The sequence below is a fragment of the Sphingopyxis sp. NJF-3 genome (assembly GCF_053514865.1).
The window spans coordinates 1,260,421-2,146,285 of record NZ_CM130726.1 but is presented as its reverse complement, the minus strand read 5'-3'; the positions used below and the strand labels follow the sequence as shown (position 1 = coordinate 2,146,285).

At 66.4% G+C, this 885,865-nt stretch carries 911 protein-coding genes, 21 tRNA genes and 6 pseudogenes (1 of these 938 cut by a window edge); 467 read left to right on the top strand and 471 right to left on the bottom strand.

What is annotated here, in order from left to right; genetic code table 11:
* A protein-coding gene (locus ACOTSS_RS10615) for a DUF3089 domain-containing protein (protein ID WP_448688135.1) crosses the window boundary here: on the bottom strand, nt 1-266 show its 5' portion. 1,018 nt of this gene lie to the left of the window's left edge; the window shows 266 of its 1,284 coding nt (coding positions 1-266); it begins with the start codon at nt 264-266; its stop codon lies beyond the left edge, outside the window.
* 188 nt (nt 267-454) lie between these two features.
* On the opposite strand from ACOTSS_RS10615, the gene ACOTSS_RS10610 reads away from it, so the two are divergent.
* From ACOTSS_RS10610 to ACOTSS_RS10580, 7 genes are all read left to right on the top strand, one after another.
* A complete protein-coding gene (locus ACOTSS_RS10610) occupies nt 455-2,233 on the top strand; it encodes a DUF4153 domain-containing protein (RefSeq protein WP_448688134.1) in 1,779 nt (592 codons plus the stop codon).
* Between the two features lie 74 nt (nt 2,234-2,307).
* Nucleotides 2,308-2,610 (top strand): Asp-tRNA(Asn)/Glu-tRNA(Gln) amidotransferase subunit GatC, encoded by a 303-nt coding sequence (gene gatC / locus ACOTSS_RS10605; RefSeq protein ID WP_448688133.1) that lies wholly within the window; start codon nt 2,308-2,310, stop codon nt 2,608-2,610.
* Entirely contained in the window at nt 2,610-4,106 is a 1,497-nt protein-coding gene (gene gatA / locus ACOTSS_RS10600) for an Asp-tRNA(Asn)/Glu-tRNA(Gln) amidotransferase subunit GatA (RefSeq protein WP_448688132.1), read from the top strand. The genes gatC and gatA overlap by 1 nt, the downstream gene beginning before the upstream one ends.
* Before the next feature lie 90 nt (nt 4,107-4,196).
* Complete coding sequence (gene gatB, locus ACOTSS_RS10595; protein ID WP_448688131.1) at nt 4,197-5,663, top strand: Asp-tRNA(Asn)/Glu-tRNA(Gln) amidotransferase subunit GatB; 1,467 nt, start codon at nt 4,197-4,199, stop codon at nt 5,661-5,663.
* A gap of 91 nt (nt 5,664-5,754) precedes the next feature.
* The gene (locus tag ACOTSS_RS10590) at nt 5,755-6,237 is read left to right on the top strand and encodes a hypothetical protein (RefSeq protein ID WP_448688130.1); all 483 of its coding nucleotides are present in this window, start codon (nt 5,755-5,757) and stop codon (nt 6,235-6,237) included.
* A 155-nt stretch (nt 6,238-6,392) separates the two neighbouring features.
* Nucleotides 6,393-6,971, top strand: coding sequence for a hypothetical protein (locus tag ACOTSS_RS10585; RefSeq protein ID WP_448688129.1), 579 nt, complete (start codon nt 6,393-6,395; stop codon nt 6,969-6,971).
* Nucleotides 6,968-7,903 (top strand): hypothetical protein, encoded by a 936-nt coding sequence (locus ACOTSS_RS10580; protein ID WP_448688128.1) that lies wholly within the window; start codon nt 6,968-6,970, stop codon nt 7,901-7,903. Before ACOTSS_RS10585 ends, ACOTSS_RS10580 begins: the two co-directional genes overlap by 4 nt.
* A gap of 18 nt (nt 7,904-7,921) precedes the next feature.
* Here ACOTSS_RS10580 and ACOTSS_RS10575 read toward each other — a convergent pair whose 3' ends face one another.
* Nucleotides 7,922-9,604 carry an amidohydrolase gene (locus tag ACOTSS_RS10575; RefSeq protein WP_448688127.1) on the bottom strand — a complete coding sequence of 561 codons (1,683 nt, stop codon included), beginning with the start codon at nt 9,602-9,604 and terminating at the stop codon, nt 7,922-7,924.
* Between the two features lie 189 nt (nt 9,605-9,793).
* The gene (locus tag ACOTSS_RS10570; protein ID WP_448688126.1) at nt 9,794-9,991 is read right to left on the bottom strand and encodes a hypothetical protein; all 198 of its coding nucleotides are present in this window, start codon (nt 9,989-9,991) and stop codon (nt 9,794-9,796) included.
* Nucleotides 9,992-10,158: 167 nt separating this feature from the next.
* Here ACOTSS_RS10570 and ACOTSS_RS10565 point away from each other — a divergent pair.
* Both ACOTSS_RS10565 and tig read left to right on the top strand, forming a co-directional pair.
* Nucleotides 10,159-10,243, top strand: a tRNA-Leu gene (locus ACOTSS_RS10565).
* 61 nt (nt 10,244-10,304) lie between these two features.
* The gene (gene tig, locus ACOTSS_RS10560; protein ID WP_448688125.1) at nt 10,305-11,897 is read left to right on the top strand and encodes a trigger factor; all 1,593 of its coding nucleotides are present in this window, start codon (nt 10,305-10,307) and stop codon (nt 11,895-11,897) included.
* A gap of 280 nt (nt 11,898-12,177) precedes the next feature.
* Here the strand turns inward: tig and ACOTSS_RS10555 are convergent, their stop codons facing one another.
* Complete coding sequence (locus ACOTSS_RS10555) at nt 12,178-12,795, bottom strand: DNA-3-methyladenine glycosylase family protein (protein ID WP_448688124.1); 618 nt, start codon at nt 12,793-12,795, stop codon at nt 12,178-12,180.
* 102 nt (nt 12,796-12,897) lie between these two features.
* Here ACOTSS_RS10555 and ACOTSS_RS10550 point away from each other — a divergent pair, with 102 nt between their 5' ends.
* Entirely contained in the window at nt 12,898-13,215 is a 318-nt protein-coding gene (locus ACOTSS_RS10550; RefSeq protein ID WP_095386213.1) for a 2Fe-2S iron-sulfur cluster-binding protein, read from the top strand.
* A gap of 152 nt (nt 13,216-13,367) precedes the next feature.
* Here the strand turns inward: ACOTSS_RS10550 and rlmB are convergent, their stop codons facing one another.
* Entirely contained in the window at nt 13,368-14,135 is a 768-nt protein-coding gene (rlmB, locus tag ACOTSS_RS10545; RefSeq protein WP_448688123.1) for a 23S rRNA (guanosine(2251)-2'-O)-methyltransferase RlmB, read from the bottom strand.
* 79 nt (nt 14,136-14,214) lie between these two features.
* Here rlmB and ACOTSS_RS10540 point away from each other — a divergent pair.
* The 12 genes from ACOTSS_RS10540 (at nt 14,215) to ACOTSS_RS10485 (ending at nt 25,524) form a co-directional block, all read left to right on the top strand.
* Nucleotides 14,215-14,300 (top strand) — tRNA-Tyr (locus ACOTSS_RS10540).
* A 186-nt stretch (nt 14,301-14,486) separates the two neighbouring features.
* Entirely contained in the window at nt 14,487-15,713 is a 1,227-nt protein-coding gene (locus ACOTSS_RS10535; RefSeq protein ID WP_448688122.1) for a tyrosine-type recombinase/integrase, read from the top strand.
* Between the two features lie 238 nt (nt 15,714-15,951).
* Nucleotides 15,952-16,542, top strand: coding sequence for an RNA polymerase sigma factor (locus ACOTSS_RS10530; RefSeq protein ID WP_448688121.1), 591 nt, complete (start codon nt 15,952-15,954; stop codon nt 16,540-16,542).
* Nucleotides 16,508-17,488 carry a FecR family protein gene (locus ACOTSS_RS10525; protein ID WP_448688120.1) on the top strand — a complete coding sequence of 327 codons (981 nt, stop codon included), beginning with the start codon at nt 16,508-16,510 and terminating at the stop codon, nt 17,486-17,488. Before ACOTSS_RS10530 ends, ACOTSS_RS10525 begins: the two co-directional genes overlap by 35 nt.
* Before the next feature lie 93 nt (nt 17,489-17,581).
* Nucleotides 17,582-20,941: a TonB-dependent receptor domain-containing protein gene (locus ACOTSS_RS10520; protein WP_448688119.1), complete on the top strand. Its 3,360-nt coding sequence runs from the start codon at nt 17,582-17,584 to the stop codon at nt 20,939-20,941.
* 200 nt (nt 20,942-21,141) lie between these two features.
* Complete coding sequence (locus tag ACOTSS_RS10515) at nt 21,142-21,999, top strand: metal-dependent hydrolase (RefSeq protein WP_448688118.1); 858 nt, start codon at nt 21,142-21,144, stop codon at nt 21,997-21,999.
* Nucleotides 22,000-22,007: 8 nt separating this feature from the next.
* Nucleotides 22,008-22,460, top strand: coding sequence for a DUF2147 domain-containing protein (locus ACOTSS_RS10510; RefSeq protein ID WP_448688117.1), 453 nt, complete (start codon nt 22,008-22,010; stop codon nt 22,458-22,460).
* Nucleotides 22,409-23,218, top strand: coding sequence for a helix-turn-helix transcriptional regulator (locus ACOTSS_RS10505; protein WP_448688116.1), 810 nt, complete (start codon nt 22,409-22,411; stop codon nt 23,216-23,218). Before ACOTSS_RS10510 ends, ACOTSS_RS10505 begins: the two co-directional genes overlap by 52 nt.
* Nucleotides 23,219-23,270: 52 nt before the next feature.
* Nucleotides 23,271-23,873: an acyl-homoserine-lactone synthase gene (locus tag ACOTSS_RS10500; protein ID WP_448688115.1), complete on the top strand. Its 603-nt coding sequence runs from the start codon at nt 23,271-23,273 to the stop codon at nt 23,871-23,873.
* Complete coding sequence (locus ACOTSS_RS10495; protein ID WP_448688114.1) at nt 23,870-24,745, top strand: phytanoyl-CoA dioxygenase family protein; 876 nt, start codon at nt 23,870-23,872, stop codon at nt 24,743-24,745. Before ACOTSS_RS10500 ends, ACOTSS_RS10495 begins: the two co-directional genes overlap by 4 nt.
* Nucleotides 24,732-24,965, top strand: coding sequence for a transcriptional regulator domain-containing protein (locus ACOTSS_RS10490; RefSeq protein WP_448688113.1), 234 nt, complete (start codon nt 24,732-24,734; stop codon nt 24,963-24,965). The genes ACOTSS_RS10495 and ACOTSS_RS10490 overlap by 14 nt, the downstream gene beginning before the upstream one ends.
* On the top strand, nt 24,895-25,524 hold the full coding sequence (locus ACOTSS_RS10485; protein WP_448688112.1) for a DNA -binding domain-containing protein: 630 nt from the start codon (nt 24,895-24,897) through the stop codon (nt 25,522-25,524). Before ACOTSS_RS10490 ends, ACOTSS_RS10485 begins: the two co-directional genes overlap by 71 nt.
* Before the next feature lie 5 nt (nt 25,525-25,529).
* On the opposite strand, the gene ACOTSS_RS10480 is transcribed toward ACOTSS_RS10485, so the two are convergent.
* Nucleotides 25,530-25,739, bottom strand: coding sequence for a helix-turn-helix domain-containing protein (locus tag ACOTSS_RS10480; RefSeq protein WP_448688111.1), 210 nt, complete (start codon nt 25,737-25,739; stop codon nt 25,530-25,532).
* Between the two features lie 162 nt (nt 25,740-25,901).
* On the opposite strand from ACOTSS_RS10480, the gene ACOTSS_RS10475 reads away from it, so the two are divergent.
* A complete protein-coding gene (locus ACOTSS_RS10475) occupies nt 25,902-26,141 on the top strand; it encodes a hypothetical protein (RefSeq protein ID WP_448688110.1) in 240 nt (79 codons plus the stop codon).
* Between the two features lie 140 nt (nt 26,142-26,281).
* On the opposite strand, the gene ACOTSS_RS10470 is transcribed toward ACOTSS_RS10475, so the two are convergent.
* The 3 genes from ACOTSS_RS10470 to ACOTSS_RS10460 form a co-directional block, all read right to left on the bottom strand.
* Nucleotides 26,282-27,016, bottom strand: coding sequence for an energy transducer TonB (locus ACOTSS_RS10470; protein WP_448688109.1), 735 nt, complete (start codon nt 27,014-27,016; stop codon nt 26,282-26,284).
* A 125-nt stretch (nt 27,017-27,141) separates the two neighbouring features.
* Complete coding sequence (locus ACOTSS_RS10465) at nt 27,142-28,233, bottom strand: cytochrome-c peroxidase (protein WP_448688108.1); 1,092 nt, start codon at nt 28,231-28,233, stop codon at nt 27,142-27,144.
* Between the two features lie 4 nt (nt 28,234-28,237).
* Nucleotides 28,238-30,808, bottom strand: coding sequence for an energy transducer TonB (locus tag ACOTSS_RS10460; protein ID WP_448688107.1), 2,571 nt, complete (start codon nt 30,806-30,808; stop codon nt 28,238-28,240).
* 241 nt (nt 30,809-31,049) lie between these two features.
* Between ACOTSS_RS10460 and ACOTSS_RS10455 the strand changes: the two genes are divergently transcribed.
* From ACOTSS_RS10455 to ACOTSS_RS10430, 6 genes are all read left to right on the top strand, one after another.
* Entirely contained in the window at nt 31,050-31,280 is a 231-nt protein-coding gene (locus ACOTSS_RS10455) for a helix-turn-helix domain-containing protein (protein ID WP_448688106.1), read from the top strand.
* Nucleotides 31,273-31,803: a S26 family signal peptidase gene (locus ACOTSS_RS10450; protein ID WP_448688105.1), complete on the top strand. Its 531-nt coding sequence runs from the start codon at nt 31,273-31,275 to the stop codon at nt 31,801-31,803. The genes ACOTSS_RS10455 and ACOTSS_RS10450 overlap by 8 nt, the downstream gene beginning before the upstream one ends.
* Nucleotides 31,791-32,369: a lytic transglycosylase domain-containing protein gene (locus ACOTSS_RS10445; protein WP_448688104.1), complete on the top strand. Its 579-nt coding sequence runs from the start codon at nt 31,791-31,793 to the stop codon at nt 32,367-32,369. Before ACOTSS_RS10450 ends, ACOTSS_RS10445 begins: the two co-directional genes overlap by 13 nt.
* 954 nt (nt 32,370-33,323) lie before the next feature.
* Nucleotides 33,324-34,298 (top strand): ArdC family protein, encoded by a 975-nt coding sequence (locus ACOTSS_RS10440; RefSeq protein WP_448688103.1) that lies wholly within the window; start codon nt 33,324-33,326, stop codon nt 34,296-34,298.
* A complete protein-coding gene (locus ACOTSS_RS10435; RefSeq protein ID WP_448688102.1) occupies nt 34,295-34,717 on the top strand; it encodes a DUF2958 domain-containing protein in 423 nt (140 codons plus the stop codon). Before ACOTSS_RS10440 ends, ACOTSS_RS10435 begins: the two co-directional genes overlap by 4 nt.
* A gap of 83 nt (nt 34,718-34,800) precedes the next feature.
* The gene (locus tag ACOTSS_RS10430; protein WP_448688101.1) at nt 34,801-36,543 is read left to right on the top strand and encodes a ParB/RepB/Spo0J family partition protein; all 1,743 of its coding nucleotides are present in this window, start codon (nt 34,801-34,803) and stop codon (nt 36,541-36,543) included.
* Between the two features lie 131 nt (nt 36,544-36,674).
* On the opposite strand, the gene ACOTSS_RS10425 is transcribed toward ACOTSS_RS10430, so the two are convergent.
* A complete protein-coding gene (locus tag ACOTSS_RS10425; RefSeq protein ID WP_448688100.1) occupies nt 36,675-36,902 on the bottom strand; it encodes a hypothetical protein in 228 nt (75 codons plus the stop codon).
* A gap of 361 nt (nt 36,903-37,263) precedes the next feature.
* Between ACOTSS_RS10425 and ACOTSS_RS10420 the strand changes: the two genes are divergently transcribed.
* From ACOTSS_RS10420 to ACOTSS_RS10380, 9 genes are all read left to right on the top strand, one after another.
* Nucleotides 37,264-37,584 carry a DUF736 domain-containing protein gene (locus ACOTSS_RS10420; RefSeq protein ID WP_448688099.1) on the top strand — a complete coding sequence of 107 codons (321 nt, stop codon included), beginning with the start codon at nt 37,264-37,266 and terminating at the stop codon, nt 37,582-37,584.
* Between the two features lie 320 nt (nt 37,585-37,904).
* Nucleotides 37,905-38,069, top strand: a complete 165-nt coding sequence (locus ACOTSS_RS10415; protein WP_448688098.1) for a hypothetical protein — start codon at nt 37,905-37,907, stop codon at nt 38,067-38,069.
* Nucleotides 38,070-38,393: 324 nt separating this feature from the next.
* The gene (gene rlxS, locus ACOTSS_RS10410) at nt 38,394-40,382 is read left to right on the top strand and encodes a relaxase/mobilization nuclease RlxS (RefSeq protein WP_448688097.1); all 1,989 of its coding nucleotides are present in this window, start codon (nt 38,394-38,396) and stop codon (nt 40,380-40,382) included.
* 259 nt (nt 40,383-40,641) lie between these two features.
* On the top strand, nt 40,642-41,736 hold the full coding sequence (locus tag ACOTSS_RS10405; protein ID WP_448688096.1) for a hypothetical protein: 1,095 nt from the start codon (nt 40,642-40,644) through the stop codon (nt 41,734-41,736).
* A 213-nt stretch (nt 41,737-41,949) separates the two neighbouring features.
* Nucleotides 41,950-42,819: a restriction endonuclease gene (locus ACOTSS_RS10400; RefSeq protein WP_448688095.1), complete on the top strand. Its 870-nt coding sequence runs from the start codon at nt 41,950-41,952 to the stop codon at nt 42,817-42,819.
* Between the two features lie 21 nt (nt 42,820-42,840).
* The gene (locus ACOTSS_RS10395; protein WP_448688094.1) at nt 42,841-43,539 is read left to right on the top strand and encodes a DUF4238 domain-containing protein; all 699 of its coding nucleotides are present in this window, start codon (nt 42,841-42,843) and stop codon (nt 43,537-43,539) included.
* Between the two features lie 101 nt (nt 43,540-43,640).
* Nucleotides 43,641-43,910: an ECs_2282 family putative zinc-binding protein gene (locus ACOTSS_RS10390; protein WP_448688093.1), complete on the top strand. Its 270-nt coding sequence runs from the start codon at nt 43,641-43,643 to the stop codon at nt 43,908-43,910.
* A complete protein-coding gene (locus ACOTSS_RS10385; RefSeq protein WP_448688092.1) occupies nt 43,907-44,386 on the top strand; it encodes a hypothetical protein in 480 nt (159 codons plus the stop codon). The genes ACOTSS_RS10390 and ACOTSS_RS10385 overlap by 4 nt, the downstream gene beginning before the upstream one ends.
* Nucleotides 44,387-44,422: 36 nt before the next feature.
* Nucleotides 44,423-45,385 carry a DUF4238 domain-containing protein gene (locus ACOTSS_RS10380; RefSeq protein WP_448688091.1) on the top strand — a complete coding sequence of 321 codons (963 nt, stop codon included), beginning with the start codon at nt 44,423-44,425 and terminating at the stop codon, nt 45,383-45,385.
* Here the strand turns inward: ACOTSS_RS10380 and ACOTSS_RS10375 are convergent.
* The 3 genes from ACOTSS_RS10375 to ACOTSS_RS10365 are packed head-to-tail and all read right to left on the bottom strand — an operon-like array spanning nt 45,382 to nt 49,109.
* Nucleotides 45,382-47,301 carry a DUF7380 domain-containing protein gene (locus ACOTSS_RS10375; protein WP_448688090.1) on the bottom strand — a complete coding sequence of 640 codons (1,920 nt, stop codon included), beginning with the start codon at nt 47,299-47,301 and terminating at the stop codon, nt 45,382-45,384. The genes ACOTSS_RS10380 and ACOTSS_RS10375 overlap by 4 nt on opposite strands.
* Nucleotides 47,302-47,880 carry an RloB domain-containing protein gene (locus ACOTSS_RS10370; RefSeq protein WP_448688089.1) on the bottom strand — a complete coding sequence of 193 codons (579 nt, stop codon included), beginning with the start codon at nt 47,878-47,880 and terminating at the stop codon, nt 47,302-47,304.
* On the bottom strand, nt 47,877-49,109 hold the full coding sequence (locus ACOTSS_RS10365) for an AAA family ATPase (RefSeq protein ID WP_448688088.1): 1,233 nt from the start codon (nt 49,107-49,109) through the stop codon (nt 47,877-47,879). The genes ACOTSS_RS10370 and ACOTSS_RS10365 overlap by 4 nt, the downstream gene beginning before the upstream one ends.
* A 334-nt stretch (nt 49,110-49,443) precedes the next feature.
* Here ACOTSS_RS10365 and ACOTSS_RS10360 point away from each other — a divergent pair, with 334 nt between their 5' ends.
* Both ACOTSS_RS10360 and ACOTSS_RS10355 read left to right on the top strand, forming a co-directional pair.
* Nucleotides 49,444-50,556: a hypothetical protein gene (locus ACOTSS_RS10360; protein ID WP_448688087.1), complete on the top strand. Its 1,113-nt coding sequence runs from the start codon at nt 49,444-49,446 to the stop codon at nt 50,554-50,556.
* Entirely contained in the window at nt 50,553-51,227 is a 675-nt protein-coding gene (locus ACOTSS_RS10355; protein ID WP_448688086.1) for a hypothetical protein, read from the top strand. Before ACOTSS_RS10360 ends, ACOTSS_RS10355 begins: the two co-directional genes overlap by 4 nt.
* Nucleotides 51,228-51,235: 8 nt before the next feature.
* On the opposite strand, the gene ACOTSS_RS10350 is transcribed toward ACOTSS_RS10355, so the two are convergent.
* Together ACOTSS_RS10350 and ACOTSS_RS10345 are read right to left on the bottom strand one after the other, a co-directional pair.
* Nucleotides 51,236-51,928, bottom strand: a complete 693-nt coding sequence (locus ACOTSS_RS10350) for a hypothetical protein (protein WP_448688085.1) — start codon at nt 51,926-51,928, stop codon at nt 51,236-51,238.
* 46 nt (nt 51,929-51,974) lie between these two features.
* Entirely contained in the window at nt 51,975-52,769 is a 795-nt protein-coding gene (locus ACOTSS_RS10345; RefSeq protein WP_448688084.1) for a hypothetical protein, read from the bottom strand.
* A 540-nt stretch (nt 52,770-53,309) separates the two neighbouring features.
* Between ACOTSS_RS10345 and ACOTSS_RS10340 the strand changes: the two are divergent.
* From ACOTSS_RS10340 to ACOTSS_RS10270, 15 genes and pseudogenes are all read left to right on the top strand, one after another.
* Nucleotides 53,310-55,311: pseudogene (locus tag ACOTSS_RS10340) on the top strand (conjugal transfer protein TraG).
* Between the two features lie 3 nt (nt 55,312-55,314).
* Complete coding sequence (locus tag ACOTSS_RS10335; protein ID WP_295323847.1) at nt 55,315-55,719, top strand: ribbon-helix-helix protein, CopG family; 405 nt, start codon at nt 55,315-55,317, stop codon at nt 55,717-55,719.
* Nucleotides 55,716-56,723 (top strand): P-type conjugative transfer ATPase TrbB, encoded by a 1,008-nt coding sequence (gene trbB / locus ACOTSS_RS10330; protein WP_448688083.1) that lies wholly within the window; start codon nt 55,716-55,718, stop codon nt 56,721-56,723. The genes ACOTSS_RS10335 and trbB overlap by 4 nt, the downstream gene beginning before the upstream one ends.
* Before the next feature lie 65 nt (nt 56,724-56,788).
* Nucleotides 56,789-57,100, top strand: a complete 312-nt coding sequence (locus tag ACOTSS_RS10325) for a TrbC/VirB2 family protein (RefSeq protein ID WP_448691330.1) — start codon at nt 56,789-56,791, stop codon at nt 57,098-57,100.
* A complete protein-coding gene (locus tag ACOTSS_RS10320) occupies nt 57,097-57,369 on the top strand; it encodes a VirB3 family type IV secretion system protein (RefSeq protein ID WP_448688082.1) in 273 nt (90 codons plus the stop codon). The genes ACOTSS_RS10325 and ACOTSS_RS10320 overlap by 4 nt, the downstream gene beginning before the upstream one ends.
* Nucleotides 57,363-59,822 (top strand): conjugal transfer protein TrbE, encoded by a 2,460-nt coding sequence (trbE, locus tag ACOTSS_RS10315; RefSeq protein ID WP_448688081.1) that lies wholly within the window; start codon nt 57,363-57,365, stop codon nt 59,820-59,822. Before ACOTSS_RS10320 ends, trbE begins: the two co-directional genes overlap by 7 nt.
* Nucleotides 59,819-60,553 (top strand): P-type conjugative transfer protein TrbJ, encoded by a 735-nt coding sequence (trbJ, locus tag ACOTSS_RS10310; protein ID WP_448688080.1) that lies wholly within the window; start codon nt 59,819-59,821, stop codon nt 60,551-60,553. The genes trbE and trbJ overlap by 4 nt, the downstream gene beginning before the upstream one ends.
* A 127-nt stretch (nt 60,554-60,680) precedes the next feature.
* Nucleotides 60,681-62,009 carry a P-type conjugative transfer protein TrbL gene (gene trbL / locus ACOTSS_RS10305; protein ID WP_448688079.1) on the top strand — a complete coding sequence of 443 codons (1,329 nt, stop codon included), beginning with the start codon at nt 60,681-60,683 and terminating at the stop codon, nt 62,007-62,009.
* Between the two features lie 4 nt (nt 62,010-62,013).
* Entirely contained in the window at nt 62,014-62,862 is an 849-nt protein-coding gene (trbF, locus tag ACOTSS_RS10300) for a conjugal transfer protein TrbF (protein WP_448691329.1), read from the top strand.
* Nucleotides 62,859-63,680: a P-type conjugative transfer protein TrbG gene (gene trbG, locus ACOTSS_RS10295; RefSeq protein WP_448688078.1), complete on the top strand. Its 822-nt coding sequence runs from the start codon at nt 62,859-62,861 to the stop codon at nt 63,678-63,680. Before trbF ends, trbG begins: the two co-directional genes overlap by 4 nt.
* Complete coding sequence (locus ACOTSS_RS10290) at nt 63,571-64,899, top strand: TrbI/VirB10 family protein (RefSeq protein WP_448688077.1); 1,329 nt, start codon at nt 63,571-63,573, stop codon at nt 64,897-64,899. Before trbG ends, ACOTSS_RS10290 begins: the two co-directional genes overlap by 110 nt.
* A complete protein-coding gene (locus ACOTSS_RS10285) occupies nt 64,892-65,122 on the top strand; it encodes a DUF2274 domain-containing protein (protein WP_448688076.1) in 231 nt (76 codons plus the stop codon). Before ACOTSS_RS10290 ends, ACOTSS_RS10285 begins: the two co-directional genes overlap by 8 nt.
* Nucleotide 65,123: 1 nt before the next feature.
* Nucleotides 65,124-65,345 carry a helix-turn-helix transcriptional regulator gene (locus tag ACOTSS_RS10280; protein ID WP_448688075.1) on the top strand — a complete coding sequence of 74 codons (222 nt, stop codon included), beginning with the start codon at nt 65,124-65,126 and terminating at the stop codon, nt 65,343-65,345.
* Between the two features lie 152 nt (nt 65,346-65,497).
* Nucleotides 65,498-67,852 carry a hypothetical protein gene (locus tag ACOTSS_RS10275; protein WP_448688074.1) on the top strand — a complete coding sequence of 785 codons (2,355 nt, stop codon included), beginning with the start codon at nt 65,498-65,500 and terminating at the stop codon, nt 67,850-67,852.
* 2 nt (nt 67,853-67,854) lie between these two features.
* Entirely contained in the window at nt 67,855-69,369 is a 1,515-nt protein-coding gene (locus ACOTSS_RS10270; protein ID WP_448688073.1) for a septum formation inhibitor-activating ATPase, read from the top strand.
* 265 nt (nt 69,370-69,634) lie between these two features.
* Here the strand turns inward: ACOTSS_RS10270 and ACOTSS_RS10265 are convergent, their stop codons facing one another.
* Nucleotides 69,635-70,378, bottom strand: coding sequence for a Crp/Fnr family transcriptional regulator (locus ACOTSS_RS10265; RefSeq protein ID WP_448688072.1), 744 nt, complete (start codon nt 70,376-70,378; stop codon nt 69,635-69,637).
* Between the two features lie 260 nt (nt 70,379-70,638).
* Between ACOTSS_RS10265 and ACOTSS_RS10260 the strand changes: the two genes are divergently transcribed.
* From ACOTSS_RS10260 to ACOTSS_RS10175, 18 genes are all read left to right on the top strand, one after another.
* Nucleotides 70,639-70,971, top strand: coding sequence for a cupin domain-containing protein (locus tag ACOTSS_RS10260; protein ID WP_448688071.1), 333 nt, complete (start codon nt 70,639-70,641; stop codon nt 70,969-70,971).
* A gap of 30 nt (nt 70,972-71,001) precedes the next feature.
* A complete protein-coding gene (locus ACOTSS_RS10255) occupies nt 71,002-73,254 on the top strand; it encodes a nitric-oxide reductase large subunit (protein WP_448688070.1) in 2,253 nt (750 codons plus the stop codon).
* Entirely contained in the window at nt 73,251-74,462 is a 1,212-nt protein-coding gene (locus ACOTSS_RS10250) for an NnrS family protein (protein WP_448688069.1), read from the top strand. Before ACOTSS_RS10255 ends, ACOTSS_RS10250 begins: the two co-directional genes overlap by 4 nt.
* A 62-nt stretch (nt 74,463-74,524) precedes the next feature.
* A complete protein-coding gene (locus ACOTSS_RS10245) occupies nt 74,525-75,214 on the top strand; it encodes a Crp/Fnr family transcriptional regulator (protein WP_448691328.1) in 690 nt (229 codons plus the stop codon).
* A 160-nt stretch (nt 75,215-75,374) separates the two neighbouring features.
* Nucleotides 75,375-77,033, top strand: coding sequence for a cytochrome-c oxidase, cbb3-type subunit I (gene ccoN / locus ACOTSS_RS10240; protein ID WP_448688068.1), 1,659 nt, complete (start codon nt 75,375-75,377; stop codon nt 77,031-77,033).
* A gap of 14 nt (nt 77,034-77,047) precedes the next feature.
* Nucleotides 77,048-77,824: a cytochrome-c oxidase, cbb3-type subunit II gene (ccoO, locus tag ACOTSS_RS10235; protein WP_448688067.1), complete on the top strand. Its 777-nt coding sequence runs from the start codon at nt 77,048-77,050 to the stop codon at nt 77,822-77,824.
* Nucleotides 77,821-77,985: a cbb3-type cytochrome c oxidase subunit 3 gene (locus ACOTSS_RS10230; RefSeq protein ID WP_095386793.1), complete on the top strand. Its 165-nt coding sequence runs from the start codon at nt 77,821-77,823 to the stop codon at nt 77,983-77,985. The genes ccoO and ACOTSS_RS10230 overlap by 4 nt, the downstream gene beginning before the upstream one ends.
* Complete coding sequence (gene ccoP, locus ACOTSS_RS10225; RefSeq protein ID WP_448688066.1) at nt 77,972-78,901, top strand: cytochrome-c oxidase, cbb3-type subunit III; 930 nt, start codon at nt 77,972-77,974, stop codon at nt 78,899-78,901. The genes ACOTSS_RS10230 and ccoP overlap by 14 nt, the downstream gene beginning before the upstream one ends.
* Nucleotides 78,888-80,345: a cytochrome c oxidase accessory protein CcoG gene (gene ccoG / locus ACOTSS_RS10220; RefSeq protein ID WP_448688065.1), complete on the top strand. Its 1,458-nt coding sequence runs from the start codon at nt 78,888-78,890 to the stop codon at nt 80,343-80,345. The genes ccoP and ccoG overlap by 14 nt, the downstream gene beginning before the upstream one ends.
* Nucleotides 80,342-80,812, top strand: coding sequence for a FixH family protein (locus ACOTSS_RS10215; RefSeq protein ID WP_448688064.1), 471 nt, complete (start codon nt 80,342-80,344; stop codon nt 80,810-80,812). The genes ccoG and ACOTSS_RS10215 overlap by 4 nt, the downstream gene beginning before the upstream one ends.
* Complete coding sequence (locus ACOTSS_RS10210) at nt 80,809-82,929, top strand: copper-translocating P-type ATPase (protein WP_448688063.1); 2,121 nt, start codon at nt 80,809-80,811, stop codon at nt 82,927-82,929. The genes ACOTSS_RS10215 and ACOTSS_RS10210 overlap by 4 nt, the downstream gene beginning before the upstream one ends.
* Nucleotides 82,926-83,081, top strand: coding sequence for a cbb3-type cytochrome oxidase assembly protein CcoS (gene ccoS, locus ACOTSS_RS10205; protein WP_095386789.1), 156 nt, complete (start codon nt 82,926-82,928; stop codon nt 83,079-83,081). Before ACOTSS_RS10210 ends, ccoS begins: the two co-directional genes overlap by 4 nt.
* A complete protein-coding gene (locus ACOTSS_RS10200) occupies nt 83,078-83,302 on the top strand; it encodes a hypothetical protein (RefSeq protein WP_448688062.1) in 225 nt (74 codons plus the stop codon). Before ccoS ends, ACOTSS_RS10200 begins: the two co-directional genes overlap by 4 nt.
* Before the next feature lie 234 nt (nt 83,303-83,536).
* The gene (hemN, locus tag ACOTSS_RS10195) at nt 83,537-84,835 is read left to right on the top strand and encodes an oxygen-independent coproporphyrinogen III oxidase (protein WP_448688061.1); all 1,299 of its coding nucleotides are present in this window, start codon (nt 83,537-83,539) and stop codon (nt 84,833-84,835) included.
* A 256-nt stretch (nt 84,836-85,091) separates the two neighbouring features.
* Entirely contained in the window at nt 85,092-85,718 is a 627-nt protein-coding gene (locus ACOTSS_RS10190; protein WP_448688060.1) for a hemerythrin domain-containing protein, read from the top strand.
* 132 nt (nt 85,719-85,850) lie between these two features.
* Complete coding sequence (locus ACOTSS_RS10185) at nt 85,851-86,522, top strand: hypothetical protein (protein ID WP_448688059.1); 672 nt, start codon at nt 85,851-85,853, stop codon at nt 86,520-86,522.
* A 410-nt stretch (nt 86,523-86,932) separates the two neighbouring features.
* Entirely contained in the window at nt 86,933-87,211 is a 279-nt protein-coding gene (locus ACOTSS_RS10180; RefSeq protein ID WP_448688058.1) for a hypothetical protein, read from the top strand.
* Nucleotides 87,212-87,224: 13 nt separating this feature from the next.
* Complete coding sequence (locus tag ACOTSS_RS10175) at nt 87,225-87,881, top strand: DUF6766 family protein (RefSeq protein ID WP_448688057.1); 657 nt, start codon at nt 87,225-87,227, stop codon at nt 87,879-87,881.
* 33 nt (nt 87,882-87,914) lie between these two features.
* Here ACOTSS_RS10175 and ACOTSS_RS10170 read toward each other — a convergent pair whose 3' ends face one another.
* From ACOTSS_RS10170 to ACOTSS_RS10160, 3 genes are read right to left on the bottom strand one after another with little or no spacing between them, the layout of a single operon-like run.
* Nucleotides 87,915-88,715 carry an FkbM family methyltransferase gene (locus tag ACOTSS_RS10170; protein ID WP_448688056.1) on the bottom strand — a complete coding sequence of 267 codons (801 nt, stop codon included), beginning with the start codon at nt 88,713-88,715 and terminating at the stop codon, nt 87,915-87,917.
* The gene (locus ACOTSS_RS10165; RefSeq protein WP_448688055.1) at nt 88,712-89,866 is read right to left on the bottom strand and encodes a hypothetical protein; all 1,155 of its coding nucleotides are present in this window, start codon (nt 89,864-89,866) and stop codon (nt 88,712-88,714) included. The genes ACOTSS_RS10170 and ACOTSS_RS10165 overlap by 4 nt, the downstream gene beginning before the upstream one ends.
* Nucleotides 89,867-89,871: 5 nt before the next feature.
* Nucleotides 89,872-90,630 carry an HAD family hydrolase gene (locus tag ACOTSS_RS10160; protein WP_448688054.1) on the bottom strand — a complete coding sequence of 253 codons (759 nt, stop codon included), beginning with the start codon at nt 90,628-90,630 and terminating at the stop codon, nt 89,872-89,874.
* Nucleotides 90,631-90,729: 99 nt separating this feature from the next.
* Between ACOTSS_RS10160 and ACOTSS_RS10155 the strand changes: the two genes are divergently transcribed.
* Both ACOTSS_RS10155 and ACOTSS_RS10150 read left to right on the top strand, forming a co-directional pair.
* Nucleotides 90,730-91,407 carry a response regulator transcription factor gene (locus ACOTSS_RS10155; RefSeq protein ID WP_448688053.1) on the top strand — a complete coding sequence of 226 codons (678 nt, stop codon included), beginning with the start codon at nt 90,730-90,732 and terminating at the stop codon, nt 91,405-91,407.
* Nucleotides 91,404-92,765, top strand: a complete 1,362-nt coding sequence (locus ACOTSS_RS10150; RefSeq protein ID WP_448688052.1) for an ATP-binding protein — start codon at nt 91,404-91,406, stop codon at nt 92,763-92,765. The genes ACOTSS_RS10155 and ACOTSS_RS10150 overlap by 4 nt, the downstream gene beginning before the upstream one ends.
* Nucleotides 92,766-93,091: 326 nt before the next feature.
* Here ACOTSS_RS10150 and ACOTSS_RS10145 read toward each other — a convergent pair whose 3' ends face one another.
* The 3 genes from ACOTSS_RS10145 to ACOTSS_RS10135 all read right to left on the bottom strand — a co-directional run bounded on the left by ACOTSS_RS10145 (nt 93,092) and on the right by ACOTSS_RS10135 (nt 95,170).
* On the bottom strand, nt 93,092-93,514 hold the full coding sequence (locus ACOTSS_RS10145; protein ID WP_448688051.1) for a DUF4112 domain-containing protein: 423 nt from the start codon (nt 93,512-93,514) through the stop codon (nt 93,092-93,094).
* Nucleotides 93,515-93,557: 43 nt separating this feature from the next.
* The gene (locus ACOTSS_RS10140; RefSeq protein ID WP_448688050.1) at nt 93,558-95,051 is read right to left on the bottom strand and encodes an ABC transporter substrate-binding protein; all 1,494 of its coding nucleotides are present in this window, start codon (nt 95,049-95,051) and stop codon (nt 93,558-93,560) included.
* A gap of 32 nt (nt 95,052-95,083) precedes the next feature.
* Nucleotides 95,084-95,170, bottom strand: a tRNA-Leu gene (locus tag ACOTSS_RS10135).
* 92 nt (nt 95,171-95,262) lie between these two features.
* Between ACOTSS_RS10135 and ACOTSS_RS10130 the strand changes: the two genes are divergently transcribed.
* Both ACOTSS_RS10130 and ACOTSS_RS10125 read left to right on the top strand, forming a co-directional pair.
* On the top strand, nt 95,263-96,204 hold the full coding sequence (locus ACOTSS_RS10130; RefSeq protein ID WP_448688049.1) for an ABC transporter ATP-binding protein: 942 nt from the start codon (nt 95,263-95,265) through the stop codon (nt 96,202-96,204).
* A complete protein-coding gene (locus tag ACOTSS_RS10125; protein WP_448688048.1) occupies nt 96,201-96,968 on the top strand; it encodes an ABC transporter permease in 768 nt (255 codons plus the stop codon). Before ACOTSS_RS10130 ends, ACOTSS_RS10125 begins: the two co-directional genes overlap by 4 nt.
* Before the next feature lie 116 nt (nt 96,969-97,084).
* Here the strand turns inward: ACOTSS_RS10125 and ACOTSS_RS10120 are convergent, their stop codons facing one another.
* From ACOTSS_RS10120 to aroA, 4 genes are all read right to left on the bottom strand, one after another.
* Nucleotides 97,085-97,363: an integration host factor subunit beta gene (locus tag ACOTSS_RS10120; protein ID WP_448688047.1), complete on the bottom strand. Its 279-nt coding sequence runs from the start codon at nt 97,361-97,363 to the stop codon at nt 97,085-97,087.
* Between the two features lie 198 nt (nt 97,364-97,561).
* Complete coding sequence (gene rpsA / locus ACOTSS_RS10115; RefSeq protein ID WP_448688046.1) at nt 97,562-99,271, bottom strand: 30S ribosomal protein S1; 1,710 nt, start codon at nt 99,269-99,271, stop codon at nt 97,562-97,564.
* A gap of 278 nt (nt 99,272-99,549) precedes the next feature.
* A complete protein-coding gene (locus ACOTSS_RS10110; RefSeq protein ID WP_448688045.1) occupies nt 99,550-100,179 on the bottom strand; it encodes a (d)CMP kinase in 630 nt (209 codons plus the stop codon).
* A complete protein-coding gene (aroA, locus tag ACOTSS_RS10105; RefSeq protein WP_448688044.1) occupies nt 100,176-101,516 on the bottom strand; it encodes a 3-phosphoshikimate 1-carboxyvinyltransferase in 1,341 nt (446 codons plus the stop codon). Before aroA ends, ACOTSS_RS10110 begins: the two co-directional genes overlap by 4 nt.
* Before the next feature lie 125 nt (nt 101,517-101,641).
* On the opposite strand from aroA, the gene ACOTSS_RS10100 reads away from it, so the two are divergent.
* The 3 genes from ACOTSS_RS10100 to ACOTSS_RS10090 all read left to right on the top strand — a co-directional run bounded on the left by ACOTSS_RS10100 (nt 101,642) and on the right by ACOTSS_RS10090 (nt 102,566).
* Nucleotides 101,642-101,965, top strand: a complete 324-nt coding sequence (locus tag ACOTSS_RS10100; RefSeq protein ID WP_448688043.1) for an FYDLN acid domain-containing protein — start codon at nt 101,642-101,644, stop codon at nt 101,963-101,965.
* Between the two features lie 121 nt (nt 101,966-102,086).
* Nucleotides 102,087-102,162, top strand: a tRNA-Ala gene (locus tag ACOTSS_RS10095).
* 167 nt (nt 102,163-102,329) lie between these two features.
* A complete protein-coding gene (locus ACOTSS_RS10090; protein ID WP_448688042.1) occupies nt 102,330-102,566 on the top strand; it encodes a hypothetical protein in 237 nt (78 codons plus the stop codon).
* A 45-nt stretch (nt 102,567-102,611) separates the two neighbouring features.
* Here the strand turns inward: ACOTSS_RS10090 and ACOTSS_RS10085 are convergent, their stop codons facing one another.
* Nucleotides 102,612-103,058, bottom strand: coding sequence for an RrF2 family transcriptional regulator (locus tag ACOTSS_RS10085; protein WP_448688041.1), 447 nt, complete (start codon nt 103,056-103,058; stop codon nt 102,612-102,614).
* A 133-nt stretch (nt 103,059-103,191) separates the two neighbouring features.
* Here ACOTSS_RS10085 and ACOTSS_RS10080 point away from each other — a divergent pair, with 133 nt between their 5' ends.
* From ACOTSS_RS10080 to ACOTSS_RS10070, 3 genes are all read left to right on the top strand, one after another.
* Nucleotides 103,192-103,767 carry a hypothetical protein gene (locus ACOTSS_RS10080; RefSeq protein ID WP_448688040.1) on the top strand — a complete coding sequence of 192 codons (576 nt, stop codon included), beginning with the start codon at nt 103,192-103,194 and terminating at the stop codon, nt 103,765-103,767.
* Nucleotides 103,767-104,480, top strand: a complete 714-nt coding sequence (locus ACOTSS_RS10075) for a hypothetical protein (RefSeq protein WP_448691327.1) — start codon at nt 103,767-103,769, stop codon at nt 104,478-104,480. Before ACOTSS_RS10080 ends, ACOTSS_RS10075 begins: the two co-directional genes overlap by 1 nt.
* A 70-nt stretch (nt 104,481-104,550) precedes the next feature.
* Nucleotides 104,551-105,153: an HD domain-containing protein gene (locus tag ACOTSS_RS10070; RefSeq protein ID WP_448688039.1), complete on the top strand. Its 603-nt coding sequence runs from the start codon at nt 104,551-104,553 to the stop codon at nt 105,151-105,153.
* Nucleotides 105,154-105,272: 119 nt separating this feature from the next.
* Here ACOTSS_RS10070 and ACOTSS_RS10065 read toward each other — a convergent pair whose 3' ends face one another.
* Together ACOTSS_RS10065 and ACOTSS_RS10060 are read right to left on the bottom strand one after the other, a co-directional pair.
* On the bottom strand, nt 105,273-106,076 hold the full coding sequence (locus ACOTSS_RS10065; protein WP_448688038.1) for an enoyl-CoA hydratase-related protein: 804 nt from the start codon (nt 106,074-106,076) through the stop codon (nt 105,273-105,275).
* A 677-nt stretch (nt 106,077-106,753) separates the two neighbouring features.
* Nucleotides 106,754-107,392 (bottom strand): hypothetical protein, encoded by a 639-nt coding sequence (locus ACOTSS_RS10060; protein WP_448688037.1) that lies wholly within the window; start codon nt 107,390-107,392, stop codon nt 106,754-106,756.
* Nucleotides 107,393-107,469: 77 nt separating this feature from the next.
* On the opposite strand from ACOTSS_RS10060, the gene ACOTSS_RS10055 reads away from it, so the two are divergent.
* On the top strand, nt 107,470-109,065 hold the full coding sequence (locus ACOTSS_RS10055) for a peptide chain release factor 3 (RefSeq protein ID WP_448688036.1): 1,596 nt from the start codon (nt 107,470-107,472) through the stop codon (nt 109,063-109,065).
* A 104-nt stretch (nt 109,066-109,169) separates the two neighbouring features.
* Here ACOTSS_RS10055 and dinB read toward each other — a convergent pair whose 3' ends face one another.
* Nucleotides 109,170-110,222, bottom strand: coding sequence for a DNA polymerase IV (gene dinB / locus ACOTSS_RS10050; protein ID WP_448691326.1), 1,053 nt, complete (start codon nt 110,220-110,222; stop codon nt 109,170-109,172).
* Nucleotides 110,223-110,391: 169 nt separating this feature from the next.
* On the opposite strand from dinB, the gene ACOTSS_RS10045 reads away from it, so the two are divergent.
* A tRNA-Gly gene (locus tag ACOTSS_RS10045) sits at nt 110,392-110,465 on the top strand.
* A 159-nt stretch (nt 110,466-110,624) separates the two neighbouring features.
* Complete coding sequence (locus ACOTSS_RS10040; RefSeq protein WP_448691325.1) at nt 110,625-111,854, top strand: tyrosine-type recombinase/integrase; 1,230 nt, start codon at nt 110,625-110,627, stop codon at nt 111,852-111,854.
* On the opposite strand, the gene ACOTSS_RS10035 is transcribed toward ACOTSS_RS10040, so the two are convergent.
* Both ACOTSS_RS10035 and ACOTSS_RS10030 read right to left on the bottom strand, forming a co-directional pair.
* Nucleotides 111,851-112,888 carry a hypothetical protein gene (locus ACOTSS_RS10035; protein ID WP_448688035.1) on the bottom strand — a complete coding sequence of 346 codons (1,038 nt, stop codon included), beginning with the start codon at nt 112,886-112,888 and terminating at the stop codon, nt 111,851-111,853. The two genes, ACOTSS_RS10040 and ACOTSS_RS10035, sit on opposite strands and share 4 nt — an antisense overlap.
* Nucleotides 112,889-113,057: 169 nt before the next feature.
* Nucleotides 113,058-113,378, bottom strand: a pseudogene (locus ACOTSS_RS10030) (ATP-binding protein); the annotation flags it as partial.
* A 145-nt stretch (nt 113,379-113,523) separates the two neighbouring features.
* Between ACOTSS_RS10030 and ACOTSS_RS10025 the strand changes: the two are divergent.
* From ACOTSS_RS10025 to ACOTSS_RS10010, 4 genes are all read left to right on the top strand, one after another.
* Nucleotides 113,524-113,583 (top strand): hypothetical protein, encoded by a 60-nt coding sequence (locus tag ACOTSS_RS10025; protein WP_448691324.1) that lies wholly within the window; start codon nt 113,524-113,526, stop codon nt 113,581-113,583.
* Nucleotides 113,580-113,801: a helix-turn-helix domain-containing protein gene (locus ACOTSS_RS10020; protein ID WP_448688034.1), complete on the top strand. Its 222-nt coding sequence runs from the start codon at nt 113,580-113,582 to the stop codon at nt 113,799-113,801. Before ACOTSS_RS10025 ends, ACOTSS_RS10020 begins: the two co-directional genes overlap by 4 nt.
* 435 nt (nt 113,802-114,236) lie before the next feature.
* Entirely contained in the window at nt 114,237-114,524 is a 288-nt protein-coding gene (locus ACOTSS_RS10015; RefSeq protein WP_067184137.1) for a hypothetical protein, read from the top strand.
* Complete coding sequence (locus ACOTSS_RS10010; RefSeq protein WP_067105493.1) at nt 114,521-114,745, top strand: hypothetical protein; 225 nt, start codon at nt 114,521-114,523, stop codon at nt 114,743-114,745. The genes ACOTSS_RS10015 and ACOTSS_RS10010 overlap by 4 nt, the downstream gene beginning before the upstream one ends.
* A 136-nt stretch (nt 114,746-114,881) precedes the next feature.
* On the opposite strand, the gene ACOTSS_RS10005 is transcribed toward ACOTSS_RS10010, so the two are convergent.
* Entirely contained in the window at nt 114,882-115,034 is a 153-nt protein-coding gene (locus ACOTSS_RS10005) for a hypothetical protein (protein ID WP_448691384.1), read from the bottom strand.
* Here ACOTSS_RS10005 and ACOTSS_RS10000 point away from each other — a divergent pair.
* The 5 genes from ACOTSS_RS10000 (at nt 114,969) to ACOTSS_RS09980 (ending at nt 121,174) form a co-directional block, all read left to right on the top strand.
* Nucleotides 114,969-117,008 (top strand): catalase, encoded by a 2,040-nt coding sequence (locus tag ACOTSS_RS10000; RefSeq protein ID WP_448691323.1) that lies wholly within the window; start codon nt 114,969-114,971, stop codon nt 117,006-117,008. The two genes, ACOTSS_RS10005 and ACOTSS_RS10000, sit on opposite strands and share 66 nt — an antisense overlap.
* 12 nt (nt 117,009-117,020) lie before the next feature.
* On the top strand, nt 117,021-118,253 hold the full coding sequence (locus ACOTSS_RS09995; RefSeq protein WP_448688033.1) for an NAD(P)/FAD-dependent oxidoreductase: 1,233 nt from the start codon (nt 117,021-117,023) through the stop codon (nt 118,251-118,253).
* A gap of 196 nt (nt 118,254-118,449) precedes the next feature.
* Complete coding sequence (gene ybaL / locus ACOTSS_RS09990) at nt 118,450-120,276, top strand: YbaL family putative K(+) efflux transporter (protein WP_448688032.1); 1,827 nt, start codon at nt 118,450-118,452, stop codon at nt 120,274-120,276.
* Nucleotides 120,277-120,718: 442 nt separating this feature from the next.
* Nucleotides 120,719-120,871, top strand: coding sequence for a hypothetical protein (locus ACOTSS_RS09985; protein ID WP_156482940.1), 153 nt, complete (start codon nt 120,719-120,721; stop codon nt 120,869-120,871).
* A 126-nt stretch (nt 120,872-120,997) separates the two neighbouring features.
* A complete protein-coding gene (locus ACOTSS_RS09980; RefSeq protein WP_156482939.1) occupies nt 120,998-121,174 on the top strand; it encodes a hypothetical protein in 177 nt (58 codons plus the stop codon).
* A 122-nt stretch (nt 121,175-121,296) separates the two neighbouring features.
* On the opposite strand, the gene ACOTSS_RS09975 is transcribed toward ACOTSS_RS09980, so the two are convergent.
* From ACOTSS_RS09975 to ACOTSS_RS09950, 6 genes are all read right to left on the bottom strand, one after another.
* On the bottom strand, nt 121,297-121,479 hold the full coding sequence (locus ACOTSS_RS09975) for a hypothetical protein (RefSeq protein ID WP_448688031.1): 183 nt from the start codon (nt 121,477-121,479) through the stop codon (nt 121,297-121,299).
* An 11-nt stretch (nt 121,480-121,490) separates the two neighbouring features.
* Nucleotides 121,491-122,792: a glycoside hydrolase family 130 protein gene (locus tag ACOTSS_RS09970; RefSeq protein WP_448688030.1), complete on the bottom strand. Its 1,302-nt coding sequence runs from the start codon at nt 122,790-122,792 to the stop codon at nt 121,491-121,493.
* Complete coding sequence (locus tag ACOTSS_RS09965; protein ID WP_448688029.1) at nt 122,785-124,968, bottom strand: glycosyltransferase family 4 protein; 2,184 nt, start codon at nt 124,966-124,968, stop codon at nt 122,785-122,787. Before ACOTSS_RS09965 ends, ACOTSS_RS09970 begins: the two co-directional genes overlap by 8 nt.
* Before the next feature lie 141 nt (nt 124,969-125,109).
* A complete protein-coding gene (locus ACOTSS_RS09960; RefSeq protein WP_448688028.1) occupies nt 125,110-125,244 on the bottom strand; it encodes a hypothetical protein in 135 nt (44 codons plus the stop codon).
* 1 nt (nt 125,245) lies between these two features.
* Nucleotides 125,246-125,521, bottom strand: coding sequence for a hypothetical protein (locus ACOTSS_RS09955; RefSeq protein WP_448688027.1), 276 nt, complete (start codon nt 125,519-125,521; stop codon nt 125,246-125,248).
* Nucleotides 125,522-125,839: 318 nt separating this feature from the next.
* On the bottom strand, nt 125,840-126,670 hold the full coding sequence (locus ACOTSS_RS09950; RefSeq protein ID WP_448688026.1) for a hypothetical protein: 831 nt from the start codon (nt 126,668-126,670) through the stop codon (nt 125,840-125,842).
* Nucleotides 126,671-126,751: 81 nt separating this feature from the next.
* On the opposite strand from ACOTSS_RS09950, the gene ACOTSS_RS09945 reads away from it, so the two are divergent.
* The 6 genes from ACOTSS_RS09945 to ACOTSS_RS09920 all read left to right on the top strand — a co-directional run bounded on the left by ACOTSS_RS09945 (nt 126,752) and on the right by ACOTSS_RS09920 (nt 129,444).
* Nucleotides 126,752-127,000, top strand: a complete 249-nt coding sequence (locus tag ACOTSS_RS09945) for a hypothetical protein (protein WP_448688025.1) — start codon at nt 126,752-126,754, stop codon at nt 126,998-127,000.
* 431 nt (nt 127,001-127,431) lie between these two features.
* The gene (locus tag ACOTSS_RS09940; protein ID WP_448688024.1) at nt 127,432-127,755 is read left to right on the top strand and encodes a DUF6961 family protein; all 324 of its coding nucleotides are present in this window, start codon (nt 127,432-127,434) and stop codon (nt 127,753-127,755) included.
* A gap of 244 nt (nt 127,756-127,999) precedes the next feature.
* Entirely contained in the window at nt 128,000-128,635 is a 636-nt protein-coding gene (locus ACOTSS_RS09935) for a hypothetical protein (RefSeq protein ID WP_448688023.1), read from the top strand.
* A 10-nt stretch (nt 128,636-128,645) separates the two neighbouring features.
* A complete protein-coding gene (locus ACOTSS_RS09930) occupies nt 128,646-128,921 on the top strand; it encodes a hypothetical protein (RefSeq protein ID WP_067184112.1) in 276 nt (91 codons plus the stop codon).
* A complete protein-coding gene (locus ACOTSS_RS09925; protein WP_448688022.1) occupies nt 128,911-129,144 on the top strand; it encodes a hypothetical protein in 234 nt (77 codons plus the stop codon). The genes ACOTSS_RS09930 and ACOTSS_RS09925 overlap by 11 nt, the downstream gene beginning before the upstream one ends.
* Before the next feature lie 30 nt (nt 129,145-129,174).
* On the top strand, nt 129,175-129,444 hold the full coding sequence (locus ACOTSS_RS09920; RefSeq protein WP_448688021.1) for a hypothetical protein: 270 nt from the start codon (nt 129,175-129,177) through the stop codon (nt 129,442-129,444).
* A gap of 206 nt (nt 129,445-129,650) precedes the next feature.
* Here ACOTSS_RS09920 and ACOTSS_RS09915 read toward each other — a convergent pair whose 3' ends face one another.
* From ACOTSS_RS09915 to ACOTSS_RS09895, 5 genes are all read right to left on the bottom strand, one after another.
* The gene (locus ACOTSS_RS09915) at nt 129,651-129,893 is read right to left on the bottom strand and encodes a hypothetical protein (protein ID WP_448688020.1); all 243 of its coding nucleotides are present in this window, start codon (nt 129,891-129,893) and stop codon (nt 129,651-129,653) included.
* A gap of 73 nt (nt 129,894-129,966) precedes the next feature.
* On the bottom strand, nt 129,967-130,173 hold the full coding sequence (locus tag ACOTSS_RS09910) for a hypothetical protein (RefSeq protein WP_067105479.1): 207 nt from the start codon (nt 130,171-130,173) through the stop codon (nt 129,967-129,969).
* 16 nt (nt 130,174-130,189) lie between these two features.
* Nucleotides 130,190-130,333, bottom strand: a complete 144-nt coding sequence (locus ACOTSS_RS09905; RefSeq protein WP_448688019.1) for a hypothetical protein — start codon at nt 130,331-130,333, stop codon at nt 130,190-130,192.
* 24 nt (nt 130,334-130,357) lie between these two features.
* Nucleotides 130,358-130,615 (bottom strand): translation initiation factor IF-1, encoded by a 258-nt coding sequence (gene infA / locus ACOTSS_RS09900; protein ID WP_067105478.1) that lies wholly within the window; start codon nt 130,613-130,615, stop codon nt 130,358-130,360.
* A gap of 15 nt (nt 130,616-130,630) precedes the next feature.
* Entirely contained in the window at nt 130,631-130,837 is a 207-nt protein-coding gene (locus ACOTSS_RS09895) for a cold-shock protein (RefSeq protein ID WP_067105477.1), read from the bottom strand.
* 588 nt (nt 130,838-131,425) lie between these two features.
* Here ACOTSS_RS09895 and ACOTSS_RS09890 point away from each other — a divergent pair.
* The 3 genes and pseudogenes from ACOTSS_RS09890 to ACOTSS_RS09880 all read left to right on the top strand — a co-directional run bounded on the left by ACOTSS_RS09890 (nt 131,426) and on the right by ACOTSS_RS09880 (nt 132,946).
* Entirely contained in the window at nt 131,426-131,803 is a 378-nt protein-coding gene (locus ACOTSS_RS09890) for a hypothetical protein (RefSeq protein ID WP_448688018.1), read from the top strand.
* 569 nt (nt 131,804-132,372) lie between these two features.
* Nucleotides 132,373-132,792 (top strand): annotated as a pseudogene (locus ACOTSS_RS09885) (conjugal transfer protein TraG); the annotation flags it as partial.
* Complete coding sequence (locus ACOTSS_RS09880; RefSeq protein WP_082737236.1) at nt 132,761-132,946, top strand: helix-turn-helix domain-containing protein; 186 nt, start codon at nt 132,761-132,763, stop codon at nt 132,944-132,946. The pseudogene ACOTSS_RS09885 and the gene ACOTSS_RS09880, both read left to right, overlap by 32 nt.
* Nucleotides 132,947-133,678: 732 nt before the next feature.
* Here ACOTSS_RS09880 and ACOTSS_RS09875 read toward each other — a convergent pair.
* Nucleotides 133,679-134,152 carry an Lrp/AsnC family transcriptional regulator gene (locus ACOTSS_RS09875; protein WP_448688017.1) on the bottom strand — a complete coding sequence of 158 codons (474 nt, stop codon included), beginning with the start codon at nt 134,150-134,152 and terminating at the stop codon, nt 133,679-133,681.
* Nucleotides 134,153-134,430: 278 nt separating this feature from the next.
* Here ACOTSS_RS09875 and phhA point away from each other — a divergent pair, with 278 nt between their 5' ends.
* The 11 genes from phhA (at nt 134,431) to ACOTSS_RS09820 (ending at nt 144,937) form a co-directional block, all read left to right on the top strand.
* Nucleotides 134,431-135,318: a phenylalanine 4-monooxygenase gene (gene phhA / locus ACOTSS_RS09870; protein ID WP_448688016.1), complete on the top strand. Its 888-nt coding sequence runs from the start codon at nt 134,431-134,433 to the stop codon at nt 135,316-135,318.
* The gene (locus ACOTSS_RS09865) at nt 135,315-136,220 is read left to right on the top strand and encodes a tryptophan 2,3-dioxygenase (RefSeq protein ID WP_448688015.1); all 906 of its coding nucleotides are present in this window, start codon (nt 135,315-135,317) and stop codon (nt 136,218-136,220) included. The genes phhA and ACOTSS_RS09865 overlap by 4 nt, the downstream gene beginning before the upstream one ends.
* Complete coding sequence (gene kynB / locus ACOTSS_RS09860) at nt 136,217-136,846, top strand: arylformamidase (RefSeq protein WP_448688014.1); 630 nt, start codon at nt 136,217-136,219, stop codon at nt 136,844-136,846. The genes ACOTSS_RS09865 and kynB overlap by 4 nt, the downstream gene beginning before the upstream one ends.
* Nucleotides 136,843-138,084 carry a kynureninase gene (gene kynU, locus ACOTSS_RS09855; RefSeq protein ID WP_448688013.1) on the top strand — a complete coding sequence of 414 codons (1,242 nt, stop codon included), beginning with the start codon at nt 136,843-136,845 and terminating at the stop codon, nt 138,082-138,084. The genes kynB and kynU overlap by 4 nt, the downstream gene beginning before the upstream one ends.
* Nucleotides 138,081-139,100 carry a carbon-nitrogen hydrolase family protein gene (locus ACOTSS_RS09850; protein ID WP_448688012.1) on the top strand — a complete coding sequence of 340 codons (1,020 nt, stop codon included), beginning with the start codon at nt 138,081-138,083 and terminating at the stop codon, nt 139,098-139,100. The genes kynU and ACOTSS_RS09850 overlap by 4 nt, the downstream gene beginning before the upstream one ends.
* Complete coding sequence (locus ACOTSS_RS09845) at nt 139,097-140,230, top strand: cupin domain-containing protein (RefSeq protein ID WP_448688011.1); 1,134 nt, start codon at nt 139,097-139,099, stop codon at nt 140,228-140,230. Before ACOTSS_RS09850 ends, ACOTSS_RS09845 begins: the two co-directional genes overlap by 4 nt.
* A 24-nt stretch (nt 140,231-140,254) precedes the next feature.
* Nucleotides 140,255-141,163 carry a fumarylacetoacetate hydrolase family protein gene (locus ACOTSS_RS09840; protein WP_448688010.1) on the top strand — a complete coding sequence of 303 codons (909 nt, stop codon included), beginning with the start codon at nt 140,255-140,257 and terminating at the stop codon, nt 141,161-141,163.
* Nucleotides 141,164-141,171: 8 nt separating this feature from the next.
* Nucleotides 141,172-141,927 (top strand): maleate cis-trans isomerase family protein, encoded by a 756-nt coding sequence (locus ACOTSS_RS09835; RefSeq protein WP_448688009.1) that lies wholly within the window; start codon nt 141,172-141,174, stop codon nt 141,925-141,927.
* Between the two features lie 181 nt (nt 141,928-142,108).
* On the top strand, nt 142,109-142,732 hold the full coding sequence (locus tag ACOTSS_RS09830) for an EF-hand domain-containing protein (RefSeq protein ID WP_448691322.1): 624 nt from the start codon (nt 142,109-142,111) through the stop codon (nt 142,730-142,732).
* Nucleotides 142,733-142,868: 136 nt separating this feature from the next.
* The gene (locus ACOTSS_RS09825) at nt 142,869-143,603 is read left to right on the top strand and encodes a response regulator (protein ID WP_448688008.1); all 735 of its coding nucleotides are present in this window, start codon (nt 142,869-142,871) and stop codon (nt 143,601-143,603) included.
* On the top strand, nt 143,600-144,937 hold the full coding sequence (locus ACOTSS_RS09820; protein ID WP_448688007.1) for a sensor histidine kinase: 1,338 nt from the start codon (nt 143,600-143,602) through the stop codon (nt 144,935-144,937). Before ACOTSS_RS09825 ends, ACOTSS_RS09820 begins: the two co-directional genes overlap by 4 nt.
* A gap of 141 nt (nt 144,938-145,078) precedes the next feature.
* Here the strand turns inward: ACOTSS_RS09820 and ACOTSS_RS09815 are convergent, their stop codons facing one another.
* The 8 genes from ACOTSS_RS09815 to ACOTSS_RS09780 form a co-directional block, all read right to left on the bottom strand.
* Nucleotides 145,079-145,879 carry an acyl-CoA thioesterase gene (locus ACOTSS_RS09815; protein WP_448688006.1) on the bottom strand — a complete coding sequence of 267 codons (801 nt, stop codon included), beginning with the start codon at nt 145,877-145,879 and terminating at the stop codon, nt 145,079-145,081.
* A 7-nt stretch (nt 145,880-145,886) separates the two neighbouring features.
* Nucleotides 145,887-147,059 (bottom strand): saccharopine dehydrogenase family protein, encoded by a 1,173-nt coding sequence (locus tag ACOTSS_RS09810; protein WP_448688005.1) that lies wholly within the window; start codon nt 147,057-147,059, stop codon nt 145,887-145,889.
* A gap of 143 nt (nt 147,060-147,202) precedes the next feature.
* The gene (locus ACOTSS_RS09805; RefSeq protein ID WP_448688004.1) at nt 147,203-147,718 is read right to left on the bottom strand and encodes a DoxX family protein; all 516 of its coding nucleotides are present in this window, start codon (nt 147,716-147,718) and stop codon (nt 147,203-147,205) included.
* A 74-nt stretch (nt 147,719-147,792) separates the two neighbouring features.
* Complete coding sequence (locus tag ACOTSS_RS09800) at nt 147,793-149,517, bottom strand: cellulase family glycosylhydrolase (RefSeq protein WP_448688003.1); 1,725 nt, start codon at nt 149,515-149,517, stop codon at nt 147,793-147,795.
* Between the two features lie 170 nt (nt 149,518-149,687).
* Nucleotides 149,688-150,242 carry a dCTP deaminase gene (dcd, locus tag ACOTSS_RS09795; RefSeq protein ID WP_297662287.1) on the bottom strand — a complete coding sequence of 185 codons (555 nt, stop codon included), beginning with the start codon at nt 150,240-150,242 and terminating at the stop codon, nt 149,688-149,690.
* A 38-nt stretch (nt 150,243-150,280) separates the two neighbouring features.
* Complete coding sequence (locus tag ACOTSS_RS09790; protein WP_448688002.1) at nt 150,281-150,739, bottom strand: cytidine deaminase; 459 nt, start codon at nt 150,737-150,739, stop codon at nt 150,281-150,283.
* A complete protein-coding gene (locus ACOTSS_RS09785; protein ID WP_448688001.1) occupies nt 150,732-151,496 on the bottom strand; it encodes a glycoside hydrolase family 25 protein in 765 nt (254 codons plus the stop codon). The genes ACOTSS_RS09790 and ACOTSS_RS09785 overlap by 8 nt, the downstream gene beginning before the upstream one ends.
* Before the next feature lie 2 nt (nt 151,497-151,498).
* Nucleotides 151,499-151,996: a UPF0262 family protein gene (locus tag ACOTSS_RS09780; protein WP_448688000.1), complete on the bottom strand. Its 498-nt coding sequence runs from the start codon at nt 151,994-151,996 to the stop codon at nt 151,499-151,501.
* A gap of 128 nt (nt 151,997-152,124) precedes the next feature.
* Here ACOTSS_RS09780 and ACOTSS_RS09775 point away from each other — a divergent pair, with 128 nt between their 5' ends.
* Together ACOTSS_RS09775 and ACOTSS_RS09770 are read left to right on the top strand one after the other, a co-directional pair.
* The gene (locus ACOTSS_RS09775; RefSeq protein WP_448687999.1) at nt 152,125-153,636 is read left to right on the top strand and encodes a replicative DNA helicase; all 1,512 of its coding nucleotides are present in this window, start codon (nt 152,125-152,127) and stop codon (nt 153,634-153,636) included.
* Nucleotides 153,637-153,648: 12 nt separating this feature from the next.
* Complete coding sequence (locus ACOTSS_RS09770; RefSeq protein ID WP_448687998.1) at nt 153,649-153,978, top strand: hypothetical protein; 330 nt, start codon at nt 153,649-153,651, stop codon at nt 153,976-153,978.
* On the opposite strand, the gene ACOTSS_RS09765 is transcribed toward ACOTSS_RS09770, so the two are convergent.
* The 6 genes from ACOTSS_RS09765 to astD all read right to left on the bottom strand — a co-directional run bounded on the left by ACOTSS_RS09765 (nt 153,975) and on the right by astD (nt 159,592).
* Complete coding sequence (locus tag ACOTSS_RS09765; protein WP_448691321.1) at nt 153,975-154,784, bottom strand: phosphoadenylyl-sulfate reductase; 810 nt, start codon at nt 154,782-154,784, stop codon at nt 153,975-153,977. The genes ACOTSS_RS09770 and ACOTSS_RS09765 overlap by 4 nt on opposite strands.
* Nucleotides 154,785-154,845: 61 nt before the next feature.
* The gene (locus ACOTSS_RS09760; protein ID WP_095388183.1) at nt 154,846-155,271 is read right to left on the bottom strand and encodes a DUF934 domain-containing protein; all 426 of its coding nucleotides are present in this window, start codon (nt 155,269-155,271) and stop codon (nt 154,846-154,848) included.
* Nucleotides 155,264-156,898: a nitrite/sulfite reductase gene (locus ACOTSS_RS09755; RefSeq protein WP_448687997.1), complete on the bottom strand. Its 1,635-nt coding sequence runs from the start codon at nt 156,896-156,898 to the stop codon at nt 155,264-155,266. The genes ACOTSS_RS09760 and ACOTSS_RS09755 overlap by 8 nt, the downstream gene beginning before the upstream one ends.
* A gap of 1 nt (nt 156,899) precedes the next feature.
* A complete protein-coding gene (locus tag ACOTSS_RS09750; protein WP_095388185.1) occupies nt 156,900-157,196 on the bottom strand; it encodes a DUF2849 domain-containing protein in 297 nt (98 codons plus the stop codon).
* Nucleotides 157,184-157,981 (bottom strand): uroporphyrinogen-III C-methyltransferase, encoded by a 798-nt coding sequence (gene cobA / locus ACOTSS_RS09745; protein ID WP_448687996.1) that lies wholly within the window; start codon nt 157,979-157,981, stop codon nt 157,184-157,186. Before cobA ends, ACOTSS_RS09750 begins: the two co-directional genes overlap by 13 nt.
* A gap of 165 nt (nt 157,982-158,146) precedes the next feature.
* Nucleotides 158,147-159,592 (bottom strand): succinylglutamate-semialdehyde dehydrogenase, encoded by a 1,446-nt coding sequence (astD, locus tag ACOTSS_RS09740; RefSeq protein WP_448687995.1) that lies wholly within the window; start codon nt 159,590-159,592, stop codon nt 158,147-158,149.
* A 194-nt stretch (nt 159,593-159,786) separates the two neighbouring features.
* Here astD and ACOTSS_RS09735 point away from each other — a divergent pair, with 194 nt between their 5' ends.
* The 4 genes from ACOTSS_RS09735 (at nt 159,787) to ACOTSS_RS09720 (ending at nt 163,623) form a co-directional block, all read left to right on the top strand.
* Nucleotides 159,787-160,617: an alpha/beta fold hydrolase gene (locus ACOTSS_RS09735; protein ID WP_448687994.1), complete on the top strand. Its 831-nt coding sequence runs from the start codon at nt 159,787-159,789 to the stop codon at nt 160,615-160,617.
* Nucleotides 160,614-161,774 (top strand): glycosyltransferase family 4 protein, encoded by a 1,161-nt coding sequence (locus ACOTSS_RS09730; RefSeq protein ID WP_448687993.1) that lies wholly within the window; start codon nt 160,614-160,616, stop codon nt 161,772-161,774. The genes ACOTSS_RS09735 and ACOTSS_RS09730 overlap by 4 nt, the downstream gene beginning before the upstream one ends.
* 84 nt (nt 161,775-161,858) lie before the next feature.
* A complete protein-coding gene (locus ACOTSS_RS09725; RefSeq protein WP_448687992.1) occupies nt 161,859-163,262 on the top strand; it encodes an NAD(P)H-dependent flavin oxidoreductase in 1,404 nt (467 codons plus the stop codon).
* A gap of 58 nt (nt 163,263-163,320) precedes the next feature.
* Nucleotides 163,321-163,623, top strand: coding sequence for a GIY-YIG nuclease family protein (locus ACOTSS_RS09720; RefSeq protein WP_448687991.1), 303 nt, complete (start codon nt 163,321-163,323; stop codon nt 163,621-163,623).
* A gap of 107 nt (nt 163,624-163,730) precedes the next feature.
* Here ACOTSS_RS09720 and ACOTSS_RS09715 read toward each other — a convergent pair whose 3' ends face one another.
* Entirely contained in the window at nt 163,731-164,729 is a 999-nt protein-coding gene (locus tag ACOTSS_RS09715; protein WP_448687990.1) for a 2-hydroxyacid dehydrogenase, read from the bottom strand.
* Nucleotides 164,730-164,855: 126 nt separating this feature from the next.
* Between ACOTSS_RS09715 and ACOTSS_RS09710 the strand changes: the two genes are divergently transcribed.
* Nucleotides 164,856-165,317 carry an SH3 domain-containing protein gene (locus tag ACOTSS_RS09710; protein ID WP_448687989.1) on the top strand — a complete coding sequence of 154 codons (462 nt, stop codon included), beginning with the start codon at nt 164,856-164,858 and terminating at the stop codon, nt 165,315-165,317.
* Nucleotides 165,318-165,376: 59 nt separating this feature from the next.
* Here the strand turns inward: ACOTSS_RS09710 and ACOTSS_RS09705 are convergent, their stop codons facing one another.
* The 3 genes from ACOTSS_RS09705 to ACOTSS_RS09695 all read right to left on the bottom strand — a co-directional run bounded on the left by ACOTSS_RS09705 (nt 165,377) and on the right by ACOTSS_RS09695 (nt 167,925).
* Nucleotides 165,377-165,844, bottom strand: coding sequence for an RcnB family protein (locus ACOTSS_RS09705; protein ID WP_448687988.1), 468 nt, complete (start codon nt 165,842-165,844; stop codon nt 165,377-165,379).
* 280 nt (nt 165,845-166,124) lie between these two features.
* Nucleotides 166,125-167,309: an acetyl-CoA C-acyltransferase gene (locus tag ACOTSS_RS09700; RefSeq protein WP_448687987.1), complete on the bottom strand. Its 1,185-nt coding sequence runs from the start codon at nt 167,307-167,309 to the stop codon at nt 166,125-166,127.
* Between the two features lie 295 nt (nt 167,310-167,604).
* Nucleotides 167,605-167,925 carry a hypothetical protein gene (locus ACOTSS_RS09695; protein WP_448687986.1) on the bottom strand — a complete coding sequence of 107 codons (321 nt, stop codon included), beginning with the start codon at nt 167,923-167,925 and terminating at the stop codon, nt 167,605-167,607.
* Nucleotides 167,926-168,119: 194 nt separating this feature from the next.
* On the opposite strand from ACOTSS_RS09695, the gene ACOTSS_RS09690 reads away from it, so the two are divergent.
* Nucleotides 168,120-169,574 (top strand): coniferyl aldehyde dehydrogenase, encoded by a 1,455-nt coding sequence (locus ACOTSS_RS09690; RefSeq protein ID WP_448687985.1) that lies wholly within the window; start codon nt 168,120-168,122, stop codon nt 169,572-169,574.
* 101 nt (nt 169,575-169,675) lie between these two features.
* Nucleotides 169,676-169,760, top strand: a tRNA-Leu gene (locus ACOTSS_RS09685).
* Between the two features lie 24 nt (nt 169,761-169,784).
* Here the strand turns inward: ACOTSS_RS09685 and ACOTSS_RS09680 are convergent.
* The 5 genes from ACOTSS_RS09680 to ACOTSS_RS09660 form a co-directional block, all read right to left on the bottom strand.
* Entirely contained in the window at nt 169,785-170,123 is a 339-nt protein-coding gene (locus tag ACOTSS_RS09680) for a hypothetical protein (protein WP_448691269.1), read from the bottom strand.
* 97 nt (nt 170,124-170,220) lie between these two features.
* Nucleotides 170,221-170,901 carry an FABP family protein gene (locus ACOTSS_RS09675; protein ID WP_448691268.1) on the bottom strand — a complete coding sequence of 227 codons (681 nt, stop codon included), beginning with the start codon at nt 170,899-170,901 and terminating at the stop codon, nt 170,221-170,223.
* 3 nt (nt 170,902-170,904) lie between these two features.
* Nucleotides 170,905-171,756 carry an N-carbamoylputrescine amidase gene (gene aguB / locus ACOTSS_RS09670; RefSeq protein WP_448691267.1) on the bottom strand — a complete coding sequence of 284 codons (852 nt, stop codon included), beginning with the start codon at nt 171,754-171,756 and terminating at the stop codon, nt 170,905-170,907.
* A 7-nt stretch (nt 171,757-171,763) separates the two neighbouring features.
* On the bottom strand, nt 171,764-172,750 hold the full coding sequence (locus tag ACOTSS_RS09665) for an agmatine deiminase family protein (RefSeq protein WP_448691266.1): 987 nt from the start codon (nt 172,748-172,750) through the stop codon (nt 171,764-171,766).
* A 203-nt stretch (nt 172,751-172,953) separates the two neighbouring features.
* A complete protein-coding gene (locus ACOTSS_RS09660) occupies nt 172,954-174,639 on the bottom strand; it encodes a M28 family metallopeptidase (RefSeq protein WP_448691265.1) in 1,686 nt (561 codons plus the stop codon).
* A gap of 216 nt (nt 174,640-174,855) precedes the next feature.
* Between ACOTSS_RS09660 and ACOTSS_RS09655 the strand changes: the two genes are divergently transcribed.
* On the top strand, nt 174,856-176,832 hold the full coding sequence (locus ACOTSS_RS09655; RefSeq protein ID WP_448691264.1) for an alpha/beta hydrolase family protein: 1,977 nt from the start codon (nt 174,856-174,858) through the stop codon (nt 176,830-176,832).
* A 77-nt stretch (nt 176,833-176,909) separates the two neighbouring features.
* Here ACOTSS_RS09655 and rpsD read toward each other — a convergent pair whose 3' ends face one another.
* Nucleotides 176,910-177,521, bottom strand: coding sequence for a 30S ribosomal protein S4 (rpsD, locus tag ACOTSS_RS09650; RefSeq protein ID WP_095388204.1), 612 nt, complete (start codon nt 177,519-177,521; stop codon nt 176,910-176,912).
* A gap of 201 nt (nt 177,522-177,722) precedes the next feature.
* On the opposite strand from rpsD, the gene ACOTSS_RS09645 reads away from it, so the two are divergent.
* Nucleotides 177,723-178,031 (top strand): chorismate mutase, encoded by a 309-nt coding sequence (locus tag ACOTSS_RS09645; RefSeq protein ID WP_448691263.1) that lies wholly within the window; start codon nt 177,723-177,725, stop codon nt 178,029-178,031.
* Nucleotides 178,032-178,085: 54 nt separating this feature from the next.
* On the opposite strand, the gene ACOTSS_RS09640 is transcribed toward ACOTSS_RS09645, so the two are convergent.
* The 6 genes from ACOTSS_RS09640 to ACOTSS_RS09615 form a co-directional block, all read right to left on the bottom strand.
* Nucleotides 178,086-178,161, bottom strand: a tRNA-Lys gene (locus tag ACOTSS_RS09640).
* Nucleotides 178,162-178,274: 113 nt separating this feature from the next.
* Nucleotides 178,275-179,381 carry a rod shape-determining protein RodA gene (rodA, locus tag ACOTSS_RS09635; protein ID WP_448691262.1) on the bottom strand — a complete coding sequence of 369 codons (1,107 nt, stop codon included), beginning with the start codon at nt 179,379-179,381 and terminating at the stop codon, nt 178,275-178,277.
* The gene (gene mrdA, locus ACOTSS_RS09630) at nt 179,378-181,288 is read right to left on the bottom strand and encodes a penicillin-binding protein 2 (protein WP_448691261.1); all 1,911 of its coding nucleotides are present in this window, start codon (nt 181,286-181,288) and stop codon (nt 179,378-179,380) included. Before mrdA ends, rodA begins: the two co-directional genes overlap by 4 nt.
* An 18-nt stretch (nt 181,289-181,306) precedes the next feature.
* Nucleotides 181,307-181,828, bottom strand: a complete 522-nt coding sequence (locus ACOTSS_RS09625) for a rod shape-determining protein MreD (protein ID WP_448691260.1) — start codon at nt 181,826-181,828, stop codon at nt 181,307-181,309.
* Nucleotides 181,825-182,712, bottom strand: a complete 888-nt coding sequence (mreC, locus tag ACOTSS_RS09620; RefSeq protein WP_448691259.1) for a rod shape-determining protein MreC — start codon at nt 182,710-182,712, stop codon at nt 181,825-181,827. Before mreC ends, ACOTSS_RS09625 begins: the two co-directional genes overlap by 4 nt.
* 20 nt (nt 182,713-182,732) lie before the next feature.
* Nucleotides 182,733-183,779, bottom strand: a complete 1,047-nt coding sequence (locus ACOTSS_RS09615) for a rod shape-determining protein (RefSeq protein WP_053554503.1) — start codon at nt 183,777-183,779, stop codon at nt 182,733-182,735.
* Nucleotides 183,780-183,975: 196 nt separating this feature from the next.
* On the opposite strand from ACOTSS_RS09615, the gene mutL reads away from it, so the two are divergent.
* Nucleotides 183,976-185,793: a DNA mismatch repair endonuclease MutL gene (gene mutL, locus ACOTSS_RS09610; protein WP_448691258.1), complete on the top strand. Its 1,818-nt coding sequence runs from the start codon at nt 183,976-183,978 to the stop codon at nt 185,791-185,793.
* Between the two features lie 208 nt (nt 185,794-186,001).
* On the opposite strand, the gene ACOTSS_RS09605 is transcribed toward mutL, so the two are convergent.
* Nucleotides 186,002-187,249 (bottom strand): ATP-binding protein, encoded by a 1,248-nt coding sequence (locus ACOTSS_RS09605; RefSeq protein WP_448691257.1) that lies wholly within the window; start codon nt 187,247-187,249, stop codon nt 186,002-186,004.
* Between the two features lie 134 nt (nt 187,250-187,383).
* On the opposite strand from ACOTSS_RS09605, the gene ACOTSS_RS09600 reads away from it, so the two are divergent.
* Nucleotides 187,384-187,797 carry a hypothetical protein gene (locus ACOTSS_RS09600; RefSeq protein WP_448691256.1) on the top strand — a complete coding sequence of 138 codons (414 nt, stop codon included), beginning with the start codon at nt 187,384-187,386 and terminating at the stop codon, nt 187,795-187,797.
* 60 nt (nt 187,798-187,857) lie between these two features.
* Entirely contained in the window at nt 187,858-188,859 is a 1,002-nt protein-coding gene (locus ACOTSS_RS09595) for a fumarylacetoacetate hydrolase family protein (RefSeq protein ID WP_448691255.1), read from the top strand.
* A gap of 58 nt (nt 188,860-188,917) precedes the next feature.
* Here ACOTSS_RS09595 and ACOTSS_RS09590 read toward each other — a convergent pair whose 3' ends face one another.
* The 7 genes from ACOTSS_RS09590 to ACOTSS_RS09560 are packed head-to-tail and all read right to left on the bottom strand — an operon-like array spanning nt 188,918 to nt 195,970.
* A complete protein-coding gene (locus ACOTSS_RS09590) occupies nt 188,918-189,949 on the bottom strand; it encodes a type II secretion system F family protein (RefSeq protein WP_448691254.1) in 1,032 nt (343 codons plus the stop codon).
* 13 nt (nt 189,950-189,962) lie between these two features.
* On the bottom strand, nt 189,963-190,928 hold the full coding sequence (locus ACOTSS_RS09585) for a type II secretion system F family protein (protein WP_448691253.1): 966 nt from the start codon (nt 190,926-190,928) through the stop codon (nt 189,963-189,965).
* A gap of 58 nt (nt 190,929-190,986) precedes the next feature.
* Nucleotides 190,987-192,264, bottom strand: a complete 1,278-nt coding sequence (locus tag ACOTSS_RS09580) for a P-loop NTPase (protein ID WP_448691252.1) — start codon at nt 192,262-192,264, stop codon at nt 190,987-190,989.
* Nucleotides 192,261-192,902: a CpaD family pilus assembly protein gene (locus tag ACOTSS_RS09575; protein ID WP_448691251.1), complete on the bottom strand. Its 642-nt coding sequence runs from the start codon at nt 192,900-192,902 to the stop codon at nt 192,261-192,263. The genes ACOTSS_RS09580 and ACOTSS_RS09575 overlap by 4 nt, the downstream gene beginning before the upstream one ends.
* Nucleotides 192,903-192,927: 25 nt before the next feature.
* Nucleotides 192,928-194,421: a type II and III secretion system protein family protein gene (locus tag ACOTSS_RS09570; RefSeq protein ID WP_448691250.1), complete on the bottom strand. Its 1,494-nt coding sequence runs from the start codon at nt 194,419-194,421 to the stop codon at nt 192,928-192,930.
* Nucleotide 194,422: 1 nt separating this feature from the next.
* Complete coding sequence (gene cpaB / locus ACOTSS_RS09565) at nt 194,423-195,463, bottom strand: Flp pilus assembly protein CpaB (protein WP_448691249.1); 1,041 nt, start codon at nt 195,461-195,463, stop codon at nt 194,423-194,425.
* A 48-nt stretch (nt 195,464-195,511) separates the two neighbouring features.
* Nucleotides 195,512-195,970, bottom strand: coding sequence for an A24 family peptidase (locus ACOTSS_RS09560; protein ID WP_448691248.1), 459 nt, complete (start codon nt 195,968-195,970; stop codon nt 195,512-195,514).
* Between the two features lie 132 nt (nt 195,971-196,102).
* On the opposite strand from ACOTSS_RS09560, the gene ACOTSS_RS09555 reads away from it, so the two are divergent.
* Together ACOTSS_RS09555 and ACOTSS_RS09550 are read left to right on the top strand one after the other, a co-directional pair.
* Nucleotides 196,103-197,233 carry an NAD(P)/FAD-dependent oxidoreductase gene (locus ACOTSS_RS09555; RefSeq protein WP_448691247.1) on the top strand — a complete coding sequence of 377 codons (1,131 nt, stop codon included), beginning with the start codon at nt 196,103-196,105 and terminating at the stop codon, nt 197,231-197,233.
* 85 nt (nt 197,234-197,318) lie between these two features.
* On the top strand, nt 197,319-197,495 hold the full coding sequence (locus ACOTSS_RS09550) for a YegP family protein (protein ID WP_095388222.1): 177 nt from the start codon (nt 197,319-197,321) through the stop codon (nt 197,493-197,495).
* 26 nt (nt 197,496-197,521) lie between these two features.
* Here the strand turns inward: ACOTSS_RS09550 and rnhA are convergent, their stop codons facing one another.
* Genes rnhA through ispH form a run of 3 tightly spaced genes read right to left on the bottom strand, consistent with a single transcriptional unit; the run spans nt 197,522 to nt 199,907 of the window.
* Nucleotides 197,522-197,974 carry a ribonuclease HI gene (gene rnhA, locus ACOTSS_RS09545; RefSeq protein WP_448691246.1) on the bottom strand — a complete coding sequence of 151 codons (453 nt, stop codon included), beginning with the start codon at nt 197,972-197,974 and terminating at the stop codon, nt 197,522-197,524.
* Nucleotides 197,971-198,930, bottom strand: coding sequence for a homoserine kinase (thrB, locus tag ACOTSS_RS09540; RefSeq protein WP_448691245.1), 960 nt, complete (start codon nt 198,928-198,930; stop codon nt 197,971-197,973). Before thrB ends, rnhA begins: the two co-directional genes overlap by 4 nt.
* Complete coding sequence (gene ispH, locus ACOTSS_RS09535) at nt 198,930-199,907, bottom strand: 4-hydroxy-3-methylbut-2-enyl diphosphate reductase (RefSeq protein ID WP_448691244.1); 978 nt, start codon at nt 199,905-199,907, stop codon at nt 198,930-198,932. The genes thrB and ispH overlap by 1 nt, the downstream gene beginning before the upstream one ends.
* A gap of 154 nt (nt 199,908-200,061) precedes the next feature.
* Here ispH and ACOTSS_RS09530 point away from each other — a divergent pair, with 154 nt between their 5' ends.
* From ACOTSS_RS09530 to tatC, 9 genes are all read left to right on the top strand, one after another.
* Entirely contained in the window at nt 200,062-200,733 is a 672-nt protein-coding gene (locus ACOTSS_RS09530; RefSeq protein ID WP_448691243.1) for a hypothetical protein, read from the top strand.
* 134 nt (nt 200,734-200,867) lie between these two features.
* Complete coding sequence (argS, locus tag ACOTSS_RS09525; protein ID WP_448691242.1) at nt 200,868-202,595, top strand: arginine--tRNA ligase; 1,728 nt, start codon at nt 200,868-200,870, stop codon at nt 202,593-202,595.
* A complete protein-coding gene (locus ACOTSS_RS09520; RefSeq protein WP_448691241.1) occupies nt 202,595-203,371 on the top strand; it encodes an SPOR domain-containing protein in 777 nt (258 codons plus the stop codon). The genes argS and ACOTSS_RS09520 overlap by 1 nt, the downstream gene beginning before the upstream one ends.
* Nucleotides 203,372-203,476: 105 nt before the next feature.
* A complete protein-coding gene (gene nagZ, locus ACOTSS_RS09515) occupies nt 203,477-204,484 on the top strand; it encodes a beta-N-acetylhexosaminidase (RefSeq protein ID WP_448691240.1) in 1,008 nt (335 codons plus the stop codon).
* Nucleotides 204,485-204,491: 7 nt separating this feature from the next.
* Nucleotides 204,492-205,265, top strand: a complete 774-nt coding sequence (locus ACOTSS_RS09510; protein ID WP_448691320.1) for a segregation and condensation protein A — start codon at nt 204,492-204,494, stop codon at nt 205,263-205,265.
* Nucleotides 205,262-205,861: an SMC-Scp complex subunit ScpB gene (scpB, locus tag ACOTSS_RS09505; RefSeq protein WP_448691239.1), complete on the top strand. Its 600-nt coding sequence runs from the start codon at nt 205,262-205,264 to the stop codon at nt 205,859-205,861. The genes ACOTSS_RS09510 and scpB overlap by 4 nt, the downstream gene beginning before the upstream one ends.
* A gap of 70 nt (nt 205,862-205,931) precedes the next feature.
* Entirely contained in the window at nt 205,932-206,162 is a 231-nt protein-coding gene (locus ACOTSS_RS09500) for a twin-arginine translocase TatA/TatE family subunit (protein WP_448691238.1), read from the top strand.
* A gap of 31 nt (nt 206,163-206,193) precedes the next feature.
* The gene (gene tatB, locus ACOTSS_RS09495) at nt 206,194-206,571 is read left to right on the top strand and encodes a Sec-independent protein translocase protein TatB (RefSeq protein WP_448691237.1); all 378 of its coding nucleotides are present in this window, start codon (nt 206,194-206,196) and stop codon (nt 206,569-206,571) included.
* Nucleotides 206,568-207,380 carry a twin-arginine translocase subunit TatC gene (tatC, locus tag ACOTSS_RS09490; protein ID WP_448691236.1) on the top strand — a complete coding sequence of 271 codons (813 nt, stop codon included), beginning with the start codon at nt 206,568-206,570 and terminating at the stop codon, nt 207,378-207,380. Before tatB ends, tatC begins: the two co-directional genes overlap by 4 nt.
* Before the next feature lie 19 nt (nt 207,381-207,399).
* On the opposite strand, the gene ACOTSS_RS09485 is transcribed toward tatC, so the two are convergent.
* Together ACOTSS_RS09485 and mgtE are read right to left on the bottom strand one after the other, a co-directional pair.
* Complete coding sequence (locus ACOTSS_RS09485; RefSeq protein WP_257549682.1) at nt 207,400-207,528, bottom strand: entericidin A/B family lipoprotein; 129 nt, start codon at nt 207,526-207,528, stop codon at nt 207,400-207,402.
* Between the two features lie 225 nt (nt 207,529-207,753).
* Complete coding sequence (gene mgtE, locus ACOTSS_RS09480) at nt 207,754-209,211, bottom strand: magnesium transporter (RefSeq protein WP_448691235.1); 1,458 nt, start codon at nt 209,209-209,211, stop codon at nt 207,754-207,756.
* A 172-nt stretch (nt 209,212-209,383) separates the two neighbouring features.
* Between mgtE and ACOTSS_RS09475 the strand changes: the two genes are divergently transcribed.
* The gene (locus ACOTSS_RS09475) at nt 209,384-209,833 is read left to right on the top strand and encodes a peptidylprolyl isomerase (protein WP_448691234.1); all 450 of its coding nucleotides are present in this window, start codon (nt 209,384-209,386) and stop codon (nt 209,831-209,833) included.
* A 144-nt stretch (nt 209,834-209,977) separates the two neighbouring features.
* Here ACOTSS_RS09475 and ACOTSS_RS09470 read toward each other — a convergent pair whose 3' ends face one another.
* A complete protein-coding gene (locus ACOTSS_RS09470) occupies nt 209,978-211,114 on the bottom strand; it encodes an NAD(P)H-dependent flavin oxidoreductase (RefSeq protein WP_448691233.1) in 1,137 nt (378 codons plus the stop codon).
* A 199-nt stretch (nt 211,115-211,313) separates the two neighbouring features.
* Here ACOTSS_RS09470 and nadC point away from each other — a divergent pair, with 199 nt between their 5' ends.
* The 3 genes from nadC (at nt 211,314) to ACOTSS_RS09455 (ending at nt 213,199) form a co-directional block, all read left to right on the top strand.
* Nucleotides 211,314-212,162 (top strand): carboxylating nicotinate-nucleotide diphosphorylase, encoded by an 849-nt coding sequence (gene nadC, locus ACOTSS_RS09465; protein WP_448691232.1) that lies wholly within the window; start codon nt 211,314-211,316, stop codon nt 212,160-212,162.
* Nucleotides 212,149-212,868 carry a ribonuclease T2 family protein gene (locus tag ACOTSS_RS09460; protein ID WP_448691231.1) on the top strand — a complete coding sequence of 240 codons (720 nt, stop codon included), beginning with the start codon at nt 212,149-212,151 and terminating at the stop codon, nt 212,866-212,868. The genes nadC and ACOTSS_RS09460 overlap by 14 nt, the downstream gene beginning before the upstream one ends.
* A 94-nt stretch (nt 212,869-212,962) precedes the next feature.
* The gene (locus tag ACOTSS_RS09455; protein WP_448691230.1) at nt 212,963-213,199 is read left to right on the top strand and encodes a hypothetical protein; all 237 of its coding nucleotides are present in this window, start codon (nt 212,963-212,965) and stop codon (nt 213,197-213,199) included.
* 68 nt (nt 213,200-213,267) lie between these two features.
* Here the strand turns inward: ACOTSS_RS09455 and ACOTSS_RS09450 are convergent, their stop codons facing one another.
* Both ACOTSS_RS09450 and ACOTSS_RS09445 read right to left on the bottom strand, forming a co-directional pair.
* A complete protein-coding gene (locus ACOTSS_RS09450; protein WP_448691229.1) occupies nt 213,268-213,666 on the bottom strand; it encodes a hypothetical protein in 399 nt (132 codons plus the stop codon).
* 73 nt (nt 213,667-213,739) lie between these two features.
* Complete coding sequence (locus ACOTSS_RS09445; protein ID WP_448691228.1) at nt 213,740-215,011, bottom strand: MFS transporter; 1,272 nt, start codon at nt 215,009-215,011, stop codon at nt 213,740-213,742.
* A gap of 147 nt (nt 215,012-215,158) precedes the next feature.
* Here ACOTSS_RS09445 and pgsA point away from each other — a divergent pair, with 147 nt between their 5' ends.
* The 3 genes from pgsA to ACOTSS_RS09430 are packed head-to-tail and all read left to right on the top strand — an operon-like array spanning nt 215,159 to nt 216,429.
* Nucleotides 215,159-215,731 carry a CDP-diacylglycerol--glycerol-3-phosphate 3-phosphatidyltransferase gene (gene pgsA, locus ACOTSS_RS09440; protein ID WP_448691227.1) on the top strand — a complete coding sequence of 191 codons (573 nt, stop codon included), beginning with the start codon at nt 215,159-215,161 and terminating at the stop codon, nt 215,729-215,731.
* 9 nt (nt 215,732-215,740) lie between these two features.
* Nucleotides 215,741-215,992 (top strand): molybdopterin converting factor subunit 1, encoded by a 252-nt coding sequence (gene moaD, locus ACOTSS_RS09435; protein WP_448691226.1) that lies wholly within the window; start codon nt 215,741-215,743, stop codon nt 215,990-215,992.
* Nucleotides 215,989-216,429 (top strand): molybdenum cofactor biosynthesis protein MoaE, encoded by a 441-nt coding sequence (locus tag ACOTSS_RS09430; protein WP_448691225.1) that lies wholly within the window; start codon nt 215,989-215,991, stop codon nt 216,427-216,429. The genes moaD and ACOTSS_RS09430 overlap by 4 nt, the downstream gene beginning before the upstream one ends.
* A gap of 87 nt (nt 216,430-216,516) precedes the next feature.
* Here the strand turns inward: ACOTSS_RS09430 and ACOTSS_RS09425 are convergent, their stop codons facing one another.
* On the bottom strand, nt 216,517-217,422 hold the full coding sequence (locus tag ACOTSS_RS09425) for a hydrogen peroxide-inducible genes activator (RefSeq protein ID WP_448691224.1): 906 nt from the start codon (nt 217,420-217,422) through the stop codon (nt 216,517-216,519).
* A gap of 182 nt (nt 217,423-217,604) precedes the next feature.
* Between ACOTSS_RS09425 and ACOTSS_RS09420 the strand changes: the two genes are divergently transcribed.
* Nucleotides 217,605-218,072 carry a hypothetical protein gene (locus ACOTSS_RS09420; RefSeq protein ID WP_448691223.1) on the top strand — a complete coding sequence of 156 codons (468 nt, stop codon included), beginning with the start codon at nt 217,605-217,607 and terminating at the stop codon, nt 218,070-218,072.
* A 439-nt stretch (nt 218,073-218,511) separates the two neighbouring features.
* Here the strand turns inward: ACOTSS_RS09420 and trmFO are convergent, their stop codons facing one another.
* Nucleotides 218,512-219,858 (bottom strand): methylenetetrahydrofolate--tRNA-(uracil(54)-C(5))-methyltransferase (FADH(2)-oxidizing) TrmFO, encoded by a 1,347-nt coding sequence (gene trmFO, locus ACOTSS_RS09415; RefSeq protein WP_448691222.1) that lies wholly within the window; start codon nt 219,856-219,858, stop codon nt 218,512-218,514.
* A gap of 196 nt (nt 219,859-220,054) precedes the next feature.
* On the opposite strand from trmFO, the gene ACOTSS_RS09410 reads away from it, so the two are divergent.
* On the top strand, nt 220,055-220,720 hold the full coding sequence (locus ACOTSS_RS09410) for a lysoplasmalogenase (protein ID WP_448691221.1): 666 nt from the start codon (nt 220,055-220,057) through the stop codon (nt 220,718-220,720).
* Here ACOTSS_RS09410 and ACOTSS_RS09405 read toward each other — a convergent pair whose 3' ends face one another.
* The 4 genes from ACOTSS_RS09405 to gyrA all read right to left on the bottom strand — a co-directional run bounded on the left by ACOTSS_RS09405 (nt 220,721) and on the right by gyrA (nt 225,134).
* Nucleotides 220,721-221,182: a host attachment family protein gene (locus tag ACOTSS_RS09405; protein ID WP_448691220.1), complete on the bottom strand. Its 462-nt coding sequence runs from the start codon at nt 221,180-221,182 to the stop codon at nt 220,721-220,723. It lies immediately after the preceding gene.
* Nucleotides 221,183-221,233: 51 nt separating this feature from the next.
* On the bottom strand, nt 221,234-222,088 hold the full coding sequence (locus ACOTSS_RS09400) for a TauD/TfdA dioxygenase family protein (protein WP_448691219.1): 855 nt from the start codon (nt 222,086-222,088) through the stop codon (nt 221,234-221,236).
* Between the two features lie 74 nt (nt 222,089-222,162).
* Entirely contained in the window at nt 222,163-222,471 is a 309-nt protein-coding gene (locus ACOTSS_RS09395; RefSeq protein ID WP_448691218.1) for a DUF952 domain-containing protein, read from the bottom strand.
* Nucleotides 222,468-225,134 (bottom strand): DNA gyrase subunit A, encoded by a 2,667-nt coding sequence (gene gyrA / locus ACOTSS_RS09390; RefSeq protein ID WP_448691319.1) that lies wholly within the window; start codon nt 225,132-225,134, stop codon nt 222,468-222,470. Before gyrA ends, ACOTSS_RS09395 begins: the two co-directional genes overlap by 4 nt.
* Nucleotides 225,135-225,574: 440 nt before the next feature.
* On the opposite strand from gyrA, the gene ACOTSS_RS09385 reads away from it, so the two are divergent.
* The 3 genes from ACOTSS_RS09385 to ACOTSS_RS09375 are packed head-to-tail and all read left to right on the top strand — an operon-like array spanning nt 225,575 to nt 229,198.
* Entirely contained in the window at nt 225,575-226,789 is a 1,215-nt protein-coding gene (locus ACOTSS_RS09385; protein WP_448691217.1) for a hypothetical protein, read from the top strand.
* Between the two features lie 58 nt (nt 226,790-226,847).
* Complete coding sequence (locus ACOTSS_RS09380; protein ID WP_448691216.1) at nt 226,848-227,831, top strand: hypothetical protein; 984 nt, start codon at nt 226,848-226,850, stop codon at nt 227,829-227,831.
* Nucleotides 227,828-229,198 carry a sensor histidine kinase gene (locus ACOTSS_RS09375; RefSeq protein ID WP_448691215.1) on the top strand — a complete coding sequence of 457 codons (1,371 nt, stop codon included), beginning with the start codon at nt 227,828-227,830 and terminating at the stop codon, nt 229,196-229,198. The genes ACOTSS_RS09380 and ACOTSS_RS09375 overlap by 4 nt, the downstream gene beginning before the upstream one ends.
* A gap of 217 nt (nt 229,199-229,415) precedes the next feature.
* Here ACOTSS_RS09375 and ACOTSS_RS09370 read toward each other — a convergent pair whose 3' ends face one another.
* Nucleotides 229,416-230,702: a citrate synthase gene (locus ACOTSS_RS09370; protein WP_448691214.1), complete on the bottom strand. Its 1,287-nt coding sequence runs from the start codon at nt 230,700-230,702 to the stop codon at nt 229,416-229,418.
* Nucleotides 230,703-230,739: 37 nt separating this feature from the next.
* Nucleotides 230,740-232,194 carry a glutamate--tRNA ligase gene (gltX, locus tag ACOTSS_RS09365; RefSeq protein ID WP_448691213.1) on the bottom strand — a complete coding sequence of 485 codons (1,455 nt, stop codon included), beginning with the start codon at nt 232,192-232,194 and terminating at the stop codon, nt 230,740-230,742.
* Between the two features lie 69 nt (nt 232,195-232,263).
* On the opposite strand from gltX, the gene ACOTSS_RS09360 reads away from it, so the two are divergent.
* A complete protein-coding gene (locus ACOTSS_RS09360; RefSeq protein WP_448691212.1) occupies nt 232,264-234,423 on the top strand; it encodes a ComEC/Rec2 family competence protein in 2,160 nt (719 codons plus the stop codon).
* Here ACOTSS_RS09360 and lexA read toward each other — a convergent pair.
* The 8 genes from lexA to ACOTSS_RS09320 all read right to left on the bottom strand — a co-directional run bounded on the left by lexA (nt 234,377) and on the right by ACOTSS_RS09320 (nt 242,864).
* The gene (gene lexA / locus ACOTSS_RS09355) at nt 234,377-235,060 is read right to left on the bottom strand and encodes a transcriptional repressor LexA (RefSeq protein ID WP_448691211.1); all 684 of its coding nucleotides are present in this window, start codon (nt 235,058-235,060) and stop codon (nt 234,377-234,379) included. The two genes, ACOTSS_RS09360 and lexA, sit on opposite strands and share 47 nt — an antisense overlap.
* 65 nt (nt 235,061-235,125) lie before the next feature.
* Nucleotides 235,126-236,316, bottom strand: coding sequence for a molybdopterin molybdotransferase MoeA (locus ACOTSS_RS09350; protein ID WP_448691210.1), 1,191 nt, complete (start codon nt 236,314-236,316; stop codon nt 235,126-235,128).
* Entirely contained in the window at nt 236,313-236,786 is a 474-nt protein-coding gene (moaC, locus tag ACOTSS_RS09345; protein WP_448691209.1) for a cyclic pyranopterin monophosphate synthase MoaC, read from the bottom strand. The genes ACOTSS_RS09350 and moaC overlap by 4 nt, the downstream gene beginning before the upstream one ends.
* 234 nt (nt 236,787-237,020) lie before the next feature.
* Nucleotides 237,021-237,806 carry an indole-3-glycerol phosphate synthase TrpC gene (trpC, locus tag ACOTSS_RS09340; protein WP_448691208.1) on the bottom strand — a complete coding sequence of 262 codons (786 nt, stop codon included), beginning with the start codon at nt 237,804-237,806 and terminating at the stop codon, nt 237,021-237,023.
* Nucleotides 237,803-238,801 carry an anthranilate phosphoribosyltransferase gene (gene trpD / locus ACOTSS_RS09335; RefSeq protein WP_448691207.1) on the bottom strand — a complete coding sequence of 333 codons (999 nt, stop codon included), beginning with the start codon at nt 238,799-238,801 and terminating at the stop codon, nt 237,803-237,805. Before trpD ends, trpC begins: the two co-directional genes overlap by 4 nt.
* Nucleotides 238,798-239,388 carry an anthranilate synthase component II gene (locus ACOTSS_RS09330; RefSeq protein WP_448691206.1) on the bottom strand — a complete coding sequence of 197 codons (591 nt, stop codon included), beginning with the start codon at nt 239,386-239,388 and terminating at the stop codon, nt 238,798-238,800. The genes trpD and ACOTSS_RS09330 overlap by 4 nt, the downstream gene beginning before the upstream one ends.
* Nucleotides 239,389-239,394: 6 nt before the next feature.
* The gene (trpE, locus tag ACOTSS_RS09325; protein WP_448691205.1) at nt 239,395-240,915 is read right to left on the bottom strand and encodes an anthranilate synthase component I; all 1,521 of its coding nucleotides are present in this window, start codon (nt 240,913-240,915) and stop codon (nt 239,395-239,397) included.
* Nucleotides 240,916-240,920: 5 nt separating this feature from the next.
* A complete protein-coding gene (locus ACOTSS_RS09320; RefSeq protein ID WP_448691204.1) occupies nt 240,921-242,864 on the bottom strand; it encodes a SurA N-terminal domain-containing protein in 1,944 nt (647 codons plus the stop codon).
* 168 nt (nt 242,865-243,032) lie between these two features.
* Between ACOTSS_RS09320 and tpiA the strand changes: the two genes are divergently transcribed.
* From tpiA to ACOTSS_RS09300, 4 genes are all read left to right on the top strand, one after another.
* Nucleotides 243,033-243,776, top strand: a complete 744-nt coding sequence (gene tpiA, locus ACOTSS_RS09315; RefSeq protein WP_095388261.1) for a triose-phosphate isomerase — start codon at nt 243,033-243,035, stop codon at nt 243,774-243,776.
* A 182-nt stretch (nt 243,777-243,958) separates the two neighbouring features.
* Nucleotides 243,959-244,399 carry a preprotein translocase subunit SecG gene (gene secG, locus ACOTSS_RS09310; RefSeq protein WP_448691203.1) on the top strand — a complete coding sequence of 147 codons (441 nt, stop codon included), beginning with the start codon at nt 243,959-243,961 and terminating at the stop codon, nt 244,397-244,399.
* A gap of 113 nt (nt 244,400-244,512) precedes the next feature.
* A complete protein-coding gene (locus ACOTSS_RS09305) occupies nt 244,513-246,144 on the top strand; it encodes a CTP synthase (RefSeq protein WP_448691202.1) in 1,632 nt (543 codons plus the stop codon).
* Between the two features lie 25 nt (nt 246,145-246,169).
* Entirely contained in the window at nt 246,170-246,856 is a 687-nt protein-coding gene (locus ACOTSS_RS09300) for a Crp/Fnr family transcriptional regulator (protein ID WP_448691201.1), read from the top strand.
* A gap of 463 nt (nt 246,857-247,319) precedes the next feature.
* On the opposite strand, the gene ACOTSS_RS09295 is transcribed toward ACOTSS_RS09300, so the two are convergent.
* Nucleotides 247,320-249,689: a hypothetical protein gene (locus ACOTSS_RS09295; protein WP_448691200.1), complete on the bottom strand. Its 2,370-nt coding sequence runs from the start codon at nt 249,687-249,689 to the stop codon at nt 247,320-247,322.
* A 69-nt stretch (nt 249,690-249,758) separates the two neighbouring features.
* Here ACOTSS_RS09295 and ACOTSS_RS09290 point away from each other — a divergent pair, with 69 nt between their 5' ends.
* Nucleotides 249,759-250,055 carry an Hpt domain-containing protein gene (locus ACOTSS_RS09290; RefSeq protein ID WP_448691199.1) on the top strand — a complete coding sequence of 99 codons (297 nt, stop codon included), beginning with the start codon at nt 249,759-249,761 and terminating at the stop codon, nt 250,053-250,055.
* A gap of 168 nt (nt 250,056-250,223) precedes the next feature.
* Nucleotides 250,224-251,528 carry a tetratricopeptide repeat protein gene (locus ACOTSS_RS09285; RefSeq protein ID WP_448691198.1) on the top strand — a complete coding sequence of 435 codons (1,305 nt, stop codon included), beginning with the start codon at nt 250,224-250,226 and terminating at the stop codon, nt 251,526-251,528.
* Nucleotides 251,529-251,604: 76 nt separating this feature from the next.
* On the opposite strand, the gene ACOTSS_RS09280 is transcribed toward ACOTSS_RS09285, so the two are convergent.
* On the bottom strand, nt 251,605-252,078 hold the full coding sequence (locus ACOTSS_RS09280; RefSeq protein ID WP_448691197.1) for an Lrp/AsnC family transcriptional regulator: 474 nt from the start codon (nt 252,076-252,078) through the stop codon (nt 251,605-251,607).
* 182 nt (nt 252,079-252,260) lie between these two features.
* Here ACOTSS_RS09280 and ACOTSS_RS09275 point away from each other — a divergent pair, with 182 nt between their 5' ends.
* From ACOTSS_RS09275 to ACOTSS_RS09265, 3 genes are all read left to right on the top strand, one after another.
* The gene (locus ACOTSS_RS09275; RefSeq protein ID WP_448691196.1) at nt 252,261-253,883 is read left to right on the top strand and encodes a histidine kinase dimerization/phospho-acceptor domain-containing protein; all 1,623 of its coding nucleotides are present in this window, start codon (nt 252,261-252,263) and stop codon (nt 253,881-253,883) included.
* 33 nt (nt 253,884-253,916) lie between these two features.
* On the top strand, nt 253,917-254,939 hold the full coding sequence (locus tag ACOTSS_RS09270; RefSeq protein WP_448691195.1) for a polysaccharide deacetylase family protein: 1,023 nt from the start codon (nt 253,917-253,919) through the stop codon (nt 254,937-254,939).
* Between the two features lie 51 nt (nt 254,940-254,990).
* A tRNA-Ile gene (locus ACOTSS_RS09265) sits at nt 254,991-255,066 on the top strand.
* A gap of 42 nt (nt 255,067-255,108) precedes the next feature.
* Here the strand turns inward: ACOTSS_RS09265 and ACOTSS_RS09260 are convergent.
* Nucleotides 255,109-255,369 (bottom strand): hypothetical protein, encoded by a 261-nt coding sequence (locus ACOTSS_RS09260; RefSeq protein WP_448691194.1) that lies wholly within the window; start codon nt 255,367-255,369, stop codon nt 255,109-255,111.
* A 192-nt stretch (nt 255,370-255,561) separates the two neighbouring features.
* Here ACOTSS_RS09260 and ACOTSS_RS09255 point away from each other — a divergent pair, with 192 nt between their 5' ends.
* From ACOTSS_RS09255 to ACOTSS_RS09240, 4 genes are all read left to right on the top strand, one after another.
* Nucleotides 255,562-255,831 carry a hypothetical protein gene (locus tag ACOTSS_RS09255; RefSeq protein WP_448691193.1) on the top strand — a complete coding sequence of 90 codons (270 nt, stop codon included), beginning with the start codon at nt 255,562-255,564 and terminating at the stop codon, nt 255,829-255,831.
* A gap of 135 nt (nt 255,832-255,966) precedes the next feature.
* Entirely contained in the window at nt 255,967-257,442 is a 1,476-nt protein-coding gene (locus ACOTSS_RS09250; protein ID WP_448691192.1) for a M20 family peptidase, read from the top strand.
* Nucleotides 257,443-257,572: 130 nt separating this feature from the next.
* A complete protein-coding gene (locus tag ACOTSS_RS09245) occupies nt 257,573-257,941 on the top strand; it encodes a glycine zipper 2TM domain-containing protein (protein ID WP_095389224.1) in 369 nt (122 codons plus the stop codon).
* 105 nt (nt 257,942-258,046) lie between these two features.
* Nucleotides 258,047-258,123 (top strand) — tRNA-Pro (locus ACOTSS_RS09240).
* A 48-nt stretch (nt 258,124-258,171) separates the two neighbouring features.
* Here ACOTSS_RS09240 and ACOTSS_RS09235 read toward each other — a convergent pair.
* Nucleotides 258,172-258,738, bottom strand: a complete 567-nt coding sequence (locus ACOTSS_RS09235) for an SRPBCC family protein (RefSeq protein ID WP_448691191.1) — start codon at nt 258,736-258,738, stop codon at nt 258,172-258,174.
* A 189-nt stretch (nt 258,739-258,927) separates the two neighbouring features.
* On the opposite strand from ACOTSS_RS09235, the gene ACOTSS_RS09230 reads away from it, so the two are divergent.
* Both ACOTSS_RS09230 and ACOTSS_RS09225 read left to right on the top strand, forming a co-directional pair.
* Entirely contained in the window at nt 258,928-259,299 is a 372-nt protein-coding gene (locus ACOTSS_RS09230; protein WP_448691190.1) for a PRC-barrel domain-containing protein, read from the top strand.
* Nucleotides 259,300-259,301: 2 nt separating this feature from the next.
* The gene (locus tag ACOTSS_RS09225) at nt 259,302-259,469 is read left to right on the top strand and encodes a hypothetical protein (RefSeq protein ID WP_448691189.1); all 168 of its coding nucleotides are present in this window, start codon (nt 259,302-259,304) and stop codon (nt 259,467-259,469) included.
* Between the two features lie 92 nt (nt 259,470-259,561).
* Here the strand turns inward: ACOTSS_RS09225 and ACOTSS_RS09220 are convergent, their stop codons facing one another.
* Nucleotides 259,562-259,852, bottom strand: a complete 291-nt coding sequence (locus ACOTSS_RS09220) for a hypothetical protein (RefSeq protein ID WP_448691188.1) — start codon at nt 259,850-259,852, stop codon at nt 259,562-259,564.
* A gap of 156 nt (nt 259,853-260,008) precedes the next feature.
* Nucleotides 260,009-261,382: a M28 family peptidase gene (locus tag ACOTSS_RS09215; RefSeq protein WP_448691187.1), complete on the bottom strand. Its 1,374-nt coding sequence runs from the start codon at nt 261,380-261,382 to the stop codon at nt 260,009-260,011.
* Between the two features lie 142 nt (nt 261,383-261,524).
* On the opposite strand from ACOTSS_RS09215, the gene ettA reads away from it, so the two are divergent.
* Both ettA and ACOTSS_RS09205 read left to right on the top strand, forming a co-directional pair.
* The gene (gene ettA / locus ACOTSS_RS09210; protein WP_448691186.1) at nt 261,525-263,204 is read left to right on the top strand and encodes an energy-dependent translational throttle protein EttA; all 1,680 of its coding nucleotides are present in this window, start codon (nt 261,525-261,527) and stop codon (nt 263,202-263,204) included.
* Nucleotides 263,205-263,209: 5 nt separating this feature from the next.
* Entirely contained in the window at nt 263,210-263,656 is a 447-nt protein-coding gene (locus ACOTSS_RS09205) for a PaaI family thioesterase (RefSeq protein WP_448691185.1), read from the top strand.
* Here the strand turns inward: ACOTSS_RS09205 and putP are convergent.
* From putP to ACOTSS_RS09190, 3 genes are read right to left on the bottom strand one after another with little or no spacing between them, the layout of a single operon-like run.
* Complete coding sequence (putP, locus tag ACOTSS_RS09200; protein WP_448691184.1) at nt 263,641-265,083, bottom strand: sodium/proline symporter PutP; 1,443 nt, start codon at nt 265,081-265,083, stop codon at nt 263,641-263,643. The two genes, ACOTSS_RS09205 and putP, sit on opposite strands and share 16 nt — an antisense overlap.
* Nucleotides 265,084-265,136: 53 nt before the next feature.
* On the bottom strand, nt 265,137-265,715 hold the full coding sequence (locus ACOTSS_RS09195) for a DUF2846 domain-containing protein (protein ID WP_448691183.1): 579 nt from the start codon (nt 265,713-265,715) through the stop codon (nt 265,137-265,139).
* A gap of 8 nt (nt 265,716-265,723) precedes the next feature.
* Nucleotides 265,724-266,362, bottom strand: coding sequence for a carbonic anhydrase (locus ACOTSS_RS09190; protein WP_448691182.1), 639 nt, complete (start codon nt 266,360-266,362; stop codon nt 265,724-265,726).
* A gap of 79 nt (nt 266,363-266,441) precedes the next feature.
* On the opposite strand from ACOTSS_RS09190, the gene lipA reads away from it, so the two are divergent.
* Complete coding sequence (gene lipA / locus ACOTSS_RS09185; RefSeq protein ID WP_448691318.1) at nt 266,442-267,368, top strand: lipoyl synthase; 927 nt, start codon at nt 266,442-266,444, stop codon at nt 267,366-267,368.
* A 9-nt stretch (nt 267,369-267,377) separates the two neighbouring features.
* Nucleotides 267,378-267,818, top strand: coding sequence for a type II toxin-antitoxin system RatA family toxin (locus ACOTSS_RS09180; RefSeq protein ID WP_448691181.1), 441 nt, complete (start codon nt 267,378-267,380; stop codon nt 267,816-267,818).
* A gap of 242 nt (nt 267,819-268,060) precedes the next feature.
* Here ACOTSS_RS09180 and ACOTSS_RS09175 read toward each other — a convergent pair whose 3' ends face one another.
* From ACOTSS_RS09175 to ACOTSS_RS09165, 3 genes are all read right to left on the bottom strand, one after another.
* The gene (locus ACOTSS_RS09175) at nt 268,061-268,621 is read right to left on the bottom strand and encodes a CinA family protein (protein WP_448691180.1); all 561 of its coding nucleotides are present in this window, start codon (nt 268,619-268,621) and stop codon (nt 268,061-268,063) included.
* A 46-nt stretch (nt 268,622-268,667) separates the two neighbouring features.
* Nucleotides 268,668-269,192 carry a hypothetical protein gene (locus tag ACOTSS_RS09170; protein WP_448691179.1) on the bottom strand — a complete coding sequence of 175 codons (525 nt, stop codon included), beginning with the start codon at nt 269,190-269,192 and terminating at the stop codon, nt 268,668-268,670.
* Nucleotides 269,193-269,262: 70 nt separating this feature from the next.
* Entirely contained in the window at nt 269,263-270,441 is a 1,179-nt protein-coding gene (locus ACOTSS_RS09165) for a bifunctional 2-C-methyl-D-erythritol 4-phosphate cytidylyltransferase/2-C-methyl-D-erythritol 2,4-cyclodiphosphate synthase (protein WP_448691178.1), read from the bottom strand.
* Between the two features lie 98 nt (nt 270,442-270,539).
* Here ACOTSS_RS09165 and dusB point away from each other — a divergent pair, with 98 nt between their 5' ends.
* The 7 genes from dusB to hflX all read left to right on the top strand — a co-directional run bounded on the left by dusB (nt 270,540) and on the right by hflX (nt 279,765).
* Nucleotides 270,540-271,538, top strand: a complete 999-nt coding sequence (gene dusB / locus ACOTSS_RS09160; RefSeq protein ID WP_448691177.1) for a tRNA dihydrouridine synthase DusB — start codon at nt 270,540-270,542, stop codon at nt 271,536-271,538.
* On the top strand, nt 271,535-272,632 hold the full coding sequence (locus ACOTSS_RS09155) for a two-component system sensor histidine kinase NtrB (RefSeq protein WP_448691176.1): 1,098 nt from the start codon (nt 271,535-271,537) through the stop codon (nt 272,630-272,632). The genes dusB and ACOTSS_RS09155 overlap by 4 nt, the downstream gene beginning before the upstream one ends.
* Nucleotides 272,629-274,044, top strand: a complete 1,416-nt coding sequence (ntrC, locus tag ACOTSS_RS09150) for a nitrogen regulation protein NR(I) (RefSeq protein WP_448691175.1) — start codon at nt 272,629-272,631, stop codon at nt 274,042-274,044. The genes ACOTSS_RS09155 and ntrC overlap by 4 nt, the downstream gene beginning before the upstream one ends.
* Nucleotides 274,045-274,148: 104 nt before the next feature.
* Nucleotides 274,149-276,440, top strand: coding sequence for a sensor histidine kinase (locus ACOTSS_RS09145; protein ID WP_448691174.1), 2,292 nt, complete (start codon nt 274,149-274,151; stop codon nt 276,438-276,440).
* Nucleotides 276,430-277,809 carry a nitrogen assimilation response regulator NtrX gene (gene ntrX, locus ACOTSS_RS09140; RefSeq protein WP_448691173.1) on the top strand — a complete coding sequence of 460 codons (1,380 nt, stop codon included), beginning with the start codon at nt 276,430-276,432 and terminating at the stop codon, nt 277,807-277,809. The genes ACOTSS_RS09145 and ntrX overlap by 11 nt, the downstream gene beginning before the upstream one ends.
* 115 nt (nt 277,810-277,924) lie before the next feature.
* Nucleotides 277,925-278,428 (top strand): RNA chaperone Hfq, encoded by a 504-nt coding sequence (gene hfq, locus ACOTSS_RS09135; RefSeq protein ID WP_448691172.1) that lies wholly within the window; start codon nt 277,925-277,927, stop codon nt 278,426-278,428.
* 8 nt (nt 278,429-278,436) lie between these two features.
* Nucleotides 278,437-279,765 carry a GTPase HflX gene (gene hflX / locus ACOTSS_RS09130; protein ID WP_448691171.1) on the top strand — a complete coding sequence of 443 codons (1,329 nt, stop codon included), beginning with the start codon at nt 278,437-278,439 and terminating at the stop codon, nt 279,763-279,765.
* 97 nt (nt 279,766-279,862) lie between these two features.
* Here the strand turns inward: hflX and mazG are convergent, their stop codons facing one another.
* From mazG to ACOTSS_RS09080, 10 genes are all read right to left on the bottom strand, one after another.
* Nucleotides 279,863-280,648, bottom strand: coding sequence for a nucleoside triphosphate pyrophosphohydrolase (mazG, locus tag ACOTSS_RS09125; RefSeq protein WP_448691170.1), 786 nt, complete (start codon nt 280,646-280,648; stop codon nt 279,863-279,865).
* A 67-nt stretch (nt 280,649-280,715) separates the two neighbouring features.
* Nucleotides 280,716-280,895, bottom strand: a complete 180-nt coding sequence (locus ACOTSS_RS09120; RefSeq protein WP_141237224.1) for a hypothetical protein — start codon at nt 280,893-280,895, stop codon at nt 280,716-280,718.
* Nucleotides 280,892-281,656 carry an MBL fold metallo-hydrolase gene (locus ACOTSS_RS09115; RefSeq protein ID WP_448691169.1) on the bottom strand — a complete coding sequence of 255 codons (765 nt, stop codon included), beginning with the start codon at nt 281,654-281,656 and terminating at the stop codon, nt 280,892-280,894. Before ACOTSS_RS09115 ends, ACOTSS_RS09120 begins: the two co-directional genes overlap by 4 nt.
* A 187-nt stretch (nt 281,657-281,843) precedes the next feature.
* Nucleotides 281,844-282,620 carry a TatD family hydrolase gene (locus tag ACOTSS_RS09110; RefSeq protein ID WP_448691168.1) on the bottom strand — a complete coding sequence of 259 codons (777 nt, stop codon included), beginning with the start codon at nt 282,618-282,620 and terminating at the stop codon, nt 281,844-281,846.
* Complete coding sequence (metG, locus tag ACOTSS_RS09105) at nt 282,620-284,212, bottom strand: methionine--tRNA ligase (protein WP_448691167.1); 1,593 nt, start codon at nt 284,210-284,212, stop codon at nt 282,620-282,622. The genes ACOTSS_RS09110 and metG overlap by 1 nt, the downstream gene beginning before the upstream one ends.
* A 132-nt stretch (nt 284,213-284,344) precedes the next feature.
* Nucleotides 284,345-285,313 (bottom strand): DNA polymerase III subunit delta', encoded by a 969-nt coding sequence (locus ACOTSS_RS09100; protein WP_448691166.1) that lies wholly within the window; start codon nt 285,311-285,313, stop codon nt 284,345-284,347.
* Entirely contained in the window at nt 285,310-285,939 is a 630-nt protein-coding gene (tmk, locus tag ACOTSS_RS09095) for a dTMP kinase (RefSeq protein WP_448691317.1), read from the bottom strand. The genes ACOTSS_RS09100 and tmk overlap by 4 nt, the downstream gene beginning before the upstream one ends.
* Complete coding sequence (locus tag ACOTSS_RS09090; protein WP_448691165.1) at nt 285,933-287,156, bottom strand: D-alanyl-D-alanine carboxypeptidase family protein; 1,224 nt, start codon at nt 287,154-287,156, stop codon at nt 285,933-285,935. The genes tmk and ACOTSS_RS09090 overlap by 7 nt, the downstream gene beginning before the upstream one ends.
* 10 nt (nt 287,157-287,166) lie before the next feature.
* Entirely contained in the window at nt 287,167-288,153 is a 987-nt protein-coding gene (locus tag ACOTSS_RS09085) for a septal ring lytic transglycosylase RlpA family protein (protein ID WP_448691164.1), read from the bottom strand.
* The gene (locus tag ACOTSS_RS09080) at nt 288,137-289,135 is read right to left on the bottom strand and encodes a lytic murein transglycosylase (protein WP_448691316.1); all 999 of its coding nucleotides are present in this window, start codon (nt 289,133-289,135) and stop codon (nt 288,137-288,139) included. The genes ACOTSS_RS09085 and ACOTSS_RS09080 overlap by 17 nt, the downstream gene beginning before the upstream one ends.
* 236 nt (nt 289,136-289,371) lie before the next feature.
* Between ACOTSS_RS09080 and ACOTSS_RS09075 the strand changes: the two genes are divergently transcribed.
* Nucleotides 289,372-289,458 (top strand) — tRNA-Ser (locus ACOTSS_RS09075).
* Between the two features lie 257 nt (nt 289,459-289,715).
* On the opposite strand, the gene ACOTSS_RS09070 is transcribed toward ACOTSS_RS09075, so the two are convergent.
* Together ACOTSS_RS09070 and ACOTSS_RS09065 are read right to left on the bottom strand one after the other, a co-directional pair.
* Entirely contained in the window at nt 289,716-290,141 is a 426-nt protein-coding gene (locus tag ACOTSS_RS09070) for a GFA family protein (protein ID WP_448691163.1), read from the bottom strand.
* 43 nt (nt 290,142-290,184) lie between these two features.
* A complete protein-coding gene (locus tag ACOTSS_RS09065; RefSeq protein WP_448691162.1) occupies nt 290,185-290,853 on the bottom strand; it encodes a hypothetical protein in 669 nt (222 codons plus the stop codon).
* Between the two features lie 145 nt (nt 290,854-290,998).
* Between ACOTSS_RS09065 and ACOTSS_RS09060 the strand changes: the two genes are divergently transcribed.
* The 4 genes from ACOTSS_RS09060 to ACOTSS_RS09045 all read left to right on the top strand — a co-directional run bounded on the left by ACOTSS_RS09060 (nt 290,999) and on the right by ACOTSS_RS09045 (nt 298,356).
* Entirely contained in the window at nt 290,999-294,205 is a 3,207-nt protein-coding gene (locus ACOTSS_RS09060; protein ID WP_448691161.1) for an autotransporter outer membrane beta-barrel domain-containing protein, read from the top strand.
* Nucleotides 294,206-294,475: 270 nt separating this feature from the next.
* A complete protein-coding gene (locus tag ACOTSS_RS09055) occupies nt 294,476-294,997 on the top strand; it encodes an RNA polymerase sigma factor (RefSeq protein ID WP_448691160.1) in 522 nt (173 codons plus the stop codon).
* Nucleotides 294,987-295,925, top strand: coding sequence for a FecR family protein (locus ACOTSS_RS09050; protein WP_448691159.1), 939 nt, complete (start codon nt 294,987-294,989; stop codon nt 295,923-295,925). Before ACOTSS_RS09055 ends, ACOTSS_RS09050 begins: the two co-directional genes overlap by 11 nt.
* Nucleotide 295,926: 1 nt before the next feature.
* Complete coding sequence (locus ACOTSS_RS09045; RefSeq protein ID WP_448691158.1) at nt 295,927-298,356, top strand: TonB-dependent receptor domain-containing protein; 2,430 nt, start codon at nt 295,927-295,929, stop codon at nt 298,354-298,356.
* A 33-nt stretch (nt 298,357-298,389) separates the two neighbouring features.
* On the opposite strand, the gene ACOTSS_RS09040 is transcribed toward ACOTSS_RS09045, so the two are convergent.
* Both ACOTSS_RS09040 and ACOTSS_RS09035 read right to left on the bottom strand, forming a co-directional pair.
* Complete coding sequence (locus ACOTSS_RS09040) at nt 298,390-299,529, bottom strand: acyl-CoA dehydrogenase family protein (RefSeq protein WP_448691157.1); 1,140 nt, start codon at nt 299,527-299,529, stop codon at nt 298,390-298,392.
* Between the two features lie 107 nt (nt 299,530-299,636).
* Nucleotides 299,637-300,830, bottom strand: coding sequence for an acyl-CoA dehydrogenase family protein (locus ACOTSS_RS09035; protein WP_448691156.1), 1,194 nt, complete (start codon nt 300,828-300,830; stop codon nt 299,637-299,639).
* Between the two features lie 178 nt (nt 300,831-301,008).
* On the opposite strand from ACOTSS_RS09035, the gene ACOTSS_RS09030 reads away from it, so the two are divergent.
* Nucleotides 301,009-302,085 (top strand): MBL fold metallo-hydrolase, encoded by a 1,077-nt coding sequence (locus tag ACOTSS_RS09030; protein ID WP_448691155.1) that lies wholly within the window; start codon nt 301,009-301,011, stop codon nt 302,083-302,085.
* On the opposite strand, the gene ACOTSS_RS09025 is transcribed toward ACOTSS_RS09030, so the two are convergent.
* From ACOTSS_RS09025 to ACOTSS_RS09005, 5 genes are all read right to left on the bottom strand, one after another.
* A complete protein-coding gene (locus ACOTSS_RS09025) occupies nt 302,082-302,963 on the bottom strand; it encodes a PAS domain-containing protein (protein ID WP_448691154.1) in 882 nt (293 codons plus the stop codon). The two genes, ACOTSS_RS09030 and ACOTSS_RS09025, sit on opposite strands and share 4 nt — an antisense overlap.
* A gap of 82 nt (nt 302,964-303,045) precedes the next feature.
* On the bottom strand, nt 303,046-304,674 hold the full coding sequence (locus ACOTSS_RS09020) for a TadG family pilus assembly protein (protein WP_448691153.1): 1,629 nt from the start codon (nt 304,672-304,674) through the stop codon (nt 303,046-303,048).
* A 5-nt stretch (nt 304,675-304,679) separates the two neighbouring features.
* Complete coding sequence (locus tag ACOTSS_RS09015) at nt 304,680-305,123, bottom strand: TadE/TadG family type IV pilus assembly protein (protein WP_448691152.1); 444 nt, start codon at nt 305,121-305,123, stop codon at nt 304,680-304,682.
* Between the two features lie 498 nt (nt 305,124-305,621).
* Nucleotides 305,622-306,503, bottom strand: a complete 882-nt coding sequence (yghU, locus tag ACOTSS_RS09010; RefSeq protein ID WP_448691151.1) for a glutathione-dependent disulfide-bond oxidoreductase — start codon at nt 306,501-306,503, stop codon at nt 305,622-305,624.
* Nucleotides 306,504-306,576: 73 nt separating this feature from the next.
* Complete coding sequence (locus ACOTSS_RS09005; protein ID WP_448691150.1) at nt 306,577-307,755, bottom strand: CaiB/BaiF CoA transferase family protein; 1,179 nt, start codon at nt 307,753-307,755, stop codon at nt 306,577-306,579.
* A gap of 104 nt (nt 307,756-307,859) precedes the next feature.
* On the opposite strand from ACOTSS_RS09005, the gene ACOTSS_RS09000 reads away from it, so the two are divergent.
* A tRNA-Ser gene (locus ACOTSS_RS09000) sits at nt 307,860-307,949 on the top strand.
* A gap of 4 nt (nt 307,950-307,953) precedes the next feature.
* On the opposite strand, the gene ACOTSS_RS08995 is transcribed toward ACOTSS_RS09000, so the two are convergent.
* Together ACOTSS_RS08995 and ACOTSS_RS08990 are read right to left on the bottom strand one after the other, a co-directional pair.
* Nucleotides 307,954-308,514, bottom strand: a complete 561-nt coding sequence (locus ACOTSS_RS08995) for a peroxiredoxin (protein ID WP_448691149.1) — start codon at nt 308,512-308,514, stop codon at nt 307,954-307,956.
* A 146-nt stretch (nt 308,515-308,660) separates the two neighbouring features.
* Nucleotides 308,661-309,269: a Yip1 family protein gene (locus ACOTSS_RS08990; RefSeq protein WP_448691148.1), complete on the bottom strand. Its 609-nt coding sequence runs from the start codon at nt 309,267-309,269 to the stop codon at nt 308,661-308,663.
* Between the two features lie 188 nt (nt 309,270-309,457).
* Between ACOTSS_RS08990 and hspQ the strand changes: the two genes are divergently transcribed.
* Nucleotides 309,458-309,844 carry a heat shock protein HspQ gene (gene hspQ / locus ACOTSS_RS08985; RefSeq protein WP_448691147.1) on the top strand — a complete coding sequence of 129 codons (387 nt, stop codon included), beginning with the start codon at nt 309,458-309,460 and terminating at the stop codon, nt 309,842-309,844.
* Between the two features lie 9 nt (nt 309,845-309,853).
* Here hspQ and ACOTSS_RS08980 read toward each other — a convergent pair whose 3' ends face one another.
* On the bottom strand, nt 309,854-310,726 hold the full coding sequence (locus tag ACOTSS_RS08980) for an ABC transporter permease (RefSeq protein WP_448691146.1): 873 nt from the start codon (nt 310,724-310,726) through the stop codon (nt 309,854-309,856).
* Nucleotides 310,727-310,851: 125 nt separating this feature from the next.
* Here ACOTSS_RS08980 and ACOTSS_RS08975 point away from each other — a divergent pair, with 125 nt between their 5' ends.
* Nucleotides 310,852-311,535 carry a GcrA family cell cycle regulator gene (locus tag ACOTSS_RS08975; RefSeq protein WP_448691145.1) on the top strand — a complete coding sequence of 228 codons (684 nt, stop codon included), beginning with the start codon at nt 310,852-310,854 and terminating at the stop codon, nt 311,533-311,535.
* Between the two features lie 32 nt (nt 311,536-311,567).
* Nucleotides 311,568-311,942: a PaaI family thioesterase gene (locus ACOTSS_RS08970; RefSeq protein WP_448691144.1), complete on the top strand. Its 375-nt coding sequence runs from the start codon at nt 311,568-311,570 to the stop codon at nt 311,940-311,942.
* 192 nt (nt 311,943-312,134) lie between these two features.
* Here ACOTSS_RS08970 and ACOTSS_RS08965 read toward each other — a convergent pair whose 3' ends face one another.
* Nucleotides 312,135-312,956 carry an outer membrane protein gene (locus ACOTSS_RS08965; protein ID WP_448691143.1) on the bottom strand — a complete coding sequence of 274 codons (822 nt, stop codon included), beginning with the start codon at nt 312,954-312,956 and terminating at the stop codon, nt 312,135-312,137.
* 171 nt (nt 312,957-313,127) lie between these two features.
* On the opposite strand from ACOTSS_RS08965, the gene parE reads away from it, so the two are divergent.
* From parE to ACOTSS_RS08945, 4 genes are all read left to right on the top strand, one after another.
* Nucleotides 313,128-315,107, top strand: a complete 1,980-nt coding sequence (gene parE, locus ACOTSS_RS08960) for a DNA topoisomerase IV subunit B (RefSeq protein ID WP_448691142.1) — start codon at nt 313,128-313,130, stop codon at nt 315,105-315,107.
* A gap of 82 nt (nt 315,108-315,189) precedes the next feature.
* Nucleotides 315,190-315,714 carry an RNA polymerase sigma factor gene (locus tag ACOTSS_RS08955; RefSeq protein ID WP_448691141.1) on the top strand — a complete coding sequence of 175 codons (525 nt, stop codon included), beginning with the start codon at nt 315,190-315,192 and terminating at the stop codon, nt 315,712-315,714.
* A complete protein-coding gene (locus ACOTSS_RS08950; protein ID WP_448691140.1) occupies nt 315,711-316,292 on the top strand; it encodes a hypothetical protein in 582 nt (193 codons plus the stop codon). The genes ACOTSS_RS08955 and ACOTSS_RS08950 overlap by 4 nt, the downstream gene beginning before the upstream one ends.
* On the top strand, nt 316,292-317,605 hold the full coding sequence (locus ACOTSS_RS08945) for a serine hydrolase (RefSeq protein ID WP_448691139.1): 1,314 nt from the start codon (nt 316,292-316,294) through the stop codon (nt 317,603-317,605). Before ACOTSS_RS08950 ends, ACOTSS_RS08945 begins: the two co-directional genes overlap by 1 nt.
* Nucleotides 317,606-317,819: 214 nt before the next feature.
* Here ACOTSS_RS08945 and ACOTSS_RS08940 read toward each other — a convergent pair whose 3' ends face one another.
* The 7 genes from ACOTSS_RS08940 to uvrC are packed head-to-tail and all read right to left on the bottom strand — an operon-like array spanning nt 317,820 to nt 324,408.
* Entirely contained in the window at nt 317,820-318,611 is a 792-nt protein-coding gene (locus ACOTSS_RS08940; protein WP_448691138.1) for a LysR family transcriptional regulator, read from the bottom strand.
* Nucleotides 318,608-319,009, bottom strand: coding sequence for a Co2+/Mg2+ efflux protein ApaG (gene apaG / locus ACOTSS_RS08935; protein ID WP_448691315.1), 402 nt, complete (start codon nt 319,007-319,009; stop codon nt 318,608-318,610). Before apaG ends, ACOTSS_RS08940 begins: the two co-directional genes overlap by 4 nt.
* 17 nt (nt 319,010-319,026) lie before the next feature.
* The gene (locus ACOTSS_RS08930) at nt 319,027-320,235 is read right to left on the bottom strand and encodes a trans-sulfuration enzyme family protein (RefSeq protein WP_448691137.1); all 1,209 of its coding nucleotides are present in this window, start codon (nt 320,233-320,235) and stop codon (nt 319,027-319,029) included.
* Nucleotides 320,236-320,248: 13 nt separating this feature from the next.
* Nucleotides 320,249-321,295: a 3-isopropylmalate dehydrogenase gene (leuB, locus tag ACOTSS_RS08925; RefSeq protein ID WP_448691136.1), complete on the bottom strand. Its 1,047-nt coding sequence runs from the start codon at nt 321,293-321,295 to the stop codon at nt 320,249-320,251.
* 48 nt (nt 321,296-321,343) lie between these two features.
* Nucleotides 321,344-322,081 (bottom strand): DNA repair protein RecO, encoded by a 738-nt coding sequence (recO, locus tag ACOTSS_RS08920; protein WP_448691135.1) that lies wholly within the window; start codon nt 322,079-322,081, stop codon nt 321,344-321,346.
* Nucleotides 322,069-322,461, bottom strand: a complete 393-nt coding sequence (locus ACOTSS_RS08915; protein WP_448691134.1) for a PaaI family thioesterase — start codon at nt 322,459-322,461, stop codon at nt 322,069-322,071. The genes recO and ACOTSS_RS08915 overlap by 13 nt, the downstream gene beginning before the upstream one ends.
* 12 nt (nt 322,462-322,473) lie before the next feature.
* Entirely contained in the window at nt 322,474-324,408 is a 1,935-nt protein-coding gene (uvrC, locus tag ACOTSS_RS08910; RefSeq protein WP_448691314.1) for an excinuclease ABC subunit UvrC, read from the bottom strand.
* A gap of 200 nt (nt 324,409-324,608) precedes the next feature.
* Here uvrC and ACOTSS_RS08905 point away from each other — a divergent pair, with 200 nt between their 5' ends.
* On the top strand, nt 324,609-325,037 hold the full coding sequence (locus ACOTSS_RS08905; RefSeq protein ID WP_095389145.1) for a surface-adhesin E family protein: 429 nt from the start codon (nt 324,609-324,611) through the stop codon (nt 325,035-325,037).
* A 92-nt stretch (nt 325,038-325,129) separates the two neighbouring features.
* Here the strand turns inward: ACOTSS_RS08905 and ACOTSS_RS08900 are convergent, their stop codons facing one another.
* From ACOTSS_RS08900 to ACOTSS_RS08865, 8 genes are all read right to left on the bottom strand, one after another.
* Nucleotides 325,130-325,666 carry a F0F1 ATP synthase subunit B family protein gene (locus ACOTSS_RS08900; RefSeq protein WP_448691133.1) on the bottom strand — a complete coding sequence of 179 codons (537 nt, stop codon included), beginning with the start codon at nt 325,664-325,666 and terminating at the stop codon, nt 325,130-325,132.
* The gene (locus tag ACOTSS_RS08895; RefSeq protein WP_448691132.1) at nt 325,659-326,156 is read right to left on the bottom strand and encodes a F0F1 ATP synthase subunit B family protein; all 498 of its coding nucleotides are present in this window, start codon (nt 326,154-326,156) and stop codon (nt 325,659-325,661) included. The genes ACOTSS_RS08900 and ACOTSS_RS08895 overlap by 8 nt, the downstream gene beginning before the upstream one ends.
* Before the next feature lie 90 nt (nt 326,157-326,246).
* Nucleotides 326,247-326,477, bottom strand: a complete 231-nt coding sequence (locus ACOTSS_RS08890; protein WP_067108963.1) for a F0F1 ATP synthase subunit C — start codon at nt 326,475-326,477, stop codon at nt 326,247-326,249.
* A gap of 41 nt (nt 326,478-326,518) precedes the next feature.
* Complete coding sequence (locus tag ACOTSS_RS08885; RefSeq protein ID WP_448691313.1) at nt 326,519-327,301, bottom strand: F0F1 ATP synthase subunit A; 783 nt, start codon at nt 327,299-327,301, stop codon at nt 326,519-326,521.
* 47 nt (nt 327,302-327,348) lie between these two features.
* Nucleotides 327,349-327,687, bottom strand: coding sequence for an AtpZ/AtpI family protein (locus ACOTSS_RS08880; protein WP_448691312.1), 339 nt, complete (start codon nt 327,685-327,687; stop codon nt 327,349-327,351).
* A 229-nt stretch (nt 327,688-327,916) separates the two neighbouring features.
* Entirely contained in the window at nt 327,917-328,285 is a 369-nt protein-coding gene (locus ACOTSS_RS08875) for a YdbL family protein (protein ID WP_448691131.1), read from the bottom strand.
* 58 nt (nt 328,286-328,343) lie between these two features.
* On the bottom strand, nt 328,344-328,559 hold the full coding sequence (locus tag ACOTSS_RS08870) for a YnbE family lipoprotein (RefSeq protein ID WP_448691130.1): 216 nt from the start codon (nt 328,557-328,559) through the stop codon (nt 328,344-328,346).
* The gene (locus ACOTSS_RS08865) at nt 328,556-331,708 is read right to left on the bottom strand and encodes an intermembrane phospholipid transport protein YdbH family protein (RefSeq protein WP_448691129.1); all 3,153 of its coding nucleotides are present in this window, start codon (nt 331,706-331,708) and stop codon (nt 328,556-328,558) included. Before ACOTSS_RS08865 ends, ACOTSS_RS08870 begins: the two co-directional genes overlap by 4 nt.
* A gap of 154 nt (nt 331,709-331,862) precedes the next feature.
* Here ACOTSS_RS08865 and radC point away from each other — a divergent pair, with 154 nt between their 5' ends.
* Together radC and rnk are read left to right on the top strand one after the other, a co-directional pair.
* Nucleotides 331,863-332,561 (top strand): RadC family protein, encoded by a 699-nt coding sequence (gene radC / locus ACOTSS_RS08860; protein WP_448691128.1) that lies wholly within the window; start codon nt 331,863-331,865, stop codon nt 332,559-332,561.
* A gap of 222 nt (nt 332,562-332,783) precedes the next feature.
* Nucleotides 332,784-333,188: a nucleoside diphosphate kinase regulator gene (gene rnk, locus ACOTSS_RS08855; protein WP_448691127.1), complete on the top strand. Its 405-nt coding sequence runs from the start codon at nt 332,784-332,786 to the stop codon at nt 333,186-333,188.
* Nucleotides 333,189-333,276: 88 nt separating this feature from the next.
* Here the strand turns inward: rnk and ACOTSS_RS08850 are convergent, their stop codons facing one another.
* Nucleotides 333,277-333,846, bottom strand: coding sequence for a calcium-binding protein (locus ACOTSS_RS08850; protein ID WP_448691126.1), 570 nt, complete (start codon nt 333,844-333,846; stop codon nt 333,277-333,279).
* Nucleotides 333,847-334,048: 202 nt separating this feature from the next.
* Between ACOTSS_RS08850 and purB the strand changes: the two genes are divergently transcribed.
* The 9 genes from purB (at nt 334,049) to ACOTSS_RS08805 (ending at nt 341,676) form a co-directional block, all read left to right on the top strand.
* Nucleotides 334,049-335,365: an adenylosuccinate lyase gene (gene purB / locus ACOTSS_RS08845; RefSeq protein WP_448691125.1), complete on the top strand. Its 1,317-nt coding sequence runs from the start codon at nt 334,049-334,051 to the stop codon at nt 335,363-335,365.
* 71 nt (nt 335,366-335,436) lie between these two features.
* The gene (locus tag ACOTSS_RS08840) at nt 335,437-335,778 is read left to right on the top strand and encodes a lipopolysaccharide assembly protein LapA domain-containing protein (protein WP_095389152.1); all 342 of its coding nucleotides are present in this window, start codon (nt 335,437-335,439) and stop codon (nt 335,776-335,778) included.
* Entirely contained in the window at nt 335,775-336,449 is a 675-nt protein-coding gene (gene pyrF, locus ACOTSS_RS08835) for an orotidine-5'-phosphate decarboxylase (RefSeq protein WP_448691124.1), read from the top strand. Before ACOTSS_RS08840 ends, pyrF begins: the two co-directional genes overlap by 4 nt.
* Nucleotides 336,450-336,562: 113 nt before the next feature.
* The gene (locus tag ACOTSS_RS08830) at nt 336,563-337,192 is read left to right on the top strand and encodes a phosphoribosylanthranilate isomerase (RefSeq protein WP_448691123.1); all 630 of its coding nucleotides are present in this window, start codon (nt 336,563-336,565) and stop codon (nt 337,190-337,192) included.
* The gene (trpB, locus tag ACOTSS_RS08825) at nt 337,189-338,400 is read left to right on the top strand and encodes a tryptophan synthase subunit beta (protein WP_448691122.1); all 1,212 of its coding nucleotides are present in this window, start codon (nt 337,189-337,191) and stop codon (nt 338,398-338,400) included. The genes ACOTSS_RS08830 and trpB overlap by 4 nt, the downstream gene beginning before the upstream one ends.
* Nucleotides 338,397-338,603 carry a hypothetical protein gene (locus ACOTSS_RS08820; RefSeq protein ID WP_448691121.1) on the top strand — a complete coding sequence of 69 codons (207 nt, stop codon included), beginning with the start codon at nt 338,397-338,399 and terminating at the stop codon, nt 338,601-338,603. The genes trpB and ACOTSS_RS08820 overlap by 4 nt, the downstream gene beginning before the upstream one ends.
* Nucleotides 338,600-339,391: a tryptophan synthase subunit alpha gene (gene trpA, locus ACOTSS_RS08815; RefSeq protein WP_448691120.1), complete on the top strand. Its 792-nt coding sequence runs from the start codon at nt 338,600-338,602 to the stop codon at nt 339,389-339,391. Before ACOTSS_RS08820 ends, trpA begins: the two co-directional genes overlap by 4 nt.
* Entirely contained in the window at nt 339,388-340,239 is an 852-nt protein-coding gene (gene accD, locus ACOTSS_RS08810) for an acetyl-CoA carboxylase, carboxyltransferase subunit beta (RefSeq protein WP_448691119.1), read from the top strand. The genes trpA and accD overlap by 4 nt, the downstream gene beginning before the upstream one ends.
* A 120-nt stretch (nt 340,240-340,359) precedes the next feature.
* Nucleotides 340,360-341,676 (top strand): bifunctional folylpolyglutamate synthase/dihydrofolate synthase, encoded by a 1,317-nt coding sequence (locus ACOTSS_RS08805; protein ID WP_448691118.1) that lies wholly within the window; start codon nt 340,360-340,362, stop codon nt 341,674-341,676.
* Nucleotides 341,677-341,695: 19 nt separating this feature from the next.
* Here ACOTSS_RS08805 and ACOTSS_RS08800 read toward each other — a convergent pair whose 3' ends face one another.
* From ACOTSS_RS08800 to ACOTSS_RS08785, 4 genes are all read right to left on the bottom strand, one after another.
* On the bottom strand, nt 341,696-342,439 hold the full coding sequence (locus ACOTSS_RS08800) for a PLDc N-terminal domain-containing protein (protein WP_095389160.1): 744 nt from the start codon (nt 342,437-342,439) through the stop codon (nt 341,696-341,698).
* Nucleotides 342,440-342,448: 9 nt separating this feature from the next.
* Nucleotides 342,449-343,870 (bottom strand): AmpG family muropeptide MFS transporter, encoded by a 1,422-nt coding sequence (locus tag ACOTSS_RS08795; RefSeq protein ID WP_448691117.1) that lies wholly within the window; start codon nt 343,868-343,870, stop codon nt 342,449-342,451.
* An 83-nt stretch (nt 343,871-343,953) separates the two neighbouring features.
* Nucleotides 343,954-344,694, bottom strand: coding sequence for a DUF1223 domain-containing protein (locus tag ACOTSS_RS08790; protein ID WP_448691116.1), 741 nt, complete (start codon nt 344,692-344,694; stop codon nt 343,954-343,956).
* Nucleotides 344,695-344,767: 73 nt separating this feature from the next.
* Complete coding sequence (locus tag ACOTSS_RS08785) at nt 344,768-345,205, bottom strand: response regulator (protein WP_448691115.1); 438 nt, start codon at nt 345,203-345,205, stop codon at nt 344,768-344,770.
* Between the two features lie 155 nt (nt 345,206-345,360).
* Here ACOTSS_RS08785 and ACOTSS_RS08780 point away from each other — a divergent pair, with 155 nt between their 5' ends.
* Together ACOTSS_RS08780 and rsmD are read left to right on the top strand one after the other, a co-directional pair.
* The gene (locus tag ACOTSS_RS08780; protein ID WP_448691114.1) at nt 345,361-346,209 is read left to right on the top strand and encodes a pseudouridine synthase; all 849 of its coding nucleotides are present in this window, start codon (nt 345,361-345,363) and stop codon (nt 346,207-346,209) included.
* Entirely contained in the window at nt 346,206-346,751 is a 546-nt protein-coding gene (gene rsmD / locus ACOTSS_RS08775) for a 16S rRNA (guanine(966)-N(2))-methyltransferase RsmD (RefSeq protein ID WP_448691113.1), read from the top strand. Before ACOTSS_RS08780 ends, rsmD begins: the two co-directional genes overlap by 4 nt.
* On the opposite strand, the gene ACOTSS_RS08770 is transcribed toward rsmD, so the two are convergent.
* Entirely contained in the window at nt 346,726-347,997 is a 1,272-nt protein-coding gene (locus tag ACOTSS_RS08770; protein WP_448691112.1) for an MFS transporter, read from the bottom strand. The two genes, rsmD and ACOTSS_RS08770, sit on opposite strands and share 26 nt — an antisense overlap.
* 331 nt (nt 347,998-348,328) lie before the next feature.
* Here ACOTSS_RS08770 and ACOTSS_RS08765 point away from each other — a divergent pair, with 331 nt between their 5' ends.
* Nucleotides 348,329-350,641, top strand: a complete 2,313-nt coding sequence (locus ACOTSS_RS08765) for an ATP-dependent helicase (protein ID WP_448691111.1) — start codon at nt 348,329-348,331, stop codon at nt 350,639-350,641.
* 74 nt (nt 350,642-350,715) lie between these two features.
* Complete coding sequence (locus ACOTSS_RS08760) at nt 350,716-351,600, top strand: DUF4349 domain-containing protein (protein ID WP_448691110.1); 885 nt, start codon at nt 350,716-350,718, stop codon at nt 351,598-351,600.
* 68 nt (nt 351,601-351,668) lie between these two features.
* On the opposite strand, the gene ACOTSS_RS08755 is transcribed toward ACOTSS_RS08760, so the two are convergent.
* Nucleotides 351,669-351,744 (bottom strand) — tRNA-Ala (locus ACOTSS_RS08755).
* A 95-nt stretch (nt 351,745-351,839) separates the two neighbouring features.
* Between ACOTSS_RS08755 and ACOTSS_RS08750 the strand changes: the two genes are divergently transcribed.
* Nucleotides 351,840-352,856 carry an NADP-dependent oxidoreductase gene (locus ACOTSS_RS08750; RefSeq protein WP_448691109.1) on the top strand — a complete coding sequence of 339 codons (1,017 nt, stop codon included), beginning with the start codon at nt 351,840-351,842 and terminating at the stop codon, nt 352,854-352,856.
* Between the two features lie 104 nt (nt 352,857-352,960).
* Here ACOTSS_RS08750 and ACOTSS_RS08745 read toward each other — a convergent pair whose 3' ends face one another.
* Together ACOTSS_RS08745 and ACOTSS_RS08740 are read right to left on the bottom strand one after the other, a co-directional pair.
* Nucleotides 352,961-354,322, bottom strand: a complete 1,362-nt coding sequence (locus ACOTSS_RS08745; RefSeq protein WP_448691108.1) for a DEAD/DEAH box helicase — start codon at nt 354,320-354,322, stop codon at nt 352,961-352,963.
* Between the two features lie 113 nt (nt 354,323-354,435).
* Nucleotides 354,436-354,966, bottom strand: a complete 531-nt coding sequence (locus ACOTSS_RS08740; protein WP_448691107.1) for a hypothetical protein — start codon at nt 354,964-354,966, stop codon at nt 354,436-354,438.
* Nucleotides 354,967-355,149: 183 nt separating this feature from the next.
* Between ACOTSS_RS08740 and ACOTSS_RS08735 the strand changes: the two genes are divergently transcribed.
* The 3 genes from ACOTSS_RS08735 (at nt 355,150) to ACOTSS_RS08725 (ending at nt 358,039) form a co-directional block, all read left to right on the top strand.
* Entirely contained in the window at nt 355,150-356,574 is a 1,425-nt protein-coding gene (locus ACOTSS_RS08735) for an FAD-binding oxidoreductase (protein ID WP_448691106.1), read from the top strand.
* A gap of 111 nt (nt 356,575-356,685) precedes the next feature.
* Nucleotides 356,686-357,465: a SapC family protein gene (locus ACOTSS_RS08730; RefSeq protein ID WP_448691105.1), complete on the top strand. Its 780-nt coding sequence runs from the start codon at nt 356,686-356,688 to the stop codon at nt 357,463-357,465.
* Between the two features lie 13 nt (nt 357,466-357,478).
* Nucleotides 357,479-358,039: a cytochrome b gene (locus ACOTSS_RS08725; RefSeq protein WP_448691104.1), complete on the top strand. Its 561-nt coding sequence runs from the start codon at nt 357,479-357,481 to the stop codon at nt 358,037-358,039.
* Nucleotides 358,040-358,056: 17 nt separating this feature from the next.
* Here the strand turns inward: ACOTSS_RS08725 and ACOTSS_RS08720 are convergent, their stop codons facing one another.
* Nucleotides 358,057-358,263 carry a DUF1674 domain-containing protein gene (locus tag ACOTSS_RS08720; protein WP_448691103.1) on the bottom strand — a complete coding sequence of 69 codons (207 nt, stop codon included), beginning with the start codon at nt 358,261-358,263 and terminating at the stop codon, nt 358,057-358,059.
* Nucleotides 358,264-358,345: 82 nt separating this feature from the next.
* On the opposite strand from ACOTSS_RS08720, the gene ACOTSS_RS08715 reads away from it, so the two are divergent.
* Nucleotides 358,346-359,638 carry an RsmB/NOP family class I SAM-dependent RNA methyltransferase gene (locus ACOTSS_RS08715; protein WP_448691102.1) on the top strand — a complete coding sequence of 431 codons (1,293 nt, stop codon included), beginning with the start codon at nt 358,346-358,348 and terminating at the stop codon, nt 359,636-359,638.
* 124 nt (nt 359,639-359,762) lie between these two features.
* Here the strand turns inward: ACOTSS_RS08715 and ACOTSS_RS08710 are convergent, their stop codons facing one another.
* Nucleotides 359,763-361,493 carry a DUF885 domain-containing protein gene (locus tag ACOTSS_RS08710; RefSeq protein WP_448691101.1) on the bottom strand — a complete coding sequence of 577 codons (1,731 nt, stop codon included), beginning with the start codon at nt 361,491-361,493 and terminating at the stop codon, nt 359,763-359,765.
* Nucleotides 361,494-361,620: 127 nt separating this feature from the next.
* Between ACOTSS_RS08710 and ACOTSS_RS08705 the strand changes: the two genes are divergently transcribed.
* From ACOTSS_RS08705 to ACOTSS_RS08690, 4 genes are all read left to right on the top strand, one after another.
* Nucleotides 361,621-362,925 carry an MFS transporter gene (locus ACOTSS_RS08705; protein ID WP_448691100.1) on the top strand — a complete coding sequence of 435 codons (1,305 nt, stop codon included), beginning with the start codon at nt 361,621-361,623 and terminating at the stop codon, nt 362,923-362,925.
* Nucleotides 362,926-363,054: 129 nt separating this feature from the next.
* Nucleotides 363,055-363,726 carry an RBBP9/YdeN family alpha/beta hydrolase gene (locus tag ACOTSS_RS08700; RefSeq protein WP_448691099.1) on the top strand — a complete coding sequence of 224 codons (672 nt, stop codon included), beginning with the start codon at nt 363,055-363,057 and terminating at the stop codon, nt 363,724-363,726.
* A complete protein-coding gene (gene cysK / locus ACOTSS_RS08695; RefSeq protein ID WP_448691098.1) occupies nt 363,723-364,643 on the top strand; it encodes a cysteine synthase A in 921 nt (306 codons plus the stop codon). Before ACOTSS_RS08700 ends, cysK begins: the two co-directional genes overlap by 4 nt.
* A 9-nt stretch (nt 364,644-364,652) precedes the next feature.
* Nucleotides 364,653-365,792 (top strand): cell wall hydrolase, encoded by a 1,140-nt coding sequence (locus ACOTSS_RS08690; RefSeq protein ID WP_448691097.1) that lies wholly within the window; start codon nt 364,653-364,655, stop codon nt 365,790-365,792.
* Nucleotides 365,793-365,900: 108 nt separating this feature from the next.
* Here the strand turns inward: ACOTSS_RS08690 and ACOTSS_RS08685 are convergent, their stop codons facing one another.
* The 6 genes from ACOTSS_RS08685 to ACOTSS_RS08660 form a co-directional block, all read right to left on the bottom strand.
* On the bottom strand, nt 365,901-367,037 hold the full coding sequence (locus ACOTSS_RS08685) for a zinc-binding dehydrogenase (protein WP_448691096.1): 1,137 nt from the start codon (nt 367,035-367,037) through the stop codon (nt 365,901-365,903).
* 76 nt (nt 367,038-367,113) lie between these two features.
* On the bottom strand, nt 367,114-367,857 hold the full coding sequence (locus ACOTSS_RS08680) for a 3'(2'),5'-bisphosphate nucleotidase CysQ (protein WP_448691095.1): 744 nt from the start codon (nt 367,855-367,857) through the stop codon (nt 367,114-367,116).
* Nucleotides 367,850-368,128: a DUF2061 domain-containing protein gene (locus ACOTSS_RS08675; RefSeq protein ID WP_448691094.1), complete on the bottom strand. Its 279-nt coding sequence runs from the start codon at nt 368,126-368,128 to the stop codon at nt 367,850-367,852. The genes ACOTSS_RS08680 and ACOTSS_RS08675 overlap by 8 nt, the downstream gene beginning before the upstream one ends.
* Nucleotides 368,129-368,136: 8 nt before the next feature.
* The gene (gene cysN / locus ACOTSS_RS08670; RefSeq protein WP_448691093.1) at nt 368,137-370,038 is read right to left on the bottom strand and encodes a sulfate adenylyltransferase subunit CysN; all 1,902 of its coding nucleotides are present in this window, start codon (nt 370,036-370,038) and stop codon (nt 368,137-368,139) included.
* Between the two features lie 118 nt (nt 370,039-370,156).
* Nucleotides 370,157-371,023 carry a sulfate adenylyltransferase subunit CysD gene (gene cysD, locus ACOTSS_RS08665; RefSeq protein WP_448691311.1) on the bottom strand — a complete coding sequence of 289 codons (867 nt, stop codon included), beginning with the start codon at nt 371,021-371,023 and terminating at the stop codon, nt 370,157-370,159.
* Between the two features lie 242 nt (nt 371,024-371,265).
* The gene (locus ACOTSS_RS08660) at nt 371,266-372,168 is read right to left on the bottom strand and encodes a LysR family transcriptional regulator (protein ID WP_448691092.1); all 903 of its coding nucleotides are present in this window, start codon (nt 372,166-372,168) and stop codon (nt 371,266-371,268) included.
* Nucleotides 372,169-372,267: 99 nt separating this feature from the next.
* Between ACOTSS_RS08660 and ACOTSS_RS08655 the strand changes: the two genes are divergently transcribed.
* The 3 genes from ACOTSS_RS08655 to ACOTSS_RS08645 are packed head-to-tail and all read left to right on the top strand — an operon-like array spanning nt 372,268 to nt 374,059.
* Entirely contained in the window at nt 372,268-373,437 is a 1,170-nt protein-coding gene (locus ACOTSS_RS08655; protein ID WP_448691091.1) for an isovaleryl-CoA dehydrogenase, read from the top strand.
* Nucleotides 373,434-373,784 carry a hypothetical protein gene (locus tag ACOTSS_RS08650; RefSeq protein WP_448691090.1) on the top strand — a complete coding sequence of 117 codons (351 nt, stop codon included), beginning with the start codon at nt 373,434-373,436 and terminating at the stop codon, nt 373,782-373,784. Before ACOTSS_RS08655 ends, ACOTSS_RS08650 begins: the two co-directional genes overlap by 4 nt.
* A complete protein-coding gene (locus tag ACOTSS_RS08645) occupies nt 373,781-374,059 on the top strand; it encodes a hypothetical protein (protein WP_448691089.1) in 279 nt (92 codons plus the stop codon). Before ACOTSS_RS08650 ends, ACOTSS_RS08645 begins: the two co-directional genes overlap by 4 nt.
* A 21-nt stretch (nt 374,060-374,080) precedes the next feature.
* Here ACOTSS_RS08645 and ACOTSS_RS08640 read toward each other — a convergent pair whose 3' ends face one another.
* Complete coding sequence (locus ACOTSS_RS08640) at nt 374,081-376,168, bottom strand: M13 family metallopeptidase (protein ID WP_448691088.1); 2,088 nt, start codon at nt 376,166-376,168, stop codon at nt 374,081-374,083.
* 148 nt (nt 376,169-376,316) lie between these two features.
* On the opposite strand from ACOTSS_RS08640, the gene ACOTSS_RS08635 reads away from it, so the two are divergent.
* Genes ACOTSS_RS08635 through ACOTSS_RS08610 form a run of 6 tightly spaced genes read left to right on the top strand, consistent with a single transcriptional unit; the run spans nt 376,317 to nt 381,790 of the window.
* Nucleotides 376,317-377,915 carry a carboxyl transferase domain-containing protein gene (locus tag ACOTSS_RS08635; RefSeq protein WP_448691087.1) on the top strand — a complete coding sequence of 533 codons (1,599 nt, stop codon included), beginning with the start codon at nt 376,317-376,319 and terminating at the stop codon, nt 377,913-377,915.
* 12 nt (nt 377,916-377,927) lie between these two features.
* A complete protein-coding gene (locus tag ACOTSS_RS08630) occupies nt 377,928-378,191 on the top strand; it encodes a hypothetical protein (RefSeq protein WP_448691086.1) in 264 nt (87 codons plus the stop codon).
* Nucleotides 378,188-380,029, top strand: a complete 1,842-nt coding sequence (locus ACOTSS_RS08625) for an acetyl/propionyl/methylcrotonyl-CoA carboxylase subunit alpha (protein ID WP_448691085.1) — start codon at nt 378,188-378,190, stop codon at nt 380,027-380,029. The genes ACOTSS_RS08630 and ACOTSS_RS08625 overlap by 4 nt, the downstream gene beginning before the upstream one ends.
* Complete coding sequence (locus tag ACOTSS_RS08620) at nt 380,026-380,484, top strand: GNAT family N-acetyltransferase (RefSeq protein WP_448691084.1); 459 nt, start codon at nt 380,026-380,028, stop codon at nt 380,482-380,484. The genes ACOTSS_RS08625 and ACOTSS_RS08620 overlap by 4 nt, the downstream gene beginning before the upstream one ends.
* A gap of 2 nt (nt 380,485-380,486) precedes the next feature.
* A complete protein-coding gene (locus ACOTSS_RS08615) occupies nt 380,487-380,939 on the top strand; it encodes a MaoC family dehydratase (protein ID WP_448691083.1) in 453 nt (150 codons plus the stop codon).
* Nucleotides 380,939-381,790, top strand: a complete 852-nt coding sequence (locus ACOTSS_RS08610; RefSeq protein WP_448691082.1) for an HpcH/HpaI aldolase/citrate lyase family protein — start codon at nt 380,939-380,941, stop codon at nt 381,788-381,790. The genes ACOTSS_RS08615 and ACOTSS_RS08610 overlap by 1 nt, the downstream gene beginning before the upstream one ends.
* A gap of 99 nt (nt 381,791-381,889) precedes the next feature.
* Here the strand turns inward: ACOTSS_RS08610 and ACOTSS_RS08605 are convergent, their stop codons facing one another.
* From ACOTSS_RS08605 to hisI, 5 genes are all read right to left on the bottom strand, one after another.
* Nucleotides 381,890-383,386: a phospholipase D-like domain-containing protein gene (locus ACOTSS_RS08605; protein ID WP_448691081.1), complete on the bottom strand. Its 1,497-nt coding sequence runs from the start codon at nt 383,384-383,386 to the stop codon at nt 381,890-381,892.
* 46 nt (nt 383,387-383,432) lie between these two features.
* The gene (locus tag ACOTSS_RS08600) at nt 383,433-385,232 is read right to left on the bottom strand and encodes an acyl-CoA dehydrogenase C-terminal domain-containing protein (RefSeq protein ID WP_448691080.1); all 1,800 of its coding nucleotides are present in this window, start codon (nt 385,230-385,232) and stop codon (nt 383,433-383,435) included.
* A gap of 64 nt (nt 385,233-385,296) precedes the next feature.
* Complete coding sequence (locus ACOTSS_RS08595; protein WP_448691079.1) at nt 385,297-385,719, bottom strand: MerR family transcriptional regulator; 423 nt, start codon at nt 385,717-385,719, stop codon at nt 385,297-385,299.
* Nucleotides 385,720-385,785: 66 nt separating this feature from the next.
* On the bottom strand, nt 385,786-386,325 hold the full coding sequence (locus ACOTSS_RS08590) for a hypothetical protein (protein WP_448691078.1): 540 nt from the start codon (nt 386,323-386,325) through the stop codon (nt 385,786-385,788).
* Complete coding sequence (gene hisI, locus ACOTSS_RS08585; protein WP_448691077.1) at nt 386,312-386,692, bottom strand: phosphoribosyl-AMP cyclohydrolase; 381 nt, start codon at nt 386,690-386,692, stop codon at nt 386,312-386,314. The genes ACOTSS_RS08590 and hisI overlap by 14 nt, the downstream gene beginning before the upstream one ends.
* A gap of 132 nt (nt 386,693-386,824) precedes the next feature.
* On the opposite strand from hisI, the gene purF reads away from it, so the two are divergent.
* The 3 genes from purF (at nt 386,825) to ACOTSS_RS08570 (ending at nt 389,471) form a co-directional block, all read left to right on the top strand.
* Entirely contained in the window at nt 386,825-388,282 is a 1,458-nt protein-coding gene (gene purF, locus ACOTSS_RS08580; RefSeq protein ID WP_448691076.1) for an amidophosphoribosyltransferase, read from the top strand.
* Between the two features lie 4 nt (nt 388,283-388,286).
* Nucleotides 388,287-389,021 carry an SDR family NAD(P)-dependent oxidoreductase gene (locus ACOTSS_RS08575; protein ID WP_448691075.1) on the top strand — a complete coding sequence of 245 codons (735 nt, stop codon included), beginning with the start codon at nt 388,287-388,289 and terminating at the stop codon, nt 389,019-389,021.
* Nucleotides 389,022-389,084: 63 nt separating this feature from the next.
* The gene (locus ACOTSS_RS08570; protein ID WP_448691074.1) at nt 389,085-389,471 is read left to right on the top strand and encodes a hypothetical protein; all 387 of its coding nucleotides are present in this window, start codon (nt 389,085-389,087) and stop codon (nt 389,469-389,471) included.
* A gap of 36 nt (nt 389,472-389,507) precedes the next feature.
* On the opposite strand, the gene ACOTSS_RS08565 is transcribed toward ACOTSS_RS08570, so the two are convergent.
* The 7 genes from ACOTSS_RS08565 to ACOTSS_RS08535 form a co-directional block, all read right to left on the bottom strand.
* Complete coding sequence (locus tag ACOTSS_RS08565; protein ID WP_448691073.1) at nt 389,508-390,680, bottom strand: serine hydrolase domain-containing protein; 1,173 nt, start codon at nt 390,678-390,680, stop codon at nt 389,508-389,510.
* A gap of 18 nt (nt 390,681-390,698) precedes the next feature.
* Complete coding sequence (locus ACOTSS_RS08560) at nt 390,699-391,979, bottom strand: class I SAM-dependent methyltransferase (RefSeq protein WP_448691072.1); 1,281 nt, start codon at nt 391,977-391,979, stop codon at nt 390,699-390,701.
* Nucleotides 391,980-392,049: 70 nt separating this feature from the next.
* Complete coding sequence (locus ACOTSS_RS08555) at nt 392,050-393,000, bottom strand: metal-dependent hydrolase (RefSeq protein ID WP_448691071.1); 951 nt, start codon at nt 392,998-393,000, stop codon at nt 392,050-392,052.
* Between the two features lie 55 nt (nt 393,001-393,055).
* Nucleotides 393,056-393,457 (bottom strand): GxxExxY protein, encoded by a 402-nt coding sequence (locus tag ACOTSS_RS08550; RefSeq protein ID WP_448691070.1) that lies wholly within the window; start codon nt 393,455-393,457, stop codon nt 393,056-393,058.
* Between the two features lie 42 nt (nt 393,458-393,499).
* Entirely contained in the window at nt 393,500-394,537 is a 1,038-nt protein-coding gene (locus ACOTSS_RS08545; protein WP_448691069.1) for a 2-oxoacid:ferredoxin oxidoreductase subunit beta, read from the bottom strand.
* Between the two features lie 4 nt (nt 394,538-394,541).
* Nucleotides 394,542-394,940 carry a hypothetical protein gene (locus tag ACOTSS_RS08540; protein WP_448691068.1) on the bottom strand — a complete coding sequence of 133 codons (399 nt, stop codon included), beginning with the start codon at nt 394,938-394,940 and terminating at the stop codon, nt 394,542-394,544.
* Entirely contained in the window at nt 394,937-396,799 is a 1,863-nt protein-coding gene (locus ACOTSS_RS08535; protein ID WP_448691067.1) for a 2-oxoacid:acceptor oxidoreductase subunit alpha, read from the bottom strand. Before ACOTSS_RS08535 ends, ACOTSS_RS08540 begins: the two co-directional genes overlap by 4 nt.
* Before the next feature lie 199 nt (nt 396,800-396,998).
* Between ACOTSS_RS08535 and ACOTSS_RS08530 the strand changes: the two genes are divergently transcribed.
* Nucleotides 396,999-397,940, top strand: coding sequence for an alpha/beta hydrolase (locus ACOTSS_RS08530; RefSeq protein ID WP_448691066.1), 942 nt, complete (start codon nt 396,999-397,001; stop codon nt 397,938-397,940).
* Nucleotides 397,937-398,413, top strand: a complete 477-nt coding sequence (locus tag ACOTSS_RS08525) for an RNA pyrophosphohydrolase (protein WP_448691065.1) — start codon at nt 397,937-397,939, stop codon at nt 398,411-398,413. Before ACOTSS_RS08530 ends, ACOTSS_RS08525 begins: the two co-directional genes overlap by 4 nt.
* Here the strand turns inward: ACOTSS_RS08525 and ACOTSS_RS08520 are convergent.
* Nucleotides 398,374-399,063 carry a uracil-DNA glycosylase gene (locus ACOTSS_RS08520; protein WP_448691064.1) on the bottom strand — a complete coding sequence of 230 codons (690 nt, stop codon included), beginning with the start codon at nt 399,061-399,063 and terminating at the stop codon, nt 398,374-398,376. The genes ACOTSS_RS08525 and ACOTSS_RS08520 overlap by 40 nt on opposite strands.
* A gap of 23 nt (nt 399,064-399,086) precedes the next feature.
* Here ACOTSS_RS08520 and folK point away from each other — a divergent pair, with 23 nt between their 5' ends.
* Together folK and ACOTSS_RS08510 are read left to right on the top strand one after the other, a co-directional pair.
* A complete protein-coding gene (gene folK / locus ACOTSS_RS08515) occupies nt 399,087-399,623 on the top strand; it encodes a 2-amino-4-hydroxy-6-hydroxymethyldihydropteridine diphosphokinase (protein ID WP_448691063.1) in 537 nt (178 codons plus the stop codon).
* A gap of 43 nt (nt 399,624-399,666) precedes the next feature.
* Nucleotides 399,667-399,742: transfer RNA gene (locus ACOTSS_RS08510), tRNA-Lys, on the top strand.
* 23 nt (nt 399,743-399,765) lie between these two features.
* Here ACOTSS_RS08510 and ACOTSS_RS08505 read toward each other — a convergent pair.
* A complete protein-coding gene (locus tag ACOTSS_RS08505) occupies nt 399,766-400,992 on the bottom strand; it encodes an alpha/beta fold hydrolase (protein ID WP_448691062.1) in 1,227 nt (408 codons plus the stop codon).
* A 108-nt stretch (nt 400,993-401,100) separates the two neighbouring features.
* Here ACOTSS_RS08505 and ACOTSS_RS08500 point away from each other — a divergent pair, with 108 nt between their 5' ends.
* The gene (locus ACOTSS_RS08500; protein ID WP_448691061.1) at nt 401,101-401,841 is read left to right on the top strand and encodes an SDR family NAD(P)-dependent oxidoreductase; all 741 of its coding nucleotides are present in this window, start codon (nt 401,101-401,103) and stop codon (nt 401,839-401,841) included.
* Here the strand turns inward: ACOTSS_RS08500 and ACOTSS_RS08495 are convergent.
* Nucleotides 401,838-402,818: an NAD(P)H-dependent flavin oxidoreductase gene (locus ACOTSS_RS08495; RefSeq protein WP_448691060.1), complete on the bottom strand. Its 981-nt coding sequence runs from the start codon at nt 402,816-402,818 to the stop codon at nt 401,838-401,840. The two genes, ACOTSS_RS08500 and ACOTSS_RS08495, sit on opposite strands and share 4 nt — an antisense overlap.
* A 124-nt stretch (nt 402,819-402,942) precedes the next feature.
* On the opposite strand from ACOTSS_RS08495, the gene ACOTSS_RS08490 reads away from it, so the two are divergent.
* The 5 genes from ACOTSS_RS08490 to ACOTSS_RS08470 all read left to right on the top strand — a co-directional run bounded on the left by ACOTSS_RS08490 (nt 402,943) and on the right by ACOTSS_RS08470 (nt 408,613).
* On the top strand, nt 402,943-404,127 hold the full coding sequence (locus tag ACOTSS_RS08490) for an acyl-CoA dehydrogenase family protein (protein ID WP_448691059.1): 1,185 nt from the start codon (nt 402,943-402,945) through the stop codon (nt 404,125-404,127).
* Nucleotides 404,128-404,239: 112 nt separating this feature from the next.
* On the top strand, nt 404,240-405,334 hold the full coding sequence (locus ACOTSS_RS08485; RefSeq protein ID WP_448691058.1) for an acyl-CoA dehydrogenase family protein: 1,095 nt from the start codon (nt 404,240-404,242) through the stop codon (nt 405,332-405,334).
* Nucleotides 405,331-406,536, top strand: a complete 1,206-nt coding sequence (locus ACOTSS_RS08480; RefSeq protein WP_448691057.1) for an acyl-CoA dehydrogenase family protein — start codon at nt 405,331-405,333, stop codon at nt 406,534-406,536. Before ACOTSS_RS08485 ends, ACOTSS_RS08480 begins: the two co-directional genes overlap by 4 nt.
* A 13-nt stretch (nt 406,537-406,549) precedes the next feature.
* On the top strand, nt 406,550-407,332 hold the full coding sequence (locus ACOTSS_RS08475; RefSeq protein WP_448691056.1) for an SDR family NAD(P)-dependent oxidoreductase: 783 nt from the start codon (nt 406,550-406,552) through the stop codon (nt 407,330-407,332).
* A 30-nt stretch (nt 407,333-407,362) separates the two neighbouring features.
* Nucleotides 407,363-408,613, top strand: a complete 1,251-nt coding sequence (locus tag ACOTSS_RS08470) for an acetyl-CoA C-acetyltransferase (RefSeq protein ID WP_448691055.1) — start codon at nt 407,363-407,365, stop codon at nt 408,611-408,613.
* 111 nt (nt 408,614-408,724) lie between these two features.
* Here ACOTSS_RS08470 and ACOTSS_RS08465 read toward each other — a convergent pair whose 3' ends face one another.
* Nucleotides 408,725-410,095 carry an alkaline phosphatase PhoX gene (locus ACOTSS_RS08465; RefSeq protein ID WP_448691054.1) on the bottom strand — a complete coding sequence of 457 codons (1,371 nt, stop codon included), beginning with the start codon at nt 410,093-410,095 and terminating at the stop codon, nt 408,725-408,727.
* A 127-nt stretch (nt 410,096-410,222) separates the two neighbouring features.
* On the opposite strand from ACOTSS_RS08465, the gene ACOTSS_RS08460 reads away from it, so the two are divergent.
* Nucleotides 410,223-411,353 carry a CaiB/BaiF CoA transferase family protein gene (locus tag ACOTSS_RS08460; protein ID WP_448691053.1) on the top strand — a complete coding sequence of 377 codons (1,131 nt, stop codon included), beginning with the start codon at nt 410,223-410,225 and terminating at the stop codon, nt 411,351-411,353.
* 4 nt (nt 411,354-411,357) lie between these two features.
* Here ACOTSS_RS08460 and ACOTSS_RS08455 read toward each other — a convergent pair whose 3' ends face one another.
* The gene (locus ACOTSS_RS08455) at nt 411,358-412,068 is read right to left on the bottom strand and encodes an acyl-CoA dehydrogenase family protein (protein WP_448691052.1); all 711 of its coding nucleotides are present in this window, start codon (nt 412,066-412,068) and stop codon (nt 411,358-411,360) included.
* Entirely contained in the window at nt 412,065-413,204 is a 1,140-nt protein-coding gene (locus ACOTSS_RS08450) for an acyl-CoA dehydrogenase family protein (RefSeq protein ID WP_448691051.1), read from the bottom strand. The genes ACOTSS_RS08455 and ACOTSS_RS08450 overlap by 4 nt, the downstream gene beginning before the upstream one ends.
* Nucleotides 413,205-413,256: 52 nt before the next feature.
* Here ACOTSS_RS08450 and ACOTSS_RS08445 point away from each other — a divergent pair, with 52 nt between their 5' ends.
* Nucleotides 413,257-414,060 carry a crotonase/enoyl-CoA hydratase family protein gene (locus ACOTSS_RS08445; RefSeq protein ID WP_448691050.1) on the top strand — a complete coding sequence of 268 codons (804 nt, stop codon included), beginning with the start codon at nt 413,257-413,259 and terminating at the stop codon, nt 414,058-414,060.
* Nucleotides 414,057-414,842: a tyrosine-protein phosphatase gene (locus ACOTSS_RS08440; RefSeq protein WP_448691049.1), complete on the top strand. Its 786-nt coding sequence runs from the start codon at nt 414,057-414,059 to the stop codon at nt 414,840-414,842. The genes ACOTSS_RS08445 and ACOTSS_RS08440 overlap by 4 nt, the downstream gene beginning before the upstream one ends.
* A 25-nt stretch (nt 414,843-414,867) precedes the next feature.
* On the opposite strand, the gene ACOTSS_RS08435 is transcribed toward ACOTSS_RS08440, so the two are convergent.
* Nucleotides 414,868-416,187: a Xaa-Pro dipeptidase gene (locus tag ACOTSS_RS08435; protein WP_448691048.1), complete on the bottom strand. Its 1,320-nt coding sequence runs from the start codon at nt 416,185-416,187 to the stop codon at nt 414,868-414,870.
* 212 nt (nt 416,188-416,399) lie between these two features.
* Here ACOTSS_RS08435 and ACOTSS_RS08430 point away from each other — a divergent pair, with 212 nt between their 5' ends.
* Both ACOTSS_RS08430 and ACOTSS_RS08425 read left to right on the top strand, forming a co-directional pair.
* Complete coding sequence (locus ACOTSS_RS08430; RefSeq protein WP_448691047.1) at nt 416,400-416,870, top strand: GFA family protein; 471 nt, start codon at nt 416,400-416,402, stop codon at nt 416,868-416,870.
* A gap of 55 nt (nt 416,871-416,925) precedes the next feature.
* The gene (locus tag ACOTSS_RS08425) at nt 416,926-417,795 is read left to right on the top strand and encodes an EamA family transporter (protein WP_448691046.1); all 870 of its coding nucleotides are present in this window, start codon (nt 416,926-416,928) and stop codon (nt 417,793-417,795) included.
* Here ACOTSS_RS08425 and ACOTSS_RS08420 read toward each other — a convergent pair.
* The 3 genes from ACOTSS_RS08420 to ACOTSS_RS08410 all read right to left on the bottom strand — a co-directional run bounded on the left by ACOTSS_RS08420 (nt 417,785) and on the right by ACOTSS_RS08410 (nt 421,303).
* Complete coding sequence (locus tag ACOTSS_RS08420; protein ID WP_448691045.1) at nt 417,785-418,387, bottom strand: phosphatase PAP2 family protein; 603 nt, start codon at nt 418,385-418,387, stop codon at nt 417,785-417,787. The genes ACOTSS_RS08425 and ACOTSS_RS08420 overlap by 11 nt on opposite strands.
* 10 nt (nt 418,388-418,397) lie before the next feature.
* A complete protein-coding gene (lpdA, locus tag ACOTSS_RS08415) occupies nt 418,398-419,810 on the bottom strand; it encodes a dihydrolipoyl dehydrogenase (RefSeq protein ID WP_448691044.1) in 1,413 nt (470 codons plus the stop codon).
* Between the two features lie 209 nt (nt 419,811-420,019).
* Nucleotides 420,020-421,303, bottom strand: coding sequence for a pyruvate dehydrogenase complex dihydrolipoamide acetyltransferase (locus ACOTSS_RS08410; protein WP_448691043.1), 1,284 nt, complete (start codon nt 421,301-421,303; stop codon nt 420,020-420,022).
* A 154-nt stretch (nt 421,304-421,457) separates the two neighbouring features.
* Here ACOTSS_RS08410 and ACOTSS_RS08405 point away from each other — a divergent pair, with 154 nt between their 5' ends.
* On the top strand, nt 421,458-421,913 hold the full coding sequence (locus ACOTSS_RS08405; RefSeq protein ID WP_448691042.1) for a universal stress protein: 456 nt from the start codon (nt 421,458-421,460) through the stop codon (nt 421,911-421,913).
* Nucleotides 421,914-422,082: 169 nt separating this feature from the next.
* Here the strand turns inward: ACOTSS_RS08405 and ACOTSS_RS08400 are convergent, their stop codons facing one another.
* Nucleotides 422,083-424,032 carry a CocE/NonD family hydrolase gene (locus tag ACOTSS_RS08400; RefSeq protein WP_448691041.1) on the bottom strand — a complete coding sequence of 650 codons (1,950 nt, stop codon included), beginning with the start codon at nt 424,030-424,032 and terminating at the stop codon, nt 422,083-422,085.
* Between the two features lie 139 nt (nt 424,033-424,171).
* The gene (locus tag ACOTSS_RS08395) at nt 424,172-424,567 is read right to left on the bottom strand and encodes a hypothetical protein (protein ID WP_448691040.1); all 396 of its coding nucleotides are present in this window, start codon (nt 424,565-424,567) and stop codon (nt 424,172-424,174) included.
* A 119-nt stretch (nt 424,568-424,686) separates the two neighbouring features.
* Here ACOTSS_RS08395 and ACOTSS_RS08390 point away from each other — a divergent pair, with 119 nt between their 5' ends.
* Nucleotides 424,687-425,469, top strand: a complete 783-nt coding sequence (locus ACOTSS_RS08390) for a helix-turn-helix domain-containing protein (RefSeq protein ID WP_448691039.1) — start codon at nt 424,687-424,689, stop codon at nt 425,467-425,469.
* 109 nt (nt 425,470-425,578) lie between these two features.
* On the opposite strand, the gene ACOTSS_RS08385 is transcribed toward ACOTSS_RS08390, so the two are convergent.
* Genes ACOTSS_RS08385 through phaR form a run of 4 tightly spaced genes read right to left on the bottom strand, consistent with a single transcriptional unit; the run spans nt 425,579 to nt 430,526 of the window.
* A complete protein-coding gene (locus ACOTSS_RS08385; protein ID WP_448691038.1) occupies nt 425,579-427,897 on the bottom strand; it encodes a ribonuclease R family protein in 2,319 nt (772 codons plus the stop codon).
* Between the two features lie 27 nt (nt 427,898-427,924).
* Nucleotides 427,925-428,407, bottom strand: coding sequence for a GNAT family N-acetyltransferase (locus ACOTSS_RS08380; protein ID WP_448691037.1), 483 nt, complete (start codon nt 428,405-428,407; stop codon nt 427,925-427,927).
* Nucleotides 428,408-428,418: 11 nt separating this feature from the next.
* Nucleotides 428,419-429,945, bottom strand: coding sequence for an aminoacyl--tRNA ligase-related protein (locus ACOTSS_RS08375; protein ID WP_448691036.1), 1,527 nt, complete (start codon nt 429,943-429,945; stop codon nt 428,419-428,421).
* A gap of 41 nt (nt 429,946-429,986) precedes the next feature.
* Nucleotides 429,987-430,526: a polyhydroxyalkanoate synthesis repressor PhaR gene (phaR, locus tag ACOTSS_RS08370; protein WP_448691035.1), complete on the bottom strand. Its 540-nt coding sequence runs from the start codon at nt 430,524-430,526 to the stop codon at nt 429,987-429,989.
* A gap of 162 nt (nt 430,527-430,688) precedes the next feature.
* Here phaR and ACOTSS_RS08365 point away from each other — a divergent pair, with 162 nt between their 5' ends.
* Nucleotides 430,689-433,787: a TonB-dependent receptor domain-containing protein gene (locus tag ACOTSS_RS08365; RefSeq protein ID WP_448691034.1), complete on the top strand. Its 3,099-nt coding sequence runs from the start codon at nt 430,689-430,691 to the stop codon at nt 433,785-433,787.
* Here ACOTSS_RS08365 and alr read toward each other — a convergent pair.
* Together alr and ACOTSS_RS08355 are read right to left on the bottom strand one after the other, a co-directional pair.
* Nucleotides 433,784-434,827, bottom strand: coding sequence for an alanine racemase (gene alr, locus ACOTSS_RS08360; RefSeq protein ID WP_448691033.1), 1,044 nt, complete (start codon nt 434,825-434,827; stop codon nt 433,784-433,786). The genes ACOTSS_RS08365 and alr overlap by 4 nt on opposite strands.
* Nucleotides 434,828-434,872: 45 nt before the next feature.
* On the bottom strand, nt 434,873-436,480 hold the full coding sequence (locus ACOTSS_RS08355) for an MFS transporter (RefSeq protein ID WP_448691032.1): 1,608 nt from the start codon (nt 436,478-436,480) through the stop codon (nt 434,873-434,875).
* Nucleotides 436,481-436,664: 184 nt separating this feature from the next.
* Here ACOTSS_RS08355 and ACOTSS_RS08350 point away from each other — a divergent pair, with 184 nt between their 5' ends.
* Together ACOTSS_RS08350 and ACOTSS_RS08345 are read left to right on the top strand one after the other, a co-directional pair.
* Complete coding sequence (locus tag ACOTSS_RS08350; protein WP_448691031.1) at nt 436,665-437,432, top strand: cyclase family protein; 768 nt, start codon at nt 436,665-436,667, stop codon at nt 437,430-437,432.
* A gap of 236 nt (nt 437,433-437,668) precedes the next feature.
* Nucleotides 437,669-439,060: a peptide MFS transporter gene (locus ACOTSS_RS08345; protein WP_448691030.1), complete on the top strand. Its 1,392-nt coding sequence runs from the start codon at nt 437,669-437,671 to the stop codon at nt 439,058-439,060.
* Between the two features lie 105 nt (nt 439,061-439,165).
* Here ACOTSS_RS08345 and ACOTSS_RS08340 read toward each other — a convergent pair whose 3' ends face one another.
* The 8 genes from ACOTSS_RS08340 to ACOTSS_RS08305 form a co-directional block, all read right to left on the bottom strand.
* A complete protein-coding gene (locus tag ACOTSS_RS08340) occupies nt 439,166-441,187 on the bottom strand; it encodes an ATP-binding protein (RefSeq protein WP_448691029.1) in 2,022 nt (673 codons plus the stop codon).
* Nucleotides 441,187-441,396 (bottom strand): hypothetical protein, encoded by a 210-nt coding sequence (locus tag ACOTSS_RS08335; RefSeq protein WP_448691028.1) that lies wholly within the window; start codon nt 441,394-441,396, stop codon nt 441,187-441,189. Before ACOTSS_RS08335 ends, ACOTSS_RS08340 begins: the two co-directional genes overlap by 1 nt.
* Nucleotides 441,393-442,391, bottom strand: a complete 999-nt coding sequence (gene bioB / locus ACOTSS_RS08330) for a biotin synthase BioB (RefSeq protein ID WP_448691027.1) — start codon at nt 442,389-442,391, stop codon at nt 441,393-441,395. The genes ACOTSS_RS08335 and bioB overlap by 4 nt, the downstream gene beginning before the upstream one ends.
* A complete protein-coding gene (locus tag ACOTSS_RS08325) occupies nt 442,388-443,668 on the bottom strand; it encodes an O-acetylhomoserine aminocarboxypropyltransferase (protein WP_448691026.1) in 1,281 nt (426 codons plus the stop codon). Before ACOTSS_RS08325 ends, bioB begins: the two co-directional genes overlap by 4 nt.
* Complete coding sequence (gene scpA / locus ACOTSS_RS08320) at nt 443,665-445,812, bottom strand: methylmalonyl-CoA mutase (protein WP_448691025.1); 2,148 nt, start codon at nt 445,810-445,812, stop codon at nt 443,665-443,667. Before scpA ends, ACOTSS_RS08325 begins: the two co-directional genes overlap by 4 nt.
* A 110-nt stretch (nt 445,813-445,922) precedes the next feature.
* A complete protein-coding gene (gene mce / locus ACOTSS_RS08315; protein WP_448691024.1) occupies nt 445,923-446,363 on the bottom strand; it encodes a methylmalonyl-CoA epimerase in 441 nt (146 codons plus the stop codon).
* The gene (locus ACOTSS_RS08310) at nt 446,360-446,638 is read right to left on the bottom strand and encodes a hypothetical protein (RefSeq protein ID WP_448691023.1); all 279 of its coding nucleotides are present in this window, start codon (nt 446,636-446,638) and stop codon (nt 446,360-446,362) included. Before ACOTSS_RS08310 ends, mce begins: the two co-directional genes overlap by 4 nt.
* The gene (locus tag ACOTSS_RS08305) at nt 446,635-448,167 is read right to left on the bottom strand and encodes an acyl-CoA carboxylase subunit beta (RefSeq protein ID WP_448691022.1); all 1,533 of its coding nucleotides are present in this window, start codon (nt 448,165-448,167) and stop codon (nt 446,635-446,637) included. Before ACOTSS_RS08305 ends, ACOTSS_RS08310 begins: the two co-directional genes overlap by 4 nt.
* Before the next feature lie 109 nt (nt 448,168-448,276).
* Here ACOTSS_RS08305 and ACOTSS_RS08300 point away from each other — a divergent pair, with 109 nt between their 5' ends.
* Entirely contained in the window at nt 448,277-449,686 is a 1,410-nt protein-coding gene (locus ACOTSS_RS08300; RefSeq protein ID WP_448691021.1) for a helix-turn-helix domain-containing protein, read from the top strand.
* A gap of 101 nt (nt 449,687-449,787) precedes the next feature.
* On the opposite strand, the gene gor is transcribed toward ACOTSS_RS08300, so the two are convergent.
* On the bottom strand, nt 449,788-451,134 hold the full coding sequence (gene gor / locus ACOTSS_RS08295) for a glutathione-disulfide reductase (RefSeq protein ID WP_448691020.1): 1,347 nt from the start codon (nt 451,132-451,134) through the stop codon (nt 449,788-449,790).
* A 193-nt stretch (nt 451,135-451,327) separates the two neighbouring features.
* On the bottom strand, nt 451,328-452,833 hold the full coding sequence (pgi, locus tag ACOTSS_RS08290) for a glucose-6-phosphate isomerase (protein WP_448691019.1): 1,506 nt from the start codon (nt 452,831-452,833) through the stop codon (nt 451,328-451,330).
* 265 nt (nt 452,834-453,098) lie between these two features.
* Between pgi and lepB the strand changes: the two genes are divergently transcribed.
* Genes lepB through ACOTSS_RS08270 form a run of 4 tightly spaced genes read left to right on the top strand, consistent with a single transcriptional unit; the run spans nt 453,099 to nt 455,949 of the window.
* Complete coding sequence (gene lepB, locus ACOTSS_RS08285; RefSeq protein ID WP_448691310.1) at nt 453,099-453,917, top strand: signal peptidase I; 819 nt, start codon at nt 453,099-453,101, stop codon at nt 453,915-453,917.
* Nucleotides 453,914-454,597, top strand: a complete 684-nt coding sequence (gene rnc, locus ACOTSS_RS08280; RefSeq protein ID WP_448691018.1) for a ribonuclease III — start codon at nt 453,914-453,916, stop codon at nt 454,595-454,597. Before lepB ends, rnc begins: the two co-directional genes overlap by 4 nt.
* A complete protein-coding gene (gene era, locus ACOTSS_RS08275) occupies nt 454,594-455,487 on the top strand; it encodes a GTPase Era (protein ID WP_448691017.1) in 894 nt (297 codons plus the stop codon). The genes rnc and era overlap by 4 nt, the downstream gene beginning before the upstream one ends.
* 21 nt (nt 455,488-455,508) lie before the next feature.
* Entirely contained in the window at nt 455,509-455,949 is a 441-nt protein-coding gene (locus ACOTSS_RS08270; RefSeq protein ID WP_448691016.1) for a hypothetical protein, read from the top strand.
* 73 nt (nt 455,950-456,022) lie between these two features.
* On the opposite strand, the gene ACOTSS_RS08265 is transcribed toward ACOTSS_RS08270, so the two are convergent.
* From ACOTSS_RS08265 to plsY, 6 genes are all read right to left on the bottom strand, one after another.
* The gene (locus ACOTSS_RS08265; protein ID WP_448691015.1) at nt 456,023-457,147 is read right to left on the bottom strand and encodes a lipase family protein; all 1,125 of its coding nucleotides are present in this window, start codon (nt 457,145-457,147) and stop codon (nt 456,023-456,025) included.
* Between the two features lie 88 nt (nt 457,148-457,235).
* Nucleotides 457,236-459,803: a type I DNA topoisomerase gene (topA, locus tag ACOTSS_RS08260; RefSeq protein WP_448691014.1), complete on the bottom strand. Its 2,568-nt coding sequence runs from the start codon at nt 459,801-459,803 to the stop codon at nt 457,236-457,238.
* Nucleotides 459,804-459,900: 97 nt separating this feature from the next.
* Entirely contained in the window at nt 459,901-460,893 is a 993-nt protein-coding gene (locus ACOTSS_RS08255) for a hypothetical protein (protein WP_448691013.1), read from the bottom strand.
* A 113-nt stretch (nt 460,894-461,006) separates the two neighbouring features.
* Nucleotides 461,007-462,572, bottom strand: a complete 1,566-nt coding sequence (locus tag ACOTSS_RS08250; protein WP_448691012.1) for a VWA domain-containing protein — start codon at nt 462,570-462,572, stop codon at nt 461,007-461,009.
* Nucleotides 462,573-462,679: 107 nt separating this feature from the next.
* On the bottom strand, nt 462,680-463,765 hold the full coding sequence (dprA, locus tag ACOTSS_RS08245; RefSeq protein WP_448691011.1) for a DNA-processing protein DprA: 1,086 nt from the start codon (nt 463,763-463,765) through the stop codon (nt 462,680-462,682).
* Entirely contained in the window at nt 463,762-464,364 is a 603-nt protein-coding gene (gene plsY / locus ACOTSS_RS08240; RefSeq protein WP_448691010.1) for a glycerol-3-phosphate 1-O-acyltransferase PlsY, read from the bottom strand. The genes dprA and plsY overlap by 4 nt, the downstream gene beginning before the upstream one ends.
* A gap of 239 nt (nt 464,365-464,603) precedes the next feature.
* Between plsY and murI the strand changes: the two genes are divergently transcribed.
* A complete protein-coding gene (murI, locus tag ACOTSS_RS08235) occupies nt 464,604-465,410 on the top strand; it encodes a glutamate racemase (protein ID WP_448691009.1) in 807 nt (268 codons plus the stop codon).
* A 114-nt stretch (nt 465,411-465,524) separates the two neighbouring features.
* Nucleotides 465,525-466,745 carry a 5-aminolevulinate synthase gene (gene hemA, locus ACOTSS_RS08230; RefSeq protein ID WP_448691008.1) on the top strand — a complete coding sequence of 407 codons (1,221 nt, stop codon included), beginning with the start codon at nt 465,525-465,527 and terminating at the stop codon, nt 466,743-466,745.
* A 10-nt stretch (nt 466,746-466,755) separates the two neighbouring features.
* Here hemA and ACOTSS_RS08225 read toward each other — a convergent pair whose 3' ends face one another.
* From ACOTSS_RS08225 to ACOTSS_RS08210, 4 genes are all read right to left on the bottom strand, one after another.
* Nucleotides 466,756-468,285, bottom strand: coding sequence for a DUF1570 domain-containing protein (locus ACOTSS_RS08225; protein WP_448691007.1), 1,530 nt, complete (start codon nt 468,283-468,285; stop codon nt 466,756-466,758).
* Nucleotides 468,286-468,369: 84 nt separating this feature from the next.
* A complete protein-coding gene (locus tag ACOTSS_RS08220) occupies nt 468,370-468,966 on the bottom strand; it encodes a GNAT family N-acetyltransferase (protein WP_448691006.1) in 597 nt (198 codons plus the stop codon).
* 25 nt (nt 468,967-468,991) lie between these two features.
* Complete coding sequence (locus ACOTSS_RS08215; RefSeq protein ID WP_448691005.1) at nt 468,992-469,450, bottom strand: hypothetical protein; 459 nt, start codon at nt 469,448-469,450, stop codon at nt 468,992-468,994.
* A 46-nt stretch (nt 469,451-469,496) separates the two neighbouring features.
* Nucleotides 469,497-470,486 (bottom strand): threonine ammonia-lyase, encoded by a 990-nt coding sequence (locus ACOTSS_RS08210; protein WP_448691004.1) that lies wholly within the window; start codon nt 470,484-470,486, stop codon nt 469,497-469,499.
* Nucleotides 470,487-470,553: 67 nt separating this feature from the next.
* Here ACOTSS_RS08210 and ACOTSS_RS08205 point away from each other — a divergent pair, with 67 nt between their 5' ends.
* From ACOTSS_RS08205 to ACOTSS_RS08155, 11 genes are all read left to right on the top strand, one after another.
* Nucleotides 470,554-471,762 carry a saccharopine dehydrogenase family protein gene (locus ACOTSS_RS08205; RefSeq protein WP_448691003.1) on the top strand — a complete coding sequence of 403 codons (1,209 nt, stop codon included), beginning with the start codon at nt 470,554-470,556 and terminating at the stop codon, nt 471,760-471,762.
* A 136-nt stretch (nt 471,763-471,898) separates the two neighbouring features.
* Complete coding sequence (locus tag ACOTSS_RS08200) at nt 471,899-472,249, top strand: DMT family protein (protein ID WP_448691002.1); 351 nt, start codon at nt 471,899-471,901, stop codon at nt 472,247-472,249.
* 15 nt (nt 472,250-472,264) lie between these two features.
* A complete protein-coding gene (locus ACOTSS_RS08195; RefSeq protein ID WP_448691001.1) occupies nt 472,265-473,452 on the top strand; it encodes a carboxynorspermidine decarboxylase in 1,188 nt (395 codons plus the stop codon).
* A gap of 42 nt (nt 473,453-473,494) precedes the next feature.
* Nucleotides 473,495-474,343: a hypothetical protein gene (locus tag ACOTSS_RS08190; protein WP_448691000.1), complete on the top strand. Its 849-nt coding sequence runs from the start codon at nt 473,495-473,497 to the stop codon at nt 474,341-474,343.
* A gap of 193 nt (nt 474,344-474,536) precedes the next feature.
* The gene (locus ACOTSS_RS08185) at nt 474,537-475,730 is read left to right on the top strand and encodes a type III PLP-dependent enzyme (protein ID WP_448690999.1); all 1,194 of its coding nucleotides are present in this window, start codon (nt 474,537-474,539) and stop codon (nt 475,728-475,730) included.
* Nucleotides 475,731-475,882: 152 nt separating this feature from the next.
* Nucleotides 475,883-477,232: an NADP-specific glutamate dehydrogenase gene (gdhA, locus tag ACOTSS_RS08180; protein ID WP_448690998.1), complete on the top strand. Its 1,350-nt coding sequence runs from the start codon at nt 475,883-475,885 to the stop codon at nt 477,230-477,232.
* 85 nt (nt 477,233-477,317) lie between these two features.
* A complete protein-coding gene (gene otsB / locus ACOTSS_RS08175) occupies nt 477,318-478,049 on the top strand; it encodes a trehalose-phosphatase (protein ID WP_448690997.1) in 732 nt (243 codons plus the stop codon).
* Nucleotides 478,034-479,827 carry a glycoside hydrolase family 15 protein gene (locus tag ACOTSS_RS08170; protein WP_448690996.1) on the top strand — a complete coding sequence of 598 codons (1,794 nt, stop codon included), beginning with the start codon at nt 478,034-478,036 and terminating at the stop codon, nt 479,825-479,827. Before otsB ends, ACOTSS_RS08170 begins: the two co-directional genes overlap by 16 nt.
* A complete protein-coding gene (locus ACOTSS_RS08165; protein WP_448690995.1) occupies nt 479,824-481,200 on the top strand; it encodes an alpha,alpha-trehalose-phosphate synthase (UDP-forming) in 1,377 nt (458 codons plus the stop codon). The genes ACOTSS_RS08170 and ACOTSS_RS08165 overlap by 4 nt, the downstream gene beginning before the upstream one ends.
* 86 nt (nt 481,201-481,286) lie before the next feature.
* A complete protein-coding gene (locus ACOTSS_RS08160) occupies nt 481,287-481,718 on the top strand; it encodes an MAPEG family protein (protein ID WP_448690994.1) in 432 nt (143 codons plus the stop codon).
* A gap of 10 nt (nt 481,719-481,728) precedes the next feature.
* A complete protein-coding gene (locus ACOTSS_RS08155; protein ID WP_448690993.1) occupies nt 481,729-482,166 on the top strand; it encodes an MAPEG family protein in 438 nt (145 codons plus the stop codon).
* Nucleotides 482,167-482,305: 139 nt separating this feature from the next.
* Here ACOTSS_RS08155 and ACOTSS_RS08150 read toward each other — a convergent pair whose 3' ends face one another.
* Genes ACOTSS_RS08150 through ACOTSS_RS08115 form a run of 8 tightly spaced genes read right to left on the bottom strand, consistent with a single transcriptional unit; the run spans nt 482,306 to nt 492,094 of the window.
* Nucleotides 482,306-483,505 carry a class I SAM-dependent RNA methyltransferase gene (locus ACOTSS_RS08150; RefSeq protein ID WP_448690992.1) on the bottom strand — a complete coding sequence of 400 codons (1,200 nt, stop codon included), beginning with the start codon at nt 483,503-483,505 and terminating at the stop codon, nt 482,306-482,308.
* Nucleotides 483,502-484,848, bottom strand: coding sequence for an NAD(P)H-hydrate epimerase (locus tag ACOTSS_RS08145; protein ID WP_448690991.1), 1,347 nt, complete (start codon nt 484,846-484,848; stop codon nt 483,502-483,504). Before ACOTSS_RS08145 ends, ACOTSS_RS08150 begins: the two co-directional genes overlap by 4 nt.
* A gap of 34 nt (nt 484,849-484,882) precedes the next feature.
* On the bottom strand, nt 484,883-485,278 hold the full coding sequence (locus ACOTSS_RS08140) for a hypothetical protein (protein WP_448690990.1): 396 nt from the start codon (nt 485,276-485,278) through the stop codon (nt 484,883-484,885).
* Nucleotides 485,275-487,137, bottom strand: coding sequence for a dihydroxy-acid dehydratase (ilvD, locus tag ACOTSS_RS08135; RefSeq protein WP_448690989.1), 1,863 nt, complete (start codon nt 487,135-487,137; stop codon nt 485,275-485,277). The genes ACOTSS_RS08140 and ilvD overlap by 4 nt, the downstream gene beginning before the upstream one ends.
* Before the next feature lie 59 nt (nt 487,138-487,196).
* Nucleotides 487,197-487,928: an N-formylglutamate amidohydrolase gene (locus ACOTSS_RS08130; RefSeq protein WP_448690988.1), complete on the bottom strand. Its 732-nt coding sequence runs from the start codon at nt 487,926-487,928 to the stop codon at nt 487,197-487,199.
* Nucleotides 487,925-488,773, bottom strand: coding sequence for a 4-(cytidine 5'-diphospho)-2-C-methyl-D-erythritol kinase (locus tag ACOTSS_RS08125; protein WP_448690987.1), 849 nt, complete (start codon nt 488,771-488,773; stop codon nt 487,925-487,927). The genes ACOTSS_RS08130 and ACOTSS_RS08125 overlap by 4 nt, the downstream gene beginning before the upstream one ends.
* Complete coding sequence (locus ACOTSS_RS08120; protein WP_448690986.1) at nt 488,770-490,404, bottom strand: tetratricopeptide repeat protein; 1,635 nt, start codon at nt 490,402-490,404, stop codon at nt 488,770-488,772. The genes ACOTSS_RS08125 and ACOTSS_RS08120 overlap by 4 nt, the downstream gene beginning before the upstream one ends.
* Nucleotides 490,405-490,438: 34 nt before the next feature.
* The gene (locus ACOTSS_RS08115; RefSeq protein WP_448690985.1) at nt 490,439-492,094 is read right to left on the bottom strand and encodes an electron transfer flavoprotein-ubiquinone oxidoreductase; all 1,656 of its coding nucleotides are present in this window, start codon (nt 492,092-492,094) and stop codon (nt 490,439-490,441) included.
* Nucleotides 492,095-492,213: 119 nt separating this feature from the next.
* On the opposite strand from ACOTSS_RS08115, the gene ACOTSS_RS08110 reads away from it, so the two are divergent.
* From ACOTSS_RS08110 to ACOTSS_RS08095, 4 genes are all read left to right on the top strand, one after another.
* Entirely contained in the window at nt 492,214-493,002 is a 789-nt protein-coding gene (locus ACOTSS_RS08110; RefSeq protein WP_448690984.1) for a uracil-DNA glycosylase family protein, read from the top strand.
* Nucleotides 493,003-493,005: 3 nt separating this feature from the next.
* Nucleotides 493,006-494,775 (top strand): lytic transglycosylase domain-containing protein, encoded by a 1,770-nt coding sequence (locus tag ACOTSS_RS08105; RefSeq protein ID WP_448690983.1) that lies wholly within the window; start codon nt 493,006-493,008, stop codon nt 494,773-494,775.
* On the top strand, nt 494,765-495,289 hold the full coding sequence (moaB, locus tag ACOTSS_RS08100) for a molybdenum cofactor biosynthesis protein B (protein WP_448690982.1): 525 nt from the start codon (nt 494,765-494,767) through the stop codon (nt 495,287-495,289). Before ACOTSS_RS08105 ends, moaB begins: the two co-directional genes overlap by 11 nt.
* A gap of 74 nt (nt 495,290-495,363) precedes the next feature.
* The gene (locus ACOTSS_RS08095; RefSeq protein ID WP_448691309.1) at nt 495,364-496,434 is read left to right on the top strand and encodes a PA0069 family radical SAM protein; all 1,071 of its coding nucleotides are present in this window, start codon (nt 495,364-495,366) and stop codon (nt 496,432-496,434) included.
* A 126-nt stretch (nt 496,435-496,560) separates the two neighbouring features.
* Here ACOTSS_RS08095 and ACOTSS_RS08090 read toward each other — a convergent pair whose 3' ends face one another.
* The 26 genes from ACOTSS_RS08090 to ACOTSS_RS07965 form a co-directional block, all read right to left on the bottom strand.
* Nucleotides 496,561-498,165, bottom strand: coding sequence for a long-chain fatty acid--CoA ligase (locus ACOTSS_RS08090; RefSeq protein ID WP_448690981.1), 1,605 nt, complete (start codon nt 498,163-498,165; stop codon nt 496,561-496,563).
* 109 nt (nt 498,166-498,274) lie between these two features.
* Nucleotides 498,275-501,766: a DNA polymerase III subunit alpha gene (dnaE, locus tag ACOTSS_RS08085; RefSeq protein ID WP_448690980.1), complete on the bottom strand. Its 3,492-nt coding sequence runs from the start codon at nt 501,764-501,766 to the stop codon at nt 498,275-498,277.
* 156 nt (nt 501,767-501,922) lie between these two features.
* Nucleotides 501,923-502,402, bottom strand: a complete 480-nt coding sequence (locus tag ACOTSS_RS08080; RefSeq protein ID WP_448690979.1) for a glutathione peroxidase — start codon at nt 502,400-502,402, stop codon at nt 501,923-501,925.
* A 27-nt stretch (nt 502,403-502,429) separates the two neighbouring features.
* Complete coding sequence (locus ACOTSS_RS08075; protein ID WP_448690978.1) at nt 502,430-503,107, bottom strand: ABC transporter ATP-binding protein; 678 nt, start codon at nt 503,105-503,107, stop codon at nt 502,430-502,432.
* Nucleotides 503,100-504,350 carry a lipoprotein-releasing ABC transporter permease subunit gene (locus ACOTSS_RS08070; protein ID WP_448690977.1) on the bottom strand — a complete coding sequence of 417 codons (1,251 nt, stop codon included), beginning with the start codon at nt 504,348-504,350 and terminating at the stop codon, nt 503,100-503,102. The genes ACOTSS_RS08075 and ACOTSS_RS08070 overlap by 8 nt, the downstream gene beginning before the upstream one ends.
* 363 nt (nt 504,351-504,713) lie before the next feature.
* Nucleotides 504,714-504,974 (bottom strand): DUF1467 family protein, encoded by a 261-nt coding sequence (locus ACOTSS_RS08065; RefSeq protein WP_448690976.1) that lies wholly within the window; start codon nt 504,972-504,974, stop codon nt 504,714-504,716.
* A 21-nt stretch (nt 504,975-504,995) separates the two neighbouring features.
* Nucleotides 504,996-506,630 (bottom strand): ribonuclease J, encoded by a 1,635-nt coding sequence (locus tag ACOTSS_RS08060; RefSeq protein WP_448690975.1) that lies wholly within the window; start codon nt 506,628-506,630, stop codon nt 504,996-504,998.
* Entirely contained in the window at nt 506,627-507,412 is a 786-nt protein-coding gene (locus tag ACOTSS_RS08055) for a type III pantothenate kinase (RefSeq protein ID WP_448690974.1), read from the bottom strand. Before ACOTSS_RS08055 ends, ACOTSS_RS08060 begins: the two co-directional genes overlap by 4 nt.
* A gap of 2 nt (nt 507,413-507,414) precedes the next feature.
* Nucleotides 507,415-508,218, bottom strand: a complete 804-nt coding sequence (locus ACOTSS_RS08050) for a biotin--[acetyl-CoA-carboxylase] ligase (protein ID WP_448690973.1) — start codon at nt 508,216-508,218, stop codon at nt 507,415-507,417.
* The gene (nuoN, locus tag ACOTSS_RS08045) at nt 508,140-509,579 is read right to left on the bottom strand and encodes an NADH-quinone oxidoreductase subunit NuoN (RefSeq protein ID WP_448690972.1); all 1,440 of its coding nucleotides are present in this window, start codon (nt 509,577-509,579) and stop codon (nt 508,140-508,142) included. Before nuoN ends, ACOTSS_RS08050 begins: the two co-directional genes overlap by 79 nt.
* Complete coding sequence (locus ACOTSS_RS08040; protein ID WP_448690971.1) at nt 509,576-511,117, bottom strand: NADH-quinone oxidoreductase subunit M; 1,542 nt, start codon at nt 511,115-511,117, stop codon at nt 509,576-509,578. Before ACOTSS_RS08040 ends, nuoN begins: the two co-directional genes overlap by 4 nt.
* Complete coding sequence (gene nuoL, locus ACOTSS_RS08035) at nt 511,114-513,162, bottom strand: NADH-quinone oxidoreductase subunit L (protein ID WP_448690970.1); 2,049 nt, start codon at nt 513,160-513,162, stop codon at nt 511,114-511,116. The genes ACOTSS_RS08040 and nuoL overlap by 4 nt, the downstream gene beginning before the upstream one ends.
* A gap of 4 nt (nt 513,163-513,166) precedes the next feature.
* Entirely contained in the window at nt 513,167-513,472 is a 306-nt protein-coding gene (gene nuoK / locus ACOTSS_RS08030) for an NADH-quinone oxidoreductase subunit NuoK (RefSeq protein ID WP_053554267.1), read from the bottom strand.
* Nucleotides 513,469-514,080: an NADH-quinone oxidoreductase subunit J gene (locus ACOTSS_RS08025; protein ID WP_448690969.1), complete on the bottom strand. Its 612-nt coding sequence runs from the start codon at nt 514,078-514,080 to the stop codon at nt 513,469-513,471. Before ACOTSS_RS08025 ends, nuoK begins: the two co-directional genes overlap by 4 nt.
* Nucleotides 514,081-514,092: 12 nt before the next feature.
* Nucleotides 514,093-514,581 carry an NADH-quinone oxidoreductase subunit NuoI gene (gene nuoI / locus ACOTSS_RS08020; protein ID WP_448690968.1) on the bottom strand — a complete coding sequence of 163 codons (489 nt, stop codon included), beginning with the start codon at nt 514,579-514,581 and terminating at the stop codon, nt 514,093-514,095.
* Nucleotides 514,578-515,621 carry an NADH-quinone oxidoreductase subunit NuoH gene (nuoH, locus tag ACOTSS_RS08015; RefSeq protein ID WP_448690967.1) on the bottom strand — a complete coding sequence of 348 codons (1,044 nt, stop codon included), beginning with the start codon at nt 515,619-515,621 and terminating at the stop codon, nt 514,578-514,580. The genes nuoI and nuoH overlap by 4 nt, the downstream gene beginning before the upstream one ends.
* Nucleotides 515,618-517,630: an NADH-quinone oxidoreductase subunit NuoG gene (nuoG, locus tag ACOTSS_RS08010; protein WP_448690966.1), complete on the bottom strand. Its 2,013-nt coding sequence runs from the start codon at nt 517,628-517,630 to the stop codon at nt 515,618-515,620. The genes nuoH and nuoG overlap by 4 nt, the downstream gene beginning before the upstream one ends.
* A 34-nt stretch (nt 517,631-517,664) precedes the next feature.
* On the bottom strand, nt 517,665-518,360 hold the full coding sequence (locus ACOTSS_RS08005; RefSeq protein WP_448690965.1) for a hypothetical protein: 696 nt from the start codon (nt 518,358-518,360) through the stop codon (nt 517,665-517,667).
* Entirely contained in the window at nt 518,357-519,646 is a 1,290-nt protein-coding gene (gene nuoF / locus ACOTSS_RS08000; RefSeq protein WP_448690964.1) for an NADH-quinone oxidoreductase subunit NuoF, read from the bottom strand. Before nuoF ends, ACOTSS_RS08005 begins: the two co-directional genes overlap by 4 nt.
* Nucleotides 519,646-519,804 carry a hypothetical protein gene (locus ACOTSS_RS07995; protein ID WP_448690963.1) on the bottom strand — a complete coding sequence of 53 codons (159 nt, stop codon included), beginning with the start codon at nt 519,802-519,804 and terminating at the stop codon, nt 519,646-519,648. Before ACOTSS_RS07995 ends, nuoF begins: the two co-directional genes overlap by 1 nt.
* A gap of 115 nt (nt 519,805-519,919) precedes the next feature.
* The gene (locus tag ACOTSS_RS07990) at nt 519,920-520,588 is read right to left on the bottom strand and encodes a complex I 24 kDa subunit family protein (RefSeq protein WP_448690962.1); all 669 of its coding nucleotides are present in this window, start codon (nt 520,586-520,588) and stop codon (nt 519,920-519,922) included.
* Nucleotides 520,581-520,763 carry a hypothetical protein gene (locus ACOTSS_RS07985; RefSeq protein WP_095384467.1) on the bottom strand — a complete coding sequence of 61 codons (183 nt, stop codon included), beginning with the start codon at nt 520,761-520,763 and terminating at the stop codon, nt 520,581-520,583. The genes ACOTSS_RS07990 and ACOTSS_RS07985 overlap by 8 nt, the downstream gene beginning before the upstream one ends.
* Entirely contained in the window at nt 520,763-521,980 is a 1,218-nt protein-coding gene (locus ACOTSS_RS07980) for an NADH-quinone oxidoreductase subunit D (RefSeq protein ID WP_448691308.1), read from the bottom strand. The genes ACOTSS_RS07985 and ACOTSS_RS07980 overlap by 1 nt, the downstream gene beginning before the upstream one ends.
* A gap of 50 nt (nt 521,981-522,030) precedes the next feature.
* On the bottom strand, nt 522,031-522,933 hold the full coding sequence (locus ACOTSS_RS07975; RefSeq protein ID WP_448690961.1) for an NADH-quinone oxidoreductase subunit C: 903 nt from the start codon (nt 522,931-522,933) through the stop codon (nt 522,031-522,033).
* Complete coding sequence (locus ACOTSS_RS07970) at nt 522,933-523,466, bottom strand: NuoB/complex I 20 kDa subunit family protein (RefSeq protein WP_095385192.1); 534 nt, start codon at nt 523,464-523,466, stop codon at nt 522,933-522,935. Before ACOTSS_RS07970 ends, ACOTSS_RS07975 begins: the two co-directional genes overlap by 1 nt.
* Before the next feature lie 29 nt (nt 523,467-523,495).
* Nucleotides 523,496-523,870 (bottom strand): NADH-quinone oxidoreductase subunit A, encoded by a 375-nt coding sequence (locus tag ACOTSS_RS07965; protein WP_448690960.1) that lies wholly within the window; start codon nt 523,868-523,870, stop codon nt 523,496-523,498.
* A gap of 219 nt (nt 523,871-524,089) precedes the next feature.
* Here ACOTSS_RS07965 and ACOTSS_RS07960 point away from each other — a divergent pair, with 219 nt between their 5' ends.
* Together ACOTSS_RS07960 and ACOTSS_RS07955 are read left to right on the top strand one after the other, a co-directional pair.
* Nucleotides 524,090-524,572, top strand: a complete 483-nt coding sequence (locus ACOTSS_RS07960) for a YbjN domain-containing protein (RefSeq protein WP_448690959.1) — start codon at nt 524,090-524,092, stop codon at nt 524,570-524,572.
* 25 nt (nt 524,573-524,597) lie between these two features.
* Nucleotides 524,598-525,137 (top strand): YbjN domain-containing protein, encoded by a 540-nt coding sequence (locus ACOTSS_RS07955; protein WP_448690958.1) that lies wholly within the window; start codon nt 524,598-524,600, stop codon nt 525,135-525,137.
* A 12-nt stretch (nt 525,138-525,149) separates the two neighbouring features.
* On the opposite strand, the gene ACOTSS_RS07950 is transcribed toward ACOTSS_RS07955, so the two are convergent.
* The 3 genes from ACOTSS_RS07950 to ACOTSS_RS07940 form a co-directional block, all read right to left on the bottom strand.
* Nucleotides 525,150-525,968 (bottom strand): inositol monophosphatase family protein, encoded by an 819-nt coding sequence (locus ACOTSS_RS07950; protein ID WP_448690957.1) that lies wholly within the window; start codon nt 525,966-525,968, stop codon nt 525,150-525,152.
* Between the two features lie 96 nt (nt 525,969-526,064).
* Entirely contained in the window at nt 526,065-526,628 is a 564-nt protein-coding gene (gene efp / locus ACOTSS_RS07945) for an elongation factor P (protein ID WP_095384449.1), read from the bottom strand.
* Between the two features lie 112 nt (nt 526,629-526,740).
* Nucleotides 526,741-528,702: an OPT family oligopeptide transporter gene (locus tag ACOTSS_RS07940; RefSeq protein ID WP_448690956.1), complete on the bottom strand. Its 1,962-nt coding sequence runs from the start codon at nt 528,700-528,702 to the stop codon at nt 526,741-526,743.
* 128 nt (nt 528,703-528,830) lie between these two features.
* Between ACOTSS_RS07940 and ACOTSS_RS07935 the strand changes: the two genes are divergently transcribed.
* Nucleotides 528,831-528,995: a hypothetical protein gene (locus ACOTSS_RS07935; protein WP_448690955.1), complete on the top strand. Its 165-nt coding sequence runs from the start codon at nt 528,831-528,833 to the stop codon at nt 528,993-528,995.
* Here ACOTSS_RS07935 and thiE read toward each other — a convergent pair.
* The gene (thiE, locus tag ACOTSS_RS07930) at nt 528,980-529,618 is read right to left on the bottom strand and encodes a thiamine phosphate synthase (RefSeq protein ID WP_448690954.1); all 639 of its coding nucleotides are present in this window, start codon (nt 529,616-529,618) and stop codon (nt 528,980-528,982) included. The two genes, ACOTSS_RS07935 and thiE, sit on opposite strands and share 16 nt — an antisense overlap.
* Nucleotides 529,619-529,641: 23 nt before the next feature.
* Between thiE and ACOTSS_RS07925 the strand changes: the two genes are divergently transcribed.
* The gene (locus ACOTSS_RS07925; protein WP_448690953.1) at nt 529,642-530,067 is read left to right on the top strand and encodes a hypothetical protein; all 426 of its coding nucleotides are present in this window, start codon (nt 529,642-529,644) and stop codon (nt 530,065-530,067) included.
* Nucleotides 530,068-530,161: 94 nt separating this feature from the next.
* On the opposite strand, the gene ACOTSS_RS07920 is transcribed toward ACOTSS_RS07925, so the two are convergent.
* The 5 genes from ACOTSS_RS07920 to tkt all read right to left on the bottom strand — a co-directional run bounded on the left by ACOTSS_RS07920 (nt 530,162) and on the right by tkt (nt 536,162).
* Nucleotides 530,162-530,818 carry an O-methyltransferase gene (locus tag ACOTSS_RS07920; protein ID WP_448690952.1) on the bottom strand — a complete coding sequence of 219 codons (657 nt, stop codon included), beginning with the start codon at nt 530,816-530,818 and terminating at the stop codon, nt 530,162-530,164.
* Entirely contained in the window at nt 530,818-531,687 is an 870-nt protein-coding gene (locus ACOTSS_RS07915; protein WP_448691307.1) for a fructose bisphosphate aldolase, read from the bottom strand. Before ACOTSS_RS07915 ends, ACOTSS_RS07920 begins: the two co-directional genes overlap by 1 nt.
* Before the next feature lie 99 nt (nt 531,688-531,786).
* Nucleotides 531,787-532,983 carry a phosphoglycerate kinase gene (locus tag ACOTSS_RS07910; RefSeq protein ID WP_448690951.1) on the bottom strand — a complete coding sequence of 399 codons (1,197 nt, stop codon included), beginning with the start codon at nt 532,981-532,983 and terminating at the stop codon, nt 531,787-531,789.
* A 166-nt stretch (nt 532,984-533,149) separates the two neighbouring features.
* Nucleotides 533,150-534,157 (bottom strand): type I glyceraldehyde-3-phosphate dehydrogenase, encoded by a 1,008-nt coding sequence (gap, locus tag ACOTSS_RS07905; protein WP_448690950.1) that lies wholly within the window; start codon nt 534,155-534,157, stop codon nt 533,150-533,152.
* A 37-nt stretch (nt 534,158-534,194) separates the two neighbouring features.
* Nucleotides 534,195-536,162 carry a transketolase gene (tkt, locus tag ACOTSS_RS07900; protein WP_448690949.1) on the bottom strand — a complete coding sequence of 656 codons (1,968 nt, stop codon included), beginning with the start codon at nt 536,160-536,162 and terminating at the stop codon, nt 534,195-534,197.
* Between the two features lie 162 nt (nt 536,163-536,324).
* Between tkt and ACOTSS_RS07895 the strand changes: the two genes are divergently transcribed.
* From ACOTSS_RS07895 to ACOTSS_RS07880, 4 genes are all read left to right on the top strand, one after another.
* Entirely contained in the window at nt 536,325-536,531 is a 207-nt protein-coding gene (locus ACOTSS_RS07895) for a hypothetical protein (RefSeq protein WP_448690948.1), read from the top strand.
* The gene (locus ACOTSS_RS07890; RefSeq protein WP_448690947.1) at nt 536,524-537,012 is read left to right on the top strand and encodes a cell division protein ZapA; all 489 of its coding nucleotides are present in this window, start codon (nt 536,524-536,526) and stop codon (nt 537,010-537,012) included. The genes ACOTSS_RS07895 and ACOTSS_RS07890 overlap by 8 nt, the downstream gene beginning before the upstream one ends.
* 221 nt (nt 537,013-537,233) lie before the next feature.
* Nucleotides 537,234-537,815 carry a 5-formyltetrahydrofolate cyclo-ligase gene (locus ACOTSS_RS07885; protein WP_448690946.1) on the top strand — a complete coding sequence of 194 codons (582 nt, stop codon included), beginning with the start codon at nt 537,234-537,236 and terminating at the stop codon, nt 537,813-537,815.
* Nucleotides 537,812-538,045 carry a DUF2842 domain-containing protein gene (locus ACOTSS_RS07880; protein ID WP_448690945.1) on the top strand — a complete coding sequence of 78 codons (234 nt, stop codon included), beginning with the start codon at nt 537,812-537,814 and terminating at the stop codon, nt 538,043-538,045. Before ACOTSS_RS07885 ends, ACOTSS_RS07880 begins: the two co-directional genes overlap by 4 nt.
* Before the next feature lie 81 nt (nt 538,046-538,126).
* Here the strand turns inward: ACOTSS_RS07880 and ACOTSS_RS07875 are convergent.
* Nucleotides 538,127-538,203: transfer RNA gene (locus tag ACOTSS_RS07875), tRNA-Asp, on the bottom strand.
* 43 nt (nt 538,204-538,246) lie between these two features.
* On the bottom strand, nt 538,247-539,413 hold the full coding sequence (locus ACOTSS_RS07870) for an AI-2E family transporter (RefSeq protein WP_448690944.1): 1,167 nt from the start codon (nt 539,411-539,413) through the stop codon (nt 538,247-538,249).
* Nucleotides 539,414-539,643: 230 nt separating this feature from the next.
* On the opposite strand from ACOTSS_RS07870, the gene ACOTSS_RS07865 reads away from it, so the two are divergent.
* The 4 genes from ACOTSS_RS07865 to ACOTSS_RS07850 all read left to right on the top strand — a co-directional run bounded on the left by ACOTSS_RS07865 (nt 539,644) and on the right by ACOTSS_RS07850 (nt 547,416).
* Nucleotides 539,644-540,648 (top strand): hypothetical protein, encoded by a 1,005-nt coding sequence (locus ACOTSS_RS07865; protein ID WP_448690943.1) that lies wholly within the window; start codon nt 539,644-539,646, stop codon nt 540,646-540,648.
* Nucleotides 540,649-540,659: 11 nt separating this feature from the next.
* Nucleotides 540,660-541,124: a hypothetical protein gene (locus ACOTSS_RS07860; RefSeq protein WP_448690942.1), complete on the top strand. Its 465-nt coding sequence runs from the start codon at nt 540,660-540,662 to the stop codon at nt 541,122-541,124.
* A gap of 73 nt (nt 541,125-541,197) precedes the next feature.
* Nucleotides 541,198-542,259, top strand: a complete 1,062-nt coding sequence (locus tag ACOTSS_RS07855) for a hypothetical protein (protein ID WP_448690941.1) — start codon at nt 541,198-541,200, stop codon at nt 542,257-542,259.
* 90 nt (nt 542,260-542,349) lie between these two features.
* Nucleotides 542,350-547,416 (top strand): hypothetical protein, encoded by a 5,067-nt coding sequence (locus ACOTSS_RS07850; RefSeq protein ID WP_448690940.1) that lies wholly within the window; start codon nt 542,350-542,352, stop codon nt 547,414-547,416.
* 104 nt (nt 547,417-547,520) lie between these two features.
* Here ACOTSS_RS07850 and ACOTSS_RS07845 read toward each other — a convergent pair whose 3' ends face one another.
* The 4 genes from ACOTSS_RS07845 to thyA form a co-directional block, all read right to left on the bottom strand.
* A complete protein-coding gene (locus ACOTSS_RS07845) occupies nt 547,521-548,837 on the bottom strand; it encodes a dihydrolipoamide acetyltransferase family protein (RefSeq protein WP_448690939.1) in 1,317 nt (438 codons plus the stop codon).
* A 4-nt stretch (nt 548,838-548,841) separates the two neighbouring features.
* A complete protein-coding gene (locus ACOTSS_RS07840; protein WP_448691306.1) occupies nt 548,842-549,846 on the bottom strand; it encodes an alpha-ketoacid dehydrogenase subunit beta in 1,005 nt (334 codons plus the stop codon).
* Between the two features lie 20 nt (nt 549,847-549,866).
* Entirely contained in the window at nt 549,867-551,177 is a 1,311-nt protein-coding gene (locus tag ACOTSS_RS07835) for a thiamine pyrophosphate-dependent enzyme (protein WP_448690938.1), read from the bottom strand.
* Between the two features lie 94 nt (nt 551,178-551,271).
* Nucleotides 551,272-552,165, bottom strand: a complete 894-nt coding sequence (gene thyA / locus ACOTSS_RS07830; RefSeq protein ID WP_448691305.1) for a thymidylate synthase — start codon at nt 552,163-552,165, stop codon at nt 551,272-551,274.
* A gap of 169 nt (nt 552,166-552,334) precedes the next feature.
* Here thyA and ACOTSS_RS07825 point away from each other — a divergent pair, with 169 nt between their 5' ends.
* Together ACOTSS_RS07825 and ACOTSS_RS07820 are read left to right on the top strand one after the other, a co-directional pair.
* Complete coding sequence (locus tag ACOTSS_RS07825; RefSeq protein ID WP_448690937.1) at nt 552,335-552,760, top strand: JAB domain-containing protein; 426 nt, start codon at nt 552,335-552,337, stop codon at nt 552,758-552,760.
* A 104-nt stretch (nt 552,761-552,864) separates the two neighbouring features.
* Nucleotides 552,865-552,941: transfer RNA gene (locus ACOTSS_RS07820), tRNA-Pro, on the top strand.
* 56 nt (nt 552,942-552,997) lie between these two features.
* Here the strand turns inward: ACOTSS_RS07820 and ACOTSS_RS07815 are convergent.
* The 30 genes from ACOTSS_RS07815 to ACOTSS_RS07670 form a co-directional block, all read right to left on the bottom strand.
* Nucleotides 552,998-553,813: a tyrosine-type recombinase/integrase gene (locus ACOTSS_RS07815; protein WP_448690936.1), complete on the bottom strand. Its 816-nt coding sequence runs from the start codon at nt 553,811-553,813 to the stop codon at nt 552,998-553,000.
* Nucleotides 553,810-554,118, bottom strand: coding sequence for a helix-turn-helix domain-containing protein (locus tag ACOTSS_RS07810; protein ID WP_448691304.1), 309 nt, complete (start codon nt 554,116-554,118; stop codon nt 553,810-553,812). Before ACOTSS_RS07810 ends, ACOTSS_RS07815 begins: the two co-directional genes overlap by 4 nt.
* 139 nt (nt 554,119-554,257) lie before the next feature.
* Nucleotides 554,258-555,874 (bottom strand): hypothetical protein, encoded by a 1,617-nt coding sequence (locus tag ACOTSS_RS07805; protein ID WP_448690935.1) that lies wholly within the window; start codon nt 555,872-555,874, stop codon nt 554,258-554,260.
* Complete coding sequence (locus ACOTSS_RS07800; RefSeq protein WP_448690934.1) at nt 555,871-556,749, bottom strand: phage Gp37/Gp68 family protein; 879 nt, start codon at nt 556,747-556,749, stop codon at nt 555,871-555,873. Before ACOTSS_RS07800 ends, ACOTSS_RS07805 begins: the two co-directional genes overlap by 4 nt.
* Nucleotides 556,750-556,968 (bottom strand): hypothetical protein, encoded by a 219-nt coding sequence (locus tag ACOTSS_RS07795; RefSeq protein WP_448690933.1) that lies wholly within the window; start codon nt 556,966-556,968, stop codon nt 556,750-556,752.
* On the bottom strand, nt 556,965-557,216 hold the full coding sequence (locus tag ACOTSS_RS07790) for a hypothetical protein (protein ID WP_448690932.1): 252 nt from the start codon (nt 557,214-557,216) through the stop codon (nt 556,965-556,967). Before ACOTSS_RS07790 ends, ACOTSS_RS07795 begins: the two co-directional genes overlap by 4 nt.
* Nucleotides 557,213-557,485, bottom strand: coding sequence for a hypothetical protein (locus ACOTSS_RS07785; RefSeq protein ID WP_448690931.1), 273 nt, complete (start codon nt 557,483-557,485; stop codon nt 557,213-557,215). The genes ACOTSS_RS07790 and ACOTSS_RS07785 overlap by 4 nt, the downstream gene beginning before the upstream one ends.
* Nucleotides 557,482-557,772: a hypothetical protein gene (locus ACOTSS_RS07780; protein ID WP_448690930.1), complete on the bottom strand. Its 291-nt coding sequence runs from the start codon at nt 557,770-557,772 to the stop codon at nt 557,482-557,484. Before ACOTSS_RS07780 ends, ACOTSS_RS07785 begins: the two co-directional genes overlap by 4 nt.
* The gene (locus ACOTSS_RS07775) at nt 557,772-558,032 is read right to left on the bottom strand and encodes a hypothetical protein (RefSeq protein ID WP_448690929.1); all 261 of its coding nucleotides are present in this window, start codon (nt 558,030-558,032) and stop codon (nt 557,772-557,774) included. Before ACOTSS_RS07775 ends, ACOTSS_RS07780 begins: the two co-directional genes overlap by 1 nt.
* Entirely contained in the window at nt 558,032-558,367 is a 336-nt protein-coding gene (locus ACOTSS_RS07770; protein ID WP_448690928.1) for a hypothetical protein, read from the bottom strand. Before ACOTSS_RS07770 ends, ACOTSS_RS07775 begins: the two co-directional genes overlap by 1 nt.
* A gap of 29 nt (nt 558,368-558,396) precedes the next feature.
* Entirely contained in the window at nt 558,397-558,888 is a 492-nt protein-coding gene (locus ACOTSS_RS07765) for a hypothetical protein (RefSeq protein WP_448690927.1), read from the bottom strand.
* A 20-nt stretch (nt 558,889-558,908) separates the two neighbouring features.
* Complete coding sequence (locus ACOTSS_RS07760) at nt 558,909-559,118, bottom strand: hypothetical protein (protein ID WP_448690926.1); 210 nt, start codon at nt 559,116-559,118, stop codon at nt 558,909-558,911.
* Between the two features lie 36 nt (nt 559,119-559,154).
* Nucleotides 559,155-559,496: a hypothetical protein gene (locus tag ACOTSS_RS07755; protein WP_448690925.1), complete on the bottom strand. Its 342-nt coding sequence runs from the start codon at nt 559,494-559,496 to the stop codon at nt 559,155-559,157.
* A gap of 83 nt (nt 559,497-559,579) precedes the next feature.
* Nucleotides 559,580-560,437 (bottom strand): hypothetical protein, encoded by an 858-nt coding sequence (locus tag ACOTSS_RS07750; RefSeq protein ID WP_448690924.1) that lies wholly within the window; start codon nt 560,435-560,437, stop codon nt 559,580-559,582.
* A complete protein-coding gene (locus tag ACOTSS_RS07745) occupies nt 560,434-561,216 on the bottom strand; it encodes a lambda exonuclease family protein (RefSeq protein ID WP_448690923.1) in 783 nt (260 codons plus the stop codon). The genes ACOTSS_RS07750 and ACOTSS_RS07745 overlap by 4 nt, the downstream gene beginning before the upstream one ends.
* Nucleotides 561,216-561,599, bottom strand: a complete 384-nt coding sequence (locus ACOTSS_RS07740) for a hypothetical protein (RefSeq protein WP_448690922.1) — start codon at nt 561,597-561,599, stop codon at nt 561,216-561,218. Before ACOTSS_RS07740 ends, ACOTSS_RS07745 begins: the two co-directional genes overlap by 1 nt.
* Before the next feature lie 2 nt (nt 561,600-561,601).
* Nucleotides 561,602-562,729 carry a hypothetical protein gene (locus ACOTSS_RS07735; RefSeq protein ID WP_448690921.1) on the bottom strand — a complete coding sequence of 376 codons (1,128 nt, stop codon included), beginning with the start codon at nt 562,727-562,729 and terminating at the stop codon, nt 561,602-561,604.
* The gene (locus tag ACOTSS_RS07730; protein ID WP_448690920.1) at nt 562,722-563,003 is read right to left on the bottom strand and encodes a hypothetical protein; all 282 of its coding nucleotides are present in this window, start codon (nt 563,001-563,003) and stop codon (nt 562,722-562,724) included. The genes ACOTSS_RS07735 and ACOTSS_RS07730 overlap by 8 nt, the downstream gene beginning before the upstream one ends.
* On the bottom strand, nt 563,000-563,485 hold the full coding sequence (locus ACOTSS_RS07725; RefSeq protein ID WP_448690919.1) for a hypothetical protein: 486 nt from the start codon (nt 563,483-563,485) through the stop codon (nt 563,000-563,002). The genes ACOTSS_RS07730 and ACOTSS_RS07725 overlap by 4 nt, the downstream gene beginning before the upstream one ends.
* The gene (locus ACOTSS_RS07720; protein ID WP_448690918.1) at nt 563,463-564,302 is read right to left on the bottom strand and encodes a hypothetical protein; all 840 of its coding nucleotides are present in this window, start codon (nt 564,300-564,302) and stop codon (nt 563,463-563,465) included. Before ACOTSS_RS07720 ends, ACOTSS_RS07725 begins: the two co-directional genes overlap by 23 nt.
* Entirely contained in the window at nt 564,299-564,526 is a 228-nt protein-coding gene (locus ACOTSS_RS07715) for a hypothetical protein (RefSeq protein ID WP_448690917.1), read from the bottom strand. The genes ACOTSS_RS07720 and ACOTSS_RS07715 overlap by 4 nt, the downstream gene beginning before the upstream one ends.
* Complete coding sequence (locus tag ACOTSS_RS07710) at nt 564,516-565,211, bottom strand: hypothetical protein (RefSeq protein ID WP_448690916.1); 696 nt, start codon at nt 565,209-565,211, stop codon at nt 564,516-564,518. The genes ACOTSS_RS07715 and ACOTSS_RS07710 overlap by 11 nt, the downstream gene beginning before the upstream one ends.
* Nucleotides 565,201-565,437, bottom strand: coding sequence for a hypothetical protein (locus ACOTSS_RS07705; RefSeq protein WP_448690915.1), 237 nt, complete (start codon nt 565,435-565,437; stop codon nt 565,201-565,203). Before ACOTSS_RS07705 ends, ACOTSS_RS07710 begins: the two co-directional genes overlap by 11 nt.
* A complete protein-coding gene (locus ACOTSS_RS07700) occupies nt 565,434-565,757 on the bottom strand; it encodes a hypothetical protein (RefSeq protein ID WP_448690914.1) in 324 nt (107 codons plus the stop codon). The genes ACOTSS_RS07705 and ACOTSS_RS07700 overlap by 4 nt, the downstream gene beginning before the upstream one ends.
* Nucleotides 565,754-566,131: a hypothetical protein gene (locus ACOTSS_RS07695; protein ID WP_448690913.1), complete on the bottom strand. Its 378-nt coding sequence runs from the start codon at nt 566,129-566,131 to the stop codon at nt 565,754-565,756. Before ACOTSS_RS07695 ends, ACOTSS_RS07700 begins: the two co-directional genes overlap by 4 nt.
* Entirely contained in the window at nt 566,128-566,322 is a 195-nt protein-coding gene (locus ACOTSS_RS07690) for a hypothetical protein (protein ID WP_448690912.1), read from the bottom strand. Before ACOTSS_RS07690 ends, ACOTSS_RS07695 begins: the two co-directional genes overlap by 4 nt.
* Before the next feature lie 166 nt (nt 566,323-566,488).
* Entirely contained in the window at nt 566,489-566,782 is a 294-nt protein-coding gene (locus ACOTSS_RS07685) for a hypothetical protein (protein ID WP_448690911.1), read from the bottom strand.
* Between the two features lie 585 nt (nt 566,783-567,367).
* A complete protein-coding gene (locus ACOTSS_RS07680; RefSeq protein WP_448690910.1) occupies nt 567,368-567,712 on the bottom strand; it encodes a hypothetical protein in 345 nt (114 codons plus the stop codon).
* Nucleotides 567,709-568,134, bottom strand: coding sequence for a hypothetical protein (locus ACOTSS_RS07675; RefSeq protein ID WP_448690909.1), 426 nt, complete (start codon nt 568,132-568,134; stop codon nt 567,709-567,711). The genes ACOTSS_RS07680 and ACOTSS_RS07675 overlap by 4 nt, the downstream gene beginning before the upstream one ends.
* A gap of 137 nt (nt 568,135-568,271) precedes the next feature.
* Nucleotides 568,272-568,826, bottom strand: coding sequence for a helix-turn-helix domain-containing protein (locus ACOTSS_RS07670; protein WP_448690908.1), 555 nt, complete (start codon nt 568,824-568,826; stop codon nt 568,272-568,274).
* Between ACOTSS_RS07670 and ACOTSS_RS07665 the strand changes: the two genes are divergently transcribed.
* The 61 genes from ACOTSS_RS07665 (at nt 568,825) to ACOTSS_RS07365 (ending at nt 609,155) form a co-directional block, all read left to right on the top strand.
* Entirely contained in the window at nt 568,825-569,028 is a 204-nt protein-coding gene (locus ACOTSS_RS07665; RefSeq protein ID WP_448690907.1) for a helix-turn-helix transcriptional regulator, read from the top strand. The genes ACOTSS_RS07670 and ACOTSS_RS07665 overlap by 2 nt on opposite strands.
* On the top strand, nt 569,025-569,360 hold the full coding sequence (locus tag ACOTSS_RS07660) for a hypothetical protein (RefSeq protein WP_448690906.1): 336 nt from the start codon (nt 569,025-569,027) through the stop codon (nt 569,358-569,360). The genes ACOTSS_RS07665 and ACOTSS_RS07660 overlap by 4 nt, the downstream gene beginning before the upstream one ends.
* Complete coding sequence (locus ACOTSS_RS07655; protein ID WP_448690905.1) at nt 569,360-569,842, top strand: helix-turn-helix domain-containing protein; 483 nt, start codon at nt 569,360-569,362, stop codon at nt 569,840-569,842. Before ACOTSS_RS07660 ends, ACOTSS_RS07655 begins: the two co-directional genes overlap by 1 nt.
* Nucleotides 569,839-570,069 carry a hypothetical protein gene (locus tag ACOTSS_RS07650; RefSeq protein WP_448690904.1) on the top strand — a complete coding sequence of 77 codons (231 nt, stop codon included), beginning with the start codon at nt 569,839-569,841 and terminating at the stop codon, nt 570,067-570,069. The genes ACOTSS_RS07655 and ACOTSS_RS07650 overlap by 4 nt, the downstream gene beginning before the upstream one ends.
* Nucleotides 570,066-570,215 carry a hypothetical protein gene (locus ACOTSS_RS07645; RefSeq protein ID WP_448690903.1) on the top strand — a complete coding sequence of 50 codons (150 nt, stop codon included), beginning with the start codon at nt 570,066-570,068 and terminating at the stop codon, nt 570,213-570,215. Before ACOTSS_RS07650 ends, ACOTSS_RS07645 begins: the two co-directional genes overlap by 4 nt.
* Nucleotides 570,215-570,808 carry an MT-A70 family methyltransferase gene (locus ACOTSS_RS07640; RefSeq protein WP_448690902.1) on the top strand — a complete coding sequence of 198 codons (594 nt, stop codon included), beginning with the start codon at nt 570,215-570,217 and terminating at the stop codon, nt 570,806-570,808. The genes ACOTSS_RS07645 and ACOTSS_RS07640 overlap by 1 nt, the downstream gene beginning before the upstream one ends.
* A complete protein-coding gene (locus ACOTSS_RS07635; RefSeq protein WP_448690901.1) occupies nt 570,805-571,896 on the top strand; it encodes a DNA-methyltransferase in 1,092 nt (363 codons plus the stop codon). Before ACOTSS_RS07640 ends, ACOTSS_RS07635 begins: the two co-directional genes overlap by 4 nt.
* Nucleotides 571,893-572,474, top strand: coding sequence for a hypothetical protein (locus ACOTSS_RS07630; protein WP_448690900.1), 582 nt, complete (start codon nt 571,893-571,895; stop codon nt 572,472-572,474). The genes ACOTSS_RS07635 and ACOTSS_RS07630 overlap by 4 nt, the downstream gene beginning before the upstream one ends.
* Nucleotide 572,475: 1 nt before the next feature.
* A complete protein-coding gene (locus ACOTSS_RS07625) occupies nt 572,476-572,856 on the top strand; it encodes a hypothetical protein (protein WP_448690899.1) in 381 nt (126 codons plus the stop codon).
* On the top strand, nt 572,856-573,407 hold the full coding sequence (locus ACOTSS_RS07620) for a hypothetical protein (RefSeq protein ID WP_448690898.1): 552 nt from the start codon (nt 572,856-572,858) through the stop codon (nt 573,405-573,407). The genes ACOTSS_RS07625 and ACOTSS_RS07620 overlap by 1 nt, the downstream gene beginning before the upstream one ends.
* Entirely contained in the window at nt 573,404-574,027 is a 624-nt protein-coding gene (locus ACOTSS_RS07615; RefSeq protein ID WP_448690897.1) for a hypothetical protein, read from the top strand. The genes ACOTSS_RS07620 and ACOTSS_RS07615 overlap by 4 nt, the downstream gene beginning before the upstream one ends.
* A gap of 169 nt (nt 574,028-574,196) precedes the next feature.
* Nucleotides 574,197-574,499: a hypothetical protein gene (locus ACOTSS_RS07610; protein WP_448690896.1), complete on the top strand. Its 303-nt coding sequence runs from the start codon at nt 574,197-574,199 to the stop codon at nt 574,497-574,499.
* A complete protein-coding gene (locus ACOTSS_RS07605; RefSeq protein ID WP_448690895.1) occupies nt 574,496-574,969 on the top strand; it encodes a hypothetical protein in 474 nt (157 codons plus the stop codon). The genes ACOTSS_RS07610 and ACOTSS_RS07605 overlap by 4 nt, the downstream gene beginning before the upstream one ends.
* Complete coding sequence (locus tag ACOTSS_RS07600; RefSeq protein WP_448690894.1) at nt 574,966-575,379, top strand: hypothetical protein; 414 nt, start codon at nt 574,966-574,968, stop codon at nt 575,377-575,379. Before ACOTSS_RS07605 ends, ACOTSS_RS07600 begins: the two co-directional genes overlap by 4 nt.
* Nucleotides 575,376-576,809, top strand: coding sequence for a DnaB-like helicase C-terminal domain-containing protein (locus ACOTSS_RS07595; RefSeq protein WP_448690893.1), 1,434 nt, complete (start codon nt 575,376-575,378; stop codon nt 576,807-576,809). Before ACOTSS_RS07600 ends, ACOTSS_RS07595 begins: the two co-directional genes overlap by 4 nt.
* Nucleotides 576,809-577,558 carry a hypothetical protein gene (locus ACOTSS_RS07590; RefSeq protein WP_448690892.1) on the top strand — a complete coding sequence of 250 codons (750 nt, stop codon included), beginning with the start codon at nt 576,809-576,811 and terminating at the stop codon, nt 577,556-577,558. Before ACOTSS_RS07595 ends, ACOTSS_RS07590 begins: the two co-directional genes overlap by 1 nt.
* The gene (locus ACOTSS_RS07585; RefSeq protein WP_448690891.1) at nt 577,555-577,779 is read left to right on the top strand and encodes a hypothetical protein; all 225 of its coding nucleotides are present in this window, start codon (nt 577,555-577,557) and stop codon (nt 577,777-577,779) included. The genes ACOTSS_RS07590 and ACOTSS_RS07585 overlap by 4 nt, the downstream gene beginning before the upstream one ends.
* Nucleotides 577,776-578,033 (top strand): hypothetical protein, encoded by a 258-nt coding sequence (locus tag ACOTSS_RS07580; protein WP_448690890.1) that lies wholly within the window; start codon nt 577,776-577,778, stop codon nt 578,031-578,033. Before ACOTSS_RS07585 ends, ACOTSS_RS07580 begins: the two co-directional genes overlap by 4 nt.
* Entirely contained in the window at nt 578,030-578,437 is a 408-nt protein-coding gene (locus ACOTSS_RS07575) for a DUF6283 family protein (protein WP_448690889.1), read from the top strand. The genes ACOTSS_RS07580 and ACOTSS_RS07575 overlap by 4 nt, the downstream gene beginning before the upstream one ends.
* Nucleotides 578,437-578,796 carry a hypothetical protein gene (locus ACOTSS_RS07570; RefSeq protein ID WP_448690888.1) on the top strand — a complete coding sequence of 120 codons (360 nt, stop codon included), beginning with the start codon at nt 578,437-578,439 and terminating at the stop codon, nt 578,794-578,796. The genes ACOTSS_RS07575 and ACOTSS_RS07570 overlap by 1 nt, the downstream gene beginning before the upstream one ends.
* Nucleotides 578,793-579,518, top strand: a complete 726-nt coding sequence (locus tag ACOTSS_RS07565; RefSeq protein ID WP_448690887.1) for a hypothetical protein — start codon at nt 578,793-578,795, stop codon at nt 579,516-579,518. The genes ACOTSS_RS07570 and ACOTSS_RS07565 overlap by 4 nt, the downstream gene beginning before the upstream one ends.
* 11 nt (nt 579,519-579,529) lie before the next feature.
* The gene (locus ACOTSS_RS07560) at nt 579,530-579,745 is read left to right on the top strand and encodes a hypothetical protein (protein ID WP_448690886.1); all 216 of its coding nucleotides are present in this window, start codon (nt 579,530-579,532) and stop codon (nt 579,743-579,745) included.
* The gene (locus ACOTSS_RS07555) at nt 579,742-579,969 is read left to right on the top strand and encodes a hypothetical protein (RefSeq protein WP_448690885.1); all 228 of its coding nucleotides are present in this window, start codon (nt 579,742-579,744) and stop codon (nt 579,967-579,969) included. The genes ACOTSS_RS07560 and ACOTSS_RS07555 overlap by 4 nt, the downstream gene beginning before the upstream one ends.
* The gene (locus tag ACOTSS_RS07550; protein ID WP_448690884.1) at nt 579,966-580,526 is read left to right on the top strand and encodes a hypothetical protein; all 561 of its coding nucleotides are present in this window, start codon (nt 579,966-579,968) and stop codon (nt 580,524-580,526) included. The genes ACOTSS_RS07555 and ACOTSS_RS07550 overlap by 4 nt, the downstream gene beginning before the upstream one ends.
* Before the next feature lie 658 nt (nt 580,527-581,184).
* Complete coding sequence (locus ACOTSS_RS07545; RefSeq protein ID WP_448690883.1) at nt 581,185-581,889, top strand: HNH endonuclease; 705 nt, start codon at nt 581,185-581,187, stop codon at nt 581,887-581,889.
* A gap of 194 nt (nt 581,890-582,083) precedes the next feature.
* Nucleotides 582,084-582,545: a hypothetical protein gene (locus ACOTSS_RS07540; RefSeq protein WP_448690882.1), complete on the top strand. Its 462-nt coding sequence runs from the start codon at nt 582,084-582,086 to the stop codon at nt 582,543-582,545.
* A complete protein-coding gene (locus tag ACOTSS_RS07535; protein ID WP_448690881.1) occupies nt 582,545-584,146 on the top strand; it encodes a terminase large subunit in 1,602 nt (533 codons plus the stop codon). The genes ACOTSS_RS07540 and ACOTSS_RS07535 overlap by 1 nt, the downstream gene beginning before the upstream one ends.
* A 16-nt stretch (nt 584,147-584,162) precedes the next feature.
* Entirely contained in the window at nt 584,163-584,786 is a 624-nt protein-coding gene (locus tag ACOTSS_RS07530) for an HK97 family phage prohead protease (protein ID WP_448690880.1), read from the top strand.
* A 76-nt stretch (nt 584,787-584,862) separates the two neighbouring features.
* A complete protein-coding gene (locus ACOTSS_RS07525) occupies nt 584,863-586,308 on the top strand; it encodes a phage major capsid protein (protein WP_448690879.1) in 1,446 nt (481 codons plus the stop codon).
* Nucleotides 586,309-586,429: 121 nt separating this feature from the next.
* On the top strand, nt 586,430-587,434 hold the full coding sequence (locus tag ACOTSS_RS07520; protein WP_448690878.1) for a GIY-YIG nuclease family protein: 1,005 nt from the start codon (nt 586,430-586,432) through the stop codon (nt 587,432-587,434).
* A 3-nt stretch (nt 587,435-587,437) separates the two neighbouring features.
* Nucleotides 587,438-587,785, top strand: coding sequence for a hypothetical protein (locus tag ACOTSS_RS07515; RefSeq protein WP_448690877.1), 348 nt, complete (start codon nt 587,438-587,440; stop codon nt 587,783-587,785).
* A complete protein-coding gene (locus ACOTSS_RS07510) occupies nt 587,785-587,946 on the top strand; it encodes a hypothetical protein (protein ID WP_448690876.1) in 162 nt (53 codons plus the stop codon). The genes ACOTSS_RS07515 and ACOTSS_RS07510 overlap by 1 nt, the downstream gene beginning before the upstream one ends.
* Before the next feature lie 7 nt (nt 587,947-587,953).
* Entirely contained in the window at nt 587,954-589,309 is a 1,356-nt protein-coding gene (locus ACOTSS_RS07505) for a phage portal protein (protein ID WP_448690875.1), read from the top strand.
* Entirely contained in the window at nt 589,296-590,414 is a 1,119-nt protein-coding gene (locus tag ACOTSS_RS07500; RefSeq protein ID WP_448690874.1) for a hypothetical protein, read from the top strand. The genes ACOTSS_RS07505 and ACOTSS_RS07500 overlap by 14 nt, the downstream gene beginning before the upstream one ends.
* A gap of 1 nt (nt 590,415) precedes the next feature.
* Entirely contained in the window at nt 590,416-590,598 is a 183-nt protein-coding gene (locus ACOTSS_RS07495) for a hypothetical protein (protein ID WP_448690873.1), read from the top strand.
* Nucleotides 590,598-590,984, top strand: a complete 387-nt coding sequence (locus ACOTSS_RS07490; protein WP_448690872.1) for a hypothetical protein — start codon at nt 590,598-590,600, stop codon at nt 590,982-590,984. Before ACOTSS_RS07495 ends, ACOTSS_RS07490 begins: the two co-directional genes overlap by 1 nt.
* The gene (locus ACOTSS_RS07485; RefSeq protein WP_448690871.1) at nt 590,981-591,166 is read left to right on the top strand and encodes a hypothetical protein; all 186 of its coding nucleotides are present in this window, start codon (nt 590,981-590,983) and stop codon (nt 591,164-591,166) included. The genes ACOTSS_RS07490 and ACOTSS_RS07485 overlap by 4 nt, the downstream gene beginning before the upstream one ends.
* Nucleotides 591,163-591,714: a class I SAM-dependent methyltransferase gene (locus tag ACOTSS_RS07480; protein WP_448690870.1), complete on the top strand. Its 552-nt coding sequence runs from the start codon at nt 591,163-591,165 to the stop codon at nt 591,712-591,714. The genes ACOTSS_RS07485 and ACOTSS_RS07480 overlap by 4 nt, the downstream gene beginning before the upstream one ends.
* A gap of 214 nt (nt 591,715-591,928) precedes the next feature.
* Nucleotides 591,929-592,804 (top strand): phosphoribosyltransferase family protein, encoded by an 876-nt coding sequence (locus ACOTSS_RS07475; protein ID WP_448690869.1) that lies wholly within the window; start codon nt 591,929-591,931, stop codon nt 592,802-592,804.
* A complete protein-coding gene (locus ACOTSS_RS07470; RefSeq protein ID WP_448690868.1) occupies nt 592,801-593,445 on the top strand; it encodes a hypothetical protein in 645 nt (214 codons plus the stop codon). Before ACOTSS_RS07475 ends, ACOTSS_RS07470 begins: the two co-directional genes overlap by 4 nt.
* Nucleotides 593,442-594,176, top strand: coding sequence for a glycosyltransferase family 2 protein (locus ACOTSS_RS07465; protein ID WP_448690867.1), 735 nt, complete (start codon nt 593,442-593,444; stop codon nt 594,174-594,176). Before ACOTSS_RS07470 ends, ACOTSS_RS07465 begins: the two co-directional genes overlap by 4 nt.
* A gap of 80 nt (nt 594,177-594,256) precedes the next feature.
* Nucleotides 594,257-594,886 (top strand): hypothetical protein, encoded by a 630-nt coding sequence (locus ACOTSS_RS07460; RefSeq protein ID WP_448690866.1) that lies wholly within the window; start codon nt 594,257-594,259, stop codon nt 594,884-594,886.
* Nucleotides 594,883-595,167, top strand: coding sequence for a head-tail connector protein (locus ACOTSS_RS07455; RefSeq protein WP_448690865.1), 285 nt, complete (start codon nt 594,883-594,885; stop codon nt 595,165-595,167). The genes ACOTSS_RS07460 and ACOTSS_RS07455 overlap by 4 nt, the downstream gene beginning before the upstream one ends.
* Nucleotides 595,164-595,490: a head-tail adaptor protein gene (locus tag ACOTSS_RS07450; protein WP_448690864.1), complete on the top strand. Its 327-nt coding sequence runs from the start codon at nt 595,164-595,166 to the stop codon at nt 595,488-595,490. Before ACOTSS_RS07455 ends, ACOTSS_RS07450 begins: the two co-directional genes overlap by 4 nt.
* Complete coding sequence (locus ACOTSS_RS07445) at nt 595,490-595,975, top strand: hypothetical protein (RefSeq protein WP_448690863.1); 486 nt, start codon at nt 595,490-595,492, stop codon at nt 595,973-595,975. The genes ACOTSS_RS07450 and ACOTSS_RS07445 overlap by 1 nt, the downstream gene beginning before the upstream one ends.
* A gap of 1 nt (nt 595,976) precedes the next feature.
* Nucleotides 595,977-596,381 carry a DUF3168 domain-containing protein gene (locus tag ACOTSS_RS07440; RefSeq protein WP_448690862.1) on the top strand — a complete coding sequence of 135 codons (405 nt, stop codon included), beginning with the start codon at nt 595,977-595,979 and terminating at the stop codon, nt 596,379-596,381.
* Between the two features lie 120 nt (nt 596,382-596,501).
* On the top strand, nt 596,502-596,948 hold the full coding sequence (locus tag ACOTSS_RS07435) for a phage tail tube protein (protein WP_448690861.1): 447 nt from the start codon (nt 596,502-596,504) through the stop codon (nt 596,946-596,948).
* The gene (locus ACOTSS_RS07430) at nt 596,945-597,358 is read left to right on the top strand and encodes a hypothetical protein (RefSeq protein ID WP_448690860.1); all 414 of its coding nucleotides are present in this window, start codon (nt 596,945-596,947) and stop codon (nt 597,356-597,358) included. The genes ACOTSS_RS07435 and ACOTSS_RS07430 overlap by 4 nt, the downstream gene beginning before the upstream one ends.
* A 38-nt stretch (nt 597,359-597,396) precedes the next feature.
* A complete protein-coding gene (locus ACOTSS_RS07425; RefSeq protein ID WP_448690859.1) occupies nt 597,397-597,546 on the top strand; it encodes a hypothetical protein in 150 nt (49 codons plus the stop codon).
* A 3-nt stretch (nt 597,547-597,549) separates the two neighbouring features.
* Complete coding sequence (locus tag ACOTSS_RS07420; protein WP_448690858.1) at nt 597,550-600,288, top strand: phage tail tape measure protein; 2,739 nt, start codon at nt 597,550-597,552, stop codon at nt 600,286-600,288.
* Between the two features lie 3 nt (nt 600,289-600,291).
* Entirely contained in the window at nt 600,292-600,885 is a 594-nt protein-coding gene (locus ACOTSS_RS07415; protein WP_448690857.1) for a hypothetical protein, read from the top strand.
* A complete protein-coding gene (locus tag ACOTSS_RS07410; protein WP_448690856.1) occupies nt 600,882-601,481 on the top strand; it encodes a hypothetical protein in 600 nt (199 codons plus the stop codon). Before ACOTSS_RS07415 ends, ACOTSS_RS07410 begins: the two co-directional genes overlap by 4 nt.
* Nucleotides 601,478-601,942: a DUF6950 family protein gene (locus tag ACOTSS_RS07405; RefSeq protein WP_448690855.1), complete on the top strand. Its 465-nt coding sequence runs from the start codon at nt 601,478-601,480 to the stop codon at nt 601,940-601,942. Before ACOTSS_RS07410 ends, ACOTSS_RS07405 begins: the two co-directional genes overlap by 4 nt.
* A complete protein-coding gene (locus ACOTSS_RS07400; protein WP_448690854.1) occupies nt 601,939-604,152 on the top strand; it encodes a hypothetical protein in 2,214 nt (737 codons plus the stop codon). Before ACOTSS_RS07405 ends, ACOTSS_RS07400 begins: the two co-directional genes overlap by 4 nt.
* 10 nt (nt 604,153-604,162) lie before the next feature.
* On the top strand, nt 604,163-604,585 hold the full coding sequence (locus tag ACOTSS_RS07395) for a hypothetical protein (RefSeq protein ID WP_448690853.1): 423 nt from the start codon (nt 604,163-604,165) through the stop codon (nt 604,583-604,585).
* On the top strand, nt 604,569-607,088 hold the full coding sequence (locus ACOTSS_RS07390) for a hypothetical protein (RefSeq protein WP_448690852.1): 2,520 nt from the start codon (nt 604,569-604,571) through the stop codon (nt 607,086-607,088). The genes ACOTSS_RS07395 and ACOTSS_RS07390 overlap by 17 nt, the downstream gene beginning before the upstream one ends.
* 46 nt (nt 607,089-607,134) lie before the next feature.
* Nucleotides 607,135-607,767 carry a hypothetical protein gene (locus tag ACOTSS_RS07385; RefSeq protein ID WP_448690851.1) on the top strand — a complete coding sequence of 211 codons (633 nt, stop codon included), beginning with the start codon at nt 607,135-607,137 and terminating at the stop codon, nt 607,765-607,767.
* On the top strand, nt 607,755-608,147 hold the full coding sequence (locus ACOTSS_RS07380; RefSeq protein WP_448690850.1) for a hypothetical protein: 393 nt from the start codon (nt 607,755-607,757) through the stop codon (nt 608,145-608,147). Before ACOTSS_RS07385 ends, ACOTSS_RS07380 begins: the two co-directional genes overlap by 13 nt.
* On the top strand, nt 608,144-608,440 hold the full coding sequence (locus ACOTSS_RS07375) for a hypothetical protein (protein WP_448690849.1): 297 nt from the start codon (nt 608,144-608,146) through the stop codon (nt 608,438-608,440). The genes ACOTSS_RS07380 and ACOTSS_RS07375 overlap by 4 nt, the downstream gene beginning before the upstream one ends.
* A 111-nt stretch (nt 608,441-608,551) precedes the next feature.
* Nucleotides 608,552-608,947 carry a hypothetical protein gene (locus ACOTSS_RS07370; RefSeq protein WP_448690848.1) on the top strand — a complete coding sequence of 132 codons (396 nt, stop codon included), beginning with the start codon at nt 608,552-608,554 and terminating at the stop codon, nt 608,945-608,947.
* 40 nt (nt 608,948-608,987) lie between these two features.
* Nucleotides 608,988-609,155 (top strand): hypothetical protein, encoded by a 168-nt coding sequence (locus ACOTSS_RS07365; RefSeq protein WP_448690847.1) that lies wholly within the window; start codon nt 608,988-608,990, stop codon nt 609,153-609,155.
* Here ACOTSS_RS07365 and ACOTSS_RS07360 read toward each other — a convergent pair.
* The 12 genes from ACOTSS_RS07360 to ACOTSS_RS07305 all read right to left on the bottom strand — a co-directional run bounded on the left by ACOTSS_RS07360 (nt 609,140) and on the right by ACOTSS_RS07305 (nt 613,916).
* Nucleotides 609,140-609,349, bottom strand: coding sequence for a hypothetical protein (locus tag ACOTSS_RS07360; RefSeq protein ID WP_448690846.1), 210 nt, complete (start codon nt 609,347-609,349; stop codon nt 609,140-609,142). The genes ACOTSS_RS07365 and ACOTSS_RS07360 overlap by 16 nt on opposite strands.
* 2 nt (nt 609,350-609,351) lie before the next feature.
* Complete coding sequence (locus tag ACOTSS_RS07355; protein ID WP_448690845.1) at nt 609,352-609,594, bottom strand: hypothetical protein; 243 nt, start codon at nt 609,592-609,594, stop codon at nt 609,352-609,354.
* A gap of 300 nt (nt 609,595-609,894) precedes the next feature.
* Nucleotides 609,895-610,164 carry a hypothetical protein gene (locus ACOTSS_RS07350; protein WP_448690844.1) on the bottom strand — a complete coding sequence of 90 codons (270 nt, stop codon included), beginning with the start codon at nt 610,162-610,164 and terminating at the stop codon, nt 609,895-609,897.
* A 136-nt stretch (nt 610,165-610,300) separates the two neighbouring features.
* Nucleotides 610,301-610,597: a hypothetical protein gene (locus ACOTSS_RS07345; RefSeq protein WP_448690843.1), complete on the bottom strand. Its 297-nt coding sequence runs from the start codon at nt 610,595-610,597 to the stop codon at nt 610,301-610,303.
* A complete protein-coding gene (locus ACOTSS_RS07340; RefSeq protein WP_448690842.1) occupies nt 610,594-610,779 on the bottom strand; it encodes a hypothetical protein in 186 nt (61 codons plus the stop codon). The genes ACOTSS_RS07345 and ACOTSS_RS07340 overlap by 4 nt, the downstream gene beginning before the upstream one ends.
* On the bottom strand, nt 610,776-611,030 hold the full coding sequence (locus ACOTSS_RS07335) for a hypothetical protein (protein ID WP_448690841.1): 255 nt from the start codon (nt 611,028-611,030) through the stop codon (nt 610,776-610,778). The genes ACOTSS_RS07340 and ACOTSS_RS07335 overlap by 4 nt, the downstream gene beginning before the upstream one ends.
* Nucleotides 611,031-611,348: 318 nt before the next feature.
* On the bottom strand, nt 611,349-611,534 hold the full coding sequence (locus ACOTSS_RS07330) for a hypothetical protein (protein WP_448690840.1): 186 nt from the start codon (nt 611,532-611,534) through the stop codon (nt 611,349-611,351).
* The gene (locus tag ACOTSS_RS07325; protein ID WP_448690839.1) at nt 611,534-611,884 is read right to left on the bottom strand and encodes a hypothetical protein; all 351 of its coding nucleotides are present in this window, start codon (nt 611,882-611,884) and stop codon (nt 611,534-611,536) included. Before ACOTSS_RS07325 ends, ACOTSS_RS07330 begins: the two co-directional genes overlap by 1 nt.
* Nucleotides 611,877-612,242, bottom strand: coding sequence for a hypothetical protein (locus ACOTSS_RS07320; RefSeq protein ID WP_448690838.1), 366 nt, complete (start codon nt 612,240-612,242; stop codon nt 611,877-611,879). Before ACOTSS_RS07320 ends, ACOTSS_RS07325 begins: the two co-directional genes overlap by 8 nt.
* A gap of 34 nt (nt 612,243-612,276) precedes the next feature.
* Nucleotides 612,277-612,543, bottom strand: a complete 267-nt coding sequence (locus ACOTSS_RS07315) for a hypothetical protein (RefSeq protein ID WP_448690837.1) — start codon at nt 612,541-612,543, stop codon at nt 612,277-612,279.
* On the bottom strand, nt 612,540-612,755 hold the full coding sequence (locus ACOTSS_RS07310; protein ID WP_448690836.1) for a hypothetical protein: 216 nt from the start codon (nt 612,753-612,755) through the stop codon (nt 612,540-612,542). Before ACOTSS_RS07310 ends, ACOTSS_RS07315 begins: the two co-directional genes overlap by 4 nt.
* Before the next feature lie 360 nt (nt 612,756-613,115).
* The gene (locus tag ACOTSS_RS07305) at nt 613,116-613,916 is read right to left on the bottom strand and encodes an N-formylglutamate amidohydrolase (RefSeq protein ID WP_448690835.1); all 801 of its coding nucleotides are present in this window, start codon (nt 613,914-613,916) and stop codon (nt 613,116-613,118) included.
* A gap of 208 nt (nt 613,917-614,124) precedes the next feature.
* On the opposite strand from ACOTSS_RS07305, the gene cpdR reads away from it, so the two are divergent.
* Nucleotides 614,125-614,502, top strand: a complete 378-nt coding sequence (cpdR, locus tag ACOTSS_RS07300; RefSeq protein ID WP_448690834.1) for a cell cycle two-component system response regulator CpdR — start codon at nt 614,125-614,127, stop codon at nt 614,500-614,502.
* 71 nt (nt 614,503-614,573) lie between these two features.
* Nucleotides 614,574-614,648, top strand: a tRNA-Val gene (locus tag ACOTSS_RS07295).
* A 54-nt stretch (nt 614,649-614,702) separates the two neighbouring features.
* Here ACOTSS_RS07295 and ACOTSS_RS07290 read toward each other — a convergent pair.
* Complete coding sequence (locus tag ACOTSS_RS07290; protein ID WP_448690833.1) at nt 614,703-615,494, bottom strand: SDR family oxidoreductase; 792 nt, start codon at nt 615,492-615,494, stop codon at nt 614,703-614,705.
* A gap of 92 nt (nt 615,495-615,586) precedes the next feature.
* Here ACOTSS_RS07290 and ACOTSS_RS07285 point away from each other — a divergent pair, with 92 nt between their 5' ends.
* The 5 genes from ACOTSS_RS07285 (at nt 615,587) to ACOTSS_RS07265 (ending at nt 620,993) form a co-directional block, all read left to right on the top strand.
* A complete protein-coding gene (locus ACOTSS_RS07285; protein ID WP_448690832.1) occupies nt 615,587-616,453 on the top strand; it encodes an alpha/beta fold hydrolase in 867 nt (288 codons plus the stop codon).
* A gap of 45 nt (nt 616,454-616,498) precedes the next feature.
* A complete protein-coding gene (locus ACOTSS_RS07280) occupies nt 616,499-617,104 on the top strand; it encodes an energy transducer TonB (RefSeq protein ID WP_448690831.1) in 606 nt (201 codons plus the stop codon).
* Nucleotides 617,105-617,221: 117 nt separating this feature from the next.
* On the top strand, nt 617,222-619,528 hold the full coding sequence (locus ACOTSS_RS07275) for a catecholate siderophore receptor Fiu (protein ID WP_448690830.1): 2,307 nt from the start codon (nt 617,222-617,224) through the stop codon (nt 619,526-619,528).
* A gap of 72 nt (nt 619,529-619,600) precedes the next feature.
* The gene (locus ACOTSS_RS07270; RefSeq protein WP_448690829.1) at nt 619,601-620,278 is read left to right on the top strand and encodes a Fe2+-dependent dioxygenase; all 678 of its coding nucleotides are present in this window, start codon (nt 619,601-619,603) and stop codon (nt 620,276-620,278) included.
* Nucleotides 620,279-620,408: 130 nt separating this feature from the next.
* Nucleotides 620,409-620,993 carry an energy transducer TonB gene (locus ACOTSS_RS07265; protein ID WP_448690828.1) on the top strand — a complete coding sequence of 195 codons (585 nt, stop codon included), beginning with the start codon at nt 620,409-620,411 and terminating at the stop codon, nt 620,991-620,993.
* Here ACOTSS_RS07265 and ACOTSS_RS07260 read toward each other — a convergent pair.
* The 4 genes from ACOTSS_RS07260 to ACOTSS_RS07245 all read right to left on the bottom strand — a co-directional run bounded on the left by ACOTSS_RS07260 (nt 620,990) and on the right by ACOTSS_RS07245 (nt 623,977).
* Nucleotides 620,990-621,850, bottom strand: coding sequence for an FAD:protein FMN transferase (locus tag ACOTSS_RS07260; protein WP_448690827.1), 861 nt, complete (start codon nt 621,848-621,850; stop codon nt 620,990-620,992). The two genes, ACOTSS_RS07265 and ACOTSS_RS07260, sit on opposite strands and share 4 nt — an antisense overlap.
* 92 nt (nt 621,851-621,942) lie before the next feature.
* Nucleotides 621,943-622,776 carry a DUF4198 domain-containing protein gene (locus ACOTSS_RS07255; RefSeq protein WP_448690826.1) on the bottom strand — a complete coding sequence of 278 codons (834 nt, stop codon included), beginning with the start codon at nt 622,774-622,776 and terminating at the stop codon, nt 621,943-621,945.
* A 19-nt stretch (nt 622,777-622,795) separates the two neighbouring features.
* Entirely contained in the window at nt 622,796-623,326 is a 531-nt protein-coding gene (locus tag ACOTSS_RS07250; protein WP_448690825.1) for a DUF2271 domain-containing protein, read from the bottom strand.
* A gap of 9 nt (nt 623,327-623,335) precedes the next feature.
* Nucleotides 623,336-623,977, bottom strand: coding sequence for a PepSY-associated TM helix domain-containing protein (locus ACOTSS_RS07245; protein WP_448690824.1), 642 nt, complete (start codon nt 623,975-623,977; stop codon nt 623,336-623,338).
* A 298-nt stretch (nt 623,978-624,275) separates the two neighbouring features.
* On the opposite strand from ACOTSS_RS07245, the gene ACOTSS_RS07240 reads away from it, so the two are divergent.
* The gene (locus tag ACOTSS_RS07240; RefSeq protein WP_448690823.1) at nt 624,276-624,599 is read left to right on the top strand and encodes a hypothetical protein; all 324 of its coding nucleotides are present in this window, start codon (nt 624,276-624,278) and stop codon (nt 624,597-624,599) included.
* A 635-nt stretch (nt 624,600-625,234) separates the two neighbouring features.
* On the opposite strand, the pseudogene ACOTSS_RS07235 reads toward ACOTSS_RS07240, so the two are convergent.
* The 4 genes and pseudogenes from ACOTSS_RS07235 to ACOTSS_RS07220 form a co-directional block, all read right to left on the bottom strand.
* A pseudogene (locus tag ACOTSS_RS07235) lies at nt 625,235-625,498 on the bottom strand (hypothetical protein); the annotation flags it as partial.
* 57 nt (nt 625,499-625,555) lie between these two features.
* The gene (locus ACOTSS_RS07230) at nt 625,556-628,012 is read right to left on the bottom strand and encodes a fimbria/pilus outer membrane usher protein (protein WP_448690822.1); all 2,457 of its coding nucleotides are present in this window, start codon (nt 628,010-628,012) and stop codon (nt 625,556-625,558) included.
* Between the two features lie 26 nt (nt 628,013-628,038).
* Complete coding sequence (locus ACOTSS_RS07225) at nt 628,039-628,773, bottom strand: fimbria/pilus periplasmic chaperone (protein WP_448690821.1); 735 nt, start codon at nt 628,771-628,773, stop codon at nt 628,039-628,041.
* A 139-nt stretch (nt 628,774-628,912) separates the two neighbouring features.
* On the bottom strand, nt 628,913-629,473 hold the full coding sequence (locus ACOTSS_RS07220; protein WP_448690820.1) for a spore coat protein U domain-containing protein: 561 nt from the start codon (nt 629,471-629,473) through the stop codon (nt 628,913-628,915).
* Between the two features lie 554 nt (nt 629,474-630,027).
* Here ACOTSS_RS07220 and ACOTSS_RS07215 point away from each other — a divergent pair.
* Nucleotides 630,028-630,693, top strand: a complete 666-nt coding sequence (locus tag ACOTSS_RS07215) for a helix-turn-helix domain-containing protein (protein ID WP_448690819.1) — start codon at nt 630,028-630,030, stop codon at nt 630,691-630,693.
* 33 nt (nt 630,694-630,726) lie between these two features.
* Here the strand turns inward: ACOTSS_RS07215 and ACOTSS_RS07210 are convergent, their stop codons facing one another.
* The 4 genes from ACOTSS_RS07210 to ACOTSS_RS07195 all read right to left on the bottom strand — a co-directional run bounded on the left by ACOTSS_RS07210 (nt 630,727) and on the right by ACOTSS_RS07195 (nt 635,133).
* Nucleotides 630,727-632,877 carry a TonB-dependent siderophore receptor gene (locus ACOTSS_RS07210; RefSeq protein ID WP_448690818.1) on the bottom strand — a complete coding sequence of 717 codons (2,151 nt, stop codon included), beginning with the start codon at nt 632,875-632,877 and terminating at the stop codon, nt 630,727-630,729.
* Nucleotides 632,878-632,978: 101 nt separating this feature from the next.
* Nucleotides 632,979-633,266: a DUF3325 domain-containing protein gene (locus tag ACOTSS_RS07205; RefSeq protein ID WP_448690817.1), complete on the bottom strand. Its 288-nt coding sequence runs from the start codon at nt 633,264-633,266 to the stop codon at nt 632,979-632,981.
* Complete coding sequence (locus tag ACOTSS_RS07200) at nt 633,263-634,816, bottom strand: PepSY-associated TM helix domain-containing protein (RefSeq protein WP_448690816.1); 1,554 nt, start codon at nt 634,814-634,816, stop codon at nt 633,263-633,265. Before ACOTSS_RS07200 ends, ACOTSS_RS07205 begins: the two co-directional genes overlap by 4 nt.
* Nucleotides 634,817-634,836: 20 nt before the next feature.
* On the bottom strand, nt 634,837-635,133 hold the full coding sequence (locus ACOTSS_RS07195) for a hypothetical protein (protein WP_448690815.1): 297 nt from the start codon (nt 635,131-635,133) through the stop codon (nt 634,837-634,839).
* A 130-nt stretch (nt 635,134-635,263) separates the two neighbouring features.
* Here ACOTSS_RS07195 and ACOTSS_RS07190 point away from each other — a divergent pair, with 130 nt between their 5' ends.
* Nucleotides 635,264-635,989 carry a hypothetical protein gene (locus tag ACOTSS_RS07190; RefSeq protein WP_448690814.1) on the top strand — a complete coding sequence of 242 codons (726 nt, stop codon included), beginning with the start codon at nt 635,264-635,266 and terminating at the stop codon, nt 635,987-635,989.
* Nucleotides 635,990-636,045: 56 nt separating this feature from the next.
* On the opposite strand, the gene ACOTSS_RS07185 is transcribed toward ACOTSS_RS07190, so the two are convergent.
* Nucleotides 636,046-636,138 (bottom strand) — tRNA-Ser (locus ACOTSS_RS07185).
* A 278-nt stretch (nt 636,139-636,416) separates the two neighbouring features.
* On the opposite strand from ACOTSS_RS07185, the gene ACOTSS_RS07180 reads away from it, so the two are divergent.
* A complete protein-coding gene (locus tag ACOTSS_RS07180; RefSeq protein ID WP_448690813.1) occupies nt 636,417-637,178 on the top strand; it encodes a DUF1134 domain-containing protein in 762 nt (253 codons plus the stop codon).
* A 245-nt stretch (nt 637,179-637,423) separates the two neighbouring features.
* Here ACOTSS_RS07180 and ACOTSS_RS07175 read toward each other — a convergent pair whose 3' ends face one another.
* From ACOTSS_RS07175 to petA, 4 genes are read right to left on the bottom strand one after another with little or no spacing between them, the layout of a single operon-like run.
* Complete coding sequence (locus ACOTSS_RS07175; protein WP_448690812.1) at nt 637,424-637,978, bottom strand: adenine phosphoribosyltransferase; 555 nt, start codon at nt 637,976-637,978, stop codon at nt 637,424-637,426.
* 26 nt (nt 637,979-638,004) lie between these two features.
* Entirely contained in the window at nt 638,005-638,814 is an 810-nt protein-coding gene (locus ACOTSS_RS07170) for a cytochrome c1 (RefSeq protein ID WP_448690811.1), read from the bottom strand.
* 31 nt (nt 638,815-638,845) lie between these two features.
* A complete protein-coding gene (locus ACOTSS_RS07165; protein ID WP_448690810.1) occupies nt 638,846-640,129 on the bottom strand; it encodes a cytochrome b in 1,284 nt (427 codons plus the stop codon).
* Nucleotides 640,130-640,142: 13 nt separating this feature from the next.
* Complete coding sequence (gene petA, locus ACOTSS_RS07160; RefSeq protein WP_448690809.1) at nt 640,143-640,700, bottom strand: ubiquinol-cytochrome c reductase iron-sulfur subunit; 558 nt, start codon at nt 640,698-640,700, stop codon at nt 640,143-640,145.
* Between the two features lie 223 nt (nt 640,701-640,923).
* Between petA and ACOTSS_RS07155 the strand changes: the two genes are divergently transcribed.
* Entirely contained in the window at nt 640,924-641,382 is a 459-nt protein-coding gene (locus ACOTSS_RS07155) for a tRNA (cytidine(34)-2'-O)-methyltransferase (RefSeq protein WP_448690808.1), read from the top strand.
* Nucleotides 641,379-642,239 carry an oxygen-dependent coproporphyrinogen oxidase gene (hemF, locus tag ACOTSS_RS07150; RefSeq protein ID WP_448690807.1) on the top strand — a complete coding sequence of 287 codons (861 nt, stop codon included), beginning with the start codon at nt 641,379-641,381 and terminating at the stop codon, nt 642,237-642,239. Before ACOTSS_RS07155 ends, hemF begins: the two co-directional genes overlap by 4 nt.
* 57 nt (nt 642,240-642,296) lie before the next feature.
* Here the strand turns inward: hemF and ACOTSS_RS07145 are convergent, their stop codons facing one another.
* Both ACOTSS_RS07145 and ACOTSS_RS07140 read right to left on the bottom strand, forming a co-directional pair.
* Complete coding sequence (locus ACOTSS_RS07145; RefSeq protein WP_448690806.1) at nt 642,297-643,169, bottom strand: hypothetical protein; 873 nt, start codon at nt 643,167-643,169, stop codon at nt 642,297-642,299.
* Nucleotides 643,170-643,302: 133 nt separating this feature from the next.
* A complete protein-coding gene (locus ACOTSS_RS07140) occupies nt 643,303-644,121 on the bottom strand; it encodes a hypothetical protein (RefSeq protein ID WP_448690805.1) in 819 nt (272 codons plus the stop codon).
* Nucleotides 644,122-644,249: 128 nt separating this feature from the next.
* Between ACOTSS_RS07140 and lipB the strand changes: the two genes are divergently transcribed.
* Both lipB and ACOTSS_RS07130 read left to right on the top strand, forming a co-directional pair.
* Nucleotides 644,250-644,903 (top strand): lipoyl(octanoyl) transferase LipB, encoded by a 654-nt coding sequence (lipB, locus tag ACOTSS_RS07135; protein WP_448690804.1) that lies wholly within the window; start codon nt 644,250-644,252, stop codon nt 644,901-644,903.
* A 9-nt stretch (nt 644,904-644,912) separates the two neighbouring features.
* Entirely contained in the window at nt 644,913-645,260 is a 348-nt protein-coding gene (locus ACOTSS_RS07130) for a hypothetical protein (RefSeq protein WP_448690803.1), read from the top strand.
* Between the two features lie 3 nt (nt 645,261-645,263).
* Here ACOTSS_RS07130 and queE read toward each other — a convergent pair whose 3' ends face one another.
* From queE to ACOTSS_RS07095, 7 genes are all read right to left on the bottom strand, one after another.
* Nucleotides 645,264-645,896, bottom strand: a complete 633-nt coding sequence (gene queE, locus ACOTSS_RS07125; RefSeq protein ID WP_448690802.1) for a 7-carboxy-7-deazaguanine synthase — start codon at nt 645,894-645,896, stop codon at nt 645,264-645,266.
* 3 nt (nt 645,897-645,899) lie between these two features.
* Nucleotides 645,900-646,592, bottom strand: coding sequence for a 7-cyano-7-deazaguanine synthase QueC (gene queC, locus ACOTSS_RS07120; RefSeq protein WP_448690801.1), 693 nt, complete (start codon nt 646,590-646,592; stop codon nt 645,900-645,902).
* Between the two features lie 186 nt (nt 646,593-646,778).
* Nucleotides 646,779-647,198: a DUF3617 domain-containing protein gene (locus ACOTSS_RS07115; RefSeq protein ID WP_448690800.1), complete on the bottom strand. Its 420-nt coding sequence runs from the start codon at nt 647,196-647,198 to the stop codon at nt 646,779-646,781.
* A 142-nt stretch (nt 647,199-647,340) separates the two neighbouring features.
* Nucleotides 647,341-648,255, bottom strand: coding sequence for an Hsp33 family molecular chaperone HslO (hslO, locus tag ACOTSS_RS07110; protein WP_448690799.1), 915 nt, complete (start codon nt 648,253-648,255; stop codon nt 647,341-647,343).
* Nucleotides 648,252-649,178, bottom strand: a complete 927-nt coding sequence (gene argF / locus ACOTSS_RS07105; protein ID WP_448691303.1) for an ornithine carbamoyltransferase — start codon at nt 649,176-649,178, stop codon at nt 648,252-648,254. Before argF ends, hslO begins: the two co-directional genes overlap by 4 nt.
* A 28-nt stretch (nt 649,179-649,206) precedes the next feature.
* Complete coding sequence (locus tag ACOTSS_RS07100; protein WP_448690798.1) at nt 649,207-650,394, bottom strand: acetylornithine transaminase; 1,188 nt, start codon at nt 650,392-650,394, stop codon at nt 649,207-649,209.
* 278 nt (nt 650,395-650,672) lie between these two features.
* Nucleotides 650,673-651,659: an LLM class flavin-dependent oxidoreductase gene (locus tag ACOTSS_RS07095; RefSeq protein ID WP_448690797.1), complete on the bottom strand. Its 987-nt coding sequence runs from the start codon at nt 651,657-651,659 to the stop codon at nt 650,673-650,675.
* Between the two features lie 163 nt (nt 651,660-651,822).
* Here ACOTSS_RS07095 and ACOTSS_RS07090 point away from each other — a divergent pair, with 163 nt between their 5' ends.
* Both ACOTSS_RS07090 and ACOTSS_RS07085 read left to right on the top strand, forming a co-directional pair.
* Nucleotides 651,823-652,740 (top strand): SDR family NAD(P)-dependent oxidoreductase, encoded by a 918-nt coding sequence (locus ACOTSS_RS07090; RefSeq protein ID WP_448690796.1) that lies wholly within the window; start codon nt 651,823-651,825, stop codon nt 652,738-652,740.
* 16 nt (nt 652,741-652,756) lie between these two features.
* Entirely contained in the window at nt 652,757-653,908 is a 1,152-nt protein-coding gene (locus ACOTSS_RS07085) for an acyl-CoA dehydrogenase family protein (protein ID WP_448690795.1), read from the top strand.
* Between the two features lie 93 nt (nt 653,909-654,001).
* Here the strand turns inward: ACOTSS_RS07085 and ACOTSS_RS07080 are convergent, their stop codons facing one another.
* Nucleotides 654,002-654,847, bottom strand: coding sequence for a hypothetical protein (locus tag ACOTSS_RS07080; RefSeq protein WP_448690794.1), 846 nt, complete (start codon nt 654,845-654,847; stop codon nt 654,002-654,004).
* Nucleotides 654,848-654,928: 81 nt separating this feature from the next.
* Nucleotides 654,929-656,191 (bottom strand): S8 family serine peptidase, encoded by a 1,263-nt coding sequence (locus ACOTSS_RS07075; RefSeq protein ID WP_448690793.1) that lies wholly within the window; start codon nt 656,189-656,191, stop codon nt 654,929-654,931.
* A 112-nt stretch (nt 656,192-656,303) separates the two neighbouring features.
* On the opposite strand from ACOTSS_RS07075, the gene ACOTSS_RS07070 reads away from it, so the two are divergent.
* On the top strand, nt 656,304-656,792 hold the full coding sequence (locus tag ACOTSS_RS07070; RefSeq protein ID WP_448690792.1) for an RNA polymerase sigma factor: 489 nt from the start codon (nt 656,304-656,306) through the stop codon (nt 656,790-656,792).
* The gene (locus ACOTSS_RS07065; protein ID WP_448690791.1) at nt 656,789-657,487 is read left to right on the top strand and encodes an anti-sigma factor family protein; all 699 of its coding nucleotides are present in this window, start codon (nt 656,789-656,791) and stop codon (nt 657,485-657,487) included. The genes ACOTSS_RS07070 and ACOTSS_RS07065 overlap by 4 nt, the downstream gene beginning before the upstream one ends.
* Before the next feature lie 170 nt (nt 657,488-657,657).
* Here the strand turns inward: ACOTSS_RS07065 and ACOTSS_RS07060 are convergent, their stop codons facing one another.
* The 11 genes from ACOTSS_RS07060 to zwf all read right to left on the bottom strand — a co-directional run bounded on the left by ACOTSS_RS07060 (nt 657,658) and on the right by zwf (nt 672,658).
* Nucleotides 657,658-657,990: a hypothetical protein gene (locus ACOTSS_RS07060; protein ID WP_095387495.1), complete on the bottom strand. Its 333-nt coding sequence runs from the start codon at nt 657,988-657,990 to the stop codon at nt 657,658-657,660.
* A 103-nt stretch (nt 657,991-658,093) separates the two neighbouring features.
* Nucleotides 658,094-659,095 carry an NAD(P)H-dependent glycerol-3-phosphate dehydrogenase gene (locus ACOTSS_RS07055; protein ID WP_448690790.1) on the bottom strand — a complete coding sequence of 334 codons (1,002 nt, stop codon included), beginning with the start codon at nt 659,093-659,095 and terminating at the stop codon, nt 658,094-658,096.
* A gap of 158 nt (nt 659,096-659,253) precedes the next feature.
* Nucleotides 659,254-660,189, bottom strand: a complete 936-nt coding sequence (locus ACOTSS_RS07050; RefSeq protein WP_448690789.1) for an alpha/beta fold hydrolase — start codon at nt 660,187-660,189, stop codon at nt 659,254-659,256.
* A gap of 120 nt (nt 660,190-660,309) precedes the next feature.
* A complete protein-coding gene (locus tag ACOTSS_RS07045; protein WP_448690788.1) occupies nt 660,310-661,146 on the bottom strand; it encodes an alpha/beta hydrolase in 837 nt (278 codons plus the stop codon).
* 11 nt (nt 661,147-661,157) lie between these two features.
* On the bottom strand, nt 661,158-662,606 hold the full coding sequence (locus tag ACOTSS_RS07040) for a DUF3336 domain-containing protein (RefSeq protein WP_448690787.1): 1,449 nt from the start codon (nt 662,604-662,606) through the stop codon (nt 661,158-661,160).
* A 147-nt stretch (nt 662,607-662,753) separates the two neighbouring features.
* Nucleotides 662,754-664,328 (bottom strand): WS/DGAT/MGAT family O-acyltransferase, encoded by a 1,575-nt coding sequence (locus ACOTSS_RS07035; protein WP_448690786.1) that lies wholly within the window; start codon nt 664,326-664,328, stop codon nt 662,754-662,756.
* Nucleotides 664,329-664,451: 123 nt separating this feature from the next.
* Entirely contained in the window at nt 664,452-666,803 is a 2,352-nt protein-coding gene (locus ACOTSS_RS07030; protein ID WP_448690785.1) for a glycerol-3-phosphate 1-O-acyltransferase, read from the bottom strand.
* A 105-nt stretch (nt 666,804-666,908) separates the two neighbouring features.
* A complete protein-coding gene (locus ACOTSS_RS07025; protein WP_448690784.1) occupies nt 666,909-668,378 on the bottom strand; it encodes an HAD-IB family hydrolase in 1,470 nt (489 codons plus the stop codon).
* A gap of 89 nt (nt 668,379-668,467) precedes the next feature.
* Entirely contained in the window at nt 668,468-669,091 is a 624-nt protein-coding gene (gene eda, locus ACOTSS_RS07020) for a bifunctional 4-hydroxy-2-oxoglutarate aldolase/2-dehydro-3-deoxy-phosphogluconate aldolase (RefSeq protein WP_448690783.1), read from the bottom strand.
* Nucleotides 669,092-669,214: 123 nt separating this feature from the next.
* Nucleotides 669,215-671,059, bottom strand: a complete 1,845-nt coding sequence (gene edd, locus ACOTSS_RS07015; protein ID WP_448690782.1) for a phosphogluconate dehydratase — start codon at nt 671,057-671,059, stop codon at nt 669,215-669,217.
* 195 nt (nt 671,060-671,254) lie between these two features.
* On the bottom strand, nt 671,255-672,658 hold the full coding sequence (gene zwf, locus ACOTSS_RS07010; RefSeq protein WP_448691302.1) for a glucose-6-phosphate dehydrogenase: 1,404 nt from the start codon (nt 672,656-672,658) through the stop codon (nt 671,255-671,257).
* 317 nt (nt 672,659-672,975) lie between these two features.
* On the opposite strand from zwf, the gene glpD reads away from it, so the two are divergent.
* Nucleotides 672,976-674,496: a glycerol-3-phosphate dehydrogenase gene (gene glpD, locus ACOTSS_RS07005; protein WP_448690781.1), complete on the top strand. Its 1,521-nt coding sequence runs from the start codon at nt 672,976-672,978 to the stop codon at nt 674,494-674,496.
* Nucleotides 674,497-674,580: 84 nt separating this feature from the next.
* Here the strand turns inward: glpD and ahpF are convergent, their stop codons facing one another.
* The 8 genes and pseudogenes from ahpF to ACOTSS_RS06965 form a co-directional block, all read right to left on the bottom strand.
* A complete protein-coding gene (gene ahpF, locus ACOTSS_RS07000) occupies nt 674,581-676,164 on the bottom strand; it encodes an alkyl hydroperoxide reductase subunit F (protein ID WP_448690780.1) in 1,584 nt (527 codons plus the stop codon).
* 134 nt (nt 676,165-676,298) lie between these two features.
* A complete protein-coding gene (gene ahpC / locus ACOTSS_RS06995) occupies nt 676,299-676,862 on the bottom strand; it encodes an alkyl hydroperoxide reductase subunit C (RefSeq protein ID WP_448690779.1) in 564 nt (187 codons plus the stop codon).
* 122 nt (nt 676,863-676,984) lie between these two features.
* On the bottom strand, nt 676,985-677,173 hold the full coding sequence (locus tag ACOTSS_RS06990) for a dihydrofolate reductase family protein (protein WP_448690778.1): 189 nt from the start codon (nt 677,171-677,173) through the stop codon (nt 676,985-676,987).
* Between the two features lie 324 nt (nt 677,174-677,497).
* Nucleotides 677,498-677,818 (bottom strand): annotated as a pseudogene (locus ACOTSS_RS06985) (ATP-binding protein); the annotation flags it as partial.
* Nucleotides 677,812-678,012: a hypothetical protein gene (locus ACOTSS_RS06980; RefSeq protein WP_448690777.1), complete on the bottom strand. Its 201-nt coding sequence runs from the start codon at nt 678,010-678,012 to the stop codon at nt 677,812-677,814. The pseudogene ACOTSS_RS06985 and the gene ACOTSS_RS06980, both read right to left, overlap by 7 nt.
* Nucleotides 678,009-678,284 (bottom strand): hypothetical protein, encoded by a 276-nt coding sequence (locus ACOTSS_RS06975; RefSeq protein WP_448690776.1) that lies wholly within the window; start codon nt 678,282-678,284, stop codon nt 678,009-678,011. Before ACOTSS_RS06975 ends, ACOTSS_RS06980 begins: the two co-directional genes overlap by 4 nt.
* A 280-nt stretch (nt 678,285-678,564) precedes the next feature.
* Nucleotides 678,565-680,241, bottom strand: coding sequence for an RNA-directed DNA polymerase (locus tag ACOTSS_RS06970; RefSeq protein ID WP_448690775.1), 1,677 nt, complete (start codon nt 680,239-680,241; stop codon nt 678,565-678,567).
* 93 nt (nt 680,242-680,334) lie between these two features.
* Nucleotides 680,335-680,411: transfer RNA gene (locus tag ACOTSS_RS06965), tRNA-Arg, on the bottom strand.
* Between the two features lie 198 nt (nt 680,412-680,609).
* Here ACOTSS_RS06965 and ACOTSS_RS06960 point away from each other — a divergent pair.
* Complete coding sequence (locus ACOTSS_RS06960) at nt 680,610-681,407, top strand: queuosine precursor transporter (RefSeq protein WP_448690774.1); 798 nt, start codon at nt 680,610-680,612, stop codon at nt 681,405-681,407.
* A 5-nt stretch (nt 681,408-681,412) separates the two neighbouring features.
* Nucleotides 681,413-681,814, top strand: coding sequence for a hypothetical protein (locus ACOTSS_RS06955; RefSeq protein WP_448690773.1), 402 nt, complete (start codon nt 681,413-681,415; stop codon nt 681,812-681,814).
* Here the strand turns inward: ACOTSS_RS06955 and purQ are convergent.
* Both purQ and purS read right to left on the bottom strand, forming a co-directional pair.
* Nucleotides 681,776-682,441 (bottom strand): phosphoribosylformylglycinamidine synthase subunit PurQ, encoded by a 666-nt coding sequence (gene purQ, locus ACOTSS_RS06950; RefSeq protein ID WP_448690772.1) that lies wholly within the window; start codon nt 682,439-682,441, stop codon nt 681,776-681,778. The two genes, ACOTSS_RS06955 and purQ, sit on opposite strands and share 39 nt — an antisense overlap.
* Nucleotides 682,442-682,457: 16 nt before the next feature.
* The gene (gene purS / locus ACOTSS_RS06945) at nt 682,458-682,688 is read right to left on the bottom strand and encodes a phosphoribosylformylglycinamidine synthase subunit PurS (protein ID WP_095387518.1); all 231 of its coding nucleotides are present in this window, start codon (nt 682,686-682,688) and stop codon (nt 682,458-682,460) included.
* Between the two features lie 182 nt (nt 682,689-682,870).
* Here purS and ACOTSS_RS06940 point away from each other — a divergent pair, with 182 nt between their 5' ends.
* From ACOTSS_RS06940 to ACOTSS_RS06930, 3 genes are all read left to right on the top strand, one after another.
* Nucleotides 682,871-683,044: a (2Fe-2S)-binding protein gene (locus ACOTSS_RS06940; protein WP_095387519.1), complete on the top strand. Its 174-nt coding sequence runs from the start codon at nt 682,871-682,873 to the stop codon at nt 683,042-683,044.
* A gap of 101 nt (nt 683,045-683,145) precedes the next feature.
* Nucleotides 683,146-683,628 carry a bacterioferritin gene (gene bfr, locus ACOTSS_RS06935; RefSeq protein WP_448690771.1) on the top strand — a complete coding sequence of 161 codons (483 nt, stop codon included), beginning with the start codon at nt 683,146-683,148 and terminating at the stop codon, nt 683,626-683,628.
* 205 nt (nt 683,629-683,833) lie between these two features.
* Entirely contained in the window at nt 683,834-684,253 is a 420-nt protein-coding gene (locus ACOTSS_RS06930) for an addiction module antidote protein (RefSeq protein WP_448690770.1), read from the top strand.
* A 332-nt stretch (nt 684,254-684,585) separates the two neighbouring features.
* Here ACOTSS_RS06930 and ACOTSS_RS06925 read toward each other — a convergent pair whose 3' ends face one another.
* From ACOTSS_RS06925 to purC, 3 genes are all read right to left on the bottom strand, one after another.
* A complete protein-coding gene (locus ACOTSS_RS06925; protein WP_448690769.1) occupies nt 684,586-687,480 on the bottom strand; it encodes a M16 family metallopeptidase in 2,895 nt (964 codons plus the stop codon).
* Nucleotides 687,481-687,511: 31 nt separating this feature from the next.
* Nucleotides 687,512-688,657: a diguanylate cyclase domain-containing protein gene (locus tag ACOTSS_RS06920; protein WP_448690768.1), complete on the bottom strand. Its 1,146-nt coding sequence runs from the start codon at nt 688,655-688,657 to the stop codon at nt 687,512-687,514.
* A gap of 62 nt (nt 688,658-688,719) precedes the next feature.
* The gene (purC, locus tag ACOTSS_RS06915) at nt 688,720-689,499 is read right to left on the bottom strand and encodes a phosphoribosylaminoimidazolesuccinocarboxamide synthase (RefSeq protein WP_448690767.1); all 780 of its coding nucleotides are present in this window, start codon (nt 689,497-689,499) and stop codon (nt 688,720-688,722) included.
* Between the two features lie 284 nt (nt 689,500-689,783).
* Between purC and ACOTSS_RS06910 the strand changes: the two genes are divergently transcribed.
* Nucleotides 689,784-690,707, top strand: coding sequence for a crotonase/enoyl-CoA hydratase family protein (locus ACOTSS_RS06910; RefSeq protein WP_448690766.1), 924 nt, complete (start codon nt 689,784-689,786; stop codon nt 690,705-690,707).
* A 39-nt stretch (nt 690,708-690,746) separates the two neighbouring features.
* On the opposite strand, the gene ACOTSS_RS06905 is transcribed toward ACOTSS_RS06910, so the two are convergent.
* Nucleotides 690,747-691,082 carry a hypothetical protein gene (locus ACOTSS_RS06905; protein WP_448690765.1) on the bottom strand — a complete coding sequence of 112 codons (336 nt, stop codon included), beginning with the start codon at nt 691,080-691,082 and terminating at the stop codon, nt 690,747-690,749.
* Here ACOTSS_RS06905 and ACOTSS_RS06900 point away from each other — a divergent pair.
* Both ACOTSS_RS06900 and ACOTSS_RS06895 read left to right on the top strand, forming a co-directional pair.
* Nucleotides 691,081-691,284, top strand: a complete 204-nt coding sequence (locus ACOTSS_RS06900) for a hypothetical protein (protein ID WP_448690764.1) — start codon at nt 691,081-691,083, stop codon at nt 691,282-691,284. The genes ACOTSS_RS06905 and ACOTSS_RS06900 overlap by 2 nt on opposite strands.
* A complete protein-coding gene (locus ACOTSS_RS06895; protein WP_448690763.1) occupies nt 691,253-691,630 on the top strand; it encodes a hypothetical protein in 378 nt (125 codons plus the stop codon). The genes ACOTSS_RS06900 and ACOTSS_RS06895 overlap by 32 nt, the downstream gene beginning before the upstream one ends.
* Nucleotides 691,631-692,167: 537 nt before the next feature.
* Here ACOTSS_RS06895 and ACOTSS_RS06890 read toward each other — a convergent pair.
* The 7 genes from ACOTSS_RS06890 to ACOTSS_RS06860 form a co-directional block, all read right to left on the bottom strand.
* Nucleotides 692,168-692,569, bottom strand: coding sequence for a DUF1801 domain-containing protein (locus ACOTSS_RS06890; RefSeq protein WP_448690762.1), 402 nt, complete (start codon nt 692,567-692,569; stop codon nt 692,168-692,170).
* 13 nt (nt 692,570-692,582) lie between these two features.
* Nucleotides 692,583-693,002 (bottom strand): DUF1801 domain-containing protein, encoded by a 420-nt coding sequence (locus ACOTSS_RS06885; RefSeq protein ID WP_448690761.1) that lies wholly within the window; start codon nt 693,000-693,002, stop codon nt 692,583-692,585.
* 4 nt (nt 693,003-693,006) lie between these two features.
* Nucleotides 693,007-693,222 (bottom strand): hypothetical protein, encoded by a 216-nt coding sequence (locus tag ACOTSS_RS06880; RefSeq protein WP_448690760.1) that lies wholly within the window; start codon nt 693,220-693,222, stop codon nt 693,007-693,009.
* Nucleotides 693,223-693,238: 16 nt separating this feature from the next.
* Entirely contained in the window at nt 693,239-693,649 is a 411-nt protein-coding gene (locus ACOTSS_RS06875; RefSeq protein WP_448690759.1) for an SRPBCC family protein, read from the bottom strand.
* Nucleotides 693,646-693,969 (bottom strand): ArsR/SmtB family transcription factor, encoded by a 324-nt coding sequence (locus tag ACOTSS_RS06870; protein ID WP_448690758.1) that lies wholly within the window; start codon nt 693,967-693,969, stop codon nt 693,646-693,648. Before ACOTSS_RS06870 ends, ACOTSS_RS06875 begins: the two co-directional genes overlap by 4 nt.
* 189 nt (nt 693,970-694,158) lie before the next feature.
* Complete coding sequence (locus ACOTSS_RS06865; protein WP_448690757.1) at nt 694,159-695,790, bottom strand: alkaline phosphatase D family protein; 1,632 nt, start codon at nt 695,788-695,790, stop codon at nt 694,159-694,161.
* 90 nt (nt 695,791-695,880) lie between these two features.
* Nucleotides 695,881-696,966 carry a DUF3667 domain-containing protein gene (locus tag ACOTSS_RS06860; RefSeq protein WP_448690756.1) on the bottom strand — a complete coding sequence of 362 codons (1,086 nt, stop codon included), beginning with the start codon at nt 696,964-696,966 and terminating at the stop codon, nt 695,881-695,883.
* A 78-nt stretch (nt 696,967-697,044) separates the two neighbouring features.
* Here ACOTSS_RS06860 and ACOTSS_RS06855 point away from each other — a divergent pair, with 78 nt between their 5' ends.
* The 11 genes from ACOTSS_RS06855 (at nt 697,045) to ACOTSS_RS06805 (ending at nt 704,952) form a co-directional block, all read left to right on the top strand.
* Nucleotides 697,045-698,328, top strand: coding sequence for a glutamate-5-semialdehyde dehydrogenase (locus ACOTSS_RS06855; RefSeq protein ID WP_448690755.1), 1,284 nt, complete (start codon nt 697,045-697,047; stop codon nt 698,326-698,328).
* Nucleotides 698,329-698,359: 31 nt separating this feature from the next.
* On the top strand, nt 698,360-698,626 hold the full coding sequence (locus ACOTSS_RS06850) for a CopG family ribbon-helix-helix protein (protein WP_448690754.1): 267 nt from the start codon (nt 698,360-698,362) through the stop codon (nt 698,624-698,626).
* 32 nt (nt 698,627-698,658) lie between these two features.
* On the top strand, nt 698,659-698,913 hold the full coding sequence (locus ACOTSS_RS06845) for a type II toxin-antitoxin system RelE/ParE family toxin (RefSeq protein WP_448690753.1): 255 nt from the start codon (nt 698,659-698,661) through the stop codon (nt 698,911-698,913).
* Nucleotides 698,910-699,563 (top strand): nicotinate-nucleotide adenylyltransferase, encoded by a 654-nt coding sequence (locus ACOTSS_RS06840; RefSeq protein WP_448690752.1) that lies wholly within the window; start codon nt 698,910-698,912, stop codon nt 699,561-699,563. The genes ACOTSS_RS06845 and ACOTSS_RS06840 overlap by 4 nt, the downstream gene beginning before the upstream one ends.
* On the top strand, nt 699,560-699,958 hold the full coding sequence (gene rsfS, locus ACOTSS_RS06835) for a ribosome silencing factor (protein WP_095387537.1): 399 nt from the start codon (nt 699,560-699,562) through the stop codon (nt 699,956-699,958). Before ACOTSS_RS06840 ends, rsfS begins: the two co-directional genes overlap by 4 nt.
* A gap of 33 nt (nt 699,959-699,991) precedes the next feature.
* On the top strand, nt 699,992-700,420 hold the full coding sequence (locus tag ACOTSS_RS06830) for a 23S rRNA (pseudouridine(1915)-N(3))-methyltransferase RlmH (protein WP_448690751.1): 429 nt from the start codon (nt 699,992-699,994) through the stop codon (nt 700,418-700,420).
* Nucleotides 700,417-701,631, top strand: a complete 1,215-nt coding sequence (locus ACOTSS_RS06825; RefSeq protein ID WP_448690750.1) for a murein hydrolase activator EnvC family protein — start codon at nt 700,417-700,419, stop codon at nt 701,629-701,631. The genes ACOTSS_RS06830 and ACOTSS_RS06825 overlap by 4 nt, the downstream gene beginning before the upstream one ends.
* A gap of 100 nt (nt 701,632-701,731) precedes the next feature.
* Nucleotides 701,732-703,120, top strand: a complete 1,389-nt coding sequence (locus tag ACOTSS_RS06820) for a S41 family peptidase (RefSeq protein ID WP_448690749.1) — start codon at nt 701,732-701,734, stop codon at nt 703,118-703,120.
* A gap of 122 nt (nt 703,121-703,242) precedes the next feature.
* Nucleotides 703,243-703,725 carry a disulfide bond formation protein B gene (locus ACOTSS_RS06815; protein WP_448690748.1) on the top strand — a complete coding sequence of 161 codons (483 nt, stop codon included), beginning with the start codon at nt 703,243-703,245 and terminating at the stop codon, nt 703,723-703,725.
* Nucleotides 703,722-704,255 (top strand): demethoxyubiquinone hydroxylase family protein, encoded by a 534-nt coding sequence (locus tag ACOTSS_RS06810; protein WP_448690747.1) that lies wholly within the window; start codon nt 703,722-703,724, stop codon nt 704,253-704,255. The genes ACOTSS_RS06815 and ACOTSS_RS06810 overlap by 4 nt, the downstream gene beginning before the upstream one ends.
* A gap of 82 nt (nt 704,256-704,337) precedes the next feature.
* Entirely contained in the window at nt 704,338-704,952 is a 615-nt protein-coding gene (locus tag ACOTSS_RS06805) for a hypothetical protein (RefSeq protein ID WP_448690746.1), read from the top strand.
* A 117-nt stretch (nt 704,953-705,069) separates the two neighbouring features.
* Here the strand turns inward: ACOTSS_RS06805 and ACOTSS_RS06800 are convergent, their stop codons facing one another.
* Together ACOTSS_RS06800 and ACOTSS_RS06795 are read right to left on the bottom strand one after the other, a co-directional pair.
* The gene (locus ACOTSS_RS06800) at nt 705,070-706,332 is read right to left on the bottom strand and encodes a SulP family inorganic anion transporter (RefSeq protein WP_448690745.1); all 1,263 of its coding nucleotides are present in this window, start codon (nt 706,330-706,332) and stop codon (nt 705,070-705,072) included.
* Nucleotides 706,333-706,402: 70 nt separating this feature from the next.
* A complete protein-coding gene (locus ACOTSS_RS06795; RefSeq protein WP_448690744.1) occupies nt 706,403-708,343 on the bottom strand; it encodes a S9 family peptidase in 1,941 nt (646 codons plus the stop codon).
* 415 nt (nt 708,344-708,758) lie between these two features.
* On the opposite strand from ACOTSS_RS06795, the gene ACOTSS_RS06790 reads away from it, so the two are divergent.
* The 15 genes from ACOTSS_RS06790 (at nt 708,759) to ACOTSS_RS06720 (ending at nt 722,567) form a co-directional block, all read left to right on the top strand.
* Complete coding sequence (locus tag ACOTSS_RS06790) at nt 708,759-709,079, top strand: hypothetical protein (RefSeq protein ID WP_448690743.1); 321 nt, start codon at nt 708,759-708,761, stop codon at nt 709,077-709,079.
* A 49-nt stretch (nt 709,080-709,128) separates the two neighbouring features.
* Nucleotides 709,129-710,472 carry a TldD/PmbA family protein gene (locus ACOTSS_RS06785; protein ID WP_448690742.1) on the top strand — a complete coding sequence of 448 codons (1,344 nt, stop codon included), beginning with the start codon at nt 709,129-709,131 and terminating at the stop codon, nt 710,470-710,472.
* Nucleotides 710,473-710,484: 12 nt separating this feature from the next.
* A complete protein-coding gene (locus ACOTSS_RS06780) occupies nt 710,485-711,276 on the top strand; it encodes an inositol monophosphatase family protein (RefSeq protein ID WP_448690741.1) in 792 nt (263 codons plus the stop codon).
* A gap of 201 nt (nt 711,277-711,477) precedes the next feature.
* Nucleotides 711,478-711,846, top strand: coding sequence for a 30S ribosomal protein S13 (gene rpsM / locus ACOTSS_RS06775; protein ID WP_053554920.1), 369 nt, complete (start codon nt 711,478-711,480; stop codon nt 711,844-711,846).
* Between the two features lie 102 nt (nt 711,847-711,948).
* The gene (gene rpsK / locus ACOTSS_RS06770) at nt 711,949-712,338 is read left to right on the top strand and encodes a 30S ribosomal protein S11 (protein ID WP_003040416.1); all 390 of its coding nucleotides are present in this window, start codon (nt 711,949-711,951) and stop codon (nt 712,336-712,338) included.
* A gap of 103 nt (nt 712,339-712,441) precedes the next feature.
* Entirely contained in the window at nt 712,442-713,500 is a 1,059-nt protein-coding gene (locus ACOTSS_RS06765; protein ID WP_448690740.1) for a DNA-directed RNA polymerase subunit alpha, read from the top strand.
* Nucleotides 713,501-713,607: 107 nt separating this feature from the next.
* Nucleotides 713,608-714,027 (top strand): 50S ribosomal protein L17, encoded by a 420-nt coding sequence (gene rplQ, locus ACOTSS_RS06760; protein ID WP_095387549.1) that lies wholly within the window; start codon nt 713,608-713,610, stop codon nt 714,025-714,027.
* A 157-nt stretch (nt 714,028-714,184) separates the two neighbouring features.
* The gene (locus tag ACOTSS_RS06755; RefSeq protein WP_448690739.1) at nt 714,185-714,760 is read left to right on the top strand and encodes a GbsR/MarR family transcriptional regulator; all 576 of its coding nucleotides are present in this window, start codon (nt 714,185-714,187) and stop codon (nt 714,758-714,760) included.
* A gap of 10 nt (nt 714,761-714,770) precedes the next feature.
* The gene (locus ACOTSS_RS06750; protein WP_448690738.1) at nt 714,771-715,445 is read left to right on the top strand and encodes a DUF4166 domain-containing protein; all 675 of its coding nucleotides are present in this window, start codon (nt 714,771-714,773) and stop codon (nt 715,443-715,445) included.
* Nucleotides 715,438-716,529 carry a saccharopine dehydrogenase NADP-binding domain-containing protein gene (locus tag ACOTSS_RS06745; RefSeq protein ID WP_448690737.1) on the top strand — a complete coding sequence of 364 codons (1,092 nt, stop codon included), beginning with the start codon at nt 715,438-715,440 and terminating at the stop codon, nt 716,527-716,529. Before ACOTSS_RS06750 ends, ACOTSS_RS06745 begins: the two co-directional genes overlap by 8 nt.
* Before the next feature lie 81 nt (nt 716,530-716,610).
* On the top strand, nt 716,611-718,782 hold the full coding sequence (locus tag ACOTSS_RS06740; RefSeq protein ID WP_448690736.1) for a prolyl oligopeptidase family serine peptidase: 2,172 nt from the start codon (nt 716,611-716,613) through the stop codon (nt 718,780-718,782).
* On the top strand, nt 718,758-719,891 hold the full coding sequence (locus ACOTSS_RS06735) for a hypothetical protein (protein WP_448690735.1): 1,134 nt from the start codon (nt 718,758-718,760) through the stop codon (nt 719,889-719,891). Before ACOTSS_RS06740 ends, ACOTSS_RS06735 begins: the two co-directional genes overlap by 25 nt.
* 55 nt (nt 719,892-719,946) lie before the next feature.
* On the top strand, nt 719,947-720,441 hold the full coding sequence (locus ACOTSS_RS06730) for a GAF domain-containing protein (RefSeq protein ID WP_448690734.1): 495 nt from the start codon (nt 719,947-719,949) through the stop codon (nt 720,439-720,441).
* 122 nt (nt 720,442-720,563) lie between these two features.
* Entirely contained in the window at nt 720,564-721,505 is a 942-nt protein-coding gene (locus tag ACOTSS_RS06725; protein WP_448690733.1) for a glycine zipper 2TM domain-containing protein, read from the top strand.
* A 540-nt stretch (nt 721,506-722,045) separates the two neighbouring features.
* The gene (locus tag ACOTSS_RS06720; RefSeq protein ID WP_448690732.1) at nt 722,046-722,567 is read left to right on the top strand and encodes a hypothetical protein; all 522 of its coding nucleotides are present in this window, start codon (nt 722,046-722,048) and stop codon (nt 722,565-722,567) included.
* An 80-nt stretch (nt 722,568-722,647) separates the two neighbouring features.
* Here the strand turns inward: ACOTSS_RS06720 and ACOTSS_RS06715 are convergent, their stop codons facing one another.
* The gene (locus tag ACOTSS_RS06715; protein ID WP_448690731.1) at nt 722,648-723,100 is read right to left on the bottom strand and encodes an Lrp/AsnC family transcriptional regulator; all 453 of its coding nucleotides are present in this window, start codon (nt 723,098-723,100) and stop codon (nt 722,648-722,650) included.
* 73 nt (nt 723,101-723,173) lie between these two features.
* On the opposite strand from ACOTSS_RS06715, the gene ACOTSS_RS06710 reads away from it, so the two are divergent.
* On the top strand, nt 723,174-723,764 hold the full coding sequence (locus ACOTSS_RS06710; RefSeq protein ID WP_448690730.1) for a LysE family translocator: 591 nt from the start codon (nt 723,174-723,176) through the stop codon (nt 723,762-723,764).
* Between the two features lie 67 nt (nt 723,765-723,831).
* Nucleotides 723,832-724,848: an aldo/keto reductase gene (locus ACOTSS_RS06705; protein ID WP_448690729.1), complete on the top strand. Its 1,017-nt coding sequence runs from the start codon at nt 723,832-723,834 to the stop codon at nt 724,846-724,848.
* Between the two features lies 1 nt (nt 724,849).
* Here ACOTSS_RS06705 and ACOTSS_RS06700 read toward each other — a convergent pair whose 3' ends face one another.
* The 8 genes from ACOTSS_RS06700 to ACOTSS_RS06665 form a co-directional block, all read right to left on the bottom strand.
* The gene (locus ACOTSS_RS06700) at nt 724,850-725,416 is read right to left on the bottom strand and encodes a hypothetical protein (RefSeq protein ID WP_448690728.1); all 567 of its coding nucleotides are present in this window, start codon (nt 725,414-725,416) and stop codon (nt 724,850-724,852) included.
* Between the two features lie 26 nt (nt 725,417-725,442).
* Complete coding sequence (locus tag ACOTSS_RS06695; RefSeq protein WP_448690727.1) at nt 725,443-726,312, bottom strand: dienelactone hydrolase family protein; 870 nt, start codon at nt 726,310-726,312, stop codon at nt 725,443-725,445.
* 292 nt (nt 726,313-726,604) lie between these two features.
* Nucleotides 726,605-727,264, bottom strand: coding sequence for an HAD family hydrolase (locus tag ACOTSS_RS06690; RefSeq protein ID WP_448690726.1), 660 nt, complete (start codon nt 727,262-727,264; stop codon nt 726,605-726,607).
* A 4-nt stretch (nt 727,265-727,268) separates the two neighbouring features.
* A complete protein-coding gene (locus tag ACOTSS_RS06685) occupies nt 727,269-727,682 on the bottom strand; it encodes a GFA family protein (protein WP_448690725.1) in 414 nt (137 codons plus the stop codon).
* The gene (glmS, locus tag ACOTSS_RS06680) at nt 727,679-729,502 is read right to left on the bottom strand and encodes a glutamine--fructose-6-phosphate transaminase (isomerizing) (protein ID WP_448690724.1); all 1,824 of its coding nucleotides are present in this window, start codon (nt 729,500-729,502) and stop codon (nt 727,679-727,681) included. The genes ACOTSS_RS06685 and glmS overlap by 4 nt, the downstream gene beginning before the upstream one ends.
* Before the next feature lie 17 nt (nt 729,503-729,519).
* Nucleotides 729,520-729,885, bottom strand: a complete 366-nt coding sequence (locus ACOTSS_RS06675) for a PIN domain-containing protein (RefSeq protein ID WP_448690723.1) — start codon at nt 729,883-729,885, stop codon at nt 729,520-729,522.
* A gap of 6 nt (nt 729,886-729,891) precedes the next feature.
* Nucleotides 729,892-730,131 (bottom strand): ribbon-helix-helix domain-containing protein, encoded by a 240-nt coding sequence (locus tag ACOTSS_RS06670; RefSeq protein ID WP_448690722.1) that lies wholly within the window; start codon nt 730,129-730,131, stop codon nt 729,892-729,894.
* Nucleotides 730,132-730,176: 45 nt separating this feature from the next.
* The gene (locus ACOTSS_RS06665; protein WP_448690721.1) at nt 730,177-730,494 is read right to left on the bottom strand and encodes a hypothetical protein; all 318 of its coding nucleotides are present in this window, start codon (nt 730,492-730,494) and stop codon (nt 730,177-730,179) included.
* A gap of 185 nt (nt 730,495-730,679) precedes the next feature.
* Between ACOTSS_RS06665 and ACOTSS_RS06660 the strand changes: the two genes are divergently transcribed.
* Entirely contained in the window at nt 730,680-731,399 is a 720-nt protein-coding gene (locus ACOTSS_RS06660; protein WP_448690720.1) for a tetratricopeptide repeat protein, read from the top strand.
* 48 nt (nt 731,400-731,447) lie between these two features.
* Here ACOTSS_RS06660 and glmU read toward each other — a convergent pair whose 3' ends face one another.
* Nucleotides 731,448-732,809, bottom strand: coding sequence for a bifunctional UDP-N-acetylglucosamine diphosphorylase/glucosamine-1-phosphate N-acetyltransferase GlmU (glmU, locus tag ACOTSS_RS06655; RefSeq protein WP_448690719.1), 1,362 nt, complete (start codon nt 732,807-732,809; stop codon nt 731,448-731,450).
* A gap of 59 nt (nt 732,810-732,868) precedes the next feature.
* On the opposite strand from glmU, the gene ACOTSS_RS06650 reads away from it, so the two are divergent.
* Nucleotides 732,869-733,537 carry an HAD-IA family hydrolase gene (locus tag ACOTSS_RS06650; RefSeq protein WP_448690718.1) on the top strand — a complete coding sequence of 223 codons (669 nt, stop codon included), beginning with the start codon at nt 732,869-732,871 and terminating at the stop codon, nt 733,535-733,537.
* A 9-nt stretch (nt 733,538-733,546) separates the two neighbouring features.
* Here ACOTSS_RS06650 and ACOTSS_RS06645 read toward each other — a convergent pair whose 3' ends face one another.
* The 3 genes from ACOTSS_RS06645 to ACOTSS_RS06635 form a co-directional block, all read right to left on the bottom strand.
* Nucleotides 733,547-734,863, bottom strand: coding sequence for an aminotransferase class III-fold pyridoxal phosphate-dependent enzyme (locus ACOTSS_RS06645; RefSeq protein WP_448690717.1), 1,317 nt, complete (start codon nt 734,861-734,863; stop codon nt 733,547-733,549).
* 22 nt (nt 734,864-734,885) lie between these two features.
* Nucleotides 734,886-735,821: a DUF808 domain-containing protein gene (locus ACOTSS_RS06640; RefSeq protein WP_448690716.1), complete on the bottom strand. Its 936-nt coding sequence runs from the start codon at nt 735,819-735,821 to the stop codon at nt 734,886-734,888.
* Nucleotides 735,822-735,901: 80 nt separating this feature from the next.
* Nucleotides 735,902-736,873: a glucokinase gene (locus ACOTSS_RS06635; protein ID WP_095384260.1), complete on the bottom strand. Its 972-nt coding sequence runs from the start codon at nt 736,871-736,873 to the stop codon at nt 735,902-735,904.
* A 171-nt stretch (nt 736,874-737,044) separates the two neighbouring features.
* Between ACOTSS_RS06635 and ACOTSS_RS06630 the strand changes: the two genes are divergently transcribed.
* Nucleotides 737,045-738,391, top strand: a complete 1,347-nt coding sequence (locus ACOTSS_RS06630; protein WP_448690715.1) for an MFS transporter — start codon at nt 737,045-737,047, stop codon at nt 738,389-738,391.
* A gap of 17 nt (nt 738,392-738,408) precedes the next feature.
* Here ACOTSS_RS06630 and ACOTSS_RS06625 read toward each other — a convergent pair whose 3' ends face one another.
* The 6 genes from ACOTSS_RS06625 to ACOTSS_RS06600 form a co-directional block, all read right to left on the bottom strand.
* Entirely contained in the window at nt 738,409-738,783 is a 375-nt protein-coding gene (locus ACOTSS_RS06625) for a glycine zipper 2TM domain-containing protein (protein ID WP_448690714.1), read from the bottom strand.
* A gap of 234 nt (nt 738,784-739,017) precedes the next feature.
* A tRNA-Arg gene (locus ACOTSS_RS06620) sits at nt 739,018-739,094 on the bottom strand.
* Between the two features lie 52 nt (nt 739,095-739,146).
* Nucleotides 739,147-741,825 (bottom strand): pyruvate, phosphate dikinase, encoded by a 2,679-nt coding sequence (gene ppdK, locus ACOTSS_RS06615; protein WP_448690713.1) that lies wholly within the window; start codon nt 741,823-741,825, stop codon nt 739,147-739,149.
* An 87-nt stretch (nt 741,826-741,912) separates the two neighbouring features.
* Entirely contained in the window at nt 741,913-742,374 is a 462-nt protein-coding gene (locus tag ACOTSS_RS06610; protein ID WP_448690712.1) for a hypothetical protein, read from the bottom strand.
* A gap of 33 nt (nt 742,375-742,407) precedes the next feature.
* Nucleotides 742,408-744,603, bottom strand: coding sequence for a glycine--tRNA ligase subunit beta (gene glyS / locus ACOTSS_RS06605; protein ID WP_448690711.1), 2,196 nt, complete (start codon nt 744,601-744,603; stop codon nt 742,408-742,410).
* Nucleotides 744,600-745,523 carry a glycine--tRNA ligase subunit alpha gene (locus ACOTSS_RS06600; RefSeq protein ID WP_448690710.1) on the bottom strand — a complete coding sequence of 308 codons (924 nt, stop codon included), beginning with the start codon at nt 745,521-745,523 and terminating at the stop codon, nt 744,600-744,602. The genes glyS and ACOTSS_RS06600 overlap by 4 nt, the downstream gene beginning before the upstream one ends.
* Nucleotides 745,524-745,792: 269 nt before the next feature.
* Between ACOTSS_RS06600 and ACOTSS_RS06595 the strand changes: the two genes are divergently transcribed.
* Genes ACOTSS_RS06595 through ACOTSS_RS06580 form a run of 4 tightly spaced genes read left to right on the top strand, consistent with a single transcriptional unit; the run spans nt 745,793 to nt 748,550 of the window.
* A complete protein-coding gene (locus ACOTSS_RS06595) occupies nt 745,793-745,993 on the top strand; it encodes a helix-turn-helix transcriptional regulator (protein ID WP_095384112.1) in 201 nt (66 codons plus the stop codon).
* A 4-nt stretch (nt 745,994-745,997) separates the two neighbouring features.
* Nucleotides 745,998-746,624: a hypothetical protein gene (locus ACOTSS_RS06590; RefSeq protein WP_448690709.1), complete on the top strand. Its 627-nt coding sequence runs from the start codon at nt 745,998-746,000 to the stop codon at nt 746,622-746,624.
* A gap of 55 nt (nt 746,625-746,679) precedes the next feature.
* Entirely contained in the window at nt 746,680-747,654 is a 975-nt protein-coding gene (locus tag ACOTSS_RS06585; protein ID WP_448690708.1) for a TraB/GumN family protein, read from the top strand.
* Nucleotides 747,651-748,550 carry a TraB/GumN family protein gene (locus tag ACOTSS_RS06580; protein ID WP_448690707.1) on the top strand — a complete coding sequence of 300 codons (900 nt, stop codon included), beginning with the start codon at nt 747,651-747,653 and terminating at the stop codon, nt 748,548-748,550. The genes ACOTSS_RS06585 and ACOTSS_RS06580 overlap by 4 nt, the downstream gene beginning before the upstream one ends.
* Before the next feature lie 27 nt (nt 748,551-748,577).
* On the opposite strand, the gene ACOTSS_RS06575 is transcribed toward ACOTSS_RS06580, so the two are convergent.
* The 8 genes from ACOTSS_RS06575 to ACOTSS_RS06540 form a co-directional block, all read right to left on the bottom strand.
* Nucleotides 748,578-749,600, bottom strand: a complete 1,023-nt coding sequence (locus ACOTSS_RS06575) for a nucleotidyltransferase domain-containing protein (protein ID WP_448690706.1) — start codon at nt 749,598-749,600, stop codon at nt 748,578-748,580.
* A complete protein-coding gene (locus ACOTSS_RS06570; RefSeq protein WP_448690705.1) occupies nt 749,597-750,475 on the bottom strand; it encodes an HprK-related kinase A in 879 nt (292 codons plus the stop codon). Before ACOTSS_RS06570 ends, ACOTSS_RS06575 begins: the two co-directional genes overlap by 4 nt.
* A complete protein-coding gene (locus ACOTSS_RS06565; RefSeq protein ID WP_448690704.1) occupies nt 750,465-750,752 on the bottom strand; it encodes an HPr-rel-A system PqqD family peptide chaperone in 288 nt (95 codons plus the stop codon). The genes ACOTSS_RS06570 and ACOTSS_RS06565 overlap by 11 nt, the downstream gene beginning before the upstream one ends.
* Nucleotides 750,745-751,191 carry a MarR family winged helix-turn-helix transcriptional regulator gene (locus ACOTSS_RS06560; protein ID WP_095384101.1) on the bottom strand — a complete coding sequence of 149 codons (447 nt, stop codon included), beginning with the start codon at nt 751,189-751,191 and terminating at the stop codon, nt 750,745-750,747. Before ACOTSS_RS06560 ends, ACOTSS_RS06565 begins: the two co-directional genes overlap by 8 nt.
* Nucleotides 751,192-751,248: 57 nt before the next feature.
* Complete coding sequence (locus ACOTSS_RS06555) at nt 751,249-753,345, bottom strand: TonB-dependent receptor (protein WP_448690703.1); 2,097 nt, start codon at nt 753,343-753,345, stop codon at nt 751,249-751,251.
* Complete coding sequence (maiA, locus tag ACOTSS_RS06550) at nt 753,342-753,986, bottom strand: maleylacetoacetate isomerase (protein ID WP_448690702.1); 645 nt, start codon at nt 753,984-753,986, stop codon at nt 753,342-753,344. The genes ACOTSS_RS06555 and maiA overlap by 4 nt, the downstream gene beginning before the upstream one ends.
* A gap of 143 nt (nt 753,987-754,129) precedes the next feature.
* Nucleotides 754,130-755,158, bottom strand: a complete 1,029-nt coding sequence (locus ACOTSS_RS06545) for an SO2930 family diheme c-type cytochrome (protein WP_448690701.1) — start codon at nt 755,156-755,158, stop codon at nt 754,130-754,132.
* Nucleotides 755,155-756,372: a parallel beta-helix domain-containing protein gene (locus ACOTSS_RS06540; RefSeq protein ID WP_448690700.1), complete on the bottom strand. Its 1,218-nt coding sequence runs from the start codon at nt 756,370-756,372 to the stop codon at nt 755,155-755,157. The genes ACOTSS_RS06545 and ACOTSS_RS06540 overlap by 4 nt, the downstream gene beginning before the upstream one ends.
* Nucleotides 756,373-756,472: 100 nt before the next feature.
* On the opposite strand from ACOTSS_RS06540, the gene ACOTSS_RS06535 reads away from it, so the two are divergent.
* Nucleotides 756,473-756,886 (top strand): DUF2147 domain-containing protein, encoded by a 414-nt coding sequence (locus ACOTSS_RS06535; RefSeq protein WP_448690699.1) that lies wholly within the window; start codon nt 756,473-756,475, stop codon nt 756,884-756,886.
* Between the two features lie 28 nt (nt 756,887-756,914).
* On the opposite strand, the gene ACOTSS_RS06530 is transcribed toward ACOTSS_RS06535, so the two are convergent.
* From ACOTSS_RS06530 to ACOTSS_RS06505, 6 genes are all read right to left on the bottom strand, one after another.
* The gene (locus tag ACOTSS_RS06530) at nt 756,915-757,613 is read right to left on the bottom strand and encodes an aspartate/glutamate racemase family protein (RefSeq protein WP_448690698.1); all 699 of its coding nucleotides are present in this window, start codon (nt 757,611-757,613) and stop codon (nt 756,915-756,917) included.
* Between the two features lie 120 nt (nt 757,614-757,733).
* Entirely contained in the window at nt 757,734-759,158 is a 1,425-nt protein-coding gene (locus tag ACOTSS_RS06525; RefSeq protein ID WP_448690697.1) for an NAD(P)(+) transhydrogenase (Re/Si-specific) subunit beta, read from the bottom strand.
* A 61-nt stretch (nt 759,159-759,219) separates the two neighbouring features.
* Complete coding sequence (locus tag ACOTSS_RS06520) at nt 759,220-759,501, bottom strand: proton-translocating transhydrogenase family protein (RefSeq protein ID WP_448690696.1); 282 nt, start codon at nt 759,499-759,501, stop codon at nt 759,220-759,222.
* Nucleotides 759,502-759,655: 154 nt separating this feature from the next.
* Nucleotides 759,656-760,237, bottom strand: a complete 582-nt coding sequence (locus ACOTSS_RS06515) for a fasciclin domain-containing protein (protein ID WP_448690695.1) — start codon at nt 760,235-760,237, stop codon at nt 759,656-759,658.
* 119 nt (nt 760,238-760,356) lie between these two features.
* On the bottom strand, nt 760,357-761,478 hold the full coding sequence (locus tag ACOTSS_RS06510) for an NAD(P) transhydrogenase subunit alpha (RefSeq protein ID WP_448690694.1): 1,122 nt from the start codon (nt 761,476-761,478) through the stop codon (nt 760,357-760,359).
* A 10-nt stretch (nt 761,479-761,488) separates the two neighbouring features.
* A complete protein-coding gene (locus ACOTSS_RS06505) occupies nt 761,489-761,614 on the bottom strand; it encodes an aa3-type cytochrome c oxidase subunit IV (RefSeq protein ID WP_448690693.1) in 126 nt (41 codons plus the stop codon).
* 234 nt (nt 761,615-761,848) lie between these two features.
* Between ACOTSS_RS06505 and ACOTSS_RS06500 the strand changes: the two genes are divergently transcribed.
* On the top strand, nt 761,849-763,282 hold the full coding sequence (locus ACOTSS_RS06500; RefSeq protein WP_448690692.1) for a sigma-54-dependent transcriptional regulator: 1,434 nt from the start codon (nt 761,849-761,851) through the stop codon (nt 763,280-763,282).
* Nucleotides 763,283-763,318: 36 nt separating this feature from the next.
* Here the strand turns inward: ACOTSS_RS06500 and folP are convergent, their stop codons facing one another.
* The 7 genes from folP to glmM form a co-directional block, all read right to left on the bottom strand.
* Nucleotides 763,319-764,449 carry a dihydropteroate synthase gene (gene folP, locus ACOTSS_RS06495; RefSeq protein WP_448690691.1) on the bottom strand — a complete coding sequence of 377 codons (1,131 nt, stop codon included), beginning with the start codon at nt 764,447-764,449 and terminating at the stop codon, nt 763,319-763,321.
* Nucleotides 764,450-764,548: 99 nt separating this feature from the next.
* Nucleotides 764,549-765,691: a DNA methyltransferase gene (locus tag ACOTSS_RS06490; protein WP_448690690.1), complete on the bottom strand. Its 1,143-nt coding sequence runs from the start codon at nt 765,689-765,691 to the stop codon at nt 764,549-764,551.
* A 399-nt stretch (nt 765,692-766,090) separates the two neighbouring features.
* Entirely contained in the window at nt 766,091-766,987 is an 897-nt protein-coding gene (locus tag ACOTSS_RS06485) for an oxidoreductase (RefSeq protein ID WP_448690689.1), read from the bottom strand.
* A 22-nt stretch (nt 766,988-767,009) separates the two neighbouring features.
* Nucleotides 767,010-767,564 carry a ribonuclease HII gene (locus ACOTSS_RS06480; protein WP_448691301.1) on the bottom strand — a complete coding sequence of 185 codons (555 nt, stop codon included), beginning with the start codon at nt 767,562-767,564 and terminating at the stop codon, nt 767,010-767,012.
* Nucleotides 767,561-768,703 carry a bifunctional hydroxymethylpyrimidine kinase/phosphomethylpyrimidine kinase gene (gene thiD / locus ACOTSS_RS06475; protein ID WP_448690688.1) on the bottom strand — a complete coding sequence of 381 codons (1,143 nt, stop codon included), beginning with the start codon at nt 768,701-768,703 and terminating at the stop codon, nt 767,561-767,563. Before thiD ends, ACOTSS_RS06480 begins: the two co-directional genes overlap by 4 nt.
* A gap of 22 nt (nt 768,704-768,725) precedes the next feature.
* Complete coding sequence (locus ACOTSS_RS06470; protein WP_448690687.1) at nt 768,726-768,956, bottom strand: DUF1272 domain-containing protein; 231 nt, start codon at nt 768,954-768,956, stop codon at nt 768,726-768,728.
* Between the two features lie 2 nt (nt 768,957-768,958).
* Complete coding sequence (glmM, locus tag ACOTSS_RS06465) at nt 768,959-770,299, bottom strand: phosphoglucosamine mutase (protein WP_448690686.1); 1,341 nt, start codon at nt 770,297-770,299, stop codon at nt 768,959-768,961.
* A gap of 121 nt (nt 770,300-770,420) precedes the next feature.
* On the opposite strand from glmM, the gene ACOTSS_RS06460 reads away from it, so the two are divergent.
* A complete protein-coding gene (locus ACOTSS_RS06460) occupies nt 770,421-771,668 on the top strand; it encodes a dicarboxylate/amino acid:cation symporter (RefSeq protein WP_448690685.1) in 1,248 nt (415 codons plus the stop codon).
* On the top strand, nt 771,665-772,660 hold the full coding sequence (locus ACOTSS_RS06455; protein ID WP_448690684.1) for an aldo/keto reductase: 996 nt from the start codon (nt 771,665-771,667) through the stop codon (nt 772,658-772,660). The genes ACOTSS_RS06460 and ACOTSS_RS06455 overlap by 4 nt, the downstream gene beginning before the upstream one ends.
* Nucleotides 772,661-773,172: 512 nt before the next feature.
* Here ACOTSS_RS06455 and ACOTSS_RS06450 read toward each other — a convergent pair.
* From ACOTSS_RS06450 to ACOTSS_RS06425, 6 genes are all read right to left on the bottom strand, one after another.
* Entirely contained in the window at nt 773,173-773,727 is a 555-nt protein-coding gene (locus ACOTSS_RS06450; RefSeq protein WP_448690683.1) for a DUF1003 domain-containing protein, read from the bottom strand.
* Nucleotides 773,728-773,731: 4 nt separating this feature from the next.
* Complete coding sequence (locus tag ACOTSS_RS06445) at nt 773,732-774,433, bottom strand: NnrU family protein (protein ID WP_448690682.1); 702 nt, start codon at nt 774,431-774,433, stop codon at nt 773,732-773,734.
* A 124-nt stretch (nt 774,434-774,557) separates the two neighbouring features.
* Nucleotides 774,558-774,683 carry a hypothetical protein gene (locus tag ACOTSS_RS06440; protein ID WP_448690681.1) on the bottom strand — a complete coding sequence of 42 codons (126 nt, stop codon included), beginning with the start codon at nt 774,681-774,683 and terminating at the stop codon, nt 774,558-774,560.
* Nucleotides 774,684-774,693: 10 nt separating this feature from the next.
* Nucleotides 774,694-775,995 (bottom strand): amidohydrolase family protein, encoded by a 1,302-nt coding sequence (locus tag ACOTSS_RS06435; protein WP_448690680.1) that lies wholly within the window; start codon nt 775,993-775,995, stop codon nt 774,694-774,696.
* Nucleotides 775,992-777,392: an amidohydrolase gene (locus tag ACOTSS_RS06430; protein ID WP_448690679.1), complete on the bottom strand. Its 1,401-nt coding sequence runs from the start codon at nt 777,390-777,392 to the stop codon at nt 775,992-775,994. The genes ACOTSS_RS06435 and ACOTSS_RS06430 overlap by 4 nt, the downstream gene beginning before the upstream one ends.
* 14 nt (nt 777,393-777,406) lie before the next feature.
* Nucleotides 777,407-779,251, bottom strand: coding sequence for a peptide MFS transporter (locus ACOTSS_RS06425; RefSeq protein WP_448690678.1), 1,845 nt, complete (start codon nt 779,249-779,251; stop codon nt 777,407-777,409).
* 167 nt (nt 779,252-779,418) lie between these two features.
* Between ACOTSS_RS06425 and ACOTSS_RS06420 the strand changes: the two genes are divergently transcribed.
* The 4 genes from ACOTSS_RS06420 to ACOTSS_RS06405 all read left to right on the top strand — a co-directional run bounded on the left by ACOTSS_RS06420 (nt 779,419) and on the right by ACOTSS_RS06405 (nt 781,756).
* Complete coding sequence (locus ACOTSS_RS06420; RefSeq protein WP_448691300.1) at nt 779,419-780,000, top strand: nitroreductase family protein; 582 nt, start codon at nt 779,419-779,421, stop codon at nt 779,998-780,000.
* Between the two features lie 71 nt (nt 780,001-780,071).
* Nucleotides 780,072-780,419 (top strand): GntR family transcriptional regulator, encoded by a 348-nt coding sequence (locus ACOTSS_RS06415; RefSeq protein ID WP_448690677.1) that lies wholly within the window; start codon nt 780,072-780,074, stop codon nt 780,417-780,419.
* 174 nt (nt 780,420-780,593) lie between these two features.
* Nucleotides 780,594-781,169 carry a hypothetical protein gene (locus tag ACOTSS_RS06410; protein ID WP_448690676.1) on the top strand — a complete coding sequence of 192 codons (576 nt, stop codon included), beginning with the start codon at nt 780,594-780,596 and terminating at the stop codon, nt 781,167-781,169.
* Complete coding sequence (locus tag ACOTSS_RS06405) at nt 781,166-781,756, top strand: OmpA family protein (RefSeq protein ID WP_448690675.1); 591 nt, start codon at nt 781,166-781,168, stop codon at nt 781,754-781,756. The genes ACOTSS_RS06410 and ACOTSS_RS06405 overlap by 4 nt, the downstream gene beginning before the upstream one ends.
* A gap of 48 nt (nt 781,757-781,804) precedes the next feature.
* Here ACOTSS_RS06405 and ACOTSS_RS06400 read toward each other — a convergent pair whose 3' ends face one another.
* Genes ACOTSS_RS06400 through ACOTSS_RS06385 form a run of 4 tightly spaced genes read right to left on the bottom strand, consistent with a single transcriptional unit; the run spans nt 781,805 to nt 788,531 of the window.
* Nucleotides 781,805-783,649: a tetratricopeptide repeat protein gene (locus ACOTSS_RS06400; RefSeq protein ID WP_448690674.1), complete on the bottom strand. Its 1,845-nt coding sequence runs from the start codon at nt 783,647-783,649 to the stop codon at nt 781,805-781,807.
* A complete protein-coding gene (gene prsR, locus ACOTSS_RS06395; protein WP_448690673.1) occupies nt 783,650-785,029 on the bottom strand; it encodes a PEP-CTERM-box response regulator transcription factor in 1,380 nt (459 codons plus the stop codon).
* Nucleotides 785,029-787,140, bottom strand: a complete 2,112-nt coding sequence (gene prsK / locus ACOTSS_RS06390) for an XrtA/PEP-CTERM system histidine kinase PrsK (protein WP_448690672.1) — start codon at nt 787,138-787,140, stop codon at nt 785,029-785,031. The genes prsR and prsK overlap by 1 nt, the downstream gene beginning before the upstream one ends.
* A gap of 2 nt (nt 787,141-787,142) precedes the next feature.
* Nucleotides 787,143-788,531, bottom strand: a complete 1,389-nt coding sequence (locus ACOTSS_RS06385) for a TIGR03013 family XrtA/PEP-CTERM system glycosyltransferase (RefSeq protein WP_448690671.1) — start codon at nt 788,529-788,531, stop codon at nt 787,143-787,145.
* Nucleotides 788,532-788,705: 174 nt separating this feature from the next.
* Between ACOTSS_RS06385 and ACOTSS_RS06380 the strand changes: the two genes are divergently transcribed.
* The 7 genes from ACOTSS_RS06380 (at nt 788,706) to ACOTSS_RS06350 (ending at nt 798,344) form a co-directional block, all read left to right on the top strand.
* Nucleotides 788,706-788,990: a hypothetical protein gene (locus tag ACOTSS_RS06380; protein ID WP_448688155.1), complete on the top strand. Its 285-nt coding sequence runs from the start codon at nt 788,706-788,708 to the stop codon at nt 788,988-788,990.
* Between the two features lie 93 nt (nt 788,991-789,083).
* Complete coding sequence (locus tag ACOTSS_RS06375; protein ID WP_448690670.1) at nt 789,084-790,118, top strand: mannose-1-phosphate guanylyltransferase; 1,035 nt, start codon at nt 789,084-789,086, stop codon at nt 790,116-790,118.
* Between the two features lie 176 nt (nt 790,119-790,294).
* Nucleotides 790,295-792,361, top strand: coding sequence for a TonB-dependent siderophore receptor (locus tag ACOTSS_RS06370; RefSeq protein ID WP_448690669.1), 2,067 nt, complete (start codon nt 790,295-790,297; stop codon nt 792,359-792,361).
* Nucleotides 792,358-792,939, top strand: a complete 582-nt coding sequence (locus ACOTSS_RS06365; RefSeq protein ID WP_448690668.1) for a hypothetical protein — start codon at nt 792,358-792,360, stop codon at nt 792,937-792,939. Before ACOTSS_RS06370 ends, ACOTSS_RS06365 begins: the two co-directional genes overlap by 4 nt.
* A complete protein-coding gene (locus ACOTSS_RS06360) occupies nt 792,936-794,279 on the top strand; it encodes a PepSY-associated TM helix domain-containing protein (RefSeq protein WP_448690667.1) in 1,344 nt (447 codons plus the stop codon). The genes ACOTSS_RS06365 and ACOTSS_RS06360 overlap by 4 nt, the downstream gene beginning before the upstream one ends.
* Nucleotides 794,280-794,573: 294 nt before the next feature.
* Nucleotides 794,574-796,151 carry an MFS transporter gene (locus tag ACOTSS_RS06355; RefSeq protein WP_448690666.1) on the top strand — a complete coding sequence of 526 codons (1,578 nt, stop codon included), beginning with the start codon at nt 794,574-794,576 and terminating at the stop codon, nt 796,149-796,151.
* 423 nt (nt 796,152-796,574) lie between these two features.
* Complete coding sequence (locus ACOTSS_RS06350) at nt 796,575-798,344, top strand: hypothetical protein (protein WP_448690665.1); 1,770 nt, start codon at nt 796,575-796,577, stop codon at nt 798,342-798,344.
* A gap of 9 nt (nt 798,345-798,353) precedes the next feature.
* On the opposite strand, the gene ACOTSS_RS06345 is transcribed toward ACOTSS_RS06350, so the two are convergent.
* Nucleotides 798,354-799,742 (bottom strand): helix-turn-helix domain-containing protein, encoded by a 1,389-nt coding sequence (locus tag ACOTSS_RS06345; RefSeq protein ID WP_448690664.1) that lies wholly within the window; start codon nt 799,740-799,742, stop codon nt 798,354-798,356.
* Nucleotides 799,743-799,881: 139 nt separating this feature from the next.
* On the opposite strand from ACOTSS_RS06345, the gene ACOTSS_RS06340 reads away from it, so the two are divergent.
* Nucleotides 799,882-801,474, top strand: a complete 1,593-nt coding sequence (locus ACOTSS_RS06340; RefSeq protein WP_448690663.1) for an isocitrate lyase — start codon at nt 799,882-799,884, stop codon at nt 801,472-801,474.
* A 174-nt stretch (nt 801,475-801,648) separates the two neighbouring features.
* Complete coding sequence (locus ACOTSS_RS06335; protein ID WP_448690662.1) at nt 801,649-801,951, top strand: hypothetical protein; 303 nt, start codon at nt 801,649-801,651, stop codon at nt 801,949-801,951.
* Nucleotides 801,952-801,970: 19 nt separating this feature from the next.
* Here ACOTSS_RS06335 and ACOTSS_RS06330 read toward each other — a convergent pair whose 3' ends face one another.
* Together ACOTSS_RS06330 and ACOTSS_RS06325 are read right to left on the bottom strand one after the other, a co-directional pair.
* Nucleotides 801,971-802,963, bottom strand: a complete 993-nt coding sequence (locus tag ACOTSS_RS06330) for a TerC family protein (RefSeq protein ID WP_448690661.1) — start codon at nt 802,961-802,963, stop codon at nt 801,971-801,973.
* A gap of 69 nt (nt 802,964-803,032) precedes the next feature.
* Entirely contained in the window at nt 803,033-803,215 is a 183-nt protein-coding gene (locus ACOTSS_RS06325) for a DUF465 domain-containing protein (protein WP_448690660.1), read from the bottom strand.
* Between the two features lie 265 nt (nt 803,216-803,480).
* On the opposite strand from ACOTSS_RS06325, the gene ACOTSS_RS06320 reads away from it, so the two are divergent.
* Nucleotides 803,481-804,254 (top strand): crotonase/enoyl-CoA hydratase family protein, encoded by a 774-nt coding sequence (locus ACOTSS_RS06320; RefSeq protein WP_448690659.1) that lies wholly within the window; start codon nt 803,481-803,483, stop codon nt 804,252-804,254.
* Nucleotides 804,255-804,637: 383 nt separating this feature from the next.
* Here ACOTSS_RS06320 and ACOTSS_RS06315 read toward each other — a convergent pair whose 3' ends face one another.
* The 5 genes from ACOTSS_RS06315 to ACOTSS_RS06295 form a co-directional block, all read right to left on the bottom strand.
* A complete protein-coding gene (locus tag ACOTSS_RS06315; protein WP_448690658.1) occupies nt 804,638-805,462 on the bottom strand; it encodes a helix-turn-helix domain-containing protein in 825 nt (274 codons plus the stop codon).
* Between the two features lie 198 nt (nt 805,463-805,660).
* Entirely contained in the window at nt 805,661-806,974 is a 1,314-nt protein-coding gene (locus tag ACOTSS_RS06310; protein ID WP_448690657.1) for an amidohydrolase, read from the bottom strand.
* Nucleotides 806,975-806,993: 19 nt separating this feature from the next.
* Complete coding sequence (locus tag ACOTSS_RS06305) at nt 806,994-807,620, bottom strand: DUF4893 domain-containing protein (protein ID WP_448690656.1); 627 nt, start codon at nt 807,618-807,620, stop codon at nt 806,994-806,996.
* 88 nt (nt 807,621-807,708) lie between these two features.
* A complete protein-coding gene (locus ACOTSS_RS06300; protein WP_448690655.1) occupies nt 807,709-808,494 on the bottom strand; it encodes a 3-hydroxybutyrate dehydrogenase in 786 nt (261 codons plus the stop codon).
* Nucleotides 808,495-808,523: 29 nt separating this feature from the next.
* Nucleotides 808,524-809,681, bottom strand: a complete 1,158-nt coding sequence (locus ACOTSS_RS06295) for a patatin-like phospholipase family protein (RefSeq protein WP_448690654.1) — start codon at nt 809,679-809,681, stop codon at nt 808,524-808,526.
* Nucleotides 809,682-809,834: 153 nt separating this feature from the next.
* Between ACOTSS_RS06295 and ypfJ the strand changes: the two genes are divergently transcribed.
* The 3 genes from ypfJ (at nt 809,835) to ACOTSS_RS06280 (ending at nt 814,412) form a co-directional block, all read left to right on the top strand.
* Entirely contained in the window at nt 809,835-810,740 is a 906-nt protein-coding gene (ypfJ, locus tag ACOTSS_RS06290) for a KPN_02809 family neutral zinc metallopeptidase (protein ID WP_448690653.1), read from the top strand.
* On the top strand, nt 810,713-811,996 hold the full coding sequence (locus ACOTSS_RS06285) for a Xaa-Pro dipeptidase (protein ID WP_448690652.1): 1,284 nt from the start codon (nt 810,713-810,715) through the stop codon (nt 811,994-811,996). Before ypfJ ends, ACOTSS_RS06285 begins: the two co-directional genes overlap by 28 nt.
* Before the next feature lie 340 nt (nt 811,997-812,336).
* Nucleotides 812,337-814,412: a prolyl oligopeptidase family serine peptidase gene (locus ACOTSS_RS06280; RefSeq protein WP_448690651.1), complete on the top strand. Its 2,076-nt coding sequence runs from the start codon at nt 812,337-812,339 to the stop codon at nt 814,410-814,412.
* A gap of 8 nt (nt 814,413-814,420) precedes the next feature.
* Here the strand turns inward: ACOTSS_RS06280 and ACOTSS_RS06275 are convergent, their stop codons facing one another.
* Complete coding sequence (locus ACOTSS_RS06275) at nt 814,421-815,659, bottom strand: hypothetical protein (RefSeq protein ID WP_448690650.1); 1,239 nt, start codon at nt 815,657-815,659, stop codon at nt 814,421-814,423.
* A 96-nt stretch (nt 815,660-815,755) separates the two neighbouring features.
* Between ACOTSS_RS06275 and ACOTSS_RS06270 the strand changes: the two genes are divergently transcribed.
* The 4 genes from ACOTSS_RS06270 to ACOTSS_RS06255 all read left to right on the top strand — a co-directional run bounded on the left by ACOTSS_RS06270 (nt 815,756) and on the right by ACOTSS_RS06255 (nt 821,999).
* Nucleotides 815,756-818,545: a valine--tRNA ligase gene (locus ACOTSS_RS06270; RefSeq protein WP_448690649.1), complete on the top strand. Its 2,790-nt coding sequence runs from the start codon at nt 815,756-815,758 to the stop codon at nt 818,543-818,545.
* Nucleotides 818,542-820,002, top strand: a complete 1,461-nt coding sequence (locus ACOTSS_RS06265) for an MATE family efflux transporter (RefSeq protein WP_448690648.1) — start codon at nt 818,542-818,544, stop codon at nt 820,000-820,002. Before ACOTSS_RS06270 ends, ACOTSS_RS06265 begins: the two co-directional genes overlap by 4 nt.
* Nucleotides 820,003-820,089: 87 nt before the next feature.
* Nucleotides 820,090-821,265 carry a sensor histidine kinase gene (locus ACOTSS_RS06260; protein WP_448690647.1) on the top strand — a complete coding sequence of 392 codons (1,176 nt, stop codon included), beginning with the start codon at nt 820,090-820,092 and terminating at the stop codon, nt 821,263-821,265.
* A 2-nt stretch (nt 821,266-821,267) separates the two neighbouring features.
* Nucleotides 821,268-821,999 (top strand): LytR/AlgR family response regulator transcription factor, encoded by a 732-nt coding sequence (locus tag ACOTSS_RS06255; RefSeq protein WP_095383968.1) that lies wholly within the window; start codon nt 821,268-821,270, stop codon nt 821,997-821,999.
* Between the two features lie 51 nt (nt 822,000-822,050).
* On the opposite strand, the gene ACOTSS_RS06250 is transcribed toward ACOTSS_RS06255, so the two are convergent.
* On the bottom strand, nt 822,051-822,389 hold the full coding sequence (locus tag ACOTSS_RS06250; protein ID WP_448690646.1) for a UrcA family protein: 339 nt from the start codon (nt 822,387-822,389) through the stop codon (nt 822,051-822,053).
* A 224-nt stretch (nt 822,390-822,613) separates the two neighbouring features.
* On the opposite strand from ACOTSS_RS06250, the gene ACOTSS_RS06245 reads away from it, so the two are divergent.
* From ACOTSS_RS06245 to ACOTSS_RS06230, 4 genes are all read left to right on the top strand, one after another.
* Nucleotides 822,614-823,123 (top strand): hypothetical protein, encoded by a 510-nt coding sequence (locus ACOTSS_RS06245; protein WP_448690645.1) that lies wholly within the window; start codon nt 822,614-822,616, stop codon nt 823,121-823,123.
* Nucleotides 823,124-823,751: 628 nt separating this feature from the next.
* On the top strand, nt 823,752-824,747 hold the full coding sequence (locus ACOTSS_RS06240) for an aspartate carbamoyltransferase catalytic subunit (protein ID WP_448690644.1): 996 nt from the start codon (nt 823,752-823,754) through the stop codon (nt 824,745-824,747).
* Nucleotides 824,738-825,952, top strand: a complete 1,215-nt coding sequence (locus ACOTSS_RS06235) for a dihydroorotase (protein ID WP_448690643.1) — start codon at nt 824,738-824,740, stop codon at nt 825,950-825,952. The genes ACOTSS_RS06240 and ACOTSS_RS06235 overlap by 10 nt, the downstream gene beginning before the upstream one ends.
* Nucleotides 825,953-826,429: 477 nt before the next feature.
* Nucleotides 826,430-827,587, top strand: a complete 1,158-nt coding sequence (locus ACOTSS_RS06230) for a helix-turn-helix transcriptional regulator (protein WP_448690642.1) — start codon at nt 826,430-826,432, stop codon at nt 827,585-827,587.
* A gap of 75 nt (nt 827,588-827,662) precedes the next feature.
* Here ACOTSS_RS06230 and ACOTSS_RS06225 read toward each other — a convergent pair whose 3' ends face one another.
* Genes ACOTSS_RS06225 through ACOTSS_RS06215 form a run of 3 tightly spaced genes read right to left on the bottom strand, consistent with a single transcriptional unit; the run spans nt 827,663 to nt 830,464 of the window.
* A complete protein-coding gene (locus tag ACOTSS_RS06225) occupies nt 827,663-829,057 on the bottom strand; it encodes an SPOR domain-containing protein (RefSeq protein ID WP_448690641.1) in 1,395 nt (464 codons plus the stop codon).
* A 26-nt stretch (nt 829,058-829,083) separates the two neighbouring features.
* Nucleotides 829,084-829,725, bottom strand: coding sequence for a hypothetical protein (locus ACOTSS_RS06220; protein ID WP_448690640.1), 642 nt, complete (start codon nt 829,723-829,725; stop codon nt 829,084-829,086).
* A 16-nt stretch (nt 829,726-829,741) separates the two neighbouring features.
* Complete coding sequence (locus ACOTSS_RS06215; protein WP_095386229.1) at nt 829,742-830,464, bottom strand: ParA family protein; 723 nt, start codon at nt 830,462-830,464, stop codon at nt 829,742-829,744.
* A gap of 258 nt (nt 830,465-830,722) precedes the next feature.
* On the opposite strand from ACOTSS_RS06215, the gene ACOTSS_RS06210 reads away from it, so the two are divergent.
* Nucleotides 830,723-832,015 carry an SPOR domain-containing protein gene (locus ACOTSS_RS06210; protein WP_448690639.1) on the top strand — a complete coding sequence of 431 codons (1,293 nt, stop codon included), beginning with the start codon at nt 830,723-830,725 and terminating at the stop codon, nt 832,013-832,015.
* Nucleotides 832,016-832,321: 306 nt separating this feature from the next.
* Here the strand turns inward: ACOTSS_RS06210 and serB are convergent, their stop codons facing one another.
* Entirely contained in the window at nt 832,322-833,206 is an 885-nt protein-coding gene (gene serB, locus ACOTSS_RS06205; RefSeq protein WP_095386231.1) for a phosphoserine phosphatase SerB, read from the bottom strand.
* Between serB and miaA the strand changes: the two genes are divergently transcribed.
* From miaA to ACOTSS_RS06130, 15 genes are all read left to right on the top strand, one after another.
* On the top strand, nt 833,205-834,164 hold the full coding sequence (gene miaA, locus ACOTSS_RS06200) for a tRNA (adenosine(37)-N6)-dimethylallyltransferase MiaA (protein ID WP_448690638.1): 960 nt from the start codon (nt 833,205-833,207) through the stop codon (nt 834,162-834,164). The two genes, serB and miaA, sit on opposite strands and share 2 nt — an antisense overlap.
* Before the next feature lie 86 nt (nt 834,165-834,250).
* Entirely contained in the window at nt 834,251-836,005 is a 1,755-nt protein-coding gene (ilvB, locus tag ACOTSS_RS06195; RefSeq protein WP_448690637.1) for a biosynthetic-type acetolactate synthase large subunit, read from the top strand.
* 162 nt (nt 836,006-836,167) lie between these two features.
* Nucleotides 836,168-836,683, top strand: a complete 516-nt coding sequence (gene ilvN / locus ACOTSS_RS06190; protein WP_448690636.1) for an acetolactate synthase small subunit — start codon at nt 836,168-836,170, stop codon at nt 836,681-836,683.
* Between the two features lie 123 nt (nt 836,684-836,806).
* Nucleotides 836,807-837,826, top strand: a complete 1,020-nt coding sequence (gene ilvC / locus ACOTSS_RS06185) for a ketol-acid reductoisomerase (protein WP_448690635.1) — start codon at nt 836,807-836,809, stop codon at nt 837,824-837,826.
* 131 nt (nt 837,827-837,957) lie between these two features.
* Entirely contained in the window at nt 837,958-839,094 is a 1,137-nt protein-coding gene (locus ACOTSS_RS06180) for an 8-amino-7-oxononanoate synthase (RefSeq protein ID WP_448690634.1), read from the top strand.
* The gene (gene bioD, locus ACOTSS_RS06175) at nt 839,091-839,702 is read left to right on the top strand and encodes a dethiobiotin synthase (RefSeq protein ID WP_448690633.1); all 612 of its coding nucleotides are present in this window, start codon (nt 839,091-839,093) and stop codon (nt 839,700-839,702) included. The genes ACOTSS_RS06180 and bioD overlap by 4 nt, the downstream gene beginning before the upstream one ends.
* An 88-nt stretch (nt 839,703-839,790) precedes the next feature.
* Nucleotides 839,791-841,047 carry an adenosylmethionine--8-amino-7-oxononanoate transaminase gene (locus ACOTSS_RS06170; RefSeq protein WP_448690632.1) on the top strand — a complete coding sequence of 419 codons (1,257 nt, stop codon included), beginning with the start codon at nt 839,791-839,793 and terminating at the stop codon, nt 841,045-841,047.
* Between the two features lie 82 nt (nt 841,048-841,129).
* Nucleotides 841,130-841,567, top strand: a complete 438-nt coding sequence (locus tag ACOTSS_RS06165) for a hypothetical protein (protein ID WP_448690631.1) — start codon at nt 841,130-841,132, stop codon at nt 841,565-841,567.
* A gap of 55 nt (nt 841,568-841,622) precedes the next feature.
* Nucleotides 841,623-842,264, top strand: coding sequence for a YceI family protein (locus tag ACOTSS_RS06160; protein ID WP_448690630.1), 642 nt, complete (start codon nt 841,623-841,625; stop codon nt 842,262-842,264).
* A gap of 240 nt (nt 842,265-842,504) precedes the next feature.
* Nucleotides 842,505-844,169, top strand: a complete 1,665-nt coding sequence (leuA, locus tag ACOTSS_RS06155) for a 2-isopropylmalate synthase (RefSeq protein ID WP_448690629.1) — start codon at nt 842,505-842,507, stop codon at nt 844,167-844,169.
* Between the two features lie 503 nt (nt 844,170-844,672).
* Nucleotides 844,673-844,879, top strand: coding sequence for a cold-shock protein (locus tag ACOTSS_RS06150; protein WP_095386246.1), 207 nt, complete (start codon nt 844,673-844,675; stop codon nt 844,877-844,879).
* Between the two features lie 3 nt (nt 844,880-844,882).
* Nucleotides 844,883-845,137 carry a translation initiation factor IF-1 gene (gene infA, locus ACOTSS_RS06145; protein ID WP_095386247.1) on the top strand — a complete coding sequence of 85 codons (255 nt, stop codon included), beginning with the start codon at nt 844,883-844,885 and terminating at the stop codon, nt 845,135-845,137.
* Between the two features lie 51 nt (nt 845,138-845,188).
* Nucleotides 845,189-845,338 carry a hypothetical protein gene (locus ACOTSS_RS06140; RefSeq protein WP_448690628.1) on the top strand — a complete coding sequence of 50 codons (150 nt, stop codon included), beginning with the start codon at nt 845,189-845,191 and terminating at the stop codon, nt 845,336-845,338.
* Nucleotides 845,339-845,363: 25 nt separating this feature from the next.
* A complete protein-coding gene (locus tag ACOTSS_RS06135; RefSeq protein WP_448690627.1) occupies nt 845,364-845,558 on the top strand; it encodes a hypothetical protein in 195 nt (64 codons plus the stop codon).
* A gap of 25 nt (nt 845,559-845,583) precedes the next feature.
* Nucleotides 845,584-846,114 (top strand): GNAT family N-acetyltransferase, encoded by a 531-nt coding sequence (locus tag ACOTSS_RS06130; RefSeq protein WP_448690626.1) that lies wholly within the window; start codon nt 845,584-845,586, stop codon nt 846,112-846,114.
* 17 nt (nt 846,115-846,131) lie between these two features.
* Here the strand turns inward: ACOTSS_RS06130 and ACOTSS_RS06125 are convergent, their stop codons facing one another.
* From ACOTSS_RS06125 to ACOTSS_RS06110, 4 genes and pseudogenes are all read right to left on the bottom strand, one after another.
* Nucleotides 846,132-846,680: a hypothetical protein gene (locus ACOTSS_RS06125; protein WP_448690625.1), complete on the bottom strand. Its 549-nt coding sequence runs from the start codon at nt 846,678-846,680 to the stop codon at nt 846,132-846,134.
* Nucleotides 846,681-846,783: 103 nt separating this feature from the next.
* Nucleotides 846,784-847,449 carry a DUF6445 family protein gene (locus ACOTSS_RS06120; RefSeq protein WP_448690624.1) on the bottom strand — a complete coding sequence of 222 codons (666 nt, stop codon included), beginning with the start codon at nt 847,447-847,449 and terminating at the stop codon, nt 846,784-846,786.
* The gene (locus ACOTSS_RS06115) at nt 847,449-848,771 is read right to left on the bottom strand and encodes an RNA polymerase sigma factor (RefSeq protein ID WP_448690623.1); all 1,323 of its coding nucleotides are present in this window, start codon (nt 848,769-848,771) and stop codon (nt 847,449-847,451) included. Before ACOTSS_RS06115 ends, ACOTSS_RS06120 begins: the two co-directional genes overlap by 1 nt.
* An 87-nt stretch (nt 848,772-848,858) precedes the next feature.
* Nucleotides 848,859-849,209: pseudogene (locus tag ACOTSS_RS06110) on the bottom strand (YciI family protein); the annotation flags it as partial.
* A gap of 155 nt (nt 849,210-849,364) precedes the next feature.
* Between ACOTSS_RS06110 and ACOTSS_RS06105 the strand changes: the two are divergent.
* Both ACOTSS_RS06105 and ACOTSS_RS06100 read left to right on the top strand, forming a co-directional pair.
* The gene (locus ACOTSS_RS06105; protein ID WP_448690622.1) at nt 849,365-850,945 is read left to right on the top strand and encodes a GNAT family N-acetyltransferase; all 1,581 of its coding nucleotides are present in this window, start codon (nt 849,365-849,367) and stop codon (nt 850,943-850,945) included.
* 321 nt (nt 850,946-851,266) lie between these two features.
* A complete protein-coding gene (locus tag ACOTSS_RS06100) occupies nt 851,267-852,238 on the top strand; it encodes an NAD(P)H-dependent flavin oxidoreductase (RefSeq protein ID WP_448690621.1) in 972 nt (323 codons plus the stop codon).
* A 99-nt stretch (nt 852,239-852,337) separates the two neighbouring features.
* Here ACOTSS_RS06100 and ACOTSS_RS06095 read toward each other — a convergent pair whose 3' ends face one another.
* From ACOTSS_RS06095 to ccmC, 10 genes are all read right to left on the bottom strand, one after another.
* Nucleotides 852,338-852,859, bottom strand: a complete 522-nt coding sequence (locus ACOTSS_RS06095) for an AHH domain-containing protein (RefSeq protein WP_448690620.1) — start codon at nt 852,857-852,859, stop codon at nt 852,338-852,340.
* The gene (locus ACOTSS_RS06090) at nt 852,856-853,635 is read right to left on the bottom strand and encodes a hypothetical protein (RefSeq protein WP_448690619.1); all 780 of its coding nucleotides are present in this window, start codon (nt 853,633-853,635) and stop codon (nt 852,856-852,858) included. The genes ACOTSS_RS06095 and ACOTSS_RS06090 overlap by 4 nt, the downstream gene beginning before the upstream one ends.
* Before the next feature lie 122 nt (nt 853,636-853,757).
* Entirely contained in the window at nt 853,758-855,716 is a 1,959-nt protein-coding gene (locus ACOTSS_RS06085) for a potassium transporter Kup (RefSeq protein WP_448690618.1), read from the bottom strand.
* A 45-nt stretch (nt 855,717-855,761) separates the two neighbouring features.
* Nucleotides 855,762-856,412 (bottom strand): tetratricopeptide repeat protein, encoded by a 651-nt coding sequence (locus ACOTSS_RS06080; RefSeq protein WP_448690617.1) that lies wholly within the window; start codon nt 856,410-856,412, stop codon nt 855,762-855,764.
* Nucleotides 856,409-856,810, bottom strand: coding sequence for a cytochrome c-type biogenesis protein (locus ACOTSS_RS06075; protein WP_448690616.1), 402 nt, complete (start codon nt 856,808-856,810; stop codon nt 856,409-856,411). Before ACOTSS_RS06075 ends, ACOTSS_RS06080 begins: the two co-directional genes overlap by 4 nt.
* Nucleotides 856,811-856,935: 125 nt before the next feature.
* Nucleotides 856,936-857,466 carry a DsbE family thiol:disulfide interchange protein gene (locus ACOTSS_RS06070; RefSeq protein WP_448690615.1) on the bottom strand — a complete coding sequence of 177 codons (531 nt, stop codon included), beginning with the start codon at nt 857,464-857,466 and terminating at the stop codon, nt 856,936-856,938.
* A complete protein-coding gene (locus ACOTSS_RS06065) occupies nt 857,463-859,433 on the bottom strand; it encodes a heme lyase CcmF/NrfE family subunit (protein ID WP_448690614.1) in 1,971 nt (656 codons plus the stop codon). Before ACOTSS_RS06065 ends, ACOTSS_RS06070 begins: the two co-directional genes overlap by 4 nt.
* A gap of 133 nt (nt 859,434-859,566) precedes the next feature.
* The gene (ccmE, locus tag ACOTSS_RS06060; protein WP_448690613.1) at nt 859,567-860,004 is read right to left on the bottom strand and encodes a cytochrome c maturation protein CcmE; all 438 of its coding nucleotides are present in this window, start codon (nt 860,002-860,004) and stop codon (nt 859,567-859,569) included.
* The gene (locus tag ACOTSS_RS06055; RefSeq protein WP_448690612.1) at nt 860,001-860,156 is read right to left on the bottom strand and encodes a hypothetical protein; all 156 of its coding nucleotides are present in this window, start codon (nt 860,154-860,156) and stop codon (nt 860,001-860,003) included. Before ACOTSS_RS06055 ends, ccmE begins: the two co-directional genes overlap by 4 nt.
* A gap of 4 nt (nt 860,157-860,160) precedes the next feature.
* Nucleotides 860,161-860,901, bottom strand: coding sequence for a heme ABC transporter permease CcmC (gene ccmC, locus ACOTSS_RS06050; protein WP_448690611.1), 741 nt, complete (start codon nt 860,899-860,901; stop codon nt 860,161-860,163).
* A gap of 417 nt (nt 860,902-861,318) precedes the next feature.
* On the opposite strand from ccmC, the gene ACOTSS_RS06045 reads away from it, so the two are divergent.
* Entirely contained in the window at nt 861,319-863,874 is a 2,556-nt protein-coding gene (locus ACOTSS_RS06045) for a TonB-dependent receptor plug domain-containing protein (RefSeq protein WP_448690610.1), read from the top strand.
* Nucleotides 863,875-863,908: 34 nt separating this feature from the next.
* Here ACOTSS_RS06045 and ACOTSS_RS06040 read toward each other — a convergent pair whose 3' ends face one another.
* The 3 genes from ACOTSS_RS06040 to ACOTSS_RS06030 all read right to left on the bottom strand — a co-directional run bounded on the left by ACOTSS_RS06040 (nt 863,909) and on the right by ACOTSS_RS06030 (nt 865,628).
* A complete protein-coding gene (locus ACOTSS_RS06040; RefSeq protein ID WP_448690609.1) occupies nt 863,909-864,262 on the bottom strand; it encodes a YbaN family protein in 354 nt (117 codons plus the stop codon).
* A 141-nt stretch (nt 864,263-864,403) separates the two neighbouring features.
* A complete protein-coding gene (locus ACOTSS_RS06035; RefSeq protein WP_448690608.1) occupies nt 864,404-865,453 on the bottom strand; it encodes a Glu/Leu/Phe/Val family dehydrogenase in 1,050 nt (349 codons plus the stop codon).
* 98 nt (nt 865,454-865,551) lie between these two features.
* Nucleotides 865,552-865,628 (bottom strand) — tRNA-His (locus ACOTSS_RS06030).
* A gap of 105 nt (nt 865,629-865,733) precedes the next feature.
* On the opposite strand from ACOTSS_RS06030, the gene ACOTSS_RS06025 reads away from it, so the two are divergent.
* Nucleotides 865,734-866,414, top strand: a complete 681-nt coding sequence (locus ACOTSS_RS06025) for a prolyl hydroxylase family protein (protein WP_448690607.1) — start codon at nt 865,734-865,736, stop codon at nt 866,412-866,414.
* A gap of 99 nt (nt 866,415-866,513) precedes the next feature.
* On the opposite strand, the gene ACOTSS_RS06020 is transcribed toward ACOTSS_RS06025, so the two are convergent.
* On the bottom strand, nt 866,514-867,260 hold the full coding sequence (locus tag ACOTSS_RS06020; RefSeq protein WP_448690606.1) for an SIMPL domain-containing protein: 747 nt from the start codon (nt 867,258-867,260) through the stop codon (nt 866,514-866,516).
* Between the two features lie 134 nt (nt 867,261-867,394).
* Between ACOTSS_RS06020 and ACOTSS_RS06015 the strand changes: the two genes are divergently transcribed.
* Nucleotides 867,395-869,173: an ABC-F family ATP-binding cassette domain-containing protein gene (locus tag ACOTSS_RS06015; RefSeq protein WP_448690605.1), complete on the top strand. Its 1,779-nt coding sequence runs from the start codon at nt 867,395-867,397 to the stop codon at nt 869,171-869,173.
* 442 nt (nt 869,174-869,615) lie between these two features.
* On the opposite strand, the gene ACOTSS_RS06010 is transcribed toward ACOTSS_RS06015, so the two are convergent.
* Nucleotides 869,616-870,098 (bottom strand): DUF6456 domain-containing protein, encoded by a 483-nt coding sequence (locus ACOTSS_RS06010; protein WP_448690604.1) that lies wholly within the window; start codon nt 870,096-870,098, stop codon nt 869,616-869,618.
* An 85-nt stretch (nt 870,099-870,183) separates the two neighbouring features.
* Between ACOTSS_RS06010 and ACOTSS_RS06005 the strand changes: the two genes are divergently transcribed.
* Nucleotides 870,184-870,744, top strand: a complete 561-nt coding sequence (locus tag ACOTSS_RS06005) for a helix-turn-helix domain-containing protein (protein ID WP_448690603.1) — start codon at nt 870,184-870,186, stop codon at nt 870,742-870,744.
* Between the two features lie 14 nt (nt 870,745-870,758).
* A complete protein-coding gene (locus ACOTSS_RS06000; protein WP_448690602.1) occupies nt 870,759-871,934 on the top strand; it encodes a glycosyltransferase in 1,176 nt (391 codons plus the stop codon).
* 99 nt (nt 871,935-872,033) lie between these two features.
* Here ACOTSS_RS06000 and secF read toward each other — a convergent pair whose 3' ends face one another.
* From secF to yajC, 3 genes are read right to left on the bottom strand one after another with little or no spacing between them, the layout of a single operon-like run.
* The gene (gene secF / locus ACOTSS_RS05995; RefSeq protein ID WP_448690601.1) at nt 872,034-873,008 is read right to left on the bottom strand and encodes a protein translocase subunit SecF; all 975 of its coding nucleotides are present in this window, start codon (nt 873,006-873,008) and stop codon (nt 872,034-872,036) included.
* 12 nt (nt 873,009-873,020) lie between these two features.
* Nucleotides 873,021-874,634 (bottom strand): protein translocase subunit SecD, encoded by a 1,614-nt coding sequence (gene secD, locus ACOTSS_RS05990; protein ID WP_448690600.1) that lies wholly within the window; start codon nt 874,632-874,634, stop codon nt 873,021-873,023.
* Nucleotides 874,635-874,686: 52 nt separating this feature from the next.
* On the bottom strand, nt 874,687-875,016 hold the full coding sequence (gene yajC, locus ACOTSS_RS05985) for a preprotein translocase subunit YajC (RefSeq protein ID WP_448690599.1): 330 nt from the start codon (nt 875,014-875,016) through the stop codon (nt 874,687-874,689).
* A gap of 277 nt (nt 875,017-875,293) precedes the next feature.
* Here yajC and ACOTSS_RS05980 point away from each other — a divergent pair.
* Both ACOTSS_RS05980 and ybaK read left to right on the top strand, forming a co-directional pair.
* Nucleotides 875,294-875,370 (top strand) — tRNA-Pro (locus ACOTSS_RS05980).
* Nucleotides 875,371-875,414: 44 nt separating this feature from the next.
* Nucleotides 875,415-875,888, top strand: a complete 474-nt coding sequence (gene ybaK / locus ACOTSS_RS05975) for a Cys-tRNA(Pro) deacylase (RefSeq protein WP_448690598.1) — start codon at nt 875,415-875,417, stop codon at nt 875,886-875,888.
* A 99-nt stretch (nt 875,889-875,987) separates the two neighbouring features.
* Here the strand turns inward: ybaK and ACOTSS_RS05970 are convergent, their stop codons facing one another.
* Nucleotides 875,988-877,427, bottom strand: a complete 1,440-nt coding sequence (locus tag ACOTSS_RS05970; RefSeq protein WP_448690597.1) for a sugar MFS transporter — start codon at nt 877,425-877,427, stop codon at nt 875,988-875,990.
* 303 nt (nt 877,428-877,730) lie between these two features.
* Nucleotides 877,731-878,708 carry an NADPH:quinone oxidoreductase family protein gene (locus ACOTSS_RS05965; RefSeq protein ID WP_448690596.1) on the bottom strand — a complete coding sequence of 326 codons (978 nt, stop codon included), beginning with the start codon at nt 878,706-878,708 and terminating at the stop codon, nt 877,731-877,733.
* A gap of 71 nt (nt 878,709-878,779) precedes the next feature.
* Here ACOTSS_RS05965 and ACOTSS_RS05960 point away from each other — a divergent pair, with 71 nt between their 5' ends.
* Together ACOTSS_RS05960 and ACOTSS_RS05955 are read left to right on the top strand one after the other, a co-directional pair.
* The gene (locus tag ACOTSS_RS05960; RefSeq protein ID WP_448690595.1) at nt 878,780-879,349 is read left to right on the top strand and encodes a glycoside hydrolase family 108 protein; all 570 of its coding nucleotides are present in this window, start codon (nt 878,780-878,782) and stop codon (nt 879,347-879,349) included.
* A gap of 59 nt (nt 879,350-879,408) precedes the next feature.
* Nucleotides 879,409-879,822, top strand: a complete 414-nt coding sequence (locus tag ACOTSS_RS05955; protein WP_095386282.1) for a holin family protein — start codon at nt 879,409-879,411, stop codon at nt 879,820-879,822.
* Nucleotides 879,823-879,883: 61 nt separating this feature from the next.
* On the opposite strand, the gene ACOTSS_RS05950 is transcribed toward ACOTSS_RS05955, so the two are convergent.
* The gene (locus ACOTSS_RS05950; protein ID WP_448690594.1) at nt 879,884-880,756 is read right to left on the bottom strand and encodes a LysR family transcriptional regulator; all 873 of its coding nucleotides are present in this window, start codon (nt 880,754-880,756) and stop codon (nt 879,884-879,886) included.
* A 110-nt stretch (nt 880,757-880,866) separates the two neighbouring features.
* On the opposite strand from ACOTSS_RS05950, the gene bla reads away from it, so the two are divergent.
* A complete protein-coding gene (gene bla / locus ACOTSS_RS05945; RefSeq protein WP_448690593.1) occupies nt 880,867-881,817 on the top strand; it encodes a class A beta-lactamase in 951 nt (316 codons plus the stop codon).
* A 9-nt stretch (nt 881,818-881,826) separates the two neighbouring features.
* Here bla and alaS read toward each other — a convergent pair whose 3' ends face one another.
* From alaS to ACOTSS_RS05930, 3 genes are all read right to left on the bottom strand, one after another.
* On the bottom strand, nt 881,827-884,487 hold the full coding sequence (alaS, locus tag ACOTSS_RS05940) for an alanine--tRNA ligase (protein WP_448690592.1): 2,661 nt from the start codon (nt 884,485-884,487) through the stop codon (nt 881,827-881,829).
* 72 nt (nt 884,488-884,559) lie between these two features.
* Nucleotides 884,560-885,159: a hypothetical protein gene (locus ACOTSS_RS05935; protein WP_448690591.1), complete on the bottom strand. Its 600-nt coding sequence runs from the start codon at nt 885,157-885,159 to the stop codon at nt 884,560-884,562.
* Nucleotides 885,149-885,775 carry a glutathione S-transferase family protein gene (locus tag ACOTSS_RS05930; protein ID WP_448690590.1) on the bottom strand — a complete coding sequence of 209 codons (627 nt, stop codon included), beginning with the start codon at nt 885,773-885,775 and terminating at the stop codon, nt 885,149-885,151. Before ACOTSS_RS05930 ends, ACOTSS_RS05935 begins: the two co-directional genes overlap by 11 nt.
* Between the last annotated feature and the right edge of the window lie 90 nt (nt 885,776-885,865).

The window sequence follows — 885,865 nt, the reverse complement described above, 5'->3', positions numbered from 1 at the left end:
TGAGCGGCGGCGCTGTCAGGCGGCGGCGCGGGTGTTCCGGCGAGTTCGGGGCGCCAGGACGTCGGGTCGTCATCCAACCCCGGACGCGCGAGCCACATGCTGGCATCGTCATAGGCGTTGGGGGCGATCGCCGCCTGCGGCTTGAACTCGGTCGACGGCACGAAGGCGACGCGGCCGAACCAGCCGGGCGCGAGCTGCCAGGCGATGCCGACGCCGAGGACGAGGAGGATGATCGCGGCGATGAGGTAGAGGAATTTGCGGGCCAAGCGGGGCTCCATGCGGGGCGGGGAGAGGGTCTGGCATGTCTCTAGCCGCCGTTCAAATCGGCGTCACCCTGAACTTGTTTCAGGGTCCATGGCCCACTCCTGAATGAGATGCAGCGCTGGTCGAGGGGGGCAGGCCATGGATGCTGAAACAAGTTCAGCATGACGAATTTAGAGGGTAGATGTGGGGCATGACCGAACCGTCCGCAACTCCGCCCGCCCCCGAGTCGGCCCGGCCTGTCTCGGCCCGCCTCGACGACAATGACGCGCCCTGGCCGCTGCGGCCGTGGATCATGGCGGCGATCTGCGCGGTCGCGGGGCTGGTGTTTCATCAGCTGATCGACCGATCCTATGACGCGCCCGCCGCGGCGTGGCGCGACGCGCTGGCGGCATTCGTCGCGATTTCGGCGGTGGTGTTCGTGCTGGGGGTCGAGCTGCGCCGCTGGCACTGGGCGGCGGGCTTCGCGGCTGCATGGGGCGCGGTGATGGGGCTGATCACCTGGCATTCGGCGGGCTACAACCTCAATGGATCGCCGGTCGAATGGCCGTTCTGGTCGGGCATCCTCGCGGTGCTCGTCGCGACGCCGCTGTTCCAGACGCGGCGCGACGTCGCGCCCGACGCGCGCTTCTGGAAGCTGTGGCAGATGCCCTATGCGCGGCTGCACAGCCACGCGTGGACCGACGCGGTGATCGGCGCCGCGAGCCTGGCCTTCGTCGGGGTGACCTTCCTGCTCGTCATGCTGATCGGCGAGATGTTCCATCTGATCGGCATCGACCTTATCCGCGACCTGCTGCGCGGCGAATGGTTCGGCTGGATGCTCGCGGGGGCGGCGTTCGGCGGCGCGGTCGGCCTGCTGCGCGAGCGCGACAAGCTGGTTTCGACGCTGCAGCGGCTCGTGATGATCGTGCTCGCGGTGCTCGCGCCGGTGCTGGCGGCGGCGCTGATCCTGTTCCTGCTGTCGCTGCTGGGTACGGGATTGCAGAAGCTGTGGGACGCGGGTTTCTCGACCGCGGGGCTGATGCTCGGCATTTCGGCGTTCGCGGTGCTGCTCGCCAATGCGGTGATCGGCAACGGCGCCGAGGACCGGTCGGCGAACCGCGTGCTGCACGCGGCGGCGGCGGTGCTCGCGGTCGCGGTGCTGCCGCTCGCGATCATCGCCGCGGTGTCGATGCAGGTGCGGATCGGGCAATATGGCTGGACGCCCGAGCGCATCTGGGGGGTGATCGCGGTCGGGATCGCGCTGGCGTACGGCATCGCCGGCGTGATCGCGCTCGCGCGGCGGCGGTGGGATTTCGACGACGCGCTGCGGCCCTTGCAACAGAAGCTCGCGATCGGGCTGATGCTGCTCGCGGCGTTCCTGGCGCTGCCGATCCTCGATTTCGGGGCGATCTCGACCCGCGACCAGATCGCCCGGCTGGAAAGCGGGGCGGTGAAGGCGGAAAAGTTCGACTGGGCGGCGCTCGCCTTCGATTTCGGACCGAGCGGGCGGCGAGCGCTGAAGGACGTGACGGGGTCGCCGCGCGCGGAGCGGGCGAATCTGGCGAAATGGGCGCTGGCGGCGAAGAATCGCTGGGATCTGCGGGACGCGGGCGATGGCGTCGATGCGAAGGAAGCCGCCTTTGCCGCGAAGGCGATCGAACAGCGGGTGCGCGTGCTGCCGGCGGGTGAGGCGCTTCCGGCCGGATTCTACATAGCGGTCGAGCGGCGGGACCAATGCCGGACCTCGGCGTGTGCTGCCTATGTCCTTGCAGACGGCCGCGTTGCGCTGATCGCGCGCGGATCCGACGTTCGCTTCTTTGTCCGCAGTCCGAAAGACGGCGAATGGGCCGAGGAGTATGAGGCGGTGCGCCGCGCCGAACAGCCCGACCGACCCGCCGCCGATCTCGCAACCGCTTCGGTCGAGGTGCGGCCGGTGACGCGGCGGCAGGTCTTCGTCGACGGCAAGCCGGTGGGCGACGCATTCGAATAGCTTTTCGGGTCCCACCTTGAAGCGCCGCAAGCGCGGTGCTAGCGGCGCAGCTTCTCCCGCAAAGGCAGGACTCAATGGCAATCGATCAGGCAACAGTAAGGAAAATCGCGTCGCTGGCGCGCATCGCGATCAGCGATGCCGAAGCCGCCGCGATGGAAGGCGAACTCAACGGGATTTTGGGCTGGGTCGAGCAACTCGGCGAGGTCGACGTGACCGGGGTCGAGCCGATGACCGCGGTGATCCCGAACAAGCTGCGGCTGCGCGACGATGTCGTCGATGCCGACCCGCTGACCGGTGGCAACCGCCGCGACGACGTTCTCGCGAACGCCCCTGCGCCGCAGCATGGGTTCTTCGGCGTTCCCAAGGTGATCGAATAATGACCGATCTTACGAATCTCACCGTCGCGCAGATCCGCGACGGGCACCGCGCGGGCGATTTCAGCGCCGTCGAGGTCGCCGAGGCGTTCAACGCCAATGTCGCGGGCGCGAAGGCGCTCAACGCGTTCATCGTCGAGACGCCCGACCATGCGCTCGCGGCGGCGAAGCAGGCCGATGCCGATCGCGCCGCGGGGGCGCTGAAGCCGCTGTCGGGCGTGCCGATCGGGATGAAGGATCTGTTCGCGACCAACGGCGTCCAGACCACCGCCGCGAGCCATATGCTCGAAGGCTTCGTGCCGCGCTATGAATCGACCGTGTCGCAGAAATTGTGGGACGCGGGCGCGGGGATGCTGGGGAAGCTGAACCTCGACCAGTTCGCGATGGGGTCGTCGAACGAGACCAGCTATTTCGGCAACGTGATCTCGCCTTGGCGCCGCAAGGACGGCGGCCCAAATCTTAAAGAGGGGGCCGCGCTCGCGCCCGGCGGGTCCTCGGGCGGGTCTTCAGCGGCGATCGCGGCGCGTCTGTGCCCCGCGGCGACCGGGACCGACACCGGCGGCTCGATCCGCCAGCCCGCGGCCTTCACCGGCATTTCGGGGATCAAGCCGACCTATGGACGCTGCTCGCGCTGGGGCATCGTGGCGTTCGCGAGCTCGCTCGACCAGGCGGGGCCGATGGCGCGCGACGTGCGCGACTGCGCGATCATGCTCGAGAATATGGCGGGCTTCGATCCCAAGGATGCGACGAGCCTCGACATGGCGGTGCCCAATTGGGAAGCCGCCTTGTCGAGCGATCTCAAGGGTAAGAAGGTCGGTATTCCCAAGGAATATCGACTGGAGGGCATCGATTCCGACATCGACGCGATGTGGGATGCGGGCATCGCGATGCTGAAGGATGCGGGGGCCGAGGTCGCCCAAATCAGCTTGCCGCACACCAAATATGCGCTGCCGGCCTATTATATCATCGCGCCCGCCGAGGCGTCGTCGAACCTCGCGCGCTATGACGGCGTGCGTTATGGTCTCCGCGACTTGCCGCAGGGCGCGGGGTTGCAGGACATGTATGCCGCGACGCGCGCCGACGGCTTCGGGCCCGAGGTCAAGCGCCGCATCATGATCGGCACCTATGTGCTGTCGGCGGGCTTTTACGACGCCTATTATACGCAGGCGCAGAAGGTGCGGACGCTGATCGCGCGCGATTTCGAGGCTGCGTTTGCAAGCTGCGACGTGATCCTCGCGCCGACCGCGCCGTCGGCGGCGTTCGGGCTGGGCGAAAAGACCGCCGATCCGCTGGCGATGTATCTGAACGACGTGTTCGCGGTGCCCGCGAGCCTCGCCGGGCTGCCCGCGATGTCGGTCCCCGCGGCGCTGAACCGCGAAGGGCTGCCGCTCGGGTTGCAGATCATCGGCAAGGCGTTCGACGAGCAGGGTGTGCTGAACGCGGGGCTGGCGATCGAGGAACGTGCGGGCTTCACGGCGCGGGCGGAGAAGTGGTGGTAACTCACGTCGCCCCAGCGAAAGCTGGGGCCGCTATCGTGGGGGCAGGACGTGAGAGATCCCAGCTTTCGCTGGGATGACGAGGAAAAAGAGATGTCTGACTATCGCATCAAGGGCGAAACCGGCGAGTGGGAGGTCGTGATCGGCCTCGAGGTCCATGCGCAGGTCACCTCCAACGCCAAGCTGTTCTCGGGCGCCGCGACGGCGTTCGGGGCGGAGCCGAACACGCAGGTATCGCTGGTCGACGCCGCGATGCCGGGGATGCTGCCGGTGCCGAACCGCGAGTGCATCCGCCAGGCGGTGCGCACGGGCATGGCGATCGACGCGCAGATCAACAAATGGTCGCGCTTTGACCGCAAGAATTATTTCTACGCCGACCTGCCGCAGGGTTACCAGATTTCGCAGCTTTATCATCCGCTTGTCGGCGAAGGTTCGCTGACGATCGAGGCTGATGAAAAGGCGGGTCTGCCGGAAGCGAAGCGCATCGGGATCGAACGCATCCATGTCGAGCAGGACGCCGGCAAGCTGATGCACGACCAGCATCCGACGATGAGCTACGTCGACCTCAACCGGTCGGGCGTCGCGCTGATGGAAATCGTCTCGCGCCCCGACATGCGCTCGCCGGCCGAGGCGGGGGCCTATGTGCGCAAGCTGCGCTCGATCCTGCGCTATGTCGGCTCGTGCGACGGCAATATGGAAGAGGGCTCGATGCGCGCCGACGTCAACGTGTCGGTCCGCAAACCCGGCGACGAATTCGGGACGCGCACCGAGACGAAGAACGTCAATTCGGTGCGCTTCGTGATGGCGGTGATCGAGGGCGAGGCGAAGCGCCAGGTCGAACTGATCGAAAGCGGCGGCACGGTGGTGCAGGAAACGCGGCTTTACGATCCCGACCGCAACGAGACGCGCTCGATGCGGTCGAAGGAAGATGCGCATGATTACCGCTACTTCCCCGATCCCGACCTGCTGCCGCTCGAACTCGACGATGCGTTTCTCGCGGAATGCCGGGCGAGCCTGCCCGAACTGCCCGACGCCAAGCGCGCACGCTATCTGAGCGAAGGCATTTCGGCGTATAACGCCGATGTGTTGACCGCAGAGGTCGAGGCGGCGCGCTGGTTCGACGCGTTGCTCGAAGCGGGCGCGAAGCCCGTCGCGGCGGCGAACTGGGTGACGAGCGAATTGTTCGGCGCGCTCAACCGGCTAGGCAAGGACATCAGTGAATCGCCGGTGAGCCCGGCGCAGGCGGCCGAGCTGCTCGGCCTCGTCGCCGACGGCACGATTTCGGGAACGATCGCCAAGCAGGTGTTCGAGAAGATGCTCGAAAGCGGGGACGGCGCCGCGGCGATCGTCGATCGCGAAGGCCTCAAGCAGACAAGCGACACGGGCGCGATCGAGGCCGAGATCGCCAAGGTCCTTTCCGCCAACGCCGACAAGGTCGAGCAGTATAAGGGCGGCAAGGAAGCCTTGTTCGGTTTCTTCGTCGGCCAGACGATGAAGGCGATGCAGGGCAAGGCGAATCCGCAGGTGGTGAACGAACTGCTCAAGAAGGCGCTCGGCTGACCGCCAGGTGATCCGGTTCACGGGCGATTCAGGCACTTCACTGTCATAAGCGTTGAAATCATGGCATAATGACAGCGGAGGATGAATGGTGATGAAGCGGATTCTGGTTTCGGCTTGCAGCATTCTCGTGCTCGCGACAGGCGCGGCGGCGAGTGCCGCTGGCGCGCCCGCGGTGAACGATGGCTATGACTGGACGATGCGCGTCAACGACGAGGAAAGAACGCAGAGCGCGATCCTCGCTTATGAAGTGGCCGATACCGACGACCAGCCGTTGAATTTCAGCTGCGAAGAAGGCGGGAACCGCATCTTTGCGGGCATCACCGGCGGCGATCCAGAACTGACCGCGATCGAGCTGGTGTCGGGCGACCAGAGCCTGGAACTGGCGGGCACGACCGACGCCGAGGAAATGCCCTATTTTTCCTCCGAAGAAATCGCCGGCGATTCGCCCTTCTTCGGCGCTTTTGCCGCCAATGGCTGGCTCCGCCTGAGCGCGTCGGGTGAAACGACCGATATGGCGGCGACTGCGAGCGGCAAGGAAGCAATTGCGCGCTTCCTTCGCTTCTGCGCGGGGTAAGGCGCGAGCCGCGGTAGCCAAGTCACCGCAAACGAAGGATAATGGCAGCGATCGCGCTTGCGTCGCGGTCGCCCTTGTTGCAGCTCCGATTCCTGACGGGGGTTGGGGAGGCGCCGATTCGTATTCGGCCGTGCCCCCGCAAAGGGGGGCGCACGATGGCTATCAGGAAAATGGTGCTGAGCGTGGCGATGGTCGCCATGCTGGCGGAAACCGCGGCTGCGCAGGAAGCGAAGATCGACTCGATGACGGTCGTTCCCGATCCGGCGACGGTGGAGACGCCGAAACTCGACTTTGCGGAAACGCCCGAGGACGCGGCCGATTACGATAAATATTTCTATTTTCATCGTGACGGAACGAGTTTCGAGGAGGCGCTCGCCGACCTGCGCGATTGCGACGGCTTCGCGCGCGGCCTGTCGAGCGGCTATCGCTATCAGGAAACGCCCTATCCCTACGCCTATACCGCCGCCGGCGTGGCGGGCGGGCTGATCGCCAATGCGATGATCGGCGCGATCTTCGGCTCGGCCGAAAAGCGGCGGCTGCGCCGCGTCAACATGCGCCGCTGCATGGGGTATAAGGATTATGCCCGCTACGGCCTGCAAAAGGATTTGTGGCAGGAATTCAATTTCGAGGAGGGCTTTTCGGCCGAAGAGGAAGGCAAACGGCAGGCGATGCTGGCGCAGCAGGCGAAAGTCGCGTCGGGCCCGCACCCCGCGGCGAAGGAGCTTGGGCTGTGAGCGCGCTGCGTTCGCTGACGGTGCTCGCCGTCGCCCTCGCCGCCGCTGCGCCCGCCTGGGCCGATGAGCCCGAAGAAAAATGGGAGACGCGCGCCGTCGCCGACAAGCCGGGACCGCTGACGCTCGACCCGGCGAAGGCCTATATCCTGATCAAGGCCGACTATGTGGTCATGCCGACGCTGATGCAGTTGCCCAGCGAGGAGCAGGCAGCGGCGCATGCGCGGCGGCGCGCCGAGGCGCTGACCAAGGAACATGGCAAATGGGTCAAGCGGCACGCCAACTGGGAAGCCGAAATGAAGCGTTGGCAAAAGGGGATGAAGAAGCCCGAGGAACCGGTCGAACCGACCGAGGCCAATTTCGGATTTCCCGAATATGAGCGCGTTCATTCGGTCATGCTCGGGCCGCAGTTCCGGTTCAGCAAGGAGGGGAGCTCGGTCTATCTTCAGGAAGTGCCGCCGGGGGAATATCTCTTCTATGGTCAGGCGAACGTCTGCGCCTGCCTGGGCACGGTGTCTTTCGAGGCACCGGCCGGCAAGATCGTTCCCGTCGAATTGCGGCTGTCGCTGGTCGACGCGATTCAGGACGCGCCCAAGGAGAGCCGGCCGAAGACCTCGCTCGACCTGCCCGCCGGGACCAGCCAGTTCCTGCTTCGTGCGGCGGAGGTCGGCGACCCGCGCCTGCCCGCCGACGCGATCGTTCGCCCCGCGTTCAAGCCCGCCGGGACGCGGCCCAACTGGTCCGGGGTCGAGGTCGACCGGGTGATGCCGATGCCGGGCGTTTTCCGATACGCGCGGGGGCAGCAGGTCGACGATTCCGCGCCGGCGGCGGCTGTGGCTGCTTCCGTCGATCCGGGCGAGATGCCCGCCGAAACCCCAGCGGGGGAGGCTGGTCCTGACGACGCGGCCGCGTCGGCGACTCCCGCCGGCGAATAGGAAGCGGGGAGCAGCCGTCTACGGAGCCTTCCGCCAGACGCTCGCGCCCTCCTTCACCGTCTCCAGCACCTCGATGTCCCTGATCGCACCCAACGGCGTGGTCAGCGGATTCCGGTCGAGGATGACGAAGTCGGCGAGGAGGCCCGGCTTGATCCGGCCCTTGCGATCCTCCTCGAACGCCTGCCATGCCGGGCCGGTGGTGAGCGCCTGGAGGCCGGTGTAGGCGTCGACGTGCTCGCCCGCGCCGCTGACCACCCCGGTGGGGGAGACGCGCGCCATCGACGTCCACAGCATGAACATCGGGTCGATCGGCGTCACCGGGAAGTCGCTGTGGTTGGACACGACCAGCCCCGCGGCCTTCGCCGACTTCATCGGGCTGATGAAGTCGACGACCTCGGCCGGGAAATTCGTGCGGTGGACGTCGGCCCAATACCAGGCGTGGTTGGTGAAATAGGCGGGCCCGACGCCGATCCGCTGATAGGCGGCGAGCTGGTCGCGGCGCTGGAACTGCGAGTGGATGACGATCGGGCGGCGGTCGTCGGCGGCGGTGATCCCGAGCGCGTCGAAAGCGCGGATCGCCATGTCGATCGCCGCGTCGCCATTCGCGTGGGCGAATATCTGCCAGCCGCGGTCGTTCACCTTGCGCGCCGCGGCAAGGAAGGCCTCGTCGGTCAGATTGGCCTTGCCGTGCCACGGGTGCGCGCCGTCGGGGCTGCCGCGCGCATAATCGCGGGTGAAATAGCCGGTGCGCGCCTGCACCGACCCGTCGAGGACGAACTTCACGCCCTGCAGCTTCACATGGCCGCGATATTCGCCGAAGCGGACGTCGGGGTCGGCGAGCAACGCGTCGAGGCCGGTGAAGAAGGGGAGAAGGGCGAGGTCGATCTTCAGCCGCTCGCGCACCGCGGGGCCCATCATGAACGCGAGATCGGCGGGCATCGTCGCGCCGTCCTGCGCATGGGTATAGCCCTTCGCGAAATAGCGCTGCTGCGCGACGTCGAGCGCGGCGAGCCGGTGCGCCTCGTCGGGTTTGGGCATCGCCGCGACCATCAGGAAGGCGGCGTTTTCGAGCAGCGCGCCGTTGAGGCGACCCTGAGCGTCGCGCAGGAACATGCCCCCGGGCGGCGGCTGGCTGGCGTCGGTGAGCTTTGCCGCGGCGAGCGCGGCGCTGTTCGCGACGAGCGCGTGGAGCGAACGGTGGAGCACGACGATCTTGCGGTCCTGTGCCACCGCGTCGAGCTCGGCGCGGGTGATGTGGCGCTTTTCGGGAAGCGCCTCATTGTCATATTGCCAGACGACCACCCAGCCGCCTGCGGGGATCGCTCGCGCCTCGATAAAGCTGCGGATCGCGGCCTGGAGCGACGCGATGTCGGTGACCGGCGGCAGCGACGGATCGTCGAGGTCGAGCCCGCCCGCCATCTGCATCATCGCCGAAAAATGCGAATGCGCGTCGACGAAGCCGGGAAGCATGGTCGCGCCGCGGAGGTCGTGGACCGCGGCCTCCGCCCCGGCCGCGGCGCGCGCGCCGGCCTCGTCGCCGACATAGGCGATGCGGTCGCCCTTCGTCACCACGGCCTCGACCGTCTGCGGCGTGTCGCCGTCCATCGTGACGATCGGGCCGCCGCGGTAGAGGATGGTGTCCTGCGCGGCGGCGGGGGCGGCAAGCAGCAGCAGCGCCGCGAGCGTGGCGATGGATTTCATAGGTCTCTCCCTCGCCCAAGCCGTGGCGGGGAAGGGGGGAGGAGGTCAAGTCTCTCTTTGCAACTATTTGGCGATCACTCTCATGCTCCCCATTCGTCACCCCGGACTTGATCCGGGGTCCCGCTTTCAGAGGTTGCTGAGCGGGACCCCGGATCAAGTCCGGGGTGACGATAGGGATAAGGTGCTGCCCTATAGCTGCTGCGGCGGCAGCTCGTCGGGCCCGCGGCCGGGCTGGTCGATGTCGCCGCCGCCGGGATGGCCGGGGATTTCGGGCGGCTGGCCCGCCGGGTCCTCGAGCGGGGTCGGCTGCACCGGTTTTTCGGGGGGCGACTGCGGTTCGATCGTGTCGGGTTTCGGCTTGGGCAGCGGATCGGGGGCGCTGGGCATGGCAAATCTCCTTGCCCGATCAACGAACGGGCGCGCCGCGCGTTCCGGCCCCCCGATTATCGGGCCTTCGCCCTTGCCCTCGGCTGCCCGTCTGCTATAGCGCCGCCCGGCCCGCACGGGCGTGCGCGGCACAGCGCATGGCTTCGTGCACCCGGCCGACAGCTCTAGCGGGCGTGGCGGAATTGGTAGACGCGCTGGTTTTAGGTACCAGTATCGCAAGATGTGGGGGTTCGAGTCCCTTCGCCCGCACCAGTTCCGTGAGACGTCAGGCCGGGAAACATACGAGTTTTTGAGCAAGGACAAGACCAAGGCAATGAAGACCGTCGAAACGCTGAACGAAGGCCTGAAGCGCGAATATCGCCTGACCATCACCGCGAAGGATATCGACGCGCGCGTCGATGACGAAGTGAAGAGCATTGCCCCCACGGTGCGCATGCCCGGCTTCCGCCCCGGCAAGGTGCCGCCGAACCTGATCCGCAAGATGCACGGCGAGGCGCTGTCGGCCGATGCGCTCAACAAGGCGATCGACCAGGGCGTGCGCGACCTGATGGCGAACGAAAAGCTCCGCCCGGCGCTGCAGCCCGCAGTCAGCCTCGCCGACGGCTACGAACGCGGCAAGGATGCCGAGCTGACCGTCGCCTTGGAAGTGCTGCCCGAAATCGAGGCGCCGTCGATCGACGGGCTGAAGCTCGAGCGGCTGACCGTTCCCGCCGACGACAAGGCGGTGATGGCGAAGATCGAGGAATTCGCGGCGCAGATGAAGCGCTTCGACGATGCGCCGAAGACGAAGAAGGCCGCGGCCGGCGACCAGGTCATCATCGACTTCGCCGGCAGCGTCGATGGCGTCGCCTTCGACGGCGGCACGGGCGAGGACATGGCGGTCGAGATCGGCTCGGGCCAGCTCATCCCTGGCTTCGAGGACCAGCTTGTCGGCGTGAAGACCGGCGACGAGAAGACCGTGAAGGTGACCTTCCCCGAGGAATATCCGGTCGACACGCTGAAGGGCGCCAAGGCCGAGTTCGCGGTCACCGTGAAGCAGGTCAAGGTTCCCGCCGACGCCAAGATCGACGACGAGTTCGCGAAGTCGCTCGGCCTCGAAAGCCTCGACAAGCTCAAGGAGCTGATGAAGGACCAGGTCGAGCAGGAACTTAACGGCCTGACCCGCACCTATATGAAGCGCAAGCTGCTCGACCAGCTCGCTGCGAGCCACGACTTCGAGGTGCCGCCGACGATGGTCGAGGCCGAGTTCGGCCAGATCTGGCAGCAGCTCGAGCATGAAGCGAGCCACGAGGAAGATCCCGAGGCGGCGAAGGCCGAACTCGAAAAGGATCGCGACGAATATCGCGCGATCGCGGTGCGCCGCGTCCGCCTGGGCCTGCTCCTCTCGGAAATCGGCCAGGCGCACGGCGTGCAGGTGTCGAACCAGGAGATGCAGCGGCTGATCATGCAGGCGGCGCAGCAGTATCGCCCCGAGGATCGCCAGCGCTTCGTCGAATATGTCCAGCAGGACGCGCTCGCCGCCGCGCAGCTCCGCGCCCCGCTCTATGAGGACAAGGTCGTCGACTTCCTGTTCGAGAAGGCCGAGATCAGCGACCGCGAAGTGACCCGCGAGGAAATCGAGGCGGCGATCGAGGCCGACGACGACCATGTCCACGGCCCGGGCTGCGGCCACGACCATGATCACGACCACAAGCCCGCCAAGAAGGCGGCGGCGAAGAAGCCCGCCGCCAAGAAGGACGCGGTGACCGAAGAGAAGGCCGAGCCCAAGAAGGCCCCGGCGAAGAAGGCTGCCGCGGCGAAGGCCGAGGACAAGCCCGCGGCGAAGAAGGCCGCTCCGGCGAAGGCTGCGGACGAGAAGCCGGCCGCGAAGAAGGCTCCGGCCAAGAAGGCGGCGGCGAAGAAATAAGCGCTTCGCTTCACAAGAGACAAAAAGGCCGGGTGGAGGATGCTCCGCCCGGCCTTTTCTTTTTTGACTCACGCAAAGATGCGAAGGCGCGAAGAAGGCTTCTATTCAAACCCGTTCGTGCTGAGCTTGTCGAAGCACTGTTCTTCTTCAGGGTTCAAAAGAAAAACAGCCCTTCGACAAGCTCAGGGCGAACGGGTTTGTGGAAGATCTTCTTCTTTGCGCCTTTGCGTGAGATTCGTCATTGCTTCGCTGTGCTCGCAATGACGAGGGGAGAGCATCCCTAAATCACGTCCATATTATAGCAATGCCAGCTGAAGATCGCCGCTGCGCCGCGGTGGGGGCGCCAGGCTTCGGCGAGGGCGCGGACCCGCTTTTCGCTCGGGCGCTCGCCCAGTTGCAGGATGCGGCCGACGGCTTCCTGGACCGCAAGGTCGCCCGCGGGCCAGATGTCGGGGCGCCCTTCGGCGAAGAGCAGGTAGATTTCGGCCGACCAGCGGCCGATGCCCTTGACCTTGGTGAGCAGCGCGATCGCTTCCTCGTCGTCGGCGGGGAGCGATGCGAAGTCGAGATCGCCGTCGAGGACGAGCTGCGCGAGGCTCTTCGCATAGCTCTGCTTCTGCGCCGACAGGCCGCAGGCGCGCAGCGCGTCGAACTCGGCGGCGGCCATCACCGCAGCCGGGCATCCCGCGCCGAAGCCGGCCTCCAGCTTGTTCCAGATCGAATTGGCGGCGGCGACGCTGACCTGCTGGCCGACGATGGTGCGGAGCAGCGTCGTATAGCCCGGCTCGCGGATCCGCGGTTCGGGATAACCGGCGTGGCCGAGCGCGCGCGCGAAATGGGGTTCGACCCCGGCGAGCGCGTCGATTCCGGCGTTCAGCTGTTCCTGGCTCAGACCCATCGGATATTCCCTTTTTGTTCCCTTCGTCTCTCTTAGCAACGCTTGATTTGACGTGCAACGCGGGACATAGCGCCAAGCGAATCGAACGAGATGAGGACGAGCATGGCCAAGCTGATTGTGGTGACGCGCGACGGGACCGAGCATGAGATCGAAGGCGACACCAGCCTGACCGTGATGGAGAATATCCGCGATGCGGGTTTCGACGAGCTGCTCGCGCTGTGCGGCGGCTGCTGTTCGTGCGCGACCTGCCACGTCCATGTCGAGGCGGGCAGCACCGATGCGATGCCCGCGATGAGCGAGGACGAGAACGACCTGCTCGATTCGACCAGCGACCGCGACGAAAATTCGCGCCTGTCGTGCCAGATCCCCTTCAGCGACGCGCTCGACGGGCTGAAGGTGCGGATCGCCGAGGAGGATTGATCACGCCGCCACAATAGAAAAACCGCATCCCCGAGCGAAGACGAGGGGCTCGTTCGAGCGGAGCGAGAACCGCGTAACCACGCTGCCTCGACTTCGCTCGGCATAGCCCCTCGTCTTCGCTCGGGGAATCGGATTTTGGTTTTGGCCGTCTTTTACGCGCCCGCCGTCGCCACCGCGTAGAGCGCGATCGCCGCGGCGTTCGAGATGTTGAGGCTTTCCATCCGCGGCGAGATCGGCAGCCGCGCGAGGACGTCGCAATGCTCCATGACATTGTGGCGCATCCCGTCGCCTTCGGAGCCGAGGACGAGCGCGACCTTGCTGCCGTCGAGCGTCTCGCCCAGCGTCGTTTCGGTATCGCCGGTCAGGCCGATGCGCCAATATTGCGCCTCGGCGATTTCCTCCAGCGCGCGCGACAGGTTGACGACGCGCACCCACGGCACGGTTTCGAGCGCGCCCGACGCCGAACGCGCGATGACGCCGCTTTCGGGCGGGCTGTGCCGGTCCTGCGTGACGATCGCGGCGGCGTCGAAGGCCGCGGCCGAGCGCAGCACCGCGCCGATATTGTGCGGGTCGGTGACCTGATCGAGCACGACGAGCGGACGCCGGCTCCCGGCGTCGGCTTCCTCCTGCAGGATATCGCCCAGATAGGGGCTGTCGAGCGGGTCGACTTCGATCACCAGGCCCTGGTGCGGGGCATCGCGCGCGACGAGCCGCGCGAGGTCGACGACATCGGCATAGCTGACGGGGAGGGCGGACGGCAGCTCGAGCTGGCCGATCGCCTCGCGCGTGCCCCAGATGCGCTTGACGCGCCGCTCGGGGTTGTCGAGCGCGGCGAGGACGGCGTGGCGGCCCCAGAAACGGGTGGCCTGCCCCTTGGGCGACTGGCCGCCGGGGCGGCGATGGCGGGAAAATTGTCTCATATGGCGCGCCTTTCCCATGACTGGCATTGACAGGCAAGCGCCGTTTCGCCATGGGACCGCTTCCCAAAGCGGGCCCCAAGGACAGGTGGCCGAGTGGTTAAAGGCAGCAGACTGTAAATCTGCCCGGGTTTCCGTACGCTGGTTCGAATCCAGCCCTGTCCACCATTTTTCCTTCCGGGGGCTTCCGCCAAAGTCCCTAGAAATCCCAGAAAACCTAGCTTATTATCGGCCGAACGATCCACTGGCGTTCGTTGCCGTTCGCAGGCATCCGACGCGAAATGTGGGGAGAAATGTGGGGAGGGATTTGCTTACCCCACATTTTGACGCCTCAAAGTGTGGGGAGAGAATCCGATGGGTAAACTCACTGCGATTTCGGTCAAAGCGGTCCTGAGCAGTCCCGGGACCTATCAGGACGGAGACGGGCTTTTCCTGAAGGTGAACAAGCACGGCGGAGCCTACTGGCTCCTGCGCTTGCAGCGCGACGGCAAGCGGCAAGACATGGGGCTGGGCAGCGCCAAGCTGCTGACGCTGGCGGAAGCCCGCGAGAAGGCCAGCGGACTGCGCAAGGCAGTCAAGGTCGAACGGCGCGACGTTCTGGCCGAGCGGAAGGACGAAGCCGCCGCGAAGGTGACGTTCCGGGAGGCCGCGCGCCAATATCACGCTGAGAACAAAGCAGGCTGGAAAAGCGCCGTATATGCCCGCCAGTGGCTCGCTAGTCTGGAAAACCACGCCTTCGCGAAGCTAGGCGATATTCCGACCGGCGGCATCACCTCGCCCGACATCATCGCCGCGCTGTCGCCGATCTGGCAGGACATTCCCGAAACGGGGCGTCAAGTCCGCAACCGGATTTGCGCCGTGCTCGATTATGCCCACGCCAAGGGATGGCGTTCCGCCGAAGCCCCATCGGGCAACGGCAGCCTGAAAGCCGGGCGCGGCCTGCCCCGGCAGGTGAAGGAACGTGCGAATCGCAAGGCCATGGCCTATGTCGCCGTGCCTGCCTTCATGGTGGCGTTGCGGCGTAAGCCGTCGTTTGGGCGACTGGCGCTGGAACTGCTCATTCTGACCGCTGTTCGTTCGCAAGAGGTCCGGCTTGCCACATGGGCCGAATTTGACCTTGAAGCGCGTCTATGGACGATCCCCGCCGATCACATGAAGCGGAATAAGGCGCACATGGTGCCGCTCTCCGACGCGGCTCTGGCGGTGCTGGCGAAGGCGGCGGCGTTCAGGCTGGCGGAAAGCGATGTCGTGTTCCCTGGCGTGGCTGGCAAGCCGATGTCGGACATGACGCTATTGAAAGTGCTGCGCGACATGAGCGAGCCGTATCACGTCCACGGTTTCCGTTCCGCCTTCACCGACTGGGCGGCGAACGAGGGCTTTGCCGACGCGGTGGTCGAGACCGCATTGGCCCATAAGACGCCGGACGCGGTGCAGGCCGCCTATCGCCGCACCACCTATCTTGGCACTCCCGATAAGCCAGGCGCGCGCGTGAAGCTGATGACTGCGTGGGGAGGCTTTTGCTCGGGTGGGATCGCTGGCACAGGCAATGTCGCGTCACTGGCGGGGGATGAGGCAGATTAGCACTCGCCTTTTCCTTTGGCGGTGCGATTACCTCGTCATACCGACACGACGAGCTTGCGAAGGCGGTCTGATCGCACTGCTGAAAAGTGGTGAAAAGCCGCCGTCCTGCAAGGCTATGGTCAGGGAGAGGATAAGTCGCTGCAATCGTGCTAAGCTCATCGATAGAAAAATAACGCCGACAAAAACGGAAAATCTCCCCTCGTGCATCGTACTTCTGAATGGGAGCCGCGAAGACGACGTGAACCGGGAGAAGCGCGCAAAGATCATGGCATGGGTGGGGCGGGAAATCCTGCCACACGAGGCGGACGTGCGCGCGTGGCTCCGGCGCACCCTCGATCCCGACGACCTCGAGGACGTCCTCCAGGAAACCTATTGCCAGATCGCGAGCCTGCGCGATGTCAGCCATATTCGCAGTGGCCGAGCCTATTTCTTCACCGCGGCGCGCAGCATCGTCCTGATGCGCCTGCGCCGGGCGCGCATCGTCAGCATCGAATCCGTTACGGAAATCGAGAGCCTGAACATCGTTGGAGATGAACCCTCCCCGGAGCGCGTCGCGGCAGGTCGCCGCGAACTGGATCGGGTGCGCCGACTGATCGAGGAGTTGCCCGGCCGATGCCGCAAGATTTTCGAGCTTCGCAAGATCGAAGGCCTCCCGCAAAGGGAGGTTGCCGAGCGGTTGGGCGTGACCGAGCATGTCGTCGAGAATGACGTCGGCAAGGGACTGAAACTGATTTTGCAGGCGATCGCCGATGGCGAACAGGCTGCTGACAAGAATATGGCGAGAACGGAACGAGATGAGCGAGCGCGAAACAGCACAAGCGATCAGTGATCGCGCGGCAGCATGGGTCGCCCGCATGGACCGCGAGGGCCATGACCCTGCTGTGCGCGCTGAACTCAAGGCATGGCTCGCAGGCGATGATCGTCGCCGCGGCGCTTATTTTCGCGCGAAAGCCGCATGGACCATGCTCGACCGCGCGAGCGTGTTCGGCGCCGGACAACCACCATCCTACGAGGTGGCCGCCGCCGGCGGCCCCATGTTTTCACGGCGCCGGCTTCTATGGGGTGGCGGTGTCGCCGCTGCCGCCGCCGCGTTGGTGGTCGGTCTTCCGAACATGGATTTCTTCGCTGCTCCCGATCAGCAAATCCAGACGGCGGTCGGAGAAATCCGGCGGGTTCCACTGAGCGATGGTTCGCTCGTGGCTGTGAACACGCAAACAGCGCTCGACGTCACTATGAAGCCGAAGGTCCGGCAGATCGCGCTCAAGAGTGGTGAGGCCTGGTTCCAGGTTGCCAAGGATCGCGCTCGGCCCTTCGTGGTCGATGTCGGCGATTATCGGGTTCGCGCGGTCGGAACCGCCTTTGCCGTCCGCCAAGTGTCGGGCGGCGTCGATGTGAAGGTGACAGAGGGTGTCGTCGAAATGTGGCGCGTCGGTGATGAGGCGCATGTCCAGCGCGTCCGGGCGGGCAGTCGAGTCTTCGCTGCGCCCGGCCGGGCGATCGTGCCGGTCGCAGCTGCGAGCGAAGAGATCGACAAGACCCTCGCATGGCGGACCGGCCAACTCGTGTTCGACGGCGATACTATTGCGGAGGCGGTCGCCGAGTTCAACCGCTACAATGTCCGCAAGATCGAGGTGGGTGATACGGCGCTTGGACAGAAGAAGATGATCGGCCGCTTCCGCACCAACGAACCCGATGCCTTCGCGCGCGCGGTTGCGACTTTGACGGATTCCCGTGCCGAAATCAGTGCCGGGCGAATAATTTTGTCATCGAACTGAAAAAAACGGCAGCCGAAAAACGGAAAAATCTCTCCCGCGCATCGTGTCCATGTGAGCCCGAATAATCGGGCCGGTCAAAATGGGGAGGGATTTATGCGGTATCGCGATCTTCGCGGCGCTCTCGCGTCTTCGGCGGCAATCTGTGCGGTGGCGGTCGCCACGCCCGCGATGGCCCAGACCAAGAGTTTCGACGTCCCGGCGCAGTCCGCCGCCACAGGCATTCCCGAACTGGCAACCCAGGCTGACATTCAGATTCTCGTCAGCGAAGAAGCCGTGCGCGGCAAGACCATCCGCGCAATCAAGGGTTCGATGAGCATCGACCAGGCCGTGCGCCGCGCCGCTGCCGATGCTGGCCTGCGCGTCGTGTCGAGCGACGGGCGCACCTATACGCTTGCGTCGGCGACGTCGTCCGATGCCAGTTCATCCTCCGACAGCGGCTACGCCGCCAATGAAATTGTCGTCACTGCGCAGAAGCGCGTTGAATCCGCGCAGAACGTGCCGATCGCCATTACCGCGCTGTCGCAGAAGAATCTGGAAGAGCAGAAGATCGAAGGCGGTCCGGACATCCTGCGCGCCGTGCCGAACATGACCTTCTCGAAGTCGAACTTCACCAGCTACAACGTGTCGATCCGCGGGATCGGGACAAAGGCGGTGTCGGCGACCACGGACCCCGGCGTGGCCGTCAGCTTCAACAACGTGGGGATGATCGCCAATCGCTTCTTCGAGCAGGAATTTTTCGACCTCGAACGCGTCGAGGTGCTGCGCGGGCCGCAGGGCACGCTTTATGGGCGCAATGCGACCGGCGGCGTGATCAACCTCATCACCGCCAAGCCCAAACTCAATCGGTTCGAAGGAAGCCTCAAGGGGGAGGTCGGCAATTACAACAGCCGCCGCCTCGTCGGTATGCTCAACGTCCCGATCGTCGCCGATGAACTCGGCCTCCGTGTCGCTGGCGCGATGACCCAGCGCGATGGTTATGATTACAACGCCAATACGAAGAACAGCATCAATGGTCGCGATCTCTATTCGCTTCGTGCGACCCTTGGGTTCGAGAAACCTTGGTTGCGTGGCAATATCGTGTGGGAGCGCTTCCGCGAAGACGACAATCGGTCGCGTACCGGCAAGCAGCTTTGCCATCGCGATGACGGTCCAGAGATGATCGGCTCAACACCGGTGCGGGTGGAAAACCCTCCCAGCTTCGATCGAAATTATCAGGGAATCCGTCAAGGCCTGTTTAGCACGGGCTGTAAAGCGGGCAGCCTGTATGACGATGATGCGTTCGGAACGCCGAACGGTTTGGCGCTCAACGCCGTTGCCGGCCTCGCATTTCTCTCGGATTTTTTCAGCCCGATCACGCGGAACAAGGACGGCCCGCTCACGGGCAATCCCTTCCTCGACAAGGAAAGGTTCTTTTTCATCGATCCGAACGTCGATCCTTATGGTGGCATGATGCAATCGCGCAATCTGCGTGAGATCAGCTCGATCCGCGATCCGCGCTATCGCGCCGGGTCCGATATCCTCTCGCTCAATCTTGACGTGGATCTCTCCGATACGCTGACCCTGTCCTCGCAGACCGCCTTTAACTGGAGTGATGTGTACTCCTTTCAGGATTATAATCGTTTCAACACGGTTCCGATCATCAACGATACATCGAACACGTTCTTCAACAGTACGGACACGCCCAGCGAATATCGCGGGTTCGCGCCGGGTGGAATATTTTGCGATCCCCAAGTCGGGTGCTCGAACACGCTCGCTATATTTGACGTGTCTTCTGGCGATTCAAAGCAGTTCTCCCAGGAACTCCGTCTGCAATCGGATTCGAGCGGACCGTTCAATTTCAGCCTAGGCGGAAATTATACCAAATATAAGGTCGTCGACGAATATTACGTGATGAGCAATCTCTTCACGATGCTGTCAGCTATCCAGCCGTTCAACAGGACCGGGAATCTGACCCAATGCATGGACGAAGGATTCAGCGGCACCACCCTGCCGAATCCCATTCCTATCGAAAATGGCACTTTTTGTCCGTATATCGACCCTAATCCCGTCGAAAGCATCAATGGCGAGGGTCACAATTATTTCCGAAGCTCGAACCCATATAAGCTGACGAGCTGGGCGTTGTTCGGCGAGGCCTATTACGACGTCACGGACAATCTCAAGCTGACCGCCGGGCTGCGCTATACACGCGACAAGAAGGTCTTCACGGTTGTCCCGAGCCAATTGTTGCTTGCCCCGAATCTGGGTGCCGGCGGGTTCGTAAATAAAGGCTATCCGGCCACCGGCGAGATTCGGCAGAAATGGGGCGAATTCACCGGTCGCTTCGGCCTCGACTGGAAGCCCGACTGGGGCTTCACCGACGATAGCCTCGTCTACGCATTCTACAGCCGGGGCTATAAGGCGGGCGGCGCCAATCCGCCTTCGCCCGGCTTCGCGACGAACGAATTGCTGCTTGAATATGGCGTGTTGACGCAGGAAGAAATCGACAATCAAACACCCGGTTTTCTTCCAATCTTGCAATTGCCGGCGGTCAATTACGCGGCGACCTTCAAGCCCGAGTTCGTCAACGCGTTCGAGATCGGCATCAAGAACAGCCTGATGGGCGGGCGGCTTACCCTCAACGCCGGCGCCTTTTATTATGATTACACCGACTATCAGGTTTCCCAGATTCGAGACCGAACCGCCGTCAACGAGAATTTCGATGCGAAAGTGTGGGGTGCGGAGCTTTCCGCAAACTTCGAACCGATCGACAACCTGCGCTTCAACATGAATCTGGGATATCTCAAATCGCGGATCAATGACGGTGAAGTGTCGATTGACCCCATGAACCGAACGGCGGGCAATCCTGATTACGTCGTTACCAAGCCCTGGCTGCAGCTTCCGTCCAACTGCATCGTTCCGGCCCATATCGCCGAAGCATTTCTTCAGCAAAGCACGGGGTTCAATAATTACTGGAATATGTGCGGAGGTCTGGGAGGGCCGCTCGGTTTCTTCTCGAATATATTTGGTGCGATTCCTGACACGAAGCTCGGTGGCTTTTATAACCGCGCCAATTATCCTGAGATCAATGGTGGCGCAGGCATCAATACCGAGCTCGGTGGCAATGAATTGCCGAACTCGCCGCGTTGGACCGCGAGCCTGGGCGCTGAATACACGATCCCCTTCCAGGGCGATTGGAGCGCAACGATCCGCGGCGATGCCTATTGGCAGGCGAAGAGCTGGGCGCGCGTCTATAACCTTGCGCCCTATGATCGTCTCCGCAACTGGACGAACTTCAATATTTCGCTGCGCGTCGATGGCCCCGAGAACCTGTCGATCGAGGCCTATGTGAAGAACGTTTTCAACAAGACGCCAATCACCGACGCCTTCCTGAATTCGGATGACTCGGGCCTGACGACCAACGTCTTCACGCTCGATCCGCGCATCATCGGGTTCAGCATCGCGAAGAAATTCTAGTTCCTCTCCGCCCGGTCCACTGGGGGACAACCTCGGGCCGATGTCTGTTTGCTCCCGAGCAAATATCGGCCCGGTTTTTCGGAAAGGACCAGCAATCGCTTTCTCGGGCACTCCCCTCACTCCGGAGGGAAACTTAGCCGCCGTCCTGTCACCCCGGCAAGGGCGGCGGCTGATCTTCTGAATGACGCAAGGAGACTATGATGACCGACGGGACGAAAACGCCACTGGGTCACACGATCGAAAGGCGAAACTGGAAATTCGGTCGCGGACAGGCAGCGAAGCGTTGGTGGCATGGCGGCGATGCAGGACGCACCGCTTTCTACAACGCCCTGTCCTCGACCTTCCCGGTTGGCGAGAAATTCTTCATGTCTGCGGTGCGCCATTATCGCGACGACGCGCCCGAGCCGCTCCGCGAACAGATCGACGATTTCATCTTTCAGGAATCGACCCACTCGCGCGAGCATGTCTTTTTCAACCGGCAGGCCCGCGACGCTGGCTATGACCTCACGTCATCCGAAGACCGAGCGGCTCGCACGATCGCGTGGGCGAAGAAGCGTCCGCCGTTGATGCAGCTTGCCGGAACCTGTGCGCTCGAACATTTCACCGCGACGCTCGCCAATGCGATCCTCGCCGATCCCGCGCATCTTGCGGGCGCCGATACCGAAGCGCAGCGCATGTGGCGCTGGCACGCGATCGAGGAGATCGAGCATAAGGCGGTCGCCTACGACACGCTTGTCCTCGCCATGCGAAGCCGGTCGCCGTTCCGGCGCTGGACGCTGCGATCCCTCACCATGCTCGCGGCGGGCATCCGCTTTCATTACGTCGTGTTCCGCAATACCGCCGATCTGTTGCGGCAGGACGGCAAGAGCAACCGGAGGACTTGGGGCAAGTTACTCGCCTACCTTTATGGCAAGCCCGGCCTCATGCGCCTGCTGCTCCGCGACATGTTCGCCTATTTCCGGCCGAATTTTCATCCGTGGCAGCATGACGATCGGGCCTTGGCGGCGCGGGCGCTCGCAACCCTTTCGCCGCCGCTCGTCGCGCCGATGCCGAAATGAACGGCCCGATGCGAATGGCGATGATTTCAGGAACGGCGATGCTCGCGGCGGTTGCGTTTGGCGCCGCGGGCATCGTCACCGCAGAGGCCGCCCCGCCGGGGCAAAGCATCGCCGGTATCTGGGCGACCGGCAGCGAGGGGGGCCGCGTCCAGATATACACCTGCGGGGCGGCTCTCTGCGGCAAGATCATCGATGCGACCCGCATACGCGCCAATCCCGACCAGCGCGACGAACGCAACCCCGATCCCAAGCTGCGTGACCGCCGATTGAAAGGGCTGATCGTTCTGCATCGCTTTGCGGGCGGCCCGCGCGAATGGAAAGGCGGGCCGGTCTACGACCCGGAGTCGGGCGACGGCGCGGCAAAGGGATTTCTGACACTGCGAGGGGATGGCAAACTGGAGGTGAAGGGTTGCAAGGCGGCCATCTTCTGCCGAACAAAGGTCTGGACGCGAGTGCGCTAAGCCTCGCTGCGGCATTTCTTGTTGAAGTCCAGCGGGCGGAGGATCTGCCTGCGATCGAGGGCTTGCTTGAAGCCGTCGCGCATGAGCTGGGCTTTCGTCACTATGCGATGATCCATCACGACGATCATCGCACCGGCTCGCCAAGCCTCATTAACATGAACAACTATTCGCCCGACTATGCCGCCGAATATTTCGCCGGCCTCTATCATCGCGACGATCCCGTGGTTCATGCCTGCATCGCAGCGAACGCCTGCTTCACCTGGTGCGAGATTGGCGACCTGATCGAACTGAGTCCCCGGCACCGCGCCTTTCTCGAACGCGGAGAATATCATGGAGTCAGCAACGGTATCACCGTCCCGGCATTCGTGCTGGGCGAGCGCAGCGGGTCGTGCAACTTCTGCTCGCCGCGCCGGCCTGGATGCGTTCGGCACCATCTCGCCGGGTTTCAGACGATCGGCGGCTTCGCCTTTCAGAAGGCGCGGCAGATCGTGAATGGCGGACGCTTGCGGCAAGTTCGTGTCGGGCGGCTGCGCCCGCGCTGGCGCGATTGCGTTATTCTTGCCGGACAGGGCAAGAGCAATACCGACATCGCGACGATACTCGGTCTCACGCCCTCGACCGTCAAAACTTACATCGAAGCGGCCTGCGCCCGCTATGACGTCCCCAACCGCACTCAGTTGGTCCTAGCCGCCGTCCTCGACGGCGAGATCGGAATCCACGAAATCGCTCCGCGTCAACATCGCCACCTGGCGACCTGATATTCCGAGTTGAATTTCGCTTTCTTGCGCAGGCAAGCAAGGGAGCGACACCATGATCCATATCGTCGAAGGGCTCGGCACCCCGGCCGACCAATCCTTACTCGAATCCATGTTCGAGGACCGCAAGCGGCTGTTCATCGACCTGCTCGACTGGGATTTGACCGTCGTTGACGACCGGCTCGAAGTCGATCGCTTCGACGACGCCTATGCCACTTATATCATCGCCGCCGATCGCACCGGTCGCCATCTGGCCTCGATGCGGCTGCTGCCCTCGACCCGGCCGCATCTGCTCGGCACGCTGTTCGAGCGGCTTTGCACCGACGGCGTTCCGGTTGGCCCCGACATTTTCGAAATCACCCGACTTTGCCTACTGCCCAACCTGCCGCGGCCCGAACGGCTGCGGCTGCGCGACGGGCTTATCCGCGCGATGGTCGATTGTGCGCTCGATCGCGGCATCAACCGCTTTACCGGCGTCGTCACCGCGCGCTTCCGCGAGCAGGTTCTCGGCATGGGCTGGCAGGGCGAGGCGCTGGGGCCGGGGCAGGATTTGGGCGGTGGAAGGCTCGGCGCCTTCCTCGTCCACATCGCCAGCGATACGCCTGCTCATCTCGAAGCCAATGGCCTCCACGCGCTGGCCGCGGAGGCATCGGCATGACCACGCAATTCTCGCCGGACAGCGCCCCCGTCCGCCTCGACCGTGACGGCTATTGCGTCATCCGAAACGCGGGCCCCGTCCATCGGATCGATGCGATCGACGCTTCGCTCGATTACGATTTCGCGGCGACACCCTTTTGCGTCGGCGACTTCTTCGGCGAGCGCACCAAACGGTTCGGGCGCCTGCTTACTCGCGCACCCGCGACCCGCGCGCTCGTCATGCACGAGGCGATCCTGTCGCTCGCGACAAGTATCCTGTCTCCCGGATGCGACCGCATCGCGCTCAATCTCACCCAGGCCGTCGAAATCCATCCCGGCGCGCTCGCCCAATATCCGCATCGCGACCATGATCTTTGGCCCGCGATCAAGGGCGAGCAGCAGTTTCAGGTCAATGTCATGTGGCCGCTGTCGCCCTTCACGATCGAGAATGGCGCCACCCGTTTCTGGCCGGGCAGTCACCGCGCCGGATTTGACGGCGACGCCGACGAAGGCACCGCCGTAGCTGCGGCCTGCGAACCCGGCGACGCGCTGGTCTGGCTCGGCGGCACGCTGCATGGTGCGGGCGCCAATATCAGCGACGCCCCGCGGCGCGGTATCATCGTCAGCTATTGCCTCGGCTGGCTCAAGCCCTTCGAACTGCAATGGCTGGTCTATCCGCCCGAGGTCGCGCGGCACTTCGATCCCGAGCTGGCGGCGCTGGTCGGTTACGCGCAGCATCGTCCCAATCTCGGCAATGTCGAGGGGCGCTGTCCGTCCCTTCTGCTCGCAGGCGCAACGCCCGATCATGTTGCCGCCGTTGACGCGCTCCGTCCCGATCAGGCCGGCGCGCTTCGCATTTACGCCCAGGAACAGCGCGACCATGCCCGCGATTGAGACGCGTCCGGTCCTGCCGCGCGGTAGCTGGCGCGATCCTAAAGCATATGCTCGGCTCGAAAATTGTGGTGCGCGCGGTCTCGCGTGGGAACTGACGCGGCGTAATCCTGATTATCAGGATGCGGCCCTGATCGAGCGCACCGCATTTGATGCGACAGACGAAATGCCCATTATTGCAGGCGCGGATTTCATCGCGCGTTGGGGGTTACTCTTTCGCTGAATCGCCATGTCGCGCCGCACCGGATGCTCGAGTGCTTTGGTCGCGTACCTATGACGCGTCGGTACTGACGGCATCGGTAATCAGCCGTCTCGCCTCAGATCGAGAATTAGACGAGCAGTTCACAGTGCAGGGCACGCATTGCGAGCACTATGTCGTCGGTGGCGCGCTTCGCGGGGTTCGCATCGATCTGAGGGGCATGGATCACGCCCCAAACTGTCGGGATAACGCTCTGCGATTTGAGATCGCCCTCACACCGGCGCTGCCTCTCCAACTCACCGAATTGGCGCGCTACTGGAGATGGTGGAATGGCCGACCGCTTTTATATCCCCCGGTATCAAAAAAAATGAATCGTGGTGTCTTGGTTCTACGCACACTCGATGCTCTCGGCGAGGGAGCCTCGTTGCGCGCTATCGGGCAACATCTTGTGCGCAATGGCGATTGGCCAGGACTGGGTGAATCCACGAAATCGCAAGCGCGGCGGCTGGTTGAAGCGGCCAGGTCCATGCAGGTTCGCGGGGCGAAAACGATTCTAAAATCCGGAACGATCGTTGGCCGCTAAACCGATCAACTTTCCTTCAAAAGGTCCGCTGCCGCAATTCCCAAACCCTTCGCTAACTGATCGACGACATCGACAGTTGCCGAATATCGGCATCGTTCAAGTGAGCTGACATAGGTACGGTCAATGCCGGCCCGATGAGCAAGCTCTTCCTGCGACCACCCTTTTGCGGCGCGAGCCTTTTTCAAATTTCGAGCAAGAACGTCGCGTATCGACATAGCCGATCACTGTCGCGCTTGCTGAGTATTTCACCACGGAGTATACACTTCAACGGTGGAGAGAGATTGGTCCCAAGACAAAGGGCAGGGGAGACGATGACAGCAGCATATCTCGGTGGATGCCGGGTCGGTATTGTGGAGCGGGCGCCGAATGGCCCTGCCATGACCCAATATGATCGCGTCCAGATGCTGACCTATGCCCGGTTGCTCGACGCCGAGCGCGACGGCTTCGACTGGGCCGATGTAGCGCTGGAGGTGCTGGACCTCGATGTCGCGGCCGATGCCGCCGGCGCCAAGCAATGCTGGCAATCGCATCTCGACCGCGCCCACTGGATCGTCGGCGAGGGACTGGCCGCCGCGATCGCGAGCGACGACAAGACTTGCGGGAGCCTTTCTTCGTAAATCCTGTCGTCAATGCGCGCCGGAAAATTGTTCTCGCCAGCGCGCCGGGGAACCCGCACCGTGCGCGTGCGTAGTCACCGCAACCTCACCTCCTACCCCCCCCCGGAGGTGAGGCCATCTCTCTTCGGTTGCTTGCAGACCTATTGCGACGAGCGGAGGAAGAACTCGATCGGCACGACCAATTCGATGCGGCTTCCGGTCACGGTCTTGGGCGGCCTGGGCAGGGGCTGCGCGCGCGCCGGTAGCGCCAGCGCCTCGCGATCGAGCGACGCGATACCCGACGAGCGGTGCAGGGCGGCCGAGCGGACGCGGCCGCGCCGATCGATCACGAAACGAATCCAGCTCGTGCCTTCGTCGCCGTTGCGCCGCGCCGCGCGCGGGTAACGCTTGGCGCGATGGAGCGCGGCCAGCACAAGCCTCTCCCATTGCGGGCGCTCGTCGGTGGCTTTCGGCGCCGGGGGCACGGGCCGCGCTTCGGGAGCGGCCGCGCGGGCGGCGGGCTGGCCGCCCTTGGCATCGGATGCGGGAAGGACCGCATGGCTGCCTTCCGGTCGCGGCAGACCGATCGCCGGCTGTACGAGAGCGATGATGGGCAGAGCTGGGCGCGACATCGGCGCGGCGCGGGGCGACGCGCGTTCCGGCATGGATTGGCGTTCGACCTGTTCCGGCCCCGGCGTTCGTTCGCTTGGCGGTGCGGGCGGCGCTCGGGAAGGGGCGATCTCGACCAGCGTCAGCGCCGCTGTCGAGGCGCGCGGACGCGGTGCGTCCACCCAACGCAGCAGCCCCGCGCCGATCAGGACTAGACAGACCAAAGCGGTCCCGACCAGGCCGAGCAGCCGCGTCGCCATCGGCAGCGGACGGTCGCTGTAGCGCACCGCGCCTGTTGTGGGCGGCGGCGACGGCGCGGGAAATGATCCTTGAGGGAACCGCCGGGGTAATATCCGGGGCTGGCCGCGTCCGTCTTCGCGGCGCCGCGATCGCGCGAACGGCGCCGGCGCCGTCACAGCGCTTCTAGAAAGGCGACGAGCGCGTCGCGCTCCTCGCGCGTCAGGTCGAGGCGCTTGAGGATCGGCGATGTGGTCGGAAACAGCGGGTCATCCGCCTGGTCAGGCTTGCGCCGCAACTGCACCCCGCCGGCATTGTAGAAGTTCACGATGCCCCGCAGATGCGGGAAAATTCCATTGTGCATCCACGGCCCGGTGCGCGACACGCCGCGCAGGCTCGGCGTGCGGAAGGCGCCGACGTCGGCGGGATCGTGCGTGATCTCGTAGCGGCCGAGGTCCTGGAGGCGCCGTCCATAGAAGGACAGCCCGATATTGTGAAAGCGCTGGTCGGTGAACAACGGCCCATTATGGCAATTTGCGCAGCCCGCCTTGGTGCGGAAGAGATGCAGCCCGCGCAATTCCTGATCGCTGAGCATCTTCGTGCCGTCCCGCAAGGCGCGGTCCCACCGCGACGTTCTCGGCTTGTGTGTCCGCAGAAAGGCGGCGAGCGCCTGCGCGACATGCTGCGGCGTCATCGTCCGGTCGCCGAACGCGCGCGAGAAGGCGGCCGTATAACGCTCATCGGCTGCGATACGCGACACGACTGCATCGGGATCGGCCGCCATCTCGAACGGGTTGGTCATCGAGGCCAGCGCCTGCGCTTCGAGGCTGGGCGCGCGGCCGTCCCAGAACAGCGCCTTCATCCAGGCGACCGCAAAGAGGGGCATGGCATTGCGCCGGCCGCGCTGGCGATCGTGGCCGAACGAGGTGCTGATCCCGTCGCCGAATCCGAGTTCGCGGTTATGGCACGACGCGCAGGCGATCTGGCCCGAGCCCGATAGCCGCGGATCGTCGAACAACATCTTCCCGAAGGCGATCTTTTCCGGGGTCGATGGAGTGTCCGGCGGATCGGCGACCGGCGGCGTCGGGCCGAACTCGGTGAAGACAGCACCCGGCTGCAGCACCGGACGCGGCCAGTCCTGCGGCTGTCCGCCATAAAGCAGGCGCAGGGCGGCCATGTCGGGTGCCGCTTCCTGCGCGGCGGCGGCGCAGACCGAGGCGAGGAGAAGCCCGATCAGCGCAAATATCTCTATCCACCGCCGCCGCATCGGATCAGAAGCTGTATTTGGCCGAGATCCAGACATTGCGGCCCATCTGCCACGGCTGCGACGTGCTGCTGAAATCCTGCTCCAGCACGGTATTGAACAGGTTGTTGACCCTGAGGTCGAGCGACAGCACGCCATAGCGCGACCGGATCGCGTCGAAGGTCGCCGACAAGTTGAAGCTGACCGCATCGTCGAACTTGACGAGATCGTAGACGTCGTAGCGCACGCCATCGATCACGATATTCTCGCCGGTATCGTCGACCCGCTCGAAGCCGCTGCGGTAGCGGGCGTTGACGTTGGTGCGCAGCCGCTTGCCGAACCAGTGCGCCGCCCAGTCGAAATTGACGATGACGGGCGCGGCATAATCCTCGAGCTGATTATTGGCGGTCGCGCGGAGCAGCGGAACGACTTCGCCCTGATAATAGACGTCCTCGCCCTGGAACTCGGTCTCGTCGGCGATGTCGAAATAGTCGACGTTCGACGATTTGGTCTTCGACAGGTTGGTGCTCACCGAAAAACTGTGGTTGCCGAACTCGCGGACATATTCGAGCGAGAGGCCGCGATAGCTGCTCTTGCCGTCGTTGGTGATCGTGTAGCTGCGGACCGTGGCGATATCGCCGGTCTCTTCCACCTCGGTCGAGGTTATCTGCTCCGACTGCGCGAACCTGTTGCGCGAATCACGCAGGATGCCGCGGATACGATATTCGCCGCCGATCAGTGGCGCGGGACCGCGCAGGGCGAAGGTCAATTCGTCGACATAGGGCGTCTTGAGGTCCGCATTCGAATAGCGCGGCAGGATCGTGTGGCTGTAGAGCGTCCAATTGTCGCTCCAGACGTTCTGGCCGTTTATGACCTCGGGCATCCGGCGATAGATATAATTGTCGGGATAGCTTTCGCGCAGCGCATAGCCGAGGAAGCTGCGCCCGTAATAGCGGTTCGCGCCGAACGTCAGGTTCATGCCCGCAAAGGGCAGGTCGCGCGAAACCGACAGGCGCGGCGCGACATTGTGATTGCCGAGGAAGCTTTCATGGTCGTAGCGCAGCCCCGCGCGGACCTCGAAGCCCGCAAGATCGCCCTGCCATTCGCTCCATAGCGTGTAGGAGTCGAGCTTGACGCGCGAGCGGAACGCCATGGCGGGGGACAGTTGCGCCAGCGCATAGGCGCCGTCGACGCAGGTGTCGGGATAGAGCATCGGCTGGGTGCAGACCGTATTGGGATTGACCTCGATCGGCAGGTCGGCCCGGTCGCCGTGGCGGAAGGAATAAACGGTCTCCGGGCGCTCCTTGATGGCCTTCACGCGCGCATATTCGGCGCCGAAACGAATGTCTCCGCCGAGCATCGGTTGTTCCCACAGCGCCTTGACGGTGCTGTCCCACTGCCGCTGGTTGATCGGGTCGGGCGCGCCGAGCGAGCAACTGCTGGTCGACGAGCACCAGTCGACCCCGGGCGCGGTCGAACTGATGTTGAGGATGCCGGGGCGGTCGGAGCGGCGGTCGGTGTCCGAAACGGCGTGCGACACCTCGACCTTCCAGCGCGCCTCGTTCGCGCCCGCGCCTTCGAGCTTCAGGCTTCCCGACAGACCGCCCCCGTCGAGATAGACCCAATTGTCGATGCCGTTCGGATGCGAAAAGTCGCTCTCATAGGGGCTGTAGGTGAGCTGGCCGGTGAGCCGCAGATCGGCGCCGAGATCGAGTTCGGCCTTGGCGAGAAAATTCTCGCTGAGGCTTTGCTGGCGATAATCGCCATATTCGGCGTAGTTGGTGCCGCGCTCATAGGTGACGCGCGATTCCGAACGGCTGTATCCGAACAGGAAGCGCAGCGCGTCGCTGACCGGCAAGTCGATGCTCGCGCCATAGCGGCGCTTCAGATAGTCCGGCTTGCCCGGCACGTCGTCGCCCAAATCCTCGCGATTGCGCTTCGAGATGCGGAATTGCGCGAGATCGGGGCCCGTCTCGCCATAATGGGCGCTGATCCCGAACTCGGTGGCCGGCGCGCGCGTGTCGATCTCGACCACGCCGCCCGTGAACTGGCCATATTCGGCGGAGATGTTGGAATCGCGCACGGTGATCGAGCCGACGAGGCTCGAATCGACCCATAAGGATTGCGCCGATCCCGCGGCATTGCCTTCGATATAATGGTTCGGATTGGTGCTCGAGACGTCGAGCCGCGAATTGACGCCGATGCCGTCGACGACGAACAGATTCTCGGTGAAGCTGCCGCCCGAGATCGAGATGTTCGCGGGCCGCAGGTCCTGAAGCTCGGCGCGGGTCGCGCGGCCGTCCTGGCTGCTGAACTGCACGGTCGGCAGCACGCGCAAAATCTCGTTCACGTCGCCCGAGCCGGGTGCGCGGGCTTCGACCGACTCCCGGTCGAAACGGCTCGTGCCCGAATCGACCGGCTCGCCGAAGCGATGGCTGACCGGCGCGTCGTCGCCTTCGACCCGAACCTTCGACAATTTGATCGTCGTCGAAGGCTCGGGGCCGGCCTTCTCCTCGCTCTGGGCAGGCTGCTCCGCCGCCTGCGCCTGAACAGTCATGGCGATCGCCAGCACGCTCGCCGTCGCGGTCAATTTCTTCACTTTCGGACCCCCGTTCTCGTTTCGGGGGCCGCCTCTAGGAATTATTTATATTGCGAGTCAATCGCAAAAAGGGAATTGCGCCCGGAATTCGGAGATCGTCCAGAGGGCGAGCCGAGCGCACACAATGGTTGCCGGACGGGGTGTCGGAATTGCGCTTCGGCAAATCCGACACGTCCGCGCACGCCGGTCGCCGCCCATGCTCCCCGTTTCCCCGACACGGCGACACGGAGCGGGAAGCAGCATGGAAGAAACGGACAATATCGAGCGGGCGAAAGAGGCCAGACGCGGCTCGCCCTTCCTGAGCCCCAAGCAGGCCGCCCATTATCTCGGCGTCTCGCTGCGGACCTTGCAGGTGCATCGCACCCGCGGAACCGGGCCGCGTTTCCGCCGCCATTGCCGGCGCATCCGCTACCATATCGACGATCTCGATAGCTGGTCGGTCGGGCAGGGCAGGGAGCCCGGCCATGACTGATCCGGCATCGGCCAAGCGGCGACGGCTCGGCCGATGGGCGCTCGGCTGCGGCGGCCTTGCAGCCGCGCTCGCCGTGACGCTGCTGATCGAACCGCGCCCGCGCCTGCTCTGGAACGTCAGCGCCAGCGCGCCGGTCGGCCTCTATGCGATCGGCGACGGCGCGGCGATTGTTCCTGGCGACATGGTGATCGTGCGCATTCCGGGCGAGTTTCGGATGCTCGCGGCGCGCCGCCATTATCTGCCGGCCAATGTGCCGCTGGTGAAGCGTGTGGCCGCCGTTGCCGGCGATGAGGTCTGCGCCGCTGGCGCGCGCGTGACAGTCAACGGACGGCTTGTCGCCATGCGTCTTGATCGCGACGGAGCGGGGAGGCCGATGCCGTGGTGGTCGGGATGCGTCGAGCTTGGAGCGAGCGAGGTATTCCTGTTGATGACGGAAAGCCCCGCGTCCTTCGACGGGCGCTATTTCGGCGTGAGCGAGGCCGGCGATATTGTCGGACGGGCGCGGCTGTTGTGGTCGCGCTGAGGATCGCGCTCGCCGCGCTGACGCTGGTCGCGCCTGTGCCCGCTCGGGCTGATTCGGTGTATCGCTGGCGGCCCTATGTCGCCGAGGCGTCGGCGCGCTACGGCGTCCCGGTCGAATGGATCGAGCGGGTGATGCGCGCCGAAAGCGCCGGGCGTACGACGCTCGATGGTCGGCCGATCGTCAGCCGGGCGGGCGCGATGGGCCTCATGCAGCTCATGCCGGGGACATGGGCCGACATGCGCGCGCGGCTCGGGCTGGGGAGCGATCCGCATGCCCCGCGCGACAACATCATGGCCGGGACATATTATCTGCGGCTCATGTATGATCGTTTCGGCTATCCGGGGCTGTTCGGCGCCTATAATGCGGGACCGGCGCGCTACTCGGCTTGGCTCGCGGGCCGTTCCCGGCTTCCCGGTGAGACACGCGCCTATATGGCGAGCGTCGCCGGACATCGCGAAACAGGGCATCTCGGCGCGCGCGCCGGCCCGTTCGTCGCGCGGCAGGGTCGGGTCGCGCGTGAGAAGGCGGGCGCGGCCGTGCAGCAGATATTTTTCATCCGATATTAGAGTCGGCTAGGCCGGCTTCTTATCGAGGAATGGGGCTTCGCGGCGAGGGCGCGCTGGCTATTCCTGCCATCTATTGCTCGCCGGTTATCTGGACCGAACCGAACGGGCCTTGCGCGCCGCGATCAGTCTTTCATACCCCCTTCACCAGTCCGCCGGTGCCGCAGAAGAGGTCGATGAAGCCGGTGCAGGGCGGACCGGTCAGCAGGAGGTGGCGCGTCGCCGCGGCGAGCCCGGATGATCGTTGCGGTGCCCTCGCACGCGGCCCGGATGATCGCCGCGATACCGAGGCCTGCGCCGGCAACGGCGGCCATGATCGGGAGATAGAACTGCAAAGTGGCGTGCATCGGGCGTTCCATTCGTCTGCGTCGCACCCAGGATAAGCGGATTTGTAGGATGCGCGTTACCGCCGTCATGCCCGATGATCCTGTTCGGTTGAATCGGGCGGGCACCACGAGGCTCGCTTGTACCGCGCGCCGGTGCGGTGCTCCAAATGATCAGCGCGCCAATGCCGACCGCGAGAAGGGCAAGAAAGGCGAGGGCTGGCGAGGGCGAGAGGGAGCGTCCGGACCGTAAGCACTGACTGATCTCCCGAGGATTCCGGATTTCGGTGCCGCCTCGCGCCTTGCGGCGCGATCGCGCTCTATGCCGCCGCCTTCGTCGGCGGCACCGGGCCGCGCTGCGTCCCGGCCATTCGGTAACGATCGCTGGCGGCGCGGCGGGCGCTGCTGCGCAGCGGCTTCATGATGGACCTTCCCCTGTCGCGCGGGTGGGCGGCGCTCCCTTCTGGGCCCGGCCCGGCGTTCCGCAAGCCGATCCTGCGGACCGGCTCCTCCATTGCATTCCGGCGCTTCGCGTGCGGCCCGCCTCCTAGCCGCGCCCGGCAGGTCGCATTTCGCCGCCCACCCCCGCTCCGGGGCAGGCCCGGTGGTTTTGGGGCGGCTGGAGGAGGATAGGATGCGCCAGACCCGCACACGCCGCGCGCGCCGCGAGGCCGGAGGGGCCAAGCCCCCGGCGACACGCGCCAATCTCTACGAGGCGGTCACGAACCGCATCATCGCCGAACTGGAAGCGGGCCGCGTTCCTTGGGTGCAGCCTTGGGGCCGTCCCGATGGCGCCAGCACCGTCCCCGGCATCCCGCGCAACGCGCTGACCGGGCGTAGCTACAGCGGCGTCAATATTCTCATCCTGTGGGGGGCCGTGATCGAACGCGGCTGGCCTTCGCAATCGTGGCTGACCTTCCGGCAGGCGCTCGAAGCGGGCGGCAATGTCCGCAAGGGCGAGCGCGGCACCACCGCCGTCTATGCCGACCGCTTCACCCCCGAAGCCGAGAAGGAACGCGCGCGGCAGACCGGCGAGGACGCCCGCGCCATTCCCTTCCTGAAACGCTTCACCCTGTTCAACATCGCACAATGCGAAGGGCTGCGCCCCGGCCTCGCCGCCGATCCCGCACCGCTGCCCGAATGCGAGATCGTGCCGGTCGCCGAAGCCGTCATCGCCGCGTCGGGGGTCGATTTCCGCGTCGGCGGCGACAAGGCCTTTTACGTTCCGGGCGAGGATTATGTGCAGGTGCCGCCGCAGCCCGCTTTCTTCGAGCAGATCAACTATTATCGCACCGCGCTGCACGAACTGACCCACGCCACCGGCCATGTCTCGCGGCTCGACCGCAAGTTTATGAACGGCATCGGCGGCAAGGATTATGCCCGCGAGGAACTGGTCGCCGAAATGGGTAGCGCCTTCCTGTGCGCCGCGCTCGGCATCGACCCGACCGTGCGTCACGCCGATTATCTCGGCAGCTGGCTCGCCGTGCTGCGCGAGGATAATCGCGCGATCTTCCGCGCCGCGAGCCAGGCGAGCAAGGCCGCCGACTGGTTGCTCGCGCGTCACGCCGAAGCCGGTGAGGCCAGCGAATTGCAGGGAGCGGCGGCATGACGCTCCTGACCCCCGATCTTCACGCCGCGCTGCGCGCCAATGCCGCCGCGCACCATGATGCGCTCCAACATGGGCTGGCCGAACCCGATCCCGTTCCGGTCGTCAAATTCTTCAATCCGGTCGGCGCGGCGACATGGCTCGCGACCGAGCTTTATGCCGATGGTGATACGCTGTTCGGCCTCGCCGATCTTGGCTTTGGCACCCCCGAACTCGGCCCGTTCAGCCTCGCCGAACTGGCGGGCGTCCGCTTGTCCTTCGGCCTCGGCATCGAACGCGACATAGGTTTCCGGACCGGGCACCGGCTTTCGACATGGGCGGCGTGGTCGCGCCGCGCCGGGTCGATCCTTGCCGCCGAAACAGCGTTCCGCCGCCTCGCGCGCGCCGGAAATGACGACGAGATTCCGCCAGACGGCGGATGACGCGCGGCGCGTTTCCGCCGCAAATCAAGCCGGTCCGCCCAATCGCTAAACTCGACGGACCGGCGCTCTTGAGGAGCCGACCGATGAAACTCGACTTTATTCCGCTTGGCAAGCTGTCGATCAGCAAGGCCAATATGCGCTATGCGAAAAAGGCGCCCGACGTATCGGACATCCTGCCGACCATCCGCGCGCGCGGCGTCATGGTGCCATTGCTCGTGCGACCGAATTGCGCCGATGGTGCTTATGAGATCGTCGCGGGCGCGCGGCGCTTCACCGCCGCCAAGATCGTCGCCGACGAGCAGGACGGCGCGGGCGAGCCGCTGCCCTGCGCGATTCTCGAGGAGGGCGACGATGCCGGTGCGATCGAGGCCTCGCTGATCGAGAATATCGCCCGCCTCGCGCCCGACGAGGTGACGCGCTGGGAAACCTTCACCCGGCTGGCGAAGGAAGGCCGCGAAATCGCCGATATATCGGCGACCTTCGGCATCCCCGAGCAAGGTGTGAAACGCATCCTCGCGCTCGGCAATCTCCTGCCGCGCGTCCGCACCCTCTATCGCGACGAGGCGATCAACGCCGCGACCGTCCGCCACCTGACCTTGGCGAGCAAGGCGCAGCAAAAGGCGTGGCTTGCGCTCTACGACGACGCGGACGCCTATTGCCCCACCGGCCACCAATTGAAGGGGTGGCTGTTCGGCGGCGCGTCGATCAAGGTCGATCATGCGCTGTTCGACGTCGAGGCGAGCGGGCTTGCCATCATCGCCGACCTCTTCGGCGACGACCGCTATTTCGCCGACGCCGATGCGTTCTGGAAGTCTCAGGAAGCGGTGATCGAAGACCGCCGCGACGCCTATCTGGACGAGGGATGGGGCGATGTCGTCATCGTGCCGCGCGGGCAATATTTCTCGACATGGGAATATTGCAAGGCGCCCAAGCGCAAGGGCGGGCGCGTCTATATCGAGGTGCGCGACAATGGCGAAATCGCCTTCCACGAAGGCTATGTCACCGCCAAGGAAGCCAAGCGCCTCGAACGCGGAGAGGCCATCGACAGCGGCCCGAAAGTGCCGCGCCCCGAGGTGAGCAGCACTTGCCAAACCTATATCGACCTGCACCGCCATGCCGCCGTCCGTGCGGCGCTTTGCCATCACCCCAAGGTCGCATTGCGCTTGCTGGTCGCCCATGCCATCGCCGGATCCTATCTGTGGCGCGTGAAGCCCGAGCCGCAGACCTGCCGCAACGAGGGCGCGCGCGAGAGCGTCGAAACCTGCCCGGCCGAGGCCGCGTTCGACGCCAAGCGCCGCGCGGTGCTAGACCTGCTCGGCTTCCCGCCCGAGGAGCCGACCGTCACCGGCGGCAATGGCGACAGCACCGGCCTCGCGGGCCTGTTCCTGCGCTTGCTCGACCTTCCCGACCGCGCGGTGATGGACGTGATCGTCATCGTGATCGGCGAAACGCTCGAAAGCGGCAGCGCCGCGGTCGAGGCGGTCGGGACCGAGATCGGCGTCGATATGGCCCGCTACTGGCGGGCCGATGACGCCTTTTTCGAGTTGCTCCGCGACAAGGAGGTGCTGACCCGCATCGTCGCCGAGGTGGCGGGCGAGGAGGTCGCGACCGCCAATGCGAAAGAGCCGGGCAAGGTCTTGAAACGCATCGTCCGCGATCATCTGGACGGCGCGAACGGGCGGCCCAAGGTCGAGGCTTGGGTGCCGAAATGGATGGCCTTTCCGCCATCCGCCTACACGGCGCGTGGCGGCGTCGGCAGCGTCACCGCCCACGCCAAGGTGCAGGCGGCGCGCAGCGATCCGCCGCCCGAACGCGAGGCCGCATGATGGTGGCGGGCGGCGGATAACCGCCGCCCGCCTTCCTGATCCTGAAAAAAATCGTCGCGCCGCGCGCCGCTTTCGCGGCCCGCGGCGCGATTAATGTCTCGGTCCAATCCGTTCTGGTTTTCCGTCTCGCTCTATCTCGCGCGATGCCGGATCACCGTCTTGACCCGTGCGCATAGCGTGCAGGCGTCCTTGCTGCGCTCATAGCCCCGCTGCCCGCCGAGTCCGCGCGTGACGAGATTGGCCTGGCTGCGCACCGACAGGTCCAGCCGCTCGGTGATGCAGTCGTCGCACACGCCCGCACCGTCCAGCCGCGCGATCAGGCGCTCGATCTGACTCGCTATCGTGGTGCCCCCGCTCATCGCAGCGGCTATAGACTCTCTCGCGAAATCCGAAAGCGGGAAGGGGATTGGCGCTTTCGCTACCCACCAGTTCGCGTTGCGGCGAAGGCGATTCCTCATCCCGGCATCATCACTCGCCCCCATGCCGGGGCGCGGGACGTTGGACCTGGGACGGCCGCGAACCCGCAAAACCATCGCGCGAAACCGATTTCCCCGCGCCGCCGAGGCGGCGCTCCTCGCGGCCGCTTCGCTTCAAATCGGCTTTCGCGCTTCCGGTCCTCCGCTGACGCTCCGGCCTTCGGTTCGCGGGGCCGCTCGCACCGTCCCTGTGGTCCGCCCATCGCCCGGCACGAGGCCCGGCGAGATACCAAGGAGATGAAGAATGCCTGCCATCGGTTATGTGCAACGCCAGTCCGACGGGTCGTTCAAAGGCGCGATCCGCACGCTTTCGATCAACGCCGAGGTCGCCATCGTGCCCAATCGCGGCAAGACCGGCGAGCAGCCCGACTACCGCGTCGTATCGAACGGCGTCGAACTCGGCGGCGGCTGGATTCGCACCGGCGAAATGAGCCAGCGCGAATATGTTCGCCTCGCCATGTCGGCCCCCGAACTCGGGCCGCGCACCCTCTACGCCAACCTCGGCCGCGCCGCCGGGCAGGATGACGACGACGCCTTCGCGATCATCTGGAACCCTGGCGACTGAGCCGATCCGCCCCGCGCCGGACATCCGGCGCGGGGCATTTTTGTTTCAGGCGCTCCTTTTTGGGGGATGAAATCAGCGCCGGGGCCGATCCGGGAGGTGAGAAATCCGCTCAGTATTGCCCAGCATCCGGCGGCGAACGGGCTGCGTCAAGGATCGACGGTGCCCCCAATTTTGCCGCCGTCTCCGCTTCGCTTCGCTCCACTCCGCCGCCGACAAAATCGGCACCCCCATCGCCCGCTGCGCGGCCGCTTCGCGGTCCTGGACCCAGCCCGTTCGCCGCCGGGCGAAGCCTCATCTTTCGCAAGATGAGGAGAAAAATCATGTCGATCGAACAGCAAATCGAGGAACTGCGCGCCGAACTTTCATGGTGCGACGATGCCGCCGAACGACGCCAGATCGAGGCCGAATTGCGCGCGGCGGAAAGGAAGGGAAAGCGTCGCGACCGGGCACAGCGCCAGGCCGAACAGGCGTGCCGGCACAGGTGATCCGATGGCCGTTGGAGCGGTTTTCGGGAGAGGCGCCGACGGGCGCCGCTCCCCTTTTTGATCGCGGGAAGGGGAAGGCGAGGGGGTTGAGCAGATGGGGAGAGCAGGGGGCGCGATGGCAAGATATAAAGCTACGGCACCCCCGGTTGCCGTAACTATTTGTCTGTACATCGTTTTTAGGGGGAAGAAAACAGTGCCGCCATGCTGGCGACAGTGCCAAGGGGGTAGAAATCGGCGGTTTTCCGCCATGTTCGGCGGCACCGATTTTCATATGTCCGGGCCGCGCGCATGATCGCGCATCCTCTCCCCAAAAGGACGCCGCCCATGTCCACCGAAGATGATTTTGAACCGCGGCTTGGCCGCATCGGCGACAAGGGCCGCGCGCCACGCCCGCGCAAGTTTCTCTCGCGCGTCATCGCCGCCGCCAATCTCGCGCGCGGCGGTGCCCCCGGTCGCGCCCGGCAGTCGGCCTTCACCGGCAGCCGGATCGGGCGCGGGGCCGGCGTCGGCCGCGTCCTGTCGTCGCGCGACCGTTTCGCGGCGTTTCGCCAGCGGCGCGTGATCGTCAAGGTTCGCACCGTCAAGCTGGGCGGCAACGGCTTCGAGGTCGCCAAGGCGCACATGCGCTACGTCGAGCGCGACGGCACGACGCGCGAGGGCGGCCGCGGGCAACTCTATAGCGCCGACAGCGACGCGGTGGACCGTAATGCCTGGCTCGAACCGACGAAGAACGATCGTCACCAATTCCGCTTCATCGTCAGCGCGGAGGACGGCATGGAATATGACGACCTGAAACCGCTGACCCGGCGCCTCATGCAGCGTGTCGAGGACGATCTAGGGACCAAGCTCGATTGGGTGGCGGTCGATCACTACAACACCGGTCACCCGCATACCCATATCATCGTGCGCGGGAAGGACGAGCGCGGCGCCGATCTTGTCATCGCGCGCGACTATATCAGCCACGGCCTGCGCGAGCGCGCCTTAGAGCTGGTTGACCTCGACCTTGGCCCGCGCACCGACCATGCGATCGAGCAGCGCCTACGGGCCGAGGTGGAACAGGAGCGGTTGACCAGCATCGACCGCGCGATGCTCCGCGAGGCCGACAAGGATATTCTTGTCAGTTCCAATGCGCGCGGCGCGTTCGATCAGGCAATTCGCATGGGGCGGCTCAGGAAGCTGGAACGGCTCGGGCTGGCGACCCGCCACGGTGCGGCGCATTGGCGGCTCGTCCCCGATCTTGCCGACACGCTCCGCCGCATGGGCGAGCGGGGCGACATTATCCGCACCATGCAGCGCGCCTTTGCGGCGCGCGGGACCGCGCCCGCGCTGGTCGATCAGATCATCTATGACCCGGCTGCAACCGATGCCCGCCCGCTTGTCGGCCGCGTCGTCGAACGCGGTCTGTCCGACGAATATGCCGACCGCCATTATGTCATCGTCGAGGCGACCGACGGGCGCACCCATTATGCCGAGATCGGCAAGGGCGATGGGGTCAGTCCGATCCCCAAAGACGCGATTGTCGAGATTGCGCCGCGCAGCGCCGGCGGCGTTCGCTCCTCCGATCGCACGATTGCCGAGGTCGCCGCCGTGAATGGTGGACGCTACACGATCGACGCGCATTTGCGCCACGATCCGACCGCAAGCGAGCGGTTTGCCGAGACCCATGTCCGCCGGCTCGAAGCGATGCGGCGTGTGATGCGAAACGTCGAGCGCGAACCCGATGGAAGCTGGATCATCACCCCCGACCATCTGGGCAAGGTGGAGCAGTTCGAGGCGCGTCAGCTTCGCGACCACCCCGTCACCGTCGAAACGCTGTCGGTGGTGCCGCTCGACAAACTGCCGGGGGCCGAGGCCGCGACGTGGCTCGACCGGGAATTGGTCGCCGACAGTCCGGCGTCGCTTCGCGATGCCGGTTTCGGCGCCGAGGTTCGCGCCGCGCAGACCTTGCGGCGGCAATGGCTGGTCGCCGAGCAGCTTGCCGAGGGACAGGGCGGGCGCACCGTCTATCGGCGTGACATGCTCGCATCCCTTCAGCGCCGCGAATTGCTCCGCGTCGCGGACCAGCTTTCGGACGAGATCGGCAAGCCCTTCGCCGAAGCGACGCGGCAGGAGAGGATACGGGGGCGATTGGTCCGCGCCGTCGATATGACGAGCGGGCGGCAAGCCCTTGTCGAGCGATCGCGCGATTTTACCCTGGTTCCGTGGCGGCCAGTGATGGAGCGCCATATCGGCAAGAACCTGGCGGGCATCATGCGCGAGGGCGGCACAAACTGGACCTTCGAACGGCAGCGTAGCGGACCGAGCATTTCGTGACCGATATCGGGAAGTTCTGCCGGTTTCGGCCTGTCCGCTTTCGGACTCGCAATTCGGAAAGCAGCCGGTTGCGGGTGACTGGTGCGCCGCAAATTTCTATCCCCGTGACGGCCGCTCTGATCTATGCCAACCTAACGCAATGATCACACGGGAATATGCTGCCTGCGAGGAGTGCGAGACGGCACATATCCTCCGCATCGGGATTGGAGCCGAACCCACACAAGCGCACCAGTTCTCATGTAGCAACTGCGGGGAGGAGATGAACATTCGCCTCGAACGGGGGATTGGCTTCATCTATGGTCCCAACGCCCTGAAAATCGATCCGATCAATGATGGTCCGATTGTAAATCTTCATCCATCGTTCGTGTTCTCCAAGGACGATGTTGGACGACACGACGCCTTTCCCAGTCTCGAATTCGGGGCAGAGATGATCAAGGGCATCCTCGCCGCTCGCGCAAAGGCTGGCTTGTCCCTCGATCTAGCTAAACTAACTGCCGAAAGCTCGCCCAATGCTCGTATTACCGAGGAGTGGGAGCATTTGCGCGCAGCATGGTCCCTAACGCGGAACGGGAAGACAGAACTCGCAGAGAAGCGTCGCACAGGGTTCGTCGATTCTGCTGGATATCCTGAGCCGCCCGACAGTTTACCCGAATGGGTATTTCAGTTCGCCGGGCGCTTAGTCCAACCGCGATTTGAAGAGATTTTCGAAGGCCTGTTTGAGCAAGTCCGGATTGCCAAGGACAAGCCCGATTTCGGTCGCTTCATCGACTATTACAGCCGCGAGCTCAGCGCCAATCATGGACGCCGATATTTTGAAGTGTGCAAAGCCTATCTCGGAGCATTTTCGGAGTTCTCTCAAGTTCATTATCTGGTCACCACCAATGTAAACGTGGGCAAGGATCATGCCGCGGCATCGACGAATTTCAAATCGACCAGAATGTTCTACGGCGACGCGTTCGAGGCTTTCGGCGACAACGTCGAAGTTCTCGTCGCGCTTAACAATCTCGTTGAGGACCGCCCTTTCGACGAGCTGCGAACAATCAGCTTCGAGAAATATCGCGGGACAGACAAAGCGGGTCGCTGCAATGCTTTGGCCGACAACCCGGCAATGGCCGCTGTTTGCGGTGATTTCGACAATCAAATCCGCAACGCTTCACACCACGGAGGAATGGTGTTCGACAGTAAGTCAGGATCAATCGAATACCGCGCCGGTAAAGGCGGCCAAGGGGACATCCATCACATCGGGTACGCGACCTACCTCGCTCGATGCACGCTGATGTTTGTCCAACTCATGAATCTGTTCCGCATCGAGATTTTCATTGCCCATCAGTTTGGGGCCCGCTTGCCACTATAGCCTCGGCCAGCCAAAGGATCGACTTTGGACGGTCCGCTTAAAGGTACCGAACGCAATGTAGGGCACAGATCATTCAGCGGCACTCCACGTTATCTTTCAGGGTCGGGCAGTGCCGAAGCGGACGAGATGCGAGGCTTGTATCTAAGCGCTCGGATTCATAAGAATGGAGTTATGCCTTCAGCTCCCGAAATCCCGTTAGATATTCGAGAGGCAATGCACGACTGCATTCTTGCCATATTTTGGCCGAAGAAAAAAATTGTGGAGTTCTTATTAAGCGTCAATTGTCCGCCACAGTTGGTTGCAGCGCCCGATAGCGACATATCACGCCATTTGATTGTCACGGATGCCTTCTCGCGCCTTTCGGCACGTCCGGATCGCGGATACGCCATCTACCAGACGATGATAGATCGTCTCGCCAACTGGAGCTACTTTGATCCCTACTATTTCGACAAGCTAGGCAAGCTCGATCGGAATCAAGCCGAGAGCAGCATTGCCAAGCTCAAGCTTGCTGTCGACAATCGCAACGCTACAACGACGGTCCGGAGAACAACCGCGGCGCAGACGCATGCGAAACAGGTCAAGACAGCCGACCTCAGGGCCCTCCACCAAGCATTCTCCCAACTCTTTGGTAGCGGGATGTCGCCTCAGGCCCGCGGCAAATTATTCGAGACATTCCTTCGCGAACTTTTCAGCAGGCAATCTGTCAAGATGGGCGATCATTTTTGCTTAAAGGGCGAAGAAATTGATGGCACTTTCAAGTTCGAAGGAGAAAATTACATCGTTGAGGCGAAATGGCAGGAGGCGAGCGTCAGCACCGGTCAACTTTATCATTTTGCACACAAGGTCGATGGTAAAATGCATGGCCGCGGTCTGTTCGTGTCGGTCAACGGATTTTCGCGCGATGGAATCGAAGCCATCGTTCGTGGCAAACAGATCCAGACAATTCTCATGGACGGGGAAGATCTGTCTCATGTGCTCGAAGAGCGCCTCACTCTAGAGTCGCTTTTGGATTACAAAATCCGCGCAGCCCAAACTCGCGGAGATGTCTATGTTTGCGCGCTCCGGCAAGCGAGTAAAGTCTAATCCGATCGACAATCTATGCAATTGACGAAGCGCCATCATTATACGCCGCGATACTATCTTAGGCGATTTGAAAACGCCGACGGCGCGCTCTGGCGGCTCGATACCGAGACCGGACAGATCGCAAAAGGCAATAATGAACGCTTCGGATTCAAAAATAACTGGAATCGGCTGCGCAATCCGCCTGTTGGCTATGCGCCCGACTGGGCCGAGCGGCAGATTGCACAAATCGACGGCCATGCATCGGCGGTTGTCGCAGAGATATTGGCGGGGAATTTCCCTAAGGATATTGGCGCGCTCGCGGCGGCGATTTCGTTCATGCTTTACAATCAACCGCGCCTCATGCGCGAGATCGATGCAAAGCATGCCGCCGAAACGGCACATTGGACGGAAGATCATCGCCTGATCGTCAAGCTTCGGACGGCTATCGACAATGCGAAGTCTTATATTCCGCTCTACTATGCCCTGAAATTCATCGGCGACGACCTCGAAGGCGCGCGCTTTCTGACGTCAAGCAATCCCGTAATCGACTTCGAGAACAAACCGACAATGCTCTTGCCGCTTTCGAGCCGGCATTGCCTTTTCATGTCGTTCGATCCAGCGCACGAGCATTTTCGGCCCACGACGATCGCGTGCGACGCGGCGCTCGTCGCCGAAATCAACAAGCTCACCGTGCGGAACAGCTGGCACTATGTCTATTCTTCGACGCCCGATTTCGACTAGCAGCAGCGGCTTTGCCTATCGTCGCCACCCTCACAAAGCTTGTTGGAACGCGCCGAAGTTCCATCTATGTTCCGATAGACATCCTGCTGAATGAGGAATCTATGACCGACGATGCGAGCGATCGAACGCTAGCGCTGCAATGTCCGACTTGCGGCAGCGAAGAATTCCGCTTTGGCGAGCCCGAAGCGCCGGTGATCTGCGACCGGTGCGAGCGCAGCTTCGCGCGCGAAGAGCTTGTTCGCGAGAATGGTGAACGTGCTGAGGCAGCCTTTGAAGAATTGGCGCCCGACCTTCTGCGCGAGGCGGCCGATACGCTTCGGTCCGGACTCAAGAAGGCGTTGAAGGGTTCGAAGAGCCTGACCTTTAAATGAGCGGGGTCACCATCGACCTCTCGGACGTCGCCGCTTTCCTCGCGCTCGCGGTCGCGATCTGGTCGGCGGTTCAGACGGGCCGTTTCAACCGCCGACAGACCGAATTTTCCCACACCGCGCAACGGCTCAACGAGCTGCTCATCGCGCGCGAAGCAGCCGACGATGCCGAGAAGCGGCAGGCCGACGTATCGGCCAATTTCGTCAAGATCGGGCGGAATGACTATCGCTTCAAAGTCTATAACCGCGGCCCTGGCACCGCGCGCAACGTACGGGTGACCTTTTCGCAGGGTGAAGAGGTGCTGGCGGGGGACGAACTTGAAGAGAAGTTTCCGCTGCCCATGCTCGAGCAGCAGCATCATGTCGACCTCCTCTGTTTCATCCATATGCAGAGCCCGCGGCGCGCCGAGCTCACGCTGCACTGGGACGACGAGAGCAGCACCGAACGGCAGAAAGAACTCGTCCTCGACATTTTCTGACCCGAGCCGTCGCCTCCCCTTCTTGGAAAAGCCATCATGGCGAAGCGCCACCATTATGTTCCCGTCACCTATCTGAAGCGCTTCGTCGATGCGAAGGGCCAGCTGCTTGTCATCCGCAAGGACGCGCCCGAGCAGGTTTTCCGCCAGCGCCCCGAGGCAGCGGCGTTCGAGAAATATTATTATTCGCAGGTCGACGACGACGGAACGCGCGACGACTCGCGCTTCGAGGAGATTTTCAGCACTGTCGAAAGCCGCTGGAGCATGATCGTCGAGGCGCTCGCGCGGCGCGCGCCGATGTTCCGCGAGGCCCCCGACATCATCACCTCGATCGCACTGATGCGCGTGCGCGGCCCGGCCTTCCGCGACGCGGTCGAGCTCCATCTCGCGTATCTCGTTCGCGGCGCGATGAAGGCGGTCGTGGCCCGCGGATTGGCTCCGCCCCCGCCGCTCCCGATCGCGCTCAACGATCTCATCGTCTCGATCGACCCGCATCGTTCGCTGATGGCGATGATCGGCGGGCTCGATGATATGGCGGCACTACTGCGGCGCCTCCATTTCGACGTTCTTCATAACACGACCGCCGTCCCCTTCCTCACTAGCGACAACCCGGTTGTCTTCTTCGACGCCGCGCTGCCCCGCATGCACATCCAGCCCTACCCCGATGCCAACGCCTGCCGCCGGTTCGAACTGTTGTTCCCGCTGACGCCAACGATGTTGCTGCGTGGGCGGCTGCGGCCGGTGCGGCAGGACGTCGGTCACCGGACGATCAACGACCCGGCGATCGTCTATCGTGCCAACGCGCTTGTCGCGCGCTTCGCTTATCGTTTCGTGTTCGCAAATGCGCCGGGACAGGAGGCGGTGGTCGAGCGCCACGCCGCGGTCTCGCCGGTCCCGCGCTTCGACAGCGCGACGACCAGTTCCGATGACTTTGCATTCGAGATGACGTTCGGCGAGCGGCCTGACAAGCCCCGCTGGCACCCTCGCGACGACGCCGGCTAGAGCGCACCGAATGCCGCATCGAGCCGCGGCGCGATACGCGCGTACCAGTCACGGTAAAGCGGACGGCAGGCGAGCGTGAAGATGAACCAGCAGCCGAAGATCGCGGTATGGTGGAAGAACGCACCCCACGGCAGCTTGCCGTGCGCGGCTTCGTTACGCAGCGCCGGACCGGGACGGAAGTTGAACAGGATGTCGATCTGGTGGACGCGGTCGATCCCGAAGATCGCTTCAAGCTCGCCGCGGTTTACGTCGAGGAGCGCGGCGAGCGCGCGGTCGCCTTGGAGGAGGTCCTGCTCGATCTTCGACGGATCGCAGTTCGTCAGCATGAGCAGGTGGCGCAGGCTGTTTTCGAGCTGCGGGAACAGGAGATGGCTCGCGCTCGCATAGTCGCCCTGAAACATACGCGAAAACGCCAAGGCGAAGAGCGGGGCGCGGCCACGCGGGACGAACGGACTCGCATCGACGATCGGCGCGAGATGCCGCTCCTCGACCGGCATGCGCGCGATCACGGTGAGCCGCGCAGGCTCAATGCGCCCGTGCACCTGCTCCTGCATCACAAATTCCATATGCTTCGCGCACTCCGCGCGATACCAATTTTCGCTTGGGCCTGCATCGGAGAGCGCCTCGACACGCGCAGCTTCGCGGCCCTCGGCGTCATAATAGCTCGCACCGATCGACGCTGCGAGCGGATGCTCGCGGGCGCTTTCGAGCACGAGCGCGCGCAATTCGTCGCGGGACGGCGCATCGGCCATGTTCGAGAGGAGAAGGCAGGCGCGCGCGAAGCTCGCGTCGGCGAGGAGTTCGCGCGCCGCGCGCTGCTGGTCCCCCAGATCAAGCGTGTAATGGAATGCCGAATGATCGTCTTGCGCTGTGGCCTGGAAGGCCTTGAGTTCCTCGCGGAGCGCGAGCACGCGCTCGCGCGTACCCGGGATATCGCGCATTTCGCCGAGTGCCGCCTTCGTCCAGTGCGCTTTGACGGCCGCTTGGTCTGACTGGTCCCGCATTCGGAGCGTCGCCTCGGCGGCGGCGAGCCGGCAGCGGCGCCCGTCGTCGCCGGCGCCGGCGCGCTCGTGGCAGCCGGCGGCCAGTATCCATACGCGTTTGACCGCCTCGGGATAGACATCTGGCCTCGCGGAGGCGGCGAGCGCTTCGGCATCCCGCGCAACCTCCTCGAACGTCCGCAGCTCGTGCGCGAGCCCGACATTGCCGATCTCGTTGAACGCGACATAATGCGCGCCGGCGATTGCCGCGTCGTAGCATGCGCTGAACGTCTCTGTGAGACGCGCGGGCATCGCACCGCGCTTGCTGAGTCGCCGCCCGAGCGCCGCCGCGCGCGCGAGCGGCGTAACGACGTCGAGGATTGAGACACGATCGGGAACGCGCGGCCGAATGCTGTCGTCGAGCCTTCCTCGTGCGATATGGCAATAGGCCTCGAGCGCCATACCTGCCGCCTGCCAATGTTTGCGGGCGTTGTAGAAAACGAGATCGCCGACCTTGGCGCGCAGGTGCAAATTCTCCCAGCCGGCAGCGACGGTCGCGAGAATATCGCTCTGAGAGCCCGCGATGTCGTCGGGGATCAGGCTGCGCTGCTCGCCGACAATGACCATCGGCGCGAACGGCTTGGCTTCGTCGCTCGAATGCACCCTGATCCCCAGGATGTCGGCAATAAAGGCCAGCGCGTCGGCGCTCATGGCATCACAGCCCTCGCGCGCCTGCCGGGCAGCCGTGCGCAGCGTCTGCTCGACGGCATACTCGTCTTCGTCGGCCACGGGCCGGAGCAGGTCATTGAGATCGAGCGCTACGAGTTGGTCGGCAGTGAAGAGCGGCCGCACCTCGGTGGGGGCCGCGCGCTGATTTTCGCGCTCTCCCGGTTCGGTCTGCTTCCCGTTCTCGCCGCCATCGTGCGCCCCGGCCATTCAGTCGCCGCCTTCTGCAAGACCGATCGCGGCGACGAGGCGCCCAAGGTCGGGCTCGACAGCAACGGCGCGGTGAACCGCCGCGAGATCCAGCCGCTGTGCGAGGTCCACCGCGTCCATCGGCTTCTCATAGCTCGGCCAGCGTTGGGCAATCTGCGCCTCCGCAAGCGCCGTCGACGGCGGTCGAAGCGCGGCGCAATGTTCGAGATGACGGAGCAGCATCGCCTCGTGGCACGGTGCCTGCCAGACGAGCGCTAGCTCCGCGCGCGCGGCAATCGCGGCGATCTGGACATCGCGCGCGGGGACCAAGCCCCATTTGTCGCGGTCGAGAAGAATGAACTGAGCGTGATAGCCAATCTGCCGCTTGCGCTTTCGCTCGGTGAGCCGCCGGATGGCGCGCTCGACGATCGCAAGGGGGTCGCCCCCGCCCGGCTGCAGCAGCACAGGGTCGAGATGCACCGCGAGCGACGCCTCTTCGACCAGGCGCGCGAGGAAAGCGACATAGCCGCGCTCGCTCTCTCCCTCGCAGCCGATGAAGATCGGCGCGCGCTGCGGTCGGAAGGGGCGGCGCCGTCTCATCCGATATGGGGGACCGCGCCATAGGCGCCGGCGAGATATTTGCTGTAGAGATTGTCGCCGCGGCGGACCGCCTTGATGTCCATCAGGCTATAGATCGACGTCCGACCCGCTGGATCCTTCTCGGCGAAGACGATTTCTTCCTTCGCGAGATCGTCTAGCAGCGATGCCGAATGGCAGGTGATCCAAAGCTGCGCATCATGAGGGTTGCGCCCCTCCCGGTCGTGGAACCAAGCGAGAATCTCGGGGAGCACGAGCGGATGGATCATGAGGTCGAACTCGTCGATGATCACGATCCCGCCGCGTGCGAGCGCGATCGAGAGCAAGGGAAAAATGCGGATGAACGCTTTGGTGCCGCCGCTTTCGAGTTGCCAAGGCATCTCGACACCGAGACCTTCGTGCTTGAACATCGGATAAGGCCCATTCGTGCCGGTCTCGATCCGCATCGCCTCGACACCGACATCGATGCGGCGAAGATCGCGATTGAGCGCCTCGACAAGGCCGGGGTCTGCCGCGAGAAAATTGACGACCGCCTGGTCGTTCGGCGCCCCATCCCAGCCGAGGTTCCCGACGACGAGCGACAGCTGCTCGACGAACTGCGCGGCCGTCGGATGCTGGAACATCGCAAAGGAGGAGATGACCGAAACGTTCGGCCGGAGCGTGTTGAGGAGATGGCGATAGCCCGCGATCGGGAAGCTCGCGCTGCCCTTGACATCGCCTGCGGCATTGCGCTCGAAGATGCGTTGCCATTTGCCCTTCCCATCGGGACGCTGGCGCAGCGCCTCGCTCGTGACGCGGGCGGCGAGGCCATCATCCACTGCGATCTCGAGTTCGTAGCGAAGAAGACCGAAGTCAGCCGTCGCGCCTGCCTCGATCTGCTCCACCTTGTCGGCATCGAAATCCATGATGCCGCCAAGCTCGACCGCGAGCCGGATCGGCCGTGCCATTGACGCCTCGTCGTTGAAGCGTTCGAGCCCGAAAAAGCCCGGCGCCGTGCGCTGGACGCTGTCCTTGGCGAAGGTGAAAAGAAAGTTGAGCGCCTTGAGGATCGTTGTCTTGCCAGATGCATTGGCGCCATAGATCGCGACAACTTTTGGCGCGCGGTACGCCGAGCCCGGAAAAAGCGGCGCGAACCGGTCTTCTTCGCCGGGGACATTGGGCGGGATCGCTAGGTCGAGGACCTGCGCATCGCGAATCGAGTAGAAATTTTCGAGTTCAAGGCGATAGAGCATAGCGGCCTCCGTTGGAGCTATAATTAATACTTTAACGTGATTTTGTCAATGTCGGACCTTAATCGCCGTACATTCCCGCGCAATAGAGATTGCGTGAGACGTCAATCGTGTAATTCCTGCGTGATAGTAGTCGTTCGCCGCCTAGCGACGATGAGGCGCGAACTTACCAACGTGCTCTCTAGCCAATGAGCGTCCGCTTCTTGGTGATACGCGCTAATCTTCGGAACGGCCGACATGAGGCGCTTTGCCGTCGGGCTCCACGACGGCGGAAATGTCGTGACCAGGGAATCGGGTAAGGCTGGTTTGCCCGGACGAATTTTGGCACTCAGGCGTCATGAGCGACAAAAAATATCTCGGCAGTTTCCTACTCAGCGACTCGATGAATGAGGCTTTGCGGCTCCGACGCAGCATCGACCAGGCTTTGGGTTCGCCGGCGGTGCTCGAGCAATTGCGCGTGCAAAGCAGGGTCTTCGAGCAATTCGATGTGCTGCGGCGGTCGGGTGCCCTGGCGCAGTTGCAGGCCATTGCGGAAAAGCAGACCGCAATGCAGAAAATCTTGGGCGCCCATGTCACCCCGACATGGCTGCGCGCCATCGAGGAAACTGGGCGGGCGATCGCGAGCAAGAATGCGGCGGTTGCGGCTCATTCCGCGGACCTGAGCATGCTGCTCGACAAGAGCTTGCCCGCGACATTGCGCTTGCTGCAAGGTCAGAAAAGCCTTTTGGCTGCTTCGCTCGCCACCGCCGAATGGCAAAAGAGCATCGCGTTTCTCGCCACGCGCCTCAGCCCCGAACTCTCGGCTTTCCGTAGCCTCTCGGAACGCTGGGCAATGCTCGACATGGCGACGCTCCGTGCGAGCGCTGAAGATATGCACGCCGCCGCCGCCCGCGTCGCGCACGAGCATGCACTCGAAGCGCAGAATCTGGTCGAAGCCATCGTCGAGGCGCCGTCGCCCGAGGCCGGCGCGAGCCTGTTCGCGGCGCTGCTCGGCGTGTTGGCGAAAATCTGGGAGAATACGCAGGACGACGTCAAGAGAATGAGTCTGATCAGCATCATGGTGCTTGTCCTGACCGTGGAGGCGTCGCTTCCGGATCGTGCGCTCGAAGAACTGACCGCCGAGCAGCGGCAGGGGTTTGCGGACATGCGCGCGCAGGTCGAGGCATTGTCCGAACAGATTGCCGCGTTTCAAGCCGCCGATAAGGAACTTGACGCGGCCTATCTCGAAGGTCTCGAACGCGGCGCACTGCAGCGCGCGGCCAATATCCGTGGGGCGCCCGCGGGCGATGCGCCGCTCATCTTGCGCGGCGAGGCCGGCATGCACTTCGCCGTCGAAAAACGAAAGGGACGCTGGAGCCTGATCGTCGTTCGCGATCCACTCGCCGACCGCCTCGTGCGCGGCTGGGTCTATGGCGGCGCGGTTGAGGCGCGCTCGGGGGAGGCGCCATGACCAAAAGACTCGTGCTTGGCGATCTCGGAGAAGGCGATATGGAAGTCGCTCAACGCGAACTGATCATCCTGCCGCAGCGGCCGATTTTCAAGCCCATCGCGACATTCGTCACCGCCGTGGCGGGTTTCAGCATGCTCGCCGAAGCGCATAATTCCCAGGCGCGCACCGCAAACGTCTGGCCGCGGGACGACACCGCGATCTTCGGTGCGATGGCCTGCGGCCTGCGCCTCAGCATCGCGCCCTATGAGATCGCGGACCGGATGGTGAAGAATTGGTGGCCCGACCGTCTCGTCTTCCAATGCTTTGCCGACGCTGCCAAGCCGCCGACGGCAAAGCCGCATCTCGGCGCGATCGAGCATTATCTTTTCGGTCTCTCGCAGGCGATGCTGACGAGCTATTTCGAGGATCACCGTCAGAGCATCGAAGCGGCCCATGGGAAAAAGCCCGGAGGCTGGCCCGCCGTCTGGAATTTCGCCCGCGTCGTCCGCAACGCGCTCTCGCATGGCGGCGCGCTCGATATTCGCAATGCCACATCGGTGCAGTGGCGTACGCTCGCTTACACCCAGGCGGACCACGGCAAGGCGGTGATCTTCACTGACATCTGGCCGGGCGACCTGATCATGCTGATGCACGAGATGGACGCCGCGCTGTCGGCATCATCCTCGTCCTGATCGCACTCTCATCTCTCGCGGAGGCGTGCCCGTGCGGCAGGCGCTGGCTGACGCCCGGCGATACGCTCCCCCGCGCGTTTCCATTTTGCATTTTCGAGCAGATGCGAATGCTCGACAATGATCGACGGGCTACCGGGAATAGCGGCGATCGTCGCTTTCATCGTCGCGGCGAGACCGTCCGATAGCCAGGGATTGAGAAGGATGCGCGCGATGCAGTCGAGCGGCAAGGGGATCGCAAGCGCCGGGCGCTGCGGCTCCGCGCTTTCGGCGATGATCCGATATTCGGACTCGGGCTTGAACGCATAGCGCTTGAGGAAGGGGAGGTCGCGCGCGCTTCGCGGTCCGAGCTGCGCGATACTTTCGAGCGTCAGGTAGCGGACCTCTTTGGCGCGGACGTGCGCATGCTCGAGCAATATTGCCTCGAGCTTTTCCTTGTGGAACTCGACGCACGCTCCGTCGGCGCTCGCCGTGAACACCCGCCAGTGATGATAGGTTTCGGCGCAGGTCGCGCCGCAAAGCGCATAGAGGCCGCCAATCGCATTTCGCTCCTTATAGAGCTGCATATAATGGCGATCATTGCGATCCTCCCAGCGGCTCGGATCGAGAAGCACCAACTCGCCGCGCGACACCATGTCGATCGCCACGGGTATCGATGTGTACCGGCGGATCAGCGCCGGACGATGCCTCTTGCTATCAGCCATCATGCCTCCTCTATGCAACGCCGCCGCCGGTTCGGATTATGCGCCATCAGCCGCTCGGATGCGCGTGGGCATGCCAATTTTCTGCAATGGCGAAGGCGTCAGGATCGTTGTCTCGCAATTGCCGTGCTTGTTTGATTGTCCGCATAACCAAATCATCCGGATAGTCCTCGCCGAGCCGCGCGCGAATGGCGCGATAGCAACCCACGAGGTCATATTGTATGGTTTCGCTGATGGTTCCGCCGCCAACAGCATAATGCTGCGGCGCCGTGGCATCTTCAGCATTCGCCGTCTCGACGTCGTGATCGTCCAGATTGGAGCGCGCGTTCTGCGCCAGCGTCATCGCGGAGTCCTGTAGTTGCCGCAAATTGATGTCGAGCAGCAGGCACAGCGCGAGCGCGGTCGTCGCCGCGACGGCGAGGCTTTGTGAAAACCCGTCAGTCAGCCAGGCCAGAGCCGCGCTGGCGGCGATCAACAGGATCAGAAAGAAGCTGACGCGATGTCCAACCGCCAGAAAGGCGGCAACGAAGAAGGACGTGAAACAAAAGGCCCCCGACCCCACCGATAGGCCGATCAGAATCTGTTGCGCGATGCTGCCGTCGGGCATGAGCGTCGCCCAATAGAGAAAGGCGGCAATGCCGGCAAAGGCGAGAACCTGCAGAATGCGAACGGCGACGTTTGCGTAAACGACCCGCATCGACAGAAAGAAGCGGGAAAGCGGAGCAACCGACAGAAACTGCGTCGCCCATATCCTTTGGGCGAAATCCTCGTCCCACGAGGCGCTGTTGCTTAAATCGATCGGCGGAAAGTACCCGATCGGCTGGGGTGCATCCTGATCTTTCATCACCATCTCCCCTTTGCTCACACCGATATTGAGGGTGGCGCAGTTTTCACGTTTTTAAAATAGGCTTGGGAAATGCGGCGATCCCAATGCCCTATCGCGCCGTCAGGTCCGCGCCGAGATACTCGGTCTCGAACGCTTGCTGGAAGGCTCAACGGATGCGCAACTAAAATATGCGGATGCCTTACTCAGGATCTCGTTGGACTGCCGCAACTCCCGATTCTCGTGATCCAGCACCATGCGGACTGCTCGTTCGCGAACCTCCGGTGCAAACTTGTTCGTCGTCTTGCTTATCGTAGATTCTTCTTCTCAGGAGTTAGGGCCTCCGGCAATGAAGTGGCTACGGAGTGAGCGAATAGGAAAGTCGCGTTGGCTGAGGCCCTTGAGGGGTCCTATCGGTTCGCCAATCTTAGTTTCAGCATGAAGCAGCCAACTGTTTTGCGTCATGCCGCGTCATCACGCACCATAACCGTCATATGAGATTTCCCCGACCCGGCTGATTTTGGGCCGCCGACGCGATCCTTGCGTCGCCGGGAGAATCCCTTGACGCCTACCAAGCTCCTTGTCGGACAGATTTTCGTCGTTTTCGCGATGGTGATCGCGGGCGTCTGGGCCGCGACGCAATGGTGCGCGGCGCAGCTTGGCTATCAGCCGCAGCTTGGCCCGGCATGGTTCATGGCTGGAGACACGCCGATCTATCGGCCGTGGGCGATTTTTCCGTGGTGGTATCACTACGAGGCTTACGCGCCCGAGGTTTTCGACAAGGCCGGGATGATCGCTGGGGCCAGCGGCTTTCTCGGCTGCGCGTCCGCCATCGCCGGGTCGCTCTGGCGCGCGCGCCAGTCGCGCCATGTCACGACATACGGCTCGGCGCGCTGGGCGACGAAGGGAGAGATCAGCCGGGCGGGCCTGCTCAGCGACAACGGGGTCTTTCTCGGCCGCCTGCGTAGCCGCTACCTTCGCCACGACGGGCCGGAGCATGTCATGGCCTTCGCCCCGACCCGTTCCGGCAAGGGCGTCGGCCTCGTCATTCCGACGCTGCTGAGCTGGACCGGCTCGGCCATCATCCACGACATAAAGGGTGAGAACTGGCAGCTTACGGCGGGCTGGCGCGCGCACTTTTCGCATGTCCTGCTGTTCAACCCGACCGACCCGCGTTCCGCGAAATATAACCCGCTGCTGGAGGTCAGGAAGGGCGCGAACGAGGTTCGCGACGTTCAGAATGTGGCGGATATTTTGGTTGACCCGGAGGGTTCGCTAGAACGGCGCAACCACTGGGAAAAGACCAGCCACAGCCTGCTTGTCGGCGCGATCCTCCACATTCTCTATGCCGAGGAAGAAAAGACGCTGGCCCGCGTCGCGACATTCTTGTCTGACCCGTCCAGACCCTCCGTCAGCACCTTGCGCCGGATGATGACCACGAACCATGTCGGCACGAAGGAAGCGCCGCAGGTTCATCCCGTTGTCGCCAGCGCGGCGCGTGAGGTGCTGAACAAGTCGGAGAATGAACGGTCGGGCGTCCTGTCCACCGCAATGAGTTTTCTCGGCCTCTATCGCGACCCGACCGTCGCGGCCGTCACATCACGCTCCGACTGGCGCATCGCCGATCTGGTCGAAGCCGACCACCCCGTATCGCTCTATCTCGTCATTCCGCCGTCGGACATTTCGCGCACGAAGCCGCTTGTGCGCCTGATGCTCAATCAGATCGGCCGCCGCCTCACGGAGAAGCTCGATGCGTAAGCACCAGCTTCTGATGATGCTCGACGAGTTCGTAGCACTCGGCAGATTGGATTTCTTCGAGACGAGCCTTGCCTTCATGGCGGGCTACGGAATCCGGGTCTATCTGATCGCGCAAAGTCTCAATCAGGTCGATAAAGCCTACGGCGAGCATAATTCGATCCTCGATAACTGCCATGTGCGCGTCGTTTTCTCGACCAATGACGAGCGCACGGCGAAGCGGGTTTCCGATGCTCTCGGCGTCGCGACCGAACAGCGCGCGATGCGGAACTATGCGGGGCATCGGCTCGCCCCCTGGCTCGCGCACGTCATGGTCAGCCGACAGGAAACCGCGCGTCCGCTGTTGACGCAGGGCGAGGTGATGCAGCTACCGCCCGCCGACGAGCTGGTTCTCGTGTCGGGCATGGCTCCGATCCGGGCGAAGAAGCTGCAATATTACAAGGATGCCAATTTTCGCGCGCGGCTCTTGCCGCCGCCCGCGCTCGCCCTTGGTGACTATGCCGACCGACCGCCAAGCCGCCCCGACGACTGGACCGGGCTGGTCAGCGCGCCCGATAGCAGGCTCGGCAAGGCCGATGACGAGGCTGGCGTGGACGAGGACGGCGGCTTGCAGCAGCAGCGGCACCCGTCGATCGACGAGAAGCCGCCTCAGCCCGAACCTGCGACGCAACTCGAATTGCCCGACCTTGAGCGCGACGACCCCGACGCGGCGGCTGACAAGCGCGTCATGGACCGCGTTCGCGCGTCGCTTGTGCGCGGCCACGCGATGAATCAATCGCAATCCCAAGACCTGTTGCCGGGACTGTAGGCGATGAAGGTCCGGCAGAATCTCTATATCGACAGCGACCTCGGCGATGCGCTCGACGCGCTGGTGATCCGGCGCGGCGGCAACAAGTCGCGGATCGTCAACGAGGCGCTTCGCGATTGGCTGGCGCGCCGCGCGACGAAGGAGGTCGATGACCTTCTGAAAGTCCGGCTCGACCGCATATCGCGCGAGGTCGCCGCAGGCCGCCGCGACATGGAGGTCGTGTTGGAGGCGCTGGCGCTGTTCGTGCGCTACCAGCTTACCGTCACCGCGCCGCTCCCCGAAGCCGACGCCGCCGCGCTCGCGACCGGCAACCAGCGTTTCGAGCGATTCATCGCCCAGCTTGGCCGCCAGATCGCGGGCGGCAAGCGGACGCTCGACACCCAAAACATCATTGAGGCCCAGCCATGACCGACGCGCTTTCCGCAGATCGCCGCCGCGCGATGCTCCGCACGGCGATGGGACCGGGCATCGCCGCGGCGCTGTCCGACCCCGCCGTTATCGAGATCATGGTGAACCCTGACGGGGTGTTGCGGCTCGACCGGCTCGGCGAGGGCCGTATCGACACCGGCACGCGCTACGACCCGGCGCAGATCGAACGCATCATTCGGCTGGTCGCCAGCCACGCGCGGACCGAGGCTCATGCGGCGGCGCCAATCATATCGGCCGAACTGCCCCCGCACGGCGAGGGCGCGGGCGAGCGGTTCGAGGGCGTATTGCCCCCGGTCAGCCTCGCACCCTGTTTCAGCATCCGTAAGCCCGCCGCGCGCATCTATACGCTGCTCGATTATGTGAAGGACGGCATCATGTCGCCCGACACCGCGCGGCTCTTGTCGATGGCCGTCATGGAACGACGGAACATTCTGGTCGCGGGCGGCACGTCGTCGGGCAAGACGACACTCGCCAATGCGCTGCTCGCCGAAATGGCCGGCCTCGACGAGCGCGTCCTCATCATAGAGGACACGCGCGAACTGCAATGTGCGGCCAGCGATGTTGTCGCGCTTCGCACCCGCTCTATCGGCCCGACCGGGACCGGCGCGGTCACAATGGCCGACCTTGTGCGCTCGACGCTCCGCCTGCGCCCGGATCGCATCATCGTCGGCGAGGTGCGCGGACGCGAGGCGCTGGACATGCTGAAGGCATGGAACACCGGGCATCCGGGCGGCATCGCGACGGTCCACGCCAATAGCGCGACCGCCGCACTCTATCGGCTCGAACAGCTTGTTCAGGAAAGCGTCGTCACCGTCCCGCGCCGGCTGATTGCCGAAGCCATCGACATGATCGTTTTCATCGCCGGTCGTGGCCTCGCCCGCCGCGTGGACACGATCGCGCGCGTCGCCGGCCTCGACGCGCAAGGCAACTACGCCGTCCGCGACCTCACCCCCGACCAGACCCCCGAAACCATAGGAGATTGACCATGCACGTTCGCGCCCTCGCACCGCTCGCGGCAAAGGCCCGCGCCCGCGCCCGCGCCCCGGAAATGCTGCGGCTGGCGGTCGTCAGCATCAATGTCGGGCTGGTTCTCGGCATTGCCGGTGCGGCCCATGCCGCCGGGTCGGGGATGCCGTGGGAAGAACCGTTGCAGCAGGTCTTGGAGTCCGTCCAAGGCCCGGTCGCCAAGATCATCGCGGTGATTATCATCATCGTCACCGGCCTGACCCTCGCGTTCGGCGAAACGGCGGGCGGCTTCCGCCGCCTCATCCAGATCATTTTCGGCCTGTCGATCGCCTTCGCGGCCAGTTCCTTTTTCCTGTCTTTCTTTTCGTTCGGCGGCGGGGCGCTGATCGCATGATCGGCACCGGCAGCCATATCGAGGGCTTCGAGGCGCCGATGCACCGCGCGCTGGCCGAACCCATCCTGCTCGGCGGCGCGCCGCGCGCCATCGCCATCGTGAATGGCACGATCGCGGCCGCACTCGGGCTGGGCTTGCAGCAATGGATTGCGGGGCTGGTGATGTGGGCGGTCGGCCACACGCTCGCGGTTTTCGCCGCGAAGCGTGACCCGGATTTCGCGCCCGTCCTTGCCCGCCACCTTCGGCAACGGGGGTATCTGACATGCTGAACCTGCGCGAATATCGCAGCCGCGCCGACCGGCTGGCCGATCATCTGCCGTGGGCGGCGCTGGTCGGCCCCGGTATCGTCTTGAACAAGGACGGCAGCTTTCAGCGCACCTTGCGCTTTCGCGGGCCAGACCTTGAAAGCGCGACGGAGGCCGAGTTGGTTGGCGCCTGCGCGCGGGCGAACAATGTGCTCAAGCGTTTCGGATCGGGCTGGGCGCTCCACATGGAGGCGGAGCGGTGCGAGGCGCTGGGCTATCCCGACAGCAATTTTCCCGATGCGGCGTCGTGGCTGGTCGATCAGGAACGGCGAGCGGGCTTCGAGAGCGCGGGCGCGCATTTCGAGAGCCTTTATTATATGACGCTCACCTTCCTGCCGCCGGCCGACCAGACGGACACGGCGGGCCGCGCGCTGGTCGAGCGCAGCGACGACATGAAGGGCCGCGACTGGCGGCAGGCGCTAGCGAGCTTCATCGCCGAAACCGATAGGGCGCTCGACCTGTTTTCGGGTTTCATGCCGGAGGCGCGCGCGCTCGATGACGGCGAGACGCTGACCTATTTGCACGACACCATATCGACGCGGCGCCATGTCGTCGGCGTTCCAGAAACCCCGATGTATCTGGACGGGCTGCTTGCCGACACGCCGTTGACCGGCGGCCTCGAACCGATGCTTGGACAGACGCATTTGCGGACGCTGACCATAGTCGGCTTCCCGAACATAAGCCGTCCCGGAATCCTCGACGCCCTCAATCACGAAAATTTCGGCTATCGCTGGGTGACGCGCTTCATTGCCCTCGACAAGACCGACGCGACCAAGGCGCTGACCAAACTGCGCCGCCAGTGGTTCAACAAGCGCAAATCGGTGACGGCGCTCTTGCGTGAGGTCATCTATAATCAGCCGGTCCAACTGCTCGACAGCGACGCCGACAACAAGGTCGTCGATGCCGACCTGGCGCTACAGGCACTCGGCGGCGATCATGTCGCGTTCGGCTATCTGACCACGACGATCACCGTCGCCGATACCGACCGCGCCCGCGTCGAAGAAAAGGTGCGCGCGGTCGAGCGCATCGTCAACGGGCTGGGTTTCACTTGCATCCGCGAAACCGTCAACGCGGTGGAGGCGTGGCTAGGTTCGCTGCCCGGTCACGTTTACGCCAACGTCCGGCAACCGATCGTTCACACCCTCAATCTCGCGCACCTTATGCCGCTGTCGTCGGTATGGGCGGGGCCGGCGCGCAACGCGCATTTGGACGGGCCGCCGCTGCTCTATGCGGAGACGAGCGGATCGACGCCGTTCCGGCTCTCAACCCATGTCGGCGACGTCGGCCATATGCTGATCGTCGGGCCGACCGGCGCGGGCAAGTCCGTGCTGCTCGCATTGCTGGCGCTCCAATTCCGGCGCTACCCGGATTCCCAAGTCTATATCTTCGACAAGGGGTTTTCGGCGCGCGCCGCAGTGCTGGCGATGGGCGGGGAGCATCATGCGCTCGGCCTTGGCGGCGAGGATGACGAGGGCTGGCGCGCCATCGCCTTCCAGCCCTTGCGCCATATCGACCGCGCGGACGAGAGGGCATGGGCCGCCGAATGGATCGGCGCCCTGCTGGCCCATGAGAAGGTGCTGGTGACGCCGGAGGTCAAGGAAGCCGTCTGGTCAGCGCTGGGCAACCTCGCCACCGCCCCGGTCGAAGAACGGACGCTGACCGGGCTGTCGCTGCTGCTCCAATCGGCGCCGCTGCGATCGGCGCTGGCACCCTATACGCTCGAAGGTCCGTTCGGCCGCCTGCTCGACGCGGCAGAGGACGATCTAGCCATCGCTGATGTGCAATGCTTCGAGACGGAAGCGCTGATGGGACAGGCCGGCGTCGTCGCGCCCGTCCTGACCTACCTGTTCCATCGGCTCGAAGAACGCTTCACCGGGCGGCCGACGCTGCTCATTCTCGATGAAGCCTGGGTGTTCCTCGACCACCCCCTATTCGCTGCGCGGATCAGGGAATGGTTGAAAGTTCTCCGCAAGCGCAATGTCGCCGTTGTGTTCGCGACGCAGAGCCTTGCGGACATAGCGGATTCCAGCATCGCGCCCGCGATCATCGAATCCTGTCCGCAGCGGATATTGCTGCCGAACGACCGGGCGATCGAACCGCAGAGCCAGGCGGCCTACGTTCGCTTCGGCCTCAACGAGCGGCAAATCGAACTGGTCAGCCGCGCCGTGCCGAAGCGGCAATATTATCTGCAATCGGCGCGTGGCAACCGCCTGTTCGAGCTGGGGCTAGGCCCGGTCGCGCTCGCCCTTTGCGGTGCATCCGATCCCGAAACGCAGAAGCTCATCGACGCGATCCTGGTCGAGCATGGGCAGGGCAACTTTGCCGCGCGCTTTCTCAATCAAGCCGGCCTCGCCTGGGCGGCCGACCTGCTTGCAGCCTTTCCCGCCGCCCGTCCCCTCGAAGGAGAAACCCCGTGAAGAAATATGTCATTACCGCCTTGCTCGGAACTGGCGTCATCGGCGCGATCGGTGCCGGGGTGCTGACGACCACGCCGGCCACCGCGCAGATCAGCGTGTTCGACCCCACCAATTATCGCCAGAATTTGCTCACCGCCGCGCGGACACTCCAGCAGGTCAATCAACAGATCCAGTCGCTTCAGAACGAAGCGCAGATGCTTGTCAATCAAGGCAAAAACCTAAGCCGCATCGACTTCCCGCAGCTCGATCAGCTTCGCCAGACGCTCGGCGAGATCGACAAGCTGATGGGACAAGCCCAGGGAATCGACTTTCGCGTCGATCAACTGGGCGAGCAATTCCGCCAGCAGTTCCCGGGCAGCGGCGGGGAGGTGATGAAACGCGACCAGCGGCTTGCGACCGCGAAGCAGCGGCTCGACAATGAGATGGCGGCGTTTCGGCAGACGATGGCGGTGCAGAGCGGCATCGTCGAGAATGTCCGCGACGACGCGCAGGCACTCGCGGCGATCGTCGCCAAGAGCCAGGGCGCCGAAGGGTCGCTCGCGGCACAGCAGGCCACCAACCAGCTTCTCGCGCTCGCGGCGAAGCAGCAGTTCCAGCTCCAAAACCTGATGGCGGCGCAGTTCCGAAGTCAATCGCTTGAGGCCGCGGCGCGCGGTCAGAGCGCGCGCGAGGCACGCGCACGGACGACGCGCTTCCTCGGCGACGGCAAGGCTTACACGCCGCGCCAGTGAGCTTGGGCGGCGCTGCGCCCCTTGCTCCCCGGCGAGCGCCGTCCCGTCGCGGGGGCCGCCTGGTCTTCCTCTCCCGGCCAGCGGTCCCCGCGACACCCATCCACCATTGTGCAGGAGTCCGACCGACATGGAGGACCTGAATGTCATCGACCAGTTCATGCAGGCGTTCATCGCCTACATTGACAGCGGTTTCGGGCTGCTTGGCGGCGATGTCGGATTCCTGACCACGATCCTGATCGGCATCGACATCACGCTCGCCGGCCTCTTCTGGGCGCTCGGCGGCGAGAATGATGTCATCGGCAAGTTCTTGAAGAAGATTCTCTATGTCGGCGCCTTCGCGCTGATATTGAACAGCTTTCCGCTGCTTACCGACATCATCTTCCGCAGCTTCGCCGGGCTGGGATTGACGGCGGGCGGCAGCACGATCGGCGCGCAGGATTTGCTGATGCCCGGGCGGCTCGCGGGCACCGGGTTCGATGCGGCCTGGCCGCTCCTCGTGCAGGCGGCCGAGCTGGTCGGCCCGATCGATTTCTTTGACAATTTTGTCCAGATCGCCGTGCTGATGATCGCCTGGGTCATTGTCATCGCCGCCTTCTTCATCCTCGCGATCCAGCTGTTCATCACCATCCTCGAATTCAAGCTGACGAGCCTTGCAGGCTTCGTGCTGGTTCCCTTCGCCTTGTGGAGCCGCACATCGTTCCTCGCCGAACGGGTGCTGGGCAATATCGTCAGTTCCGGCATCAAGGTCATGGTGCTCGCGGTCATCGTTGGCATCGGCTCCAACTATTTTGCGGACTTCACCAGCGCGATCACCGGCGACGAGGTGTCGATCGAGCAAGCCGTCTCGTTGATGCTCGCCAGCCTTGCGCTGTTCGGACTCGCCATCTTCGGCCCCGGCATAGCGTCCGGGCTGGTCGCGGGTGCCCCGCAGCTTGGCGCCGGATCGGCGGTCGCGACGACCGCGCTTGCCGCCGGTGGTCTCGCGATGGGCGGCGCCGGTGCGGTCGCCGCTGCACGCGGGGTGGGCGGTGCCGGGCTCGGTGCCGTCCGTGCGGGCACTTCGATGGGAAGCGCCGCATCCACCGCCTACAAGCTCGGGCAGGAAACGTCGGGCTCCGCCACGATCAGCGCCGGCATAGGCGGCATGGCGAGCGCCGCAAAGGGCGCCGCCGCCAACAAGATACAGGGTGTCTTCGGGCTTCGCGACGCTGCGGCACGCGGTCAGCAAGCCGCCTGGGCCGCAGGAACCAGCGGCACGGTATCAGCAGGAGGCGGCGAAGCTACGGCGGGCGCCGCCGGTGCTGCCAGTGCCGGTGGCACAACACCGCCCGCATGGGCGCAGAAGCTCCATTCTGCCCAGACCAGCCGCCATCGCCGCCAGATGGCGATTCACGCGATCCAGGCTGGTGATCGCGGCGGCGGCGGTATCACACCCGACATCAAGGAAAGGGACTAAGGTCATGAAATTCAAAAGAGCTGTGCAACGTTACGGGCAGACGCCCGAACCCGCGACACCCTATCAAAAGGCCGGCCAGTTATGGGATGAGCGCATCGGCGCCGGGCGCGTTCAGGCGAAGAACTGGCGGCTGATGGCCTTCGGCGGGTTGCTGCTCACCACTGGCCTATCAGCGGCGCTGATATGGCAGTCGATCCAAAGCCGCGTCGTGCCTTATGTCGTCGAGGTCGATCAACTCGGCGAAGCGCGCGCCGTCGCACCCGCCGCCACCAACTACGAAGCGACCGACCCGCAGATCGCGTGGCACCTTGGCAAGTTTATCGCCAATGTCCGCTCGCGCTCGCTCGATCCGGTTTTGATGCGCGCAAACTGGCTGTCGGCCTATGATTTCGCGACCGAGCGAGCTTCCTTATTTCTCGGCGAATATGCCCGCGCCGATAATCCGTTCGCGGAGGTCGGCCGCCGCACCGTGTCGGTGCAGGTCACCAGCGTCGTTCGCGCGTCGGACACCAGCTTTCAGGTCAAATGGACCGAGCAGCAATATGAACGCGGCAGTCTTGCCGGCACCTCGCGCTGGACGGCCATGCTGACCGTGAAGGTGCAGCCGCCCCGTTCGGCCGAAGTGCTGCGCAAAAACCCGCTCGGTCTCTATGTTGATGCGATCGACTGGAGCCGCGAACTCGATACCGATGTTCTGAAGTCACTCGATCATTTTCCGACGCCGGAAGAGCTGGTCGCGCCGTCCTCTGGCGAGGCGCCGTCCGAGCCGACCAATGCTGAGCCCGACGACCTTCCGCTCGGCCCGCAGCTTGATCCCGAACCCTCGCAACCCCCCGAAAGGAGCGAACCATGATCCGCGCCGTCGTCTTGTCGGCGAGCCTTGCCGTGCTCGCCGTTCCCGCTGCCGCTCAGTCCACCGCGAAAGTCACGGTCGCGAACAAGGCCGCGCTGCGCGAACCATCGAGCGCCGGCTTTGTTCGCGCCGTGCAGGTCTATCCCTATGCTGAAGGCGCGCTCTATCGCCTCTATGCCGCGCCGGAGCGTATCACCGACATTATCTTGCAACCGGGCGAGACGATCACGTCGGTTGCCGCTGGCGATACCGTGCGCTGGACTGTGGGCGATACCACCAGCGGCAACGGCGCCGATCAGCGCACCCATATTTTCGTGAAACCCTATTCGTCGGGTCTGAAAACGAACCTTGTTATTACGACCTCGCGCCGCGTCTATCACCTCGAACTGGAAAGCCGATCGACCGGCGCAATGGCGGCGCTGTCGTGGACCTATCCGCAGGACGAACTGATCGCGCTGCGTCGGCGGCAGGATGCCGCGACCGCCGCCGCACCGATTGCGTCGGGCCTCGCCGTCGAGGGGCTGAATTTCAATTATGCGATCAGTGGCGACAAGCCCGCATGGCGACCCGTCCGCGCTTTCGACGATGGGCAGCAAACCTTCATCGAGTTTCCGCCATCGATCGCTGTGGGCGAGGCGCCGCCCTTGTTCGTCATCGGCGACGACGGCGAAGCCCAACTCGTCAACTATCGCATGGCGGGCCGCTATTATGTCATCGACCGCCTGTTCGGCGCCGCCGAACTGCGCCTTGGCGGCAAGAAGCAGACGATCGTGCGGATCGAGACAGTGCAGCCGAATCGGAGGCGCGGTCGTGACTGAACCCGACCAACCACCCGCCAAGGCTGCACCGGCCACGCCGCCCAAGGCCGACCCCGAAACGCTCGTTCTGCGCGCCGCGCCGGGGCGCGTCGCTCGCTTTCGTCGCGGCGCGATCATTGCGATTGCCGCTGCCGGATCGACCGCGATCGTCGGCGTCGCCTGGCTGGCGCTGAGACCTGCGAGCGTCGATATAGCTCTTCCGGCGGATGACAAGCCGGTCGCTGCGAAAGCGCCGCCCGACGCGCTCGCGGGTGCGCCAACGAGCTACGGCGACATTCCCCAGCTTGGCGCGCCGCTGCCCGGAGATTTGGGACGCCCGATCCTCAATCACCAACGCGGGCTGGAGATGGCGTCGGAGGACGGCGGCGACGAAGCTGCGCAACGCGCAGCGCAAGCGGCCGAAGCCGAGCGTCAGCGGATCGCCGCCGAGCAGCGCGCGGCGCGGGAATCGGGCGTGATGCTGCAAATTGCCGGCAATGCCACGCCGGGCCGCCCTGCCGCGGTTGCGGCGGAACAGTCACCCGAGTTCCGAGCGCCCGCGCAGGCCGCAGATGATCAGAACGGACAACAGCGCAAGAACGCGCTGGTCGGCAGGGCAAACGATGACTACGACGTAAACCCGCATCGGCTGATCGCGCCCGTCTCGCCCTGGACCTTGCAGGCGGGGAGCATCATCGCGGCCAGTCTCATCACCGGGCTTAATTCCGATTTGCCGGGGCTGGTGACGGCGCAGATCACCGAGAATGTCTACGACAGCGTGACGGGGCGGAGCTTGCTTATTCCGCAAGGCTCGCGGCTGATCGGCAGCTACGATAGCGTCGTAGCCTTTGGTCAGAGCCGCGCGCTGGTCGTCTGGCAGCGGATCATCCTCCCCGATGGTTCGTCGATCCGTATCGACAATGTGCCGGCGACTGACACGCAGGGTTACGCGGGGCTGTCCGACAAGATCGACCGGCATACGTGGCAGCTATTGAAGGGCGTCGCCCTTTCGTCGCTGCTCGGGGTCGGCACCGAATTGAGTTTCGGCAACACCGAGAGCGACCTTGTGCGCGCCATTCGCGAGGCCGCCCAGCAGAGCGGGGCACGGGCAGGGGATCAGTTCGTCACCCGCAACCTGAACATCCAACCGACCATGCGCATCCGCCCCGGTTGGCCGCTGCGCGTCGTCGTCCACAAGGATATTGTCGTCGGTCGGTCGTGGGGAGGCGAGCATGGTTGATCTCAAATTGCCGAAGCTGCCGGACCGAACGCCGGTCAAGATCGCGATCAACGTCATGCCGGACTTGTTCGAGGCTTTGAACGCCTACGCCGATGCCTATGAAGTTGCTTATGGACGTCGGGAGTCCGTGGCAGACCTCATTCCCTTCATGCTCGACCGCTTTCTTGCGGGCGATCGAGAATTTGCGAAAGCGCGGTCGGCTCGCCAGCGGCGAGAGTCGTGAAATGCCCGCGACTTTGGAACAGCCTGAACGCTTCTTGAGGCTACCGGAGGTGTGCCGCCGCGTCGGACTCGGCAAGACGATGATCTATACGATGGTCAACGACGGCCGCTTTCCCAAGCCATACAAGCTGTCGCCCGGCACTTCGCGATGGAGCGAGCGCGAAATCGTTGCTTGGATTGCGGACGTAAAGGCCAGCTTCGAGGGAAAGCACTGCAAAGTCTAAAGGATTGCTTGGCTTCCAAGCATTGTCACCACCGCATGAATGTGGGGTAATGTTCCCAGTCGTAAAGCATTTCTTCGGTTCCACGAAGTATTGGCGGAAAGCATGATATTCGCGCCTGAGGACGCGGCGTGAGGGGGAGTGCAATACGAGGAATGCAGCCGCTTGATCTCATTGGCGCCGCCCCGTGGCAGCGCGTCATTTTCACCACCTACGCTCTCAGTCTTTCCTTCTTCGAAGCCGTTGTTCTTGATCGGCTGGTCCGTGGTGGCGGGCGGAATGCCCTCATTCTTGCCGATCCGGAAGGGATACGGGCGGCCTTAAGCGAACAGGGCGCACGTCGTGCCGGTCGCGATTATGAGCTTGAGCCTGTCGCCAGCACTACGGGCGTATTCCACCCCAAGCTGACTCTGCTTTTTGGCGAGGGTGACGCCCATATGCTGATCAGTTCCGGCAATCTGACGTTTGGTGGTTGGGGGATGAACCTCGAGACGGTCGATCACCTCCATCCGAGCTTTGCTGCTGACGCATTCGATGATGCCGCCGACCTGTTCGAATCTCTCGCCATCGCGGACACGATCCGCACGGGCGTTGCCGACCAGTTTGAGCTTACCGCGGCGCAGCTTCGCTTGGCGGCCCGAGGCGCGCCGCGAAATGGAACCTATCGCCTGCTCCACAGCGTAGGTGGCTCAATTGCTGAACAACTGGCGCAATTTGCCGACGACCTTGGCGGCGCAACCCGCGTCACCATTGTTTCTCCTTATTTCGATAAAACGGGCAGTGCCGTTTCGCGCCTGTCGGCATTGCTGAAATGCGAGGATGTACGATTACACGTCCACCCCGAACCCAAGGGCGCGGTCAGAGGGACAATGGGCACGAACTGGCCTGAGGCGCTCTCCGCCCGCGCCGTGTGCGTCGATGCCCCGTTTGATGACGGCTCTCGGGCGCTCCATGCCAAATGTATCGAGGTTCTGTGCAGGCGTGGGCGTCTGCTGGTGGCGGGGAGCGCGAATGCCACCAATGCAGCGCTTTTTGCCGGGAATGTGGAAGCCTCGCTCGTGCGAATGCAGCGCGATGTCACGACGGGGTGGAAGGTAGAGGCCGCGGTCAAGCCCGCCGCCTACCCGTTGGCTGAGACAGAAGACACAGACGATGGGGAGAGCAGAAAAGGCATTCTTCGTGCCATGCTTGAGGGTGATCGCGTTGTCGGAAAAGTTATCGTCCCTCGCTTGCAGGGCAAAGCCACCCTGAGCGTCGCCACGACCGCAGGATATAATGATCTTGGCATAATCGATATCGACGGCGCTGGACGGTTCGAGGCGGCAGCGCCCGACTTGGAAATGCAAAGCTGGGGCGGGGGCAGGATGGTGCTCCGTATCGAGCAAAACGACAATGTTGCCGAGGGTTTCATGTCCATCGCCGCGGCAGCCAAGATCATCCAGAAGGCGGGCGCGATGGCGCCTCGCCTCCTTGCTATGCTGTCAGGCACGGAAACCCCTGAAGATGTCGCCGCTATACTGACATGGTTCAAGGAAGATCCCGTTCGCATCGTATCCGCCATGCCCCGTGGCGGACAAGGCGACGGCAAAGCCGAGCACGAACCGATTTGGGTTTCGATTGAGCAATTGCGCGCCGTCGGTGAATTTCACGCTTCCGGCCCCGCTTCGTCAAGTACAAGCGAGCCCGCATGGCAGCGGGCACTATGGCTGGTTCGCTCCGCCTTCACCGAACCTCGCGGACCTTGGAAATCGGGAACCGGCGAGGACGATCAGGCCGAGGATGAGGAAGATGCCGAGGGCGAGGACGAACGACTGAAGCGCCTTCAACGGGAAGACAACGCCAAGCACCGCGCCATGAATGCGCTGGACGATCTTCTGGAAGAAATGCTTGCCGAAAGACACAAGGGTATCCATGCCGCATCGGCATTCGCCCTTGCGCACTATCTCGCGGATCGTGTCCGCCCTGCACCTTCGGTCGTTTTTGGCTGGCTGGCTCGCATCCTTGGCGCGTTTGTTCACAATGGCCTGCCAATGGATGCACCCATCGCAACCGCTGGCGTTCTCCTTCGCGCAAGCGACGGGCTGGACCGCGCCGCCGAACGGGCACGGACGTTCCTGCTGCGTTCAGGAGTTGATCCGGTGGAATTTGCGCCAGACGATCAGGCCATTCCGGGGTTCGTGGAGATTCTGTCGCCATCGTGGAATGCAGAGCAATTCATGGGGAAAGTCCGCGCTACCCGTACACCGGGCGAGGAAGTGCGGGCGTATCTTGACGCGGCAGAGAACGGCGAACCTCTCCCGTCGTTCCCTATTCTCCAAAATAGCCCGTATTGGCAGCAGTTGAGTTCGGCTTTTGCAAACAGCGAGACCCGCTCCCGCTTCCATATCGTGGAAGAACCCCGAAAATCGTGCCCCAAATGCAATTTGGTCCTGCCGACAGGTCGCTATCAAGACCTGCGCTTGATGGGCGTGACACACCATTGCGGCATCATATTGTGCAGGGAGGTATAGGGATGGCATCGCTCGAAGAACTCCTTGCTGTCGCAGCCAATACGTCTGCGCCCTCCATTGTCGAAGAGAGCGGCGTGCTGGTCGGCGGCGTCGACCCTTTGGGGCTGCGCCAGATCAACTTCGACCTGATGGATAAGGTTCTGCCTGGGCTGAACAATGTGGCGAGCCGCCTGCGCCCGTTTGTCCTCATGACATGGGCATGGCGTCGGGTCAGGACTATTATTGAGAGAGATAAGCTCGGTGGGGCAACCGATGAGCAAATGCGCGATTTCGTGGACCGGATCGAGGCAATCTATTCATGGTCGCAATTTCTTCTCGATACCGATGCCGGAATTCCGGGTGGTCAGGCGCTCGCCGATCTCATCTATGGCGAAAAGGAAACCTATCGCTTCGGCGGCAAGAAATGGGAGCAGCGCAGGAATTTGCGGCGGACTTCGACGGGCCTCATTTCGCCACTGAACTATGGCCCCGGACTGCGCAGCATGGGCTGGCTGATTCCCGCAGGTCCGGCAGGCGTGTTTCAGCCAAATCCCATTCTGGATTCTATGCTCGAAGCTTTCGAGGAGAATTTCGCCGACGAGCTGGATCATCCTGCCTTCAACAAGCTGGGAAGCGTGGAGGTCGGGCGAGACGATGTGCGGCAATGGGGTGAATTGTGGGAATTGTCCGACCTTACCGAAGCCGAACGGCTGGCGGGTTTTGAACGGTTGGCGGGGCCGCAAGCCGACCCCATGCGCCGCGAGGGCATGACCATGCTGGAGGCTGCGGTCGAATTTCTGTATGATGACGAACCGGAGGCGGGCGCACTTCGTGCGTTGATGGCATCGCCGCCTGAAGAGTGGCTGGACATCGCCGACCTTCACCCCCGAGCTGACGCATGGCGAAGGCTCCAGATACGCCAGCTTTTCCGCCTGTCGCTCGAAGCAATGTTCTACTGGCTTATACGGGAACTGGTGGACCGCCCCGTGAGCACAGATGAACTTGCACGGCGCTTCGTCAAACAGGCGGGACTAGAAGATGATGAAACGGCGCATGAGTGGTTGCGCGGAGAAGCTGAAGGCAATGCCGTCCAGCAGCTCGACAAACTCGACGAGGCCTTGAATTCTCAGGACTGGCAGGGCGACATACCGACGCAGATTGCCCGAGGCCTACATTTCTGTCTGACCACCGGCAGGAACGAGAAATGGGATAAATCAGAGGCGTTTGATCGTTTGCCCGTAGCACGCGCCTTGAAGGAGGCGGGTCAGTGGCAAAGACTGACGATGCGGTACTTCATCGGCAGGTGCATCGACGTCTGGATTATCGCCCAGCACGCCTATTGGTGTGTCGGGCGCGGTCTTGCCGATGCGCGGGGGCGCGGGAAGACGCTTTTACGGCTGCGGATCGTGATGGACGAAGGTGGATGGACATTGACGCCGGGGACGCAGGCGCGTGGCGCACCCGTGCCCACGCCCGATCGGTTGCAAACGGCAATCAGCTTGCTTCAGGAATGCGGCCGAATAGCTACGTTCGAATAGTTGTGTCGGTTGGCGTTCATCGCACCTTCGTTGGCGGTAGCCATTAGAAAATGTGGGGAGGAATGTGGGCATAAGATTTGATGATTCTAAAAAACTATATGTATTTCAATAATATACTATAATTGTTCGAATCTAGCCCTGCCACCATTTTTCAGCATGGCGCGACCGAGCCAGCTTTCCTGGCTGGCCCGCATCGACAAGCGATGCGGGGTGGGCGATCCGGCCGTCACCACTCGCCTTGACATCGCTCCATTCCCGCACAGCCTCACGCGAGGGGAGGATTCGGGCGTGCGATGAACGGCTCCACGGTGAAACCCTCGGCGATCCGGTTTATGCCGTCGGGCGATGATATGATCAGGTGCCGGCTCCTGCTGATCAGCAGGCCACGGCGCTCCCAGCCGACGAGAATCCGGCTGACGGTGTGCAGCGTCGTGCCCGCGATGTCGGCGATATCCTTACGCCGCAGCGGAAATTCGATCCGGACGCCGTCCTCGGTCGGGCACCCGGCTTGGTCGAGCAGCCGCAGCAGCGTTCGTGCGATGCGGCGTTCGGCGCTTTGCGTCGCCAGTTCGCGCAGCCGTTCCTGCACTTCGCCGAGCCGCCCGCCGACGATGGCGACCATATTGAGCGCGATCTGCGAATGGCGCTGCATCAGCGCGAGAAGATCGGCGGGGTCCCAGCTCAGTTCGACCGCATCGACGGTCGCCGTCGCGTCGGCGGGATAGAGTCCGTCGGTCAGGACGGGCACGCAGCCGAAGATTTCGCCGGGGCCGATGAAGCGGACGAGGATTTCCTCGCCGTCGCTGCCCGCCTGCGTGATGCGCACGCAGCCCGACAGCAGGGCGTGAGCGCGGCCGGCGGGTTCGCCCTGGTCGAAAATCCGCTGGCCGCGGGGAAGCAGCCGCGCGCGGGCCAGATCGGCCGCCTCCACCACCACGGCAGGCGGAAGCGTAGCGAGCAGGGCGATGCTGGCGAGCGCCTTGGTATCGACGGGAATCGAGGTGGCCATGATGACCTTCTAGGCACGGCGGGGTCGGAAGGGGAGAAGTTTGATCCAGCGCAAATTCATCGGCGCCGACTCTGCTATCCTGAGATCAGGCTGGCTCATGGAGGATGGACGATGTTCTGCCCGGAATGCGGCGAAGTGATCGGATCGGGGCCGCTCGATATGCGGCGCGCCCGACATGTCCGTGGTGACGGTGTTGCGAAGACCCCCGGTCGATGGATTCGCGCGCTCGTCCGCCGCGCCCGGCTTCGGAAGCGTTGAGCATGGCGCTGCATCATTGCCGCCCCGGCGAAGTGGCGCGTCTTGGCGCACTCGACGTTCGGGCGACCGCAACGGCGGCGCTGGCCCGCACGCCGTCCTTCGAGGCGATCCATCTGGTGGTGCGCGCCGGCCAGTCGATCGCGCCGCACAGCGTCGCCGGTTCGATGACGCTCTATTGCATCGCGGGGCACGTTCGGATCGAGAGCGATCTGCCGGCCGAACTGCAGACCGGCGACTGGCTGTTCCTGGATCCGGGAACGCCGCACGCGGTCAAGGCGATTGCGGACACGTCATTGCTGCTGACGATCCTGTTCGACGGGAGCGCGGCGGGCTGACGGGATTTTTCGAGACGACAGGGGGTTCTGATGGGCGAATATCGCAAGCTCTGGTGGACGTTGATCGCGGTCCTGACGGTGACCTTCGCGATCCTCGGCATCTCGGGGGTCGAGGTCTATCGCAAGGCGCCGCCGATCCCGGCGCAGGTGGTCACGGCCTCGGGCGAGGTGCTGATGACCAGGGGCGACATCATGGCCGGGCAGGCGGCGTGGCAGAGCACCGGCGGGATGCAGCTCGGTTCGATCTGGGGGCACGGCGCCTATCAGGCGCCCGACTGGTCGGCCGACTGGCTGCACCGCGAGCTGACCGCCTGGCTGAGCCTCGCGGCCGCGGAAAGCTATGGCAAGCCGTTCGATACCCTCGCCGTCGAGCAGAAGGCCGCGCTGACCCATCGGCTCAAGCAGGAATATCGGCACAACAGCCTCGATCCGGCGACGGGCGCCGTCACCGTGTCCGATCGCCGCGCCCGCGCGATCGCGATCGTTGCGGCCCATTATGAGGGGCTTTACGGCACCGACCCGGCGCTGCGCGAAATGCGCGACAATTATGCGATGAAGGAGGGGACGCTGCCCGACGCCGCGAAGCGCGCGGCGCTGACCGACTTCTTCTTCTGGACCGCATGGGCGGCGTCGACCGAGCGGCCGGGGACGGTTGCGACCTACACCAACAACTGGCCGCCCGAGCCGCTGATCGGCAACCAGCCGACGCCCGAGAACATCCTCTGGTCGCTCGCCTGCGTCGTCATCCTGATCGCAGGCGTGGGCTCGCTGATCTGGGGCTGGGCCTTTCTGCGTCGCCACGACGACACACCGCTCGTCGCCGCCGACAGGGACCCGCTTACGCTCGCGGCGTTGACCCCGTCGCAGCGGGCGCTCGGCAAATATCTGTTCGTGGTGCTCGCGCTGTTCATCTTTCAGGTGTTCATCGGCGGCTTCACCGCGCACTACACGATCGAGGGGCAGAGCTTCTACGGCATCGACGTGTCGCAGTGGTTCCCCTACGCACTGACCCGCACCTGGCATGTGCAGAGCGCGGTGCTGTGGATCGCCACCGCCTTCCTCGCCGCGGGGCTGTTCCTGGCGCCGGTGATCCACGGCGGCGACCCGAAGCATCAGAAGCTGGGGGTCGACCTGTTGTTCTGGGCGCTGATCCTGGTGGTCGTCGGGTCGTTCGCGGGCAATTACCTCTCGATCGCGCAGGCGATGCCCGACGGGCTCGGCTTCTGGCTCGGGCATCAGGGTTATGAGTTCCTCGACCTCGGCCGCGTCTGGCAGCTTGCGCTGTTCGCGGGGCTGCTCTTTTGGCTCGTGCTGATGCTGCGCTGCATGATGCCGGCGTTGCGGCGCGAGAAGGAGGGCGACCGGAGCCTCTTGCTGCTGCTCACCGTCTCGACCGTCGCGATCGGGCTCTTCTACGGCTCGGGCCTCTTCTATGGCGAGCGCACCCACATCACGATCATGGAATATTGGCGCTGGTGGGTCGTCCACCTTTGGGTCGAGGGCATTTTCGAGGTGTTCGCGACCGCCGCCATCGCCTTCATCTTCGCGTCGATGGGGCTGGTGTCGAAGCGGATCGCGACCGCGGCCAGCCTCGCCTCCGCCTCGCTGTTCATGGTCGGCGGCGTGCCGGGCACCTTCCACCACCTCTATTTCTCGGGGACGACCACCCCGGTGATGGCGGTCGGCGCGGCGTTCAGCGCGCTCGAGGTCGTGCCGCTGATCGTGCTTGGTTACGAGGCGTGGGAGCATTGGAGCCTGCGCGACCGCGCGCCGTGGATGCGCGCGCTGCGCTGGCCCTTGATGTGCTTCGTCGCGGTCGCCTTCTGGAACATGCTCGGCGCCGGGGTATTCGGCTTCATGATCAACACGCCGGTCGCGCTCTTCTACCTCCAGGGGCTCAACACCACCGCGGTCCACGCCCATGCGGCGCTGTTCGGGGTCTATGGCTTCCTTGCCCTCGGCTTCACGCTGCTGGTGCTGCGCTACATCCGGCCGGAGATCGCGTTCAACGAGCGGCTGATGCGCGTCGGCTTCTGGGGGCTCAACGCGGGGCTCGTGCTGATGATCTTCACCAGCCTGCTGCCGGTCGGCCTGTTCCAGTTCGAGGCGAGCGTGACCACCGGCATGTGGTATGCGCGCAGCGACGAATTCCTGCAGCAGGGCTTCCTCGAAACGCTGCGCTGGGTCCGCACCTTCGGCGACGTGGTGTTCATCGTCGGCGCGATCGCGGTCGCGTGGCAGGTCGTGATCCTCGGCCTGTGGCGGAAGGGCGCGCGGGCATGAGCATGGCGATGATGGCCGCCGGCGCGCCGGGCGCCGATGCGCGGTCGCCGCTATGGCTGCGCGGTGGCTATCGCCTGCTCTTCGGGTGCGGCGCGCTGTGGGCGGCGATCGTCGTGACCCTGTGGATCGGCGCGCTCGGCGGACGCTGGACGCTGCCGATCGCGATGGACCCGCTCGCCTGGCACCAGCACGAAATGCTGTTCGGCTATCTCGGCGCGATCATCGGCGGTTTCGTCAGCGCCGCGATGCCCAATTGGACCGGGCGGCCGACGGTGACGGGCTGGCGGGTCGCGGCGGTCGGCAGCCTGTGGCTGGCGGCGCGGCTGGCGATCCTCTTCTCGGCGACGGTGCCGCCGCTAGTCGGCGCGGCGCTCGATGTCGTCTATCTTTTGATCCTGCTCGCCTATGCGGTGCGCGAGATTTTCGCCTCGGGCAACCGCAACAAGCCGATCCTGATCATCCTCTTCCTGTTCGCGACCGCCTGCGCGCTCGATCATGCCGCGATGATGGGGGCGCTCGCCGATCCGGCGCTCGGGGTGCATATGGGCTTTGCGCTGATCCTGCTGCTGATCTCGCTGATCGGCGGTCGCATCACCCCCGCCTTCACGCGCAACTGGCTGATGCGGCAGGGGACAAGCGAGGGGCTGCCGACCTTGCCGAACCGGTTCGACATGGCGGTGATCAGCGTTACTGCGCTCGCGTTAGCGGCGTGGGTCGCGGGCCCCGCCAGCCCCGTCGCGGCCGGGCTGCTGATCGCCGCGGGCGTGCTCCAGTTCGTTCGCCTCGCGCGCTGGGCGGGTCTGAAGGCGCTCGGCGATCCGCTCGTCTTCGTGCTCCACCTCTCTTATGCCTGGCTGCCGGCGGGGCTGATCCTGCTCGGCTGCGCGACGCTGCATCCGCTGCTGCCGGTGTCGAGCGCGGTGCATGCGCTCGGTGCCGGGGCGATGGGGGCGATGACGCTGGCGGTGATGACGCGCGCGACGCGCGGCCACACCGGGCGGCCGCTCGAGGCCGACCGCGCGACCGTCCTCATCTATATCCTCGTTCACTCGGGGGCGCTGCTGCGCGTGATCGCGCCACTGCTGCCGTTCGACTATATGGCGGTCATCGCGGTCGCGGGCGGGCTGTGGGCGGCGGCTTTCCTGCTGTTCCTGCTCATCTATGTCCCGATGGCGGTGCGGCCGGTTCCCGGCGCGGATGCCGCATGACCGAAGCCTTCTTCGACCCATCGTCCCTTCCCACCGGGTCCGCAGTCGACTATGGCGGAGGGGTGACTGATTGTGCCTCCTGCGTCGTCCGCAATCGGGCGATCTGCGCAAGCCTCGATGCCGAAGAACTGGCGCTGCTCGGCAAACTCGGACGGAATCATCGCGTCAAGGCGGGGCAGACCCTGCTGTGGGAAGGCGACGACGCGCCGGTCGTCGCCAATGTTCTCGAAGGCGTGCTGAAACTGGTCGTCGCGGCCGCCGACGGGCGCGAGCAGATCGTCGGCGTCGTCTTTCCGTCCGATTTCATCGGCCGGCCGTTCGGCAAGGAAAGTCCGTACAGCGTCACCGCGATGACCGATGCGGAGGTCTGCATCTTCAATCGCAGGAGCTTCGATGATTTCGCGAGCGCGCATCCCGACCTGCAGCACAAGCTGCTGCGCCGCACGCTCGACGAGCTCGACCGGGCGCGGCACTGGATGATGCTGCTCGGCCGCAAGTCGGCGGAGGAGAAAGTCGCGTCCTTCCTGCTCGAAATGTCCGAGCGCCTGTCGGTGCAGGGATGCAACTCGGGTGCGCAGAGCGGGTTCGAGCTACCCTTCGGCCGCCAGCAGATCGCCGACATATTGGGGCTGACGATCGAGACGACGAGCCGACAGCTCACCCGGATGCGCGCCGAGGGGCTGCTCGATCTGCCCTCGCGCCGCGAGATCGTGATCAACGACCGCGCGGCGATGGAAGCGATTGCCGGCTGACCGCCTGCGGGCCGCGCCTATGCCCCGACTGGGACAAATCGTCCTATTGATGCGCTGCAGCATTTTTCGTTGATCCAGGTCAATGTTCCGGGCCGCGGGTGCGGCCATGGGCTTTGATGGGCGCGGCCGATGGAGCCGCGCCGAACGGGGATTCGCGATGATGGACGATCTGGTTTTCAAGGCGGGCGGCTGGCTGGGGCTCGCCTTGCTGGCGCTGGTCTTTGCGGCGCTGGCGGTCGACACGCCCTTTGCCGTGCATATGGTCATCGTTGCGGCCACTTGCCTGATCATGCTGTGGAGCCGCGTCTCGCGCGCCGATTACGGGGCCATGGCGCGCGGCCTCCTGAAGATGCCGCCCGACCAGGGCGTTTATGACGACGACCCGGTGCGCTGGGGCGTCATCGCCACCATCTTCTGGGGCGTCGCGGGGCTCGCGGTCGGGCTCTATATCGCGTTGCAGCTGGCCTTTCCGGCGCTCAACCTCGGCATCGAGTATACGAGCTTCGGGCGGCTGCGCCCGCTGCACACGTCGGCGGTGGTCTTCGCCTTCGGCGGCAATGCGCTGATCGCGACCAGCTTCTATGTCGTCCAGCGCACCTGCCGCGCGCGGCTCGCCTTTCCGGGTGCCGCCCGCTTCGTCTTCTGGGGCTATCAGCTCTTCCTCGTGCTCGCCGCCACCGGCTATCTGATGGGGGTCACCGAGGCGCGCGAATATGCCGAGCCCGAATGGTATGTCGACCTGTGGTTGACGATTGTCTGGGTCGTCTATTTCGTCGTCTTCGTCGGCACGATCGTCAAGCGCCGCGAGCCGCACATCTATGTCGCCAACTGGTTCTACCTCAGCTTCATCGTCACCATCGCGATGCTCCACATCGTCAACAATCTGTCGGTCCCCGCGACGATCTTCGGGTCGAAGAGCTATTCGGCCTTCGCCGGGGTGCAGGATGCGCTGACGCAATGGTGGTACGGGCACAATGCGGTCGCCTTCTTCCTGACCGTGCCCTTCCTCGCGATGATGTATTATTTCGTGCCCAAGCAGGCGGAACGGCCGATCTACAGCTATCGCCTGTCGATCCTCCATTTCTGGTCGCTGATCTTCCTCTATATCTGGGCGGGGCCGCACCACCTGCATTACACCGCGCTGCCCGACTGGGCGCAGACGCTGGGCATGGTGTTTTCGGTCATCCTGTGGATGCCGAGCTGGGGCGGCATGATCAACGGGCTGATGACGCTGAACGGCGCGTGGGACAAGATCCGTACCGACCCGATCATCCGCATGATGGTCGTCGCGCTCGCCTTCTACGGCATGGCGACCTTCGAGGGGCCGATGCTGTCGGTGAAGGCGTTCAACAGCCTCAGCCACTATACCGAATGGACGATCGCGCACGTCCACGCCGGGGCCCTCGGCTGGAACGGCATGATCACCTTCGCCGCGGTCTATTATCTCGTCCCGCGCCTGTGGGGACGGCCGCGGCTCTATTCGCTGCGCATGGTCAACTGGCACTTCTGGCTCGCGACGCTGGGGATCGTCTTCTACGCCGCCTCGATGTGGGTCGCGGGGATCATGCAGGGGCTGATGTGGCGCGAATATGGCGCCGACGGCTACCTCGTCTACAGCTTTGCCGAGACCGTCGCCGCCATGCACCCGATGTATCTGATCCGCGCCGCGGGCGGGGCGATGTATCTCGCCGGCTTCCTGCTGCTCGTCTTCAACGTCTGGGCGACGCTCGCGGGCAAGATCCGCGAGGAAAAGCCGATGACCGAGACCCCCTACAACGCCGCCGCGGACCGCCCGCTGGCGCCCGTTCCCGCCGAATAAGGAGCTTCAGGCACATGGCTTCCCAACCTGCCGAAAAGCGCTTCAGCCACAAGAAGCTCGAACGCAACGTCAGCCTGCTCGGCTTCTTCTCGCTGATCGCCGTCGCGATCGGCGGCATCGTCGAGATCGCGCCCTTGTTCTGGATCGACAACACGATCGAGAAGGTCGACGGGATGCGGCCCTATACGCCGCTCGAACTCGCGGGGAGGAACATCTATATCCGCGAGGGCTGCTATACCTGCCACAGCCAGATGATCCGCCCGTTCCGCGACGAGGTCGAACGCTATGGGCACTACAGCCTTGCGGCGGAAAGCATGTACGACCACCCGTTCCAATGGGGGTCGAAGCGCACCGGACCCGACCTTGCGCGCGTCGGCGGCCGCTATTCGGACGAATGGCACAAGGCGCATCTGATCGACCCGCGCAGCGTCGTGCCCGAATCGATCATGCCCGGCTATGCCTTCCTCGCCGATCGCGATCTGAACGCCGGCGACATGGCGCGCGACCTGACCGCGCTCTATCGCGTCGGCGTCCCCTATACGAAGGCCGACATCGCCAAGGCGAACGACGATATCCGTGCGCAGGCCGACCCGAATGCGGGCGCGGGTGATCTCGTCAAGCGCTATCCCAAGGCGCAGGTGCGCGATTTCGACGGCGATCCCGCCCGCGTGACCGAGATGGACGCGCTGATCGCCTATCTCCAGATGCTCGGCACGCTGGTCGATGTCGAGAAGGCGGCGCCGCAGGAGCAGGCGCATGCGCCCGCCGCCGCTGCGGGAGCAGCGCGATGAGCTATGACGAGGTGCGGCACTTCGCCGATAGCTGGGGCCTGATCGTCATGGTGGCGATGTTCCTCCTCTTCATTGCCTGGCCGTTCCGCAAAGGCGCCCGCCGTCACCATGACGAAGCCGCAAACATGATCTTCAAGGAAGACGACAATGGCCGATCATAAGCGCATCGACGAAGTGACCGGAACGGCCACGTCCGGTCACGAATGGGACGGCATCGAGGAACTCGACACGCCGATGCCGCGCTGGTGGCTGTGGTCGCTCTATGCGACGATCGTCTGGGGAATCGCCTATGTCATCCTCTATCCCGCCTGGCCGATGATCCACGGCGCGACCGAGGGCGTGCTCGGCTGGAGCAGCCGCGGCCAGCTCGAGGCGGAGATGCGGGCCGACGCCCATCGGCGCGCGCCGGTGGTGAACGCGATCGCCGCGACCGCGATCACCGACCTGCCCGCGAAGCCCGAACTGATGCAGGCGGCGGTGCAGGGCGGGGCCGCGGCCTTCCGCGTCCATTGCGTCCAGTGCCACGGCGCGGGCGGCGCGGGGGTGAAGACACTCTATCCAAGCCTGACCGACGACGACTGGCTGTGGGGTGGCGACCTGGCGACGATCGACTATACGATCACGCACGGCATCCGAAATCCCGATCACAAGGCGACGCGCACCAGCCTGATGCCCGCCTTCGGGCGCGACGGCATCCTCGACGCGGGGCAGATCGCCGACGTCGTCAGCCATGTCCGCGTCATCAGCCACCAGGAAAAGCCGAGCGCCTCGTCGGCGCGCGGTGCCACGCTGTTCGAGGCGAACTGCGCCGTCTGTCATGGTCCCGCCGGCGAGGGCGGGCGCGAGGTCGGCGCGCCGAAGCTGACCGACGCCATCTGGCTCTATGGCGGCGACCGTGCCAGCATCGCCGCGACGGTGACCCAGCCGCGCAACGGCGTGATGCCACGCTGGAACAGCCGGCTCGACCCGGTGACGATCAAGATGCTCGCCGCCTATGTCTATTCGCTCGGCGGCGGCGAAAAGGCGCCGATTCCGGCGCCCGCCGCGGAAGGACAGGGAGCCGATGGTCAGCCCTGACGACCTGACCGGCGAGCATGGGTCGCTCTATGCGGCGCGGAAAGGCGTCTACCCCAAGAAGGTGGACGGCCCGTTCCGGCGCTTCAAATGGGCGATCATGGCGGTCACGCTGGCGATCTATTACGGAACGCCATGGATTCGCTGGGATCGCGGGCCACACGCGCCCGACCAGGCGGTGCTCGTCGACCTCGCGAACCGGCGCTTCTACATGTTCCAGATCGAGATCTGGCCGCATGAATTCTATTATGTCGCGGGCCTGCTCATCATGGCGGGGATCGGGCTGTTCCTCGTCACCAGCGCGGTCGGGCGCGCCTGGTGCGGCTATGCCTGCCCGCAGACGGTGTGGACCGACCTGTTCCAGCATGTCGACCGGCTGATCGACGGCGACCGCAACGCGCAGATTCGCCTCGCGAACGGGCCGTGGACGGCGGAAAAGATCGCCAGGCGGACGGTCAAATATGCGATCTACCTGACCGTCGCTTTCTGGACCGGCGGCGCGTGGATCATGTATTTCGCCGACGCGCCGACGCTGACGCACGATTTCTGGATCGGACAGGCGGCGCCGGTCGCCTATGTCACCGTGGCGGTGCTGACCGCGACCACCTTCGTCCTCGGCGGCTTCCTGCGCGAGCAGGTGTGCATCTATATGTGCCCCTGGCCGCGCATCCAGACCGCGATGATGGACGAGAAGTCGCTGCTCGTGACCTACAAGGACTGGCGCGGCGAGCCGCGCGGCAGCGTCAAGAAGGCCGAGAAGAACCCCGGCGCCTTCGGCGACTGCGTCGATTGCAACCAGTGCGTCGCGGTCTGCCCGACCGGCATCGACATCCGCGAGGGACCGCAGATCGGCTGCATCACCTGCGCGCTGTGCATCGACGCCTGCGACAGCGTGATGGCGCAGGTCGGCCGCCCACGCGGACTGATCGACTATTGCACGCTCGACGATGCCGCGACCGAAAAGGCGGGCGGGGTCGCGCCGCCGATCCGCAAGACGCTGTTCCGCCCGCGCACTCTCGTCTATTTCGGCCTGTGGGGCGCGATCGGGCTGGCGATGCTCTTCACCCTCGGCCAGCGCACCCGGCTCGACCTTGCCGTCCAGCACGAGCGCAGCCCGCTCTACGTCCAGCTGTCCGACGGCGCGATCCGCAACAATTACACGCTGAAGCTGCGCAATATGGAGCTTCGCCCGCGCCGGGTCGAAATCAGCGTCAGCGGCCTGCCCGAGGCGCGATTGTGGATCGACGGCGGATCGCGCGAAACGGCGCGGCAGAGCCTGCACATGCCGCTGGCGCCCGACAGCGTGACGAGCGCGCGGCTGTTCGTCGTCGCCCCCGGCGACGGGCCGGCGCGGCAGGATTTCACCATCGCGGTGCGCGCGCTCGACGACGATCCGCGCGGCGACCGCGAGATCATCCAGTTCGACCGGCCGGGAACCGAGCCATGACCGAAAAGCGCGAGCGGGGGCCCTTCACCGGACGCCATGCGGCGATGATCCTCGTCGCCTTCTTCGGCGTCGTCATCGGCGTCAACATGGTGATGGCGAGCTTTGCGCTGTCGACCTTCGGCGGCACCGTCGTCGACAACAGCTATGTCGCGAGCCAGCATTACAACGAATGGCTCGCGCGCGCCGATGCGCAGGACCGGCTCGGCTGGGACAACAGCGTCACGGTCGATAGGGACCGCCACGTCCGGCTGACCGTCCGTAAGGACGGCGCGCCGATGAAGGGCCTGCGCATCGTCGCGACGCTCCGCCACCCGCTCGGCCAGACGCCCGCCCGCGCGATGCGCTTCGCGCCCGCCGCCGACGGCTCGCTTCGCTCGCTCGATGCGCTGCCCGCCGGGCGCTGGCAGCTCGACCTGTCGGTGCATCGCGGCGCCGACGAGGCGCGCTACCGGGTCGATCTGCAATGACCGAAGCCGCTGTCCTGCTCGTCGAGCGCGATTTCGCGGTGCCCGACATCCGCTGCGCGGGCTGCATCGCCAAGCTGGAGCAGGGGCTGGTGCGCGACCGGCGGATTGCGGCGGCGCGGGTCAATTTCACCGAAAAGCGCGTGCATATCTCGTGCACCCCCGATGCGGAAACGCCTGAATTGATCGGCGCCTTTTCGCTGCTGGGATTCGAGGCGCATCCGATCGGCGATGGCCCGGCGGAAGTCGACGGCGGTGCGTCCGACAGCCGGGCGCTGCTGCGCGCGGTCGCGGTCGCGGGCTTCGCGATGATGAATATCATGCTGCTGTCGGTGTCGGTGTGGTCGGGCGCGAGCGGCGCGACGCGCGACCTCTTCCACTGGCTGTCGGCGGCGATCGCGCTCCCGACCGTCGCCTATGCCGGGCGCAGCTTCTTCCGCTCGGCGTGGCGCGCGGTGCGCCACGGCCGGACCAATATGGACGTGCCGATCAGCATCGGGGTGCTGATCGCGACCGCGCTCAGCCTTTACGAAACCGCGACGCACGGTCCCCACGCCTATTTCGACGGCGTCGTGATGCTGCTCTTCTTCCTGCTGTGCGGCCGCTGGCTCGACAGCGTGATGCGCGACCGCGCGCGCGGCGGGGTGACCGCGCTGCTGCGCAACATGGGCACCGGGGCGATGGTCGTCGGCGCCGACGAGACGAACCGCTGGGTCGACGCCACCGCGCTTGAACCGGGCATGGTCATGCTGGTCGCTGCGGGCGAGCGGCTCGCGGCGGACGGTGTCGTCGCGGGCGGCGCCAGCCGGATCGACCTGTCGCTGCTGACTGGCGAGAGCGCGCCGCGGGAGGCGCGTCTCGGCGATCCGGTCCACGCCGGGACGCTGAATATCGAGGCGCCGATCCGCGTCCGGGTAACCGCGGCGGGCGCCGACACCGCGATCGCCGACATCGCGCGGCTGATGGGCGAGGCGGCGCAGGGCAAGTCGCGCTACGTCCGCATCGCCGACCGCGCGGCGCGCTATTATGCGCCCGCGGTTCACACGCTTGCTCTGCTCGCCTTCGCCGGCTGGATGATCGCGGGCGCGGGTTGGCACCACAGCCTGTTGATCGCGGTCGCGGTGCTGATCATCACCTGCCCTTGCGCGCTCGGCCTCGCGGTGCCCGCGGCGCAGATCGTCGCGGCGGGCGCGCTGATGCGGGTCGGGGTGCTGGTGAAGGACGGGTCGGCGCTCGAACGGCTGGCCGAGGTCGACCGCGCGATGATCGACAAGACGGGAACGCTGACGCTGGGCCGCCCGGTCGCGACCAATCTGGACGAGGCGGACGCGACCGTCCGCCCGCTGCTGCTCGCGCTTGCGCGCCCCAGTCGCCATCCGCTCAGCGAGGCGCTGACCCGCGACCTGACCGCGGCGGGGGTGGCGCCGCTCGCGGTGGAGGCGATCCGCGAAACCCCCGGCTTCGGCGTCGAGGCCGAATGGGAAGGCCGCCGGGTGACGCTGGGCCGCCCGGCCCAGCCCACAGCCGACAGCGCGCTCGCGACCCAGCTCGCGATCGATGGCGCGCCGGCGATGACCGTCCGCTTCGCCGATGCGCTGCGCCCCGATGCCACCGACACGATCGCCGCGCTGCGCCAGGCGGGCGTCGCGCCGAGCGTCTTGTCGGGCGACCGCGCCGCGGCCGTCGCGCCGGTGGCGCGCTCGCTCGGCCTGACCGCCCAGACCGGCATGAGCCCGCAGGACAAGCTTGCCGCCATCGCGCGCCAGACGGCGGCGGGGCACAAGGTGCTGATGATCGGCGACGGGCTCAACGACGGCCCCGCGCTCGCCGCCGGTCACGCTTCGATCGCGCCGGGTTCGGCGAGCGACGCGGGCAAGAATGCCGCCGACTGCATCTTCCTCGGCGACCGGCTGATGCCGGTGGTGCAGGCGATCCGCGTCGCGCGGCGGACGCAGGCGATCGTGCGGCAGAATTTCGCGCTCGCGATCGGCTATAACATCATCGCGGTGCCGCTCGCCTTCATGGGATATGTGACGCCGCTGGTCGCCGCCATCGCCATGTCGGGATCGTCGCTGATCGTCGTCGGCAACGCGCTGCGGTTGAAGGGCGCGGCGCGGTGAACGGCCTGCTCGTCCTGATCCCGGTCGCGCTCGGACTTGGCCTTATCGGCCTTGCCGCCTTCTTCTGGTCGCTGCGCGGCGGGCAGTTCGACGATCTCGACGGAGCGGCCCTGCGCATCTTCGTCGAGGATGAGGAAGAGGACGCGCGATGACCGCGCGCCATGTCGTCCTGATGCTGGGCGCGGCAGCACTGATGCAGCCGCCTGTGGCCGACGCGCGCGTGCTGATGATCCCGGCGTGCGGTGGCGCATGGCACCGGATAATCGTTCCCGGCGATCCCGCCGACCCCGAACAGCGTCCCGACTGTGCCAAGGCCTGCCACGCGATCGGTGATCGGCGCGGCAAACGGGTTGGGCCTAAGAGCTGCTGCTAATGCGACGTGGGTTAAATCGAGACATCCTCTCTTCCGTTCGTGCTGAGCTTGTCGAAGCACCGTTCTTCTTTTTGCGGCGCTGAAAGAAAGAACGGCCCTTCGACAAGCTCAGGGCGAACGGTGCAAAGCTATTGCATGAGGCTTTGGGTCGAACGTCCAGGGAGCGGCTTTGTTGACGAACAAGGATTGATCCCGGTCAATGTCGTGGCGCCCGATCGGACATAGGGTGCGGGCATGTGGTCCTATCACCCCGATCTGCTCGCAAAGCCGGTGCCGCGCTACACCAGCTATCCGACGGCGATGGAATTCGCCGAAGATGTCGGCGCTGACGATTATGCGTGCGCGCTGGATGCGGTCGAGCCCGCGACGCCGATCTCGCTCTATGTCCACATCCCCTTTTGCGAAAGCATCTGCTGGTACTGCGGCTGCAACACCGGCGCCGCGGGGCGCAAGCAGCGGCTCGACGATTATCTGACGGCGCTCAGAGCGGAGATCGCGCTCGTCGCGAAGCGGCTCGGCGGACGCGGGCGCATTCGCCGCATCGCCTTCGGCGGCGGCAGCCCGAATGCGATCGCGCCGGTCGAGCTGGTGCGGCTGCTCGACCTGCTGCTCACCGTCTTCGACGCACATCGGCCCGACGTTTCGATCGAGCTCGACCCGCGCGGTTTCTCGTCCGAATGGGCACTGGTGCTCGCGGCGGCGCAGGTCACGCGGGTCAGCCTGGGCGTCCAGACCTTCGCGCCGCACGTCCAGCAGGCGATCGGGCGTATCCAGCCGTTGTCGCACATCGAACGCGTCGTGGCGGCGCTGCGCCTGCGCGGCATCGACGCGATCAACTTCGACCTGATGTACGGATTGCCGGCACAGGAACTGGCCGATGTCGAGGCGACGATCGACGAGGCGATCCGCCTCGCGCCCAGCCGCATCGCCTTTTTCGGCTACGCCCATCTGCCGCAGATGATCGCGCGCCAGCGGCGGATCGACGCGAGCCGGCTGCCCGACCAGCGGCTGCGCTTCGAGCAGGCCCGGCTCGGCTATCGGCGCCTGACCGCGGCGGGCTATATCCCCGTCGGCTTCGACCATTTCGCGCGTCCGGACGATTCGCTCGCCATCGCGGCGCGCGAGGGACGGGTGAACCGCAATTTCCAGGGCTTTACCGAGGATGACGCCCCCGTGCTGCTCGGCTTCGGGGCCAGCGCCATCAGCAGATTTCCCGACCTGATCGTCCAGAACGAAAAACGCTCGGGCCCCTATCGCGACCTCGTTGGCGCGGATCGGCTCGCGGCGGTGAAAGGCATTCGCGTCGGCGCGGAAGACCAGCGCCGCGCGCGGCATATTCGCGACCTCTTGTGCCGCGGGCGCGCGCATCTGGGTGCCGAGGCGCTGGCGCCCGCCCGGGGCGCCCTCTCGGATTTCGAGCGGCGCGGCATCATCGAGTGGGATAGCGGCGCGCTCGTGATCCGCGATTGCGGCCTGCCCTATGCGCGCCACGTCGCTGCGCGGTTCGATCGCATCCGGGGAGATATCGGCTGACCGCGGCTTTCGGCTGAAGATCCGCTCAAATTGATCTCGGCATCGGCAGCGCGGCTTTCCGGCCTGTGCCGATCACTCACGAGCGGCGGCATCCCATCTTCCATCACCCCTTGCGTGCAAGGGATCGCCGCTCAGGGAGGTGGCCTGCAACCTATTGCGCTGCAAGGGATTTGAATGGTGCCGCCTCGCGACGGGATGAAAGGCAGATGACCGGGTTTTCCCATACCCCCGCGGCCCGGCACGAAGGGACGAGATGATGGCTATCAAGACGAAGACCAGCGCCAAGCCGGTCGAAGAATCGAACAAGGCGCGGCAGGCCAAGAGTGGCGCCATCGCCAAGGCCAAGGCGGTCGAACCCGATGTCGCGGCGCGGATCGGCAGCACCCCGCGTACCAAATTCCGGGGCGACCCCGACGTCTTCGGCCGGCTGGTCGAGGACCACGACCGCCATCGTGCGCTATTCGCGATGATCGAGGATATCGAAGGCAAATCGCCCGAACGCCAAGCCTTGTTCCGCGAACTGGCGCTCGAGGTACAGGCGCATGCCGCGGCGGAAGAGCAGGCATTGTGGTCGACGGTCCTGCGCAATCCTGCCACGACCGAATTCGCGCGCCATGCCATCGCCGAGCATAAGGAGATCGACGAAATGTTCGCCGACCTCGCAGCGCGCGACATGGCGTCGCCGGGCTGGCTCAGGCGGTTCGCGTCGGCGAAGGAGGAATATCTCCATCACATCCGCGAAGAGGAGCAGGAGCAGTTCGTTGCCGCCGAGAAAAATCTGGGCGCGAGCGACGTGCGCTATATGCGAAAAGTCTTCAACCGCCGCAAGAAAGCCGAAAAGGCGGCGGCGAAGATCCAGAAGAAGATCAGGTTGAAGGATTAGAGCCTGCTTTGGATGAAATATGGCGTGCCCCCGCGCAGGCGAGAACCCAGAGCGGCGCAGCGCCACGCTTGGCCATATCCGCCGCATGCCAACGCTCTTGATGATCGCGCGCGTGTCCCGCATTCTCGGGGCATGAACAGGACGTCTAGCCAGCGCGCGAAGGGACTGCGTCAATTCCTGGATCCCGAGCAGCAGGGCGAGTGGCTGGCGGGAAAGGCGGAATTGGCCGACGCGGCGGAGCGGCAGGATTCGATCGAGCAGCGGATGAAATATGCGCTCCGCTTCCAGAAACTGCTTCGCCGGCCGCAAGCACCCGAGCTGTTCGAGATTCTCGAACTATATGGCCGTACCTGCATCCCCATACCCCGCGCGACGGAACGCGCCTACTGGTCGGTTTCCTGCCTGCCATCGACCTCTGACAAGCCGTTGATTCGCGTCAACGCGAGCTGGATGGAACTGTTCACCCTCTACGCGGAAGGCGACGATCTGCGTGCGCGGTTCATTGTTCACCTTTCGGATTTCACGACCGATGGATCACCGATGCCGGAGGCGGTCGACCGGGCGTTTCTTGAACAGAGTGCGCCCATGCCCGAGGGTTTGAGCTATTCCTTTCCAAACGGAGCGGACATCTTTGTCATCAAGATGCGAGGCTCGGCTTCCATTTGCGAGTTCCTGGCGGTCCCGCGCGCGTTGCGCGCCATTCGGCGATTCAACCTGACCCACATGAACCGCGGACGGAACGCCTATCAGGCCAGCCACTCCTATAGTGTGGCGGACTACATGTTGGGGGAAGGCGCTCTCTGACGCGCGGCAATCGGCCTGGAGCATCTCCTATGCAGCGGGAGGGCCGTTGCGGCGGCCACGCCAGGCGGCTTGTCGCCGGACTGTGATCGACCGGTGCGCGCAATCCCTTGAACGCGGGGGCGAATGCGCCCATATTACGATTATCGTCAACAAGCGAAAGGAGGTGGTCCAATGTCTCATTGTCCAATGCCGCGTGCGGCCGATTTGATGAGCATGGCCTCCGTCCGCGGGGTCCGGTTCGCCTGATCTTTCCGCATCGGCCAAGACAATGGAAGGGCCGCCCGCGAGGGCGGCCCTTTTGCTTTGCGGGCTTCGCTTCGGTCCGGAAGGCTGAGGGTGCCCGATCCGCCGGGTGCAACCCGACGGGCGCTCGGCGAGTTCCTGTTCGGGGCGGGATGATGGAGGCCGATATGACCGACGACAGTGATTTCGATCGCGCCGCAACCGCGCCGGTCGAGCGGATCGCGCGCACGCTCGCGGGCCACGCGCTCAGCCGCAACGCCGAAGGCGATCTCGCGTCCGCGGGCGCGAGCGTCGATGCGCTGTGGCCCGAGTATAGCGACGCCGCGCTCGCCATCCTCAAGACGCTGCGCGAGCCGAGCGGGCGGATGCTCACGGTCGGCGACGCCGATGTCTGGGACCGGATGATCCACGCCGCGATCGAGGATGAAACCATTTCGGAAAACTGAAACGGAGCGATTCATGCGCCTGATCCGCGACAATAGCCTGACGATCGTCCTGATGCTGCTGTTCGCGGGCACCATCATCGGCCAGTGGATCGCCGGCTGGCACGTCGCGATCGAAGACGCAGCACGGCACGGCCGATCCGCGCTGTCGCTTACGGCCTATACGGCCAGCCCGAGGTTCCTTTCCAGCGTGTTCGAGAATTGGGAGAGCGAGTTTCTCCAGATGTCGGCCTATGTCGTGCTGACCGCGATTCTCATCCAGCGCGGTTCGTCGGAATCGAAGGACCCCGACACGCCGCCGCGCGACCGGAACCTCGCGGCGCAGGCGCAGAAGCCGGGGGCGCCTGCCGCCCTTCGCGCCGGCCGGCTGGCGCGCGCGCTTTATGCACGGTCGCTGGGGATCGTCCTCGCGCTGCTGTTCCTGCTGTCGTTCGTGCTGCACTGGACGCAGAGCGCCAGGGCGGCCGCCGAGGAGGCGCTCAACCATGGCGAAGCGGCGCCGACGCTGATCGCCTATCTCGGCGACCCTCAGTTCTGGTTCGAATCCTTCCAGAACTGGCAGAGCGAGTTTCTCTCGACCGCGGTGCTCGTCGTGCTGTCGATCTTCCTGCGCCAGCGCGAGTCGCCCGAATCGAAACCGGTCGCGGCGCCCCACGCCCAGACCGGCGAATGACGGCGGCGGCGCGATCCGGACGGGCGGGCGTTATCAGCGGCGCGCGAGCATGTCGTAATGGCGGCCGAATCCGAAGCGGTCGAAGCGGGTGAAGCCCGCGGCGCGCAGCCGCGCCTCGATCGCGGCGGCGTCGGTCCAGCGGGTGTCGACCTCGTAGAAGATCGCCGCGATGCGGCTCCGGTGCCGCGAGGCCGCGAGCGCCTCGACGACGATCTCTTCATGGCCTTCGACGTCGATCTTGACGATCAGCGGTTCATCCCCCTCCAGCAGCGCGTCGACTCCCGCAATGCCGAGAATACTGATCTCCTCGCCCGCATCGCTGCTTTCCGGCGCCGCGTCGCGCAGGCTCGCGGTGCCGCTGTGCGCGCTGTCGGTCGCGATCGAGGCCATCCCCGAGTGGAGCGAGACCGCGGCGTGGACGGGCTTGATGCATCCGGTCAGCCCGTTGAGCGCGATATTGTCGACGAGCAGCGCGAAGGTCGCCGCGACGGGCTCGAAGGCGAAGGCGGCGGCGCAATGCGGGTTCTGCGCCGCAAGCAGGCTGTAGAGTCCCTGGTTGGCGCCGATGTCGACGAAGGCGAAGCGCCGGTCCTGCGCCGCGAGATAGTCTGAGAGATCGCGGCCATAGGTCGCGGCCTGGCAATATTGGAAGGTGCGGTCGCCCCAGTTGGCGCGCATCTTGACGCCATAGCGCGACGTCACGACGCCGTCGGCGCGCGCGCGGGGAAGCGCGGCGCGGGTGCGTACCCATGCCTTGTGCAGCGTCTTGCGCACCCCATAGTCGAGGAAGGCGGCGAGCGGCGAGGGTTGGTGGAGGGTCGGGGCCATGGTCATGCTCTCGCCATGAAGGACAGGATCGCCTCGGCCGCGCGTTCGGACGAGGGGCGCTCGCCGAGGTCGAAGCTGTAGCGGAACATCTGCTCCTGCCGGTCGTGCATCGCGGGCGTCAGGCGCGGGACCTCGGCGAGTGCCGCGTCCAACTCGTCCAGCGTCTCGACGACGGTGCCGGCGCGCCAGTGGGCGAAGTCGGGGTCGCCCTGCCAGCGCAGGCGGCGCGGATTGAGGAAGAGGCAGGGACGCGGGCTCCGGATGAACTCGTAGACCTGGCTGCTCGCGTCGCCGAGATAGATGTCGGCGGCGTCGGTATAGCTCATGTCGAGGCTCGCGGCGCTGCCGGTGTCGATCAGCATATGGTCGTGCTCATAATGGTCGGGACGCGGGCCGTAGTTCCAGCCGAGCGCGAAGGGGGAGAGCGAGGCGGTCACGCGCTTTTTGAACAGCATGACATGCGGCGCGAAGATGAGGTTGTAGCGGTCCTGCGCCGCGAACCAGTCGAGGATCTGCGGCCCCATCGCATACCAGGAGGAGAGGGCGGGCGAGGGGTGCGGGTTGTAGAGGACGGTCGGCCGGTCCTTGGGAAACAGGCGCGGGCCGCCGGCGCGCGGGGGCAGGTCGAATTTCGGATAGCCGACGATCGCGTGCCCGTCCTCCTTGAGCAGCTCGGCCTGCGCGAGCCGGTCGCGGATCTTTTCGCCCGACAAAAGGACGAGGTCGAATTGGCCGCTCGCCTTGTCGAAGCCGATCGCGCGGTCGCCCGCGCCGTGGCGCGTGTGGACGAGCTTGAGCGATTTCAGTCCGAACAGCGATTTCAGGAGCAGCGAGGTTTTTTCGGGCACGACGAGCGCGTCGAGCGCGCGGAAGCGGTCGAGGTTGCGGTGGAGGGTCGAAACGATGTCGGCCGGGATCGCGCGGCCGGTCGCCCGGTTCGCGGCGCGCGCCAGAGCCGAGGGCGGGCGGAGGCGGACGATCTCGGGCACCGGCCCGCCGCTCGCCGCGGCGAGGCGGCGCACTTCGCCCTCGCTGCCTTCGGAGACGAGAATGCTGACGCGCGCGCCCGCGCCGCGGCGGAGCAGCGCGAGCGCGACGGGAAGGGCATGCGCGACCTGGTGCCCGCCGCTGTGGTTGAAGAGGAAGCCGATGTGCATGGGCGTCAGCGCGCGGCGGCGCTCCAGTCGAGGATCGGCCAGCGCCGTTCGGCCGCGACGGCGCGCAGCGCGCGCGACGGGTTCACCGCGATCGCCTCGTCGGCGAGCTCGAAGACCGGAAGGTCGGAGACATGGTCCGAATAGAAACGGATATGCGCGGCGTCGCGTGCGATGCCCGCCTGGGCGAGAAAGGCCTCGATCCGTCCCTTCTTGTCGGCGCCGTAGCAGTTCGCGCCGCCGATCGCGGGGGTCAGGCAGCCGTCGCGCCATGTCGAGGCGCTGGCGATCACGTCGGCGATGCCGAGCCGGCGCGCGAGCGCGGCGGTGTAGAGATGCGGGGCGGCGCTGGCGATGACGATGCGGCGCCCCGCGGCGCGCTCGCGCTCGATCAGCGCGATACCCTCGGCATAGAGGCCTCGGGCGACGAGATGGCGCGCGAAGCGGTCGGCAAGGCGCGCCGCGTCGCGCTGCGGCAGCGCGCGGCCGAGCGCCAGCCGGTGCATCGCCTGCTTCATCGTCCGGCGCGGAACGAGCTTCAGCGCATAGAGAAGCGCGATGGGCAGCAGGATCGGGAGGAGGAGCAGGCGCCATGGCGCGCGGTGCCGCGCCGCGAACAGCAGGAACCGGCTGTAGGTCGGCAGGATCGTCAGCGTGCGGTCGAGGTCGAAGACCGACAGGGCGACCGGGGGTGGGACCGCCCGTGCGGCGGGTTCGACCTTTCGTTGCGGCTGCGCCATCGCCTGCTCCTTCCAGGCCGTGACCATGACAGGGCGAACTGACGCGGCGATGGCGTCTTCATTTGTTTTTCGTCATGTTGGCCGAATGGATGGCCGCGCGCGCGATCTGCGATTATCGAGGGGACCATGCACATCCTGGTGATCGAGGACGATGCGCGCGTCGCGGAGCATATCGGCAAGGGGCTGAAGGCGGCCGGGCATCTGGTCGACCTGGAAGGCGACGGGCGCGCCGGGCTGCTCCGCGCGGCGGCGGAGACCTACGACCTGATCGTCGTCGACCGGATGCTGCCCAATGTCGATGGGCTGACCATCGTCCAGACGATCCGCGCGACCGGCGACACGACGCCGGTGCTGTTCCTGAGCGCGCTCGCCGAGGTCGACGAGCGCGTCGCCGGACTGCGCGCGGGCGGCGACGATTATCTGACCAAGCCCTTCGCCATGTCCGAACTGCTCGCGCGCATCGACGTGCTGAGCCGCCGCGGGCCGGCGATCGTCGCCGAGACGAAGCTGAACGTCGGCGACCTCGAGATCGACCTGCTCGGCCAGGCGGTGCGCCGCGGCGGCCGGCCCGTCGACCTGACCGCGCGCGAGTTCCGCATCCTCGCCTATCTGGCGCAGAACGAGGGGCGGGTGGTAACGCGCTCGATGCTGCTCGAACATGTGTGGGACTATCATTTCGACCCCCAGACCAACATCATCGACCAGCATGTCAGCCGCTTGCGGCAAAAGGTCGACCGCGGCTTCGAGACGCCGCTGATCCATACGGTGCGCGGGACCGGCTATATCATGCGGGCGGGCGGATGAGCGCGCCCGCGCGGGGGCGGCTGTGGCGCAGCCTGACGCTGCGGCTCGGCGTCATCTATGTCGCGCTGTTCCTGACCTCGACCGCGCTGATGTTCGGCGCCGCATATTGGATGGCGGTCTATCGCCCGTTGCAGCAGGAAGCGGCGGCGGTGCGCAGCGAAATGGGCGACCTCGCCGCGATCGACCGCGCGGGCGGGCGCGACGCGCTGATCCGCGCGCTGGTGACGCGGCAGGCGACGGGGCCGAAAAAGCCGTTTCACGCGCTGATCGCGGCCGACGGCGAGCCGGTCATCGCAAACCTGCCGAGCTGGCCCGACGATCCGGTTTCCGGCTGGACGCTGCTCGAGGCCGATATCTATCAGGCGGGGCAGGAACATGATTACGAGGCGCTGGTCGTCGAGAACCGGCTCGACGACGGCGCGCGGCTGATCGTCGGGCGCGACGTCGAGAGCATCGACGACCGCGACGAGCTGTTCACCATCGGGTCGGCGTGGCTGATCGTCGTCGCGGCCTGCCTCGCGATCGGCGGCAGCATCGCGATGAGTTCGGCGGTCGGGCAGCGGATCGACGCGGTGACGCGCACCGCGCGGCGCGTGATGGCGGGCAGCCTGACCGAGCGCATCCCGCTGCGCGGCACCGGCGACGATTTCGACGAACTCGCGGCGACGCTCAACATGATGCTCGGCCGGATCGAGGAATCGGTCGAATCGGTGCGGCGCGTCTCGGACAATGTCGCGCACGAATTGCGCACGCCGCTGGCGCGGCTGCACGCCGACCTCGACGAGCTTCGCGGAGCGGAGAATGCGGCGGAGCGCGAGCGCCTGACCGAACAGGCGCTCGCCGAGGCCGAGCGGCTGCAGTCGATCTTCGACGCGCTGCTGCGCATCGCGCGGATCGAAAGCGGCCGGCATCTCGCGGGGATGAAGCCTGTCGACCTGACGCTGCTCCTCGCCGATGCGGTCGAGTTTCACATGCCCGAGGCCGAGGCGCGCGGGCAGCGGATCGAGAGCGACATCGCGCCGGGGCTCGTCATCGAGGGCGACCGCAACCTGATCTTCCAGGCGGTGTCGAACCTGCTCGACAATGCGATCAAATATGGCGGCGAGGCCGGCGCGGTGCGCGTCGCGGCGCGGCGGGAGGGTGAGGGGGTGCGGATCGCGATTGCCGATCGGGGGCCGGGCATCGCCCCCGAATATCGCGACCGCGTGACCGAACGCTTCTTTCGCGTGCCGGCGACGGCGGGAGAGCCGGGCACCGGGCTGGGCCTCGCGCTCGTCAGCGCGATCGTCGCGCTCCACAAGGGGCGGATGGACATCGGCGACGCCGGGCCGGGGGCGATGGTGACGCTGGTATTTTAGGATACGCCCCTCCCCCTTGATGGGGGAGGCAGCGAGACTTGGGACATTGTCGCCTAAAGCATGATCGTTTTGGACTGAATCGTCATCCCGGCGAAGGCCGGGATCTCGCCAGTGCGTCAGCTCGAGACGGTGAGATCCCGGCCTTCGCCGGGATGACGAGATAAAGGAAGGCGGTGTTTCAGTCTAACTCGATCACGATCTCGTCGCAGGTGCGGTTTTGGCGTTGCGCAGGGTCGCACCATCACCCCCATCCAACTCCGCCTACGCCGCTGCGCGGCCAAGGCTGCGTATCCTTCCCCCATCAAGGGGGAAGGTTGGTTGGCGCCCTATTGGTCGATGATCATCGTGCCGGGATGATGCTTGTCGAGGTGGCGCTTGATGATCTTCAGATTCCGGCTGTTCGAGCGGAAGAAAAGGTCGAAGGCGTCGCCGACGAGCGGGATCGCGCCGAGCGCGGTGTCGACGCCGAGGTTCCCCATCATCCGCCAGATTTTCCACTGGGGCATGCCGAGGTTGCGCGCTTCCCAGATCAGATAGGCGCCCATGACCGCGGTGATCACGTCGCCGACCACGGGAACGAGGCCGACGATCGCATCGAGGCCGACCGGGCGGTTGATGCCCGGAATGGTGAAGCTGCGTTCGAGCAGGATCTCGAGCGTTTCGACCCGCTTGCGCAGCGCGGTCGGGTCGCGGCGATTCTGGATCAGCGCGTCGAAGATCGCATCGGTGTCGGGGGTGGAGGGGGCCATTGGCGTCCTTTTCCAAAAGCGCGCCAAAGCGGCGCGCAAAGGCTTAGTTGGGAGCGGCGATCAGGTGATTCAATGGGTGACGCGCGCGGCCGTTCGCGCGCAGCCCGGTGAGCCGCTGCGAGGCGACCGACCAGCGCAGTGGGGTCGCCAGCGGGATGAAGGGGGTGTAGCGCGCGAGAATAGCCTCGGCCTCGCCGATCAGGCGCGCGCGCTCGGCGGGGTCGGTCGCCGCGACCGCTTCGTCGATCTTGCGCCGCGCCTCGGCGTTGCACAGCGTGTCGCGCTGGCACGACAGGCGGCGCAGTCCCCAGACGGCGTCGTCGTTGGGCATCACCGCGTCGATCAGCTTGAGGTCGGCCTCGCGTCCCATCCCGACGCGCCGGCTCGGCACCCCGATGCGCGCGAAATCGGCCGCGACATAGGCATAGAGGATGCGGCCGCCGGGCGAATCGGGAACCGCGATGCGCAGCGGCTCCAGCGTGCGCCCCGCGGCCTTCCAGGCGTCGACCACCCGTTTCGCCTGCGCGAGGCGCGACGCATCGTCATAGTCGGCCCAGGCGGGAATGAGCGGCGCCGGGCCGCCGTCGCGCGAGTAGAGCGCGGGACGCAGCGTCACCTGCGGCTGCCATTCGGCGAGCCCGAAGGCGTCGATCAGCCGGTCGCGCCGGATCGCGCGCGCCAGCGCCTCGCGATTGGCGTCGGTGGCGAGAAATCCCTCGGCGCGCACGAAGGCGAGGCCGAAAAGCCCCGGCACCGGATCGACGATCAGGCGCGAGCGGCCGATGTTCGAGGCGACGAAATAGGGCAGCGACGAAAAACGGCCGCCGAGCACCCCGTCGGCATAGCCGTTCTTGAAGCGCGCGAGCGCTCGCGGCGCACTAACTCCCACCAGTTCGATCGACGCCGCCGGATCGGCAGCCGCCGCCTCGGCCTCTTCGGGATCCTCGGCGAGCGGGTCGGCCACGGGGGTCAGCAGCATCGCGCGGCCCTGTTTCTTCGGCCGCATCGGCCCCCAGCCCATGCCGCGATTGACGATCGCCATCGACGGCAGCGCGAGCAGCTCCAGGATGTCGGGCTGCGGCACCGACAGGCGGATTTCGATCACGCTGTCGGTCATCGCCTTGATCGTCTCGATCTCCGGAAAATCGTCGCGCAGCACATGCTTGCTGCGCGGCCCGAGATAGCCGCGCAGGATCGCCGCGACATCCTCGGCGGTCACCTTTTCGCCGTTCGACCATTTGGCCTCGCGGACGCGGAAGATATAGCTGCGGCCGTCGGCGGTGACCGTCCAGCGTTCGGCGAGGCCGACGTCGATCTGGCCTTCGCCATCGTAGCTGACGAGTCCCTGCGACGTCGCCTCGAGCAGCGCGGCATTGGGCGCCGACAATTCGCCGTTCGCCGGGTTCGCCGCGGGGTTCAACGATCCGATCGCGGCGACGCGCACCGGCCCGCGCTCGCCGAACAGGCCGCAGCTGCCGAGGCTCAGCAGGATCAGCGCGGTCGCGACGGTTCGCGTCCCTATGCCGCCGGCTTTCATGCGTCTGCCACTCCTGCGCCCACTCCTGCCACTGGTGCGGACGGCGGGACTCGAACCCGCACACCCAGATGGATAGCAGATTTTAAGTCTGCTGCGTCTACCGGTTCCGCCACGTCCGCGCACCGGCTGCCGGTCAAGCCGAAGGGCCGGGGGAGGTCAAGCGATGTTTGCGGCTTTCCCGCGCCCATGGGCTCGGGTAGAGCATGCCGCCATGCAACCCGTGCTCTCCATCTCCGGCCTCGGCAAAACATACAAGAGCGGCCACCAGGCGCTGAGCGGCGTCGATCTCGACATCGCGAAGGGCGAGATTTTCGCGCTGCTCGGGCCGAACGGGGCGGGTAAGACGACGCTGATCAGCATCGTGTGCGGCATCGTGATGCCCAGCGCAGGCACGGTGACGGTGGCGGGGCGCGACCATCTTCGCGATTATCGCGCCGCGCGCTCGATGATCGGGCTGGTGCCGCAGGAACTGCACACCGACGCGTTCGAGACGGTGCTGGCGACGGTCAACTTCTCGCGCGGGTTGTTCGGCAAGCGGCGCGATCCCGCCTTCATCGAGCGGTTGCTTCGCGACCTGTCGCTGTGGGACAAGCGCGATGCGAAGATCATGGAATTGTCTGGCGGGATGAAGCGCCGCGTGATGATCGCGAAGGCGCTCTCCCACGAACCCGAAATCCTCTTCCTCGACGAGCCGACCGCGGGGGTCGACGTCGAGCTGCGCCGCGACATGTGGACCATGGTGCACGGGCTTCGCGAGCGCGGCGTCACGATCATCCTGACGACCCATTATATCGAGGAGGCCGAGGAAATGGCCGACCGCGTCGGGGTGATCAGCAAGGGCAGGCTGATCCTGGTCGAGGAGAAGAACGCGCTGATCAAGAAGCTCGGGCGCAAGACGCTGACCCTCAACCTCGCCGAACCGATGACGGCGATCCCCGCCGAGCTCGGCGAATGGCGGCTCGAACTCGCGGGCGAGGGGCACGAACTGGTCTATGAATTCGACAGCCAGGCCGAGGCGACAGGGGTGCCGTCGCTGCTGCGGCGGATGAGCGACCTCGGTATCGGCTTCAAGGACCTGCACACGAAGCAGAGTTCGCTCGAGGATATTTTCGTCGGGCTGGTGCACGAGACGAAGGCGGAGCAGGCGGTATGATTTCGAATTTCCGCGGCATCCGCGCGATCTATCAGTTCGAGATGGCGCGCTTCGGGCGGACCTTCTGGACCAGCCTGATCCTGCCGGTGATCACCACCGCACTCTATTTCGTCGTCTTCGGCTCGGCGATCGGCAGCCGGATGAGCGAGGTCAGCACGGTGCCCTATGGCGCGTTCATCGTGCCCGGGCTGATGATGCTGACGATGTTCACCGAAAGCATCAGCAATTCGTCGTTCGGAATCTACATGCCCAAATGGACCGGGACGATCTACGAGATGCTGTCGGCGCCGATGTCGCCGCTCGAACTGCTGATCGCCTATGTCGGCGCGGCGGCGACCAAGTCGGTGATCATCGGGTCGATCATCTTCGCGACCGCGCATCTGTTCGTCGACGTAGAGGTCGCGCACCCGCTGCTGATGGCGGCGTTCATGATCCTGATGGCAGTGACCTTCTGCCTCTTCGGCTTCATTATCGGCATCTGGGCGCAGAGTTTCGAGCAGCTGCAGGTGATCCCGATGCTCGTCGTCTATCCGCTGACCTTTCTGGGCGGCGCCTTCTATTCGCTCGATATGCTGCCGAAGGCGTGGCAGGCGGTGACGCTGTTCAACCCCGTCGTTTATCTGATCAGCGGCTTTCGCTGGACCTTCTTCGGGCAGGGCGACGTCGCGATCGAGGTGAGCATGGGCGCGGTCGCGCTGTTCCTGGCGCTGTGCCTCGGCGTGATCTTCTGGATGTTCCGGACGGGATACCGGTTGAAGAATTGAGGCGAGTGCAGCTCATCGTCATTGCGAGCGCAGCGAAGCAATCTCCAGCCATCGAACTGGAGATTGCTTCGCTGCGCTCGCAATGACGATTTTTGAAACGCCGAGATTACCGACCGTCAGTCGTTCAACCGCTCGCGCATTTCCTTGCCCGGCTTGAAATAAGGCACGCTCTTGGCCTTCACCGCGACGGGGGTGCCGGTGCGCGGATTGCGGCCGGTGCGCGAGTCGCGGCTGCGCGTCGAAAATGCCCCGAAACCGCGCAATTCCACGCGGCCGCCGGCGGCCAGCTGGTCGACGATGGAATCGAAGAAAACATCGACGATTCTTTCCACCTCTTCGAGGCGCAAATCGCTGTTTTCGCTGGCGATCTTTTGAACCAGTTCCGACCGGATCATCTGCTTCCCCTATTATCACGCCTGTCCCGCCGTGGCGGGGATATCCGGTCGTTGCCGGCTCGATTGCGTGAGACCCCTCCCAACGCGCGCAGAACCTACCATGAATCGGGTTCCGATCAAAATATATAGCTCGACGAAAAAGGCCCGCCGAGGGACACTCGGCGGGCCTTTCCGTCATTTCGTCGAAGGGGGGAAGGGTCAGCCCTTCTTGCCCGCCTTCAGCGCCTCGCCGAGGATGTCGCCGAGCGACGCACCCGAGTCCGACGAGCCATACTGCGCGACGGCCTGCTTCTCTTCGGCGATCTGCATCGCCTTGACCGAGAAGTTCGGCTTTTTCGAGCGGTCGAAGCCGGCGACCATCGCGTCGAACTTCTGGCCGACCTGATAGCGGTCGGGGCGCTGCTCGTCGCGGTCGCGGCCGAGGTCGGCGCGCTTGATGAAGCCGGTCGCGCCATCGTCGCCCGCCTGGACCTCGAGGCCGTTGTCGCGGACTTCGAGGACGGTGACGGTGACGACGTCGTTCTTCTTCAGCGAACCCGCACCGGCGCCGGCGCCGACGGCGGGAGCGCCCTTTTCAAGCTGCTTGATGCCGAGGCTGATGCGTTCCTTCTCGACGTCGACGTCGAGAACGACGACCTGCACCTGCTCGCCCTTGCGGTGGAGATGCAGCGCTTCCTCGCCCGAGATGCCCCAGGCGATGTCCGACATGTGGACCATGCCGTCGACGTCGCCGGGCAGGCCGACGAACAGACCGAATTCGGTCGCATTCTTGACTTCGCCCTCGACGACCGAGCCGACCGGGTGAGCCTCTGCAAAGGCGCCCCAGGGGTTCGACTGCGCCTGCTTGAGGCCGAGCGAAATGCGGCGCTTTTCGCTGTCGACTTCGAGGACGATGACGTCGACTTCCTGGCTGGTCGAGACGATCTTGCCGGGGTGGACGTTCTTCTTGACCCACGACATTTCGCTGACGTGGACCAGGCCTTCGATGCCGGGCTCCAGCTCGACGAACGCGCCGTAATCGGTGATGTTCGTGACCGTTCCGGTGAGCTTCGCGCCGACCGGATATTTGGCGGCGACGCCTTCCCACGGATCGCTTTCGAGCTGCTTCATGCCGAGGCTGATGCGCTGTGTGTCGCGGTTGATGCGGATGATCTGGACGCGGACGGTGTCACCGATGTTGATGACTTCGCTCGGGTGGTTGACGCGCTTGTAGCTCATGTCGGTGACATGGAGCAGGCCGTCGATGCCGCCGAGGTCGACGAACGCACCGTAATCGGTGATGTTCTTGACCGCGCCTTCGATGATCTGACCCTCTTCGAGGTTCTGGATCAGGCCCGAACGCTGTTCGGCGCGCGTTTCCTCGAGGATGGCGCGACGCGACACGACGATGTTGCCGCGGCGGCGATCCATCTTGAGAATCTGGAAGGGCTGCGGCAGGTCCATGAGCGGGCCGACGTCGCGCACCGGGCGGATGTCGACCTGCGAACCCGGAAGGAACGCCACGGCGCCGCCGAGGTCGACGGTGAAGCCGCCCTTGACGCGGCCGAAGATGACGCCTTCGACGCGGGCTTCCTTGTTGAATTCTTCTTCGAGGCGGTCCCAGGCGGCTTCGCGGCGGGCGCGGTCGCGGGACAGCATGGTTTCGCCATTGGCGTTCTCGACGCGGTCGACATAGACTTCGACTTCGTCGCCGATCTTCAGATCGGCCTTCTGGCCCGGCATCGCGAATTCGCGAAGCGGCACGCGGCCTTCGCTCTTCAGGCCGATGTCGATCACTGCCAGGTCGTTTTCGATGCCGGTCACGGTGCCCTTGACGACGCGGCCTTCAAAGCCGCCGTCGGCGCCGCCCAGCGATTCATCGAGCATCGCGGCGAAATCGTCGCGCGTCGGAAAAGCCGTAGTGGCCATAGATGTGTCTTCCTTACTTCATTTGTTCCGGCCAAGCGGTTGGGTCCGCTGGTCTTGTGGCCGATCCGTCCCGTCCGCCGGATGCGGGGCGGGACATCCGCGGGGACGGCGTCGCGGCAGGACACAGGCAAAGCAAAAAGGGCGCGACAGGTGCGCCCCGTCACGCCCGACGCCCGTATCGAGCGGCGGCCAAGCTGTGCCGCAACCGGCGAAATCGCCCGTTGGACGCGGCGCATATAGTCGCATCGGGCGCCGCGAGCAAGGCGAAAGCGGCAAACTCAGCCGCGCGCGCCGACCTTGCCTTCGACGAAGGCGATCGCAGCGGCGATGGCCGCCGCGCGATCGAGCGCCGTATTGTCGAGCAGCAACGCGTCCTCGGCGCGAAGCAGCGGCGCGTCGGCGCGGCCGGTATCGCGCGCGTCGCGGGCGTGGATGTCGGCGAGCACGGCGTCGTAGGTAACCTCGACGCCGCGGCCCAGCATCTCGGCATGGCGGCGGCGCGCGCGCTCCTCGGGGCTCGCGGTGACGAACAGCTTGGCGTCGGCATGCGGCGCGATCACCGTGCCGATGTCGCGCCCGTCGAGCACCGCGCCCCCGGGCTGGTTCGCGAAGTCGACCTGGCGCTGGAACAGTGCCTTGCGGACCTCCGGGTGCACCGATACGCGGCTCGCGAGGCTGCCGGTGCTTTCGTAGCGCAGCGCCGGATCGTCCAGCAGGCTGCCCGGAAAATCGCAGGCGGCGAAGGCGTCGCGCGCATCGTCGGGGTCCCCGTGATTGAGCTGCGTCTGATAGCCGACGGCGCGATAGAGCAGCCCCGTGTCGAGCACCGGCAGGCCGAAATGCGCCGCGAGCGCGCGCGCGATTGTGCCCTTGCCCGACGCGGTGGGGCCGTCGACGGCGATGATCACCCCTGCAGTCCTTCGAGCAGCGCCTCGAAATTGGGGAAGCTCGTCGCGACCGGCGCCATGTCGTCGATCGTGACCGGCGCCTTGCTGACGAGGCCCGCGATCGCGAAGCTCATGCAGATGCGGTGGTCGAGATGGCCGGCGATGGTCGCGCCGCCTGCGAGGGGGGCGCCGCCGCTGCCCTCGATGATCAGGCCGTCCTCGCTTTCCTCGACGCGCGCGCCGATCGCCGCCAGCCCCGCCGCCATCACCGCCAGCCGGTCGCTTTCCTTGACGCGCAGTTCGTCGAGGCCGGTCGTCACCGTGCGCCCTTCGGCGAGCGCGGCGGCGACGAAGAGGATCGGGTATTCGTCGATCATGCTCGGGGCGACCGCCGGATCGACCTCGATGCCCTTCAAGACGCTATGGCGGACCCGCAGGTCGGCGACGGGCTCGCCGCCGACTTCGCGCGCATCGAGCAGGGTAATGTCGCCGCCCATCGCCTGCAGCACCTCGACGAGGCCGGCGCGGGTGGGGTTGAGCCCGACATTCGCGATGGTGACGTCCGAGCCGGGGACGAGCAGCGCCGCGACGATGAAGAAGGCGGCCGACGAGGGGTCGCCGGGCACGACGATCGCCTGCGGCTTGAGCTCGGCCTCCCCGTGGAGGCGGATGTGGCGGGTGCCGTCGGCGTCGGTCTCGACGCTGAGATCGGCGCCGAAGCCGCGCAGCATCCGCTCGCTGTGGTCGCGCGTCGGGACGGGCTCGATCACTTCGGTGATGCCCGGCGTGTTGAGCCCCGCGAGCAGCACGGCGCTCTTCACCTGCGCCGAGGCCATCGGCAGGCGATAGGCGAGGGGGATGGCGGGGGCGAGGCCGCGGACCATCAGCGGCAGAGTCCGGGTCCCCTTGGCCCCCGGCGAGGCCGAGATGTCGGCCCCCATCTGCGAGAGCGGGTCGATGACCCGGCCCATCGGTCGCCCCGACAGGCTGGCATCGCCGGTGAAGGTGACGGTGATCGGGTGGCTCGCGACGAGGCCCATGAGGAGGCGGGTCGAAGTGCCGCTGTTCCCCATGTCGAGCGCGCCCGTCGGCTGGAGCAGGCTGCCGACGCCGACGCCGTCGATGTTCCAGGCGCCTTCGCCGGTGCGCTCGATGTTCGCCCCCATCGCGCGCATCGCCGCAGCGGTGGCGAGCACGTCATGGCCTTCGAGCAGACCGGTGACGCGGCTCGTCCCCACTGCGAGCGCCGACAGCATCAGCGCGCGATGCGAGATGCTCTTGTCGCCGGGAATGGCGATCCGGCCGGTGAGCGGCGGGGAAGCGGAAAAGCGGCGCGGGGTGGGGTCGGGATGGGTCATTGCGCGGCGCTTTTGACAGCGGCCCGACAATCTGGCAAGGCGCACGCCGATTTGACGGATCGGCCACGGAATGCCGATTTTCTTCCAAAATTTCCTACCTGTTTTCAGATGTTTAAGAGGCTTGTATGATAAAGGCTGAATGGGGCACGAAACGCAGCTGCCCGAAATGCGCCACGCGATTCTATGATCTGACCAACGACGATCCGGTCACCTGCATCAATTGCGGTTATGCCTGGATCCCGGAATCGGTGCTGAAATCGAAGCAGCCGATGCCGTTCGAAGAGGTTGAAAAACCCGGCAAGCCGGCCAAGGAAACCGAATCGGACGACGATCTGGATCTGGACGTCGACGTCGACGAGGATAGCGATTCGCCGGACAATGACGTCGACCTCGGCGGCGACGACGATCTGGGCGTCGCGACCGGCGACGATGAGGACGACGAAAGCTGACCAAACGGGCGGGGGGCCAAAAAAGCATCGCACGATGCATTTGGCCCCTTGCATATGAGGCGCGCGCTGGTAAAGGCGGCGTCCCGATCGCACCACCCAGGGCGATCCTGCGAAATGGCACGGGGCCTTAGCTCAGCTGGGAGAGCGCTACAATGGCATTGTAGAGGTCACCGGTTCGATCCCGGTAGGCTCCACCATTTCCCTCTTGGCGCGATAGGGCGCCTCCTACAGATCATCGTGACTCATTCTCCATCCGCCACATGCCGTGCCGATTTGTCGTCGAGTCGAGGCTGCGGCGTGGATCGACTGTCACATATGTTCGTTACTTCGGCGGACGGAACGGTTCCAACAAACGGAGAATGACATGACCCTGTTCAAGAAAGCCGCGCTCGCGCTTGTGGCGACATCGATGGTCGTCGCGCCGGTCACGGCCTCGGCGGCGCAGGCCTATAACGACGTGTCCGCGGTGTCGGCGAGCAGCGGCCAGAATCGGCTCGAGGGCAATTCGGGCTGGCTGATCGGCCTCCTCGGCCTGCTGGCCGGCGTGACCGCGATCATCATCATTGCGAGCAACGACGACGATTCGCCGGTCAGCCCCTGACCGGCCCGACACGCGATCGAATCAGCGATCAAGGGCGACGCCGCGCTATTGCGCGGCGTCTTCCGTTTCGAACACCGCTTCCATGCGGATCGGATCGGCGAGCGAGATGCGGTCGAGGATCGCGGCGGTGTCGTCGCGGACCTTCAGCATCAGGCTGCGCATCCGGCATTCCTTTTCGGGCAGGCAATTCTTGCAATGCTCGTGCGCGTTGCGGCTCGCGCAGGGCACCAGCGCGAGCGAGCCGCGCGTCAATCGCACCAGATCGCCATAGCTGATGTCGATCGGGGGCAGTGCGAGCTGATAGCCGCCATCGCGTCCGCGCTGCGAGATCAGCAGCCCCTCGCGCGCCATTTCCGACAGGATGACGGTCAGGAATTTGGGCGGGATGTTCTGCGCCTCCGCAATGTCCGCAAGCTGCACCTGCCCCTTGCCCCAATGGTCGGCGAGGTGCTGGAAGGCGCGGATGGTATAGCGGGTCTTCTGCGAGAGCATGGCCGCTGTCTGAGCCAGTTCGGCGACAATTTCAACCTGCTGGCATGACAATCTTTTGCGCCATTGATCGAAATCACAGCGGCGACTAGTTTCGCCGTTATAAGCAAGGCCTCAACAGGTCCGGGAGCGGTGCATGCGACGATCCTATTTCTTCCCCGCCTGGGCGGCGATCGCGGCGTTGACCGTGACGCCGGCGCAGGCGCAGTTCGGCGGCATATTGCGCAAGGTGGCGACCCCTACGCCGACGCCATCGCCGAGCCCCGACAGCAGCGAGGACAATGGCGGCTGCCCCAAGGGCAAGAAGGGCAGCCGCGCGGGCCGCAATATTCTGGGCGGCATATTGAACGAGGCGATCGGCGATGCCGCGAGCAAGGCCGGCGTCTACAGCTATGTGCCGATCGCCGAGGTCAGCGACACGCTGACCAACGCCATCGCCTGCAAGCTCGATCCGGCCGAACAGGTGCAGGCAGCCAAGGCGACCGAAGACGCGGTTCGCGGCGAGGCGGTCGGGTCGACCGCGAACTGGACGAGCGAAACGCGCGAGGGCGTCAGCGGATCGTCGACGGTCATCGCGCGTAACGACGAGGCGGGCGGGCGGCAGTGCATCAACGTCACGGACTTCATCATCGTCGACGGCGAGGAGACGCGCGCGACCAAGCGTATGTGCCGCGAACCCGGCCAGCCGCGCTACACGCTGGCGCAGGCGTGATGAAGCGGGCGGCGCGTCTTGCGCTGGGTCTGGCGGCGCTGGCGACGCTCGGCGCGACGCCCGCGAAGGATCCCGCGAACCCGACCTGTCCGCTCCACCCCAACTGGTCGACCAACCCGACGATGGTGCTGACGCCGGTCGAGCGTAGCGGCGTCAAGGTACTGCTCGCCGAAGGGCGCGTCGACGCGGGGCTGCCCGACCGGCTCAAGGCGACCCTTGCCGCCCATCCCGACATCACCGAAATCTGGCTGAGTTCTCCTGGCGGCGACGCGCGCGCGGGCAATGCGGCGGGGCGGGTGATCCGGTCGAACATGGGCATCACGACACGCATCCCGTCGGGCTGGGCCTGTTTCAGCGCCTGCAATTTCGTCTTCATGGGCGGCATCCCGCGCTACGTCGATCCGGGCGGGCTGTTCATCGTCCACATGTTCACGCGCACCGGCGACCGCGGCGCGATCGACATGAGCGTCGCGATGGGCACCGACGCCACGACCGAACTGATCGGCGACGTCGAACAGGACGCGGCGCTGCTCGCGAGCGAGGACAATGATTTCCTGATCCGGATGGGCGTGTCGCGCAAGCTGCTGACCGACGTGATGTATCAGCAGAAGGCGGTGAAGGGCAGCGGCCCCGATCAGTCGACCCGCCGCTGCCTGACGCACGAGGAGGCGCTGAAATATGGCGTCGACAGCAGCGACACGGCCGGCGGCTGAGCGTCCAGTCGAAGGTTGCAAAGTGCAACGCGTGGCGTAGACTGGCCGGCGACAATCGGGAGAGCCGGCCATGAACGAGATGACGCACGACCACGCCAAATTCCGATCGATGATCGACGGCACGCAGGATGATTGGGACATTATCGCGCGCGAGCAAAAGGAGTTCGCGCCGAACAATGGCAAGCGCATCCTCGACCATCTGAAGCTGCTCGGCGGCGATTATGGCGGCTTTCCGGTCGACCGGCTCGAACATTGCCTGCAAACCGCGACGCGGGCGCACAGGGATGGCCGCGACGAGGAATATGTCGTGATGGCGCTGCTCCACGACATCGGCGACACGCTCGGCGCATTCAACCACCCCGACGTCGCCGCGGCGATATTGAAACCCTTTCTGTCCGAGGAAAATCTGTGGATCGTCCAGCACCACGGCATCTTCCAGGGTCATTATTTCTTCCACTATCTCGGCCTCGACCGCGACATGCGCGACCAGTTCCGCGATAGCCCGCACTATGCGGCGTGCGCCGAATTCTGCGAAAAATACGACGCGCCGGCGTTCGACCCCGATTATGACAGCGAGCCGCTCGAATTTTTCGAGCCGATGGTGACGCGGCTCTGCTCTTATCCGCGCACGAGCATCTACAAGAAGGTGATGGTCGAGGAAGCGGCGGGGTAGATACCTCTGCGCCTAACCAGATCGTCACCCCGGCGAAGGCCGGGGTCTCGCCCTAGGTTTATAAAGCCAACGGCGAGACCCCGGCCTTCGCCGGGGTGACGAGCATATTTAGCCGAGCCTCACTTCCCCTTGAACTCGGTCTTGCGCTTCTGCTGGAACGCCAGAATGCCTTCCATCGCATCGGCGCTGTTGCCCGCGATGAACTGACCCGTCGCCTCGCCGTCGAGCGTGTCGGCATAGCTTTGCGACAGGCCGGCGCGCAGCACCTTGCGCATCGTGCCGAGCGCGACGGTCGGGCCGCTCGCGAGGCGCGCGGCGAGCGCGCGCGCTTCGGCCAGCAACTGGTCGTCCTCGACGCATTTATACACCATGCCCCATTCGGCCGCCTGCTCGCCCGAAATCTTCTCGCCCAGCATCATCATCTGCGTCGCGCGCGGCAGGCCGATCAGGCGCGGCAGGATCCACGACGAGCCGCCGTCGGGGACGAGACCGATGTTGACGAAAGCCTGCAGGAAATAGGCGCTCTTGCCCGCGAGGGTGAAGTCGCCCGACAGGGCAAAGCTGCAGCCGACGCCTGCGGCGGGGCCGTTGACCGCGACGACGACCGGAATGTCGAGGTTCGCGAGCGCGAGCAGCATCGGATTATAGTGGTTGCGCAGCGCCTTGCGGCTGTTCGCGCCGCCGCCGACCGCCGACGCGCTGCGGTCGCCCGCCAGATCCGCGCCCGAGCAGAAGCCGCGGCCCTCGCCGGTGATCAGCAGCGCGCGCGCGCCGAACAGGGAGAGATAGTCGAACGCGGTGCGGATATCGTCGGCCATCGCGGGCGGCATCGAATTGAGCCGTTCGGGGCGGTTCAGGGTGATCGTCGCGACATGGTCGGCGACCTCGAACCGGATCGTGTCGAAGCTGGGGGTGTCGGTCATGGGGAAGAATCCTCTCGCGGGTGCTTTACCTTTACGTTCACGTAAAGTTTTGGCGCATTTGGAGGGGGAGCGCAAGAGGGCAGGGCGAGCGAAAGCGCAGCATCCGTTGTCGACCGGAAGACGACATTATTTTGATTGCCATCCCGGACTTGATCCGGGATCCATAGCTGCACCGTCGTCATGGATCCCGGATCAGGCCCGGGATGACGAATGTCTAAAACCGACCGGAGGCAGCCATTTCACCACCGTCACCCTGAACTTGTTTCAGGGTCCATGGCCTGCCGTCTACTTCGACGCGGCATCGAACGAGAGGTCTGGCCATGGATGCTGAAACAAGTTCAGCATGACGAGCTTGGATGTCACCTCCCCACCCCAAAGCAGGCATCGGCGTCAAATAGGCCTTTCCTACATTATCGGGCTGTGCCAGTTTTGTATCCGGCTCTTTCATTTGGTGGATAAAAGCGATGACGGTCCAGCTTGCGGGGGCGGCCACGGCGAGGCGTACCAGGCGCGCTCAGCGCTCCTCAAGGCCCCGATTGGGTATGCAATAGGCTGAACTTTCCTGAACTTTGGAATGACCACGCGCTCCTTGCGCCAACCAGCCCCCGGGATCCAAGCTGCGATAACGCAAGAAGGCAGGGCAGATTTCCACCCCAAAGCGGCCCTGGCCCGCAATTCTAATCCTCGCCCAGCCGCACGAACCGCATATCGCCCTCCGCGCGGTGCAGCGTCAGGCCGCGTTCGGTCCTTTCGACGCAGGCGCCTTCGAAATCGACGACGCCGATGTCGTTGGGCTCGATGATCACGTGCAGCTTGCCGCCGTCAACCTCGGTCAGCACGAAGCGCGGTGCGGTGATGCCGTAGATCGGCTCGCGCACCTCGACCCAGCGCGGGATGCGCTGGTCTTCGTCGGGCATCGTCCAGCCGTCATATTGGGTATAGCCGTCGATCGGGGCGCCGCTGTCGAAACCGATCGTGAAATCGACCCCCGCGACAGTCCGGCCATTCGGCCAGGTGACGACGATGGTGGGCACCGCGCCGTCGATCTCGCCGGGCGTGCCCTTCGAAATCGCTGGTGGTACCGGCTTCGGCTCGGTGGTCAGGCAGATCGTGTCGCCGCGCGGTTCCCAGCGTCCCTCGGCGCGTTCGTCGAGCGCGCCCGCGGCAAGCATATATTGAAAGCGGCCGTCATTGCGGATGACGAGGCCGCCGCCGACATCGGGCCCTTCGGCGATGCTGTATTCGCCGACGAAGGGGGAATCCTGCGCGGCGGCGGGGGCGGCCAGCAGCGCGGCGGCGAGAAGCAGGGTTCGCATTCGCCGGTCATGCGCGCGCCGCGCCGCGGATGCCAGGCCCTTTCCACCCGCCGCTCCACCTGCTAGGCGCCCGCGCCATGTCCCAGACGCACCCCGACCGCCGCACCTTCGCCATCATCTCGCACCCCGACGCGGGCAAGACGACGCTGACCGAAAAGCTGCTCGTCGCGGGCGGCGCGATCCATATGGCGGGCGAGGTGAAGGCGCGCGGCGCGGCGCGGCGCGCGCGGTCGGACTGGATGAAGATCGAACAGCAGCGCGGCATTTCGGTGACCTCGTCGGTGATGACCTTCGAGCACGCCGGGCTCGTCTTCAACCTGCTCGACACGCCGGGGCACGAGGATTTCAGCGAGGACACCTATCGCACGCTGACCGCGGTCGACAGCGCGGTGATGGTCATCGACGCCGCGAAGGGCATCGAGCCGCAGACGCTCAAGCTGTTCGAGGTATGCCGCCTGCGCTCGGTGCCGATCATCACCTTCGTCAACAAGGTCGACCGCGAGGGGCTGCCGCCGTTCGAGCTGCTCGACGAGGTCGCCGACCGGCTCGCGCTCGACGTCTGTCCTATGAACTGGCCCGCGGGCATGGGCGGGCAGTTCGAGGGGCTCTACGACCTCGTCGATCCCGCGATCATGAAACCCGGCGGCGACGCCTCGCGCATGTATGAGGGGAAGCGCGTCGGCGTCGCGGGACTGGACGATGCGGCGCTGGCCGCCGAGCTCAGCGCCGACGCGCTCGCGCATCTCAGGGAAGAGACCGAACTCGCCTCGGCCTGCTACGCGCCGTTCGACGTCGCGGCCTACCGCAATGGCGACCTGACGCCGGTCTATTTCGGCTCGGCGCTCAAGGAATTCGGGGTCGTCGACCTGCTCGCGGCGCTCGGAAGCCACGCGCCGGGGCCGCAGCCGCAGCCAGCCGAGCCCGCGCCGGTGCGCCCCGGCGACGATGCAGTGACCGGCTTCGTGTTCAAGGTGCAGGCGAACATGAACCCCGCGCACCGCGACCGGATCGCCTTCATGCGCCTCTGCTCGGGCAAGTTCGAGCGCGGGATGCGGTTGATGCAGGGCGGGACGGGCAAGGCGATCGCGATCAGCCGCCCGATGCTGTTCCTCGCGCAGGACCGCGAGATGGCCGAAGAGGCCTTCCCCGGCGACATCATCGGCATCCCGAACCACGGCACGCTGCGCGTCGGCGACACGCTGTCCGAACGCACCGATATCACGATCACCGGCCTGCCCAATTTCGCGCCCGAAATATTGCGCCGCGTCGCGCTCGTCGACCCGACCAAGACCAAGCAGCTCAGGAAAGCACTCGACGACATGGCCGAGGAGGGGATTATCCAGGTCTTCTATCCCGAAATCGGGTCGAACATGATCGTGGGCGTGGTCGGCCAGTTGCAGCTCGACGTGCTGATCAGCCGGCTCGAGGCCGAGTATAAGGTCGAGGCCAAGCTCGAGGCCTCGCCCTGGGACACCGCGCGCTGGATCGCGAGCGACGACCCGGCGGCGCTCAAGGCGTTCCAGGCCGATCACCGCGGCGCCAGCGCCGCCGACCGCGACGGCGCGCCGGTGTTCATGGCGAAGGATGCGTGGGAAGTCGGCTACGTCACCCAGCGCCACCCGGCGATCCGCTTCACGGCGACCAAGGAGCGGCGGTTCGCGGCGACGAGCTAAAAATCGGCCGTCATTGCGAGCGGAGCGAAGCAATCTCCAGCTATCGAAAGTGCATTCCGATAGCTGGAGATTGCTTCGTCGCTATGCTCCTCGCAATGACGAGACTAGATCAAGCTCAGCAGATCGGCCGGCCCCGCCGCTTCCTCCTCATCCTCTTCGCCCTCGAACTTGCTCAGCGTCACTCCCAGCAGCCGGATGCCCTGTTCCACCGGTAGCAGCGGCGCGAGGATCGCTTCGCCCACCGCGAGCAGCCCTGCGCCGTCTCCGATCGCGAACGGTACCGACTTCGCCCGCGTGATCGTCCTGAAATCGGCGTAGCGCAGCTTGAGCGTCACCGTGCGCCCGCGCGCGCCTTTTTTTGCCGCGCGGTCCCACACCACGGTGCAGACATGCGCGAGCGCCTCGCGGATTTCGGTGTCGGTGATCAGGTCGTTGAAGAAGGTCCGCTCGCCGCCCAGCGACTTGAGCGGCCGGTTCGACCGGACCCGCCGATGGTCGATCCCGCGCGCCAGATTGTGGAGCCATTCGGCGCTGTTGCCGAAATGCGCGGCGAGCCAGCCCAGGTCCTTCGCGGCGAGATCGGCGCCCGAGAAGATTCCGAGTCCCTCCATCTTCGCCGCGGTCACCGGGCCGATGCCGTGGAAGCGGCGGATCGAGAGCGTCTGGACGAAGGCGGCGCCCTTGCCCGGCGGGATGACGGTAAGCCCGTCGGGCTTGTTCTGGTCCGACGCGAGCTTGGCGATGAACTTGTTGTAGGAAACGCCCGCCGAGGCGGTCAGCCCCGTCTCCTCGCGAACGCGGTGGCGGATCAGCCGCGCGGTCGCGGTGGCGCTGCCGAGTTCCGCCTTGTCGCGGCTGACGTCGAGATAGGCCTCGTCGAGCGACAGCGGCTCGACCTCGTCGGCATAGTCGCGGAAGATCGCGCGGATCTGGTGCGAGATGTCGCGATAGACCTCGAAGCGCGGCGGCACGAAAATGAGGTCGGGGCACTGGCGCTTCGCGGTGATGCTCGGCATTGCCGAGCGGACGCCGAACTTGCGCGCCTCATAGGACGCCGCCGCGACCACGCCGCGCCGCGACGAGCCGCCAACCGCGACGGGCTTGCCGCGCAGCGCCGGGTCGTCGCGCTGCTCGACCGAGGCGTAGAAGGCGTCCATGTCGACATGGATGATCTTGCGGACCGGAGCATCCGCCTCCTCATCGTCGCTGGCTTCGGTCTCGCTCACCGGTACGGCCTAGCATGTTGCCACGATGTTCTCAATCGCAGCGCGGCGTTTCGCTTGACGCTGGCGCCGCAAACTGGCAATCGCCGCCAGCCTTGGAGATGCGGGTATAGCATAGTGGTAATGCTCTAGCCTTCCAAGCTAGCTAGGCGGGTTCGATTCCCGCTACCCGCTCCAGAGGCCCTTCCGAGAACGTCCGGCAACGTCCAAAAAACGGCTGATTTTCCCCATTTTTTCTGCTATAACCGTCCCTGTTGATGCGGGCGTATCTCGACGCACCCCGACAATTTGGGGGTATATTTGATGGTATGTCCGAAGCAGTCATGGAGAGATACCATCATGCTGACGGCGGTAGCGATCAAGGCGGCAAAGGGCCGCGATAAACCATACAAGGTAGGTGATTCGGGCGGGCTATATCTTCTCGTGACCCCTTCGGGGCAGCGATATTGGCGGATGAACTACCGCTTCCTTGGAAAACAGAAGACGCTGGCCTTTGGCGCTTGGCCCGATGTTGGCCTCGCGGGAGCCAGAGCCAAGCGGGACGAAGCTCGACAGTTGCTAGCCACGGGGCGCGATCCAGCCGAACAGGCTAGGCTGGATAAGGCGGCTGCGAGCGTAGCGGCTGCAAACACGTTCCGGGCGGTCGCAGAGGAATGGTTAGCCAAGGTCGCGAAGGAAGGTCTCGCGCCGGCCACGCTCAAGAAGAACCGCTGGCTGCTGGACTTTTCCTATCAGTCGATAGGGCATCGGCCGATAGCGGAAATCAAGCCGTTTGAATTGCTGACCCTGCTCCGCAGATTTGAAACGAAGGGAAAGCATGAGACCGCTCATCGCCTGAGAAGCATATGCGGTCAGGTTTTCCGCTATGCGATTGCCACGGTTCGGGCGGAACATGATGTTGCCGCCGATCTGCGCGGCGCATTGATTACGCCGAAGGTTACGCATCGCGCCGCGATCACCACGCCAACGGAGGTCGGCGCGCTGCTGCGCGCGATCGAGGGCTACGAAGGCCATCCGTCCACTTTGACCGCGCTGCGCCTCTTGCCCCATGTTTTCGTCCGCCCCGGTGAACTGCGCTATGCCGAATGGAAGGAGTTTGACCTCGACAACGGGGTTTGGACGATCCCCGAGAGCAAGATGAAAATGCGCCGGGTCCACAAGATTCCGCTGTCCCGGCAGGCTTTGGAAATCATCGCGATGCTCGAACATGACGCCAGCTTGAGCCGGTTCCTTTTCCCGTCGCTGCGCTCGGCCAGCCGCCCCATGTCCGAAAACACCATCAACGGCGCGCTGCGTCGGCTGGGCTACGCGAAGGACGAAATGACCGGGCATGGCTTCCGCGCAATGGCTAGCACCTTGCTCAATGAAATGGGCCGCTGGAACCCCGATGCGATCGAACGGCAGCTCGCCCACGCCGAAGGCAACGCGGTGCGGCGCGCCTATGCGAGAGGCGAATACTGGGACGAGCGCGTTCAGATGATGCAATATTGGTCGGACGAACTGGACCGCTTGCGGGATAACTTCGAGCCGGTGAAGCTGGCCGCGGGTGCAAGGCGTTGGGGCTAACCGTCAATCGGATAGGTCCAACGATGCACGTCTGCGACGGATTCGATTACGCCTAAAGAGCGGGATAGTGGGTCGTGACGATCGGCCGCCATGTCCGCCCATTTGAGCCATTGCGCGATGGTCATGCCGTCGATCACTGTTTCCATGTCGAGATCGGTTTTTCGCATGGCCGCGACGAAGCGGCGCACGAGCGAGGTTGTGCGCCATGCTTCGGCATGTTCGGCAAGCCGCCGAAAGCGATTTCTGTCTAGGCGGCGCTGCGCCTCTTGGTCTCGCTGCTGCTGCGCCCGCATTTCATAGAGGCGCGCGCGTTCCTCCCTTGCTTCACGCTCGGCGGCGATGGCCGGAAGCGCGGTGATTATCGTTGCTACAATGTCGCTCGCAAGTTGTTCGAGCCGATAGGTTGGACCTTCGCGCCACTTGCGACGGAAGCCCGCGGGCGTCCAGCTCGTCACCTCGAATATCAGATCGCCGGTCGATTCCAGATTGTGGAGCATCGGGGCTGGAGGCGCCTGCCATTCGTTCGGGCCGGTCGGTATCTTAACCCACTTCATGCGATAGCGAAGCTGAAACATGATCGCATCAAGGCCCGAACGCGCCGTCAGTTGGCCGCGCCCATTGTGTCCCACGGCGATCCCGTGAGCGTCGAGCGTCTGACAAATGGCGTTGAGGACACAAAGAAGCCGGCGATCGGCACGATCGAAAGGCGCGACCTTCTTCCACTCGCGCGAGCCGCGATCATAATATTCTGCGCGGGCGCGAATTTCCTTTTTGCGGGCGGCGATCCGCTCGGCAACGATCGGATGAGGCTGAATCAGCCGTTCGGAAATCCGAATGGCGGGCAGTTCAGCCTTTAGCTGCTCGACTTGCGACGTCGACGTGAGGGGCTGTCCTGACAGGTCAGATGCACGAATAACGAGGGCGTCCGCGCCTCGCTCCCCGGTTGGAAGCGGCGGCCTGGCCCCGGCGCGCTTGCCGACCGCGAGCTTGCTCCAATAGCCCGGAGGCGGGCGCGGAATGTCCTCGCGTGTCAATCGGCGCGCAAAAGGGACCCCCTATCGGCGTCGAAGAGGGACCCCCTTTTCGGATATGATGCTGGTTAGTTGAGGGTCGCCTTGCGCTGCGTGCGGCGGAGGGCGGGCGTAGCCCGACCGGAGGCGCGCGCAGCGCAAGATAGATTTTTGAAGGGGCCGAAGATGGCGGTCAGCTGCGGTTTTTGAAGCGCCAGCTGTCGTTGCCCGTCTCGATGATATCGCAGTGGTGGGTGACGCGGTCGAGCAGCGCCGTGGTCATCTTGGGGTCACCGAAGACGGTAGGCCACTCGCCAAAGGCGAGGTTGGTGGTGATGATGACGCTGGTGCGCTCATAAAGCTTGCTGATGAGGTGGAACAGCAACTGCCCTCCGGAGCGGGCGAACGGCAGATAACCGAGCTCGTCGAGCACGATCAGGTCGAGCCGCGACAGCTGCGCCGCCAGGGTCCCGCCTTTGCCGATCCGGGTCTCCTCTTCGAGGCGTGTCACCACCACTGTCTCCACGATCAACATCCCGTTCTCGCCAACTGATCAAAACCAGTCGGCCGACTAAATCCCCGGGATGAAGGGGTCCTTTTTGCACGCCGATCACCCCACGAAGGGGGTGCCTATTGCACGCTGATCCTCAATTCCTGCAATGCTTACGGCTTTCATCGAAACCGATCGCCGCTTTCACCGAGGGAGGCGGAAGCCATGAGCAGGATGCAGAGCGGGCAAGGGCCGCAAGTTGCGTCCGAGGACCGCCCCCATATCGAACCGATCAGCGTCCGCATATCCGCCGCGGTTAAACTCACTGGCATTGGACGGTCGACGCTCTACGAACTCATCAAGGCCGGAGAGCTAGAAACTGTAAAAGTCGGTCGATCAACCTTCATCCGATACGCCAGCCTCAAGCGCCTGTTCGAGAAAAGCTAGGGCGCCGCGAGCGAGCTGCAGGGGATGGTCGGCAAAATCCCTTGCGCCTGTCTATAGGCAATTTACCCTGCAATTCTCCGTTTTTCGTCAGATGCAGGATAATGGACCGGCAAGCCCGCCACCGAACTTTTTTCGATTCCCATTTTCGCGAAGTTCGACCTTCTATTCGATTCCCATTTTTCGTTATAGTCGCGTGAGGGTATCAGCGAGGGTATGTCTCGGCCGATCGGAAATAATATTCATCATAATGATGCGGCTCCATGCTTCGACGAAGGACAGGCACGGCTAGGGGCGAAATGTCGCGGACCGCGGCCCTTGGATTTTTGTCCTTACAATCCGTGTGTACAAACCCATATAGCATCTATCGCGGCCCTCCTTTTTGTAAGCCGCCGCGGCTGAGAGCCTGTGCTCCCGCTTACGCAGAGGAGCCACGCAATGAATCGCCCCGACACCGCCGAAAGAACCGTCGCATCGTCTCGCCCCGTGCGCCATTTCCACAAATATCGAAGTCCGCTCTCCCTCGATCATGCCCGGCGTCAGGGTGACATCAGCCAGCTTGCCTATCTGGTGATGGGCGGACGCGACCCTGCCATCGCCTTTCTCAATGGAGAAAATGTCGTGCTTGGCGGAAGGCCGCTCGCCATCGCAACCGCCAGCCCGGAGGGCTATGTGCAGGTCGCGGAGATCATCCGCTCTGGTGCTTCCGTGCCGGAATCGACGTGAGCCGCGCGATCAACCTCGCGTTGCCTGAGGCCGATGTCAGGGAAATCTGCCGTGCGTCGGGAGTGGCTATCAGTGCGATCGAGCGGTTGCCGTCAGGCGGCACGCGCTTGGTCTGCACGACCAGTAGCGGCGCCGACGAAATCCGCCTCAGACTCGCTGGCCACCTGATCGAAGGCGCGGTCGATCGATTCCGCTTCTATAGGCCATCCCCGACCGGTTGATGGCATGCAATGGCGCCGGAGGCGGCCTAGCTCGATCAGAAGAAAGCGGGCGCGACGAAACTTAGGGGGAAGCCGCGGGTTGAGACCTTATCCCCGCTGACCGAAGGATCCGATCATGGCGAAGAAGCCCGTGCCGTCACCCGCCGCAGACCATGCACTTCGTGACCACCAACCGGGAGAGGGCCAGCCGGCGCCGATTGACAGCAGAGGCGATGGCGATGAACTGCATCAGCAAGTCGGAGATGGAGTCGCCGATGCGGCGGCTTATCTCACCGATAATTTCGGTCACCGTATCTCCGACAATCAGAATTCGCTTCGCGCCGGCGCACGCGGGCCGACCTTGCTCGAGGATTTCGTCCTCCGCGAGAAAATCTTCCATTTCGACCATGAGCGCATTCCCGAACGCATCGTCCATGCGCGCGGGTCGGGCGCGCACGGCGTGTTCGAATGCACCAGGGCGATTCCCGAACTGACCAAGGCGTCGATCTTCCAGAAGGAAGGGGCGAGTTGTCCGGTCTTCGTTCGCTTCTCGACCGTCGCCGGCGGCGCCGGATCGGTCGACACGCCGCGTGACGTGCGCGGCTTTGCGGTCAAGCTCTACACCGAAACCGGTAATTGGGATCTGGTCGGCAACAATATCCCGGTCTTCTTCATCCAGGATGCGATGAAATTCCCCGATCTCGTCCACAGCGTGAAGATGGAGGCCGACCGCGGGTATCCGCAGGCGGCGAGCGCACACGACACTTTCTGGGACTTCATCGGCCTGGTGCCAGAGGCGATGCACATGATCATGTGGGCGATGTCCGACCGCGCGATCCCGCGCAGCTTCCGCATGATCGAAGGCTTCGGCGTTCATACCTTCCGCTTCGTCAACGATGAGGGTGCGGGCAAATTCGTCAAATTCCACTGGAAGCCCGTGCTCGGCATCCAGTCGACGACATGGGACGAGGCGGTCAAGATCGCCGGTGCCGATCCTGATTTCCTGCGCCGCGACCTGTTCGAGGCGATCGATGCCGGCGACTTCCCGGCGTGGGATCTCGGCGTGCAGGTCTTCGACGAGGCGTTCGCGGCAAAGCAGCCCTATGACGTGCTCGACGCCACCAAGCTGATCCCCGAGGAGGATATCCCAGTCGAGATCGTCGGCCGCATGACGCTCAACCGCAACGTCGACAATTTCTTCGCCGAAACCGAGCAAGCCGCCTTCCTGCCGTCGAATATCATCCCCGGCATCGATTTCAGCAACGACCCGCTGCTGCAGGGCCGGCTCTTCTCCTATCTCGACACGCAGAAGTCGCGGCTAGGAACGACCAATTTCCACCAGATTCCTATCAATGCGCCCAAATGCCCCTTCCACAATTTCCAGCGCGACGGGATGATGCAGACGCTCGTGCCGACCGGGCGCGCCAATTACGAACCCAACAGCCTCGCCGAAGCGGGTGAGAATGGCGGTCCGCGGGAGAGTGCGGAGGCGGGCTTCACGACCTTCAGCGCCAACGACGAGCGCAACGATCCCGCGCAAAAGCTCCGTATCCGTGCCGAGCTATTCGCGGATCATTTCAGCCAGGCGCGGCTCTTCTACCTGTCGCAGACCGCGAATGAGCAGGCGCATATCGCCTCGGCGCTGGTCTTCGAACTGTCGAAGGTCACGCTCGATCATGTCCGCGCGCGCGTCGTCGGCCAGCTTCGCAACATCGACGAGGATCTGGCGAAGCGCATTGCCGCGGGCCTCGCGATCGACCTGCCGCCCAAGAAAAGGGCTGCGCGCGCCCCGGTCGATCTCAAACCCTCCGACGCGCTGTCGATTCAGAAGAATGCCGATGACACGATGGAAGGCCGCAAGGTCGCGATCCTCTTTGCCGAAGGGTCGGACAAGATGGCGATCGACAAGCTGAAAGCCGATATCGAAGGCACCGGCGGTACCCCGTTCCTGGTCGCGCCCAAGGTCGGCGGGATCAAGGTCAAGGGCGGCACGCTCAAGGCCGATGGCCAACTCGCCGGATCGCCTTCGGTGCTGTTCGACGCGGTCGCCTCGATCCTGACAGAAGAACAGGCCAAGGCGCTTTCGGTGCAGGGTGCGGCGGTGCAGTGGTTCATGGACGCCTATGGCCATTGCAAGACCATCGCGCATGACGACGCGACCCAGATATTGCTCGACAAGGCGGGCGTCGAAAAGGACGGCGGCGTCGTTGCGATCGACGCCTTCGCCGATGTCGGCACGCGGCGTCATTGGGCGCGTGAAGCCAAGGTGCGCGATCTTGCCTGATCGCCTACGTTGATGGCGGCCGCGTCCGCGACCCATCACCGCGATCTCCGCACCGGCCGGTCGATCTGGTCGGCGCGGCGTCGTCCGGCGATCTCGTCAAGGCCTTTGACGCGCGATATCGCGTGCGATGCAATCGTCGTCGGTGCCGGCGTATCGGGCGCGTTGATCGCGGAGGCGCTGTCAGAAGCAGGGCTCACGACCGTCATCGTCGATCGTCGCGGCCCCGCCGAAGGATCGACCGCGGCGTCGACGGCGATGCTGCAATATGAACTCGACACGCCGCTCTCGCTGATGGCGGAGCGGATCGGGCGCGAGAAGGCCGAGCGCATCTGGCGCCGCTCGCGCCAGGCGGTCGATGCGCTGCGCGAGCGAACCGAGCGACTGGGCCTTGCCGTCGACGGCGCGACGCGCGGTTCCATCTATCTCGACGGCAATGTCCTCGACGCCGACGGCCTGGCCCACGAGGCCGACGCCCGCCGGCGCGCGGGTTTTGAGGTCGAGCTTCTCAAACCCGCCGCGGTGCTCGAGCGCTACGGGATCAAGGGACGCCATGCGCTGATCGGTTTCGGCAATTATTCCGCCGACCCGCGCCGGATGACCCTTGGCTATCTGAACACCGCCATCGCGCGCGGCGCCCGGCTCTATTCGCCGGTCGATATCTGCGACATCGACGCGCGCGAAGACGGCGTGACGCTTCACAGCGCGCGCGGTCCCGAGATCCGTGCGCGCCATGTGGTCATGGCGACGGGCTACGAGATGATGAAGGGCATCCCGCGCAAGGGAAACAGGATCATATCGAGCTGGTCGATCGCGACCCGCCCTCAGCCCCGCGCCATCTGGCCGACGGCCGCGATGATCTGGGAAGCCGCCGACCCCTATCTCTACATCCGCACCACCCCGCGCGGCGAGGTCATATGCGGCGGCGAGGATGAGGAAATCGCGGACGCGGGCGAACGCGACGCGAAGCTTCCCGGCAAGATCAGAACCCTGTCGCGCAAGCTCGCCGCGCTGCTGCCGGGAATCGACGCGACTCCGGTCCATGGCTGGGCCGGCAGCTTCGGCGACAGCCCTGTCGGCACCCCGACGATCGGCCGCATCCCGCGCATGCCCAACTGCTATGCAGCCATGGGTTATGGCGGGAACGGCATCACCTTCTCGATGATGGCGGCGCAGATGCTGCGCGGGTTGATCTGCGGCTATGGCGATCCCGACGCGGACCTCGTCAGCTTCCATCGAAAATTCTAGGCGGGTCCGCGCAACGCAGTCGCGCCATCGCACCTGTCAGTATCTTTTCCTGCTTCCGATGAGCAGCATGGTCTTGGCGCCGTCGCTGGTGTAGGGTCGATCCTTCACCGCCACCGATAGCGCGGCCGCTTTACCCATCGGCGCTCCATCATACCGAGTGCCGCCGGCATGGCGGCTCTTTCCGAAAGGATCGCTATTGCCCCATGACACCAGCCTTCTCGCTATACTCGTTATGGGACTGGTCCTCGCTTTCATTGGCGGATTCATTGCCAGTAGGCTGAAGCTGCCGCCGCTCGTCGGCTATCTGCTCGCGGGCGTGGCGGTCGGCCCCTTCACTCCCGGCTTCGTCGGCGATGCTGCGCTGGCGAACCAGCTCGCGGAGATCGGCGTGATCCTGCTGATGTTCGGTGTCGGGCTGCATTTCTCGATCAAGGATTTGGTCGCTGTCCGCAGGATCGCCATCCCCGGCGCGCTCGTCCAGATCGTGGTTGCGACTCTGCTCGGGGCGGGCCTGGCGCATCTCTGGGGCTGGACCACCGGGGCGGGCCTGGTTTTCGGTCTTGCCCTGTCGGTCGCGTCGACCGTCGTGCTGCTGCGCGCGCTCGAGCAGCGCAATACGCTCGATTCGATCAACGGCCGGATCGCCGTGGGTTGGCTGATCGTCGAGGATCTCGTCATGGTGCTGGCCCTTGTGTTGCTGCCGGCGTTAGGGCGCGCACTGGGAGGGGAAGGGGCTTCGGGCGGCGCGGGCGATATCGCGCTCGTCTTGCTTGTCACGCTCGGAAAGGTTGCGCTGTTCCTTGCGCTTGTCCTGATCGTCGGAACGCGCGCCGCGCCCTGGATATTGGAACGTGTCGCCCGAACGGGCTCGCGCGAATTGTTCACTCTGTCGGTTCTCGCGACCGCGCTCGGTATCGCTTTCGGCTCGGCCGCCCTGTTCGGCGTGTCTTTCGCGCTCGGCGCCTTCTTTGCTGGCGTGATCCTCAGCGAAAGCGATTTCAGTCATCAGGCGGCCGCGGACTCGCTGCCTTTGCAGGATGCCTTTGCCGTCCTGTTCTTCGTCTCGGTCGGCATGTTGTTCGATCCGGGTATCCTTGTCCGTGAACCGTTCGCTGTTCTGGCGGTGCTGGCGATCATTCTGATCGGCAAGTCGGCCGCGGCATTCGGAATCGTGCTGGCCTTCGGCTATCCGGCGCGGACGGCACTGACTGTCTCGGCGAGCCTCGCCCAGATCGGCGAGTTCTCCTTCATCCTGATCGGCCTTGGTGTCACCCTGGGGTTGGTCAAGGCGGAAGCGCGAGACCTAGTCCTCGCCGGCGCGCTGCTGTCGATTACGCTCAATCCGCTCGTCTTCATCGCTTTCGACGGCTTCGAGAGATGGCTGCGACGACGACCGCGGCTGTTGGCATTGCTGGAGCGGGGAGGCGATGAGAGCCTTTCCCGTCTGCCCGACGCGAAGCACAGCAGCTTTCGCCATCACGCGGTCGTTGTCGGCTACGGCCGGGTCGGGCGCGTGGTCGGTAGGATGCTCAAGAGCGAAGGTCTTCCCGTTATCGTCGTCGACAAGGATCGACGCCGCGTCGAGGCGCTGCGCGAGCGCGGCATTACGGCCATCTATGGCGAAGCATCGACCCCGGGTATTCTCGAGGCGGCGGATATCGCCCAGGCGCGGCTGCTCGTGATCGCGACGCCGGAGGGCTTTCAGACACGGCGCATCATCGAGATCGCGCGCGAGCTCAATCCCGAAATCGACACCGCGATCCGGACCCACAGCGAAGCCGAGGTCGCCCATCTCGAAGGTCAGGGCGTCGGCCTCGCGATCATGGGCGCGCGCGAGCTGTCGTTCGGCCTCGCCGGCTATGCGCTGCGCAGCCTCGGCATTTCGAAGAAGCGCGTAGCGGCCATCGTTCAGAAGGAGCGCATATCCGGGGAAGGCGGCGCGTTCGAGCGCCGGCCCGACATACCGCCTCGCGAAGCGCCAGAACTGCGCCAGCGCCGGGGGGATGACGAGGATGCAGGCTGATCCGGTGCGCAGGCCCATTCTGCGTGGCGAATTGATGCCCGCATCATGTCCGTCTGTGATAGGATGCGTCATCACCCGATTTCGATCGCAAGCTTCCCGTGACTGAGAGACCTCGAGCTCCCGCTTGCCCAGCGGGAGTCTATTCGATGATTTCCATCCACGAACCCTCGCGATCTTTCGGCCGGATCATTCGGTTGTGGAACCGGCTTCTCCATCACGGGCTGGAACATGTTCCGCAAACGATGGGAAACGCGTTTCACCAGTCGCGGCGCCGGCGACACGACCTCGAGCGCGCAATCGAAAGCTGGGAGCGCGAAAACGACGCCTGCTCGGGGGCGCCGCAAACAGCCCATCCTCAAGTCGTGTCGTCGTCTTCTGTCCAGCATGCCCTTGAGCAATGGGACAATGAGGGCGGAGCACAACCAGCGAAAGGAACGCGATCATGATACTGCACAATCTCTTCGGCCGTCACCTCGTCGATTTCAAGGCGAGCCACTGGGATCGGGGGCGCTTCGTCAGCCATTGCACCGTTTGCGGTTGCGAGATGGTCAAACTACCCGGCTTGGTATGGCAGGCGAGCGGACGGCGGGGCTGAGACGATCGGCTCTGCCGCTCGACCGGACGGAATCGCTCTATTAGCGACCCGGCATGATAAACAGGAACAATGCCCTATCCCGCGCGTCTTCTCCATGCCCACTACCGGGCATTTGAAGAGAGGAGAATGGTCATGGTCAACCCCGACCAGAACCAGACCGGCAGCCAGCCGGGCCGCAAGTCGGAAGGCGAGCGCCAGCCCCAGCAGGAAGACGGCGGCCGCCGTCAGCCCGGCCAGCCGGACCGCGACAAGCGGCCTCAGCAGGGTGGAGAAGCGGAAAAGCCGGGCAAGCAGAGCAGCTAGTCCGAGCTAACCGATCGTCCCCAGGCCGGGCTGCGTGTCGATACGTGGTCCGGTTTCGTTTTGGGACGTGTCCTCCCACTCTTCCGGTCACGCTCGGCCGCTGGCAGCGTCCGATTTTCGCATCAAACGCGGAAACGGCGTGCCTGCGCGACCACATCGGCAAGGCTGGTGTAGCGATAACCGTCCAGGAGATAGGTCGCGGCGGGCACGCGGGTAATGCCGTATCGATCCAGTGTTTCACGCTCGGCGGCGTCGATACCGCCGCATTTGCATGACCGGTCGTTGCCGGACGAGTTCTTGTCCATGTCGAAGCCTTTCAATCCGTGAGCTGGTCGAGAAGTGTCGTGATCCTGATCGTGGCGACGGTCGAAAAGGCGTCCGATATGGCATAGGGAAGCAGGATGCGCTCTCCGACCTTGATCGCGCCGCACGAGTAGACGACGTTCGGGACATAGCCATGGCGCTCTGCGGTCGCGGGCTGGACGAGCGGTACGCGCGAGCGTCCGAGCACGCGTGAGGGATCGTCCTTGTCGAGCAGAACAGCGCCGATCGAATAATGGCGCACCGGGCCGACGCCATGGGTGAAGAGCAGCCAGCCTTCGTCGAGTTCGATGGGCGAGCCGCAATTGCCGATCTGGACGAACTCCCAGGGATATTCGGGTTTCACGATCACCTCGCCGAGGCCCCATTCGTGGAGGTCGTCCGACAGGATGAGATGCAGGCTCTCATTGTCGTGGCGCGCGATCATCGCATAGCGCCCGCCGATCTTTCGCGGAAAAAGCGCCATTCCCTTGTTGTGCGCCGCGGCGCCCTTGAGCGGTGCCAGATGGAATGTCACGAAGTCCCGGGTTTCGAGCAGCTCCGACCTTATGCCGCTTCCACTGTAGGCGGTGAAGGTCGCATAATAGGTGGTCTGGCCTTCGTCGTGGAAGGCAACGAAGCGGGCATCCTCGATCCCGTTTGCCTGCATCTCGGTGACAGGGAAGATCACCCGCTCGGCGATGTCGCTGGCGGGATCGAAGCCGAGTTCCAGACGATCGCCGACACGGGCGGTCACGACGGGCGTCGCGGCGAGCCGCGCGGGCGGGTCGATGGTAACGGTTCCGTCGGCGGCCAATATTCCCGACCGGAACGTCAAGGAGGAGATGTGGCCTTCGCCGACGGCGCGCAGGCTGAGAATGAAGCGGCGGCATCCTGCGGCGACGCCCGACTGGTCGGGGTGCGGCACGATGCTCGGATTGAACAGCGCCGCCGCTTCGAAGCTGTACTCATGAAGGAAGTAGGCGCCGACGAGCTGACGCTGCGCCTGCGAGAAACTCGCGTGAGCGGCAAACGCATCCTCCATTTCCGCGGCGCGCCGTTCGAAGATTGCGGGGAGGTTGCGGTGCCGGTCGTCGAAGTTGCGCAGCGTTTCGGCAAGCAGCGCGTCGGTCTCGTCCGGGGTCATCGCGAGGACGCGGTCGACGATGTGATTGGCGCGGGTCTTGTCGACGGGATTCAGGTCTCGGGGTTCGACCGCCGGCCGGAACGGGCGGACGACGACGCGCGACGGGTCGGGCCGCAAGTGAAGCGCCTGCCGGTTGAAGAAGGGCGCGGATGGCGGAGCCCCGTCAGGCATTGGTGGCTTCGTGTGTGGATGGGCTCGGCTGTGACGGCGCCCGCCGGTTCGCCGCTCGCAGGCGCTGCATGTCGGCCAGCGCGAGCAGGAAGGACAGCACCGATTCCGCGCCCCGGTTCTCGTTCGCGCGGTCCGGGTGGAGGCCGTCGCGGCAACTGCCCGTCGCGAGGTCGGCCAGCTTGATGCCGAGCTCGTTCGCGCCAAGAAACCATGCGAAGGCGCGCTCGGCTTCCGCACGCCACGAAGAGTCCGGATCGACGCCTTTCGCCGCGATACAGGCCGCGATCGTCGCGCAGGCCTCCAGCGGCTGTTGATCGAACGGTTCGGGACTATTGCGCGAGGCCATCAGGAAGCCATGCGAGCCTACGGGCCGGAAATGTCCTCCGGGCGCCGTCTGCATCGTCACCAGCCAGCGCAGACTTCGCAGCCCTGCCTCGATCATGGTCGCCGAGCGCGCTGCGGCGCCCGTGACGATCAGCGCCTGCGGTAGCCGGGCGTTGTCATAGCTGAGGCCATTCTCGAACCATGTCCATTCGGAACCTTCCTGTTCGCTCAGCAGCCTTTCGAGGCGACCCGCGAGCTCGGCGCGCAGGCGCGCGGCGGCATAATCTTCGGCATAAACCGCGCAATAGGACGCGAGGCCGAGCAAGGTGAACGCCCAGGACCGCGGTGAGGTGAAGGCCTCGACGTCGGCCAGCGCCTCGCTGAACAGCTCTTTTGCCCAGCGCGCATGGCCAAGGGAGCAAGCACGCGCACTATAGGCGCCCAGCGCCCAGAGCGTCCGCCCGTGGCTGTCCTCCGAGCCGGCATCTTCGAGCCATCGCCGGTCGAAGCCCATGAAATTGCGAAAACGCCGATTGTCCGGATTCCAGCCGTGCTGGATGAAGGCCGCGAATGTGGATGACAGCCGACGCGCCAGCGCCGCATCGGGGCCGCCGGCGAGACCGCAGCACAGGAGCAGCGCTCGTGCGTTGTCGTCGATGCAATATCCATGACTGCGGTCGGCGATTGCGTGAACGGCATGCTGGAATATTCCCGTGTCGTCGGACATCGCGGCGAGATGGTCGAGCGACATCGGTGGGAGGCCGGGTTGGACGTTCGTCCGCAGGCGGACTGGGCCGGGTTCGGGCATCCCCGCCCGGCCGCCGGACGCGAGCCTGCGTTCACGGCAAGCCTTGCGAAAACTCGCGGCATAGCGCCGCGCCGAATTGGCCCAGATCATGGGGCGGCTCGCCGCATAGGCCTTGCGCCCCATCGCCAGGCGTTCGGTGTCGTTGCCCAGCAGATCGGAAATCGCCGGGCCGAAGCCCGCCGGATTGTCGAACGGGATCAGGACGCCCGACCCGTCGGCGAGCAACTCGGCGGCGTGCCAATAGGGCGTGGAAACGACCGGACGCCCCAGACCATGCGAATAGGCGAGCGTTCCCGACGTCATTTGCGCCGCCGACAGATAGGGCGTCGTATAGACATCGCACATCGCGATATGGTCGAGCAGTTCGGGGCGGTCGACGAAACGGTTGATGAACGCGATATGGTCATCGAGGCCAAGCTCGCGTACCCGCGCCGTCAGCGTGTCGCGATAACGCTCGCCCTCACGGGCCTGCAAGGCGGGGTGGGTCGCGCCCATCACGACATAGAGGACTTCGGGGGTGCGCCGGACGATTTCGGGCATGGCCTCGATTATCGTCTCGATGCCCTTGTTCGGGCTCATCAGCCCGAATGTCAGAATCACCTTGCGATCGGTAAACCCCAACCGCTCCTTGGCGGCGCGCGTCGAGGCGAGCGGAACATCGGGAATGCCGTGCGCGATGATGTCAATCTTCCCCGGATCGGCGCCGTAGACATCGATCAGCATGTCGCGGGCCTTGTCGGCCATGACAACCACCCGCGCCGATGCGGTAACGATATCCTTCATGACGCGGCGCTGCGCCGTGGTCGGCCGATCGAGAACCGTGTGCAAGGTGGTGACGAGCGGCGCATCGAGCCTCGCTACGAGGCCGAGAATCAGCGCGCCTGCCTCGCCGCCGAAGATGCCGAACTCATGCTGGAGGCAGACGAGATCGAACGCCTCGCGATTGATGAAATCGGCGGCGGCGCGATAGTCGGCCGCCTGATCCTGGCGGATCGTCTTGCGGACGGGTGGCGGAAATTCGTGGTCGCCGCCCGGCTCGATCATCGCGACAATGGCCGTATCCGCAACCTCGCCGAGCGCACCGACCGCGAGTTCGAGGTCGGTCGTGAAGGTGGCTATACCGCAGCGGCGCGGGAGGGCATTGCCGACGAACGCGATCCGCAGCGCCGGCGTGTGCAGGCCATCTCAGTGCTTGCCTTTCGGCTTGGCGGTCATTTCCACCGCAGACGCCTCTTGGGCGGCAAGGGCAGTGAGTGCTTTGGGTTTTGCTGCCTTGGGCTTGCGGATCTCGCGATTGCTGCGCTTTTGCGATTTTGCCATGTCAGACGTCCTTCCGTTCGATCATCCGATACGAGAGTTCGTCCGAACGCCGCGGGCGGGCCGAAGCGATCGCTCCGCTCCGGACATTCGGAGAAAGATAGGGACGGTGACGGTAGGGGAAGGATTTGAAGCACTGACCGAGGCTTTCGATCTTGCGCCGATATCGCATGATCTCCGAGGGTTTGGTCGCGGCGGAATAGCGCATCAGCGCGATCTGTTCGTCTTCGAGTAGCTGATTGAGGCACATGGTGCGTGCTCCTGCATCAAGCGAGAGCACAATTTTTGTCCCTCTGTCACATGGAGCTTGTTCAAAATTCAGGTGATGAGGGCCTTATACCACGGATCGCGCAAACCACCCCACGAATTCGGGGCAATTCGAATGCCTATATGTTTATCATTGCGGCCAACACTTCCCGGGCAGAGCGACACCAACCTGACGGCAATGACTATGATCTGTTGATTTTGGAGGATTTGCGCGCGGTTGCGAACGCAGTCGGCCGCACGCCTCGCCGGGGGCAATCGACCGCATTCGTATCGAGCCCGTTCGCTATTGGCTTGTCGTTTCCGCAGCGTTGCGCCGCGCGCGATCAATTCATTAGTCCTGCCTGGGCGGCCTGCCTATGTCATGGAGCGTATGAAGGCGCTCGCCGACGATTTGCCAGATATGGGCGGCCCCGCGATCGCCAAGGCGAACCGCCCCGGCTTCCTCGTCGACGGCAAATTGTTCCGAAGCATTGCCGTAGCGATTTTCCGCGTCGAGCATCGCCCTTGAAATGACCTGTTCGCGATCAGGCGCATCGGCTTGTTCGCTCAAGCTGCGCTCCCGAATCCGCTGGCGGAGGAGTTCGGCGCGTTCATCATGGATGTTGACGTTTCGCCAAGTCTCCAAGGGCAATTGCCCGGTATGGCCGTGCGCGATGTCCTTGTCCGTCGATGGCCATGCAGAGCCGGGATTGACGGCGCTGCTGCTCCCACCGTCGTCCATCGATATATTGTCGGCAAGCGCTGCGAGCGCCATTTCATCGTATCCGAGCGACCGATAGATATCGCGGCCGATGACCCAGCGCGCTTCTTCTATCTCGGCCAGTCGATCGACTATATCTTCGAGTGCGGAGGCGCTGCGTTCCTGGGGCGTCATGCTGAGCGCCTTATGAATGAGAAGCTCGGCAATGAATGTGTCGCCGAGGAAATCCGCATATCCGGTAGCCTGCTCCGAGGTTGTCGGGTCGGCTTTGAGGCGGGCGGAACCGGGCCGCCTTTTGTCGGCAGGCCCGTCGTCGAGACCGCGCCGGTCGCGATATTCGGCGATCCGCCTGGCATAAGAGTCGGACAGATCGAAGCTGGACGGAGGATGTCCGTCGCGCCGCGCCCGGCTTACGGCAATCAAGACCATCTGATGATGATAGAGAAGTTGATCGAAATCCATATTCCGTCTCCCGCGTGCGGGAGCGCGAAAGTCTCTCGGTCGCCAACATGCAAAAATGAGGCTGACGATACCCCGTAGGTGGTGCGAACAACCGCTCTTTACAAGGCCCAGAGGGTCACGCTGACCCGTTTCGCAGCGAACCACCGCGGTATCGTTGCGATCCCCAAGTCTGTGCGCCAGGAACGCATGGTCGAGAATTTCGCGATCCTCGACTTCCAGCTCGACGACGAGGATCTCGCCAGGATCGCGACCCTCGATCGGAAGGCCAGCAGCTTCTTCGATCACCGCGACCCGGCGAAGGTGAGGTGGCTCGGTACCCGCAAGCTTTAGGTCGATGAAAGGCTTCGCGCCGTCCCGGCGCGACGCAAATGCCGCACATGATCGAGAAGGCTGCCGCGACGGCGGTTCAACTTATGCCTGCCGAGACGGCCGAGCTTAGCCAAAGCCGAACAACCGCGGCGCGACGGCATTCCAGATGTCACTGCGTGCGATCCGCGACTCGGTCGTGTGGAACGGAATCAAGATCAGCGCAGCCCGGAGCGGTACCGGATGAATCGGTTCCACCCAAGTCCCCCAAGATCTGAATCATAGGACCCTCTCCCGGAAAATCGCCGAAAATCGACTGGCTCGTCGGCTGTGGTCTTGGCTGTGAAGCGACGGGGTGCCACCGGCCAAACATTTGGTCAGCCGTTCGAAGCGCGCCGGATTTTGGATTCCCGCAAGGCCGGCGATATATTCGGGAGATAATTGGAGTCGCACCTATGGGAACGAAGGCCACTCGCGACCTGTGGGGCCAAGCCCTCGCCATCGAAAATCAGTTTGGTGATCGTGGGCCCGAGGTTCTCGCACGGCGTATCGACCGGCTGCGCGATGCTGGTGAAATCGAGGACGCGGAATTCTGGTCGCAGGTCGCCGGATGCCTGACCGATCTGCATGCGATTCGCCTTCCGGGCGCTTGCGCCGTCAATATGGACGGGCCGTGCGGCCAGCGCCAAAGTGCACACACGCCATGCAATTCGGCCTCGCCGGATACACCCGCGGAACGCGTGCAATTGAACTCAGTCGATCAGTTTCAGAGTGATTAGCTCGACCCTGTCTCTTCGACGGGTTCAATATCGGCTATCAAAGCACCCAGGCTGAATTTTGGCGCCGCCCGGCTGACGGCTGCAAGCCGCTGTCGATCCGCAGCATTGCGAGTCGGCAAGCACGGGGCCGAACGCCCTCTCTTGTAAATGAGAAGCCGCTACCCCATCTCCATGAGATCGTCGGCGTCCTTTCGCGTGCCGGAGACTGAGAGACCATCGCGCTCCCGCTGAACGGGAGGTGGACGTGGATCTCAATCAACTCCTTTATCATCACCAGATGGCGCTGATCGCAGCCAACCGCGCCCACCGCGATGGGCGGCCCCACGCCAATTTCGATCTTCCGCGCTATTATGCGAAGCGGATCGGCGAGTATCGCGCGCGGCGCGGCCTCGGCGTCGGTCCGGCCCTCATGGCCGATCGAGACGGCGGCCCGCGCGCGGATCCTCCGACCTCGGCACAGGGCGACGACTATCCGGCTTTTCTTGGCGACACGCTGGTTGCCGAACTTCTCGTCAACAAGGCGCTGGCCATGACCGAGGCCGAGCGAGCGTCATGCGCGCTGGGCGGCATAGCCGAGCGCTTGACCGATCTCCACGAAGAGCTGTGGGCCATCGGACACGATATCTACCAGGCCCTCGATCTCGACGAGGAAAAACTCGCGAAGTTGGCTGCCGACCTGCCTCCGCCCGCCCCCGACGAACGGCAGGCCGTGCATCTGCGGCCTTTCCGCCCGCAGTCGGACGAGGGCATCGTCCATAGCTATGTCGACCAGTTCAGCGTGGGAAGCTTTCGCTATACCAATATCGAGGATGCCCGCGCAGCGCTGTGTCGTCAGCGCGAGGGCGCTGCGAATTCCGGGAGGCAAGCCAATGGTGCCTGACAGCAAGGAGATGCCGGCGGCGCGCGCGCGGACCAATCCGTTCAGGCGGCGCCGGCCCTTCGCACCGCTTCCGCCGCAAGAAGCGAAGCGTCAGGGCGCGATCAGCGCGCTCGCTTTCCAGTTGCTCGGCGGGCGCGATCCCGCGCTGACCTTCCTGAATGGCGAAAGCGCCGAATTGCGCGGCCGCCCGATCGCAATCGCCACCCTGAGCGATACGGGCTACGCCCTCGTCGAGCGGGAAATCCGCTCGCGCGCGGCCGAGACCGGTGAGCGCCATGTCAGGTGATCCGGAAGCCGCGCGGCATATCACGCGCACATGGTTCGAGTGGGAAATCGACGGACTGGCACGCAAAGTCATTCTTGTCGTCGAAACCGATCTGGCCATGCAGCCCGACGAGCAGGACTATGACGCGCTTACTCTCGACATGCTGCGTACGGAAGCGATCGCCCGGTCGCGGGCGTCGCCCGGCGCGATCGATCGCATTCGTATCGTGCCCGTTCGCTACTAGTGGTCATGACACAGGAATGGAGCATCCGGCATGGCCGATTATGAAATCACCGGCATCCGGCAAGGCGGCATCGAAGGGCGGACGCATCATATTGAGGCGGTGAAAGTCGGCGAAAGCCTGTTCCTCGTCGATCAGATCATCGACTGGACGAAGGACGAGGTTCATCGCTTCTGGATATGGTTCCAGGAAGAGAGGATCGATATCGTGGCGCTACAGCACGGCTCGTCGCGGCGTTATTATCTCACCGTCGACGGTGGCGGTTTCCCGTCGGCTGCTTTGCTGTCGCTCCCGCGCGTTTGATAGCGCGCGGAATCTGGACTTTCTGCTGCATCGAAAATCGTGCGGGCCATCACGAAGACTTCGGACGATTGGGCGAAGCTCCATCGCAAAAGGGCCTCGCATCTGCATGCGAAGCCCTTTCATCCTCTGCGCTCGTGACCAAAGGAAGCCCCATTGGCCTTCCCGGGTCGCGAGGAAAGCCTTTGTCATACGACAATAGGCCGATGCTAGGCGATGTCGAGCGCGATCGCGCCCGAGCCGGTCTTTATCACCGCGGCGGGCCGCCGCGCATGCGCGCTGCTATATCGGACAAAATCAGGTTCGAGACCGCGTTTTTCGCGAAACCGGTTGATCCGCCGGGCATAATGGTTCGGGAGATCGAAACCGGCGGGCGCTTCGCCGGCGCGGTGTGCCCGGTCGGCAGCGATCACGGCCAATTGATGATGATAGAAGAGCTGGTTCATATCCATGATGGTGTCCTGGTGGGGCCTTTCGTCATGCTGACGGCCGCCGTGCCGGTGATTCAGGTTCGCGCTCGCGGATTCAGGCGAGACATTGGGCGCGGACCGCTTCGGCGAGCCGATCCCTGTCAGCGCGGGCCTGTTCGGATTTGAACTGTCGGTTGGCCAGCGCGTGCCACGCGGCGGCCGAACGGAGATTGCGCTCGCGAACCAGTGTCAGGTCCGCCGCGGCGGCGTCGGCCTCGCATCGCTCGGCCTGTTCGCGATAATTGTCGCTGGTTGCTGCCACGGCGCTTTCCTTTCGTTCAGTCGATCATGTCGGCGATCAGCCGCTTCAGTTCGCGGCGCGAGAGCGTTGGCGAACGGCGCGGCGTGCGGCCTATAGTGATCGGCTTGCCTGCCAGCGGGAGGCCGGCGAGCGCGGGTAGAATGGTGTTGGTCTGAAACATATTGGTCTTCTTGATTCTCAGGGGTCAGCGGCGCTTGCGCGCGCCGCCGGCTGGACCGCCGGGGCCGCGATCGCGGTAGACGATGCGGCCCTTGGTCAGGTCATAGGGCGTCATTTCGACGCGGACGGCGTCGCCGACCACCGAACGGATACGAAAGCGTCGCATCCGTCCGGCGGTATAGGCGATCAGCCGATGGCCATTTTCAAGGATGACGCGGAACCGCCCGTCGGGCAGGATTTCCTCGATCGAGCCCTCGAAGCTGAGGACATCTTCCTTGGCCATTGCCGAAGGGCCGGGTCAGGCCGCTTCGAGATTGACCGCGGAGATCTTGCCGTCGCGGCCGGTTTCCAGTTCGTACGAGACGCGCTGGTCCTTGCCCAGCGACGCCATTCCGGCGCGCTCGACGGCAGTCACATGGACGAAGCTGTCGCCCGAGCCGTCTTCATTCGAGATGAAGCCATAGCCCTTGTCGCTGTTGAAGAATTTGACTTTGCCGATCGGCATGGGTGTTTCCTTTCACGAAAACAGGGTATCCGCCGGCAAAAGCACCGACAGAGCTGGAAGCGTGAGAAGGGAAGAATCGCCCCGGAGCGGGGTATCAAAATTCCGTCGCAGGCGACGTTAGCAACTGTGATATGGGCCATCCTTTTCGAAAAGTCAAGTTTCTGCCTGGATTTTCATTAAATGGCGAGGGCGGTGTTTCCTGTTTTTCTCTTTGAGGACTGGAATTATTCAATCGCAGCTTCTTACGGTCGCGGCCTCTCGTCGCCTTCTCGATCTGCTGGCGGATCTGCGCAATGCGCGTCGATGTCGGCTCTGGTGCCGATATAAGCGTCGTGTGCTCTGCATGAGCTATTGATTGGGACGTCGCCAACGCGGCGGGATTGGCTGGATGTATCTATCCATGCCGGGCGGAATAACCACCTTCCAGAGCCGCACAATGCATAGCTTCCTATGTCTTCTGCAATATGCGCCGTTCCAAGAGGCTTGCGAAACCACGGTGGCCATCTGCGATAATAGCGACGGTTAAGGGGGCAACGGAACTTCAGCCTGCGGTTCGGTTTAATTCAATCGCCATTGTTAGCGTCTGTCGTGCTTGACCATTCGGCTCTCGGCGCGGCGATCGCTTGCGTCAACAACGCAGTCTGGCCAGTGTCGATATATGTAGACGACATCATCGTGTCCTCGCACGATGTTGCGGCGGTTGATCATGCTTTGAGCGAAATACGCGCTGCCGCCGATGCATCCGGCTTCGTTATAAATGATGCCAAGTCCGATGGGCCCGCAGCAGAGATCACCGCTTTAAACATCCATATCGGTAGCGGGCGTATGGAAATTGCTGCTGATCGGATGGTCGAATTTCTCGAAAATATTCAAGGCGGTTCGGACGAACAAGTCGCCGGAATCCTGAATTATGTCGGTAGCGTAAATGAAGGTCAGAGGGAGCTACTTGTAGCTGGGAGGGACTAACCCGAATCTATCGGCTTTCAAATACCGGATACGGGATGGCTATAAGCGCCCTTCGGTCGATCACGGTATCCGCAAAAGGTAGGATGCTCCGGCGGCCAGCCGCTCTGTCGGAACGCTATTCGCCCAAAACGCTGAAAGTGTTGAGGAACCTTCGAAAGTCGCGGCCTCGTCGATCAATTTCCTATTCCGCGCTCCGCGGCGCGGTCTCCTAGCACTAACTGTGCTCGGCCAAATGCCCAAGCATGTCGAGTAATACCGTACGGCGTGCGGCATCGTGCTCGACCGGCCGCTGGCGGAGAGCGAAAAGGACGGCGGTGCCCGCATTTCGGCTCGGGCTCATCAGAGGTGGAACGGCCGACATCAGGCGCGATGCAGTCACGCCGATACCTATAGCGAAATCTGATAGCCCTTCGCACTGCGTCGCGGCGCGTCATCACGCGCCATAACCGTCATATGAGATTTCACCGACCCGGTTGATTTTTGGGACGCCGACGCGATCCCTGCGTCGCCGGGAAAATGTCTTAACGCCTACCAAACTCCTTGTCGGACAGATTTTCGTCGTTTTCGCGATGGTAATCGCGGGCGTCTGGATCGCCACGCCATGGTGTGCGGCACAGCTAGGTTATCAGCCGCAGCTTGGACCGGCATGGTTTGTCCTGTTCGACACGCCGGTCTATCGGCCGTGGGCGATATTTCCGTGGTGGTATCACTACGAAGCCTACGCGCCCGAGGTTTTCGACAAGGCCGGGATGATCGCCGGGGGCAGCGGCTTTCTCGGCTGCGCGTCCGCCATCGCCGGGTCGCTATGGCGCGCGCGCCAGTCGCGGCATGTCACCACATACGGCTCCGCGCGCTGGGCTACGAACGGCGAGATCGACCGCGCCGGCCTGCTCAGCGCCAGCAGCGTCTTTCTCGGCCGCAAGCGGTGGCGCTATCTTCGCCACGACGGGCCGGAGCATGTCATGGCCTTCGCCCCGACGCGCTCGGGTATGCGTGCGCATAGCCGCCGCGGTGAAACTCACCGGCATAGGTCGATCGACGCTCTACGAACTCATCAAGGCCGGCGAGCTTGAAACGGTAAAGGTCGGTCGATCAACCTTCGTCCGATACGCCAGTCTCAAGCGCCTGTTCGAGAAAAGTTAGGTGCCATGAGCGAGCCGCAGGAACGACAGGCAAGATCGCTCGCGCCTGTCCATAGGCAATTTATCCTGCAATTTCGCGTTTTCGCCAAATGCAGGATGAAGGACAAGTAAGCCCCACCACCGGCGTGTTCGATTCCCTTTTTTCGCGTTTCATCCCTCTTTTCGATTCCCATTTTTTCTTTGTGGTCGCGTGAGGGTATGAGTGAGGGTATGTCCTGTCCGATCGGAGAGAATATTCAATATTAACATGCCATTAGGTGGATGGTGTGGCTCCCGCTACCTCCAAGATTTCATCCGACATTGTCCGACATTGCCTTTGAAAACCGCAGAAATCTGCGGTATAATCCCTTTCGTTCTCCGACGGCATCCGGCCTTTTCCAGTGGCAGCCGAGCATGTCTGGGGGCCACTTCGGGGGCCTCCGTTTCGGGATCAATTCGAGTGGCCCCCAGCGCGGGGGCTACTTGGTAGAAAGGTCGATGAAATAATGGCACTTTCTGACGTCGCCATCCGCAATGCTAAGCCGCGCGAGAAACCGTTCAAGATGGGTGATTCGCTCGGCCTGTTTCTGCTGGTTGTCAAACGGCGTTCAAAAGGGACCCCCTATCGGCGTCGAAGAGGGACCCCCTTTTCGGATATGATGCCGGTTAGTTGAAGGTCGCCTTGCGCTGCGTGCGGCGGAGGGCGGGCGTAGCCCGACCTTCTATTCGGCCAAAGTTGGGCACGACCAATGGCCTAGAGCGTCAGATGCTCGGTCGTTCGCGCCCATTCGGCGAGCGGCCCCTGCCGCTTGATCGATTTGAGGCACACCACCGATGCCAGCCGGTGAACGCCCGGCAGTTTCGAAAGGTCGTGCCGCAGAAGTTCGTCGAGATGGTGGACCGATCGTGCGAATATCTTGAGCATATAGTCGCTGTCGCCCGCGGTGGTGTGGCATTCGACGACCGCGGGGTGGGCGATGACGGCTGCCTCGAACTCGACATGCGCGTCGAGATTGATCCGCACTTCGACAAAGCTCTGCACCTCGAGGCCGAGCGCCGAGGGGTCGAGGCATGCCGCGTAGCCGTCGATGATCCCCTGCTTTTCGAGATTGCGGACCCGCGACCAGCAGGGTGATTTGGAAAGCCCGACGCTTTCGCCGAGATCCGCGAAGGACTGGCGCCCATCCTCTTCGAGCGCGGCGATGATTTTCCAGTCGAGTCTGTCCATATCCTGCCTCGGGCCGGCGGCAGGGGCACGCGCCGCGCTGTCCGCCACGCCCTTATGCACCCGCTGCGAGGGAGCATCAACCGCGGTTCGACGATTCGTTCCGCGATGAACGCGATGGAGGCTTGGTTCGCAGATAATTTTGCAGTTGCGAAGCACGATGTTCTCGACATGGGTCATTTTGAAAAACGATTATCGCGGCCCCGGAGTGAGGAGGACGCAATTGCGGACAATGTTTCCCGTTCGACGCTCTATCCTCCGGCGATCCTTGGGAGAGATGAGTGGCCGCGACGCATATCTACGACGCCCCGCCGGAAGGGGTGGCGCCGGACTGGACGATGGACCAGAACTGGCAAGCCTTCGCAGCGGAGCAGCACGCGACATGGCGCACCTTGTTCGATCAGCAATCCGCCGCGTTGCAGGATTATGCCTGCCTGGATTTTCTGCGTGGCCTCGATATTCTGCGCTCGGTCGCGCCGGGGGTGCCAGATTTTTCCGAACTCAACCGCCACCTCGAGCCCGCGACTGGCTGGACGATCGTCGCGGTTCCCGGCTGGATTCCGAACCGGCCCTTTTTCGAGCATCTGGCGAACCGGCGTTTTCCGGCCGCCAATTTCCTGCGGCCGCCCGAGCAGATCGGCTACAGCGAAGAGCCCGATATGTTTCACGATATATTCGGCCATGCGCCGATGCTCATCAATCCGGCTTTTTCGGAGTTTCTGGTTGCCTATGGCGAGGCCGGGCTGCGCGCCGAAACGCTGGGCGCCGCGGATTTCCTGGGGCGGCTGTGGCTTTATACGACCGAGTTTGGGCTGGTGGTCGAGCAGGGCGAACTGCGCGCCTTCGGGGGCGGGTTGCTATCGAGCTACGCCGAGACGGTGTCGGCGCTCACCTCGCCCGAACCGCGGCGCATCTGGCTCGATATCGAGCGGGTGATGCGGACCAGATATCATTTCGACGAATTCCAGCGCACCTATTTCGTGGTCGAGGGCTTCGAGGAATTGTTGCGCGCGACCGAGGAGACCGACTTTGCAGGCATTTACAGGAAGATTGCGGATGAAGCCGCGCTCGACCCCGAAGATGCCTTTCCGGGCGACCGCATCTATGATGGTCCCCTGCAACCGGTCCGGCCGGGGCCGGCCTTCATGAACGGGGAGGCGCGGCGATGATCAGGCACACGAAAGACGGCAGCACCGACATTTTCGAGACCGAGATCGACGGCGAGACGATCCAGTGGGACAATGGCCTCACCTACGCGCGCCATATCCAGACACAGCAGCTATTGTCGGCGCAGGTTCCGGTGTCGGACAAGCCCGACGAGATGCTGTTCATCATCATGCACCAGACGATGGAGCTGTGGATCAAGCTGGTGCTCCACGAGGCGCGGCTGATGGTCGAGGCGATCCGCGGCGACCGGCTGGAGATCGCGGGCAAGGGGCTCGACCGGATCGCGACGATCCAGCGCCACATGATCCACAGCTGGGAAGTGCTCGCGACGCTGACCCCGCATGACTTCCTGACCTTTCGGGGCTTCCTGCGCCGCGCCTCGGGCTTTCAATCGCAGCAATATCGCGAGCTCGAATATCTGCTCGGCAACAAGCGCGCCGACATGATGGTCGTCCACGCGGACGATCCGGCCGCGACCGCGCGGCTTCGCGCCACCCTTGAAGCGCCGTCGCTCTATGACGAACTGCTCCGGCTGCTCGCGCGGCGCGGTTTCGATATTCCCGCGGACCATCTGGAGCGCGACTGGACGCAGCCTTATGAGGCATCCGAAGCGGTCGAGAAGGCGTGGCTCGCCATCTACACCGACGTCGAACGCCACTGGGATCTCTACACGCTCGCCGAGAAAGTCACCGCGCTCGAATATTATTTCCAGGAATGGCGCTTCAAGCACATGAAGACCGTCGCGCGCGTGATCGGCCACAAGCCCGGCACCGGCGGCTCGTCGGGGGTCAATTATCTCGTCAAGGCGCTGAACCTCAGCTTCTTTCCCGAACTCTGGTCGATGCGTACCGAGATGGTCGCGCCGCGCGAGGGTGGGGATTATGCTCAAGGGGCGGGCGCATGAGCCGGATGTGGGACATTTCGCAGCCGCTCCACGCCGCGGTACCCGTGTGGCCGGGCGAGCCGCCCTTCGCGCTCCACAGCCATGCGGTGATCGGCGACGGCTGCCCGGTCAATGTCGGGGCGATGTTCACGCCGCTCCACGCGGGCACGCATGGCGACGCGCCGCTGCACTATGCCAATGACGGCGTGTCGTCGGCCGACAGCGACCTCGATCCCTATATCGGCCCCTGCGTGCTGCTCGACGTCCGCCATGCGCGCGGCAGGGTGGAGGTGGGCGATATCGACTGGGACGCGGTCGCGGGCGCGACACGCGTCCTGCTGCGCACCTACGCGCATTTCCCGCATCGGGCATGGGACAGCGATTTCACCGCGATCGCGAGCGAGGTGATCGCGCGGCTCGGCGCGACGGGCGTCCGCCTGATCGGCACCGACGCCGCCTCGCTCGATCCCGAACAGTCGAAGACGCTCGACGCGCATCACGCGGTCAAGGCCGCCGACATGCGCATCCTGGAGGGGCTCGTCCTCGATGATGTGCCGCCCGGCCGGTACGAGCTCGTCGCGCTGCCGCTGCGCATCGTCGGCGCCGACGCGAGCCCGGTGCGGGCGATCTTGAGGGATTTGCCATGACCGGGACGCTCCTCGCCGCCGATGCCGCGGAACGCGACGCGGCCGATCCGCTCGCGGGTTTCCGCGATCGCTTCCAGCTCCGCGACGGCCTCATCTATCTCGACGGCAATTCGCTCGGCGCGCTGCCCAAGGCGACCGCCGACCGGCTGGCGCGCGTGATCGCTCAGGAGTGGGGCGAGGGGTTGATCACCTCGTGGCTCGGCGCCGAATGGTCGATCGCGCCGCGCCGGATCGGCGACAAGATCGCGCGGCTGCTCGGCGCGGCGCCCGGCGAGATCATCGCGACCGACTCCACCTCGGTGAACATCTTCAAGGCGCTGACCGCCGCGCTGTCGCTGCGGCCGGGGCGGGCGAAGCTGCTCTCCGAGGCGACGAACTTCCCGACCGACGTCTATATGATGCAGGGGATCGAGGCCTTTTCGGGCGGGCGGGTGAAGGCGGTGACCGCCGACCCCGATGCGGTTCTGGACGCGCTCGACGATGATGTCGCGGTGCTGCTGCTGACGCAGGTCCACTACAAGTCGGGCCGCGTCCGCGACATGGCACAGGTCACGCGCAAGGCGCATGACGTCGGTGCGCTCGTCGTCTGGGATCTGAGCCACAGTGCCGGAGCCATTCCCGTTGATCTCAACGGCGCGGACGCTGATTTCGCCATCGGCTGCGGCTATAAATTCCTCAACGGCGGCCCCGGTGCGCCCGCCTATCTGTTCGCCGCGGCGCGGCATCAGGCGGCGACGCCGGTGCTCTCGGGCTGGTTCGGCCACGCGCGGCCCTTTTCGTTCGAGGAAGATTATGATCCGGCGCCGGGAATCGAGCGTTTCCTCTGCGGCACGCCGCCGGTGCTCGGGCTCGCGGCGCTCGAGGCGGGCGTCGACCTGCTGCTCGAAGCCGACATGGACGAACTGCGCCGCAAGTCGCTGGCACTCGGCGACCTGTTCATGGAGCGGATGGAGCCGCTCTGCGCCCGCTACGGCTTCACGCTGGCCAGCGAGCGCGACCCGGCGCTTCGCGGCAGTCAGGTCGCCTATGCCCATCCCCGGGGGTATGAGATCGTCCAGGCGCTCAAGGAACTCGACGTCATCGCCGACTTCCGCACCCCCGACGTGCTGCGCTTCGGACTGACGCCGCTCTACCTGCGCTACCGCGACATCGTCGAGACGGTCGAGCGGCTCGATCGGGTCTGCGCGACCGAGGCGTGGAACAAGCCCGAATATCGGGAACGCGCGGCGGTGACATGAGCGAGGTGTCGATGCCCTTCCTGCCCAAGTCGAAGGTGGCCGCGGTGCAGGCCGCGCCGGTCTTCCTCGATCCCGCCGCGACGGTCGACAAGGCCTGCGCGCTGATCGCCGAGGCGGCTGGGAACGGCGCGAAGCTCGTCGCCTTTCCCGAGGTGTTCGTCGCCGCCTATCCCTATTGGAACTGGTTGATGACGCCGATCGAGGGGGCCGAATGGCACGAACGCCTCTATCGCGCCTCGATCCTCGCCGATGGGCCCGAGGCCGCGGCGCTGTGCGCCGCCGCGCGCGATCATGGCTGCACGGTGGTGATCGGGATCAACGAGCGCGATCCAGTCAGCGTCGGCACGATCTACAATTGCAACCTGGTCATCGGCGCCGACGGCAGCCTGCTTGGGCGCCACCGCAAGCTCGTCCCGACCTGGGCCGAGAAGCTCACATGGGCAGGCGGCGACGGCGCCTCGATCCGTGTTTATGACACGCCCGTGGGGCCGCTCGGGACGCTGGCGTGCGGCGAGAATACCAACACGCTCGCGCGCTTCGCGCTGCTGTCGCAGGGCGAACTCGTCCATGTCGCCAATTATATCGCGCTGCCCGTCGCGCCCGCCTCCTACAACATGGCCGAAGCGATCAAGATCCGCGCCGCCGCGCACAGCTTCGAGGGCAAGGTCTTCACCATCGTCGCCTGCTCGACGGTGAGCGAGGAGATCATCGCGGCGATGAGCGCCGAGCGACCGGCGAACCGCGAATTGCTGTCGCGCCCGAACAGCGCCTTTTCGGGCGTCATCGACCCGCACGGCAACCTGATCGGCGACGCGCTGATCGACGACGAGGGCATCGTCTATGCCGAGATCGACCTCGGCGACTGCGTGCGCCCCAAGCTGATGCACGACATCATCGGCGGCTATAACCGCTTCGATATCTTCAACCTGACGGTCGACCGGACTCCCCGCGCGTCGGCCCTGTTCGTGGACGAGGTCCCGCCCGCGGACGATCCCAGCGAGGAGGAGGCGTCATGACCGACAGTCCCGCCACCATCGACCCGCGCGACGCCGTTCTCGGCCGGTCGCGGGTCACCGACACGCCCGAACTCGAGGCGTTCTACGACGATCTCGCGCGGCGCAACGCCGGCGCCTTCTGGAAGCGCGCCAACGCGATCGAGCCGTGGGAACCCGAGACGCGCTATCGCCCGACGCTCTGGCGCTATGCCGATATGCGCGCGATGTGCCTGCGCGCGATCGACCTCGTGAAGCCCGAGGAAGCGGGGCGCCGCGTCGTCACCCTGCTCAACGACAGCGAGGCGGGGCGCGCGAATGTCGCCGTCTGCGGCTGGCTGTTCAGCGGCATGCAGGCGATGCGCCCCGGCGAGATCACCCCCGCGCACAAGCACACGGCCTCCGCGCACCGCTTCATCATGGAAGGGAAGGGCGCCTATACCGTCGTCGACGGGCATCATATCACGCTGGGCGCCAATGATTATGTGCTGACCCCGAACGGCTGCTGGCACGACCATGGCGTCACGGCCGATGGCGAGGTGTCGATCTGGCAGGACGGGCTCGACATCCCGCTGATGAACTGCCTCGAAACCAATTTCTACGCGGTGTACGAGCAGCCCGCGCAGACCGCCGCCTTCCCCCCGAACGACCTGCCGCTGAGCTATGGCGGCGCGGGTTTGCGGCCCGAGGGCGTCGCGGCGTGGGACAAGCCCTATTCGCCGGTGATGGTCTATCGCTGGGATGCGGTGCGCGACGCGCTCTGGAACCTCGCCAAGGTTTCGGGCGGGACGCCCTTCGACGGGCATATGATGCGCTATGCGAACCCGCTGACCGGCGGCTGGGCGCTGCAGACGATGGGCGCGCATATGCAGATGCTGCCCGGCGGCTTTCGCGGCCAGGCGCACCGGCACACCGGCAATGTCGTCTATAATGTCGCGGCCGGCCGCGGCTATTCGATCATCGGCGGCGAGCGCTTCGACTGGCAGACGCACGACATCTTCTGCGTGCCGGCGTGGACGTGGCACGAGCATGTCAATCTCGACCCCTCCGAAGAAGCCTTCCTCTTCTCGTTCAACGATTTCCCCGTGATGGAGGCGCTCGGCGTCCGGATCGAGGAACCCTATTCCGACCATGGCGGCCACCAGCCCGCCTGACTGCAAACAGACAGGATTAAATCCATGCGCTTCGTGACATATCGCACGGTCGAGACCGAACCGCGGCTCGGCCTTCTCCACGACGGACTCGTGGTCGACGTCGAATATTTCGGCGCTGCGATCGGGCAGGCTCTGCCTTCGACGATGCTCGATTTCATCGACCTCGGGCCGATCGCGCTGCGTTTCCTGCAAGAAGCGGTGACCAACGCCTTGACCGCCGATTTCGTCGGCACCTCGCTTCCGCAGGCCAATGTCGCGCTGCTCGCGCCGATCCCGCGGCCGCGCAAGAATATCTTCGGCGTCGGCCTCAACTATACCGAGCATGTCGCGGAATCGGCACGCAGCCTCGACACGTCGAAGGACCTGCCGCAGCAGCCGGTGATCTTCTCCAAGCCGCCGACCGCGGTCGCCGCGTGGGACGATCCGATCCGCCACAATGCGCAGGTGACGCAGCAGCTCGATTGGGAAACCGAGCTCGCAGTCGTCATCGGCCGCACCGCGCGCCGCGTCGCGGAAGCCGACGCGCTGGGTCATGTCTTCGGCTATACGGTGATCAACGACGTGTCGGCGCGCGACTGCCGCCGCGCCGGCCAGTGGATCGTGTCGAAGGGACAGGACAGTTTCGCGCCGATGGGACCGTGCATCGTCACCGCCGACGAGATCGGCGACCCGCAAGATCTGAGCCTCAGGACCCGCGTCAACGGGGTGGAGAAGCAGAACGGCAACACGCGCTTCATGCTGTTCAACGTGGCGCAGCTGATCGCTGACATATCGAGCGTGATGACGCTCGAGCCTGGCGATATCATCGCGACCGGCACGCCGGCGGGCGTCGGTGCCGGGCGCGATCCGCAGGAGTTCCTGTGGCCGGGCGACGTCGTCGAATGCGAGATCGAGAAGATCGGCATGCTGCGCAACCCGGTCGTCGCGGTCTGAGGCGCGCCATGACGGCACGACCCATCCGCATCGGGCAGATCGTGCCCAGCTCCAACGTCACGATGGAGACCGAGATTCCGGCGCTGCTCCGCGCCCGCGAGGCCATCGCGCCCGAGCGCTTCACCTTCCACTCGTCGCGGATGCGGATGAGGAAGGTGACGAAGGAGGAGCTCGCGGCGATGGACGCCGATTCCGACCGCTGCGCGCTCGAACTGTCCGACGCCGCGGTCGACGTCCTCGGCTACGCCTGCCTCGTCGCGATCATGAGCATGGGGCAGGGTTATCACCGCGTCTCCGAGGCGCGGCTCCACCAATGCACGGTGGAGAACGGCCACCCTGCGCCCGTCGTGACGAGCGCGGGGGCGCTGATCAAGGGGCTGAAGGCGCTGGACGCGAAGCGCATCGCGCTCGTCGCCCCCTATATGAAGCCGCTCACGCAGATGGTGGTTTCCTATATCGAGAAGGAGGGCGTCGCGGTCGCCGACTGGCTCGCGCTCGAAATCCCCGACAATCTGGAGGTCGCGGCGCAGGACCCGATCCATCTGCTCGATCATTACAAGCGCCTCGACCTCGCCGGCATCGACGCGCTCGTCCTTTCGGCCTGCGTCCAGATGCCCTCGCTGCCGTCGGTGCAAAGGATCGAGGATGCGATCGGGCTGCCGGTCGTATCGGCCGCGATCTGCACCGCGCACCAGATGCTGACGCGCCTGGGTCTGCCCACGAAGGTTTCCGGCGCGGGCGCCTTGCTGTCGGGCCGCTATTGATCTCGCGGCGCCGTCTCCGCTTGCGCCCGCATGAACGGGGCGCGGTTTTTGCGACATTTTGCGACAATTTTCCCTCCGTGCGGCAAGGGACTGGGACAAATCGCCCCTAGAATGCCGTCATCGGGACCCGGCTCTCCCCTTTCGCGAGGGTCCCATGGCAGGAGTTCGTGACGTGAAGAAGATGACCCTTTTGACTTTGGGCGCCGCGCTGATCGCGGTTCCCGTGCTCGCCGCTCCGGGCGGCGACCGGAACATGGGCGATGCCGACGGCAATGGCGTGCTGACCCGCGCCGAGGCGCAGGCCGCGGCCGGGCAGATGTTCGCCAGGATGGATACCAACAAGGACGGCAAGCTCGACGCCGCCGACCGCGCCGCGCGCCACGCCGCGATGCAGGCGAAGCGCTTTGCCGCGCTCGACGCCAATTCGGACGGCAGCATCAGCAAGGCCGAGTGGGACCAGCACGGCGCCGACCGCCAAGCCAAGCGCGCCGAATGGAAGGAAAAGCGCGCTGCCGCGGCCGGTGAAGCCGGCGAAGGCAAGCGCGGGATGCGCGGCCATCATGGCAAGCGCGGCGGCCACCACGGCATGCGCGGCGATCACGGCATGATGATGAAGGCCGACACCGACGGCGACAAGGCCATCAGCCAGGCCGAGTTCGAAACCGCCGCCCTCGCGCGCTTCGACCGCCTCGACGCCAACAAGGACGGCCAGGTGACCGCCGAGGAACGCCAGACGCAGCGCGCGGCGTGGAAGGCGAAGCGCGGCCAGCGCGGCGCGGCCCCGGCCGCTCCGGCGTCCGAATAGCTTTGGCAGGGATCGGCAGCACGGGCAGGCTCTTCCCCCCTCCCTGGCATTGCCTTTGCCGCTGGTCCCTGTCAGCACGGTATCGCCCATCGGCCCCTGGTCGGTGGGCGAACCATTTGTTTTAGACGGACGCGAGATGACCGATAGCGATACGCCCCGCATCCTGCTGATCGACGACGAACCGTCGATCCGCGAGCCGCTCGGCGAATATCTCGCGGCGCAGGGCTTCGCGGTCAGCGACGCGGCGAGCGCCGCCGAGGCGCGCTCGATCCTGCGGGCCAAGAGCATCGACCTCGTCGTCAGCGACATCATGATGCCCGGCGAGGACGGGCTGTCGCTGACCCGCCACCTGCGCGAGACGAGCAGCATCCCGGTCATCCTGCTCACCGCGCGCGCCGAGGATACCGAGCGGATCATCGGGCTCGAGATCGGCGCCGACGACTATGTCGTCAAACCCTTCAACCCGCGCGAACTGGTCGCGCGCATCCGCACCGTGCTGCGCCGCACCCAGCAGGGCGGCCGCGCGCTCGACAAGGGCGGCACCAGCTATGCCTTCGGGCCGTGGGTGCTGCGCGAGGTCGAGCGCGTGCTCGTCGACGAGGCGGGCGAGGAGGTCGCGCTGTCGTCGGGCGAATATCATCTGCTCCACGCGCTCGTCCGCCATCCGCGCCAGGTGATGAGCCGCGACCGGCTGCTCGACATGGTGCGCGGGCGCGAGGCCGACATCTTCGACCGCGCGATCGACAATCTGGTGAGCCGCCTGCGCAAGAAGATCGAGGAGGATCCCGCGCGTCCGCAGTTCGTGAAGACGGTCTGGGGCGGCGGCTATACCCTGGCGTGCGAGGTCAAGCGGCTGGGACCGGCATCGTGAAACTGGGCCTGTGGCCGAAGAGCCTGATCGGGCAGCTCGTCTTCGCCGTGGCGGTGACGCTGTTCGTCGCGCAGGCGATCAACTTCGCGCTGCTCGTGCGCGGCCAGGAGCAGCAGGTGCTCGCCCACGGCGGCGGCATGGCGGTGGCGCGGATCATCGACGCGGTAGAGCGCGACCGGCGCGGCGAACGCGAGCGAAGCGAGGGCGACGGGCGGCCGCACGAGCGCGTCCAGAAGCTGCGCATATCGGATGCACCGCCACGCCTGCCGCGCCGCGCGGTGTCGCGCCCCGACCTCGCCGACTATGTCGCGGGGCTGATGAACGAGGCCGAGGTGCGCGCCGATTCGGTCAAGGCCTGGGCGCTTCCACCGCGGACATCGCGCCGGCGCCCCGACTTTCCGGGGCAGACGGTGGTGGTCGTCGCCAAGGTCGGCGACCAATATTACGCCGTTCGCAGCCGCATTCCGGCGAGTGGCAACCGCCTGCAGGGCTTCCTGCTCTGGCAGACGCTGTCGCTCTATCTGCTGCTCCTGATCCCCATCCTGCTGATCGCGTGGCGCGCGGCGGCGCCGCTGCGCGACCTGACGCGGGCGGCGCGGACCAGTCCGGCGCTGCGCGACGCCGAGCCGCTCGCCGAGGCGGGGCCGTCCGACGTGCGCGACCTGATCGGCGCGTTCAACGCCTATCGCGCGCGGATCGCGGCGATGCTGTCCGACAAGGACCGGATGCTCGGCGCGGTCGGGCACGATCTGCGCACCCCGCTCGCCAGCCTGCGCGTGCGTGTCGAGCAGGTCGAGGACGCGGCTCTGCGCGACAAGATGATCACCTCGATCGAGGAAATGGCCGCGATGCTCGCCGACATATTGGCGCTCGCGCGCTCGGGGTCGGGCAATGAGGCGCGCGAACCCGTGGCGCTCGGCGCGCTCGTCGGCGATCTCGCGGCCGATTATCGCGAGCGGGGCCGCGATGTCGCGGTGGCCGACGTCGCCGACGCTAGCGTGACGGCGCGGCCGCTGCTGCTGCGCCGGGCGCTGCGCAATCTCGTCGACAATGCCGTCGCTTATGGCGTTCGCGCGCGCCTGTCGGTCGCGGTCGCCGACGGCTGGGCGCGTATCACCGTGTCCGACGATGGCCCCGGCCTGACCGACGAGCAGATCCGCACCCTCGTCGAACCCTTTGCGCGCGGCGAGGAATCGCGCAACCGGGCGACCGGAGGCGCCGGTCTGGGCCTCTCCATCGCGCGCGAGATCGCCGAGGGCGAGGGCGGTGCGCTGACGCTCGCCAACCGCGCGGGCGGCGGGCTCGACGCGGTGATTGCTTTACCGGTTTCCTGAATTAAGCCCCTCCTCTTCAGAGGAGGGGTTGGGGTGGTGGCGCGCGATAGCGCGCAAGGACGCCAGCACCACCCCGCTGCGACTAGGGCGCTGCGCGCCCAAGTCTCGCTGCCCCTCCTCTGAAGAGGAGGGGAGTGAAAATCACGCGTAGATCGCGATCGCCTGGCTGCCGCTGAGCACCGGCTCGCCGGCGCGGTTCCACAGCATCATGTCCTGCACCGACAGGCCGGCGCGCGCATAGCCCGTCTTCGCCGAGAGCAGCCACCAGCCGTCGTCGGTGCGCGGTGTCGCGGTCAGCATGTTGACCGTCCAGTTCATCGAGCTGATCGGCCCGAATTCGGTGAACAGCGCCATCGCCGCCGGCGGCAGCGCGTCGCCCATCGCGAGCAGGGCGACCGCGGGGTGGCAGACGGGCTCCTCGACGAAGCGGACCCAGGTCAGATATTCGCCGACCTCGCTTTTCCAGGCGAAGCGCGGCCCGCTGGTCGGGCGCATGTCGAAATGGCGCGTGAAGCTCGGCCGCGCCTTGTGCTCGGGAACCGGCGACAGCGTGTCGGGATCGGGGGCGTCGGGCATCGTCAGCCGATTATGGTCGAGATGACTCGACCGGTCGGGTGAGAAGGCGAAGACCGCGGCGGTGCCGAACCCGGCATCGCTGCTGACCTCGGCGTTGATGAACAGGCTCGATTTGGACCGGCGCAGCACGCGCGTTTCGACGGTGCAGTCGCCGCCGACGGGGCCGACGAAACTGATCTGGGCATAGCGCAGCGGCGCCTCGGTCGGGTGAAGCGCCATCGCCCCCGCGAGCGCGACCGCCGAGCTGATCCCGCCATAGGCGGTGCGGCCCTGCATCCAGCCTTCGTCGATATGCGCGGTCGCGACGTCACCATCGACGCGCAGGGTGGAGAGCAGCGCGTCGAGTGCGCTGGTGGAGGTCGACATGCTGCGGTCAGTCCTCGATCTGGAAGGTCAGCCCGGCTTCCCGGGTCAGCCGGTCGATCAACGCCCGCCCCAGCAGCGCGCCCGGCGTCCACACGCCGCCTGCGCCCTTGTCGTCGAGCAGCGCCATGCCGGTTTCGGCGAGCATCTTCGACGTCGAGCCATAGCCGGGATCGCGGTCGCCCTGGACGCTCGCGCGGATCTCGCGCCCGTCGGGATATTCGCCGATGAAGAGGATGTCGTAGAAGCCCTTTTCGCGCTGCTCCTTGCTCGGGCCTTCGCCGGGCTGGAGCTTCGCATCGCCGAACGGATTGGCCTTCGCCATCGCTTCGGCCATCGCCTTGCCGGCGTCGCCGATCGTCGTCATCACCATCTCGTCATAGACGAGATCCTCGCCCCACGCGTGGCCGAGCAGGAAATTGGTGCGGTGGACATTCTTGGTGTTGATCGGCGCCATCACGAAGGGCGCGGTCCAGGTGCCGGCCGCGGAATCATATTCGGGGATCAGCCCGCTCGGCTGGTGCGGCCCCTCGAACCCCGGGGTCAGCGCGAAGCTGGATTTGAGCAGCAGCGCGAGCGAGGGCTTCTTCGCGACGGCCTTCAGCGTTTCGGTCAGGCTCGCGATGGTGCCGCCCGAGGCGCCGCCCTGCATCTTGCGCACCCGGCCCTTGACGCGCGGCGCGGGGCTGCCGTGGCGCTTCACCGCCTCGGCCTGCAGGAACAGCACGCCAAGGTCGAAGGGGATCGAATCGAAGCCGCAGCTGAAGGTGATCCGCGCACCCGATGCCTTGGCTGCGTCCTGATGCGCGTCGATCATCTCGCGCATCCAGCCGGGTTCGCCGCACAGGTCCGCATAGGCGGTGCCGGCGCGGACGCAGGCGGCGACCAGGTCGCCGCCGTAAAGCTGATAGGGACCGACGGTGGTGAGGACGACGCGGGTGCGTGCCGCCATCGCGTCGAGGCTCGCGGGATCGCTCGCATCGGCGACGACGAGCGGCGTGTCGGCGGGCGCGCCGATGAGGTCGCGGACCTCGGCGAGCTTGCCGGCGCTGCGCCCCGCCATCGCCCATCTGGGCGCGTCCTTCCGCCCGGCGTAATGCTCGGTCAGATACTCCGCGACGAGGCGCCCGGTGAACCCCGTGGCGCCATAGACGATGATGTCGAACTCGCGCGTATCGGCCACGCCAACCTCCCTTTACGTAAACGTTAAGTGGAGGCTAGCGCAGGCGGAGAGCGATGCCAAGCGCGAAGCGGTGATGGCGCAGTTTGAAGAGCGGCGCATGGTCTTGCCCGCTTCGAGGAGGGTCAAACTACCGCGCCGTCAACTCAGCGGCGCCAGAAGGGGCGCTTCTCGACGACGACGGGCGGCTCGCCCGCGACTTCGGCGCGGCCCTCGGCGCGCGCGGCGCGCAATTCGGCTTCGCTCGCGCGGCGTTCGGCGTCGTGTTTGGCGAGTTCGTCGCGGCGGCGCTGGCGCAGCGCGTCATAGCTCCAGCGGGTGTTGCCATAGCCGAACAGACACAGAAGGCCGCCGGCGATCGCCAGATTCTTCATCGCCATCATCGCCTGCATCGGATCGGTGAATTCGCGGTGGAAGAAGAGGATGGTGAGCAGCACGAAAACCGCGAGCAGGATCGACCACAGCCGCGTCGCGACCCCGAGGACGAGGCACGCGCCCGCGAGCAGTTCGAAAAGGCCGGTCGGGATGGCGAGCCAGCCGGGAAGCCCGGCGGCGGCGATCATCGCATTGGTGTCGGAGACATGGATCAGCTTGTTGATCCCCGACACCAGAAAAATGACGGCGATGAACAGGCGGCCGATGAAGACGGCGATCATGGACATGGGGCATCCTCCGTTTTTCGCGCCCCGTCCGCTTGTGCAGTCAGGACGCTCGGGACGCGGGGAGGTTCCGCCGGTCAGTTCGGCGCGAGGGTCAGGCTGTCGACCGCGCAGTCGCCGCAATCGACCGCGCGCAGGACCAGCGGCACCGCTCCGGCGGCGAGCGCCACGTCGGATAGCGTCAGTTCCCGCCAGTCGGCCGAGGCGGGAACGACGATTTCGCGGTCGCCGAGCGCAATCGTCCCACCCTTGGCCGAGCGTGCGCGAATGGTCATGGCCCAACGACCGGCCTTCGCCACCGCGACGCCGTAGCGCATCCACTCGCCGGTGACGAAGTCGGCGACAATGGGGCGGCCATCGGCCTCGCGCGCGATGTCGACGCCGTCGTTGCGGTAGGTCGAGCCATTGTTCCACGCCGCGCGTTCGCCGCCGGTCGCGACATGATAATTGGCGTCGACCGTGTCGGCATAGGCGATGCCGGCGGGGCCGAGGTCGTAGTCGACCGCGCGGATGGTGAGGGCGCCCGCCGCGAGCCGGTGGGGGACGAAGGGCCGCGTGCTCGCGTCGTGCGGCTGGCGCAGCATCGCATCGATCACGTCGGGATGGGGGATATTCCGCTCGAACCGGCTGTTTTCGGCGAGGTGCATCATCGCGGCATAGGCCGTATCGGGGTCGGGCTTTGGTCCCTTGCCGGTCATCCAGGCGACCACCGCCGCCCAGCCGGGGCCGGGGTCGATTTCGAGCGGCTGGTTGAAGCCGATCTTCTTGAGCGGCCAGAAGGCCCAGCCGATGCCTTCGCCCTCGACCAGCGCGATCGCGTCGCGGAACCAGACATTGCTGTTCTCCCCCGACTCGCCGAGCCAGATCGGGCGGCCATAGTTCCCCCGCAGCTTGACGATGTCGGCGATGCTCGCGGCGTCGTTGCGGTTCCAGTATTTGTGGAAGCTCAGCACCATATTGGCATCCCACGCGGGCGGCAGGCCCTTGTAGTTGTTGCCCCAGCAATTGCCCTCGACGATCACGATATGCCGCCTGTCGACCGCGCGGATCGCCGCGGTGATGCGCTGCTGCAGCGCCCAGACCACCCTGTTTTCGGTCTCGTCGCAGCCATGGCCCTTGCCCGGCGTCGCGAAGCTCCAGTTGGGTTCGTTGATCAGGTCGTAGCCGCCGATCCACGGCTCGTCCTTGTAGCGCGCCGCGAGCTTTGTCCACAGCGCGACGGTCTTGCGCTGATTCTCCGCGCTCTCCCACAGCGAGGGTTTCGCCGGATCGCGGTCGGAGATGGCGAGGTCGTTGCCTTGCCCGCCCGGCGCGGCGTGGAGGTCGAGGATCAAATAGACATGGTGCGCCTTGCTCCACGCGAGCAACCGGTCGATGCGCTGGAAGCCCTCTTCGAGCCAGGTATCTTCGCCGGGCGTCGGCTCGCGGTCGGCGGGGAGGGCGAGCTGGTCGAAATGGATCGGCAGGCGCACCGAGTTGAAGCCCCATGTCGCCATCGCCGCGATGTCGGCCTCGGTCGTGTGATTGTCGAGCCACGCGCGGTAGAAGTCCGCGGTTCGCGCCTCTCCGACCAGTTCGATCAGCCTGGCGTGGATCTTGTGCTGCTGGCCGATCTCGCCGAGCTGCAGCATATAGCCTTCCTGCAGCATCCAGCCGCCGAGACCCATGCCGCGCAAGATGACGGGCTTGTCGCGGTCGTCGACGATACGGGTGCCATCGACCTTGAGGAAACCCTCGGCGTGGGTGGGGGTAGCGCTGGAAAGCAGCGCAGCGAACAGGAGCGCGATCGCGCGGAATGTCATGGTCTCGTCCCCGATCTTATTTATGAGAACGTTATCATTCTCGATGCTGAACGCAACAATGTTCGTCATTGCGAGGAGCCGAAGGCGACGCGGCAATCTCCAGCCATCGACCTGGTTTTATGTCGATAGCTGGAGATTGCTTCGCTGCGCTCGCAATGACGAATTTGAAATCAGAGTTTGGGCAGCGTCACGCCCTTCTGCCCCATATATTTGCCCGCGCGATCGGCGTAGCTCGTCTCGCACGGCTCGTTGCCGGCCAGGAACAGGAACTGGCACGCGCCTTCATTGGCATAAATCTTCGCGGGCAGGGGGGTGGTGTTCGAAAACTCCAGCGTCACATGGCCTTCCCAACCGGGCTCGAGCGGGGTGACATTGACGATGATGCCGCAGCGCGCATAGGTCGATTTGCCGAGGCAGATGACGAGCACGTCCCTCGGGATGCGGAAATATTCGACCGTGCGGGCGAGTGCGAAGCTGTTCGGCGGGATGATGCAGACGTCGGTTTCGCGGTCGACGAAGCTGTTCGACGCGAAATCCTTGGGGTCGACGACCGCGCTGTCGACATTGGTGAAAATCTTGAATTCGGGCGCGACGCGCGCGTCATAGCCGTAGGAGGAGAGGCCGTAGCTGATGCAGCCGTCGCGGCGCTGCGCCTCGACGAACGGCTCGATCATCCCCTGCGTCCGGGCGGCTTCGCGAATCCATTTGTCGGAAAGAATGCTCATGGCTTCTCTTGTCGGCGCGGCGCGCGTTGCGCAAGCGATCAGTCGGGGATGAGGCCGAGATCCTTGGGCCCGAACGCGGCGGGCAGCAGCTCGCTCAGCCGATAGCTCCTGATCGCGGCGCCGTCGCCCGAGGCGCAGTGGACGGCGATGTCAGTCTTTGACCGCTCGGCCGCCTCGTTCAATATCTGGCGGCAGCGGCCGCAGGGATGGACGGGCTCGCTGCCGATCAGCGCGTCGCCGTCGGGGCGCCCGCCGATGATCGCGACCGCGGCGAGCCGGTCGATCCAGCCTTCGTTGGCGATCTTGGCGATCGCCGCGGTTTCGGCGCACAGCGTCAAGCCATAGCTGGCATTCTCGACATTGGCGCCGGTGACAACGTCGCCATTGTCGAGGAGCAGCGCCGCGCCGACGTGAAAACCCGAATAGGGAGCATAGGCGCGCGCCGCGGCATCGCGCGCGGCGGCGATCAGGGCGTCGCGGTCTTCATGGTCACTCATCGCTCATTCCTTCGGGGCGGACGACGTTCCAGCCGACGGTGCCGTCGGCGCCCGACAGTCGCACATAATCATTGGCCTGCCACATCGCCCAGGGATGGGCGCCATAGTCGGGGGCGAAGAAGTCGCGGCGCAGCCAGGTTGTGCGCGCGATGCCGCGCGTCACCTTGTAATCGGCCTCGAAATTCGGCCCCGGCGCGATCAGGCTCCGCTTGCCCATATGCGCCTCGATCTGCGCGAGGAAGGTGGCGAGCTCGCTCAGCAGCAGCGCGCGCGTCGGCCGGTCGGGGCAGCGATCGTCATAGTCGAGCCAGACGACCGCGGGCAGCGCGTCGGGCCGGCGCGGCACGTGGCGGATGAAATTCGCGGCCTGATCGGTCGCGAGCTTGCAAAGGTCGTAGCGATGAATCGGCCCCGTGCGTACCCCCGCTTCCCGCGCCGCCGCCATGTTGCGCGCGTACATCGGGTCGACCCGGCGGTCGCCGTCGGTCGCGAAGATATAGGCGAAGTCGGCGCCCGCGGCCTTGATCGAGCCCCAGTGGACCGGGCCGTTGCCCGCGTCGATCGTCACGCCCTGCAACGGATATTGCTCGCGCGGCGGGGTCCAGCGTGCCGCCCACCAGAGCGCGAGCCCGATCGCCAGCAGGACCAGCGCCGCGAGCGCGAGGGCGCGGCGCAGCCAGTGCAGGATCGCGCCGCGCCAGTTGCGCACCGGCTTCGCCGGTGTCTTGCGCTTCGCGAATGTCGCCCCCATCGCCATCGTCAGCCCTTGATATGCAGGACGCAGATCAGCGTGAAAAGCCGCCTCGCGGTGTCGAAATCGACCGCGATCTTGCCGTCGAGCCGATCCATCAGCATTTCGGCCGCCTCGTTGTGCAGCGCGCGGCGTGCCATGTCGACGGTCTCGATCTGCTGCGCGGTCGCGGTCTTGATCGCCTGATAATAGCTGTCGCAGATCGCGAAATAGTCGCGGATCGGCCGGCGGAACCGCCCGAGGCCGAGGATGATCGCTTCGAGCGGCGAGCCGTCCTCGCGGCCGATCTCGAAGATCAGTCGCCCTTCCTCGACCCGCAGCAGCAGTCGGTAGGGCCCCGCATAGCCGTCGGGATGCCCGCGCTGGGGGACGAACTTGTTGTCTTCGATGAGGTCGAAGATCGCGACCCGGCGCTCCTGCTCGACATCGGGGTTGCGCCACACGATCGAGCCTTCGTCGAGGTCGACCGAGATGATGCGCTGTTTCGAGGGGTCGAGATCGGTCATGCCGGTTGTGCTTCTACTTGGCGCGCGGCGAAGGGCAAGGGCGACTTATTCACAGCATTCCACAGATATGATAGGTTGATCGATATCGCCGGTTGCGCCGCAGCGGCCTGCGAAGCATGAAGATCGCTATGCCCGAGCTTGCCCTCATTCCCGCCCCGGCCTCCTCCGGGGACGACCGCCAATTGCCGCGCAATGTCGAGGCCGAAGCCGCTTTTCTGGGCGCGATCCTGATCGACAATCGAGTCGTCGAGGATCTGCCCGTCCAGCTCACGCCCGCGCATTTCTTCGAGCCGCTCCACGGCCGCATCTTCGCACAGGCGATGGCGCTGATCGAGCGCAACAGCATCGCGACCCCGGTGACGCTCAAGCCCTTCTTCGAGGCGGACGAGGCGATGAAGGCGGTCGGCGGGGTCGGCTATCTGGCGCAGCTCACCGGCAGCGGTGCCGGGCTGATCGGCGCGCGCGATTTCGCGCGCCAGATCTACGACCTCGCGCTGCTCCGCGAACTCGTCGACGTGGGCCGCACCCTCGTCGACAGCGCGCTCGACACCAGCGAGAGCGTCGACCCGCAGGCGCAGATCGAGGAAGCCGAGACCGCGCTCTACCGCGTCGCGGGCGGCGAAGCAGAAATGGGGTCGGTCAAGAGCTTCAGCGCCGCCAGCCTCGTCGCGCTGCAGGCCGCCGAGCGCGCGCTCAATTCGGGCGGGCACCTGTCGGGGATCACCACCGGCATTTCGAGCATGAACGCCAAGATCGGCGGCATGCACAACAGCGACCTGATGATCCTCGCGGGACGTCCGGGCATGGGGAAGACCTCGCTCGCCACCAACATCGCCTATAACGCCGCCGAACGGTTCCGCCGCGACGAGGAGGACGGCATTCCGCCCGAGAAGAATATGGGCGCGAAGGTCGCCTTCTTCAGCCTCGAAATGTCGGCCGACCAGCTCGCGACGCGCGTGCTCGCCGAGCAGTCGGGGGTATCGGGCGAAGCGCTGCGCATGGGCAAGATCAGCAAGGACCAGTTCCAGCAGTTGAGCCGCGCGGCGCAGGCGCTGCAGACGCTGCCCCTGTTCATCGACGATACCCCGGGCCTGACGATCGCCGGCTTGCGCACCCGCGCGCGCCGCCTGCAGCGGCGGCACGGCATCGGTTTCATCATCGTCGATTATCTCCAGCTCTTGCAGGGCTCGTCGCGCAGCGGCGACAACCGGGTGCAGGAAATTTCCGAAATTTCGCGTGGTCTCAAGACTTTGGCGAAGGAACTGAACGTGCCCGTGATGGCGCTGTCGCAGCTCAGCCGCCAGGTCGAAAGCCGCGAGGACAAGCGTCCGCAGCTCTCCGACCTTCGCGAATCGGGCTCGATCGAGCAGGATGCCGACATGGTGCTCTTCGTGTTCCGCGAGGATTATTACGTCGCGGCGCGCGAGCCCAAACGCCCGGTCGAGGGCGACGATGTGAAAATCCATGCGCAGCACGAGGAATGGGCGGCGGAAATGGAGCGCGTCTTCGGCCTCGCCGAAGTGATCGTCGCCAAATCGCGCCACGGTTCGACCGGCAAGATCCGCCTGCACTTCGAGGCGAAGACGACCAAGTTCAGCGACCTGGCGGATGAAAGCCAAGCCTATGCGGATTATGAGTGAGGCGTCAGGCCGTTGACGCTGGGAATGTTTGATTATCTGATCTTGGGGACTGCGGTTTGCATCGCTGTCCTATGGCTTTGGATGATAGGACGGGTCAAAGCCATAGAGCGCCAGCTTGATCAGGAACATGACTATTTCCGCTATGTCGATCGCGGGGATACATGGGTTGGAGCGCGTACAATCGACTGGTTGCGCGACTTCCTGCGAAAATATTCGAGCTTAGGTTATGAGGATCCTGTTCTCGAAAGGCTGGTCACGCGTTACCGGACAGCTTTCGCAATCTGGGTCGCAGCGATTCTCATATGGGCTATCGGCGTGATGGCCTGGGCGGTAATTTCCTAGAACGCCGGGTCGTTCGCGGGGTCGTCGTCGAGCGGCGTCACCGCCTCGTGGATGCCGCATTCGGTCTTGTCCCAGCCGCGCCAGCGGCCCGAGCGCGGGTCTTCGCCCGGCTGGACCTTCGACGTGCAGGGCGAACAGCCGATCGAGGGGTAGCCTTGCGCTTCGAGCGGATGGCGCGGCAGGTCATGTTCCTCGAAATAGGCGTCGAGCATCTCGCGCGTCCAGTTGGCGAGCGGATTGAACTTCAGCCGGCCGGTGCTGCCGTCGAGTTCGAAGCGCGGCAGACCCTGGCGCGTCGACGACTGGAAGCCCTTGCGGCCGGTGATCGAGGTATCGAAGTCCGCGAGCGCCTTTTCGAGCGGCTTGACCTTGCGGATTTCGCAGCAACCGTCGGGGTCGTAGGACCAGCGCAGGCCGGTCTCGTCCTTCTTCGCCAGTTCCCCGGCATCGGGGGTCAGGTTGACGAGATTGAGCCCGAGCCGCGCGGTCAGTTCGTCGCGATAGGCGAGCGTTTCGGGGAAATGCTTGCCGGTATCGAGGAACAGCACCGGGATGCCGGGCGCGGCCTGCGTCACCAGATGGAGCAGCACGGCGCTTTCCGCGCCGAAGCTCGAAACGATCGCCGTATCGCCGATCAGCCCCGCGCCGAGCACGCTCGTCACGGCTTCCGCCGCGTCCTGGCCGCGGAAGAGGTTGTTGAGGCGGATGACGTCGGCCTGCGTGAAGCGCGGCGCCACGTCGATCCTGTCGCGGTGTCTTTCTTCCCCCTCGTCGCCGTTCGCGTCGCGCAGCGTCGGGACGCCCATCGGCCGTGCATGGCCGTGGGGCATCTCGACTTCGCTCGATGCGAACGGGATTTTGGAGGTGTCAGCCATGCCGCAGCTTCCAGATCGGCACCGCGCCGTCGGCGGCGTGCTGATAGACATTCGCATAGCGGCTGAGCGCGGCGTCGACGTCGGCGCGGTTCAGCCCCGCCTGCGGGGCGAAGCTGTCGAAGCCGCAACGGCGCATGAAAGCGACGAGGTCGACGAGCACGTCTCCCTCGGCGCGGATCTCGCCCTCATAGCCCGCCTCGCGCAGGATGCGCGCGGAGGTGAAGCAGCGGCCGTCGCGAAAGCGCGGGATGCCGATCTCGACCAGTTTCACCCGGGCAAGGTGCGGGATCAGCCGGCGCGGGTCGTCGCCCGCCTCGATCCGCACCGCGCTGGCGCCGTCCTGGTCGAGGAAGGCGTCGAGCGAGACCGCAGGCTCCTCGATCGGGTCGTCGTTCCGGAAACGCAGCGCATCAGCCATAAATAGCCTCCTTGAAGGCGTCGAAGCCGACGCGGCGATAGGTGTCGAGGAAGCGCTCACCGGGGTCGCGCAATTCGCGATAGCGCTCGACCGCGCGCTCGACCGCGTCGACGACGCCATCCTCGTCGAAGCCGGGCCCGGTGATCTTCGCCTGCGTCGTGTCTTCGGCTCCCGAACCGCCGAGCAGGAGCTGGTAATTCTCGGTGCCCTTGCGGTCGACGCCGAGGATGCCGATGTGCCCCGCATGATGGTGGCCGCAGGCGTTGATGCAGCCCGAGATCTTGATCTTGAGCTCGCCAAGGTCGCGCTGGCGGTCCATGTCGGCGAAGCGCTGCTGGATCTTCTGCGCGACCGGGATCGAGCGCGCGTTGGCGAGGGTGCAATAGTCGAGACCGGGGCAGGCGATGACGTCGGTGACGAGGTCGAGGTTCGCGTCGGCGAGCCCCGCTTCGTCGAGCGCCTGCCAGACCGCGTAGAGATCGGCCTTGCGGACGTGCGGCAGGACAAGATTCTGCGCGTGGGTCACGCGAACGTCGTCGAAGCTGTAGCGTTCGGCGAGGTCGGCGACGACCTCCATCTGCTCGGCGGTGACGTCGCCGCCGATGCCGCCGATCGGCTTCAGGCTGATGTTGGCGATCGCATAGCCCGGCGCCTTGTGCGCGATAACCTGCTGGTCGACCCACAAGGCGAAAGCGGGGTCCGACCGGTCGATGTCCTCGGACAGGCCCGTTTCGAACGGCGGCGGCGTGAAATAGGCCGCGATCCGATCATATTCCGCCTGCGGAAAGTCGGTGCCGAGGGTCAGGAAATTCTGGAACTCTTCCTCGACCTGGCGCCGGAACTCCTCTTCGCCGAGGTCGTGGACGAGGATCTTCATCCGCTGCTTGTGGATATTGTCGCGCCGCGCGTGGAGGTTCCACACGCGCAGGATCGCCTGCAGATAGGAGAAGATCTGCGACGCCGGGCAGAAGTCGCGGATCTTGTAGGCGATGAAGGGGGTGCGGCCCATGCCGCCGCCGGCATAGACCTCGAAGCCTTCCTCGCCCGCTTCGTTGTGGACGATGCGCAGCGCGCAGTCGTGCCAGCGCAGCGCCGCGCGGTCGGCGGGCGACGAAATGACGCAAATCTTGAACTTGCGCGGCAGATAGCTGAATTCGGGGTGGAAGGTCGTCGCCTGGCGCAGCAGTTCGGCCCACGGGCGCGGATCGCAGATCTCGTCGGCGGCCGCGCCCGCATATTGGTCGGCCGAAATGTTGCGAATGCTCTCGCCGCTGGTCTGGATCGCGTGCATCTCGACCGTCGCCAGTTCGGCGAGGATGTCGGGCGCTTCCTCCAGCTTGATCCAGTGATACTGAAGGTTCTGCCGCGTCGTGAAATGGCCGTAGCCGCGGTCATATTTGCGCGCGATCTCGGCGAGTTTGCGCAGCTGCCGCGAATTGAGCGTGCCATAGGGAATGGCGACGCGCAGCATATAGGCGTGAAGCTGGAGATAGAGGCCGTTCTTGAGCCGCAGCGGCTTGAACTGGTCGTCGTTCATCTCGCCGGCGATGCGGCGGCGGGTCTGGTCGCGGAATTCCTCGACGCGGGCGTCGACCATCGCCTGGTCGTACTGGTCATATTTATACATGTCAGATCACCCAGTCGCCGGCCGCGGGGTCGGCGGGTTTCAGTGTCAGGTCGGGACGCACCGTCGGGCCGAGCGCGCGGATGCGGTCCTTGATATGCGAAGGCCGCGGACCGCTCGCGCTGTCCTCGGCGGTGATGATGTAGCCGCCGTTGACCCGGCGCGCGCCGTCCTCGGCGGCGAGGATCGCCTCGCCCTGGTCGCCGACGTCGGCGGCGTCCTCGACATGGAGCGACCAGCCGCGGCCGGTCCACCAGATGACGGCGCCCGTTTTCAGGTCGTTGCCGGTCAGTAACTGCATGAAAAATCCCTTGTTGAAGTCGCGATGCCGGGGGCGCCGAGGCAGTCGAGCGCATCGGCGCGCGCCGCCACCTTGCCGACGATGATGAGCGCGGGACTCTGGACCGCTTCGCGCGCGACGAGGTCGCCGAGGTCGGTCAGCAGCGTGCGGAGCACGCGCGCCTCGGCGGTGGTGCCGCGCTCGACCACCGCCACGGGCAGGCCGGGCGAGACGCCGTCGGCGATCAGCTTGTCGGCGATGGCGGACGCGGTCGCGAGGCCCATGTAGATGACGAGCGTGCGACCGTGCCCGGCGAGCCCCGACCAGTCCTGATCGGTCAGATCCTTGCACTGGCCGGCGACGAAGCTGACCGCGCTCGCGTCGGCGCGGTGGGTGAGGGGGAGGCGCGCCTGCGCGGCGCAGCCCGCCGCGGCGGTGATGCCGGGGACGACCTCGCAATCGACGCCCGCTTCGCGCGCCGCCTCGAGTTCCTCGCCGCCGCGGCCGAAGATGAAGGGATCGCCGCCCTTGAGGCGGACCACCCGCTTGCCCGCGAGCGTTTCGCGGACGAGCAGTTCGTTGATCCGTTCCTGCTTCATCGTGTGGCGGCTGCGCTGCTTGGCGACGCTGATCCGTTCGACGTGCGGCGGGATCAGCGCGAGCACGCCGTCGCCGACCAGCCCGTCGTGGACGACGAGGTCGGCGCTTTCCAGCAGCCGCGCGGCGCGCAGGGTCAGCAGGTCGGGGTCGCCGGGGCCGGCGCCGACGAGCCACAGCTTGCCCGCAGAAGGAGGAGTCTTTGCCATGCAACATAGATGATTGCTGGGGTCGCGATTGGCAAAGCAGGCTTTATTGGCGGTGGTGAAGGTAAAATTTCCTCTCCACCCTCGTCACCCCGGACTTGATCCGGGGTCCCGCTCAGCAACGTCGAAAAGCCGGACCCCGGGTCAAGTCCGGGGTGACGGGGGATGTCAAAGATATTTCTTCGTCACCAGTTGCGACCCTTCGGGATCGCGCATTCCTACGCCGATCGAAGCGCGCATCGCGTCGCTTTCGGAGCTTGCAACGGGATAGGCGCAATAATCGGCGGCGTAGAAGGCGCTCGGCCGGTGATTGCCCGACAGGCCGATGCCGCCGAAGGGCGCGGCGGAGGAGGCGCCGTTGGTCGGGCGGTTCCAGTTGATCACCCCCGCGCGGGCGTTGGCCCAGAACTGGTCGTAGAGCTGCGGCGTGCCGCCGATCAGCGCCGCCGAAAGGCCGAAGGCGGTATTGTTCGCCTCGGCGATCGCGGCCTCGAAGCTGTCGACGCGGATCACCTGCAGCAGCGGGCCGAACAGCTCGATGTCGGGGCGCTCGGGCATCGCGGTGACATCGATGATGCCGGGGGTCAGGAAGGGGCGGTCGGCGACCGGCCGCGTCATGTGGCGGATCACCTGGCCGCCGTTCGACATCAGGATCAGAAAGCTCTCGGTCAGCCCGTCGGCCGCTTCATTGTCGATCACAGGGCCCATATAGGGCGCCGGTTCGGCGTGCGGATGGTCGACGATCAGCCGGTTCGCGAGCGTCTTGACCTCCTCGATCAGCCGCTCCGCCATCGCCTCCTTGACGATCAGCCGCCGCGCGTTGGTGCAGCGCTGCCCCGCGCTCAGAAAGGCCGACTGGACAACGAGGATCGCCGCGGTGCGGATGTCGGCCGTATCCCAGACGACGACGGGGTTGTTGCCCCCCATCTCGAGCGCGAGCATCTTGCCCGGCTGGCCCGCGAACTGGCGGCTGAGCGCGAGCCCGGTGCGCGCCGATCCGGTGAAGAGCAGCCCGTCGATGCCCTCATGCGAGGCGAGCGCCTTGCCCGTTTCGGGGCCGCCGATCACGAGGCGCAGCACCTCTTGCGGCACGCCCGCGCTATGGAAGAGTTCGACCAGCTTCGCACCTGTCGCCGGGGTCTTTTCGGACGGCTTGAACAGCACCGAATTGCCCGCGAGCAGCGCGGGGACGATATGGCCGTTCGGCAGGTGCGCGGGAAAATTATAGGGGCCGAGCACTGCGAGCGCGCCGTGGGGCTTGTGGCGCACGGCGTTGCGCAGCCCCATCGCGCCCTCGATCCGGCGGTTGGGGGTGCGCTCGGCATAGGCCTTGACCGAAATATCGACCTTGTTCGCGACCGATTCGATCTCGGTGCGCGCTTCCCACAGCGGCTTGCCGGTTTCGCGCGCGATCAGGTCGGCCAGCGTTTCGGCCTCGGCCTTCACCCGGTCGGCGAAGCGGCGGAGGGTCTCGGCGCGGAAGGTGACGGCCTGCGCCGCCCAGGCGGGCCAAGCGCGGCGGGCGATCTCGACCTCGTCGTCGACGCGGCTGACGGGCCCGCGCCACAGCTCTTCACCGGTCGCGGGTTCGAAGGAAAGCAGGTCTTCGTTCATGGTCGCTCGCCTCTTATCGGTGAAAGCGGGTGGCGGCAACCGGCGGGCGGCGACGGACGGCTTGCGCGCCGTCGCCGGGTTGGCGATAGACGGCGTGTGGAAACGCAGGAAGGGGACGGGTCATTACGGTCAAGCAGGACATCCGGGCCGACGGGCTCGACTGGTCGGACCATTATTGGTGGTCCGCCGACGGCGTGCGGCTGCACGCGCGTGTCTATGCGGGGCCGGAAGCCGCCGCGGAGGCGCCGCCGGTGCTCTGCATGCCCGGTCTCGCCCGCAACGCCCGCGATTTCGAGGCGCTCGCGCCGCATGTCGCGCGGTCGCGCAGGACTATCGTCGTCGAGTTCCGCGGCCGCGGCGAGAGCGCCTATGCCAAGGACCCGATGACCTATGTTCCGCTGACCTATGTGCAGGACGTCGTGGCGTTGCTCGACGAGCTGGAGATCGCGCGCTTCGCGACGATCGGCACCTCGCTCGGCGGGCTCGTGTCGATGTTGATGGCGGCGAGCATGACGGGGCGCCTCGTCGGCGCGGTGCTCAACGACGTCGGCCCCGAACTGGAGGCGAAAGGGCTCGAACGCATCCGCGACTATATCGGCGCTGGCGGCGGCCAGCCGACTTGGATTCACGCGGCGCGCGCCTTCGCCGAGCTCAACGCCGCCGTCTATCCGGGCTATGGCATCCACGACTGGCTGCGTCTCACCAAGCGCACCCACCGCCTGACCCCCGAGGGGCGGATCGTCACCGATTACGACAAGCAGATCGCGGCGCCGCTGCGCCTGCCGGCGCCCGAGGCAGGGATCGACCTGTGGCCCGCCTATCGGGCGCTCGGCGACATTCCGGTGCTGGTGCTGCGCGGCGCGCTGTCGGACATATTGGCGAAGGGCGCGGCGCAGAAGATGGAGCAGGCGCTGCCGGGCGCGTGGCTGGTCGAGGTGCCCGGCGTCGGACACGCGCCGACGATGGACGAGCCCGCGGCGGTCGCGGCGATCGACGCCTGGCTCGCGGACCTGCCCGCGACGTGACCGGGCGCGAGCATCCCGTCCGTATCCTGCATCTCCATTCGAGCTTCTCGCTCGGCGGCAAGGAAGCGCGCGCGGTGCGGCTGATGAACCTGATGGAGGATCGAGCGCAGCACGCGATCCTGTCGGCGATGCCCGACGCGCTCGGCGCACGCGACGCGATCGCGCCGGGGATCGAGGTCGATTTCCCGAAGGATGCGCCGCCGCTCCACGGCAAGCCGGGTCTCGCGCGCTACCGCGACCTCGCCGCCTATATGCAGCGGTTCGACATGGTGCTCAGCTATAATTGGGGCGCGATGGACGGGGTTATGGCGCGCCGCGTCTTCGCGCCGTTCAAGCGACTGCCCTCGCTGATCCATCACGAGGACGGGTTCAACGAGGACGAAAGCATTCGACGCAACTGGAAACGCAACGCCTTTCGTCGCCTCTCGCTGCCGACCACGGGCGCGCTGGTCGTGCCGTCGGCCTTGCTCGAGCGCATCGCCATGGATGAATGGAAGGCTGGGACGCGCACCCACCTGATCCGCAATGGGATCGATGTGGCAGCCTATGGAAATGGGCCGGACACACCGATCCCCGGTTTCGAGCGCCGCGCCGGCGAGGTGGTGATCGGCACCGTAGCCGGGCTGCGCAAGGTCAAGGATCTGCCGCGGCTCGTCCGCGCGGTGGCAATGCTGCCGCCGAACGTGCGGCTGGTGATCGTCGGGGAGGGCCCCGAGCGTGCCGCAATCGCGGCCGCGGCGGCGGCGTGCGGCATGGCCGACCGGCTTGTCATGCCCGGCTTCATGGCCGAACCCGCGCGCTGGATCGGCCATTTCGACCTCCTCGCGCTGTCGTCGCTCAGCGAACAGGCGCCGATCGCGGTGATCGAGGCGATGGCGGCGGGGTTGCCCGTCGTCAGCCCCGATGTCGGCGATGTTGCCGCGATGGTGGCCGGCGACAACCGGCCCTTCGTGGCGGGCGACGAGGCAGCTTTCCGCGCCGCGCTGGCGCGGATGGCCGACGATCCGGCACTCCGCGCCGCGGTCGGCGCGGCGAACCGGCGCGTCGCCGCCGAACGCTTCGACGAATCAACGATGGTCGATGCCTATGAAAGGCTCTATGCTCGGGCCCTTGACGGATATGGTCCGTTCAGCGGTCGCCGGGTCGGGACCGATTGACAAAGGGGGCCGTCTTCCGCTTACGGAAACGGTACGGGGGCCGGCGCGCGATCGCGCGGCCGGTGGAGAGAAAGAGGTTCTGACGTGTTCAAAGGTTTGAAGCCCATCCTTTACGGCGGACGCGAGGTCTGGCCGCTGGTCGAGGGTGGCAAGGGCGTGTCGGCGACCAACCATATGTCGAGCGGCGCCTGGGCCGCGGCGGGCGGCATCGGCACCGTGTCGGCGGTCAACGCCGACAGCTACGACGCCGAGGGCAAGATCATCCCGCAAATCTATCGCGCGCTGACGCGGCGCGAGCGTCACGACGAACTGGTCAACTATGCGATCGATGGCGCGGTCGAACAGGTCAGGCGCGCCTATGACGTCGCGAGCGGCAAGGGCGCGATCAACATCAACGTGCTCTGGGAAATGGGCGGCGCCCAGCGCGTGCTCGAAGGCGTGCTCGAAAAGACCAGGGGGCTGGTCACCGGCGTCACCTGCGGCGCGGGCATGCCGTACAAGCTCAGCGAGATCGCGGCGCGGCACAATGTCCATTATCTGCCGATCATCTCCTCGGCGCGCGCCTTCCGCGCACTGTGGAAGCGCGCCTATCACAAGGTCGCCGACCTGATGGCGGCGGTGGTTTACGAGGATCCCTGGCTCGCTGGCGGCCACAATGGCCTGTCGAACGCCGAGGATCCGCTGGTCCCCGAGGATCCCTATCCGCGCGTCAAGGCGCTGCGCGACACGATGCGCGCCGAGGGGATCGCGGACACGGTGCCGATCGTGATGGCGGGCGGCGTCTGGTATCTGCGCGACTGGGAGGATTGGATCGACAATCCCGAGCTCGGTCAGATCGTCTTTCAGTACGGCACCCGCCCGCTGCTGACGGTCGAAAGCCCGATTCCGCAGCAGTGGAAGGACCGGCTGCGCACGCTCGACGACGGCGACGTGCTGCTCCACCGCTTCTCGCCCACCGGCTTTTATTCGAGCGCGGTGCGCAATCCCTTCCTGCGCGACCTCGAGGCGCGCACGGAACGCCAGATACCCTATTCGAAGCAGGAGGCGGGCGACCATATCGTCCAGCTCGACGTCGGGGTGAAGGGCAAGAATTTCTGGGTCACGCCGCACGACCGCGCCCGTGCGCGCGACTGGGCGGCCGAAGGCTATACCGAGGCACTGAAGACCCCCGACAACACGGTGGTTTTCGTGACCGAGGACGACAAGGCGACGATCCGCAAGGATCAGGCGGACTGCATGGGCTGCCTCTCGCACTGCGGTTTTTCGTCGTGGAAGGACCATGACGACTATTCGACCGGCTACCTCGCCGACCCGCGCAGCTTCTGCATCCAGAAAACGCTGCAGGACATCGCGCACGGCGGCGATACCGAACAGAATCTGATGTTCGCGGGCCACGCCGCGTTCAACTTCAAGACCGATCCCTTCTACTCGAACAACTTCACGCCCACGGTGAAGCAGCTCGTGGACCGGATTCTGACGGGGGATTGAGGAGCAGCTTCCAAACACGCCGTCATTGCGAGCGAAGCGAAGCAATCCAGGGGCGACCATGCGCGAACGCCTGCCAGCGGTCTACATCATGGCGAGCAAGCGCAACGGGACGCTCTATACGGGCGTGACGTCCGGGCTATTGCAGCGCGTGTGGCAGCATCGGGAGGGCCTTGGCGGCTTCTCGACCCGCTACGACTGCAAGATGCTCGTCTGGTTCGAGATGCATTCGAGCATGGAAACCGCCATCGCTCGGGAGAAGCAGATCAAGGCCGGGAGCCGAGCGAAGAAACTAGCGCTGATTGAGGCGGAAAATCCGCTTTGGCGGGACCTATGGCCCGATATTCTCGACGGCAGCGAATGACGCTCTGGATTGCTTCGCTTCGCTCGCAATGACGGTGCGTTATAGATCTTCGTCATTGCGAGGAGCGCAGCAACGAAGCAATCCAGAGCGATCTCACGCGTCCTCCGCTAAACCCACCCCTCCAGCACCTGGTCGGGCGGGCGGTGACCGTCGCTCCATGCGCGGATGTTGGCGATGACTTTCTCGCCCGACGCCTCGCGCCCCTCGATCGTCGCCGAGGCGAGGTGGGGGAGCAGCACGACATTGTCGAGCGCGAGCAGCGCTGGGTCGACCGCGGGTTCGTGGGTATAGACGTCGAGCCCCGCGCCCGCGAGGCGGCGCGTCTGGAGCGCCGCGATCAGCGCCCTTTCGTCGACGATCTCGCCGCGCGCGGTGTTGATCAGATAGGCGGTCGGCTTCATCGCGGCGATGCGGGTGGCGTTCACCAACTCGTGCGTCTCGCTGGTGTGCGGACAATGGATCGTCACCACATCGCTGATCCTCAGCAGCGTGTCGATGCTCGCATGATAGCTCGCGCCGAGTTCCTCCTCGATCTCGGCGGGCAGGCGCTTGCGGTTGTGATAATGGATCGACAGGCCGAAGGCGCGCGCGCGCCGCGCGACGGCGAGCCCGATGCGGCCCATTCCGACGATGCCGAGCAATTTTCCGCCGAGCCGGTGGCCGAGCATCGTGCTCGGCGCCCAGCCTTCCCATTTGCCCGAGCGCATCAGCTTTTCGCCTTCGGCCAGACGGCGCGGGACGCTGAGGATCAGCGCCATCGTCATGTCGGCGGTGTCCTCGGTGAAGACCCCCGGCGTATTCGCGACCATGATGCCCCTGGCACGCGCTGCGGCGAGGTCGATGTGGTCGACTCCGGCGCCGAAATTGGCGATCAGCTTCAGCCGCTCGCCCGCCGCGGCGAGGACATCGGCGTCGATCGCGTCGGTCACCGTGGGGACAAGTACGTCGCAGTCGGTGATCGCGGCCTTCAGCTCGGCGGGCGTGAAGGCGCGGTCGCGCGCCGACAGCACGACCTCGAACAATTCGGCCATGCGTGCCTCGACGTGCGGCATCAGCTGGCGGGTGACGATGACGCGCGGGCGTTTGGGGCGAGAGGAATCGGGCATGGCCGCCGATAGAGCGCGGCGGCGGCCGGGGGTCAAGGGGGCCACCGTGCATATGGCTGTGGACGGTGGGTTGTTTGCGCGCTGCGACCGGTTGATAATGCGCGCCGATTTTGACAAGGGTTGGCGATGACCAGCCGAAAATTCGCCCTGATTTTGTTGAGCCTTGCCGCCATAGGCCCCGCCGCTGCCCAATCGTCCGACCCCGAACTGCCCTATTGGGCGTCGATCAGCGTCGACGAGGCGCGGATGCGCAAGGGGCCGTCGCCCGACGTGCCGGTGATCTGGGAGTATCGGCGCCGCGACCTGCCGGTGAAGGTGATCGCGCGGCATGAGACTTGGCGCAAGGTCGAGGATCCCGACGGCACGCAAGGCTGGATGGCCGCGCGCCTGCTCAGCCGCACGCGCACCGCGATCGTCACGGGCGGCGTGCGCCCGATGCGTCAATCGCCCGAGCCGGCCGCGTCGGTCGCCTATCGCGCCGAGGCGGGGGTCGTGGGACGGATCACCGACTGCAAGAAGGGCTGGTGCCTGCTCGACGTCAAGGGCAAGCGCGGCTGGATCGAGACCGATCATATCTGGGGCGATTGACGCCCGCACGAAAAAGGGCCGGACGGTCGCCCGTCCGGCCCTCTTGCCGGGTCCATCGCTCAACGCCAGCGGAAGTGGTTGCGATAGAGTTTGATCACCTTGCCGCTGCGTACATTGACCAGCAGCAGGTCGTTGTAGTGGCGGACATAGGCGAGGTTGCGTCCCGCCCGCGGCACACCCCAGCGGCTGTCGTAGCTCAGGCGATAGCTGGGCGCATAATAGGTCGGCCGCAGCGTCGATCCGATACGGAACTGCTGATATCTGAACGGCGCACGCCAGTTCTGGTAGCGGTTGTCGCGGCGCCAGTCGCGCTTGTCCTCGCGATATTCCTGCCGCGCGTCGCGCAGGTCGCGGCGCTGCTCGCGCACATCGCCGCGGTCGCCGTGGCGAACCGCCTGGCGTACGTCGCGCTTCTGTTCGCGGACTTCCTGCCGGTCGCGGCGAAGCTCACCGGTCTGCGCCTGCGCGACCGCGGGAACCATCATCGCGGCGATCAGGCCGGCGGTGAGAAATTTCATCTTCTTCATCTTGCCATTCCTTTGCATCCGTCAGGGGGAGGGGGATCTGCCCGATGACGGAGAAAGGACTAGGCGAGTCGATTTGAACGGGCGCGGAATGCCGCGTTTATTTTCCGGTCATGAGTGTCGCAATATGTCGCGCGGAGCGGTGGGGCGTGGGGCAGGTGCGACGAGCATCGGGACCTTTTTTGCTTCGTCATTGCGAGCGAAGCGAAGCAATCCAGGGCGGTGATCGCCTACTCTGGATTGCCGCGTCGCTTCGCTCCTCGCAATGACGGATTTACGGCGGTCAGACCAGCTCGACCGCGACCGCGGTCGCCTCGCCGCCGCCGATGCACAGGCTCGCGATGCCGCGCGTCTTGCCGTGGCGCTGGAGCGCCGCGATCAGCGTCGTGATGATGCGTGTGCCGCTCGCGCCGATGGGATGGCCGAGCGCGGTCGCGCCGCCGTGGACGTTGATCTTCTCGTGCGGGATGCCGAGGTCGTGCATCGCGAACATCGCGACGCAGGCAAAGGCTTCGTTGACCTCGAACAGGTCGACGTCGCCGATCGACCAGCCGGCCTTGGCCAGCACCTTGTTGATCGCGCCGACGGGAGCGACGGTGAAATCCTTGGGCTCCTGCGCGTGCGCGGCGTGCGCGACCAGCTTCGCGACCGGCTTCGCACCCTTCGCCTCGGCAACCGACTGGCGCGTCAATACGACCGCGGCGGCGCCGTCCGAGATCGACGAACTCGTCGCGGCCGTGATCGTGCCGTCCTTCGCGAAGGCCGGCTTCAGCGTCGGGATCTTGTCGGGATTGCCCTTGCCGGGGGCCTCGTCGGTGTCGACGACGACTTCGCCCTTGCGGGTCGCGATGGTGACCGGCGCGATCTCGCCGACGAAGGCGCCTTCGGCGATCGCCGCCTTGGCGCGGTTCAGCGATTCGATCGCATAATCGTCCTGCGCCTCGCGGCCGAGCTGATAGGCGTCGGCGGTGTCCTGAGCGAAAGTGCCCATCGCGCGGCCCGCGTCATAGGCGTCCTCGAGCCCGTCGAGGAACATATGATCATAGGCGGTGTCGTGCCCGATGCGCGCGCCCGAACGATGCTTCTTGAGCAGATAGGGCGCGTTGGTCATCGATTCCATGCCGCCCGCGACGACGAGGTCGATACTGCCGGCGGCGAGCGCCTCGGCGCCCATGATCACGGTCTGCATGCCCGAACCGCACACCTTGTTGACCGTGGTCGCCTGGACCGATTTGGGAAGGCCCGCCTTGATCGCGGCCTGCCGCGCTGGCGCCTGGCCGAGCCCTGCGGGTAGAACGCAGCCCATGTAGATGCGCTCGATATCGTCGCCCTTGACCCCCGCGCGCTCGACCGCCGCCTTGACCGCGGTTGCGCCGAGGTCGGTCGCGCTGGCGTCCGAGAGGGCGCCCTGCATGCTCCCCATCGGGGTGCGGGCATAAGAGAGGAAGACGACGGGATCGGTGGTCATGGCGGGAGACTCCGTAAGGGAAAGAAGGTTCGGCGGATGGGTTAGCCGAAATGCTGCACTTGCGAAAGGGGGGGCGCCGATCCCCCGGCTCCGTTCCCTTCGCGAGACGGGCGGCCAAAGTTCAGTGAAGTTCAGCCCAGTGGCGATCCGGTCGGGCTGCCGCCTGAGGTGAAAAGGCGGGTGGATTGCGTGCCGGAATGGAAAGGATGTTGCTCATCCGCAATCTTGAAGCATAGCGGGATATTGTAGGAAAGCGGTTTTTCCGAGGAGTGCGTTTGGAGGGGTGAGTGGGCTGTCACCGTAAAGCGGTGAACGACCGGAAAGGGGTGGGAAAGCTGCCATTCAAAATCACGTCATGCTGAACTTGTTTCAGCATCCATGACCCGGCGTTATCCGGCCAGGCCGCGCCAGTTTGTTTTTCGCACCAAGACACAAAGCCACGAAGAAGGAAGCCTTCGGCCGACAGGCCTGTTTCCTTACCAACGACGCGGCTGGCCGCAGCGCGGGAAAGGAAGGCCGCTTTGCGGCCGGCGCAACACCTTGGTGGCTTTGCGTCTTTGTGCGAAACAAAAGGCGCGGCGCCAAAACACAGCTCAGGCCATGGATCCTGAAACAAGTTCAGGATGACGATGCAATAAACGTCCGAAACCGGTCATTCCGTGACCGTCCGCGTTCCTACTCGGTTCAGACGCCCCGCCGTCGGGACCGGGCGGCGACCCTTTGGATCGCGCCGGGGCGCCGGTTTCAACTTGCAGTCAGTCGCCGGTCATGGTGAAGTCGCGTAAATTCCAAAAGGGGGAGAGACGGGTCATGGCTACCGCGATCACACAGGATATCGCCGGGGAAACGGCGCGTATGAACGAAGTGCTCGCGGCGCAAAGGGCGGGCTTCACCGCCGCCATGCCCGAAAGCCTCGCGGTGAGGACCGATCGCATCGATCGGGCGATCGCGCTGCTCGTCGACCATGCGGACGATTTCGCGAAGGCGGTGAGCGAGGATTTCGGGCATCGCAGTCGCGAACAGACGTTGATGACCGACATCATGCCCTCGGTCAGCGCGCTGAAGCATGCGAAGAAGCATATGGCGAGCTGGGCGAAGGGCGAAAAGCGCAAGCCGACCTTTCCGCTCGGGCTACTCGGCGCGAAGGCCGAGGTGGTGTTTCAACCCAAGGGTGTCGTCGGGGTCGTGTCCCCGTGGAACTTCCCCATCGGCATGGTCTTCGTGCCGATGGCGGGCATCCTTGCCGCGGGCAACCGCGCGATGATCAAGCCGAGCGAGTTCACCGAGAATGTCTCCGCCCTGATGGCGCGGCTCGTCCCCGATTATTTCGACGAGAGCGAGATGGCGGTGTTCACCGGCGGGCCCGACATTGGTGTGGCATTCTCGAAGCTCGCCTTCGACCATCTCATCTTCACCGGCGCGACGAGCGTCGGCAAGCATATCATGCGTGCCGCGGCCGACAATCTGGTGCCGGTGACGCTCGAGCTCGGCGGCAAGTCGCCGACCTTCATCGGGCGCAGCGCGAACCGCGACCTCGTCGGCCAGCGCGTCGCGATGGGCAAGCTGATGAACGCGGGGCAGATCTGCCTTGCCCCCGACTATCTGCTCGTCGCCGAGGATCAGGAAGGCGCGGTGATCGACAGCGTGACGAAGGGTGCCGCGGCGCTCTATCCGACGCTGCTCGCCAACGACGACTACACCTCGGTCGTCAACACGCGCAACTATGACCGGCTGCAGTCCTACCTTGCCGACGCACGCGATAAGGGCGCCGAGGTGGTCGAGGTCAACCCCGCGGGCGAGGATTTCGCAAGTTCGAACGGCCACAAGATGCCGCTCCACATCGTCCGCAATCCGACCGACGACATGAAGGTGATGCAGGAAGAGATTTTTGGACCGATCCTGCCGGTTAAGACCTACCGGGCCATCGACGACGCAATCGACTATGTGAACGCGCACGATCGCCCGCTCGGCCTCTATTATTTCGGGCAGGACAAGAGCGAGGAGGACCGCGTGCTGACGCGGACGATCTCGGGCGGGGTCACCGTCAACGACGTGCTGTTCCACAATGCGATGGAGGATCTGCCCTTCGGCGGCGTCGGACCGTCGGGGATGGGCAATTATCATGGGCTCGACGGTTTTCGTACCTTCAGCCACGCGCGCGCGGTCTATCGCCAGCCGAAGTTCGACGTCGCCGGCATGGCGGGCTTCAAGCCGCCCTATGGCAAGGCAACGGCGAAGACGCTGGCGCGAGAGCTCAAGAAATAGCTTGGCAAGCGGCGGCGCTTCGCCTTAGGGGAGGCGCCGTCTATCCATGGTCTCGACCATGGTCGGACTTTGTCTCGCGCCCGACGCAGTCGGGCGAGGGGGCCCCTGTGGTGAAATTGGTAGACGCGCTCGACTCAAAATCGAGTTCCGCAAGGAGTGCTGGTTCGAGTCCGGCCAGGGGCACCATCATTTCCGGCGGCGTGGCCGGGATCAGCCCTTGTCTTCGAGGTCTAGCGCCTCTTCGAGCGCCTCGATCGAGCCCACCGGGTCCGCAGGTTCGCCGCAGTGCGGAAAGATGGCGTCGAGCCGGCGGCGCAGCGTCTCGTCGAACAGCGTCTGGTTCGATATGCGCGCCTGCGACAGGGTGAGTTCCATGCGGATCGCGTCCTTGATCCGTTCGAGGGCGGGCTTGTCGAGAATGCCGACCTTCAAAAGCTCCTCGCAGAGCTGGATCAGGCCGACCGTCGTCGCATGGGCGCGCAGGCCGATGAAATCGATCGTCCGGTGCAATTCGCGCGCACCCGCCGCGCGCTGTTCGATGCTGCTCATCTCACTCTCCCTCACCACCCCGCAAAGGCCGCCGGCCTGTGGACCGGTCTGCCGCCTCGTCGGTGCTTAGCAGGTTAAGTGTATCCGGGGCACGGTGTCAAACGCCCGTTGACGCCGGCTTCGCCGCTCGTGCGATCTTCGCCCACGGATTGAGGTCGGGCTCGGCGATCTTGGTGAGCCGGTTGCGGTCGCGATGGAGGAAGGGCTCGCTTTGACCTTTGACCATCAGCACCGTGTCGAGAACATAGCTCCAGCCGCCATCGTCATGAAAATCGACGCTAATCTGATATGTGTCGGTGCGGAACGCCAGTTCGAGGAAGGTCGTCGAGCAGATGCCATATTCGGTTTGCCCGCGCGTCGCGGTCAGCACGAGGCGCTTCGCATCGGGCTCGGCATGTCCCGCCGCGATCGCGATCTGGCCGCGCGGAATCGCCAGCGTCTGCAGGATCAGCCCGGTCGCGGGCTCGTAGAGCCAGTATCCGACCTGGTCGTGGAAGGCGATGTCCTCTTCGGGGGTGTTGATGTGGACGTGATAGCGCAGGCCATAGAAGAGCTGCGGCCCGTTCGCCTGCGCGTCGATCGGCTGCATCTCGATCCGCTCGTAATATTGGCGCGTTTCGGGGCCGTCGGCCTTGGGGTTGACGTCGACCCCGCGCTGCCCCTCCCAGATGCCGGCAAGGCGGCGCAGCGGCCCGAGCCGGGCGAGCGTGTCGGGATCGACATCGTCGGGCTCGGTGAAGATGTCGTCGGGAACCTGCATCGTCTTGCCCCTGTCCATGCGTCAGATGTCCTCGGCCAGCCGACCGTAGAGCTGCGGCCGCCGGTCGCGGAAGAAGCCCATGCCGGCGCGGTGCTGCGCGGCGCGATCGAGGTCGATCGTCTCGACCAGCACACCGCTTTCCTCGCGCCCGAACGCCTGCGCCAGATCGCCCCATTCGTCGGTGATGAAGCTGTGGCCGTAGAAGTCGGCTTCACCCTCGCGCCCGATGCGATTGGCGGCGATCACCGGCATGCAGTTCGACACGGCATGGCCTTGCATCGCGCGGCGCCACATGCGGCTGGTGTCGAGGTCGGCATCATAGGGTTCCGATCCGATCGCGGTCGGATAGAAAAGCAGTTCGGCGCCCATCAGCGCCATCGCGCGCGCGGTTTCGGGATACCATTGGTCCCAGCATACCCCGACGCCGATCCGCGTCCCGAAGACGTCCCAGACCTTGAAGCCCGTGTTGCCGGGGCGGAAATAATATTTCTCCTCATAACCCGGCCCGTCGGGAATGTGGCTCTTGCGATACGTCCCCATGATCGCGCCGTCGGGGCCGATCATCGCGAGCGTGTTGTAATAATGCGGCCCATCCTTCTCGAAGAAGCTGGTCGGGATCGCGACCTTGTGCTTCGCGGCGAGCGCCTGCATCGCGACGACGCTCGGATGCTCGGCGGTCGGGCGCGCGTTCGCGAACAGCGCCTCTTCCTCGACCTGGCAGAAATAGGGCCCCTCGAAGAGTTCGGGCGGCAGGATGACCTGCGCGCCCTTTCCGACCGCCTCCCCGACGAGCGCCGACACGGCGTCGATGTTCGGCTGGGCGGGGCCGGGCAGGGGAAGCTGCAATGCGGCGACGGTGAGGGTGCGGGTCATCGCTGCCCTATGCCGGAAGCTGCTGGCTCGAGCAATGGAAGCTGCCGCCGCCGACGATGATTCCGCGCGCGTCGATGCCGACCGCGCGGCGATCGGGGAAGAGCGCGGCGAGGGCATCGACCGCGGCAGCATCGTTTGCGGCGCCATAGGTTGGCACGACCACGACACTGTTGCCGATATAGAAGTTCATATAGCTCGCCGCCGCGATTTCGCCCTCGATCTCGATGCGGCCGGGCGAGGGGAGGTCGACGATCTCGATCCCTCCGAAGGCTTCGGCGCGCGTGCGCGCGTCGGCATAGATGGCGGCATTGGGATCGTCGCTACCCGCCGCGACGGGGATCGCGAGCCGGCCTTCGCCGACGAAGCGCGCGAGATTGTCGACATGGCCGTCGGTGTGGTCGCCGATCAGCCCCTTGCCGAGCCACAGCAGCCGCTCGACGCCGAGCGACTGGTGCAGCCGCACCGCGATATCCTCGCGGGTCAGCGACGGGTTGCGGTTCGGGTGGAGCAGGCATTCCTCGGTCGTAACGCAAAGCCCGGTGCCGTCGACGTCGATGCCGCCGCCTTCGAGCACCCAGTCCTGCTCGTCGACCGGCAAGCCGCTTTTCGCGCCGAGCGCCGCGCCGACCTCAAGATCGCCCGGCATCACGAATTTCTCACCCCACCAGTTGAAGCGGAAGTTGCGCGCGCGCCGCGCCGCGCCGGCGCCGGCGACGATCGGCCCGGTGTCGCGCAACCAGATGTCACCGAGCGGCTGGACAAGGATATGCACGCCCGACTCGACGAGATTGGCCGCGATCTCCGCCTGCGCCTCGTCGTTGACGACGAGCCGTACCTCCTCGCCGCGCCCGCCGTCGTGAACGGCGTTCGCGAAAGCCGCGACATCGCGGCGCGCGGCGTCGATCTGACCCGACCACTCCTCGGCGAGGTGCGGGAAGCCGATCCACACCGCCTCGTGCGGCGCCCATTCGGCGGGCATTTTCAATGCACCCATGGCGTCTCCAATCAACACGTCGCTATGGCGTTCGCAGACCTCTCCGGGCCTCCTCTTCCTCCTCCTTCGTCATGCTGAACTTGTTTCAGCATCCATGGCCTGCGCCTTCGCCCAACGCTGCGCCTTATTCGAGGGCAGGCCATAGACCCTGAAACAAGTTCAGGGTGACGAGAAAGTAGGGTGTCAATAAATAGGGACTGTCCCTATTTAGCGGCAGCGGCGCGCGACTTGTCGCGGGCGGCGCGGAACTCGTCGCCCTTGACCCAGTTCGGCCAGGCGTCGGTCATCGCCAGCATCCGCCCAGCGGCATAATAGAGCTGAAGGTCGGCGAGCATGCCGTCCCAATTGGCGATCGCGTCATATTCGTCGCCGGGCGCGTGATAGCGATGCTCTTCATAGTCTTCCGACGCCTTCTTGCCGGCCTCCTTGCCGCCCGCGACCAAATCCTCGCCGCTGCCGAAGTTGAACATCGGCACGCCGAGCTTGGCGAAGCTGAAATGGTCGGACCGGTAATAGAAGCCCTTTTCGGGGGTGGGCTCAGCGACGACCGTGCGCTTCGCCGCCGCCGCGATCTTGGCGACATAGGCGTCGAGTTCGGACTTGCCGTCGCCCACGACGACGATGTCCTTCGCCGGTCCGCTCGGGTTGAGCGCGTCCATATTGACCCCGCCGACGGTCTGCGCGAGCGGGAAGATGGGGTTTTCGGCGTAATATTTCGAGCCGAGCAGCCCCGATTCCTCGGCGGTCACCGCCAGAAACACAACGCTGCGGTCGGGGGCGCCAGCCTTCTGGTAGGCCTCTGCCAGCGTCACCAGCCCCGCGACGCCGGTCGCATTGTCGACCGCGCCGTTGCAGATGTCGTCGCCGTCGACCGGCGCGCAGCGGCCGAGATGGTCCCAGTGCGCGGTGTAGAGGACATATTCGTCGGGCCGCTTCGTCCCCGGCAGCACGCCGATAACGTTGCGCGACATCTTCTTGGCGATCTGGTTGTCAAAGCTCAGCGACGCCTTGACGCCGGTCAGCGGCACCGCCTTGAAACCCTTCTTCTTCGCCGCCTCGCGCAGCGCGTCGAAATCCTGCCCCGCGCCCGCGAAAAGCTGCTTCGCCTTGTCGAGCTGGATCCAGCCGTTGGCGGCGGTCTGGTCGGCGCCGCCATTCTTGCTGTCGGCCAGATATTGCGTGCCGGTCCAGCTCGATTCGACGACGTTCCAGCCATAGGCGGCGGGCTCGGTGTCGTGGACGATCAGCGCCGCGGCGGCGCCCTGCCGCGCCGCTTCCTCATATTTGTAGGTCCAGCGGCCGTAATAGGTCATCGCGCGGCCGTTGAACTCGCCCTTGGCCTCCTTGGTCTGCCAGTCGGGATCGTTGACGAGGATGACGACCGTCTTCCCCTTTACATCGACCCCGGCATAATCGTTCCAGCCTTTTTCGGGCGCGTTGATGCCGTATCCGACGAAGACGACGTCGCTGTCCTTGACCGAAATCTGCGGCTGGACGCGATAGCTGGCGGCGACGAAGTCGGTGCCGTATTTGAGCGACATCGGCGTCTTGCCGCCGGTGAAATTCAGCGGGCTGACATTCTTTGCGGTGATCTCGACCAGCGGCACGTCCTGCGTCCAGCTGCCGTTGTTGCCGGGCTTGAGCCCCGCTTCGGTGAATTTCTTGATCAGATAGGAGACGGTTTTCTCCTCGCCCGGCGTTCCCGGCGCACGGCCTTCGTAGCTGTCCTGCGACAGCTCCCTGGTCACGTCCTGCAAGGTCGAAAGCGACAGTTCGGGAAGCTGGACGTCGGGTAGCGCTGCGGCCGAGGTCTTGTCGGTGGAGGCGTTGCAGGCGGCAAGCGCCAATAGCGCGGCGGCCGCGAGCGGGGCGGGGGTAAAGCGGAGCATCGATCGTCCTTGTCCGAATGAGCGTTGCGGGCTTTGTGCCAGCCCTGTCATCGGCAGGCAAGGGCGGTGGATGAGGGCTTCGGACCTGGCCTTTGCGGGTTGCCATGATGACCGGGCGGCCTATGCTGGATGCCGAGGGGCGCGGTGTTTGTTGCAACATGGCCCTCATGTCAGGGGTTTAAGCGAGGGGTCGCTTTCAATTCGGGGGTTTGGGGAATGAAGTTCTGGGGGGCGGCACTGATCGTGCCGGCACTGGTCGCGACCGCTGGGGCGGCGCAGGCGCAAGACGATATGGCAGCGAAATTCGGGCAGCGCGAGCGCGTCCGCCAGGTCAGCATTTCGCCCGACGGCGAGCGGCTGGCGGTGATCCAGCCGACCAAGGGCGCGGGGTCGGTCGTCTCGGTGATCACCATCGCGACCGGCGATTCGAAACCGGTGCTGAGTGCGAAGGGGGGCGACGAGCAGATCGGTCGCTGCGACTGGGCGCTCGCCACCCGGCTGGTGTGCAGCGTCCACGTCATCAACCGTGGCACGACCGGTCTCCAGGGTTTCAGCCGGCTGTTCGCGCTCGATGCCGACGGGCAGAATATGCAGATGCTGAGCGACAAGACGCGTGTCCGCGCTTTCGGTGCAAGCCAGTTCGGCGGCGGCGTCATCGACTGGTCGGATGCCGAGGAGAGTGGCCGCGTGCTGATGACGCGTTACCAGAGCGGCGAGTATCAGACCGGGTCGCTGCTCGGGCGCTCGGCGTCCGGCCTGGCGGTCGACGCCGTCGACACGGTATCGCTGAAGCGCAGGACGGTCGAATCGCCCAAGGACGGCGTCGTCGATTATATCTCGGATGGACGGGGACACGTCCGCATGATGATCAGCCAGACGGAGACCGCGGACGGCTATTCGGGGAACAGCTATAATATCTCCTATCGCAAGGCGAACAGTCGGGATTGGGAGAGTTTCGGTACTTATGTCAGCGAGGCCGGGCTGGGGACCGGCTTCCTTCCGGTGGCCGTCGATCCGAATCTGGACGTGGTCTATGGCTTCGACTCGCTGAACGGGCGCTCGGCGCTCTATTCGGTCTCGCTCGACGGCAAGATGACGAAGACACTGGTCTATGCAAACGACCATGTCGATGTCGACGGCCTCGTCAGCATCGGCCGCAGCGGGCGTGTCGTCGGCGCTCAGTTCGTCACCGACAAGCGCCAGACGGTCTTCTTCGACCCCGCGCTGAAGTCGCTCGGCACGGCCCTGGCCAACGCACTGCCGAACCATCCGCTCATCAGCTTCGTCGATTCGACCGCCGATGAGCAGAAGCTGGTGCTGTGGGTGGGCAGCGACGTCGATCCCGGCGGCTATTATCTGTTCGACAAGTCGACCAAGCAACTCGCCGAGATCATGAAGATGCGTCCGCAGCTCGACCCGGCCAAGCTCGCCACGGTGAAACCCGTGCATTACAAGTCACGCGACGGCGTCGATATTCCCGCCTATCTGACGCTGCCCGCGGGTTCGGACGGCAAGGGATTGCCGGCGATCGTCATGCCGCACGGCGGACCGGGTTCGCGCGACGAGTGGGGCTTCGACTGGCTGTCGCAATATTTCGCGGCGCGCGGCTATGCGGTGCTCCAGCCCAATTTCCGGGGTTCGACCGGTTATGGCTCCGGATGGTTCCAGAAAAACGGCTTCCAGTCATGGCCGACGGCGATCGGCGATGTCGACGACGGCGGCAAATGGCTGGTATCGAGCGGGATCGCGGCGCCGGGCAAACTCGGCATCGTCGGCTGGTCCTATGGCGGCTACGCCGCGCTGCAGTCGGGGGTTTACGAGCCCGGCCTGTTCAAGGCGATCGTCGCGATCGCGCCGGTCACCGACCTCGAACAGCTTCGCGAAGATTCGCGCTACTATACCAATTTCCGCCAGGTGGAGGCCTTCATCGGTCGCGGCGATCATGTGAAAACGGGCTCGCCCGCCCAAAATGCCGAAAAGATCACGGTTCCCGTGATGCTCTTTCACGGCGACTATGATCAGAATGTCGATGTCGGCCAGTCGCGGCTGATGGCCAGCCGGCTGCGCAGCGCCGGAAAGACGGTCGAATACACCGAATTCCCGGGGCTCGACCATCAGCTCGCGGACAGCGACGTGCGCACCCGGATGCTCGGCGACGCCGACAAGTTCCTGCGTGCGGCGATGGGGCAGTAAGGCCTCGATAAGGGTAAAAGAAAAGGGGCGGCCCGTCGCAGGGCCGCCCCTTTTTCTTGCCGGTCGCGAGACCCGGATCAGCGCGAATAGAATTCGACGACCAGGTTCGGTTCCATCTTCACCGGATAGGGAACTTCGTCGAGCGTGGGCACGCGCACGAAGGTCGCCTTGGTGCCGTCGACCGCGACATATTCGGGCAGGTCGCGCTCGGGCAGGCTCTGCGCTTCGGCGACCAGCGCCATTTCCTGCGCCTTCTTGCCGAGGGTGACTTCGTCGCCCGGCTTCACGAGGCGGCTCGCGATGTTGCACTTCACGCCGTTCACATAGACGTGGCCGTGGCTGACGAGCTGGCGCGCCGAGAAGATGGTCGGGGTGAACTTGGCGCGATAGACGATCGCATCGAGGCGGCGTTCAAGCAGGCCGATCAGGTTCTGGCCGGTGTCGCCCTTCATGCGCGACGCTTCGAAATAATTCTTCTTGAACTGCTTCTCGGTGATGTCGCCGTAATAGCCCTTCAGCTTCTGCTTCGCGCGGAGCTGGATGCCGAAGTCGGACATCTTGCCCTTGCGGCGCTGGCCGTGCTGGCCGGGGCCATATTCGCGGCGGTTGACCGGGCTCTTCGGGCGACCCCAGATGTTTTCGCCCATCCGGCGGTCGAGTTTATACTTGGCGCTCTGGCGCTTCGACATTGTCGTCTCCAATTTGCTGTGTGCCGAAGGATTTCGGCTGGTTCCCGGGTCGCACCATATGGGCTTGAGCCATATGCGACCGCCGCTTCACCGGGGTGCGGGGTCCATTGCGAAGGCGCGCGGTTAGACGGGGGGAGCGGCAAAGTCAAGCGCCCTCGCCACCGCTCGACAGATAGGAAAAAGCCGCTAAAGGCTGCCCGCATGACTGCCGCCAAATTGCCCGAACAGTGCGAAACCATGCTCGAGGTGCGCGCCGGGGTCGACGAGACCGACCGCGCGCTCGTCGCGCTGCTCGTCCGCCGCTTTGGCTATATGGACGCCGCGGCGCGGATCAAGACCGAACGCGGGACGGTGCGCGACGAAGCGCGCAAGGCGCAGGTGCTCGATAATGTCGCCCGCGCGGCGGAAGAGGCCGGTCTCGACGCGGATCGCATCCGCGCGGTGTGGAACGAACTGGTCGAACAGTCGATCGCCCACGAACTCGACCGCTGGGACGAGGCACGCGCCTGAAGACTCGGCCGCGCAAGCGGCCCCCCGCGCATTATTCCAGGTTTCTGAAGGAAATGGTGGACGCACTAGGGCTCGAACCTAGGACCCGCTGATTAAGAGTCAGCTGCTCTACCAACTGAGCTATGCGTCCACTTGCCGGTTTGCGGCAGCGCCTGCAGCAGGAAGAAGGCCCTCTTTGCTGCGAAGCGAGCGGCCCGCTATCATGGCGTTGCGGGGATGGCAATGGCTTTGCCGAGATTTTTTTCAATGAAAGCGGCGGCTGCCCGTTTTGCTGTCGTTCTCGATGGCAAGGATGATGCCGACGCAGGTCATGATCGTCAGCATCGACGATCCCCCGTAGGAAAAGAGTGGCAGCGGGATGCCGACCACCGGCGCGAGTCCCATCACCATCATCAGGTTGATCGCAATGTAGAAAAAGATCGTCATCGTCAGCCCGGCCGCGACCAGCTGGCCGAAGCGCGTCCGCGCCTTGAGCGCGACGCGGGTCGACCAGCGCAGTAGCAGGAAAAAGGCGATGAGCAGCGCGACGCCCCCGATCAGGCCCCATTCCTCGGCCATCGTCGCGAAGATGAAGTCGGTATGACCTTCGGGAAGATAGTCGAGATGGCTCTGCGAACCGTTGAGGAAACCCTTGCCTCCGATGCCGCCCGAACCGATCGCGATCTTCGACTGGCTGATATGGTAGCCCGCGCCCAGCGGATCGCTTTCGGGGTCGAGGAAGATCAGCACGCGCTTCTGCTGATAGTCGTGGAGCATCGAGAAGAGGATCGGGAGCGACGCTGCGCCGCCGAGCGCGGCGCTGCCGAACCACCACATCGGCAGGCCCGCAAGAAACATGACGACCGCGCCGCTCGCGCAGATGGCGAGCGCGGTGCCGAGGTCGGGCTGAAGCATCACCAGTGCCGCCGGTATGCCGATCATCACCAGCGCCGGCCATAGCGCGGTGAAGGTGCGCGTGTTGCCGGGCGGCAGTTGCGCATAAAAGCGCGCGAGCGCGAGCACGATCGCCACCTTCATCAGCTCCGATGGCTGGAGGTTGAGGAAGCCGAGGCTGAGCCATCGCTGACTGCCCCCGCCGACGAAGCCGATCAGCTCCACCGCGACGAGCAGCACCGCAACGCCGATATAGGCGATATAGGCGAAATCCTCGAACAATCGCAGCGAAAAGCGGCCGACGATCAGCGCGCCGATCAGAAAGACGATGAAGCGCACGCCCTGCTGCCAGGCCCACGGCGACAGGCTTCCGCCCGCGGCCGAGTAGAGGACGAGCAGGCCGAAGCCGGTGATCGCGCTGAGGAGGGCGATCAGCTTCCACGGGATGCGCTGGACGGCGGGCGGGACGGGGATCATGCCGTACCCTCGGGCGGCGGGCGATTGGCGCCGGCCTTCCATATCGCGAAGTCGCGCGCCATGCGCTCCTCGATCGTGCCGCCCCAACCGGTCTCGAAGCCTTCGAGCGCCGTCATCGCCTTGTCGCGGTCGAAGAGATAGGTCATCACGTCGCGGGCGATCGGATAGGCAGCGCCCGACCCGCCGCCGTGCTCGATCACCACTGCGGCGGCATAGCGCGGCGCGTCGAAGGGCGCGAAGGCGATGAACAGGCCGTGGTCGCGATATTTCCACAGGCCGCCCTTGCCGCTGCCCTTGCTGAGGCTGACGACCTGCGCGGTACCGGTCTTGCCCGCCATCTTGACGTCCTCGATCGGCAGCCGCGCGCGCCCGGCGGTGCCCGCGCCGTTGACGACCTGGTTCATCGCCTCGCGCACCACGCCGATATGGTCGGGCGCGAAGCCGAGGCTCTGCATCGCGGCGCGATTGGCGTCCCGCGTCAGGTGCGGCATCACGATGTTACCGGTCGCGAGCCGCGCCGCCATCACCGCGAGCTGGGTCGGGTTGGCGAGCATATAGCCCTGGCCGATCGTCGCGTTGACGGTGTCGGAGATGGCCCAGGGCCGGCCGTATTTCTCCTGCTTCCACGCCGGGCTGGGCACCGTGCCATAGCTCTGGCTGGGAACGGGCAGGGGGAATTTCTGCCCCATGCCGAGCCGCTTCGCCATCGCCGCGATGACGTCCATCCCCAGCTGCTGCGCGAAATGATAGAAATAGACGTCGCAGCTCTGATAGATGCCCTTCGCCATGTCGACCTGGCCGTGGCCGCGCCGCTGCCAGCAGTGGAAGACGCGATTGCCGACGCGCAGGCCGCCGCCGCAAAAGGTCGTCGCGCTGGCAGGCAGCCCGGCTTCGAGAAAGCTCATCGCGACCATCGGCTTGACCGTCGAGCCCGGCGGATAGAGCCCGCTCAGCGTCTTGTTGCGTAGCGGAACATGATCGTTCTGGCTCAGCCATTTATATTCGGCGACGCCGATCCCGCTTGAGAAGCTGTTGGGGTCGAAGCTCGGCATCGATGCCATCGCCAATATGTCGCCGGTCAGGCAGTCGATGACGACGACCGAACCCGATTCGGGGCCGATGCGGCGCGCGGCATAGTGCTGGAGGTCGGCGTCGATGGTCAGGTGGACCGTCTTGCCCTGAACGTCGGGCTGGGTCGACAGGTCGCGCACCACCTTGCCACGCGCGGTCACCTCGACGCGGCGGGCGCCCGGCTTGCCGCGCAGCACGGGTTCGAAATATTTCTCGAGCGCCTGCTTGCCGATCTTGAACCCGGGGGTGATGTAAAGAGGGTCTTTCGCCTCCCGATATTCCTCGGCATTGGGGGCGCCGACATAGCCGACGAGGTGGCCGACCGCCGCCCCGGTCGGGTAGTAGCGCGCAAAGCCGCGCGCGGGCGCGATGCCGGGCAGGTCGGGCAGGCGGACGAGCACCGAGGCATATTCGGCCTCGCTGACGTCCTCCATGACCGCCACCGGCTGAAAGCCCGACGCGGCGTCGAGATCGCGGTTGATCCGCTCCATCGTGTCGCCATCGAGCTTCAGCAGCGACTTGAGTTGCCCCAGCACCAGTTCCTTGTTGTGCAGCCGGTCGGGGATGATGTCGATGCGCAGCGACACGCGGTTGTTGGCGAGCGCCTTTCCATTGCGGTCGACGATCCAGCCGCGTCGCGGCGGGACGAGCGTCAGGTTGACGCGATTGCTTTCGGATTCGAGGACATAGCGGTCGTTGTCGACGATCGAGATATAGGCCATGCGCGCCGCGAGCGCGACGCCGACCGCCGCCTGCGCGCCGCCGACGACGAGCGCGCGGCGCGTGAAGGTGATGCCTCGCCAGGCTTCGGTGATGGGCGGCTTTTTGCGCTGCATGAGGAGGTCAGAACCAGTCTATCGGCGTTTCAGACGGAAATTGTCAAACTTGCCGGTCAGGCGAAGGAACAGCGGGACGAGCAGTACCGATATGACGATCTGCGGTACCACCAGACCCAGCACGCGACCGCTGGGGGTATGCGGATGGACAATCAGCGCGGCGAGCGCCTGGACGGCCGCGACGAGCAGGGCAGCGATCGCCCAGTCGTGAAAGAAGCCGCGCCAGTAGATGCGCTGTGACAGATAATGGATCGCGATGCTGGCGAGCGTCCATAGGCCGATCGCGGTGCCGATCGGCGCGCCGCTGAACAAATCGTCCCAGAGCCCGAGCGGCAAACCGATCCACACCGGCCACATCTCCGTGCGCAGCAATTGCCAGCACAGGAAGAACAGCAGCCCGAGCGGCGGCAGCACGGGCGAACTGGCGACGAGCGGCAGCATCAGCGGGAGCGCCGACGCGATCATCACGCTGAGGATCGGCACCATCCGCATGCGCCAAAGCGACGCAGGTTCGCCGAGGCGCGGCCCGGTGCGGTTCATGGCGCGGTCGCGGGCGCTGGGGCGGGAAGCGCCTCGATGTTGTCGGGCGTATAGGGGCGCAACACCGATACGGCGTCGACCTTCGCCGGATCGGCGAGCGGGCGGGCAAGGGCGCCGTCGTCCTGGCGGCTGACCACGATCGCGACGGGGATATTGGGCGGATAGAGGCCGCCGGTGCCCGAGGTGACGAGGATATCGCCCGGCTTGAACGGATTGTTGGCGATGTTGAGCGTGCGCACGTCGAGATTGCCATTGCCGCGCCCCGACGAGAGCGCCGGCAAGCCGTCGCGCGCGCGGCGGACGGGCACGATATTGTCGACGTCGGTCAGCAGCAGCACCTGCGAGACCGAGGGCCCTGCGCTGAGCACGCGGCCGATCAGCCCGTCGGCGCCGCGCACCGGCTGGCCCGCGACAACCCCCATCTTGCGCCCGATGCTGAGCAGCGCGATGCGCTTGCTGCTCGTCGAGGTCGAGGTGAGCAGATAGCCGTGAGCGAGCGCGGCCTTGTCGATCTGCTGGAGCTGAAGCAGCGCCTTCAGCTGGCGATTCTCTTCCTGCAGCGAGCTTGTGGCGACGAGCTTGCGCCGTGTGTCGGCGAGCTCCTGGCGCAGCCGGCGGTTCTGCGTTCCCGCCTTCACATAGGCCGAGACATTGTCGTCGATGCCGGAGATCGATCCGGTCACCGACCGGGTGACGCGCGCCACCGGCGCCGCGAGTTCCTGGCTCGCGATGCGAAGCTGCGCGAAACCCACGGGATCGACGACCGAAAGCAGCGCGAGCAGCAGCCCGGCCACCGCCCCCGTCACGGCGATGACATAGGCGACGAACAGGCTGTACTGGGCCTTTCGGGATTGCCCCGGACGCCGATGTGCCGGGCGGACCATGGTTCAGCGGGCCTGCGCGATCAGGCCTGCTGGAGCACGCCGCGGAAGGCGGGGTCCTCCATCGCGCGACCGGTGCCGATCGCGACGCAGGTCAGCGGATCTTCGGCCACGGTTACGGGCAGGCCGGTCGCATCGCGGAGCAGTTCGTCGAGCTCGCGGATCAGCGCGCCGCCGCCGGTCAGCACGATGCCCTGGTCGACGATGTCGGCCGCGAGTTCGGGGGCGGTGTTTTCGAGCGCGATGCGCACGCCCTCGACGATCGTGCCGATCGGTTCGGACAAAGCCTCGGCGATCTGCGCCTGGTTGATCGAGATTTCCTTGGGCACACCGTTGACGAGGTCGCGGCCCTTGATGTGGATCGTCAGACCGACGCCATCCGACGGGATGCGCGCGATGCCGAAATCCTTCTTGATCCGCTCGGCGGTCGCTTCGCCGATCAGCAGATTGTGGTGTCGGCGGACGTAGGAGACGATCGCCTCGTCCATCTTGTCGCCGCCCGCGCGGACCGAGGTGGTGTAGGCGAGACCGCGCAGCGAGAGCACCGCGACTTCGGTCGTGCCGCCGCCGATGTCGACGACCATCGACCCGATCGGTTCGGTCACCGGCATGTCGGCGCCGATCGCGGCCGCCATCGGCTCTTCGATCAGCCACACCTCGCTGGCGCCCGCGTTCGACGCGGCGTCGCGGATCGCGCGGCGCTCGACGCTGGTTGAACCGCTGGGCACGCAGATCACGATCTCGGGGCTGCGGAACGCGTTGGGCTTACCGCCGTGGACCTTGGTGATGAAATGCTTGATCATCTGTTCGGCAACGTCGATGTCGGCGATGACGCCGTCGCGCAGCGGGCGGATCGCTTCGATGCTGTCGGGGGTCTTGCCCATCATCAGCTTGGCGTCGTCGCCGACAGCCTTGACCCGCTTGATGCCGTTCAGCGTCTCGACCGCGACGACCGAGGGTTCATTGAGCACGATGCCCTTGCCGCGGACATAGACGACCGTGTTCGCGGTGCCGAGGTCGATCGCCATGTCTTGGGAATTGAATTTGAACCAGCGGGAAAAGAAGGACATCGATACTGCTTCCTGTCAACGAAGCCGCGCCCGCGACGGACACGCCCCCTGTCGTGATGTGCATCCGCGTGCCCGGCGGCGACAGAACCAATCAAGGGGGGAGATTCCGGCTCGTCCGCGAAGGGCTTGCTGGACAAAATGATCAGGCTGTGCGGGTGGGTCGCGATTTGCGTCCGACTGCGCTAGGAGAGGCTTTATGTCAATACGCCGCCTGCCGGAAAAGCTCGTAAATCGGATCGCAGCCGGTGAAGTGGTCGAAAGACCCGCCGCGGCGCTCAAGGAACTGGTTGAAAACGCGATAGACGCGGGTGCGACTCGGATTTCGGCGCGAATCGCCGAGGGCGGGATTTCGCGCCTCGAAGTCGAGGACGATGGCTGCGGCATGACCCCGCCCGAGATGGCGCTGGCACTCGAACGCCATGCGACGTCGAAGCTGCCCGACGAGGCGATCGAGGCGGTGACGACGCTCGGTTTCCGCGGCGAGGCGCTGCCCTCGATCGCCAGCGTCGCGCGATTGACGCTCGACAGCCGGGTGGCGGGCGGCGACGGCTGGCGGCGCGTCGTCGACAATGGCGCGCTCGCGGGCGAGGGGCCCGCCGCGCTTGCGAAGGGCACGCGCGTCCTCGTCGAGGATCTGTTCGCGCGCGTGCCGGCGCGGCGCAAGTTCCTGCGCAGCGGCCGCAGCGAATATGCAGCCTGCCTCGACGTCGTGCGGCGGCTTGCGATGGCGCGGCCCGACATCGGCTTCACGCTTGAACATGACGGGCGCCGCGTTCTCGACCTGCAGGGCGGACAGGACCGGCTCACGCGCGTCGCCGCGCTGACCAGCCGCGATCTCGCTGCGAACAGCATCGGTGTCGATCTCGACCGCGGCGAGGTGCATCTGGGCGGCGTGATCAGCCTGCCGACCTACAATCGCGGCATCGCCGACCATCAATATCTGTTCGTCAACGGGCGCCCGGTGAAGGACCGGCTGCTCGTCGGGGCGCTGCGCGGCGCCTATGCCGACCTGCTCGCGCGCGACCGGCATCCGGTCGTCGCGCTCTTCCTCGACGTGCCGACCAGCGAGGTCGACGTGAACGTCCATCCGGCGAAGACCGAGGTGCGCTTCCGCGACCCGCAGCTTGTCCGCGGGATGATCGTCGGCGGGCTCCGGCGGGCGCTCGACGAGCATGGCTTTCGCAGCGTCCAGCGCCCGGCCGAGGCCGCGCTCGCGGCATGGCAGCAGGAACCGGTCGCGCCGGCCCCGACGACCGGATTTCTGTTCGGTCACGCCGCGCACGAAGCGCCCGCCGCGCATCTGTTCGGCGCCGAGACCGCGCCCGTGCCCGATGCGGCTACCGCGCGCGTCTATGACCGCATGACCCCGTTCGCGCCCGCGCCGCTGGCGGGCCGAGCCGAGGTTGCCGTGGTGCCGCCGCCGCAGGCCGAAGACCATCCGCTCGGCATCGCGCGCGGGCAGATCGCGAAGACCTATATCGTCGCGGAGGCCGAGGACGGCCTCGTCATCGTCGACCAGCATGCCGCGCACGAACGGCTGGTGCTCGAAACGCTGAGGCGCGGCATGAGCGGGCAGGCGGTGCCGTCGCAGGGGCTGCTGCTTCCCGAAATCGTCGAACTCGACGAACCGGCATGCGACCGGCTCGAAGCCGCGGCCGCCCAACTCGTGGCGCTCGGCGTCGAGATCGAACGCTTCGGTCCCGCCGCGGTGATGGTGCGTGCAACGCCCGCGATGCTCGGCCCGATCGACTGCCGCAAGCTGATCACCGACATAGCCGACGACCTCGCGGGCTACGACGCCGCGCTGGGCCTCAACGAGCGGCTCGAACTGGTCGCCGCGACGATGGCGTGCCACGGCTCGGTTCGTGCCGGGCGGACGTTGAACGTCACTGAAATGAACGCGCTGCTCCGCCAGATGGAGGTCACGCCGCATTCGGGCCAGTGCAACCATGGGCGACCGACCTGGGTGAAGCTGGCGATGGACGATGTCGAGAGGTTGTTTGGCAGGAAGTGACTGGCTTCTATCGAGCGGAAGCGGACATAAGATCCTCCCCGGAACGGGGAGGGGGACCGCCGAAGGCGGTGGAGGGGGCGGGAGGCCTGAAGCGGTGTGGCGTGAGGACGCGAGCCCCCTCCGTCAGCCGCTGCGCGGCTGCCACCTCCCCACAAGTGGGGAGGATTTGAATGTCCGCTCACCACCCCGAAAACGGACATCCCCAGGCCTATCCACCCGCCAGCGGAAAGCTCACCGACACGCGCGTTCCCCGGCCGACCTCGCTTGCGATGTCGAGCTGGCCCTGGTGGCGCTCGCTGATGTGCTTGACGATCGCGAGGCCGAGCCCGGTCCCTCCGACCGAGCGGCTGCGCGCTTCGTCGACGCGGTAGAAGCGCTCGGTCAGGCGCGGCAGATGATCGGGCGCGATGCCGTCGCCGTGGTCGCCGACGCTCAGGCGCACGCGCCCGCCCTCGCGTGCCAGCTCGACGGTGACCGGCGTTCCCGCGCGGCCATATTTCATCGCATTCGAGATGATGTTGTGCGCGAGCTGCCCGAGCTGCGCCGCGTCGCCCAGCATCGGCTGCGGCTCGCCACCCAGCTTGGCGTCGATATCCTTCGCGCGCGGTTCCTCGCTATCGCGCAATTGCGCGACGGTATTGCCGATGATCGCGGCGAGATCGACCGGCGTCGTCGGGCGGCGAAAGCGGTCGGCCTCGACGCGCGAGATCGACAAAAGGTCGATGACGAGCTGCTGCATCCGCCGCGCCTCGCGGTCGATGATCGACAGGAAGCGGTGGCGCATATCGGCATCCGCATCGCCGTTCATGTCCTGCAGCGTCTCGACATAGCCGAGGATCGCTGCGAGCGGTGTGCGCAGCTCGTGGCTCGCGTTGGCGACGAAGTCCGACCGCATCCGGTCGGCGGCGTCGATCGCCGAGCGGTCGGAGAGGATGATGATGCGGTCGCCGCCCGACAGCGCCGCCATCCGCATCGTCCAGCGCTGGCCGGGGCGCGGAAAGTCGACGAGGCTGATTTCCTGCGGCGTGTCGGCGTCCATCGTCTTTGCGAGCCATTCGGTCGCCGCGGGGTGGCGGATCGCGGTACGGATGTCGGCGCCGACGATATGGCGGCCGAGCAGCCGGATCGCGGCGTCGTTCGCGACCGTCACGATAGTGTCGGTGGTGCCGAGCAGCGGATCGGCTTCCTGATCGGCCCGGCGCGCGAAATCGGGATGACGGAGCAGCGACGGAAGCGGGGCGGGCGGTGGCGGCGCGGTTTCAGTGCGTGCCTCGGTCACCGGAGCCGGCGCGGCGACGTGGACGATCGCGGTGGCGGCGAAGCCGGCCAAGGTGAGGATGGCGATCGTCAGCGCGTCGCCCCCCGCCAGCGCGGCGAGGATCGCCGCAATGGCGATCAGCGTCAGCGCGATGACCAGGCTGGACAGGCGGTCGAACATCGCGTCTGCGCCTCGCATGGGCGGCGCGCCCGTGCAAGCCCGTTAGCACGGCTTAAACCCCCTGGATGCGATTGTCCCAAAGCGGGATGGCGGCGCGCGGTCCTTCGGCTTTTGCTTTTCGCGCGCGGGGCAGATGGGCTATGCGCGGTTCCATGGAAAAGAGCGAAACTCCGGTCGAGGGCCCCGATGCCGCGGACGAAGCGGTTCCGTCGCGCCGCAGGATGCTCGCGCTCGGCGCGGTTGGCGTGTCGGCGGCGCTGACGATCCGCCCCGCGTTCGCGCAGACTGCGGTGTCGGTGATGAACTGCCAGATTCCGGTGCCCGACGTCGCAGGGGCGGGGCAATATATCGACGGCAATGGCCAGCTCGTTCCGGCGGGAACCAAGGGGGCCTTTCCCGGCTCGCCGCGGCCGTTCACCGGCGAAGAGGTCAAGCGCGCGTTCCGCGGCCAGACGCTGCCGGGCACCAGCTACGACCAGTCGCAGGCCTATCTTCAATATATCCGGCGCTTGCAGGCGGGGCAGAGCGGCTTTACCTGTTTCGCATCGATCCAGATGCCCCGCTGATCATTGCCGCCCCTGTCGGCGATGGCGGCGCTTCCCCGCATCGCAGACAAAGGATGTTGCGTGAAACTATCTTCGCTCAAGGCCGGCCGCGACGGGCGGCTCGTCGTCGTTTCGGATGATCTCGCGTGGTACGCCGACGCGGCTTCGGTCGCCCCGACGATGCAGGCGGCGCTCGACGATTGGGCCGAAGCGGGACCGCGCCTCGCCGCGCTGGCCGAGGATCTGAACCATGACGCGATCCCCAAGGAACGCTTTCATGAGCGCGACGCCGCCTCGCCGTTGCCGCGCGCCTATCAATGGGCCGACGGCAGCGCCTATGTGAACCATGTCGCGCTGGTGCGGCAGGCGCGCGGCGCCGAGATGCCCGACAGCTTCTGGCACGATCCGCTGATGTATCAGGGCGGCAGCGACGCCTTCCTCGCCCCGCGCGACCCGATTCCGCTCGGCGATCCGGCGTGGGGCTGCGATATGGAGGCCGAGGTCGTCGTGGTGACAGACGATGTCCCCGCGGGCATCGACCCGGTCGCGGCGCGCGACAAGATATTGCTCGTCGGGCTCACCAACGATGTATCGCTGCGCGGCCTGATCCCGGCGGAGCTCGCCAAGGGTTTCGGCTTCTTCCAGTCGAAGCCGTCGAGCGCGATGTCGCCGGTGTTCGTGACGCCCGCGGCGCTGGGCGACCGGTGGAGGGACGGCAAGCTCCACGGGACGCTGTGCGTCGACCTCAACGGCCAGCCGCTCGGCCGCGCCGATGCGGGTGTCGACATGACCTTCGACTTCGGCCAGCTCGTCGCGCATGCTGCCAAGACGCGCAACCTGGGCGCCGGGACGATCATCGGATCGGGCACGGTGTCGAACCGCGACGCCGGTGGCGGCCCGGGCAAGCCGATCGCCGACGGCGGTCTCGGCTACAGCTGTCTTGCCGAAGTGCGAACCGTGGAGACCATCCTCCAGGGCGAACCGAAGACCTCCTTCATGCAAAGCGGCGACACGGTGCGCATCTGGATGGACGATGACCGCCATCACAGCATTTTTGGGGCGATCGAGCAGCAGGTAGCCTGATACGAAAAGGGCGGGACACATGATCCCGCCCTTTTGGTCTGGGTTGTCCTCATTGGTCCTAGGACATCGATCCGGTGAGCGCGTCCTTGAGCGAGCAGGCCGCGGGGCCGAGAATCACGATGAACAGACAGGGCAGAATGAACAGGATCAGCGGCACCGTCATGATCGCGGGCAGCCGCGCCGCCTTTTCCTCGGCGCGCATCATGCGTTCGTTGCGGAATTCGGCCGAGAGGACGCGCAGTGCGCTGGCTAGCGGGGTGCCGTATTTCTCGGTCTGGATCATGGTCGTGACGACGCCCTTCACCGAATCGAGATTGACGCGATAGGCGAGATTTTCGAATGCCTGCCGGCGCTCGGTCAAAAAGCCGAGCTCGATCGAGGTCAGCGCGAATTCCTCGCCCAGTTCGGGATAGGCGCGGCCGAGTTCCTTGGCCACGCGGCTGAAGGCGGCATCGACGGTCAGGCCCGCCTCGGCGCAGATCACCAGAAGATCGAGCGCGTCGGGAAGCCCTTTGCGGATCGCGTCGGTGCGTTTCTGCCGCTTGTTGTCGACGAACAGGTCGGGCGCCTTGTAGCCGAGCAGCAGCGCCGCCATCGTCGCGCCCGAGCGCTTGAAGGGCGTCAGATCGGGCCACAGGTCGATGCCGTAGATCAGGAAGGCGGCGAGGCCGCCGAGCAGGATCGGCAGCACCAGCCGGCCGAAGATCACCGCGACCGCGAGGTCCTTCGACCGGATGCCGGCCTGCGCGAGCTTTTGCTGCACATCCTTGATCTGCTCGTCCTGAAGCACCTGCAGCTTGCCGAGGAAGCTGCGCATCTTGTCGGCGGTCTGGTTCTTGCGGACCAGTTTGACGCGGCGCTTGGCGGTCGAGGCGGTGATGCCGGCCTTGAGCTGTTCGCGGCGTTCGTTGAGTGCCTTGACGCGTTTCGCCATCGGGTCGCGGACGGTGAGCGCGCCGTAGACGGCGAGCAGCACGGCGAAGACGCCGACCGCGGCGAGCATGGTCGCGGCCCAGACGACGTCGACGCCCATCAGCGTCGGCCCGGCCTGACGCCCCGAAAAGGCGGCGAGGAGGAGGTTGCTGTTCATGGCGATCCCTCCCTCAAATTTCGAAGCTGATCATGCGCGACATGATGAACGCGCCGATGCTCATCCAGACGAGGCCGCCGAGGCCGGTGATGATCAGCCGCTGTTCGTGGAAGAAGCCGGCGAGATATTCGGGGTTCATCGTCCAGACGATGCCGAACACGAAGAACGGCAGCGCGCCGACGATATAGGCCGACGCCTTCGCTTCCGACGACATCGCGCGAATCTTGAGCTTCATCTGCGCGCGCTTGCGCAGCACGTCCGACAGGTTGGCGAGCGTCTCGGCGAGGTTGCCGCCCGTCTCGCGCTGGATCGCGATGGTGATGCAGAAGAACTGGAACTCGGGCGTTCCGAGCATCTCGGCCGATTCCTGCAGCGCCGCCTCCATCGTGTTGCCGATGCGGATGCGCTCGACCACACCCTTGAATTCCTCGCCGACCGGGCCCGGCAACTCCTGGCTGACGACCTGGAAGGTTTCGGTGACAGGCAGGCCGGATTTCAAACCGCGGACAAGCAGGTCGATCGCATCGGGAAAGCGGGTGTTGAAGGCCGCGACGCGCCGCTTGATCAATCGCCCGATCACCAAATTGGGCAAACCCACGGCCGCTATCACGCCAACGAGCGCCGCCAGCATGAAAGGCGCGCGAAGCACGAGCAGCGCACCCGTCGCGACGACGAACAATCCCATCGACGCGAACATATATTGGCTGATCGTCCAACCCTTGCCCGTCCGCCGCAGGCGCAGTTCCATCTGCTCGCGGCGTGGCATCAGGTTCGAGAGGCTGTTGGCGCCTTGTCCGCCGGCCTGGATCGTCTTGCGCATCTGGGCGGCGACCACGGCTTCGGTCGAAGCGGCGTGCCGATCCTTCATCATCGCAAGGCGGCGGGTTTTGGCCTTTCCGACCGACGGTCCGCCGAACAGGAAGACCATCAGGACGAAAACCAGGAAGCAGGCTGCGATTATCAGGGTGGGCAGGGTCATGGTCGGCGTGTCCGATTAGCGATAGGGAGGGAGGAGGCCGCGGCTGGCCGCGGCCCCGTCACCCCTGTTTTGCAGTCTTTTTCGTTACCAGATTGCCGATGCCGCCGAGCTTGCCGAGCAGCGAGCCACCCGACTTCTCTCGCGCCGTCACCGGCGACTCTTCGGCATCGTCGGCTCCGTCGAGGACGAAGCGCGTCAACTGGGTCCACACCTGGCCTGCCTTGGTGCCCTTACAAACCTCGGCATAGGATTTGCCGAGTTTCGCGGACTGGCTCACCAGCTTGGGGTCGAACGGGATCGTCACGTCGATGCTGCGCTCGATCGAGGATTCGAATTCCTTGCGCGACAGTTCGCCGATCGCGCTCTGGAACTTGTTCGCGACCAGGATCACGCGCGCACCCGGAACATTCTGCTTGAACCAGGACAAGAGGCGGATCGTGTCGCGCGCCGCGGCGAGCGTCACGTCGCTGACGAGCAGAATCGTTCCCACTTCCGACACGAGGTGCGGGAAGGGGATCAGAACCTGGCGCGGAATGTCGACGATCGTCATCTCGAACGCGTTGCGCAGCTCTTCCTCGAGCTGGAAGAAGGCCGAGCCGTCGGTCATCACCGGCTGATGGATCGGGGCCTCGGCCGAGAGCAGGCTGAGCTTATCCGACGCGCGCACCATCGCACGCTCGATGAACAGCCCGTCGATGCGGCTCGGATTGTCGATCGCGTCGATCAGCCCACGGCCGGGCTCGAGGTCGAGCGTCAGCGCGCCGGTGCCGAAATGGATGTCGAGATCGAGCAGCGCCGTCTGGCGGCCCGCCTGCTCGCTCATCGCCCAGGCGAGCGAGGTCGATACCAGCGAGGCGCCGACGCCGCCGCGCACGCCGACCACCGCCATCATGTGATGCGGCTTGTCGTCGAGCATTTCGGCATGCTTGGGCGCCGCCAGCATCGCCTGCGCCATCGTCAGCGATTCGCGCACTTGGTCGAGCGACAAGGGCTTCAGCAGATAGTCCTGAATGCCGCTCGACAAGAGGTCGCGATAGAGGCGGACGTCGTTGACCTGCCCCGCGGCGATCACCACGGTTCCCGGTTCGCACACTTCGGCGAGCGCGTTGATGTCGTTGATCGGGTCACCCGATTCCGACATGTCGACGAACAGGATGTTCGGGCTTGCCGACACCGACAGCGACTGGACGGCGTTGCGCAAACCGCCTTTGTTGCACTTTTCGATCGGCCAGCCCATGTCGCCCGCGGCGACGCGTATCAGCTCCAGCGTGTCGTCGTCGCAGACGAAGGCGTTGAAGGGTTCGCGCAGCCCGGCTGCTTTGAAAGGCGCGTTCACTTGCCACCTCCGCTCGTCGATTCGCTGCGCAGTTCGCCGGCTCCCGTCGGCGGCTTTTCGCGATAGGTCTTGATGGCCCGGGTCGCGGTGGTCGGATCGTGGCGCTCGCTGGTGGCGCCCTTGATCAGATCGTTGGGGTCCGAAACCATCGCGGCGAGATTGCTGTTCGTCGCGCAGCCATAGTTGGACGAAGTCGCGTTGTTGAAGTTGATCGACGATTTGCTCGACCAGTCGGGACAACCCGGCACATGGGCCGATGCGCGCGTCACGACGATGCGTATATGGCCCGGCGGCACCTCTCCGGTCGTCACCGGCGCGTCGGTGCCGACGAACAGACCGCGGCGCTCGACCATCGTCCGCACGGTCGCCTGCGCGGAGTCGTTGCCATAGGCCGCAGGATCCTCGATCGCGATGCGGTCACCGTAACGGACTCCCATCGCATCGAACCAGCCCTGAAGGCGGCCCTGCTCGCTGGGGGCCAGTTCACCACCCGTCGCGGCGACGTCGAACTGATAAATCTGGTTGCGCACGACCGGCTGGTGAACCGAATCGAGGCCCATGTTGCTGTTCGCGCTGCCCGTGCATCCCGCGAGCGAGGTCGCCAGCGCCAGGGCCGTCCAAGTTGCGATTTTCTTCATCACTTTGCTCCTGAAAACCAGCGCGTCACTTGATGCTGAAGCCCGGCGAAACCTCGTCGCCGCCGCGCAACCGGTCGGCGTCGCCCGCTGACGTGTCGAGCCGTGCTTTCGGCCGGTCGCCGCCGCTCACGCCGTTGCTTGTCTGCCCGAGGAACAGCCGCGCCGCGTCGTTCGCATCCTGATAGGCATCGGTCGGCAGCTTGATGTCGTTCGCCGAAACCGGGTTCACCAGATAAGGTGTCACGACGATCACCAACTCGGTTTCGCCGCGGCGGAAGCTGTCCGACTTGAACAGCGTACCAAGGATCGGCACGTCGCCGAGGCCGGGCATCTTGTCGATTGCGCCGATCGAGCGATTGTTCATCAGGCCGGCGATCATGAAGCTCTCGCCCGAACCCAGTTCGACGGTCGTTTCGGCGCGCCGGATCGTCAGCGCGGGGATCTGGAACCCCTCCATCTCGATCGCGCCTTCGGTCGAAAGCTCCGAAACCTCGGGCCGAACGCGCAGACTGATGCGCCCGTTCGACAGCACCGTCGGCGTATAGGCGAGACTGACGCCATATTTGCGATATTCGATCGTCGTGCCGGCGAAATTGCCGGGGATCGGGATCGGGAATTCACCGCCAGCCAGGAAGTCGGCGGTTTCACCTGAGATCGCGGTCAGATTGGGCTGCGCCAGCGTCACGACCATCCCCGATCGCTCGCCCATGTCCAGCGAGGCGATGAGATCGAGACCGAACAGGCGCCCGGCCCCGGCGATGCTGCGCGTACCGCTCGGCGTGGTGATCTGATAGGTCTTGCCTGTGACCGGGGGCTCTCCTTCGCCAGGATAAAGGATGGACCCCGCGGTGCGGCCGTTGAACACGCCGCCGAGAAAGCCGTTGCCGAGCGGGCCGTCGCGGTCGCGGGTCAAGAGATTTCCGCTGATTTCCTTGACCAGCGAGCGGTTCACCTCGGCGATACGGACCTGCAGGTTGACCTGCAGCGGCGTCGCCGTGCGCAGGCGCGAAAGAACCTTGGTTTGCTCGCCGACGAACGCCTGCACCAGCCGTTCGGCTTCGGCGGCATCGTCGGGCGACTGCACCGTTCCGGTGAGCAGCACGAAGCCGTTCATCGTGTTCGCGGCGATCTTCGCCTCGGGCATGGCGAGCGCGAGCATCTGATCGATCGTCTCGATGTTGTTGCCGACGCGCGCCACGGTCGAATAGACCACTCGGCCGCTGGCGTCGGTCGCGTAGATGCTCGTTTCGCCCGGCGCCTTGCCGAAGATATAGAGCTGGCGCGACGAGCGCACCTGCACGTCGGCCACCGTGTCGTTGGCGACGAACACGTCGACCATCGCCGCGGGCAGGCTGATCAGGCGGCCGCGGCCGACCGACAGGTCGATGCTCGAGCTCGCATTCTGGGTGGCTTGCGCCGACACCTGCTGCGAGGGAGCGGAGATCAGGGCGGCCGCGACCAGGCCGACGGCCAGGGTGCGGGCCAGCGCCGCCGCCTTCATTTTGGCTTTGCTGTTCATCTTATTTCCCCCCAACCGGAACTTCGGTGGTCTTGTCGCCGCGGGTCACGCGGACGACCGGACCGCTCGACATCATCGGCGCGGCACGCCCGGCCCCCGCCGGAGCGCCGCTATAGGCGGGCTGCTGCTGGAGCGCTCCGCTGCCGCCGACGCGGCCGCGAACGGGTACCCAGAAGCGTGACACGTCGCCGCCGGTCGTTGCCGAGCTGCGACCCGAGGTCGGGCGTGCGGCGACTTCGGCCAGCATCTTCCGCTCGGCGGCGGTGCCGCCCTTGGCGGGCACGTCGACCTCGCCCGAGGCGATCGCCGCTTCGAGGTCGCCGCTGGTTTCGGCGAGCGGGCGCAGCGCGAGCGAGAGCCTGCCCATATTCTGGGCGACTGCGATCTTTTCAGCGATCTCGGGCGTCGCCTCGAGCGTTACCGAGCCGAAGGTGCGGACCGGCGTCTTGCCGGTTTCATCCTTTGCGTCGTAGCGCTGGTCGGTCGCGAGAACGCGCACGTTGCGAACGATCGTTTCGGCCGTGAACAGCTGATCGTCGGGATAAGTGCCGCCCTCCTTGACCTCGATGGTCTGCGACAGCACCACGTCGACCCGGTCGCCGGGAAAGACGAAGCCCGCGACGCCCTGTTCCTGCGAAACCTTGACGGTTACCGCGCGCATGCCAGGGCCGAGCGCCGCAGCCAGGAAGCCGCGGTCGTCGGGATGGACGAGCGCGCCCTGCGTCAGCGGTTCGCCCGCGGTGATCGGAAAGCGGACGACCGTGCCCACCAGCGTGTTCACGTCGGTCTTGTCCTTCAGGAAATAGGCCTTTTCGACCAGATCCTTGGGCCAGGGCTGAAAACGGAAACTGTCGGGGCCGATAATCGTGCCCGCCGGCAGTTGCCGCGTTGCGACGAGGATCGTCGGGCCGGAAAACTCCGGTGCCGCCGCTGCTCGAGCCGTCGGCGCCGATGCCCCGCGCATCATCTGGTTGACCCCGAACGCCGCACCGACCGCAATGACCAGCGCGCCGACGATCAGCATTATCTTTCGCGTATCCATGACGATTTTTCGCCCTCCTGCACTCACCAGAAACGGTCGTGCTTTCCCTCAAGTCGATCCGATAGCCTGAAACTGGTTAAGATAATGTTGGTGAAGCGCCCAAAGGCCCGCAGCCGCGATGGCGACCCCGTAGGGCACTTCGACGGGCTTTTCGGAAGGGCGCAATTTGATGTGGATGAGCATGGCGCCCGACAGCAGCCCGCCGGCGATCGCCATGACGGTCAGCGTCGGGATGAATAGCGACAGCGGAATCCACAGCATCACCGCGCCGATCATCTTGACGTCGCCGCCGCCCATCGCGCCAATCGCGAACAGCCCTGCAAAGAGCAGGAAGACGCCGAAGGCGGCGCCGAACTGGATCGGCACCTCGGGCCAGGCCGACAGGCCGGTCGCGATCCAGAAGGGGATGGCGAGCAGCGCGATCGCGCCGTTCAGCCCGTTGGAAATCGAGCGCGACCGCAAATCGCTGATCGCCGCGGCGATCATCAGCGCGGCAAGCAGGGCCATCAGGCCAAGAACGATCGGAGTGTTTCCCACCGCATTTCCAATAGCGACGATGGCTTACCAAAGCGTAACCATGTCGGCATCGCGCCCGCGCGCCGACTTGCATTCCCGCCGCCAGCCGATATGCGGCGTGCCATGACCGATACGCCGCCCTCGACCACCGACGTGCTGATCGTCGGCGCCGGGATCGCGGGCGCCAGCCTCGCCGCCGCGCTCGCGCCCCACCGACGGGTGGTGGTGATCGAGGCGGAGGATCGCCCGGGCGTTCACGCCACCGGGCGGTCGGCCGCCTTCTGGCACGAAAGCTATGGCGGGGTCGGGGTGCAGCCGCTTTCGGCCGCCTCCTTCGCGACCCTGGCGCGGCCCCCGGCGGATTTTTCGGATCGCTCCTTCCTGACGCCGCGCGCCGCGCTGACGATCGGGCGGCGTGAGGAAAGGGCGGCGGTCGACGCTTTCACCGCCGAGTTCGCGGCCAAGGGCGTCGATGTGGTGCGCCTGACCGCAGCCGACGTGGCGGCGAGGGTGCCGGGCGTCCGGTCCGAATGGACCGAAGCCGCTTACGAGGAGGCGTGCAGCGACATCGACGTGGCGGCGCTCCACGCCGCCTATCTGCGCGCGGCGAAGCGCGCCGGCGCCGGGCTCGTCCAGCGGGCGCCGCTGCTCGCGGCGAACCGGCGGGGCGGACTGTGGCATGTCCGCACCGGGCAGGGCGATATGACCGCAGCCCTGATCGTCAACGCCGCCGGAGCCTGGGCGGATGGCGTCGCGGCCGCCTGTGGGGTCGTGCGGGTCGCGATCCAGCCCTATCGCCGGACCGTGCTCCAGGTCCGCCTCGACGTGCCCGTCCCCGCCGCCTTGCCGCTCGTCGTCCATGTCGGCGGCCAATTCTATTTCAAGGGTGAAAGCGAAGGGCGGGTGTGGCTCAGTCCGCATGACGAAACGCCTTCGGACCCATGCGATGCGGCGCCCGAAGAGATCGACGTCGCGCTTGCAATCGAGCGGCTGCAGGCAGTGGTCGACTGGCCGGTCGCGGCGGTCGAGCGCAAATGGGCGGGCCTGCGCAGCTTCGCCCCCGACCGGCTGCCGGTGTTCGGCGCCGACCCCCGCGAGCCCGCTTTCATCTGGTGCGCGGGGCAGGGCGGTTTCGGCATCCAGACCGCGCCCGCGATTTCGGGCCTGCTCGCCGCGCAGCTCGGCGGGCCGCAGCCCTCGGACGCGATCGGCGCTGTCGATCCCGAACCTTATTCGCCGGCCCGTTTCGCCTGATCCATCGAACGGCTTGCGCCCGCCGATCAAGGGCTTAACATAGGTTAGCCGTGCATCTTGGCGGCTCCGCTTCTGGGAGGACCCGATGGCTCATTATTTCGAGATCAAGAAGAACAAGGCGGGCGAGTTCGTCGCCTATTTCAAATATAACAGCGAAACCATCTTCTGGACCGAGGGCTACAGTAGCAAGGCCTCCGCGAAGAACGCCATCGATTCGATCAAGAAGAACGGGCCGGGCGCCGAGACGCGCGAAGCCGAATAGCGTTCCTCACACCACGGCGCGGGCGCTCAGCGCGTCCGCGCCGCCGCCAGCGCGGCGTCGCTTGCCAGCTTGTCGGCGAGTTCGTTGTCGCCGTGCCCGGCGTGGCCCTTGACCCACAGCCATTCGATCTCGTGGCGCTTCGCTTCGGCGGCGAGCCGCTGCCACAGGTCGGCGTTGGCGACCGGCTTTTTCGCGGCGGTCCTCCAGCCGTTCTTCTGCCAGCCGTGGATCCATTTGGTGATGCCGTCGCGGACATAGACGCTGTCGGTCGACAGCTCGACGCGGCAGCCGCGCTTCAGCGTGGCGAGCGCCTCGATCGCGGCCATCAGCTCCATGCGGTTGTTGGTCGTTTCGGCTTCGCCGCCCGAGATCGTCTTCACGACGTCGCCCCAGCGCAGCACTGCGCCCCAGCCGCCCGGCCCGGGATTGCCCTTGCATGCGCCGTCGGTCGCGACGATCACGGTCCTGCCCGCGGTCATGCCTTGAACAAGTCCGGGGCGTCAGAAGCCTGATAGCGGCGCAATCGGGCCAGGAAGGGCGAAGGATCCTTGCGCGTCACGAGCGCGTCGGCGGGCGTGTGAATCCAGTCGTGCGCGCGCGTCAGCAGGAAGCGCAGCGAAGCTCCACGCGCGAGGAGGGGCAATGCGGCGGCTTCAGCATCGGTCAGCGATATCTCGCCAGCATAGCCACGCATCAGCGCGGTCGCCCGAGTTGAGTCGCAGCGGATTCCGTCGCTGGAGAACGTCCACGACGCATGGGTGACGGCCACGTCATAAGCGCGATAGTCGGTCGCCGCGAAGTAGAAGTCGATCAGCCCCGTCACCCGGTTGCCGAGCATCAGCACATTGTCGGGAAACAGGTCGGCATGGATGACGTGCGTGGGCAGGCCGGTGGGCCAGTTCGCGTCGAGATAATCGAGTTCGGCGTCGACGACTTCCCGCAGCCCCGGCAGGACCGTGTCGAGATCGCCCGCTGCACCGGCAATATCGCGCCAATGCCCATGCCCCATGCTGTTTTCGCGGGCGCCCGCGAAATCCTGGAGCGCGCGATGCGCCGCGCCGAGCGCCGCGCCCGCCGCTTCGCATTGCGCCGCGGTTGGCCGCGTCAGCGAAATGCCGGACAGGAACTGGATGATGCACGCCGCGCGCCCGGAAATCTGTTGGATCGCCGCGCCTTCGCGGTCGCGGATCATCGCCGGGACGGGACAGCCCTTGGCCGCCAGATGGCCCAGAAGATCGACGAAGAAGGGCAGGTCGTCCGCGCGAACGCGCTTTTCATACAGCGTCAGGATGAAGCGCCCGCCCGTCGTTTCGAGCAGGAAATTGCTGTTCTCGACGCCTTCGGCGATTCCCTTGCACGACTGGACCGTCCCGATATCGTAGCGGGCGACGAGGGCGGCCAGATCGTCGGGGTCGACCTCGGTATAGACCGCCATCAGGGTTCGAGCCCGCGCGGCAGCTTGAAGATCATATTCTCCTGCGCGGTAACGACCACCTCCTCGACGATCGGGCGGTGCGCGACGACCGCGTCGATCACCTCGCGCACCAGCGTCTCGGGCGCGCTCGCGCCCGCGGTGATGCCGAGCGTCGCGATGTCCGCCAGCCATTCGGGCGCGATGTCCTCGCCGCGCTGGACCAGATGCGCGGGGGTGCCGAGCCGTTCGGCGACCTCGACGAGACGCAGGCTGTTCGAGCTGTTCGGAGCGCCGATCACGATCATCCGGTCGCACCGGCCAGCGATCGCCTTCACCGCCTGCTGGCGGTTCGAGGTCGCGTAGCAGATATCCTCGCCGCGCGGGCCCTGGATCGTCGGGAAACGATGCTCGAGCGCCGTGACGATGTCGCGCGTGTCGTCGACCGACAGCGTCGTCTGGGTCAGGAAGGCGAGCTTTTCCGGATCGGGCGGCGCCAGCGCGGCGACGTCGTCGACCGATTCGACCAGCGTCATCGCGCCTTCGGGGAGTTGCCCCAGCGTCCCGATGACCTCGGGGTGTCCGGCATGGCCGATGAAGATGATATGCCGTCCGGCGTCGCTCGCGCGTTCGGCCTGGCGGTGCACCTTCGACACCAGCGGGCAGGTCGCGTCGATATAATCGAGCCCGCGTGCCTCGGCCTTGGCGGGCACGGCCTTGGGAACGCCGTGCGCGCTGAACACCACCGGGACGTCATCGGGAACCTGGTCGAGCGATTCGACGAAGATCGCGCCCTTGGCCTTCAGCGATTCAACCACATAGCGATTGTGGACGATTTCATGGCGCACATAGACCGGCGGGCCGAAGCGGTCGATCGCGAGCTCGACGATGCGGATAGCCCGGTCGACCCCCGCGCAAAAGCCGCGTGGCGCCGCGATCAATACCCTGAGTTCCGCCGTTTCGCCTTCCTTGGCGGGCGCCATTTTGAGGGGTGCGTTCATGATGCGGCGCTCTAGCGCAGCAGGTCCCATGCGGTAAAGCGGCTTATGGCTCGGGCGCCTGCCTGTTGCGCCTCGTTCATCGCACCGATAAGAAGCGGCGCGCATGGAGCCGAAACGAACCGTCCCGTCCCGCCGATTGGAAAGCCTGACCCATATGAAGCCGACCCCCTTCTCGCCCCGCAAGATCGTCGCCGTCCTCTGCGGGGTGGCGGCCGTGGCGACGACGGCCGGCTGCGGCCGCGACAACGAACTCGATATTTCGGCGGGTGTCGGCGTCACGACGACCCGCGACAAATGTCCGGCGGTTGCCATCCCGCTGCATACGGGCGACATCACCCTCTTCGATCCAGCGACGAGCCGCGATGCCAGCGCGATCGATGTCGTCGCCTCGATCACCAAGCTGGCGCCGCAGTGCAACGACACCGGCGAAAAGATCTACCAGCTCGCCGATTTCGACGTGGTGGCAACGCGGCGCGATGCGGGACCTGCGCGCACCGTGACCTTGCCCTATTTTGCCACGGTGGTGCAGGGCGGGTCCGCGGTGGTTGCCAAGCGCCTTGGCCAGGTGAGCGTGACCTTTGCCGAAGGTCAGGTGCGCGGAACCGGTCACGCCCAGGCATCGGCCTATGTCGATGCCGCCGCGGCGACGCTGCCCGCCGATATCCAGGAGCGCATCACGCGCAAGCGCAAGGCAGGCGACGCCGACGCGGCGGTCGATCCGCTCAGCCTGCCCGAGGTCAAGGCCGCGGTGCAGCGCGCGAGCTTCGAACTGCTCGTGGGTTTCCAGCTGACGCAGGACCAGCTCGAATATAACGTTCGACGATAGGATATTGCGGCGGCGCCGCGGCGCCCGTCGCATCCCTATGCCCTGCGACGCCGGACGGCGACGCAGGGCTTTTCGCGTTGCCCAAGCTGCGATAGGGCGCGCTTCAACTCCTTGAACCAAGATAGGCCCGGTCCATGACCCTGTTCAGCCGTTTTTCCGACCATATCGGCGCAGCGCTCGATGCGCTTGCCGTGAAAAAGGCCCTGCCGGTCGGGCTCGACCGGAGCGCGATCAGCGTCGAGCCGCCGCGCGATCCCGCGCATGGCGATGTCGCGACCAACGCCGCGATGGTGCTCGCCAAACCGGCCGGCATGAACCCGCGCGCGCTCGCCGACCTGCTCGTCGCCGAGCTCGGTGCGCTGGACGAAGTGACCGAGGCGAGCGTCGCCGGCCCCGGGTTCATCAACCTGCGCCTCGCCGACAACAGCTGGCGAAGCGAACTGGGGCTGATCCACGCCGAGGGCGCGGATTACGGCCGCTCGGCGATGGGCGGGGGACGGCGGGTCAATGTCGAATATGTCTCGGCGAACCCCACGGGCCCCATGCACGTCGGCCATTGCCGCGGCGCGGTCGTCGGCGACGCGCTCGCGGCGCTGCTCGAATATGCCGGGCACAAGGTGATCCGCGAATATTATGTCAACGACGCGGGCGCGCAGGTCGACGTTCTCGCGCGCTCGGTGCACATGCGTTACCGCGAGGCGCTGGGCGAAGACATCGGCGCGATCCCTGAAGGGCTTTATCCCGGCGACTATCTGAAGCCTGTCGCGGACAAGCTCGCCATCGAATATGGCGACCGCTTCGTCGGCGCGCCTGAAAGCGCGTGGCTCGGCCTGTTCCGCGCCGAGGCGGTCAGCGCGATGATGGACATGATCCGCGCCGACCTCGCCAAGCTTGGAATCCATCACGATCTCTTCTCGTCCGAGGCCGAGCTGCAGGCCGAAGGCAAGCCGGCCGCCGCTGAGACGTGGCTGCGCGAGCAGGGTCTCGTCTATGACGGGCTGCTCGAAGCGCCGAAGGGCGAGACGCCCGAAGATTGGGAGCCCGTCGAGCTGCCGCTGTTCCGCTCGACGCAGTTCGGCGACGATCAGGATCGGCCGATCAAGAAATCGGACGGCAGCTGGACCTATTTCGGCGCCGACCTCGCCTATCATTTCCAAAAAGCCGCCGATGCCGATGAGCTGATCGACATCTGGGGCGCGGACCATGCGGGCACGGTCAAGCGGATCAAGGCCGCGGTCGCGGCGCTGACCGGCGGAAAGACCCGGTTCGACGTCAAGCTGGTGCAGATGGTCCGCCTGCTCAAAAATGGCGAGCCGTTCAAGATGTCGAAGCGTGCGGGCAATTTCGTGACGCTCGCCGACATCGTCGACGAGGTCGGCAAGGACGCCGTCCGCTTCACCATGCTGACGCGCAAGGCCGACGCGCAGATGGATTTCGACTTCGCCAAGGTGGTCGAGGCGTCGCGCGACAATCCCGTCTTCTACGTTCAATATGCCCATGCGCGGATCGCGTCGCTGAAGCGCAAGCTCGCCGAGGCGGGCATCGCGCCCGCGAAACCCGATCCGGCGCGCCTCGATGCCTATGAGCTGGGTCTCGTGAAGCTGCTCGCTCAGTTCCCGCGCATCGTCGAATCGGCCGCGTCGGCGCGCGAGCCGCACCGGATCGCCTTCTATCTGGGCGAGGTGGCGGCGGCCTTCCATGCCTGGTGGAACATGGGCAACGACCGCCCCGACGCGCGCGTCATTTTGGCAAATGACCCCGAACTGACTGCGACGCGGCTTTATTTGGCCGATGGAATCGGGCAGGTTATCCGGAACGGGCTGCACCTGATGGGGGTCGACGCGCTCGAGGAGATGGCTTGATGGGCGACAACGGGGATGCGGGACTGGGGCTCGACGACGAGGATCGGCTGCCCTGGCTGGAGGCGGCCGACGATTATGAGGACGATCCGGAAGTTTCGCCGACCCGTCTGCTGGTCATGGTGCTCGGCGGCCTGCTGTTGATCGGCGCGGTGCTCGGCGGCCTGTGGTGGCTTCAGAACGGCGGCGCGCGCGGGCAGGGCGATCTGATCGCGGCGCAGGAGGGCGATTATAAGGTTGCGCCCAAGAATGACGCGGCGCGGGTTTTCGAGGGTGAGGGCGACGCAAGCTTCGCCGCGAGCGAGGGCGCCGAGCCGGCCGGCCGCGTCGACCCGAGCCGGATGCCCGAAGAACCCGCGGTGACTCCTGCCGAGCGCGAGGCGGCGGCGAAGGCTGCGGCAACCAAGCAGGCGGCGAACAAGGTGGCCGCGGCGAAAGCCGAAGCGGCACGTATCGCCGCCGCCGACAAGGGCAAGCCCGGCCCCGCCGCAATGTCGGTCAAGACCGCCAGCGGCGACGCCAAAGCGGCTCCGGCCGCGGGTAGCGGCGCGTTGGTCCAGCTCGGAGCGTTCAGCAGCGAAGGTGCGGCGAACAAGGCATGGGGCAGCCTGTCGAAGCGTTTTGCCTATCTTGCCGAGCTCAACCGGTCGGTATCGGCGGCGGATGTGGGCGGCAACAAGGTCTACCGCCTCCGCGTCGCGGCAGGGACGGCCACTAATGCTCAGAGTTTGTGCGGGAAATTGCGTGTAGCAGGGGAGAATTGCGATATCGTCCGCTGATTCGGCCCGTTTCGCCGCAACTGCCGTTGGTTCGCACCTGCCGCTATGGCATGATGCCGCCCTTGGTTGCCGCATGAGGGGGCGCCAGCCTATGGAGGTTGACGCATGATACCCGCGATTTTCGGCCTTTCGGGCCTGACGCTGACCGATGACGAGCGCGCCTTCTTTCGCGACAGCAAGCCTGCGGGCTATATATTGTTCGGGCGCAATATCGAGAATCGCGAGCAGCTTCGGCGTCTGACCGACGATCTGCGCTCGCTCGACGGCCGCGCCAATCTGCCGATCCTGATCGACCAGGAGGGCGGACGCGTCGCGCGCATGAAATCCCCCGAATGGCCCGATTTCCCGAGCGGCGCAGCATTCGATGCGCTGTATGAACGCGCGCCGGCGAGCGCGATCGAAGCGGCGCGGCTCAACGCGATGGCGCTCGCCTCGATGCTGTCGGAGGTCGGGATCACCGTCGATTGCCTGCCGCTGCTCGATGTGCGCCAGCCGGGCGCCAGCGACGTGATCGGCGACCGGGCGCTCGGCAGCGAGCCGATGCGTGTCGCCGCGCTGGGCCGCGCGATCCTGAGCGGGCTGCAAGACGGCGGCGTGGTGGGTATCGTCAAGCATATTCCCGGCCATGGGCGGGCGATGCTCGACTCGCATGAAGAACTGCCCGTCGTCTCGGCATCGGATCGCGACCTGCAGAGCGATCTCGCGCCCTTCGCGGCGCTGCGCGATGCGGCGATGGCGATGACCTGCCATGTCGTGTTCAACGCCTGGGACCCCGACCGTCCCGCGACGCTGTCGCCGCTGATCATCGACAGCGTGATCCGCCAGCGCATCGGCTTCCACGGCCTGCTGATGACCGACGACCTCGACATGAAGGCGCTGTCGGGCGACGTGCCGACACGCGCCGCGGCGGCGATCGCCGCGGGCTGCGACATCGCGCTCAACTGCTGGGCGAAGATGGACGACATGGTCGGCATCGCCAACGCGCTCGATCCGATCGGCGAGAAGGCGCTGTCGCGCCTCGAAGGCGCGATGGACCGCGTCGCCGGCGTCCGCGATCCGCGCCAGTTCGCGATGCTCGTCGACCAGCGTGACGCGCTGCTGGCGACTGCTTGAGGCGCGGATGGAGGCGCTGCCACTCGATTTCGAGCTGGCTCCCGCGGCGGCGGAGCGCGAGGATGCGCTGCAACTCAGCCTCGAAAGCTGGGAGGGGCCGCTTGATCTGCTGCTGACGCTGGCGCGCGGTCAGAAGGTCGACCTGCGGCAGATTTCGATTCTCGCGCTCGTCGAGCAATATTTGGCCTTCATCACCGAAATGCGCGCGCTGAAGCTGGAGGTTGCGGCCGATTATCTGGTGATGGCGGCGTGGCTCGCATACCTCAAATCGGCACTCTTGCTGCCCAAGGATCCGACCGAGGATCCCTCGCCCGACGAACTGGCGCTGCGGCTGCAACTCCGGCTCCAGCGCCTCGCCGCGATGCGCGAAGCCGCGGCGCGGCTGCTCGCGCGCGACCGGATCGGCCGCGACGTGTTCCTGCGGCCGAAGCCCGAGGGGCTGCGCGAGGTGCGGGTGCGGCGCTGGGATGCCAGCCTATACGACCTGCTCGCCGCCTATGGGCAGGTGAAGCTGCGCACCGAGCCCGTCGTCCATATGGTTGCGCGGCGCCCGGTCGTGACGCTCGACGCGGCGCTCCATCACCTCGAGCGCATGATCGGGATCAAGCTCGACTGGGCCGAACTGTCCGATTTCCTGCCCGCCGATTATGACGGGCCGCTGCGCCGGTCGGCGATCGCGTCGAGCTTCCTCGCGGCGCTCGAACTCGCGCGGCAGGGCCGCGTCGACCTGAAGCAGGACGGCGCGTTCGAACCGCTCTATCTGAAGGCCGCATCCGCATGACCCCCATCGACGACCGCGAACGCGCCATCGAGGCGATGCTCTTCGCCAGCGACGAACCGCTCGACCCGCGCCAGCTCGCCGGTAGGCTCGGCGACGAATCGACCCCGGGCGAGGTGCGCGCGATCGTGCAGGCGATCGCTCAACGCCACGCCGGCAGCGGCATCGAACTGGTCGAGCGCGGCGGGCACTGGCATTTCCAGACGCCTGCCGATCTCGCGCATCTGCTGCGCCGCGAGCGCGACGATCCGCGCAAGCTGTCGCGCGCGGCCTCCGAGGTGCTGGCGATCGTCGCCTATCACGAGCCCGTCAGCCGCGCCGAGATCGAGGCGATTCGCGGCGTCCAGACCTCGAAAGGCACGCTCGACGTGCTGATGGAAGCCGAATGGATCGCGCCAGCGGGCCGCCGGGAAGTGCCGGGGCGTCCGCTGATCTACCGGACAACTGACGCTTTTCTGCAGCATTTCGGCCTTAGCAGCCGCAAGGACCTGCCGGGCATCGAAGATTTGCGCGCGGCGGGCCTACTCGATCCCGTCGATCTCGCTTTCGAGGAAGCGATGGGCGAACTGGACCTAGTCAAGGACGGCGAAGAAGTTTAGGGCTTTTTTGACGTCGTCGGTGCATTCGGCGCAGGCCGCCCCTATATGGGCGGCGCAAGGAGATTTTGAGATGGGTGGTTTGAGCATCTGGCACTGGCTGGTCTTCGGAGTCATCGTCCTGCTGCTGTTCGGCAAGGGGCGCTTCTCCGACATGATGGGCGACGTCGCCAAGGGCATCAAGAGCTTCAAGAAGGGCATGGCCGACGACGATGCGCCGTCGGCGCCGAAGCAGATCGAAGGGCAGCGCACGCCCGATCCGTCGGTGACTCCGGCTCCGACCGCGGAAACCGAAAACCGCTGATTTTCGGCCGTCTGCGGGATTGGGCTGGTAAATGTTCGACGTTGCGCCCACCGAGCTGCTGCTCGTCATCGTGGTGGCCCTGGTCGTCATCGGCCCCAAGGACCTGCCCAAGGCAATGCGCTTCGTCGGCAAGTGGGTCGGCAAGGCGCGCGGCATGGCGCGCCATTTCCGCGCCGGGCTCGACACGATGATGCGCGAAGCCGAACTCGAGGAGCTCGAAAAGCAGTGGCGCGAGCAGAATGACGCGATCATGCGCGAATTTCCGCGCGTCGATGCGGAAACGAACCCGCCGCTGATCTCGCCGCCGGCCGATCAGCCCGCCGTGGACTCCGATCAGGCAACGGCGGCAACGCCCCCCGAGCCTGCCGAAACCCACGCCGTACCGCCCAAGGACGGACCGCTGCCATGACGGCCGAAACTCCGGTCACGGCTGGCGAAGACGATGGCGCCGGCGGCAAGATGCCGCTGCTCGACCATCTGATCGAGCTGCGCTCGCGGCTGCTCAAGTCGCTGCTCGCGGTCGCGGTCGCCTTTGGGGCGTGCCTCTATTTCGCGCGGCCGATCTTCGGCATCCTCGTTCAGCCACTGGTGCGGGCGGGGCAGGGCAAGCTCATCTATACCCAGCTGTTCGAGGCCTTCTTCGTCGAGATCAAGGTCGCGCTGTTCGCGGCGATGATGATCGCCTTTCCGGTGATCGCCAACCAGCTTTGGAAATTCGTCGCGCCGGGGCTCTATCGCAAGGAAAAACGGGCGCTCCTGCCCTTCCTGTTCGCGACCCCCGTGCTGTTCGCGGTCGGCGCCAGCTTCGCCTATTTCGTGACGGTGCCCTTGGCGCTCAAATTCCTGCTTGGTTATCAGGGTAACATCGGCGGGGTGACGCAGGAAGCGCTGCCTTCGGTCGGCAATTATCTGAGCTTCATCATGCAGTTCATCATGGCGTTCGGCATCGCCTTCCTGTTGCCGATCCTGCTGATGCTGATCGAGCGGTCGGGGCTGGTGACCCGCGAGCAGCTCGTCTCGGCGCGGCGCTACATGATCGTCGCGGCGTTCGGGATCGCTGCGGTCGCGACGCCGCCCGACGTGCTCAGCCAGTTCCTGCTCGCGGTGCCGCTGATCCTGCTTTACGAATTGTCGCTCTTCGCCATCTGGTTCACCCAGCGACGGCGTAACAAAACAGGCGCCGAAACGGCGCCTGAAAAGCCTCTCGAAGAGGTTTAGGGTAAGTTCTTATCAGACCTCAGTGGATCGCGTCGTCGCCGGCCTGACCGACCGATTCGATATCGCGGCCGACGCCCTTCACCGTATTGCAGCCAGCGACCAGAAAGCTGGCGAGCAGGGTGAGGAGGATTACACGGACACTTGTCATTCTATCACCTCTTACGGGTTTCTTGTGCAAAATGGCCCGGCACGCGTTCGAGGGGGGGGAGGGAATGCGGGCCGGGCCAATGTTGCTGAGCAGCGCTGCGGGGGGGCGATGACCGCTGCTCGAAGGAACAACGAAGCTGGCGGTGGATAAGTTCCCAAAAAAAAGGTGGGGGCCGCACTTTTTTTCCGAATCTTTTGAATCGGTTGGATTCCAAGGCTTTGCCGGTCAGATGCTGGTGAGCCCGCTCGCCACCGCAAGCCCCAGAAAGGCCAGAAAGCCCATGGAATCGGTCGTCATGGTAACGAAAATCGAACTGGCGACCGCCGGATCCTGATCGAGCCGGTCGAGCAGCAGCGGGATGGCGACCCCGGCCACGCCGGCGACGAAGATGTTCACGATCATCGCCGCGGCGATCACGCCGCCGAGACCGGGGTTGGCGAACCAGAGCGCGGTCGCTGTCCCCGCGATCAGCGCGATCGTACCGCCGTTGAGCAGCGCGATCTTCATCTCGCGCCAGACCGCACGCCAGCTGTTCGAATCGGTGAGCTGGTTCATCGCGAGCGCACGGACGGTCACGGCGAGCGTCTGGGTTCCCGCATTGCCGCCGACGCCGGCGACGATCGGCATCAGCGCCGCAAGCGCGACCATATGCTCGATCGCGCCGCCGAAGATGCCGACGATGGTCGAGGCGACGAGCGCGGTGCCGAGATTGGCGATCAGCCAACGTACCCGCGCGGCATAGGTTTCGCGGATTGGCTCGTTGATATCGCCGTCGCCGGCGCCCGACAGGCGCAAGATGTCCTCGCCCGCCTCTTCCTGGATGATATGGACGATATCGTCGACGGTGATCATACCGACGAGGCGCCCTGCCTTGTCGACCACGGCGGCCGAGATCAGCGCATATTTCTGGAAGCGGAGCGCGACTTCTTCCTGGTCCATGTCGACCGGGATCAGCGTCTGTTCGCGCTTCATCACATCGCTGATCGCGATGTCGCGCGGGGTGCGCAGGATCCAGCTGAGCTGGCAGGTGCCGACGGGGCGGTGCATCGGGTCGACGACGAAGATTTCCCAGAAATCGCTCGTGAGGTCGGTATCTTCGCGCAGCCGGTCGATGACGTCGCCGACAGTGACATGCTCGGGCACCGCGACCAGGTCGCGCTGCATCAGGCGACCGGCGGACTCCTCGGGGAAGGAGAGGGCGTCCTCGATCGCGGCGCGATCCTCGGGCTCCATCGCCTGGAGGACGGCCTGCTGCTCGTCCTCCTCCATATCCTCGATGATCGCGACGGCGTCGTCGGTATCGAGTTCGGACGCGATTTCGGCCACCTGTTCGGGCGCGAGCAGGTCGATCAGCCGCTCGCGCACATGCTCGTTCATCTCGGCGAGCACGTCGGGCGAGAGCAGGTCGCCGAGCACCGAGGCGAGCAGCGGGCGGTCCTCGTCGGACACGAGTTCGAACAGGTCGGCGATGTCGGCGGGGTGGAGGCGGCCGATACGCTCGCGCGCCGCCTCGTGCTCGCCCGCCTCGGCGAGCGCGAGCACGTCGCTGACGAATTCGGGCTTCAGTCGATCGTCTTCGTCGAGCTCGGTATCGGGTTCCTGCGCCGTGGAGGCGAGGCCCCGGTCACGGTCATCGGTCAGGACATCGTCTTGGGGGGGCAGGGAATCTTCGCGTTCGTCCATCGCGCGGCCCTCCCTGACATGATCGGCCGAAACAGCCCCGTGAACCGAATTTCCCCCTAGTCCCGGAGCCGCGCCTTGGCAACGCTACCAGAGGCGGCGCGGGCAATTAATGCGTGGCTTTGCCGCCCGCGCCCGCTATGGCACCGCCAACCCAATCCATGAGGAGCCTTCCATGTCCGAGCAGACCCTTACCCTGTCGCTGTCGACCGGCGACGTCGTCATCCGCCTGCGCCCCGATCTCGCCCCCAAGCATGTCGAGCGGATCAGCCAGCTCGCCAGCGAAGGCTTCTACGACGGCGTCGTCTTTCACCGCGTGATCCCCGGTTTCATGGCGCAGGGCGGCGACCCGACGGGCACCGGCATGGGCGGCAGCAAGCTCCCCGACCTGCCGGCCGAATTCAACAGCGAGCCGCACGTCCGCGGCGTCTGCTCGATGGCGCGCGCGCAGAATCCGAACAGCGCGAACAGCCAGTTCTTCATCTGCTTCGAGGACGCGCGCTTCCTCGACAACCAGTATACCGTCTGGGGCGAGGTGATCGAAGGCATGGACAATGTCGACGCGCTGCCGAAGGGCGAACCGCCGCGCGAGCCCGGCAAGATCGTGAAAGCGACGGTTTCGTAAGGCTCAACCCAACCCCTCCTCTTCAGAGGAGGGGCAGCGAGACTTGCGAGCTTGCTCGCTAGTCACAGCGGGGTGGTGCTTGCCTTCTTGCGCGCTGCGCGCCACCACCCCAACCCCTCCTCTGAAGAGGGGGGCTTTTATCGCCTACTCCCCCACAAACCCGTTCAGCCGTTCGCACGCGGCGATCCAGTCTTCCTTGAAGGCCTGGACGACCTGCCCGGCGCCCATCGCCTCGTTCATCAGCCCGACGCCCTGGCCGACCCAATAGGTTGCGAGCGCCTTCGCGCCTTCGTGGCCGCCTTCCGACAGCTTGTCGACCTTGCGCAGCGCGGGTTCGCTGACCAGCGACTGGAGCGGCATCGGCAGCGGCCTGGGCGCGCCTTCGGCTTCCCATGCGTCGGTCCACGGCGAGCGGAGCTGGCGCGAGGGCTTGCCGGTGCGGCTCTTCGACCGCACCGTGTCGCGCGCGCTGGCGGCGAGCATCTTGTCCTTCACCACGGGATTGGTCTCGGCCTCGGCGGTGGTGAGCCACACCGATCCGCACCAGGCACCGTGGGCGCCCATCGCCATCGCGGCGGCCATCTGACGCCCGGTGACGATGCCGCCCGCGGCGAGGATCGGCGTCGAATCGCCGATCGCATCGAGCGCCGCCGCGACCTCTGGCACCAGCACCATCGTCGCGACCTCGCCGCAATGGCCGCCCGCCTCGCCGCCCGCGACGACGAGAATGTCGACTCCGGCGCGCACCTGCGCCAGCGCATGATCGCGCGTTCCGACGAGCGCGGCGACTGGCACGCCGTGCCGCTTGCCCAGGTCGAGCATCAGTTGCGGCGGCACGCCGAGCGCGTTGGCGATCAGCTTGATCGGGTGGCGGAAGGCGACCTCGAGCAGTTTCGCCGCGCCATCCTCGTGCATATTCTCACCAAAGCTCTGTCGCGCCGCCATCGCATCCTCGAGCCCTTCGGCGTCGACGTCGAACTTGCCGAGAATATCGGCCGCGAATTGCAGATGCGCCTCGGGGATCCGGGGCGTGCCGGCCGCCGGCGCTTCGCCCTTGCCGGCGAAGCTGTTGGGGACGATCAGGTCGACGCCATAGGGACGCCCGCCGATATGCGCGTCGATCCACGCCAGCTCCTCCTCGAGCCGTTCGGGCGGCAGCGCGGCGGCGCCGAAGACGCCCATGCCGCCCGCTTTCGACACCGCGACGATGACGTCGCGGCAATGCGAGAAGGCGAGGAGGGGGAATTCGATGCCGAGCAGGGCGCAGATGGGGGATTGCATTCTTCTTCTCCCGATTTCCCGTTTCGTCATTGCGAGCGGAGCGAAGCAATCCAGGGCGGTACCCGCCGCTCTGGATTGCCGCGTCGCCTTCGGCTCCTCGCAATGACGAACGCCGGGCTTGATTGTCGATGCCCATGACAGCGCCAGTTGACGTAAACGTCAAGTTGATTTGCCGGACCCAGCCTTTATCGCGGGGGCCATGACCGATTTCACGCTCCCCGGCTTCGACCTCGATGCCTTCGTCCGCGCCACGCTGTCCGAGGATCTCGGCAGCGGCGGCGACATCACGTCGCTGGCGACGATTCCCGCCGATGCGCGCTTCGAGGGGGTGATGGACAGCCGCGACGCGATCACCGTCGCGGGACTCCCGATCGCCGAGCGTTTCTTCCGCGCGCTCGCGCCCGACATGGCGATCGAGGTGCTGGTCGAGGAGGGCGCGCAAGTCGCCGCCGGCACCGATCTCGTCCGCCTGTCGGGCGACGCGCGCGCGATGCTGACCGCCGAGCGGTCGGCGCTCAACACCGTCCAGCATCTGTCGGGCATCGCGACGATGACGCGCACCTATGTCGACGCGATCGCGGGCACGGGCGCGACGCTGCTCGACACGCGCAAGACGATTCCCGGCCTGCGCGTGCTCGAAAAATATGCGACGCGCATGGGCGGCGCGACCAATCATCGCATGGGATTGTGGGACGCGGCGATGATCAAGGACAATCATGTCGCGGTCGCCGGATCGGTCGAGGAAGCGGTGCGGCGTGCCGTCGATGCGAAGATCGCGAACATCATCGTCGAGGTCGACCGCGTCGACCAGGTGGCGCCCGCGCTCGCCGCGGGTGCGACGCACCTGCTGCTCGACAATATGGACCTCGCGGCGCTGCGCGAATCGGTCGCTCTCGTCGCGGGCCGCGTTCCGACCGAGGCGTCGGGCGGGGTACGGCTCGACACGATCCGCGCGATCGCCGAGACGGGGGTGACCTATGTGTCGGTCGGACGGCTGACCCAGTCGGCGCCGGCCGCCGATATCGGGCTCGATTTTGCGCTGGCTTAGCGCCGCCGCGGCGCTGCTGGCGCTCGCGCCCACCGCCGCCCACGCGCAGGCGCTTGCCTGCACGCCGCCCGATCGCGTGGCGGTGCCGCGCATCGAGAAGCCGCGGCGCGGCGAACCGGCGCGCAGCCCGAAGATCGCGGGCTATCTGCTCGCCATGAGCTGGTCGCCGCAGCATTGCGCGAGCGTGCGCAATCCGAGGGCGCCGCGCGACCGCTTCCAATGTGCGGGCGAGGGCGGGCGCTTCGGCTGGGTGCTTCACGGATTGTGGCCCGAATCCGATGGCCCCGCCTATCCGCAATGGTGCCGCCCGGCGAAGATCGTGCCCACGGCGATCCTCCGCCGCCATATGTGCATGACTCCCTCGGCGCAGCTTCTGCAGCACGAATGGGCGAAGCACGGCACCTGCATGAGCCCGCATCCCGCCGCCTATTTCCGCGCCGCCGAAATATTGTTCGGCGCGGTGCGCTTTCCCGACATGAAGGCGCTCGCGACGCGGCCGCAGACCGCGGGATCGATCCGCGCCGCCTTTGCCAAGGTCAATCAAGGAGTGAACGCATCGATGATCGCCGTGGTGACCGACCGCGAGGGCTGGCTCGACGAGGTGCGCATCTGCCTCGGGCCGCGGATGCGGCCGCAGCGCTGCAAGCCGTTCCAGGCGGGCGCCGGCGACCGCCGCGCGGTGCGGATCGCCGCGCCGCCGCGTTAGGCGCCGCGCAGAAAGGCGTCCCGCGACGGGACGCCCGCCGCGTTAACGACTTTTTAACCTTACCACTTCGTTAAGACCTTCCTAGCGTCGGGGCATGGACCGACTCGACCCCGATCTCCGCATCGACATTCGCGGCCGCGTGCGCGACCACGGCGCCCGGCAACTGGCGATCGCGCGGCTGAGCGCTCCACAGGACTGGCAAGGCGCGCTGCGCCGCGCGCTGGCCGAGGAACGCCGCCCGCGACCGATGTTCGTGAGCAGCAGCGACGTGGGGCTGTTTCTGGAGAGTTTCGCGGTGTTTTTTACCGCGACGATGATGTTTTTGATTTGAGGCGTGGGCCGGTAGCGGTTGCGTCCGCTTTGGGGTGGGAAGGATCATTGGATGGCGATGTAGCGCTTTTAATCGAGCGGCGGACCGTCCAAGATTTCGCGCATGGTTTTGCCCTCACGCACAGCGGCCCAAGCACGCCGGTCGGTCATCATCTTTCCCAAGTCGCACTTGACGCCTGATGCATCAAGAAGGGCTAATCGCTTTTTATCTAGTCGCTTGAACGCACTCCATGCGTGCCAAGAAACGAAGGCGATCCACGCCCCGTAGGTGAGAAGTATCAGCAGAAATATGGCATTTGGGATTGCGATCCACCCGATCATATGAAGGAGCACAGCCAAGAAAAGCGGCAAAATCGGCTTAGCGATTTCCCATTGTAGCCAACGCCCCCATTCCTGATCGCCTCGACGGTAGCTCGCCAGCAAAACTGATCTCATGCGGATGCGTTGACGTTGTGTTCTGAGAAACATGCCCTAGCCCCGAAAGTAATCGTCAGCATTTTAGCTGGTTTGTCGACGTCCGCAATCGGTCGGAAGCCTCCGTCTAATCACAGGCCTTGTGCAGCTTCCACGCGAGCCAGGCGGAAACGAGGCACATCGCCGCGACCATCAGCAGCGTGTCGTCGATCGTCAGCCCCATGCCGATCAGCACGCTGAGGATCAGCGTCGCCGCGACCATGAAGCCCGAATTGACGATATTGTTCGCGGCGATCGTCCGCGCCGTCTGCGACTTGGCGACCGTGGTGGTCAGAAAGGCATAAAGCGGCACGACGAACATGCCGCCCGCGATCGCGATGCCGAGCAGGTCGAGGATGATGCGGTCGCCCGCGCGCAGCGACAGGAATTCGCGCCACGCCATCAGCGTGCCGTCGGCGTGCTGCCAACCGCGCACCGACAGCCACAGGTCGACGACGAATATCCCCATCACGATCACCGATCCCGGCGAATAGCGCGCGGAGACGTGTCCCTTGAGCAGCCGGTTGACGACGATCGAGCCGATCGCGACGCCCACCGAGAAGATGGCGGTGAACAGCGTCGCGACGGTGTTGTCGGCGCCGAGCGCATTTTTCACCAGCGGCGGGAATTGGGCCGCGAGGATCGCGCCGATCGCCCAGAAGAAGCTGATCGAGACGATCGCGAGGAACAGGCGCGGGATGTGCATCGTCGAATTGACGATCTGCCACGACGAGCGAAAGACGTTGTGGTCGATGACGAGATCGCGCGCTTCCGCTTCGGGCGGCGCGGGCGGCACCGAGCTGGCGGTCAGCCGCCCGATCACGGCGACCGTGATGATGCCGATGATAGCGAAATGGGGTGGAGTCAGCCCGCCGACGATGGTGCCGCCAAGGATCGCGATATAGGTGCCCGCCTCGACCCAGCCGGTGCCCGCCAGCACCTCGTCCTCGTGCAGATGCTGGGGCAGGATCGCATATTTGATCGGGCCGAAGAAAGTCGAGTGCATCCCCATCGAAAAGAGCGCGAGCAGCATCAGCGGCACGTTGTGGAGCCAGATTCCGGCGCCGCCGACGATCATGATCAGGATTTCCGCGCTCTTGATGAGGCGGATCATCCGCGTCTTGTCGGTGCTGTCGGCAAGCTGCCCGGCGAGCGCCGAGAAGAGAAAGAAGGGCAGGATGAAGAGGCCGCCCGCGAGCGCGTTGAACCAGGCCTCGGTCTCGGGATCCTTGTAGATGGTGAAGGTGACGAGGATCACCATCGCCATCTTGTAGAAATTGTCGTTGAAGGCGTTGAGGAACTGGGTCGCAAACAGAGGCAGGAACCGGCGTTGCTTCATCAGCGCAAAGGAACCGGTCATGCGTAACCCACTTTATCCACCCCAATTCGTCCCGCCACCGGCCCCGCGGGGCAATATGGTTGTCGCCCGGGGGGCTTATCGGTTAGGGGAAGCGGGGTCAAAGCCCATTTTGGAACAGTCGCGCCGCCGCGGTGGAAATCGGGGATCATGCTCAGCCTTCCCAATCTTTTGACATTGTCGCGGATATTGGCGGTTCCCATCCTGCTCTTCCTGCTGTGGCCCGGCGTCGCCCCTGGCGGGCATCAGCCGAAGCCGATCGATTACGCCTTCGCCTTCGGCCTCTACTGCCTGATGGGCATTACCGATTATTTTGACGGCTATGTTGCGCGGGCGCGCGGCACCGTGTCGCGGCTCGGCATCTTTCTCGACCCCATCGCCGACAAGATCATGATCGCGGCGGTGATCCTGCTGCTCGTCTTCACGCGCGACATTGCGGGTTATCATGTGATCGCCGCGCTGGTCATCCTGCTGCGCGAGATCATCGTGTCGGGCCTGCGCGAGTTCCTCGCGACGCTGCAGGTGTCGATGCCGGTCACCCGGCTCGCCAAATGGAAGACCGCGTTCCAGCTGATCGCGTTCGGCGCGCTGATCCTCGCGGGCGCCGTGCCCGCGATGGCGTGGGTCAAGACCGTCGGGCTCGCCTCGCTGTGGGGCGCGGCGGTGCTGACGCTGATCACCGGCTGGGATTATCTGCGCGTCGGCCTGAAGCATATGGACTGAGGCGGACACATGCGGATCGCCTATTTCGCCTGGGTGCGCGAGCGCATGGGAATCGCCGAGGAAGCGGTCGAGCTGCCCGCGGGCATCGCGACGGTCGGCGATCTGGTGCGCTGGCTCGCGGCGCGCGACGAGCGCGGCGCGCGCGCCTTTGCCGAGCCGCACCGCATTCGCGCCGCGCTCGGCGGGGCGATGGTCGGCGCCGACGCCGTCATCGGCGATGCCGAGGAGGTCGCGCTGTTTCCACCGGTGACGGGGGGATGATCCGCGTCGACGTCCGCCCCGAGCCTATCGACGTCGCGGCCGAACTCGCGGCGCACGATGCGGGCGGACATGGCGCGAGCGCAAGCTTTGTGGGCCGAGTGCGCGGCGATGACGGGCTCGTCGAGCTGTTCCTCGACCATCATCCGGTGCTGACCGCGCGCGGGCTCGACGAGCTGGCGGCGCAGGCCGCGGCGCGCTGGTGGCTCGGGGCGCTGACGCTGATCCACCGGGTCGGGGCGATGGCGCCGGGCGACACCATCGTCCTCGTCCTCGCGAGCAGCCCGCACCGCGCCGAGGCGATCGCGGCGACCGAATATCTGATCGACCGGCTGAAGACCGACGTGATGCTGTGGAAGCGCGAGACCTTCGCCGACGGGCGCGCGGATTGGGTCGAGCAGCGTGAGAGCGATACCGAGCGCGCGGGGCGGTGGGGTTGAATTCGTCATCCGGCGAAGGCCGGGATCTCGCCGGTGCGCCATAACGATAGGGTGAGATCCCGGCCTTCGCCGGGATGACGGGTGGAATCAATTCACCTTATGTTTGCGGAAGATATCGGCGAGCATCTTGAACTCGTCGGCGCGCGGGCTGCCCTTGCGCCAGACGAGCGCGATGGTGCGCCAGTCGTGCTCCGAATCGAGTGGCCGGGTGTCGATGTCGGTGTGGTCGAGAATGCCGGCCTCGATCGCCATCTGCGGCAACATCGTGATGCCGAGGCCGTTGTCGACCATCTGGACGAGCGTGTGGAGCGAGGTGCCCATCATCCGCGCCCCGGCACGCAGCTCGGGGCGGTTGCACGCGGCGAGCGCATGGTCCTTCAGGCAATGACCGTCCTCGAGCATCAGCATCTGCGCGGGGTCGATCTGATCGGCGCTGACCATGGCCGGCAGCTCCTCGGCCTGGTCGCCGGGGAAGGCGACGAACAGCGCGTCGTCGAACAGCGTCTCGGCCTCGACGTCGCCGCACGCGTAGGGGAGGGCGAGAAGCACGCAGTCGACCGCGCCGTGATGGAGCGACTCGCAGGCTTGCGCGCTCGGTTCCTCGCGCAGGAAGAGCTTCAGCGACGGCCGCTCCTTGCGGAGCCGGGGCAGAAGGCCGGGGAGGAGGAAGGGGGCGATGGTCGGGATGACGCTCATGCGCAGTTCGCCGACGAGCGGCGCCGCGGCGGCGGCGGCCATGTCGGCGAGTTCCTCGGCCTCGCGTAGCACGCGGTGCGCCTTTTCGACGATCGCATTGCCGAGCATGGTGAAGCGCACGACGCGGCGCGTGCGCTCGACCAGCGTCTGGCCGAGCAGGGTTTCGAGCTCGCGGATGCCCGCCGACAGCGTCGACTGGGTGACGTTGCAGGCGTCGGCGGCGCGGCCGAAATGGCCATGCTCATGAAGCGCGACCAGATATTGCATCTGCTTCAGCGAGGGGAGGTAGTTGTGCATTGATCGGATATAGCAATGATGGGGGAAGTTTTGAACAATCATCTCGATAAATCGTCGCCCCAGCGAAGGCTGGGGCCGCTGGCGGGTTCGCGCTGTGCCGATAGTGACCCCAGCTTTGGCTGGGGCGACGGGCACTTGGCTGCGACCGGCGATCCATGTAACCTCGCGTCGGGAGGGGCTTCATGGCGGTTTCACGTTTTCTGATCGGCGGTGTCGCGAGCGCGCTGCTGCTGACCGGCGGCGTCTTTATGTGGAAGGGCTATACCCAGGTCGCCGCGGATCCAGCCCTGCCCGATCCACCACCCGCGCTGCCCGCGATCCCGGTAGCGGGCGCCAATGCCCCGAAGCGCGGCGCCGCGCCGCCTGCGCTGCCATCGGCCAAGGCGGAATCGCGCGAGGAGCGCCGCTTCAACCGCTACGACCGCGACCGCAACGAACGGATCAGCCGGGTCGAGATGATGTCGACGCGCACCGCGGCTTTTCGCAAGCTCGACAAGGACGGCAATAATCTGCTGAGCTTCGAGGAATGGGCGGCAGCGACGAGCGACCGCTTCGCGGGCGCCGATGCCGACAAGTCGGGCGACCTGACGCGGGTGGAGTTCGCGACCACGGCGCCGAAACGGGTGGCGAAACCGAAGTGCAGTTGCTGAGTGTCTGCAAGCGACCGGTTGCGGACAAAAATAACGTGATCCCCGGCGAAAGCCGGGGTCCAGGGCGTTAGAAACCGATGCTGGCTAATCGCGCTCTGGCCCCCGGCTTTCGCCGGGGATCACCAGATGGGCCATCCTCTGGAGCGCGCGCCTGTCTTTCATCGTCACCCCGGACTTGATCCGGGGTCCCGCTCGACCTTTCGAAGCCAGTCGATGCCTCAAAAAGCGGGATCCCGGATCAAGTCCGGGATGACGAATGTCGGGAATCGACCGTAGCGGCCATTTCACCACCGTCACCCTGAACTTGTTTCAGGGTCCATGGCCTGCCGTCTACTTCGACGCGGCATCGAACGAGAGGTCTGGCCATGGATGCTGAAACAAGTTCAGCATGACGTGATCTTGAACGGCCGCTCCCCACCCCAAGCTGCCGCAACGGCCCCTAGGCGACCACGCCATCGGTCAGCTTTATCCATTCGGCCAGCGCCTCGCCCGCGCGTCTCGTGTAGCCGAGCTTGCGGTCCTTCTTGCGGACATCTTCCGCGAGCGGCGGAAACAGGCCGAAGTTGACGTTCATCGGCTGATAGCTCGCGGCGTCGGCGCCGCCGGTGATATGCCCGAGCAGCGCGCCGAGCGCGGTTTCGGGCGGCGGCGGCGGCAGGTCGCGCCCCGCGAGCTCGGCGGCGGCGAAGCGCGCGGCGACGAGGCCGATCGCGGCGCTTTCGACATAACCTTCGCAGCCGGTGATCTGTCCGGCGAAGCGGATATGCGGCGCCGATTTGAGCCGAAGCTGACCGTCGAGCAGCTCGGGCGAGCGGATGAAGCTGTTGCGGTGCAGTCCGCCGAGACGCGCGAACTCGGCCTTTTCGAGACCGGGGATGGTGCGGAACAGTTCGACCTGCGCCGCGTGCTTCAGCTTGGTCTGAAAGCCGACCATGTTCCACAGCGTGCCGAGCGCATTGTCCTGGCGAAGCTGGACGACCGCATAGGGCCAGCGGCCGGTGCGCGGGTTGTCGAGACCGACGCCTTTCATCGGGCCGAAGCGCAAGGTTTCGGGGCCGCGTTCGGCCATCACCTCGATCGGCATGCAGCCTTCGAAATAGGGGGTGTCCTTTTCCCAATCCTTGAAGTCGGTCTTGTCGCCGTCGACGAGCCCCTGGACGAAGGCGTGATATTGATCCTTGTCCATCGGGCAGTTGATATAATCCTTGCCGTCGCCGATCGGCCCGACCTTGTCCCAGCGGCTCGCCATCCACGCGACGTCCATGTCGATGCTGTCGCGGTAGACGATGGGGGCGATCGCATCGAAGAAGGCGAGGGCATCCTTGCCGGTCGCCGCGCCGATGCTCTCCGCGAGACCCGCGGCGGTGAGCGGGCCGGTCGCGACGATCGTCATGCCTTCGGGCGGCAGCGTGTCGATGCGTTCGCGGACGATGGTGATATTCGGATGCTCCGAAAGCAGCTTCGTCACGCCGCCCGAGAAAAGGTCGCGATCGACCGCGAGCGCCGAACCCGCGGGGACTTTCGTGGCATCGGCCTCGCGCATGATGATCGAGCCCAGCGCGCGCATCTCGCGGTGGAGCAGACCGACCGCATTGCTGTCAGCGTCGTCGCTGCGGAAGCTGTTCGAGCACACCATCTCGGCGAGCGTGTCGCCCTGGTGCGCGGGCGTCGTATCGCCGCCGCCGCGCATTTCGGACAGGCGCACGCGATAACCCGCCTCGGCAAGCTGCCACGCCGCCTCGGAGCCCGCGAGGCCGCCGCCGATGATCTGAATGTCGTGCGTCATGTCTCTATCCGTTGACTTGTGCCCAATTGCCCGCGCACTAAGAGCGGGGATGACGTCAAATTGAAGCGTCATTGCGAGCGAAGCGAAGCAATCCAGAGTGGTTTACGCCAACCCTGGATTGCTTCGCTTCGCTCGCAATGACGACGATAGTCAATGGCCCTACGCGGGTTGAAGACAAGATGCAAAGGGGCGGATGATGTCGGGCGAACAGGGCTGGGATCGGGCGCGGTGGTTGTGGTGGCTGGCACTCGCCGGCGGGATCAGTTTCTTCGCGGCGGTGTACCAGCGGCTCGACGGGCCGGCGATCTGGGCGTGGAAGACGAGCGGCGTCGCCTTTCTCGCGCTGTGGGCTGCGGCGAACGCCCGCGAAAGGAATGGCTGGCTGATCGCCGCGGCGCTCGGTTTCGGAGCGCTCGGCGACTGGCTCCTCGACGCGAAGGGGCTCGAGACCGGGGCGGTGGCTTTCGTGATCGGGCATGTCATTGCGATCATTCTGTACCTGACCAACCGGCGGCCCGCGACGACGGCGTCGCAGCGCCTGCTCGGCTGGCTGGTGATGCCCGCGACGCTGGTGATCGTGTGGGGCATGCTGAGCCCGGCGCCCGGCTGGTGGCACGCCGCCGTCTATTCGCTGTTCGTCGCGGCGATGGCCGCCGCGGCATGGACCAGCCGCTTTCCGCGCTATCGCACCGGCATCGGCGCGATGCTGTTCCTCGCGAGCGACCTGTTCATCTTCGCGGGCGAGGGCGGAGTTCTGTCGAAAGACGTCACGATGTGGCTCGTCTGGCCGCTTTATTTCGGAGGACAGGCGCTCATCGCATGGGGGGTGGTGTCGACGCTGTCGAAAGAGGCGCGCGCCTGATCAGGATGGCGGCGCGGCTTCGCCCGCGAGCAGCGCCTCGATATCGGGGATCGGCCGGTCGGTCATTTCCTTGACATGCTCGCCGGCGAGGCGCGCGGTCACTTCCTTGTGCCAGAGCGGACGCAGTTCGCCCATGGTGCGGGCCGGCGCGATCACCACCAAAGCGTCGAAGGCGCCCGCCAGCGCCATCGCATTGACCTTTTCGGCGACATCGCGCGCGAAGCGGTCCTCTTCCTGCTGATGGAAATCGGGCTCGGTCATCGTTCCGCCGGCGAGACCGCTTCCCGCGGGGGCGGGCGACTGGCCGGCGGGCGCTGTCTTGATATCGCTGTCCTTGCGATCCTCGCGCGCCCGGTGCGACTGGGTGCGCAGGTCGATCTGCTGGTCGTCGCCGTGATTGCGCAGGAACAGCGCCTTGCGGCCGTCGGCGACGAGGACGAGCGTGTCGTGAGCTAGGGTCATGGTCGGGCTCCTTCCTGCAGGAGCAACGCATGGCTTATGCGGAGGGTTTCGCTATCCGTCCCACGCCGCGATCGTCGTGCGGTGAAGCAGGCGGTCATAGCCGTCGTAGCCGCCGGTCGCGCGGTGGAGGACCGAGCGATTGTCCCACATGATCAGCATGCCCGCTTCCCACTCGTGGCTGTAGCGGAATGGCTCGCTGCCCTGCCATTGCAGCAGTTCGTAGAGCAGCGGCAGCGCCTCGGCGTCGTCCATGCCCTCGATGCCGATGATATAGCCGGCACAGCCGAACAGCCCCTCGCGGCCGGTTTCGGGATGCTTGCGGATGAACGGGTGCGTCTGCGTCGCCAGTGCTTCCTCGCCCGACCGGATGTCCATGCTGCGGCCCCCGATGCCTTTGGGATCCCTGGCACCATACATGCCCGAAGGGGCGTAGCCGCCGCGCGCGCTGTGGATCGCCATTTTCCCTTCGATCCGGGCGCGCAGACCATCGGGCATCGCGTCGAGCGCGGCATGCTGGTTCGCGAAGTCGGTGTTGCCCCCGACGGGTGGGATGGTGATGCCGAACAGGCAGGTTCCCGCGGGCGGTCGCGCCTGGAAACTCCAGTCGCTGTGCCAGTTTTCGGCGAACAGCGGCGCGGTCTCGTCGGCCTTGCGCTTCACCGCGATGATATGCTCGCGCCCGGCGATGGGCTTGATGAAGGGATCGTCCCCGAAGCCGCCGAAATAGCCGGTGAAGCGCTCGAGATCGTCGTCGCTCATCCTCTGATCGGGGAAGGCGAGGACATGGTGGTCGAGCCACGCCTCGCGAATATCGGCGATGGTTCCGCCGTCGAGCGGCTGCGTGAGGTCGACACCGGTGACGCGCGCGCCACAGGCCTGACCGCTGGGGGCGATGGCGATCGTCATGGCATGATGCTGCGCCGTTTGATGCGGGGGGTCAATCGGAAGCTATCATCACGCCCGCGCAGGGGCGACGCGCATCAGTTCCGCTTGCTGAGTCTCACGACCACGTGCATCGGCAATTCACCATAGAGATGCGGGAAGAGGGCGCCGTCGCGCGCTTCCTCCCATCGGACCATCTTTTCGAGCTGAGCCAGATCGACTTCGACGATCCGCAGGTCGCTCTGTCCGGCGAAATGCTTTTCGAGCGTGCCTTCGAGCTGTTCGGCGGTCGACAGATGGATATAGCCGTCGGCGACATCGACCGGCGCGCCGCGAAAGACGCGCTCGCGCTCGAAATCGGCCCATTGCTGGGCGGTCAATATCTTGAAGGCGGTGGCGGCGGTCATTCGCCGCCCGCAGATTCGGTTTCCGCCGCCACATTCTCGTCGACCGTTTCCTCTTCGCTCTCCTCGATCAGCGCTGCCGAGACGACATGCTCGCCCTCGGCGACGTCGAACAGGCGCACGCCGGCCGAGCCGCGCCCGATGACGCGCAGCGTGTCGAGCCCCATGCGGATCAGCTTCGCCTGGTCGGTGACGAGCATCAGCTGGTGTGCCTGCGTCGCCGGGAAACTCGCGACGACGGGTCCATTGCGGCCGATATTGTCGATATTGGTGATGCCCTGGCCGCCGCGGCCGGTGCGCCGATATTCATAGGCCGACGACAGCTTGCCATAGCCATTGGCGCAGACGGTGAGGATGAACTGTTCGCGGCCCGAAAGCTCGGCGAAGCGCTCGGCCGACATGTTCGGCGCGCCTTCCTTTTCGGCCTTCCACGGCGCGAAACGCAGATAATCCTCGCGCTCGTCCTGGTCGCGCATCCCGCCGCGATGAAGGATCGACAGCGAGATGACTTCATCATCGTCCTTGGCGAGCTTCATGCCGCGCACGCCGGTCGAATTGCGGCTCTGGAACGCACGCACCTCGTCGCCGGCGAAACGGATCGCCTTGCCTTGCCGCGTCGCGAGCAGGACGTCGTCATTGTCGCCGAGCAGCGCGACGCCGATCAGCCGGTCGTCCTCGTCCTCGCCCTCGAACTTCATCGCGATCTTGCCGTTCGACGGGACGTTGGTGAAGGCGTCCATGCTGTTGCGGCGCACGCTGCCCTTCGCGGTCGCGAACATGACGTGGAGCTTGCCCCATTCGTCCTCGTCCTCGGGGAGCGGCAGCACGGTCGAGATCGTCTCTCCCGGCGCCAGCGGCAACAGGTTGACCATCGGCCGCCCGCGTGTCGCGGGTCCGCCCTCGGGCAAGCGCCACACTTTCATGCGGTAGACCTTGCCGAGCGTCGAGAAGAAGAGCACCGGCGTGTGGGTCGAGGTGACGAACAGTTCGGTGACGACGTCCTCGTCCTTGGTCGCCATGCCGGCGCGGCCCTTGCCGCCGCGCCTCTGCGCCCGGAACGTGTCGAGCGGGGTGCGCTTGATATAGCCGTCCATGGTGACGGTGACGACCATCTCCTCGCGCTCGATCAGGTCCTCGTCGTCGATGCCGTCGGCGGCGGGAGCGACGAGCGTCTTGCGCGGCGTCGCGAATTCGTCGCGCACCGCGACCAGTTCCTCGCGCATCACGCCATAAAGTTTCACACGATCCGCGAGGATCGAAAGCAGTTCCTCAATCTCGGTCGCCAACTCACCGAGTTCTTTGCCGATTTCATCGCGGCCGAGCGCGGTCAGGCGATGGAGGCGAAGGTCGAGAATCGCCTTCACCTGGATTTCGGACAGGCGATAGGTGGCGCTATCCTCCATCTCGCCCTCGATCGCTTCGACGAGGCGGATATAGGGCGCGATTTCGCCGATCGGCCATTCGCGGGCGAGCAATGCCTCGCGCGCCGCACCGGGGTTGGGGGCGCCGCGGATGATCCGAACAACCTCGTCGAGATTGCTGACCGCGACGACGAGGCCGAGCAAGATGTGCGCGCGGTCGCGCGCCTTGGCGAGTTCGAATTTGCAGCGCCGGGTGATCACCTCTTCGCGGAAGGCGATGAAGGCGGTGAGGATATCCTGGAGCCCGAGCATCTCGGGGCGGCCGCCGCGGATCGCGAGCATGTTCGCGGGGAAGCTCGACTGCGCCGGCGTATGGCGCCAGAGCTGGTTGAGCACGACCTCGGCGGTCGCGTCGCGCTTCAGCTCGATGACAACGCGCACGCCCTCGCGGTTCGATTCGTCGCGGATGTCGGCGACGCCCTCGATGCGCTTGTCGCGCGCGGCCTCGGCGATCTTCTCGACGAGGCCAGACTTGCCGACCTGGAAGGGAATCGACGTCAAAACAATCGACTGTCGATCATTCCTGCCTTCCTCGATGATATGCGTCGAGCGCATCATGATCGAGCCGCGGCCGGTGGCGTAGGCGTTGCGCGCGCCACCCTGGCCGAGCATCATCGCGCCGGTCGGGAAGTCGGGGCCGGGGACGATCGCCATCAGCTCCTCGAGCGTGATCGGCGCGCCGCCTTCGAGCTGGCGGTCGATCATGGCGAGCGTCGCGTCGATCACTTCGCCAAGGTTGTGCGGCGGGATATTGGTCGCCATGCCGACCGCGATGCCGCCCGCGCCGTTGACGAGCAGGTTCGGGAAGCGCGCCGGGAGCACCGTCGGCTCGTCGCGGCTCGCGTCGTAATTGGGCTGGAAGTCGACCGTATCCTTGTCGAGGTCGTTGAGCAGCACCATCGCGGTCTTGGCGAGGCGCGCCTCGGTGTAGCGCATCGACGCCGGCGGATCGGGGTCCATCGAGCCGAAATTGCCCTGGCCGTCGATCAGCGGAACACGGAGCGACCAGTCCTGCGTCATGCGCGCGAGCGCATCGTAGATCGCGCTGTCGCCGTGCGGGTGATAGTTGCCCATCACGTCGCCGACGATCTTCGCCGATTTCTTGTACGGACGGCCCGGAACGAAGCCGCCTTCCTGCGCCGCGTAGAGGATGCGGCGGTGCACCGGCTTCAGCCCGTCGCGCACGTCGGGGAGCGCACGGCTGACGATCACGCTCATCGCGTAATCGAGATAGGACGTCTTCATTTCATCGACGATATTGATCGGCGAAACGCCGTCCTCGGACGGCTGCACAGGCGTATTTTCTTCGGTCAAGACCCGGCCTTTTTGGTTCTTTCGGGAGGTGGCACCGGATTAGCCGATGGCGGGGGAAAAGGCCAGCGATTCGGGGCGATTCAGGCAGATTTTTTAGCGGGAGATTTCCGGCCGGACGCCCGTCTTTTTCCAGCTTCGTCACCCTGAACTTGTTTCAGGGTCCATGGTCTGCCCTCGAAACCGGAGCCGCGTAGAAGGAGAGGCCTGGCCATGGATGCTGAAACAAGTTCAGCATGACGACGGGAGAGGTGATAGTGCGGCCCGAAGGCGGGTTTTTCGTGGCGTCATGACGGCCGACAAGCGGCTTGCCAATCGCGGATGCCGCCGTAAAGCTCTCGCGCGATGAGAGCTTTTCCGCCCGGTGCCGCCCCATGGCCCTGATCGCGCTGGTCGGCGCCAGCGAAACCTTGCCCGACGGAGGGCTGCGCGCGCTCGTTTCGGTCGCGGGCGAGACGCTGATCGAGCGGCAGGCGGTGCGGCTCGCCGACGTCGGCGTCACCCATGTCGCCGTTGCGGTGGGCTCGGTGCCTGCAGACCTGCTAGCGACCTGCGACCGCATCCGTCGCCGGGGGATGCGGGTGACGTCGGTACGCACGGCGTCCGACCTGATGGCGCTCGTCGAGGAGGACGACCGGATCCTCCTGGTCGCGGACGGTTTGCGCGCGGGTGGGACGCATTATGCCGCGATCGCGAAGCCGGGGACGCCCGCGATCCTCGTCACCGGCGACACGGTTCTGACGCAGGGATTCGAGCGGATCGACGCGACACGCCGCTGGGGTGGACTTGCCTGCATTTCCCCGCCGATGGTCGCCGAGCTCGCGGCGATGCCCGGCGAGTGGGACATGATGCTGACCTTGCTTCGGCTCGCGGTGCAGGCGGGTGCGCGGCGGCTCTATTGCGAGCCCGCACTGTTCGAGCAGGGCGAGATCGCGATCGTTGCCGATCGCAAGGTCGCCGCGCTGATAGAGCAATCAAGCCTGCAGCAGGTCGAATATGGCGGGATGGGGCTCGGGCGGTCGGCGATCATGATGCCGCTCGTCCGGCTCGCCGGGCCGCTGCTGGTCAAATCGCCCGCGACCGCGCGTTATCTTCCCTATGTCACCGGCCTGCTCTGGGTCATCGTCGCGCTGCTCGCGGCGAGCGGGCTCGCGGCGGCGGGGGCGCTCGTTGCGGTATTCGGCGGCCTCGGCCTTGCCGCGATGCGGTTCCTATCGGCCTTTCGCGCCGAAAGCGCGGGCCAGGACCGGTGGCGCGAGATCATCCGCACCTTTGCCTGGGTGCTGCTTGCCATCTTCCCCTGGTTGCTGTCGCTTGCGGGAGCCGAGCACAAGGCGCCGCCCTTCGCCGAGGCGGCGCTCGCGCCATGCCTTGCCGCGGCGATCCTGCTGGCGCGCTGGCTCTATGAGGATTCGGGGGAAAAGCGCCGTTTTCACTGGCTTCTCCCCGACGCCGACCAGGCGTGGGTCATGCTCGCACCCTCGCTGCTCTTCGGCTTCGCGGCGCCGATGTTCGCGATCCTGCCGTTGCTAGCGCTGCTCCAGATCCTGCTGTGGATACGCCTCGCGCGGCGCCCCGAAGCGCGATAAAACAACGTCCTTGAAGGTTTAGAGCGCGTTAACGCCATGCTGCTATTGGCGATCGTGCATGCGTGATTCCCTCGCCTCGCCCGGCACCGGACTGCCGTCGCTGCCTCTGTCGGCGCGCCTCAAGGAAATGGCGGATTATCTCGCCGCTCCGGGCGCGGCGCGGCTGACCGAGGAGCAGCGCGCGCTGGCGCTCGGCATCGCGCGGCGGTTGGTTGCCGACGTCGCGGCGCAGCTCGATGCGGCGATCGATCCGGCAGCGCTCTGGCTCGATTGGATCGAGGGCGGGCTACCGGGCGCCGAGCGGCTCGCGGCCCCCTGTTTCGCCCGCGGCGAGGAGCATCGCTGGCGCGAGCAGTCGGCGTTGCGCGCCGCGCCGCCGCTGATCCCTGCGCATGAAGAAACGGCCGGCGCGGATGAAGCGGGCGGCATTCCGGCTGCGGACGCGCCGATGACCGATATCGATCGCGGCTATCTGGCATTGCAGATCGCCGACCGGCGCCGCACCGACGCGCTGGGCAATCCTTGCATCGCGGTCGCGGATCTCGATCCCGACCTGCTTCGGGCGCTATTGCTCGATATCGCGGCCTGGCGGCTGGTCCAGCTTGGAAAAGCGGGGGCGGAAGCGGCGCGGCTCGGCGATGCCGTGCGCGCGGTACTGGCCGGGCAGGCGGGCGAGGGCGGGATCGACGCGGCGGCCACCAACTGGCACCACGTGCTCGAAGCCGAGGGCGCGCTTGCCGAAGCCGCGGCCTCGACGATCGCACGGCATGACTGGCCCGCGCTGATCGCGCTCGCCGCAGCCGCGCATCGCCGGCCCTATGGCGAGATGGCGCTGACGCTGCTGACCGCGGAAACCGCGGCGCTGCCGTCGCTGCTCGCACCGCTGCGCGTCGATCGGACGGCGCTCGCGCCGCTTGAGGCGTCGCTGACGCTGCTGCCTGGCCGCACGATTTCGGGCGGCGGGGCGGCGGACGAGGATTATGCGGCGCTGCTCGCCGCACGCGCCGAGCGCGTGGCGCCGCCACCGGAAGGCGAAGCATGAGCGCGCGTATCGTTCGTGGCCGGATCGACCGCGCGGGCACACTGGTCAGCGCCGATGCGCCGCTGCTGCGCCTTCAGCAGCGCGCGGGTGCGGGACTCGAAAAACCGCTGGCGCTGCCGCATCTTGCGCGCCTCGTCGCGCTTGCCCAGCGACTTCAGCGCGACATCAGCCGGCCGCTCCACGCCGCAGACGATCACAGCGACGTCCACGCGCTCGTCCGCATCATTCCCGATGCCGACGGCGCCAGCCTCGAAATCAGCGATTGGCGAACGCGCCCGATCGCCCAGCCGCAGGCCCCGGCGCATGGCGCGTCGCGGGCGGCAGCCGGCGGCTGGAGCTGGGAGTGCGACGCCCGCCTGCGCCTGATCGCGCTGCGCGCCGGCGTCGAAGCGCCGCCGGTCCCGGCGGGCTGGGAAGGGCGGTCGCTGTCCGAGTTGTTCGAGCTTCAGCCCGATGGTGACGGCCATTTCGCCGTGCTGCGGGCGCTGGCGCGCCAGGCGCCGTTCGAAGGGCAATCGGCGCGTGTCGATGCCGGCGGCGGTCGCGATGCGACGATGCTCTCCGGCGATCCGCTGTTCGATGCGGCGGGGGGCTTCACCGGGTTTCGCGGCGTGGCCATGCCTGCCGATTCGCCGCGGGACGATGGCTCGGGGCGGTCGCTGGCCGACCCCGCCTTCGGATCGTTGCCGCTGTCCGATCCACAGTTCGGCCGCCGGATCGACGGCGCGCTGCGCGGACCGCTGAGCCGGATCATCGCGACCGCGGAGACGATTTCGGGCCAGTTCGACGGCCCGATCCGCGCCGATTATGCGCGCTACGCCGGCGATATCGCGCATGCCGGACGCCATCTGCTCGGACTCGTCGACGATCTTGCCGATCTTCAGAATATCGAGCGCCCCGGCTTCAAGGCCGCGCGCGACGAGATCGACCTTGGCGACCTCGCGCGCCGCGCGGTCGGGCTGCTCGGGATGAAGGCCGAGGAAAAGGGCATTCGCATCGATGCGCCGCGCACCGACGATCAGGCGCCCGCCTATGGCGAATTTCGCCGCGTGCTGCAGGTGCTGCTCAACCTGCTCGGCAATGCGATCCGTTATTCGCCCGAAAATTCGCTGATCTGGATCCGCGTCGACCGCGAGGACGACCGGGCGACGGTGACCGTCGCCGACCAGGGGCAGGGGATTTCGGCCGATCAGCAGGCGGTGATGTTCGAAAAATTCGAACGTCTCGGCCGCACCGACAGCGGCGGCTCGGGCCTCGGCCTCTACATTGCCCGCCGGCTCGCGCGTGCGATGGACGGCGACCTGACGGTGGATAGCGCGCCGGGGCAGGGCGCGCGATTCACGCTGAGTTTGCCGGCGCGGGGTTAGGGCTGGAACATGAGCTTTGGGGTGGTGAGCGGGCGTTGCATGACGCGTCGCCCCCGCGAAGGCGGGGGCCGCTGGAGGCCTATTCCTGCGCCGCTGCGTAAAACGACGGCGGCCCCCGCCTTCGCGGGGGCGACGGCTGTTATCGGTTGCTAGTCGCCAAGAAAAAAGGGGCCGCGCCCGGCGCAGCCCCCTTTTTCAACAACCCAATGGGTTTCGCTCAGCGCTTCTCCACCGGCACATAGGTGCGCTGCGTCGGGCCCGTGTAAAGCTGGCGCGGGCGGCCGATCTTCTGCGCGGGGTCGGAGATCATCTCGTTCCACTGCGCGACCCAGCCGACGGTGCGGGCGAGCGCGAAGAGGACGGTGAACATCGTCGTCGGGAAGCCGATCGCCGACAGGATCACGCCCGAATAGAAGTCGACGTTCGGGAACAGCTTCTTCTCGATGAAATAATCGTCGTTGAGCGCCATGTCCTCGAGCTGCAGCGCGACGTCGAACATCGGGTCGTTGACCTTGAGCGCGGCGAACACTTCGCGCACCGTTTTCTGCATCACCGTCGCGCGCGGGTCGTAATTCTTGTAGACGCGGTGGCCGAAGCCCATCAGGCGGAACGGATCGTCCTTGTCCTTCGCCCGCGCGATATATTCGGGGATGCGCTCGGGCCGGCCGATCTCGCGCAGCATGTTGAGCGCGGCCTCGTTGGCGCCGCCGTGCGCGGGGCCCCACAGGCAGGCGATGCCCGCCGCGATGCACGCGAAGGGATTGGCGCCCGACGAGCCCGCGAGGCGGACGGTCGAAGTCGACGCATTTTGCTCGTGATCGGCGTGGAGGATGAAGATGCGGTCGAGCGCGCGGACGACCGCCGGATCGACCTCATATTCCTCGGCGGGAACGCCGAAGGTCATGCGCAGGAAATTATGCGTATAGCCAAGGTCGTTGCGCGGATAGACGAAGGGCTGGCCGACCGAATATTTATACGCCATCGCCGCGATCGTCGGCATCTTCGCGATCAGCCGGTGGCTGGCGATCATGCGCTGGTGCGGGTCGTGGATCTCGGTCGAGTCATGATAGAAGGCACTGAGCGCGCCGACGACGCCGCAGAGGATCGCCATCGGGTGCGCGTCGCGGCGGAAACCGCGATAGAAGGTCGCGAGCTGCTCGTGAACCATCGTGTGGCGGGTGATGGTGTTGTCGAACGTCGTCAGCTCGTCGGCGCTCGGCAGCTCGCCGTTGAGCAGCAGATAGGCGACTTCCATGAAGCTCGAATGTTCGGCGAGTTCGCCGATCGGATAGCCGCGATGGAGCAGCACGCCCTCGTCGCCGTCGATATAGGTCAGTTTCGACTCGCAACTCGCGGTCGAGGTGAAGCCGGGATCATAGGTGAAGGCGCCGGTCTGGCTATAGAATTTGCGGATGTCGACGACGTCGGGCCCTACGGTTCCCGACAGCACGGGGCTTTCTACGTCCTTGCCCTCCAGGGTGATGGTGGCGGTCTTGTCGGTCATGTATCTTCCCCTGATCTATAGGGCCAAATCGTTGCGGCTACGCCCCTGCCGGATAATTGTGCGCTGCGTCAAGTCGCGCCAGGCTGGCGTCGCGGCCGAGCAGCAGCAGCACGTCGAAAATCCCCGGCGACACCGCGCGACCCGTCAAGGCGGCGCGCAGCGGCTGGGCAAGCTTGCCAAGCCCGAGCTCCGCGGCCTCGGCGGTTTCGCGCACCGCGGCCTCGACGCTCTCGCCGGTCCAGTCGTTCAATCCTCGCAGCCGCGCCGTGATATCGGCGAGCAGTCCCGCGGGCGCATCCCTTAGCAGCTGACCCGCCTTTTCGTCCATCCGCAGATCGTCGGGCAGGAACAGGAAGACGGCGCCCTCGGCGATCTCGTCCAAGGTCTTTGCGCGCGGTTTCAGCGCGCCCATCGCCCGCGTCAGCAGCGCGCGGTCGGCCTCGCCGAGCGGCCGCTTGGCCAGCGTTTCGACGCGCGGAGCGACGAGATCCGCGAGCCGCGCATCGTCGGCCTCGCGGATATAATGGCCGTTCAGATTCTCGAGCTTCTTGAAGTCGAAGCGCGAGGGCGAGCGGCCGACATGCGCGAGGTCGAACCATTCGACCGCCTGCGCGCGGCTGATGATCTCGTCGTCGCCATGGCCCCAGCCCAGGCGGAGGAGGTAATTGTTCACCGCCTCGGGCAGATAGCCCATCTCGTCGCGATAGGCGTCGACGCCGAGCGCGCCATGACGCTTCGAAAGTTTGGCGCCGTCGGCACCGTGGATCAGCGGGACATGGGCATAGACGGGCTCGCGCCAGTCCATCGACCGGATCAGCGCGAGCTGGCGGAAGGCGTTGTTGAGATGGTCGTCGCCGCGGATGACGTGCGTCACCCCCATGTCGTTGTCGTCGACGACGACGCTCAGCATATAGGTCGGCGTGCCGTCGGAGCGGAGCAGGACGAAATCGTCGAGCTCGGCATTCTGCACCGTCACTTCGCCCTGGACGCGGTCGCGGATCGTCACCGTGCCCTCCTGCGGCGCGCGCAGCCGGACGACGTGCGGTACCGCGGGGTCGCCGTCGTCGCGGTCGCGCCACGGGCTGCGGACACGGAACGGCTGGCGCTTTTCCTGCGCCTCGGCGCGCATCGCGGCGAGTTCGTCCTGGGTCAGATAGCAGCGATAGGCCTCGCCCTTCGCGAGCAGGTCCTGCGCGACCTCGGCATGGCGCCCGGCGCGCGCGAACTGATAGACGGTGTCGCCGTCCCAATCGAGGTCGAGCCACTTCATGCCGTCGAGGATCGCGTCGATCGCCGCGTCGGTCGAGCGCGCACGGTCGGTATCCTCGATCCGCAGCAGGAACTTGCCGCCGTGATGGCGTGCGAACAGCCAGTTGAACAGCGCGGTGCGCGCGCCGCCGATGTGCAGGAAGCCGGTCGGGGAGGGGGCGAAGCGGGTCACCACGGCGGCGCCGGTCGCTTCGGTCGTATCGGTCTGGTTTTCGGTTGCCACCACGAAGTCTTTCACTCACTTTGCCGGTCCCGGCGGGGGCCGGGAACGGGGATCGGGGGTGCCCCTAGCATGGCGACATGGCCGCTTCAAACGCCCATTGGTGCGCGCGGCGCGCGATCGCTGCGCCGGCTGGCCGGTGCGGTCGAGGCGCGGCTCGAGGCCGAGCGCGAGCGGATCGCGCTCTGGCTGCCCGTCGCGCTCGGCGCAGGCATCGCGGGATGGTTCGCCTTGCCGGCGCGCGTGCACTGGATCGGCCTGTTGTTGCTGCTCGCGGGCGGCATGCTGACCGGCCTGCTCGCCGGGTGGCAGCGCCGGGCTGGGCGCATCCTCGTAGTCGGCTGCGGCGTGGCGGCATTGGGCGTGCTGCTCGTCTGGGGCCGCGCGCTGTGGGTCGCCGAGCCCGTGCTCGCCTATCCCGTGACGACGCAATTCTCCGCGCTCGCCGAGAGTGTCGAGCCGCTGCCCGCGCGCGGGCAGACCCGGCTGATTCTGCGCCCGCGCGGCCGCGTCGACCTGCCGCCGCGCGTCCGGGTGACGCTGCGCGGCGCGCAGGGGGCGGGGATCGCGCCGGGCGAATATGTGGGCATCCGTGCGCGGCTGATGCCGCCGCCGGTCGCGAGCCTGCCGGGCGGCTATGATTTCGCCCAGCGCGCCTGGTTCGACCGGATCGGCGCGGTGGGAACCGCGCTCGGCGAGGTGACGCGCGCGCCGGATGCGGGCCGCGCCGGACAACCGCTGCGCGCGCGGCTCAGCGCGCATATCCACGATCGGGTTGCGGGGTCGCCGGGCGGCATCGCGGCGGCGCTGGTCACCGGCGATCGCGGCGCGATCAGCGACGCCGATGCAGAAGCGATGCGCCGCAGCGGCCTCGCGCATCTGCTGTCGATCAGCGGGCTGCACGTCACCGCGGTGGTCGGCTTCGCGATGTTTTTCGCGATGCGGCTGTTCGGGCTGAGCCGCCGGCTGGCGCTCGCGGGTTTCGTGCTGCCGCTCGCGGCGGCGGCGGGGGCGCTCTCGGGGGCCGGCTATACCTGGCTCGCAGGCGCCGAGGTGCCGACACTGCGCTCGTTGATCGCGGCGCTGCTCGTCCTCGCCGCCTTTCTGCTCGGGCGCGAGGCGATTACCCTGCGTCTTGTCGCGGCAGGGGCGCTCATCGTCCTCGTGTGGCGGCCCGAATCGCTCGCGGGGCCGAGCTTTCAATTGAGCTTCGCGGCGGTCACCGCGATCATCGCGCTTCATGAAAGTCGTTGGATGCGCGCCTTTCTCGCGCGCCGCGACGAGGGCCTGCCGCTGCGATGGGCGCGAGGGCTCGCGGGCCTTCTGATCACCGGGTTCGTCGTCGAAGTGGCGCTGGCGCCGATCGCATTGTTCCATTTCCACAAGGCGGGGCTCTACGGCGCGCTCGCCAATGTCGTCGCGATCCCGCTCACGACCTTCATCGTCATGCCCGCCGAGGCGCTGGCGCTGCTGTTCGACGCCGTCGGGCTCGGCGCGCCCTTCTGGTGGGTCGCCGAACAGGCGCTGCGTGGGCTGATCTGGCTCGCGCACCGCGTTGCCGACGCGCCAGGCGCGGTCGCGGCGCTGCCCGTCTTTCCGCGCTGGGGCTTCGCGCTCGCTATTCTCGGCGGGCTATGGATGCTGCTCTGGGCGACGCGCTGGCGATGGGCGGGGGCGGTCCCGCTGCTTGTCGGAGTCGCCGTGCTCGTCGCGCAGCCGCGGCCCGATCTGCTGGTCACCGGCGACGGGCGCCATATCGCCGCGGCGATCCCCGGCGGCGGCTATGCGCTGCTGCGCGACCGCGCGGGCGATTATATCCGCGACACGATGGCCGAAGCGGCGGGAACCGATGCGCCGCTGGCGGCGCTCTCTGATCTCGACCATGTTGAGTGCAACCCCGATTTCTGCCGCTGGCGGCAGGGGCGGGAGAGCGCATCCTACGTCATTCTCGCCGCGCGCGGGCGCGACCGGATCGAAGGCCGCGACATGGCGGCGGCCTGCGCAGTGGCGGACGTCGTGATCAGCGACCGCTGGCTGCCGCGCGAATGCGCCGCGCGCTGGTTGACGGTCGATCGCGACAGCCTCGCGGAAAGCGGCGGGCTGGCACTCTATCTGGACGAGAGGCCCGAAGCCGTCGCCGCGCTACGCGCCGGCGACGAACATCCGTGGCGTCGCCCGCCTCAGGTCAGTGGTAACGACGAAGCAGTCCCGAAAGCCGCCCTTGCACCATGACGCGCGCCGCGTCGTACCGCTGCGGTTCATAGGCGCTGTTCGCGGGATCGAGGCGGATCATGCGGCCTTCGCGGCGGAAATATTTGAGCGTCGCATCCTGCCCGTCGACCAGCGCGACGACGATGTCGCCCTCGCGCGCGGTGTCGGCTTTCTGGATCAGCGCATAGTCGCCGTCGAGGATGCCCGCCTCGATCATCGAGTCGCCCGACACTTCGAGCGCATAATGCTCGCCCGAGCCGAGCAGCGCCGCGGGAACCGAGAGCTGGTTGTGATCCTCGAACGCCTCGATCGGCACGCCCGCGGCGATGCGGCCGTGGAGCGGAACCTCGATGATGTCGTTCGCGGCGATCGGGCGCAGCGCCGGGGCGGGCTTGCGCAGCGGCACCACGACATCGCGATCGTCGCGCACCTTCGCCTTGGCCGCCTCGGGGAGTTTCAGCACCTCCAGCGCGCGGGCACGGTTGGGAAGGCGGCGGAGAAATCCCCTTTCTTCCAAGGCGCTTATCAGGCGGTGTATCCCCGACTTCGATTTGAGGCCGAGCGCTTCCTTCATCTCCTCGAACGACGGCGAAATGCCGCTCGCGTCGAGCCTTTGCTGGATGAAGTGGAGCAGTTCGTGCTGCTTCGCGGTCAACATCACTCGTTCTCCATGCTGCCATTTCCGGACATAAGGGGAACGATAGTGGAACATAGAGGAACTTGTCAAGCGATGGCGATATAATCCGCCGATGCACCCGCCGCGCGCCCCGGTGCGCGGGCCTCGCGGACCAGCAGGGCGTTGGCTGCGACGAGTGGAACGGTCTGGCCGCTGTCCTGCGTCGCGAAGGGCGTCAGGCCGCCCGCATCGAGGTGTGCGCGCAGATAGTCGCGGCGGTCGCCGCCGGCGGCCAGCGGCGCGGCGAGCGGCGCCTGTCGGAGGACGGGCAAGGGATCGCGCGCCCCCGCGAGGTGGCGGACGAGCGGGAGCAGGAACAGCGTCGCCGTGACGAAGGCCGAGGCGGGGTTGCCGGGAAGGCCGAGGAAGGCCGCAGTCCCGATCGTCCCGGCGATCAGCGGCTTGCCGGGGCGCATCGCGACCTTCCAGAAATCGACCGTGCCCCCCGCGTCGGCGAGCGCGTCCTGAACATGGTCGTGGTCGCCGACCGAGGCGCCGCCGATGGTGACGATGACGTCGTGACGTCGCGCCAACTCCCTGAGAATATCGGCAATAACCGCGCGGTCGTCGCGGGCGTGGAGCGGCAGGCCGACCGCGGCGGCCTCGCCGCCGAGCATCGCGGCGAGCATCGCGCCGTTGCTGTCGGGGATCTGCCCGATGCCGAGCGGATGGCCCGGCGCGACGAGTTCGTCGCCAGTGCTGAGGATCGCGACGCGCGGGCGGCGATGCACCGGCGCCGCCGGGGCGCCGGCCATGATCGCCGCGGCGATCGCGCCGGGGGTGAGGCGCGTGCCGGTGGGCAGCAGACGCGCCCCCGCGGCAAAATCGCCGGCGCGGGCGCGGACATGCTTGCCGAGCGATGCAGGGCCGTCGCCGGTGAGCGTCAGCGCCGTGCCTTCGGCGGCGACATCTTCCTGCACCACCACCGTGTCGGCGCCGTCGGGGAGCAGCGCGCCGGTGAAGATGCGCATTGCCTCGCCCGCACCGAGCGCGCGCGGCGGCGCGGCGCCCGCAGCGACCTCGCCCGCGATCGACCAGGGGCCGGGGAGGTCGACGAAACGAACGGCATAGCCGTCCATCGCCGACAGCGCCGCCACGGGCTGGTCGCGAGCGGCTATGACATCTTGCGAAAGATATCTGCCAAACGATTCGGAAAAGGCGATATTTTCGGGCGGAAGCGGTGCGCCGAGCGCGAGGATTCGCGCCTGCGCCTCCTCGACCGTCAGCAGCGCGCTCATGCCGCGCGCCAGTCGCCCGAGCGACCACCGCTCTTTTCGAGCAGGCGGATGCCTTCCAGCGCCATCGCGCGGTCGAGCGCCTTCGCCATGTCGTAGAGGGTGAGCAGCGCGACCGAGGCGGCGGTCAGCGCCTCCATCTCGACCCCCGTCGGGCCTGTGGTCGCGGCGGTGGCGCGGACCGAAATGCCGTCCGCTTCCCACGCGAAGTCGACCGTCACCTTCGTCAGCGCGAGCGGATGGCAGAGCGGGATGAGGTCGGCGGTGCGCTTTGCCGCCATGATCCCGGCGATCCGCGCGGTCGACAGGACATCGCCCTTGGGCGCGTTGCCGCTGCGGATCGCGTCGAGCGCGTCTGCGGACATGGCGATGCGCCCGCCCGCGACCGCGCGCCGCTCGGTGGCGGGCTTGGCGCCGACGTCGACCATGTGCGCGGCGCCGGTTTCGTCGAGGTGAGTCGGTTTGTTTGGCATCGCGGGCAGCGAAGCAATGCGGGGCGGAAAAGGCAAGGGGCGGGAGCGGCGATCGGCCGGTTGCGGCCGGAACAAGACATTGAATTCCTCGTCACCCTGAACTTGTTTCAGGGTCCATGGCCGACCCTCGAATTTGGCGCGGCGCCGAAGGAGAGACCTGGCCATGGATGCTGAAACAAGTTCAGCATGACGAGCTTGGATGGCAGTTCCCCACCCTAAAGCCGACGCTCCGCTTTACCCCTCCAGCAACGCTTTCGTTGCCGCCGTGACGTCATTTTGGCGCATCAGGCTTTCGCCGACGAGGAAGGCGCGGACGCCGCTGGACGCCAGCCGTCGGCAGTCGGCGTGGGTGGCGATGCCGCTTTCGCCGACGAGGAGGGTGCCGGGGGGCACCCGTTGCGCGAGGCGTTCGGTGACCGCGAGGTCGGTTTCGAAGGTACGGAGGTCGCGGTTGTTGACGCCGATCAGGCGCGACTGGAGGTGAGTGAGCGCGCGGTCGAGTTCGGCCTCGTCGTGGACCTCGACGAGGACGTCCATGCCGCGCTCGAACGCCGCGGCCTCGATCTCGCGCATCACGCCGTCGTCCAGCGCCGCGACGATGATCAGGATCGCGTCGGCGCCGATCGACCGCGCTTCGGCGACCTGCCACGGATCGATCATGAAATCCTTGCGCAGCACCGGCAGATTGCACGCGGTGCGCGCGGCGATCAGATATTCCTCATGACCCTGGAAATAGGGCGCGTCGGTGAGGATCGAAAGGCAGGCCGCACCGCCGGCGGCATAGGCACGCGCGTGTTCGGCGGGGTTGAAATCTTCGCGAATCAACCCCTTGGACGGCGATGCTTTCTTGATTTCGGCGATCAGCCCGAAGCCTCCCGCGGCGATTTTCGCTTCGAGCGCGGCGGCGAAGCCGCGCACCGGGCCGCCGTCGACGGCATCGAGCGCGGCGATCGAGCGCGACTTGCGCCGTTCGGCGACTTCGGCCGCCTTGGTGGCGAGGATTTCAGTGAGCTTGTTCATTTATAGGCGATCCAGCAGTCGAGCAGCGCGTTGGCGAGCCCCTTGTCGATCGCTTCGGCGGCTTCCTCGACCCCGTCGGTCAGCGTGTCGGCCGCGCCCGCAACGACGAGCGCCTCGGCGGCATTGTAGAGCACGGCGTCGCGATAGGCGCCATGCTCGCCCATCAGCAGCGCGCGGAGCGCCTTCGCGTTATAGGCCGCATCGCCGCCGCGGATGGCGGAAATCGGATGCGTCGGCAGACCCGCGTCGGCGGCCGCGCTGCGCTGCATCCGCACGCCCTCGGGCGTGACCACCGCGACCTCGTTGCCGCCCGCGAGCGACAGTTCGTCGAGCCCCTCGTCGCCCGAGATCACGCGCGAATGATCGGTGCCGAGCTGGTGGATCGCCTCGGCATAAACGGGGACATAGGCGGGGCGCGCGATGCCGATGAGCTGGCGCCGGACGCGCGCCGGATTGGCGAGCGGCCCCATCAGGTTGAAGATGGTGCGGCGGCCGAGCGCCTTGCGGATCGGCATGATGCGCTTCATCGCCGGATGATGATGCGCGGCGAAGAGGAAGCAGATGCCGAGGTCGGCAAGCTGCGCCGCCGCCTTCTCGCTCGCGCGCGCCATGTCGAGGCCGAGTGCCTCGAGCGTGTCGGCAGCGCCCGATTTTGAGGAAGCGGCGCGATTTCCATGCTTTGCAACCGGAACCTCGCACGCTGCGACGACGATCGACACCGCGGTCGAGACGTTCAATGTGTGGTGCCCGTCGCCGCCGGTGCCGCAGACGTCGATCGCGCCTTCGGGGGCGTCGATCGGGATCATCCGCTCGCGCATCGCCTGCGCCGCGGCCGCGATCTCGACCATCGTTTCGCCGCGGTCGGAAAGCGCCGAGAGGAAGGCGGCGACATCCTCGTCGCGGCCGCCGCCGTCGAGCATTGTCGCGAAGGCGTGCGCCGCCTCGTCATGATCGAGGAGCGCGGTGGGGTCGGGGAAGGGCCCGAAGCGGCTCATGCCGCCTGCCGCTCGGCGACCGGAAGCCCCGCGATCCGCAGGAAATTGGCGAGCATCGCGTGGCCGTGCTCGGTGGCGATGCTTTCGGGGTGGAACTGGACGCCGTGGATCGGCAGTTCGACATGGCGGAAGCCCATGACCGCGCCGTCGTCGCTGGTCGCGTTGATCGCGAGGACCGGCGGAATTTCGACGACCTCGAGGCTGTGGTAGCGCGTGGCGGTGAGCGGCGAGGGCAGGTTCGCGAACAGCCCGCTGCCGTCGTGGCAGACGGGCGAGGTCTTGCCGTGCATCAAATGGCCGCGCTGCACGATGCCGCCGAAATGCTGCCCGATCGCCTGATGGCCGAGGCAGACACCGAGCAGCGGCTTTTTCGCGTCGGCGCAGGCGGCGACGAGATCGAGGCTGATCCCGGCCTCGTTGGGCGTGCAGGGGCCGGGCGAAATGAGGATCGCATCGGCGTCGCTCGCCAGTGCTTCGGCCGCGGTGAGCGCGTCGTTGCGCTCGACCCGCACTTCGGCCCCCAGCTCGACCAGATAATGGACGAGGTTGAAGGTGAAGCTGTCGTAATTGTCGATGACGAGGATCATGGCGCCCTACTGCCCGTATCCCGGGGTTCCCGCAAGCCGCACGGCTTCGCGCGCCGCGGCGAAGAGGGCGCCGGCCTTGGCCTCGCATTCGCGCTGTTCATAGGCGGGATCGCTGTCGGCGACGATGCCCGCGCCGGCCTGGACGTGCATTTCGCCGTCCTTGACGATCGCGGTGCGCAGCACGATGCAGCTGTCCATATTGCCGTCGGGGGCGAAATAGCCGACGCCGCCGGCGTAAGGCCCGCGCGCGTCGGTTTCCAATTCGGCGATGATCTGGCAGGCGCGCACCTTGGGCGCGCCGCTGACCGTGCCCGCGGGAAAGCCCGCGAACAGCGCGTCGATCGCGTCTTTGTCCGGCGCGAGGCGGCCGATGACGTTCGACACGATGTGCATGACGTGGCTGTAATATTCGACCGTATAGCTGTCGGTGACGGTGACGCTGCCCCCGGTCGCGGCGCGGCCGACGTCGTTGCGGCCGAGGTCGAGCAGCATCAGATGCTCGGCGCGCTCCTTGGGATCGGCGAGCAGGCTTTCGCGGTTCTCGACATCCTCGGCGCTGGTGCGCCCGCGCGGGCGGGTGCCGGCGATCGGGCGGATGGTGATCTCGCCATCCCGGACCCGAACGAGGATTTCGGGCGACGAGCCGATCAGCGCAAAGCCGGGCAGGTCGAGGAAATAGAGGAAGGGCGAGGGGTTGATGCGGCGGAGCGCGCGATAGAGGTCGAAGGGTGGCAGGTCGAACGGGGTGGAGAAACGCTGCGAGAGCACGACCTGAAAGATGTCGCCCGCGGCGATATAATCCTTCGCGGTGCGCACCATGTCGGCGAAGCGTTCGGGGCTCGTCGCGGCGTTGCGGACGATGGCGTCGGGCTGCGCGTCGGTCGCGGCGCGATCGGTGTGGGTGCTTTGGGTTGCGAGGCGCGCGGCGATGCTGTCGAGCCGATCCTGCGCGGCGTCGATCATGCGGTCGATCGGCGCGCTGGCGTCGGGCCAGATCGGCGCGATCAGGAACAGCTCGTCGGCGAGGCGATCGAAGACGAGGATCGTCGTCGGGCGCACGAAGATCATGTCGGGCAGGCCGAGCCCGGCGCCCGGCGCGCGCGGGACACGCTCGACGAGGCCGATGGTTTCGTAGGCGAAGAAACCGACGAGCGTTGCGAGCGCCTTGGGCAGCCCCTCGGGCAGGTCGAAGCGGCATTCGGCGACGAGGTCGCGGAGCGCTTGCAGCGCGGGGGCCGCGACGGGCAGGAACGCGGCCTTGTCGTGGCGCCAGTCGCGATTGATCCGCGCGGCGTCGCCCGTCACCTCGAACATCAGGTCGGGGTCGAGGCCAAGCAGGCTGTAGCGCCCGCGCGTTTCGCCGCTTTCGACCGATTCGAGCACCCAGTCGCCGCGTCCGGGCTCGATCAGCTTGAGCGCGGCGGACACCGGCGTCTCGACGTCGGCGATCAGCCGCTGCCAGACGACCGCGCCGCGTCCCTGCGCCAGCGCTTCGAGCGCGGCCGCCCTGCCTTCGAGCGTCGTCATCGGCCCTACTGAGCCGGCGCCGTGCCGGTCAGCTCCTTGCGCAGCTGTTCGAGCAGGTCCTTGTTGATCTTCACTCCGGCGCGGCGCTTCGCCTCGGCGACGAGTTCGCCGACCAGTTCGTTGCCGAACGCCGGGCCGAGCGGCTGCGCGATCGCGGCGACGCGCCTGGGGTCGATATCCTTGGGGTTCGGGCGGTCGACCTCGCCGAGCGCGATCACCATCCAGCCACGATTGCCGGGAATTTCGAGCGTTTTCACGCTGCCCTGCGCCATCGAGAAGAGGAGCGCGAGTTCGGGCGGGACCGGCTGGCCGTTCTGGCCCAGCTCGGCGCGGCTGCCGCCGATCGTCTGGACCGAGCCGATGTTGGGGCCGGCCTCGCGCACCGCGACCGCGAGGGCCTTGCCGCCTTCGACCGCCTTGACGATCGCGCGCGCCTTGTCGCGGGCGACCTTCTGTCCCTCGGCGAGGCGCCAGTCGGTCAAGAGATCGCCCCGAATCTCGGCAAAGGGCGGCGGCGCAGCCGCGACGATCGTTTTCACCGCGAAGACGGCGAACTTCTCATTCTCGACGAGCGTCGCGAGCTGGCCCTCGCCCTCGGCGCTGCCCTGGAAGGCCTGCGCGACCATCGGCGCCATTTCGGGGGGCAGCGCGAAGGCGGGCTGGGCCGGGGCGCGGCCGCTGGGGAGCAGCGCAGGGGTCTCGACGAGCTTGAGCTTGCGGTCGCTCGCGACCTCCTCGATCGCGGCGCCGCCGTTCACCGCGTCCTGAATGGCGTTGTAATAGTCGACGATCGCTTCGTTGCCCTTGTTCTTTGCGAGTTCCTCGCGGATCTCGCTGCTCGCCTCGGCGAGGGTGCGCGCCGGCTTGACGGTGACATTCTCGACGCGCGCGACGGCCCAGCCGAGCTCGGTCTGCGTCGGGCCGAGCAGGTCGCCCTGTTTCGCGGCGAAGGCGGTCTTGGCCACCGCCGCACTGGTGGTCGCGGCATAGGCAGCCTGGGTCAGGTCGCCGGTCGTCGCGGCCGAAAGCCCCGCGGCCTGCGCCGCGGCGGCGAGCGAGGTGCCGCCGCGCACCTTGGTCGCGATGGCGGCCGCGGTCGCCTGGTCGGGCGCGATCACCTGCGCGAAGCGGCGCGTCTCGCTGGCGGCGTAGCGCGGCGCGTTTGCCTTGTAGGCCTCGGCGATTTCGGCGTCGGTGACCGCGGGGACGGGGACGGCGCTGCGGTCGAACAGCGCATATTGGATCACCCGGCGCTCGGGAACGGTGTAGCGCGCCACATGCTGCGACAGATATTTGCGCAGCGCCGCGTCGCCCGGATCGGTCGTCGGCGCAAAGGGGCTCGCGGGGACGAAGGTCGCGGAGCCGCGCCGCTTTTCGAGGAGCAGCGCCGCGTAGGGCTGCGCCATCGCTGCCGACACGCGCGGCATCCGGCCGATCGGCTCGGCGATCTGTTCGAGAAACAGCTGCTGGCGGATATCGCCGCGCAGCTGGGCTTCGCTGATGCCATTCTGGCGCAGGAACGCCTGATAGGCCGCCTGGTCGAAGCTGCCCGACACGCCGGCGAAGATCGGCAGGTCGGCGATGCGGCCGTCGACGAGGCGCTTGTTGAGGCCGAAGCCCATGTCGTTCGCGAGCTGTTCGAACGCCGCGCCCTCGATGAGCTGGTCGAGCACCTGGTCGAGCCCGCCCGATTCGACGAAGGCCGCCATGGTCAGCCCCGGCTGCTGCTGGCGCGCCTGGTTATAGGCGAGCCGCACGCGGTCGCGCAGTTCGCCGCTGCCGATCTCGGTGCTGCCCACCTTGGCGACATTGGCGCCGCCGAGCCCGCCGAAGGCCGAATTGCCGGTGACGTCGCTCAGCGCGAAGGCGATGCCGACGAGGACGACGAAGGCAAGCGCGAGAAACTTGCCGATCGCGGAGGAAAAGAGGCGGCGGATCGCGGTGATCATCGAACGGGCAATCTTTCGAATGGGCGCAAGGAAGGCGCGGTTCGGCGCTGCTTTAGGCGGGTGGCGAACAGGCTTCAAGGCGGGAAAGGCTTTTCCACCCGGCTTGCCTATGGCTGGTCCGCAAGGCTAGGGCGCTCGCAATCGAAACCAACAGCACGGAGTGGAGCGATGGCGCGGCGCAAATATGTGGTCGGCAACTGGAAGATGAACGGTCTGCGCGCGGCGCTCGGCGAGGCTGAGGCGATCTTTGCCGCGGCGCGCGGCCACGCCGCGGTCGACGTCGCGCTCTGCCCGCCCTTCACGCTGATCGGCGCGATGGCGGCGACCGGCGGCAGCGTTGGCGGGCAGGACTGCCACGCGCAGGCATCGGGCGCCTTCACCGGATCGGTCTCCGCGCCGATGCTCGCCGATGCCGGCGCGCGCCTGGTCATCGTCGGACACAGCGAGCGGCGCGAGGGGTTCGGTGAGACCAACGCCGACGTGAAGGCGAAGGCCGAGGCGGCGCTCGCCGCGGGGCTGGCGGTGATCCTGTGTGTCGGCGAATCCCGCGCGGTCCGCGAATCGGGCGGCGCGATCGACCATGTGCTGAAGCAGGTGCGCGAATCGCTGCCCGACGATTTCGAGCGCGCGGCGCTCGCCATCGCCTATGAACCGATCTGGGCGATCGGCACCGGGCTGGTCCCGACGACCGAGGATGTGGCGGCGATGCACGGATCGATCCGTGCCGCGCTCTCCGAACGGATCGGCGCCGGCGCGGCCGAGGTTCGCATCCTTTATGGCGGCTCGGTCACCGGCGACAACGCCGCCGAACTGCTCGGCGCGGGCGACGTCGACGGCGCGCTCGTCGGCGGCGCGAGCCTGACCGCAGCGAAATTCGTGCCGATCGTCGAGGCAGCGGGGATGCTGGGGTAGTTTGCCTGCTTGTCGGCTTGCGACCGAGAGGCGACGTTCTCCATCTCCTAACTTCGGGAAATGACCGCTCCCCAACCCAATGCCGATGACGCGCTTCTTCCTTGAAGCCGCGCGGCTTCGTCTCTATGTGCGCCTGCGACTATGGCCTCATGCGGGGCCGTTCACGTTTTCGGGAAATTTCGATGTCCAGCCTCTTTACCTTCCTGCTCGTCGTCCAGGCCGTCATCGCGGCCGCGATGATCGGCGTCATCCTGATGCAGAAGTCGGAAGGTGGCGGGCTCGGCGTCGGCGGCAGTCCGGCGGGCCTGTTGTCGGCGCGCGGCGCGGCGGATTTCCTGACCCGCGCGACGACGATCCTCGCCTGCCTGTTCGTCGGCCTGTCGATCGTCCTTGCCGCGATGGCGTCGGTCGGGCGCAGCGGCTCGACCATCGACACCTCGCTGTCGAAGACCGCGCAGCAGTCGAGCGGCACGCCCTCTTCGTCGCTGACCGGCCAGGCGCCCACGGCGCCGAACGCGGCGCAGACCGCCGCTCCGGCGAGCGACGACCCGCTGGCGGCCGCGGCCGCGGCGGCGAACCAGCCCGCTCAGGCGCCCGCCCAAAACGCTCCTGCCAAGAAATAAGCCGCTCTGCCCATGAGGGCGGCGCGTGCGCGTTCGCGCGGCGGAATTTTTTCCGCCGCATGTGATTCGACGGCTTGCGCCGTCACCCCTCCTTTGAGTAAGTCTTTCCTCCCATGGCGCGGTTCATTTTCATCACCGGCGGCGTGGTCTCCTCCCTTGGCAAAGGTCTGATGGCGGCAAGCCTCGCGGCCCTGTTGCAGGCGCGGGGATTTCGCGTGCGCATTCGCAAGTTCGATCCCTATCTGAACGTCGATCCGGGCACCATGTCGCCCTATCAGCACGGCGAGGTCTATGTGACCGACGACGGGGCGGAAACCGACCTCGACCTCGGCCATTACGAGCGCTTCACCGGCGTCGCGGCGCGGCAGAGCGACAATGTCACCTCGGGCCGCATCTATCAGCAGATCATCACCAAGGAGCGCCGCGGCGATTATCTGGGCGCGACGGTGCAGGTGGTTCCGCACGTCACCGACGCGATCAAAGCCTTCGCGCGCGCCGAGACCGACGACCTCGACTTCGTGCTGTGCGAGATCGGCGGCACCGTCGGCGATATCGAATCGCTTCCCTTCATCGAGGCGATCCGCCAGCTGAGGAACGAGGAAGGGCGCGAGAACACGCTGTCCGTCCACGTCACGCTGGTCCCCTATATCGCGGCGGCGGGCGAGCTGAAGACCAAGCCGACCCAGCACAGCGTGCGCGAACTCGCGTCGCTGGGCGTCCAGCCCGACATATTGCTCTGCCGCTGCGAAAAGCCGTTGCCCGACGGCGAACGCGCGAAGATCGCGCAATTCTGCAACGTGCGGAAGGAAGCGGTGATCCCGGCGCTCGACGCCGATTCCATCTATTCGGTGCCGGTCCAATATCATGGCGAGGGGCTTGATTCCGAAGTCCTGCGCGCCTTCGGCATCCACGACGCGCCCGATCCCGACCTGACGGCCTGGTACGACATCATGGACCGCAAGCAGCACCCCGAGGGTGAGGTGACGATCGGCGTCGTCGGCAAATATGTCTCGCTGCCCGACGCCTACAAGTCGCTCAACGAGGCGCTGGTCCACGGCGGCCTCGCGCATCGGGTCAAGGTCAATATCCGCTGGCTCGACGCCGAAATGTTCGAGCGCGACGAGGATCTGGCGGCCAATCTCGAGCCGATGCACGGCATCCTCGTCCCCGGCGGCTTCGGCGAGCGCGGGTCCGAAGGCAAGATCGCGAGCGTCCGCTTCGCGCGCGAGCGCGGCGTGCCCTTTCTCGGCATCTGCCTTGGCATGCAGATGGCGTGCATCGAGGGCGCGCGCAACACGAGCGGCATCGCCGACGCGTCGAGCACCGAATTCGGGCCGACCAGCGAGCCGGTGGTCGGCCTGATCACCGAATGGATGAGCGCCGAGGGGCTGCAGCAGCGCGGCGCCGAGACCGACATGGGCGGCACGATGCGGCTTGGCGCCTATGAGGCGAAGCTGTCGCCGAACAGCCATGTCGCGAGCATTTACGGTGCGAACGACATCAGCGAACGCCATCGCCACCGCTACGAGGTCAACGGCGCCTATCGCGACGCCCTCGAAAAGGGCGGTCTGGTCTTTTCAGGCCTGTCGCCCGATGGCATGCTGCCCGAAATCGTCGAGCGGCCCGACCATCCGTGGTTCATCGGGGTGCAGTTCCACCCCGAGCTCAAGTCGAAGCCGTTCGACCCGCATCCGCTGTTCGCGGGCTTCATCGAGGCGGCGGTCAAGCAGAGCCGGCTGGTCTGACGCGGCACAGGGAAGGACAGGGGCAATGGATCACGCGAAACTCGCCGAACTTCAGGGCCCCGACAGCATCTTTTCGGGGCTGACGGTCGACGACTGGGCCGACATCGCGGGCCGCGCGGTGGAGCTCCGGTTCGCCAAGGGCAAGGAATTGCTGAGCCAGGGCGACAAGGGCGACAGCCTGCTGATCCTGACCGAGGGCAGCGCGCGCGTCTCGCTCTTGACCGCGAACGGGCGCGAGATCGTCCTCGCCTATGCCGAGCCCGGCGCGGTGCTGGGCGAGATCGCTTTGCTCGACGGCGGCGAGCGCACGGCATCGGTGGTGGCGACGAGCGCGGGTACCGCGCTCCAGCTCGGCCGCAACGCGATGCGCGATTTCGTGACCAGCCACCCCGATTTCGCCTGGTCGCTGATGCAGCAGCTCGCGCGGCGGCTGCGCACCGCCGACCAGACGATCGAAAGCGACCGCGCCTACGCTTCGGGCCCGCGCCTCGCGCGCTACCTCAAGCGCCTGATGCGCAAGGACAGCCCCGACGCGGTCGCGCGCGTCGAGCTCAGCCAGACCGAACTCGGCAATTTCGCGGGCATGAGCCGCGAGCATATCAACCGCCAGCTGCGGAGCTGGGAGGAATCGGGGATCATCGCGCTCGACCAGGGCCGGGTGCGGGTGCTCGAACCCGACATGCTCGAGGATATCAGCGAGGTCGAGGGGTAGGGCGAAGGCTGGTTCGATCGGTTGTGCGGTCTCGTGCAATATGATCCCTGGCGAAAGCCGGGGTCCAGAGCGTAATCGCGCGGCGTCGGCTTGCTAACGCCCTGGACCCCGGCTTTCGCCGGGGACCACCGAGCGGTTATTCACCGAGACGTGCATGCTCTTTCATCGTCATCCCGGACTTGATCCGGGATCCCGCTTTTTGCGGCATCAACCGGTTTCAACATCGAGCGGGACCCCGGATCAAATCCGGGGTGACGAATGTCCACTTCCGACCGGAACAAGACATTGAATTCCTCGTCACCCTGAACTTGTTTCAGGGTCCATGGCCTGCCCTCGAATTTGGCGCGGCGCCGAAGGAGAGACCTGGCCATGGATGCTGAAACAAGTTCAGCATGACGAACTTGGATGACAGCTCCCCACCCCAAAGGATCGCGACGCCTGTTCTCGCCAAACAGCTGGGAACTCAGTTCCGCAACCGGTCGATCGCCTGTGCCAGCGCGACGTAGAGCTTGCCGATGTCCGACGAGAGCAAGGTGACGCTGATCGCCGAACCGTCGCGCGCGCCGATGAGGAGGCGCAGCATCGCCTCGAAATCGTGGATGAACTGGTTGACCGCGGCGTGGAAGCTGTCGTCGGCCTGATAGAGGCGCAGGATTTCCTTCGCTTCGTTGTTCTCGACCAGCTTGACCGCGCGCCGCGCGAAGACGCCGCGATCGCCCTTCAGATAGGCGTCCCACGCGGTGTCGCTGACTTCGCTCGACAATATCTTGGTGAGGTCGATCGCGGTCGACTTGAGCGCCTCGGTGAGCAGCCCCGCCTGCTTCGCCAGCGAATCGCGGTCCGACGCGGCGATCGCCTGATCGGCCTCGCGCGCGCGCTGTTCGACGCTCGCGCTGGTGTCCATGATGGTGATGAGCTGGCGCATCAGCCGGTCGGCGGCGCCGTTCGCGGCCTCGACCGCGCGCTGCGAGGCGTCCTCGATCGCGCCGAGCTGCGCCATGATCTCGGTCTTGAACGCCGCGTCGATCGCGCCGGTCGCGGTGGCGTGCATCGCGTCGCGCGCGCCGGCGACGAGCTTGTCGAGCGTCTGGCGCGCCTCTTCGGCGGCGCTGTCGGCGATGGTACGAACCTCGCCCAGCGTCGCGATCATTCGCGCGCCGCCCTGCTCGGCGAACTCGTCGGCACCGGCGCGCAGCTTCGCCAGCGCGGCGTCGGCTTCGGCGAGCGATGCGTTGAGGCGCTCGGCCAGCGCCTGCTGGCTTTCGGCATGGCCGGCCATCTTGTCCTCGTTCGCCTGCAAGGTCGATTGGACCGCATTGACGTGCGACAGGGTCGACTGCGCGACGAGCTCCGACGCCTCGAGCGTCGGCTTGAGCTGCGCAAGCGCGGTCTGCGTGGTCTGGCCGTGTGCCCCCATGCGGTCGAGTGCGCGCGGCAGCGTCTCGTCGAGCTCGCGCGTCACCGCGTCGAGCGCGAGAAGCAGCGATTCGGCATGAGTGATGAGTTCGCGCGCCGAGCCGTTGCCGCTCTGCACCTCGGCCATGAAGGCCGCGAGCTGGCCCTTGGTGTCGTCGATCGCGCGGCCGATGACGCCGGTGCTCGCCGACACGCTGACGTCGAGAACCTCGAGCTGCTCGCCGACCTCGGCGGCATGCGCCTTGATGCGCGCGGCGAGTGCTTCGCTCGCGGCGCCATGGCCCGCGATCTGCTCGCCGATCTCGGTTCCCGCGGCGCGCGCGGCGGCGAGCCGCGCGTCCATATCGGTGGCGGCCGCATCGACGCCTTCGCGGAACCGTCGCCAGCTCGCTTCGATCTGCTCGCCCATCGCCGCGACGGTCGCGCTCATTTCTTCGCGCGCGGAGGCCGCCGAGTGGGTGATCTGGGCGAGCGCGGTGCCGTGCGCGCCGGTGACCTGCGCCGATGCCGCGAGCAGCGCCGCCTCGGTCTCCTTCGTGCGCTCCTGAAGCGCGGCGATCGCATCGGAAAGGCTCGCGGCCGAAGCTTCGCCGGTCTGCGCGGTCTTCGCCGCTTCCTCGGCGAGCGCGGCGAGCTTCGCCTCGAGACCGGCGCCCTGCTGATGCGCCACCAGCCCCGCTTCGCGGAAATTGACCGCGAGCCGCTGCGCGACGTCGTCGATCCGGGGCAGCCCCGCGAGCAGCCCGTCCATCCGCTGCATCGCGACGTCGCCCGACCGCGCGAGCTGGTCGTTCGCATTGGCGATCACCGATGCATTGCTCGCGAGCTTGTCGCTGCTTTCGTGCAGCCGCGCGACCGCGTCGAGCCCGAGCTGCTGGACGATCTTCGCCTGTTCGGCGAGCTGCTTCTGCGCATCGGCGAGGTGGAGGCTCAGCGAGTGCATCGACAGTCCGAGCGCCTGATTCTCATCGCGCAGCGCCGACGCGACGCGAGCGAAGCGCGCCTGTTCGGAGCGGCTCGAGCGGAGCGCGGCCATCCACAGGACGAGGAGGAGGGTCAGCGGCATCGCGATGGTCGCGACGAGCGCGGGCCATTCGGCGAGCGCCGGTGCGCGGCTGAATTGTCCGGTCGCGGCCGTCAGCGCGAAACCGGTCCACAGGAGACCCGCGACGACGAGCAGCGCGGGAAGGCGATCGCGCCAGAAGGAGGGGGAGGGCGGCGCCTCCTCGGGTTCGTCGCTGTCGACCAGCGCCGAACGGTCGAGCCAGTCGCGTTCGGCGGGCGTTTCTTCGGCGGCCGCGGCCTCGGCCGCCGGCGCGCTTTCGGGCGCTGCGGTTTCGGCGGGCGCCGTTTCGTCCGCATCCTGGCTTGCTGCGGAATTCCGCCACAATCCGACGATCTTCTTGTCCCCCGTCATATCACCATCTTACCTATCAAACGCGTCGCGCGAAACGGAAACTTAACCACAATATGACAGGGCTGTGGAATGTCTTTCGACAGTGGCCCCCTCGACCGGTATCTCAGCGCCGCGGTCGGCGACGATCCCGCGATGGCGCTCGACCTGCGCAGCGCCTTCGCGGACAGCGCGCGCGACCTGAGCGACCTGATGCGCCGGGCCCGCTGCGATGCGAACTGGCACATCGCAGCGCTTCGCCTCAAGGGGCTCGCAGCCACCTTCGGCATCGTTCCGCTGATCGAACTCGCCGAAGAGGCGATGGCCGGCGCGCCGGGCGACCCCGCCGTGCTGCGCCAGATCAATAGGACGATCGAGACCCTCGCCTAGGCGCTGCGCGACAAAGCGGGTTCAATCCCCGTTCAGCCGCGTCCTGACATCCGAATATCGACCACGGCCGTCTTGCCTTGGCAACGCTTGGCGTTTAGCCGCGTTACCGAACCGCGGTCGAACCGGCGTATGCCGGGCAAGGCGGCCGATTCAAAGGAGAGATTCAAGATGATCAAGCGTTTTCGCTCGATGCCCGCGACGGCGATGGCCGCTGTGCTGGGTCTCGCGATGATGACGACCGCCGCCGCCCCCGCGGCCGCGCGCGAAAAGCCGAAGAAGGAAGAGGCGGCCAAGGGCCCGCAGATCACCCCGAGCAAGGATTTCCTGCCCATCGCCCAGAAGATGGACGAGACGCTGAAGAAGAAGGACGCGGCGGGCCTGCAGGCGGCGATCACCGAAGGCCAAGGCAAAGCGACGTCGAACGACGACAAATATTACCTCGGCTTCTTCACCCTGCAGCTCGGCATCCTGAACAAGGATCAGGCGCTGCAGGAGCAGGGCCTGAACACCGCGCTCGATTCGGGCCTTGTGGGCGCCGCCGACGCGGCGGTCTATAACTTCTTCGCCGGCCAGTTCGCCTATCAGAAGAAGGATTATGCCAAGGCGGCGCAGCGGCTCGAAGCGGCGCGCGCCGCCGGATCGACCGAAGCCTCGCTGCCCGACGTGCTGCTCGACAGCTATGCGAAGTCGGGCCAGACCGACAAGGCGGTCGCCTTCGCCAAGGAGAATATCGCGAAGATGCTCGCCGCCGGGCAGCGGCCGTCCGAGCAGATGTTCGTGGTTCCCGCGCGCGCGCTGCAGGAAGCGAACCGCACCGACGAGATGCTCGACCTTCTGGCGCTGCGCGTCCAGTCCTATCCGAGCCCCGAGATCTGGCACCAGACGCTGATGATCGCGCTCAGGGGCGCCGACAAGGATCGTACGCTCGATACACTGCGGCTGATGCGCGCGACGAACTCGCTGCTCGAGCGTGGCGAATATGCCGAATATGCGTCGCTCGCGTCGCAGGCGGCCCTGCCGGGCGAAGCGGTCGCGGTGATCCGCGAGGGCAAGGCGAAGAAGGTCATTCCGGTCACCGACGCCGATCTCGATGAACTGGCCAAGACGCAGGCCGAGCGCGCAGGTGACGAGGAATCGACGCTCGCCGCCTATGCGAAGAAGCCTGCGACGCTGTCGAACCCGAAGGTCGCCGGCGTGACCGGCGACGCGCTGGTCGGCTATGGCCGCGCGGCCGAAGCGATTCCGCTCTATCAGGCAGCGCTCAGCGCCGGCGGCGACAAGGATTTGTGGACCTATCGCCTCGCCGTCGCGCAGGCGCTGACGGGCGATACGGCCACCGCCAAGGCGAGCTTCGGACAGGTCACGGGTCTGCGCAAGGTGCTCGCCAAATTCTGGCTGGCGAAGCTCGATGCCGCCGCAGCTCCTGCAGCTGCACCTGCCGCAGCTGCGCCAGCGCCGGCAACCGGCGGCTGACCCCGGCGGTCACGCGACGAAAAGGGCGCCGTTCCCCTTCGGGAGCGGCGCCCTTTTCGATTCCGCAGGCGCTGCTTCAGGGTTCGACCGGGATGCCGGCGAGCTGTTTGGCGGTGCGAATCGTCAGCGAGGTCTTGACGCTCGTCACGTTGGGCGCCGAGGTCAGGTGCGCGGTCAGGAACGACTGGAAGCTCTGGAGGTCGCGCGCGACCACCTTGAGCAGGAAGTCGATCTCTCCGTTCAGCATGTAGCATTCGCGAACCTCGGCCAGCCCGCCGACATAATCCTCGAACGCCTGCAGGTCGGATTCGGCCTGGCTGCGCAGACTGACCATCGCGAAGACGGTGATCCCGTACCCCAGCTTCGCTGCGTCGAGATCGGCGTGATAGGAACGGATCACGCCCGATTCTTCGAGCGCGCGCACGCGGCGCAGGCAGGGAGGGGCGGTCAATCCCACCATCTGCGCCAGTTCGACATTGGTCATCCGCCCGTTTTTCTGCAGTTCGCCGAGGATCTGCAGATCGATCTGATCGAATTTTTGGCTCGCCATTTTGTAACTTCCGCTTTCTGAGCTCGCGAAGACCATAATAATATTTCAGGCGATTGCAATTGTCCCACAATGCGACGTCAGGGTTAACGCGCTTTCATGACCGGATGATTCACGCTAGCCGGTAATCCTACGCTAACCAACGAAGATGGGTGTGGGGCCGGCTCCGCGTGACTGCTGACACGATGATCGCAACGATCTTGCGCCAGACCCCGGCCGACCGCCGGGCGAGCATCGCTGCCTGGCGTCAGCTCTCCGATATTCTGGCGCAGCGCGGCAATCAACTGGATGATGACGATGTTCGTCGCGCGCTCCACGCGCTGGCGGTGCTGCGGCCCGAGGTTCCCGAAAAGGTGCGGCGCGACTGCGCGCGCGCGCTGGCGCGTCACGGGCGTTTCGCCCCGCTGGTCGCGCTGTACGCCAACGATGTTCCCGCGGTGTCGGTCGCGATGCTGGGGGCTGCGCGATTGTCGGAAGCCGACTGGCTCGCGGTGCTGCCCGCGACGAATCCCATGGCGCGCTCGGTCCTCGCGGGGCGCGACGACCTGCCCGAATCGGTGCAGCGCGCGCTCGCCGCGCTCGGCAGCGGCTCGGTCGCGCTGCCGCAGCCTGCGATTGCGGCGGAAGAGGCCGGCGCCGGCGAGGAAAATGCGCCGAGCCAGATCAGCGAACTGGTGCGGCGGATCGACAAGTTCCAGTCGAGCCGCGGCCAGCCGCTCGGCACTCCCCCGGCGGCCCCGGACGGAACGCGTCCCGAGGAGCGCGAGAGCTTCCTGTTCGAAACGGGTCCCGACGGCGTCATCCACTGGGTCGAGGGCATCGCGCGCGGCGCGATCGTCGGCCTCTCGATCGCAGAGGCGGCCTTTGGCGGCGAGCCCGGCGCCGACGGCGTCGCCGCCGGCGCATTCCGCCAGCGCGCCGAAATGATCAACGCACGGTTGATCCTCGAAGGCGGTGAGCAAGAGGCCGGCGAATGGCGCTTTTCGGCCTTGCCCTGGTTCGAGCCCGCGACCGGCCAGTTCCGCGGCTATCGCGGCAGCGCGCGGCGGCCGCGCCGCAACGAGACGCCCTATCGCGGCGCTCCCGCCGACGCGTCGGGTGATTCGATCCGCCAGCTGATCCACGAGCTGCGCAGCCCGCTCAACGCCATTTCGGGTTTCGCCCAGATCATATCGGGGCAGATGTTCGGCCCGGTCAGCCAATCCTATCGGCGGATGGCCAAAACCATCGTCGCCGACGCCGCGGCGGTGCAGGCGATCATCGACGATCTCGAGGCGGCCGCGCGGACGAGTGCGAGCCCGGCGCCCGAAACCGCGACCGGGACGACCGATATCGGCGCGGTCGTCAGCCAGGTCGAAGGCGACCTCGGCGGATTGCTCGTCGATCAGCAGGTCGACGTCAGCATCGCGCGCATCGGCGGCCCGTTTCATGCCCGAACGAGCGATGCCGACGCGCGGCGCATGGTCGGCCGCTTCGTCACCGCGCTGGTCGACGTGTGCGAATCCGGCGCAGTGCTCGTCGGCCAGCTGGTGACCGAGCCGGCGCACGACGACATGCTGCAGCTTCGGATCGTTCGCCCCGCGGCGATCCGTTTCGCAAGCGCCGCCGACCTGCTTGACCCCGGCTACAGCCCCGAAGGCGAAGCGCCGGGCGCGGCGATCCTCAGCCTCGGCTTTTCGCTTCGCCTCGTCGACAGCCTCGCGCGGGCGGCTGGCGGACGGCTCGATATCGGACACAATGCCTTGACCTTGCATCTTCCCTCGGCCAACCCCGCGGAGACGGAGAAAGACGCGTCGCAGGGCGACTAGGCGACCGGCTCCGGGGGCGAGGGGGAAAGCGCGGTGCAGCCTGCGGGCAATTTGTTCGATGTTCCGGCGGCGTCCGATCTGGTTCGGCTGGCGGCGGGCGAGCGCCCGCGTTTCTGGGTGACGATCGACACCGAAGAGGATTTCGACTGGTCGGCGCCGTTCAGCCGCACCGGCCATTCGCTCGGCTCGGTTCCCGTGCTCGCCGACTGCCAGGCCTATTTCGGGCGCGCCGGCGTCTGCCCCATCTACCTCGTCGATTGGCCGATCGTGACCGACGATCGCGCGGTCGCGATTCTGGGCGAGGCGGCGCGGGCGGGGCGCTGCGAGATCGGGGCGCAGCTCCATCCCTGGGTCACGCCGCCGCACGACGAGGAAGTCAGCGCACACAACAGCTATACCGGCAATCTGCCGCGCGAGCTGCAGCGCGCGAAGATGGCGGTGCTGCGCGACGGCATCCGCGACCGGTTCGGGGTGGCCCCGCTCGCCTATCGCGCCGGTCGCTACGGCCTAGGGCCCGAAACCGCGTCGATGCTCGCCGAACTCGGCTTTCGCTGCGACACCTCGGTGCGCTCGGGCTTCGATTATCGCGCGGGGCATGGCCCCGATTATCGCAAGGCGCCGCTCCATCCCTGGTGGGTGCGCACGGGTGCGGGTGCGGTGCTCGAAATGCCGGTCACGACGGTCTTCGGCGGCCTGCTCGGCGCAGCCGGTCGCTCGATCTATCACCGGATGGAGCATGGCGGCATGCGCGCTGCGCTCGCGCGCTTCGGCCTGGTCGAGCGTATCGCGCTGACGCCCGAGGGCATTCCCGCCGACCGCGCGCTGAAGGCGATCGACATTGCGATCGACCAGCGCCTGCCGGTGCTCAACTTCTCCTTCCATTCGCCGTCGCTCCAGCCCGGGAATACGCCGTATGTTCGGACTACCGCCGATCTGGAGCAATTCTATCGCTGGTGGGACGTGGTACTCGGGCATCTGGCGCGCCGCGGCGTCGAACCGACCACTATGGCCGATATCATCGCGATGGCAGAGGGGGCTGAGCCGTCCGCTGCTTGAAGCCGCTTGCCAACGCGGCGCGGGCTCCGCTATCGCCCGCTGACCCCTCGGGGGCCTGTAGCTCAATGGTTAGAGCTGGCCGCTCATAACGGCTAGGTTGCGGGTTCGAGTCCTGCCGGGCCCACCATTCCTTGTTCGATACCTCGCGGGACACAGTGGGCCCGCACGCTCAGCCCGCTCCCTTCAGCGAGACGACCTCGCCGGACTCGCCCTCTTCGCCGGCGGTCGATGCGACCATATGGTCATGCTCGGCAAAGACGCGTTCGATATCTTCGCGCTTCTCGAAGATCAGTTTCGCTACCCCGGCAGTCATGCCGCCTTCTTCACCAACGCGGCCGAGCACACCCGCCAGATCGGCGAGGGTCGCCCGCTCCGGAGTGGGGTGGAGGCCGCCCTTGTCGTCGCGATAAGCCGTGCATTCGATCGCCATGAGATGCTTCCATGCTGTTGATCCGTTCGCGAAAAAACGCTCTGCCGCGCAAATGGATGCACTCGTCCCGGCAGTACGGAACTTCGGACGAAGCGGGCTCGTTGGCGCCCCGAGGTCTGCGGGGAACGGCAGGCCTGCGGCGAAAGGGGGCGCTCTCCTGTCGACTCCATCGCCCTATGCAAAGGAGTAACCATGCGTAAGATTGCGATTATGTCCGCCGTGGCGGCGAGCTTCCTGATTTCGCCGATTGCGGCCATTGCCCAGGAAACGACCACTCCCGCTCCGACCGAAGAACCGGCCCCGGCGCCCGCGCCGGACGAGGAACCGGCGCCGACCACGGCGCCCGCTCCGACCGACCAGCCGGCCCCCGCTCCGGCGCCGACCGAAGAGCCCGCGCCCGCGCCGACGGACCAGCCGGCTCCCGCCCCGGCCGAGGAACCGGCCCCGGCACCGCAGGCGTAACCCGCGCTTTTCGCGTATATCGCCAAGGAGGGCGGCAGAGTCATCCTGCCGCCCTTTCTCTTGCGCGGCGATATTTCCTTGCCAAGCACTCTCGATGCCGTTCCATTAGCGTCCTAATCAAAGGGGAGGACGGGAATGGCGGCGAAGCGGATGATCCTGATCGGGGGCGCGGCCGCGCTCGCTGTAGTCGCGGGCGTGGTCGCGGTGCGGACGGCGACCTTCGCGCCGAAGGACATCGCCGACGGCAGCGACGTGACGCTCGCCGCCGCGCCGCCTTATGACCTGTCGGCCGCCGTCGCGCATCTGAGCGCCGCCGCGCAGATCAAGACCATCTCGCATCAGGATGCCGCCGACAACGACGTCGCCGAATGGGACCGTCTCCACGCCTGGCTCGCGGCGACCTATCCCGCGGCGCATGACGCGATGGCGCGCACGATCCTGCCCAACCGCACGCTCGTCTATCATTGGCCGGGCAGCGACGCCTCGCTCGCGCCGATTATCGTCATGGCGCATCAGGACGTCGTCCCGGTGACCGAGGGGACCGAGGGCGACTGGAAATACCCGCCCTTCGCCGGAACGATCGCCGAAAAGGCGGTGTGGGGCAGGGGCACGGTCGACGACAAAGGGTCGCTGATCGGCCTGTTCGAGGCGCTCGAGGCGCTCGCCAAGGCGGGTTTCCAGCCGAAGCGCAGCATCTATCTCGTCTCGGGCCACGATGAGGAGGCGGGCGGGTCGGGCGCGATCGCCGCGGCGGCGAAGCTGAAGGCCGAGGGGGTGAAGGCGATCTTCACGATCGATGAGGGCAGCATCGTCCTCACCGACACGCCGGTGATCGACGGCCCCGCGATCATGATCGGGATCGGCGAGAAGGGCTATGGCACGCTCAAGGTGACGGCGCACGCGCCGGGCGGGCACAGCTCGATGCCGCCCGCCGAAACCGGCGTCGTCACGCTCGCCAAGGCGGTGCTCGCGATCGCCGACAAGCCCTTTCCGTTCGAGGTGCGCGGTCCCGGCGCGTCGATGATCGAGGCGCTCGCCGCGAAGAAGGGCGGCACCACCAAGATGGCGGTCGCCAACCGCTGGCTGTTCGGCCCGCTGCTGAAGCGCCAGCTCGCCGCGTCGTCTTCGACCGCCGCCGCTTTCCACACGACGATCGCGCCGACCATGCTCGAGGGCAGCCCCAAGGAGAATGTCCTGCCGCAAGCCGCGAGCGCGCTGATCAACTACCGCATCGCCCCGTGGAACAGCTCGAAGGATGTGATGGCGCGGGCGCGGGGCGCGGTCGGCGACGCCAAGGTCGACCTCGCCTGGGTCAAGCCGCCGCGCGAGCCTTCGCGCATCTCCTCCACCAGCTCGCAGGGCTGGAAGTGGATCGCCGCCGCGGCGCGTGCCGACGCCCCCGGCGCGGTGCTCACCCCGACGCTTGTCGTCGCCGGCACCGACAGCCGCAGCATGGAGCCGGTGTCGGAGGACGTCTACCGCTTCATGCCGATGCATTTCACGCTGAAGGAAGCCGCGATGATCCACGGCACCAACGAGCATATGGCGATCGACAGTTTCAAGCGGATGATCGATTTCTACGCTCGGCTGATCGCGACGTCGGCGGGGTGACGGCGGCGCGACGAGCCGCCCTTCCTCGTCGGCGAACGGCACGCGCCTGTCAGCGCATTCACCGGAGCGCCATCTTGCGCCTCCTAATTTGGATCGGGGGGCAAGATGGAAGGTCTGAACGATGTTTTCGATGAAGAAGCTGGCCCTGACTGCGCTCATCGGCATCAGCGCGGTGGCTGCGCTGCCCGCCGATGCGGAGGCGCGCGATCGGCACCACCGCCACTCCTCTTATTACGACCGCGATCATGATCGCTGGGATGGCCGCCGCGATTACCGCCGCAGCCATTATCGCGACGGTCGCCGCTATTACCGGTCGCGCGATCACTATCGCTGCCGCCGGTCGAGCGGCACGACCGGGCTGATCGTCGGCGGCGCCGCGGGCGCGCTGCTCGGCCGCGAGGTCGACCGCTATGGCGACCGCACGCCGGGCACGATCGTCGGCGCGGCCGCCGGCGCGCTGCTCGGCCGCGAGATCGACCGCGGCGGACGTTGCCGGTAAGGGACCGGGCGCACGGGGCCCGGCTCCGTGCGCCGCTACCCGCGACGCGGCGGGTCGCTTTCCGCTTGCCCTCGGCGGGCGTGAAACCTAAGGGCTGCAGCGGTTCGGGGAGTGGCGCAGCCCGGTAGCGCGCTTGCTTTGGGAGCAAGATGTCGCAGGTTCGAATCCTGTCTCCCCGACCATTTCTCCCTATTATTTGAAAGTCGTGCCGCCGGAAGGCGGCGCCGCCGCTACGGCCTCGGAGCGGTCCAGTCGATCGGCCCCTCGGCGAAGCGTTTGTGGAGCTGCTGGAGCGACAGGCGGTTTCCTTCGCGGAAGAAGCCGATCAGCGCGTCGCCCGCCGGTCCCGCCGGATAGCCGCTTCCCGTCAGCCGCACGCGGGTAGCTCCGTCGCCGGCTGGTGTCAGAAGAAAGCGGCTGGTCACCCGGACATAGGCGTCGGCGTGGGGAAAGCCGGCGGGCGTGCGCGTGGTCCGGAAGCTGACGCTATCGGGCGCCGCGCGTTCGATCCATTGCTGTTCGATCGTGGAGGCCGAGCCCGGTTCGGCGGCGGGGTCGTACGCGGTCTCGAAACGATTCGGCGAGTCCGGCACCGCGCGCGCCAGCGGAACCGCCCATGTCCGCCAGCCCTCGACGGTGGCCACCGCCTTCCAGACCTCTTCCTGCGACGCGGGGACGGTGATTTCATGAACCAGCGTCCGCGTGCCGTCGGTTTCGGTCGCGAGGCTCACGTCGGTCTGCTGCGCGACTGCGGGCGTTGCCGCGAGCAGCAGGAGCGCGGCGCTCAGACCGCGCATCAGGTCGCATACAGATCGCTGCATCAGCATGACGTCAGTTGATGGCAGGATCGAGCCCGAGTCAAGCATCGCGTAGCCGTGGCCGCTTCGCGACGGATCGAGGAACGCCCCCTCTTGTCGCTCGTTGCTGGGGAAGGTGGCGGTGCCACCTCCGTGGCGCCGCCCTCATCCCAGCAAGGAGAAGGAGCCATGACCGACACACTCGAAAAAACCGAAACCCGCCGCCTGATCGCTTCCGACAAGGTCGAAGGCACCGCGGTCTACAATCCCGGGAACGACCGGCTCGGCACGATCGCCAATGTGATGATCGACAAGAGGTCGGGCAAAAGCGAATATGCCGTCATGGAGTTCGGCGGGTTGTTCGGGCTCGGCAGCGACCATTATCCCATTCCGTGGGACATGCTGACCTATGACACCGGCAAGGGCGGCTATGTCGTCGACCTGGCGAAGGAACAATTGAAGGATGCGCCGCGGTACGCGCGCGAGGAGGCGCCCGAATATACCGACGATTACGGCCGCACCATCTATGGCTATTACGGCCTCAGCTATCCGATGCTCTGACGATGGAACGCCGCGACCATCCCAAGGCCAGCGGGCCCGTCTATCCGGCGCGCGACGCGCGCGGGGGAGAGATCATCCTCAAGACCCGCCGCCGCCAGCTCGTCTTCATGGGCGGTCTGGTCGCGTTCGTCGTCTTTGCGCTCATCGCGGCGCTGCTTGCCCCGCATTGAACGAAGCGGGCGGCGGCACATACGAAAAAGGCGGCCTTCCCGAAGGAAGACCGCCTCTTTTCGTTTCGGTCATTGCCCCGAGGGGCTGTGACTTACTTCTTTTCTTCAGCCGGAGCGGCAGCGGCATCAGCCGGAGCAGCGGCAGCGTCGGCAGCAGCCGGAGCAGCAGCGGCGTCGGTCGCAGCAGCGTCAGCACCGGTGGCAGCAGCTTCGGCGCCAGCAGCGGCGGCGTCAGCGCCGGCAGCGGCAGCGTCGGCACCGGCTTCAGCGGTCGCGTCGGCGGCCGGAGCTTCGGTGGTGGTGGCTTCGTCAGCAGCCTTCTCACCGCAAGCGGCGAGGGCGAACATGCTGGCGGCAACGGCGATAGCAGCAAACTTCTTCATGATGTGTGGGCTCCCTAAAATGCCTTTCCGCGCTGGGGAAACTTTCCCGTCCCGCGAGCGGCGGGATTTAGTCCTTCCGCGTGAATCGTCAACAAAAATAATTGAGATGGTGCACTGCGGCAGAAATCTGTCATTTTCGCCGCCGCCCCTGAATCCTCAGGGCAATTCGCCATCGCTGCTGTTGGCGAGCAGCGACAGAGTCGCGGTCCAAACCACCACATTCTGGCGCAATTGTGCGGGGTCGATCTTGTCGAGCGTGTCGTCGGGCGTGTGGTGAAGATCGAAATAGCGGGTGCCGTCCTGCTGCAGATCGACCGCGGGAGTCCCCGCCTGGATCAGCGCGCCGACATCGGCGCCACCGTGCGCGTCGCCGTGTCCGGTCACGACTCCGAAGGGGGCGACCGCCGCGCCGATCCGTTTCCGGAGGCCCGCCGCACTTTCCGGCAGCTTGAAATCGACTCGCCAGACGCGATCGGCGCCGAAGTCGGATTCGAGCGCGACGGCGTGCTTTTCCTTGCCGTGCGCGTCGAAATAGGCCTGGCCGCCGAACACCCCGACCTCCTCGGCGCCCGCCCACAGAAGGCGGATGGTGCGGCGCGGCTGGCCGGCGGTCATGACATGCTTGGCCGCCGCGGCGATGATGCCGCAGCCCGCGGCGTCGTCGATCGCGCCGGTGGCGAGGTCCCAGCTGTCGAGGTGACAGGCGATGATCACCGGGCTCGCCGCGGGGTCGCTGCCCGGCACCTCGGCGATGACGTTGCCCGAGGTCTGCTCGCCGATCATCTTGGGGGTGAGCAGCAGCTTCATCCTGAGCGGGCTGGTGGCGCGGCTACGCTGGCGGACGAGCTGATCGGCGTCGGGGTTGGAGATCGCCCCGGCGGGGATCGGCGTCACGCCGTCGGCGAAATTGGTCACCCCCGCGTGCGGGTTGCGGTGATTGTCGGTGCCGATCGAGCGGATGACGATGCCGATCGCGCCCTTCTTGGCGGCGACGCTCGGTCCCATGAAGCGGCCGCGGCCGTAAAGCCCGTAACCGCTGCCGTCCTGCGTCGGCTCCATCTGGTTGTCGATGAAGACGATCTTGCCTTTGATCGCGCTGTCAGCTGCGGCCACGAGCGCGTCGAAGCTGCCGAAATAGGCGACCTCGCCCTCGATGCCCTTGTCGCCGGTCGAGGCGCTGTTGCCGAGCGCGGTGATCGCGAGCGGCTGCGGCATGAAGGGGCCGGTCAGCCACGCGTTCTCCTCACCGCGCTGCCAGACCGGCATCTGATAGGGTTCCTCGCGTACGTTGGCGAAGCCCATTTTCTGAAGCGTGGCGACCGCCCATTTGCGCGCCGCGGCCTCGCGGTCGCTGCCGGCGGGACGCGGACCAATCTCGGTCGTCAGCCCTTCGGTGATCGCCCAGGCGGGATCGTCTCCCTGCTGGGCAAGGTCGGCGGCGCTCGTCTGCTGGAAGGCGAAGGCGCTGGTGGCGGCAAGGCTGGCGGCGGCGAGTCCGACCAGGCGGGCGAGGGGGCGATGCTGTATCATGCGCGCCGTCCTAGCCAGCAAGCGCCGCGCGGGGCAAGCGTCGATTGCCAAGCGGGCGCCCATTCGCTAACCGGCGCTCGATTCCCTCTTCTCTCCCGACCGCCGCGAACCCGCGCGGTCCGCCAGCTTTCGGAGCATTTCCATGGCCGCCCAATATAGTTTCGTGATGAAGGGTCTTTCGAAGACCTATCCCGGCGCGCAGAAGCCGACGCTGAACAACATCAACCTGCAATTCTACCCCGATGCGAAGATCGGCATCGTCGGCCCGAACGGCACCGGTAAATCGACCCTGATGAAGATCATGGCGGGGATCGACAAGGATTTCACCGGCGAAGCCTGGCCGGGCGAGGGGATCACCGTCGGCTATCTGGCGCAGGAACCGCAGCTCGACCCCGCGAAGACGGTGAAGGAGAATGTCATGGACGGCGTCCGCCCCGTCGCCGACATGCTCGATCGCTTCAACGAGATCAGCGCGCTGATGGCCGACCCGCCGGAAGACGCCGATTTCGACGCGCTGATGACCGAAATGGGCGAGCTCCAGGAAAAGATCGACGCGGTCGACGGCTGGACGCTCGACAACCAGCTCGAAATCGCGATGGAGGCCCTCCGCTGTCCGCCGGGCGACTGGAGCGTCGAGAATCTGTCGGGTGGCGAGAAGCGCCGCATCGCGCTCACCCGCTTGCTGCTGGAAAAGCCGTCGATCCTGCTGCTCGACGAACCCACCAACCACCTCGACGCCGAAAGTGTCGCGTGGCTCGAAAAGCATCTCGTCGATTATCCGGGCAACGTCATCCTCGTCACCCACGATCGCTATTTCCTCGACAATGTCGTGAACTGGATCCTCGAACTCGATCGCGGCCGCTATTTCGTCTACGAAGGCAATTATTCGACCTATCTCGAAAAGAAGGGCAAGCGCCTCGAACAGGAAGCGCGCGAGGACCAAGGGCGCCAGAAGGCGATCAAGGACGAGCTCGAATGGATCCGGCAAAGCCCCAAGGCGCGCCAGGCCAAGTCGAAGGCGCGTATCAAGAGCTTCGATCAGCTCGTCGAAGCGCAGGAAAACCGCGCGCCCGGCAAGGCGCAGATCGTCATCCAGGTTCCCGAACGCCTCGGCGGCAAGGTGATCGAAGTGTCGGGCATCTCGAAGGCCTATGGCGACAAGCTGCTGTTCGAGGATCTGTCCTTCACGCTGCCCCCGGGCGGCATCGTCGGCGTCATCGGACCGAACGGCGCGGGCAAGTCGACCCTGTTCAAGCTGATCACGGGGCAGGAGCAGCCCGACAGCGGTTCGGTCGCGATCGGCGACACGGTGCGCCTCGGCTATGTCGACCAGAGCCGCGACGCGCTCGACCCCAACAAGAACGTCTGGGAGGAAATCTCGGGCGGTCACGACATGATGACGATCGGCAAGCACGAGATGCAGACGCGCGCTTATGTGGGCGCGTTCAACTTCAAGGGCACCGACCAGCAGAAGAAGGTCGGCCAGCTTTCGGGCGGCGAACGCAACCGCGTCCATATGGCGAAGATGCTGAAGGCCGGCGGCAATGTGCTGCTGCTCGACGAACCGACCAACGACCTCGACACCGAAACGCTCGCGGCGCTCGAGGAAGCATTGGAAAACTTCGCGGGCTGCGCGGTGGTCATCAGCCACGACCGCTTCTTCCTCGACCGCCTCGCGACGCACATCCTCGCCTTCGAGGGCGACAGCCATGTCGAATGGTTCGAGGGCAATTTCGAATCCTATGAGGAGGACAAGATCCGCCGCCTCGGCGAAGGCGCGACGCGTCCGCACGCGACGACCTACAAGAAGCTGTCGCGCTGACCGGCATGGCGGGGGATGCGGTTCCGATTTCGTCGGGCGCGATCCGCATGGATGCGGACGCGCTCAACGCTTTCATGGCGGAGGCTTTTCCGCATTCCAGGCCCGGTTCGCGCGGGCGGGTGGTCTCCGCCGCGCCCGGCCATGTTCGGGCGCGCCTCGACCCCGACGACAAGGCGCTGCGCCCCGGCGGGCTGATCTCGGGCCCGACGCAGATGGGCTTTGCCGACATGGCCGCCTATGCGCTCGTCCTCGCGCATATCGGCCCGGTCGCAATGGCGGTGACAAGCGCGCTCAACTATCAGTTCCTGCGCCCCTGCCGCCCGGGCCCGCTCTTCGCCGACGCGCATATGCTGCGCCTCGGCAAGCGGCTTGCGGTGATGGATGTCCGCATCTGGACCGACGATGCGGAAAAGCCCGTCGGGCAGGCGAATGTGACTTACGCGATTCCCTGAGTCTCCGCCTGCGGCGGCTTGGTCGCGAGGCTGACGATCAGGATGGCGAGCGTCGCGGCGGCGAAGCCGGGGAGGAGTTCGTAGACCGCCGTATCCCAGCCGCGGTCGATCCACAGCATCACCACGGCGGCGCCGGTGATCATGCCCGCCAGCGCGCCCGCGAGCGTCATCCGTCGCCAGGTCAACGCGAGCAGGATCAGCGGGCCGAAGGCGGCGCCGAAGCCCGCCCAGGCGTGGCTGACGAGCTTGAGCACGCTGCCGTCGGGATTTTGCGCGAGCAGCATCGCAATTGCCGCCACCGCGACGACCGACAGGCGGCCGACCGTCACGATCTCGCGCTCGCCGGCCTCGCGGCGGACGAAGAGGCGATAGAAATCCTCGGTCAGAGACGATCCGGTGACGAGAAGCTGCGCCGAAATCGTGCTCATGATCGCCGCGAGGATCGCCGACAGGAGGAAGCCGAAGAGGAGCGGGTGGAACAGCGTCTCACCGAGCAGGATGAAGATCGTCTCGGGGTCCGACACGGCCATTCCGTTGCTCTCGGCAAAGGCGCGGCCGACCAGACCCACCGCGATCGCGCCGACGAGCGAAATCCCCATCCACGTCATGCCGATGCGCCGTGCAGTCGGAATATCCTTTACCGACCGGATCGCCATGAAGCGCACGATGATGTGCGGCTGCCCGAAATAGCCGAGCCCCCAGGCGGCGGCCGAGACGATGGCGAGCGCGGTGGTTCCGCCGAACAGGCTCGTCATATTGGGATCGATCCCGCGCAGGATCGCGCCGGCGCTGCTTCCCTCGGGCAATCCCAGCAGCGCCGCGACCGGCACGACGATCAGCGCCAGCATCATGATCGTGCCCTGCACGAAATCGGTCAGGCTGACCGCGAGGAAGCCGCCGAGCACGACATAGGCGACCACGACGGTCGCGGTGATCCACAGCCCGGCATGATAGTCGAAGCCGAAGGCGGTCTGGAACAGCTTGCCCCCCGCGACGAGGCCCGAGGCGCTGTAGATCGCGAAGAAGACGACGATGACCACGCTCGCGACGAGGCGCAGCAGGTGGCGTCGGTCCTCGAACCGGTTGCCCAGATATTCGGGGATCGTCAGCGCGTCGCCATAGCTTTCGGTTTGCGCGCGGAGCCGCGGCGCGACGATCAGCCAGTTGATCCAGGCGCCGATGAACAGGCCGATCGCGATCCAGCTTTCGGCGAGGCCCGACACATAGAGCGCGCCCGGAAGCCCGAGCATCAGCCATCCCGACATGTCCGAGGCGCCCGCCGCGAGCGCGGTCACCGCGGGGCCGAGGCTGCGGCCGCTCAGGAGATATTCGCTGCTGTCGGAGGTCGACTTGCGCCAGGCGTAGACGCCGATGCCCAGCATCAGCACGAAATAGACGCCGATGGCGAAAAGGGTCGCGTTGTTCATGAAGGGAGGGTGTAGCGTCTTTCGGGAGGAGCGCTAGCCCCTCGAAAGGGGCGTCAGGCCGGCGGGACCGCCCAGAGCATCAGCTTCGTCGCATCGACATTTTCGCGCGCTTTGGCGGCGTCGAGTCGCGACAGCTTGATCGAGCCTTTCAGCGCGCCCATTTCGAGCATCGCGTCGATCACGGCGACCTCGCCGGCGCCGACCTCGACAGCGATGTCGGCGGGCTTGGCGAGGCTTGCCTTCGCGGTCGCGACCGCGATCCGGTGCGAACCCGGCGCGACATCGGCCATCAGCATCTGCCCCGACTTGATCTGGCCGCGCGCGCCCTCGTCGAGCGTGACGTCCATGCCCTGCATCGAACCGACGAAGCCGCGGCGCGTGACATAGATGCGCGCCTTGCCCTCGGGCGCCCGCATCGCGCGGGCGTCGGCCTGCAGCATGTCATCGGCCTTCGCGGCGCCCTTGTTGTTCGACAGCGCCCACAGGCAATAGGCGATGATCGCGCCGAACACGACGACCGCGAGCAGCGTCATCGTGCCGAGCGACAGATGATGCGCGAGCGTGGGGCCCAGGAAGGCGCCAAAGATTCCGGCGATGACGATCAGCGTAAGCCATTGTGCGTTCTTGCTCATGGGCGCCCCTACGCGGGAGAGAAGGTTCCGGTTCCCTCGTCCAGAATATGCAATATGCCTTCGTTGATCGCGAAGAAGGCGCCGCGCAGCGTCAACCGCCCGCGTTTCTCGCGTTCCTGAATGCATGGGAAGGTGCGCAGATTGGCCAGGCTGACCTTGACGCCGGCCAATTCCATCGCACGCCCCGCCTCGCGATTGGCGTAATCGGCATAATCCGCGCGCACCTGCGCGCCTGCCTCGTCGAGCATGGCGATCCAGTCGGCGATGAAACCGCCGCGGCCCGGCTCGGCGCCCTCCATCGTGCGGTGGAGCGCGGCGTGGCAGCCGCCGCACATGCCATGACCCATCACGACGATTTCCTCGACGTTCAGGAACTGCACCGCGAATTCGAGTGCCGCCGAGACGCCGTGGCGGCCGGGGTTGGTCTCGAAGGGCGGCACCAGCGCGGCGACGTTGCGGACGACGAAGATTTCGCCGGGGTGCGTGTCGAAAATGTCGGCGGGCTCGGAACGGCTGTCCGAGCAGGCGATGATCATGACCTTGGGCGATTGGCCCTCGGCCAGTTCCTCCCATCGCTCGCGCTGCTGTTTCCAGCCGTTGGCGCGGAAACGGGCGTAGCCGGCGAGCAGGTCGTCGAAGTGAGTCATGGCGGCGACCTACGACGATCCGATCCCATGCACAACAAGCATGGTTGAGAAGCGGCGCGCGCGCGCCTATGTGGGCGCGATGAACGCTCCCGCACCCAAGCCGTCCGAACGCGCCCGCAAGCCCGACTGGATCCGCGTCAAGGCGCCGACCAGTCCCGGCTATGCCGAAACGCGCAAGCTGATGCGCGAGCTCAATCTGCATACGGTTTGCGAGGAAGCGGCCTGTCCGAACATCGGCGAATGCTGGACCAAGAAGCATGCGACGGTGATGATCCTCGGCGACACCTGCACCCGCGCCTGTGCCTTCTGCAACGTCAAGACCGGCATGCCGCGCCCCGTCGACCTGCTCGAGCCCGAACATACCGCGATCGCGGCGGCGAAGATGGGGCTGACGCATATCGTCATCACGTCGGTCGACCGCGACGACCTGCCCGACGGCGGCGCGAGCCAGTTCGTCAAGGTCATTCAGGCGCTGCGCCGCGAGACCCCGACGACGACGATCGAGATCCTGACCCCCGATTTCCGCAACAAGCCCGAAAGCGCGGTCGCGGCGATCGTCGATGCGCGCCCCGACGTCTACAACCACAATCTCGAAACCGTGCCGCGGCTCTATCCGACGATCCGCCCCGGCGCGCGCTATTACGCCTCGCTGCGCCTGCTCGAGCAGGTGAAGCGCCGCGACCCGTCGATCTTCACCAAATCGGGGATCATGCTCGGCCTCGGCGAGGAGCGGATGGAGGTTCATCAGGTGATGGACGACATGCGCAGCGCCGACATCGACTTCATGACGATGGGTCAATATCTCCAGCCGACACCGAAGCACGCCAAGGTCATCGACTTCGTGACCCCGCAGGCTTTCGACGCCTATGCCCAGATCGCGCGCGCCAAGGGCTTCCTGCAGGTCGCCTCGTCGCCGCTCACCCGGTCGAGTTATCACGCCGGCGACGATTTCGAGCGGATGCGCGCTGCGCGCGAAGCGCAGCTCGCGCGCGCGGCGGCCGACTGACGGAAGGCCGTGCCCCGGCACCACGAGACCCGCGAACTGCCCTACAGCGCCGAACAGATGTTCGCGCTGGTAACCGATATTGCGCGCTATCCCGAATTCCTGCCGTGGATCGTCGCCCTACGCGTGCGCAGCGACAGCGAGAGTGAAGCGGTCGCCGACATGATCGTCGGCTTCAAGGGGCTGCGCGAAAGCTTCTCGTGCCGCGTCGAAAAGCGCCGTCCGAGCCATGTCGCGGTCCATTATATCGACGGGCCGATGCGCCACCTCGACAACGAATGGCATTTCACGCCGATCGAGGGTGGCGGCTGCCGCGTCGACTTCATGGTCGATTTCTCGTTCCGGAACCGATTGTTCGAGACGCTCGCCGGGCAGATGTTCGACAAGGCGCTGCGCCGGATGATCGCGGCGTTCGAGGAGCGGGCGGCCGCGCTTTACGGGATCGCAGCGTAGCGAACACGGCGGCAGAAAAGCGCGACGCGCGTCCGGAAACGACCGCTAGCGGACATAAGATCCTCCCCGGCACGGGGAGGGGGACCGCCGAAGGCGGTGGAGGGGGCGGGAGGCCTGAAGCGGCGTGGCGTGAGAACGCGAGCCCCCTCCGTCAGCCGCTGCGCGGCTGCCACCTCCTCACAAGTGGGGAGGATTTGAACGGCAGCTCCCCAACCCGAAACGAACAAAGCGCCGTTCCCTCCTCAAGCCGGCAGTTCGATATCCTCGGACGGCCGTAGCGCGTCCTTTTCGGGCTGAAGCAGGTCGAGCGCGAAGAGCGTGGCGGCGTGGCGGATCGCGGCGCGGTCGGTCGACTGGAACTGGACACGCTGGGTGAAATAGTCATCGGGGTCCTGCCCGCGTAGCGCGCGGGCGAAGACGACCTGGCCGACCGGTTTCTTTTCCGACCCGCCGCCCGGGCCGGCGATGCCGGTGATCGCGACCGCGACGTCGGCGTCGCTCTTCGCCAGTGCGCCGGCGGCCATCGCCCATGCGGTCGCGAGCGACACTTCGCCGAAGGTTTCGAGGATCTCGCCGCTGACCTCGAGCTGGGTTTTCTTGGCGTCGGCCGAATAGGTGATGAAGCCCGCCGAAAACACGTCGCTGCTCCCGGCGATGTCGGTCAGCGCGGCGCAGACCATGCCGCCGGTGCAGCTTTCGGCCACGGCAACCCGTCGCTCGGCTGCACGGTTGTGGGCAAGGACCCGCGTCGCGAGATCGTCACGCGCTGCCTGACGCGATGTTTCGACCGTTGATTCAGTCATGGGGAAAGCCTTTGTAATGCACATGTGTCTCCTGGGCCGCAGGCATCTAGCCCTGTTCGGCTCCGCTTCGCGGGCAACTGGCCATCTGCTTGTCGCCGCGTGCCGCCGCGGTCAGCGTGACTGCGATCAGATGGACCGTTTGTGCGGTACTCAGCGGGGCGAGCGCCTCGCTGATATCGTTGACCTCGGCGCAGGTGTCGGGCTTGATATCGATGCCGAGCGTCTCGACGAAACTGTCGTCGACCACCGAACGGAGCGCCGCATCGGGCATGGCGGCGATATCCCTGGCATCGTCGCCATCGCTGCCGATCTTGATGAAACCCGACCGGGCGAGCGGCCAGGCGGCATCGGCTTGCTGACGCAATTCGGTCGCGCGCGCGCCGAGCCCGGTCCGCAAATAGCTGGTCGCGGACAGGTGCGGGCCGCAGGCTTCGACGACCCGGTCGATCACTTGCGGAAGGAAGTAGGTCACCAGACCGTTCATCTCGGCCGGCGTGACGCAGGTCGGCGTTGCCGCGCGCGCCGATGTCGACCCGATCAATGCGACCGCGGCGGCTGCCCCCACTGCCATTCGCTTCATACTGCCCCCTTTGCCTTTGGCTTTCGCATATTTAGCGCCATGCGCGCGCTGGTGCGAGCGCTCAATTCTCCGGCAGCGACAGCGTCGCGACGGCCTGTGCAGCGATGCCCTCGCGACGTCCGGTGAAGCCCAGCCGCTCGGTCGTCGTGGCCTTGACGCTCACCCGTTCGGGCGGAAGCGACAGGATTTCGGCAATGCGCGCGCGCATCTGGTCCCGATGCGGGCCGATTTTCGGGGCCTCGGCGATGATCGTCAGGTCGACATGATCGATCCGCCCTCCGGCTTCCTCCACCCGCCGCGCTGCGAAATCGAGGAAGCGCCACGACGCGGCGCCGCGCCATTCGGGATCGCTCGGCGGGAAATGGGTGCCGATGTCGCCGTCGCCGAGCGCGCCGAGAATCGCGTCGGTCAGCGCGTGAAGCGCGACGTCGGCGTCGCTATGGCCTTCAAGTCCATGGCTATGCTCGATTTCCAGTCCGCTGATCCATAAAGGCTTGCCCACGACGAGGCGGTGGACGTCATAGCCCATGCCGACCGCGGTTCGCCTCATCGCCTTTACCTCCAGCAGCCCTTCGAGGATGGACTTATCCTCGGCATATGTCAGTTTGTGGAGCCGCGGATCGCCCGCGACCGCCGCGACCGGCACCCCGAGCCGCCGCACGAGCTGCGCATCGTCGGTTGCGGTCTCGCCCGCCGCCGCCGCATGGGCGCGGCGCAGCGTGCCGAGCCGAAAGGCCTGCGGAGTCTGGACGCGCGCCAGGGCACCGCGATCGACCACCTCGCCCGCTTCGTCATCGGCATATCGGACTAAAGTATCGGGAACGGGGAGGATGGGGATCGCGGCTTCGGCGCCAGCCAGCGCCGCGAGCAAGCGGTCGATTACCTCGGCAGTAACCCCGGGGCGAGCCGCGTCGTGGATGAGGACGAGCACCTCATCCTCCCAGTCCGCGAGCGCGGCAAGGCCGTTCGCCACCGATTGCTGGCGCTCGACGCCCGGAGACACGGAAATCCAGCCTTCGGGCAGGAGAGGTGCGGCCGCCATGACGTCATCGCCGGCAACCAACGCGCCGCCGGACACGCGGGGATGCGCCGCAAGCGCGTCGAGACTCCAGCGCAGCACCGATTTGCCGCCTAGCGTCTCGAGCTGCTTTGGCTGCGCGAAGCCTGCGCGCGTACCGCGTCCGCCGGCGAGCAGAATCACGGCGACGCGCGGAGATGGCGAAGGCGCGGACTCGGTCATAAGCCGCGCCGGTTAGCGCAGCATCGGCTTGCGGGAAAGCGCCTTAACGTGTAGGGGCGTGCTCAAATTTTAGGCAATTTCGACGAAAGCTCCCCGCCATGGCGCCGTTGCGGCCCATCCAGATCGGCAACATCACCATCGCGGATCCCGTGATCCTCGCGCCGATGACGGGCGTCACCGACCTGCCGTTCCGCAAGATGGTGCGCCGATATGGCTCGGGGCTCAACGTCACCGAGATGATCGCAAGCCAGGCGGCGATCCGCGAAACGCGCCAGTCAGTGCAGAAGGCGGCCTGGGATCCGGTCGAGGAGCCGGTGTCGATGCAGCTCGTCGGCTGCACCCCCTATGAAATGGGCGAGGCGGCGAAGCTAAACGAGGATCGCGGCGCCGCGATCATCGACATCAACATGGGCTGCCCGGTGCGCAAGGTCACCAACGGCGACGCCGGCTCGGCGCTGATGCGCGACCTGACGCTTGCCGCCGCGCTGATCGAGGCCTGCGTCAAGGCGGTGTCGGTGCCCGTGACCGTCAAGATGCGCATGGGCTGGGACCATGACAGCCTCAACGCGCCCGAACTCGCGCATATCGCCGAGGATCTGGGTGCGAAGCTGGTCACCGTGCACGGCCGCACCCGCAACCAGATGTATCGCGGCACCGCCGACTGGGGCTTCGTCCGCCGGGTCAAGGACGCGGTGTCGATCCCGGTCATCGTCAACGGCGACATCTGCTCGACCGACGACGCGCGTATCGCGCTGGCGCAGAGCGGCGCCGACGGGGTGATGATCGGCCGCGGCGCCTATGGCCGGCCGTGGCTGCTCGGCCAGGTGATGGCGGCGCTGCGCGGCGAAGGCGAGCGCCCCGATCCGGGAATCGACGAGCAATATGCCATCATCACGACGCATTATCGCGCGATGCTCGACCATTATGGCGAGATGACCGGGGTCAATATGGCGCGCAAGCATCTCGGCTGGTACGTCAAGGGGCTCCCGGGTTCGGCCGAGTTCCGCAACCAGGTGAACCAGATTCCGGATAGCCGCGATGTGCTCGACGCGCTCGAGCGCTTCTACAGCCCTTTCCTCAGCAGGGCCGCGGCGTGAACGCGCCGACGTCGAGCATTCCGGCCTTCGACCACCACGAACTCATACAGTCGCACCCCGTCGCGACGCTGCTGATCGACCGTGGCGGCGTGATCCTGTTCGTCAACGCCGCCGCCGAGCAATTGTGCAACATGAGCCGTTCGGCGATGGTCGGCCGCGTCGTCTATGACGTCATCCGCATGGACCGCGACTATCGCCAGCGGATGAGCGACCCCGCGACCTCGGCGCTGTTCGCGCACCGCGCCGAAATCTCGGTCGGCGATCGCAAAACGGTGTTCGCCGACCTGCAGATGGTTCCCTATGGCGCGAGCGGCCACCGCATCCTCGCGCTCGTCCCCTCGCAAAGCGAGGCCGAACTGATGGGCGGCGCGATCGGGCGCTCGGGCCGCGCGGCGGGGGCGGCGGCCTCGATGCTCGCGCACGAGATCAAGAACCCGCTCGCCGGAATCAAGGGCGCCGCGCAACTGCTCGCGCGCAAGGCCGACGCCGATGGCGAGCGTTTCACGACGCTGATCTGCGCCGAGGTCGACCGCATCACGACGCTGATCGACCAGATGGAGCATTTCTCGCGCGGTCAGCCGATCGTCTGCGACGCGATCAACCTCTACCAGCCGATCCACCAGGCGATGGAGGCGGCGCGCGCGCGGCAGGACCGGGGCGTCCGCTTCGCCGAGGATTTCGATCCGTCGCTGCCGCTCGTCCACGGCAATCATGACGCCATGGTGCAGATATTGCTCAACCTCCTCACCAATGCCTGCGAGGCGCTCGGCGGACGCGATGACGGGATGGTTCGTATCGCGACCGCTTATCGGCACGGGCTGTCGATCGACAAGGACGACGGCCGCGGGCGCATCGCGCTGCCGATCGAGGTGAGCGTCAGCGACAACGGCCCCGGCGTCCCTGCCGACATCCGCGGCGACCTGTTCGATCCCTTCGTGACCACCAAGCGCGAGGGCAGGGGGCTCGGCCTCGCGCTCGTCGCCAAGCTCGCGCGCGACATGGGCGGCACCGTGCAGCATGTCCGCGACGGCGACTGGACGCGATTCCGCGTCCATCTGCCCGCGGCGCCGGCGGCGAAAGGGCGGGGAGCATGACTGGCGGCAAGACCATCCTGCTGGTCGAGGACGATCCGGCGATCGCGATGATCATTCGCGAAACGCTCGCCCCCGAGTGCGGCCGCCTCGCGGCGGTGACGAGCGTCGCCGAACGCAACGCATGGCTCGCCGACAACCATGCGGACCTGATCATCACCGACGTGGTGCTGCCCGACGGCGACGGGATCGACTCGCTGCCGGGTGCAGGCGTCGATCCCCGCACGCCGGTGATCGTGCTGTCGGCCCAGAACACCCTCGACACTGCGGTGCGCGCCACGGGCATCGGCAGCTACGATTATCTCCCCAAGCCCTTCGACCTCGACGAGCTGATCGCGAGCGTGCGCGCCGCGCTCCAGCGCCGCGCCGAGCCGGCGGAGCCGGTCGATCCGGCGCAGGCCGACAGTCACGGGCTCGTCGGCCGCGCGCCGGCGATGCAGGCGGTCTATCGCACCATCGCGCGACTGGCGTCGAACGACCTCGCCGTGCTGATCCTCGGCGAATCGGGGACCGGCAAGGAGGTTGTCGCGCGTGCGATCCACGCGACGGGCCTGCGGCGCTCGGGCCCGTTCGTCGCGATCAACATGGCGGCGATCCCGCGCGAGCTGATCGAGGCCGAGCTGTTCGGCCACGAAAAGGGCGCCTTCACCGGCGCGCACAGCCGCAACGCCGGCCGGTTCGAGCAGGCGGCGGGCGGCACCTTGTTCCTCGACGAGATCGGCGACATGCCGATCGAGGCGCAGACGCGGCTGCTGCGCGTGCTCCAGAGCAATGAATATTCGACCGTGGGGGGCAGCCAGTCACTCAAGGCCGATGTCCGCGTCATCGCCGCGACCCACCGCGACATGCGCACGCTCGTCGCCGACGGACGCTTCCGTGAGGATCTTTTCTACCGCCTCAACGTCATCCCCGTCACCCTGCCGCCGCTGCGCGACCGGCGCAGCGACATCGGAGCGCTGGTGCGGCATTTCGTCGAGGCGGGGCGGCATTTCGGGCTGCCGGCTCGCGAATTCGCGCCCGCCGCCATGCAGATGCTCGAACGCCACGACTGGCCGGGCAATGTCCGCGAGCTCGGCAATGTCGTCCAGCGGCTCGCCGTGCTGTCGCGCGACGCCGTGGTAACCGTCCGCGACGTCGAGGGAGTGCTGCGCGAGCAGGGCGAGGGCGGCCCCGCCGAACCCGCCGACCTCATCGCGCGCGCGGTCGACGACTGGGCGCGCGAGCAGCTTGCGGGCGCCGGGGTCGACGGCGACATCCACGCGCGGCTCGAAGCGATCGTCGAGGCGGCGCTGCTGCGCCGTACGCTGCGCGAGGTGCGCGGCAACCAGCTGGAGGCGGCGCGGCGTCTTGGCATCAACCGCAACACGCTGCGCAAACGGCTCGGGCAGCTCGACATTGATCCCACGCGCCCCTGAAGCGCAGGCTCCAAGGGCAAGACGACGCGGAAAACGCGTTGAATCGTGACGGCACGCGATATTGTGTGTTCTCTATGCAACAGGTTTGTCGTATCGACGCAACAATGGCGAAGTCGGCTCCCCTGGCTCTCGATATCGATTCGGACAGTCAGGCGGCGCGCTCGGGGGTCTGGCGCTTTGCAGCCCCCGAATATTATACGCTCGCGCTGATCGTCAGCATCGGCATCGCCACCTATATCTTCGTCACCGGCGATGCACAGAGCGAGCGGCTGCTGACACCAGCGCTGGTCGCGGCGATCATGGTCGCCAATCTCGTGCCCGCGATGGCGCTCATCGTGCTGGTCGGTAGCCGCGTCGCGCGCGCGCGCGCCGTGCATTCGATGGCGGGCGGCAGTGGGCGGCTGCACGTCCGTCTCGTCGCGCTCTTCTCGCTGATCGCTGCGGCGCCGACGCTGCTCGTCGTGATTTTCGCCTCGCTGCTGTTCCAGTTCGGGGTCGATTTCTGGTATTCCGACCGTTCGCGCGGCATGTTCGAAAATGCCGCGGGCATCGCCCAGGCTTTCTATGAGGACAGTCAGAAATCGCTCGGCGCCAACACGATCGTGATGGCGAAGGACCTGAGCGGTTATCTTGACGATTTTCCGATCGACAGCGACGGCTTCTACAACCGCTACCTTCAGCAGGTCGTGCTGCGCGAGATGAACGAATCGGCGATTATTGAGGTCGGCGCCGACGGGATCGCGCGGACGCCGATCATGATGAACCCCGACAATCGCACCGCGGAGGGGCGCATATCGCCTGCGATCGTCGAACAGCTGAACGCGGGGGAGCCCGTCGTCATCACCCGCAAGGCTGACCGGCTCGAAGCGGCGACGCGCCTGCCGAACCGGGACAACGTCTATCTCTATACCTCGCGTGGAGCCAACACGCTCGGTTTGGGGCAGTTCGACCGCGCCAACACGGTGCTCGCAGACTATAACGCGCTCTTCGACCGGTCGCAGTTGCTGCAGTTGCAGTTCAATGGCGCGCTCTATCTGGGGTCGCTGCTGCTGCTCGCGCTCGCCGTGATCGGTGCGATCGTCGTTGCCGACCGCATCGTGCGCCCGCTCGGGACGCTTGTCGGCGCGGCGCGGACGGCGGCGGGCGGCGACCTGTCGGTGCGGGTGACGCCGACCGCGCGCAACGACGAGATCGCGGTGCTGACGCGCGCCTTCAACCGGATGACCGAGCAGTTGCAGGGCCAGACGAGCGCCCTCGTCAGCGTCAACGAACAGCTCGAGGCGCGGCGCGTTTTCATCGAGGCGGTGCTCAGCGGCGTCACCTCGGCGGTCGTCTCGGTCGATCGGAAGCATCGCATCCTGCTCGCGAACGCTGCCGCCGAGCGGCTGGTCGGCACCGTGGGCGAAAATCTCACCGGCAAGCCGCTCGCCGAGGTTGCGCCCGAACTCGAACAACTGCTCGCCAGCAACGAGCATGAAGCGATCGTCCAGCTCGCGCGCAAGGATGCCGAGCCCGCGACTTTCGCCGCCAAGGCGGTGGCGCAGGGCGACGGCTTCGTGCTCAGCTTCGAGGATATCACCCAGCAGCTCGCCGACCAGCGCCGCGCCGCCTGGTCCGACGTCGCCCGCCGCATCGCGCACGAGATCAAGAATCCGCTGACCCCGATCCAGCTCGCCGCCGAACGCCTCCAGCGCCGCTTCGGCGACAAGGTCGAGGGCGATGAAGCGACCTTCCGCCGGCTCACCGACACGGTGATCCGCCAGGTGCACGACATGCGCCGGATGGTCGACGAATTCTCGAGCTTCGCGCGCATGCCGAAACCGACCTTCGGGGTCGAGGATGTGCGCGACATCCTGAAACAGGCGGTATTCCTGTTCGAGGTCGCGAAACCCGACATCCAGTTTGCGGTGACCGTGCCGAACGAAATCGAGCCGCTCGTCTGCGACCGCCGCCTGCTGTCGCAAGCACTGACGAACATCGTCAAGAATGCGGTCGAAGCGATTGAAGAAAAATCGAAATCATCGGATGCATCGCCAGCGGGGCATATTGCGGCTTCGCTCGACATCGATCAGCACAACGCGATCCGCATCCGCATCGCCGACGACGGGATCGGGCTGCCCGAAGCGCGCGACGCGATCGCCGAGCCCTATATGACGACGCGCCAGGGCGGCACCGGCCTTGGCCTCGCGATCGTCAAGAAGATCGTCGAGCAACATTATGGCGAACTGGAATTTTCCGACAATCCGGCGGGGCAGGGGACATGCGTGACGCTGACCCTCCACCCCGACCGGCTGCGCCATCTGGCAGGGAAGGGGGGCGACGCGAGCGCGGGACAGGGGGAATCGGTCCCGGGCCGGATCAGGAATCGACAGGACAGGGAAGACCATGGCGCTTGATATTTTGATCGTCGACGATGAACGCGACATCTGCGAACTGGTGGCCGGCGTCATGGAGGACGAGGGCTATGAGGCGCGCACCGCGTCCGACAGCGACGCCGCGCTCGACGCGATCCGGCAGCGCCGCCCGTCGCTGGCACTGATCGACGTCTGGCTGCAGGGCTCGCGGCTCGACGGCCTCGGACTCGTCGAGGCGATCAAGGCGTTCGACCCGACGCTGCCGATCATCGTCATTTCGGGCCACGGCGGGCTCGACACCGCGGTCGCGGCGATCCGCCGCGGCGCGTTCGACTTCATCGAAAAGCCCTTCGAGGCCGAGCGACTGCTCCACCTCGTCGCGCGCGCGACCGAGAATGAGCGGCTCAAGTTCGAATATGAGCGCCTGCGGGAGCGCGCCGGACCCGCCGACGAACTCACGGGAACGAGCGCCGCGATCAACAATGTCCGCGCGACGCTGAAGCGCGTCGCCGGCACCGGCAGCCGCGTGCTGATCACCGGCGCCCCCGGCGTCGGCAAGGAGGTCGCGGCGCGCGTGCTCCACGGCTGGAGCGGGCGGCAGAACGCACCGTTCCGCGTCATTTCGTCGGCACGCATGGACCCCGAGACGGTCGAGGCCGAATTGTTCGGCACCGAATCCGACGACGGGTCGATCCGCGTCGGCCTGCTCGAGCAGGCGCATGGCGGAACGCTGTTCCTCGACGAGGTCGCGGACATGCCGCTGACGACGCAAGGCAAGATCCTGCGCGTCCTGACCGACCAGAGCTTCACCCGCGTCGGCGGGCGTACGATGATCCGCGTCGACGTCCGCATCATCTCAGGCTCGGCGCGCGAACTCACGACCGAAATCGCCGAGAGCCGCTTTCGCGAGGATCTCTACTATCGGCTCAACGTCGTTCCGGTTCATATCCCGCCGCTGCGCGAACGGCGCGACGACATCGCGAGTCTGTGCGACCATTTCGTCCGCCGCTACGCCGCCGACCGCCGCGTGCCGCCGCCCGAGATCAGCGCCGAGGCGATGGCCGCGCTCCAGGCGCACGACTGGCCGGGCAACGTCCGCGAATTGCGCAACGTCATCGAGCGCGTGATGATCCTCGCGCCGAGCGACCGGTTGAGCCGGATCGACGTCGACATGCTGCCGGGCGAACTGGTGCGCGGCGGCGCCGATATCCTGCCGGGCGCCGAATCGATCACCGCGATCCCACTCAAGGAGGCGCGCGAGAATTTCGAGCGCGAGTATCTGCGCATCCAGATCAACCGTTTTTCGGGCAATATCTCGCGCACCGCGACCTTCATCGGCATGGAGCGCTCGGCCTTGCACCGCAAACTGAAGCTTTTGGGATTGACCGATAATCCCGAAAGCGACGGGTGACGGCTTTGCCCTAGACCTGTGCGGCGCTTTGCCGCATATTGCAGCCGCCAAGATGAACAGGAGCGGGGCACAAGCCCCGCCAAGCGGTATCCGCCGCCAAGAACAGGAGGCCAATGTGTCCGATAAAAACCAGAATCTCCAGGATCTCTTCCTCAACGCCCTGCGCCGCAGCAAAACACCCGTGACGATGTTCCTCGTCAAGGGCGTGAAGCTGCAGGGGATCATCACCTGGTTCGACAATTTCTCGCTGCTGCTGCGCCGCGACGGCCAGTCGCAGCTCGTCTACAAGCATGCGATCTCGACCGTGATGCCGTCGCACGATTTCGACCTCGCATCGCTGGGCGACGATGTGCGTGACGCGCCCCCCAGCAAGGGCAAGGCGCTGCAGGACGTGTTCCTGAACGCGGTGCGGCGCTCGGACGAATCGGTGACGATGTTCCTCGTCAACGGCGTGATGCTCCAGGGCGATATCGTCGCCTTCGACCTGTTCTGCATGCTGCTCGAGCGCGAGCGGCAGGTGCAGCTCGTCTACAAGCACGCGATCTCGACGGTGCAGCCGAACGGCCCGGTCAATCTGACCGACAATGGCGATGGCGACGCGGACGGCGCCGACGCCTGACCGACCGCATGACCCCCGATGACGTGGAGGTGACGCGCGGCGCGCGCGCCGTGCTGGTCGTGCCTGAGTGGCGCGGGCAGGGGCTTTCACGCGACCTCGACGCGCGCGTGGCCGAGGCGACGGGGCTGGCGGTCGCAATCGGGATCGAGGTCGTCGCGGTGCATCCGCTCCGCCTGCGGCAGACGCGCGCGGCGACGCTGATCGGAGTCGGCCAGATCGAGGCGATCCAGCCCGATGTCGAGAGCAGCGGGGCGCAACTCGTCATCGTCGACGCGGCACTCTCCGCGATCCAGCAGCGCAATCTGGAGACCGAGCTCGGCGCGAAGGTGATCGACCGCACCGGCCTGATCCTCGAAATCTTCGGCGAGCGCGCGGCGACGGCCGAGGGGCGGCTGCAGGTCGAGCTCGCGCATCTCGACTATCAGGCGGGGCGGCTGGTGCGCAGCTGGACCCACCTCGAACGCCAGCGCGGCGGCTTCGGCTTTCTGGGCGGGCCGGGCGAGACGCAGATCGAGGCCGATCGGCGGATGATCCGAAACCGCATGGCGCGCATCCGCCGCAGCCTCGAGGATGCCCGCCGTACGCGCCAGCTGCAGCGCGCTAAACGCCAGCGCGCGCCGTGGCCGGTGATCGCGCTCGTCGGTTATACCAATGCCGGAAAATCGACCTTTTTCAATCGCCTGACGGGTAGTGACGTCATGGCGGAAGATATGCTGTTCGCGACGCTCGACCCGACGATGCGCGAAATCCGCCTGCCGGGGATCGACAAGGCGATCCTGTCGGACACGGTGGGTTTCGTGTCCGACCTGCCCACCGAACTGGTCGCCGCATTCCGCGCGACCTTGGAGGAAGTGACCACCGCCGACCTGATCGTCCACGTCCGCGACATCACCCATCCCGACAGCGAGGCGCAATATGCCGATGTTGTCGCCATCCTCGATTCGCTGGGAGTGAACGGACCGCGGGACGGGGAAGGGGACGCGCCCGAGGCCATCCAGCAGATCGAAATCTGGAACAAGATCGACACCGCGAGCCCCGAGCGCCGCGCCGAAATCGAGGAGATGGCGGCGCGGCGGCGTGACGTCGCGGTGATTTCGGCCGAGACCGGCGAGGGTGTCGACGCAGCACGCGCGCTGATGGCCGCGGACCTGACCGCGCGGCACGAAGTGGCGCGCGTCTTTCTGCGCTTCGACCAGGGCGAGGCGATGGCATGGCTTCATGCGCGCGGCGACATATTGTCCGATGACGTCGAGGAAGGCGGGCACCGGCTGACGGTGCGGCTCGATCCCGCCGATCGCGCGCGGTTCGAGCGGCTGTGGGGTCCTGGGCAGAGCTGACGTTCATTTGATCGTCATCCCGGCGAAGGCCGGGATCTCTACGATGCCCCATGGCGCGCCGGCGAGATCCCGGACTTCGCCGGGATGACAGATATCACTACCCGCGCTCGGCCTTCTTCACCGCTCCCCAATGCGCCTCCTGCGCGTCGAGCGTCAGGCCGGCGAGGGTGCCGCCGGCGCGGTCCTCCATCGCGGCAAAGCGCCGCGCGAATTTGGCGTTGGCGTCGCGCAGCGCGTCCTCGGCGTCGACCCCGAGCTTGCGCGCATAATTGACCACGGCGAAGAGCAGATCGCCAACCTCCTCGTGCCGCGCGGCGTGGTCCTCGGCTTCGGCCACTTCGGCGAGTTCCTCGGCGATCTTGTCGCGCGGGCCTTCGGCATCGGGCCAGTCGAAACCGACGCGCGCGGCGCGGCCCTGCAGTTTTTGCGCGCGCAGCAGCGCCGGCAGCGACAGCGCGACGCCGGCCAGCGCGCCTTGCGGGCCGGCGGCCGCGCGCTCGGCCGCCTTGATCGTCTCCCATTGCTGGCGAACGTCCGCCGTCGTGGCGTCACCGAAGATATGCGGATGGCGCCGTTCCATCTTGGCGGAAATCGTGTTCGCGACATCGTCGAAGCCGAACAGGCCACGGTCGGCGGCGATCTGGGCGTGGAAGACGACCTGGAGCAGCAGGTCACCGAGTTCGTCGCAGATCGCGGCAGGATCACCGCTGGCGATCGCGTCGGCGACCTCATAGGCTTCCTCGATCGTGTACGGTGCGATCGTCTCGAAATCCTGCGCGAGATCCCATTCGCAGCCGCCATCGGGATTGCGCAATTGCCGCATGATCGCGAGCAGCCGGTCGATGGGGGGACTGGGGGGATGGGCCGCGTCGCTCGACATCATTTTATCCGATAATATATATTATGTTAAATTATCATGCAGCCGGATCGGAAAACCCCTCTCGGCGCCTTCATCCCGCTGCGAGCTGATAGGTCCGGATCGCGATGAACACGAGCCCGAAGATCGCGAGCCACGCGAGCCCCATCTTCAGCCAGTCGGCCAATTTGAGCTGGCGCGCGACGAGCGCGCTGACCACCAGCGTGAACGCCATCGCGAACCACAGCATGTCGGCGCCTGATTCCATCGTCATAGTTGCACCTCCAGCCCGTCATAGCCCGGCTCGACGCCCGGCGGCAATTCGCCCGCAAGGTCGTCATAATCCATCGTATTGTCCATATGCGTGATGATCGCGCGCGGATGGCCGACCTTGGCGAGGCCTTCGAGGCTCATCGCGAGATGCGGATGCGTCGGATGCGGATAGCGACGCAGCGCGTCGATCACGAACAGGTCTACGCCCTGGAAGAAATCAACCATCTCTTCCGTAAAGCGTGAAAAATCCGTAGCATAGCCGATCTTGTGGGCACCATCGCTGAAGATAAGCCCGCTCGCCTTGATCGGCCCGTGCGGCATTTCGAGCGCCGACACCTCGATCGGGCCGATCGACTGATGGTCGAGAAGCTCGATCGGGTCGACCGACGCCGGATAGCCTGCATTGCCGGCGAAAGCGTAAGTGAAGCGCCATTTCAATATGTCGAGCACATGGTCGCGCGCGTAGGCGGGCACCGCCGAACCGCGCAGGTGCATGATCTGACGGAGATCGTCGAGCCCGTGGGTGTGGTCGGCGTGCTCGTGGGTCCAGATCACCGCGTCGACCTCCCCCACGCCCGCGTCGAGCAGCTGCATCCGCATGTCGGGGCTGGTGTCGACGAGCAGGCGGAAGCCCCCGAGCGAAACCATGATCGAGGCGCGGCTGCGCAGGTTGCGCGGGTTGTCGGGGTCGCACCGGCCCCAGTCGTTGCCGATCCGCGGCACCCCCGACGAGGTGCCGCATCCGAGAATGCGCAGCTTCATGGGTTCGGATTCCCCATGAAATCTGAATTGCCGAATCCCCGAGCGAAGACGAGGGGCGCGTTCGAGCGAAGCAAGAACCAACCGGCGTCGGAGCCTCGGCTTCGCTCGGCATGGCCCCTCGTCTTCGCTCGGGGAAACGGTTCAGATCTATGGTGCGCTGCTCCAGGACAATCGACGCGGTGTGACGTCATGGCTGCGCCTTATTGAAAAGACGGTAGAAATTTTCGCTGGTCGCCGCCGCCAGCACTTCCTGATCCTCGCCGCGCAGATGGGCGAGATAAGCGAGCGTGTCGGCGACGAACGCGGGTTCGCCCGGCTTTCCGCGATGCGGGACGGGGGCGAGGAAGGGGGAGTCGGTTTCGACGAGCAGCCGGTCCTGCGGCAGCCATTTGGCGGTCGCCTGCAGATCGGCTGCGTTCTTGAAGGTCACGATGCCCGAGATCGAGATATAGAGGCCGAGCTCGATCGCCTGTTTCGCGAAATCGTCGCTCGCGGTGAAGCAGTGGATGACGCCGGGATAGGGCGCCCTGCCCATCTCCTCGCCGAGCAGCGCGAGCGTGTCGGCCTCGGCATCGCGGGTGTGGACGATGATCGGCAGCCCGGTTTGCTGCGAGGCATGGATATGGCGGCGGAAACTGTCCTGCTGCCGCGTCCGGCCGCTCTTGTCGTAATAATAGTCGAGCCCGGTCTCGCCGATGCCGATCACGCGCGGATGCGCGGTGCGCGCCACCAGCTTGGCGGTATCGACATCGGGATGCTGGTCGGCGTCGTGCGGATGGATGCCGACGCTCGCCCAGACATCGTCGTTCGTTTCGGCGGCGGCGAGCACTTCGTCCCACTCGCTCTCGCGCGTCGCGATGTTGAGCATCGCGGTCACGCCGCGCGCGCGCGCGCGATCCAGCACCTCATCCTGCTGCTCGGCGAGCCCCTTGTAATTGAGGTGGCAGTGCGAATCGACGAGCATCAGGCGGCTGCCTCCTCCCCTTCCCCCTCTCCTTCGGGCAGTTCGAGCCGCGGGAAGATCGGGACCGGCTGACCGACCGCGAAGCCGCTTTCGGCGAGCTTCGCGAACCAGCCCGCATCGGCGAGCGCCGCGAAATCGCGCGCGTCGGCGGCGATGCCCATCTGGTCGAGCAGCGCGTCGGCGGCCGCCGGGACCACCGGACGGATCGCGATCGCGAGCGTGCGCACCGCCTGGAACAGCGTCATCAGCACCGCGCGCATCCGCTCGGGATCGGTCTTGCGCAGCGCCCATGGCGCGGCCGCATCGACATATTGGTTGCAGGCGAAGACCGCGCGAATCCAATCCTCGATCCCGACCGAGAAAGCGAGCTGTTCGAACTCGCGCGGCAGGCGCGTCCGCGCCATGTCGAGCAGGTCGGCGAGCAGCGCCTCATCCTCGGCCGCCGCCTGATAGTCTGCTGACAGTACGCCGCTCAAATTCTTGAAAATCATCGACAAGCTGCGCTGCGCGAGATTGCCGAAGCTGTTCGCGAGGTCGGCGTTGGCGGTGCGGACGATCGCCTCGGCCGAATAGCTGCCGTCCTGGCCGAAGCTGACCTCGCGGAGCAGATAATAGCGCAGCGCGTCGACCCCGAACCGCTCGGCGAGGTCCATCGGGTCGACGACATTGCCGAGCGATTTCGACATCTTCTCGCCGCGGTTGAGGAGGAAGCCGTGGCCGAACACCTGCCTGGGCAGCGGCAGACCGGCGCTCATCAGGAAAGCCGGCCAGTAAACCGTATGAAAACGAACGATATCCTTGCCGATCATGTGAATGTTGGCGGGCCAGAAACGCGCGAAGTCGCTGTCGGCATCGGGATAGCCGAGCCCCGAGAGATAGGTGGTGAGCGCGTCGACCCAGACATACATCACATGTCCCGGCGAATCCGGCACCGGCACGCCCCAGTCGAAGCTGGTGCGCGAAACGGACAAATCCTTGAGCCCGCCCTCGACGAAGCGCAGCACTTCGTTGCGGCGGCTTTCGGGGCGGATGAAGTCGGGATTGTCGCGATAGAGCGCGAGAAGCCGGTCTTGATAGGCCGAAAGACGGAAGAACCAGCTTTCCTCGACGGTCCATTCGACCGGGGTGTTCTGGGGCGAGAGCTTGGCGCCCCCTTCCCCCTCGCTCAGTTCGCTTTCGTCGTAGAAAGCCTCGTCGCGGACCGAATACCAGCCCTCGTAGCGGTCGAGATAGAGGTCGCCGTTCGCTGCCATCGCGCGCCAGATCGCCTGCGACGCCGCGTGATGCGCGGGGTCCGACGTGCGCATGAAATTGTCATAGCTGATATTCAGCTTGGCATACATCGCACGGAAATATCCGGACATTTCGTCAGCAAGGTCGATCGTCGCGCGCGCCTGATCGCGCGCGGTCTGATACATTTTCAGCCCATGTTCGTCGGTGCCGGTGACCATCCGCACCTCGCGGCCGCGCGCGCGCTGGAACCGCGCCATGACGTCGGTCGCGATCGCCTCATAGGCGTGGCCGATGTGCGGGCGGCCATTGGGATAGCTGATCGCGGTGGTGATGTAGAAGGGTTGCTGGGTTTCGGACATGCGCGCGCCTTAGCGGGTGCGGGGCACGAGGGGAAGCATCCCGTCGCCCCTGCGAAGGCAGGGGCCGCTATCGGTCCTGCCCTTCACGGCTGCGCAAACCTCCAGCGGCCCCCGCCTTCGCGGGGGCGACGGTCAGGTTTTGGGCGCCAGTTCCGCCAGGCAATTGCCGATTTCGAAGCCGACCATCGCGCCGTCGTAGGAGCCGCGGATCGCGTCGCGGACGGTGCGCTGCACGCGGTCCCACTGCGCGAGCACCGGCGCGATCTCGGCGACCGGGCGTTCGCGCGCGAGGCGGGTGAGCAGGCCGGGCACGATGTCGATGACGAGTTCGAGCCGCTCGCGGTTGCTCGTCCCGCCGACCTCGCGCGCGAGCGCCTCGCGCAGGCGGTTGCCGGGATCGCCCGAGGTCGTGATCGCGAGCAATTTCTTCTCCATCGCCGCGACGTCGCTGTCGATCAGCGCGAGCGCCTTGCCCGGCACGCCGCCCGACGCGCCCGCGATCGCCCGCACCTCGGCGGCGTCGAGCATCGGGCGCATCTCGTGCAGCCATGAGGCCATGACGTCACGGTCAACGGGTTGAAAACGCAGCGTTCTGCACCGCGACCGGATCGTCGGCAGCAGGCGTCCGGGCGAATGGCTGACGAGCAGGAAAAGCGTCTGCGCGGGCGGCTCCTCGAGCGTCTTGAGGAGCGCGTTGGCGCCATCGGTTTCGAGATCGTCGACCGCGTCGACGATGATTACCCGCCAATCGCCCAGCGACAGCGACAGGTGGAGGCGGCGGATCATCTGGCGCACCTGGTCGATCGTGATGTTGCGCGCGAGCTCCTTGCCCTTGTCCTTCGGCTGGCGCGCGAGGGTGAGTATCTCGGGGTGATTGCCCGCGTCGACGAGACGGCCTGCGGCGGCATCGCCGGGGTCGGCGAAGGTCAGCGGTTCGCCGCCCTCGCCGCCGCGACCGTGCGTGACGAGAAAGCGCGCCGCGCGCGCGGCGAAGGCGGCCTTGCCCATACCCTGCGGCCCGGCGAGCAGCCAGGCGTGGTGGAGGCGTCCCGCCGCCCAGGCTTCGAGGAAGGCGCTCTCGGCGTCGCGGTGGCCGATCATGGCAGCCAGTCCGCGAGGTCGGCGAGGATCGCCGCGGTGACGGCCTCCGCGGGGCCGTCGGCGTCGATCACCCGCCAGCGTTCGGGCTCGGCCGCCGCCATCTCGGCGAAGCGCGCGGCGAGGCGCGCCTGATAGTCGGCGGGCTTGCTGCCCATGCGGTCGGCGCCCGCGGCGTCGCGCACCGCCAGGCGGCGCGCGGCTTCGCCGGGGCTGACGCCAAGCAGGAAGGTGCGGTCGGGGAGCAATCCTTCGGATCCGACGCCGTGGAGCGCGAGGATATCGGCGTCGGTCAGGCCGCCGCCGCCGCCCTGATAGGCGCGGCTCGAATCGACGAAACGGTCGCAGACGACCCACGCGCCGCGCGCGATCGCCGGGCGGATCGTGCGCGCGACATGATCGGCGCGCGCGGCGGCGAAAAGCAAAGCCTCGGCGCGCGCGTCCCAGCGGTCTTCGGCGCCCTCCATCAGCAGCGAGCGGATCGCTTCGGCGCCCGGGCTGCCGCCGGGCTCGCGCGTCGCGACGACCTCGATCCCGCGCGCGCCAAGTTCGGCGGCGAGCGCGCGGAGCTGGGTCGACTTGCCGCCCCCTTCCCCGCCCTCGAGCGTGATGAAGCGCCCGCTCACCAGCCGGTCAGCCGGTAGAAGCCGGTGCGCGCGCGATCGAACCAGCCGCCCTTCCCCACGTCGTTCGCGGCGAGCAGCGGCGTAACCTGCGGCGGCAGGCCGTCGGGGGCGACGACAAGCTCGGCGATCCGGCTGCCGCGTTCGACCGGCGCGGCAAGCGGCGCGCGCGCGCGCATCGTCGCGCGAAAGCCGCCCGCAAAACCCTTGGGAACCGTCATCCGCACCGGGATCGCGGCTTCGGCGGCGACGCTGGGCTGGGCACCCTGCCCGACGTCGAGCCGGCCAACGCTGGCGCCCGCGGGGACGATCTCGCGGCCCTCCCACGCTTCGAATCCCCAGGTCATCAGCCGCTCGGCTTCGTCGCGCCGCGCCTTTTCGCTCTTCATTCCCGCGACGACCATGATCAGCCGCCGTCCGCCGCGCTTCGCCGAACCGAGGAAGCAATAGCCGGCTTCCGCCGTGTGCCCGGTCTTGAGCCCGTCGGCGCCGTCGAAGCGCCCGAGGATCGGGTTGCGGTTCGGCTGGACGATCGGGGTGCCGTCGGGCGCCTTGCCGTGCTGGAGCTTCGGGATCGAGAAATAGCGGGCATAGCCGCCGGGGTGATCGCGGATCAGCCGGTCGGCGAGCGTGATGAGGTCGGCGGCGCTGACCTTGGTCACGCCGCCGTCGGGCCAGCCGTTGGGGGTCCCGAAACGGCTGGATTTCATACCAAGTGTGGCCGCCATATCATTCATCCGGCGAACAAAAGCTTCTTCGCTGCCGTCGATCCCGACCGCGAGCGCCGCGGCGGCGTCATTGCCCGAAACGGTGATCAGCCCCTTGAGCAGTTCGTCGACCGACACCGTCTCGCCCGCGCGCAGGAACATGGTCGAGCCGCCGTTGCTGCCGTTCCATTTCCTCCACGTCGCCTCGCTGACCGTGAAGCGCTTGTCGCGCGACAATTTGCCGCTGTCGATCAGGTCGAGCACGACATAGGCGGTCATCACCTTCGCCATCGAGGCGGGCGCGAAGCGCTTGTCGGCGCCGCGCTCGAAGAGGATCGCGCCCGAATCGAGATCCTTGAGCATCACGATCGGCGCCTGCGTGGTGTAGAGCGGGCGGCTCGCCGGCGCATGCGCGGGGGCGGCGCCCGCGGGCGCGGCGGACGGCGCGACAGCAAGCGCCAGCGCGGCCAGCACGAGCCCCGCTCCGCTTCGTTCGAGGATGGTCCGGCGCCGCATGCGAGGTCCGTCAGCGGTCGCGCACGACCACGGCGTCGCGGAACCCCTTCGCATGGGCCTTGCCGAGCGCTGCCTTCGCATCGGCCTCGCTCGCGAAGGGACCCATGCGGACGCGCCAAAGATTGCCTGCCTTGCCGACATGGCCGCCGACCACCTTCGCGGTGGCACTGGCGCGGGCTTCGGTGCTGAAGGTAGCGACCTGCACCGCGTAGCTGCCCGATGCCGCAGCCGGCGCCGGTGTCGGCTGCGGTGCGGGTTTGGGCGGAGCCGAGGCGGTGGGCGGCGCCTTGCCGCCCGGACCTTCGACGATGAAGCGGTCGTCGCCGGGCCTAGTGCGCGGCGGCGCGGCGGGCGTCGCCGGTTTCGCGACCCCGGCTGCGATCGCGGCGGGCGAAGGCTTGCCGGTCAGCTTGCTGCGCAGGATGGCGAGCAGCGAGTCGGGCGTCGCGATCCGCGCGGGAACGGGTTTGCCGGCGCGAAGCTGCGCGCGCTCGGCCGCGGGCGGGCTGGTCCGCCGCACGCGCACGCCGGCGACGCCGGGCTTGAGCCCGAGTTGCTCGGCGGCACCGCGCGACAGGTCGATCAGCCGGTCGTTCGCCATCGGCCCGCGATCGTTGACGCGGACCAGGATCGTGCGCCCGGTGTCGAGCGCGGTGACCTCGACATAGCTCGGCAGCGGCAGCGTCTTGTGCGCGGCGCTGATCGCGGCGGGATCGAAGGCCTCGCCGTTGGCGGTCGGCCTGCCGGCAAGTTCGTCGCCGTACCAGCTCGCATAGCCGACCTCGTCATAATCGGCGATGTCGGCGGGGGTGTAGGTGACGCCGTCGACGGCATAGGGCGCACCGATCTTGACCGGGCGGTCGGGGACGAGCGTTTCGGCCGGCGCGGGCGCGGGACCCGCGGCGGGGCCGCCCTCGCGCTTGCCATCGAAACTTCCACAACCCGCGAGCATCAACGCCGCTCCGGCCAGCACCCCGCCCCTAACGATCGATCTCATCCGCCAGCAACCCCACAGAAAGCGCGTAAAAGTTGGAACAATTATAGTCGAGTATCGCACGATAATTGCCCGTCAGCAAATAGGCGGTGTTTCCGGGGCCGTCGGGTTCGAGCAGGGTTGCCTGGATTTGTCCGTCGGGCCAGCGCCCGTTGATCGGCTGGAATCCGTCGGCGCGCCACTCGGCCAGGCTGCGCCAACGGCTGTAGCGCGCGAAGACGCGCGGGCAGCGCGTTGGCTGAAGACGCGTCGCGAAGCGGTTGCGATCGAAGCCGGCGGGAACGCGCACCGCGACGCCCCACGGCTGCCCCGCGCGCCAGCCGGCGCGGCGGAGATAGGAGCCGATCGATTCGATCGCGTCGGCCTCGCTCGACCAGATACGCGCGACCCCGTCCCCGTCGCCGTCCTCGGCCACCTGCAGATAGACCGAGGGCAGGAATTGCGGATAGCCGAAGGCCCCCGCCCAGCTTCCCTTCAGCACCTCGCGCGGAACGCCCTTCTGCACCATTTCGAGCGTCGCGAGGAATTCGGGTTCGAATAGGCTGCGGCGGCGGCCTTCATAGGCGAGCGTCGCCAGCGCCTCGGGCAGGTCGAAATTGCCGGTGACCGCGCCGTAGGCGGTCTCGTGGCCGAAGATCGCGATCATGATGCTGGTCGGCACCCCGGTGCGCTGCTCGATACGCGACAGCAGCGGCAGCAGCCGGTCGTGAACGCGCCGACCACCGTTTATCCGCGCGGCATCGACATGCTTTACCCTGTAGGGCGCGAAGGCGGGGATCGGCGTGTTGGGGCTCGGCGGCGCGCCGAGATTGTCGCGGTCGAGCGCGACGACGCGCGCATTGTAGCGCAGTCCCGCCGTCACCCGGTCGAAGGTCGCGCGCGACACGCCGCGCGCCTCTGCCTTGGGCCACAGCGACTGGACATAGGCGTCGAAGCCGGTTCCGCCGCTGCCCTGGGCGTGAAGCGGTGCCGAGGCGGTGAGCATCCACGCCGAGAGCACGACCCCTGCAAAGTGGAAAAGTCGCCCGATTCTGAAACTCTTGCTGCGCATCATGTCCCACCCATAGAGCCTCTTGCCGTCGGGCTCCAAGCAAAGAGTGACACAGGTCGCCGCAGCTTGACCATCCCGGCTGTCGACGGTCCGAGTCAATTGCGCGCCGGACGGAGCCGGTCCGCTTTGGGCTTGCCGCCACGCGGGCGAACGCTATGGCGGCAGGCGTAGGACAGGTGGCCGAGTGGTTTAAGGCAGCGGTCTTGAAAACCGCCGTGGGTGCAAGCTCACCGTGGGTTCGAATCCCACCCTGTCCGCCGATTGGGCATGGCGGTTTGCTTGCGCGGGCCGGAATCGTCGCTTTGAGGTGGGAACCCGACATCCCCCACCTTCGTCATTCCCGCTTTCGCGGGAATGACGACATTATGAGACGCGGGTTGTCGCTCAGCAGTCGGTATAGATATTCGTCATCCCGGACTTGATCCGGGATCCATTCACGCGACGTTTGAGCCAATGGATCCCGGATCAAGTCCGGGATGACGACGAAGATATGTTGGCCTTCGGTCGATCGCCCTCATTCGCCCGGCGCGATTTTTGTCGGATTTCTGGCGTGTGCGACGACCTCCGCCGGCAATTCCAGCCACGGGTGCCGGTCTTCGCACCACACCGCCTGCTCGGGCATCGGAAAGCCGGGGTCGGCGAAGGCGCCTGCCGCGACGCCGGTCAGATGCGGCAGGCGCGCGGGTTCCCACCACAGTGACGATCCGCATTCGGGGCAGAAGTGGAAGGTGACGTCAAAGCCGCTGGCCGACGGGCGGGTAAAGCTGCTGGCGGTGCCCGCCGTCCGCTCGACGCTTTCGCGCGGGAAGAAGGCGGCGATGCTGAACAGCGACCCGGTTCGCCGCTGGCAGTCGAGGCAATGGCACATCGACACCTTCGACGGCTCCCCCACGCAGCGGAGGACGAGCCGGCCGCAATGGCAGGAGGCGTGACGTTCCATCGCCGCGACCCATATCACCGCTCAGCGGGCGAACATAGAGCGCTCAGGAGATGCGGAAACTCAGCAGCGTGAAGCGCGCGCGGCCCGTCGCGTAGACGCCGTGCCCGCGCCCCCCGATCGATCCGAACACCAGCCCGACGCGCGAGGTCTGTTCGAGCGCTTCGCGGAATTCGCGCGGATTGGTGGTGGCGTTTCCATTCATCACCGCCCCCCAGCGGGGATCGTCGAGCCGCACGGTCAGTTCGTGCACACCGGGTTCGATCGTCTGCATCGTCTTGGGCGATGCATACCAACGATAGAATCGATAGCGTCCTTTCGCCGTCCAGCTGTCGCCGCGGCGCTGGAAATAGAGGCTGACCCCGGCGGTTTGCTGGGGGTATTGCTGGGGGACGAAGCGGACGCCGGGCGCGGCGTCGATGCGATAGCGAACGCTGATCTGGGTCTTGCCGACGAGGCTGCCGGGATCGAAGGTCACATAATGGACATGCCCCCCGCGCCCCCGTCCGTCGGGAGCGCGGGGAAAATCGAATGACCAGCTTTGTCCCCTTCCCTGCGCAGGACGCAGCGGCATGCCGACCGAATAATTCTTGCCGCGGATGACCGGGCCGATTTCCCAATCCTGCGCCGTTTGGCCCCAGGCGGGAACGGCGAGCGCGCCGGCGAGCAGCGCAAGAGCCAGAGGACGGGCGCGGACACGGGATATGTTCATCATGCCGCCAGCCTAGCGATCGCGCCTGACGATGCGCTGAACGACGCCTTCATCGCGCCGACAAAATAGTTTCAAGGCCCGGCGGCGCGGGCTCCGTCTTGCGATTGTCCCCGGGAGGACGTCCCGAACCGATCACAAGAGGAATTTCATGCGCAAGACTTTGCTGGCGTCGACCTGCCTGGCCGCGATGGCCGCCATGCCCGCCCACGCCGAGACCACGATCTCCACCGCCACGACGACGCCGGTCAAGACCTCGACGATCAAGTCGGGCGCACCCGACGACATCAAGATCACCAAGGACGGCTCGATCAAGCCCACCGGCGGGACCGCGGTCACGATCGACAGCAACAATAAGGTCGTCAACGAGGGCATGATCGAGATCGGCAATGTCAACGGCGCGACGGGCATCTTCGCCAATGCCGGCGTGACGGGGTCGATCACCAACGCCGCGACCGGCAAGATCATCATCAACGAACCCTATGCCCCGACCGACATCGACAATGACGGCGACATCGACGGCCCCTTCGCGGTCGGCAGCAATCGCACCGGCATCGCGACCGGCGGCGCCTTCACCGGCAATATCGTCAATTCGGGCGAGATCACGATCGAGGGCAATGATTCGGCGGGCATTCGCCTCGGCGGTCCACTGACCGGCAATTTCACCAATGACGGCACCATTTCGGTGCTCGGCGACAATGCGCTCGGCGTCGGGCTGCAGGACGTCACCGGCAACGTCCGCCTTGCCGGTAAGATCGCGGCGATCGGCGAAAACGCCATGGCGGCGCAGCTCACAGGCGACATCACCGGCGCGCTCGAGGTGCAGGGCGAGTTGACCGCGAGCGGCTATCGCTACACCACCGCGCCCGCCGACCCCTCGAAGCTCGACGCCGACGATCTGCTGCAGGGCGGCCCGGCGCTGTCGATCGAGGGCGATGTCACCGGCGGCATCATCCTGTCGGTCCCGCCCAAGGACTCGAGCGAAACCGACAAGGACGAGGATGACGACGGCATCGAGGACGCCAAGGAAGGCTCGGCCGCGGTGCGCTCCTTCGGATCGGCGCCGGCGATGCAGGTCGGCTCGGCGAGCCGCGACATCACGATCGGCGCGGTCGCCGGTACCGGCACCAATTTCGGCCTGATCATCAACGGCGGGGTCGTCGGCAGCGGCGTCTACACCGGCGTCGATTCGACGGGCCTCCAGATCGGCGGCCTTGGCGGCGCGGTCGATATTTCGGGCGGCGTCAGCGTCGGCGGCGCGGTGAACGCGATTTCGAAGGATGCCTCGGCCACCGCGATGCGAATTGGCGCGGGCGCGACGGTTCCCGAAATCCGCGTCTCGGGCAAGGTCGACGCGACCACCGGCGGCAAGGCGGCCGACTCAGTCGCGACCGCGATCCTGGTCGAGGCGGGCAGCAATGTCGGCCTGATCCGCAACAGCGGCACCGTCAGCGCCAAGGTCGGCGGCGAAGACGCCACCGCGCGCGCGATCGTCGACCTGTCGGGCAATGTCGATCTGGTCGAGAACAGCGGTGCGATCAGCGCTACCGGCGGCAAGGACGCCGCCGACAATATCGCGATCGACCTCGTCGCCAATGCGGGCGGCGCGACGGTGAAGCAGATCGCGGTCGGCGAAGGCAAGACCGCGCCGAGCATCGTCGGCGACGTCCGCTTCGGCGGCGGCAGCGACGTCTTCGATATCGCCGACGGCACGGTGAAGGGCAACACGAGCTTCGGCGCCGGCAACAACCAGCTGAAACTCTCGGGCGACGCCGCCTATACCGGCAACGCGACCTTCGGCGGCGGCAACGACAGCATCGCGATGGAGGGCTCGTCGCGCTTCACCGGGCTCGCCGATTTCGGCGGCGGCAGCGACACGCTCAGCATCGGCGGCTCGTCGATCTTCTCGGGCACGCTCGCCAATTCGGCGGGGCTTGGCGTGAGCGTCGACGGCGGCGTCTTCGACGTCCAGGGTGCGGCGACGATTGCCTCCTTGTCGGTCGCCGGCGAGGGCGTGCTGGGCGTGACGCTCGACGGCGGCGACGGCGGCACCGCGCTGACGGTGACCGGTAATGCGAGCTTCGACGAGGATTCGAAGCTCGCGCTCCAGCTCACCAGCATCGACGGCGCCGAGGGCGAGCATGTCGTGCTGTCGGCGGGCTCGCTGACGGGCGCCGACAATCTGACCGCCGAAACGACGCTCCTCCCCTTCCTCTACAAGGGCGAGCTGACGGCGAGCGGAAACACGCTGGTCGTCGACGTGTCGCGCAAGAGCGTCAGCGAACTCGGCCTCAACCGTTCCGAAGCGAGCGCGTTCGACGCGGCGTTCGAGGCGCTGGGAGCCGACGAGGATATCGAGGGCGTGTTCCTGCGCATCGCCGACGGCGAGCAGTTCCGCGGCCAGCTCCAGCAGATGCTGCCCGAGCATGAGGGCGGCGTGTTCGAAACCGTCACCACCGGCTCGCGCGCGCTCGCCCGCTACCTCCAGGATCCCAACGCTCCGTTCCAGGACGAGGGCAAATGGGGTTATTGGGTCAACCAGGCCGTCTGGGGTACCTCGAAGGGTATCGGCGATACCGCGAGCTACGACGTCACCGGCTGGGGCATCTCGCTCGGCGCCGAGATTAAGACCGATGTCGGCAATTTCGGTGGGTCGGTCGCCTTCCTCAGCGGCAAGGACGGCAACGGCAGCAACGACAATGAGGTGAGCACGAGCCAGTTCGAGGGCGCGCTGCACTGGCGCCTGCGGTCGGACGGCTTCATGGCCAATGCCCGCGTGTCGGGCGCGCCGATCAAGATGAAGGGCACCCGTAACTTCCGCGCCGAAGCCGGTGCCGATGACATCGACAAGACGATGCGCGGGAAATGGGACGGCACGCTCTATTCGGCGTCGGGCTCGGTCGCCTATGACGCGCGGACGAGCGGCAACCTGTCGTTCCGCCCGATGGTCGCGGTCGATTATTACAAGCTGAAGGAGGACGGCTACACCGAAACCGGCGGCGGCGACGCGCTCGACCTCAATGTGCTCGGCCGCAGCAGCGACGAGCTGGCGGTGACCGGGACGGTGGCGGTCGGCCTCGATTTCGGCGGCAACGACGAATATGACGGCTGGACGCGCTTCGAGGTCGAAGCTGGCCGGCGTCAACTGGTCGGCGGCTCGCTGGGCGCGACGGTCGCCTCGTTCAAGGACGGCGACGCCTTCACCCTGATCCCCGAGGAGCGCACGAGCGGCTGGGTCGGCCGCCTGCGCGCGATCGCCGGAAACTCGGCCTTCCAGGTCGGCGGCGAAGTCTCCGCGGAGGAACAGCAGAGCCACTTCGGCTGGTCGTTCCGCGCCAGCCTCAAGGTCGGCCTGTAAGGCCGGCACGATATGCGGACCGACCCAACGCCCCCCGGGTCGGTCCCGCCCGCAAGGGGGAAGCCCTCCTCACCCTGCTTCCCCCTTGCCTAGGGCTTTTTTGGATAGACGTTGATGCTCGCTCTGGCAGCCTCCCCTCACCCCTTCATTCCTGCGCCGCGGTTGCGCGCGCTCGCCGAGCCGCTATATGAGGGCGCCATCAGGGGGACGTACCGGGCCAGGGGTGCGGGTACCGGCTCACAACGAACGGCGTTCCTAATCAAGCGAAGCATGACCCAGGCGACCGATCGAACCGACGCCGCGCAAGGCATCGAAGGCGTATTGCTCGCCAACCGCGAACGCATCGTGCGTTTCCTGGTGGTGCGCGGCGCGGGCGATGCGGCGGAGGATCTGTTCCAGGACCTGTGGATGCGTCTGGCCGAGCGCCGCATGGGGCCGGTCGCCGACCCCCTCGCCTATGCGATGCGCGCCGCGAACAATCTGATGCTCGACCGCTATCGCTCGGCGCGCCAGAGCGAGCTCCGCGACAAGGCGTGGGGCGAAAGCGCCGCCGTCCAGAAACCCTCGGCCGAAAGCGCGCTGATCTCGCGCGAGCAGCTCATGCTCGTCGAACAGGCGATCGCCGCGACCGGCGAACGCCCCGCGCGCATCTTTCGCCGCTTTCGCGTCGACGGCGCGCAGCAGCGCGATATCGCCGCCGAAATGGGGATCAGCCTGAGCACGGTCGAAGCCGATCTGCGCAAGGTCTATGCCGCGCTCGCCGCGGTGAGGAGGCAGTTCGATGCGCCCTGACCTGCACTCCGACATCGAAGCGCGCGCCATCGACTGGATGATCCGCCAGCGCGACCCGAGCTTTGCCGAGTGGGACGCCTTTGCGGACTGGCTGGCCGAAGATCCCGGCCATGCCGACGCCTATGACGCGATCGCCAGCCTCGACGCCGACCTCGACGCGCTGCCTCCGGCCGCGAAACCGCAGGTCGTGTGGGAAGAGACGCCAGTGCGTCGCCGTCCCTCGCGCCGCGCCTGGTTCGGCGGGGCGGTCGCCGCCACGCTCGTCGCGGTGGTGAGCGTTTCGAGCTTCAATCTGCTCGGCGATGCGAACCGCATCGAGACCGCGGCGGGCGAGCACCGCACCATCACGCTCGCCGACGGGTCGAAGATCGAGATCAATGGCGCGTCGCTGGTGACGCTCGACGATGATCGCCCGCGCTTCGCCCGGCTCGAACGCGGCGAAGCGATGTTCCATGTCGTCCACCGCGATGGTGATCCGTTCGTGGTCGAGGCGGGCAAGGCCGAGATCGTCGACCTCGGCACCGCCTTCAACGTCGTCCGCCGGAACGCGGGAACGTCGGTCGCGGTGTCCGAAGGCGTCATCGCCTATAATCCGCGGCGCGAGAATGTCCGTGTCGCCGCCGGACAGGGGCTCGATGCCGCCGATGGGAGCCGCGAAGCACCGAAGGTCCATGATGTCGAGGTCGCCAATATCGGCGGCTGGCGCACCGGCCTGCTCGTCTACAACGGAACCCCGCTGACCGACGTCGCCGACGACCTGCGGCGCACTGCGGGGATGGAGATCCGCATCGCACCCGAGGCGGGCGATCTGTCCTTCCGCGGCGCGCTGATCATCGCCGAGGACCGCGGCCGCACCGTCGCCGACCTCGCCGCGCTGTCGGGCACGCGCGCCGAACGGCAGGGCGACGGCTGGGTGCTGACACGCTGAGATGGCAGGCCGCTTTCCCCTCCTGATCGCGGCCGCCGCGCTATGCGTCCCCGCCCAGGTGCAGGCGGCGGAGCAGCATCGGTTCGACGTTCCGGCGGGCAATCTGTCGACCGCCTTGCCGGTGCTGAGCCGCCAGGCGGGGGTCAGCATCAGCGTCGCCGACGCCGACCTGTGGAACGGCCGCGTCAAGGCCGTACGCGGGCGGATGAGCGTCGAGGATGCGATCCGCCGCATGCTCGCCGGCTCCGACGCGCGCGCAGTGCGCGTGAGCGAAACGAGCTGGCGCATCGAGCGGCGCCTGCCCTCGCCGCGCGTCGCGCGCCGCGCGACCTCGCCGCCGCCCCGCGCGACGCGACCAGGCCGGGCCCCCGACGGCGTCGCGCGGCCCGAGGACGAGATCATCGTCACCGCGTCGAAGACCGATCTTCCCCATTCGCAGTTTGCGGGCGTCGCCACCGTTCTCGATGGCGGCGATTTGGCGTTCGGCGGCGAGCGCGGAATGGAATCGATCCTCGCGCGCATGGCGACCGTTTCCTCGACCCATCTGGGATCGGGGCGCAACAAGCTGTTCATCCGCGGCATCGCCGATTCGAGCTTCACCGGCCCGACCCAATCGACGGTCGGCCAATATCTGGGCGATATCCGCCTCAGCTACAACGCGCCCGACCCTGACCTGCGCCTCTACGACGTCGACAGCGTCGAGATTCTCGAAGGTCCGCAGGGTACGCTCTATGGTGCGGGATCGCTTGGCGGCATCATCCGCGTCGTGCCGAAGGCACCGACTCCCGATCGGATGGAATTGCAGGCGATCGCCGGCGCCTCGGTGACCCAGCACGGCGATCCGGGCGGCGATCTCGGCGCGATCGCCAATGTGCCGGTGGGCGACCGACATGCGCTGCGCCTTGTCGGCTATATGCTGACCGACGGCGGCTATATCGACAATCCGCTGCGCGGGCAGGACGACGTCAACCGCGTCCATGTCCGCGGCGGCCGCGGCACCTTCCGCCTCGACGCGGGCGACGACTGGACTGTCGATCTCGGCGGCGTCTATCAGGCGACGACATCGAAAGACGCGCAATATGCCGACAAGGATGCGCCGCCGCTGACCCGCTATTCGCTGGTCGAGCAGAATGCCCGCGCGCGCTATGGCATGGCGACGCTCGTCGTCGCGAAGGACTGGGGCGGCCTGCATTTCCAGTCATCGAACGCCTTCATCAGCCATCGCCTGTTCGAACGTTTCGATGCGAGCGGCGCCGACGGCGAGCCGCGCGTGCTCGATCAGTCGAACCGGACGCGCATGTTCGTCAGCGAGACGCGGCTGTCGCGGCCGTTCCACGAAGGGCTGGGCTGGGTGGTCGGTGCGAGCTTCGTCGATAACCGGACGCGCCAGCAGCGCGAATATGGCGAACTCTCTTTCCAGGCGCCGCTGACCGGGGTGACCAACCGCATCACCGAATTCACCGGCTATGGCGAAGCGACGGTCGAGCTGATGCCCAAGCTGCTCGTTGCCGGCGGCCTTCGCGTGTCGCACGCGCGGCTCGGCGGCAGTGGCGAGGACGTGCCCTTCGCGATCGCGATGGCCGAACGCGCGGTCACCGCGCACCGGACCGAGACCGACCTTCTCCCCTCCTTCTCGGTGCTCGCGAAGCCTGTGCGCAATGTCACGCTCTACGCCCGCTATCAGGAGGGCTTCCGCCCCGGCGGGCTGGCGATCGACAGCAGCTTCGTACGACGGTTCCGCAACGATCAGGTCCGCACCTGGGAAGGCGGTGTGCGCTTTGGCGAAAAGGGTCGGACCCCCTTCGACGCCCATATTTCTGTCTCGTACAGTCGCTGGCGCGACATCCAGGCCGATTTCATCGATTCGAACGGCTTTCCCAGCACGGCCAATATCGGCGACGGGCGCATCACGAGCATTTCGGGCGCCTTCGCCGTGCAGCCGATACCGTCGCTGTCGCTGGAGGTCGGCGCGGTCTACAACCACAGCCGGGTCGACGAGCTGTTTGCCGGCGAATTGCGCACGATCGCGACGCGTTTCAGCGCCGATGGCGAGACGCCCCAGTTTTCCACACTTCTGGCGCGGCTCGGACAGATTCCCAACATTGCGCGCTATGCCGTTCGCGGCGCGGTGAATTATGCGATCCCGATCGGCGACGAGGATTTTCGCGTCAACGGCTGGGCCCATTATGTCGGGCCGTCGCGGCTCGGGATCGGTCCGATCCTCGGCGAAGGCCAGGGCGACTATGTCGACACGGGGCTCGCGGCGCGTATCGGCAATGAACGGCGCGGACTGTCGCTGACGCTGACGAACCTGTTCGATGCCCGCGGCAACCGCTTCGCGCTCGGCACCCCCTTCGTCGAGGGGAGCGCGGGCTATCTGACCCCGCTACGGCCCCGTACGCTGCGGATCGCGGTCGACGTGGCCTATTGAGGGGCCCTCCTCCGAAGAGGAGGGGCCTGTTCCTCAGTCCGCGAGCGCGAGCCGTTCGTAGCGGTCCATATGATGATCGGCGCTGCCGAACTGGCCCTCGATCAGTGTCGCGCGCTTGAAATAATGGCCGATGGCCAGTTCCTGCGTGATGCCGATGCCGCCGTGGGTCTGGATCGCGTTCTGGCCGACGAATTTTGCGCCGCGGGCGACCTTGTTCTTCGCCGCCGACACCGCCGCCATGCGTTCCTTTTCGGGCAGGTCGAGCTTCAGCGTGCCCATGATCGTCATCGAGCGGGCCTGCTCGACCTCCATGAACATGTCGACCATGCGATGCTGGAGGACCTGGAACTTGGCGATCGGCACGCCGAACTGCTTGCGCTGCTGCGTATATTCGAGCGTGCCTTCGTGAAGCTTCTGCATCACGCCGGTCGCCTCGGCGCAGATCGCAACCGTCGCCTCGTCGACGATCTGCTCGATCAGCGGCAGGCCCGCGCCTTCGCCGCCCAGCAGCGCGTCGGCGGGGATCGCGACATTCTCGAAATAGATCTCGGAGGCGCGATTGCCGTCGACGGTCGGATAGTCGCGGCGAACGATGCCGGGCAGCTTCGCGTCGATCAGGAACAGCGACACGCCGTCGCGGTCGCGCTGCGCGCCGCCGGTGCGCGCGGTGACGAGCAGGTGCGTCGCCCAGGGCGCGGCGATGACGACGCTCTTGTGGCCGTTGAGCACCCAGCCCGCGCCGTCCTTTTTCGCGCTCGTCTTGAGGTTGGCGAGGTCGTAGCGGCCCTGCGGTTCGGCATAGGCGAAGGCGATGATCGCATTGCCGGCGATGATCTCCGGGATCATCGCGTCGGCCTGCGCCCCGCCGACGGCCTTGAGCGCGCCGCCCGCGATCACGACGGTCGGGAGGTAAGGCTCGATCGCGATGACCTTGCCCAGTTCCTCCATGATGATCGCATTTTCGAGCGCGCCGCCACCGAGCCCGCCATGCTCCTCGGCGAAGGACGCGCCGAGCATGCCGAGGTCCTGCGCGAGCGCGGTCCAGATCGCCGGATCGCGGCCTTCGTCGCTGTCGATGAATTTCTGGCGCGTTTCGAAATCATAGGTGTCGCTGAGGAAGCGTGCCAGCGTGTCGCGGATCATGTCCTGCGTTTCGGTGTAGGTGAAATCCATTTTTCTATCCCCGTCGCCCCCGCGAAGGCGGGGGCCGCTGTCGTTCTATACTGCGGTGATGGGCAAGGCCGATTGCGGCCCCCGCCTTCGCGGGGGCGACGCGCTTATCAGAGCCCCAAAACCATCTTCGCGATGATGTTGCGCTGAATCTCGTTCGACCCGCCGTAGATCGTCGTCTTGCGCATGTTAAAATAGGTCGGAGCGGCGCGATGGGCGTAGTCGGGGCCGATGGGATGCTCGTTGTCGCCCTCCCCGAAGCCGCGGAAATAGGGCGCGCCATAATGGCCGACCGCCTCCAGCGTCAGTTCGGTCAGCCGCTGCTGGATTTCGCTGCCCTTGATCTTGAGCAGGCTCGACTCGGGTCCCGGCCCCTTGCCGGCGTTCGGGCCCGCGAGGCCGCGCAATTCGGTGAATTCGAGCGCGGTCAGGTCGATTTCGAGCTCGGCGACCTTGCGCTTGAAGAAGGCGTTGGCGAGCAACGGCTGGTCGCCGTCGAGTTCGGTCCTGGCGATCGCCTTGACGCGCTCGACCCCGCGCTTCGACGCCGCGACGCCGGCGATGCCCGTGCGTTCGTGCGCGAGCAGGAACTTGGCGCAGGTCCAGCCCTTGTTCTCCTCGTAGACGCGCTGCGACTGCGGCACGCGGACGTCCTCCAGGAAGACCTCGTTCACCTCATGCTCGCCGCCCAGCGTAATGATCGGGCGCACGGTGATGCCGGGCGATTTCATGTCGATGAGGAGGAAGCTGATGCCTTCCTGCTGCTTCGCTTCCTTGTCGGTCCGGACGAGGAAAAAGCCCCAGTCGGCGTGCTGCGCCATCGTCGTCCAGGTCTTTTGCCCGTTGACGATATAGTCGTCGCCGTCGCGCACCGCTGTGGTGCGAAGCGAGGCGAGATCGGAGCCCGAGCCCGGCTCCGAATAGCCCTGGCACCACCAGTCCTCGCCCGACAGGATGCGCGGCAGGAAATGCGCTTTCTGTTCGGGCGTGCCGAAGGTGTAGATCACCGGGCCGACCATCGACAGGCCGAAGGGCATCAGGCGGATGCAGTCGGCGCGCGCGGTTTCCTCGGAAAAGATGAAGCGCTGGGTCGGGGTCCAGCCGGTGCCGCCATATTCGACCGGCCATGCAGGCGCGACCCAGCCCTTTTTGTGGAGGATGCGGTGCCAGGAGAGGAAATCCTCCTTGGTGAGCTCGTCGCCCTCGTCCTGCTTGCCGCGGAGGTCCGCGGGGTAGTTTTCGGCGATGAAGTCGCGCACTTCCTTCTGGAAGGCGAGGTCTTCGGGGCTGAACTCCATGTCCATTGACGATTCTCCCTTGGGCAATGCGCCCTTATAATATGCACTCACGTTTACGTAAACGGTAAGTTGCGACCCGCAACCTTCCGGCGTGTCAACATGGCGAAAAGATTGCCCCGAACATCGCGGCTTGTCCAGCGCCCTTCCCTTCCCCATGATGCCAGAAACGGGTGGGGGGTGACCAATGACCAAAGGCAGGCGCATCGCGCTGTTCGTCGTGCTGTTCGTGGCGCTTGCCGCAGCAGCGCTATTGTTGTTCCAGCGACCGATCGGCCTCTGGCTGTTCGAGCGCGGGGCGGCGCAGGCGGCGGCGCGCGACCGGCTGGCGAGCCTGCCCGACGGGCTGCACGTCGCGCTCTGCGGTACCGGCTCGCCGCTGCCGAGCCGTGATCGCGCGGGGGCGTGCACCGTCGTGATCGCGGGCAAGGCGATGTTCGTCGTCGACGCGGGCGAAGGCGGCGCGCGCAACATTTCGATGATGGGGCTGCCCAACGGCAGGATCCGCGCGCTGTTTCTGACCCATTATCATTCGGATCATATCGACGGGCTGGGGCCGATGATGCTGCTGCGCTGGACCGCGAGCGGTAACGCGGCGCCCCTCCCCGTCTACGGTCCCGAGGGCGTCGAGGCGGTGATCGGGGGCTTCAACTCCGCCTATGCTGCCGACAATCGCTATCGCACCGCGCACCACGGCGCGGTGGTCACTCCACCCGCGGCGGCGGGGGCCACCGCGATGCCCTTCGCGATGCCGGCGGCGCCGACGGTCGTTTATGAAGGGGGCGGGCTCAAGGTCACGGCCTTTCCGGTCGACCATCGTCCGGTGCAGCCCGCGGTCGGCTATCGCTTCGATTACAAGGGGCGGTCGGTGGTGATCAGCGGCGACACCGCGCCGTCGGCCTCGCTCGAAACCGCGGCGAAAGGCGCCGACCTGCTGATCCACGAGGCGCTGCAGCCCGAGATGGTTCAAACGCTGTCCGACAAGCTGAAAGCCGCTGGGCGCCCGATGACCGGGCAGATCATGCACGACATCCTCGATTATCACGCCAGCCCTGCGCAGGCGGCCGACAGCGCGCGGCGCGCGGGGGTGAAGATGCTGGTGCTGAGCCATATCGTTCCGCCCCTGCCCTCGCGGGCGCTTTACGCGGCGTTCCTCGATGGTGCGGACAGCCATTTCGACGGGCCGATCGTCGTCGGCGAGGATGGGCAATATTTCTCGCTGCCCGCGAAGAGCCGGGAGATCGAGCGCGGAAGCTGGTTCTAGCGCCGGGTGACGAGGATCAGCGCGCCATCGCTGGCGTAAACGCCGCGGCGCTCGGTGATCGACAGGGTGACGGGAAGCGCCGCGCCCTCGCGGGTGACGAGCTCGGATGCGATGCGCGCGGGCGCCCCCGAGCGGAACAGGCCTTCGAGCGCTTCGGCAAAGGCGTGGCGCGCGCCGAGCGCGAGCAGCGCCGAAAAGCGCACGCGCCGCATCGCCGCCTCGTCGACGCCGACCATCGCGGCGAGCGCGGGATTGGCCGCCTCGATCGCCTCGCGGACCGAGATACGGGCGTGACCGACGCCGCCGTCAGCGTCGATCGCGGTGGCGAGCGCGCGCAGCGCGTCGCGCTCGGCGAGGTTGTCGATCCCCTCGCTGACGTCGCGCAGGATCAGCGCGCCGCCGACGGGAAGCGGCACGAGATCGGCGCGCAGCCACTGGCGCGGGCGCAGCAGCCCCGGCACCTCGCCCGAAAAGCGCTGGCGATGGTCGAGCATCCGCACGACATGCGGGAACAGCAGACTGCCCTCGAGGCCCGGAACCGCGGCGCTCAATGAGCTGCCGATCAAGGCTGACGCCGCACGTTCGAGCATGTCGGACGCGGCGGGATTGACTGCGACGATGCGGGCCTGCCGATCGACGACCAGCACGGCATCGCGCACGGCGTCGAGCAAGGCCGATTGCGAATCGCGCAGGGCGTCCGCGGTCCCGGCTTCGCTCCCGTCGAGCTTGCGGTAGTCGTCGAGCGAGATCAGCACATGCGCATCCTTGCCGTGATGGGTGACGACGACGGGCTCGCGCGCCGCCTGCATTCGCCAGTTCGCGAAATCGCGGATGAATTCGGCCGCGGGGACGCGCCGGGGATCCTGTCTCGATGCCATTGTCCACCTCCACCTCCCTTATGAGCTGCAGCGGTTCCCCAAGGCCGGAAAGCCGGTCCGTTTCCGCACCGGGACGGATGGATCAGACGAGCCGCGCGTGGCCGCAGCGCAGCGCGTTGACGCGCGCGTCGGCTTCGCCGAGGTGGACGCCGAGCACGCCGGTCAGGCTTTCGAGCACGCCGTCGAGCACCGGCGCGGCGGCGCCGACGGTGGTGCCGACGAGCGTCGAGAGCGCCTTGGCGTTGAGCCCGAGCCCGAGGATATTGACCTTGAGTTCGAGCTGGTCGCTGAGCGATTGGGCGGCGCCCGCAACCAGACCGCCGCTCTCGACGGTCTTGACCGTCCCGTCCGCAATATCGTCGCGCGAAAAGGACAGCGGCTGCTCGGAAAAGTCGGACGCATCGAGCTTCGCGCCGCCGTCGATACTGATGAGCGGCAGCGCGACGAGGCGCGCGGGGCGCGGATCGAGCGAGCGCTGCATGTTCTGAAAATCGGCGGCATCGACCGACCCGATCGCGACCATCGCAGGCGAGGTGGTAACCGCGAGCGCCACCGCGTCGCTCGCATTCTTCCCGCAGTCGATGTCGGTGATGCGCGCTGAGGCCGACCCGAGTTCGGCGACGATCGGTAGGTTAACGTTCGCGAGCGGGGTCGCGATGCGCGCGCCGACCTTGAGCCGGACCTGCGCGGTGCGGACGATCACCTCCTGGTCGTCGGTGACGGCGATCAGTGGCGAGTTCGCGGGCGGTTCGCCGACGATCAGCGCGACGTCGATCCCCGACCCGCCCGGCAGGTCGCTTGCGAGCGAAAGGTCGAGCTGGCGGTTGGCATTACCGAGCAGCAGCATCGCGCGCATCAGGCTGAGCGCATTGACCTTCACCGGATTGGCGGCATCGGCGCGGATGCTCGACGCGCGGGGACCGAGGTCTATCGCGCGCGACGGGATGAGGCTGGTCGGCACCGCGCTGTCGGCGATATGTCCGACGACCGCGGCGGCCTGTCCGTCGCTCGCGCTCGCCAGCGCAGAGAGGATTTGCGGCATGGTGACCCGGCTGTCGAGCGTCTGGCCGAAGGTCAGCGCTTCGGCGCCGATCTCTGTGCGGAGGGCTTCGGAGAAGGCGAGCAGGTCGACGTCGGCGCTGGCGAGCGCCTGATAATCCATCAGCGACAGGTTGAGCTGGCTGCCGGTCAATGCCGACAGCAAGGCATTGGGAACGCCGCCGTGCACCGCGGCGACTCGCGAGCCGAGCGAAAAGGCGGCGTAGCCGCGCCGCGCGCCGGTTGCGGTCGCCCGGACGTCGCGCGCATCGCTGCCGGTGAAGATACGCGCGAAGCTGAGCGGGTGGCTGCGCGCCAGCGTGATCCGCACCGCATTGGAGGATGTGCCGCCCACGGCGAAGCGTTGCTCGGCGGGGATCGCGGCGTCGGCGGTGTAGCTGCCTTCAGTGAACGCAGCGATGCGGATGCCGCAGTCGCAATTCGCCGCGATGATCCGCTCGGCGGCGGCGCGCTTTTCGCCAGGATCGGCGACCGCCGCGGCGAGTGCGGCGGCGTCGGCGATCCCCTGGAGGTCGCGCCGGTCGAGATAGAGCGCACCGACATCGACCGCGAGCGCCGCCGACCCGATCAGAGCGGTCAGGCTGAAGGCGCTGGCGATGCTGATTCCGGCACGCGTGTCGGCGGCGATCGAACGAAGGGAAGGAAGCGGCATGGCAGTCACTCCGCGGGCAGTTCGAAGGTCGCATCGGCGCGAATCACATTGTCCGGCGCCGGCACGAAGGAGGATCGGATGAAGGCGTCCTCGGGCACGGTGAAGGTCACCGCGACGGTCACCGCTTCGGCGGTTTCGGACACAGCGACCGAGCGTGTCGCAGGCGAGGCACCGCGCACGCCGGCGAGGCTGCGGTCGACCGCGCGCGTTGCGATCGCGCGCCGGTCGGCGGCGTCGAGCCCGGTGATCGCGGCGCGCGCGCCGTCGTTCGCCGCCTGCTGGACGCTGTGCGCGAGCATGAAATATTGACCGTAGACGAGGATGCCCATCAAGAGCGCGAGGAAGATCGGCAGGACGAGCGCCATCTCGACCATCGCCGCCGCGCGGACGTTGCACGCGAAGCGGCGACCAAAGGCGAGCAGCGAGTGAAAAAAGGTCGGTCGGGTCATGGCGCCAGCATGACGGAAGCGGATGAAGGGCAGGTCGCGGCGACGAGCGCTCTATTTTGCGTATTTTACGAAGAGTCGGACCGAGCCGGAGCCCCGAAATCCGCTCGGGTTACTCTTGGGTTGCGGAGTGATGACCTTTCAATCTCCATCAATTTCGTCATTCCCACGAAAGCGGGAACCCAGAGCGCGCGTCGGCTGACCCCACACTGGAATGACGAAGGAAAGGGGAAGCTACGGTTCTCATCCGGCCATGGCCGCTCCGTGATCCCCGGCGAAAGCCGGGGTCCAGGGCGGTGGAAAGCCGGCGTTGCGTGACTACGCCCTGGACCCCGGCTTTCGCCGGGGATCACGTGGGATATGTCCGCAACCGGTCGTTCACAGACCGTCCGTCGTAGCCCAGCCAAAAGGTCAAACTGTGGTCATTCGTGCAATGTCTGCCCCGCAATCACTATACCCCCAGCATAAGCCGGAATGACGATCATGCGGAATGGCCGCTGACTATTCTGCCGCCTCGGGTGCAATCTTGTCCTGGGTTCGCAGGTCGAAGTCCGAAGCATCGTGCCGCTCGCGAAGCTGGCTTGCCGGATCGCCGGTCACGCGGTTGACCATCCGCCCGCGCTTGACCGCAGGTCGCGTCGCGACCTGATCGGTCCAGCGCTGGACGTGCTTGTAATCCTGCACCTGCAGGAATTCCCCCGCGTCATAGACCAGCCCTTTGGCGAGCGCGCCGTACCACGGCCACACCGCCATGTCGGCGATGCTGTAGTCGGCGCCGCCCAGATATTCGCTCTCGGCGAGGCGGCGGTCGAGCACGTCCATCTGGCGCTTCACCTCCATCGCATAGCGATTGATCGGATATTCCTGCTTCGTCGGCGCATAGGCATAGAAATGGCCGAAGCCGCCGCCGAGAAAGGGGGTGCTGCCCATCTGCCACATCAGCCACGACAGCGTCTCGGCGCGCTGCGCGGGGTCCGTCGGCAGGAAGGCGCCGAACTTCTCGGCAAGGTAGATCAGGATCGCGCCCGATTCGAAGACGCGGATCGGTTCGGCGCCGCTGCGGTCGACGAGCGCGGGGATCTTGCTGTTCGGATTGGCGCCGACGAAGCCGCTCGAAAACTGGTCGCCCTCGCCGATGTTGATCAGCCAGGCGTCATATTCCGCGCCGTGATGCCCCGCCGCGAGCAGTTCCTCGAGCATCACCGTGACCTTCACGCCATTGGGCGTGCCGAGCGAATAGAGCTGGAGCGGATGCCGGCCGACCGGCAGCTCCTTGTCGTGCGTCGGGCCGGCGACGGGGCGGTTGATATGGGCGAAGCGCCCGCCGCTTTCCTTGTCCCAGGTCCAGATCTTCGGCGGCACATATTCGCTCTGGTCGCTCATCGCGGCTGCTCCTGCAATTTCATACTGATCGGTATTTAAGCATGTGCGGCGGCGCCGTCCACCCGGCAAGGGCTCAAATAATCCTTGCCGCGCGCAAAGCCGAAATGGCGGCCGCATCATATCCGAGCTCCGCGAGGATCGCATCGCTGTGTTCGCCGACCTGCGGCGCGCGCGCCGGCGGCGCCTTGGCGCTCGCCGAAAGCTGCACCGGCGCGCGGATCACCGGCGCGGGGGCCGGAGTACCGGGATAGGCGGCGGGTTCGACGAGCCCCATCGCGGCGACCTGCGGATGCGACAGCGCGTCGGCGGGCCTGACCACGGGCGCCGCCGGGACGCGCGCCGCGGCGAGTTCGGCGATCGCCGCATCGCTCGTCCGCAGGAGGCACCAGTCCTGCATGATCGCGCTCAATTCCTCGCCATTGTCGCCGCGCGATATGTCGCTCGCGAAACGCGGGTCGTCGATCAGGTCGGGGCGCCCGACCAGTTCGGCCCAGCGGCGGAAGATCGGGGCGCCGACGACCTGGGTGACGATCCAGCCGTCGCGGGTGCGGAACAGGTCGGTCGGGCCCGAGCTATAGGCGCGGTTGCCGAGCGGCTGCCGTTCGACGCCGTTCAGCGCATGGTCGATCGTCAGCGCGTTCGACATGGCGAGCGCGGTCGCGAAGAGCGACCCCGACACGCACTGCCCCTTCCCCGTCGCCTCGCGCTCGCGGAGCGCGAGCATGACCCCGAAGGCGCAATGCAGCGCGGTGCCGAAATCGACGTAGTTGACCTGCGCGCGATGAGGCTGGTCGGGCGCGCCGGTCAGATGAACCGCGCCTGACATGACCTGCCCCACCGCGTCGAAGCCGACGCGCTCCGCCAGCGGACCTTCGCGCCCGAAGGCCGAGGCCGTTGCCAGGATGATGCGTGGATTGATTGCGGACAGGCTGTCATGATCGAGGCCGAGCTTGACGAGCGCATCGTGCGGCAGGTTGGCGACGACGACGTCGGCGGTGGCGACCAGCCGCCGAACGACCTCGCGGCCTTCGGGGGTGCCGGGCCTCAGCGTCAGGGAGCGCTTGTTCCGGTTCATCTGCAGGAACATCGCGCCCGACCCGTCGGCGGCAACGGGGACCGTGTAGCGGTCGTCGTTGCCGCCCGGCGCCTCGATCCGGATCACGTCGGCGCCATAGTCGGCGAGCAGCGCCGCGCAATAGGGGCCCGCGATATAACGCCCGAAATCGAGCACTTTCAGTCCGGTCAGCGGCACGGCGACCCCCCTCCTCTTCGGCGCCCCCGCGAATCAGGCGGCAATTTTGCCAAGAGAGGCTTGCATGATCGGCGGACCGCCGCTAGGGGCGTCTGCCTCAGCGAGGAGAGTTGGCTGAGTGGTCGAAAGCGTCGCACTCGAAATGCGAAGTGCCGGCAACGGTACCGAGGGTTCGAATCCCTCACTCTCCTCCATTTTCTAACCGCGTCTGGCGTTCCACGCACGAACCGCCGCCATCGTCTTTTCGATATGGGCGCGCGGGTTGCGGTCGGTGTAGCTGAGCAGGATCGTCCCGTCGGGCGCGATCACGAACGACGTCCGGTCGGAGAGCGTGGTCTGTCCCGGGCCTGGCATCGTGGTGTCGTATTTCGCCGCGACCTTGGCGCCCGGATCGGCTGCGACCGCGAATTTGCTGCGGCATTCCGATTTGGAAAACTCCGCGACGCGATCGATGTTTCCGGCGGTGACGCCGACGACGCGCGCGCCCAGCTGGTTGAAGCGGCTGTTCGCCTCGGCGAAAAGATGCGCCTCCACCGTGCAGCCGGGGGTGAAGGCGGCGGGGAAGAAATAGAGCACCACAGGCCCGTTCCTCAGCGTCTGCTTCAGGGACAGGCTGAAGGGCTTGCCGCCCTGCGCGGCGTTCAGCGTAAAGTCTGGCGCCTTCGCGCCTTGCTGGAGCGCCGCGATACTCTGCGCGGGGATGCTCGCCAGCAGCAGGCCAAGGCCGAACGACATCGCGATCTTGATGTGGTTTTTCATATGCAGTCCTTCCAGCTGGAACGGGGAAGGACGCCGCCTGGACGCCCTTCCCTCCCTATTCGTCGGCACATGGCATAAAGTTGCTGCCGAGGCGCGCCGTGACAAAAGCGACGGCGCTTTCGCTAGCCGGCGCCGCTCCGCGCGGGTCAGCGCAGGCTGACGCTGCCGGCCAGCGCGGAACTTTGCTGCATCGCCAGTGCACCGACGATCGCGGCGATGACGAGATAGAGGATCGCCGTCACGACCACGACGACCACCGTATAGACGATCGCCTTGTCTTCGGGCGCTTTCATCAGGCGCGGCAGGCCGAGATAGAGAAGATAGAGGCTGTAAAGCCCGAGCAACCACCCCAATATCGCCAGCGCCGGAACCACCGCGAATATCCCCGCAAGCCAGCCCGCCGTGGCCGAATAGACCGCAACTTTCAGCGCCTGGATCGGATTCTTCTGCCCGCCGAACGTCGGCGCCAGCGCGTCGATCACCAGCGCGACGACATAGACGCCGATCAGCGTCAGCACATAGGAGAGCAGCGCGGACGCGATGGCGCCGCCCAGCGGCGGGTGAACGGTGATCGCGAGAAAGTGATGGCCGAAGATCTGCCCGCCGATCAGTTGGGCAAGCGGGCCGATCGCGGCGAGGAGGAGCACATAGGGAATATAGAGCGACTGAACCGTCGCCGCCTCCCCATCGATGGCCGCCCAGGTCTCCTGCGGCTTGACGATCATATCCTTCGCGCGTTGCACTATATCGGTCATGGTGCGCCTTTCCCTTGTTGCGAAAACGGACGACCCGCCAAGCCTGGTCCGCGGCGGAGGTCGTGCAGCCAAACTAACCCGGAATGGACCAGGATTCTATGGTGCAGATCACAGCAGGCGGCGGGAACGCGGGGCAAGGCAGGTCGATAACGCCTTGAAACATCCGCGAACGGGCATAGATTGATGCCATGACACCCAAGACGTTCCCGGAAATCCACGGCAAGGCTGGTCACGGCGCCGTCATGCCGCTGGTTGAGCGCGCGCGCTTCGCGCCGGGCGACATCGTGCGGCACCGGATGTTCGATTTCCGCGGCGTCGTGTTCGACGTCGACCCGGTCTTCGCGAACAGCGACGAATGGTATGAAGCGATTCCCGAGGCGATCCGCCCGGCGAAGGAGCAGCCTTACTATCATCTGCTCGCCGAAAACGACGATTCGTCCTACATCGCCTATGTCAGCCAGCAGAATCTGGTCGGCGATTCAGAGCATGGCCCGGTCGATCATCCGCAGATCGAGGCGATGTTCGACGGGCTCGACAAGGGGCGCTATCGCCTCCGCGCCATCCACCGCCACTGAGGTGGCCGCTCAGGCCTTGAGCTTCCATCCCGACGCGAGCAGGCGATAGGTCAGCGCGCCCAGCACGACGTTTACGGCGGCGAGCGCGAGGAGCGCGGTCAGCACCGGATGGGCGATCGTCGAATCGACCGTCCCGATGAAGCCGTAGCGAAAGCCCATGATCGCGTAATAGACCGGGTTGGCGTGCGCGATGCTCTGAAACCAGGGCGCCAGCCGGTCGATCGAATAGAAGGTGCCCGAAAGCAGCGCGAGCGGGGTGACGACGAAATTGGTCACCGCGGCGGCATGATCGAATTTCTCTGCCCAGACCGAGGTGATCAGGCCGAGGAAGCCGATCATCGCCGCGCCGAGCAGGCCGAAGGCGGCGACCGCCCAGGGGTGTTGGGGCATGACATGGACGCCGGGCCAGGCCAGCATCGCGACCCATAGCGCCAGCCCGACGAGGACCGCGCGGCTGATCGCAGCCCCGATGAGCGCGAGGATGAGCTCGCCGAAACCGAGCGGCGGCATCAGATAATCGACGATCGTGCCCTGGATCTTGCCGACGAGCAGCGAAAAGCTCGCATTGGCGAAGCTGTTCTGAAGCATCGCCATCATGATGAGGCCCGGCGCGACGAAATCGGCGAAGGGAACGCCGATGACGGTGCGCCCCGACCCGCCCAGGGCGACGGTGAAAATGACCAGGAAGAGGAGAGTGGTGACCGCAGGGGCCCAGATTGTTTGCAGCTGGACCTTGAAAAAGCGCCGCACCTCCTTGACATAAAGGGCCTGCATACCGGGCACGTTGAGCGTGCGGATGTGCGGCACCCCCGGCTCGGCGAAGGCTGGTGTCGCGGTGGCGGGGCCCGAGTCGGCGCGCGTAATTTGGGGCTGGTCGTTCATGGCGTTCTCGCCTATCGCCTCCCCGACTTTACCGCAAGCTGGGCAGCCGCCGCGCCGATCCGTCCGGAACGGCCCGAAAGGATCGCTGCGCCGCCCGCGGCGTGAGACAATGAGGAATGTGAAGCATGTCATGGACTGACCAGCGCATCGAACAGCTGCGCAGCATGTGGGAAAAGGGCCTGACCGCCAGCCAGATCGCCGACGAGCTCGGCGGGGTCAGCCGCAACGCGGTGATCGGCAAGGCGCACCGTCTGGGGCTGAAATCGCGGCCGTCGCCCGTGAAGGCGACCGAGAAGGTCGTGAAACCCGCCAAGGCGCCCGCCGCGCCCAAGGCCGCCGCGCCGGCGCCGCGCGCGGCCGCTCCCGCCGCGCCGCGCCCGGTAGCGACGCCGAGGCCCGAACCCAGGCCCGCCGCCGCCGACGCGGCGCCCGAGGATGCCGGCACTGAAGCTGCGCCCGCGAAGCCCGATGCGCCGCGCATCGTCTCGATCGGCCCCGGCGGCTTCATCCGCCAGGGACCCGGCGACCAGCAGGCGCCGATTCCGCCCGCGCCGCCGCGTCGGCTGGTGCCCGCGAAGCCGAGCCCCGAGATCGCCGACAAGACGAGCCTGCTCGACCTCAACGACCGCATCTGCCGCTGGCCGATGGGGCATCCGGGCGAACCCGATTTCCATTTCTGCGGGCAGGCGGTGAACCCCGGCTTCCCCTATTGCGTCGAACATTGCGGCCGCGCCTATCAGGCGCAGCTGCCGCGCGGCACGCGCCGCCCGCCCCCGCCCCCGCCCTTCGGCGGGCCGCGCGTGCGGTGAGGCCGTTCGGGCAGGAATTCGAATTCGCGCGCATGCTCGGCTTTCAGATGGTCGAGCGCGGCGACGGGCGGTGCCGGATGGCGATCGACGTCGAACGCGGACGCCATTTCAACCCGCAGGGCGTGGCGCATGGCGGCGTCGCCTATTCGCTCGCCGATACGGCGATGGGCGGTGCGCTGACCAGCCAGCTGCCCGACGACCTCTGGTGCGCGACGCTGGAGATCAAGTTCAACTACCATGTCGGGGTCGGCGAAGGCCTGCTGACCTGCGACGCGTCGGTGCTCCATCGGGGCAAGCGGATCGCCAACATCGACGCACGCCTGTTCCAGCACGACCGCCTAGTCGCGAGCGCCAACGGCAATTTCGCGATCTTCGCGGCGCCGCTGGGCGGTAGGTCGGTGGAATAGCCTCCCGCGCGACCGTTTTGGTGGGGGAGCTGACGTTGCATCCGATAAGCCCCTCCCCTTCAGGGGAGGGGCTTTCTCTCTGCCTATGGCCGCTACCGGTCGGAAACGGACGCATCTGCAAGTGATGCAAACCCCACAGGAAAGGGCGCCCGATCTTTCGATCCGGCGCCCTTCCCTGTCGTTTCCGATCGATCAGAAGCGGAAGTTGACCGATGCCCGCACGCTGTGGGTGCGGAAATGCGGGTCGCTGCGCTTGATGTCGGCGCCTTCGCCGAACGGGTTGGCGTCGGGCGCGGTGCCCTGCCCGACCTGGACGGTGTAATCATCGTCGTTGAGGTCGGTGTAGAGATATTCGAGGCCCAGCGAGACATTCCTGGTCAGCATCGCTTCCGCGCCGCCGCCCGCCGAATAGCCCCAGGCGTTGGTCTTGCCGTTGTCGGCAAAGCTGTTCGCGCTGTTGGTCGTCGCGAAGCGGTTGTCCATCTTCGCATAAGCGCCGCCGCCGGTGGCATAGAAGAGCACGCCGCCGCCGGGGGTGTAGCCCGCGCGTAGGCGGGCGCCGGCCTGCCAGTCGGCCTCGCGGCTCATCGTGTAGCTCGCGGGCGTCGTGGAGAAGCCCGACACGCGGTCGCGCGCCTCGCTGCGGCCGCCTTCGAGAACGGCGCCGACGACGAAATTGCCCATCCGCTTGTCGTAGCCGAGGCGCGCCATATATTCGGCGCCGTCCTTGTCGTTGGTACAGTCGCGGTTCGCGGTGCCCGTGGCGCCACCGCCGCAGAAACCGGGCGAGAAAGCGTTGTTGCCGCCCGCGGTATTGACGGGATCGCCATAGGTGCCGTCGAGGTCTGTGTCGAACGTCAGCGTTTCATGGCCGTCGTTCGGCTGCATCGTGTATCCGCCGACGACGCCGATGTAGGGGCCGTTGAAATCCTCCGCGGCGTCACGATCCTGGGCCATGGCGGGGACGGCGAGCGATCCGGCGGCCGTGGCGATGAGGAGAGATGTGAACTTCATATGTTTTACTCCGATATTTGATGGCCTTGCAGCCTTCCGGAAAACCCGCCCCTTGGCGCCGAAGTTCCTCCCCGTGCCGAAAACGGGACGAGCCGTTTTCGCGTCAAACGGCCGCAAAGCCGCTGAAAACCGCCCTTGCCAGCGGCCTTCGACACCCCCTATAGCCATGGCATGAGTCACGATTTGTTCGACAGCAGCACCCCGGCGGCCGACAGCTACAACGCCTCGCAGATCGAGGTGCTCGAAGGGCTGGAACCGGTCCGCCGCCGCCCCGGCATGTATATCGGCGGCACCGACGAACGCGCGCTTCACCACCTCGCCGCCGAGGTGATCGACAACAGCATGGACGAGGCGGTCGCCGGTCACGCGAGCCGCATCGAGATCGAGCTCGACGTCGGCAACCGGCTGACGGTGATCGACAACGGGCGCGGCATGCCGGTCGATCCGCATCCGAAGTTCCCGGGCAAATCGGCGCTCGAAGTCATCATGACCATGCTCCATTCGGGCGGCAAGTTCGAGGGCAAGGCCTATGCGACCTCGGGCGGGCTTCACGGGGTCGGCGTCAGCGTCGTCAACGCGCTGTCGACCGAAACCGAGATCGAAGTCGCGCGCGGCAAGCAGCTCTATCGCCAGCGTTTCTCGCGCGGGGCTCCGCTCGGCGGGCTCGAGGAGCTCGGCCCGACGCCGAACCGCCGCGGCACGAGCGTGTCCTTCATCCCCGACCCCGAAATCTTCGGCGAGCATGGCCGCTTCAAGCCGCAGCGCCTCTATCGCATGGCGCGCTCGAAGGCCTATCTGTTCGCGGGGGTCGAAATCCGCTGGAAATGCGCGCCCGAACTGATCGGCGACGACACCCCCGCCGAGGCGGTGTTCCAGTTTCCCGGCGGGCTCGCCGACCATCTGAAGGAGCAGATCGGCAGCCGCGAATGCGCGACCGCCGACCCCTTTACCGGACGGCAGGATTTCCCCGACGGGCAAGGCCGCGCCGAATGGGCGATCGCCTGGCCGCTGTGGTCCGATGGCAGCTATAGCTGGTATTGTAACACGATCCCCACCCCCGCCGGCGGCACCCACGAGGCGGGGCTGCGCGCCGCGCTGACCAAGGGCTTGCGCGCGTTCGGCGAGCTGATCGGGCAGAAGAAGGCGACGCAGATCACCGCCGACGATGTGTTCAACGGCGGCGAGATGATGCTGTCGGTGTTCATCCGCGACCCGCAGTTCCAGAGCCAGACCAAGGACCGGCTGTCGAGCCCCGAGGCCGCGCGCTTCACCGAGAACGCGATCCGCGACCATTTCGACCATTTCCTCTCCGACAATATGGACCGCGGCCGCGCGTTGCTGGGCCTGATCCTCGAGCGGATGGAAGAGCGGCTGAAGCGCAAGGCCGAACGCGAGGTGAAGCGCAAGACCGCGACCAGTGCGCGCAAGCTCCGCCTGCCCGGCAAGCTCACCGACTGTGCGAACGACGGCCCCGAAGGCACGGAATTGTTTATCGTCGAGGGCGACAGCGCCGGCGGCAGCGCCAAGCAGGCGCGCGACCGCAAGACGCAGGCGATCCTGCCGATCCGCGGCAAGATCTTGAACGTCGCGAGCGCGAGCGCCGACAAGATTCGCGCCAATCAGGAAATCGCCGACCTCGCGCTCGCGCTCGGCTGCGGGATGCGCAAGGACTGCGACGCCGACCGGCTGCGCTACGAGAAGATCGTGATCATGACCGACGCCGACGTCGACGGCGCGCATATCGCGACCCTGCTGATGACCTTCTTCTTTCAGGAGATGCCCGATATCGTGCGCGAGGGGCATGTCTATCTGGCGCAGCCGCCGCTCTATCGCCTGACCGCGGGGTCGACGTCGGCCTACGCCCGCGACGACGAGCATCGCGCAGAGCTCGAGGCGACGCTTTTCAAGGGCAAGAAGGTCGAAGTCGGCCGCTTCAAGGGCCTGGGGGAAATGAACCCCGGCCAATTGAAGGAAACGACGATGGACCCGGCGACGCGCTCGATGCTGCGAGTCACGCTGCCGCAGGAATATGAGGAGCGCCATCTGGTCAAGGATCTGGTCGACCGGCTGATGGGCAAGCACCCGGAGCATCGTTTCCAGTTCATCCAGGCCAATGCGGCGAGCCTCGATGAGGCGGCGATCGACGCCTGAGGAAAAATTTCCGCGCGCTCTGTCAGAAGTTTCCGTCGCCGCCGACTAAAGGGACATGCGACACGAAATTCCGGAGCGCGATGTGGACGAACGCGAACAGGATCGCGCCTTTGCCGAAGCCATCGAGCGCTTCGGCCCCGGTCTCGCCCGTATGGCGCGCGGCTATGAGGCCGATCCCGACCTCCGCCGCGACCTCGAGCAGGACGTGCAGGTCGCGCTGTGGCAGAGCTTTGCCCATTTCGACGGCCGCTGCGCGCTGAGCACCTGGGTGTGGCGCGTCGCGCACAATCGCGCGACATCGCATATGCTGGCGCATCGCCGCCGCAACGCGCCCGGCTGGTCGAGCCTCGATGCCATCGAGATCGCCGATGCCGCGCCCTCCCCCTTCGACGCCGCCGAAAGCGGCCAGGCGATGGCGCTGGTCCTGTCGATCGTCGAGCGGCTCGATCCGCCCGACCGCCAGATATTGCTTCTCTATCTGGAAGGCATTGCCGGCGCCGAGATCGCCGCGATCACGGGCGTTACGCCCGATATGGTGACGACCCGGATTCACCGTTTCAAATCCATGCTGACGCGCCGCTTCGCGCGCGAAGGAGAGCCTGTATGAGCCCGCCCGACGACCGGAGCCTGCACGCGCTGTGGCAGAGCGGTGCTGCCGAAATCGCGCCTTTGTCGCTTGCCGAGATCAAACGCCGCGCCGGCAGGCTGGGCGATGGCGTCGCGCGCCGCAACCGCCGCGAATATATCGCGATCGGCATCGTGGCGGCGGTGTTCGGCCTCTATGCGATCCTCCTGCCCGGATATTGGCTCAAGACCGGCAGTCTGCTTGTTATCGCCGGCGCGCTTTTCGTCGGCTGGCAGCTCGCACACCGTAGCTCGCGACCCGATCCCGATGCCGAAGCGGCAGACGTCCGGACCTATTACCGCACCCGCCTCGTCACCGAGGAACATATGCTGGCACGGGTCGGACGCTGGTATCTGGCGCCGCTGATCCCCGGACTCGCGGTTTTTCTGGCGGGGATTGCGTTCGTCGCGTCCCTCTCGCCGCTCGGCTTCGCGGCGCTGGCAGCGATCCACGCTCTGGTGTTTCTCGGCATCTGGTTGCTCAACCGGCGTGCCGCCGCCATGCTGCGCGATCAGATCGCGCGGATCGACGACACCGCCTCTTCCAAAGGAGATAGCTGATGCCCCGCTTTCCGACGGCGATCCTGCTCGCAGCCGCGGCGACCCAAATTCCGGCTTCCGCATCGGCGCAGCTCACGCCGGAGACCGCAAAGGCGGGCGAAACGGCGTTCGACATGCGCGCGGCGCAGCTCGTCGACCTGCTTACCGGAAAGATCGCCTATGCCGAATATTTCGCCCTCTCGTTCCAGCAGGCGGTGCCCGAGGCGCAGTTCAAGGCGATCACCGCCAATCTGATCGCGCAATATGGTCAGCCGGTGGCGGTCGAATCGGCCAGCTCGACCGATGGCCGGCAAGGCACGGTGAAACTGCGCTTCGAAAAGGGTATCGGCACGGTTGCGCTCGCCGTGGGGGTGGAAGCCGATCGGCGCGTCGAGGGGCTACGCATCCAGAACGTCGTCATGGCCGACGACAGCTTCGACCGCATCGCCGGCGAAATGGCGGCGCTGCCGGGCACGACTGGCTTTCTCGCCGCCGAACTCGACAGCCAGACGATCAGGCCGCTCGCCGCCGCGAACGCCGACCGGCAGTTCGCGATCGGATCGACCTTCAAGCTCTATATTCTTGACGAACTCGCGGCGCAGGTAGCGGCGGGCAAGCGCAAATGGTCCGACGTCGTTCCGCTCTCGCACCTCAGCTTCTCTTCGGCGGCGACGGCGAACTGGCCGAAGGATATGCCCGTCACGCTGCAGACGCTCGCCAACTGGATGATCTCGGTCAGCGACAATGGCGCGACCGATACGCTGATCCACCTGCTCGGGCGCGAGGCGATCGAGGCGCGGATGCGCGCGGCGGGGCATAGCGATCCGTCGCGTAACACCCCCTTCCTGACCACGGTCGAGGCGTTCGCGCTCAAGGGCAATAATTTCGCGGATCTGCGCACCCAATTCGTTGCTGGCGACGATGCGGCGCAGCGGCGGCTGCTCGACACGAACGCCGACCGGCTGGTGCTCGCCCATGTCGACGGGGTTAGCTTCGGCGGCAAGCCGCGCTTCATCGACAGCCTCGAATGGTTCGCGACGCCGAACGATCTGGCGCGGGCGCTCGCCGACCTCAAGACACGGAACAATCCGCAGGCGATGGCGGCGATGGCGATCAACAACGGGGTCGGCCCCGCCGCTGCGGCCGACTGGCGCTATCTCGGCTACAAGGGCGGCTCCGAACTCGGTGTGCTGTCGATGAGCCTGCTCGGGCAGCGCAAGTCGGACGGCCAATGGGTGGTCGTCACCGCGAGCTGGAACAATCCCGATGCGGATGTGGCGGCGGAGACGCTGAGCGGGATGGTGACCCGCCTGCTGGCGCTGGCGGCGAAATAGAGTTTTTTGACTCGTACAAAGCCACGAAGCCACGAAGAGACCTCTCTTCCTCCGTTTGTGCTGAGCTTGTCGAAGCACCGTTCTTTTCAGCATCAAAGGGAAGAACGGCCCCCTTCGACTGACTTGTCAGTCGCTCAGGACAGGCTTCGACAAGCTCAGGGCGAACGGTATTGGGGACCCTCTTTGTGGCTTCGTGGCTTTGTGCGAGGAAAAATCAGGCCGTCAGCGCTGCGACGAGCGCCTTGACCTTTGCCTGTCGCCACTGGGGTGTCGGGGCGACCAGCCAATAGCCGCGCTTGGCGGCAAAGGGTTCGCGCACGACGCGGACGCGCCCGGCGGCGATATCGGCCTCGGCGAGCATCGCGGGGACATTGGCCTGCCCGAGCCCGTTGGCGGCGGCATCGATCGCCAACCCCGCGTCGCCGAGCCGCAGCGCGGGCTCGCCATCCTCGACCGGGCAGCCGGGCCAGGCGATGTGCGTCTCGCTGTCGCTGCCGGGCCCCGCGACGGTGACCATTGCCGCTTCGGCGAGCGCGACGCCCTCATGCTCGCCCGCGCCGTCGGTCCAGAAGATCGCGAGGTCGAGGTTCGCCTCGGTAAAGTCGATTCCGCCGTCGGCCGAAACGAGCGTGAAGCGCACGTCGGGCGCCTGCTGGCTGTAGCGCGCCAGGCGCGGCGCGAGCCATTTGGCGGTCAGGTCGCGCGGCGCGGCGATCGTCAGCGATTGCGACGACTGCCCCGCCTGCATCGCGCGCACCGATTCCTCGAACTGCAGGAAGCCCTGGCGCAGCGCGTCGAGCCCGGCATTGGCCTCGCCCGTCAGCTCGAGCCCCTTGGGCGTGCGCCGGAACAGGACGACGCCGAGCATATCCTCGAGCGCACGGATCTGTTGCCCGACCGCGGCGGGGGTCACCGCCAGCTCGTCGGCGGCGCGCGTGAAGCTGAGGTGCCGGGCGGCGGCGTCGAACACGCGCAGCGCGTTGAGCGGAAGATGGGTGCGCTTCATGATGCGGTCGCCGGCGCCACGAGCGGAAAATGCGGGATGGCGACGAGCATCTGCGACCCGTCGCCGATCTCCATCATATAGCTGCCGACCATCGACCCTTCGGGGGTGGGCAGCGGGCAGCCGGAGACATAATCGAAGGCGCCGCCGGGCGCGATCAGCGGCTGTTCGCCGACGACCCCCTCGCCTTCGACTTCGCTCACCTGGCCCTGGCCGTCGCTGATCCGCCAGTGGCGGCTGATCAGCTGCACCGCCGTCTCGCCCCGATTTTCGATCCGGACGTGATAGGCCCAGAACCAGCGCCCGAGCGCAGGGTGCGACTGTTCGGGCAGATAGCTGACCGACACGCGCACCGTGACCGGCCCGGTGGTCGCCGCGAAGGGGAAGAAGGAGTCGATCATCGTCTCCACAGAATCGCCTATAGCCCGACCTTGGTCAATGCCTGCTCCAGATCGGCGATCACGTCGCGCGGATCTTCGAGCCCGATGTTGATGCGCAGCAAGCCTTCGTCGACGCCCATGTCGAGCCGCACGTCGGGGCTGACACCATAATGGGTGGTCGTCCAGGGATGGCAGCAGAGGCTGCGCGCGTCGCCGATATTGTTGCTGATGTCGACGAGTTCGAGCGCGTTGAGGAAGGCCATCGCCTGCTTGGCTCCGCCGGGCAGTTCGAAGGCGAAGATCGGTCCGCAAGCGTCCATCTGGCGCATCGCGAGTTCGTGCTGCGGATGGCTGGCGAGCCCCGGGTGAAGCATGCGCGAAACGCGCCCCTCGATCGCCTTGCCGACCGCGAGCGCATTATCCGACTGGCGTTGCGCACGAAGGTCGAGCGTTTCCAGGCCTTTCAGCACCACCCAGGCGTTGAACGGCGACAGATTGGGTCCGGTGTTGCGCTGGAAGGGCAGCAGCACCTCGTTGATGAACTTCTCCGTTCCACACACCGCGCCGGCGAGAACGCGGCCCTGTCCCTCCATCAGCTTGGTCGCCGAGTAGGCGACGACGTCGGCGCCGAAATCGAGCGGGCGCTGGAGCACGGCGGTCGCAAAGGCATTGTCGACAACGCTGGTGATTCCGTGGGCGCGGGCGAGGCCGCAGACATGCGCCATGTCGACGATGTCGAGCGTCGGGTTCGCGGGGGTTTCGAAGAAGAAGACCTTGGTGTTGGGGCGGATCGCCTTTTCCCATGCGTCATTGTCGCGGCCGTCGACGACCGTCGATTCGATCCCGAAGCGCGGGCAGAGCGTATCGACGAGCCAGCGGCACGACCCGAACGCCGCCTTCGCCGCGACGATATGATCGCCGGCGGAAAGCTGGCAGAGCAGCGCGGTGGTCATCGCCGCCATGCCGCTCGCCTGGACCCGGCACGCCTCGGCACCCTCGATCAGCGCGATCCGCTCTTCGAGCATCGCGACGGTCGGGTTCTGCAGGCGCGAATAGGTCATGCCCTGCGCGTCGCCGCTGAAGCGCGCCGCGACTTCCTCTGCGCTGTCATAGCTGTAGCCCGAGGTCAGGAAGAGCGCCTCCGACGTCTCGCCATGCTCGCTGCGCCACGTCCCGCCGCGCACCGCGCGCGTCGCGGGGTGCCAGTTCTTCGTCGTGCTGCGATCGAAACCCGTCTTCTTCTTCATCGTTTCCGTCCGCCTATCCGTTCAGGGCCGCGACCACCGCATCGCCGAGCGCGGTCGTCGTCATGTCACCGCCGAGGTCGGCGCCCCGGCATCCGTCCGCCAACACCGCCGCGACCGCGGCCTCGATCCGCGCCGCGCTCGCCTCGTCGCCGCCCGAATGGCGGAGCAGCATCGCGAGCGACAGGATCATCGCGAGCGGGTTGGCGATCCCCTTCCCCGCGATGTCGGGCGCGCTGCCGTGGATCGGCTCGTACAGCCCCAGCCGGCCCGCGCCAAGCGAAGCCGATGCAAGCAGGCCGATCGACCCGACGCACATCGACGCCTGGTCGGACAGGATGTCGCCGAACAGATTGCCGGTGACGACGACGTCGAACTGCCCCGGATTGCGCACGAGCTGCATCGCGGCATTGTCGACATACATATGGCTGAGCGCGACATCGGGATAGTCGGCAGCGACCTCGGTCACCACATCGCGCCAGAGCTGCGAGGTTTCGAGGACATTGGCCTTGTCGACCGAGCAGAGCCGCTTCTGCCGCCCCTGCGCCGCCTTGAAGGCGACATGCGCGATCCGCCGCACTTCGCTCTCACTGTACGACATGACGTCATAGCCTTCGCGCTCGCCGCTCGCCGTGGTCCGGGTGCCCTTCTCGCCGAAATAGACATCGCCGTTGAGTTCGCGGACGATCAGCAGGTCGATCGCCGACGCGACCTCGGGCCGCAGCGCCGAGCTGTCTTCGAGTCCCGCGAACAGCTTGGCGGGGCGCAGGTTGGCGAACAGGCCGAGTTCGGCGCGCAGGCCGAGAATCGCCTGTTCGGGGCGCAGGTGCCGCTCGACATTGTCGAAGCGCAGGTCGCCGACCGCACCGAACAGAAGCGCATCGGCCGCTTTCGCCTTCGTCAGCGTCTCGGGCGGCAGCGGGTGTCCGGTCGCTTCATAGGCCGCGCCCCCGACGAGCGCACGATCGAGCGTCACCGGCAGCGCGAGGGCCGCGAGGACCTTTTCGGCCTCCGCCATGATCTCGGGACCGATACCATCGCCAGCCAGCAGCAGGATTTTCAACGCTTCGCCCTTTCGTGTCTCGCGAGCCGCTTAAGGAGCGGCGGCGAGTCACGCAACCGCCCTCTTGAGCCGGCCCACCAATCTTTCCCTCGCCGTCAGCAAGTCACGGTTGCGCCCTTCGATCAGATCGCGGTCGAGGAAATGGCCGGTAATCGCCAGCCCGTCGAGCACATCGGCCAGCGCGGGGTCGCTGTCCGCGCCGCGCAGGAAGGGCGGCAAGCGGAACAGGCGCGCCTCGTATCCAGCGGCCGCACCCGCGCTCACCGCCCCGCCCGATTTGGGGCTGACGAAGGCGAGATCAGTTTCCGAACCGGTCGCGACGCATTCCTCAAGATTGAGTCCGAAGCCGAGTTCGGCGAGCAGCAGCAGCTCGTAGCGCGCAAGCGCGGCCGCCCATTGCCGCGCCGACGCCGCCACTCCGATCGCGTCGAGAACCGCTGACAGCGCCGCGTAGAGCGCCGGATAAGGCTGGCTTTCGGGCAGCGTCGCGGCGGTCAGGCTGGTCGCCCAGTCGATCGCCGCCGCCGGCAGCGGCTCGGCGAGCAGCGGCGCGCGGCTCGTCAGCAATTCGGCGGTCGCGCCGCCGAGTTGGTCCTCGGTTCGCGCGCGCAGTTCGAGCGCGACGAGATTGCCCGGCATCAGGATCGGCCGCAGCCGGCGCGACCGTCCGCCGCGGACATAGCCCGCGACCAGCCCGGCATCGCGGGTCAGCGCGCGCAGAATCGCGCCATGCTCGCCATGCGCGCGGACCGCGCAGACGATCGCCTCGGCGCTCAGGCTGGCCAAAGCACCATCTGCGTCTGGGTGACGAGCGCGACCTCGGCCCCCTGCTCGGTACGGATGCGCGTCTGCCACACCGACAGCCGCTTGCCGATCTTCACGGGCGTCGCTTCACCGACGAGAACCGATCCCACCGGCCCGCCACCGAGGAAATTGGTCTTGCTCTCGATCGTCGTCGTGCCGCCCGCGCCTTCGGGAAGCGTCAGAAAGGCGCCCACCGCGCCGAGGCAATCGGCAAAGGCCATGATCGCGCCGCCATGGACGATGTTCCCCGCGGTGCAGATGTCGGGTCGCACGGGAAGCGTGCCCGCGACGCGATCCTTGGTGCCTTCGTCGATGGTGACGCCGAGCGTCTTTGCCAGCGGCATCGCGGCTGCGAAATCCATGTCCCGTTCCTCTCAGCTTCCCGGATTGTAGAAATCATACACCGCCTGCGCGACGCCCGCGCTGACCCCCGGTGCGCGCTTCAGATCCTCGAGGCTCGCGCTGCGGATCGCGCGCGCGGTGCCGAAGTGCATGAGCAGCGCCTTTTTGCGCGCGGGGCCGATGCCCGGCACCTCGTCGAGCGGCGAGCTTCCCATCGCCTTGGCGCGCTTCTGACGGTGCGCGCCGATCGCGAAACGGTGCGCCTCGTCGCGCAGCCGCTGGATGTAGAAAAGCACGGCGTTGTTCGGCGGCAGCGTGAATTCGCGCCCGTCGGGCAGGTAGAAGGTCTCGCGCCCGGCGTTGCGGTCGGGTCCCTTGGCGACGCCCACATAGGGCATATCGTCGATCCCCAATTCGGCGAACACCGCCGACACCGCCGACACCTGCCCCTTGCCGCCGTCGATCAGCACCAGGTCGGGCCATTCGCCCTTCGTCCGTTCGGGGTCTTCTTCGATCGCGCGTGCGAAGCGGCGCTGGAACACTTCGCGCATCATCGCGAAATCGTCCCCGGGCTGCGTTTCGGCGCGCTTGATGTTGAACTTGCGATAGGCGCCCTTGATCCAGCCCTCGGGCCCCGCGACGACCATGGCACCCAAGGCATTGGTGCCCTGGATATGGCTGTTGTCATAGATTTCGATGCGCTGCGGCGACTCATCGAGGTCGAACAGCTCGGCGAGTTCGCGGCCGAGCTTAGCCTGGCTGCTGCTCTCGGCGAGCCGCCGGTCGAGTTCCTCGCCCGCGTTACGCACTGCCTGTTCGAGCAGGCGTCGCCGGTTGCCGCGTTGGGGTACTCCGATCTCGACCTTGCGCCCCGCCGTCTCGCCGAGCGCCTCGGCGAGAAGCGCGCATTCGGCGGGCTCGCGGTCGACGAGGATCAACTTCGGCGGCGGCACGCCTTCGTAGAATTGCATGAGGAAGCTCGCCATCACCTCTTCCTCGGGAACCCCCACGACATGCGCGGGGAAGAAGCTGCGATGCCCCCAATTCTGTCCGCCGCGGATGAAGAAGCCCGAGATGCAGAGCTGGCCGCCCTTCGCCGCGAGCGCGAAGACGTCGGCGTCGCCGAGTCCGTCGGCGTGGACCGACTGGCTGCCCTGGATGAAGGTCAGCGACTTGAGCCGGTCGCGCAGGACGGCGGCCAGCTCATAATCCATCGCCTCGGCCGCCTGCGTCATCGCATCGCCCAGCCGCTTCTGCACCGCGGTCGAGCGGCCTTCGAGGAAATCCTGGGCATCGCCGACCAGCCCGGCATAATCCTCCTTCGAGATGCGATCGACGCACGGCGCCGAGCAGCGACGGATCTGATAGAGCAGGCACGGCCGCGAGCGGTTGGCGAAGAAGCTGTCGGTGCAGCTGCGCAGCAGGAAGGTTTTTTGCAGCGCGTTGAGCGTGCGGTTCACCGATCCGGCGCTCGCGAAAGGCCCGTAGTAGCGCCCCTTGGCGCGCCGTGCGCCGCGGTGCTTCTGCACCCGCGGAAAGTCGTGATCCATGCGCAGCAGGATGAAGGGGAAGCTTTTGTCGTCGCGCAGCAGCACGTTGTACGGCGGGCGATAGCGCTTGATCAGCTGCGCCTCGAGCAGCAGCGCCTCGGCCTCGCTGTTCGTCGTGACGATCTCCATCGCCCGTGTCTGCGCGACCATGCGCTGAAGCCGCTGCGGCAGCCGCGCGACCTGGGTGTAGTTGGTGACGCGGTTCTTGAGCGCGCGCGCCTTCCCGACATAAAGCACGTCGCCGCGCGCATCGAGCATGCGATAGACGCCGGGACGCACGGGCAGCTTGCGGACGACGCCGCGGATGACACCGGCGCCGCGCTCGAGGTCGGGTTTGTCGCCCTCCTCGCCGCTACCGCGGATCACATAAGTGGCTTTTTCTTCGTTGAACCGGTCGGGAGCATTGGGGCGAGCCATATTCTGCATGTAGGCGAAGGCAGTGCGGGCCGCCATAGCGTCGGACGTAATGCACCGCCGCTTTTCGCTATCGCGCGATCGATTTCGGCCAAGCGAGGCGCCCGAATTTATTTTGCTTAGCGCCGCCGTTCAGCCCTCTTCACGCCGCCCCGCACCTATGGCAGAGTTTGGCGGGGCGCTTGATCAAGTGGGGGATTCTCATGCGTTTGCTGTTGGCCGCCGTCGCGCTGTTGCCGCTCGTTCCGACCGAAGCGGCCGCCGAAAGCTGGTATCTGGTCGGTGGGAACGAAAATACCCGGACCTATGTCGATCTTTCGAGCCTGCGCCCGCTCGACAACAAGATGATCGGCGACATCCAGAGCGTCTATTCGACGCCGCTCGACGGCGACATCTGGGGCGTGAAGATCCGGCAGGAATTCGACTGCACCGGCAATTATTTCCGCACGCTGCAATACAGCTATTATGGCGCCAGGGGCGCCTATATCGACACCGAGGCGTCGGAAACGATCAATGAGCAGAAAGTTCCCGCGCCGGACAGCATCAACGAAGCGGTGATGGAGTTCGTCTGCTACCGCACCGGCGGCACGCAGGTCGCCAATCCGTTCGACGACGCCGCGGCCAATTTCTAGGGTGGTGCGCGATATTCGCCGTTAGCCAAGCACTTCCATAACAAAACGCCCGCGGAAATCCGCGGGCGTTTTGTGCCGGCAATATCGGACGGTCAGCCCTTGGAGACCGCCGCGATCGCCTGATCGACCAGCGCCTTGTCGGCCTTGGCGTCGTGCTTGGCCGCGATCAGCGTCGCCGCGGCGTCGGTTGCCGCCTTGGCGGCCGCGGTGCGGACCTCGGCGAGCGCACCCGCTTCGGCCGCCGCGATGCGGTCTTCGGCCATCTGCTTGCGGCGCGCGATCAGCGCGGTTGCGTCGGCCTTCGCCTTGGCGACCAGCGCTTCTGCTTCGGCATTGGCGCGCGCGCGCATCTCTTCGGCTTCGCGCGTCGCGTCGGCGAGCTTGGCTTCATACTCCGCCTTCAGCGATTCGGCGTCGAGGCGAAGCTGTTCGGCCTCGTCGAGCTGCGTCCGGATCTCTGCGATGCGCTTGTCGAGCATGGCGCCGAGCCCCGCGGGAGCTTTCTTCCAGACCAGCACGAGCAGGAAGATCGTCATCGCGAGCGCGACCCACCAGCTCGGCGACGACAGGAAGCCCGCGCCGCCGCCATGCGCAGCGCCCGCGGCTTCGGAGAGGATCAGTTCAACCATGGAGCACCGCCTTCACCGCCTGCTTCGCATCCGCCGCGGCGACCTTCACGCCCGAAAGCTTGGCGACGAGTTCGCCCGCCGCTTCAGCCGCGACAGCCTCGATCTCGGCCATCGCCGACTTGCGCGCCGCGGAGACGTCAGCCTCCGCAGCCGCGAGCTTGTCCGCCAGCTCGGCATCGACCTTGGCAAGGCGCTTTTCTGCGTCGCGCGCCGCCTTGTCCTTGGCGTCCTGCACCGCGGCCTGCGCCGCTGCGCGGCTGAGGTCGCTCTGCTGGCGATATTGTTCTTCCAGCCCGTCGGCCGAAGCGTGCGCCGCCTTCGCCGCCGCCAGATCGTCGGCGATCTTGCGATCGCGCGCATCGACCGTCGCTTCGATCTTGGGATACATGCCCAGACCGATCACCACGAACACCGCGCCGAAAATCAGCGCGAGCCAGAAAAGCTGCGAGGCAAAATACCAGTTTTCAGCCAGCTGGTTAATCTGTGGCATCTATCTTCTTCCGCTTGACGACTGGACCGGAATCCGCACCCGGATGCGATGCCGCGCCGTCCCGCGAACCGGGATCGGCGCGGCGCCGGATCAGGCTGCCTTCAGATACAGCAGGATCGCGATCAGGAACGACAGCAGGCCCAGAAGCTCGGCGGCGGCGAAGCCGATGAACAGGCGGCCCTGCTGGCCGTCGGCGGCGGCCGGATTGCGCAGCGCGCTTTCCAGGAAGCTGCCGAAAACATTGCCCACGCCGATCGCGGCCATGCCGGCGCCGATCGCGGCGAGACCGGCACCGATGAGCGTCGCTGCTTGTGCGTCCATGAATTTAACTCCTTGATATAATCGTTTGGTTTTAAACGGGATTAGTGAAGGTTGACCGCGTCGTTGATATAGAGCGAGGTCAACAGAGCGAAAACATAGGCCTGGATGCCGGCGACGAGCAGTTCGAGCGCGCTGATGCCGATCATCAGCGCCATGCTGGCGATGCCGACCGGCAGGCCGATTGCAGCGCCGGCACCCGAGCTCTGGACGATGAAGTTGGCGAACACTTCGAGCAGAACGTGCCCGGCGGTCATCGCGACGAACAGTCGCAGGCCGAGGCTGAACGGGCGCACCATGAAGGACACGAACTCGATCGGCGCGATGAAGGGAATCATCGGCCAGGGCGTGCCGTGCGGAACGAACAGCGAGAAGAAATGCAGGCCGTGCCGCCAGAAACCGACGACGAGCACGATCGCGAAGGAGAGGACCGCGAGCACCCCGGTGATGGTGAAGTGGCTAGTGACCGTCAGCGGATGCAGGCCGCCGAGGGCAAAAGGCACCATTCCCAGGATGTTGCAGAACAAAATGAACATGAAGAGCGAAAAGACATAGGGCGTATATTTGCGCCCTTCGGGTCCGATGTTCGTCGACATCATCGACGAAATGAAGCCGGTGAAGCCTTCGACCGCCATCTGCCAGCGGCCAGGAACGAGCTGGCGCTTCATACCGCCAAGCATGAACAGCCAGAGGATGACGGCGGCGGCGAGCATCCAGACCGCGCTGGTGGTGAGCCACACTTCCCGATCGCCCGCCGCGAACAGCTTCGCGATCGGCTCAACGGTGAACTGGTGCATCGGGTCGAATTTACCGGCCTCAGCGGACACGCTCGTCACTCCACACTATCCCTGGGCCTTGGCCGCGGGGCTGAACCTCACTGGTCCGAACCGCCCTTGCCGCGCGATGCGGCATTGGCGATCCGGAAGATATTCCGGAAGGCGACGATGATCCCGAGGGCCAGCATCCCCAACAAACCCCAGGGCGACGTGCCCGCGAACCGGTCGATCAGCCAGCCGATCAACGCTCCGCCCAGCAATCCGCCCAGCAGCTCCGCCAGCACCCGATTTCCGAGCCGGTAATTGGCATCGGATTCGGGTGCGGCGATCCCGGCCCGCCTGGCTTCTGCGGCTTCGGCCCGGTCCAATCGCTCTTCGAGCGAGACCAGGCGCGAATCCTCCGAGCCAAGTTCCGGATCGCTGCCGTTCCCCGTCATCATGCGCCATCCTCCTGAAACAGAAGCGGAAACCTCCGATTCTGCCTGCGAAAAAAGGCCCGAAAAATCGGGGGACCCCTAAGGCGCGGCCCGTTTAGGAATGCCGCCCCGCGAAGTCAATGCTTGTGCGCGGGTGCACAAAAATGACCGCGCGCAGGCGCACAAAAATGCCGCCGCGTTTAGGGGCGCGGCGGCATTGGCGCCCGCGGGCGCCCTTGAAAACAATGTCTTAGGGGCAGCGCGAATCGCGCACCGGCGGACCGCTGTCGCGCGTCAGCCAGCGGCCGTCGGGCGCCTTGTATTTTTCGCCCGGCTTGGTCTTCGCGATCAGATTGCATCCCGTCGCGAAGGCGAACTGCTCGACCGTGCTGCCCTGCGGTGCGTTTGCGGTGTAAGCCGCCTTGCGCTTGATGTTGATGTCGTTGACGATGTCGCGCACCGCCGCCGTCGGGCTCGACACGAAGCCCAGATAGCCATCGGGCTGTTCACCGACCTGCCCCGCCGAGCGCGCCGCCTCATAGGCGGGATCGCGCTGCGCCATCGCCGAGGGAACCGCGACGGCGACCGCGGCGGTCACCGTGATCGCGGCCATCGCCATTCCGCCAGATTTCCAGTGTTTCCAACGCATCGTCATTCTACCCCATTCTCCGTTTCGATCAGAAGATATCCTCATTCTGCTCGATCAATTTCTTCGCATCGCCATCAAGCTTGTACACGATTTCCTGCTTGATGTTGATGTTGAGGTTGATCTCGATCGGCTTGTCGGGCGTGTCGATCTGCACACAGGCGGAAAGGCCCGCCACGCCGCAGAGGATCGCCAGATACCGGCCGCCGATAGCCAGCCTCCTTCTTTCCTTGTTGGATATCGTCATGGCACGGGCTCGCTTTCTGGGGGCTGAACGGGCGGTTCAGCGCCCGGTTTGGCGGCATCGACCTGTTGCTGCACGCGCAGCAGGGTCGGAAGGTTCTGCTCGATCACCAGCGTCGGGTCGTAGAAACCCTTGGCCGAAGAGATGAGCTGGCGGAAGGGCGCCTGGATCTTGACGTTGAAGACGAAAGGCAGCTTCGCGACCTGACGGGTCAGGAAGTTCCGCGTCGCGCCCTCGCCCTGCCCCACGCCGCCAAAGCGGATATCGGTCACCATTTCCCCGTCGAGGTCCCCGTTGAGGATGATCGTCAGGTCGTCATATTGGAGACTGCGCAGCGCGCCAAAGGCAAAATTGGCGATGGTGCCCAGATTGTGGTTCGACAGTTCGCCGACATAGGCGAGCGTCCCGCCGCCGCTGCGCGAATCGATGCGCCCGCCGACGATGCGTCCACCGAGCCCGTCGAACTCGACCGGCAGCGTCCCGTCGAACTTGCCGGTCGCGTTGATATTCTCGAACCCGAATTGCTGGAGGAAGACGGCGGCTTCGACGCCGACGATGTCGAAGGACAGGCGCCGCGGTTCGGTGGCGTTGAAATCGAGCGTCGCGGGGTGGAGCACCAGCTCGCCCCCGGCGAACGGCCAGCGTCCGCCCTCGATTCGGACACGGTTGTCGCCGAGCAGCCGATATTCGATCGTCCCTGCCGTGACGGGAATGCCGGGATTGATTTCGGCCACCGTCGCGATCTGCGAAGGCGCCGAGTGGAGCCCCACCAAATCGTCGAAGGTCAGCGTCGTCGTCAGCCCTTTGACGGGGCCGAAGGCGGCGGCGAGGTCGGTGTTCGCGGTGGCGAAGGTGCCGCGGCTGGTGACCCCCGCCGGGGTCCAATCGATCCGCCCGTCGCCCACCACGGAGCCCTGGACATTGGCGACGACGCCGAGTGCGAGCCGGGTGAGCTGGTCGGGCTGGAAGCCTTCGTCGAACCGCAGCTCGGGGACTTTCAGGTCGGCATGGCCCGTGCCCGAGCCCAGCTCGTGGAGGATCACGGTATCGAGGACCTTCCGTCCCGACTTGCGCTCGTGAAAGCTCGCGGTGGCGTCGATGCGCCCCGCCGCATAGCGGAGCGTCGCGGCATCGCTCGTCAGCGGAAAGAAGCGCGGATCGGGCGCGGCGTCGGTGAGCAGCAGCCCGCCGTCGAGCGTCAGCGCTCCGCCTTGCCAGCGCCATTGGCCGGCAATGTCGGAGAGGTTGAGCGGCACGGCGCCGATCTTGCCGCTCGCGCCCGTCAGATCGCCCTGCATGCCGCCCGCGGTGCCGCGCCCTGAAATGCGCGTGGCGGCGAAGCGCGTGACGCTGTCGCCCTCCCCTAGCCGCACATCGGCGCCGGCAAGCGTCCAGCGCATCGCGGCGAGGTCGACCTCGCCCCGCCCCGCATCGAAGGCAAAGGGCGATGAGCCGCTCGCCCCGCGCAGCGCGACGCCCGGAATGCGGACGATGCCGCGCAGGCCGTTCGGCCCGGCGCTGAGCAGCGGGGCGCCGGGGCGGCTGCACAGGTCGATGCCGCTGCGGCCGAAGCGGAAGCCTGCCGCCGCGAGCCGCTCGAAGCCGACGCGCGTGCAGCCGCCGCCGAGCGCGATGTCGCCGGTCGGCGCGACCGCTCCGGCGAGCGGGATCGTCAGCCCCTCGACGCGGCCGTCGGCGAGCGGGCCCGACAGCGTGGCGCGCGTCGCGAAGCGCACCATCCCGTCGCGGCCGCCCGAGAAACGGACCGGATCGAGCACCAGCCGCGCGCCGCCCGCGGTATAGGCATCGAGGCGTGCCTCGCCGCGCGTCGTCCCGTCGGCGCGGCGATCTAGCGCGAGCGATCCCGAGGGCAGATCGCCGCCCCCGAAGGTCCAGTCGCCCGCGATCGTCATCGCTGGAACCGGCGTTGCAAGCAGCCACGCGATGCGGCTGTCGGCGCTGCCCGCGATCCGTGCGCCGCTTGCGCTCCGAAGCTGCGGCGCGATCAATTCGAGCCGCGTGGTCCTGCCCTCGCCGGCGAGCGCGAAGGCGCTGCTGCCGCCCGTGTCGGCGAGCATGCGCGACAAGGCGGCGGTCGCCTTGGCGGCGAGCGGGCCGAGCGGGCTTCCGTCGAGACCTATGGCGCGCGCGGCAATCGAACGGCGCAGCGCCGCACCGGCGCTCGCCTCGGCAAAGCGGATATCGCCTTCGACCTGCGGCGCGGCATCGCCGACGACCGCCTTGGCCGACAGGTCGACGCGGCGCGCTGCGAAATCGAGCGCGCGCAGTTCGGCCATTTCGGCAGTCACATCGAGTTCGGTGCGTGCGGCGCTGCCGGAAAAGCGGGCCATGACGCCCAGCTTGTCGGCCCGCGCCGCACCCGCAGCGAGCTTCGCGATGCTCGCGTCGGCGGTGCCGCGCCAGCTTTGCAAATTTTCGGCGAGAGATACGTCGAGCGCGACCTGCGGGCTGCTCGCGCCGACGCTGCCGTCGGCACAGGTCAGGCGCTTGCCGCGCAGCGGGCCCTCGAGGGTCAGCCGGACGTCGCGGACCCGCACATCGCCGTAGAAACTGATGCCGTCCCCCGAACATCCGGCGGCGTCCAGGACCGGCGCGACGAGCGCGAGCTTGCCGGCGAAATCATTCCTGAGATTGCCGCCACCGTTGAGCACGGCGCCGATAACGCCCCACGGCGTTTCGATCCGCGCGCGGGCGTCGGTGAGGACCGCCGACAGGTCGGGCAAGGCGAAGGGCGTCGTGTCGGTCGGGTCGCGGAACTTGTCGAGCGATCCCAGCGAAAGCTGGCCATCGACGAAGCGACCGTAGAGGCGCACGCCATCGGCCCGGATTTCGGACACATAGGGGCCCGAAAAACCATAGCCGAGCGACACTTCGACCCGCTTTGCGGTCAGGTCGGGCCGTGCCGGATCGCCGATGACGACATTGCTCAGGCGTTCGGTGCGAAAGCCGATCTCGTCGATAGTGTAGCGCGCGGGAATGCCGCGGCTGTCGAGCTCGTCGCGGATGAAGCGGTCGGCGATCGGCTCGCGCGCCAGCCACAGGCCCAGCGCCAGCGCGGCGACGGCGCCCGCGGTTAGCCAGCGTTTCTTGAACAATCGCTTGGGAGGCGCCGGCGCTTCAGGGTCGGTCATGGCCTGCAACTATCGTCCGTCCTTCGACCGCGAAACCCGTTCCCGCAAGTGAACGCGCGGAAATCCCCTTTCGATGCAGGAGATTGGTCCGCAACGCTGTCGTTCTTTTCTATGACCGTTGAGTGCACCCCACAAGGCGGTTATTCCCGTGGGCATGGCCGATGCCGACGCGCCCGCGCCCCTTCCCGACCATGCGGGCCACCGCGCCCGCCTGCGCGCCCGCCTGCTCGGCGGCGATGCCGAGGGCATGGCCGATTACGAACTCGTCGAATATCTGCTCGCGCTCGCGATTCCGCGCCGCAACACCAAGCCGCTCGCCAAGGCGCTGCTGCGCGAATTCGGATCGCTCGCGCAGCTCGTCAGCGCCGACCCCGAATCGCTGCGGCGGGTCGAAGGCATGGGCGACACCGCGATCGCGGCGCTGAAGATCGTCCAGACTGCGAGCCTTCGGATGCTGAAGGGCGAGTTCCGCGAGAAACCCCTGCTCTCGAGCTGGGATTCGCTGCTCGACTGGCTGCGCGCCGATATGGGGCCGATCGACGTCGAGCGGGTGCGCGTTCTCTATCTCAACGCGCGCAACATGCTGATCCGCGACGAGCTGGTCAGCGAGGGGTCGATCGACCAGTCGGCGATCTATGTGCGTGAGGTGATCAAGCGCGCGCTCGAACTCGGCGCGGCGGCGATCATCCTCGTTCATAACCACCCGAGCGGCAGTCCCGAACCGAGCCGGCAGGACATCGCGATCACCCGCGACATCGCCGAAGCCGCGGCCAAGCTTGGAATCGTCGTTCACGATCATATCATTATCGGCGGATCGGACTATCGCAGCCTCCGCGCGCTCGGCTTGCTTTGATGCTCCATGCGCGCTTCATTTGACTTGCGCGGGCAAGGCGGACATCATGCCGCGATGCAGACGCTGCGCGCCCTGTCCCGACTCCACTCGCATGCGGGTCAACGCCTCGCGGGCCTTTAGCCCCGGGTCCGGCGCATCGTGCCCCGAGCCCGGGGCCAGCCTTCCTTCTCCCTACAATGCCATGCGGCAGGCGTGCGCCTGCCCGATCCGAAAGCCCTTACGATGACAACCCGCAGCCCGGCCAAGCGGCCGCCCATCCATATGATCGATTCCGAAGCCGATACGCTGACCGACCTCGCGCTGGCCCAGCAGGAACGCTCGCCGGTGGTCAGCGAGCTTCTGCTCGAAGAGATCAACCGCGCGAAAATACATCCCGTGAATAAAATCCCCGCGGATGTGGTGACGATGCACACGCGGGTCGAATTCGTCGACGAGGCGAACGGCGCGTCGCGCACCGTCGAGCTCGTCTATCCCGCCGACGCCGACATCGCGGCGGGGCGGGTTTCGATCATGACCCCGGTGGGCGCCGGGCTGATCGGGATGCGCGAAGGCCAGTCGATCCTGTGGCCCGACCGCGACGGCCAGCAGCGCCGGCTGTCGATCGTCAAGGTGCAACGCGCCGCATAGCCCAGACACTGGAGAAGGAATCGCGGATACGGCCGCCGGATCGCTCCGGCGGCCGCACCACCCGGTCAAGGGCGTCGATCCGCTGGGATCAGGCGCCGCGCGACAGGAAACCGGTCAGCTCTTCCTTGCTGACGCCGCCCGACTTGTCGGCATCGGCGGCGGCGAAGGCCTGACTCACCCAGGATTTGACCTGCTCCGATTCGGGGTCGACCGAGGGGTCGGTGGCGGTGCGGAGCTTCTTCATCCAGGTCGCGAACTCGGTTTCGTTGAGTTCGCTGTTCGCATCGGCGTCGTAGGTCGGGAACTCCTGGTTCACGATCTGCGCGACCTGATCGGGCGTCGCCGCCGTGCCTTGGGCGGGAGCCGGCTCGCTGGCAGGGGGCGCTGACGGATCGGTCGGCGTGGTCGGATCAGCAGGCGTCGTCGTGTCGGCCGGCGGGGTGGCGGTATCCGACGGCGGAGTCGACGTGTCGGGCGTCGGAGCCGGTTGCTCTGTCGGCGCGGGCGGCGTCGTGCTGTCGGGCGCCGGAGCCGTGTCGGTAGTGGGATCCGCCGGGGCCGGCTGGCTCGTCGGATCGTCGCCGGCAGGCGGGGTTTCCTGCGCCAGCGCGGGGAAGCTCACCGCTGCAGCGCCGATCAAAAGCATCTGTTTCAGCATCATATATCTCCTGTAGCGATGGCGGTGCTGTCTTGGGTGCGACCCGCCACCTTTTTTGAAGGGGCATTGGGGCAACCTGCGCGGTCCGCCGAAAGTTGCCGATCCCGGGTGATTGGCGAAGCGCCCGACCCCTGCTAGGGGGCGGCTGGTCGCGATTTCGCGCCTATTCCGCGATAAATCGCCATAAAAGGAAGGAAATCCAATGGTTCCGCGTTACGCCCGGCCCGCCATGACCGCCATCTGGTCGGCCGAGAATCGCTATCGCATCTGGTTCGAGATCGAGGCGCACGCGACCGACGCACTCGCCGAACTGGGCACGGTACCGAAGTCGGCGGCCAAGGCGCTGTGGGACTGGTGGGCGACGAATCCCGCGATCGACGTCGATGCGATCGACGCGATCGAGGCAGTGACCAAGCACGACGTCATCGCCTTCCTGACCTGGGTGGCCGAGAATGTCGGCGAGGAAGCGCGCTTCATGCACCAGGGCATGACGTCGAGCGACGTGCTCGACACCTGCCTGGCCGTCCAGCTGGCGCAGGCCGCCGACATCTTGCTCACCGACCTCGACGCGCTGCTCGAGGCGATCAAGCGCCGCGCCGTCGAGCACAAGCTGACTCCGACGATCGGCCGCAGCCACGGCATCCACGCCGAACCCGTGACCTTCGGCCTCAAGCTCGCCGAAGCCTACACCGAATTTTCGCGCTGCAAGACGCGCCTCCTCGCGGCGCGCGCCGAGATCGCGACCTGCGCCATTTCGGGTGCGGTCGGCACCTTCGCCAACATCGATCCGCGGGTCGAAGCGCATGTCGCCGCCAAGCTGGGCCTCGCGATCGAACCCGTCTCGACCCAGGTCATCCCGCGCGATCGCCACGCGATGTTCTTTGCGACGCTCGGCGTCATCGCCTCGTCGATCGAGCGCCTCGCGGTCGAGATTCGCCACCTCCAGCGCACCGAGGTTCTGGAAGCCGAGGAATATTTCTCGCCCGGGCAAAAGGGTTCGTCGGCGATGCCGCACAAGCGCAACCCGGTGCTGACCGAGAATCTGACCGGCCTCGCGCGCATGGTCCGCAGCGCCGCGATTCCCGCGATGGAGAATGTCGCGCTATGGCACGAGCGCGACATCAGCCACTCGTCGGTCGAGCGCTTCATCGGCCCCGACGCCACGATCACGCTCGACTTCGCGCTCGCGCGGCTGACCGGCGTGGTCGACAAGCTGCTCGTCTATCCCGAACGCATGCAGAAGAACCTCGATCGCATGGGCGGTCTCGTCCACTCGCAGCGGGTGCTGCTGGCGCTGACGCAGGCGGGGGCGAGCCGCGAGGACAGCTATCGCCTCGTCCAGCGCAACGCGATGAAAGTGTGGGAATCGGACGGCCAGCTCTCGCTGCTCGAACTGCTCAAGGCTGACGGCGACGTGACCGCGCGCCTGTCTGCGGATCAACTCACCGAGCTGTTCGACCTCGGCTATCACCTGAAACAGGTCGACACGATCTTCGCACGCGTGTTCGGCACCTCCTAGGCTGGTTGGGCTGGAAACCCGCGCGAAACTCGCATAGGAGATGCGAGGGGCCGAACGAGGAGCAACGCCAAGTGGGAATCCTGCGTACGATCATCTGGGTCTTCCTGACCATCGTGCTCGTCCTGTTCGCGATGGCGAACTGGAACCCGGTGACGGTGACGATCTGGCCGGGTCAGGTCCTCGATACCAAATTGCCGGTGCTGATCGTCGTCGCCTTCCTGCTCGGCAGCCTGCCGATGTGGATCGCGCTGCGCACCGCGCGCTGGTCGATGAAGCGGCGGCTCGACAGCAGCGAGCGCCAGCTCGCCGACCTGCGCGCGATGGCGAACCGTTCCACCGACCCGGCGCCGGCCCCCGCATCGGCGCCCGCTCCGGTCAATGACATCCCCCCTTCCCCGCTGGATCCGCAATGACATCGCCGCTCTATCTCGCCATCGACACCCCGCACCTCGACGCCGCGCTGACGCTGGCGCAGCGGGTCCGCCACCATGTCGGCGGTTTCAAGCTCGGGCTCGAATTTTTCTGCGCCAACGGCCATCATGGCGTGCACGAAGTGGGCAAGCTCGGCCTGCCGATCTTCCTCGACCTCAAGCTGCACGACATTCCGAACACGGTGGCGAAGGCGATTCAGGCGCTGCGCCCGCTCGAACCCGCGGTGCTGACCGTTCACGCCGCCGGCGGCCGTGCGATGCTCGAAGAGGCAAAGGCGGCCGCAGGGCTGAACACGAAGGTTGTCGCGGTGACCGTGCTGACCAGCCTCGACACTCCCGACCTCGAGGACATCGGCGTCGGCGGATCGCCGCACGACCAGGTCGTGCGGCTTGCAGGGCTGGCGCGCGAAACCGGGCTCGACGGGATCGTCTGCTCGGGCCAGGAAGTGAAGGCGGCGCGCAGGGCCTGGCCGGGCGGCTTTTTCGTCGTCCCGGGCGTTCGCCCCTCCAACGGCACCGCGGGCGACCAGAAGCGCATCGTAACCCCGGCGCAGGCAATGACCGACGGCGCGTCGATCCTCGTCGTCGGGCGCCCGATCAGCCAGTCGGAAGACCCCGACCTCGCGGCGCGCGCGATCGAGGCGACGCTTTAAGCCACCTTCCACTTCCGTTCGTGTCGAGCGAAGTCGAGACACCCATCGGAACGGCGCAAGTTCGAGGGGCATCTCGACTTCGCTCGATGCGAACGGGTTACCAGAGATAATCCATGCCCCCATTCGTCAAAATCTGTGGTCTTTCGACTCCCGAAACGCTCGATGCCGCGATCCGGCTCGGTGCCACGCACATCGGGCTCGTGCATTACGAGCCGAGCCCGCGCCACGTCGACCTCAAGACCGCGGCCGAACTTCGCCGGCGCGCGGGGTCGGCGGTGAAGGTCGCGCTGCTCCTCGTCAACGCCTCGCCGCAAGTCACCGGGGCGGCCTATAGCGCGGTGCGGCCCGACATCATCCAGTTCCATGGCAACGAGACTCCCGAATGGATCGCGGCGGTGAAGCAGCATGTGCCGGTCGAGGCGTGGAAGGCGGTCGGGCTGCGGGACGCGGGGACGCTCGAACGCTCGCGGCAATATGAAGGGATCATCGACCGGTTGCTGTTCGATGCCCCGGCGCAGGCGCTGCCCGGCGGCACCGGGACGCGCTTCGACTGGGGCCTGCTCGTCAACCATCGCCACACGATGGACTGGGGCATCGCGGGCGGCCTGACCCCCGCCAACGCCGCCGAAGCGCTCGCCGCGACCGGTGCGCCACTGCTCGATGTTTCCTCGGGCGTCGAAAGCGTGCCGGGCGTCAAGGATGTGGACAAGATCGCGGCGTTCCTTAAAGCGGCGGGACGATGACGAACCTTCCCAACAGCCTCCGCTCCGGACCCGACGCACGCGGCCACTTCGGCCAGTTCGGCGGCCGCTATGTCGCCGAAACGCTGATGCCGCTGATCCTCGACCTCGAGCGTCATTATCGCGCGGCGCAGCAGGACAATGAGTTCAAGGCCGAGTTCGACTATCTGCTGAAGCATTATGTCGGCCGCCCGAGCCCGCTGTGGTTCGCCGAGCGGCTGACCGCCAATCTCGGCGGCGCGAAGATCTACCTCAAGCGCGAGGATCTCAACCACACCGGCGCGCACAAGATCAACAATTGCATCGGCCAGATCCTGCTCGCGAAACGGATGGGCAAGACGAAGATCATCGCCGAGACCGGCGCGGGCCAGCACGGCGTCGCGACCGCGACCGTCGCGGCGCTGTTCGGCCTGCCCTGCACCATCTTCATGGGCGCGGTCGACGTCGCGCGGCAGCAGCCCAACGTGTTCCGCATGAAGCTGCTCGGCGCCGAGGTGGTCGCGGTCGAATCGGGCGCGAAGACGCTGAAGGACGCGATGAACGAGGCGCTGCGCCACTGGGTCGCGAACGTCCACGACACCTTTTACATCATCGGCACCGTCGCGGGCCCGCACCCCTACCCCGAGCTGGTCCGCGACTTCCAGTCGGTGATCGGTGACGAGGCGCGGGCGCAGATCCTCGAAGCCGAAGGGCGTCTGCCCGACATGCTGATCGCCCCGGTCGGCGGCGGATCGAACGCGATCGGTCTCTTCCACCCCTTCCTCGACGATGAGGGCGTCGAGATCGTCGGGGTCGAAGCCGCGGGCGAAGGCCTCGACAAGAAGCACGCCGCGAGCCTCGCGGGCGGGCGCCCCGGCATCCTCCACGGCAACAAGACCTATCTGTTGCAGGACGAGGACGGCCAGATCACCGAGGCGCACAGCATTTCGGCGGGGCTAGACTATCCCGGCATCGGGCCCGAGCACGCCTGGCTCCACGAGATCGGCCGCGTGCGGTATGAGCCGGTCACCGACAAGGAAGCCCTCGCGAGTTTCCAGAAGCTGACGAAGCTGGAGGGCATCATCCCCGCACTGGAGTCTGCGCACGCCATCGCCGCCGCCGAACGCATCGCGCCAACGATGGACAAGGACCAGATCATCATCGTCAACTGCTCGGGCCGGGGGGACAAGGATATTTTCACGGTAGCGGATGCGCTGGGGGTGGAGCTGTGAGCCGCAATATTCTTCGGTTCATTTTCAAAGTCGGCGTCGGGTTAGGGTTGGCTGCGCTCGTCTTCCTTCTTGCGAGCTTTGTAATGCCACATCTCTGGAGCAAATATCTCGGCATGATCGTGGGCATTGCTTTTGCCGTCATAAAGGCTGGCGCGATATTCGATCGCCAATGGCCGAAACCCAACAAGGGATGGGCCGAATGACCCGCTTCACCGCTACCTTCGCCAAGCCCCACCCCGCGCTCGTCACCTTCATCACCGCAGGCGATGGCGACACCGCCGCGAACCTCGACGCGCTCGTCGCCGGAGGCGCCGACGTGATCGAGCTCGGCATGCCCTTCACCGATCCGATGGCCGATGGGCCCGCGATCCAGGCCGCGAACCTGCGCGCGCTCGGCAAGGGGACGACGACCGCTGACATTTTCGGGCACGCCGCCGCTTTCCGCCAGCGCCACCCCGACGTCCCGCTCGTCCTGATGGGTTACGCCAATCCGATGACGATCCGCGGCGCCGACTGGTTCGCCGCCGAGTGCGGGAAAGCCGGCGTCGACGGCGTGATCTGCGTCGACATTCCGTCGGAAGAGGATCCCGAGCTCGGCCCGAGCCTGCGCGCCGCCGGGGTCGACCTGATCCGTCTCGCTACCCCGACCACCGACGCCGCGCGCCTGCCCGACGTGCTGAACGGCGCGGGCGGTTTCCTCTATTATGTCTCGGTCGCCGGGATCACCGGGCTCCAGCAGGCCGCGCAGACGAGCATCGAGGATGCGGTAACGCGCCTCAAGGCCGCCACCGACCTTCCCGTCGCGGTCGGCTTCGGCGTCCGCACGCCCGAACAGGCCGCTGCGATCGCGAAGGTCGCCGATGGCGTCGTCGTCGGGTCGGCCTTCGTCGATATCATCGCCGAGCATGGCGACGCCGCGGCCGCGCCGCTCGAAGCCTTCACCCGCACCCTCGCCGATGCTATCCACGGCGCAAAGGAGATCGCCGCATGAGCTGGCTCGACCGCGTCCGAAACGCCCTGCCCTTCACCGCGAAGCGCGATACCGCGGACAATCTGTGGCACAAGTGCCGCCAGTGCCAGCAGATGGTGTTCGTCAAGGAGTGGGAGGACAATCTGAACGTCTGCCCGCGCTGCGACCATCATGACCGCATCGGCGCGAAGGAGCGGTTCGCGCAACTGTTCGACGGGGGCCTCCACGAAATCCTTCCCGCCCCCGCGGCGCCCGAGGACCCGCTGAAGTTCCGCGACACCAAGAAATATGTCGACCGCATCAAGGCGGCGCGCGCGTCGACCGGCGACCGCGATGCTTATCAGAACGGTTTCGGCCGCGTCGACGGCCGCCCGGTCGTGATCGGCGTGCAGGATTTCGCCTTCATGGGCGGGTCGATGGGGGTCGCGGTCGGCGAGGCGTTCGTCGCCGGTGTCGAGCAGGCGATCAAGCGCGGTTGCCCCTATGTCGCGATCACCGCCGCCGGCGGCGCGCGCATGCAGGAAGGCACGCTGTCGCTGATGCAGATGCCGCGCGCGACCGTCGCGCTCGCCCGCCTGCGCCGCGCCGGACTGCCCTATATCGTCCTCCTCACCGACCCGACCACGGGCGGCGTCACTGCGAGCTATGCGATGCTCGGCGACGTGCAGATCAGCGAACCCAAAGCGTTGATCGGCTTCGCGGGCCAGCGCGTGATCGAGAACACGATCCGCGAAAAGCTGCCCGAAGGTTTCCAGCGCGCCGAATATCTGCTCGACCACGGGATGATCGACATGGTCGTGCACCGGAAAGAGCTGCCCGCGACGCTGGGGCGATTGATCGGTTATCTGGCGCCCGAGAAGGCGGCGTAGGCTTTCCTGCATCGTCATTGCGAGGAGCGAAGCGACGCGGCAATCCAGAGCTGCATAAACCCGCTCTGGATTGCTTCGCTACGCTCGCAATGACGAATATCTATTAGGTGCCGTTCGACGATGCCCGACCACGCCCATAGCACCGACCCCGCCGTCCAGGCCCAGCTCGACCGCCTCGCCGCGCTCTCGCCGGGCCGCGATATCCTCGGCCTCGAGCGCATCGCCGAGATCTGCGACCGCCTCGGGAACCCGCAAAACAATCACCCGCGCACCTTCCACGTCGCGGGGACCAACGGCAAGGGATCGACCTGCGCCTATCTCCGCGCGATCCTCGAGGCGCAGGGGCGCCGCGTCCACGCCTATACCAGCCCGCACCTCGTCCGCTTCAACGAACGCATCCGCCTCGCGGGCGAACTGATCGACGACGCGCTGCTCGCCGGTCTCCTCGCCGAGGTGCTCGACAAGGCTGAGGGTCTGCAGGCGAGCTTCTTCGAGGTCACCACCGCCGCCGCGTTCCTCGCCTTCGCGCGCATTCCCGCCGACGACTGCATCGTCGAGGTCGGGCTCGGCGGCCGCCTCGACGCGACCAACATCATCCCGCCGCCCGCGGTGTGCGGCATCGCCTCGCTCGGCATCGATCACGAAGCCTTCCTGCTCGCGCCCGAGGACGGCACCCCGTCCGAACCCGCGATGCGGATCGCGTGGGAAAAGGCCGGCATCGTCAAGCCGGGCGCCGCACTCGCCACCCTCGCCTATCCGCCGCCGCTCGGCCATGTCATCGCCGCGCGCGCCGAGGCAGCCGGCGTTGTCCCCTTCGTCGAGGGCGATGCCTGGTCGGTCGAGCCGATCGGCGACGCGTTCCGCTGGACGTCGATGGACGGCGCGCTGCTCGACCTGCTGCGCCCCCGCATGGCCGGCGCGCACCAGATGCGCAACGCGGGCCTCGCCATCGCCATGCTCCACCTCGCGCCGGGCGCGAAGCCGGAGGCCGAAGCGATCAGGAAGGGCGTCGCGGGAGCCTTCTGGCCCGCGCGGCTGCAGCGGCTCGAAACCGGGCCGCTCACCGCGCTGCTTCCTCCGGCAACCGACGTGTGGCTCGACGGCGCGCACAATGCCGACGCGGGCATCCAGCTCGCGCGCCATTTCGAGAAGGATTCCCGCCGCATTCACCTTGTCACCGGCATGCTCGCGAACAAGCACCCCGACGCGATCCTCGCCCCGCTCGCGCCCCGCCTCGCCTCGATTACCGTGGTTCCGGTCCCCGGCCACGACCACTATGATGCGGCAGCCTTCGGCCCCGACGCGCGAGCGGCCGCCTCGGTTGAGGCTGCGCTCGCCGGCCTGACTGTCGACCCAGCCAATGAAATCGTCCTGATCGCGGGCTCGCTCTACCTCGCGGGCGAAGTGCTGAAAGCCAACGGCGAGTTTCCCGGCTGAGTCCGAACGGGGGCCGTCTTCAGCCGAGCTCGGCGAGCGTCCGCTTGACCCAATCGTACATCGCGACTTCGGCTTTCAGCGTCACCGGCGGCGTGCGCTTCATGCGCTGCACGACCTCCTTGAGGAGAGCCTTCGCCCCCGCGCGGTCGCCCGCCGCGATCAGCAGCGCCGCCATGCGGCAACGCACCTCGTCGCCGGGAACGCGCCCGACGATATCGCGATAGATCGCCAGCGCCTCGTCGGCCCGGCCATCGGCCTCGGCGATCTTGGCGCGAAGCAGCGCGCGACGGTCGAGTTCGGTCCGGGAAATGGTTTCGGGCAAGCGTTCGATCGCCGCAAGCCCTTCACCATAGCGGCCGGCGCCATAGGCCGCCTCGGCGATCCGCATCCCGATCGCCCGGTCGACGTGCGGCGACAGGCGCTCAGCCGCGCGAAACTCGCGGAGCGCCTCGTCGAAGCGCTCGCGTGCCATCAACGCATCGCCATATTCCAGCCGATGCCCGGCGGTATCGCTGAACTCGGCCGCATCGCGCGCCTCGCGAATGTGGCGCTCGGGGTCCACCCGGTCGGCGATCTTCGTCCGTGCTTCGCGCACCCGCCGGTCGCGCGGCAGACCGGGCAGGATTTCGACGATGAAATAGGCGAGGATACCCACCAGTGGCAGAAACGCGATCGCCATGATCCACGCGGTGTTGCGGCCCGTGCGGAACACATGGACGATGCAAAGCAGTTGCAGCGCGATCGAGATAATCAGGAAATGCACGCGCTTCGCTCAGCCCGCCGCCGGTTTCGGCTTGGCCTCTTCCGGGATGGCGGTCTCGTGCCCGTCATCCTCGGTGCTCGGCTGGCGCACCGTCTGGACGACGAAGCCGCGCTTCCAAAGCAGCCACAGCAGGATCATGCCCGGCGCGGCGATGGCGACGGTGAACAGCCAGAAGCCGACCCAGCCCAAGGTCTCCGCGACATAGCCCCCCGGCGCCGCGAGCCACGTTCGCCCGACCGCGGCGAAGGACGACAGCAGCGCAAATTGCGTCGCCGTATAAGCCAGGCTCGACAGGCCCGACAGATAGGTGACGAAGACGGTGAGCCCGATCCCGCTGGTGAAATTCTCGGTCCCCACCGCCAGCGCGAGCATCAGCGGCGAGTGGCCGACCGACGCCAGGGCCGCGAACAGCAGGTTGCTGAACATCATCAGCAGCCCCGAAACGAGCAGCGCCCGCCCCATGCCGAGCCAGGCGATGAAAGGCGCGCCGCACGCCGACCCTATGATCAGCGCGACGAAGCCGACGCCCTTGTTGATCGCGACGAATTCGGTGTCGGTAAATCCCAGCTCGACAATCATCGGATTGAGCATTCCCTGCCCCATCGCATCGCCGACCTTGTAGATGAGCACGAAGAGCAGGATCAGGACCGCGCCGTGGCGTCCGAGAAATTCGCGGAACGGGCTGACCACCGTTTCGTTGAGCCACGCGCCGAAGCCCTGCGCGCCGCCGCGCGCCTGCGACGGATGGAAGCGTCCGGTGCCCGCGAAAAGCGCGCCGACGACAGCGGGCAGCACCGCGAGGCCGGTGAAGGCATAGGCCGCCGCCCAGCCGAGCCCGAAACCCTCGGGCGAAGCCAGCGCGATCGTGCCGACCCCCGCGATCAGATTACCGGTGCGATAGCCGAACTGGTTCATCGCCGTTCCGTGCGGCAGTTCGGCATCGCTCAATATCTCGATGCGGTAGGCGTCGATGACGATATCCTGCGTCGCCGAAAGGAAAGCGACGACGATCGCCCAGATCGCGAAGGGCGCCAGATGGTCGTTGGTCGGATTGCTCGCGCCCAATTGCCAGATCGCGACGACCAGCAGCGCCTGGATCACGAACAACCAGCTTCGCCGCTGCCCGAACAGGCGGGTCAAAACGGGAATCGGCAACCGGTCGACCAGCGGCGCCCACAGGAATTTCAGCGTATAGGGTGTGGTCAGGCCGATCGCGAAGCCGATCGTCGATTTGTCGATGCCGACCTTCGAGAGCCAGAATGTCATCGTCGCGAGAAGCAAGGTCAGGGGAAAGCCGCTCGATATGCCGAGCAAAAAGGCGACGATCGGCATCGGCTTGCGATAGGGGGCGAAGGACGGGATCACATAGGCAAGGCCAATGATCGCCGCGATCACCGCCACCAGGATCAGGCTGTCGAGGCCAAGCTGCATCGTTCCTCCCTCGGCCGTCCCCGTCGAACGGCTCTCCTCTGCATGACAACAGGCCTAAAGTCTCGCGAGCAAATTGGAAGCCGCTAATCGGCGGCCGGGCGTATCCAGCGCACCGCGCGCACTGCGCCGCCGTCGCGGTCCTGCAGCACCGCGGCCCAGCGATCGGCGCCTTTCCTGTGCGCGAGGCGTTCGGGGAATGGCGCGCGGCAGGCGAGCGAGGGGTCGCATGGGGCGATCTCCTCGGCGAGGACGACATTGGTGTAGCCGAGCGTGCGGCCGCGATTCTCGCCCTTGTCGACCTTGACCGCGGCCTTGTGCCGGATCGCGACGAAACGCAGCTCGACATTGGCGCGCGGGGCGGAAGCGACCACTTCGCCGCCCTTCTGCGCGAGCGTCATCGTCCCGGCCTTGCGCTGCGCCGCGATCAGGCCGCGCAGCGCCGGGGCGTTGGTTCCGGCTGTCGCCGCCGCGCCGCCGACGACGGCCTCGGGCGTATAGGCGCCGCTGCCGGGAATGGCGCGCGCCGCATAGTCGCGCTGCAACCGGTCGTTGCCCCCGCGCGCCAGCGTGTCCTTCCACCCGAGTTCGTCCCAGCTCGTCACCGGACGGCTCAGCGCCACCACCGCGCCCGCCGCGTCGAGTTCGCCAAGCAGCCGGTCGGCGGGCGGGCAGGACGCGCAGCCCTGGCTCGTGAACAGCTCGACCAGCACCGGCCGCTGCGCCGTGCCCGGCGCATGGTTCGCGGTCGCGCTGATGTGCGAAAGGCCTAGAAGCAGCGCCGCCGCTGCGAGCAGCACGCCTCCGAGGCCGAGCAGACTTTTCATCCCGTCATCTCCCGTCCGCCCCGTCGCAAGCGACGGATAGCATCGGGGGGCCGGAAAAATCCAGAGCGGGGGCCTAGGCCGCCTCAGGCCGCCAATAGGTCTGGAGGCCGCTGATCTTGCGCGGCGCCTTGTTCTTGCAGATCATCGTCTCGATCGCGCGCAGCGCGCCGACGAGCGCCGCGGTGCTGTGCGGCTTGTTCAGGCAGGCGAGCGCGATGTCGGCGGCGTCCTCGGGGCATTGGCCGGTGACGAGGAGCACCGCGATGCCGCGGTCACGCGCCAGCCGCGCCACCTCGCGTCCGCTCATATGCCCCGCAAGTCCCAGGTCGAGCACGATCGCGTCGACCGCCTCGGCGGCCATTACGGCCACCGCCGCCTCGCCCGAATCGACCGTCGCGACGACGTCGTAACCGCTGTGCTGCAGCGTGTGCTCGTAATCGAACGCGACCAGCGGATCATCCTCGATGACCAGCAGCCGCTTGATGCACGACGGGCGAGACGCAAAGAGCATAAAAACTCCGTTCCACCGCGCCATGACGCGCTCCTGTCCGTCCTGCAATATCGCTTCTGCTTGCCATCGACGAAGCGACACTTTTCCGGCTATGAGCGTGATCACAACGCAACACTTTTCCCCCCGAAAAACGACAAGAAAGCGCTTCCGTTCCGATGACGACCCATCGCCCGCCCCGATCCGCGTCCCGACCATCGCCCGACCGCGATGCCCCGAAGGGCCGCCGCGCCGCGCGCGTGGCGGTGCCGCGCAAGCCGAAGGCGGCCGAACCCGAGCGCGAGGAAGGGCCGCAGCGCATCGCCAAGCTGCTCGCGCGCGCCGGCGTCGGATCGCGCCGCGACGTCGAGCGGATGATCGAGGAGGGCCGCATCGCGCTGAATGGCGAGATCGTGTCCCAGCCCGCGCCGCTGCTGTCGTCGCTCGACGGGCTGACCGTCGACGGCAATCCGGTCGCCAAGCCCGTCTCGACCCGCCTCTACCGCTTCCACAAGCCCTCGGGGTGCCTGACCGCCGCGCGCGATCCCAAGGGGCGCAAGACGATCTACGACATCCTGCCCAAGGGGCTGCCGCGCCTGATGCCGGTCGGGCGGCTCGACTATAATACCGAGGGGCTGCTGCTGCTCACCAATGATGGCGAATTCAAGCGTCAGCTCGAACTGCCCGCGAGCGGGGTCGAGCGCACTTATCGCGCACGCGCCTTCGGCGACATCAGCCAGACGCAGCTCGAGGATCTGGTCGAAGGCATCACCATCGATGGCGTCCGTTACGGCAAGATCGACGCCAATCTCGAACGCCGCACCGGGCGCAACCAGTGGATCGAACTGACGCTGACCGAAGGCAAGAACCGCGAGGTGCGCCGCGTCCTCGAACATCTGGGGCTCCAGGTCAGCCGCCTGATCCGCACGCGCTACGGCCAGTTCACCGTCGGCGACCTCGCGGTCGGAGAGGTCGAGCTCGTCCCGCGCGACGAATTGTTCCAGTTCCGGCGGCGCCTCGACAAATGAGGGTCATTGCCGGCGAATGGCGCGGCCGCAAGCTGCTCGCGCCCAAGAATGAAGCGACCCGCCCCACCGCCGACCGCACCCGCGAGACGCTCTTCTCGATGCTCGCGAGCCGCCTCGGTAGCTTCGAGGGGCTGTATGTCGCCGACCTGTTCGCGGGCTCGGGCGCGCTCGGCATCGAGGCGCTGTCGCGCGGCGGCGCCCACTGCCTGTTCGGCGAGCAGGACCGCGATGCGCTCGATGCGCTGCGCAAGAATCTCGCCACGCTCGGCGCCGCCAACCGCGCCGACGTCCGCGCGGGTTCGGTCCTCGGCCTCGGCCCCGCGCCGCGCGCCTTCGACCTGCTGCTCTTCGACGCTCCCTATGGCACCGGTGCGGGCAGCGTTGCGCTCGACAAGCTCAACCGGCTCGGCTGGGTCGGTCCCGAAAGCTGGATCTCGATCGAGACGGCCGACAAGGAAGCGGTCGAGATCGCCGGTTTCGAAGTCGATGCCGAGCGCAAGGTCGGCAAGGCGCACCTTACGCTGCTGCGACGCGCGATCTGACCAGCAACAACCCCAGCAGGCTCAGCAGCCCCGCCACCCCCAGATAGAGGCCGACGAAGCTCGTCCCGCCCTGGTCGCTCAGCCATTGCGCGGCGATCGGCGCGCCGGCGCCGCCCAATATGCCGCCCACGTTGAACGCCACCGACGCCCCGGTATAGCGCACCCGCACCGGGAACAGCGCGGGCAGCCACACGCCGAGCGGACCATAGACCAGCCCCATCACGAACAGCGACGCCGACAGCCCCAGCGCGACGACGACCCACGATCCCGATGCCAGCGACGGCCCGAACAGGAAGCCGATCGCCACCGTTGCCGCGCAGCCCCAGCTCAGTACGCGCTGTGCGCTCGCGGCGTCGCTCCAATATCCGGCAAAAACGATCCCCGCCGCCATGAACAGGATCGCGCCGAGCTGGATCAGCAGGAATTGTTCCTTCGGATAGCCGAGCGCGGTCGTCCCGTGCGCGAGCGCGAAGCTGGTCGCGAGATAGAAGATCGCGAAGCAGGCGACGACCGCGAAGGTGCCCGCGAGCAGCGCCACGCCATGATCGCGCAGCACCGCGCCCAGCGGCACCCCCACCGGCGGCTCCTTTTCCATCGCTTCCGCAAAGGCGGGCGTCTCGTGGATCTTCAGCCGTACCCACAGCCCCAGCCCGACCAGCACCGCCGAGACCAGGAAGGGAATGCGCCATCCCCAGGCCGCGAACTCGGCATCGCTCAGCCACAGGCCGAGCAGCAGGAACAGCCCGTTCGCCGCGATGAAGCCGACCGGCGCGCCCAATTGCGGCGCCATGCCGAACCGCCCGCGCCATCCCGGCGGCGCATTCTCGACCGCGAGCAGCGCCGCGCCGCCCCACTCGCCGCCGAGCCCGAATCCCTGCCCAAAACGCAGGGTGCACAGCAGCAGCGGCGCGATCCACCCTGCCATCGCATAGGTTGGCAGAAAGGCGATCAGCAGCGTCGATCCCCCCATCAGCATCAGCGAGGCGACGAGCGTCGACTTGCGCCCGATCCGGTCGCCGAAATGGCCGAAAACGACGGCGCCCACGGGCCGCGCGAAAAAGGCGAGGCCGAAGCTCATGAAACTGAGCATCAGCTGCGCCGATTCGGACTCGGAAGGAAAGAAGAGCGGCCCGAACACCAGCGCCGCGGCGGTGCCGTAGATATAGAAATCATAAAATTCGACCGCGGTGCCGACGAGGCTCGCGATCAGGATGCGCCGGTGCGCGCGATAGGGTGCCAAATCCATGGGCGATCGCCCCTTCCCAACTGCTGTCGCCGCCGCTTTGGACGGATTGCCCCGCTTCGCGCAAGGCGGAATAGAAGGAGTCTCCGTTTTGGGAATGGGGAGCGGACGTCACTCTATTTCCCTTCGTCACCCCGGACCTGATCCGGGGTCCCGCTTGATCACAAAGCCGGTCGATACCTCAAAGAAGCGGGATCCCGGATCAAGTCCGGGATGACGATGAAAGAGTGGCCGCTCTCGACCGCTAACGGCGCCGACCGCCGCGCTCGGCCCCCGACACCACTCCATCGCGCCGCGCTGGACAGCACGGCCGCCGTTCCCTAATCGTTCGCGCGTGAACAGCCTCCCCGCCTCGCCGCCCGACATCCCGCCCCCGGACCCCTCGGACCCGCCCTATCTGCAAGGATTGAACGGCCCGCAGCGGCGGGCGGTGCTGACGACCGAGGGGCCGGTGCTGATGCTCGCGGGCGCCGGAACCGGCAAGACGGCGGCGCTGACCGCGCGCCTCGCGCACATCATCGCGACGCGGCGCGCCTGGCCATCCGAAATCCTCGCGGTCACCTTCACCAACAAGGCGGCGCGCGAAATGCGCGAGCGCATCGGGCGGATGATCGGCGACGCGGTCGAGGGGATGCCGTGGCTCGGCACCTTCCACAGCATCGCCGCGAAGATGCTGCGCCGCCATGCCGAACTGGTGGGACTGCAGAGCAATTTCACCATCCTCGACACCGACGACCAGCTTCGCGTTCTCAAGCAGCTGATCCAGGCCGAAGGGCTCGACGAGAAGCGCTGGCCGGCGCGTCAGCTCGCGGGGCTGATCGACAAGTGGAAGAACCGCGGCCTCACTCCGCCCGACCTCGATGCGGCGGACAAGGAGGCCTATGCCGACGGTAAGGGGCAGCATTTCTACGCGCTCTATCAGGCGCGACTGAAGACTTTGAACGCCTGCGACTTCGGCGACCTGCTGCTTCACATGCTGGTGATCCTGAAGACCCACCGCGACGTGCTCGAGCAATATCAGGGCCGCTTCAAATATATCCTCGTCGACGAATATCAGGACACCAACGCCAGCCAGTATCTCTGGCTCCGGCTGCTCGCGCAGACGCGCAAGAATATCTGCTGCGTCGGCGACGACGACCAGTCGATCTATTCGTGGCGCGGCGCCGAGGTCGCGAACATCCTGCGCTTCGAAAAGGATTTCCCCGGCGCGACGGTGATCCGCCTCGAACAGAATTACCGCTCGACCCCGCAGATCCTCGCCGCCGCATCGGCGCTGATCGCGCAGAACTCGGGTCGCCTCGGCAAGACGCTGTGGACCGAGCTCGACGAAGGCGACAAGGTTCGCGTCGTCGGCGTGTGGGACGGTCCCGAAGAAGCGCGGCGGATCGGCGAGGAGCTGGAAAGCCTCCAGCGCAATCGCGTCTCGCTCGACCGCACCGCGATCCTCGTCCGCGCGCAGTTCCAGACGCGCGAATTCGAGGACCGCTTCATCGCGATCGGCATGCCTTACCGCATCGTCGGCGGTTTCCGCTTCTACGAGCGCGCCGAAATCCGCGATGCCCTCGCCTATCTGCGCCTCGTCCAGTCGGCAGCCGACGACCTCGCCTTCGAGCGCATCGTCAACGTCCCGAAGCGCGGGCTCGGCGACAAGGCGGTCGTGCGGATTCACCAGTTCGCGCGCCACGAGCGCGCGCCGCTGTTCCACGCCGCGTCGCGGATCACCGAGACCGACGAACTTACACCGCAGGCGCGGCGCCAGCTCGCGAACTTCGTCGCGCAGATGCGCGGCTGGCAGGGCAAGGCGAGCGAGTTGCCGCACCCCGAGCTGACCCAGCTGATCCTCGACGAATCGGGCTATACCGCGATGCTCCAGGCCGACCGCAGCGCCGACGCCGCGGGGCGGCTCGAAAACCTGTCCGAACTCGTTCGCGCGATGGAGGAATATGAGTCGCTCGAGGCGTTCCTCGAGCATGTCAGCCTCGTCATGGACCGCGACCAGAACGACGACAGCGAAACCGTCACCATCATGACGATCCATGCCGCCAAGGGGCTCGAATTCGACCATGTCTTCCTTGCCGGTTGGGAGGACGGGGTCTTCCCGTCGCAGCGGTCGATGGACGAGGGTGGCACCGCGAGCCTCGAAGAGGAACGCCGCCTCGCCTATGTCGCGATCACGCGGGCGCGGCAGCGCGCGAGCATCTATCACGCGGCGAATCGCCGTATCTATGGCCAGTGGATGAGCAGCATCCCGAGCCGCTTCATCGCCGAAATCCCGCCCGAGTTCGTCGACAGCGAAAACAGCTTCGGCGGCGGACAAAGCCTGTGGCGCGCGAACTGGTCGGCGCAGGGGGATCCCTTCGCGCATGTCGCCGAGCGGAACCCGGCGCGCACGATGACGCGCGGCCCGGCATGGCAACGCGCGGTCGCCGGCTCCTCGACCATCATCCGCGCCCCAGCGCCGAGCGAAAAGGCGCCCGCCGCCTCGGTGGGCGCCAAGCCCCGTGCCGACCTCGCGATCGGGATGCGCGTGTTCCACGAGAAGTTCGGCTATGGCGAAATCATCGATATCGACGGCAACAAGCTGGAGGTCGAGTTCGAGCAGGCGGGCAGCAAGCGCGTACTCGACGGCTTCGTCCGGCTCGCCTGAATCCTATTGTCTACTATATAAGTTATGATATGCCGTCCCATGCGGCCAACGAGTCGCGTATTGGGAGAGTCTTCATGAAAACCAAGCTCTTAGCGGGCGCGATGGCGCTCGCCCTGATCGGCTGCTCGGAACAGCGCGCCGACAATGCGACGTCGAGCGAGGCACCGGCGATGGCCGAGGTCGCCGCCGACGCGGCGGGCGGCCCCGACGTTGCGGTCACCGCGGCGCCCGGCGTCGCCTTCAACTACGCCTATGCCTTCCGCCTCGACGACGATCGCATCGCCAAGGTGCAGGAGGAGCATGCCGCCGCCTGCGAGGCGCTCGGCATCGCGCGCTGCCGCATCACCGGCATGACCTATCGGCTGGTCCGCGAGAATGCGGTCGAGGCGCGGCTGGAATTCAAGCTCGACCCCGCGATCGCGCGCAAGTTCGGCCGCGACGCGCTCGCCAGCGTCGAAAAGGCGGAGGGCGTGCTGGCGGAGGCGCGGATCAGCGGCGAGGACGTCGGGACGCAGATCAGCGATTCGCAGCGGCGGAGCGCCGACATCGGTGCGGAGATCGCGCGCCTCGAGGCGCGATTGAAGCAGGGCGGCCTCGGCGACCGCGAGCGCACCGAACTGCAGCAGCAGATCGCATCGCTGCGCGAGCGGCTCGACGGCGAGCGCGATACGCGCCGTTCGGGCGAGGCGATGCTCGCGACGACACCGATGGCCTTCGATTATGTCGGAACCGGCGGCCTTCCCGGCATCGGCTATGGCAATCCGTTCAGCGATGCGGCGAACATGCTGGTCCGCAGCGGGAGCTTGCTCCTCTCCTTCGTGCTCGTGGTCGGTGCCGCGGTGCTGCCGTGGGCGCTGCTCTTCGCGCTGCTGCTCTTCCTGTGGCGCACGGGACCGATGGCGCGGGTGCGCGGGTGGTTCGCAGGCCGCAGCAAGGCGCCGACGCCGCCCGCGACATGACGACCGCGGCCGGGGACGGTGCAATCTGTCCCCGGTCGGCACGCTTCGGCGATGAAGGAGAAGGGTCGTGGTGGAGCCGAGGGGAATCGAACCCCTGACCTCTGCAGTGCGATTGCAGCGCTCTCCCATCTGAGCTACGGCCCCGCGACCGGCGGCCTCTTAACCAGCCAGCTTGACAGTGGCAACGGCTTTTCTGACCAAAGGGCCGTCCGCCGGACAAAAAGTGGGGGGTGAGACATATGGCGAGGGCCTGGCATCTGCTCAATCGTCCGCAAGGACTGCCGACGACCGACGATTTCGCGCTGCGCGAGCTACCCGACGCGCCGATCGAACGCGACCAGCTTCGCGTCCGCAATCGCTGGCTGTCGGTCGATCCCTATATGCGCGGGCGCATGAACGACGCGAAAAGCTATACCGCGAGCTTCCAGCTCGACCAGCCGATGACCGGCGGCGCGATCGGCGAAGTGCTCGAAAGCCGGATGGACGGCTTCGCGCCGGGTGACCTCATCCTCCACATGGGCGGCTGGCGCGACGGTGGCATCATCGGGCTCGACATGTCGCCCTTCAAGCTGCCCGCCGAGGCGCTGGGTGCCGGGATGCCGCCGCAGACCTTCCTCCACAATATGGGCCTGACCGGCGGCACCGCCTGGATCGGCCTCCTGCGCATCGCGGCGGCCAAACCCGGCGATACGGTGTTCGTGTCCGCCGCCGCGGGCGCTGTCGGATCGGCGGTGGTGCAGATCGCCAAGGCGCGCGAGATGACCGTGATCGGATCGGCGGGCGGCGCCGAAAAATGCATCTGGGTCAAGGAGCTAGGCGCCGATGCTGTGGTCGATTACAAAGCCGGCCCGGTGCTGGAGGGGCTCGGCGACGCGCTTTCCGCGCTCGGCAAGCTGGGGATCGACGTCTATTTCGACAATGTCGGCGGCGAGCATCTCGACGCGGCCTTCTGGGCCGCCAATGATTTCGCGCGCTTCGCGATCTGCGGCATGATCGACGTCTACAACGACGGCAAGGCGCAGGCGATGAAGCACATCATTCGCGCCATCCCCGCGCGCATCCGCATGGAAGGCTTCATCTACACCGACCAGTTCTTCGACTGCATGGAAGAATTCTATGCCGACATGGGCGGGCTGATCGCCAGCGGCGCGGTGACGATGCGCGAGACGGTGCACGACGGCCTCGAAGCGACGCCCGAGGCGTTCCTAGGGCTCTTCGCGGGCGCCAATATCGGGAAGATGCTGGTCCGGTTGTAGAATATGTCCGTCGCCCCCGCGAAGGCGGGCTGCTGGCAGCCTTTACCCGGCCTCGCTGCACAAACCGACGGCGGCCCCCGCCTTCGCGGGGGCGGCGGATTCTGTCAGCTGCCGAAGCCCACCGACAGGAAGTCCGGCATCGGGCCGTTCCAGCCGTCGTCGGGGCCGTCATCGTCCTGCTGGCGGTGCCTGGCCGGCGCCGGTTTGCGATCGTCGGCCCTCTTCGCGGCGGGCTTCGTCGCTGCCGGCTTCTCGGCCGCCTCGGCGCGCTTCGCCTTGCCGCGGCCGCCGCGTTCCGGCTTCTCGCGGCGCGGCTCGCGCTCTTCGTCCTTCGCGGGCGCGGCTTCGGCCTTGCCCGCGTCGTGGACCGGAATCGTGTAGCCGGTCAGCTTCTGGATATTGTCGATCGCCTCGTCGTCGGACGGGGTGATCAGCGTGAACGCCCTGCCCTTTGCGCCCGCGCGGCCGGTACGGCCGATGCGGTGGACATAATCGTCGGGGTGCCAGGGTGCGTCGAAGTTGAAGACGTGGGTGACACCCTTCACGTCGAGCCCGCGCGCCGCGACGTCGGAGGCGACGAGGATGTTGATGTCGCCCTTCTTGAACCGGTCGAGTTCGGCGATGCGGCTCGACTGATCCATGTCGCCGTGGATCTCGCCCGCGGCGTAGCGCGAACGCTGCAGCGACTTCGCCAGCTCGCGTACCGTCGTCTTGCGGTTGCAGAAGATGATCGCGGTGCTCACGTCCTCTGCATCGAGCAGGTCGCGCAGCGTCTCGCGCTTGCCGCGCTCGCTGGTCTTGACCAGGAACTGCTCGATATTCTCGTTGCGGCTCGCGGGCCGCGCGACCTCGATCGTCTTCGGGTTCGACAGGAATTTGTCGGCGAGCTTCTTGATCGGCGGCGGCATCGTCGCCGAGAAGAGCAACGTCTGCCGATTCGCGGGCAGCTTGGTGCAGATATTCTCGATATCGGGAATGAACCCCATGTCGAGCATCCGGTCGGCTTCGTCGATCACCAGCAGGTTGCAGCCGGTGAGCAATATCTTGCCGCGCTCGAACAGGTCCATCAGGCGCCCCGGCGTCGCGATGAGCACGTCGACGCCCTTTTCGAGCGCCTTGACCTGATCGCCCATCTGCACGCCGCCGATCAGCAGCGCCATCGAGAGCTTGTGATACTTGCCGTATTTCTCAAAGTTTTCCGCGACCTGCGCCGCGAGCTCGCGCGTCGGTTCGAGGATCAGCGAGCGCGGCATGCGTGCCCGCGCGCGGCCGTGCGCGAGGATGTCGATCATCGGCAGCACGAAGGAGGCGGTCTTGCCTGTGCCGGTCTGGGCGATGCCGATCATGTCGCGCATCATCAGCACGGAGGGGATCGCCCCCGCCTGGATCGGCGTCGGTTCGTCATAGCCCGCTTCGGTGACGGCGCGCAAAAGTTCGTCGGAAAGGCCGAGGTCGGCAAATTTCATAGGGTCATCATGTCCGGAAAAAACGGGGCAGCACGGCGCCCACGTCAGCCGTTGCTGCCGCGGCCCTTGGGCAAAGCGCGACGAAAAGTCAAGGAAGGCGGTGAATTACCGCGTCAGTCGTCGTCGCGCGGCACCGCCACCATCAGGCGGAACTTGTCGATCTCGCACCGTGCGCCGCTGCGCGCGTGAATCTCGTCGCGATCCTCGCAAAGCCGCCCGTCCTTATTCCCCTTCATGTAGAAGCCGGCGTAGAAATCGAGCGCCTGGCAGCCGCGGTTGAGCTGCGCGCGGAGCCGTTGGTTCTGGCGGGTGATCAGGTCGATGCTGTCGCGCTGCACCGCCTGCATCCCCCGGATGTCGCGCATGGCGACGCATTTCGGGGCTTTCTTTTCCTTCCACACGATCGGCATATCGTCGCGCATCCGCGCTCGCGGCGCCGGGCTGGCGGAAAAATTGGTCAGCGGGGTGCGCTTGGCGGGCACGCGGATGATGATCTGTTCCTCGATGATCACCTGCCAATAGGACGCGACCGGCGGTTCGAGCGGCGACGCGACGGCGACGAGCGGCGGGGGCGGCGGCGCGGGAATATCCGCATCGGCCGCGGGCGCCGCGGCGGCGAGCAGCAGGGCGGTCGCCGTCAACACGCGCGCAATGTCGCGCCTTTCGCGCCGATCCCGATAAAGCTGCTCACCCTTGGCTCCCAATGCCGGCTGGACGAAAAGATGCTATTCGTCCATCGCCCCCTTTAACGCCCGCGATTGAACAACAAATGAATTGCTTTCGGCGCCCGCTGTCAAGCCGGGCGTCACCCATCGGACCCGACGACCATGACCCAGCCCCCTTCCCCTCGTCTGCTCAACCGGCTGCAAAGCCTGCTCGGCCCCAAGGGTTTCAGCGACGATCCCGAGGTCATGGCGCCGTGGCTGACCGATTGGCGCGGCAAATATCACGGCCGGGCCGCTGCGATGCTGTCGCCCGCATCGACCGAAGAGGTCGCGGCGGTGGTGCGCCTTTGCGCCGAGGAAGGGGCCGCGCTCGTGCCGCAGGGCGGCAACAGCGGCATGGTCGGCGGCGCGACGCCCGATGCCAGCGGAGACCAGCTTCTGCTCAGCCTCCGCCGCATGAACCGCATCCGCTCGATCGACGAGGAGGCGCGGCTCGCGGTCGCCGAAGCCGGGGTGATCCTCGAGACGTTCCACCACGCCGCGCTCGACCGCGGCCTGCGCTTCCCGCTGACGCTCGGCGGCAAAGGCTCGGCGACGATCGGCGGGCTCGTGTCGACCAACGCCGGCGGCACACAGGTACTGCGCCACGGCACGATGCGCGCGCTCGTCGCGGGGATCGAGGCGGTGCTCCCCGACGGCAGCGTCTTCGACGGCCTCGCGCCGCTCAGGAAGGACAATCGCGGCTACGACCTCAAGCATCTGCTCTGCGGGGCAGAGGGGACGCTGGGCATCGTCACCGCCGCCTGTCTGCGGCTGGTGCCCGAGGCGGTGGCGCGCGCGACGGCATGGATCGGGCTCGAATCGCCTGACATGGCGCTGGCGCTGCTTCGCCGTCTCGATGCCGCGCTGGACCGCCAGCTCGAAGGGTTCGAGATCATCCCGCACAGCTGCCTCGACGCGGTGCTGCGCCATATTCCGCAAACGCGCGCGCCGCTCGCCGCGAGTCATCGCTGGTATGCGCTGGTCGAACTGGCGGGGGACGGCGGCGAAGACCTCGACGCGGCGCTGGAGGTGCAGCTCGGCGAAGCGCTCGAGGCCGGCCTGATCGCCGATGTCGTGATCGCCAAGAACGACGCCGAGAGCGAAGCCTTCTGGCGTCTGCGCGATTCGATCTCGGAGGCCGAGCGCGCCGAAGGCCCCGCGCTCCAGCACGACATCAGCGTTCCTATCGACGCGATGCCGCGCTTCATCGCCGAAAATCCCGCGCGCCTCGCCGCCGCATTCCCCGGCGCGCGCGCGCTGTCCTTCGGCCATCTCGGCGACGGCAATGTCCACCACCATGTCCAGCCGCCGGCGGATGTCGATGGCAAGGCGTGGCTCGCCGCGCATGGCGAGGATCTCAGCCGCCTCGTCTATCGCCATGTCATCGAACTCGGCGGGTCGATTTCGGCCGAGCACGGCATCGGCCAGATGAAGCGCGACCTGCTCGCCGAACTCGACAGCCCGGCGCGGCTCGCGGCGCTGCGCGGGGTCAAGGCCGGGCTCGACCCCGCCGGCCTGTTCAATCCCGGCAAGCTGATCGAATGACGGGGGCGGGCAAAGCGGCATCGGCCCTTGCGTCGCGGCGCGCGGGCCAATAAGGCGCGCCATTGTCTTTTTTCGGGCCCGCCTTCCGGGTCCCCGTTTCGGAGCTTCATCATGGCCACTGCGCCCGCCAACGCCAACCTGCCGCTTTTCTACAAGGACCTCGCGCCGCTTTCGAGCGTCGACCATGCCGATTTCCGCGCGCGCTCGATGGACAGCGCCGACTTCCTGGTCAACCAGCATGCGGTGCCGCTGACCACCGACGAATTTTCGTCGGCATGCCGCTTCTTCCCGATCGTCTTCTCGGCGGGTGACAATCCGGTTCCGCTGGCGCTGATGGGCATGAACGAGGGCATGAACACCTTCGTCGACGCCGAGGGCAAGCTGATCAACCCGGTCTATGTCCCCGCCTATATCCGCCGCTACCCCTTCCTTCTCGCGCGTCTGCGCCCGGATTCGGACGAACTGTCGCTCTGTTTCGACCCGACCGCCGGCGCGATCGGCAAGTTCGACGAGGGCGACAAGCTGTTCGAGGACGGCCAGCCCACCGAAGCGACCAACGCGATCCTGGAATTCTGCAAGAATTTCGAGGAAGCGGGCCAGCGCACGGGCATGTTCATCGAGGAGCTGAAGAAGGCCGACCTGCTGATGGACGGCGAGGTCAGCATCACCCCCGAGGGCAGCAGCCAGCCCTATATCTATCGCGGTTTCCAGATGATCGACGAGGCCAAGCTGCGCGAACTGCGCGGCGACGTGCTGCGCAAGATGATGCAGAACGGCATGCTCGGCCTGGTCTTCGCGCACCTCTTCTCGCTGCAGTTGATGCGCGAAGTGTTTGCCGAGCAGGTGAAAAGTGGCAAGATGCAGCTGGTGACGGAAGCCCCCACCGCCTGAGGAGACAGAAGATATGGCCACCAGCGCAAGCGCCTTCGTCGGAACGACCATGGAGCCGCGCTATACGAAGGTGGCCATCTGGCTCCACTGGCTGATCGGCCTCGCGGTCATCGCCAACATCTGTCTCGCGATGCTGACCGAAGGGATGCCGCGCGATGTCCACCGCGCCGCGATGGGCGTCCACAAGGCGCTCGGCATCACGATCCTCGCGCTCACGCTGGTGCGGATCGTCTGGCGGCTGCTGCACAAGGCGCCGCCGCTCCCCGCCGCGGTTCCGGCGTGGCAGCGTCCGCTCAGCAAGCTCGTCCATTTCCTCTTCTACGCGCTGCTGGTCCTGCTGCCGCTGTCGGGGTGGGTCTGGATGTCGGCCGCGGATCGCCCGATCGATTTCTTCGGGCTGTTCACCGTGCCGTCGCTCGTCGCGCCCGACAAGGCGCTCGCCGATGTGATGCACGAACGGCACGAGTTGCTCGGTCTCACGATGCTCGCGCTGGTCGTGATCCACATTTTGGCGGCGCTGAAGCACCAGTTCGTTGACCGCTCGGGGGTCACGGCGCGGATGAATCCCTTTTGATCGCGCCGCGCGGCGCGTCAGAAGTCGATCGCGAGGCCCTTGAGTTCCCAGTCGCCGTAGCGCACCGGATTGCGTCCGCCCGGCTGCTCGGCGTCGGGCTCGGCTGCGATCGCCTTCGGTGCCGGCACCGGCTCGTTCGTCCAGTCGGCGGGCGCCGTGACATGGGCAGGGCGCTTCGCAGCACGCGGGGTGCCGCCGATCGTGGTTTCGCTCTGCTTGGTCATGGGCCGTCCCTGATGAGAATGAATGCTGAGAGCCAGATAATGCCTTTGTTCACTTTCGCCAACCACCCGCAGGACTGGCAGCATGGCTGAACGCCGACGCTCTCGCGGCCGGGCCGACGCCGGCGATCCGCCCGGCACCGCGCCGCGCCGCGCCGCGTTGCGGCTGATCGACGCTGTCCTGCGCCGCGGCGACCCGCTCGACATCGCTGCCCATGCCGCGACGCAGGGGCTTGCGCCCGCCGACCGCGCCTTTGCGATCGCCATCGTCTCCGAGGCGCTGCGCTGGATGGTCGATATCGACGCGCTGATCGACGGTGCGACCGCCCAGCCGCTCCCCGAGGACGTCAAGTCGCGCGCCGTGTTGCGGATCGCGCTCGCGCAGCTGCTCGCACTGGGGAGCCCGGCGCATGCGGTGGTGGCGACGGCGCTGCCGCTCGTCGATGGCGGGCCGCGTCGGCTGGTTCACGCGCTGCTGTCGCGCGCGCAGCAGGAGGCGTGGGCGCTGCCCGCGACGGCGAGCCTGCCGCCCGCGGTGGCCACGCGCTGGGCCGCGCAATGGGGCGAGGCGATGACCGCTGCGGCTTCAGCGGCATGGAGTGGACCGCCGCCCATGGATATCAGCTTCGCTGCCGAAGCCGAGGGCGCCGACTGGGCCGATCTTCCGGCGCTCGCGCCGCACCATCGCCGCCTGCCACGCGGCCGCGCGGTCGAGGATGTGCCGGGCTTCCGCGAGGGCGGCTGGTGGGTGCAGGATCTGGCGGCGAGCATCCCCGCTCGTCTGCTCGGGGCCGGAAACGGCCGGCGCGTCCTCGATCTTTGCGCCGCGCCGGGGGGCAAGACGATGCAGCTCGCCGCCGCGGGCTGGGACGTCGTCGCGGTCGATGCAAGCGCGAAACGGCTCGAGCGCCTGAAGAGCAACCTCGCCCGCACAGGCCTTTCCGCCGAGGTCGCACAGGGCGACATCCGGACGTGGGAACCCGATTCCGCCGCCGATGCGGTGCTGCTCGACGCGCCCTGCTCGGCCACGGGCATCTTCCGGCGCCATCCCGATGTGCTGCACCGGATCGAGCGCGCACAGATCGGGGGGATGGCGGAGCTCCAGGCCGACCTGTTCGCACGCGCCGCACGCTGGGTGAAGCCCGGCGGCGCGCTCGTCTATGCGACCTGCTCGCTCGAACGCGCCGAGGGCGAGGATCGGGTCGCCACGTTCCTCACCGGTCATCCGGGCTGGGCGATCGAGGCCGCGCGGCCCGGCGAACTGCCCCAGGGCGTCGTTCCCGACGCGAGCGGCTTCGTCCGCACCCTGCCCACGATGCTCGCCGATGCCGGCGGGCTCGACGGCTTCTTCGTCGCGCGGCTGCGCGCGCCGGGGTGAGCTAAGGGCCTCTATTTTGCTCCGTCATTGCGAGCGAAGCGAAGCAATCCAAAGCGACGCCACTCTGGATTGCCGCGTCCCCCGGATCAAGTCCGGGGTCCTCGCAATGACGATTACAATAGGATCAGAAGACCGCTTTCGGCGTATCCTCCTTCATCATCGCCGCGCGCACCATCGGGATCGGCGGACCGCCATAGGAGAGGAACTCGTCGTGGAACGCCTTCCACTTCGACCGATCACCTTTCGTCCAATCCTCGCGCAGCTTGCGGATCATCAGCTTGCCGAGCGTATAGTTGAGGTAGAGCGGGTCATAGGTGCCGCGCGCCGCCTGTTGGCGGGCATTGCCCTCGTCTTGCCAGCATTGCTCCTTGAACATCTTTTCGCTCTCGGCAACCGTCATGCCCTTGGTGTGCAAACCGATCGCCGACAGGAAGCGGCAATCGCGCAGCAGCGCGTTCGACAGCTGGCCGATATGCGTTTCGGGGTCGCCATTGCCCAATCCGGCGTCCCACATCATCTCCTCGGTATAATGCGCCCAACCCTCGGCGAAGGCATAGCCGACGAACAGCTTGCCGAAGATGCTCTCCGCGCGGTTCGAGTGGAGGAAGTTGAGGAAATGGCCCGGCCATACCTCGTGGACCGAGGTGAAGAGCAGGTCCTTCTTGCCCGGCACGAACGCGTCCTGCGTCGCCTTGTCCCACGTCGGATCGGGCGGCGAAATGTAATAGACCGACGGCAGGCCTTTCTCATAGGGACCCGGGATATCGATATAGGCGCTGTTCTGGCGGTTGTAGGGCGGCGATTCCTCGACCTGCGCCTGCTCGGTGCCGGGAATCGACACCAGATCCTTTTCGACCAGAAAGGCGCGTAGCTCGGGAAGCTGGCGCCGTGCCTCGGCGACCGGGCCGCCCTCGGGCTTGTCGGCGTTCATCTTCTTCATGCAGTCGGCGATGGTCGCCCCTGCGGCATAGGTCGCGCAGGCCGCCTTGAGCGCGTCCTGATTGCGCTTGAGGTCGGCCTGGCCGATGCGTTCGAGCTCATCCAGCGGCGTGTCGACGGCTTCGTTGGCGAGGATCATCTTCGCGAACTTGTCGGCGCCGAGCGCATAGCCGTCGGCGGTGCCCGGCTGCGAGCCGACATAGGCCGCAAGATCCTTCATCGCCGCCGCCGCCTTGGCCGCCGCCTCGTCGAACTGCTTCTGGAGCGCCGCGTCCTTCACCTCGGCGAAGGCCGCCTTGGCATCGCCGGTGTAATAATCGGCGAAGCCGCCGAAGCCCGCGGTGCCGAACTTCACGAAGGTCGCGGGCAGCGGCAGCTTGAGGTTCGCCTTGATCTGCGCGGCGGCGGCGGGAACCTTCTGCGCATAGGCGATGAACGCCTTCATGCGCGTCGCGGGGTCGGCGTAAGGCCGCGCGATATAGACGTTGGGGTCGAGCGCGCCGACATAGAAGGCGGGGTTCTTCTGCGCGAAGTCGGTGTCGCGCAGGAAGAAGAGCTGGCCCTCGGCGACATGGACCAGATAGTCGCGCTCGAACTTCTCGGCATCGGTCATGTCGCCGTCGAACGCCTTGGCGTCGGCGATCGTCTTTTCGAGGAATGCCGCCTGCTTCTCGATTCCCTCGGGCGACCAGTCAGGAAGCTGGCCGTCATATTCATGCTTGCCCTGATAGACGGCGAAGGTCGGGTTGAGCGGGAAATAGCCAGCAAGGAAGGCGTCGCGAAACTCGCTCCACGTCTTGGCACTCGACGTCGCGGATGCGGTGGCCGATTTGTTGTCGCTGGCGTTGCAGCCGGCGAGCACGAGCAGCGCGCCCGCGAGCGCGGCACCGCCGAAGCGGGCGAATTTACGTGTCATATCAAGATCTCCCTCTGTCCGATGGCGCAGCTTGCCACTGGCGCCGGCGGCACGCATCCGTTAATCGACGAACGACGGGCTTTGGCATCTGGTGCGGTGCAAAAAAGCGCGTTAGGGCGAGCGATACATGGCGACGATCCCCCCTCCCCCGTCGGTCGACCCGGCATTGCCGCCCGCCGAGCCCGGCAAAGCCCCCTCCCCGCTTCATTTCGCCGATTTCCGCTATTTCTGGTTCGCGCGCTTCACCGCGGTCATGGCGACGATCGCGATGGTCGTGGTCATCGGCTACCAGCTCTACGACACCGCGCGCACCGACTATGGCATGTCGATCAAGGAGGCGTCGTTCCAGCTCGGGCTGCTCGGCCTCTTCCAGTTCGTGCCGCTCGCGGTGCTGACCCCGGTCGCGGGCTGGGCGGCCGACCGCTTCGAGCGACGCAGCGTCGCGATCTTCTCGAACCTCATCGACCTTCTCATCGCCGCGACGCTCTGGTGGCTCACCCGGAACGATGCGCTGACGCTGCCGCTGCTGTTCGGCCTTGCCGCGCTGCACGGCGTGGCGCGCGTCTTCTCCGGCCCCGCCATGAGCGCGATCGCGCCCAACATCGTGCCGCCCGCGGTGCTGCCGCGCGCGATCGCGATGAGCAGCATCGCATGGCAGTCGGCGTCGGTGATCGGTCCCGCCGCGGGCGGGCTGATCTATGCCGCGCATCCGGCGTCGGTCTATGTCTTCGCCGCCATCCTCCTCGCACTCTCGGCCTTCACGATCAGCCGCGTCCGCCCGGTCCAGCCGCCCCCCGCCGAGGTGCGGCGCCACCCGCTGCGCGAGATGGTCGACGGGCTGCAGTTCGTGTGGAGCGAGCGCTTCCTGCTCGGCACGATCACGCTCGACCTCTTCGCGGTTCTGCTCGCGGGTGCGACCGCGATGCTGCCTGTCTATGCGCGTGACATATTGCACGCGGGCTCCGAAGGCCTGGGCTTCCTCCGCGCGGCGCCCGCGGTCGGCGCGGCGGCCGTCGCGCTCGGCCTTGCGATCCGCCCGATCGAGCGCAACGTCGGGGTGAAGATGCTGTGGGCGGTCGCGGTGTTCGGCGCGGTCACCGTCGGCTTTGGCCTGTCGACCCATTTCTTCCTGTCGCTCGGGCTGCTCGTGATCATGGGCGCCGCTGACATGTTCTCGGTCTTCGTGCGCGGCACACTGATCCAGCTCAACACCCCCGATCATATGCGCGGCCGCGTCAGCGCGGCGTCGGGGCTCGCGATTTCGGCGTCGAACGAACTCGGCGAGATGCGCGCCGGCGCGATGGCGGCGCTGCTCGGCCCGGTCGGCGCCGTGGCCGTCGGCGGCGCGGCGGCGGTCGGCGTCACCGCGCTCTGGTCGTGGCTGTTTCCCGAGCTGCGGCGCGCGAAGACCTTCAAACCGCAGTTCAGATAGGCCGCCGTCACCGCTCGCCGCAGTTCGGCCCCGCTTCGTCAAAATGCTATTGTCTATTTTTTTAGTTGAATTATATCAGCCTCACCCGTCACCGCGGTTTTCCCTTCATCCCGATATGGAGCGACCGCCATGCAGGCTTCCAGCATTCGCCATAAAATCCTGACCATTCCGGGTCTTCGCAACAGCGGCCCCACCCACTGGCAAAGCCTTTGGGAACAGAAGTTCGCCCACTCCGAGCGAGTCGAGCTCGGTAATTGGGACGACCCCGATCAGGACGAATGGATCGCCCAGATCGCCGACGCGATCGACGCCCAGGACGCGCCCGTGCTCATCGCCGCGCACAGCCTCGGCTGCCACGCCTTCGCCCATTGGTTCGCGACCGCGAGCGGCTTCGCGCGCGCCAGGATCGCCGGCGCGCTGCTCGTCGCGCCCCCCGACCTCTCGCGCCTGCCCCGCCAGGGGCGCCTCGCGAGCTTCACCCAGTCGCCGATGCTGATGCCGCGCCCCACCTTCATCGCCGTCGCGAGCGAGAACGATCCCTATGCGACGACCGCGCATGTCTGGCGCCTGTCGCGCAACTGGGGAGCGCGGTTCGTCAATGCCGGGCCGTTCGGCCATATCAATGCCGATTCGGCGCTCGGCGACTGGCCTTATGGACAGTATCTGCTCGCATCGCTACAACCCGCGCCAACACCCGCCCTCGCGGACGAGGCGCTCTGGACCCGCTCCGGGGACTGGCCGCATCGCTTCGCCCGGCGCGATCCCCGGTTCGCATATCAAGAAGGTGCACAGCGACGATGAAAGCCAATTCGATCCTCGAAACCATCGGCAATACCCCGCATATCCGCGTGGCCAAGCTGTTCCCCGACGCCGAAGTCTGGATCAAGTCGGAACGCAGCAATCCCGGCGGTTCGATCAAGGATCGTATCGGCCTTGCCATGATCGAGGCGGCCGAGAAGGACGGCAGCCTCAAGCCCGGCGGCACCATCGTCGAGCCGACGTCGGGGAATACCGGCATCGGCCTCGCGATGGCCGCCGCGGTCAAGGGCTACAAGCTGATCCTGGTCATGCCCGAAAGCATGTCGCTCGAGCGTCGCCGGCTGATGCTCGCCTATGGCGCGACCTTCGACCTGACCCCGCGCGAAAAGGGCATGAAGGGCGCGATCGAGCGCGCGATCGAGCTCGTCGAAACCACCCCCGGCGCGTGGATGCCGCAGCAGTTCGAGAACGAAGCCAATGTCGACGTCCATTTTCGTACGACCGGCCCCGAAATTCTGGCCGATTTCAAGGATACGCCGATCGACGTGCTGATCACCGGCGTCGGCACCGGCGGGCATATCACCGGCTGCGCGCAGTTTCTGAAAGAGCATTGGCCCAATCTGAAGGTCTATGCGGTCGAGCCCGTGTCCTCGCCGGTCATTTCGGGCGGCCAGCCTGGGCCGCACCCGATCCAGGGGCTCGGCGCGGGCTTCATTCCGCGCAACCTGCACACCGAATTGCTCGACGGAGTGATCAAGGTCGACGCCCCCGAATCGAAGGCGATGGCGCTGCGTTCGGCGTCGGAGGAAGGCATGCTCGTCGGCATCTCGTCGGGCGCGACGCTCGCCGCAATCGCCCAGAAGCTTCCCGATCTCCCCAAGGGCAGCCGCATCCTCGGCTTCAATTACGACACCGGCGAACGCTATCTGTCGGTGCCCGACTTCCTGCCCGAGATCTGACCCGCCGCCATGCGCCTGCGCGCGCGCCAATGGACGTTGCCGTTGCGGCGCGAATGGTCGGGTTGGCTGTTCGTCCTGCTGTCGGTCGCGGCCATCGCGGCCGTTCTCTATGCGAGCGCGCCCGGTGACAGAGCGGGCACCGGTGCCCGCCCGCATCCGGTGGCGCCGCCCGCCGAGGTGGTGCCCGAAGTGCTGCCGACCGAACTCGCGCCGGTTACGGTCGACGACGCCCGCGCCGCCAACGCGCGCATCCCGCTCGTGATCAAGGGCTTCGCCGCGGCGCGCCCTTTCACCTATCCCGGCGACTCCGAGAATCGCGGCCGCGCGCGCGACTGCCTCGCCGCGGCGATGCTCTATGAGGCCGGCGACGACGCCAGGGGCGAGCAGGCGGTCGGTCAGGTCGTCATCAACCGCGTACGTCACCCCGCCTTCCCCAAATCGATCTGCGGCGTCGTGTTCCAGGGATCGGAACGCTCGACCGGCTGCCAGTTCACCTTTACCTGCGACGGCGCGCTGAACCGGCGCTATTCCGACGCCGCCTGGGGCCGCGCCCAGGTGCTCGCCGAGATGATGCTGTCGGGGATCACCGATCCGCGCGTTGGGCTCGCGACCCATTACCACACCGACTGGGTGCGCCCCTATTGGAGCGACAGCCTCGAAAAGATCGCGATCGTCGACACCCACCTCTTCTTCCGCTGGCCGGGCTATTGGGGCACGCCGGGCGCGTTTCGCGGCGCGGTGTCGGGTCATGACGCGCCGGTCGCCAAGCTTGCGGCGATCTCCACGCTGCACGCGCTCGCGCCGCCGACCGCGCTCGCCGACGCCGACGCGCTCGCCAAGCAGGTACGCCTCGTTCCCGGCGCGGGGGAGGCGACCGGGCGCGATACGCTCTATGTCGAACTCGACCGCCGCGCGCCGCCCGAGAGCTTCGTGACCCTCGCGCTGAGGCTGTGCGGCGAGAAGCCCTATTGCAAGTTCATGGGCTGGACCAACCCGACGCTGAAGCCCGCAAGCGACGCGATGAGCGAAACCCAGCGCGCCGCGATGAGCTTTTCCTATCTGCGCGACGACAAGGCCGGGTTCGAAAAGGCGCTGTGGAACTGCGGCGAGTACAAGCGCGACGACGCGCGGCAGTGCATGAAGCGCTAGGGGGCCGCGCAGGGTTGTTTTGGGGTGGTGAGGGGACGGTGCCGATCCTCCCCCAGCACGGGGAGGATCCTATGACCACTTCCGGTCGAAACCAGTCGCGACGCTGCCCTACCCGTGTGGGCGGATCAGATATTTCTCGCCCGTCCGCTTCGCATTATAGCCGGCGATGGTGTCGATCGCGAGCGCGTCGGTCAGCGAGATTTCGTGGCTGTAGTGGCTTTTGAAGGTGGTGGTGAGTTCGTCGACCACCCGCTGGCGCAGCCGCATGTTCACCTCCATCCCCGCCTTCTGGAGGAAGGGAGTCAAGAGGAAGCCCGACAGCGACCATGTCAGCCCGAAGCTGCGGTTGAGGATGGTCGGGCCGAGGTCGAGCGCGCCGTAGATATAGACCTGCTTGAACGTGTCCGAGCCATAACGGCTGTAGCTCGTCATCCGCTTGACCGCGGCGACCTCCATGCAGGCCAGAATCTGCCCGGCAAGCTTGCCGCCGCCGATCGCGTCGAAACCGCAGGTCGCGCCGGTCTCGATCAGAGCCGCGGTGAGCTTGTCCAGGAAATCATCGTCGCTGCTGTTGATGACATGCGTCGCGCCGATGCCCTTGAGCAGCGCGACCTGCGCCTCGCTGCGCACGATGTTGACGAGCGGGATGTCATCCTTCGCGCAGATTTTGACCAGCATCTGGCCGAGGTTCGAGGCCGCCGCGGTGTGGACGAGCGCGCTGTGCCCCTCCATCCGCATCGTCTCGGTGAAGGCGAGGCTGGTGAGCGGGTTGACGAAGCAGGAGGCGCCGTCGCGCGGGTCGGTGCCGTCGGGAAGAGCCATGCACATCTGCGCGGGCAGGCAGCGATATTCGGCGTAGATCTCGCCGCCGATCAGCGCGACCGTCTTGCCGAGCAGCGCCTGCGCCTCGGGCGACGAGCCCGCCTTGACGACGAGACCGCAGCCTTCGTTGCCGATCGGCAGCGCGTCGCCGATCCGCCCGCCCATCGCGCGCATGCCGGGGGCGGGAATATCGGCGGTGACGACCGGCAGCCCGTCGCGGGTCGAGGCGCGCGCGGTCGACATGTCCGCCGCGCCCAGCAGCAACCCGAGGTCGGAAGGGTTGATCGGGGTCGCGAGCACCTTCACCAGCACCTCGTGCGGCGCGGGTTCGGGCATCGGTCGCCGCTCGAGAAAGACCTCCAGCTCGCCTTCGGGCTTCACCAGCGTGAGCATGACGAGGTTGGTGTCAGGCAGGTCGGTCATCGCGCGTCTCCCATGCGTTCGGTTTCTCGATGCAACGGATTACGGCGCGGCGCGCGCGCTGGCAATGGGCGACCGATCAAGCCGGCGAATATTCCGCCGCAAGTCGCAACACATCGGTCGCCAACTCCTTCCGGCAGATCAGCAGATCGGGAAGATAGGTGTCGGCATTGTTGTAGCGGAGCGGCGATCCGTCGGCGCGGCTGACGTGCAGCCCGGCGGCCTGGGCCACCGCGACCGGGGCGCAATTGTCCCACTCATACTGGCCGCCGGTGTGGAGGTAGATGTCGGCCTCGCCGCGCACCACCGCCATCGCCTTGGCGCCCGCCGAGCCCATGGGGAGGAGTTCGGCGCCGAGTGCTTCGGCGACATGCACCGCCTCGGCCGCGGGCCGGGTGCGACTGACGAGCATCTTCGGCGGCGTGTTTGCCGGGTGGAGCGGCAAAGGCGCGCCCGACGTCAGCGTGATCCCGAGCCCCGGCAGCGCGACCGCGCCGACCGCCGCGACGCCGTCGATCGCGAGCGCGACATGCACCGCCCAGTCGCTGCGCCCTTCGCCATATTCGCGCGTCCCGTCGAGCGGATCGACGATCCACACGCGCGACTGCGACAGGCGCGCGTCATGGTCCTTCTCCTCCTCCGACAATAGCCCGTCGCCGGGCCGCGCGGTGCGCAATTCACGGCAGAGCATCGCGTTCGCGGCCGTGTCGCCGGCCTGGCCCAGTGCCTTGCCGTGCAAATCGCCGGCGCGACGCAGGTCGAGCAACAGGGCGCCCGCCGCCGCCGCAAGGCGCGCGGCCAGTTGATCGTCGTTTTCAGACATGCTCGGTCATCAATCCTTCTTCGCCGTCCGCCGCATCCCCCGTCGGTCGATGCTTGTCCATCCCCCAGCCGATGCGCGCCCAGGCGCGTTCGTGGAGATAGTAGAGCAGCATCTTTGTGAGCACCTCGGTGCTCGCGATCGCGCCCGCGGCCTTCACGCTCGCGGTGAACAAATAGCTCAGCAGGAAGGTGTCGATGCTGCCGAGCGCGCGCCAGCTCATCGCCTTGAGCAGCGACCGGCTGTGCGCCTCCCTCCCCCGAAACAGCAGCACTGCCGCCGCTATCCCAGCAGCCGTTCGACGATGAGGTCGGCGGCCTCTTCGGGCGACATTTGCGTGGTATCGATGCGGATCTCGGGGGTTTGGGGTTCCTCATAAGGGCTGTCGATGCCCGTGAAGTTCTTGAGCTGCCCGGCGCGGGCCTTCTTGTAGAGGCCCTTGACGTCGCGGCGCTCGGCCTCGGCGAGCGGGGTGTCGATGAAGATCTCGAGAAATTCCCCCTCGGGCAGCATCGCGCGCACCATTTCGCGCTCGGCCCTGAACGGCGAGATGAACGCGGTGATGACGATCAGCCCGGCGTCGGTCATCAGCTTCGCCACCTCGCCGACGCGGCGGATATTCTCGATCCGGTCGGCCTCGGTGAAGCCGAGGTCGCGATTGAGGCCGTGGCGGACATTGTCGCCGTCGAGCAGGAAGCTGTGGCGGTTCATCCGGTGCAGCTTCTTCTCGACGAGGTTGGCGATCGTCGACTTGCCCGAGCCCGACAGGCCGGTGAACCAGAGCAGCGCCGGCTTCTGGTTCTTGAGCCCCGCGCGCATGTCGCGGTCGATGTCGGTCGCTTGCCAGTGAACGTTCTGCGCACGGCGCAGGCTGAAGTGCAGCATCCCCGCGGCGACGGTAGCGTTGGTCAGCTTGTCGATGAGAATGAACCCGCCGAGCGTGCGGTTGTCGCCATAGGCCTCGAAGGTGATCGGCTTGTCGGTCGACAATTCGACGACCCCGATGCCGTTGAGTTCGAGCGTCTTCGCCGCGAGATGGTCGAGCGTGTTGACGTTGATCTCATATTTGGGCGCCTGCACGCTCGCCGACACCGTCTGGGTGGCGAGCTTGAGCCAATAGGCGCGCCCCGGAATCATCGCTTCGTCGGCCATCCACACCAGGGTCGCTTCGAACTGGTCGGCGGTCTCGGGCGGACTGTCGGCCGCCGCGATCACGTCGCCGCGCGAACAGTCGATCTCGTCGGCAAGCGTCAGTGTCACCGACTGGCCCGCGACGGCTTGATCGAGGTCGCCATCGAGCGTCACGATCCGGTCGATCGCCGTCGTCTTGCCGCTGGGGAGGATGCGCACCGCGTCGCCAGGTTTCACCGTGCCGCTCGCGATCTGGCCCGCGAAGCCGCGGAAGTCGAGGTTGGGGCGGTTGACCCATTGCACCGGCATCCGGAACGGCTTCGCCTCGTCGCTCGCGCTGGAGAGTTCGACGCTCTCCAGATGCTCGATCAGCGCCGGTCCCTTGAACCAGGGCGTATTCGCCGAAAGGCCGGTGATATTGTCGCCCTTGAAGCCCGAAATCGGGATCGCGGTGAAGTTGGTGATGCCGATCTCGCTCGCGAAAGCGCGGTAGGCGAGCGTGATGCGATCGAACACCGCCTTGTCATAGCCGACAAGGTCCATCTTGTTCACCGCGACGACGATATGCTTGATGCCGATCAGATGCGCGAGAAAGCTGTGGCGGCGCGTCTGGGTGAGCACGCCCTTGCGCGCGTCGATCAGGATGACCGCGAGGTCGGCGGTCGAAGCGCCGGTGACCATGTTGCGCGTGTACTGTTCGTGCCCCGGCGTGTCGGCGACGATGAACTTGCGCTTTTCCGTCGTGAAGAAGCGGTAGGCAACGTCGATCGTGATCCCCTGCTCGCGCTCGGCGGCGAGGCCGTCGACGAGCAGCGCGAAGTCGATCTCCTGCCCCTGCGTCCCGACACGCTTGCTGTCGGCCTCCAGCGCCGCGAGCTGATCCTCGAAGATCATCTTCGAATCGTAGAGCAGTCGCCCGATCAGCGTCGACTTGCCGTCGTCGACCGAGCCGCAGGTGATGAAGCGCAAGAGCGATTTCTGCTCATGGCCCGCGAGATAGGCCTCGATATCCTCGGCGATCAGGGCGTCGGTGACATAAATGGGATCGGTCATAGTCTTTACTTTGTCATTCCCGCGGAAGCGGGAATCCCACTCCGCCCGTTGATGCCGAGAGAGGCCCCCGCCTTCGCGGGGGTTGACCCTTCGTCAATCTGAAGATTGACGTGGCGGGTCAAAAGTAGCCCTCCTGCTTCTTCTTCTCCATCGACGCGTCGCCACCGTCCTTGTCGATCGCCCGGCCCTGCCGCTCCGAGGTCGTCGTCAGCAGCATTTCCTGGATCACCTCGCTGAGCGTGGTCGCCTCGCTCTCCACCGCTCCGGTCAAGGGATAGCAGCCCAAGGTGCGGAAGCGGATCGAGCGCTCCACCGGCACCTCGCCCTCGCGCAGCGGGAAGCGATCGTCGTCGACCATCAGCAGCAACCCGTCGCGCTCCACCGTCGGCCGCGGCGCGGCGAAATAGAGCGGCACGATCGGGATCTGCTCGCGCGCGATATATTGCCAGATGTCGAGCTCGGTCCAGTTAGAGATCGGAAAGACGCGGATGCTCTCGCCGCCCCGTTCGGTTCTTGGCGCTTTCCGCGCATTGTAGAGGTTCCACAGCTCGGGCCGCTGCTGCTTCGGATCCCAGCCGTGGCTCGCCGTGCGGAACGAGAAGATGCGCTCCTTCGCCCGGCTCTTCTCCTCGTCGCGCCGCGCGCCGCCGAAGGCGACGTCGAAGCCGTAGTGATCCAGCGCCTGCTTCAGCCCCTCGGTCTTCCACATGTCGGTGTGCAGCGGGCCGTGATCGAACGGGTTGATCCCGCGCTCGACAGCCTCGGGATTCTGGTAGACGATCAGTTCCATCCCGCTCTCCGCCGCCATGCGGTCGCGAAGATCGTACATCGCCCGGAACTTCCACGTCGTGTCGACATGCAGCAGCGGAAAGGGCGGCGGCGACGGATAGAAGGCCTTGCGCGCCAGATGCAGCATCACCGCGCTGTCCTTGCCGACGCTGTAAAGCATCACGGGCTTCGCCGCATCCGCCATCACCTCGCGCATGATGTGGATGCTTTCGGCTTCGAGCCGATCGAGATGCGTCAATTCCAACGGCCTCGCTTGCAGATCAGACGATACCAACTCGGCCTCCTCTCCTATCCGCCGGCAGCCGCGGATAGCGCATTCTTCATTCCGGCATACGTCCAAATGGACGGGGTGAGCGAAGGCGCCGTAGCGCCGCCGCCCGCACGGGCGCAAACATTATGGCCTTTGCGGGCTGCAAGCCTGCCTTGTCGGAACCGGGGTCATCCGGCGATATCGACCTTTTTTTGCCGCCATTCGGCGCCAATCGCGCCGAGCGTTTCGAGCGCGCGGGTCAGTCGTGGCGCGACGTCCGGCGACGCCCCCCAGGCCGGGTCGAACATCAACCCCAATTCGCGCCGGAAATCATAGCCGGCAACCTTGAGCGGGACGATTCCGTCGATCGCCAATGACACGGGGGCGGTCGTGATGCCGACTCCGGCGGCGACCATGCGAAGGCAACGCTCGTCGCTGTCGCTGCGCAGCGCGAAGCGCGGGCGGACCCGGTGGCGCGTGAAGAAACGGCTCGTCGCATCGAGCAGCTCGCACGAACGGCGGGCGATCATCGTTTCGGTTGCCAGCTCCTCGGGACCGACCTCCGCCCGCCCCGCGAGCCCATGATCGGCAGCGATGAACATGACGAGCGGTTCGTCATAAAGCGGCACGATGTGACGCGCGCGTTCGCCTGGCCGCAGCGGGACGATTGCCATGTGTAGGCGCCTGCCGCGAACCGCCGCGCGCAGCTCGGAGTCGCTGCTTTCGCCGACATCAAGTGCAAAATCGCGAGCGAGTTGAGCGGCGATATTCTGCAGGAATTCGCCGGGGATCGATCGGATCACGCCGAGCCGCAGCAAAGGCTTGCCAGCCTCTTCGGTACGGCCGAAGCCGTCGGCCGTGCGAAAATTGCGTTCGAGGTCGCGCGCGATCGGCAGGAAGCGCCCTCCGGCTTCCGTAAGGCGAATCTGACGGCGGTTGCGGATGAAAAGCGACGCGCCGACGAGGCGCTCGAGGTCGGCGATTCCCGTCGACAGCGCCGGTTGGGTCACGCGAATATGATGCGCCGCGCGCGTGAAGCTGCCCGCATCGACCACGGCGAGGAATTGGCGAACGTGCGAGCGCTTTATCATAAATTTTTCTTATGCTTTGTCGCATGAAGTTTCAATTTTCATATATTCGGGCTTTCAGGCACACAGAGACGCTGCTCCGCCTCGACCGAAGGAACTCTCATGCGCGCCACCCCCGATTTCGACTTCGCGCTCGGCGAAACCGCCGACATGATCCGTGAGACCACCGCCCGCTTCGCCGATGAGAAGATCGCCCCGCTGGCCGACAAGGCCGACCGCGAGGACTGGTTCCCGCGCGACGAGCTATGGACTGCGATGGGCGAGCTCGGCCTTCACGGCATCACGGTCGAGGAACAATGGGGCGGGCTCGGGCTCGGCTATCTGGAGCATGTGATCGCAGTCGAAGAAGTGTCGCGGGCATCGGGTGCGATCGGCCTCAGCTATGGCGCGCATTCGAACCTTTGCGTCAACCAGATCCGCCGCTGGGGCAATGAAGCGCAAAAGGCGAAATATCTCCCCAAGCTGATCTCGGGCGAGCATGTCGGCAGCCTCGCCATGTCGGAGGCCGGCGCGGGCAGCGACGTCGTGTCGATGAAGCTGAAGGCCGAGAAGGTTCAGGGCGGCTATGTCCTCAACGGCACCAAATTCTGGATCACCAACGCGAGCCATGCCGACACTTTGGTCGTCTATGCCAAGACCAGTCCCGAGGCGGGATCGCGCGGCATCACCGCCTTCCTGATCGAAAAGGACATGCCGGGGTTCAGCATCGGGCAGAAGATCGACAAGGTCGGGATGCGCGGTTCGCCCACCGCCGAACTCGTCTTCGCCGATTGCGAAGTGAGCGAAGAGCAGATCATGGGGCCCGAGAACGGCGGCGTCGGCGTGCTGATGTCGGGGCTCGATTATGAGCGCGTCGTGCTCGCGGGACTCCAGCTCGGCATCATGCAGGCGTGCCTCGACACGGTCATTCCTTATGTTCGCGAGCGCAAGCAGTTCGGCAAGCCGATCGGCTCGTTCCAGCTGATGCAGGCGAAGGTCGCCGACATGTATGTCGCGCTGCAATCGGCGCGCTCCTATGTCTATAACGTCGCCAAGGCGTGCGATGCGGGGCAGACGACACGCTTCGACGCCGCGGGCGCGATCCTGCTCGCGAGCGAGAGCGCAGTGAAGGTCGCGGGCGAGGCGATCCAGGCGCTCGGCGGCGCGGGCTATACGAAGGACTGGCCGGTCGAGCGTTACTGGCGCGACGCCAAGCTGCTCGACATCGGCGCGGGCACGAACGAAATTCGCCGGATGCTGATCGGACGCGAACTGATCGGCGCCGGCGCGTGATCTGGCTCTGGCTGTCGGTCGCCTCCATGGTGGCGGCAGCGCTGGTGCATTCGCTGCTCGGCTATCGGCGCCTGATCGTGCCGCTGCTGCGGAGCGGCGAAGGCTTGCTGGCCGACGCGCTCGTCCGCCGGATCGTCCGCTTCGCCTGGCACGCGACAGCGGTGTTGATGCTCGTTTCGGCGGCGGCGGTGAGCTGGCCCGGGACGCCGAAGGGGCTGCTGGCCTTCATCGGCGCGGCTTGGCTCGCGACCGGCCTGTTCAACGCCGCCTACACGCGGGGGCGCCACATCGCCTGGCCGGTGCTGAGCGCGGCGGGGCTTTTCGCGCTGATCGGGGCGCTCGCATGAGCGAGACGGTGCTCGACGCGCTGCAATATTATGGTGCAGGCGCGGCGACGCTCGCGGCGCTGCTCGTCTCGCTCAACCTCGGCGAGCGATGGAACGGCTGGGCGTTCGTGATCTTCGTGACGAGCAGTCTCGCGCTGATCGGCTGGGGCTTTCTGCAGCCCGACAGCGAAGGGATCGGCTGGCAGAACGTTGCGCTGCTCTGCATCAACTGCGTCGGCGTCTACAGCCATTTGATCCGCAGGAAACCGACAAAAAAAGAAGGCGGAGCAGATTAATTGCCCCGCCCTCCCCTCACATCAACCCCAGATGCGCACACGTTTGTCGGGCGCGAGATAGAGCTTGTCGCCTTCCTTGACGTCGAACGCCTTGTACCAGGCGTCAAGGTTGCGCACCGTCAGCGCTCGGTAATTGCCGGGCGCATGGCCATCCGTCGCGATGCGCGCGCGAAGCGCTTCGTCGCGCATCTTGGTCGCCCAGGTCTGCGCATAGGCGATGAAGAAGCGCTGGTCGCCGGTAAAGCCGTCGATCACCGGCGCTTCCTTGCCCTTCAGCGAGGCGCGATAGGCGTCGTAGGCGGCCTGGAGCCCCGCGACGTCGGCGATATTCTCGCCCAGCGTCAGCTTGCCGTTCACCGCAAGGTCGGGGAACGGCTTATAGGTGTCGTATTGCGCCGCGAGCGCCGAGCCCGCTTCCTCGAACTTCTTGAGATCGGCTGCCGTCCACCAGTTGCGCAGCGCGCCGGTCGAATCGAACGCCGCGCCATTATTGTCGAAGCTGTGGCTGATCTCGTGCCCGATGACGGCGCCGATCGCGCCGTAATTGTAGGCGGGGTCGGCCTGCGGGTTGAAGAAGGGCGGCTGGAGGATCGCGGCGGGGAAGTTCAGCGCGTTCTGGACCGGCAGGTTGACCGCGTTGACCGTCTGCGGGACCATCCACCATTCGCCCTTGTCCATCGGCTTGCCGATCTTCGCGAGCTGGTGCGCATATTCGGCCTGCTCGCCCGCGACCTCGTTGGCATAGGCGGTGCCGGCGCCGACCGAATAGCTGCCATGGTCGCGCCACGTCTCGGGATAGCCGACGCCGACCGCGATCGTCTCGACCTTCTTCAGCGCTTCCTTCTTGGTTTCGGGCGCCATCCAGTCGATCGCCTTCACCCGCGTGGCGAAGGCGGCCTTGATGCCGTCGACCATGTCGCTGACCTCGGCCTTGGCCGAGGCGGGGAAATATTTCTCGGCATAGACGCGGCCGACCGCGTCGCCGAGATAGGTGTCGAGCGCCGCGAGCGCGCGCTTGTCGCGGCTGCGCTGCTGCGGCGTTCCCGACAGCGTCGTGCCGTAGAAGGCGAAATGCGCATTATCGATCGCGCTCGGCAGCACGTCGGCGTGGCTGTTGATCTGGTGGAACGTCAGCCAGTCCTTCCACGCGTCGAGCGGCTGCGAGGCGACCAGCGCCGACAGGCCGGTAATCGCGCCGGGATGGTAGGCGGCAACCTTCGTCGCGCCGTCGAGCTTCGCCGCGGCGAAGAACGCCGGCCAGTCGATGCCGGGCGCCTTCTTCGCGAACTCGTCCCTGTTCCAGACGGTCGCCGACTTGGTGAAGTCCTCGCTCTCCTCGCGCGTCGCGTGCGCCTTCGCGATCTTCAGCTCGAGGTCATAGACGCGCTTCGCCTTCGCATCGGCGTCGGCGATCCCGGCGGCGGTCAAGAGCTTGGCGATATAGGCCTGATAGGCGGTGCGGATGCCCGCCATCTTGGGATCGGACGACAGATAATATTCGCGCTCGGGCATGCCGAGCCCGCCCTGCAGCATATAGGGCAGCACCTCGCCCGGGGTCGCGAGGCCCTGGGTCACGAAGATCCCGAAGAGGTTTTCGGTGTTGAAGTCGGTCGCGTTGAGCGGATCGACGTCGGCGCGGATCTGTTCGCCCAGCACCTTCGAGAGCCCCGCGGTGTCGGTGATCGCGGCGAAGCGCGCGAGGTCGGCCTGGACCGGCTTCATGCCCGCGGCGTCGATCGCCTGCGTATCGATATAGGCCTTGTAGAAATTGGCGATGCGCGCTTCGTCGCTGCCTTCCTTGGGCGTGCCCTTGACGATCGCGTCGACCAGTTCGCGGTTGCGTTTCTCCGTCTCGAGGAAGGCGGTGTAGAAAGCGCCGGTCGACGAACGGTCGGCGGGGATTTCGGTCGTTTTCTGCCAATTGCCGTTCGCATAAGCATAGAAATCGTCGCCCGGCTTCACGCCGGTGTCCATCGCGGCCTTGCTGATGCCGAGTTCGGTGCCGATCGTGTAGGCGGCCGAGCTGTCGTCCTTGCCGCTGGTGCAGGCGACAGGCCCCGCGACGATCGCGGCGGTGGACAGCAAAATGGCGAAAACACTCTTTTTCATGGGCTGATAACCTCAAGCTTCGGGAAATATGCGAGGGGGATACGCCTGTGACGATCTGGTTTCAATGCCAACCAATTTCGGCCTGCGGCGCTTTTCAATCGACGAGCGACCCATTACCCCCGCAGCCGGCGACAGGAGAGACGAGACAGTGAGCGCACCGGTCCTGCAAACGATGGTCCAGACGGACAGCGAGGCGTTTCGCGCCAACGCCGTGCACAATCGCGCGCTGAGGGACGAGCTGTGGTCGCGCGTCGCCGCGGCGGCGCTGGGCGGCAACGAAAGATCGCGCGAGCGGCACACGAGCCGCGGCAAGCTGCTCCCGCGCGAGCGCGTCGAGCGGCTGCTCGACGCAGGCTCGCCTTTTCTGGAGATCGGCCAGCTCGCGGCGTGCGACATGTATGGCGGCGAGATTCCCGGTGCGGGGATGATCGCCGGGATCGGGCGCGTGTCGGGGCGGCAGGCGATGATCGTCTGCAACGACGCGACGGTGAAGGGCGGCACCTATTACCCTATGACGGTGAAGAAGCATCTCCGCGCGCAGGAGATCGCCGAGGCGAACCGCCTGCCCTGCATCTATCTGGTCGATTCGGGCGGCGCGAACCTGCCGCACCAGGCCGAGGTTTTCCCCGACCGCGACCATTTCGGGCGCATCTTCTTCAACCAGGCGAATATGAGCGCCAAGCGCATCCCGCAGATCGCCTGCGTGATGGGAAGCTGCACCGCGGGCGGCGCCTATGTTCCCGCGATGAGCGACGAGACGGTGATCGTCCGCAATCAGGGCACCATCTTCCTCGCTGGCCCCCCGTTGGTGAAGGCCGCGACGGGCGAGGAGATCAGCGCCGAAGACCTTGGCGGCGGTGACCTGCATGCGAAGAAATCGGGCGTGGTCGATCATCTCGCCGAGAATGACGAACATGCGCTGACGATCGTGCGCGATATCGTTTCGACCTTCGGCGTCGAGGATGGCTTCGACGTCGCGATGAAGGACCCGCGGCCACCCAGATATGACGCTGAGGAGCTTTACGGCATCATTCCGCAGGACGTGCGTGCGCCCTATGATGTGCACGAGGTGATCGCGCGCATCGTCGACGGCAGCGAGTTCCACGAGTTCAAGGCGAATTACGGCAGCACGCTCGTTTGCGGCTTTGCGCATATCTGGGGCATTCCGGTCGCGATCCTCGCCAACAACGGCGTGCTGTTCAGCGAGAGCGCGGTCAAGGGCGCGCATTTCATCGAGCTGGCACAGCAGCGGCGCATCCCCCTGCTCTTCCTCCAGAACATCAGCGGCTTCATGGTCGGCGGCAAATATGAGGCCGAAGGCATCGCCAAGCACGGCGCGAAGCTCGTCACCGCGGTCGCGACCGCGACGGTGCCGAAGATCACCGTGCTGATCGGCGGCAGCTTCGGCGCGGGCAATTACGGCATGTGCGGGCGCGCTTACTCCCCGCGCTTCCTCTTCACCTGGCCCAACGCGCGGATCAGCGTGATGGGCGGCGAGCAGGCGGCATCGGTTCTGGCGACCGTCCACCGCGACGCCGACACATGGACGCCCGAAGAGGCCGAAGCCTTCAAGGCGCCGATCCGCCAGACCTATGAGGACGAGGGCAACCCCTATCACGCGACCGCACGCCTGTGGGACGATGGCATCATCGACCCGGCGCAGACGCGCGATGTGCTGGGACTGGCCTTTGCGGCAACGCTAAACGCCCCAGTCGAGGATCGCGGGTTCGGCGTGTTCAGGATGTGATAGGAGAGTATGATGGCAAACGGACGTCCCGGCGACCACCCCTTCACCGACATCTTGCATCATGGCAGTTCGGAATTTGGAGAACCAGTCGACACCCTGGTGAAGAGAATGTCCGAGCACCCACTTTTCTTCAAAGTCAGTGACGATGTTGCTGATCTCCTTTGGGAAAAATCACCTTTTGGACGGCAAACCGAAAAAGCAACTCTGCTCGCTGAAACCGAAAAAGGCCTGACCGCCATTTCAGTTCGATTGGCAAAATTGGCAGAAGAAGAATGATCCAATCCCTCCTCATCGCCAATCGTGGCGAGATTGCCTGTCGCATCATCCGCAGCGCGCGCGAAATGGGCATTCGCACGGTCGCGGTCTATTCGGACGCCGACGCGCAGGCGCTGCATGTGCGGCAAGCCGATGAGGCCGTGCACATCGGGCCGTCGCCAGCGCGCGAATCCTATCTGGTCGGCGAAAAGATCATCGCCGCCGCCAAGGCGACCGGAGCCGAAGCGATCCATCCGGGTTATGGCTTCCTGTCCGAGAATGCAGCGTTCGCGCAGGCGGTCATCGATGCCGGGCTCGTGTGGGTCGGACCCAAGCCTTCGTCGATTACCGCGATGGGGCTGAAGGACGCCGCGAAGAAGCTGATGGCCGATGCCGGGGTGCCGGTGACGCCGGGCTATATGGGCGCCAATCAGGACCCCGCCTTCCTCGCCGAACGGGCGGCCGAGATCGGCTATCCAGTCCTCATCAAGGCAGTCGCGGGCGGCGGTGGCAAGGGGATGCGCAAGGTCGACGCGGCGGAGGACTTCGCCGATGCGCTTGCTTCGTGCCAGCGCGAGGCGGCGGCGTCGTTCGGCAACGACCATGTGCTGATCGAGAAATATATCCTGACCCCGCGCCATATCGAGGTGCAGGTGTTCGGCGACACGCACGGCAACGTCGTCCACCTGTTCGAGCGCGACTGCTCGCTCCAGCGCCGCCACCAGAAGGTGATCGAGGAAGCCCCTGCCCCCGGCATGGATGAAGCGACGCGCACCGAGCTCTGCGCCGCCGCGGTACGTGCAGCGAAAGCGGTCGATTATGTCGGTGCCGGCACGATCGAGTTCATCGCCGACGCGAGCGAAGGCCTGCGCGCCGACCGCATCTGGTTCATGGAGATGAACACGCGGTTGCAGGTCGAGCATCCGGTGACCGAAGAGATCACCGGGGTCGACCTCGTCGAATGGCAACTGCGCGTGGCGTCGGGCGAGCCGCTGCCGCTGCGGCAGGATGAGTTGTCGATCGACGGCTGGGCGATGGAAGCGCGGCTTTATGCCGAAGACCCGGCGAAAGGTTTCCTGCCTTCGATCGGCACGCTGGAACTCTTCCAACTCGCCGAGCATGACGGAGGCCGCATCGACACCGGCGTCATCGAAGGCGCCGAGGTTTCGTCCTTCTATGACCCGATGATCGCCAAGGTCATCGCCTATGGCGAGGATCGCGAGGACGCGCGGCTGACCCTGTCCGGCATGCTGGAGGATAGCGCCGTCTGGCCAGTGAAGACCAACTCGGCATTTCTAATCCAGGCGCTCGATCATCCCGATTTCGTCGCCGGGACGGTCGACACCGGATTGATCGGCCGCGACGGCGAGGCGATGACCGCCGAGCCCGTGCCGTCGGCACAAGCGCTGACCAACGCCGCGATGGCAATGGTGCCGCGCGCGTTGCAAGCAGGCTTTCGCCTCAACGCCCCCGATGCCCGTTCGGCGCCCTTCCTGCTCGACGGGAAGCGCGTCGATGTCGCGCTCCACGGCCCCGGGACCGAAGAACCGGCCCCTGCCATGCTCGTCGCGGAAGCCGGCTCGGTCTGGCAATTGTCGCCTTGGCGCGCCGCAGGTGGCCCGGGGGGCGCGGCGAGCGACGGCGCGATCCTCTCGCCGATGCCGGGCAAGATCATCGCGGTCGATGTCGCGGCGGGCGACGCGGTGACCAAGGGGCAGAAATTGCTCACGCTCGAGGCGATGAAGATGGAGCACAGCCTGACGGCGCCGTTCGATGGCGTAGTCGCCGAACTCAACGCGACCGCGGGCGCGCAGGTGCAGGTCGAAGCGCTGCTCGCAAAGATCGAGGCGGCGGAATGAGCGATCTGATCCTTCGCGATGCAACGATTGCGGACCTGCCCGCGATCCTCGCGATGCTTGCCGAGGAGACGATCCCGCCAGGGCGCGAGGCGGAGCCTGACGATCCGCGCTATATGGCAGCCTATGAGGCGATCGAGATCGACCCCAATCAGCGCCTGATCGCGGCCGAACTGAACGGCCGCGTCGTGGGAACCATGCAGCTCAGCTTCCTTCCGGGCCTCTCCTTCAAGGGCAGCTGGCGCGGGCTGATCGAGGCGGTGCGTATCGTCCGCGACCTGCGCGGCCAGCGGCTCGGCGAGCGGATGATCCTGTGGGCGGTCGAGCAGTGCCGCGCGCGCGACTGCAAGCTGGTCCAGCTCACATCGTCGGCGAACCGTACCGACGCGCACCGCTTTTACGCCCGGCTCGGCTTCGTCCAGAGTCATGTCGACATGAAATTGCATCTGAGGGACTGACCATGGCAGGCAAATTTTTCGACGAATGGCAGGTCGGGGACAGCATCGTCCACGACATCCGCCGCACGGTGACCGAGACCGACAATCTGCTGTTCACGACGATGACGCACAATCCGCAGCCGCTGCACCTCGACATCGAGGCGGCGAAGGCGTCGGAGTTCGGTCAGATCCTCGTCAACGGCACTTTCACCTTCAGCCTGATGGTCGGACTGTCGGTCGGCGACACGACGCTCGGCACGCTGGTCGCGAACCTCGGCTACGACAGACTGGTGATGCCGAAGCCGGTGTTTCTCGGCGACACGTTGCGCGCGACCAGCGAAATCATCGGCCTCAAGGAATCGAAATCGCGGCCGAATGCGGGTATCGTGACCTTCCTGCACCGCTGCATCAACCAGCGCGACGAGATCGTCTGCCAATGCGAACGATCGGCGCTGATCAAGAAGAAAGACGCCTGATGCGCCTCCGCTCCCTCCTTTTCGTCCCAGGCGACCGGCCCGAACGCTTTGCCAAGGCGGCGGCGTCGGGGGCCGACGCGATCATCCTCGACCTCGAGGATTCGGTGTCGCCCGCGAACAAGGAGGCGGCGCGCACGGCGGTCGCCGATTATCTCGCGGGTACGCGCGAGGTGGTGACGCTGGTGCGCGTCAATCCGCTCGACGGGCATATGACCGCCGCCGACATCGCCGCGATCGCGCCTGCCCGCCCCGACGCGATCATGCTGCCCAAGGCCGAGGGCGCGCCGAGCATCGCGCAGATCGACACGATATTGCGCAGCGAATCGGCGCCCGACGCCTCACTGCCCGCGATTCTGCCGATCGCCACGGAAACGCCGTCGGCGATCTTCACCCTCGGCAGCTATCGCGAGATGAAGGACCGGCTCGTCGGGCTGACCTGGGGCGCCGAGGACCTGCCCGCCGCGATCGGCGCCGCGACGAGCCGCGAGGCCGACGGCGGCTATACCGAACCCTATCGGGTCGCGCGCGCGCTGACGCTGTTCGCGGCCCACGCCGCGGGCGTCGCCGCGATCGACACGGTGTTTCCGGCGATCAAGGACGAGACGGGACTCGCGACCTATGCCGCACGCGCGCGGCGCGACGGTTTCACCGGCATGATGGCGATCCATCCGTCGCAGGTCGCGCCGATCAACGCCGCCTTCACCCCCTCGGCGGACGAGGTGTCGCGCGCGCAGGCGATCGTCGACGCCTTCGCCGCCCATCCGGGCGCCGGGGTGTTGCAGGTCGACGGCAAGATGGTCGACGCGCCGCACCTCAAGCAGGCACGGCATTTGCTGTCGCTGGCGGATTGATCGCTTCATTCGTCATCCCGGCGAAGGCCGGGATCTCACCGTTTCGCCATAACGCGGCGTCGAGACCCCGGCCTTCGCCGGGGTGACGGCAGGGGAAAGTCAGCCTTTCCGCCCGAACGGCCGCCGGCGCTTCATCCATGCCTTGCCGCGGTGCCAGCTTTTCTTCAGGCCGCGCTCGGCCACGCTTTCAAACATGGCGTCGGGGCTCGTCGGGTCGAGCAGCTCATTCTCGGCGATGAAGTCGTCGAAAGGGCCCGGCGCGACGAGATCAAGCAGTTCGAGCGATCGCCCGTCGCCGCGGAGCGCTTCGATCGTTTCGATCAGTGATCCCGTACGCTCGAAGAGGCGCGCGACCTCCGCGGGTTCCACCCCCAGGTGCTCGGCGATCAGCGATTCGCGCAACCGCGTGATCGTCGGCTCGATCCCGCGGTTCGCCGATAGCGCCGCGTCGATCGTCACGTCGCATTCGCTGTCGAGGCCCATCGAGCGATTGTTCATGTTCGACGATCCGACGCGGATCAGCCGGTCGTCGACGATCGCGGTCTTGGCGTGAACATAGACGGGGTCGCCCCCGGCGGTGCGGGGGTAATAGACCTTCAGCCGGTCGCCATGCTTTGCCTTGGCGATCTCGCGCACCAGCTTCACCCGCGCGGCGTCCATCGCCATCTGTTCGAGCCAGCCGTCGGCGGTCTTCGGCATTACCATGACGAATTCGGGCGGGTCGTCTTCGTTCAGCCGCTCGGCGATGGCGGCGGCGATCTTGCCGCAGGTGAAATATTGATTCTCGAAATAGATGAAGCGCTTGGCGCCCGCGATGAGGTCGAGATAGAGTTGCTCGATCTCGCGGATTTCGGGATGGCCGTCATATTCGGCGCGGGTACGCGAGATCGCCACCTCGACGTCGCGAAAATCGGGGTCGAGGTCGTCGGGCCAGTTCTCGCCCACTCCACTCAAATCGCGGAGCGGCTTGTTCGTCGCGCGCCGCCAGCGCTCGTTGCCGAGGTCGGCGAGCGCCTCGCCGACGGGGCCCGCGAGAATCATCGTCGAATCGTGCCACGGCATATAGGGCTTGCCGTCGGGCGTTCGGCGGTGCGGATCGTCGTCCTCGTGCGCGCGCGTGTCCCAGCGGCGTGACCCGACGTCGATCCCGCCGCACACCGCGAGATGATCGTCGAAGACCGCGACCTTCTGATGATGGCTGCACCCCGCCGGATGCGCGCTGTCGAGCCGGAAGCTGATCGAGCGCGTGACCTTCCAGCGCGCGACCATCGCGACGATGCTCGGCATCGCGAACTGTTTCAGCCCGCCGAAATTCCAGCGTAGGATGTCGATGTCGCGCTCGGGGCAGGTCTTCGCGAGGCGCAGCATATAATGGCCGAGCGCTTCACCGCTGCCGTCGGCATCGGGGGTCAGCGCGATGCGCGGGTCGAAATCCCACCCGATCAGCAGGATGCGTTCCTTCGCATCGGCCATCAGCCGCGCGAGCAGGGCGTAATAATCGGCGGCGTCGACGATCATCCGCGCCTTGTTCGCGCGCTCGATCCGCCAGCAATTGCGCCCCGCCTCGACGATGGGGGTAAGGTCGGCCTCGCTCATTGCCGACGCCACGCATGGCGACGGCTATGGTTGCGTGATCGAGCCGTCAGGCCGCGAAAAACTGCTCGGGCGTCAGTGACATCATCGCTTCGCTCCCGGCTTCGATCTTCCGCCGCAGCGCGCCCGCGTCGGGCATGAAACGCTCGCCGAAATGGCGCGCGGTGACCAGTTTCGCTTCGAGGAAGCTCTTGTCGCCGCGGCCTTCGCCAAGCGCCTTCTGCGCCGCCTCGGCCATACGCAGCCACATCAGGCCCAGCGCGACAATGCCCATGATGTGCATGTAATGATGCGCGCCCGCGCCGACATTGTTCGGATTGGTCATGCCGTTTTGCATGAACCACATCGTCGCCGCCTTGAGCTCGCCATTCGCCTTTTCGAGCCGGCCTGCGAAATCGGCGAGCGGGCCGTCCTTCGCCGCCGCGCATTCGGCGTCGACGACCGCGAAGAAGGCCTGCACCGCGCGGCCGCCGTTCTGCGCGAGCTTGCGGCCGACGAGGTCCATCGCCTGGACGCCGTTCGCGCCCTCGTAGATCATCGTGATGCGGGCATCGCGGACATATTGGCTCATGCCCTGTTCCTCGATGTAGCCGTGGCCGCCGAACACCTGCTGCGCGTTGGTCGCGACCTCATAGCCCTTGTCGGTGCCATAGCCCTTGATCACCGGCGTGAGCAGGCTGACGAGGTCGTCGGCCTGCTGCCGCTCCTCCTCGCTCTCGGCGGCGTGCGACAGATCGACCTGCAGCGCGCCCCACAGGCAGAGCGCGCGCAGGCCCTCGACCACCGCCTTGCCGTCCATCAGCATGCGGCGCACGTCGGGGTGGACGAACAGCGGGTCGGCCTTTTCCTGCGGATCCTGCGGGCCGGTGAGCGCGCGCCCCTGGCGGCGGTCCTGCGCGTACTGGACCGCATTCTGGAACGCGATATCGGCCTGGCCGAGCCCCTGGATACCGACGCCGAGCCGCGCGGCGTTCATCATCACGAACATCGCGGCAAGCCCCTTATTCTCCTCGCCGACCATCCAGCCTTTCGCGCCGTCGTAATTCATCACGCAGGTCGCATTGGCGTGGATGCCCATCTTGTGTTCGATCGACCCGCACGAGAGGCTGTTGCGTTCGCCTAGCGAGCCGTCGTCGTTGACGAGGAACTTCGGCACGATGAACAGCGAGATGCCCTTGACGCTGTCGGGCGCGTCGGGGGTCTTCGCGAGGACGAGGTGGATGATGTTGTCGGTCAGGTCATGCTCGCCCGACGAGATGAAGATCTTGGTGCCGGTGATGCCATAGCTGCCGTCGCCATTCGGCACCGCGCGGGTGCGGATGAGGCCGAGGTCGGTGCCGCAATGCGGCTCGGTCAGGTTCATCGTGCCGCCCCACTCGCCCGAGATCATCCGCGGCGCATAGGTCGCCTTCTGCTCCTCCGATCCCTTGACGAGGATCGCGGCGACCGCGGCCTGGGTCAGCCCGGGATACATGGAAAAGGCCTGATTGGCGGCCATGCGATATTCCTCGACCGGGAAGCCGACGACGTGCGGCAACCCCTGCCCGCCGAACGCCTCGGGCTGGGTCAGCAGCGTCCAGCCCGCGTCGCAATAGGCCTGATAGGCCTCCTTGAACCCCTTCGGCGTCGTCACCGAGCCGTCGTCGTGCCGCGTGCAGCCTTCCTGATCGCCCGAATAGTTGATCGGGAAGAGCACTTCCTCGCAGAATTTCCCAGCCTCGGTCAGCACAGCCTCGACCATGTCGGGCGTCGCATTGGCGAACCCCGGGAGGTTGGCATAACGCTCGATGCCGAGCATGTCGTTGATCAGGAACAGCGTATCCTGCACGGGAGCGCGATAGACGGGCATGGGGTATCCTTCTGAGAATCGAGTGTCAGCGATCGGTCTTTGCCTGGGGAGCGGCTCAGCCGGCCTACTGGCCGGCGTCGACCTTCTTCACCGTATCGATGAACCGTGACAGCTCATCTACAGCGCTGTCAATATCGTCGCGCTGGCGGCGCAGGAGCGCGATGCGCTGCTGGCATTTCTCTATCGTCACCTGGCGCTGCAGCTTGCGGCCATCGCCGACGTCGTAGAGGTCGATCATCTCGCGAATGTCGGCGAGGCTGAAGCCGGTGCGTTTGGCGCGCAATATCCAGGCGAGCCGGGCGCGATCGCGCTTCGAATAGATGCGCGACAGCCCCTTGCGCGACGGGCTGATCAGCCCCTCGTCCTCATAGAAGCGCAGCGCGCGCGCGGTCACGCCGAATTCGGTCGACAGATCGGTGATGCTGAACTGTTCGCGCCCCAGATGATCGGGCGTGTCGATATGGGCGTGGCCGTATTCTTCGGTCATGGTGACAGGATTAGTTTCCGTTGACGTGAACGTCAAGGCTCGCGGGATCAGGGAAATGCCGGCGGCTCAATCACCACAAGGCCTAACGCTATTGCCCGCTTCATCGCGCATCTGCAAGCGTTTCGCGTCGGCGGCCGACCAGCTCGCGCGGGGCAGCCTCAGCCCCGCGAACGAAGCGCGGCCCGGACACAGGCTGTCGCATTGCGATGGCAGGCTTCCCGGCAGCCGCAGCTCATCCTCCTCCTCGCGCAGCACGATGCTGCAATCCTCGACGTCCGCAAAGGTGAAGCGCCAGTCGTCGCCTTCGCGCGCGACCGTGCCCCGCGCGCGGCACGAAAAGCCGGTGCCGAACGCCGCGCTGACGGCAAAGCGCCACCGCCCTGCACCATCGGGCACCACGCACATCGCATCGCGCCCCAGTTCGTGCGCGCGCTCGAACACGCCGGTTGGCTCGGCCGCATCGGGCCGCACGACGCCGCGTTCACGCGCCGCAATCTCAAGCGGATTGCCCGTGTCTACCGATCGGGCCTCCTGCTCGGGCGGCGGCCGGTTGCAGCCCGTCAGGAGCAGCGCGCCAGCCAGCAGGGGAAGGCTAGCCCTGCGCATCGTCTGCAAGGAACGTCAGGCTCCCGTCGCCCTCGACGCGGCGATAGAAGCAGGAGCGGCGTCCGGTGTGGCACGCCGGCCCGGCAGGACGCACGACCAGCAGCAGCGCGTCCTGGTCGCAATCGACGCGCATCTCGACCAGCGACAGTCCGTTCCCGGACGTTTCGCCCTTACGCCACAGCGCGCTGCGCGATCGCGACCAGAAATGGGCCTGCCCCGTTTCCTGCGTCAGGCGGATCGCCTCGGCGTTCATATGCGCGACCATCAGCAGCGCGCGCGTGTCGGCGTCGACGACGATCGCGGTCACCAATCCGGCGGCGTCGAAGCGGGGGAGGAAGCGGTCGGTGGTGTCGCGCGGATCGGCCATGCCGGTGCTTTAGGACAGCCGGGCGGCGGCTGAAAAGGCCCCTTTCCGAAAAGAGTCCAAACAAGGGGGCGACATTTGCCTCCGGCGCTCCTATATGCGCGCCAGTTGCCGCCCCCAACGCCCCGGATCCTCATGCTGACGACCCATCCTTTCGACGACGACAAACTCCGCGAGGAGTGTGGCGTCTTTGGCATCCATGGCGCTGACAGCGCCGCCGCCGTGGTCGCGCTCGGCCTCCACGCGCTGCAGCATCGCGGGCAGGAAGCCGCTGGGATCACCGGCTTCGACGGCAAGGAATTCCACACCCACCGCGCGATGGGTCACGTCGCGGGCAATTTCGACCGCGACGACATCATGCGCCAGCTCGCCGGCGCCTCGGCGATCGGTCATGTTCGCTATTCGACGACGGGCGAGACCGCGCTGCGCAACGTCCAGCCGCTGTTCGCCGATCTCGCCACCGGCGGTTTCGCGGTCGCGCACAACGGCAATATTTCCAACGCAACCGCCCTGCGGAAGATCCTCGTTCGTCGCGGCTCGATCTTCCAGTCGACCAGCGATACCGAGGTGATCATCCACCTCGTCGCGACTTCGAGCTACCGTACCCTGCTCGACCGCTTCATCGACGCGCTGAAACAGGTCGAGGGCGCCTATTCACTGATCGTCCTGACCGCGGAGGGCATGATCGGTTGCCGCGACCCGCTCGGCATCCGCCCGCTCGTCATCGGCAAGCTCAACGACGCTTTCATCCTCGCGTCCGAAACGGTGGCGCTCGACGTCGTCGGCGCCGAATTCGTGCGGTCGGTCGAGCCCGGCGAACTCGTCATCATCCGTGACGGCGAACTGACCTCGCACCACCCGTTCGCCGAGCGTTCCGCGCGCCCGTGCATCTTCGAATATGTCTATTTCTCGCGCCCCGATTCGATCGTCGACGGCACCAGCGTCTATTCGGTGCGCAAGGCGATCGGCGCCGAACTGGCACGCGAGAACCCCGTCGATGCCGACCTCGTCATCCCCGTCCCCGACTCGGGCACGCCGGCGGCGATCGGTTATGCGCAGGAATCGGGCATTCCCTTCGAACTGGGCATCATCCGCTCGCACTATGTGGGGCGCACCTTCATCCAGCCGGGCGACAAGGTCCGCCATCTGGGCGTCAAGCTGAAACACAACGCCAACAAGGCGCTGATCGCAGGCAAGCGGATCGTGCTGATCGACGATTCGATCGTGCGCGGCACGACCAGCCTGAAGATCGTCCAGATGATGCGCGATGCCGGCGCGGCCGAGGTGCATATGCGCATCGCGAGCCCGCCGACCCAGCACAGCTGCTTCTACGGCGTCGACACCCCCGAGCGCGCCAAGCTGCTCGCGGCGCAGATGACGGTCGGGCAGATGGCGAATTTCATCAACGCCGACAGCCTCGCCTTCCTGACTATCGACGGTCTCTATCGCGCGCTCGGCGAAACGAAGCGCAACGACGATATTCCCCAATATTGCGACGCCTGCTTCACGGGCGACTATCCGACCACGCTGACCGATTTCGACGAGCATGCGCTGGAAGACCAATTTTCGCTGCTTGCCGAACGGGTTGTCTGACACAATGAACAAAGTGACTGAAGAACTGGCGGGCCAGGTCGCGCTCGTCACGGGCGCGAGCCGCGGCATCGGTGAGGCGATCGCCTATTCGCTGGCGGCGCGCGGCGCGCATGTCGTGATCACCGCGCGCACCGCGGGTGGGCTCGAAGAGCTCGAGGACCGTATCCACGCTATCGGCGGCAGCGCGACGATCGCCCCGCTCGACCTGACCGACGGCGACAGCATCGCCCGCCTTGCCAGCGCGATGGCCGAACGCTGGCAGCATCTCGACATGCTCGTCCTCAACGCCGCGATGCTCGGCACGCTGACCCCGGTGGGAGCGATCGACGGCAAGGAGTTCAACAGGCTGCTGACGCTGAATCTCGTCGCGCAGCAGGCGCTGATCGCCAATTTCGATCCGCTGCTCCGCCGCGCCGCACACGGCCGCCTGCTCGCGCTGTCGACGGGCGTCGCGCGCGAACCCCGCGCCTATTGGGGCGCCTATGCCGCGTCGAAGGCGGCGCTCGAGGTGCTGGTGACGAGCTATGGCGCCGAAATGCGCAATATCTCCAACGTCCGCACCGCGATCCTCGACCCCGGCGGCACCCGCACCCAGATGCGCGCACGCGCGTATCCGGGCGAGGATCCGCAGAGCATCAAGGAACCCGCGGCGGTCGGCGAATTCGTCGCGAAGCTGATGGTCGACGGCTTCGACAGCACCGACTTCCACGCGCTGCCGAAAGTGATGGCCGAGGCTTAACGCGATCTTTGCTTTCCTTCATGTAGGAAAGCCGCTGGTTCGCATTCTGTAAGAGGCACCGGCATGGCCAGCACATTTTTCCGTTCGCTCGTCGCAACCGCGGCCGGGATCATCGTCGCTTTCGCGCTGATCCTGCTCGCGCAATATGCGGGCGGCGAAGTGTCGCCCGAAGCCTATGACCCCGCGACCGGCGAGATACTGATCCCGGCGGGCGCGACGGTGGCGCTGATCGTCGGCTGGTTCGCGGGCGCCTTCGCCGGCGGCTGGGTCGCGATGCGCGTCTCGGGCCGCGCCGGTGCCGGCTGGATCGTCGCGGGCGCGGTGATCGGTGCCGGCGTCTATCGCGCGGTGACGTTGGCCGATGCCTGGTGGATGATGGCGCTCGGCGTTCTCGTCCCGCTCGTCGCGGCGTGGGCGGCGCAGCGCACCACGAGCCTCGCCGCGAACTGAGAGCGTAGCCCCTGCGAAGGCAGAGGCGACGTTTCCCTATTTAGCCTCGCGGTCCACCGCCGCCTGCACCGCCTTGTAAAAGGCCTCGCGGGCCGCGCCGACGCCTTCGGGGTCGGTCGCGGTCGGCCAGTTGCCGTTCGACGCGATCACCAGTTTACGCGTGGGGTCGATGAAGATGCCCTGGCCGAAGATGCCCTGCGCGGCGAAACTGCCGTCGTCGTTGGTCCACCATTGATAGCCATAGCCGCGGCCCGGAATGTCGATGCCGGCCTGCCTGGTCGTCGCGGCGGGAAGCCAGTCGTCGGGCAGCACCTTTTGCCCACCTGCAACGCCGCCGCCGAGGATGAACTCGCCGAAGCGGGCATAGTCACGCAGGCTGGCGGACATGCAGCAGCCGCTGATTTCATGCCCCGTCGGTCCGAGCATCCACACCGCGTCCTGTTCCATGCCGAAGGGTTTCCAGACCTTCTCCGACAGATAGTCGGACAGCGTCTTGCCCGTCGCGCTCGACACCAGCACGCCGATCAGATTGGTTTCGCCGGTCTTGTAAACCCACTTCGATCCCGCGGGCGCTTCGCGCGGCAAGGTCTTCATATAACTGACGGTTATATCTTCCCCCGCGACGGGCTTTTGCAGGTTGAACTGCGCGACGTCGGACTTGGGATCGGTATAATCCTCGTTCCATCTGACGCCCGAGGTCATCGTGAGCAGCTGGCGGACGCTGACGTCGTCATAGGCCGAGCCTCTGAGCCCCGGAATATAGACGGTCACCTTGTCGTCGAGGCTCTTGATATAACCGTCCTTCACCGCTGCGCCGACGAGGGTCGAGGTGAAGCTCTTCGCGACCGAAAAGCTGGTCCAGCGACCCGCGGCGCCATAGCCGAGCGCATATTTCTCGAGCCGGATCTTGCCGTCCTGGACGATGATCAGCCCCGCGTTGCGCTGCTTTGCCATATAGGCGTCGACATCGACGCCGACGTCGAGCGGTTTGCCGGCAGGCAGCGGATGAACGGTGCTGCCTGCCTTGATCGTGTGGACGACGACCTTGGGCACCGTCTCCATCGTGCGGAAGGCGGCGTCGCGTTGATCCTGGCTCCAGAACAGCACATTCAGATCCTTTGGCAAATTGTCGGTGGTCTGGGTCGAAGCGGGCGCTCCGCACCCCGCGGTCGCGGCGCACAGCAGTGCCGCCGCCCATAATCTTCGCATGATCTTCCCCTCCCCTGTTCAGGCCGTCTTTTCGAGCGTCACCTGCGCGACGTTGATGCCGCCGCCGCGAAAGCCGCCTTCGCAATATTGCAGATAATAGCGCCACAGCCGCACGAAACGCTCGTCGAACCCCGCGGGCAGATGGCCCGCCGTGACGACCGCGTCGAAGCGCTCGCGCCATTGGCGCAGCGTTTCGGCATAGTCGCCACCAAAGCGCCGCACGTCGCGCCACGCCAGCCCGCGTTCCTCGGCCAGCGCACGGAAACGGCTTTCGGAAATCAGGCAGCCGCCGGGGAAGATATAGGCCTGGATGAAGTCGCTGCCCGCCGCATAGGCCTCGAACAGCGCGTCGCTGATCAGGATATACTGGATCGCCGCCTTACCCCCCGGGCGCAGCAACCGCGCGATCGCGTCGAGATAGGCGGGCCAATAGGCTTGCCCGACCGCCTCGACCATCTCGACGCTGGCGATGGCGTCGAACGGTCCCTGAACGTCGCGATAGTCGCAAAGCTCGACCTTCGAGCGGCCGATGAGGTCGACCGCCGCGATGCGCGACGCGGCCACCGCTGCCTGCGCGGGCGACAGGGTGATGCCCGTATAGAGCGCGTCGTGCCGCTCGACCGCCCGCTCGGCGAGCGCGCCCCAACCGCAGCCGATTTCGAGCAGCCGGCTGCCCGAGCGCAGGTCGAGCCGATCGAGAATCGCGTCGATCTTGGCGGTTTGGGCCTGATCGAGGGTCATATCGGGGCTGACGAACAGCGCACTCGAATAATTCATCTTAGAATCAAGCCACAAGCAATAGAAATCATTGCCTAAATCATAGTGGGCGTGAATGTTTCGCTTGGCGCCGCGCCGATCGTTGCGGTTGAGCGCATGCACCACCTTATTGACCCAGCGCCACGGCCCGCGCGCGCGGCCGACATTGCCGAGCGCCTCGCCGTTGCGCATGAACAGGTCGAACAGCGGAACCGGGTCGGGCGACGACCATTCGCCATGTTCCCAGGCGCGGTACCAGCCGACCGATCCCGACAGCGCGAGTCGCACGAGCGCGGCCCAGCTGTGCAGATGAACGATCGCGGTCGGCCCCTTGCCGCGCCCGCCCAGAATCCGCACGCTGCCGTCGGGCAGATACCCTTCCAGCGTGCCATGATCGAGGCCCCGGTCGATGCGATCGAGCATGCGATGGAACAGGCCCGATGGCGCGCGCGCCATCAGCCACGCCAGCCCGCCGCCCGAGCGGAAAACCCGGTCGGCGCGTAGCAATTCCTTGCCGCGCCGGGGACTGACATGCGTGTTCATGGCATCTTTGTGCCGCAAATGCAGCGGCGTGACAATCGCCTGTCGCGTGGCGTCATGGCGCCGATTCCGCCTATTCGGCGTGGCTGGCGGTGCCGGGCGCCCTAACGCGGACCATGAAGCGGTCGCGCGCCAAAGACTGCATGAAGCGCTGGTCGCGCAGGACGATCGCGTCGCCGTCGCGTGTCGCCACCGGCATGCGTGCCCAGAAGAGGAAGGCGCGTGCCGCCGGATCGGCTTTCGCCCACAGGCGGAGGCGCAGGTCGTCCATGCCGGTCGGTACGCCCGGCTCGACGGTGCTGCCGGCGCCGAGCGCATAGGCCCCGCTGCCATAGCGTCCGCCTTCGCGCCAGAAGACGTCGCGCCGCCAGAAGGCGAGCGGCGGCGGGCTGGCGACTACGAGCGCATCGCCCTGCCCCTGCCGGCGCAGCAGATCGGCGACCTGCGCCTCGGCGCGGCCGGTGATCAGCCCATTGGCAAAAACATAGGCGCAAACGGCGGTGAAGCCGATCCACGCGGGTCGCGTCCATCGCGGGGCCCCCGCGCGCTCACGGCGCAGCGACAGCCACACCGACAGGCCGAGCGCGACCCATATCCACAAATCGACGATGAACAGCGTGTCGCCGTAGAACCAGCGATGGCTGAAAGGCTCGAGCAGGCGGATGCCGTAATTGTTGAGCCAGTCGAGCACAGGATGGCTGAGGCAACCGAGATAGGCGAGCGCGAGCAGCCAACCCTTGTGAAGCGCCGGACGCGTCACGGGCCGCGTGCCCCGCCGCGCCTGCCAGCGGTCGAAGGCGATCATCGCCGCCCACAGGATCAGCGGCAGGATCAGCAGCGCGATCGGCCCGTGGGTGATGCCGCGCCGCATCGCGAGCGACTCGATGCCATAGACGGCGCAGCCCGCGTCGATATCGGGCAGGTTCGCGGCGATGATCAGCGTCGGCATCGCCAACGCGGTCTTCCGCTTGAGCCCCATTTGCCCAAGCACCGCGCCGACGAGGCTGTGCGTCAGGTTGTCCATATCACAATCTTGTGCCGGTAAATGACTCGCACAAAGCCACGAAGCCACAAAGAGGTCATTGGCCCAACGGACGATAATAGTCGTTGGCGAGGCGCTTTGCGCCCTCCTTGAAACTCGGTGCTCCGAAGTTCATCAGCAGCCCGAGTGGCAAATCCATCAAGCGCAGATATGTGAGCACCTGTTTCGCATGTACCGGCGCGTGTCGTTCGGTCGATTTCAATTCGATCACCAACCGATTCTCGACCAGAAGATCGACACGGAACGCCTCGTCGAGCAGTTTTCCGCGAAACATGATGGGAACGATCTTCTGCCGCTCCAAACGCAATCCGCGCTCGTTCAGAAACTCGGCAAGCAAAATCTCGTAAACTGTCTCGAGCAAGCCCGGCCCGATTTCCCGATGCAATTTGTAGCCGCAATCCAAGGCGATCCGGGCCAGTTCTTCAACATCCGTCGTCAAACAGGTCCCCTTTGTGGCTTCGTGGCTTTGTGCGAGAAAAATCTAAAGCTCCGGCCCGCCTTCCTTGACCGTCCAGGTCTGTCCCTTCTTGAGCAGGCCTTGCAGATCGGCGGTCTTGCCTTCGCGCGCCGCTTCGTTCTGGCGGACGACATCGGCTTCGAAGGTCGGGCGCGGGTCGTCGTAGAGGACGCCGAGCGCCATCGGGAATTCGCCGAAGCGCATCTCGACGAGCATATGCGCGACGCTGCGGTTGGTGACGTCGTGGACGATCACGCCCGCCGCCTTCCAGTCGCCATCGACGACATCGACGACCTTCAGCGTCAGCGCCTCATTGTCGAGCGCGATGCCCTTCGTTCCCTTCGCGAACAGCATCGGTTCGCCGTTCGCCAGCCAGAGCTGGCGATCCTCGGCGCCCTTGGGCGCGGCGAAATCCTGGAACACGTCCTTGTTGTAGACGATGCAGTTCTGGAAGATTTCGATGAACGCCGCACCCTTGTGCGCGTGCGCGGCCTTCAGCACGTTCGGCAGCTCCTTCGACACGTCGAAACCGCGCGCGACGAAGCGCGCGCCGGCGCCGAGCGCGAAGGCGCAGGGCTGCGCCGGGCGGTCGACCGAGCCATAGGGGGTCGAAGGGCTGTTGGTGCCGACGCGGCTGGTCGGCGAATATTGCCCCTTGGTCAGCCCGTAAATCTCGTTGTTGAACAGCATGATCTGGCAATCGAGATTGCGGCGGATCAGGTGCATCGTGTGGTTACCGCCGATCGACAGCCCGTCGCCGTCGCCGGTGACGATCCAGATGTCGAGGTCCGGATTGGCGAGCTTCAGCCCCGTCGCGAACGCCGGTGCGCGGCCGTGGATCGTGTGGAAGCCATAGGTTTCCATATAGTAGGGAAAGCGCGACGAGCAGCCGATGCCGCTGATGAACACGGTCTTTTCGGGCGGCGTCCCCGTTTCGGGCATGGTGCGCTGCACCGCCTTCAGGATCGCATAATCGCCGCAGCCGGGGCACCAGCGGACCTCCTGATCGGTTTCCCAATCCTTGAGCGTGGTCGTTTTCGCGATGGTGGTCATTTCGTTCATGAGATTAGGCTTCCCGACCGCTCAAAAATTTCAAAATGAAAAAACTTTCGATGAACATAGCCAACGTCATTCCCGACCAAGCTGCTATTATTGATGTCCCTGGCGCACGGTAAGACGCCCACAAGCCAACAACACAAAGCGCAAGAATTCCCAGTCTCCAAATGACAGCATGCACATGGCTAATCTTTTTCGGCTCCGCATAGGGCCTATAAAATTCCTCTGTCCGATACGAGCGGAGCCAAAGATGGAAAAGGATAAAACCGATCACAACCGACACGATCAGCGAATTCAGCAATGCCCCACACAAGCCGGCGGCCAGCCACCGCCACGCCATGCTCCAAAGGAACTTCCACTGCCCCTTGGCACTCGCCAGAGGATGAGCCAGAGGCAGCTTCGATATCAATCTAACGCACTTTCAATAGCTGCTTCGATTTCGGCGATCGTGAAGGGCTGGCCGGACACCTTGTTGAGCGGCCGGGCATCGACCAGAAACTGGTCGCGCAGCACCGTCTTCAACTGCCCCGTGTTCATTTCGGGCACGATCACCTTGTCATAGCTTTTGAGCAGTTCGCCGAGGTTGGCGGGCAGCGGCCAGACGTGGCGGATGTGGATATGGCTGACGTCATGGCCCTCGGCGCGCTTGCGGCGCACCGCCTGGTGGATCGGGCCGAAGGTCGAGCCCCAGCCGACCACCGCGAGCTTGCCGCCCTCGGCGCCGATTTCGACGACCTGATCGGGAATGCGGATGCCGTCGACCTTCGCCTTGCGGATGTCGGTCATCGCCTGATGGTTTTCGGGATTATAGTTGAGGTGGCCGGTGTCGACCTCCTTCTCGATCCCGCCGATGCGATGCAGCAGGCCGGGCGTGCCGGGTTTGACCCACGGCCGCTTGAGCTTCTCGTCGCGGCTGTAGGGTTTGAAGCCGCCCTCCGGAACCTCGGTCAGGAACTCGACCGGAAAAGCCTCATAAGCCGTCAGGTCAGGCACGGCCCACGGCTCGGCCGCGTTGGCGATATAACCGTCGGTGAGCAGCATCACCGGCGTCATATATTGCACCGCGATGCGGCACGCCTCGATCGCGCATTCGAACGCGTCGCCCGGCGAGCGCGCCGCGATCACCGGCATCGGCGCATCGCCGTTGCGGCCGTAGACCGCCTGATAGAGGTCCGACTGCTCGGTCTTGGTCGGCAGGCCCGTCGAGGGACCGCCGCGCTGCGAATTGACGATGACGAGCGGCAGCTCGGTCATGATCGCGAGGCCCATCGCCTCGCCCTTCAGCGCGATGCCGGGCCCCGACGAGCTGGTCACGCCGAGCGAGCCGCCATAGCTCGCCCCGATCGCGGCGCAGATCGCGGCGATCTCGTCCTCGGCCTGGAAGGTCGTGACGTCATATTCCTTGAGCCGCGACAGATGGTGGAGGATCGCCGACGCGGGCGTGATCGGATAGCCGCCGAAGAACATCGGCAGCTTTGCAAGCTGCGCGCCCGCGACGAGGCCGAGCGCGACCGCCTCGGCACCGGTCAGCGTGCGATAGAGGCCCGGCGCGACCGGCGCGGGGGCGACATGGTGCTGCTTGAGCGGGCCCGAGAGCTCGGCGGTCTCGCCATAGGCGTGGCCCGCGTTGAGCGCGGCGATATTGGCGTCGGCAAGCTCGGGCGCTTTCGCGAACTTCGCCTTGAGCCAGTCGATCAGCGGCGCGCGGTCGCGGTCGAACATCCAGAGCGCGAGCCCCAGCGTCCACATGTTCTTGCAGCGCAGCGCTTCCTTGTTGCCGAGGCCGAAGGGCTTCACCGCGTCCATCGTCAGCTGGCTGATGTTGAGCTTCAGGAGCTGCCATTTCGCAAGGCTGCCGTCCTCGAGCGGGTTCGACTCATATTTCGCCTTGGCGAGGTTGCGGTCGTTGAACTCGCCCTCGTCGGCGATGATCAGCCCGCCGGGCTTCAGCGACGGGACATTGGTTTTCAGCGCCGCGGGGTTCATCGCGACGAGCACGTCGGGCGCGTCGCCCGCGGTCGTGATCTCGCTCGACCCGAAATTGATCTGGAAGGCCGAAACGCCGAACAGCGTCCCCTGCGGCGCGCGGATTTCGGCGGGAAAGTCCGGGAAGGTCGCGAGGTCGTTGCCGGCGAGCGCGGTCGAAAGGGTGAACTGGCCGCCCGTCAACTGCATCCCGTCGCCGGAGTCGCCGGCAAACCGCACCACCACTGCATCGGAAAGGGGGGACTGGCGTTCGTTCGCCCGGTCCTCAACCGCTGTCGCCATTATGTCTTCTGCCTTCACCAAATTTGCGAACCTGCGACATGGGCCTAGGCCCCTCGACCGCAAGCCGCAATTCAGAAAAAATTGTGCGCCGCAAAGTCCGAACTCCCGGTGAGTTTCATTTCGCGATTGAAGTTTGACCGGCGATGCCGAATAGCTGGCATCCGAAAATGACGCTCGCAAAAGAGAGGAACCCGACAGGATGACCGACGGCACCACCCATTATACGCGCCCCGACGTGGCGGGCTTTCTCGCCTTCCTCAACGCACAGGAAGGGCCGAAAATGGAAGAGCTTCCGCCCGAGGCGGCGCGGGCGATGATGCGCGCGATGGGCGAGTTGGCCGACGTTCCGCGCGGCGACATCGCGAAGGTCGAGGACCGCACGATCCCGGGACCCGCGGGCGACATTCCGATCCGCATCTACGACAGCCATCCGGGGCGCGAGACGGGGCCGGTGATGGTCTTCTATCACGGCGGCGGCTGGGTGATCGGCGACCTCGAAACGCACGATCCCTATTGCGCCGAGGCCGCGCGCCAGCTCGACATGCCGGTGATCGCGGTCGATTATCGCCTCGCGCCCGAGCACCCCTTCCCCGCCGCGCCCGAGGATTGCGAGGCGGCGACGCGCTGGGTCGCCGACCATATCCCCTGCACCGGCCTCGTCCTCTCGGGCGACAGCGCCGGCGGCAACCTGACCATCGCGACCGCGCTGACGCTGCGCGACAAGCCGGCGTCGAAGCCCGTGATCGCGATCCACCCGATCTATCCCGCGGTGACCACGCATCACGACTGGCAGAGCTATCGCGACTTCAAGGAGGGGCATCTCTTGACCGAGGGCGGAATGAAATGGTTCGGCGACCAATATGCCGCGGCCCCCGACGATTATCGCGCCGCGCCGATCGATTTCCCCGCCGAAGGCCTGCCGCCCACCCTGCTCGTCACCGCCGGCCTCGACCCGCTTCGCGACCAGGGCCGCGCCTATGCCGCGAAGCTGATCGAGGCCGGCGTGCCGACCACCTATCGCGAGGCGAAGGGCAATATCCACGGCTATATCTGCCTCGCCAAGGCGATCCCCAGCGCGGCCGAGGACATCAAGGGCAATCTCGCCGTGCTCAAGGCGATCGTCGCCGAAGCGACCGCATGACCGACCATAGCCACCTCCCCTACCGCCCCTGCGCCGGGGTGATGCTCGCCAACCGCGACGGGCGCGTCTTCGTCGGTCAGCGGCTCGATACGACGAGCGAGGCGTGGCAGATGCCGCAGGGCGGCATCGACCCCGGCGAAGAGGCCGAAGAAGCGGCGATCCGCGAGCTCGGCGAGGAAACCGGGGTGCACGGCGGGCTGGTCGAGATCATCGCGCGCAGCCGCCAGGAATATTTCTACGACCTGCCCGACCATCTCGTCGGCAAGATGTGGGGCGGAAAATATCGGGGCCAGCGCCAGCACTGGTTCCTGATGCGCTTCATGGGCGAGGACGGCGACGTCAATATCCATACCGAGCATCAGGAATTCCGCGCCTGGCGCTGGGCGGAGCTGGACGAGATCGAAAAGCTGATCGTCCCCTTCAAGCGCGCGCTCTATCGCGCGCTGGTCGAGGAATTCGGCCCGCTTGTCTGATCCCTGAGCGCGAGCGCGGTGCGGAACACGTCGGCGAACATGTCGGGCGTCAGCCGCCCGGTGTTCGTGTTGTAGCGCGAACAATGATAGCTGTCGACGAGATGGCGCCCGTCGGGCAGCCGATGCACCGCGCCATGCCCGAACGGAAAGGCCGCGAGGCGCGCGCCGACCGCGCGTAACGCCGCATCGTGCGCGATCCGTCCCAGCGCGATGATCACCCGCACCCTGGGCAGCGCCGCGAGCTGTGCTTCGAAGAATGGCCTGCACGCGGCGATCTCGCTCGGGAGCGGCTTGTTCTGCGACGGCAGGCATTTGACGCTGTTGACGATGATCGCGCCGTCGAGCGTCAGGCCATCGTCAGCCCGTGCGTCGTACCGCCCCCTGCTCAGCCCGAAGGCGGCGAGCGTCGCGAACAGCAGGTCGCCCGCATAATCGCCCGTGAACGGCCGCCCCGTCCGGTTGGCGCCATGTTTGCCCGGCGCGAGCCCGGCGAAGGCGAGCCACGCGTCGGGATCGCCGAAGGCGGGAACCGGCGCGTTCCACCAGCCCGGATGCTCGGCGCGGCAGGCTTCGCGCAACACGACGAGCCGCGGGCAGCGCGCGCAATCGCGCGGCGGCTCGGTGCCGGGAAGCGGGCTGGCAATCTCCATGCCGCTGCGATAGGCGGAGTGGCATGACCGGCGCAACGCCCCCTCATCGCGAACCGCTCGCCCTCTATGCCATCGGGCTCGGATCGAACCGCCGCCACGCGCACTTCGGCGATCCGCGCCATGTGCTGATGGCGGCGCTCGCGGCGCTCGAGGCCGACGATATCGAGCCGGTCGACGCCAGCCCGATCATCGCGACCGCGCCGCTCGGCCCGTCGCGGCGGCGCTTTGCCAATGCCGCGGTGCTGGTCGCCTCTTCGCTCAGCCCGCCCGAAATGCTCGCGCGCCTGAAGGCCATCGAAGAGGCGTTCGGCCACCGCACCGGCCAGCGGTGGAGCGCACGCACCCTCGACCTCGACATATTGCTCTGGTCGGGCGGCGCGTGGAGCGACGGCGCACTGACGATCCCGCACCCCGCGATGACGGCGCGTGCCTTTGTCCTCGACCCGCTCGCGACGATCGCGCCCGGCTGGCGCCACCCGATCGCGGCGCGCAGCGTTCGCCAGCTCGCCGCGCGTCTTCGCCGGGCAAAGCCGGTTGACCACGCCGCCGCGCCGCACTAGGGCGGCGGCTCACTTTCGCGCGCCGGACCAACGGCGATGCGGCGGGCCCTTAGCTCAGTCGGTAGAGCAACTGACTTTTAATCAGTAGGTCGCTGGTTCGAACCCAGCAGGGCTCACCATTTCCTGCATCGATGCGCCCGCGTCAGGCGAAGTGCAGCTTGCGATACTTGCCGCGAAAATAGAGCAAGGGGTCGCGGCGCGGCTCGAAGATCGCCTTCAGCACCCGTCCGACGAGAATGAAATGGTCGCCGCCGTCGTGCACGGCCTCGCGCGCGCATTCGAAGCTGCTCAGCGATCCGGGGAGAACGGGAGTGCCGAACTCGCCCATCTCCCACGGCGTCACGGCGAAACGGTCCTCGCCCTTGCCCGCGAAGCGGTTCGACGTCGGCTGCTGCCCGATCTGGAGGACGTTGACCGCGAAGCGGTCGGCGCCGCGCAAGGTCGTGCCGCTGCCCGCGCTGTTGGCGATGCAGACGAGCAGCAGCGGCGGGTCGAGCGAGACCGAGGTGAAGCTGTTCGCAGTGAGCCCGATCGGCGTGCCGTCGGGACAGATCGCGGTCACCACCGTCACCCCGGTCGCGAAGCAACCGAGCGCGTCGCGAAAGGTGCGCGCGTCGGACCCGGCGCGATATTCGGGCGACCCGCGCGGCGCGCGGCGCTCGAGAAAATCGATCAGATAGGCGCCGAGTGCATCGCTGCGGTCGTCGGTGACGAGCCGCGCCATATCCTCGACCTCGACCAGTTCGCCATCGGGGAGCTGGCCCACGAAGGCGGCAGCATCGCCGCGCGAGACGAGGTCGCTCATCATCCCGCGGACATAGAGCGTCGGCAGCGCGATATTCGCCGCGACGCCCGCGAAGCGTTCGGCGATCGCGGCATGGTCGAAGGCGTCGAGCAGCCTGATGTCCCATTGCGCCTGCCCCGGCGCGAGGTTCGCCGCTTGGCGCAGCCGTTCGCCGATGCGCCGCGACGCGTCGGCGTCGGGATTGACCGGCAGGTCGACGAGGACGAGCCCCGAGGCGAGCAGCGCCGCGTCCTGCGCGAGCGCCGCGCCGGCGACCCAACCGCCGAGCGTCGAGGCGACGACCACCGGGCGCGTCCCGAGCTGCGCGAGCACCGCGCGCAGATCCTCGACCATCGCCTCGAAATCATAACGCCCGTCCTCGGGCCATTCGCTGCCGCCATGACCGCGCAGGTCGAGGCTGATCACGCGGCGTCCCGCCTTTACCAGCGCGTCGGCGATGTTCGCCCAGACGGCGCGCGTCTGGCCTGCGCCATGCAGCAGCAGCACCGCCGGATCGTCGTCCGCCCCTGCGACCTCCGCCTCAAGCCGAACGCCGGCAAAACCGCGATACTGGACGATGCTCATGCGCGCTCCCTAGAGCGCGCGGGCCCGTTCGTCGAGGCCCGGCGCACGGCGCTTGACCCCCTGCCCGCAATTCCCCATCGTCGGCACCTTACGTAAAGGGAAAGCATCATGGATCCGCTGTTCGACTTCACCGGCAAAGTCGCGCTCGTCACCGGCGGGTCGCGCGGGCTCGGCTATCGCATGGTCAAGGCCCTCGCCGAACGCGGCGCCGACGTCGTCGTCGCGAGCCGCAAGCTCGACAATTGCGAAGCGGTCGCCGCGGAATGCCGCGCGCTCGGACGGCGCGCGATGGCGCATGCGGTGCACTGCGGGCGCTGGGACGAGATCGACGCGCTGGTCGAGGCCGTCTACGCCGAGTTCGGCCGGATCGACATCCTCATCAACAACGCTGGCATGTCGCCCGCCTGTCCCAGCCACGAGATGCCCGAGAGCCTGTTCGATTCAGTGCTGAACCTGAACTTCAAGGGCCCCTTCCGCCTCGCGAGCCAGGTCGCGCACCGGATGAGTCAGGGCGAAGGCGGCTGCATCGTCAACATCAGCTCGACCGGCTCGCTCGAAGCGCTGCCGACGGTCGTTCCCTATGGCGCGGCGAAAGCGGCGCTCAACGCCATGTCGGTGTCGCTGGCGCGCGAATATGCGCCCAATGTGCGCGTCAACACGATCGCGCCCGGGCCGTTCCTGACCGACATCGCCGAAGCGTGGGAGCCGGGGAAGCGCGAGGCGCAGCCCGTCGCGCTCGGCCGGCCCGGCCGCCCCGAGGAGATCGTGACCGCGGCGCTGATGCTCGCCAGCCCTGCGTCGACCTACACGACCGGCGCGCTGGTGCGGGTCGACGGCGGCCCGCGCTAGCGGCGGAACCCCGCGAGCCGCTGGTCGACGATCGCTTCGGCGTCGCCGATGATGCGGTCGATCAGCTGCTGGCAGGTGGGGATGTCGTGGATCAACCCCTGCACCATGCCCGCCCAGAAGACGCCCTTGGTGAGATCACCGGTTTCGAGCAGCTCGCGGCCGGCCTTGCCGTTCACAAGTTCGGCGACATCGGCGAAGGTCGCGTCGGGAACCGACAGGCGGCGCACCACCTCTTCGGACACCGCGCTCTTGCCGACGCGCGCGGTGTTCTTGAGGCTGCGGAAAATCAGGAAGCTGCCGCGCTCGTCATTCTCGACATAGGCCTGTTTCACATTGTCATGGATCGGCGCTTCCTTGGTCGCGCAGAAGCGCGTGCCCATATTGATGCCCTCGGCACCGAGCGAAAGCGCTGCGACGAGCCCGCGGCCGTCGCCGAAGCCGCCCGACGCGAGCATCGGGATCTTCACCTTGTCGGCCGCCGCGGGGATCAGGATCAGGCCCGGAATATCGTCCTCGCCCGGATGCCCGGCGCATTCGAAACCGTCGATCGAGATGATGTCGCAGCCGGCCTTCTCGGCCGACAGCGCGTGGCGCACCGCGGTGCATTTGTGGAGGATGGTGACGCCGTGGGGTTTGAGCATCTCCCAGATCTCGCGCACCGCCTGGGTGCCCGCGGTCTCGACGATCTTGACCCCGCCGTCGATGATCGCCTGAGCATAGGCCTTATAATCGGGCGCGTTGATCGTCGGGAAGACCGTCATGTTCACGCCGAAGGGCTTGTCGGTCATCGCGCGGCAGCGTTCGATCTCGGCGCGCAGCGCCTCGGGGCTCGGCTGGGTCAGCGCGGTCAAAATGCCGAGGCCTCCGGCGTTCGACACCGCGCTCGCCAGCTCGGCATAGCCGACGCTCTGCATCCCGCCCTGCACGATCGGATGCTCGATCCCCAGCATTTCCGTGATCCGCGTCTTGAAAGCCATGCGCTATCCTTCCCTTGTTCGATCCTGCCCTTACGGCATTGCCGACTTCACCCTTGAATTAAGTTGACGCTTACGTCAACGTCGGGTTCGGAGTCAAAATAGTTAGATAACGAAGGGAATCGGAATGACGGCGACGAGCACGGGCATATCGGATCGCGCACTGGCGATCGCGGCCAAGGTCGAGGCGTTCGTCCGCGAGACGGTGGTTCCTTATGAAAAGGACCCGCGCCGCGACCATCACGGCGCACCGACTGATGAGCTGGTGATGGAGATGCGCGAAAAAGCGCGCACCGCGGGCGTGCTGACGCCGCATATATTGGACGACGGTAGCCACCTCAACCAGCGCGAGACCGCAGTGGTGCTGATCAAGAGCGGCCTGTCGCCGCTCGGTCCGCTTGCCTGCAACACCATGGCGCCCGACGAGGGCAATATGTATCTGCTCGGCAAGGAAGGCAGCCCCGAACTCAAGGAGCGCTTCCTGAAACCGATGGTCGAGGGGCGCGTCCGTTCGGCCTTCTTCATGACCGAGCCCGCCGACGAGGGCGGCGCGGGCTCCGACCCCTCGATGATGCAGACGACGTGCCGCCCCGACGGCAATCATTGGGTGGTGAGCGGCCGCAAGACCTTCATCACCGGTGCCGAGGGCGCGCGGGTCGGCATCATCATGGCGAAGGCCGAGGAAGGCGCGTGCATGTTCCTCGTCGACCTCCCCGACCCGGCGATCCGCATCGATCATATACCGAACACGATCGACAGCTCGATGCCCGGCGGGCACGCGACGCTGACCATCGACAATCTGCGGATTCCTGCCGACCAGATGCTCGGGCGGGCGGGCGAGGGCTTCCGCTACGCACAGGTGCGCCTCTCCCCTGCCCGCCTGTCGCACTGCATGCGCTGGCTCGGCGCCTGCATCCGCGCCAACGAGATCGCGACCGATTACGCCAACCGCCGCCACGCCTTCGGCAAGCCGCTCGTCGATCACGAGGGCGTCGGCTTCATGCTCGCCGAAAACCTCATAGACATCAAACAGGCCGAGCTGATGATCGACTGGTGCGCGGGCGTACTCGACACCGGGTCGCTCGGCACCGCCGAAAGCTCGATGGCGAAGGTCGCGGTGTCCGAAGCGCTGATGCGGATCGCCGACCGCTGCGTCCAGGTGATGGGCGGCACCGGGGTCACCGACAAGACGATCGTCGAGCAGGTGTTCCGCGAAGTCCGCGCCTTCCGCATCTACGACGGCCCCACCGAGGTCCACAAATGGAGCCTCGCCAAGAAGATCAAGCGCGACTGGAAGGCGCAGCAGGCTTGACGCTGTTCTGACGGCAAACGCCTGCCCAAAATCCGTAGCGTCAAAGTGCTTGACGTTTACGTTAACGTACGGATGATAGTCGGCCGTTATCACGGGTGAGGAATCGGGACCGATGTCGATCTTGTACGACGAGGGGCAGCAGGCGATCGCGACCGGATCGCGGCGCGTGCTCGAAGCGCGGATGAAGAAGGACGACCTGCTTCCGCTGCTCGAAACCACGGGCCGCTACCACGAAGCCTTCTGGACCACCGCGAAGGAGCAGGGCTGGACCGCCCTCGCCCTGCCCGAAGCCCACGGCGGTCTCGCGCTCGGTCTCGTCGAGATGGGGCTGGTTGCGCACCAGGCGGGCCGGACGCTGAGCGGCGCGCCTTTCCTGACCTCGAGCTTCGGGGTCGCGAAGGCGATCGAGCTTTACGGCAGCGATGCGCAGAAAGCGCGCTGGCTTCCCGGGCTCGCGAGCGGCGAGGCGATCGGCGCGGTGGTGTTTGCCGCGGGTCCCGACGCGCTGCCGGTCCAGCCCGACATCACCTTCACCGACGACCGGCTCGACGGCATCGGCGCCGGCGTCACGGGCGGGCTCGCGGCCGATGTCGCGATCGTCTTCGCCAATGGGCCCGGCATGCCGGTGCTCGCCATCGCCGATCTGGCGGGCACCCCGCGCACCGCGGTCGCCAGCTTCGACAACAGCCGCTGCATCGCCGATCTGGAATTCCGGGGCACCGCGGCCGAGGCGCTGGCCGTCGGGAGCGGCGCGCGCGACGCCGCGCTCCATATCCTCGCGCTGCAGGCGGTCATCACCGCGCACGAGCAGACCGGCGGCGCCGAGGCGCTGATGGAGGTCGCGCGCGACTATGCGCTGACGCGCAAGGCGTTCGGCCAGCCGATCGGCGCCTTCCAGTCGATCAAGCACCGCATCGCCGAACTCTATGGGCTCGTCGAGCTCGCGCGCGCCAATTGCATCCATGCCGCCTCGCGCGAGGGCCAGGCCGATTTCATCACCGCCGCCGCAGCCGCGCGCCTGTCGGCGACCGACGCCTATGACACCGCGGCGCGCGACTGCATCCAGATCCACGGCGGCATTGGCGTAACGTGGGAAATCGGGCTCCACCTGCACATGCGCCGCGCGCGCAGCCTCGCGCTCGAACAGGGAAGCAGCCTGTTCTGGGAAGACGTCCTCGTCGACCGGCTGGCAGGAGAAGCGGCATGAGCGACCTCGAAGCCTGGCGCGCCAAGGCCGCGGCCTGGTGCGAATCGATGGTGCCGACCTTCGGCAAGGCGGCGCGCAAGGGGCTCAGCGTCGAGGAAGATCTGGCGCTCGGCCGCCGCTATCAGAAGGCGAAGTTCGACGCGGGCTTCGCCGGCATCAACTGGCCGACCGACCTTGGCGGGCAGGGCCTCGGTCATATCGAGAAGGTCAGCTTCGAGGCCGAGGAGATGAAGCACGGCTTCCCCAACGTCTATTTCGGCATCTCGCTCGGCATGCCGGTGCCGGTGCTGATGCAGTTCGGCAGCGACCGCGACTTCGTGAAGGAGCGCGTACTGAAGGCGCTGCAGGGCGAGGAAATCTGGTGCCAACTCTTCTCCGAACCCTCGGGCGGCACCGACCTCGCGGGGCTGCGTACCCGCGCCGAGACCGACGGCAACGGCTGGAAGATCAACGGGCAGAAGGTGTGGACGAGCTGGGCGCAATATAGCGACTATGGCGTCATCGTCGTCCGCACCGACCCGACCGTCGCCAAGCACAAGGGCCTCACCTACTTCTGGGTCGACATGAAGGCGCCCGGCGTCACCGTGCGCCCGATCAAGCTCGCGGGCGGCGACAGCCACGTCAACGAAGTCTTCTTCGACGACGTGAAGATCAGCGACGATCACCGCATGTCGCCGGTCGGCGGCGGCTTCGCGGTCGCGATCGCGACCTTGATGATCGAGCGCTATGTCGCGACCGACAGCGCCGGTTTCGGCCCGCACCTCGATCTGTTCGTCGAACTGGCGAAGGAGGTGCGGCTGAACGGCCGCCCGGCGATCGAGGACGGCCGCATCCGCCAGCAGATCGCGCGCAACTATGCGATGCGCGCCGGGCTCGATTCGATCAATTTGCGCGCGCGGCGGATGATGGAAGCCGGCATGACGCCCGGCCCCGAGGGCTCGCTCAACAAGCTCGTCGCGGTGCGCTCGCGCCAGAAGCTGTCGGAACTCGCGATCGACCTGCAGGGCAGCGCCGGCTTCCTGTTCGACGAACATGCCTCGCAAAAGGAGGATTGGGCGTCGAGCTGGATCAACGCGCCGACAGGCCGCATCGCGGGCGGGTCGGACGAAACCCTGCTCAACACGATCGCCGAGAAGATTCTCGGCCTGCCACAGGATCATCGCCCCGACAAGGGCGTCCCCTTCAACGAGATACCAGCCTGAGAGGAGCCTCCCCATGAAAATCGATTCCTCCATCGCCGCTGTCGTCACCGGCGGCGCATCCGGCCTGGGCCGCGCGACCGCCGAGGCGCTTGCCGCCGCGGGGGTCAAGGTCGCCATTTTCGACATCAACGACGCGCTCGGCGAAGAGGTCGCGAAGTCGATCGGCGGGCTGTTCGTCCATGTCGACATCACCGACGAGCAATCGGTCCTGGACGGCTTCGCCAAGGCGCGCGCGGCGCATGGGCAGGAGCGCGTCGCCGTCCACTGCGCGATGACCTCGCGCCGCGGCAAGACGCTGGCCTATGACAAGGAAACGGGCGCGTTCCGCCGTACCCCGACCGAGGATTATGCCTATGGCGTCGCGGGCATATTGACCGCGAGCTACCGCATCGGCTCGATCGCCGCCGAGGGCATGGCGACCCTTCCCGAGATGGAGGACGGCGAACGCGGCGCGATCGTCTTCACCGCCTCGGTCGCGGCGCAGGACGCGCAGATCGGGCAGGTGATCTATGGTTCGGCGAAGGCGGGGGTGAACGGCCTCGTCCTGCCGATGGCCCGCGACCTTATGGACCTCGGTATCCGGGTCAATTCGATCATGCCTGGCGTGTTCGGCACGCCGCTGCTCGGCAATATGAACCCGAAGGTGAAGGAAAGCCTGGAGGCCTCGGTCCCCTTCCCCAAGCGGCTCGGCAAGGCCGAAGAATATGCGAGCCTCGCGATGGAGATGGTCCGCAACACCTATTTCAACGGTCAGGCGGTCCGCCTCGATGGCGCGATCCGCATGGCTCCCCGTTAATCTCTCTCCCCGATCGAAAGGAATTTCAACATGTCCGAAGCCTATATCATCGACGCCGTCCGCACCCCGCGCGGAATCGGCAAGCCCGGCAAGGGCGCGCTGTCGCACCTCCACCCGCAGCACCTCGCCGCAACGGTGCTCGCTGCGATCCGCGACCGCAACAACCTCGACACCGCGACCGTCGACGACATCGTCTGGTCGACCTCCAGCCAGAACGGCAAGCAGGGCGGCGACCTCGGCCGCATGGCGGCGCTGTCGGCGGGTTATGATACCAAGGCCAGCGGCACGACGCTCGATCGTTTTTGTGGAGGCGGCATCAGCTCGGTCAACTTCGCCGCGGCGAGCGTGATGAGCGGCATGGAAGATTGCGTCATCGCCGGCGGCACCGAAATGATGAGCTACACCACCGCCTATGCCGCCGAGCAGGCGAACGCCGGCATCCCGCCGCGCCTGATGGGCGCGGGTCATGAGGCGCTCGACGACATCCACCCGCAGTCGCACCAGGGCATCTGCGGCGACGCGATCGCGACGATGGAGGGCATCAGCCGCGAGGCGCTCGACGCGCTCGCGCTGGTCAGCCAGCAGCGCGCCGACAAGGCGATCAAGGAAGGCCGCTTCAACAAGTCGGTCGTGCCGGTGCTCAACCCCGACGGCAGCGTCGCGCTCGACCATGAGGAGTTCCCGCGCCCCGAAACCACCGCCGAAGGCCTCGCGGCGCTGAAGCCGAGCTTCGCGGGGCTTGCCGACTTCGACATGGGCGACGGCTTCACTTTCAGGAAGCAGATCAACCGCCGCTACCCCGACCTCGAAATCCAGCACTTCCACCATGCCGGCAACTCGTCGGGCGTCGTCGACGGCGCCGCCGCGATCCTGCTGACGTCGAAGGATTATGCCGACAAGCATGGCCTGAAGCCCCGCGCGCGCATCGTCGCCTATGCCAATATCGGCGACGATCCGACGCTGATGCTCAACGCCCCGGTTCCGGCGGCGAAGAAGGTGCTCGAAAAGGCCGGCCTCAAGAAGGAAGACATCGACGTCTGGGAAATCAACGAGGCTTTCTCGGTCGTCGCCGAGAAGTTCATCCGCGACCTCGACCTCGACCGCGAAAAGGTGAACATCAACGGCGGCGCGATGGCGCTCGGCCATCCGATCGGCGCCACCGGCTCGATCCTGATCGGCACCGCGCTCGACGAGCTCGAACGTTCGGGCGGCCGCTACGGCCTCGTCACCATGTGCGCCGCGGGCGGCATGGCCCCGGCGATCATCATCGAACGGATCTGATCGATGCTCCCCCCTCCCGCTTGCGGGAGGGGTCGGGGGAGGGCCTGTTGCGGGCGCGCTTTACCCGACATGCCCTCCCCTAACCCCTCCCGCAAGCGGGAGGGGAACAACTCAAAACGGCCCGCGCACGGCGATCGTCCGTGCCGGGCTGTAGAGATTGAGGAACATCGTCAGCCCGTCGGGCGCGAAGCAGACGCCCGCGCATTTGGTCTGCGCGGCCACGCGGGCGAAGGGATAGACCCTGCCGTCCGGCGTGACGCCGCGCAGCCAGTTGCCGGGCCGCGCGCCGCGCCGGTCTTCGCAGACGATGAGGTGGCCGTTGGGCGCCACGGTCAGATTGTCGCCGAAGCTGAAATGCTCGGGCTCGGTCGATTCGAGAAAGAGTTGCAGCTTTCCGGGCACCTTCGCCTCCGCCGCGGAGCCTTCAGCGGGCGACGGTCGATAGCGCATGATCTGCCCGCGCCGCGCCGGGCCGCCCGAGGTGCAGGTGAAATAAATCTCGCCCTCGCCGCCGTGGATCCCCTCGCCGCGCGCGAAGATCGCCGCGCCGGCCCGCGCCCCGCGCTTGCGCAGGTCGTTCCTGGGGCTTTCGACCTCGTCGAGATCGATCCAGCGCACATCGTTCCAGCCACCGCTCGCAAGCGCCGGACGCGACCAGTTGCGCGTATCCGCGAGCGCGGGGTCGAGCAGCGCCAGCGCCTGCAATCGTCCGCCCTGCCGGAGCTGTCCGGGCACCGCGGGCAGGAAACGGTAGAAGAGGCTGTCCCGCCGGTCCTCGGTCATATAGATCGCGCCGCTTTGCGGATCGCAGACGGCGGCTTCGTGGTTGAACCGGCCCATCGCGCGGATCGGTTCGGCGGCAACGAGCCCGCCGGGCGCGACGGGCGTTTCGAACACCCAGCCATGGTCCTGTCCGTGCCGCCCGCCCGCGCGCGCGACATCCTCCTCGCAGCTCAGCCAGCTGCCCCACGGCGTCATTCCGCCCGAGCAGTTGCGGATCGTGCCGACCAGCGCGAGATATTGCTCCTCGACCGCGAGCGTCGCCGGATCGAGGATCAGGGTCGACACGCCGCCCGGAAGCGCCTCGCCGCTTCCGCCGCGAACGCAGTCGAACGCGGCGGCATCGGCGCCGGTGCCCACCGCGCAGGCCCCATAATCGAGTTCGTCGGCCCCAAGCTCATGGTTGCGCATCAGACACAGGCGCCCATCGGCGAGCGTCGCGCAGCCCATGCCATCGGCGCTGTTCGGCACCTTGTGCCCGTCGCTCATCGCCTGTCCGAATTGCGAAATAATCTTGTAGGAAAAGCCAGGTGGCAGGTCGAGGATGCCCGCCGGGTCGGGGATCGGCGCACCGAAGCCCTGCCCTTCGGCCAGCATCGCGACGGAGGCATGCCGGCTATGAAGCGCGAGGCCGGCGAAGGCGGCCGCCATCAGGCCTCCGGCAAAGCCGCGGCGGTCGAGTGCGATGGATCCCCGTTCCATGGCGGCGCGATAGGCGCATGCGATGACAGGCCGGCTGCAGAAATCGGACAGTTTCGCGACACTTTGAAGTTCATCGGCACATAAGTGCAATATTCAGAGGGCCGGACGGCCCAAGAGGAGATACGACATGGCAGGACCGCTCAAGGGCATCAGAATCGTCGAATTCGCTGGCATCGGCCCCGGCCCCTTCTGCGGCATGATGCTCGCCGATCATGGCGCCGAGGTGATCCGCATCGACCGCCCCGGCGGTTTCATGGACCCGCGCGATCCCCTGTCGCGCGGCCGCACGTCGATCGCGCTCGACATGAAGAACCCAGAGGCCGTGCAGACGGCGCGCGACCTGTGCAAGAGCGCCGACGGCATCATCGAGGGCTATCGCCCCGGCGTGATGGAGCGGTTGGGGCTCGGCCCCGAGGTGCTGCTCGCCGACAATCCGAAGCTCGTCTACGGCCGCATGACCGGCTGGGGACAGTTCGGCCCCTATGCGCAGGCGGCGGGTCACGACATCAATTACATCTCGCTCTCGGGCGTGCTCCACGGCATCGGCCGCGCGGGTGAGAAGCCCGTGCCGCCGGTCAACTATGTCGGCGATTTCGGCGGCGGCGGCATGATGCTCGCCTTTGGCATGGCGAGCGCGCTGCTCCATGCCGCGAAGACCGGCGAAGGCCAGGTGATCGACTGCGCGATGACCGACGGCTCGGCGCTGCTCGCGGGGATGACCTGGGGGTTCAAGGCGATGGACCGGCTGAAGGACGAAGCCGGCGTCAACATGCTCGACGGCGGCGCGCATTTCTACGACACCTATCGCTGCAGCGACGGCAAGTTCATTTCGATCGGCTCGATCGAGCCGCAATTCTATGCGCTGCTGCGCGAAAAGACGGGTCTCGCCAACGATACCGCTTTCGACGCGCAGATGGATCCCGCGCAATGGGGTCCCCTCAAGGACAAGCTCACCGCGCTGTTCGCGACGAAGACGCGCGACCAATGGTGCGAGCTCATGGAAAGGACCGACGTCTGCTTCGCCCCCGTCCTGTCGCTTGAGGAGGCGCCGCAGCACCCGCACAATATCGAGCGCGAGACCTTCGTCACGGTCGGCGGCGCGACCCAGCCCGCCCCCGCGCCGCGCTATTCGGCGACGGTGAACGATACGCCGCGTGAGGCGCCGAAAGTCGGAACGGATGCCGATGCCGTGCTGGCGAGCCTCGGCTATGACGGCGCGAAGATCGCGGCGCTGCGCGACGGCGGCGCGGTGCGCTGATCCGTCACTCGGCGCGCGCGGTCAGGGTTTCCCAAAGGCCGCGTCCGCCGAAGCCGGCGACCTGTCGTCCCAGTCGCTCGGCCCAATAGGCGTCGTTGCTGTGCAACCCGCGCCAGCGCATGAGCGGGATGGTCGCGCGGTGGAGGTCATATTCGCGGGTGAAGCCGATCGCGCCGTGAACCTGATGCGCAACCGCGGTGACGATACCGACCGCGCGATTGGCGCGCAGCTTCGCCGCCGCGATCTCGAAATCGGCGGCGTCCGCATCGAGCCCGGTCGCGTCGAGTCGCGCCGCCATCGCCGCCGCGGCCGCATCGACCGCCGCGACCTCGCACGCCAGAACCGCGAGCGACTGCTGCACCGCCTGGAACTTGCCGAGCGGCCGCCCGAACTGCTGGCGCGTGTTCACATGCTCGATCGACAGCGCCAGCGCCTGCCCCATCGCACCCGCCATCAGCCCGACCGTCGCCGCGGCGCGGAGCGCCTCCGGCGCAGCGCCGAGCCCCGACAGAATCCGTTCGGCTACGGGCAGATCGGGCACCGCGACGCCCGCGATGCGCAGCACTGCGTTCGCATCGCCCCAGTCGCCGCCGAATCCGCCGCCCGCTTCGGGCACGAGCAGCAGGTCGAATCCCGCCGCTTCGACCGCCGCCATGTCGGCCTCGGCGAACACGGCGCGCGCCGTGTCGCACAGCATCTCGCGCGCCGCGCTCATCGCAGGCCCAGCCCGCGCGCGATGATCCCGCGGATCACCTCGCGCGTCCCGCCGCGCAGCGAAAAACTGGGCGAGGCGATGAGCAGCGCACGCAGCAGCCGCGCCAGATCGTCCGTGTCGTCCCAACCGCAGTCGACGACCGCCTGCACACGGCGCGGCATGTCCTGTTCGAAGCCATTGCCCAGTTCCTTGACCACCGACGCCTCGACCATCGGATCCTCGCCCGCCGCGAGCTTCGCCGCGGTCGACATCGACAATTGGCGCAGCGTCCACATCTCGGCGGTCAGTTCACCGATCAGCGTCGCGAGCGGCGGCGCGGGATCGGGTCCCGCCGCATCGATCAGGGCGACCAGCAGCGCGTGGCTCGACAGGTAGCGCTCCGGCCCGGACCGCTCGAGCCCAAGCTCGGCGGTGACCTGTTTCCACCCCTGCCCCCGCTCGCCGACGAGGGCGCCGTGCGGAACGAGGACATCGTCGAAAAAGACCTCGTTGAAATCGTGATTCCCGGCCATGTCGATGATCGGGCGGATGGTGATGCCGGGCGTGTCGAGGTCGATCAGGAGCTGGCTGAGCCCGGCGTTGCGCTCGCTGCCTTCCTCGGTCCGCACCAGCGCAAGCATGATGTGCGACAGATGCGCGCCGGTGGTCCAGATTTTCTGACCATTGACACGCCAGCCCTCGGCGGTCGCCCGCGCGCTCGTCCGCACCGCGGCGAGATCCGATCCCGCACCGGGTTCGGAGAGGCCGATGCAGGCATAGGTTTCGCCGCGCGCGATGCCGGGCAGATAGTGCTGCCGCTGTTCCTCGGTGCCATAGCGCAGGATCAGCGGCCCGGTCTGACGGTCGGCGATCCAGTGCGCGCCGACGGGCGCGCCGGCGGCGAGCAGTTCCTCGATCACCACATAGCGTTCGAGCGGGTGCCGGTCGCCACCGCCGTAGCGGGCGGGCAAGGTCATGCCGATATAACCCGCGGCCCCCAGCGCGCGGCTGAAATCGGCGTCGAAGCTCGCCCAGCAATTGGCGCGGCGGACGATGTCGCCCCGCGGCTGATGATCGGCGAGCCAGCGCCGCAGATCGATCCGCAGAGCCGAACTATCGCCCGGCGGGTCGAAAGGGTAGAGTGCAAAGCCTTGCATGTCCCGCCAGCCATGCAATAGCTTTTCGAAACTGAAAAGGATGATCTGGACCATGGGCGAATTTCTGAATGTCGAGCGGCGGGGCAAGGTCGCGATCCTGACGATGAGCAAGCCCGAGAGCATGAACGCGATCGGCACGCACGCCGATTGCGACGACATCATCGACACGCTGCGCGCGCTGGGTGGGGACCGCGGGGTCAGCGCGATCGTGCTGACCGGCAGCGGCAAGGCGTTCAGCGCCGGCGGCAATCTGAAATCGATGCAGGATCGCCAGGGCATCGGCGTGCTCGACCAGCCCGATTCGACCCGCGCCAATTATCGCCGCGGCGTGCAGGCGGTGATCCGCGCGCTGATGGACTGCGAGATCCCGATGATCGCCGCAGTCAACGGCCATGCGATCGGCCTCGGCTGCGACCTCGCCTGCACCTGCGACATCCGCATCGCCGCCGAAAGCGCGAAATTCGCGTGCAGCTTCATCAAGGTCGGCATCGTCCCCGGCGACGGCGGGGCGTGGCTGCTCCAGCGCGTGCTCGGCTACCCGTGCGCCGCTGAGCTGTTCCTGACGGGCGACCGCTTCGACGCCCAGGCGGCGAAGGAATACGGCCTCGTTACCGAAGTGGTGCCCGACGCCAAGCTGCTCGACCGGGCGCTCGCCATTGCCGACCGGATCGTCTGCAACCCGCCGCGCGCGCTGCGTCTCACCAAGCGGCTGCTTCGCGAAGCGCAGCACAGCCGGATGAGCGACATCCTCGAACTCAGCGCTGCCTATCAGGCCATCGTTCACGAAACCGCCGACAACCGCGAGGCGATCAATGCCTTCGTCGAAAAGCGCGTGCCGGTGTTCACGGGAGAATGACCATGCTCGCCGACCGCGTCCTGCCCCTGTCGGGCGTCCATAATTTCCGCGACTATGGCGGCTATGCGGTCGAGGGCGGAGGGCGGCTGCGCGACGGCATATTGTGGCGCTCGGCGCACCATGCCGAGGCGGCCGACGACGATCTGACGGCGATCGACGGTCTGGCCATCGAGACGATCATCGACCTGCGCGGCGACGACGAGCGCGAGCAATATCCTTGCCGACGCTCGGACAATTTCGCGGGCCGTGTCCTGTTCGCCGGCGGCACCACCGCAGGCCTCGCCCCGCATCTCCAGGCGGCGGTCGGCGCGATCGACGTCACAACGGCGCGGGCGCGGATGATCGACACCTATGCCGGCATGCCCTACCGCCCCGCGCTCGTCGCGACGCTGCGTCTCTACCTGTCGGCGCTCGCCGAATATGACGCGCCGAGCCTCGTCCATTGCGTCGCTGGCAAGGACCGCACCGGCTTCGCGGTGGCGATCGTCCACCGGCTGCTCGGCGTGCACGAAGACGATCTGATGCACGACTATCTGCTGACCAACAGCGCCGCCAGAATCGAGGAACGGGTCGCACAGGGCGCGGCGCATATCCGGGCGCGCTATGGCTCCGGAATCCAGGACGACGCGGTGCGTGCGATCATGTCGGTCAATCCCGCCTATCTCGACGCGGCGCTGGCGACGGTGCGCCGCGACCATGGCGACATCCCGGGCTATGCCGAAGCGGTGCTCAATTTCACGCCCGAAATGCGCGAGGCGATGATCGACCGGCTGGTGGTCTGAATCCCTTTGATCGTGAAGAGGGCCGTCAGTTCCCCTTCACCAGCACCCCGCCCTTTACCACCGCCGCGACATGCTCGAGCCGCGTCACGTCGGCAAGCGGGTCGCCGTCGACCGCGATGATGTCGGCATAGCGGCCGACCGCGATCGAACCGACGTCGCCGGTCATGTCCAGCGCCTCGGCCCCATTCAGCGTCGCGGCGCGGATCGCCTGGATCGGGGTCATGCCCCACTGCACCATCTTCGCGAACTGCCGCGCATTGTCGCCGTGCGGATAGACGCCCGCGTCGGTGCCGAAGATCATCCGTACCCCCGCCTTCACCGCGCGCTGGAAGGTCTGGCGCTGGGCAAGGCCGATCGCCTTTTCCTTGTCGAGGCTTTCCTGCTCGGTGCCGTTCGCGGTACCCGTCGCGAGAATATAATCGTCGTTATAGATATCCATGTCGAACCAGGTCTTGTGAAGGGCGGCGAGCTTGATCGTCTCGTCGCTCGCAAGGCTGCAATGCTCGATCGTGTCGATGCCGGCGAGGATCGCGGTGCGGATGCCCTCGTCGCCATGCGCGTGCGCCGCGACCTTGATCCCCAGCATATGGGCCTCGTCGGCGATCGCCTTCATCTCCCCGAGCGTCAGCTGCTGCGCGCCGACGCTGTCGCCGAGCGAGAAGACGCCGCCGGTCGCGCAAATCTTGATGACGCGCGCGCCGAACTTGTGCAGCCAGCGCACCTTGCGGCGCGCTTCCTCCGGGCTGTCGACCACCGACGGCTCCTTGCGGTCCATCGACGGCGGCAGGCCGCCGCTGTCGCAATGCCCGCCGGTCGCGCCGATCGCCCAGCCCGCGGGGATGATGCGCGGCCCCGGAATATAGCCGCTCTCGATCGCCTGCTTCAGCCCGACATCCTCGAAATCGGCCGAGCCGACGTTGCGCACCGTGGTGAAGCCAGCGTCGAGCGTGGTTTTCGCGTTGGCGACGCCGACCACCGTCCAGAAACTGTCGGTATAGCGCAGCGCCTGATAGCCGCCGACCTCGGCCAGCGACGTCAGGTGGACGTGCATGTCGATGAGGCCGGGAAGCAGGGTCCGCTCGCCGAGGTCGATATGCCTGACGTCGGCGCCCCAACGCACCGTGCGCGCGTCGGCGATGTTCGTGATCCGCCCGTCGGGCCCGACGAAGATGGCGGGATAATCGACCGTCTTGCCGCTCGTCACGTCGAGCATGTGCGCGGCGGTGATCACGGTCTGGCCGCTCGCCGCGGCCTGCTGTGCCGTCGCGCCCGATGCCGCGAAAGACGCGGTCGCCGCAAGCGCGACTCCCCGCAGAAAAGTCACGAACTTCACACGGAATCGCATGTCCGCCCTCCCCCTGTCGATGCCCGCTTCGTTGATGGCAAAAAGCGGCCTTGTAGGACAGCGGAAAAAGAGCCGGCGAGAGATGCCTTACCCCAAGCTCGTCATTGCGAGGGCCGCAGGCCCGTGGCAATCCAGAGCGGTGACCGCCACTCTGGATTGCTTCGCTCCGCTCGCAATGACGGGGGTTTTCAATGAGACGAGGACAAGACATCATGGACGACTGGAACCTTCCCTGGACCGGCGGCTGCCGCTGCGGCAAGCTGCGCTTCGAGATCAGCGCGCCGCCGTTGATCACCATGGCGTGCCACTGCACCGGCTGTCAGAAGATGAGCGCGAGCGCCTATTCGCTGTCGATGGCGATTCCCGAAGGCGGCTTTCGCGTGACCGAGGGCGAACCGGTCATCGGCGGTCTCCACGATCCACGTCTGCACCACAGGCATTGCGATCACTGCAAAAGCTGGGTGTTCACCGAGATCGAGCCCAGCATGGGCTTCACCAACGTCCGCCCCTCGATGCTCGACGACTTCGCCTGGTTCGAGCCCTTCATCGAAAGCTACACCAGCGAGGCGCTGCCCTGGGCGAAGACCGGCGCGAAGCACAGCTTCGCCGAATTTCCCGGGATGGACGATTACGGCCCGCTGGTCGCAGAGTTCGCCGATAAGGGCGCACGGCCGGGACGTTGACGCGGCGGGCGCGCCGCGCCTAAGGCACGGCGTCGCCCGATAGGCCGGAGCTCCGATGTCTTTTCTCTCGCTCGGCCTCGTCGTCCTCGCCGCGCTCATTCACGCCACATGGAATCTGCTCGCGAAGCGCGCGGCGCATGCGGGGGTGGCGTTCGTCTTTGCCTATAATCTGGTCGCGACGATCGCCTATGCGCCGTGGGTCGCGTGGATATTGCTGACCGAGGGCATGGCGTGGAGCGGCGCCGCGGTCGGCTTCATTTTCCTCTCGGCGCTCATCCACCTCGCCTACAGCCTGTGCCTGCAGCGCGGCTATCAGGTCGCCGACCTGTCGGTCGTCTACCCGGTCGCGCGCGGGACCGGGCCGATGCTCGCGTCGGTCGGTGCCTTCCTGCTGCTCGGCGAGGATATCAGCGCGCCGGGGCTCGCGGGCCTGCTGCTCGTCGTCACCGGCATCGCGCTGATCGCGACGCAGGGCCGCTTCGCGGCCTTTCGCACCGCCGAGGCGCATCGCGGCGTCCGCTGGGGCATGGGAACCGGCGCGTTGATCGCGACCTATACCGTCGTCGACGGCTGGGCAGTGAAGATGCTCGGCGTGGTCCCGGTGGTGCTCGACTGGCTGTCGAACATGCTGCGCTTCTTCTTCCTGTTGCCGGTCGTGCTGCGCGATCGCAGCGGCGCGATGGCCCGGATGCGCGGCCATTGGGGATTGGCGGTGGCGGTCGGCCTGCTCTCCCCCGCCTCCTATATCCTCGTGCTGACCGCGCTGAAAATGGGCGCGCCGCTGCATGTCGTCGCGCCTGCGCGCGAGATGTCGATGATGGCGGGCGCCTTGTTCGGAATGATCTTCCTCGGCGAGGCGGTCGGGCGCTGGCGGCTCGCGGGCTGCGTACTGCTGATCGTCGGCGTCGTGCTGCTCAGCAGCTGACGCGCCGGTCGATCGCCGCCGCCGCGAGCGCGAAGGCCGCGCCGAGCATCGTTCCGCCCAGCACGTCGCTCGGCCAATGGACGCCGAGCATCACCCGCGACAGCGCGGTGAGCAGGATCGCCGCAGCCGCGCACCCTGCCGCAACGCGGCGCCAGGGCGGCGGCGCAAGCAGCGCGAAGGCGATCGCAATCGCGGTGACGCTGGTCGCATGACCGCTCGGGTAGGACCAGCTCGACACATGGTCGAGATGCGGGATCAGGTCGGGGCGCGGACGGTCGAAGAGATTTTTGAGCCGGCTCGACGCGAGATTGGCGGCAAGCGCCGTCCCGGCGAACAGCAACGCGGGCCGGCGCCCGGCGCTGCGCCAGAGCAGAACGGCCAGGAGCAGGACGAGCGCCCAGCGCGGTACGCCGCCGCCGAACCAGCTCACCCCCTGCATGAAGGCGATGAGTATCGGAGACGAGGCGTCGGTGGTGAGCAGAGCCGGCGTTGCGAGCAGGGCGTCGGTGGCCGTCACGGCTCGTCCTTCGACGAACAGACCCAGCAGCAGCACCGCCCCTAGCAGCAGCGCGGAGGTCAACCACCGTCGCATCGCCGCGCGCTCAGATATGCAGCGCGCGTCCGTAGGCGCCGAGCACTGCCTCGTGCATCGTCTCGCTGATCGTCGGGTGCGGATAGACGGTGTGCATGAAGTCTTCCTCGACCAGCTCGGCGGTCTTGCCGACGGTATAGCCCTGGATCATCTCGGTGACCTCGGCGCCGACCATATGCGCGCCGAGCAGTTCGCCGGTCTTCGCGTCGAACACCGTCTTCACGAAGCCCTCGACCTCGCCCAGCGCGATCGCCTTGCCATTGCCGATGAAGGGGAAGTTGCCGACCTTGACCTCGTGCCCCGCTTCCTTCGCCTTCGCCTCGGTCAGCCCGACGCTAGCGATCTGCGGGTGGCAATAGGTGCAGCCGGGGATGTTGCGCGCATCCATCGGGTGCGGGTGGACATCCTTGTTGCCGAGCTCCTGCGCGATCGCCTCGGCGGCGATCACGCCCTCGTGGCTCGCCTTGTGCGCGAGCCACGGCGGCGCGGTGACGTCGCCGATCGCCCACAGCCCCTTCACATTGGTGCGGCAATAGGGGTCGGTGTCGATATGCCCCTTGGTGGTCTTGACGCCGAGCGTATCGAGCCCGACGCCCTCGGTATTGGGGACGATGCCGATCGCGACGATCGCATGGCTGTAATCGCCCGCCTGAACCTTGCCGTCCTTCGTCTTGATCTTCGCCGACACGCCGCTGCCGGTCGCCTTCAGTTCCTCGACGCTGGCTCCGGTAAGGATCGTCATACCCTGTTTTTTCAGCGATTTTTCGAGGAAGCTCGACACGTCGGCGTCCTCGACGGGCACGACGCGGTCGAGCATTTCGACCACGGTCACTTCGGCGCCCATATCGTTGTAGAAGCTCGCGAATTCGATCCCGATCGCGCCCGAACCGATGACGAGCAGCTTTTTCGGCATTTCGGGCGGGGTCATCGCGTGGCGATAGGTCCAGATGCGCTTGCCGTCGGCGGGGGCGAAAGGCAGGTCGCGCGCGCGCGCGCCGGTCGCGACGATGATGTGCTTCGTGGTCAGCGTTTCGCTGCCCTTTTCGCCCTTCACTTCCAGTTTCCCGGGCGCGGTGAGCTTGCCGTCGCCCATATGGACGGTGATCTTGTTCTTCTTCATCAGGTGCGTGACGCCCTGGTTGAGCTGCTTCGCGACCCCGCGGCTTCGCTTCACCACCGCCTCGAGATCGGCGCTGATGCTCGCTGCGGCAAGGCCATAATCCTTGGCGTGCTGCATATAGTGATAGATTTCGGCCGAGCGCAGCAGCGCCTTGGTCGGGATGCAGCCCCAGTTGAGGCAAATGCCTCCCAGATTCTCGCGCTCGACGATCGCGGTTTTCAGGCCCAATTGCGCCGCGCGGATCGCCGCGACATAGCCGCCGGGGCCCGAGCCGAGGACGATGAGGTCGTAAGTGTCTGCCACGATTATCTCCTTATTCGCCATCCCGGTTGCGGAGCATTCCTATCAGCTCCCAAAACACGGAACCGCCCATGGCGGCATATGCGAAAAACCATATTCGACCAGAATCTTCAGGCCACATCCAGCTGGCCGAAGCGGCAAGAAGGGCCAGCGCAAACAGCCCGATCAGCAAATGCAAAAATTGCCGAACGAAGCGCACCGCCCTTTCCCGATCAGGCCACCAGCCCCAGCGGGTTCTCCACGATCTGCTTGAACGCCTGCATCAACTGCGCGCCGTCGGCGCCGTCGATCGCGCGGTGGTCGAAGCTGCCGGTCGCCGACATGATCGTGGCGATCGACACGGCGTCGTCGACGATCCACGGGCGCTTCTCGCCCGCGCCGATCGCCATGATCATACCCTGCGGCGGGTTGATGACCGCGTCGAACTGGGTGATGCCGAACATGCCCATGTTGCTGATGCTCGCGGTGCCGCCCTGATATTCGTGCGGCTGGAGCTTGCCCTCCTTGGCGCGGGCGGCGAGTTCCTTCATCTCGGTCGAGATCTTGCTCACCGATTTCTCGTCGGCGCCGGTGATGATGGGGGTGATCAGGCCCGCGGGGACCGATACGGCGACGCTGATGTCGGCGCGGCTGTAGCTGATGAGCTGGTCGCCGGCATAGCTGACGTTGCACTTGGGCACCTGGATCAGCGCCTTGGCGAGCGCCTTGATCAGGAGGTCGTTGACGCTGAGCTTGACGCCCTGCGGCTCGAGCGCCGCGTTGAGCTCGCCGCGCAGCTTGAGCAGCTTGTCGAGCTGGATGTCGACGGTCAGGTAGATGTGCGGGATCGTCTGCTTCGCCTCGGTCAGGCGGCGCGCGATCGTCTTGCGCATGTTGCTGAGCTTGTCGGCGGTGTGCGGAATGTCGGTTTCGAACGGCTGCGCCGGCGCCGCGGTGGCGGCAGGCGCGACAGCGGTCGCGGCGGCCGGGGCCGCGGCGGCGCCCGAGGGTGCGCCTTCGAGGTCGGCCTTGACGATGCGGCCGCCGGGGCCGCTGCCGGTCAGCGCCTTCAGGTCGATGCCCTTTTCGGCGGCGATGCGCTTGGCGAGCGGGCTGGCCTTGATGCGGTCGCCCGAGGATGCGGGCGCGGGTGCCGGTGCAGGCGCCGCCGCTGGGGCGGGGGCCGGGGCCGGCGCGGGTTCGGCTTTTGCTTCGGGAGCCGGAGCAGCGGCGGGAGCCGGCGCAGGAGCCGCCTTGGCCGTGCTCGCATCCTCGCCTTCGCCCGCGATCGTCGCGATCACGGTGCCGACCTTCACATTGTCGGTGCCCTCGGGGACCAGTATCTGCGCGATCGTGCCCTCGTCGATCGCCTCAAACTCCATCGTCGCCTTGTCGGTCTCGATCTCGGCGAGCAGGTCGCCCGATTTGACCGTATCGCCTTCCTTGACCAGCCATTTGGCGAGCGTGCCCTCCTCCATCGTCGGCGAAAGGGCGGGCATTTTGAGTTCGATGGGCATCGTCGCTGTAGTTCCTGTCACTGGGGAGGCCTGCCGTTACGGCTTCTCCCTCGCCATAAGCATAAGCCGGGTCAAGGTCCAGCGGGGCGAACTTGCGTTTCATACGAATGTGACGCAGTCTCGCGCGCGAAAAAGAACAAGAGGGGTCGGGGCGATGCGGACATATCTGGTGGTGATCGACGACAGTCCGGAAGCGACGCTGGCGCTGCGCTTCGCGGCGCGGCGCGCGGCGCGCACGGGCGGCGGGGTGATGGTGCTCGCGATCGTGCCGCCGCAGGATTTTCTCGCCTTCGGCGGCGTCCAGGCGACGATCGAGGCCGAGGCGCGCGAGCAGGCCGAAGCGCTCGCCTCGGCGGCGGCCGAAGCGGTCGCGCAGGAGGCCAATGTCTCGCCGCAGATCCTCGTCAGATCGGGGAAACCCGCCGAGGTGGTGCGCGAGGTGATCGGCACGAGCGACGAGGTCGCCGCACTCGTCCTCGCCACCGCGCCGAGCGGCGCGCCGGGCCCGCTCGTCGCCTATTTCACCGGGCACGACGCGGGGACCCTGCCCTGCCCGGTGATGCTGGTGCCGGGCGGGATCGACATCGATCGGCTCGACGCGCTGAGTTGAACGCCCTTCCCCCTTGTTGGAGGAAGGATACGAAGCCTTGTCGCAAAGCGATTAGGCGCAGTTGGATGGGGGTGATGGCGCGGCCTTGCGCAGCACCCGCACCTCCTCCGCTGTGCCCCGGACTTGATCCGGGGCCCGCTGCCTCCCCCATCCAGGGCGAGGGATTCCTTTACCGCCCCGCCAGCGCCGCCGACTGGTCGACCGGCACCACCGGCAGCAGCACGCCGCTCGCCGTGTCGCCGCCCTGCAGGATCGTCACTTCCTGCTTCTTATAGTCCTCGGGTTTGGCGAGGAAGATGTTGGGGACGAAGGTCTGCGGGTTGCGGTCGTAGAGCGGAAACTGGCTCGACTGGATCTGCACCATGATGCGGTGCCCCGGCTGGAACACATGGTTCACCGTCGGCAGGCGGAATTTATACGCCTGGGTGACGCCAGAGGGGATCGCGGTCGGGTTCGAAAAGCTGTCGCGATAGCGGCCGCGGAAGATGTCCTGGCTGATCGCGAGCTGATAGCCGCCCATCTTCGGATCGGTCGCCACCTCGGCCGGATAGACGTCGATCACCTTGACGATGAAATCGACGTCCGAACCGGTGATCTGCGCGAAGATGTTCGCCATCGGCGCGCCCGACACGCGCACCGGCTCGGTCAGCACCCCGGTCTGATAGGTCAGCACGTCGGGGCGGCCGTCGACGTGGCGCTGGTCGCTGACCAGCCAGTCGCCCCAGCGCCCGTCGCCGAAGTTCACCGGGCGCGACAGATGCGGCACGGGCTTCGCCGGATCGGAGATATAGCTGGTGACGCTTGCCGCCGGTTTGCCGAAACCAAGGCTGCCCTCGGGCCCGACATAGATCGGGGTGAGCGGCGCCTGGCACCCGCTCTGGCAGGCGAGCGGCCAGGTCGTGAAGCGGTCCCAGTGATTTTTGCCGGTGTTGTAGATCGCGGCGGCGGGCAGGTTCGCGGGCGGGCCGTCCTTCAGATACTGGTTGAAGAGCGGCAGGACCATATCCTTGCGGAACTGCGCCGCGGTGTCGCCGTCCCATTCGAACGGACCGAGCGAGCGCCCTTCGCGGTTGATCTGGCTGTGACGCCACGGGCCCATGACGAGGAAATTGTTGCCCATCTTCCCTTTCGCCTTCAGCGCCTCCCAGCTCATGATCGCGCCGTACATATCCTCCTGATCCCACAGCCCCTGTTCCCACAGCGTCGGGACGTTCGAGGGGTTCGCGGCGACCAGCTTGTCGAGCGCCTGCTGCTGCCAGAACTCGTCATAGGCGACATGCTTCAACATTTTCTGCCAGAAGGGCAGCTGGTCGTAGCCGACCTTTTTCGCCCAGTCGTTCGCCGATCCGGTGCGGAAATTGTTGTAATCGTCATAGCCGCCGGTCGAGGGCACCTTGCCCTCGCCCTTGTAGCCGGTCTGGCCGCCGATCCACGCGATATTGGCGAGGCGGAAGGCGCCGTGGTGGAACCAGTCGTCGCCCATCCAGCCGTCGATCATCGGGCTCTCGGGCGCCGCGACCTTCAGCGCCGGGTGCGGATTGAGCAGCGCCATGACGACGGTGAAACCCTCGTAGGATGAGCCGATCATCCCGACGCGGCCGTTCGATTCGGGCAGGTTCTTCTTGTTCACCAGCCAGTCGATCGTGTCCCACGCATCGGTGGTGTGATCGACCTTGGTCGGATTGAGCGGGCCGACCGGCGGGCGGTTGACGATATAGTCGCCCTCCGACCCGTATTTGCCGCGGATGTCCTGATAGACGCGGATATAGCCGTCCTTCACGAAAATCTCGTCGGAGAGCGGCAGCGTCGACAGCATGCTCGGGCTGTCCTTGCGGTTCGCGCGGCCCTTGGCGTTATAGGGCGTGCGTGTCAGCACGATCGGCGCGTTCTTCGCCCCCTTGGGCACGACGATGACGGTGTAGAGTTTGGTGCCGTCGCGCATCGGGATCATCTCGACGCGCTTGTCATAGTCCGCATTCTGCTCCGGAATCACGAATTTGTCGGGGATGTCGCTGGTGACCGGCGCCGATTTCGGCGCCGCGGTCTCGACCGCGCCGGTGACCGATGCGCTGGTCAGCGCAAAGGCCGACAGAGTGACGAACAGGAACGAGCGGACCATGCGAACCCCCTTATTATCGATTTGGCAGGCGCGGACCTTGGCCCCGCGGGCGAAGCATTGCAACCTTTGGGCGTAACGATCTTGCGCAAAAAAAGACGGAGCGGCGCGCGGCCGCTCCGCCAAAAGCCGGATCGGGAAGTCAGGCGGTGGCGGCGGCACGCGGCAGCGCGGCGGCGCCCTTCGCCTCGAGCAGCGCAAACTCCAATACCACCAGCGCCTGCACCAGCGTGACCGCGATACCGAACCACGTCATCTGCCCGGCGAAGATCGCCAGCACCGCAAGGCTCGCCGCGACCCAGCCGAGATTGCCGACCGCGATCAGCTTCGTAAGCCCCCGGCTCGGCGCCCGCTGCATCGCCACGATCAGCATCGGCATGGCGGCCGCAAGGCAGATCCAGCCCGCCGCGGTCACCACGCCGGCGGGAAGTCCGAGCAGCGCCGCGACCGTCGCGGCGGCCAGAACGCAGAGCAGGAACATCGCGGTGCAGGTGACCGCGTCGAGGGTCAGGATGGTCTTGAGATTGGGATTCGGCATGGTGAAGTCTCCTTTCGAACCCGGCCCAACTGAACCCCGGAACGCGGCAAGTCGATTACGCGCGAGGTAATGGAAACCGGAACGGGTCCGGGCTAATCCGGCCGCGAAGGAGAGACGGGATGCAGGTCGCACCACTCGGCGAGCAACTTCGCGAATGGCGCACACGCCGCCGGATGAGCCAGATGGACCTCGCGCTCGAAACCGATATGTCGACGCGGCACCTGAGCTTCATCGAGACCGGCCGGTCGAGGCCGAGCGCGGCGATGCTGCAGCGCATCGCCGACCGGCTCGAGGTGCCGCACCGCGCGCGCAACGCGCTTCTCCTCGCCGCGGGCTATGCCCCCGATTATCCCGAGCGTCCGCTCGACAGCCCCGAAATGGCCGGGATGAAGGCGATCGTCGAGCATGTTCTGAAGGGGCACGAGCCCTACCCCGCGCTCGCGGTCGACCGGCATTGGAACATGGTCGCGGCGAATGACGCGATCGCGATCCTCATCGAACAGGTCGCGCCCGAACTGCTGACCCCGCCCGCCAATGTGCTGCGCATCGCGCTCCACCCCGACGGGCTCGCCCCGCAGATCGTCAATCATGGCGAGTGGCGCGCGCATATCCTGCACCGGCTCGACCTCCAGATCGAGGCGAGCGCCGACAGCGGCCTGATCGCGCTACGCGAGGAACTCGCGGGCTACGCCGCACAGGCCAACGACAATGACGCCGGCGCCGTCAGCAGCATCGCGGTGCCGTTGATCCTCGACACGATCGCCGGACGCATCTGCTTCGTCTCGACCGTGACGATCTTTGGGACACCGGTCGACATCACCTTGTCCGAGCTTGCGATCGAGGCGTTTTTTCCAGCGGATGCGGAAAGCGCGGCGTTGCTGCGGAGACTGCAGAAATTCTAGATCGCGTCATTGCGAGCGAAGCGAAGCAATCTCCAGCCATCGACCTCGATCAAGGCCGGTGCCTGGAGATTGCCGCGTCGCTTCGCTCCTCGCAATGACAGGGCTGGGTTTATCGCCGTCGTCCCTGATGCCGGATATTCCCCGGCCGCCCGCGCTTGCCGACCATATGCTTGCCCTTCCCGTCCCTCCGCGGCGGGCGTTTCGCCGGCCCGCCCTCGGGCGCGTCGGGCAGTTCGAAGCGCAGCGCGCCGCTGACCGGATTCGCCTCCATCAGCCGCAGGTCGAGCCGCTGGCCGATGCTGTAGCTCACCCGCCCATGCTCGCTGTCGAGCGTCCGCGCCGCCTCGTCATAGAAGAAGCGCTCGCTGCCCAGCGTCGACACCGGCACCAGCCCGTCGCCGCCGAGCCCGTCGACGGTCGCGAAAAAGCCGAACGGTTGCACCCCGGTGATCCGCGCCGGCACGATCTCGCCGACCTTGCCCGCCAGATAGGCGGCGACATAGCGGTCGATCGTCTCGCGCTCGGCCTCCATCGCGCGACGTTCGAGGGCGCTGATCGTCTCGCCGATGCGCGACAGCCCCTTGCGGTCGGCTTCGCCGAGCCCGGTGCGCTCGGGAAGATTTTTTGGCTTTCCAGGGACTTCGAGGCGGTAGCTGTCGACAAGTGCGCGGTGAACGATCAGGTCGGCATAGCGACGGATCGGCGAGGTGAAATGCGCGTAGGAACCGAGCGCGAGCCCGAAATGACCCGCGTTGGCGGGGCCGTAATAGGCCTGCGTCTGGCTGCGCAGGATCGCCTCCATGATCTCGGGAAGCCGGTCATCGCCCGAAAAGCCGTCGATCAGGCGGTTGAACACCGCGGGGGTGATGACCTGCCCGAGCGCGAAGCTCTGCTCGAACGTTTCGAGATAATCCTTCAAGCTGACGAGCTTCTCGCGGCTCGGCGGCTCGTGGATGCGGTACATGACGGGCGACTTTTTCGCTTCGAGCGCCTTCGCCGCGGCGACGTTCGCGGCGATCATATAATCCTCGATCAGCCGATGCGCGTCGAGCCGCTCGCGCACGCGGATTTCGGCGATGCCGCCCTTGTCGTCGAGGATCACCTGCCGCTCGGGCAGGTCGAGGTCGAGCGGCGCCCGCGCGGCGCGCGCCTTCGCGAGCAGCGCCCAGCAGCCCCAGAGATTCCGGAGCGACGGAAGAACGTCGGCATCCCATCCCTCGTCGGGCGCATCGGCATCGAAGGCCGCCTGCGCGCGCTCATAGGCGATGTTCGCGCGTAGCCGCACCAGCGCGCGGGTGAAACGCCATGACGTCACCTTGCCGTGCCGGTCGATAGTGAGATGACACGCCATCGCCGCGCGGTCCTCGCCCGCCTTCAGCGAGCAGACGCCCGCCGAGAGGGTTTCGGGCAGCATCGGAACGACGCGGTCGGGGAAATAGACGCTGTTGCCGCGCCGCCGCGCCTCGCGGTCGAGCGCGCCGTCGGCGCGCACATAATAGCTGACGTCGGCGATCGCGACGATCGCGCGCCAGCCGCCCTTGTTGCCGGGATCCTCGTCGGGAGCCGCCCAGACCGCATCGTCATGGTCGCGCGCGTCGGCGGGGTCGATCGCGACGATCGGCAGGCCGCGCAAATCTTCGCGCCCATCAGGCGTCAGCGGCAGCTTCGCCGCGCGTTCAGCCTCGGCGAGCGTCTCCTCGCCGAAGACATGCGGGATTTCATGCTTGGCGATCGCGATCATGCTCAGCGAGCGCGGCGCGAAGGGATCGCCGATCCGCTCGACCACCCGTGCCTTCGTCGCCGGGCCGCGGCCCGACAGTTCGGCGCGGACGAGGTCGCCGATGTCGGCATCGCCCATGTCAGAAACGGCGAAATCGAAGCGCGCACGCTTGTCGGCGGGGCGCAGCCAAGTGATCGGCTTGCCGCCGGGGCCGGTGTCGGCGACGAGGACGCCGATGATCGTCTCCCCGCCCGCCTGCAGCCGCTTCATCGGGTGCGCGACATGGCCGCTGCCGCGCTCTTCGGTGCGCGCGAGGATGCGGTCGCCGAGGCCCAGGGCGCTGCGCCGGCCTTTTTCCATGACGCGAAGGCGCGGCGGCGGGGCCGATCCTTCCCAGCGTTCGGGCACCGCCCAGACGGTATCGCCCTCGACCGCCGCGACGCGCAGCACGGTGACGCGCGGCAGGCCGCCATGCTTGTGGAAGGCGCGGCCCGGAGCCAGGTCGACGAGCCCCTCGTCGGTCATGTCCTTGAGCAGCGCCTTCAGCGCGATCTTGTCGGCGCCGCGCAGCGCGAAATGCTTGGCGATTTCGCGCTTGCCGACCGCCGACGAACTGTCTTCGATGAAGCGGAGGACCTGCTCGCGGCTCGGGAGGCCTGCGGGGATCGGCTTGTCGGCTTTGCGCGCGGGTTTCTTGGATGAAGGCATCGCGCCGCAATAGGGGCAAATGCCCGATTAGGCGAGAGCGCGCCGCAGGAAGACCGTATCGGGCACCGGCGTATCGTAATAGGGCGCCATCGGCGCAAATCCTTCGGCCAGATAAAGCGCCTGCGCCGCGCCCATCGTCGCCAACGTGTCGAGCCGCATTTCATGATAGCCGAGCGCCGTGGCGTCGGCGACCAACCGGCGCACGAGCCTTCGGCCAAGGCCCAATCCGCGTCCCGCCGGGGCGACGAACAGCCGCTTCATCTCGCAAGCCCCCGGCTCTGCGAGCGGGCGGCAGGCGACGCAGCCAAGCGCCGTGCCGTCGCCGCCGCGCGCGAGCAGCAGCAACCCGTGCGGGGGCGCATAGGCCCCCGGCAGCGCGGCGAGCTCGCCCGCGAAACCCTGATAATCGAGGTCGATGTCGAGCGAAGCGGCATAGTCGGCGAACAGGCCCGCGACCGCCGCGACATCCGCCTCCGCCAGCGCCCGGGTGATGAGGACGCCGTCGGCCACGTCGCCTGAACTCAGTAGGTCCGCCCGATCAGCACGCGCTCGACCGCCGGCTCGCCGGTGAAGAAGCAGGCGCCGTCGACGGGCGCGCCGTCCAGCGGGGTGTTGCGCATCGTCAGCTTGAGCGTCTTCAGCCGCTCGACAATTCCGTCGAGCACCGCGCCGGTCGGGCGCGACCATTGCACCTCGACCCAGCCGACGAATTTGTCGTCGCCCGAGAAATGCGCAGCCAGATCCGTGACATCGCGGCGGATATTGCCATCGAGCCTCGCCTTGGCCTCGGCATGGAGGCTGGCCTGGATGTCTTCGAGCATCGCCACCGCGCCCGCGACGAACTCGCCTTTCGCGACGAACGCGGTGTCGAGCTTGCCGCTCTCCTGATAAAGCCGATCGCGGCGGATCACCGCGACATTGCCGCCCGCGACGTCGCGCGGGCCGATCTCGACGATGATCGGAGCGCCTTTCTTGACCCAGCCCCAGCGCTTGGTCTGCGCCTTGTTGGCGGTTGCGTCGAGCAGCACGCGCACCGGTTCGCGGAACGCATCGAGCGCCTTCAGTTCGGCTTCGAGGCTGCGGCAATAGTCGAGGATCGCGGCGTCCTCGTCATTGTCGCGCAGCATCGGGACGATGACGATCTGGTGCGGCGCGATGCGCGGCGGGCAGCGCAGCCCGTCGTCGTCGCCATGCGTCATGATGACGCCGCCGATCATCCGGGTCGAGGTGCCCCAGCTCGTCGTGTGACAAAGGCTGTGACCGCCCTCCCTGTCCTGATAGCGGATGCCCGCCGCCTCGGCGAAGCCGGTGCCGAGATAGTGCGAGGTGCCGGCCTGGAGCGCCTTGCCGTCCTGCATCATCGCCTCGATCGAATAGGTAGCGACGGCGCCCGGAAAACGCTCATGCTCGGGCTTCTCGCCCGCGATCACCGGCATGGCGAGCACATCCTCGGCGAAGGCGCGGTACATTTCGAGCGCGCGCAGCGTCTCCGCCATCGCGTCGTCCTTGTCGGCGTGCGCGGTATGGCCCTCCTGCCACAGGAATTCGCTGGTGCGCAGGAACATGCGCGTCCGCATTTCCCAGCGCACGACATTGGCCCACTGGTTGACCTTCAGCGGCAGGTCGCGCCAGCTCTGCACCCAGCGGCTCATCGCCGATCCGATCACCGTTTCCGAGGTCGGACGGACGATCAGCGGCTCCTCCAGCTTCGCCTCGGGATCGGGAACGAGCTTGCCCTTGCCGTCGGCGATCAGCCGGTGGTGCGTGACGACCGCCATTTCCTTTGCGAAACCATCGACATGGTCGGCTTCCTTTTCAAAGAAGCTCAAGGGGATGAAGAGCGGGAAATAGGCGTTCTGGACCCCCGCGTCCTTGATCGCGGCGTCCATCACCGTCTGGATGCGTTCCCAAATGCCATAGCCCCACGGCTTGATGACCATGCAGCCGCGCACGCCCGATTCCTCGGCGAGGTCGGCTTCGGCAATGACATCCTGATACCAGGCCGCGAAGTCGGCCTGACGGGTTACGCTGAGCGCATGCTTGATCATCTGTCCTATTTCTGTGCTGGGGGGCGGGAGAGGGCCCCGGATTATTTCTTTTTGGCGAGTTCGGCCTTGAGCGCGGCGATCTCGTCCTTCAGCGCGGCGATTTCAGCATCCTTCGCCTTGCCGCCCGCGGCACCTGGCATGAAGGCGCCCGCCGCCTGGCTGAAGATCTCGAAATTGCGGCGCGTCAATTCGGCGAGCGGGTTCGCGCCGAGCGCGCCTTCGAACGCCGCGCGGACCTCCTGCTGGTTCTTGCGGAACGCCGCCATCGACGCTTCGAGATATTGCGGCACCGCCGACTGCATCTTGTCGCCGTAAAGGCCGATCAGGTGGCGCAGGAAATTGACGGGGAGCAGCGTCTCGCCGCGCGTTTCGGTGTCCATGATGATCTGGGTCAGGACATTGTGGGTGATGTCCTCGCCACTCTTGGCATCGACGACGCGGAAATCGCGGCCGTCGCGCACCATCGCGCCGAGGTCGTCGAGCGTGATGTAGCAGCTGCGCTCGGTATCATAGAGGCGCCGGTTGGCGTATTTCTTGATGGTGACGACATCGCCGTCCGCTGCCGTCTTTGCCTTCGCCATGCTGACCCGCGCTCCTTGATTGCCTGCCGTCGCATTAGCACCAAATTATGATGCGTCGCAACATGGCGCGCGCCGCCGTCCCGCTATGGTTCACGGCTTGTTGACCATTAAGCGATAGTTTCCGCCCGCCGCCGACCGATCCCCCGCGGCACGGAGTTTCACATGACCAAGACGCGCCTTCTTCTGAGCGCCGCCCTTTTCGCGCTGACCGCTAGCGCCGCGCAGGCGCAGGACGCCCCGCCCTGCCCCGCCGACGACGCCGCGTGCGACGCCGATGCGATCATCGTCACCGGATCGCGCATCGCGCGCCCGCGCTTCGAGACGGTCGAGCCGGCGCTGGTCGTCTCCTCTGACGCGATCGAGATGCGCGGCTTCGATTCGCTCGGCCAGGCGCTCAAGGAGCAGCCCGCTTTCGGCACCCCCGGCGCCACGCCGATCGGCGAGCAATCGCCGCTGGCCCAGGGGCAGAGCTTCGTCAATTTCCTTGGTCTCGGCTCGCAGCGCACCCTCACCCTCGTCGACGGCCGCCGCTTCGTGTCGTCGAACACCGCCTCGATCTTCGGCCCGACGGGTGCGGGGAGCCAGGTCGACCTCAACATCATCCCGACAAAGCTGGTCGACCGCGTCGAAACGATCGCGGTGGGCGGCGCACCGATCTATGGCGCCGACGCGATCGCGGGCACCGTGAACATTGTCCTCAAGCGCGACTTCGACGGGTTCGAGATCGACGGCCAGGCGGGCGTGTCGAGCCGCGGCGACGCCGCGAGCCAGCGCGTCCGCGCGCTCGCGGGCCACAATTTCGCCGATGGCCGCGGCAACATCACCGTCGCAGGCGAATATAGCCGCGCCGCCGGGCTGACCGGCGCCGACCGCGCCTTTTTCGCGCAGGGCGGCTTCTTCGGCAACGCCAGCGATCCCGCTTCGCCCTTTCTGCAGGAGCTTTATGGCGACCGCCGCCTGCCCGCGGTGTCCGAGGCCGGCATCCCGCTCGTCGGCGACGGCATCCCGCTGAGCGTCGAACAGCAGGTCGCGACCTTCGGCTTTCCGGGATTCCACTTCGGGGTCAGCGACGCGAACGGCAGCCAGCTCCGCTTCGACGGCAATGGCGGGCTGACCGCGATCGATTTCGGCCGCTATGCCGGCGCACCCGGCACCTTCGGGGTCGATTTCGAGGGCGGCAACGGCTTCAGCGCGGCGCCCTCGACCAACCTGCTTGCTTCGACGCGGGGCTATAGCGGCGTCGCGCTCGCGCGCTACGACCTGTCCGACACGGTGCGCCTGTTCGGCGAAGCCTGGTATGCAAACAGCAAGGGCCGCAATCTGCGCAGCCAGCCGGTGTTCAACACCGGCCTCGCCGGGCCGGGGGGATCGCCCGACGGCAATATCGTCGTCAGCATCGACAACCCCTATCTGTCGCCCGAGGCGCGCGCAGCGATCGTCGCCGCGATCAACGCCAACCCGCTCTCCGATCAGAATTTGGGCGGCTTTCCGCAAAATTATTTCTACCTCGCCCGCGCCAACAGCGATCTCACCACCGGTGAATCGACCGGCGAGGTCGAGGTGATGCGCTTCGTCGCGGGCCTGTCGGGGGCGTTCGACTTCGCCGCGGGGCGCTGGGACTGGGAGGTCGCGGGCAATGTCGGCCGCTCGAAAACGACGAGCCGCTCGCGCGAACTGGTGCAGCAGAATTTCCTCAACGCGGTCGATGCGGTTCGCGACGGCAATGATATCGTCTGCCGTCCCGGCGCGGTGAATGCGCCGATCGCAACGGTGAGCGCGGCCTGCGCGCCGCTCGACCTCTTCGGCACCGGGCGCAGTTCGCAGGCGGCGCTCGACTATGTCACCGCGATCGCGACGCCGGTGTCGCTCAACAAGCAGAAGCAGGTCACCGCATCCCTGACCGGCCCGCTCTTCGTGCTGCCCGGCGGTGATTTTGCGGTCGCCTTCGGTTACGAGCATCGCGCCGAATCGCAGGATTTCGACCCCGGCGCCTTCTTCCATGGCGCCGACGACCCCGATCCGCTGACCGACGCCAATGGCGACGGCGATCCGGCGAACGACCGCATCGGCTACGGCCGCGCGACGCCGGTGCTGCCGGTCTATGGCAAGTTCGATACCAGCGAATTTTCGGCCGAGTTCTTCGCGCCGATCCTTTCGCCCGCGAGCGGCGCGCCGATCGACCTGCTCGAGGTCAAGGGTGCGGCGCGCTACGTCGACCACAGCCTCGCCGGCGGCGACTGGACATGGACGCTAGGCGGGCGGCTGGGGATCGTCCCCGATCTGGTCGTGCGCGGCAATTTCACCCGCGCGATCCGCGCACCCGCGATCACCGAGATGTTCAATCCGTCGAGCAGCTATTTCGGCTTCGCCACCGACCCGTGCGATGCCGCGAACCGCGGCAACGGCCCCGACCCCGCGACGCGCCAGGCGAATTGCGCCGCCGACGGCCTGCCCGCCAATTTCCAGTCGCTGTCGAACAGCCGCACCTTCGCGCAAGCGATCGAAGGCAACCCTGACCTCGCCAACGAAAAGGCGAACAGCTGGACGATCGGACTTGTCCTCGAACCGCGCTTCGCGCCGCGGCTGCGCGCGAGCGTCGATTATGTCGACATCCACCTGAAGGACGCGATCAGCAACGGCGGCGCGAGCAGCATCGTCGCCAACTGCTACGATTCGTCCGATTTCGCAAACGCGGCCGACTGCGCGCGTTTCACGCGCGGCCCCGATGGGCAGCTCAGTTTCGTCGAGGTGCAATATCTGAACCTCGCCGACCAGCGCTACAAGGGCTATCTCGCGGCGCTCGACTATCGCCTGCCGCTCGGCGGCGGCGCGCACTCGGTCGGGCTCAACCTTTCCTATCAATATATCGACGAGCTCAGCACGCTCGCCGACGCCGCGTCGCAGCGGGTGCGGCTCGACGGGATGATAGGCTATGCGAAGCATCAGGCGCTGGCGACGCTCGATTACAGCACCGCCGGTTTCGGCCTGTTCGCGCAGGTCAACTATATCGGCAAGGCGCGGATCAACCCGCAGGCCGCGGCGAATTTCTACCCCGACGGGCTCGACCGGGTCCCGGCGATCGCGTTCGTCAACCTCGGCGCCAGCGTCCGCGTCGACGATCGCTTCATGCTGCGCTTCGCGGTCGACAATGTCTTCGACCGCCAGCCGCCCTATCCCTATCCCGCGACGGGCGGCACCACGACCTATTTCAACGGCGTGCTCGGCCGCTACGCGCGGCTGGGGGCGAGCGCGAGCTTCTAGATCCAATAACGTTCGAAACGCGCGCCGAGGCCGGTGAGCAGCTCATATTGCGACAGGCCGCTGCGCGCGGCGGCCATGGGCAGGTCATAGTCGAGCGTCAGCCAGTCGCCCTCGGCGAGCCCCGGCGCGCCGCTCGCGTCGAAGGCGATCAGGTCCATCGACACGCGCCCGATCAGCGGCAACGCACGGCCCTCCCATGTCGCGCCGCCAGCGCCGGCGTGGCAGCGCAGATAGCCGTCGGCATAGCCCATGTTGGCGACCGCGACGCGGGTGTCGCGCTGCGCCGTCCAGGTCGCGCCGTAACCGACCGCTTCGCCCGCCGGAACGTCGCGAATCTGCAGCACCCGCGCCTCGGGAAAGGCGACCTGGCGGATAGGCCCTCCGGCCTCGGCGCGCGGAATCCCGCCGTAGAGCGCGAGGCCGGGGCGCGTCAGGTCGAAGCCATAGTCGGGACCGAGGCAGATGCCCGCGCTGTTCGCGAGGCTATAGCGCCGGGCGGGGACGGCATCGCGGATCGCCGCGAACGCTGCGAGTTGTTGCGCGCTCTGCGGACTCTCCTCGTCCGCCGAGGCAAGGTGGCTCAGCAGCGTTTCGATGACGAGCCCGTCGAGCGCGCCGTCCAGCGCCTCCTCGGCGCGCAGGCCGAGCCGGTTCATCCCCGTGTCGACCATCACGTCGCACGGCCGCCCCTCCCCGCCCGCACGCCAGCGCGCGACCTGTTCGACGCTGATCAGCACCGGGCGCACGGGCAAGGTGCGCGCGGCAAGCATGTCCGCCTCGCCGACCCCGTGGAACACCGACAGCGAGACGCCCGCCGGTAGCGGCATCAGCGCCGCCGCCTCGGCCCAGGTCGCGACGAAGAAAAAGCGGCAGCCCGCGGCCGCCAGCCGATGCATCACCGCGCGCGCGCCGAGCCCATAGCCATCGGCCTTGATCGCCGCCCCGGCCTCCGCACCGCCCGCTAGCGCAAGCCAGCGCCAGTTGTGGATCAGCGCAGCGGAATCGAGGCGAAGGCGGAGGGGGGAAGCGATGTCGATCATGGCCCGCACCTAGCCGCGATCGGCCGCCGCGCCAATGCCCGAGCGTCAGGTGACGGACGGCTTGTCCCACTGCTCTTCGACCGGTTCCTCGAGCAGGAAAGCGGTGACCAGAAAAGCGGCGAGCACCACGCCCCACGTATACCAGAGCCCGGCATAGGCATTGCCCGTCTTGGCGACGATGAAGCTCGCGATCAGCGGCAGGAAGCCGCCGAAATAGCCGGTTCCCAGATGATAGGGAATCGACAATGACGAGTAGCGGACGTGCGGCGGAAACATCTCCGAGAGCAGCGCGGCGACGGGGCCGTAGGTGAAGCCCGACAGCGCGCTGAGCCCGAGCAGCGCGAGCAGGATCACCGCGATACCCAGCACGCTCGGTATCTGCTTTTCGAAGCTGTAGCCCATCGCCTCCAGCGCGGGCCGGAGCAGCGCGGGATCCTCGCTTGCAACCTCGCGCCCGCCGATGTGGATCGTGACGCTGTCGAACCCGCCGCCGCTCGCGACCACCTTGTACGGCACGCCCAATTGGGTCAGTTCGCCGAGCGTCTTGCCGCAGGCGGTCGCCTGCTGCTTGGCGAAGGGATCGAAGCTGCACTTCGAGCCCGTCACGACGACCGGCGCGCGCGCCGCCGCCGCCTCAAGGCCCGGATTGGCGACGCTGCCAATCCACCAGAAGAGCGGGAAGAGCAGGACCAGCGTAACGCCATAGCCCCAGACGATCGGCTTCTTGCGCCCGATGCGGTCCGACAGCCTCCCCGCGATCACGAAGAAAGCCATGCCGAGCGCCGCCGCCACGCCGACGATGATCTCCGCCGCGGTGTCGTCGACCTTCATCGGCCCCTTGAGGAAGGACAGGCCCGAGAACATCGCGGTATACCAGATCACCGTCAGCCCGGCGGCGATGCCGATCATCGCGACGAAGATGCGGCGCGGATTACCGGGGTAGGTAAAGCTTTCCTTCAGCGGATTGCGCGCGATCTCGCCCTCGGCCTTCATCGCCTGAAACACCGGGCTTTCGGACAGCTTCAATCGCATCCACAGCGAAATGGCGAGCAGCAGCAGCGACAGCAGAAATGGCACGCGCCAGCCCCAGGCGTTCCACAGATCGTCGGACATCGCCGCCTTGCACGACAGGACGACGATCAGACTCAGCACGAAGCCGCCGACGACGCTCGCCTGGATGAAGCTGGTGTAATAGCCGCGCTTTTCGGGCGGCGAATGCTCGGCCACGTAAATGGCCGCGCCGCCATATTCGCCGCCGAGCGCGAGCCCCTGCAGGATGCGCAGCCCAATGACGATGATCGGCGCTGCGATGCCGATCGCCTCGGCCGAGGGGATCATGCCGACCCCGGCGGTCGCGATGCCCATCAGCGTGACGGTGATCAGAAAGGTATATTTGCGCCCCAGCCGGTCGCCGAGAAAGCCGAACAGCACGGCGCCCAGCGGCCGGAAACCGAACCCGACCGCGAAGCCGGCCCAGACGAGCAGCACCTCGAGCGTCGCATTGTCGCTGGGGAAGAAGGTCTTGCCGATGATCGCCGCGAGCGTGCCGTAGATGAAGAAATCATACCATTCGAAGATCGTCCCCGCCGACGAGGCGGCGATGACCATGCGGATATCCTTCGCGGTCGGCTGATAGGCGGCGACTTCGCTCATAAATCCGGTGTTCCCCCAAGGCCGTTCGTCCTGAGCTTGTCGAAGGACCGTTCTTCCTTTGGGCGGGAAGAAAAAGGGCCGCCCTTCGACAAGCTCAGGGCAAACGGCATATTCTGTTATCGCCCTCCGTCATAACCGCTGTTCCGCCTTGCACAAGCAGGCGCGTGGGGGCAGCATCGACCGTATGACCCGCTTCATCGATCTCTCGATCCCGATCACCAATCATGTCGTGTCCGACCCGCCGGTGATGCGCCCGCAGATCACCTACATGACCCATGAAAATACGTGGGAACAGATCGCGATGTTCTTCCCCGGCCTGACCCGGGACGACCTTCCCGACGGCGAAGGCTGGGCGGTCGAGAGCATCACCCTCTCGACCCATAACGGCACCCATATGGACGCGCCGTGGCATTTTCATTCGACGACCGACAGCGGCGCGAGCGCCGCGCCGAGCATCGACGAAGCGCCGCTCGACCTCTTCTTCCGCCCCGGCGTGAAGCTCGATTTCTCGGACCGGCCCGCCGGCCATGTCGTGAGCGCCGCCGAGGTCGAGGCCGAACTCGCGCGCATCGGGCATGCACTTCAGCCCTTCGACATCGTCCTCGTCCAGTCGGGCGCGGTCTACGGCACCGACAATTTCACCGACCAGGGCTGCGGCATGGGCGCGGAAGCGACGCTCTACCTGACGACGCGCGGCGTCAAGGTGGTCGGCACCGACGCATGGAGCTGGGACGCGCCATTCAGCCACACCGCGAAGCGCTGGGCGGAGACACGCGACCCGTCGATCATCTGGGAGGGGCACAAGGCGGGGCGCATCAAGCCCTATTACCAGATCGAGAAGCTCACCAACCTCGCCGCCCTGCCCGCGACCGGCTGGACGCTGAGCTGCTTCCCGGTGAAGATCGAGCGCGCGAGCGCGGGGTGGATCCGGGCAGTGGCGCTGGTGGATTGAGCACGAGCCGAGGTTTTTAGGGGGGGAGCGTACACGTCCAATAAACCGTCGCCCCCGCGAAGGCGGGGCCGCCATCGGCAGGGCGCTAGCGGCCCCCGCCTTCGCGGGGGCGACGGCTGTTATCGCTCGCACACGGCCAGTGCCGCCACCCGCCGTTCGTCGATTGCCACTGGAAAGTTGCATTTGAAACGTTAGCGTCGCGCCCAACAAGAAAACGGACCGGGGGAGGACCAAGCATGACCGCAGCCGAGGCGACGCCCGAAATCGGCGTCGATACCGTCGAACATGCCGACCGCGCCTTCCTCGGCCACCCCAAGGGCCTCGGCTATCTTGCCTTCGTCGAGGGATGCGAGCGCTTTTCCTATTATTCGATGCAGACCTTGCTCGTGCTCTACATGGTCAATTACCTGCTGCTGCCCGAGCATGCGGGCGGGGTGATCGGGCTCGACTGGGTCAAGAACTTCTACGGGCTCGACGGCCAGCCGCTCGCCTCGCGCATCTTCGGCGATTATACCGCGCTCGTCTATCTGACCCCGATCGTCGGCGGGCTGATCGCCGACCGCTGGCTCGGGCGCCGCGCAACGCTGATCGCGGGCGGGCTCGTCATGGCGCTCGGCCATTTCCTGATGGCGTTCGAGGGCAGCTTCCTCTTCGCGCTGCTCGCGCTGATCGTCGGGGTCGGGCTGTTCAAGGGCAATATCGCGAGCCAGGTCGGCGAACTCTACAAGCCCGACGACATCCGCCGCGCAATGGCGTTCCAGATCTTCTACATCGCGATCAACGTCAGCGTGATCATCGCGCCGCTGATCTCCAGCACGCTCGGAGAGAAGGTGAGCTGGCACTGGGGCTTCGGCACCGCCGGGATCGTGATGGTGATCGGCCTCATCCTCTACATCATGGCGGGACCGTGGCTGCCGAAGGATAATCGGCCGTCGAAGGCGGCGGCCGAGGCAAAGCCAAGCGCGCCGCTCAGCCGGCAGGACTGGCTTCGCATCGCCGCGGTGATACTGCTTGTCCCCGCGTTGGCGATATCGCTCCTCACCAACCAGCAGATTTTCAACGCCTATCTCGTCTGGGCCGACCAGCATTTTCAGCTTAGCTTCTTCGGGGCGACGATCCCGACGGGCTGGATGATCTCGATCGACGCGGGGATGAGCTTTTCGATGCTCGTCGCGGTCACCGCCTTCTATGCCTGGTATGGCCGCAAATGGCGCGAGCCCGACGAACTCGGCAAGATGGTCATCGGCAGCTTTTTCACCATCGCCGGCGGGCTGTGTCTCGTCATGGCGGCAGCAACGCAGGGCGACGGCAAGATCGGATTGTTCTGGCCGCTGATGTTCCATTTGTTCAACAGCATCGGCTTCGCGCATATCCTGCCGGTCAGCCTCGCGCTGTTCAGCCGCCTCGCACCCGCGCGGCTCAACGCGACGATCATCGGCATCTATTATCTCGCCTTCTTCGCCGCCAACTACATCGTCGGCACCGTCGGGGGCTGGTATTCGTCGATGCCGACGACGAGCTTCTGGCTGGTCCACGTCGGCACGGCGGCGGTCGGCCTCGTCGCCTTCCTGCTGTTCAAGCTGTTCCTCGCGAAGCGGCTGATGGGAACGGAAGCGGCGACCGCATAAATTCCCGTCATTGCGAGCGAAGCGAAGCAATCCCCAGCTCGCGTCCGTGCAGGACGATGGCTGGCGATTGCTTCGTCGCTTCGCTCCTCGCAATGACGAAAAGAGTTATTCCATCTCCAATATCACCGCGTCGACCGCCAGGCTGTCGCCCTGCGCCGCGTTGACCGTCTTCACCGTCCCCGATTTTTCGGCGCGGAGGATGTTTTCCATCTTCATCGCCTCGACCGTCGCGAGCGGCTGGCCCGCCTCGACGGCGTCGCCCTCGCCCACATGCAGCGCGACGAGCAGGCCGGGCATCGGGCAGATGAGGAATTTCGAGAGATCGGGCGGAATCTTCTCGATCATGTGCGCGGTCAGCGGCGCGACGTGCCACGGCAGGACGCGCACGTCGTGGATGCGCCCGCGCGTCGTCATGCGCCATCCGGTGCGCGTTTTAGCGACTTTTACGGCCAGTTCGCTGTCGTCGATCTCCGCGACGACGAGTCTGTCGCCCGGCGTATATTCGAGCGCAATGTCAACCTTCTCGCCGTCGACCTTGATATGCTTGTGTCCGAGCTTCACCTTGTGGCTCGCGCCGCCGATCGTCACCTGCCACTTGGCGGGCGGGTCGAGCCGGTCGCCGAGCTGGCCGTCGGTGCGCCGCGCGCGGTCGGCCTCGGCGCTCGCCATGAAGCCCGCGATGGCCGCCAGCGCGCGCGTCACCGCCTCGTCGGCCGGCGCGCCGTGGAAGCCCTCGGGATATTCCTCGGCGATGAAGCCCGTCGTCAGCTCGCCCGAGCGGAAGCGCGGATGCTGCATGATCGCCGAGACGAAATCGATATTATGGCCGAGCCCTTCGAGCTCGAAGCGGTCGAGCGCCGCGACCTGCAGGTCCGCCGCCTCGTCGCGCGTCTTGCCCCAGGTGATCAGCTTGGCGATCATCGGGTCGTAGAAGATCGACACCTCGCCGCCGTCATAGACGCCGTCGTCGACGCGCACGCCATCGACCCCGCGCCGCCCGTTCTCCGCGCCGTCGTCGGTCCAGCCCGGCACCGGCGGCTTGTAGCGCGTCAGCCGTCCGGTCGAGGGCAGGAAGCCGCGATAGGGGTCCTCGGCATAGACGCGGTTCTCGATCGACCAGCCGTCGATCTTGATGTCATCCTGCGTCAATTCGAGCTTCTCGCCCGCCGCGACGCGGATCATCTGCTCGACCAGATCGATGCCGGTGATCGCCTCGGTCACCGGATGCTCGACCTGAAGCCGCGTGTTCATTTCGAGGAAATAGAAGCTCTCGCCCGTCGGGTCGGCGCCCGAGACGATCAGCTCGACCGTGCCCGCGGAGTAATAGCCGACCGCCTTCGACAGCGCGACGCACTGTTCACCCATCGCTTTCCGCATCTTTTCGGTGACGAAGGGCGATGGCGCTTCCTCGACCACCTTCTGGTGGCGGCGCTGGATCGAGCATTCGCGCTCGTTGAGGTAGAGCGTGTTGCCGTGCTGGTCGCCGAGGATCTGGATTTCGATGTGCCGCGGGTTGAGGATGAATTTCTCGATGAACACGCGGTCGTCGCCGAAGCTGTTGAGCCCCTCGCGCTTGACGCTCTCGAAGCCCTCGCGGACGTCCTTCTCGTCATAGGCGAGGCGCATCCCCTTGCCGCCGCCGCCGGCGCTGGCCTTCATCATCACCGGATAGCCGATCTCGTTCGAAATCTCGACGGCATGCTCGGTGTCGCGGATCTCGCCGACGAAGCCGGGGACGACGTTGACGCCCGCTTCCTTGGCGAGCTTCTTCGACTCGATCTTGTCGCCCATCGCGGCGATCGCGTTCACCGGCGGGCCGATGAAGGCGATATTTTCCTTGGCCAGCGCCTCGGCGAAGCTGGTGCGCTCCGACAGAAAGCCATAGCCCGGATGCACCGCCTCGGCGCCCGTCGCCTTGCACGCCGCGATGATCCTGTCGGCGATCAGATAGGATTCGGACGCGGGTGACGGCCCGATATGCACCGCCTCGTCGGCCATCCGCACGAAGGGCGCGCGCGCGTCGGCGTCCGAATAGACGGCGACAGTCGCGATGCCCATGCGGCGCGCGGTCTTGATGACGCGGCAGGCGATTTCGCCGCGGTTGGCGATCAGGATTTTCTTGAACATTATTTGCTCCAGCGCCGAAGCGTCCAAAGTGACAGGAATATTCCAGCGAGAATTATCGACAGCCCGCCTAGAGCCGCCCAGCGTGAATCCAGCCCTACCGCTTTCAATCCAATCGCGATCGCGCCGGTACTGAAGTAGATGCCAACCGAAAGCCAAAAAACGATCGCCAGCAGGGCCAGTAGAAAAGAAGTGACGCGTTTTGCGGTCACTCCGCCGCCTCCATCCGCATCGGCTCTTCGCTCTCCATCGGCCGCAGCCCCAGCTTCGCGAACAGCGCCGCGTCGGCGCTGTCGCCGCGGTTGCCGGTGGTGAGCAGCTTGTCGCCGGTGAAGATGCTGTTCGCGCCCGCCATGAAGCAGAGCGCTTGCGTGGCCTCCGACATGCTTTCGCGGCCCGCCGACAGGCGGACCATCGATTTCGGCATGGTGATGCGGGCGACCGCGACGGTGCGGACGAATTCGATGTCGTCGATCTCCGCAAGGGGCGTGTCCGCGAGCATGTCGCCCAGCACCGTGCCCTTGATCGGGATCAGCGCGTTGACCGGCACGCTTTCGGGATGGCGTTCGAGCGTCGCGAGCGCGTGGATGAAGCCAACCCTGTCAGACCGCGTCTCGCCCATGCCGACGATGCCACCCGAGCAGACGTTGATCCCCGCCGCGCGCACCTCCTCCAGCGTGTCGAGCCGGTCCTGGAAGGTGCGCGTCGAGATGATATTCTCGTAATTCTCCGGGCTCGTGTCGATATTGTGGTTATAATAGTCGAGCCCCGCGACCGCGAGCGTCTGCGCCTGCTCCTTGGTGAGCATCCCCAGCGTCATGCAGGTTTCCATGCCCATCTGCCGCACGCCCTCGATCATCTCGACGATCGCGGGCATGTCGCGGTCCTTGGGGTTACGCCATGCCGCGCCCATGCAGAAGCGCTGCGAGCCCGCATCCTTCGCCTCGGCCGCCGCCTGCAACACCGCGCGCACGTCCATCAGCTTGGTCGCCTTGAGCCCCGTGTCGGCGTGCGCCGACTGCGAGCAATAGCCGCAATCCTCGGCGCAGCCGCCGGTCTTGATGCTGAGCAAAGTGCAAAGCTGCACTTGCCCACGCGCATGATGGCGGCGGTGGACGCCCTGCGCCTCCCACATCAGCTCATCGAACGGCAGGTCGAACAGCTCGGCGATTTCCTCGCGAGTCCAGTCGTTGCGGGTCTCGGTCATGCGATGCTCTCCAATGCCTGCGCCAGATCGGCGATGATGTCGTCGATATGCTCGATCCCCACCGACACGCGCACCACGTCGGGGCCCGCGCCGGTTTCGACGAGCTCGGCCTCGGACAATTGGCTGTGCGTGGTCGAGGCGGGATGGATGATCAGCGAGCGCGTGTCGCCGAGATTGGCGAGATGGCTGAACATCTTGACCGACGACACCAGCGCGACGCCCGCGTCATAGCCGCCCTTGAGCCCGAAGGTGAACACCGCCCCGCCCTTGCCCCCGAGATAGCGCTGCGCGAGCGGATGGTAAGGATCGTCCTCCAGCCCGGCATAGGACACCCAATCGATCTTGGGATGCGCGCGCAGCCACTTGGCGAGCGCCAGCGCGTTGCTGCAATGCCGCTCCATCCGCAGCGCCAGCGTTTCCATGCCGGTCAGCGCGAGGAAGGCGTTCATCGGCGCGAGCGCCGGCCCCAGGTCGCGCAGCCCCAGCGTCCGCGCGGCGAGGATGAAAGCCAGCGGACCGAACGCCTCGGTGAACTTGATCCCGTGATAGGAGGCGTTGGGCTCGCTGAGCGTCGGATATTTGCCGCCCTTCGCCCAGTCGAACGACCCCGCATCGACGATCACCCCGCCGATCGCATTGCCGTGGCCGTTCAAAAACTTGGTTGTCGAATGGACGACGATATCGGCGCCATGCTCGATCGGGCGGCACAGCATCGGCGTCGCCATCGTGTTGTCGACGATCAGCGGCACGCCGGCCTCATGCGCGACCTTCGCGATCGCCTCGATGTCCTGCACGACCCCGCCGGGGTTGGCGAGGCTTTCGATGAACACCGCGCGGGTGTTCTCGTTGATCGCCGCGGCGACGTTGCCGGCATCGTCGGCATCGACGAAATGCGTCGTCCACGCCATCTTGCGAAAGCTCTGGCCGAGCTGGTTCTGCGACCCGCCATAGAGCTTGCGCGCCGCGACGATCTCGCAGCCCGGCTCCATCAGCGTGTGGAACGCCAGGAATTGCGCGGCGTGGCCCGATGCCACCGCGAGCGCCGCCTGCCCGCCTTCGAGCGCCGCGATCTTGCCCTCGAGCGCGCCGTTGGTCGGGTTCATGATCCGGGTGTAGATGTTCCCGAACTCTTCGAGGTTGAACAGGCGCGAGGCATGCTCGACGCTGTCGAAGACATAGGAGGAGGTCTGATAGATCGGCGTGATCCGCGCCTTGGTCGTCGGGTCGGGTGCGGTCCCGGCGTGGACGGTCAGCGTTTCGGGTTTGTGTCCGGTCATGCGGCATCCTCCAATGGCGGCATATTGTGGCCGAGCAGGCGCAGCACGTCGGCGGCGCATTCGACCACGTTGGAGCCGGGGCCATAGATGCCCTGCACCCCGGCGTCGCGCAGATAATCATAGTCCTGCGGCGGAATGACGCCGCCCGCGATGACCTTGATGTCGCCGCGCCCGGCTTCCTTCAGCCCCTTGATCAGCTCGGGGATCAGCGTCTTGTGTCCCGCCGCGAGGCTCGACGCGCCGACCGCGTCGACGCCGCTGTCGAGCGCGAGCACCACCGTCTCCTCCGGCGTCTGGAACAGCGGCCCCGACACCACGTCGAACCCCATGTCGCTGAAGGCCGAGGCGATGACGTTGGCACCGCGGTCGTGACCGTCCTGCCCCATCTTGGCGATCAGCAGCTTCGGCGCGCGGCCCAGCCGGCGCTCGACCGCCTTCACCCCGTCGACGACCTGCGCCCAGCGGCTGTCGTCCTGATAGGGCGCGGCATAGACGCCCTTCACCGGGGTCGGCACCGTCGCATAGCGGTCGAAGGCTTCCTCCATCGCCGAGGAAATCTCGCCGAGCGTCGCGCGCGCGCGCGCCGCTTCGACCGCGTGGGCGAGCAGGTTGGTTTCAATCGACTGCGGCGACGCCGCCGCCCCGCGCAGCGCATCGAGCGCCGCGCGGCACGCCGCCTCGTCGCGGCTCGCCTTGATCCGATTGATCCGCGCGATCTGGCCTTCGCGTACCTTCGCGTTGTCGACCTCGAGCGTTTCGAGCAGGTCCTCGTCCTTCAGGCGGTATTTGTTGACCCCGACGATCACGTCGTCGCCGCGGTCGACCCGCGCCTGCCGTGCCGCGGCTGCCTCCTCGATCATCGCCTTGGGCCAGCCCGCCGCGACCGCCTTCGCCATGCCGCCCTCCGCCTCGACGCGGTCGATGATCGCCTGCGCCGCGTCGACCAGTTCCTGCGTCAGCGCCTCGACATAATAGCTGCCGCCCAGGGGATCGACGACATTGGTCATGCCGGTCTCTTCCTGGATGATGATCTGGGTGTTGCGCGCGATCCGCGCCGAGAAGTCGGTCGGCAGCGCGATCGCCTCGTCGAGCGCGTTGGTGTGAAGGCTCTGCGTCCCGCCGAGCATCGCCGCCATCGCCTCGATCGTCGTGCGGACGACATTGTTATAGGGGTCCTGCTCGGTCAGCGACACGCCCGACGTCTGGCAATGGGTGCGCAGCATCTTCGAGCGTTCGGACCGCGCGCCGAGCTTCGTCATCGCACGGTGCCAAAGAACGCGCGCCGCGCGCAGCTTCGCCGCCTCCATGAAGAAATTCATGCCGATGGCGAAAAAGAAGGACAGCCGCCCGGCGAACTTGTCGATGTCGAGGCCGCTGGCGACGCCATATTTCACATATTCGATGCCGTCGGCGATGGTGAAGGCCAGCTCCTGCACCTGCGTCGCCCCCGCCTCCTGCATATGATAGCCGGAGATCGAGATGCTGTTGAACTTCGGCATCTCCCGCGATGTGTAGCCGAAGATATCGCTGATGATCCGCATCGAGGGCTCGGGCGGATAGATATAGGTGTTGCGGACCATGAACTCCTTCAAAATGTCGTTCTGGATGGTGCCGTCGAGCAGCGACCGCGCCACCCCCTGCTCCTCGCCCGCGACGATGAAGAAGGCGAGGATCGGAATGACGGCGCCGTTCATCGTCATGCTGACCGACATCTGGTCGAGCGGGATGCCGTCGAACAATATCTTCATGTCCTCGACGCTGTCGATCGCCACGCCCGCCTTGCCGACGTCGCCGACGACGCGCGGGTGGTCGCTGTCGTAGCCGCGATGCGTCGCAAGGTCGAAGGCGACCGAAAGGCCCTTCTGCCCCGCGGCGAGGTTGCGGCGATAGAAGGCGTTCGATTCCTCGGCGGTCGAGAAGCCCGCATATTGCCGGATCGTCCAAGGGCGGCCCGTGTACATCGACGCGCGCACGCCGCGGGTGAAGGGCGCGAAACCGGGGAGGCCGGGGTCGACCGCCACGTCCTCGGCAGTGTAGAGCGGCTTGACCGCAATCCCTTCGGGCGTGTGCCAGGTCAGATCCTTGCCCTTCACCTCCTTGTCGGCGGCGGCGGCCCATTGGTCGAGGTTGGGTTTGTCGGTCATAACGGCCTCATTCTCTACTTTTCGTCATGCCGGACTTGATCCGGCATCCCGCTTTGCGACGCCCGCTAGCGGGACCCCGGATCAAGTCCGGGGTGACGATTAATGGAAGGTCAGTGCGCCCCCTTCGGCGTCTCCATGATCTCGGTCAGCACCCCGCCCATGTCGCGCGGATGGACGAAGAAGATCAGCGTCCCATGCGCCCCGATCCGTGGCTCCCCGAGCACGCGCTTGCCCATCGCCTCGAACGCGGCCTTGGCGGCATGAATATCGGGGACTTCGTAGCACATATGATGCTGCCCGCCCGCCGGGTTCTTTTCGAGGAAACCCGCGATCGAGGTGTTGCCGGGCAGCGGCTCGACCAGCTCGATCTGCGTGCCATTGAGCGCACCATTGGCGCCCGGCGTATCGACGAAGCACACCTTCACGCCCTGCTCGGGCAGGTCGAACGGCTCGTGAATTGTCGTCGCGCCCATCACGTCGCGATAGAAGACGATGCTGTCGGCGATCGACGGCGTCGCGACGCCGATGTGGTTGAGGCGGCCTAGTTTCATTCTTCATCCTCGCCGATTGCAACAATCTTCAAAGCGATGGCTCGGGCGTCGGAAGCAATTGCCTCATCCCTGCCAACACCACCCATCCCCATATTTTCACACACCGCCCAGGTAAGGTAGTCAGCAATCTCGCCAACCTGCTTTCCCTCGCCCAACATCGCGTAAACGCGGTGAGCGTAGCTGTCATATTCATCGTCGGGAGCGATGCCGTTGACGCCTATGGGATCCCACTCATCCCACAGGAGGCGCCTGATCTTTTCGAGCTGCACAATCATAGCGGAATATTATCGTGCTTCTTCCAAGGGTTTTCGAGCTGCTTGTTCCGCAGCTTCCGTAGCCCCAGCGCGATCCGTTTCCGCGTATTGTGCGGGTGAATGACCTCGTCGATATAGCCGCGCGACGCCGCGACGAACGGATTGGCGAAGCGATCCTCATATTCCTTGGTGCGCTGCGCGATCTTCTCCGGGTCGCCGATGTCGGCGCGGAAGATGATCTCGACCGCGCCCTTGGCACCCATCACCGCGATCTCGGCGGTCGGCCAGGCATAGTTCAGGTCGCCGCGCAGATGCTTCGACGCCATCACGTCATAGGCGCCGCCATAGGCCTTGCGCGTGATCACCGTGATCTTGGGCACCGTCGCCTCGGCATAGGCGAAGAGCAGCTTCGCGCCATGCTTGATGATGCCGTTATATTCCTGCGCGGTGCCGGGCAGAAAGCCGGGGACGTCGACGAAGGTGACGATCGGAATCTCGAACGCGTCGCAGAAGCGAACGAAGCGCGCGGCTTTCTTCGACGAATTGATGTCGAGCACGCCCGCGAGCACCAGCGGCTGGTTCGCGACGATACCGATCGTCCGCCCCTCGATGCGCCCGAAACCGCAGATGATGTTGCCCGCGTGCGCCGGTTGCACCTCGAAGAAATCGCCCTCGTCAACCGTCTTGCGGATCAACTCGTGCATGTCATAGGGCTGGTTCGCATTGGGCGGGATCAGCGTGTCGAGACTTTCCTCGGCACGGTCATAAGGGTCGCTCGTCGGGCGCACCGGCACGCCGCTGCGGTTGTTTTCGGGTAGGTAATCGAAGAAGTCGCGTGCCGCGAGCAGCGCTTCAATGTCATTCTCGAACGCGAGATCGGCGACCGAGCTTTTGGTCGTGTGAGTGATCGCGCCGCCCAGTTCCTCCTGCGTCACCACCTCGTTGGTGACGGTTTTGACCACGTCAGGCCCGGTGACGAACATGTAGCTCGAGTCCTTCACCATGAAGATGAAGTCGGTCATCGCGGGCGAGTAAACCGCGCCGCCCGCGCACGGGCCCATGATCAGGCTGATCTGCGGCACCACGCCCGACGCCAGCACGTTGCGCTGGAACACGTCGGCATAGCCGCCGAGCGACGCGACGCCCTCCTGGATGCGCGCGCCGCCGCTGTCGTTCAGGCCGATGACCGGCGCGCCGACGAGCAGCGCCTTGTCCATGACCTTGCAGATCTTCTCGGCATGGCGCTTCGACAGGGAGCCGCCGAAAACGGTGAAATCCTGGCTGAAGACATAGACGAGGCGGCCGTTGATCGTGCCCGACCCGGTGACGACGCCGTCGCCGGGCACCTTCTGGTCTTCCATCCCGAAATCGACGCAATCATGCTCGACATAGGTGTCGAGCTCCTCGAACGAGCCTTCGTCGAGCAGCACCTCGAGCCGCTCGCGCGCGCTGAGCTTGCCCTTGGCGTGCTGCGCGTCGATGCGCTTTTGTCCGCCCCCCAGCGCGGCGGCGGCGCGGCGGCGTTCCATTTCGGCGATATTGGCGGACATGCGGCTCTCCACGAAATTTGAAGATTTCGCCCTGCACGTTCGCGCGCCGCGATTCAAATGTGAATTTGCAAAGTTGCAAAGTCTATCTTTGCAAACTAATTTGCCGCCGATGGTCCAGACCCGACTCTACGCTGGGCGACAGCTTCGCCAACTTCGAGCCGCGCGCGCGCTCCGCCAGGCCGACTTCGCCGCGCAGCTCGGCATCTCGGCCTCCTACCTCAGCCAGATCGAGCATGACGACCGCCCGCTGACCCCGGCGCTGCTCGACCGGCTGCAACGGCTCTTCCCGCTCGAATGGGAGGAGGTCGCCGCCGATGCGGGCGACCGGCGCGCCGGTGCGCTGCGCGAGGCGGCGGCCGATCCGCTGTTCGCCGCCGCCCCGATCACGCCCGAGCAGCTCGAGCGCGCGGCGCTCCAGCAGCCGCAGCTCGCCGACCAATTCGTCGCGCTCCACGCCGCCTATCGCCGCGCCGGCCAGCGGCTCCAGATCATCGACGAGGCGCTGACCGGCGGCACCGCCGAGGGCAGCCGCCTGCCGTGGGAGGAGGTGCGCGACTGGTTCCACGACGCGGGCAATTACGTCGACAGTATCGACCGCGCGGCGGAAGAGCTGGCGAAAGGCCTGCGCGGTTCGGCCCCCTCCCCCGCCATCGAGGCGATCGAGCGGCGGCTGCGCGACGCGCTCGGCATCTCGATCGTCTATCAGCAGTCGCAGACCTTGCGCGACTTCGACGCGACGATGCGCCATCTGGTGATCGACCCGTCGCAGCCGCCCGAAAGCCGCCGCTTCCAGCTCGCGCACCAGCTCGCCGCGCTAGCATTGGCAAACGAGATCGCGGCGGTGGTCGAGGCCTCGCCGCTGCGCACCGCCGCGGCGCGCCAGCTTCTCCACGTCGGGCTCGCCAACTATGCCGCCGGCGCGGTGCTGATGCCCTACGCGCCCTTCCGCGCCAGCGCGCGCGCGGTACGCCACGACATCGACCGGCTGCGTCTCGACTATGGGGTCAGCTTCGAACAGGCGTGCCATCGCCTCTCGACGCTCCAGCGTCCCGGTGCGCGGGGCATCCCGATGTTCTTCTGCCGCGTCGACATGGCGGGCAACATCACCAAGCGCCACAGCGCGACGCGGCTGCAATTCGCCCGCTTCGGCGGCGCCTGCCCGCTGTGGATCGTCCACGAGGCGGCGGCGATCCCCGACCGCATCCTGTTCCAGCTCGCGGAGACGCCCGACGGGCTGCGCTATGTGTCGATGGCGAAGGGGCTGGTGAAGCCATCGGGGAGCTATGCCCGCAGCCCGCGCCGCTATGCCGTCGCGCTGGGGTGCGAGGCACAATATGCCGGCGACTTCGTCTACGCCGACGGGGTTGACGTCGATGCCCCGCAGGCCGCGGCGCGCATCGGCCCGTCGTGCCGCATCTGCCCGCGCGACGATTGCGACCAGCGCGCCTTTCCGCCGAGCGATCGGCCGATATTGGTGGACCCGGATCGGCGCGATGTGGTGCCGTACCGGATCGGGTAAAAAACCGTCGCCCCCGCGAAGGCGGGGGCCGCTGTCGGCCTTGCCCCGCGATGAAAGCGTAAACCTCCAGCGGCCCCCGCCTTCGCGGGGGCGACGAACGGCTATTTCAGCAACACCAGCTCTTCGGCCATGCTCGGATGCAGCGCGACCGTCGCGTCGAAATCGGCCTTGGTCAGCCCCGCCTTCACCGCGACCGCCGCCGCCTGCAGTATCTCGGGCGCGTCGGGGCCGATCATGTGGAGGCCGACGACCTGGTCGGTCGCCTCGTTGACCACCATCTTGTAGAGCGCGCGCTCGTTGCGCCCCGCAAGGACATTCTTCATCGCGCGGAAATCGCTCGTGTACACGCGGATCGTCCCCAGCTTGTTGCGCGCCTCGGCCTCGGTCATCCCGACCGCGCCGATCGGCGGATGGCTGAACACCGCGCTCGGCACGTTGACATAATCGACGACAGTCGGCTTGCCGCCGAACACCGAGTCCGCGAACGCCTGCCCCTCACGGATCGCGACGGGGGTGAGCTGGATGCGATTGGTGACGTCGCCGACCGCGTAGATGCTCGGCACCGACGACTGGTTGGTCTCGTCGACTTTCACCGCGCCGTGCGCGTCGAGCTCCACCCCGACCTCCTCGAGCCCCAGCCCCCCGGTGTTGGGCACCCGGCCGGTCGCCACCAGCACCGCGTCGGCGGGGATCGGCTCGCAATTGCCCAAGTGGACGAGCAGCGAGCCGTCGTCCTGCTTCTCGATCGACTGGAAGGGCGCGTTGAAGCGGAATTCGATGCCCTTGGTCATCGAAATCTGGAGCAGCCGGTCGCGAATCTGCTCGTCATAGCCGCGCAATATCGCGTCGCCGCGGTTGACGATCGTGACCTTGCTGCCGAATTCGTTGAAAATGCCGGCGAATTCGTTGGCGATATAGCCGCCGCCCGCGATGACGACGCGCTTCGGCAGCGCGTCGAGGTGGAAAACCTCGTTCGAGGTGATCGCATGCTCGCTGCCCGGAAAGTCCGGCACGAAGGGCCAGCCGCCGGTCGCGATCAGGATACGCTCTGCGGTCAGTTCCTGCCCGTCGGCAAGACGGACCTTCTGCGGGCCGATCACCGTCGCGCGCGTCTTGAAGACGGTGACCTTGTGATTGTCGAGCGTCTGACCATAGAGGCCTTCGAGCCGCGTCACCTCCGCCAGGACATTGTCGCGCAACCGCGCCCAGTCGAAGCGGCAGTCGGGCACGTCCCAGCCGAACTGGCGGGCATCGTGCAGATCCTCGGCGAAATGCGCGCCATAGACGAGCAGTTTCTTGGGGACGCAGCCGCGAATGACGCAGGTGCCGCCGACCCGATGCTCCTCCGCCACCGCGACGCGCGCGCCGTGCGAGGCGGCGACGCGACTGGCGCGCACGCCGCCCGAGCCGGCGCCGATGACGAACAGATCATAGTCGAACTTGGACATGAGAGACCCCGCGCTGGAATGATTGGCTGGCGCCTATGTGGGTGGGTGGCGCCAGCTTGCCAATCGAATTTTGCGATCAGCATAAAACACCACGTCATTGCGAGCGGAGCGAAGCAATCTCCAGCTATCGGCCTGCGCAGGTCGATAGCTGGAGATTGCTTCGTCGCTATGCTCCTCGCAATGACGCTATAGGCTATTCCCCCAGCGCCGCCGCCATCAGCGCCTGCGTCGCGGGGTCGAACTCCACCGTTCCTTCGGCGAGGCCCTTCGCCATTTCCTTGCCCAGTTCGACCCCGAACTGATCGAACGGATTGATCCCGAGCAGCACGGCGTTGGCGAAGACGCGATGCTCGTAGAAGGCGATCAGCGCGCCGAGGCTGCGCGGGCTGACCTGGTCGAGCAGGATCGTCGTCGAGGGGCGGTTGCCCGGATAATGGCGCGCGCCGTCCTCGCTCGCGCGTCCCGCCATCAGCGCCGCGCCCTGCGCGATGCAATTGGCGACCAGTGTTTCGTGATGCGCGTCGTCGAGCAGATGGTCGGGCTCGCGCGCGACGACAAACTCGACCGGGGTCAGGTGCGTGCCCTGATGCAGAAGCTGGAATACCGCGTGCTGCGCATCGGTGCCGACCCCGCCCCAGGTGATCGGCGCGCTCTCGCCGCCGAGCGGGGCGCCGTCCAGCGTCACCGACTTGCCGTTCGATTCCATTTCGAGCTGCTGGAGATAGTCGGGGAGCAGCCGCAGCCGCTCGTCATAGGCGAAGACCGCGCGCGTCTGGCAATCGAGCCGGTTCGCGTAAAGCTGATCAACGAAGGCCGCGAGCAGGCCGATATTGTCGGCGCCTTCGGCGAGGCGGAAATGCCGGTCCATCTCGGCCGCGCCCTCCAGCAGGTCGGCGAAGGCGTCCCAGCCGAGCGCGAGCGCGGCGGGAAAGCCGATCGACGACCAGAGCGAATAGCGCCCGCCGACGGTTTCGCTGAACGGCAGGATGCGCGTCTCGTCGATCCCCCATTCGATCGCGCGCTCGGGCATCGCGGTCAACGCGATGAAGCGGCCGAGCGCATCCTCGACACCGCCCTCTTCGAGCCATTGCAGCGCCGAGGCGGCGTTGAGCAGGGTCTCGGTCGTCGTGAAGGTCTTCGACGCGACAGCGACGAGCGTATGCTCGGGGCTGAACCTGGCGAAGGCCTCGCTCAGCGCCGCGCCGTCGACGTTCGACACCACCGCGACGTCATAGCGGCTGCCGTGGCGGCCGAGCGCATCGACGAGCAGGTCGGGGCCGAGCGCCGACCCGCCGATGCCGATATGGAGCAGGTGGCGGATCTCTCCGAACGCCCCCGCCTCGATCGCGTCGACGAGCATCCGCATCCGCTGGTGCAGCATCTGCGCGCGGTGCACCGGATCCGGCGCGCCCTCGCCGCGCTCGGCGCTATGTTCGGCGGCGCGGCCTTCGGTCGGGTTGGCGATGCCGCCCGAAAAGAGCGTCTTGCGGCGGCCCGCGAAATCCTGTGCCCGGGCGAGGTCGGAGAGAATGGCGATCGCCGCCTCGTCGAGATGGGTCTTGGCGAAATCGAAGCGGATATCGGCGACATTGCGCACCAGCGTCTGGAGCCGGGTTTCGGGGTCGGCCGCGATCAGATCGGTGAGGGTTTGCGGTTGCCAGTCGGCAAGCGCCTGCCAGGCATCAGCGGCGGTGGTCATCGGATTTCCTCTGATTTCCGTTCGCATCGAGCGAAGTCGAGATGCCCATCGGGATGGCGCGAGGCCGATGGGCATCTCGACTTCGCTCGATGCGAACGGGGTTGAAATGCGGGCTCCTCCATAAGCCAGCCGCCAAGCCCATGCCAGCGTCATCCGCCGATATTCGCTTGACGTGCAGACCTATTCGTCGCCAATGCGCGGCATGACCGACGCCAGCGTTACCGCCGATAACTCGCCTGCCACCGACCCCAAAGCGACGCCGCCGATGTCGGCGAAGGAAGAGGCCGTCGACACCGTCCGCTTCCTCGCGCTGCTCGCGGTCGCGGTGCTGATCTTCCGCAGCTTTTTCCTGTCGCCCTTCAACATTCCGTCGGAATCGATGCAGCCGCGGCTGCTGATCGGCGATTATCTGCTCGTCAACAAGATGGCCTATGGCTATTCGAAATACAGCCTGCCGTTCAGCGTGCCGCTGATCCCCGGCCATATCTTTGCGCGCACGCCCGAACGCGGCGACGTCGTCGTGTTCAAGGCGCCGCCGCAGAACAAGGACGACTGGATCAAGCGCGTGATCGGCCTGCCCGGCGATACGATCCAGGTGCGTGGCGGCATCGTCTGGATCAACGGCAAGCCGCTGAAGCGCGAGCCGATGGCCGATTTCGTCATCCCCGTGACCCCGAACATGATCGAGGCGGCGCGCGCGAACAATTCGCTGCCCTGCTACGAGGTGCAGTTCGAGGAAGTCGGCGCCAACGGTCAGCGCCAGTGCCGCTACAAAAGGTTCAAGGAAACCATGCCGAACGGCAAGAGCTATGCGGTGCTCGACATCGTCGATCTGCCGGTCGACAACACCACGCCCTACACGGTGCCCGAAGGAAGCGTCTTCCTGATGGGCGACAACCGCGATCGCAGCGCCGACAGCCGCGTGCCGATGGAGGAAGGCGGGCTCGGCGGCGCGGTTCCCCAGAAGAATCTCGTCGGCCATGCTCTCGTCGGCATGTTCTCGACCGACGGGTCGGCGAGCTGGATCAATCCGATCAGCTGGTTCACCGCGGCGCGTTGGGACCGCATCGGGGAAGGCTTTTGAGCGGCGGCGCGTCCGCCGAGACGATCGCCGCCCTCACCGGCGTCGCTCCCCGCGACCTTGGCCTCTACCACGAAGCGCTGACCCATGGCAGCAGCGGCGCGGGCGATTATCAGCGGCTCGAATTTCTCGGCGACCGCGTGCTGGGCCTAGTGATCGCTTCGGAACTGTTCGCCCGCTTCCCGAAAGCGGCCGAGGGCGAGCTGTCGTCGCGCCTTCATGCCCTCGCGTCGGGCGAGACCTGCGCACGTATCGCGCAGGCGCTCGACCTCAACGCCCATGTCCGCTTCGGCGCGCAGGCGATCGGCGACGGCGGGCGGCACAGCGACAATATCGCCGCCGACGTGGTCGAGGCGCTGATCGGGGCGCTGTGGCTCGATCTGGGCGAAGAAGCGGCGCGCGCCTTCATCATTCGCAATTGGGGCGACATGATCGAGGGGCAGATCGCGGCGCCCAAGCATCCGAAGGCGGCGCTCCAGGAATGGGCGCTCGCGCGCAAGCGCCGGCCCCCCGAATATCGCCTCGTCCGCCGCGATGGCCCCGATCATGCGCCACGCTTCCACGTGGCGGTGAGCATCGGCAAGCTCGCCGAGGCCGAGGGCGAAGGCGCATCGAAACAGGCGGCGGAAAAGGCCGCGGCAGCGGCGCTGCTCGCGCGGCTCGCGGAGGAAGAAGGACAATGACCCAGCGCTGCGGTTTCGTCGCCGTCGTCGGCGCGCCCAACGCGGGCAAGTCGACTCTCGTCAACGCGCTCGTCGGCCAGAAGGTCGCGATCGTCAGCCCCAAGGCGCAGACCACGCGCACGCGGCTGATGGGCGTCGCGATGGCAGGCGACGCGCAGATCATCCTGATCGACACGCCGGGCATCTTCGCGCCGACGCGCCGGCTCGATCGCGCGATGGTGGCTGCCGCCTGGGGCAGCCTCGAGGAAGCCGAGGCGATCCTCGTCATGGTCGACGCCGCTGCCAAGCTGACCGGCCGCGTCGAACGTGTGCTCGAAGGCATCGCGAACCGGCCCGAGAAGAAATATCTGATCCTCAACAAGGTCGACCTTGTCAAAAAGGACAAGCTCCTCACCATCGCGACCGAGCTCAACGGCCGGGCCCCGTTCGACGAGACCTTCTTCATCGCCGCGAGCAGCGGCGACGGCGTACCCGAACTCAAGGCCCATCTCGCCACGCTGATGCCCGAGGGGCCGTGGCATTTCCCTGAGGACGAAGTCAGCGACGCGCCCGAACGGATGCTCGCCGCCGAAATCACCCGCGAGCAGCTCTATCGTCAACTCCACGAGGAGCTGCCTTATCAGTCGACGGTCGAGACCGAGCTGTTCAAGACGCGCCCTGATGGCAGCGCCGAAATCCACCAGCAGATCTTCGTCGCACGCGACAACCAGCGCGCGATCGTGCTCGGCAAGGGCGGCAGCCGCATCAAGGAAATCGGCGCCCGCGCCCGCGCCGAGCTCGCCGAACTGATGGGCCGCAAGGTTCACCTGTTCCTGCACGTCAAGGTCAAGGAAAATTGGGACGAGGATCGCGGCGTCTATCGCGACATGGGGCTCGACTGGGTGGATTGAAACTTTTGCGGGAGGCTCGAAGTGAACAAACCCGAATCCGTTCGGATATTCGATCGCCTTTTCTGGGCCTCGACGTTGATCGGCGTTCTCAATTTCCTCTTCAGTTTGGACGAAACTTCGGAAAAATTTGCAAGGACCCCCGAATTTGCGGCGGCTGGATTTGGGGTGGGTTTCATCATCGCCACATTCGCCGTCAGCACGATGCTGAACATCCTTATCTGGTACTTCATCTCGGCGCGGGCGAGTAAAATCGCCAAATGGATATTGATCGTCTTCTTCGTAGTTGGCCTGTTTTCGATCGTTAGAAATTTCAACAATCCCATCGCGCCCCACGGTCTTGCTTTCGGCGTTATGATGATCCTCACGGTCATGCAGGGCGTCGGCATTTACATGTTGTTTCGGCCCGATTCCCTTGACTGGTTCAACGGCAAGCGAGTCGTCGTTTCCGATATTTTCAGCTAAGAATCAAATCCAATGAAAAGGCATTGCCGCGAGATTCGGTCGCGGCGGAAAGAGACGGCCCGCCCTGCGCGGGCTAGATCCGTCGGCAGTCGTTCGGCGGCGGGTCGCCTTCGAAGCGCGCGGTGATCCAGCCGATCGTCTCGGCGGCGCTGTCGCGGGCGCTCGTGCCATGGTCGCCGGTCATGTCGATCCAGCGCAGCGGCGTCCCGCGTTTGCAGACCGCTTTCGCGAACTTGCGCGTCACCGCGGGCGCGACGATCGTGTCCTTGCCGCTCTGCGCGATCAGCAGCGGACCGGGCACGCGCGCCGGATCGACGCTATTGGTGCGCGCGAAGGCGCCGAAGGGCTCGATCTTCGCGATATCCTTGCTGCGCGTCGCGCGGGCGATCGTCAGGATGCCGAGGATGGTGCCGAGCTTGGGCTTCTTGTTGAAGCTGACGCAGTTGTTTTCGGCGAGGCGGTGGATGATGCCCTGGTTGGTGCGGTTGGCGACCGCATTGAGCGAGAATCCGTAGAGCGTCGACCAGCTATGGAGCGCGAAGGAGAGCAGCAGCGCGCGCGCATTCTTGTCGCTGCCTTCGCGCAGATTGGCGGCGAGGTCGGTCGGCGGCGCGGCGGCGGCGGTGCCGACGAGCGTCAGGTCGGGGGCATAGGAGCGCGCGGCTGTCGCGGTCCACAGCGCCGCATGACCGCCCTGCGATTCGCCCCAGACGGCAAAGCGGCTGCCCGCCGCCGCGCCCGGAATTTCGCGCGCCGCGCGCACCGCGTCGAGCACCGATTGCGCGGTGTCCGGCCCGACCAGAAAGGGGTGCATCGTCGGGCTGGCGAGACCGATATAGTCGGGGGCGACCACAACATAGCCCGCGCGAACCGCCTCCATTCCCGCCGTATAATCGAAGAAATGGGGGCTGAGCGACGGCGCGCATTTTTCCGCGACGCCCCAGGCGCCGTGCGTCCAGGCGATCACCCGGCGCGGGCGCGGCGGGATCGCTTCCATCGGCGCCGCGACGATGCCCGTGACCGCGAAGCGCGTGCCGGCGCCATTGGTCGTCCAATATTGCACCCGCCACGCCTGCACGCCCGGCGGCGCGTCGGTCATGGGCGCGGCCGAGATCAGGTAACGCGATGGCTGCGCGGCGGCGGGCAACGCGAATGCGGACAGGATGGCGAGCAGGACGGCGGCAAGCAAGCGGTGCATGGGCATGTCTCCCCGATGTGTCGAGGCTAACATGTTTATATACCAGCGTCATCCCGGCGATAGCCGGGATGACGCCATGCCTGCGCCACTATTCCTTGGGCGCTGCCTTCTTCTTCGCCGGCGCCTTCTTCGCGGCGGCTTTCTTCTTCGGCGCCGCCTTCTTCTTGCCCTTGGCCGGTCCCTTGGCGGCGCGGGCGTCGATCAGCGCGACGGCTTCCTCGGCGGTCAGCGTCGCCGGGTCGGCCGTTTTGGGCAGCGTCGCGTTGGTCGTACCGTCGGTCACGTAAGGACCGAAGCGCCCTTCCATCAGCTTCATCTCGCCGCCGCTCGTGGGATGCGGGCCGAAGGTCTTGAGCGGCTCGGCCTTGGCGCGCCCGCGGCCGCCGCCATTGGCGGCGTCGGCGATCCGCGCGACCGCGGCATTCATGCCGATCTCGAAGATTTCGGCGGTGCCGGTCAGCTTCGCATATTTGCCGTCGTGGAGCAGATAGGGACCATAGCGCCCGAGCCCCGCGACGATCGGCTTGCCGCTTTCGGGATGCACCCCGACGTCGCGCGGCAGGCTGAGGAGCCGCAACGCGTAATCCAGGTCGAAATCCTCGGCCGGGATGTCCTTGGGGATCGACGAGCGCTTCGCCTCCTTCCCCTCGCCGAGCTGGATATAGGGGCCGAAGCGCCCGCTGCGCTTCGTCACCTCAAGTCCGCTGCCGGGGTCGGTGCCGAGCGTCTCTGGGCCGCTGTCGCCGCCATTCTCCGCTCCGCCCGGCTGCGCGAACTTGCGCGTATATTTGCAGTCGGGATAATTGCTGCACGCGATGAACGGCCCGAAGCGCCCGCCGCGCAGCGCGAGCCGCCCGGTGCCGCAATTGGGGCAGAGCCTGGGATCGCTGCCGTCGCCCTTGTCGGGGAAGAGATAGGGGCCGAGGAACTCGTCGAGCGCCGCGGTGATCTCCGACGGCTTCTGCTCCATCACTTCGCCGGTGCGCGGCTTGAAGTCGCGCCAGAAGCGGTCGAGCACCGCCTGCCACTGCGCGCGGCCGCCCGACACGTCGTCGAGTTCCTCCTCGAGCTCGGCGGTGAAGTCATAGCCGACATAGCGGGTGAAGAAGCGTTCGAGGAAGGCGGTGAGCAGCCGCCCGCTCTCTTCCGGGATGAAACGGTTCTTCTCGACCGTCACATAGGCACGATCCTTGAGCACCTGGAGGATCGAGGCATAGGTCGACGGGCGCCCGATGCCGAGTTCCTCCATCTTCTTGACGAGGCTCGCCTCCGAATAGCGCGGCGGCGGCTGCGTTTCGTGTTTCTCGACCTCGACCCCGGTCTTCGCGGGCGCATCGCCCTTCGCCATCGCGGGGAGCAGGCGCGCGTCGTCATCGTCGCCCCCCTCCCGGGAGGGAGAAGCTCCCTCGTCGCGGCCTTCATCATAGAGCGCGAGGAAGCCGGGGAATTTCACCACCTGCCCGGTCGCGCGCAGCATCGTCTTGCCGGTGCCATCGGAAAGGTCGACGCTGGTGCGTTCGAGCCGCGCCGAGGCCATCTGGCTCGCGAGCGCGCGCTTCCAGATCAGATCGTAGAGGCGGGCATGGTCGCCGCTTCCGGCTTTGTCCTTCGAAAAATCGGTGGGGCGAATCGCCTCGTGCGCTTCCTGCGCATTCTTCGCCTTGGTCTGATATTGGCGCGGCTGGTCGGGGACGTAGCCGCCATCGTAGCGGTCGGCGATCGCGCGGCGCGCGGCGCTGATCGCGCTGCCGTCCATCTGGACGCCGTCGGTTCGCATATAGGTGATCGCGCCGTCCTCGTAGAGATTCTGCGCGATCCGCATCGTATGGCTTGCCGAGAAGCCCAATTTGCGCGCCGCCTCCTGCTGCAGGGTCGAGGTCGTGAAGGGCGGCGGCGGGTTGCGGGTCAGCGGCTTGGTCTCGACCGCGTCGACGGTAAAATGGCCCGCCTTCACATCGGCTTCGGCGGCACGCGCATCGGCTTCGGTGCCGATCGACAGCCGTTCGATCTTGTCGCCGCGCCAGCGCGCGAGCCGCGCCTTGAAGGGCGTCCCCGCCATCTCGAACAGGCCGGTGACCGACCAATATTGCTGCGCGACAAAGGCCTCGATCTCGCGCTCGCGCTCGACCACCAGGCGCAGTGCGACCGACTGGACGCGGCCCGCCGACTTGGCGCCCGGCAGCTTGCGCCACAGCACCGGCGACAGGGTGAATCCGACCAGATAGTCGAGCGCGCGGCGGGCGCGATACGCATCGATCAGATCGTCGTCGAGCCCGCGCGGATGCGCCATCGCGTCGGTGACCGCCTGCTTGGTGATCGCGTTGAAGGTGACGCGCTCGACCGAGGCCGGCAGCGCCTTCTTGCTGCGCAGCAATTCCTGCACATGCCAGCTGATCGCCTCGCCCTCGCGATCGGGGTCGGTCGCGAGGATCAGGCGGTCGGCCTGCTTCGCGGCGTCCGAAATCTCCTTCAGCCGCTTCGCCTTGTCGGGATAGAGCTGCCACTGCATCGCGAAGCCGTCGTCGGGGTCGACCGAGCCGTCCTTGGGCGGCAGGTCGCGGACGTGGCCATAGGACGCCAGCACCTTGAAATCGCGACCCAGATACTTCTCGATCGTCTTCGCCTTGGCGGGCGATTCCACAATCACCAATTGCATTGAAAATTCGTTCCCCGATTACTCTCACGTACACGCGCGAGGGTGGCGGGCGCTCCGGCCCTCCGTCAAGCGGATTTAGGGAGCGCCCGCGCCGGGGTCAACGGAGCGCGCTCAACCTTCCAAGCAGCATCTGGCTTGCCAGGCTCGCGGCCTTCGCGGCGCCCTCCTCGTAATTGCCAGGCTTGGCGGTGAAGGCGAACTTGCGCGTCTTGCCGAAGCGCAGCCCGCCGAATCCCATCACCGCGGCTACGCCGCCCGCAACGTTCGCACCCGATTGCAGCGCCTTGTCGGTTCCACTCGTCGCGTCGCTCTTTTCGATGAACTCACCCTCGACCGCGACCGGCGCCTTCACCGTGATCACCGACTGCTTGCCGCTCGGCGCGATCAGCGTGACGCGCGAATAATCGGCGCTGACCGACAGCGCGCTGTTCACCTGAAGTCCGCCGAAGCTGAAGGCGCCGGGACGCTTCTGCTGCGAAAAGTCGATCAGATAGACCACGTCGATCACGCCGACCCCCGATGCCTTCGCATAGTTGGCGAAGGCCATGCTCGCCTGCCCCGCCGCCATGTTGATGCCGATGCTGCTCATCCCCGAACCCTGGAAATCACCCGGCACCATCAGCAGCGAAGGCAGCGCGGCCGGCTTGAAATAGGTTGCCTTGCCCTTGCTCCCCTTTTCGAGCGCGATGTTGATGTCGAGCGGCGCTTCCTGCGACTTGGTCTTGGCAAGCGCGGTGTGGCCGAACAGATCGGCGGCTGGATGCACCGCGTAGCCCCCCGCGCTGAGCTGGTTGACGAAATCGGTGTAGGCGGCGTCGGTGATCGCCTGCATCATCTCGGGCGTGACGCCGACGAGCTCGCTCTTCGCCTTGGTCGTGCCGCCGAACGCGCCCATCAACCCGCCGCTTGCCGCGGTGCGGTCGATCGATTCGAAGATGAAGCCGACATTGAACGCGCCGATGGTGACGGCGGTGACGCCCTTCGCGTTCGCCGGCCCCGATATCTTGACCGGTTCCTGATCCTTGGCAAAGGCGGCGACAGACTGGATCAGCAGCGCCGCGATCGCGGCCGCCGACAGCAATTTCTTCATGGGTCTTACCTCCGACCCCTCGCCCCGCCAGTCGACCCCACCGACCGAAGAGAGAGGCTAATCGAAGCAACCCACGGCCTTCGCATCGGTCAGATGCGAGGGCGAGTCAATCTTTACTGGCCGGCCCAGCGAAAGCCCGAGGGCAGGATGCATTTGCCCGCGTCATATTGGCCGACGCGGCGGATGACCTCCTGATCCTCGGGCTCGATGCGGCGGCCGCTGATCTGGCTGTCGATCACCCGGCGGACGAGCGCGTCGAGCCTTGTGACGAGGTAGCAGTCGATCGCGGGCGGCGCGTGGGGATTGCCGACGCCGCTGTCATCGGTCAGGAACAGGTAGCGCGACTGGGTCGCCGCCGCCATCGCGCGCATCGCATATTCGGCTTCGTCTGCGACGCCCGACGCCGCGACCGGGGTGATGTGGATGCGCTTCGCGCGCGCCGCCTCGGCCGCGGCCCAGGTCCGTCCGAACAGGTCGTCGTGCGGCGGCGCGTCGGCGACGAGCAGCAGCGACTTGACCGCATCGGGGCGCCAGTCCTGCCCGACCGCGCGGATCAACGCCTGATCCATCGCCTCGGGATAATCGCCGCCGCCGTTGGCGTCCTGCCGCGCGAGCGCGCCCTGCGCGCGCCCGATGTCGCGGTCGAAGGCGACGGTCCGCGTGACATAATCGTCGCCGAGGTCGCGGTAGAAGACGAAGCCGACGCGGATGTCGAGGTCGCGGTGCTTCTCGGTGATCGCGGCGATGATCGAGCGCAGTTCGGCTTGCAGATAGGCGATTTCGTCGCCCATGCTGCCCGTCGTGTCGACCACCAGCATCAGGTCGAGCTTCGTTGCACGCGTCGCCATCTGATTCGCGGTCAGCCCGACGAGCTGCGCACCCGGCGCATCGGCGACGAGCACGGGCCGCGCGTCGGCGATCGACCGCCCGGCCTTGCGCGCCGACACGGTGATCCGCTCGCTCAGCCGGTCGAGGCCGGGGAAGAAGACGACGCTGCCATCGGTCTGGGTCGCGAGAGTGATGCTGTTGCCGTCGCTGCACGTCACCGTCACGTCGGCGAAGGGGATCGGCTGGCCGTTGCGGTCGTTCACCTTCACCGTCACGACGCGCATCGTGTCGACGCGCGGCAGGGCGCGGATTTTCTGGCCGAGGTCGCTGCGGTTGACATAGGCGGCGTAGAGTTCGGGGTTGAGCAGATCGTCATGCTCGCCCGCGGTCAGGATGCCCGACTGCGGTTGCGGCTGGGGCCGCGGGCGCGGCGGATAGGGTCGCATGGTCGGGCTGGTGCGCCCGGCATAGTCCGCCGACGATCCCGCATCAGCGGGCGGCGCGGCGGCGGTCGCTTCCGCCGCCGAGGATTCGGCGACGCGCGATCCCGTGACCACGACATCCTTTGCGCTCTCCGCAGGCGCCGCGAGCACGGGAGGCGGAGGCGGAGGCGGGGCTGGTGGTGGCGGAGGCGAAGGCTCGAACATGGCATCGCGGTCGCGCCCATCACCGGCGCGCTCCTGTTGCTGCGGACGCGCTTCGGGCCCGAGCCTCGGCAAAGGGTCGGCGGTGCGGCAGAAGCCCTCCCACGCCCCGGCGGGTTGCGCCTGCGCCATCGCGACGGGGATTGGTGCAGGGGCGGATGCGAGCAGTGCCGCCATCGTCGTGCCCGTCAGAAGCCGGCTTCGCATCGAACATCTCCCCGTATGTGATACAATATCATCAGCCTGTCGGTCAGCCGCTGAACCGTGGCTGAACCGCCACGAGTGCACCGATTGTCATGGCTGGCGCCCGGCGATCAAGCCAAAGAAACCTTGGCGCCTGCGTGGCGTTCGACGCGGCCCGCCAGTTCGAGCTCGAGCAGGATGAGCTGGACGGTCGCCGACGGCTGCCCCGACTGGCGGACCAGCTCGTCGACCGCGATCGGGGTGGGGCCGAGCAGTTCGGCGACGGCGCGTCGGTCGCCGTCGCCGGCATCGAGCACCGGCGACGCCGCGCCATAGGAGCGCACCGGCTCGCGAACCATGCGCCGGTCGATCGGGCCGATCGCCTCCAGAACGTCTTCGACGGTCTGGATCAGCGTCGCGCCCTCGCGGATCAGCAGGTTGCAGCCTTGCGCGCGCGGGTCGAGCGGCGACCCCGGCACCGCCATCACCTCGCGCCCATAGTCGCCGGCGCGGCGCGCGGTGATCAGCGAGCCCGACCGCGGCGCCGCCTCGATCACCACTGTTCCCTGCGCAAGCCCGGCGATGATCCGGTTGCGCGTCGGGAAATGCCGTGCGAGCGGCTCGGTTCCCGGCGGCTGTTCGGCGATCAGCAGCTGGTCGGTCGCGATCTTTTCCTGCAGTGCGGCATTCTCGGTCGGAAAGGCGATGTCGATCCCGCTCGCGATCACCGCCGCGGTGCTTCCGCCGAGCGCGCCGACATGCGCGGCGGTATCGACCCCGCGCGCGAGGCCGCTGACGACCGTGACGCCGTTCGCCGCCAGGTCCGCGGCAAGCTGGCGCGCGAAGCGGCAGGCGGCGGCCGACGCGTTGCGCGCGCCGACGATCGCGGCGCAGGGGCAGTGCAGCATCGCGGCATCGCCGCGCACGATGAGGACCGGCGGCGCGCCTTCGACCTCGCGCAGCAGCGGCGAATAATCGGGCTCGTCGCAGAAGAGATGCCGCGCGCCGAGGTCGGACACGCGCGCGAATTCGCGTTCGGCGACCTCGGCGGGCGCGATCCGCACCTTGCCCCCGCCGCCGCGCAGCGCGAGGTCGGGCAAGGCGTCGAGCGCCGCCTCGCCCGAACCGAAACGCTGCATCAGCTGGTGCCAGCTCACCGGCCCGACATGCGGCGTGCGGATCAGGCGCAGCCGCGCCAGCCGCTCGGTAGGCGTCATGCGGCGTCCTTCTTGCGCCCGACGCGCGGCTCGGTCCCGGCGCGCAGACGGGCGATATTCTCGCGGTGGCGCCACAGCACGACGATGGCGAGTCCCGCCAGCCCGATCGCATAGACCGGATAGCCGAGCGCCAGCGCCGCGATCGGCGCCGAGACCGCGCCCGCCATCCCGCCGAGCGACGAGATGCGTATGAGCGCGACGACATCGATCCACAGAAAGGCGAAGATAGCGCCGATCGGCCATGCCAGCGCGAGCGACAGACCAAGCATGGTCGCCACGCCCTTGCCCCCGCGGAACCCGAGCCAGACGGGGTAGCAATGGCCGATCATCGCCGCCGCGCCAGCGATCATCGCGCCCTGATCGCCCAGTTCGGGCAGGAAATGCCGCGCGAGCAGCACCGCGACCGCGCCCTTGGCGCCATCGAGGATCAGCGTCGCCGCCGCCAGGCTCTTGCGCCCGGTGCGCAGCACATTGGTCGCGCCGATATTGCCCGACCCGATCTGCCGCAGGTCGCCTGCCCCGAAGGCGCGCGTCAGCAGGATGCCGAAAGGGACCGAGCCGAGCAGGTAGCTCGCGGCGATCAGCAAAAATATCGTCATGGCATTCCCCCGGCTCGCGTCGAGCGTCAGTGTGACGATATTGGTGGGCGCAATCAACGGATTCGACGTTTACGGTCACCAAAACGGACATACCTCAATATTCGTCATCCCGGCGAAGGCCGGGATCTCGACCTCGCGCCAAGACGAACCGGCGAGATCCCGGCCTTCGCCTGGATGACATGCAGTGGGAAGGGCGGGAGACGATTGAGCGCCGCCCCTCCCCCTGCTAGGCGGCACCCATGCACAACCCCGCCCCCGACGCCCCGATCCTCTTCTTCGACAGCGGCCTCGGCGGACTGACCGTGTTGGGACCGACGCGCGCGCTGCTGCCGACCGCGCCGATCGTCTATGCCGCCGATTATGCCGGCCTGCCCTACGGCAAGAAGAGCGACGAGGAACTCGCCGCGCGCGTTCCGGCGCTGCTCGGGCGGCTGGTCGAGCGCTATCAGCCGCGGCTCGCGGTGATCGCCTGCAACACTGCCTCGACGATCGCGCTTCCGCACGTCCGCGCAGCGCTCGACCTGCCGATCGTCGGCACGGTGCCCGCGATCAAGCCCGCGGCGGAAATGACGAAGACCGGCGTCATCGGCGTGCTCGGCACCGAAGCAACAGTGCGCCAGCCCTATGTCGACGATCTGAGCGCACGCTTCGCCGCCGGCAAGACCGTGCTGCGCCACGGCAGCCCCGGCCTCGTCACCGCAGCCGAAGCGAAGCTGCACGGCCACCCGGTCGACCCCGACGCCCTCCGGAACGCCATCGCGGGGCTTCGCGACCAGCCCGGCGGCGACGCGATCGACGTCATCGTCCTCGCCTGCACCCATTTCCCGCTGCTGCAGGAGGAATTGCAGGCGGTCGTCGGCCCGCACGTTACGCTGATCGATGGCGCGGCGGGCATCGCGCGGCGCATCGCGCATCTGACCGCAGGCCAGCCCTGGCCCGCCGATGCGCGGCCTGGCGTCGCCGCTTTCACGCACAGCGACGCCCATCCGCCGCCGCCGCTCGCGGCGCTCGCGGCCTATGGCATCGGGCGCATTGAGACAATTTGACCTACCCATTGCGAATCGTTCGCACTGGATTTCGGCGGATTTTGGCGTTATCGCCCCGCCAAACATCGTCGCCGGAGGGGGCGGCGGACGCCGACCAACCCGCGGGGCTGCATAGTGAACTACAACGATATTTTCGCCCGGGCCATCGACCGCCTTCATGAGGAAGGCCGGTATCGCGTCTTCATCGACATCCTGCGCAACAAGGGCGCCTTCCCCAATGCGCGCTGCTTTGCGGGGCATAACGGGCCGAAGCCGATCACCGTCTGGTGCTCGAACGACTATCTGTCGATGGGCCAGCACCCCAAGGTCGTCGCGGCGATGGAAGAGGCGCTGCACGACGTCGGCGCGGGCGCCGGCGGCACGCGCAACATCGCGGGCAACACCCATTATCACATCGATCTCGAGGCCGAGCTCGCCGACCTGCACGGCAAGGAAGGCGCACTGCTCTTCACCTCGGGCTATATCTCGAACGAGGCGACCCTCGGTACGCTGGGCAAGCTGCTGCCGAACTGCATCATCTATTCGGACGAGCTCAACCACGCCTCGATGATCGCGGGCATCCGCAATTCGGGCTGCGAAAAACGCGTGTGGCGGCACAACGATCTCGACCATCTCGAGGAACTGCTCGCCGCCGACGATCCCGAGGCCGCGAAGCTGATCGCCTTCGAGAGCGTCTATTCGATGGACGGCGACATCGCGCCGATCCACGCGATCTGCGACCTCGCCGAGAAGTATAACGCGCTGACCTATTGCGACGAGGTTCATGCCGTCGGCATGTACGGCCCGCGCGGCGGCGGCATCACCGACCGCGACGAAGCGGCGCATCGCGTCGACATCATCGAGGGAACGCTGGGCAAGGCGTTCGGCGTGATGGGCGGCTATATCGCCGCGGACAAGAATATCATCGACGTGATCCGCTCCTACGCGCCCGGCTTCATCTTCACCACCAGCCTGTCGCCGGTGCTCGTCGCGGGCGTGCTCGCGAGCGTGCGCCACCTCAAGCAGTCGAGCGTCGAGCGCGACGCGCAGCAGGCCGCCGCCGCCTACCTCAAGCAGAGCTTTCGCGACGCAGGGCTGCCGGTGATGAACTCGACGACGCACATCGTCCCGCTGATGGTCGGCGATCCGGTGCGCGCCAAGAAGATCAGCGACATCCTGCTCGCCGAATATGGCGTCTATGTGCAGCCGATCAATTTCCCGACCGTCCCGCGCGGCACCGAACGCCTGCGTTTCACGCCGGGACCGACGCACGACGAAGCGATGATGCGCGACCTCACCGCGGCGCTGGTCGAAATCTGGGACCGGCTGGAGCTGGAGCTTCAGAAAGCGGCGTGAGGGCCGGCGCCTATTCGCCGGTCTCGTTCCACTTCGCCTTGTCCATCGCCGCGAGAATTTTCTCGGGCGCCGCCTTTTCGTCGAGCAGCTTGGTGATTTCCGAAACCGATTCGTCGGTCGTCCCGTGGGCGCTGAACAGGACGGGCGCCAGCACCTTGCGCGCGAGCGCGAGGTCGTTTTCCACCACCAGCTGGCGGCCGACGCGCACCCGAATCTCGGGAGCCTGCGGCACCAGCATGATGGCGCGCATGATCGCGGTCACCGCCCCCTTGCTCGGCTTTTCACCGGCGCGCGCGAAACTGTCGTAATACAGCACCAGCGGCAGCGCGAAATTGGGATCGGCATGGTTCGCCTTGATGAACCACGAGCGCGCATCGGACCAGTCCTCGGCCTTCTTGCTTTCGGTCGCCCGGCGCGCGATCACGCGCCCCTTGTAGACCATCGCCACCGCCAGATTGGGGTCGATCGCGAGCGCGCGGTCGGCCGCGGCTTCGGATTCGGCATCATTCTTCGCGTCGAATTCGATCTCCGCCATCGTCCGCTGGACGAAAGCGTCGTTCGGGTAGCGCGCGGCGACGGGCCGGGCGTCGGCCACGAGTTCGACCGCCATCTTCGGATCGACGCCACGCGCCGACCGAATACGATAGGGCATGATCGCCGCCGCGCCGGGTGCGAGCGCGCTCACCTCGATCTTGCCGGTCGACAACTCGTCGGCGGGGACGGTGAACACCTTCATCCCGCGCGTACGGCGGTAACGTTCCAGATCCTGGTTCAGCTTGCCGAGATCGCCAAAGGCCTCCTCGGCCGCCTTTTCCCATGGCTTGCCGTTGTTGAGAAGGCTGACATAGCGGACGAGCTGGCCCGGCCGGTCGCCGCCGAGCAGCAGATAATGCGTCAGCAGCCAGCCGGAAGCATAGAGTTGGCCGACATCGTACCGCGACAGCTTGGTCATGTCGGAGGCGAGCAGTTCTGAGGCGCGCATCCGGCTGAACGCCGTCAGCGCATAGGAGCGGTCGTTGTTGGGAAGACCCACGGTGACGCTGCCGTCGTTGTTGAGACGCGTGACCATGAAGAATTCGGCCATGCCTTCGGACAACCAGCGCGGGTAGAATTCGGTGCTGCTGCTCAGCAGCATATGGTGCGCATATTCGTGGAACATGATCGTCTGCGCCGACAGGTCGCTGTCGACCATCTTTTCGGGCATGAAGGCGCGCGAGCCCTCGAACGAAGGGACGTAGAAGCCCGCGACATCCTTTGCCCCCGGCCCCGCGAGTTTCCGGAGCTCGCTGAGTCCGGGAAGGAGATAGACGGTGACGCGATTGTGGTTCGCGCCCTCGATCTCCTTCTGCCCCGTGATCAGGCGCAGCGCGCTGTCATAGCGTTCGAGCCGCTGCGAATAGGTGCGAATCTGGCTTTCGCCGATATCGCCATAGACCAGGAAATGGGCACTGCTCGCCCGATGCCATTCGGCGCGCGCGGGCGTGGCGGTCAAGCAGAGGGCGGAAAGCAGGAACAGAAAGATACGGTGATAACGCGGCATGATTCCCCCCGGTAATCGATGGAGGTGATCCTAGCGTCCACCGGGTCGATTTCCACCCCCCAGATTGCACGCCTCGCCGCGCAGTCATCCTCGCGAGGGTTCGCGCATCATCCCCCAGAAATGCGGGCCGCCGCCCGCGACGTCCCATTCAATGGCGGTGGAAAAGCCGAGCCGTTCGTAGAGCGGCACGTTGCCCGCCGTCGCGGTTTCCAGCCAGCACGGCAGTCCTTCGGCATCGGCGATCGCGGTCTGCGCGCGGATGATCCGCCCGCCGTGCCCCTTGCCCTGATGCCCGGGGCGCACGCCGACATAGTGGAGATACCAGAAACGCCCCTTCGGTCGGTGCGCGTCGATACTCGCCTGCACCTTCAATCCACGCGGCAGGGCGGTGCCGAAGGTCGCGACGAGCGGCACGACGGTGCGCAGGAATTCGAGACCGCCGCCATGCGCCCGCCCCGGTGCGCGCCACAGCGCCGCCGCCTCGTCATCGGCGGCGCGCAACGCGGTGCCGGCGCGGGCATCGGCGGGAACGAGCACGCGGAACAGGCCGCGCAGCGCCCTGGTGCGATGCTCAGGGTCGGGAAGAATCCACGACAGCGCCGGGTCCGTCTGGAACGCCTGCGCCAGCGTTTCGATCAGCGCCGGATGGTCGGGCCGCGCGGCCGCAACGATCTCTGTCATTCCCCCTCCCCCCAAGATGCCGCCGTCAGTCGCGGCAATAGCCCTCGCCTTCGTTGACGATCAGGCATTCCTTCTTGCCGGCGAGATATTTGAGCCCGGTATCCTCTCCATTGCCGCGATGGAGCGACAAGCGCTCGCCACCGCGCTCGAACTGAATCCCATGCTCGCTGTCGCGCCCGACATAGGTGCCCCTGGTATCGAGATCGGACTGCATCTCCAGCGAATAGCGTTCGGGTTCGGTCGGGGTGATGGCGACATACATGCCCTCGACCCCGGTCCATTTGCCCGCCCAGCTCGCGAAGCGGTGCGGCGCGGTCGCCGGGTCGGCTTCCGCATCGGCCGCCGTCTCGTCGGGCACCGATTCGACAGGCACTTCGGTCGTCGTGGTCGTGGTTTCGGACGGCGCGGGGGCTTCCGCCTTCTCGCAGCCGGCCAGCAGCACCAGCGCCGTCGAGGCCGCAAGGATCATGCTCGTTTTCATCATGCGTCTCCTTCCATCGTCCAGAACGCGTGCGCCGGGATAAGTTTCCCTATCCCGCCAGTATCTCGGCATAATGCCGCGGATCGACATTGCCCCCCGAAAGCGTGACGAGCGTCGCGCGGCCCGGCGCCACCTTGCCCGCGAGCAGCGCCGCGAGCGCCGCCGCGCCGCCAGGCTCGACGACGAGGTGCAGTTTCTCGAACGCGACGCGCATCGCGTGACGTACCTCGTCGCGCGTCACCGCGACCCCGCGCACCCCACGCGCCTGCAGCACCGCGAAGTTGATCGGCCAGGTCTGCGGCGTCTGCAGCGCGTCGCACTCGGTCGGATAGGCAAGATCCTCGACCGCCAGGATCGTCCCGGCTTCGAGGCTGCGGGTGACATCGTCCCACCCCTCGGGCTCGACCGCGACGACTTCGGCATCGGGACAGGCGAGCGCGAGCCCTGCCGACAAGCCGCCGCCGCCGCAACAGGCGACGACCGTGTCGGGCCCGTCGACCCCGCGCGCCTCCATCTGCGCGCGCGCCTCGATCCCCGCCGTCCCCTGTCCCTCGATGATCCAGGGATCGCCATAGGCGTGCACGAGGGTGCCGCCGCGCTCTTCGAGCAGCTTCGCCGCGACCGCGTCGCGCGATTCATTGACGCGGTCGTAAAGTACCACCTCGGCCCCGAGCGCGCGGGTCGCGTCGAGCTTCATCCGCGGCGCGTTGCTCGGCATCACGATCGTCGCCCTGATCCCGAGCCGCCTTGCCGCCCAGGCGACGCCCTGCGCATGGTTGCCGCTCGACACGCCGATGACGCCCGCGGCCGCCTGTTCGGGCGTCAGATCGGTCAGCCGGTGCCACGCGCCACGGATCTTGAACGCGCCGACCGGCTGCAGGCACTCGGCCTTGCACCAGATGGCGGTGCCGTCGATCTCGAGCGGCAGCAGCGGCGTCGGCGGGAGCAATGCAGCGACTTTCGCCGCAGCGCGTTCGACCCCCGCGAGGGTCGGTGCGCGCGCCGGATCGCGCAGGGGATCGGGGCTTTGCTGTGTCATGGCTTCGTCCTATAGGGCGGCGCATACAAGGCAAGCCGCATAGGTTCGCGGACAGGAGATTTTCACGATGAGCAAGGTTCTGGTGATCGGCGCAGGCGGCGTCGGTTCGGTCGCGGTGCACAAGATGGCGATGAACCCCGATATCTTTCCCGACATCACGCTCGCGAGCCGCCGCAAGTTCAAGTGCGACGCGATCGCCGAATCGGTGAAGGAGCGCACCGGCGTCACGATCCAGACCGCCGAGGTCGACGCCGACCATATCGACGCGACCGCGGCGCTGATCCGCTCGATCGGCGCGACGCATGTCGTCAACCTTGCGCTGCCCTATCAGGACCTGACGATCATGGAGGCGTGCCTGTCGACCGGCGCGCATTATCTCGACACCGCGAACTACGAGCCGCGCGACGAGGCGAAGTTCGAATATCACTGGCAATGGGCCTATCATGATCGCTTCAAGGAGGCGGGGCTGATGGCGCTGCTCGGATCGGGCTTCGACCCCGGTGTGACGAGCGTGTTCGCGACCTGGCTGAAGAAGCATCATTTCGATCGCATCGACACGCTCGACATTCTCGACTGCAACGGCGGCGATCACGGCCAGCATTTCGCGACCAACTTCAACCCCGAGATCAACATCCGCGAGGTCACCGCGGTCGCGCGTCACTGGGAGAATGGCGACTGGGTCGAGACCCCCGCCATGTCGGTGAAGCAGAGCTTCGACTTCGAGGAAGTCGGGCCGAAGAACATGTACCTCATGTATCATGAGGAGATCGAAAGCCTGAAGACGCACCTGCCCGAGATCAAGCGCATCCGGTTCTGGATGACCTTCGGCGACGCCTATATCCAGCACCTGACCGTGCTCCAGAACGTCGGCATGACGCGAATCGACCCCGTCATCTACGAAGGCCGCGAGATCATCCCGCTCCAGTTCCTGAAGGCCGTGCTCCCCGAACCGTCGAGCCTCGGCGAGACGACCAAGGGCAAGACCAACATCGGCGTCATCGCCACCGGCCTCGGCAAGGACGGCAAGGAAAAGACGCTCTATCTCTACAATATCTGCGATCATGAGGACGCCTATGCCGAGACCGGCAACCAGGCCGTCAGCTATACGACCGGCGTCCCCGCGATGATCGGCACGGCGATGATGGTGACCGGCGCCTGGAACGGCAAGGGCGTGTTCAACATCGAGCAGATGGATCCCGACCCCTTCATGGACATGCTGATGAAGCATGGCCTGCCGTGGCAGGTGAAGGAGCTCGACGCACCGCTGGATTTCTGATTCCAAAGCCCTCTCCCCTTCAGGGGAGAGGGTTGGGGAGAGGGGGACTCCCCACGCTTTTTCCCATTTCGCTCGGGCCGGCGCGAGACGTTCCCCTCTCCCCGGCCCTCTCCCCTGAAGGGGAGAGGGAGGCCTTATGACCGCCTATCTCCTGCCGATCGCCCTGCTCTTCGTCTCGAATATCTTCATGACCTTCGCCTGGTACGGCCATCTCGGCGATCTTTCGCGGCCGATGTGGCTGGCGATCGTCATGGCGTGGGGCATCGCCTTCTTCGAATATTGCCTCGCGGTGCCCGCGAACCGCATCGGCCACGCCGTCTATTCGACCGCCGAATTGAAGACGATGCAGGAAGTGATTACCTTGCTGGTCTTCGCGGGCTTCGCGGTCTTCTGGCTCGGCGAAAAGCTGACGGTGAATCATCTGATCGGCTTCGCCTTGATCGCGGCGGGTGCCTTCTTCATCTTCAAGGGGCCGATCGCGGCCTGACAGGATTACGAGATCATGGAAACCAGAGCCGGCGACCCCGGAGCCTTCGCCAGCTTCGACCTGAGCCGCGTCCCCTCCCCCGCCTTCGTCGTCGACGCCGCCAAGGTCCGCGCCAACCTGTCGGTGCTGCGCCGCATCGGCGACGCATCGGGTGCGCGCGTGCTTGCGGCGCTCAAGGCTTTTTCGATGTGGTCGCTCGGGTCGACGGTGGCGAGCTATCTCGACGGCGTCTGCGCTTCGGGCCTCTATGAGGCGAAGCTTGGCCGTGAGGAATATGGCGGCCCGAACGGCGACAAGGAAGTCGCGACCTATTGCGCGGGCTACAAGGAAGCCGACCTGCCTGCGATCGCGGCGCTCTCCGACCATCTGATCTTCAATTCGCCCGGGCAGATCGCTCGCTTCCGCCCGATGCTCGACGAGCTGCGCGCGCAGGGCGAGACGTTCGACGTCGGCCTGCGCATCAACCCGATGCACAGCGAGGGCGACACCCCGAAATACGACCCCGCGGCGCCGTGCAGCCGCCTCGGTTTTCCCGTCACCCAATTGCTGCCCGAGCATATGGAGGGCGTGGACGGCGTCCACATGCACAGCCTGTGCGAGCAGGATTTCCCGCCGCTCGCGCGCACCTGGGCGGCCGTGCAGCCGATGCTGCGCCCCTTCTTCGGCCAGCTCAAGTGGATCAATTTCGGCGGCGGCCATCACGTCACTCGCGCCGATTATCAGGTCGCCGATCTGATCGCCTTTCTGAAGCAGGTGCGCGCTGCGACCGGGTGCGAGGTGATGATCGAGCCGGGCGAGGCGGTGGCGCTCGACGCCGGCATCCTCGTCGGCGAGATCCTCGACCTGTTCGACAACGGCATGCCCATCGGCATCACCGACATCAGTGCGACCTGTCACATGCCCGACGTGATCGAGGCGCCCTATCGCCCCGCGATGCTGGGCGAGGGGGACAGCGGCGCCGCGACCCGCCTCGGCGGTCCCTCCTGCCTCGCGGGCGACGTGATCGGCGATTATCGCCTGCCCGGCGGCGCCCGCGTCGGCCAGCGCTTCGCCTTCCTCGACCAGGCGCATTATTCGATGGTCAAGACCAACAGCTTCAACGGCGTCCCGCTGCCGTCGATCTGGCTGTGGGACAGCGAGAGCGACGAGCTGAAAGAAATTCGCCGCTTTGGTTACGAAGACTTCAAAATGCGATTGAGTTGATCCCCGGCTTGCCCCCATAGCTGACGGCGGGGGAGGCAGGGAATGAGCGAGAGCCGTTTGACGAAATGGTGGCTGAATTCGGTCGACTGGTACCGGCGCCAGCCCATGGCATTGAAAATACTGCTGTTGGTCCTGCCGCTGTTGATCGGCAAGATCGTCGACCAATTGCTGAAATGGCTCGGCGCGGCGACTTCCCTGCCTGATTGGGCCGTGGCTGCGCTGGTCGTCGTTTTCCTGGCCATCGCCGCGATGGCATCACGATCGTTTCACCATCCCGAGGAAGCGGACAGTTTCCCGCCGCTCGATTTCGGCGATCTCGAGGTGCACAACAGTTTCTCCATCGAACAGCTCGAGCGATTGCGAACCGGCCTGCATCAGGAAATCTACGGAGGCGCGGCGCCGCTCGGCGATGAGATCACCCGCATGTATCTGGCCAACCCCGTAATGGGCGTCGGGCTCTATGACCCGACCCGGCGCGATTATGTCGCCTTCGCGACCGCCTGGCCGCTGACCGACGCGTCGGGAGAAAAGCTGATACGGGGCGAAATCACCGAGAATGACCTCGTCGCCACGGATATTCTTCCCGCCGATCAGAACGGCAAGGCGAATTATGTCATCGTGCCCGCTTTCGGCGCCACCAAGCGCCACGGTTTGCGGGACCGCACCGCGCTGGGGTTCAAGCTGTCCAACGAATTGCGCCGGGCGATGCGGCGGAACTTCTTTCCCAATCGCCGGCGTGCGATCACGCTGATCGCGACCGGCTTTTCCGAGGATGGCTGCAAATGGTGCCGCGGCAACCAGATGCAGGAGCGCACCCGCATCCGGTTCGCCGATTCGCCCAAAAGCTATCCGGTCTTTTCGCGCCGGCTGGTGTGGGACGATATTGACTGAACGACCGCAGATTCGGCGCAAAGGGCGGCAAAGGCCCCTTCCTGAGGGCCGAAAGCGATGCGAGGAAGGCGCGCAAAGGGTCTTTACAGGGGGGACCCCCCACCATATATGCGCCCCTCGCTGCCCCAGGGGGACTTCCAATAACCGCAAGGCAGCTCTTGTCGTTTAACTTATTTTTTGGGGGTCCCTTGAGTTGCACCAGCATCATAGCGCCCACGGGCTGATTCAGGCACTTTCGCCGGTCGAACCTGTTACGCTTGTCCGCCCGCACGCCGCGCGGCGCGCAGCGCGTTTCTTCATCGAGCGATTTCCCGGCACGACCATGTATGCGGTCAAGGCGAATCCGTCGCCCGACCTGCTGCGCGTGCTGTGGGATTCGGGTGTCACCCATTATGACGTCGCCTCGATCGCCGAGGTGCGGCTGGTGGCGCGCACCCTGCCGGGGGCGACGCTCTGCTTCATGCATCCGGTGAAGGCCGAGGAAGCGATTTCCGAAGCCTATTGGAAGCATGGGGTTCGCACCTTCTCGCTCGATACGATGGACGAACTTCAGAAGATCGTCCGCGCGACCGAGGGCGCGCAGGACCTGAACCTGCTCGTGCGCCTGCGCGTCTCGTCCGACCATTCGAAGCTCAGCCTCGCCGCCAAGTTCGGCGCCGAGCCCGACGAGGTCGCCGAACTGCTGATGGCGACCCGCCAGGCGGCCGATGCGCTCGGCATCTGCTTCCACGTCGGCAGCCAGGCGATGACCCCGCACGCCTATGCGCAGGCGATGGAGCGCGTCCGCGCCGCGATCGTCGCGGCGTCGGTGACGGTCGACATCGTCGATGTCGGCGGCGGTTTCCCGTCGTCCTATCCCGGCATGGAGCCCCCGCCGCTCGACGCCTATTTCGACACGATCCACCGCAGCTTCGAAAGCCTGCCGATCAGCTATTCGGCCGAACTGTGGTGCGAGCCCGGCCGCGCGCTGTCCGCCGAATACAGCTCGCTGATCGTCCGCGTCGAAAAGCGCCGCGGCGAGGAGCTCTATATCAACGACGGCGCTTACGGGGCGCTGTTCGACGCCGCGCATGTCGGCTGGCGCTTCCCCGTCACATTGCTGCGCGACGGAAAGAGCGACGCCGAGATGCTGCCATTCAGCTTCTATGGCCCGACCTGCGACGATCTCGACCATATGGCGGGCCCCTTCTTCCTTCCCGCCGACATCAAGGCGGGCGATTTCATCGAGATCGGGATGCTGGGCGCCTATGGCTGCGCGATGCGCACCAAGTTCAACGGCTTCGGCGCGGACGAGATCCACGTCGTCAGCGACGAGCCGATGGCGAGCCTCTACACCGGCGAGATCGAAGAAGAACGCCGCACGGCGACGGTGACCAAGCTCTTCTGAGCTTTCCACACCGCTGATCCTTCCAAAGGCCGGTCCGCATCCCGCGGGCCGGCCTTTTTCTTGGCCCATTCGATTTTCTGCGACCGATCGCCTTGCGGCCGCGCGCCGCATGGTTCACAGGCCCGTTCGATTCATGCAGTCAGGAGGTCCTTTTGAGCAAGATTGATGAAAAGTTGCAGCCGGTTCTTGATGAAGTATTGCGTAGAAACGCCGGGGAAGCCGAATTCCACCAGGCTGTCCACGAAGTGCTCGAAAGCCTCGGGCGCGTCGTCGCGAAACACCCCGATTATGCCAGCCATGCGCTGATCGAACGGATTTGCGAACCGGAGCGACAGATCATCTTTCGCGTTCCCTGGGTCGATGACGCCGGCCAGGTCCAGATCAACCGCGGCTTTCGCGTCCAGTTCAACTCGGCGCTCGGCCCCTACAAGGGCGGCATCCGTTTCCACCCGTCGGTCAATCTCGGCATCATCAAATTCCTGGGGTTCGAGCAGATCTTCAAGAATGCGCTGACCGGCATGCCGATCGGCGGCGGCAAGGGCGGGTCCGACTTCAACCCGCGCGGCCGCTCGGACGGCGAGATCATGCGCTTCTGCCAGGCTTTTATGACCGAGCTTCAGCGTCATCTGGGCGAATATACCGACGTTCCCGCGGGCGATATCGGCGTGGGTGGGCGCGAGATCGGCTATATGTTCGGTCAGTACAAGCGCCTGACCAACCGCTACGAAGCGGGCGTGCTCACCGGCAAGGGACTCGTCTACGGCGGGTCGCGCGCGCGCACCGAGGCAACCGGCTTCGGGCTCGTCTATTTCGTTCAGCAGATGCTGGCGACCAGGGGACAGTCGCTCGACGGCAAGCGCGTCGTCGTTTCGGGGTCGGGCAATGTCGCCATCTATGCGATCGAAAAGATTCGGCAGTTCGGCGGCAAGGTGCTCGCTTGCTCCGATTCCAACGGCTACGTCCTCGACGAGAATGGCATCGACCTCGATCTTCTGAAGGAAATCAAGGAGGTGCGCCGCGAACGCCTGTCCGAATATGCGCGGGCGAAGGGTGCGGGCGCGCATTATATCGAGGGCGGGTCGATCTGGGACGTGGCATGCGACATCGCGCTTCCCTGCGCCACCCAGAACGAACTGACCGGCAAGGATGCGGCGACGCTGGTCCGGAATGGGGTCCAGGTCGTCGGCGAAGGCGCCAACATGCCGTCGACCCCCGACGCGGTCGACCTGTTCCACCAGAATGGGGTGATGTTCGCGCCGGGCAAGGCGGCCAACGCCGGCGGGGTCGCGACCTCGGCGCTCGAAATGCAGCAGAACGCCTCGCGCGACAGCTGGACTTTCGACCAGACCGAAGAGCGGCTGGCGCGTATCATGCGGAGCATTCACGACAATTGCGCCGCGACCGCCGACGAATATAGCGCCCCCGGCAACTATGTGCTGGGCGCCAATATCGCCGGTTTCGTGCGCGTTGCCGAGGCGATGCGATCGCTCGGCGTGATCTGAGGCCCCTTCGCCGGCGGGAGGAGAGAAAAGTGTCCGATCTCTAGGCGGTTGACCCGACGGGTCGCCGCCCTTAGCCTTTGCCGCAATGCACAAAAGCATCGACCTCCCCTCGCCCCCGGCGTTCGCCGGGCTCGCGGCCGGGCGTCCGCTCGCGCTGTTCCTCGATTTCGACGGGACGCTGGTCGAGATCGCCGATACCCCCGACGGTATTCATGTGCCCGATGGGGTGCCGGCGCAGCTCGCGGCGCTTCACCGTGCGCTGGGTGGCCGCATCGCCATCGTCAGCGGCCGCGCCATCGCCGATATCCAGTCGCACCTCGGCCCGCTCCATCTGCTGATGGTCGGCTCGCACGGCGCCGAGATCGGCGAGGCCGCCGAGGACACAAAGCCCTTGTCCGACGCGAGCCGCGCCGAACTCGCCGCGCTGACCGCCGCCTGGCCCCGCCTGCTCGTCGAAACCAAGCCACACGGCATCGCGGTGCATTATCGGCAGGAACCCGAAGCCGCCCCAGCCGTCTTTACCGTCATGAACGACATGGCAGCCCGCGAAGGCCTTGCCGCCCGGCACGGCAAGATGGTGGTCGAGCTGGGCCCGAAAAGCGCCAACAAGGGCGCCGCGGTGGCCCGGCTGATGGCGGCGGCACCCTTTGCGGGCGCGCTGCCGATCTTCATTGGCGACGATACGACCGACGAGGACGGTTTTGCCGCCGTTACCGCGGCGGGCGGATACGGCATCCTCGTCGGCGCGCCGCGCCCGACCGCCGCCCATTATCGCCTTGCCGACCCCGAAGCGGTGCACCGATGGCTGACCCTCTGAGCTCGCTCGCCCTCTGGCCGGTCGGCAATTGCCAGGTCAGCGCGCTGGTCGACGGCGAAGCGGGCTTCGTCTGGGGCTGCGTCCCACGCGTCGACGGCGATCCCGTCTTCTGCGCGTTGCTCGGCGGCGACAAACAGCATCAAGGCGTCTGGCGTTTCCGCCTCGCGGGGCAGGTCAAGGCCACCCCGCGCTATCGCCGCAACACCCCGATCCTCGTCACCCGGCTCGAGGCCGATGACGGGAGCGCGGTCGACGTCATCGACTTCTGCCCGCGCTTCGAACGATCGGGGCGCATGTTCCGCCCCGTCGCCTTCGTCCGCATCGTCCGCCCCGTCGCGGGCAGCCCGCGGATCGAGATGGAACTGGTGCCGATGCGCGACTATGGCGCCGAGGTCGCGGCCACGACGCGCGGCACCAACCATATCCGCTATCTGGTCGGCACCCAGCCGCTGCGCCTGACCACCGACGCGCCGGTCGGCTATGTCATGGAAAGCCGCTCGTTCCGCGTCGAGCAGGACCTGCATTTCTTCCTCGGCCCCGACGAACCCTTCACCGGCAACGTGTCGCAGGCGCTGCGCGCCATGGAGGAGGCGACCGATCTTTACTGGCGAAGCTGGGTGCGCGGGCTCGCGACGCCGATGGACTGGCAGGATGCTGTCATTCGCGCCGCGATCACGCTCAAGCTCTGCCAGCATGAGGAAACCGGCGCGATCGTCGCCGCGCTGACCACCTCGATCCCCGAGGCGCCAGACAGCGGGCGCAACTGGGATTACCGCTTCTGCTGGATCCGCGACGCCTATTACACGGTGCAGGCGCTCAACCGCCTCGGCGCGCTCGACGTGCTCGAAAAATATCTCGCCTATCTGCGCAACATCGTCGACCGCGCCGCTGGCGGGCATATCCAGCCGCTCTATTCGGTAATGGGGGTGACCGAACTCGATGAAAGCGTCGCATCCGATCTCGCGGGCTACCGCGGCATGGGGCCGGTGCGCATCGGCAACGCCGCCTGGACGCAAGTCCAGCACGACGCCTATGGGCAGATCGTGCTGCCGACCGTGCAGGGCTTCTTCGACCAGCGCCTGTTCCGCGTCGCCGACGCGCGCGATTTCGAAAGCCTCGAAAGCGTCGGCGAGGTCGCGTGGAAGATGCACGACCAGCCCGACGCGGGCCTCTGGGAATTTCGCACCCGCCAGCTCGTCCACACCTATTCGGCGGTGATGAGCTGGGCGGCGTGCGACCGGCTCGCCAATGTCGCCGCGCACATCGGCCGGCCCGAGCGCGAAACCTTCTGGAACGAGCGCGCCGCGACGATCCGGGCGACGATCGAGCGCGAGGCGTGGAGCGAGGCCGAGGGCCATTACGGCGCCGCCTTCGGCCATGCGCATATGGACGCGAGCCTGCTCCAGATGGTCGAGCTGCGCTTCATCCGCGCCGACGATCCGCGTTTCCAGGCGACCTTCGCCGCGGTCGAAAAGGCGCTGCGGCGCGACCGCAACATGCTGCGCTACGACAGCGAAGACGACTTCGGCCAGCCCGAGACCGCGTTCAACATCTGCACCTTCTGGCTGATCGAGGCGCTGCACCTGTGCGGCCGCTCGGACGAAGCGCGCGAGCTGTTCGAAACCATGCTCGCGCATCGCACCCCATCGGGCCTGCTGTCCGAGGACATGGATTTCGACAATGGCGAATTGTGGGGGAATTTCCCGCAGACCTATTCGCTGGTCGGGATCATCCATTGCGCCGGCATGCTGTCGCGCGGCTGGGACACGGTGCGATGAGCCGGCTGATCGTCGTCTCGAACCGCGTGTCGGTCGACAAGGGGCGCGGCGCGACGGGGGCGCAGGGCGGGCTCGCGGTCGCGATGAACGGCGCGCTGCGCCAGCACGGCGGCATCTGGTTCGGCTGGTCGGGCGAGGAGGTCGAGCATTTCACCGGCCAGCTCACCCTCGCGCGCGCCGATGGCTTCACCACCGCGACGATCGACCTCGAGCCGCAGGACGTCGAGGAATATTACAACGGCTACGCCAACCGCACGCTCTGGCCGCTCTTCCACTATCGCATCGACCTTGCCGAATATGAGAATGAGTTCGGCCGCGGCTACGAGCGCGTCAACGAACAGTTCGCGAACAGCCTGATCCCGCTCGTCGAAGCGGATGATCTGGTCTGGGTGCAGGATTATCATTTCCTGCCGCTGGGCGAACGGCTGCGCGCGCATGGCCTAGCGAACCGCATCGGCCTGTTCCTCCATATCCCCTGGCCGCCGACCCGCCTGCTCGTTTCGCTTCCCTTCCACGAGCGGCTGGTGGAGGCGATGCTCCATTATGACGTGATCGGCTTTCAGTCGGTCGAGTGGCTCGAAAGCTTCCTCCACTATTGCCGCAAGGAGCTGAACGCCGAAGTCGACGAAGACAGCGGCACGGTGCGGCTCGGCGACCGCACCGCGACCGCGCGCGCCTTTCCGATCGGTATCGATCACAAGGAGTTCATGGCGCTCGGCGAGACCGGGACGGCGCGCCGAGCGCAGGAGCGCGTCACTGGGAGCGCCCGCAACCGCACGGTGGTGATCGGCGTCGATCGGCTCGACTACAGCAAGGGGCTGCCCGAGCGGATCGACGCGCTGGAGCGGCTGTTCGCCACGCAGGACGACATGGTCAACCGGCTGCTCTACGTCCAGATCGCGCCCCCCTCGCGCGAGGATGTCCGCTCCTATCAGGAAATCCGCGCGACGCTCGAACAGAAGACCGGGCAGTTCAACGGCGCCCATTCGGACGTCGACCTCGTCCCCATCCGCTACGTCAATCGCGGCTTCGGCCGCGCCGAGCTGTTCGGCTTCTACCGCGCCGCGAAGATCGGGCTGGTGACCCCGATCCGCGACGGCATGAACCTCGTCGCCAAGGAATATGTCGCGGCGCAGGACCCCGAGGATCCGGGCGTCCTCATCCTCTCGCGCTTCGCGGGCGCGGCCGAGCAGTTGACCGACGCGCTGCTCGTCAATCCGCTCAACCACGAAGAGGTCACCCGCGCGCTGTGGACCGCGCTCCACATGCCGATCGAGGAACGCAAGGCGCGCTGGAGCGCGCTCAACGCCGTCGTGCGCGACCGCGACGTCATCGGCTGGGCCGAGGATTTCATTGCCGCGTTGAAGGGCTGAATCGCCGCCTTGCATTGTCGCCGTTCGGCCCTAGCATCGCCTCACGCGGCCGGGTCGTCGAAGCGCCGCAACCGAAAGGGGGAAATATGTCCGATAGCATTCTCGCGCCGGGCGCGGTGCTCGCATTGTGGACGCTGATCATGCTCGTCTGGGTCGCCGCGACGCGCTTTCCGGCGATGTCGAAGGCCGGCATCGACGTGAAGGCCGCACCGCCGGGCGGACGCGGCGCCGACCTCGAAACCGTGCTGCCGCCGAGCGTCAACTGGAAGTCGCACAATTACACCCACTTGCTCGAACAGCCGACGCTCTTCTATGCGGTGATCGTCTTCCTGCACCTGTCGGGCGGCGACGTCGGCTACACGCGCTGGATCGCCTGGGCCTATGTCGTGCTGCGCATCATCCACAGCCTGTGGCAGGCGACGGTGAACCGCATCCCGGTGCGCTTCACCCTCTTTTCGCTCTACACGCTGTGCCTGTTGGCGCTGTCGGTGCTCGCCGTGATCGCGACGCTGGGTTGAGGAGGGGATGATGACCGATACGAACGCGATATTGGGGCCGGTCGCGACGCTCGCGCTCTGGTCGATGGTCATGTGGGTGTGGATGTACGCGACGCGCCTCCCCGCGATGAGCCGCGCGAAGATCGATGCGGCGAAGATGGTCGGCGGCACGGGAAAGAATCTCGACGATGTGCTGCCCGCCGAAGTGCAGTGGAAGGCACACAACTATAATCACCTGATGGAGCAGCCGACGGTTTTCTATGCCGTCGCCATCGCGCTCGCGGTCGGCGGCATGGGCGGCGGGCTCAACGCGCAGATCGCCTGGGCCTATGTGGGCCTGCGCATCCTCCACAGCCTGATCCAGGCAACGGTGAACCGGGTGATGTGGCGCTTCGGCATCTTCGCGCTCGCCAGCCTCGCGCTGATCGCGCTGTGCCTGCACGCGTTCATGGGGTTCGTGCTGCATTGACCCAAATTCGCCCTCCCCTTCAGGGGAGGACAGCGAGACTTGCCAGCTTGCTGGCTTGATCGCAGCGGGTGGGGCTTGATGCCTTGCGCAAGGTCGATGGGCCCACCCCAACCCCTCCCCTGAAGGGGAGGGGCCTTGATTACCTCGAAAACCGCCCCGCGAGTTCCACATGGGTCGACCAGCGGAACTGCCCGACCGGCTGCACCCAGTCGAGGCGATAGCCGCCTGCGACCAGCAGCTTCGCATCGCGCGCGAAGCTCGCGGGATTGCAGCTCACATAGGCGATCGCCGGCACCGCCGACGCCGCGAGCTGCTTGACCTGTTCCTCGGCTCCTGCCCGCGGCGGGTCGAGGATCACCGCGCCGAAGCGGTCGAGTTCGGCGGGAACCAGCGGCCGCCGGAACAGGTCGCGATGCTCGGTCGCGACCAGCGCCCGCGCGCGGTTGGCCGCGCCGGTCAGCGCCAGAATCGCATCGCGCGCGCCTTCGGCCGCATAGACCTTCCGCCCCGCCTGCACCGACAGCGCGAAGGTCCCGACGCCGGCGAACAGGTCGGCGACCGCCGGTGCGTCCCCGATCGCCTCGCGCACCGCCTCGACGAGCGCCGCCTGCCCTGCAGCGGTCGCCTGCAGAAAGGCGAAGGGCGGCACTTCGACCGCGATGTCGCCGAAGCGTACCGTCGGCGGCTCGGGCTGCCAGATGATCTCCAGCCCGTCGCCCTGATCGATCGCCAGCCGCGCGAGGCCGTGCGCGCCTGCGAAATCCTGCAGCGCCATCGCGGCGTCGAGCCCCTCCGCGCGCACGCCCTCCAGCACCACTTCGGCGCCCTGATCGAGCATCTGCAGCTTGACCTTCACCGGGCGCCGCTGCGGCGCGACGGCGTTCAGCAGGGCGCGGACGGGGCCGATCAGCGCGAACAGCTCGGGGACCAGCAGCGGGCATTCGCGCATGTCGACGATCTGGTTGCTCTGCGCGGCGTTGAAGCCGACGGCGATCTGCTTGCCCGCCCTGAGCGCGCTGAGCGCCGCGCGACGCCGGCTTTGCGGCGGCGACAGCAGCGCCGGGCGTATCTCGCCCGCCGCGACCTGTTGTCCCGCCAGCGCCCCCGCGACCCGGTCGCGCACGAAATCGGCGAGCGCGCCCTCGGCGACATGCTGGAGCTGGCAGCCACCGCATTTGCCGAAATGGCGGCAGATGGGCTCGGCGCGGTTCGGGCCCGGAATCAACATCCCGTCGGCCGCGACCCGGTCGCCGGGCACGCCGCCCGCGACATGGCGCCCGTCCGCCGTCACGCCATCCCCGCGCGCGGCGATGCGTTCGATCAAATCTTCATCGGTCATGCTTTTACCAGATCATCCGCTACAAGGCCGGGGCCGATAGCCCGTGCGCGCGCGATATGCCAGCCCACCGCCGCGACAGCGGCGTCGAAGGCATCGCCGCCGCGCGCGAGCATCGCGCCGCACGCGCCCGCCAGCACGTCGCCGGTCCCCGCGGTGGCGAGCCAGGGGCATCCCGGCCACGCGGCCACGGCGCGCCCGTCGGGCGCCGCGATAACGGTATCGCCGCCCTTGTAGATCACCACCGCGCCGCTCTGCTGCGCTGCCGCCCGCGCCCGGTCGATCTTGCTTCCCGCAAGGCCGGGAAAGGCGCGCGCGAACTCGCCCGCGTGCGGCGTCAGGATCGCGCGAGCCTCGCCAAGCCTCGGCAGCGCCGACGCGATCGCGGCCGCGTCGAGGACGAGCGGCTTGCCGCTGCCCAGCGCCGACGCCACGTCGCGGTCGAGCGCGTCGCCCGCCGGATAGCCCGGCCCGATCACCACGGCGCCGAGGCGCGGATCGGCGAGCCGCGCGGAAAAACCCTCGCCGCTCTCAACAATGACCGCCGAAAAGGGCGCGTCGGAAGCCCCGCTCAATATCGCATAGCCCGCCCCGGCGCGCAGCACCGCAGCGGCCGCCAGCCCCGCCGCCCCCGGCATCGGCCCGGCGCGGACGAGCGTCATGCCGCGGCTGAACTTGTGCGCCGACGCATCGGGCGCGTCGCTTTCGAAGCGAGGCAGCGTGCGCAGCGTCGGCGCGGCGTCGATCCCGATCGTGGCCAGCAGGGTCCGCCCGCAGGTGGGCGCGGCAGGCAACAGCACATGCGCCGGTTTGAGAGCGCCCAGCGCGACCGTGACGTTGGCGGGCAATGGCGGAACCCAATCCTGCACCCCGTCGGCATCGACCCCGCTCGGCACATCGACCGCGAGCACGCGGCGTCCCGCAAAGCGAACCAAGTGCGCCGCAAGATCGTCAGCCAGCGGCCGCGACAGCCCCACGCCGAACAGCGCATCGATGATCAGCGGCGCGGGCGCCAGATCGCCGCCCAGCGCCTCGACAAGCCCTGCCCACCCCAGCCGCGCCGAGCGTGCTAGGTCGGTAGCCGGCTCCGCCAGGGCCGCCACGCGCACACGCACCCCGCGCTGGGCGAGCAGGCGCGCCGCGACATAGCCGTCGCCGCCATTATTGCCGGGTCCGCAGAGAATCAGGATCGGCGCGCCCGCCGCCATCCGCCATGCGGTATCGGCGATCGCGGCGCCGGCGCGCTCCATCAGTTCGGCCAGCGACGCGCCCGACGCGGCGCACGCCGCCTCGGCCACGCGCATCGCGTCGCTGGTCAGGATGGGAGCGTCGGCGGGAACGGACATGCCTTTCCCTAACATGATGGAAGGAAAAGTCGCGCTACTTCCCGCCGCTGGTATTCGCCGGCAGCCGGTAGCGGTCGCCGCCGATCGCGACCTCGATCATCCCGTCGCCGACGATCGTCACCTTCGCGGGCTCCGACCCGTCGGCGGACACAACGCCGCGCCCGTCGGTCGCGATCGCCAGGCGGCGATAGCCGGTGTCGGCGCGACCGACGACGAGGATGGTCCCCGCTGCACCGCTCATTTCCTCGATCGTGCAGGTGCGGTCGAACAGCTTCGCGCCTTCGAGCGCGCAGTCGATACGGCCATTCAGCGCGGCTTCCTTTGCCTGCCGCGCCTCGGCTTCGGCGAGCGCGCCATTGTCGGGAGCCGCGTTGCAGCCCCCGAGCAGCACCAGCGGCAGCATCATCCCGCCCCGTTTCGATGGCGTCATCCCCCGGCCTTCCTCAGCTGCGACAGGTCGCGCACCGCGCCGCGCGCGGCGCTCGTCGTCATCGCAGCATAGGCCTGAAGTGCTACCGAAACCTTGCGCGGACGCGGTTTGGCGGGCTGCCACGCCGCCTCGCCCTTCGCGTCCATCGCCGCCCGGCGCGACGCCAGCTCCGCGTCCGAAAGGAGCAGGTCGATCGTGCGCTTCGGAATGTCGATCTTGATCAGGTCGCCGTCCTCGACCAGCCCGATCGCCCCGCCCTCGGCCGCTTCGGGCGAGACATGGCCGATCGACAAGCCCGAGGTGCCACCCGAAAAGCGGCCGTCGGTGATCAGCGCGCAGGCGGCGCCCAGCCCCTTCGATTTGAGGTAGCTGGTCGGATAGAGCATTTCCTGCATCCCCGGCCCACCCTTCGGCCCTTCGTAGCGGATCACGACCACGTCGCCCGCCTCGATCTGCCCGGTCAGGATCCCCGCGACAGCCGCGTCCTGGCTTTCGAACACCTTGGCGGGGCCGGTGAACTCGAGGATCGATTCGTCGACCCCCGCGGTCTTCACGATGCAGCCGTCGCGCGCGATATTGCCCGAGAGCACCGCTAGCCCGCCATCCTTGCTGAACGCATGACTTGCCGAGCGGATCACCCCGCTCTCGCGGTCGAGGTCGAGGCTGTCCCAGCGCCGGTCCTGGCTGAACGCGGTCTGCGTCGGCACTCCGCCGGGCGCCGCCATGAAGAATTTTTGCACCGCCGGGTCGTTGGTGCGTCCGATGTCCCATTTGTTCAGCGCATCGCCCAGCGTCGCGCTGTGCACGGTCGGCAGATGCGCGTGGAGCAGCCCGGCGCGTTCGAGTTCGCCGAGGATCGCCATGATCCCGCCGGCGCGGTGGACATCCTCCATATGGACGTCGCTCTTCGCCGGCGCGACCTTCGACAGGCAGGGAACGCGGCGCGACAGCCGGTCGATGTCCTCCATGGTGAAATCGACGCCGGCCTCGTGCGCGGCGGCGAGCAGGTGGAGCACGGTGTTGGTCGATCCGCCCATCGCGATGTCGAGGCTCATCGCATTTTCGAACGCCTCGAAGGTCGCGATATTGCGCGGCAGCACGCTGTCGTCGCCCTCTTCATAATGGCGCTTGCACATTTCGACGGCGATCCGCCCGGCACGCAGGAACAGCGCCTTGCGGTCGGCGTGGGTCGCGAGGGTCGATCCGTTGCCGGGCAACGACAGCCCCAGCGCCTCGGTGAGGCAGTTCATCGAATTGGCGGTGAACATGCCCGAGCAGCTTCCGCAGGTCGGGCACGCCGAGCGTTCGACCGCCGCGACCTCTTCATCCGTATAATGTTCGTCGGCTGCGGCGACCATCGCATCCACGAGATCGAGGGCGACTTCCTTGCCCTTGAGCACCACCTTGCCCGCCTCCATCGGCCCGCCCGAGACGAAGATGACGGGAATGTTGATGCGCAGCGCCGCCATCAGCATGCCGGGCGTGATCTTGTCGCAGTTGGAAATGCACACCATCGCGTCGGCGCAATGCGCGTTGACCATATATTCGACGCTGTCGGCGATCAGGTCGCGGCTCGGCAAGCTGTAGAGCATGCCGTCGTGGCCCATCGCGATGCCGTCGTCGACCGCGATCGTGTTGAATTCCTTGGCGACTCCGCCCGCCGCCTCGATTTCGCGCGCGACCATCTGGCCCAGGTCCTTCAGATGGACGTGGCCGGGCACGAATTGCGTGAAGCTGTTGACCACCGCGACGATCGGCTTGCCGAAGTCGCTGTCCTTCATCCCCGTCGCGCGCCACAGCCCGCGCGCGCCCGCCATGTTGCGGCCGTGGGTAGTCGTGCGTGAACGATAAGAAGGCATTTGGAGAGTTCCTGATAATATTATTTCATAAAATGGCGATTCAAAGCGCCTCTACACGCCTATGCCGGCAGTTTCAATGCCGCTTTCCTCAGCATGTGCGCCAGCAGTCCGGCGAAGCGCGCCTGCCCCGCAGGGTCGCCGACCAGGTCCTGGCGCATCTCGATCCCGACATAGGGTATCCCATTCGCCTCGGCATGACGGTTCATCGTCGCGTTGAGCAGCTTGCCCGAATAGGGCTGCTGATCGCCGACGATCAGCCCTTCGGCTTCGAGCGCCGCGATCGCCGGCCCCGCGAGACGATCGTCGCCATTATAGAGCACCCCGACATGCCACGGCCGCGCCTGATCGGGATGACTGGCCAGCGAAGGCGTAAAGCTGTGCAGCGACAGGATCATCGCCGGGCGCTGCGCCGCAATCACCGCCGCGATATGGTCGTGATAGGGCCGGAAAAACCGCGCCAATCGCGCTTCCCGCGCCGCGTCATCGAGCGCATTGCCCGGAACCGCGTGCCCGTCACTCGCGATCGGCAGCACCCCCGGCGCTTCCTCGTCGCGGTTGCAGTCGACGACGAGCCGCGACACGCCGCCCAGGATCGCCGCATCGACCGCGCCATCCTCGACCAGCAGCGCCGCGACTTCGGCGACCCCGATGTCGATCGCGATATGGTTTTTCAGCAAGGCGGGGTCGATGCCGAGGTCGATGTCGGCGGGGACATGGTTCGACGCATGATCGCCGATCAGCAGCACCCCGCCCGCGCGCGGCGTTCCGAGATCGCGCCAGGCTTCACTCATCGCAGCGCCCCCGTCATCCGCCACCATTCGGGACGCCGTTCCTTCAGGTAGAGTGCCGCCGCATCGCGTTCGGCGGGCGCATCGAACAGCGCGAAGCAGGTCGCGCCCGACCCCGACATGCGCGCGAGCCACGGTCGCAGCCCGCCAAGCTCGGTCAGCACCTTGGCAACCGCCGGGCACTGCGCGATCGCCGGACGCTGGAGATCGTTGCGCGCCGCGAAGAGCTGCGCGCGAAGGTCCGCGCCGGTGAACAGCGGGCCGCGATCGGTGCCGTCCCATGCAGCGAACACCGGCCCGGTCGCGACGGGCTGCCGCGGGTTGACGAGGAGGACGGGCGTTCCGCCGAGCGCCAGTTCGGGCGCGGGACTGAGTTCCGCGCCGGTGCCGACGCCGAGGCATGTCTCGCTTGCAACACAGGCGGCGATATCCGCGCCAAGCGGTGTCACCAGCCGCGCCAGCGCCGCGTCGCCCAGCTCGGGCAGGAAATGCCGCCGCACGAGCCGCGCCATCGCCGCCGCATCGGCCGACCCGCCGCCGATCCCCGCCGCGACCGGCAGAGCCTTGGTCAACCGTATGGCGAGCGACGGCACGCGATCGGCGCCATAGCGGCCGCGGAGCAAGGCGAGCGTACCCAGCACCAGATTGTCTGCGCCCGCACTCAGTCCCTCCGCGAACGCGCCATCGATGGTCAGCGTGTCGGTATCGGCAACCGCGGCCACCAGCGTGTCGCCCCCGTCGACGAAGGCGAACAGCGTCTCGATTTCATGATAGCCGTCCGCGCGCCTTGCCCGCACATGCAGCGCCAGATTGATCTTCGCCCAGCCGGTTTCGGTGAAGACCGTCACGGTGCCACGGTCGCGGGGGTCAGCCCGTCGCGCAGCTTCGCGGTGATCCGCGTCGCCATGTCCGCCTCGGCGCCCAGCGCCGCCGCGCGCCAGACGTAACGCGCCGAAAAGCGACGCCCTGCCTTCCAATAGGCATCGCCCAGATGCTCGACGATCACAGAATTTTCGGGATCGCCGCGCTGTGCCTTCTCGAGCAGCGGCACCGCATCGTCGATCCGCCCGCTCAGGAAATAGGCCCAGCCGAGCGAATCGGTGATGCTCGGGTCCTGCGGCTCCTTCCGCCACGCCGCCTCGATCCGTTCCAGCGACTGCTCGACATTCTTGCGCCGCTCGATCGCCGAATATCCGGCGAAGTTCAGCACCGCCGCATCGCCCGGCCGCAGCGCGACCGCCTGTTCGATCAGCGGCGCGGCTCCATCCCAGTCGCCGGCCTTGAGCAGCAGGTCGGCGCGCGAGATCAGCAACAGCGCATGCAGCGCCGCATCCTCCTCGCCGTCGCCCAGGCTCGCTTCCAATCGCGCATAGGCCCGCATCGCCGCATCGCTGTCGTCCGATCGACGCGCAAGGTCGGCAAGACGAAGCAGCAGGCTGCGCGGCGGCGTCTCGCCGGCCACTGCGGCTTCGGCCGTCGCCAGCGCCTCCGCCATGTCGCCACCGTCGGCGAGAAGTTCGGCGCGGCGCATCGCCAGGACGGGGGGCAGCGCCGCGCCATCGTCGGTCAGCAGGGCCATCGCATCGTCACGCTGCCCGTTGCGGTCGAGCGCCTCGACCAGCGTCGTACGAACCTGCTGATCCCCGTCGTTCAGCCAGTAAGCGGCGCGGGCGAAGAGCAGCGGCACCGTCGGACTGCCGTGCGGGGTGCGCGAAAGCCCGTCGGCGAGCAGCCCCAGCCAGTGCGCAACCCCGGCGCGCGGGGTCGAAACCGGCTGGTCGGGAAGCAGCAGCAGCGGATCGTCGCGTTCGCCAGCCGCGAGCGCAATGCGTCCGCGCAGCCGTTCGGCCGCCGCGGCCTCGCCCGCCTTGTCGAGCGACGCCGCGACGCGCAGCGCGACGAGCTGGCTCGACCGGTCGCTCAGCGTGATCGTGTCGACCAGCGTCACGGCGTCGGCGGGCCGGCGCGCCGCGAGTTCGACGAGCGCCGCTTCGAGCAGCAGCGCGGGTTCGGGCCGCGCGACCGGGCTGGCGGCGATCAAATGACGTTCGGGATGCTTTTCGCGAGTACCCACGTCGATCCACGCGCTGATTGCGGGGGTGATCAGCTTCGCGACGGCGTCGACCCCGGCCTTGTCGGGGCGCCCGCCCATCACGTCGCGCGCACTTTTCCAGTCGGATCGGCGCAGCGCGTCGACGAGCAGCACGAGCTGCGCATCGAAGCGGCGGTCGCCGCTCTTCCACAGCGCCGCCGCAGCGCTGCGCGCGGCGGGGAGGTCGCCGGCCTGAATCGCCTGTTCGAGCATCCGGCCGCGCACGCCGGGCAGGTTGGGGGCGAGGCTGGCAACGGTCGTCAGTTTCAACAGCGCCGCGGCGGGCTCGCCCGCTTCTTCGGCGAGCCGCGCGCGGACGAACGCGTTCAGCGCTTCATCGCCGGGATCGGTCGCCGCCTGCGCGGGTACCGCCGCGAGCGCGACCATGAGGGACGTCAGGATCGCAAGGGAACGAACGGGCTTACATGTTCGGGTAATTGGGGCCTCCACCGCCTTCGGGAGTGACCCAGTTGATGTTCTGGGTCGGGTCCTTGATGTCGCACGTCTTGCAATGGACGCAATTCTGCGCGTTGATCACGAACTTCGGATCACCCTCTTCGGCGCCGACGATCTCATAGACCCCGGCGGGGCAATAACGCTGCGCGGGTTCGTCGTAGAGCGGCAGGTTATACTCGACCGGGATGGTCGGATCCTTGAGCTGCAAGTGGACCGGCTGATCCTCCTCATGATTGGTGTTCGACAGGAACACCGAAGACAGCCGGTCGAAGGTCAGCACCCCGTCGGGCTTCGGATAGTCGGGCTTCGGCATCATGTCGGCGCGATAGAGCGTCGTGTTGTCCGGATGATGCTTCATCGTGAAGGGCACCCTGATCTTCAGCGTCTCGAGCCACATGGTGATGCCCGACAGGATCGTACCCGCAAGATCGCCATATTTCTCGACCAGAGGCAGCACGTTGCGGACGACGCCCAGTTCCTTCTTGACCCAACTCTCGTCATAGGCCGCCTGATAGGAGTCGAGCGTGTCGCCGGCGCGACCCGCGTTCACCGCGGCGAAGGCCGCTTCGGCCGCCATCATCCCCGATTTCATCGAAGTGTGCGTGCCCTTGATGCGCGGCACGTTGAGGAAGCCGGCGCTGTCGCCGATCAGCGCGCCGCCCGGGAAGGCGAGCTTCGGCACCGACTGATAGCCGCCGTCGCTGATCGCGCGCGCGCCATAGGAGACGCGCTTGCCGCCCTTCAATATCTTCGCGATCTCGGGATGCGTCTTCCACTTCTGCATTTCCTGGAAAGGCGACGTGTGCGGGTTGCGATAGTTGAGCCAGGTGACAAAGCCCAGGGCGACCTGCCCGTTCGCCTGGTGATAGAGGAAGCCGCCGCCGTTCGAATTCGCATCGAGCGGCCAGCCCTGCGTGTGGATAACGCGGCCCGGCGCGTGGTTCGCGGGGTCGATGTCCCACAACTCCTTGACGCCGAGGCCATAGACCTGCGGCTCGCAATCGGCGTCGAGCGCGAATTGCGGCTTGAGCATCTTGGTGAGGTGCCCGCGCACGCCTTCGGCAAAGAAGGTGTATTTGGCGTGGAGCTCGAGCCCGGGCGCATAGTCCGGCTTGTGGCTGCCGTCGCGCGCCACGCCCATGTCGCCGGTCGCAACGCCCTTCACCGAGCCGTCGTCGTTGTAGAGGATCTCGGCGGCGGGGAATCCGGGGAAAATTTCGACCCCCAGCCCTTCGGCCTGCTCGGCGAGCCAGCGGCAGAGATTGCCGAGGCTACCGGTATAGGTGCCCTTGTTATGCATGAAACCGGGCGAGATGAATTCGGGAAGGCCGAACTTCTTCGTCTTGGTCAGCACCCAATGCTGGTTGTCGTTCACCGGCACCTCGGCGAGCGGACAGCCCATGTCGCGCCAGTCGGGGATCAGTTCGTCGAGCGACTTGGGGTCGATGACCGCCCCCGACAGGATATGCGCGCCGACCTCGGATCCTTTTTCTAGGATGCAGACCGACAGTTCGCTACCCGCCTCATTCGCCAGTTGCTTGAGGCGGATCGCCGCCGACAGCCCCGCCGGACCCGCGCCGACGATGACCACATCATAGGGCATCGATTCCCGTTCGCTCACCGATAATACCTTTCTGCCGTCCCCGCGCCGATCATTCATCGCGTCCGGCGCTCATTTTGTCACGAATTGCGATGCCCGCCAATTGACGCGTCCGTCAACTGCCTGTTTGAAACAAATTCATGGGTGGGCAGAAATCGGTCTTGCTGGCGGAAAGCATCTGCGACTGGTGGTCGCTGGCGGGGGTCGACGCGCTCGTCGGCGAAACGCCTGCGGGCTGGCTTGTCGCGCCGCCCGCAAACGATCCGGCGCCCAAGCCCCGACCCGTGATCGCCGCCGAAGCCGAACCTCCGCCCTTGCCCGCCGCGCTCCAGCGCCGCGCCGCGGACGAAGACGTTCCGGCGGCCAAGGGCCCGGTCGCCTTTCCCGACGATTGGGACGGCTTCCAGTCATGGCTTGCGGACCATCCCGACGTGCCGGGCAGCCAATGGGATGCGCGCCGCGTCCTGCCCGTCGGCGCGCGCGGCGCGCCGTTGATGCTGCTGACCGCCTGGCCCGAGATCGACGACCAGCGCGACGGCGAATTGTTCAGCGGCGCGGCGGGCAAGTTGCTCGACGCGATGCTGCAGGCGATCGGCACGACGCGCGCCGACTGCTATCTCGCCAGCCTCGCGGTCACGCGGCCCCCGGGCGGACGCTGCGACGCGCGCGATGCCGGCGAACTCGAACGGCTGCTGTCGCATCATCTGAAGCTCGCCGGTCCCGGCAAGCTGCTGCTGATCGGAAGCGACATCGTGCGGATGGCGGCGAACCTCGCGCTCCCCGATGCGCGCGGAAGGTTACTCGATATTAACCATTCGGGCGGCAGGGTGACGGCGGCAGCCATCGCGCATCCCGCGATGCTGCTGGCCCGTCCGGCCCACAAGGCGGCCGCCTGGGATAGCCTCAAACTGTTCAACCGGGGACGTTGACAGATGAAGACTTCGATCGCGGCTTTCGCCGCTCCGCTCCTTCTCGCCGCCGCGGCGGCCGCTTCGCCCGCGATGGCGACCGATGCCGGCGACCCCGGCATGGTCGGCGCGCCGCAGACGGTGCCCGACATCCTGTCGTCGAAGCAGAAGCAATATTATTCGCAGGTTCTCGCGGCGATCCGCGGCCAGCGCTGGGCCGACGCGAAATCCTTGCTCGCCGACGCCAAGGACGGCCCGCTCGACGATTTCCTGCGCGCCGAATATTGGCTCGCCGCGAACAGCCCGCGCGCCGAAATCACCGACATCATGCCGATCCTCTCGCGCTCGCCGTGGCTGCCGCAGGCGGCGCAGCTCGGCCGGCTCGCGACCCGGCGCGGCGCGACCGATCTGCCGACCCTCCCCGCCGAAACCACCCTCTCCTGGTCGGGCAGCGCGCCGCGCCGCCTCGGCGCCGATTCGGTCAGCGATCCGTTCGCGGCGGGCCTCGCGACCAGCATCCCCGAACGCATCAAGAACGACGACCCCGCGGGCGCAGAGGCGCTGCTCAACGCGGTGATCGACAAGCTCAGCCCCGAGGCGCGCGACGAATGGCGGCAGAAGGTCGCCTGGTCCTATTATATCGAGAATGACGACGCGAACGCGCTGCGCATGGCGACCGATTGCACCGGCGGGCAGAGCGCCTGGTCGACGCAGGGCGCCTGGGTGCGCGGGCTCGCGTCGTGGCGCATGCACGATTATGCCACCGCGCTCACGGCTTTCGACCGTGTCGCGAAGGAAGCGCCCGACAGCGAGCTGCGCGCCGCGGGCTATTACTGGTCCGCGCGCGCCGCGATCGCGTCCGCCCGGCCGGAACTGGTCCAGCCGCGGCTGCGCGCCGCCGCCGCGAACCAGGAAACCTTCTACGGCCTGCTTGCCAAGGAAACGCTGGGTCAGGAGGCCGCGAGCCAGCGCGAAAGCCTGCGCCCCGACCGCAGCGCCTGGCGCGCGCTCGAAAGGCAGCCCAATGTCCGCGCCGCGCTGGCGCTCGCCGAGATCGGTGAGGACAATTATGCGGGCGAAGCACTGCGCCACCAGGCACAGATCGGCGATCCGCGCCAGCACGAACAGTTGATCGGCATGGCCGAAGCATTGAGCCTCCCCGAAACCCAGCTCTGGCTCGCGCACAACACGCCGCAGGGCCGCAAGCTCGCCGCGTCGACGCGCTATCCGCAGCCCAAATGGGAACCCAATGGCGGCTGGAAGGTCGATCCGGCGCTGGTCTTTGCCCATACGTTGCAGGAATCGCGCTTCCGCCGCGCCGTCGTCAGCCCGGCCGGCGCCTATGGGCTGATGCAGGTGCGCCCCGGCACCGCCGGCGATATCGCCCGCTGGGACGGCGACAAGATCAAGGCCGCGCTCGCCGATCTCAAGACCCCGTCGGTGAACATGGACCTCGGCCAGCGCTACCTTCAGTATCTGAGCCGCGACGCCTCGACCGGCGGGCTGCTGCCCAAGGTTATCGCCGCCTATAACGCCGGTCCCGCGCCCGTCGCGCGCTGGCAGACCGAAATCCGCGATCAGGGCGATCCTCTGCTCTACATGGAATCGATCCCCTATTGGGAAACGCGCGGCTATGTCGGCACGGTGCTGCGCAACTACTGGATGTACGAGGCGCAGCAGGGCAAGCCATCGGTCAGCCGCGCCGCGCTCGCGCAGGGCAAATGGCCGCGCTTTCCCGACGGCAAGGATCGCATCCGGCTGACCTGGGCCGGCGGCCTTGCCGATGCCGATTGACCCGGCCCTGCCTTTCAAGTCCGTTCGCATCGCGATCCTGACGATTTCGGACAGTCGCGGCGCGGCGGATGACCGTTCGGGCGACACGCTCGAGCAATTGCTGACCGATGCGGGGCATATCCTCGCCGCGCGCGCGATCATCCGCGACGAGGCCGACCTGATCGTCTCGCGTCTCCACAACTGGATCGACGATCCCGAAGTCGACGTCGTGATCACCACCGGCGGCACCGGCCTCACCGGCCGCGACGTGACGCCCGAGGCGCTGCACCGCCTCGACGGCAAGGACATTCCCGGCTTCGGCGAGCTGTTCCGCTGGCTCAGCTATCAGACGATCGGCACCTCGACGATCCAGTCGCGCGCCTGCGCGGTCGTCGCGCGCGGCACCTATATCTTCGCGCTGCCCGGCTCGACGGGCGCGGTGAAGGACGCGTGGGAGGGCATATTGTCGACCCAGCTCGACAGCCGGCACAAGCCCTGCAACTTCGTCGAACTGATGCCGCGGTTGATGGAATGACGTGTCGCCCCGGCGATAATGTTCTTTATTTGTTCTTTTTCATGCAGTAATTTTGGCGGGTGCCCACAAAGCCCCTGCCCCCCATCGCCGGCCGCGGCGCACCGGCGAATCCGCGTCCCGTCCGCACGGGCTCGCTCGACCGCGAGGCCGACGGCGACTGGCTCGACGCGGCGGAGGATATCGACGGCGCGCCGCCGCGACTGCGCACCACGGTGACGGTCGAGCATCCAAAGACGATCATCGCGCGCAACGCCTCACCCGACATCGGCTTCGATCGCTCGATCAACCCCTATCGCGGCTGCGAGCACGGCTGCATCTATTGCTTCGCGCGCCCGACCCACGCCTTCCACGACCTTTCGCCCGGCCTCGATTTCGAGAGCAGGCTGTTCGCCAAGCCCGATGCGGCCAGGCTACTGCGGCAGGAACTGGCAAAGCGCAATTACAAGGTCGCGCCGCTCGCGATCGGGACCAACACCGACGGATATCAGCCGATCGAGCGCGAATGGCGCATCACCCGATCGGTGGTCGAGGTGCTCGCCGAAACCCGGCATCCGCTGCTGATCACCACCAAGTCCGACCGGCTACTCCGCGACATCGACCTGCTCGCCCAGATGGCGAAGGACGACCTTGTCGGCGTCGCCATTTCGGTGACGACGCTGGATTCCAAGCTCGCCCGCACTCTAGAGCCGCGCGCGCCGCATCCGCGGCGGCGTCTCGCGGCGATCCGCGCGCTGATCGACGCGGGCGTGCCGACGCAGGTCAATATCTCGCCGATCATCCCCGCGATCACCGATCACGAGATCGAGGCGATCATGGCGGCCGCCGCCGAAGCCGGCGCGATCCGTGCCTCCTACATCCTGATGCGCCTGCCGTTCGAGGTCGCGCCGCTGTTTCGCGCCTGGCTAGCGGCCCACTATCCCGACCGCGCCGACAAGGTCATGCACATGGTCCAGGACATTCGCGGCGGCCGCGACAACGACCCCGGTTTCTTCAGCCGCATGAAGGGCCGCGGCATCTGGCCGCAATTGATCCGCCAGCGCGTCAAGCGCGCCGCGCGCGAGCATGGCATGGACCGGAGCTTCCCGCCGATCCGCTGCGACCTGTTCAGGCCGCCCGAGCGCGACGGGCAGATGGAGCTTTTCTGATGCAGTCAAAAGGGAAACGTCATTGCGAGCGAAGCGAAGCAATCTCCAGCCATCAATCTTGCGCAAGGCAGATAGTGGAGATTGCTTCGTCGCTACGCTCCTCGCAATGACGATAAGCCGGAAAGCCTATGCCTCCGCCAGCGACTTCAGCTTGTAATCCTTGTAATCATCGCGAAGCTGACGCTTCAAAATCTTCCCCGTAGCCGTATGGGGAAGCTCGTCGACGAAGACGATCTCGTCGGGCAGCCACCATTTGGCGACCTTGTCCTTCAGATAATCGACGATGCCCGCCTCGCTGGCGTCGGAGCCCGGCTTGCGCACGATCAGCAGGATCGGCCGCTCGTCCCATTTGGGGTGATAGACACCAACCGCCGCGGCTTCCTGCACCCCGGGCGCGCCCACCGCGGCGTTTTCGAGCTCGATCGAGCTGATCCATTCGCCGCCCGACTTGATGACGTCCTTGGCACGGTCGGTGATCTGCATGACTCCGTCGGGGTGGATCACCGCGACGTCGCCGGTATCGAACCAGCCCTCGACATCGGCGGCGTCGGTTTCGCCCCGGAAATAGCGCTGGATGATCCACGGCCCGCGAATCTGCAGCCGACCGCTGGTCTGCCCGTCGCGTGGTAGGACGGCGTCCGCGTCGTCGACGATCCGCAGTTCGACCCCGAAGGGCGGGCAGCCCTGGCGGCAGATCACGTCGACCTGTTCGTCGAAGCCCAGTTGGTCCCAGTTCCACGGGCGCCGGCCCATTGTTCCGATCGGGCTGGTTTCGGTCATCCCCCAGGCGTGTCCGACATAGACGCCCGCCTTCAGGAAACGCTCGATCATCGCGCGCGGCGCCGCCGATCCGCCGATGATCACATGCTGCAGCGCGCCATAGTCGATCCCGGTCGCATCCATATGCGCAAACATGGCGAGCCACACCGTCGGCACCCCGGCGCTGTGCGTGACGCCTTCGCCGTGTATCAGGTCGCACAGCAAGTGCGCGTCGTTGGTCGCCGAAAACACCATCTTCGCCCCCACCGTCGCCGCGGCGAAGGGAATGCCCCAGCTGTTGGCGTGGAACATCGGCACGATCGGCAGGATCACGCTGCGGTTCGACAGGTTGAAGGCGTCGGGCTGGATCTCCGTGACCGCGTGGATGACGTTCGACCGATGCTCGTAGAGCACGCCCTTGGGATTGCCCGTCGTCCCGCTGGTATAGCAGAGCCCGACCGGATCGCGCTCGTCGAGATCGACCCAGACGAACGCCGCGTCCCCGCCAGCGATCAGGTCGTGGTAGGAGAGATAGCCGTCCTGGGCCGGCGCGTCGAACAGGATGAAATGTTCGACGCTCTTCAATTCGGGCCGCAGCCGCTCGACGATCGGCAGGAAGGCCGCGTCGAAGAACAGCACCCGATCCTCGGCATGGTTGATGATGTAGATGAGCTGCTCGTCGAACAGCCGCGGGTTCACCGTGTGGAGCACGCCGCCCATCCCCGCGGTGCCGTACCAGCTGACGAGGTGATGGCCGTGGTTCATCGCCAGCGTCGCGATCCGGTCGCCCTTGGTCATGCCAAGCCCGGTCAGCGCCGACGCAAAGCGGCGCGCATCGACCCCGACCTCGCCCCAGGTCGAGCGCGTCACGCTGCCGTCGGCCCAGCGCGAAACGATCTCGCGTCCCGCATGCTCGCGCGCGGCATGGTCGATCAGACTGGTGACGAGAAGCGGCTGGCCTTGCATTCCCATAATCGGCATCCTCTTATTGCTGTTGCATAAGGGATAATCGCGATTGCGCGCCGTGCAAGCGTCAAGCGCGCTCGAAGGGGCCCGTCGCGGCGAGCGAGGGGACGAAAAGTCAGCCGCGCACGCGAAAATCGCGTGGCGTGTGGAGCGACAGCGACGGTTCGGCGATGCCGCCGACCAACTCAAGCCGCGCTACGACATCGGGGCCGAGTGCGAAATTCCGGCCGAGGCTGACCCGCACCGGATTGCCGGTGAGCGGATCGTCGGTGGTGATGACGATCCGCCCGCGCGCATCGTCGCGCCGTTCGCATATCCGCACCATATCGTCGATCGCGCTCGCCAGTTCGACGCGGCAGGTCAGTTGCAACGCCGCGGTCGCCGCGATGTCGGCCAGCGACTGCGCGCCGCGCACCGTGACGCGCGGCGTTTCCTCGCCTTCGAGCAGGTCGAGTTCGACCGACAACAGCGCACAGCCACCGTCGGCAGCAAGCGATTCCAGTATCTTGCCCGCCTGTTCGTCGAAGCAGCTCGACTGGAACTGACCGCTGCGGTCGGACAATGTCAGGTTGAGGAAGCGATTGCCGCGCTGCGACACGCGCGGGCGCGCGCTTTCGACCATCGCCGCCATCGTCATCGGAATCCGCGTTCCGGGCGTCATTTCGACCGTCTCGCAGATGTCACCATAGGAGCGCGCGCCGCGCGCCGCGACGATCGCTTCATATTGCTCGACCGGATGCGCCGAGAAATAGAAGCCGAAAGCGTCCTTTTCCTTGCCCATCCGCTCGGCGAGCGTCCAGGGCTCGGCGGCGGGAAGCTGGAGCACCGGCGCGAGATCGACGTCGCCGCCGAACAGCCCGCCCTGCCCCGTCGAGCGCTCGTGCGCCGAGGCATTGGCGCAGGCAAGCAGCGCCTCGGCGCCCGCGAAGGCGCGCGGGCGATCGGGCTCGATTCCGTCGAACGCGCCCGCCCCCGCGAGCGCCTCGATCTGCCGGCGATTGAGCAGCTTGGGGTCGATGCGGCCCGCGAAATCGTCGAGGCTCGCGAAATCGCCGCGCGCGCGCCGCTCGGCGACCAGTTCCTCCATCGCACGCTCGCCGACCCCCTTGAGCGCGCCCAGCGCATAGCGCACCGCAAGCCCCTCGTCGGTGCGTCCGACCGAGAAATCGGCCTCGCTCTCGTTCACCGAGGGCGGCGCGACCGCGATGTCGAGCCGGCGCATATCGTCGATGAAGATCGACAATTTGTCGGTCTGGTGGCTGTCGAACGACATCGACGCGGCGAAGAATTCATGCGGATGATGCGCCTTCAGCCAAGCCGTCTGATAGGCAAGCAGTGCATAGGCCGCGGCATGGCTCTTGTTGAAACCATAGCCCGCGAACTTGTCGATCAAGTCGAACAGTTCGTTCGCCTTTTTCGCATCGATTCCATTATGTTCGCCGCAACCCTTCACAAAGGTTTCGCGCTGGGCGTCCATCTCGGCCTGGATCTTCTTGCCCATCGCGCGGCGCAGGAGGTCGGCGCCGCCGAGGCTGTAGCCGGCGAGGATCTGCGCCGCCTGCATCACCTGTTCCTGATAGACGAAGATGCCGTAGGTTTCGGCCAGAATCTCCTCGAGCAACGGGTGCGGATAGGCGATCGCCTCGCGCCCGTTCTTGCGCGCGCCGAACAGCGGGATATTGTCCATCGGCCCCGGGCGATAGAGCGCGACGAGCGCGATGATGTCGCCGAAATTGGTCGGCTTCACCGCCGACAGCGTGCGCCGCATCCCTTCGGATTCGAGTTGGAACACCCCGACCGTGTCGCCGCGCTGGAGAAGCTCGTAAACCCCCGGATCATCCCAGCCGAGCTGGTCGAGATCGACGTCGACCCCGCGGAGCGCGAGCAGTCGCCGCGCCTCCTTGAGCACCGACAGCGTCTTGAGACCCAGGAAGTCGAACTTCACCAGCCCTGCGCTCTCGACATATTTCATGTCGAATTGGGTCACGGGCATGTCCGAACGCGGGTCGCGATAGAGCGGGACGAGCTGGTCGAGCGGTCGGTCGCCGATCACCACACCCGCGGCGTGGGTCGAGCTGTGCCGCGGCAGTCCTTCAAGCTGGCGCGCCATGTCGAACAGGCGCCGGACGCCGTCGTCCTGCTTATATTCGGTCATCAGCTCGCTGACGCCGTTCAGCGCGCGTTCGAGCGTCCAGGGATCGGTCGGATGATTGGGCACCAGCTTGGCGAGCCGATCGACCTGGCCATAGCTCATCTGGAGCACGCGGCCGGTGTCCTTCAGAACCGCGCGCGCCTTCAGCTTACCGAAGGTGATGATCTGCGCGACGGTGTCGCGGCCATATTTCTCCTGCACATAGCGGATCACCTCGCCGCGCCGCGTTTCGCAGAAGTCGATGTCGAAGTCGGGCATCGACACGCGCTCGGGGTTGAGGAAGCGTTCGAAGAGCAGGCCCAATTTCAGGGGATCGAGATCGGTGATGGTGAGCGCCCACGCGACGACCGAGCCCGCGCCCGAACCGCGCCCCGGCCCCACCGGAATATCGTGCGATTTCGCCCATTTGATGAAGTCGGCGACGATCAGAAAATAGCCCGGAAACCCCATCTGGGTGATGACGCCAACTTCGAAATCGAGCCGTTCGAGATAGGCCTGCCGCTCTGTGTCGGTCAGATCGGGATAGAGCGCGAGCCGAGCCGCAAGCCCGTCGTGCGCATCCTGTTTGAGCTGCGCCGCCTCGCCCTCGCGATCGCCTGCAAGGCTCGGCAGGATCGGCGCGCGCTTCGGCGCCATGAAGGCGCAGCGCTGCGCGATGACGAGCGTGTTGCGCATCGCCTCGGGCAGGTCGGAGAACGCATCCTCCATCGCCTCGGCGGGCTTCAGCCACGCCTCGGGGCTCGACACCCGTCGGTCCTCGCTCTCGACATAGGCCGATTGCGCGATGCACAGCATCGCATCGTGCGCGGGATGGAACTGCGGTTCGACGAAATTGGCGGGGTTGGTCGCGACCAGCGGCAGCGCGCGCGCATAGGCCATGTCGATCAGCGCTTTCTCGGCTGCCATCTCGACCGCATCGCCGCGGCGCGACAGCTCGATATAGAGCCGGTCCCCGAACAGCGCCTCGAGCTGTTCGACATAATCCTCGGCCGCGGTCTTCTGTTCGTCCGCGAGCAGGCGCGCCAGCGCGCCCTCGCCGCCGCCGGTCAGGCAGATCAGCCCCTCGGTCCGCCCGGCGAGCGCCGACAGCGCGACGTGCGGATCCTGCTCGACCGGACGATCGAGGTGCGCCGCCGACACCAGCGCGCAGAGATTGTCATAACCCTTGTCGTCCTGCGCATAGAGCGCGATCCAGTCGATCAAGGGCGCGCCGTTCGCCAGCCGCTGCCCCGGCCGCGCGATGCTGAGCAGCGCCCCGACGATCGGCTGCACTCCCGCCGCCTTGCACGCCTCGCCGAACGCCATGACGCCGTAGAGCCCATTGCGGTCGGCGACTGCGATCGCCGGAAAGCCGCGGTCGCGCGCGGCTTTCGCAATCGCCTTGGGCTCGATCGCCCCCTCCAGCATGGTGAAACTGGAAAAGACGCGCAGGGGGACAAAGGGGCTGTAGGCCATGGAAGGGACGCTACTGCGACTGAGGCGATTCGACCATGGCCGGTTTCACAAAATCGTCATTGCGAGGAGCCGGCGGCGACGAAGCAATCTCCAGCTGTTGACCTCGCTCGACCGCGATAGCTGGAGATTGCTTCGCTTCGCTCGCAATGACGGATCTTATCGACCCAGCAATTCCTCGATCTCTTTCCTGAGCTGCTCGGGCTTCGTCGTCGGCGCGTGGCGCGATACCACCTTGCCGTCGCGGTCGACCAGGAATTTGGTGAAATTCCACTTGATCCCGCTGCCGAGCAGGCCCGTCTTCTCATCCTTCAGATGCTTGAAGATCGGGTCGGCATCACTGCCGTTGACGTCGATCTTCGCCATCACCGGGAAGGTCACGTCATAGGTCAGCGAGCAGAAGTTCGCGATCTCGTCGGCATCGCCGGGTTCCTGCGCGCCAAACTGGTTGCACGGAAAGGCCAGCACCTCGAACCCGCGATCCTGGTAATCGCGATAAAGCGCCTCGAGTTCGGCATATTGGGGCGTGAAGCCGCATTTCGACGCGGTGTTGACGATCAGCAGCACCTTGCCGCGATAATCGGCCATCGACTGTTTGCCACCACCCGGCAGCGGTGCGGAAAGATCGTAAAGCGCCATGATCACTCCCCTCCAATCGGCGCGAGATTACGCCTCGATATGCCCCTCGTGCAAGCGCAGGACGCGGTCCATCTTTGCCGCGAGCCGTTCGTTGTGCGTCGCGACGAGCGCCGCCGAGCCGTGATCGCGGACCAGCTTCACGAACTGGTCGAACACGCGGTCGGCGGTCGCCTCGTCGAGGTTGCCTGTCGGCTCGTCGGCGAGCACCAGCAGCGGCCGGTTCGCGAGCGCGCGCGCCACCGCCACGCGCTGCTGCTCGCCGCCCGACAGCTTGCTCGGCTTGTGATGCAGCCGCTCGGCCAGACCCAGTCGCCCGAGCAGGTCAGCGGCGCGTTCCTCGGCATCGGCCTGCCCCGCGCCGCGGATGAGCTGCGGCAGCACGACATTTTCGATCGCGTTGAAATCGGGGAGCAAGTGGTGGAACTGATAGACGAAGCCGATCTTCTCACGCCGTGTCTTCGTCCGCTCGCCCTGACCCAGCCGCGTGACGTCCTCTCCGTCGATGCGGATCGTCCCGTCGAAACCGCCTTCGAGCAGTCCGACCGCCTGCAGCATCGTCGATTTGCCCGATCCCGACGGGCCGAGCAGCGCGACGATCTCGCCGCGTTTGAGGTTCGCATCGACGCCGCGCAGCACATCGATCGTGACCTCGCCCTGGGTGAAACTGCGCTTGAGGCCTGTGAGTTCGAGCACGACGTCACTCATAACGCAGCACCTGCACGGGGTCGGTGTTGGCCGCCTTGAACGCCGGATAAAGCGTCGCGAGGAAGCTGAAGACGATCGCCATCACCGCAATGCCGACGATCTCGAACGGGTCGGGCTTCGACGGAAGTTCGGACAGAAAGCGGATCGAGGGATCCCACAGCGGCTGGCCGGTGATGAACTCGGCGCCGCGCAGCACGCCCTGGCGGAAATAGAGCAGGCTGAACCCGATCACCATGCCGAAGATCGTGCCCGCGATGCCGATCGACAGGCCGATCGCCATGAAGATGCGCAGCACCGCGTCGCGCGGCGCGCCCATCGTGCGGAGGATCGCCATGTCGCGCGTCTTCGCGCGCACCAGCATGATCAGCGAGGAGACGATGTTGAATGCGGCGACGAGCACGATCAGCGACAGGATCACGAACATCGCGACCCGCTCGACCGACAGCGCCTCGAACAGGCTGGAATTCATCGAGCGCCAGTCGGAAATCACCGCCCGCGACGCGAGCTTTTCGGCGAGCGGCTGCAGAATCGTGCCCACCTTGTCGGGATCGGTGGTCTTGATCTCGATCATCCCGATCTGGTCGCCGGTGAGCAGGAGGAGCTGCGCATCCTCCATCGGCATGACGACATAGGCCTTGTCGAAGTCATAGACACCGATTTCGAACACAGCCGACACGCGATAGCCGATCTCGCGCGGCACGGTGCCGAACGGGGTCGAGCGGCCCGCAGGGTTGATGATCGTCAGCGTCGATCCGACCTGCGCGCCCAGGTTGCGCGCCAGCTCGCTGCCGATCGCGACGTTGCCCGATCCGGGGGTCAGCGTGTCGAGGCTGCCCTGCAGCACCTTGCCGTTGAGCGTCTCGTTGCGGCGGATATCGGACACCAGCATGCCGCGCGTCAAAATACCCTCGACGCGACCGTTCGAGGTCGCGAGCAAGGGCTGTTCGATCAGCGGCGTCGCCGACACCACGCCGGGCGTCGCGCGCGCCTGCTTCAGAACGTCCTGCCAGTCGTCGAGCCGCCCGCCGAAGCCCTGCACCACCGCATGGCCGTTGAGCCCGACGATCTTGTCGAACAGGTCGGCGCGCACCCCGTTCATCACGCTCATCACGATCACCAGCGCCGCGACGCCCAGCGTCACCGCGATGAAACTGAACGCCGCCGCGACGAAGATGAACCCTTCGCCCCGCTGCGGCAGCATGTAACGTTTGAAGATAGTGCGCTCGTAAGGACGCAGGATCATCGGTCGAAAGGTCCTTCAAAGCGCGTGCATAACAATACACATGCGGCCGCTTTAGGGGCGCGCCGCGTCGCTGGCAATGGCCGCCCCGCGCGGCGTAGTTGCGAGCCACTCGCGAAAACCTGTTGCCCATCGGCCACAGGGCGGCGCAAAAGAGGCGTCGAGCCGTTCGCGGCGCGTGACAAAGCGGCCCGTTCGCCTTAGCCCCAAGTCTTCTGGTTCAAGCGGCGAAAGGCCCGGTGCCAGGGAGTGTAGGCCATTCGCCTGGCCTGCGCAAAAGGGGGATGGCGAGTGTTCGTCACAGGCGCCCGGGTCTCGAACGAGGCCCGGGCGTTGTGATTCCGGGTGCTGCGCTCCGACGGAGGCCTATGCCCGTCCGCTCAGCACATCGGGGTCGACCCAGCCGCGGACATAAGCGACATAATAGATCACGAAGCCGATCGTCGCGACGATCGTCATCTGCGCCAGGATGCGCAGCGGCCGTACCGTCGCGGGGGCGCCCGGTTCCTGCCCCTTCACCAGCGGCACGGCATCGTCGTCGGCCTTGCGGCCGTGGAACGGCAGCACGAAAAAGGCGCTGAACGCCCAGAAGAGCAGGTAGATGGCCAGCGCCGAGGTCCATTTCATCGCGATTGCTCCCCTGCCCGATCAGATATCGACGAGCATGACGTCGACGACGGGCTTTTTCCCGGTCCAGTCGGTCGCGATCCGCCGCACGCCGAGGCGGATCGCCTCGCGCAGCTTTTCGCGGTCGCGCGCGGGGCCGGTCGCGGCCTGTTCGGCGGCTTCGCGCATTTCATCGACGAAGGCTTCGCGTTCGTCCTCGACCGGGACCCCGCGGTAGCTGATCGCGCTCTCGACGAACCGGTTGTCCGAGAAGATCGCGGCGACCGAGATATGCCCGTTGAGCGCAAGCTTGCGGCGTTCGTTGATCGTCTCGCCGTCGGCGGGCAGGATGACGTCGCCGTCGAGGATCAGGCGGCCCGAGCGGACACGCTCGAGGATTTTCGCCGAACCGGGCGCGAGCCGCACCAGGTCGCCATTTTCCTGCACCAGCGCATCGGGAACGCCCTTTTCGAGCGCGAAGCGCGCCTGTTCGTGCATATGACGGATCTCGCCGTGCACCGGCACGACGAGCTTCGGCCGCAGCCAGCCATAGAGCGCCGCGAGCTCGGGCTGGCCGGGGTGGCCGCTGACGTGGATATGCGCCTGCTTCTCGGTGACCGTCAGCACGTCCTTTGCCGCGAGCTGGTTCATGATCCGTCCGATCGCGACCTCGTTGCCCGGAATCTGCTTCGACGAGAAGACGACGGTGTCGCCGGCCTCGAGCTTGATCTGGTGGACGTCGCCCGCCATGCGCGCGAGCGCGGCGCGCGGTTCGCCCTGCCCGCCCGTCGCGATCACCATGACCTTGTCGCGCGGCAGCCGCATCGCCTCGTCGAAATCGACCGTCGGCGGAAAATCCTTGAGATAGCCGACCGAGCGCGCGACGCCGAGGATGCGGTCGAGCGAGCGCCCGGCGACGCAGAGGCTGCGCCCGGTCGCCTTCGCGACCGCGCCCAGCGTCGCCAATCGCGCGGCGTTGGACGCGAAGGTGGTGACGACCACCCGGCCCTTCGCCGCGCCGACCGCCGCCTGCAGCCCTGCGCGCAAGGCGCCCTCGCTGCCCGAGGCTTCGGCATTGAAAGCGTTGGTCGAATCGCAGACGAGCACGTCGATACCCTCGTCGCCGATCGCGGTCAGCGCCGCGGCGGTCGCGGGGGTGCCGAGGATCGGCTCCTCGTCGAGCTTCCAGTCGCCGGTATGGAAAATGCGGCCATAAGGCGTGTCGATCACCACCGCGCTCATTTCGAGGATCGAGTGGGCGAGCGGGACGAGGCGGATGCCGAAGGGCCCGAGCGTGAAGCTGTCGTCGATGTCGACGACCTTGATCTCGACCTCCTTCTCCAGCCCCTCTTCGGCCAGCTTGTGCGCGATCAGCCCCGCGGTGAAGCGGTTGGCGTAGAGCGGTACGCCGAGGTCGGCAGCGAGATAGGGGATGGCGCCGATATGGTCCTCGTGCCCGTGGGTCAGCACGATGCCGAGCAGGTCGTCCTTGCGGTCCTCGATGAATTCGAGGTCGGGCATGACGATGTCGATGCCGGGATAGTCCTGGCTGCCGAATGTCACGCCGAGGTCGAGCATGATCCACTTGCCGTCGCAGCCGTAAAGATTGGCGTTCATGCCGATCTCGCCCGACCCGCCGAGCGCGAGGAAAAGCAGCTCCTTGCCGGGTTTCGTCATTGGCCGGTGCTCCGTTGGTTATAGAGGTGCATCAGGCCGTTCAGCGTCAGATCGGGTTCGATGCGGTCGAACAGATGGGCGTGTTCCTCGAACAGGGTGGCGAGGCCGCCGGTTGCGATGACGGTCATCGGCTTGCCGACCTCGGCCTTCATCCGCGCGATCAGCCCCTCGATCATCGCGACATAGCCCCAATAGACGCCGATCAGCATCTGGCTTTCGGTCGTGCGGCCGATGACGCTGCCGCTCGCCGGCGCCTCGATGGCGATGCGCGGCAGTTTCGCCGCCGCCGCGACCAGCGCCTCCAGCGAAAGATTGACCCCCGGCGCGATGATCCCGCCAAGATAGCCGCCCTCGGGGCCGATATGGTCGAAGGTCGTCGCGGTGCCGAAGCTGATGACCAGCTTGTCCTTGTCCGGCGCGATCGCTTGCGCCGAAATGGCATTGCACGCGCGGTCCGCGCCCACCGCCTGCGGTTCGTCGACCTTGAGCGCGATGCCCCAGCTCACCGGGTCGCGGCCCGCGATCAGCGCCTCGACCCCGAAATATTTGTCGGCGAGCAGGCGCAGGTTATGAAGCGCGCGCGGCACCACGGTCGAGATGATCACCGCGTCGACGTCGGCGCGGTCGTGGCCCTCGATGCGCAGGAGCTGGTCGAGCCAGACCATATATTCGTCGGCGGTGCGGCGGTCGTCGGTCGCGATGCGCCAGCGCGCCAGCAGCTCGGTGCCGCGAAAGAGCGCGAATTTGGCGTTGGTGTTGCCGACATCGATCGCGAGCAGCACGGTTATTCCCCTTTGTCGACCGGGCGGCGAAGCTCGACGTCGCCCGCATGGATCAGCATGACCTCGCCGTTCGCGCGGCGCAAGCGCAGCGCGCCGTCGGGTGCGAGTCCGTCGAACGTCCCGTCGATCCCCTGTTCCGACACGCGAAGCGGCGTTCCGACCGGATGACCGAGCGGCAGCCAGGCGCTGACGATGCTTTCGACGCCTTCCTGCCGCCAGCTCCGGAGCGCATCGGCCAGCGCGATCGCCAGCGCGTCGGCGAAGCGGTCGCGATCGATCGCCGTGCCGCCGTCCGCAAAACAGAAGGTCTTGCGATCGGGCAGGTCGGGCGCCGACGCCAGATTGACCCCGATGCCGATCACGACGGCGTTGCCGCTGCGTTCGAGCAATATGCCCGAGCATTTCGCACCGTCGACGAGCAGGTCGTTCGGCCATTTGAGCTGCAGCGGAACATTGGGCGCAAAGGCCTTCACCACCTTCGCCAGCGCGACCGCGACGACCAGCGCCAGCGTCGCGGGCGACGGATCGCCGGCGGTGAGCTGCACGACGGTCGAGCCCATGAAATTGCCCTGCCCGTCGCCCCAGGGGCGGCCGAGCCGCCCGCGTCCGGCGGTCTGCCGGTCGGCGACGAGCCAATGCCCCTCGCCGACATGCTCGCCGCGCGCGAGCCGCGCCAGCAGGTCGGCGTTGGTCGAACCCGTCTCGGCGATCCGCTCGATCGGCGCGATCAGAACAGCACCGACGCGGCGCTCGACGCGGCCACCGCCAGCATCGGGATGAACAGATAGCCGATCACCGACAGCCACAGCGCACTGACCGCGATCACCGCGCCCTCGATCCGCGACCCGTCATTGCGGATCGCTGCCTCGGCCTCGTCGTCGAAGAACATCGTCTTGACGATCGCGATATAATAGAAGGCGCCGATCACCGACACGACGACCCCGGCGACCGCCAGCGGCACGAGCCCCGCGTTCACCGCGGCCTCGAACACCAGATACTTCGGCCAGAAGCCGAACAGCGGCGGGATCGCGGCGAGGCTGAACAGGAACACCGCCATCGCCGCGGCGAGCCCCGGCTGGCGCTTCGACAGGCCGGCATAGGCGGGGATGCTCTCGACCATCCGCCCGTCGGCGTCGCGAAGCTGCATGACGAACAGGAAGGCGCCGATCGTCGTGACGACATAGACGAGCAGATAGGTCAGCACCGCCTCGACCCCCTGCTGCGTTCCCGCGGCGAGGCCGATCAGCATGAAGCCGACGTTGTTGATCGACGAATAGGCAAGCAGGCGCTTGATATTCTTCTGCCCGATCGCGCCGACCGCGCCGAGGATGATCGAGGCGAGCGACAGGAAGATGATGATCTGCTGCCACGCCGCAAGCGCCGGGCCCGCCGGACCCATCGCGTCGATCAGGACACGCGTCAGCAGCGCCATCGCCGCGACCTTGGGCGCACTGGCAAAGAAGGTCGTCACTGGGGTCGGCGCGCCTTCATAGACGTCGGGGGTCCACATGTGGAACGGCACGGCGCTGATCTTGAACGCGAGGCCGGCGATCACGAAGACGATGCCGAACAGCAGCCCGATATCGATCCCGCCGCCCATCGCGGTCGCGACGCCGGCGAAATCGGTGGTGCCCGAAAAGCCGTAGAGCAGCGAGATGCCGAACAGGAGGATGCCCGAGGCGAGCGCGCCGAGGACGAAATATTTGAGCCCCGCCTCGCTCGACCGGTCGTCGCTGCGCATGAAGCTCGCAAGCACATAGGAGGCCAGGCTGTTGAGTTCGAGCCCGACATAGAGCGTCATCAGGTCGCGCGACGAGGCCATGATGCCCATGCCGAGCGCCGCGAAGACGATCAGCGCCGAATATTCGGCGCGCATCGCCTCGCCGAAATAGCGCGGCGCGATCGCGATGCAGACGAAGCTCGCCGCATAGATGATGAGCTTCGCGAAACCGCCGAAGCCGTCGACCGCCAGCGTGCCCGAAAAGACCGAGGCGTCGGTGCCGAACAGCGCCGCCACCGCGGCGGCCGCCGCCGCCAGCGTCAGCAGCGCGACGATCTGATAGAGTGCGACCCGGCGGTCGCCCGCGAAGGCGCCGAGCATCAGGGTGATCAGCCCGCCGATCGTCAGGATCAGCTCGGGCCAGATGCGCGCGAGGTCGGCGGTCATTGGACGCCTCCCGCATGATGCGCTTCGCCGTGCGGAGCAATCGCCTTGGGCTTGCCTGCCGTGACATGTGCGTCGCCAGCGGGCTTCGCCGGAGCGAGCCGCGCGACCACCGTGGTCACGTCGCCGCGCATCGGCGCGAGGAAGCTCTCGGGATAGACACCCATCCACAGCGCGACCGCGGCGAGCGGCACGAAGATCGCCCATTCGCGGGGCGTGATGTCGGGCATGGCCTTCACATCGTCCTTGGTCAGTTCGCCGAACACGATGCGGCGATAGAGATAGAGCATGTAAGCGGCACCGAGGATGATGCCGGTGGTGCAGACGAAGGCGGCCCAGCTCGACGCTTCATAGATGCCGGCGAGGCTCAGGAACTCGCCGACGAAGCCGCTCGTCCCCGGCAGCCCGATCGACGCCATGGTGAACAGCATGAAGAAGAGCGAATAGGCCGGCATGTTGACCGCGAGCCCGCCGTAGCGGCTGATCTCGCGCGTGTGCAGCCTGTCGTAGATCACCCCGACGCAGAAGAAGAGCGCGGCCGAGACGACGCCGTGGCTGAGCATGACGATCAGCGCGCCCTCTATCCCCTGCTGGTTGAAGGCATAGAGGCCCGCGGTGACGATCGCCATGTGCGCGACCGACGAGTAAGCGATCAGCTTCTTCATGTCGCTCTGCACCAGCGCGACAAGGCTGGTGTAGACCACCGCGACCATCGACAGCGCGAAGACGAGCCATAGGAACTGCGCCGAGGCGTCGGGGAACATCGGCATCATGAAGCGCAGGAAGCCGTAGGACCCCATCTTCAGCAGCACGCCCGCCAGGATCATCGAGCCCGCGGTCGGTGCCTGGACGTGCGCGTCGGGAAGCCAGGTGTGAACCGGCCACATCGGCATCTTGACCGCCATGCTCGCGAAGAAGGCGAGCCACAGCCAGGTCTGCATCTCGGGCGGGAAGTCGTAGTTCAAGAGGACCGGAATCTCGGTCGTCCCCGCTTCGCGGATCATCGCGATCATCGCGACGAGCATCAGCACCGATCCGAGCAGCGTGTAGAGGAAGAATTTGAACGCCGCATAGATGCGGTTCTGCCCGCCCCAGATGCCGATGATCAGATACATCGGGATCAGCACGCCCTCAAAGAAGATGTAGAACAGCAGCAGATCCTGCGCCGCGAAGACGCCGATCATGATGACTTCCATGATCAGGAACATCGCCATGTAGAGGCCGACGCGCTGCTTGATCGATTCCCAGCTCGCGAGGATGCACAGCGGCATCAGGAAGGTGCTGAGCACGATCAGCATCATCGCCACGCCGTCGACGCCGAGCGCCCACTGGAAACGGCCGAAGAGGTCGGCGCGCTCGACGAACTGCCACTGGGCACCGCCGACATCGAAATTCGCCCACAGCGCGATGCCGAGCGCGAGATCGGCCAGCGTCGCCGCGAGCGCCACCTGCCGCGCGGGCTTGGCCTCGAGGAACAGGCAGAGGATGGCGGCGACCGTGGGGATCGCCAGCATCAGCGAAAGGATGGGAAGCCCGCTCACAGGAACCTCACCATCGCCCAGCTGGCGAGGCCGACGAGACCGAGCAGCATCACGAACGCATATCCATAAACATAACCCGATTGCAGCCGGACCGCGAGCCGGGTCCCCCCCTGGACGAGCGCCGCGACGCCATCGGGACCGAAGCGGTCGATGGTGCCTTCATCCCCGCGCTTCCAGAAGAAGCGGCCGATCGCGAAGGCGGGCTTCACGAACAGGACGTTGTAGAGCTCGTCGAAATACCATTTGTTGAACAGGAATTTGTGGAGCAGCCCGAACTGCGCGACGAAACGCGCCGGCAGTGCCGTGTTGCGGATATAGCTGTTCCACGCGAGCACCAGCCCGATCGCCATCGCGGTGAAGGGCATCCATTTGATGATCGTCGGCACCTCGTGCGCGGCGTGCATCAGATGCTCGTCGAACGCGATGCTGCCCTTCCAGAACGCCATCCCCTCTTCGGGATAGATGAACTGGTGGTTGAAGAGGAAGCCCGCGAACACCGCGCCGACCGACAGCACGCCAAGCGGAATCAGCATCGAGAGCGGGCTTTCGTGCGGATGGTAGCCTGCGGTGCCCTCGTGCGCGTCGGCGGCATGGGCGTGATGGACATCGTCGCCCGAATGCTCGTCCGCCGGGTGATCGTGATGATCGCCGTGCACGGCGTGCTGGATATGCTCGCTCGCGGCCCAGCGCGGCTTGCCGAAGAAGGTCAGGAAGACGAGGCGCCACGAATAGAAGCTCGTCAGCAGCGCCGCGAAGGTGCCGACCCAGAAAGCGACCTGGCCGCCCCCGCCCGAGGCATAGGCCGCCTCGAGGATGCCGTCCTTCGAATAGAAGCCGGCGAAGCCGAACACGCCCGCGATGCCGACGCCCGTGATCGCCAGCGTTCCCGCCATCATCGCCCAATAGGTGAGCGGGATGTGCTTCCGAAGGCCGCCATAATAGCGCATGTCCTGCTCGTGGTGCATCGCGTGGATGACCGAGCCGGCGCCGAGGAACAGCAAAGCCTTGAAGAAGGCATGCGTGAACAGGTGAAACATCGCCGCGCCATAGGCGCCGACGCCCGCCGCGAAGAACATGTAGCCGAGCTGGCTGCAGGTCGAATAGGCGATGACGCGCTTGATATCCCACTGCGTCGTGCCGACCGTCGCGGCGAACAGGCAGGTCGCGGCGCCGACGAAGGTGACGACGCCGAGCGCGACCGGCGCGGCCTCGAACATCGGCGACAGGCGGCAGACCATGAACACGCCCGCGGTCACCATCGTCGCGGCGTGGATCAGCGCGCTGACCGGGGTCGGACCTTCCATCGCGTCGGGAAGCCAGGTGTGCAGCCCGAGCTGCGCCGACTTGCCCATCGCGCCGATGAACAGCAGCAGGCAGAGCACGGTCATCGTGTCGAACCGGTGGCCGAGGAAACCGATCGTCGAGCCCGCCATGCCCGGCGCGGCGGCCAGGATCTCGGGGATCGACACGGTGTTGAACACCAGGAAGGTGCCGAAGATGCCGAGCATGAAGCCGAGGTCGCCGACGCGGTTGACGACGAACGCCTTGATCGCCGCAGCGTTCGCGCTCGGCTTCTTGTACCAGAAGCCGATGAGCAGATAGGAGGCGAGACCGACGCCTTCCCAGCCGAAGAACATCTGGACGAGGTTGTTCGCGGTCACCAGCATCAGCATCGCGAAGGTAAAGAGCGACAGATAGGCGAAGAAGCGCGGCTGGTCCGGGTCCTCCTCCATATAGCCCCAGCTGTAGAGGTGGACGAGCGCCGACACCGTCGTGATCACGACCAGCATCACCGACGTCAGCGTGTCGACGCGCAGTTCCCAGTTGAACTGCATCGCGCCCGACGAGACCCAGTGGAGCACCGGCGTCACGCTCTCCTGGGCATGACCGCCCAGGAAGGACAGGAAGATCGGCCAGCTCAAAGCGCAGCTTGCGAACAGCGCGCCGGTCGTCACGACCTTCGACGCGGCCGTGCCGATGAAGCGCTGGCCGAGGCCTGCCACGAGAGCCGCGAGCAGCGGCAGGAAAACGATCGCCTGGATCACCGGTTTACCCCTTCATCCGGTTGGCATCGTCGACGGCAATGGTGCCGCGGCCGCGGAAATAGATGACGAGAATCGCGAGCCCGATCGCCGCCTCGCCGGCGGCGACGGTCAGCACGAACATCGCGAACACCTGCCCGACGAGATCGCCGAGCGCGGCGCTGAACGCGACGAGATTGATGTTCACCGCGAGCAGGATGAGCTCGATCGCCATCAGGATGACGATGATGTTCTTGCGGTTGATGAAGATGCCGAGCACGCCGAGCGTGAACAGCACCGCCGAAACGGCGAGATAATGGCCGACCGAAATCACAATTCCATCCCCTGCCCGACGCCCGGATCGACCAGCCGCGTCGCTTCGTGCGGGCGGCGGCGGTTCTGCGCCGCGATATTCTGGCTCCGCGTCCCGCCACGCTGGCGATGCGTCAGCACGATCGCGCCGATCATCGCGACGAGCAGGACGATGCCCGCCGCCTCGAACAGGAAGATGTAGCGCGTGTAGAGCAGTTCGCCGATCTGCTGGATATTGCTCTTGTCGGCGACGGCGGGCGCCGCGCGCGCCGCGAGGTCGACCCCGCCCGCGCTCCAGGCGCCGAGCGCGAAGACGAGTTCGGCCGCGAGGATGGTCGCGACGAGGGCGCCGAGCGGCAGATAGCGCACGAAGCCGGCGCGCAGTTCGGCGAAATCGATGTCGAGCATCATCACGACGAACAGGAACAGCACCGCGACCGCCCCGACATAGACGATGACGAGCAGCATCGCGATGAACTCGGCCCCCGCGAGCAGCATCAGCCCCGCCGCGTTGAAGAAGGCGAGGATCAGCCACATCACGCTGTGGACCGGGTTGCGCGCGAAGATCACCATCGCCGCGGAGGCGATGACGACGAAGGCGAATAGATAGAAGGCGATGAGCTGAATCATGTGCGCGCGCCCTTACCGATAGGGCGCGTCGGCGGCAAGGTTGGCCGCGATCGCGCGCTCCCATTTGTCGCCGTTGGCGAGCAGCTTCGCCTTGTCATAGAGCAGCTCCTCGCGCGTTTCGGTGGCGAATTCGAAGTTCGGCCCCTCGACGATCGCATCGACCGGGCAGGCTTCCTGGCAGAAGCCGCAATAGATGCACTTCGTCATGTCGATGTCGTAGCGCGTCGTGCGGCGCGACCCGTCGTCGCGCGGCTCGGCCTCGATCGTGATCGCCTGCGCGGGGCAGACCGCCTCGCACAGCTTGCACGCGATGCAGCGCTCCTCGCCGTTCGGATAGCGGCGCAGCGCGTGCTCGCCACGGAAGCGCGGCGACAGCGGGTTCTTCTCGAAGGGATAGTTGATCGTCGCCTTCGGCTTGAAGAAATATTTGAGCGTCAGCCAGTGGGCCTGCACGAATTCCCACAGGGTGAAGGTTCTGACGAAGTGGGCGATGTTACTCATGAATACCTCGTCAGCATCAGATAGCCGGAGATCAGGAACACCCAGATCAGCGAGATCGGCAGGAAGACCTTCCAGCCCAGCCGCATGAGCTGGTCATAGCGATAGCGCGGGACGGTCGCCTTCACCCACGAGAAGGCGAAGAAGAAGAAGAAGATCTTGGCGAACAGCCAGACGATGCCCGGAACGACGTAGAGCGGCGCCCAGTCGATCGGGGGGAGCCAGCCGCCCCAGAAGAGCACCGCGTTGAGCGTGCACATCAGCAGCACGTTCGCATATTCGCCGAGCCAGAAAAGCGCGAAGCTCATCGAGGAATATTCGGTCTGATAGCCCGCGACGAGCTCGCTTTCGGCCTCGGTCAGATCGAACGGGGTGCGCGCGGTCTCGGCGAGCGACGAGATGAAGAACAGCACCGCGAGCGGGAAGAGCAGCAGGTTGAAGCCGAAGGCGTTGACCAGCCCGAGCCCGTGGCCCTGCTGCGCCTTGACGATCTCGTTCAGGTTGAAGCTGTCGGCGAACAGCACGACGCCGATCAGGATGAAGCCGATCGAGACTTCGTAGCTGATCATCTGCGCCGAGGCGCGCATCGCGGAGAAGAAGGGATATTTGGAGTTCGACGACCAGCCCGACAGGATGACGCCGTAAACGCCGAGCGAGCTGATCGCGAGGATGTAGAGCAGCCCGACATTGATGTCGGCGAGCACCGCGCCCGAGTTGAACGGGATCACCGCCCACGCCATCAGCGCGACCGTGAAGGTGATGATCGGCGCGATCAGGAACAGGCCGCGGTTCGCCGAACTCGGGATGATCGTTTCCTGCAGGAACACCTTCAGCCCGTCGGCGAAGCTCTGGAGCAAGCCGAAGGGTCCGACGACGTTCGGCCCGCGCCGCAGCGCCATCGCCGCCCAGATCTTGCGGTCGGCATAGATGATCATCGCCACCGCGAGCATCAGCGGCAGCGCGATGAGCAGGATGCCGCAGATCGTCGCGACGCCCCACGCCCATTCGTAGGACATGCCAAGGGATTGGAAAAACTCGGTCATTCCGCAGCCTCCGCATAATCGGCGCCGTGGAGCAATTCGTCCGAGCAGCGTTGCATCGTCGGCGACGCGCGGCAGATGGCGTTGGTCAGGTAGAAGTCCTTGATCGGCGACGGGATCGCGCGCGCCTCGGGCTTGGCGGGCAGCTTGGGGACCGTCCAGCCATAACCGGCGAGCCCTTCGGCGCCGAGCGCGGGCACCGCCGCGATCATCGCCGCGCGGCACTCGGCGAAGCTGTCGAAGCCGACATTCACGCCGAGCGCATCGGCGAGGGCGCGGAAAATGCTCCAGTCCTCGCGCGCGTCGCCGGGGGCGAACACCGCCTTGTCGCTGCGCTGGACGCGGCCCTCGGTATTGACCGTGGTGAAATCCTTTTCGGTCCAGGCGGCAGCCGGCAGGACGACATCGGCGGCGTGCGCGCCCTTGTCGCCATGATGGCCGACATAGACCTTGAACGTGTCCGCGAAGGCCGAGAAATCGACCTCGTCCGCGCCGAGGAAGAAGGCGAGCTTCGGTTTCGCCGCGACGATGTCCCTGATCCCGCCCGGCTGCGAATAGCCGAGCATCAGCGCACCCATGCGCGCCGCCGAGAAATGGACGACGTTGAAGCCGTTCCAGCCATCCTTGACCGCGTTCACCGACTTGGCGAGCGCCAGCGCCGCGCCGTGGACGCCGGGCACCGACAGCGCGCCGCCGCCGAAGATCAGCATCGGCCGCTCGGCGCCCTTCAGCGCATCGAGCGCCGCCTGCGGCAGCTTCGCGACCAGCGAGGCATCGTCGCCGAGCCATTCGACCTTATAGGTCAGGTCGATCTCGGGACCGATGCCGAACACCTTCGCGCCCTTCTTCCACACCGCCTTGCGGACGCGCGTGTTGATCAGCGGCGCTTCCCAGCGCAGGTTCGTGCCGACGAGCAGGATCACGTCGGCATTTTCGGCCTCGGCGATGCCCGTGTTGAAATTGACCGCCGACAGGCTGGTGACGTCATAGTCGAGCCCGGTCTGGCGTCCCTCGAACAGAGAGCCGCCGAGCGCGGTCACGAGGGCCTTCGCGGCGAACATCGTCTCGCAATCGGCCATGTCGCCGGCGATCGCCGCAACCGACGAACCCGCCTTCGCGGCCTTGATCGCGTCGAAGGCTTCGGCCCATGTCGCTTCGACAAGCTGGCCGTCCTTGCGCACGAACGGACGGTCGAGACGGCGGCGGATCAGGCCGTCGACATGGTGGCGCGTCTTGTCGCTCGCCCATTCCTCGTTCACATCGTCGTTGACGCGCGGCAGCACGCGCAGCACCTGGCGCCCGCGACTGTCGATGCGGACGTTGGTGCCGACCGCGTCCATCATGTCGATGCCGAGCGTCTTGGTCAGCTCCCACGGCCGCGCCTCGAACGCATAGGGTTTCGACGTCAGCGCGCCGACCGGGCAGAGGTCGACGACATTGCCCGAAAGCTCGCTCGCGACCGCGCGCTCGAGATAGGAGGTGATCTGCATATTCTCGCCGCGATAGATCGCGCCGATATCCTCGACCCCGGCGACTTCCTCGGCGAAACGGACGCAGCGCGTGCACTGGATGCAGCGCGTCATCACCGTCTTGACGATCGGCCCCATATATTTCTCGGTCACCGCGCGCTTGTTCTCGCCATAGCGCGTCGCGCCGCGGCCATAGGCGACCGACTGGTCCTGCAGGTCGCATTCGCCGCCCTGGTCGCAGATCGGGCAGTCGAGCGGGTGGTTGATGAGCAGGAACTCCATCACCCCTTCGCGCGCCTTCTTGACCATCGGGCTGTCGGTCTTGATCACCTGCCCCTCGGCCGCGGGCAGCGCGCACGACGCCTGCGGCTTCGGCGGGCCGGGCGACACTTCGACCAGGCACATGCGGCAATTGCCGGCGATCGACAGCCGCTCATGATAGCAGAAGCGCGGGATTTCCTTCCCCGCCATCTCGCACGCCTGCAGGACGGTCGCGCCCTGCGGGACGTCGAGTTCCAGGCCGTCTACGGTTACTTTAGGCATTAGTTCGCCGCCTCATCATGAAACTCATTCCGGGTCACCCTGCCCCGCCCTCCTTGCTCGTCACCGCGATGCGGTAGGCCGCGAGCGCCAGAAGCGCGCGCAGGCCCGAACGGTTGGTGCGAAACTCGGTCCCTTGCTTGACGCAGCCCGACAGTTGCGGCCCGATCGCCGTCAGCGCGATCTTTTCCGCGTCGCTCATCACCTCGGTGCGGAACAGCGCGGCCGTATCCTTCGGCGCGCGCATCGCGATGCACATCGAAATGGCCTCGCTGTCGGTGCGCGCGGCGATCGGCGCCGCCGAACGGTCGATCGCGAGATCGGCGGCGAGCGCATCGGCCGAAAATTCATCGATCAGCAGATGCTCGGCAAGGTTGCCGGCGAACAACAGCTGCGAAAAGCCGAGCCGGCTGCCGATCGCGCAACGCGAATGGCCCTTTGCCAGGCGCTCCACGTCCTTGCGATATTCCGCGGTGCGATAATCCTTCGCGAGCAGCTTCTCGACGCCGGGCCGGGTGGTCTCGACGACGCAGCCGGCGAAATTATACATCGCCTGTGCCGCGAGCGGCGTGATCGGCTTCGCCGCTTCGTCGCCCTTGGGCGCCCGTGCCGCATCGGCCGCCACCATCCGGTCGTGCGGATTGGCGTTGGCCGAATTGACCTCGCGCTGCGCCATCGCGGGCGTCGCGACCATCGCGGCGACTGCGAGCAGGATCGAAAAAGCCTTCGTCATTCCGCCGCCTCCATCACGCCGCCGTTCTCCCGAATGCGTCGTTCGAGTTCGGGGCGGAAGTGGCGGATCAGACCCTGGATCGGCCATGCCGCCGCGTCGCCGAGCGCGCAGATGGTGTGGCCCTCGACCTGCTTGGTCACGTCGAACAGCGTGTCGATCTCGCTGATGTCGGCGTCGCCGGTGCGCAGCCGCTCCATCACGCGCCACATCCAGCCGGTGCCCTCGCGGCACGGGGTGCACTGGCCGCAGCTTTCATGCTTGTAGAAATAGCTGATGCGGCTGATCGCCTGGACGACGTCGGTCGACTTGTCCATCACGATCGCGGCGGCGGTGCCGAGCCCCGAGCCCAGTTCCTTGAGCCCGTCGAAATCCATCGGCGCGTCCATGATCTGCGCCGCCGGAACCAGCGGCACCGACGATCCGCCGGGGATCACCGCGAGCAGATTGTCCCAGCCGCCGCGGATGCCGCCGCAATGGGTGTCGATCAGCTCGCGGAAGCTGATGCCCATCTCTTCCTCGACGACGCACGGCTTGTTCACATGGCCGCTGATCTGGAAGAGCTTGGTGCCCTTGTTATTCTCGCGCCCGAAGGAGGAGAACCACGGCGCACCGCGACGCAGGATCGTCGGGACGACCGCAATGCTCTCGACATTGTTCACCGTCGTCGGGCAGCCGTAGAGGCCCGCGCCCGCCGGGAACGGGGGCTTCAGGCGCGGCTGGCCCTTCTTGCCCTCGAGGCTTTCGATCATCGCGGTTTCTTCGCCGCAGATATAGGCGCCGGCGCCGCGGTGGACGAAGACGTCGAAATCATAGCCCGATTTCGCGGCATTCTTGCCGAGCAGCCCGGCGTCATACGCCTCCTGCACCGCCGCGAACAACGTCTCGGCCTCGCGGATGAACTCGCCGCGGATGTAGATATACGCGGCGCGCGCGCGCATCGCATAGCCCGCGATCAGCGCGCCCTCGATCAGCTTGTGCGGATCGTGGCGGATGATCTCGCGATCCTTGCAACTGCCGGGTTCGGATTCGTCGGCGTTGATGACGAGGAAGCTCGGGCGGTCGGCGCGCGGCTCCTTTGGCATGAAGCTCCACTTGAGCCCGGTCGGAAAGCCCGCGCCCCCGCGGCCGCGCAGCCCCGACGCCTTGATCTCCTCGATGATCGCGTCCTGGCCGCGGCTCATCAGATCCTTCGTCTTGTCCCAATCGCCCCGCGCCTCGGCGGCCTTCAGGTTCCACGGCTGGAAGCCGTAGAGATTGGTGAAAATGCGGTCCTTGTCGGCGAGCATCAGCGACCCCCACCCTTCTTGAGCATCGTGTAGGCGATATAGCCGAGCCCGAGGATCAGCAGCGGCCCGAGCAGCGCGAAGGTCACGCGCAGCACGAAGCCGAGCACGACGAGCGCGCCGATGATCGCGAGGATCGTGATGATATCCTTCTGGCTCATGCAGCCTCTCCTGTATCGTCACCCCGGACTTGATCCGGGGTCCCGCTGTTCACCGCCGCAAAGCGGGATGCCGGATCAGGTCCGGCATGACGAAGAAATGGGATACTAGCCTTCATCACCACGCCTTCCGGTAATCGTGGTTGGCCTTGACCATCTCGGTCAGCGTCGTCGGGCCGCCCTCGGGCTCGCTGGTGTGGCGATCGGAAAGCTGGGTGCCGGGCTTCGGCTGCTCGCCCGCCGCGAGCGCATCGAGGATGCGCGTCGTGCTGTCGTAGTCGAGGTCTTCGTAATTATCGTCGTTGATCTGGACCATCGGCGCGTTGGCGCAATTGCCCATGCACTCGACCTCGGTCAGCGTGAACAGCCCGTCGGGGGTGGTCCTGCCCTTGACCATGCCGCGGTTCTTGCACGCGGCCATGACATCGTCCGACCCGCGGAGCAGGCACGGCGTCGTGCCGCAGACCTGCACATGATAGCGGCCGACCGGCGCGAGATTGTACATGGTGTAGAAGGTCGCGACCTCATAGGCGCGGATGAACGGCATATCGAGCTCGGCCGCGACATATTCGATCACCGGCACCGGCAGCCAGCCCTGCGTGTTCGTTTCCGCCCCGACCTGCCGCTGCGCGAGGTCGAGCAAGGGCATCACCGCCGACCGCTGCCGCCCGGCGGGATAGCGCGCGATCACGGCCTTCGCCTTGTCGGCATTTTCGGCCGTCCACGCAAAAGTGCCCCAGCGCGCGCGGACTTCGGCTTCGTCGGGGATTTGGGGTGCGTCAGCCATGCGCAGAAACCTTCGAGCCTTTTTTAACGGCGAGCTTCGCAAAATACGCGCCCACCCAGAGCAAATTTGCAGCCGCGAGTTCGCCGCCCACGTCTAATCCACGAACGAAATGCAAGTAGCTGAACGCAAGCGCAGCACCGAGGCCCATAGTATGAACGACATCCAATAGCCTCATCACCGGTCGCACTCCCCGAACACGACGTCGATGGCGCCGATGATCGCGGTGGTGTCGGCGAGCATGTGGCCCTTCGCCATCATGTCCATCGCCTGCAGGTGACTGAACGCCGTCGGGCGAATCTTGCAGCGGTACGGCTTGTTGGTGCCGTCGCTGACCAGATAGACGCCGAATTCGCCCTTGGGGCTTTCGGTCGCGACATAGACTTCGCCCGCGGGGACGTGGAAGCCCTCGGTATAGAGCTTGAAGTGATGGATCAGCGATTCCATCGACTGCTTCATCTCGCCGCGTTTCGGGGGCACGACCTTGCGGTCGAGGCTCGCGACCGGGCCCGAGGGCATGTCGCGCAGGCACTGCTTGATGATGCGCGCCGACTGATAGACTTCCTGCACGCGGACCATGAAGCGGTCGTAGCAGTCGCCGCGCGTGCCGACGGGAATGTCGAACTCCATCGCGGCATAGGCGTCATAGGGCTGCGACTTGCGGATGTCCCATGGGATGCCGCTGCCGCGGATCATCGGGCCCGAGAAGCCCCACGCCAGCGCGTCTTCCTTGCTGACCGTCGCGATGTCGACGTTGCGCTGCTTGAAGATGCGGTTGTCGATGACGAGGCTCATCGCGTCGCCGAACAGCTTGGGCAGCCGCGTCTCGCACCATTCGCCGATGTCGACGAGCAGCTTTTCGGGGACGTCCTGATGCACGCCGCCGGGGCGGAACCACGCCGAGTGCATCCGCGCGCCCGACGCGCGCTCGAAGAAGTTGAGGCAATCCTCGCGCAGCTCGAACACCCAAAGGTTCGGGGTCATCGCGCCGACGTCCATGACGTGGCTGCCGATATTGAGCATGTGATTGCAGATGCGCGTCAGCTCGGCGAACAGCACGCGCAGATATTGCGCACGCGCCGGCACCTCGAGGTCGAGCAATTTCTCGATCGCGAGGACATAGCTGTGCTCCATGCCGAGCGGCGAGCAATAGTCGAGCCGGTCGAAATAGGGCAGCGCCTGGAGATAGGTCTTGTATTCGATCAGCTTTTCGGTGCCGCGGTGGAGCAGCCCGACGTGCGGGTCGACGCGCTCGATGATCTCGCCGTCAAGCTCCATCACCATGCGCAGCACGCCGTGCGCCGCGGGATGCTGCGGACCGAAGTTGATCGTGTAATTGGTGACGACCTGATCGCCCGCCGTATCGGCGGTGTCGACCGGATAGCCTTCGAACATGTCGCTGCCGTGGTGCTTGACCGCTCCGGAAGCCATTTGGGGAGAGTCGGTCATGCGTCGCCTCCTTTAGGCTTGCGCGGTTTCGCGGGGGCCTTGGGCTTGGCGGGCGCCTTTTCGGCCTTCGCCGTCGCGGGCGTCTTGGCCTTTGCCGCGGGCTTCGCCTTCGCGCCGTCCTTGCTCGGCTTGGCCGCGGCCTTGTTCGCGCTCTTGCCGGCGCCGGTCTGCGCTTCGCGGTCGGTGGTCTTCGGGGTCGGCGGCGGCGCGGCCTTGGCGTCGTCGGCCTTCTTCACTTGCTGCGCGGTCATCGGGCTCGGCGCGCCCTTGCCGGGTGCTTCGCCGGTGCCACCAGCCTTTTCGTCGCCGGGCAGGATATAGTCGGCGCCCTCCCACGGGGAGAGGAAGTCGAAATTGCGGAAATCCTGCGCCAGCCGCACCGGTTCATAGACGACGCGCTTGTCCTCTTCGGAATAGCGCAGCTCGGTATAGCCGGTGAGCGGGAAATCCTTGCGCTGCGGATGGCCCTGAAAGCCATAGTCGGTCAGGATGCGGCGCAGGTCGGGGTTGCCGCTGAACAGCACCCCGTACATGTCGAACACCTCGCGTTCGAGCCAGCCGGCGTTCGGCCACACCGGCACCACGGTCGGCACCGGAGTCGCCTCGTCGGTCGACACGCGCACGCGCAGGCGATGATTCTTCGTGACGCTGAGCAGGTGATAGACGACCTCGAAGCGCTCGGGCCGGTCGGGATAGTCGACCCCGGCGATCTCCATGAGCTGCTGATATTCGAGGACGTCGCGAAGCTGCACCATCACGCCGGCCATCGCCTCGCGCGCTACGGTGATGCTGTCTTCCTCGACCGCCTGCACATGCGCGAGCAGGTCCTTGCCGAGCAGCTTTTCGAGCGCGGCGGCGAGACCCTCGCGCGGCGCAACCAGGGGAGCGGGATTGGTCATCAGCGTTCGATCGTCCCGACGCGGCGGATCTTCCGCTGCAATTGCATCACGCCATAGAGCAGAGCCTCGGCGGTCGGTGGGCAGCCGGGGACATAGATGTCCACGGGCACGATACGGTCGCATCCGCGCACCACCGAATAGCTGTAATGATAATAGCCGCCGCCGTTGGCGCAGCTGCCCATCGAAATGACATATTTGGGGTTCGACATCTGGTCGTAAACCCGGCGCAGCGCCGGAGCCATCTTGTTGCACAGCGTCCCCGCGACGATCATCACGTCCGACTGGCGCGGGCTGGCGCGCGGCGCGGCGCCGAAACGCTCCATGTCATAGCGCGGCATGTTGACGTGGATCATCTCGACCGCGCAGCAGGCGAGCCCGAAGGTCATCCACCACAGCGAGCCGGTGCGCGCCCAGTTGAACAGATCCTCGGTCGAGGTGACGAGGAAGCCCTTGTCGCCGACCTCGGCGTTGAGATCGTCGAAAAAGCCCTGGTCCGGATTCGTCCCCGGAGCGACAGGGCTTGCGACCGGCATCTGGCCGGGAGTCAGGATCGTTGAAGTGCTCATTCCCAATCCAGCGCGCCTTTTTTCCACGCGTACACAAGGCCGATCGCAAGCTCGGCCAGAAACACCATCATCGTCGCCCAGCCAGCCCAGCCGATCTCCTTCAGGCTGACGGCCCAGGGAAAGAGGAAGGCGGCTTCGAGGTCGAAGATGATGAACAAAATGGCGACCAGATAGAATCGCACGTCGAACTGACTGCGGGCATCTTCAAAGGCGGGGAAGCCGCATTCATACTCGGTCAGCTTCGCCGGGTCGGGCTTGTGCGCGCCGGTCAGGCGGGCGACGCCCATCGGCAGAAACACGAAGGCCGCCGACAATCCGAGCGCGATGGCCAGGAAAATCAGGATCGGCAGATATTGCGTCAGGTCGACCATGGGAGCTCGCAGTCATGTTTTCGGGTGTTGGCCACCCGTTTATGCGGGCGCTTTAGGCCAGCGCGCCGCGCCTCGCAAGCACTGCGGGCAGGAAAATGCCGGCACCGCCGACAAAAGCGCGAAGGCGGGTGGCAGCTGGCCCCGGCCCTGTGCTAGGCCCTTGGCAGAGGGGCTGTTTTTGCCGGATAGCCAGCATCCGGCGCGTGGATGGGAGCTCTTATGGGACGATCGTCAATCGCGGCTGCACTGGCGCTCGGCGCGGCCGCACTCGCGGCTACGCCCGCGCAGGCCGAACTGGTCAGTGCCGCCAATCCCCAGAAGATCAAGGAAATCATGGAGTCGCGCGGCTGGCCCGCCAATCTCGTCATGAACGCAGGCGAGGATCCCTATATCGAAAGCGACCGCGACGGGCTGCAATTCCTCGTCATCTTCATGAACTGCACCGCGGGTCGCAACTGCCGGACGCTGCAATATTATATGGGATTCGGCGCCGCCAAGGACGTTTCGCTCGAACGCTTCAACGAATGGAATCGCGAAAAGCGCTTCGCTCGCGCCTATCGCAGCGAAAAGGGCGCGCCGGTGCTCGAAATGGACGTCGACGTCGACTTCAAGGGCATCCCGCGCGAGAATCTCAACGAGACCTTCAACACCTGGGCGGCGCTGATGGACAGCTATCGCGATTTCGTTTTTGGTGACGGGTAGAATTGCAATCGAGGGGGGCGATCAAATGACGATGACGGGATCGGTGCGATGGATGCTGCTCGCGGCGGCGTTGGCAACGGCCAGCAGCGCGACGGCGGCCGAAGACCCGCGTGTCTTCGCCGATGCCGATCAGATCGCGGCGCTGCTGAAGACCGAAGGCCATGAGGCCAAAGTTTCGGTCGACAAAGCCGGCGACCGGATGATCGAGTCGCAGCACAACGACCGCAACTATCGCATTTTCTTCTACGGCTGCAGCGAAGGCATCGTTGCGGGTCCCTGTACGTCGGTGCAATTCTACATCGCCTTCACGCGCGGCAAGCCCTTTCCCGCCGACCGGATCGCCGAATGGAACGGCAATTGGCGCTTCGGCCGTGCCTACCTCGACGGCGATAAGGATCCGGTTATCGAAATGGACCTCAATCTCGACGCCGGCGGCATGTCGAAGGCGCTGTTCCTCGATACGCTCGACATCTGGTTCGAAGTGCTCGGCAATTTCGACGAGTTCGTCTTCACCGACCCGGATGCAAAGCCGGAATCGGACGCGGCGAAGTCAAAGGAAGACTGAGCTACCTTCGGATCAGGCGCCGCGCAGCGCGCCTGCGACCAGCTTTTGCAGCTTCGAGTGCACCGCCCCGCTGCCCGCGATATATTCGCTGCGCTCGATCGCGCGGTCGCCGCCGCGGAAGTCGCTGACGAAGCCGCCGGCTTCGCGCACCAGCAGCATGCCGGCGGCGACATCCCAGATGTTGAGCTCGCTTTCCCAGAAGCCGTCGAAACGGCCCGCGGCGACCCAAGCGAGGTCGAGGCTCGCGGCGCCGAAGCGGCGAATACCGGCGACTTCGGGCGCGACCGCGCCAAAGATGCGGCTCCACTGCGCCATGTCGCCATGCCCCATGAAGGGGATGCCGGTCGCGATCAGGCATTCGTTCAAATGGCGGCGCGACGCGACGCGCAGGCGCCGGTCGTGCAGCCACGCGCCGCGGCCGCGCTCGGCCCAATAGCTCTCGTCGGTGACCGGCTGATAGATCAGCGCCGCGGTGACATCGCCCCAGCCGCCGCCGAGCTTTGGTTCCTGCACCGCGATCGAGATCGCGAACTGGGGGATCGCGTGGAGGAAATTCGACGTGCCGTCGAGCGGGTCGATGATGAAGCGCGGCTTGCCCTCTTCGCCCTTGATCTCACCGGCTTCCTCCATCAGGAAACCCCAGCCGGGGCGCGCGTGGGTCAGTTCGTCATAGAGGGTGCGCTCGGCCGCCTGGTCGGCCTTCGACACGAAGTCTGCGGGGCCCTTTTGCGACACCTGCAGATGCTCGATCTCGCCGAAGTCGCGGCGCAGCTTGGTGCCGGCCTTGCGCGCGGCGCGTTCCATGACGGTGATGATGCCCGATACGGCCATTGTTCTTCCCTCAATCGTCGCCCCCGCGAAGGCGGGGGCCGCTGGCAACCTTGCGCTATGCCGATAGCGGCCCCGCCTTCGCGGGGGCGACGTCAGTTAGTCGGCACGCCGCACATATTCGCGGTCGTAGACGTTGACCACGATCCGCGTGCCGCTGGTAATGTGCGGCGGCACCATCACGCGCACGCCATTGTCGAGGATCGCGGGCTTGTAGGACGAGGAGGCGGTCTGCCCCTTCACCACCGCGTCGGCCTCGACGATCGTCGCTTCGATCTGCTCGGGCAGCTCGACCGAGATCGGGCGCTCTTCCCACAGTTCGAGCACGACATCCATGCCGTCCTGCAGGAATTCGTGCGCGTCGCCGACGACATCCTTGCCGATGGTGATCTGCTCGTACGTATCCTTGTCCATGAAGACGAGATCGTCGCCCTCGGCATAGAGATACTGGAAATCCTTGGTGTCGAGACGAACCTTCTCGACCGTGTCGGCGCTGCGGAATCGGTTATTGAGCTTGCGCCCGTCGATCAGATTCTTGGCTTCGACCTGCATATAGGCGCCGCCCTTGCCCGGCTGGGTGTGCTGGATCTTGGTGACCTTCCAGATGCCGCCTTCAAACTCGATAATATTGCCGGGACGGATTTCAACGCCGGTGATCTTCATCGCGCACACTCACAGTTCAAGGATGGAAAGAGCCGCCGGCACGCCGCAGCGCGCCGGTCACAGGAGCGCGCCCTTAGCGGGGGACGCGGCGAAGGGCAAGCGGCGCGTGCGGTCAGGCCGTGGCTTCGACCATCCGGCGCGTCCGCGCATAGCTGAGGACGATGAGCCCAGCGAACAGACCAAGGCCGATCAGCACCGAAGGCAGTTGGAATCCGTCGCCCACCACCGCGAGCGGCGCATCCTTGTCGGTCACATAGACCGCTCCGGCATAGAAGACGCCGAACAGGCTGTCGCCAACGATCATGCCGGTCGCGGTCAAAACGCCCATGCGATGCGCGAAGGCCGGGTTGGAGCGCCGTTCGGCCCAGCGATCATAAAACCAGCCCCCGACCGCGCCGATCACGACGGGCAGGATGACCGCCATCGGCAGATAGATGCCGATGCCGATCGCGAGCGGCGGCAGCCGCAGCTTGCGCGCGCGTCCGAGCATCTCGTCGACCAGGATGAAACCGGCACCGGCGAGCGCGCCATAGCTCAGCATCGTCCAGTTGAGATCGCCGCCCAGTACGCCCTTTGCCAGCGAGGAGATGAGTCCCGCCTGCGGCGCAGCGAGCGCGTTTGGCCCGGCGCCGGGCACGCCGACGAAGCCGACGGTCTCGTTGAGCACATTGAGGACCGGCGGCACGACAAGCGAACCGAACACGACACCGATGATCAACGCCACCTGCTGCTTCCACGGCGTCGCACCCACCAGTTGACCGGTCTTGAGATCCTGCAGATTGTCGTTCGAGATCGTCGCGATGCCGAAGACGAGGCCGGTCACGATCAAAGCATAGGCTACCATGGCTGCGCTCGCCTCGTCTCCGCCGCCACGACCGAGCAACCCGACGAGCAGCAGCGACGATGCGATGATCGCTAGAATGCCGATGCCCGACACGGGAGAGTTGGACGCTCCGATGAGGCCAGCCATATAGCCAGTTACCGACGCGATCATCAGGCCGATCACGATGATGAAGACGAGCGCACCGGCAACGAGAATCGCCGCCGAGCCCGCAAGCGGGCCGCCGGCAAGCACCGACCAGAGCAGCCAGGCGGTCGGCAGCAGGATCAGCAGCGAACCGCCGAACACCCAGCCGATCGAAATATCCTGCTCCTCGACCGCGAGGGCAGCGCCCGCATGACGCGCCCTGCTCGCCGCCATGGCCGAACGTATCCCGCCGATCACGGGGCTCGCGATCTTGAGGAGCGTCCAGAGCGCGGCGACCGCGATCACGCCCGCGCCGAAAAAGCGGACCTCATCGCGGAATACGGTGTTCGCGATCGTTTCGGCGTCGGCCCCGGCGACACCCTGCGTCAGGATCGGCAGCAATATCCACCAGCCGGTGACCAGTCCGACGAGTTGGGCGAGGCCGACCGACAGACCGACGAGATGCCCGACCCCGAACAGTGCGAAGCCCAATCCGCCCGCGATGCCGGTCGCGCCCGCCCCAACCTTGAACCAGCGTGCGACCTCTCCCGCGGCAAGCTTCATCTGGGTGAGCAGTGCAAAGCCGGCCGCGATCAGCCCGTTCCACAGAAGCGCCGACAAGCCCGCCTTGTTCTCCTCCGCTCCCTCGGCGCTTGCGGCACCGACGCGCAGCACTTCGGCGGCGGCCCGCCCTTCGGGATAGGGCAGATCCGCATCGACAACGAGAGCGCGGCGCAGCGGCACGGAGAAGAGTACGCCCAAAATGCCGCCGAGCATGGTGATCGCGGTCGTTTCGAGCAGCGGAAAGCCCTGCCAGTAGCCGACCATCACGAGTCCCGGCAGCACGAAGATGATCGCCGCAAGCGTTCCCGCCGCGCTGGCGATCGTCTGAACGATGTTGTTTTCGAGAATCGTCGATCCGCTCATATGGCGCAGCAGCGCCATCGATATCACCGCGGCGGGGATCGAGGTCGCGAAGGTCAGCCCGACCTTGAGGCCGAGATAGACGTTCGCTGCGGTGAACAGCAGAGTGATCAGCCCGCCGAGGATGATCCCCCGCAGCGTCAGTTCGCGCAGCCCTGTGGCGGCTTGGTCGGTCGTTGTCATAAAATGTCTCCCCGGCGCCATGCTGTTGCGCCGCGCCGCGCATTGCGCAAGCGAAAAGGCGACGAACCGAGGCCGATTTGTCGCATCGATCCAATATCGCCCCGCGCACCACTGCCATAGCGGCGCGCATGATGAGCATCGATTACTCCGACCAGCTTCGCCCCCCGCGCCGGACGGCACCCAAGAACCCGCGGCGCGCGACGCCGTGCGCTGGCCTGTTCGGCTGGCGCAAGGACGAGCAGCGACCAGGCAGGGAAGATGAGACGCCGCACCGCGACTATCCGGCGGGTTGACCCTCCAGCACCGCCGCGAAGGCGCGCACCGCCGCCGCGGGACCATCCTTATGGCTCCACACCGCGCCCGATACCGCGAGGAAATCGGCGCCGGCGTCGACCAGCTCCCCGGCGTTCGCGGGCGTGATCCCGCCGATCGCGACGCAGGGCAGCTCGAACAGCCCCTGCCACCAGCTCAGGATTTCGGGATCGGCGTGATGCTCGACCGCCTTGGTCGTGGTCGGAAAGAAGGCGCCGAAAGCGACATAATCGGCCCCGGCCTCGCCCGCCTCCATCGCGAGATGGCGGCTGGCATGGCAGGTCACACCGATCTGGGCATCGGGCCCGAGCAGGCGCCGCGCTTCCTTCGGATCGCCGTCGCCCTGCCCCAGATGGACGCCGTCGGCGCGCAGCCGCTTCGCGAGCGCCATGTCGTCGTTGACGATGAAGGCGGTCTCGTGCGCGGCGCAGATCGCCTGCACCGGCTCGGCGAGCCGGGCGGCTTCGTGCTGATCCACCCCCTTGACGCGAAACTGGAACGCCGCGACCGGCGCGGCGGCGAGCGCCTCTTCCAGCCGGGCGGGAAAATCGCCCCCGACGTCGAGCGGCGAGATCAGATAGAGCTGGCAGGTCCGTGTGGTCATGGCGGGTTCATAGCCACGCCGCCATGCTCGGGCAAATGCAGAAAATGCCGCGCCTCGTCGCCCTGTCGCTCGTCGCCCCGCTCGCCCTCTCCGCCTGCGCGGCGAGCCGGTCGGCGCCGCCCGAACCCGCGCCGCTTCCCGACGCCTCCAGCATCGCCCTCGGCCAGCGCGCCTATGCCGATGGACCGATCGTCCAGCCGGTGCAGGTCCTCGAAGACAGCCGCTGCCCCGAAAATGTCATGTGCGTGTGGGCCGGGCAGGTACGGCTCAAGATGCTGTGGATTCGACCCGGCGGCCGTTCGCAGGCGTTCGAGGCGATCCTCGGCAAGCACATCCCGCTCGCCGACGGCACGATCCTGCTCGAAAGAGTCACGCCCGCAAGGCATACCGGGCAGCCGATCAAGCCCGGGGATTATCGCTTCGCGTTTCGCTTCGACGGCGGGCTTTGAGTTCCTCTTCATTGCGAGCGCAGCGAAGCAATCCAGAGTAACGTAGACCGCCCTGGATTGCTTCGCTGCGCTTGCAATGACAGAAATATGGGCGTCAGCGCACCCGCGCCAGCACGAACCCGTCCCATTTCTTCGCGCCCACGGTCTGCACCGCGGTCGCGTCGAGGCGCGGTTCGGCGCTCAGCATGTCGAACAGCGCGCGCGTGCCGTCGATGCGCGGGTCCCCGCTGTTCGCGTCGAGCACCCCGCCCTCGCGCACGACATTGTCGACGACGATCACCGTTCCGCTGCGCCCCAGCCGGATCGCCTCGGCGACATAATGGGAATTGCCCTGCTTGTCGGCGTCAATGAAGACGAAGTCGAAGGGCGCTTCGTCGGCCATCGCGGCGAGGCTGTCCGCCGCCGAGCCGACGCGAATGTCGACCTTGTCCGATACCCCGGACCGCTTCAGATTCTCGCGCGCAACGTGGGCGTGTTTGCTTTCGATCTCCAGCGTCACCAGTTCGCCGTCCTCGGGCAGCGCGCGGGCAAGCCAGATGGTCGAATAGCCGCCGAGCGTCCCGATTTCGAGAATGCGCCGCGCTCCCGCGATTTGGGCGAGCAGGAACAACATCTTGCCCTGCGCCGGCGACACGTCGATCGGCGGCAGTCCCTCGGCGGCATTATGCGCCAGCGCGGCCGCCAGCGCCGCGTCGTCGCCGAGCAATTTCCCGGCGATATAGTCATCGACCGCTTGCCAGCGTTCGCCCATCAGGCGACCGAGGCCGCGTGAATCTCGTCGATCGCGCCGCCGAGCGAGGCGTTGAACTCCTCGTCGCTCATCGGCGCGCGCAGATCTTCGAGCAGGGCGCGGCTGAAGCTCGCGATGATGCCGGGGTTCTTCGCCAGTTCGGCGCACGCCTCGGACCGCGCGAAGCCGCCCGACAGCGCCACGACCCGCAGCACCTTGGGGTGATCGACGAGCGGCTGGAACAGCCCGGCCTCGGTGGGCAGCGACAGCTTCAGCATGACCGGCGCGCCGTCCCAGGCGTCGAGCGCCGCGAGGCTTTCCTTCAGCAGCAGGCGGTCGGCCGCGTCGCGCTCGGGGCTCTTGATATTGACCTCGGGCTCGATGATCGGGACGAGGCCGTGCGCCGCGATGCGCTTCGCTTCGGCGAACTGCTGCTCGACGATCGCCTTGATTCCCGCCGGGTTGGCGAGGTTGACGACGCTGCGCATCTTGGTCCCGAACACGCCCTTCGCCACCGCACGATCGCACAGCGCGTCGAGATCGGGCATCGGCTTCATCAGCTGGACGCCGTCGGCCTCCGCCTCCAGCCCCTTGTCGACCTTCAGGAACGGCACCACGCCGCGTTCCCACAGCAGCGCCGGCACGGGCTTGCCGCCGGCCTCGCCGTCCATCGTGCGTTCGAACAGGATCGCGCCGATCACCTTGTCGCCGTTGAAGCAGGGCGCGGTAACGATGCGGCTGCGCATCGCATGGATCAGGCCGAACATTTCCTCATCGTTCGAAAAGGCGTCTTCGCCGATGCCATAGCCCTTGAGCGCCTTGGGCGTCGAACCGCCGCTCTGGTCGAGCGCGGCGATGAAACCCTGGCCCGATTTGATCTGGTCGAGCATGGCGGCATTGGCGGTGGTCATAAGATCTCCGGTTATTTGCATACGTATGTGGCGGCGCGCATAGCTGTCCCGCGCGCGGGATGCAATGGCACGAAAACTCTATGCTTTCAGCGCGTCGACGCCCGGCAACGGCTTGCCTTCCATCCATTCGAGAAAGGCGCCGCCAGCGGTCGAGACGAAGGTGAAATCGCCCGCCACGCCGGCATGGTTGAGCGCTGCGACGGTATCGCCGCCGCCCGCGACCGAGATCAGCGAGCCTTCGCGGGTCAGCGCTGCCGCGGTCTTCGCGAGCGCGACGGTCGCCGTATCGAACGGCGGTGTCTCGAACGCGCCGAGCGGGCCGTTCCACACCAGGGTGCGGCAGTTCTTCAGCACGTCGGCGAGCGCCTCGACCGCCGCCGGGCCGACATCGAGGATCATCTCGTCGGCGGCGACCTCGTGGACGTTGACGGTGCGCGTCGGCGGGTTGGGCGCGAATTCCTTCGCGACCACCACGTCATAGGGCAGATGGATGGTGCAGCCGGCCTTGTCGGCGGCGTCGAAGATCGCGTTCGCGGTATCGACCAGATCATGCTCGCACAGCGACTTGCCGACATCGACCCCGCGCGCGGCGAGGAAGGTGTTCGCCATGCCGCCGCCGATGATCAGATGGTCGACCTGGCCGACCAGATTTTTGAGCACGTCGATCTTGCTCGACACCTTGGCGCCGCCCACGACCGCCGCGACCGGGTGCGCCGGATTGCCGAGCGCGGCATCGAGCGCCTTCAATTCGGCCTCCATCGCGCGCCCCGCATAGGCCGGCAGCCGGTGCGCGATGCCCTCGGTCGATCCGTGCGCGCGGTGCGCCGCCGAGAAGGCATCGTTGACGTAGATGTCGCCGATCTCGGCGAGCGCATCTGCGAAGGCAGGGTCGTTCTTTTCCTCGCCCGCGTGGAAGCGCGCATTTTCGAGCACCGCGACATCGCCGGGTGCGAGCACTGCGACGCCCGCCTGGGCGCCCTCGCCGATGCAGTCGGGGATGAACATCACCGAATGGCCGAGCACGTCGGCAACCCCGTCGATGACGAGGCTCAGGGACTGGGTCGGGTTCTTCGCGCCCTTCGGCCGTCCGAAATGGGCAAGCAGCAGCACGATCGCGCCCTTGTCGGACAGTTCGCGGATCGTCGGCATCGCCGCGCGGATCCGCGTATCGTCGGCGACCGCGCCGTCGGACATCGGGACGTTGAGATCGACGCGGACGAGGACGCGCTTGCCGGTGACGTCGCCGATGTCGTCGAGGGTCTTGAAGCTGCTCATATTCGACTCCATTCGCCCCGACAGCATCGAAGCGTCTTCGCGTCTCTATGTCTCGTCATTGCGAGGCCCCGAAGGGGCCGCGGCAATCTCCAGCGATTAGCTCATGTGCCATGGCTGGAGATTGCTTCGTCGCTGCGCTCCTCGCAATGACGATGTGCGAATGATCTTACAGCAGCCCCGCGATCACACCGGCGGTGTCGACCATGCGGTTCGAGAAGCCCCATTCATTGTCGTACCAGCTGACGACGCGAACCAGCTTGCCTTCGAGAACCGAGGTTTCGAGGCTGTCGATCGTCGAGCTTGCGGGGCAATGATTATAGTCGATCGAGACGAGCGGCTCGTCCGAATAGGCGAGAACGCCCTTCAGCGCGCCTTCCGACGCATCCTTCAGAATCTGGTTCACTTCCTCGACGCTCGTGTCGCGCTTCGGGGTGAAGGTCAGGTCGACCAGGCTGACGTTCGGGGTCGGCACGCGGATCGCCGATCCGTCGAGCTTGCCCTTGAGTTCGGGCAGCACTTCGCCGACCGCGCGCGCGGCGCCCGTCGTTGTCGGGATGATCGACATGCCGGCGGCGCGCGCACGGCGCATGTCGCTGTGAATCTGGTCGAGGATCTTCTGGTCGTTGGTATAGGCGTGCACCGTGGTCATCAGTCCGCGCTCGATGCCCAGCGTGTCGTTCAGCACCTTCGCGACCGGCGCGAGGCAGTTGGTGGTGCAGCTCGCGTTCGACACGATCTTGTGATCGCCGGTCAGCTTGTCGTGGTTGACGCCATAGACGACGGTCAGGTCGACGCCCTTCGCGGGCGCCGAGACCAGCACGCGCTTGGCGCCGGCGGCGAGATGCTTGCCCGCGCTCTCGGCGTCGGTGAAGAAGCCGGTGCATTCGAGCGCGATGTCAACGCCCAGCTCGCCGTGCGGCAGGTTGGCGGGGTCGCGTTCCTTGGTGACGCGGATCTCCTTGCCATTGACGATCATGTGGTCGCCTTCGGCCGACACCTCACCCGGGAAAGGACCATGGACGCTGTCGCGCTTGAACAGCAGCGCATTGGCCTTCGCATCGGCAAGATCGTTGATCGCAACGAGTTCCAGCCCGCAATCGGGGCGTTCCAGGATGGCGCGCGCGACGAGGCGGCCGATGCGTCCGAAACCGTTGATTGCGACTTTCACTGCCATGACGAAACGTCCTTTCTGCGTGGGAGCGGCCGGGTCCTTATTGGCCCAGCCGGGTCAGGATTTGGGGAGCGATAGCATCGGCGGTCAGGCCGAAATGCTTGAATAGGTCTTCGATCGGCGCCGACGCGCCAAAGCTGTCGATACCGAAGCGCAGGCCGTGGCGCCCGGTATAGCGTTCCCAGCCGAAGGTGGTGCCCGCCTCGATCGACACGATCAGCGCATCGTCCGGCAGGACATCGACCTGATACGCCGCATCCTGCTCGTCGAACAGCTCGGTCGATACCATCGAGACGACGTCGGCGCCCTGCCCGGCCGCCTCCAGCTTGTCCGCGATTTCCATCGCGAGCGACACTTCGGAACCCGTCGCGACGAGGACGACCTTGCGGGCGGCCGCGGCATCGCGCAGGCGATAACCGCCTTTCGCGCAAAGATTTTCGGTGACGTCATGACGCAGCGGCGGCAGGTTCTGGCGCGTGAGCGCGAGCAGCGTCGGCCGATCCGTCTGCGCGAGCGCGAGCGCCCAGCATTCGGCCGTTTCGACCGCGTCGGCGGGGCGCATGACGAGCAGGTTCGGCATCGCGCGCAGCGACTGGAGATGCTCGATCGGCTGGTGCGTCGGGCCGTCCTCGCCCAAGCCGATGCTGTCGTGCGTCATCACATAGACGACGCGCTGGCGCTGGAGCGCCGACAGGCGGATCGCGGCACGGCAATAGTCGGCGAACACCAGGAAGGTGCCGCCATAGGGAACCACCCCGCCGTGCAGCGCCATGCCGTTCATCGCCGCCGCCATGCCGAATTCGCGGATGCCATAATAGATATAGCGACCCGAGTAATCGTTTCTGGTCAGCGGCTTGGTCGACGAAGTTTTGGTGTTGTTAGAACCGGTCAGATCGGCGCTGCCGCCGACCAGCGCGTCGATGTCGGCGGTGAGTGCGGTCAGCGTGTTTTCCGACGCCTTGCGCGTCGCGACCTTCGGCGGCTCGGCGACGAGCCCGTCGAGATAGGCCTTGAACGCCGTGCCGGGGATCACCTTGCCAGCAATCCGTGCCTCGAAATCCTTTTTCTTTTCGTTGCTTGCAAGGCGATTCTTCCATTCGGAATGAAGCGTCTTTCCAGCATCGCCAAACGCCTTCCACGCCGCGGCGATGTCGGCCGGGATGACGAAGGGCTCGGCAGTCCAGCCGAGCGTCTCGCGCGCCGCCGCGACCTCGTCGGCGCCCAGCGCCGCGCCGTGGGTGGCCGAGGTGCCCTGCTTGTTCGGCGCGCCGAAGCCGATGATCGTCTTGCACGCAATCAGCGACGGCCGCTCGTCGGCGAGCGCGGCGTCGATCGCGCGGCGAACATCGGCGGGGTCGTGCCCGTCGCACACCCCGACATGCCAGCCGGTCGCCGCATAGCGCGCCTTCACATCCTCGCTCGTCGACAGGTCGGTCGATCCGTCGATCGTGATCCTGTTGTCGTCCCACAGCACGATCAGCCGGCCGAGCTTCAGATGTCCGGCCAGACCGATGGCTTCGTGGTTGATGCCCTCCATCAAGCAGCCGTCGCCGGCGATCACCCAGGTGCGGTGATCGACCAGGTCGTCGCCATAGATCGCGTTCAGATGCCGCTCGGCGATCGCCATGCCGACCGCGGTCGCGAGCCCCTGCCCCAGCGGCCCGGTCGTCGTCTCGACACCCGCGAGCTCGAAATTCTCGGGATGCCCCGCGCAGGGGCTGCTCAGCTGGCGAAACCCGCGGATCTCGTCCATCGTCGGATGTGCGTAGCCCGCGAGGTGGAGCGTCGCATAGGCGAGCATCGAACCATGCCCAGCCGACAGCACGAATCGGTCGCGGTCGGGCCATGCCGGATCGGCGGGATCAAACTTCAGATAGTCCGAGTAGAGCACCGTCGCGACATCGGCCATGCCCATCGGCATTCCCGGATGGCCGCTGTTCGCGGCTTGTACGGCGTCCATCGCAAGCGCGCGGATGGCGTTGGCGAGCTGGCGTTCGGGCAGTGTCATTCGTCCCCCGGAAATGGCTGGGCTGGCGTGCGCGACTGCCCTTTGCGGCGCGGCGGGCAGGAGTCAACCGCCCGCGGCAAGAAATCGCGCAAAAGCCGGTTTCGGCTCCAGATCCGGCCTCGGCAATTGCGCCCATCGGGCGCCGCTGCTACGTCCTTGCTTATGGAACTCGATCTCGACGAATCCAGTCTCGCCATCGGCCGCATCGAACGGGCGCTGAGCCGGATCGAGAAGGCGCTGGCCGAACGCGCCGAGCGGCCCGCCCCCGCTGCAGCTGCTCCAGCCCCCGAATCCTCGGCGCTGAAGGCCGAAGTCGCGGCGGTGATCGGCGAACTCGACCGCCTGATCGCGGACGCGAAGCATGGCTGACGTCCGCCTCAGCATCGCGGGACGCCCCTACGACGTCCATTGCGCCGACGGACAGGAGGACCGGATTCGCCAGCTCGCCGCGATCATCGACGAGAAGGCGCGTAGCGTTCAGGGCGGAACCGAGGTGCGCCAGCTTCTCTTTGCGTCGCTGATGCTCGCCGACGAAACGCAGGAAGCGCGCGGCAAGGTCGAAAAGGCGGCGCCACAGTCCGATTCGCTGCGCGCCGCAGTCGCGCTCGCCGAAAGCCGCGAGGCGGCGGCGAAGGACGAGCTGCGGGCCGCGCAGACGCGGGAACAGGAAGCGCTCGCCGAAGCGCGCGCCGCCACCGAGCGCGAAGCTGCGGCGCTCGCGGAGCTCGAAACGCTGCGGCAGGGCGCGCCGGTCGTTCCCGCGCCGCCTTCAGGCCATCACGACCGCGCGCTCATGCAGATTGCCGACCGGATCGAGGCGCTCGCGACGAAAGTCGAGCAAATCCCTTGAGACACCGCGCCCGCGCCCCTAAATAGGGGGCGGCGGGCACTGCCCGGCACGAGCCGCTGCGAATATCCCTGAGGCGATACATCATCCAAGGGAGCTGTCCCTGCCCGGGCCCTGGCCCGACGTACATGGCCCCCACCTGACGTTACTGGCGTCAGAGGATTTTCCGGCAAACGACCACGGCGGTCCCGCCAACCCGCCGATAGAAAGAGCCAGGAACGGCGATGACCGACATGTCCGCCGATCCGGTCCGGCAGAAGCAGGCGCTCCGCGAGCGGCTGCGCTTTCGGCGGCGGCATTTCGCCGCGAATCTCGACGGCATGGCGCGCCTCGCCGCCTTCCGCGTCCTTCCTCAGCCGCTCGCCGACCTGATCGAAGGCCGCGATCCGGTCGCGGCCTATGTCGCCTGGGGCGACGAGCCCGACATCCTGCCCGCGCTGACAAGCTGCCCGATCGCCCTGCCCTTCCACCGCGACCGCAGCGAGACGATGGAGTTCCGGCGCTGGACGTCGGACGGCGCGCTGACGAAGGGCCCGTGGGGAACGCATCAGCCCGCCGACGAAGGCCTCTCCGTCCAGCCCGCGGTCATTCTGTGCCCGCTCGTGGGATTCGACCGGAACGGCGGGCGGCTGGGCCAGGGCGGCGGCCATTACGACCGCTATTTCGCCGCGCACCCCGGCATTCCCCGCATCGGCGTCGGCTGGTCGGTGCAGGAAGTCGATGCCATACCCGCCGAATCGACCGACGCGCGGCTCGACGCCGTGCTGACCGAACAGGAATTTATCGTCTGTGGAGACCGCTTGTGAGTGAAGAGCCCGCCCGCCCCGATCAACCGAGCTGGCGCAAGCCCGCGGGCATCTTCCTGATCCTGCTGCTGATCGCGGTCTGGGCCGCGATCGTCGTCAGCCTGTCGCCATGGGTCGGCACCTGGCCGATCCTGGTTCAGGCGATCTTCTATCTGGCGGCAGGGATCGTCTGGATCCTGCCCTTGAAGCCGCTGCTGCGATGGATGGAGCTGGGGCGCTGGCGCGGCTGAAGGGCCACGCCGGGCCGGGGTATTTCCGACGATGATGTGATCCCAAGCCGCGGTTGCCATTCCGTCCGAAAAGACAGGGAATGGCGCGAGTGACGGGGCTCGAACCCGCGACCTCCGGCGTGACAGGCCGGCACTCTAACCAACTGAGCTACACCCGCGTGCGCTTGGGAGCAGCGCCAATATGCGCCGCGCCGCGGCCTGTCAACCGTCGCTTTCGGTCTTATCGCGATTTAACCGCGCGCGCATCTCTTCGGCCGTGGTCAGCGTGCCGCGCTCGAACAGGAATCCGGCGAAATCGGGAGTCCCGGTCGAGTGCAGGATCGTCTGCAGGATCAGCAGCAGCGGCACCGCGAGTAGTGCGCCGGGCGTTCCCCACACCCAGCCCCAGAAGCTCAACGACACGAGAATCAGCAGCGGATTGACGGTCAGTCGCCGACCGAGGACGAGCGGCGTGATCAGATTCGCCTCGACGAGATGGACACCGATGAAGATCAGCGCCGGCAGCAGCGCGAATCCCACCGCGTCGAAGGTCATCAAGCCTCCGAGCGCGAGCAGGATCGCGGCGACGATCGGCCCCAGATAGGGCACGAAATTGCAGATAGCGACGATGCCGCCCCACATGAAGGGCGACGGCATGCCGAGCGCCCACAGAAGCAGCGACACGATCAGCCCGAGGATCGCGTTGATCATCGTGATCGTCGCCAGATAGTCGGCGGTCGCATCGACGACATTCTGGATCACCCGCGCGGTCTGCATCGCTCCGTCGAAGCTGCCGCGGCGGCGGATCGTCCCCTTGCGCAGCCGAGTCCAGCCGGCGAGGAAGAAGAAGACGACGAGGACCGCGAAGAAGAGCTGGATCGCCGCTGACGGCGCCGCCGAGATGAAGTAGTCGATCACGGATGTCGGCGCGGTCGCCGCCATCGCCTGCGCGGTCGCCTCGCTGCCGCTCGCCATCGAGGCGAGGGTGCGATCGACGAACTTCTGCAGCGTCGAATAGAAATCGATCAGCGGCGCGAGGTTGCTCTGGATGCGCGGAATCGATTCGGGGAGCCGGGTGAACCAGCCGGTCGCGGGCACGACGATGATCGCGAGCGCAGCGTTGATCACCAGCAGAAAGGCGGCGAGCGACAGGAAGGAGGCGAGCCCCGACGGCACTCCGCGCCGTTCGAGCCATTCGAGTACCGGAACGAGCGCGATCGCGATCACGATCGCCGCGGTCAGCGGCAGAAAGAATTCCGCCCCCGCCTGCAACGCGAACGGCAGGCCGAGGCAGAAGGCAGCGCCGATGATCAGCGTCAGCGCCGCGAGCAGCCGATCGCGGCGGAGATCGTCAACCTCGATCTGATGCAGGGGATTGGCGCGCGGCACGCGAGCCTCCTTTTTCCCCCCGTCGTCGGCCACCTCGTTCGTCTCCCTGTTAACCGTCGCTTTCTTACGCGAGCTTTGCCGGCCGCGCCAGACGGTGCGCCGCGCATTCGCGGCGCGGCCTATCTGTCCTCTTCCGGGTCAGAATCGCCAATGGTGACCGCGCTCTTAACCAGAAATTTTCCTTTTCCCTCCATCAGCGATGCCAACGGACCAGCCACTGGAGACAGATCATGATGAATGCGCCCGTGGGGGGCGTGGTGCATCACTATCGCATCCCTGCCATTTCGACCTTCGCCCTCGCCTGCGCGCTGGCTCTGCCGACGCTGGCCCACGCCGCGGGCACCCGCGCGGGTTCCACCATCAGCAACACCGCCAGCGCCAGTTTCGACAATGGCGCCGGCACCCAGACCATCGATTCGAACAAGGTCGACCTGCGCGTCGACGAACTGCTCGATGTCACCGTCGATTCGAGCGACCCGGCCGACGTCGCGACGACGCCCGGCGCGACCGGCCAGCTTCTGGCCTTCTCGCTCACCAACAACGGCAACGGCCAGGAAGGCTTTGCGTTGAGCACGGTGGCGAACGGCGGCGGCGACAATTTCGACCCGACCGTCACGCAAATCTACCTCGACAATGGCGACGGCGTTTTCGACGCGGGGACCGACACGCTCTACACGGCGGGCGCCAACGACCCGGTGCTCGATCCCGATCAGAGCCGGACGATCTTCATACTATCGACCATAGCGGGGAGCGTCGCCGACGGCGACCGCGGCATCGTCAGCCTGCTCGCAGCCTCGAAAACGGGAACCGGCGCGCCCGGCACCAGCTTCGCCGGCGCGGGTGAAGGCGGCGGCGACGCCGTCGTCGGCTCGACCGGGGCCGACGGCCAGGATGCCGGCGCCTATGCCGTTTCGGCCGCCACGGTCAGCCTCGTCAAATCGGCGGTCGTTGCCGACCCGTTCGGGGGCAGCGAACCGGTACCCGGCGCGACGATCACCTACACGATCGTCGCGACCGTCGCCGGCAGCGGATCGGTGAACGGCCTCGCCATCACCGACAATGTGCCCGCCGACACCAGCTATGTCGCCAATTCGGCCACGCTCGGCGGCGCGCCGCTGACCGACGCCGCCGACGGCGATGCCGGCAGCTACGACGGCACCAGGATCAGCGTCGCGCTCGGCACGATCGCTGGCGGCCAGACGCGCACCGTCACCTTCCAGACCAAGATCGATTGAGGGGAATAATCATGCGTTCCGCACTCCTTCTCGCTTTCGCCGCGCTGCTTCCGGGCCAGGCGCTCGCGGCGGACCAGATCGCGCTCGACAACAGCGTTTTCGTCGAGCGCGTGAAGACCGACGCGGCCGGCAAGCAGCGCATCCTGCTCGAGGAACCGAAGGTCGTCGTTCCCGGCGACAAGCTCGTCTTCGTGCTCAACTATCGCAACGCGGGCGCACGGGCGGCCGACCGTTTCGTCATCACCAACCCGCTCCCCGCCGCGGTGCGCTTCGCCGATGCCGGCGATACGCAGCCGCTCGTCTCGGTCGATGGCGGGCGCGCCTGGGGGCGGCTCGCGGACCTGACCATCACGCTCGCGGACGGCACGCGCCGCGCCGCGCAGCCCGCCGATGTGACGCACATCCGCTGGGCTTTTCAAAAGCCGATCCCGGCCGGGGCATCGGGCAAGCTCATGTTCCGGGGAATCGTCAAATAACCGGGTGAAACAAGCCGCTTAACGGTCGCCGGCGGTGGGGAACAGGCGGCCAACCGAGCCCAGGAGTTCAGCTATGACCAGCAAGCTGACTTATGCGGGCTCCATCGGTCTGGCGGCGATCACCTGTATCGCCGCCACGCCGGCCCTTGCGGCCGGCACGACCGCTGGCAGCTCGATCACCAATACCGCGACCGTCGATTTCCAGGTCGGCGGCGTCAGCCAGACCCAGCAGAGCGCGTCGGACAGTTTCGTCGTCGACCGCAAGATCGACCTGACGGTCGAAGAGGACGGCACGGCGACGACCGAGGTCGTCCCCGGCCAGTCGAACGCCGTCACGACCTTCCTGTTGACCAACAATTCGAACGAGGTGCTCGACTTCGCCCTAGCCGCGACGCAGATCACCGGCGGCACCGCCAAGCATCTGGGCACCGACAGCTTCAACGCAACCAATGTCCGCATCTATCGCGACAACGCGGCGACCGGAACGGTCGGCAGCTTCGATCCCGGCGACGCGCTCGTCACCTACGCCGATGAAGTACCAGTCGACACGCCGATCAGGCTGTTCGTGGTCGCCGACATTCCGGGCGGCCTCGCGACCGGCGCGGTCGCCGGCATCCAGCTTCGCGCCACGGCGCGCGAAGGCGGCACCGCGAGTTCGCAGGGGGCCGCCGTCTCGCAGACCAGCGGCGCCAATACCGCCGGGAAGGATACGGTCTTCGCCGATATCGCCGGGGTTAACGACGGCGCGCGCGACGCGGCGCACAGCGCGGCAGACGATTATACGGTAAAGACCGCGACGCTGACCGTCACCAAGACCAGCCGCGTCGTCGACGATCCGCTCAACGGGGCCAGCAATCCCAAGCTGATCCCCGGCGCCACGGTCGAATATTGCATCGCGATCGCCAATGCGGCGGGCGGCGCGGCCGCGACGTCGGTGGCGATCAGCGACAGCGTGCCGGGCCAGCTGACCTTCGTCGCGGGCTCGATCAAGCTCGACGGCACCGTGACGGGCAGCACCTGCAACGCCGACGGCGAGGCGGGCGGCAGCTACGCCGCGCCGGTGGTTTCGGGCACGATCGCCACGATCGCGGCCGGTCAGACCCGCACGCTCGTTTTCCAGACCAAAGTCAACTGATCGGGGGGCGGAGGCGGCGGGTTCCGGTTACCCCGGACCCGCCGCCTTTCCGGGCTCGCTATGGCGTGGACTTCGAAACCCCTTCGCTTCGTGACCGCCCTGGTCGCGGCAGCCCTGCTGCCTGCGGCTCCGGCGGTGCGCGCGCAGGTCATCTCGAACACCGCGACGGCGCAATGGAGCGGCGGCGATACGCGCTCGAACCGGGTCGACGTGACGGTCACGACGCGGCCGTCCGAGCCGCCAGGCATCGCGACCTATCGTCTCATCGCGAGCGGCGGCGACCACAGCGCACCGCTCGCACCAACCCGATGCGCCGCCGCGCGGCCGACCGCCGGCGCCTTGAACGCCGCGCCCCCGGCGATGAGCGGCGTCTATGCGGGCCTCGCCATCGACCCTGCCGCGCTGCAGGGCACACACAGCTTTCGCGCGGGCGAGATGCTCGTGGTCGGCCTCACCCTCGCCTCGGCCAATCGCGATCCCGCCGCGCGCGACACGTTGCCGGTCGTGCTGACGCTGGACAATGGCGACCGCGAGGCGATCACGCTGACCGAAACCGCAGCGAACAGCGGCGAGTTCACCGGCTATATCGCCACCATCGGCGTGCCGCCCGCGATCGTCGCGGGCGACTGCCGCCTGTCGGTTTCGCCCGGCCCCGCGGTCCAGCTCCACGTCGCGGCGGCCGCAGACACCGCGCTGACCGTCACCGCGACGCTCGCCTTCCTCGTCGATCCGTTCGGCATCGTCTTCGACAGCGGCGACGGGGCGCCGGTCGCGGGCACGCGCATCACCCTGATCGACGCGGCGACAGGGCAGCCGGCGAAGACTTATGGCGACGACGGCGTTTCCGCCTATCCCTCGACCGTCACGACCGGGGAGGATGTCACCGACGCGGGCGGCACCGCCTATCATTTCCCGCCCGGTGACTATCGCTTCCCCTTCGTCGCGCCCGGCACCTATCGGCTTGTCGTCGAACCGCCGAGTCCCTTCAGCGCGCCGTCGCGGAGCGATGCGAGCGATCTCGCCGGCTTGTGGCGCCCCGACGACGGCTTGCCCTTCGCCATCTCGAGGGCCAGCTATGGGGCGGCCTTCACGCTCGACAGCCCGGCACCGGTGCGGATCGACATCCCCGTCGACCGGCCCGGCCAGCCGCTCGCGCTGCGCAAGACGAGTTCGACGCAGGTCGCGGTCGCGGGCGACGTCATCCAGTACCGCATCGAGGTCGCGAACCGCGACGCCGGACGCGCGAGCGGCGCCGTCACGGTCACCGACATCCTTCCCGCGGGCCTGCGGCTCCGCCTCGACACCGTGCGCGCCGACGGCGTACGCGTCGACGCGGCGGTGGCGGCGAACGGCCGCGAGTTCAGCGTCGCCCTGCCCGCGCTCGCACCGTCGAAAACGGTCCTGCTCACCTATCTCGTCGATGTGCTGGGGTCGGCCGAGCCCGGAAACCTGCTCAATCGCGCGACCGCGATCGATAATCGCGGCACCGCGAGCAACGTCGCCGAGGCGGCGGTGACGATCAAGCGTGACCAGCTCGGCGACCGGATGACGGTCATCGGCCGCATCGCCGATGGCGGCTGCGGCATCGATCCCGGCAAGGCGAAGGGCGTCGCCGGCGTGCGCGTGATGCTGCAGGACGGCAGCTACACCGTCACCGACGAGGACGGCCGCTATCATTTCGAAGGCGTGCGGCCCGGCCTGCACGTCGTCCAGATCGATCCCTCGACGCTGCCGCGCGACCGCGAGGCGGTCGACTGCGCGCGCTCGACCGACAGCGCGGGCAGCGCGATCTCGCGCTTTGTCGAGGGGCACGGCGGTTCGCTGAAGCGCGCCGATTTCCGTGCCGGACCCGCGCCGCTGCGTGCGGCGCCCGCAACTCCGGCAAGCGAGCGGCCGGCGGCGGCGAGCGACCCCGATGCCGCGGGGGCGAACCGCGACTGGCTGACCGGACAGGCGCCCGGCATCGGCTGGCTCTTTCCCGCCCCCGATCATAATCCGCGCTCGAAATCGGTGCGCGTCGCGATCAAGCATCTTCCGGGACAGGCGGTCGCGCTCGCGGTCAACGGCAAGCCCGTCGACGCGCTCAGCTTCGACGGCACGCGCAAATCGGGCGACGGCCGCGTCGCGGTCAGCCTGTGGCGCGGGATCGAGATTCGCGAGGGCGAGAATCGCCTGACCGCCGAAATCCGCGACGCCGACGGCCGCCCCGTCGAGCGGATCGAGCGCAGCGTCCATTATTCGATCACCCCGATGCGCGCCGCTCTGGTGCGCGAGAAATCGGTGCTGATCGCCGACGGCGTGACCCGCCCGGTGATCGCGGTGCGGCTCACCGATCGCGACGGCCGCCCGGTGCGCCACGGGCTGACTGGCGATTTCGCCGTTCCCGCGCCCTATTATCCGGCGGTCGAGGCCGACGCGCAGCAGGCCCGGCAGCTCGCCGGGCTCGACCGCGCGCGCCCGATCTGGAAGGTCGAGGGCGACGACGGCATGGCCTATATCGAACTCGAGCCGACCACGGCGTCGGGCACGCTGACGATGGACTTCACCTTCCGCGACGAGAAGGTCGAGCGCAAGCAGACGATCGAGACCTGGCTCGATCCCGGCGACCGGCCGTGGACCGTCGTCGGCTTCGCGGCGGGCACACTCGGCTACAATACGCTCGACGACCGCATGGAACCGGTGGCGGAGACGCTGGACGATGTGAACGCCGACGCGCGCCTCGCGCTCTATGCGAAGGGCCGGGTGCGCGGCAAATGGCTGATGACGCTCGCCTATGACAGCGACAAGGAAAAGGATGACGCGCGTTTCGGCGGCGTGATCGACCCGCGCGCCTATTACACCATCTACGCCGACCGCAACGAGACGCGCTACGACGCCGCGTCGGTGCGCAAGCTCTACCTGCGGCTCGAACGCCCGCAATTCTACGCGATGTTCGGCGATTTCGAGACCGGCATTTCGGAGCCCGAACTCGCCCGCTACCAGCGCGCCTTGAATGGCGCCAAGGCCGAATATCGCGGCCGCAACATCGCCGCGACAGCCTTCGCCGCCGACACGCCCTACCGCTTCCGCCGCGACGAGATCCAGGGCAACGGCCTGACCGGTCCCTATCAGCTCGGCGCGCGCGACATATTGCCGAACAGCGAACGGATCGTCATCGAGACGCGCGACCGGCTGCACAGCGAGCGCATCGTCGAAACGCTGACCCTGACCCGGCACATTGATTACGACATCGACTATTTCGCCGGAACGCTGCGCTTCGCCAGTCCCGTCCTCAGCCGCTCTTCGGGACTCGATCCGCAATTCATCGTCGCCGAATATGAAGTGAACGGCGTCGGCGAACGCGTACTCAACGCGGGCGGGCGCGTGAGCTACCGGTCGAGCGACGAAAAGCTGCGCGTCGGCGCCACGCTGATCCATGACGAGGACAATAGCGCGCGCACCGACCTCGGCGGCGTCGATGCGCGCTATCGCCCCGATCTCGATACCGAAATCCGCGCCGAGCTGGCGGTCAGCGACGCACGGGCCAAAGCGGGGACCGCGGGCGCGGCGGCCGGAACCGCCAAGGCGTGGCTGATCGAGGCCGAGCACCACAGCCGCACCGCCGATCTCCTTGCCTATCTGCGCGAGCGCGAGGCGGGATTCGGCGCCGGCCAGCTCGATCGCGGCGAGGACGGGACGCGCAAGTTCGGCCTCGACGGCCGCCTGCGCGTGGGCCGCGGCCTGTCGCTGACCGGCAGCGCGTGGCAGGAGGAATATCTGGATCTCGGTGCGCGCCGCCGCGCCGCGCGCGCGCTGGTCGAATATGACGATGGCTCGACGGTGGCGCGCGCGGGCCTGACCCACGCCGACGACCGACTGGCCGACGGAACGTCCAACCGGTCGAACATCGTCCAGCTCGGCGCGACGCAGCGCCTGTTCGAAAAGCGGCTCGAACTCGACGCGCAGACCGAATTCGCGCTCGGCGGCACGAACGCCAGCGTCGACTTCCCCGCCCGCCACCGCCTCGGGGCGCGTTTCGCGGTGACGCGCGACGTCAATCTCGTCGGCAGTTACGAAATCGCCGACGGCGATACGGTCAAGGCCCGCACCGCGCGGCTCGGCTTCGATCTCGCACCCTGGGCCGGGGCGCGGCTGCTCGCGACCGCGAACCAGCAGGCGATCGGCGAATATGGTCCGCGCAGCTTCGCCGCCTATGGCCTGTCGCAGTCGCTGCGGCTCGGCGAGCGCTGGTCGGTCGACGCGTCGCTCGACGGCAACCGCACCTTGGGCGGGCTTCACGCCAAGGACATCCTCAACCCCGACCAGCCCGCCGCTTCGGGCGGCTTCCTCGGCACGAACGGGCTGTTGACCGAAGATTTCCTCGCGCTGAGCGCGGGCGCCACCTATCGTGCCGACCGCTGGACGCTGACCGGCCGCGCCGAATATCGCGACGGCGAGCTGGCGAACCGTTACGGCCTGACCTTCGGCGGCCTGCGCCAGCTCGGTGAAGGCCGTGCGCTCGGCGCGCTCTTCACCTGGACGAAGGCGAGCGGCAGCGGCGCGGTGCCGACGACCGAGGTGATGCAATTCGAAATGAGCTGGGCGCACCGCCCTGCCGCCTCGCGCGTCGCGTGGCTGGGCAAGACCGAGTTCCGCTCGGACAAGGTGCGCGGCGCGGTCGCGAGCCAGCGCGACGCGATCGGCAGCACGTTGACGATCGACGGCGACGCGACAAGCCGCCGCCTGCTCGGCAGCCTGTCGGTGAACTGGGCGCCGCTCGGCGACCGCGGCGGGCAAGGCGACGGCCGCATGTGGTATGAACGCGCCGAATTCGGCCTTTTCTGGGGCACGCGCTATAGTTTCGACCGCTTCGGCGCCGACGATGTGAAGGGCTGGTCGAACCTTGTCGGCGCCGATGCGCGCATCCATCTGGGCGAGCATTTCGGGATCGGCGCGTCGGGAACCGCGCGGATCGGTGCCGGCGGCGACACCGTCGCCTGGGCCGGCGGGCCGATACTGACCATCGCGCCGATGAAGAACGCCAACATCACCCTCGGCTATAATCTCGCGGGTTTCCGCGACCGCGATTTCGAGGATGAACGCTTCTCGCGTTCGGGCGTCTATGTCACCTTCAAGCTGAAGTTCGACCAGACGAGCTTTGCGGGGCTGGGGTTATAAGAAGCCGTCGCCCCCGCGAAGGCGGGGGCCGCTGGCGGTTTATGCAGCAGCGAAGGGCAAGGCCGACAACGGCCCCCGCCTTCGCGGGGGCGACGGTTTTTGGATCAATCCGCGAACAGCAGCACCGGCGTTTCGATCAGCTTCTTGAGCGCCTGGACGTAGCTCGCCGCGTCCCAGCCATCGACGACGCGGTGGTCGCAGCTGATCGACAGGTTCATCAGCTTGGCGCGGCGAATGTCGTCGCCCCCCTGAGGATTTTTGGCGAACACCGGCCGCTCGACGATCTTGTTCGGGCCGATGATCGCGACCTCGGGCCGGTTGATCACCGGCGTCGTCGCGATGCCGCCGAGCGGGCCGAGCGAGGTCACGGTCAGCGTGCCGCCCGTGAGTTCCTCCACCTTCGCCTTGCCGGTGCGCGCAGCTTCGGCGAGGCGGCTGATCTCGCTCGCGAGCTGCCAGACATTTTTGTCCTGCGCGTCGCGGATCACCGGGACCATCAGTCCCGCGTCGGTCTGCGTCGCCATACCGAGATGCACGGCGCCATAGCGCGTGACCACGCCACCTTCGTCGTCGTAGCGCGCGTTGATCATCGGGAATTGCGGAATGGTGCGGCAGATGGCGACGATCAGGAAGGGCAGCATCGTCAGCTTCGGGCGCCCGCCGCGATTGGCGTTGAGGTCGGCGCGCATCGCCTCCAGCGCCGTGACGTCCATTTCCTCGACATAGGTGAAGTGCGGGATAGCGCGCTTCGACGCCGCCATATTCTCGGCGATCTTGCGGCGCATCCCGATGACCTTGACCGGCTCGTCGGCGCGCGCGCGCGAGGCGCCGGGCGCATGATAGCCCTGTCCCGCACTGTAGCGCAGAAAGGCATCAAGGTCGGAATGGCGGATGCGCTCGCCTTCGGCGTGGACCTGCGACAGGTCGACGCCGAGATCCTTGGCACGGGCGCGCACGGCGGGGGATGCCAAGACCGACTTTCCATGTCCCGTTCGCCCTGAGCCTGTCGAAGGGCCGTTCTTCTCTTCAGAAGGCAAGGACCGGGCTTCGACAGGCTCAGCCCGAACGGGGTCAGGGGTTGGCTTCGCAACCTCGACGTCGGACACCTCTTCCGCCCCCGGCGTTTCCGCCACAGCCTCTTCTTCGACGGCTTCCTCGGCCGGCGCTTCCAGGGCCTCGCCGTCGGTCTCGATCACCGCGAGCGTCGATCCGATCGGGATCAGGTCGCCGACCTCGCCCGCGATTTCGACGACGATCCCCGATACGGGCGATTCCATTTCGACGGTCGCCTTGTCGGTCATCATGTCGGCGAGCTGAGCATCTTCCTCGATGCGGTCGCCGACCTTGACGTGCCAGGCGACGATCTCGGCTTCGGCGATGCCTTCGCCGATGTCGGGCAGACGGAATGAATAGCGGGCCATGACGTCAGTCCTTCAATATCTTGGTCAGCGCGGTCGCGATGCGCACCGGGCCGGGAAAATAGGCCCATTCGAGGCTGTGCGGATAGGGCGTGTCGAAGCCGGTCACGCGTTCGACCGGCGCCTCGAGGTGATAGAAGCAGCGTTCCTGCACCAGCGCGGCGAGCTCGGCGCCGAAGCCCGAGGTGCGCGTCGCCTCGTGGATGATCAGGCAGCGTCCGGTCTTCTTCACCGACGCCTCGATCGCCTCGATGTCGAGCGGCAGCAGGGTGCGCAGGTCGATGATCTCGGCATCGACCCCCATCTCCTCGATGATCGTCTTCGCGACATGGACCATGGTGCCATAGGCGAGCACGGTCACCGCCTCGCCCTCGCGCGCCGTCGCCGCTTTGCCGAGGTCGATGCGGTAATAGCCCTCGGGCACCGCGCTCGCTTCATGCTTCGACCAGGGTTCGACCGGGCGGTCGTAATAGCCGCTGAACGGGCCGTTGTAGATGCGCTTGGGTTCGAGGAAGACGACGGGGTCGTTATCCTCGATCGCCGCGATCAGCAGCCCCTTGGCATCATAGGGGTTCGACGGGATCACCGTCTTCACGCCGCAGATATGCGTCATGATGCTTTCGGGCGACTGGCTGTGCGTCTGACCGCCGAAGATGCCTCCCCCAAAGGGGGTCCGCACTGTCATCGGGCAGATGAAATCGTTCGCCGAGCGGTAGCGCAGCCGCGCCGCCTCCGAAACGAGCTGATCGAGCCCCGGATAGATATAGTCGGCGAACTGGATTTCGGGCACCGGACGCAGGCCATAGGCGCCCATGCCCACCGCGACGCCGATGATGCCGCATTCGTTGATCGGCGTGTCGAAAACGCGGGTCTTTCCATGCTTTTTCTGCAGCCCCGCGGTGGCGCGGAACACGCCGCCGAAGAAGCCGACGTCCTCGCCCATCACGACGACCTTGTCATCGCGGCCCAGCATGACGTCCATCGCGCTGTTGATCGCCTCGATCATGTTCATGGTCTTGGTATCGTCCGCCATCATTCGGGCTTCCAGTCGGGGCCGAACTTCGCTTCCTGCTCGGCGAGCATCTGATCGCATTGTTCCTTGAGGTGCCAGGGCATCTCTTCGAACACGTCCTGAAACATCGTCTCGAACGGCTGGTGCATGCCATGCCCCAAAATACCAAGCTTTTCCGCCTGCTTCTGCGTCGTCTTGACGAGGTCGTCGAGTTCCTTCGCCTGCGCCTCGTGGCGCTCGGCGTCCCATTCGCCAAGCCGTTCGAGATGCTGGCGCAGCCGCGCGATCGGGTCGCCGAACGGCCAGGCGCTCGCCTCCTGCGCGGCGCGATAGGCGCTCGGATCGTCCGAGGTACTGTGCCCTTCGGCGCGATAGGTGAAATGCTCGATCAGCGTCGGGCCATTGTTGGTCCGCGCACGATCCGCCGCCCACTGCGTCGCGGCATAGACCGCGAGCGGGTCGTTGCCGTCGACACGCAGGCCCGCGATGCCGTAGCCGACCGCACGTGCCGCGAAGGTCGTGCGCTCGCCGCCGGCAAAACCCGAGAAGCTCGAAATCGCCCACTGGTTGTTCACGACGTTGAAGATGACCGGGGCGTTATAAACGGTCGCGAAGGTCAGCGCCGAATGGAAGTCGCCTTCGGCCGACGAACCTTCGCCACACCAGACGGTCGCGATCCGGCTGTCGCCCTTCGACGCCGAGGCCATCGCCCAGCCCACCGCCTGCGGATATTGGGTCGCCAGATTGCCCGACACGCTGAAGAAGCCGTGCTCGGGCGCCGAATACATGATCGGAAGCTGTCGCCCGAGCAGATGATCGCCGCGGTTCGAATAAATCTGGTTCATCATCTGGATCAGCGGATAATCGCGCGCGATCAAAATGCCCTGCTGGCGATAGCTCGGAAACACCATATCGGTCCGGTCGATCGCCATCGTCGAGGCGACCGAGGTCGCCTCCTCGCCGGTCGATTTCATGTAGAAGCTGGTCTTGCCCTGCCGCTGGGCGCGGAACATTCGGTCGTCGAATGCGCGGAGCAGCATCATGGTGCGCAGCATCGTCCGCAGCCGGTCGGGGGTCAGCTTTGGATCCCAAGGCCCCTTCGCCTCGCCATCGAAATCGAGCACGCGAACGAGGCCATAGCAAAGCTCGCGCATCGCGTCGGGCCTGGTCGCTTCGCCGGGACGCGGCGTCGCATCGACGGCGGGAATCTCGATATCGCCGAAATCGGGCGTATCGCCGGGGCGATAGCGCGGCTCGGGAATATGGAGCGACAGCGGCGGCAGATTGCTCGCCGGGCTCCCCACTCTCCGCTCGGGGGGCGTTTCGGGCATATCTTCGTCCCTTCGAGGCGCGAATCGCAGCGCCGTTATATTTCAATGTGGCGACATATTATTGCTTTCCGCATACCAATGCAATGCCCGCCGCTCAGACCGCGACGGGCGCCGGAATATGGGCCTGCGGCGCATAATCCTCGACCGCAAAATCCTCGAACCGGTAATCGAAAATGCTCTCTGCACGGCGCTGGATGCGCAACTTGGGGGCGCCTGCGGGAATCCGAGAAAGCTGTGCTTCAACGAGGTCGGCATGGTTGAGATAGAGATGCACGTCGCCGCCCGTCCACACGAGTTCGTGCGCGCGGAGGTCGCACTGCTGCGCGATCATGCGCGTCAGCAGCGCCGCCTCGAAAACGTTGAAGGCGAAGCCCAGTCCGAGGTCGCACGAGCGCTGGAACAGCAGGCACGACAGTCCGCCGTCGCTGCGCACGTGGAACTGATAGGTCATGTGGCAGGGCGGCAGCGCCATGCGATCGAGGTCGGCCACGTTCCAGCCGGTGAAGATATGGCGCCGCGATCCGGGGTTGCTCCGCAACCCCTCGATCAGCGCCGCGATCTGGTTGTACCCGCGCTCGGCGCGACGATAGAGTCCGCCCTCCGCCGGCTCGTAGCGCGGCCAGTCGACCCACTGACGGCCATAGACCGGCCCCAGGTCACCCCATTGCGCGGCGAAATCGGCGTCGTCCAAAATGCGCGCCTCGAAATCCTCCGCACCTATCTCGTCCCCGGTTTCGCGGCGGTAGCGGTCGAGCGGCCAGTCGGTCCAGATACGTACGCCTTGCGCGACCAGCGGACGGATGTTGGTGTCGCCGGTCAGGAACCACAAAAGCTCGCGAAGCGCCGTCTTCCAATAGACGCGCTTGGTCGTCAGCAGCGGGATTGCATCGTCCGCGAGCGAGAATCGCATCGTTTCGCCGAACAGCGACCGTGTGCCGACGCCCGTGCGGTCGACGCGCTCGTCGCCTTCGACCCAGATCCGTCGCATCAGGTCGAGATATTGCAGCTCATAATGGATGGAATCAGGCAAGAATCGCTCCCGGGTTTCCCGCCTTTGCTAAGCCTCGCGCCGGGGCGCGGCAAGCACCCGGCGGCATCGATCCGTTCCGGGTCAGTCGCCGGTTGGGAAATGCGGCGGCGTCGCGCAAGACGGCGCGATGACCAAGTGCGAACCCGTTGGCGCTCCCGACCCGGCGACGATGGCCGGTTTCGCCTCGCGCACGGACGAAGACGAGATCGCGCGCCAGTTGCTGCGTCCCTGTTTCGCGCCCGATCGCGAAATTTTGCTGCTCGCCGCTTTCGACGCCTTCGAGCGCCTGACCGCCTTCGAACGGATCGACGAAGGGACAGCGGGGCGCTGCGCGATCGCTCCGCCATGCTGGCACAATCTGCTCGGCCGCGGGGTTCAGCATGTACTGATGGCGCACAACCATCCCTCCGCCGACCCGCGGCCCAGCCGCGCCGACATCGACTGCACCCGCGAAGCCGCCGCCTTTCTGGCGGTGCTCGATGTCGACCTGGTCGATCATCTGATTTTCGTCGAGAGCGGTCACTTCAGCTTCCGCCGCGGCCGATTGCTATAGAAACGGCAATCGTACGCGATGTGCCGATTGGCGCTTGAAGTTCGCGAAACGCCCGTCTAGAGGACCGCCCTGCCTTCGCGCCGGTCCGCCGGTGCAGGATCGGTCGGGGAGTAGCTCAGCCTGGTAGAGCACTGTCTTCGGGAGGCAGGGGCCGGAGGTTCGAATCCTCTCTCCCCGACCAGTATTTCCGCCAATTTTGCCCCAAAAGAGACAGGGGTTGGCGGTTCTTATTGAACCTCATGCGCTAATTCTCCCTTGCTCGATCGCATCCGCGACGCGCTTCAGATAGCCCGGCGAGTAGCGAGCGTAATGCTGTTGCGTCGTTCGGTCGTCGTCATGGCCCAGCATTTGCGCCAATTCCGACATCGGTATCCCAGCTTCGGCCGCCCAGACCGCTCCGGTGTGGCGCAAAGTGTAAGGCGTTGCGTGGACACTGCTCCTTTCGGACGCCGCCTGAAACGCCTTCTTGATGTTGCCGATCTGCCTCCCTGCCCGCTCGACGACATAGATTGACGTGCGCGCGGCATAGGCCTCCTGCAATGCCTGCATCAGCCGATTGCCGATCGGAACGACCGGGCGGCGCTTCGCGGTTTGGGCGCGGCCGGCGGGATTGAGGTCTATCTGACCGCGCATGAAATCGACGCGATCCCATGTGAGGTCGAGAATCGCGCCGGGCCGCGCGCATGTGAACAGACCGATCAGCGCGTAGAGTTTGGCGTGCGGGGCAACCATGCCTTCGAGGAAGCGGTCAAACTCGCTTCGCGTCAAATGCCTGGTCTTGCGTTCCGACTTGGGCGGCAACCACATTTCACCGCGATCGGTGATGTATTTCCGGGGCGACTTCATCGCCCAATTGAGCGCGGTCGACACCTTCATCAGTTCAAGCCGGACGGTCGCGTCGCCGACGTTCCGAATCGCCCGATAGTCTTTGCACATCTGGGGGTCGATCTTGTCCGGCTCGACGTTCTCCCAGAAAGGTTTGAGCGCCTTCCATGCGTCCTTCGTTCGGCCGTGCGACGGCTTATCCGCGATTGAGGCGATATAGCCGGTCATGATTCGGCCCACGGTCCATGCACTATCGTCGGCCCCTTCCCAGACAGTGCGGGCTTCCGCCTCCGCGCTCGCGCGATCTTGCGCGGCGAGTTGAGTGCGACGCCTTTTCGGCTCCGCTTCGGGGTCGTCGTCTGAACGCTCCCACCAGACAAGGGCAAATCCTCCCCGGAATCGTTGGACTGAATAGGGTTGCTCGGTTCCACTGGACACTTTTCATACCTCTCAACTTCGGCTGCGCTGATGCGGATAAGCGCACCGATTCGGAAGGATTGCAAATCGCCCTGATTGATGAGCTTGCGGATCATGCTGTCGGAACAGCCCCAGCGCTCAGCCAGTTGGGGCACCGAATAGGGCCGAACGTCGTGCTCGGGCAGGATGTGAGATTGCATATTCACCTCCCCGCCCTCCAAAGAACATGCGGCTGCAACGGGTCGAGCGCGTGGGTCATGGCCGCTCCCCCGGCAGTGTCTCAGCGAGAAAAAGCACTCCCCCGCTCTCGACAGCGACCCCATTACGGAGCAACTGCGCGATGCCGGTGTTGAAATTCCCTCCCCTCGCCGCAATCCCGAGATTTTCACCAATCTGCGCGCGCGACAATGGGCCGTTACGCAGAGTGTCCATCATCCGGGGTGCGGGGTTCGTAAGCGCGCCATGCCAAAGGTCGTATGCCTCCGCTCTGGTCATCCCTTCGCGCGCGGGCTTTGCGGACGTGACCAAATCGCCATCTTCGACAATCGCACCGCTTTGCCGCATCGCCTTGCGGGCAGTGTTGAAGTTGCCGCCGCGCGCTTTAATGCCAACCATCGCCGCGAGCGAGCCCCACGGCACGCGGGCCGGTGAAATGCGGTCCAGCATGTCGATCATGCGGCTGGCAGCACCCGATAGCGGCAGCGGGGACCCTTCATCGCTGCCTTCAACCGGTGCAGGGCGCGGCTGACGCCGGGGTGGAGCGGCTTTAACGGGCGCTGGTGCTGGTTCGCGCGCGGGGACGGAAGCACCAACGGCGGGAATCGCTGGCATATCCGTGCGATTCACTGCCTCCCGGATCATCTTCTGCCATTCGAGCGCGGCATATAGCTCGTCGCGCACCCGATCACGTCCAGTCTCAGCCGCGCGGAGCAGCGTTTCGAGCTGGGTGATGCGGTCACGCAGCTCTTTCTCGACTTCACTTGATGAAGTCGGGGTCGAACTTGATGATTGTTCGTGGCTATCGGCCTTCGGTGCCAGCGCCTCCCTGATCGCCCCAAGGTCGATCTGCGCCAGCATCTTCGGCTCGACCGGCGTTTCGCCCGGCTCTGGCGTCCGGCTGCTGTCGAAGGTCGAGGGCATTGGCGTGACGCCCCGTTCAAGCAGCCCGAGACGCGGCGAATATATCCAGCGTTCCCCGCGATCGAGGCTGGCGAGCGACGCCATCACCGTCTTGCGGGTCGCCGCGTCCCCGTTCGCCTTCAGATAGTCGTCGATAGCCTTCTGGTCCTGCGGCGCGATGAGTTGGTGCGCGATGATCGTCTGGACCTGCGACAGAACGGCTTTCGTGATGTCGGCCGGGCGCTGTGTGATCGCGGTCAGCACGAAGCCCGCGAGGCGGCCCCGCTTTGCGACCCAAGCCATCTGCTCGGCAAGCTGGAAGCCGAAATCATCGGGTGCTGTCTGCGGCGCAAACTCGTCCGCCTCGTCGACGATCAGATGGAAGTTGCCCTTGGGCTTCCGGCGCAACGCGCGCATCAGCCCCAGCACAAAGCGGCGTTGGTCGCGTCCGTCCATGTTGGAGACGTCCACGATCGCCGACACGCCGCCCGCGATGATGTTGCCGACCGCCTCGCCCTGATCGGGCTCTACCGGCACGTCCCCATGATCGCCGCCGAATATCGGGATGCCGAAGCCGGGGCCGTCGCCAGCCGCGTTCGAGCGCAGACCATGCCACGCGCCGGTCGGATCGATGATCGCGACGTGGCGATGTTCGCGCAGCAGCGTTTCGACCTCATCCTTGGCTGTGACGGTCTTTCCCGCCCCGCTGGTGCCGATGATCGCCTTATGCGTGTCGAGATATGGCGCGGTCATACTATCGCCTTTCGCCAAGGCAGCGCATCATGCGCAACCCCGTCCAGTAGCCGACCAGCGCGCTTCTTTCCCCAGCGGACCATCGGCACGGCATCGGCCGGCGGCGTTCCATAGACATGCCCGTCTAGCCCGACCCAGAAGACATGATGATGAGGCTCGCGGGAATCGTATGGACCGATCTCGCCCCACTGCTTGAAATGGAAGTCAACGCCATAGTCTGCGCACTGATCCCGCAAATCGCGGACCCAATCAGGATGCATGATGCGGCATTGATGGCCGCTTTCGCCGCCGACGATGACGCCATCAATGTAGGGCGAGCCGAATGGCGGCAGTTCGATTGGGCCTAGAAGCGGCTCCAATGACCCGAACACCTTTACGCCATAAAGATGCTTCGCCTCCATCAGCTTGTTCCAATCCCGATCGACCTCGGGCTGGTTGACCATCGTGGCGCCGACAAAGACGTTGCGGGGAGGCTCACCGGGAATGGAGAACATGCGAGCGAGCATCGCAGACGCATTGCCGATCCGCTTCGTCAGCAGCAACCAGTCCAGCATCGGCGTGGCGAGGATGAGCGCGGCAAGGTCTACTCGCCAGCTATCATCGACCTCATTGTCGAAGACATCAGCAAGGCTCGCGCAGAAGACGCTTGCCCGCTTCCCGGCTTTCTCTGCCGCGCGGTTCCATTTCAATGGCTGCGCCCATGTTGACGGCGCTGTCCGCGAGCGCGGATTGCCCGCACCCCATTTCGCCCGACCATGACGAACATCCATCAGTGCTTCGGCATAGCAGTTGTCACACCCGGGGCTGACCTTGGTGCAGCCAATCCACGGATTGAAAGTCGCGTCGGTCCATTCGATGCGCGTATTCTCTGCCATCTATCCCTCCATCACCCCAGCCCGAATATCATCGGCGAGAATGCGATAGATCCGGGCGGCCGATCGGTTGCCCACGCGATTTGCACGGCTGGCGCGCGCGTCCAGTTCGGCCGGCAGGTTGAGCGCCGAGGCAATTGCTATTGCCGCTGCATCTGTCCGGGCATCGGCGTAGTGAGCGCCATCCTTCAGGACCTGCTTGCCGGATGCGCGAAAGGTCATGCTCCCGCCCCTTCCATCGCCGAAAGCTCGCGATCGACAAGGATGACAGCGTTAGAGGCGAGGTCAGCGGGGCTGGATAGCTCGGGCCATGGCACGCCGCGCGAGGCCCGACGCTTGAACTCGGGGTCTACGACGGTCCACCCGCGCACGAGCAGACCTTCCTCGGTCAGGACCAGCTCGATAGTCCGCCGTCCCTGCGATGCTTCGCGGGCGAGGCGCGCGGCGGCGCGGAGGTTGGCGAGGCTCATCGACCCTGCTCCGCCAGCGCGATCAGCTTGTCGATGTTGAGCGTCGCCCAAAGGGCCACCGCCAAGGACGCGCCTTGCGAGTTCTGATTTGCAAAGCTGTCGACCAGTCGCTTCCAGTCGGCTTTGATCGCGGCGATTTCCTGCTCGCGGCTCACAGCACCATCTCCCGCCGATCGACAGGCATCTTCCGCGCCCACCGGCTGCGCTCGACCCGCTTCCGATGCTTCACGCGCGAGGCGGGCGGCGGCTTTGAGGTTGGCGGTGGTCATTCCGTCACCTCTTGGGCATCGCCGCTTTCGTCGACGACAAACACCGCGTGGCAGCGGGTCGAAACGAACGGCATGAACTCGTCATCGCTGGTCAGCGCGCGGGTTCGGGCCTCAATGATATGGAAGCGGTCGCCCGGATTGACGTGACACTCGGCCCATTCAATCGCATCTTCGCGCGAGCCGGTTTCGTGCAAATCGTAGAGGCCTTCGTCCGCAATGGATTCGTCCGAGCCGACCCACCAACTCCAATCGCTGACCGGCGCGCCCTTTGCTTTCTGATCGACCATCACGCCGCCTCCTTCACCGCATCGTCAACGAACCGCGCGGCAGGCTCAGCAACCTTCGGCTTGGCCTTCTCGATAGCGTCCAGCCTTTCCAGCACCGACCGCAGCTTCGGGCTGACCGCGAGCAGCCCGACGTCGAGCTTGGCGCTGTGGTCCTTCATCAGGTTGGCGGCGATGTCCTTGAGCGCCTCTCGCAGCGCCTCTTCTTCGGTCGGGAACAGCTTTCCGGCATGATCCCATGCCTGGACTTTCTTGACGCACATCAGCGTGATCCTTCCGGTAAAATGCCGAGTTCGATGCTCTCGTATTCGAGGCGGCGGGCCTCTTTCAGCAGGTCGATTCCATGGCACTGGTAGAAGCCTTGGTGAGACAGGCGCTCGACGCTCTCGTGCGGCCCGTTCTGGATGAGATGGAAGCGGGCCAGCAAAGGGACGACCCAGCGATGCGAGCGCGAGAAACGGCCCATGCGGTCGGCGTACCCGGTGACATGGTGGAGCGTGACCGGGCGCTGCCCCGACACGAGGCACGGCAAACCGGCAACGCGGTCCATATGGCGGCGCTCGGCCGCTGTCGGCGGCGCGCCTGCCTTGGCCTTCATGCGTTTGTGGTTCACCGGGGCGCCCATGGTCAGGCCGCTTCCCTCGCCTTGGCCCGCGCCTGCTCCCATGCCTCGATATTCAGCAGGAAGTAGATCGCGTCCGAACGCTGCTCTTCGGTGAGTTCGGCCTTCCGGTCCTTGAGTCCGACTCGGAAGATGATGCTGCCATGCGCGGGTCCGCCCCATTCATGGTCGCTGCGCTGCCCATACCAGCGGTCGTAGGACTTGGTGCCGAAGTCGAGCTGGTCGAGGCCCCGATAGGCGGCGCACTTGCCGGTAGCGAGCCAGTCGACAGCATCACGGACGACGCTGGCCTTGTCCTGCCCGCCGTTCGTGTAGGAGCCATAGACCTTCAGGATCGACAGCGCATTGGCGATGCGATCATTGTCCAGCCCGGCCTTTGCGTTGCCTATCTGGTGACGCACGGCTTCATGGGCGGCGATCAGGCGCTTCCGCTCGGCAACCGCTTCGGCGTCATGCTTGGCGATGCGCTCGCGGACCTCCTTTTCGTGGGCGATCAAGGCGACGAGGGAATCCGACATCACGCCACCCCCTTCTTCGACGCCTTCTGCTCGCGGTCACGCTTCCGCTTGGCGCGCATGGCTTCGGCGTCGGGGCGGAGGTCGGCGATTTCGGCGTCGCGGCACTCAACAAGCGCCGCCAGCCGCTTCGTTTTCGCGCGCTCTGCGATAATATCGCGCAGGAGACCCTTGTTTGCTTCCGCAATCGCCTCATGCGCCTTCACGGTCATCAGTCCGAACATTGGCTTACTCCCTTTGTTGGTTGATCAGGCGGAAACGGCGATGCCTTGTCGGGCTGCGCGGGCATCGGCCAACTTGGCTTCATTCGCCATCGCCCGGATTTCCTTGGCGGCGTCGCGCATCGCAGCGACCTGAATGTCTTTGTCGACAATCCCACTGGTAAGAGTGCGGATTTCGTCCAGCGCCTCCCGGCCCTTTTCATCATCCGCCTCAAGCGGCTTCTTGCTGAAAGCGTCGGCAAATATCGCTGCGAGTTCGAGGTTGCTGATATGCTGCTCAAGCTGATCGGCGGCGAACAGCATCGCATCGCTTTTGGTCAGCAAGGTCGGCAGCGGCTTCGCCTTCGGGCGCTTCAATTCGTTATGCACGTCTATTCTCCCTTTCGCCGCCAGCATGAGAGGGGGGTTCCGTGCTGCTGGCGGCATTTCCGGCACGGATCGGAGGTTGAAATTCAGCCGCCTCGCAGCGGGTTGAGCCGGTCGGCCGCGTCCTTCTCGGCGGCGTTGACCTCCGCCAGCGCCTCGGCGCTCAGAAACTCGCGGTGCTTTTCAAAGCGATTGATCGCGGACTTGAGGTCGATCACGGTCCTGGCGGCGGCAACATCGGCAAGGTGCTGATCCACAGCCGCGCGCCATGCCGGGGTGTCGTCGTTAAACCCCTCGCCCATATCCTCGTCCGACCGGCCTTCCTGTGCGGTCGGGTTGTCGGGGGTGAGGGTGTCGACTGGTTGGGTGATACGGAAAGCATCGTCGACCTCATCGGCAATGTCGGGCGCTTCTTGCCGCAGCCAGTCCCTGCGCTTGATGATGGCTTCACGCTCGGCCAGCGCGCGCAATGCGTCCGGTCCATCGGCAGCATTGGCACGGCGGATAAGATCGTCGGCAACTTCGCGAGCGCCGTTGTCCGTGCGCTGGTCGCCTTCGCGCAGCACCTTGACGGTATGCTCTTTTTTGCTGCCCCGCTTAACTGTCAGGCCCATCGTAAAATCGCGGTCGATATGACTCATGTGGCTGATGCGGATGCCGCCAACAGCGATACCGCCGAACTGCACGGTCGGGTCGCGGAAGAGCGTCATCTTGCGTCCGACATAGGCGTCACCCTGTCGACCCCATGCGTGGACCAGCACGCGCCGCATGGATTTTCCCGGCTTGTATGGTTTCCCGCCGTCGCCCTCATAATGGACGTTGATCGGCTGCTCGGCATTGCCCGCCGAAACCTTCGTGATCGTGATCGTGATCGGCCCGGTAAGGAGGTCATCGCTGTTGAGCTGATCAGATCGTGGCGCAATCGTTGGACCAAGGTCGGTCATACCTGGATATCCCCTCTATCGCTTCGTTCGGTGGGAACAAGCCGCGCGCCGGATGCGATCATCGCGTCATAAATCGCGCGCTTGTCGGACAGGTCGGCCTCGAACTTCTCGGCGGCCGACAGGATTGCGTCCTCATATTCGGGGAGCAAATCCACGCGGGTGGTCGACATGGGCAGGCCGCCCGAATAGCTGATGAAGTCGATCCACTTGCGCTTGGACACGACAAGGCCGGTCTGATGCTGGAGCATGAACTCGGTCGGGATCGTGTTCTTCGCCGCATATTCGACGATCGTCTCGACCTGATATTTCTGCTTACGGCTCTTGCACTCGATCAGGCCGTCATCGCCGACCAGTCCGTCCGGCGAATATCCAAGCGTGAAGCCCCATTCGTCGTTCGTGATGAAGCCGCATTCCTCGACCGGGGCATAGTGCTGCGAATAGACCATCCGCGCTTCCATCTCGTCCTCGCGGCCGCGCAGAGTGTCCCAGCTTTCAAAGCTTTCCTCGACGAATCCGGTGATGCGCTGGGCGAGCAATTCCCACAGGTGCGAGCGCGCCTTGTCATTGTTCGCGACCTTGAGCGTCGGCGTCAGGATTTTGCTCATTTCGCTGGCCGTCAGAACGCCAGTCCGCAGCTTCATCCATTCCGCGGTGCCTTGGATCACGTCCCGGTGATAGACGACCCGGCCCCTCCCCACCTTCTCCGCAGGTTCGGAACGATCTTCGACGGGTGCGGGATCGGGGGCGCGATAGTCGGGCGAAAAGGGATTGGCGTCCATTATGCGCCTCCCACAACAGGAAGGTCGCGCACGGCTTTGATGATCCGCCTATGGTCGATCGTTATCGACGAGCGCGAGTTAGGGTTCGGATGGAACGTGAGGTAGTCCGCGTTCCATTGAGCCTGCCAGTCGTTGTCCGCGAGGATCATGCGAGCGTTTTCAGGCGTTACACCAACGCGGTTGAATTCATTTATGAGGGCGATAAGCAAAAGCTGATCGCGCCGGTATTCATATTGCTTCCCGCGCCCAACCTCCCGATTACCGATGATCCTGCCGCGTATTAGCCATTGCTTGAGCCGCTGCTCGACGCGCGGGGCATCCTCGTCAGCGTTAAGTTCGCAAACAACGCGCAGGACATCCTTGAACTTGTAGGTGTCGGCCATCGTCAGAACTCCATCCGCACCGCAGGAATCTCTCCCGCGATGATCGCCATGACGATCTTCTTCGCCGTCTCTTCGTCGGCCCCGCAGGAGATGATCGCCTCTTTGGCTTTGGTCTTGACGGCAGTGCGGTGAGCCTGATCGGCCTCGCGCTTCGCCTTGGCTTCGGCTTCCCGGCGTTCCGCTTCGACCCGCGCAGCCTCTTCGCGCGCGATCCGGTCACGTTCGGCCTGCGCTTCCCGTTCGGCGTTCTTGCGGGCCTCGCGCTCGGCAGCGAGGGCGGCTTCATGCTGGCGACGCTCTTCGTCCCGTTCGCGCTGGGCGGCTTCTTCCGCTTCCCGGCGCGCCTTATCGGCGGCTTCTTCGGCGGCGCGCGCAAGGCGTTCCTTTTCGGCGTTTTCGGCAGCAATCCGCGCTTCCTCGGCGGCGCGGGCCACCTCCTGCTGCTGGCGCTCCACCTCTTCGGCTTCGCGCTTGGCGGCGGCTTCACGTTCGCGCGCTTCCGCCTCTTCGCGCAGCCGATGCAACTCGGCCGCTTCCTCTTCGGCCTTCACGGCCCGATCCAGCGCCGCTTTCAGGTGCGCGACGGTATCGTCCTTCTCGCGCTGGGCCTCGTCGAGCCGGTCCTGAAACACGCCGGGGTCGAGCGCCGTCTGATAGATCAGCGTCCCGCGCTCGCGGATATGGTCGGCACCCTCGCCCGCTTCGACGAAGCGCGATGACCGAAACATGGTGATGATGCGATCGACATCGGCCTCGCGCGCCTTTTCCGCTTCCTCCCACTCGGTGAGCGGCTGGCGGACCTTTTTCGCTAGTCCGTCGAGATGATCGCGGGCCGCTCGGCGTTCGGCATCCACGGCGTTGATGCGCTGCCGGGCCTCTTCGTTCAGTTCCTTGCCCGCCGCGTCGATGGCAGTTTTTGTGCGCGTGATCTTGTAGGCCAGCGACTTGATGGCATCGCGGCCCTTGGCGGTCGATACGTCCGGCTCGAAAGCGTCAACTTCGGCCTGGATGTGAGCATAGAACTCGGCGCGCCTTTCCTTGTCGGTCAGGACGACGACGGGGGTTTCCGAAACGATCAGGGCAATTGCGGTGCCGGTTTCGGTGCGCGGCAATTCAGCAACGTCAGGCATTCTTGGCCTCCATGTCAGGGGTTTTCGGGGTGGTGGGGACATTCTCCCCGGTTGATTGAGCGCGGAGGGCGGCGATATCGTCCCCCATTTCCGCTGCGACGGCGGCGCCCTTGTCCGCGCCGATCTTGCGGCACATCGCTTCGAGGACAGGGAAAGCTGTCGAGACGCGGCCTAGAAGCTGAAACGGCTCACGCGCGGGACAGGTGCAGCGATCATCACCGCAATAGGTGAAGCACCGGCGCCCGTCGTCCACCCGTTCTATGAGTGCCTTCATGGCCGGGTCTCCGAGAGGGCGGCGCACGCCTTTTCGTGGTAAGCTTTCGCACCGTCATCGAGCCGCAGATGGTAGAGGCTTTCGCGGATAAGGTCCCGCAGCCGTTCAGCCTGTGACTGGTCGGTGGTGAGGGCGGCGATAAAAGCCTCGCGCACTTCTTCGCCTTCGTCACTGTCCGCGAATGTCACGACGATATCGCCGCCAACGATGATTGCGCGGCCATCGCCATCAGCGTCGCCGTCATACGGCGTGCGAAGCGAATAGCCGTCCTCGGTCCATTCGAGTCCGAGCAGACGCTCCCGCCCCACATCGCGGGACTGTTCGCGGGATAGCGTCTCTTGCTCGGCTTTTACGCGGCGGCGGGCGAAGGCCTCGAATATCGCTTTGTGGTAGCCCACAGGAATCGACCATAGGAGGTCTTTGGAAAGGGCCTCCATATCAGCCTGCGTCACCATCGGCTTATCGCCGGTCTGTGTGGTCATTGGGGGCTCCTGATCGGTGAGCTTCCAAGTTGGCGACCCAAGTCAGGGCGGCATCATATCGGGATAGGTCCGGCTCACCGGGCTTGTTCGACAGGTGGTAGCCCTGATAGTCGGAGCGAGCCTCTTCGATGCACTCGCGAACGAACGCGCCCATATCTTCCGCCTCCCCCGTCACGGGCGAAGGGCTGGGCTGTCCTGCCTCAAGCGCTTCCATGTCGGTAAGGTCGGGGTTTGCCGCCAGATGACGCAGCGCCCGCGCGCTGACCTCGTGCAATTCCTGCTCGAAGACGTCGGGGCCTTTGCGCCGGGCGTCGTGCCACTGGGCCGCGCGCTCAAGACCAAGGACAAGCGGGCTGGGCTGTTCGGGGGAAGCGGGAGGGGTGAGTAGTCCCCCGAGCCGCTCGATTATCTGCGTCGCCAGAGGTCCAGGGCCATCCCACGCCTCATTGTCAGGGGCGAACCGTTCACAGGCTCTCAACGCCCGATCCAGCCGCATGACGTTTTCGAAGGGAACCGCGTGGACTGGCGGGTCTTGGTGTGAAAGGTCTTCGCTATCGTCGAGCGCGAAATGGGCTTCGCGCAGAACATTGCCGATGGCGCTGAGCTTCACGACGATATTGGCCAAAGCCTCCCGCCCCACATTGCGGGACTGTTCGCGGGATAGCGTCTCTTTCTCGGCAGCTTCGCGGTGGGCGGCAAGCATAGCCGCAAGCTGCTTATGCATGTGGGCGTCGCGGTGCGGATACCAAGTCGCCGCACGATCGCTGTCCGCCTCCGTCACCATCGGCTTATCGCCGGTCTGTGTGGGGGTGGTCATTGTTCCCAGCCTTCCTTGATCGCGGCCATGTGGCCGTCGTAGCGGCCCAGCGCCTTCGCGGCACCAGAACGACAGATTGAGATGATTTTTCGCTCGTCATTGGCATGGGGCTCGCTGAGCAAGCGCGCTTCGAGCAACGCCATGATCCCGTGGAAGGCGTTGATATCTACCAGCGCCTCGGCTGCGAGCGTTGCCCGCTCCGCGAGCGTTGGATCATTCGCCATCCGCCCCTCCCGTCGAAGGCGTCTCTTGCTCGATAGCTGCACCGGATGCGGTGAGGGCGGCTGCGACATGGGCCGCCCACTCCTGCCGAACTTCATGCTCGTCGGTGGCGGCGGTGCACCATCCGCAGGAGCAGTTCGTGCCGACATGGGTTCGCACCGGTACGCCTTGCGCGGTTCGCTCAAAAAGCCCGCGAACCCCGGTGGGAAAATGACTTGCCAGCGTCTCAACGTCCGCCCCACTCTCCCGCTCGGCATTGCCTGAAAGAGCCTCCTTGGCCGCGCAATCGCACCATCCAGCATCGCTCTCGGCGTTCGTGATTGCGCAGGTCAGGCAAAAGCCTTCGATGTCGTCGGGATATTCGCCGCCTGGTTCCTGCCAGTAGACGGGCTGACCATCCGGCATTTCGTGCGAGCCGCCGCAGTAGTGATCCTGCGAGGGCCTATCGCCAAGGGTCAGGCGTCCGATCTTTTTGGGGAACGACGCCCACGCCCGCTCGGCATTGCCTGATTGCGAGAGGCGGGCGATGGTGTCGGCCTCGAAGCGGGCGAAGTGCTGCACGATCGGGGCAGTGTCGCATGATCCGCGTATGATGTTGGCAGCTTGCGCGTGGCGCGAGTTCGATATCGCCCATCGCGCCGCAGCCTCTCGGGCAGCCTGCGTCGGCTTTAGCTGGTTATCGGTCATGGGAGGCTCCCGATTTTTCGGCGGCGACCGCGGCTTTTACCGCGTCCCGGTCCAACCAGAGGACGAGGCCCAGCTTCTTCGTGCCGTTCGGGGTGAGCGGCATTTCGCTGCCGAAGGTGATGCGGGTCTTGGTGCCGCTCATGTTGAGCGTGTCGGCGCACTGATCTAGGTTCTGAAACTCGACGTTATCGTCCCCGATCGCCAGGATGAGTTCTGACATTTTCATGGACGTTGCTCCGTAAGGCGGGCGTCAATACGCTGATCGCGCAGGTCGTCGGGATCGGGGCCGTAATCAAAGTCGCTGAGTGCGAGGTCGGCAAACATCTCCACGGCCAGCGCGTCGATGGTGGTGGCGTCCAGCCGATCAAGAATGTCGTCGCGCCCGTCGTCGATCAGCACGCGCTGGATTTCGACCTCGCCACCTTCGGCGGGCTGCAAATAGGTCGCCGGGATGATCGGGCTGACGGTGAAAGCGACTTCGGCGTCAACCGGCTCGCCGTTCCATTCGACTTCCGCCCATTTGCGGATGATGTTGGGCTTTCTCATTCCCCGCCTCCAGTGCGGGCGGAGAGGCTGGTGAACTCTGCAGCCAGTTCGGGCGGAAGAGCGGCGGTCATGTCCTTGATAAAGTCGTCCTCGGAGCAGCCGCCAATCGCGCCGCCGGCAGGATCGAACATGCCCACGGCAAAATACTCCGAGTGGACGCATTGCATTTCGAACGGCGCCAACTCGTGGCCATCATGCTCGACAGGATCGCGACCTGCGTTGACGGCCAAGTCCCAAAGGCCAACGCGAGCAGTGTTCAGGCCCGGCGGCATTGGCTTCGTTCCATTGGCGTGGCCGATGGCCAGAGACGCGAGCGCCCACGCGAGGCACGGCCCCCGATCATTCGCAGGCGGGTTCACAGCTTCGGGGGTCATTGGACGCGCTCCTTCCGGGCGATGCGGCAAGCCAACGTCAGATTTTCGATTGCTTCGTCAGCGAGGCAGGCGGACTTGTTCTGATCGCGGCGGACCCATTGATCCCGCAGCTTCGACAGGGCGAGGAAGGCGTCATCGACGTGCGCTTTCTCGATTTCGGTCAGGCGCTGCTCGACCGGCGCAACCTGCATCTCGGGCAGCGCGTCGGAATGGGTCGCGCGGTTGAATGCCTCTAGGCCGTCTGCGTATTTCACAGGATCACCGCCAGTCCGGCAGCAACGATCCAGAGCGAAAGGGTCGACGCCGCGGCGAGGATGAAATCGCCGGCAGGGATCGTGCGGATGATGTCGAGGGCCTTCATGCCGCCGCCCTTTCCGCGTCCACAGCGGCGCCATAGGCAATGCGGAACCGGCGATGCGCATCCGCCCTCGCCTCTTCGCGAGTGCGGCCAGCCAGCGTTGCAAGGTGAATTTGCCGCTCATCCATCCGGCAGCCGCGCGACAGGGCAAGGTCTGCCTCGTCGATCGCCCTCAATTCGTCATCGAGGTTCCAGATGGCGAGCTGGGCCGGGGTCGCGAACGTCCGGTTGGCGAGCGCGTCAAGGCGCTCTTCGCGTTCGTGGTGGCCGTGGTCTTGCGGATAGCGTGGCATTGTCGGCTCCGTCGTGGTGACGGGGCCTAGTTACGCATTACGAAATTTATCTGTCAAGCAAAAACTTTCGCATCACGTAATTTTGTATTCACTTTTCGAATCACCTTGCTACACCCTCCATGAAGGAGGACGGTGATGGCGCGAAAGTTCCACGTTTGGTTGCTTCTGTCTCGGCCGGTCGACCTGATCGCCACCATCGGGACGGCAATTCGTCATCGGCAGATGTATCACATATGGTCGGACATCAGCCCGGAGGTCGCTGAAGCCATGTCTCCGCCGCAGAAAATGAGAGATGCGTTGCGTGGCTGGTGGCTTCGAAGATAAGCAAGGCGTCGCCGTTTACGGTGCTTGGCGATCGGTCGAACTCTGATCGCATCATTTCCAGCGGCTTTGCGGATCGAAAGAGGTATGCGATAACCGATGCGTCCTTGGCGCACCCGAGACAAATCATGTCCTTCTTCGACCATTGCTCAATCAGCATTGCAACGCCTGGCCCGCTTGATATCGCTCGCCCGACGTTAGGGTCAGTGAACTTGATTATGGCGCAATAAGTCTTCGCTCCTTCGCCCATGATGGTTCCTCCGGTTAGTTTTCGCCGCTGCCCTTGATCCCGAGGCATTGCTTCCAGATGCCGCCGATCGTTCCGAACTGCTTGCGGTATTCGATCCGGCTCCCATCGCCTTCCGGCCAGATGGTGAAGGCCAGCGACACGCCGCCATAACCATTCTTGATGAGCACGACTTTCGAGCCGTCGTCGCGTTCGAGCGCGCCGGTATTGTTCTTGTTCGCGAGGCAGAAGGCGACTTCGTTCTGGCTTTTCTCGGAATGAAAAACCTCGGTCGGCGCTTTGTTCAGAACCGTTTGCGTCGAAGCACAGCCTGCCAGCAATGCGGCCAATCCGACCGCAGCAATTGCATACCCAGCCTTCATTTATCCCTCCCCCCGCGAATTGTCTTGATGATCGCACTTACCGCGATGCAAAATACGCCAACGCCGACCGCCGACAGGCTGCCTGCGACGGCGACTCCTTTTTGAAACATGAGATCGAGGTTCGCGACCTCGGATGATCCGGCCGGCCCGAGAACTGTCGACGGCATGTAGGTTTCCACGGTCGATTTCATGGTCAACGCAAGTGCTAATCCGATCGATCCACACACCGCGACAGTCCAACCCGTCATCGACCAGCCACCGCCAGGCGTCGCCCTCTGCTCTATCTGGGTAGGCGTCGGCGATGGCGTCTCAACGTGCATGGCCGGCGGCTTTCCCTGATCACCTGGCGTCTTGAACGCTATCCAGATGATGAAGCACATTGCGCCGAACAATACAGTCGCAATCCAGAGCTGGTCGCTCAATTTCCCCTCCCCGCGTAATTTAGCATCCCCAATGCCAAAACCGATTTTTAACGCCTTTTCTTGACCTTACCCCTCGCAAATACAGGAGGGGAAATTGAATTGCATAAGAGCCTGCGAAACCTGCACCACTCGATGCTTCATGATGCTCGCGCGCGCGGTGGCTTATAATTCCGAATTGCAGTGTGAACTATCCCAACGACCGTCTCTGGAAAGCCGGGACTATCCTCTCTGGAAGGATCGTCTGCGACGAATTGCAAGACAGCGGTCACGCCATGAGCGAGAATTGGAAGATCAGCTTCGGTCGCACGGGGCTCCGTTAAGGAAAGCAGCCCGGCTTCCAAAGCTGACCTGATAGTGTCCTCTTTTGGGTGCCAGGACGTGCCCGCATTTAACGGCTTCACGGGGCGTCCACCGAACAGCTCGTCGAGGCTAGCTTCATAAGCCTCAGCAAAGCTTCTGAGGCGGGAGCTGGGCACATTATCTTCGCCCGCTTCCCAGCGCGAAACCTGCGGGACGGACACCCCCAGCCGTTCCGCGATTTTCGGCTGCGTCAACTTAAGCCTCTTGCGGGCATCACGGAGTCCGAGCTCGGTCATCCACGCATTGTTGCGCTGCACGAAATAAGTTTCCATGCCGTGATGCGAAAGTTGGCCCTTGCCAGAACTTTCGTAATGCGTAATATGCGCGTCCATGGAACTCAAAACCTATCTGGAAAGCCACAATATCCGGCAAGCGGATTTCGCGGCACAAGTCAGCACCACTCCGGCAACCATATCGAGGATCGTCTCGGGCTCGCTGCGACCCGCGCTGGACCTGGCGCACCGTATTGAGCGCGCCACCGATGGGCATGTGCCGACTGAAACTTGGCTCAGCGAGCAAGGCGCGGCGTTGTGAACGCGCTGGTCCCGACCCCCGGCAGCAACCCCCTTCCCTCTCTCGCCGGCGCAACGGTGAGCGTCCCGGCTGATCGTCCCGTTGCGGTCAGCCGGGGCGTTAAACCTGCGTCGCAGCAAGGACCATCCTTTCCGGTCGTGCAGGGCAACCAGCCCGGCCCCGGCAACGGCACGCATATCCTGCTCAGCCAGCCCTTCATCGCTGAAGACCTGAGCGACGAGGAGGGCCCGATCTTCGTCGCGTCCCCGCTCAAATACCTGCGCTTCGACCGGGATAGCGGCTGCGTCGTGGATCACCCTGTTCATTCGAAACCCCCTTCGAGGAGGCCGTAATGCCTGATGACCGCCGCAATGGCTTGCTGCCCATGTCCCTGCCGACCCGAAATGATTTGCGGTCGGCGCTGGCCCAGATTGTCCGCTCGGTTCAGGCCGCGCACGGCCTCACCGACGAAGCGCTGGCCGACCTGCTCGGCGTCAGCGACGGCACGATCCGCAACGTCCGCAACGAGCGCACCGACCTCAATCAAGAGACGATCGCCAAGCTCGGCGCGCGGTTCGGTCCTGAATGCCTCGATCCCTGGTCGGCATGTTTCGGCGGGCGGAACGTTCCGAGGGAAGCATCGGATGGGCGCGTATCGCTTACCGCGGTCACCGGCTCGCTGCACAAACTGTCTCTGGCGACCGATGAGGACAGCAAGGGCGGGGTCGCCATCACGCATTGCGAACTGGCCGACATGTTGCCGGACCTCAAGGCGACGCAGCGACTGGTCAACTCGCTGATCGCGCGGGCCGAACGGCTGGGGATCGCAGCATGACCGTCATCCTGCATCACGGCACGCTGCTGGATTTCTTCACCGCGCGCTTCGACGAACATGGGGGTTGGCAACTCATCTCGGCGACCAAGGAAGGCGTAACGGCGCGTCGGCGGGGCTGCGCCCCTCATTTCTTCGGCTGGAAGGAATGGTTCGCCATGCCCGCCCATCACGAGAACGGCCTTCAGGCTATCATCGCTCCCAATGCGCGGGCGGGAGGTTCGGAATGACCGTCCTTCTCGGCTTCGTCATCTTCTGGGCGGGCGGCTTTCTCGGCCTCTTCATCGGCTGTGCGCTGGGCATGAACACGCGTTCGGAGCTTCTGGACGACCTCGACGATGCCGAGGCCGAGATTGATCGGCTGCGGGGCGCGTGATGGACTGGCCCTTCGCTGACCTGACCCCGCTTTCTTATGACGTGATCCTTGCCGATCCGGCGACCGGATTCGAGACTTATTCGGAGGCCGGTCAGGGCAAGAGTCCGTCGGCGCACTATCCGACAATGGCTTGGGGCGAACTCGAATCGCTGCCCGTCCAACAACTCGCGCGCGGCGATGCGCTGCTGATGCTCTGGGCTTGCTGGCCGACCCTCCGCCAGTCGATGGCCCTGATGGACGCATGGGGCTTCCGCTATGTCACCGGCGGCGCCTGGCACAAGCGAACGAAGCACGGAAAGTCGGCATTCGGCTGCGGCTATGTCCTTCGCAGCGCGACCGAACCCTATCTGATCGGCACGCTCGGCAGTCCCAAGACTGCGAACAACATCCGCAACGTGATCGAGACCTATGACCTCGACGTGATCGACGCGATCCGCCGCGAGCATTCGCGTAAGCCCGACGAACAATATGACGTTTGCGAGCGGATCATGCCGCGCGCGACGCGCTGGGCAGAACTCTTCGCCCGCCAGTCCCGCCCCGGCTGGGATTGCTGGGGCAACGAAACCACGAAATTCGATGTGGAGGCCGCATGAGTGTCCATATCCTCATCGGCGACGCGCGCGAGCAGCTTAAGGGACTCTCGGATTGCAGCGTGCAGACCTGCGTCACCAGCCCGCCCTATTTCGGCCTCCGCGACTATGGCGTCGACGGTCAGATGGGCCTTGAGGCGACGCCAGACGAGTTCGTTGCCGGAATGGTCGATCTCTTCCGTGAGGTGCGGCGCGTGTTGCGCGATGATGGCACGCTGTGGCTCAATCTCGGCGACAGTTATGCCGGGTCGGGGCGCGGCATTGGCGACACGAAGACGTCGAACAAGGGGAACGCGACCTCGCGCGACATGCATGACCGCATGGTCGAAGCGGGCTCGATCGGGCGATTTTGGGTGAAGCCGCCGCAAGGATTGAAACAGAAAGACCTTATCGGCATCCCCTGGCGCGTCGCCTTCGCATTACAGGCCGACGGCTGGTATCTGCGGCAGGATATCATCTGGTCGAAGCCGAACCCGATGCCGGAATCGGTGCGCGACCGGTGCACCAAGGCACACGAATATATCTTCCTGCTCAGCAAGGGGCCGCGATATTATTTCGACAACGAGGCTATCGCTGAGGGTTTGGCGGAAGCGTCGGTAGCACGTCTGGCCCAGAACATCGAAGGCCAGCGCGGCAGCTACAGAGTGCCCGGCAAAACGAACGGCGCGATGAAGGCTGTCGCTCGCAAGCGGGGTGTCCCGCCATACCATGCGCAATACCCCGAATCCTCCGACCAGTCCGGCCTGGACGCCGTGGCGAGGGGGGAAGGGCGCAACAAGCGCTCGGTGTGGACGGTCGCGACGCAGCCCTTCAAGGAAGCTCATTTCGCGACCTTCCCGCCCGCGCTCATCGAGCCTTGCATACTCGCCGGCAGTCCTGTCGGCGGCATGGTGCTCGATCCCTTCGGCGGCGCAGGCACAACGGGTCTGGTAGCCAACCGGCTGGGCCGCAATGCCACGCTGATCGAGCTTAATCCCGAGTATGCCGAAATGGCCCGGCGCCGCATCCGCGCCGACCTCGGCCGCGTCGAAAGCGAGATGCCTGACCGCCACGACGATGCAGGCCCCCTTTTTTCGACGGAGGCCGCATGACGTGGACCTCGACCCTCCTGCCCTGCGCACTGTCCTCGCTTGCTGCCGCAGGACTGACAGCCCTCTATTTCCGGTCCCGCCTGAGCGAGGCGAGGGCATCGGCCAACCTGTTCCGCATGTGGTGGGAACGGGACAGCGAGAAGATGCTGGTCGCGCAGGCCGAACTCGACCTGATCCGGCAGCAACGGATCGACGCGGGCCGACAGTCCCACAAGGCCGAGAAAGCCAGGTGCGCTGAAACCACCCGCGCGCTGGCCCTGAGCATCGGACGGCCTGATCTGGCCGAACGCATCAACGATCCACTGGACGATACGGGCCGGGGAGTAGCGCCCGTGTCGACCTCTGCGCGGGAGGGTGAGAGCCCTTCCGCGCCTTTCTCACTTTCCTGCGGCGGCTCAGCGGCGCCGAAAGCGGACGAATCGGGCGGGACTCTCCCGGAAGTGCCGACAGGACGCGGAGCGGTGCCCTCCCGCCGCCGACCCAGCGGGTCAAGACCGGGAATCCGCCCGGCCAAGCCTGCAGGGGAAACCGCGCGGTTAATTCTCCCCGCTGAAATCCCCCAAACGAAAGGAGCCTGAGATGGCGAAGAAAGACGAAGCCCCGCAAAACGGCGGGGAGATTATCAAGCCCGACTTCGAGCGCGCGATCAAGATCATCACGAACGACCTCAATCCCCTGCTCGAGAAATCGGCGAAGGTTCGTGGCGATCAGGCTGCGGGCTGGAAGGTCATCGAGAACGATTGCCACTGTAACAAGAAGGCGGCGAAGGACTTCCACAAGCTGCTGCGGATGGATCCAGAGTTGCGCGACGATTATTTCCGCACGCTGTCGGGTCTGCTCGAATTGTCCGGCGTCGGCATCTCACGCGATCTGGTCGACCAGGCCGAAGGCGGCGAGGCCAAGCCGATCATTCCGGTGGTCGAAAAGGCGCGGCCCGAGCTCGCGACGCTGACGCACTAATGCGCATCATCGGCTGCGATCTATCGAAGAGCATGTCAGGGCTCGCCGGCTGGGATGGTAAAACATCTCAGCCGGTAGTCGTGTCCAAGCCGCTCGGCTCTAAATTCACCGACCTCGGAACGGCTTTCGGTCGGTTGCACGAGCAGTTGAGCGACCTCAATTGCATCATAGGTGGCGCTCACGTCATCTATTGCGAAGAGCCGCTGCAGCCCCAAGCCGTTACCAAGCAAACGACGTTCGAGACCCTGCTCATCACCTATGGCCTGTTCGCGCACGCGCAGAGCTTCGCGGCCGCCAAGGGCATCCGGTTCATTGCCGTCCATCAAGCCACATGGCGTCGGCATTTTCTCGGCGCCATGAAGCGCGGCAAGAAATCGCTGGAATTGAAGGAATACGCCAAGGAGCGGTGCGGCCAGATCGGCATCAGCGTCAAAAATGGCGACGAGGCCGAGGCCGTGGGCGTGCTCGATTACGCCTGCGACCGCGAAGGCATCCGTCCGCCGTGGTCCGCGAACGAAGTGCTGCGGCCGCCGCTGGGGGTGTGTGCATGAGCCGCATCCTCATTGCCTGCGAATTTTCCGGGACCGTGCGCCGCGCCTTCAATTCGCGCGGGTTCGACGCATGGTCGTGCGACCTTCTGCCCGCCGAGGATCGCAGCAACCGCCATATCACTGGCGACGTTCGCGAGATCCTTGGCGATGGCTGGGATTTGCTCATCGTGGCGCACCCGCCATGCACGCGGCTGTGCAATAGCGGCGTGCGCTGGCTGTCATCACCGCCACCGGGGCGATCGCTCGATGATATGTGGCGCGAGCTCGATGAAGGCGCGGCGCTGTTCTCGGATCTATGGAACGCGCCCATCGAACGGATCGCGGTCGAAAACCCGGTCATGCACCGGCACGCGAAAGAGCGGATCGCGAATTACGCTCCGCCCGCGCAATCGGTTCAGCCGTGGCAATTCGGTCACGGCGAGACCAAGCGCACCTGTCTTTGGCTCAAAAACCTCCCCCCGTTGGTTCCGACAAACATTGTCGAGGGCCGGGAGCCGCGCGTCCACCGGATGCCGCCCGGGCCCGACCGTTGGAAGGAGCGCAGCCGCTTCTTCGACGGGATCGCGGCCGCGATGGCCGACCAATGGGGCCCACTACTTCCTCTGAGTATTGCAGCATGAAACCTGAAGCTCTGAAACTCCAACGCACAATCGCGCTCCGTGAGGTCGCCCGCTGCCGTGCGGCCGATAATCACCCCATGTCCGACCAGAGGATCGCTGCTGTCGCTGCAAAGACGTCCGGCGCGAGCCCCGACCAGGTGCTCAAATGGATGCGGGAGGCGCGGGTATAATGGCTGACGATTGGCAGATTGGTGATCGCGCGCTTTGCGTCGCTGTTACGCACCCGATGTTCGAAGAGCCTTCGAGCATCCTTCGGATCGGTGCGATTTACACCGTCGACCGGATCGGTCGCCCGTTGATCTGGGCCGAGGGCGAACGCGCGCTTGGGTTCTCGGATGTCTCGGCTCGGGACCCTAGCCGGGGTTTTCCGGAAACCATGTTCCGGAAGATCAGCCCGCACGCGCCGGACGAGTTCGACCGCGAAGTCATCGAGCAGATGAACGGCGCTCCTGTCGGGGAGCCTGTGGCATGACAGGCGGATGCAAGACATGCGGCGCCACCCTCGGACGCAAGAACAAGAGCGGATATTGCCGGAAGCATGTCGCGGCGGCCAATGCGGCTCGCCCTGAAATACGCGAGAGACAACGCGAAGGCATCCGTCGCAAGCTGGCAGTTGATCCCGCGTATCTCGACGATCTGCGAAAGCGGGCGCGCAATCTCTCGGCCGATCCCGAAATCAACCTTATCCGAAACCGGCATTTCGTGGAGAACCGGATATGGGAGATCGGTCGCGCGGCGGCCAGCAACCCTGAATCGCGCGCCAAAGCCGGTCAGCGTGGAAGCGCCACAAAACTCGCATGGTGTCCGCGTCATCTCCGCGAGAAATATCGCTATCTGGTCCGCACGAAGCGCCTGAAAGCGGCAGCGGCTCGCGAAATCATCTTGGCTCAGCACGAAGCGGATATGCGGCGGTGGCGCCGGGAAATCGGGGTGGCGGCATGACGAAGATCGAATCCCTCCTGCTCGCCCTCAAATCCGGCCCCAAGTCGGCCGCAGAACTTGCAACGATCGTAAATAGCAAGGGCGCCTATGTCTCGCGGGACTGCGCGAAACTCATCAAAGAGCGGCGTGTCAAGCGGATCGACGGCGGCAGCGGACGAGGAAGCCTCGCGATATATGCGCTGGCGAACGACAACACCCCGGCACCAGTTCGCAGGCGCGGCGCCGACCGGCTCTATAGCGATGCGGGCGGCCCCTCTGTCGATCCATCTCGCATCGTTCATCGCGACCCTTGCACCTATTGCGGCGTCCGTGGCGACGTGGGCTGCGAATGCGCTGAACGCGTTGGTCGCGCCATCCCCATCGGACAGGCCGCCAATCGCGTCCTGAACAAGCTGCGGGGGTCGATGTGACGCCTGACATCAAGCTGCCCAGAAACGTCGAAGCCGAAGCGGCGCTGATCGGCGCCATGCTGATTGAAAACAAGATCATCGACAGCCTTCCGCCATCGCTGTCGTCGGCGCATTTCTTCGAGCCGCTGCACGGCCGACTCTTCGACCGAATCCTGTCGCTGTTCAACGAAGGCAAGACGGTCACCGCGGTCACGCTCAAGACCTTCTTTGAAGATGACGAGGCGATGAAGGCGGTCGGCGGGGTCGGCTATCTTGCGCGTCTCACCGGCAGCGACGCTGGGCTGCTGGGGGCGAAAGGCTTTGCAAGCCAGATTGTCGAACTCGCCATATTGCGCGAACTGATCGAGGTCGGCCGCAGGATGATCGAGGGCGCATCCGACACCGCTGACGGCATAGACCCCGGCGCGCTGATCGAAGAGGCCGAAGCCCGCCTGTCTGCTGTGGACGGCAGCGGCGACGATGCCCGCATGACCTTCTCTGCCGGCGAATGCGCGGCGATGTCGATCGCGCAATGGGACAAGGCCCCGGTCGGCGTCGAAACCGGCATCATGCCCGCACTCGACGAAAAGCTGGGCGTGATGGGGCCGTATGAGATGACCGTGCTTGCCGGTCGCCCCGGACAGGGCAAGACTGCCGAAGCAGTCTCGCATTCGGTGGCGGTAGCAAAGCGCGCTCTCGACCCCGATTGCCAGACCGGTGGCGGCGTCGCCTTTGTCAGCCTCGAAATGTCCGGTCGGCAACTCGGCAACCGGATGCTGTCCGACATCGCCGCCTATACCTACCCCGTTCCGTTCTGGAAAATCGTCAAAGGACGGCTCGACGCCGAGGAACGTGAGCGCATATTGCGCGCCAAGGCCGAACTGGACCGCATCCCGCTCGAAATCATCCAGCCGCGCGGGCCGATGACCATCCCGCGTCTCAGGGCCACCGTGCGGCGCCTGAAACGGCATTTCGAGCGCATCGGACATCCCCTGCGGCTTCTGGTCGTGGACTATCTGCAATTGATGGAATCGCCCGGTCGATCAAAGGGCGAGGTGAACCGCGTTCAGGAAGTGTCAGCCATCTCGCGCGGCCTGAAAACGATCAGCATGGAATATGACGTTCACGTCATGGCGCTGTCCCAACTCAGCCGCCAGGTCGAAAGCCGGGAAGACAAGCGGCCCAAACTGGCGGACCTTAGGGAGAGCGGGGCTATCGAGCAGGACGCCGATAACGTCGTCTTCGTCTACCGTCCGTCCTACTATCACGAGCAGGCCAAGCCGCAGCACGGATCGAAGAATTACGAGACCGAAATCGTCAATTGGGAAGCCGACCGCGAGGCCATCAAGGACGACTGCGAACTCATCATCGCCAAGTGCCGCAACGGCGAGGACGGGCAGACTGTCCACGTCAAATATCGGCGTGACATTCAAGCGTTTCGGGGGATTTGATGAGCGCGCGCTGGTTCCGCTTCTATGACGAGGCCTTGGACGATCCCAAGGTCCAGACCCTCCCTCCTGAGCTATTCAAGGCATGGGTGAACCTGCTTTGCATCGCCTCGAAAAACGATGGCATCCTGCCTGCCGTCGACAAGATTTCGTTCAGCCTTCGGATCGATGAACGGGGGGTCGAACGCCTACTCGAACGCCTGCTTAACGAGGGGCTTATCGACCGGCGTAACGGTGGGGTGAACGGGTATCACTACGCCCCACATGGATGGGACCAAAGACAATATAAATCAGATACTTCAACAGACCGAGTGAAACGTTACAGGCAACGCAAGCGTGAAACGGCCCCAGAGACAGATACAGATACAGAGAAAAAAGAAGAGGCTAACGCCTCTTCCAAAAAAGCTGTTTCGAAATCGGTAAAGGGGCATCGCATACCGGACGATTGGGAGCCGCCTGAAGGCCATCCAAAAGTTCAGGCGATCACCGCGACATGGCCGAATGGGAAGCTGGACACCGAGACTGAGCGTTTCCGGGATCACTGGCGATCGTCATCTGGAGCCAACGCCAGAAAGACCGATTGGACGCTGGCCTACCTGAATTGGCTTCGATCTGCCGACGAGCGGCTTCCTCAGAGCCTGCGGCAAGTTCCTCCGAACCTATTCACCGCCAGACCCGACCGGCAGCGAAGCCCTGCCGAACTCGAAGCCGCCCGACAGCGCCTAGCAGCACGTGGAGAACCAGTCCCATGACCCGCCCATCTGGCTACCCGACATCAACGCCGATCGGGAAATTCGCCGACCAGATGCGCGATCCCGACCCTGCCAACGGGCGCGCGGCCTGTCGCGAGATCCGCGAGCGATCGAATGGCGAACTGGTCGTCTTCAACACCAAGACGCTGCCTTGGCCGCAGGCGACGCGGGTCAACCAGTTGGCGGATGAAATCTATGGACCGAGGAAGGCAGGCCAATGACCAACATCATCGAAACAATGGCGCGGGCGATGCAGGAAAGTCGGGCGTGGCCTGCCGTCTACAGCGGCGGGACTGCCGAGGTTCTGGCGCGCGCGGCGCTGGCCGCCCTCACCGAAGCGGGCTTTGCTATCGTCCCTGTCGAGCCCACGCTGGAGATGTCGTCAGCAGGTCTCGAAGCGATCATCGATCTTCATTGCGGGGAGGCCCCAGCAGCCTACCGCGCCATGATCGAGGCCGGGAGGGTGAAGGGGTGAGCGGCCCCTGCCCCGGTAAAGCCCCTTGCGGCTCATGCCCATATCGCCGCGACGTTCCCGCTGGCATTTGGCACCCCGAGGAATACGCGAAACTGCCGCGCTATGACGGTGAGACATGGGAGCAATCGCCGTCCCTGTTCTTTTGCCACCAGCAAGACGGGAACCTCTGTGCAGGCTGGGTCGGCTGCCACGATGCAGATCATCTTCTGGCTTTCCGAATGAACCGCGTGGACCCGAGCGTCTTCACTTACGCCAGCCCAGTTCCGCTGTTTGCTTCCGGTCGAGAAGCGGCCGAGCACGGCTTGTTGGGAGTGAGTGCGCCGGACCGGCGCGCGCGACAGGCAATAGGCAAACTCCAGCGCAAACTATCCCAGAGACCCTCGACCCCGGAGACCCCCGCATAATGGACCATGACCCCGACACCACAGCGGCCGAAGTCGTCAAGCTCAACCCGAAAACGAAGCCGGTCGACCAGCGCGGCCTGCGCGTCGTCGGATATCAGTCCGGAGCGTGCCATCATCGCTCCGCGACCTTCATCGTCGATGAGGCTCTGGAAGAGGTCCAGTGCGGCGATTGCGGGGCCAAGTTGAACGCCCATTGGGTGCTGCGCCAGCTTTGCGAGAAGGAGAGCCGCTGGCATCAGCGGATGGAGGATGCCCGCAAGGTGCTCGCCGAAGTCGAGGGCAGGACGCGCACCCGCTGCCAGCATTGTGACCAGATGACGCACATCAATCTCGGAAAGAAGCGGTGGAGCACGATATGACGGACCCCGACATCCCCAGCCCCCGCGAGAAGGAAATCGAGCAAGCGGCCGACAAACTGGCCCGCGCCATGATGGCCGACGATCCCGTTGCCGCGGTCGAGGCGGTGAAGGCGAAGGAGGCAGCCCGCGCGACGAAGCTCCTGCGCCAGACCCGCCTTGACGCGAAGGAGGAGGCCGAGCGCAAAGCGGCCGAGCTGCAAATCAAGGAAGGCACGTTCGTCAACGTCGGCGATGCCGTCGTGCCCCCGACCCCCGAATGGCTCGCCAAGCACGAAACCCGGCCCATGACGGTGCAGGCCGATGGACAGGGCCACCATGCGCGCTCGGTCAAGACGGTGCGGCGGATCACGATTACCCCCGTCATCCGAGCGCATCAGGCCCTCAAGATCGGCGAGCGCCAGCTACGCGCCTGCACATGGTATCGCGACCGATACGAGGAAACCGGGCTGGACGGCCGTCTTTCCATGTCGAGCTTCGAACCGAGGATTGCGGGTGGGATGCGTGGCGGCGTCGCGTTCACCGATCGCCAGGTCGAGGCGATGGACGACATGCGAAAAGCGCGGGCAGCGATCACGGCGAAGTATCGGCGGTTCTTCGACTTGGTGATCCTGCGGGATGTTGGCGTGAAACGGGCCGAGCGGATGGCGAAGTGCCGACGGGATAGCGGGATGCTGACGCTGCGGACGTGCGCGGATCAGGTCGCGGACTGGCTGGGGTTGTGATAGGAGGCGATATGGCTACGAAATTCCCAGAAGGCGAGCCGCCGCACGACTTCGGCGGCGTCCGGCACCAAGGCTTCCCGCGCACCGCCCATATGATCGACATGGGCGTCATCGGGATGCTCAACTATGGCGATGGTTGGCGCGCTGAGTTCGAAGGTTACGAGGGCATCATGTTCGACATTCCGAAGCCGGTTGCTGATTGGCTGATGAAGGACAGCGGCCGATGACCGAGTTCGACAAAGCATGGCGCGAGTTCATCGACGCGGTTGCGGATGCGCTGCGGATACCCCCGATGCTGGATTGGCTGACGGCTTTCATTGATCGGCATCCGTGGATAGGCCGCATCCCGTCGGTGCCGCCTGCTCTGTTGTGGTGGGCATTCATCGCGATGACGCTCGGCGCGCCCCTGATTGCGCTCGCCTATCTCTGGGCAATGGGACAGATGCAATGACCAGCCTGCTCGAACGCGCCGCGCGTGCTGCCGAGTTCGCCGACGAAGCCTTCGTCGCGCAATATCCCGGACCCGGAGTTGTGGCGCGCGCCGACCCGGATTGGTCGAAGGCCGTTGCCCGCGCCGTCCTCGAAGCGATCCGTGAGCCGAGCGAGGGGATGCTATCCCAAGGACGGCTTATGTGGGATGAAATGGAGGATATGACCGCTGATACGTGGCGAGCGATGATCGACGCCGCATTGAAGGGTGGTGAGACGGACCAGCCAACCGAAATCTCGCTCGGGTTCGATGTCGTCACGTCGAAGGAAGCGGCCATTCGCCGCGCTCGCATCGTGCGCCAGCCCGTAACGGTCGAACTCCGGTTCCCCATCGGGCAATGGGAAAAGCCCGAAGACATGATAGGCCATGCAGTGCGCGTAGAAGCAAGCGGCGCGCCGTTCGGTGAGTATCTGGCAGAGTCCGTCGATGATCGCGGGCGCGTCGTGCTTCAGCCGTTCCAGCTTGACCGCGACTATGATTGGACCGAAAGGGAAGCGTCCGACCCCGGCAGGACGTAAATGCGCGGCCCCATCTGCGATGCATAGCGGAGACAGGCCAAGTCGCCGGGGAATTTGCCAACGGTTCGCGCGATCTCCCAACCGATGGCAATCAGCGCATTGACAATCTTGGCCCGATAACTGTATCTCCCTCACCGTAATGAAAGTTGCGCCTGCAACTGAACGGGTCGGCCAAGCGCCGGCCTTTTTCATATCCAGTTTGAGCAGCGGCGTGGAAGGACACGCAGTAGTGGGACCGCACGAGGCGTGGGCGGTCTGGCCCCCGAGCGATGGCACGGCGTAAGCAAGTGGCGTTCGGATCAGGGTGCGGAGGAACGGCCTCAGCCGGTGTCGAGTCCGGCCTGCTCATCACCTTTGCGCGGCGGCGCTGAAAGCAGAAGCGCCCCATAGCGGACATTGGCGGGTTCGAGTGTAGATCCGACGACGGGCCAAGGCCCCGGCTCACAGGCCACGCGGGAGTGGCGCCCCGCCCGCGCGAACATCGGCGCCTACAGCGTTCCGAATACGGCGGCGTGCCGCCCGTGCCGATATGGCTAGGACGCTGTGGAAACCCGGCCCCTCGCAAGGGCAGACGCAAAGCCGAACTGCCGAGGCGATCCGGACAGGCCGAGCGGCACGCGGTGGAAGCCCGCTCACTGACAGCGGAGGCGCTAGGGCAATGGGCGAGCGCATCCGTGGCCGCAAGGGTGTGGAGCTACGCAAGCGTAGGCTGAGGGCCGAGCCGCTGTGCCGGATGTGCAAGGCCGAAGGGATCATCCGGCAGGCCGATGTCGTCGACCATATCAAGCCGCTCGGCCAGGGCGGCGAGGACATCGACGAGAATTGCCAATCGCTCTGCCACGCGCACCACGACGCGAAGACGGCAAGTGAAGGCGGCGCCAACCTGTTCGGTGCCACGCATCCCGAATGGCTCAGGCCCAGCGCGATCCCGCTGACCATCATCTGCGGCCCCCCGGCCTCGGGCAAGACGACATACGCGCGCGATCGGGCGAAGCCCGGCGACATCGTGATCGACCTCGACGCGATCAGCATGGAGATAGACCCGACGTTTCGGCCTTGGTCCGGTCGAAGCAACGAACTGCTGAACGCCAGCCTCCGCAAGCGCAACGAGGTCCTTGGGTCACTATGCAGGCAGGCCAAGGGCCGCGCATGGTTCATCGTCGGCGCCCCGACCAAGGGCGAACGGCAATGGTGGCGGACCCGCCTTGGCGGCGATGTCGTCCTGCTCAACCCCGGATATGCCGAATGCCTGAAACGCAGCAAGGCGAGAGGGACGCCGACCTATGGCGTTGACGACTGGTTCAAGGCATCGGGCGAGGTCTGGCGCAAGCAGCGTGCCGCGATGGACGGATGGGACGAGTGACGGCCGGTCGACCGTCGCGTAATAATGTTGCGTGGGCGCGCAATCACATCGCAATGTGAGGCCGGGGGGGGTAGTGCATTAGTGTAGTGCACCACTAGGACACCGACCGCGCCCCATCAAAGAAATCTCTAACCCCATTTTCGTCCGGTGACGCGCCGATGATCGCCCGGCGCAACATCGCAATGTGAGGATTTATGAGCCGCAAGGATCGCGCCGACAGCAGATCGTCGGCGGTGACAATCGCGCAGGGGTCGGCTCGAACGATTGAGCCGCCAGTGCATGTGCCGCTCGACGAATGCGACTGGCCGTTTTGGAATAACGTGGTTTCGGAGTTCGCTCGGGCGCAATGGACTGACCACCAGCTTGAGATTGCCGCAATGTTGGCTCGGACAATGGCCAACCTCGAAAGCGAGCAACGGTCGCTCAGGTCAGAAGGTTTTGTGGCGGTCCGCGCGAATGGAACAACCGTCGAGAATCCGCGAAGCCGAGTGGTAAAGGGGCTGGCCGGCGACATCCTTTCGCTTCGTCGATCGCTCGCCCTTCACGCGCGCGCGAAGTCGGGGGACAATCGAGACGCAGCAAAGCAGCGCGACGTGGGGCGCGGAATGGAGGTCTCGTTGGACGATGACCTGATCGCAAGGCCCCGGTTGCAGTAATGCAGGTTCGCCAGTTGCCGGACATTGTTCGGCAGGCCATCAAATGCGGCCCGGTCCCTGAATTGAGGGACTGGCGCTCGCTCGATACGTCGCAGATGACGCGGGCCGAAAAGAACATGGCGTTCGTCGAGCGCCACCTGATCGTTCCCGAGGGTGATTTGGTCGGGCAGCCGATCCGCCTCGCGGACTTTCAAGAGGCCTGGTATTACGCGGTCTATGACAACCGCATTTTGACGCGCCGCGCCATTCTCTCGATGGCGAGGAAAAACAGCAAAACTGCGACGATCGCTACACAAGTCATGGTTCACCTGGTCGGGCCGGAAGCCAAGGAAAACAGTCGGATTTGCTCGGGTGCGCGGTCGCGAAAGCAGGCTGCCGAGGTTTTTAACTACGCCTACAAGATGGCGGTCAAGTCGCCGTCGCTTCGCAACATCGTCCGCCCTGTCGCGTCGAACAAGCGACTTATCGGCACGGTGATGAACACCGAATATGAGGCGCTGTCAGCCGAAGCGGGGACGGCGCACGGCGGTTCCTACATCGTGGCGATCCTCGACGAAGTGGGCCAGATCAAAGGGCCGAATGATGATTTCGTCGATGCGATCCGCACGTCGCAGGGCGCCTATGATGACGCGCTGATGCTGGTCATTTCGACGCAGGCGCCGACCGATGCAGACATGATGTCGGTGATGATCGACGACGCGATCCGATCACAGGACCCGGCGATCGTCTGCCACCTTTATACGGCGCCCGACGACATGGACCTGCTCGACGAACGTGCGTGGGCGATGGCGAACCCCGCGCTGGGTCTGTTTCGGTCGCGGCGCGACGTTGAAGAGGAAATGAAGAACGCAGCGCGCGTGCCGTCGGATGAAGCAAGCGCGCGCGTGCTGATCCTGAACCAGCGCGTCAACATGGTCGCCGCATTCGTATCGCCTTCGGTCTGGAAGGACGGCAATGGCGAACCTGAAGACGAGGCGTTCATTGACGGCCCGGTCTATGGCGGCTTGGACTTGAGCGCGACCACGGACTTGACCTCGCTCGTGCTGACGGCGCGGGACAGGGCCGGGATAGTCCATGTTCGCCCCTATTTCTGGATGCCTCAGGACAGCATCATCGAGGCGTCACGCCGGGATAAGCGGGAGTATGACGTCTGGGTGCGGCAGGGTCTCGTTCGGACCACGCCGGGCAAGGTCATCGACTATGAGCATGTCGCGGCCGACATCGGGGTTCTGACTGCAGACTTGCCGGTAGCGAAAATTGCTTTTGACCCTTGGCGCATGGATCGCATGAAGGCTGCGTTGGAGCGGCAAGGCGTCGGAGTGCCGCTGGAACCGTTCCGTCAGCGATACCAAACAATGTCGCCGGCGCTGGACGCTCTGGAAGCTGATTTGCTGCAAGGCAAGGTCCGGCACGGCAACCATCCGGTGCTGCGGATGTGCGCGTCAAACGCTGTCGAGCGTCGTGATCCAAGCGGGAATCGCATGTTGGACAAAGCGAAAGCGACGGGCCGCATCGACGGCATGGTGGCCCTCGCAATGGCGGAGGGAGTCGAGGCGATGAGCGCCGAGACGGCCCCGACCTATGAAATCCTTATCGTCTAAATCTGGAGCAATCCAAATGACCGAACTGATCAAAAAGGCACTCGCCTCGCCAGCGGGTGACGATCCGCTCGTCTATGTGATGAGCGACGAATCCGTCGATCGCATGGGTGACGTGATCGAGGCCGCTGGGTGGGACCTGAAGAACTTCAAGAAGAACCCCATCGCCCTCTTCGGCCACGATCACAGGTTCGTGATCGGCCACTGGACCGACGTGAAGGTCGAAGGCAAGAAACTTATCGGCCGCCTCAATCTTCTGCCGAAGGGCATCTCCGAGCGGCTGGACGAAATCCGTGCAGCAGTTGAGGCGGGCGTCCTGCGGGCCGTAAGTGTCGGATTTTCGTCCGATCAGGATAGCGTCGAACCGATGAAGACGGGCGGCCTGCGCTTCCTCCGGGCAATCCTCTACGAATGCTCGCTGGTCGCCGTCCCGGCGAACCCGAACGCCCTGCAAATGGCGAAATCGCTCAACCTTTCCGACGACGCGCGAGCGTTGATCTTCGGCGACAATGCCGACCCCGAAATTCCGCAACGCGAAGCGCCCGCCTCCTCTGGCAAATCTGTGCGCGTCGTGAAGCTGAATGAGCCTGTCAAAGCATCGACGGCGCCTTTCGTGATCCGCGAAATTAAGCGGACCAAGTAACCAAACCACGGTCCCGCGTCGTGATGACGTCGGTTTCCCAGTCCTCGTTTCGGCGGGGCAAGATGGACATTTTTCAATGGATTACGCGGAACAGATTCGCGCCTTCGAAGAGAAGCGCGCAAGCCATGTTGCTGCCCTCGAAACCATCGCAAAGGCGGCGGCCGACTCGGGCTCCACGCTCGACGAGCAGCAGAAAGAGGACAAGGAAAACCTCATCGCCGAACTGAAGGAGATCGACGATCACCTGAAGTTCCTGCGCGACATGGAAGGCATCGCGAAGGCGAAGGCCGCTCCGGTCGCCGGTCAGAACCCGGAAGAGGCTTCCGCCTCGCGCGCCGGTCATCGCGTCGAGGTTAAAGCCCAGCCCAAGCTCGAGCCCGGCATTGCGTTCGCGCGGCTGGTCAAGAGCTTCGGTATTGCCAAGGGCTCCCTCGGCGAGGCGATCGGCTACGCTCAGGCTCGTTACGGCGAGGAGAGCGACACGGCCGGCATTCTGAAGGGGATGCGCGACCGCGGCCTCGACAAGATCGAGAAGGCGGAAATCCCGGCGGGCGCGAACATCTCGGGCAACTGGGCTGAAGCGCTGGTTGGAGCGGAGTCGTCCGCGTTTGCCGATTTCGTCGAGTTCCTTCGACCGATGACAATTCTCGGCAAGTTCGGAGCCAATGGCATCCCGGGCCTTCGCCGGGTTCCTTTCCGCACCCGCCTCATCTCTCAGACCGGCGGTGGCGAGGGTTACTGGGTCGGTGAAGGTAAGCCGAAGCCGCTGACGAACTTCAACTTCACCGGAACCACGCTGTCTCCGCTCAAGGTGGCGAACATCGCCGTTCTGACGATGGAGATGGTGCGCGACAGTTCGCCCTCGGCGGAAACGATCGTTCGCGATCAGCTCGCCGCGGCGCTTGCCCAGCGCATGGACATCGACTTCATCGACCCGACCAACAACGGTTCGGCGAATGTGAAGCCGGCGGGCATCACCTACGGCGCGGACAGCATTGCCGCGTCGGGCACTGGCGACGCGGATGACATCCGTCTCGACGTGCAGTCGGCGATGCAGAAGTTCGTCAACGCCAACAACCCGCTCAGCTCGGGCGTTTGGATCATGTCGGCCGGCTCGGCGCTGGCACTCAGCATGATGCAGAATGCTCTCGGGCAGCAGGAGTTCTCGGGTATTTCGATCACGGGTGGCACGTTCTTCGGCCTGCCGGTGATCGTGTCGGAGTTTGCCGGCGCAAACTACCTGTCCGGCAACATCGTTGTGCTGGCGAACGCGCAGGACATCTACTTCGCGGATGAGGGCGGGATCACCGTCGACATGAGCCGCGAGGCCTCGCTCGAAATGCTGGACAGCGCGCTTCAGCAGTCGGGCGTTGCCGATGTAAACGGTGCTTCGCTGGTGAGCCTGTGGCAAAACAACTTGGTCGGTTTCCTCGCCGAGCGAACGGTTTGCTGGGCTCGTCGCCGGGATACCGGTGTGACCTATCTGACCGGTGTCACTTGGGGCGGCTCGCCCAACACCTAAACTTGACGCCCCTTCTCCGAAGGGTAAATAATTGTTGTGGGCCTAGGGTAGCTCCCGAAAACTTGCAGCCTAGCAGGCTGGCCCACAACATCATTTAGGCGGTTCTGTAGGCAGGAACCTGATGGGATACATCTACGCGCTTCGCGATCCGCGAACCTGTGAGGTTCGCTATATTGGATTTTCGACCGACCCCGATGCGCGCCTTCGAGCGCACATTCAAAAGGCCCGGTCAGGACACACCACGCACCATTGCGCGCGATGGATCATGAAATTGATCCGCGAAGGATCTTCGCCGGAATGTGTCATTCTCCATGAGCTTGGAGATGACGAAAGCTGGCAGGATTGCGAGCGGCGATGGATCGAAGAATACCGCGCACGCGGCGCTCGTCTCACGAATATGACCAAAGGCGGCGAAGGTTTTGTCGGACTGTCTGATGAGGCTATCGCCAGGCGCGTGGCAACACGCCGGGAGACGATAGCAGACCCTATAAAGGGAAAGCGGTTTCGGGAATCTGTTGCAGCGGCGCAGGGAACGCCGGAACAGCGCGCCCGCAAATCGCGTCTCATGAAAGAGAAGTTCGCGGATCCCGAGTATCGGGACGCATTCAAGGCGGCATTAGCGACGCCAGAAGCGAGGCGCGCGCGATCAGAGGCGACAAAGCGCCGGATGGCTGATCCCGAAGGCCATGCCGAACATTGCGCCGCCATGAAGCGTTACGCCGAGACTGACGAAGGAAAAGCGGCCCTCCAGAAGCTCGCCGAGATTTCGCATACGCCAAGCGTCAACGCCAAGCGGGCGGCTTCAGTTCGCAAGGCATACCAGAACCCGGAACTGAGGCGTCAGGCATCTGAGGTGAATAGGGAGATCGGCGCGCGACCGGACGTGAAGCGCCGGAAGTCAAAAGCTTCTCGCGAAATGTGGGCCGACCCCGAAAGGCGCGAGGCCATCATGGCCGCCCTGACCGCGCCGGAAACCAAAGAGAAGCAGTCGAGCGCCAAGATCAAATCATGGTCCGACCCCGCCACCAGAAGGCGAATAGTCGAGGCAAGATGGACGCCCGAGCGGCGCCGCGAACAGGCTGAGCGCATTCGAAAGCGCAACGCCGATCGTTCAAAGAAGGAATGAATTATGGTCGACATGATCGCCACGAAGAAGCTGAAATACGGCACGCGCCGCTTGCTGCCCGGTGACCCGTTCTCCGCTCGCCACGATCGCGATGCGAAACTGCTGATCGGCATCGGCAAGGCCCGCTATGCGACGCGGGACATGGTGGCGGAAGATGAGCCGGTGATTGCCGCGCCTGTTGAATTGCCGAACGCCCCGGCGCCGGAACCGGTCGAACCCGCGCCGATTCCCGAGGCCGCGGAAGCCGACGAACGCCCCGCCCTCCGCGCCGAGTATGAGACCAAGTTCGGCAAGAAGCCGTTCATGGGTTGGGACGCCGCCGCGCTGCGCGAAAAACTCGCGGCCGAATAATGAACGAAATTCTCGCCATGCTGATCGCCGCTCTTATCGGGGCGGCGCTGATCCTGTCGGGCATCTATCTGCTCGTCGGCATGGCATGGACCCTGATCGCGGGCGGCATCGTCTGCTTTGCCTTCGCAGGCATCATCCGTAGGGGCGTCTATCGTGCTTAGCCGAGCATTGGGCGTCCTGTCTGCCGGACTGGCGCCGCGAACGAAGGCGAACCTGTCGCCGCCGGATGATCGGGGCTGGTATCGCATCCTTGAGAGTTTTTCGGGCGCGTGGCAGCAGAACGTGACTGTGGATCAAACCGCGGTGCTGGCGAACCATGCGATTTTTTCCTGCATCACGCTCGTTGCGCGGGACATTGCCAAGCTGCGCCTCAAACTGGTCGAGCGCGACAAGGACGGCATCTGGACGGAAACCGATCGCTCATCGCCTCTCGCACCGGTCCTGCGCAAACCCAATCATTTTCAGACCCGGAACCAGTTCTGGGAATCGTGGATGCTGTCGAAACTGTCGCGCGGTAATACCTATTGCCTGAAAAAGCGCGACAATCGCAACGTCGTGACCGCGCTCTATGTGCTCGATCCGAACCGCGTCAAACCCATGATCGCGCCAGACGGATCGGTCTATTATCAGCTTTCGTGCGACAACATCGCTGGCATCGAGGAAAGCCAAATCCTCGTGCCCGCGAGCGAAATCATCCACGATCGCTTCAACACGCTCTTTCATCCGCTGGTCGGACTGTCGCCGATCTTCGCGAGCGGCCTTGCCGCGACGCAGGGCCTGAAAATTCAGGAAAGCAGCGCCAACTTCTTCGCCAATTCGTCGAAGCCCGGCGGCCTTCTTATCGCGCCTGGCCGAATTGACCCTGACAACGCGGCCCGCCTTAAAGAGACTTGGGAAACCAAATACAGCGGCGCGAACGCGGGCAAAATCGCTGTCTTGGGCGATGGGATGCAATACACGGCGCTGACCGTGAACCCCGTCGACTCCCAGATGGTCGAACAGCTCAAATGGACCGCCGAGCAAATTTGCGGGACGTTCCATGTCCCGGTCTACAAAATCGGGATCGGCGCAATGCCGACATTCAACAATATCTCGGCGCTCAACACCGAATATTACGCGCAGGCGATCCAGTCGCACCTAGAGGACATCGAAAGCCTGCTCGACGAAGGGTTGGGCATGAAGGCCAACATTGGGACGGAGTTCGATCTGGACACCTTGCTACGGATGGACCCGGCAACCCAGATGGACACGCTCGAAAAGTCTAAGGGCAAACTGACGGTCAACGAGCAGCGCGCCAAACTGGACAAGAAGCCGGTCAAAGGCGGCGATACCGTTTATCTGCAAGAGCAGGATCACAGCCTCGAATGGCTCGCCAAGCGCGACGCGCAGCCGATCGAGATGCCCACCTCGCCACCTGCGGCCAACGAAAACGAGCCGACCGACGAAGAGCGCGCGCAGGCGCGGGCCGGTCAACGGGCGCTACTGCGCGAAAAAACGATGGAGCGGCTGAATGCTCGACCTTGACGATATCGCCGACGTCGTTTCGAGCGCGGTGAAGTCGGCCACTGCGCCGCTGCTCGCGCGCAATGCCGAATTGGTTTCTGCCAATGCCGACCTCGCCAAGCGCCTTGCTGCCTTGGAAGCGCGCGAGATGCCGACCGTCGAAGGCCTCGCGAGCCTCGAAACCGTGCGCGAGATGATCGGCTCCGCGCAGCCCGACCTTGCGAGCGAATTGCAGCCTCTGGTCGCCCGCATGGATGCGATCGTCGAAACCGGCGAAGAACGCGACGCCCGATTGGCCGCTGTCGAGCAACGCGAAATGCCGAGCCTTGAAGGCTATGTGACCACCGAAGCCGCCAAATCGCTTGTCTCCGACGCTGTATCGGCCGCCATTGCCGAAATCCCGGCGCCGCAGGACGGAAAGAGCGTTGAGCCGGAAGAAGTGCAGGCGATGGTCGACAAGGCTGTGGCGGCGCTCCCTGCGCCCGAGAAAGGCGAAAAGGGCGACAAAGGCGACGCGGCTGAAATCGACATGGATGCCGTGCGCGAGATGGTCGACGAACTGACCCGGCAAGCGGTGAGCGAGCAGCTTCCCGACGCGGTGAAGGCAATCCCCGTTCCTGAAGCCCCCGCCCCGATCGAGCCCGACATGGAAGCGATCGGCAAGATGATCGCGGATGGCATCGCAAAGGCTGTCAGCGAACTGCCCGCCCCGGAGAAAGGCGCAGATGGCATTGGCCTCGCGGGCGCCATGATCGACCGCGACGGCAATCTGGTCATCACGACCAGCGACGGCCGGACGCACAATCTGGGCCTTGTCGTCGGGAAGGACGGTGAAGCGGGCGAGACCTTCACGCTCGACGATTTTGACATTGAGCAGACCGATGAGCGGACGCTGGAATTCAAGTTCCTGCGCGGCGACACGATGCACACGTTTGAACTGGAATTTCCGGTGCCGATTTTCCGGGGCGCGTGGAAGGAAGGGACGTGGAGACGCGGGGATATGGCCGTGTGGGGTGGCAGCTTGTGGGCAGCCACGAAGGACACCGACGCCAAGCCCGATGCGCCCGATAGCGGTTGGATGATCGCCGCGCGCAAGGGCCGCGACGGCAAGAGCGTGAAGGACTGACATGCTGATCAAGTTGGACGACGCGCCATCGGTCCCCGGCGGTAGGGCCATTGTGCTGTGCGACAATGACGGAGTTCCGCTGCCGATGCAGACCCGAACCGTCGTTGACACCAACGTCGGCGACTTTGGCTCCATCACCGTGACGTTCACCATCGACGGCGAGCGTGTGAGGTTCGCGGACTGATGGCCCGCCACGTCTTCACATTCCGCTCCGAGCATCGCGGCCTTGACGAATGCCTTGCCTGCTTTGCGAGCGCATCGGAAGCTGCCGCCCATGCTCATTGCGAGCTGATCGAACTCGACTTTGCGGACGGCGCAATTCGGTTTCAGGGCATGGCTCTGGTGAGCATGGAAATGCGGATCGAGGGCAATGTCGTGATCGGCGAGGTCAAGCCGACCGCCGCGATCGTCCTGTTCGCGGCGTGGTTCATGACCGCGCTGCCGAGCCGCGCGACGGTGATGTGGAAAGACGGCTGGCCGATGTTCCGCTGCCCGCCGAATGATGACCGGCATAGCGACGATGGGCCGCCTCCGATGCTGTCGCCGGAATTTTGGAAGGCTCTCATATGATCCAAAAATACACGGCCGGGCGCTTCTTCCGGATTGGGCGCTGGACGGTCTTCATCAATCAGCATTGGTGGTCCGCGAAACTTCGGACGCATCTGCCTCGCCGGGACGTGAACCAAGAGCATATCGTGCTCTGGAACACACTGATCCTTGGCGTTGAAATCAGTTGGTGGCGCCCCGCGTGAGGCGCCTAGAAATCGGCCCCGGCGCCGAACGTCTGCCGGGGTTTGAGACATTCAACATCGCGCGCGGCCCCTTCACCGATCACGTCGGGGATGCGCGCCGGTTGCCGTTCAAGGATGCGACTTTCGCCGAAGTCTACTCGTCGCACTGCATCGAACATATCGAGTGGTTCGACGTCGAAGCCACCATTGCCGAATGGGCGCGGGTTCTGGCGCCGGGCGGATTGCTCGAGGTCCATACCGTCGATGCCGTGCCGCTGATGCGCGCGATGCTCGAATGGGAGGAAACGGGCGAGACTGATCGCTCGCCGGGGGCATGGAAGCGCGACCTGCACCGCGACCATCCGTTCGTCGCGGCGGCTGGGCGCATCCTCTGCTACGCCAAGCGGGGCGATAACGGCGCGAACATGCACCGGGCGATCCTGACGCCGCGGTATCTGCGCGAATGCTTCGAGCGGGCCGGGCTGGTCGATCTTGAAACGGTCGCCGAGCCGAAGGGCAGCAAGAAGCATCGGAGCATCAACATGGGACTGCGGGGGCGGAAGGCATGACGGGAATCGCAGACTACATCCCGCACCGCCGTCCGGTGGCCCCATGCATCGGCTGGCTGGCGCACAATACGAAGACCTGCGAATGCTATGAGAGCACGCGCAGACAGGCTTTCATGGCATCGCTTCACCCGCGCTCATTTAGTGGCTTCCTCTGCGCGATTGGCCGCCATCGGTGGGCCGACGATCAAATTCACCACCGGAGATGGTGCCTTGAATGCCAGCACGGCATCGAACCGGCGCCGGAACCGCCATGCTGAGCGTCCGCACGCTGGCCGACATGGCCCGCATCATCACGGCGAACCTGCACCGGATCGACCGCAACGCCTATGACTGCATCGTCGGGGTGCCGCGCTCTGGCATGATCCCGGCGAGCATCATCGCGACGCAGCTTCAAATGCCGCTCGCCGATATCGTGGGATATGGGAAGGGCATCGTGCATGGCCGCTCTGGTCGCCCTGTGGCGGCCGGGAAGCGCGTTTTGCTGGTCGATGATAGCTGCAACAAGGGCGGCGCGTTCAAGCGCGCTGTGGGCCTCCTGCCGAAGGGAACGAAGGCAACGCGGCTGGCAATCTTCGGCCCCTATCAGGTCGCGCCGGAATCGGTCTGCGATATGTGGTTCGAGGCGGTGCATGGCCCGCGCGTCTTCGCCTGGAACTGGACGAAGCATGTGAGGCTCCCGCGCTGGGGCTTCGACTTCGACGGCGTTCTCTGCCGCGACAACACGAAGGCCGAGAATGACGATGGCCCGCGATATGCCGAGTTTCTGGCGAACGTGGAGCCGCTGTTCATCCCGCAGCGCCCGATCGGTCACATCATCACCGGGCGCGCGGAGAAATACCGCGCCGAAACAGAGGCGTGGCTGGCCCGGCATGGGGTTCAATTCGAAAGCCTGACCATGACGCCTTGGCCGACGAAAGCCGAACGCATGGAAGCGATGCGGTCGATCGGCGGCCGGGGCGCTTGGAAGGCCGGTCACGCCGAAAGGCTGGGGGTCGAGATGTTCATCGAAAGCAGCCCGAAACAGGCGGGCATCATCGCGCGCGAGGCGGGAATTCCGGTGTTCTGCACCGAGACGCAGGAGGTCTTGTGAACGCGGTGCTGAGGGAAAACCGGGTGCCGCTGTCGGAGGCGCTGAGGACCGAAGACAAGGCCCTTGCGCGCGCCTTCGCGTGGATCGGGCAGAATTATAGCTCGGATGAATATGAGGCTGTCCGGGCGGGCTATGAGAACCGGATTGACCCTAAGTTCCTGGCGGTCTGCGAGCGGGTGCGGCGCCTCCTGCCGATCGCGATATCGCTTGGTTGGGACAGGAAAAGCGATTTGCGCACGCTCGATCTGGGTTCGGGCGCTGGGCACATGGGGCTCATCGCTAACTGCTTCGGGCACAGCGCCGAGGGGATCGACTGTTGCGACCTCTATGACGCGCTGCGCGAGTTTTGGCGGCAACCGGCGACGTTCCACCGGATCGAGGCCGGGGTGCCGCTGCCGGTTGGCCGGTTCCATTCGATAACGTCGATCCTGACCAACTACGGCCGCGACTGGTCGATCGCGGACTGGGATGAGTTTCTGGGGCGCATTGGCGCGGACCATCTGGAAGCGGACGGCGAGTTCGTGATCAGCTTCCCCGGCGACCCGAACGCCGAGGCAAGGGTGCATCTTCGGCGCCGTGCAACGAGGACTGAGGGAGGCGGGCGGTTGATGTTCTTTTCGGCGCAGGAGTTGGCCGCGTGATCCTTTCGCTGGTCTTCCCATATTACCGGAACCCGTCGATGCTTTCCCTCCAATACGCGGAGATGACGCGCTGGTCGGAGAAGGCGAAGGCGCAAATCGAGGTGGTGATTGTCGACGATGGTTCGCCCGAGCCCGCGGTTGACGTCGAGCGGCCGGAAGGACTGCCGGCGCTGCGCATCTATCGGGTGCTGGAGGATCGGCCGTGGTTCCAAAACGGAGCGCGGAACATCGGCGCGCACGAAGCCGAGGGTCCATGGCTGTTGCTGACCGACATGGACCATGTGCTGACCGCCGAGAATGCGGACGCGCTGTTGAAACGCGTGCATCGGCTGGATCCCGAGACGGCCTATATGATGCACCGCGTTGAGGCGGACACCGGCTTGCCGACGCTGAACGCCAATGGTCAGCCCAAGCCGCACCCGAACAGCTTTGTCATGACCCGCGAAATGTATTGGCGCCTTGGCGGCTATGACGAATGGTTCACAGGAATTTATGGCACGGATTCGATGTGGCGCGCGCGGCTCTATGCGGTCGCGAAAGAGGGGTTCCTTAAGAAGGTCGCCCTCACCCGCTACTGGCGCGACCTTGTGCCCGACGCCTCGACTACGACGCTGCCGCGCAAGGAAGGCCGGAAGCCGGGCGAGAAAGAGGCGATCGCCATCGCAAAGAAGGCCGCGGGCAAAGAGGACGAAATCCTCTCCCTGTCCGCCGAATACGAGCGCGCGCTATGATCTCGATAATCTTCTGGCTCTGGCGGCAGGAAAAGAGCCGCACCGTCTACACGGCCGATCACGTCAATGTCGCCGCAGCCATGGTCCGCCGCAACCTGTCGATGCCGCACCGCATCTGCTGCGTGACCGACATGCCGGAAGGTATCGACCGGTCCGTCGAGATCATCACCCCGCCCGGCGAGTTTCTGGACATCACGAACCCGCGCTGGTCGAACGGTCGCCCTCAATGCTACCGGCGCCTGTCGATGTTCCGCCGCGATGCTGCCGACATCTTCGGCGAGCGGTTCGTCTCGATGGATCTTGATGCGGTCATCGGCGGCCCGCTCGATCCGCTGTTCGATCGGCCGGATGACATCGTGCTTTTCAAGGGCACGCTTCGGGGACGCCCGTATAACGGATCGATGCTGATGATGACCGCAGGCTGCCGGCCCAAGGTCTACGAGGACTTCAACCAGGCGTCCGCGCTGGAATCGGGCCGGCTGTTCTGCGGCTCCGATCAAGCCTGGCTGATGCACAAGCTGGGGCCGAACGAAAAGGTCTGGGACGATCAGGACGGGGTTTACTGGTTCGGCGGCGCCTATCGCACGCGGCGGAATAAGGTCGATCCCCGCGTCCTGTTCTTCCCCGGCAATCTCAAACCTTGGGACGTCAAGAAAATCGACCCGTTCACGCGGGAGCATTATCATCTCGGTCTGATGGAGGCGGCATGAGCGTCTCGCTTGAAATGGCGAAGGAACAGATTCGCGTCACGCACGACGACGAAGACGGCCTGATCGCCAGTTACATCGTCGCGGCGAATGCTTGGCTCGTGCGATACTGCGGTGACAATTACGACCCATATGCGCCCGAGCTAGAACAGGCGGAATTGCTGCTCGTCTCGCATTGGTATGAGAACCGCTCGACGGTCGATTCCGGCAACGTCATCCCGCGTGAAATTCCGTTCTCCGTCGAAGCCCTCGCCGGCCCGTTCAGATTGCCGACGATCGTATGACCACGATCGGCCGCCGCGACACGCTCGTCACGATCCAGCGCTTCACGTCGACGCAGGACGAGTATGGCGAGGAAGTCCAGACATGGGTGGATCTCGGCAAGGAGTGGGCGGCGGTCTTCTACGGCACCGGGGCCGAGCGCAGGGAAGCCGCAAGGGAGCAAGGCGAGCAGGCAGCGACGTTCAATGTCCGGTCGAATACCATGACGCGGGGCCTGTCCATTCGTGACCGGATCGTTTCCGGGTCGGATAATTGGGACATCGTATCGGTCGCGCCGATCCGACGCGCCGAGATTGATCTTGTGGCAAAGCGGGTGGTCGAGTGATGGCCCGCCAGACGTTCAAAATCGAGGGCTTCAAGGAACTCGAAAGGGCGCTGGCTGAAGACCTTCCAAGGGCCACCGCACGCAACGTCCTCAACCGCACGGCGGTCAAATCAATCGAACCGTTGCGCGTGAAGATGGGTCAGCTTGCCCCCTATGACCCGCAGGACCGGGACGGCGACGGCAAGCACCTGAACGAAACGATGAAAACCCAGCGCGTGACGGCCAAGCGGGCGCGCGGATCGGCACGGTTCGACCGATCGTCCGGCGTTCAGGTGATGACCGGCCCCGCGCCCGAAGGAAAGCGCGCTCGAGCAAATGCGGGCTGGCAGGAGGAAGGAACGGTGGAAATGTCTCCGAACGCCTATGCCCGCCCTGCCGCTGACAGCGAGGGTGAAGCAACCGTGCGAAGGGTGCGCGATACGCTGGCCGACGAAGTGAACAAGGCGAAGGCGCGTATTGCGCGGAAGCTGGCAAGGGGGCGCTGACATGGCCGACCTCGCAACCGCCTTCCGCGCCCGTCTTGTCGCAGATACCGCGGTCGCCGCCATCGTCTCGACCCGCATCTATTGGGGCGTCGTGCCGCAAAATGCTGCCCTGCCCTACGTCCGACTGTCGATCATCAGCGACGTGCGGCCGGAGCATCTGAAGGGCTATCAGGGATCGCGTAGGACGCGCATTCAGGCCAGTTGCTTTGCCTCATCGTTCGGCGCCGCAAAGCAGCTTGGAACCAAGATCGTGAAGGCGCTCGATGCCCCTTGGTCGACCAATGACGACAAGGTCGGCCGGGTGAAATGCGAAGGCCCGCGCGAGGGTCGGGGCACCGACACCGCGGCAGGTTTTATTCATCACCAGATCGTTGAAGCGATGATGGAGCACACCTTCGCCGATTGATATTCGCGCCAGCTTGGACCGGCTGGCCGTGCAGCATTCAGGTCCGTTCGTTCAACCGGGTTTCCACGTCGTGAGACGTCGAGTCCCAGACCGCTTCGGCGGCAAGATGGATTTTTCAACATGGCAGAAACTGGCGACGCCTCGCTCGGCTATATGGGCGAGTTCTGGCTGCATGATGGCAGCGCGCTTTATGAACTTGTGCAGGTCAAGGAATTCGATGTTCCGACCGGCGGCACCCGCGAACAGGTCGAGACGACCCACCTGAAATCGCCCGACTGGCGCCGTACCTATGCCAGCGGCTTCTACGAGGATTCGGACTTCGAGGTTCTGCTGAACTTCCGTCCGCTGTCCGATACCGACGTGCTGCTCGAAGATGCTCTGAAGGAAGCTGATGTTCGCGCGTTCAAGGCGGTCCTGCCCGAGAATGGCGAGCCCGTCGCGCAGATCGAAGGCACCTGCAAGTGCACCGGCTATTCGCGCGGTCGGGTCACTCCTGATGGCGTGATGGAAGCGACTGCGACCTTTCGCATCGTCACGGTCGACGACATCGAGGCGTATGTGTCGTGAACCCGATCAAGGGCGAGGCGCCGCTGAAACTGAGCGACGGACGTGAATATGTTCTGACGCTCGATTTCGAGGCGCTGGTGGAAGCGGAACAGGCCTACGGGAAACCGCTTCCCAAGCTGATGGCGGATGCGTCGGTTGGCTTCATGGGGGCCGTGCGCGCTTTGCTCTTCGGGGCATTGCGCGCACATCACCCCGACATCACCGCGGTCGAAACGGCCGAGATCATCATGTCCGACTTCGATGCTGTGGGTGAAGCGCTCCAGGCAGCGACACAGAACGGATTTCCGAAAGCGGAGGGTAAGAAGTCGGGAAACGCCCGCCCCGCTGGGAAGACCTCTGGTCGCAATGGTGCGAGGCCGGCCTCGACCCGGAAGCCTTCTGGCGCGCGACCCCGCGCACGTTCGGGCTGATCGTCGGCGCAAGACTCAAGGGAGCTCAGGATGCGGCAGTGTCCATGGGCTGGCACGCCGCCGTGTTCGCTGGGCAGCGCAAGCTCAAGCCGCTCGCCGATTATCTCCGCACACCAGAGGAAAAGCGCCGCGAAGGCGTGCGGAAGATGATCGCGATGGCGAAGGCCAAGGCAAAGAAAAAGGACTGATCCATGGCCATGGCAGACACGATCGCGCGATTGAGCGTCTGGCTCGGAATTGACACGGCAGCCTTCGAAAAGGGTGCCGACATCTCCGAAAAGCGCCTCAAGAAGATGGAGCGCGAGTTCACCAAACTCGGCGACAAGCTGCAGGATATCGGCAAGACGATGTCCGTCGCTATCACGGCTCCGATCGCCGGGATCGGCGCGGCAGTCGTCAAGATGAGCGGCGACTTCGAAAGCTCGATGATCAAGCTCAGCATTTCGTCACAGGCCACGGCCGACGAACTGCGCCAGATGAACAAACTCGCGCTTCAGCTTGGCAAGGATACAATTTTCGGCGCATCGGACGCCGCGAACGCGATGGACGAGCTTGCGAAAAGCGGCCTGTCTGCTCGTCAAATCCTTGACGGCGCCGCCACCGCCGCCGTGAACCTAGCGACGGCGACAGGCTCCGAGCTTTCGCCCGCCGCCAATGCGATCACCGACACGATCCAGCAGTTCGGTCTTTCGACTTCCCAGCTTCCCGATGCGGTCAACCAGATCACCGGCGCTGTGAACCAGTCGAAGCTCGACTTCGAGGATTATGCGCTCGCGATCGGTCAGGCCGGTGGGGTCGCCGGCGGTCTGGGCGTGGAATTCAAGGATTTCAACGCCACCATCGCCGCGACGTCCTCCCTTTTTGCCAGCGGCTCCGATGCGGGCACGTCGTTCAAGACCTTCCTGACCTCGCTTGCCGGGAACAGCAAGCAGGCGAAGGAGGCAATCGCGCAGTTCGGGTTGCAATTCTACGACGCCAACGGGGGGCTGCGGTCCATGGCGGAAATCGCCGAGGAATTGCGGACGAAGCTCGGCGGGCTCAACGAACAGGCCAAGACCGAGGTTTTGAAGCAAATCTTCGGCACCGATGCGATGCGAACCGCCATCGGCTTGATGGCCCAAGGCGCCGAAGGCCTCGACCGTGTCGCTGCGGCCATCGAAAAGACCGACGCCGCGGCGCAGTCGGCGCAGCGCATGAAGGGCTTCTACGGCCAGCTCGAAAACCTGAAGGGCGCGATCGAAACCCTCGCCATCCGCATCGGGCAATCGGGGGTCCTCGAAGCGATCACCGTGCTCGTCACGAAGATCGCTGATTTTGTCGACTGGCTCTCCACGGCGAGCCCAGGCGTGCTGCAATTTGCTGCCGTCGTGGGGACTCTTGCTGCCGCTATCGGCCCGGTCATCCTCGCGATCGGTGCGATGACCAGCGCATTCTCCCCCTTGCTCGTCATCGTCACGACCCGCCTCATTCCGGCGTTCGCTCTGTTCAAGCTGGAACTGGCTGCGCTCGCCGTCGCGGGCGGCCCCGCCGCTGTCGCTATGCGCGTGCTCGCCGTCGCCCTGCGCGGATTGTTGATCGCTACCGGGATCGGTCTCGCGATCACCGCGCTTGCGGGAGCGGTCTATCTGCTCACCCGGCGCACGAATGAATCAGTCCCGGCGACGAAGGCATATAGCCAGGCGCTCAACACCGCCGAGCAGACGGCAAAGGATGCACAGGTGGCATCTCAGCGCCTATCAACTGCAATGGGCGAAGAACGGAAGGCGGCGCTGAACGCGGCGACGGCCCAACGGGCTCTAGCCGAGCAGCGGCTACGCGCAGCCCAGACGAGACTTTTGCAGGCGGAGTTTGAGGCGAAGGCGACGGCAGCCGAGGCGCGCCGGACGGCAAATCTCGCGTCGGGCGGCGGGCCCGGAGAGGGTGTGCAGGGGCGAATTTCACCAAGTCAGCATCGCTTCAACGAAGCGCGACGGGCAGCTGAGACCGCGGATGCCAACGCGAAAGCGGCAGAGGCAAGTGTCATAAAGCTTCAGAGGGCAAAGTTCGATCTTGACCAGTCGATTAAGGCGGCGACGGCTCCGATCAATCTTCCTGCTGTTTCGGCCAGCCCCGACGGGTCAATCGCTGCGGCTCGCGATCAGGTACGAAGCCTTGGGAGGGAGGCCGGTGTAACGAATTCGGCGCTACAAGACCTGCTCGACACCCTCTTCCCTGAAGAAGAGCGAGGCCGGGAGTTTGCGGCCAATTTGACGCGCCTCAAGTCGGAATTGGACAAGGGAACGATCAGCGCCGACCGCTATTCGGCGGCCATCGACCGGCTCTGGAAAAACTATCTCGGTATCAAGGCGCAGGAGGTTCCTGACGTCAGTGTTCTGAGCGGAGAGAAGTCGATCGAAGAGTTGAACAAGGAGGCCATCGATAGGCTTCCCGACGCATTCTCTACGCTCGCATCGCAGGCCGAATATACGAAGGTACGCGTCGTAAAGTCCTTCAAAGACATGGCCGACGATACGCTGTCAGCCCTCAACCGCCTGTCGAGCGCGATCCAAGGCGGCGGGTTTCTGGATATCCTTCAGGGCATCATCGGCCTTGGGTTGCAGCTTGGCAGCATCGGCGCGTTTGGTCGCAAGATCCAGGGCAACATCAACCGCGTTCCCGGCAATGCCAACGGAACCAGTTTCTGGGGTGGCGGCCTGACATGGGTTGGCGAGCGCGGCCCGGAACTGGTTGACCTTCCGCGAGGCGCACGCGTGACCCCGAATAACGACATCAAGGGGATGCGCGGCGGCGATAAATATTATTTGAGCGGCAACCTGCTGACACCGGAATTCTGGTCGATCATCCAGTCCGGCAATGTCCAAGCGGCAAATGCCGGCGCACAAGGCGGCGTCGCCCGCATGCAATATTCGCAATCTCGGCGTTGGCGGTAAGCGATGATCGAACTTCCTGCCGACCCGGCGCCGAACGGCGTTCAACCGACCTTGCTCGATTTCGGGATGAACCTTCGCCCATCGACGGGAGCGGCTGTTCTCCGCGTCGATCGGAAAGGTTCGCGCTACCGGCTACAGGTGTCGTTCCCGCCGATGCTGCCGAGCGTGTCGCGTATCTTCGTCGCCCGGCTGCTCAAGGCGAAGCGCGAGGGGCTGCGTATCGCGTTCCCGCTGATCGACGTGCCGCAGGGCGCGCCGGGAAGCCCCGTCGTGGATGGTGCGGGCCAGACGGGCACCTCGCTTGCCATCCGGGGCCTGACACCCGGCTATGCGGCGAAGGAAGGCTATTGGCTGTCGATCGAGGATGAGAACGGCCAGCACTTTTTGCACAACGTCAGCGAAGCGGCGCGAGCAGATGGGAGCGGGGAGGTGACGCTGAACATCACCCCGGAACTGCGCGCGCCCTTTCTGGACGGGGCAACGGTGCATCTCGCCAAGCCGATGGTCGAGGGATTCGTAGACGGCAATGAATGGTCGTGGACGATCCCGGTCAACAAGCTGGTCGCGATCGAATTCACGCTGGAGGAAGCAGCATGAGGCGGGTCGGTCTGATCGGTCTCTGCAAGATCGAACTCCCCGGCAGCTATGGGAATGTCCTGCTGTGCGATGGCGGGTTCATCGAATTCAACGCAGAGACCTACCGCTCGAAAGACCCCGTATTCGGGACGATCGGCAGCATTCAGGCAATGCAGGAGGGAGTCGGCAACGAAGTCCCGGCGTTGGAAATGACGCTTCTGCCGCCCGGAACGACAACGCCAGCGGAAATGTCGCAGCCCGGTTTTCAGACCTCGCGAGTCCGTTTCTGGATCGGAGAATATGACGTCGAGGCCGGAACGATCGACGGGACGCCCGATATCGTTTTTGACGGCCAGCTTGACCGGACGATGCTGACGGTCGGAGCGTCTCGTGAACTGGCCGTGTCGGTCGTTTCTCTCGCCGAACGGCTGTTCGAGCTCAACATCGGCAATTCGCTCAACCCCGCATGGCACAAGTCGGTCTGGCCCGGCGAGCTTGGCCACGACAATGCCTCTGGTCTGTCGATCCCGGTGGCGTGGGGCGTCGAAAGCCCGCGGTCGACCAGCACGACCAGCCCCTATCACTCGCCCCGAGACTTTCGCGAGCAACTGATATGAAGACGCTCGAGGAACGCCGGGCAGCATTGAAGCGCCGGGGGCAATTGCCCGAACTCGAACGCCGGAAAGAGGCGACGCAGGCGACGCTCGACAAGTTCAAGGGCCTGCCCTTCGATTGGGGCGAGGGTCGGCATTGCGTCCGCCTCGCTCACTATCACTTGCGGCAGATGGGGCAGAAGCCGCCGACCCTGCCGCGCATCCGGTCGATGCTGGCGGCGAAGAAGGCGCTCAAGGAACGCGGCTGGGACAGCGTGAGCGACATGCTCGACAGCATCCTTGTCCGCATTCCGCCGGCGATGATGTTGCTCGGGGACATCGCCGTGACACCGGGGGATCAGGGACTGGATTCGGTGTTGATCTACGTCGGGCCGCACAAGCTGCTCGGCTGGCTGCCCGATGGAAGCGAGGTCGTGATTTATGACGCCGGGGTGGACGATTTGACGGGGGCTTGGCGGGTATGAGCAAGCCGCTGAAAATTCTGGGCACCGTCGCTGGCGTCGTCGCTTTGGTCGCGGGCACCATCGCGACCGCCGGTATCGGCACCGCTGCATTTGCCGCCGTTGCTGGAACAGTCGCGAGTGCGGCCAGCATCGCTTCAGGCATAGCCATGCTCGGGTCGCAGGCCCTCGCAAAGCCGCCCCCTGCCCGAGGGTCGATCACGCAGATCATCGTCGACCCGAACTCACCCCAGCCCTACGTCATGGGCGGCAGTCATTTTGCGGGCGTCCTTCGCCACCGCGCGGGCTATGGCGGCACGGTCGACAAGGTGCCGAACCCCTATCTGTTCGATGCGGTCGTCTATTCGGGCGGCGGGCCGGTTCAGAGCATTTCGCCGAGGATCGACTATGCCGCGGTTCCAAGCTGGTATTCGGGCTATCTCTACACCGACACGCAGCTTGGGGCCTGCCCGGAAAGCAACGCACTCACCCCGCAATTTGCTGGCACGCCGGGATGGGGATCGGCCTACAAACTGTCGGGACAGGCGGCGATCGGCTGGTCCTACAAGTTCGACAAGAAGGGCAAGAAATTCGCGAACGGGCTTCCGGTCACTGGGGCCTATGTCGAGGGCGTCAAGGTCTATGACCCCCGCCTTGACAGCACCTTTCCGGGCGGCTCCGGCTCCTGTCGGCTCGGCGACGAAAGCACCTACGTCTATTCGACGAACCCCGCCCTTCATGCCGGGACCTATGCTTATGGTCGCTACCAGAATGGCAAGCGGACGTTCGGCATCGGCCTGCCCGCCGATGGAATTGATTGGGCTGTCGTGGCCGCATGGGCGAATGTCTGCGACGCGAACGGCTGGACCATCTCCGGGGTCTGCTTCGAGCCGGGCGACCGCTCACAAAACCTGATCGACATCTGCGCGGCCGGTTCTGGTGAGCCGGTTCCGGGCGGCATCCTGTCGTTCAAATATGACGCGCCCGCTGTTGCTCTGGACACGATCACCGAAGAGGACATCGCTGACGGCAATATGAGCGTCGTCGCGATGCAATCCTATCGCGACCGGCTCAACACGATCCTGCCGAAATATCGCAGCGCCGATCATAATTGGGAGATGACGCAGGCCGACGCTGTGACGGTCCCGGAATATGTGACCGAAGACGGCGAGGAACGATCAGCGGAATGGCCGTTCAACTTCGTGAAGGACGTCGATCAGGCGGCGCAGTTGGCTGCGTATCGGCTGGTCAACGGGCGGGAACTCCATCCGATCGAACTGCCCTGCCTTCCCCGCCTTCGCGCGTATCGGCCGGGTGACTGCCTGCATCTCGACCTGCCGCAACTCGGATTGGACACCGACGCGATCATTCTGAACCGGGAAATCGACCCCGGCACGATGACGGTCAAGCTGACGCTCATCGGCGAGACCCCGGCGAAACACGCTTATGCGTTGGGGGAGACGGGAGTTGCCCCGCCGACTCCGGCCTTGGGACAGACACCGCAGGAGCGGGATGAGACGGCGGGCGGGGTCAAGGCGGGCGCCGCCCTTCGCTTTGCCTCGAAGACGGTCAACTATCCTCTGTCGAGCGACGAAGACAGCATATCTATCGCGGCATTTTCGGGGGTGTTGTCGAACGCGGTTCCCCTCACCCTGCCCGCCGACACGATACCTTACCTGGATTCGTCAACGACTTACGGGGTCTTCTGGGACATCGTGAACGAAGAATATCTCGTGAGCGAATGGCCCTCGGAAGACGAGATGGCCAACTCGAATTATGCATTCCTCGGCTACCAGAATACGGCCGGCGAAGGCGGGGTCTATCCTGACCCTGACCCGCCGCCGCCCGGAAATTGCGTGGCCGACGATACCCCGATCCTCTTGGCCGGTGGCGCGACGGCCCCGGCTTCGGATCTTGTGCCGGGAACTGTGGTCCGAACCCGCCACGAAACCACGATGGCATGGGGCGAATGGCCGGTGCTGGCGATCAGCTTTGCCGATGAGCCGGTCTTCGCCTGTGAACTGGAAGGCGATGAAGGACCGGTCACGATCCGGGCGACCGCGGATCACCGGTTCCTCGTCAACAATCGCTGGGTCCGGGCCTCGGAACTTGGCGAGGCGGACGGCACCGCAAGGGTCGCGAAGATCACGGTGGCCGACGCGCACACCTACATCTCGAACGGCGTGATCAGCCACAACGCGAAGGCTGAAGGTCCCGGCGACGGGCCGATCTAAGGAGCACGACATGACAGCGTGGGACGACTGGCTGCGGAAGCTCTCCGCAGACGGCAAGGGAGGTCTTGGCCTCAGGGGCCAGCCGCAAATGCGCGCGATCGACCGGGGGCTGCCCTATGTCTACGTGATGGCCGTCGGCATGGACGTGAGCGCCGATGCGTTCGAAGCGTCCATTCGCGCGGCTCCCGATGCGGCCGGCGCGACGCTTGCGGACTTCGATGTGACGGTCGGCTCCTACGCCGATGGCGTCACGACGATCACGCTCGAACTGACCGACGTGCAGACCGCGGCGCTCCCTTCGGACGGCGACGCGGACGGCCTCGAGGAAATGGTTTTCGACATTCTCTGGACGCCGAGTGGTGGGGTGCAACAGCGGTTCCTTGCCGGCGTCATTCAAGTTTCTGGAAAGGTGACCGATGGCAGCGGATCTTAATATCGTCGTCAATGGGACGCCGACGCCTGTTTATCTGGGTGAGAATACTGTCATCGCGCTCGCGGCAAAGAACAGCGCGGCAATATCGGCTGGGTCAGCCGCCGCAAGCGAGGCCGTTGCCCTCGCCGCCGCCGGGCCGAATTATGCCGATACGGCCGCGGGACTGGCGGCAACGAGCGAGGGCGAGACTTTCGCCGTCGAGGATAGCGGCATCGTCACTGTGTATCGCCATGATGCCGGGCCGACCGCGACCGAACTTCGCGTTTTGCCGACAACCGGTGCCCTCGCCTCTACCGATACCGGCAAGGGGGCCGCGATGGTGGGGTTTCAATATGACTCTACTGCCGAACCCCGCGATGCGGACGGTAAGCTTAAAGATCATCTCCCTTCGGCGCAGGACTTCGGCGCAATCCCCGGCGGCACGATCAACTCCGGTACGACCTTCGCCGGATCGACCGCCACGGCGGGGCCAGACGCCAGTGCCAAACTCCAGGCACTATTCTCGCAGGCCGATACCGAGAAGCTGCCCATAATTAACCTGCCCGCTGGGAAGGAGAATTATTCGCTTCTGACGGCCCCGTTGGAGTTGCAGGGCGGCGGCACTACGGTTCGCGGTCAGCGCGGAATGACCTATAGCCGGGGGCTGGGCAAGGCCGGGGCGCTAATTCTCGGCGCCGACGTCCCGTATGGCATCCGCGTTGGCGAAGGCGTCACGCCGTCCGCACCGGGCGACAGCGGCGCGGATTGCTTCACCTTCGAAGACATCGGCTTCATGAAAGATACCGCCGCTCCGCTCAAATCGCAGGCGGGCATTTACTGGAACCATCAGAGCAACGGGCCGGGACGCGGCGTCAATCTCTACGGGGTCAGCGCCACCAGCCTTCGGGCCGGTTTCGAGGTTGCGCCGCCGGTTATCGGCGCATCGACCATGATCGCCAACCTGACGCTTGATGGCGTTTGCTTCTCGAATAATCGATATGGCGTCTTCGCGTCTGGCCCGCTTTATGGGTTGCGGGTGGTCGGTTGCCAGATCGAGCAGAACAACGCCGCGAGCGCGCCAGCAACGGCCCTTACCGCAGCGGCGGTTGGTGCGGGCGGCACTGGCTATGTCAACGGCGCCCGTGTCTGGCTCACCGCCACGGATGGAACCGGGCGGGCGGCCCGCGCGATTATCGCGGTCAGCGCGGGGGCAATCACCGGTTTCACGATCGAAGTCGGCGGACACGGCTATACGGTAGGCGAAACGCTTTCGGTTCAGAGCAATGTCGGGACGGGGGCGACGGCGACGGTCACGACCGTTGGAGCGCCTGCTCAATACGATGGCGGCGCAATTCACGGCAATATCCAAGGCCCGGTGTCCATCATGGACACCCAGCTTGAGGGTCAGCCGAACCCGATCGACTTGCAGCCGGTCGGGGGCTTGCTGCCTGTCGCGGGCAGCGCCTCGATCAAGGCGCGCGTCGGTTTCAACTATATCGAGAGCATCGGGGTCAACGGCTCGCAATTCGCGGGGCGCTTTGGCACCACCGACCGAACGCACAACAACACGCTCGATTGGGGACCAAACTTTTACGCGGGATCGAGCCTGCCGACCGATTTCCTTGTCTTCAACAAGAGGGGAAATTGGGAAGTCAATCTGCGCGATCCCAACGCGATCACCTTCAATCAGTGGAATGGGTCGATCTTGCGTGGCTCGCGCATCTTCTCCGGCCCGATCGATCATTTCTACATCAAGGGCATTTCGACCGAACCCAACGCAGCGCCTGAGATTTTCCTTGGTGACGGGTTCAACCGCCACGACGCATCGGGTGGGAACTTGACGGCGGCGGCGGTTGCTGCGGGTGGGTCGGCCTATGTGGACGGGGAAACAGTCTCGCTGGTCGGAACCGATGGCCGGGGCTTCGGCGCGACTGCTACCATTGCGGTGACGGCGGGCGCAATCACCGGCTTTACGATTGTCCTGCCCGGCAAAGGATATGTCAGCACCAATCCTCTGACGGTCGTAGGCGGCACCGGGACGGGCGGCACCGCGACCGGCACGGCCGGCGCGACAACGCCTTGGACGCACTCCGCGCCCTTCACCAGCGGTGAGAAGGTGATGACCCCGCGCGGGCCCCTCTTTGTCCGAGACGCTACGGTCCAAACTCCGCTCGGATTCGGTGTGACGGCAGGCGATCTTGTCGTCGTGACCGCCTACGTCTCGGTGCAGAACCGCAACGCGAATATCTTTCGCTCGCAAATTACGCGCAACGCCGGGACGTTCATTGCATCGATCGGAGATAGCTACGCGGACGTGATCAGCCGGGGCGATTGGGTGCATATCTGCTACCCTTTCATTGCCCCGTCCACGGTTCCCGACATCGCCTTCAAATTCGGCACAAGCGGAGGCGCGAACACCGTGGATGCGCGGATCGCTGGCCTCTGCGCCCGCAACTATGGGGCCTATGTAAACGACGGCACCGTGCGGCAGGCGATCGCCCCCGTCGCGCCAAGGCTGGTCTGAGCATGGCCTCCCAATCCGAACTCCACACCCATGAAGGGAACGCGCGATGACGACTATCAGCGATGACGCATTCGTGCGCCTGTTTCAGGAGCGCGCGGGGCTCGATCCGGTCGACGGATGGGCGGGCAAGGACACGCTGGCTGAGCTGGACAAACTGCTGCCCCCGCGCCCCTCGACCGAGCAGAATGCCGCCACCGGCGAAATCCCCGAAGACTATTGGCCCATGCTGTCGAAGATCGAGAGCAATGACCGGCTCTATGCACTGCCGCCGATCAACCCAAAGACAGGGCGGCCTTATTCGAGCGCGTCGGGGCTCTACCAGTTCATCAAGTCGACGTGGGAGGGTGAAGGTGGGCGATGGGGCACCGATCCGATGAAAGCGTTCGGCGGCCTGCAACCGACGGCAGACGAGCAGCTTTCCCGCGCCAAGACCTTCACCGCGAAGAACGCGGCCTATCTGAAAAAGCAGGGCATCCCGATCAACCGGGCTTCGCTCTACGCGGCGCACTTCTTCGGCCCCTTGACCGCGGCGAAGGTCATCGGCGCAGACGTCGACGATCGCGCGGACCTGATCGCTGGTCCTGCCGCGACAAACGCAAATCCCTCGATCCTGAGGGGCAAGACGGTGGGTCAGTTCCTGACCTGGCTGCACGGAAAGACGGGAGCATGGGCACGGTGACCGGACAGGAGATCAACGGCATCATCGCGGCGATCCTGCTCGCGCTCGGCGTCGCCGCGCCGGTCCCTGCCTTCACGGGCGGGATGCTGCTTGCGCTGGGCGCCGCCTATGCCGTGCGTTCCTTCCGGGGCGCCGAGACGCGCAAGGGCATCCTCCTGTCGCTGTTCGCGGGTGGCTTCTTCGCCGTCCTCGCGGCGGGGATGCACGAAGCGACCGCGGGCGTCTGGCTGTGGGGATCGCTCGGACTGCAAGGGCAGATGGCCGTAGCGGGCGGTCTCTCGCAATCGCTGGCCGAAGGGTTCGTCGCGTTCGGCGGCGGGCTCAAGGACTGGCTCGCAAAACTGCCTGGGGGCATCAAGCTACCGGGAGGCGACCAATGAACGCTTCAATTCAATTCATCCTCGCGCTCGCGTCGGGCGCGATGGCGGTGGTGACGTGGCACAGCAACATGCCGAAGGTCATCGCCATGCGCGGGCGCTGGCACGGGTTCTGCGAATGGATTCTCGGGATGGCGCTGGCCCTCCTTTCCCCGGCGCTGCTCGCGAACGCGCTCAAGGACGTTGAGGCGGGCTGGCACTTTCTCGCGGCCGATGCGGCGATCATCGCCTACGCGGTCTGCCGGAGCCGGTGGCTGTCGTCGCAATCGTCGGGGAGCTGGAAATGCTCGGCATGAAAGGAAGCGGACAATGATACATGAACTGCTCCACATGGGCTGGCCCGCCGCGTCGGTGCTGATCGCCTGCGTCTTGGGTGTCGTCATCGTCTACGGGATCAGGAAGGGTCAATGATCGCCCTCCTCCTGCCGTTCGCGACCCGTCTGGTAGGCGAACGCTTCGCCAAGCTCGCGTCGTGGGCCTTCATGCTCCTGTTATTCGCTGGCGCTGCCTACGCCGCCTATTGCTGGGCATGGGACAAGGGACGCGATCACGAACGCGCCGCATGGCAAGCCAAAGTCGCGCTGATCATCAAGGAACGCGATGACGCGATGGCCGCGCTCGCGGAACAGGACGCCAAAGACGCCGACGCGCTCGAAATCAGGATCACCAAAAATCGAAAGGCACTGGACGATGAAACGGCCAATCTACCTGATCAGCCTCTCAGCGATCGTCAGCGGGCTCGCGCTTGCCGGGAGCTCATGCGGCAGGGACGCCGATGTCCGGCACCTGCCGCCGCCCCCTGAGCGGCTGGCGACGGATCAAGCGGGACAGCCTCGACCTGAAATGCCGGAAACCGCGCTGACGAGCGAGGCGGCATACGAGACGTGGATCTCGGATCGTCTCGATTGGGGCGACCGGCGCGATGGCGTCGCTTGGCGCTGGTGCCAGCTCTACAATACCTTCGCGACGGCGAAAACCGATTGCGGGGACAAGCCTCAGGGCGTGGAGTGAGGCGCTGCCGGATTGATGAATCGCTTGCGCACGATTTCGTCGAACTCGGCTCGGGTCATCTTGCGCACGAAGGTCATCCCCCTATCGCTGACATAGACGTCATCATGGGGTGCTGGATTGACCAGCTTGAACGTCCCCGGCGGCATATTCGGATCTTCGATCACGTCCATGCCGAATATCTGCTTGCGCTCCATCATCATTCCTTAAGGGATAGGGTGGCGCGAACCTTTTTCCCCAGATCGGACGGTCGGAACAGCCACCATTCTGTTATGGCACCCGTGCGCTTCGGTTCTGTAACGCCAAGGTTATTGAGCGCCATGCGCGTGTTGCGCTGCTTGCAAACAGAATAGGCGTCGGTGAACGTGCCGTCGTCTGGCAGACTTAGCAATATCCTGCGCTGCGCTGGCGTCAGTTTGCGGATTATCGTGTCTGCATCCATCGTCATCATCCTACCAAACCCCCCGCAAATCCGCAACAATAGTTGATCCTATCCCGGCGCTATGCTATGAAAATAGGGCGCGGCCATCGGAAAAACCGCTTCGGCGTCTCTGTGGCCTTCGGGCCAGATAGATACGGGGGGTCGCGCAACGACTGCCATCATGGCGCTGGCAGAGGGATGGGGTGCATGATCCCGCGATCCCACCCCTCCTCATCCCCTCGCGCTGCCCGAATAGTTCTTTGCAGAAATGCAAAGAAGTCCGGCGGCGATCCCGTTGACCCGTAACCAGCGGGATCGCCGTCAAATCCCGAACTTGCTATTCGGATCCCAGGTCGGCCCGTTCTTTTCGGCGTCCGGCGTCATGTGCGTGTTCACCGACGAGAAGTAGGGGGCCTTCTCCCCGCACTTCGCGCATTTGAACCGGTGGCGCCACCATGTCATATCGTCGTGTCGCTTCGACATGGCGAGGAGATCGTCCAGTCCGAGCTCGGTTTCATTCCCGCATCCCCGGCACTTGAGCCGAACCGTGCGGAAGGTCTTGAGCCAGTCGCTCACTGGATATTCGGCCATGCTCCGAGGCTAGCGGCGATCCCGCGATGGCCGCAACCGATTCGATCAGCCGGTAATCCCCAGCCATTGCAGGACACCGACGAGCGTCGCCGCGCAGAGGACGAAGGCCAGGCCGAGCAGGAAGCGTTCCCCGGCTTTATGGTAGCGGTTCATCGCTCCCTCCTTCCGGTTCGGGGAGGTGGTCTAAGGCGAGGATCGCGTCAGCATATTCGGTATGCGCCTCACCGAAATCGGGCATGTTGTGTCCAGTGTAGGCGTCGGCGCGCTCCCGGCCCAATTCGGCGGCGAGTCCCGTCACCCGCTCTATCGCGGCGATGGCGGTTCGCATTTCTGCATGACGGTCAAAATACCCAGCATAGACTGCCTCAGGTGGATGGTTTCCATCATCCGCCACGATCTGCCGCGCCATCGCGAGAACCTTGGGATGGGTCATTGCTCGGTTCCTTCGAAATAAGCGGTTACGATCTCGTCGGCGAGAAAGACAAAGTGCCCCCTGTCAGTCTCGACGATCAGACTGCTGCGCCCCGCTTTTGTGATGTTCTTCACCACCCGTCGGATGCCATCGTGAACAAGGAGCATGTCTTTGCTCAGTTCACTGGCTGGCCGCCGGGTCATTGCTGTTGCTCCTGTAGGTAGGCCCTCACGGCGAGGCCAAACTTATTGAGGCGGCAGTAATTGCGGCGGCCAACGACGCCTTCTAATAGCTTATCCGCGCCCCACTTCTTCATCATCAGTGCCACCGATATCCAGTTTATCCCACTCGCGCTTGTCCACACGCCTTGTTCGCCAAAGTCGCCTATGCGCAATATAGCGTGCCGCTGCGCCTCGCTCAGTCCCCGCGCTATCCTCTCGACCTCACCCGACATGCGCGCCTCCTGTGGCGGTGGATTTGTTGCCCACCAGTTTTGACAAGACTGACAATCGGTCGCTGTCGCCGACGCCGTGTCGAGCGTTTTTCCGCACGTCCCGCACCATCGCTCACCCATTGCTGCCTCCCTTGGGTGGGGCGGGGAGATGGCGCCAAGCCTTTGTCCATGGCCGAGGGCTGAGGCTGGCAGCGCACCATTGTCCGTTCCACAGGCCCTCGAACACCGAAAATCCGTCCCACAGCAGCACCGGGCTTGCGTCTTTCGGCGCCTGCCCTATGTCGAAGTTCCACCCATCCGGGCGGGTGTCGGGGGGGGTCATGATGCGTTTTCCTTCGCGTCGTGGCGATCTTTGAGCAATCGCTGATAGGCGAGGATCAGTTCCCGTTTGAGCCTGAGGCGCCGGATCAACCATTCGCTGAACCATCCGGTCACAATGATCATGGCGGCGATGCTGTAGGTGGCGACATGAGCCACGCCGATCCAGTAGATCACGCTTTCCATCACGCCCCTCCTTCCGTGGCCCGCGATAGAGCGGCGGCACTGCCAGCGAGAGCGCGTGAAACGCTGTCATTTGGCGCACCAGTCTGACCGTGGGCGGCTAGTTGCCTTTGGCAATGATCCAGCTCCAGTCGACAAGCCTTCAGCGCCTCCAGCAATTCATAGTGGCTGTTCACAGCGCGGACGATGAAGGCGGCGTTGGCCTCCGGTGCCGGCGGGACAATATCATCATTCTGGACGCACACGGCGACTGCAAGGCCGTCATGCCGAAGGATGTTAACGTCCTCGAAGAAACTATCCTCCGCCGCCTTCGGATCAACGTGCCAAGGCCCCGGCGTATGTCCTTTATCCATTGTTGCCTCCGGTGGGGTGGGTGGGGAGCACGATTTCAGCCGTGACGATCAGCTTCGTTCCCGCCGGGAAGTCGTCCGCGAACGCCTTGAAGCCCAAGCCGGAGACAAGGCCAAAGCTTCCGAAAAAGTGCTTTCCATACTTCAATTCGGACGTGACTTCGGCGCGCGTCGCAAGGTTCGATGGCGAAAGAACCTGCTCCGGGTTGCTGTGTCGGATGCAGCGCCATCGACCGTTGGAGTAATTCTTCAATTCGAAGCTCTCCATCAGGTCGCGGCGCGTCTGGTAGCGCCAGTGCGCGCGTTCGGTGCAACCACCGTGCGCGCACGGGAATTGCAGTGACCATTCGCGACGTGCCATCAGGCCTCCCCGCCTTTCGCGGGCGCATCTGTGCTCACCGCCTCAACTCCTGCTTCTGCCGCCATGCTGCCTCGTATTGCTCCTGCATCGTGACGGGCGGCTCTCCCTCGCACATGTCCGAGAATGCATCCGCAGCGGCGTCGTCTATCTCGTCCTGTGTCATGGGGCGGTAGCCGGTGGCGTTGCAGTGGGGGCAATCCTCCTCGGTAAGCTGGACGCGGCTGTTGAAGGCCCAGCGGCGGGGAAGCCAGCCATTGCCGTTGCAGGCGGTGCATTCGATTTCGGGCGTATCTGTGCTCATGAGGGGGTGTCCAATTCTTTCCGAAGGTGTTGCTCTATCCAAGCAAGGGTCTGGCATTCGTGCGAACTTCGCCATTGACCGGCTTGCGCCCATTCCGCTTCGGGAACATGGGCCCACGCTTCGCGCATCCAGTATTCGAGCGCGAAGCGGGCATTCATCACCGCCGCGAGCATGTCCATTGTCTCGGGCGCGGGCGCATCTGTGGGGGTCATGACGAAGCCCCCTTCCCTTCGCCCGGAAACAGTGCTCCTAGGTTCGCCTTGAACCTTGTTCGCAGACGAAACGCGAACATATCAGAACGAATCGGCACCCATGGGAATGCTCGCGACGTATTTCCGTCGATGCGCGCAGGAGCCTCGTTTTCGGGAGGCAGGGGCCGGAGGTTCGAATCCTCTCTCCCCGACCAGTTTCTTTTGCAATCATCGGTCTTGTAACCTGCGCGCGGAACACCTAGATTGGTGTCACGCCGTTGTGGTTCACCCCCTTTCCATCACGGCGAGTGCCCCGTCGCATGACGCGGGTGCGTCCTCCCTGGACCCTGGCCACCTCGTACCCCGGTACGAGGTGGTTTTTTATTCAGCGGCGAGCGGAAGCGAATCGCTTCCCGCCTGGGCCGCGCGCGCGACCAGATCGGCGAACCACTCGGCGAGCCGGGCGGTCGCGGTGCGATCGGGCATCCGGTCGGGCGTCAGATAAAGGCTGCGATCGATTTCGATCTGGATGGCGTGGATACCCCGCTCGGGTCCGCCATGCGTCCGCACGATATGGCCACCCGCATAGGGCTGGTTGCGAGCCACAGCGACGCCGAGCCCCCCCGCCGCCCCGATCGCGAGATCGACCAGCCAGCCGTCCGCCGTCGCTCCGAAACGGTCGCCGACGACGATCTGCGCGCCATGCCCCGGCTGGCCCGCCGGGATCGGCGGCATGCTGTGGAGGTCGATCAGCACCGCATGGCCGAATCGATCGCGGGTGGCCGCCAGCTCCTCGGCCAGCGCGGCATGATAGGGTCGATGGAAGGATTCGAGCCGCCAGTGCAGTCCCGCGCGATCGAGCGGCCGCTTCCACAAGGGGCCGCAATCGGCAAGCCGCGTCGGCACGACACCGAGCCCGGCGCGCTCCTTGCGCCCCGGCGCCGAGAATTGCGCGTGCAGCGACGCTTCGACCTCACCGGGCGCCATCTGTCCTTCGCCGCGGTTGCAGTCGGCGACGGCGCGCGCCCACAGCGCCTCGACGACGACGGCCCCGGCTTCGCAGGCGCGCGCGGCGATCGCATCGCACCAGCTGTCCTCCAATCGCTCGAGCCGCTCGCGCGGCACCCGTGCCGCGGCAAGTATCTCCGGCGGATAGATGCGCCCGGCGTGCGGAACGGACACGATCACGGTTCCGTTCGCCGCGGGGCGGTTGACAGCGATGGCGGGCGGCGGGATGGAACGGCGCGGCATGGGATGACGGGTGCCAAAAAAGGACGCCCGAATCCAGCCGCGCGCGTCAATTTGTTAAATCTCTCGCGCTATGACGGGCCTTCGCAACAAGGCGCGCCCGCGGAGGGCGGCGGCACGGGACCAGGGGCATGAAGTTCACATGATTCGCATCTTGCTGGCCGAGGATGACGACGTGATGCGCGAATATCTCGCGCGCGCGCTGACCAGCGCCGGATATCACGTCACTGCGGTCGACCGCGGCACCGAAGCGGTTCCCTATATCGATTCGGGCACCTTCGACCTGCTGCTGTCCGACATCGTCATGCCCGAAATGGACGGGATCGAGCTCGCGCAGCATACCGCCAAGGCGGCGCCGCAGACGCAGGTGATGTTCATCACCGGCTTTGCCGCGGTATCGCTGCGCGCCGAGAAAAATGTGCCGCAGGCGAAGCTGCTGTCGAAGCCCTTTCACCTCAAGGATCTGGTGCGCGAGGTCGACAATCTGTTCGGCCGCGCCGACCGGTCGAGCCAACAATAACGCCGCCGCTACGCGCGAAGGGCTTGCCAAGCCGCGCCGGGACGATTAGGGGGCGCGTCACCCCAAGGGATGGGCGTGTAGCTCAGTGGTAGAGCACTGTGTTGACATCGCAGGGGTCGCAAGTTCAATCCTTGCCACGCCCACCATTCAAAACGCCGCCACCCCAACGGGTTGGCGGCGTTTTTGCTTTCTAGCGCCGGTCAAGCCATCCCGCGCGCCAGATCGCCGCGCGACGCGTCGCCAACCTGGCTGCCGCCGTCGCAATCGAGGATCGTCCCGGTGATATAGCCTGCCGCCGGCGAGCAGAGGAACACCGCCGACTCGGCGACCTCCTCGACCTTGCCCCAGCGCTTCATCGCGATGCGCGCATAATGCGCCTCGCGCGAGGCGGCGTCGGGGGCGAGGCGCTTCATGCCCTCGGTATCGGCAATCGGGCCCGGCGAGATGCCGTTCACGCGCACCTCGGGCCCCCATTCGAGCGCGAGCACGCGGACCAGCTGGTTGATCCCCGCCTTCGCGGCGCAGGCGTGCGCCTGCAGCGCCGAGGCATTGACCGCCTGTCCCGCGGTGATCGCGATCAGCGAGGCGCCGGGCCGATTGAGCAGATCGTGGCAGCCGCGGAACACGTTGAAGGTGCCGTTGAGATCGATGTCGACCACGGTGCGAAAGGCGTTGGCCGACATGCCGAGCACCGGCGCGAGGAAATTGCCCGCCGCGCCCGACACGACGAAATCCATCGCACCCAGCTTGTCGGCGACCGCCTCCATCACCCCGCGGATCGCGTCATAATCGCGCACGTCGCCCGACAGGCCGATCGCATCATGGCCGATTTCCGCCGCGGCGCGCTGCGCCTTGTCGGGGTCGCGCCCGGCGACCGCGACCTTCGCGCCCAGTTCGGCGAAGCGCCTGGCGATGCCGAGGTTGATCCCGCTCGTGCCGCCGGCGACGAACGCAGTCTTGCCCTCGAACAGATTGTCACGAAAACTCGTCATGCTCCTGTCTCCCTGGCCCTCCGCGCGATCCGGGGTTGACGGATCGGATTCGGTCGCCTTTTGAAACTCAACCAGACAGCAAGGACGAACCGATGGCAAGAGGCCCCACCTCCAACAGCTTCATTTCGCAGCGGCTGAAGCTGCACTATGTCGACTGGGGGAATGAGGGCGCGCCGCCGCTGCTGCTCGTTCACGGCGGGCGCGACCATTGCCGGAGCTGGGACTGGGTCGCCGAGAGGCTGGCCGACCGCTATCATGTCATCGCGCCCGATCTGCGCGGCCATGGCGACAGCGCCTGGTCGCCCGACGCCAATTACGACATGGACGCCTTCGTCTACGATCTCGCGCAGCTGATCCACCAGCTCGACCTCGCGCCGGTCACCATCGTCGCGCATTCGATGGGCGGCAATGTCGCGCTCCGCTATACCGGCCTCTACCCTGACCATGTTCGCAAACTCGTCGCGATCGAGGGGCTCGGGCCCTCGCCCAAGGTGCTGGCGGAACGCGCCGCGGTGCCGGTTGGCGACCGCTTCCGCAAATGGATCGACGACAAGCGCAAGGCGGCGGGGCGGATGCCCAAGCGTTACGCGACGCTCGACGACGCACTGGCGCGGATGATGGCGGAAAACGCCTATCTGACCCCCGAGCAGGCGCGCCACCTGACCGTGCAGGGCATCAACCGCAACGAGGACGGCAGCTGGAGCTGGAAGTTCGACAATTATCTCAACGTCTGGTCGGTGTTCGACATGCCGCAGGCCGACATCGAGGCGCTGTGGTCGGCAATCACTTGCCCCACGCTGCTCCTCTACGGCGCCGACAGCTGGGCCTCCAACCCCGAGGGCGACGGGCGGCTCCGGCATTTCAGCACCGCGAAGGTGATCGAGTTCGAAAATGCCGGTCACTGGCTGCACCACGACCAGTTCGACCGGTTCATGTCCACGCTAGACGAATTTTTGTAAATCCTTCCGGAAGGCGCCCGGCGTTCGGGCGCCGCGGACAGGGTCATGAGCTACAGCGGGCAGATTTCGGCACGGCAACGCGGGATCGCGGCGGGCGGCGCCTTGCTCGCGGTCGCGGCTGTCGGGCTGGGCCTTATAAGCGGGCTCGACCTGTCGGTCGTCCGCATCGCCAAGGCGGCGCCGGTCGCGGCGCCCAAGCCCAAGCTGCCGCCGATCAAACCGAGCATCACGGCTGCACCGACACCCGGCGTCGGCAGCGAATCCTCGGCGGGCGCCGCACCCGATGCCGGCCGCGGATCAGGCGCGGGCGGGCGCGGGGACGGGACCGGCGCCGGCGGGTCGGGCAGCGGCACCGGCGGCGGAACGCGTCCGGTCTGGCGCAGCGGCGCGATCCGTGATTCCGACTATCCCAGCCCAGCCGCCCGCGCGAAAGTCGGCGGCGAGGTCGAAGTGCGCTTCACCATCGAGACGACGGGCCGCGTCAGCGGCTGCCGCGTCGCCCGAACCAGCGGCGACCCCTCGCTCGACGCGACGACGTGCCGTCTGATCGAAAAGCGCTTCCGCTTCAAACCCGCGACCGATGGCCGCGGAACCCCGATCGCAAGCCAATATGGCTGGCGGCAGAGCTGGTGGCTCGAACCCCGGCGCTGATCGATTGCGACGATTTTGCGACAATATCGCGAACGATTCTCAATTTCATTGACTTTGCGATAGACTCGCAATAGCGGCGTCGCCGTTACGAAGCTCGCTCGAAAAAAGGGGAAATTCATGTCAATCTTGCGCTTGCGCGAAACCATGTCGGCGGCGGCTCCGGCCTATCTGGCGCTCAGCTGCTTCGGTCTCGCCGCCGCCCCCGCGGCGGCGCAGGATAGCGGGCAGGAAGCGAAGCAGCCGGTGCTCGGCGGCGTCACGGTCGTCGACACCGCCATCGAAGACGACGGCTACAAGGTCGACAAGCCCTCCTCACCCAAATTCACGCAGCCGCTGCGCGACACGCCGCAGACGATCCAGATCATCAGCAAGGAACTGTTCACCGAACAGGGCGCGACGACGCTAACCGAAGTGCTGCGCAACAGCCCCGGCGTCGGCACCTTCTATGCCGGCGAAAACGGCAACACGACGAGCGGCGATTCGATTCGCATGCGCGGCTTCGACACGTCGAATAGCATCTTCGTCGACGGCATCCGCGATCTGGGATCGGTCTCGCGCGACATCTTCAACACCGAGGCGGTCGAGGTCGAGAAAGGTCCGGCCGGCACCGACAACGGCCGCACCGCACCGACCGGCGCGATCAACATGGTAACCAAGCGCGCTTCGCTCGAAACCGCGTTGTCGGGCGCGCTGTCGGTCGGGGTCGACGGACAAAGGCGGGTGACCGCCGACGTCAACCAGACGCTCGGCGGCCTCAGCAACAGCGCACTGCGCCTCAACGTCTTGTGGCAGGACAGCGACGTTCCGGGCCGCGACCATGTCAATAACCAGCGGCTCGGCCTCGCCGCCTCGCTCGGCCTCGGCCTCGACACCGCGACGCGCGCCTATCTGAACCTCCTCTATGTCGATCAGGACAATATCCCCGACGGCTATGTTCCGACGATCGCGCTTCCCGGCTGGGAGCCGCAGGCCGGGCTGGAGCCGCTGGTCGGGCATCCGGTGGATTCGAAGAATTTCTATGGCACGCGCAAGGATCATGACGATGTGACGGCACAGATGGCGACGCTGATCGTCGAGCATGATTTTTCCGACAGCGTGCGGCTGACCAACATCGCGCGCGCGGGCGAGACCAAGCAGGACTATCTTCTGACCGCCTTCATGTCGACGGGAGCCAATATCACGGGCGACCCCGCCAATCCCGACGACCTGTCCGCCTATCAGATGACGCGCGGCAACCCGACGATCCGCGACGCGCGGAACCGCATTCTGACCAACCAGCTCAATCTGCGGGCCGATTTCGCGACGGGAGCGATCGAACATAATCTGAGCATCGGCGCCGAGATCACAGGCGAGAAGCAGGTCATCTACGGCCATAGCTCGACGGGCACGCTGCCGGTCGCGAATCTCTACAATCCCGACTGGAACGACACGAGCGACTACACCCATTCGCGCAGCGGCGCCGCCGCCCGGGGCAAGACGAACACCCTCGCCTTCTATGCGTTCGACACCGCGAAATTCTTCGACGGGCTGTTGCTGGTGACCGGCGGCGTGCGCGTCGATCATTACAAGACGACCTATTTCAACACCGCCGTCTGCAACAACGGCACCGGCCGCGGCGCCGTGCCCTGCGGCACCGCCCCTGTCGGCTCGATCGTCACCACCGCCGACCTGAAGGCCAAGGACACGCTGTTCAACTGGAAGCTGGGCGCGGTGCTCAAGCCGGTCGAACCGCTTAGCCTCTATGTGAACTATGCCCTGTCGCAGCAGCCCCCGGGCGGCGAGAACTTCACCCTCGCTGCCGGCAACAGCGCCAACAACCCCGACTTCGCCCCGCAAAAGGCCAAGACGATCGAGGCCGGGGTTAAGTGGGACGTGCTCGACGGCGCGCTCGCGATCAACGCGGCGGTGTTCCAGACCAAAGTGCTGAACGAGGTTAACGCCGCGGACCCGTCCGACATCCAGAGCGGTTCGAAGCGGGTGCGCGGTTTCGAACTGTCGGTCGTCGGCAACATCACCGATGCCTGGTCGATCTCCGCCGGATACGGGCATCAGAAGACCAAGGTCACCAACGGCGGCGCCGTCGCGGTCGACGGCAGCAGCGGCCTGACCTACGCCCCCGACGACAGCTTTTCGTCGTGGACCAGCTATCGCACGCCCTTCGGCCTCGAGGTTGCCGGCGGCGTCCGCTATACCAGCGGGATGCGGCGCGGGACCGACGGCGCGGCCGGCACGCCGCCGCGCACCGAGGGCTATACGGTCGTCGACGCGATGCTCGGCTATGCGATCAACGACCGTATCAAGCTGCGCGCGAACGCCTATAATCTGTTCGACGAAGATTATGTCGCGGCGATCAACAAGAGCGGCTACCGCTATACGCCGGGGCAGCCGCAGACCTTCCTGTTCAGCGCCGACTTCCGCTTCTAGGCCGAGGCGGAACAGGGGCCTGGGCGGGGGGCTTGCCTCCCGCCTTCGCCATTAAAGACATTGGAGCCCGGCATGTTGCTGCATATCCCGAAGGTCCTGACGCCCGACGAGGTGGCCGAATTCCGCCGCCGCCTCGACGCCGCCGACTGGACCGACGGGCGCGAAACGGTCGGGGCGCAGGGGGCGAAGGTCAAGCGCAACGAGCAACTGCCCGACAACTCGCCGCTCAAGGCCGAACTCAGCGCCGCGGTGCTCGCGGCTTTGAAACGCAATCCCACTTTCTTTGCAGCGACGCTCCCACGCAAGATCCTGCCGCCGCGCTTCAATCGCTATACCGGCGGGGGCGAATATGGCTTTCACGTCGATGGCGCCGTGATGCACATGGCGAACGGCGAGCATCTGCGGTCGGACCTGTCCTGCACGCTCTTCCTCAACGATCCGGGCGACTATGATGGCGGCCGGCTGGTGATCAGCGGCAGCCCCGGCGGGGGCGGGATAGCGCTGCCGGCCGGCGACGCCATCGTCTATCCCGCGAACAGCCTTCACCGCGTCGAGCCGGTGACCCGCGGCGCCCGGCTCGCGTCCTTCTTCTGGATCCAGAGCCTCGTGCGCGACAACGACCAAAGGCGGATGCTGTTCGAAATGGACACCGCCATTCAGAAACTCACGCTCGACGGAGCCGACGACGATGCTGTCCTCCAACTCACTTGCGTCTATCACAACCTCCTCCGGCGCTGGTCCGAGACCTGACGAGACCCGGGAGCCGCGACGCACGGCAACCGCATTCGCCACGCGCGCTCCCGTCGGCGCGCGTCCGGCGGCGGGGCGCTATGGCGACGATCGCAGGCCCAATCTGCCCGCCGCCGCCCTGACGCTGGCATTGTCGGCGGCGCTGCTCGCGGCGCTGGTGCACACCGGCTATCAGCGCGCGCAGACCGAGGCGGCGAAGCTGGCGGTGGTCAATCTGTCGATCGCCCCGCCTCCACCCCCGCCGGCGCCGCCGAAGGAGGTGTCGCAACAACAACCGGCACCGATCGTCGCGCCCCGTCCGTTGGTCGTAGTGCCGAACGATCGCCCCCCGCTGCTGGTGTCGCCCGATCCGGTCCCGGTCCTGCCGGTGCCGGTGGCCCTCCCCCCCGCTCCGCCGGCGCCCCCGGCACCGCCCGCGACGGTGCGGGCCGACGATCTGGGCACGCGCATGTTGTCGGGGGCGCCGCCGAGCTATCCGCGGGAAAGCCGGCGCCACCACGAGGAGGGAACGGTGGTGCTCGCGCTCACGCTCGACACCGACGGATCGGTCACGGCCATTTCGGTCGCGCAGAGCAGCGGCTTCCAGCGCCTCGACGATGCGGCGCTGCGCGCGGTGCGGAAATGGCGATGGGCGCCGACGACGCGGAACGGACAGGCGGTGAAGGTCAAGGGACTGGTCGAAATCCCGTTCATCCTGCGCGGGAAAGGCCCCTAATCGAGCATCGCGCGCCACGCGCGCGAGCTATATTCACGTCCCCGCGCGAGCACGCAGGCCGCGAGCCCCTCTTCATCCGCGAGCGCGATCGCGGCCTCGGGACCGAGCACGGTGAGCGCGGTCGCCCAGCCGTCGGCCATCATGCAGCTGCGGTGGATCACCGTCGCCGAGCGCACACCATTGACGATCGGCCGCCCGGTACGCGGATCGAAGCTGTGCGAATAGCGCAGCCCGTCAACCTCGAAGCCGCGGCGATAGTCGCCCGAAGTTGCCACCGAAAGGTCATGGAGCGCGATCCGCCAGCCGGCGCCGGGCCAGGAGGGCGGTAGCTCGACGTCGACCCACCAGGGCTGCCCGTCGGGGCGGATGCCCTCCCCGCGCAGTTCGCCGCCAATCTCGATCAGGAAGTGACGCACGCCCTCGGCCAGCAGCCATTCGGCCGCGGCATCGACGCCATAGCCCTTGGCGATGCCCGACAGGTCGAGCAGCGCGCCCTCGCTCCGCCGTGCTTGCCCGCGTTCGGCATCGAATTCGATCCGCCCCGCCGTGGGGGCTCTGTCCGGAACGCGATCGACGGGTCCGGCGCTTCCGAAGCCCCATTGCTCGCTAACCCGTCCCAGCGCGGGTTCGAACGCACCGCCGCTCGTCCGGCCGATGGCAAGCGCCGCCTCGAGGACATGGGCCAGCTCCGCCGGCACCTCGCGCCAGACCCCCGGCGCGGCGCGGTTGAAGCGCGAGAGATCGGAATCAGCCTCCCACTGGCTCATCTGTGCGACCACCCGGTCGAGCACCGCCTGCACCCCGGGCGCCGCCCCAGCGGGCGGCGCCACGGCCTGAAGCGACCAATAGGTTCCCATCGTCTCGCCCGCGAACGACCGGATCGCCGCGCCGCCATCGCGCGCGGCGAAAGCGGCGGGCGTCAGCGCCCGCGGGATCAGGACGCGGTCGGTCAGGGCGCCATCACTTCGAGCGTCGTGACATAGCTCGCGCGCCGCTGCGGCGCGGCCGGAGCCGCCTCGCCTTCCTCGCGCTCGGCGCGCGGCGTCGTGACGTTGAGCCAGTAGAGGCCGGCCTCGGGCCAGGTGACCTCGACCTTGCCCGCCGCGTCGGTCGTCAGGTCGATCTGGCCGAGCTGGTCGCGATAGCGGATGCCGCCCGGAATCACCGTCACCGGCAGCCCCGCGGCCGGCTTGCCGTCGAGCAGGAACTGGAAGGTCGCGGTCTCGCCCGCGAACAGGTCGTTCGGATGCGTGACCGGTGCCAGCTCGATGCCCTTGCCGGTCGGCTTGAACAGCGTCGTCGTCGGCTCGCCGACGGTCACGAAAATCTCGTTGCGGTTGTTCGATTCGGCGGTCTTCACATTAGTCGCCCCGGCCGGAATCCGCTCGGCGAGGTTCGCGGTCGTCGTTCCGCGCGGCAGCCGCTCGGTCTTGCCGCCCAGATCATAGGTGCCCATCACCCCATCGGAGACCGACGCGATCCGCCACGTCCCTTTCTGCGTCAGATGGACGTCGAAGGTGCTGCGATAGCGACCGGTCGAGGCATTCTCGATCGGCGCCTCGCTGCCGTCCGGTGCCCAGGCCTTCATCGAATTCAGCCGCAGCGGCTGGTGCTCGAAATAGAAAAGGTCGTTCGACACCGCGGCGTCGACCGTCACCCAGACGTCGTCGCCCGACAGCACCGTCGAGGAGGGCAGCAGCCACTGCCGGTGCGCGCTCGCGGGCGACGCCGTCAGAATTGCCGCTGCGGCGACCGCCGCGAAACCCAGAAATTGCTTTTTCATCGCTTTGCCCCTTTTCAGATCAGCGGAAGGAAATGGAGACGGTGCCGAGCTCGGTCTTGCCCGCGGCGCGCCCGCCGGCGCCCGCCTTGCCCGGCCACACGAACGGGATGCGCAGCAGTTCGCGCCCGCCGACCTCGCGCGCGGCTTCGACCACCAGCGTATATTGGCCCGCCGCCATCGCCCCGAGCTGCGCGCGCGAGAAGGATATCTTGTGCGTCCCCGGCGCGCGCGTCGCGCCGGTGATGCCGTTGGCGGGAAAGCGCAGCGAGCGGCCCGACGCGCGCCACCATTGGCGCACGTCGCGGAGCCATTTCGTCCCCTCGTTATTCTTCATGTCATGGTCGTACCAGACCGCGACGGTCTTTGCCGAAGCCCCCGCTTTCTCGACCCAGATCGCCACATAGGGGCGATGATATTCGGCGACCTTCAACCGCGGGATGGCGACGGTGACGTCCATCGTCGCGGGTTCGGCCGCGAGCACGGGGGCAGCGAGCGTGCTGCCGAGGCCGAGCGTGAGACCGGTCAGAGCGGTGCGAGAGAGGGGCTGCATGCGAATCTCCTAATGGATGAAAATGATGGCAAGCGCGGCGGGAATGACGAGCCCGGAGGCGACCAGCGGCCAGGTGCTCTTGCGCTTCGCCGCATGAAGCTGGAGCAGTAGCAGCCCGGTCAGCGCGAAGATCAGGCAGGCGCCCGCAAAGACGTCGATGAAGAGGCTCCACGCCGCGCCCGAATTGCGGCCCTTGTGAAGATCGTTGAGATAGGAGATCCAGCCGCGATCGGTGACCTCGGCCGTCACCGCGCCGCTTGCCCGGTCGATCGCCACCCACGCATCACCGCCGGGGCGCGGTGCGGGCAGATAGACCTCGTCGGCCGACCATTCGGCCTCGGCCGACGCCCGCACCGGTAGCACCTGCTCGACCCATGCCGCGACGGGGCGCGGCAGGCGCGCCTTCCCTTCGGCCGGCCCGGCCACGATTTCGCGCAACAGCGGCGGCGGCAATTGCACCGACCGCTCGGCGACCACGGGCTGCCCCTCGATATCGGCGGCGTGATTGAGCGTGAAACCGGTGATCGCGAACAGCAGGAGCCCGATCAGGCTGACGGCCGAGCTCATCCAGTGCCACATATGGAGCTGCTTCAGCCAGAAGGCTTTCCGGCTCTTTTTCTGCGCCGGTCGCGGGGAAGTGGGTGCGTGCATCGGATGATCTGGTCGAGGAGAGGATGACCCGCCATTATCGCGAACGATTATCAATTACAATATGAATGATGGGGCATCGGTGAAGGGCGTCAGGATGGGCCGCGCCCTGATCAAAAACCCGTCCGGATCGTCATATTCCGTTTACCAAAAACGCTTCGTCAATCTTAATTGCCGTCTGTCATTACCGCAGGGAAGGAGACTTCCCATGCGCCTTTTCTCATCGCTTGGCATATTCTCGTGCCTTGCATGTGCCGCCGTTCCAATGACTGCACACGCCGACTCCGATGGATCGGCGGGGATGCGTATTTCGCTCGTCGTGCCGGAAATCTGCCAGATCGAGTCTTCGACGATCGTCGTCGATGCGGGCGGCACCGCTAGCGGGACGGTCTTTGAAATGTGCAACAGCGGCCGAGGCTTTCGCGTTATGGCGTCGCACCGCGAACTCGCCGAGGGTGAGCAGGTCCAGATCAACTATGCCGGGGAAGTCCGTCAGCTTGACAACTCCGGGATCAGCGACGTCGCCTATGGCGTCGGCCCGACCGTCCGCAATGTTCCCGTGACGATCCAGACCAACGGTCTGGTTCAAGATATTGCCATCAGCCTGGGACTCGCGGTCATCTGATTACAACGCGGTGACCGTCACTGTGATCCGGTCCGAATAATGGCCGGCAAGCGCGACGACCGGCGGCACGACGATGCTCATCGGCCGCCAGTCCCCGCTCTTGGGCGTGCGGCTTGGATAGAAAAATTCATTGGTTCCGGCAAGATCGACCAGTGCGCCATCGAAATACAGGCTGTACGGGATTTGCACGCGCTTTTGCTCGTGAAGCAGATTGCCCAGATTGGCCGATTCAAACCGGACGGCATAAGGGGCGGTGCTGAAGATAAGCGCCTTGAAAGGCTGCGAGCGAGTCTCGCTGGAACTCGACAGATTGCCGAGATCGACCTGCGCGGGCCCATTGCCTTCACCCCCGACGACCGCACCTACGAGGCGCAGCGATGCGGCGGACGGGATGATGATGGTGACCGTCAGCGTCGAACGATCGGCAATGTCGCCGCCCTTGTCGATCAGCGACAGTTGCAACTGCTCGGTATAGGTCCCCGCTCCCAACCCCCATTCGGTCGGCACGGCGATTTGAAAAGGAACGTTGAGGCCCTGCGGCCCCGGCGGCGCATTGGCGATGGAGATGTCGCTGTCGACCGTTCCTCCCGAAGCGATATCGGGGAGGATTTCGATCTGCTGGTTCCCCGGCGCGCTCAGCGCGTAAGCAGGAAAATCGGGGTCGCGCGCCGCACCGACCCTGGAAATGCGAATAGTGGCCTCGCATGGCCCACCATCCGGCGGGCCGGACATGCTCGCGGATCCACCGGGCGAGCCGCCACTGGGGCCCGCCTCGTTCTGGACCCGGACCTGAAACGTCTGCGTGGAGAGCCCACCCGCCTCGACTTCGACGCCATCGATGATGACCGCCTGGTCGCCGTCGATAAAGGCCGGCTGACAATCCGCCGCACGGGCGGTTGCGGGAAGGGCCAGAAGGGCGATCGGGGCGGCGAATGTCCAGTAGCGCATGATGCTTCCTATTCCGCTTCTTTCCGGAGATCGATTGTCTTCACGCGATAAAGCCCCGTATTGTCCGCAGGAACTTCGATCGTGAACGTCCGTCCGCTGTCGTTCAAACGGATGGTATAACTCCGTCCGGGCGCAAGGCCTATCAAGCCGAAGCGCCCCGCCGAGTTGGTGAAAAAGGGCTCGGGTTCGAAGCCCTCGTCATCGCCGGAGGTGACGAGTCCCGCAACGAGTCCGGCAGGAGCGCCATCTATGGTCAGGAAGCCCACGGCGCTGACGAACCGGTCGGTTCCGACGATCAGCTTGTAGCCGGCGCGGAACGGCGGATCGACGCGAACCACGCCCGAGCCGATGTCGTAGCCAGCCTCGACAGTGTCGAGGTCATATTGGACGTCCTGGGGATTATAGGGCGACAACCGATTGACGACGGCAGCGCCCAAAGGGCCGCTCGATGCTTCAAAGCCGCCGCGGCTCAGGCTGCGTCCGGCGATGACGTTGGCATCCTTGACTGTGCTGTGCGGTTGCGCGAGCAGAAAGGAATTCTGGATCGGGCGGCCAATGCCGAACGCCCCGTCGGCGAAGGCTATCGAGGTGCCGATCTGCAGCCTTGCCGTCTGATCGTCGGCGATTCCGCCGAAGTTGGTCCCGGAGGTCGCGAGCGACAGGCGAGCGTCGAAACGGTTGGCAACATAGTCGACCACGCCATCGACCGACGTGTTGCCTGCGGAATCCTGCACATTGACCGAATAGCCCAACGAGCCGACATTATTGCCGGACCCCCGTGACAGCGACGCGCGCGTCAGTTCCCGGCGGCTCTGGTAGGTCGCGTCCGCCCTGTTCCTGCCGCCGAACAGGACCGAGATGCCCGCGCGAACGCCGAAATTGCGGCCAAAGGCGGATCCGGTACCATATTCCACGCCGAAGGTGGCGCGGACATTGTCGCGCAACCGGTGGTTGACGTCGGCAAAGAACGTGCTCTGATCGCGACCTCCCCCGCGCGAAAAATAATTCGCGCCGGCCACGAGCGATGTCCGCTCGGACAAGGTCTGACTATAGGTGGCGTTGACCGAAAGATTCTCCAGCCTGAACCCCGAGATATCGCCGACCGTGCGAAAATTCTTGCTTTCATAGTTGAATGTCACGGAAAAACGCTTCGCATCGGACGCGCTGCCCAATGTCAGGCGATAGCCACCGCGCAGCGCGAATCCCGTGCCGCCGCCGGTGCTCACCGCGCCCTGAAAATTGAAACTGCCGGGAATCACCTGAGGCACAAATTGCGTCTCGGCGGCGACGACCTGAAGATTCTCGGAAATTTGGACCCCGCCCCCGACCACCAGGATGTCGCTCAGCGCTTTCCTGTAATTCCCGATGAAGACCGGGTCGTTCGAATAAGTCGGCTGCAGGCTGAGTTCGCGGGCGGTCACACCGAGAGCGAGGGTATATTCGTCTTCGCCCGCTTCCAGTTCGATCGGATCGAAGAAATAATCGAAGCGCGTGACCTGTTCCCGGCCCGCGGCATCGCGAACCACCAGCTGGACGTCGTTGGATCCGATCTGAATGGGCAGATCGTCGAGGCTGTAGGTGCCGGGTTGCAGATCGAGCGTCTGATAGGGCGCACCGTTGACGACGACTTCGACCGTGGATGGCGATGCCACGAAAATCTGACGCCCTCCCAGGTTGAATGTCGGGGTGAACGGATCGAAGGTGCGGCGGCTCTTCTCAACGGCGACGCCTCCGATGAACGGGGTTCGCAGCATGCCGGTACTGTTGAGTTGCAGATCGCCCGCGCTCCATCGCCGGTAACTCTCCGGTTCGTCATAGACCGCACGTACCGCGCGCCGGTAAAAGCGGTAATCGTTATTCAAGCCTTCCGTGAAGCCGCCATCGAACTCCATCACGACATTGTGATAGCGGGCGGCTCCGAACAGGAAGACGTCCGGTGCTTCGATACCGCCCTGGTTGCGATAGAGAAGATTCAGGCTGGTGTTGAGATAGGCGCTGAAGTTGGCGGGCTCGGCCGACGGCAGCAGCGGCTCGTTGCCGGTAGGGCCGAACAGCGGCGCGGAGGGGCGCAACGCCGGATCGATCGCTTTCACCGCCAGTTGCAGCAGTCCCATGTCAAAGCTGACGTCGAAGCCTGCCGGCTGCAACTCCTCAGGGGTGACGAACGGATCGCCCGCGATCGCCTCATCGAGGCGGCGAACGCCCGCTTCATTGAGCAGTCGGATCAGTTCAGCCCGGAGCGATTGACTCTCGATCGCGACCGATCCGTCGGGGTCGACCTGAGCGATCACGTCGCCCAGCACCCGCCCGCTCCACGCGAGCGGTACCGACATGGTGACGGAACGCGTGGGTTTCTGTGTTGTGGCGATCCCGCCAGATTCCGCCACCTGATCCGCTGCGCGCACCACACCGGGCACGCACAGGATCGCCGCAGCGAGTGCAAGGCTGCTGACTCTCGCGATCACCGCACCAGCCCCCCGCCGATACATGGTCAGCGTACCAAGCTTGCCTGAACAGTTCCGTCGACAAGGGGCTTTTCAGTGGGAATGAAAAAGATGCGGGCGCGGCCCGGCGCGACCACGCCGACGCCGATCAGCTTGGCCATCTCTTCGGGCGGAAGCCGAACATCCAATGCAGTTCCGTCCGCTGCCTTGCCGCCGATCTGCCAGGGAAATGATCCGGCCGTGAAGTAGCGCGTACCGTGATTGGCGAGCCGAACCTCGATGCCAGTCACATCCGCCCGGACCGCAGGGTGGGCCGATTCGACCACCGGCTCGGGATTGGCGCCGTCGGGAATCACATTGACCAGCACGTTGAAGTTCACAACGAGCTGAACCTGCGACTGGTCGCCAGTAATATCGACCGGAATCTGCCGAATCTGCATGTAATAGATTTCGGACGCGGCCAGTTCGGGCTCACCGATATATTGCACGCGAAAGACCTGCTGCGACTGGGCCGGCACGATTCGTTGCGACGGGAATACCAGGAACTGCTCGTCGGCAGGTGTCAGCTCCAGTTCGCCAGCTTCGCTGATGACGCCGCGGAACATCTGGACTTCCACGGGGAACTCGGCCTGGCTCGGATTGCTCAGCTCGACACGGGCAACCGACCCGCGCCCCAGCGGCTTAACATCGACGATCATCGGCGACACGCGCGCCGCATCGACTGCAGTCGATGCAAAGGCGAGCAGCATGACTCCCCAGATGAACAGCAGCTTCCTCAACATACATCGCCCCCCGGCGCGTCACGCCTACTACAATTCCCTCGCCCAACCCGCTTGGGCGGCATTCTATAATTGGTCACCAAGAAAAAAGGGGGAAACCGAAGCCCCCCCCCCTCTCCCGTTCCCGGCAGTGCGGTCAGTCTTAGACCGGACCGACGGTCAGCGTCGCCGTGTCGGTGTAGGTGCCGGCGACCGGACGCTTGGCCGTGTCGTCGCGGTCGATGTACACCTTGAGCTTCGCTTCGTTGTGGAAGGCGCCCGGCGCGTTCACGGGGTTCGACTGCGAATGCCCGTTCGTCCGGAAGTCCAGCTTGGAAAAGCTGTTGTCGGTCGAGGTGAGTTCGATCCGGTACTCGATCAAATCCGTAAAATCGTTCGGATCGTTCGCCACCAGCGTCGCGCCCGCCGCGTTGAACAGGCCACCGTTCGCCGACGCAGCCGACAGCTTCGCCGCATAGTTGCAGCTCACATAGACGTTCTGCGTGTTGCTCTGCGAGCCGTTCTTGAGCAGCAGGGCGTTGGCACCCGCGCCTTCGTTGATGTTGACCTCGGCGAACACGACGTCCGAAGGATCGGCGATGCTGCATTCCTGGTTGACCGTAGCATTGATGTTCAAATCGACCGAATCGGTGCTGCTCTGGGCAAACGCGCTCGACGAGATAAACGCGGTCGACACGACCGCGGCGAAAAGAATCTTATTCATGAATTCCCCCATCCGTAAGAACCCGAACCCCACGTCCGGGCGTGATGCGGCAAACGCCGCAGGCCGCTACGAGAGCGGTTAGGAAATAACTAACTTTAATTGAATGTTTGTCGAGTCCGAATCGTGCGCCCCGACCGGCGGCGTTCCATTTCGGATCAGCGCTAATGCCAGTTCTTTCCGCTTGGAAAGGCGAATCGGGACGGGCTCGCTTGCCCTTCCGGGTACAAGATACGAGATTTAATCTAATATTATTATACAGTTATATTTATTCAACTTCAAACCCTTCCACTGGAAGGGCGGTCCGAAGCCCATTCCCGGCAGCGGGTTGCCGACCCAATTTTTTTCGGGTCTTCGAGATAATGTTTGCCGATAAGGGAACATAAGAAAAAGCTAAGTTGTCGAGTCGCGGCGAGGCTCCGGACTCGGTTGGGCACGCGTGCCGCCCACCGTCCTGAAGACGACCCGCCTCATGCTCGACACCATCCGTCCCACCGGCCGCCAAAAGGCTGCTTGCGCTAACCAAGCGTTAACCCACGACCGCAATTGTCCGGCGGATGGCAGTAACGGCATTTATCGAAGAGGCGGCGCGAGCGGGCCAATCGCGTTCGAGCGAGCGGCGCAAGCTGCGACTCTTGCTCAAGGGCTCGAAAACCAGCGGCTCGGGGATCAAGGCACTTGTCCACAATATATCGGCGACCGGCTTGCTGATCGAATCCGACGTGGACTTGAAACCCGGCGACGGGATTGAAATCGCGCTGCCGCATGCGGGCGCGACTTCGGTCAGCGTGGTCTGGGCGAGCGGGTCGATCTATGGTTGCCGATTCGACACGCCGGTCTCGACCGCGACGCTCAGCGCCGCCAGCCTGCGGAGCGTAGCCACGCCCGACGCACCGGCCGAAGCCGACGAAGAGGCCGCGGCGCTCGAAAGCTTCGGCCTTCGATTGCAGCGCCTGCGCCTCGCCAAGGGATTGACCCAGCTGCAGGTCGCGACCGAGCTCGGGGTCAGCGAGCCGTCGATTTCGGCGTGGGAGCAGGACAAGGCGCGGCCCAAGGCCGGGCGCATCGAAGCCTTGGCAAAGCTGCTGGGCGTGCAAAGCAGCGGCCTTTTGGGGATCGAGCCGCGAGAGACGTTGCAGAGCGCGGTCACGCACGCGAAAACGCAGATCGCGGCGGCGGCCGGCATATCGACCGACCGCATCCGGATCACGATCGATCTGTGACCGCGCGCGTCGATCGGGCCCGGTACGAACCTTCTAAAAATGCCGCCCCAGCGTCAGCCGCCAGCTCCGCGGCTCGCCGGGCGTGACCCGATCGACGCAGCAACTGTCGGGATAATAGCGTTTGTCGAACAGATTGTTGACGTTCAGCCGGAGCGTCCAGTCGCGATAGCGGTACGACACCCCCGCGTCGAAGATCGCATAGGATGGCAGGGTGAAAAGCGACAGGGCATCGAAATCGCCATCGAAATCGAGGTCTTCGGGGAAATTCGCGCCGACCTTGCTGCTGTTGTACTGAAACGCCGCGTTGATGCCGAGATCGGCGAGCGGACCCGACGGCACGACATATTCGCCGAACAGATTGAGCCCGTGGCGGGGCACATTCTGCAACCGCGCGCCGACCGGAAGCAGATTGTCCTTGGTGATCTTGGCATCGAGATAGGCATAAGCGACAGCAAGCGTCGCGCCGGGAACCGGATGCCATGTGCCCTCGATCTCGATGCCCCGGCTGCGCTGTTCACCCGTGGTCACATAGAAAAAGGGATTCGCCGGATCCTCGGTCGCGACGTTCTGGCGCGTCAGTTCAAAGATCGAGATCATGCCGCTAAGCCGCGCGTTGGCCGACTGGACCTTGATCCCCGCCTCGACATTGCGCCCGGTTTCGGGCGGCAGCGCCTCGCCCGCCACCGTGAAATAGCCGGGTTGCGGCACGAAGCTGCGTGACCAGCTGGCATAGAGCGCGGCGCCGGCCGCGATGGCGACGGTCGCGCCGACCCGCGGGCTGAACTTCTCATCCTTCTGGCCGTCGCTGCTCGCCCAGTCGTAGCGGCCGCCCAGCGTCAGCGTCGCCGCGTCCCCGAAGCTGAGATGATCCTGCAGATAAAGGCCCGTTTGCCGCGCCGTGCCGCCGCCCGAATAGGCTGCCGCCGGATCATGGATCAACGGCGCGTCGAAATCGGGGTCGAGCAGATCGAGCGGATTGGCGGCGGGGTCGTAATTGCCGCCATCTTCGTGGTAGCTGCTCTTGCTGCCGCGGTAGTCGAGCCCCGCCATGATATTGTGGCGCACGGGTCCGGTCGCGAACTTCAGCGTAAAGCGGCTGTCGACCGCGATATCCTTGTCGGTTTCATAGAAGGGACCATAGATATAGCGGCCGGCGATGTGGCCCTGCTGGACGCCGTCGACGATCTCATTATCGACGAAGCCCGCCCAGAAGTTCCAATTATTCCAGAAAATGCGCCGGTCGGTATAACGCAGCGTCTGATTGAACGAGAGCGCGTGCGAGAAGCTATGGTCGAGGACATAGCCGGCGTGGATGTAACGCTGGTTGTGGATCGCATGATCGACGTCGTCATTGTTGATCGTGAAATCGATCGGGAGTTCGCCGTGCGCCCAGGGCAGCACCGTGCCCCAGGCCGAGACCGGCGACCACGGCCGGTCATGGTTGCGTTCGTAACGCCCGAGCAGCGTCAGATGCGTCGCCGGGCCGATGTTCCATGTCAGCGACGGCGCAATATAGATGCGGTTCTTGGACGCGAAATCGACGAAATCGCCGCTGTCGCGGACCAGCAGATTGAGGCGCCCGAGCAACGCGCCGTCGCCGGTCAGCGGGCCGTTGGCGTCGAGGCTGGCCTCGATCAAGCCATAGGAGCCCGTGGCAATCGTCGCATCGGCGAAGGCTTCGGCTTTCGGGCGCTTGCTCACTAGGTTGATGATGCCGCCCAGCGGGGCCGAGCCGAACAGCATCGACGCCGGCCCCTTGACCACCTCGACCTGCTCGAGCCCCGCCAGCTCGTTATTGGTGCCCGCGACGTTCAGGCTGACGAGCCCGTCCAGATAAACGCTGCCATAGGCCGCGTCGAAGCCGCGGATCTGATAGGCGTCATAATAGCCATAGGTGCTGCTGCGCGACACGCCCGCCACGCCGCGCAACGCCTCGGCGAGCCGGGTCACGCCCCGTGTCTTCAAATCCTCGGCGGTGATGATCGAAATCGCCTGCGGGGTTTCGATCAGCGGCACGTCGGATTTGCCGGCTTCGGGTATCTGTTCGAGCCGCTCCCCGGTCACCACGATTTCGCGGCCCTCGCGTTGGGCCTGATCGTCCGCTTCGTCGGCTGACACGGACAGCGGGACGACGAGCGCGATAGCCGTCGTCGCAATCAGGCAGCGGAATATGGATTTCGACACGTCTTTCCCCCTGGGTCGCTTGGCGAGAGGCAGTTAATAAGAATGTGTCGCAATAGCAAATGCAAGTTATCTCCAATGACCGTGGCGAGGCGCACGCCCGATCAACGGCGCGAGGCGCGGGTCTCCGAGCGGCTGGCGAGAATGAGGACGGTCAAGAGCGCACCCGCGCTGAGCTGGCCCAGCCATTCGATTGTCCCATAGCCCCAGCCGAGCGCGATGCCCGCGGCGGCATAGGCGAGCAGCAGGCAGCCCCATCCCCCCCTGCGCAGCATCGCCGCCTGCGGCGGCGCCAGCTTGCGCCCCAGCAGGTCGCGCTGATGCCGGTCGCGGGCGAGGCACAGCAGCGCGAAGCCGAGCGAGCAGAGAAGGAAAAGGAGGAAATGGATCATGCGGCCTCCGCACCCGGCGGGGCGGATGCGACGCCCTTCCGGCTGCCGCTCTTTCGGCCGTCCCCCTGGCCGACCCGCATCGCGGCCCAGCCAAAACCGCCCGCGAGCACCAGCATCGCAAGGTCGAACCCGGCAAAGACGGCGTCGCCTGCAGCGATACTGGCGATCAGCGACCGATCGGTGGTGAACGCGTTGACGATCGGCACGGCGGCGAAGGCCAGCGCCGCGGCGGCGAGACTTTCGCGCCAGCCGCGCTTCGCAGGCCGCGACAGCGCCCAGACCGCGATCGCACCCCATGCGATGAACAGCGAGTGGATTTCCCAGTCGCTGCGACTTGCGATGCCGATCGGCAGCAGGCGATTGGCGAGGAAATAACAGGCGATCCCGAACGGCAAGCCGGCGATCGCGGCGATATTCAGTTTTTCGACGAGCCGAAAACCGAGGTACGGCCGGTCGGGATCGGGAAGCCGCGCGCGCCGCTTGACCGTCCACAGGATCAGCCCCGAAGCGACCATGACGCAGCCCGCGATCCCCGACAGGAAATAGAGCAGCCGCAGCAACGGCTGCGCGAAACGCCCGGCGTGCAGGCCGATCATCGTGCTTTCGGTGCTTGTCGCGGCGCCCGAGGGATTGTGCGCGTGGAGCAACTCGCCCGTCACCCCGTCGAAAATCAGCGAGCGCGGCCGCGCCGCCATGCTGGCGTCGAGCGCGCTCGATACGATGACGCGCGCCGCGCGATCGCCGGGATTGAGGACGCGTACGCCGCCGGCGGCGAGACCCCACGCCGCTTCGGCGCGGCCGACGAGCGGCCCGATCGCGGTCAGCGGCGCCTTCCCGACGCGTTCGGCCGGCATCGGATAAGGAAAGGCGGCGTCGTAGAATTTGCCCTCGTCCGCATAATTGGCCGCGATGCCCCACGGCATATAGTGCGTCGCGAGGCTGACGAGCCCCGTGTAGGTGATCATCAGGATGAAGGGCAGGAACAGCACGCTCGAGGCGTTGTGGACATCTAGCCAGCTTCGCTGCCCCTTGCCGAAACGCAGCAGGAAAAAGTCGGCGAGGATCTTCTTGTGCGTGACGATCCCGCTCAGGATCGCGACCAGCATCGCCATCGCCGCGACGCCGACCAGCCAGCGCGCCCAGTACCAGTTGATGTAATGAAGGTCGTAGTGGAAGCGATAGAGAAACCAGCCGCCCAGCGTTTCACGCGCCTCCACCGCCTGTCCGCGATCGTCGAGCCGCGCCTCTGTTGGCGCGTCGACCGGCGCATCGGGGCCGTTGACCCAATAGAGCTGAAGCCCGAGCGCGCGCTTGCCCGCCGAGGTGATCGACCATTCGCTCGCGTCGGGGGCCGTCCGCTGCAGCCAGCCCGCCGCCGCCGCAAAGCTGGTCGCGCTGCCGGCGGGCGCGCTGCCGGCGGGCGCGCTGCGGACCTCGGGGGTCATCCAGCGGGTGATTTCCTCCTGAAAATAGGCCGTTGTCCCGGTGACGAAGATCGCGAACAAAAGCCAGCCGAGCAGCAGCCCCGTCCAGGTGTGCAGCCACGCCATCGATTGTCAGAAACCAGCCTTCACAACCGCCCTCCCCAGGCGATCAGCAGCCCGTCGGCGGTTCCCGCGAGCAGTCCGACGGCGACCAGACCCAGCCACAGCTTCGCGACCGACCGGACCGCGAACGCTGTCATGGCCAGTCCGGCAAAGAGGGCGAAGGATAGCGTCGTCGCGCCGATGGCGCTCTGCAAGGGCCCGCCGGGCAAAAGCCGCGCGAGCAGCATGGTCAGCGCGGTCGTGACGCCATAGTTGAGCGGCACCGCTGCGAGCGTCCGCGCCGCGATGGCGTTCCGCGATTTGACCGGAGCCCCGTTCATCCGTCCCTCTTGCAACATTGCGATTGATTAGCAATAGCTGCTTGGTGTCGCGAGGGGAACGAGCACCGCGGAAGCGCGTTAGGGCGCCATGAAACAGCGATATGGGATCTTCGCGAGCTTGCTCTCTCCGTTGGCGCTGACGGTCGCGGGATGCGATCAACAGACCGGCGCCGCGGGTCAAATGGACGCCGACATGCCGCTTTCGACGGTCGAAACGGCAGCATCCGGGGAAGCGGCCTCATCCGCACCCGAAGCGGACGCGAGTTCCACCGCATCCTCTGCGGAGCCGCGCTCCTGCGCCGCGGAGATCGGCAAGCAAGCGGCCGGTCGCCGCGCCGATCTCTGCCGCACGCTGTCGCCCGCAACGCATCCGCCATGCAATGCCGCCAACAGTTGCGCGATGATCGAGGACGAAATCGCCCGAAGCTGCGCGTTGCTGGACGAGGACGACGCGCCCCCCGCCGATTGCCGGCCGGATCCGAAGAGCAAGGCGGCGGCGATCGATGTGGTGAAGCGCTATTATGCGGCGCTCGATGCCAAGGACTATGACACCGCGTGGCGGCAGTGGGGCGGCGATGGTCCGCCGAACCAGACGCAAGAGACATTCCGGGCGGGATTCGCCCATACGCGAACGACGCGCGTGACGATCGGCGCGGCGGGCGACGCCGAGGGCGCCGCTGGATCGATTTACCTGACCGTTCCTGTGACGGTCGAAGCCACGCTCGACTCCGGCGCGCCGCAGCGCTTTCGCGGCGAGTATATTCTGCGCCGCGTCAACGATGTCGATGGCGCGACCGCCGACCAACTCCGCTGGCATATCGATTCCGCCCGCCTCCAGCCGCAGCCCCGCGCCTGATCGCCGTGGGCCGGCGATGTCGCCCAATCCCTTCATAGATGAGGATTTCAGATGGGTGGCGGAGACGGAGGGATTCGAACCCTCGGTACCGGATTTACCAGTACGACGGTTTAGCAAACCGTTGGTTTCAGCCACTCACCCACGTCTCCGCATGGCTGCCGCGCTAACGGCAGTTTTGGCCTCGGCGGGCGCTATAGCCAGCCCGGCACCGGGCCGCAACGCCCAATATTGCCCTTTTTCTCCTGCACCCGCGGCGTTTGGCGGCGAATGCGATTCGATCCAGCGTAAAATCGACTCGGGTCATCGCCGGTTCATTGCCCGTTCCGCAAAGAGAGTCATGATTAACGAGGGGTCGCGGCGGCGATACGCGCCGTAGTCCAGCCCTTGGGGGAATGAAATGCGTTCTATCTTTGCCAAATTCGCCACGATGGGAATCGCGACCATCGGGATCGCCCTGTCGCCCCTGCCCGCAGCGGCCCAGATGACCGAGGTCGATCCCAATACGGTGATCGATTCGGATCTCGACAACCCCCAGCCGACACCCCCGCCGGTGACGACGACCGAGCCATCGACCGACCCTTCGTTCGACAGCGACCTTGCCACCGGCGATGAACAGATCAACGGCGTGTCCGACCCTGCCGACACGACGACCGCGACCACCGCCGCCACCGATCCGCAGACTGCGGCGACGATCGCCAACCCGGGCGAGACCTACAAGGAGGACGACCTGATCGGCGCTGCAGAGGGCGTGTTCGGCAAGGGCGCGCAGGGCCTGGCGGGCCTGATCGAGGATATCCTGAAGAAGCAGGGCGAGCCCAATGCCTATATCGTCGGCCGCGAAGCGAGCGGCGCGCTCGGCATCGGCGTACGTTACGGTTCGGGCACGCTCTATCACAAGATCGAGGGCGAACGCCCGGCCTATTGGACCGGTCCCTCGATCGGTTTCGACGCGGGCGCCAATGCGGGCAACACCTTCATCCTCGTCTATAATCTCTTCGACAGCGAGGATCTCTACAAGCGCTTCCCCGCCGGCGAAGGCGCCGCCTATCTGATCGGCGGCTTCAACGCTTCCTACATGCGCAGCGGCGATATCGTGCTGATCCCGATCCGCGTCGGCGTCGGTGCCCGCCTCGGCGCCAATGTCGGCTATATGAAGTTCCGCAAGAAACAGAGCTGGCTGCCCTTCTGATCCCACCTGCTTGCCAAGGGGGCGATAGCCCGCGCTTCGGCGCGGGCTTTTTCTTTGGGCGGCGAGCGCGGCTTTCGACCGGAACAAGACATTGAATTCCTCGTCACCCTGAACTTGTTTCAGGGTCCATGGCCTGCCCTCGAATTTGGCGCGGCGCCGAAGGAGAGACCTGGCCATGGATGCTGAAACAAGTTCAGCATGACGAGCTTGGATGGCAGCTCCCCACCCCAAAGCGCGCAGTCCTGCTAATCCCCGTCGAAGGCGATCAGCGTCTCGCACGCAAAGCCGGCCGCTGCCAGCCGTTCGGACCCGCCAAGATCGGGAAGGTCGATGACGAACATGGCTGCGGCGACGTCGGCCCCGACGTTGCGCATCAACTGCGCCGCGGCGAGGATCGTGCCGCCCGTTGCGAGCAGGTCGTCGACCAGCACGACGCGATGCCCGGCGACCACCGCGCCCTCGTGAAGCTCCAGGCGATCGGTGCCATATTCGAGCTCGTAATCGACGCCGATCGTCACGCCGGGGAGCTTGCCCGCCTTGCGCACCGGAACGAGGCCGAGCCCCATCGCGGTCGCCATCGCGGCGCCGAACAGGAAACCGCGCGCCTCGACCGCGACGATCAGGTCGGGACGATGGGCTGCGGCACGGTCGCAGAGACGGCGCACGCTTTCCGAAAAGCCGGCGGCGTCGCCGATCAGCGTGGTGATGTCGCGAAACAAAATCCCTGGCTTCGGAAAGTCGGGGATGGTGCGGACCAGCGCCGCGAGGTCGAGATCGGGTCGGGGCGGAAGGGCGATCATCGGCGACGAGCGCCCTTCCCCGTCCCTCAATGTTCCTTGTCGGCCCAGATGTTCCGGTACGCCATATAGGTCAGGCCGGTGAAGATGAGCAGGTAGAGGAACACCGCCCAGCCGGTCCAGACGCGCTTCACCAGCTTGGGCTCGGCAGTCCACACCAGGAAGGCCGAAACGTCGCTCGCCATCGCCTTCACGTCGTTCGGCGAACCGTCGGCAAAGGTCACCTGGCCGTCGGAGAGCGGCGGCGCCATCGCGAGGTTGAGGTTGGCGAAATAGGGATTGTAGTGCAGCCCCGTCGCCGGCTGAAGCTCCTTGGGCAGGTTCTTCGGCGGGTTCTGGAAGCCGGTCAGCAGCGAATAGACATAGTCCTTGCCGCCTTCGCGCGCCTTGGTGATCAGCGACAGGTCGGGCGGCAGCGCATTGTTGTTCGCCGCGCGCGCCGCGACTTCGTTGGCATAGGGTGCCGGGAAGTGATCCGACGGCAGGCCGTCACGCGTCGCCGGCTCACCCGTGTCGGGGTTGATCGACGGCACCTGGAAGCCCTTGGCGAAGCTCTTCGCCTGGCCTTCGGTATAGCCGAGATCCTGGATATCGCGGAAGGCGACGTGATTCAGGCTGTGGCAGGCCGAGCAGACTTCCTTGTACACCTGCATCCCGCGCTGCAGCTTGGCCTTATCCCAGTGCGGGAACAGGCCGTCGCTCGACAGGGCGAGGTGGCGCGGATGCTTGTGGAACTCGTGAGCGGCTTGGGGCTCATTCGTCAGCGGCGTGGTGACGATCGCGCACAGCAGCGCGATGATGAACCCCAGGCCAACGAGAAATCCGAGCGGACGAACCATGGCTGTATCAGCTCCTATTAAAGTCCGGCGCTCAGGCCGTTGCCGACGCCGACGACGTGTCGGCATGCTTCGCGAGAACCGCCTCGGTGATCGAATTCGGCATCGGGGCCGGGCGTTCGATCCGCGACACGATCGGCAGAATGATCAGGAAGTGGGCGAAATAGTAGGCGGCGGCGAGCTGGCTCATGATCACATAGGGCTGCTCCGCCGGGCTTTTGCCGCAATATCCGAGGATGAGCACGTCGACGACGAGCACCCAGAAGAATTTGCGATAGAGCGGCCGATAGGTCGACGACTTGACCGGCGAGCTGTCGAGCCACGGCAGGAAGAACAGCAGCGCGATCGAGGCGAACATCGCGATGACGCCCCACAGCTTCGCGTCGATCCACAGGAAGTTGAAGGTGAAGGCGCGCAGGATCGCGTAGAAGGGCCAGAAATACCATTCGGGGACGATATGCGCCGGCGTCGAAAGCGGGTTCGCCGGGATATAGTTGTCGGCGTGGCCGAGCAGGTTCGGGCTGAAGAAGGTCAGCGCGACGAACAGCAGCAGGAAGACGCCGAGCCCGAAGCCGTCCTTCGCGGTGTAATAGGGATGAAACGGGACGGTGTCCTGTTCGTCCTTCACCTCGATGCCGGTCGGGTTGCTCGAACCCGGAATATGCAGCGCCCAGATGTGCAGGATCACGACGCCCGCGATCACGAAGGGCAGCAGATAGTGCAGCGAGAAGAAGCGGTTGAGCGCGGCGTCATCAGGCGCGAAGCCGCCGAGCAGCCACACGCGGATCGGCTCGCCGACGACGGGTATCGCCGAGAAGAAGCCGGTGATGACCTGCGCGCCCCAGAAGCTCATCTGACCCCAGGGAAGGACATAGCCCATGAAGGCGGTCGCCATCATCAGGAGGAAGATCACCACGCCGAGCAGCCACACCATCTCGCGCGGCGCCTTGTACGATCCGTAGTAAAGGCCGCGGAAGATGTGGAGATAGACGACGATGAAGAACATGCTCGCGCCGTTCATGTGCGCGTAGCGGATGAGCCAGCCGGCGTTCACGTCGCGCATGATGTGCTCGACCGAATCGAAGGCGACGCCCGCATTGGCGGCATAATGCATCGCCAGCACGATGCCGGTGATGATCTGAATCGCCAGCGCGGCCCCGGCGAGAACGCCGAAGTTCCAGAAATAGTTGAGGTTGCGCGGCACCGGATAGCCGGCGCCGACCGCATTGTAGACGAGGCGCGGCAGCGGCAGCTTCTCGTCCAGCCACTTCATCAGCGGTTGCTGGGGTTCGTAATTCTTGGCCCAGGGAAAGCTCATCTTATCTCGCTCCTCAGCCGATCGTCACGACAGTGTCGCTGGTGAAGTCATAGGGCGGCACGGCCAGATTCTTGGGTGCCGGGCCTTTGCGAATGCGCGCCGCGGTGTCGTAGTGCGACCCGTGGCACGGGCAGAAATAGCCGCCGAAATCGCCGCGCGGCTCGCCTTCGGCGGCACCGAGCGGCACGCAGCCGAGGTGGGTGCAGACGCCGAGGGTGATCAGCCAGTTTTCCTTGCCGGTCTTGGTGCGCTCGGCCAGCGTCTGCGGGTCGCGCAGGTCGCCGAGCGGCACCTTGTTCGCTTCCGCGATCTCGACGGGGGTCAGGTTACGCACGAACACCGGCTGCTTGCGCCAGCTCGTCTTGATCGCCTGTCCCGACTGGATCGCCGAAATATCGATTTCGGTCGACGACAGCGCGAGCACGTCGGCCGACGGGTTCATCTGGTTGACCAGGGGGAGGACCACCGCGGCGGCGCCGACTCCGGCGAAGCTGACTGCGGCGATATTGATGAAATCCCGGCGCCGCACGCCATCTTCGATGCCGGCGTTGAGATTGGTTTCACTGGCCATTCGATTGCCCTTGCATGGCTGAACTGACAAATTCGCGCGGATGCCGGGTCGCCCTGTTTGCGCGCGCAGGACGCGGCGCATCCCGGCGGCCCCTCCGGGAATTGCGGGCCTGATAGCCGCACATCCGGGGCTTGCCAACAGGCAATTTCCCCTCGGGCCTCGCGCAGCGGCAGCGACAGCGATCAGGCTCGATTCGCGTGCCCGCGACAGCTATGGCGGCGGCATGGAAATCGCCCTGTTTCAGCCCGACATCGCCGGGAACGTCGGCACGACGCTGCGCACCGCCGCCTGTTTCGGCGTGCCCGCGCATATCATCGAGCCGTGCGGCTTCCCCTTTTCCGATGCGGCCTTGCGGCGCGCCGGGATGGATTATGCCGCGCGCGCCGACCTCCGACGCCACGCCGATTGGGCGGCGTTCGGCGGCTGGGCGGCGGGTGCCGGCAAACGGATCGTGCTGCTGACCACCGCGGGCGCGACTCCCCTGCCCGCTTTCGCCTTCGCGCCGGGTGATCTACTGTTGCTTGGCGCCGAATCCTCGGGCGTGCCGGCCCATGTGCACGATGCAGCGGCCGCGCGGATCGCGATTCCCATGCAGCCGGGCTTTCGCTCCTTGAATGTCGCGGTCGCGGCTGGCATCGCGCTCGCCGAGGCACTCCGGCAAACGAAAGGCTTTGCGGCATGATTTCGCTCGATCCCCAGCAACAGGCGGCGCGCAGCTGGTTCGAAACGCTGCGTGACCGCATCTGCGCCGAGTTCGAGGCGATCGAGGCCGAAGCGGGCAGCGACGCGCGCTTCGCCTATACGCCGTGGGACCGCGAGGCCGAGGGAATCACGCCCGGCGAGGGCGGCGGCGGCGTGCGCGGGGTGATGACCGGGCAGGTCTTCGAAAAGGTCGGAGTCAATGTCTCGACCGTCGGCGGCGAATTCGCGCCCGACTTCGCGGCGTCGATCAACGGCGCGAACGAGGACCCGCGCTTCTTCGCCACTGGCATCAGCCTCGTCGCGCATATGGCGAACCCGCACGTCCCCGCGGTGCATATGAACACGCGCTTCCTCGTCACGACGAAGCGCTGGTTCGGCGGCGGCGCCGACCTCAATCCGCCGATTCCCTATGCCGAGGACACCGACGCCTTCCATGCCCGCTTTCGCGCCGCATGCGCGCCCTATGGCCCCGATGTCTACGAGCGCTACGCCAAATGGGCCGACGATTATTTCTTCATCCCGCACCGCGGCGTCCACCGCGGGGTCGGGGGCATCTTCTACGACCATCTCGAATGCGGCGACGACGCCGAGTTCGATCGCAACTTCGCTTTCACGCAAGCTGTCGGCGAGGCGTTTCTCGATATTTTCCCGCAGATCGTCCGGCGGCGCATGGCCCTGCCCTTCACCGAGGCCGAGCGCGAGGAACAGCTCGTCTGGCGCGGCCGCTACGCCGAGTTCAACCTCGTGTACGACCGCGGCACGCTGTTCGGGCTCAAAACCGGCGGCAATATCGACGCGATCCTCATGAGCCTGCCGCCACTCGCCAAATGGGCCTGACGAAAAAGGGGCGCCCCGTCACCGGAGCGCCCCTCTGATCTCATTTCCCGGCTTGCGTCAGGCGAAAACGTCGCCCGAGGTTCCCGGCGAAATCGCGCGATAGATGCCGACGGGCGCCGACAGCGACACCATCACCATGGGCAGATAGACGATCAGCCCCATCACGATCATCGACAACATCGCGGCGAACCCCGAACCGCCCGCGAGCGCTCCCATGATTCCGCCGAAGATCAGGCCGGCGACGAAAGCATAGACGACGATCAGGATCGTGAGGAGGAGGTAGAAGCCGACGATCAGCCATTGCGATGCACCGGTCAGCTTCCAGGATTCGGTGATTCCGGTGATCGGGTTGCGCGTCAGCCGCTGCGCCATCACCGGGCCCGCCACCGAAAGCCGGCTCTGCAGCCAAAGGAAGAAGACGAGCACCGCGATATAATAGATGACGAGGATGAAGAGCGCGCCGCCGCTGATCGCGCCCGACTGCAACGCTCCCGGCGAGAAAGCCCCCGCCCCACCGAGCGCCGCGCCGAAGATCAGCGCGAAAATCAACGAAACGATGATGACCAGGATATAGGCCGCGATCATCACCACCATCATCCCGAGCGCAAAGGCCGGGCCGGCCTGAAAGGCCCAGCCGAAGTTCGGCGTTTCGCCCGGATGCAATCCCCCGCGCCAGATCAGCATGCCGACGGCATAGAGAATGACGGCGGCAAGGATCGCAAAAAGGAAAAGCCGGCTCATCGCACCCATCATCGCCGACGGATCGTTCGCCGCCATCGCCATCGCGGCGAATGTCGAGCCGAGCATGAGATAGCCGAGAATCCCGAGCACGATGATCGCGCCCCCGATCCACATCAGCATCTGCGTCCAATTGGCCTTCAGAAACGCGAACGTCTCCGAAAAGGCCGCACCGATACTCATCTTGACCATGATGTTCCCCCTGTTTGTTGAACCTTGCGCGTCCCTCTTGTCGTTGGATTGAATGCGACCCTCTTATATCACCGCGCGGTCGCGAGCGATCTTTTCCTTCCCCTACGGAAAGGCTGCATAGGACCGGCCTCTATCAGCTGAAGACCTCACCCGAATTGCGCATCGCGAGCTGGCGATAGATCGCGGCCACGATCGCCAGCGTGACCATGCCGCTGACTGCGGCCACACCGCCCTCGACCAGCCCGATCAGGATGCGCCCCGCACCGCTGCCCGTTCCGGCGACGGCGGCCACGATGCCGCCCAAAATCGCGGCGATGATCAGAACCACCAGCATGACCAGAAACAGGAACAGGAAAATCCGCCAGCCATTGCCCTTCGTCAGCGTCCAGGCCTCGCGAATCGCCACGAACGGATTGTGAACCGCCCGATCGGCGATCACCGCAGAGATCGTCGACAACCGCCCCCAGAAATAGGCTGCCAGTGCCGCGAAAATCAGCAAACCGAGGATCAGCAGCAGGATGGCCACGGAACCGCCCCCCGCAGCGATACCCGGCGCGAGCAGCACCAGCACGACAAACAGGAGCGCGGCGAACATGATCAACTGCACCGCGATCACCGTTGGCGCCATTTTGACCGCGAACATGAGCGCTTCGCCGACGCTCACCCCCGTTCGAGACAGCCACAGGCGCAGGATGCCGACCCCGCCGATCGCGGAGATGAGCGCGACCAGCAATTGATAGGGGATTGCCTGGCGCAGGTTCGCCCGCGCCGCCGCCATGATCTGGTCAAAGGTCGCTCCCGTCGCGGGTTCGATCGGCGTCGGCCCGAACCAGCTCACTGCCAGCGTCGGCAGGAAAAGGAATACGGCGGCGATCGCCCAGGTCAGGCCGCTGTATGATCGCAGAAGGACCATGCTGTCCTCCCAGGCTGCGCCCATGTCGAATTTCGGCATCAATATCCTGTCTTTGTCAGGCCCCTCGTTCGTGGAGACTGACGCCCCGCCTCCCCCTTGTCCAGCCTTGTTAACGATTTAGGCGCTCCCCCTTGCGCTCGGCCGCCGAGGCGGGCAGGAGGCGCGCGATGTCCCGCCTGCCGTCCCCCGAATGGAGCGTTTCGCCCGGCCTCACCGATTATCCCGCCGCGCTGGCCGACATGGAGGCGCGCGCCGCCGCCATTCACGCGGGCGAGGCCGGCGAGCGCATCTGGCTGATCGAGCATCCGCCGCTCTATACCGCGGGGACGAGCGCCGATCCCGCCGAGCTGCTCGACCCGCGTTTTCCCGTCTACGACGCCGGGCGCGGCGGACGCTATACCTATCACGGCCCCGGTCAGCGCGTCGGCTATGTCCAGCTCGACCTCAGCCATCGCGGCCGCGACGTCCGCGCCTATGTCTCGGCGCTCGAAGGCTGGGTGATCGATGCCCTCGCCGCGCTCGGCGTCGCGGCGCGGCGGGCCGAGGGGCGCATCGGCATCTGGACCGACGACCCGCAGGGCCGCGAGGCGAAGATCGGCGCGATCGGCGTGCGCGTACGGCGCTGGGTGACGCTGCACGGCTTCTCGCTCAACATCGCGCCCGACCTCACTCATTTCGGCGGGATCGTGCCGTGCGGGATCGCCGAATTCCCTGTGACCAGCCTCGCCGCATTGGGGAAGCAGGCGGGTTTCGCCGAGGTCGATGGCGCGCTGGCGGCGGCCCTTCCCGCCTTTCTCGACAAGCTTTCGCCGAGCGATTAGGAGGGGCGCATGATCCGTCTTCTCCTGTCCTCCGCCCTCCTCCTGTCGCTCGCGGCCTGCGGAGGCGGCGATTCGGGCGGCTCGTCGACGACCAAGCTCGACGCGGTCGAGGTGCAGCCGGGCACGATCAGCGATTCGATGATCATTCTCGACGATTCGAGCGTCGACGGCACAGCGGTCGACAACAGCGTGCCCGACGATGGCAGCGCCAAGAAGACCGAGAAGAAGGATGAGGACACGGCCGACGACGCTGCAACGGATGATGCGGGCGAAACGGAAAATCCCGACGCCGTCGCCGCCCCGGCAGCCAAGAAGGCGGTGACCACGGCCCCCGCCCCCAAAGCTTCGACCGAATAAAGCTTAACGCAACCCCAGGCTCTTGTGCGTCTGGAGCGACAGGCGCCAGCGCGGGTCGGCCATCACCAGATCGATGCAGGCGCGAACATTGGCGGCCGCGTTCGGGTCGTCGAGCGGCTGGACCAGATGATGCGCGAAATCGAGCGTCGCGAAGCGCTCCACATCGCTGCCCGGCTGCGGCCAGACGAGCTTCAATTCATCGCCGCTCGTCTGAACGAGTTCGCTGCCCGCCTTGGGACTGACGCAGATCCAGTCGATACTGCGCGGCACCGCGAGCGTGCCGTTGGTCTCGATGGCGATGGTGAAACCGCGCTCGTGGAGCGCCGCGATCAGCGCGTCGTCGACCTGGAGCATCGGCTCGCCGCCCGTCAGCACGACGTAACGGTCATCGCTCCCCGCGCCCCATGCCCCGGCAATGCGATTGGCGAGCGCCGCCGCATCGGCATATTTGCCGCCGAACGTCCCGTCGGTGCCGACGAAATCGGTGTCGCAGAAGCGGCAGACCGCCTTCGCGCGGTCAGCCTCGCGCCCCGTCCACAGATTGCAGCCGGTAAAGCGGCAAAAGACCGCGCGGCGGCCCGCCTGCGCGCCCTCCCCCTGCAGGGTCAGGAAAATCTCTTTGACGGCGTAGGCCATGATTCAGGCGTAGCGCGTCGGGTCGGCCAGCCCGGCGTCGGCGAAGCCCTTGCTGCGCAGCCGGCAGCTATCGCAATGGCCACAGTGCAGCCCTTCAGGCGTCGGGTCGTAGCACGACCAGCTCATCCCGGCGTCCATGCCCAGCCGCGCGGCCTCGGCGGCGATGTCGGCCTTGGTCATGTGCTGGAGCGGGGCGTGGATATGGAAATCGACGCCCTTGTCGCCGTCACGCGTCGCGAGGCGCGCGAGCGCCTCGAAACCCGCGATGAATTCGGGGCGGCAATCGGGATAGCCCGAATAGTCGAGCGCATTGACCCCGATCACGATGTCCTGTGCGCGCCGCGCCTCGGCGAGGCCGAGCGTGAGCGACAGGAAGATCAGGTTGCGCGCGGGCACATAGGTGACCGGAACGTCGCTCGCTTCGCCGATCGGGCCGTCCTTCGGGACGTCGATGTCGGCGGTCAGCGCCGAGCCGCCGAAGCGGCGAAGGTCGAGCGGGAGCACGATATGCTCGGCCGCGGCGACATGGTCGGCGATGCGCGCGGCCGATTCGAGTTCGACGCGGTGGCGCTGGTTGTAATCGACCGTCAGCGCGACGATCCGCGCCCCCGCCTCGCGCGCGAGGCCGGCGCAGACCATCGAGTCGAGCCCGCCCGACAGGAGGACGATGACCGTTTTTCCGTGCATGTCGTGCATCGGCGCCCGATACGCCTCGGCAGCCAAGCGTGCAAGGGCGCGTGCTGCACCGCACCAAGAAAATGGGCCGCGCGGCGAGGCCGGCGGCCCAGTTCGGCATGAAGCCGTAGGGAGAAGGACACACATCGGTGCGTCATTCGTCCCCCGATAGCGCGGGATGGTTAATTTCGCGTTACGGTGGGGGGATCAGCCGCCGGTGCACGCCCCGACGCGGCGCGCTTCGATCGCCTGCGAGAAGGGCTTGCCGTTCGCGATCCCCTGCGTGTCGATCTGCACCAGCCGGTTGGTTTCCGAACGAATCGTCGTGCGGCCGTGCCCGGCGCCGGGGCAGGTATAATGCACCGTCACCGAATCCGGCTTGTCCTCGATCACATAGCGCGAGCAGCCGCTGCGCGGGTGATAAATCTGGATCATCCGCCGCGCGTCGCCGAGGCACATCGACTGCATAACGTCGGTCTTGCCGCGTTCGCTGAGCTGCCAGCGGCCCTTTTCGAGCCGGTCGAGCATCGCAAGCGACGGCCCCTGCGCCGGAACCGCCGCGGTGCTTGCCAGCACCAGCGTCGCGCCCGCCAAAATCCATCGAAAAAAAGGAGAGAAGATCGCCATATCCACCTATCCACCTGGCCACCCACAACCGGGCGAGAGTGCGACCCCGTTCGCAAGGAGATAGCAATCCAGCCGCGGCCTTTCAACCGCCCGGCCCTCGATAACCTCGCTTCGCCGATGGAGAAAACCGCCCGGAGGGCGCTCAGTCCCGCGCGCCGATCTCGCCGAGCGGAATGGGGAAGACGCGCGAGCAAAAGGCGCAATCGACCTGGATCAGCCCCTGCTCGTCCGCCATTTCGCGGCGTTCGCTTTCGGGAAATTGCGCGAGCACGCCGGCAAAATAGCCGGTGCTGCACCGGCAGCCGCGCGATATGGCGACACCCGGCTCGATGCGCACCTCATCCTCGTGGAACAGGCGCCATGCGAGCGTTTCGAGCGAGGTCGCGGGGTCGGTCAGTTCCTCGGGCTTCAGCGTTTCCGCGATCGTCCGCGCATGCTCCCATTCGGGAAGGTCGTGGCGGACGTGCAGCCGGTCGCGGCCGACCTCGCCCTCCGGCAGATGCTGGAGCAGCAGGCCCCCGGCGACGCAGCCCGCTTCGGCATCGTGACGCGCCGCGAGCCTGATCAGACTCGAAATCTGCTCGGACTGCTCGAAATAATGTTCGGCGGCGTCGCCGATCGACGCCCCTTCGAGCGGGACGATTCCCTGATAGCGCTCGCCCGTCGTCGCCTGATCGAAGGTGATCGCGAGGAACCCCTCGCCGAACAGGGCGAACAGCGTCGGCTCGGGACCGATCTCGGCGAGCCGTTCGGCGTCGAACTTCAGATAGCCGCGAAGCTCGCCGCCGCGATAGTCGCAGACGAGCAGTTCGACCGGCCCGCCGCCGGTCTGCGCCTGCAGCGTGAGTTGGCCCTTTTCGTCCTTGAGCGTCGAGCCGAGCAGCACGGTGAGGACAAGCGCTTCGGCCAGCAGCTTTTCCGCAACCGGCGGATAGCTATGCGCCGCGACGATCGTGCGCAGCGCCGGCCCCAGCCGCACCAGCCGTCCGCGGACATGGCGTTCGGCGATGGTGAAGAGCAGCGGCTGGTCGAACCAGGTCTCGACGGTGTCGCTCACAGCTTTTCCAGCGCCCAAAGGAGGACGGATTTCTGCGCGTGAACGCGGTTTTCAGCCTCATCCCAAACGCGCGACTGCGATCCGTCGATCACCGCGTCGACGACCTCCTCGCCGCGATGCGCGGGCAGGCAGTGGAGGAAGAGCGCATCGCCTTTCGCCGCGCCCATCAGCCGCTCGTCGACCTGGAACGGCGCCATCGCCGCGAGCTTGCCCAGCGCATGGTCCTGCCCCATCGACACCCAGGTATCGGTGACGACGACGTCGGCGCCCGCCGCCGCCTCGCGCGCGTCGCGCACGACGTCGATCCGCGCACCCTTCGCGCGTGCCGCTTCGACGAAGGCCGGGTCGGGGTCGTAGCCCTGCGGGCATCCCGCGCGGACGTTGAAGCCGAACAGCCCCGCCGCCTCGATCAGCGAGGCGAGCACGTTATTTCCATCGCCGAGCCACGCGAGTTCGAGCCCCGGCAGCGCCTTGCCGCTTTCGACCAGCGTCAGCAGGTCGGCGACGATCTGGCACGGATGCGACAGGTCGGTCAGACCGTTGATCACCGGCACGCTGGCATGCGCGGCCAGTTCCTCGATCTTCGCATGATCGTCGGTTCGGATCATGATCGCGTCGACATAGCGCGACAGGACCCGCGCCGTATCGGCGATGGTCTCGCCGCGGCCGAGCTGGGTGGCTCCCGCGTCGAGGATCATCGCGCTGCCGCCTAGTTGACGCATCGCCATGTCGAACGAGACGCGGGTGCGGGTCGAACTCTTCTCGAACACCATCGCCAGAACATGGTCCGCGAGCGGCTTGTCGGCGTCGGGCCGGCCCGTGGGCCAGCCCGCGCGCGCCGCCTTGCGGTCGATCGCGTCGGCCAGCATCGCCGCGACGGCATCGCCGCCGGCGTCCGACAGGTTCAGGAAATGCCGCATCAGGCCCTCCGTTCTACAGGAACGGAAAACATCAGGACTCGGGCGGCGTATAGCTCGCCGCGCCCGCCGACAGCTTTTCGATGCACTCGTCGATATGGCCCTGCCCGATGTTGAGCGGCGGCAGGATGCGCACGACATTGTCGCCCGCCGCCACCGTCAGCAGCCCGTGATTGTCGCGCAGATGCGCAACGAAGGCACGGCTGTCGGACTTGAGCTTGACCCCCAGCATCAGCCCCATGCCGCGCACGCTGTCGAACAGATGGTCGTGATTGGGGATGAGCTGCTCAAGCGCGCCGCGGAGCCGCTCGCCGGTCGCCTTGACCTGGTCGAGGAAGCCTTCCTCGAGGATCACGTCGAACACCGCCTGCCCCGCCGCCATCGCGAGCGGATTGCCGCCATAGGTCGACCCGTGGGTGCCGATCACCATGCCGCGCGCCGCCTTTTCGGTCGCGAGGCACGCGCCCATCGGGAAGCCGCCGCCGATGCCCTTCGCGCTCGCCATGATGTCGGGGGCGATGCCATATTGCTCATAGGCATAGAGGGTTCCCGTGCGCGCGACGCCGCACTGCACCTCATCGAAGATCAACATCAGGTCGCGCTTGTCGCAGACGTCGCGCAGCGCCTGCAGGAAGGGCTGCGACGCGGGGCGGATGCCGCCCTCGCCCTGCACCGGTTCGACCAGGAAACCCGCGGTATTGTCGTCGACCAGATCGAGCGCGGCATTGACGTCGTCGAACGGCGCATAGGCGAAACCGGGCAGCAGCGGGTCGAAGCCCTTGCGCAGCTTTTCCTGATTGGTTGCCGAGATCGTGCCCAGCGTGCGGCCGTGGAAGGCGTTGTTGAAGGTGATCAGGTTATGCTTTTCGGCATTGCCCGCGCTCGAATGATAGGCGCGCGCGGTCTTGATCGCGCATTCGACCGCCTCGGCGCCCGAATTGGTGAAGAAGACGGTGTCGGCGAATGTGTTCTCGACGAGCCGCGCGGCGAAGGCCTCGCCCTGCGGACTGCCGTAGAGGTTCGACACGTGCATCAGCGTCGCCGCCTGATCCTGGATCGCCTTCGTCAGGTGCGGATGGCTGTGACCGAGCAGGTTGACCGCGATGCCGCTCGCGAAATCCAGATAGCGCTCGCCTCGCTCGCCGATCAGATAGGCGCCTTCGCCGCGCACCGGACGCACTGCGCACCGGGGGTAAACGGGCATCAGCGGCGTGATCGACATGGCACAGCACCTTTCCAGACAGGCAAAGTAAAAAGGCGACCCCATGCGGGCCGCCCGATTGGCGCCGTCCCTATACCGCCGCGGCCGGAGGCGCGTCAACACGGGGACCTTTAAGCGGCGAACCATGTAGAACCGCATCCCCGAGCGAAGTCGAGGCGGCGACGCCCGCGGGTTCTCGCTGCGCTCGAACGGGCCCCTCGTCTTCGGCCAAAGGCCGAAGTTTATCCTGAGCGCCCGCCAGGGCAGTCGAAGGGCTCGGAGATGCGGCGATATTTCGCTTAAAGCGATTTCGCCGCTTCCATCGCGAGCGCCACCGAATGTTTGCGCGCGTCATGATCGTACATCGACGAAGCGACGATCACCTCCTCGACCCCGGTGCGCGCGACGAAGGCCTTGAGGCCCGCCGCGACGTCGTCGACGGTACCGACCGCCGAACATTGCAGCACATGATCGAGGATCGCGCGCGCATTGGGCGGCAGGCTGTCCTTATAGCCTTCGAGCGGCGGCTTCATCTTGCCCGGATTGCCGGTGCGCAGCGCGACGAAGGCCTGCTGCTGCGACGATGCGAGCAGTTCGGCCTCCTCGCGCGTATCGGCCGCGAAGACATTGAACGCCGCGGCGGCATAGGGCTCGGAAAGCTGCGCCGACGGCTTGAACTGGCGGCGATAGATGTCGAGCGCTTCGTCGAGCGCGTCGGGCGCGAAATGGCTGGCGAAGGCGTAGGGCAGCCCCAGCATCGCCGCGAGCTGCGCGCCGAACAGGCTCGATCCCAGGATCCACAGCGGCACCTGGCTCCCCTCCCCCGGCACCGCGCGGATACCGAGCCGCTCGTCGCCGGCAAGGAAGGCCTGCAGTTCGACCACATCCTGCGGGAATTGCCGCTCGTCGCTCGCGAGGTTGCGGCGCAGCGCCTGCGCGACGCGCTGGTCCGAGCCGGGTGCACGGCCCAGCCCCAGGTCTATCCGGCCGGGGAACAGCGCCTCGAGCGTGCCGAACTGTTCGGCGATCACCATCGGCGCGTGGTTGGGCAGCATGATCCCGCCAGCGCCGATGCGGATGCTCTGCGTCGCATGGCCGACATGCGCGAGCACGACCGAGGTCGCGGCACTCGCGATTCCCGCCATGCCGTGATGCTCGGCGACCCAATAGCGATGATAGCCGAGCGCCTCGGCATGACGGGCGAGATCGGCGGCGTTGGCGAGCGATTGGGCGATCGTCCCGCTGTCTGTGACAGGGACGAGGTCGAGGAAGGAAAGTTTCGGCATGAAACCGATATGCGGTGGGTGCGCAGGAGGTTCAACCTTCTCTTCGCCTCCATCAAGGGAAAAGCGCGCTAGTGTTTTTCACATATATGAAAAATACTTCTATATATTGAAGTATTGCACCCACTCCCCTAGCCCGGTTCGACGAAAATATGGGAGACTCGGCATGAGCGGGCTGTTGGCGGACAAGGTGGTGGCGGTGACCGGCGCGGGGCGCGGGGTCGGGCGCGAGATCGCGCTGCTCTGCGCACGCGAGGGCGCGGCGGTGGTGGTCAACGACCTCGGCACCTCGGGCGAAGGCGAAGGCGCCGACCTGTCGCCCGCCGAGGAGACGGTGAACGACATCAAGGCAGCGGGCGGCCGCGCCATCGTCAACGGCGCGAGCGTCGCCGACCCCAAGGGCGCGGCGAGCATCGTCGAGGATGCGGTGCGGCATTTCGGGCGCATCGACGCGGTGGTGAACAATGCCGGCATCCTGCGCGACCGCATCTGGCACAAGCTGAGCCACGAGGACTGGAACGCGGTGATCGACGTCCATCTGAACGGCTGCTTCAACGTGTCGAAGGCCGCGACGCCCTATTTCCGCGAGCAGGGGTCGGGCAGCTTCATCCACTTCACCTCGACCAGCGGGCTGATCGGCAATTTCGGGCAGGCCAATTATTCGGCGGCGAAACTGGGCATCGTCGGCCTGTCGCAGTCGATCGCGCTCGACATGGCGCGCGCCGGAGTGCGGTCGAACTGCATCGCGCCCTTCGCATGGAGCCGGATGACCGCGTCGATCCCCGCCTCGACCCCCGAGGAACTCGAGCGGGTCGAGCGGATGAAGACGATGAGCGCCGACAAGATCGCGCCGCTCGTCGCCTTCCTCGCCAGCGACGCGGCGGAGGAGGTCACCAACCAGATTTTCGGCGTGCGCAAGAACGAGATATTCCTCTTTTCGAAGCCGCGCCCGATCCGTTCGATGCAGAAAAGCGAGGGCTGGACCGCGCAGGCGATCGCCGACGAGATGCTGCCCGCGTTCCGCCCGAGCTTCGCCCGGCCCGACGAGCGGTCGGGCGATATCTTCGGCTATGACCCGATCTGAGGGAGCGAGACCGCCGATGCACGATTATACCGCCATCCGCGAAGAGGTCGCGAAGCTGTGCGCCGCCTTTCCCGGCCCCTATTGGCAGGCGAAGGACCGCGCCCGCGAATATCCATCGGAATTCGTCGCGGCGCTGGGCGAAGCGGGCTATCTCGCCGCGCTGATCCCCGAGGACTATGGCGGCGCGGGCCTGCCCTTGTCGGCCGCCGCGGCGATCCTCGGGGAGATCCAGCGTCAGGGCTGCAACGGCGGCGCGGTACACGCGCAAATGTATGTGATGGGCACCGTGCTGCGCCACGGGTCTGAGGAGCAGAAGGCGCGCTACCTGCCCCGCGTCGCGACGGGCGAGCTGCGCCTGCAGGCGTTCGGGGTCACCGAACCGACGAGCGGCACCGATACGCTGAGCCTGAAGACCACCGCCAGGCGCGACGGCGATCATTACATCGTCAACGGCCAGAAATTGTGGACCAGCCGCGCCGAGCATAGCGACCTGATGATCCTGCTCGCGCGCACCACCCCGCGCGAGGAAGCCGCGAGCCGCACCGAGGGCCTGTCGGTCTTCCTCGTCGACATGAAGGAGGCGCTCGCCGCCGGGACGCTGTCGATCCGGCCGATCGACACGATGATGAACCATGCGACGACCGAGGTCTTCTTCGACAATATGCGCATCCCCGTCGCGAACCTGATCGGCGAGGAGGGCAAGGGGTTCCGCTACATCCTCTCGGGCATGAACGCCGAGCGGCTGCTGATCGCCGCCGAGTGCATCGGCGATGCGAAGTGGTTCATCGAGAAGGCGAGTGCATACGCCAAGGAGCGCGTGCTGTTCGGTCGCCCGATCGGCCAGAATCAGGGGGTGCAGTTTCCCATCGCGCGCGCCTATGCGCAGATGCGCGCCGCCGAACTGCTCGTCCACGACGGCATCGCCCGATATGAGGCGGGCGAGAATGCCGGGGCCGAGGCGAATATGGCGAAGATGCTCGCCGCCGAGGCGAGCTGGGCCGCGGGCGAGGCGTGCATCCAGACCCACGGCGGTTTCGGTTTCGCCGCCGAGTATGACATCGAACGCAAGTTCCGCGAAACGCGCCTCTATCAGGTCGCGCCGATCAGCACGAACATGATCCTCTCCTATGTCGCCGAGCATGTGCTGGGGATGCCGCGGAGTTATTGAGGGGCACGCAAAAAGAACGGGCCGCCCGGTCAGACGGCCCGTCCAGTCGATAGCCGGCGCGTCCAGGCGGATCCGCCGGCTACCCCTTGTTCGTCAGTTTGCGGCCGCTTCCTGCTGCTTGGCCTCGTCCTTGAGCTGCCCCTTGGTCATGCCCGTGACGAGCGCATTGCCCGAGCCCGAGAAGCTGGCCGCCGGAAGCGTCGCGACGCGGTCGCCGACCTCGACACTCACCGCCTGCACGACGCCCTGTCCGGTCTGGCGCACGTCATGGACGTAGCCGATCACCTTGCCGCGCGGGTCGGTGACGGGCATGCCCGGAGCGACCGCGAACATGCCGTCGCCCGAAGCCGCGCCGCTGCCCGCCGCGGCGAGCTGGCCGAGGCTGCCCTGGAAGCTGCCCGCGGCCGAGCCGGCGCCATTGGCGCTGCCCGAGACGTTCGACAGAGCGCCGCCCGCCCGGTCGCGGACAGTCCCGACCGCACCGCGCGCGGTGCCCGTTGCGGTCGAAGCCGCGCCCCGTGCCGTGCCGACCGCGCCGCGCGCGGTCTGGCCGACGAAATCGGTGCCGACGGCCTGCGCGTCGACGCTGCCGCTGCCTGACGCGCTGCCCGAACCGCTCGCCTGGGTGCCGAGCGTGTCGCCGAGCAGCCCGGCGTCGGCCGATCCCTTGCCGCGCGCATCGGCGTCGCCGTGCCCGCGGACGCGGCCCGAGCGGCGGTCGACGTCGACGTCGCCGCGCCCCGAACCGGTGAGGTCGCCCGTCGTGCCGATCGTGCTGCCGATCGATCCGGTGGGATTGCCGAGCGTGCCGCCCAGCGTGCCGCCGAGGCTGCCACCAAGCCCGCCGCTGCCACCGAGCAACTGCGCCGAAGCGGGGGTCGCGAAGACGAGCGCCGAGGCGATCAGCGCGGCGGCGGAAATATGGGTACGATAAGCCATGATGCTTCTCCTGATGCTGTGGCCCGGAGGGGTGGGCCTGGAAGGAGAACGATGAGGCTGCGGATTTTCTTCCCGAAAAAATCAGCGGCCGCAATCGCCGCAGATGAGACCATAGCCGGTCTGCTTGTCACGGCCCTTCTTGCCGAGGTCGCGCGCCTCGGCGACCAGCGCGCGGATCGCGGGGTCGATGCGTTCGACGGCGGGCGTCGGATAAAGGCGCGCGAGGCGTCCGGCGACGAGCGGCGCGGCGAAGGAGGTGCCACGCAGCCGATCGGTGCTCGCCGCCCCCGTCGCCGCGAGCACCGCATCGCCGGGCGCGGCGAAATCGACCTGCGCCGCGCGGCCGGCCTCGCGAAGCACATGCCCCCTGGCATCGACCCCCGTCACCCCGAGCACGCCCGCGTAGGCGGCGGGATAGACGGCGGGCGCGGCGGGGCCGTCGTTGCCGACCGCCGCGACGATCAGCAACCCACGCCCCTGCGCGCGCCGGATCGCGAGCGCGAGCAGCTTGTTGTCGGGGCCGACAAGGCTGATCGTGACGACCGCCGCGCCGCGCTGCACGAACCAGCCGAGCGCGCGGGCGATCGCGCTCGCGTTGCCGCCCGCGGGATCGGCGCCATAGACATCGGCGGCGAGCAGCCGCGCGCCCGGCGCGGCGCCGCGCACCGCCCCCTCGCCGATCAGCAGCGAGGCGACGGCGGTGCCGTGACGGCTGGGGCTGGGCGCTCCGCGCGCGAAGCCGCGCTGCTCGACGCGCCCCGCGACAGACGGATGCGCCGCGACGCCGCCGTCGATCAGCCCCAGCGACGCGCGACCGGGCGTTGCGGCGGCGAGTGCTGCCGTGGACAGAACGGCGCCGGCGGTCCCGCCGCTGCCGCTCGCGAAATAGAGATTATCGGCGTCGACCTCGGCCTCGGGGAGCAGCTTCGCGAGCTGTTTCTGCGCGCGCGCCAGGCTGCGGCCGTCGGGCACACGAAAGCGGGCGATGTCGAGATCGAGCCCCTCGATCCGCTCGCGGCTCTCCAGCGCGAAGCCTTCGCTGGCCGCGCGCGCGATCATCGCCGCGTCGACCCCGGCCGCGACGAGGATGCCGCGCACCGCGAGCTGGTCGTCGCGGTCGAGCTCGACCGCGTCGGGGTGCTCGCGGAGCAGCGCGGCGACCCGGTCGAGCCGCAGCCGGCCCAGCGTGCGGTCGAGGTCGATCAGCGGCCGCTCGCCGATCCGCGGCAGCGGGGGAAGCTCCGGGAGCTGGACCGGCGGCAGCGCGATCTGCGCCGCCGCGCGCGGCCCGGCGCCCGCGAGCAGCAGGCAGAGCGTCAGCATCAGGGCGGTCGGCAGTCGCATTCCATCTCCTCGCGCATCGCCGAAGAGACGACCGCGCGAAATTTTTTAGCAGGATGCGGAAGAAACGATAGAAGGTCGTCGTTTCTTCCGCAGTCATGCGAAAAGGCAGGCGATGCGCTTTGAAGATGAACTGGTCGGGCTGTTGCCGCGCCTGCGCCGTTTTGCGCGCGGCTTGGCGCGCGATGCGAGCGATGCCGACGACCTGTGCCAGGCGGCCATCGAGCGCGCGCTGAAATCGCGCGACCAATGGAGCCACGGAACGAGACTGGACAGCTGGATGTACCGCATCACCCGCAACCTGTGGATCGACGAGCGCCGCGCCGCCGCGCGCCGCGGCGTTCAGAAGCCGATCGATGAGGCCGCGCTGCAAGTCGCAGGCGACGGCGCCGCGCATGTCGAGGCGGGAGCGCTGCGCGGCGACGTCGACGGCGCGATGGCGCATCTGCCCGACGAACAGCGCGAAGTGGTGATGCTCGTCCTCGTCGAGGGCTATGCCTATCGCGAGGCGGCCGAGATATTGGAAGTGCCGATCGGCACCATCACCTCGCGCCTCGCGCGCGGGCGCGAGACGTTGATGCACCTGTTGGGAGAAGCGGCATGACGATCGACCGTGCCACCATCGCCGCCTATGTCGACGGCGAACTCGACGATGTCGCGGCGCGCCGCGTCGAGCGCGCCGCCGAGGCCGACCCCGAAATCGCCGAAGCCATCGCGCGCCACCGCGCGCTGACCGCGACGCTGGCGGCGCATTACGGCCCGGTCGCCGAAGAGGCGGTGCCGGACCGGCTGCTCGACCTGATCGCGAGCGCGGGGCGCGTCGACACCAGCCTCGCCGTGCGACGCGAAGCGAAGCGGGCGCGGTTCGACATGATGCAATGGGGCGCGATCGCGGCGTCGCTGGCGCTCGGGCTGACGATCGGGCTGCGGCCGTGGCTGCCCGCCGAACCGGTCGCGGTCCAGGGCGGCGCGCTGGTCGCCGCGGGACCGCTGTCCGAAGCGCTCGATACCCAGCTCGCGTCGAACCAGCCGGCGGATGCGCCGGTGCGGATCGGCCTCAGCTTCCGCGACCGCACGGGCCGCTATTGCCGTAGCTTCGAAAGCGCCGCGGTCGACGGCATCGGGTGCCGCGCCGACGGGCTCTGGCGGCTCGAGCGGACGACGCCCGGCGCGGCGGCGACCGACTATCGGCAGGCCGCGTCGGGAAGCCTCGCGGCCGCGGCGGCAGACATGATGGCGGGGGATGCGCTGGATGCAGGCGCCGAACGAGCGGCGCGCGACGGGGGCTGGAGGGGCTGACCCTTTCGCCCTCACGGGAGGCGGCATAAATCGTCATTGCGAGCGAAGCGAAGCAATCCAGAGCGGTATACGCTATTCTGGATTGCTTCGCTTCGCTCGCAATGACCGGGCATGGGCAAGGGCAGGCGCCATGCGGCGCCCGCCCTTCCCTTCACAACCCGCCAGCGGGATCAGCCGAGGATCACGCGCGCGGCGCGATAGCCCTTCTTGCGCATTTCCTTCACATAATCCTTGTCGGCGTCGATGACCTCGGTCTGCCACTCGTCCCAGGCATCCCAGCGGTCCTCGCGGTCGGTCGCGTGGCGAAGGTCGCTGCCGAGTTCCTTTTCGGCCTCGGCGATGTCGGCGCGATAATTATACCAATATTGGTTGTAGACCCCGGCGATCGGCGTGTCCCGGATTTCGGGCGTCTGGAAGCCCGGAGGCGCTTCGTAGCGCGGGCCGCCCGCGGCAACCGACGCCGGAAGAGCGAGCAACAGTGCGAGCGTGGTCCATGTCTTCATCGTTCGTCTCCTTCATGACCTGTCGTCAGAAGGAGGAACGAAGGAGGGCGCCCGATTATTCCCGCTTCATCGGCGAAAAACACCGGGCGGCGGAGAATCGACCCTAACCCGGGTGCGCCTCGTCACCGACGGCCGAGCGCAGGAGGCCGCGGAACACCTCTTGCGCGCTACGCCGGCCCTGCGTGACGTCGAACACGTCGCGCGCGATCGGCATGTCCAGGCCATGTTGTTCGGCGAGCGCGATCACGGTGGGGGCGCTCTTCACGCCCTCGGCGACCATGTTCATTCCGGCGATGATGTCGTCGATGCGGCGCCCCTTGCCGAGCTCGACCCCAACGTGGCGGTTGCGCGACAGCGGGCTGGTGCAGGTCGCGATCAAATCGCCCATGCCGGTGAGCCCCGCGAAGGTCTCGGCGCGCCCGCCCATCGCGACGCCGAGCCGCGTGATCTCGGCGAGCCCGCGCGTCATCAGCGCCGAGCGCGTATTGTCGCCCGCGCCCAGCCCGTCGCCCATGCCGACCGCGATCGCGATGATGTTCTTGAGCACCCCGCCGAGCTCGCAGCCGAGCAGGTCGGTGTTGGTATAGACGCGGAACAGGCCCGAGTGGAACACCGGCTGGAGCGCGCGGACGACGATCTCGTCCTCCATCGACAGGACGCTCGCCGCCGCCTGCCCGCTCATGATCTCGCGCGCGAGGTTCGGCCCGGTGAGGACGCCGACGGGATGGCCGGGGAGTATCTCCTCAATCAGTTCGGTCATCCGCTTGCCCGAGGAAAGTTCGAGGCCCTTGGTCAGGCTGATCACCGGCACCCAGGGGCGCAAATGCCGCTTCGCCTCTTCGAGCACCCCGCGAAAGCTGTGCGAGGGCACCCCCATGACGAGGACGTCCGCGCCTGCGACGACCGCGCTCATGTCGGCGGTCGCGCGCAGCGCCGGCGGCAGCGCGATACCGGGCAGATATTTGCGGTTCTGATGGTCGGCGTTGATGCTCTCGACCGTTTCGGCGTCGCGCGCCCACAGCGTGATCGGCGCGTTGCGCGACACGACCGCCGCGACCGTCGTTCCCCAGCTGCCGCCCCCGAGCAGCCCGATCTTCAGCCGCATCGCCCTCTCCCTCTGTTTCGGCGGAGATTGGCGGGGTTGTGGGAGGTTGGCAAGCAACGCTTCACTCCTTCGTCATGCCGGACTTGATCCGGCATCCCGCTTTTCCGTCGCAAATGAAAGAAAGCGGGACCCCGGATCAAGTCCGGAGTGACGAAGGGTCATGGAAGCTTGGCAAGAAATCCCTTGAGGATCGCGGCGGTGCCTTTCGGGTCCTCGACCATCGGGACGTGGCCGACATGCTCCATGATGTGCGCGGTGCTGCCCGCGATGCCCGCTTCGAGCACGGGGACGCAGCTCACGTCGATCAGCCGGTCGTGGCGGCCCCACAGGATCAGCGTCGGCACCCGGACCTCGCCGAGCCGGTCGTTGAGCGGATGGTCGCGCATTTCGGTGGCGATCACCCAGAAGATACCGTCGAGCTGGTCGCGATATTTGAGCGCGTCGCCATAGAGCGCGGGCTTCAGCCGCGACGGGATGAAGGGCGGCTTGTGGACGACCATCGCCACCAGCCGGTCGGCATCCTCCAGATTGGCGATGACGAGCGGGTTGTAATCCTCGTTCGCCGCCTGTTTTTCGAGGTCGCTGTCGTTCGCGCCCTTCACCCCCGCATTGTCGAGCAGGATCAGGCTGGCGAGCGCGTCCGGATAGTCGAGCGCGTAGCGCAGCGCGATCCAGCCACCCATGCTGTTGCCGGCGACGTGCGGCCGATCGAGCCCCAGCGCGTCGGCGAAACCCTTGAGCCGCGCGGTCTGCGCCGCGACGTCATAGGCGAGCGCGGGGTTGCGCTCATTCTCCCCGAACCCCGGCAGGTCGGGCGCGACGACATGATAATCGCGCGTGAGGTAAGGCGCGATCATCGACCAATTATCCTTGTCGCCCGCGAAGCCGTGGACGAGCAGCAGCAACGGCTTCGCCGGGTCGCCGCCCTCGAGATAGGGCCAGGTGCGGCCGTCGACCGTCACGCTCTTCTGCACCATCCCGCCGCGCTTGCGCAGCAGCCAGCGCCCGAAGGCGACGAGACGGCTGGGGAAGATGAAATAGAGGAGCGCCAGCGCGATCAGCGGGGCGAAGAGGAGGACGAGCAGGATTTTCATATCGTTTTAGCACCAGCCTCTCATTTCCGTTCGCCCTGAGCTTGTCGAAGGGCCGTTCTTTCTTTTCGCCGCACGGGAAAAGGACGGTGCTTCGACAAGCTCAGCACGAACGGATGTTGGTCATGGTTTCGGGACATGCGCATCGAACCAGCCGATCAGGTCATCGAGCACCGCATCGCGTTCGGGCTCGTTATAGATTTCGTGAAACAGGCCGGGATAGATGATCAGCCGCTTGTCGGCCGAGGAGACATGCTCGAACATATAGCGCGAACCCTCGGGGGCGGTCAGCTTGTCGGCCTCGCCGTGCTGGAGCAGGATCGGAAGGGTGATCGTCGCTGCGCCCGCCTGCGCCGCGGCCATCGCGTCCATGAACTCCTTGCCGAGCCGCGCGCCGATCTTGCCGGTGTAGACGAGCGGGTCGGCGCGATAGGCGGCGACCACCGCGGGGTCGCGGCTGACGCCTTCCGCATCGAGCGCCAGCACGCCCAGCCGCGGGAAGAAGCGCGAGAGGAAGCGGCTGATCCAGACGGTAAAGCGCGAGGGCGGCGCGCCGGGAACGATCGCGGGGCCCGAGAGCGCGGCGGCAGCGAACGCGTCCTGCCGCTCGATCAGGAACAAGGTCGCGATCAACCCGCCCATGCTGTGGCCGAGCAGCAGGCGCGGCACGCCCGCGTGATGGACCTCGACCAGCGTCAGCAGCTCGGCCATACCGCCCGTAAAGGCCGAAAAACGCGGCACGAAGCCCGGCGTGCCGTCGGAGCGGCCATGGCCCCAATGGTCGATCGCATAGACCGCGTAGCCCGCATCGGTCAGCCGCTGCGCGACATGCTCGTACCGTCCCGCATGTTCCGCATAGCCGTGCGCGAGCAACACCACTGCCTTCGGCGCGCTTGCGGGAAGCCAGTGGGTGACATGGAGCCGGGCGCCCGCGCCGGCGGACCCCCGGGGCAGGATCACCGGCGCCGCGTTCAACGCGCCGCTTTCCGGGGCGCCGGGCCGCGGTGGCCGGGGCCGTCGTCGCCCGCTTTGTCGATCTTCGCGAGAATCGCGTCGAGCGCGCGGCTGATCGCGGTCTGGGTGCGCACCATCTCGATCTTGGGCCAGGCGGTGCGCATCCCGGTGTCGATCAACTCGTCGATATCGTCCTGCGACAGGTCGGAGAGGATCTTGGTCGGCGACCAGAATTTGGGCGGGCGGATGATGTTGATATCGCCGGTATATTCCTGATTGATCACCGAACGCGCGAGATTGGCGAGGCTGTTCAGGGGCGGTACGAGCTCGAGCGGCTTCTGGAAGATCACCATATTGGCGTTGAGCCACGCCTTGAAGGTCGCCATCGACGCATGCTGGATCGCCTCGATCGGCGCCATCTGCTTGCGCGTGTCGGTCGCGAAGGGCAGCGCCAGCGGATTGGCCTGGCTGACGATATGATGGTTGACGCCATAGAGGCGTTCGAGGCGCTTGGTCGGGATGTCGTGCGTCACCGAGCCGTCGACCCAGCGCCGGTCGGGCTGATAGGGCACGCGCCCGCCATCCTCGCCCCGCGCCATCAGCATGACGGGCGGAAAGACTCCGGGCACCGCGCAGGAGGCGAGCACCGCCTCGCGGATCAGCACATTGGGCGCGGTGATCGCGTTGAGGAGGCGGCCGTTCTGGTGCTTTTCGGCGGGCGCGACCGAGACGTTGAGGTGGCGGCCGCTGATCTCCCACGCCTCGCGGAAGGTCAGGTCGGGGATCAGCTCGGCGAGCCGGGCGCGAACCTCGTCGGGGGCGAGGCGGCGGAGTTCGGGATCGCGCGCGGGGTTGGCGAGCCGGTCGCTGCCGAGGAAAGCGCCGACCTCGCCGTCCTTGCGGGTGCAGACGATCGCCGCGACGATCGACCCACCGCTCGACCCCGCGAGAATATTGGGCAGAACGCCTGCGTCCCACAGCGCCTTCACCACGCCGACGTGGAAGAAGAGGAAGCTGCCCGAACCCGAAAGGAGCAGCGCCGAGCGGCCGTAGCAATGCTGGGCGCGGCGGAAGAAGTCGCGCTTTTCCTCACGCGGGATCGACCGCGACGCGGCGATCTTTTCCAGCGCGGCGACGATTTCGGCGACATAGGCCTCGATCAGTATTTTCGTGCCGAAACGCGCCTTTTGATAGAGGCGTTCGTGCCCCATGCCGTCGATATTGCCGTGGATGCCTTCGTTGAGCACGAAGAGCAGCCCCTTGACGTCGCCCGCCGCCGACAGGCGGCGCAGCTTTTCGAGCCGGGCGCGGATCGCCTTATAGTCGAAATGCTCGCTGGCGTCGGCCTCGCGCCACGCCTGCATTCCCGATTTCGCGTCATGCGTCCGCGCGGCCTTCGACCAGGCGGCATAGTCGGGGGCGTTGGCCAGCTCGGCGTCGGCGCTGAGCGTCGGGGCAAAGATCATTCGGTGGTCCTGCAATATGGTTTATTTTTTGCGAGTCTTGCGGCTTGCGTTGCCTTTGGCAACTGTTTTGACACCCTCATTCCACCCATGTCACCCCGGACTTGATCCGGGGTTCCACTCGGCGACGGTGGAAGGCGGGACCCCGGATCACGTCCGGGGTGACGAAGTGGAGGGCTTTTTCTTTCCCGCTGCCTTTGCCTTCGGCTTGGGCTTTGCGGCCGCTTTCGATGCCGCCTTGGCCGCGCTTTTCGCTGCGGGCGCCGGTTTCGCCTTTGCCTTGGGCTTCGCGGGCACCTTCTCCGCCTTCGGCGACGCCGCCATCAGGTCGGCGAAGCTTTCGTCGATGCACGCGCGGAAAAAGGCGATGTCGGGCATCACCGCGCGTTCGGAGATGATCGAGAAGGCGATGCGGCCGTTGTAGCTCGGGGTCGCGACGAACAGCCCCATATTGTTGGCGAGCGGCGCCATGCCATATTGCTGCACGAGCTGCGCGCCGGCGAGATAGAGCGGCACCTGCGCGCCCGGCACGTTCGAGATGAAGAGGTTGGTGCCGCGCACCGCGAAGCGCTCGCTGGTCAGGATGCGCGCGACCGCCGCCATCGTCGCGCCGGGGATATGCTGCGACAGGTCGGTCATCAGCCGCGCGCTGACGCCGGCCTTCGCCTCCTTCGCCTCGACCGTATAGTCGCGGATCGCCGCGAGCCGTTCGAGCGGATCGGCGATGTCGGTGCGCACCGGCACGCTCATCGCCGAGACCTGATTGCCGGGGGTAGAGGCCTTCCCCGCCCCCTTGTCCTTGCCGCGCAGGTTGATCGGCGCGACCGCGACGAGGCTTTCGCCCGGCAATTCCCTGTGTTTCTCCAGATATTTGCGCAGCGCGCCACCGACGGTGGTGAGGACGACGTCGTTGACCGTCGCGCCGGGCACCTTCCTGCGGACTTCGGCGACGTCGGCGAGCGCGATGGTGGTGCCGTCGAACATCTTGTGCGGGCCGACGGGGACGTTGAAGCGCGTTTCGGGCACGCCCGCGGCCATCCCGCCCTCCGCGATCGATTTGCGCGCCGAGGCGACGATCGCGGGGGACACCTTCATCAGCGCGTTCATGAACTTGACCGGCGACTGCATCGACGCCGACCAGGCGCGCGTCACCGTCTCGGCGCTCGACGGCGCGCGGCCCAGCGCCTCCAGCGGCGGCGGTTCGGCGATCGCGGGCGTGCCCGCTGCGTCGATGTCGCTCATCGCGATGAAGGCGTGCGCGCCCGAGGCGCCGTCGACCGCGGCGTGATGGACGCGGTGGAGCATCGCGAAGCTGCCCTTGGGGATACCCTCGATCCGGTCGAGCCCCTCGATGACATAGATGTCCCAGAGCGGCCGGTTCATGTCCATCGGCTTCGAGAACCAGCGCGCGACCGCGATGCAGAACTGGCGCCAGTCGCCGGGCTCGGGCAGGCGCGCGTGGCTCATATGCGCCTCGATATCGAAATGCTCGTCCTCGACCCAATAGGGATGGTCGAGGTCGAAAGGCAGCCGGTGGAGGCGGCGCCGGAACAGCGGCGAGGTGTCGACGCGGGCCTCGACATGGCGGATGATGTCCTTGAAGCGCACGAAGCCGCCCGGCGCGGTCGAGGGATCGTAGATATAGACCCCCATGATATGCGTCAGATTGTTCGCGGTCTGCGTGTAGAGGAACTGGGCGTCCTGCGCGCTGAGCTGTTTGAGCATGTTCGTTCTCCTACTCCATCGTCATTGCGAGGAGCCGAAGGCGACGCGGCAATCCAGAGCACGCGTAATCCGCTCTGGATTGCTTCGCTTCGCTCGCAATGACGAAGTTGGGATAAGTCAAGTTCATCCTCCCGATGGCGGCAGCCGATCCGCGAGCGCCAGCGTCGCGAGGCGCATCGATTCCATGACGTTGGCGAGTCCGCGGAGCTCGACGAGCAGCGCGCGTCGCGCTCTCAGACCGTCGGGGGTCGCGGTCTCGGCGAGACCCATATGGCGCATCAGCGACAGGCCGTTGGCGAAGAGCAATTTACCGATCGCCGCCTCGCTGCTGATCCGGCGGAGCAGCCAGGCCTGGCGCCCCTCGACCAGCGCGGCCTCCGCCAGCGCCTTGTCGTCGACCGCATCGCCGGGCCGCGCGCGGGCGAGGATGTCGGCGACGACCGAATAGGCCTCGGCGAAGGGCAGCAATATCGCATGGCCGACGAGCGGCTGGCAGCGGCGGATGAGCTGCGTCACGCCTCGGTCGCCGCTTGCAAGGCGCTTCGCCCAGGCGGGATCGATGCGCCCCAGCTCGGCCTCGAGCGCGGCGCGGTGCACGTCGCGCGGCGGGTAGAAGAATTCGAATTTGAACAGGTCGCGCAACCGGTCGACCTTCGCCCAGAAGGCGTCGGTCGCATCGCGGCTGTCGGCGTCGCGCAATTCGAACAGCGCGAGCTCGATCATCGCGCGGTCGAGGAAATGATGCGCGATGATGTTGCGGTAATAGCTCGCCATCGGATGATGCGCGGGATCGATCGAATAGACCGTCTCGCTCCCCGCCGTGAAGCGGGTCAGGAGGCTGCTCGCGACCAGCGTGTCGAGCGTCGCCGCGAGCGCGGCGTCGTCGCCGCTTTCGAGCTCGCGGCTGAGGCGGATATCGCGCTCGCGCGCCCAGGCGACGACCCGCGCGATCGTCACGCGCATTTCGCCCTCGGTCACCCCGCGCGGCGCGGTGCCGAGCAGGATCAGGCAGAGGACCGAAGTGACGGTGAGCGGGGTCACGCGGTTGGCTTCGACCGCGACCGAGAAGGCGATCCGTTCGAGCGCGCGCCGGTCGTCGGGGCCGGGCGCGCGCTCGATCACCACGGGCTCGCCGATATCGATGCGGATGCGGCCCGACGGCGCGCGGAGGCTCTTCATATAGCCGAGGAACCAGGACAGCGATTCGGGCTTCTTGCTCCGCCCGGTCTGCTCGGCGGCATATTCCTCGACGTCGCGGATCAGGTCGAAGCTGGTGACGAAGGGGACGAAATGCACGTCGCCGGTCCCTGTCGCGTGCGCGGCGTCGAGGACATATTTCATCAGGCCGTATTTGGGCGGCATCAGCTTGCCGAGCCGCGAGCGCGTGCCCTCGAACGCCCAGCTCAAGGGGAAGCGCTTGGCGAGCAGCCAGGCGATATAATGGCGCAGCACCAGCTTGTAGACCGGCTGGTCCTGAAAGCTCCGCCGGATGAAGATCATCCCCGAGCGGCGGAAGAACTGCCCCATCACCGCGAAGTCGAGGTTGGCGCCGCCGAAGCTGTGGAGCATCGGCAGGTCGTTCTCATAGGCGAGGCGGCTGGGCGTCGCGCCGTCGATATAGGTCTTGTGGGTGAAGAGGATGCAGGTCGGATGCTCGCGCAGCACCGATCGCAGCTTCGCCAGCTCGGCGGCGTCGACCTCCATCTCGGGCGCGTAGCCGCCGAACATCATGCGGTCGAGCCGCGCGCGCAGGTCGAGGAACAGCGCACCGGGGGTCGCGATGACCTCCTTCATCAGCGGCCGCGCCTCGCGGTAAAGGTCGGCGACCGGGCGGCCGAGCTGCTGCGCCAGATCCGCGAGCGCGGCGCGGAACTTGGGGCTGGTGCGCAGGCTGTCGGCGACGAAGCGCGGCACCTTGTAGCGGGTGCCGCGGATGCCGCGTTCGGCGACGTCGAGCGCGAGCCCCGCCTGCCGCGCGACGAAGGCGGCGAACTCGCTCCCGCCCTCCGCGCCATCGCCGCCGCCGGTCTGGGCGAGGAAGCGCGCCCGGAGCGCGTTCTCGGTCGCCGCCTCTCCGACGAGGATCTGGGCGCGCCGCCGGTCGCGCCACAGGATGAGCTGCGCGCGGAGCGGCCCCGGCTGGCGCGGATCGCCGAAGATCAGGTGGCGGAACTTGAGCGCGCGGTCGCGCTCGAAATGCGGGATGCGCCACGCGACGCGCAGCGGCACGACCTGCCGGTCCGACGTATCGGCGAGCCGCGCCTCGAGCGTGTCGAGATCGAGCGCATGGTCGCCGTCGGCGATCGACAGGCTGACCCATTGCGGCGCCTGATCGCCGCCGAGGTCGCCCGCCGTCGCGTGGACCCAGTCGAGCAGAACCCGCCGCTCGACCCGGTTGCGCGCGTCGATGATGTAGAGGCGGTCGGCCGTGGCGGCCTGGAAAGCGACGGGCGCGCGAGGCGTTCCGTCGGCCATCGCTTACACCTTCTCCGTCATTGCGAGCGAAGCGAAGCAATCCAGGGTTGAGCAGACCGCTCTGGATTGCTTCGCTTCGCTCGCAATGACGATGTGGGACATGCGCTAGGCTTTCCTTTCCTTTCGGGGAGAAGCCTTCTTCTTCGTGGGTTCCGCCTCCCCTTCCTCCTCGCTCTGCCCCAGTGTGCGCAGGAACATGCCCCGCACCTCGCGGACATGCGCGTTCAGATTGCGCACGCTCCATTCCGAGGTATCGACCGGCGGCAGCACGGTGACGCGCACCGTCGCGGGGCGCATCACGAACTCGTTCTTGGGGGCGACGTCGGTGGCGTTGTGGATCACGATCGGGACGATCGGCACCCCCGCCTGCATCGCGAGGTGGAAGGCGCCCTTCTTGAAGGGTTCGAGCTTCGGGGTCAGGCTGCGCGTCCCTTCGGGCGCGATGCAGATCGATTTGCCTTCAACGCGGATCGCGTCGACGAGCGGCTCCATCGCCTTGATCGCGCTCTTGCCGTCGGCGCGGTCGACGAAGACGGTGCCGCCCCACTCCATCAGCTTGCCGAGGATCGGGATGTCGCGGATTTCCTTCTTCCCCACCGCCCCCATGTCGCGGCGGATGAGCTTGGCGAGGATCATCACGTCCGCCTTGCTCTGATGGTTGAAGATGAAGACGCACGGGCGCGACGACCAGAGATGCCGTTCGTCCTCGACCTCCAGCTCGACCCCGGTGATCGCGGTCGCGAAATCGCCGAACAGCCCCATCGAGAAATTGACCGCCTCGCGCTGCGAGCGCGTCAGCGCCCAGATCGGCAGCCCCGCGGCGAACGCCCCCACGAGCGAGCCGGTCGCGTAGATGGTGCGCGTATAGTCGATCCACGACGGCATGCCGCGGCTCGCGAAGCGCTGCACCGGCCAGTTCCGTTCGTCGGCGATGCCTTTGAGCTTCATGTTGGGATTGAGCGGGCGCGGCTTGCCGACGCGTTCGAGCAGTTCGATATCGTCGTCGCTGTCCGAATAGAAGAAGCTCTGATCGAGATCGAGGCCGTATTCGGCGGCGAGTTCCTCGGCCGCGATCACCTTGCCCTCGCCGAAGCACAAGGGGCGGACGATCTCGCCGGTGAATACGCCGTCCTCGATCTCGTAGGCCGAGCATTTGATGTCGGCGATGCCGAGGTCGCGCGCGGTCGGCTCGATCTGATAGATGGTCGCCGACGAGATGATCGCGACGCGGTGGCCCTTCGCCTGATGCGCCTCGATGATCGCGCGGGTTTCGGGATAAATCTTCCGCGCGATATGCTTCTTGTAGAGTTCCTCGCCGAATTCGATGAAGCTCTCCTCGTCGACGCCTTTCATGAATTTGGCAGCGGCCGACATGAGCCCCGAGAAACCGATATTGCCGAGGCTGTGCTGCGCGATGACCTGCGCGGTTTCGGCAATCTCCTCGACCGACATTTCGCGGCGCTGGAATTTCTCGCGCAGCATCGCGGTCGCCGAATAGCCCGAGATGATCGTTCCGTCGAAGTCGAAGAGCGCAGCGATATGCGATCCCGGCTCCGATGCCAGAACTTCGTCCAAATGCGGTTGCGGCCTCGGCACGCGCATCTCCCCACCAGCGGCTATCTTGCCGCCTTATCCCTGCACAGTGACAGGTAAAATGGGGTTAATCAATGGCGCGAAAGCGCGGCGGCTTCGCGCGCGAGCGTCTCGATTTTCGCGGGGTCGAGCGGGCCCGGCGGCACGACCCAGCTGCCGCCGACGCACAGCACCGCCTCGAGCGCGAGCCATTCGGGTGCGGTCGCGAGGCTGATGCCGCCCGTGGGGCAGAAGCGCGCCTGGCCGAAGGGGCCGGCGAGCGCTTTGAGCGCCGGAACGCCGCCGCTCGTCGCCGCGGGGAAGAATTTGAAACGCGAGAGGCCCATGTCCATGCCGAGCATAATGTCCGATGCATTGGCGGTTCCGGGAAGAAAGGGAATGCCATTGTCGATGGCCGCCTTGCAAAGACCGGCCGTTATTCCGGGCGAGACAATGAACTCGGCACCTGCATCGATGCTCTTGTTCAAGTCGATCTGATTGAGCACGGTACCCGCGCCGACGACCGCCCCCTTGACCGATTTCATCGCGGCGATCGCGTCGAGCGCGGCCGGAGTACGCAAGGTCACTTCGAGCACCGACAGACCGCCGGCGACGAGCGCCTCGGCCATCGGCACCGCATCCTCGACGCGGTCGATCACGATCACCGGGATGACGGGCGCGAGACGCATGATCTGGTCGATGGATTGGTCGGTCATTTTTTTCTCCGTTCGAAACTTCACACACCGTTCGCCCTGAGCTTGTCGAAGGGCCGTTCTTTTTGTCGACGTTGAAAAAAGAAGGACGGTGCTTCGACAAGCTCAGCACGAACGGATTAGGGGTTATCCTGTAACCGCCTCCATCGCGGCCAAAATCGCCGACCCGCCCTTTTCGGCTTCATCAGCATGATGGCGAAACAGGGCGAACAGCTCGCGGCCGACGCCGAGCGCGGGCGGCGGGGCAATGGCGGGGGTGCGGGCGGCCCATATGGCTTCGTCGACCAGCGCGATCACCTCGCCCTTCACCGCGCAAACGCGGACGATGTCGCCGTCCTCGAGATAAGCGAGCGGGCCGCTGACGCCGTCGATGCCGGGCAGCGCCTCGGGCGACAGATGGATCACCGCGGGCACCTTGCCGCTCGCGCCCGACATGCGGCCGTCGGTGAGCAGCGCGACGCGAAAGCCCTTGTCCTGAAGGACGCCGAGCGCCGGGGTCAGCTTGTGGAGTTCGGGCATGCCGTTGGCGCGCGGGCCCTGGAAGCGGACGACGACGACGACGTCGCGGTCGAGTTCGCCCGCCTTGAACGCCGCGAGCACCTGGTTCTGGTCGTCGAAGATGCGCGCGGGCGCCTCGATCGTCCAGCGATCCTCGGCCACCGCGCTCGTCTTGATGATCGCGCGGCCGAGATTGCCGGCGAGCAGCCGCATCCCGCCATCGGGCGAAAAGGGCTCTGCAACCGGGCGCAGCATCGCGTCGTCGCGCGTCTCGGCGGGGGCGGCCTCCCAGTGGAGTTCGTCGTTCACGAGCAGCGGCTCGCTCGCATAGGCCTCCATCGAGCCGCCGACGGTCAGGATGTCGCCGTGGAGCAGCCCCGCGTTCAGGAGCTCGCGCACGACGAAGCCGATGCCGCCCGCGGCCTGGAAATGGTTCACGTCGCCCGCGCCGTTCGGATAAACGCGCGCGAGCAGCGGCACCGCGTGGCTCAATTCGTCGAAATCCTGCCAATCGATGACGATCCCCGCGGCGCGCGCGATCGCGGGCAGATGGATCGCATGGTTGGTCGAGCCGCCGGTCGCGAGCAGGCCGATCGCGGCGTTGACGATCGCCTTTTCGTCGATGCAGCGCGCGAGCGGACGATAGTCGTCGCCGTCCCAGCCGATCTCGGTCAGCCGGTGCGTTGCGGCGCGGGTCAGTTCCTGCCGCAGCTTCGTGCCCGGATTGACGAAGGCGCTGCCGGGGATGTGCAGCCCCATCAGTTCCATCATCATCTGGTTGCTGTTCGCGGTGCCGTAGAAGGTGCAGGTGCCCGCGCCGTGATAGGAGGCGGCCTCTGCAGCGAGCAGTTCGTCACGGCCGACCTTGCCCTCGGCATAGAGCTGGCGCACGCGCTGCTTTTCCTTGTTCGCGAGCCCCGAGGGCATCGGTCCCGCGGGGACGAGGATCGTCGGCAGATGGCCGAAGCGCAGCGCGCCGATGAGGAGGCCGGGGACGATCTTGTCGCAGATGCCGAGCAGCAGAGCGCCCTCGAACATCGCGTGGCTCAGCGCGATCGCGGTGCCCTGCGCGATATTGTCGCGGCTGAACAGCGACAGGTCCATGCCCGCCTGCCCCTGCGTCACCCCGTCGCACATGGCGGGCACGCCGCCCGCGACCTGCGCGGTCGCGCCCTTCTCGCGCGCCGCGAGCTTGATCTGCTCGGGATAGCGACCATAGGGCTGATGCGCCGAGAGCATGTCGTTATAGGCGGTGACGATCCCGATGTTCATCGCCGCGCCGCCGCGGATCGCCGGCTTGTCCTCGCCCGACGCCGCGAAGCCGTGCGCGAGATTGCCGCACGACAGCATGCCGCGGTTGGTCCCCGCGTCGCGCTGGCGCTGCATGAGGTCGAGATAGGCGGCGCGGCGTTCGGCGCTGCGGGCGATGATGCGGTCGGTCACGCTGGCGATGGCGGGGTGGAGAGCGGTCATGAGAATTCCAATCCCCTCTCCCCTTGGGGGAGAGGGATGCGCAGACTTGGCAGCTTGCTGCCTAGTCGAAGCTGGGTGAGGGTGTGAACGGCAGTAGCGAAAGCAACGGCGGAGCCCCTCATCCAACTGCGCCCAGTCGCTGCGCGACAAGGCTTCGTACCCTTCTCCCCCAAGGGGAGAAGCTTTGGGGTGCGTTCAATCATGCCAGCTCGCCCCGTCGCGTTCGATCAGCGCGATCGCGCTCGACGGGCCCCAGCTTCCCGCGGTGTAGTTCTGCGGCGCCATGTCGACCGCGGCCCAGGCGTCGCGGATCGAATCGATCCACTGCCATTGCGCCTCGACCTCGTCGCGGCGCACGAACAGCGTCTGGTCGCCCTCGATGAAATCGAGCAGCAGCCGCTCGTAAGCGATACGGCGGCGCTCGCCGGCGAAGCTGTGCGACAGCGAGACGTCGAGATTGACCTCCTTGAGCCGGACGCCGTCGCGGTCGAGGCCCGGCTGTTTCGCCATCACCTTGACGCGGATATTCTCTTCGGGCTGCAGATTGATGATCATGACATTGGCATCGAGCTTCGCCGCGCCGACGCGCGCGAAGATATTGTGCGGCACCGGCTTGAACTGGATCAGCACTTCGGACTGGCGCTGCGGCATGCGCTTGCCGGTGCGCAGGTAAAAGGGCACGCCCTTCCAGCGCCAATTGTCGATGAACGCCTTGAGGGCGACGAAAGTTTCGGTGTTCGACGGCCTGCCGAGTTCATCGGCATAGCCCGCGACCGCCTGCCCGCCGACCGCGCCGCTGGTGTACTGGCCCTTCACGCTGAGCGATTTGACGTCCTCGGCGCTCATCTTGCGCAGGGAGCGGAGCAGCTTCACCTTCTCGTCGCGCACCGCGGTCGACGAAACGCTCGCGGGCGGCTCCATCGCGATGATCGCGAGCAGCTGCAGCATATGGTTCTGCACCATGTCGCGCAGCGCGCCGACCCCGTCATAATAGGAAACGCGCCCTTCGAGCCCGACCGTCTCCGCGACCGTGATCTGGACATGGTCGATCGCCTGCGCGTTCCACAGCGGCTCGAACAACATGTTGGCAAAGCGCAGCGCGAGCAGATTCTGCACCGTTTCCTTGCCGAGATAATGGTCGATGCGGAAGACGCGGTCCTCGGCGAAGGCATCGCCGACCTGGGCATTGACCTCGCGCGAGGAAGCGAGGTCGTGGCCGATCGGCTTTTCCATCGCGATGCGGCATTCGGCGCAGGCGATGCCGGCGGCGGCGAGACCCTGCGCGATCGGCCCGAACATCGACGGCGGGGTCGAGAGATAGACGCCAACCGGGCGCGCCATCCGCTCGCCGAGCAGCGCGGCGAGATCGTCGTAGCCGGTGCCAGAGCCCGCATCGACCGCGCAATAGTCGATCCGGTCGAGGAAGCCCTCGACGACCGCGGCGTCGACGCGGTCTTCGGGGAGATGTTCGGCGAGCGCTTCGCGCACCTGCGCCTGAAAGGTGGCGCGATCGAGCGCGCTGCGGCCCGAGCCGATGATCGTCAGCGCCTCGGCGAGCAGCCCGTCCATGTGGAGATTGTAGAGCGAGGGGAAGAGCATCCGGTGCGCCAGATCGCCCGTGGCCCCGAACAATATCAATGTCTCGACTTTGACGCTCACGGCGTTCCCCTTGAATATCCATTATCTGAAATGGCGGAGCCGCCGCCCGATTGCAACGCGCATACGTAGGCTGATTGGCCCCTCCCTTTCAGGGGAGGGGTTGGGGTGGGGGCCATCGAAATAGCGCAAGGCCGCTGGCCCCCACCCCGCTCGACTAAGGCTCGGCTAGCGCCGAACCAAGTCTCGCTGCCCCTCCCCTGAAGGGGAGGGGTGAAAATAGTTCTATCCGGCGCCGAACGATTCTAAGAGCCGAATCCATGACCGACCCCGCGCCGCCCTATGACGTCATCGTGATCGGCGGCGGGGTCAATGGCGCCGGGGTCGCGCGCGATGCCGCCGGGCGCGGGGCGCGGGTGCTGCTGCTCGAGGCGGGCGATCTCGCGCACGGCACTTCCTCGGCCTCGACCAAGCTGATCCACGGCGGCCTTAGATATCTCGAACATTATGAGTTCGGCCTGGTGCGCGAGGCGCTGAAGGAGCGCGAAACCCTGTGGGGCATCGCGCCGCACATCATCCACCCGCTGCGCTTCGTCCTCCCCCATCGCGACGGGCTGCGGCCGCGCTGGCTGCTGCGGCTCGGGCTCTTCCTCTACGACCATATCGGCGGGCGCAGGAAGCTGCCCGCGACGCGCTCGGTCGACCTCCGCCAGCATCCGGCGGGCGCGCCGCTGCAGAGCCACTACGTCCGCGGCTTCGAATATTCGGACGGCGCGGTCGACGACGCGCGGCTCGTCCTGCTCAACGCGCGCGACGCCGCCGACAAGGGCGCGCGCGTCCGCACCCGCACCCGCGCCGAGATGATGCGCGTCGAGGACGGGCTATGGGTGGTCGAGGCGACCGGCGAGACCGGCCAGGCCTATCGCTTCACCGGGCGCAGCCTCGTCAACGCCGCGGGGCCGGAGGTGCTCGACGTCCTCCACCGCGCCGCCGCGCCGCCCGATTACAGGATGCGGCTGGTGCGGGGATCGCACATCGTGGTGCGCAGGATCTTCGATCACGACTATGCCTATTTCTTTCAGCTTCCCGACGGGCGGATCTTCTTCGCCATTCCCTACGAGCGCGACTTCACGCTGATCGGCACCACCGACCAGGATCATGAGGGCTCGCTCGCCGATATCCAAGCGAGCGCCGAAGAGATCGCCTATCTCTGCGAGGGCGCGAACCAGTATTTCCGCACCGCGATCACCCCCGCCGACGTGGTGTGGACCTATTCGGGGGTGCGGCCGCTGGTCGAGGACGGGTCGGGCAAGCCCGAGGCGGCGACGCGCGGCTACCGCATCGACCTCGACTGCGACGAGGGCGCGCCGCTGCTCACCATCTATGGCGGCAAGATCACCAGCTATCGCCATGTCGCCGAGCATGCGGTCGACGAACTCGCGGCGCACATAGCGGCGCTGGAGGGTCCGCGCTGGACCGGCGGAGCGCCGCTGCCCGGCGGCGATTTCCCGACCGACGGTCTCGTGGCGCTGATCGCCAAGCTCCGCCTCGCCCACCCCTTCCTGCCCGCCGCGACCGCCGACCGCATCGCTCGCGCCTATGGCACCGGCGCGCGGACGTGGCTCGGCAAAGCCGAAGGCTGGGACGATCTGGGCGGCGAGATCGCGCACGGGCTGTCGGCGGCCGAGGCCCGCTGGATGGTGAAGCGCGAATGGGCGCGGACGACCGAGGACATATTGTGGCGGCGCAGCAAGCTGGGGCTGCATTTCACCGATGCGGAGGTGGCGCGGCTGCAGGCCTGTCTGGAGGCGATTGCGGCGCGGCCGGCCCTCGCCGAATAACCCTTCGTCACCCCGGACTTGATCCGGGGTCCCGCTCGTCCTGAAGCGGGATGCCGGATCAAGTCCGGCATGACGACCCGAGTATCAGGCCGCCTCGACCTCGGCTTCGGCCGGCAGACGGATCATATAGTCGAACGCCGACAGCGCCGCCTTCGATCCTTCGCCCATCGCGATGACGATCTGCTTGTAGGGCACCGTCGTGCAGTCGCCCGCGGCGAAGATGCCGGGCTGGCTCGTCTCGCCGCGATGGTCGACCTCGATCTCGCCGTGGCGCGACAAGGCGACGCTGTCCTTCAGCCATTCGGTGTTGGGAACGAGCCCGATCTGGACGAAAATGCCTTCGAGTTCAACCTGATGCGGTTCGTCCTTGGCCCGGTCCTTGTAGGCGAGTCCCGTCACCTTCGCGCCGTCGCCGAGCACTTCGGTGGTCAGCGCCGAGGTGATGATCTTGACGTTGGGCAGGCTGGCCAGTTTCCGTTGCAGCACCGCGTCGGCGCGGAGCTCGCTGTCGAACTCGATCAGCGTCACATGCGCGACGATACCCGCGAGGTCGATCGCCGCCTCGACGCCGCTGTTGCCGCCGCCGATCACCGCGACGCGCTTGCCCTTGTAGAGCGGGCCGTCGCAATGCGGGCAATAGGCGACGCCCTTGTTGCGATAGGCGTCCTCGCCCGGCACGCCGAGCTGGCGCCAGCGCGCGCCGGTCGACAGGATCACGGTGCGCGCCTTCAGCGACGCGCCGCTTGCGAGCCGCACCTCGTGCAGGCCGCCTTCGCGTTCCGCCGGGATCAGCTTTTCGGCGCGCTGCAGGTTCATGATGTCGACGTCATATTCGCGGACATGCTGCTCGAGTTGCGCGACGAGCTTCGGGCCCTCGGTATGCTGGACCGAGATGAAATTCTCGATCGCCATCGTATCGAGCACCTGCCCGCCGAAGCGTTCGGCGGCGATACCGGTGCGGATGCCCTTGCGTGCGGCGTAGATGGCTGCCGCGGCACCCGCCGGGCCGCCGCCGACGACGAGCACGTCGAACACGTCCTTCGCCGCGATCTTTTCGGCCGCCTTCGCCTCGGCGCCGGTGTCGAGCTTGGCGAGTATCTGCTCGAGCTCCATGCGGCCCTGGCCGAACGTCTCGCCGTTCAGGAAGATCGTCGGCACCGCCATCACCTGGCGCGCCTCGACCTCGTCCTGGAACAGGCCGCCGTCGATCGCGGTGTGGGTGATGCGCGGGTTGACGACACTCATCAGGTTGAGCGCCTGCACGATGTCGGGACAATTCTGGCACGACAGCGAGAAATAGGTTTCGAAATGATAGTCGCCATCCAGCGCCGCGACCTGATCGAGCACCTCGGGCGCGACCTTCGGCGGGTGGCCGCCGACCTGCAGCAGCGCGAGGACGAGCGAGGTGAATTCGTGGCCGAGCGGGATGCCGGCGAAGCGGACAGCGACTTGCGGGTCGCCGGCGCGACGGATCAGGAAGCTGGGGCGGCGGGCGTCGTCGTCGGTGCGGCTGACGCTGACCTTGTCGGACAGCAACGCGATTTCGTCGAGGAGGCCCGCCAGCTCGGCCGACTTCGCATCGTCGCCCAGCGACGAGACAAGTTCGATCGGTTCACGAAGGTTCGTGAGGAGGCCCTGAAGCTGCTGCTTCAAATTGGCGTCGAGCATGGGGAGAGCTCCTGCATATTGGAAAAGCATCCGTGCGCTCCCGCGAAGGCGGGAGCCCAGAGCGATCAGGCACGAGCGTTGCGGCCTGACGCTCTGGGTCCCCGCCTCCGCGGGGACACACGGTGGATTTAAGGCTAGATCTTGCCGACGAGGTCGAGCGAAGGGGCAAGCGTTTCGGCGCCCTCTTCCCACTTCGCGGGGCAGACTTCGCCCGGGTGGCTGACCCAGTACTGCAGCGCCTTGATTTTGCGCAGCAGCTCCGCAGCGTTGCGGCCCACGCCCTCGGGGGTGATTTCAAGGAGCTGGATCTCGCCCTCGGGGTCGACGACGAAGGTGCCGCGGTCGGCAAGGCCGACGCCTTCACGCAGCACTTCGAAGTTGTTCGACAGCACATGGTTCTGGTCGCCGACCATGTAATAGTTGATCTTGCCGATCGCCGGCGAGGTGTCGTGCCACGCCTTGTGGCAGAAATGGGTGTCGGTCGACACCGAATAGACCTCGACGCCCATCTTCTGGAGGGTCGGATAGATGTCGGCGAGATCCTCGAGCTCGGTCGGGCAGACGAAGGTGAAATCGGCGGGGTAGAAGAAGAAAACCGCCCACTTGCCCTTCACGTCGGCGTCGGTGATGTCGACGAACTTGCCATCCTTGAACGCGGTGGCCTTGAAGGGTTTGAGGGTCGTATTGAGAACGGACATGGAGAGCTCCTTTGTTGTCGGGAGCCCCGCCCTAGCGAATTATGTTGCGGTGCGGAAATTGGAAAAACATTGCGCTTTAATCGAAATTATCGATCAATAGGCTCTTGGAACCTGGGCCGCGCTTATGCGGGAACATAGGTCAACCGGATCGCATCCTCGCCGATCCGATCATGCGCCACCAGGCGGAGTCGCGGCCGGGGGCCGGCGAAATAGGGCGCGCCGCGGCCCAGCACGACGGGGTGGAGGTAGATGCGATATTCGTCGATCAGGCCGAGCCCGGTGAGGCTCTGCGCGAGAAGGGGACCGGCCACTTCGATCTCTCCGTCCTGCTCGGCTTTCAGCGCGCGGATCGCCTGATCCAGTTCGCCCCCTACCAGTGTCGCGTTGGGGCCGACCGATTCCAGCGACCGCGAGACGACCCATTTCGGCTGGCGCCGCCACGCCGCGGCGAAGGCCTGCTTGTCAAACGGCGTTCAAAAGGGACCCCCTATCGGCGTCGAAGAGGGACCCCCTTTTCGGATATGATGCCGGTTAGTTGAAGGTCGCCTTGCGCTGCGTGCGGCGGAGGGCGGGCGTAGCCCGACCGGAGGCGCGCGCAGCGCAAGATAGATTTTTGAAGGGGCCGAAGGTGGCGGTCAGCTGCGGTTTTTGAAGCGCCAGCTGTCGTTGCCCGTCTCGATGATATCGCAGTGGTGGGTGACGCGGTCGAGCAGCGCCGTGGTCATCTTGGGATCACCGAAGACGGTAGGCCACTCGCCGAAGGCGAGGTTGGTGGTGATGATGACGCTGGTGCGCTCATAAAGCTTGCTGATGAGGTGGAACAGCAACTGCCCTCCGGAGCGGGCGAACGGCAGATAACCGAGCTCGTCGAGCACGATCAGGTCGAGCCGCGACAGCTGCGCCGCCAGGGTCCCGCCCTTGCCGATCCGGGTCTCCTCTTCGAGGCGTGTCACCAGTCGAGGCGGACAGCCGCCACCGATTCATTCAACATCCGCGCCACGGCCTTGGCTTCTTCGAGCCCGGTCCCTTCGGGCAGATTGAGCGCCAACCACTTGTTGGCGGGCAACCCAATGTCGTTCTTGAGTTCAAGGGCGACGTAGCATGGCTGCCCGACTTCGCGCTCCTTCACGGTTGCGGTGAAATTCCTCATTCTTCCTCCTCACTGAAATCGGTGAAATGTAAGCCCCTGATTAGGTCCGAATAATCATTGGGAATGCCGAGAATCAGCCCTTCGAGATTGCCGCCGTTGTGAAGATCGCAAGCCTGCACGACCAAGACAATCGCCTCTGCCACGTCGCATGTGTCCCAGTGTTCATTGTTCACGACGTCCCACAATTCCTCGATCGCTTCGCGAGCCCGGAGCCGTTTAGCTTCGATTTCGGCGCATTCGCGCCGCTCCTGCAAACTGACGATAACGCCCATAATCAATTCCTTCTCATACGAAGGCGCTGGTGACAGGCATGGGTTGGTTATCAGCCGACGACCAGCGCACAGTTGTGCAAATTGGTTCGTCGGCTCGCAGGGTCCACGCAGCACAGGGGATCGCCCTGGGCCTGCAACGCGAATGAAGGGCTTGTCGTGTCGCCCACCGGCTCGGACCCGGACTGCACCGGCGATGGTCACGCTGTCCCGAGCAAGTGGACCGTAGGCAACTTTGGGCGGGGGCGTCTACAGGTTTTAACAGTGCAGCCGTGACGTCCGCTCAATAGCCGCCGTATTCGTCGCCAGGGAGCTCCCATTCCTCCAGCAAGTCTTGCGCGTCTATCGCATCCAGCCTCCAGTTTCGTAGCGCGGCCATGTGACGTTTGAAGGCATCGGACGGCTGCTTGGGCCTGCTACGCCGGACATTCTTGAGACGGCGCTCCTTGTCGTAAAACGACACGTTTCGCCGCCGCAGTTCGGCAAAATAGGGATGATTTTGAACGAAGCCAGCGGTGGGAGGTGTTAGCCAACCTTTGAGGTCCGCCTCGGAGGCGACGAGCCAGAGATTGGACTCAAGGCCCTTCTCGGTCATCGCCTGGGTCCACAGTGACACGTCAATCGGCCCGTCAATAAGGCCCATCTGCCGCAGGTCGAGCAGCACTAGGGCGCATGCCGAGCTCTCTAGCTTGGTTACAGGCTGAACCCAGTCCGCCGGAAGGGTGATCCTCAACATCTTTGCGAGGAATAGCGCCCACACAATTTCATAGTGGGCCGCCGATGGCCCGCACTTCGCAATAGTATCCTTGATGAATTTCGCGATCCGATCCTTCTTAACCGGAAAGTTCTTTGCATTGTATAGCGCCAAAAGGTGCACCACCATCGGTATGGTGGTTGCGTTCGCACGAGCGGCCTTCAGCAGGTAGGTTTCAAACTGAGGCCAATTCACCTTCAAGATATCGACACTTCGGAGGAGATTGACAGCAAAGCGCAGGACATTCGACCGTTTGTTCTCAGCGGCGAATTGGAAGGCTTGGGCAAAGAAATGATCGATAGTTTTGGACTGCTCCGAGAATTCGGAGGAAATGGAGCTCTGCCGTAGTGCTGTCGGCCAAACGGCTTGAACCTCCGTAGCCGCGTTTACCACCTTGGTCTTCTCTGGGTGAATCTCCAATTCATAGTCGCGGGCGGCGGCGGAAAGCACTGCTATCGCCTCTTCGGCCTGCCCAGCATTGTCGAAACCGATGTACCAATCGTCGACGTTCCGAACGATGCTGTCGGCCTCCAAATTCAACTCTGCCTGCACTCGGGCATCAATGGATACCGCTACAATCTCTGCGATGATCCGGGATGTGTCCGGGCCGACGGGGATGCCGATAGTCTGATTGTCCTGTCCTTTGCGAACAGCCTTGTCCAACCGCGCGCCCAAGGAAGGGTCATACACGGCCGCGTTGTTCAGGTTGGCTTTCGCCCACGCTTTAGTGTGCAGCCCCCATGGAATGGCATGGGTGTAGAGCGTTCCGTAAAAGCGAGAAATGTCGGCCACGAGTGCGTGATTGTGGAGCGCCGAAATTTCGGAGTGGCGTAGGGCAACGAGCCTGAAATCTGGGGTTGAGACGGCCCGGTTCTCGTCCGACTTAATCAGGACCTCTTCGACACCAAAGCTGCACGAATTGAGGTGCTTACTTATTTGCTGCCACTCGTCAGCGATAAGCTTGGCGACGTGGAATTGAGCGATCGGGTTGACGATTGCCAGTTCCCGCTGCCAGTCAGTGACCTTCGGGATGCTAAATCGCTCTGGGCTAGTCTTAGGGTAATGTGGGTAATTCTGCAGGCCTGCCCAAGCATTCCCGATGGCGCGGCGATACTTTGCGAAATCGGCGGTCGTGAACGCAGGCGGCAACTCCTCTGGGAAGTACCCAGCGCCCAATAGCGCCTTCAATCGCTCGCTCTTTGACATTTGCCCCCCCGCAAGCCCGTCTTGGACCATCCGCAGGGATTACATAGCAATGCCTGCCTATCAATGTCTTATCATTGGCGGCTTGAATGGAAATGGTGACCCCGGCGTGATTCGAACACGCGACAATCGGTTTAGAAGACCGATGCTCTATCCAGCTGAGCTACGGGGCCACAACACGGTTCGCTAGACGGTTCGCTTTCCCGCCAGCAATGCGTAAACTACAGTCCTCCCACACATTCTGCCACGCAGACCCTCAGCTTAGAAGGCGGGTGCTCTATCCAGCTGAGCTACGGGCGCGCGGCACGGCTGTGCGGAGCGGCGAATAGCGCGGTTTGCGCGGACCGCAAAGCGCGTTAAGCAGCGTGCCGATGACCGACTCCACTCCGACCGCGTTCGAGCCCGGCGCCGCGCCCGCGCACGTCAGCGCGCGCCAGGTGCGCCATTTCCGCTATTACGACCTCGTGATGGCGGCCTTCGTCGCGATCCTGCTGCTCAGCAACATCATCGGCGCATCGAAGCTGTCGACGGTGGGCAGCGTCACCTTCGGCGCGGGAATCCTCTTCTTTCCGCTGAGCTATGTCATCGGCGACGTGCTGACCGAAGTCTATGGCTATGCGCGGGCGCGGCGGGTGATCTGGACCGGCTTCGCCGCGATGATCTTCATGGCGGTGATGAGCTGGGTCGTGGTCGCGATGCCTGCCGACCGCGACTGGGGCTGCGCCGGCGCCGACCTGCTCTCCTTGAAGACGGCGGCCGAGGGAACGGGTCCGATCTGTCAGGCGACTTATGAAAGCGTCTTCGGGAGCACCTGGCGTATCGTCGTCGCGTCGATCACCGCCTTCTGGGCGGGCGAGTTCGTCAACAGCTATGTTCTCGCGCGCATGAAGCTTTTGACGCGCGGCAAGCACCTCTGGTCGCGTACCATTGGATCGACCGTCTTCGGTCAGGCGTTCGATAGCCTCCTGTTCTACCCCATCGCCTTTCTGGGCATCTGGCCGACGCATCTGGTCGTCACCGTGATGATCACCAACTGGCTGATGAAGGTGGGATGGGAAGTCGTCCTCACTCCCGTCACCTATGCCGTGGTGGGCCTGCTCAAGCGGCGCGAAGGCGTCGATGTGTATGACGAGGGAACCGATTTCAATCCCTTTGGCGCCAAGGTTTGACCTCCATGACCCTGATCGAGCTAGCCTCGCTTTTCGAGGACCGGAAGAGCTGGATCGTGACCGCGAGCGGGCTCGACAAGGATGCCCTGCACATCTATTTCGGGATGGCGCTGTTCCTGCTCGTGCGGCTGATCTGGCGCTGGCGCGGCGGCTGGTTCGTGGCGTGGCTCGCGGTGCTGGCGATGGCCTGCGGCGGCGAATGGCTCGACGTCACCGCCGAGGCGAGTCGATCGGCGATCCGTCCCGACCCCGAGCATTGGCACGACATCTGGAACACGATGTTCTGGCCGACGGCGCTGCTGTTGGTCGGCCGCTGGCTGCAGCCGGCGGCGAAGGCGGCGTCAGAAGGGGAAGACGCGGCCTTGCCGTCAGGCGAGGACGCCGAGCGCGGCCTCGAACAGCCGTAGCCCGTCAGTGCCGCCGTGCGCGGCGTCGATCGCGCGCTCGGGGTGCGGCATCATGCCGAGGACATTGCCGGCGTCGTTCAGCACGCCCGCGATGTTGCGCGCCGAGCCGTTGACACCATCCGCATAGCGGAACGCGACGCGTCCCTCGCCCTCGATCCGGTCGAGCGCCCCCGCGTCGGCGAAATAATTGCCGTCGTGGTGCGCGACCGGAATGTCGATCGTCTCGCCCGCATTGTAACCGGCGGTGAACAGCGACTGGCTGTTCTCGACCGTCAGCGGCACGGTGCGGCACACGAAATTGAGCCCCGCGTTGCGCATCAGCGCGCCGGGGAGCAGTCCGGCCTCGGTCAACACCTGAAAGCCGTTGCACACGCCGAGCACGGGAACCCCGCGCGCCGCGGCGTCCTGCACCGCGCGCAGGATCGGCGACCGCGCCGCCATCGCCCCCGAGCGGAGGTAATCGCCATAGGAAAAGCCGCCGGGCAGCGCGATGAAGTCGATGCCGCCCGGAAGCTCGGTGTCGCGGTGCCACACCATCTCCGGGGCGCGGCCGGTGACGCGTTCGAGCGCGACCGCCATGTCGCGGTCGCAGTTCGAACCCGGAAAGACGATGACGGCGGTCTTCATGGCGTGTCTCCTGCCCTCAGGCGCGTTCGATCCGGTAATTCTCGATTACGGTGTTGGCGAGCAGCTTCGCGCACATCGCGTCGAGGTCGGCGTCGCTGACGCCGTCGGCGACCTCGAGCTCGATGAAGCGGCCCGCCCGCACGTCGCTGACGCCGCCGAAGCCGAGCCCTTCGAGCGCATGGTGGATCGCCTTGCCCTGCGGGTCGAGAACCCCGGGCTTGAGGGTCACATAGACCTGGACTTTCATGGGCGCGGACCTTTGCTTGGACGGGCGGGGAAGATGGGCGCGCCTATGCCCGCGAATCACCGCCCGGGCAAGGGGCGGCGCCGACGAAAATCGCCTTTCTCCGATTGCGAGCCACTCGCATCTTTCTTGTTGCGAATCCGTCGCACTATCCCTACATCGCAATTGTTGAGAAGGATTCGCACATGGTCGTCTGTGTCTGCAACGCAATAAGGGAACGGGATTTGCGCGACGTCGCAAAGAACGGCCAGTTGCGGTGCGCCAAGGCCGCCTATGCGCAACTGGGTCGCAAACCCAAGTGCGGCCAGTGCCTGTCATTCGCTCGCAATATCATCAGCGACGTCGCTGCGACCGCCTGATTTTTCGCGGAAATCAGCCATTTTTACCCTTGGCCTGACCGGGTCCGGGCGCCTATAATGTCGCCCACTTTCCCACCCGAGACAGAAGACAGGACAAGGCAATGAAGGGCGACGAAAAGGTCATCGATTTCCTCAACGAGGCGCTGAAGAACGAGCTGACCGCGATCAACCAATATTGGCTGCACTACCGGATGCTCGATAATTGGGGCATCAAGCGGCTCGCCGAGTTCGAGCGGCACGAATCGATCGACGAGATGAAGCACGCCGATCAGCTCGCCGACCGCATCCTGTTTCTGGGCGGGCTGCCCAATTTCCAGATGCTCGGCCGGCTGCGCGTCGGCGAGACCGTCGAGGAGATATTGAAGTCCGACCTCGCGCTCGAGGAAGAGGCCATCCCGCTGCTCAAGGACGCGATCGCCCATGCGGAAAGCGTGCGCGACTATGTCAGCCGCGAGTTGTTCGCGCACATCCTCGAAAGCGAGGAGGAGCATGTCGACGAGCTTGAAAAGCAGTTCGACATGATCGAGCGCATGGGCATCGAAAATTACGTCCAGCTCCAGTCGAAGCCCGCCAGCGACGACTGAATTTTCGAAAAACCAACCGTAATTCAGGAGCTTGGAGAGGCGCTTACCGGCGCCTCTCTTTTTTGCTTGTATTTGCGAATAATTCTCAATAGCAAGGTTGGGCAGTCCCCTCCTGCCGGCTGCTGCGCCCGTTCGCGGCAGCCGGCATCTTTTTCGGACCCGCATGGGACTGCCGAACCGCGGGCCGGTGTTTCCGGGAGGCACGATGGAAGGCAGCACGCTCGTCCGACAATTGACCGAACAACCGCTTGTCCGCGATCTTTCGGTCGACGCTGCGCAGGCGGTTCTTGCCCTCCGCTATTGCATCCTCTGCCGCCGCGCCGAGCGCGACCCGATGCCCGAACTCGAACGGCGCTGGGGCCATATCCTCGCGGCGCGGCGTTTCCGGCTGGTGGTCGAGGCGATCGGCCATGTCTGGCCCGATCCCTTCGCGGTCGCCCCGCCCTGCTGCCCGCGCGTCAGCTTCGACGAGGCTTTGCTCGCTGCGATGGTCGGCGCGGTCGACCGTGGCAATCGCGCGCAGTTCGACTGGCTGACCGCCGAAATGCTGGGCGGCGACGCGCGCGCGATGCTGTTCGTCGCGCTCGAGAATTTCCTGCGCGCACGGGCGTCGGGGCGGACGTAGGGTCTGAGGTCGTCAGCCTTGGGGTGGAGAGCAGCCGTTCAGAATCACGTCATGCTGAACTTGTTTCGGCATCCATGGCCAGACCTCTCGTTCGATGCCGTGTCGAAGTAGACGGCAGGCCATGGACCCTGAAACAAGTTCAGGGTGACGATGAAAGACAGGCGCGCGCTCCGGCGGATAACCATCTGGTGATCCCCGGCGAAAGCCGGGGTCCAGAGCGTAACCGCACAGCGCCGGCTCTCTAGCGCCCTGGACCCCGGCTTTCGCCGGGGATCACATCGGGTTGGACCGAAATCGGCCGAAGCCGGCCTCCAACCGAACGCCGCGCCGCCCTACTTCCCCGCCTTGTCGCTCACCGCCTTGATCACCAGCGCCTTGTCGTCGACCAGATAGCGCCGCGCGAGCGCCTGGAGGTCGGCAGCGGTCGCGGCCTCGACGTCGGCGATGGCATTGCGGCTACGGTCGAGGCGTTCGGGGTGGCTCGCGGCTTCGGCGACATAATTCAGCCAATAGCTGTTCTCACGCCGCGCCTTGGTCATCGCCTCGATCAGCGGGCGCCGCGCGCGGTCGAGCAGGTCGGCGTCGACCGGTGCCTCGCGCAGTTCCTTCGCGATCGCGAAGATCGCGGCGCGCGTCGTCGCCAGATCCTTGTAATCGACGTTGCTCGACGCGAAGAGATGACCATAGCCCGGAAATTCGTCGGACAGTGCGGCCGCCGCACCGGGGCTGTAGCTTTCGCCGAGTCGCTCGCGCAGCTCTTCGGTCAGCTTGAGCTGCATCACCCGCGCGAGCAGGCCCAGCCGCATCGCCTCGGCAAGATCGCTGTCGTCGCGCGCGGGCCAATAGACGCGCAGCTCGGCCTGTTCGGCGGGCCCTTTGTGGATCAGCGTGCGTTCGCTCCGGTCGGTCGCATAATGTCGCTCGCGCGCCGCTTCGCGCGGGTCGAAGGCGGCGCGGCGTTCGGGCAGCGCGCCGAATGTAGCCGCGATCGCCGCGATCGCCGCCGTCTCGTCGATGTCGCCGACGACGCCGATCTCGATCGCGCCGTGCGCGAGGCTGTCGGCGATGGCGGGTTTGAGCTGCGTCCAGTCGCGCGCCATCAGCGCCGCAAGCGGCGGCGTCTCGGCGCGCGGATCGCCGTCGGCGAGAATACCGCCGACGTCGCGCCCCATGACCGCGGCGGGGGTCGCGTCGTTCGCCGCATATTGCTGCGGCAGCACGCGGCGGATCAGCGCGAGCCCGTCGGCGCGGTAGCCGGGGTGAGTGACGTAGGCCGCCATCAGCTCCGCCTGCGCGCGGAAATCGGCGGGAGAGGTCAGCGCCTTGCCGCCGAAGGCGTCGACGTCGGCGCCAAAGCTCGGCGCAACCGTCTTGCCCGCGAAGATGGTGCGCAGATCGTCGAAGCTGTGCGCCTCGAGCCCGCCGATGCTGAGCGAACCCGCGAGCGCCACCTTGGTCGGGTCGTCGCGCGTCGCGAGCAGCGTGCCGCCGTCGACGCGCACCGACAGCCAGACCTTGTCCTTCTGGAAATCGGTGGTCTTGATGTTCAGCATGACATTGTTGGCGAAGCGGATACGGCGAATGCCGAGGTCCTCTACCCGCTCGTCGGAAACGATCCGGCCCGGCGTTCCGAAATCGGTGTAGGCGAAGGCGCTGCTCTCGGTCGCCGCCGGCGCGGCGACCGCAACCTGCTGCGAAGCCTTGAGTTCGGCGAGGATCGCATCGGTGCCGCCCTCGATCGGCGTCTTGCTCGTCACCCGCGCGAGCGGCGCGCTGAGCCCCGCGACGCGTTTGCGGAAGGCGGCGGAGATCGCCGCGGCGTCGAGCGACGGCGCTGCGGCCTCGAACAGCGCCTGCGTCGCCTCGGGGCGCACGACGACGAAATCGCCGTCGGCTGCGGCGACCAGCACGTCGGCCATCGTCTCGCTGCGCCGCGTAGCGACCCCGGCGACCGCGTTGCGCAGCGCGGTGCGGCGGATCGCAACCTGCTCATCAACCTCGGCCTGGGTGAAGCCATGTTCGACCGCGCGGCGATATTCCTGCTCGACCAGCGCGAGCGCCTCCTTCCACGCGCCCTGCTTGGCGACCGCGCCGACGGTGACGAGGTCGAAGCGTTTCCACCCGTCGGTATCGCTCAAATAGCCGCTGAGGATCGGCGAATCCTCGCGCAGCGCGATCTTCGCGAGGCGGCGGCTGACGATCGCCTCGCCGATATCCTCCGCGAACTTGCGCGTGCGCTTTGCCTTGCTGTCGGGCTCGTCGACCCAGGGCTTGAATGCTCCGATCGTCACCGCATCGGCGATTGCGGGATCGACGAAATCGTCGGCCGCCGACGGGCGGGCATAGTCGATCGTGCCAATGTCGGGGTCGGCGCCCGCGGGGCCGCGGCCGCGCCAATCGGCGAAGCGCGCCTTGATCTTCGCCTCGATCGCGGCGGGATCGAAATCGCCGACCATCACCAGCGTCGCGCGCTCGGGGCGGTAATAATGGTCGTAGAAATCGCGGATGCGCCCCGCGGGGGCGGTGCGGATCACCGCTTCGGTGCCGATCGGGATGCGGTCGGCCACGGTCATGCCGGGCATGGCGAAGGCGAACTGGTCGACGAGGCTGCGCAGCTGATAGGTATCGCGCGCGCGGCGCTCGGACAGAATCACCCCGCGCTCGCGGTCGACCGCCTTCGGGTCGATCGTCAGCTCGCCCGCGGTCTCGCGCATCAGCATCAGCCCGGTGTCGATCAGGTCGTCCGAGGCGTTCGGCAGGTCGAGCTGATAGACGGTCTGGTCGAAACCGGTCGAGGCGTTGGTATCGGCGCCGAAGGCCAGCCCCTTGCGTTCGAGCAGCTTGATCATCTCGCCCTCGGGCACATGGGTCGAGCCGTTGAAGGCCATATGTTCGAGGAAATGCGCGAGCCCGCGCTGATCCTCCGCCTCGGCGAAGCTACCGACGTCGAAGCGCAGGCGCAGCGCGACGCTGCCCTTGGGCGTGCTGTTCTTCAGCAGCGCATATTTCATCCCGTTCGGCAGCACGCCGAAGACGATGTTGGGGTCGACCGCAATGTCGCTCGCGGCGTAGTTCCAGGCCTTGGCGGCGTCGGTCTGCGGGTTGACGGGGGCGGCGGCCGGCGCCGTGTCACGCGCGAGGAGCGGCGCGGGCGCTGCGACGGTCGAGAGGAGAAGAGCGAGGGGCGAAAGCGCAGCCGAGGCGCGCAGCAGGGTCCGGAATATCATCGCCCTCGTCTGGGCGAACCGCCGAAGGCGGTCAACCGGCCTGCGCGATGCTTTCGACGGACGGCGTCGCGCCTCGATCAACCGCCTTCGCCGCATAGACCGCGCGATCCGCGGTCTCGAACAGCTTCTTCGCGCTCGCGCCGTCCTCGGGCCAATAGGCGACGCCGATGCTGGCCCCGACCCGAACCCGCGCGCCGTCGAGGCGATAAGGCGGGACCAGCGCGGCGAGCAGATGATCGGCGAGCGAGGTCGCGAGCAGCGGGGATCCTGCGGGCACAAGGATCGCGAATTCGTCGCCGCCCTGGCGCGCGACCATCGCGACGCCGCCGCAGGCGTGGGTCAGCCGCGCCGCGATCTGGCACAGCAACGCATCGCCGGCGGCATGGCCGTAACGGTCGTTGACCGGCTTGAAGCCGTCGAGGTCGAGCAGCGCGATGGCGAAGCGCGTATCGGCGCCCGCTGTCTCGATCTCGCGTTCGACGCAGGCATCGAGTTCGCGACGGTTCGACAGGCCGGTGAGCGGGTCGGTATGCGCGAGGTCGCGCATCTGCGCCTGGAGCTGGAGCAGATCGACGAGCTGTCCATGCTGCTGGACGATCATCCGCAGCAGGAAGGCAGAGGCGACGGCGAGGCTGGTGCCCGCCGCGACCTCGGGCGGGCTGCCCGACGTCAGCATCAGCAGCGTGACCGGTATCAGCCCGATGCCGAGATTGACGATCGTCGCGAAGCGGATCGACGACAGGCAATAGGCGGTCGCGAGCGAGCCCATCGCCATGATGATCGCATAATAGCTGTGCGTCTCGGGCGGCGCCGCGAGCCAGTTGACCACCGTCCAGATCGCGCACATCGCGCCCATCGTTCCCGACAGCCAGGTCGCCTCGCGGATCATCCGCCGCGCGCGGCGCGGGCTCATCCGCCGGCCGCGGTTGTGCATGAGCACCCCGAAGCCGAACAGGCAGACGGCGGCGAGGATGACGGGAAAACCGATGCGAACGGCCGGATGCACCGCCGCGACCCCGCCATATATGGCGGTCGGCGTCGTCGCCGCGAGCATCAGGAAGAGCATCGGGGTCAGCGTCTCAAGGCGATCGGCGCGCAGCAGCGCGACATCGTCCCGGATCGATTCCGGTATCGGCGGAAAGAAGCGCCGCCGCAGCCATTGATAGACCCCTGCCATCGGCGCGGCCTAGCAAAGGATGGTAAATCAGTGCTTAAGCATAAGGCGGCCGCGGGGCGGCCTCAGCTGCCCTTCTTCTTGCGGTGCGTCTCGAGGTCGAGCACGGCGTTGTCGCCGCCCTCGGGCAGCAGACCGAGCCGGCGCGCGACCTCCTGATAGGCTTCGACCTCGCCGCCCAGATCGCGGCGGAAGCGGTCCTTGTCGAGCTTCTCGTTCGTCGTCATGTCCCACAGGCGGCATCCGTCGGGGCTGATCTCGTCGGCCAGGATGATGCGGCTGTAGTCGCCGTCGTAGAGGCGCCCGAATTCGAGCTTGAAGTCGATGAGGCGAATGCCGACCGCCGCGAACATGCCGCTCATGAAGTCGTTGATGCGGATCGCCATGTCCTGGATGTCATGGAGCTCGTCCTGGCTGCACCAATTGAAGCAGGCGATATGCTCCTCGGCGACCAGCGGATCGCCGAGCGCGTCGTCCTTGTAGCAATATTCGATCAGCGTGCGCGGAAGCTGCGTCCCCTCCTCGATCCCCAGCCGCTTCGACAGCGTGCCCGCGGCGACGTTGCGCACGATCACCTCGATCGGCACGATCTCGACCTGACGGATCAGCTGCTCGCGCATGTTGAGGCGGCGGATGAAATGGGTCGGCACACCGATATTGCCGAGCAGGGTGAAGACATGCTCCGAGATGCGGTTGTTGAGCACGCCCTTGCCGTTGATCGTGCCGCGCTTCTGCGCGTTGAACGCGGTCGCATCGTCCTTGAAATACTGGATCAGCGTACCCGGTTCGGGGCCTTCGTAAAGGATCTTGGCTTTGCCTTCGTAGATCTGGCGGCGACGGGCCATGGCTTGGGACTTTCTGTCGGAACCAAATGAATGACCCCGGCGGAAGCGACTCAGGAAGAACCGCGGCGCCGGGGCGATGCGGGGCCCTATAGCGGCAAAGTGACGGCGCGTCATCCCCGATCCCAAACCGTCGCCCCCGCGAAGGCGGGGGCCGCTGGCAGCCTTACGCTATGCCGATAGCGGCCCCGCCTTCGCGGGGGGCGACGATTAATTTACGTTTACGTAAAGTGCTTGCTCTCGGCACCTTAGCTTGCAACCATGGCCGCGACCTTAGGGAGAGAGACATGAGCTACGACCAGATTCGCCTCGACCGCCACGAGGGCATCGCGCTGCTGACGCTGCACCGTCCCGAGCGGATGAACGCTTTCACGACCGAGATGATGCTGGAGATCGTCGCCGCGCTCGACGAGTGCGACGCCGACGACGGCGTGCGCGCGGTGATCTTCACCGGATCGGGCGAGAAAGCCTATTGCGCGGGCGCCGATCTGGGCCAGGGCGCCGCGACCTTCGATTACGACAAGCGCACCGACAAGGCGGCGATGCTGCCCGAGGGCCTGTCGGCGAGCCCCGTCGCCGAGGACGGCACGATCGATTGGTCGCACCCGTTGATCCGCGATTCGGGCGGGCGGGTATCGATGCGGATCTTCGATGCGAAGAAGCCGGTGCTCGGCGCGATCAACGGCGCCGCGGTCGGCATCGGCGCCACCATGACGCTGTCGATGGACGCCCGCCTCGCCAGCGACACCGCGCGCTACGGCTTCGTCTTCGCGCGTCGCGGCATCGTCCCCGAGGCGGCGTCGAGCTGGTTCCTGCCGCGCCTCGTCGGCATCCAGACCGCCGTCGACTGGTGCTTCTCGGGCCGCCTGATCCCCGCGGCCGAAGCGCATGAGAAGGGCCTCGTCCAGTCGGTCCACGCCCCCGGCGCTCTCATCGACGCCGCCATCGCCAAGGCGCGCGAGATGACCGCCGACAGCGCCCCCGTCTCGGTCGCCCTCACCCGCCACATGCTCTGGCGCATGCTCGGCGCCCCCCACCCGATGAGCGCCCACCGCTGGGACAGCCGCGTCATCTTCGCCCGCGGACGCAGCCCCGACGCCGCCGAGGGCGTCACCAGCTTCCTCGAAAAGCGCGCGCCCAACTTCACCGCAAGCGTCGCCAACGACTATCCCGCGTTCGACGAGTTCGAGGAAACACCGCCTTACCGATAAGGGCCCCCAAAGGGGGGGGACTGGCATCCCCCACTTTCGTCATTCCCGCGAACCCGAGACTAGCTTGGTTATAACTCGGTCGGGCTCGGGATTGCGTACATCGTTGACGAAGTCGAGGATACCCATGAGCGAGCCGTGAAGGGTGGCATGTATCTCACCGCGCTTCGTGCCGGGGTGAAGGATGATCTTGCCGACGAGCGAGCGGATATTGCTTAAGGCATCAAGCCGCGTGTTCGGGTCCCGGAGCGTTTCGGTGAGAGCGGCGACCTTGCGCTTGTAGATTTCGGCCATGCCGGGATGGACATCGGGAACGCCCTGTGGCGCCTCCGCCAGCCGCGCGGCGATCTCGGCCCGCTCGCCTTCGAGTTCGGCCATGCCGCGCCTTCATCGCGGGCTGATAGAGCCCATCCTCGATCGCCGCCATGATGCCGGCGACCGCCTTGTCGATCCACGCCAGTCCTCTCCAATCGGCGTCGGCCTGAATAAGCTGCTCGCGATTCTCGCGATTGATGTGCGCGGCATAAGCCGCGACAGCGGCTTCGATCTTGTCAGCCGACACCGAGACATTGACTGGTAATACCTATCTTAATATTGGACTGAGCAACCTAGGTGGCACTGCTTATGTGGGCTATGCCCCCAACGGTTCCGACGATTTTCTGCAGGGGCTTGGTGTTTCCGGACTCGTCGGATACCGCGGAGCGGCCATGAGCTCCTCTGGCGACGTTGCTTTCCTGTATGGGGCCGGCAATACCGTCGGTGCCGGCTACGGGTTCAACGCAAGGGTAATTCCCGAAGCGCCGGGTCAGCTGTATGACGGCGTCTACGATACGATCTATTATGGTTCGATGGACTTTGCCCAACGGACTTATCATATGGCGGGACGTCCGTACGATGAACCCACCGCAAACAGCCCGAGTTTCTAAAGGCGGCGCGTCATGTCGGGTGCAATTATAGTAATGGTGGTGTTTTTCTTGCTCGGAAATAGCATATGCGGTTTAATTTACGGAAAGATGTGGCTTCAAAACCGAGTCATTGACAGGAGAAATCCGCGATTTGTCGCGCAAATTATGGGTCAACTCTTTGCGGCTGCGATCGGGATCTTTGCCTTGTCGATAATGAGATAAGACCTAGCCGGCAACGGCGTCACGAGCCCTTTGTAATGCTAATGGCGCTGCCAGGGTAAACGTACCGCTTGGTGGGTCCGGCGGCACGGCGCGCTGAGCCTCGTCTCGCAAGCAATCATTGCGGCATTCGTGGAAGTAACGCGACGTAATCCTGGTCTGTATCGCAGAGCCCAATTCTACGCTGAATCTCGGGTTGGCTTAGCGACCCGTCGCTGTCCGTGTCCATGCACGTGAAGGTTGCCAGAGGCTCCGCGAGCGTCGGCTGACCCCACGCTGGGTTCCCGCTTTCGCGGGAATGACGACGTTATGAGACGCAGAATGTCGCCAAGCGGTCGGTTACCGCCCCGCCTTCGCCGCATTCGCCGCCGCCGCCTCGCGCACCAGCGCCTTGAACGCCGCCGCGTTGACGCGATCGCCTTCGAACAGGTCGATCGCGCGCCGCGTGCCGCCGTCGAGGCTCGCATTGAACAGCCGCTTGGGATCGTCGAGCGCCGCGCCGCGCGCGAAGGTCAGCTTGACCTTGTCCTTGTAGGTTTCGCCGGTGCACAGGATGCCGCCATGCTCCCACACCGGGACACCGTGCGGGTTCGACGGCTTGCGCCATTTGACCGTCTCGGTCACCTCGGGCTCGGCTTCATGGATCAGCGCCCGCATCGTCGCGAGCATATCGCCGCGCCAGCCGCCGAGCGCCGCGATCTTTTCGTCGATCAGCGCCGGTGCGGCCTTGTCTTCGCTCATCGTCACTCTTCCTTCATTGTCCGGTGATCCAGCCGGGGATCGCCGCCGCCTGCTTCAGCCAGCTCGCGACCTGCGCCTCGTCGACAGCCTCGTCCTCGTGGATATGGAAATAACGCGCGTCGGGGTCCTTCGATCCGACCGGCGGCAGCGGGGTCAGCGCCGTGCCCTTGAAGAATGTGACCTTGATGTAGCGGGTGAAGCAATGGAAGCTGACGAACCAGCCCTTCCCCTCGACCCCATAGAAGGGCGAGTTCCAGCGCACCGACCTTTGGACCCCCGACACGCTTTTTTCGATCAGCGCGTCGAGCCGTTTTCCCGCCGCGCTTTTCCAGCCGGGCATCGCGGCGATATAGGCCTGCACCGGCGCGTCGCCGTCGCCCTTCGGGATTTGCGGATTGCCGCCCGACAGCAGCTTGGGGGCCTTGTCGGCCATGGCGCTATCCCTCCGCGCGCCGCGAACGCGCCGCATAGGGGAGGAAGAACATCCACAGGCCCGTGAGCGTCATCAGCGCGAGCGGGGCGAGCGGCAGATAATAGACCCACTGCGCGGGCTCGCGTCCGAGGCCCAGCGTCAGAAAGATGCCCGCGACCACGGCCGTGAACAGGATCGACAGCCAGCGATGCAACTGGCGGATTCCCTGATTCCAGTTCATCTCTTTTCCTCCCTTATCAGTCGATCCGCGCGAGCAGATCGTCGAGCGCGGTCAGGAAGCGCGGCCAGCCGGCCTTCGCGCCATGATAGGCGAGTTTCTGGCCGGGCTGGAACCCCGTCTGTTCCATGCGCAAATGCGTGCCCGCCGCGGTCGGGGTGAGCGTCCAGGTCACCGTGCTTTCGAGCCCCATGCCGTCCCAGCTATAGGCGAGCGTGCGTTCGGGCTCGACCTCGACCACCTCGCAATCGACATGGCCCCAGTCGGCACCGAAACGAAAGCGGTGGCCAGGCGTCGGCGCGACGTCCCCCGCCATCAGCCATTCGGCGACCAGATGCGGCTGGGTCAGCGCGCGCCAGATCTTCGCGGGCGGGTGCGCGAACTCGCGCTCGACCACGACACTGCGCGCTTCGATTGCCGTTTCGTTCATTGATCCATCCTTTTCAGAACATCGTCGAGATCGTCGAACCGCGCGTCCCAGAAGCGCGCCATCCGCTCGGTCCAGTCGACGAGCGGCGCGAGCGCCGCCGGGCGCGCGCTGTAATAGGCCTGTCGCCCCTGCTGGCGGTCCTGCACCAGCCCCGCCTGCCTGAGCACCGCGAGATGCTTAGACACCGCGGGCTGCGAGATGCCGGCGGGAGCGGTCAGCGCGCCGACGCTCTGCTCGCCGTTCTCGCACAATCGCTCGAACAGCGCGCGGCGCGTGGGGTCGGACAGGGCCTTGAACAGCAAGTCGCGGGTTTCGATCATCTCAATCCATAACCTTCTGGCTATGAGAAACCCATAACCATCGGGATATGGATGTGTCAATCCGAATGCGATGGCGTTGTTGCCCTGACTCTATCTCGTCATTGCGAGCGCAGCGAAGCAATCCAGGGCAGTTTACGCAGGCTCTGGATTGCTTCGCTGCGCTCGCAATGACGACTCAAGGGATATGATCTATGCGGCGTCATAGGCGTTGCGCCCGCGCCGCGCCGTCATGCTGTGCGTGCCCGCGAGCGTACGCGAGCGTTCCTCCACCGTATCGAGGAAATGCCAGTTCGCGGTCATCGTATCGGGCGTCAGCGCGACGGTCGCATAGCCGCGCCGCTGGGTGTTCGCCCAGCGCAGCTGCGGCGACGAGCGGCGCAGCGCGGCGGCGCGGTCGGCATCGCCCACCCCTTTCGCCGCCGCCTCGATTCCGGGCGAGCTGACGCTGTGTCCGCCGACCTCGACCCCGGCGGGGCGGCCGTCGTGCGGCAGGTCGAACGCCCAGCCATTATGGCTGTCGCCCGCGAGCGAGACGAAATTGGCGCCCGCTTGCTGTGCCGCACCGAGCAGCCGCGCGCGTGCCGCCGGATAGCCGTCCCAGGCGTCGAAATTATAGGGCAGGCCCGCCGCCGCGCCGAGCTGCGCGGTCTTCACCCGCTCCATGACATAGTCGGGCGCATCGGCGCCGAACCAGTTCGCCGATTCGGGTGGGCTGAAGGTGGTGCCCATCAATACTTGCTGCGCACAAACCTGCCAGCGCTTGCCGGCGCGCACCGAGGCGCGGATCGCGTCGGTCAGCCACTTTTCCTGCTGCACGCCGAGCATCTGCCGCGCCGCATCGCGGTAGCGCGTGTCGCGGAATTGGCGGAGCGCCGTGGCGGGATCGCCCGCGTCCCTGACGATGCTGCCGATACTGAACGGCTTGTCGCGGCCGCTGATCCGCGTTTCGGGAAGGAAGATGGTCGCGAGATCGCCGACCTCATAATGGCGCCAGCGCGTCTCGGCGACCGGCATCCATTCGCGATAGGCGCGTTCGGCGGCAGCGGCGCGGGCGCTCCATTCGCCTTCGTCCGGCTGATGATTCTGTGCGCCGCCGCTCCATGTGTCGTTGGCGAATTCATGATCGTCCCACTGCGCGATCATCGGGAACAGTTGATGGAGCCGCTGAAGATCGGGGTCGCTGCGATAGGCGGCGTAGCGCAGCCGATAGTCGGCGAGCGCGACGATCTCGTGATCGGGCTGGATCGCGCGACCGGGCACCGCTTCCTTCAGCGTCGGATATTGGCCGACCTTATATTCGTACAGATAGTCGCCGGCGTGGACGATAAGGTCGATGTCCTCGCGCGCCGCGGCGTGGCCATAGGCGTTGAACCAGCCGAACGGCATGTTGGCGCAGGAAAAGAGCGCGAGGTTGAAGGCGGCGGTCGGCCCCGCGGGCAGCGTTCGCGTCCGGCCGGTCACCGATTTGCTGCCGTCGGGCGCGATGAAGCGATAGAAATACCAGCGGCCCGACTGAAGGCCGTCCACGACGATCTTCGCGACATGGTCGCGCTCGCCGGTCGCGGCAACTTCCCCGCCCCCGGCGATTCGGGCGAAGTCGGGGCTTTCCGAAATCTCGGCGGTCAGCATCGTGTCCGACGGCGCGGCATAGCGCGTCCACAGCAGCACCGAATTGGCCCCCGGCTCGCCGCTCGCGACGCCGTGGGTGAAGCCCTGTGCCATCATTGCAGCCGCCGCGCCGGGCAGCGACAGCGCCGCGAGCCCCGCAGCGCCGAGTCCGATCAGCTGCCGCCGGTCCATCTCCGCCCACAGCTCGTGCATCGCGTCTCTCCCGTCCGTGCCGACCCCAGCGGCTAGAGTTTTACCGTGTTTTCCGAGTCGTCAGGTGATTCCACCTGACTTGAAAACACTCTAGCCCATCGCCCCCAGCGCCAGCAGCATCGTCACGAACAATGTCACCGCCATGACGCTGAAGAGCAGCAGCAGCGAGGTGCGTGCGAGCGCGCCGATCCGCGACGAACGATAGGCGCCGCGAAGCTGGCGATACATGTGAAAGGGAACATAGAAGACCGCGAAGGTCGTCACCCACCCCATCGCCGGCGTCATCGCGAACAGCCGCACCGCGACGAACAGCAGCAGCATGAAGCTGATCGAGTAAGTGACGAACACGAAATGGTCATAGGTGTGGAAGCGCCGGCTGAACGGATAGAGCAGCCACAGGAAGGGCAGCGACAGCGGGATCAGCGCCCAGGCGAATTTATAGGCATTCGCCTGCACCTTGTAGAGCATCAGTCCCGGATTGGCCTGTGCCTTGGCGATACCATGGTCGACGAAGGCGATGCCGGTGCGAATCTCGGCGCGCGCGAAGCGGCCCTCGGGCGTTTCCCTGCCTTCGCCCGGCGTGCCGGCATGGTCGAGGAGGCCGAGATATTCGGCGCTCTGCATCAGCGTATGGCGCTGATCGGCGAGCAATTTGCGCTGGCCGTCGGCGAGGTCGGCCTTGGCGAGCTGGGTGTCGATCGTCGCCACCTCGTGCTCGAGCCGCGAGCGGACCGCGCTCGTTTCGGTCTGGCTCGTCACCATGTCCTGCAGGCCGTGTCCCGACGAGCCGCTGCCGACGAAGGACAGTACGGCATAGGTCAGGAATACCGCGAACAGGAACAGCGACAGGGGCGAGATGAAGCGCGCGCGCTCGCCGTGGATGTAGCGGCGCGTCAGGTCGCCGGGGCGCCAGGCGAGCAGCGGCAACGTGTTCCACAGCTTGCCCTCGAAATGGAAGATCGCATGGACCAGATCGTGCCCGATCGCGCCGAACGTCCGGTGCACGTCGGCGCGCTGGCCGCAACGATGACAGTGCGAGCCGACCAGCGTCGTTCCGCAGTTGAGGCAGCGCTGGCCCGCGTGCCCGTCCGCCGCGCCGCCGTGGCGCGGTTCGACCGCGCGTGCCGCCAGCCCCGCGGTCACCGCCGCTCCGATACCCTCGATATCCCCGCTCATGCGCTCTGCCTAAAGCCGCGCGCGTCGGGGCGCAACGGGACTTTCGCCGCCGCGGCAAAGCGTGATAGGGCAAAGGCCATGAGTATCGAGACGCTGATCCACCCGCCCGTTCACGACGCCGACGCGCTGATCGCCGATATGGGCGCGCGCGCGCGCGCCGCCGCGAAACGCATGGCGGTCGCGCCGACGGCGAAAAAGGCCGAAGGCCTGCGCGCCGCCGCGGCCGAGCTTCGCGCGCAGGCACCGGCGATCCTCGACGCCAATGCCCGCGACATGACGGCGGGCGAGGCGAACGGACTGACCTCGGCGATGCTCGACCGGCTGCGGCTCGACGCGGACCGCCTCGGCGCGATCGCCGACGCGGTCGAGGCCGTGGCCGCCCTCCCCGACCCCGTGGGCGCCGAGATCGACCGCGCGACGCGCCCCAACGGGATGGTGCTGAGCCGCGTGCGCGTGCCGCTCGGGGTGATCGGCATCATCTATGAAAGCCGCCCCAACGTCACCGCCGACGCCGCGGCGCTCGGCCTGATGTCGGGCAATGCGGTGATCCTGCGCGGCGGCAGCGAGGCGGTGCATTCGAACCGCGCGATCCACGCCGCGCTCGCCGCCGGGCTCGCCGGGGCGGGACTGCCCGCCGACGCGGTGCAGCTCGTGCCGACGCAGGACCGCGCCGCTGTCGGCGCGCTGCTCCGCGCGCAGGGCCTCGTCGACATCATCATCCCGCGCGGCGGCAAGGGCCTCGTCGCGCGCGTGCAGGACGAGGCGCGGGTGCCCGTGCTCGCCCACCTCGACGGCATCTGCCACCTCTATATCGACGCCGCCGCCGATCCCGAGCAGGCAGTCGCGCTAGCAGTCAATGCCAAGATGCGCCGCACCGGCATCTGCGGCGCGACCGAGACGATATTGATCGACCGCGCCTATCCCGCGCCGCGCGCGATCGTCGACGCGCTCGTCGCGGCGGGCTGCGAGGTGCGCGGCGACCCGGCCATCGCGGCGCTGAGCCCGCACGTCACGCGCGCGAGCGCGAACGACTGGGACTGCGAATATCTCGACGCGATCGTCTCCATCGCCGCGGTCGACGGGATCGAGGGCGCGCTGGCGCACATCGACGCCCATTCGAGCCGCCACACCGACGCGATCGTCACCGAGGATGCGGCGGCGGCCGAACGCTTCCTCGCCGAGGTCGACAGCGCAATCGTCATGCACAACGCCTCGACCCAGTTCGCCGACGGCGGCGAGTTCGGGCTGGGCGCGGAGATCGGCATCGCGACGGGACGCCTCCACGCGCGCGGGCCGGTCGCGCTCGAGGGGCTGACGACGTACAAGTGGCTGGTGCGCGGGAACGGTCAGACGCGCCCTTGAATCATTTGTATACAAGTGATACAAATGCTTTATGGGTAAACAAACGGTCATTTCCGCTCGCCTGGATGCAGAAACTGTTGCGCTGGTTGACGATATCGTTGCATCGCAAGGCCGCAGCAGGGCCTGGTTCGTTGCGCAGGCAGTGCGCGAGCATGCGCAACGAGAGGCAGAATTCCTTGCCTTTGTGCAGGAAGGTGTTGACGCGATCGCTTCGGGTGACTGGATTTCACAGGACGAAATGAAGCAATGGATCGCGAAGCGCCGCGCCGAACTTAAAGCGAAGCCCGCCTCAAGCTGATGGTTCGGATAAGATGGTCTGGACCCGCCCGCATGGATTTGGCGCGGATCGAAGACTTTTTTGCAGCGATCGATCCGGAATTTGCCATTCGCGCGTCCGATGCGACTTTCGCCGCTGCGGATTTCCTGCTTGAGCAGCCCCGCGCCGGACCGGTTCTCGGGCATGGATCATTGCGCAAGTGGAAGGTTCGAGAAACCCCGATCCTCCTGATCTATCAAATCGAATCCCATGGCATCGCGATCGTCCGGGTCCAGCACGACCGCAGCGACTGGCAAACCCTCCTGTGATCGCCACCGGCATCCTCGGCGGCAGCTTCAATCCCGCGCATGGCGGGCACCGGGCGATCAGCCTCGATGCGATCGCGGCGCTCGACCTCGACGAGTTGTGGTGGCTCGTCTCGCCCGGCAATCCGCTCAAGCCCGCCGCCGGCATGGCGCCGCTCTCCGCGCGGCTCGCCTCGGCGCAGCGGATGGCGCGGCGCTCGCCGATCCGCGCGACCGCGATCGAGGCCGAACTCGGCACGCGCTATACCGTCGATACGCTGAAAAAGCTGGTCCGCCGCTATCCGAATCGCCGTTTCATCTGGATCATGGGCGCCGACAATCTGGCCCAACTGCCCCGCTGGCGCGACTGGCGGGGGATCGCGCGATTGATGCCGATTGCGGTGGTCGCGCGGCCGGGCTATAATGGCCGCACCCACGCCGCGCAGGCGATGGGCTGGCTTCGGCGCTTCGTCCGGCCCGCGGACCAGAAAGCTGATTGGACGGACTGGAGACCGCCTGCCCTTGTGTTCCTGCGATTTTCGCCCGACGTGCGATCCGCAACCGCTATACGGCAGGCCAATCCCCGCTGGTTCGAACGCTATGCAGGCCGCGGCCTCCGCGACCCGTTGACGCATTCGCGCCTGCGCGATGGCAAAAGGAAAGGACCCGCTTGATATCCGCCAGCAAGGATGCCGCGCCCGGCGCCGCACCCGCAAACGACAGCGTGGACGCGCTCCACGCGCTGATCCTCCACCAGCTCGACGAGGATCAGGCCCAGGAAACCATTTCCATCCCGCTCGCCGGCAAGAGCAGCATCGCCGATCATATGGTGATCGCGAGCGGCCGTTCGACGCGCCACGTCTCGGCGATCGCCGACAAGCTGGCGCAGCGAATCAAGCAGGAGGCGGGCCGCAGCGTCCGCGTCGAGGGCCTGCCCAACGCCGACTGGGTGCTGATCGACGCCGGCGACGTCATCGTCCACCTGTTCCGGCCCGAAGTGCGCAGCTTCTACAACCTCGAACGCATGTGGTCGTTCGGCGACGCGCCCCCCGTGGCCGCAGCAAATTGACGTCCCTCCCGCCCACGGGCTAGGCGGGAAACCATGTTGCTGCACATCATCGCGCGGGGGCGCATCGGGCGCGGGCCCGAAGCCGATCTGGTCGCGCGCTACATGAAGCGCGTGACCTGGGCGCAGAAGATGTCGGAGCTTCCCGATACGGGCGGGCGCGTTCCCGCGGCTCCCGACAACAGCCGTACCATATTGCTCGACGAGGGCGGCGATCAGATGTCGTCGCTCGAATTCGCCAAATTGCTCGAAAGCTGGCGCGACGGCGGGGTGCGCGAGGCGCGCTTCTGCCTCGGCGCGGCCGATGGCTTCACACCCGAGGAGCGCAAGGGCGCCGACAAAGTCATCGCTTTCGGGCGCGCGACCTGGCCGCATCTGATGGCGCGCGCGATGCTCGCCGAGCAATTGTGGCGCGCGACGAGCATCATCGCGGGGCATCCCTATCACCGCGAAGGGCGCCAGTGAGGCGCGCGCTCGCCACGCTGGCCGGCTTCGCCGCGATCGCGGGCGGCGCGCTTGCGATCGCGCAGAGCGACGTTTTCGACCCCGCGGCGATCGCCACGCGCGAACGCGCGCAGCTCCTGACCGCCAAGCAGCAATCGGCCGAGGCGATGGCGCGCAGCGGCGCGCTCGAAGCCCAGGCGCAGAAGGCGACCAACGCGGCCGACCGGCTAAAAAAGCGCAGCGCCGCGCTCGCCGCGCGCATTCAGGCGGCAGAGGCCGACATCGACGCCGGCGAGGCGCGCGTCGCGCTGGTGAACCGCCGCCTCGCCGTGCAACAGGCGCGGCTCGCCGAGCAGCAGCAGCCGCTGCTCGAACTCGCCGCCTCGCTCCAGCAGCTCTCGCGCCAGCCGCCGGTGAGCGTGCTCGCCCAGCCGGGATCGCTGCGCGAGATGGTGCACGCGCGCGCGGTGCTCGACGCGGTGATGCCGGTGATCCGCAACCGCACCGCAGGGGTGCGCCGCGAGCTCGCCGACCTCCGCACCGCGCAGCGGCAACAGGCGATCGCGCTGAAGGCGCTCGGCGCGAGCAAGGCCGAACTCGCCGCCCGGCGCGACGAGCTGACGCGGCTCGAAAACGAGGGGCGCCTCCACGCGCGCGACCTGATGAGCAGCGCCCGGTTAGAGGCCGACCGCGCGCTCGGACTCGGCGAGAAGGCGCGTGACATCGTCGAACTGATGGACACGCTCGAAGCCGACGGTGCGGTGCGCGCCGAACTGGCGCAACTCGCCGGGCCACTGCCGCGCCCGCGCGATCCGGCAAGGGCCGCGATCGCCGCCAACCCACCCGCAGCGCCGGCCGCCGCCATGACCCGCGGTGCCTATCGCCTGCCGGTCGTCGGCCGCATCGTCGCAGGGCTCGGCGAGGTGAACGACAGTGGGGTGCGATCGCGCGGCATCACCATCGCAGCGCGCCCCGGCGGCCAGGTCGTCGCCCCGGCGCCGGGGCGGGTCAGCTTCGCGGGCGATTATCGCGGCTATGGCAAGATCGTCATCATCGACCATGGCGGCGGCTGGACCTCGCTGCTGACCGGGATGATCGCGCTGTCGGTCGGCGTCGGCGACACGCTCGACGCCGGAACGCCCGTCGGGCGCGCAGGGTCGAACGACAGCCGGATCACCGTCGAACTGCGCCGCGCCGGCCGCCCGGTCGACGTCGCCGCGATGCTGGGGTGACGTCCGACGCGCCGCTTGACGCCGGTTCAAATGCGTTGGAGGATGGCGCGCCGGGGTTTATAAGGGCGGGAGAGTTCCCGCGAGGACACGAAAGACGCCAATGACCGAATCGACCAAGACCGCCGCGTCGCCCCGGCGCCGCTTCGCCCTGTGGCAGGGCGCCGCCGCGCTGAGCACGCTCGCGCTGGTGCCGCTCGCGACCGGCGCGATGGCGACCGTCGACGCCTCGACCACCGACGAGATTTCGCGCTTCATGGACGTGTTCCTGGAGGTGAAGGCCAATTATGTCGAACCGGTCAGCGACGACAAGCTGATCGAGGGCGCGATCAACGGCATGCTTGCCAGCCTCGACCCGCATTCGGGCTATCTCGACGCGCGCGACTATTCGAACCTTCGGACCCAGACCGACGGCGAATATGGCGGGCTCGGTCTGTCGGTTACGATGGAGGATGGAGTGGTCAAGGTGATCGCGCCGACCGCCGACACCCCCGCCGACCGCGCCGGGATCAAGGCGGGCGACTATATCACCCATATCGACAAGCAGCTGATCTTCGGCATGACGCTCGACGAGGCAGTCGAACAGATGCGCGGACGTCCGGGCACCAAGATCGAGATCACCGTCGTCCGCGAAGGCCAGGACAAGCCGATGGAGCTCACGCTGACGCGCGAGATCATCGATCTGAAACCCGTCAAATGGGAGGTGAAGGACGGCGTCGGCGTGCTGACGATCAGCAGCTTTTCGGCCGACGCCAGCACCGACCTCAAGGCGGCGATGGTCGCGGTGACCAAATCGCTCGGCCGCACCCCGCGCGGCTGGGTGCTCGACCTGCGGTCGAACCCCGGCGGGCTGCTCGACGAAGCGGTCGGGGTCAGCGACCTGTTCCTCGACCGTGGCGAGATCGTCTCGCAGCGCGGCCGCAAGAAGGGCGATATCGAACGCTATTTCGCCGAGCCCGGCGATCAGACGGGCGGCGCGCCGGTCATCGTGCTCATCGACGCGGGATCGGCCTCGGCGTCCGAAATCGTCGCGGGAGCACTGCAGGACCAGCACCGCGCCGTGGTGATGGGCGAGCGCAGCTTCGGCAAGGGATCGGTGCAGACGGTGCTGCCGCTGACCGACACGACAGCGCTCCGCCTGACGACCGCGCGCTACTACACGCCCTCGGGCCGCAGCGTGCAGGAAGGCGGGATCGAGCCCGACATTCGCGTGCCGCAGCTTTCGGATCCCGATTACAAGGATCGCCCCTCTTTTCGTGAGAGCGACCTGCGCCGGCACCTGATCAACGAGAAGAAGGTCGACAACGGCCTGCTCGAAGCCGACGAAAAGCCCGATCCGCGCTTCACCGCGACCGCCGAAGAACTGAAGGCGAAGGGAATCGAGGATTTCCAGCTCTACTATGCGCTGGAAACGATCGGGAGGATCGGCCCTGCCCCCTCGCGCATGGCGCAGGGCGCGAAGCCCCCCGCCAAGCCGGCGCGCCGCAACTGATGTGAACCCACGCGACCTTCCGTCATCCCGGCGAAGGCCGGGATCTCAACGTAAAATCCCATGACGCACCGGCGAGATCCCGGCCTTCGCCGGGATGACGATCAATACCAAGGTTTTTTCCGATGCTGAACTCGCGCCTGTCCGCACCGATCATCGCGCTGCTGGCCCCGCTGCTGCTTTATGGCGGGGCGCTGGTGTCGCAATATGGCTTCGGCCTCCATCCGTGCGAGATGTGCTATTGGCAGCGCTGGCCCCACCAGGCGGCGATGGTGCTTGCGGCACTCGCGCTGCTGCTGCGCAGCAACGACGCGGCGATGCGGACACTGACCTTGCTCGCCGCCGTCGCCATAGCCATCAGCGGCGCGATCGGCATCTTCCACGCCGGGGTCGAATATGGCTTCTGGGAAGGGCTGACGACGTGCAGCACCGGCCAGAGCGGCCCGATCACCCTCGACAGCATCATGGCCGCGCCGGTGATCCGCTGCGACGTGCCGCAATGGACGCTGTTCGGCGTCTCGCTCGCGGGATTCAACGCGATCTTCTCGCTCGCGGCGGCGGCGCTCGTCTTGACCTTACTGCGCCGCCGGCCCACATCGGCGGCATGACGAGCGCTCCCGAAACGACCGATCGCCGCACCGCGTCGATGATCCGCGTCGACCAGGCGGGCGAATATGGCGCGACGCGCATCTACGCCGGGCAACTCGCGGTGATGGGCGACCGCCACCCGATGGCGCGCGAGATCGCTCATATGGCCGAGCAGGAAGAGCGGCACCGCCAATTCTTCGACGCGATGGTCGCGCGCCGCGGCGTGCGCCCGACCGCCTTGCAGCCGGTCTGGGACGTCGCGGGCTTCGCACTCGGCGCGGTGACCGCTGCGATGGGGCCGCGCGCCGCGATGGCCTGCACCGCCGCGGTCGAGACCGAGATCGACCGCCATTATCGCGAACAGCTCGCCGAACTCGGCGACAGCGACCCCGAGCTCTCGGACGCCGTTGCCGAATTCCGCGCCGAAGAGCTCGAGCACAAGGAAGCGGCGATCGCCGCGGGCGCGGAAAGCGCCCCCGCCTATCCGCTGCTCAGCCTCGCCATTCGGGCGGGCTGCCGTGCAGCCATCGCGCTGTCGAAACGTATCTGATAGACTAGCCGAAACCCCGTCCGTTCAGCACGGATGCAGGGTCGCGGTGCCAGGCCGCCGTGAAACGATGAAGGAAAAGATGATGACCCGCCTCCCCCTGTTCGCGCTGATCCTCGCCGGCAGCGCCGCCGCCCTCCCCGCCCAGGCGCAGGAAGCCGCGGGCGCGCCGAACGAAAAGGTCAACCAGGTCATCGTCTATGGCGACGACAAGTGCGAGCCGAGCAGCCCCGACGAGATCGTCGTCTGCAACCGGATGCCCGAGGAAGATCGCTATCGCGTCCCGCAGATCTTCCGTGGAGGCGATCCGCTCGACCCGCGCAACCAGGCGTGGCTGAACCGCGTCGTCGCGATGGAGCGCGTCGGCCGTTTCGGCACCGACAGCTGCTCGCCGGTCGGTCTCGGCGGCTTTACCGGCTGCACCCAGCAGCTCGTCTCGGGCGCGAAGGCCGAGGCGCAGGCGGCCGACAAGACCGACTGGCAGACGATGATCGCTGACGAGCGCGCCAAGCGCATCGCGGGGATCGACGCGGCGGCCGAGGAGGTCGAAGCCGCCGTCGTCGCCGAGGAGAAGGCGCTCGCCGAACGCCAGAAAGCGGCGGAAGAGCTTGAGCGCCAGGCCAATGGCGAAGCGCCCGCCCCGGCAACCGGCGAGGCCGAGCCCGACGCGCAGCCGCTGCCGACGCCGCCGCAGCACTGATTCTCTAGAGTGCGTTAGAGTGCGTTCGGTTTTGATGGAATCAAAACCGGCACTCTAGATTCTTGCTTTACCGTGTTTTCCGAGTCGTCAGGTGATTCCACCTGACTTGAAAACACTCTATCGCTCGCGCGGCGTCCAGGGGCCGGCGCGCTTGCCCTTCCACCAGCGCAGCAGCAGTCCGAGCGCGACCCCCGTGCCGATCGCGATCGTCAGGTCGGCGAAGACGGTGAGCAGGAGCGTCAGCAGCAGCAACAGCCGCTCGTCCCACGGCAGCGACCAATGTTCGCGCCATTTTTCGGGCTCCGCCATATTGGCGGCGGTGACGAGCAGCACCGCCGCCAGCGCGGGCAACGCCAGCGCGCCGGCCAGGCCGCCGGCGACGAGCAGCACGAACAGTATCACCAGCGCATGGACCATCCCCGCCACCGGCGTCCGCCCGCCGGCGCGGACGTTGGTCGCGGTGCGCGCAATCGCGCCGGTGACGGGCAGGCCGCCGAACAGCGGCGTCAGCACATTGGCGTAACCCTGTGCAAGCAACTCGGCGCTCGGCCGATGCTGGCCGCCGAACATGCGGTCGGCGACGATCGCCGAGAGCAAAGATTCGACCCCAGCCAGAAAGGCGATGGTGAGCGCCGAGGGCAGCAGCTCGACCAGCCGCGCCGCGGTCACCTGCGGCCAGTGCGGTGCGGGAAGCCCGCTCGGCAAGGCGCCGAACCGCGAGCCCACCGTGTCGACCGGGAGGTGCAGCCACAACACCGCGAGCGATGCCGCGCCCACCGCGATCACCAGCACCGGCCAGCGCGGGCGCCAGCGGCGGAGCAGCAGGATAGCGGCGATCGTCACCGCGGTGACGGCGAGCGCCGCGAGGCTGAGCGAACCGCGCGCCGCCCACAGCGCCTCGATCTTCGGGATCATGTCCGCCGGAACGTTGCCGGCCGAGAGCCCCAGCGCATCGGCGAACTGGCTCGCTGCGATGATCGCGGCGATGCCGATGGTGAAGCCGTTGATCACTGCCTCGGGGATCAGCGCGATCAGGCGCCCGGCGCGGAAGAAGCCGGCGACGATCAGGATCAGCCCCGCCATGATGGTCGCAACGATCAGCCCGTCCATCCCGTGATCCTGGATCACGCCATAGACGACGACGATGAAGGCGCCGGTCGGCCCGCCGATCTGCACCCGGCTGCCGCTCGTCAGCGAGATGACGAAGCCGCCGGTGATCGCGGTGACGAGCCCGACGAAGGGCGTGCTTCCCGAAGCGATGGCGATGGCGATGCACAGCGGCAGCGCGACGAGCGCGACGCTGATCCCGGCCAATGCGTCGGCGCGAAACAGCGGCCAGCTGTAATCGCGCATCGTGTCGAGCAATTTGGGCCGGCGCATCGCGTCTCCATCCGATGAAAGGGTGGAGAATCGCTACGCCTCGGCCGGTGTCGCGGTCAAGGCCGCCGGTTCAGTTCAGCAGATATTGCTGCCAGAAGAGCAGCGAGGTCCAGAATTGATAATCGGCATTTTCCTTCTTGGCGAAGCCGTGCCCCTCGTTGGTGCCGACGAGATGCCAGGCGGTGCCGCCGTTCTTGCGCACCGCGGCGACGATCTGCTCGGCCTCCGATGCCGGCACGCGCGGATCATTGGCACCCGTCACCACATAGAGCGGCTTCCGGATGTCGCCGACGCGGGTGAGCGGCGAGATTTCCAGCAGCTTCGCGCGCTGCTCGGGCACGCGCTCGTCGCCATATTCGACGCGGCGCAAATCGCGGCGGTAATCCTGCGTATTCTCGAGGAAGGTCACGAAATTGGAGATGGCGACGACGCACAGATTGGCGCGCAGCTTGTCGGCATAATGGGTCGCGGCGGCATAGCACATATAGCCGCCGTAGCTGCCGCCGGTCAGCCCGAAGCGCGCCGCGTCGAGCGCGGGATCCTTCGCCAGCACGTCGAGGAAGGCGCCCATGTCCTTGACGCTGTCCTCGCGCTTGAACGGCCCGTTGTCGAGGCTGACGAACGTCTTGCCATAGCCCGTCGAGCCCCGGACGTTGGGATAGAAGATGGCGATGCCGAGCTCGTTGAGCAGATAGTTGTTGCGGCCGAGGAAGCCGGGCCGCGACTGGCCTTCGGGGCCGCCGTGGACGTTCATGATCAGCGGCCGCTTGCCGGGGAATTTCGCCGGATCGGGGCGATAGAGAAAGCCCGACACCGCGAGCCCGTCGAAGCTCTTCACGCTCACCAGCTCGGGCTCGACATTCTTCGTCACGTCGAGGCCGCCGGTCTCGCTCTGGGTCCAGCGCGTCACCGCGAGCGTTTCCGGATTGACGCTATAGGCGTCCGCCGCGCTCCGCGCCGAGGTGAAGCTGAGCCCGATCTCGCCCCAGGGCGCGATGTCGATGCCGCCGATGATCCCCGCGGGCAGTGCCTCGACCGTGCGCGCCTTGCCGCTCTTGACGTCGAGGATGCGAAGCTTGCTCATCCCCGCTTCGTTGACGACATAGGCGATGAAGCGGCCGTCGTCGGAGATATCGAACGTATCGACGTCCCATTTTTCGGCGGGTCCGCGCGGGGTGAAGGCGCCGTTTTTCGGGTCGATCGTCCCCAGCCGCTGGAAATCCGATCCCTCGTCGCTGGTGACCCAGATGGTGCCGTCGGGCGCGAAGTCCGCGCCGCCGATCGCGATCGCCTTCGCATGATCGCCGATCGGCGTCAGCGCCCCGCTCGCCAGGTCGAGCCGATAGAGGTCGGTCTTTTGCACCGAGACATATTTGGCGACCAGCGCCCAGCTCTTGTCGGGCGCGAAGTCGGTCAGATACCAGCCGCCGCCCTCGACTTCGGCAACCATGCGCCCCGAGGCGGGATCGCGCGGGTTCATAACATAAAGGTCGCTGTCGCGGCCGTTGCGCCGCGTCGACGTATAGCCGACGAGTGTCCCGTCGTCGCTCCACGCGTTGAAGCTGTTGCGGCTCTTGCCGTCGGTCAGCAGCACCAGTCGCCCGTTCTTCATCGCGTAGATCTGATAGAACTCGTTGCCGCCGATATCCTTCTGCACCAGCATGATATCGGCGCTCTTCGGCGACCAGGCGCCCGCGCTGACCGGCTCTTCCTCGAAGGTCAGCTGCTGCCGCGCGCCCATCGGCCTCGCGACGCGGTGGATCTGGCTGGTGTTGCCGAAACGGGTCGCGATCAGCATCGATTGGTCGCCGTCGTTCCACCCGACGAAGCCCGCGCCGCGGCTTTCCATATAGGGACGCGATGCGGCGGCGAGGTCGGACGGCACGGCGGGCACGCCGTCGGCGACGAGCGCGGCGGGCCGCGCCTCGACGGCAGCGGGCACCGCATCCTCGGCGGCGAGCGCAGGCGCCAGCGGCAGCGCGAGAGCGGCGAGAAGAGCGAGATGGCGCATAGGATTTCCCCTGGCTTCGAACGGACGAACAGCGGCTGGACGGTGCGAGGCTGCCATCCGGATGCACAGGCCCCCCCGAGGTCGGCCCCGCTCGCCGCGATGAGGTGAGCGTATTAGCAGAACAAGACGGAGGCAAGACCCGCCCCGAAACCGCACCCCAAAGCTCAAAATGACTCGCCTTTTCGCTACTGGAAGGCGGTTCGACGCATTTTTGTTCGGAATCTTCGATGAATTGACGCGGAAAATTAACGAATCGGCGCCATCGTGGCTTGACTCGGGGATAAACGGCTGAAAACTTGGTTCCTTCTGGGAATCGTCAGCCGGGGAGGCTGAAAAAATGGCATCGACGTTCGGACCGCGCCTGCTGGGGCGCTCGATTCCCAGCGTGCCTCCGGCGCGAAGCCTGGGGCGCCGAATGACCGTCCACGTCGCCGCAGCGCTGCTCGCCTTTGCCGCACTGCAGATCTGGCTGGTGTCGAGCGCGATCGCCGCCGGCGCGCCCTCGGCCTTCACCATTGTCGCGCTGGTCATGCTGCTTGCGCTCGCGGTGCCCGCCGCACGGATCACCGAACGGCGCTGGTATCACCTCAGCCGCCAGGCGCTCGCGAGCTGGGGCCTGCACGCGCGGTTCCGCCGCGACGTCCGCCGCCTGTGGGTCGCCGCGCTCGCCCTGCCCTTCCTCTGGGTCAGCGGCGCGCTTGCCGCGACGCAAGCGATCGCGGCCGTCGCAGGCTGATCCCGACTTAAATTTTGACGACCCGCTGCGCGCGGTCTAGGGCGCGGCCATGCTGACCGTTGCCGAAGCCCTCGACCGTGCGCAACTGCTGTGCGACGCCGCGACCCGCGCGGGCGCCGACGCCGCCGACGCGCTCTATTACTGCAATGCCGCCACGTCGGTGTCGATGCGCCTCGGCGCGCTCGAAGATGTCGAGCGCTCCGAAGGCCAGGACATCAGCTTGCGCGTCTTCGTCGGCCAGCGCAGCGCGAGCGTGTCGACGGCCGACATGGACCCGGGCGAGCTCGCCAAGCTGGTCGAGCGCTGTGTCGCCATGGCGCGCGAAGCGCCCGAGGACCCCTATGCCGGGCTCGCGCCCGAAGCGCTGCTGTTCAGCGGTCCGATCCCCGATTTCGACCTCGACGACGGCAGCGAAGCCGACCCCCGGGCGCTGCGCGAGGCCGCGCTCGCGGTGGAAGAAGCCGCCCGCGCCGTTTCGGGCGTCACCAACAGCGAGGGCGGCAGCGCGAGCCACAGCCGCACGCGGTTCGCGCTCGTCACCAGCCACGGCTTCGCGGGCGGCTATGGCGCGAGTGGGCACAGCCTGTCGGCGAGCGTCATCGCCGGCGAGGGCGCGGCGATGCAGCGCGACTATGGCTGGCACAGCGCGCATCACCTCTCCGATCTCGAAGACGCCGAGGATATCGGCGCACGCGCGGGCGCGCGCGCCGTCGCGCGGCTGAATCCCGGCAAGGCGCCGGTCGGCAAGGTTCCCGTCATCATCGATCCGCGCGTCGGCGGCAGCATCGTCGGCCATCTGCTCGGTGCCATCGCCGGCCCCGCCGTGGCACGCGGGACGAGTTTCCTGCTCGGCAAGGAAGATCGCCAGCTGTTCGACAGCGGCATCGTCATTCGCGACGATCCGCACCGGCCGCGCGGACTGCGCAGCCGCGCCTTCGACGGCGAAGGCTTGCCCACCGCGGCGCGCGACGTCGTCGCAAACGGCAGAATAACCGGCTGGCTGCTCGACACCGCCTCTGCGAAGCAGCTCGGCCTGACACCCACCGGCCACGCCAGCCGCGGCGGCGGCGCGTCGGGGGTGAGCGCGAGCAACCTCCACCTCGCCGCCGGGACGGTCACGCCCGAAGCGCTGATGGCCGACGTCGTGGAGGGCGTCTACATCACCGAGTTGATCGGCCAGGGCGTCAATCCGGTGACCGGCGATTACAGCCGCGGCGCGTCGGGCTTCGTCATCCGCGATGGAGCGATCGCCGGCCCAATCGCGGAGTTCACCGTCGCGGGCAATCTGATCGACATGTTCGCGGCGCTCATTCCCGCCGACGATCTGGAATTTCGTCACGCCACCAACGTCCCGACCCTGCGCATCGACGGCATGACCGTCGCCAGCAGCTAGGCGGGGACGCGGATGCCGGGCCGCAATCTCGAAGCGGTGATCGCCGCGACGCGCGAGGTCGGCGATATGGCAATGGCGCGCTGGCGCGGCGAGGGCCAGGCGATCGACGTCTGGCACAAGTCGCACGACAATCCGGTCAGCGACGTCGACCTCGCGGTCGACGCGCGCCTGAAGGCGGTGCTCGGCGCGATGGTGCCCGAAGCCGGATGGCTGTCGGAGGAGACCGCCGACAATGACGCGCGGCTGTCGCGGCGCGCGATGTGGTGCGTCGACCCGATCGACGGCACGCGCGACTTTATCCGCGGCCGCCCCGGCTGGGCGGTGTCGGTCGCGCTCGTCGTCGACGGCGCGCCCGAGCTCGGCGTGCTCTATGCACCCGCGCTCGACGAGCTGTGGGTCGCGCAGCGCGGCCGGGGCGCGCAGCTCAACGGCGAGACCCTGCGCGCGAGCCGGCGCACCAGCTTCGACGGCGCGCGCGTGCCCGCCGACAGCCTGCCGAAAATCGACCGCGACCTCGTCATGGTGACCAAACCGAACAGCATCGCGTTGCGCATGGCGCTCGTCGCCGACGACCGTGCCGACCTCGTTGCGACGCTTCGCTGGGGTTTCGAATGGGACGTCGCCGCCGCGGCACTGATCGCGACCGAGGCGGGCGCGACCGTCACCGATGCCTTCGGCGCCCCGCTCGTCTTCAATACCCCGCGCGCGCAGGCCTTCGGCGTCATCGCCTGCGCCCCGGGCATTCACCGCGCCGTCGTCGACCGCCTGCACGAGCGCGCGGTCGCATTGACGTCGGCCGGCTGAACCCGCTCGGCTCGCCGCGATTTCGGGGCGGCTCGCTTGACTTTCGGCGCGACTCACCCTAGTTGCCCATCCATTCCAACAGCCTGACCGGACGGCGAAGCGCAGCCGCGCATTCGTGGTCCGCTTTTTGTGTTGGAAATCAGACGCTTTGAGATAGGGCCGTTTGCCAGCGCGCCCTGTGGAGCAGGAGAAAGAATCACCATGGCACGTATCGCGGGCGTCAACCTGCCCACCAACAAGCGCGTGATCATCGCGCTCACCTACATCCACGGCATCGGTCGCAAGACCGCCGTCGACATCGCCGACAAGCTGGGCATCGACCACAGCCGCCGCATCCAGGACCTGTCGGACGCCGAAGTCCTCCAGATCCGCGAAGCGATCGACGCCGACCACACGGTCGAGGGTGACCTTCGCCGCAACACGGCGATGAACATCAAGCGCCTGATGGACCTCGCCTGCTATCGCGGCCTGCGTCATCGCAAGGGCCTTCCCGTCCGCGGCCAGCGCACGCACACCAACGCGCGCACCCGCAAGGGCAAGGCGAAGCCGATCGCCGGCAAGAAGAAGTAAGGTCGAGCGCGTCCATCGGGCGCGCTTCCTTGTTTCTTTCCCTGCCGGAGAGCGGCGATCCGTCCGCCACCGGCCATTCAGGATACAGGTTAGGATTTCATCATGGCTCGTGAACCGCAGCGCCTTCGTCGGCGCGAACGCAAGAACATCTCGTCGGGCGTCGCCCACGTCAACGCGACCTTCAACAACACGATGATCACCATCACCGACGCGCAGGGCAACGCCATCGCTTGGTCGAGCGCCGGCATGATGGGCTTCAAGGGAAGCCGCAAGTCGACCCCCTATGCGGCGCAGGTCTGCGCCGAAGACGCGGGCAAGAAGGCCGCCGAACACGGCGTCCGCACGCTCGAGGTCGAGGTCAAGGGCCCCGGTGCCGGCCGCGAATCGGCGCTGCGCGCCCTGCAGGCGGTCGGTTTCCACATCACGTCGATCCGCGACGTGACGCCGATCCCGCACAATGGCGTCCGCCCGGCCAAGCGCCGCCGCGTCTGACGTCTTTTCGGGCGCGCCCCACCGCCGGGGCGCCGCCCGCACCAAATCCTCGCTGGACAGGCAGGCGCCCCCTGCCCGTCCCGCCCAAAGCAAAGGGAAGTCCATGACTGTCAATATCCGGAACTGGCAGGAATTGAAGAAGCCCAGCAACCTGGAAATCAAGGCCGGCGGCGACGGCAAGCGCAAGGCGACCTTCGTCGCCGAGCCGCTTGAGCGCGGTTTCGGCCTGACGCTCGGCAACGCGCTGCGCCGCGTGCTGCTCTCGTCGCTCCAGGGCGCTGCGATCACGTCGATCAAGATCGAGAATGTGCTGCACGAATTCAGCAGCCTCGCCGGCGTGCGCGAGGACGTCACCGACATCGTCCTCAACGTGAAGCAGATCGCGCTGAAGATGGAAGGCGAAGGCCCGAAGCGGCTCCAGCTTTCGGCGACCGGTCCCGCGACCGTCAAGGCGGGCGACATCATGGTGTCGGGCGACATCAAGGTGATGAACCCGAACCATGTCATCTGCCACCTCGACGACGGCGCGACGCTGAACATGGAACTCGTCGCCGACACCGGCAAGGGCTATGTCCCCGCGACCGCCAACCGTCCGGCCGATGCGCCGATCGGCCTGATCCCCGTCGACTCGCTCTATTCGCCGGTGCGCCAGGTCGCCTACAAGGTCGACAACGCCCGCATCGGCCAGGAGCTGGACTATGACAAGCTGAACCTGACCGTCGAGACCGACGGCACGGTCACGCCTGAGGACGCCGTCGCCTATGCCGCGCGCATCCTCCAGGATCAGCTCCAGGTCTTCGTCCACTTCGAAGAGGCGATGAACGACAGCGGCCTGATCGGCATGGCGGCCCCCTCGACAGCCAGCGACGAATCGGACGTCAACCAGCTCAACCGCTTCCTCCTCAAGAAGGTCGACGAACTCGAGCTGTCGGTCCGCAGCGCCAACTGCCTGAAGAACGACAACATCATCTATATCGGCGACCTGGTCCAGAAGACCGAGGCCGAAATGCTGCGCACCCCGAACTTCGGTCGCAAATCCTTGAACGAAATTAAGGAAGTGCTGTCGTCGATGGGTTTGCGCCTCGGCATGGACATCCCCGGCTGGCCGCCCGAGAACATCGAGGAAATGGCCAAGAAGCTCGAACAGGAACTTCTCGGCTGACTTTGCGCCCCGGCTTCGGCCGGGGCCACAACGGGAATGGGTCGGCCCGCAAATCGACCTGGTCTGGGCTACCTCGCACGGGCCCTTAACGAACGAAGGAATGGATTATGCGTCATAAATCGGGTGGCCGGAAGCTGCAGCGCACGAGCGCGCATCGCACGGCCCTGTTCCGCAACATGTCGGCCTCGCTCATCAAGCATGAGCAGATCACGACGACCGTCGCCAAGGCGAAGGAACTGCGTCCCTATATCGAAAAGCTGGTCACGCTCGCCAAGCGCGGCGGCCTCGCCAACCGCCGCCTCGCCAAGAGCCGGCTGATGGACGACACCCAGCTGGTCAAGCTGTTCGACGTGCTCGCCGAACGCTACAAGGACCGCAACGGCGGCTATACCCGCATCATCAAGGCCGGCATCCGCGCCTCGGACGCAGCGCCGATCGCGATCATCGAGTTCGTCGACCGCGACGTCGACGCCAAGGGCCAGGATTCGGGCCCGGTGAATGCCGAGGACGAATTCGAAGACGCGTAAGTCGCAGTTTTCAGCAAGACAAGATCAAGGGCGGCGTCCGAAAGGACGGCCGCCCTTTTTCATGGCCACGGCCAGCGCGGCTTGGGGCCCGCCTTCGGGTCGCCGCCGCGGCCTCATTACGCTTGACTTCACACCTCTTCTATCAGATATTTCTGTTATGACAGAAATTATTGAACATGAGTCGAAACTGTCGCCGGCCGCGACCGAGTTCATCCTTCACTGGGGCAATCTTGGCGGCCAGTGGGGAGTCAATCGGTCGGTCGCGCAGATTCATGCCCTGCTGTTCGTCAGCGACCGGCCGCTGCACGCCGAGGAAATTGCGGATGCGCTCGGTCTCGCGCGCTCGAACGTGTCCAATTCGATCAAGGAACTGCTCGGCTGGCGGCTGATCGAGCGGGTGCCGATGCTCGGCGACCGGCGCGACCATTTCGCGGCCGAGACCGACATATGGGAAATGGTCACGCGCATCGCCGTGGGGCGCAAGGCGCGCGAGATCGACCCCGCCGAAGCCGCGCTCAAGGCCTGCGTCGCGCGCGCCGCCGACGATCCCGGGCTGAGCGCGGGCGCGAAGGGGCGACTGTCCGAGATGCTCGATTTCGTGACGGTGATGAGCCGCTGGCACGACGAGATGCTCGCCGTCCCCAAACCCGCGCTGATGCGGCTGATCAAGCTGGGTGCCGGGGTGACGAAGCTGATCAACTGGCGTCCGGGCAAAGGCAAGGACGCGCAGTAGGAGACGGGTCATGGGCGAACTGGTCACCGAAAGAGCCTTGGCGCCGGACGCCACCTCTGTTCCCAGGCCCGACGACGACATCCTCTACGACTATCGCTTTCGCCGCCTGGTCCCGCACGCCGCGTGGGACGCGCTTCCCGACGACGTGCGCCGCCGCTTCTCCAAGCGCCTCTCCGATCAACGCGTCGCGACCTATAGCGGCCAGATCGTCTGGACGCGGCTCTCCCGCGCCGGTTGGCTGCTCGCGCAGCTTTGCCGCCTGATCGGCGCACCGCTGCCGACGAACGCCAGCGGCCCGGCCCCCGCCGCGGTCGCGGTCAGCGAGGACCGGGCGAGCGGCGGCCAGTGCTGGACGCGCCTCTATGGCCGGCGGCGCGGCTATCCGCAGGTGATCCATAGCGCCAAGCGCTTCGCGGGAACGACGGGGCTCGAGGAGCATATCGGCGGCGGCTTCGGCATGGCGCTGATGGTGCGCGCCGAGGCCGATGCGCTGATCTTCGCCTCCGACCATTATTTCTGGCAGGCGGGGCGCATCCGCCTGCGCCTGCCGCGCTGGCTCGCGCCTGGCGCAACCCTGGTCACGCACCAGCATCTGGGCAGCGGACGCTTCGCCTTCGACCTCAAGGTCACGCATCCGCTGCTAGGCGAGCTCGTGAACCAGCATGCGCTGTTCCGCGATGGCTGAGACGCGCGTCCTGCTGATCGGCGCGACCGGAGTCTTCGGCAGCCGGCTTGCCGAAAGGGCGGCGCGTGAGCCCGGATTATTGCTGACTCTCGCCGCGCGCGACCGGACGCGGCTCGACGCGCTCGCGGCGCGGCTCGACGGATTGCCGGTGCGGATTCTCGACCGCGAGCGGATCGGCGCCGCCGACTTTGCGGGATTCGACGTCGTGGTCGACGCCGCGGGTCCCTTCCAGGCGTCCGCGCCGACCGTGATCGAGGCCGCGATCGCCGCGGGAGTGCATTATATCGACCTCGCCGACGGGCGGGATTTCGTCGCGGGCATCGGCGCGCACGACGCCGCTGCGAAAGCGGCCGGGATCAGCGTCATCGCCGGCGCCAGTTCGATCCCCGCGCTGTCGCACGCCGTGCTCGACACGCTCGTCGCGGACTGGCGGCGGGTGGAGACGATCCGCATCGGCATCTTTCCGGGAAATCGCGCACCCCGCGGGCTCGCGGTGGTGCAGGCGATCCTCTCCTATGCCGGCCGGCCGGTGCGCGTTTGGCGCGGCGGCTGCTGGGACGAGGTGCCCGGCTGGGGCATGACGCATCGCTGGCCGGTGCCGGGCGTCGGTCGCCGCTGGGCGAGCGTCTGCGACACGCCCGAACAGGATCTGCTCGTCGAGCGCTATCGTCCGCGCGACAGCGCCGAGTTCTTCGCGGGACTCGAACTCGGCCTGCTCCATCTCGGGCTCGCGCTGCTCGCGCTGCCCGTTCGCCGGGGCTGGCTTCGCAGCCTTCGCCCCGCGGCGCGGCCGCTCCGGGCGATGGCGACGCTGCTGCTGCCGTTCGGCGGCGATATCGGGGCGATGGACGTGATCGTCGAGGGGGACGATGCCGCGGGCGACCCGCGCCGCGCGCGCTGGACGCTGATCGCCGAGGGCAACCGCGGCCCTTATGTGCCGACGCTCGCCGCGCTCGCGATGCTGCGGCGCTTTCGCGATGGCCGCCCACCGGCGCCCGGCGCGTGCGCATGCAGCGGTATCCTTGGCCTCGCCGATTTCGCCGCCGACTTCGCGGCGCTCGAAATCGACACGCGCTCGGAATGACTGCAAATCTCCTTGCCCAGCCCTTGCCGATGCGTACAGTGCCGCGCACGATTATTACCCGACGACGAGGATCGCCTTGCCATGTCCCGACCTTCCTTTCGCGCCCCGCTGGCGCTGGCGCTGCTGATGACGGCCCCTGCGACGGCGAACGCCGCGGAAACCGCGACGGCGGCGGCCCCCGCGCCCGCGCTGGCCTATCCCGACACGGTGCGCGGCGATACGGTCGACTCGCAGTTCGGGGTCGACGTCGCCGATCCCTATCGCTGGCTCGAGGACGATGTTCGCGTCAATCCGAAGGTCGCGGCATGGGTCGCGGCCGAGAATGAAGTCACCGACGCCTATCTGGACACGCTGCCCGGCCGCGACGTCTTCGCCAAGCGGATGACCGAGCTCTATAATTACGAGCGTTTCAGCCTGCCCGAGAAAGCGGGCAGCCGCTATTTCTACACGCGCAACGACGGGCTGCAGCCGCAGTCGGTGCTCTATGTCCGCGATGGGCTGACGGGCGAAGGCCGGGTGCTGATCGACCCCAACGCCTGGGCCAAGGACGGCGCGACCGCGCTCGCCGAATGGACGCCGTCGAAGGATGGCACGCATCTTCTCTATTCGGTGCAGGACGGCGGCACCGACTGGCGCATCGTCCGCGTGATGGACGTCGCGAGCGGCAAGGACCTGCCCGACGAAGTGCGCTGGGTGAAATTTTCGGCGCTCGACTGGGCGAAGGACGGCAGCGGCTTTTATTATTCGCGCTTTCCCGCGCCCGAGGCGGGCGAGGCCTTCCAGTCCTTGAACGAGAATCACGCGGTCTATTTCCACAGGCTCGGCACGCCGCAATCGGACGACGTGCTGATCCATGCCTCGCCCGACAAGCCCGCACTCAACCACAGCGCCGAGGTGACCGACGACGGGCAGTATCTGCTCGTGACCTCGTCCGAAGGGACCGACGAACGCTATGGGCTGACGCTCTACACGCTCGAAAAGGCGGGCGGCAAGAAAGGCGCGAAGCCGCGCGTGCTCGTGGGCGATTATGCGAACAACTGGGAATATGTCGGCAACGAAGGCCCCCTCTTCATCTTCCTGACCAACAAGGACGCGCCGCGCCAGCGGCTCGTCGCGATGGACATCAGAAAGCCCAAGGCGCTGACGCCGCTGGTCGCGGAGAATGAGGCGACGCTGGTCGGCGCGTCCCAGGTCGGCAATCGCATCATCCTCTCCTATCTCGGCGATGCGAAGTCGGAGGCGCGAATGGTGACGCTGGGCGGCCAGCCGGTCGCCGAGATCAACCTCGCCGACATCGGCTCGGCGTCGGGCTTTGGCGGCAAGCCGGGCGACCCCGAGACCTTCTACGCCTTTTCGAGCTATGCGCGGCCGACGACCATCTATCGGCTCGACACGGTGACCGGAGCGAGCAGCGTCTTCGCCGAGCCCAAGCTGACCTTCGACCCCAAGCAATTCTCGGTCGAGCAGCGCTTCTATAAATCGAAGGACGGCACCGAAGTGCCGATGTTCCTGGTGATGAAGAAGGGGATCGACCGCAGCAAGGGTTCGCCGACATTGCTCTATGGTTATGGCGGTTTCAACGTCTCGATGACCCCCGCCTTCTCGCCGACCAAGCTCGCGTGGGTCGACAAGGGCGGCGTGCTCGCGATCGCGAACCTGCGCGGCGGCGGCGAATATGGCAAGGCGTGGCACGACGCCGGGCGACTCGACAAGAAGCAGAACGTCTTCGACGATTTCATCGCCGCGGGCGAATTTCTGATCGGCGAAGGCATCACCGGCAAGGGCCAGCTCGCGATCGAGGGCGGGTCGAACGGCGGCCTGCTTGTCGGCGCGGTGACCAACCAGCGCCCCGACCTGTTCGCCGCCGCGCTGCCCGCGGTCGGGGTGATGGACATGCTGCGCTTCGACCGTTTCACCGCCGGGCGCTATTGGGTCGACGATTATGGCTATCCGTCGAAGGAGGCGGATTTCCGGAACCTGCTGACCTATTCGCCCTATCACAATATCAAGGACGGGGTGGAGTATCCCGCGGTGCTGGTGACCACCGCCGACACCGACGACCGTGTGGTGCCGGGGCACAGCTTCAAATATACCGCCGCGCTCCAGCACGCCGATGCGGGCGACAAGCCGCACCTCATTCGCATCGAAACGCGCGCGGGCCACGGTTCCGGCAAGCCGACCGACAAGATCATCGCCGAAGCCGCCGACAAATATGCCTTCGCCGCGAAATGGACCGGGCTGAGCGTCGAATAGGGCGGGCGCTGGCGCGCGTCGCCGCGATCCTCGCGCTCGCGGCGTTCGTGCTGTGGGCGCTGCTTCCCGACGGCGAGGCGGCGCGGGTCGAGCGGCGCGCCGATTGCTACGACCCCGCGCGCCTGCCACCGATCACGCCACTCGCCGACGGACGGCGGGCGATGCGGCTCCGCATCCTCCTCTACAATGTCGAGGGCCTGCCCTTTCCGGCGCGGCTCGAGCGCAAATATGAGCTTGGGCGCATCGCGGACTGGCTGGAACGGCACCGCGCTTCGGGGCGGGCACCCGATATTCTCTTCCTGCACAAGGCCTTCACCCCCGCAGCGTCGGCGATCGCACGGGCGGGCGATTACGACTGGATCCTTCCCGGCCCGTCGCGCGACGTTCGGCGCAACCCCGCCGCGGCGGCGCCCCGCCCCACCGGTTACGACGCCGGCGCACGGTGGTTCAAGGGCGAGGCGATCGGCAAATGGCTCGACAGCGGGCTTTATATTGCGACCGACCTGCCGCTTTTCATCGACGAAGCCGCGCCGTTCAGCACCGCCGCCTGCGCGGGCTACGACTGCCTCGCCAACAAGGGCGGCGAGGTCGCGACGCTGATCATCCCCGGCGTCCCGGAGCCGCTCCGGCTGTTCAACACCCACCGCAATTCGCTGACGCCTTCGGGCGTCGCCGCCTCACGTGCCGAGGCCGCGCATCGGGCGCAGACGCATGAGAATGACGCCTTGCTCGCGCAAAGCATGGCGGGGCCGATGATCGCGGCGGGCGATTTCAACATGCGGCGCGCGGGCGACCGCACGGGCCGGTTCGCGAGCGATCCCCGGTTCGGGTTGATCGCCCCCCAGCCCGGCAACACGATGACCGCGCGATCCGCGGCGATGACCGACGACAGCGCATGGGCGGCGCTCCAGGACTTGATCGGCTTTTCGAGCGGCTCACGGGTCGAGGTGGTTCCGCTCGCGGTGACCAGCCTGTTCGACGGCGTCCATGGACCGCGCCTGTCCGATCATAATGCGACCTATGCGATCGTCGAGCTGCGCTGGCGCGGCGACGACCCCGCACTCGCGCGCTTTGCTCCGCCGCCGTGCACCGGAGCAAGCGCGATTTGACGTCGCCGCTTCCCGCTCCCATCTAAGCAGCGATTTGATCAGCCGAAAGCCAGCCATGTCCTATGCCCTCGCCTTCACCGCCACTGATCCCGCCGAACGCTGGGCCGAAGCCGCCGACGCCGCCGAGGCGCTGGTCGCAGGGGAGCCCGACGGAATCGCCAACATGGCCAATGTCGCGGCGCTGATCTGGCAGGCGATTCCCGACCTCAACTGGGCGGGTTTCTATCGCTTCGACGGGACCGAGCTCGTCCTCGGCCCCTTTCAGGGCAAGGCGGCGTGCATCCGCATCGCGCTCGACAAGGGGGTGTGCGGTGCCGCGGCGCGGCTGCGCGCGAGCCAGCGCGTCGACGACGTCCTCGCCTTTCCCGGCCACATCGCCTGCGATGCCGCGAGCCGCAGCGAACTCGTCGTGCCCATCGTCGCGGATGACCGCCTGATCGGGGTGCTCGACCTCGACAGCCCGCTGCCCTCGCGCTTCACCCCCGACGATCAGGCGGGCGCCGAGGCGCTGATCGCGCGCATCGCCGCGGCTCTCGCGGGCCGAACATGACCCAGAATGAGACGATTTGCAGGGTTAACGGATTCGCGGGGGTCCCGCCTTTTTGCTAAACAAACTGTTAACCAGCCGCTTGTCACTCACCGCGCGACGGCCGCTGAAACAGGGAGTTAGCCATGCGCACAGTCTTGCTCTTGGGAATTGCGGCGGGATCGCTGCTGCTGTCGGGCCATGCGTCGAGCGCCGAAGCGCCGATGCCGGCGCCGCGCGGCGCGGCGACGCTGGCGCAGGGCGCCGCCTTCGGCGACGATCCGCGCCCGTCGCTCGACTATGGCGCACCTGCTGCGTCCGACACCCGCGTCTACACCGGCTATCCCGACCGCGTCCCGAGCGAGGTCGAATATCGCCGCGGCACCACCTATCCCGCGCCGCCACCGCCCGACGCCGTCTACAGCGGCACCTATGACGCCGAGGGGCGCTGGACCGGCACCTGGGACGGCACCTACGAAGCGCCCGACGGCCGCCGCTACGACGGGCGCTACGAAGGCACGGTCGAGGGCCGCCCCGGCGTCGACTATCCCCCACCGCCGCCCTATGACGAAGCATATCGCAGCGATTACGACCCGCGCCATGATGCCGACATGGAGCGCCGCTGCGGCCACGGCAACGCCGTCGGTGGTGCGGTCGTCGGCGGGCTGATCGGCGGCGTCGCGGGCAACCGCATCGCCGGCCGCGGCGACCGCACCGCGGGCACGCTGATCGGCGGCGGCGTGGGCGCGATCGCCGGCGCCGCGATCGGCAGCGAAGCCGACCGCAAGCGGTGCGAAAGCTGGTGGGCGAGCCGCAGCCAGTATCGGGGCGGCCACTACCAAGGCGCCCCTTATCCCGGCGGCTATTATCCGGGCGGCACCAGCGTCTATCAGCATGGCTATGGGTACGGCTATGCCTGGTACACGCCGGGCGTGGTGGTGACGACGATCATCACCAACGGCGCGCCGGTGGTCACCGAAACGGTCGAGACCTCGACCCGGACCTATTACGAGACTGTGCCGGTGCGCAAACGTCACGTCGCCAGGAAAAAGTGGAAGCCGAAACCCAAGCCGCGCTGTGTCTGCTGACACGGCCGGATCGGCCGGAGAATATGGGCCCGCCATCCGATGGATGGCGGGTCTTTTTTTCCGGGATTGGTGGTGACTCGGTTTGAAGGCAAGCGTGCGTTTTTTTTCTTTCTTCGTCACCTCGGACTTGATCCGGGGTCCCGCTAAACGACGGGGAAAGCGGGACCCCGGATCAAGTCCGGGGTGACGATTAAAATAACGTCGCCTTCCGGTCGTTTCCCGACATTCGCTCCAGATCGACGGCGAATGACGGAAATGGGATGGGGAGCGGACGTTGACACTCCTCCCTGTCGCGTAGCGATGGGGAGGTGGCAGCGCGAAGCGCTGACGGAGGGGCACTGGCGCAACCGTCGCGGCCCCTCCACCACCTTCGGTGGTCCCCCACCCCGTGCCGGGGAGGATCGACAACTTTCGGCCGTTTTCCGTCTTTCACGACTCGCCGCACGTCGGCCACGGTTCAGCGGCGCGAAAGCATGAGGCGGTTATGCCCGCCACATTGCGGGCCGGATCGTTCCTCGTCCGCCATGGAGTCATCGAGCGATGCGGAAATTCACCGGCCTGACGACCGCCGCGGCGGTCCTGTTCACCACTATCGGGCTCAGCGCCACCCCCGCCGAGGCGCGCGGCCATCACGGCGGCTGGGGCTATCGCCATCACGACCGGATCGATGCCGGCGACGTGATCGGCGGCCTGTTCGTCATCGGCGCGATCGCGGCTATCGCCAGCGCCGTGAGCAAGGACGGGCGCGACCGCGACGACCGGTACGAGCCGCCCTATCGCGACGAACCGCGCGACGAGCCTTATTACCAGCCGCGAGACATGCGCCCCTATGAGGACGGCGCCTATGGCTCCGGCGAGGCCGAAGCGCGCGCCAGCGATGCGTGCAGCTGGGCGGCCGAAGGCGAACTCGGCGACGGCGCGCGCGTCGACAGCATTACCGAGGCGCGCCCGAACGATGGCGGCTGGTATGTCACCGGCACGGTGTCGGCGCCCGATGGTCCGGCGCGCAGCTTCGGCTGCAGCTATCGGGGCGGCCGGGTGGTCGACGTCAGCTTCGGCTGAACCCAGCCCTTAAAATCGAGCCCCCTCTTCCATCTCCTCCTTCGTGCCATTGCCTCTTTGCGCGGGATTGACGAGCTTTATTAAGCCCGCTCGTCTTTCGGCGAATCCATCAGCACATAAGTGGTGATCGCATTCACCTGCGGCAGCACGCCCAGAACCTCGGTGTGAAAATGCTTGTAGGCGGCGAGGTCGGCGGCCTCGACGCGCAGCAGATATTCGATCGAGCCGGTAACATTGTGGCACTCGCGCACTTCGGGCGCTTCCGCGATCGCGGCTTCGAAACCCGCCTGCGCATCCTTGGTGTGGCGCGACAGGCCGACCGCGACATAGGCGATGAAGCCCGTCCCCGTTCGCGCCGGATCGATGCGCGCGCGATAACCCTTGATTACTCCGCTGCGTTCGAGCTCCTGCACACGGCGCAGGCAGGCCGAGGGCGACAGCCCGACGCGCTCGGCAAGGTCGAGGTTGGAGATTCGCCCCTCGCGGGACAGTTCACGCAATATCTTGCGGCCCATAGCGTCGATCTCATTCATAGATTGCATATAATACCCGAATGACGGCCAACTTTGCAATCACTTGCCGTTGATGACGAATTATATTGCGCGCATGGAACAGACCACCCTCGCCGCGCTTTCCGCCTTCGCGCTCGTCACCTCGATCACGCCGGGGCCGAACAATATGATGCTGATGGCGTCGGGCGCCAATTTCGGCCTGCGCCGCACCGTGCCGCACGCGCTCGGCGTCGGCATCGGCTTCACGCTGATGATCGTCCTCGTCGGGGTCGGGCTGATGGAGCTGTTCGACCTTTTCCCCGTCCTGAACCTGATCCTGAAGGTGGTGAGCGTCGTCTATCTCCTGTGGCTGGCGTGGAAGATCGCCAACGCCGCGGCGCCCGACACTGAAGGCGGCGCGCGGGGCAAGCCGATGAGCTTCGTCCAAGCGATGCTGTTCCAGTGGGTGAATCCCAAGGCCTGGTCGATGGCGCTGACCGCGATCGCCCTCTACGCCCCCGACCGCAATCTCGCCGCAATCGTCTTCGTCGCCGCCGTGTTCGGCGTCATCAACCTGCCCTCGACCAGCTTGTGGGCGGTGATGGGGCAGGCGCTGCGCGGCTGGCTGTCGAGCCCGGCGCGGCTGCGTGCGTTCAACTGGGCGATGGCGGCGCTGCTCGTCGGATCGCTCGCGCTGCTCATCTGATTGCAAGGCCGCGGCGCGCCACCTATGCACGGCGCTCCCCTCCCCATCGATCCGGAGATCAGAGCCCATGAAGAGCCGCCGCCTTGGCCGAAGCGCCATCCATGTGTCCGACATCTGCATGGGAACGATGACCTTCGGCAGCCAGGCCGACGAAGCGACCGCGTTCCGCGTCCTCGACCGCTGCTTCGAGGCCGGAATCAATTTCTACGACACCGCCGAGGGCTATCCGGTGCCGCCCGATATCAAATGGGTCGGGCGTACCGAGGAGATCGTCGGCCGCTGGCTGAAGACCAAGAACCGCGACGCGATCATCCTCGCGACCAAGGTGTCGGGACCGAGCCATGTCTGGTTCAAGTCGCCGTGCCGCGGCGGCACGACCGCGCTCGACCGCCACCATATCCGCACCGCGGTCGAGGCGAGCCTGACGCGCCTCCAGACCGACTATATCGACCTTTATCAGACCCATTGGCCCGACCATGACGCGCCCTATGACGCGATGATGGAGGCGCTCGACGACCTCGTCCGCGAGGGCAAGGTCCGCATTCTCGGCTGCTCGAACGAGACGAGCTGGGGGCTGATGAAGGCGCTCGGCGCTTCGGAACGGCTCGGCCTGGCGCGCTACGAGACGATCCAGAATAATTTCAGCCTCAACAACCGCCGCTTCGAGGACGAACTGGCGCAGGTCAGCCGGCAGGAGGGCGTCAGCCTGATCCCCTATTCGCCGCTCGCCGGCGGGGTTCTGTCGGGCAAATATCAGGACGGCGCGATGCCCGAGGGCGCGCGCTTCTCGCGTTACCTTAAGATGGAGGGGCGGCAGGCCGCGATGGGACGCCGCTTCGTCAACGACAAGTCGCTCGCCGCGACGGCGCGCTATCTGGCGATCGCCGCCGAGGCGGGGCTGCACCCGGTGACGATGGCGACCGCCTGGTCGAAACAGCACGACTTCGTCGCCTCGACGATCGTCGGGGTCAGCGCCGACGACCAGCTCGACCCGATCCTCGATGCGATCGACCTGGTGCTCGGCAAGGATGTGATGAAGGCGCTGAACCAGGTCGGCAAGGATATCCTCTACCCGATGGGGTAAGCTAGCCAACCCGCTCCAGCGTCGGCCATTCGAGCGCCAGCGCCTCGCCGGCCCGCAGCGCCCGCCACGCTGCCGACAGCGCGTCGAACGTGTCGAACACCCGCGGCGCGGCCGCGTCGAGGCGTGCCCTTTCGTCCGCGCTCAGCGACGCGCGCACCCGTTCGGCCTCGCTCAGCGCCGCCCGCTGCGTTGCGCTGTCGGGGCGTGATCGGCGGCGCCACTCAACGTCGAACAGGAAGGCCGCGAGTTCGGAGAGTTCGCCCTCGCGGCCCTGATCCCTCACCAGCCGCTGTCCCTTGGCCACCTGCTTGCGCACCGCGCGGCGATGCTCTTTCGCATCGCGCGCGCCGTCCGCCGCCTCGATCCGGAAGCCGCCGGCGTTGCCGCCCGCCGCGATCTGGCCGAACACGCCCGTCTTCAGCCCCAGCACGCCCTCGGCGACGAAATGCACCATGTCGTGCGGCAGGTCGGCGTCGAACCCCGGCGCCGGATCCATGATCAGCGCCGGCGCGTCGCCGCGCTCGACCCGCACGCTGTAGCGGCGCTCGCCCGACCTGATGAAATCCACCCTCATCGCATCGAAGAACGGAGGCGTCAGAGCGCCGCCTTGAACAGCACCTGCATCCGGCCCCACGCCTTTTCGGCCGCCGCCTCGTTATAGGCGCGACCGTCCGGCGGGCACCAGCCGTGGAGCGCGCCCTTGTAGACCTCGACCTCGTGCCATTCGGGACGCGGGTCGAGCACCGCCTTCAGCCGGGTCTTTTCCTCGGGATTTTCCTGATCGTCATTGTCGGCGATCGCAAACAGGAAGCCCGCCTTGGTCTGGGGGATCAGGAGGTGCGGGCTGTCGGGCTTGTCGGTGCCGACGCTCGCGCCGTGGAAGCTCGCCGCCGCCTTCACCCGCTCCGGGTTCAGCGCGGCGGTATAGATGACCATCGGCCCGCCCATGCAATAGCCCGCGGTGCCAATGCCCTTTGCGCTATCGACCTCCTTCTGCGCATCGAGGAAGGCGAGATGCGCGGTCGCGTCGGTCGTCACCGCCGCCTTGTCGAGCCGCTTCAGATAGCCGAACAGCGTCTCGCGCACCGCGGGGTCGTCGAAATCATGGCCCGCATAGACCACCGGCGATTTCGCCCAGCGATAGAAGGGGTTCACGCACAGCACCGCGTAGCCCTCGCCCGCCAGCCGGTCGGCCATCTGGCGAAAGGCGGGGCGGAGGCCGCGAATGTCGGGCCAGATCAGCACCCCGGGGTGCCTGCCCTCGCCCGGCGCGACGAAATAGGCGTCGCAGGTGCCGTCGGCGGTGGTGATCGAAACGTCGCGCCCGCTCACCGCGCCGGCCGCACAGGCGGCGGCGGGCAGCATCGACGCGAGCGCCCCGACCCCGACGAGGGCGCCGAACTCGCGCCGCCGGACGGGAAGCCCGGCGCGGTCGAGATCGGCTTCGGTGATGTCATTGCACATGGTATCTCTCCTTCGGGCCTTTCGTCGAAAGGCGCGGAAAACTGGGCAACTTCACTCGCAATTCGCATCGCGCAGCGGCTGCACAGCGGTTCCACCGGTCTAGGCCTGATAGGGCAGGCTAACCCGCCCATGCTTTGTAGGACAGCGGTTTTTCATCCCGGGCGCGTTGCCAAGGAAGTTCATGTGCAGCGGCCCTCGCCCCGTCTTCGTCATCCCGGGCTTGACCCGGGATCCGCCTTTTCCTTCAAGGCAGGCAGACCCCGGATCAAGTCCGGGGTGACGAATAGTGGAGTCAAGCGGCGACAACGATCTCGTCGAAAGAATGGGCGACATGGTGCACCCCGACCTCACGCAGCACTGCGCCATGCGCTGCGCGGTCGGCGATGTGCCCCGCGCCGCAAAAACCCACCACCGTCATCCCCGCCGCGAGCGCGGCCTGTGCACCGGTCGGCGAATCCTCGATCGCGAGGCATGCCGCCGGATCGACCTCCAGCCCCTTCGCAGCGGCGAGATAGATGTCGGGATGCGGCTTGCCGCGGTCCCAGCCGTCGGCGCTGTAGACATGGCGCCCGAAATGATGCGCGAGGCCGAAGCGATCCAGCGACATCGCGATATAGGCGGGGCTGCTCGACGAGGCGACCGCGCGCGGCCGGTCGCCCAATGACGCGAGAAACTCGGGCGCGCCGGGCACCGGCCCGAACCCCTCGGCGAAGCGCGCCTGCGCGCGTTCGCGGTGGCGTTCCCGGAAATCGGCGGGAAGCGCACGGCCGAAGCGCGCCTCGATCCGCCGCTGCGTCTCCCGCCAATTATGCCCGTAATAGTCGCGCAAGCAGTCGTCATAGCTGGTCGGCAGCCCGATCGCGGTCAGGCTTTCGGCGAGCGTCTGGTTCGCCCGCACTTCGCTGTCGGCGATGACGCCGTCGAAGTCGAAGATGATCGCGGCTGGGGTCATCGGATCAGGGCATGACCCCGGGCTCGCGCGCATAGTCCCACGATCCCTCGCCCGACCAGTGACGCCCGTCGGGGAAAACCAGCTTCAAACCGCTGAGCTGCGACGGGGCGAACAGGCGCATGTTGACGCCCATCAGATCGACCTCGCCGCCCATCCGCTCGATCAGCCCCTCGGTCGCCGACCAGTGGGTCGAACAGCCGCAGGTCGGGCAAAAATGCAGGTCCGAATTGGGGTTCGGCCGATCGGCGCGATTATAGGTCCGTGTCTCGCCCTCGATCACCACATCGCGCGGCGAATAATAGGCCCAGAGGATTCCGTGCGAAAAGCAGAGCGAGCAATTGCATTCGGCGAGTTCTTCCGGTGCGCGGGCAAGGCGCACCGAAACCGTGCCACAATGGCAATGCGCCTCCCAGCTCATTCCACCGTCACCGACTTCGCCAGATTGCGCGGCTGGTCGACGTCGGTGCCCTTCGCGACCGCGACATGATAGGCCAGAAGCTGCACCGGCACCGCATAGACGAGCGGCGCGATCAGCGGGTGGACCTTGGGCATCTCGATCGTCGCGAGGCAGCCTTCGCCCGCTTCGGCGAGGCCCTCGGCGTCGCTGATCAGCACGACCTTGCCGCCGCGCGCGCGCACCTCCTGCATATTGCTGACGGTCTTTTCGAACAGCGGGCCCGAGGGGGCGAGGACGACGACCGGAACCGCTTCGTCGATCAGCGCGATGGGTCCGTGCTTCATTTCACCCGACGCATAACCTTCGGCGTGTATATAGCTGATTTCCTTGAGTTTCAGTGCGCCTTCGAGCGCGAGCGGATAGTCGGGGCCGCGGCCCAGATAGAGAACGTCGCGCGCCGGGGCGACGAGGTGCGCCATCGCCGCGATATCCTCGTCGTGCGCGAGCGCCGCGTTGAGCGCCGCGGGCGCCTCGATCAGGTGGCGGACGATCTCGCGCTCCTGCTCTTCGCTGAGCTTGCCCTTCTTGAGCGCGAGGTGCGCGGCGAGCGCGGCGAGCACCGCGAGTTGGCAAGTGAAGGCCTTGGTCGAGGCGACGCCGATTTCGGGCCCCGCATGGGTCGGCAGCAGCAGGTCGGCCTCGCGCGCCATGCTGCTCGTCGGCACGTTGACCACGACCGCGATCGTCTGGCCGTGCGCCTTGCAATGGCGCAGCGCCGCGAGCGTGTCGGCGGTCTCGCCCGACTGCGAAATGAAGAGCGCGAGCCCGCCGGGTGCAAGCACCGGGTCGCGGTAGCGGAATTCCGACCCGACATCGATGTCGACGGGCACGCGCGCGAAGGTTTCGAACCAATATTTGGCGACCATGCCGGCGTAGAAGCTGGTGCCGCACGCGACGATCGTGATGCGGTCGATCTTGCTCAGGTCGAAATCCATCTGCGGCAGCGCGACCGTCTGTTCGAGCGGGCGGATGTAGGAGGAGAGCGTCTGCGCGACCACCGTCGGCTGCTCGAATATCTCCTTTTGCATATAGTGGCGGTAATTGCCCTTCTCGATCGTCGCCGCGGAGACGCCGCTGGTGGTAACTTCGCGCTCCACAGGATTGTTTTCATGATCGAAAATCTGCGCGCCGTCGCGGCCGATGATAACCCAATCGCCTTCCTCGAGATAGGCGATCTTTTGCGTCAGCGGCGCCAGGGCCAGGGCATCCGACCCCAGATAGGTTTCGCCTTCGCCATAGCCGACGACGAGCGGCGATCCGAGCCGCGCGCCGATGAGCAGATCGGGATGGCCGCGAAAGGCGATGGCGAGCGCGAAGGCGCCGCGCAGCTGCGGCAGCACCGCCTTCACCGCATCGGCGGGCGACTTGCCCGCCTCGACCTGTTCGGAGACGAGATGCGCGACGACCTCGGTATCGGTCTCGCTTTCGAAAACGCGCCCGCGGCCGGTGAGCGCTTCGCGCAGCGGCTTGAAATTCTCGATGATCCCGTTGTGGACGAGCGCGACCTCGCCGGTCGCGTGCGGGTGGGCGTTGCTGGTGGTCGGCGCGCCGTGCGTCGCCCAGCGCGTGTGCGCAATGCCGACAGTGCCGGGTGCAGGGTTGCGGCTGAGCTCCTTGACGAGATTGGCGAGCTTGCCCTCGGCACGGCGGCGGACGAGCTGGCCGCCCTCCACCGTGCACACGCCCGCCGAATCATAACCGCGATATTCCATCCGCTTGAGGCCGTCGACCAGACGATCCGCCACCTGGGTTTGGCCGATGATTCCGATAATTCCGCACATGGGGGTCTGGCTTTCTTTCAGAGCGTATAGGGGACGCGGATACCCGGCATTGCGGCCGGAAAATCCTTGGTGTTTCGGGTAATCAGGATCGCCCCGTTCACTTGCGCCGTGGCGAGCACATAAGCGTCGAGCAACTTCATCCGGGTTCGATGTCGGATATCGGCGGCGGCGAGGGCGATGCGGGCGTCGATTTCGACGACCTCGAAAGGAGCGATGAGTTGCTGGACCACGTCACGCCGTTCGAGCGCTTCGCCGGTCAATATTTCGGTCCAGACGACGCGGCTGATCCGGTGCCGCCGGTAGCGCGACAGTTCTGCGACCGCCTGCGGGCGATCCTGCAGCCAATCGATCAATATGTTGGTATCGAAGAAGGGGTCGGACACAGGCGATCAGTCGAACGGGGTGCGATCTTCGCGAACGGCGCGCTGATATTCGACACCGTCGCCGATGTCATCCCGGCCCTTCCAATAGCCCGCACCGCGCGCGATCCAATCCTTGCTGCCCGCATTCTGGACCAGATAGAGCCGAACCGCGTCGCGAATCGCGGCGGCGCGCGACCGTTTCGTCTGCGCGGCCAGCGCATCGAGCTTCTGGATATCTTCCTCGGGAATGTCGGTCAAAATTCGCATGATATATAGATAGCATATCATGATATCATTGCAAGAGAAGCCGCGTTAACTCCGCCCGAAATTCCGGTCGACGAAGATCATCGCGAATTGCACCGGATCGGGCGCCTCGCCATGGCCTTCCGCGAAACGCGCCTTGCCGTCCTCCCATATCTTGCGAATCTGCCCGGGCAGCTCAGGCGGGAATTTCATCTGCCGCTCGACGATCTCGACCCAGCCGCCTTCCGCCGTGGCGAAGCTTTGCCGGAGCTGCGGCACCATCGCGTCGCAATAAGCCGCGGTCGCGGTGTCGAGATGGCCGATCGCGCGCAGCACATAGGCATCGACGAAGCGCAGGAAGGGCTTGTCGGTATAACGGTCGCTCAAATCATCTTCTCCAGCTTCATGGCCTTCAGCCCTCCCCCTTCCCTCCCGGCAGGTCAGCCTCTGGACAATGCTCTCGAGGCAAATGCAAGGTTCGCAAACGCATTCAAGCTTTCAAAGTTGCCTCTGCGGTGCACCGGCTTATGACATGCGTTCGGGGGAGAGTGACGATGTTTCGACCAGTTGCCATGATATTTGCCGCGACCCTCGGCCTTGTTGCGGTTCCCGCATCGGCGGACACGCCGGACGATGCCGACTCGATCGCCATCGGAGAAGCCATGGATGCCCTGCGCGCCAAGGACTTCGGCCAGACCGTTGCCAAGGCACAGGAGATCATCGGGCGCTTCGAGGCCGGGCGCAGCCCTGACACCGCCTATGTCTGCGCCTCGGGACCGGGCGATACGCTGACCCAATTGGTGAGCGCCGCGGCGGCTGCAAACGAGGGAAGCAGCAAAGGCGCTGCGACAACCGTCGCTTTGTCGCCCAATATTTGCGACGCCTATTTCCTCAAGGGATTTGCCCTGATCGACCTTGGCCGCCGCGACGAAGCGCGGCCCTATCTCGAGGCGGCAGTCGCGATGGACCCCGACAATAATCACTACGCCAATGAACTCGGCGAATGGTACAAGACCGGGCGCCAATGGGAAAAGTCGCTCGAAATCTTCACTCGCGCAAGCGAGACGAACGATCTGTCGCTCGACTTCATGGAAGACAAGGCCGCGGTGCAGCGCATTCGCGACAAGCGGCGTTGCCGATCCTATCGCGGCATCGCCTTCAATCAATCCGAGCTACGCCATTGGGACGAAGCCCGCGTCGCGCTCGACAAATGCCTGGCGATCATGCCCGGCGACGAAGCCTCGCTGCAGGAACTGAATTATATAGCCGAACAGAGCGGCAAGGATCGCTGACGCGAAACCGGGCCTGGCGACGCGGCGCCGGGATCGAACGCCGGGAGGCTATTTCGCCCCCTTCTCCGCCGCCTTTTTCTTGCGCATCGCGTCGTGGAAGCGGTCGGCCCAGCCGGGCTTGACGAGCTGTTCGCCGCGGACGAGGCGCAGTTCGCCGTCGGCGACGTCGCGGGTCACCGCGCTGCCCGCGCCGACGATCGCGTCGCGGCCGATCTTCACCGGCGCGACGAGCGCGCTGTTCGATCCGATGAAGGCGTTGTCGCCGATTACCGTCTGATATTTGAAATAGCCGTCGTAATTGCAGGTGATCGTCCCCGCGCCGATGTTCGCGCCCGCGCCGACGGTGGCGTCGCCCAGATAGGTCAGGTGGTTCGCCTTCGCGCCCTTGCCGAGCACCGCCTTCTTGGTCTCGACGAAATTGCCGATCTTCGCCTTTTCGCCCAGCACCGTGCCGGGGCGGAGGCGCGCGAAGGGGCCGACCTCGCATCCCGCGCCGATGATCGCGCCCTCGATATGGCAGTTCGCGCGGATTTTCACGCCATCGGCGACGCTGACGCCGGGGCCGAAAAAGACATTGGGTTCGATCAGCACGTCGCGGCCGATCCGGGTATCCCAGGCGAACCAGACGGTATCGGGCGCGATCAGGCTGGCGCCATCGGCCATCGCCGCCGCGCGCCGCCGCGCCTGCCACGCACCCTCCATCGCCGCGAGTTCGGCGCGGCTGTTGATCCCCGTGACGTCGAAGGGATCGGTCGTCACGACCGCGCAAGGCCGCCCATCGGCGTTGGCGATATTGACGATATCGACGAGGTAGAACTCCTTCGCCGCATTGTCGTCGGTGACGCGCGCGAGCAGCGCAAAGAGGTCCGCCGCCCTCGCGGCCATCAGCCCCGAGTTGCAGAGCTTGACCGCGCGTTCGGCCTCGGTCGCATCCTTATATTCGACCATCTTCGTCACGCGATCGGCTTCGGTGATCACGCGGCCATAATGCTGGGCGTCGGCGGGCTCGAAGGCGAGCACGACGACCGCGGGCGCGTCGGGCGCGTTCAGCCGGTCGATCATCGCCTGCATCGTCGCGGTCGGGACGAAGGGCACGTCGCCGTAGAGGATCAGCACATCGCCGTCGAAGCCCGCGAGCGCCGCTTCGGCCTGCCGCACCGCATGGCCGGTGCCGAGCTGCGGCTCCTGCACCGCGAGGCTCGCGCCGCCGCCCAGCGCCGCCTCGATCTGGTCGGCCTTGTCGCCGACGATCACGACCTTCTTTGCGGGGGCCAGCGCGTCGACGCTCGCCATCAGGTGCATCAGCATCGGGCGGCCGGCGATGGGGTGGAGCACCTTGTGCAGGTCGGATTTCATGCGGGTGCCCTTGCCCGCGGCAAGGATGATGGCGGCGATCGGTCGGTTGCTCATGCGCGCTGCCATGCCAGCAAATCATTGCGGTTTCCAGACCGTCGCGGCATGCGCGGGCGATGAATGATTTTCCTTTCGCGATCGTCGGTTTCGACCTCGACGGCACGCTCGTCGACACTGCGGGCGACATCACCGCCGCGCTCAACCATGCCCTGGGCCTCGCCGGGCGCGCACCGCTGAGCGAGGCCGAGGTCCGGCCGATGATCGGGCTGGGCACCGCGCATCTGCTCGAACAGGGGCTGGCCGCGACCGGCGGCATTCCCGAGGGCGATTCGCCGCGGCTCTACGAGGCGCTGCTCGCCTATTACGAGGCGAACATCGCGGTCCACAGCCGCCCCTTCGCGGGGCTCGTCGACGCGCTCGACCGGCTCGACGCGCTCGGGGTGCGAACCGCGGTGATGACCAACAAGCTCGAACGGCTGGCACGGCTACTGCTCGGCGAGCTCGGCCTTGCCGATCGCATGGCGGCAATCATCGGCGGCGACACGCTCGGCCCCGGCAAGGCGAAGCCCTCGCCCGAGCCGATCCGCGCGATGATCGACGCATGCGGCGGCGGGCGGGCGGCGTTCGTCGGCGACAGCATCTTCGACGTCATGGCGGCGCGCGGCGCGGGAGCGACGAGCATCACGGTCGGCTTCGGCTTTCTCCACCAGCCGGTCGAGGAACTCGGCGCCGATCATGTCATCGGCGATTATTCCGAACTGGTCCCGCTGCTCGAACAGCTTTGAAGCGGGGACTCAGGCGGTCGCGTCGAGGAGCGTAGCGAGCGTCCCGAACATCGCGTCGATCTCTGCCTTCTCGACGATCAGCGGCGGCGACAGCGCGATGATGTCGCCGGTGGCGCGGACGAGCAGGCCGTTGTCGAAGCAGGCATGGAACAGCTCCATCGCGCGCGCGGTCGGCGCGCCGGGCCGCGGCTCGAGCTCGATGCCGGCGACGAGGCCGCTGGTGCGGATGTCGATGACGTGGCGGCGGCCCTTCAGCGCGTGCGCCGTATCCTCCCAATAGCTCGCCAGCTCGTCGGCGCGCTCGAACAGCCCGTCGCGGGCATAGAGGTCGAGCGCGGCGAGCCCCGCGGCGCAGGCGAGCGGATGTCCCGAATAGGTATAGCCGTGGAACAGCTCGATGCCGCCCGGCGCGCTCTCGATCACCGCGTCGTGCCACTCGCGCTTCACCGCGACCGCGCCCATCGGCACCGCAGCGTTGGTCAACCCCTTCGCCATGGTGAGGATGTCGGGCGTCACGCCCCACCGGCCGGCGGCGGTCGCGCCGCCGACGCGCCCGAAGGCCGTGATCACCTCGTCGAAGATCAGGAGAATGCCGTGCCGGTCGCATATCTCGCGCAGCCGCTGGAGATAGCCGGCGGGCGGCAGCAACACGCCGGTCGACCCCGCCATCGGCTCGACGATCACCGCCGCGATCGTCTCGGCGCCGTGCAGGTCGACGAGCCGCTGGAGATCGTCGGCAAGCTCGGCGCCATACTGCGGAAATCCGCGCGAAAAGGCGTTGCGCGCGATATCGTGCGTGTGCCGCAGATGGTCGGCGCCGGGCAGCCCGCCGCCGAAGGTCCGGCGATTGCTTACGATGCCGCCGACGCTGATCCCGCCGAAGCCGACGCCATGATAGCCGCGCTCGCGCCCGATCAGCCGGGTGCGCATCCCCTGCCCCCGCGCGCGCTGGATCGCGAGCGCGATCTTCAGCGCGGTGTCGACCGATTCCGATCCGCTGTTGGTGAAGAAGATGCGGTCAAGCCCCTCGGGCATCAGCGCCGCGAGCCGCTGCGCCAGCTCGAAAGCCTGCGGATGCCCGAGCTGGAAGGTCGGCGCGAAATCGAGGCTCGCCGCCGCCTTGGCGATCGCCTCCGCGATCTCGGGGCGGCAATGCCCCGCGTTGCTGCACCACAGGCCGGCGGTGCCGTCGAGGATCGTGCGGCCGTCGGCGCTTCGATAGTGCATGCCGCTCGCCGAGACGAGTTGGCGCGGGTGCGCCTTGAAGGCGCGATTGGCGGTGAAGGGCATCCAGAAGGCCGCCAGCGGATCATTTTCGCCCTTCATTCGCCCGTCTCCCTGGGGTCGATCAATGCGCCTTCCTGCCCGGCAGCAGGTGGAGCAGCCCCACGATCAATCCGCCCAGCAGCAGCCCGAACACGCCCGCGCCAGCGGCGCCGATCAGCCATTCCCACGCGCCGCCCAGCGGCAACCCGCCGCCGACCCGCTGCGCGAAATCATGGAGGGCATGGCCGAGGCCGCCGATATGATATTCGTCGAGGCCGTGGAGGACAATCTGGCCGCCGACCCACAGCATCGCCGCGGTGCCGATCGTCGCGAGCGCGGCGAGCAATTTGGGCATCAGATGCACGAGCCCACGCCCGACCGCGCGCCGCGCGCTCGATCCACGCTCGGCCATATGGAGCCCGATATCGTCCATCTTAACGATCAGACCGACCACGCCATAGACGGCGATCGTGATCGCGACCGCGACCAGCGCGAGCGTCGCGCCGCGCATGACCAGATGCTCGTCGAGCACTTCGTTGAGCGCGATCACCATGATCTCGGCCGAGAGGATGAAGTCGGTGCGCACCGCGCCCTTCACCATCGTCTCTTCATGCGACTTGTCGGCGACGATCGCGGCATCCTCGGCGAGGCTCGTCTTGTCCTCCTGCAGCGAATGCAGCACTTTCTCCGCGCCCTCGAAGCAGAGATAGGCGCCGCCGAGCATCAGCAGCGGCGTGATCGCCCACGGCGCGAGCGACGAGAGCAGCAGCAGCGCGGGCAGGATCAGGATCAGCTTGTTGAACAGCGACCCCTTGGTGATCCGCCAGATGATCGGCAGCTCGCGGTCGGGGGTGAAGCCGGTGACATAGCGCGGCGTCACCGCCGTATCGTCGACCACCACGCCCGCGGCCTTCACCCCCGCCTTCGACGCCGCGGCGCCGATATCGTCGATGCTCGCGGCGGCGACCTTGGCGATGGTCGCGACGTCGTCGAGCAGGGCAAAAAGGCCTGAAGGCATGGAAAATCTGTCCCCTGTTTCGTGATGCTGCTCCGCTCTACCGGGCGAAGGCAGCGCGCGAAAGGGGTGTTGCGAACGGGTCAGCCATGCTCGCGCGCGAAGGCCGCGGCGGCGCCGAACAGGCCGGGCTGCGGATGGGTGATCAGCTTGACCGGGATCGCCGCCATGAAATTTTCGAACCGCCCCTTCGACACGAAGCGCTCGGGGAAGCCCGAGCGGACCAGATGGTCGCGAATCCGAAGGCCAAGCCCGCCCGCGATCACCACCCCGCTCGCGCCCTGGGCAAGCGCCAGGTCACCCGCGACGCTGCCGAGCGACAGGCAGAAGCGGTCGACCGCGGCGGCGGCGAGGCTGTCCTCCTGCGCCATGCCGCGCGTCCAGATCGCGACATCCTCCTCGGGCGTCACCGCCCGCCCCTCCATCGCCGCGAGCGTTTCGAAGATGTCGACGATGCCGGGCCCCGACACGATGCGCTCGACCGACACGCGGCGGTGGCGTTTCCTCAGCCGCGCGAGAATCGCGTCCTCGATGCTGTCGAGCGGCGCGAAATCGATGTGACCGCCCTCGGTCGCCTGGACGCGATAGGCATCGCGGTCGCGCCAGACATGCGCGACGCCGAGACCGGTTCCCGGCCCGATGACGCTGATCGTCCCGCTTTCGGGCAGCGGCTGGTCGGGGCCGCACAGCGGCTCGAAATAGCGCGCGTCGGCCTGCGCCACGGCGTGGCCCACCGCCTCGAAATCGTTGACCAGCACATAATCGTCGACGTTCAGCTTTTCGCGGATCAACGCCGGGCGGATGATCCACGGATTGTTGGTGAAGCGGATGATCTCGCCGCGTGTCGGCCCCGCGATGGCGATCGCCACGGCGCGCGGCAGGCTGCCGCCCTGGCGCCGCTCGAAATCCTGCCACGCGGTCTGGAAGCTCGCATGATCCTCGGTATGCAGGGTCGTCGCCTCGCCGAGCGCGATGCAGCGACCGCCCTCCACCTCGGCGATCGCGAAGCGCGCGTGGGTCCCGCCGATATCGACCGTGACAATGGACTGGCTCATGTCTCTCCCTCGTGCGGCCGAACGCCGCCTTCGGCGCAGATTGTCGCGGCCGCCGCGGCGACGCAACAGGGCATAGCTATGCGCGCCGGCCCGTCCGCTGCAAGCCTCGCCCTTCAAATCGCCGCGCGACCGTTCCATAGAAGGGACCGGGAGAGACGCGGGAGCGGGATTATGGAGCATGAACAGCGGGCCGACCTGCCCTATCTGAAGAAGGTCGTCGGCGCCTCGATGGCGGGCACGGTCGTCGAATGGTACGAGTTCTTCCTTTATGGCACCGCCGCGACTTTGGTGTTCGGCCAGCTTTTCTTCCCCGAAACCGGCAACGACCTCGACGGCATAATCGCCGCCTTCGCGACCTATGCGGTCGGCTTCATCGCACGCCCGCTCGGCGGGGTGGTGTTCGGCCATGTCGGCGACCGCATCGGGCGCAAGTCGCTCCTCCAGTTCAGCCTGATCCTGATCGGCGCGTCGACCTTCCTGATGGGCTGCCTGCCGAGTTTTCAGAGCATCGGCTATTGGGCGCCCGCGCTGCTCGTGCTGCTGCGCTTCGTCCAGGGCTTCGCGCTCGGCGGCGAATGGGGCGGCGCGGTGCTGCTCGTGACCGAGCACAGCCCGAACAAAAGCCGCGCCTTCTGGGGCAGTTTTCCGCAGGCTGGCGTCCCGCTCGGCAATCTGCTCGCGACGGTCGTGCTGCTCGTGCTTTCGGCGACGCTGTCCAAGGAGGCCTTCCTCGCCTGGGGCTGGCGCGTCGGCTTCTGGCTGTCGGTGGTGATCGTCGCCATCGGCTATTACATCCGCACCCAGGTCAGCGATTCGCCCATCTTCGAGGCGGCGAAGGCGAAGGCCGAACGCGCGGCCGAGGCCGGCTATGGGCTCGTCGAGGTCTTCAAACGTTACCCGCGCGGCGTGTTCACCGCGATGGCGCTGCGGTTCGGCGAGAATATCGTCTATTACATGATCGTCACCTTCTCGATCACCTACCTCCACCACCGCGCCATCGACGCGACACGTATTCTCGCGCTGCTGTTTGCGGCGCATATCCTGCATGTGATCGTGATTCCGCTGGTCGGCGCGCTCGCCGACCGGGTGGGGCGGCGGCCCGTCTATATCGCGGGCGCCGCGCTCACCATGGCATGGCCCTTCGCCGCCTTTCCGATGTTCGACACCGGGGGCACCGTGATGATCCTCGCCGCGATCATGCTCGGCCTCGCGATCCACTCCTTCATGTACGCGCCGCAGCCCGCGATCATGGCGGAGATGTTCCCGACCCGGATGCGCTATTCGGGCGTCTCGATCGGCTATCAGGCGACCGCGATCGTCGCGGGATCGTGGGCGCCCCTGATCGGCACCGCCTTGCTGCGCGAATATGACAGCTGGACGCCGATCGCGATCTACATCCTGTTCGCCGGCGCCGTCAGCCTGATCGCCGCGCTGGTCATGCGCGAAACGCGCGGCGCGTCGCTGCTCGCGATCGATGAAGCCGACGCACGCCGGGCGGATGTATTACAGGATGGCTGAACGCGGGAGCGCGAACGTCAGCGGCATTTAAGCTCGCCGCGATCGATCGCCCGCCCCAGCAGGCCGCCCCCCGCCGCGCCGATGATCGTGCCGACCGTCCGGTCGCGCCCGCCATCGAGTTCGCGGCCGACCAGCGCGCCGACCGCGGCCCCGATGATCAGCCCGGTCGTGCCATTGTCGCGCCGGCAGTGATAGCGTCCGTCCCTGCTCCGCCAGATGCGGTCGTCTCGCGACAGGCGGCGCGGCTCATAATAGCGGCCATAGCTGTCATAAAGGCCGCGATCCTTCGCGCGCTTCCCATGGGCCGGGGCCCAGGGCGGCGGATCGGCGAACGCGGGAGCAGCGGGCAAGGCGAGGCTCGCGAAAATGGCGGCGGCAAGGAGTTTCTTCATGGCTGTTTCTCCTATGGTTATCCCGCCCATCTAGGATCATGTGTCCGAACGATCGCTGAACGACCGGGACATCTCCCGCTCAGCTTCGGCCGCAATACTCCCGATATCAGGCTCCTGCCCGGCGCAAAAGCCCTTCGACTGGCGATCAGGCCGCCGAATTTTCAGTCGAACACTCTCTTACGAAGGCGATCCGGTCAAGGAATCCGCGCCAACGACAACCAGCGATGGGAGAAATGGCGCACCCGGAACGATTCGAACGTCCGACCCCCAGATTCGTAGTCTGGTGCTCTATCCAGCTGAGCTACGGGTGCGTGGAGAGGCGCCTTTAAGGCGGGTTGCGCGGGCGCGCAACCCCCTTTTTCCCTATTTCGCCTTGAGCGCCGCCTGCGCCGCCGCGAGCCGCGCGATCGGCACGCGATAGGGCGAGGCGCTGACGTAATCGAGCCCGGTTTTCTCGCAGAAATGGATGCTCGGCGCGTCGCCGCCATGCTCGCCGCAGATGCCGAGCTTGATGCCCGCGCGCGTCCCGCGGCCGCGCTCCGCCGCCAGTTCGATCAGCTGGCCGACGCCCTCGACGTCGAGGCTGACGAAGGGGTCGGTGACGAAGATGCCCTTGTCGACATATTGGGTCAGGAAGCGGCCCGCATCGTCGCGGCTGATGCCGATCGTCGTCTGCGTCAAATCGTTGGTGCCGAAGCTGAAGAATTCGGCCGACCCGGCGATCTCGCCCGCCATCAGCGCGGCGCGCGGCAGTTCGATCATCGTGCCGACGAGATAGGCGATTTCGCGCCCCTGCTCGGCGAATACCGCCTTGGCGGCCGTATCGACGACCGCCTTCATCAGGTCGAACTCGCGGCGCGTCGCGACGAGCGGGATCATCACCTCGGGGATCGGCGCGGCGCCGGTTTCGGCGGCGACGTCGCACGCCGCCTCGAAGATCGCGCGCGCCTGCATCTCGTAAATTTCAGGATAGGTAACGCCGAGGCGGCAGCCGCGATGGCCGAGCATCGGGTTGAATTCATGGAGCTCGTTCGCGCGCGCCTTCAATGCCTCGATCCCGACGCCGGCCGCCGCCGCGACCTCGGCGAAATCCTCCTCGCGCGTCGGCAGGAACTCGTGCAGCGGCGGATCGAGCAGGCGGATGGTCACCGGCAGCCCCGCCATCACGCCGAAAATCGCGGCGAAGTCGCCGCGCTGTTCGGGCAGCAGCTTGGCGAGCGCGGCGCGGCGGCCTTCTTCGCTGTCGGCGAGGATCATCTCGCGCACCGCGGTGATCCGCGCGGCGTCGAAGAACATATGCTCGGTGCGGCAGAGGCCGATGCCTTCGGCACCGAAATCGCGCGCGACCTGGGCGTCCTGCGGCGTTTCGGCGTTGGTGCGCACTTTCATCCGGCGCACCTTGTCGGCCCACGCCATCAGCGTGCCGAAATCGCCGACCAGTTCGGGAAGCAGCGTCGGCACCTCGCCCGCCATCACCTCGCCGGTCGAGCCGTCGAGCGTGATTACATCACCTTCGCGCAGCTCGCGCCCGGCGACGCGCAGCACGCGCGCCGCGCCGTCGATCGCCAGCCCGCCGGCGCCCGAGACGCAGGGGCGCCCCATGCCGCGCGCCACGACCGCCGCGTGGCTCGTCATCCCGCCGCGCGCCGTGAGGATGCCCTTTGCGGCGTGCATGCCGTGGATGTCCTCGGGCGACGTTTCGACGCGGACGAGAATCACCGCCTCGCCCATGCCCGCAGCCTTTTCAGCGCTGTCGGCGTCGAACATGATCTTGCCCGACGCCGCGCCGGGGCTCGCCGGGAGCCCCTTGGTCAGCACGTCGCGCGCGGCGTTGGGGTCGAGCGTCGGGTGGAGAAGCTGATCGAGCGCGCCGGGGTCGACGCGCTGCACCGCTTCCTCTTCGCTAATCAACCCCTCGGCGGCCATGTCGACCGCGATCTTCAGCGCCGCCTTGGCGGTGCGCTTGCCCGAGCGCGTCTGGAGCATCCACAGCGTGCCGCGCTCGACGGTGAACTCGATGTCCTGCATGTCGCGGTAATGCGTCTCGAGCGTGTCGAAGACGCGGCCGAGTTCGCCGAAAGTCCCGGGCATCGCCTCTTCCATCGACAGCGGCTTGGCGCCCGCCTTTTCGCGCGCGATTTTCGTGAGGTATTGCGGCGTGCGGATGCCCGCGACGACATCTTCACCTTGGGCATTGATCAGCCATTCGCCGTACCAGGCGCGCTCGCCGGTCGCAGGATCGCGGGTGAAGGCGACGCCGGTCGCCGAGGTATCGCCCATATTGCCGAACACCATCGCCTGCACATTGACCGCGGTGCCCCATTCGCCGGGGATCGAATTCAGACGGCGATAGACTTTCGCGCGGTCGCTTTCCCAGCTCGCGAAGACGGCACCGATCGCGCCCCAGAGCTGATCCTTGGGCTCTTGCGGGAAGGGCGCGCCGGTTTCGCGCGCGACGATCGCCAGATATTCGATGACCAGCGCCTGCCAGTCCTCGGCCGCCATCTCGGTGTCGAGATAGAAGCCCTTGTCTTCCTTCGCGATCTCCAGTGCTTCCTCGAACGCCGCATGGTCGAGTCCCATGACGACGTCGGCATACATCTGGATGAAGCGGCGATAGCTGTCCCACGCGAAACGCGGATCGCCCGACGCCTCGACCAGACCCACCACGGTCCTGTCGTTGAGCCCGAGGTTGAGGACGGTGTCCATCATCCCCGGCATCGACACCCGCGCGCCCGAGCGGACCGAGACGAGAAGCGGGTTCGCCGGATCGCCGAAGCGCTTGCCGGTGATGCCCTCGATATGCGCGATGCCGTTTTCGACGTCGTGGGCAAGGCCCGCGGGGAACTGCTCGCCGTTCGCATAATAGGCGGTGCAGACCTCGGTGGTGATCGTGAAGCCCGGGGGCACCGGCAGGCCGATCGACGCCATCTCGGCGAGATTCGCGCCCTTGCCGCCCAGCAATTCCTTCGAGCGCTCGGCCGTGGTGGCCGCGCCGCCGAACAGATGCACCATATTCGTCTGGGTAGGCGTCGTCGTCATGTCAGGCTCCTGCTGCCCTGGGGAGAAGGTTGGCGGGGGAATAGGTATGCAATGCGGATTGGTCGACTCAGTTTTGCTTTAGCGATGTCAGGCTGACCTGCCTCCGCCGCGGCCCTGCCACGCGTCGAAGAGCGCCTGCCCGGCCGCGCCGCCAAAGGTCAGCATCGGCACGTCGCGGCGAAAGGCGAGCTGCCACGCCTTGATCCAGAAGGTCTGGCGCGGTTCGATCGCGGCGACCGCGTCCCAGCCGAAGTGCAGCGGCGGGTGGAACAGGCGAAAGAAGACCGGCGGGCGCAGATAGAAGCCGCGCGCGTCGATCCAGACGTTCATCGCATTCTTGTAGCTGACGCCCCCCGGAAAGCGGCCGATGACCATCGTCGCCCAGCCATAGCGGCGCGCGTCGGGTGGAATCGGGCGGTCCCACGCGAAGGCCGGCAGATATTTCGACCAGCCGACCCACGACAGGATGCGGACGACGAACAGCCATATCGCGACGAAGAACAGCGGAAAACCGAGCGCGAAAATCCAGATGAGATGGGTATCGTTCATGGCGCCATTCCCCCTTTGGATGATGGACGGACACTAACCCTCTATCTTCGAGAAATCGGCGACGCTGTGCACCGCGTCACGAAAACGCGCGAGCAGCCCGAGCCGCCACGCACGCGCCGCCGGATCGGGATCGTTGACCATCACGCCCTCGAAAAAGGCGTCGATTGGCGCGCGGAGACTGGCTAGCGCGGCCATCGCGTCGGTGAAGCGCTCGTCGGCGACCGCGGCGGCGGCCGCGGGCTCGGCGGCGTCGAGTGCGACGAGCAGCGCCTTATCCATATCCGTCGCCCCAGCGAAAGCTGGGGCCGCCATCGTCGGCGAACTGTCGCCAGCGATCCCAGCTTTCGCTGGGATGACGGTATCTTTGCCCGCCTGCTTCAATATATTCGCCGCGCGCTTGTAGCCAGCGAGCAGGTTCGCGCCGTCCTCGGTCGCCATGAATGCCTGCAAGGCTTTCACGCGGGCGAGCAAACGAACGAGATCATCCTCGCCGCCGAGCGCGAACACCGCGTCGATCAGGTCGTGGCGGACGCCCGCTTCGCGCTGCTGGACCTTGAGGCGATCGGCGACAAACTCTGGCAGTTCTTCATAAACGAAGTTCTCGTCACACTCGATATCGAGCAGATAGCCTTGAGCATGATCGCCTGCCACGTCCCGAATAACATCGGGAACCTTGAGAGCCTGCACATTTGTGACCTTCGCGGCCTCCACACGTAATAGCGCGGCGTAATAGGCCGCATCCCTCAGTGACAGGCGCAAGCCATTTTCCAGCACAATCGCGATAACACCCAGGACGGCTCGCCGCAGCGCGAACGGATCTTTCGAACCGGTCGGCTTAGCTTTGATCGAGAAGAATGCCGCGAGCGTATCCAGCTTGTCCGCCAGCGCCACAGCCACCGTCACTGGCGCCGTCGGCACATCGTCGCCCTGCCCGATGGGCTTGTAATGGTCGCGGATCGCGTCAGCGACGGCGTCGGGCAGGCCTTCGGCGCGGGCGTAATAGCCGCCCATCAGGCCCTGCAGTTCGGGAAATTCGCCGACCATTTCGGTGACGAGGTCGGCTTTCGCCAGCTCCGCCGCCCGCCGCGCGAGCGCGGGCTCGCAGTTGGGGACGATGCCTTCGCTCGCCAGCCATTCGGCGAGCTTCGCGACCCGCTCGACCTTGTCGGCGACGGTGCCCAGCTTTTCATGGAAGGTGATGTTCGCCAGCTTCTTGGCGTGCTGCTTAAGCGTCTTCATCTGGTCCTGTTCCCAGAAGAAGCGCGCGTCGGACAGGCGCGCGGCGAGGACCTTGCGGTTGCCCGCGACGATCTCCGCGCCGCCGTCGCTCGCGACGATGTTCGCGGTGCAGACGAAGCCGTTGGCGAGCTTGCCGTCGGCGCCGTTCACGACGAAATATTTCTGGTTCACGCGCGCGGTAAGCTGGATGACCTCGGGCGGCACCTCCAGAAACGCTTCGTCGAAGCGACCGAGCAAAGGCACCGGCCATTCGGTGAGGCCGGCATTCTCGATCACCAGCCCCTCGTCCTCGACCAGCGTCAGCCCCGCATCGGCCGCAGCCTTCGCGGCGCCATCGCGGACGATCGCCTGCCGCTCCTCATGATCGACGATGACATGGCAGGCGCGCAGCTTGTCGGCATAGTCCGCCGCCGAGCCGATGGTGATCTCGCCGGGGCAGTGGAAGCGGTGGCCGCGCGTCGCAAAGCCTGCGGAAACTCCGCCGATTTCGCACGACACCAGATCTTCGCCGAAGATCGCGACGATGCCCGACAGCGGGCGCACCCAGCGCAGGCTCTCGCTGCTCGTGCTTTCGCGGCCCCAGCGCATCGACTTGGGCCAGGCGAAGCCGCGGACGATCGCGGGGATCGCCTCGGCCAGTACCTCGGCTGTCGCGCGGCCGGGTTTGTCGAGCACCGCGAACCAGACGCCGTCGCGGTCTTCGAGCTGGTCTTGCGTCAGGCCGGTCTTGCGCAGGAAGCCTTCGAGCGCCTGCGGCGGCGCGCTGGTGCGCGGGCCCTTGAGTTCCTCGCTGACCGCGGCGGTCGCGTCGGGCAGATTGCGCGCGATCAGCGCGAGGCGACGCGGGGTCGACCAGATGGTGAGGTCACCCGCTTCGATGCCCGCGGCGCTCAGTTGCGCACGGAACAGCTTTTCGAGCTCGGCGCGCGCGCCGGCCTGCATCCGCGCCGGGATTTCCTCGCTGCGCAGTTCGAGAAGGAAGTCGGTCACAGCACCCACCCCGAATATTGCGCGGTCCAGCGTTCGGATTGGCTGTCGATCCACGCCTTGCAGCTGCCCTTGGCAAGGTCGCGGACGCGGGCCATGTAATTGGCGCGTTCCTGGACGCTGATCACGCCGCGCGCCTGAAGGAGATTGAAGAGATGGCTCGCCTCGATCGCCTGGTCATAGGCGGCGAGCGGGACGTTCGCGGCGATCGCGCGCTGGCATTCGGCTTCGGCGGCCTTGAAGCCCGCGAACAGGCTGTCGGTGTCGGCGACCTCGAAATTCCATTTCGAGAACTGCCGCTCATTTTCCAGGAACACGTCGCCATAGCTCACGCCCGGCACGTCGCCGACCGCGTCGGAGAAGCGCAGGTCGTACACATTGTCGACATTCTGGATATACATAGCGAGGCGTTCGAGCCCGTAGGTGAGCTCGCCCGCGACGGGCTTGCAGTCGAAGCCGCCCATCTGCTGGAAATAGGTGAACTGGGTCACCTCCATCCCGTCGCACCAGACCTCCCAGCCCAGCCCCCACGCGCCCAATGTCGGTGATTCCCAATCATCCTCGACAAAGCGGATGTCGTGGAGCAGCGGGTCGATACCGATCGCGGCGAGGCTGCCCAGATATTGTTCCTGCAGGTCGGCGGGCGACGGCTTCAGGATCACCTGATACTGGTAATAATGCTGAAGCCGGTTCGGATTCTCGCCATAGCGGCCGTCGGTGGGCCGGCGGCTCGGCTGGACATAGGCGACGTTCCACGGCTCGGGGCCGAGGCTGCGCAAGGTCGTCGCGGGGTGGAAGGTGCCCGCGCCGACCCGCATGTCGTAAGGCTGGAGGATCGCGCAGCCGCGGGCCGCCCAATAGGCGTGCAGCGTCAGGATCATGTCCTGAAAGCTGAGGGGTGTCCTATCCGCCGCGTCGGCCATTTTTCGCCTTCTTTCGCAGGTGCAACAATCGCCGCAGCCCTTGGCGCAGCGGGGCCGCAGGGTCAAGGGGACAGCGGGTGAAGCCGACCGCAATCTGCCGAACGGGACGCGCCTTTGCTTGCCCGTCACCCCGGATCAAGTCCGGGGTGACGATGGCGATTGAACCCTTCAATGCTAAATGTCAGCTCTTGTTGACATGGTCAGCGAATCCTGTCATTTAGTCAATAACACCTGACATTCGGTCAGGGACGCATGACGAACGGATCCGCATGAACAACCAGCTGAAAGTGCTGCGCGCGATGCGAAACTGGAGCCAGGCGGAGCTCGCCCAGCGGCTCGACGTGTCGCGGCAAGCGGTGAACGCGATCGAAACGGGCAAATATGACCCGTCGCTTCCCCTCGCCTTCAAGCTGGCGCGATTGTTCGACATGCCGATCGAGGAGATTTTCGACGATGGCTTCGAAGGATAGGATGATGGTCACCGAACCCAAGGAACCGCGTGCGCCGGGCTTCGTCTGGCCCACGCTCATCTGCTTTGGCGCGATCATGCTCGCGGGCGCCTTCGCGGGCTATAATCAGGCGTCCGCCGAAGCGGGCAAGGCGGCGTTCGCTCCGTGGGTCGGGCCGCTGATCGCCGCCGCGCTCGGCATCGGAGGCCTCTTCGTCTATTTTCGCCGCCATGCCAGCTGGTTCCGCACGCTGTCGCCGCGCCAGCGCCGCTATTGGTCGGCGCTCGGCCTGTCGGCGGTGGTCGGCGGTATCATCGGCGGCTGGCTCGTCCTCGACCAGCCGATGGATCGCGGCGCGGTCGACCTGTTCAGCAGCGGCGCGCTGAGCCCGGGCTTCGCGATCGGCGCCTCGCTGCTGTGGGTCGCGGGCCTTGCGGTCGGCATGATCCTCTATCACCGCGCGATCGACGATCATGAGGAGCGCGCCTGGCTGTGGGCGGGGCTCGCGGGCTGGTATGCCTTCGTCTTTCCCGCGCCGGTCTGGTGGGTCCTCCATCGTGCTGCTCTCGCCCCGCCGGTCAGCGTCATGGCGCTGTTCCTCCTGACCATGCTGGTCAACGCCGCCGTCTATCTGTGGTTCAAGTTCCGCTGAGCCCCTTTTCACTTTCCGTCCAACCGCTACACATGACCCCCGAAAGGCTTCTCCCATGAAAAAATGGTTCAAGACGTTCGCCACCACCTGCGCGATCATCCCGCTGGCGCAATGCGCGCTGGTTCCGGGCAACGGCATGGCGGCGGAGCCGGCGGTACAGGTCGCTCCGGTCGACCCCGCCGCGCCGGCCGCTCCCACGACCCCGCCGCTCGTCACGACCGACGCCGACCCCGCGCTGTGGGTGGTCAAGGATGAGGACACGACCATCTATCTGTTCGGCACCGTCCATGTGCTGAAACCCGGCCTCAGCTGGTTCGACGAGGCGGTGAAGGACGCCTTCGACAAGTCCGACCAGCTGATGCTCGAAATTGTGCTGCCCGAGGATCAGGCCGAAATGGCTAAGATGATGCTGCCGCTGGCGATCGACCAGAGCGGCAAGACGCTGTCGTCGCGGCTCGCGCCCACGGACCTCGCGGCCTATCAGGCGGCGATGACCAATGTCGGCGTCCCGCCCGCCCAGTTCGACATGTTCGAGCCCTGGTTCGCCGCGGTCACCCTGTCGGTGCTGCCGCTGACCAAGCTCGGCTACGACCCCGAACAGGGCGCCGAGAAGCAGCTGACGGGCTTTGCCAAGGCGTCGAACAAGCCCATTGCCGGCCTCGAGACGGTCGAGCAGCAGTTGGGCTTCTTCGACAAGCTGGCCGAGGACCAGCAGGTCGCCTTCCTCAACGCGGTCGTGAAGGACATCGACAAGCTCGGCCCGACGCTCGACATTCTGGTCGACCAGTGGAGCAAAGGCGATCCCGACGCGCTCGCCGCGACGCTGAACGAAAGCATGGAAGCGACGCCCGAGCTCGCCCAGACCCTGCTCTTTCAGCGCAACGCCAATTGGGCCGAGCAAATCAAGGTGCGGATGGCCCAGCCGGGAACGGTGTTCATCGCGGTCGGCGCGGGGCATCTCGCGGGCGCGCACAGCGTCCAGGATTATCTGAAGGAACGCGGGCTGACCGCGACGCGGGTCGACTATTGACCGGCGCGGGCCGCCCCGGCCGGCCTTGGGGCCGCCGCACGGCGGCGGCCCTCTTCGCGTGCCTGCTCGCCGCCTGTTCGCCGCCCCAGGTGACGTTCGACGCGCATCCGGCGATGTGGCTCGCCGAGGACGGCGATACGCGCGTCTATCTGCTCGGGACGATGCACGCGCTTCCCGAGAGCACCGACTGGGACCGCGGCAAGGTCGCCGAGGCCGTCGCGGCGGCCGACGAGCTGGTCATGGAATTGTCGCCCGAGGAGCTCGCGGCGGCGGGCGAGGAGTTCGAGCGCCTCGCGCCGCGCCGCGCGCCGCTGCCGATCGACGAGCGGCTGGCGCCCGCCGCGCTCGCCCAATATCGCGCGCTGGAGGCGGGCGGCCCGGCCTTCGAGGCCGACGCGCTCGACGATTGGGCGGTGATGGTGCTGATGGGCCAGCGCGTCGCACACATGGCGGCGCTGGCGCCCGACAATGGGGTCGAAGCGCGGCTGACGCAGGATTTCCGCGCCGCGGGCAAGCCGATCGGCGGGCTGGAGACCGCGCGCAGCCAGTTGATGCTGTTCGAAACGCTCGACCCCGCGACGCAGCGCGCACTGCTCGCCAGGGCGGCCGAGGGCGCGAGCGACGCGGTGGCCGATGTCCGCGCGCTGACCGACGCCTGGTCGCGCGGCGACGTCGCGGCGCTCGAAAAGGTGATCAACGAGGATGTCGACGCCGTCCCGGCGGCGCGCGAGGCGATCATCACCGGCCGCAACCGCGCGTGGAGCGCGTGGGTCAAGCGCCGCATGGCGCAGCCGGGCACCGTGATGGTCGCCGTCGGCGCCGGGCATCTGGTCGGCGCCGAGGGCGTGCCGGCGATGCTCGCGGCCGAGGGCGTGAAGGTCCGGCGCGTGCAGTGATCGGGTGATGCCCGGAGCGAAGTCCGATCACCGCGCCGCGCGCTTGCGCCACTTCGTCCACAGATGCCGCGCGAGCAGCACCGGCGGCATGCGCAGCCAATGCGAGCGGATGTAGAAAGCCTGCTGAAGCGTGAAATCGCTCGCGCGGCCCCAGTCGTCGCGCGCGAGCAGGCGACGGCGGAACCAGCGGTCACGCGGGTCGCTCCGGTCCCAGCCCTCGGGCAGCGCGGCGCCGTAGAGATCGCGCGCCAGCCGCGCGGCGCGATGCACCACCGCGCGCAGACCATGCTTGGCGGCGCGCGCGTCGAGCCGCCCCCAGAAACCCCGATCGGCAGCGGCGAAATCGCGCGTCAGGCAATGGAAATCCCAGAGATTGCGCAGCCCGCCCTGCAAATCGCCGTCGGCGAGCAGATGCGCCGCGCAGTGGCAGGCCATGTCGGCGGGCGCCAGCACCGCGAAGCCGCTTTCGGTCATCACCGCGTCGGCCACCAGCGCCAAGGGATCGGGCGTCGTACGATGCGTCTGCGGCAGGATCGTGTGGTGGACGTCGACCATCCGGTCGCGCGATTTATGGATCAGCGGCGGCAATTCGTGCATATGCTCGCGGTAATAGGCGTCGTCATAGGGGTCGGACTTGACCCATTCCCACCCTGCCTCGAGCAGTTCATTCTCGGCGCGGCCGATGTCATGGACGGGGACGAGGATGTCGAGATCGCCGATCTGCCGCCCCTCGGCGCACGAAAGCCCCGCCGCGGCATAGGCGGTGCCCTTGAGCAGCACGAACTCGATCCGCTCGCTCGCCAGCGCGCGGCGCGCCATTTCGGCCTCCCACAGCGCCTGCTGCGTCGCGACCGCGGCGGCGGCGCGCTGGTCGGCAAAGAGCGCCGCGACCGGCGCGGGCAAGGCCGCACCCTTCAGCCGGTGCGCGAGCGTCGCGAGCATCGCCTCGGCGCGCGCGACGCCGATCACCCCGTCCCAGTCGCGCGGGGTCAGCGTCGCCGCATCGCGCCGCCCGGCGAGCAGGTCGACGAGGGTCCGCACCGCGCTCACCGCGCCGCCTCGGCCCAGAGCTGCTCGACGAGCGCCAGCCCTGCCGCGCTGTCGGGATAGGAAATGCCGAACGCCGGCACCGCGCGCACCAGTCGCGTCAGCGCCTCGAACCCCGCCTCGCCGAGCGCGGTGTAGTTGGTCGACGCCTCGGTCAGCCGGACGAAAGCCTCGCCCTCGCCCATCGGTTCGATCGCCGTGGCGCCGCCGAAGCGCGGGAAGAGCAACAGCGCGGGGCGCGCGGGTTCGTGCATCGCCGCGATCGCATCGGCGCGCGGGATCAGGTGGCGGATGTCGCCCTTCGGCGTCCCCGCGAGCAGCGGCCCGAGCCGCGCGGCATCGACCCGCGCCGCCATTTCGGCGATCGCCTCATTCTTCAGGCTCACCGCGCGCGGGAAGGCGAGCGCGTCGCCGCTCGCGGGGTCGATCAGCGTGAATTCGTCGCCCATCAACCGCCAGCCGCCCCCATCCCCGCTTTCGCCGAGCAGCGCCGCCAGCGTCGACTTGCCCGATCCCGAAACCCCCGACATCAGGACGCTGCGCCCGCCGCGCGCCACCGCGCTCGCGTGGAGCAGCAGGTGTCGCCGCCAGCCGAGCGCGACCTGCAGGTTCATTCCCATTTCGGCGGCGAGCAGCCCCATCGAGAGCGGCAGCGGCAGCGCGTCGGGGACGACGAAATCGCCGCCGATCTCTACCGACGGCCGCAGCCAGCGCCGCCACGGCCGCGCCGCGAACAACCGCACCGTCGCGTCGGCGGGGCGCGCGGGGTCCTGCGGGTAGCCGGCGTAGAGCCGTTCGAGTGCGGCGACCGGCGCGCGCCAGTCGCTGCCGATGCGGAACTGCACCGGGCCGACCGCGATGCGCGTGCTATGCTTCATCCGGCGCCACCAGGCCGAGGCTCGCCAGCTCACGCAGCCGCTCGCCGAGGATCGCGCGCGTCTCCGCCGCGTCGGGAAGGTCGAAGCTCGCCGCGAGCCGCGCGGCGAGCAAGGCCGCGTTGCAGGCTTCGCCACTCATCGCCTCCAAAATCTCGGGCAGCGGCGACACGACGAGATGGGTCTGCATTGACCGGCGGTCGAAGATCGCGGTCAGTTCGCCCAGCCGCTCGACACGCAGCGCCTCGACCGGCGCGGCGCGATAGAGGGGGTCAGCCATAATCCTGGGCGGCGGCGATAAGCTTGGCGAGGATCGCCATCAGCGCGGTGCGCTCGGACGCGCTGATATGCGATTCGAGCCGCTCCTCGGTGGCCAGCGCCGCGGGGACGATGGCGTCGTAAAGCGAGCGGCCGGTCTCGGTGAGGTCGAGGTGGTGCGATCGCCCGTCGGCCTCGTGCGCCTGGCGCGCGATGAGTTGGCGGTCGGCGAGCGCCTTGGCGGCGCGGTTGACCGTCACCTTGTCCATCCGCGTCGCCTGCACCAGCTCGCGCTGGGTCAGCGGCTTTCCTTCGCCGAGCACCGCCATCAGTCGCCATTCGGGAATCTTGAGCCCGAACTTGTTCTGATAATCGGCGGCGATCCGTTCCGACAGCGCGTTGGAGGCTATCGACAGGCGATAGGGCAGGAACTGGTCGAGGTTCAGCGTCTTGGCGGCCATAACCCGTATTTATCGCCTGTTCGGCGTCTGTGAAGACGGGCTGGCGATTAAATCCGCCTAAAAGGACAGCCGCGCGCCGACCCACAGCGTCCGCGGCGTCGCGCGCTCGACGATGCCCGCCGAGGAAATCGCGGCGGGCACGAGCGCGTCGAACAGATTTTCGCCGCGCGCCTCGAGGCTGAGCGCATCCGAAAGACGCCACGACAGCCCGGCGTCGAGCGTCACCGCATCGTCCAGCACCTGAAGCCCAAGGTCGTCCTCATTCTGCTTGCCGACATAGCGCAGCGTCGCAAAACCGCCGAACGGGCCGGCACCGTCGCTGCGCAGCGACAGGCTGCCGCTGTGCTTCGCGACCTGCGCCGGACGCAGCCCGTCGAGCACCGCTGCCGCGCCCGAGGCATCGACGCGCGCGTCGGTGAAGGCGTAGCTCGCGCGCAGCGTCAGCGGGCCGAGCGGCGCGTCGGCGCTGACCTCGACCCCCTTGCTGTCGATCGCGTCGAGATTCTGCCGCTGGCTGTAAGTCGCGCCCGCCGCGACGAAGCCGACACCGAGGAAATTGCCCGGCCCCGTGCCGAGCGTGACGTTGGCGATCGCATTTTCGAGCCGGTTGCGAAACAGCGTGACTCCGACGTGCGCGCCGCCGAGCGTCAGGTCGGCGCCCACCTCGCCGCCCCACAGCCGCTCGGGACGCAGCAACTCGTTCGCCGCCGTCGCATCGGGGCCGACTCGGAACGGCCGGTAGAGCTCGTTGAGCGTCGGCAGCCGCCAGCCGCGATACATGGCAGCGCGGATCGCGACCGGTCCGGCGTTCCAGCGCAGCCCGGCGCGTCCGCTCGCCTCCCACCCCTGCCGCGCGGCATAGTGCGCGTCGGTGATCACCGGCCCGGCGATATTGGTCTCGAAACGATAGCCCGCGCCGAGCCACCAGCGGTCGACGCGCGCGCTCGCGGTCCAGACGAGCCCGTCATCAGGGTAGCAAGAGGTCCATTCGGCGAAAACGCCCAGCGTATCGCTGCTGCCCCCCGCCTCGCGCTGCCGGCCCGGAACCGGGCCGGTAAAGAAATACGCCTCTTCGGTGCGCCCGACGGTGCGACGCCAGTCGATGCCGACGCGCAGCGGATTTTGCGCCCCGAACGCCGGGCGCAATTCGATCCGTGCGCCGATGCCTGTCGCGGGCACATGCTGGTCGAGCGCGGGGTTCGCCGTATCGCGATCGGCGGGCACGCTCGCAAAGCCCGTGTCGAATTCGCGCAGCTGGACATAGGCGAGCGCGCTGACCCGCCACCCTGCGGTGAAGCCGGGATCGACGATGTAACGGAGGCTGGCGTCGAGGCCATCGGTCCGGCTTTGGCTATGGTCGGTACCGCGGTCGCGGCGATCGAAAAAACCGCGCATCGTCGCTTCGATCCGTCCGAAATCCCCCGTCAGCGCCTGCACGCGGATGCCGCCGCCGCCCTGACGATAGGGCGCCGCGCGGTCGGCGGCGCCGCGCTGTCCGGCGATCACCGGGATGAACCCGTCGCCGCTGGCGAAGCGCGCATCGACCGCGACCGCTCCTTCGCCCAGATTGCTGCCCGCACTGGCCGAAAGATCGACGCTGCCGCGCGACCCATAGGCGGCGCTGGCGTCGGCGCCATAGGTCAGGCTGCTGTGGAGCGCGACCGTTCCCGCAAGCGCACCGGGACCGTCCGCGCCGCCGCCGCCGCCACGCTGGATACGCACCCCGCCAAGCTTGACCGCGTCGAAACTGCTCCAGGCGATCCAGCCGCCGAAGGGGTCGGTTTGCGGCACGCCGTCAAGCAGTACGACCGCGCGGCTCGACGCATTGCCGCCCAGGCCGCGCAGCGTCACCCCCTGACTCGTCGGATGCGCGGAACGGCTGTCGGAGCGGCGGAACTGGGCGATTCCGCCCTCGTCGCGCAGCCGGTTTTCCAACCGCGCGCCAAGCCCCGGCGCGAGATCGCGGATCAAGGTGACGTCCTGCACCGTGTCGCCGAGCGGGGGTGCCAGACTGCCCGACCCGGTCACCACGATGGTTTCGACCGTCTCGTGACGAAGGATGAGAGAAAGATCGTCGTTTCCGCTATCCGCTTTCTGCGCCATCGCCGCCGCCGGCAGCGCCAGCGCGGCCGCACCCGCCAGCAACCGGATCACGCCGGCTTCACCGCGTCGGGGTGCGCCTTTTGGAACGCTTCCAATTCCATGCAGGCGGCGTCGATCGCGACGAGGCGCGGAAAGGCGTCGAGCGGTACGTCGAAGCGGCGCGCATTGTACATCTGCGGCACCAGGCAGCAGTCGGCGATCCCCGGCGCGTCGCCGCCCAGATAGCGCCCCTCGCCCGCCCCCGACTCTGCCATCGCCTCGAGCGCGTCGAAACCCTCGAGAATCCAGTGGCGATACCAGTGATCCTTGGTCTGCTCGTTGAGCCCGAGGTCGCGTTTCAGATATTTGAGCACGCGCAGATTGTTGAGAGGATGGATGTCGCACGCGACGACATGCGCCTGTGCCAGCGCGACCGCGCGCGGCATCGCCTCGTCGGGGATCAGCCGCGGTTCGGGGTAGGCGCGGTCGAGCCAGTCGATGATCGCGAGGCTCTGGATGATCGCCTCGCCGTCCGCCACCAGCATCGGCACGAAGCCCTGCGCGTTCTGCGCGAGATAGGCCTCGCTCTTCTGCTCGCCGGCGATCAGGCTGATCTCGACGCGTTCGTAGGCAAGCCCCTTGAGGTTCAGCGCGATGCGGACGCGGAAGCTCGCCGAGGAGCGGAAATAATCGTGAAGGACGAGGCTGGTCATAAGGTTCTGCGCGTCCCCATCTGATCGTCATCCCGGCGAAGGCCGGGATCTCGACGATGCGTCAGGCCGCAAGGGTGAGAGCCCGGCCTTCGCCGGGATGACGAATATGAGTGAGATGGATTTCGTTCAACCCTGATCGATGCCTAATTCTGAGCGCCCTTCGGCATCCGGGCAATCCATTGCCGCAGCAGCGCGGCGCCTTCCTTGTGCACCGTCGAGCGCCCGACCTCGGGCATCGCGATGCCCGCTTCGAGGCTTTCGAGGCGATAGATGAGAAAGCTGTGATCGGGGTCGCCAGGCTTTATCGCGAACTCCATCCCGCCGCTGCCGCGCCCCGCCGCGGTGGGGCGCTTGCCGATGCCATAGTTGACGCCGACGGGGTCGGTCCAGCGCAGGAACAGCCCGCTGTTCGAGGCGCTGCCCTGCGGGTTGTGGCAATGGCTACAATTGACGTCGAGATAGGCGCGCGCGCGCTGTTCGAGCGAGCCGCTCGCGGGGTCGTCCCAGCGCGGCATCGGCGCGCTGGTCGTCGGCGCCTGGGCGAAGAAGCGCGCGAAATCGGGGCGGCTGAGCGCGGTGCCGAAGTCGATGTTCGCCGCCTTGGGCCCGATCGGCACGATCGTCCCCGCCTTGCTATGGCATTCCTTGCACTGATTCTTGTTCGGCACCGCATAGCGGATGCTGTGCGCCGCGCCGTCGGGGCTCTTGAAGCTCACCGGCACGCGCCGCCCCGCGATGGCGAGCGTCGCGTCCTTGCCGTCGGCGTCCCAGATATAGGGCAGCGCGGTCCAGCCGCTGGCGCGGTGGAGGAGCAGCCGCGTCTCGACCGGCCGCCCGCCATTCTGTTCGGGCCAGCCGAAGCTCTTCACGATCAGGCTGCCGACCGGAAAGTCGATATGCCCGTCCGCTGCGACGCGCGCCTGCTGCCCCGGCGGCACCCAGATCAGCCGGTGCTTTTCGGCATAATCGCTGAACAGGGGCGTGTGCAGCGTGTAGGGCAGCAGCGCATCGACGGGTTCGCTCGTCCCGGCGCGGAAAATCCCGAAGGCGGAGAGCTTCGCCGGCATGTCGGCGCCGTCGATCACCGCCTGGTTCGGCCCCGGTTCGGAGACCGCGACCGCGCCGCTCGCGCACAGCAGCGCCGCGGCGAAGGCTGCGGCGACGCGCCTCACCGGACCCGCGCCTCCATGCTTTCCGGCAGGGTGATGCCGGGCAGCGGCGCCGGCGCCTCGCCCTTCAGGTCGGCGAGCGACGGCTTCGCCTCGCTCTGCGGCGTCCCGACGTCGGGCAGGTTCAGCGACAACACCGCGACGTCGTCGTTGACGATCGCGCTTCCCGCGCCGTCCCACAGCACCGGCGGGATGCTGCCGCCCATCGCCGCCGCGATCTCGGCGCCCCCCGGAAAGGCCGGGGCGAAGCCCGCCTTGCCATGCTGATTGCCCCACACCGCGATATCGCGGGGCAGCGGCTGATATGTCTCGTCCTTGTAGGGATAGCGATAGCCGACGATCATCACATTGGCGGTGCCGTTGTCGGCCAGCATATTGTCGAAGACCTCGACCCGGCTGTTCGCCATCACCAGCACCCCGGTGCCGGTCGGCACGCTGGCGACGATATTGCCCTTCGGCGCGAAATTCGGCGTGCTGTTGTTCTGGACGAGATTGTCGAAGACGCGGACATTGTGGCCGCCCTGCTGCGGCAGGCTGGGCAGGTCGAACACCAATATGCCGCCGGTGTTCCTGGTCGCGACATTGTCGTGGACGTCGGCGTCGTAGCAATTCTCGATCTCGATCCCCGCGACATTCTCCATCGCGATCGAATCGCGCACGACGATATTCTTCGACTGGCCGACATAGATGCCCGCGTCGGACGCGCCGCGGACATAGACGCTGTCGATCAGCACGTCGCTGCTCTCGACCGGATAGATGCCGTAGGCGCCGTTGGTTTCCTTCGGCCCCGCGGTCCATTCGACGCGGAGCTGGTGATAGACGATGCGGTCGGCGCCCTTCGACTTGATGCCGTCGCCTTTCGTGTTGAGCACCGCGAAATTGGTGAGATAGACGTCGTCGGAGGTGACGAGCAGCCCCTCGCCCGCGCCCTGCTGGCCCGCGAAATCGAGGATCGAGCCCTCGCCGTCCTTGGTGCCCGCGCCGCGCACCGTGACATTGTCGACGTCGAGCGACAGCCCGTCGGTCAGCGTCCACGTCCCCGCACCCAGTTCGACGACGTCGCCCGGTTCGGCAAGGATCAGCGCCTCCTGCAATTTCTCGTTCGCGTCGGGGGTGCCGGCGGCGACGCTGATCGTCTTCGCGGCAGCGGGCGCCGTGGCGGCGGCGAGCACGGCAAAGGACAGCAGGGCTGCGCGCGGCAAATAGGTGACTCGCATATCTCTCTCCCTTGTTTTGCCCGTGTCATGCGGCAAGAGTGAGCGGAAGCCAAGCCATGTTGCTGACATCGGTGTAGCTAAAACAGGGGGAGAGGTCGCAATGTTTCCTGTCTATCTCGCGGGCCTCGTCGCGCTCGCGGTTCCGGCAGCCGCCGCGGCGGCTCCGGCGCCGATCACCGGGCGGTGGAAGACCGACGACGGCAAGGGCATCGTCGACATCATGCCGTGCGGCGCCAAGCTGTGCGGCCGCATCCACCGTCTGCTGATCAACCAGCCCGCGGGAGGCCAGCGCGACGAGCGCAATCCCGACAAGGCCAAGCGCGGACGGCAGGTGACGGGGCTGCAAATCTACTGGGACCTGATCCCGCACGACGGCGGCTGGCGCGGCCAGGGCTACAGCCCCGAGGACGGGCGCTATTACAAGGCGCATCTCCGCGCCCAAGGCAACAAGCTGACGATGAAGGGGTGCGTCGCGGTCTTCTGCCGCACGGTGACCTGGACGCGGGTAAGCTGACTCCCTCCTGCGAGCGGGAGGGAGTCTGTCAGGGCGCGTCGCCCAGGATCCAGTCGACCCCGGCGGCGACGTGGATGCGCGCCGCGTCGTAGATCGGCAGCACATTGGCATCGGGATCGACCAGCATGACGAGCTCGGTGCAGGCGAGCACCAGCGCCTGGACGTCCTGCTTCGCGATGTCGGTGATGAAGGTGCGCATCGTGCGCCGCGAATCCTCGGTCACCTTGCCCTGCATCAGCTCGTCGTAGATGATGCGGTCGATTTCCTCGGCCCGGCTGCCGTCATAGGGGGCGAGCGTCAGGCCGTAGCGCACGAGCCGCTGGCGATACCAGGCTTCGGTCATCACGTTGCGCGTGCCGATGACAGCCGCCGACTTGACGCCGTCGGCGCGGATCTTTTCGCCCGTTTCGTCGACGATATGGAGGAGCGGGATCGAGATCGCCGCCCCGACATCCTCCGCCACCTTGTGCATCGAATTGGCCGCGATCATCAGCGCCGTCGCGCCCGCGTCCTCGAGCCGCTTCGCCGATTCGATCAGCACATTCTTCGCGTGCGCCCACTGCTCGGGCGTGGTCAGCCGCGACAGCTCGCAATAGTTGAGGCTTTCAAGCAGGATCGGCGCCGAACAGCTCGTCCCGATCCGTTTCTGCACCCCCTTGTTGAGATGGCGGTAATAGATCTCGGTCGACGCCCAGCTCATGCCGCCGATCAGGCCGATTTTACGCATAATTCCTCCATCGGTTGCGGCACCGGCCCGCTCCCCCACCCGGCCTCCCATAGGATACTATGATCGGGAGGCCGGGTGGGGGAGCGGGCCGGTGCCGCCTGCGCCGTCAGGCGCAGAAAACTAGTGCCCGCCGCCGTTCAGCGCCTTGACGATGTCGTCGGCCATCTTCTTGGCGTCGCCGAGCAGCATCATCGTCTGGTCCATGTAAAAGACGTCGTTGTCGACCCCGGCATAGCCGACCCCGCCCATCGAGCGCTTCACGAACAGGACCGTCTTCGCCTTTTCGACGTCGAGCACCGGCATGCCGTAGATTGGCGAGGTCTTGTCGGTCTTCGCCGCCGGGTTGGTCACGTCGTTGGCGCCGATCACGAAAGCGACGTCGGCCTGCGCGAACTCGCCGTTGATGTCCTCGAGCTCGAACACCTCGTCATAGGGGACGTTCGCCTCGGCGAGCAGCACGTTCATATGGCCGGGCATGCGTCCCGCGACCGGGTGGATCGCATATTTGACGTTCACGCCCTCTTTTTTGAGCACATCGGCCATCTCGCGCAGCGCGTGCTGCGCCTGCGCGACCGCCATGCCATAGCCGGGGACGATGATGACATTCTCGGCCTGGCTCATCAGGAAGGCCGCGTCGTCGGCGCTGCCCGGCTTCCACGGACGCTGTTCCTTCGATCCGCCGCCCGAAGCCGCAGCATCGGCGCCAAAGCCGCCCGCGATCACGCTGATGAAGCTGCGGTTCATCGCGCGGCACATGATGTAGGAAAGGATCGCACCCGACGAGCCGACGAGCGCGCCGGTGATGATCATCGCCGTATTGTGGAGCGTGAAACCCATCGCCGCCGCGGCCCAGCCCGAATAGCTGTTGAGCATCGACACCACGACCGGCATGTCGGCGCCGCCGATCGGGATGATCAGCAGGAAACCGATCAGGAAGCTCAAGGCCGTGATCGTCCAGAAGACGGCTGGCGACTGGTCGGTCAGGAAATAGCCGATCAGGCCAAGGATCGCGGCGAGCGTGCCGAGGTTGATGACGTGGCGCAGCGGCAGGATGATCGGCGCGCCCGACATGTTGCCGTTCAATTTGAGGAAGGCGATGACGCTGCCCGAGAAGGTGATTGCGCCGATCGCGATGCCCAGCCCCATCTCGACGCGGCTGACGGTGAAGATCTGCCCCGCGGCATCGGCGATGCCGAAGGCCCCAGGGTTCAAATAGGCCGCTGCCGCCACCGCGACCGCGGCGAGGCCGACCAGACTGTGGAAGGCCGCGACGAGCTGCGGCATCGCGGTCATCGCAATCTTGCGCGCCATAACGATACCGATGACCGCGCCGATCGCGATGGCGCCGATCACCTCGATCGGGTTCGCGAGCTCATGCGTCAGCAGCGTGGTGACGACCGCGATCGCCATGCCCGCCATGCCGAAGCGATTGCCGCGCCGCGACGAGGCCGGCGACGACAGGCCGCGCAGCGCAAGGATGAAGAAGACCCCGGCGACCAGATAGGCCAGGGCCACCCAGGGATTGATCGGTGCGACGTCGTGCATGTGAAACTTTCCCCTGTCGAGCGCGCCTCAGCAGCTCGCCGAAATTCCGTTTATCAGCGTCTTAACGCTCTTTCTTCTTGTACATCGCGAGCATGCGCTCGGTGACCGCGAAGCCGCCGAAGATGTTGATGCTCGCCATCACCACGGCGGCGAGGCCGAGCCATTTCGACAGCGGCGACCCCGCCGCGGCGCTGGCGATCAGCGCGCCGACGATGATCACCGACGAAATCGCGTTGGTCACGCTCATCAACGGCGTGTGCAGCGCCGGCGTCACCGACCAGACGACGAAATAGCCCACGAAACAGGCGAGAACGAAAATCGAAAAAATGGCGATAAAATCCACCGGCTGCTCCCCTGCTGATTCCGTGCGCGCTCCTATTGCCGACCCGCGCGCGGCGTGTCGACTCCTAAGCGATCAAAAAGGGCGTATCGCTTTCGCTCAGGACGCAAAGGGATGCGCTCGACGACATAAAATGTCGCGGCGCGACTCTTGCCCGCTATGGTCCGGGGATCAGCACCGCGTCGACGATGTGGATCACGCCGTTCTTCTGGGCGATATCATTCGCCGTCATGATCGCTCGATTGCCTCCGGTCGCGGTCAGCAGAATCTTGTCACCGCTCATCGACAGGGTCAGTTCCCGTCCGCTCGCTGTTGCGAGTGCGGCCCTGCCTCCGCCCGCCTTGATCCTCGCCGCGAGATCGGCGGCAGTCAGCTTTCCAGGCACGATATGATAATCGAGCACGTTCGCGAGCACGGCCTTGCTTTCGGGGCGCATCCAGGCATCGCGCGTCGCCACCGGCACCTGCGCGAACGCGGCGTCGGTTGGGGCGAAAACCGTGTAGGGGCCGTCCTGCGACAGCTTCGCGGCGACCCCCGAAGCCGCGAGCGCGGCCGAGAAAATCTTGTGGTCGGGCATGGCGATGACGCTGTCGGCGATCGATTGCGTTCCCTGCCCGCCGGCGCCGATCGCGGCGGCCATATCCGCCATCGTCTCGGTCGGCGGCGGTGCGGGGGTCTTCTGGCATCCGACAAGCGCGAGGCCCAGGATCATGCCCGCCACCAGAAGCTGCCTTGCCACCGCCCTTTTCTCCTCCGAACCGCTGCGAGCCCGCGCATGATGCGACGGCCCGGCCGAAAATCAACGCGACTAGATGGCGAAAGTTTCAGAAGGAAGTCGGGATGGAACGCCGCGCGAGGCTATCCCAGCAACCGCTCGTTCACGACCTTGCCGCCCTGTGTCAGACGCACCGCATTGCCGATTTCCTCGTCGAGCACGGGCTTGCCCGCCTCCTTGTCCCAGAAGGCCGAGAGGAAGTTGAAGAGGTTGCGGCTGAACAGCGCGCTGGTGTCGGCGGGCATCAGCGCGGCGATATTCTGCGCGCCGATCACGGTGACGCCGTGGATCCGCTTCGTCTCGCCCGGCACCGATCCCTCGACATTGCCGCCGCTTTCGGCCGCCATGTCGACGATCACGCTGCCGCTGCGCATCGTCGCGAGCTGTGCGTCGCTGATCAGCCGCGGCGCGGGACGCCCGGGGATCAGCGCGGTGGTGATGACGATATCCTGTTTGGCGATGTGCGACGACACGAGTTCAGCCTGCGCCGCCTTATATTCGTCGGACATTTCGGTGGCATAGCCGCCCGCGCCCTCGCCCTCGATCCCCGCGACGCTCTCGACGAAGATCGGCTTGGCGCCGAGGCTGAGGATCTGTTCCTTGGTCGCGGCGCGCACGTCGGTCGCGCTGACCTGCGCGCCCAAACGCCGCGCGGTCGCGATCGCCTGCAGCCCGGCGACGCCCACGCCCATGATGAACGCCTTCGCGGCGCTCACCGTGCCTGCGGCGGTCATCATCATCGGAAAGGCGCGGCCATAGGCGTTCGCGGCGATCAGCACCGCCTTGTAGCCCGCGAGATTCGCCTGGCTGGAGAGGATGTCCATCGACTGCGCGCGCGTGATGCGCGGCATGAATTCCATCGCCAGCGCCTCGAGCCCCAGCTTCGCATAGGCATCGACGCGCGCGCGCGCGCCGAAGGGGTTCAATCCCGCGGCGAGCCATGCGCCGTCGGCAAAGCCCGTCAGCGTCTCGGGATCGGGGCCCTGAATGCCGAGGATGATGTTCGCGCCCTTCAGCGCATCGGCGCGGCTGCCGACGCTTGCGCCCGCGGCGTTATAATCGGCATCGGCGATCGAGGCTTGCTCGCCTGCCCCCGCCTCGACGGCAACATCGGCCCCCAAGCCAATGAATTTCTTCACGGTTTCAGGGGTCGCAGCGACACGGGTCTCGCCGGCGGCGAGTTCCTTCAGGACGGCAATGCGCATGCCGGGCCGGTCAGGACGCGAGCAGGAGCACGACGAAGGCGGTCACGGCGATCGTGATAATCGCCCCCACCTTGAACAGGCTCAGGAAGCCCGAATAGGTTTCCTGTGCCGCTTTCATATCCTGTTCGGACGCCATGACTATTCCCCTTTTGCTGCTCGCTTCGCGCGCGCGCCGCGCGCGGCATCGAAATCTAGATTCGCGCCGGTCTTAGCCACGCCTCCCGCGATGCTCAAGGGGCGGAATCGTTGCGCGCCGCCCGCGACGAAAGGCGGACGACCTTAATCGCCCCTTTACCCCTCTCGCCTAAACCGGGCGGGAAGAGCGGAACAGCGGCCCGACCAGGCCGGTGAAGGGGCAGATTCGAGAGCGATGGCGAGCACGCGCGACACACGAACGGTGATGATCGTCGACAGCGAACCGGCGCAGCAGCGCTTCCTGTCGGCGCTGGTGTCGCGCGGCGGCTGGCGCAGCACCGTCGCGGCCGACACCGACACGGCGCTTGCCAAGCTGGGCACGCAGGAAGGCATGGCGCTCGACGCCGTGCTCGTCGACCAGGGCGCACCCGGCATCGCCATCCCCGAATTCGTTGCGGAACTGCGCCGCTGGCGCCCCGCGCTGCCGCTGGTCGTCATCACGATGCGGGGCGGAGTCGAGGTCGCGGTCGGTTCGATGCGCGCGGGCGCGAGCGATTTCGTCCAGAAACCCATCGCTCCCGACCGGCTGCTCGGCGCGCTCGACCGCATCGTCGGGGCGAGCGGCCCGCAGGGCGAGTTGCGCCCGCTGACCGAGAAACTCCGCGCGCCACTCGCTTTCGAGGAAATCATCGGGTCGAGCCCCAATTTCCGCAGCGCGCTTGCGATCGCCGCCAAGGCGGCGCGGGCCAAGGTGCCGGTGATGATCAACGGCAAGCCGGGCACGGGCAAGGAAGTCTTCGCGCGCGCGATCCACGGCGCGAGCCCGCGCACGCGCGGCCCGCTCGTCATGGTCGATTGCTCGGCGGTGTCGCCGGGGCTGATCGGTTCGGGCCTGTTCGGCCACGAACGCGGCGCCTTTCCGGGCGCCTTCGACCGCCAGATCGGCCGGCTGGTCCAGGCCGACGGCGGCAGCATCATCATCGATCATGTCGAGTGCATCCCGCTGGAAACACAGGCCAAGCTGGTCGAATTCCTGAACACGGGCGAAGTGCAGATGATCGGCGGCACAATCCGCCAGAGCGTCGACGTGCGCATCATCTCGACCAGCGCGAGCCCGCTCGACAAGCTGATCGAGGCGGGCCATTTCCGCGAAGACCTGTTCTACGCATTGTCGAGCGCGCAATTCACCCTGCCTTCCCTCAGCGAGCGCCGCGGCGACGTCGGCCCGCTGACGCGTCACCTGCTCGCGCGGATCGGCGGGCTGCCCGGCATGGGACCGATCGGCGTCACCGACGACGCGCTCCGCCTGCTCGCCGCCTATGCCTGGCCGGGCAACGTCCGCCAGCTCCAGGATGTGTTGTTCCGCGCCGCGGTCGCGAGCAAGACCGACGTGCTCACCAGCGCCGATTTCACGGCGATCGAGGCCGCGCTCGGCGGCAGCGCGTCGAACGGGCACGGCGAGATCGCGATCAACGGCGAGGCGATCGGCGTCACCCTCTACCTCCCCGACGGCAATCTGCGCCCGCTCGAAGAGATCGAGGCCGATGTGATCCGCCTCGCGATCGGCCACTACCGCGGCCGGATGAGCGAGGTCGCGCGCCGGCTGGGGATCGGGCGCTCGACGCTCTATCGCAAATTGAGCGATCTGGGGATCGATACCGCGGCTTGAGCCAGCCCTCTCCCCTCCCTAAAAGGGAGGGGGGAATCAGGCCGTAAGCGCCGCATCCCTGAGCCCGCGCCACACGCGCAGCGCCTGCCGGTTCTCGGCGATGTCATGCACCCGCAGCAATTGCGCCCCCAGCGACGCCGCCTGATAATGCAGAGCCACCGTACCGCCCAGCCGCTGGTCGGCGGGCGCTTCATTGTCGAGCGCGCCGATCATCCGCTTGCGGCTCGCCCCGAACAGGATCGGACAGCCGAGCGTGTGGAACAGCGCCAGACCGTTCACCAGCGCCAGATTGTCGGCGATCCCCTTGCCAAAGCCGAGCCCCGGATCGACGATGATCTTCGCGGGATCGACCCCCGCCGCGACGCACGCCGCGACGCGTTCGGCGAGCATGTCGTATACCTCGAACAGCACATGATCGTAGCCGCCGCCCTCGTGCGGGTCGCTTTTCGCGGACGGCGCGTGCATCAGCACCACCGGACATCCGGCCCGAACCACCACGTCCATCGCGCGGTCGTCATAGCGGAGCGCCGAAATATCGTTGACGATCGTCGCCCCCGCCGCGAGCGCCGCCTCCATCACCGCGGCCTTGCGCGTGTCGATCGACACCGCGACGCCGCCTTTCGCGAGCGCCGCGACGACGCCCTCGACGCGCGCGATCTCGTCGCCCTCCCAGATCAGCGGCGCGCCCGGTCGCGTCGATTCGCCGCCGACGTCGAGGATCGCCGCGCCCGCCGACGCCATCGCGAAGCCCGCCTCGGCCGCCGCGGCGGCATCGACATGCTTGCCGCCGTCGGAGAAGCTGTCGGGGGTGACGTTGAGGATGCCCATCAGCTGCGGTTCGCCCAGCCGCACCGTCCGTTCGCCGAGCGCCAGCGCGCCGCGCGGGCGCGATACCGCGGCGCGCTGCACCGTCGCCGCCTGCCCGAGCGCGTCGGGCATCGCGGCGATCCAGTCGTCGAGCTCGGGAACCGGCACGATCGCCGATTTCACCGCACCGCCATCGCGCAGGCTGACGTGCCACGCGGCGAACCAGACCATCGTGTCGGCGATCCGCAGACAGGCGTCGTCGAGCTCGTGCGGGCGGTCGACGAAACAGGTCGGGCGGCAATAGATTTTCGCGCTGGTCGAGGCGCTGCCGAGGCCGGGCTTGGTCAGTGGAGTAAACATGCCCTCTCCTCTTGACCGTCATCCCAGCGAAAGCTGGGATCGCCGGCGTCACGGCTGAGCGATAGAGATCCCAGCTTTCGCTGGGATGACGGTTATCTCTTACGCCTCGTTCGCAAGCAGCCAGTCCTGCCGCACCGCATCGATCACGCGCAATTGCTTGCCGTCGTCGTCGACGTGCCAGAAGGTCCAGCCGTTGCAGCTCGGCGCGCCCTGCACGCCCGCGCCGACCTTGTGGATCGACCCTGGCGCCTGTCCCTCGCAATCGAGACTGCCGTCGACGCGCACCTTGGCCTTCCAGCGGCGTTTCGTGTCGGTGAGCACCGTCCCGGGTGCGATCATCCCGCATTCGACGAGCGTACCGAAGGCGACGCGCGTCGCCGCCTTGGGCGCCATCATCGTCTTCACCGCGCTCTCGTCGAGCGGCAGCGCCATCTCGATACGCTCCTTCGCCGCCGCGATATAATCATCCTCGCGCTCGATGCCGATGAAATGGCGCCCGAGCCGCTTCGCGACCGCGCCGGTGGTGCCGGTGCCGAAGAAGGGGTCGAGGATCACGTCGCCGGGGTTCGAGCAGGCGAGCAGGATGCGATAGAGGAGCGCCTCGGGTTTCTGCGTCGGGTGAACTTTCGTTCCGCCCTTCTTCAAACGCTCCTGTCCACCGCAGATAGGGATCAGCCAGTCCGAACGCATCTGCAGTTCGTCGTTCAGCGTCTTCATCGCGCGATAGTTGAAGGTGTAGCGCGCCTTCTCGCCCATCGACGCCCAGATCAGCGTCTCGTGCGCGTTGGTGAAGCGCGTGCCCTTGAAGTTCGGCATCGGGTTCGCCTTGCGCCAGACGATGTCGTTGAGGATCCAATATCCTTGATCCTGCAACGCAGCACCGACGCGGAAGATATTGTGATAGCTGCCGATTACCCAGATGCTGCCGCCCGGCTTCAGGATGCGCTTCGCTTCCCTGAGCCACGCATGGGTGAAACGGTCGTAGGTCGCGAGGCTGTCGAACTTGTCCCAATCATCGTCGACCGCGTCGACCTGACTGCCGTCGGGGCGGAGCAGGTCGCCGCCGAGCTGGAGATTATAGGGCGGGTCGGCGAAGATCATGTCGACCGAAGCCGCGGGCAGCGAGCGCATCATCTCGACGCAATCGCCCTGCAATATGCTGTCGAGCGGAAGGTCCGCCGAGGCCGTTTTCGCCACACGCTGCTTTACTGTCGGGGCCTTGACCCGCTCCATCACACCCATGCCGCTTGCCCCTGTTTCATTGCAAAGAAGGCCTTGATGAGTCCGGCGACAACCGCCGTCAAGCTCAGGATTCTAGGGAATCCGCGTGTCCAAATGGTTAAGGGGATGAGAACGAAAGGAGTCTGCCACGACATATGGAGCCTGTCGCGACCCGGAGACTCAACCACTGGTGGTGTGGCCGGGAGGACTCAGTGGCGAAAAAATATCTCAAAACCTTCTCCCCCTGCGGGAGAAGGATACGGAGCCTTGTCGCTTCAGCGACTAGGTGCAGTTGGATGAGGGGTTGCGAGCCAGAGGCTCGCGCGGTCGCAAGCGACCGCAACCCCTCACCCAGCTTCGACTAGCGAGCAAGCTCGCAAGTCTGCGCAACCCTCTCCCGCAAGGGGAGAGGGAATATCATTAAATCCCCGGATCGACCCCGGTCAGGTCGACCGAGCGTTCCCACAATTCGCGCGCCAGCCTCGGGTCGCGCGCCATGCGCGTCGCGCGCGCCGGACCCGAGCGGCCGGTCACCTCGCCCAGCCCCTGCGGCCCCAGATAGTCGCCGCCCTGGACGTTCGCGCCGGTCGCCGCCTGCAGCGTCGGCCACGCACCCTGCGCCGCGCTGTTGAAGAAGGGCGTGGCGAGCGGGGTCATATAGCGCAGCGGCATCGGCAGGTACCGAGTCAGCTCGGTGAGCGCGACGCCGGGATGGCAGCCGATCGCCTGCGTCGCCCGCCCTACGGCGCCGAGCCGCCGGTCGAGCTCGAACATCGTGAGCAGGTTGGCGAGCTTGCTCGTCTGGTAGCGCTGCCAATTATGATAGCTGCGGCTCGCATCGAGATCGCTGTAATCCATGAGGCCGCCCTTGTGCGCGAGGCTCGCGGTGATCACGATGCGGTCGTCGACATGCGGATGAACAAGGCCCGTGAAGGCGAAGGGGCCGAGGTGATTGACCCCGAACTGCAGCTCGAAACCCTGCCGCGTCAGCGTGCGCGGCGGGATCATCACGCCGGCATTGTTGATCAGCACGTCGATCCGCGGCCCCGCGAGCACCGCCGCCGCCGCGTCGCGCACCTGGTCGAGGTCGGCGAGGTCGAGCCGCAGGAAGCCGAGCTCGGCCTGGGGCGCATCGGCGCGGATCGCCGTCATCGCCGCATCGGCGCGCGCTTCGTCGCGGCAGGCGAGCACGACCTGCGCGCCGCGCGCGGCCAGTATTTTCGCGGTTTCGAAGCCGATCCCGGCGTTGGCGCCGGTGACGAGAAAGCGCCGCCCGGTCTGCGCGCCGACATCTTCGGCGCTGAATCCGCTGCGCATTGCCTCTCCCCTCTTTCGGCGGTCAGACCAGCTGCATTTGCGCGACCGGCGCGAAGCTGGTCCGGTGGAGCGGCGTCGGACCGTGCTGGCACAGCGCCGCGAGATGCTCGCGCGTACCATAGCCCATGTTCGTCGCCCAGCCAAAGGCCGGATAGTCGCGCGCCGCGGCGACCATGATGCGGTCGCGATGCTCCTTCGCGATGATGCTCGCCGCCGAAATGCAGGGGTGCAACGCGTCGCCGCCGATTATCGCACGGGCGCGATATTTCCAGCGCGGCAGCCGGTTGCCGTCGACCAGCACCTCATGCGGGTCGCAGCCCAGCGCCTCGACCGCGCGCGTCATCGCGAGGAAGGTCGCCTGCAGGATGTTGATCGCGTCGATCTCGGCGACGCTCGCTTCGCCGACGCCCCAGCGGCAGCGCGCCTTGATCAGCATTTCCAGCTCGCCGCGGCGCTTCGCGGAGAGCTTCTTCGAATCGTCGAGCCCGTCGATCCCGTCCTCGCACAGGATCACCGCGGCCGCGACCACCGGCCCCGCAAGCGGCCCGCGCCCGGCTTCGTCGACGCCGACCGTCAGATACGCCACGGCGGATACCTCCGATATTCGCCCGCCTGATAGAGGCAGAGGCGGTTCCCCGCGGGGTCGGTCAGCCGCGCCTCGCGCCAGCCCCATTCCTCGTCCTTCGGCATCGCGTCGAAGCGTACCCCGCGCCGCGCGAGATAGGCGACCCAGGCGTCGAGCGCCCCGCTCTCCAGATACGCCGTCGCGCCGCCCGCCGCCCCGTCGCCAAAGTGGATCGACAGGGTCACGCCGTTGGCCGCCTCGAAGCGCGCATAGCCATTTTCGGCGCTATCGACGATCTGCGTCAGCCCCATCTGCTTGTAGAAGGCGACCGACGCTGCATAGTCGGTCGCGGGCAGCGTGATCTGGTTGAGCGCGGGGCCCGTGAACAGCCCGTCATTGCGCACCGCCTGCTGCCCCATCGGGCCGTGCCCCTCGCCCAGTCCCGGGGCATCGAGCAGCGCGAGGCGCACGAAGTCGCGCGCGCGCGCGACCGCGGGCTCGATCGGCATGCCCTGCGCCAGACCGCACGCGATCGCGCTCGCCAGCGTGCAGCCGGTGCCGTGGGTGTGCGGGGTGTCGATCCGCGGCGCCTCCCAGCGCGCGACCTCGCCCGCGTCGGCTTCGAGCAGCCGGTCGGTCACCATATCGCCTTCACCGTGCCCGCCCTTGACGAGCAGCGCGCAGCCGTGCGCGAGGATCGCGTCCTCGCCGCCCAGCGCCGCGAGTTCGCCGAGGTTCGGCGTCGCCACCGCCGCGCGCGCCAGCAGCGCCTCGAACGCGCGGATCGTCGCGGCGTCGGCGAGCACCGATCCGCTCGTCGAAACCATCACCGGGTCGAACACGACCGGGGCGCCGGCGAGGTCGGGCCGAGCCAGCCGCTCGGCGACCGCCGCGGCGGTTTTGGCGCTGCCGATCATCCCGATCTTGACCGCATCGACGCCGATGTCCGACGCGATGCTGTCGATCTGCATCAGCACCATGTCGGTCGGCACCGGATGCACGCCCTGCACGCCGAGCGTGTTCTGCGCCGTGATCGCGGCGATGGCGGTCATCGCGTGGCCGCCGAGCATCGTCACCGTCTTGATGTCGGCCTGGATGCCCGCACCGCCCCCGCTGTCGGACCCGGCGATGATCAGGACGCGAGCGGTCATCGGACAGCCTCGATCAAAGATGTCATCGCGCGCCCGGATGCCGCCGCTCGGTCGACGCGGGGAACTTCGCCAGCGCCGCGCCTTCGCGCAGCGGGCGGTCGAGCAGGTCGCCGCCGCAATTGGGGCAACGCTCGTCGAGCTTGTCGGCGCAATCGGCGCAGAAGGTGCACTCGAACGAGCAGATGAAGGCGCCGTGGATGTCGGCGGGCAGAGCGCGTCCGCAGCGTTCGCAATCGGGTCGCATTTCCAGCATGTCTATTCTCCTGCGGCGACGCGCACTGCGTCGCAGATCATGTCAACGACCCGCTCGACCTCGCCGGCGTCGTCGCCCTCGGCCATCACGCGGATCACGGGTTCGGTGCCCGAGGCGCGGATGACGAGGCGGCCGCGGCCGTCGAGCGCGCCCTCCCCGTCGGCGATCGCCGCCTGGACCTGCGCGTCGTCGAGCGGCTTGCCGCCCTTGAAGCGCACATTTTTCAAAAGCTGCGGCACCGGGTCGAACTGGTGGAGCAGCTCGCTCGCGGGCTTGCCCGACGTCACCAGCTCGGCGAGCACCTGGAGCCCGGCGAGGGTTCCGTCGCCGGTCGTCGCATGGTCGGACAGGATCATGTGCCCCGACTGTTCGCCGCCGACGTTGAAGCCGCCGCTCTTCATCCGTTCGAGCACATAGCGGTCGCCGACCTTGGTGCGCTCGAGCCGCAGCCCCTCGCCCTCCAGAAAGCGTTCGAGGCCAAGGTTCGACATCACCGTCGCAACGACGCCGCCCCCTTTCAGCCGCCCCTGCCGCGCCCAGCTCGCGCCGATCAATCCCATGATCTGGTCGCCGTCGACGATCGCGCCTTTTTCATCGACCACGATCAGCCGGTCGGCGTCGCCGTCGAGCGCGATGCCGATGTCGGCGCCGCTCGCGACGACGGTTTCCTGCAAAAGCCCCGGCGCGGTCGAGCCGCAGCGGTCGTTGATGTTCACCCCGTTGGGCTCGACCCCGACCGCGACCACATCGGCGCCCAGTTCCCAGAACACCGTCGGCGCGCTGTTGTAGGCGGCGCCATTGGCGCAATCGACGACGATCTTCAGCCCGTCGAGCCGCGCCGATTCGGGCAGGCTCTGCTTGACCGCGTGGATATAGCGGCCGCGCGCGTCCTCGATCCGCTTGGCGCGCCCGATCTGCGCCGGCGCCGCAAGCCTGGGCTGCTGCGCGAGCAGCAATTCGATCTGCGCCTCGTCCTCGTCGGACAGCTTGTAGCCGTCGGGACCGAACAGCTTGATCCCATTGTCGTGAAAGGGGTTGTGGCTCGCCGATATCATCACCCCCAGGTCGGCGCGCATCGAATGCGTCAGCATCGCCACGGCCGGCGTCGGCATCGGGCCGACCTGGACCACGTCCATGCCGACGCTGGTGAAGCCCGCGACGAGCGCGTTCTCGAGCATATAGCCCGAAAGGCGCGTGTCCTTGCCGATCACGACGCGGTGCTTGTGCGTGCCGCGCAGGAAATGGGCGCCGGCCGCCATCCCGACGCGCATCGCCACCTCGGCTGTCATCGGAATCTCGTTCGTCATCCCGCGGATACCGTCGGTTCCGAAAAACTTGCGCATGGCACCTCTGCTACTTAAGCCGAACATCAGGACAAGAGCTTGCCCCGGCACCCCCGGGATGGCCCTAGGTCACCCATTTTTGCTTGGCAAGCAGGCCAGCGACTGCCCGGGGAATTTGAACGTGAAATCCGCATGGATCATCCTCTCGGCGCTGGTCGTCGGAATGCTGCTGGGAGTGGGCGTGGAAACGCTTGCGCCCCGCTTCGCCGGCGCGTCGCTGCCCTTCGTCGAGACCATCGGCCTGCTCTGGCTGAAGGCGCTGACGATGACGATCATCCCGCTGATCGTCGCGCTGCTCGTCACCGGTATCACCGCGACCGCCGACGCAGCGCGCGCGGGCACGCTCGCCGCGCGCGCGGTCGCCATCTTCCTCGGCGCGATCTTCCTCACCGGGCTGATGTCGCTGCTGACGACGCCGCTGCTGCTGCGGCTGTTTCCGCTGTCGGACGCGGCGGCGGCGGCCTTGCGCAGCGGGCTCGGCGGCACCACCGAGGCGCCGCCCTCGCCGACCTTCGCCGACTTCGTGCTCGGGTTGATCCCCGCCAACCCGATCGCGGCGGCGGCCGAGACCACCGTGCTGCCGCTGATCATCTTCACCACCATCTTCGCCTTCGCGATGACGCGCATCGCGCCCGAGCAGCGCGCCAGCCTGTCGGGCCTGTTCAGGGCGCTGGGCGACACGATGCTGGTCGTGATCGGCTGGGTACTCGCGCTCGCGCCCATCGGCGTCTTCGCGCTCGGCTATGCGCTCGCGATCAAGGCGGGTGTGGCGGCCTTTGGCGGCCTGCTTCACTATGTGCTGATCGTGTCGGGCATCGGCGTGTGCTGCGTCCTCCTCGGGCTGCTGCTCGCCTGGATCGTCGTCGGGGTCGCGCCGCCGCGCTTCGTGCGCGCGATGGTGCCGACGCTCGCGGTCGCGCTCTCCACCCAGAGCTCGCTCGCCTGCCTTCCCGCGATGCTCCGCGCGACCGAGGAACTGGGGGTCGACCCCAAGAAGGCCGACATCGTCCTGCCGCTGGCGGTCGCTCTGTTCCGCTTCACCAGCCCCGCGATGAACCTTGCGGTCGTCGTCTATATCGCCTGGCTGTTCGGCATCGAGCTGACCCCATGGGAGATGGCGGTAGGCCTCGGCGTCGCCATCGCCGCGGCGCTGAGCTCGGTCAGCCTGCCCGGATCGATCAGCTTCGTCACCTCGATCGCGCCGATCGCGGTGTCGATGGGTGTCCCCGTCGCGCCGCTCGGCCTGCTGGTCGCGGTCGAGACTTTTCCCGATATCTGGCGTACGCTGGGCAATGTCGTCGCCGACGTCGCCGCCACCAAATATGCCGCCGACGGGATCGCGGACGAACAGGCAGGAGAAACGCCATGAAATATCGCACGCTCGGCCACGGCCTTCAGGTATCGGCGATCGGCATCGGCTGCATGCCGATGATCAAGGGGGGCAATATCCTTTATGGCGAAGCCGCCGACATGGACGAGGCGACGCGCACCATCCACCGCGCGATCGACCTCGGCGTCACCTTCTTCGACACCGCCGAAATCTATGGCCCCTTCGCCAACGAGGAACTGCTCGGGCAGGCGATCCGCGGCAAGCGCGATGGCCTCGTCATCGCGACCAAGTTCGGTTTCAAATTCGACGGCAAGCAGATCATCGGCGTCGACGGATCGCCCGCCAACGCACGCCGCGCGTGCGAAGGCTCGCTCCAGCGGCTCGGCATCGACACGATCGACCTCTTCTATCAGCACCGCGTCGACCCGTCGGTGCCGATCGAGGAGACGGTCGGCGGCATGATGGAGCTGGTCAGGGAAGGCAAGGTCCGCCACATCGCGCTGTCCGAAGCCGGCCCCGACACGCTGCGCCGCGCCGCCAGGGCGGCGCCGATCACCGCGCTGCAGAGCGAATATTCGATCTGGGAGCGCGACGTCGAAGAGGAAATCCTGGGCGTCTGCCGCGAGAACGGCATCGGCTTCGTCCCCTATTCGCCGCTCGGCCGCGGTTTCCTCGCCGGCACGATCCGCAGCCGCGACGAGCTTCCCGAGCATGACTGGCGGCGGAACGACCCGCGCTATTCGGAGGAGAATCTGCCCGCCAACCTCGCGATCGTCGATGCGATCGCCGGCGTCGCGGCGAAGCACGGCGTTTCGAACGCGCAGGTCGCGCTCGCCTGGCTGCTGGCGCAGGGCGACGACATCGCCCCCATCCCCGGCACCAAGCGCCGCGCGACGATGGAGGACAGCGTCGCCGCCGCCGACGTCACCCTGACCGCCGACGATCTCGCCGCGATCGAAGCGGCTGCCCCGCGCGGCGGGACGAGCGGCCCGCGCTATGGCGAGCAGGGCATGCGGATGGTGCGGATTTAGGGGAGTTCGCGGGGTTTTGGGGAGGGACGGCGGTTTTCGACCGGTTGCTGCCATATCCGACGTGTACCCCGGCGAAAGCCGGGGCCCAGGGCTTCGTCGCGCATCCCTAGCTTTTTATCGCCCTGGACCCCGGCTTTCGCCGGGGCACACAATGGAATGGAAACGTCCGCTTCCCACCCCAATTCGGACATTCGCGATCGATCCGGCCTCTATGGCAGCTAACGGCCGGAAGCAGACTTATCCTACATCGTCATCCCGGACTTGATCCGGGATCCATTAGCTCGAGCGCTGCGTGAATGGATCCCGGATCAAGTCCGGGATGACGAAGACCCAAAACGACCGGTTGCAGCCATTTCACCATCGTCACCCTGAACTTGTTTCAGGGTCCATGGCCTGCCGTTTACTTCGACGCGGCATCGAACGAGAGGTCTGGCCATGGAGGCTGAAACAAGTTCAGCATGACGTGATTTTGAACGGCAGCTTTCCAAAAACCCGACATCCCCTCCAAAACCCTACTCCCCTGAATCCCCCCTCTCCATCCGCGCGCACAGCGCGTCGACCTTATCCGCCAGTTCGCTGATCCGCATCTGGTCGATTTTCTCGTGCAGCCGCATGATCTCCAGCTCGGCGCGCAGGTTGATCTCGTAATCGAGTTTCTCGGTCAGCCGGTCCTTCGCCGCCTGCCGGTTCTGGCTCATCATGATCACCGGCGCCTGGATGGCCGCGAGCATCGACAGCATCAGGTTGAGGAAGATGAAGGGATAGGGATCGAAGGTCAGCCCCAGATGCTCGAGCGCCTTCGAATTGATCAGCATCCACGCGAAGAGCACCAGCGAAAAGCCGATGATGAAGCCCCACGACCCGCCGACCGCGGCGACCTTGTCGGCGAGCCGGGCGCCGAGGCTGGGGCGCGTCGTCGGGTCCTCGGCGTCGGCCCCGACGTCGCGGCTCGTCGGCGCGCGTTCGGCGATGGCGCGGATGACGCGCTGTTCGCCCGCGTCGAGATCGTCGTAGGGGCAGCCGAGCAGCCGCAGCGACAGGTCCGAAATCTGCTCGTCGCGGTTCATCGGCCTAGCCGATCCAGCGCCAGACGCCCGCCGCCATATAGCCCAGCGCGCCATGCGCCCAGGTCGCGGCGAGCCAGACCGCGGTGCCGCCGAACAGGGCATGCAGCCGCGGGATGGTATCGCCCCACGGCGTCATGCCGCTGAGCTGGCGCGCGAAGGGCACGAAGCTCGTCCGCGCCGCCCAGTGGCGCCACGCGTCGCCCATCAGCCGCGCTTTCTTCCCATCCTGCCCCGCCGCCCCGACGAGCGCGAGGAAGGCGATGGTCGCCGACAGCACCATCTGGGCGCCGGTCGGCATGACGAGCGCGTGCGCGAGCGCCCACAGCGCGAAGCCCCACATCATCGGATGGCGCGTGATCGCATAGACACCCCGCGGCGCGCCCTGCGCGGCGAAGGCGGCGCCGGGCGCGGGGAGCGCGGGGTTGCCGATCAGCGAACCCATGAAGAGGATGCTCGCCAGCAGCACGATCAGCGAGGCGAGCGCCCACAGGGCATCGCCAGCGGCCCATAGCGGCGGTTCGGGCGGCATCCCGCGCCACGCCTGGACGACCAGCACCAGCGTCGCGATCGCGACCACCGAATAGACGATCTGGAACGGCCGCTCGCCCATCCGCCCCGCGAGCGGCGCGCGCAGCGGGTGCGACAGCAACAGGTGCGACCCCACGAACAGGATGCAGGTCACGATCAAAAGCGACATGGGTTGCACGATGCTCTCCTGCCATCAATCTCCGCTCATCCCGAGCAGCAACCGCTCATTCTCCAGCAACGTCCATTCGCCTAACCCTCGTCACCCTGAACTTGTTTCAGGGTCCATGGCCTGCCCTCGAATATCACGCGGCGCGGATGGAGAACTCCGGCCATGGATGCTGAAACGAGTTCAGCATGACGAAGCCGGGAATGGCAAGGGTTCGTCCGGAATCGGCGGCGGGTCCGCCCATCACGTCTTCGCCCGGCATTGCCCTCCCTTCACCAGTCATAGGCGTTCGGCAGCGCGCCTTCCACCGGATCGGCGTAGCGGTCGCGCAGCCGGTCCTGCCGCGTCGTCAGCGACTGGCGCTTGCCGTCGATCCAGATCGCGGTCGGGCGGCTGCCGAGCTCGAGCGGATCCTTGTCCCAGATCACCACGTCGCCGGCGCGGCCGGGCCGCAACGACCCGATCTGGCCGTCCATGCCCACCGCGCGCGCCGGGGCGCTGCTGATCGAGGCGAAGGCCTGATCCCAGCTCAGCCCGCTCGCGCCCGGCATTTTGGTCAGCCCGACCAGATTGCCTGCATATTGCGTCGCATAGCCCATTTTATGCGCGTCGTCGTCGTCGAACACGCCGACCGCGACGTCGATCCCCGCCGCCTTCATCCGCCCGGCGTTCGACTGGGTCGCCCCGAGCCGCTCGAAGCTCCCCGGCAGATCGGTCAGCGGCGACACCAGCACCGGCACCTTGGCCGCGGCGATCTCGCGCGCCACCATCCAGCCCTCGGTCGCGCCGACGAGCACGAGCTTCAGCGCGGGAAAATCCTGCTTCAGCTTCAGCACGTTGACGATGTCGGCGGCGCGGTCGACGCGGACGAAGAGCGGCGTCGCGCCGTCGATCACCCGCACCAGCGCATCGGCGTCGGCGCGCTGGATCATCGCGTCATTGCCCCATTCGGCGAGCACGGCGGGATTACGCGCATAGCTGCGCGCCGCGAGCAATTGCTCGCGGAACAGAAGGAAGGTCGCGGCACGGCTGCCGCCCGCCTTCGCCGACCCCGCCTCGCCGAACGCGACGAACTGCAGCGCGCGCGCGCGCGTCACCATGTCCATGTCGTCGGCGAGGTCGACGACCGCGCCCTGGCCCGCGAACAGATTGCTGCTGCCGCCCGGCGCGACGATCGCGCGGGTGACGCCCGCGGCGCGGTTCACCGCGATCGGCGATCCCATCGGATTGAGCGCCGGGGCGATGTCGAGCCCCGCCGAAAAGCGCGTGCGCGGCGCCGAGCGGTCGTTGGTGCCGCCGACCGCGTCGACCTCGGTCAGCCCGACGCGGCTGAACGCGGCGACGAGGCCCGGGGTGACATAATGGCCCCCGGCGTCGACGCGCTCCACCCCCGCGGGAACGACCACCCCGTCGCCCGCCGCGACGACCTTGCCGCCGCGAACGATCACCGAGCCGCCCTCGATCGGCGCGCTGCCGTCGCCGATGACGAGCGTCGCGTTGACGATCGCGACATCCTGCGCGGAGGCGGGCAACGCGAGCAGCGCGGCGGCAGAAAGCATCAGCGCGCGGATCATTTCACGTCCCCCTCGCCCGGCTGGCCCAGCTCGAAATCGCTCACCGGGCGCCGCTTCGGGTCCATCGCGTCGAACAGCAGCGCGCCGTCGATCCACACCTTTTCGGGGCGCGTATAGGCGCTGAAGGGATTGCCGTTCCACAGCACCGCGTCGGCCATCTTGCCCGGCTTCAGGCTGCCGGTCCTGTCGGCGATGCCCAGCGCCTTCGCGGGATTGTAGGACAGCCAGGTCCACGCCTGCTCGTCGCTGATCTGCATTCCCATCCGGCGCCCGGCGGCGAGCGCTTTCGCCGCTTCCTGATTGAGCCGCTGGATCTGGTTCTCGTCATCCGAATGGACGATGGTGCAGGCGCCCGCGCGGTTCACCAGCGCGATATTCTCGGGCACCGAATCATAGGCCTCCATCTTGAAGCCCCACCAGTCGGCCCACATCGCGGCGCAAATGCCTTCCTTCTCCAGAAGGTCGGCGATCTTGTAGGCTTCGACCGCGTGGTGGAACGCCGTCACCTTGTATCCGAACTCGCGGGCCATATCGATGACGAGCGCCATTTCGTCGGCGCGGTAGCAATGATTGTGGACGAGAATCTCGCCCGACAACACCCCGGCGAGCGTTTCCATGGCGAGGTCGCGGTCGACCGCCTTCCCCTCGTCGAGCTTCTTCTTGTACGCCGCCGCCTTCGCCCAGGTCGCGCGATCGACCGCGAAATTGCCCATGCGGGTCGAGGGCATCCGCCCCTTGCCGCCATAGACGCGCTTGGGATTCTCGCCGCACGCCATCTTCAGCCCATAGGGGGCGCCGGGGAATTTCATTCCCTGAACCGTGCGCGCCGGCACATTCTTCAGCACCACCGAGCGGCCGCCGATCAGGTTCGCGCTGCCCGGAAGGATCTGCAGCGTCGTGATCCCGCCATTGGCGAGCGCGCGGGTGAAGCCGGGGTCCTGCGGCCAGACGCTGTGCTCGACCCACACCTCGGGCGTCGTCGGGCTCGTCGCCTCGTTGCCGTCGTCGTGCGCGTCGACGCTGGGGGTCGGATAGTCGCCAAGGTGGCTGTGGACGTCGATCACGCCGGGGGTCAGATATTTGCCCGTCCCGTCGACGACCGCCGCGTCGGCGGGGATCGGCAGGTCGGCGCCGCCGACGCTCGCGACCTTGCCCTCGGCGAGCACCACCGTGCCATTGTCGATCCGCCCGCCCTCGCCGTCAAAGACCGTCACGCCGCGCACCGCGGTGACGCGGCCGGGGTAGGCGTGATAGGTCGACGGATAGGGATCCTTGCTGAACCGCTCGGCCTTCTTCTCGGCCGGCGGCGGCGCATCGCTCGCCGGCTTCGCGTCCTGCCCGGCCGCGGCGCAGCCCGCGAACGCCAGCGATACGGCGGCGAGCAGGCCGCCTTTCATCCCCCGCCGCACGATCAGGTCGCGGGCTTGGGTTCGGGGTGGACGCCCGCGGCCTGCGCCTCGCCGAGCTCGCTCGATCCGGCGATATCGTCCTCGCGGTCGCGCAGCGTGTCGAGGTGCATCCACTTCTTCACGATCGGCGACAGCGCCAGCACGACGACGCTGACCCCCAGCGTGATCCAGCCGATCTCGTTATAGATGGCGAGCGTCGCCTCCTTGGTCATCTCGCCGCTCTCGCCGCCGGTCGCCTCGCCGATCTTGCCGGCGACGAAATTGCCGACCGCGGTCATGTAGAACCAGGCGCCCATGATCAGCGACGCCATGAACGACGGCGCGAGCCGGTTCATCGCGCTGAGCCCCACGGGCGACAGGCAGAGCTCGCCCGTGGTGTGGAGCAGATAGAGCAGGAAGACGAAGATCACCGGCGTCAGCGCCTCGGGTCCGACGCTGCGCGCGCCCCAGACGAAGACGAGGAAGCCGAGCCCGACCTGCGCGAGCGCCAGCGCGAACTTGGCAGGCGCCGACGGCTCGAGCCCGCGCTTGCCGAGAAGCTGCCACAGCGCCGCGAAGAACGGGGCGAAGATGATGATGTAGATCGGGTTGATCGACTGGAACAGCGACGCCGGCACCGAACCGATATCGACATAGCGGTCGGTGTAGAGGTTGAAGCTGCCGCCCGCCTGTTCGAACAGACCCCAGAACAGCGGGTTGAGCCCGATCAGGAACAGGATCGCATAGATGCGGTCGCGCGCATGATGCTCGATGCGGAACTTCTCGATCGCTAGCCCCGCCAGCACCACGAGCATGCCGACGACATAGATAAGTTGCGCGACGGTCAGGCCCATGATCCTGGCGCCATCGTCCGACAGCGGCAGGCCGAGCGCGTTCGACAGCGGCAGGAACAGCATCGCGGCCATGCCCGCGATAAGGATGGCGCGGCTGTCGCCGGGCGCGCTGGCCATCTTGCCGTAAGGGAGCTGCAGCGCCGCGACTGCGGCGACATAGACGAGAAGCAATGTCCCTGACACGAGCAGCAGGTTCTCGATGACGTCCTGATACTGGATGAGGCCCCACATCACGAGCACGGCGGCAAGGCCGGTGCCATAGAGCGTCCATTCCTTTTGCCGGCTCAGCGGCGCCGGCGCCTCGCCCGCGCCGAGCAGCACCTTCTTGCCCAGCACGAAGACGATCAGGCCGGCGATCATGCCGATGCCGGCCAGCCCGAAGCCATAGGCCCAGCCGATCTTCTGCCCCAGATAGCCGACGAGGATCGTGCCGATCGCGGCGCCCGAATTAATCCCCATATAGAAGATGGTGTAGGCGGCATCGCGGCGCATGTCGGTCAGGCGATAGAGTTGCCCGACCATCACCGAGATATTCGCCTTCAGGAAGCCCGATCCGACGATGATCAGCGCGAGCGCCAGCCAGAAGATGTTGATCGTCGGGTCGTCCTGACCGCCGACTCCCTCGAAAGCCATGAACAGATGGCCGAAGGCGAGCAGGACGCCGCCGAACAGCACCGCCTTGCGCTGCCCCAGATAGCGGTCGGCGAGATAGCCGCCGAGCACCGGGGTGATGTAGACGAGGCTGGTGTAGGCCCCATAGATCAGGTTCGACTTGCCGTCGGAAAACAGCCAGTGCTGCGTCAGGTAGAGGATCAGCAGCGCGCGCATGCCATAGTAGGAGAAACGCTCCCACATCTCGGCGAAGAAGAGCATGTAGAGGCCCTTGGGGTGGCCGGCGAACTCGGGCTTCCGGCCCCCGGCGATCAGCGCGCCGATGGTCAGGAACGCGCCCAATACCACCAAGGCGATGACGAAGGTCCAGTCGCCCCCGTCCCAAAGGCTCATGTCTTTCATGCGAATGCGTCCCCTTGTCGCGTCATGTCGTTTGCAGCCGTGCGCCGCATATATCCGGCCAACCTAGCGCGAAAATTGCGCAATGGAAGAATCTAATTGCGCATGAAACCGGTTGGCGGGCGTAACGCACTCTTGCGAAGGCTTCGCAAAAGAGCCACATGCGCCGCATGTTCAACGACACCTCCTCGCTCCGCTCGCACCTCGCCACCCGTCGCTCGGGCAAGGCGCGCGACATGGTCGCGCCCGGTCCCGACGCTGCGCAATTGCGCGACATCATCGGCCTCGCGCTGCGCACCCCCGACCATGGCAAGCTCGCGCCGTGGCGCATCATAACCGTCGCCGACGAGCAACGCGAAGCCTTTTCGAGCCTGCTCAAACGCGCCTGGGTCGCCGAGAATCCCGGCGCAGCGGGGATGGACCTGTCGGCGCTCGACCAGTTCGCACATCAGGCGCCGACGCTACTCGTGCTGATCTCGACGCCGGTGCCGGGCGCGAAGATCCCGGTCTGGGAACAGCAGATGTCGGCGGGCGCGGTCGGCATGAACCTGCTTCACGCCGCGCACGCGCATGGTTTCGTGGGTAGCTGGCTCACCGGCTGGGCCGCCTACAGCCCCGAGGTCGCGGCCGCCTTCGGCGTCGGCGAGGGCGACCGGATCACCGGCTATTTCTTCTTCGGCACGCCAGGCGAACCGCTCAAGGAACGGCCGCGGCCAGAATATGACGATGTGGTGAGGGCTTGGGACATATAATTTCGCCAGATTGCCTCACGGAGCAATGATCGCGATTTGACTGTGCTGCTGTCTTATGGCATTAAGGCGGCATGCTCGATCAGACCAAACCCGTGTACCAGCGCCTGCGCGACGTGATCGCCAACGCCATTCTCGACGGCACCTATCGCGACGGCGACATGCTGCCCTCGGTACGCTCGCTCGCCGCCGAAGAAGGCGCGAACCCGCTCACCGTCGCCAAGGCCTATCAGACCTTCCAGGACGAAGGGCTGGTCACGGTCAAGCGCGGGGTCGGCATGTTCGTCGCGGCGGGCGCGACCGACCGGCTGCGCGACCTGATGCGCGAGGATTTCCTGACCAACATCTGGCCCCCCGTCGCCCAGCAGATACGCCGCATCGGGCTCGACGCGCGGACCCTGCTCGACCTGACCGAGGCCTGAAGCGGGTTCCGCTTCGACGCCGGCCGTTCCGGTCATCGTAACGCGCGCGCAATCAACGCTCCTTCCTCGTCCCGACATCTCCCCCAGTCGCAGCCCCACAGACGCGGCGCGCGACGAGGAACCTTTCCGTGCACCCGCGCGTATTTCAGCGCGATGCGTGTCCGGGAGAATTTCATGCGATTGAAAATGCTTACACTGGCCTGCGCCGCGACGCTGGCGCTGGCGCTGGCGCTGGGGGCCTGCACGGTGAAGGAAGACAAGAGCAAGGCGGACGGCACGGCCACCGCCGAAACGGGCGGGGTCACGCGCGAGGACGCCGGAGCGGAGCTGCCGCAGGGCCCGCCGGTCGTCCCGATGCCCGCCGCGACCGTCATCCAGTCGCAGCCGGGGCCGGACGGGTCGCAAGTCGATCTGCTCTCCGCCAAGGTGACGGGCGATATATTGACCGTCACGCTGCGCTGTTCGAGCGCGGAGAAATATCAGACGGAATCGCTTCGCGTCAGCCAGATCAGCGTGATCGACGACGCCACGTCGCAGCGCATCGGCGTGCTCAAGGACGCTGAGGGCAATGCGATGGTGTCGAACCTGAGCACCATCGGCAATGCTGAAAACCACAGCATGTCGGTCGATTGCACCAAGAACCCCGGCGTCATATGGGCAAAATTTCCGGCGCCACCGGCGACCAGCAAGACCATCTCGCTCACCTTGCCCAGTATCGCGCCCTTTGACGGGGTGCCCATCCAGCGATGAGGCGCGCGCTCCTGTTGTCGACGGGCCTGGCGGTGTCGATCGCCGCCTGCTCCGCCGGCGTACCGGAAGATGCCACCGGGGAGCAGCCGCAATCGGTGCCGTCGGGCGCATCCGCTGCCGGATCGACGCCGGCTGCCAAGCCCGGACTTTCCGCAAAGGTCAGCCCGCTCTCCGGCACGGTCAGCGGGCTCGACACCCGCATCACCGACATGGGTACGGTCATCGATCTGCCGTCCGACGCGCTGTTCGAATATGACAAGTCGGCGCTGACGCAGGCGGCCGAAACCGAACTGCGCAAGGCGGCGAAGCTGATCGCCCAGAGCCCTCCCGGCGCAATTCACGTCATCGGCCATACCGACAGCAAGGGCGACGACGCCTATAACCAGACGCTCTCCGAAGCGCGGGCGAAGACGGTCGCGGACTGGTTTCGTCAGCAAGTCGGGGTTCGGCAGCGCGAATTCCGGGTATCGGGTCAGGGCGAAACCGCGCCGATCGCACCCAACGAGACCGCCGATGGCACCGACGACCCGGCCGGGCGCGCCCGGAACCGCCGGGTCGAGGTGATCGTGCCGACACAGGGGCCATGATGTCCGGCGCCGCGCCGCGCTGGTGAACGGCGGATCGGATCTGCCGCCCTACCGCCCGATCTGCGCCGCCTTGTCGCGCAAATCCGCTGCCGCCTGGCCGTCGCCCTGCCCGTCGAGCAGGTCGGCATAAATCCCCATGATCTCGGCGTTCAGCGGCTGCAGCCGATAGGCGAGCGCGATCAGCGGCAGCGCGCGCTTCGGCTGCCCCTTCGCCGCCCAGGCGCGCGCGAGTTCGCGCAGCACCACGACGTCGCGGTTGCCGATCCGCCGGCGCACCCGCTCGAAATGCCGGATCGCCTGGTCCCAATGCTTGAGGTCCATCGCGAGGTGCCCGGCGAGCCGGTCGGCGGCGACGCTCGACGGCTGGCTGTCGCGCAGCGCCAGAATCGCCGCGCCCGACCCCGCGGGGTCGCCGGCGCGATAGAGCGCGTTGGCGAGCCGCAGCGTCGTGCGCTCGCCGGCGTCGAGGTCGCGCGCCTTGCGATAGGCGCCGACCGCCATGTCGAAGCGGCCGTCGGCCAGCGCCGCATCGCCGAGCAGGATATGCGCGTCGGCGACCCCCGGATTGGCGTCGCGCAATGCCAGGGCGCGCGCGATCGCGCTTTGCATGCGGCCGCTCGCGATGTCGGCCGAGATGGCAGGGATCGCCTTCGCCGGATCGAGCGGCGCCGCGTCGGCGGCCATCGTCACCAGCCCATAACGGTCGTCGACCGCGAAAGGCGCCGCGTCGCCGCGCGTCAGCGCCGCCGCGCGCGCCTGATAGGCGGCCGAAGCGCGGCGATCGCCCTGCTCGGCGGCGACACGCGCCGCGAGCAGCAGCGACCAGCTGTCGGCATCGCTCCGGGCGACGATCGGCGCCAGCGCCTCCGCCGCACCCTCGGCGTCGCCGTCGGCCCAGTTCGCCGCGGCGAGGATGCGCCGCGCGGCCCCGTTGTGCGGTTGTTCGGTCAGCAGCCGCTCGGCCCAGGTCGCCGAGACCGCCTCGCCGCCGAGTTCGAGCTCGACCACCGCGCTCAGCAGCATGAAGCCCGGCTCCTCGTCCATCTGCCCGCGCGAGCGCTGGAGCAAGCTGCGCGCGAGCTGATAATCGTCGGCGCGCGCCGCGAGCACCGCCTGCAGATAATAGAGGCGCGGATCGCCCGGAACGATCGTCGCGGCGTGGCGCAGCGCCGTCAGCATATCGCGATAGCGGCCGAGGTCGCCGAAGGTCGCGGCCTGGTCGATCAGCGCCCCGGCATTGTCGGGGTCGGCGGCGAGTGCTTTCTCGTACCAGGGCAGCGAGGCGGTCATCCCCTCGCGCGCGCGCACCAGATTGGCCTTGAGCGCGAGCGCATCCCCGTTCGCGGGATCGAGTTCGATCGCATAATCGACCGCATCGCGCGCGCCCGTCGCATCGGCATTGGCGTCGCGGAAGCGCGCGACGTCGACCCACAGCGCCGCGTCGCGCGGCAGTTCGCGCACCGCGCGGTCGAACGCCTCGCGCGCCGCGCCGAGATCGCCGTCCGCCAGATGAACCTCACCTGCGACCCATGCCGCCTCGCCCGCGACCTCGGGCGCGACCGGCGCCGCACCGAGCGTCTGCAGGGCCCGCTCGCCGTCTCCCTGCAACGCATAGGCGCGCGCGAGCAGCGGACGGAGCACCTCCGCGCGCCCGCCCGCCGCGAGCGCCGCCTTCACCACGGCTTCGGCCGCCACCCCGTCGCGGAGGCGAAGGGCTATGCGCGCGAGTTCGACCCGCGCCTCGACTGCCTGGGGGTCGCCGGCAACCATGTCCTGCAATTCGGCACGCCGCTGTTCGAGCGCCTCGCGCCCGCCCATCGGCCGCGGCCCGTCGCATCCGGCCAGCACCGCCGCGATCAGCAGCGTGCCCATCCAGACGCGTCCCAGGGTCATTCAGGCCTGCATCCGATATTGCTTGAGCAGGTCGTAGAGCGTCGGGCGGCTGATCCCGAGCAGCTTGGCGGCGGCCGAGATATTGCCCTCGCTCTGCGTCATCGCGCGGCGGATCGCGACGCGGTCGGCCGCCTCGCGCGCACTGCGCAGGTTGAGCCAGTCGGCCTCTTCGCCCGCTTCCGCCGCCGACAGGTCGAGGTCGTCCTTGGTGACCAGCTTGCCGTCGGCCATGATCACCGCGCGCTTGATGCGGTTTTCCAGTTCGCGAACATTGCCCGGCCAGCGTCCCGCGTCGATCGCCTGCAGCGCGTCGGGCGCGAAGCCGCGCACGCCGGGGTTCATCTGGGGCGCATAATGGTGGAGGAAGTGCCGCGCGAGCAGCACCGCGTCGCCCGGCCGCTCGGCAAGCGACGGAATCTTCACCACCATCTCGGCGAGCCGGTAGTAAAGATCGTCGCGAAAGCTCCCGCCCGCGATCATCGCATCGAGGTCGCGGTGCGTCGCGCAGACAATCCGCGTGTCGACCGCGATCGGCTTGCGCCCCCCGATCCGCTCGATCGTCCGCTCCTGCAAAAAGCGCAGCAGCTTGACCTGCAAGGGCAGCGGGATATCGCCGACCTCGTCGAGGAACAGGGTGCCGCCGTGCGCCAGCTCGATCTTGCCCTCGGTCGTCTTGACCGCGCCGGTGAACGCCCCCTTCTCGTGCCCGAACAATTCGCTTTCGAGCAGGGTTTCGGGAATCGCGGCGCAATTGATCGCGACAAACGCCCCGTCGCGCCGCGCGCTCGCCTCGTGCAGTCCGCGCGCGAGCAGTTCCTTGCCGGTGCCGCTCGCGCCGAGCAGCATCACACTGACGTCGAGATCGGCGACGCGTTCGATCGTGCGTGCGACCTTCAGCATCTCGGGCGCGCCGGTGATCATCCCGCCGAGCACGCGGTTGTCGCTCGCGCCCGCTTCGGCGAGCCGCGCATTTTCGACCTCCAGCGCGCGCACGTGGAAGGCGCGCCGGACGATCAGCCCCAACTCGTCGATGTCGATCGGCTTCTGGTAGAAATCCCAGGCGCCGTTCGCGATCGCGGTCAGCGCGCTCGCGCGCTCGCCGTGCCCCGACACGACGATGACCTTGGTATCGGGCTTGGCCTCGAGGATCGCGCCCAGCACGCGAAAACCCTCGCGGGTGCCGTCGGGGTCGGGCGGCAGGCCGAGGTCGAGCGTCACCACCGCCGGTTCCTCGGCGCGCAGCAGCTCGATCGCGCGGTCATGGTCGCCCGCGATCAGCACCTCATAATCCTCATACGCCCATTTGAGCTGCGTCTGCAGCCCCGGATCGTCCTCGACCACCAGCAGCTTGCGCGGCGCGTCGGTCCCGTCGCTCGTCATCATCCCACCCTCATCCATTGGTCCCCGGCGCCGCTTGCGCCGTCCTCACCCGCGACCGGCAGCCACACCGTGAAGCGGCTCCCCTTCCCCGGCTCGCTCGCCACGTCGATCGTCCCGCCCATCGCCTGCGCGAGTTGCAGCGCCTCGAAGGCGCCGAGCCCGAAGCCCGCCTCCTTGGTCGACACAAAGGGCTTGAACAGCTCGCCCTGAATGAACGCGCGGCTCATCCCTGCGCCCTGGTCGAGGATGTCGATCCGCACCCGCCCCGCCTCGCGCGCCGCGATCAGCTGCACCGGCGCGCCCTCGGGCGACGCGTCGATCGCATTGGCCGCGAGCTGCTCGACGATCTGGCGCAGCGCCGCCGCGTCGGCCCAGGCGGCAAGCCCGGTCGCGCAGCCGACGACGAGCGGCGCGCGCGGCCGCATCTGGGCCGCGACATCGTTGAGCACGGGTTCGACGAAGGTTCGCGCCGCCTCCGCCGCGCGGCCGCGCTCGCGCGGCGAGAGGCGGGCGAGCAGCCCCGTCAGCCGCCCCGCCGACAGCTTCAGCGTCTCGACCATGTCGGCGCGGAATTCGGGCTTGTCGGCGTGCCGTTCGGCATTGCGCGCGAGCAGCGACAACTGGCTCGCGAGATTCTTGATGTCGTGCATGATGAAGGCGAAGCGGCGGTTGAACTCATCGAAGCGTTTCGCCTCCGACAGCGCAGCCTGGCTCTGCGATTCGGCTAGGTAGCTCGCCGCCTGGCGCCCCGCGATGCGCAGCACGTCGAGGTCTTCCCAGTCGAGCGCGCGCGAAACCGGTGGCCGGTGCAGCACCGCGAGCGCGAGCATTCGCCCGAAGTGCAGCACCGGCACCACGACCCAGGCGCGCGCATCGGCGACGAGCCAGCCGGGAATCGCCATGTCGTCGCCCGCCTCCGCGCCGCCGCGGCGCACCGCGTCGAGATCGACGATATGCTGCGTCTCCTGCAGCACGAAGGCGCAGCGCAACGGCAGCTCTGCCATCTCCTCGACCCCGCCCGGCCAATGCCACTGGTCCGCGACGCGGAAAGTCCCCTGCGCGTCGGGCAGCATCAGCAGCGCGCCCGGGCTGCCGGTCAGTTCGGCGAGCGCCTTGGCGACGCGGTGGTGGAGGTTCGTCCCGCCCTCGCCGTCCTCCGCCTGCCCGAGCGTCGCGGTGAAGCGCATCCATTCGGCGCGATAATCGTAGCGATGCTCGAAGAAATGCTTCGAGATCATCACCGCCAGCCACGCGCGCGCGCGCCTCGACAGGAACAGCAGCCCCCCCGCGCCGAGCGCGAAGAGCAGGAATATCCCCTGCGCCAGCTCGCCATAATCGCCGCCGACCAGCCGCGCGACCGCGCCGGTCAGCCCGATCAGCACCAGATAGGCGGCGGCGCCGAGCAGCAGGATCGTCCGCGTCGCCGCGGTGCGCGACAGCCGCATCCGCTCGCGCCCCACGTCCATCGCCGCGACGACGAAGGTCGGCAGGATCAACAGCGCCACGGCGGGCAGCAGCAGGATCAGCGTCGTCGCGGGCGCACCGGTCAGCGCGCCGATGAGCTGAACGTTGAGCTCATAGGCCCACAGCATCGCAAAGCCGCCCGCGACCGCGAGCACCGGCATCCGGAGGCCCGCGCTGCCGTGACGCACCCCGCTGTCGACGAGCAGCAGCCCGCCCGACGCGGCGATCATCGCGACGATCGCCAGGCCGGGGCCCATCCATTCGGCCGACACCAGCCCAGCGCGCAGGAAGCTCGCGCCGCCGCCGACCGCCGCGACGACGCAGAATGTGACGAGCAGGCGCAGGATCAGCCGCAGCGGCCGCGACATCGGCGCGCGCGCGCTCCAGAAGGTCGCGCCGAGCCAGCCGAGCCAGCCGATATTGCGCAGCGCCCGCCCCGCGAGCGCCTGCGCCGACCCCGGCCCGAACGCATGGACGAGCAGGCACCAGATCGCCGTCGCCCCTGCCGCGGCAACCAGCCACGCGGGCGCGGGCATCAGGGCCCGCATCCGCGCGCGCGGCCGGCTGAGCAGCCACAGCGTCACGCCGGCGAACCCCGTCAGCGCGAGCGTCGCGAGCAGCTCCGACAGGGCGGCGAGCGCAGGCACGCTCAGCGCGCTCCCTCCGGCCACAGCACGACGCGCACCGTCTGGAGCAGGATCAACAGGTCGAGAAAGGGCGAATAATTCTTGGCATAGTAAAGATCATATTCGAGCTTGACGCGCGCATCCTCGACCGACGCGCCATAGGGATAGTTGATCTGCGCCCAGCCGGTCAGCCCCGGCTTCACCATGTGCCGCTCGGCATAATAGGGTAGCTCGCGCGTCAGTTCCTCGACGAAGCTCGGTCGCTCGGGACGCGGCCCGACAAAGCTCATCTCGCCCTTCAGCACGCACCAGGTCTGCGGCAGTTCGTCGATGCGCAGCTTGCGGATGATATGGCCGACGCGGGTGATCCGCGGGTCGTTCGCGCTCGCCCACACCGCTTTCCCCGCGGCCTCGGCATCGGTGCGCATCGAGCGGATCTTGACGATATTATAGGGCTCGCCGAACAGTCCGACGCGCGGCTGGCGATAGAAAATGGGACCCTTGCTGTCGAGCTTGACCGCGATCCCCGCGATCAGGATCAGCGGCAGCCCGATCACCAGCACCGCCAGGCTCGCGGCGATGTCGAACAGGCGCTTGCTGACCTTGGCGATCCGCTGCCCGGCCGAAAAGCCGTCCGAAAAGATCAGGAAACTGGGGTTGGTGGTCGCAAGGTCGACGCGCCCCGTCTCGCGCTCGAGGAAGCTCGCCATCTCGTTGACATGGACCCCGGTGGTCTTGACGCGGAGCAGGTCGGCGAGCGGCAGCGCGCCGCGTCGCTCCTCCATCGCCAGCACGACCTCGCCCGCGCCCAGCGCGACGGCATGATCGGCGAGGTTCGGCACCGCCGCGCGCGGAACCGCGCCCGGCACCGCCGTCTCGTTCGCCCGCATCGCGACGAAACCGGTGATGGCGAGCCCGCTCCCCGGCGCGTCGGCGAGCGCGGCGAGCCGCGCCGCGCGCGGTCCGGCGCCGAGCACGAGGATGCGGCGACGAAAGGCGTCGGCCCCCGCGCTCTGCGTCAGCGCGAGCCGGATCAGCAGCAGCGCCGCGATCGCGAGCGCCATCGCGTAAAGGCTGTTCGCGCGCCACAGCGTCGCGGCGGGCAGCAGAAAGCCGACGACCGACAGAAAGATCACTCCGAGCGAGATCGCCGCGAGCAGCCGCGCGGTCGCGAACCCCATCGCGCGCAACGCCTTGGTCCCGTACATGCCGACCGCCATCATCGCGAGCGAATTGGCGAGCGCGAAAGTGACGACCGGCGCCCAGCGCCCCGCGAGCGGCCCGGCATCGAACCCCGCCTGATGCGCATAGAGATGCCATGCCGCCTCGGCGGACACGAGCAACGCCGCGAACTCGAACAGCGCGAGCCAGACGACCGCGTGCGGCACATAATGTTTGAACAACCTGAACATGAAGACCGGCGCGCCCTTTCCGGCGCCCGATCCTAATCGCGAGGCGTGAAGTGTCGGTTAATTTTACACCTGGATGGCGGGTTGCGGCTGAGCGACGGAAATGGCCGCTTTCGACCGATTGCGGACATTGCGAGCATCGCTTAGCGTGATCCAAATCTGTTATGGGGCTCGCGCATGAACTGGATCTCTGGACTGTTTGGTAACGCCGAAGCCGCGGGGGACGATCCGATCATACCGGTTCCTTTCCCGCCCCTTATTACGTTACTTCAGCAGCACGAGACTGCGAAGGGATCTGCGCTCACCGAGGCCGAAGTGCTGGATATACGCGATGGGGCTGTCTGCATGACGATGAAACGGTCTCGCGCTGAACAGCTTGCCGCAAGCAGAGGTTTTCCTGACATCGATCCCGCAAATGCTTGGGAAGAGTGGCTCCACGCCCGACACCAAAATTCTGATTAGTCTGCCGTCCGCTTCCCACCCCAATTCGGACATTCCCTCTCTCGCCCACCGATAGCGCGTGACCGCCGCCCCGCAACCCGATAGAGCCGCCCCATGACGCTGATGATCCAACCCGTCATCCTCTGCGGCGGCGCCGGGACGCGGCTCTGGCCCGAATCGCGCGGCGACCATGCCAAGCAGTTCCTGACCCTCGCTGGCCCCGACAGCCTGTTCCGCCAGACCGTCCGCCGCACCCCCGCGGGCGCCGACTTCCTGCCGCCGCTCGTCCTCTGCGGTGACGCGCATGTCGCCGCGATCCGTGAGCAGATGGACGCGCGCGAGGCGGCGCTGCTCGTCGAGCCGATGCCGCGCGGCACCGCCGCCGCGATCGCGCTCGCCGTCGCTCAGGCCGACGCCGACACGCTGCTGCTGGTGATGCCGAGCGACCATGTCATCGCCGACATCCCCGCCTTTCACGCCGCGATCGCGAAGGGCGCGCGCCTCGCGCAGCAGGACTGGCTCGTCACCTTCGGCATCGCGCCCGACCGCCCCGAAACCGGCTTCGGCTATATCGCGAGCGGCGAACCGCTGGGCAACGACGGTTTCGCCGTCGCGCGCTTCGTCGAAAAGCCACCGCTGGCCGAGGCCGAGGCGATGCTCGCGGCGGGCGGCTACAGCTGGAACGCAGGCATTTTCCTCTTTCGCGCCGGGCGGATGCGCGATGCGATGCTCACCCATTGCCGCGCGATCTTCGAGGCCGCCGACCGGGCGATCGCCGCCGGCCAGCGCGATGGCGACGCGCTCCACGCCGACGCGATCCCGTTCGAACGGGCACCCACCGATTCGATCGATTATGCGGTGATGGAAAAGGACGACCGCGTCGCCGTCGTCCCCGTCGCGATGGGCTGGTCCGACCTCGGCAGCTGGCACGCGGTCCACGCGCTCGCCGACAAGGACGCCGACGGCAACGCGCTGGGCGGCGACGTCTTCGTCCACGACAGCCGCGGCAACCTCGTCCGCGCCGGCGGCAAGCGCGTGTCGCTCGTCGGGATGGACGATGTCGCGGTGATCGTCGACGGCGACGACATCCTCGTCATTCCCCTCGCCCGAGCCCAGGACGTCCGCGCCGCCGCCAGGGCGCGCGAATAGGGTCCATATCCGAGCCGCCCTCATTCTTTCCCGCGCTACCCCCGCGGGGCGACGCCTCGCGCCCTGATACCCCCCTGCAGCACGTGACGCAGAAATTTCGCGATAGACATTGCTAATGCGATTGACTCGCATTAGGTGCCCCCTCGGACGACAATCGAGCTCGAAGGGGGCCTTTCATGACAGCCGCGCGTTTCACCCTGCTGGTCTGCACCGCGCTCGCAAGCGGTCAGTTGCTGGCCCAGGAAGCCGCATCGCCCGACGACCAGGGGCAGGATCAGGGCCAGATCGTCGTCACCGGCTTTGCGGGGACCAAGACCGACACCGCGCTGACCGAACTGCCGCAGCCGGTCAAGGTCATCACCGCCGAGCAGTATGAGGCGCAGGGTGCGATCAACATCAGCGACACGGTGAAATATGCCGCTGGGGTCCTCGCCAATCCCTATGGCCGCGACACCCGCGTCGACGGCTTCAACGTGCGCGGACTCGACGCGCTGCAGTTCCGCGACGGCATGCGCGACATCTTCTCCTATTATGCCAGCATCACGTCGGACCCCTACAACTTCTCGCGCGTCGAGATCGTGCGCGGCCCCGCCTCGGTGCTGTTCGGCCAGGGCTCGATCGGCGGCATCGTCAACCTCGTCAGCAAGACGCCCGACTTCGCCACGCGCGGCGAAATCAATCTCGTCTACGGCAGCTACGACCGCAAGGAAGTGCTGGGCGACGTCAACCTCGCGCTTGCCGACAATCTCGCGGTGCGTTTCGTCGGCCGCGCGCGCGATGCCGACACCTTCGTCGACCATGTGCCCGACGACCGCGTGATGTTCGCGCCCTCGATCCGCTGGCAGCCGACGCCCGACACCGACGTCGTGCTCACCGGCCTCTATCAGGAGGACGACACCGGCTCGACCTCGCAATTCCTGCCGATCGTCGGCACCTTCAGGCCCAACCCGGTCGCCGGCGAGCAGCTCGATCGCTACACCTTCGTCGGCAAGGCCGGCTGGGACCGCTATGCCGGCCGTTCGCTGCAGGGCGGCGGGTCGATCACGCACCGCTTCTCGGACGCCGTCAAGCTCAGCCTCAAGGCGCGCTATATCGACAGCGACCTCGAATATAACACCCATTATGCCGACAGCTATACGAACCCGCAGGACCCCTTCTCGGTCTACGGGACCGACGGCCGCACAATCGCCCTGATCGCGGACGCCAGCGATGCGCGGATGAACGTCTTCTCGACCGACAATAATATCGAGTTCAACTTCGGCACCGGCGCCGATATCGAGCACAAGCTGCTCGTCGGCATCGACTATAGCTGGAACAAGGTCGCCAAGCGTTACGATGGCGGGTTCGAGCTCGTCGACCTCTACGACATCGATTATGATGCGCTCGCGACCTATGACCCCACCGGTCCCTTCACCACGGAAAGCCAGAAGCAGCTGGGCATCTATGTCCAGGATCAGATCCGCTTCTTCGACCGCATCTCGGTCGTGCTGGGCGCCCGCCGCGACCGCGTCACCGGATCGTCGGGCCAGAAGGACAATGCCACCACCTTCCGCGCCGGCATCATCGGCGAGATCGGCGCGGGCTTCTCGCCCTTCTTCAGCTATACCGAAAGCTTCCTGCCGGTCGCCGGCCGGATCGACAATGGCGACGGCACCTTCGGCGATCCCTACCGCCCGCAGACCGGCACCCAGTACGAAGCGGGCGTGAAATGGCAGCCGACGCCGAACACGCTGGTCACCGCCACCGCCTTCAAGATCAGGGAACGCAACCGCGTCCTCTATCTCGCCGCCGGCGGCACCACCCAGTCGGGCGTGCTCAACACCAAGGGTTTCGAGATCGAGGCGAGCCACACGCTGCCCGGCAATTTCGAGCTGCTCGCCAATTACGGCTATGCGAAGCTCAGGTCCGAAACCAACACCAGCCTCGACTATATGCCGCGCCATACCGCGTCGCTCTGGTCGACCAAGACCTTCGGCCTTCCGGATGAAGCGCAACTGCGTCTCGGCGCCGGCGTCGTCTACAGCGGCAAAAGCGTCTCGACCAGCCCGGTCTGGTCGATCGTCACCCCGTCGCGCACGACGGTCGACGCGCTGGCGGAAATCAACTGGAATAGCTGGCGCTTCGCCGTCAACGCGACCAACCTTCTGGGCAAGCAATATTTCGCCTCCTGCCTCGCACGCGGCGATTGTTTCATGGCGGCGCCGCGCAACGTGATGGCGACCGTCGGCTATCGCTTCCGGTGAACAGCGCCTCGCCCCTCGTCTGGGCCGGCGCGGCCGCCGCGGTCCTCGGCGTGCTGTTGCTCCGCCGCGCCTGGGGCCTGCCCCGGCGCTCGGCGGCGCTGAACGGCGCGGCGTGGGCGCTGCTCCTCGTCGGCGCCGCGCTCGGCATCGCCGGCAACGGCGCGTGGGGCGCGGCGATGGTGTCGCTGTTTGGCATGGGAATGGCAGCGCTGTTCCTCGCGCAGGCCGCCGCGGCGTCGCGCCCGGGCAAGACGCGCGCCTCGGATCGCAAGGCGCACATGCTCCCCGCGAAGGGCGAGCCGCGCCGCATCGGACGCCGCCTGCTGACCTTTCTCGTCACCGTGCCGCTCGCGATGCTCGTCTCGCTGCTCGCCGCGCTCGCCGCACGCTCGCTCGCGGGGCTCGGCGGCTGGGCGGAGGCCGACGGCAACGGCCTTACCTTGCTCTTGCTGCCGCTCCTCTGGGGCATCCTCGCCTTCGCGCTGCTGATGATGCCGCGGCGGCGCACGCAATTCGCCTGGCTGCTGCTCCCCGCGGCGGCGAGCCTCGGGCTGATCTGGATCGGAGGGGCGGCATGACGGGACCGGTCGACAAGGGCATGGTGCAGCGCGCCCTCTCGGCGCACGCCGCGATCGGGCTGCTCGCCTCGGCGCTTCTCTACCTCGTCTGCCTGACGGGCACGGTCGTCGTCTTCTATCAGGAATGGCAGCGGATCGAGCAGCCGGCGGCGCCCGAAATGGCGCGCATCGCGCCGGGCGCAGTGCAAAGCGCGGTCGCCGCGGTCCTCGCGACCGAAGAGGGCAAGCCCGCGACCACGCACCTCTACGTCCACCTCCCCGTCCCCGACCTGCCGCGCACGACGATCACGACCGACAGCCAGGCGGTGCATGTCGACCAGACCGGCGCGATCGCGGGGCCCGAAGGCAACGCCTGGTCCGAATTTCTCCTCGCCGTCCATTACCGGCTCAACATCCCCGGCCTGATCGGACTGATCCTCGTCGGCATATTGGGGGTGATGATCGTCGCGCTGTCGCTGTCGGGGGTGATCGCGCACCCGCGCATCTTCCGCGACGCCTTCCGCCTCCGCGCCCGCGACAAGGAAGGAGTCGGGCTCGCCGACTGGCACAACCGGCTGAGCGTCTGGTCGCTGCCCTTCGCGCTCGCGATCGCGCTGACGGGCGCGATGATCGGGCTCGGCACGATCGGCGCCTACGGCCTCGCGGCGAGCTTCTACAAGGGCGATGTCGAGGCGGCCTATGCCCCGATCTTCGGCGGCGAGGGCAAGCCCGACGCCCGCCCCGCTCCGCTCGCCGACGTTGCGACGCCGCTCGCCTGGATCGCCGCCACCCATCCCGAGCTGCGCCCGACCTACATCATCCTCCACGACCCCGGCACGCGCGGCCAGCATGTCCAGCTCCTCGCCGAGCATCCGCAGCGGCTGATCTACGGTGAAAGCTATAATTTCGACGCGAACGGGCGCTTCCTCGGCGCCGTAGGCCTTGCCGACGGCCATCTGGGGCAACAGATGGCCGCCTCGACCTACAATCTCCATTTCGGCAATTTCGGGGGACTGCCGGTCAAATTCGCCTATTTCGGGCTCGGCCTCGCGCTCACCATCGTCGTCGCGACCGGCACCTCGATCTGGCTCGGCAAGCGCGCGCGCCGCGGCCTCCACGAACCGCGGCTGCGCAGCCTGTGGGACGCGGTGCTGTGGGGCGTGCCGCTCGCGCTGGCGCTGACCTTCCTCGCGCGATTGCTCGCCGGCAACAATGCGCCGCTCACCGCGATCTTCTGGATCCTGACCGCGCTGATCCTGCTGGCGGCGGCGATCCGCCCCGAACCACGACCCAAGCGGCTGTTGCAAAGGCTGTTCATCGCCAGCCTGGTCGCCAGCCCGATCGCCGCGCTCGCGGGGTGAGGCGGGTCTCGTAGTAGGGAGCGGGAGGCGGACATTGAGGGGTAGCGCACCTCATCCCCTCCCGCAGGCGGGAGGGGCAGCGAGGCTTGGCAGCTTGCTGCCTAGCCGCAGCGGGGTGGGCCATCGCACCGTCGCTGCCCACCCCCGACCCCTCCCGCCTGCGGGAGGGGAGAAGAACCGCCGTAAACACCTGCAGACCAACTCCCCACACCCCAGCCCCACATCGCGATTGCCGCCTCCCCGGTCCTGTGAAATGAACGTTCCCACGAGTGGGCGCAGGGGAGGATGATTCGGGTGAGCGGGGCAATCGGCAGCGACCGGCGTCTGTGGGCGTTCGCGATCGGCGTCGCGGCGGTGACCGCCGGCGTCCTTCTTCACCTGCCGATGTTCTGGATGGGCCGTGACATGGGGTTCCGCATGGCGGGCATGCCGATGGATCATGGCATGATCGCGGGCATGGGACTGATCGTCGCCGGGATCGGCATCGCCGCCTATGGCCTGCTCCCCAAGGGCCTGTCGGCGCAGATGGCGGCGGCGAGCGAGCTTGTCGTCGCCGCGCCCGAGGACGCGCCGCTGTCGCCCGCGCACTGGCGGCTGATGGCCGTGCTCGTCGTCGCGCTGATCATCGACATCATGAAACCCGCAAGCCTCGGTTTCGTGATCCCGGGCATGATCGACGAATATGGCGTGCCGCGCGAAACCGTGTCGCTCGTCCCCTTCTTCGCGCTCGTCGGCACGGTGGTCGGCTCCTTCCTGTGGGGCGTCGTCGCCGACATCTATGGGCGCAAGGCGTCGATCATGCTGTCGGCGGTGATGTTCGTCGGCACCTCGATCTGCGGGGCGATGCCCTCGCTCGCGTGGAACGTCGGCATGTGCTTCCTGATGGGCGCGGCGGCGGGCGGAATGCTGCCCGTGACCTATGCGCTGCTCGCCGAAATGATGCCGAGCCGCCATCGCGGCTGGAGCCTCGTCCTCGTCGGCGGCCTCGGCGCGGTCGGCGGCTATGCCGCCGCGAGCCTGATGGCGGTCTGGCTCGAGCCGATCTTCAGTTGGCGCAGCCTGTGGCTCGCCAACCTGCCGAGCGGCCTTCTGCTGGTGCTGCTGGGCGCCTTCATCCCCGAATCGGCGAAATTCCTGGTCGCGCGCGGGCGGACGGCCGAGGCGCAGCGCGTGATGGACCGTTTCGGGTCGGGAGTGCGCCGCCTCGCTCCGGTCGAAGGTGCTCCGCCGCGGACGGCGGCCTCAGCGCCCGTCGGACGCGCTCAGACCGCCAAGCTGATCGCGCTCAGCCTCACCGCCATCTGCTGGGGTCTCGTCAATTTCGGACTGCTGCTGTGGCTGCCGGTCGAGCTGGTCGCGCGCGGCTACGGCATGGAGGTGTCGAGCCGGCTCCTCGCCGCCTCGGCGCTGATCGCGCTTCCCACCGTCTTCCTCGTCGCGTGGATCTACAGCGCGTGGAGCACCAAATATTCGGTGCTGGCGTCGATCGCGGTGACGCTGCTCGGCCTCGCCGGCGTCCTGTGGCTCGCGCTGACCCGCGGCGCCAGCCCGGTGCTGCCGGTCGCGCTGCTGATCGTCGGCAGCAACGGCATCATCGCGATGATCCTGCCCTATTGCGCCGAAAGCTTTCCCCTGCGCATCCGCGGCCGCGCGACCGGCTGGGTCGCGGCGTGCAGCAAGCTCGGCGGCGTCTTTGCCCAAGCGCTCGCGATCCTCGCGATCATCCCGACCCTTGCCGTCAGCGCGCTGATGATCGCTGTCCCGACCGCCCTGTCGCTGATCCTCGTCGCGCGCCACGGCCGCGAGACGCGCGGCAGCGACCTGCGCGACCTCGATCCCGAGGGGCATGTCTTCGACAAGGCGGGATTATAGAGCCGCAGGACACGGCATGACCTCGTCATGGCGGGGGACCGGAGCGACGAAGCCATCCAGGGCGGTTTGCGCCACCTCTGGATTGGCGATTGCAAACGCCAGCGAGGAGGTCCACTTTGGGGTGGGGAGCGGACGTTGCGTCCCGATAAGCCCCTCCCCTTCAGGGGAGGGGCAACGCAGACTTGGCAGCTTGCTGCCTAGTCGTAGTGGGGTGGGGTCTATCGGCCTTGCGCAAGGCCGATAGACCCCACCCCACCCCCTCCCCTGAAGGGGAGGGGCTTTCTCTCTGCCTATGGCCGCTATCGGTCGTTTCCCGACATTCGCCACTTCCTCCCCCTCAGCGATTGCGCTTGGGCGCCCTCCCCCATTCGTGATAGCCTTGCCCCGCTGTTTCGGGTTCGCCTGTTGGGGAGGGGAATGGGCATGCACCACGCGTTCAAGGCGGCCGCGATCGCCGGCATCGGTTTCTCTCTCGCCAGCTTTGCGCCGCCGACCGGCTTTCCGGTGGCCGCGCTCGATGCGCTCGACCCCGGCCGCCTCGCCACCCTGTTCTGCGGCGCCCGCCGCGCCGGCGCGACGCTCGCGCACGATCTTCTCGCCGCGGCAGCGGTCGCGGCCCCCGCCAGCCAGGCGGGGCCGATCCCGCTCTTTCCCGACCTGACCGCCTCGCCTTTCCCCGCGTCGACGCGCGACGATCAGGCGCGGCGCTATTTCAGCCAGGGCCTGCTCCTCACCTATGGCTTCAACCACGCCGGCGCGGTGCGCTCCTTCCGCGAGGCGCAGCGGCGCGATCCGGGCTGTGCGATCTGCTGGTGGGGCGAGGCGGTGGCGCTCGGGCCGAATATCAACGCGCCGATGGATGATCGCGACCATGGCGCGGCGCTCGCCGCTGTCGAGCGCGCGATGGCGCTGCGCGGCGAGGCCTCGCCGATGGAGCGGGCGCTGATCGAGGCGGTCGCGCTGCGATATTCGGCCGATCCCGGCGCCGATCGCGCCGCGCTCGACGCCCGCTACGCCGATGCGATGCTCGACGTCGCGCGCCGCTTTCCCGCCGACGACGACGTCGCGGTGCTCGCTGCCGAGGCCGCGATGGACACGACCCCGTGGAATTACTGGGAGGGCGACAGGCGGACGGCGGTGGGCCGCGCCGGCGAGGCGGTGCGGCTGATCGAAACCGTGCTTCGCCGCAATCCGGCGCATGTCCAGGCGAACCACCTCTATATCCACCTGATGGAGGCCAGCGATCCACAGCGCGCCGAGGCGGCGGCGGATCGATTATCGAACCCGGCGGCGCCCAGCGCCGCGCACCTCGTCCACATGCCCGGCCATATCTACCAGCTCCGCGGGCGCCACGCCGACTCGATCCGCGTCAACGTCGCCGCGGCGCGCGCCGACGAGGCGTTCATCCGCAGCGCCGGCAACCAGGGGCTCGTGCGCTACGGCTATTATCCGCACAATATCCACTTCATCGTCACGTCGGCGCAGATGGCGGGCGACATGGGCACCGCGATCCGCGAGGCGCGGCGCCTGCGCACCGTGCTCGACCCCGCGACCTCGGCGCGGATCGCGTGGATCCAGGCGATCGACGCCGCGCCCTATTTCGCGATGGCGCAATTCGCCGATGCCCGGGCGATACTGGCGATGCCCGCGCCCGACGCGCGGCTCGCTTACCCGGCCGCAATGCGCCATTACGCGCGCGCCGTCGCCTATGCCCGGCTTCGCGACCGCGCCGGATTCGACGGGGAAATCGCCGCGATGGCGCGGATCGGCTCCTCGGACGCGCTTAAGGACATGATCGCGCAGGGCGTACCGGCCGACGAGCTGATACGGCTCGCCGAACGGGTCGCGCGCGGCCGGTTCGCTGCGGCGCGAGGCCGCCCGGACGACGCGGTCGCCTTCTACCGCCAGGCGATCGAGATCGAGGGCCGCATTCCCTATCAGGAGCCGACCTACTGGTATTATCCCGTCCGCCAGTCGCTCGGCGCGGCGCTCTTCCAGGCGCGGCGCTATGGCGAGGCCAGCGACGCCTTTCGCGCCGCGCTGACGCAGGCGCCCAATAATGGCTGGGCGCTCTACGGACTCAGCCGCAGCGAAGCCGCGCAAGGCCGCAAGCTCGAGGCGGCCGCCGCCGACAAGGCGCTCGCGAAGGCGTGGCTCGGCGACCGGCGCTGGCTCCGCATGGACCGCCTGTAGGACTGGGGCTCAATCCCCCGCGAAGTCGAACGCGCTGACCCCGCGCTCGCCCTCGCGGAAGCGCAGCGGGCGGCCGAGTGGCGGCATCGAGCGCTGGACGCAGCCGGTGCGGGTGCAGCGGCGACAGCCGAGCCCGATCGGGGTCGCCGGCGAACGCATCAGATCGATCCCGCGCGCGGCGATCAGCGGCGCCGCGACCTTGGCGTCGACCCCGACGCACACCGCGAAGCGCGCCGGGGTGCCGCTGCCGGTCGCGCCGGGCGCGGCGACGCTGCGGCTCTGCGTGAACCAGCGCGATCCATCCTCCAACTCGACCAGATCGGCGACAACTTCGCCGGGCCGCGCAAAGGCCTCGTGCACGCCCCACAGCGGACAGCGCGCGTCGCCGTCGACCAGCGGCGACTGGCTCGCCCCGGCATAGCGTTTGCTCCCCTGCCCCGCGCGGTCGATGCGCAGCATGAAGAAGGGCAGCCCGCGCGCGCCGACGCGCTGCAGCGTCGTCAGCCGGTGCGCGACCTGCTCGTACCCCGCGCCGAAGCGCCGCTGGAGCAGCAGCAGGTCGTAACCCGTCGCGTCGCAGGCGCGCAGGAAGCGGCCATAGGGCATCATCAGCGCCGCGGCGAAATAGTGGATCAGATGGCGCTCGAACAGCCGCGCCGCCGCGGGCTCGGCGAATCCGGCGCCGGCGACGAGCGCGTCGATCTCGTCCTTCGCCTCGATCTGCGCCAATGTCGCCGCCGCCTGGAAGGTGCGCGAAGCGGGGCGCAGCAGCTCATTGAGCATCAATTGCCGCGCGTGCCAGTCGAGCCAGCGCAGCCGGTCGGGCATGACGTCGCTCGGCAGGATGCGGATGCCGAGCTGGTGCCGCGTGCGCAGCCGCTCGGAAATCGTGCCGTAAAGATCGCCGCCCGCGAGCCGCAGTTCGTCGGCCAGTTCCTCGGCGCGCGCGTCGAGGTCGGGGAAATGGTTGCGCCATGTCTCGATCGCGCGGCGAACCGCGGCAACTTCGGGCGCGTCGGCTTGCGCCTCGCCGCGGCCCTCGGGCGCCGCATCGAACAGCCGCGCGAAGGCCGCCGCGGTCGCGGGGGCGCTTTGCAGCCATTCCTCGACCTCCTCAGCGCCGATGCCAAGGTCGGCGAAACGCGGGTCGGCGAGCCGGCGCCGGAGGCCCGCGAGTCCGCCGGGCACTTCCTCGCCCCCCAGCGACGCCGCGTCGAAGCCGAACCGCTCGGCGAGCCGCACGATCACCGTTGCCGACAAGGGCCGCTGGCCATGCTCGATCAGGTTGAGATAGCTCGGCGAAATGGCGAGCGCCTCGGCCATCGCGGCCTGCGTCATCCCCGCCTCGCGCCGCACCTTGCGCACCGCCGGCCCCGCAAACACCCGCCGCTCTGCCATGATTTGTAACTTTCTTTACTGATTTACACGCCAATTTACACTTTATCGGCGTAATTCACAAATTTTATTGACAAATCTTTTCCCTTTCCGCGGCACTTTCGCCAACGTCCATCCATCAGCTTCGAACAAGGACAAGATGATGGGCTACCAGGAAGATATGGCACAGTCGGGCCGCCTGATCCGCGACTATGACGGCACGTGGGACGGCATCAGCGCCGAGAGCATCGCCCGCATGCGCGCCCAGAACAAGTTCCGCACCGGCCTCGACGTCGCGCGCTACACCGCGCGGATCATGCGCGCCGACATGGCCGCCTATGACGCCGACCCCGCGAACTACACCCAGTCGCTCGGCTGCTGGCACGGCTTCATCGCGCAGCAGAAGATGATCTCGATCAAGAAGCATTTCGGCACCGTCAAGGGTCGCTACATCTACCTTTCGGGCTGGATGATCGCCGCGCTGCGCAGCGAATTCGGGCCGCTGCCCGACCAGTCGATGCACGAAAAGACCAGCGTTCCGGCGCTGATCGAGGAAATCTACACCTTCCTCCGCCAGGCCGACGCGCGCGAACTCGGCATGCTGTTCCGCGACCTCGACGCCGCGCGCGCCGAGGGCGACGAGCTCAAGGCCAAGCAGGTCCAGTCGGCGATCGACAATCACGAGACTCACGTGGTGCCGATCATCGCCGACATCGACGCGGGCTTCGGCAATGCCGAGGCGACCTATCTGCTCGCCAAGAAGATGATCGAGGCCGGCGCCTGCGCGCTGCAGATCGAGAATCAGGTCTCGGACGAAAAGCAGTGCGGCCACCAGGACGGCAAGGTCACCGTGCCGCACGAGGACTTCATCGCGAAGATCCGCGCCTGCCGCTACGCCTTCATGGAACTCGGCGTCGAGGACGGCATCATCGTGACGCGCACCGACAGCCTCGGCGCGGGCCTCACCAAGCAGATCGCCTTCTCGAAGGAGCCCGGCGACCTCGGCGACCAGTATAACAGCTTCCTCGATTGCGAAGAGGTCGACGGCGCGGGCAACCCCGGCGACGTGCTGATCAACCGCGACGGCAAGCTGATGCGCCCGAAGCGCCTGCCCTCGAACCTCTATCAGTTCCGTCCCGGAACCGGCGAGGACCGCTGCGTGATGGATTGCATCGCGTCCCTGCAGAACGGCGCCGACCTCTTGTGGATCGAGACCGAAAAGCCGCACATCGAACAGATCGCCGGCATGGTCGACCGCATCCGCGAAGTCGTCCCCAATGCCAAGCTCGCCTACAACAACTCGCCGAGCTTCAACTGGACGCTCAACTTCCGCCAGCAGGTGTTCGACGCATGGAGCGCCGAGGGCAAGGACGTCAGCGCCTATGACCGCGCCAGGCTGATGAGCGTCGACTATGACGGCACCGAACTCGGCGACGAAGCCGACAACCGCATCCGCACCTTCCAGCGCGACGCGGCGAAGCGGGCGGGCATTTTCCACCACCTGATCACCCTGCCGACCTATCACACCGCCGCGCTGTCGACCGACAATCTGGCGAAGGAATATTTCGGCGACGAGGCGATGCTCGGCTACGTCAAGAACGTCCAGCGCGCCGAGATCCGCCAGGGCATCGCCTGTGTGAAGCACCAGAATATGAGCGGAAGCGACATCGGCGACGACCACAAGGAATATTTCGCCGGCGAAGCCGCGCTGAAGGCGGCGGGCAAGGACAACACGATGAATCAGTTCGCCGCCTGACACGAGCTTGGCGCGGGGGAATTCGTTGCCCCCCGCGCCTCCCGAGCTTTCCTGGGGAGGAAAGCCTGCCCGTCGGAAGCCTTCGCGCTTCCGGCGGGCATTTTCGTTGCGATCGACTACGTATCTTGCGCGGCGGCGCTTGCCTCCATCGCCGCGCCGAGGCATTATGGTGCGATGCACAACGATCCGCGACTGACTTTCATGCAGGCCATTGCGCTGAAGCGCAAGGTGGTGGCCAGCTACAACGGCGCCCGCCTCGACCTCGCCCCGCATCTGATGTTCGAGCGGCACGGCGACCTGTTCGTCAGCGCGCTCAATCTCGGCAAGAGCTGGCGGTCGGACGAAGAGCCGCGTCTCGGCCATTTCAAGCTCGACGGCCTCCGCGACGTCGAATTGCAGGAAGAGGAATTCGATCCCCTTCCCGCCTTCGCGCCCGAGCCGCCCAAGGCAGACGACATATTGATCCTCGCCGTCTGACACCGCTTCCCGGCCGGGTTCAGGAGTGGATCGCCGGCGCCTCCTCCCCGCTTCGCGTCTTCACCAGCGACCAGACCACCCCGCCCGCGATCAGCGCCACGGTGACGCCGAGGCTGATGAGCGGCGGGAATTTCGCGCCGCTCATCAGGAAATCGGCGACGAAGATCTTCGACCCGATGAAGACGAGCACCAGCGCGAGCGCATATTTGAGATAGTGGAAGCGGTGGACCATCGCCGCGAGCGCGAAATAGAGCGCGCGCAGGCCGAGGATCGCCATGATGTTCGACGTATAGACGATGAAGGTGTCGGTCGTGATCGCGAAGATCGCCGGCACGCTGTCGACCGCGAAGACGAGGTCGGCGAGGTTGATCACGACGAGCGCGAGGAACAGGGGGGTCGCGGCGAGCGCCAGCTTGCCGGTTCGCGCATCGGGGGCGCGGACGAAGAATTTCTCGCCATGCAGGTCCTGCGTGATCGGGATGCGCCGCGATAGCCAGCGCACCACCGGATTGCCCGCGACGTCCATCGGCTTCTCGCTCGCGAACAGCATCTTGACGCCGGTGAAGACGAGGAACGCCGCGAAGACATAGAGCAGCCAATGATATTCGGTGACCAGCGCCGCGCCGCCCGCGATCATGATGCCGCGCAGCACGATCACCGCGACGATTCCCCACAGCAGCGCGCGATATTGATAGCGCGCCGGGATGGCGAAGGTCGCGAAGATCAGCGAAATCACGAAGATATTGTCGATCGACAAGGCCTTCTCGATGAAGAAGCCGGTGTAATATTGCAGCCCCGCCTCGCCGCCCTTCGCGGCCCAGATCCAGCCGCCGAACGCCAGCGCGATGCCGATGTAGAGAGCCGAGAGCTTGAGGCTCTCGGCGATGCCCATCTCCCTGTTCTCCTTGTTCAATATCCCAAGGTCGAAGGCGGTGAGCGCGATGACCAGCCCCAGAAAGGCCAGCCAGAACCAGACCGGCGTGCCCAGCCAGTCGGCGAAGAGAAATTCCATGATCATTATCCCCGGACAGGCGAAGCGCGCCGCCGAAGGGCAGCGCGCTTCCCGAAATTCATAAGAGTCTTAGCGGGCGTAGAGCGGGCGCCGCATCAGCGCCGCGAGCCGGTCCTTGACCGCGAGCTTCAGCTTTTTCAGCCGCAGCACGCGAAACGGATCGCCGCCGCGTCGGCGCGCCTCGCGCCGCACCGCTTCGTCGAGCCGGCGGTGCAGCACCGTCAGGCGATAGATATGGGGATTCACAGACATAAGGCCTCCTGATTGAGCGAACTCAAGACAGGTGACGCCGATGCCGGGACCCGTTTCAGAGGGGGAGAGCTGGGCCGCAAAGCATCGGTGTCACCCGATGCGGTCCGACATCACGCCCGCGGGAAAAATCCCGCCGACGCCAGAGGGGCCCGGCCCGCATAAGATGTATCTAGGGTGGCGCGTGCGGGCTTTCAACCCTTGCACTGATCCGCCATGCTGGCCGGCGAAACCGTCACCCCATTTCTCTTGGCCCGAAGGAGATCCCATGTCCGTTCTCGTCGCGCGCGATGGCCCGGTCACCATCGTCACCATCGACCGGCCGGCGAAGCGCAACGCGGTCGACCCGGCGACCGCCGTCGCGCTGCGCGAGGCTTTCGCTGCCTTCGCGGACGATGCCGAAGCGCGAGTCGCGATCCTCACCGGCAGCGAAGGGCATTTCTGCGCGGGGTTCGATCTCGGCGCGGTTGGCACCACCCGCTACGACCCCGACGGCCCCGGTCCGATGGGGCCGACGCGGATGCTGCTCGACAAACCGGTAATCGCCGCGGTCGAGGGCCATGCGGTCGCGGGCGGGCTCGAACTCGCGCTCTGGTGCGACCTGCGCGTCGCGGCGGCGAGCGCGATATTCGGCGTCTATTGCCGGCGCTGGGGCGTCCCGCTGATCGACGGCGGGACGGTGCGGCTGCCACGCATCGTCGGCCAGGGCCGCGCGCTCGACATGATCCTGACCGGCCGCCCCGTCGCCGCGGACGAAGCCCGGCGTATCGGCCTCGCCGACCGGATCGTCCCCGACGGCGACGCGCTGTCCGCCGCCGTCGCGCTCGCGAAGCAAATCGCCGCCTTTCCGCAGCTCTGCATGACCAGCGACCGGATGAGCGCCTATCGCCAATGGGATTTCGAGCTCGAAGGCGCGCTAGCACATGAAGCGCACGCCGGGGCCGCCCCGTTGCGGGCGGGCGCTGCGGAAGGAGCCAAACGCTTTACCGATGGCGCGGGACGCGGCGGCAGCTTCGCGCCGGGACAACAGACTGACGGCTAAGGGGTGGGGAGCGGACGTTGCGTCCCGATAAGCCCCTCCCCTTCAGGGGAGGGGCAACGTAGACTTGGCAGTTTGCTGCCTAGTCGTAGTGGGGTGGGGTCTATCGGCCTTGCGCAAGGCCGATAGACCCCACCCCAACCCCTCCCCTGAAGGGGAGGGGCTTTCTCTCTGCCTATGGCCGCTATCGGTCGTTTTCCAGACCTTCGTCATTCCGGACTTGACCCGGAATCCATTCTCCCGGCGCCGCGGGATGAACCCCGGATCAAGCGTGGAGTGCCGAAGGTTGGAGGGGGGTCACGCGTGCGACGTCTGCAACTTTGTAGACCGCGAACGCGTGAAGACCGGAATGTCTTCGCAGCCCCAAGCGATGCCGGCGGCCGCGATCAGGAAATTCGACTGAAATGCGTCGTTTCCAATTTTTGAAGCTTGTCGCTGGACCAGACAATCGTTTCGGTCATGGATTTCAAATCCTTGGCGACGGTATAAACGCGCGTCGACACCCGCGCGCCCGCCTTTCCCAAGGTCATCACCAATGTGTCCGGCGCCGGCTGACGCAGGGCAACAGTGTCGATGAAATCCATATTGCCGGTGACCGGTACGGGGACGCCATCAAGAGCCGCGGTCGATTCCGCATGCCTGATGGAGCCGTCTGGCGCGACGATTTCGACACGCGTCGTCCATTTGCCGTCTCGCGATGCACGGAAGGTCATCGTCACCCGTTGGGGCCGTTCTTTCTCGGGCATGAGCGATGCGTCCAGCGACCAGCTTCCGACCAGCGGCAACTGCGCGGAGGCGGCGCTGTGAACGGCGTCGGCTGTTCCGGCGGGATCGGCGGAAGGGGCGGCTGCGAACATGAGTCCGGCGGCGGCCACGGGTATTGCAATGAGCATGGCGATCATTCCTTTCGAACCGCGAACCCCGACGGTTGCGGTGTGCGCCAAGTCCTCCACGGTGGAGCGCTGGCTCGAAAGATCGATATTTTCGTCACAAGTTTTTTGGAGGTCCAGAAGCCGCGCCAATTCGCGGCTGCTGCCCACGCCCGTCTTACGGCGGGCGGAGCGCAAACGCTCGTTAATCGAGGTTTCCGAACGGCCCAGGCGCGCTGCGATGGTCTTGACGGTATGCCCGGCGACCAGCAGGCGCAGAATTTCCATTTCCCGGTTGGTGAGGCCTGCGGACAAGCCGGGAGCAGGTTCATTGGCAGACATGTCTTTCGCTCACCACAGCCTCACGAACAGGTCCATCCCAATTTAATTGGGAAACGGCAGCGGGACCAGACCAGGCGTAGAGAAAAGCGAGCGTTGAAACATCGTCGGCGCCATGACTCGGAAATGTTCCAATAATCCCATCCGGATCCGACGAGCGAGTCCGCGTCCGCAAATGACCGCGGCGTGCCGCGTCTATGGCTACCCCTTCGCCATCAGCTTCATCGTCATCGCGGTCAGCGCCTCGGTCGCGGTCGAAATCACCGCGGGAGCGTCGGGCGCCCAGAAGGGCGAATGGAGGCTCGGCAGGGTACGGCCTTCCGTCTTCGCCGCCTCGATCTCCGCGGGCGGGACGCCGCCGACCCAGAAGATCATGCTCCTGATGCTCTTGTCCTCGCGGCCATAGCGTCCGAAATCCTCGCCGCCCATGACCGGCGGCATCTGGACGACGCGCTGCTCGCCAAAGCGCGTCTTGAGCAGCGCCGCCATCTCTTCGGTGAAATCGGGCGTGTTGAAGGCCGCGGGCGTATATTCGGTACGGTCGACCTTCACGACCGGCATCTTGTCCTCGGGCATGCCCGCCGCGATCGCCTCGCCCTTCGCGACGCGCGCGATGCCGTCGAGCAGCTTGGTCCGCACCTCGTCGGTATAGCTGCGCACCGTCAGCTGCAGCTTCGCCTCGTCGGGAATGATGTTGTGCTTCGCCCCGGCGTGAAAGCTGCCGACGGTGACCACCGCCGAATCGAGCGGGCTCACCTCGCGCGACACGAGGGTCTGCAGCGCGCCGACGATCCGGCTCGCAAGCACGATCGGGTCCCTCGTCGTCTGCGGATAGGCGCCGTGGCCGCCGATGCCCTTCACAATGATGTCGACGCTGTCGACATTGGCGAGCGCATAGCCCGGCGTGTAGCCGATCTGCCCTGCAGGAAACTGCGCTGCGTCGTGAAAGGCCAGCGCATATTGCGGCTTTGGAAAGCGCGTGTAGAGCCCGTCCTCGAGCATCATCCGCGCGCCCGCGCCGCGCTCCTCGGCGGGCTGGCCGATCATCACCAGCGTCCCCGACCATTTCGCCTTGTTCGCCGCCATCAGCCGCGCGACGCCGATCCAGCTCGTCATGTGGGTGTCGTGGCCGCAGGCGTGCATCACGCCGGTCTCGACGCCCTCGTCGGTGGTCACGCGCACCTTCGAGGCGCCGGGCCAGCCGGTCTGCTCGGTCACCGGCAGCCCGTCCATGTCGGCGCGGACGAGCACCACCGGCCCCGCGCCGTTCTTCATCACCGCGACTACCCCGGTGCCGCCCACCTTCTCGGTGACCTCGAAGCCGAGCTTGCGCGCCTCGGCGGCGAGGATGCTGGCTGAGCGGACCTCGTGAAAGCTGAGCTCCGGATTGGCGTGAAGGTCGGCGTAGATCGTCATCAGCGACGGCATCTCGGCCTTCACCTGCTCGCCCAGCGTCTGCGCCGATGCCGGCGCCATCAGCGCCAGCGCCGCGATGCCCGTCCACAAAATCCGCATAGTCCGCCCCTTTTTCCTATCAGCCCGCCGGCACCAGTTCGATCACGTCGAGCAGCGATTCATAGGCGGGTGCCGGCAGCACGAGCCGCCAGCGATTGTCGCCGATCCGCTCGATGAGCCCCGCCATGTCGCGCATCCGGTCGCTGCCGTAATTGACCGGCACCGTCTCGTCTCCGAGTTCGAGCGTGCCGAGAAAAATCTGGCGCTTCAGATTGTCGGGAAAGATGAGCCCGACCGGCCGCTGCGATCCCGTCAGCTTGGTCAGGCTCGCCAGCCCCTGCTCGGCCGAGACGCGGCAGCGGAACCAGTCATAGGCGATGAAGCCCAGCGTCCCCGTCTGCGCGCCGACCTTGATCGTGCGGCAGCGATAGTCGCCCGCGGGCAGATGCGGGTTCGGCAGCGCCGCCATCGGCTGGAGCAGCGCGCCCTCGCGATCGAGGTCGGCGCCGTAACCGCGCGCGCGCGCATCGGCGAGCGCCATCTCCCAGCTTTTGTACCAGTTCCGGATACGCCCGCGATCCTGCTCGGTCGCGGTCGCGCGCCACGTGCCCGCATCGGGCGTGTCCGCGGCCGATGGCGGCATCGACGGCACCGTCTGGCACGCGGCGAGCGCGAGGCTCCCCGTCACGGTCGAAATCAACTTCATGCGCCCCCACATCATTTCTCTCCTGGTCTGGTCCCCGGCCGAGCTTAGGGGGGCGAGAAAAAATGCTCAAGGGCGTGGCCGAACCCGGTCAGGCGGCGGTCCAGCCGCCGTCAACGCTGAGGTTGGCGCCGGTGATGTTCGCCGCCTCGTCGCGGGTCAGGAAGGCCGCGAGCGCCGCGACCTGCTCGACGGTCACGAACTGCTTGGTCGGCTGGCCGGCGAGCAGCACGTCGTTGATCACCTGCTCGCGCGTCATGTTCCGCGCCTTCATCGTGTCGGGAATCTGATTCTCGACCAGCGGGGTCCAGACATAGCCGGGGCTGATGCAGTTGACGGTAATTCCCGCCTCGGCCACCTCGAGCGCGACGGTCTTGGTCAGCCCGGCGAGCCCGTGCTTCGCCGCGACATAGGCCGATTTGAACGGCGAGGCGACGAGCGAATGCGCCGAGGCGGTGCCGATGATCCGCCCCCAGCCCTTCTTGCGCATCCCCGGCACGGCATGGCGGATGGTGTGGAACGCCGACGACAGGTTGAGCGCGAGGATCAGGTCCCATTTTTCGGGCGGGAAATCCTCGATCGGCGACACGAACTGGGTGCCGGCATTGTTCACCAGGATATCGACCCCGCCCATTTCCTTGTCGGCGCGCGCGAACATCTTCCCGATCGCGTCGGGCTTGGTCAGGTCGGCGCCGTCATAGGCGGCCTTGGCACCCTTCACCCCTTCGAGCGCCTTGCGCTCGGCCTCGATCGCATCGGCGTCGCCGAAGCCGTTGATGATGATGTTGGCGCCATGCGCCGCGAGCGCCTTCGCGATGCCGAGCCCGATTCCCGAGGTCGATCCGGTGACGAGAGCGGTCTTGCCTTTGAGGTGCATATGCTTGTCCTTTCTTCGGAAGGGGAGATTTACGGAGTGTCGGGAACGGCCTTGGGCTGCAGCCCGCCGGGCTGGACGGCGAAGCTTTCCGAACGCCCCTCGGCGATGCTGTCGGCGAGCAGATGGCCGTCCTTCATCGCGGCCTCGACCGCGGCGCGGCCCTGCGCCCAATTGGCCTCCATCGTCGCGCGCGAAAATTCGAAATCGCGCGCGCCGGTCTGCCACGCGGGCGGCTGGTGCACCAGTTGCACGACGTTGAGCGCCTTACGCTCGACCATGCGCTCGACCGCCTTGACCTCGGGCAAGTCGCGCAATTCGTCGGGCAGTTTCTTCAGCATCCGGTCGATCAGCCGATGTTCCTTGCGGCGGCGCACGAGCCCGTCCGAAATGCGCCGGGTGCGGCTCGAAAAGCGGATGTCCTTTTCGCGCGACCAGGCTTCTTCCAGATCGTGCGGCCGATCGCCGCGCGCGGGGAACAGGTCGACCTGGAACGCAAGCATATCCTCGCGCGCCGACTGGACGACATATTCGAGCGGGGTGTTCGACACGAGCCCGCCGTCCCAATACCAGACGCCGTCGATCTCGACCGGCGGCAGGCCGGGCGGCAGCGCGCCCGACGCGAGGATATGGCGCGCGTCGATGCGATCGCATTTCGTGTCGAAATAGCGGAAATTGCCGGTCTCGACCGCGACCGCTCCGACCGACAGCCGCACCTTGCCGGTATTGACCCGGTCCCAGTCGACGAGCCGGTCGAGCGTCTCGACCAGCGGCGCCGTGTCGTAGAGGCTGACCGCGGCGGGGGTCTGCGGTTCGGCGAGCATCGGCGGCGGCCAGCGCGGGGTGAAGAATCCCGGCACGCCGAAGGTCGCGACCTGCCCCGCCGCCGCGACATGCGTCCATTCGCGGATCAGGTCGTTGTCGACCATCGGCAGCGACGGCAGCGCCGAAGAGACGCCGTCCCAGAACTGCCGGAGCTTCCCTACCGCTTCGTCGCGCGGATTGCCGGCGATGATCGCGGCGTTGACCGCGCCGATCGAGATGCCCGCGACCCAGTCGAGCTCGATGCCGAGGTCGATCAGCGCCTCATAGACCCCCGCCTGATAGGCGCCGAGCGCGCCGCCGCCCTGCAACACCAGCACGACGAGATCGGGCAGCGGCAGGGCGGCGGGAGCGGCGCGGCGCGGCATGGGACTCGGGCGATCCTTTGGCTGGGCTCTGCGAAGGCCCGCTAGGTGGACCCCGCGCGCCGGCTTTGCAAGCCCGCCCTCGAAGCCTCTTCCCAACCGCCCACGCTGCTGCCACAACAAGCGCAAGATACGGCAACCGGCTGGAGAATTCCCATGCGCCTCGACGATTATGATCCCGGCGACGACATCCGCGATCTCGGCCGCGGCGGCGGCGGGTTCGGCGGGGGTGGAGGCGGCGGCATGGGCGGCCTGCTCTTCGGCCTGCTGCCGATGCTGCTCGGCCGCAAGATGGGCTGCGGAACGATCATCCTCCTCGGCGTCCTCGCCTTCGTCTTTCTCGGCCCTGGCGCGAACATGCTGAGCACGGGCGGCGGCACCGCCGACCCGATGGCCGACAGCCGCGGCGGCGGCAACATCGCCTGCGATACCGCCGCGGAGAAATTCGCCTGCAACGTCTTCGGCTCGACGCATCAGGTGTGGAGTCAGGTCATCAACGGTTACCGCAAGCCGTCGCTCAACTTCTTCACCGACCAGAACCAGTCGGGCTGCGGCGCCGCGCAGGCCGCGATGGGTCCCTTCTATTGCCCCGCCGACCAGGGCGTCTATCTCGACACCGCCTTCTTCAACGAACTCGCGCAGCGCTTCGGCGCCGCCGGCGACGCCGCGCAGGCCTATGTCGTCGCGCACGAGGTCGGGCACCATATCCAGACGATCACCGGCATTTCGGATCAGGTCCGCCAGCAGCAGCAGCGCGCCTCGCAGGCCGAGGGCAACGCGCTGCAGGTCCGCATGGAGCTGCAGGCCGATTGCTATGCCGGCGTCTGGGCGGCGCTCGCTAAGACGCGCGATGGCCAGCCGGTCATGGAACCCGGCGACATGGAGGAAGCGATGACCGCCGCCAACGCGATCGGCGACGACACGCTGATGCGCTCGGCGGGCCAGCGGCCGGTGCCCGAAAGCTTTACCCACGGCACCAGCGCACAGCGCATGACCTGGCTGCGCCGTGGCCTGCAAACGGGGGACCCGCGCCAGTGCGACACCTTCAGCGCGTCCATCTGACCGCCGCGCTGGCGGCGGCCCTCGCCGCGACGCCCACCGCGGCGGCGACGCTCTATGTCGAGGCGGGGCGCCTGATCGACGGCGTGTCGGGCGAGGTTCGCACCGGCCAGTGCGTCACGATCGCGGACGAGCGCATCGCGGCGGTCGGGCCGTGCGGCGAGACGCCCGAGGGCGCGACGCGGATCGACTGGTCGGGCTATACCGTGCTGCCCGGCCTGATCGACCTCCACACCCATCTCGCCGACCTCGGCCAGAGCGCCGATCTCGCCGCGCCGATCAAGGCCTCGCCCGCCGAGACCGCGCTCGTCGGCGCGCGCAACGCACGTGTGACGCTCGACGCGGGCTTCACCAGCGTGCGCGACGTCGGCTGCTATCGCGGCCTCACCGACGTCGCGCTGCGCAACGCGATCGAACGCGGCGACGTGCCCGGACCGCGCATGTGGGTCGCGGGCGCCTATATCACCGTCCCCGGCGGCGGCGGCGAACTCAACGGGGTCGTTCCCAATGATCAATTGCCGCCCGACATGCGGCTCGGCGTCGCGGCGACGCCCGAGGAGGGGGCCGCGAAAACCACCTTCCTGCTCGATCACGGCGCCGACTTCATCAAGACGATCGCGACCGGCGCGGTGCTCGCGATCGGCACCGAGCCCGGCGCGCCCGAACTGACCGAGGATCAGCTCCGCGCGGTGGTGAAGGTCGCGCACGCCCGCGGCAAGCGCGTCACCGCGCACGCGCACGGCGCCGAGGGGATCAAGAATGCCATCCGCGCCGGAGTCGACAGCATCGAACATGCGAGCCTCGCCGACGAGGAGGCGCTGCAAATGGCGAAGGCGCACGGCACCTGGCTCGTCATGGACATCTACAACGGCACCTATATCGACGAGGAAGGCACGCGCGAGGGCTGGCCCGAGGAGTATCTGCGCAAGAATCGCGAGACCACCGACACCCAGCGCGCCGCGTTCAAACGCGCGGTCGAACTGGGCGTCAAGATCGGCTACGGCACCGACGCCGGCGTCTATCCGCACGGGCTCAACGCGCGGCAGTTCGCCAACATGGTCAAATATGGCATGACCCCGATGCAAGCGATCGAGGCCGCCACCGGCCGCGCCGCCGAGGAAATGGGCCGAGAGGACGTGGGCGCGATCGTGCCCGGTCGCTATGCGGATATGGTCGCGGTCAAGGCCGACCCGCTCACCGACATCACGGTGCTGGAAAAGATCGACCATGTGATGAAGGGCGGCGCGATCGTCCGTTAGCCGGCTGGTCGCGTTCCTATCCGACGTGCTCCCCGACGAAAGCCGGGGTCCAGAGCGTAATCACGCGGCGCCGGCTTTCTACCGCCCTGGAGCCCGGCTTTCGGCGGGGTTCACCAGGTGCTGTCACCTGGCGCGCCCTCTTTTCCCTCGTCATCCCGGACTTGATCCGGGGTCTCGCTTGATATCGAAGCCAGTCGATGCATCAAAAAGCGGGATCCCGGATCAAGTCCGGGATGACGAGGGAAATAAAGCGACGTCCACTTCCCACCCCAAAGCCACCCTTCAGCGATCTCCCCATCAACGGGGTTGAACCCTCCCGCCGCGCCGCTAAACCGCTTTCATGCGAAACCATCTCATCCCCAGCGCCATCGCGCTCGCCGCCGCCCTGTCCGCCGCCCCTGCCCTCGCCCGGCCGATGACCGAGGTCGATCTCGCGACGTTGAAGCGCGTCGCGGCGCCGACCGCGTCGCCCGACGGGCGCTGGGTCGTGTTCCAGATGACCGAGACCGAGGACGGCACCTATAAGCGCTCGACCGGCCTGTGGCTCGTCGATCGCAAGGCGAAGGATGCGAAGCCGGTGCGGGTCGCCGACGTCGCGGGCAAGAACGAGACTTCCCCGGCGTTCCACCCGGACGGCACGCTCTTCTTCGTTTCCGACGCGTCGGGCAGCGACCAGGTCTGGCGCGTCGACACGCGCGCGATGGCCACACCGGCGGTTCAGGTGACGAACGAAAAGGCCGATGTCGCGGGGTTCAAGCTGTCGCCCGACGGCAAGCGCCTGCTCGCCTGGGGCGATATAGCCAAGGAATGCGCGAGCTTCGGCTGCGAAGCGAAGGACAAGGGCGCGCTCGTCGGCCCCGGCAGCGGCCGCCTCTACAAGGACGGCGCGGGCTTCGTGCGCCACTGGGACCAGTGGGAGACGCCGGGCACCTACAGCCGCCCCTTCGTCTTCGACCTCGTCGACGGCAAGGCGACGGCGGGCCGCGCGCTCGACGGCGGCCTGATCGGCGACACGCCTTCCAAGCCTTTCGGCGGCGGTGAGGAACTCGCGTGGGGCGCCGACAGCCGCACCGTCTTTTTCACGCTGCGCAGGGCCGACCGCGACGAACCGCGCTCGACCAATCTCGACATCTATCAGGCGAAGGTCGACGCGCGCATCGCGCCGGTCAACCTGACCGAAACCAATCGGGCGACCGACACGCTTCCCGCCCCATCGCCCGACGGCAAATGGCTCGCCTATGCCGCGATGGCGCGGCCGGGCTATGAGGCCGACCGGCAGGTGCTGATGCTGCGCGACCTTGCGAGCGGCGAGACGCGCAAGCTCACCGACGCCTGGGATCGCTCGGTCGCCTCGATCGCCTGGGCGCCCGACGGCAAGTCGCTTTACGTCACCGCGCAGGACGTGCTCGACCATCCCGTTTTCCGCGTCGACGCCGCCAGCGGCAAGGTCGAACGGCTGAAGGCATCGACCGAGGAATTCGACGGCAATATCGGCGACGTGACCCCGCTCGCGGGCGGCGGCCTCCTCTATTCGCGCAACAGCGCACTCCTGCCCACCGACATCTATATCCGCGACGCGAAGGGCAAGGTCGCGCAGGTCACCGCAGTCAACGCCGACCGTCTCGCCGCCTTCGACCCGGTCCAGCTCGATCGGATGCAGTTCGCCGGCGCGAACGGCGACAAGGTGTGGGGCATGATCCTGAAGCCCGCGAACGCCGCCGCGAAGCTGCCGGTCGCCTTCATCGTCCACGGCGGCCCGCAGTCGAGCTTCGGCAACAGCTGGTCGACGCGCTGGAACCCGCGCCTTTTCGCCGAGCAGGGCTATGGCGTCGTGACCGTCGATTTCCACGGCTCGACCGGCTACGGCCAAGCCTTCACCGACAGCATCAACAAGGATTGGGGCGGCAAGCCGCTCGAGGACCTGAAGCTCGGCCTCGCCGCCGCGGGCCGGCAGGACGCGCGGCTCGACGTCGCCAACGCCTGCGCGCTCGGCGCCTCCTATGGCGGCTATATGATGAACTGGATCGCGGGCCAGTGGACCGACGGCTTCAAATGCCTCGTCCAGCACGACGGCGTCTTCGACGCGCGCGCGATGGCCTATGAAACCGAAGAGCTGTGGTTCGACGAATGGGAGCATGGCGGCGCCTATTTCGAGGTTCCCGAAGAGTTTGAGAAATGGAACCCGGTGAACCATGTCGCCCAGTGGAAGACGCCGATGCTGGTCATCACCAGCGAGAAGGATTTCCGCATACCCTATACGCAGGGCATCGCCGCCTTCACCGCGCTCCAGCGCCGCGGCGTGCCGTCCGAGCTTCTGGTCTTCCCCGACGAGAATCACTGGGTGCTGAAGGGCGCGAACAGTGTCCAGTGGCACCGCACGGTATTCGACTGGCTGGGAAGCTATTTGAAGAAATAAGGCGCCCGCTAGTAGAAGGTGAGCAGCGCCCGGAAGAGCCGAAGGCGCTGCTTTTCCGGCTGCGCCGCGATCCGTTCGAGGATGCGCGTCCCTTCGCGGCAGTCGCGTTCCTCGGTCGACCGCACGAACGGCGATTGCCCGCCCGTGCCATAGTCGAAGAGATATGTGGCGATCAGGTCGGCCGCCTTGTCCTCGGACATCGGTCTCTTCCACCGGGTCAGCGCGAGCAGCTCGGCGAGCACCGCATCCTCGCTCGCGTTGACCGCGGCGTCGGCGGCCGCTTCGGCGGGCGACGGCGCATAGTTCGTCCTGCACGACCGGTAGCCGTTCGCGCGTGCCTGCCGCGACCGCCGAGCCTCGACATCGAGCAGGCTCAAGACGATCGCATCGGGCGCCCGCGCCGCCTCGTGCATCAGCCGGTTCACCCACGTATCGCGCACCATCGCCAGCGCATCGCCGGTCGTCCGCCCGCTGTTCCGCTGGCGCCACATATCGTCGGCCGCCTCGTCCCATTGCTGCGGACGATGCTGTCGCAGGGCGTCCCACAGCGACCCCGTCAGCGCGGCGGCCGCCTTGGTCCGGCCGACCGCCCAGGACGGGCCCGCGGCGAGACCCGCGGCCTCGCGGCGCGTGATCACCTTCGCCGCCAGCAGCTCGTCGGCGGCGGGATACCACATGTCGTCGGAGGGCGTCGCGAGCGCGTGGTCGATAAAGGCCGTGTCGACCCCCGCATCGGCCATGATCCGGCGCATCATGGCATCGCCGAAAAGGCCGGGCGCGTCCGCATCGGGCTGCGCGCGTCCGGGATTGCCCGAAATCTTCGAATCCGCGGCTTCGTCCGCCGGCGGGGGCTGCAGTGCGGCGACATAGCTCTGGTGAAAGCCGATCCGGGCGGCGGATCCCATCGACCGGTCGGCGCCGGCCATCAGCACGATCGTGCAGGCCGACGCGCACAGATGCTCGACATGCACGGCAAGGTGCTGGCGGTTGACGATCGAGGCCATCAGTCTGGCGGCCATCACCTCACCGCCGGGCGAGGAAATGACCAGCCGCTTCGCGCCGCGCTGCGCCTTCGCCAGCGCGTGGAACGCGCTATAGCCGGCAAGGTCGATCTCGCCCGCGAAATAGAGCGTCGCGCCGTCCGCCGATGCCTCGATTCGCGCGCCGCCCGGCTCCGCGGTTTGCGCCGCCGCGCCGCCCGCCAGCAAGGCAAGCGCCAGCACCCCTATCCCCAACCCCTTCGTCATGGGCCCACCCTGCACAGCGCGGCGCGCAAGGCAAGCGCCGCAAGGAGCGCATAAGGGCTTGCCGCCCCCTTTCCCCGCTGGCAAAGCGCCCCGGTTATGCCGATGGAAAAAACGTTCGATCCCGCCGCTATCGAGGCGAAATGGGCCCATTTATGGGAAAGCCGCGGGCTGTTTCGCCCCGCGCGTCCCGACGCGACGCCGTTCACGATCGTCAATCCGCCGCCGAACGTCACCGGCGCGCTGCATATCGGCCATGCGCTCGACAATACGCTGCAGGACGTGCTCGTCCGCTACGAGCGGCTGCGCGGCAAGGATGCGCTGTGGGTGGTCGGCATGGACCATGCCGGCATCGCGACCCAGATGGTCGTCGAGCGCCAGCTCGAGGAACGGCAGGACAAGCGCACCAACTACACCCGCGACGAATTCGTCGAGAAGGTGTGGCAGTGGAAGGCGGAAAGCGGCGGCAAGATCACCGGCCAGCTTCGCCGCCTCGGCTGCTCGATGGACTGGGCGAACGAGCGCTTCACCATGGACGACGGGCTCAACCGCGCCGTCGCCAAGGTGTTCGTCGACCTGCACAGCCAGGGGCTGATCTATCGCGACAAGCGCCTCGTGAACTGGGACCCGAAGCTCAGGACCGCGATCAGCGACCTCGAGGTCGAGACGCACGAGGTGCAGGGCGGCTTCTGGCACTTCAAATATCCGCTCGCCGACGGCGTGACCCTCGATGACGGGCGCGACCATATCGTCGTCGCGACGACGCGCCCCGAAACGATGCTCGCCGACATGGCGGTCGCGGTGCACCCCGACGATGCGCGCTACAGGAGCGTGATCGGCAAGGACATCCTCCAGCCGATCACCGGCCGCCGCTTCAAGGTGGTCGCCGACGAACATGCCGACCCCGAACTGGGTTCGGGCGCGGTCAAGATCACGCCGGGGCATGATTTCAACGACTTCGAGGTCGGCAAGCGCGCTGGCTTCAAGCCCGGCGAGATGCTCAACATGTTCGACGGCGACGCCAATGTCGTCCAGACCGCCGACGGGCTGATCCCGACCGAATATCTCGGCCTCCATCGCTTCAAGCGCGACGGCACGGACGGCGCGCGCGAGCTGGTCGTGCGGCGGATGAAGGAAGCCGGCTTCCTGATCCCGCATATCGACAAAGACGGCGGCGAGCATGACGCCGAACCGCGCACGATCCAGACCCCCTTCGGCGACCGCGGCGGCGTGGTGATCGAGCCCTGGCTGACCGACCAATGGTATGTCGACGCCGAAATGCTGGCGCAGCCGCCGATGGCGGCGGTGCGCGACGGCCGCATCAACATTGTCCCCAAGACGTGGGAAAAGACCTTCTTCAACTGGATGGAGAATATCCAGCCCTGGTGCGTCTCGCGCCAGCTGTGGTGGGGGCATCGGATTCCGGCTTGGTTCGATGGCGACGGCAATATCTTCGTCGCTGAAACCGAAGAGGAAGCCCAGGCACAGGCCGGTCCGGGCGTGAAGCTGGAGCGCGATCCCGACGTTCTCGACACCTGGTTCTCGTCCGCCCTCTGGCCCTTCGCGACGCTCGGCTGGCCCGACGATACCGAGATGCTCCGCCGCCATTACCCGAATGACGTGCTCGTTTCGGGCTTCGACATCCTCTTCTTCTGGGATGCACGCATGGCGATGCAGGGGATGCACTTCCTGAACGAGGTGCCGTGGAAGACGCTCTATCTCCACGGCCTCGTCCGCGCGCCCGACGGCGCGAAGATGTCGAAGTCGAAGGGCAATGTCGTCGACCCGCTCGGCCTGATCGACCAATATGGCGCCGATGCGCTGCGCTTCTTCATGGCGGCGATGGAAAGCCAGGGCCGCGACATCAAGATGGATGACGCGCGCCTCGCGGGCTATCGCAACTTCGCGACCAAGCTCTGGAACGCCGCGCGCTTCTGCGAAGCCAACGGCATTTCGGCCTCGACCAGCCTCGAAGCGCCCGCGGCGAGCCTGCCGGTCAACCGCTGGATCATCGGCGAGGTCGCCGCGACCGTCGCGGAGATGGAGCGGGCCTTCGCCGCCTACCGCTTCGACGATGCGGCGAATGCGATCTACAGCTTTGCCTGGGACCGCTTCTGTGACTGGTATCTGGAGCTGGTCAAGCCGGTCCTTTCTCCCCTCCCGCTTGCGGGAGGGGTCGGGGGAGGGTCTGTTTCAAGCGAAGGGACGGTGGATGACATGCCCTCCCCTAGCCCCTCCCGCAGGCGGGAGGGGGACGAGGCGGCCGAAACTCGCGCCGTCGCGGGCTGGGTGCTCGACCAGATCCTCGTCATGCTCCACCCCTTCATGCCCTTCATCACCGAAGAGCTGTGGACCGGCCTCGGCGACCGCGAGGCCTATCCGCTGATCACCGCCAAATGGCCCGAGCCCAAGGCGGAGCGCGACGCGGAGGCGAGCGCCGACATCGACTGGCTGATCAGGCTGGTCGGCGAACTGCGCGGTGCGAAGGCCGAGCTCGGCCTGCCGCCGGGCGCGCGTCTGACCGCGCATTTCCCGGCGTCGCTGAAGGGCCGCACCGACAAGCTCGCGGCGCAGCTCGACCGCCTCGCGCGCCTTGAGGCGATCCGCTTCGACCCCGCGCCCGCGGGCGCTTCCGCGCAGCTCGTCGTGGAGGGTGAGACGATCATAGTCCCGCTCGAAGGCGTGATCGACATCGCCGCCGAACGCGACCGCCTGACCAAGGCGCTCGCCGCGGCCGCGAAGGAGCGCGACGGTCTAGCCGGCCGCCTCGCCAATCCGAGCTTCGTCGAACGCGCCAAGCCCGAAGCGGTCGAAAAGGCGCGTGCCGACCATGCCGCCAAGGCGGCCGAAGCCGACCGCCTGACCGCCGCGCTGGCGCGGCTGGGGTGAGCGAAGACACGCCCGTCGTTCCTGTCGCCGCCGCGGCCGACCCCGCCGCCGGGCCGGTGCCGCCGCGCCAGACGGCGCGCGGCGGCGGGCGGATGGACCTGACGAACGGACCGATCACCAGAACGCTGATCCTCTTCGCGCTTCCGACGCTCGCCTCGAACATCCTCCAGACGCTGTCGAGTTCGGTGAACTCGATCTGGGTCGGACAATTCCTCGGCGAAAGCGCGCTCGCCGCGACCGCCAACGCGAACATCATCATGTTCCTGATGTTCGCGACCTTCTTCGGCTTCGGCATGGCCGCGACGGTGCTGATCGGCCAGTCGATCGGCCGCGGCGACATCGACGCCGCGCGGCGCGCGGGCGGCGGCGCGATCGGGCTCGCGCTGATCTTCGCGCTCGTCATTGCGATCGTCGGCTGGTTCGCGTCCGATGCGATCCTGCGCCTGCTCGAAACCCCGCCCGAAGCCTTCGCGCTCGCGCATGATTATCTCCGCGTCACCTTCATCGCGATCCCCGCGAGCATGTTGATGGTCACGCTGATGATGGCTTCGCGCGGAGCCGGCGACGCGGTGACGCCGCTGCGCTTCATGATCCTGTCTGTGGTGCTCGACATTGTCCTCAACCCGGTGCTGATCCTCGGCCTCGGCCCCTTCCCGCGCCTCGGCATCACCGGCAGCGCGCTCGCCACCGCGATCGCGGGGACGATCAGCCTCGCCGCGATGATCGTCTGGTTCTATGCCAGGGATCATGTGCTGCGCCTGCGCGGCCGCGAGCTGTCCTATCTGGTCCCCAATATCGCCGAACTGCGCTTCATTGTCGCCAAGGGGCTGCCGATGGGCGCGCAGATGCTGGTCATTTCGGGCGCGGGGCTCGTCATGGTCGGGCTCGTCAACCGCGAGGGGCTCGTCACCGCCGCCGCCTATGGTGCGACGTTGCAGCTTTGGAACTATGTCCAGATGCCCGCACTCGCGGTCGGCGCGGCGGTCAGCGCGATGGCGGCGCAGAATATCGGTGCGCATCGCTGGGACCGCGTCGCGTCGATCACGGGCAGCGGCATCGCGATCAACCTCGCGATGACCGGGGTGCTGATCGCCCTGCTCCTCGCCTTCGATCGCGCCGCGCTCGGCCTCTTCCTCGGCAGCGGCAGCGAAGCGGTCGAGGTCGCGCGTCATGCGCAGCTCATCGCGACCTGGACCTTCCTCCCCTTCGGCACCACCATCGTCATCATCGGCACGCTGCGCGCCAACGGGTCGGTGGTGCCGCCGCTGATCATCCTCGCGCTGTCGATGTTCCCGATCCGCCTCGGCATCTACTGGCTCGGCTATCCGGCGCTTGGCGGCGACGCGATCTGGTGGAGCTTCCCGCTCTCCTCGCTCGCGTCGCTGGGGATGGCGTGGATCGTCTACAAGCGCGGAAACTGGCGGCGCACGCTCCACCAGCCGGGCGTTCGCGACTGAGGGCGGCATTCGACCAACTCCCCCTTCGCTTCGACTGGCGGCGCGCGAGGTGCTGGTCTTTGGCGGCCGCCGTGCGATAGGGGAAGAATGATGAACGCATCCGATCCCCAGTTGATGCAGCGCGACAAGCGCGCCCGCCTGCTCGCGGCCGCCCCCGACTGGCGCGCGTCCGACGCGCGCGTCAATCCGCGCGTTGCGATCGGGTCGATCGTCGCGATGTGGCTGCTCTATTTCCTGATCACCACCGGCCTCGCCATGCTCTCGGGCGCGCCCGATCAATGGGCCTTCATCGGCCGCCGCGCGATCGTCGTCGTCGCCGGCATCTTCTGCACCTTCGTGCTTTACCAGCTGCTCCAGCGCGTCCAGCCGCGCAGCTTCGGGGCCCGGCTCGCTGCGGCGATGGGCGCGGCGATCCCGCTCGTCATCGTCTATGCGACGGTCAACCTGCTCGTCTTCTTCTATTGGTTCCCGTCCGACGACACGCACAAGATCATCGCCGAAGTGCAGGCGAAATTCCCCGTCGCGTGGGAAACGGTGCTGATCCTCGACAGTTCGATCCGCTGGTATTTCTTCTTCGCGGTCTGGGCCGCGCTCTACGTCGCCTTCGGCTATGCGAACGAGATGCGCGCGGTCGAGCGGCGCGCGAACAACTACCGGCTCGAAGCCAAGAATGCGCAGCTTCGCGCGCTCCACTACCAGGTCAATCCGCACTTCCTGTTCAACACGCTCAACTCGCTCTCGACCCTCGTCATGCGCGGCTCGAAGGCGGAGGCCGAGGCGATGATCATGAATTTGTCGGCGTTTCTGCGAACGAGCCTCGCCATCGACCCCGAACAGTTCGTCAGCCTCGACGAGGAAATCGCGCTCCAGCGGCTCTATCTCGACATCGAACAGGCGCGCTTTCCCGACCGGCTGCAGGTCGAGGTCGAGGTGCCGGCCGATCTGGAAAACGCCTGCGTCCCGGTGCTGATCCTGCAACCGATCATCGAGAATGCGCTCAAATACGGCGTCGCGCCCAGCAAGGGAAAGATCGGCGTCCGCCTGACCGCGAGCCACGAATATGGGCTGCTCGTGCTGCGCGTCGAAAATGACGTCGACGCCTCGGTGCCGATGCCCGAGCCCGGCACTGGGCTCGGGCTCGGCAATGTGCGCGAGCGCCTCCTGACCCGCTACGGCCCCTCGGCGGGCTGCGAATGGGGCCGGTCGGACAGCGGCGGCTTCTTCGTCTCGCTGTGGCTGCCGCTGTCGCGCGAGGGCTGCTGAGGGTGACGCAGACGCTCCGCACCCTGATCGTCGACGACGAGCCGCTCGCGATCGAGCGACTCCAGATCCTCGCGGGCCAGCAGGACGGCGTGTCGCTGGTCGGGACCGCGAGCGACGGCGCTTCGGCGCTGCGTATGGTCGACGCGCTCGCGCCGGACCTGCTGCTCTGCGACATCGCGATGCCCGACCTCAACGGGCTCGAGGTCGCATCCGCGATCGACAAGCTCGACAATCCGCCCGCGGTCGTCTTCGTCACGGCCTTCGACCGCTATGCGGTCGCCGCCTTCGATGTCGCCGCGGTCGACTATCTCCTCAAACCCGTATCGCCCGACCGCCTCGCCCGCGCGCTGGCGCGGGTGCGCGAGTGGCGCGCGACCGATCACAGCCGCGCGCGCAAAAGCCGGTGGATCGGCGAGTTCTGGGTCCAGAACCGCGGCGAGATGCTGCGCATCGACGCGAACCAGGTCGACCTGATCGAGGCCGAGCGCGACTATATGCGGCTCCACGTCGGCGCGCGCAGCTGGCTGATCCACCAGACGATCAAGTCGCTCGAGGCGCGCATGGACCCCGATCAGTTCATGCGCATCCACCGTTCGAAGATGGTCCGCCGCGACGGCATCGTCGGGCTGAAGCATCATGGCGACGGCGCATGGAGCGTCGACCTCGGCGAAGGCGGCCTTCACCGCATCGGCCGCACCTACCTCCACGACGTGAAGGCGATCATGCAGCCCTGACGGCGCGAAAGCGGTCATGCACGGGGCATGACCGCTTTCCGGCACGGTCGGTCAATTCGCCGCCACGTGCAAGGGACCTCCATCCGCCAGCTTCTGGCCCGAAAAAAGGCTGGCGAGTTGGGGTTCGGCGCTCCGCATCGCCGCGGCGCGGCATTCGCGGTAGGCCAGAACTTCGTTGAGGTTCAGCCGGACCGTCGACCGGCCTCCACACACCTCATATGTTGCGCGTCTGACACGCGCGGTCAGTTTCCTGCGACCGTCGGCGCTGGCGAGGTCGAGGTCGCCGTAGGGAACCATGACCTGCCTTCCAGCGCCGTCTTCGGCCGCCATCGCGGGCGCGCCGGTCGCGATGAAGGGAACGGCGAGGAGAAAGAGGGGAAGCTTCGCCATCGAAAAGTCCTTTCGAACCAAGGGATGCGGGATAGAGGGCCCGGACCGGGGAGACCGCTGCCTCCTATCCCGCAAAGTCCTGATGCCCGCACCGCGCCGCGCGCGCATGCGATGTTCGACCGGTCACGGCGCCCCCTCGATCGGGAGACGAAGGGCATTCGTGCATCGACCAATGGCCGACGGACGCCGGTGCAACCTCTTCGCGCGCGCGGCGTTGATGACGCATGGTGCGGCCCGGGGGACTGAAGCATAGCGCCGACGCGCTGGTCAAAGGCACATTATCCTGCCTGCTGCTCGCTGGCGCGGGCGTGATCGGCGGAATGTTTCTGGGCGAGTTCGTCGTGGGGGAGAGCCTGCACGGCTCGATCCCCGCCAGCGCGAGCTACGCCGACCTCAGCAGCAATCCCGATGCCATCGGCGCCGATGGGCTGCCATCCTCTTCCTGCCAGGGCTGCGCGGACGGATACAGACCGGCAACGCGCGCCTTCGCGGCGGGGCGAAGCGATGATTTCGATGCGTTCGACCCGCCGGAGGCAGCGGCGATCGACTATGCGTCGCCAGCGCCCGACGACGACGGTTATCGCTATGGCGGGACGTTCGCCGACGCCGCGCCGCCTTTATCCGCGGACGCGACCGAACGCGAGGTCGGCGATTCCAGGCTGCTGGTCCTGCCGGCCGACGCCGTGCCGGACGCACCGGCACCCGCGCCCGTTCCGATTCCGACCGCGAATTAGGGTCAGGGCCCATCAGAGCGGCGAGCCTTTAATCTGACCCACCGTCCCGTTCGTGTCGAGCGAAGTCGAGACACGGTAGTGGGTCAGTTTGAATTCCGCTTGGATAAAGAGCGGACTTTTTCGTCCTTCGTCATGCTGAACTTGTTTCAGCATCCATGGCCAGGTCTCTCCTGCCCCGCCGCGCACTATTCGAGGACAGGCCATGGACCCTGAAACAAGTTCAGGGTGACGCGATAAGAGAGGTGCGCGAACCATCTACAGGTGGAAATTCAAACTGGCCCACTACTCGAGACACCCATCGGCCTTGCGTCACGACGATGGGTGTCTCGACTTCGCTCGACACGAACGGAATTGAGGTGACGCCGATTTAACCCACGGCGCGCTAATTCCATCTTCGTTATAAGGCGCCGAATGTCGCCCCGAACGTGATCGGTGGTTATCCCTTTCGGACAAAGAAGCGATAGCCGGGGTCCGGATAGCGCGCGCCTGCGTGGCATGAACCCCGGCTTTCGCCCGGGGATCACTTCGCCCCTTGTCCCACGAGCATAAGCGCCGACGTTATTCGAGGGAGGACGCGGAGGATCATCGCTTGCGATTTTCGCATCTCCCGCCTAGACGCTGCCCTTTAATGACAAACGCAACCATCCGACCCGCCAGCGACTATCCGCCCGGCGGCGATGCCTTTCGCCATCGCCACCTGACCGGCATCGCGCAGCTCACCCCGTGGGAAATTTCCTACATTCTCGACGCCGCCGAACAATGGGTCGACCTCAACCGCTCGGGCGCGGCCAAGCATGACGATGCGCTCGCGGGGCTCACCATCATCAACGCCTTTTTCGAGAATTCGACCCGCACGCTCCTGTCGTTCGAGATCGCGGGCAAGCGGCTCGGCGCCGACGTCGTCAACATGCACGCCGCGCAGTCGAGCGTGAAGAAGGGCGAAACGCTGATCGACACCGCGATGACGCTGAACGCGATGCGCGCCGACGCGATTGTCATCCGCCATTCGGCCTCGGGCGCGGTGCAGCTCATCGCCGACAAGGTCGATTGCCCCGTGCTCAACGCGGGCGACGGCCGCCACGAGCATCCGACGCAGGCGCTGCTCGACGCGCTGACCATCCGCCGCCGCCTCGGCAAGGTCGAAGGCCTCACCATCGCGATCTGCGGCGACGTCCTCCACAGCCGCGTCGCGCGCTCGAACATCCTCGCGCTGACCCTGCTCGGCAACGAGGTGCGCGTCGTCGCGCCGCCGACCCTGATCCCGCCCGCGATGGAACGGATGCACGTCGCGACCTTCACCGACATGGACGAGGGCGTCGCGGGCGCCGACGTCGTGATGATGCTCCGCCTCCAGAACGAACGGATGGACGGCGCCTATCTTCCCTCGGCGCGCGAATATCACGCGCTCTACGGCCTCACGCCGCAGCGGCTCGAAAAGGCCAAACCCGATGCCATCGTCATGCACCCCGGCCCGATGAACCGCGGGGTGGAGATCGACAGCAGCATCGCCGACGATCCCGCACGCTCGACGATCACCGAGCAGGTCGAAATGGGGGTCGCGGTGCGCATGGCGTGCCTCGACATATTGACGCGCCGCAAGCGGGGAGTGCCGGGATGGAACTGAACCCGCTCCTGATCCGAAACGCGCGCCTGCTCGGCGGCGAGAGCGCCAGCCTGCTCGTCGCCCACGGCCGCATCGCCGCGCTGAACCCCGCCGAAACGCCGGAGGGATGCGAGACCATCGACGCGAAGGGCCAATGGCTTGCCCCCGGCATCATCGACCTCGGCGTGTTCGCGACCGACAAGCCCGCCTTCCACTTCGGCGGCATCACCCGCGCCGCGCTGATGCCCGACAGCGGGCCGCTCGACAATTCAGGGCTCGTCGAGCGCGCTGCGAAAGGCGGCAAACCCGACCTCTGGGTCCACCCGCTCGCCGCCGCGACCAAGGGCCTCGAAGGCCGCGAACTCGCCGAGATCGGCCTGATGAGGGGCGCGGGCGCGCGCGCCGTCGCCACCGGCCGCGCCCGCATCGCCGATTCGGGGGTGATGCGCCGCGTCCTCGCTTACGCGGCGTCGCTCGGCCTCACCGTCATCGCGCACGCCGAGGACGAAGGGCTCACCCACGGCGCCGTCGCGACCGACGGCGAGATGGCGACGCGCCTCGGTCTCGCCTCGGCACCCGCGATCGCCGAGGCGATGGCGATCGCGCGCGACCTCTGCCTCGTCGAGGAGACCGGCGCGCCGATCCATTTCCGCCAGGTCACCACCGCGCGCGGGCTCGATCTCGTCCGCGAGGCCAAGGCGAAGGGTCTGCCCGTCACCTGCGGCATCACCCCGGCGCACCTCTTCCTCTCCGACACCGCGATCGGCGATTTCCGTACCTTCGCGCGCCTGTCGCCGCCGCTCCGGTCGGAGGACGATCGCCACGCCTGTCTCTCGGGCGTAGCCGACGGCACGATCGACGTCCTCGCCTCGGGCCACGACCCGCGCGGGCCCGAGGACAAGCGCCTCCCCTTCGCCGAGGCGCAGCCCGGCATGGCGGGCGCCGAAACCCTGCTCGCGATGGGCCTCCAGCTCGTCCGCGACGGCCATGTGACCCCGGCGCGCCTCTTCGACCTTCTCGCCGCCAATCCGGCGAAGCTGCTCGGGCTCGAGGCCGGCCGCCTCGAAACCGGGCTCGACGCCGACCTGATCCTGGTCGACGAAGGCACCCCGTGGCAGGTCGATGCGAAGAAGATGGCGGCGTGGGCGGGCAATACTCCGTTCGACGGCATGCCCATGCAGGGCCGCGCCACCGCGATGTGGAAGGGCGGCCAGCGCGTCCGCTGATTCCCTCGATGGGGCGGATTGCGACCGGTTGCGGACATAGGCAGAGAAAGCCCCTCCCCTTCAGGGGAGGGGCAACGCAGACTTGGCAGCTTGCTGCCTAGTCGGAGTGGGGTGGGGTCTATCGGCCTTGCGCAAGGCCGATAGACCCCACCCCAACCCCTCCCCTGAAGGGGAGGGGCTTATCGGGACGCACCGCCCCCTCCCCACCCCAAAGCCGACGCCCTCGCCTGCGTTGGCAATCGGTATCGCCCATCGAAAAGGAAGCCCGCCGGACGAATCCGGCGGGCTTCAAGAAGCACGAATTGGCCTTGTGAGCCTCCCCGCACTTGGGTCGCGTTCAGGGGATGGACCTTCTCCCGCCGTCTTTCGCTACCCAACCGGGTAGGAGCGGCGAATTTTTCCGTCGTTTTGCGGCTTGGCAGCACCGAAGCATCGTCTAAATCAGCAGATGGAAGAGTGCTCAGCCGGGGGACCTGCGTGCCGATCGATCCCGTTCCAAGCCCATCGCCCAGCCGCGCCGACGCGGCCGCCGAATGGGAGATACTCGACACGCTGATCGGCCATATCTACGACTCGGTCCTCCACCCCGAACGCTGGAACGAAACGCTCGCCCGCATCACCGGCGCGCTCTGCCCGCTGCGCTGGGAATCGGCCTTCATCCTGTGGGAAAGCAACAGCCCGCCGCGCGCGCGCTTCGTCGCCGCCTCGGGGCTCGCGGCGGGGATCCAGGAAATCTACACCGCCGTCTATGCCGGCAGCCACCCCTGGTCGCGCAAGTTCACGCGCTACGCCAATGGCAGCGTCGTCGACAGCTACGATATCATGACGCAGGAGGAATTCTGGGAATCCGAATTCTTCCGCAATTTCCTGCGCCCCTACGGGATCGACCGGCTCGTCGGGGTGCTGCTCGACCGGCGCGGCGGCGAGCGGCTGGGGCTGATGCTACCGGGGCCGGGCGACCGCGACGTCGCGTCGCTCAAGCGCGGGCTGCGCATCCTCGCCCCGCATATCCAGCGCGCGATGCGGATCAGCGACCGCATCGCCTCGCTCGAACTCGCCGCGGGTGCCGCGCGCGCCGCCGCCGACGCCGCGCCCTTCGCGATCTTCAGCCTCGACGATCAGCTCAATATCCTCGCCGCGAACAGCCGCGCCGTGCGCTACGAGCGGGCGGGCTTCATCACTCTCGCGCAGGACCGCTTCGCCTTCACCCATCCCGCAAGCCACAAACGGCTTCTCGATCTCACCCGCGAGGATGCGCCGGCGGGGCTCGCCTTTCAGGCCGCGAACGAGGCGGGCGCCGAATGCCCGGTGCTCGCGGCGCGGATCGCGCGCCAGTCGGCGGCGCAGATCGGCGGCGTCGCGCTCGGCGCCTCGCTGATCGTCACCATGGGAAGCGCGCCGGGCGAGGCGCCGGTGGTCGAGATCGACCGCGTCGCGCAATGGTTCGCCCTCACCCCCGCCGAAGCGCGCCTCGCGGTCGCGCTCGCCGCGGGCCAGACGCTCCCCGCCTATGCCGCCGAGCGCGCCGTCAGCCTCAACGCCGCGCGTTTCCTGCTCAAGGGCATTTTCCGCAAGACGGGGGCGAGCAGCCAGGCGCAGCTCGTCGCCACCCTCACGCGCCTGCCGGCGGCGTGAACGGATAGCAGCGAGGGGAGGAAGCCGGCCGGGACCGCGCTTCCTCCCCTCTTGCCGTTCCCGATGGAGCGGGATTCAGCGCGAAGCCATCCGCACCGGGCTGGCCTTCGCCGCCCACTGGATGCTCTCGCCGCCCATCTGGCGGATGAAGCAGCGCTGGCCCTGCGCCTTGAGCTCGCCGCACAGCCTGCTGGCATCGGCGCGGCTCTTCAGCCCGTTGACCGTCAGGCGGTAATAGGTGCGGCCCTTGACGACCGCGGAGTGGCTCGACGCCGGAAAGGCCGCGAGCTGGCCGTTGCGCTTCTTGAGCACGCCCCATTTTTCCTTGGCGATGCCCAGGCTGTCATAGGCGCCGAGCTGGACCGCCCAGCCCGAGGGATTCTTCGCGTCGAACGCCTGCGGCGCCAGCCGGACCGCAGCCTCGGCGGCCGCGGCCTGCGAAACGGAGGCGCTGTCGCCCGCAACCCGCGGCGCGTGGCGATAGGGCGCGGCGTCCGCGACGATCACCGGCGCCGCGGCGCTCGGCGAGGGCAGCTCGGTCACCGGCACCGCGGCGCCCGCGACGCGCTGCGGCATCGGCAGCTCGACGGTGCGGATCGGCGCGTCGGCGCCGCCCGCGTCGATCGCGACCGGCGGCGGCGGCGCATAGCTGTCGACCGGCGCCGGATCGGCGCTGGCGAGCACCGTGCCGTCGGCCGGGGCCGCGACCATCTGCGTGTCGGCGAAATTGGCGAGCGCGAGGCGCACCGGCATGCCGGCATCGGCCTGCGCCTTGGTGCCGATCAGGCTCGCGACGCGAAGCTGCTGGTCGCCCGCTTCGGCGAACTTCGCCCATTCGGTCATGCGGGTTTCGACCTTGGCGGGCGACAGATCCTGCGACGCGAGGATGCGCGCCTGCGCCCAGCGGCCCGACAGCGCGAGCGCGAGCGCGAGATTCTGGCGGGTGCGCGCGCCGGCGTCGGGCGCCCGCGCCGCGGCGGTCAGCACATAGATCGCCGACTCGCTGTCGCCGGCGAGCGCGAGCGCGAGGCCCGCGTCGGAGGCCGGAACGACATCGCTGTTCGCCTTGAGCAGCGCGAGCGCGTCGGCGCTGTTGCCGCGCGCGATATGCGCGAGCGTCAGCGCGATGACGGTGTTGCCGTCCTTCGCGCCCAGCTCCATCGCCTCGCCCAGCGCCGCCTCGGCCGAGGCGAAGCGGCCGTCGTTCAGATAGGCCTGGCCGAGCAGCGCGCGATAGCCCGCGTCGCGCGGGCTTCCGGCGACGGCGGCTTCGGCGAGGCCGACCGCCTTGCCCGTCTTGCCCTTTTCGAGCGCGGCGCGCGCCTTGTCCGCGGCCTTGGCGGCGGCTTCGGCCTTGGCCCCGACGTTCGACGAAGCGGTCGCGAGCGGGCCCATGCCGCTGCACCCCGTCGCCGTGATCCCCAGAACGAAGCCCGACACGGCGAGTTTCATCAGCATTTTGCGGTTCATGGAAGGTCCCCCCATTTCATCCGGTGCTAGGCCGTCCGGCGCGCCGGGCGCGCCGCCGGCAGGCGGCTCGCCATCGCGTCGATTTCGGGCAGCGACGACAGATATTCATCGAGCAGGTCGGTCAGGATGAGCTGCGCCGACCGATTGGTGACCGCACTCGCGAGCCGCAGGCGCAGATGGCGCTCGGCATCGAGGCGCAGCGTGAAGGCCGCCTTTTCGCGGGCCCGCAGCGCGCGCGGCGCCTTCGCCTTCGGCGCGGGGCGCTGCTCGACCTTGCGCGCGACCGCGGCGACGCGGTCGATCAGCGATTCCTGCTGGCGCACGATCTCGGGCACTTCGGGAACGAAGGGTTCATCAGGCTCGACCGCGAACGCCGTTTCGGCGATCGCATGATCGGCGCTTTCGTCGACCGCATGTTCGGCTTCGGGGTTGTGCGCGAGCACCGATCCGGTCAGCAGCGGCTTCAGGTCGACCATGTGCGCCGGTTCGGTCGACTGGTCGGGATCGACGTCATAGCCCATGTCGTTCCAGCCGAGATCGTCGTAGCCGGTGCCGGCGAGCGGCCCGGGGCCGCTGCCGAGCGGCTGGCGGCGCATGGCGGGCCGCGCGCCGCCCTTGCGGGCGAGCAGGCCGGCGCTCAGCGATGCGAGGGGTTTGGGTTCGCCCATCGTTCAAGCCCTCCCCTTACTGGCCGGCGATGCGGCGGCCGAAGCCCCCGCCCATCGGACGAACTGCGCCGTAATTGCCCTGGGTGGGCAGCGGCGATGCGAAGACGGTGCGGCGGAAATTCTTCTCCAGCCGGTCGTTCATATAGGTCCAGAGCTGGCGGATCTCGTCGGCCGAACGGCCGTTCGGATCGACCTCCATCACCGTGCGGCCGTCGATCATCGACGCGGCGTAATCGGTGCGGTGGTGCAGCGTCACCGGGGCGACGGTGCCGTGCTGCGACAGCGCGACCGCGGCCTCGCTGGTGATCTTCGCCTTGGGCGTCGCGGCATTGACGACGAACACCAGCGGCTTGCCCGCGCGCTCGCACAGGTCCACCGTGGCGCCGACGGCGCGCAGGTCGTGCGGGCTCGGGCGCGTCGGAACGACGATCAGCTCGGCGACCGAGATGACGCTCTGGATCGCCATGGTGATCGCCGGCGGCGTGTCGATGACCGCGAGCTTGAAGCCCTGCTGGCGCAATATCTCGAGGTCGGAGGCAAGCCGCGCGACGGTGGTCTGCGCAAACGCCGGAAGGTCGGTTTCGCGCTCGTTCCACCAGTCGGCGAGCGAGCCCTGCGGATCGATGTCGATCAGAACGACGGGGCCGGCGCCCGCAAGCTGGGCCTGCACCGCGAGGTGCCCCGACAAGGTCGTCTTGCCCGACCCGCCCTTCTGTGAAGCCAATGCCAAAACGCGCACGACTGTCCCCCTGAATATCCAAATATCGGCCGGAGGAATGGCACGCGGGGCGCTAAAATTGAGTTAACGATGATAAAAAGAGGGTGAACGGCCCGTTGGCATATGTGGTAAACAAACAGCTAAGGACAAACTGTGCCATCCCGGATCAAAAACGGGATTGCCGCGCTCTTCGCTAACGGGGTGTTAGCCATTTGGGGTTAGGCGGCTTTTTCGGGGACTGGTCACTCGACGGGTGACAAAGGTCATTGGAGAATTTCGATGCGCTCATTCCGCACCGCCGTTTCGCTCGCCCTGCCGCTGCTCGCGGCCGCAACGCTCGCGGTTCCGGCCTTCGCCGACGTCAAGGATGGCGTCGATGCCTGGCAAAAGGGCGATTACCAGGGCGCCGTCGCCCAGTGGCGCCCGCTCGCGGTCGCGGGGGATCCCGACGCGCAGTTCAACCTCGGTCAGGCCTACAAGCTCGGCCGCGGCGTCCCCTCCGATCTCGATCAGGCCGAGGCCTGGTATCGCCGCGCCGCGAAACAGGGGCATCTCCAGGCCGAAGATAATCTCGGCCTCGTCCTCTTCACCGCGGGGCGCCGCGACGAAGCGATGCCCTATATCGTCCATTCGGCGGCGCGCGGCGAACCGCGCGCGCAATATGTTCTCGGCACCGCGCACTTCAACGGCGATCTCGCGTCGGAAGACTGGCCGCTCGCCTATGCGCTGACCAAGCGCGCGAGCGACGCCGGGCTCCAGATCGCTTCGGCGCGCCTCGCCCAGCTCGACCATCTGATCCCGCTCGAACAGCGGCAAAAGGGCCTTGCGATGCTGCCCGAGATGGAAAAGGCCGAAACGCGCACGCGCCTCGCCGCGGTCAGCGCCGCCGCGCCGCCCGCGCCGAAGCCCGCCCCCTCGCCGGTCAAGACCGCGAGCCTCCCCGCCTCGGTCCCCGGCACCAGCTACACGCCGCCGCCGGTGATCGCGTCTGCGCCGACCCCCGCACCGGCCCCGCTGCCGCCGGCGCCGAAGCCCGCACTCTCGCCCGCCGCCGAGAGGGCAGCCGCCGCGGCCGCCGAAGCGACCGCCGCCGCCGACACCGCCGTCAGCATCGCCGCCGAGGAAGCCACGCCGCCGGCGTCGGTCCCGGTGAAAACCGCCGCCGCGCCGCCGCCGTCAGCGCCGGGCACGACCTATGCCGCGCCCCCGGAGAGCGGCCCGCTCCCGCCGGTCGCCCCGCCGCCTGCTCCTGTCCCCGCGCCGGTCAAGGCGGCCGCCCCGGCCCCGAGCCCCGCGAAACCCGCCGCCGCCCCGGCACCGGTCCGCAGCAGCGCCGCCACCGGCGCCTGGCGCGCCCAGCTCGGCGCCTTCGGCGTCGAGGGCAACGCCCGCAAGCTGTGGACCAGCCTCGAAAAGAAATATCCCGCCTTCGCCGCGCGCCAGCCCTATCTCGTCAAGAACGGCAAACTCACCCGCCTCCAGGCCGGCGATTTCGCGAGCAAGACCGAGGCCGAAGCCTTCTGCGCGACGGTGAAGAAAGGCGGCCAGGCCTGCTTGGTGGTCGATAAATAGGCAACGACAGCTTTGGGGTGGGGAGCGGACATCCAAGCTCGTCATGCTGAACTTGTTTCAGCATCCATGGCCAGGTCTCTCCTTCGGCGCCGCGCCAAATTCGAGGGCAGGCCATGGACCCTGAAACAAGTTCAGGGTGACGAGGAATTCAATGTCGTCTTTCGGCCGCAACGAACCTTTCCCGCATCGTCATCCCGGACTTGATCCGGGATCCACGACGACGGTGCAGCTATGGATCCCGGATCAAGTCCGGGATGACGATTAAAATAATGTCCCGCAACCGGTCGAAACCGGTCTTCGCCCGCCCTACCCCAGCACCCACTGACGCCGCGAATAGCCCTGCGCCCACAGCAGCGCGGTCAGGTCGTGGTGCCGGATCACCGCGTCGGCGGCGTCCGCCGCCGCCTGGTGGGGGTGATAGGCGATGCCGAGCCCCGCCGCGGTGATCATCGGAATGTCGTTCGCGCCGTCCCCGATCGCGAGCGTGTCGGCGAGCGGCAGGCCGTGCTTCGCGGCCTCGCCCTTCAGCGTCTCGAGCTTCGCGTCCTTGTCGACGATCGGCTCGGCGACCTTGCCGGTCAACTTGCCGCCCTCGAGCAGCAGCTCATTCGCCACCACCCGGTCGAAGCCGATCGCCTCGCCCACCGGGTGCGCGAAGGCGGTGAAGCCCCCGGTGACCAGCACGCTGTGCGCGCCATAGGCCTTCATCGTCTGCACCAGCGTGCGCGCGCCGCGGGTCAACCGCACGCGCTCCATCCGGCATTCGGCGAGCACCCCCTCGGCGAGCCCGCCGAGCAGCGCGACCCGCTCCATCAGCGCGCCGCGGAAATCGACCTCGCCGCGCATCGCCTTCTTGGTGATCGCCGCGACCTCGGCCTTGATCCCGGCATAGTCGGCGAGTTCGTCGATGCACTCGCAGCTGATCATCGTCGAATCCATGTCGGCGATCAGCAGCTTCTTGGTCCGGTCGCCCAGCGGCTGGACGACGACGTCGAGCGCGCCATGGTCCATCTTGGCGAGTTCGCTGCGCGCGCTGACCAGACTGCCGTGAAAGACGATATCGGCGGCGTCGCCCTCGTCGAGCCAGTGCGGCGCGCCGACTTCGTGCCCCGTCGCGTCGAGACGGTCGATCGCCTCGCGCACCACCTCGCCCGTCAGCTTTCCGGCTGCTATCAGCGTCGCAACGAACATGGCATCTCCTTCTTCCTCTTCGGGGCGCAGGCCTCCGCTCGCGCTTATCGCCGGGCCCACCGCGAGCGGCAAGAGCGCGCTAGCCGTCGCTTTGGCGCAGGCGGTGGGGCGCGCGCAAGTGGTGAATGCCGACGCGAGCCAGGTTTATCGCGATTTGGCGATTCTCTCCGCGCGCCCCGCCCCCGCCGAGATGGCCGGCGCCCCCCACCGCCTCTTCGGCCATGTCGACGGCGCCGAGGCCTATAACGCCGCGCGCTGGGCCGCCGACGCGCGCCGCGCGCTCGCCCGCGCGTGGGAGGACGACGACGTGCCGATCCTCGTCGGCGGCACCGGCCTTTATCTGCGCACCCTGCTCCACGGCATCGCCCCGGTGCCCGACATCGACCCCGCCATCCGCGCCGACGTGCGCGCGCTGCCGGTCGCCGAGGCGCACGCCGCGCTCGCCGCGCTCGACCCCGCCGCCGCCGCGCGCCTGTCCCCCGCCGACGCCGCCCGCGTCGCCCGCGCGCTCGAAGTGATCCGCTCGACCGGCCGCCCGCTCGCCGACTGGCAGCAGGCGCGCGAAGGCGGGATCGCGGACGAGGTCGCGCTCGTCCCGCTCGTCCTCCTGCCGCCACGCGACTGGCTGCGCGCGCGCTGCGACGCGCGGCTCGAAGCGATGTTCGACGCGGGCGCGGCGGACGAAGTGGCGGCGCTGCTCGCGCGTGATCTCGACCCCGATCTCCCGGTGATGCGCGCGATCGGCGTGCCGCAGGTTGCGGCGTGGCTGCGCGGCGAAATCTCCCGCGAGGAGGCGCTCGACCGGGCGCGGGCGGCGACGCGCCAATATGCGAAGCGGCAATATACCTGGTTCCGCCACCAGCCTCCTGCGGATTGGCAGCATCACGACGAATCATTATCCGTCGATTCCATCAACAAAATAGCAATAAAATTACATGATAGACTGTTGACAGGATAGAATCATACACCTATTGCCCGCCGTCTGTTGCAGCGCACAAGCGCGCGCTATGCGTACGGGCGAAAGACGAAGGAAGGAGCAAGGTCGTGACGGAAATGAGTGGTGCCGACATGGTGGTTCAGGCGCTGGTCGACCTCGGGGTCGACACGGTGTTCGGCTATCCGGGCGGCGCGGTCCTTCCCATCTACGACGCGCTCTACAAGCATCCGACGATCAAGCATGTCCTCGTCCGCCACGAACAGGCGGCGACCCATGCGGCGGAGGGCTATGCCCGCGCGACGGGCAAGCCCGGCGTCGTGCTCGTCACCTCGGGCCCCGGCGCGACCAACGCGGTCACCGGCATTACCGACGCGCTGCTCGATTCGATCCCGATGGTCGTGCTCACCGGCCAGGTGTCGACCGCGCTGATCGGCACCGACGCCTTTCAGGAATGCGACACGGTCGGCATCACACGCCACTGCACCAAGCATAATTATCTGGTCATGGACCCCGACCGGCTCGGCGCGGTCATCCATGAGGCGTTCCACATCGCGACCCACGGCCGCCCCGGCCCGGTGGTGATCGACATTCCAAAGAATGTGCAGGTCGCGACCGGCGATTATGTCGTGCCCGAAAAGATCGCCCACAAAAGCTATCGCCCCCAGGTCGAGCCCGACGCGGCGGCGATTTCGCAGGCGATCGACCTGATCGCCGCGGCCGAGCGCCCGGTTTTCTACACCGGCGGCGGCGTGATCAACGCCGGCCCCGACGCCAGCGCCGCCTTGCGCCAGCTCGTGTCGCTGACCGGCGCGCCGATCACCTCGACCCTGATGGGGCTCGGCGCCTTCCCGTCGGACGATCCGAAGTGGCTCGGTATGCTCGGCATGCACGGCACCTATGAATCGAACATGGCGATGAACCGCGCCGACCTGATCATCGCGGTCGGCGCGCGCTTCGACGACCGCGTCACGGGGCGCCTCGACGCCTTCGCGCCGCACGCGAAGAAGATCCACATCGACATCGACCGCAGCTCGATCAACAAGATCGTTCCCGTCGATGTCGCGGTGCTCGGCGACGCCGCGCGCGCGCTCGACGCGCTGATCGCGGCGTGGCAGGACAAGGGCCACAAGGCGCGCGACCTCGGCGAATGGTGGCGCCGCATCGACGGCTGGCGCGCGACGCGCTGCCTCGACTTCCCCGAGAAGAAGGAGCCGCAAGCCGACATCATGCCGCAGCGCGCGGTCAAGGCCTTGTTCGACGCGACGCGCGGCCGCGACCCGATCATCACCACCGAGGTCGGCCAGCACCAGATGTGGGCGGCGCAGCATTTCGGCTTCTCAGCCCCCAACCGCTGGCTGACCAGCGGCGGGCTCGGCACGATGGGCTACGGCTTTCCCGCCGCGGTCGGCGCGCAGATCGCCAAGCCCGACCGGCTCGTCATCTGCATCGCGGGCGAAGCCAGCCTGCAGATGAACATCCAGGAAATGGGCACGGTCGCGCAGTACCGCCTGCCGGTGAAGATCTTCATCCTCAACAATGAATGGATGGGGATGGTCCGCCAGTGGCAGGAACTGACCTACGAAAGCCGCTATTCGAACAGCTATTCGGACAGCCTGCCCGATTTCGTGAAGCTCGCCGACGCCTATGGCTGGACCGGGCTGCGCATCGACACGCTCGGCGAACTCGAAGAGGGCATCCGCACGATGATCGACACGCCGGGCCCGGTGATCGTCGACTGCCGCGTCGCCAAGCTCGCCAACTGCTTCCCGATGATCCCGTCGGGCGCGGCGCACACCGACATGATCCTCCAGCCGAGCGACGTCACCGGCACGATGGACGACGAAGCCAAGGCGCTGGTGTGATGCGACATTCCGGCCTTCATATCCCCTCCCGCAAGCGGGAGGGGCAGCGAGACTTGGGAGCTTGCTCCCTAGTCGCAGCGGGGTGGGCATCTGCACCGGCAGAAGCTCGCTGCGCTCGCCCCACCCCTAGCCCCTCCCGCCTGCGGGAGGGGGAGTAAAGACATGAAAATCACCACCGAAACGGGCGAGCGCCACGTGCTCGCCGTCACCGTCGACAACGAGGCCGGGGTGCTCGCCAAGATCACCGGGCTGTTCACCGCGCGCGGCTATAATATCGAGAGCCTGACGGTGGCGGACATCACCGCCGACCATGCGCTGTCGCGCATCACCATCGTCACCTCGGGCCCGCCGCCGATCATCGACCAGATCATCGCGCAGCTCGACCGGCTCGTCCCCGTCCACAAGGTCACCGACCTCACCGACGCGGGCGCGCATGTCGAGCGCGAGATCGCGCTGGTCAAGGTCGCGGGCACCGGCGACAAAAGGATCGAAGCGCTGCGCCTCGCCGACGTTTTCCGCGCCAAGGTCGTCGACACGACGATCAACAGCTTCATCTTCGAGATCACGGGCAACAGCGAAAAGGTCGACCGCTTCATCGCGCTGATGCGCGAATGCGGGCTGGTCGAGGTCGGCCGCACCGGCGTCGTCGCCATCGCGCGGGGAGCAGAGGCGGTATAGGGTTTACGCATTGGGTTTCAATCGTCGTCACCCCGGACCTGATCCGGGGTCCCGCTGGGCAACGGTAGAAGCGGGACCCCGGATCAAGTCCGGGGTGACGGAAGAAGAATAGGGAAGAATGACATGCAGGTTTATTACGATCGCGACGCCGACCAGGAACTGATCAAGGGCAAGAAGGTCGCGGTTCTCGGCTATGGCAGCCAGGGCCACGCCCATGCGCAGAACCTGCGCGACAGCGGCGTGCGCGAGGTCGCGATCGCGCTGCGCCCCGGCTCGGCGACCGCGAAGAAGGCCGAGGGTGCGGGCTTCCAGGTGATGGCCAACAAGGACGCCGCCGCCTGGGCCGACGTGATCATGATCGCCGCGCCCGACGAGCATCAGGCGAAAATCTATTACGACGACCTCGCCGATAATCTGAAGCCCGGCGCCGCGCTCGCCTTCGCGCACGGCCTCAACGTCCATTTCGGCCTCATCGAGCCGCGCGGCGACATCGACGTCTTTATGATCGCGCCCAAGGGCCCCGGCCACACGGTGCGCAGCGAGTATCAGAAGGGCGGCGGCGTTCCCTGCCTGATCGCGGTCGACCAGGACGCGAGCGGTAACGCCAAGGCCATCGCCCTCTCCTACGCGTCGGCAGTGGGGGGAGGCCGCAGCGGCATCATCGAGACCACCTTCAAGGAAGAGTGCGAAACCGATCTGTTCGGCGAGCAGGCGGTGCTCTGCGGCGGCATCACCCATCTGATCCAGGCGGGTTTCGAAACGCTGGTCGAGGCGGGCTATGCCCCCGAAATGGCCTATTTCGAGTGCCTCCACGAAACCAAGCTGATCGTCGACCTCCTCTATGAGGGCGGCATCGCCAACATGCGCTATTCGATCTCGAACACCGCCGAATATGGCGACATCAAGACCGGCCCGCGCATCATCACCGACGAGACCAAAGCCGAGATGAAGCGCGTCCTCGCCGACATCACCTCGGGCCGCTTCGTCAAGGATTTCGTCCTCGACAACCAGGCCGGCCAGCCCGAACTCAAGGCGAGCCGCAAGGCCGCCGCCGCGCATCCGATCGAACAGACCGGCGCCGAACTGCGCGCGATGATGCCGTGGATCGCGAAGAACAAGCTGGTCGACAAGGCGGTCAACTGACCGCCCCGGACAGCGACGGAACCTCGTCATTGCGAGGAGCGTAGCGACGAAGCAATCTCCAGCCATCGACTTTGCACATGGTCGATAGCTGGAGATTGCTTCGCTCCGCTCGCAATGACGAACGGAGGGAAATGATGAGGCAGCCCTTCCACGCCCACCGCGCCGACCTCGCCGCGCTCGCGGCCGACGACCGCCGGCGCGCCCTCGCTCCGCGCACCGGCATCGACTTCGCCTCGAACGACTATCTCGCGCTCGCCGGCTCCTATGCGCTGGGCGAAGCGCTCGCCGCCGGGCTCGAGCGCGGGCTTCCCGCGGGCTCGGGCGGCTCGCGCCTGCTGCGCGGCAATCATGCAGAGCATGAGGCGCTCGAAGCCCATGCCGCGCGCCATTACGGCAGCGAGGCCGCGCTTTTCTTCCCGACCGGCTTCGCCGCCAACGCCGCGCTCTTCGCGACGCTGCCGCAGCGCGGCGACCTGATCGTCCACGACGAGCTGATCCACGCGAGCGCGCACGACGGCATGAAGCTCGGCCGCGCCGGTCATGTCGACGCGCGCCACAACGACGCGCAGGCGTTCGAGGACGTCATCGCGCGCTGGCGCGCGGGCGGCGGCACCGGCACGCCGTGGATCGCGGTCGAAAGCCTTTATTCGATGGACGGCGACAGGGCCCCGCTCGCCGATCTCGCCGCGGTCGCCGACCGCCACGAAGCGATCCTCGTCGTCGACGAGGCGCACGCCACCGGCGTCTACGGCCCCGCGGGGCAGGGCCTCGCGCACGGCCTCGCGGGCCGCGAGAATCTCGTCACCCTCCACACCTGCGGCAAGGCGCTCGGCGCCGAGGGCGCGCTGCTCTGCGGCCCCGCGATCGTCCGCGACTTCATCGTCAACCGCGGCCGCCCCTTCATCTTCTCGACCGCGCCCTCGCCGCTGGTCGCCTGGCTCGTCCGCCACGCGCTCGAGGTCGTCGCGAACGAGCCGGAGCGCGCGGCGCGGCTCCACGCGCTCGTCCGCCGCGCCGAAGCGCGCCTCGCTCCGCTCGGCATCGCGGCGAGCGGCAGCCAGATCATCCCCGTCCTCATCGGCGACAACGCCCGCACGATGCGGATCGCCGCCGCGCTCCAGGCGGCGGGCTTCGACGTCCGCGGCATCCGCCCGCCGACAGTCCCGCACGGCACCGCGCGGCTGCGCATCGCGATCACCCTCAACGTCGGCGAGCCCGAGGTCGACGCGATGGTCGACGCGCTCGCCGCCGCGATGGCCGCGGCATGACGCGCCGTTTCGTCGTCACCGGCACCGACACCGGGATCGGCAAGACCGTCTTCAGCGCCGCGCTCGCCGGCGCGCTCGGCCTGCCCTATTGGAAGCCGATCCAGTCGGGCCTCGAAGAGGAAAGTGACAGCGAGACGGTTGCGCGCCTCGCGGGCGTTCCGCTCCTCCCCGAAGCCTACCGCCTGAAAACCCCCGCCTCCCCCCATCTCGCCGCCGAGATCGACGGCGTGACGATGGACCCCGACCGTCTGACCCCGCCCGCGGGCGACCTGCTGATCGAAGGCGCGGGCGGCGCGCTCGTCCCGGTGACGCGCACCCTCCTCTACGCCGACCTCTTCGCGCGCTGGCAGATCCCCGTGATCGTCTGCGCGCGCACCGGCCTCGGTACGATCAACCACAGCCTGCTGACGATCGAGGCGCTGACATCGCGCGGCGTGCCGATCCACGGCCTCGCCTTCCTCGGCGACCGGCAAGAGGACAGCGAGGCGATCATCGCGGCGATCAGCGGAGTGCGCCGGCTGGGCCGCCTGCCGATCGTCGATCCGCTGACCCCGGAAAATCTCGCTGCCGCCTTTGCGAGCAATTTCGAGCTTGCGGATTTCCGCTAACCAATTCGCGCTCCCCGGCGAAAGCCGGGGTCCATATAGGGCCGACTGGACCCCGGCTTTCGCCGGGGAGCACAATCGACGAGAAGAAATGACCGAAACTCATCAATCCCCCATCTGGCACCCCTTCACCCAGCACGGCCTCGGCGACCCCATCCCGCTGATCGCCCGCGCCGAGGGCGCCCGCCTCTACGACGCCGACGGCAACAGCTGGATCGACGCCATCTCGTCCTGGTGGGTCACCACCCACGGCCACGCGCATCCGCGCATCATGGCCGCGATCCGCGTCCAGACCGAAAGGCTCGACCAGCTCATCTTCGCCGGCTGGACGCACGAGCCCGCCGAAGCGCTCGCGGCCGAGCTGATCCGCATCACCCCCGATCCCCTCACCCGCGTCTTCTTCTCGGACTCGGGCTCGACCAGCGTCGAGGTCGCGCTCAAGATGGCGCTCGGCTACTGGTTCAACATCGGCGAGGCGCGCAGCCGCATCCTGGTGATGGAGCACAGCTATCACGGCGACACGATCGGCGCGATGTCGGTCGGCGCGCGCGGCGTCTACAACCGCGCCTGGCAGCCTTTGCTCTTCGACGTCGGCACCATCCCCTTCCCCGCCGAGGGCCGCGAACAGGCCGCGCTCGACGCGCTCGAAGCGGCGTGCGCGCAGCACCCGGCGGCCTTCATCGTCGAACCCCTGATCCTCGGCGCCGGCGGCATGATGATCTACCCCGCCTGGGTGCTCGCCGAGATGCGCAGCATCTGCGCGGCGCACGGCGTCCTCTTCATCGCCGACGAGGTGATGACCGGCTGGGGCCGCACCGGCACCCGCTTCGCCTGCGACCAGGCGGGCGTCATCCCCGACATCCTCTGCCTGTCGAAGGGCCTGACCGGCGGCGCGATGCCGCTCGCGGTGACGTTGTGCATCGAACCGGTGTTCGCCGCGCACTGGTCGACCGACCGCGCGAAGACTTTCTATCATTCGAGCAGCTACACCGCGAACCCGATCGCCTGCGCCGCCGCCAACGCCAATCTCGACATCTGGCGCGACGAGCCCGTGCAGGCGCGCATCGACGCGCTCGCCGACGCGCAGGCCGCGCATCTCGCAATGCTGTCGACCGATGCGCGCGCCCAGAACCCCCGCCGCCTCGGCACCATCGCCGCGCTCGACGTCGTCCAGCCCGACCCCGGCTATCTCTCGACCCTCGCACCGCGCCTCATCGCCTTCTATCGCGAACGCGGGGTCTTGCTCCGCCCGCTCGGCAACACCATCTACGTCATGCCACCCTATTGTATCGCGCCGGACGAACTCGCGCAGGTCTGGGCGGCGATCGCGGCGTCGCTCGAAATCTGACGCTCGAACGGCACGGTTCGGCTGAGGTTCATCTTCGCGGCATAGACGGGGCTCAACGGGGCCAACGCGAAGGAATCCGACGTTGACGACCGCTGCCCATCTCCTCCTGTCGCTCTTCGCCGCTGCCGCCTTCGCGGGCCCGGTGCTCGCGCAGGACGACGAAAATCTTGCCCAGACGGGGCATCCTCCGCAGAAAACCTCGATCCTCTACACCTATGGCGACGAACCCTGTCCCGAGGCCGAGGGCGACGAGATCGTCGTCTGCGCGCAGCGGCCCGAATCCGACCGCTACCGCGTCCCCAAGGAATTGCGCGAGGAGTTGAAGGACGACACGCCGGTCGGCGGCGGCAGCTGGACGTCGGCCGTCGAAGGCTATGAGAATGTCGCGCGCGCGACCCGCCCCAACAGCTGCTCGCCGATCGGCAGCTACGGCTTCAGCGGCTGTTCGGCCGCGGCGCTGCGCGAATGGCAGGCCGAGCGCCGCGCGATCGAGCGCGCCGCCGACGCCGCGGACGATTGACGCCCCGCCGCCGCATCGCATAGCCTGCGCGCTCCCCCTGACAGGAGCTCCCGCCATGCGTATCGCCGCCCCCTTCCTCGCCCTGCCGCTGCTCGTCGCGGTCCCGCTGCTCGCGCAGATGCCCACCACCGCGCCCGGCGCGAAGGACGCCGCGCGCGTCACCGCCGGCACCTATCAGGCCGACCCCCACCACACGCTCGTCGGCTGGCGGGTCAACCATCTCGGCTTCAACGATTATTTCGGCATCTTCGGCGACGCGACCGGCACGCTGACGATCGATCCGAAGAACCCCGCCGCGGCCAAGCTCGACGTCACCATCCCCGTCGCCAGCGTCACCGTCGCCAGCGCCGGGCTCAAGGATCACCTTCTCCGCCCCGCCGCCGAGAGCGGCGCCAAGCCCGATTTCTTCGGCGCCAGCCCCGCGCCCGCGCGCTTCGTCTCGACCGCGGTGGTCGTCGACGAGGACGGCGACGAGGCGAAGGTGACCGGCAACCTGACCCTCAACGGGGTGACGAAGCCGGTGACGCTCGACGTCGATTTCACCGGCGCCGGCCCCGCGCCGATGACCAACGCCGAAACCATCGGCTTCGAGGCCGAAGCGACGATCAAGCGCAGCGATTTCGGCCTCGGCTTCGGCGTCCCGCTGGTCGGCGACGAGGTCGAGCTGGAGATCACCGCGGCGTTCGAGAAGAAATAGCGTCGCGGGAGCGCACAGCTTCAACGCAGCGGCCCCTCTCCACGCAATTTCCGCACGCGCCCCCTTGCCAAGCGCGACATTTTGCATCACTAGGGCGGCCATGCACATGCGCGGCCTTCTTCTTCTGCGACTTACACGCCCTTGGGCGTGACCTCTGGCCTGCGCGACTAGCGGCGGGCCGAACGCCCAAGGGCCGACCGACACCGCACCGACATTCGAACCGCAGAAGACACCAGACCCATGACCATGCTCCGCAACCCCTCGACCAAATACCGCGCCTTTCCGCAAGTCCCGCTCGAAAACCGCGAGTGGCCCGCCCGCACGACCACCCGGGCCCCCATCTGGCTCTCGACCGACCTGCGCGACGGCAACCAGGCGCTGATCGACCCGATGGATGCCGAAAAGAAGACGCGCTTCTTCGACCTGCTCGTCAAATGCGGGCTGAAGGAGATCGAGGTCGGCTTCCCCGCGAGCGGCGCGACCGACTTCGACTATATCCAGAATCTCGTCCGCTCGGGCCGCATCCCCGACGACGTCACGCCGCAGGTGCTGACGCAGGCCCGCGCCGACCTGATCCGCACCAGCTTCGACAGCCTCGAAGGCGCGAAGACCGCGATCGTCCATCTCTACAACGCGGTCAGCCCCGCGTGGCGCCGCATCGTCTTCGGCATGGAAATGCCCGAGATCAGGCAGATCGCCATCGACGGCGCGAAGCAGCTCCGCGACAATGCCGCGCGCCTGCCCGGCACCGACTGGCGCTTCGAATACAGCCCGGAGACCTTCTCGACCGCCGAGCTCGATTTCAGCATCGAATGCTGCGCCGCGGTGATGGACATCCTCCAGCCCACCGCCGACAATCCGATCATCCTCAACCTCCCCGCGACGGTCGAGGCGGCGACGCCGAACATCTACGCCGACCAGATCGAATATTTCTGCAAGCATCTGCCGAACCGCGACCGCGCGATCATATCCCTGCACACCCACAACGACCGCGGCACCGGCGTCGCGGCGGCGGAGCTCGGCCTGCTCGCGGGCGGCGACCGCGTCGAGGGCTGCCTGTTCGGCAATGGCGAGCGCACTGGCAACACCTGCCTCGTCACCATCGCGCTCAACATGTACACGCAGGGCGTCGATCCCGAACTCGACTTCTCGGACATCGACGAGGTCATCGCGACGGTCGAATATTGCAACAACCTGCCCGTCCACCCGCGCCACCCCTATGGCGGCGAGCTGGTCTACACCGCCTTCTCGGGCAGCCACCAGGACGCGATCAAGAAGGGCTTCGCCGCGCGCGAACGCCAGAATGACGACAAGTGGGAGGTCCCCTACCTGCCGATCGACCCCGCCGATCTCGGCCGCAGCTACGAAGCGGTGATCCGCGTCAACAGCCAGTCGGGCAAGGGCGGCGTCGCCTGGGTGCTCGAACAGGACAAGGGCCTGAAACTGCCCAAGAAGATGCAGGCGAGCTTCAGCCACGTCGTCCAGGCGGTCGCCGACGCGACGAGCCGCGAACTCGGCGCCGACGACATCTGGCAGGCGTTCGAGGGCCATTATCTCGCCAGTGAAGGCAAGCGCTTCCAGCTCGTCGACTGGGCCGAAACCCACAGCGGCCCCGACCGCATCTTCGCCGGCAAGCTCACCATCGACGGCACCCCGCGCAGCGTCAGCGGCCGCGGCAACGGCCTGATGAGCAGCGTCATCGCGGCGCTCAGCGAAAGCGGAGGCCCGGTGATGGACATCGTCGATTACAGCGAGCACGCTATCGGCCAGGGCAGCAGCGTCCAGGCCGCCGCCTACGTCGAATGCCGCACCGCGGACGGGAAGAGCCTGTTCGGCTGCGGGCTCGATACGGACGTCGCGACGGCGAGCGTGCGGGCGATCCTCTCCGCCGCCAACGGCGCGTAGAAGCCAGCCTCTCCACCGCCTCGCAGTTCCCTCCTCACGCCGGCGGCGCAGGGAGAAGCCGAATTCTCCCTGTTACGAAGCGATGGGAGGGCCGCTGCGAAGCAGTGCTGGAGGGATGATGAGAAGGTCAAGCGCGCCTCCCAAGACCAGACTACGCCGCGGCTCGGGCGGCGGTGGTGACTCAGTTTGGATTTGGAAGGCGCCGTTCCCTGCCTCGTCACCCCGGACTTGATCCGGGGTCCCGCTAAACGACGGGGAAAGCGGGACCCCGGATCAAGTCCGGGGTGACGAAGAAAGAAAAATCGCACGTATGCCTTCAAACCGAGTCACCACCCGGGCGGCCGTATCCTTGACTTTCCACGGAAATGCGCCATATTGGGAAGGCTAACGTCGCCTGCGACGGACATTTGATACCCCTTTCGGGTGGATTCTTGCCTTCTCACGCTACCAGCTCCGCCGGTGCTTTTGCCGGTGGATTTTCCGTTTCGTGAAAGGAAACACCCATGCCGATCGGCACCGTCAAATTCTTCAACACCGACAAGGGCTATGGCTTCATCGAAAATGAAGACGGCTCGGGCGACAGCTTCGTCCACATCACCGCCGTCCAGGCCGCGGGAATGCAGACGCTGAACAAGGATCAGCGCATTTCCTACGAACTGGAAACCGGCCGCAACGGCAAGGTGTCGGCGATCAACCTCCAGTCGGCCTGATATTTGGCCAAGGAAGAAGCCCTCACCTTCGATGGTGTGATCGACGAGATCCTGCCCGACGCCCGTTTCGGGGTCGTGCTCGAAAATGGTCATCGCATCATCGCCTACACCGCCGGCCGGATGCGGCGTTTTCGCATCCGGTCGGTCGTCGGCGACGCGGTTCGCGTCGAAATGACGCCCTATGACCTCAGCAAGGGCCGCCTCGTCTATCGCGAGCGCGGCAGTGCCCCGGTCACCGGACAGCGCCAGCGGCGCTGACCTCTCTAACGATATGAAAATACAAATAAAGATAAGACAGCAAAGATAAAGATGATGACATTGTTTCAGAATAACCCGATTTTTCCCGCGCTGCGCGCGCTTCCGATGGCTGGCAAGGCGATGGCGACCCCACCGCGCCGCCGCCAGGCGACGCTGTCGCGCCGCGAACTTCGGCGCCTGATCGCCGACATGGTCGATTGACCCTGCACTACTGAGGAGCCCGCCCGTGTCGGCAACCATCGAATTCTATCTCGCCCAGGCCGAAAAATGCACCGATGAGGCCGCGGCCTCGTCGCTCGTCCAGGTTCGCGAGCGCAACCTGCGCGCCGCTGCGGCGTGGCAGGGGATGGCCGACAAGCTGATCCACGCCGAAAATCTGCGCGCCGAAAAGGAACGGCTGATCGCGGCCGCCAGGACCTGACGGCTCTCTGCGGGATCGGGCCGCCATGCTCACCCACCGCCTCGCCACGCCCGCCGACCTCGACGCTCTGCGCGCCGTGATGGCGCTCGCCATCGCGGAGTTGCAGAAGGGCTTCCTCGATGAGGCCCAGATCGCCGCGAGCCGCGCGGTGATGGGGCTCGATACCCAGCTCATCGCCGACGGCACCTATTTCATCGTCGAACGCGGCGGCCAGATCGCCGGTTGCGGCGGCTGGTCGCGCCGGGCGACGCTCTACGGCGGCGACCACAGTACCGATCTCCGCGACCCCGCGCTGCTCGACCCCGCGACCGACGCCGCTCGCATCCGGGCGATGTACACCCACCCCGACCACGCGCGCCGCGGCGTCGGGCGGCGGGTGATGACGCTGTGCGAGGAGGCCGCGCGCGCCGCGGGTTTCACCCGCGCCGAACTGATGGCGACGCTGTCGGGCGAGCCGCTCTACCGCGCCTGCGGCTATGTACCGATCGAACGCGTCACCGCGACCGCGGACGATGTCGCCGTGCCGCTGATCCGCATGGGCAAGACGCTCGGTTGAGGCGAGCGGGCGCCCGTTCAGCCGCCCGACTTGCGCGCCTTCTTCACGCCCTCGGCGAACTGCGCGGCGGTGACCTTCACCGCGAGCCCCGATTTCGCAAGGAAAAAGGCGGCGCGCGGCATGGTGATATCGCCCTCGCCGGTCGACATCACCGCGCCCTGCGGGGTCAGCGCCTTGATCTTGCCGAGCACCGCGGCGCCGTCGGCGCTGCGCACCTCGGCGCCGACCTTCAGCGCCGCCTCGACCGCCGCGGCGTCGCGTTCGGCCTCGTGCAGGACCGCGAGGATCTTGGCCTTGGTCGCCTTCAGCGCCGGCCCCTTGTCGGTCTGGACGAAGGCGGCGCGCGGCACGACGAGGCCGTTGCCGTCGATCGCCACCGCGACCTTGTCGCCCGCTACCTTGGCGACGGTGCCGACCTGTTCGCCCGCCGAGTCATACACTTTGGCGCCGGGGGTCAGCGCGGTCGCCGGCACGGACGTGCCCTCCTGCGCGGCCAACGCGGGGACGGCGGGAAAAACGGCAGCAGTCAGGCAGAGCAGGGCAGCAAGGCCCAAGGTTTTTGTCATGGGGCGACTCCAGGGGGGCAATCGCGCCCTGATGAACCGCGCCGCGCCCGCCCGCCAACGGCCTGCGGACGGGTCGTGTCGCGGACAGGATGGACCGAAGGCGTCAGCCGACCGCCAGAAAGGCGGTCACCGTCAACCGCCCCCGCTTGGGGTCGGCCGCCAGCACCGCGTCGGCGGCGATCGCGCCGCTATGCAGGTTGCAGCTCCGATAGAGCAGCGCCCGGTTATAGCGGGCCTCGACCGTGCGGATGCAGGCAAAGAGCTCCGTGTCCCCCGCAACATAGCCTGGCGGCGGCTCCGCCACGGCGAGTTCGGCGTCGAGCGCCGCCAAATAGCCCGCACGGCGCTCCTCGCTCACCGTTTCGAAACGGGTTGCGCGGTGGCGGAAAAAGGCGGTGCCGTCGCCGCCCTCCGGCGCCAGATAATGGATCAGCGCGATGCGGTCGGGGGTGAAGGCGTCGCAGTGCGGCAGCCGCTGCGCGACGCTCAGCGCGGCGGGCGGCATGGTGACGATCGAGAAGCTCGCGTCGAGGACGCGCACTTCGCCCGTCCGGCCGAAGACATGCCGAACCGTCGCCGCGATGATCGGCAGCTGCGTCTCGAAATATCCGTCGGGCAGCGCGGCGCGAAGGCCCGGATAATGGTGCCGCGCCGACCCGAATGCGGCCGCAGCCGCCGCGCAGCGCAGCGCATCGGGACGCGGCGCGAAATCGTCGAGGATGCACAGCGGCTGCGCCTCGTCGCCGATCGTCTCGACCGTCAGCGGCATCAGCCCGGCATCCCCACGCAAGTAGCGGCGCGGGCGAGCAGGAAATCGCGCTCGCGCTCGTTCCCCGCCAGCGCCGCCGCCGCCTCGAACGCCGCCTTCGCCTCGGCCGCCCGCCCCGCGCGCAGCAGAAAATCCCCGCGCGCCGCCGGAAGCGGCGCATAGTGGCGGAGCGCCGCCTCCCCGGCGATCGTGTCGATCAACGCCAGCCCCGCCTCGGGGCCGAACGCCATGCTGTGCGCGACCGCGCGGTTGAGCTCGACCACCGGCGACGGCATCACCCGCCCCAGCCGGTCGTAGAGCGCGGCGATACGGCGCCAGTCGGTATCCTCGGCGCGGCGCGCCCGCGCATGGCACGCCGCGAGCGCCGCCTGCAGCGCGTATGGCCCGTCGGCGCCGCCCAGCGCCTCGGCCCGGTCGAGCGCCTTCAGCCCGCGCCGGATCAGAAGCTGGTCCCAGCGCGCCCGGTCCTGCTCGGGCAGCGGCACCAGCGCGCCGTCGGGCGCGGCCCGCGCCGGCAGCCGCGACGCCTGAATCTCCATCAGCGCGAGCAATCCCATCACCTCGGGCTCATCGGGCATCAGCCCGGCGAGAATGCGCCCCAGCCGCTGCGCCTCGGCGCAGAGCGGCGGGCGCACCAGATCGCACCCGCTCGTCGCCGCATAACCTTCGTTGAAGATGAGGTAGATCACCTCGAGCACCGACGCGAGCCGCGGCGCGAGGGCCCGCCCGCGCGGCACCTCGAACGCCACCGCCGCCTTGGCGATCGCCTTCTTGGCGCGGGTGATGCGCGCCGCGATCGCTGCCTCGTTCGACAGGAACGCCCGCGCGATCTCCTCCACCGTCAATCCGCCCACCAGCCGCAGCGTCAGCGCCGCGCGCGCCTCGGGCGAGATCACCGGATGGCACGCCGCGAAGATCAGGCCGAGCAGTTCGTCGCCCAGGTCGTCGTCGAGCCGTGCCTCGAGGCTCTCGATGCTCATGTCGCGCTCATCGTCCCGTTCGCGGGCGATCTCGGCATGTTTGCGGTCGTGCATCGCCGCCCGCCGGAACCCGTCGATCGCGCGCCGCTTCGCCGCCGCCATCAACCAGGCCCCCGGCCGCTCGGGGACGCCCGACGCCGGCCAGTCGGTCAGCGCCGCGAGCAGCGCCTCCTGCGCCAGTTCCTCGGCGCGGTCGACGTCGCGGGTCAGCCGCGCGAGCCCGGCGATCAGCCGCGCCCGCTCGATCCGGAAAACCGCCTCGATCGCCCTGTGGATGGGGTCCGCCGCCATGCTCGCCTTGTCCGCCAGATCGGCGGGCGAGGCAAGCATAGCGGCGGCCATTCGCGCTTATTGCCCCGCGAGCTGATCGCGCAGCTTCTGCTCGCGCTCGGCGAGTTCGGGCGTCAACGCGTCGCCGAAATCCTCCATCTCATAGAAGGGCCGGATTTCGAGCTCGCTCGGCCCCGGCATCGGATTGGGGCAGCGCTTCGCCCAGGCGACCGCTTCGTCCATATCCTTGACTTCCCACACCCAATAGCCCGCGACCAGCTCGCGCGCTTCGGCGAAGGGGCCATCGATCACCGTCCGGCTCGCACCGTCGAAGGCGATCCTTTTTCCCGCCGACGAGGGTTTCAGCCCGTCGCCGTCGATCATCACGCCGGCCTTCACCAACTCCTCGTTGAACGCCCCCATCGCCTCGAACATCTCGGTCATCTCGGCGGTGGGCGGCAGGCCCTTTTCGCTGTCCTCGGTCGCTTTCACGAACACCATCACACGCATCGGTCATCTCCTTCATCATCGGGGGCCGGCATGGCCTCCTGTCTAGACGACGAACGGGCGATCGCGAAATCGACAGGCGCGCGAAAATTTTTCCGCGCCCCGCTTTTGCGGAGCCGCCGATTGGACAGCCCCGCCCCGCGCCCTATACCGAGGCGATGGACTCGACCCGGCCCAAGCTCGTCATCCGCAACTCCGAAACCCGCGATGCCGCCGCGATCGCGCGCCTGACCGCGAAGGTCTATGGCCGCGCCGAGGCCTATTCGGCGGCGCAGATCCGCGGCCAGATCAACAATTTCCCCGAAGGCCAGTTCCTCGCCGAATATGAGGGCCAGGTCGTCGGCTTCTGCGCGACCCTGATCGTGCCCGAGGCGGCGGCGCTCACCGATCATCGCTGGACCGCGATCAGCGGCGGCGGCTTCGGCACCCGCCACGACCCCGACGGCGACATCCTCTACGGCATGGAGGTGTGCGTCGACCCCGACTATCGCCGCCTGCGCATCGGCCAGCGCTTCTACCGCAAGCGGCAGGAATTGTGTCAGGCGCTCGAACTGCAGGGCATCGCCTTCGGCGGCCGCATGCCGGGCTACGCCCGCCGCCGCCGTAAATATCCCGAGCCCGAGGCCTATCTCGCCGCCGTGCTCGACAAGCAGCTTCGCGATCCGGTCATCAACTTCCAGGTCAATCAGGGCTATCGGGTCAAGGGCGTCCTCCACGACTATCTGCCCAGCGACCGCGAAAGCGGCGGTCACGCCGTGCTGATGCTCTGGGAAAACCCCCTCGCCCCACCGCGCGAGACGGCGAACGCGCGCACCCGCGGCTCGGCGCCCGACCGCCTCCCCGCCTCGGTGCGCGTCGCCACGGTCCAGTTCCAGATGCGCGGCATCGACCGCATCGAACAGTTCGAGGAACAGGTCGAATATTTCGTCGACGTCGCCGCCGACTATGCCGCCGATTTTGTTGTCTTTCCCGAGCTCTACACGCTGGAGCTGCTGTCGATCGACAAGAACAAGCTGCCGCCCGAAAAGGCGATATTGAAGATCGCCGACTATACCGACCGCTACCTCGCCTTCATGGAAAAGCTCGCGGTCGGCTACAACATCAACATCGTCGGCGGCTCGCACCCGACGCGTGTCGAGGGCGACGACATCCGCAACATCGCCTATGTCTTCCTGCGCGACGGGTCGGTGCACCGGCAGGAAAAGCTGCATCCGACCCCGTCGGAGCGCCGCTGGTGGAACATCAAGGGCGGCTATGGCGCCGACGCGATCAACACCGATTGCGGGCCGATCGGGGTGATGATCTGCTACGACAGCGAATTTCCCGAGCTCGCGCGCCATCTCGTCAACCAGGGGGCGATGATGCTGTTCGTCCCCTTCTGCACCGACGAGCGCCGCGGTTATCTGCGCGTCCGCTATTGCTGCCACGCGCGCGCGGTCGAGAACCAATGCTATGTCATCACCTCGGGCGTCGTCGGCAATTTGCCCAACGTCGAGAATATGGACATCCACTATGCCGAAAGCGCGATCCTGACCCCGTCGGACTTCGCCTTCGCCCGCGACGGCGTCGCCGCCGACACCGCGCCGAATACCGAGACGATCGCGATCGCCGATTTGAGCCTCGCCGATCTCCTCACCAGCCGCCAGAGCGGCGCGGTCCAGAACCTGCGCGACCGCCGCTTCGACCTCTACCGCGTCGACTGGAAGGACCCCGCCGCGCCGGGGATCGGGTCGCGCTAAGTGCTCCTGCCTTCCCCGTCCGTTCACGGCCGATAGCGGCCATAGGCAGAGAGAAAGCCCCTCCCCTTCAGGGGAGGGGTTGGGGTGGGGTCTATCGGCCTTGCGCAAGGCCGATAGACCCCACCCCACTACGACTAGGCAGCAAACTGCCAAGTCTACGTTGTCCCTCCCCTGAAGGGGAGGGGCTTATCGGGACGCAACGTCCGCTCCCCACCCCAAAGCCGGCATCCGCTTCAACGCAGTTTACTCGTTCAACCTCCCCCTTGCCACACCTTCCGTTTACGTTAAGGTCACGTCAAATCCGCAACCGGAGAGTGATTCATGGCCCTTCCCGCGATCTTCGACCGCCTGCGCCTGCCCGTCATCGGCTCGCCCCTCTTCATCGTCTCGGGGCCCGATCTCGTTATCGCGCAGTGCAAGGCGGGGATCGTCGGCAGCTTTCCGGCGCTCAACGCCCGCCCGCAACCGCTGCTCGACGAATGGCTCCACCGGATCACCGAGGAGCTGGCGGCGTGGGACCGCGACAATCCCGACCGGCTCTCGGCGCCCTTCGCGGTCAACCAGATCGTCCACCGCTCGAACGACCGGCTCGAAGCCGACATCGCGACCTGCGAGAAATGGAAGGTGCCGATCACCATCACCTCGCTCGGCGCGCGCGAGGAGCTCAACCAGGCGGTGCACAATTGGGGCGGCATCACCCTCCACGACGTCATCGACGATCGGTTCGCGCGCAAGGCGGTCGAAAAGGGCGCCGACGGGTTGATCCCCGTCGCCTCGGGCGCCGGCGGCCATGCGGGCACCCAGTCGCCCTTCGCGCTGGTGCAGGAAATCCGCAGCTGGTTCGACGGCCCGGTCGCGCTGTCGGGCGCGATCGCGCATGGTCGCTCGATCCTCGCCGCGCAGGCGTGCGGCGCCGACCTCGCCTATATCGGCAGCGCCTTCATCGCGACTGCCGAAGCCAATGCCGACCAGGGCTACAAGGACGGCATCGTCGCGGGGCGCGCGGGCGACATCGTCTATTCGAACCTCTTCACCGGGGTGCACGGCAACTATCTCCGCCAGTCGATCGTCGCGGCGGGGATGGACCCCGACAATCTGCCCGAGGGCGACCTCAAGACGATGAACTTCGGATCGGGCGGCAACACCAAGGCCAAGGCGTGGAAAGACATCTGGGGGTCGGGCCAGGGCATCGGCTCGGTCTCGGGCGTCCGCCCGGTCGCCGAATTCGTCGCCGAACTTTCTGCCCAGTATCGCGACGCCTGGCGCGAGCTGCAGGACAAATATATCGGCTAGAGTGTTTTCAAGTCAGGTGGAATCACCTGACGACTCGGAAAACACGGTAAAACAAGAATCTAGAGTGCCGGTTTTGATTCCATCAAAACCGAACGCACTCTAGGCGGCCGTGAGCGCCGATCCTCCGAACAACCGCTCGATCGCATCGTCCAGATAGGGCCGGTCGGCGAACAGTCGCATCGGGTCGCGCCGATTGAGCCAGAAACCGCCGCCATGGCGGTCGGTCAGCGCACGCCGCATCGTGTCCTGCAGCAGCCGCAGCCGCATCACCGCGGTGCGCCGCGCCGCACGCGGATCGCCGGGTGCCTGCGCAACGAAATGCGCGCGGACGCGCTCGACCCGCGCGGCGATGACGTCGCTATAGGCATAGTGCGGCCCGCGGTGCAGCGCATGGCCCGATTGCAGCGCGAAGCGCTCGCACGCGGGCAGCACTATCCCGTTGAGGTCGAAGCGGTGGAGCGTGAAATCCTCGGCGCGCAGCGCGTCGAACAGCGCCGCCATCTGCGGCTGGCGGAGCAGCGCGACCGGGATCAGATGATGCCGCTGAAACCCGTCTCGCGGCGGCACCGCCCCCTGCCAGCCCCGCGAACGCGGCACCCGGCGGAGACGAAGCCCGGTCATCCGTGCCGGCCGAAATCGACGCGAACGGTCGCCGGCGCCCCTCCGTCGCCGGATTCGGGGATCAGGCGGATGATCTCGCTCCCCTCCAGCCCGCGCGCATTTTGCGCGCCGGTGACCGGTCCGTGGAGCATCACATCGAGCGCGAGCCGCGCGAGCCGCTTCACCATGTCGGCCATCGTCCAGCCGGCGGGAATGCCCGCCTCGAGCTCCTGGCCGCCGAACAACGCGAGGCCGCGCGTCGCGACGCGCTCGTCCGGCCCCGCCCCGCGCCGGCGGAAGGCGACGAGATGGAGCACCGGCGGCATGCCGCTCGTCAGCATCTCGGCGATGGCGGCGCGGAACTGCGGTGCATCGGACCAGAGCCGCGCCGGCGACCAATAGATATGGCTCGCATCGAACAGATCGACCAGCAGCGCGACGAGCTTGAAATAATCGCGCATCCAGGCGGCCGGCGCTTCGACAGCGCTCCCGTCGCCCGGCCGCACGATCCAGCAGCAATCGCCGTCGCGCCAGTCCGTTGGCAGCGCGCACGCCAGCGAGCTGTTAGCGGAATCGGTCGGATCGGCCGCGGCAAGCGTTGCGGCGTCGGCCCGCCCCGCGATCGCCGTCGTCGATCCGAAGGCCAGGCGAAAGCGGGGCGCCTCGCCCGAAGCCGGGCCGATGCGTTGCGGCTGCAGCCCCATGCGGCGGATCGCGGCCTCGGCCGCGGCGGGCGACGCCAGCCCGCGCGGCGCCCCCGCGATCAGGACGAAGGGGTCCGGCAGACCCGGTGGCATCTGGGCATCGCTATCGCCGGCTGGCATGGGCAGGTAGACCTTTGTCCGTTGCCCCGTGCATCGCAAGACGGCCCGGAATGTTCAAACGCTAATTATGTCCGTTTCGGAGTGGCGCGCGGCGCTCAGATCGCGACCTGGCTGCCCAGTTCGACGACGCGATTGGTCGGCAGGCGGAAATATTCCATCGCGCTTTCCGAATTGCGCAGCATCCACGCGAACAATTTCTCGCGCCAGATCGGCATCCCAGGCGACTTGGCTGCGATCAAGGTCTGGCGCGACAGGAAAAAGCTCGTTTCCAGCATCTTGAACTCGCCGCCGCATCCCCCGACGCGGTTCAGCGCCGCGGGCACGTCGACCGGCTGCATGAAGCCATATTTCAGGATCAGGCGGTGAAAACCCTGCCCCAGATCGTCGAGTGCGCAATGGTCGGCCTCGCGGACGAAGGGGACGTCGGCGATCTTGATCGTCAGCAGGATGATGCGCTCGTGCAGCACCTTGTTGTGCTTCAGATTGTGGAGCAGCGCGTGCGGGACGCCGTCCGACGACGAGGTCATGAACACCGCGGTCCCCGGCACGCGCGTCGCGCTGTTCGCGGCCGATTTGACGAACACCGGAATCGGCATCGCGCCCTCGGCCATCTGCTGCTGCATCAGCTTGCGCCCGCGCGACCAGGTGGTCAGCATGGTGAAGATGGTCAGGCCGATCGCCAGCGGCACCCAGCCGCCGTCGGGCACCTTGATCAGATTCGCGCCGAAATAGGCGATGTCGACGACGAAGAAGATTGCGAGCAGCGGCACCGCCTTCCACGCCGGCCATTTCCACAGAGCGAACAGCACGACCGACATCAGGCAGGTGTCGATGAACATGGCGCCGGTCACCGCGATGCCATAGGCCGCGGCGAGATTGCTCGACGATCCGAAGAACAGGACGAGCAGAGTCACCATCACCATCAGCCCCCAGTTGACCACCGGGATATAGATCTGCCCCTGCGCCGACGCGCTCGTATGCTCGACGCGCAGCCGCGGCATGAAGCCGAGCTGGATCGCCTGCTGGGTCAGCGAGAAGGCGCCCGAAATCACCGCCTGGCTCGCGATGATCGTCGCGAGCAGCGCAAGGATGACGATCGGCACGCGCCATGCGTCGGGCATCATCAGAAAGAAGGGGTCCTGGATCAATCCAAGCCGGGCCCCCATGTCGGCCTCGAGCACCATCGCGCCCTGCCCCATATAGTTGAGCATGAGCGCGGGCAGCACGAAGCACAGCCACGACAGGCCGATCGGCGCGCGGCCGAAATGCCCCATGTCGGCATAGAGCGCCTCGGCCCCCGTCACCGCAAGCACCACCGCGCCGAGCGCGATGAAGGCGGTGAAACCGTCGAGATAGAAGAAACGCAGCGCGTTGACCGGATTGATCGTCGCCCAGATGATCGTCGGATGATCGACGATATGCATCACCCCCAGCACCGCGAGCATCAGGAAATAGCCGAGCATGATCGGGCCGAAGAGCGCCCCGACCTTTGCCGTTCCGTGCGACTGGAGCGCGAACAGACCGATCAGGATCGCGAGCGCGATCGGCACGATATAGGGCTGGAATCCTTCGTTGACGTAGCTGAGCCCCTCGGTCGCCGAGAGCACCGACATCGCCGGCGTGATCATGCTGTCGCCATAGAAGAGCGCCGTCGCGAACACGCCGAGCAGCACGATCGGCCAGGTCCATCTCTTGTCGCCCGACGAGCGGCTGATCAGCGCGAGCAGCGCGAGGCTGCCCCCCTCGCCCTTGTTGTCGGCTTTCATGATCGTCAGCACATATTTGAAGGTGACGACCAGCATCATCGACCAGAAGACGAGGCTCAGCACACCATAGATGTGCAGCCGGTCGGCGTCGATCGAATGATGCCCGGCAAAGGTTTCGCGAAAGGCGTAGAGCGGGCTGGTCCCGATGTCGCCGAACACCACGCCGACCGCGCCGACCGCAAGCTTCAGCTTGCCGTCGCCGTGATGGGTGTGGCCCGAATGGCCCGTATCGGCGGCGGTCGCGGCGCTGTCCGCGCCTGCCGCCACCTGTTGCGACTCAGCAGTCATGGCGCCGCGCTTTAGACGAGCCTGCGCAAATAGAATAGAGCCCGTTCACGGCCCGCGCGGAGCCTCGGCGGGAAGCTCGGGTCCCATCGCCTGGCGAAGCTGCGCGAGCCGCATTTCGAGGTCGGCGCGCCACGGCGCATCGGCAGGACTGCGCGCGAGCAGGTCGCTCCACACCGCATTCGCGCCCTTGAGGTCGCCGCTCTGCGCCATCGCAAGCCCGGCGAAGAAGGGCGGCGCGGGGTGCGCGGGATCGCGCTTTGCCGCTTCATCGAAGGCGAGCGCCGCCGATGGCGACATCATCCCGCCGCCATGCGCGACGAGCGCGTTGCCGAGCCCGACCCAAAGGTCGACATTGTCGGGGTATTTCTCCAGCCCCTTTTCCAGCGTCTGCGCCGCGAGCGCGGTCTTGCCGGTGCGCGCGAAGCCGTCGGACATGGCGAGCCACTGGGCGGCGGGACCGAAGCGTTCGCTCATCCCCTGCCGCCGATCGGTAATGGCCTCCCCAAAACCTTCGGGTTCCTCGGGCTGTATCACCGGTTTGCCGGGCAGCGCGGGGCTGCCTTGCAGCGCATAGCCGGCGAGGCCGAGCATCAGCGCCGCCGCCGCGAGCGGCCGCGCCGCCGCGGGCAGTCGTCCCAGCCACATCATGCCGCCGGCGGTCAGCGCCGCGGCGAGCGTGATCCACAGCCAGATCACGCCTCGTCCTCCGCGTTGCCGCGGCGGAAGCGCCCGAAAGCGAGCCAGCCCCCCACGCCGAGGAACAGCAGAGGTCCGAGCCAGAGCAGTGCCGTCGCCGCGTCGAAGGGCGGATCGTAGCTTACCCAATTGCCGTAGCGCGCGACGAGCCATTTGCGGATCGCATCGGGGCTTTCGCCCGCCGCGATCTTGCTGCGCACCTCGTGCCGCATGTCGCCCGCGAGCGGCGCGTCGCTGTCGGCGATCGACTGTCCCTGGCAGACGAGGCAGCGCAGCGTCTCCATCAGCGCCTTGGCCTTCGCCTCCTTCGCGGGATCGTTGAGCTGCTGATAGGCATAGGGCGCCGGCGGCAAGCGGTCCTGCGCGACCGCCGGAGGACCGAGAACGCCAAACAGCATCGTTAGAAAAACCAGTGTGCTCCCGCGAAGGCGGGAGCCCAGAGCGGCAATGAACCGCGTCGGCGCCGTCGTGCCCTGGGTCCCCGCCTTCGCGGGGACACACGATGAGAGGTCCGATGCCCCGCTCACTTCATCGCCTCCAGCTTCGCGATGATCCCCGGCACGTCGCCAGCCAGGATCACGCCCTGAATCTGCTCGCGGATGACGCCCTTGCCGTCGATCAGGAAAGTCTCGGGCACCCCCGACGATCCGAGCGCGATCTGGACGCTGCTCTGCTGATCGGACCCGATACGATCGAACGGATTGCCGAATTCATTGAGGAAAGCGGCGACGTCGTCGGGCCGGTCGCGGATCGCGATGCCGTCGATCGGCACCCCGGCCCGCTTCAGTGCTTCGAGCTGCGGCGCCTCGGCGCGGCACGGGATGCACCAGCTCGCGAAGACATTGACCAGCCGCGGCCGCCCATCGGCGAGTTGACTGCTCTTCAATCCCTCGACCCCCGCGGTCGCGGGCGGCAGGTCGAACAGCGGCATCGGCTTGTCGATCCACTGCGATTGGATCAGCGTGTCGTTGGGGGTCGTCAGCCGATAGATGAAGGCACCGAACAGCAGCGCCATGATCGCCAGCGGCACGAACAGGATCCAGCGGTTCCTCATGGCGCGAAACGCTCCTGTGCTTTCCTCGACCGGTGCGCGCGCCAGATCGCGAGCAACTGCGCGCGCCCGAGCATCGACAGCGCCGCGCCGATCGCGATCAGCGCCCCGCCGAGCCAGATCCACCACACCAGCGGCTTCCACCACAGCCGCAGCTGATAGCGGTCGGCCGTTCCATCCTCCGAGGTCACCGGCTGTCCCAGCACCGCATAGAGCTGTCCGCCCGGCCGCGTCAGCAGCGCCGCCTCGTTGGTTTCGGTCGGCGCGCTGCCCATCAGCCCGGGAAAGGTGCGTGCCTCGGGGCGCAATGTGAAGCTGTCGCCCGATCCGGTGGTCGCGACCAGCGTTCCTTCGATCGCGGTATAGTTCGGCCCGGCGACCGGCCGCACTCCGACGAACTTCACCGCAAAATCATCGACCTTCACCGTCTCGCCCGGCGCCGCGGCGACGAGCCGTTCCTTGATGAAGGCGCTTTCCGCCGCCATCCCCGCGAGCGCGACCGCGACGCCGAAATGCGCGATCACCATGCCCCAGGTCGGCAGCGGCGTGCGGCGGAGGTTGCGGCCCCACAGCGGCGCGAGGCTCGCGACCGCCACCACCGCCGCGACCGTCATCCCGAGCAGCGGCAGGATGCGCACCGATCCGCCGAACAGCACGAGCCCGAACAGCACGAGCGCGCCGGCCAGTACAGCGAGCGGCAGCCGCGACCACAGCCGCTTGCCGTCGTCGCGGCGCCAAGCGAGCAGCGGCCCCGCGACCATGACGAGGCACAGGGTCAGCGCGAGCGGCCCCGCGACCTTGTTGTAATAGGGCGGCCCGACCGAAATCTTCTCGCCCATCGCCTCGGCGACGATCGGATAGAGCGTCCCCAGGAGCACGAGCGCGAGGATCGTCGTCAGCAGCAGATTGTTGATGACGAGCGAGCCCTCGCGGCTCAGCAGCGCGAATTTCTTGCCCTCGGCGACGGTGCCCGCGCGCAGCGCGAACAGCGCCAGCGCCCCGCCGATATAGATCGCCATCAGCACGAGCAGGAAGGTGCCGCGCTCGGGATCGACCGCGAAGCTGTGGACGCTGGTGAGCAGCCCGGATCGCACGATGAAGGTGCCGACCATCGACATCGAGAAGCCGATCACCGCGAGCATCACCGTCCATGCGCGCAACGCATTGCGCGTCGCGGTCACCGCGACCGAATGGAGCAGCGCCGCGCCCGCGAGCCACGGCACCAGCGACACATTCTCGACCGGATCCCAGAACCACCAGCCGCCCCAGCCAAGCTCATAATAGGCCCAATAGCTGCCCGCGGTGATCCCCAGCGTCAGGAATATCCAGCTCCCCAGCACCCACGGCCGCATCGCGCGCGCGAAGGCGGGTCCGATCTCGCGCGTCACCAGCGCCCCGACCGCGAAGCTGAACGCGACCGACAGCCCGACATAGCCGACGTAGAGCGTCGGCGGGTGGAAGGCGAGACCCGGATCCTGAAGCAAGGGGTTGAGCCCCTGCCCGTCGGGCGGCGCCACCGGCAGTCGCTTGAAAGGATTGGAAGAGAAGAGAAGAAAGGCGAAGAAACCGAGGCTGAGCGCCGCCTGCGCCGCGAGGGTCGCGACCAGCGTATCCTGTCGCAGCCGCTTCTCGAAGATCGCGACGAGCGCGCCCGACAGGCCGAGGATCGTCAGCCACAGCAGCATCGACCCTTCGTGATTGCCCCACGCGCCCGCGATCTTGAACAGCATCGGCTTCAGGCTGTGGCTGTTGCGCGCGACGAGCTCGACCGACATGTCCGAGCGCACGAACAGCGCGATCAGCAGGCCGAACGCCGCGGCGGTCAGCACCCCCTGCGCGACGCTCGCCGGCCGCACCAGCGACGCCAGATCCTTCGGTCCGCCACGCAGGAACAGCGCCCCCGCGACGAGCGACAGGCATGCCAGCGCCGCCGCCATCCACAGGAGCGCGAGGCCGAGTTCGGCGATCATGCGGTTGCACCGTAAAACAGGTTCTTGTCCTTGCGAGGCGCGTAGCGACGAAGCAATCTCCAGCCATCGTCATCACAGGCCGCAAGCTGGAGATTGCTTCGCTTCGCTCGCAATGACGGAAACTCGATGGCGATCATTCCCCCGGCACCAGCTTCATATTCTTCGGCATCTCGCCCATCTGCGGCGGCATGTAGCGTTCGTCGTGCTTGGCGAGGATGCGGTCGGCGACGAACACGCCGTCGGCGCGCATCCGGCCATCGGCGACCATGCCCGAATTTTCGGCGAACAGGTCGGGGACGATGCCGGTGAACTGCACGGGGACCGAGGCCTTGCCGTCGGTCGCGACGAAGCGGATCGTCACCCCGTCGCTCTGGCGCTTGATGCTGCCCGCGGCGACCATGCCGCCCAGCCGCATCGGCTCGCCGACCTCGGCCTTGCCCGCCTTGACCTCGGTGGGGGTGCGGAAATAGGCCGCCTCGTCGCGCAGCGCGCTCGCGCCGAGCACGCCGGCGCCCGCGACGCCCACCAGCGCGACGAGCGCCAGGATCAGCCGCTGATGCTTGGGTTTCATGTGCGGTCCCTTCGCAGCGCATCGCTGCGCTTCTCGGCCTTCGTCATCGCCCGCCAGCTATGCCATAGCACCACGCCGGTCAGCAGCGCGGTCAGGCCATAGGCGGCCGCGACATAGGCCCATTGGCCGCCCCCGCTGATCACCCCCGTCACGACGTCAGACTCCCCCCTCGTCGTCGTCGGCCATTCGCCGCAGCCGCGACGCGACGCGATTGTCGGCGATGATCCGCCGCATCCGCATCAGCACTATGGCGCCGAATAACAGCGAAAAGCCGAGCAAGGTCAAGCCCAGCGGCCACAGCAGCGCGCCGTCGATCGACGAACCGCGCATGGTGATGCTCGGCCCCTGATGCAGGCTGTTCCACCACACGACGCTGCGGTTGATGATCGGAATGTTGACCGCGCCGACCAGCGCATAGACGGCCGCACCGCGCGACAGCGTCCCGCCTTGCCGCTGGCTCTCGTCGCCCATCGTCAGCGCGACGAAGCCCGCATAGAGAAAGAGGAGGACGAGCATCGAGGTCATCCGCCCGTCCCATTCCCACCAGGTGCCCCAGGTCGGCTTGCCCCAGATCGAGCCGGTGGCGAGGCAGAGCGCGGTGAAGACCATCCCCGGCACCGCGATCGCGCGCGCCGCGATCCCGGCGAGCGGGTGGCGCCAGACGAGCTGGACGAGCCCTGCGACCGCGAGCGCGGTCCAGCCGCCCATGCCGAGCCAGGCCGAGGGCACATGGACATAGAGGATGCGCGCGGTCTCGCCCTGCTTGTAGTCGCCGGGCACCAGCGCCAGCCCCGCCCACGCGCCGACCAGCAGCAACGCGAGACCCAGGCCCAGCAGCCAGGGAGTCAATGGTCGGGCAATGGCCAGGAATCGGGTGGGGTTCGCATAGGCGTGCATCGCGCGCGCAGCCTTAGGCGACGGCGCCGCGGCGGTCCAGCATTATGGCGTGGGCTCCCCGTGGTCCCCGTAAAGGGACTGGGATGCAAACACCCGGTCTCCGATCAGACCAGCCACTTCTTCCTCGTCACCCTGAACTTGTTTCAGGGTCCATGGCCCGACCTCGCATCAAGCGCAGCGGCGGCCGAGAGTGATGGTCATGGATGCTGAAGCAAGTTCAGCATGACGATTTCCAAAGAGTGAAATCGCTCATTGCGAAATATAATGCCATGAACCCTCGCACCTAATGTTGCACAATTACCACAGCTATCGCCAAAATGTAACATTTCGCGGCCCGCTCGTCGAAAAGGGGTAGCAATGGCGGAGTCCAGCGCGGACTTTAGATGCGGGCTCATTCGCAAAAACAGGGAGCTTAGCATGCGAACCTCACATCCCCTCTCCGTCCTCGCCATCACCACCGCGCTCGCCACCACCGGCTGGGCCGTGCCCGCCGCCGCGCAGGACGCCGGCGCGACCGCCGACGATGCCGACTCGCTGATCATCGTCACCGGCACCCGCCGCACCGACCGCACCATCGCCGACAGCAGCGTGCCGATCGACGTCATCTCGGCGGATTCGCTCGCCAACAGCGGGTCGACCGAAACCAACCGGCTGCTCAATCAGCTCGTCCCCTCGTTCAACTTTCCGCAGCCGTCGCTGACCGACGGCACCGATTCGCTGCGCCCCGCGACGCTGCGCGGCCTCGCGCCCGACCAGGTACTCGTCCTCGTCAACGGCAAGCGCCGCCATCTTTCGTCGCTGCTCAATCTCAACGGTTCGGTCGGCCGCGGCTCGTCGGGGGTCGACATGAACACCATCCCGCCGATCGCGATCGAGCGGATCGAAGTGCTGCGCGACGGCGCATCGTCGCAATATGGCTCCGACGCGATCGCGGGCGTGATCAACATCCAGCTCAAAAAGAGCGTCGGCGGCCAGGCGCAGATCACCTACGGCAAATATATCACGACGATGGAGGATGTGAAAAACGTCGCCAGCGTCGCGCCGACCACCGGCGCTTCGGACAATCCCGTCGTCACCCTCACCGACTCCGACCGCAAGCGCCGCGACGGCGGCACGCTGACCATGGCGACCAACATCGGCCTGCCGGTCGGCGACAACGGCTATCTGAACTTCACCGCCGAATATAAGGATCGCTCGCCGACCAACCGTTCGGGCGCCGACCTGCGCCGCAACTATGCCGCGGCGGGCGACCCGCGTGAGACGACCATCGACCGCTTCTGGCACCGCTTCGGCGACGGCGAATCGAAGGATATGAACTTCTTCTACAACGCCGGCATGGATGTCGGCGGGTGGGAGCTTTACAGCTTCGGCAGCTATGGCGTGCGCGACGCCAACGGCGCCGGCTTCTATCGCCGCGCGCTCGACGCGCGCAACGCCGACTGGGACAATGGCGGCGCGCCGATCTACGAGGACGGCTATCTGCCCGTCATCACCAGCACCATCCACGACATCGCGGTCGCGGGCGGCCTGCGCGGAGAGGCCGGCGGCTGGAACCTCGACCTGTCGCTCAATTACGGCTCGAACCGGCTCGACTATGGCGTGGAGAACAGCGTCAATGTCTCGCTCGGCGGCGATCACAGCCCCCGCAAGTTCGACGCGGGCGGCATGCGTTACGGCCAAACCGCGGTGAATTTCGACGCTCAGCGCGATCTCGACCTCGGGCTCGGCGACACTTCGCTCGCGCTCGGCGCCGAATGGCGGAACGAGAATTACAAGATCGTTGCGGGCGAACCCGCGAGCTATGCGGTCGGCCCCTATTTCTACACGAACGGCGCCGGGGTCGGTTCGCAGGTGTTCGGCGGCTTCCTGCCCAGCTCCGAAGTCGATGCCTCGCGCGACAGCTTCGCGGGCTATGTCGAGCTCGACGCGGACCTCAGCGACATGTTCAACGTCCAGGTCGCCGGCCGCTACGAGCATTTCTCGGACTTCGGCGACACGGTGAACGGCAAGGTCGCGGCGCGCTTCGAACCCGTCGACGGCCTCGCCCTGCGCGGTTCGGTGTCGACCGGCTTCCGCGCGCCGGGCATGGCGCAGCAGTTCTTCTCGACCACCTCGACGGTCAATCTGACCGGCGTCGGACTGGTCGAGGTCGGCACCTTCCCGGTGGGCTCGCCCATAGCGGTCGCTCTTGGCGCCGAACCGCTCAAGCCCGAGAAATCGGTGAACTTCGGCGGTGGTGTCGTGTTCACCATGGTCCCGGGGCTCAACGTCACGGTCGATTACTACCGGATCAAGATCAAGGACCGCATCACGCTGACCGAGAATCTGCAGGGTGCCGACGTCCAGCAGATTCTGCAGGATGCGGGGGTTCCGGGCTCGTCGGCGCGTTTCTTCATCAACGGCATCGACACGCGCACCCAGGGGCTCGACATCGTCGCCAGCTATCGCCTGCCCGACATGGGCATCGGCAAGCTGACGCTGACCGCGGGCTACAACCTCAACGACACCAAGATCACCGACCGGCGCACCTTCAGCGGCTTTACCGCCGGACGCCTGTTCGCGCGGCCTGAAAGCCTGCGCCTGACCGACGGCCAGCCGTCGAACAAGCTCAACGTCGGGCTCGACTGGGAATCGGGTCCGGCCGGGCTGACGCTGCGCGGCAACCGCTACGGATCGGTGTTCATTCCGGGGCCGAGCGGCGACATCGCGATCGCCAGGGGCGACGCCCCGGGCGACATCACCCTGTCGCCGAAATGGGTCGTCGATCTGGAAGCGCGCTTCCGTCCGGTCGAGGCGGTCCAGCTCGCGGTCGGCGCGAACAACCTGCTCGACGAATATCCCGACCGCATGCCCTACGGCGTCGTGGGCGGCTATGATTACGGGCTCAACAACGCCTATCTGCCCTATTCGTCCTTCTCGCCCTTCGGCTTCAGCGGCCGCTTCGTCTACGGGCGCGTGTCGGTCGATTTCTGACGCGGCGACAGCATGAAAACGGCGAGGCCGGGAGCTATGCTTCCGGCCTCGTCCATATCCAGCTTCCGGTGACCGCGGCGGCGATCACCGGCGCCATCACCCACGGCCAGGGCGAAAAGATCGCGGCGAGCACGATGCTCAGCGCGAAGGCTGCGGTCGCGGCGACCTTTCCCTTGCGGCTGATCGCGCCCTTCTCGCGCCACGCGACGATATGATGGCCGAACTGCGGATGCGTCACCAGCCACGCCTCGAGCCGCGGCGACGAGCGCGCGAAGCAGAAGGCGGCGAGGATCACGAACGGCACCGTCGGCAGCAGCGGCAGGAACGCGCCGAGCGCCCCGAGCCCAAGCGACGCCCAGCCACTGACGAGATAGAAGTGCCGCTTCATGCGGCAACGGACTTAGCGGAAATCATAGCCCGCGCCAGCCGCCAATTCGGTCATCCCGGCGAAGGCCGGGATCTCGCCGCAGCGTCACAACGCAAAGTGGAGATCCCGGCCTTCGCCGGGATGACGAGTTGATGGATAAGCTTACCCCCGCCCGATCAGCTTTTGCGCCATCCGGTCGGCCACCGCAGCGGCGGGCGTGCCGCTCGCCCTGCTCTCGGCCCAGATCTCGGCGAGCCGGCCGGGGATCAGGCCGATCCGGCTCTCGACCTCTTCGCGGCTTCCTTGCCCCAGATATTCGAGCGCCACATTGATGATGCCGCCCGCGTTGATCACATAGTCGGGGGCATAGACGATCCCGCGGTCGTGGATGCGCTGGCCGTCGGCGGCGGTCGCAAGCTGGTTGTTCGCGCCGCCCGCGACGATCGGCACATTGAGCTTCGCGATGCTCGCCTCGGTCAGGATCGCGCCCAGCGCATTGGGGCTCAGCACGTCGGCCTCGATCTCCATGATCGCCGCCGAATCGGCCAGCTCGGCGCCGAGCTCGTCGGCGAGCGCCTTCGCCCGCGCGAGGTTGACGTCGGCGAGGGTCAGCTTCGCGCCCTCGGCCGCCAGCCGCCGCGCGACCCCGCCGCCGACGCTGCCGACGCCCTGGATCGCGATCCGCACGCCCTTCGCGCTGTCGGTCTTCAAACCCTCGCGGATCGCCGCCTTGATGCCCAGATAGACGCCGAGCGCGGTCAGCGGGCCGGGGTCGCCGCCCGCCTCGCCGCTCGCCACCGGCAGGCCGCTGACATGTTTGGTGTGCTTCGCGATCTCGACCATGTCGGCGTCGGTGATGCCGACATCCTCGGCGGTCACATAGGCGCCGCCGAGCGACTCGACCGCGCGCCCGAACGCCGCGAGCAGTTCGGGGGTCTTCGCCCCGCCCTCATCGGCCAGGATCACGCCCTTGCCGCCGCCCATCGGCAGGCCCGCCATCGCATTCTTGTAGCTCATCCCGCGCGACAGGCGCAGCGCGTCGGTGATCGCCGCGGCGCGCTGCGGATAATGCCAGTAACGCACGCCCCCCGCGCCGGGGCCGAGGTGGGTCGAATGGACCGCGATCACCCCTGTCAATCCGCTCGCCCGGTCGCGGAACATGTGGACATGCTCGTGATCGTCGAAATCGGCGAAATCCCAGACTGCGGACATGGCTTGACCCTTCGCGTTCAAAAATTACGTGATGACGTAATAAAGCAACGCATACGCGGAGTCACGCCAAAGGTGCAAAGTCTCGCATGATGGGAAAATGGGGCGACCGATGGGACTTGAACCCACGACCCCCGGTACCACAAACCGGTGCTCTAACCAACTGAGCTACGATCGCCACAAGGCCGGGCAGACATGCCGCCGCAAGCCGCGCGGGCGATAGGCGGCACGCCCTTCTTCGTCAAGCATTGTTCGCACGCCGCGCCGCGCCTAAAAGCGCGCCATGGCCGCAACCAGCCTCGTCGACATGGCGACCTCGCTCGCCGACCGCGCCGCCGGGCGGCTCGCCGCCGTTCCGGGCATCCGCCGCGCGCCGACCCCGAAGCTCCAGCAGTTCATGCTCGCGGGCTTCCTCGACGCCGAAACCTGCGCCGAACTGATCGCGCGGATCGACCGCGACGTCCGCCCGTCGACGATCGCCGATCCCAACGGCGACGCGGCGTTCCGCACCAGCACGACCTGCGACCTCGACCACCGCGACCCGCTCGTCCGCGCGGTCAATGCGAAGCTTCACGGCCTCACCGGCATCCCGCTCGAATATGGCGAACCGCTGCAGGGCCAGCGCTACGACGTCGGGCAGGAGTTCAAGGCGCACACCGACTATTTCGATCCGCACGGCGCCGACTGGGACACCTATTGCGCGGTGCCCGGCCAGCGGAGCTGGACGCTGATGGTCTATCTGAACCAGCCCGCCGCCGGCGGCGCGACGCGCTTTCTCGCGACGGGCAAGATGCACCAGCCCGAAACCGGAAAGCTGCTCGCCTGGAACAATGTCGGCGCGGACGGCGAACCCAACGCCGACACGCTCCACCACGGGATGAAGGTGCGCAAGGGGCGCAAATATATCATCACCAAATGGTTCCGCGAACGGCCGTGGCCGTGGGCGGAGGGGGAATTGGGGTGAACCCCGTAGATCGTCACCCCGGCGAAGGCCGGGGTCTCGACCTGGCGTCATAACGCGGCGGCGAGATCCCGGCCTTCGCCGGGATGACGAGACTGGTTCTTACCGCATCAGCCGATACTGAAAGCTCAGCGTCAGCGTGTTGCCGACCTGTCCCGGCTCGACCGGCGTCGATTTCCCGGCCGCGTCCATCGCCTGCATCCGGACCATCGGCATCGGCGGCTGCGGCCCGCCGAAGCTGCCCTCGCCGATCGACACCAGCTCGGCGCCGCGGAAGCCCGCGAGCCTGGCATAGTCCTGCGCCTTCGCCTCGGCCGCCTTGATCGCCGCGCCGCGTGCGCCGACCAGCATCGCATCGGCGTCCTTCATGCCGAACCACGGCCCGTCGACATTGGTTCCGCCCGCTGCGACCAGCGCGTCGAGCAGCGGCCCGATGTCGGCGATATTGCCCGTCGTCGCGCGCACGCTGTTCGACACCTGATAGCCCAGGAAGCGCGGCGGCTGGCCGTCGCCACGGTTGTTATAGTCATACTGCGGCGACAGGTTGATGCCGCTCGTCTGGATATCCTCGGCCTTGATGCCCTTCGCCTTGGCGGCCGCGATCAGCTTGTCCATCGCCGCGGCATTGGCCTGCATCGCCGCGACCGCGGTCGGCGCGGTCGTGGTCACCCCTGCGCCGACGGTCGCCTGGTCGGGGCGCGCGCGCACCTCCTCGTTGACCGTGAAGCTCAGGATCGGGCCCTGCTGCGTCGCTGTCGTCACCGTCGTTCCTCCTTGCTGCGCAAGCGCGGGCGTCGCGGCGAGCAACGCCAGCCCGCCGGCCATAGCGGTGAACATGGACTTCGTCATTTCAATCTCCTGTGCGCCGGACTTCCGGTCCGTGATGATCTCCACCCCGTAACGCTGACGGAGCGGAGCCGTTCCGCCCTTTGCCGCGACGGCGCTTGCATGATGCTGAACGCGCCAGTAGCGAGCCGTTCATCATGGCAGCACCGATCTTATCTTATGAAGGCCTCGGCCTCGTCCAGGGCAGCGGCTGGCTGTTCCAGGATCTCGACATCTATGTCGGCGAGCGCGACCGGCTCGCGCTGATCGGACGTAACGGCGCGGGCAAGACGACCCTGCTCAAGCTGCTCGCCGGGCAGATCGACGCCGACAAGGGCAAGCGCGTCATCGTCCCCGGCACCCACGTCGTGCTGCTCGAACAGGAACCCGATTTCACGCCCTTCGCGACGCTGATGGATTTCGCCGTCGCGCCGCCGAACGCGCCCGAGGAGTTCGAGGTCGCAGCCATCGCCGACCAGCTCGGGATCGACATGAGCCGCGCCGCCGCCAGCGCCTCGGGCGGCGAGCGCCGCCGCGCCGCGCTGGCACGAGCGTTGGCGCAGAACCCCGACGTGCTGCTGCTCGACGAGCCGACCAACCACTTAGATCTCGCCGCGATCGACTGGCTCGAGGCCTGGCTCGCCCGCTACACCGGCGCCTTCGTCGCGATCAGCCACGACCGCACCTTCCTGACCCGCCTGACCCGCCAGACCTTGTGGCTCGACCGCGGCAGCATCCGGCGCAAGGAGATCGGCTTCGGCGGCTTCGAGGAATGGAGCGATGCCGTCGCGGCCGAAGAAGCGCGCGCCGCCCAGCGCCTCGATTCGAAACTGCGGCTCGAGGCGCACTGGCTCGAACGCGGGGTCACCGCGCGGCGCAAGCGCAACCAGGGCCGGCTCGAAAAGCTGATCGAGATGCGCGCCACCCGTGCCGCGATGATCGGCGGCCCCGGGGTCGCCAAGCTCGGCCTCGCCAACGACGACGTCCGCTCGAAATCGGTGATCGTCGCCGATCATATCACCAAGCGTTTCGGCGACCGCACGATCATTCGGGACTTCACCTTCCGCATCCAGCGCGGCGACCGCATCGGTATCGTCGGCGCCAATGGCGCGGGCAAGTCGACCCTGCTCAAGCTGCTGACCGGCGAGATCGCGCCCGACGAAGGCGGTGTCACCCTCGCCCCGACGCTCGACGGCATCGTCATCGACCAGCAGCGCAGCCTGCTCTCGCCCGACAAGAAAGTCCGCGACATCCTCGCCGACGGCGGCGACTGGGTCGAGGTGCGCGGGGTCAAGAAGCATGTCCAGGGCTATCTGAAGGACTTTCTCTTCGACCCTGGCGTCGCCGAGGCGAGCGTCGGCGCGCTGTCGGGCGGCGAGCGCTCGCGGCTTTTGCTGGCGCGCGAATTCGCGCGCGAATCGAACCTCCTCGTCCTCGACGAGCCGACCAACGACCTCGACCTCGAAACGCTCGACCTGCTGCAGGAGGTGATCGCCGACTATGACGGCACCGTGCTGCTCGTCAGCCACGACCGCGACTTCCTCGATCGCACCGTCACCGTGACGCTCGGTCTCGACGGTTCGGGCAAGGTCGATGTCGTCGCGGGCGGCTATGCCGATTGGGAAGCGAAGCGGGTGAAGCCCGCCGCGGCGAAAGCGAAGGCGCCGACCGCCGCGGCACCGCCTCCCCCGCCGCAAGCACGCAGGAAGCTGAGCTACAAGGATCAGCGCGACTACGACCTGCTACCCGCGCGCATCGAGGCGATCGAGGCGGAAATGGCGGGGATCGAGACCGAATTGTCCGACGGCAACCTCTTCACCCGCGACCACGCCCGCTTCACAGCACTGACGGAAAAGCTCGAAGCGCTGCGCGAGGAAAAAGCCGCCGCCGAAGACCGCTGGCTCGCGCTGGCGGAAGAGGTCGAGGCGCTGGGATAACGTCGGTTTTGGGGTGGGGAGCGGCCGTTCAAGATCACGTCATGCTGAACTTGTTTCAGCATCCATGGCCAGACCTCTCGTTCGATGCCGCGTCGAAGTAGACGGCAGGCCATGGACCCTGAAACAAGTTCAGGGTGACGATGGTGAAATGGCTGCAACCGGTCGGGTTTCCGACATTCGTCACCCCGGACTTGATCCGGGATCTCTCGCTTTCTGAGGTATTGACTGGCTTGAGCATCAAGCGGGACCCCGGATCGAGTCCGGGGTGACGATGAAAGACAGGCGCGCGCTCCAGAGGATGGCCCATCTGGTGATCCCCGGCGAAAGCCGGGGTCCAGAGCGCGACCAGCCAGCATCGGTTTCTAACGCCCTGGACCCCGGCTTCCGCCGGGGATCACGTCGCATGTAACCGCAACCGGTCGCTTCCAGCCATCGCCCTGATTCACCCCGTCCCGTAAAACCGCGCCAGCCGGTCGAGCGCCAGCCCCAGCACCAGCTTGCCCGACCGCGCCGGCCAGCCGAGCCCCTTTTCGGCGCAGCCGATCCCCTCGCCCGCGCAGACCACCCGCCAGCAGATGTCGGCGAGCCCCGGCCCCGCGGCGTCGAGCGCCGCGTGAAAGCGCCGGTGCGCGTCGATCCGCGCCAGCGACGCGTCGGAAGCGCGCGCACCGCCGCGGCTCTTCGCGGGCGGCGCCGCGTCCCAGCGCATCGTCACCCGCGCCGCCAGCCCCGCGCGCTCGTAATCGGCGCGCAGCCGCTCGCCCGCGCCGAGCTGCGCCGCGCTCAGATGCCCGCGCGCCGCGAGCCACGCGATCGGGCTCTCGGCGACGTTGACCGTCACATGCCGCATCACCTGCGGCCCGCGCTTGTCCGGATCGAGCCGGTCGTCGGGATGAATGCGGGTTTCAAGGCGGCGTGCGGTCATGCGATTCTCCTTTGTGGGAGAAGCGGCTTGACATTGGATCATAATGTAGGAAAGAAGAAACCATATTGGTTATGAAAGAAAAGCGATGATCAACAGCATCCGTGCCGTCCGCCGCGCCAGGGGCCTGACGCTGGAGGAGGTCGCGTTCCGCTGCGACCCGCCGACCACCGCGCAGACGATCGGCCGCCTCGAAACGGGCACCCGCACCTTGTCGCTTGGCTGGATGAACCGCATCGCCAAGGCGCTCGGGGTCGACGCCGCCGAGCTCGTCCAGCTCCCGCAGGATACCCAGCTCAGCATCACCGCGCTGCTCGGCGCCGATGGCGCCACCGCGCCGACGCGCACCGAACAGGCGCTGACCGCGCGCCCGACCGAGGACATGATCGCGGTGCGCGTCACCTCGTCGATCGGCGACTATCGCGCCGGCGACGAAATCTGGTGCCGCCGGATCGAGGGCGACTGGGCGAGCGCGCTCAACCGCGACCTCCTCGTCCCCCGCCCCGCCGGCCGCTTCGTCTTCGCGCGGCTGCTCAACGTCGACGGCGAAAAGCTCCACCTGCTCCCGCCCGGCACCGGCCAGCGGCAACAGGTGGTCAGCAACCCGCCCTGGGCCGCGGTCGCGGTGCGGCTGATCCGGACGCTTTAGGACCGCTGCCCGACGTGCCCCCCCTCCGCGTCCTCTCGATCGCCACGCTCTTCCCCGACGCGGCGCGCCCCAATTTCGGGCTGTTCGTCGAAAGGAGCCTGCGCGCGCTCGCCGCCCAGCCCGGCATCGATCTCACCATCGTCGCGCCGGTCGGCCTGCCGCCCTTCCCGCTGTCGCTGCACCCGCGCTACCGCGCGCTTCGCGCGCTGCCGCGCCGCGAAGACTGGAACGGCCTTCCCGTCCGGCGCCCGCGCTTCGCGCTGATCCCGCGCCATGGCGCGCGCTTCACCCCGGCGCAGGTCGCGCGCGCGGTGCTGTCGGCGGTGCGCGGGCAGACGTTCGACGTCGTCGACGCGCAATTCTTCTATCCCGACGGCCCCGCCGCGATGCGCGTCGCGGCGGCGCTCGGCCTGCCTTTCTCGGTCAAGGCGCGCGGCGCCGACATCAGCCATTTCGGCCATGATCCGGCGAGCCGGCCCCAGCTTCTCGCCGCCGCCGACCGCGCCGCGGGGCTGCTCGCCGTGTCGGATGCGATGCGCCGCGACATGGCGGCGATCGGCATCGACGCGGCAAAGATCGCGGTCCACTATACGGGGATCGACACCGCGCGCTTTTCGCCCGGCGACCGCGCCGCCGCGCGCGCCGCGCTCGGCATGGGCGACGCCCCGGCGATCGCGACCATCGGCGCGCTGATCGCGCGCAAGGGGCAGGCGCTGGTGATCGAGGCGCTCGCCGCCCTGCCCGGCGTCCATTACTGGCTCGCGGGCGCGGGCGAAGAGGAAGGCCGCTACCGCGCGCTCGCGCAGCGCCTCGGCGTCGCCGATCGCGTCCACCTGATGGGTCCGGTCGCCAATGCCGACCTGCCGCAGCTCTATCGCGCCGCCGATGCCGTGGTCATGCCCTCGGTCAGCGAGGGCCTCGCCAACGCCTGGGTCGAGGCGCTCGCCTGCGGCACCCCGATCGTGATCAGCGACGCGGGCGGCGCCGCCGAACTCGTCGCCTCACCGGCGGCGGGCCGCATCGTCGACCGGAATGCCGAGGCTATCGCCGACGCCGTGGCGGCGATCCTCGCGGCTCCGCCGCTACCTTCGGCGGTCGCCGCGAGCCTCGCCGGCCGTTTCAACTGGGACCGCAACGGCCGCGAACTGGCCGAGCATCTCCGCCGCTGCGCGGGCCTGGCTTCGGCTTAGAGTGTTTTCAAGTCAGGTGGAATCACCTGACGACTCGGAAAACACGGTAAAACAAGAATCTAGAGTGCAGGTTTTGATTCCATCAAAACCGAATGCACTCTAGACCACCGCTCCATCGTCCGACCGCGCGACGCGCTCCGCACCGCCTTCGGCCGTGCGCGGCACGAAGCTGTGCGGACCGACCTTCAGCCAGACCAGAACCGGCGTCGACATCAGGATCGACGAATAGGTGCCGACGAACACGCCGAGCAGCATCGCCGCGGTGAAGCCGAAGATCACGTCCGGGCCGAAGATCAGCAGCACCGCCAGCGCCATGAGCACCGACACGCTGGTCATCACCGTGCGCGACAGCGTCTCGTTGATGCTGAGGTTGAGCAGCGGCACGATCTCCATCTTGCGGTATTTCTTCAGATTTTCGCGCACCCGGTCATAAACGACGATGGTGTCGTTCAGCGAATAGCCGACGATCGTCAGCAGCGCCGCGACGCTGTTGAGGTCGAACTGGATCTGCGTCACCGCAAAGAAACCGAAGGTCAGCGCGACTTCGTGGAACAGGCGGCCCATCGCGCCGACGCCGAACTGCCATTCGAAGCGGATCCAGATATAGATGGAAATGCCGAGCATCGCGAGCGCGAGGCTGATCGCGCCGGTCCTGAGCAGCTCTTCGGAAACCTTGCCCGACACCGTCTCGACCGCGCCGGCGTGCGCCGTGGGAAAGGCCTTGCGGATTCCGTCGACGAGCTTCTGGCCCGCCAGATCCGCCGCGGCCTTGTCGCCATCGGGCAGCGCGGTGCGGATCGACACCGCCTTGTCCGATCCGAATTGCTGGATCGTCGCCTCGCCGAGTCCGATCTTGCTGACCGCCTCGCGAATCTCCTGGATCTCGGGCATGTCCTGGGTGAATTCGACCCGGACCGACTGGCCGCCCACGAAGTCGATACCCAGGTTCAGCCCGCGGACCGCAACCAGCGCGATCGAAATGACGACGAGGACGAAGCTCATGAAGGACGCGAATTTCCGCCACTTCAGAAAATCGATATTGGTGTCGTCGGGGACGAGTTTCAGCAAGCGCATCGTTTCGCTCCCTTAAATGTGAATCGACGCCGGGCGCTTCGCACGCAGCCAATGGGCGACGAACATGCGCGTGACGGTAACGGCGGTAAAGACGCTGGTGACGATGCCGATGGTCAGCACCACGGCGAAGCCCTTGATCGGGCCGGAGCCGAACCAGAACATCAGTGCCGCGGCGATGACGTTGGTGACGTTGGCGTCGAAGATCGCGCGGCTCGCCTCGGTATAGCCGAGTTCGACCGCCTGGAACGGCCTTCGCCCGCGTTTCAGCTCTTCGCGGATGCGCTCGTTGATCAGCACGTTCGCGTCGACCGCGGCGCCGATGGTCAGCACGAAGCCGGCGATGCCGGGCAGGGTCAGCGTCGCGTTGAACGCCGCCATCGTCGCGATGATCAGGAACACGTTGAAGATCAGCGCGATGTTCGCATAGACCCCGAACCGGCCATAGACGACCAGCATCAGCACCAGCACCGAAACGGTCGCGATGATCCCGGCGATCACACCCTTCTCGATCGAATCGGCGCCCAGTTCAGGGCTCACCGTCCGCTCTTCGACCACCGTCATCTTCACCGGCAGCGCGCCGGAGCGCAGCGAAATGGCGAGCGCATTGGCGCTGGCGACCGAGAAACTGCCCGAAATCTGCGCACTGCCGCCGAGGATCGGTTCATTGATCGACGGCGCGGACAGCACCTGCCCGTCGAGCACCATCGCAAAGCGCTTGCCGACATTCTGCGCCGTCACGCGGGCAAAGGTCGCCGACCCGCCCGAATCGAAACGGATGGTGACGACCGGCAAGCTGGTCTGCGGATCGAAGCTCTGCTGCGCATCGATCAACTGCTCGCCGTTGATCATCACCTCGCGCCGCAGCACTTCGAACGCCGCGCCATTGCCCTCGCCGGGAGCATAGGGAACGATCTCGCTCCCCACCGGCACGCGGCCGGCGGCGGCTTCGGCGGGGTCGGCGTTGGCGTCGACCATCCGGAATTCGAGCTTCGCGGTCTTGCCGATCAGGTCCTTCAATTGCTGCGGATCGTTGAGCCCCGGCACCTGGACGACGATGCGGTCGTCGCCTTCGCGGATGATCGTCGGCTCGCGTGTGCCCAGCGCGTTGACGCGGCGGTCGATGATGTCGCGCGCCGTGTCCATCGCGCGGCTGACCGCCTGCTGCTGGCCGGCCCGCGTCGGCGTCATCACGATGCGCGTCGTATCGACGATGCCGACATTCCAGTCGCGCTGGCCGGTCATCGCCGCACCCTGCGTCTCGCGGAACATCCGCTCGCGCGCTTCGTCGAGTTGCGTCTGGTCGCGAACCAGGAAGCTGACCTGCGTGGCGGTGCGCCGCAGATCGCCGATCGCGATATCGTCATCCGCCCCATGGTCGCCGCGCATCGCGGTGCGCACCGTCTTTTCCATGTTGGAAAGCTGCGTCTTCTGAAGGTCGGCCAGATCGGCTTCGAGCAGCAAATGGCTGCCGCCGGCGAGGTCGAGCCCCAGGTTGACCTTCATCTGCGCAAAGGAAGGCAGCTGGTTGAAGACCCGCTCGGGCAGGAAACTCGGTATGGTAAAGAGGATGCCGGCCAGCAGGATGATGCTGATGCCGATGGTCTTCCAGCGCGGGAAATCGAGCATAGGGTGATTCCGGTTTGCGAGAGACGGGCCCGCGAGCGCAGGCCGCGCCGCGTCAATCGTTGGCGGGCTTGGCGCCGGGCTGGAGGACGTCCGACAGGGTCGACTTCACGACCTTGATCTTCACGCCCTGCGCGATTTCGACGTCGACGAAATCATCGTCGACGCGCGTGACCTTGCCGACGATGCCGCCGCCCGTGACCACCTGATCGCGCGGCTTCACCGCCGCGACCTTGGCGCGATGCTCCTTCATCCGCACCTGCTGCGGGCGGATCAGGAAATACCAGAAGACGACGAAGATCAGCAGATAGGGCACCAGCATGATGAAACCGGCCGCCCCGCCCCCGGATCCGGCCGCCTGGGTCAGAAGCAAGTTCGTCGACATGAATGAAAGACTTTCCGTTGGCGCGGCCATTTCCCCAAGGAAGCGGCGCGCGAAAATATGGCGCGGCGCCTATCACGCAGGAAAGCGTGGCGCAACCGATGGCTGCATTCCTTCCCCCCGGCAGGCCCCGCGCAAATGGGGACGATGCACGGCGCGTCAAGGCGCCGTCGCGCGATTATTCCGCGGCCCGCAGGTGCCGCGTGCAGACTTCGCTCAGGAGAGCCTTGCATCCCCCGCCAAGCCGCGCTAGGGGCCTCGCCTGCCCAATCGGGCCGGTCGGGACGTAGCGCAGCCTGGTAGCGCATCACACTGGGGGTGTGGGGGTCGGAGGTTCGAATCCTCTCGTCCCGACCAATTTCTTCCGCTTTCTCCATCGCCAATCTTTCGGGAGGCGGCGCATGTCGCGAGCCACGCGGGCGACAAGGACGCTCGAACAGGCGGGAATCGCCTTCACCGTCCACAGCTATGACTATGATCCGTCGGCCGAACGCGTCGGCTTGCAAGCGGCCGAGGCGCTCGGCGAAGCGCCGGAGCGTGTGCTGAAGACGCTGATGCTGCGCCTCGACGGCAGGCCCGCCTGCGCGATTCTCGCGTCCGATCGCGAAGTGTCGATGAAAAGGCTCGCCGCGGCGCTCGGCGGCAAGTCGGCCGCGATGATGCCGGTGGCCGATGCCGAACGCGTCTCGGGCTACAAGGTCGGCGGCGTCAGCCCCTTCGGGCAGACGCGCCGCGTGCCCGTCGCGATCGACGAAGCCGCGCTGATCCACCCCCAGGTCTATATCAACGGCGGCCAGCGCGGGCTGCAGGTGCGGCTCGACCCGCGCGACGCGGCGAGGCTGCTGAACGCCGCCGTCGCGCCGATCGCCGCCTAGAGTGTTTTCAAGTCAGGTGGAATCACCTGACGACTCGGAAAACACGGTAAAACAAGAATCTAGAGTGCCGGTTTTGATTCCATCAAAACCGAACGCACTCTAGGCAGCGGGCGCGTCGGCGGCGGGCCGCCGGGCATAGATGCCATAGGCCGCAATGACCGCATAGCAGAGCGCGGGCAGCGTCAGCGCAAGCCCAAGATTGCCCCCCGTCGCGTCGGCGAGCGCGCCGGTCGCGACCGGCACCACCGCGCCGCCGAAGATCGCGACGTTGATGATTCCCGACCCATCGGCCGCGCGGTTTCCGAGCTTTTCGCACGCCAGGCTGAAGATCGTCGGAAACATGATCGAGTTCATCAGCCCGATCGCGAGCAGCGAATAGGCGGCAATCGGCCCGCTGCTGTTCGCCGAGATCAGGATGAGGACGATCGCCCCGACCGCGTTGAAGGCGAGCAGCTTGCCGGGGCTGATCCTGAGATACATCAGGAGAGAGCCGATGAAGCGGCCGATCATCGCCCCGCCCCAGTAAAATATGACCATCCAGCCGACGACCGCCTCGGGCTGCCCGAGCACGCGCTCCTGCGCCAGATAGTTGATGATCAGCGACCCGATCGAAACCTCCGCGCCGACGTAGAGGAAGATGCACAGCGCGCCGAAACCGAAGCGCCGCCGCTTCAGAAGGTCGTTGCCGTAAAGCCAGATGACCGGCGCGAGCAGGATGAGCAGCAGGCCGACGATCGAATTGACCCCCGTCGCGACGATCGCGCCGCCGACGATCAGCGCGAGGCCCGCCACATAGCGCGGAAGCCGGACCAGCTCCTCCCCCGACATGCTCGCCGCGTCGTGCGGCAACCGGTTGCGGAACAGCCACACCGCCGCGGCGACCACCGCGAGCGCGACGGCGATGCCCAGATAGCCGTTGACGATCGCCTGGCTCTCGGCGGTTTGATAGGCGGCGAGCGCCGGTCCCGACAGATCCTCGGCCTTCACATTGGCGATGCTGCCCAGGATCAGGCCGGCACCGACAAAGGGAAACAGCGTCGTCCCCAGCGAATTGAACGCCTGTGCGAAGGTCAGCCGGCTGTGCGCGGTTTCGGGTTTGCCGAGCAGCGAAATCAGCGGGTTGGACACCACCTGCACGATCACCACCCCGCTCGCGAGCACGAACAGCGCCAGCAGGAACAGTTCGTAGATCGCGTTCTGCGATGCCGGGATGAAGAGCAGGCAGCCGACCAGCATCGTCAGCAGCCCGGCCACCGCGCCGCGCATGTAACCGATCTTCTTGACCAGCTTCGCCCCCGGAATGCCGATCACCAGATAGGCGGTGAAGAAGCAGAACTGCACCAGCATCGCCTGCGTGTAGTTGAGCGTGAACAGTTCTTTCAGCTTGGGAATGATCACGTCGTTGAGCGAGGTGATGCCGCCGAAGATGAAGAACAGCCCCATTACGAACAGGCGCAGTTCGGGCGCGTCGACATGGACGCCGTCGTTGGCGACCGGGCGCGGGTCGGTGCTGCTGGCGGTATCGGGCGCTAGGGCCATGATCGTCTCCCCGAATGGTTTGCCGGACGCTCGGGCGCCCTCTTATGCGCCGGAGACTAGCTGCGCCCTTGGCGGCTGACCATCCGCAAAATCACTAGCATAGCTATGCAGGAGAACGCTCACATCGGCACGTTCCCGCCTACCTGTCATACTCCTGCCACACATGGAAACCGCTTCCCCGAGCGAAGACGAGGGGCTCTGCCGAGCGAAGTCGAGGCCGCCACGGTAAGCTTCTCGCTTCGCTCGAACGGGCCCTCGACTTCGCTCGGGGAAGCGGATGATTCAGATTTCACGCGCTTTGCGCTACGTCCGCAATATCACCTTCCCCACCGCCTCGCGCCGTTCGAGCATCGCGAAACCCGCGCGCCAGTCGGCGAGGTCGAGCACGGCATGGACGTGCGGGCGGATGCGCCCCTCGGCCGCCAGCGCGTCGATCGCCGCCAGATTTTCGGCGCCGCGCTCGAGAAAGCGGCGGCCATATTCGCCCGCGCGCACGCCGACGACCGAGAAGCCCTTGATCAGCGGCATGTTCACCGAAACCTCGGGAATCCGCCCCGAGGCGAAGCCGACGACGAGCAGCCGTCCGTCGAAGGCGATGCAGCGGGTCGATTCGTCGAAGACGTCGCCGCCCACGGGATCGAAGATCACATCGGCGCCGCGCCCGCCGGTCAGCGCCTTCACCGCCTCGCGAAAGCCCGGCTCGGCGGCGATCACCGCGTCGGGCGCGTAAAGATCCGCGATCGCCTCGCGCTTCGCCGCGCTGCTCGCCGCCGCGATGACGCGCGCGCCGAGCGCCCTGGCGAGATCGACCGTCGCCAGCCCGACCCCTCCCGCCGCGCCGTGCACCAGCACCCAGTCGCCCGCCGCCACGCGCCCGCAGCGCACGAGCGCGACATAGGCGGTCAGATAGGCGACGCCATAGGCCGCGGCCTGCTCCATGCTTAGCGCCGCGGGCTTGCGGCGCAGCGCGCGCGCCGGGACGGTGCAATATTCGGCCATCGCGCCGAAGCGGTTGCCGCCGACCACCGCGTCGCCGACCGCCCAGCCCTCGACGCCCGCGCCGAGCGCGTCGACCTCGCCGGCGAATTCGAGCCCCGGCACGAACGGCAGATCGGGTTTGAGCTGATAGCCGCCGCGCGTCATCAACAAATCGGGAAAATTCACCCCCGCCGCGCGCACCCGCACCCGCACCTCGCCCGGTCCGGGTTCGGGCACGGGCAGGTCCACCAGGCCGCAGCCGCCATGATCGGGCGCCAATTCGCTCACCTCCAACGCCCGCATGGAAAAAATCCTTTCCTACATTGTTCCTATATGGTTCGTTGTTTCCATTCAACCAACCATAGGAGCGACTCATGCCGAACACCGACCCGCCCCGCGCCGACATCGACGCGCTGATCGACGCCGTCATCGACCGCGAAGGCCGATATGTAAACCACCCCGCCGACCGCGGCGGCGCGACCTGCTGGGGGATCACCGAGGCGGTGGCCCGCGCGCAGGGCTATGCGGGAGCGATGCGCGACTTGCCGCGCGACGAGGCGGCGGCGATCTACCGCGGCCTCTACTGGCGGCGCCCCGGCTTCGATCGGGTCGCGCTCCGTGCGCCCGCGATCGCCGCCGAGCTGTTCGACACCGGCGTCAACATGGGCACCGCGGTCGCCGCGGGTTTCCTCCAGCGCGCGCTCAACGCCCTGAACCGCGCGGCGCGCGACTATCCCGACATCGCCGTCGACCGCGCCGTCGGCCCGCGCACGCTGGCGGCGCTCGACGGCTTTCTGCGCACGCGCGGCACGGCGGGCGAAACGGTGCTGCTGCGCGCGATGGAGGCGCTGCAGGGCGAACGCTACATCGCGCTCGCCGAACGCCGCCCGAGCCAGGAGGCCTTTCTCTACGGTTGGCTCGCCAATCGCATCGGCCCGGGCTGACGCTTCACGGCGCGCCATTGGGCTGAACTTACCTGAACTTTGAACACAGGAGCACCAAAATGAGCATCATCGAAGGCCTGATCGGCCCCGTCGCCAAGCTGATCGACAAGATCATCCCCGACCCCGAAGCGCGCGACCGCGCCAAGCTCGAACTTCTGAAGCTCGAGGGCAGCCAGGAAATGGAGGCGATCAAGACGCGGATGACCGCGATCGTCGCCGAGGCCGGCAGCGCCGACCCCTGGACCAGCCGCGCGCGGCCGAGCTTCCTCTACGTCATGTACGCGCTCTTGCTCTGGGCGATCCCGATGGGCCTGATCGCCGCCGCGCGCCCCGACATGGCCAGGGGGATCGCCGACGGCATGAACGCCTATCTCGCCGGCATCCCCGAACCGCTATACGCGCTCTTCGGCACCGGCTACCTCGGCTACACCGCCGCGCGCGCGTGGGGCAAGGCAAAGGGCGTCGAGGGGTGAGAGGGTGAGCCCCTTCCTCCAAGGAAGGGGCACAACCCGATGAGATCGGCCTTGATGCAACCTAAGTCATCCCCGCCCGCTCGACCAGCCAGTCCGCGAACACCCGCTCGGCCGCGCGCTCCGCTCGCGCCAGCGGCCGCGTCAGCCAATAGGCCCCGACGTCGACCTCGCAGGCAAAGGGCTGCACCAGCCGCCCGTCGGCGAGTTCGGGCCCGAACATCGCGGCGGGCGCCAGCGCGACGCCCTCGCCCAGCAGCGCCGCCTGCACCATGATGATCGAAGTGTCGAACTGCGCCCCGCGCGCCGCGACCGGCGGCGTTCCCGCGGCGGCGAACCACGCCGGCCAGTCCTGCGCGCGATAGGAGCGGAGCAGCGGCCAGCGCGCGAGGTCGGCGGGATGGTGCAGCGTGTCGGCGATCGCGGGCGCGCAGAGCGGCGTCATCGGCGCGTCCATCACCCGCACCGCCTCGACGCTGCGCCACGCGCCGTCGCCGAAGCGGATCGACAGGTCGAGGCTGTCGGTCGAGGGGTCGGGCTTGTTGTTGTTGGTGAGCAGCCGCAGCTCGATATGCGGAAAGCGCCGCCGGAAATCGGGAAGCCGCCGCATCAGATGCCCCGCCGCGAAGGTGCCGACGACGCCGACCGTCAGCAGCTCGCGCGCCACGCCGCCGCGCACCAGGTCGATCCCCTGCTCGATCCGCGCGAGCGCGTCGGCGACCGTCGGCGCGAGCAGCAGCCCCTCGTCGGTCAGCACCAGGCCGCGCGAGGTGCGATGGAACAGGCTCTTGCCCAGCCAGGCCTCGAGCGCCTTGATCTGGTGGCTCACCGCCGCCTGGGTGACGAACAATTCCTTCGCCGCCTCGGTAAAACTCGCCTGCCGCGCCGCCGCGTCGAAGGCGCGCAGCAGGTTGAGCGAGATTTCGGTGATCGCCATGTCATATACCTTAGAAAATCTAATGCCCCTTCTGACCTAACATCGCTTGGACGCAAGGTCGAACTGGCGAAATATCGCCTCGCCAACCCAAGCCCATGAGGAATATCGATATGACCATCGCTTCGCTGTCGCGCCGCCGCCTGCTCTCGCTCGCCCCCGCCGCGGGCTTCGCGGGCTGGACCCTGCTGTCGGGCTGCACCCCCGATGCGAGCGACGCGCCGGCGAAGCAGCCGCAAAAGCCCGACCTGATCGCCGGGCGCCTCGCGGCGCTCGAAAAGCAGTCCGGCGGCCGGCTCGGCGTCGCCTTCCTCGATCCGGCGAGCGGGCGGACGACGGGGCATCGCGCCGACGAGCGCTTCGCGCTCTGCTCGACCTTCAAATGGCCGCTGTCGGCGGTGGTGCTGAAGGCGGTCGACGAGGGCAAGCTGACGCTCGACCGGCGCGTTCCCTATGGCAAGGCCGATCTGCTGCCCAACTCGCCCGTCACCCGGCAGAATGTCGCCAAGGGCGGCATGACCGTCGCCGAACTGATGGAGGCGACGATCACCGCGAGCGACAACGCCGCCGCCAATCTGCTCCTGCCGCTCGTCGGCGGGCCCGAGGCGGTGACGCGCCAGTTCCGCGCCTGGGGCGACCCGGTGACACGCCTCGATCGCGCCGAGCCGCACCTCAACCTCGTCGGCGAGGGCGAGGTGCGCGACACGACCACCCCCGCCGCCATGACCGCGCTGCTGCGCACCATCCTCCTCGGCGATGCGCTCAGCCCCGCCTCGCGGACGCGGCTGATCGATTGGGGCGTTGCGACCACGACCGGCCCCAAACGCCTGCGCGCCGGCCTGCCCGCGGGCTGGCGGATCGGCCACAAGACCGGCACCGCGATGGCGCCCGGCATGATGAACAAATATAATGACATCGCGATCGCCTTCCCGCCGAAAGGCGCGCCGCTGCTGATCGCCGCCTATTATGAAGGCCCGGTCGCCACCGACGCCATCCGCGAAGAAGATGAAACCGTCCTCGCCGCCGTCGGCCGCCTCGCCGCCGAATGGGCCGGCAAGGCATGATGGCTGAGGTCAGGCGGCCAGTGCCGCCTTGACCGCAGCGACCGCTGCATCCGCGGCCGCGCCATCCGGCCCGCCGCCCTGCGCCATGTCGGGCCGTCCGCCGCCGCCCTGACCGCCGAGCGCCGCGACCGCGGCCTTGACAAGATCGACGGCATTGTGGCTGCCGGTTGCATCGTCGGTCACCCCGACCGCGACCGACGCTCGGCCGTCGTTGACCGCGACGAGCATCGCGACGCCGCTGCCGACCTGTTTCTTGAGCCCGTCGACCGTGCCGCGAAGCTCCTTGGGGTCGAGCCCGTCGACGACCTGCGCCAGAAAGGCCGTGTCGCCGACCTTTTCGACCGCCGGGCCGCTCGCCGCGCCCGCGCCGCCGCCCCCAGAACCGCTAAGCGCCAGCGCCTTCCTCGCCTCGGCGAGTTCGCGCTCGGCCTTCTTGAGCGCGTCGGCCAGTTGCGCGACGCGCGCCGGCACCTCGTCGGGCGAGGTCTTGAGCGCCGCCGCCGCGGCCTTCAGCGCGTCGTCGCGGCCATTGAGCCACGCCCGCGCCGCTTCGCCGGTCAGCGCCTCGATGCGCCGCACCCCCGACGAGACCGCGCTTTCGCTGACGATCTTGAGCAGCGCGATGTCGCCGAGCGCGCGGACGTGCGTGCCCCCGCACAGCTCGACCGAATAGCTTTTGTCATCGGCCCGCCCCATGCTGAGCACGCGCACCTCGTCGCCATATTTCTCGCCGAACAGCGCCATCGCCCCCGCCGCGATCGCATCGTCGGGAGTCATCAGCCGCGTCGACACCTGTTCGTTGCCGCGGATCTGCGCGTTCACCTCGGCTTCGATGTCGGCGATCTCCTCGGCGGTCAGCGCTTTGGGATGCGAAAAGTCGAAGCGCAGCCGGTCCTCGGCGACAAGGCTGCCCTTCTGCGTCACATGCCCGCCGAGCCGGCCCCGCAGCGCGGCGTGCAGCAGGTGGGTCGCGCTGTGGTTGGCGCGGATGCGGTCGCGCCGCGCGGCGTCGACGGTGAGCTGCACCGTGTCGCCGACCTTCAGCGTCCCCGCCTCGAGCGTCGCCTGATGCGTATGCAGGCGGCCGAGCGGCTTGCCGGTGTCGCTGACCGCGGCCTTCGCGCCCTCCAGCGTCGCGATCGTCCCCGCGTCGCCCATCTGGCCGCCGCTCTCGCCATAGAAGGGCGTCTGGTTGGTCAGCACGACGACCTCGTCGCCGGCCCGGGCTTCGTCGACGGGCTTGCCGTCCTTGACGAGCGCGATCACCGTACCTTCGCCCGCGGTCGCGCCATAACCGGTGAATTCGGTGCTGCCGTTCGCTTCGGCGAGGTCGAACCAGATTTCGTCCGACGCCTTTTCGCCGCTGCCCTTCCACGCCGCGCGTGCCGCCGCCTTCTGCTGCGCCATCGCGGCGTCGAATCCGTCGCGGTCGACCGCGATGCCCTGCGCGCGCAGCGCGTCCTCGGTCAGATCATAGGGAAAGCCGAAGGTGTCGTAGAGCTTGAACGCGACGTCGCCGGGCAGCGTCGCCCCCTCGCCCATCCCCACCGTCGCCTCGTCGAGCAGCCGCAGCCCCTTGTCGAGCGTCTGGCGGAACTTCGTCTCCTCGCGTTCGAGCGTCTCGGCGATCAGCGGCTGGGCGCGGATCAGCTCGGGATAGGCGGCGCCCATCTCGGCGGTCAGCGCGGGCAGCAGCCGGTACATCAAGGGATCCTTCGCGCCGAGCAGGTGTGCGTGGCGCATCGCGCGGCGCATGATCCGCCGCAGCACATAGCCGCGCCCTTCGTTCGACGGCAGCACGCCGTCGGCGACGAGGAAGCTCGACGCGCGAAGGTGATCGGCGATCACGCGGTGGCTCGCCTGGGTCGCGCCCTCGGCCGGAACGCCGGTCAGCTCGACCGACGCCGCGATCAGCGCCTTGAAGGTGTCGGTGTCATAATTGTCGTGGACGCCCTGCAGCACCGCCGCGACGCGCTCCAGCCCCATGCCGGTGTCGATGCTCGGCCGCGGCAGGTCGACGCGCTCGCCGCCGGGAAGCTGCTCGTACTGCATGAACACGAGGTTCCAGATCTCGACGAAGCGGTCGCCGTCTTCCTCGGGCGATCCCGGCGGGCCGCCCCAGATGTGATCGCCATGATCGTAGAAGATCTCGCTGCACGGTCCGCACGGCCCGGTGTCGCCCATCGACCAGAAATTGTCGCTGGTCGGGATGCGGATGATCCGGCTTTCGGGCAGCCCCGAAATCTTCTTCCACAGGTCGAACGCCTCGTCGTCGGTGTGATAGACGGTCGCGGTCAGCTTCTCCGCCGGCAATCCCCATGTCTTGGTGATCAGCGCCCAGGCGTGATGGATCGCCTGTTCCTTGAAATAGTCGCCGAAGGAGAAATTCCCCAGCATTTCAAAGAAGGTATGGTGGCGCGCGGTGAAACCGACATTGTCGAGATCGTTGTGCTTGCCGCCGGCTCGGACGCATTTCTGCGACGAGGCCGCGGTGCTGTACGGGCGCTTCTCCAGCCCCGTGAAGACATTCTTGAACGGCACCATGCCCGCGTTGACGAACATCAGCGTCGGGTCGTTGTGCGGCACCAGCGGCGCCGACGGCTCGATATGGTGCCCGGCCCCGGCGAAATAGTCGAGGAAAGAGCGGCGAATGTCGTTGGTCGATGTCATGCGCGCGAATTAGGGATTTTATCGTTATGCGACAAGCGCGGAAACACGCGTCACCTTCATCGCCCGGTTCGATCAGAAGGCGGTCGCGATTCCCTTGCCCAGATAGCAGGGAAGCTGGTGGAGCACGTCCGCCTTGGGCACGCCGTCCTCCATCATGTCGGGCGGCACCTCCGACACGTCGGTCCGAACGACGGTGAAGGGCGCAGCAGGTTCGGCGCGGTGGACGACGACATAGCCGCAATCCATCGTCCCGTCCTTGCGGTCGCCGCGAAAGTCGAAGGCGGCATAGACGCCGGGCGGCTGCCCCGCGGGGTCGAGATACCAGCTCAGCCGCACGATGCGCAGCGTCCCGTCGACCCACAGCGCGCTGCGCTTGCGCAGGTTCATTTCCCATTCGAGCCGCGGGCTCGACGCCTGCAGCGACAGGCGGAGCATGGCATAAGCGGCGTCGTAATCACGCTTGGCAAGCGCCGACACATAGGCCGCGAACCGGTCGATCGCGCCTTCCTCGTCGGGCGCGGCCGGGGTGAACGTCCTGCCTTCGGGGGCGATGACGTCGCGCTCGACCTCGGGTCCAAGCTGCGGCGGCGCCGCAATCGCGGCGCCTGCGATACCGAAAAGGGCGGCGGCCAGCGCGACCCGGCGAACGGCGAAATGCCGCTCAATAGCCATAATAGGCCCCGCCCTTTTCGCGCGCGCGACGCCACGCGGGGCGGTCGTGGCACATGTTCACGAACCCGGCGAGCCCGGGATAATGCGGCGCCATGCCCTGCATCACCGCGATCTCGGCGGGAAAGCTCAGCATGATGTCGGCCGCCGACAGCGCGTCGCCGACGAAATGACCGCTCGGGCGAAGCCGGCTTTCCATATAGGCGAAATGCGACTCGAGCTGCTGGGTGATCCGCGCCTCGAGCGGCGCCGCCGCCGCGCCGAGCCGCGCGGTGTAGACGCGCAGCAGGATCGGCGTCATCGCCGATCCCTCGGCGAAATGCATCCATTCGAGGTGGCGGATATGATCGTCGGTACCGCGCTCGGGGACGAGAGAAGCGCCGCCGTGGCGCTCGCAAAGATATTCGACGATCGCCCCCGATTCGGTGACCACCCGGCCATCGTCCTCGATCACCGGCGACTTGCCGAGCGGGTGGACCGCGAGCAGCTCGGGCGGCGCAAGGTTGGTCTCCGGATCGCGATCGTAAAATTTGATCTCGTAAGGCGCGCCGATTTCCTCGAGCAACCACAGGATGCGCTGCGAACGGCTGTTGTTGAGATGGTGGACGATCAGGCTCATCGCGCTCTCCTTCGGCTCGCGTCGGGTTGGACGACGATTTGGAGCGGACCCGTGCGAAAGGGAAGAAAATTCGCGCGGAGGCACGGAGAA

Excerpts from the sequence above, each read along its gene's own strand:
- moaD (WP_448691226.1), top strand. The coding sequence starts at position 215,741 with ATGCGGATCGCCTATTTCGCCTGGGTGCGCGAGCGCATGGGAATCGCC.
- ACOTSS_RS07695 (WP_448690913.1), bottom strand. The coding sequence starts at position 566,131 with ATGACCCCCGAAGCTGTGAACCCGCCTGCGAATGATCGGGGGCCGTGC.
- ACOTSS_RS06570 (WP_448690705.1), bottom strand. The coding sequence starts at position 750,475 with ATGAAGCATAGCACGCGCATCGCGGTCGGCCCGGTGCAGTTCCGCATC.
- leuA (WP_448690629.1), top strand. The coding sequence starts at position 842,505 with ATGACCATGCTCCGCAACCCCTCGACCAAATACCGCGCCTTTCCGCAA.
- ACOTSS_RS08070 (WP_448690977.1), bottom strand. The coding sequence starts at position 504,350 with ATGATCCTGCGTCCTTACGAGCGCACTATCTTCAAACGTTACATGCTG.
- rpsK (WP_003040416.1), top strand. The coding sequence starts at position 711,949 with ATGGCTCGTGAACCGCAGCGCCTTCGTCGGCGCGAACGCAAGAACATC.
- ACOTSS_RS08205 (WP_448691003.1), top strand. The coding sequence starts at position 470,554 with ATGAGCAAGGTTCTGGTGATCGGCGCAGGCGGCGTCGGTTCGGTCGCG.
- ACOTSS_RS09690 (WP_448687985.1), top strand. The coding sequence starts at position 168,120 with ATGGCTACCGCGATCACACAGGATATCGCCGGGGAAACGGCGCGTATG.
- ACOTSS_RS09235 (WP_448691191.1), bottom strand. The coding sequence starts at position 258,738 with ATGCGCGGTCTGAGCGCCGCGCTCCTGCTGCTCGCGGCAACGCCCGCA.
- ACOTSS_RS07365 (WP_448690847.1), top strand. The coding sequence starts at position 608,988 with ATGCCGGAAACCGCGCTGACGAGCGAGGCGGCATACGAGACGTGGATC.
- ACOTSS_RS06425 (WP_448690678.1), bottom strand. The coding sequence starts at position 779,251 with ATGAAAGACATGAGCCTTTGGGACGGGGGCGACTGGACCTTCGTCATC.
- ACOTSS_RS07165 (WP_448690810.1), bottom strand. The coding sequence starts at position 640,129 with ATGAGCTTTCCCTGGGCCAAGAATTACGAACCCCAGCAACCGCTGATG.
- ACOTSS_RS08195 (WP_448691001.1), top strand. The coding sequence starts at position 472,265 with ATGGAAACCAGAGCCGGCGACCCCGGAGCCTTCGCCAGCTTCGACCTG.
- ACOTSS_RS08425 (WP_448691046.1), top strand. The coding sequence starts at position 416,926 with ATGTCTTTTCTCTCGCTCGGCCTCGTCGTCCTCGCCGCGCTCATTCAC.
- nuoF (WP_448690964.1), bottom strand. The coding sequence starts at position 519,646 with ATGCTCGCCGACAAGGACCGCATTTTCACCAATCTCTACGGCTTCCAG.
- ACOTSS_RS06735 (WP_448690735.1), top strand. The coding sequence starts at position 718,758 with ATGGACCGGGCTGAGCGTCGAATAGGGCGGGCGCTGGCGCGCGTCGCC.
- yajC (WP_448690599.1), bottom strand. The coding sequence starts at position 875,016 with ATGTCGACGAACTTGCTTCTGACCCAGGCGGCCGGATCCGGGGGCGGG.
- ACOTSS_RS08710 (WP_448691101.1), bottom strand. The coding sequence starts at position 361,493 with ATGACACGTAAATTCGCCCGCTTCGGCGGTGCCGCGCTCGCGGGCGCG.
- ACOTSS_RS08655 (WP_448691091.1), top strand. The coding sequence starts at position 372,268 with ATGCGCGCCACCCCCGATTTCGACTTCGCGCTCGGCGAAACCGCCGAC.
- hemN (WP_448688061.1), top strand. The coding sequence starts at position 83,537 with ATGTGGTCCTATCACCCCGATCTGCTCGCAAAGCCGGTGCCGCGCTAC.
- ACOTSS_RS07980 (WP_448691308.1), bottom strand. The coding sequence starts at position 521,980 with ATGTTCGAAGGCTATCCGGTCGACACCGCCGATACGGCGGGCGATCAG.
- ACOTSS_RS09805 (WP_448688004.1), bottom strand. The coding sequence starts at position 147,718 with ATGTCCATGATCGCCGTCTTCATCGGCCGCCTGTTCATCGCCGTCATT.
- ACOTSS_RS09330 (WP_448691206.1), bottom strand. The coding sequence starts at position 239,388 with ATGATCCTCGTCATCGACAATTACGACAGCTTCACCTTCAACCTCGTC.
- mgtE (WP_448691235.1), bottom strand. The coding sequence starts at position 209,211 with ATGGACGAACGCGAAGATTCCCTGCCCCCCCAAGACGATGTCCTGACC.
- ACOTSS_RS06330 (WP_448690661.1), bottom strand. The coding sequence starts at position 802,963 with ATGGAATTTCTCTTCGCCGACTGGCTGGGCACGCCGGTCTGGTTCTGG.
- ACOTSS_RS07975 (WP_448690961.1), bottom strand. The coding sequence starts at position 522,933 with ATGACCAATCCCGCTCCCCTGGTTGCGCCGCGCGAGGGTCTCGCCGCC.
- ACOTSS_RS08880 (WP_448691312.1), bottom strand. The coding sequence starts at position 327,687 with ATGACGGGGAACGGCAGCGATCCGGAACTTGGCTCGGAGGATTCGCGC.
- ACOTSS_RS06035 (WP_448690608.1), bottom strand. The coding sequence starts at position 865,453 with ATGTCCGCAGTCTGGGATTTCGCCGATTTCGACGATCACGAGCATGTC.
- ACOTSS_RS07795 (WP_448690933.1), bottom strand. The coding sequence starts at position 556,968 with ATGACCTTTCGCGCATCCGGCAAGCAGGTCCTGAAGGATGGCGCTCAC.
- infA (WP_067105478.1), bottom strand. The coding sequence starts at position 130,615 with ATGGCCAAGGAAGATGTCCTCAGCTTCGAGGGCTCGATCGAGGAAATC.
- dcd (WP_297662287.1), bottom strand. The coding sequence starts at position 150,242 with ATGAGCATTCTTTCCGACAAATGGATTCGCGAAGCCGCCCGGACGCAG.
- ntrX (WP_448691173.1), top strand. The coding sequence starts at position 276,430 with ATGGCGCTTGATATTTTGATCGTCGACGATGAACGCGACATCTGCGAA.
- ACOTSS_RS10085 (WP_448688041.1), bottom strand. The coding sequence starts at position 103,058 with ATGCTCTCGCAGAAGACCCGCTATACCATCCGCGCCTTCCAGCACCTC.
- ACOTSS_RS08305 (WP_448691022.1), bottom strand. The coding sequence starts at position 448,167 with ATGTCCGCCAATATCGCCGAAATGGAACGCCGCCGCGCCGCCGCCGCG.
- ACOTSS_RS07635 (WP_448690901.1), top strand. The coding sequence starts at position 570,805 with ATGAGTGTCCATATCCTCATCGGCGACGCGCGCGAGCAGCTTAAGGGA.
- trpC (WP_448691208.1), bottom strand. The coding sequence starts at position 237,806 with ATGAACAAGCTCACTGAAATCCTCGCCACCAAGGCGGCCGAAGTCGCC.
- ACOTSS_RS09260 (WP_448691194.1), bottom strand. The coding sequence starts at position 255,369 with ATGGCGATCGAATGCACGGCTTATCGCGACGACAAGGGCGGCCTCCAC.
- ACOTSS_RS10290 (WP_448688077.1), top strand. The coding sequence starts at position 63,571 with ATGTCATCGACCGCCTGTTCGGCGCCGCCGAACTGCGCCTTGGCGGCA.
- thiD (WP_448690688.1), bottom strand. The coding sequence starts at position 768,703 with ATGACCGCTCGCGTCCTGATCATCGCCGGGTCCGACAGCGGGGGCGGT.
- ACOTSS_RS06525 (WP_448690697.1), bottom strand. The coding sequence starts at position 759,158 with ATGCACGACGTCGCACCGATCAATCCCTGGGTGGCCCTGGCCTATCTG.
- ACOTSS_RS07560 (WP_448690886.1), top strand. The coding sequence starts at position 579,530 with ATGGCTACGAAATTCCCAGAAGGCGAGCCGCCGCACGACTTCGGCGGC.
- ACOTSS_RS05955 (WP_095386282.1), top strand. The coding sequence starts at position 879,409 with ATGAGCATCATCGAAGGCCTGATCGGCCCCGTCGCCAAGCTGATCGAC.
- ACOTSS_RS08075 (WP_448690978.1), bottom strand. The coding sequence starts at position 503,107 with ATGAGTGACGTCGTGCTCGAACTCACAGGCCTCAAGCGCAGTTTCACC.
- ACOTSS_RS10385 (WP_448688092.1), top strand. The coding sequence starts at position 43,907 with ATGAGCGGGGTCACCATCGACCTCTCGGACGTCGCCGCTTTCCTCGCG.
- ettA (WP_448691186.1), top strand. The coding sequence starts at position 261,525 with ATGGCCGCCCAATATAGTTTCGTGATGAAGGGTCTTTCGAAGACCTAT.
- ACOTSS_RS09760 (WP_095388183.1), bottom strand. The coding sequence starts at position 155,271 with ATGGCTGATGCGCTGCGTTTCCGGAACGACGACCCGATCGAGGAGCCT.
- ACOTSS_RS08140 (WP_448690990.1), bottom strand. The coding sequence starts at position 485,278 with ATGACGCCATCGAAACGGGGCGGGATGATGCTGCCGCTGGTGCTGCTC.
- ACOTSS_RS09225 (WP_448691189.1), top strand. The coding sequence starts at position 259,302 with ATGGAACGCCGCGACCATCCCAAGGCCAGCGGGCCCGTCTATCCGGCG.
- ACOTSS_RS07260 (WP_448690827.1), bottom strand. The coding sequence starts at position 621,850 with ATGGGAACCTATTGGTCGCTTCAGGCCGTGGCGCCGCCCGCTGGGGCG.
- dprA (WP_448691011.1), bottom strand. The coding sequence starts at position 463,765 with ATGACGCCTACCGAGCGGCTGGCGCGGCTGCGCCTGATCCGCACGCCG.
- ACOTSS_RS09865 (WP_448688015.1), top strand. The coding sequence starts at position 135,315 with ATGATCAGGCACACGAAAGACGGCAGCACCGACATTTTCGAGACCGAG.
- tatB (WP_448691237.1), top strand. The coding sequence starts at position 206,194 with ATGTTCGACGTTGCGCCCACCGAGCTGCTGCTCGTCATCGTGGTGGCC.
- ACOTSS_RS08395 (WP_448691040.1), bottom strand. The coding sequence starts at position 424,567 with ATGCCGAATCCCAATCTCAAGACCATCCTGACCCTCGACGCGGTCACC.
- ispH (WP_448691244.1), bottom strand. The coding sequence starts at position 199,907 with ATGAACGCACCCCTCAAAATGGCGCCCGCCAAGGAAGGCGAAACGGCG.
- ACOTSS_RS07775 (WP_448690929.1), bottom strand. The coding sequence starts at position 558,032 with ATGTGCGTCAAGAAAGTCCAGGCATGGGATCATGCCGGAAAGCTGTTC.
- alaS (WP_448690592.1), bottom strand. The coding sequence starts at position 884,487 with ATGACATCGACCAACGACATTCGCCGCTCTTTCCTCGACTATTTCGCC.
- ACOTSS_RS07170 (WP_448690811.1), bottom strand. The coding sequence starts at position 638,814 with ATGGTTCGTCCGCTCGGATTTCTCGTTGGCCTGGGGTTCATCATCGCG.
- ACOTSS_RS10280 (WP_448688075.1), top strand. The coding sequence starts at position 65,124 with ATGCCCGCGACTTTGGAACAGCCTGAACGCTTCTTGAGGCTACCGGAG.
- ACOTSS_RS08250 (WP_448691012.1), bottom strand. The coding sequence starts at position 462,572 with ATGCGAAGCCGGCTTCTGACGGGCACGACGATGGCGGCACTGCTCGCA.
- ACOTSS_RS06765 (WP_448690740.1), top strand. The coding sequence starts at position 712,442 with ATGACTGTCAATATCCGGAACTGGCAGGAATTGAAGAAGCCCAGCAAC.
- ahpC (WP_448690779.1), bottom strand. The coding sequence starts at position 676,862 with ATGTCCGTTCTCAATACGACCCTCAAACCCTTCAAGGCCACCGCGTTC.
- ACOTSS_RS06695 (WP_448690727.1), bottom strand. The coding sequence starts at position 726,312 with ATGTGCAATGACATCACCGAAGCCGATCTCGACCGCGCCGGGCTTCCC.
- ACOTSS_RS09285 (WP_448691198.1), top strand. The coding sequence starts at position 250,224 with ATGATCAAGCGTTTTCGCTCGATGCCCGCGACGGCGATGGCCGCTGTG.
- ACOTSS_RS07750 (WP_448690924.1), bottom strand. The coding sequence starts at position 560,437 with ATGACCGACCTTGGTCCAACGATTGCGCCACGATCTGATCAGCTCAAC.
- ACOTSS_RS06180 (WP_448690634.1), top strand. The coding sequence starts at position 837,958 with ATGATGAGGCAGCCCTTCCACGCCCACCGCGCCGACCTCGCCGCGCTC.
- ACOTSS_RS08405 (WP_448691042.1), top strand. The coding sequence starts at position 421,458 with ATGCGGACATATCTGGTGGTGATCGACGACAGTCCGGAAGCGACGCTG.
- ACOTSS_RS10375 (WP_448688090.1), bottom strand. The coding sequence starts at position 47,301 with ATGGCCGGGGCGCACGATGGCGGCGAGAACGGGAAGCAGACCGAACCG.
- ACOTSS_RS08150 (WP_448690992.1), bottom strand. The coding sequence starts at position 483,505 with ATGACCGATGAAGATTTGATCGAACGCATCGCCGCGCGCGGGGATGGC.
- ACOTSS_RS06625 (WP_448690714.1), bottom strand. The coding sequence starts at position 738,783 with ATGAAGAAACTCCTTGCCGCCGCCATTTTCGCGAGCCTCGCCTTGCCC.
- ACOTSS_RS08645 (WP_448691089.1), top strand. The coding sequence starts at position 373,781 with ATGAGCGAGACGGTGCTCGACGCGCTGCAATATTATGGTGCAGGCGCG.
- ACOTSS_RS10090 (WP_448688042.1), top strand. The coding sequence starts at position 102,330 with ATGACCCTGTTCAAGAAAGCCGCGCTCGCGCTTGTGGCGACATCGATG.
- ACOTSS_RS07640 (WP_448690902.1), top strand. The coding sequence starts at position 570,215 with ATGGACTGGCCCTTCGCTGACCTGACCCCGCTTTCTTATGACGTGATC.
- ACOTSS_RS06920 (WP_448690768.1), bottom strand. The coding sequence starts at position 688,657 with ATGGCAGGGGTCTATCAATGGCTGCGGCGGCGCTTCTTTCCGCCGATA.
- ACOTSS_RS06170 (WP_448690632.1), top strand. The coding sequence starts at position 839,791 with ATGACCGAAACTCATCAATCCCCCATCTGGCACCCCTTCACCCAGCAC.
- ACOTSS_RS06300 (WP_448690655.1), bottom strand. The coding sequence starts at position 808,494 with ATGCACCTCAAAGGCAAGACCGCTCTCGTCACCGGATCGACCTCGGGA.
- ACOTSS_RS06450 (WP_448690683.1), bottom strand. The coding sequence starts at position 773,727 with ATGAACCGCGACGAGCAGATTTCGGACCTGTCGCTGCGGCTGCTCGGC.
- ACOTSS_RS10585 (WP_448688129.1), top strand. The coding sequence starts at position 6,393 with ATGGCTATCAGGAAAATGGTGCTGAGCGTGGCGATGGTCGCCATGCTG.
- ACOTSS_RS07725 (WP_448690919.1), bottom strand. The coding sequence starts at position 563,485 with ATGACCACACAGACCGGCGATAAGCCGATGGTGACGCAGGCTGATATG.
- ACOTSS_RS09915 (WP_448688020.1), bottom strand. The coding sequence starts at position 129,893 with ATGGATATGAACCAGCTCTTCTATCATCATCAATTGGCCGTGATCGCT.
- ACOTSS_RS07865 (WP_448690943.1), top strand. The coding sequence starts at position 539,644 with ATGATGAATGCGCCCGTGGGGGGCGTGGTGCATCACTATCGCATCCCT.
- ACOTSS_RS07220 (WP_448690820.1), bottom strand. The coding sequence starts at position 629,473 with ATGAATAAGATTCTTTTCGCCGCGGTCGTGTCGACCGCGTTTATCTCG.
- ACOTSS_RS08400 (WP_448691041.1), bottom strand. The coding sequence starts at position 424,032 with ATGGTCCGCTCGTTCCTGTTCGTCACTCTGTCGGCCTTTGCGCTGACC.
- ACOTSS_RS08715 (WP_448691102.1), top strand. The coding sequence starts at position 358,346 with ATGGCTGAACGCCGACGCTCTCGCGGCCGGGCCGACGCCGGCGATCCG.
- ACOTSS_RS09170 (WP_448691179.1), bottom strand. The coding sequence starts at position 269,192 with ATGGCAGTGGGGGCAGCCGCCGCGGTCGCATTGATCGGGTCGACATCG.
- ACOTSS_RS08750 (WP_448691109.1), top strand. The coding sequence starts at position 351,840 with ATGGCGAGGGCCTGGCATCTGCTCAATCGTCCGCAAGGACTGCCGACG.
- ACOTSS_RS08805 (WP_448691118.1), top strand. The coding sequence starts at position 340,360 with ATGCCCGACCACGCCCATAGCACCGACCCCGCCGTCCAGGCCCAGCTC.
- ACOTSS_RS09360 (WP_448691212.1), top strand. The coding sequence starts at position 232,264 with ATGGCGACATGGCCGCTTCAAACGCCCATTGGTGCGCGCGGCGCGCGA.
- ACOTSS_RS07080 (WP_448690794.1), bottom strand. The coding sequence starts at position 654,847 with ATGGCTTATCGTACCCATATTTCCGCCGCCGCGCTGATCGCCTCGGCG.
- ACOTSS_RS08200 (WP_448691002.1), top strand. The coding sequence starts at position 471,899 with ATGACCGCCTATCTCCTGCCGATCGCCCTGCTCTTCGTCTCGAATATC.
- ACOTSS_RS07405 (WP_448690855.1), top strand. The coding sequence starts at position 601,478 with ATGAAGACGCTCGAGGAACGCCGGGCAGCATTGAAGCGCCGGGGGCAA.
- purF (WP_448691076.1), top strand. The coding sequence starts at position 386,825 with ATGCTGACGACCCATCCTTTCGACGACGACAAACTCCGCGAGGAGTGT.
- ACOTSS_RS09165 (WP_448691178.1), bottom strand. The coding sequence starts at position 270,441 with ATGACCGAGTCCGCGCCTTCGCCATCTCCGCGCGTCGCCGTGATTCTG.
- ACOTSS_RS08790 (WP_448691116.1), bottom strand. The coding sequence starts at position 344,694 with ATGAAAAGTCTGCTCGGCCTCGGAGGCGTGCTGCTCGCAGCGGCGGCG.
- ACOTSS_RS08310 (WP_448691023.1), bottom strand. The coding sequence starts at position 446,638 with ATGATTGTGCAGCTCGAAAAGATCAGGCGCCTCCTGTGGGATGAGTGG.
- nuoN (WP_448690972.1), bottom strand. The coding sequence starts at position 509,579 with ATGACCGCCGACCTCGCGCGCATCTGGCCCGAGCTGATCCTGACGATC.
- ACOTSS_RS08600 (WP_448691080.1), bottom strand. The coding sequence starts at position 385,232 with ATGCCCGTCTATCGCGCTCCCGTGCAGGATACGCTGTTCCTGATCAAC.
- ACOTSS_RS07280 (WP_448690831.1), top strand. The coding sequence starts at position 616,499 with ATGAGCTACAGCGGGCAGATTTCGGCACGGCAACGCGGGATCGCGGCG.
- ACOTSS_RS06535 (WP_448690699.1), top strand. The coding sequence starts at position 756,473 with ATGTTTCCTGTCTATCTCGCGGGCCTCGTCGCGCTCGCGGTTCCGGCA.
- ACOTSS_RS09560 (WP_448691248.1), bottom strand. The coding sequence starts at position 195,970 with ATGGCCCTGCTTGCCGCGCTGATGATCGCCGCGGCGATCAGCGATTTG.
- mce (WP_448691024.1), bottom strand. The coding sequence starts at position 446,363 with ATGAAACTAGGCCGCCTCAACCACATCGGCGTCGCGACGCCGTCGATC.
- ACOTSS_RS09280 (WP_448691197.1), bottom strand. The coding sequence starts at position 252,078 with ATGGCGAGCCAAAAATTCGATCAGATCGATCTGCAGATCCTCGGCGAA.
- ACOTSS_RS06500 (WP_448690692.1), top strand. The coding sequence starts at position 761,849 with ATGGCGAGCACGCGCGACACACGAACGGTGATGATCGTCGACAGCGAA.
- ACOTSS_RS09840 (WP_448688010.1), top strand. The coding sequence starts at position 140,255 with ATGCGCTTCGTGACATATCGCACGGTCGAGACCGAACCGCGGCTCGGC.
- otsB (WP_448690997.1), top strand. The coding sequence starts at position 477,318 with ATGCACAAAAGCATCGACCTCCCCTCGCCCCCGGCGTTCGCCGGGCTC.
- scpA (WP_448691025.1), bottom strand. The coding sequence starts at position 445,812 with ATGACCGACAAACCCAACCTCGACCAATGGGCCGCCGCCGCCGACAAG.
- ACOTSS_RS08640 (WP_448691088.1), bottom strand. The coding sequence starts at position 376,168 with ATGAAAAAGAGTGTTTTCGCCATTTTGCTGTCCACCGCCGCGATCGTC.
- glpD (WP_448690781.1), top strand. The coding sequence starts at position 672,976 with ATGACCGACCCCGCGCCGCCCTATGACGTCATCGTGATCGGCGGCGGG.
- ACOTSS_RS07240 (WP_448690823.1), top strand. The coding sequence starts at position 624,276 with ATGCGTATTTCGCTCGTCGTGCCGGAAATCTGCCAGATCGAGTCTTCG.
- ACOTSS_RS07785 (WP_448690931.1), bottom strand. The coding sequence starts at position 557,485 with ATGACCACCGCCAACCTCAAAGCCGCCGCCCGCCTCGCGCGTGAAGCA.
- ACOTSS_RS10190 (WP_448688060.1), top strand. The coding sequence starts at position 85,092 with ATGGCTATCAAGACGAAGACCAGCGCCAAGCCGGTCGAAGAATCGAAC.
- ACOTSS_RS09400 (WP_448691219.1), bottom strand. The coding sequence starts at position 222,088 with ATGACGATCGCCATCGCCCCCAGCGGTCAGGCCTGTGGCGCGCGCGTC.
- ACOTSS_RS07840 (WP_448691306.1), bottom strand. The coding sequence starts at position 549,846 with ATGAACATGATCGAGGCGATCAACAGCGCGATGGACGTCATGCTGGGC.
- ACOTSS_RS09040 (WP_448691157.1), bottom strand. The coding sequence starts at position 299,529 with ATGGATTTCACCTACACCGAAACGCAGGACATGATCCGCGACACGCTG.
- ACOTSS_RS06320 (WP_448690659.1), top strand. The coding sequence starts at position 803,481 with ATGTCCGTTCTCGTCGCGCGCGATGGCCCGGTCACCATCGTCACCATC.
- ACOTSS_RS09020 (WP_448691153.1), bottom strand. The coding sequence starts at position 304,674 with ATGCCGCTTCCTTCCCTTCGTTCGATCGCCGCCGACACGCGTGCCGGA.
- ACOTSS_RS08495 (WP_448691060.1), bottom strand. The coding sequence starts at position 402,818 with ATGGCTTTCAAGACGCGGATCACGGAAATGCTGGGGATCGAGCATCCG.
- ACOTSS_RS06385 (WP_448690671.1), bottom strand. The coding sequence starts at position 788,531 with ATGTTCAGGTTGTTCAAACATTATGTGCCGCACGCGGTCGTCTGGCTC.
- ACOTSS_RS09940 (WP_448688024.1), top strand. The coding sequence starts at position 127,432 with ATGGGAACGAAGGCCACTCGCGACCTGTGGGGCCAAGCCCTCGCCATC.
- ACOTSS_RS08785 (WP_448691115.1), bottom strand. The coding sequence starts at position 345,205 with ATGCTCTTTGCGTCTCGCCCGTCGTGCATCAAGCGGCTGCTGGTCATC.
- ACOTSS_RS09320 (WP_448691204.1), bottom strand. The coding sequence starts at position 242,864 with ATGATCACCGCGATCCGCCGCCTCTTTTCCTCCGCGATCGGCAAGTTT.
- ACOTSS_RS10100 (WP_448688043.1), top strand. The coding sequence starts at position 101,642 with ATGATAAAGGCTGAATGGGGCACGAAACGCAGCTGCCCGAAATGCGCC.
- rpsM (WP_053554920.1), top strand. The coding sequence starts at position 711,478 with ATGGCACGTATCGCGGGCGTCAACCTGCCCACCAACAAGCGCGTGATC.
- ACOTSS_RS09195 (WP_448691183.1), bottom strand. The coding sequence starts at position 265,715 with ATGAGCAAGAACGCACAATGGCTTACGCTGATCGTCATCGCCGGAATC.
- ACOTSS_RS09110 (WP_448691168.1), bottom strand. The coding sequence starts at position 282,620 with ATGCTCGTCGATTCGCACTGCCACCTCAATTACAAGGGGCTCGCCGAG.
- ACOTSS_RS08590 (WP_448691078.1), bottom strand. The coding sequence starts at position 386,325 with ATGCGCAGGGCTAGCCTTCCCCTGCTGGCTGGCGCGCTGCTCCTGACG.
- ACOTSS_RS10320 (WP_448688082.1), top strand. The coding sequence starts at position 57,097 with ATGATCGGCACCGGCAGCCATATCGAGGGCTTCGAGGCGCCGATGCAC.
- ACOTSS_RS09385 (WP_448691217.1), top strand. The coding sequence starts at position 225,575 with ATGGCCCTGATCGCGCTGGTCGGCGCCAGCGAAACCTTGCCCGACGGA.
- ACOTSS_RS06685 (WP_448690725.1), bottom strand. The coding sequence starts at position 727,682 with ATGAGCTGGGAGGCGCATTGCCATTGTGGCACGGTTTCGGTGCGCCTT.
- ACOTSS_RS06150 (WP_095386246.1), top strand. The coding sequence starts at position 844,673 with ATGCCGATCGGCACCGTCAAATTCTTCAACACCGACAAGGGCTATGGC.
- hemF (WP_448690807.1), top strand. The coding sequence starts at position 641,379 with ATGATTTCGCTCGATCCCCAGCAACAGGCGGCGCGCAGCTGGTTCGAA.
- ACOTSS_RS09590 (WP_448691254.1), bottom strand. The coding sequence starts at position 189,949 with ATGAACAGCAACCTCCTCCTCGCCGCCTTTTCGGGGCGTCAGGCCGGG.
- ACOTSS_RS06955 (WP_448690773.1), top strand. The coding sequence starts at position 681,413 with ATGACCCTGATCGAGCTAGCCTCGCTTTTCGAGGACCGGAAGAGCTGG.
- ACOTSS_RS10415 (WP_448688098.1), top strand. The coding sequence starts at position 37,905 with ATGTCGATCGAACAGCAAATCGAGGAACTGCGCGCCGAACTTTCATGG.
- ACOTSS_RS09035 (WP_448691156.1), bottom strand. The coding sequence starts at position 300,830 with ATGGACATGGAGTTCAGCCCCGAAGACCTCGCCTTCCAGAAGGAAGTG.
- ACOTSS_RS06980 (WP_448690777.1), bottom strand. The coding sequence starts at position 678,012 with ATGAGGAATTTCACCGCAACCGTGAAGGAGCGCGAAGTCGGGCAGCCA.
- ACOTSS_RS08900 (WP_448691133.1), bottom strand. The coding sequence starts at position 325,666 with ATGGTTGAACTGATCCTCTCCGAAGCCGCGGGCGCTGCGCATGGCGGC.
- ACOTSS_RS08465 (WP_448691054.1), bottom strand. The coding sequence starts at position 410,095 with ATGGAACGGGGATCCATCGCACTCGACCGCCGCGGCTTTGCCGGAGGC.
- ACOTSS_RS08575 (WP_448691075.1), top strand. The coding sequence starts at position 388,287 with ATGAACAAAGTGACTGAAGAACTGGCGGGCCAGGTCGCGCTCGTCACG.
- ACOTSS_RS09275 (WP_448691196.1), top strand. The coding sequence starts at position 252,261 with ATGATCGCAACGATCTTGCGCCAGACCCCGGCCGACCGCCGGGCGAGC.
- ACOTSS_RS10150 (WP_448688052.1), top strand. The coding sequence starts at position 91,404 with ATGAGCGCGCCCGCGCGGGGGCGGCTGTGGCGCAGCCTGACGCTGCGG.
- bioB (WP_448691027.1), bottom strand. The coding sequence starts at position 442,391 with ATGACCGAGACCCGCAACGACTGGACTCGCGAGGAAATCGCCGAGCTG.
- ACOTSS_RS07970 (WP_095385192.1), bottom strand. The coding sequence starts at position 523,466 with ATGCCGGTCGCAAGCCCTGTCGCTCCGGGGACGAATCCGGACCAGGGC.
- ACOTSS_RS06830 (WP_448690751.1), top strand. The coding sequence starts at position 699,992 with ATGTTGCTGCACATCATCGCGCGGGGGCGCATCGGGCGCGGGCCCGAA.
- ACOTSS_RS06740 (WP_448690736.1), top strand. The coding sequence starts at position 716,611 with ATGTCCCGACCTTCCTTTCGCGCCCCGCTGGCGCTGGCGCTGCTGATG.
- plsY (WP_448691010.1), bottom strand. The coding sequence starts at position 464,364 with ATGACGATATTTTTGCTGATCGCCGCGAGCTACCTGCTCGGCTCGGTC.
- ACOTSS_RS07390 (WP_448690852.1), top strand. The coding sequence starts at position 604,569 with ATGGCAGCGGATCTTAATATCGTCGTCAATGGGACGCCGACGCCTGTT.
- ACOTSS_RS07530 (WP_448690880.1), top strand. The coding sequence starts at position 584,163 with ATGACCGAACTGATCAAAAAGGCACTCGCCTCGCCAGCGGGTGACGAT.
- ACOTSS_RS10575 (WP_448688127.1), bottom strand. The coding sequence starts at position 9,604 with ATGAAATCCATCGCCACGCTCGCGGCGCTGCTGCTGCTTGCCGCCCCC.
- dusB (WP_448691177.1), top strand. The coding sequence starts at position 270,540 with ATGGCGCCGTTGCGGCCCATCCAGATCGGCAACATCACCATCGCGGAT.
- ACOTSS_RS08080 (WP_448690979.1), bottom strand. The coding sequence starts at position 502,402 with ATGGCGCTTTACGATCTTTCCGCACCGCTGCCGGGTGGTGGCAAACAG.
- ACOTSS_RS10265 (WP_448688072.1), bottom strand. The coding sequence starts at position 70,378 with ATGGCCACCTCGATTCCCGTCGATACCAAGGCGCTCGCCAGCATCGCC.
- ACOTSS_RS09575 (WP_448691251.1), bottom strand. The coding sequence starts at position 192,902 with ATGAAGAAAATCGCAACTTGGACGGCCCTGGCGCTGGCGACCTCGCTC.
- ACOTSS_RS06745 (WP_448690737.1), top strand. The coding sequence starts at position 715,438 with ATGGCTGAGACGCGCGTCCTGCTGATCGGCGCGACCGGAGTCTTCGGC.
- ACOTSS_RS10060 (WP_448688037.1), bottom strand. The coding sequence starts at position 107,392 with ATGCGAACCCTGCTTCTCGCCGCCGCGCTGCTGGCCGCCCCCGCCGCC.
- ACOTSS_RS10155 (WP_448688053.1), top strand. The coding sequence starts at position 90,730 with ATGCACATCCTGGTGATCGAGGACGATGCGCGCGTCGCGGAGCATATC.
- ntrC (WP_448691175.1), top strand. The coding sequence starts at position 272,629 with ATGACTGGCGGCAAGACCATCCTGCTGGTCGAGGACGATCCGGCGATC.
- rpsD (WP_095388204.1), bottom strand. The coding sequence starts at position 177,521 with ATGTCGAAGCGCCAGAGCGCCAAGTATAAACTCGACCGCCGGATGGGC.
- ACOTSS_RS07035 (WP_448690786.1), bottom strand. The coding sequence starts at position 664,328 with ATGCTCAAACAGCTCAGCGCGCAGGACGCCCAGTTCCTCTACACGCAG.
- ACOTSS_RS09965 (WP_448688029.1), bottom strand. The coding sequence starts at position 124,968 with ATGATCGAGCCGGGCGGCGACCACGAATTTCCGCCACCCGTCCGCAAG.
- ACOTSS_RS10275 (WP_448688074.1), top strand. The coding sequence starts at position 65,498 with ATGCAGCCGCTTGATCTCATTGGCGCCGCCCCGTGGCAGCGCGTCATT.
- ACOTSS_RS08630 (WP_448691086.1), top strand. The coding sequence starts at position 377,928 with ATGGCAAACGGACGTCCCGGCGACCACCCCTTCACCGACATCTTGCAT.
- rnhA (WP_448691246.1), bottom strand. The coding sequence starts at position 197,974 with ATGACCGCGGGCAGGACCGTGATCGTCGCGACCGACGGCGCATGCAAG.
- ACOTSS_RS06435 (WP_448690680.1), bottom strand. The coding sequence starts at position 775,995 with ATGATCCGCGCGCTGATGCTTTCTGCCGCCGCGCTGCTCGCGTTGCCC.
- ACOTSS_RS07085 (WP_448690795.1), top strand. The coding sequence starts at position 652,757 with ATGCACGATTATACCGCCATCCGCGAAGAGGTCGCGAAGCTGTGCGCC.
- ACOTSS_RS09925 (WP_448688022.1), top strand. The coding sequence starts at position 128,911 with ATGTCAGGTGATCCGGAAGCCGCGCGGCATATCACGCGCACATGGTTC.
- aguB (WP_448691267.1), bottom strand. The coding sequence starts at position 171,756 with ATGACCCGCACCCTCACCGTCGCCGCATTGCAGCTTCCCCTGCCCGGC.
- ACOTSS_RS08385 (WP_448691038.1), bottom strand. The coding sequence starts at position 427,897 with ATGCCTTCATCCAAGAAACCCGCGCGCAAAGCCGACAAGCCGATCCCC.
- ACOTSS_RS08605 (WP_448691081.1), bottom strand. The coding sequence starts at position 383,386 with ATGAGCGAGGCCGACCTTACCCCCATCGTCGAGGCGGGGCGCAATTGC.
- astD (WP_448687995.1), bottom strand. The coding sequence starts at position 159,592 with ATGAACGAAGACCTGCTTTCCTTCGAACCCGCGACCGGTGAAGAGCTG.
- ACOTSS_RS10510 (WP_448688117.1), top strand. The coding sequence starts at position 22,008 with ATGCGAATGGCGATGATTTCAGGAACGGCGATGCTCGCGGCGGTTGCG.
- ACOTSS_RS07310 (WP_448690836.1), bottom strand. The coding sequence starts at position 612,755 with ATGACCCCCACAGATGCGCCCGCGCCCGAGACAATGGACATGCTCGCG.
- ACOTSS_RS06070 (WP_448690615.1), bottom strand. The coding sequence starts at position 857,466 with ATGAGGAACCGCTGGATCCTGTTCGTGCCGCTGGCGATCATGGCGCTG.
- aroA (WP_448688044.1), bottom strand. The coding sequence starts at position 101,516 with ATGACCCATCCCGACCCCACCCCGCGCCGCTTTTCCGCTTCCCCGCCG.
- ACOTSS_RS08090 (WP_448690981.1), bottom strand. The coding sequence starts at position 498,165 with ATGGGAATGCAAGGCCAGCCGCTTCTCGTCACCAGTCTGATCGACCAT.
- ACOTSS_RS06085 (WP_448690618.1), bottom strand. The coding sequence starts at position 855,716 with ATGACTGCTGAGTCGCAACAGGTGGCGGCAGGCGCGGACAGCGCCGCG.
- ACOTSS_RS08130 (WP_448690988.1), bottom strand. The coding sequence starts at position 487,928 with ATGAGTGAAGCCTGGCGCGATCTCGGAACGCCGCGCGCGGGCGGGGTG.
- ACOTSS_RS10360 (WP_448688087.1), top strand. The coding sequence starts at position 49,444 with ATGAGCGACAAAAAATATCTCGGCAGTTTCCTACTCAGCGACTCGATG.
- ACOTSS_RS07215 (WP_448690819.1), top strand. The coding sequence starts at position 630,028 with ATGGCAGTAACGGCATTTATCGAAGAGGCGGCGCGAGCGGGCCAATCG.
- mrdA (WP_448691261.1), bottom strand. The coding sequence starts at position 181,288 with ATGCAGCGCAAAAAGCCGCCCATCACCGAAGCCTGGCGAGGCATCACC.
- ACOTSS_RS06240 (WP_448690644.1), top strand. The coding sequence starts at position 823,752 with ATGACAAACGCAACCATCCGACCCGCCAGCGACTATCCGCCCGGCGGC.
- putP (WP_448691184.1), bottom strand. The coding sequence starts at position 265,083 with ATGAACAACGCGACCCTTTTCGCCATCGGCGTCTATTTCGTGCTGATG.
- ACOTSS_RS08265 (WP_448691015.1), bottom strand. The coding sequence starts at position 457,147 with ATGCACCGCTTGCTTGCCGCCGTCCTGCTCGCCATCCTGTCCGCATTC.
- ACOTSS_RS09665 (WP_448691266.1), bottom strand. The coding sequence starts at position 172,750 with ATGGGTGCATTGAAAATGCCCGCCGAATGGGCGCCGCACGAGGCGGTG.
- ACOTSS_RS07730 (WP_448690920.1), bottom strand. The coding sequence starts at position 563,003 with ATGAAGGCACTCATAGAACGGGTGGACGACGGGCGCCGGTGCTTCACC.
- ilvN (WP_448690636.1), top strand. The coding sequence starts at position 836,168 with ATGAAAATCACCACCGAAACGGGCGAGCGCCACGTGCTCGCCGTCACC.
- ACOTSS_RS07450 (WP_448690864.1), top strand. The coding sequence starts at position 595,164 with ATGACCACGATCGGCCGCCGCGACACGCTCGTCACGATCCAGCGCTTC.
- ACOTSS_RS09090 (WP_448691165.1), bottom strand. The coding sequence starts at position 287,156 with ATGCGGCGCCGGACCATCCTCGAACGAAGCGGAGCGGGGCTCGTGCTG.
- ACOTSS_RS09120 (WP_141237224.1), bottom strand. The coding sequence starts at position 280,895 with ATGACGATGGAATCAGGCGCCGACATGCTGTGGTTCGCGATGGCGTTC.
- ACOTSS_RS09100 (WP_448691166.1), bottom strand. The coding sequence starts at position 285,313 with ATGATCGGCCACCGCGACGCCGAGAGCGCCTTCCTCGAAGCCTGGGCG.
- ACOTSS_RS07090 (WP_448690796.1), top strand. The coding sequence starts at position 651,823 with ATGAGCGGGCTGTTGGCGGACAAGGTGGTGGCGGTGACCGGCGCGGGG.
- yghU (WP_448691151.1), bottom strand. The coding sequence starts at position 306,503 with ATGAGCGACCAGAGCGAATATGTGCCGCCGAAGATCTGGACCTGGGAC.
- kynB (WP_448688014.1), top strand. The coding sequence starts at position 136,217 with ATGAGCCGGATGTGGGACATTTCGCAGCCGCTCCACGCCGCGGTACCC.
- moaB (WP_448690982.1), top strand. The coding sequence starts at position 494,765 with ATGCCGATTGACCCGGCCCTGCCTTTCAAGTCCGTTCGCATCGCGATC.
- ACOTSS_RS06510 (WP_448690694.1), bottom strand. The coding sequence starts at position 761,478 with ATGCGCATTGCCGTCCTGAAGGAACTCGCCGCCGGCGAGACCCGTGTC.
- ACOTSS_RS08480 (WP_448691057.1), top strand. The coding sequence starts at position 405,331 with ATGAGCGACCTCGAAGCCTGGCGCGCCAAGGCCGCGGCCTGGTGCGAA.
- glmU (WP_448690719.1), bottom strand. The coding sequence starts at position 732,809 with ATGAGCAACCGACCGATCGCCGCCATCATCCTTGCCGCGGGCAAGGGC.
- bioD (WP_448690633.1), top strand. The coding sequence starts at position 839,091 with ATGACGCGCCGTTTCGTCGTCACCGGCACCGACACCGGGATCGGCAAG.
- ACOTSS_RS07885 (WP_448690946.1), top strand. The coding sequence starts at position 537,234 with ATGACCGACATGTCCGCCGATCCGGTCCGGCAGAAGCAGGCGCTCCGC.
- ACOTSS_RS10210 (WP_448688063.1), top strand. The coding sequence starts at position 80,809 with ATGACCGAAGCCGCTGTCCTGCTCGTCGAGCGCGATTTCGCGGTGCCC.
- ACOTSS_RS07535 (WP_448690881.1), top strand. The coding sequence starts at position 582,545 with ATGCAGGTTCGCCAGTTGCCGGACATTGTTCGGCAGGCCATCAAATGC.
- ACOTSS_RS08430 (WP_448691047.1), top strand. The coding sequence starts at position 416,400 with ATGGACGACTGGAACCTTCCCTGGACCGGCGGCTGCCGCTGCGGCAAG.
- ACOTSS_RS10475 (WP_448688110.1), top strand. The coding sequence starts at position 25,902 with ATGACCCAATATGATCGCGTCCAGATGCTGACCTATGCCCGGTTGCTC.
- ACOTSS_RS06595 (WP_095384112.1), top strand. The coding sequence starts at position 745,793 with ATGAACAACCAGCTGAAAGTGCTGCGCGCGATGCGAAACTGGAGCCAG.
- ACOTSS_RS06670 (WP_448690722.1), bottom strand. The coding sequence starts at position 730,131 with ATGCGAATTTTGACCGACATTCCCGAGGAAGATATCCAGAAGCTCGAT.
- ACOTSS_RS07370 (WP_448690848.1), top strand. The coding sequence starts at position 608,552 with ATGATCGCCCTCCTCCTGCCGTTCGCGACCCGTCTGGTAGGCGAACGC.
- ACOTSS_RS08705 (WP_448691100.1), top strand. The coding sequence starts at position 361,621 with ATGGCGACGATCCCCCCTCCCCCGTCGGTCGACCCGGCATTGCCGCCC.
- ACOTSS_RS06750 (WP_448690738.1), top strand. The coding sequence starts at position 714,771 with ATGGGCGAACTGGTCACCGAAAGAGCCTTGGCGCCGGACGCCACCTCT.
- rodA (WP_448691262.1), bottom strand. The coding sequence starts at position 179,381 with ATGATCCCCGTCCCGCCCGCCGTCCAGCGCATCCCGTGGAAGCTGATC.
- ACOTSS_RS10590 (WP_448688130.1), top strand. The coding sequence starts at position 5,755 with ATGAAGCGGATTCTGGTTTCGGCTTGCAGCATTCTCGTGCTCGCGACA.
- parE (WP_448691142.1), top strand. The coding sequence starts at position 313,128 with ATGAGTCACGATTTGTTCGACAGCAGCACCCCGGCGGCCGACAGCTAC.
- ACOTSS_RS09995 (WP_448688033.1), top strand. The coding sequence starts at position 117,021 with ATGGCGGCCGCGTCCGCGACCCATCACCGCGATCTCCGCACCGGCCGG.
- ACOTSS_RS07055 (WP_448690790.1), bottom strand. The coding sequence starts at position 659,095 with ATGCGGCTGAAGATCGGGCTGCTCGGGGGCGGCAGCTGGGGAACGACG.
- ACOTSS_RS07455 (WP_448690865.1), top strand. The coding sequence starts at position 594,883 with ATGAGCGTCTCGCTTGAAATGGCGAAGGAACAGATTCGCGTCACGCAC.
- ACOTSS_RS07415 (WP_448690857.1), top strand. The coding sequence starts at position 600,292 with ATGATCGAACTTCCTGCCGACCCGGCGCCGAACGGCGTTCAACCGACC.
- ACOTSS_RS09705 (WP_448687988.1), bottom strand. The coding sequence starts at position 165,844 with ATGAAGAAGATGAAATTTCTCACCGCCGGCCTGATCGCCGCGATGATG.
- ACOTSS_RS10260 (WP_448688071.1), top strand. The coding sequence starts at position 70,639 with ATGGCGCTGCATCATTGCCGCCCCGGCGAAGTGGCGCGTCTTGGCGCA.
- ACOTSS_RS06415 (WP_448690677.1), top strand. The coding sequence starts at position 780,072 with ATGCTCGATCAGACCAAACCCGTGTACCAGCGCCTGCGCGACGTGATC.
- ACOTSS_RS06420 (WP_448691300.1), top strand. The coding sequence starts at position 779,419 with ATGTTCAACGACACCTCCTCGCTCCGCTCGCACCTCGCCACCCGTCGC.
- ACOTSS_RS10350 (WP_448688085.1), bottom strand. The coding sequence starts at position 51,928 with ATGGCTGATAGCAAGAGGCATCGTCCGGCGCTGATCCGCCGGTACACA.
- ACOTSS_RS07960 (WP_448690959.1), top strand. The coding sequence starts at position 524,090 with ATGGGACGATCGTCAATCGCGGCTGCACTGGCGCTCGGCGCGGCCGCA.
- ACOTSS_RS06305 (WP_448690656.1), bottom strand. The coding sequence starts at position 807,620 with ATGAAGTTGATTTCGACCGTGACGGGGAGCCTCGCGCTCGCCGCGTGC.
- ACOTSS_RS09190 (WP_448691182.1), bottom strand. The coding sequence starts at position 266,362 with ATGACTCACTTCGACGACCTGCTCGCCGGCTACGCCCGTTTCCGCGCC.
- ACOTSS_RS07130 (WP_448690803.1), top strand. The coding sequence starts at position 644,913 with ATGATCCGTCTTCTCCTGTCCTCCGCCCTCCTCCTGTCGCTCGCGGCC.
- trbB (WP_448688083.1), top strand. The coding sequence starts at position 55,716 with ATGACCGACGCGCTTTCCGCAGATCGCCGCCGCGCGATGCTCCGCACG.
- ACOTSS_RS06295 (WP_448690654.1), bottom strand. The coding sequence starts at position 809,681 with ATGCCGCGCCGCGCCGCTCCCGCCGCCCTGCCGCTGCCCGATCTCGTC.
- hisI (WP_448691077.1), bottom strand. The coding sequence starts at position 386,692 with ATGGCCGATCCGCGCGACACCACCGACCGCTTCCTCCCCCGCTTCGAC.
- ACOTSS_RS09380 (WP_448691216.1), top strand. The coding sequence starts at position 226,848 with ATGCGTGATTCCCTCGCCTCGCCCGGCACCGGACTGCCGTCGCTGCCT.
- ACOTSS_RS06400 (WP_448690674.1), bottom strand. The coding sequence starts at position 783,649 with ATGACCCTGGGACGCGTCTGGATGGGCACGCTGCTGATCGCGGCGGTG.
- ACOTSS_RS09025 (WP_448691154.1), bottom strand. The coding sequence starts at position 302,963 with ATGGCATCGAGACAGGATCCCCGGCGCGTCCCCGCGGCCGAATTCATC.
- ACOTSS_RS06905 (WP_448690765.1), bottom strand. The coding sequence starts at position 691,082 with ATGGCCGAACTCGAAGGCGAGCGGGCCGAGATCGCCGCGCGGCTGGCG.
- accD (WP_448691119.1), top strand. The coding sequence starts at position 339,388 with ATGAGCTGGCTCGACCGCGTCCGAAACGCCCTGCCCTTCACCGCGAAG.
- ACOTSS_RS06560 (WP_095384101.1), bottom strand. The coding sequence starts at position 751,191 with ATGGCCGCCAAGACGCTGAACCTCGACCAGTTCCTGCCCTATCGCCTG.
- ACOTSS_RS06640 (WP_448690716.1), bottom strand. The coding sequence starts at position 735,821 with ATGCCTTCAGGCCTTTTTGCCCTGCTCGACGACGTCGCGACCATCGCC.
- ACOTSS_RS06430 (WP_448690679.1), bottom strand. The coding sequence starts at position 777,392 with ATGAAAGGCGGCCTGCTCGCCGCCGTATCGCTGGCGTTCGCGGGCTGC.
- ACOTSS_RS08905 (WP_095389145.1), top strand. The coding sequence starts at position 324,609 with ATGCGTTTGCTGTTGGCCGCCGTCGCGCTGTTGCCGCTCGTTCCGACC.
- ACOTSS_RS07485 (WP_448690871.1), top strand. The coding sequence starts at position 590,981 with ATGATCCAAAAATACACGGCCGGGCGCTTCTTCCGGATTGGGCGCTGG.
- ACOTSS_RS10200 (WP_448688062.1), top strand. The coding sequence starts at position 83,078 with ATGACCGCGCGCCATGTCGTCCTGATGCTGGGCGCGGCAGCACTGATG.
- ACOTSS_RS09245 (WP_095389224.1), top strand. The coding sequence starts at position 257,573 with ATGAAGAAGCTGGCCCTGACTGCGCTCATCGGCATCAGCGCGGTGGCT.
- purS (WP_095387518.1), bottom strand. The coding sequence starts at position 682,688 with ATGAAAGTCCAGGTCTATGTGACCCTCAAGCCCGGGGTTCTCGACCCG.
- ACOTSS_RS06790 (WP_448690743.1), top strand. The coding sequence starts at position 708,759 with ATGACCGTCCACGTCGCCGCAGCGCTGCTCGCCTTTGCCGCACTGCAG.
- mutL (WP_448691258.1), top strand. The coding sequence starts at position 183,976 with ATGTCAATACGCCGCCTGCCGGAAAAGCTCGTAAATCGGATCGCAGCC.
- ACOTSS_RS09710 (WP_448687989.1), top strand. The coding sequence starts at position 164,856 with ATGACCAGCCGAAAATTCGCCCTGATTTTGTTGAGCCTTGCCGCCATA.
- ACOTSS_RS06690 (WP_448690726.1), bottom strand. The coding sequence starts at position 727,264 with ATGACCCCAGCCGCGATCATCTTCGACTTCGACGGCGTCATCGCCGAC.
- ACOTSS_RS09750 (WP_095388185.1), bottom strand. The coding sequence starts at position 157,196 with ATGCAGTTACTGACCGGCAACGACCTGAAAACGGGCGCCGTCATCTGG.
- ACOTSS_RS09790 (WP_448688002.1), bottom strand. The coding sequence starts at position 150,739 with ATGAGTGACCATGAAGACCGCGACGCCCTGATCGCCGCCGCGCGCGAT.
- ACOTSS_RS08565 (WP_448691073.1), bottom strand. The coding sequence starts at position 390,680 with ATGCGAAGATTATGGGCGGCGGCACTGCTGTGCGCCGCGACCGCGGGG.
- ACOTSS_RS07270 (WP_448690829.1), top strand. The coding sequence starts at position 619,601 with ATGTTGCTGCATATCCCGAAGGTCCTGACGCCCGACGAGGTGGCCGAA.
- ACOTSS_RS08445 (WP_448691050.1), top strand. The coding sequence starts at position 413,257 with ATGGGCGAATTTCTGAATGTCGAGCGGCGGGGCAAGGTCGCGATCCTG.
- ACOTSS_RS07380 (WP_448690850.1), top strand. The coding sequence starts at position 607,755 with ATGGGCACGGTGACCGGACAGGAGATCAACGGCATCATCGCGGCGATC.
- ACOTSS_RS06795 (WP_448690744.1), bottom strand. The coding sequence starts at position 708,343 with ATGCGCCATCTCGCTCTTCTCGCCGCTCTCGCGCTGCCGCTGGCGCCT.
- ccmE (WP_448690613.1), bottom strand. The coding sequence starts at position 860,004 with ATGAAACCCAAGCATCAGCGGCTGATCCTGGCGCTCGTCGCGCTGGTG.
- ACOTSS_RS09975 (WP_448688031.1), bottom strand. The coding sequence starts at position 121,479 with ATGGACAAGAACTCGTCCGGCAACGACCGGTCATGCAAATGCGGCGGT.
- ACOTSS_RS06600 (WP_448690710.1), bottom strand. The coding sequence starts at position 745,523 with ATGGCCGACGCGGCGGATAGGACACCCCTCAGCTTTCAGGACATGATC.
- ACOTSS_RS06090 (WP_448690619.1), bottom strand. The coding sequence starts at position 853,635 with ATGCCACCGGGTCTGCCGGACCCCTTCGTCCTGATCGCGGGGGCGCCG.
- ACOTSS_RS07890 (WP_448690947.1), top strand. The coding sequence starts at position 536,524 with ATGGCTGACGTCCGCCTCAGCATCGCGGGACGCCCCTACGACGTCCAT.
- trbF (WP_448691329.1), top strand. The coding sequence starts at position 62,014 with ATGAAATTCAAAAGAGCTGTGCAACGTTACGGGCAGACGCCCGAACCC.
- ACOTSS_RS07740 (WP_448690922.1), bottom strand. The coding sequence starts at position 561,599 with ATGGCCGACACCTACAAGTTCAAGGATGTCCTGCGCGTTGTTTGCGAA.
- ACOTSS_RS06660 (WP_448690720.1), top strand. The coding sequence starts at position 730,680 with ATGATATTTGCCGCGACCCTCGGCCTTGTTGCGGTTCCCGCATCGGCG.
- nuoG (WP_448690966.1), bottom strand. The coding sequence starts at position 517,630 with ATGCCTAAAGTAACCGTAGACGGCCTGGAACTCGACGTCCCGCAGGGC.
- ACOTSS_RS10055 (WP_448688036.1), top strand. The coding sequence starts at position 107,470 with ATGTCCCAGACGCACCCCGACCGCCGCACCTTCGCCATCATCTCGCAC.
- ACOTSS_RS10140 (WP_448688050.1), bottom strand. The coding sequence starts at position 95,051 with ATGAAAGCCGGCGGCATAGGGACGCGAACCGTCGCGACCGCGCTGATC.
- ACOTSS_RS09405 (WP_448691220.1), bottom strand. The coding sequence starts at position 221,182 with ATGACCCTAGCTCACGACACGCTCGTCCTCGTCGCCGACGGCCGCAAG.
- ACOTSS_RS07710 (WP_448690916.1), bottom strand. The coding sequence starts at position 565,211 with ATGACCGATAACCAGCTAAAGCCGACGCAGGCTGCCCGAGAGGCTGCG.
- ACOTSS_RS06235 (WP_448690643.1), top strand. The coding sequence starts at position 824,738 with ATGGAACTGAACCCGCTCCTGATCCGAAACGCGCGCCTGCTCGGCGGC.
- ACOTSS_RS09645 (WP_448691263.1), top strand. The coding sequence starts at position 177,723 with ATGACTGCCGCCAAATTGCCCGAACAGTGCGAAACCATGCTCGAGGTG.
- ccoN (WP_448688068.1), top strand. The coding sequence starts at position 75,375 with ATGGACGATCTGGTTTTCAAGGCGGGCGGCTGGCTGGGGCTCGCCTTG.
- ACOTSS_RS07245 (WP_448690824.1), bottom strand. The coding sequence starts at position 623,977 with ATGCACGCACCCACTTCCCCGCGACCGGCGCAGAAAAAGAGCCGGAAA.
- ACOTSS_RS06410 (WP_448690676.1), top strand. The coding sequence starts at position 780,594 with ATGCGATTGAAAATGCTTACACTGGCCTGCGCCGCGACGCTGGCGCTG.
- ACOTSS_RS06405 (WP_448690675.1), top strand. The coding sequence starts at position 781,166 with ATGAGGCGCGCGCTCCTGTTGTCGACGGGCCTGGCGGTGTCGATCGCC.
- ACOTSS_RS10270 (WP_448688073.1), top strand. The coding sequence starts at position 67,855 with ATGGCATCGCTCGAAGAACTCCTTGCTGTCGCAGCCAATACGTCTGCG.
- ACOTSS_RS08215 (WP_448691005.1), bottom strand. The coding sequence starts at position 469,450 with ATGATGAAAACGAGCATGATCCTTGCGGCCTCGACGGCGCTGGTGCTG.
- ACOTSS_RS06710 (WP_448690730.1), top strand. The coding sequence starts at position 723,174 with ATGGAACAGACCACCCTCGCCGCGCTTTCCGCCTTCGCGCTCGTCACC.
- ACOTSS_RS10405 (WP_448688096.1), top strand. The coding sequence starts at position 40,642 with ATGAACATTCGCCTCGAACGGGGGATTGGCTTCATCTATGGTCCCAAC.
- ACOTSS_RS08170 (WP_448690996.1), top strand. The coding sequence starts at position 478,034 with ATGGCTGACCCTCTGAGCTCGCTCGCCCTCTGGCCGGTCGGCAATTGC.
- nadC (WP_448691232.1), top strand. The coding sequence starts at position 211,314 with ATGACCGATTTCACGCTCCCCGGCTTCGACCTCGATGCCTTCGTCCGC.
- ACOTSS_RS08165 (WP_448690995.1), top strand. The coding sequence starts at position 479,824 with ATGAGCCGGCTGATCGTCGTCTCGAACCGCGTGTCGGTCGACAAGGGG.
- ACOTSS_RS10550 (WP_095386213.1), top strand. The coding sequence starts at position 12,898 with ATGGCCAAGCTGATTGTGGTGACGCGCGACGGGACCGAGCATGAGATC.
- ACOTSS_RS08535 (WP_448691067.1), bottom strand. The coding sequence starts at position 396,799 with ATGGCGACAGCGGTTGAGGACCGGGCGAACGAACGCCAGTCCCCCCTT.
- ACOTSS_RS06075 (WP_448690616.1), bottom strand. The coding sequence starts at position 856,810 with ATGCTGTTTGGCGTTCTCGGTCCTCCGGCGGTCGCGCAGGACCGCTTG.
- ACOTSS_RS08890 (WP_067108963.1), bottom strand. The coding sequence starts at position 326,477 with ATGGACGCACAAGCAGCGACGCTCATCGGTGCCGGTCTCGCCGCGATC.
- trbL (WP_448688079.1), top strand. The coding sequence starts at position 60,681 with ATGGAGGACCTGAATGTCATCGACCAGTTCATGCAGGCGTTCATCGCC.
- ACOTSS_RS06785 (WP_448690742.1), top strand. The coding sequence starts at position 709,129 with ATGCTGACCGTTGCCGAAGCCCTCGACCGTGCGCAACTGCTGTGCGAC.
- ACOTSS_RS10170 (WP_448688056.1), bottom strand. The coding sequence starts at position 88,715 with ATGACCATGGCCCCGACCCTCCACCAACCCTCGCCGCTCGCCGCCTTC.
- cysD (WP_448691311.1), bottom strand. The coding sequence starts at position 371,023 with ATGCGCGAGGTGATGGCGGATGCGGCGAAGCCCGTGATGCTTTACAGC.
- ACOTSS_RS07590 (WP_448690892.1), top strand. The coding sequence starts at position 576,809 with ATGAGCGCGCGCTGGTTCCGCTTCTATGACGAGGCCTTGGACGATCCC.
- ACOTSS_RS07075 (WP_448690793.1), bottom strand. The coding sequence starts at position 656,191 with ATGCGACTGCCGACCGCCCTGATGCTGACGCTCTGCCTGCTGCTCGCG.
- glmM (WP_448690686.1), bottom strand. The coding sequence starts at position 770,299 with ATGCGCAAGTTTTTCGGAACCGACGGTATCCGCGGGATGACGAACGAG.
- ACOTSS_RS09470 (WP_448691233.1), bottom strand. The coding sequence starts at position 211,114 with ATGCAATCCCCCATCTGCGCCCTGCTCGGCATCGAATTCCCCCTCCTC.
- ACOTSS_RS07800 (WP_448690934.1), bottom strand. The coding sequence starts at position 556,749 with ATGGCAGAGAATACGCGCATCGAATGGACCGACGCGACTTTCAATCCG.
- ACOTSS_RS07855 (WP_448690941.1), top strand. The coding sequence starts at position 541,198 with ATGACCAGCAAGCTGACTTATGCGGGCTCCATCGGTCTGGCGGCGATC.
- ACOTSS_RS07625 (WP_448690899.1), top strand. The coding sequence starts at position 572,476 with ATGGCGAAGAAAGACGAAGCCCCGCAAAACGGCGGGGAGATTATCAAG.
- ACOTSS_RS08595 (WP_448691079.1), bottom strand. The coding sequence starts at position 385,719 with ATGACCGAAGAATACGGCCACGCCCATATCGACACGCCCGATCATCTG.
- ACOTSS_RS07275 (WP_448690830.1), top strand. The coding sequence starts at position 617,222 with ATGTCAATCTTGCGCTTGCGCGAAACCATGTCGGCGGCGGCTCCGGCC.
- ACOTSS_RS08615 (WP_448691083.1), top strand. The coding sequence starts at position 380,487 with ATGGCAGGCAAATTTTTCGACGAATGGCAGGTCGGGGACAGCATCGTC.
- ACOTSS_RS08730 (WP_448691105.1), top strand. The coding sequence starts at position 356,686 with ATGGCCACTGCGCCCGCCAACGCCAACCTGCCGCTTTTCTACAAGGAC.
- ACOTSS_RS09680 (WP_448691269.1), bottom strand. The coding sequence starts at position 170,123 with ATGAGCAGCATCGAACAGCGCGCGGCGGGTGCGCGCGAATTGCACCGG.
- ACOTSS_RS09250 (WP_448691192.1), top strand. The coding sequence starts at position 255,967 with ATGGCGGCGAAGCGGATGATCCTGATCGGGGGCGCGGCCGCGCTCGCT.
- ACOTSS_RS07180 (WP_448690813.1), top strand. The coding sequence starts at position 636,417 with ATGGGAATCGCGACCATCGGGATCGCCCTGTCGCCCCTGCCCGCAGCG.
- ACOTSS_RS07335 (WP_448690841.1), bottom strand. The coding sequence starts at position 611,030 with ATGTCGGGTGAGGTCGAGAGGATAGCGCGGGGACTGAGCGAGGCGCAG.
- prsR (WP_448690673.1), bottom strand. The coding sequence starts at position 785,029 with ATGACGAGCGACGGGACCGACGCGCCGCGCAAGCTGCTGGTGGTCGAG.
- gap (WP_448690950.1), bottom strand. The coding sequence starts at position 534,157 with ATGGCAGTGAAAGTCGCAATCAACGGTTTCGGACGCATCGGCCGCCTC.
- edd (WP_448690782.1), bottom strand. The coding sequence starts at position 671,059 with ATGACCGCTCTCCACCCCGCCATCGCCAGCGTGACCGACCGCATCATC.
- ACOTSS_RS06360 (WP_448690667.1), top strand. The coding sequence starts at position 792,936 with ATGACGGGACCGGTCGACAAGGGCATGGTGCAGCGCGCCCTCTCGGCG.
- ACOTSS_RS10430 (WP_448688101.1), top strand. The coding sequence starts at position 34,801 with ATGAAACTCGACTTTATTCCGCTTGGCAAGCTGTCGATCAGCAAGGCC.
- pyrF (WP_448691124.1), top strand. The coding sequence starts at position 335,775 with ATGACATCGCCGCTCTATCTCGCCATCGACACCCCGCACCTCGACGCC.
- ACOTSS_RS06340 (WP_448690663.1), top strand. The coding sequence starts at position 799,882 with ATGGGCTACCAGGAAGATATGGCACAGTCGGGCCGCCTGATCCGCGAC.
- ACOTSS_RS07500 (WP_448690874.1), top strand. The coding sequence starts at position 589,296 with ATGCTCGACCTTGACGATATCGCCGACGTCGTTTCGAGCGCGGTGAAG.
- purB (WP_448691125.1), top strand. The coding sequence starts at position 334,049 with ATGGTTCCGCGTTACGCCCGGCCCGCCATGACCGCCATCTGGTCGGCC.
- ACOTSS_RS09970 (WP_448688030.1), bottom strand. The coding sequence starts at position 122,792 with ATGCCTGACGGGGCTCCGCCATCCGCGCCCTTCTTCAACCGGCAGGCG.
- ACOTSS_RS07655 (WP_448690905.1), top strand. The coding sequence starts at position 569,360 with ATGCCTGATGACCGCCGCAATGGCTTGCTGCCCATGTCCCTGCCGACC.
- ACOTSS_RS08945 (WP_448691139.1), top strand. The coding sequence starts at position 316,292 with ATGCCCCGCTTTCCGACGGCGATCCTGCTCGCAGCCGCGGCGACCCAA.
- ACOTSS_RS07835 (WP_448690938.1), bottom strand. The coding sequence starts at position 551,177 with ATGCCCGAAACGCCCCCCGAGCGGAGAGTGGGGAGCCCGGCGAGCAAT.
- lipA (WP_448691318.1), top strand. The coding sequence starts at position 266,442 with ATGAACGCTCCCGCACCCAAGCCGTCCGAACGCGCCCGCAAGCCCGAC.
- ACOTSS_RS06120 (WP_448690624.1), bottom strand. The coding sequence starts at position 847,449 with ATGCCGCTGACGGTCGAGACGATCGGCGACGAGGCGCAGCCGCTGTGC.
- thyA (WP_448691305.1), bottom strand. The coding sequence starts at position 552,165 with ATGCGACGGATCTGGGTCGAAGGCGACGAGCGCGTCGACCGCACGGGC.
- ACOTSS_RS06370 (WP_448690669.1), top strand. The coding sequence starts at position 790,295 with ATGACAGCCGCGCGTTTCACCCTGCTGGTCTGCACCGCGCTCGCAAGC.
- ACOTSS_RS07645 (WP_448690903.1), top strand. The coding sequence starts at position 570,066 with ATGACCGTCCTTCTCGGCTTCGTCATCTTCTGGGCGGGCGGCTTTCTC.
- ACOTSS_RS10250 (WP_448688069.1), top strand. The coding sequence starts at position 73,251 with ATGAGCATGGCGATGATGGCCGCCGGCGCGCCGGGCGCCGATGCGCGG.
- ACOTSS_RS07895 (WP_448690948.1), top strand. The coding sequence starts at position 536,325 with ATGGAACTCGATCTCGACGAATCCAGTCTCGCCATCGGCCGCATCGAA.
- ACOTSS_RS10230 (WP_095386793.1), top strand. The coding sequence starts at position 77,821 with ATGAGCTATGACGAGGTGCGGCACTTCGCCGATAGCTGGGGCCTGATC.
- ACOTSS_RS10075 (WP_448691327.1), top strand. The coding sequence starts at position 103,767 with ATGAAGCGGGCGGCGCGTCTTGCGCTGGGTCTGGCGGCGCTGGCGACG.
- ACOTSS_RS06010 (WP_448690604.1), bottom strand. The coding sequence starts at position 870,098 with ATGACCGCACGCCGCCTTGAAACCCGCATTCATCCCGACGACCGGCTC.
- ACOTSS_RS06590 (WP_448690709.1), top strand. The coding sequence starts at position 745,998 with ATGGTCACCGAACCCAAGGAACCGCGTGCGCCGGGCTTCGTCTGGCCC.
- ACOTSS_RS07435 (WP_448690861.1), top strand. The coding sequence starts at position 596,502 with ATGGCAGAAACTGGCGACGCCTCGCTCGGCTATATGGGCGAGTTCTGG.
- ACOTSS_RS07100 (WP_448690798.1), bottom strand. The coding sequence starts at position 650,394 with ATGTCGATCACGCCGCTGATGCCCGTTTACCCCCGGTGCGCAGTGCGT.
- ACOTSS_RS07615 (WP_448690897.1), top strand. The coding sequence starts at position 573,404 with ATGAGCCGCATCCTCATTGCCTGCGAATTTTCCGGGACCGTGCGCCGC.
- ACOTSS_RS06275 (WP_448690650.1), bottom strand. The coding sequence starts at position 815,659 with ATGACGAAGGGGTTGGGGATAGGGGTGCTGGCGCTTGCCTTGCTGGCG.
- ACOTSS_RS09450 (WP_448691229.1), bottom strand. The coding sequence starts at position 213,666 with ATGTTTCTCAGAACACAACGTCAACGCATCCGCATGAGATCAGTTTTG.
- ACOTSS_RS09370 (WP_448691214.1), bottom strand. The coding sequence starts at position 230,702 with ATGACCGACAAGACCGCCACCATCACCCTGGAGGGCAAGGACGTAGAA.
- lepB (WP_448691310.1), top strand. The coding sequence starts at position 453,099 with ATGTCGGCGAAGGAAGAGGCCGTCGACACCGTCCGCTTCCTCGCGCTG.
- ACOTSS_RS06350 (WP_448690665.1), top strand. The coding sequence starts at position 796,575 with ATGCACCACGCGTTCAAGGCGGCCGCGATCGCCGGCATCGGTTTCTCT.
- ccoP (WP_448688066.1), top strand. The coding sequence starts at position 77,972 with ATGGCCGATCATAAGCGCATCGACGAAGTGACCGGAACGGCCACGTCC.
- ACOTSS_RS09570 (WP_448691250.1), bottom strand. The coding sequence starts at position 194,421 with ATGAACAGCAAAGCCAAAATGAAGGCGGCGGCGCTGGCCCGCACCCTG.
- ACOTSS_RS07140 (WP_448690805.1), bottom strand. The coding sequence starts at position 644,121 with ATGCCGAAATTCGACATGGGCGCAGCCTGGGAGGACAGCATGGTCCTT.
- ACOTSS_RS08685 (WP_448691096.1), bottom strand. The coding sequence starts at position 367,037 with ATGACCGACCTGCCTGACACCAACCTCGTCATGCTCACGCTGGTGAAG.
- ACOTSS_RS06455 (WP_448690684.1), top strand. The coding sequence starts at position 771,665 with ATGAAATATCGCACGCTCGGCCACGGCCTTCAGGTATCGGCGATCGGC.
- ACOTSS_RS07770 (WP_448690928.1), bottom strand. The coding sequence starts at position 558,367 with ATGAAGGCCAAGGCAGGCGCGCCGCCGACAGCGGCCGAGCGCCGCCAT.
- ACOTSS_RS07665 (WP_448690907.1), top strand. The coding sequence starts at position 568,825 with ATGGAACTCAAAACCTATCTGGAAAGCCACAATATCCGGCAAGCGGAT.
- ACOTSS_RS09520 (WP_448691241.1), top strand. The coding sequence starts at position 202,595 with ATGGGCGACAACGGGGATGCGGGACTGGGGCTCGACGACGAGGATCGG.
- ACOTSS_RS07720 (WP_448690918.1), bottom strand. The coding sequence starts at position 564,302 with ATGACCACCCCCACACAGACCGGCGATAAGCCGATGGTGACGGAGGCG.
- ACOTSS_RS07145 (WP_448690806.1), bottom strand. The coding sequence starts at position 643,169 with ATGGTCAAGATGAGTATCGGTGCGGCCTTTTCGGAGACGTTCGCGTTT.
- ACOTSS_RS07255 (WP_448690826.1), bottom strand. The coding sequence starts at position 622,776 with ATGAAAAAGCAATTTCTGGGTTTCGCGGCGGTCGCCGCAGCGGCAATT.
- ACOTSS_RS10285 (WP_448688076.1), top strand. The coding sequence starts at position 64,892 with ATGGTTGATCTCAAATTGCCGAAGCTGCCGGACCGAACGCCGGTCAAG.
- ACOTSS_RS10420 (WP_448688099.1), top strand. The coding sequence starts at position 37,264 with ATGCCTGCCATCGGTTATGTGCAACGCCAGTCCGACGGGTCGTTCAAA.
- ACOTSS_RS09395 (WP_448691218.1), bottom strand. The coding sequence starts at position 222,471 with ATGACCGCCGCCACCGCCTTCAAGATATTGACCGCCCAGCAATGGGCC.
- ACOTSS_RS07605 (WP_448690895.1), top strand. The coding sequence starts at position 574,496 with ATGACAGGCGGATGCAAGACATGCGGCGCCACCCTCGGACGCAAGAAC.
- ACOTSS_RS09700 (WP_448687987.1), bottom strand. The coding sequence starts at position 167,309 with ATGACCACCGATCCCGTCGTCTTCCTCTCTTATGCCCGCACCCCGATG.
- ACOTSS_RS09015 (WP_448691152.1), bottom strand. The coding sequence starts at position 305,123 with ATGACCCGACCGACCTTTTTTCACTCGCTGCTCGCCTTTGGTCGCCGC.
- ACOTSS_RS08420 (WP_448691045.1), bottom strand. The coding sequence starts at position 418,387 with ATGCGACGGTGGTTGACCTCCGCGCTGCTGCTAGGGGCGGTGCTGCTG.
- ACOTSS_RS09305 (WP_448691202.1), top strand. The coding sequence starts at position 244,513 with ATGGCGCGGTTCATTTTCATCACCGGCGGCGTGGTCTCCTCCCTTGGC.
- ACOTSS_RS09085 (WP_448691164.1), bottom strand. The coding sequence starts at position 288,153 with ATGAGATCGATCGTTAGGGGCGGGGTGCTGGCCGGAGCGGCGTTGATG.
- ACOTSS_RS06585 (WP_448690708.1), top strand. The coding sequence starts at position 746,680 with ATGAAAAAATGGTTCAAGACGTTCGCCACCACCTGCGCGATCATCCCG.
- ACOTSS_RS06440 (WP_448690681.1), bottom strand. The coding sequence starts at position 774,683 with ATGCCGGGCGAAGACGTGATGGGCGGACCCGCCGCCGATTCCGGACGA.
- ACOTSS_RS08025 (WP_448690969.1), bottom strand. The coding sequence starts at position 514,080 with ATGATTCAGCTCATCGCCTTCTATCTATTCGCCTTCGTCGTCATCGCC.
- ACOTSS_RS08460 (WP_448691053.1), top strand. The coding sequence starts at position 410,223 with ATGGCAGGACCGCTCAAGGGCATCAGAATCGTCGAATTCGCTGGCATC.
- ACOTSS_RS07570 (WP_448690888.1), top strand. The coding sequence starts at position 578,437 with ATGGACCATGACCCCGACACCACAGCGGCCGAAGTCGTCAAGCTCAAC.
- ACOTSS_RS07360 (WP_448690846.1), bottom strand. The coding sequence starts at position 609,349 with ATGGAGCGCAAGCAGATATTCGGCATGGACGTGATCGAAGATCCGAAT.
- ACOTSS_RS07565 (WP_448690887.1), top strand. The coding sequence starts at position 578,793 with ATGACGGACCCCGACATCCCCAGCCCCCGCGAGAAGGAAATCGAGCAA.
- ACOTSS_RS07070 (WP_448690792.1), top strand. The coding sequence starts at position 656,304 with ATGCGCTTTGAAGATGAACTGGTCGGGCTGTTGCCGCGCCTGCGCCGT.
- ACOTSS_RS08610 (WP_448691082.1), top strand. The coding sequence starts at position 380,939 with ATGCGCCTCCGCTCCCTCCTTTTCGTCCCAGGCGACCGGCCCGAACGC.
- ACOTSS_RS06485 (WP_448690689.1), bottom strand. The coding sequence starts at position 766,987 with ATGCGCAGCGGATTCAGCGCCGAAGATGTCGGCGCGCAGACCGGGCGG.
- ACOTSS_RS07990 (WP_448690962.1), bottom strand. The coding sequence starts at position 520,588 with ATGGCTGACGCACCCCAAATCCCCGACGAAGCCGAAGTCCGCGCGCGC.
- ACOTSS_RS08505 (WP_448691062.1), bottom strand. The coding sequence starts at position 400,992 with ATGAGCATCGTCCAGTATCGCGGTTTTGCCGGCGTTCGGCTTGAGGCG.
- ACOTSS_RS08950 (WP_448691140.1), top strand. The coding sequence starts at position 315,711 with ATGAGCCCGCCCGACGACCGGAGCCTGCACGCGCTGTGGCAGAGCGGT.
- ACOTSS_RS09410 (WP_448691221.1), top strand. The coding sequence starts at position 220,055 with ATGTCGGGCGAACAGGGCTGGGATCGGGCGCGGTGGTTGTGGTGGCTG.
- ACOTSS_RS09615 (WP_053554503.1), bottom strand. The coding sequence starts at position 183,779 with ATGTCCTTCTTTTCCCGCTGGTTCAAATTCAATTCCCAAGACATGGCG.
- thiE (WP_448690954.1), bottom strand. The coding sequence starts at position 529,618 with ATGACCACACGGACCTGCCAGCTCTATCTGATCTCGCCGCTCGACGTC.
- ACOTSS_RS10065 (WP_448688038.1), bottom strand. The coding sequence starts at position 106,076 with ATGACCGACACCCCCAGCTTCGACACGATCCGGTTCGAGGTCGCCGAC.
- ACOTSS_RS08720 (WP_448691103.1), bottom strand. The coding sequence starts at position 358,263 with ATGACCAAGCAGAGCGAAACCACGATCGGCGGCACCCCGCGTGCTGCG.
- topA (WP_448691014.1), bottom strand. The coding sequence starts at position 459,803 with ATGCAATTGGTGATTGTGGAATCGCCCGCCAAGGCGAAGACGATCGAG.
- ACOTSS_RS06095 (WP_448690620.1), bottom strand. The coding sequence starts at position 852,859 with ATGACCGGGCTTCGTCTCCGCCGGGTGCCGCGTTCGCGGGGCTGGCAG.
- ACOTSS_RS08355 (WP_448691032.1), bottom strand. The coding sequence starts at position 436,480 with ATGAGCGAAGTCGCCGCCTATCAGCCGACCGCGAAGGATATCCGCATG.
- ACOTSS_RS06105 (WP_448690622.1), top strand. The coding sequence starts at position 849,365 with ATGGACTCGACCCGGCCCAAGCTCGTCATCCGCAACTCCGAAACCCGC.
- ACOTSS_RS07950 (WP_448690957.1), bottom strand. The coding sequence starts at position 525,968 with ATGGCCGTATCGGGCATCATCACCGTCATGGAACGCGCCGCGCGCAAG.
- ACOTSS_RS10215 (WP_448688064.1), top strand. The coding sequence starts at position 80,342 with ATGACCGAAAAGCGCGAGCGGGGGCCCTTCACCGGACGCCATGCGGCG.
- ACOTSS_RS07600 (WP_448690894.1), top strand. The coding sequence starts at position 574,966 with ATGACGAAGATCGAATCCCTCCTGCTCGCCCTCAAATCCGGCCCCAAG.
- ACOTSS_RS07995 (WP_448690963.1), bottom strand. The coding sequence starts at position 519,804 with ATGAGCCAGAAGGATATCATCACGATCCTCGCGATCATCGGCGCGCTC.
- ACOTSS_RS10390 (WP_448688093.1), top strand. The coding sequence starts at position 43,641 with ATGACCGACGATGCGAGCGATCGAACGCTAGCGCTGCAATGTCCGACT.
- ACOTSS_RS10325 (WP_448691330.1), top strand. The coding sequence starts at position 56,789 with ATGCTGCGGCTGGCGGTCGTCAGCATCAATGTCGGGCTGGTTCTCGGC.
- ACOTSS_RS08760 (WP_448691110.1), top strand. The coding sequence starts at position 350,716 with ATGAAAACCAAGCTCTTAGCGGGCGCGATGGCGCTCGCCCTGATCGGC.
- ACOTSS_RS10515 (WP_448688118.1), top strand. The coding sequence starts at position 21,142 with ATGACCGACGGGACGAAAACGCCACTGGGTCACACGATCGAAAGGCGA.
- ACOTSS_RS09455 (WP_448691230.1), top strand. The coding sequence starts at position 212,963 with ATGGACCGACTCGACCCCGATCTCCGCATCGACATTCGCGGCCGCGTG.
- ACOTSS_RS07630 (WP_448690900.1), top strand. The coding sequence starts at position 571,893 with ATGACGTGGACCTCGACCCTCCTGCCCTGCGCACTGTCCTCGCTTGCT.
- ACOTSS_RS06315 (WP_448690658.1), bottom strand. The coding sequence starts at position 805,462 with ATGTCTGCCAATGAACCTGCTCCCGGCTTGTCCGCAGGCCTCACCAAC.
- ACOTSS_RS09145 (WP_448691174.1), top strand. The coding sequence starts at position 274,149 with ATGGCGAAGTCGGCTCCCCTGGCTCTCGATATCGATTCGGACAGTCAG.
- ACOTSS_RS10145 (WP_448688051.1), bottom strand. The coding sequence starts at position 93,514 with ATGGCCCCCTCCACCCCCGACACCGATGCGATCTTCGACGCGCTGATC.
- trpD (WP_448691207.1), bottom strand. The coding sequence starts at position 238,801 with ATGAGCCGCTTCGGGCCCTTCCCCGACCCCACCGCGCTCCTCGATCAT.
- ACOTSS_RS08110 (WP_448690984.1), top strand. The coding sequence starts at position 492,214 with ATGGGTGGGCAGAAATCGGTCTTGCTGGCGGAAAGCATCTGCGACTGG.
- ACOTSS_RS07515 (WP_448690877.1), top strand. The coding sequence starts at position 587,438 with ATGGTCGACATGATCGCCACGAAGAAGCTGAAATACGGCACGCGCCGC.
- ACOTSS_RS08965 (WP_448691143.1), bottom strand. The coding sequence starts at position 312,956 with ATGAAGTTCACATCTCTCCTCATCGCCACGGCCGCCGGATCGCTCGCC.
- queE (WP_448690802.1), bottom strand. The coding sequence starts at position 645,896 with ATGGCCTACGCCGTCAAAGAGATTTTCCTGACCCTGCAGGGGGAGGGC.
- ACOTSS_RS09920 (WP_448688021.1), top strand. The coding sequence starts at position 129,175 with ATGGCCGATTATGAAATCACCGGCATCCGGCAAGGCGGCATCGAAGGG.
- radC (WP_448691128.1), top strand. The coding sequence starts at position 331,863 with ATGGCCGATGCCGACGCGCCCGCGCCCCTTCCCGACCATGCGGGCCAC.
- moaC (WP_448691209.1), bottom strand. The coding sequence starts at position 236,786 with ATGCCAAACAAACCGACTCACCTCGACGAAACCGGCGCCGCGCACATG.
- ACOTSS_RS06780 (WP_448690741.1), top strand. The coding sequence starts at position 710,485 with ATGCCGGGCCGCAATCTCGAAGCGGTGATCGCCGCGACGCGCGAGGTC.
- ACOTSS_RS08990 (WP_448691148.1), bottom strand. The coding sequence starts at position 309,269 with ATGACCGATATAGTGCAACGCGCGAAGGATATGATCGTCAAGCCGCAG.
- ACOTSS_RS09655 (WP_448691264.1), top strand. The coding sequence starts at position 174,856 with ATGAAGTTCTGGGGGGCGGCACTGATCGTGCCGGCACTGGTCGCGACC.
- ACOTSS_RS08190 (WP_448691000.1), top strand. The coding sequence starts at position 473,495 with ATGAGCGAGAGCCGTTTGACGAAATGGTGGCTGAATTCGGTCGACTGG.
- ACOTSS_RS08435 (WP_448691048.1), bottom strand. The coding sequence starts at position 416,187 with ATGCGATTCCGTGTGAAGTTCGTGACTTTTCTGCGGGGAGTCGCGCTT.
- secG (WP_448691203.1), top strand. The coding sequence starts at position 243,959 with ATGTCCAGCCTCTTTACCTTCCTGCTCGTCGTCCAGGCCGTCATCGCG.
- ACOTSS_RS09850 (WP_448688012.1), top strand. The coding sequence starts at position 138,081 with ATGAGCGAGGTGTCGATGCCCTTCCTGCCCAAGTCGAAGGTGGCCGCG.
- ACOTSS_RS06100 (WP_448690621.1), top strand. The coding sequence starts at position 851,267 with ATGGCCCTTCCCGCGATCTTCGACCGCCTGCGCCTGCCCGTCATCGGC.
- ACOTSS_RS09050 (WP_448691159.1), top strand. The coding sequence starts at position 294,987 with ATGCGCCCTGACCTGCACTCCGACATCGAAGCGCGCGCCATCGACTGG.
- ACOTSS_RS09425 (WP_448691224.1), bottom strand. The coding sequence starts at position 217,422 with ATGCACAACTACCTCCCCTCGCTGAAGCAGATGCAATATCTGGTCGCG.
- ACOTSS_RS09785 (WP_448688001.1), bottom strand. The coding sequence starts at position 151,496 with ATGGCGATGGGGGCGACATTCGCGAAGCGCAAGACACCGGCGAAGCCG.
- ACOTSS_RS08350 (WP_448691031.1), top strand. The coding sequence starts at position 436,665 with ATGACCCGCTTCATCGATCTCTCGATCCCGATCACCAATCATGTCGTG.
- ACOTSS_RS07290 (WP_448690833.1), bottom strand. The coding sequence starts at position 615,494 with ATGACGAGTTTTCGTGACAATCTGTTCGAGGGCAAGACTGCGTTCGTC.
- ACOTSS_RS07935 (WP_448690955.1), top strand. The coding sequence starts at position 528,831 with ATGATGAGCATCGATTACTCCGACCAGCTTCGCCCCCCGCGCCGGACG.
- ACOTSS_RS09815 (WP_448688006.1), bottom strand. The coding sequence starts at position 145,879 with ATGTCGACCTCCACCAGCGCACTCGACGCGCTGCTCTCCACCCTGCGC.
- mreC (WP_448691259.1), bottom strand. The coding sequence starts at position 182,712 with ATGGTCCGCCCGGCACATCGGCGTCCGGGGCAATCCCGAAAGGCCCAG.
- ACOTSS_RS07115 (WP_448690800.1), bottom strand. The coding sequence starts at position 647,198 with ATGGCGATCTTCTCTCCTTTTTTTCGATGGATTTTGGCGGGCGCGACG.
- ACOTSS_RS06635 (WP_095384260.1), bottom strand. The coding sequence starts at position 736,873 with ATGAGCCAGTCCATTGTCACGGTCGATATCGGCGGGACCCACGCGCGC.
- ACOTSS_RS08225 (WP_448691007.1), bottom strand. The coding sequence starts at position 468,285 with ATGCCGCGTTATCACCGTATCTTTCTGTTCCTGCTTTCCGCCCTCTGC.
- ACOTSS_RS10165 (WP_448688055.1), bottom strand. The coding sequence starts at position 89,866 with ATGCACATCGGCTTCCTCTTCAACCACAGCGGCGGGCACCAGGTCGCG.
- ACOTSS_RS07345 (WP_448690843.1), bottom strand. The coding sequence starts at position 610,597 with ATGACCCATCCCAAGGTTCTCGCGATGGCGCGGCAGATCGTGGCGGAT.
- ACOTSS_RS08065 (WP_448690976.1), bottom strand. The coding sequence starts at position 504,974 with ATGAAATGGACCTCGGCGCTGGCCATCTACCTGCTCTTCTGGGCGTTC.
- ypfJ (WP_448690653.1), top strand. The coding sequence starts at position 809,835 with ATGCGCCTCGACGATTATGATCCCGGCGACGACATCCGCGATCTCGGC.
- ACOTSS_RS09290 (WP_448691199.1), top strand. The coding sequence starts at position 249,759 with ATGTCTTTCGACAGTGGCCCCCTCGACCGGTATCTCAGCGCCGCGGTC.
- ACOTSS_RS06115 (WP_448690623.1), bottom strand. The coding sequence starts at position 848,771 with ATGGCCGCCGCTATGCTTGCCTCGCCCGCCGATCTGGCGGACAAGGCG.
- ACOTSS_RS07705 (WP_448690915.1), bottom strand. The coding sequence starts at position 565,437 with ATGAAAATGTCAGAACTCATCCTGGCGATCGGGGACGATAACGTCGAG.
- ACOTSS_RS09555 (WP_448691247.1), top strand. The coding sequence starts at position 196,103 with ATGACCGATACGCCGCCCTCGACCACCGACGTGCTGATCGTCGGCGCC.
- gatC (WP_448688133.1), top strand. The coding sequence starts at position 2,308 with ATGGCAATCGATCAGGCAACAGTAAGGAAAATCGCGTCGCTGGCGCGC.
- ACOTSS_RS10485 (WP_448688112.1), top strand. The coding sequence starts at position 24,895 with ATGCGACAGACGAAATGCCCATTATTGCAGGCGCGGATTTCATCGCGC.
- trbE (WP_448688081.1), top strand. The coding sequence starts at position 57,363 with ATGCTGAACCTGCGCGAATATCGCAGCCGCGCCGACCGGCTGGCCGAT.
- ACOTSS_RS05960 (WP_448690595.1), top strand. The coding sequence starts at position 878,780 with ATGCCGAACACCGACCCGCCCCGCGCCGACATCGACGCGCTGATCGAC.
- ACOTSS_RS09230 (WP_448691190.1), top strand. The coding sequence starts at position 258,928 with ATGACCGACACACTCGAAAAAACCGAAACCCGCCGCCTGATCGCTTCC.
- ppdK (WP_448690713.1), bottom strand. The coding sequence starts at position 741,825 with ATGACGACGACGCCTACCCAGACGAATATGGTGCATCTGTTCGGCGGC.
- tkt (WP_448690949.1), bottom strand. The coding sequence starts at position 536,162 with ATGACACTGCCCGAACGCCAGCTCGCCAACGCCATCCGCGCGCTTGCG.
- maiA (WP_448690702.1), bottom strand. The coding sequence starts at position 753,986 with ATGACCAGCCTCGTCCTTCACGATTATTTCCGCTCCTCGGCGAGCTTC.
- apaG (WP_448691315.1), bottom strand. The coding sequence starts at position 319,009 with ATGATCGACTCCTTCTTCCCCTTCGCGGCGACCACCGGGCCGGTCACG.
- cysN (WP_448691093.1), bottom strand. The coding sequence starts at position 370,038 with ATGACCGATCCCATTTATGTCACCGACGCCCTGATCGCCGAGGATATC.
- ACOTSS_RS08500 (WP_448691061.1), top strand. The coding sequence starts at position 401,101 with ATGGATCCGCTGTTCGACTTCACCGGCAAAGTCGCGCTCGTCACCGGC.
- ACOTSS_RS07700 (WP_448690914.1), bottom strand. The coding sequence starts at position 565,757 with ATGAGAAAGCCCAACATCATCCGCAAATGGGCGGAAGTCGAATGGAAC.
- gatB (WP_448688131.1), top strand. The coding sequence starts at position 4,197 with ATGTCTGACTATCGCATCAAGGGCGAAACCGGCGAGTGGGAGGTCGTG.
- ACOTSS_RS07825 (WP_448690937.1), top strand. The coding sequence starts at position 552,335 with ATGACCAAGTGCGAACCCGTTGGCGCTCCCGACCCGGCGACGATGGCC.
- ACOTSS_RS06910 (WP_448690766.1), top strand. The coding sequence starts at position 689,784 with ATGAGCTACGACCAGATTCGCCTCGACCGCCACGAGGGCATCGCGCTG.
- ACOTSS_RS08490 (WP_448691059.1), top strand. The coding sequence starts at position 402,943 with ATGACGGCGACGAGCACGGGCATATCGGATCGCGCACTGGCGATCGCG.
- dinB (WP_448691326.1), bottom strand. The coding sequence starts at position 110,222 with ATGGACGCCTTCTACGCCTCGGTCGAGCAGCGCGACGACCCGGCGCTG.
- ACOTSS_RS08870 (WP_448691130.1), bottom strand. The coding sequence starts at position 328,559 with ATGACGATATCCAACAAGGAAAGAAGGAGGCTGGCTATCGGCGGCCGG.
- ACOTSS_RS08725 (WP_448691104.1), top strand. The coding sequence starts at position 357,479 with ATGGCCACCAGCGCAAGCGCCTTCGTCGGAACGACCATGGAGCCGCGC.
- folK (WP_448691063.1), top strand. The coding sequence starts at position 399,087 with ATGACCGGCGCAACGCCCCCTCATCGCGAACCGCTCGCCCTCTATGCC.
- ACOTSS_RS09300 (WP_448691201.1), top strand. The coding sequence starts at position 246,170 with ATGGATCACGCGAAACTCGCCGAACTTCAGGGCCCCGACAGCATCTTT.
- ACOTSS_RS06505 (WP_448690693.1), bottom strand. The coding sequence starts at position 761,614 with ATGGCGTCCGAACAGGATATGAAAGCGGCACAGGAAACCTATTCGGGC.
- ACOTSS_RS10120 (WP_448688047.1), bottom strand. The coding sequence starts at position 97,363 with ATGATCCGGTCGGAACTGGTTCAAAAGATCGCCAGCGAAAACAGCGAT.
- ACOTSS_RS07650 (WP_448690904.1), top strand. The coding sequence starts at position 569,839 with ATGACCGTCATCCTGCATCACGGCACGCTGCTGGATTTCTTCACCGCG.
- ACOTSS_RS07445 (WP_448690863.1), top strand. The coding sequence starts at position 595,490 with ATGGCCCGCCAGACGTTCAAAATCGAGGGCTTCAAGGAACTCGAAAGG.
- ACOTSS_RS06720 (WP_448690732.1), top strand. The coding sequence starts at position 722,046 with ATGCGGAAATTCACCGGCCTGACGACCGCCGCGGCGGTCCTGTTCACC.
- ACOTSS_RS07545 (WP_448690883.1), top strand. The coding sequence starts at position 581,185 with ATGGGCGAGCGCATCCGTGGCCGCAAGGGTGTGGAGCTACGCAAGCGT.
- ACOTSS_RS10255 (WP_448688070.1), top strand. The coding sequence starts at position 71,002 with ATGGGCGAATATCGCAAGCTCTGGTGGACGTTGATCGCGGTCCTGACG.
- murI (WP_448691009.1), top strand. The coding sequence starts at position 464,604 with ATGCACAACCCCGCCCCCGACGCCCCGATCCTCTTCTTCGACAGCGGC.
- cpdR (WP_448690834.1), top strand. The coding sequence starts at position 614,125 with ATGATTCGCATCTTGCTGGCCGAGGATGACGACGTGATGCGCGAATAT.
- ACOTSS_RS09755 (WP_448687997.1), bottom strand. The coding sequence starts at position 156,898 with ATGTATAAATATGACCAGTACGACCAGGCGATGGTCGACGCCCGCGTC.
- ACOTSS_RS06970 (WP_448690775.1), bottom strand. The coding sequence starts at position 680,241 with ATGTCAAAGAGCGAGCGATTGAAGGCGCTATTGGGCGCTGGGTACTTC.
- ACOTSS_RS08005 (WP_448690965.1), bottom strand. The coding sequence starts at position 518,360 with ATGACGAAGGCTTTTTCGATCCTGCTCGCAGTCGCCGCGATGGTCGCG.
- mazG (WP_448691170.1), bottom strand. The coding sequence starts at position 280,648 with ATGATGTCGAGCGACGCGGCCCATCCCCCCAGTCCCCCCATCGACCGG.
- ACOTSS_RS08995 (WP_448691149.1), bottom strand. The coding sequence starts at position 308,514 with ATGAAAAACCACATCAAGATCGCGATGTCGTTCGGCCTTGGCCTGCTG.
- ACOTSS_RS07845 (WP_448690939.1), bottom strand. The coding sequence starts at position 548,837 with ATGGCCCGCTATTCATTCCGTCTGCCCGACATCGGCGAAGGCATCGCC.
- ACOTSS_RS06725 (WP_448690733.1), top strand. The coding sequence starts at position 720,564 with ATGCGCACAGTCTTGCTCTTGGGAATTGCGGCGGGATCGCTGCTGCTG.
- ACOTSS_RS10080 (WP_448688040.1), top strand. The coding sequence starts at position 103,192 with ATGCGACGATCCTATTTCTTCCCCGCCTGGGCGGCGATCGCGGCGTTG.
- ACOTSS_RS06250 (WP_448690646.1), bottom strand. The coding sequence starts at position 822,389 with ATGGCGAAGCTTCCCCTCTTTCTCCTCGCCGTTCCCTTCATCGCGACC.
- ACOTSS_RS10185 (WP_448688059.1), top strand. The coding sequence starts at position 85,851 with ATGAACAGGACGTCTAGCCAGCGCGCGAAGGGACTGCGTCAATTCCTG.
- ACOTSS_RS07745 (WP_448690923.1), bottom strand. The coding sequence starts at position 561,216 with ATGGACGCCAATCCCTTTTCGCCCGACTATCGCGCCCCCGATCCCGCA.
- secD (WP_448690600.1), bottom strand. The coding sequence starts at position 874,634 with ATGCTCGATTTCCCGCGCTGGAAGACCATCGGCATCAGCATCATCCTG.
- ACOTSS_RS08325 (WP_448691026.1), bottom strand. The coding sequence starts at position 443,668 with ATGACCGGACACAAACCCGAAACGCTGACCGTCCACGCCGGGACCGCA.
- bfr (WP_448690771.1), top strand. The coding sequence starts at position 683,146 with ATGAAGGGCGACGAAAAGGTCATCGATTTCCTCAACGAGGCGCTGAAG.
- ACOTSS_RS10525 (WP_448688120.1), top strand. The coding sequence starts at position 16,508 with ATGAGCGAGCGCGAAACAGCACAAGCGATCAGTGATCGCGCGGCAGCA.
- ACOTSS_RS06210 (WP_448690639.1), top strand. The coding sequence starts at position 830,723 with ATGCGCTCATTCCGCACCGCCGTTTCGCTCGCCCTGCCGCTGCTCGCG.
- ACOTSS_RS06540 (WP_448690700.1), bottom strand. The coding sequence starts at position 756,372 with ATGCGAGTCACCTATTTGCCGCGCGCAGCCCTGCTGTCCTTTGCCGTG.
- rlxS (WP_448688097.1), top strand. The coding sequence starts at position 38,394 with ATGTCCACCGAAGATGATTTTGAACCGCGGCTTGGCCGCATCGGCGAC.
- ACOTSS_RS09350 (WP_448691210.1), bottom strand. The coding sequence starts at position 236,316 with ATGAGCGCGCTGCTGACGGTCGAGGAGGCGCAGGCGCGAATCCTCGCG.
- ACOTSS_RS06860 (WP_448690756.1), bottom strand. The coding sequence starts at position 696,966 with ATGAGCGGGGATATCGAGGGTATCGGAGCGGCGGTGACCGCGGGGCTG.
- ACOTSS_RS10400 (WP_448688095.1), top strand. The coding sequence starts at position 41,950 with ATGCACGACTGCATTCTTGCCATATTTTGGCCGAAGAAAAAAATTGTG.
- gor (WP_448691020.1), bottom strand. The coding sequence starts at position 451,134 with ATGTCCAAGTTCGACTATGATCTGTTCGTCATCGGCGCCGGCTCGGGC.
- ACOTSS_RS06815 (WP_448690748.1), top strand. The coding sequence starts at position 703,243 with ATGCTGAACTCGCGCCTGTCCGCACCGATCATCGCGCTGCTGGCCCCG.
- ACOTSS_RS06040 (WP_448690609.1), bottom strand. The coding sequence starts at position 864,262 with ATGAAGCGGCACTTCTATCTCGTCAGTGGCTGGGCGTCGCTTGGGCTC.
- ACOTSS_RS06565 (WP_448690704.1), bottom strand. The coding sequence starts at position 750,752 with ATGGCTGACCCCCTCTATCGCGCCGCGCCGGTCGAGGCGCTGCGTGTC.
- ACOTSS_RS09830 (WP_448691322.1), top strand. The coding sequence starts at position 142,109 with ATGACCCTTTTGACTTTGGGCGCCGCGCTGATCGCGGTTCCCGTGCTC.
- ACOTSS_RS09675 (WP_448691268.1), bottom strand. The coding sequence starts at position 170,901 with ATGGACAGGGGCAAGACGATGCAGGTTCCCGACGACATCTTCACCGAG.
- ACOTSS_RS09825 (WP_448688008.1), top strand. The coding sequence starts at position 142,869 with ATGACCGATAGCGATACGCCCCGCATCCTGCTGATCGACGACGAACCG.
- trpB (WP_448691122.1), top strand. The coding sequence starts at position 337,189 with ATGACGAACCTTCCCAACAGCCTCCGCTCCGGACCCGACGCACGCGGC.
- ACOTSS_RS07860 (WP_448690942.1), top strand. The coding sequence starts at position 540,660 with ATGCGTTCCGCACTCCTTCTCGCTTTCGCCGCGCTGCTTCCGGGCCAG.
- ACOTSS_RS08145 (WP_448690991.1), bottom strand. The coding sequence starts at position 484,848 with ATGTCCGTTCCCGCCGACGCTCCCATCCTGACCAGCGACGCGATGCGC.
- ACOTSS_RS07400 (WP_448690854.1), top strand. The coding sequence starts at position 601,939 with ATGAGCAAGCCGCTGAAAATTCTGGGCACCGTCGCTGGCGTCGTCGCT.
- ACOTSS_RS08455 (WP_448691052.1), bottom strand. The coding sequence starts at position 412,068 with ATGAGCGCGGCGCGCGAGATGCTGTGCGACACGGCGCGCGCCGTGTTC.
- gyrA (WP_448691319.1), bottom strand. The coding sequence starts at position 225,134 with ATGAAGACGTCCTATCTCGATTACGCGATGAGCGTGATCGTCAGCCGT.
- ACOTSS_RS07315 (WP_448690837.1), bottom strand. The coding sequence starts at position 612,543 with ATGAGCACAGATACGCCCGAAATCGAATGCACCGCCTGCAACGGCAAT.
- ACOTSS_RS07060 (WP_095387495.1), bottom strand. The coding sequence starts at position 657,990 with ATGAAGACATGGACCACGCTCGCACTGTTGCTCGCTCTTCCGGCGTCG.
- ACOTSS_RS09720 (WP_448687991.1), top strand. The coding sequence starts at position 163,321 with ATGCGCGAACGCCTGCCAGCGGTCTACATCATGGCGAGCAAGCGCAAC.
- ACOTSS_RS08875 (WP_448691131.1), bottom strand. The coding sequence starts at position 328,285 with ATGGCGATGGCCGCGATCACGGTGACCGCCGCGGTCGCCGTCGCGGTT.
- ACOTSS_RS08470 (WP_448691055.1), top strand. The coding sequence starts at position 407,363 with ATGTCCGAAGCCTATATCATCGACGCCGTCCGCACCCCGCGCGGAATC.
- ACOTSS_RS08660 (WP_448691092.1), bottom strand. The coding sequence starts at position 372,168 with ATGATAAAGCGCTCGCACGTTCGCCAATTCCTCGCCGTGGTCGATGCG.
- ACOTSS_RS08940 (WP_448691138.1), bottom strand. The coding sequence starts at position 318,611 with ATGAAGCGCACCCATCTTCCGCTCAACGCGCTGCGCGTGTTCGACGCC.
- ACOTSS_RS06280 (WP_448690651.1), top strand. The coding sequence starts at position 812,337 with ATGCGAAACCATCTCATCCCCAGCGCCATCGCGCTCGCCGCCGCCCTG.
- ACOTSS_RS06650 (WP_448690718.1), top strand. The coding sequence starts at position 732,869 with ATGAATGATTTTCCTTTCGCGATCGTCGGTTTCGACCTCGACGGCACG.
- ACOTSS_RS09215 (WP_448691187.1), bottom strand. The coding sequence starts at position 261,382 with ATGATACAGCATCGCCCCCTCGCCCGCCTGGTCGGACTCGCCGCCGCC.
- ACOTSS_RS08570 (WP_448691074.1), top strand. The coding sequence starts at position 389,085 with ATGGCCAGCACATTTTTCCGTTCGCTCGTCGCAACCGCGGCCGGGATC.
- ACOTSS_RS06335 (WP_448690662.1), top strand. The coding sequence starts at position 801,649 with ATGCACAACGATCCGCGACTGACTTTCATGCAGGCCATTGCGCTGAAG.
- ACOTSS_RS09800 (WP_448688003.1), bottom strand. The coding sequence starts at position 149,517 with ATGACATTCCGCGCGATCGCGCTCCTGTTCGCTGCGCTGCTTTCCAGC.
- ACOTSS_RS05950 (WP_448690594.1), bottom strand. The coding sequence starts at position 880,756 with ATGGCGATCACCGAAATCTCGCTCAACCTGCTGCGCGCCTTCGACGCG.
- ACOTSS_RS06900 (WP_448690764.1), top strand. The coding sequence starts at position 691,081 with ATGCCGCGCCTTCATCGCGGGCTGATAGAGCCCATCCTCGATCGCCGC.
- ACOTSS_RS09530 (WP_448691243.1), top strand. The coding sequence starts at position 200,062 with ATGAAGCCGACCCCCTTCTCGCCCCGCAAGATCGTCGCCGTCCTCTGC.
- ACOTSS_RS08850 (WP_448691126.1), bottom strand. The coding sequence starts at position 333,846 with ATGCTGAAACAGATGCTTTTGATCGGCGCTGCAGCGGTGAGCTTCCCC.
- ACOTSS_RS07780 (WP_448690930.1), bottom strand. The coding sequence starts at position 557,772 with ATGGTCGATCAGAAAGCAAAGGGCGCGCCGGTCAGCGATTGGAGTTGG.
- ACOTSS_RS08450 (WP_448691051.1), bottom strand. The coding sequence starts at position 413,204 with ATGCAAGGCTTTGCACTCTACCCTTTCGACCCGCCGGGCGATAGTTCG.
- ACOTSS_RS08545 (WP_448691069.1), bottom strand. The coding sequence starts at position 394,537 with ATGAACGAAATGACCACCATCGCGAAAACGACCACGCTCAAGGATTGG.
- ACOTSS_RS08345 (WP_448691030.1), top strand. The coding sequence starts at position 437,669 with ATGACCGCAGCCGAGGCGACGCCCGAAATCGGCGTCGATACCGTCGAA.
- uvrC (WP_448691314.1), bottom strand. The coding sequence starts at position 324,408 with ATGGCTCGCCCCAATGCTCCCGACCGGTTCAACGAAGAAAAAGCCACT.
- ACOTSS_RS10365 (WP_448688088.1), bottom strand. The coding sequence starts at position 49,109 with ATGCTCTATCGCCTTGAACTCGAAAATTTCTACTCGATTCGCGATGCG.
- ACOTSS_RS10370 (WP_448688089.1), bottom strand. The coding sequence starts at position 47,880 with ATGAGACGGCGCCGCCCCTTCCGACCGCAGCGCGCGCCGATCTTCATC.
- ACOTSS_RS06160 (WP_448690630.1), top strand. The coding sequence starts at position 841,623 with ATGCGTATCGCCGCCCCCTTCCTCGCCCTGCCGCTGCTCGTCGCGGTC.
- tpiA (WP_095388261.1), top strand. The coding sequence starts at position 243,033 with ATGGCGCGGCGCAAATATGTGGTCGGCAACTGGAAGATGAACGGTCTG.
- ACOTSS_RS07520 (WP_448690878.1), top strand. The coding sequence starts at position 586,430 with ATGGGATACATCTACGCGCTTCGCGATCCGCGAACCTGTGAGGTTCGC.
- ACOTSS_RS06705 (WP_448690729.1), top strand. The coding sequence starts at position 723,832 with ATGAAGAGCCGCCGCCTTGGCCGAAGCGCCATCCATGTGTCCGACATC.
- ACOTSS_RS08155 (WP_448690993.1), top strand. The coding sequence starts at position 481,729 with ATGACCGATACGAACGCGATATTGGGGCCGGTCGCGACGCTCGCGCTC.
- rplQ (WP_095387549.1), top strand. The coding sequence starts at position 713,608 with ATGCGTCATAAATCGGGTGGCCGGAAGCTGCAGCGCACGAGCGCGCAT.
- ACOTSS_RS10380 (WP_448688091.1), top strand. The coding sequence starts at position 44,423 with ATGGCGAAGCGCCACCATTATGTTCCCGTCACCTATCTGAAGCGCTTC.
- ACOTSS_RS10015 (WP_067184137.1), top strand. The coding sequence starts at position 114,237 with ATGAATCGCCCCGACACCGCCGAAAGAACCGTCGCATCGTCTCGCCCC.
- ACOTSS_RS09980 (WP_156482939.1), top strand. The coding sequence starts at position 120,998 with ATGGTCATGGTCAACCCCGACCAGAACCAGACCGGCAGCCAGCCGGGC.
- ACOTSS_RS07620 (WP_448690898.1), top strand. The coding sequence starts at position 572,856 with ATGCGCATCATCGGCTGCGATCTATCGAAGAGCATGTCAGGGCTCGCC.
- ACOTSS_RS09930 (WP_067184112.1), top strand. The coding sequence starts at position 128,646 with ATGCCGGCGGCGCGCGCGCGGACCAATCCGTTCAGGCGGCGCCGGCCC.
- ACOTSS_RS07050 (WP_448690789.1), bottom strand. The coding sequence starts at position 660,189 with ATGAAAATCCTGCTCGTCCTCCTCTTCGCCCCGCTGATCGCGCTGGCG.
- ACOTSS_RS07685 (WP_448690911.1), bottom strand. The coding sequence starts at position 566,782 with ATGCCACGCTATCCGCAAGACCACGGCCACCACGAACGCGAAGAGCGC.
- ACOTSS_RS08300 (WP_448691021.1), top strand. The coding sequence starts at position 448,277 with ATGGTCCAGACCCGACTCTACGCTGGGCGACAGCTTCGCCAACTTCGA.
- ACOTSS_RS06125 (WP_448690625.1), bottom strand. The coding sequence starts at position 846,680 with ATGACAAAAACCTTGGGCCTTGCTGCCCTGCTCTGCCTGACTGCTGCC.
- ilvD (WP_448690989.1), bottom strand. The coding sequence starts at position 487,137 with ATGCCTTCTTATCGTTCACGCACGACTACCCACGGCCGCAACATGGCG.
- ACOTSS_RS06885 (WP_448690761.1), bottom strand. The coding sequence starts at position 693,002 with ATGGCCGACAAGGCCCCCAAGCTGCTGTCGGGCGGCAATCCGCAAATC.
- ACOTSS_RS09845 (WP_448688011.1), top strand. The coding sequence starts at position 139,097 with ATGACCGACAGTCCCGCCACCATCGACCCGCGCGACGCCGTTCTCGGC.
- ACOTSS_RS07410 (WP_448690856.1), top strand. The coding sequence starts at position 600,882 with ATGAGGCGGGTCGGTCTGATCGGTCTCTGCAAGATCGAACTCCCCGGC.
- ccmC (WP_448690611.1), bottom strand. The coding sequence starts at position 860,901 with ATGCACGCCTATGCGAACCCCACCCGATTCCTGGCCATTGCCCGACCA.
- ACOTSS_RS10440 (WP_448688103.1), top strand. The coding sequence starts at position 33,324 with ATGCGCCAGACCCGCACACGCCGCGCGCGCCGCGAGGCCGGAGGGGCC.
- ACOTSS_RS09220 (WP_448691188.1), bottom strand. The coding sequence starts at position 259,852 with ATGAAGAAGTTTGCTGCTATCGCCGTTGCCGCCAGCATGTTCGCCCTC.
- ACOTSS_RS09880 (WP_082737236.1), top strand. The coding sequence starts at position 132,761 with ATGTCATGGCCTTCGCCCCGACGCGCTCGGGTATGCGTGCGCATAGCC.
- ACOTSS_RS06375 (WP_448690670.1), top strand. The coding sequence starts at position 789,084 with ATGACGCTGATGATCCAACCCGTCATCCTCTGCGGCGGCGCCGGGACG.
- ACOTSS_RS08780 (WP_448691114.1), top strand. The coding sequence starts at position 345,361 with ATGACGACCCATCGCCCGCCCCGATCCGCGTCCCGACCATCGCCCGAC.
- ACOTSS_RS05935 (WP_448690591.1), bottom strand. The coding sequence starts at position 885,159 with ATGGCTATTGAGCGGCATTTCGCCGTTCGCCGGGTCGCGCTGGCCGCC.
- cysK (WP_448691098.1), top strand. The coding sequence starts at position 363,723 with ATGAAAGCCAATTCGATCCTCGAAACCATCGGCAATACCCCGCATATC.
- ACOTSS_RS09445 (WP_448691228.1), bottom strand. The coding sequence starts at position 215,011 with ATGACCGGTTCCTTTGCGCTGATGAAGCAACGCCGGTTCCTGCCTCTG.
- ACOTSS_RS06015 (WP_448690605.1), top strand. The coding sequence starts at position 867,395 with ATGGCAGCACCGATCTTATCTTATGAAGGCCTCGGCCTCGTCCAGGGC.
- ACOTSS_RS06940 (WP_095387519.1), top strand. The coding sequence starts at position 682,871 with ATGGTCGTCTGTGTCTGCAACGCAATAAGGGAACGGGATTTGCGCGAC.
- ACOTSS_RS08680 (WP_448691095.1), bottom strand. The coding sequence starts at position 367,857 with ATGTCTGAAAACGACGATCAACTGGCCGCGCGCCTTGCGGCGGCGGCG.
- ACOTSS_RS06890 (WP_448690762.1), bottom strand. The coding sequence starts at position 692,569 with ATGAGCGAAGACAAGGCCGCACCGGCGCTGATCGACGAAAAGATCGCG.
- nagZ (WP_448691240.1), top strand. The coding sequence starts at position 203,477 with ATGATACCCGCGATTTTCGGCCTTTCGGGCCTGACGCTGACCGATGAC.
- glmS (WP_448690724.1), bottom strand. The coding sequence starts at position 729,502 with ATGTGCGGAATTATCGGAATCATCGGCCAAACCCAGGTGGCGGATCGT.
- ybaK (WP_448690598.1), top strand. The coding sequence starts at position 875,415 with ATGTCGCGAGCCACGCGGGCGACAAGGACGCTCGAACAGGCGGGAATC.
- ACOTSS_RS09055 (WP_448691160.1), top strand. The coding sequence starts at position 294,476 with ATGACCCAGGCGACCGATCGAACCGACGCCGCGCAAGGCATCGAAGGC.
- ACOTSS_RS06310 (WP_448690657.1), bottom strand. The coding sequence starts at position 806,974 with ATGCGGATTTTGTGGACGGGCATCGCGGCGCTGGCGCTGATGGCGCCG.
- rsmD (WP_448691113.1), top strand. The coding sequence starts at position 346,206 with ATGAGGGTCATTGCCGGCGAATGGCGCGGCCGCAAGCTGCTCGCGCCC.
- ACOTSS_RS10435 (WP_448688102.1), top strand. The coding sequence starts at position 34,295 with ATGACGCTCCTGACCCCCGATCTTCACGCCGCGCTGCGCGCCAATGCC.
- ACOTSS_RS10570 (WP_448688126.1), bottom strand. The coding sequence starts at position 9,991 with ATGCCCAGCGCCCCCGATCCGCTGCCCAAGCCGAAACCCGACACGATC.
- ACOTSS_RS09600 (WP_448691256.1), top strand. The coding sequence starts at position 187,384 with ATGGAAAAGAGCGAAACTCCGGTCGAGGGCCCCGATGCCGCGGACGAA.
- ACOTSS_RS10500 (WP_448688115.1), top strand. The coding sequence starts at position 23,271 with ATGATCCATATCGTCGAAGGGCTCGGCACCCCGGCCGACCAATCCTTA.
- ACOTSS_RS06065 (WP_448690614.1), bottom strand. The coding sequence starts at position 859,433 with ATGATCGCCGAACTCGGCCTCGCGCTCCTGTGGATGGCGGCGGCGCTG.
- ACOTSS_RS06800 (WP_448690745.1), bottom strand. The coding sequence starts at position 706,332 with ATGCGCCGGCCCAAATTGCTCGACACGATGCGCGATTACAGCTGGCCG.
- ACOTSS_RS09950 (WP_448688026.1), bottom strand. The coding sequence starts at position 126,670 with ATGGATTTCGATCAACTTCTCTATCATCATCAGATGGTCTTGATTGCC.
- ACOTSS_RS07915 (WP_448691307.1), bottom strand. The coding sequence starts at position 531,687 with ATGCTCGACCAGATCAAATCGGGCCAGGGTTTCATCGCCGCGCTCGAC.
- ACOTSS_RS09585 (WP_448691253.1), bottom strand. The coding sequence starts at position 190,928 with ATGACCCTGCCCACCCTGATAATCGCAGCCTGCTTCCTGGTTTTCGTC.
- ACOTSS_RS07175 (WP_448690812.1), bottom strand. The coding sequence starts at position 637,978 with ATGATCGCCCTTCCGCCCCGACCCGATCTCGACCTCGCGGCGCTGGTC.
- ACOTSS_RS07350 (WP_448690844.1), bottom strand. The coding sequence starts at position 610,164 with ATGGCCGAATATCCAGTGAGCGACTGGCTCAAGACCTTCCGCACGGTT.
- ACOTSS_RS07965 (WP_448690960.1), bottom strand. The coding sequence starts at position 523,870 with ATGGTCGACCTGACGCAATATCTGCCGATCCTGATTTTCCTGGCCATC.
- ACOTSS_RS06925 (WP_448690769.1), bottom strand. The coding sequence starts at position 687,480 with ATGATATTCCGGACCCTGCTGCGCGCCTCGGCTGCGCTTTCGCCCCTC.
- ACOTSS_RS09030 (WP_448691155.1), top strand. The coding sequence starts at position 301,009 with ATGACCAAAGGCAGGCGCATCGCGCTGTTCGTCGTGCTGTTCGTGGCG.
- ACOTSS_RS06345 (WP_448690664.1), bottom strand. The coding sequence starts at position 799,742 with ATGGCAGAGCGGCGGGTGTTTGCGGGGCCGGCGGTGCGCAAGGTGCGG.
- ACOTSS_RS07330 (WP_448690840.1), bottom strand. The coding sequence starts at position 611,534 with ATGGAAAGCGTGATCTACTGGATCGGCGTGGCTCATGTCGCCACCTAC.
- ACOTSS_RS07670 (WP_448690908.1), bottom strand. The coding sequence starts at position 568,826 with ATGGACGCGCATATTACGCATTACGAAAGTTCTGGCAAGGGCCAACTT.
- ACOTSS_RS06730 (WP_448690734.1), top strand. The coding sequence starts at position 719,947 with ATGTCCTATGCCCTCGCCTTCACCGCCACTGATCCCGCCGAACGCTGG.
- ACOTSS_RS07285 (WP_448690832.1), top strand. The coding sequence starts at position 615,587 with ATGGCAAGAGGCCCCACCTCCAACAGCTTCATTTCGCAGCGGCTGAAG.
- ccoG (WP_448688065.1), top strand. The coding sequence starts at position 78,888 with ATGGTCAGCCCTGACGACCTGACCGGCGAGCATGGGTCGCTCTATGCG.
- ACOTSS_RS10535 (WP_448688122.1), top strand. The coding sequence starts at position 14,487 with ATGGGTAAACTCACTGCGATTTCGGTCAAAGCGGTCCTGAGCAGTCCC.
- ACOTSS_RS06845 (WP_448690753.1), top strand. The coding sequence starts at position 698,659 with ATGGATTTGGCGCGGATCGAAGACTTTTTTGCAGCGATCGATCCGGAA.
- ACOTSS_RS06975 (WP_448690776.1), bottom strand. The coding sequence starts at position 678,284 with ATGGGCGTTATCGTCAGTTTGCAGGAGCGGCGCGAATGCGCCGAAATC.
- ACOTSS_RS07550 (WP_448690884.1), top strand. The coding sequence starts at position 579,966 with ATGACCAGCCTGCTCGAACGCGCCGCGCGTGCTGCCGAGTTCGCCGAC.
- ACOTSS_RS07475 (WP_448690869.1), top strand. The coding sequence starts at position 591,929 with ATGCCAGCACGGCATCGAACCGGCGCCGGAACCGCCATGCTGAGCGTC.
- ACOTSS_RS07065 (WP_448690791.1), top strand. The coding sequence starts at position 656,789 with ATGACGATCGACCGTGCCACCATCGCCGCCTATGTCGACGGCGAACTC.
- efp (WP_095384449.1), bottom strand. The coding sequence starts at position 526,628 with ATGAAGATCACCGGCGTTGAAATCCGTCCCGGCAATATTATCGAGTTT.
- ACOTSS_RS08105 (WP_448690983.1), top strand. The coding sequence starts at position 493,006 with ATGAAGACTTCGATCGCGGCTTTCGCCGCTCCGCTCCTTCTCGCCGCC.
- ACOTSS_RS10160 (WP_448688054.1), bottom strand. The coding sequence starts at position 90,630 with ATGGTCACGGCCTGGAAGGAGCAGGCGATGGCGCAGCCGCAACGAAAG.
- nuoI (WP_448690968.1), bottom strand. The coding sequence starts at position 514,581 with ATGAGTAACATCGCCCACTTCGTCAGAACCTTCACCCTGTGGGAATTC.
- scpB (WP_448691239.1), top strand. The coding sequence starts at position 205,262 with ATGACCCCCATCGACGACCGCGAACGCGCCATCGAGGCGATGCTCTTC.
- ACOTSS_RS10345 (WP_448688084.1), bottom strand. The coding sequence starts at position 52,769 with ATGAAAGATCAGGATGCACCCCAGCCGATCGGGTACTTTCCGCCGATC.
- ACOTSS_RS06875 (WP_448690759.1), bottom strand. The coding sequence starts at position 693,649 with ATGAACGAAACGGCAATCGAAGCGCGCAGTGTCGTGGTCGAGCGCGAG.
- ACOTSS_RS09905 (WP_448688019.1), bottom strand. The coding sequence starts at position 130,333 with ATGTTTCAGACCAACACCATTCTACCCGCGCTCGCCGGCCTCCCGCTG.
- ACOTSS_RS09475 (WP_448691234.1), top strand. The coding sequence starts at position 209,384 with ATGTCCGAGCAGACCCTTACCCTGTCGCTGTCGACCGGCGACGTCGTC.
- ACOTSS_RS07555 (WP_448690885.1), top strand. The coding sequence starts at position 579,742 with ATGACCGAGTTCGACAAAGCATGGCGCGAGTTCATCGACGCGGTTGCG.
- ACOTSS_RS08440 (WP_448691049.1), top strand. The coding sequence starts at position 414,057 with ATGACCATGCTCGCCGACCGCGTCCTGCCCCTGTCGGGCGTCCATAAT.
- ACOTSS_RS07155 (WP_448690808.1), top strand. The coding sequence starts at position 640,924 with ATGGAAATCGCCCTGTTTCAGCCCGACATCGCCGGGAACGTCGGCACG.
- ACOTSS_RS09985 (WP_156482940.1), top strand. The coding sequence starts at position 120,719 with ATGATACTGCACAATCTCTTCGGCCGTCACCTCGTCGATTTCAAGGCG.
- ACOTSS_RS09550 (WP_095388222.1), top strand. The coding sequence starts at position 197,319 with ATGGCTCATTATTTCGAGATCAAGAAGAACAAGGCGGGCGAGTTCGTC.
- ilvC (WP_448690635.1), top strand. The coding sequence starts at position 836,807 with ATGCAGGTTTATTACGATCGCGACGCCGACCAGGAACTGATCAAGGGC.
- ACOTSS_RS09875 (WP_448688017.1), bottom strand. The coding sequence starts at position 134,152 with ATGGACAGACTCGACTGGAAAATCATCGCCGCGCTCGAAGAGGATGGG.
- ACOTSS_RS08700 (WP_448691099.1), top strand. The coding sequence starts at position 363,055 with ATGCAGGCTTCCAGCATTCGCCATAAAATCCTGACCATTCCGGGTCTT.
- ACOTSS_RS06610 (WP_448690712.1), bottom strand. The coding sequence starts at position 742,374 with ATGAACGATACCCATCTCATCTGGATTTTCGCGCTCGGTTTTCCGCTG.
- ACOTSS_RS08160 (WP_448690994.1), top strand. The coding sequence starts at position 481,287 with ATGTCCGATAGCATTCTCGCGCCGGGCGCGGTGCTCGCATTGTGGACG.
- tig (WP_448688125.1), top strand. The coding sequence starts at position 10,305 with ATGAAGACCGTCGAAACGCTGAACGAAGGCCTGAAGCGCGAATATCGC.
- ACOTSS_RS10125 (WP_448688048.1), top strand. The coding sequence starts at position 96,201 with ATGATTTCGAATTTCCGCGGCATCCGCGCGATCTATCAGTTCGAGATG.
- ACOTSS_RS08735 (WP_448691106.1), top strand. The coding sequence starts at position 355,150 with ATGACCCAGCCCCCTTCCCCTCGTCTGCTCAACCGGCTGCAAAGCCTG.
- ACOTSS_RS06140 (WP_448690628.1), top strand. The coding sequence starts at position 845,189 with ATGATGACATTGTTTCAGAATAACCCGATTTTTCCCGCGCTGCGCGCG.
- ACOTSS_RS08915 (WP_448691134.1), bottom strand. The coding sequence starts at position 322,461 with ATGGATTTCGCAGCCGCGATGCCGCTGGCAAAGACGCTCGGCGTCACC.
- hflX (WP_448691171.1), top strand. The coding sequence starts at position 278,437 with ATGACCCCCGATGACGTGGAGGTGACGCGCGGCGCGCGCGCCGTGCTG.
- ACOTSS_RS09080 (WP_448691316.1), bottom strand. The coding sequence starts at position 289,135 with ATGCTCACCGCCTCGGCACCGCTTCACGCCCAGGGCAGCGGCGGAACC.
- ACOTSS_RS10070 (WP_448688039.1), top strand. The coding sequence starts at position 104,551 with ATGAACGAGATGACGCACGACCACGCCAAATTCCGATCGATGATCGAC.
- ACOTSS_RS07385 (WP_448690851.1), top strand. The coding sequence starts at position 607,135 with ATGACGACTATCAGCGATGACGCATTCGTGCGCCTGTTTCAGGAGCGC.
- ACOTSS_RS08520 (WP_448691064.1), bottom strand. The coding sequence starts at position 399,063 with ATGGAGATTGCCAGCCCGCTTCCCGGCACCGAGCCGCCGCGCGATTGC.
- ACOTSS_RS07095 (WP_448690797.1), bottom strand. The coding sequence starts at position 651,659 with ATGCCGAAACTTTCCTTCCTCGACCTCGTCCCTGTCACAGACAGCGGG.
- ACOTSS_RS10465 (WP_448688108.1), bottom strand. The coding sequence starts at position 28,233 with ATGCGGCGGCGGTGGATAGAGATATTTGCGCTGATCGGGCTTCTCCTC.
- ACOTSS_RS06220 (WP_448690640.1), bottom strand. The coding sequence starts at position 829,725 with ATGGGCGAACCCAAACCCCTCGCATCGCTGAGCGCCGGCCTGCTCGCC.
- ACOTSS_RS07610 (WP_448690896.1), top strand. The coding sequence starts at position 574,197 with ATGGCTGACGATTGGCAGATTGGTGATCGCGCGCTTTGCGTCGCTGTT.
- lexA (WP_448691211.1), bottom strand. The coding sequence starts at position 235,060 with ATGTTGACCGCGAAGCAGCACGAACTGCTCCACTTCATCCAGCAAAGG.
- ACOTSS_RS08795 (WP_448691117.1), bottom strand. The coding sequence starts at position 343,870 with ATGCAGCTTGGCCTCGACAGCCTGATCCTGGTGGCGGTGATCGCGGCG.
- ACOTSS_RS08970 (WP_448691144.1), top strand. The coding sequence starts at position 311,568 with ATGCTCGGCTTTCAGATGGTCGAGCGCGGCGACGGGCGGTGCCGGATG.
- lipB (WP_448690804.1), top strand. The coding sequence starts at position 644,250 with ATGTCCCGCCTGCCGTCCCCCGAATGGAGCGTTTCGCCCGGCCTCACC.
- ACOTSS_RS10175 (WP_448688057.1), top strand. The coding sequence starts at position 87,225 with ATGCGCCTGATCCGCGACAATAGCCTGACGATCGTCCTGATGCTGCTG.
- phaR (WP_448691035.1), bottom strand. The coding sequence starts at position 430,526 with ATGGCGAAGGCAAAGACGGCAGCGGACGGCGATGTCGTCACCATCAAG.
- ACOTSS_RS09715 (WP_448687990.1), bottom strand. The coding sequence starts at position 164,729 with ATGCCCGATTCCTCTCGCCCCAAACGCCCGCGCGTCATCGTCACCCGC.
- ACOTSS_RS08620 (WP_448691084.1), top strand. The coding sequence starts at position 380,026 with ATGAGCGATCTGATCCTTCGCGATGCAACGATTGCGGACCTGCCCGCG.
- ACOTSS_RS06005 (WP_448690603.1), top strand. The coding sequence starts at position 870,184 with ATGATCAACAGCATCCGTGCCGTCCGCCGCGCCAGGGGCCTGACGCTG.
- trpA (WP_448691120.1), top strand. The coding sequence starts at position 338,600 with ATGACCCGCTTCACCGCTACCTTCGCCAAGCCCCACCCCGCGCTCGTC.
- ACOTSS_RS06880 (WP_448690760.1), bottom strand. The coding sequence starts at position 693,222 with ATGAACTGGAATCAGGGAATCCGCCAGTTGCATCGCTGGCTGTCGATC.
- ACOTSS_RS08745 (WP_448691108.1), bottom strand. The coding sequence starts at position 354,322 with ATGAAATTTGCCGACCTCGGCCTTTCCGACGAACTTTTGCGCGCCGTC.
- ACOTSS_RS07200 (WP_448690816.1), bottom strand. The coding sequence starts at position 634,816 with ATGGCGTGGCTGCACACCTGGACGGGGCTGCTGCTCGGCTGGCTTTTG.
- ACOTSS_RS09065 (WP_448691162.1), bottom strand. The coding sequence starts at position 290,853 with ATGATGAACATATCCCGTGTCCGCGCCCGTCCTCTGGCTCTTGCGCTG.
- ccoO (WP_448688067.1), top strand. The coding sequence starts at position 77,048 with ATGGCTTCCCAACCTGCCGAAAAGCGCTTCAGCCACAAGAAGCTCGAA.
- ACOTSS_RS08365 (WP_448691034.1), top strand. The coding sequence starts at position 430,689 with ATGACCAAGACGCGCCTTCTTCTGAGCGCCGCCCTTTTCGCGCTGACC.
- ACOTSS_RS07420 (WP_448690858.1), top strand. The coding sequence starts at position 597,550 with ATGGCCATGGCAGACACGATCGCGCGATTGAGCGTCTGGCTCGGAATT.
- trbG (WP_448688078.1), top strand. The coding sequence starts at position 62,859 with ATGATCCGCGCCGTCGTCTTGTCGGCGAGCCTTGCCGTGCTCGCCGTT.
- ACOTSS_RS09500 (WP_448691238.1), top strand. The coding sequence starts at position 205,932 with ATGGGTGGTTTGAGCATCTGGCACTGGCTGGTCTTCGGAGTCATCGTC.
- ACOTSS_RS07540 (WP_448690882.1), top strand. The coding sequence starts at position 582,084 with ATGAGCCGCAAGGATCGCGCCGACAGCAGATCGTCGGCGGTGACAATC.
- ACOTSS_RS08560 (WP_448691072.1), bottom strand. The coding sequence starts at position 391,979 with ATGAACACGCATGTCAGTCCCCGGCGCGGCAAGGAATTGCTACGCGCC.
- ACOTSS_RS10520 (WP_448688119.1), top strand. The coding sequence starts at position 17,582 with ATGCGGTATCGCGATCTTCGCGGCGCTCTCGCGTCTTCGGCGGCAATC.
- ACOTSS_RS10490 (WP_448688113.1), top strand. The coding sequence starts at position 24,732 with ATGCCCGCGATTGAGACGCGTCCGGTCCTGCCGCGCGGTAGCTGGCGC.
- ACOTSS_RS08220 (WP_448691006.1), bottom strand. The coding sequence starts at position 468,966 with ATGACAGAGATCGTTGCGGCCGCGCGGCCCGACCATCCGGCGCTGATC.
- folP (WP_448690691.1), bottom strand. The coding sequence starts at position 764,449 with ATGTTTACTCCACTGACCAAGCCCGGCCTCGGCAGCGCCTCGACCAGC.
- ACOTSS_RS10495 (WP_448688114.1), top strand. The coding sequence starts at position 23,870 with ATGACCACGCAATTCTCGCCGGACAGCGCCCCCGTCCGCCTCGACCGT.
- hspQ (WP_448691147.1), top strand. The coding sequence starts at position 309,458 with ATGACACCCAAGACGTTCCCGGAAATCCACGGCAAGGCTGGTCACGGC.
- ACOTSS_RS07940 (WP_448690956.1), bottom strand. The coding sequence starts at position 528,702 with ATGACAACGACCGACCAAGCCGCCACAGGGCTGCGCGAACTGACGCTG.
- trpE (WP_448691205.1), bottom strand. The coding sequence starts at position 240,915 with ATGACGACGCTCGAAGGCAGGGCGGCCGCGCTCGAAGCGCTGGCGCAG.
- ACOTSS_RS09960 (WP_448688028.1), bottom strand. The coding sequence starts at position 125,244 with ATGGCAAAATCGCAAAAGCGCAGCAATCGCGAGATCCGCAAGCCCAAG.
- eda (WP_448690783.1), bottom strand. The coding sequence starts at position 669,091 with ATGACCGACCAATCCATCGACCAGATCATGCGTCTCGCGCCCGTCATC.
- ACOTSS_RS07760 (WP_448690926.1), bottom strand. The coding sequence starts at position 559,118 with ATGACCGTGAAGGCGCATGAGGCGATTGCGGAAGCAAACAAGGGTCTC.
- ACOTSS_RS08375 (WP_448691036.1), bottom strand. The coding sequence starts at position 429,945 with ATGATCAAGCATGCGCTCAGCGTAACCCGTCAGGCCGACTTCGCGGCC.
- ACOTSS_RS06245 (WP_448690645.1), top strand. The coding sequence starts at position 822,614 with ATGGTGCGGCCCGGGGGACTGAAGCATAGCGCCGACGCGCTGGTCAAA.
- ACOTSS_RS08895 (WP_448691132.1), bottom strand. The coding sequence starts at position 326,156 with ATGCCACAGATTAACCAGCTGGCTGAAAACTGGTATTTTGCCTCGCAG.
- ACOTSS_RS09625 (WP_448691260.1), bottom strand. The coding sequence starts at position 181,828 with ATGAACCGCACCGGGCCGCGCCTCGGCGAACCTGCGTCGCTTTGGCGC.
- ACOTSS_RS09060 (WP_448691161.1), top strand. The coding sequence starts at position 290,999 with ATGCGCAAGACTTTGCTGGCGTCGACCTGCCTGGCCGCGATGGCCGCC.
- ACOTSS_RS08120 (WP_448690986.1), bottom strand. The coding sequence starts at position 490,404 with ATGGTCGCGCTCGCGGCGGTACCCGCGCAGGCGGCGACCGATCCCGGC.
- ACOTSS_RS07205 (WP_448690817.1), bottom strand. The coding sequence starts at position 633,266 with ATGATCCATTTCCTCCTTTTCCTTCTCTGCTCGCTCGGCTTCGCGCTG.
- argS (WP_448691242.1), top strand. The coding sequence starts at position 200,868 with ATGACCCTGTTCAGCCGTTTTTCCGACCATATCGGCGCAGCGCTCGAT.
- ACOTSS_RS07460 (WP_448690866.1), top strand. The coding sequence starts at position 594,257 with ATGGTCCGCCGCAACCTGTCGATGCCGCACCGCATCTGCTGCGTGACC.
- ACOTSS_RS08485 (WP_448691058.1), top strand. The coding sequence starts at position 404,240 with ATGTCGATCTTGTACGACGAGGGGCAGCAGGCGATCGCGACCGGATCG.
- alr (WP_448691033.1), bottom strand. The coding sequence starts at position 434,827 with ATGATCGACATCGCTTCCCCCCTCCGCCTTCGCCTCGATTCCGCTGCG.
- ACOTSS_RS07680 (WP_448690910.1), bottom strand. The coding sequence starts at position 567,712 with ATGAAGGCTGGGTATGCAATTGCTGCGGTCGGATTGGCCGCATTGCTG.
- ACOTSS_RS08980 (WP_448691146.1), bottom strand. The coding sequence starts at position 310,726 with ATGAACGACCAGCCCCAAATTACGCGCGCCGACTCGGGCCCCGCCACC.
- purQ (WP_448690772.1), bottom strand. The coding sequence starts at position 682,441 with ATGAAGACCGCCGTCATCGTCTTTCCGGGTTCGAACTGCGACCGCGAC.
- ACOTSS_RS06820 (WP_448690749.1), top strand. The coding sequence starts at position 701,732 with ATGACCGAATCGACCAAGACCGCCGCGTCGCCCCGGCGCCGCTTCGCC.
- ACOTSS_RS06755 (WP_448690739.1), top strand. The coding sequence starts at position 714,185 with ATGACAGAAATTATTGAACATGAGTCGAAACTGTCGCCGGCCGCGACC.
- ACOTSS_RS08975 (WP_448691145.1), top strand. The coding sequence starts at position 310,852 with ATGTCATGGACTGACCAGCGCATCGAACAGCTGCGCAGCATGTGGGAA.
- ACOTSS_RS06470 (WP_448690687.1), bottom strand. The coding sequence starts at position 768,956 with ATGCTGGAAATGCGACCCGATTGCGAACGCTGCGGACGCGCTCTGCCC.
- ACOTSS_RS10555 (WP_448688124.1), bottom strand. The coding sequence starts at position 12,795 with ATGGGTCTGAGCCAGGAACAGCTGAACGCCGGAATCGACGCGCTCGCC.
- ACOTSS_RS10425 (WP_448688100.1), bottom strand. The coding sequence starts at position 36,902 with ATGAGCGGGGGCACCACGATAGCGAGTCAGATCGAGCGCCTGATCGCG.
- ACOTSS_RS08690 (WP_448691097.1), top strand. The coding sequence starts at position 364,653 with ATGCGCCTGCGCGCGCGCCAATGGACGTTGCCGTTGCGGCGCGAATGG.
- petA (WP_448690809.1), bottom strand. The coding sequence starts at position 640,700 with ATGGCCAGTGAAACCAATCTCAACGCCGGCATCGAAGATGGCGTGCGG.
- ACOTSS_RS06530 (WP_448690698.1), bottom strand. The coding sequence starts at position 757,613 with ATGCGTAAAATCGGCCTGATCGGCGGCATGAGCTGGGCGTCGACCGAG.
- ACOTSS_RS07375 (WP_448690849.1), top strand. The coding sequence starts at position 608,144 with ATGAACGCTTCAATTCAATTCATCCTCGCGCTCGCGTCGGGCGCGATG.
- ACOTSS_RS07805 (WP_448690935.1), bottom strand. The coding sequence starts at position 555,874 with ATGACCGCGCCATATCTCGACACGCATAAGGCGATCATCGGCACCAGC.
- ACOTSS_RS06045 (WP_448690610.1), top strand. The coding sequence starts at position 861,319 with ATGCGAACCTCACATCCCCTCTCCGTCCTCGCCATCACCACCGCGCTC.
- ACOTSS_RS07340 (WP_448690842.1), bottom strand. The coding sequence starts at position 610,779 with ATGACCCGGCGGCCAGCCAGTGAACTGAGCAAAGACATGCTCCTTGTT.
- ACOTSS_RS06260 (WP_448690647.1), top strand. The coding sequence starts at position 820,090 with ATGATGAACGCATCCGATCCCCAGTTGATGCAGCGCGACAAGCGCGCC.
- ACOTSS_RS10130 (WP_448688049.1), top strand. The coding sequence starts at position 95,263 with ATGCAACCCGTGCTCTCCATCTCCGGCCTCGGCAAAACATACAAGAGC.
- ACOTSS_RS07715 (WP_448690917.1), bottom strand. The coding sequence starts at position 564,526 with ATGGCGAATGATCCAACGCTCGCGGAGCGGGCAACGCTCGCAGCCGAG.
- ACOTSS_RS10020 (WP_448688034.1), top strand. The coding sequence starts at position 113,580 with ATGAGCAGGATGCAGAGCGGGCAAGGGCCGCAAGTTGCGTCCGAGGAC.
- ACOTSS_RS06855 (WP_448690755.1), top strand. The coding sequence starts at position 697,045 with ATGAGTATCGAGACGCTGATCCACCCGCCCGTTCACGACGCCGACGCG.
- ACOTSS_RS09420 (WP_448691223.1), top strand. The coding sequence starts at position 217,605 with ATGGCGGTTTCACGTTTTCTGATCGGCGGTGTCGCGAGCGCGCTGCTG.
- ACOTSS_RS09070 (WP_448691163.1), bottom strand. The coding sequence starts at position 290,141 with ATGGAACGTCACGCCTCCTGCCATTGCGGCCGGCTCGTCCTCCGCTGC.
- ACOTSS_RS10610 (WP_448688134.1), top strand. The coding sequence starts at position 455 with ATGACCGAACCGTCCGCAACTCCGCCCGCCCCCGAGTCGGCCCGGCCT.
- ACOTSS_RS07320 (WP_448690838.1), bottom strand. The coding sequence starts at position 612,242 with ATGGCACGTCGCGAATGGTCACTGCAATTCCCGTGCGCGCACGGTGGT.
- ACOTSS_RS07920 (WP_448690952.1), bottom strand. The coding sequence starts at position 530,818 with ATGGGCGAACGCTGGCAAGCGGTCGATGACTATATCGCCGGGAAATTG.
- ACOTSS_RS07690 (WP_448690912.1), bottom strand. The coding sequence starts at position 566,322 with ATGCAGGTTGCGCCGGTCGAGCAGCGCCTGACCGAAATCGAGAAAGCG.
- ACOTSS_RS10480 (WP_448688111.1), bottom strand. The coding sequence starts at position 25,739 with ATGTCGATACGCGACGTTCTTGCTCGAAATTTGAAAAAGGCTCGCGCC.
- ACOTSS_RS09205 (WP_448691185.1), top strand. The coding sequence starts at position 263,210 with ATGGCGGGGGATGCGGTTCCGATTTCGTCGGGCGCGATCCGCATGGAT.
- gatA (WP_448688132.1), top strand. The coding sequence starts at position 2,610 with ATGACCGATCTTACGAATCTCACCGTCGCGCAGATCCGCGACGGGCAC.
- ACOTSS_RS06130 (WP_448690626.1), top strand. The coding sequence starts at position 845,584 with ATGCTCACCCACCGCCTCGCCACGCCCGCCGACCTCGACGCTCTGCGC.
- purC (WP_448690767.1), bottom strand. The coding sequence starts at position 689,499 with ATGGCCCGTCGCCGCCAGATCTACGAAGGCAAAGCCAAGATCCTTTAC.
- ACOTSS_RS09775 (WP_448687999.1), top strand. The coding sequence starts at position 152,125 with ATGCCCGAGCTTGCCCTCATTCCCGCCCCGGCCTCCTCCGGGGACGAC.
- ACOTSS_RS05930 (WP_448690590.1), bottom strand. The coding sequence starts at position 885,775 with ATGAGCCTGATCGTCCACCATCTCAACAACAGCCGTTCGCAGCGCATC.
- ACOTSS_RS05970 (WP_448690597.1), bottom strand. The coding sequence starts at position 877,427 with ATGGCCCTAGCGCCCGATACCGCCAGCAGCACCGACCCGCGCCCGGTC.
- dnaE (WP_448690980.1), bottom strand. The coding sequence starts at position 501,766 with ATGGCCTACAGCCCCTTTGTCCCCCTGCGCGTCTTTTCCAGTTTCACC.
- ACOTSS_RS05965 (WP_448690596.1), bottom strand. The coding sequence starts at position 878,708 with ATGCGGGCGTTGGAGGTGAGCGAATTGGCGCCCGATCATGGCGGCTGC.
- ACOTSS_RS07985 (WP_095384467.1), bottom strand. The coding sequence starts at position 520,763 with ATGAGGCTATTGGATGTCGTTCATACTATGGGCCTCGGTGCTGCGCTT.
- ACOTSS_RS09485 (WP_257549682.1), bottom strand. The coding sequence starts at position 207,528 with ATGACAAGTGTCCGTGTAATCCTCCTCACCCTGCTCGCCAGCTTTCTG.
- cpaB (WP_448691249.1), bottom strand. The coding sequence starts at position 195,463 with ATGGATACGCGAAAGATAATGCTGATCGTCGGCGCGCTGGTCATTGCG.
- bla (WP_448690593.1), top strand. The coding sequence starts at position 880,867 with ATGACCATCGCTTCGCTGTCGCGCCGCCGCCTGCTCTCGCTCGCCCCC.
- ACOTSS_RS06810 (WP_448690747.1), top strand. The coding sequence starts at position 703,722 with ATGACGAGCGCTCCCGAAACGACCGATCGCCGCACCGCGTCGATGATC.
- ACOTSS_RS08770 (WP_448691112.1), bottom strand. The coding sequence starts at position 347,997 with ATGGATTTGGCACCCTATCGCGCGCACCGGCGCATCCTGATCGCGAGC.
- rlmB (WP_448688123.1), bottom strand. The coding sequence starts at position 14,135 with ATGAGACAATTTTCCCGCCATCGCCGCCCCGGCGGCCAGTCGCCCAAG.
- pgi (WP_448691019.1), bottom strand. The coding sequence starts at position 452,833 with ATGACCACCGCCGCTGATGCCTGGCAGGCGCTTGCCGACTGGCAACCG.
- ACOTSS_RS06865 (WP_448690757.1), bottom strand. The coding sequence starts at position 695,790 with ATGCACGAGCTGTGGGCGGAGATGGACCGGCGGCAGCTGATCGGACTC.
- tatC (WP_448691236.1), top strand. The coding sequence starts at position 206,568 with ATGACGGCCGAAACTCCGGTCACGGCTGGCGAAGACGATGGCGCCGGC.
- ACOTSS_RS10455 (WP_448688106.1), top strand. The coding sequence starts at position 31,050 with ATGGAAGAAACGGACAATATCGAGCGGGCGAAAGAGGCCAGACGCGGC.
- ACOTSS_RS06325 (WP_448690660.1), bottom strand. The coding sequence starts at position 803,215 with ATGTCTGTGAATCCCCATATCTATCGCCTGACGGTGCTGCACCGCCGG.
- ACOTSS_RS09660 (WP_448691265.1), bottom strand. The coding sequence starts at position 174,639 with ATGCTCCGCTTTACCCCCGCCCCGCTCGCGGCCGCCGCGCTATTGGCG.
- ACOTSS_RS07030 (WP_448690785.1), bottom strand. The coding sequence starts at position 666,803 with ATGGCCGACGGAACGCCTCGCGCGCCCGTCGCTTTCCAGGCCGCCACG.
- ACOTSS_RS08865 (WP_448691129.1), bottom strand. The coding sequence starts at position 331,708 with ATGACCGACCCTGAAGCGCCGGCGCCTCCCAAGCGATTGTTCAAGAAA.
- ACOTSS_RS06645 (WP_448690717.1), bottom strand. The coding sequence starts at position 734,863 with ATGAAGGGCGAAAATGATCCGCTGGCGGCCTTCTGGATGCCCTTCACC.
- ACOTSS_RS09045 (WP_448691158.1), top strand. The coding sequence starts at position 295,927 with ATGGCAGGCCGCTTTCCCCTCCTGATCGCGGCCGCCGCGCTATGCGTC.
- ACOTSS_RS08060 (WP_448690975.1), bottom strand. The coding sequence starts at position 506,630 with ATGACGAAACCCGGCAAGGAGCTGCTTTTCCTCGCGCTCGGCGGGTCG.
- ACOTSS_RS06380 (WP_448688155.1), top strand. The coding sequence starts at position 788,706 with ATGAACTGGATCTCTGGACTGTTTGGTAACGCCGAAGCCGCGGGGGAC.
- cobA (WP_448687996.1), bottom strand. The coding sequence starts at position 157,981 with ATGGCAAAGACTCCTCCTTCTGCGGGCAAGCTGTGGCTCGTCGGCGCC.
- ACOTSS_RS06490 (WP_448690690.1), bottom strand. The coding sequence starts at position 765,691 with ATGGGTGTGATGGAGCGGGTCAAGGCCCCGACAGTAAAGCAGCGTGTG.
- ACOTSS_RS08530 (WP_448691066.1), top strand. The coding sequence starts at position 396,999 with ATGACCGACGGCACCACCCATTATACGCGCCCCGACGTGGCGGGCTTT.
- ACOTSS_RS09895 (WP_067105477.1), bottom strand. The coding sequence starts at position 130,837 with ATGCCGATCGGCAAAGTCAAATTCTTCAACAGCGACAAGGGCTATGGC.
- ACOTSS_RS08475 (WP_448691056.1), top strand. The coding sequence starts at position 406,550 with ATGAAAATCGATTCCTCCATCGCCGCTGTCGTCACCGGCGGCGCATCC.
- ACOTSS_RS10180 (WP_448688058.1), top strand. The coding sequence starts at position 86,933 with ATGACCGACGACAGTGATTTCGATCGCGCCGCAACCGCGCCGGTCGAG.
- nuoH (WP_448690967.1), bottom strand. The coding sequence starts at position 515,621 with ATGACCGAGTTTTTCCAATCCCTTGGCATGTCCTACGAATGGGCGTGG.
- ACOTSS_RS06960 (WP_448690774.1), top strand. The coding sequence starts at position 680,610 with ATGACCGACTCCACTCCGACCGCGTTCGAGCCCGGCGCCGCGCCCGCG.
- ACOTSS_RS07395 (WP_448690853.1), top strand. The coding sequence starts at position 604,163 with ATGACAGCGTGGGACGACTGGCTGCGGAAGCTCTCCGCAGACGGCAAG.
- ACOTSS_RS06630 (WP_448690715.1), top strand. The coding sequence starts at position 737,045 with ATGGAGCATGAACAGCGGGCCGACCTGCCCTATCTGAAGAAGGTCGTC.
- kynU (WP_448688013.1), top strand. The coding sequence starts at position 136,843 with ATGACCGGGACGCTCCTCGCCGCCGATGCCGCGGAACGCGACGCGGCC.
- ACOTSS_RS10355 (WP_448688086.1), top strand. The coding sequence starts at position 50,553 with ATGACCAAAAGACTCGTGCTTGGCGATCTCGGAGAAGGCGATATGGAA.
- ACOTSS_RS07790 (WP_448690932.1), bottom strand. The coding sequence starts at position 557,216 with ATGAGCCTCGCCAACCTCCGCGCCGCCGCGCGCCTCGCCCGCGAAGCA.
- ACOTSS_RS08625 (WP_448691085.1), top strand. The coding sequence starts at position 378,188 with ATGATCCAATCCCTCCTCATCGCCAATCGTGGCGAGATTGCCTGTCGC.
- ACOTSS_RS07195 (WP_448690815.1), bottom strand. The coding sequence starts at position 635,133 with ATGAACGGGGCTCCGGTCAAATCGCGGAACGCCATCGCGGCGCGGACG.
- ACOTSS_RS07495 (WP_448690873.1), top strand. The coding sequence starts at position 590,416 with ATGCTGATCAAGTTGGACGACGCGCCATCGGTCCCCGGCGGTAGGGCC.
- ACOTSS_RS09430 (WP_448691225.1), top strand. The coding sequence starts at position 215,989 with ATGATCCGCGTCGACGTCCGCCCCGAGCCTATCGACGTCGCGGCCGAA.
- ACOTSS_RS08255 (WP_448691013.1), bottom strand. The coding sequence starts at position 460,893 with ATGAAGAAATTGCTGTCGGCGGCCGCGATCGCGGCGCTGCTGATCCAG.
- ACOTSS_RS07325 (WP_448690839.1), bottom strand. The coding sequence starts at position 611,884 with ATGGATAAAGGACATACGCCGGGGCCTTGGCACGTTGATCCGAAGGCG.
- ACOTSS_RS07735 (WP_448690921.1), bottom strand. The coding sequence starts at position 562,729 with ATGCCTGACGTTGCTGAATTGCCGCGCACCGAAACCGGCACCGCAATT.
- thrB (WP_448691245.1), bottom strand. The coding sequence starts at position 198,930 with ATGGCGGTCTATACCGAGGTCGACCCCGACGATCTGGCCGCCCTCGTC.
- ACOTSS_RS07925 (WP_448690953.1), top strand. The coding sequence starts at position 529,642 with ATGCTCGGGCAAATGCAGAAAATGCCGCGCCTCGTCGCCCTGTCGCTC.
- ACOTSS_RS08525 (WP_448691065.1), top strand. The coding sequence starts at position 397,937 with ATGACCGACCATAGCCACCTCCCCTACCGCCCCTGCGCCGGGGTGATG.
- ACOTSS_RS08930 (WP_448691137.1), bottom strand. The coding sequence starts at position 320,235 with ATGAAGAAGAAGACGGGTTTCGATCGCAGCACGACGAAGAACTGGCAC.
- ACOTSS_RS06870 (WP_448690758.1), bottom strand. The coding sequence starts at position 693,969 with ATGATCGAAACCCGCGACTTGCTGTTCAAGGCCCTGTCCGACCCCACG.
- ACOTSS_RS07810 (WP_448691304.1), bottom strand. The coding sequence starts at position 554,118 with ATGATCCGCAAGCTCATCAATCAGGGCGATTTGCAATCCTTCCGAATC.
- zwf (WP_448691302.1), bottom strand. The coding sequence starts at position 672,658 with ATGCTCTTCCCCTCGCTCTACAATCTCCACATGGACGGGCTGCTCGCC.
- ACOTSS_RS06025 (WP_448690607.1), top strand. The coding sequence starts at position 865,734 with ATGGCCGCAACCAGCCTCGTCGACATGGCGACCTCGCTCGCCGACCGC.
- ACOTSS_RS08210 (WP_448691004.1), bottom strand. The coding sequence starts at position 470,486 with ATGACACAGCAAAGCCCCGATCCCCTGCGCGATCCGGCGCGCGCACCG.
- ACOTSS_RS07490 (WP_448690872.1), top strand. The coding sequence starts at position 590,598 with ATGGCCCGCCACGTCTTCACATTCCGCTCCGAGCATCGCGGCCTTGAC.
- ACOTSS_RS07225 (WP_448690821.1), bottom strand. The coding sequence starts at position 628,773 with ATGTTGAGGAAGCTGCTGTTCATCTGGGGAGTCATGCTGCTCGCCTTT.
- ACOTSS_RS10450 (WP_448688105.1), top strand. The coding sequence starts at position 31,273 with ATGACTGATCCGGCATCGGCCAAGCGGCGACGGCTCGGCCGATGGGCG.
- ACOTSS_RS07910 (WP_448690951.1), bottom strand. The coding sequence starts at position 532,983 with ATGAGCAGCTTCAAGACCCTCGACGACATCGGCGACGTCACCGGCAAG.
- ahpF (WP_448690780.1), bottom strand. The coding sequence starts at position 676,164 with ATGCTCGACGCCAATTTGAAGCAGCAGCTTCAGGGCCTCCTCACGAAC.
- ACOTSS_RS07525 (WP_448690879.1), top strand. The coding sequence starts at position 584,863 with ATGGATTACGCGGAACAGATTCGCGCCTTCGAAGAGAAGCGCGCAAGC.
- ACOTSS_RS08340 (WP_448691029.1), bottom strand. The coding sequence starts at position 441,187 with ATGTTCAAGAAAATCCTGATCGCCAACCGCGGCGAAATCGCCTGCCGC.
- serB (WP_095386231.1), bottom strand. The coding sequence starts at position 833,206 with ATGTTCGTTGCGACGCTGATAGCAGCCGGAAAGCTGACGGGCGAGGTG.
- ACOTSS_RS07585 (WP_448690891.1), top strand. The coding sequence starts at position 577,555 with ATGACCCGCCCATCTGGCTACCCGACATCAACGCCGATCGGGAAATTC.
- ACOTSS_RS09835 (WP_448688009.1), top strand. The coding sequence starts at position 141,172 with ATGACGGCACGACCCATCCGCATCGGGCAGATCGTGCCCAGCTCCAAC.
- ACOTSS_RS09175 (WP_448691180.1), bottom strand. The coding sequence starts at position 268,621 with ATGACTGAATCAACGGTCGAAACATCGCGTCAGGCAGCGCGTGACGAT.
- ACOTSS_RS09605 (WP_448691257.1), bottom strand. The coding sequence starts at position 187,249 with ATGCGAGGCGCAGACGCGATGTTCGACCGCCTGTCCAGCCTGGTCATC.
- ACOTSS_RS06715 (WP_448690731.1), bottom strand. The coding sequence starts at position 723,100 with ATGAATGAGATCGACGCTATGGGCCGCAAGATATTGCGTGAACTGTCC.
- ACOTSS_RS07250 (WP_448690825.1), bottom strand. The coding sequence starts at position 623,326 with ATGCAGCCCCTCTCTCGCACCGCTCTGACCGGTCTCACGCTCGGCCTC.
- ACOTSS_RS09115 (WP_448691169.1), bottom strand. The coding sequence starts at position 281,656 with ATGAAGCTGCGCATTCTCGGATGCGGCACCTCGTCGGGGGTGCCGCGG.
- ACOTSS_RS06805 (WP_448690746.1), top strand. The coding sequence starts at position 704,338 with ATGACCCGCCTCCCCCTGTTCGCGCTGATCCTCGCCGGCAGCGCCGCC.
- secF (WP_448690601.1), bottom strand. The coding sequence starts at position 873,008 with ATGCGCTTGCTGAAACTCGTCCCCGACGACACCAATATCGATTTTCTG.
- ACOTSS_RS08555 (WP_448691071.1), bottom strand. The coding sequence starts at position 393,000 with ATGGACAACCTGACGCACAGCCTCGTCGGCGCGGTGCTTGGGCAAATG.
- pgsA (WP_448691227.1), top strand. The coding sequence starts at position 215,159 with ATGCTCAGCCTTCCCAATCTTTTGACATTGTCGCGGATATTGGCGGTT.
- ACOTSS_RS06930 (WP_448690770.1), top strand. The coding sequence starts at position 683,834 with ATGGAAGGCAGCACGCTCGTCCGACAATTGACCGAACAACCGCTTGTC.
- ACOTSS_RS09375 (WP_448691215.1), top strand. The coding sequence starts at position 227,828 with ATGAGCGCGCGTATCGTTCGTGGCCGGATCGACCGCGCGGGCACACTG.
- ACOTSS_RS06020 (WP_448690606.1), bottom strand. The coding sequence starts at position 867,260 with ATGACGAAGTCCATGTTCACCGCTATGGCCGGCGGGCTGGCGTTGCTC.
- ACOTSS_RS07955 (WP_448690958.1), top strand. The coding sequence starts at position 524,598 with ATGACGATGACGGGATCGGTGCGATGGATGCTGCTCGCGGCGGCGTTG.
- ACOTSS_RS07040 (WP_448690787.1), bottom strand. The coding sequence starts at position 662,606 with ATGATCTTTGCCCCGACGCTCAGCGCCGACGCCGAGCTGGCCAACGCC.
- trmFO (WP_448691222.1), bottom strand. The coding sequence starts at position 219,858 with ATGACGCACGACATTCAGATCATCGGCGGCGGCCTCGCGGGCTCCGAG.
- ACOTSS_RS07580 (WP_448690890.1), top strand. The coding sequence starts at position 577,776 with ATGACCAACATCATCGAAACAATGGCGCGGGCGATGCAGGAAAGTCGG.
- metG (WP_448691167.1), bottom strand. The coding sequence starts at position 284,212 with ATGTCCGAAACCCAGCAACCCTTCTACATCACCACCGCGATCAGCTAT.
- ACOTSS_RS09765 (WP_448691321.1), bottom strand. The coding sequence starts at position 154,784 with ATGGGCGTCCCGACGCTGCGCGACGCGAACGGCGACGAGGGGGAAGAA.
- rpsA (WP_448688046.1), bottom strand. The coding sequence starts at position 99,271 with ATGGCCACTACGGCTTTTCCGACGCGCGACGATTTCGCCGCGATGCTC.
- queC (WP_448690801.1), bottom strand. The coding sequence starts at position 646,592 with ATGCACGACATGCACGGAAAAACGGTCATCGTCCTCCTGTCGGGCGGG.
- ACOTSS_RS07355 (WP_448690845.1), bottom strand. The coding sequence starts at position 609,594 with ATGGATGCAGACACGATAATCCGCAAACTGACGCCAGCGCAGCGCAGG.
- ACOTSS_RS06850 (WP_448690754.1), top strand. The coding sequence starts at position 698,360 with ATGGGTAAACAAACGGTCATTTCCGCTCGCCTGGATGCAGAAACTGTT.
- ACOTSS_RS07510 (WP_448690876.1), top strand. The coding sequence starts at position 587,785 with ATGAACGAAATTCTCGCCATGCTGATCGCCGCTCTTATCGGGGCGGCG.
- ACOTSS_RS07815 (WP_448690936.1), bottom strand. The coding sequence starts at position 553,813 with ATGACCGGCTATATCGCCTCAATCGCGGATAAGCCGTCGCACGGCCGA.
- ACOTSS_RS10335 (WP_295323847.1), top strand. The coding sequence starts at position 55,315 with ATGAAGGTCCGGCAGAATCTCTATATCGACAGCGACCTCGGCGATGCG.
- ACOTSS_RS08830 (WP_448691123.1), top strand. The coding sequence starts at position 336,563 with ATGCCCCCATTCGTCAAAATCTGTGGTCTTTCGACTCCCGAAACGCTC.
- ACOTSS_RS07440 (WP_448690862.1), top strand. The coding sequence starts at position 595,977 with ATGGCCGACCTCGCAACCGCCTTCCGCGCCCGTCTTGTCGCAGATACC.
- ACOTSS_RS08390 (WP_448691039.1), top strand. The coding sequence starts at position 424,687 with ATGCAGGTCGCACCACTCGGCGAGCAACTTCGCGAATGGCGCACACGC.
- ACOTSS_RS06225 (WP_448690641.1), bottom strand. The coding sequence starts at position 829,057 with ATGAACCGCAAAATGCTGATGAAACTCGCCGTGTCGGGCTTCGTTCTG.
- era (WP_448691017.1), top strand. The coding sequence starts at position 454,594 with ATGACCCAGCGCTGCGGTTTCGTCGCCGTCGTCGGCGCGCCCAACGCG.
- ACOTSS_RS09295 (WP_448691200.1), bottom strand. The coding sequence starts at position 249,689 with ATGACGGGGGACAAGAAGATCGTCGGATTGTGGCGGAATTCCGCAGCA.
- ACOTSS_RS08410 (WP_448691043.1), bottom strand. The coding sequence starts at position 421,303 with ATGCCCATCGAACTCAAAATGCCCGCCCTTTCGCCGACGATGGAGGAG.
- ACOTSS_RS09510 (WP_448691320.1), top strand. The coding sequence starts at position 204,492 with ATGGAGGCGCTGCCACTCGATTTCGAGCTGGCTCCCGCGGCGGCGGAG.
- rnk (WP_448691127.1), top strand. The coding sequence starts at position 332,784 with ATGACAACCCGCAGCCCGGCCAAGCGGCCGCCCATCCATATGATCGAT.
- ACOTSS_RS09255 (WP_448691193.1), top strand. The coding sequence starts at position 255,562 with ATGCGTAAGATTGCGATTATGTCCGCCGTGGCGGCGAGCTTCCTGATT.
- miaA (WP_448690638.1), top strand. The coding sequence starts at position 833,205 with ATGGCATCTCCTTCTTCCTCTTCGGGGCGCAGGCCTCCGCTCGCGCTT.
- ACOTSS_RS06270 (WP_448690649.1), top strand. The coding sequence starts at position 815,756 with ATGCCGATGGAAAAAACGTTCGATCCCGCCGCTATCGAGGCGAAATGG.
- ACOTSS_RS09780 (WP_448688000.1), bottom strand. The coding sequence starts at position 151,996 with ATGACCGATCTCGACCCCTCGAAACAGCGCATCATCTCGGTCGACCTC.